791 protein-coding genes, 8 tRNA genes, 4 pseudogenes and 4 riboswitches (2 of these 807 only partly in view) are annotated in these 912927 nt (G+C 67.6%); of the genes and pseudogenes, 442 read left to right on the top strand and 361 right to left on the bottom strand.

What is annotated here, in order from left to right; all coding sequences use genetic code 11:
• On the top strand, nt 1-483 hold the 3' portion of the coding sequence (locus tag ODI_RS20725) for an ABC transporter ATP-binding protein (RefSeq protein ID WP_067757188.1). The gene continues 225 nt to the left of window position 1, outside the view; only the last 483 of its 708 coding nucleotides appear in the window; its start codon lies off the left edge, out of view; it ends in the stop codon at nt 481-483.
• 4 nt (nt 484-487) lie between these two features.
• Nucleotides 488-1225, top strand: coding sequence for a branched-chain amino acid ABC transporter ATP-binding protein (locus ODI_RS20720; RefSeq protein WP_067757185.1), 738 nt, complete (start codon nt 488-490; stop codon nt 1223-1225).
• A gap of 34 nt (nt 1226-1259) precedes the next feature.
• Here the strand turns inward: ODI_RS20720 and ODI_RS20715 are convergent, their stop codons facing one another.
• Nucleotides 1260-3038, bottom strand: a complete 1779-nt coding sequence (locus tag ODI_RS20715; RefSeq protein WP_067757182.1) for a M61 family metallopeptidase — start codon at nt 3036-3038, stop codon at nt 1260-1262.
• Between the two features lie 82 nt (nt 3039-3120).
• Between ODI_RS20715 and ODI_RS20710 the strand changes: the two genes are divergently transcribed.
• From ODI_RS20710 to ODI_RS20640, 15 genes are all read left to right on the top strand, one after another.
• A complete protein-coding gene (locus ODI_RS20710) occupies nt 3121-3897 on the top strand; it encodes an enoyl-CoA hydratase (protein ID WP_067757179.1) in 777 nt (258 codons plus the stop codon).
• 200 nt (nt 3898-4097) lie between these two features.
• A complete protein-coding gene (locus ODI_RS20705) occupies nt 4098-5678 on the top strand; it encodes a DUF1254 domain-containing protein (RefSeq protein ID WP_067757176.1) in 1581 nt (526 codons plus the stop codon).
• A 187-nt stretch (nt 5679-5865) separates the two neighbouring features.
• Nucleotides 5866-6477, top strand: a complete 612-nt coding sequence (locus ODI_RS20700; protein ID WP_331716307.1) for an ATP synthase subunit I — start codon at nt 5866-5868, stop codon at nt 6475-6477.
• 82 nt (nt 6478-6559) lie between these two features.
• Complete coding sequence (gene atpB, locus ODI_RS20695; protein ID WP_067757170.1) at nt 6560-7441, top strand: F0F1 ATP synthase subunit A; 882 nt, start codon at nt 6560-6562, stop codon at nt 7439-7441.
• Nucleotides 7442-7517: 76 nt separating this feature from the next.
• Entirely contained in the window at nt 7518-7757 is a 240-nt protein-coding gene (gene atpE, locus ODI_RS20690) for a F0F1 ATP synthase subunit C (RefSeq protein WP_067757166.1), read from the top strand.
• 138 nt (nt 7758-7895) lie between these two features.
• Entirely contained in the window at nt 7896-8366 is a 471-nt protein-coding gene (locus ODI_RS20685; RefSeq protein ID WP_067757162.1) for a F0F1 ATP synthase subunit B, read from the top strand.
• Between the two features lie 11 nt (nt 8367-8377).
• The gene (locus ODI_RS20680) at nt 8378-8920 is read left to right on the top strand and encodes a F0F1 ATP synthase subunit delta (RefSeq protein WP_067757159.1); all 543 of its coding nucleotides are present in this window, start codon (nt 8378-8380) and stop codon (nt 8918-8920) included.
• Nucleotides 8921-8951: 31 nt separating this feature from the next.
• A complete protein-coding gene (gene atpA, locus ODI_RS20675; protein WP_067757156.1) occupies nt 8952-10493 on the top strand; it encodes a F0F1 ATP synthase subunit alpha in 1542 nt (513 codons plus the stop codon).
• Between the two features lie 102 nt (nt 10494-10595).
• Complete coding sequence (atpG, locus tag ODI_RS20670) at nt 10596-11510, top strand: F0F1 ATP synthase subunit gamma (protein ID WP_067757153.1); 915 nt, start codon at nt 10596-10598, stop codon at nt 11508-11510.
• Nucleotides 11511-11570: 60 nt separating this feature from the next.
• A complete protein-coding gene (gene atpD, locus ODI_RS20665) occupies nt 11571-12992 on the top strand; it encodes a F0F1 ATP synthase subunit beta (protein ID WP_067757150.1) in 1422 nt (473 codons plus the stop codon).
• A 12-nt stretch (nt 12993-13004) separates the two neighbouring features.
• Nucleotides 13005-13436, top strand: a complete 432-nt coding sequence (locus ODI_RS20660) for a F0F1 ATP synthase subunit epsilon (RefSeq protein ID WP_067757147.1) — start codon at nt 13005-13007, stop codon at nt 13434-13436.
• A 222-nt stretch (nt 13437-13658) separates the two neighbouring features.
• Entirely contained in the window at nt 13659-14468 is an 810-nt protein-coding gene (locus tag ODI_RS20655; protein WP_082985426.1) for a hypothetical protein, read from the top strand.
• Between the two features lie 72 nt (nt 14469-14540).
• Nucleotides 14541-15614, top strand: coding sequence for a uroporphyrinogen decarboxylase (gene hemE / locus ODI_RS20650; protein WP_067757779.1), 1074 nt, complete (start codon nt 14541-14543; stop codon nt 15612-15614).
• 392 nt (nt 15615-16006) lie between these two features.
• Complete coding sequence (locus tag ODI_RS20645; RefSeq protein ID WP_231968282.1) at nt 16007-18067, top strand: primosomal protein N'; 2061 nt, start codon at nt 16007-16009, stop codon at nt 18065-18067.
• Between the two features lie 4 nt (nt 18068-18071).
• Complete coding sequence (locus ODI_RS20640; protein WP_067757141.1) at nt 18072-20138, top strand: UvrD-helicase domain-containing protein; 2067 nt, start codon at nt 18072-18074, stop codon at nt 20136-20138.
• Nucleotides 20139-20169: 31 nt separating this feature from the next.
• Here the strand turns inward: ODI_RS20640 and ODI_RS20635 are convergent, their stop codons facing one another.
• The 3 genes from ODI_RS20635 to ODI_RS20625 all read right to left on the bottom strand — a co-directional run bounded on the left by ODI_RS20635 (nt 20170) and on the right by ODI_RS20625 (nt 25054).
• Nucleotides 20170-23361 carry an EAL domain-containing protein gene (locus ODI_RS20635; protein ID WP_067757138.1) on the bottom strand — a complete coding sequence of 1064 codons (3192 nt, stop codon included), beginning with the start codon at nt 23359-23361 and terminating at the stop codon, nt 20170-20172.
• A gap of 320 nt (nt 23362-23681) precedes the next feature.
• Nucleotides 23682-23909 (bottom strand): hypothetical protein, encoded by a 228-nt coding sequence (locus ODI_RS20630; protein ID WP_067757135.1) that lies wholly within the window; start codon nt 23907-23909, stop codon nt 23682-23684.
• Between the two features lie 239 nt (nt 23910-24148).
• Nucleotides 24149-25054: a c-type cytochrome gene (locus tag ODI_RS20625; protein ID WP_067757131.1), complete on the bottom strand. Its 906-nt coding sequence runs from the start codon at nt 25052-25054 to the stop codon at nt 24149-24151.
• 292 nt (nt 25055-25346) lie between these two features.
• Between ODI_RS20625 and ODI_RS20620 the strand changes: the two genes are divergently transcribed.
• Both ODI_RS20620 and ODI_RS20615 read left to right on the top strand, forming a co-directional pair.
• Nucleotides 25347-25421: transfer RNA gene (locus tag ODI_RS20620), tRNA-Arg, on the top strand.
• Between the two features lie 195 nt (nt 25422-25616).
• Nucleotides 25617-26375, top strand: coding sequence for a hypothetical protein (locus ODI_RS20615; protein WP_067757129.1), 759 nt, complete (start codon nt 25617-25619; stop codon nt 26373-26375).
• A gap of 26 nt (nt 26376-26401) precedes the next feature.
• Here the strand turns inward: ODI_RS20615 and ODI_RS20610 are convergent, their stop codons facing one another.
• From ODI_RS20610 to ODI_RS20560, 11 genes are all read right to left on the bottom strand, one after another.
• Complete coding sequence (locus ODI_RS20610) at nt 26402-26743, bottom strand: zinc ribbon domain-containing protein YjdM (protein ID WP_067757127.1); 342 nt, start codon at nt 26741-26743, stop codon at nt 26402-26404.
• Nucleotides 26744-26857: 114 nt separating this feature from the next.
• Nucleotides 26858-28426: a gamma-glutamyltransferase family protein gene (locus ODI_RS20605; protein WP_067757776.1), complete on the bottom strand. Its 1569-nt coding sequence runs from the start codon at nt 28424-28426 to the stop codon at nt 26858-26860.
• A gap of 77 nt (nt 28427-28503) precedes the next feature.
• On the bottom strand, nt 28504-29505 hold the full coding sequence (locus ODI_RS20600) for an ABC transporter ATP-binding protein (RefSeq protein ID WP_197707120.1): 1002 nt from the start codon (nt 29503-29505) through the stop codon (nt 28504-28506).
• Between the two features lie 25 nt (nt 29506-29530).
• The gene (locus ODI_RS20595) at nt 29531-30541 is read right to left on the bottom strand and encodes an ABC transporter ATP-binding protein (protein ID WP_197707119.1); all 1011 of its coding nucleotides are present in this window, start codon (nt 30539-30541) and stop codon (nt 29531-29533) included.
• Nucleotides 30542-30545: 4 nt separating this feature from the next.
• The gene (locus ODI_RS20590; RefSeq protein ID WP_067757120.1) at nt 30546-31433 is read right to left on the bottom strand and encodes an ABC transporter permease; all 888 of its coding nucleotides are present in this window, start codon (nt 31431-31433) and stop codon (nt 30546-30548) included.
• Nucleotides 31423-32376: an ABC transporter permease gene (locus ODI_RS20585; protein WP_067757117.1), complete on the bottom strand. Its 954-nt coding sequence runs from the start codon at nt 32374-32376 to the stop codon at nt 31423-31425. The genes ODI_RS20590 and ODI_RS20585 overlap by 11 nt, the downstream gene beginning before the upstream one ends.
• A gap of 1 nt (nt 32377) precedes the next feature.
• Nucleotides 32378-34003 (bottom strand): ABC transporter substrate-binding protein, encoded by a 1626-nt coding sequence (locus ODI_RS20580; protein WP_067757114.1) that lies wholly within the window; start codon nt 34001-34003, stop codon nt 32378-32380.
• A 12-nt stretch (nt 34004-34015) separates the two neighbouring features.
• On the bottom strand, nt 34016-34699 hold the full coding sequence (locus ODI_RS20575; protein ID WP_067757111.1) for a GntR family transcriptional regulator: 684 nt from the start codon (nt 34697-34699) through the stop codon (nt 34016-34018).
• A gap of 251 nt (nt 34700-34950) precedes the next feature.
• A complete protein-coding gene (locus ODI_RS20570; RefSeq protein ID WP_067757108.1) occupies nt 34951-35496 on the bottom strand; it encodes a lipocalin family protein in 546 nt (181 codons plus the stop codon).
• 40 nt (nt 35497-35536) lie between these two features.
• Complete coding sequence (gene gshA, locus ODI_RS20565; protein WP_067757105.1) at nt 35537-37126, bottom strand: glutamate--cysteine ligase; 1590 nt, start codon at nt 37124-37126, stop codon at nt 35537-35539.
• A 37-nt stretch (nt 37127-37163) separates the two neighbouring features.
• Entirely contained in the window at nt 37164-38024 is an 861-nt protein-coding gene (locus ODI_RS20560) for an alpha/beta hydrolase (RefSeq protein ID WP_082985453.1), read from the bottom strand.
• Nucleotides 38025-38182: 158 nt separating this feature from the next.
• Between ODI_RS20560 and ODI_RS20555 the strand changes: the two genes are divergently transcribed.
• The 9 genes from ODI_RS20555 to ODI_RS20515 all read left to right on the top strand — a co-directional run bounded on the left by ODI_RS20555 (nt 38183) and on the right by ODI_RS20515 (nt 54839).
• The gene (locus tag ODI_RS20555; protein ID WP_157929798.1) at nt 38183-38731 is read left to right on the top strand and encodes a hypothetical protein; all 549 of its coding nucleotides are present in this window, start codon (nt 38183-38185) and stop codon (nt 38729-38731) included.
• Nucleotides 38732-38752: 21 nt separating this feature from the next.
• Nucleotides 38753-39652, top strand: coding sequence for an AEC family transporter (locus ODI_RS20550; RefSeq protein WP_067757096.1), 900 nt, complete (start codon nt 38753-38755; stop codon nt 39650-39652).
• Nucleotides 39653-39849: 197 nt separating this feature from the next.
• Nucleotides 39850-41559: a ShlB/FhaC/HecB family hemolysin secretion/activation protein gene (locus ODI_RS20545; RefSeq protein ID WP_408635957.1), complete on the top strand. Its 1710-nt coding sequence runs from the start codon at nt 39850-39852 to the stop codon at nt 41557-41559.
• 13 nt (nt 41560-41572) lie between these two features.
• Entirely contained in the window at nt 41573-50365 is an 8793-nt protein-coding gene (locus ODI_RS20540) for a hemagglutinin repeat-containing protein (RefSeq protein WP_157929797.1), read from the top strand.
• A gap of 3 nt (nt 50366-50368) precedes the next feature.
• Nucleotides 50369-50590 (top strand): hypothetical protein, encoded by a 222-nt coding sequence (locus ODI_RS22390; protein WP_157929796.1) that lies wholly within the window; start codon nt 50369-50371, stop codon nt 50588-50590.
• 175 nt (nt 50591-50765) lie between these two features.
• The gene (locus ODI_RS20535; RefSeq protein WP_067750789.1) at nt 50766-51581 is read left to right on the top strand and encodes a hemagglutinin repeat-containing protein; all 816 of its coding nucleotides are present in this window, start codon (nt 50766-50768) and stop codon (nt 51579-51581) included.
• Between the two features lie 47 nt (nt 51582-51628).
• Entirely contained in the window at nt 51629-52096 is a 468-nt protein-coding gene (locus tag ODI_RS20530) for a hypothetical protein (RefSeq protein WP_157929795.1), read from the top strand.
• Nucleotides 52097-52946: 850 nt separating this feature from the next.
• On the top strand, nt 52947-53186 hold the full coding sequence (gene imm45 / locus ODI_RS22740; protein WP_197707118.1) for an Imm45 family immunity protein: 240 nt from the start codon (nt 52947-52949) through the stop codon (nt 53184-53186).
• A 336-nt stretch (nt 53187-53522) separates the two neighbouring features.
• Nucleotides 53523-54839 carry a methyl-accepting chemotaxis protein gene (locus ODI_RS20515; protein ID WP_067750785.1) on the top strand — a complete coding sequence of 439 codons (1317 nt, stop codon included), beginning with the start codon at nt 53523-53525 and terminating at the stop codon, nt 54837-54839.
• Here the strand turns inward: ODI_RS20515 and rocF are convergent.
• From rocF to ODI_RS20500, 3 genes are all read right to left on the bottom strand, one after another.
• Nucleotides 54836-55756, bottom strand: coding sequence for an arginase (gene rocF / locus ODI_RS20510; RefSeq protein ID WP_067750782.1), 921 nt, complete (start codon nt 55754-55756; stop codon nt 54836-54838). The genes ODI_RS20515 and rocF overlap by 4 nt on opposite strands.
• A 128-nt stretch (nt 55757-55884) precedes the next feature.
• Complete coding sequence (locus ODI_RS20505; protein WP_067750779.1) at nt 55885-57324, bottom strand: N-acyl-D-amino-acid deacylase family protein; 1440 nt, start codon at nt 57322-57324, stop codon at nt 55885-55887.
• Nucleotides 57325-57355: 31 nt separating this feature from the next.
• The gene (locus ODI_RS20500) at nt 57356-58348 is read right to left on the bottom strand and encodes a Bug family tripartite tricarboxylate transporter substrate binding protein (RefSeq protein WP_067750776.1); all 993 of its coding nucleotides are present in this window, start codon (nt 58346-58348) and stop codon (nt 57356-57358) included.
• 158 nt (nt 58349-58506) lie between these two features.
• On the opposite strand from ODI_RS20500, the gene ODI_RS20495 reads away from it, so the two are divergent.
• The 9 genes from ODI_RS20495 (at nt 58507) to ODI_RS20455 (ending at nt 69094) form a co-directional block, all read left to right on the top strand.
• Entirely contained in the window at nt 58507-59433 is a 927-nt protein-coding gene (locus ODI_RS20495; RefSeq protein WP_067750817.1) for a LysR substrate-binding domain-containing protein, read from the top strand.
• Between the two features lie 9 nt (nt 59434-59442).
• A riboswitch (SAM riboswitch) is annotated at nt 59443-59521 on the top strand.
• Nucleotides 59512-60843 (top strand): homoserine O-succinyltransferase MetX, encoded by a 1332-nt coding sequence (gene metX, locus ODI_RS20490; protein ID WP_067750815.1) that lies wholly within the window; start codon nt 59512-59514, stop codon nt 60841-60843. (Overlaps the previous riboswitch by 10 nt.)
• Nucleotides 60840-61454 carry a methionine biosynthesis protein MetW gene (gene metW, locus ODI_RS20485; RefSeq protein ID WP_067750773.1) on the top strand — a complete coding sequence of 205 codons (615 nt, stop codon included), beginning with the start codon at nt 60840-60842 and terminating at the stop codon, nt 61452-61454. Before metX ends, metW begins: the two co-directional genes overlap by 4 nt.
• Before the next feature lie 257 nt (nt 61455-61711).
• A complete protein-coding gene (locus ODI_RS20480) occupies nt 61712-64141 on the top strand; it encodes a membrane-bound PQQ-dependent dehydrogenase, glucose/quinate/shikimate family (RefSeq protein WP_067750770.1) in 2430 nt (809 codons plus the stop codon).
• A 347-nt stretch (nt 64142-64488) separates the two neighbouring features.
• Nucleotides 64489-65355 (top strand): universal stress protein, encoded by an 867-nt coding sequence (locus tag ODI_RS20475; RefSeq protein ID WP_067750767.1) that lies wholly within the window; start codon nt 64489-64491, stop codon nt 65353-65355.
• Between the two features lie 117 nt (nt 65356-65472).
• Complete coding sequence (locus ODI_RS20470; RefSeq protein WP_067750765.1) at nt 65473-66267, top strand: exodeoxyribonuclease III; 795 nt, start codon at nt 65473-65475, stop codon at nt 66265-66267.
• 130 nt (nt 66268-66397) lie between these two features.
• Nucleotides 66398-66572: riboswitch (yybP-ykoY riboswitch) on the top strand.
• A gap of 4 nt (nt 66573-66576) precedes the next feature.
• On the top strand, nt 66577-67155 hold the full coding sequence (gene mntP, locus ODI_RS20465) for a manganese efflux pump MntP (protein WP_067750762.1): 579 nt from the start codon (nt 66577-66579) through the stop codon (nt 67153-67155).
• 158 nt (nt 67156-67313) lie between these two features.
• Nucleotides 67314-68660, top strand: coding sequence for an NADP-specific glutamate dehydrogenase (gdhA, locus tag ODI_RS20460; protein ID WP_231968106.1), 1347 nt, complete (start codon nt 67314-67316; stop codon nt 68658-68660).
• Nucleotides 68657-69094, top strand: a complete 438-nt coding sequence (locus ODI_RS20455) for a helix-turn-helix transcriptional regulator (protein WP_074046772.1) — start codon at nt 68657-68659, stop codon at nt 69092-69094. The genes gdhA and ODI_RS20455 overlap by 4 nt, the downstream gene beginning before the upstream one ends.
• 15 nt (nt 69095-69109) lie before the next feature.
• On the opposite strand, the gene ODI_RS20450 is transcribed toward ODI_RS20455, so the two are convergent.
• The 4 genes from ODI_RS20450 to gatC are packed head-to-tail and all read right to left on the bottom strand — an operon-like array spanning nt 69110 to nt 73662.
• Nucleotides 69110-70348, bottom strand: coding sequence for a muropeptide transporter (locus ODI_RS20450; RefSeq protein ID WP_067750757.1), 1239 nt, complete (start codon nt 70346-70348; stop codon nt 69110-69112).
• Nucleotides 70349-70384: 36 nt separating this feature from the next.
• A complete protein-coding gene (gatB, locus tag ODI_RS20445) occupies nt 70385-71845 on the bottom strand; it encodes an Asp-tRNA(Asn)/Glu-tRNA(Gln) amidotransferase subunit GatB (protein ID WP_067750755.1) in 1461 nt (486 codons plus the stop codon).
• Nucleotides 71846-73354, bottom strand: coding sequence for an Asp-tRNA(Asn)/Glu-tRNA(Gln) amidotransferase subunit GatA (gatA, locus tag ODI_RS20440; protein WP_098020955.1), 1509 nt, complete (start codon nt 73352-73354; stop codon nt 71846-71848).
• The gene (gatC, locus tag ODI_RS20435; protein WP_067750749.1) at nt 73351-73662 is read right to left on the bottom strand and encodes an Asp-tRNA(Asn)/Glu-tRNA(Gln) amidotransferase subunit GatC; all 312 of its coding nucleotides are present in this window, start codon (nt 73660-73662) and stop codon (nt 73351-73353) included. The genes gatA and gatC overlap by 4 nt, the downstream gene beginning before the upstream one ends.
• Before the next feature lie 259 nt (nt 73663-73921).
• Here gatC and ODI_RS20430 point away from each other — a divergent pair, with 259 nt between their 5' ends.
• The 5 genes from ODI_RS20430 (at nt 73922) to rodA (ending at nt 79789) form a co-directional block, all read left to right on the top strand.
• A complete protein-coding gene (locus tag ODI_RS20430) occupies nt 73922-74965 on the top strand; it encodes a rod shape-determining protein (RefSeq protein ID WP_067750746.1) in 1044 nt (347 codons plus the stop codon).
• 75 nt (nt 74966-75040) lie between these two features.
• The gene (gene mreC, locus ODI_RS20425; RefSeq protein ID WP_074046770.1) at nt 75041-75967 is read left to right on the top strand and encodes a rod shape-determining protein MreC; all 927 of its coding nucleotides are present in this window, start codon (nt 75041-75043) and stop codon (nt 75965-75967) included.
• A gap of 55 nt (nt 75968-76022) precedes the next feature.
• The gene (gene mreD / locus ODI_RS20420) at nt 76023-76529 is read left to right on the top strand and encodes a rod shape-determining protein MreD (RefSeq protein ID WP_067750740.1); all 507 of its coding nucleotides are present in this window, start codon (nt 76023-76025) and stop codon (nt 76527-76529) included.
• An 18-nt stretch (nt 76530-76547) separates the two neighbouring features.
• The gene (gene mrdA, locus ODI_RS20415) at nt 76548-78656 is read left to right on the top strand and encodes a penicillin-binding protein 2 (protein ID WP_082985197.1); all 2109 of its coding nucleotides are present in this window, start codon (nt 76548-76550) and stop codon (nt 78654-78656) included.
• Nucleotides 78653-79789 carry a rod shape-determining protein RodA gene (gene rodA / locus ODI_RS20410; RefSeq protein ID WP_067750737.1) on the top strand — a complete coding sequence of 379 codons (1137 nt, stop codon included), beginning with the start codon at nt 78653-78655 and terminating at the stop codon, nt 79787-79789. Before mrdA ends, rodA begins: the two co-directional genes overlap by 4 nt.
• A 35-nt stretch (nt 79790-79824) precedes the next feature.
• Here the strand turns inward: rodA and ODI_RS20405 are convergent, their stop codons facing one another.
• Nucleotides 79825-80793 carry a LysR family transcriptional regulator gene (locus ODI_RS20405; protein ID WP_067750734.1) on the bottom strand — a complete coding sequence of 323 codons (969 nt, stop codon included), beginning with the start codon at nt 80791-80793 and terminating at the stop codon, nt 79825-79827.
• Between the two features lie 97 nt (nt 80794-80890).
• On the opposite strand from ODI_RS20405, the gene ODI_RS20400 reads away from it, so the two are divergent.
• From ODI_RS20400 to ODI_RS20375, 6 genes are all read left to right on the top strand, one after another.
• Nucleotides 80891-82240 (top strand): D-serine ammonia-lyase, encoded by a 1350-nt coding sequence (locus ODI_RS20400; RefSeq protein WP_067750732.1) that lies wholly within the window; start codon nt 80891-80893, stop codon nt 82238-82240.
• A 69-nt stretch (nt 82241-82309) separates the two neighbouring features.
• Nucleotides 82310-83908 carry an ABC transporter substrate-binding protein gene (locus tag ODI_RS20395; RefSeq protein WP_098020954.1) on the top strand — a complete coding sequence of 533 codons (1599 nt, stop codon included), beginning with the start codon at nt 82310-82312 and terminating at the stop codon, nt 83906-83908.
• Nucleotides 83909-83915: 7 nt separating this feature from the next.
• Nucleotides 83916-84857, top strand: coding sequence for an ABC transporter permease (locus ODI_RS20390; RefSeq protein ID WP_067750730.1), 942 nt, complete (start codon nt 83916-83918; stop codon nt 84855-84857).
• A gap of 7 nt (nt 84858-84864) precedes the next feature.
• Nucleotides 84865-85746 carry an ABC transporter permease gene (locus tag ODI_RS20385; protein WP_067750728.1) on the top strand — a complete coding sequence of 294 codons (882 nt, stop codon included), beginning with the start codon at nt 84865-84867 and terminating at the stop codon, nt 85744-85746.
• A 17-nt stretch (nt 85747-85763) separates the two neighbouring features.
• Complete coding sequence (locus ODI_RS20380; RefSeq protein ID WP_067750725.1) at nt 85764-87434, top strand: ABC transporter ATP-binding protein; 1671 nt, start codon at nt 85764-85766, stop codon at nt 87432-87434.
• A 49-nt stretch (nt 87435-87483) separates the two neighbouring features.
• The gene (locus ODI_RS20375; protein ID WP_067750722.1) at nt 87484-88980 is read left to right on the top strand and encodes a M81 family metallopeptidase; all 1497 of its coding nucleotides are present in this window, start codon (nt 87484-87486) and stop codon (nt 88978-88980) included.
• 69 nt (nt 88981-89049) lie between these two features.
• Here the strand turns inward: ODI_RS20375 and mutY are convergent, their stop codons facing one another.
• Nucleotides 89050-90117, bottom strand: coding sequence for an A/G-specific adenine glycosylase (gene mutY, locus ODI_RS20370; RefSeq protein ID WP_067750719.1), 1068 nt, complete (start codon nt 90115-90117; stop codon nt 89050-89052).
• 267 nt (nt 90118-90384) lie between these two features.
• On the opposite strand from mutY, the gene ODI_RS20365 reads away from it, so the two are divergent.
• On the top strand, nt 90385-93963 hold the full coding sequence (locus ODI_RS20365; protein ID WP_067750716.1) for an indolepyruvate ferredoxin oxidoreductase family protein: 3579 nt from the start codon (nt 90385-90387) through the stop codon (nt 93961-93963).
• A gap of 126 nt (nt 93964-94089) precedes the next feature.
• Here the strand turns inward: ODI_RS20365 and cheD are convergent, their stop codons facing one another.
• From cheD to ODI_RS20350, 3 genes are all read right to left on the bottom strand, one after another.
• Nucleotides 94090-94728 carry a chemoreceptor glutamine deamidase CheD gene (gene cheD, locus ODI_RS20360; protein ID WP_082985196.1) on the bottom strand — a complete coding sequence of 213 codons (639 nt, stop codon included), beginning with the start codon at nt 94726-94728 and terminating at the stop codon, nt 94090-94092.
• 151 nt (nt 94729-94879) lie between these two features.
• Nucleotides 94880-95788 carry a cell division protein FtsX gene (locus ODI_RS20355; RefSeq protein WP_067750714.1) on the bottom strand — a complete coding sequence of 303 codons (909 nt, stop codon included), beginning with the start codon at nt 95786-95788 and terminating at the stop codon, nt 94880-94882.
• Entirely contained in the window at nt 95785-96471 is a 687-nt protein-coding gene (locus ODI_RS20350; RefSeq protein ID WP_067750809.1) for a cell division ATP-binding protein FtsE, read from the bottom strand. The genes ODI_RS20355 and ODI_RS20350 overlap by 4 nt, the downstream gene beginning before the upstream one ends.
• A 292-nt stretch (nt 96472-96763) precedes the next feature.
• Here ODI_RS20350 and soxR point away from each other — a divergent pair, with 292 nt between their 5' ends.
• The 6 genes from soxR (at nt 96764) to ODI_RS20320 (ending at nt 103045) form a co-directional block, all read left to right on the top strand.
• Nucleotides 96764-97237, top strand: a complete 474-nt coding sequence (soxR, locus tag ODI_RS20345) for a redox-sensitive transcriptional activator SoxR (protein WP_067750711.1) — start codon at nt 96764-96766, stop codon at nt 97235-97237.
• A 341-nt stretch (nt 97238-97578) separates the two neighbouring features.
• On the top strand, nt 97579-98595 hold the full coding sequence (locus ODI_RS20340) for an amino acid ABC transporter substrate-binding protein (protein WP_067750708.1): 1017 nt from the start codon (nt 97579-97581) through the stop codon (nt 98593-98595).
• A 156-nt stretch (nt 98596-98751) separates the two neighbouring features.
• A complete protein-coding gene (locus tag ODI_RS20335) occupies nt 98752-99945 on the top strand; it encodes an amino acid ABC transporter permease (protein ID WP_067750705.1) in 1194 nt (397 codons plus the stop codon).
• Between the two features lies 1 nt (nt 99946).
• Nucleotides 99947-101056 (top strand): amino acid ABC transporter permease, encoded by a 1110-nt coding sequence (locus ODI_RS20330; protein WP_067750703.1) that lies wholly within the window; start codon nt 99947-99949, stop codon nt 101054-101056.
• Between the two features lie 53 nt (nt 101057-101109).
• Complete coding sequence (locus ODI_RS20325; protein ID WP_067750700.1) at nt 101110-101850, top strand: amino acid ABC transporter ATP-binding protein; 741 nt, start codon at nt 101110-101112, stop codon at nt 101848-101850.
• 184 nt (nt 101851-102034) lie between these two features.
• On the top strand, nt 102035-103045 hold the full coding sequence (locus ODI_RS20320) for a Bug family tripartite tricarboxylate transporter substrate binding protein (protein ID WP_067750697.1): 1011 nt from the start codon (nt 102035-102037) through the stop codon (nt 103043-103045).
• A 66-nt stretch (nt 103046-103111) separates the two neighbouring features.
• Here ODI_RS20320 and glpK read toward each other — a convergent pair whose 3' ends face one another.
• Both glpK and ODI_RS20310 read right to left on the bottom strand, forming a co-directional pair.
• Nucleotides 103112-104620: a glycerol kinase GlpK gene (glpK, locus tag ODI_RS20315; protein ID WP_067750694.1), complete on the bottom strand. Its 1509-nt coding sequence runs from the start codon at nt 104618-104620 to the stop codon at nt 103112-103114.
• Nucleotides 104621-104685: 65 nt separating this feature from the next.
• On the bottom strand, nt 104686-106095 hold the full coding sequence (locus ODI_RS20310) for an MFS transporter (protein ID WP_098020953.1): 1410 nt from the start codon (nt 106093-106095) through the stop codon (nt 104686-104688).
• Between the two features lie 81 nt (nt 106096-106176).
• On the opposite strand from ODI_RS20310, the gene ODI_RS20305 reads away from it, so the two are divergent.
• The 4 genes from ODI_RS20305 to ODI_RS20290 all read left to right on the top strand — a co-directional run bounded on the left by ODI_RS20305 (nt 106177) and on the right by ODI_RS20290 (nt 109395).
• Nucleotides 106177-106365, top strand: coding sequence for a DUF3460 family protein (locus ODI_RS20305; protein WP_098020952.1), 189 nt, complete (start codon nt 106177-106179; stop codon nt 106363-106365).
• A 16-nt stretch (nt 106366-106381) separates the two neighbouring features.
• A complete protein-coding gene (locus ODI_RS20300) occupies nt 106382-107263 on the top strand; it encodes a segregation and condensation protein A (protein WP_067750690.1) in 882 nt (293 codons plus the stop codon).
• A gap of 45 nt (nt 107264-107308) precedes the next feature.
• Nucleotides 107309-108151, top strand: a complete 843-nt coding sequence (panC, locus tag ODI_RS20295; RefSeq protein WP_067750687.1) for a pantoate--beta-alanine ligase — start codon at nt 107309-107311, stop codon at nt 108149-108151.
• 158 nt (nt 108152-108309) lie between these two features.
• The gene (locus ODI_RS20290; protein WP_082985194.1) at nt 108310-109395 is read left to right on the top strand and encodes a GGDEF domain-containing protein; all 1086 of its coding nucleotides are present in this window, start codon (nt 108310-108312) and stop codon (nt 109393-109395) included.
• 31 nt (nt 109396-109426) lie between these two features.
• On the opposite strand, the gene accC is transcribed toward ODI_RS20290, so the two are convergent.
• The 7 genes from accC to ODI_RS20255 all read right to left on the bottom strand — a co-directional run bounded on the left by accC (nt 109427) and on the right by ODI_RS20255 (nt 116174).
• Nucleotides 109427-110785: an acetyl-CoA carboxylase biotin carboxylase subunit gene (accC, locus tag ODI_RS20285; RefSeq protein ID WP_067750682.1), complete on the bottom strand. Its 1359-nt coding sequence runs from the start codon at nt 110783-110785 to the stop codon at nt 109427-109429.
• 7 nt (nt 110786-110792) lie between these two features.
• On the bottom strand, nt 110793-111266 hold the full coding sequence (locus ODI_RS20280; RefSeq protein ID WP_067750679.1) for an acetyl-CoA carboxylase biotin carboxyl carrier protein: 474 nt from the start codon (nt 111264-111266) through the stop codon (nt 110793-110795).
• 16 nt (nt 111267-111282) lie between these two features.
• Nucleotides 111283-112578, bottom strand: coding sequence for a TRAP transporter large permease (locus ODI_RS20275; RefSeq protein ID WP_067750676.1), 1296 nt, complete (start codon nt 112576-112578; stop codon nt 111283-111285).
• Between the two features lie 18 nt (nt 112579-112596).
• On the bottom strand, nt 112597-113112 hold the full coding sequence (locus ODI_RS20270; protein ID WP_067750674.1) for a TRAP transporter small permease subunit: 516 nt from the start codon (nt 113110-113112) through the stop codon (nt 112597-112599).
• Nucleotides 113113-113187: 75 nt separating this feature from the next.
• Nucleotides 113188-114168 carry a TRAP transporter substrate-binding protein gene (locus ODI_RS20265; protein WP_067750671.1) on the bottom strand — a complete coding sequence of 327 codons (981 nt, stop codon included), beginning with the start codon at nt 114166-114168 and terminating at the stop codon, nt 113188-113190.
• A gap of 134 nt (nt 114169-114302) precedes the next feature.
• Complete coding sequence (locus ODI_RS20260) at nt 114303-114932, bottom strand: RraA family protein (RefSeq protein WP_067750667.1); 630 nt, start codon at nt 114930-114932, stop codon at nt 114303-114305.
• A gap of 36 nt (nt 114933-114968) precedes the next feature.
• A complete protein-coding gene (locus tag ODI_RS20255) occupies nt 114969-116174 on the bottom strand; it encodes a pyridoxal phosphate-dependent aminotransferase (RefSeq protein WP_067750664.1) in 1206 nt (401 codons plus the stop codon).
• Nucleotides 116175-116311: 137 nt separating this feature from the next.
• Between ODI_RS20255 and ODI_RS20250 the strand changes: the two genes are divergently transcribed.
• From ODI_RS20250 to ODI_RS20235, 4 genes are read left to right on the top strand one after another with little or no spacing between them, the layout of a single operon-like run.
• Complete coding sequence (locus ODI_RS20250; protein ID WP_067750661.1) at nt 116312-117211, top strand: LysR family transcriptional regulator; 900 nt, start codon at nt 116312-116314, stop codon at nt 117209-117211.
• Nucleotides 117212-117270: 59 nt separating this feature from the next.
• Nucleotides 117271-117966: a 5-oxoprolinase subunit PxpB gene (pxpB, locus tag ODI_RS20245; RefSeq protein WP_074046769.1), complete on the top strand. Its 696-nt coding sequence runs from the start codon at nt 117271-117273 to the stop codon at nt 117964-117966.
• Complete coding sequence (locus ODI_RS20240; RefSeq protein WP_067750659.1) at nt 117963-118955, top strand: 5-oxoprolinase subunit C family protein; 993 nt, start codon at nt 117963-117965, stop codon at nt 118953-118955. Before pxpB (ODI_RS20245) ends, ODI_RS20240 begins: the two co-directional genes overlap by 4 nt.
• A complete protein-coding gene (locus ODI_RS20235; protein ID WP_067750655.1) occupies nt 118952-119707 on the top strand; it encodes a LamB/YcsF family protein in 756 nt (251 codons plus the stop codon). Before ODI_RS20240 ends, ODI_RS20235 begins: the two co-directional genes overlap by 4 nt.
• 3 nt (nt 119708-119710) lie before the next feature.
• Here the strand turns inward: ODI_RS20235 and ODI_RS20230 are convergent, their stop codons facing one another.
• Entirely contained in the window at nt 119711-120619 is a 909-nt protein-coding gene (locus tag ODI_RS20230; protein ID WP_067750652.1) for a LysR substrate-binding domain-containing protein, read from the bottom strand.
• 164 nt (nt 120620-120783) lie between these two features.
• On the opposite strand from ODI_RS20230, the gene ODI_RS20225 reads away from it, so the two are divergent.
• The 3 genes from ODI_RS20225 to ODI_RS20215 all read left to right on the top strand — a co-directional run bounded on the left by ODI_RS20225 (nt 120784) and on the right by ODI_RS20215 (nt 123104).
• Nucleotides 120784-121746, top strand: coding sequence for a tripartite tricarboxylate transporter substrate binding protein BugE (locus ODI_RS20225; protein WP_067750800.1), 963 nt, complete (start codon nt 120784-120786; stop codon nt 121744-121746).
• Nucleotides 121747-121748: 2 nt separating this feature from the next.
• Nucleotides 121749-122624 (top strand): N-formylglutamate amidohydrolase, encoded by an 876-nt coding sequence (locus ODI_RS20220; RefSeq protein ID WP_067750650.1) that lies wholly within the window; start codon nt 121749-121751, stop codon nt 122622-122624.
• Nucleotides 122625-122756: 132 nt separating this feature from the next.
• Nucleotides 122757-123104 carry a response regulator transcription factor gene (locus ODI_RS20215; protein WP_082985192.1) on the top strand — a complete coding sequence of 116 codons (348 nt, stop codon included), beginning with the start codon at nt 122757-122759 and terminating at the stop codon, nt 123102-123104.
• A gap of 57 nt (nt 123105-123161) precedes the next feature.
• Here the strand turns inward: ODI_RS20215 and ODI_RS20210 are convergent, their stop codons facing one another.
• A complete protein-coding gene (locus ODI_RS20210; RefSeq protein WP_067750647.1) occupies nt 123162-123914 on the bottom strand; it encodes a copper resistance protein NlpE N-terminal domain-containing protein in 753 nt (250 codons plus the stop codon).
• Between the two features lie 113 nt (nt 123915-124027).
• Between ODI_RS20210 and ODI_RS20205 the strand changes: the two genes are divergently transcribed.
• From ODI_RS20205 to zapD, 3 genes are all read left to right on the top strand, one after another.
• Complete coding sequence (locus ODI_RS20205) at nt 124028-124843, top strand: prepilin peptidase (RefSeq protein ID WP_067750644.1); 816 nt, start codon at nt 124028-124030, stop codon at nt 124841-124843.
• Between the two features lie 4 nt (nt 124844-124847).
• Nucleotides 124848-125504 (top strand): dephospho-CoA kinase, encoded by a 657-nt coding sequence (gene coaE / locus ODI_RS20200; RefSeq protein ID WP_067750641.1) that lies wholly within the window; start codon nt 124848-124850, stop codon nt 125502-125504.
• Nucleotides 125505-125566: 62 nt separating this feature from the next.
• Nucleotides 125567-126322, top strand: coding sequence for a cell division protein ZapD (gene zapD / locus ODI_RS20195; RefSeq protein WP_067750637.1), 756 nt, complete (start codon nt 125567-125569; stop codon nt 126320-126322).
• Here zapD and ODI_RS20190 read toward each other — a convergent pair.
• The 10 genes from ODI_RS20190 to ODI_RS22665 all read right to left on the bottom strand — a co-directional run bounded on the left by ODI_RS20190 (nt 126294) and on the right by ODI_RS22665 (nt 141092).
• Nucleotides 126294-127766, bottom strand: coding sequence for an efflux transporter outer membrane subunit (locus ODI_RS20190; protein ID WP_067750634.1), 1473 nt, complete (start codon nt 127764-127766; stop codon nt 126294-126296). The two genes, zapD and ODI_RS20190, sit on opposite strands and share 29 nt — an antisense overlap.
• Complete coding sequence (locus ODI_RS20185) at nt 127763-130858, bottom strand: efflux RND transporter permease subunit (RefSeq protein ID WP_067750798.1); 3096 nt, start codon at nt 130856-130858, stop codon at nt 127763-127765. The genes ODI_RS20190 and ODI_RS20185 overlap by 4 nt, the downstream gene beginning before the upstream one ends.
• A gap of 2 nt (nt 130859-130860) precedes the next feature.
• Nucleotides 130861-133950 carry a multidrug efflux RND transporter permease subunit gene (locus ODI_RS20180; RefSeq protein ID WP_067750631.1) on the bottom strand — a complete coding sequence of 1030 codons (3090 nt, stop codon included), beginning with the start codon at nt 133948-133950 and terminating at the stop codon, nt 130861-130863.
• A gap of 17 nt (nt 133951-133967) precedes the next feature.
• Complete coding sequence (locus ODI_RS20175; RefSeq protein WP_067750627.1) at nt 133968-135212, bottom strand: MdtA/MuxA family multidrug efflux RND transporter periplasmic adaptor subunit; 1245 nt, start codon at nt 135210-135212, stop codon at nt 133968-133970.
• A gap of 200 nt (nt 135213-135412) precedes the next feature.
• The gene (locus tag ODI_RS20170; RefSeq protein WP_067750624.1) at nt 135413-136375 is read right to left on the bottom strand and encodes a Nudix family hydrolase; all 963 of its coding nucleotides are present in this window, start codon (nt 136373-136375) and stop codon (nt 135413-135415) included.
• Nucleotides 136368-137207, bottom strand: a complete 840-nt coding sequence (locus tag ODI_RS20165; protein WP_067750796.1) for an ATP-binding protein — start codon at nt 137205-137207, stop codon at nt 136368-136370. Before ODI_RS20165 ends, ODI_RS20170 begins: the two co-directional genes overlap by 8 nt.
• Before the next feature lie 246 nt (nt 137208-137453).
• Nucleotides 137454-138815, bottom strand: a complete 1362-nt coding sequence (locus ODI_RS20160; protein WP_067750621.1) for an NAD(P)H-dependent oxidoreductase — start codon at nt 138813-138815, stop codon at nt 137454-137456.
• A complete protein-coding gene (locus tag ODI_RS20155; protein WP_067750619.1) occupies nt 138815-139687 on the bottom strand; it encodes a phytanoyl-CoA dioxygenase family protein in 873 nt (290 codons plus the stop codon). The genes ODI_RS20160 and ODI_RS20155 overlap by 1 nt, the downstream gene beginning before the upstream one ends.
• Nucleotides 139688-139764: 77 nt before the next feature.
• Complete coding sequence (locus tag ODI_RS20150) at nt 139765-140442, bottom strand: GntR family transcriptional regulator (protein ID WP_067750794.1); 678 nt, start codon at nt 140440-140442, stop codon at nt 139765-139767.
• A 95-nt stretch (nt 140443-140537) separates the two neighbouring features.
• A complete protein-coding gene (locus ODI_RS22665) occupies nt 140538-141092 on the bottom strand; it encodes a methylated-DNA--[protein]-cysteine S-methyltransferase (protein ID WP_098021045.1) in 555 nt (184 codons plus the stop codon).
• A gap of 182 nt (nt 141093-141274) precedes the next feature.
• Here ODI_RS22665 and betT point away from each other — a divergent pair, with 182 nt between their 5' ends.
• A complete protein-coding gene (betT, locus tag ODI_RS20140) occupies nt 141275-143242 on the top strand; it encodes a choline BCCT transporter BetT (RefSeq protein ID WP_067750616.1) in 1968 nt (655 codons plus the stop codon).
• Between the two features lie 149 nt (nt 143243-143391).
• Complete coding sequence (locus ODI_RS20135; RefSeq protein ID WP_067750613.1) at nt 143392-144105, top strand: phosphatase PAP2 family protein; 714 nt, start codon at nt 143392-143394, stop codon at nt 144103-144105.
• Nucleotides 144106-144159: 54 nt separating this feature from the next.
• Here ODI_RS20135 and ODI_RS20130 read toward each other — a convergent pair whose 3' ends face one another.
• Complete coding sequence (locus ODI_RS20130; RefSeq protein WP_067750609.1) at nt 144160-145659, bottom strand: sensor domain-containing diguanylate cyclase; 1500 nt, start codon at nt 145657-145659, stop codon at nt 144160-144162.
• A 347-nt stretch (nt 145660-146006) separates the two neighbouring features.
• Between ODI_RS20130 and tssA the strand changes: the two genes are divergently transcribed.
• The 20 genes from tssA (at nt 146007) to ODI_RS22595 (ending at nt 169424) form a co-directional block, all read left to right on the top strand.
• Nucleotides 146007-147068: a type VI secretion system protein TssA gene (tssA, locus tag ODI_RS20125; protein ID WP_067750606.1), complete on the top strand. Its 1062-nt coding sequence runs from the start codon at nt 146007-146009 to the stop codon at nt 147066-147068.
• A gap of 48 nt (nt 147069-147116) precedes the next feature.
• Complete coding sequence (tssB, locus tag ODI_RS20120; RefSeq protein WP_067750603.1) at nt 147117-147674, top strand: type VI secretion system contractile sheath small subunit; 558 nt, start codon at nt 147117-147119, stop codon at nt 147672-147674.
• Nucleotides 147675-147708: 34 nt separating this feature from the next.
• Nucleotides 147709-149214, top strand: a complete 1506-nt coding sequence (gene tssC, locus ODI_RS20115; protein ID WP_067750600.1) for a type VI secretion system contractile sheath large subunit — start codon at nt 147709-147711, stop codon at nt 149212-149214.
• A gap of 60 nt (nt 149215-149274) precedes the next feature.
• Nucleotides 149275-149757, top strand: a complete 483-nt coding sequence (locus ODI_RS20110; RefSeq protein ID WP_067750597.1) for an Hcp family type VI secretion system effector — start codon at nt 149275-149277, stop codon at nt 149755-149757.
• A 65-nt stretch (nt 149758-149822) separates the two neighbouring features.
• Complete coding sequence (locus tag ODI_RS20105; RefSeq protein ID WP_067750594.1) at nt 149823-150671, top strand: type VI secretion system accessory protein TagJ; 849 nt, start codon at nt 149823-149825, stop codon at nt 150669-150671.
• Between the two features lie 12 nt (nt 150672-150683).
• Complete coding sequence (tssE, locus tag ODI_RS20100) at nt 150684-151238, top strand: type VI secretion system baseplate subunit TssE (RefSeq protein ID WP_067750591.1); 555 nt, start codon at nt 150684-150686, stop codon at nt 151236-151238.
• On the top strand, nt 151238-153163 hold the full coding sequence (tssF, locus tag ODI_RS20095; RefSeq protein ID WP_067750588.1) for a type VI secretion system baseplate subunit TssF: 1926 nt from the start codon (nt 151238-151240) through the stop codon (nt 153161-153163). Before tssE ends, tssF begins: the two co-directional genes overlap by 1 nt.
• An 8-nt stretch (nt 153164-153171) precedes the next feature.
• Nucleotides 153172-154287 (top strand): type VI secretion system baseplate subunit TssG, encoded by a 1116-nt coding sequence (gene tssG, locus ODI_RS20090; RefSeq protein ID WP_067750585.1) that lies wholly within the window; start codon nt 153172-153174, stop codon nt 154285-154287.
• Nucleotides 154288-154308: 21 nt separating this feature from the next.
• Nucleotides 154309-157059, top strand: coding sequence for a type VI secretion system ATPase TssH (tssH, locus tag ODI_RS20085; protein WP_067750582.1), 2751 nt, complete (start codon nt 154309-154311; stop codon nt 157057-157059).
• A gap of 15 nt (nt 157060-157074) precedes the next feature.
• Nucleotides 157075-158271 carry a polymorphic toxin type 50 domain-containing protein gene (locus ODI_RS20080; RefSeq protein ID WP_098020950.1) on the top strand — a complete coding sequence of 399 codons (1197 nt, stop codon included), beginning with the start codon at nt 157075-157077 and terminating at the stop codon, nt 158269-158271.
• A 2-nt stretch (nt 158272-158273) separates the two neighbouring features.
• A complete protein-coding gene (locus ODI_RS20075) occupies nt 158274-158588 on the top strand; it encodes a colicin (RefSeq protein ID WP_067753995.1) in 315 nt (104 codons plus the stop codon).
• A gap of 164 nt (nt 158589-158752) precedes the next feature.
• Nucleotides 158753-158989, top strand: a complete 237-nt coding sequence (locus ODI_RS20070) for a hypothetical protein (RefSeq protein ID WP_067753997.1) — start codon at nt 158753-158755, stop codon at nt 158987-158989.
• Between the two features lie 223 nt (nt 158990-159212).
• Nucleotides 159213-161552 carry a type VI secretion system Vgr family protein gene (locus ODI_RS20065; RefSeq protein ID WP_067753999.1) on the top strand — a complete coding sequence of 780 codons (2340 nt, stop codon included), beginning with the start codon at nt 159213-159215 and terminating at the stop codon, nt 161550-161552.
• Nucleotides 161553-161571: 19 nt separating this feature from the next.
• The gene (locus ODI_RS20060; protein WP_067754001.1) at nt 161572-162261 is read left to right on the top strand and encodes a hypothetical protein; all 690 of its coding nucleotides are present in this window, start codon (nt 161572-161574) and stop codon (nt 162259-162261) included.
• Nucleotides 162262-162276: 15 nt separating this feature from the next.
• Nucleotides 162277-164886: a DUF2169 family type VI secretion system accessory protein gene (locus ODI_RS20055; protein ID WP_067754003.1), complete on the top strand. Its 2610-nt coding sequence runs from the start codon at nt 162277-162279 to the stop codon at nt 164884-164886.
• Entirely contained in the window at nt 164883-165956 is a 1074-nt protein-coding gene (locus ODI_RS20050; RefSeq protein WP_067754006.1) for a pentapeptide repeat-containing protein, read from the top strand. The genes ODI_RS20055 and ODI_RS20050 overlap by 4 nt, the downstream gene beginning before the upstream one ends.
• 30 nt (nt 165957-165986) lie before the next feature.
• Nucleotides 165987-167057 (top strand): polymorphic toxin type 15 domain-containing protein, encoded by a 1071-nt coding sequence (locus tag ODI_RS20045; RefSeq protein ID WP_082985317.1) that lies wholly within the window; start codon nt 165987-165989, stop codon nt 167055-167057.
• Nucleotides 167057-167719, top strand: coding sequence for a GAD-like domain-containing protein (locus ODI_RS20040; protein WP_067754009.1), 663 nt, complete (start codon nt 167057-167059; stop codon nt 167717-167719). The genes ODI_RS20045 and ODI_RS20040 overlap by 1 nt, the downstream gene beginning before the upstream one ends.
• Before the next feature lie 20 nt (nt 167720-167739).
• The gene (locus ODI_RS20035) at nt 167740-168435 is read left to right on the top strand and encodes a GAD-like domain-containing protein (protein WP_067754012.1); all 696 of its coding nucleotides are present in this window, start codon (nt 167740-167742) and stop codon (nt 168433-168435) included.
• Nucleotides 168436-168473: 38 nt separating this feature from the next.
• A complete protein-coding gene (locus ODI_RS22595) occupies nt 168474-169424 on the top strand; it encodes a hypothetical protein (RefSeq protein WP_231968104.1) in 951 nt (316 codons plus the stop codon).
• Between the two features lie 82 nt (nt 169425-169506).
• Here the strand turns inward: ODI_RS22595 and ODI_RS20020 are convergent, their stop codons facing one another.
• From ODI_RS20020 to tssJ, 6 genes are all read right to left on the bottom strand, one after another.
• The gene (locus ODI_RS20020) at nt 169507-171204 is read right to left on the bottom strand and encodes a protein kinase family protein (RefSeq protein ID WP_067754015.1); all 1698 of its coding nucleotides are present in this window, start codon (nt 171202-171204) and stop codon (nt 169507-169509) included.
• Nucleotides 171205-171221: 17 nt separating this feature from the next.
• Nucleotides 171222-171953: a type VI secretion system-associated protein TagF gene (gene tagF, locus ODI_RS20015; protein WP_067754018.1), complete on the bottom strand. Its 732-nt coding sequence runs from the start codon at nt 171951-171953 to the stop codon at nt 171222-171224.
• Nucleotides 171950-175564, bottom strand: a complete 3615-nt coding sequence (tssM, locus tag ODI_RS20010) for a type VI secretion system membrane subunit TssM (RefSeq protein ID WP_067754021.1) — start codon at nt 175562-175564, stop codon at nt 171950-171952. The genes tagF and tssM overlap by 4 nt, the downstream gene beginning before the upstream one ends.
• Complete coding sequence (locus ODI_RS20005; RefSeq protein WP_067754024.1) at nt 175561-176871, bottom strand: DotU family type VI secretion system protein; 1311 nt, start codon at nt 176869-176871, stop codon at nt 175561-175563. Before ODI_RS20005 ends, tssM begins: the two co-directional genes overlap by 4 nt.
• A 33-nt stretch (nt 176872-176904) precedes the next feature.
• Nucleotides 176905-178239: a type VI secretion system baseplate subunit TssK gene (gene tssK / locus ODI_RS20000; RefSeq protein ID WP_067754027.1), complete on the bottom strand. Its 1335-nt coding sequence runs from the start codon at nt 178237-178239 to the stop codon at nt 176905-176907.
• Nucleotides 178240-178308: 69 nt separating this feature from the next.
• The gene (gene tssJ, locus ODI_RS19995; protein WP_082985318.1) at nt 178309-178881 is read right to left on the bottom strand and encodes a type VI secretion system lipoprotein TssJ; all 573 of its coding nucleotides are present in this window, start codon (nt 178879-178881) and stop codon (nt 178309-178311) included.
• Nucleotides 178882-179146: 265 nt separating this feature from the next.
• On the opposite strand from tssJ, the gene ODI_RS19990 reads away from it, so the two are divergent.
• Nucleotides 179147-179572, top strand: a complete 426-nt coding sequence (locus tag ODI_RS19990; protein ID WP_067754030.1) for a TssQ family T6SS-associated lipoprotein — start codon at nt 179147-179149, stop codon at nt 179570-179572.
• Nucleotides 179573-179626: 54 nt separating this feature from the next.
• A complete protein-coding gene (locus ODI_RS19985; protein ID WP_067754033.1) occupies nt 179627-180538 on the top strand; it encodes an FHA domain-containing protein in 912 nt (303 codons plus the stop codon).
• A gap of 20 nt (nt 180539-180558) precedes the next feature.
• Here the strand turns inward: ODI_RS19985 and ODI_RS19980 are convergent, their stop codons facing one another.
• The 5 genes from ODI_RS19980 to ODI_RS19960 all read right to left on the bottom strand — a co-directional run bounded on the left by ODI_RS19980 (nt 180559) and on the right by ODI_RS19960 (nt 186039).
• Nucleotides 180559-181716 (bottom strand): alpha-hydroxy acid oxidase, encoded by a 1158-nt coding sequence (locus tag ODI_RS19980; RefSeq protein WP_098020949.1) that lies wholly within the window; start codon nt 181714-181716, stop codon nt 180559-180561.
• Entirely contained in the window at nt 181713-182657 is a 945-nt protein-coding gene (locus ODI_RS19975) for an ornithine cyclodeaminase family protein (protein WP_067754039.1), read from the bottom strand. The genes ODI_RS19980 and ODI_RS19975 overlap by 4 nt, the downstream gene beginning before the upstream one ends.
• A 16-nt stretch (nt 182658-182673) precedes the next feature.
• Nucleotides 182674-183729: a hydroxyacid dehydrogenase gene (locus ODI_RS19970; protein WP_067754044.1), complete on the bottom strand. Its 1056-nt coding sequence runs from the start codon at nt 183727-183729 to the stop codon at nt 182674-182676.
• A gap of 78 nt (nt 183730-183807) precedes the next feature.
• Nucleotides 183808-185013, bottom strand: coding sequence for an amino acid aminotransferase (locus ODI_RS19965; protein ID WP_067754047.1), 1206 nt, complete (start codon nt 185011-185013; stop codon nt 183808-183810).
• 18 nt (nt 185014-185031) lie between these two features.
• A complete protein-coding gene (locus tag ODI_RS19960) occupies nt 185032-186039 on the bottom strand; it encodes a threo-3-hydroxy-L-aspartate ammonia-lyase (protein ID WP_067754050.1) in 1008 nt (335 codons plus the stop codon).
• Between the two features lie 213 nt (nt 186040-186252).
• Here ODI_RS19960 and ODI_RS19955 point away from each other — a divergent pair, with 213 nt between their 5' ends.
• Entirely contained in the window at nt 186253-187233 is a 981-nt protein-coding gene (locus ODI_RS19955) for a Bug family tripartite tricarboxylate transporter substrate binding protein (protein ID WP_067754052.1), read from the top strand.
• Between the two features lie 72 nt (nt 187234-187305).
• Here the strand turns inward: ODI_RS19955 and ODI_RS19950 are convergent, their stop codons facing one another.
• Nucleotides 187306-188046 (bottom strand): FadR/GntR family transcriptional regulator, encoded by a 741-nt coding sequence (locus ODI_RS19950; protein WP_067754054.1) that lies wholly within the window; start codon nt 188044-188046, stop codon nt 187306-187308.
• A gap of 58 nt (nt 188047-188104) precedes the next feature.
• Nucleotides 188105-188764 carry a DUF3540 domain-containing protein gene (locus tag ODI_RS19945; protein ID WP_067754057.1) on the bottom strand — a complete coding sequence of 220 codons (660 nt, stop codon included), beginning with the start codon at nt 188762-188764 and terminating at the stop codon, nt 188105-188107.
• A gap of 186 nt (nt 188765-188950) precedes the next feature.
• Between ODI_RS19945 and ODI_RS19940 the strand changes: the two genes are divergently transcribed.
• From ODI_RS19940 to ODI_RS19930, 3 genes are all read left to right on the top strand, one after another.
• A complete protein-coding gene (locus tag ODI_RS19940) occupies nt 188951-189922 on the top strand; it encodes an NAD(P)H-dependent flavin oxidoreductase (protein WP_197707164.1) in 972 nt (323 codons plus the stop codon).
• 6 nt (nt 189923-189928) lie between these two features.
• Nucleotides 189929-190753 (top strand): arylamine N-acetyltransferase family protein, encoded by an 825-nt coding sequence (locus ODI_RS19935; RefSeq protein ID WP_197707116.1) that lies wholly within the window; start codon nt 189929-189931, stop codon nt 190751-190753.
• A gap of 84 nt (nt 190754-190837) precedes the next feature.
• Nucleotides 190838-193246: a penicillin acylase family protein gene (locus tag ODI_RS19930; RefSeq protein WP_067754063.1), complete on the top strand. Its 2409-nt coding sequence runs from the start codon at nt 190838-190840 to the stop codon at nt 193244-193246.
• 21 nt (nt 193247-193267) lie between these two features.
• Here ODI_RS19930 and ODI_RS19925 read toward each other — a convergent pair whose 3' ends face one another.
• Together ODI_RS19925 and ODI_RS19920 are read right to left on the bottom strand one after the other, a co-directional pair.
• Nucleotides 193268-194221, bottom strand: a complete 954-nt coding sequence (locus tag ODI_RS19925) for a response regulator transcription factor (RefSeq protein WP_067754066.1) — start codon at nt 194219-194221, stop codon at nt 193268-193270.
• A complete protein-coding gene (locus ODI_RS19920; protein WP_067754069.1) occupies nt 194218-197637 on the bottom strand; it encodes an ATP-binding protein in 3420 nt (1139 codons plus the stop codon). Before ODI_RS19920 ends, ODI_RS19925 begins: the two co-directional genes overlap by 4 nt.
• A gap of 279 nt (nt 197638-197916) precedes the next feature.
• Here ODI_RS19920 and urtA (ODI_RS19915) point away from each other — a divergent pair, with 279 nt between their 5' ends.
• The 10 genes from urtA (ODI_RS19915) to ODI_RS19870 all read left to right on the top strand — a co-directional run bounded on the left by urtA (ODI_RS19915) (nt 197917) and on the right by ODI_RS19870 (nt 206232).
• The gene (gene urtA / locus ODI_RS19915) at nt 197917-199113 is read left to right on the top strand and encodes an urea ABC transporter substrate-binding protein (protein WP_231968279.1); all 1197 of its coding nucleotides are present in this window, start codon (nt 197917-197919) and stop codon (nt 199111-199113) included.
• A gap of 55 nt (nt 199114-199168) precedes the next feature.
• Complete coding sequence (gene urtB / locus ODI_RS19910; protein WP_067754072.1) at nt 199169-200086, top strand: urea ABC transporter permease subunit UrtB; 918 nt, start codon at nt 199169-199171, stop codon at nt 200084-200086.
• An 88-nt stretch (nt 200087-200174) separates the two neighbouring features.
• On the top strand, nt 200175-201377 hold the full coding sequence (gene urtC, locus ODI_RS19905) for an urea ABC transporter permease subunit UrtC (protein WP_067754075.1): 1203 nt from the start codon (nt 200175-200177) through the stop codon (nt 201375-201377).
• Nucleotides 201374-202117: an urea ABC transporter ATP-binding protein UrtD gene (urtD, locus tag ODI_RS19900; RefSeq protein WP_067754078.1), complete on the top strand. Its 744-nt coding sequence runs from the start codon at nt 201374-201376 to the stop codon at nt 202115-202117. Before urtC (ODI_RS19905) ends, urtD (ODI_RS19900) begins: the two co-directional genes overlap by 4 nt.
• 24 nt (nt 202118-202141) lie before the next feature.
• On the top strand, nt 202142-202834 hold the full coding sequence (gene urtE / locus ODI_RS19895; protein WP_067754081.1) for an urea ABC transporter ATP-binding subunit UrtE: 693 nt from the start codon (nt 202142-202144) through the stop codon (nt 202832-202834).
• A 36-nt stretch (nt 202835-202870) separates the two neighbouring features.
• A complete protein-coding gene (gene fmdA / locus ODI_RS19890) occupies nt 202871-204100 on the top strand; it encodes a formamidase (RefSeq protein WP_067754084.1) in 1230 nt (409 codons plus the stop codon).
• A gap of 23 nt (nt 204101-204123) precedes the next feature.
• A complete protein-coding gene (locus tag ODI_RS19885) occupies nt 204124-204453 on the top strand; it encodes a zinc ribbon domain-containing protein (RefSeq protein ID WP_067754087.1) in 330 nt (109 codons plus the stop codon).
• Nucleotides 204454-204532: 79 nt separating this feature from the next.
• Nucleotides 204533-204949 carry a hypothetical protein gene (locus ODI_RS19880; protein ID WP_067754090.1) on the top strand — a complete coding sequence of 139 codons (417 nt, stop codon included), beginning with the start codon at nt 204533-204535 and terminating at the stop codon, nt 204947-204949.
• A gap of 127 nt (nt 204950-205076) precedes the next feature.
• Nucleotides 205077-205676 (top strand): SCO family protein, encoded by a 600-nt coding sequence (locus ODI_RS19875; RefSeq protein ID WP_067754093.1) that lies wholly within the window; start codon nt 205077-205079, stop codon nt 205674-205676.
• 34 nt (nt 205677-205710) lie between these two features.
• Entirely contained in the window at nt 205711-206232 is a 522-nt protein-coding gene (locus tag ODI_RS19870) for a copper chaperone PCu(A)C (protein ID WP_067754096.1), read from the top strand.
• Nucleotides 206233-206251: 19 nt separating this feature from the next.
• Here ODI_RS19870 and ODI_RS19865 read toward each other — a convergent pair whose 3' ends face one another.
• Complete coding sequence (locus tag ODI_RS19865; RefSeq protein ID WP_067754706.1) at nt 206252-207160, bottom strand: LysR family transcriptional regulator; 909 nt, start codon at nt 207158-207160, stop codon at nt 206252-206254.
• Nucleotides 207161-207276: 116 nt separating this feature from the next.
• Between ODI_RS19865 and ODI_RS19860 the strand changes: the two genes are divergently transcribed.
• From ODI_RS19860 to ODI_RS19850, 3 genes are all read left to right on the top strand, one after another.
• On the top strand, nt 207277-208524 hold the full coding sequence (locus ODI_RS19860; RefSeq protein ID WP_067754708.1) for a D-amino acid dehydrogenase: 1248 nt from the start codon (nt 207277-207279) through the stop codon (nt 208522-208524).
• A gap of 87 nt (nt 208525-208611) precedes the next feature.
• Nucleotides 208612-209094 (top strand): hypothetical protein, encoded by a 483-nt coding sequence (locus tag ODI_RS19855; RefSeq protein ID WP_082985320.1) that lies wholly within the window; start codon nt 208612-208614, stop codon nt 209092-209094.
• A 206-nt stretch (nt 209095-209300) separates the two neighbouring features.
• Entirely contained in the window at nt 209301-210872 is a 1572-nt protein-coding gene (locus tag ODI_RS19850; RefSeq protein WP_067754098.1) for an aldehyde dehydrogenase (NADP(+)), read from the top strand.
• Between the two features lie 84 nt (nt 210873-210956).
• Here the strand turns inward: ODI_RS19850 and ODI_RS19845 are convergent, their stop codons facing one another.
• Nucleotides 210957-211922: a LysR family transcriptional regulator gene (locus tag ODI_RS19845; RefSeq protein WP_067754101.1), complete on the bottom strand. Its 966-nt coding sequence runs from the start codon at nt 211920-211922 to the stop codon at nt 210957-210959.
• Between the two features lie 127 nt (nt 211923-212049).
• On the opposite strand from ODI_RS19845, the gene ODI_RS19840 reads away from it, so the two are divergent.
• From ODI_RS19840 to ODI_RS19825, 4 genes are all read left to right on the top strand, one after another.
• Nucleotides 212050-213183 (top strand): iron-containing alcohol dehydrogenase, encoded by a 1134-nt coding sequence (locus ODI_RS19840; RefSeq protein ID WP_067754104.1) that lies wholly within the window; start codon nt 212050-212052, stop codon nt 213181-213183.
• Nucleotides 213184-213300: 117 nt separating this feature from the next.
• Entirely contained in the window at nt 213301-214275 is a 975-nt protein-coding gene (locus tag ODI_RS19835) for a tripartite tricarboxylate transporter substrate binding protein (RefSeq protein WP_067754107.1), read from the top strand.
• Between the two features lie 13 nt (nt 214276-214288).
• Entirely contained in the window at nt 214289-214774 is a 486-nt protein-coding gene (locus ODI_RS19830; protein ID WP_067754110.1) for a tripartite tricarboxylate transporter TctB family protein, read from the top strand.
• Between the two features lies 1 nt (nt 214775).
• Nucleotides 214776-216269, top strand: a complete 1494-nt coding sequence (locus ODI_RS19825; RefSeq protein ID WP_067754113.1) for a tripartite tricarboxylate transporter permease — start codon at nt 214776-214778, stop codon at nt 216267-216269.
• A gap of 74 nt (nt 216270-216343) precedes the next feature.
• Here ODI_RS19825 and ODI_RS19820 read toward each other — a convergent pair whose 3' ends face one another.
• The 3 genes from ODI_RS19820 to ODI_RS19810 all read right to left on the bottom strand — a co-directional run bounded on the left by ODI_RS19820 (nt 216344) and on the right by ODI_RS19810 (nt 218266).
• The gene (locus ODI_RS19820) at nt 216344-217327 is read right to left on the bottom strand and encodes a D-2-hydroxyacid dehydrogenase (RefSeq protein ID WP_067754116.1); all 984 of its coding nucleotides are present in this window, start codon (nt 217325-217327) and stop codon (nt 216344-216346) included.
• Between the two features lie 149 nt (nt 217328-217476).
• Entirely contained in the window at nt 217477-217743 is a 267-nt protein-coding gene (locus ODI_RS19815; RefSeq protein WP_067754118.1) for a DUF1488 family protein, read from the bottom strand.
• 241 nt (nt 217744-217984) lie between these two features.
• Nucleotides 217985-218266 carry a peptidylprolyl isomerase gene (locus ODI_RS19810; RefSeq protein WP_067754121.1) on the bottom strand — a complete coding sequence of 94 codons (282 nt, stop codon included), beginning with the start codon at nt 218264-218266 and terminating at the stop codon, nt 217985-217987.
• Between the two features lie 102 nt (nt 218267-218368).
• Between ODI_RS19810 and ODI_RS19805 the strand changes: the two genes are divergently transcribed.
• The 3 genes from ODI_RS19805 to ODI_RS19795 all read left to right on the top strand — a co-directional run bounded on the left by ODI_RS19805 (nt 218369) and on the right by ODI_RS19795 (nt 220477).
• Entirely contained in the window at nt 218369-219412 is a 1044-nt protein-coding gene (locus ODI_RS19805; RefSeq protein WP_067754125.1) for an SRPBCC family protein, read from the top strand.
• A gap of 75 nt (nt 219413-219487) precedes the next feature.
• On the top strand, nt 219488-219838 hold the full coding sequence (locus ODI_RS19800) for a hypothetical protein (RefSeq protein WP_067754128.1): 351 nt from the start codon (nt 219488-219490) through the stop codon (nt 219836-219838).
• Nucleotides 219839-220477 (top strand): zeta toxin family protein, encoded by a 639-nt coding sequence (locus ODI_RS19795; protein ID WP_197707115.1) that lies wholly within the window; start codon nt 219839-219841, stop codon nt 220475-220477.
• A 21-nt stretch (nt 220478-220498) separates the two neighbouring features.
• Here ODI_RS19795 and ODI_RS19790 read toward each other — a convergent pair whose 3' ends face one another.
• The 3 genes from ODI_RS19790 to ODI_RS22385 all read right to left on the bottom strand — a co-directional run bounded on the left by ODI_RS19790 (nt 220499) and on the right by ODI_RS22385 (nt 224704).
• Nucleotides 220499-221983 (bottom strand): PepSY domain-containing protein, encoded by a 1485-nt coding sequence (locus tag ODI_RS19790; RefSeq protein ID WP_067754131.1) that lies wholly within the window; start codon nt 221981-221983, stop codon nt 220499-220501.
• A 7-nt stretch (nt 221984-221990) separates the two neighbouring features.
• Complete coding sequence (locus ODI_RS19785; protein WP_067754134.1) at nt 221991-224090, bottom strand: TonB-dependent receptor; 2100 nt, start codon at nt 224088-224090, stop codon at nt 221991-221993.
• 215 nt (nt 224091-224305) lie between these two features.
• Complete coding sequence (locus tag ODI_RS22385; protein WP_074046797.1) at nt 224306-224704, bottom strand: DUF2946 family protein; 399 nt, start codon at nt 224702-224704, stop codon at nt 224306-224308.
• A 99-nt stretch (nt 224705-224803) separates the two neighbouring features.
• Between ODI_RS22385 and ODI_RS22380 the strand changes: the two genes are divergently transcribed.
• A complete protein-coding gene (locus ODI_RS22380; protein ID WP_067754139.1) occupies nt 224804-225058 on the top strand; it encodes a hypothetical protein in 255 nt (84 codons plus the stop codon).
• Here ODI_RS22380 and aqpZ read toward each other — a convergent pair.
• Nucleotides 225055-225777, bottom strand: coding sequence for an aquaporin Z (aqpZ, locus tag ODI_RS19775; RefSeq protein ID WP_231968103.1), 723 nt, complete (start codon nt 225775-225777; stop codon nt 225055-225057). The genes ODI_RS22380 and aqpZ overlap by 4 nt on opposite strands.
• Before the next feature lie 229 nt (nt 225778-226006).
• On the bottom strand, nt 226007-226732 hold the full coding sequence (locus ODI_RS19770; RefSeq protein ID WP_067754143.1) for an endonuclease: 726 nt from the start codon (nt 226730-226732) through the stop codon (nt 226007-226009).
• 210 nt (nt 226733-226942) lie between these two features.
• On the opposite strand from ODI_RS19770, the gene ODI_RS19765 reads away from it, so the two are divergent.
• Nucleotides 226943-227251 (top strand): BrnA antitoxin family protein, encoded by a 309-nt coding sequence (locus ODI_RS19765; RefSeq protein ID WP_067754146.1) that lies wholly within the window; start codon nt 226943-226945, stop codon nt 227249-227251.
• Between the two features lie 81 nt (nt 227252-227332).
• Here the strand turns inward: ODI_RS19765 and ODI_RS19760 are convergent, their stop codons facing one another.
• Nucleotides 227333-228097: a thioredoxin fold domain-containing protein gene (locus ODI_RS19760; protein WP_067754149.1), complete on the bottom strand. Its 765-nt coding sequence runs from the start codon at nt 228095-228097 to the stop codon at nt 227333-227335.
• Between the two features lie 147 nt (nt 228098-228244).
• On the opposite strand from ODI_RS19760, the gene ODI_RS19755 reads away from it, so the two are divergent.
• From ODI_RS19755 to ODI_RS19745, 3 genes are all read left to right on the top strand, one after another.
• Nucleotides 228245-229564 carry a hypothetical protein gene (locus ODI_RS19755; protein WP_067754152.1) on the top strand — a complete coding sequence of 440 codons (1320 nt, stop codon included), beginning with the start codon at nt 228245-228247 and terminating at the stop codon, nt 229562-229564.
• Nucleotides 229561-230805 carry a hypothetical protein gene (locus ODI_RS19750; protein WP_067754155.1) on the top strand — a complete coding sequence of 415 codons (1245 nt, stop codon included), beginning with the start codon at nt 229561-229563 and terminating at the stop codon, nt 230803-230805. Before ODI_RS19755 ends, ODI_RS19750 begins: the two co-directional genes overlap by 4 nt.
• Before the next feature lie 142 nt (nt 230806-230947).
• On the top strand, nt 230948-232177 hold the full coding sequence (locus tag ODI_RS19745; RefSeq protein WP_067754157.1) for a diguanylate phosphodiesterase: 1230 nt from the start codon (nt 230948-230950) through the stop codon (nt 232175-232177).
• Nucleotides 232178-232390: 213 nt separating this feature from the next.
• Here the strand turns inward: ODI_RS19745 and ODI_RS19740 are convergent, their stop codons facing one another.
• The 16 genes from ODI_RS19740 to ODI_RS19665 form a co-directional block, all read right to left on the bottom strand.
• Entirely contained in the window at nt 232391-232975 is a 585-nt protein-coding gene (locus ODI_RS19740) for a TetR/AcrR family transcriptional regulator (RefSeq protein WP_067754159.1), read from the bottom strand.
• Nucleotides 232972-233319, bottom strand: coding sequence for a DMT family transporter (locus ODI_RS19735; protein WP_067754166.1), 348 nt, complete (start codon nt 233317-233319; stop codon nt 232972-232974). The genes ODI_RS19740 and ODI_RS19735 overlap by 4 nt, the downstream gene beginning before the upstream one ends.
• Nucleotides 233316-233699 (bottom strand): DMT family transporter, encoded by a 384-nt coding sequence (locus tag ODI_RS22375; RefSeq protein ID WP_269460542.1) that lies wholly within the window; start codon nt 233697-233699, stop codon nt 233316-233318. Before ODI_RS22375 ends, ODI_RS19735 begins: the two co-directional genes overlap by 4 nt.
• A 449-nt stretch (nt 233700-234148) precedes the next feature.
• Entirely contained in the window at nt 234149-235186 is a 1038-nt protein-coding gene (locus ODI_RS19725) for a YaaC family protein (RefSeq protein ID WP_074046798.1), read from the bottom strand.
• A 90-nt stretch (nt 235187-235276) separates the two neighbouring features.
• Complete coding sequence (locus tag ODI_RS19720) at nt 235277-235870, bottom strand: SLATT domain-containing protein (RefSeq protein WP_074046799.1); 594 nt, start codon at nt 235868-235870, stop codon at nt 235277-235279.
• Nucleotides 235867-237153: an SMODS domain-containing nucleotidyltransferase gene (locus tag ODI_RS19715; protein ID WP_074046800.1), complete on the bottom strand. Its 1287-nt coding sequence runs from the start codon at nt 237151-237153 to the stop codon at nt 235867-235869. The genes ODI_RS19720 and ODI_RS19715 overlap by 4 nt, the downstream gene beginning before the upstream one ends.
• Nucleotides 237154-237304: 151 nt before the next feature.
• Entirely contained in the window at nt 237305-237685 is a 381-nt protein-coding gene (locus ODI_RS22735; protein ID WP_231968102.1) for an antitoxin VbhA family protein, read from the bottom strand.
• A gap of 535 nt (nt 237686-238220) precedes the next feature.
• Nucleotides 238221-239273, bottom strand: coding sequence for a type IV secretion system protein (locus tag ODI_RS19705; protein WP_067754169.1), 1053 nt, complete (start codon nt 239271-239273; stop codon nt 238221-238223).
• Between the two features lies 1 nt (nt 239274).
• Nucleotides 239275-239535, bottom strand: a complete 261-nt coding sequence (locus ODI_RS19700; protein WP_067754171.1) for an EexN family lipoprotein — start codon at nt 239533-239535, stop codon at nt 239275-239277.
• Complete coding sequence (locus ODI_RS19695) at nt 239532-239978, bottom strand: hypothetical protein (RefSeq protein WP_074046802.1); 447 nt, start codon at nt 239976-239978, stop codon at nt 239532-239534. Before ODI_RS19695 ends, ODI_RS19700 begins: the two co-directional genes overlap by 4 nt.
• 10 nt (nt 239979-239988) lie before the next feature.
• Complete coding sequence (gene virB5, locus ODI_RS19690) at nt 239989-240714, bottom strand: P-type DNA transfer protein VirB5 (RefSeq protein ID WP_067754174.1); 726 nt, start codon at nt 240712-240714, stop codon at nt 239989-239991.
• Nucleotides 240715-240972: 258 nt separating this feature from the next.
• The gene (locus ODI_RS19685; protein WP_231968101.1) at nt 240973-241230 is read right to left on the bottom strand and encodes a hypothetical protein; all 258 of its coding nucleotides are present in this window, start codon (nt 241228-241230) and stop codon (nt 240973-240975) included.
• Between the two features lie 25 nt (nt 241231-241255).
• Nucleotides 241256-242251, bottom strand: a complete 996-nt coding sequence (locus ODI_RS19680) for a relaxase/mobilization nuclease domain-containing protein (protein ID WP_067754181.1) — start codon at nt 242249-242251, stop codon at nt 241256-241258.
• Nucleotides 242248-242790 (bottom strand): plasmid mobilization protein, encoded by a 543-nt coding sequence (locus tag ODI_RS19675; protein WP_067754184.1) that lies wholly within the window; start codon nt 242788-242790, stop codon nt 242248-242250. Before ODI_RS19675 ends, ODI_RS19680 begins: the two co-directional genes overlap by 4 nt.
• On the bottom strand, nt 242787-243794 hold the full coding sequence (locus ODI_RS19670; RefSeq protein WP_074046803.1) for a hypothetical protein: 1008 nt from the start codon (nt 243792-243794) through the stop codon (nt 242787-242789). Before ODI_RS19670 ends, ODI_RS19675 begins: the two co-directional genes overlap by 4 nt.
• Nucleotides 243791-244018 carry a hypothetical protein gene (locus ODI_RS19665; protein ID WP_231968100.1) on the bottom strand — a complete coding sequence of 76 codons (228 nt, stop codon included), beginning with the start codon at nt 244016-244018 and terminating at the stop codon, nt 243791-243793. Before ODI_RS19665 ends, ODI_RS19670 begins: the two co-directional genes overlap by 4 nt.
• A gap of 905 nt (nt 244019-244923) precedes the next feature.
• On the opposite strand from ODI_RS19665, the gene ODI_RS22370 reads away from it, so the two are divergent.
• Both ODI_RS22370 and ODI_RS19660 read left to right on the top strand, forming a co-directional pair.
• Complete coding sequence (locus tag ODI_RS22370; RefSeq protein WP_074046804.1) at nt 244924-245598, top strand: hypothetical protein; 675 nt, start codon at nt 244924-244926, stop codon at nt 245596-245598.
• A 111-nt stretch (nt 245599-245709) separates the two neighbouring features.
• Nucleotides 245710-246864 (top strand): hypothetical protein, encoded by a 1155-nt coding sequence (locus tag ODI_RS19660; protein WP_231968099.1) that lies wholly within the window; start codon nt 245710-245712, stop codon nt 246862-246864.
• Nucleotides 246865-247030: 166 nt separating this feature from the next.
• Here ODI_RS19660 and ODI_RS19655 read toward each other — a convergent pair whose 3' ends face one another.
• Both ODI_RS19655 and ODI_RS19650 read right to left on the bottom strand, forming a co-directional pair.
• Nucleotides 247031-248134: a site-specific integrase gene (locus tag ODI_RS19655; protein WP_067754189.1), complete on the bottom strand. Its 1104-nt coding sequence runs from the start codon at nt 248132-248134 to the stop codon at nt 247031-247033.
• 133 nt (nt 248135-248267) lie between these two features.
• Nucleotides 248268-248352 (bottom strand) — tRNA-Leu (locus tag ODI_RS19650).
• Nucleotides 248353-248527: 175 nt separating this feature from the next.
• Here ODI_RS19650 and htpG point away from each other — a divergent pair.
• From htpG to ODI_RS19635, 3 genes are all read left to right on the top strand, one after another.
• A complete protein-coding gene (gene htpG / locus ODI_RS19645; RefSeq protein ID WP_067754192.1) occupies nt 248528-250444 on the top strand; it encodes a molecular chaperone HtpG in 1917 nt (638 codons plus the stop codon).
• Nucleotides 250445-250588: 144 nt separating this feature from the next.
• Nucleotides 250589-250792 carry a type II toxin-antitoxin system RelB family antitoxin gene (relB, locus tag ODI_RS19640; RefSeq protein WP_067754195.1) on the top strand — a complete coding sequence of 68 codons (204 nt, stop codon included), beginning with the start codon at nt 250589-250591 and terminating at the stop codon, nt 250790-250792.
• Between the two features lie 58 nt (nt 250793-250850).
• Nucleotides 250851-251132, top strand: coding sequence for a type II toxin-antitoxin system RelE/ParE family toxin (locus ODI_RS19635; protein WP_067754198.1), 282 nt, complete (start codon nt 250851-250853; stop codon nt 251130-251132).
• 95 nt (nt 251133-251227) lie between these two features.
• On the opposite strand, the gene ahpF is transcribed toward ODI_RS19635, so the two are convergent.
• The 6 genes from ahpF to ODI_RS19605 all read right to left on the bottom strand — a co-directional run bounded on the left by ahpF (nt 251228) and on the right by ODI_RS19605 (nt 256204).
• A complete protein-coding gene (ahpF, locus tag ODI_RS19630; protein WP_067754203.1) occupies nt 251228-252820 on the bottom strand; it encodes an alkyl hydroperoxide reductase subunit F in 1593 nt (530 codons plus the stop codon).
• A 157-nt stretch (nt 252821-252977) separates the two neighbouring features.
• Nucleotides 252978-253541, bottom strand: a complete 564-nt coding sequence (gene ahpC / locus ODI_RS19625; protein ID WP_067754205.1) for an alkyl hydroperoxide reductase subunit C — start codon at nt 253539-253541, stop codon at nt 252978-252980.
• Nucleotides 253542-253792: 251 nt separating this feature from the next.
• On the bottom strand, nt 253793-254413 hold the full coding sequence (locus ODI_RS19620; RefSeq protein WP_067754206.1) for a glutathione S-transferase family protein: 621 nt from the start codon (nt 254411-254413) through the stop codon (nt 253793-253795).
• A 49-nt stretch (nt 254414-254462) separates the two neighbouring features.
• Nucleotides 254463-255041: a 1,6-anhydro-N-acetylmuramyl-L-alanine amidase AmpD gene (ampD, locus tag ODI_RS19615; protein WP_098020947.1), complete on the bottom strand. Its 579-nt coding sequence runs from the start codon at nt 255039-255041 to the stop codon at nt 254463-254465.
• Entirely contained in the window at nt 255038-255316 is a 279-nt protein-coding gene (locus ODI_RS19610; protein WP_067754214.1) for a PP0621 family protein, read from the bottom strand. The genes ampD and ODI_RS19610 overlap by 4 nt, the downstream gene beginning before the upstream one ends.
• Before the next feature lie 24 nt (nt 255317-255340).
• Nucleotides 255341-256204, bottom strand: coding sequence for a cytochrome C assembly family protein (locus ODI_RS19605; protein WP_067754218.1), 864 nt, complete (start codon nt 256202-256204; stop codon nt 255341-255343).
• Between the two features lie 117 nt (nt 256205-256321).
• On the opposite strand from ODI_RS19605, the gene ffh reads away from it, so the two are divergent.
• Nucleotides 256322-257737 carry a signal recognition particle protein gene (ffh, locus tag ODI_RS19600; protein WP_067754223.1) on the top strand — a complete coding sequence of 472 codons (1416 nt, stop codon included), beginning with the start codon at nt 256322-256324 and terminating at the stop codon, nt 257735-257737.
• A gap of 70 nt (nt 257738-257807) precedes the next feature.
• Here the strand turns inward: ffh and ODI_RS19595 are convergent, their stop codons facing one another.
• Nucleotides 257808-258599 (bottom strand): NAD(P)H-dependent oxidoreductase, encoded by a 792-nt coding sequence (locus ODI_RS19595; protein WP_067754227.1) that lies wholly within the window; start codon nt 258597-258599, stop codon nt 257808-257810.
• Between the two features lie 94 nt (nt 258600-258693).
• On the opposite strand from ODI_RS19595, the gene ODI_RS19590 reads away from it, so the two are divergent.
• Nucleotides 258694-259605: a LysR family transcriptional regulator gene (locus ODI_RS19590; protein WP_067754230.1), complete on the top strand. Its 912-nt coding sequence runs from the start codon at nt 258694-258696 to the stop codon at nt 259603-259605.
• A gap of 7 nt (nt 259606-259612) precedes the next feature.
• On the opposite strand, the gene ODI_RS19585 is transcribed toward ODI_RS19590, so the two are convergent.
• The 7 genes from ODI_RS19585 to ODI_RS19555 all read right to left on the bottom strand — a co-directional run bounded on the left by ODI_RS19585 (nt 259613) and on the right by ODI_RS19555 (nt 266934).
• Nucleotides 259613-260524 (bottom strand): DMT family transporter, encoded by a 912-nt coding sequence (locus tag ODI_RS19585; protein WP_067754233.1) that lies wholly within the window; start codon nt 260522-260524, stop codon nt 259613-259615.
• Nucleotides 260525-260611: 87 nt separating this feature from the next.
• Nucleotides 260612-261124: a MarR family winged helix-turn-helix transcriptional regulator gene (locus ODI_RS19580; protein WP_067754236.1), complete on the bottom strand. Its 513-nt coding sequence runs from the start codon at nt 261122-261124 to the stop codon at nt 260612-260614.
• Nucleotides 261125-261178: 54 nt separating this feature from the next.
• Nucleotides 261179-263509: a xanthine dehydrogenase family protein molybdopterin-binding subunit gene (locus ODI_RS19575; RefSeq protein WP_067754238.1), complete on the bottom strand. Its 2331-nt coding sequence runs from the start codon at nt 263507-263509 to the stop codon at nt 261179-261181.
• Between the two features lie 10 nt (nt 263510-263519).
• Complete coding sequence (locus ODI_RS19570) at nt 263520-264200, bottom strand: isochorismatase family protein (protein WP_067754241.1); 681 nt, start codon at nt 264198-264200, stop codon at nt 263520-263522.
• Complete coding sequence (locus tag ODI_RS19565) at nt 264197-265282, bottom strand: 2,5-dihydroxypyridine 5,6-dioxygenase (RefSeq protein WP_067754244.1); 1086 nt, start codon at nt 265280-265282, stop codon at nt 264197-264199. Before ODI_RS19565 ends, ODI_RS19570 begins: the two co-directional genes overlap by 4 nt.
• Nucleotides 265283-265328: 46 nt before the next feature.
• Nucleotides 265329-266156, bottom strand: coding sequence for an alpha/beta fold hydrolase (locus ODI_RS19560; RefSeq protein WP_067754248.1), 828 nt, complete (start codon nt 266154-266156; stop codon nt 265329-265331).
• A 10-nt stretch (nt 266157-266166) separates the two neighbouring features.
• Nucleotides 266167-266934, bottom strand: a complete 768-nt coding sequence (locus ODI_RS19555) for a maleate cis-trans isomerase family protein (protein WP_067754251.1) — start codon at nt 266932-266934, stop codon at nt 266167-266169.
• Between the two features lie 262 nt (nt 266935-267196).
• Between ODI_RS19555 and ODI_RS19550 the strand changes: the two genes are divergently transcribed.
• The 4 genes from ODI_RS19550 (at nt 267197) to ODI_RS19535 (ending at nt 273351) form a co-directional block, all read left to right on the top strand.
• A complete protein-coding gene (locus ODI_RS19550) occupies nt 267197-268360 on the top strand; it encodes an FAD-dependent oxidoreductase (RefSeq protein ID WP_067754254.1) in 1164 nt (387 codons plus the stop codon).
• 34 nt (nt 268361-268394) lie between these two features.
• Nucleotides 268395-268937 carry a (2Fe-2S)-binding protein gene (locus ODI_RS19545; protein ID WP_067754257.1) on the top strand — a complete coding sequence of 181 codons (543 nt, stop codon included), beginning with the start codon at nt 268395-268397 and terminating at the stop codon, nt 268935-268937.
• An 11-nt stretch (nt 268938-268948) separates the two neighbouring features.
• A complete protein-coding gene (locus ODI_RS19540; protein WP_067754719.1) occupies nt 268949-271945 on the top strand; it encodes a c-type cytochrome in 2997 nt (998 codons plus the stop codon).
• A gap of 92 nt (nt 271946-272037) precedes the next feature.
• A complete protein-coding gene (locus ODI_RS19535; RefSeq protein WP_067754260.1) occupies nt 272038-273351 on the top strand; it encodes an MFS transporter in 1314 nt (437 codons plus the stop codon).
• Nucleotides 273352-273375: 24 nt separating this feature from the next.
• Here ODI_RS19535 and thiS read toward each other — a convergent pair whose 3' ends face one another.
• The 3 genes from thiS to infA form a co-directional block, all read right to left on the bottom strand.
• The gene (gene thiS, locus ODI_RS19530) at nt 273376-273576 is read right to left on the bottom strand and encodes a sulfur carrier protein ThiS (RefSeq protein ID WP_067754263.1); all 201 of its coding nucleotides are present in this window, start codon (nt 273574-273576) and stop codon (nt 273376-273378) included.
• 12 nt (nt 273577-273588) lie between these two features.
• Nucleotides 273589-274368 carry a tRNA (guanosine(46)-N7)-methyltransferase TrmB gene (gene trmB / locus ODI_RS19525; RefSeq protein WP_067754266.1) on the bottom strand — a complete coding sequence of 260 codons (780 nt, stop codon included), beginning with the start codon at nt 274366-274368 and terminating at the stop codon, nt 273589-273591.
• Between the two features lie 117 nt (nt 274369-274485).
• Nucleotides 274486-274749 (bottom strand): translation initiation factor IF-1, encoded by a 264-nt coding sequence (gene infA / locus ODI_RS19520; protein ID WP_067754271.1) that lies wholly within the window; start codon nt 274747-274749, stop codon nt 274486-274488.
• A 354-nt stretch (nt 274750-275103) separates the two neighbouring features.
• On the opposite strand from infA, the gene ODI_RS19515 reads away from it, so the two are divergent.
• The 5 genes from ODI_RS19515 to ODI_RS19495 all read left to right on the top strand — a co-directional run bounded on the left by ODI_RS19515 (nt 275104) and on the right by ODI_RS19495 (nt 278765).
• Nucleotides 275104-275174, top strand: a tRNA-Gly gene (locus ODI_RS19515).
• A gap of 290 nt (nt 275175-275464) precedes the next feature.
• Nucleotides 275465-275878 (top strand): helix-turn-helix domain-containing protein, encoded by a 414-nt coding sequence (locus tag ODI_RS19510; protein WP_067754273.1) that lies wholly within the window; start codon nt 275465-275467, stop codon nt 275876-275878.
• The gene (locus ODI_RS19505) at nt 275878-277104 is read left to right on the top strand and encodes a type II toxin-antitoxin system HipA family toxin (RefSeq protein ID WP_067754274.1); all 1227 of its coding nucleotides are present in this window, start codon (nt 275878-275880) and stop codon (nt 277102-277104) included. Before ODI_RS19510 ends, ODI_RS19505 begins: the two co-directional genes overlap by 1 nt.
• A gap of 133 nt (nt 277105-277237) precedes the next feature.
• On the top strand, nt 277238-278293 hold the full coding sequence (locus ODI_RS19500) for a DUF72 domain-containing protein (RefSeq protein WP_067754275.1): 1056 nt from the start codon (nt 277238-277240) through the stop codon (nt 278291-278293).
• 52 nt (nt 278294-278345) lie between these two features.
• Complete coding sequence (locus tag ODI_RS19495; protein WP_067754277.1) at nt 278346-278765, top strand: hypothetical protein; 420 nt, start codon at nt 278346-278348, stop codon at nt 278763-278765.
• Here the strand turns inward: ODI_RS19495 and ODI_RS19490 are convergent.
• Complete coding sequence (locus ODI_RS19490; RefSeq protein ID WP_067754280.1) at nt 278762-279703, bottom strand: sensor domain-containing diguanylate cyclase; 942 nt, start codon at nt 279701-279703, stop codon at nt 278762-278764. The genes ODI_RS19495 and ODI_RS19490 overlap by 4 nt on opposite strands.
• Before the next feature lie 92 nt (nt 279704-279795).
• Here ODI_RS19490 and ODI_RS19485 point away from each other — a divergent pair, with 92 nt between their 5' ends.
• From ODI_RS19485 to ODI_RS19465, 5 genes are all read left to right on the top strand, one after another.
• Complete coding sequence (locus tag ODI_RS19485; protein ID WP_067754283.1) at nt 279796-280866, top strand: RNA methyltransferase; 1071 nt, start codon at nt 279796-279798, stop codon at nt 280864-280866.
• Between the two features lie 175 nt (nt 280867-281041).
• Nucleotides 281042-281581: a sigma-70 family RNA polymerase sigma factor gene (locus ODI_RS19480; protein WP_067754285.1), complete on the top strand. Its 540-nt coding sequence runs from the start codon at nt 281042-281044 to the stop codon at nt 281579-281581.
• Complete coding sequence (locus ODI_RS19475; RefSeq protein WP_082985325.1) at nt 281578-282552, top strand: FecR domain-containing protein; 975 nt, start codon at nt 281578-281580, stop codon at nt 282550-282552. Before ODI_RS19480 ends, ODI_RS19475 begins: the two co-directional genes overlap by 4 nt.
• A gap of 110 nt (nt 282553-282662) precedes the next feature.
• The gene (locus ODI_RS19470) at nt 282663-285023 is read left to right on the top strand and encodes a TonB-dependent siderophore receptor (protein ID WP_162292305.1); all 2361 of its coding nucleotides are present in this window, start codon (nt 282663-282665) and stop codon (nt 285021-285023) included.
• 256 nt (nt 285024-285279) lie between these two features.
• Entirely contained in the window at nt 285280-287886 is a 2607-nt protein-coding gene (locus ODI_RS19465) for an autotransporter family protein (protein WP_067754294.1), read from the top strand.
• A 100-nt stretch (nt 287887-287986) separates the two neighbouring features.
• Here ODI_RS19465 and ODI_RS19460 read toward each other — a convergent pair whose 3' ends face one another.
• Nucleotides 287987-289471, bottom strand: a complete 1485-nt coding sequence (locus tag ODI_RS19460; RefSeq protein WP_067754297.1) for a TPM domain-containing protein — start codon at nt 289469-289471, stop codon at nt 287987-287989.
• 172 nt (nt 289472-289643) lie between these two features.
• Nucleotides 289644-290342 carry a response regulator transcription factor gene (locus ODI_RS19455; RefSeq protein ID WP_067754299.1) on the bottom strand — a complete coding sequence of 233 codons (699 nt, stop codon included), beginning with the start codon at nt 290340-290342 and terminating at the stop codon, nt 289644-289646.
• A gap of 65 nt (nt 290343-290407) precedes the next feature.
• Here ODI_RS19455 and ODI_RS19450 point away from each other — a divergent pair, with 65 nt between their 5' ends.
• The 4 genes from ODI_RS19450 (at nt 290408) to ODI_RS19435 (ending at nt 295186) form a co-directional block, all read left to right on the top strand.
• Nucleotides 290408-292444, top strand: coding sequence for a sensor histidine kinase (locus tag ODI_RS19450; protein ID WP_067754302.1), 2037 nt, complete (start codon nt 290408-290410; stop codon nt 292442-292444).
• 170 nt (nt 292445-292614) lie between these two features.
• Nucleotides 292615-293586, top strand: coding sequence for an aliphatic sulfonate ABC transporter substrate-binding protein (locus tag ODI_RS19445; RefSeq protein ID WP_067754305.1), 972 nt, complete (start codon nt 292615-292617; stop codon nt 293584-293586).
• Nucleotide 293587: 1 nt separating this feature from the next.
• Nucleotides 293588-294439 (top strand): ABC transporter permease, encoded by an 852-nt coding sequence (locus ODI_RS19440; protein ID WP_408635857.1) that lies wholly within the window; start codon nt 293588-293590, stop codon nt 294437-294439.
• A 12-nt stretch (nt 294440-294451) separates the two neighbouring features.
• Complete coding sequence (locus tag ODI_RS19435) at nt 294452-295186, top strand: ABC transporter ATP-binding protein (protein ID WP_067754308.1); 735 nt, start codon at nt 294452-294454, stop codon at nt 295184-295186.
• 43 nt (nt 295187-295229) lie between these two features.
• On the opposite strand, the gene ODI_RS19430 is transcribed toward ODI_RS19435, so the two are convergent.
• Complete coding sequence (locus ODI_RS19430; RefSeq protein WP_197707114.1) at nt 295230-296408, bottom strand: LLM class flavin-dependent oxidoreductase; 1179 nt, start codon at nt 296406-296408, stop codon at nt 295230-295232.
• Between the two features lie 196 nt (nt 296409-296604).
• Here ODI_RS19430 and tauA point away from each other — a divergent pair, with 196 nt between their 5' ends.
• Genes tauA through ODI_RS19415 form a run of 3 tightly spaced genes read left to right on the top strand, consistent with a single transcriptional unit; the run spans nt 296605 to nt 299348 of the window.
• Nucleotides 296605-297636 carry a taurine ABC transporter substrate-binding protein gene (gene tauA, locus ODI_RS19425; RefSeq protein WP_067754311.1) on the top strand — a complete coding sequence of 344 codons (1032 nt, stop codon included), beginning with the start codon at nt 296605-296607 and terminating at the stop codon, nt 297634-297636.
• A gap of 40 nt (nt 297637-297676) precedes the next feature.
• Nucleotides 297677-298477, top strand: a complete 801-nt coding sequence (locus ODI_RS19420; protein ID WP_082985340.1) for a taurine ABC transporter ATP-binding protein — start codon at nt 297677-297679, stop codon at nt 298475-298477.
• Nucleotides 298470-299348, top strand: a complete 879-nt coding sequence (locus tag ODI_RS19415) for an ABC transporter permease subunit (protein ID WP_067754322.1) — start codon at nt 298470-298472, stop codon at nt 299346-299348. Before ODI_RS19420 ends, ODI_RS19415 begins: the two co-directional genes overlap by 8 nt.
• Before the next feature lie 34 nt (nt 299349-299382).
• Here ODI_RS19415 and ODI_RS19410 read toward each other — a convergent pair whose 3' ends face one another.
• A complete protein-coding gene (locus ODI_RS19410) occupies nt 299383-300402 on the bottom strand; it encodes an aldo/keto reductase (RefSeq protein ID WP_098021040.1) in 1020 nt (339 codons plus the stop codon).
• 139 nt (nt 300403-300541) lie between these two features.
• On the opposite strand from ODI_RS19410, the gene ODI_RS19405 reads away from it, so the two are divergent.
• The 12 genes from ODI_RS19405 (at nt 300542) to ODI_RS19350 (ending at nt 316697) form a co-directional block, all read left to right on the top strand.
• Nucleotides 300542-301486 carry an AEC family transporter gene (locus ODI_RS19405; RefSeq protein WP_067754328.1) on the top strand — a complete coding sequence of 315 codons (945 nt, stop codon included), beginning with the start codon at nt 300542-300544 and terminating at the stop codon, nt 301484-301486.
• A 262-nt stretch (nt 301487-301748) separates the two neighbouring features.
• Nucleotides 301749-303059 carry a M20/M25/M40 family metallo-hydrolase gene (locus ODI_RS19400; protein WP_173719689.1) on the top strand — a complete coding sequence of 437 codons (1311 nt, stop codon included), beginning with the start codon at nt 301749-301751 and terminating at the stop codon, nt 303057-303059.
• A gap of 87 nt (nt 303060-303146) precedes the next feature.
• Nucleotides 303147-303473, top strand: a complete 327-nt coding sequence (locus tag ODI_RS19395) for a cupin domain-containing protein (protein WP_067754332.1) — start codon at nt 303147-303149, stop codon at nt 303471-303473.
• Between the two features lie 153 nt (nt 303474-303626).
• A complete protein-coding gene (locus tag ODI_RS19390; RefSeq protein WP_067754336.1) occupies nt 303627-304913 on the top strand; it encodes an MFS transporter in 1287 nt (428 codons plus the stop codon).
• The gene (locus ODI_RS19385) at nt 304910-306337 is read left to right on the top strand and encodes an MFS transporter (RefSeq protein ID WP_067754339.1); all 1428 of its coding nucleotides are present in this window, start codon (nt 304910-304912) and stop codon (nt 306335-306337) included. The genes ODI_RS19390 and ODI_RS19385 overlap by 4 nt, the downstream gene beginning before the upstream one ends.
• 25 nt (nt 306338-306362) lie before the next feature.
• Nucleotides 306363-310160, top strand: a complete 3798-nt coding sequence (locus tag ODI_RS19380; RefSeq protein WP_067754342.1) for a nitrate reductase subunit alpha — start codon at nt 306363-306365, stop codon at nt 310158-310160.
• Between the two features lie 24 nt (nt 310161-310184).
• A complete protein-coding gene (gene narH / locus ODI_RS19375; RefSeq protein ID WP_067754345.1) occupies nt 310185-311708 on the top strand; it encodes a nitrate reductase subunit beta in 1524 nt (507 codons plus the stop codon).
• Between the two features lie 10 nt (nt 311709-311718).
• Nucleotides 311719-312402, top strand: coding sequence for a nitrate reductase molybdenum cofactor assembly chaperone (gene narJ, locus ODI_RS19370; protein ID WP_067754348.1), 684 nt, complete (start codon nt 311719-311721; stop codon nt 312400-312402).
• Between the two features lie 15 nt (nt 312403-312417).
• Nucleotides 312418-313155 (top strand): respiratory nitrate reductase subunit gamma, encoded by a 738-nt coding sequence (gene narI, locus ODI_RS19365; RefSeq protein WP_067754351.1) that lies wholly within the window; start codon nt 312418-312420, stop codon nt 313153-313155.
• Entirely contained in the window at nt 313152-313946 is a 795-nt protein-coding gene (locus ODI_RS19360) for a peptidylprolyl isomerase (protein WP_067754353.1), read from the top strand. The genes narI and ODI_RS19360 overlap by 4 nt, the downstream gene beginning before the upstream one ends.
• Nucleotides 313947-314064: 118 nt before the next feature.
• Nucleotides 314065-316023 (top strand): type IV pili methyl-accepting chemotaxis transducer N-terminal domain-containing protein, encoded by a 1959-nt coding sequence (locus tag ODI_RS19355; protein WP_067754356.1) that lies wholly within the window; start codon nt 314065-314067, stop codon nt 316021-316023.
• A 2-nt stretch (nt 316024-316025) separates the two neighbouring features.
• Nucleotides 316026-316697 (top strand): response regulator, encoded by a 672-nt coding sequence (locus ODI_RS19350; protein WP_067754359.1) that lies wholly within the window; start codon nt 316026-316028, stop codon nt 316695-316697.
• Between the two features lie 88 nt (nt 316698-316785).
• Here ODI_RS19350 and ODI_RS19345 read toward each other — a convergent pair whose 3' ends face one another.
• On the bottom strand, nt 316786-317574 hold the full coding sequence (locus ODI_RS19345) for a LysR family transcriptional regulator (RefSeq protein WP_231968097.1): 789 nt from the start codon (nt 317572-317574) through the stop codon (nt 316786-316788).
• Nucleotides 317575-317703: 129 nt separating this feature from the next.
• Between ODI_RS19345 and ODI_RS19340 the strand changes: the two genes are divergently transcribed.
• The 9 genes from ODI_RS19340 (at nt 317704) to ODI_RS19300 (ending at nt 327908) form a co-directional block, all read left to right on the top strand.
• Complete coding sequence (locus ODI_RS19340) at nt 317704-318729, top strand: NADP-dependent oxidoreductase (protein WP_067754363.1); 1026 nt, start codon at nt 317704-317706, stop codon at nt 318727-318729.
• A gap of 381 nt (nt 318730-319110) precedes the next feature.
• On the top strand, nt 319111-321126 hold the full coding sequence (locus tag ODI_RS19335) for a TonB-dependent siderophore receptor (RefSeq protein ID WP_197707113.1): 2016 nt from the start codon (nt 319111-319113) through the stop codon (nt 321124-321126).
• Nucleotides 321127-321141: 15 nt separating this feature from the next.
• The gene (locus ODI_RS19330) at nt 321142-321975 is read left to right on the top strand and encodes an ABC transporter ATP-binding protein (protein ID WP_067754369.1); all 834 of its coding nucleotides are present in this window, start codon (nt 321142-321144) and stop codon (nt 321973-321975) included.
• Entirely contained in the window at nt 321972-323012 is a 1041-nt protein-coding gene (locus ODI_RS19325) for a FecCD family ABC transporter permease (protein ID WP_197707112.1), read from the top strand. Before ODI_RS19330 ends, ODI_RS19325 begins: the two co-directional genes overlap by 4 nt.
• Nucleotides 323009-324055: a FecCD family ABC transporter permease gene (locus tag ODI_RS19320; RefSeq protein WP_082985328.1), complete on the top strand. Its 1047-nt coding sequence runs from the start codon at nt 323009-323011 to the stop codon at nt 324053-324055. The genes ODI_RS19325 and ODI_RS19320 overlap by 4 nt, the downstream gene beginning before the upstream one ends.
• Nucleotides 324056-324068: 13 nt before the next feature.
• A complete protein-coding gene (locus ODI_RS19315; protein WP_098020946.1) occupies nt 324069-325043 on the top strand; it encodes an ABC transporter substrate-binding protein in 975 nt (324 codons plus the stop codon).
• Nucleotide 325044: 1 nt separating this feature from the next.
• Nucleotides 325045-325977, top strand: coding sequence for a PstS family phosphate ABC transporter substrate-binding protein (locus ODI_RS19310; RefSeq protein ID WP_067754375.1), 933 nt, complete (start codon nt 325045-325047; stop codon nt 325975-325977).
• Nucleotides 325977-326981, top strand: a complete 1005-nt coding sequence (locus ODI_RS19305) for a PstS family phosphate ABC transporter substrate-binding protein (RefSeq protein WP_067754378.1) — start codon at nt 325977-325979, stop codon at nt 326979-326981. The genes ODI_RS19310 and ODI_RS19305 overlap by 1 nt, the downstream gene beginning before the upstream one ends.
• Before the next feature lie 54 nt (nt 326982-327035).
• Complete coding sequence (locus tag ODI_RS19300) at nt 327036-327908, top strand: MurR/RpiR family transcriptional regulator (RefSeq protein ID WP_197707111.1); 873 nt, start codon at nt 327036-327038, stop codon at nt 327906-327908.
• A 54-nt stretch (nt 327909-327962) separates the two neighbouring features.
• Here the strand turns inward: ODI_RS19300 and ODI_RS19295 are convergent, their stop codons facing one another.
• The 5 genes from ODI_RS19295 to ODI_RS19275 all read right to left on the bottom strand — a co-directional run bounded on the left by ODI_RS19295 (nt 327963) and on the right by ODI_RS19275 (nt 334297).
• A complete protein-coding gene (locus ODI_RS19295; RefSeq protein ID WP_067754734.1) occupies nt 327963-329690 on the bottom strand; it encodes an acetyl/propionyl/methylcrotonyl-CoA carboxylase subunit alpha in 1728 nt (575 codons plus the stop codon).
• A gap of 73 nt (nt 329691-329763) precedes the next feature.
• Nucleotides 329764-331398, bottom strand: a complete 1635-nt coding sequence (gene pxpB / locus ODI_RS19290; RefSeq protein ID WP_067754390.1) for a 5-oxoprolinase subunit PxpB — start codon at nt 331396-331398, stop codon at nt 329764-329766.
• Between the two features lie 24 nt (nt 331399-331422).
• Nucleotides 331423-332241: a putative hydro-lyase gene (locus tag ODI_RS19285; RefSeq protein WP_067754393.1), complete on the bottom strand. Its 819-nt coding sequence runs from the start codon at nt 332239-332241 to the stop codon at nt 331423-331425.
• A 36-nt stretch (nt 332242-332277) separates the two neighbouring features.
• Nucleotides 332278-333036: a LamB/YcsF family protein gene (locus tag ODI_RS19280; protein WP_067754396.1), complete on the bottom strand. Its 759-nt coding sequence runs from the start codon at nt 333034-333036 to the stop codon at nt 332278-332280.
• A gap of 13 nt (nt 333037-333049) precedes the next feature.
• Nucleotides 333050-334297 (bottom strand): NRAMP family divalent metal transporter, encoded by a 1248-nt coding sequence (locus ODI_RS19275; RefSeq protein WP_067754399.1) that lies wholly within the window; start codon nt 334295-334297, stop codon nt 333050-333052.
• A 295-nt stretch (nt 334298-334592) separates the two neighbouring features.
• On the opposite strand from ODI_RS19275, the gene ODI_RS19270 reads away from it, so the two are divergent.
• Nucleotides 334593-335270, top strand: coding sequence for a GntR family transcriptional regulator (locus ODI_RS19270; protein WP_067754402.1), 678 nt, complete (start codon nt 334593-334595; stop codon nt 335268-335270).
• 42 nt (nt 335271-335312) lie between these two features.
• On the opposite strand, the gene ODI_RS19265 is transcribed toward ODI_RS19270, so the two are convergent.
• The gene (locus ODI_RS19265; protein WP_067754404.1) at nt 335313-335777 is read right to left on the bottom strand and encodes a hypothetical protein; all 465 of its coding nucleotides are present in this window, start codon (nt 335775-335777) and stop codon (nt 335313-335315) included.
• 189 nt (nt 335778-335966) lie between these two features.
• Between ODI_RS19265 and ODI_RS19260 the strand changes: the two genes are divergently transcribed.
• Nucleotides 335967-337112, top strand: a complete 1146-nt coding sequence (locus ODI_RS19260) for a metallophosphoesterase (protein ID WP_067754407.1) — start codon at nt 335967-335969, stop codon at nt 337110-337112.
• Nucleotides 337113-337145: 33 nt separating this feature from the next.
• Here ODI_RS19260 and ODI_RS19255 read toward each other — a convergent pair whose 3' ends face one another.
• Nucleotides 337146-338096, bottom strand: coding sequence for a LysR substrate-binding domain-containing protein (locus ODI_RS19255; protein WP_098020945.1), 951 nt, complete (start codon nt 338094-338096; stop codon nt 337146-337148).
• Nucleotides 338097-338313: 217 nt separating this feature from the next.
• Here ODI_RS19255 and ODI_RS19250 point away from each other — a divergent pair, with 217 nt between their 5' ends.
• The 3 genes from ODI_RS19250 to ODI_RS19240 all read left to right on the top strand — a co-directional run bounded on the left by ODI_RS19250 (nt 338314) and on the right by ODI_RS19240 (nt 342200).
• Nucleotides 338314-339285, top strand: coding sequence for a Bug family tripartite tricarboxylate transporter substrate binding protein (locus tag ODI_RS19250; protein ID WP_067754410.1), 972 nt, complete (start codon nt 338314-338316; stop codon nt 339283-339285).
• A gap of 135 nt (nt 339286-339420) precedes the next feature.
• Entirely contained in the window at nt 339421-340797 is a 1377-nt protein-coding gene (locus tag ODI_RS19245) for an MmgE/PrpD family protein (protein WP_067754413.1), read from the top strand.
• Complete coding sequence (locus ODI_RS19240; RefSeq protein ID WP_067754416.1) at nt 340794-342200, top strand: M20 family metallopeptidase; 1407 nt, start codon at nt 340794-340796, stop codon at nt 342198-342200. The genes ODI_RS19245 and ODI_RS19240 overlap by 4 nt, the downstream gene beginning before the upstream one ends.
• 17 nt (nt 342201-342217) lie before the next feature.
• Here ODI_RS19240 and ODI_RS19235 read toward each other — a convergent pair whose 3' ends face one another.
• On the bottom strand, nt 342218-343594 hold the full coding sequence (locus ODI_RS19235) for a heavy metal sensor histidine kinase (protein ID WP_067754418.1): 1377 nt from the start codon (nt 343592-343594) through the stop codon (nt 342218-342220).
• Nucleotides 343591-344289 carry a heavy metal response regulator transcription factor gene (locus tag ODI_RS19230; protein ID WP_067754420.1) on the bottom strand — a complete coding sequence of 233 codons (699 nt, stop codon included), beginning with the start codon at nt 344287-344289 and terminating at the stop codon, nt 343591-343593. The genes ODI_RS19235 and ODI_RS19230 overlap by 4 nt, the downstream gene beginning before the upstream one ends.
• A gap of 390 nt (nt 344290-344679) precedes the next feature.
• Between ODI_RS19230 and ODI_RS19225 the strand changes: the two genes are divergently transcribed.
• The 3 genes from ODI_RS19225 to ODI_RS19215 all read left to right on the top strand — a co-directional run bounded on the left by ODI_RS19225 (nt 344680) and on the right by ODI_RS19215 (nt 347383).
• Nucleotides 344680-344994 (top strand): DUF4148 domain-containing protein, encoded by a 315-nt coding sequence (locus tag ODI_RS19225; RefSeq protein ID WP_067754424.1) that lies wholly within the window; start codon nt 344680-344682, stop codon nt 344992-344994.
• Between the two features lie 100 nt (nt 344995-345094).
• Nucleotides 345095-346228, top strand: a complete 1134-nt coding sequence (locus ODI_RS19220; protein ID WP_067754427.1) for a porin — start codon at nt 345095-345097, stop codon at nt 346226-346228.
• Nucleotides 346229-346567: 339 nt separating this feature from the next.
• Nucleotides 346568-347383, top strand: coding sequence for a hypothetical protein (locus ODI_RS19215; RefSeq protein WP_157929792.1), 816 nt, complete (start codon nt 346568-346570; stop codon nt 347381-347383).
• A 20-nt stretch (nt 347384-347403) separates the two neighbouring features.
• Here ODI_RS19215 and ODI_RS19210 read toward each other — a convergent pair whose 3' ends face one another.
• Nucleotides 347404-347880, bottom strand: a complete 477-nt coding sequence (locus ODI_RS19210; RefSeq protein ID WP_067754434.1) for an Rrf2 family transcriptional regulator — start codon at nt 347878-347880, stop codon at nt 347404-347406.
• 222 nt (nt 347881-348102) lie between these two features.
• On the opposite strand from ODI_RS19210, the gene ODI_RS19205 reads away from it, so the two are divergent.
• Complete coding sequence (locus tag ODI_RS19205; protein WP_067754437.1) at nt 348103-349314, top strand: globin domain-containing protein; 1212 nt, start codon at nt 348103-348105, stop codon at nt 349312-349314.
• A gap of 23 nt (nt 349315-349337) precedes the next feature.
• On the opposite strand, the gene ODI_RS19200 is transcribed toward ODI_RS19205, so the two are convergent.
• The 6 genes from ODI_RS19200 to ODI_RS19175 form a co-directional block, all read right to left on the bottom strand.
• On the bottom strand, nt 349338-350054 hold the full coding sequence (locus tag ODI_RS19200; protein ID WP_067754440.1) for an ArsR/SmtB family transcription factor: 717 nt from the start codon (nt 350052-350054) through the stop codon (nt 349338-349340).
• 116 nt (nt 350055-350170) lie between these two features.
• The gene (locus tag ODI_RS19195) at nt 350171-350488 is read right to left on the bottom strand and encodes an NIPSNAP family protein (protein WP_067754443.1); all 318 of its coding nucleotides are present in this window, start codon (nt 350486-350488) and stop codon (nt 350171-350173) included.
• Between the two features lie 50 nt (nt 350489-350538).
• On the bottom strand, nt 350539-351513 hold the full coding sequence (locus tag ODI_RS19190; RefSeq protein WP_067754447.1) for a Bug family tripartite tricarboxylate transporter substrate binding protein: 975 nt from the start codon (nt 351511-351513) through the stop codon (nt 350539-350541).
• Between the two features lie 84 nt (nt 351514-351597).
• Nucleotides 351598-353292, bottom strand: a complete 1695-nt coding sequence (locus ODI_RS19185; RefSeq protein WP_067754450.1) for a thiamine pyrophosphate-binding protein — start codon at nt 353290-353292, stop codon at nt 351598-351600.
• 119 nt (nt 353293-353411) lie between these two features.
• A complete protein-coding gene (locus ODI_RS19180; protein WP_067754453.1) occupies nt 353412-354302 on the bottom strand; it encodes a helix-turn-helix domain-containing protein in 891 nt (296 codons plus the stop codon).
• A 13-nt stretch (nt 354303-354315) separates the two neighbouring features.
• Entirely contained in the window at nt 354316-355293 is a 978-nt protein-coding gene (locus ODI_RS19175; RefSeq protein ID WP_067754456.1) for a LysR substrate-binding domain-containing protein, read from the bottom strand.
• A 157-nt stretch (nt 355294-355450) separates the two neighbouring features.
• On the opposite strand from ODI_RS19175, the gene ODI_RS19170 reads away from it, so the two are divergent.
• The 6 genes from ODI_RS19170 to ODI_RS19145 all read left to right on the top strand — a co-directional run bounded on the left by ODI_RS19170 (nt 355451) and on the right by ODI_RS19145 (nt 361640).
• Nucleotides 355451-356452, top strand: a complete 1002-nt coding sequence (locus tag ODI_RS19170; RefSeq protein WP_067754459.1) for a tripartite tricarboxylate transporter substrate binding protein — start codon at nt 355451-355453, stop codon at nt 356450-356452.
• Between the two features lie 7 nt (nt 356453-356459).
• The gene (locus ODI_RS19165) at nt 356460-357983 is read left to right on the top strand and encodes a UxaA family hydrolase (protein ID WP_067754462.1); all 1524 of its coding nucleotides are present in this window, start codon (nt 356460-356462) and stop codon (nt 357981-357983) included.
• 104 nt (nt 357984-358087) lie between these two features.
• Nucleotides 358088-358894, top strand: coding sequence for a 4-hydroxy-2-oxoheptanedioate aldolase (hpaI, locus tag ODI_RS19160; protein ID WP_067754465.1), 807 nt, complete (start codon nt 358088-358090; stop codon nt 358892-358894).
• Nucleotides 358895-359141: 247 nt separating this feature from the next.
• Complete coding sequence (locus tag ODI_RS19155) at nt 359142-359921, top strand: class I SAM-dependent methyltransferase (RefSeq protein ID WP_157929791.1); 780 nt, start codon at nt 359142-359144, stop codon at nt 359919-359921.
• A 107-nt stretch (nt 359922-360028) separates the two neighbouring features.
• Nucleotides 360029-360799: an META and DUF4377 domain-containing protein gene (locus ODI_RS19150; protein ID WP_067754471.1), complete on the top strand. Its 771-nt coding sequence runs from the start codon at nt 360029-360031 to the stop codon at nt 360797-360799.
• 88 nt (nt 360800-360887) lie between these two features.
• The gene (locus tag ODI_RS19145) at nt 360888-361640 is read left to right on the top strand and encodes a sulfurtransferase (RefSeq protein WP_067754739.1); all 753 of its coding nucleotides are present in this window, start codon (nt 360888-360890) and stop codon (nt 361638-361640) included.
• A gap of 68 nt (nt 361641-361708) precedes the next feature.
• On the opposite strand, the gene ODI_RS22660 is transcribed toward ODI_RS19145, so the two are convergent.
• The 3 genes from ODI_RS22660 to ODI_RS22415 form a co-directional block, all read right to left on the bottom strand.
• A complete protein-coding gene (locus ODI_RS22660) occupies nt 361709-363328 on the bottom strand; it encodes a methyl-accepting chemotaxis protein (protein ID WP_067754474.1) in 1620 nt (539 codons plus the stop codon).
• 212 nt (nt 363329-363540) lie between these two features.
• Nucleotides 363541-365616 (bottom strand): methionine--tRNA ligase, encoded by a 2076-nt coding sequence (metG, locus tag ODI_RS19135; protein ID WP_067754477.1) that lies wholly within the window; start codon nt 365614-365616, stop codon nt 363541-363543.
• 162 nt (nt 365617-365778) lie between these two features.
• A complete protein-coding gene (locus ODI_RS22415; protein ID WP_067754480.1) occupies nt 365779-366105 on the bottom strand; it encodes a hypothetical protein in 327 nt (108 codons plus the stop codon).
• Nucleotides 366106-366278: 173 nt separating this feature from the next.
• Between ODI_RS22415 and apbC the strand changes: the two genes are divergently transcribed.
• The 5 genes from apbC (at nt 366279) to azu (ending at nt 374057) form a co-directional block, all read left to right on the top strand.
• The gene (apbC, locus tag ODI_RS19125; RefSeq protein ID WP_067754483.1) at nt 366279-367364 is read left to right on the top strand and encodes an iron-sulfur cluster carrier protein ApbC; all 1086 of its coding nucleotides are present in this window, start codon (nt 366279-366281) and stop codon (nt 367362-367364) included.
• 11 nt (nt 367365-367375) lie between these two features.
• Complete coding sequence (locus ODI_RS19120) at nt 367376-369262, top strand: autotransporter assembly complex protein TamA (RefSeq protein ID WP_067754486.1); 1887 nt, start codon at nt 367376-367378, stop codon at nt 369260-369262.
• Entirely contained in the window at nt 369259-372852 is a 3594-nt protein-coding gene (locus ODI_RS19115) for a translocation/assembly module TamB domain-containing protein (RefSeq protein ID WP_408635856.1), read from the top strand. The genes ODI_RS19120 and ODI_RS19115 overlap by 4 nt, the downstream gene beginning before the upstream one ends.
• A 104-nt stretch (nt 372853-372956) precedes the next feature.
• On the top strand, nt 372957-373520 hold the full coding sequence (gene dcd, locus ODI_RS19110) for a dCTP deaminase (protein ID WP_067754489.1): 564 nt from the start codon (nt 372957-372959) through the stop codon (nt 373518-373520).
• Nucleotides 373521-373610: 90 nt separating this feature from the next.
• On the top strand, nt 373611-374057 hold the full coding sequence (gene azu, locus ODI_RS19105; protein WP_074046806.1) for an azurin: 447 nt from the start codon (nt 373611-373613) through the stop codon (nt 374055-374057).
• On the opposite strand, the gene ODI_RS19100 is transcribed toward azu, so the two are convergent.
• From ODI_RS19100 to ODI_RS19085, 4 genes are all read right to left on the bottom strand, one after another.
• A complete protein-coding gene (locus ODI_RS19100; protein WP_067754492.1) occupies nt 374052-375878 on the bottom strand; it encodes a sensor histidine kinase in 1827 nt (608 codons plus the stop codon). The genes azu and ODI_RS19100 overlap by 6 nt on opposite strands.
• A 55-nt stretch (nt 375879-375933) precedes the next feature.
• Nucleotides 375934-376617 carry a LuxR C-terminal-related transcriptional regulator gene (locus ODI_RS19095; RefSeq protein WP_067754495.1) on the bottom strand — a complete coding sequence of 228 codons (684 nt, stop codon included), beginning with the start codon at nt 376615-376617 and terminating at the stop codon, nt 375934-375936.
• A 183-nt stretch (nt 376618-376800) separates the two neighbouring features.
• Nucleotides 376801-378414 carry a methyl-accepting chemotaxis protein gene (locus tag ODI_RS22655; protein WP_067754498.1) on the bottom strand — a complete coding sequence of 538 codons (1614 nt, stop codon included), beginning with the start codon at nt 378412-378414 and terminating at the stop codon, nt 376801-376803.
• 203 nt (nt 378415-378617) lie between these two features.
• Complete coding sequence (locus tag ODI_RS19085; protein WP_067754501.1) at nt 378618-381230, bottom strand: sensor domain-containing protein; 2613 nt, start codon at nt 381228-381230, stop codon at nt 378618-378620.
• 256 nt (nt 381231-381486) lie between these two features.
• Between ODI_RS19085 and ODI_RS19080 the strand changes: the two genes are divergently transcribed.
• Nucleotides 381487-383088, top strand: a complete 1602-nt coding sequence (locus tag ODI_RS19080) for a sensor domain-containing diguanylate cyclase (RefSeq protein ID WP_231968096.1) — start codon at nt 381487-381489, stop codon at nt 383086-383088.
• A gap of 22 nt (nt 383089-383110) precedes the next feature.
• Here the strand turns inward: ODI_RS19080 and ODI_RS19075 are convergent, their stop codons facing one another.
• Together ODI_RS19075 and ODI_RS19070 are read right to left on the bottom strand one after the other, a co-directional pair.
• On the bottom strand, nt 383111-385072 hold the full coding sequence (locus tag ODI_RS19075; protein ID WP_067754506.1) for a PIG-L family deacetylase: 1962 nt from the start codon (nt 385070-385072) through the stop codon (nt 383111-383113).
• Nucleotides 385073-385260: 188 nt separating this feature from the next.
• Nucleotides 385261-386310: a cytochrome-c peroxidase gene (locus ODI_RS19070; RefSeq protein WP_082985329.1), complete on the bottom strand. Its 1050-nt coding sequence runs from the start codon at nt 386308-386310 to the stop codon at nt 385261-385263.
• A gap of 208 nt (nt 386311-386518) precedes the next feature.
• Between ODI_RS19070 and ODI_RS19065 the strand changes: the two genes are divergently transcribed.
• Nucleotides 386519-388780: an arginine/lysine/ornithine decarboxylase gene (locus ODI_RS19065; RefSeq protein WP_067754509.1), complete on the top strand. Its 2262-nt coding sequence runs from the start codon at nt 386519-386521 to the stop codon at nt 388778-388780.
• A 100-nt stretch (nt 388781-388880) separates the two neighbouring features.
• Nucleotides 388881-390044 (top strand): BaiN/RdsA family NAD(P)/FAD-dependent oxidoreductase, encoded by a 1164-nt coding sequence (locus ODI_RS19060; protein WP_067754751.1) that lies wholly within the window; start codon nt 388881-388883, stop codon nt 390042-390044.
• Nucleotides 390045-390050: 6 nt separating this feature from the next.
• Here the strand turns inward: ODI_RS19060 and ODI_RS19055 are convergent, their stop codons facing one another.
• Together ODI_RS19055 and ODI_RS19050 are read right to left on the bottom strand one after the other, a co-directional pair.
• A complete protein-coding gene (locus ODI_RS19055; RefSeq protein WP_067754512.1) occupies nt 390051-390371 on the bottom strand; it encodes a helix-turn-helix domain-containing protein in 321 nt (106 codons plus the stop codon).
• Entirely contained in the window at nt 390372-390731 is a 360-nt protein-coding gene (locus ODI_RS19050; RefSeq protein ID WP_408635855.1) for a type II toxin-antitoxin system RelE/ParE family toxin, read from the bottom strand.
• Between the two features lie 294 nt (nt 390732-391025).
• Between ODI_RS19050 and ODI_RS19045 the strand changes: the two genes are divergently transcribed.
• From ODI_RS19045 to ODI_RS18985, 13 genes are all read left to right on the top strand, one after another.
• Nucleotides 391026-391640 carry a superoxide dismutase gene (locus tag ODI_RS19045; RefSeq protein ID WP_067754518.1) on the top strand — a complete coding sequence of 205 codons (615 nt, stop codon included), beginning with the start codon at nt 391026-391028 and terminating at the stop codon, nt 391638-391640.
• 151 nt (nt 391641-391791) lie between these two features.
• Nucleotides 391792-391889: riboswitch (glycine riboswitch) on the top strand.
• 23 nt (nt 391890-391912) lie between these two features.
• Nucleotides 391913-392018: riboswitch (glycine riboswitch) on the top strand.
• 74 nt (nt 392019-392092) lie between these two features.
• On the top strand, nt 392093-393193 hold the full coding sequence (gcvT, locus tag ODI_RS19040) for a glycine cleavage system aminomethyltransferase GcvT (RefSeq protein WP_067754521.1): 1101 nt from the start codon (nt 392093-392095) through the stop codon (nt 393191-393193).
• A gap of 65 nt (nt 393194-393258) precedes the next feature.
• Nucleotides 393259-393639, top strand: coding sequence for a glycine cleavage system protein GcvH (gcvH, locus tag ODI_RS19035; protein ID WP_067754524.1), 381 nt, complete (start codon nt 393259-393261; stop codon nt 393637-393639).
• Between the two features lie 112 nt (nt 393640-393751).
• Nucleotides 393752-396607: an aminomethyl-transferring glycine dehydrogenase gene (gene gcvP / locus ODI_RS19030; protein WP_067754527.1), complete on the top strand. Its 2856-nt coding sequence runs from the start codon at nt 393752-393754 to the stop codon at nt 396605-396607.
• A 231-nt stretch (nt 396608-396838) separates the two neighbouring features.
• Nucleotides 396839-398026, top strand: coding sequence for a fumarylacetoacetate hydrolase family protein (locus ODI_RS19025; RefSeq protein WP_067754529.1), 1188 nt, complete (start codon nt 396839-396841; stop codon nt 398024-398026).
• 36 nt (nt 398027-398062) lie between these two features.
• Nucleotides 398063-398698 carry a TRAP transporter small permease gene (locus ODI_RS19020; protein WP_082985330.1) on the top strand — a complete coding sequence of 212 codons (636 nt, stop codon included), beginning with the start codon at nt 398063-398065 and terminating at the stop codon, nt 398696-398698.
• The gene (locus ODI_RS19015; protein WP_067754535.1) at nt 398695-399966 is read left to right on the top strand and encodes a TRAP transporter large permease; all 1272 of its coding nucleotides are present in this window, start codon (nt 398695-398697) and stop codon (nt 399964-399966) included. Before ODI_RS19020 ends, ODI_RS19015 begins: the two co-directional genes overlap by 4 nt.
• A gap of 47 nt (nt 399967-400013) precedes the next feature.
• Complete coding sequence (locus tag ODI_RS19010) at nt 400014-400994, top strand: TRAP transporter substrate-binding protein (RefSeq protein WP_067754538.1); 981 nt, start codon at nt 400014-400016, stop codon at nt 400992-400994.
• Nucleotides 400995-401011: 17 nt separating this feature from the next.
• Nucleotides 401012-401419, top strand: coding sequence for a MaoC family dehydratase (locus tag ODI_RS19005; RefSeq protein WP_082985344.1), 408 nt, complete (start codon nt 401012-401014; stop codon nt 401417-401419).
• A gap of 4 nt (nt 401420-401423) precedes the next feature.
• Nucleotides 401424-402215: an enoyl-CoA hydratase/isomerase family protein gene (locus ODI_RS19000; protein WP_067754546.1), complete on the top strand. Its 792-nt coding sequence runs from the start codon at nt 401424-401426 to the stop codon at nt 402213-402215.
• Nucleotides 402212-403369 (top strand): acyl-CoA dehydrogenase family protein, encoded by a 1158-nt coding sequence (locus tag ODI_RS18995; protein WP_067754549.1) that lies wholly within the window; start codon nt 402212-402214, stop codon nt 403367-403369. Before ODI_RS19000 ends, ODI_RS18995 begins: the two co-directional genes overlap by 4 nt.
• Nucleotides 403370-403389: 20 nt before the next feature.
• Nucleotides 403390-404586 (top strand): CaiB/BaiF CoA transferase family protein, encoded by a 1197-nt coding sequence (locus tag ODI_RS18990; protein WP_067754754.1) that lies wholly within the window; start codon nt 403390-403392, stop codon nt 404584-404586.
• Complete coding sequence (locus tag ODI_RS18985) at nt 404583-405011, top strand: MaoC family dehydratase (RefSeq protein ID WP_067754552.1); 429 nt, start codon at nt 404583-404585, stop codon at nt 405009-405011. The genes ODI_RS18990 and ODI_RS18985 overlap by 4 nt, the downstream gene beginning before the upstream one ends.
• 35 nt (nt 405012-405046) lie before the next feature.
• Here the strand turns inward: ODI_RS18985 and ODI_RS18980 are convergent, their stop codons facing one another.
• Nucleotides 405047-405805, bottom strand: coding sequence for an IclR family transcriptional regulator (locus ODI_RS18980; RefSeq protein ID WP_067754555.1), 759 nt, complete (start codon nt 405803-405805; stop codon nt 405047-405049).
• Nucleotides 405806-405983: 178 nt separating this feature from the next.
• On the opposite strand from ODI_RS18980, the gene ODI_RS18975 reads away from it, so the two are divergent.
• Nucleotides 405984-407210 (top strand): glycoside hydrolase family protein, encoded by a 1227-nt coding sequence (locus ODI_RS18975; RefSeq protein WP_067754558.1) that lies wholly within the window; start codon nt 405984-405986, stop codon nt 407208-407210.
• Nucleotides 407211-407285: 75 nt separating this feature from the next.
• On the opposite strand, the gene ODI_RS18970 is transcribed toward ODI_RS18975, so the two are convergent.
• From ODI_RS18970 to ODI_RS18950, 5 genes are all read right to left on the bottom strand, one after another.
• Nucleotides 407286-409196 carry a DUF945 family protein gene (locus ODI_RS18970; RefSeq protein ID WP_067754561.1) on the bottom strand — a complete coding sequence of 637 codons (1911 nt, stop codon included), beginning with the start codon at nt 409194-409196 and terminating at the stop codon, nt 407286-407288.
• 222 nt (nt 409197-409418) lie between these two features.
• Entirely contained in the window at nt 409419-410603 is a 1185-nt protein-coding gene (locus tag ODI_RS18965) for an amidase (protein WP_067754564.1), read from the bottom strand.
• A 47-nt stretch (nt 410604-410650) separates the two neighbouring features.
• The gene (locus tag ODI_RS18960) at nt 410651-411169 is read right to left on the bottom strand and encodes a dihydrofolate reductase (protein ID WP_067754567.1); all 519 of its coding nucleotides are present in this window, start codon (nt 411167-411169) and stop codon (nt 410651-410653) included.
• Nucleotides 411166-411960, bottom strand: a complete 795-nt coding sequence (locus ODI_RS18955; RefSeq protein WP_067754570.1) for a thymidylate synthase — start codon at nt 411958-411960, stop codon at nt 411166-411168. The genes ODI_RS18960 and ODI_RS18955 overlap by 4 nt, the downstream gene beginning before the upstream one ends.
• 51 nt (nt 411961-412011) lie before the next feature.
• The gene (locus ODI_RS18950; RefSeq protein WP_067754573.1) at nt 412012-412455 is read right to left on the bottom strand and encodes an OsmC family protein; all 444 of its coding nucleotides are present in this window, start codon (nt 412453-412455) and stop codon (nt 412012-412014) included.
• A 162-nt stretch (nt 412456-412617) separates the two neighbouring features.
• On the opposite strand from ODI_RS18950, the gene coq7 reads away from it, so the two are divergent.
• The 10 genes and pseudogenes from coq7 (at nt 412618) to ODI_RS22680 (ending at nt 425775) form a co-directional block, all read left to right on the top strand.
• Nucleotides 412618-413283 carry a 2-polyprenyl-3-methyl-6-methoxy-1,4-benzoquinone monooxygenase gene (gene coq7 / locus ODI_RS18945; protein ID WP_067754576.1) on the top strand — a complete coding sequence of 222 codons (666 nt, stop codon included), beginning with the start codon at nt 412618-412620 and terminating at the stop codon, nt 413281-413283.
• 690 nt (nt 413284-413973) lie between these two features.
• Nucleotides 413974-415077: an MraY family glycosyltransferase gene (locus ODI_RS18940; RefSeq protein WP_067754579.1), complete on the top strand. Its 1104-nt coding sequence runs from the start codon at nt 413974-413976 to the stop codon at nt 415075-415077.
• A gap of 131 nt (nt 415078-415208) precedes the next feature.
• On the top strand, nt 415209-416483 hold the full coding sequence (gene tviB / locus ODI_RS18935; protein WP_067754582.1) for a Vi polysaccharide biosynthesis UDP-N-acetylglucosamine C-6 dehydrogenase TviB: 1275 nt from the start codon (nt 415209-415211) through the stop codon (nt 416481-416483).
• Between the two features lie 92 nt (nt 416484-416575).
• Nucleotides 416576-417598, top strand: a complete 1023-nt coding sequence (locus ODI_RS18930; protein ID WP_067754585.1) for an SDR family oxidoreductase — start codon at nt 416576-416578, stop codon at nt 417596-417598.
• A 91-nt stretch (nt 417599-417689) separates the two neighbouring features.
• Nucleotides 417690-419081 (top strand): murein biosynthesis integral membrane protein MurJ, encoded by a 1392-nt coding sequence (murJ, locus tag ODI_RS18925; protein ID WP_067754588.1) that lies wholly within the window; start codon nt 417690-417692, stop codon nt 419079-419081.
• On the top strand, nt 419078-420232 hold the full coding sequence (locus ODI_RS18920; protein ID WP_067754591.1) for a glycosyltransferase family 4 protein: 1155 nt from the start codon (nt 419078-419080) through the stop codon (nt 420230-420232). Before murJ ends, ODI_RS18920 begins: the two co-directional genes overlap by 4 nt.
• A 67-nt stretch (nt 420233-420299) precedes the next feature.
• A complete protein-coding gene (gene asnB, locus ODI_RS18915; RefSeq protein WP_067754594.1) occupies nt 420300-422219 on the top strand; it encodes an asparagine synthase (glutamine-hydrolyzing) in 1920 nt (639 codons plus the stop codon).
• A 74-nt stretch (nt 422220-422293) separates the two neighbouring features.
• Nucleotides 422294-423445 carry a glycosyltransferase family 4 protein gene (locus ODI_RS18910; RefSeq protein WP_067754597.1) on the top strand — a complete coding sequence of 384 codons (1152 nt, stop codon included), beginning with the start codon at nt 422294-422296 and terminating at the stop codon, nt 423443-423445.
• Nucleotides 423442-424602: pseudogene (locus tag ODI_RS22685) on the top strand (glycosyltransferase family 4 protein); the annotation flags it as partial. The gene ODI_RS18910 and the pseudogene ODI_RS22685, both read left to right, overlap by 4 nt.
• 39 nt (nt 424603-424641) lie before the next feature.
• Nucleotides 424642-425775, top strand: coding sequence for a glycosyltransferase family 4 protein (locus tag ODI_RS22680; protein WP_067754757.1), 1134 nt, complete (start codon nt 424642-424644; stop codon nt 425773-425775).
• Here the strand turns inward: ODI_RS22680 and pgi are convergent.
• The gene (gene pgi, locus ODI_RS18900) at nt 425733-427307 is read right to left on the bottom strand and encodes a glucose-6-phosphate isomerase (protein WP_067754600.1); all 1575 of its coding nucleotides are present in this window, start codon (nt 427305-427307) and stop codon (nt 425733-425735) included. The genes ODI_RS22680 and pgi overlap by 43 nt on opposite strands.
• A 2-nt stretch (nt 427308-427309) precedes the next feature.
• Nucleotides 427310-428701 carry a phosphomannomutase/phosphoglucomutase gene (locus tag ODI_RS18895; protein ID WP_067754603.1) on the bottom strand — a complete coding sequence of 464 codons (1392 nt, stop codon included), beginning with the start codon at nt 428699-428701 and terminating at the stop codon, nt 427310-427312.
• A gap of 425 nt (nt 428702-429126) precedes the next feature.
• Between ODI_RS18895 and urtA (ODI_RS18890) the strand changes: the two genes are divergently transcribed.
• The 5 genes from urtA (ODI_RS18890) to urtE (ODI_RS18870) are packed head-to-tail and all read left to right on the top strand — an operon-like array spanning nt 429127 to nt 434760.
• Nucleotides 429127-430383, top strand: coding sequence for an urea ABC transporter substrate-binding protein (gene urtA / locus ODI_RS18890; protein ID WP_067754605.1), 1257 nt, complete (start codon nt 429127-429129; stop codon nt 430381-430383).
• 15 nt (nt 430384-430398) lie between these two features.
• Nucleotides 430399-432066 carry an urea ABC transporter permease subunit UrtB gene (gene urtB, locus ODI_RS18885; RefSeq protein ID WP_082985333.1) on the top strand — a complete coding sequence of 556 codons (1668 nt, stop codon included), beginning with the start codon at nt 430399-430401 and terminating at the stop codon, nt 432064-432066.
• Entirely contained in the window at nt 432063-433208 is a 1146-nt protein-coding gene (gene urtC, locus ODI_RS18880; protein WP_067754607.1) for an urea ABC transporter permease subunit UrtC, read from the top strand. Before urtB (ODI_RS18885) ends, urtC (ODI_RS18880) begins: the two co-directional genes overlap by 4 nt.
• A complete protein-coding gene (urtD, locus tag ODI_RS18875; RefSeq protein ID WP_067754610.1) occupies nt 433205-434059 on the top strand; it encodes an urea ABC transporter ATP-binding protein UrtD in 855 nt (284 codons plus the stop codon). The genes urtC (ODI_RS18880) and urtD (ODI_RS18875) overlap by 4 nt, the downstream gene beginning before the upstream one ends.
• 2 nt (nt 434060-434061) lie before the next feature.
• Nucleotides 434062-434760: an urea ABC transporter ATP-binding subunit UrtE gene (gene urtE / locus ODI_RS18870; protein WP_067754613.1), complete on the top strand. Its 699-nt coding sequence runs from the start codon at nt 434062-434064 to the stop codon at nt 434758-434760.
• 40 nt (nt 434761-434800) lie between these two features.
• Here the strand turns inward: urtE (ODI_RS18870) and ODI_RS18865 are convergent, their stop codons facing one another.
• The 3 genes from ODI_RS18865 to ODI_RS18855 are packed head-to-tail and all read right to left on the bottom strand — an operon-like array spanning nt 434801 to nt 437508.
• Nucleotides 434801-435022: a hypothetical protein gene (locus ODI_RS18865; RefSeq protein WP_067754616.1), complete on the bottom strand. Its 222-nt coding sequence runs from the start codon at nt 435020-435022 to the stop codon at nt 434801-434803.
• Nucleotides 435023-435026: 4 nt separating this feature from the next.
• Nucleotides 435027-436250, bottom strand: a complete 1224-nt coding sequence (locus tag ODI_RS18860) for a YeeE/YedE family protein (RefSeq protein ID WP_082985334.1) — start codon at nt 436248-436250, stop codon at nt 435027-435029.
• 4 nt (nt 436251-436254) lie between these two features.
• Nucleotides 436255-437508: a rhodanese-like domain-containing protein gene (locus ODI_RS18855; RefSeq protein ID WP_067754619.1), complete on the bottom strand. Its 1254-nt coding sequence runs from the start codon at nt 437506-437508 to the stop codon at nt 436255-436257.
• 195 nt (nt 437509-437703) lie between these two features.
• Between ODI_RS18855 and ODI_RS18850 the strand changes: the two genes are divergently transcribed.
• The 4 genes from ODI_RS18850 (at nt 437704) to ODI_RS18835 (ending at nt 443234) form a co-directional block, all read left to right on the top strand.
• The gene (locus ODI_RS18850) at nt 437704-439119 is read left to right on the top strand and encodes an FAD-binding oxidoreductase (protein WP_067754623.1); all 1416 of its coding nucleotides are present in this window, start codon (nt 437704-437706) and stop codon (nt 439117-439119) included.
• Nucleotides 439116-439823 carry a response regulator transcription factor gene (locus ODI_RS18845; protein WP_067754630.1) on the top strand — a complete coding sequence of 236 codons (708 nt, stop codon included), beginning with the start codon at nt 439116-439118 and terminating at the stop codon, nt 439821-439823. Before ODI_RS18850 ends, ODI_RS18845 begins: the two co-directional genes overlap by 4 nt.
• Nucleotides 439820-441133 (top strand): sensor histidine kinase, encoded by a 1314-nt coding sequence (locus ODI_RS18840; RefSeq protein WP_067754633.1) that lies wholly within the window; start codon nt 439820-439822, stop codon nt 441131-441133. Before ODI_RS18845 ends, ODI_RS18840 begins: the two co-directional genes overlap by 4 nt.
• Before the next feature lie 184 nt (nt 441134-441317).
• Nucleotides 441318-443234 carry an LTA synthase family protein gene (locus tag ODI_RS18835; RefSeq protein ID WP_067754636.1) on the top strand — a complete coding sequence of 639 codons (1917 nt, stop codon included), beginning with the start codon at nt 441318-441320 and terminating at the stop codon, nt 443232-443234.
• Here the strand turns inward: ODI_RS18835 and mutM are convergent.
• Entirely contained in the window at nt 443222-444049 is an 828-nt protein-coding gene (mutM, locus tag ODI_RS18830) for a bifunctional DNA-formamidopyrimidine glycosylase/DNA-(apurinic or apyrimidinic site) lyase (protein WP_067754639.1), read from the bottom strand. The genes ODI_RS18835 and mutM overlap by 13 nt on opposite strands.
• Before the next feature lie 61 nt (nt 444050-444110).
• Between mutM and ODI_RS18825 the strand changes: the two genes are divergently transcribed.
• The 10 genes from ODI_RS18825 (at nt 444111) to ODI_RS18780 (ending at nt 453672) form a co-directional block, all read left to right on the top strand.
• On the top strand, nt 444111-445961 hold the full coding sequence (locus ODI_RS18825; RefSeq protein WP_067754642.1) for a tetratricopeptide repeat protein: 1851 nt from the start codon (nt 444111-444113) through the stop codon (nt 445959-445961).
• Entirely contained in the window at nt 445961-446557 is a 597-nt protein-coding gene (gene lolB / locus ODI_RS18820) for a lipoprotein insertase outer membrane protein LolB (protein WP_067754766.1), read from the top strand. The genes ODI_RS18825 and lolB overlap by 1 nt, the downstream gene beginning before the upstream one ends.
• A 23-nt stretch (nt 446558-446580) precedes the next feature.
• Complete coding sequence (gene ispE, locus ODI_RS18815; protein WP_067754644.1) at nt 446581-447564, top strand: 4-(cytidine 5'-diphospho)-2-C-methyl-D-erythritol kinase; 984 nt, start codon at nt 446581-446583, stop codon at nt 447562-447564.
• 20 nt (nt 447565-447584) lie between these two features.
• A tRNA-Gln gene (locus ODI_RS18810) sits at nt 447585-447661 on the top strand.
• Nucleotides 447662-447816: 155 nt separating this feature from the next.
• Nucleotides 447817-448767: a ribose-phosphate pyrophosphokinase gene (locus ODI_RS18805; protein WP_067754647.1), complete on the top strand. Its 951-nt coding sequence runs from the start codon at nt 447817-447819 to the stop codon at nt 448765-448767.
• Nucleotides 448768-448885: 118 nt separating this feature from the next.
• A complete protein-coding gene (locus ODI_RS18800; protein WP_067754651.1) occupies nt 448886-449494 on the top strand; it encodes a 50S ribosomal protein L25/general stress protein Ctc in 609 nt (202 codons plus the stop codon).
• 173 nt (nt 449495-449667) lie between these two features.
• The gene (gene pth / locus ODI_RS18795; protein WP_067754654.1) at nt 449668-450264 is read left to right on the top strand and encodes an aminoacyl-tRNA hydrolase; all 597 of its coding nucleotides are present in this window, start codon (nt 449668-449670) and stop codon (nt 450262-450264) included.
• On the top strand, nt 450245-451018 hold the full coding sequence (locus tag ODI_RS18790; RefSeq protein WP_067754657.1) for a CPBP family glutamic-type intramembrane protease: 774 nt from the start codon (nt 450245-450247) through the stop codon (nt 451016-451018). The genes pth and ODI_RS18790 overlap by 20 nt, the downstream gene beginning before the upstream one ends.
• Nucleotides 451019-451124: 106 nt before the next feature.
• The gene (gene ychF, locus ODI_RS18785) at nt 451125-452216 is read left to right on the top strand and encodes a redox-regulated ATPase YchF (protein WP_067754659.1); all 1092 of its coding nucleotides are present in this window, start codon (nt 451125-451127) and stop codon (nt 452214-452216) included.
• Nucleotides 452217-452265: 49 nt separating this feature from the next.
• Nucleotides 452266-453672, top strand: a complete 1407-nt coding sequence (locus tag ODI_RS18780) for a DUF2130 domain-containing protein (protein WP_067754661.1) — start codon at nt 452266-452268, stop codon at nt 453670-453672.
• A gap of 72 nt (nt 453673-453744) precedes the next feature.
• Here the strand turns inward: ODI_RS18780 and ODI_RS18775 are convergent, their stop codons facing one another.
• From ODI_RS18775 to ODI_RS18745, 7 genes and pseudogenes are all read right to left on the bottom strand, one after another.
• Nucleotides 453745-454485 carry an SDR family oxidoreductase gene (locus tag ODI_RS18775; protein ID WP_067754663.1) on the bottom strand — a complete coding sequence of 247 codons (741 nt, stop codon included), beginning with the start codon at nt 454483-454485 and terminating at the stop codon, nt 453745-453747.
• Nucleotides 454482-455629: pseudogene (locus ODI_RS18770) on the bottom strand (alkene reductase). The gene ODI_RS18775 and the pseudogene ODI_RS18770 overlap by 4 nt, the downstream one beginning before the upstream one ends.
• 44 nt (nt 455630-455673) lie before the next feature.
• Nucleotides 455674-456366 carry a type 1 glutamine amidotransferase domain-containing protein gene (locus ODI_RS18765; protein WP_067754665.1) on the bottom strand — a complete coding sequence of 231 codons (693 nt, stop codon included), beginning with the start codon at nt 456364-456366 and terminating at the stop codon, nt 455674-455676.
• Between the two features lie 102 nt (nt 456367-456468).
• Nucleotides 456469-457074 (bottom strand): TetR/AcrR family transcriptional regulator, encoded by a 606-nt coding sequence (locus tag ODI_RS18760; protein WP_067754668.1) that lies wholly within the window; start codon nt 457072-457074, stop codon nt 456469-456471.
• Between the two features lie 173 nt (nt 457075-457247).
• Nucleotides 457248-459668 (bottom strand): TonB-dependent receptor, encoded by a 2421-nt coding sequence (locus ODI_RS18755; RefSeq protein WP_173719684.1) that lies wholly within the window; start codon nt 459666-459668, stop codon nt 457248-457250.
• Between the two features lie 107 nt (nt 459669-459775).
• Entirely contained in the window at nt 459776-460807 is a 1032-nt protein-coding gene (locus ODI_RS18750; protein ID WP_067754671.1) for a FecR domain-containing protein, read from the bottom strand.
• 12 nt (nt 460808-460819) lie between these two features.
• Complete coding sequence (locus ODI_RS18745) at nt 460820-461341, bottom strand: sigma-70 family RNA polymerase sigma factor (protein ID WP_408635854.1); 522 nt, start codon at nt 461339-461341, stop codon at nt 460820-460822.
• Between the two features lie 229 nt (nt 461342-461570).
• Here ODI_RS18745 and nudC point away from each other — a divergent pair, with 229 nt between their 5' ends.
• Entirely contained in the window at nt 461571-462365 is a 795-nt protein-coding gene (gene nudC / locus ODI_RS18740) for an NAD(+) diphosphatase (RefSeq protein ID WP_067754677.1), read from the top strand.
• A 35-nt stretch (nt 462366-462400) separates the two neighbouring features.
• Here nudC and thpR read toward each other — a convergent pair whose 3' ends face one another.
• On the bottom strand, nt 462401-462961 hold the full coding sequence (gene thpR, locus ODI_RS18735) for an RNA 2',3'-cyclic phosphodiesterase (RefSeq protein ID WP_067754680.1): 561 nt from the start codon (nt 462959-462961) through the stop codon (nt 462401-462403).
• Nucleotides 462962-463138: 177 nt separating this feature from the next.
• On the opposite strand from thpR, the gene ODI_RS18730 reads away from it, so the two are divergent.
• Entirely contained in the window at nt 463139-463927 is a 789-nt protein-coding gene (locus tag ODI_RS18730; RefSeq protein ID WP_067754683.1) for an SDR family oxidoreductase, read from the top strand.
• Nucleotides 463928-463975: 48 nt separating this feature from the next.
• Here the strand turns inward: ODI_RS18730 and ODI_RS18725 are convergent, their stop codons facing one another.
• The 7 genes from ODI_RS18725 to ODI_RS18695 all read right to left on the bottom strand — a co-directional run bounded on the left by ODI_RS18725 (nt 463976) and on the right by ODI_RS18695 (nt 469956).
• Nucleotides 463976-464680 (bottom strand): ChrR family anti-sigma-E factor, encoded by a 705-nt coding sequence (locus tag ODI_RS18725; RefSeq protein WP_067754686.1) that lies wholly within the window; start codon nt 464678-464680, stop codon nt 463976-463978.
• Nucleotides 464681-464685: 5 nt separating this feature from the next.
• Nucleotides 464686-465255: a sigma-70 family RNA polymerase sigma factor gene (locus ODI_RS18720; RefSeq protein WP_197707109.1), complete on the bottom strand. Its 570-nt coding sequence runs from the start codon at nt 465253-465255 to the stop codon at nt 464686-464688.
• 140 nt (nt 465256-465395) lie between these two features.
• Nucleotides 465396-466700, bottom strand: a complete 1305-nt coding sequence (locus ODI_RS18715; protein ID WP_082985335.1) for an SAM-dependent methyltransferase — start codon at nt 466698-466700, stop codon at nt 465396-465398.
• Nucleotides 466681-467478: a DUF1365 domain-containing protein gene (locus tag ODI_RS18710; RefSeq protein ID WP_067754688.1), complete on the bottom strand. Its 798-nt coding sequence runs from the start codon at nt 467476-467478 to the stop codon at nt 466681-466683. The genes ODI_RS18715 and ODI_RS18710 overlap by 20 nt, the downstream gene beginning before the upstream one ends.
• On the bottom strand, nt 467475-468722 hold the full coding sequence (locus ODI_RS18705; RefSeq protein WP_067754690.1) for an NAD(P)/FAD-dependent oxidoreductase: 1248 nt from the start codon (nt 468720-468722) through the stop codon (nt 467475-467477). Before ODI_RS18705 ends, ODI_RS18710 begins: the two co-directional genes overlap by 4 nt.
• On the bottom strand, nt 468719-469537 hold the full coding sequence (locus ODI_RS18700; RefSeq protein ID WP_067754693.1) for an SDR family NAD(P)-dependent oxidoreductase: 819 nt from the start codon (nt 469535-469537) through the stop codon (nt 468719-468721). Before ODI_RS18700 ends, ODI_RS18705 begins: the two co-directional genes overlap by 4 nt.
• The gene (locus tag ODI_RS18695) at nt 469534-469956 is read right to left on the bottom strand and encodes a nuclear transport factor 2 family protein (RefSeq protein WP_067754694.1); all 423 of its coding nucleotides are present in this window, start codon (nt 469954-469956) and stop codon (nt 469534-469536) included. The genes ODI_RS18700 and ODI_RS18695 overlap by 4 nt, the downstream gene beginning before the upstream one ends.
• 163 nt (nt 469957-470119) lie before the next feature.
• On the opposite strand from ODI_RS18695, the gene ODI_RS18690 reads away from it, so the two are divergent.
• The 3 genes from ODI_RS18690 to ODI_RS18680 all read left to right on the top strand — a co-directional run bounded on the left by ODI_RS18690 (nt 470120) and on the right by ODI_RS18680 (nt 474290).
• Complete coding sequence (locus ODI_RS18690; protein WP_067754779.1) at nt 470120-470680, top strand: RNA polymerase sigma factor; 561 nt, start codon at nt 470120-470122, stop codon at nt 470678-470680.
• A 24-nt stretch (nt 470681-470704) separates the two neighbouring features.
• Entirely contained in the window at nt 470705-471631 is a 927-nt protein-coding gene (locus ODI_RS18685) for a FecR family protein (protein WP_082985336.1), read from the top strand.
• 115 nt (nt 471632-471746) lie between these two features.
• On the top strand, nt 471747-474290 hold the full coding sequence (locus ODI_RS18680; RefSeq protein WP_162292304.1) for a TonB-dependent siderophore receptor: 2544 nt from the start codon (nt 471747-471749) through the stop codon (nt 474288-474290).
• Between the two features lie 14 nt (nt 474291-474304).
• Here ODI_RS18680 and fabI (ODI_RS18675) read toward each other — a convergent pair whose 3' ends face one another.
• Both fabI (ODI_RS18675) and ODI_RS18670 read right to left on the bottom strand, forming a co-directional pair.
• Nucleotides 474305-475069 carry an enoyl-ACP reductase FabI gene (fabI, locus tag ODI_RS18675; RefSeq protein WP_067754695.1) on the bottom strand — a complete coding sequence of 255 codons (765 nt, stop codon included), beginning with the start codon at nt 475067-475069 and terminating at the stop codon, nt 474305-474307.
• Nucleotides 475070-475202: 133 nt separating this feature from the next.
• Nucleotides 475203-476123 carry a LysR family transcriptional regulator gene (locus tag ODI_RS18670; RefSeq protein ID WP_067754787.1) on the bottom strand — a complete coding sequence of 307 codons (921 nt, stop codon included), beginning with the start codon at nt 476121-476123 and terminating at the stop codon, nt 475203-475205.
• Nucleotides 476124-476341: 218 nt separating this feature from the next.
• Here ODI_RS18670 and ODI_RS18665 point away from each other — a divergent pair, with 218 nt between their 5' ends.
• The 7 genes from ODI_RS18665 to ODI_RS18635 all read left to right on the top strand — a co-directional run bounded on the left by ODI_RS18665 (nt 476342) and on the right by ODI_RS18635 (nt 486979).
• Nucleotides 476342-477100 carry a sulfite exporter TauE/SafE family protein gene (locus ODI_RS18665; RefSeq protein WP_067754696.1) on the top strand — a complete coding sequence of 253 codons (759 nt, stop codon included), beginning with the start codon at nt 476342-476344 and terminating at the stop codon, nt 477098-477100.
• A 105-nt stretch (nt 477101-477205) separates the two neighbouring features.
• A complete protein-coding gene (locus ODI_RS18660; protein ID WP_098020942.1) occupies nt 477206-479506 on the top strand; it encodes an NADP-dependent malic enzyme in 2301 nt (766 codons plus the stop codon).
• A gap of 60 nt (nt 479507-479566) precedes the next feature.
• Complete coding sequence (locus ODI_RS18655; RefSeq protein WP_157929790.1) at nt 479567-481624, top strand: hypothetical protein; 2058 nt, start codon at nt 479567-479569, stop codon at nt 481622-481624.
• 181 nt (nt 481625-481805) lie between these two features.
• Entirely contained in the window at nt 481806-482972 is a 1167-nt protein-coding gene (locus ODI_RS18650; protein WP_082985147.1) for a glycosyltransferase, read from the top strand.
• A gap of 12 nt (nt 482973-482984) precedes the next feature.
• Entirely contained in the window at nt 482985-484403 is a 1419-nt protein-coding gene (locus ODI_RS18645) for a glycosyltransferase (RefSeq protein ID WP_067749906.1), read from the top strand.
• 64 nt (nt 484404-484467) lie between these two features.
• Nucleotides 484468-485748, top strand: coding sequence for a hypothetical protein (locus ODI_RS18640; protein ID WP_157929789.1), 1281 nt, complete (start codon nt 484468-484470; stop codon nt 485746-485748).
• A gap of 10 nt (nt 485749-485758) precedes the next feature.
• Entirely contained in the window at nt 485759-486979 is a 1221-nt protein-coding gene (locus ODI_RS18635) for an SGNH/GDSL hydrolase family protein (RefSeq protein WP_067749903.1), read from the top strand.
• On the opposite strand, the gene ODI_RS18630 is transcribed toward ODI_RS18635, so the two are convergent.
• From ODI_RS18630 to ODI_RS18575, 12 genes are all read right to left on the bottom strand, one after another.
• Entirely contained in the window at nt 486976-487956 is a 981-nt protein-coding gene (locus tag ODI_RS18630; protein ID WP_067749900.1) for a NosD domain-containing protein, read from the bottom strand. The genes ODI_RS18635 and ODI_RS18630 overlap by 4 nt on opposite strands.
• A gap of 14 nt (nt 487957-487970) precedes the next feature.
• On the bottom strand, nt 487971-489920 hold the full coding sequence (locus tag ODI_RS18625) for an adenine nucleotide alpha hydrolase family protein (RefSeq protein WP_067749898.1): 1950 nt from the start codon (nt 489918-489920) through the stop codon (nt 487971-487973).
• A 63-nt stretch (nt 489921-489983) separates the two neighbouring features.
• Nucleotides 489984-492170 (bottom strand): glycosyltransferase, encoded by a 2187-nt coding sequence (locus tag ODI_RS18620; protein ID WP_067749896.1) that lies wholly within the window; start codon nt 492168-492170, stop codon nt 489984-489986.
• A complete protein-coding gene (locus tag ODI_RS18615) occupies nt 492167-495862 on the bottom strand; it encodes a glycosyltransferase family 4 protein (RefSeq protein ID WP_067749894.1) in 3696 nt (1231 codons plus the stop codon). Before ODI_RS18615 ends, ODI_RS18620 begins: the two co-directional genes overlap by 4 nt.
• A gap of 3 nt (nt 495863-495865) precedes the next feature.
• Entirely contained in the window at nt 495866-496438 is a 573-nt protein-coding gene (locus ODI_RS18610) for a hypothetical protein (protein ID WP_067749892.1), read from the bottom strand.
• A 26-nt stretch (nt 496439-496464) separates the two neighbouring features.
• A complete protein-coding gene (wecB, locus tag ODI_RS18605; protein ID WP_067749890.1) occupies nt 496465-497592 on the bottom strand; it encodes a non-hydrolyzing UDP-N-acetylglucosamine 2-epimerase in 1128 nt (375 codons plus the stop codon).
• A 38-nt stretch (nt 497593-497630) separates the two neighbouring features.
• Complete coding sequence (locus ODI_RS18600; protein ID WP_067749889.1) at nt 497631-498749, bottom strand: hypothetical protein; 1119 nt, start codon at nt 498747-498749, stop codon at nt 497631-497633.
• A gap of 10 nt (nt 498750-498759) precedes the next feature.
• Complete coding sequence (locus ODI_RS18595) at nt 498760-499419, bottom strand: ABC transporter ATP-binding protein (protein ID WP_067749887.1); 660 nt, start codon at nt 499417-499419, stop codon at nt 498760-498762.
• Nucleotides 499416-500198: an ABC transporter permease gene (locus ODI_RS18590; protein WP_074046761.1), complete on the bottom strand. Its 783-nt coding sequence runs from the start codon at nt 500196-500198 to the stop codon at nt 499416-499418. The genes ODI_RS18595 and ODI_RS18590 overlap by 4 nt, the downstream gene beginning before the upstream one ends.
• A gap of 79 nt (nt 500199-500277) precedes the next feature.
• Entirely contained in the window at nt 500278-501624 is a 1347-nt protein-coding gene (wecC, locus tag ODI_RS18585) for a UDP-N-acetyl-D-mannosamine dehydrogenase (RefSeq protein ID WP_067749885.1), read from the bottom strand.
• A 329-nt stretch (nt 501625-501953) separates the two neighbouring features.
• A complete protein-coding gene (locus ODI_RS18580) occupies nt 501954-502658 on the bottom strand; it encodes an MORN repeat-containing protein (RefSeq protein WP_067749882.1) in 705 nt (234 codons plus the stop codon).
• Nucleotides 502655-504247, bottom strand: a complete 1593-nt coding sequence (locus tag ODI_RS18575) for a YjbH domain-containing protein (RefSeq protein WP_067749880.1) — start codon at nt 504245-504247, stop codon at nt 502655-502657. The genes ODI_RS18580 and ODI_RS18575 overlap by 4 nt, the downstream gene beginning before the upstream one ends.
• A 277-nt stretch (nt 504248-504524) precedes the next feature.
• On the opposite strand from ODI_RS18575, the gene ODI_RS18570 reads away from it, so the two are divergent.
• The 6 genes from ODI_RS18570 to ODI_RS18545 all read left to right on the top strand — a co-directional run bounded on the left by ODI_RS18570 (nt 504525) and on the right by ODI_RS18545 (nt 512437).
• Nucleotides 504525-505442 carry a CgeB family protein gene (locus tag ODI_RS18570; protein ID WP_231968095.1) on the top strand — a complete coding sequence of 306 codons (918 nt, stop codon included), beginning with the start codon at nt 504525-504527 and terminating at the stop codon, nt 505440-505442.
• Complete coding sequence (locus ODI_RS18565; RefSeq protein WP_067749876.1) at nt 505439-507433, top strand: capsular polysaccharide biosynthesis protein; 1995 nt, start codon at nt 505439-505441, stop codon at nt 507431-507433. Before ODI_RS18570 ends, ODI_RS18565 begins: the two co-directional genes overlap by 4 nt.
• The gene (locus ODI_RS18560) at nt 507430-508680 is read left to right on the top strand and encodes a capsule biosynthesis protein (RefSeq protein ID WP_067749930.1); all 1251 of its coding nucleotides are present in this window, start codon (nt 507430-507432) and stop codon (nt 508678-508680) included. Before ODI_RS18565 ends, ODI_RS18560 begins: the two co-directional genes overlap by 4 nt.
• Nucleotides 508677-509477: an SDR family NAD(P)-dependent oxidoreductase gene (locus ODI_RS18555; protein WP_067749873.1), complete on the top strand. Its 801-nt coding sequence runs from the start codon at nt 508677-508679 to the stop codon at nt 509475-509477. The genes ODI_RS18560 and ODI_RS18555 overlap by 4 nt, the downstream gene beginning before the upstream one ends.
• Nucleotides 509467-510993, top strand: coding sequence for an LTA synthase family protein (locus ODI_RS18550; RefSeq protein ID WP_067749869.1), 1527 nt, complete (start codon nt 509467-509469; stop codon nt 510991-510993). The genes ODI_RS18555 and ODI_RS18550 overlap by 11 nt, the downstream gene beginning before the upstream one ends.
• A 313-nt stretch (nt 510994-511306) precedes the next feature.
• Entirely contained in the window at nt 511307-512437 is a 1131-nt protein-coding gene (locus ODI_RS18545; RefSeq protein WP_067749929.1) for a porin, read from the top strand.
• A 167-nt stretch (nt 512438-512604) separates the two neighbouring features.
• Here the strand turns inward: ODI_RS18545 and ODI_RS18540 are convergent, their stop codons facing one another.
• From ODI_RS18540 to ODI_RS18525, 4 genes are read right to left on the bottom strand one after another with little or no spacing between them, the layout of a single operon-like run.
• Nucleotides 512605-513609, bottom strand: coding sequence for a lysophospholipid acyltransferase family protein (locus ODI_RS18540; protein ID WP_067749865.1), 1005 nt, complete (start codon nt 513607-513609; stop codon nt 512605-512607).
• 9 nt (nt 513610-513618) lie between these two features.
• Entirely contained in the window at nt 513619-514956 is a 1338-nt protein-coding gene (locus ODI_RS18535) for an aminotransferase class I/II-fold pyridoxal phosphate-dependent enzyme (protein ID WP_067749863.1), read from the bottom strand.
• The gene (locus tag ODI_RS18530) at nt 514953-522524 is read right to left on the bottom strand and encodes a type I polyketide synthase (protein WP_067749861.1); all 7572 of its coding nucleotides are present in this window, start codon (nt 522522-522524) and stop codon (nt 514953-514955) included. The genes ODI_RS18535 and ODI_RS18530 overlap by 4 nt, the downstream gene beginning before the upstream one ends.
• 38 nt (nt 522525-522562) lie before the next feature.
• Nucleotides 522563-524170 carry a polysaccharide biosynthesis/export family protein gene (locus ODI_RS18525; RefSeq protein WP_231968094.1) on the bottom strand — a complete coding sequence of 536 codons (1608 nt, stop codon included), beginning with the start codon at nt 524168-524170 and terminating at the stop codon, nt 522563-522565.
• A gap of 517 nt (nt 524171-524687) precedes the next feature.
• Between ODI_RS18525 and ODI_RS18520 the strand changes: the two genes are divergently transcribed.
• Nucleotides 524688-526631 (top strand): glycosyltransferase family 4 protein, encoded by a 1944-nt coding sequence (locus ODI_RS18520; protein ID WP_162292303.1) that lies wholly within the window; start codon nt 524688-524690, stop codon nt 526629-526631.
• 30 nt (nt 526632-526661) lie between these two features.
• On the opposite strand, the gene ODI_RS18515 is transcribed toward ODI_RS18520, so the two are convergent.
• Nucleotides 526662-528314 (bottom strand): Hint domain-containing protein, encoded by a 1653-nt coding sequence (locus ODI_RS18515; protein ID WP_067749857.1) that lies wholly within the window; start codon nt 528312-528314, stop codon nt 526662-526664.
• A gap of 450 nt (nt 528315-528764) precedes the next feature.
• Nucleotides 528765-529745 carry a helix-turn-helix transcriptional regulator gene (locus tag ODI_RS18510; protein WP_157929788.1) on the bottom strand — a complete coding sequence of 327 codons (981 nt, stop codon included), beginning with the start codon at nt 529743-529745 and terminating at the stop codon, nt 528765-528767.
• A gap of 688 nt (nt 529746-530433) precedes the next feature.
• On the opposite strand from ODI_RS18510, the gene ODI_RS18505 reads away from it, so the two are divergent.
• Together ODI_RS18505 and ODI_RS18500 are read left to right on the top strand one after the other, a co-directional pair.
• Nucleotides 530434-533067, top strand: a complete 2634-nt coding sequence (locus tag ODI_RS18505) for an AsmA family protein (RefSeq protein WP_067749853.1) — start codon at nt 530434-530436, stop codon at nt 533065-533067.
• Between the two features lie 41 nt (nt 533068-533108).
• Nucleotides 533109-533495 carry an MOSC N-terminal beta barrel domain-containing protein gene (locus ODI_RS18500; RefSeq protein ID WP_067749852.1) on the top strand — a complete coding sequence of 129 codons (387 nt, stop codon included), beginning with the start codon at nt 533109-533111 and terminating at the stop codon, nt 533493-533495.
• A gap of 18 nt (nt 533496-533513) precedes the next feature.
• On the opposite strand, the gene ODI_RS18495 is transcribed toward ODI_RS18500, so the two are convergent.
• Genes ODI_RS18495 through rsmD form a run of 3 tightly spaced genes read right to left on the bottom strand, consistent with a single transcriptional unit; the run spans nt 533514 to nt 534897 of the window.
• Entirely contained in the window at nt 533514-533762 is a 249-nt protein-coding gene (locus ODI_RS18495; protein WP_067749839.1) for a YfhL family 4Fe-4S dicluster ferredoxin, read from the bottom strand.
• Between the two features lie 7 nt (nt 533763-533769).
• The gene (gene coaD, locus ODI_RS18490; protein WP_067749838.1) at nt 533770-534279 is read right to left on the bottom strand and encodes a pantetheine-phosphate adenylyltransferase; all 510 of its coding nucleotides are present in this window, start codon (nt 534277-534279) and stop codon (nt 533770-533772) included.
• A 51-nt stretch (nt 534280-534330) separates the two neighbouring features.
• Nucleotides 534331-534897, bottom strand: coding sequence for a 16S rRNA (guanine(966)-N(2))-methyltransferase RsmD (gene rsmD / locus ODI_RS18485; protein ID WP_067749836.1), 567 nt, complete (start codon nt 534895-534897; stop codon nt 534331-534333).
• Between rsmD and ftsY the strand changes: the two genes are divergently transcribed.
• Nucleotides 534896-536134: a signal recognition particle-docking protein FtsY gene (ftsY, locus tag ODI_RS18480; RefSeq protein WP_067749834.1), complete on the top strand. Its 1239-nt coding sequence runs from the start codon at nt 534896-534898 to the stop codon at nt 536132-536134. The genes rsmD and ftsY overlap by 2 nt on opposite strands.
• Nucleotides 536135-536204: 70 nt before the next feature.
• On the opposite strand, the gene ODI_RS18475 is transcribed toward ftsY, so the two are convergent.
• The 3 genes from ODI_RS18475 to ODI_RS18465 form a co-directional block, all read right to left on the bottom strand.
• On the bottom strand, nt 536205-537818 hold the full coding sequence (locus tag ODI_RS18475) for a CYTH and CHAD domain-containing protein (protein ID WP_067749925.1): 1614 nt from the start codon (nt 537816-537818) through the stop codon (nt 536205-536207).
• 206 nt (nt 537819-538024) lie between these two features.
• Nucleotides 538025-538744: a DUF1971 domain-containing protein gene (locus tag ODI_RS18470; protein WP_082985144.1), complete on the bottom strand. Its 720-nt coding sequence runs from the start codon at nt 538742-538744 to the stop codon at nt 538025-538027.
• A 60-nt stretch (nt 538745-538804) separates the two neighbouring features.
• A complete protein-coding gene (locus ODI_RS18465; RefSeq protein ID WP_067749833.1) occupies nt 538805-539515 on the bottom strand; it encodes a Crp/Fnr family transcriptional regulator in 711 nt (236 codons plus the stop codon).
• 116 nt (nt 539516-539631) lie between these two features.
• On the opposite strand from ODI_RS18465, the gene ODI_RS18460 reads away from it, so the two are divergent.
• The 4 genes from ODI_RS18460 to ODI_RS18445 all read left to right on the top strand — a co-directional run bounded on the left by ODI_RS18460 (nt 539632) and on the right by ODI_RS18445 (nt 544233).
• Complete coding sequence (locus tag ODI_RS18460; RefSeq protein WP_231968093.1) at nt 539632-540591, top strand: ABC transporter substrate-binding protein; 960 nt, start codon at nt 539632-539634, stop codon at nt 540589-540591.
• On the top strand, nt 540588-541391 hold the full coding sequence (locus ODI_RS18455) for an ABC transporter permease (RefSeq protein WP_067749832.1): 804 nt from the start codon (nt 540588-540590) through the stop codon (nt 541389-541391). The genes ODI_RS18460 and ODI_RS18455 overlap by 4 nt, the downstream gene beginning before the upstream one ends.
• Nucleotides 541384-542070 carry an ATP-binding cassette domain-containing protein gene (locus tag ODI_RS18450; RefSeq protein WP_067749827.1) on the top strand — a complete coding sequence of 229 codons (687 nt, stop codon included), beginning with the start codon at nt 541384-541386 and terminating at the stop codon, nt 542068-542070. The genes ODI_RS18455 and ODI_RS18450 overlap by 8 nt, the downstream gene beginning before the upstream one ends.
• Before the next feature lie 153 nt (nt 542071-542223).
• The gene (locus ODI_RS18445; RefSeq protein ID WP_231968092.1) at nt 542224-544233 is read left to right on the top strand and encodes a TonB-dependent receptor family protein; all 2010 of its coding nucleotides are present in this window, start codon (nt 542224-542226) and stop codon (nt 544231-544233) included.
• On the opposite strand, the gene glpD is transcribed toward ODI_RS18445, so the two are convergent.
• Nucleotides 544230-545786, bottom strand: coding sequence for a glycerol-3-phosphate dehydrogenase (gene glpD, locus ODI_RS18440; protein WP_067749823.1), 1557 nt, complete (start codon nt 545784-545786; stop codon nt 544230-544232). The two genes, ODI_RS18445 and glpD, sit on opposite strands and share 4 nt — an antisense overlap.
• 172 nt (nt 545787-545958) lie before the next feature.
• Between glpD and ribBA the strand changes: the two genes are divergently transcribed.
• The 9 genes from ribBA to ODI_RS18395 all read left to right on the top strand — a co-directional run bounded on the left by ribBA (nt 545959) and on the right by ODI_RS18395 (nt 553635).
• Nucleotides 545959-547146 (top strand): bifunctional 3,4-dihydroxy-2-butanone-4-phosphate synthase/GTP cyclohydrolase II, encoded by a 1188-nt coding sequence (gene ribBA, locus ODI_RS18435; RefSeq protein ID WP_067749821.1) that lies wholly within the window; start codon nt 545959-545961, stop codon nt 547144-547146.
• A complete protein-coding gene (gene ribH, locus ODI_RS18430) occupies nt 547143-547670 on the top strand; it encodes a 6,7-dimethyl-8-ribityllumazine synthase (protein ID WP_067749819.1) in 528 nt (175 codons plus the stop codon). Before ribBA ends, ribH begins: the two co-directional genes overlap by 4 nt.
• Nucleotides 547639-548136: a transcription antitermination factor NusB gene (nusB, locus tag ODI_RS18425; protein WP_067749817.1), complete on the top strand. Its 498-nt coding sequence runs from the start codon at nt 547639-547641 to the stop codon at nt 548134-548136. The genes ribH and nusB overlap by 32 nt, the downstream gene beginning before the upstream one ends.
• A 64-nt stretch (nt 548137-548200) precedes the next feature.
• Nucleotides 548201-549169, top strand: a complete 969-nt coding sequence (thiL, locus tag ODI_RS18420) for a thiamine-phosphate kinase (RefSeq protein WP_067749815.1) — start codon at nt 548201-548203, stop codon at nt 549167-549169.
• Entirely contained in the window at nt 549166-549675 is a 510-nt protein-coding gene (locus ODI_RS18415; protein ID WP_067749813.1) for a phosphatidylglycerophosphatase A family protein, read from the top strand. Before thiL ends, ODI_RS18415 begins: the two co-directional genes overlap by 4 nt.
• Nucleotides 549676-549685: 10 nt before the next feature.
• Nucleotides 549686-550216: a nicotinamide-nucleotide amidohydrolase family protein gene (locus tag ODI_RS18410; protein ID WP_082985143.1), complete on the top strand. Its 531-nt coding sequence runs from the start codon at nt 549686-549688 to the stop codon at nt 550214-550216.
• A gap of 70 nt (nt 550217-550286) precedes the next feature.
• Entirely contained in the window at nt 550287-551183 is an 897-nt protein-coding gene (locus ODI_RS18405; protein ID WP_067749811.1) for a LysR family transcriptional regulator, read from the top strand.
• Between the two features lie 150 nt (nt 551184-551333).
• Nucleotides 551334-552320 carry a Bug family tripartite tricarboxylate transporter substrate binding protein gene (locus tag ODI_RS18400; RefSeq protein ID WP_157929787.1) on the top strand — a complete coding sequence of 329 codons (987 nt, stop codon included), beginning with the start codon at nt 551334-551336 and terminating at the stop codon, nt 552318-552320.
• Nucleotides 552321-552366: 46 nt separating this feature from the next.
• Nucleotides 552367-553635 (top strand): M28 family peptidase, encoded by a 1269-nt coding sequence (locus ODI_RS18395; RefSeq protein WP_067749807.1) that lies wholly within the window; start codon nt 552367-552369, stop codon nt 553633-553635.
• A gap of 43 nt (nt 553636-553678) precedes the next feature.
• Here ODI_RS18395 and pyrF read toward each other — a convergent pair whose 3' ends face one another.
• The 4 genes from pyrF to ODI_RS18375 form a co-directional block, all read right to left on the bottom strand.
• The gene (gene pyrF / locus ODI_RS18390; RefSeq protein ID WP_067749805.1) at nt 553679-554497 is read right to left on the bottom strand and encodes an orotidine-5'-phosphate decarboxylase; all 819 of its coding nucleotides are present in this window, start codon (nt 554495-554497) and stop codon (nt 553679-553681) included.
• Between the two features lie 55 nt (nt 554498-554552).
• The gene (locus ODI_RS18385; protein WP_067749803.1) at nt 554553-555869 is read right to left on the bottom strand and encodes an NAD(P)/FAD-dependent oxidoreductase; all 1317 of its coding nucleotides are present in this window, start codon (nt 555867-555869) and stop codon (nt 554553-554555) included.
• Nucleotides 555870-555976: 107 nt separating this feature from the next.
• Nucleotides 555977-556375 carry a diacylglycerol kinase gene (locus ODI_RS18380; protein WP_067749801.1) on the bottom strand — a complete coding sequence of 133 codons (399 nt, stop codon included), beginning with the start codon at nt 556373-556375 and terminating at the stop codon, nt 555977-555979.
• An 82-nt stretch (nt 556376-556457) separates the two neighbouring features.
• Nucleotides 556458-557135 (bottom strand): DJ-1/PfpI family protein, encoded by a 678-nt coding sequence (locus tag ODI_RS18375; protein WP_067749799.1) that lies wholly within the window; start codon nt 557133-557135, stop codon nt 556458-556460.
• A 114-nt stretch (nt 557136-557249) separates the two neighbouring features.
• Between ODI_RS18375 and ODI_RS18370 the strand changes: the two genes are divergently transcribed.
• Nucleotides 557250-558200, top strand: coding sequence for a GlxA family transcriptional regulator (locus tag ODI_RS18370; RefSeq protein WP_231968091.1), 951 nt, complete (start codon nt 557250-557252; stop codon nt 558198-558200).
• Nucleotides 558201-558467: 267 nt separating this feature from the next.
• Here the strand turns inward: ODI_RS18370 and ODI_RS18365 are convergent.
• The 4 genes and pseudogenes from ODI_RS18365 to ODI_RS18350 all read right to left on the bottom strand — a co-directional run.
• Nucleotides 558468-559337 (bottom strand): annotated as a pseudogene (locus ODI_RS18365) (YihY/virulence factor BrkB family protein); the annotation flags it as partial.
• Nucleotides 559338-559434: 97 nt separating this feature from the next.
• Nucleotides 559435-560373, bottom strand: a complete 939-nt coding sequence (lhpI, locus tag ODI_RS18360) for a bifunctional Delta(1)-pyrroline-2-carboxylate/Delta(1)-piperideine-2-carboxylate reductase (protein ID WP_067749794.1) — start codon at nt 560371-560373, stop codon at nt 559435-559437.
• A gap of 30 nt (nt 560374-560403) precedes the next feature.
• Nucleotides 560404-563847, bottom strand: a complete 3444-nt coding sequence (locus tag ODI_RS18355) for a molybdopterin-dependent oxidoreductase (protein WP_067749792.1) — start codon at nt 563845-563847, stop codon at nt 560404-560406.
• 20 nt (nt 563848-563867) lie between these two features.
• The gene (locus tag ODI_RS18350; protein ID WP_082985140.1) at nt 563868-565349 is read right to left on the bottom strand and encodes a short-chain fatty acid transporter; all 1482 of its coding nucleotides are present in this window, start codon (nt 565347-565349) and stop codon (nt 563868-563870) included.
• 135 nt (nt 565350-565484) lie between these two features.
• On the opposite strand from ODI_RS18350, the gene ODI_RS18345 reads away from it, so the two are divergent.
• Nucleotides 565485-566408 carry a LysR family transcriptional regulator gene (locus tag ODI_RS18345; RefSeq protein WP_067749790.1) on the top strand — a complete coding sequence of 308 codons (924 nt, stop codon included), beginning with the start codon at nt 565485-565487 and terminating at the stop codon, nt 566406-566408.
• A gap of 91 nt (nt 566409-566499) precedes the next feature.
• Here the strand turns inward: ODI_RS18345 and groL are convergent, their stop codons facing one another.
• Together groL and ODI_RS18335 are read right to left on the bottom strand one after the other, a co-directional pair.
• Complete coding sequence (gene groL / locus ODI_RS18340; RefSeq protein WP_067749788.1) at nt 566500-568140, bottom strand: chaperonin GroEL; 1641 nt, start codon at nt 568138-568140, stop codon at nt 566500-566502.
• A gap of 37 nt (nt 568141-568177) precedes the next feature.
• Nucleotides 568178-568465, bottom strand: a complete 288-nt coding sequence (locus ODI_RS18335; protein WP_067749786.1) for a co-chaperone GroES — start codon at nt 568463-568465, stop codon at nt 568178-568180.
• Between the two features lie 536 nt (nt 568466-569001).
• Between ODI_RS18335 and ODI_RS18330 the strand changes: the two genes are divergently transcribed.
• Nucleotides 569002-569703, top strand: coding sequence for an SMI1/KNR4 family protein (locus ODI_RS18330; protein WP_157929786.1), 702 nt, complete (start codon nt 569002-569004; stop codon nt 569701-569703).
• A gap of 30 nt (nt 569704-569733) precedes the next feature.
• Here the strand turns inward: ODI_RS18330 and ODI_RS18325 are convergent, their stop codons facing one another.
• The 3 genes from ODI_RS18325 to ODI_RS18315 form a co-directional block, all read right to left on the bottom strand.
• A complete protein-coding gene (locus tag ODI_RS18325; RefSeq protein WP_067749782.1) occupies nt 569734-570693 on the bottom strand; it encodes a Bug family tripartite tricarboxylate transporter substrate binding protein in 960 nt (319 codons plus the stop codon).
• Nucleotides 570694-570770: 77 nt separating this feature from the next.
• Complete coding sequence (locus tag ODI_RS18320; RefSeq protein WP_067749781.1) at nt 570771-571691, bottom strand: hydroxyacid dehydrogenase; 921 nt, start codon at nt 571689-571691, stop codon at nt 570771-570773.
• Nucleotides 571692-571738: 47 nt separating this feature from the next.
• Nucleotides 571739-572803 (bottom strand): TauD/TfdA family dioxygenase, encoded by a 1065-nt coding sequence (locus tag ODI_RS18315; RefSeq protein WP_067749779.1) that lies wholly within the window; start codon nt 572801-572803, stop codon nt 571739-571741.
• Nucleotides 572804-572950: 147 nt separating this feature from the next.
• Here ODI_RS18315 and ODI_RS18310 point away from each other — a divergent pair, with 147 nt between their 5' ends.
• Entirely contained in the window at nt 572951-573850 is a 900-nt protein-coding gene (locus ODI_RS18310) for a LysR family transcriptional regulator (protein WP_067749915.1), read from the top strand.
• 56 nt (nt 573851-573906) lie between these two features.
• On the opposite strand, the gene ODI_RS18305 is transcribed toward ODI_RS18310, so the two are convergent.
• Nucleotides 573907-574275: a hypothetical protein gene (locus ODI_RS18305; protein WP_067749777.1), complete on the bottom strand. Its 369-nt coding sequence runs from the start codon at nt 574273-574275 to the stop codon at nt 573907-573909.
• Between the two features lie 116 nt (nt 574276-574391).
• Between ODI_RS18305 and ODI_RS18300 the strand changes: the two genes are divergently transcribed.
• The 18 genes from ODI_RS18300 to ODI_RS18215 all read left to right on the top strand — a co-directional run bounded on the left by ODI_RS18300 (nt 574392) and on the right by ODI_RS18215 (nt 595889).
• Nucleotides 574392-574763, top strand: a complete 372-nt coding sequence (locus tag ODI_RS18300) for a PH domain-containing protein (protein ID WP_067749775.1) — start codon at nt 574392-574394, stop codon at nt 574761-574763.
• 260 nt (nt 574764-575023) lie between these two features.
• Nucleotides 575024-575347 (top strand): KTSC domain-containing protein, encoded by a 324-nt coding sequence (locus tag ODI_RS22650; RefSeq protein WP_331716320.1) that lies wholly within the window; start codon nt 575024-575026, stop codon nt 575345-575347.
• 161 nt (nt 575348-575508) lie between these two features.
• The gene (locus tag ODI_RS18290) at nt 575509-576405 is read left to right on the top strand and encodes a LysR family transcriptional regulator (RefSeq protein ID WP_067749773.1); all 897 of its coding nucleotides are present in this window, start codon (nt 575509-575511) and stop codon (nt 576403-576405) included.
• Between the two features lie 129 nt (nt 576406-576534).
• Nucleotides 576535-577473 (top strand): hydroxymethylglutaryl-CoA lyase, encoded by a 939-nt coding sequence (locus ODI_RS18285; RefSeq protein ID WP_067749771.1) that lies wholly within the window; start codon nt 576535-576537, stop codon nt 577471-577473.
• A 20-nt stretch (nt 577474-577493) separates the two neighbouring features.
• Nucleotides 577494-578672 (top strand): CaiB/BaiF CoA transferase family protein, encoded by a 1179-nt coding sequence (locus ODI_RS18280; RefSeq protein ID WP_082985150.1) that lies wholly within the window; start codon nt 577494-577496, stop codon nt 578670-578672.
• A gap of 100 nt (nt 578673-578772) precedes the next feature.
• Nucleotides 578773-579741 (top strand): Bug family tripartite tricarboxylate transporter substrate binding protein, encoded by a 969-nt coding sequence (locus ODI_RS18275; RefSeq protein ID WP_082985149.1) that lies wholly within the window; start codon nt 578773-578775, stop codon nt 579739-579741.
• Nucleotides 579742-579988: 247 nt separating this feature from the next.
• Complete coding sequence (locus tag ODI_RS18270; RefSeq protein ID WP_067749767.1) at nt 579989-581260, top strand: Zn-dependent hydrolase; 1272 nt, start codon at nt 579989-579991, stop codon at nt 581258-581260.
• Nucleotides 581261-581610: 350 nt separating this feature from the next.
• A complete protein-coding gene (locus tag ODI_RS18265; RefSeq protein ID WP_067749765.1) occupies nt 581611-583278 on the top strand; it encodes an ABC transporter substrate-binding protein in 1668 nt (555 codons plus the stop codon).
• A gap of 54 nt (nt 583279-583332) precedes the next feature.
• Nucleotides 583333-584286, top strand: coding sequence for an ABC transporter permease (locus ODI_RS18260; RefSeq protein WP_067749913.1), 954 nt, complete (start codon nt 583333-583335; stop codon nt 584284-584286).
• 4 nt (nt 584287-584290) lie between these two features.
• Nucleotides 584291-585196: an ABC transporter permease gene (locus ODI_RS18255; protein WP_067749763.1), complete on the top strand. Its 906-nt coding sequence runs from the start codon at nt 584291-584293 to the stop codon at nt 585194-585196.
• Nucleotides 585193-586248: an ABC transporter ATP-binding protein gene (locus ODI_RS18250; RefSeq protein WP_067749761.1), complete on the top strand. Its 1056-nt coding sequence runs from the start codon at nt 585193-585195 to the stop codon at nt 586246-586248. The genes ODI_RS18255 and ODI_RS18250 overlap by 4 nt, the downstream gene beginning before the upstream one ends.
• Nucleotides 586245-587249: an ABC transporter ATP-binding protein gene (locus tag ODI_RS18245; RefSeq protein WP_067749759.1), complete on the top strand. Its 1005-nt coding sequence runs from the start codon at nt 586245-586247 to the stop codon at nt 587247-587249. The genes ODI_RS18250 and ODI_RS18245 overlap by 4 nt, the downstream gene beginning before the upstream one ends.
• Nucleotides 587249-587974, top strand: a complete 726-nt coding sequence (locus ODI_RS18240) for an aspartate/glutamate racemase family protein (RefSeq protein ID WP_067749758.1) — start codon at nt 587249-587251, stop codon at nt 587972-587974. The genes ODI_RS18245 and ODI_RS18240 overlap by 1 nt, the downstream gene beginning before the upstream one ends.
• 36 nt (nt 587975-588010) lie before the next feature.
• Nucleotides 588011-588973 (top strand): allantoinase PuuE, encoded by a 963-nt coding sequence (puuE, locus tag ODI_RS18235; RefSeq protein ID WP_067749756.1) that lies wholly within the window; start codon nt 588011-588013, stop codon nt 588971-588973.
• A gap of 159 nt (nt 588974-589132) precedes the next feature.
• The gene (locus ODI_RS18230; RefSeq protein WP_231968090.1) at nt 589133-591121 is read left to right on the top strand and encodes a TonB-dependent receptor domain-containing protein; all 1989 of its coding nucleotides are present in this window, start codon (nt 589133-589135) and stop codon (nt 591119-591121) included.
• Nucleotides 591121-595068, top strand: a complete 3948-nt coding sequence (gene cobN, locus ODI_RS18225; protein WP_067749754.1) for a cobaltochelatase subunit CobN — start codon at nt 591121-591123, stop codon at nt 595066-595068. Before ODI_RS18230 ends, cobN begins: the two co-directional genes overlap by 1 nt.
• A 6-nt stretch (nt 595069-595074) precedes the next feature.
• Nucleotides 595075-595581: a MotA/TolQ/ExbB proton channel family protein gene (locus tag ODI_RS18220; protein ID WP_067749752.1), complete on the top strand. Its 507-nt coding sequence runs from the start codon at nt 595075-595077 to the stop codon at nt 595579-595581.
• Nucleotides 595581-595889 carry a DUF2149 domain-containing protein gene (locus ODI_RS18215; protein WP_067749750.1) on the top strand — a complete coding sequence of 103 codons (309 nt, stop codon included), beginning with the start codon at nt 595581-595583 and terminating at the stop codon, nt 595887-595889. The genes ODI_RS18220 and ODI_RS18215 overlap by 1 nt, the downstream gene beginning before the upstream one ends.
• Before the next feature lie 56 nt (nt 595890-595945).
• Here the strand turns inward: ODI_RS18215 and ODI_RS18210 are convergent, their stop codons facing one another.
• Nucleotides 595946-596326, bottom strand: coding sequence for a putative periplasmic lipoprotein (locus ODI_RS18210; protein ID WP_067749749.1), 381 nt, complete (start codon nt 596324-596326; stop codon nt 595946-595948).
• Nucleotides 596327-596500: 174 nt separating this feature from the next.
• Between ODI_RS18210 and ODI_RS18205 the strand changes: the two genes are divergently transcribed.
• Both ODI_RS18205 and ODI_RS18200 read left to right on the top strand, forming a co-directional pair.
• Nucleotides 596501-597412 carry a hypothetical protein gene (locus tag ODI_RS18205; protein ID WP_067749747.1) on the top strand — a complete coding sequence of 304 codons (912 nt, stop codon included), beginning with the start codon at nt 596501-596503 and terminating at the stop codon, nt 597410-597412.
• A gap of 26 nt (nt 597413-597438) precedes the next feature.
• The gene (locus tag ODI_RS18200) at nt 597439-598083 is read left to right on the top strand and encodes a YkgJ family cysteine cluster protein (RefSeq protein WP_067749745.1); all 645 of its coding nucleotides are present in this window, start codon (nt 597439-597441) and stop codon (nt 598081-598083) included.
• Here ODI_RS18200 and ODI_RS18195 read toward each other — a convergent pair.
• Nucleotides 598053-598673 carry a nuclear transport factor 2 family protein gene (locus tag ODI_RS18195; RefSeq protein ID WP_067749743.1) on the bottom strand — a complete coding sequence of 207 codons (621 nt, stop codon included), beginning with the start codon at nt 598671-598673 and terminating at the stop codon, nt 598053-598055. The two genes, ODI_RS18200 and ODI_RS18195, sit on opposite strands and share 31 nt — an antisense overlap.
• A 57-nt stretch (nt 598674-598730) precedes the next feature.
• A complete protein-coding gene (locus tag ODI_RS18190) occupies nt 598731-599801 on the bottom strand; it encodes an aldo/keto reductase (protein WP_067749740.1) in 1071 nt (356 codons plus the stop codon).
• Between the two features lie 180 nt (nt 599802-599981).
• On the opposite strand from ODI_RS18190, the gene ODI_RS18185 reads away from it, so the two are divergent.
• Nucleotides 599982-600887: an AraC family transcriptional regulator gene (locus tag ODI_RS18185; RefSeq protein ID WP_067749738.1), complete on the top strand. Its 906-nt coding sequence runs from the start codon at nt 599982-599984 to the stop codon at nt 600885-600887.
• Between the two features lie 13 nt (nt 600888-600900).
• On the opposite strand, the gene ODI_RS18180 is transcribed toward ODI_RS18185, so the two are convergent.
• The 3 genes from ODI_RS18180 to ODI_RS18170 form a co-directional block, all read right to left on the bottom strand.
• A complete protein-coding gene (locus ODI_RS18180) occupies nt 600901-603276 on the bottom strand; it encodes a TonB-dependent receptor (protein WP_067749736.1) in 2376 nt (791 codons plus the stop codon).
• Nucleotides 603277-603491: 215 nt separating this feature from the next.
• Complete coding sequence (locus tag ODI_RS18175) at nt 603492-604502, bottom strand: FecR domain-containing protein (RefSeq protein ID WP_067748538.1); 1011 nt, start codon at nt 604500-604502, stop codon at nt 603492-603494.
• A complete protein-coding gene (locus ODI_RS18170) occupies nt 604499-605059 on the bottom strand; it encodes a sigma-70 family RNA polymerase sigma factor (RefSeq protein WP_098020940.1) in 561 nt (186 codons plus the stop codon). Before ODI_RS18170 ends, ODI_RS18175 begins: the two co-directional genes overlap by 4 nt.
• A 242-nt stretch (nt 605060-605301) precedes the next feature.
• Here ODI_RS18170 and ODI_RS18165 point away from each other — a divergent pair, with 242 nt between their 5' ends.
• On the top strand, nt 605302-607209 hold the full coding sequence (locus ODI_RS18165) for a B12-binding domain-containing radical SAM protein (protein ID WP_067748892.1): 1908 nt from the start codon (nt 605302-605304) through the stop codon (nt 607207-607209).
• A gap of 118 nt (nt 607210-607327) precedes the next feature.
• Nucleotides 607328-608113, top strand: a complete 786-nt coding sequence (locus ODI_RS18160; protein ID WP_173719680.1) for an HpcH/HpaI aldolase family protein — start codon at nt 607328-607330, stop codon at nt 608111-608113.
• Nucleotides 608114-608138: 25 nt separating this feature from the next.
• On the opposite strand, the gene ODI_RS18155 is transcribed toward ODI_RS18160, so the two are convergent.
• Nucleotides 608139-609392 carry an Hsp70 family protein gene (locus ODI_RS18155; protein WP_067748542.1) on the bottom strand — a complete coding sequence of 418 codons (1254 nt, stop codon included), beginning with the start codon at nt 609390-609392 and terminating at the stop codon, nt 608139-608141.
• A 141-nt stretch (nt 609393-609533) separates the two neighbouring features.
• Here ODI_RS18155 and ODI_RS18150 point away from each other — a divergent pair, with 141 nt between their 5' ends.
• Nucleotides 609534-609923 (top strand): hypothetical protein, encoded by a 390-nt coding sequence (locus tag ODI_RS18150; protein WP_067748546.1) that lies wholly within the window; start codon nt 609534-609536, stop codon nt 609921-609923.
• On the top strand, nt 609920-610111 hold the full coding sequence (locus ODI_RS18145) for a helix-turn-helix transcriptional regulator (protein WP_067748549.1): 192 nt from the start codon (nt 609920-609922) through the stop codon (nt 610109-610111). The genes ODI_RS18150 and ODI_RS18145 overlap by 4 nt, the downstream gene beginning before the upstream one ends.
• Here the strand turns inward: ODI_RS18145 and ODI_RS18140 are convergent, their stop codons facing one another.
• Nucleotides 610112-611071 carry an arsenic resistance protein gene (locus ODI_RS18140; RefSeq protein ID WP_067748551.1) on the bottom strand — a complete coding sequence of 320 codons (960 nt, stop codon included), beginning with the start codon at nt 611069-611071 and terminating at the stop codon, nt 610112-610114. It lies immediately after the preceding gene.
• 400 nt (nt 611072-611471) lie between these two features.
• Between ODI_RS18140 and ODI_RS18135 the strand changes: the two genes are divergently transcribed.
• The 8 genes from ODI_RS18135 (at nt 611472) to ODI_RS18105 (ending at nt 618334) form a co-directional block, all read left to right on the top strand.
• Nucleotides 611472-612389 carry a Bug family tripartite tricarboxylate transporter substrate binding protein gene (locus ODI_RS18135; RefSeq protein ID WP_231968089.1) on the top strand — a complete coding sequence of 306 codons (918 nt, stop codon included), beginning with the start codon at nt 611472-611474 and terminating at the stop codon, nt 612387-612389.
• Between the two features lie 42 nt (nt 612390-612431).
• On the top strand, nt 612432-612575 hold the full coding sequence (locus tag ODI_RS22365; RefSeq protein ID WP_157929785.1) for a hypothetical protein: 144 nt from the start codon (nt 612432-612434) through the stop codon (nt 612573-612575).
• A 275-nt stretch (nt 612576-612850) separates the two neighbouring features.
• A complete protein-coding gene (locus ODI_RS18130) occupies nt 612851-613696 on the top strand; it encodes an STAS domain-containing protein (RefSeq protein WP_067748557.1) in 846 nt (281 codons plus the stop codon).
• A gap of 4 nt (nt 613697-613700) precedes the next feature.
• Nucleotides 613701-614075, top strand: a complete 375-nt coding sequence (locus ODI_RS18125; RefSeq protein ID WP_067748560.1) for an STAS domain-containing protein — start codon at nt 613701-613703, stop codon at nt 614073-614075.
• Nucleotides 614065-614469 carry an anti-sigma regulatory factor gene (locus tag ODI_RS18120; protein WP_098020938.1) on the top strand — a complete coding sequence of 135 codons (405 nt, stop codon included), beginning with the start codon at nt 614065-614067 and terminating at the stop codon, nt 614467-614469. Before ODI_RS18125 ends, ODI_RS18120 begins: the two co-directional genes overlap by 11 nt.
• Entirely contained in the window at nt 614460-615479 is a 1020-nt protein-coding gene (locus ODI_RS18115; protein WP_067748572.1) for an ATP-binding protein, read from the top strand. The genes ODI_RS18120 and ODI_RS18115 overlap by 10 nt, the downstream gene beginning before the upstream one ends.
• A gap of 3 nt (nt 615480-615482) precedes the next feature.
• Complete coding sequence (locus ODI_RS18110; protein ID WP_067748575.1) at nt 615483-616370, top strand: sensor histidine kinase; 888 nt, start codon at nt 615483-615485, stop codon at nt 616368-616370.
• Entirely contained in the window at nt 616367-618334 is a 1968-nt protein-coding gene (locus tag ODI_RS18105) for a hybrid sensor histidine kinase/response regulator (RefSeq protein WP_067748584.1), read from the top strand. Before ODI_RS18110 ends, ODI_RS18105 begins: the two co-directional genes overlap by 4 nt.
• 6 nt (nt 618335-618340) lie before the next feature.
• Here ODI_RS18105 and ODI_RS18100 read toward each other — a convergent pair whose 3' ends face one another.
• The 7 genes from ODI_RS18100 to ODI_RS18070 all read right to left on the bottom strand — a co-directional run bounded on the left by ODI_RS18100 (nt 618341) and on the right by ODI_RS18070 (nt 624086).
• A complete protein-coding gene (locus ODI_RS18100) occupies nt 618341-619042 on the bottom strand; it encodes an ABC transporter ATP-binding protein (protein ID WP_197707161.1) in 702 nt (233 codons plus the stop codon).
• Between the two features lie 8 nt (nt 619043-619050).
• Nucleotides 619051-619803: an ABC transporter ATP-binding protein gene (locus tag ODI_RS18095; RefSeq protein ID WP_067748589.1), complete on the bottom strand. Its 753-nt coding sequence runs from the start codon at nt 619801-619803 to the stop codon at nt 619051-619053.
• A complete protein-coding gene (locus ODI_RS18090) occupies nt 619800-620774 on the bottom strand; it encodes a branched-chain amino acid ABC transporter permease (RefSeq protein WP_067748592.1) in 975 nt (324 codons plus the stop codon). Before ODI_RS18090 ends, ODI_RS18095 begins: the two co-directional genes overlap by 4 nt.
• Nucleotides 620774-621694, bottom strand: a complete 921-nt coding sequence (locus ODI_RS18085) for a branched-chain amino acid ABC transporter permease (protein ID WP_067748595.1) — start codon at nt 621692-621694, stop codon at nt 620774-620776. Before ODI_RS18085 ends, ODI_RS18090 begins: the two co-directional genes overlap by 1 nt.
• Before the next feature lie 19 nt (nt 621695-621713).
• The gene (locus ODI_RS18080) at nt 621714-622877 is read right to left on the bottom strand and encodes an ABC transporter substrate-binding protein (RefSeq protein ID WP_067748599.1); all 1164 of its coding nucleotides are present in this window, start codon (nt 622875-622877) and stop codon (nt 621714-621716) included.
• A 153-nt stretch (nt 622878-623030) separates the two neighbouring features.
• Complete coding sequence (locus tag ODI_RS18075) at nt 623031-623462, bottom strand: polyhydroxyalkanoate granule-associated phasin (protein WP_067748605.1); 432 nt, start codon at nt 623460-623462, stop codon at nt 623031-623033.
• Nucleotides 623463-623486: 24 nt separating this feature from the next.
• Entirely contained in the window at nt 623487-624086 is a 600-nt protein-coding gene (locus tag ODI_RS18070) for a TetR/AcrR family transcriptional regulator (RefSeq protein ID WP_067748610.1), read from the bottom strand.
• A 97-nt stretch (nt 624087-624183) separates the two neighbouring features.
• On the opposite strand from ODI_RS18070, the gene ODI_RS18065 reads away from it, so the two are divergent.
• The 6 genes from ODI_RS18065 (at nt 624184) to ODI_RS18040 (ending at nt 632733) form a co-directional block, all read left to right on the top strand.
• A complete protein-coding gene (locus ODI_RS18065) occupies nt 624184-624537 on the top strand; it encodes a hypothetical protein (protein WP_157929784.1) in 354 nt (117 codons plus the stop codon).
• 152 nt (nt 624538-624689) lie between these two features.
• On the top strand, nt 624690-626195 hold the full coding sequence (locus ODI_RS18060; protein ID WP_067748618.1) for a DASS family sodium-coupled anion symporter: 1506 nt from the start codon (nt 624690-624692) through the stop codon (nt 626193-626195).
• A gap of 35 nt (nt 626196-626230) precedes the next feature.
• Entirely contained in the window at nt 626231-626929 is a 699-nt protein-coding gene (locus tag ODI_RS18055; RefSeq protein ID WP_067748621.1) for a 4Fe-4S dicluster domain-containing protein, read from the top strand.
• Entirely contained in the window at nt 626926-628584 is a 1659-nt protein-coding gene (locus ODI_RS18050) for an FAD-dependent oxidoreductase (protein ID WP_067748622.1), read from the top strand. The genes ODI_RS18055 and ODI_RS18050 overlap by 4 nt, the downstream gene beginning before the upstream one ends.
• On the top strand, nt 628581-629834 hold the full coding sequence (locus tag ODI_RS18045; protein ID WP_067748624.1) for a complex I 51 kDa subunit family protein: 1254 nt from the start codon (nt 628581-628583) through the stop codon (nt 629832-629834). The genes ODI_RS18050 and ODI_RS18045 overlap by 4 nt, the downstream gene beginning before the upstream one ends.
• Before the next feature lie 175 nt (nt 629835-630009).
• Nucleotides 630010-632733, top strand: a complete 2724-nt coding sequence (locus ODI_RS18040) for a cation-translocating P-type ATPase (protein WP_067748627.1) — start codon at nt 630010-630012, stop codon at nt 632731-632733.
• A gap of 81 nt (nt 632734-632814) precedes the next feature.
• Here ODI_RS18040 and ODI_RS18035 read toward each other — a convergent pair whose 3' ends face one another.
• Complete coding sequence (locus ODI_RS18035; RefSeq protein WP_067748630.1) at nt 632815-633648, bottom strand: SAM-dependent methyltransferase; 834 nt, start codon at nt 633646-633648, stop codon at nt 632815-632817.
• A 155-nt stretch (nt 633649-633803) separates the two neighbouring features.
• Between ODI_RS18035 and ODI_RS18030 the strand changes: the two genes are divergently transcribed.
• The 4 genes from ODI_RS18030 (at nt 633804) to ODI_RS18015 (ending at nt 636971) form a co-directional block, all read left to right on the top strand.
• The gene (locus ODI_RS18030) at nt 633804-634556 is read left to right on the top strand and encodes a hypothetical protein (RefSeq protein WP_067748634.1); all 753 of its coding nucleotides are present in this window, start codon (nt 633804-633806) and stop codon (nt 634554-634556) included.
• Between the two features lie 68 nt (nt 634557-634624).
• Nucleotides 634625-635155, top strand: coding sequence for a GbsR/MarR family transcriptional regulator (locus ODI_RS18025; protein ID WP_067748636.1), 531 nt, complete (start codon nt 634625-634627; stop codon nt 635153-635155).
• Between the two features lie 89 nt (nt 635156-635244).
• Nucleotides 635245-636501, top strand: coding sequence for an SDR family oxidoreductase (locus ODI_RS18020; RefSeq protein ID WP_067748641.1), 1257 nt, complete (start codon nt 635245-635247; stop codon nt 636499-636501).
• Nucleotides 636498-636971 (top strand): DUF2269 family protein, encoded by a 474-nt coding sequence (locus ODI_RS18015; RefSeq protein WP_067748644.1) that lies wholly within the window; start codon nt 636498-636500, stop codon nt 636969-636971. Before ODI_RS18020 ends, ODI_RS18015 begins: the two co-directional genes overlap by 4 nt.
• Before the next feature lie 17 nt (nt 636972-636988).
• Here ODI_RS18015 and ODI_RS18010 read toward each other — a convergent pair whose 3' ends face one another.
• The 3 genes from ODI_RS18010 to ODI_RS18000 all read right to left on the bottom strand — a co-directional run bounded on the left by ODI_RS18010 (nt 636989) and on the right by ODI_RS18000 (nt 641207).
• Nucleotides 636989-639421: a TonB-dependent siderophore receptor gene (locus ODI_RS18010; RefSeq protein WP_197707107.1), complete on the bottom strand. Its 2433-nt coding sequence runs from the start codon at nt 639419-639421 to the stop codon at nt 636989-636991.
• Between the two features lie 198 nt (nt 639422-639619).
• On the bottom strand, nt 639620-640612 hold the full coding sequence (locus ODI_RS18005) for a FecR family protein (RefSeq protein WP_067748647.1): 993 nt from the start codon (nt 640610-640612) through the stop codon (nt 639620-639622).
• A 91-nt stretch (nt 640613-640703) separates the two neighbouring features.
• Nucleotides 640704-641207, bottom strand: coding sequence for a sigma-70 family RNA polymerase sigma factor (locus ODI_RS18000; RefSeq protein ID WP_067748650.1), 504 nt, complete (start codon nt 641205-641207; stop codon nt 640704-640706).
• Nucleotides 641208-641327: 120 nt separating this feature from the next.
• Here ODI_RS18000 and ODI_RS17995 point away from each other — a divergent pair, with 120 nt between their 5' ends.
• Both ODI_RS17995 and ODI_RS17990 read left to right on the top strand, forming a co-directional pair.
• The gene (locus tag ODI_RS17995) at nt 641328-641993 is read left to right on the top strand and encodes a response regulator (RefSeq protein WP_067748653.1); all 666 of its coding nucleotides are present in this window, start codon (nt 641328-641330) and stop codon (nt 641991-641993) included.
• Nucleotides 641990-643369, top strand: coding sequence for an ATP-binding protein (locus ODI_RS17990; protein ID WP_231968088.1), 1380 nt, complete (start codon nt 641990-641992; stop codon nt 643367-643369). The genes ODI_RS17995 and ODI_RS17990 overlap by 4 nt, the downstream gene beginning before the upstream one ends.
• Here the strand turns inward: ODI_RS17990 and ODI_RS17985 are convergent.
• Complete coding sequence (locus ODI_RS17985) at nt 643355-644680, bottom strand: HipA domain-containing protein (protein ID WP_067748656.1); 1326 nt, start codon at nt 644678-644680, stop codon at nt 643355-643357. The two genes, ODI_RS17990 and ODI_RS17985, sit on opposite strands and share 15 nt — an antisense overlap.
• Complete coding sequence (locus tag ODI_RS17980; RefSeq protein WP_074046750.1) at nt 644677-644988, bottom strand: helix-turn-helix domain-containing protein; 312 nt, start codon at nt 644986-644988, stop codon at nt 644677-644679. Before ODI_RS17980 ends, ODI_RS17985 begins: the two co-directional genes overlap by 4 nt.
• A 243-nt stretch (nt 644989-645231) precedes the next feature.
• On the opposite strand from ODI_RS17980, the gene ODI_RS17975 reads away from it, so the two are divergent.
• Nucleotides 645232-645663 (top strand): YgiW/YdeI family stress tolerance OB fold protein, encoded by a 432-nt coding sequence (locus tag ODI_RS17975; protein ID WP_067748662.1) that lies wholly within the window; start codon nt 645232-645234, stop codon nt 645661-645663.
• An 84-nt stretch (nt 645664-645747) separates the two neighbouring features.
• Here the strand turns inward: ODI_RS17975 and ODI_RS17970 are convergent, their stop codons facing one another.
• Both ODI_RS17970 and frmR read right to left on the bottom strand, forming a co-directional pair.
• The gene (locus ODI_RS17970) at nt 645748-646875 is read right to left on the bottom strand and encodes an S-(hydroxymethyl)glutathione dehydrogenase/class III alcohol dehydrogenase (protein ID WP_067748670.1); all 1128 of its coding nucleotides are present in this window, start codon (nt 646873-646875) and stop codon (nt 645748-645750) included.
• Between the two features lie 62 nt (nt 646876-646937).
• Nucleotides 646938-647213: a formaldehyde-responsive transcriptional repressor FrmR gene (gene frmR / locus ODI_RS17965; RefSeq protein ID WP_067748674.1), complete on the bottom strand. Its 276-nt coding sequence runs from the start codon at nt 647211-647213 to the stop codon at nt 646938-646940.
• Between the two features lie 387 nt (nt 647214-647600).
• Between frmR and ODI_RS17960 the strand changes: the two genes are divergently transcribed.
• Nucleotides 647601-648683: a GGDEF domain-containing protein gene (locus ODI_RS17960; RefSeq protein WP_082985106.1), complete on the top strand. Its 1083-nt coding sequence runs from the start codon at nt 647601-647603 to the stop codon at nt 648681-648683.
• Nucleotides 648684-648771: 88 nt separating this feature from the next.
• Here ODI_RS17960 and ODI_RS17955 read toward each other — a convergent pair whose 3' ends face one another.
• Both ODI_RS17955 and ODI_RS17950 read right to left on the bottom strand, forming a co-directional pair.
• The gene (locus ODI_RS17955) at nt 648772-650328 is read right to left on the bottom strand and encodes an SLC13 family permease (RefSeq protein ID WP_082985107.1); all 1557 of its coding nucleotides are present in this window, start codon (nt 650326-650328) and stop codon (nt 648772-648774) included.
• Nucleotides 650329-650673: 345 nt separating this feature from the next.
• Complete coding sequence (locus ODI_RS17950; RefSeq protein WP_067748679.1) at nt 650674-651090, bottom strand: RidA family protein; 417 nt, start codon at nt 651088-651090, stop codon at nt 650674-650676.
• Between the two features lie 137 nt (nt 651091-651227).
• Between ODI_RS17950 and ODI_RS17945 the strand changes: the two genes are divergently transcribed.
• The 7 genes from ODI_RS17945 to ODI_RS17915 all read left to right on the top strand — a co-directional run bounded on the left by ODI_RS17945 (nt 651228) and on the right by ODI_RS17915 (nt 659689).
• Complete coding sequence (locus ODI_RS17945) at nt 651228-652151, top strand: LysR family transcriptional regulator (RefSeq protein WP_067748680.1); 924 nt, start codon at nt 651228-651230, stop codon at nt 652149-652151.
• Between the two features lie 29 nt (nt 652152-652180).
• Nucleotides 652181-653077 (top strand): LysR substrate-binding domain-containing protein, encoded by an 897-nt coding sequence (locus tag ODI_RS17940; protein ID WP_067748682.1) that lies wholly within the window; start codon nt 652181-652183, stop codon nt 653075-653077.
• A 141-nt stretch (nt 653078-653218) separates the two neighbouring features.
• Nucleotides 653219-654412 carry a CaiB/BaiF CoA transferase family protein gene (locus ODI_RS17935; RefSeq protein WP_067748683.1) on the top strand — a complete coding sequence of 398 codons (1194 nt, stop codon included), beginning with the start codon at nt 653219-653221 and terminating at the stop codon, nt 654410-654412.
• A 26-nt stretch (nt 654413-654438) separates the two neighbouring features.
• Nucleotides 654439-655407: a hydroxymethylglutaryl-CoA lyase gene (locus ODI_RS17930; protein WP_067748686.1), complete on the top strand. Its 969-nt coding sequence runs from the start codon at nt 654439-654441 to the stop codon at nt 655405-655407.
• 62 nt (nt 655408-655469) lie between these two features.
• Nucleotides 655470-656456, top strand: a complete 987-nt coding sequence (locus ODI_RS17925) for a Bug family tripartite tricarboxylate transporter substrate binding protein (protein WP_067748689.1) — start codon at nt 655470-655472, stop codon at nt 656454-656456.
• A 179-nt stretch (nt 656457-656635) separates the two neighbouring features.
• Nucleotides 656636-657427, top strand: a complete 792-nt coding sequence (locus ODI_RS17920; protein ID WP_067748692.1) for a hypothetical protein — start codon at nt 656636-656638, stop codon at nt 657425-657427.
• 57 nt (nt 657428-657484) lie between these two features.
• Entirely contained in the window at nt 657485-659689 is a 2205-nt protein-coding gene (locus tag ODI_RS17915; RefSeq protein WP_067748695.1) for a calcium-binding protein, read from the top strand.
• 41 nt (nt 659690-659730) lie between these two features.
• On the opposite strand, the gene ODI_RS17910 is transcribed toward ODI_RS17915, so the two are convergent.
• The 5 genes from ODI_RS17910 to ODI_RS17890 form a co-directional block, all read right to left on the bottom strand.
• Nucleotides 659731-660447, bottom strand: a complete 717-nt coding sequence (locus tag ODI_RS17910) for a glycosyltransferase (protein ID WP_067748698.1) — start codon at nt 660445-660447, stop codon at nt 659731-659733.
• Nucleotides 660444-661046, bottom strand: a complete 603-nt coding sequence (locus ODI_RS17905) for an SAM-dependent methyltransferase (RefSeq protein WP_067748700.1) — start codon at nt 661044-661046, stop codon at nt 660444-660446. The genes ODI_RS17910 and ODI_RS17905 overlap by 4 nt, the downstream gene beginning before the upstream one ends.
• Nucleotides 661043-661801, bottom strand: coding sequence for a PIG-L deacetylase family protein (locus ODI_RS17900; RefSeq protein WP_067748701.1), 759 nt, complete (start codon nt 661799-661801; stop codon nt 661043-661045). The genes ODI_RS17905 and ODI_RS17900 overlap by 4 nt, the downstream gene beginning before the upstream one ends.
• On the bottom strand, nt 661789-662673 hold the full coding sequence (locus tag ODI_RS17895; protein ID WP_231968087.1) for an acyl-CoA dehydrogenase: 885 nt from the start codon (nt 662671-662673) through the stop codon (nt 661789-661791). The genes ODI_RS17900 and ODI_RS17895 overlap by 13 nt, the downstream gene beginning before the upstream one ends.
• A gap of 313 nt (nt 662674-662986) precedes the next feature.
• The gene (locus ODI_RS17890; RefSeq protein WP_067748706.1) at nt 662987-663871 is read right to left on the bottom strand and encodes a LysR substrate-binding domain-containing protein; all 885 of its coding nucleotides are present in this window, start codon (nt 663869-663871) and stop codon (nt 662987-662989) included.
• 154 nt (nt 663872-664025) lie between these two features.
• Between ODI_RS17890 and ydiJ the strand changes: the two genes are divergently transcribed.
• The 7 genes from ydiJ (at nt 664026) to ODI_RS22360 (ending at nt 675111) form a co-directional block, all read left to right on the top strand.
• Complete coding sequence (gene ydiJ / locus ODI_RS17885) at nt 664026-667073, top strand: D-2-hydroxyglutarate dehydrogenase YdiJ (protein ID WP_408635954.1); 3048 nt, start codon at nt 664026-664028, stop codon at nt 667071-667073.
• 116 nt (nt 667074-667189) lie between these two features.
• Entirely contained in the window at nt 667190-668194 is a 1005-nt protein-coding gene (locus tag ODI_RS17880) for a ligase-associated DNA damage response exonuclease (RefSeq protein ID WP_067748709.1), read from the top strand.
• A 15-nt stretch (nt 668195-668209) separates the two neighbouring features.
• Nucleotides 668210-669814, top strand: a complete 1605-nt coding sequence (locus ODI_RS17875) for an ATP-dependent DNA ligase (RefSeq protein ID WP_067748712.1) — start codon at nt 668210-668212, stop codon at nt 669812-669814.
• Nucleotides 669811-672297, top strand: coding sequence for a ligase-associated DNA damage response DEXH box helicase (locus ODI_RS17870; RefSeq protein WP_082985108.1), 2487 nt, complete (start codon nt 669811-669813; stop codon nt 672295-672297). The genes ODI_RS17875 and ODI_RS17870 overlap by 4 nt, the downstream gene beginning before the upstream one ends.
• Nucleotides 672281-672946, top strand: coding sequence for a ligase-associated DNA damage response endonuclease PdeM (gene pdeM / locus ODI_RS17865; RefSeq protein WP_067748715.1), 666 nt, complete (start codon nt 672281-672283; stop codon nt 672944-672946). The genes ODI_RS17870 and pdeM overlap by 17 nt, the downstream gene beginning before the upstream one ends.
• Before the next feature lie 85 nt (nt 672947-673031).
• On the top strand, nt 673032-673766 hold the full coding sequence (locus tag ODI_RS17860; RefSeq protein WP_067748718.1) for an ABC transporter substrate-binding protein: 735 nt from the start codon (nt 673032-673034) through the stop codon (nt 673764-673766).
• Nucleotides 673767-673920: 154 nt separating this feature from the next.
• Entirely contained in the window at nt 673921-675111 is a 1191-nt protein-coding gene (locus ODI_RS22360) for a hypothetical protein (protein WP_157929783.1), read from the top strand.
• 145 nt (nt 675112-675256) lie between these two features.
• Here the strand turns inward: ODI_RS22360 and ODI_RS17850 are convergent, their stop codons facing one another.
• The 7 genes from ODI_RS17850 to ODI_RS17820 all read right to left on the bottom strand — a co-directional run bounded on the left by ODI_RS17850 (nt 675257) and on the right by ODI_RS17820 (nt 684507).
• Nucleotides 675257-676168, bottom strand: coding sequence for a DMT family transporter (locus ODI_RS17850; protein ID WP_067748724.1), 912 nt, complete (start codon nt 676166-676168; stop codon nt 675257-675259).
• An 83-nt stretch (nt 676169-676251) separates the two neighbouring features.
• Nucleotides 676252-678750, bottom strand: a complete 2499-nt coding sequence (locus ODI_RS17845; protein WP_067748727.1) for a TonB-dependent siderophore receptor — start codon at nt 678748-678750, stop codon at nt 676252-676254.
• A 114-nt stretch (nt 678751-678864) separates the two neighbouring features.
• Nucleotides 678865-679851: a FecR domain-containing protein gene (locus ODI_RS17840; RefSeq protein ID WP_074046751.1), complete on the bottom strand. Its 987-nt coding sequence runs from the start codon at nt 679849-679851 to the stop codon at nt 678865-678867.
• Complete coding sequence (locus ODI_RS17835; RefSeq protein WP_067748730.1) at nt 679848-680387, bottom strand: sigma-70 family RNA polymerase sigma factor; 540 nt, start codon at nt 680385-680387, stop codon at nt 679848-679850. The genes ODI_RS17840 and ODI_RS17835 overlap by 4 nt, the downstream gene beginning before the upstream one ends.
• Nucleotides 680388-680521: 134 nt before the next feature.
• Complete coding sequence (locus ODI_RS17830; protein WP_067748733.1) at nt 680522-682930, bottom strand: TonB-dependent siderophore receptor; 2409 nt, start codon at nt 682928-682930, stop codon at nt 680522-680524.
• Nucleotides 682931-683032: 102 nt separating this feature from the next.
• Nucleotides 683033-684004 (bottom strand): DUF4880 domain-containing protein, encoded by a 972-nt coding sequence (locus ODI_RS17825; protein WP_067748736.1) that lies wholly within the window; start codon nt 684002-684004, stop codon nt 683033-683035.
• Entirely contained in the window at nt 684001-684507 is a 507-nt protein-coding gene (locus ODI_RS17820) for a sigma-70 family RNA polymerase sigma factor (protein ID WP_098020936.1), read from the bottom strand. Before ODI_RS17820 ends, ODI_RS17825 begins: the two co-directional genes overlap by 4 nt.
• Nucleotides 684508-684532: 25 nt before the next feature.
• Here ODI_RS17820 and ODI_RS17815 point away from each other — a divergent pair, with 25 nt between their 5' ends.
• Together ODI_RS17815 and ODI_RS17810 are read left to right on the top strand one after the other, a co-directional pair.
• Entirely contained in the window at nt 684533-684826 is a 294-nt protein-coding gene (locus ODI_RS17815) for a hypothetical protein (RefSeq protein WP_067748742.1), read from the top strand.
• Nucleotides 684827-684896: 70 nt separating this feature from the next.
• Nucleotides 684897-686180 carry an MFS transporter gene (locus ODI_RS17810; protein WP_231968086.1) on the top strand — a complete coding sequence of 428 codons (1284 nt, stop codon included), beginning with the start codon at nt 684897-684899 and terminating at the stop codon, nt 686178-686180.
• A 23-nt stretch (nt 686181-686203) separates the two neighbouring features.
• On the opposite strand, the gene ODI_RS17805 is transcribed toward ODI_RS17810, so the two are convergent.
• Complete coding sequence (locus ODI_RS17805) at nt 686204-687145, bottom strand: AEC family transporter (protein WP_067748745.1); 942 nt, start codon at nt 687143-687145, stop codon at nt 686204-686206.
• 114 nt (nt 687146-687259) lie between these two features.
• On the opposite strand from ODI_RS17805, the gene ODI_RS17800 reads away from it, so the two are divergent.
• The 3 genes from ODI_RS17800 to ODI_RS17790 all read left to right on the top strand — a co-directional run bounded on the left by ODI_RS17800 (nt 687260) and on the right by ODI_RS17790 (nt 688946).
• Entirely contained in the window at nt 687260-688138 is an 879-nt protein-coding gene (locus ODI_RS17800; RefSeq protein ID WP_067748748.1) for a LysR family transcriptional regulator, read from the top strand.
• Nucleotides 688139-688215: 77 nt separating this feature from the next.
• Nucleotides 688216-688482 carry a hypothetical protein gene (locus ODI_RS17795; RefSeq protein ID WP_067748751.1) on the top strand — a complete coding sequence of 89 codons (267 nt, stop codon included), beginning with the start codon at nt 688216-688218 and terminating at the stop codon, nt 688480-688482.
• Nucleotides 688483-688487: 5 nt separating this feature from the next.
• On the top strand, nt 688488-688946 hold the full coding sequence (locus ODI_RS17790; protein WP_067748754.1) for a YaiI/YqxD family protein: 459 nt from the start codon (nt 688488-688490) through the stop codon (nt 688944-688946).
• Nucleotides 688947-688977: 31 nt separating this feature from the next.
• On the opposite strand, the gene ODI_RS17785 is transcribed toward ODI_RS17790, so the two are convergent.
• Genes ODI_RS17785 through ODI_RS17770 form a run of 4 tightly spaced genes read right to left on the bottom strand, consistent with a single transcriptional unit; the run spans nt 688978 to nt 692973 of the window.
• Nucleotides 688978-689862 carry an alpha/beta fold hydrolase gene (locus ODI_RS17785; RefSeq protein WP_067748756.1) on the bottom strand — a complete coding sequence of 295 codons (885 nt, stop codon included), beginning with the start codon at nt 689860-689862 and terminating at the stop codon, nt 688978-688980.
• Nucleotides 689859-690512 (bottom strand): 3-isopropylmalate dehydratase small subunit, encoded by a 654-nt coding sequence (gene leuD, locus ODI_RS17780; protein WP_067748759.1) that lies wholly within the window; start codon nt 690510-690512, stop codon nt 689859-689861. Before leuD ends, ODI_RS17785 begins: the two co-directional genes overlap by 4 nt.
• Nucleotides 690509-691921, bottom strand: a complete 1413-nt coding sequence (gene leuC / locus ODI_RS17775) for a 3-isopropylmalate dehydratase large subunit (RefSeq protein WP_067748761.1) — start codon at nt 691919-691921, stop codon at nt 690509-690511. Before leuC ends, leuD begins: the two co-directional genes overlap by 4 nt.
• A gap of 59 nt (nt 691922-691980) precedes the next feature.
• Complete coding sequence (locus tag ODI_RS17770; protein ID WP_067748763.1) at nt 691981-692973, bottom strand: tripartite tricarboxylate transporter substrate binding protein; 993 nt, start codon at nt 692971-692973, stop codon at nt 691981-691983.
• A gap of 143 nt (nt 692974-693116) precedes the next feature.
• Between ODI_RS17770 and ODI_RS17765 the strand changes: the two genes are divergently transcribed.
• Nucleotides 693117-694040 (top strand): LysR substrate-binding domain-containing protein, encoded by a 924-nt coding sequence (locus ODI_RS17765; RefSeq protein WP_067748766.1) that lies wholly within the window; start codon nt 693117-693119, stop codon nt 694038-694040.
• Nucleotides 694041-694059: 19 nt separating this feature from the next.
• Here ODI_RS17765 and ODI_RS17760 read toward each other — a convergent pair whose 3' ends face one another.
• Genes ODI_RS17760 through ODI_RS17745 form a run of 4 tightly spaced genes read right to left on the bottom strand, consistent with a single transcriptional unit; the run spans nt 694060 to nt 698453 of the window.
• Entirely contained in the window at nt 694060-694455 is a 396-nt protein-coding gene (locus ODI_RS17760; protein WP_067748768.1) for a DUF2894 domain-containing protein, read from the bottom strand.
• A complete protein-coding gene (locus ODI_RS17755; protein ID WP_067748770.1) occupies nt 694452-695096 on the bottom strand; it encodes an OmpA family protein in 645 nt (214 codons plus the stop codon). Before ODI_RS17755 ends, ODI_RS17760 begins: the two co-directional genes overlap by 4 nt.
• The gene (locus tag ODI_RS17750) at nt 695093-697717 is read right to left on the bottom strand and encodes a DUF802 domain-containing protein (RefSeq protein ID WP_067748772.1); all 2625 of its coding nucleotides are present in this window, start codon (nt 697715-697717) and stop codon (nt 695093-695095) included. Before ODI_RS17750 ends, ODI_RS17755 begins: the two co-directional genes overlap by 4 nt.
• A gap of 25 nt (nt 697718-697742) precedes the next feature.
• Nucleotides 697743-698453 carry a DUF3348 domain-containing protein gene (locus ODI_RS17745; protein ID WP_067748775.1) on the bottom strand — a complete coding sequence of 237 codons (711 nt, stop codon included), beginning with the start codon at nt 698451-698453 and terminating at the stop codon, nt 697743-697745.
• 166 nt (nt 698454-698619) lie between these two features.
• Between ODI_RS17745 and ODI_RS17740 the strand changes: the two genes are divergently transcribed.
• The 4 genes from ODI_RS17740 to ODI_RS17725 all read left to right on the top strand — a co-directional run bounded on the left by ODI_RS17740 (nt 698620) and on the right by ODI_RS17725 (nt 703826).
• Nucleotides 698620-699123, top strand: coding sequence for a sigma-70 family RNA polymerase sigma factor (locus tag ODI_RS17740; protein WP_067748777.1), 504 nt, complete (start codon nt 698620-698622; stop codon nt 699121-699123).
• Nucleotides 699120-700112, top strand: coding sequence for a FecR domain-containing protein (locus ODI_RS17735; protein WP_067748779.1), 993 nt, complete (start codon nt 699120-699122; stop codon nt 700110-700112). Before ODI_RS17740 ends, ODI_RS17735 begins: the two co-directional genes overlap by 4 nt.
• 114 nt (nt 700113-700226) lie before the next feature.
• Complete coding sequence (locus tag ODI_RS17730) at nt 700227-702668, top strand: TonB-dependent siderophore receptor (RefSeq protein ID WP_231968085.1); 2442 nt, start codon at nt 700227-700229, stop codon at nt 702666-702668.
• 258 nt (nt 702669-702926) lie between these two features.
• Nucleotides 702927-703826 (top strand): hypothetical protein, encoded by a 900-nt coding sequence (locus ODI_RS17725; protein WP_067748784.1) that lies wholly within the window; start codon nt 702927-702929, stop codon nt 703824-703826.
• 18 nt (nt 703827-703844) lie between these two features.
• On the opposite strand, the gene ODI_RS17720 is transcribed toward ODI_RS17725, so the two are convergent.
• The 4 genes from ODI_RS17720 to ODI_RS17705 all read right to left on the bottom strand — a co-directional run bounded on the left by ODI_RS17720 (nt 703845) and on the right by ODI_RS17705 (nt 709198).
• A complete protein-coding gene (locus tag ODI_RS17720; RefSeq protein WP_231968084.1) occupies nt 703845-705110 on the bottom strand; it encodes a PepSY-associated TM helix domain-containing protein in 1266 nt (421 codons plus the stop codon).
• A 20-nt stretch (nt 705111-705130) separates the two neighbouring features.
• Nucleotides 705131-707602: a TonB-dependent siderophore receptor gene (locus ODI_RS17715; protein WP_067748787.1), complete on the bottom strand. Its 2472-nt coding sequence runs from the start codon at nt 707600-707602 to the stop codon at nt 705131-705133.
• A 122-nt stretch (nt 707603-707724) separates the two neighbouring features.
• Nucleotides 707725-708702, bottom strand: a complete 978-nt coding sequence (locus ODI_RS17710) for a FecR domain-containing protein (protein ID WP_067748790.1) — start codon at nt 708700-708702, stop codon at nt 707725-707727.
• Nucleotides 708686-709198, bottom strand: a complete 513-nt coding sequence (locus ODI_RS17705; RefSeq protein WP_067748792.1) for a sigma-70 family RNA polymerase sigma factor — start codon at nt 709196-709198, stop codon at nt 708686-708688. Before ODI_RS17705 ends, ODI_RS17710 begins: the two co-directional genes overlap by 17 nt.
• Nucleotides 709199-709348: 150 nt before the next feature.
• On the opposite strand from ODI_RS17705, the gene ODI_RS17700 reads away from it, so the two are divergent.
• The 3 genes from ODI_RS17700 to ODI_RS17690 all read left to right on the top strand — a co-directional run bounded on the left by ODI_RS17700 (nt 709349) and on the right by ODI_RS17690 (nt 711874).
• Nucleotides 709349-709915 carry a DcrB/PsbP domain-containing protein gene (locus ODI_RS17700; protein WP_067748795.1) on the top strand — a complete coding sequence of 189 codons (567 nt, stop codon included), beginning with the start codon at nt 709349-709351 and terminating at the stop codon, nt 709913-709915.
• 31 nt (nt 709916-709946) lie between these two features.
• Nucleotides 709947-710597, top strand: a complete 651-nt coding sequence (gene alkB / locus ODI_RS17695; RefSeq protein ID WP_067748798.1) for a DNA oxidative demethylase AlkB — start codon at nt 709947-709949, stop codon at nt 710595-710597.
• 173 nt (nt 710598-710770) lie between these two features.
• A complete protein-coding gene (locus ODI_RS17690) occupies nt 710771-711874 on the top strand; it encodes a branched-chain amino acid aminotransferase (RefSeq protein ID WP_067748801.1) in 1104 nt (367 codons plus the stop codon).
• Between the two features lie 80 nt (nt 711875-711954).
• Here the strand turns inward: ODI_RS17690 and ODI_RS17685 are convergent, their stop codons facing one another.
• Nucleotides 711955-712851 (bottom strand): LysR family transcriptional regulator, encoded by an 897-nt coding sequence (locus ODI_RS17685; RefSeq protein WP_067748925.1) that lies wholly within the window; start codon nt 712849-712851, stop codon nt 711955-711957.
• Between the two features lie 129 nt (nt 712852-712980).
• Here ODI_RS17685 and argC point away from each other — a divergent pair, with 129 nt between their 5' ends.
• From argC to ODI_RS17655, 6 genes are all read left to right on the top strand, one after another.
• Nucleotides 712981-713931, top strand: coding sequence for an N-acetyl-gamma-glutamyl-phosphate reductase (argC, locus tag ODI_RS17680; protein WP_067748804.1), 951 nt, complete (start codon nt 712981-712983; stop codon nt 713929-713931).
• 5 nt (nt 713932-713936) lie between these two features.
• Entirely contained in the window at nt 713937-715202 is a 1266-nt protein-coding gene (locus ODI_RS17675) for a Zn-dependent hydrolase (RefSeq protein WP_067748930.1), read from the top strand.
• A 65-nt stretch (nt 715203-715267) separates the two neighbouring features.
• A complete protein-coding gene (locus tag ODI_RS17670) occupies nt 715268-715738 on the top strand; it encodes a RidA family protein (protein WP_067748807.1) in 471 nt (156 codons plus the stop codon).
• A 12-nt stretch (nt 715739-715750) separates the two neighbouring features.
• Complete coding sequence (locus tag ODI_RS17665; RefSeq protein WP_067748810.1) at nt 715751-716941, top strand: aminotransferase class V-fold PLP-dependent enzyme; 1191 nt, start codon at nt 715751-715753, stop codon at nt 716939-716941.
• Between the two features lie 384 nt (nt 716942-717325).
• Nucleotides 717326-718231 (top strand): PAS domain-containing protein, encoded by a 906-nt coding sequence (locus ODI_RS17660; RefSeq protein WP_067748813.1) that lies wholly within the window; start codon nt 717326-717328, stop codon nt 718229-718231.
• Nucleotides 718232-718347: 116 nt separating this feature from the next.
• Nucleotides 718348-718752 (top strand): hypothetical protein, encoded by a 405-nt coding sequence (locus tag ODI_RS17655; protein WP_067748816.1) that lies wholly within the window; start codon nt 718348-718350, stop codon nt 718750-718752.
• 98 nt (nt 718753-718850) lie between these two features.
• Here the strand turns inward: ODI_RS17655 and loiP are convergent, their stop codons facing one another.
• On the bottom strand, nt 718851-719618 hold the full coding sequence (gene loiP, locus ODI_RS17650) for a metalloprotease LoiP (protein ID WP_067748819.1): 768 nt from the start codon (nt 719616-719618) through the stop codon (nt 718851-718853).
• Nucleotides 719619-719885: 267 nt separating this feature from the next.
• Here loiP and copM point away from each other — a divergent pair, with 267 nt between their 5' ends.
• Nucleotides 719886-720260, top strand: a complete 375-nt coding sequence (gene copM, locus ODI_RS17645) for a CopM family metallochaperone (RefSeq protein WP_082985109.1) — start codon at nt 719886-719888, stop codon at nt 720258-720260.
• A 196-nt stretch (nt 720261-720456) separates the two neighbouring features.
• On the opposite strand, the gene ODI_RS17640 is transcribed toward copM, so the two are convergent.
• The 6 genes from ODI_RS17640 to ODI_RS17615 form a co-directional block, all read right to left on the bottom strand.
• Complete coding sequence (locus ODI_RS17640) at nt 720457-721482, bottom strand: alpha/beta fold hydrolase (RefSeq protein WP_082985110.1); 1026 nt, start codon at nt 721480-721482, stop codon at nt 720457-720459.
• A 41-nt stretch (nt 721483-721523) separates the two neighbouring features.
• Complete coding sequence (locus ODI_RS17635) at nt 721524-723491, bottom strand: metallophosphoesterase family protein (protein WP_067748821.1); 1968 nt, start codon at nt 723489-723491, stop codon at nt 721524-721526.
• Between the two features lie 248 nt (nt 723492-723739).
• Nucleotides 723740-724717, bottom strand: coding sequence for a tripartite tricarboxylate transporter substrate binding protein (locus tag ODI_RS17630; RefSeq protein WP_067748823.1), 978 nt, complete (start codon nt 724715-724717; stop codon nt 723740-723742).
• 115 nt (nt 724718-724832) lie between these two features.
• Nucleotides 724833-725873 (bottom strand): hydroxyacid dehydrogenase, encoded by a 1041-nt coding sequence (locus ODI_RS17625; protein WP_067748826.1) that lies wholly within the window; start codon nt 725871-725873, stop codon nt 724833-724835.
• Between the two features lie 78 nt (nt 725874-725951).
• Nucleotides 725952-726620, bottom strand: coding sequence for an RraA family protein (locus ODI_RS17620; protein ID WP_067748828.1), 669 nt, complete (start codon nt 726618-726620; stop codon nt 725952-725954).
• Nucleotides 726621-726774: 154 nt separating this feature from the next.
• Nucleotides 726775-727674 carry a LysR family transcriptional regulator gene (locus ODI_RS17615; protein WP_067748830.1) on the bottom strand — a complete coding sequence of 300 codons (900 nt, stop codon included), beginning with the start codon at nt 727672-727674 and terminating at the stop codon, nt 726775-726777.
• Between the two features lie 125 nt (nt 727675-727799).
• On the opposite strand from ODI_RS17615, the gene ODI_RS17610 reads away from it, so the two are divergent.
• Nucleotides 727800-728957, top strand: a complete 1158-nt coding sequence (locus ODI_RS17610; protein ID WP_067748832.1) for an alpha-hydroxy acid oxidase — start codon at nt 727800-727802, stop codon at nt 728955-728957.
• Between the two features lie 13 nt (nt 728958-728970).
• Here the strand turns inward: ODI_RS17610 and ODI_RS17605 are convergent, their stop codons facing one another.
• Nucleotides 728971-730560 (bottom strand): EAL domain-containing protein, encoded by a 1590-nt coding sequence (locus tag ODI_RS17605; RefSeq protein ID WP_067748834.1) that lies wholly within the window; start codon nt 730558-730560, stop codon nt 728971-728973.
• A 225-nt stretch (nt 730561-730785) separates the two neighbouring features.
• Here ODI_RS17605 and ODI_RS17600 point away from each other — a divergent pair, with 225 nt between their 5' ends.
• From ODI_RS17600 to ODI_RS17590, 3 genes are all read left to right on the top strand, one after another.
• Nucleotides 730786-731340 (top strand): DUF3455 domain-containing protein, encoded by a 555-nt coding sequence (locus ODI_RS17600; protein WP_067748837.1) that lies wholly within the window; start codon nt 730786-730788, stop codon nt 731338-731340.
• Nucleotides 731341-731503: 163 nt separating this feature from the next.
• Entirely contained in the window at nt 731504-732070 is a 567-nt protein-coding gene (locus ODI_RS17595) for a sigma-70 family RNA polymerase sigma factor (RefSeq protein WP_067748840.1), read from the top strand.
• The gene (locus tag ODI_RS17590) at nt 732067-732807 is read left to right on the top strand and encodes an anti-sigma factor (protein ID WP_067748843.1); all 741 of its coding nucleotides are present in this window, start codon (nt 732067-732069) and stop codon (nt 732805-732807) included. Before ODI_RS17595 ends, ODI_RS17590 begins: the two co-directional genes overlap by 4 nt.
• A gap of 17 nt (nt 732808-732824) precedes the next feature.
• Here ODI_RS17590 and ODI_RS17585 read toward each other — a convergent pair whose 3' ends face one another.
• Nucleotides 732825-733547 carry a glutathione binding-like protein gene (locus tag ODI_RS17585; protein WP_067748846.1) on the bottom strand — a complete coding sequence of 241 codons (723 nt, stop codon included), beginning with the start codon at nt 733545-733547 and terminating at the stop codon, nt 732825-732827.
• Between the two features lie 193 nt (nt 733548-733740).
• Between ODI_RS17585 and ODI_RS17580 the strand changes: the two genes are divergently transcribed.
• The 4 genes from ODI_RS17580 (at nt 733741) to ODI_RS17565 (ending at nt 737818) form a co-directional block, all read left to right on the top strand.
• Nucleotides 733741-734787 (top strand): patatin-like phospholipase family protein, encoded by a 1047-nt coding sequence (locus ODI_RS17580; RefSeq protein ID WP_067748849.1) that lies wholly within the window; start codon nt 733741-733743, stop codon nt 734785-734787.
• Between the two features lie 10 nt (nt 734788-734797).
• A complete protein-coding gene (locus ODI_RS17575) occupies nt 734798-735709 on the top strand; it encodes a LysR family transcriptional regulator (RefSeq protein ID WP_067748852.1) in 912 nt (303 codons plus the stop codon).
• Between the two features lie 142 nt (nt 735710-735851).
• Nucleotides 735852-736850 (top strand): Bug family tripartite tricarboxylate transporter substrate binding protein, encoded by a 999-nt coding sequence (locus ODI_RS17570; protein ID WP_067748855.1) that lies wholly within the window; start codon nt 735852-735854, stop codon nt 736848-736850.
• Nucleotides 736851-736873: 23 nt separating this feature from the next.
• Entirely contained in the window at nt 736874-737818 is a 945-nt protein-coding gene (locus tag ODI_RS17565; protein WP_067748938.1) for a M14 family metallopeptidase, read from the top strand.
• 27 nt (nt 737819-737845) lie between these two features.
• Here the strand turns inward: ODI_RS17565 and ODI_RS17560 are convergent, their stop codons facing one another.
• Together ODI_RS17560 and ODI_RS17555 are read right to left on the bottom strand one after the other, a co-directional pair.
• The gene (locus tag ODI_RS17560) at nt 737846-738184 is read right to left on the bottom strand and encodes an AzlD domain-containing protein (RefSeq protein WP_231968083.1); all 339 of its coding nucleotides are present in this window, start codon (nt 738182-738184) and stop codon (nt 737846-737848) included.
• Complete coding sequence (locus ODI_RS17555; protein ID WP_231968082.1) at nt 738181-738906, bottom strand: AzlC family ABC transporter permease; 726 nt, start codon at nt 738904-738906, stop codon at nt 738181-738183. The genes ODI_RS17560 and ODI_RS17555 overlap by 4 nt, the downstream gene beginning before the upstream one ends.
• A 162-nt stretch (nt 738907-739068) precedes the next feature.
• Between ODI_RS17555 and ODI_RS17550 the strand changes: the two genes are divergently transcribed.
• Nucleotides 739069-739980 (top strand): bestrophin family protein, encoded by a 912-nt coding sequence (locus ODI_RS17550; protein WP_067748858.1) that lies wholly within the window; start codon nt 739069-739071, stop codon nt 739978-739980.
• Between the two features lie 13 nt (nt 739981-739993).
• Here ODI_RS17550 and ODI_RS17545 read toward each other — a convergent pair whose 3' ends face one another.
• From ODI_RS17545 to ODI_RS17535, 3 genes are all read right to left on the bottom strand, one after another.
• Complete coding sequence (locus ODI_RS17545; RefSeq protein ID WP_067748861.1) at nt 739994-741565, bottom strand: PAS domain-containing sensor histidine kinase; 1572 nt, start codon at nt 741563-741565, stop codon at nt 739994-739996.
• Between the two features lie 139 nt (nt 741566-741704).
• On the bottom strand, nt 741705-742061 hold the full coding sequence (gene arsC, locus ODI_RS17540; protein ID WP_067748864.1) for an arsenate reductase (glutaredoxin): 357 nt from the start codon (nt 742059-742061) through the stop codon (nt 741705-741707).
• Nucleotides 742058-742993 carry a LysR family transcriptional regulator gene (locus tag ODI_RS17535; RefSeq protein ID WP_067748868.1) on the bottom strand — a complete coding sequence of 312 codons (936 nt, stop codon included), beginning with the start codon at nt 742991-742993 and terminating at the stop codon, nt 742058-742060. Before ODI_RS17535 ends, arsC begins: the two co-directional genes overlap by 4 nt.
• Nucleotides 742994-743120: 127 nt before the next feature.
• Between ODI_RS17535 and ODI_RS17530 the strand changes: the two are divergent.
• Nucleotides 743121-744064, top strand: a pseudogene (locus ODI_RS17530) (MFS transporter).
• A 24-nt stretch (nt 744065-744088) separates the two neighbouring features.
• On the opposite strand, the gene ODI_RS17525 reads toward ODI_RS17530, so the two are convergent.
• On the bottom strand, nt 744089-745042 hold the full coding sequence (locus tag ODI_RS17525; protein ID WP_067748872.1) for a LysR substrate-binding domain-containing protein: 954 nt from the start codon (nt 745040-745042) through the stop codon (nt 744089-744091).
• Nucleotides 745043-745397: 355 nt separating this feature from the next.
• On the opposite strand from ODI_RS17525, the gene ODI_RS17520 reads away from it, so the two are divergent.
• Together ODI_RS17520 and ODI_RS17515 are read left to right on the top strand one after the other, a co-directional pair.
• Nucleotides 745398-746804 carry an amidase gene (locus ODI_RS17520; RefSeq protein WP_067748875.1) on the top strand — a complete coding sequence of 469 codons (1407 nt, stop codon included), beginning with the start codon at nt 745398-745400 and terminating at the stop codon, nt 746802-746804.
• A gap of 97 nt (nt 746805-746901) precedes the next feature.
• Complete coding sequence (locus ODI_RS17515) at nt 746902-747882, top strand: Bug family tripartite tricarboxylate transporter substrate binding protein (protein ID WP_067748878.1); 981 nt, start codon at nt 746902-746904, stop codon at nt 747880-747882.
• A 33-nt stretch (nt 747883-747915) separates the two neighbouring features.
• Here ODI_RS17515 and ODI_RS17510 read toward each other — a convergent pair whose 3' ends face one another.
• Both ODI_RS17510 and ODI_RS17505 read right to left on the bottom strand, forming a co-directional pair.
• Nucleotides 747916-748566, bottom strand: coding sequence for a response regulator (locus tag ODI_RS17510; RefSeq protein WP_067748880.1), 651 nt, complete (start codon nt 748564-748566; stop codon nt 747916-747918).
• A 37-nt stretch (nt 748567-748603) separates the two neighbouring features.
• Nucleotides 748604-749992 (bottom strand): cache domain-containing protein, encoded by a 1389-nt coding sequence (locus ODI_RS17505; RefSeq protein WP_067748883.1) that lies wholly within the window; start codon nt 749990-749992, stop codon nt 748604-748606.
• Nucleotides 749993-750193: 201 nt separating this feature from the next.
• Between ODI_RS17505 and ODI_RS17500 the strand changes: the two genes are divergently transcribed.
• Nucleotides 750194-752287, top strand: coding sequence for a carbon starvation CstA family protein (locus ODI_RS17500; protein ID WP_067748886.1), 2094 nt, complete (start codon nt 750194-750196; stop codon nt 752285-752287).
• 57 nt (nt 752288-752344) lie between these two features.
• Nucleotides 752345-752566, top strand: a complete 222-nt coding sequence (locus ODI_RS17495) for a YbdD/YjiX family protein (RefSeq protein ID WP_067748889.1) — start codon at nt 752345-752347, stop codon at nt 752564-752566.
• Nucleotides 752567-753712: 1146 nt separating this feature from the next.
• Here the strand turns inward: ODI_RS17495 and ODI_RS17490 are convergent.
• Genes ODI_RS17490 through ODI_RS17480 form a run of 3 tightly spaced genes read right to left on the bottom strand, consistent with a single transcriptional unit; the run spans nt 753713 to nt 757598 of the window.
• Nucleotides 753713-755215 carry a fumarate hydratase gene (locus ODI_RS17490; protein WP_067749932.1) on the bottom strand — a complete coding sequence of 501 codons (1503 nt, stop codon included), beginning with the start codon at nt 755213-755215 and terminating at the stop codon, nt 753713-753715.
• A 14-nt stretch (nt 755216-755229) separates the two neighbouring features.
• Complete coding sequence (locus ODI_RS17485) at nt 755230-756204, bottom strand: Bug family tripartite tricarboxylate transporter substrate binding protein (protein ID WP_067749933.1); 975 nt, start codon at nt 756202-756204, stop codon at nt 755230-755232.
• A 47-nt stretch (nt 756205-756251) separates the two neighbouring features.
• Nucleotides 756252-757598 carry a class-II fumarase/aspartase family protein gene (locus ODI_RS17480; RefSeq protein WP_067749934.1) on the bottom strand — a complete coding sequence of 449 codons (1347 nt, stop codon included), beginning with the start codon at nt 757596-757598 and terminating at the stop codon, nt 756252-756254.
• A gap of 148 nt (nt 757599-757746) precedes the next feature.
• Between ODI_RS17480 and ODI_RS17475 the strand changes: the two genes are divergently transcribed.
• From ODI_RS17475 to ODI_RS17460, 4 genes are all read left to right on the top strand, one after another.
• Nucleotides 757747-758472: a GntR family transcriptional regulator gene (locus tag ODI_RS17475; RefSeq protein WP_067749936.1), complete on the top strand. Its 726-nt coding sequence runs from the start codon at nt 757747-757749 to the stop codon at nt 758470-758472.
• Nucleotides 758473-758733: 261 nt separating this feature from the next.
• Entirely contained in the window at nt 758734-759048 is a 315-nt protein-coding gene (locus ODI_RS17470) for a DUF4148 domain-containing protein (protein WP_067749937.1), read from the top strand.
• 146 nt (nt 759049-759194) lie between these two features.
• Complete coding sequence (locus tag ODI_RS17465; RefSeq protein WP_067749938.1) at nt 759195-759506, top strand: DUF4148 domain-containing protein; 312 nt, start codon at nt 759195-759197, stop codon at nt 759504-759506.
• Between the two features lie 155 nt (nt 759507-759661).
• Complete coding sequence (locus ODI_RS17460) at nt 759662-760249, top strand: TetR/AcrR family transcriptional regulator (protein WP_067749940.1); 588 nt, start codon at nt 759662-759664, stop codon at nt 760247-760249.
• A 38-nt stretch (nt 760250-760287) separates the two neighbouring features.
• Here ODI_RS17460 and ODI_RS17455 read toward each other — a convergent pair whose 3' ends face one another.
• Nucleotides 760288-761205, bottom strand: coding sequence for a LysR substrate-binding domain-containing protein (locus ODI_RS17455; RefSeq protein ID WP_098020934.1), 918 nt, complete (start codon nt 761203-761205; stop codon nt 760288-760290).
• A 176-nt stretch (nt 761206-761381) separates the two neighbouring features.
• Between ODI_RS17455 and ODI_RS17450 the strand changes: the two genes are divergently transcribed.
• From ODI_RS17450 to ODI_RS17425, 6 genes are all read left to right on the top strand, one after another.
• The gene (locus ODI_RS17450) at nt 761382-762566 is read left to right on the top strand and encodes a branched-chain amino acid ABC transporter substrate-binding protein (RefSeq protein ID WP_067749943.1); all 1185 of its coding nucleotides are present in this window, start codon (nt 761382-761384) and stop codon (nt 762564-762566) included.
• Between the two features lie 191 nt (nt 762567-762757).
• Nucleotides 762758-763297 carry an L-2-amino-thiazoline-4-carboxylic acid hydrolase gene (locus ODI_RS17445; RefSeq protein WP_067749948.1) on the top strand — a complete coding sequence of 180 codons (540 nt, stop codon included), beginning with the start codon at nt 762758-762760 and terminating at the stop codon, nt 763295-763297.
• The gene (locus tag ODI_RS17440; protein ID WP_067749950.1) at nt 763294-764532 is read left to right on the top strand and encodes a Zn-dependent hydrolase; all 1239 of its coding nucleotides are present in this window, start codon (nt 763294-763296) and stop codon (nt 764530-764532) included. Before ODI_RS17445 ends, ODI_RS17440 begins: the two co-directional genes overlap by 4 nt.
• A gap of 30 nt (nt 764533-764562) precedes the next feature.
• The gene (locus tag ODI_RS17435; protein WP_067749951.1) at nt 764563-765528 is read left to right on the top strand and encodes an NUDIX hydrolase; all 966 of its coding nucleotides are present in this window, start codon (nt 764563-764565) and stop codon (nt 765526-765528) included.
• A 115-nt stretch (nt 765529-765643) separates the two neighbouring features.
• Nucleotides 765644-766555: a carboxylating nicotinate-nucleotide diphosphorylase gene (gene nadC, locus ODI_RS17430; protein WP_074046762.1), complete on the top strand. Its 912-nt coding sequence runs from the start codon at nt 765644-765646 to the stop codon at nt 766553-766555.
• 67 nt (nt 766556-766622) lie between these two features.
• On the top strand, nt 766623-767657 hold the full coding sequence (locus tag ODI_RS17425) for a tripartite tricarboxylate transporter substrate binding protein (RefSeq protein WP_082985151.1): 1035 nt from the start codon (nt 766623-766625) through the stop codon (nt 767655-767657).
• Nucleotides 767658-767747: 90 nt separating this feature from the next.
• On the opposite strand, the gene fabI (ODI_RS17420) is transcribed toward ODI_RS17425, so the two are convergent.
• The 3 genes from fabI (ODI_RS17420) to gloB form a co-directional block, all read right to left on the bottom strand.
• Complete coding sequence (fabI, locus tag ODI_RS17420) at nt 767748-768533, bottom strand: enoyl-ACP reductase FabI (protein WP_067749952.1); 786 nt, start codon at nt 768531-768533, stop codon at nt 767748-767750.
• Nucleotides 768534-768661: 128 nt separating this feature from the next.
• Nucleotides 768662-770116, bottom strand: coding sequence for a transglycosylase SLT domain-containing protein (locus ODI_RS17415; protein ID WP_067749954.1), 1455 nt, complete (start codon nt 770114-770116; stop codon nt 768662-768664).
• 7 nt (nt 770117-770123) lie between these two features.
• A complete protein-coding gene (gloB, locus tag ODI_RS17410; protein ID WP_098020933.1) occupies nt 770124-770915 on the bottom strand; it encodes a hydroxyacylglutathione hydrolase in 792 nt (263 codons plus the stop codon).
• 16 nt (nt 770916-770931) lie between these two features.
• Here gloB and ODI_RS17405 point away from each other — a divergent pair, with 16 nt between their 5' ends.
• The 7 genes from ODI_RS17405 (at nt 770932) to ODI_RS17375 (ending at nt 780480) form a co-directional block, all read left to right on the top strand.
• Nucleotides 770932-771741 carry a class I SAM-dependent methyltransferase gene (locus tag ODI_RS17405; protein WP_067749958.1) on the top strand — a complete coding sequence of 270 codons (810 nt, stop codon included), beginning with the start codon at nt 770932-770934 and terminating at the stop codon, nt 771739-771741.
• Nucleotides 771738-772190 carry a ribonuclease HI gene (gene rnhA, locus ODI_RS17400; protein ID WP_067749959.1) on the top strand — a complete coding sequence of 151 codons (453 nt, stop codon included), beginning with the start codon at nt 771738-771740 and terminating at the stop codon, nt 772188-772190. The genes ODI_RS17405 and rnhA overlap by 4 nt, the downstream gene beginning before the upstream one ends.
• Nucleotides 772191-772364: 174 nt before the next feature.
• Nucleotides 772365-773531, top strand: a complete 1167-nt coding sequence (locus ODI_RS17395; protein WP_082985152.1) for an efflux RND transporter periplasmic adaptor subunit — start codon at nt 772365-772367, stop codon at nt 773529-773531.
• A gap of 13 nt (nt 773532-773544) precedes the next feature.
• The gene (locus ODI_RS17390) at nt 773545-776634 is read left to right on the top strand and encodes an efflux RND transporter permease subunit (protein ID WP_067749963.1); all 3090 of its coding nucleotides are present in this window, start codon (nt 773545-773547) and stop codon (nt 776632-776634) included.
• A 20-nt stretch (nt 776635-776654) separates the two neighbouring features.
• Nucleotides 776655-777392, top strand: coding sequence for a DNA polymerase III subunit epsilon (gene dnaQ / locus ODI_RS17385; protein WP_067749965.1), 738 nt, complete (start codon nt 776655-776657; stop codon nt 777390-777392).
• Between the two features lie 55 nt (nt 777393-777447).
• Nucleotides 777448-777522: transfer RNA gene (locus tag ODI_RS17380), tRNA-Val, on the top strand.
• A gap of 405 nt (nt 777523-777927) precedes the next feature.
• Nucleotides 777928-780480 (top strand): autotransporter family protein, encoded by a 2553-nt coding sequence (locus ODI_RS17375; RefSeq protein ID WP_231968081.1) that lies wholly within the window; start codon nt 777928-777930, stop codon nt 780478-780480.
• A 322-nt stretch (nt 780481-780802) separates the two neighbouring features.
• Here ODI_RS17375 and ODI_RS17370 read toward each other — a convergent pair whose 3' ends face one another.
• The 5 genes from ODI_RS17370 to ODI_RS17350 form a co-directional block, all read right to left on the bottom strand.
• Entirely contained in the window at nt 780803-781027 is a 225-nt protein-coding gene (locus ODI_RS17370) for a hypothetical protein (RefSeq protein ID WP_067749966.1), read from the bottom strand.
• Nucleotides 781028-781162: 135 nt separating this feature from the next.
• Entirely contained in the window at nt 781163-782599 is a 1437-nt protein-coding gene (gene aldA / locus ODI_RS17365) for an aldehyde dehydrogenase (RefSeq protein WP_067749967.1), read from the bottom strand.
• 72 nt (nt 782600-782671) lie between these two features.
• Complete coding sequence (locus ODI_RS17360) at nt 782672-783475, bottom strand: aldolase/citrate lyase family protein (RefSeq protein ID WP_067749969.1); 804 nt, start codon at nt 783473-783475, stop codon at nt 782672-782674.
• 13 nt (nt 783476-783488) lie between these two features.
• On the bottom strand, nt 783489-784676 hold the full coding sequence (rhmD, locus tag ODI_RS17355) for an L-rhamnonate dehydratase (RefSeq protein ID WP_067749971.1): 1188 nt from the start codon (nt 784674-784676) through the stop codon (nt 783489-783491).
• A 31-nt stretch (nt 784677-784707) separates the two neighbouring features.
• Nucleotides 784708-785997 (bottom strand): MFS transporter, encoded by a 1290-nt coding sequence (locus tag ODI_RS17350; RefSeq protein WP_067749978.1) that lies wholly within the window; start codon nt 785995-785997, stop codon nt 784708-784710.
• Between the two features lie 263 nt (nt 785998-786260).
• Between ODI_RS17350 and ODI_RS17345 the strand changes: the two genes are divergently transcribed.
• Nucleotides 786261-787208, top strand: coding sequence for a LysR family transcriptional regulator (locus tag ODI_RS17345; RefSeq protein ID WP_067749981.1), 948 nt, complete (start codon nt 786261-786263; stop codon nt 787206-787208).
• A 64-nt stretch (nt 787209-787272) separates the two neighbouring features.
• Here the strand turns inward: ODI_RS17345 and ODI_RS17340 are convergent, their stop codons facing one another.
• Nucleotides 787273-788178 carry a DMT family transporter gene (locus ODI_RS17340; protein ID WP_067749982.1) on the bottom strand — a complete coding sequence of 302 codons (906 nt, stop codon included), beginning with the start codon at nt 788176-788178 and terminating at the stop codon, nt 787273-787275.
• A 74-nt stretch (nt 788179-788252) separates the two neighbouring features.
• Between ODI_RS17340 and ODI_RS17335 the strand changes: the two genes are divergently transcribed.
• On the top strand, nt 788253-789104 hold the full coding sequence (locus tag ODI_RS17335; protein ID WP_067749984.1) for a LysR substrate-binding domain-containing protein: 852 nt from the start codon (nt 788253-788255) through the stop codon (nt 789102-789104).
• 55 nt (nt 789105-789159) lie between these two features.
• Nucleotides 789160-790119 carry a patatin-like phospholipase family protein gene (locus ODI_RS17330; protein ID WP_067749986.1) on the top strand — a complete coding sequence of 320 codons (960 nt, stop codon included), beginning with the start codon at nt 789160-789162 and terminating at the stop codon, nt 790117-790119.
• 63 nt (nt 790120-790182) lie between these two features.
• Here ODI_RS17330 and dkgB read toward each other — a convergent pair whose 3' ends face one another.
• On the bottom strand, nt 790183-790986 hold the full coding sequence (gene dkgB, locus ODI_RS17325) for a 2,5-didehydrogluconate reductase DkgB (RefSeq protein WP_067749987.1): 804 nt from the start codon (nt 790984-790986) through the stop codon (nt 790183-790185).
• 148 nt (nt 790987-791134) lie between these two features.
• Nucleotides 791135-792001 (bottom strand): LysR family transcriptional regulator, encoded by an 867-nt coding sequence (locus tag ODI_RS17320; RefSeq protein ID WP_067749989.1) that lies wholly within the window; start codon nt 791999-792001, stop codon nt 791135-791137.
• A gap of 174 nt (nt 792002-792175) precedes the next feature.
• Between ODI_RS17320 and ODI_RS17315 the strand changes: the two genes are divergently transcribed.
• The 5 genes from ODI_RS17315 to pdxY all read left to right on the top strand — a co-directional run bounded on the left by ODI_RS17315 (nt 792176) and on the right by pdxY (nt 797162).
• Nucleotides 792176-793300 (top strand): mandelate racemase/muconate lactonizing enzyme family protein, encoded by a 1125-nt coding sequence (locus ODI_RS17315; RefSeq protein WP_067749991.1) that lies wholly within the window; start codon nt 792176-792178, stop codon nt 793298-793300.
• A 132-nt stretch (nt 793301-793432) separates the two neighbouring features.
• A complete protein-coding gene (locus ODI_RS17310; RefSeq protein ID WP_067749994.1) occupies nt 793433-794425 on the top strand; it encodes a Bug family tripartite tricarboxylate transporter substrate binding protein in 993 nt (330 codons plus the stop codon).
• A gap of 143 nt (nt 794426-794568) precedes the next feature.
• Nucleotides 794569-795072 carry a hypothetical protein gene (locus ODI_RS17305; protein ID WP_067749996.1) on the top strand — a complete coding sequence of 168 codons (504 nt, stop codon included), beginning with the start codon at nt 794569-794571 and terminating at the stop codon, nt 795070-795072.
• Complete coding sequence (locus ODI_RS17300; protein ID WP_197707106.1) at nt 795069-796238, top strand: PQQ-dependent sugar dehydrogenase; 1170 nt, start codon at nt 795069-795071, stop codon at nt 796236-796238. Before ODI_RS17305 ends, ODI_RS17300 begins: the two co-directional genes overlap by 4 nt.
• A gap of 78 nt (nt 796239-796316) precedes the next feature.
• Entirely contained in the window at nt 796317-797162 is an 846-nt protein-coding gene (gene pdxY / locus ODI_RS17295; protein ID WP_067749998.1) for a pyridoxal kinase, read from the top strand.
• A gap of 7 nt (nt 797163-797169) precedes the next feature.
• Here the strand turns inward: pdxY and ODI_RS17290 are convergent, their stop codons facing one another.
• The 5 genes from ODI_RS17290 to vapB all read right to left on the bottom strand — a co-directional run bounded on the left by ODI_RS17290 (nt 797170) and on the right by vapB (nt 799951).
• Complete coding sequence (locus ODI_RS17290) at nt 797170-797829, bottom strand: nucleotidyl transferase AbiEii/AbiGii toxin family protein (protein WP_067750001.1); 660 nt, start codon at nt 797827-797829, stop codon at nt 797170-797172.
• Nucleotides 797826-798323: a helix-turn-helix domain-containing protein gene (locus tag ODI_RS17285; RefSeq protein ID WP_067750006.1), complete on the bottom strand. Its 498-nt coding sequence runs from the start codon at nt 798321-798323 to the stop codon at nt 797826-797828. Before ODI_RS17285 ends, ODI_RS17290 begins: the two co-directional genes overlap by 4 nt.
• Before the next feature lie 91 nt (nt 798324-798414).
• Nucleotides 798415-799281, bottom strand: coding sequence for a LysR family transcriptional regulator (locus ODI_RS17280; RefSeq protein ID WP_067750008.1), 867 nt, complete (start codon nt 799279-799281; stop codon nt 798415-798417).
• A 14-nt stretch (nt 799282-799295) separates the two neighbouring features.
• Entirely contained in the window at nt 799296-799709 is a 414-nt protein-coding gene (vapC, locus tag ODI_RS17275; RefSeq protein WP_331716303.1) for a type II toxin-antitoxin system tRNA(fMet)-specific endonuclease VapC, read from the bottom strand.
• Between the two features lie 11 nt (nt 799710-799720).
• Nucleotides 799721-799951: a type II toxin-antitoxin system VapB family antitoxin gene (gene vapB / locus ODI_RS17270; RefSeq protein WP_067750012.1), complete on the bottom strand. Its 231-nt coding sequence runs from the start codon at nt 799949-799951 to the stop codon at nt 799721-799723.
• Nucleotides 799952-800211: 260 nt separating this feature from the next.
• Here vapB and ODI_RS17265 point away from each other — a divergent pair, with 260 nt between their 5' ends.
• The gene (locus tag ODI_RS17265; RefSeq protein ID WP_408635953.1) at nt 800212-800595 is read left to right on the top strand and encodes a multidrug/biocide efflux PACE transporter; all 384 of its coding nucleotides are present in this window, start codon (nt 800212-800214) and stop codon (nt 800593-800595) included.
• Here the strand turns inward: ODI_RS17265 and ODI_RS17260 are convergent.
• A complete protein-coding gene (locus ODI_RS17260) occupies nt 800580-801467 on the bottom strand; it encodes a LysR family transcriptional regulator (RefSeq protein ID WP_067750014.1) in 888 nt (295 codons plus the stop codon). The genes ODI_RS17265 and ODI_RS17260 overlap by 16 nt on opposite strands.
• Nucleotides 801468-801580: 113 nt before the next feature.
• Here ODI_RS17260 and ODI_RS17255 point away from each other — a divergent pair, with 113 nt between their 5' ends.
• The 3 genes from ODI_RS17255 (at nt 801581) to ypfH (ODI_RS17245) (ending at nt 803469) form a co-directional block, all read left to right on the top strand.
• The gene (locus tag ODI_RS17255) at nt 801581-801988 is read left to right on the top strand and encodes a CidA/LrgA family protein (protein WP_067750016.1); all 408 of its coding nucleotides are present in this window, start codon (nt 801581-801583) and stop codon (nt 801986-801988) included.
• Nucleotides 801978-802667: an LrgB family protein gene (locus tag ODI_RS17250; RefSeq protein WP_067750022.1), complete on the top strand. Its 690-nt coding sequence runs from the start codon at nt 801978-801980 to the stop codon at nt 802665-802667. The genes ODI_RS17255 and ODI_RS17250 overlap by 11 nt, the downstream gene beginning before the upstream one ends.
• Nucleotides 802668-802797: 130 nt before the next feature.
• Entirely contained in the window at nt 802798-803469 is a 672-nt protein-coding gene (gene ypfH, locus ODI_RS17245; RefSeq protein ID WP_067750025.1) for an esterase, read from the top strand.
• Here the strand turns inward: ypfH (ODI_RS17245) and ODI_RS17240 are convergent.
• The 5 genes from ODI_RS17240 to ODI_RS17220 all read right to left on the bottom strand — a co-directional run bounded on the left by ODI_RS17240 (nt 803466) and on the right by ODI_RS17220 (nt 807007).
• Entirely contained in the window at nt 803466-804365 is a 900-nt protein-coding gene (locus ODI_RS17240) for an alpha/beta hydrolase (protein ID WP_067750027.1), read from the bottom strand. The genes ypfH (ODI_RS17245) and ODI_RS17240 overlap by 4 nt on opposite strands.
• A gap of 69 nt (nt 804366-804434) precedes the next feature.
• Complete coding sequence (locus ODI_RS17235) at nt 804435-805007, bottom strand: GNAT family N-acetyltransferase (protein ID WP_067750032.1); 573 nt, start codon at nt 805005-805007, stop codon at nt 804435-804437.
• 114 nt (nt 805008-805121) lie between these two features.
• Nucleotides 805122-805340 (bottom strand): hypothetical protein, encoded by a 219-nt coding sequence (locus ODI_RS17230; protein ID WP_067750037.1) that lies wholly within the window; start codon nt 805338-805340, stop codon nt 805122-805124.
• Nucleotides 805341-805430: 90 nt separating this feature from the next.
• On the bottom strand, nt 805431-806081 hold the full coding sequence (locus tag ODI_RS17225; protein ID WP_067750039.1) for a LysE family translocator: 651 nt from the start codon (nt 806079-806081) through the stop codon (nt 805431-805433).
• Entirely contained in the window at nt 806078-807007 is a 930-nt protein-coding gene (locus ODI_RS17220) for a DMT family transporter (protein ID WP_067750041.1), read from the bottom strand. The genes ODI_RS17225 and ODI_RS17220 overlap by 4 nt, the downstream gene beginning before the upstream one ends.
• A gap of 232 nt (nt 807008-807239) precedes the next feature.
• Here ODI_RS17220 and ODI_RS17215 point away from each other — a divergent pair, with 232 nt between their 5' ends.
• The 4 genes from ODI_RS17215 (at nt 807240) to ODI_RS17200 (ending at nt 810492) form a co-directional block, all read left to right on the top strand.
• Entirely contained in the window at nt 807240-808634 is a 1395-nt protein-coding gene (locus ODI_RS17215; RefSeq protein ID WP_173719736.1) for an aminotransferase-like domain-containing protein, read from the top strand.
• A 188-nt stretch (nt 808635-808822) separates the two neighbouring features.
• Nucleotides 808823-809446: an esterase gene (ypfH, locus tag ODI_RS17210; protein ID WP_067750045.1), complete on the top strand. Its 624-nt coding sequence runs from the start codon at nt 808823-808825 to the stop codon at nt 809444-809446.
• 132 nt (nt 809447-809578) lie between these two features.
• A complete protein-coding gene (locus ODI_RS17205) occupies nt 809579-809923 on the top strand; it encodes a TIGR01244 family sulfur transferase (protein ID WP_067750047.1) in 345 nt (114 codons plus the stop codon).
• Between the two features lie 107 nt (nt 809924-810030).
• On the top strand, nt 810031-810492 hold the full coding sequence (locus tag ODI_RS17200; protein ID WP_067750049.1) for a universal stress protein: 462 nt from the start codon (nt 810031-810033) through the stop codon (nt 810490-810492).
• A 105-nt stretch (nt 810493-810597) separates the two neighbouring features.
• Here ODI_RS17200 and ODI_RS17195 read toward each other — a convergent pair whose 3' ends face one another.
• From ODI_RS17195 to ODI_RS17160, 8 genes are all read right to left on the bottom strand, one after another.
• Entirely contained in the window at nt 810598-811041 is a 444-nt protein-coding gene (locus tag ODI_RS17195; RefSeq protein WP_067750051.1) for a GNAT family N-acetyltransferase, read from the bottom strand.
• On the bottom strand, nt 811038-811676 hold the full coding sequence (locus tag ODI_RS17190; RefSeq protein ID WP_067750053.1) for an FMN-binding negative transcriptional regulator: 639 nt from the start codon (nt 811674-811676) through the stop codon (nt 811038-811040). Before ODI_RS17190 ends, ODI_RS17195 begins: the two co-directional genes overlap by 4 nt.
• A 118-nt stretch (nt 811677-811794) precedes the next feature.
• Complete coding sequence (locus ODI_RS17185; protein WP_067750055.1) at nt 811795-813462, bottom strand: OFA family MFS transporter; 1668 nt, start codon at nt 813460-813462, stop codon at nt 811795-811797.
• Between the two features lie 127 nt (nt 813463-813589).
• Nucleotides 813590-813838, bottom strand: coding sequence for a formate dehydrogenase subunit delta (locus ODI_RS17180; RefSeq protein WP_067750057.1), 249 nt, complete (start codon nt 813836-813838; stop codon nt 813590-813592).
• 41 nt (nt 813839-813879) lie between these two features.
• Nucleotides 813880-814743, bottom strand: coding sequence for a formate dehydrogenase accessory sulfurtransferase FdhD (gene fdhD / locus ODI_RS17175; protein WP_082985154.1), 864 nt, complete (start codon nt 814741-814743; stop codon nt 813880-813882).
• Nucleotides 814744-814764: 21 nt separating this feature from the next.
• Nucleotides 814765-817641: a formate dehydrogenase subunit alpha gene (gene fdhF, locus ODI_RS17170; protein ID WP_067750061.1), complete on the bottom strand. Its 2877-nt coding sequence runs from the start codon at nt 817639-817641 to the stop codon at nt 814765-814767.
• A 49-nt stretch (nt 817642-817690) separates the two neighbouring features.
• A complete protein-coding gene (locus ODI_RS17165) occupies nt 817691-819295 on the bottom strand; it encodes a formate dehydrogenase beta subunit (protein ID WP_067750062.1) in 1605 nt (534 codons plus the stop codon).
• Nucleotides 819292-819864 (bottom strand): formate dehydrogenase subunit gamma, encoded by a 573-nt coding sequence (locus ODI_RS17160; RefSeq protein ID WP_067750063.1) that lies wholly within the window; start codon nt 819862-819864, stop codon nt 819292-819294. The genes ODI_RS17165 and ODI_RS17160 overlap by 4 nt, the downstream gene beginning before the upstream one ends.
• Before the next feature lie 172 nt (nt 819865-820036).
• Between ODI_RS17160 and ODI_RS17155 the strand changes: the two genes are divergently transcribed.
• The 3 genes from ODI_RS17155 to mobA all read left to right on the top strand — a co-directional run bounded on the left by ODI_RS17155 (nt 820037) and on the right by mobA (nt 822894).
• A complete protein-coding gene (locus ODI_RS17155) occupies nt 820037-821125 on the top strand; it encodes a substrate-binding domain-containing protein (RefSeq protein ID WP_067750064.1) in 1089 nt (362 codons plus the stop codon).
• Between the two features lie 74 nt (nt 821126-821199).
• Nucleotides 821200-822309, top strand: a complete 1110-nt coding sequence (gene moaA, locus ODI_RS17150) for a GTP 3',8-cyclase MoaA (protein ID WP_067750066.1) — start codon at nt 821200-821202, stop codon at nt 822307-822309.
• A 6-nt stretch (nt 822310-822315) separates the two neighbouring features.
• The gene (mobA, locus tag ODI_RS17145; protein ID WP_067750068.1) at nt 822316-822894 is read left to right on the top strand and encodes a molybdenum cofactor guanylyltransferase MobA; all 579 of its coding nucleotides are present in this window, start codon (nt 822316-822318) and stop codon (nt 822892-822894) included.
• Between the two features lie 10 nt (nt 822895-822904).
• Here the strand turns inward: mobA and ODI_RS17140 are convergent, their stop codons facing one another.
• A complete protein-coding gene (locus ODI_RS17140; RefSeq protein ID WP_067750070.1) occupies nt 822905-823804 on the bottom strand; it encodes a LysR family transcriptional regulator in 900 nt (299 codons plus the stop codon).
• A gap of 186 nt (nt 823805-823990) precedes the next feature.
• On the opposite strand from ODI_RS17140, the gene ODI_RS17135 reads away from it, so the two are divergent.
• Together ODI_RS17135 and ODI_RS17130 are read left to right on the top strand one after the other, a co-directional pair.
• The gene (locus ODI_RS17135; RefSeq protein WP_082985155.1) at nt 823991-825010 is read left to right on the top strand and encodes a Bug family tripartite tricarboxylate transporter substrate binding protein; all 1020 of its coding nucleotides are present in this window, start codon (nt 823991-823993) and stop codon (nt 825008-825010) included.
• 35 nt (nt 825011-825045) lie between these two features.
• Complete coding sequence (locus ODI_RS17130) at nt 825046-825957, top strand: NAD(P)-dependent oxidoreductase (protein WP_067750071.1); 912 nt, start codon at nt 825046-825048, stop codon at nt 825955-825957.
• A gap of 29 nt (nt 825958-825986) precedes the next feature.
• Here ODI_RS17130 and ODI_RS17125 read toward each other — a convergent pair whose 3' ends face one another.
• The gene (locus tag ODI_RS17125) at nt 825987-826694 is read right to left on the bottom strand and encodes a GntR family transcriptional regulator (protein ID WP_067750072.1); all 708 of its coding nucleotides are present in this window, start codon (nt 826692-826694) and stop codon (nt 825987-825989) included.
• A 158-nt stretch (nt 826695-826852) separates the two neighbouring features.
• Between ODI_RS17125 and araD the strand changes: the two genes are divergently transcribed.
• From araD to ODI_RS17110, 3 genes are all read left to right on the top strand, one after another.
• Nucleotides 826853-828595 (top strand): L-arabinonate dehydratase, encoded by a 1743-nt coding sequence (gene araD, locus ODI_RS17120; protein ID WP_067750073.1) that lies wholly within the window; start codon nt 826853-826855, stop codon nt 828593-828595.
• A 16-nt stretch (nt 828596-828611) separates the two neighbouring features.
• On the top strand, nt 828612-829337 hold the full coding sequence (locus tag ODI_RS17115) for a ribonuclease activity regulator RraA (RefSeq protein ID WP_067750074.1): 726 nt from the start codon (nt 828612-828614) through the stop codon (nt 829335-829337).
• Between the two features lie 68 nt (nt 829338-829405).
• Nucleotides 829406-830410, top strand: coding sequence for a Bug family tripartite tricarboxylate transporter substrate binding protein (locus ODI_RS17110; RefSeq protein WP_067750144.1), 1005 nt, complete (start codon nt 829406-829408; stop codon nt 830408-830410).
• 53 nt (nt 830411-830463) lie between these two features.
• Here the strand turns inward: ODI_RS17110 and ODI_RS17105 are convergent, their stop codons facing one another.
• The 5 genes from ODI_RS17105 to moaC are packed head-to-tail and all read right to left on the bottom strand — an operon-like array spanning nt 830464 to nt 833439.
• The gene (locus ODI_RS17105) at nt 830464-831669 is read right to left on the bottom strand and encodes a molybdopterin molybdotransferase MoeA (RefSeq protein WP_067750076.1); all 1206 of its coding nucleotides are present in this window, start codon (nt 831667-831669) and stop codon (nt 830464-830466) included.
• A gap of 11 nt (nt 831670-831680) precedes the next feature.
• Nucleotides 831681-832211 carry a molybdenum cofactor biosynthesis protein B gene (gene moaB, locus ODI_RS17100; RefSeq protein WP_067750078.1) on the bottom strand — a complete coding sequence of 177 codons (531 nt, stop codon included), beginning with the start codon at nt 832209-832211 and terminating at the stop codon, nt 831681-831683.
• Nucleotides 832208-832711 (bottom strand): molybdenum cofactor biosynthesis protein MoaE, encoded by a 504-nt coding sequence (locus ODI_RS17095; protein WP_067750080.1) that lies wholly within the window; start codon nt 832709-832711, stop codon nt 832208-832210. Before ODI_RS17095 ends, moaB begins: the two co-directional genes overlap by 4 nt.
• 4 nt (nt 832712-832715) lie before the next feature.
• The gene (locus tag ODI_RS17090; protein ID WP_082985156.1) at nt 832716-832970 is read right to left on the bottom strand and encodes a MoaD/ThiS family protein; all 255 of its coding nucleotides are present in this window, start codon (nt 832968-832970) and stop codon (nt 832716-832718) included.
• Nucleotides 832948-833439, bottom strand: coding sequence for a cyclic pyranopterin monophosphate synthase MoaC (gene moaC / locus ODI_RS17085; protein ID WP_067750082.1), 492 nt, complete (start codon nt 833437-833439; stop codon nt 832948-832950). Before moaC ends, ODI_RS17090 begins: the two co-directional genes overlap by 23 nt.
• 128 nt (nt 833440-833567) lie before the next feature.
• On the opposite strand from moaC, the gene ODI_RS17080 reads away from it, so the two are divergent.
• The 3 genes from ODI_RS17080 (at nt 833568) to ODI_RS17070 (ending at nt 839142) form a co-directional block, all read left to right on the top strand.
• Entirely contained in the window at nt 833568-836993 is a 3426-nt protein-coding gene (locus tag ODI_RS17080) for a DUF748 domain-containing protein (RefSeq protein ID WP_231968079.1), read from the top strand.
• A 214-nt stretch (nt 836994-837207) separates the two neighbouring features.
• Nucleotides 837208-837714, top strand: a complete 507-nt coding sequence (locus ODI_RS17075) for a peroxiredoxin (RefSeq protein ID WP_067750084.1) — start codon at nt 837208-837210, stop codon at nt 837712-837714.
• A gap of 93 nt (nt 837715-837807) precedes the next feature.
• Nucleotides 837808-839142, top strand: coding sequence for an MFS transporter (locus ODI_RS17070; RefSeq protein WP_067750086.1), 1335 nt, complete (start codon nt 837808-837810; stop codon nt 839140-839142).
• A gap of 113 nt (nt 839143-839255) precedes the next feature.
• On the opposite strand, the gene ODI_RS17065 is transcribed toward ODI_RS17070, so the two are convergent.
• Both ODI_RS17065 and bioB read right to left on the bottom strand, forming a co-directional pair.
• On the bottom strand, nt 839256-840104 hold the full coding sequence (locus ODI_RS17065) for a DMT family transporter (protein WP_067750088.1): 849 nt from the start codon (nt 840102-840104) through the stop codon (nt 839256-839258).
• Between the two features lie 22 nt (nt 840105-840126).
• Nucleotides 840127-841140 carry a biotin synthase BioB gene (bioB, locus tag ODI_RS17060; protein WP_067750090.1) on the bottom strand — a complete coding sequence of 338 codons (1014 nt, stop codon included), beginning with the start codon at nt 841138-841140 and terminating at the stop codon, nt 840127-840129.
• Between the two features lie 272 nt (nt 841141-841412).
• Between bioB and ODI_RS17055 the strand changes: the two genes are divergently transcribed.
• Nucleotides 841413-841643, top strand: a complete 231-nt coding sequence (locus ODI_RS17055; RefSeq protein WP_067750092.1) for a hypothetical protein — start codon at nt 841413-841415, stop codon at nt 841641-841643.
• Between the two features lie 20 nt (nt 841644-841663).
• On the opposite strand, the gene ODI_RS17050 is transcribed toward ODI_RS17055, so the two are convergent.
• The 6 genes from ODI_RS17050 to ODI_RS17025 all read right to left on the bottom strand — a co-directional run bounded on the left by ODI_RS17050 (nt 841664) and on the right by ODI_RS17025 (nt 847985).
• On the bottom strand, nt 841664-842665 hold the full coding sequence (locus tag ODI_RS17050) for a Csu type fimbrial protein (protein ID WP_067750094.1): 1002 nt from the start codon (nt 842663-842665) through the stop codon (nt 841664-841666).
• Entirely contained in the window at nt 842662-844896 is a 2235-nt protein-coding gene (locus ODI_RS17045; protein WP_231968078.1) for a fimbria/pilus outer membrane usher protein, read from the bottom strand. The genes ODI_RS17050 and ODI_RS17045 overlap by 4 nt, the downstream gene beginning before the upstream one ends.
• 177 nt (nt 844897-845073) lie before the next feature.
• Nucleotides 845074-845799, bottom strand: a complete 726-nt coding sequence (locus tag ODI_RS17040) for a fimbrial biogenesis chaperone (RefSeq protein WP_067750097.1) — start codon at nt 845797-845799, stop codon at nt 845074-845076.
• A gap of 14 nt (nt 845800-845813) precedes the next feature.
• Nucleotides 845814-846323, bottom strand: a complete 510-nt coding sequence (locus tag ODI_RS17035) for a Csu type fimbrial protein (protein WP_067750099.1) — start codon at nt 846321-846323, stop codon at nt 845814-845816.
• 220 nt (nt 846324-846543) lie between these two features.
• Nucleotides 846544-847362 carry an ABC transporter permease gene (locus ODI_RS17030; protein WP_067750102.1) on the bottom strand — a complete coding sequence of 273 codons (819 nt, stop codon included), beginning with the start codon at nt 847360-847362 and terminating at the stop codon, nt 846544-846546.
• Nucleotides 847359-847985 carry an ABC transporter ATP-binding protein gene (locus ODI_RS17025; RefSeq protein ID WP_197707105.1) on the bottom strand — a complete coding sequence of 209 codons (627 nt, stop codon included), beginning with the start codon at nt 847983-847985 and terminating at the stop codon, nt 847359-847361. The genes ODI_RS17030 and ODI_RS17025 overlap by 4 nt, the downstream gene beginning before the upstream one ends.
• Before the next feature lie 154 nt (nt 847986-848139).
• Here ODI_RS17025 and kdpA point away from each other — a divergent pair, with 154 nt between their 5' ends.
• Genes kdpA through ODI_RS17000 form a run of 5 tightly spaced genes read left to right on the top strand, consistent with a single transcriptional unit; the run spans nt 848140 to nt 856077 of the window.
• Nucleotides 848140-849861, top strand: a complete 1722-nt coding sequence (gene kdpA / locus ODI_RS17020) for a potassium-transporting ATPase subunit KdpA (RefSeq protein ID WP_067750106.1) — start codon at nt 848140-848142, stop codon at nt 849859-849861.
• Between the two features lie 19 nt (nt 849862-849880).
• Nucleotides 849881-851974: a potassium-transporting ATPase subunit KdpB gene (gene kdpB / locus ODI_RS17015; protein WP_082985158.1), complete on the top strand. Its 2094-nt coding sequence runs from the start codon at nt 849881-849883 to the stop codon at nt 851972-851974.
• A 14-nt stretch (nt 851975-851988) separates the two neighbouring features.
• Nucleotides 851989-852651 (top strand): potassium-transporting ATPase subunit KdpC, encoded by a 663-nt coding sequence (gene kdpC, locus ODI_RS17010; RefSeq protein ID WP_082985159.1) that lies wholly within the window; start codon nt 851989-851991, stop codon nt 852649-852651.
• The gene (locus ODI_RS17005; RefSeq protein ID WP_067750108.1) at nt 852648-855329 is read left to right on the top strand and encodes a sensor histidine kinase; all 2682 of its coding nucleotides are present in this window, start codon (nt 852648-852650) and stop codon (nt 855327-855329) included. The genes kdpC and ODI_RS17005 overlap by 4 nt, the downstream gene beginning before the upstream one ends.
• Nucleotides 855322-856077 (top strand): response regulator, encoded by a 756-nt coding sequence (locus ODI_RS17000; RefSeq protein ID WP_067750110.1) that lies wholly within the window; start codon nt 855322-855324, stop codon nt 856075-856077. Before ODI_RS17005 ends, ODI_RS17000 begins: the two co-directional genes overlap by 8 nt.
• On the opposite strand, the gene ODI_RS16995 is transcribed toward ODI_RS17000, so the two are convergent.
• The gene (locus tag ODI_RS16995; protein ID WP_067750112.1) at nt 855990-857576 is read right to left on the bottom strand and encodes an MFS transporter; all 1587 of its coding nucleotides are present in this window, start codon (nt 857574-857576) and stop codon (nt 855990-855992) included. The genes ODI_RS17000 and ODI_RS16995 overlap by 88 nt on opposite strands.
• 125 nt (nt 857577-857701) lie before the next feature.
• Between ODI_RS16995 and ODI_RS16990 the strand changes: the two genes are divergently transcribed.
• Nucleotides 857702-858571, top strand: coding sequence for a LysR family transcriptional regulator (locus ODI_RS16990; RefSeq protein WP_067750114.1), 870 nt, complete (start codon nt 857702-857704; stop codon nt 858569-858571).
• 20 nt (nt 858572-858591) lie between these two features.
• Here ODI_RS16990 and ODI_RS16985 read toward each other — a convergent pair whose 3' ends face one another.
• Genes ODI_RS16985 through ODI_RS16965 form a run of 5 tightly spaced genes read right to left on the bottom strand, consistent with a single transcriptional unit; the run spans nt 858592 to nt 863032 of the window.
• On the bottom strand, nt 858592-859350 hold the full coding sequence (locus ODI_RS16985; protein ID WP_067750116.1) for an ABC transporter permease: 759 nt from the start codon (nt 859348-859350) through the stop codon (nt 858592-858594).
• A gap of 5 nt (nt 859351-859355) precedes the next feature.
• Nucleotides 859356-860546 (bottom strand): ABC transporter substrate-binding protein, encoded by a 1191-nt coding sequence (locus ODI_RS16980; protein WP_067750117.1) that lies wholly within the window; start codon nt 860544-860546, stop codon nt 859356-859358.
• Entirely contained in the window at nt 860518-861357 is an 840-nt protein-coding gene (locus ODI_RS16975) for an ABC transporter ATP-binding protein (RefSeq protein ID WP_408635846.1), read from the bottom strand. The genes ODI_RS16980 and ODI_RS16975 overlap by 29 nt, the downstream gene beginning before the upstream one ends.
• Complete coding sequence (locus tag ODI_RS16970) at nt 861354-862493, bottom strand: acyl-CoA dehydrogenase family protein (protein WP_067750118.1); 1140 nt, start codon at nt 862491-862493, stop codon at nt 861354-861356. The genes ODI_RS16975 and ODI_RS16970 overlap by 4 nt, the downstream gene beginning before the upstream one ends.
• The gene (locus ODI_RS16965) at nt 862475-863032 is read right to left on the bottom strand and encodes a carboxymuconolactone decarboxylase family protein (RefSeq protein ID WP_067750119.1); all 558 of its coding nucleotides are present in this window, start codon (nt 863030-863032) and stop codon (nt 862475-862477) included. The genes ODI_RS16970 and ODI_RS16965 overlap by 19 nt, the downstream gene beginning before the upstream one ends.
• Before the next feature lie 157 nt (nt 863033-863189).
• Between ODI_RS16965 and ODI_RS16960 the strand changes: the two genes are divergently transcribed.
• Nucleotides 863190-864089: an AraC family transcriptional regulator gene (locus ODI_RS16960; protein ID WP_162292302.1), complete on the top strand. Its 900-nt coding sequence runs from the start codon at nt 863190-863192 to the stop codon at nt 864087-864089.
• A gap of 98 nt (nt 864090-864187) precedes the next feature.
• Nucleotides 864188-865249: an alpha/beta hydrolase gene (locus ODI_RS16955; protein ID WP_197707104.1), complete on the top strand. Its 1062-nt coding sequence runs from the start codon at nt 864188-864190 to the stop codon at nt 865247-865249.
• Nucleotides 865250-865399: 150 nt separating this feature from the next.
• Here the strand turns inward: ODI_RS16955 and ODI_RS16950 are convergent, their stop codons facing one another.
• The 11 genes from ODI_RS16950 to ODI_RS16900 form a co-directional block, all read right to left on the bottom strand.
• Nucleotides 865400-865705 carry a hypothetical protein gene (locus ODI_RS16950; protein WP_067750124.1) on the bottom strand — a complete coding sequence of 102 codons (306 nt, stop codon included), beginning with the start codon at nt 865703-865705 and terminating at the stop codon, nt 865400-865402.
• Complete coding sequence (locus ODI_RS16945) at nt 865705-866940, bottom strand: acetate/propionate family kinase (RefSeq protein WP_067750126.1); 1236 nt, start codon at nt 866938-866940, stop codon at nt 865705-865707. The genes ODI_RS16950 and ODI_RS16945 overlap by 1 nt, the downstream gene beginning before the upstream one ends.
• The gene (locus ODI_RS16940) at nt 866937-868367 is read right to left on the bottom strand and encodes a bifunctional enoyl-CoA hydratase/phosphate acetyltransferase (protein WP_067750128.1); all 1431 of its coding nucleotides are present in this window, start codon (nt 868365-868367) and stop codon (nt 866937-866939) included. The genes ODI_RS16945 and ODI_RS16940 overlap by 4 nt, the downstream gene beginning before the upstream one ends.
• Before the next feature lie 221 nt (nt 868368-868588).
• Nucleotides 868589-870958, bottom strand: a complete 2370-nt coding sequence (locus tag ODI_RS16935) for a catalase (RefSeq protein WP_067750130.1) — start codon at nt 870956-870958, stop codon at nt 868589-868591.
• Between the two features lie 170 nt (nt 870959-871128).
• A complete protein-coding gene (locus tag ODI_RS22355; RefSeq protein WP_082985163.1) occupies nt 871129-871716 on the bottom strand; it encodes a class I SAM-dependent methyltransferase in 588 nt (195 codons plus the stop codon).
• A 420-nt stretch (nt 871717-872136) separates the two neighbouring features.
• A tRNA-Asp gene (locus tag ODI_RS16925) sits at nt 872137-872213 on the bottom strand.
• A gap of 49 nt (nt 872214-872262) precedes the next feature.
• Nucleotides 872263-872338 (bottom strand) — tRNA-Glu (locus tag ODI_RS16920).
• 104 nt (nt 872339-872442) lie between these two features.
• Nucleotides 872443-872518: transfer RNA gene (locus ODI_RS16915), tRNA-Ala, on the bottom strand.
• Nucleotides 872519-872730: 212 nt separating this feature from the next.
• Complete coding sequence (locus ODI_RS16910; RefSeq protein ID WP_331716302.1) at nt 872731-873858, bottom strand: ABC transporter substrate-binding protein; 1128 nt, start codon at nt 873856-873858, stop codon at nt 872731-872733.
• An 8-nt stretch (nt 873859-873866) separates the two neighbouring features.
• The gene (locus ODI_RS16905; protein ID WP_067756974.1) at nt 873867-875303 is read right to left on the bottom strand and encodes a sensor histidine kinase; all 1437 of its coding nucleotides are present in this window, start codon (nt 875301-875303) and stop codon (nt 873867-873869) included.
• Between the two features lie 4 nt (nt 875304-875307).
• Nucleotides 875308-876024: a response regulator transcription factor gene (locus ODI_RS16900; protein WP_067756950.1), complete on the bottom strand. Its 717-nt coding sequence runs from the start codon at nt 876022-876024 to the stop codon at nt 875308-875310.
• 298 nt (nt 876025-876322) lie between these two features.
• On the opposite strand from ODI_RS16900, the gene ODI_RS16895 reads away from it, so the two are divergent.
• Nucleotides 876323-877657, top strand: coding sequence for a CitMHS family transporter (locus ODI_RS16895; RefSeq protein ID WP_067756953.1), 1335 nt, complete (start codon nt 876323-876325; stop codon nt 877655-877657).
• Between the two features lie 25 nt (nt 877658-877682).
• On the top strand, nt 877683-878423 hold the full coding sequence (gene phbB / locus ODI_RS16890; RefSeq protein WP_067756956.1) for an acetoacetyl-CoA reductase: 741 nt from the start codon (nt 877683-877685) through the stop codon (nt 878421-878423).
• Between the two features lie 81 nt (nt 878424-878504).
• Here the strand turns inward: phbB and ODI_RS16885 are convergent, their stop codons facing one another.
• The 6 genes from ODI_RS16885 to ODI_RS16860 form a co-directional block, all read right to left on the bottom strand.
• Nucleotides 878505-879668 carry a GNAT family N-acetyltransferase gene (locus ODI_RS16885; RefSeq protein ID WP_067756977.1) on the bottom strand — a complete coding sequence of 388 codons (1164 nt, stop codon included), beginning with the start codon at nt 879666-879668 and terminating at the stop codon, nt 878505-878507.
• Nucleotides 879661-881286, bottom strand: coding sequence for an apolipoprotein N-acyltransferase (gene lnt / locus ODI_RS16880; RefSeq protein ID WP_067756959.1), 1626 nt, complete (start codon nt 881284-881286; stop codon nt 879661-879663). The genes ODI_RS16885 and lnt overlap by 8 nt, the downstream gene beginning before the upstream one ends.
• Nucleotides 881287-881288: 2 nt before the next feature.
• Nucleotides 881289-882182 (bottom strand): HlyC/CorC family transporter, encoded by an 894-nt coding sequence (locus ODI_RS16875; RefSeq protein ID WP_067756962.1) that lies wholly within the window; start codon nt 882180-882182, stop codon nt 881289-881291.
• A 195-nt stretch (nt 882183-882377) separates the two neighbouring features.
• Entirely contained in the window at nt 882378-883613 is a 1236-nt protein-coding gene (locus ODI_RS16870; RefSeq protein WP_067756965.1) for a CaiB/BaiF CoA transferase family protein, read from the bottom strand.
• A 15-nt stretch (nt 883614-883628) separates the two neighbouring features.
• Nucleotides 883629-884429 carry an enoyl-CoA hydratase/isomerase family protein gene (locus tag ODI_RS16865; protein WP_067756968.1) on the bottom strand — a complete coding sequence of 267 codons (801 nt, stop codon included), beginning with the start codon at nt 884427-884429 and terminating at the stop codon, nt 883629-883631.
• Nucleotides 884430-884452: 23 nt separating this feature from the next.
• Nucleotides 884453-885433 (bottom strand): Bug family tripartite tricarboxylate transporter substrate binding protein, encoded by a 981-nt coding sequence (locus ODI_RS16860; protein ID WP_067756970.1) that lies wholly within the window; start codon nt 885431-885433, stop codon nt 884453-884455.
• 127 nt (nt 885434-885560) lie between these two features.
• Between ODI_RS16860 and ODI_RS16855 the strand changes: the two genes are divergently transcribed.
• On the top strand, nt 885561-886244 hold the full coding sequence (locus ODI_RS16855; protein ID WP_067756973.1) for a GntR family transcriptional regulator: 684 nt from the start codon (nt 885561-885563) through the stop codon (nt 886242-886244).
• A 956-nt stretch (nt 886245-887200) separates the two neighbouring features.
• Here ODI_RS16855 and ybeY read toward each other — a convergent pair.
• From ybeY to miaB, 3 genes are read right to left on the bottom strand one after another with little or no spacing between them, the layout of a single operon-like run.
• Entirely contained in the window at nt 887201-887695 is a 495-nt protein-coding gene (gene ybeY / locus ODI_RS16850) for an rRNA maturation RNase YbeY (protein ID WP_067755555.1), read from the bottom strand.
• Nucleotides 887685-888740, bottom strand: a complete 1056-nt coding sequence (locus ODI_RS16845) for a PhoH family protein (protein WP_067755558.1) — start codon at nt 888738-888740, stop codon at nt 887685-887687. Before ODI_RS16845 ends, ybeY begins: the two co-directional genes overlap by 11 nt.
• Nucleotides 888737-890167 carry a tRNA (N6-isopentenyl adenosine(37)-C2)-methylthiotransferase MiaB gene (gene miaB / locus ODI_RS16840; RefSeq protein ID WP_067755561.1) on the bottom strand — a complete coding sequence of 477 codons (1431 nt, stop codon included), beginning with the start codon at nt 890165-890167 and terminating at the stop codon, nt 888737-888739. Before miaB ends, ODI_RS16845 begins: the two co-directional genes overlap by 4 nt.
• A gap of 208 nt (nt 890168-890375) precedes the next feature.
• On the opposite strand from miaB, the gene yajC reads away from it, so the two are divergent.
• The 6 genes from yajC (at nt 890376) to ODI_RS16810 (ending at nt 897902) form a co-directional block, all read left to right on the top strand.
• Entirely contained in the window at nt 890376-890726 is a 351-nt protein-coding gene (yajC, locus tag ODI_RS16835; protein WP_067755564.1) for a preprotein translocase subunit YajC, read from the top strand.
• 163 nt (nt 890727-890889) lie between these two features.
• Nucleotides 890890-892761 (top strand): protein translocase subunit SecD, encoded by a 1872-nt coding sequence (gene secD, locus ODI_RS16830; protein ID WP_067755565.1) that lies wholly within the window; start codon nt 890890-890892, stop codon nt 892759-892761.
• Nucleotides 892762-892833: 72 nt separating this feature from the next.
• Nucleotides 892834-893775 carry a protein translocase subunit SecF gene (secF, locus tag ODI_RS16825; protein WP_067755568.1) on the top strand — a complete coding sequence of 314 codons (942 nt, stop codon included), beginning with the start codon at nt 892834-892836 and terminating at the stop codon, nt 893773-893775.
• 154 nt (nt 893776-893929) lie between these two features.
• Nucleotides 893930-894490: an RNA polymerase sigma factor gene (locus tag ODI_RS16820; protein WP_067755571.1), complete on the top strand. Its 561-nt coding sequence runs from the start codon at nt 893930-893932 to the stop codon at nt 894488-894490.
• Nucleotides 894474-895355 carry a FecR family protein gene (locus ODI_RS16815; RefSeq protein WP_082985364.1) on the top strand — a complete coding sequence of 294 codons (882 nt, stop codon included), beginning with the start codon at nt 894474-894476 and terminating at the stop codon, nt 895353-895355. The genes ODI_RS16820 and ODI_RS16815 overlap by 17 nt, the downstream gene beginning before the upstream one ends.
• Nucleotides 895356-895436: 81 nt before the next feature.
• The gene (locus ODI_RS16810; RefSeq protein ID WP_067755574.1) at nt 895437-897902 is read left to right on the top strand and encodes a TonB-dependent siderophore receptor; all 2466 of its coding nucleotides are present in this window, start codon (nt 895437-895439) and stop codon (nt 897900-897902) included.
• Between the two features lie 72 nt (nt 897903-897974).
• Here ODI_RS16810 and ODI_RS16805 read toward each other — a convergent pair whose 3' ends face one another.
• The 3 genes from ODI_RS16805 to queA all read right to left on the bottom strand — a co-directional run bounded on the left by ODI_RS16805 (nt 897975) and on the right by queA (nt 902482).
• Complete coding sequence (locus tag ODI_RS16805) at nt 897975-900083, bottom strand: TonB-dependent siderophore receptor (RefSeq protein ID WP_067755576.1); 2109 nt, start codon at nt 900081-900083, stop codon at nt 897975-897977.
• 174 nt (nt 900084-900257) lie between these two features.
• Nucleotides 900258-901394 carry a tRNA guanosine(34) transglycosylase Tgt gene (gene tgt / locus ODI_RS16800; RefSeq protein ID WP_067755579.1) on the bottom strand — a complete coding sequence of 379 codons (1137 nt, stop codon included), beginning with the start codon at nt 901392-901394 and terminating at the stop codon, nt 900258-900260.
• A 5-nt stretch (nt 901395-901399) separates the two neighbouring features.
• Nucleotides 901400-902482 (bottom strand): tRNA preQ1(34) S-adenosylmethionine ribosyltransferase-isomerase QueA, encoded by a 1083-nt coding sequence (gene queA / locus ODI_RS16795; RefSeq protein ID WP_067755582.1) that lies wholly within the window; start codon nt 902480-902482, stop codon nt 901400-901402.
• 292 nt (nt 902483-902774) lie between these two features.
• Between queA and dacB the strand changes: the two genes are divergently transcribed.
• Both dacB and upp read left to right on the top strand, forming a co-directional pair.
• Nucleotides 902775-904184, top strand: coding sequence for a D-alanyl-D-alanine carboxypeptidase/D-alanyl-D-alanine endopeptidase (gene dacB, locus ODI_RS16790; RefSeq protein ID WP_098020930.1), 1410 nt, complete (start codon nt 902775-902777; stop codon nt 904182-904184).
• A 133-nt stretch (nt 904185-904317) separates the two neighbouring features.
• Nucleotides 904318-904953: a uracil phosphoribosyltransferase gene (gene upp / locus ODI_RS16785; RefSeq protein WP_067755588.1), complete on the top strand. Its 636-nt coding sequence runs from the start codon at nt 904318-904320 to the stop codon at nt 904951-904953.
• A 69-nt stretch (nt 904954-905022) separates the two neighbouring features.
• Here the strand turns inward: upp and nirK are convergent, their stop codons facing one another.
• Complete coding sequence (gene nirK / locus ODI_RS16780; RefSeq protein WP_067755591.1) at nt 905023-906108, bottom strand: copper-containing nitrite reductase; 1086 nt, start codon at nt 906106-906108, stop codon at nt 905023-905025.
• A 188-nt stretch (nt 906109-906296) separates the two neighbouring features.
• Between nirK and ODI_RS16775 the strand changes: the two genes are divergently transcribed.
• Complete coding sequence (locus tag ODI_RS16775; protein ID WP_231968077.1) at nt 906297-907130, top strand: Crp/Fnr family transcriptional regulator; 834 nt, start codon at nt 906297-906299, stop codon at nt 907128-907130.
• Here ODI_RS16775 and ODI_RS16770 read toward each other — a convergent pair.
• A complete protein-coding gene (locus ODI_RS16770) occupies nt 907028-907819 on the bottom strand; it encodes a formylglycine-generating enzyme family protein (protein WP_067755596.1) in 792 nt (263 codons plus the stop codon). The genes ODI_RS16775 and ODI_RS16770 overlap by 103 nt on opposite strands.
• Nucleotides 907820-907909: 90 nt before the next feature.
• The gene (cysG, locus tag ODI_RS16765) at nt 907910-909310 is read right to left on the bottom strand and encodes a siroheme synthase CysG (RefSeq protein WP_067755599.1); all 1401 of its coding nucleotides are present in this window, start codon (nt 909308-909310) and stop codon (nt 907910-907912) included.
• Nucleotides 909311-909579: 269 nt separating this feature from the next.
• Between cysG and ODI_RS16760 the strand changes: the two genes are divergently transcribed.
• The 6 genes from ODI_RS16760 (at nt 909580) to ODI_RS22725 (ending at nt 912728) form a co-directional block, all read left to right on the top strand.
• Nucleotides 909580-910317, top strand: a complete 738-nt coding sequence (locus ODI_RS16760) for a hypothetical protein (protein WP_408635845.1) — start codon at nt 909580-909582, stop codon at nt 910315-910317.
• A gap of 91 nt (nt 910318-910408) precedes the next feature.
• A complete protein-coding gene (locus ODI_RS16755; protein WP_067755602.1) occupies nt 910409-910720 on the top strand; it encodes a DUF883 family protein in 312 nt (103 codons plus the stop codon).
• Between the two features lie 56 nt (nt 910721-910776).
• Nucleotides 910777-911211 (top strand): phage holin family protein, encoded by a 435-nt coding sequence (locus ODI_RS16750; protein ID WP_067755605.1) that lies wholly within the window; start codon nt 910777-910779, stop codon nt 911209-911211.
• 45 nt (nt 911212-911256) lie between these two features.
• Nucleotides 911257-911649, top strand: coding sequence for a hypothetical protein (locus ODI_RS16745; RefSeq protein WP_067755608.1), 393 nt, complete (start codon nt 911257-911259; stop codon nt 911647-911649).
• A 3-nt stretch (nt 911650-911652) separates the two neighbouring features.
• Complete coding sequence (locus ODI_RS22730; RefSeq protein WP_408635844.1) at nt 911653-912267, top strand: ChuX/HutX family heme-like substrate-binding protein; 615 nt, start codon at nt 911653-911655, stop codon at nt 912265-912267.
• Nucleotides 912264-912728: a ChuX/HutX family heme-like substrate-binding protein gene (locus tag ODI_RS22725; protein ID WP_408635843.1), complete on the top strand. Its 465-nt coding sequence runs from the start codon at nt 912264-912266 to the stop codon at nt 912726-912728. The genes ODI_RS22730 and ODI_RS22725 overlap by 4 nt, the downstream gene beginning before the upstream one ends.
• 21 nt (nt 912729-912749) lie before the next feature.
• Here ODI_RS22725 and ODI_RS16735 read toward each other — a convergent pair whose 3' ends face one another.
• Nucleotides 912750-912927, bottom strand: the end of a protein-coding gene (locus ODI_RS16735) for a UbiD family decarboxylase (RefSeq protein WP_067755611.1). 1367 nt of this gene lie beyond the right edge of the window; 178 of the gene's 1545 nt are visible here — the last part of the coding sequence; its start codon lies off the right edge, out of view; its stop codon occupies nt 912750-912752.

Below are 912927 nucleotides of genomic sequence, written 5' to 3'. Positions count from 1 at the left end.
CTGGGAATAGGACGCACCTTCCAGGTGCCAAGAGTCTTCCAGCGCATGACGCTGATGGAGAACATGGATGTCGCGCAGGTGGGCGCCAGGGCCAGCGAAGCCGAACGCGACGACCTGTCCGCCTATTGGCTGGACAAGGTCGGCCTGCTGCGGCTGCGCCACAACTACGCGGAGGAGTTGTCGGGCGGCCAGCAGAAGCTGGTGGAGCTGGCCCGCATCATGGTGGCCAAGCCCAGGCTCATCCTGCTGGACGAGCCCTTCGCGGGCGTGAACCCCGAGCTGGCCAGGATGCTGATCGGTCTCATCGCCGAGATCCCCGTCGAGCATGGCTGCTCGGTCGTGCTGGTCTCGCACGACCTGACCTCGATCTACCAGCTCTCGCACCACATCATCGTCATGAACGAAGGGGCCATCCTGACCCAGGGCAACGCCGACACGGTGCGGTCCGATCCGGCGGTCATCGAAGCCTATCTCGGAGCGTAGTCACATGGACGCCGTCCTGACCCTGAACGAAGTGACCGTGGCCTACCACGGCGACATCACCATCCTGAACCGCGTCAACGTGTCGGCGCGCAAGGGCTGCGTGACCGGCATCATCGGCCCCAATGGCGCGGGGAAGTCCACCGTGCTGAAGACCATGTTCGGCTTCCTGCCGCTGCGCCACGGCAACATCGTGCTGAACGGCCAGGACATCAGCCGCGATCCCGCCAACCGCCGGGCGGGGCAGGGCGTGGCCTATGTGCCGCAAAGCCGCAGCCTCTTCGCCGACCTGTCGGTGGAGGACAACCTGCTGCTGGGCTGCTGGCCGTTCCGCGGCGACCGCGCGCGCGTGCGCCGCCAGATCGACTCGGTCTATGCGCGCTTCCCCATCCTGGCGGAAAAACGCCGCGATCCGGTCTCCAGCATGAGCGGCGGCCAGCAGCGTTTCGTGGAGTTCGGCCGCGCGCTGCTCATCGAGCCCTCGGTCATCCTGCTGGACGAGCCCACCGCCATGCTGGCGCCCAAGATATCGAAGGAGATCTACACCTTTGTGCGGGGCCTGGCCGACGAAGGCATGACGGTGGTGCTGGTGGACCAGAACGTGCGCCGCTGCGCCGAGGTCTCGGACTATCTCTACATCCTGGAGCTGGGCCGCAACAAGGCCGAGGGTGACCGCCAGGCCTTCGCGGAAGGCTCGGGCCTGCGTGACATGGTGGCGACCTGGATGGACTACAAGATCGATTGATCCCGCGGTCCGCCAGGGCGGAGCGTGCCTGGCGTCAGCCCAGCACGCAGTCCAGCTTCCCGGGCGCGGCCAGCCGCAGCGTAAAGGTGCGCAGCTCATCGCGGCGGAAGGCGTGGAGGGTCACCGCCTGGCCCGGCTGGTAGCGCTGCAGCACGGTGTCCAGGTTGCCGGCGTCGACCTTCAGGCCATCGATGGCCACCAGCACGTCGCCGGCCGACAGCCCGGCGCGATGCGCCGCGCCGTTCTCATGGACGGTTGCCAGCGCCAGCGTATCGCCCTGCTTGCGGGTGCGCGCGTCCAGTCCAGGCAGCGCCGAGCCGGCCTTCCATCTGACCGGCACGCCCTGCGCCGGCAGCAGCGTATCCAGCGGCACATCCGCCACGCCTTCGACGTAGCGGCGCAGGAAGTCCGACACGTCCACGCCGGTGGCGTCGTGCACCAATGCAGCCATGCCATCCTCGGGCACGCCCAGCTGCGCGCCGCCGCGGCCGTCCGCGGTGCGATAGAAGTCCCGCCCATGCCTGCGCCACATCAGGCGCATCACGTCATCAAGCGACTGCCGGTTGCCGGTGGCCTGTCGGATCGTCAGGTCCAGGCCCAGCGCCACCAGCGAGCCCTTGGTGTAGTAGCTCACCAGCGCATTGGGCGAATTCTCGTCCTGCTTGTAATAGCGCGTCCAGGCGTCGTGCGAGCTCTGCGCCACCGACTGCTTGTGGCGGCCCGGCGCGCGTGCCACGCCGCCGATCGTCTTGCCGACGAGGCCCAGGTAGTCCGCGCGGTCGATGACGCCCGCGCGCAGCAGCATGAGGTCGTCGTAATACGAGGTGAAGCCTTCGAACACCCACAGCAGGCGCGTGTGGGCGGGGGCGGACAGGTCGTAGGGCGCGAACGCGGCGGGCTTGATGCGCTTGACGTGCCAGGTGTGGAAGTATTCGTGGCTGACCAGTCCCAGGAAGGTGCGATACCCCTCGCTCTGCCCGGCCTGGCCGCGTGCCGGCAGGTCCTTGCGCGAGGCCATCAGCGCGGTCGAGGCGCGGTGCTCCAGTCCGCCATAGGCGTCGCCCGTGACCTGCGTCATGAACACGTAGCGCGTGGCGCTGTCCAGGAAGGGCGCGCGCTTCGTGCGAGGTTCGAAGAAGGCGATCTGCGCTTCGCAGATGCGCCTGGTGTCTTCGGCGATGCGGGCCAGGTCCAGGTTGGGGATCTCGCCGGTGAAGACCATCTCATGTTCGGCGCCGTGCGCGGTGAAGCGCACGACTTGCGGCGTGCCCATTTCCACGGGGTGGTCGATGAGCGCATCGTAGTCGGGCGCGGCGTACAGGCCGAAGCCGTGCCGCCGCGCCGCGCCGGCCATCCCCCGGGCCTCGGGCAGGCTGGTGTAGACCTTCCAGCCCTGGATGCCGACGGGCTCGGCGATGTCCAGCAGGCAGGGCTGGTCTTCCTGGCCTTCCACGCGCAGGAAGACGCTGGTGCCGTTGAAGAAGCCGTGGGTGTCGTCCAGGTGCGCGCCGCGCACCGACAGGTCCCAGGCATAGACGGTGTAGGCCAAGGTGAGCGGTCCGCGGCAGGGCGCCGCCGTCCAGCCGTGGTCGCCGTGCTTCGTCAGCGCCACGGCGCGGGTGCCGGCGCGCGCCGAGATCGTCTCGACCTGGCGGGAGAAGTCGCGGATCAGGTAGCTGCCGGGTATCCATGCCGGCAGCGTGAAGCGCTGCCCGGCCGGGTCGGGCGCGTCGACCGTCAGGGTGATGCGATAGCGGTGGCCCGCCGGATCGGCGGGCTGCAGGCGATACAGTAGTGCGGGTGTCGGTTTCATGGCCTAATCTTAAGCCTTAAGCCAAGTCCTTCCTGTTCCGCACTCGCTCCATCCCGACCATTCCCCCCAAGAGGAGACATCCATGTCCGAGTCCCTGGTGCTGGCCGAAACCCGCGGCCGCGTCGCCCTGCTGACCCTGAACCGCCCCAAGGCGCTCAACGCGCTCAACGATGCCTTGATGAACGAGCTGGGGGAAGCCCTGCTGAAGTACGACGCCGATGACTCGGTGGGCGTCATCGTCATCACCGGCAGCGAGAAGGCCTTCGCGGCGGGCGCGGACATCACCGCGATGAAAGACTGGTCCTATATGGACGTCTATCGCAGCGATTTCATCACCCGCAACTGGGAAACCCTGCGGCGCGTGCGCAAGCCCGTCATTGCCGCCGTGGCCGGCTATGCCCTGGGCGGCGGTTGCGAATTGGCGATGATGTGTGACATCGTGATCGCCGCCGACACCGCCAAGTTCGGTCAGCCGGAGATCAAGCTGGGCCTCATCCCCGGCTCGGGCGGCACGCAGCGCCTGCCGCGGGCGGTGGGCAAGGCGAAGGCCATGGACCTGGTCCTGACGGCGCGCACGATGGACGCCGCCGAGGCCGAGCGCTCGGGCCTGGTATCGCGCGTGGTGGCGGCCGACAAGTTGCTGGACGAAGCGCTGGAAGCCGCCACGATCATTGCCGGCATGTCCTTGCCGTCGGTGTTGATGGCCAAGGAAAGCGTCAACCGCGCCTATGAGTCGTCGCTTGCCGAGGGCGTGCTGTTCGAGCGCCGCGTGTTCCATTCGCTCTTCGCCACCGAGGACAAGACCGAGGGCACGACCGCCTTCGTCGAGAAGCGCAAGCCCGACTTCAAGCACCGCTGAACCTATCCGCAACATGGCGCTGAAAGCCCCGTGCGGCAGGCTGCACGGGGCTTTCAGCTTGATACGTTTGCGCTATACCTTGTTGCAGGCTCTTTGAATATTCTGGCTTGGCAATCCGAGGGCGATGACAGGGCGCCATGTCTTGAGCATGGCAGGAGAACGTCATATGTCCGCGCAATGACAAACACTAGGAGCCTTACATGCGTGAATCCATCTTTTCGCGGACCTGGGCCGCAGCGGTACTTGCCGGTGCCTTCAGCCTGAGCGCCATCACAGCCGTGCACGGCCAGCAACCGACCCCGAGCTTGCGCCTGGTGTCCGAGACCCCGGCTCCCAGCGCCCAGCCGCAGATCGCGCCCGTGGCTCCGATGTCCGCGCAGGAACTGCGTGAAATCTCGATCGACGCCTACGTCTACGCCTATCCGCTGGTCCTGCAGGAAGTGACGCGCCGCATTGCCACCAGCGGCAGCGCCACCGGTGACGGCCGCGCGCCGGTCAACCAGTTCGGCCACAAGATCGCGTTCCCGTCGGCCGACACGCCGCATGCCGCCTGGCCCAACTTCGACCTGTTGTACTCGAACCTGTGGTTCGACGTGTCGCGCGAGCCTATCTTCGTTCGCATTCCCGACACCGGCGGACGCTATTACTTCGCGCCCATCTTCGACGCGTGGACTGACCAGTTCGCCTCGCTGGGCCCGCGCACCACGGGTGGCGGCGAGCAGCAGGTGCTGATCGTTGGGCCGCAATGGCAAGGCCAGGCGCCCGCCAACGTGACCGTCTTGCGCAGCCCCACCAACGTGGGCTGGTTGAGCGTGCGCATCCAGGCCAACGCCCGTGACGACATCGCCGCGGTCAACCAGCTGCAGTCCTCGCTGACCGCCACGCCCTACAGCCAATGGGCAGGCGCGCAGCCGCAGCCCGCGCCGGGCTTCGATGCGCAGGGCCGCCGCCTGCCGCCCAATGCCATGCAGGGCCACGGTGGCGCGGCCTGGACGCCCCAGCCCTTGCCGCCCGCGCAGCAGCCGCAACCCGTCTGGGATACCAAGACGCCCGCCGCCGAGCAGGTTGCGCGCATGGATGCCAACACCTTCTTCACCATCTTCGCCGAAGCGGCGCGCATCAATCCGCCGCACGCCAATGACTATCCGATGCTGGAGCGCCTGCGCCGCATCGGCCTGGATCCTCATGGCACCGTGCCGTTCGCGAACCTGAATCCCCAGGTGCAGGAGTCGCTGGCGCTGTCCGCGCCGCTGGCGGGTGAGCGCATCCATACGGCCGTGAGCCGTGCCGGCGTGAACGCGAACGGCTGGCGCACCGTGCTGCATGGCATCGGCACCTATGGCACCGACTACACCCAGCGCGCGGCCATTGCCTATGCCGGCCTGGGCGCCAACACGGTCGACGACGCGCTCTATCCCGTCGCGCACGTCGATTCCGACGGCGAGATGCTGCGTGGCGACGAGGACTACGTCCTGCATTTCAAGAAGGACGAGCTCCCGCCCGTCAACGCCTTCTGGTCGCTGAACCTGTACAACGCGGAAAACGGCTACACCCGCAACGAGGCCAACCGCCACTCCATCGGCAGCCGTGATGCGCTGCGCTACAACCCGGATGGCTCGCTGACGATCTACATCAGCCATGACGCGCCGCGTGGCGAGCGCCGTGCCAACTGGCTGCCTTCGCCCAAGGAAGGTGCGTTCTCGCTGAACCTGCGCCTGTACTGGCCGCGCGCCGAGGCCGTGGATGGCAAGTGGGTGCCGCCCGTGGTGCGCCGCGACTGATCTCCGAGCAGAGACTGCCCGGCCCCGCGTTCGCGGGCCTGGGCTTTACAACGGCGCCTTCGGGCGCCGTTTTTTGCGTTCGGCACCCGGAAAATGCGTCAGGGTAAGCCCGCATAGACCCGTCCCTTTTTGGCTGTGCCGCGGCGGACCCAGGCAGGGTGCGGTGTCGCGCCAGGGCGCGCCCCTGTTGGGATTCCGCGATTTGCCTGTCAAAAAACATTCACGCTATACTTATTTGGTTTGTCGCTTGCGGGAAAAGAACGTGGCAATGCCTGGACAAAGTCCTGGCGCGATGCCGGAAGCAGGGCTGGGCGGCATGCGCGCCAATCAAGTCAATGTGGTCGGGACCTCGGGTCAGGCAGCCGGTGCCGGTAACGGTCATGGCAAGCCAGGCGTGGTCCTGAGCGCGGGCGAGCGCGCTGCCGTGGCAGCCAGGGCTAAGCGGGATCTGCTTCGCACCATCTTCGCCCAGGGTCTCATGGCGCTCGTTGCGGCGCTGGTGGCCTGGGGGGTGGCGGGACCGGCGGCAGGTGTGTCGGCACTGGCGGGCGCGGGGGCGTATTTCATCCCCAATGCCTGTTTCGGGCTGCGCCTGTTGCTGGATATCTACCGGCCGGGTGGTGCAAATCCTTTTACGTTCTTGTTCGGCGAAGTTCTCAAACTCGGTCTGACAGTGTTGCTGCTCTGGGCGATAGTCCGCGTGGGCGGCGACCACATCGTGTGGCCAGCCCTGCTCGTGGGGCTGCTCTGCGCACTGAAGGGCTACGTACTATTACTGATGTTCCGCAAGCTGTCATAGGCGGGCGGCAGAATATCCAAGCAACATGACCGGGACGCGCCGCGCGCCCCGGTGACCAGCAAAGTCTCGGGGTAGGGAATCAATGGCTGCTGCAAGCGACGTATCGCCTCAGTCCTATTACATTCAGCACCACTTGGTGCACTTGAACAATATCGGCGAGAAGCAAGGCTCCATCGCCCAGTTCGAGGTCATCAACTACGACTCCATCTTCTGGTCGTTGGCGATGGGTTTCATCGTCGTGTTCGTGCTCTGGCGTGCTGCTCGCAGCGCAACCGCCGGCGTGCCGGGCCGTTTCCAGGCTTTCGTCGAAACCCTCGTCGAGATGGTAGACACGCAAGCCCGCAGTATTGTTCCCAGCGAGGCGACCCGTCGCTTCGTCGCGCCCCTGGCGCTGACCGTGTTCCTGTGGATCGTTCTGATGAACGCCCTTGACCTGGTCCCCGTCGACCTGATGCCGCGCATCTTCTCCTGGACCGGCCTGGGCGCCGAGCACGGCGACCCCTTCTATTACCACCGCATTCTTCCGACCGCCGACCTGAACGTGCCGATGGGCATGTCGCTGGGCGTGCTGCTCCTGATGTTCTATTACGGCATCAAGATCAAGAGCCCGGGCGGCTTTGTCAAGGAACTCTTTACCGCGCCGTTCCATGCGCATGGCTTCACCGCCGTCCTGCTGGCTCCCGCGAACTTCATGCTCAACCTGGTCGAATACGCGGCCAAATCCGTCTCCCTCGGCATGCGGCTGTTCGGCAACATGTTCGCGGGCGAACTCGTCTTCATGCTGATCGCCCTGCTGGGTGGCGCATGGACGGGCATGAACGGCATGAGCGTGGGTCTTGGTATCGGCCATATCCTGGCCGGCTCCATTTGGGCGATCTTCCACATCATGATCGTCCTGCTGCAAGCGTTCATCTTCATGATGCTGACGCTGGTGTACATCGGCCAAGCGCACGAAGGACACTGAATACCCGCGCCGTTCCCCCGGCGCACCCCTCTTCACTTTCTTTTCTGACATTCAGATTCTTAACCAAGGAGTTGTCATGACCAACGTTGCTTTCGTTGCTCTCGCTTGCGCTTTCATCATCGGCCTGGGCGCCATCGGCGCTTGCATCGGTATCGCCATCATGGGCGGCAAGTACCTGGAGGCTTCGGCCCGCCAGCCTGAGCTGATGAACGCGCTGCAAACCAAGATGTTCCTGCTGGCTGGCCTGATCGACGCCGCCTTCCTGATCGGCGTGGGTATCGCCATGCTGTTCGCCTTCGCCAATCCTTTCGTCTGATTGCGCGTTGCCCGCCAGTTCGTGGCGGGACTTGAAGCCGGATGGCGGACCCCCGGCGGGTCCGCGCCATCCGGAAAAATATTGGTGCCACGCGGTGTGTAACGCGCCGCGGGCTGCAGGGTTTAAAGGAATACGACCGTGAATCTGAACGCGACAATCTTCTTTCAGATGCTCGTGTTCTTCGTCCTGGGTTGGTTCACGATGAAATTCGTGTGGCCGCCGCTGACGAAGGCGATGGATGAGCGCCGCCAGAAAATCGCCGACGGGCTGGCCGCCTCCGAAAAGGGCAAGGCCGACCTGGCTCAGGCGCAGGCGCGCATCAGCCTGATTGAGGCATCCGCCAAGTCCGAGACGCACACGCGTATCGCCGACGCTGAAAAGCAGGCCGCTCAACTGATCGATGCCGCCCGCCGCGAAGCCGAAGCCGAGCGTGCTCGTATCCAGGCGCAGGCGCGCCAGGACGCCGAACAGGAAGTGCAACGCGTGCGCGATCAACTGCGCGAAGACGTGGCTGCACTGGCCGTCAAGGGCGCCGAGCAGATCCTCAAGCGCGAGGTCGACGCCCGCGCCCACGCCGAGCTGCTCAGCCAGCTCAAGGCCCAGCTCTAATCGGAAACGTCATGGCTGAACTTTCGACTGTTGCCCGCCCGTACGCCGAAGCGCTGTTCGGCGCCGCGCGCAACGACCAGGCCACCAGCCTGGCCGGCTGGAGCTCCCTGCTGGCCGATCTGGCCCAGGTCGCGGCCAATCCCGAGGTGGGCGCCGTCCTGTCCGACCCGCGCCTGAACCAGGCCCAGCGGGTCGACCTCTTCCTCAGCCTGATCAAGGCGACGTTGCCCCAGGCTGCCCGTAACTTCGTCGAACTGCTGGTGCAGAACGACCGCCTGCTGCTCCTGCCCGAGATCGCCAGCCAGTTCGACGTGCTGAAGAACCGGCACGAAGGCGTCGCCGTGGCCGAGATCGCCAGCGCGTTCGCGCTGTCGGACGAGCAGGTCGCTGAATTGGTGGCCGGGCTCGAGAAGAAGTTCGGCCGCAAGTTGAAGCCCGAGGTCAGTCTCGACGCGTCGCTCATCGGCGGCGTGCGGGTCACCGTGGGTGATCAGGTGCTCGATACTTCCGTGCAGGCCCAATTGGCGCGCATGCGCGACACGCTGGCGGCGTAAGGCCAGATAACAGGATTCCAGGAGTCTGAACATGCAACTCAATCCGTCCGAGATCAGCGAACTGCTGAAAAGCCGCATCGAAGGCATCGGCGCTTCGACCGATATCCGTACCCAAGGCACGGTCGTCTCCGTGACCGACGGCATCACCCGCATCCACGGCCTGTCCGACGTGATGCAGGGCGAAATGCTTGAATTCCCCAACAACATCTTCGGCCTGGCCCTGAACCTCGAGCGCGACTCTGTCGGCGCCGTGATCCTGGGTGACTACACCGGCATTTCGGAAGGCGACGCCGTCAAGACGACCGGCCGCATCCTGGAAGTGCCCGTGGGTCCCGAACTGCGCGGCCGCGTGCTGAACGCGCTGGGCACTCCCATCGACGGCAAGGGCCCGCTGAACGCGACCCAGACCGACGTGATCGAGAAGGTCGCCCCGGGCGTGATCGCCCGTCAATCGGTGTCGCAGCCCCTGCAGACCGGTATCAAGGCCATCGACGCCATGGTGCCTATCGGCCGTGGCCAGCGCGAGCTGATCATTGGCGACCGCCAGACCGGCAAGACCGCCGTTGCCGTCGACACCATCATCAGCCAGAAGGGCAAGAACGTCACCTGCGTGTACGTCGCCATCGGCCAGAAGGCGTCGACGATCAACAACGTGGTGCGCAAGCTCGAAGAGCACGGCGCCATGGAATACACCATCATCGTGGCTGCCTCGGCGTCGGATCCCGCCGCCATGCAGTACCTGTCGGCCTACTCCGGCTGCACGATGGGCGAATACTTCCGCGATCGCGGCGAAGACGCCCTGATCATCTATGACGATCTGACCAAGCAAGCCTGGGCCTATCGCCAGGTGTCGCTGCTGCTGCGCCGCCCGCCCGGCCGCGAAGCCTACCCCGGCGACGTGTTCTACCTGCATTCGCGTCTGCTCGAGCGTGCCGCGCGCGTCAACGAAGAGTACGTCGAGAAGTTCACGAACGGCGCCGTCAAGGGCAAGACCGGTTCGCTGACGGCCCTGCCGATCATCGAAACGCAAGCCGGTGACGTGTCGGCCTTCGTGGCCACCAACGTGATCTCGATCACCGACGGTCAGATCTTCCTGGAATCGGACCTGTTCAACGCGGGTGTGCGTCCCGCCATCAACGCCGGTATCTCGGTGTCGCGCGTCGGTGGCGCCGCCCAGACCAAGGTCGTCAAGAAGCTGTCCGGCGGTATCCGTACCGACCTGGCCCAGTACCGTGAACTGGCGGCTTTCGCCCAGTTCGCCTCGGACCTCGACGAATCGACCCGTCGCCAGCTCGAGCGCGGCAAGCGCGTGGTGGAGCTGCTGAAGCAGCCCCAGTACCAGCCGCTGCAAGTCTGGGAACTGGCTGTCACCCTGTATGCCGTCAACAACGGCTACCTGGACGACATCGAGGTTTCGCAGATCCTGGGCTTCGAGAAGGCGCTGAAGGATCACCTGAAGGCCAAGCACGCTGCTCTGATCCAGCGCATCGAGGACACGAAGGAACTGTCCAAGGATGACGACGTCGAGCTGGCGAGCACGATCCAGGAATTCAAGAAGCACGGTGCTTTTTAAGGCATTTTGACTGGTCTGGCGGGGTGGGGCGCTTGACGCGCCGTCCCGCCTAGCGGGCCCGCCTCGGCCCTGGCCCGCCCGGCCGTCTCAACAGGAAGCGCAATGCCCGGAATCAAGGAAATCCGAACCAAGATCAAGAGCGTGCAAAACACGCGCAAGATCACCAAGGCGATGGAAATGGTGGCTGCATCCAAAATGCGCAAGGCGCAGGATCGGATGCGGGCCAGCCGTCCGTACGCCACCAAGGTGCGCGAGATCGCAGCTCACCTGATGCAGGCCAATCCCGAGTACAGCCATCCCTACCTGGCGGCGCATGCCGAACAGCCCAAGGCGGTGGGTGTGGTCGTGGTCACGACCGACAAGGGTCTGTGCGGCGGCCTGAACACCAACGTCTCGCGCGTGCTGCTGAACAAGCTGAAGGAATTCCAAGAGCGCGGCATCGAGGTCCAGACCACGGCCTTTGGCAACAAGGGCTTGAGCCTGCTGACGCGCCTGGGCAGCAACCTGGTCTCGCAGGAAGTGGGCCTGGGCGACAAGCCCAACCTCGAGCGCCTGCTGGGCGCGCTGAAGGTGCAGCTCGACGCTTTCCTGGAAGGCCGTATCGACGCGCTGTACATCGCGACGACGCGCTTCGTGAACACCATGCGCCAGGAGCCCGTGTTCCTGCGCCTGCTGCCCCTGCCGGACGGCCTGGAAGATCCGTTCCAGAGCGGCCTGAAGAAGGCAGAGGCTGAAGGCGAGGAAGTGAAGGCCAGCTACAGCTGGGACTACATCTACGAGCCCGATGCCAAGACCGTCATCGACGAGCTGCTGCAGCGCTACGTCGAGGGCCTGGTGTTCCAGGCGGTCGCCGAGAACATGGCGTCCGAACAGTCCGCGCGGATGGTGGCCATGAAGGCCGCTTCCGACAATGCCAAGAAAGTCATCGGCGACCTCCAGCTGGTCTACAACAAGACCCGCCAGGCAGCCATTACGAAAGAAATCTCCGAAATCGTGGGGGGCGCCGCAGCCGTTTGATGTCCCTGGACATCAGCAGCCGCAGCATTCCGTCAGACAGTTATCAAGCAAGGAATCGACATGAGCAAGGGAACCATCGTTCAGTGCATCGGCGCCGTGGTGGACATTCAGTTTCCCCGCGATCAGATGCCCAAGATCTACGCCGCGCTGACGCTGGCAGATGACACCTCGGCCGTGGCCGAGAAGGGCCTGACGTTTGAAGTGCAGCAACAGCTGGGCGATGGCGTGGTGCGTACCATCGCCATGGGCTCGTCCGACGGCCTGCGCCGCGGCATGGCTGTCACCAACACCGGCGCGCCGATCTCGGTGCCCGTCGGTACGGCCACCCTGGGCCGCATCATGGACGTGCTGGGTCGCCCGATCGACGAAGCCGGCCCCATCGCCACCGAAGAGCGCCGCGCGATCCACCAGGACGCCCCCGCCTTCGACGAGCTGTCGCCCTCGGTCGAACTGCTCGAAACCGGCATCAAGGTGATCGACCTGGTCTGCCCCTTCGCGAAGGGCGGCAAGGTTGGCCTGTTCGGCGGCGCCGGCGTGGGCAAGACCGTGAACATGCTGGAACTGATCAACAACATCGCCAAGGAACACAGCGGTCTGTCCGTGTTCGCTGGCGTGGGTGAGCGTACCCGCGAAGGCAACGACTTCTATCACGAAATGTCGGAAGCCGGCGTCATCAAGCTGGACAACCTGTCCGAGTCGAAGGTGGCGATGGTCTTCGGCCAGATGAACGAGCCCCCGGGCAACCGCCTGCGCGTCGCGCTGTCGGGCCTGACGATGGCCGAGAAGTTCCGTGACGAAGGCCGTGACATCCTGTTCTTCGTCGACAACATCTACCGCTACACGCTGGCCGGTACCGAAGTGTCGGCCCTGCTGGGCCGCATGCCTTCCGCCGTGGGCTACCAGCCCACCCTGGCCGAGGAAATGGGCCGCCTGCAAGAGCGCATCACGTCGACCAAGACCGGCTCGATCACCTCGATCCAGGCCGTGTACGTCCCCGCGGATGACTTGACCGACCCGTCGCCTGCCACGACCTTCCAGCATTTGGACTCGACCGTCGTGCTGTCGCGTGACATCGCCGCGCTGGGTATCTACCCCGCCGTGGATCCGCTGGATTCCACCAGCCGCCAGCTCGACCCGCAAGTCGTGGGTGAAGAGCACTACGCCGTCGCCCGTGGCGTGCAGCAGACGCTGCAGCGCTACAAGGAACTGCGCGACATCATCGCGATTCTGGGCATGGACGAACTGTCGCCGGAAGACAAGCAGGCCGTGGCCCGCGCGCGCAAGATCCAGCGCTTCCTGTCGCAGCCCTTCCACGTCGCCGAAGTGTTCACCGGCGCCCCCGGCAAGTACGTGCCGCTGGCCGAAACCATTCGTGGCTTCAAGATGATCGTGGAAGGCGAGTGCGATGCGCTGCCGGAACAGGCCTTCTACATGGTCGGTTCGATCGACGAAGCCTTCGAAAAGGCCAAGAAACTGCAATAAGGATTTCCCATCATGGCTACCCTGCATGTCGATGTCGTCAGCGCCGAAGAGTCCATCTTCGCTGGCGAAGCCACGTTCGTGGCACTGCCGGGTGAAGCGGGTGAACTGGGCATCCTGCCCGGCCACACGCCGCTGATCTCGCGGATCCGTCCTGGCACGGTGAAGATTGTCCGGGCCGACAACGGCCAGGAAGAAAGCGTCTTCGTCGCCGGCGGCATCCTGGAAGTGCAGCCGGGCAGCGTGACGGTGTTGTCCGACACCGCCATCCGCGCGGCTGACCTGGACGAAGCCAAGGCCGTGGCCGCGCGCGAGCGCGCCCAGGAAGCCTTGAGCAAGGCCACCGACAAGGCGACCATCGCCGCTGTCGAGGCCGAGCTGGCCATGCTGGCCGCGCAGACCTTGGCGGCCCGCAAGGCCTCCGAATCCGGCCGCTCGCACCACTGAGTATTGCCGTGCGGTACCGGCGCGTTCGCGCGCCGGCGCAGGACACAGGAAACCCACCCTTCGCGGTGGGTTTTCCGTTTTCTGTTTTCCGTTTTCCGTTTCCTGCCTGTGTCCTTGCCCTGCGGGCAGCCATCCGTGTTTCCCGTGTCGCGTCTTTCCCGCATGGCCGAGCCCCTGGGGTGGCGGTAGCCTGCATGGGCACGCAACATCAAGGGAGCGAAGATGCGGCAGGTGATCGATTGCGCGGTGCTATGGGCGCCCGGGCAGGAAGGCTGGGTGAAGGACTGGATGGCGCGCCGCGAGCACGCCTTGCCCAGGGCAAGGCTGCTGTCCCTGCCGCTGGCTGCCCAGGCGCCCGATGGACCGGCGCCGGACGCCCTCTGGCGGCTGCAGCAGGTGTTGCGCAGGTATGACCTGGCCATCCTGCCGGTGGCGCCCGAACAGCTCGCCTGGAGCCGCATGGCGCTTTCGGCGGCGGAAGGCATGCTTCCGGTGCCCTTGCTGGGGTTGGCCCACGGCTTGCGTGCCGCGGCCATCCAGGACCTGCTGGGCCTGGGGCTGAGCGATTTCGTCAGGGTCGAGCTGGAGGGAGACGACCTCGGCTTGCGGCTGGCCTGTGTGGCGCGGCGCAAGGATGCATTGGCTGCAGGCGCTCTTGCCGGATGTGACGGGGCCGTGCGCCCCGCAACTGCCCGGTCATCGCTCGGCAACGACGCGGCGGGGAAGTCTTCCCCGGGCTGGGCGCCGGGGCTGGCGGAACCCGACATGCCCTACGCGCTGGCATCCAGGGCAAGCCTGCCGTCCACCGAAGAAACCCTGTCGTTTCGTGCCGCCAAAAGTCGCGTGGTGGCTGCTTTCGAGCACGATTACCTGAGCCGGGCCTTGCGCCGCTCGGGTGGCAACATCGCGATGGCGGCGCGCCAGGCCAGCAAGCACCGGCGGGCATTCTGGGGGTTGATGCGCAAGCATCGGATCGACGCCGCGGCCTTCAGGACCGAGGGCGCAACGGTGGAAGACGACGAGCTTGGCTGAGGGCTTGCGTTGCGTCAGGGCAGGAAGGGCCGCGGCGGGTAAAATCGACGTTTCGCCCGCAGAAGGATGCCCGTGTCCGCTCCCGACCTGAAGAATGACGTCTTCCTGCGCGCGCTGTCGCGCGCGCCGGTGCCCTATACCCCGCTCTGGCTCATGCGCCAGGCAGGACGCTATCTCCCCGAATACAACGCCACGCGTGCGCGCGCCGGCTCTTTCCTGCGCCTGGCCAAGAACCCGGACTACGCCTGTGAGGTCACGCTGCAGCCCCTGGCGCGCTACGACCTCGACGCCGCCATCCTGTTCTCGGACATCCTAACGGTGCCTGATGCCATGGGCCTCGGCCTGGATTTCGTGGCAGGCGAGGGCCCCCGTTTCGCCCATCCCGTGCGCAATGAAGCCGACGTGGCCAAGCTGGCCGTGCCCGAGCTGGACAGCCTGCAGTACGTCTTCGACGCCGTCAGCCTCATCCGCCGTGAACTCGGCGGCAAGGTGCCCCTGATCGGTTTTGCCGGCAGTCCCTGGACCATCGCCTGCTACATGGTCGAAGGCAAGGGCAGCGACGATTATCGCCAGATCAAGACCATGCTGTACGCCAGGCCCGACCTGCTGCACCGCATGTTGGAAATCAACGCCGAAACCACGGCGCGCTACCTGAACGCGCAGATCGAAGCCGGCGCCCAGGCTGCCATGATCTTCGACAGCTGGGGGGGCGTGCTGGCCGATGGCCTGTTCCAGCAGTTCTCGCTGGCCTACACCCAGCGCGTGGTAGACAAGCTGATCCGCGAGCGCGAAGGGCGCCGCGTGCCCGTCATCGTGTTCACGAAGGGCGGGGGCATCTGGCTGGAACAGATCGCCGCCATCGGCTGCGATGCCGTCGGCCTGGATTGGACGGTGGACCTGGGCGCCGCGCGCCGCCGGGTACAGGACCGGGTGGCGCTGCAGGGCAACCTGGACCCCATGGCACTGTTCGGCGGCGAAGCCGCTGTGCGCGCCGAAGCCCGCCGCGTGCTGGACGCTTTCGGTCCGGTGGGTCAGGGCGGTCACGTCTTCAACCTGGGCCATGGCATTTCCCAGTACACGCCGCCGGAGGCGGTTGCCGCGCTGGTGGACGAGGTCCACCACTACAGCGCGGGGCTGCATGCCTGAGGTAAGTGGTCGCTCCCGTCGGAAATGCTGCCCAGGCGGGCTGCACCCCTGAGCACTTGTGCACAGGAAATTGCAATTCAGGGAATACCCCACACAGAAGAGAGCGGAGATCTGAATGCAGTCGTAAGTCATTGATGTGAAATGATTAAGTCTATATTCAGAAAGTGTTTTTGACCTGCCGCATAAGCTGTGTTATTTCCCTTCAGCACTTGTTCAATGCCTTTTCCCCAAAGTTATCCACAGGCTGGCGGGAAAAGGTTTTGCTAGCCCCGATCTAACAATCTCTTAGGGCGAACTCCGAGAATCCACTTTAAGTTGCGACTCGGATCGTTCCCGTTTTCGTCTCGCCGATGTCCCAGACCGCTCCCCTGATCGACGCTGCAGGCACCGCCATGGTGCCGCCCGCGGCGTGGGTGCGCGTGGTGCTGGATGTGCCCTTGCCGGGGCCGTTCGATTACCGCCATGTGGCGCCGGTCGAGCCGGGGACGCGGGTGATCGTGCCTTTCGGGCGGCGCAAACTGATCGGCGTGGTGGTGGACAATCCGGCTGAACCGGGATACGAGCCCAGCCAGATCAAGGATGTGGAGCAGGTGCTGGACGACCTGCCGCCGCTGTCCGAGCGCTGGATGCGCCTGGCGCGGTTCGCGGCGGATTATTACCAGCGCCCGCTGGGCGAGGTCATGCTGCCGGCCTTGCCGGGACCGCTGCGCAAGGTCTCGGCCTACCAGGGCAAGCGGGCCTCGGGCGGGCCGGTGGCGCGCCAGGCCAGGCGCAAGCGCACGGCGCGCGACGATGCCGCGGCTGACCAGCCGCCCACGCTGAACGAGGCGCAGCAGGCGGCGGTGGATGCCATCGTCGGCGCGCCGGCCTTCCACGCCTTCCTGCTGCACGGCGTCACCGGCAGCGGCAAGACCGAGGTCTACCTGCGCGCCGCCGAACAGGTGCTGGCGCGCGGCCGCCAGGTGCTGATGCTGGTGCCGGAAATCAACCTGACGCCGCAGTTCGAGGCTGCCTTGCGGGCGCGCCTCGAACGGGTCGCAGGCGCGGACGGACTGGCCGTGCTGCACAGCGGCCTGTCGGAGGGCGAGCGCTTGCAGGCGTGGACGCGGGCGGTCGATGGGCGTGCGCGCATCGTGCTGGGCACGCGCCTGGCTGTGTTTGCGCCGCTGGAAGACCTGGGCCTCATCGTCGTGGACGAAGAGCACGACACCTCGTACAAGCAGCAGGACGGCCTGCGCTATTCCGCGCGCGACCTGGCCGTCTGGCGCGGCCGCGATGCGGCTGCCGCCGTCGTGCTGGGCTCGGCCACGCCCGCGCTGGAGACCTGGTATCACGCCACGCGCGGCCACTACACGCGGCTCGGCCTGCCGACGCGCGCGCGCGCGGCCAGCCTGCCGGCGGTCAGGCTGGTGGATACGCGCCGGCTGCCGATGGAAAACGGCATGTCGCCGCAACTGCTGGATGGCATTGCCGACCGCCTGGCGCGCGGCGAGCAATCGCTGGTGTTCCTGAACCGGCGCGGCTATTCGCCCGCCCTGCATTGCGCCTCCTGCGGCTGGGTCAGCCAATGCACGCGCTGTACGGCATTCACGGTGCTGCATCGCGGCTCGCACGGCATGCACCGCCTGCAATGCCACCATTGCGGCTACCAGGCGCGCGTGCCGCGCGCCTGCCCCGACTGCGGCGACCAGGACTTGAAGCCCATGGGGCGGGGCACGCAACGGGTCGAGGAATACCTGGCAGAGAAATTCCCCGCTGCCCGCATTTCCCGCATCGATGCCGACAGCACCCGCCGCAAGGGCAGCGCGCAGGCCTTGTTCGCCCAGGTGCATGCCGGTGAGGTCGACATCCTGGTCGGCACGCAGATGGTGGCCAAGGGCCATGACTTCGCCAACCTGACGCTGGTGGGCGTGCTGAACGCCGATTCCATGTTGTTCTCGCAGGACTTCCGGGCTCCGGAACGCCTGTTCGCCCAGCTCATGCAGGTGTCGGGGCGCGCTGGGCGCCACGGTGGCCAGGGTGAAGTCCTGATCCAGACGGGCTATCCGGAACAATCCGTCTATCAATCCTTGCTGCGTCACGATTACGAAGGCTTCGCCCGGCATGCGCTGGCCGAGCGCGAAAGTGTCGGCCTGCCGCCCTATGCCTTCCAGGCGCTGCTGTCCGCGGAAGCCCGCGAGCTGGCGCAGGCAATCGATTTCCTGCAGCGTGCGCGCGACGAGGCTGAAAATGTCCTTGCCGAGGCGGGCCTGCCGGGCGGCGTGACGCTATATGATCCAGTGCCGCTGCGCGTCGTCCGCGTGGCCAATGTCGAGCGGGCCCAATTGCTGCTGGAAAGCGCAAGCCGCCCCGCCCTGCTGGCGTTCCTGCGCCGCTGGGTGGGCGTGTTGCCCGCGCTGGCTGCTGACGGCCGCGCACGCTGGCTGCTTGAAGTGGATCCGCTGGAGATCTGAAAGAATGACCACCCCCAATTCCGTGCCCGCCGGGCTCAACCCGGCGCAGCGCGAAGCCGTGCTTTACCTGGATGGCCCCAGCCTCGTGCTGGCGGGCGCGGGTTCCGGCAAGACGCGCGTCATCACGCAGAAGATGGCCTACCTGCTGCGCGATTGCGGCTACATGGCTCGCAACATCGTGGCGCTGACATTCACGAACAAGGCCGCGCGCGAGATGGACGAGCGCGTGAAGACCCTGGTCGACCCGAAGATGGCCAAGGGCCTCATCATCAGCACCTTCCACTCGCTGGGCGTGCGCCTGTTGCGGGAAGAAGCCCGCAATGCCGGGCTGAAGCCGCAGTTCTCCATCCTGGACGCGGATGACGCCATGGCCATCATCCAGGAGATGCTGGCCACCACGGACAAGGGCCGGCTGCGTGCCGTGCAGTCGGCCATCTCGTTGTGGAAGAACGGCCTGGTGGATCCGGACGAGGCCGAGCGCACGGCCGCCACCGCCGGCGAGGCCGAAGCCGCCCGGGTCTATCGCAGCTACAACGCGACGCTGGCGGCTTACCAGTCCGTGGATTTCGACGACCTGATCCGCATTCCCGCGCAACTGCTTGCCAGCAACGACACGGTGCGCGAGCGCTGGCAGAACCGCGTGCGCTACCTGCTGGTGGACGAATACCAGGACACCAACGTGTGCCAGTACCAGCTGGTGCGGCTGCTGACCGGCCCGCGCGCCATGTTCACCGCGGTGGGCGACGACGACCAGGCCATCTACGCCTGGCGCGGCGCCACCATCGAGAACCTGGCCAAGCTCACGACGGACTATCCGCAGCTGAAGGTCATCAAGCTGGAGCAGAACTACCGTTCGGTGCAGCGCATCCTGGCCGCGGCCAACAGCGTCATCGAGCGCAATCCCAAGCTCTTCGAGAAGAAGCTGTGGTCGGACCTGGGCGTGGGCGAGCCCATCGTGATCTCGCCGATGAACGACGAGGAAACCGAAGCCCAGAGCATCGCCATGAAGATTTCGGCCTCGCGCTTCGAGCGCCAGGCCAGCTGGAAGGATTTCGCCATCCTGTACCGCGGCAACCACCAGGCCCGCATCATCGAGCAGGCGCTGCGCGACCTGAAGATCCCGTACACGATCGCGGGCGGCCAGAGCTTCTTCGACAAGGCCGAGGTGCGCGACGTGTTGTCCTATCTGCGCCTGATCGCCAACGATGCGGACGACCCCGCCTTCATCCGGGCCGCCACGACCCCACGCCGCGGGATCGGGCAGGCCACCTTGCAGGCCCTGGGCACCTATGCTGCCGAGCGTGAGGTGTCGCTCTTCGAGGCCGTCTTCGAGCAAGGCCTGGAAACCCGCCTGCAGCCGCGCCAGATCGAGCCGTTGCGCGTGTTCACGGAGTTCATCCAGCGCATGCAATGGCGCGCGGGCCGCGGCGTCGAAGGGCGCCCGCCCCCCAAGGCGGAGCCTGCCGGACCGCTGCTGGACGATCTCCTGGGCGCCATCGACTACGAGCGCTTCCTGTACGACACCATGGAAGAGCGGCCGGCGCAGTCACGCTGGCACAACGTGCTGGAACTGGTGGGCTGGCTCAAGCGCAAGGCCGAGGAAGACGGCCATACGCTCTTCGAGCTCGTGCAGCACGTGGCGCTCATCACGATGCTGGAGCGCCAGCATGACGAGGAAGAGCCCGACGCGGTGAAGATGTCGACGCTGCATGCGTCCAAGGGCCTGGAGTATCCGCACGTCTATCTGGCGGGCGTGGAAGAAGGGCTCCTGCCGCACATGGGAAAGGACGACGAAGAGGGTGATCCGGCGCGGGCCGCGGAATCGCTGGCCGCGCGCATCGAGGAAGAGCGCCGGCTGATGTACGTGGGCATCACCCGCGCGCAGCGCAGCCTGAACCTCAGCTGGTGCAAGAAGCGCCGGCGCGCCCGCGAGGACGTGGTGCGCGAGCCTTCCCGCTTCATCGAGGAAATGGGCCTGGGCACCGCGCCGCAAGGGGCGGACCCGGCCAGCCATCTCAGCCCGAAAGAACGGCTGGGCATGCTCAAGGCCTTGCTGAACAAGCGCGGCTGAACGCCGGCGGCCTCGCCGTTCGAAGCCGCGCTCAGGTTTCCGCCGCCAGGCGTCCCGCGTCCTCGCACCATTGCGGCAGTTGCGCGCCGGGCATCGGGCGCCCAAACAGATAGCCTTGCAGTTCGTCGCAGCCGATGCTGCACAGCGCCTGCGCCTCTTCCTCGCGTTCGACGCCTTCGGCCACCACGCGCAGGCCCAGCTCGTGGCCCAGTTCGATGATGGCCTTCACCACGGCCAGGTCGGTGGCGGAATCCAGCATGCCGCGCACGAACGCCTGGTCGATCTTCAGGCGGTCAAGCGGGAAGCGGTTCAGGTAGCTCAGGCTGGAATACCCCGTGCCGAAGTCGTCCAGCGACAGCTTCACGCCCAGCTTGCGGATGTCCCGGATCACGTCCAGGTAATTCTCCGCATTGCTCATCAGCACGGTCTCGGTGATCTCCAGCTCCAGCAGCTCGGGCGCGATGCCATGCGCGTTCAGGCAGGCGCGCAACGTGTCGATGAGGCCCGGGTCGCGCAGCTGGATGGCGGAAAGGTTGATCGAGGTGCGCAGGGCAGGCAAGCCCTGGTCGCGCCACGCGGCCATCTGCCGGCAGGCCTCGTCGATGACCCAGGCGCCGATGGGAATGATGAGGCGGGTATCTTCCGCGATGGGGATGAACTGGCCTGGCGGGATGGCGCCCAGCGTGGGCGAGGTCCAGCGCAGCAGGCCCTCCACGCCGACGATTGCGCCGTGGGCGGCATCGACGCAGGGCTGGAATGCCAGTGCCAGTTCGCGCTGGGCCACGCAGGTCCTGAGGCCGGCCTCCATCGCCAGCCGCAGCCGGGCGCGCTCGGCCATCTCGGCCGAGAAGAACTTCACGAGATTGCGGCCCGCCGCCTTGGCCTGGTACATGGCGGCATCGGCGTTCTGCATCAGCGTATCGATGTCCAGGCCATCGTCCGGATACATCGCCACGCCGACGCTGCACGAGACCTGCAGCGTGACGCCGCCGATCTCGTGCGGCTCCCGCACGAGCGGGATCAGGCGCTCGCCGATCAGGTGCTCGACGTCGGCCTGGTTGGTGACACCATTGAGGATGATGGTGAACTCGTCGCCACCCAGCCGGCTGACGGTGTCGCCGCTGCGCACGGCCTGCAGCAGCCGGCGCGAGATGGACTTCAGCAAGCCGTCGCCGACATGGTGGCCGAGGGAGTCGTTGATGTCCTTGAAGCGATCCAGGTCGATGAACAGCACGGCGCAGCGCCGGCCTGTCCGCTCGCCGCTTTCCAGCGACGCGGCCAGCTGTTTGGTGAACAGCGCCCGGTTGGGCAGTTGCGTCAGCACGTCGTGCTCGGCCAGGAAGCGGATGCGCGCCTCGCTCTTCTTGCGGTCGGTGATGTCGATGACGGTGCAGATGTAGTGCGACACGTCGGCCTGCTTGTCGCGCACGGCGCTGATCATCAGCCAGGCCGGATAGTCGCCGCCCTGGCGCCGGCGGATCTGGGCCTCGCCGCTCCACGTGCTGGAAGGCTCGACATACGCGACGAGGTTTTCCATGACGGAGCCATTGCGCGACTCCGCGGCGATGAAGCCCGGCACCTTGCCCAGCACGTCCGCGGTGCTGAAACCCGTGGACCGGTAGAAGGACGCGTTGGCGCTCAGCAGCTTGCGCTCGTGGTCGAGGATCAGGATGGCCTCGGACGAGGCCTCGAAGACCTTGGCCCAGAGTTCCAGCCGTTGCTCCATCAGCTTGATCTGGTTGATGGGCGTGAACGCCGTCAGGATCGCATCGCGTCCCTGGAAATGCAGGCGCCGCGCGGACAGCATGGCCCAGGTGGGTTCGGCGCCGGCGCGCCACAGCACCTCGAATTCATCGACGGCATCGTGGTCGGACAGTTGCTGGAAGAACCGTGCGCGCACCGATGAGTCCAGCCCGTGCATCCACGGGTCCGTCGTGCGTCCGCCCAGCCACGACAAGGCGGGCTGGTTGGCGTGCAGCACTTCATGGCCAGGCACCGAGGTCACCATCATGGGCACGGGCGTGGCTTCCACCAGCGAATGCTGCGCGGCCGACGCGCGGGCCGTGGCGGCCAGTTCCTTCTGGGCGTCGCGTTCGCGGTCCAGCTGCTCCAGCATGTCGTTGAAACCGCGCACCAGCTGGCCGATCTCGTCCTGGCTGTTCCACGACGCCCGTTGCGTGTGGTCGCCGGTTCGGCGCACCGTGTCCATGACACGCGCCAGTTGCCGCAACGGCCAGGAGATCTGCTGGGCGACGAAATACACCATGAAGAGAATGCTGATCAGCAGGAACAGGGCGGTGCCCAGATGCAGCCACATCCTTGAGTACAAACCGCTGACGCGGGTGTAGAGCAGTTCGTCCAGCCGGTCGGCCGTGACGATCCATGCCGCATCCGCGGCATGGACCACGGCCTGCTGCGCGGCGCCCGCCGCCCGCAGTGCCGCTTCGTTGCGCACGCCCGCTTCGTGGTTCAGCACGTCATGCACCGTGCGGCGATAGGTATCGACCGTGGCGAGCAGGTGCTGGATGGAGGGCGTCAGCGCAGCGCCCAGCTGGCGATTGACCGCGCCGGCTTCGGCGTAGTCCGAGCGCAGGCCCTGCAGGACCGCATCCAGCTGGCCTTCCAGCAGCAGATAGCGGACCCGCACGGCTTCGTCCGATTGCAAGGCGGGATTGGTGTCGTTCAGCAGGTGGCCGATGCTGTTGACCGCGTGCAGCAACGCGGGGTAGCGCAGGATGGACAGCGACATGGCGTAGTAGCTGTCCAGGTCCGGATCCAGGATCAGGTTGGACTGGTTGCCCACGCGTGTGATCAGCGCCCGGCAGGCATCCAGGGCTTCGGCCAGCGCGTCGTAGTTGGGGGCAGGCGAGAGCGACAGCCGTTCCAGCTGTGCGCGCAGGCGCGCGTTCAATTCGGCGCTTTGCATGTTGGCGCCGTACTGGGTTTCGGCAGTGGCCAGCGCCGTGTGGGCCTTGCCCAGGGCGTCGGGCGTGGCGGGTTGCCCGGCACCGGCCAGCGCGACGTCGACCAGCGTGTCGCGCACGGCAGTGATGTAGGCGCTGCCCAGGATCTCCTTGTCGGAGAAATCGATGGACAGGGTTTTTTCGTGGATGAGGATGCCGCTGATGTAGACGACGGCGGTGAGGTCAAGCAGATAGATCAGCAGCAGCTTGCGGCCGACCCTCAGCCGCGCGAGCAGCCGGAAAAAGACATTGCGCTTCATGCGTCAGACTGCCGGCAAGGGATCCATTCCGGACCTCCATGCCCTTCCCCCAGGCGTTGCGGTCATGCCCTCATTGGCCGCCGCTTGTACATTTTGTAATGTGTTTTATAGCGTACTCCGGCCCACGGTGATAGTGGGCCTTTCCGCAGTGTCGCGGACAGTACACGATGGCAAGGCCTGCCGGTACGAGACGGGCGCTTCAGCCTTGTGCCGGCGATGGGAAAACACCCGGGGGGAAGTCGGGCGGATGCCGGCCATCGAACCAGGACGCCTGGCATCCTGGCCCAATAAAAAAGGCTCCCGAGGGAGCCTGCTTCACATTACCAGTCGGAACCGGAGTAGCGGGCGCTTTGCTGGCGGGCGCGGACCATGCTGTCGTTCACTTCGGCGAAGAAGTCAGCGGTAGCGGTGATGGCCTTCCAGGTGCGACGCGCGGCGCCAGCAGCGATCGCGGACAGAATCAGCGGGCGATCGGAGAGGGCGTTACGCAGCATGTCGCGTTCCAGCGTGTCGGTCAGCCGAACGTTCGAGTTGAGTGCGTGTGCCATGGTGGTTTCCTTGCTTGAGAACTGCGTTTTACGACTAAGTGAAAACGAGTATAGGGTAATCCCTAGGGGTGGGCAAGGAGAATTCTAGGGAAAACCCTAGGATGTGTGGCGAGAACGCAAAAAACGTCCTTTTGAATGGTATTTAAGCCGGGTGAAAACAAAAAAAAGGCCATTTTGACGGCCCAAAGTACAAACCCCGGCACGAGGCCGGGGTTCGGGAAATGCCAGGGGAACGAAGCTTACTTGGCGGCGTTCACCATGTAGCGCACGGCGGCCAGCAGGTCTTCGTTGCTGGCGTTGGCGGCGCCACCCTTGGGCGGCATGGCGCCCTTGCCCTTGATGACCACTTCCATCATGGCGTCCTCGCCGGTGGCGATGTACTTGGCCCAGGCGGCCTTGTCGCCGAACTTGGGTGCACCGGCGACACCCGCGCCGTGACAGGCGAAACAGGTGCTCTTGTAGAGCTTTTCGCCGGCGGGGTTGACGGCCTGCGCGTCAGCGGCGGGCTTGGCCTCGGCCTGCGCGGCAGGCTGGGGCGCTTCGGCGGGAGCGGCCGCGGCCGCGGCGGGGGCAGGAGCAGGAGCCGCCGCTGCGGCGGGCGCGTCGGGCTTCTTTTCGCCTTCCGCGGCAGGTTCGGGCGCTGCCGGTTCCTCGAAAGAGGCCCCCGATTTGTTCGCCATGTAGACCACGGCGCGGGCGACCTCGACGTCGTCCAGCGTCGGATTGCCACCCTTGGCGGGCATGGCACCCTTGCCGGTGATGGCGACCTTCAGCATGGTCTCGTAGCCTTCCTTGATGTACTTGGCCCAGGCCGAGTTGTCGCCCAGCTTGGGCGCGCCGGCGGTGCCGGCGTTATGACAGGCCGCACAGGTGGAGGTGTAGACCTGTTCGCCCGTCTTCAATTCACGCGGCGCGCTGGCATCGACCAGTTCGAGCTTGGCCACGGGGGCGATGCGCTTGCTGGTGGCTTCCTCGCCCAGGGTGTCGGAGCCGGCGCCGACCTTCACGCCCGAGGTCACGAAGTGGACCAGCAGGATGATGATGGCGATGGGGATGATGAATGCGAGGACTACCGTGACGACCAACTGCTTTGGGGTCTTGATGAGAGAACCGTGTTCTTCTGCGTGTTGTTGCTCGTTGCTCATGACCAAATCCATGCAAGTCGGGTCTAGGGGATGCCCGGTTATTTTGCTGGGTGGCAGCGATGCTTGCTGTCTGCCTCGACGACTTTTATTGATCTACTTCTACCAAGCGTCACGCAAATGGGGCCAGCTTGGCGTGCAAACGCCAGATTATAACGAGAACCGCCCTGGCCGACCCCTGTCGGAGGGGCGCGTTTCCCCTAGGGTGGCCGCGCGTGAACCGGCGGCCCCGGGGCGGGGCGCGGGGAGCTTGACGAGCAGCTTTCCTGGAGGCAATGTACAATGTTGCCCTGCGGTGCCCGTAGTTCAATGGATAGAATGAGAGTTTCCGAAGCTCTTGATACAGGTTCGATTCCTGTCGGGCGCGCCACCGTCGCATGACGGTCATTTCCAGAAAAAACTCGGCGGTTCCCCAGGTCCTCGATCCTTCGCTGGCGCTGGCGCTCCCCCGACGTCCCTGAAAGCCCTCCCATAGCCCTCCCATAGCCCTCCTGTCGTCGCGCCCGCCGTGCCGTTACCATGCGGCATGAACGACGTTGCCGTTTCTGGCGGACGGAGCACTCGGATGACCCTGCAGAAGTACATCGACAAGCTGTCCTGGACGTCCACGCCCGCCAGGCAGGGTGAGGCAAGGATCGTCCTGCGCTACAGCGCGGGCAGGGCGGCCAAGGGGCACGCGCGGGAAGGGGTGGAAGATCTGCAGGACACCTTCGACAGCCTGGTCGCGCTGGCCGGCAGGGGCTTGCTTGGCATGCAAGGCCTTGTTGCCACCGTCGCGGCGCCTGCGGGCGACCTGCTGGAGGTCAGGCTTGCCGCGGAGTCGCTGCCGCATGACCTGCTCGTGATTGCCTTGCGGCTCGTGATCAGCGCCAACGACAACGACCCGGCGGATTTCCAGATGCTGCTCAATGCGCTGGACGGCGACATGAAAGCTGCGCTGGAAGCCTATGGCGGGACGAACTTCGAGGAAGAGGTGGCCGAGGTGTCGCTGTCGGTGGCGGGCGTGACATCTTCAGGCGTTTTCGATCCCTTCCATCTTGGCGGGGCGCCCGGAGCGTTGCGGCACGTGCGGCGGCTGATCGTGCAGGATGCAGCGCCTGATATGCCGGACGCGGACACCGAAGACCATCTCCTCCGGCTGTCCGGCATGCGTGCCTTCCTGCCGCTTGGCGTGCAGCCGAAATACGAACCGGGCGAGGAAGCGTACTTTCCGCAGGGTGACGACCTTGTCATCGATCGTGTGTCGATCGAAGCGGCGTCGCTGCATGCGATCCTGTCCATGCTGGCGCCGGGAAGGGCGCACACCTTGCGGGAAGACGACTGACGCGCCCGCGGCACAGGCCCGCGCGATCACGCCTTGCGCACGAATTCCGTTTTCAGGCTCATCGCACCGAAGCCATCGATCTTGCAATCGATATCGTGATCGCCATCCACCAGCCGGATGTTCCGGACCTTGGTGCCGATCTTGATCACGCCGCCCGAGCCCTTGAGCTTCAGGTCCTTGATGACGGTGACGGTGTCCCCGTCCTGCAGAAGATTGCCGGCCGAGTCCCGGTATACCCGGCCTTCCGCTGGCGGGGCGGTCGACTCGGCCTCCGACCACTCATGCGCGCATTCCGGACAGATCAACAAAGCGCCGTCCTGGTAGGTCAGTGCGGACTGGCAGGTCGGGCAGGGGGGCAGCGTGCTCATGGAAACATCCCGTAGATAGGGTTGGGGCAATCGGGGCAAGAGTATAGGCGGCGTTGCAAGAAGGTGGGCGCGGCCATGTCCGTCCGACCCTTCTTGCGGCGCCTGCCCCGCGGACTACCAGCCCACCGCGGCCCCGTCGCTGCGCGGATCCGAGCCTCCCTCCAGCACGCCGTCAGCAGTGCGCACGATCGCGCCGGCATGACCCATGATTTCGTCATAGGCCGACAGCACTTCCACCGCATGCCCGCGTGCGCGCAGCGTGTCCACGGTGGCAGGCGGGAAGCGCGCCTCCAGCTTCAGTGATTCATTGGCATTGCCCCAGGTTCGGCCCAGCAGCCAGCGCGGCGCGTCGATGGCGGCCTGCGGGTTCATGCCCAGCTGGGTGATGCGGGTGAAGACGGCGCTTTGCGATTGCGGCTGGCCATCGCCGCCCATGTTGCCGTAGACGATGCTGCGGCCATCCGAGAGCCTGGCCATTGCCGGATTCAGGGTGTGGAAGGGCTTGCGGCGGGGGGCGAGCGGATTGCGCGAAGCCGGGTCCAGCGAGAAGCTGCAGCCGCGGTTCTGCCAGTTCAAGCCGGATTGTGGCAGGACGACGCCGCTGCCGAACTCGTGATAGATGCTCTGGATGAAGCTGACCGCGACGCCATTGGCGTCGATGGCGCCCATCCACACCGTGTCGCCGGGGCCTTGCCCGCCGCCCCAGCTGGCGGCCTGCGACGGCCGCAGGCGCTCGGCCATGGCGTCCAGCGCCGCGGGCGTCAGGAAGGCGTCGGGCGTCTCGGTCATGAATGCCGGGTCGGTGATGTGCTGGTCACGGATGGCGAAGGCCTGCTTGGTGGCCTCCACGCAGGCGTGCACGTAGTCCGCGCCCAGGTGGTCGAAGCGTTCGGGCAGGATGCGGTCCAGCTGGCCCAGGATGAGCAGCGACACCAAGCCTTGGGTGGGCGGCGGCATGTTGTAGAGCGTGCCCAGCGTGTGCGGCATGGCCAGCGGCGTTTTCCAGACCGCCTGGTGGGCCCGCAGGTCTTCCAGGCCGATGGGGCTGCCCGCGGCATGCAGATCCTCGGCGATGCGTTGCGCCAGGTCGCCGCGATAGAAATCGTCCAGGCCGTGGCGGGCCAGGTGGGCAAGCGTATCGGCCATGGCTGGCTGCAGGTGGCGGCCGCCCTCGACGGGCGCCTTGCCGTCGGGCAGGAATGCACGCGCGAAGCCGGGGACGTCGATCAGTTCATCGCGCTTGGCGGCCACGCAGGCCGCCAGGCTGCGGGTGACGGGAATGCCGTGGCGGGCGTAGTGGATGGCGTCCTCCAGCAGCCGCGAGATGGGCAGCGCCGAGCCCAGGTTGGCGCGTGCCCATTCGTGTGCGGCGTGCCAGCCCGAGACCGTGCCGGCCACGGTGTTGGCCGCGAGGCCGCCGCGAAAGGGAATGCGCTCCAGCCCTTGCGCGCGATAGCCTTCCAGCGAGGCGCCGGCCGCGGCGGCGCCGCAGGCCTCCAGGCCGACCGGATCGTGGCCCGGCCGGCTGATGAGCCAGAAGCCGTCGCCACCCAGGCTGTTCATGTGCGGATAGACGACCGCGATGGTGGCAGCGGCGGCGATCATGGCCTCGACGGCGCTGCCGCCTTCGCGCAAGACGGCCAGGCCGCTTTGCGAGGCCAGGGCATTCGGGGTGGTGACCATGCCGCGCGTGCCGCGGGCGGGATTGTTGGGTGACTGCACGGCGAGATTCCTGTGTGGCAGAAAGGCGAGTGGGGATGCTAACGGGTTTGCGCGGTGGCCGCGATGCCGCTGGCCGCGGGTTGCAGGGGAAACAGACAGGCGGCCTCGCGGCCCGCGTGGCTGGTCAGCGGCGGATCCGTGGCCAGGCAGTCGGCGCGGGCTTGCGGGCAGCGTGACTGGAAGCGGCAGCCGGGCGGCAGGTCGGCGGGGCTGGGGATCTCGCCGCGCAAGGGCGAGGACAGCGGTGCGTCGAAGCGTGGAAAGGCGTCCATCAGGCCCTGGGTGTACGGATGGCGGGGCGCGCCGAGGATGCTGGCGGTGGGCCCGGACTCGACGATGCGGCCCAGGTACATGACCGCCACGCGCTCGCACAGGTAGGCGGCCACGCCCAGGTCGTGGGTGACGAAAACCAGCGCGATGCCGCTGTCGCGTTGCAGGTCGCGCAGCAGGTTCAGCAATTGCGCCTGCACCGACACGTCCAGGCCTGCCACGGACTCGTCGGCCACGATCACCTGCGGTTCGCAGGCCAGCGCGCGCGCCACGGCAACGCGGCGCACCTGGCCGCCTGACAACTCGGAGGGATAGCGGCGCGCGACTTCGTCGGGCAGGCCGACCTGGGCCAGCAGCTCGGCGACGCGGCCGGGGATCTCGCGCTCATCGCGCAGCCGGTGCAGGCGGATGGGTTCGGCCAGCAAGGCCGCGACCGTCATGCGCGGGTCCAGCGAGCCACGCGCATCCTGGTAGATGTAGGCCACTTCGCGGGCGTGGCGGCGGCGGGCGGCGCTGTCCATCTGGTCCAGTTCGTGGCCCCGCACCCGCACGCGGCCATTGGTGGCGGTCTCCAGGCCCAGCATCACGCGGACCAGCGTGGACTTGCCCGAGCCGCTTTCGCCCACCAGGGCCAGCGACTCGCCCGCGCGCAGGGTCAGCCGCACGCCATCCAGCGCCTTCAGGGCGCGCCGGCCCTGGTCGATGGGATAGGCCTTCTCCACATCCTGGAGGGAAAAGAGCGGCAGGTCGGGGGCGGAAGATGCATGCATGGTCGTCGTCATGGTGGCGTGTCACTCAGGCGTGCCAGCAGGCCACGAGGCGCTCGCCGCGGGGCGACAAGGCCGGGCGCTGGCTGCACTGCGCGGTGGCTTGCGGGCAGCGTGGCGCGTAGCGGCAGCCTTGCGGCATGGCCGACAGCGGCGGCACCACGCCGGCGATGGGGCGCAGGCGTTGCGCGCCGAACTCGATGGCGCTGGCGCGCAGGCCCTGGGTATAGGGATGGCGCGGCGACTGCAGGACATCGCGCGCAGGGCCGGTTTCGACGATCTGGCCGGCATACATCACCGCCACCCGATCCGCGACCTGCGTTGCCAGCGCCAGGTCGTGCAGCACGAAGATCACCGAGGCGCCCAGCGCGCGCACGCGCTCCAGGATCAGCGTCATGATCTGCGCCTGGATGGTGACGTCCAGTGCACTGGTGGGTTCGTCGGCGATCAGCAGTTCGGGCTCGCAGGCCAGCGCGATCGCGATCATCACGCGTTGCTGCATGCCACCCGATAGCTCGTGGGGATAGGCATCCAGGCGTCGGGCCGGGTCCGCGATGCCGACGCTTTCCAGCAAGGCCCGGGCGCGCTCGCGACAGGCCGCGCGCGACAGGCCGCGATGGCGCCGCAGCGGTTCGGCAAGGTGCTGCAGCACGGTGAAGCAGGGATTCAGCGCGGCGGTGGCATCCTGGAAGATCAGGCCCATGCGCGAGCCACGCAGCGTGCGCAGGTGTTTCTCGGGCGCGGTGGCGATGTCGGTGCCGCCGACATGCAGCGCGCCTTCCAGTTCGACTTCGGGCGGGCGCAACAGGCCCATGGCGGCGAATGCCAGCGTGGACTTGCCGGCGCCCGATTCGCCGATGAGCGCGAGCGATTGTCCGCGCGGCAAGTCCAGCGTCACGTCGTCCAGCACGGCCACGCCGCGGCGGCGCAGGGTGAAGCGTTCCACCGACAACAAAGATGCGCCGGGCGTGGCATTGGCGGATGGGGCCGGCATGTCGTCATCGAGGCCGAATGCCAGTGGGGAGGGAGCAAGCATCATCGCCTCAGTCCTGTCGGGTGCGCGGGTCCAGCGCGTCGCGCAGGCCCTCGGCGAAAAGGTTCAGGCCGACCAGCAGGATGGCCAGCGCCAGGCCGGGGATGCCCGAGATCCATGGCGCCAGGGTGATGAACCCCCGGCCTTCCGAGATCATCAGGCCCCAGTCGGGCGTGGGCGGCACCACCCCCAGGCCCAGGAACGACAGGCCCGAGCCCAGCAAGATGGCGATGGACACGCGCATGCCGGCCTGGATGAGGATGGGCGAGGCGATGTTGGGCAACACGTGGCGCAGCACGATGTCGCGACCGGGCACGCCCATCAGCCTGGCGGCCTCCACATAGGGCCGGCCCTTCACCTGCAGCACGTCGGCGCGCACCATGCGGGCGAACGGCCCGACGAAGGACAGCCCCAGCGCGTAGACCACGTTGGACAGGCCCAGGCCGAAGATCGCCATGAAGGCCATGGCCATGATGAGTTCGGGAAACGCCAGCAGGCCGTCGACCACGCGCATCACGAACCATTCGGTGCGCCCGCCGCGCAGGCCGGCCAGCAGGCCCAGCGCGACGCCGCCCACCAGGCCCAGGGCCACCGAGGCGAAGCCGATCCACAGGGCCGAGCGCGCGCCATACAGCAGCCGGCTGTACATGTCCTGGCCGAAGGAGTCGGTGCCCAGCCAGTGCGCGGCGGATGGCGGCTGCATGGCGGCCATGAAGTCCTGGTCGGTGGGGGCGTGCGTGGCGAGCCAGGGCGCGAAGAGCGCGGCCAGCACGAAGACCGACACGATGACCAGGCCGATCATCGCCTTGTTCTGACGGCGCAACTGCCGACAGGCGCGGCGTAGCCGGCTGGGCGGCGGGGCAGATGCCGCCTTGGCGGGGGCAAGGTCAGCGGCCATGTTTTCTGAGCCTCGGGTCCAGGATCGCGTAGGTCTGGTCGACCGCGAAATTGACGACGATGAAGAGCAGGGCCGTGATCATGATGCCGGCCTGCACCACGATGTATTCGCGGCCTTGCACGGCGGAGGTGATCATCATGCCCAGCCCGGGCAGCGTGAAGACGACTTCGGTCATGACGGCGCCGCGCAGCATGCCGCCCAGCTGCAGGCCGATCACGGTGACGAGCGGCATCATCACGTTGCGCATGCCGTGCACCCAGATCACCCGCCATGCCGGCTCGCCGCGCGCACGCGCCGCCGCCATGTAGGGCTGCTCCAGGACTTCCAGCAGGCTGGAGCGCGTGACGGTGGCGATCAGCCCGACATACCAGGCGCCCAGGGTCACGGCCGGCAAGGCCAGGTGCCACAGCCCGGCGCCCAGGTCATCCCAGGGCGCGACGAAACCCATGGGGGGGAACCAGCCCAGCGAGACGCCGAAGATCCAGATCAGCACGACACCCAGGTAGAAGCTGGGAAATGCGTTGCCGCCGATGGCCAGCGTGCTGGCCAGCATGTCGACCCAGGTGTTGCGGCGCACGGCCGCCACCACGCCCAGCGGAATGCCGACCGCCAGGGCCAGCAACAGGGAGAGTCCGGCCAGCGCCAGCGTCACGGGCAGGGCCTGCAGCACGGCCTGCTCGAAGATGTCCTGGTGGCTGACATACGACATGCCCCAGTCGCCGCGCACGAAGCGCCACAGCCAGTCCAGGTACTGCGCAGGCAGCGGCTGGTTCAGGCCGAGGTCGGCATACAGCTTGTCGTAGGCGTCGCGCGAGAAGTCCGAGCCCAGCATCAGCGCCACCGGATCGCCCGGGGCGAGCTTCAGGAACGCGAAGCTCACCACCGAGACCACCAGGAGCACCAGCGCGGTCTGCGCCAGGCCCGCCAGCAATTGCTTGCCCATGTCAGGCCAGCCAGACGCCGTGCAGGTCCAGCAGGTCGGCGGGCACGTATTCGAAGCCCTGGACCTTCTTGGCGAGGATCTTGAAGACCTTCATGTGCGCCAGCACGGCCAGCGGCGCATCGTTCATCAGCACGTCCTCGGCCTTCACGTACAGGTCGCGGCGCTTGGCCGGATCCAGGATGGTCTGGGCCGCCACGCAGGCCTCGTCGAAGGCGGGGTTGCTGTAGCCCACGAAATTCCAGGGCTTGCCGGTGGCCCACTCCGGGTAGATGGTCTCGTCCGGGTCCAGGTCGGCCACCCACGCTTCGTCGTACATGTCGAAGTCGCCGGCGTTGCGGCGGCTGGTCCACACGGCGCGGTCGACCAGTTCGATCTTGGGCTTGATGCCGATCTGCGCCAGCATGGGAGCGATGAGCTGTGCGTTGCGCGTGCCCATGCCGCCCGAGCCGGTGAAGCCGTCGGTCACGATGAACACCGGATTCACCTCGCCCTGCACCTTGGCCTTGGCGCGGTATTCCTTGGCGCGCGCCAGGTCGAAGAACTGGCCGCGGCCCGACTTCGCGATCTCGGGATCATAGAAGTCCGACATGGGCGGCGAGATGCAGGTGTAGGCCGGGATGGCCTCGCCGAAATAGCTTTGCTGCACGATGGCCTGGCGGTCGATCGCGAAGGCCACGGCGCGGCGCATGTTCGGGTCGTCGAAGGGGGCGCGGCGATTGTTCATGCCCACGAAGGCATAGTTGCCCTCCACCTGGCCATGCACGACGACGTTGGGATTCTTGCGCAGTTGCGGAATGAACTGGAAGGGGCAGACCGACATGCCGTCCACCTGGCCCGACATCATCGCGGCCACGGCAGCGCTGGGCTCCTTGATGAGCAGGATCTGCACGCTGTCCAGATAGGGCTTGCCCGCTTCGAAGTAGTCGGGATTGCGGGCCAGCTCGATGGCGTTGTTCTCCTTCCAGCTGACGAGCCGGAAGGGGCCGGTGCCGACCGGCATGCGGCCATAGGCCTTGGGGTCCTGTTCCACCGCGCGCTTGCAGACGATGGTGCCGGCGCGGCCGGTGCTGCCCGTCAGCGACACGGGCAGGAAGGCGTAGGGCTTGGAGAAGCGCATGCGGACCGTCAGGTCATCGACGATATCCACGCCGTCCAGCAGCGCGAACTTCCAGCCGTGCGGTGACTTCACCGCCGGGTCCTTCACGCGTTCCAGGCTCCACTTCACGGCCGCTGCGTCGCAGGGATCGCCGTTGTGGAACTTCACGCCGGGACGCAGCTTGAAGACGTGGGTCTTGTCGTCGGGCATGTCCCAGCTGGCGGCCAGGTCGGGCAGGAAGCTCACGCGCTTGCCGTCATAGGCGACCTTCAGCAGGCCGTTGAACACATTGTTGATGACCTTGATCGACCCGGCCGACGCGGTGAAGTGCGGGTCCAGCGTGTCGATGGCTTCCACCCAGGCGAGCTTGAGGGTGCCGCCGCGCTTGGGCGCGCCCTGCGCGAAGGCCGGCATGCCGACCGTGGAGGCCGCCAGCAGGCCGGCGCCGGCCGCGGCAGTCTTCAGGAAGGAACGCCGGCCGAAGTCGGCGGCCAGGGTGCTGGCCAGACGGGCCTTGTGATCGATGGTCATGGCATGTGTCCTCTAGGGCAGGGCGGATGAGGGAGGGGAGCGTGTTTCCAGGAACTGCATGAGCTCAGGCACGGTGGCCTGCACGTGTTCGCGCATGGCGGCTTCGGCGATGTCGAGGTCGCGCGTGCGCAGCGCGGCGATCAGGTCCATGTGGTCGTCGCGGGCACTCAGGGGGCGGTCGAGGTGCTTGAACCACAACCGCATGGTCGACTCGATCTGCGAGTGCAGGTCGGCAATCAGTTTCATCAGCCGGGGGCGTCCGCTCAGGCTGCACAGGTATTCATGGAAATCGCGATGCGCGCTGGTCCAGTCGGCGCTGTTCTCCATGCGCTCGTCCATGCGGTCCAGCATGCGTTCCAGCGTGTCGATCGTGGCCGGCGTCATGCGCGGCAACGCGGTGCGGATGGCCAGGCCTTCCAGCACGGCGCGCGTCTCGAAGACTTCGCGCATGTCCTCCAAACCCAGCCCGCTGACGGTGGCGCCACGGTTGGGGCGGATCACGACCAGGCCTTCGGTGGCCAGCCGCCGGAAGGCTTCGCGCACCGGCATGCGGCTGCTGCCGATCTCGGTGGCGATGTCCTCGGCGATCAGCCGCATGCCGGGCGCGTAGGTGCCCATCCGGATCGCGGTCTGGATATGGAGGTAGGCGTCGGCTTCGGCCGTTGCCGCGAGGGGCGGGGGGTAGGCGTTTTTCATGGGCACGGCAGGTCTCCTCTGACCGAACAGGTTGTGGCTATCCCTTGGGTCTGGCGGTGGGCCGCCTTGGTATTCGCACTTATGGATACATGGATGCGTGTATCCAATGTTGCATTTGGCAAATTGTGTGCGCTGCAGCAAACCGCTGCAACCCAGGGTTTTCCCTGGGGTTTAGTGAAGGAGGAATGTCCGCACGAACGGCGGGGGGAGAAATGGCGCCGGCAGGCGAATGCCGCCGACGCGAGGAAGGGTCAGCGCTTGGCCGCGCCGGGCGCCGACGTCTTGCCGTTCTGTTCCGTGTAGCGCAGTTCCTTCAGGTCGTAACCCTGCGCGCGCGCCGCGGCCAGGGCCTCTTCCAGGCGCATGGCGGACATTTCCGGCGAGCGCGCCAGGATCCACAGGTATTTGCGGTCAGGCGACCCCACCACCGCCCAGCGATAGAGCGGGTCCAGGCCGATGATCCAGTAGTCGCCCTTGAAGGGCCAGAAGAAGGACACCCGCAGGCGGGCATTGCCGCTGTCGGGCACCACCGTGGCGATGCCGTCGGCCTCGTCGAAACCCTTGGCGGTGCGGCAACGGTTCAGCACGTCGATGCGGCCGTCTTCCCGCGCGGTGTACTGGGCGGTGGTGTCGCCCAGGCACTTGCGCTGGAAATACATGGGGTAGCTGGCGATCTCGTACCACTTGCCGGTGTAGCGGTCGAGATCGACCTGCGGCACCGTGGCGACGGTGCTGTCCTGCGTGGACGCGCAGCCCACGCAGGCAAGGAAGAGGAGGGGAAGAAGACGGCGGAGCATGGCGGGCCTCGAAGGGGTGAAGCCGCGCGTTGCGCGGCGGTCAGGCCTGCGTGGCGGTGACGGCGGCAGGCGGCTTGAGCGCGGCGTGGTAGCGGGCGACGTATTCCTCGAAGGTCTCGGTGTCGGCCGCCTCCAGCGCGGCCTGCTCGGCCACGGAGTCGCGCGTCATTGCGTCATAGGCGGCGCGGGTGTCATCCGGCAGGACCTGCTCGCGCAAGGACTGAGTATGAGCCAGGCTGCGTTGCAGGGCAAATTCGTGGAAGGACTGGTGGTCCTGGCGCAATTGGGCCAGCACGCGGGCCGACGGCGTGAGCGCCGGGTCGTCCAGCTTGCCGCGCTGGGCCGCTACGGCGCGGGCGTAGCCGTCGCCGCCATAGGCCGAGTCCAGCAGCGCGGCGCAGGCGCCGATCTGGTCGAGCAGGTCGTGGCCCCAATCGGCCACGCTGACCGGCGCACCCAGGCGCGACAGGCGCAGCGCGGGATCGCGGCCTTCGCGCACGACCTTGTCGAAGTTGTTCTGGCTGTCCTGGCAGTGGCCGGGCGGATCGATACAGGGGCTGTCCTGCAGCGCGCAGTGCAGCAGGTAGGCGTCCATGAAACGCACCGTGTCGTGCGAGATGCCGATGGGCTCGAAGGGATCGATGTCCAGGCAGCGCACTTCCACGTATTGGATGCCGCGCTGTGCCAGCGCGGTGATGGGACGCTCGCAGCGCGCCGTGCTGCGCTTGGGGCGGATGCTCGAGTAGTACTCGTTCTCGATCTGCAACAGGTTGGTGTTGAGCTGGATCCACTGGCCGTCGCGATGGGTGCCCATGGCGGCGTATTCGGGCCAGGGCTCGGTCACGGCTTCATAGAGCCGGGCCAGGAAGCTTTCCAGGTCGTTGTAGCCCAGCTTCAGCTTGGACTGGGCCTTGTTCTGGTAGCCCAGGTCGCTCATGCGCAGGCTGGTGGCATGGGGCAGGTACAGCGTTTCGTCATCCAGCGACTGCAGGCTGTGCTGCTGGCCGCGCAGGAAACTGCTGCTGAGCGCGGGCGAGGCGCCGAACAAATACATCAGCAGCCAGCTCGTGCGGTTGAAGTTGCGGATCAGCGCGATGTAGCCGGCCGATGCCCGGGCGGCGGGCGTGTCGCCCGGCACGCCGATGGCTTCCCACAGCGATTCGTCCAGCGAGAAGTTGTAGTGCAGGCCGGCGATGCACTGCATGGTCTTGCCGTAACGCTCGGCCAGGCCACGGCGGTACACGTGCTTGAGCATGCCGGTGTTCGACGTGCCGTACCAGGCGATGGGGATGTCGGCCTCGTCGGGCAGCAGGGCCGGCATCGAGTGGTTCCACAGGACCTCTTCGGGGGCGGCCTGCGCCACGAAGCGATGCGTGTCGGCGAGTTCGCCCAGCAGCGCATGCGTGTCGGTGTGCGCATCGGTGATGAGTTCCAGCAGCGATTCCGAATAGTCCGTGGTCACGCGCGCATGGGTCAGCGCCGAGCCCAGGCTGGCCGGATGCGGGGTCAGGCGCAGCCGGCCTTGCGGGTCCACCCGCAAGCCTTCCTTCTCGATGCCGCGGCGGGTGCGGGCCAACTGGGGCCGGAGGGCTTCGAGTTGTGTAAGGCGGTGGTAGAGGACGTCGGACAAGGCGGGGCTCTTGGAGAAAATCGAATGTGCCGGGATTTTACGGGTTGGCGGCGGGTGCTGCCGGGATGACGGGCGCGGCCTGGGGGAATTGCGCCAACCAATGATCCAGATCAGCGTAAACCGGGGCCGCCAGCTCGGGCGTTTCATTGAAAAGCTCGTGCCAGGCGCGGTCATACCAGCGCAGGGCCAGCATGCCCGGCGGGGCGCGGTCGGCGAAGGCCCGGCTGCCGGCAGGGTCCACGATGGCGTCCGCCCCCGCCACCAGCAGCAGGGTGCGCCAGCGCAGCGTGGGCGCATCCGCCAGGGCCTGGGCGCCCGCATCATGGATGAAGCGCGCCAGCTTGCCGGTCATGCGGTCATGCACCAGCGGATCGTCGTAATAGGCACGCACGGCGATCGGGTCATGCGAGATCTGCAGCGTGCGCAGCCCGTGGCCCACCCGCAGGTCCGGCGCCCAGTTCGCCAGCAGCTTCAGCGCTTCGGTCTTCCAGGCGGGCAGGGTGACCTGGAACGGTGGGCTGGCCAGCACCAGGCCATCCAGCGGCAGGTCGCCGCGCAGGCCGATGCGCGCGGCCAGCAGGCCGCCCAGGCTGTGGCCCAGCAGCACGGGCGGCCGGGCCAGTTCCGCCGACCAGGCGCGCAGTTGGCGCAACGCGTCCTCGACCAGGTCATCGGGGCGGCGCAGCGTGGCCCGGTGGCCGGTGGAGCGGCCGTGGCCGCGATGGTCGTGCGCGGCCACCTGCCAGCCACGGTCTGCCAGCCAGCGCGCCAGCCTGTCGTGCCGGCCGGCGTGTTCGCCCAATCCGTGCAGCATGTAGATGCCTCGCCCGTGCGCGACGGCGGGGTCGGGTTCCCAGCGGTAGCAGGCCAGCTGCATGCCGTCCGGGGTGTCGGTCATGGAAATCGGCGACAATCCACTCTCCTTGGGCGTGTCGCGCCGGCGGTGCCGGCGTGACGCGGGCGTCAGGTGCATTGTGCTCCCACATCGCATATCTGGCCCAGCCTGTCAGGAAACCGAATGATCTCGTAGGGTGGTGGGAAGTGAACCAGGGATGGATGACGCGCCGGCTGGGCGCGGGCGTGGCGGGTCTGTTGGTGCTGCTGGCGCTGGCGGGCTGCTCGCCGGAATACGACTGGCGCGAACTGGATGCGGCGGGCGGTCGCGTGCGCGCGGCGTTCCCCGCCAAGGTCATCGACGACACGCGCCGCGTCACGCTTGCCGGCCATGAAATTCCCTTCACGTTGGAGGCCGCGCGCCGCGGCAACACGGTCTTTGCCGTGGGCCATATCGTGCTGCCGCCCGGCGACGGCACGCCGCCGGATCCCAAGGCCCAGCGAGAGGTGGTGAAGGCCCTGCTGGCATCCTGGTACACCAACGTCGGCGTGCCCGTGCCCGATCCGCTGCCGCCACTGGGCGAGACCGTGGACATTTCCTCCAGCGCGCGTGGCGTGGCCATGCGTTTCGTCGGCAAGGCCGTCGTGCATCAGGGGGCCATCGTCGAATGGATGGTGACGGGCCCCGCCGGTGAATTCCCCGAGGAACCCACGAAAACCTTCATGGCCTCGCCGCGTCTGCTGGGCGCCGCAGCCACGCCCGCCCAATAAAAGAAGAAGAGACTCCCGCCCATGGGCTCGGTCATCCAGTTCTACCTCACCACCGCCCTGATGATGGCGCCCCTCATGGCCTGCGCCCTGGTCGGCGCGGTCTGGGCCAAGCGGGACCTGCCGTATTCCGGTCCGTTCCTCACCATCCTCGTCACCTCGGTCACCACGCCCGCGCTGGTGTTCCACACGCTGGTCACCACCGAGCTGGATACCCGCGCGCTGGCCGACATCTTCGGCGCCTCGGTGCTGGCCCTGCTCATCTGCGGCGGCCTGTGCGCGGTGGCATTGAAGCTCTGGGGCAAGCCGGTCAAGACGCTGCTGCCCACGGCCTGGTTTCCCAACGCGGGCAACATCGGCCTGCCGATCTCGCAACTGGCCTTCGGCGACGAAGGGCTGCCCGTGGCCGTGGCGTTCTTCGCGGTGTCGTCCTTCTTCCAGCACACGGCCGGTGTGCGCCTGCTGTCGGGCGGCAGCAATATGGCCGCGCTGCGCAATCCGGTGCTGATCGCCTGCGTGCTGGCGGTTCTCGTGCGTGTGGTCGGCGTGCCGGTACCGCAGCCGGTGCTCGAGTCGGCCCAGTTGCTGGGCACGCTCACGGTGCCGCTCATGTTGCTCAGCCTGGGCCACGCGCTGGCGCTGATCCCCTCGTCGGGCCTGAAGGTGGGCAGCGGCCTGGCCGCGTTGCGCCTGGTGGCCGGCGTGCTGGCGGGCATGCTCACCGTCTGGCTGCTGGACATGTCGCCCACCGTGGGCGGCGCGCTGGCCCTGCAGATGTCCATGCCCTGCGCGGTCGTCAGCTATATGTATGCGCGCCGCTTCACCGACAGCGGCGACACGTCGGCGGGGGCGGTACTGGTGTCGACGGCGGTGTTCCTGCTGGTGGCGCCCCTGTTGTTGTGGTTGGCTGGCGCCGGGCTCTGACGACGTTCAGGTGTTGTTCAGACACAGCACTATTCCCGATGATCGCAAAAAACAAATAGTTCCATGTAATCAAACGCTTGGGTTTTCCTGGGGAATTTTTCGGCCCCGGGTCTGCAGTGTTCGCCTTTCGTGTCATAGTTTTTCCAAAGGTTTCTTGTTACTTTTGGCAGTTCTGAAACACGGGAAGCGTGGGCGAAGTGGCGGTATTGCAACGGAAAACTCGTAGAACCTGGCGTCTTTTCCCCCTCATTCTGCTCGTCAGCCTTGCTGCGCCGGCACTCCGCGCCCAAACGGCGCCGGCCGATCCTGGCCTGGACATCCAGCGCCGCCAGGAACAGGAACTGGAAGCCCAGCGCGCCCGCGCCGCTGAACGGCCCGATGTCTTCTCCGCTCCCGCCCAGGCGCCAGCCGAGGGCGTCCTGACGCTTCCCCAGGAAAGTCCCTGCTTCGTCATCACTGACATCCGTTGGGAAGGCCAGGCACCGCCCGCCTGGGCGACAAGCGAGGCTGATGCCGTGCTGTCGCGCTGCGTCGGCGCGCTCGGGTTGCAGGCCCTCCAGCAGCACCTCATGGCCATGATGATCGCGCGCGGCAAGGTCACCGCCCGCGTGCTGGTGCCCGAGCAATCCCTGGCCCAGGGCGTGCTGACGCTGCGCTATGTGCGCGGCCGCATCGCGGCGGTGCGCGCCGATGGCGCGCCGGGCTGGTGGCGCATGGCGCTGCCCGCGTGGGAAGACGGCGACGTGGACCAGCGCGACCTCGACCAGGCCCTGGAAAACGTGCGCCGCCTGGGCGGGCAGTCCGATGCCGCCATCGACCTCGTGCCCGGCGCGCAGCCCGGCGACACCGACATCGTCCTGAAACCGGGCACCGGCAAGCGCCTGCATGGCTACGCGGGCCTGGACAACGGCGGCATGTCCTCCACCGGTGACTGGCAGATGAACGCCGGCCTGACGGTGGATTCGCCGCTGTTCCTGTACGACCAGCTCTCGGCCTCGTGGAACAGCAATGCCGACCGTGGCAATTCGGCGGCGGGTTCGCGCGCCGCGTCGCTGCACTACAGCATTCCCTTCGGCTACTGGACGGCCTTCGCGGGCGCCAGCCGTTCACGCTATCGCCAGACCGTGCCGGGCTTCGACGCGCCCATCGTCTATGGCGGCACCAGCAAGCAGGTCGAGGCCGGGCTGTCGGTGGTGCCGTATCGCGGCACCGACCACAAGGGCAACCTCAGCGCGAAGCTGTATCGCAAGCGCGCCACCAGCACGCTGGACGACATCGAGATCGAGGTGCAACGGCGAGACGTCGTGGGCCTGGAGCTGGGCTATTCCCATCGCCAATACCTGGGGCAGGCCGTGCTGGATGCCGGCGTGTCGTGGCGCGCCTCCATTCCGCGCTGGTCCGACGCGCCGGGCTTCGTCCTGGGCGAAGAGAACTGGAACGGCCGCAGCCGCGTGCTGCTGGGCAGCGCGGGCGTCTTCCTGCCCTTCGCGCTGGCGGGCCAGCGCTGGGGCTACCAGGCCAACTGGCAGATCCAGCATGCCGACACGGCAATCCTGCCCGCGGACTACTTCACCATCGGCAACCGCTATGCCGTGCGCGGCTTCGATGGCGAGATGACCCTGGCCGGCGAGCGCGGCTGGACGCTGCGCAACGACCTCTCCATGAACCTGGGCGACACCGGCCATCAGCTGTACGGCGGCGTCGACGCGGGCCGCGTGGGCGGCCAGGCGGCGGCCTATCTGCCCAGCCGCACCTTGATCGGCGCGGTGCTGGGCCTGCGCGGACGCGCCGCAGTGGGGCCGGTGAACGCCAACTACGACCTGTCGCTGGGCTGGCCCCTGAAGAAACCCGACCTGCTCGAAACCGCCAGCACCACGGTGGCGTTCTCGTTGACCTTTGATTTCTGACCTGCCCATCACCATGACCCTCCTGCGCCGTGCCATCGCCAGCCTTGTCCTGCTGACCCAGGTCGTGCCTTCCCTCGCCTGGGCGCAGACGTTGCCCATCACCGTCGACCGCAACGTCGCCGGACAACGGCCCGTGGTGGGCGTGGGCCCCAACGGCGTGCCGGTCGTGAACATCGCGCCGCCCAGCGCGGGCGGGGTGTCGAACAACCGCTACACGCAGTTCAACGTGGGCCCGTCGGGCGTGGTGCTGAACAACAGCGGCGCGGGCAGCCAGTCGCAGCTGGCGGGCGGCATTGCCGGCAACCCCATGCTGGGCAACCAGCGCGCCACCACCATCCTGAACCAGGTCACGGCCAACAACCCCTCGCAATTGCGCGGCATGCTGGAAGTGGCGGGCCATCGGGCCAACGTCATCGTGGCCAACCCGGCGGGCATCACCTGCGACGGCTGCGGCTTCCTCAACACCCATCGCGGCACGCTGACCACGGGCCGACCGATCCTGAACGCCGATGGCTCGGTGCAGGGCTTCGATATCGGCCAGGGCAGCATCAGCGTGGACGGCCTGGGCCTGTATGGCGCGGGCCTGTCGCAGGTGGACCTGCTGGCGCGCGCGCTGGCGATCAACGCGTCCATCTGGGCCGAGCGCGTGGATGCCGTGGCGGGCGCCAACATCGTCGACTACAACACCGGCGCCGTGCAGGCGCAGGCCGCGCAAGGCGCCGCGCCCGGCGTCGCCATCGACTTGGCGGCCCTGGGCGGCATGTACGCCAACAGCATCCGGCTGGTGGGCACCGAAGCCGGCGTGGGCGTGAACGTGGGCGGCAACCTGGCCGCACTGACGGGCGCGCTGGAAGTCAGCGCCAACGGCGACGTGCGCTTTGCGCCCACCGCTGCGCTGCAGGCGGGCACCACGGCCAGCGTGAATGCCGCGCGAGACCTGGCAGCCGAAGGCCGCCTGACCGCAGGCGGCACGCTGGCCTTGCAAGCCGGCCGCGACGCCAGCGTGCGGGGTGCGCTGCAAGCAGGCCAGGACCTGACGTTGACCGCGGGCGGGGCGTTGGCGGTGGCGCAGGCGGGAGGCCTGTGGGCATCGCGCGACCTGGCTTTGCAGTCGGGGCAGAGGCTGACGTTGGCGGGCCAGGCGCAGGGCGACCGCCACGTGACGCTGGTGGCCGGCGCGCCGCTGCAGCTCACCGGGGCAACCGTCGCGCTGGGCGGCGACCTGTCCATCACCGCGCAAGGCGGTCTTGTCACGGCGGCGGGCACGCGCACGCAGGCGGCAGGCAACCTGCTGGCCCGCGCCCAGGGGGGCGACGCGGTCTTCGGCGGCACGCTGTCCGCGGGCAACAGCCTGACGCTGTCGGGCACGGGCGGATTGACCGTGCAAGGCGCGGTCAGCGCGGCCAACGACGTGTCGCTGACTGCGCGTGACGGCGTCTTGAACCTCGCCTCGACCGCGGAGCTTGAGGCGGGCCGGGACCTGTCCGCCACGGCGGGCGCCGGCCTGAGCAGTGCGGGGCAGGCGTTGGCCGGGCGCCATGCGGCACTGCAGGCCGGCAGCGGCATGCAATTGGCGGGCCGCACGGTGGCGCTGGGCGGTGACCTGACCGCCAACGCGCAAGGCGACATCAGCACCACGCAGGCGTCCCGTACCCAGGCTGCAGGCACGCTGCGTGCCACGGCGGGCGGCACCTTGTCGGCCGACGGCATCCTGTCCGCCGATGGCAGCGTGGCGCTGCGCGCGCAACGCGACCTCATGCTGGCGGGCACCACCGCCGCATTGAGCGGTGACCTCTTCCTGCAGGGGGACCGGGGCTTGACGCTGGCCAACACCGCCAGGGCACAGGCTGGAGGCAAGGTGACGGCCGATGCCGGCACCACGTTGAAGAACGAGGGCATCCTGTCGGCAGGCAGCACTGCCACGCTGAATGCAGGCAGCAGCCTGGACAACACCGGCACTGTCCTTGCCACCGGCAACGTGGACGCCAAGGCCGTCAACGGCCAACTGACGAACACGGGCCGCATCCTGGCTGGCGTGGGCGTGGCGGGCGAACTGGACGGCGAGGGCAGCCTGACCTTGGGTGCCTCACAGTTGCGCCACAGCGGCCTGGCCGCTGCAGGGAAGGATGTCACGCTGACGGGCGGGACGCTGAACCTGTCCTCGGGCACCGTATCTGCCGGCCAACGCCTGGCATTGACCGCCACGGGTGACATCGATGCGGGCAACGCCGTGTTGCACGGCAATGCCGCCGAGATCGCCGCGCGTGACCTGGCCTTGGGTGGCGGCAAGCTTACCGCCGCGACCACGCTGGACGCCACGCTGCAAGGCAAGCTCGACACCCGACTAGGCACGATCGCGGCGGGCGAGTCCGCCACCTTGTCAGCGAACACCCTGGACAACCAGGGCGGCGTCATCGCCGCCAAGAACCTTTCGGTGACGGCCCTGGGCACGGTCACCAACCTGGGCGGCCTGCTGCAGGCCGACGCCGCGCTGGATCTGAGCGCCGCTGCGCTGGACAACCGCAACACGCGTGTGAGCGGCGCCACGCAGCCGCTGGGCGTGCTGGCCGGTGCGCTGACGGTGCGGGCCGACCGTGTCGACAACGCCAGCGGCCAACTGGCCGCAGATGCCTCGCTGGATCTGCGCACCGCCGCGCTGGACAACGCCGCAGGGCTCGTGTCCTCGCAGGCGCAGGCCGAACTGCGCGCTGGCCAACTGGGCAACGCCCAGGGCACGCTGGCAGCCGGGGAACGCCTGGCCGTGGTGTCCGACGCCTTGACGGGCGCCGGCCGGCTGCAATCCCAGGGTGACCTGGCATTGACGCTGACTGGTGGCTACACGCATGTGGGTAGCCTGGTTGCCAACCGCGACCTGACGCTGAGCGTGGGGGCGGGGCTGGACAACACCGGCATCATTTCGGCGGGCCGTGACCTGACCGTCGGGAGTCAGAGCCTGACCAACCGCGCAGGCGCCGAGATTGTCGCCAATGGCACCACCACGCTGAATGTCTCGCAGCAGCTGCACAACGCGGGCTTGATCGACGGCGGGCTCACGCGCATCACCGCGGGCAGCGTTACCAACGTGGGCCGCATCTATGGCGACGCCATCGCCATCCAGGCGGGCAGCCTGGTGAATGACGTGGCGGGCGGCGTGGCGGGCGTGATCGCCTCGCGCGGCGACATGGATCTTGGTGTGGGCACGCTGGTCAACCGCGAGCACGCGCTGATCTATGCGGATCAGGATTTGCGGATTGGGGGAGCGCTGGATGCGGGAGGGCGCGCAACAGGGCAGGCGCAGTCGGTGACGAATGCGTCGGCCACGATCGAGGCGGGACGGCATGCCAGCATCGGGGCGGTGTCGCTGCGCAATGAGAATCTGCGGTTTGACAGTGAGGTGGTGGAAACCGCGAAGCGTCCGAAGGTGTACTACCGGCTGGAAGGCAGCGCGGAGATGATCGACGGCGATACGGTGTGGGTCTGCGATTCGTTGATGCCTTACTGCAATCCAGGCACCAACCCCGACACGGAAGGGCGCGAGCGGATGAAGCTCGTTTTGCCATCGGAGACATATCCGTTCGAGGTCTATGGGCCACCTTTCTACTACTTTACCGGCCCGGTTCGTAGCGGGCAGGAGTGGGTGAGTGCGCCGATCCCTTTCGGGTATGCGACTCCCCGCGAAGACTGCGATGACGCGGGACGCTGCTCCGTCGTTCCAGCCAAGTTCGACTATGACGGCAGTCCGCAGATATGGGAGGTATTCCAAGTCCCTCAACCCGAGAACACCACGCCCGCGGCGCCTGCTCCACAGGATTGTTCCCTCTTCATTTCCACTCAAGAGTGCTACGTCGCCCATCGAGCATCGTTGCAAGCCTACGAAGCTGAACTGGACAGCAAGTTGAGTAGCTACAAGGCCCTGGAAGCCAAGCTGCGCGCCTTCAACAGCGATTTCCGTGGCCGCATGGTCGACAACTTCACCTACTACCAGGTGGATGAAACCATCAGCGAAAGCCGTACGCTGGCGTCCGACCCCGGCCGCATCCTGTCGGGCGGCAACATGTCGCTGGCTGGCACCGTCGTCAACGACAAGAGCCAGATCCTGGCCGGCGGCGCGCTGTCCGTGTCGGGGCCGGAGATCCAGAACATCGGGGCGGTGGGCGAACGCCGTGTCGAACACGTAGGGTCCTATACCTACACCTGGGTGAAGGATCATCACGATCGGGGATATCGCGCGCCTGTCGCCTATGCGGACGTCGCTGAAGTCACGCCTATCAATCTCGCCGTGGCAGGCGCCGGTGGTGGCGCGGCCATTCCCATTACCGGCAACGCTGGTCCCGGCGCCTCGGGTATCTCCGCGCCGACGGCTCCGCCGCCCATCGTTTCCATTTCACTGCCCGGCTCGGGCCTGGTGCGCACCGTTACGCCGCCCGCCACGATCCCGCGCAGCAGCCTGTACCAGACGCTGACCGCGCCCGATGCCCCCTATCTGGTGGCCACCGACAGCCGATTCCTGGGAGGGCGCGACGTGTTGTCCAGCGACTTCCTGTTGCAGCAGTTGCGCACGCAAGGCGCCGCCGCCAACGCGCCGGCGCCCGGCGCAGGCCAGCCGGAGGCGCCCGATCCCTTCGACGGCGCGGCTACGCTCAAGCGGTTGGGCGACGGCTTCTATGAACAGCGATTGGTGGCCGACCAGATCATGGCCGGCACGGGCCAGCGCTATGTGGGCGATTACTCCGACAACGAGGCGCAATACAAGGCCTTGCTGACGGCGGGCGCCGAGTTCGCCGGCCAGTACGGCCTGACGCTGGGCACGGCGCTGACCGACGAGCAGATGCGCCACCTGACCACCGACCTGGTCTGGATGGTGGCACAGACTGTCACGCTGCCGGATGGCAGCACGCAGACCGTCCTGGTACCGCAGGTGTACCTGGTCGTGCGCGAGGGCGACCTGAAGGGCGACGGCACGCTCATCGCAGGCCGCGATGTCACGCTCGACATTGGCGGCGATATCCTCAACAGCGGCGCCATCGGTGCGCGCGACGCCACTGTCATGACCGCGGACAACATCCGCAACCAGGCCGGCGGCCTGATCCAGGGCGGGCGCGTGGACCTGAACGCGCGCCAGGACATCGACAACATCGCCGCGCGCATCAAGGGTGAGGCCGTGGCCCTGGAGGCGGGGCGTGACGTCAACCTGACCACCACCACTGACACATACGCCTACGGCAATTCGCGAGGCACGCACATCAGCGGTGTTTCGCGCGTCGATGCCGGCAGCCTGGATATCCGGGCTGGGCAAGATGTGAATTTGACTGCCGCCGCCGTAAGCGCCACCGACGATGCGCGTCTGCAGGCGGGCCGCGACATCAACCTGGGCACAGTGCAAACCTCTCACCAAGAGGCGGTCCGTTGGAACAGCCGCAATAGCGCGGAGGTGTCGCGCGCCAGCGACATCGGCTCGGTGCTTGCCGCTGGGGGCGACCTGACCCTCATCGCCGGGCAGGACGTCAATGCGCGGGCTGCGCATGTGACCGCCGACCAGCAACTGGCCGTGGGCGCAGGTAGGGACATCAACCTGCTGGCGGGAGAGGAAAGCGCCTATGCCCGTGACGAACTGCGCTTCAAGACGCGAGGCACCTTCTCGTCCAAGACCACGCACACCATCAAAGAATCCGATCGGACACTGGCCATCGGCGCCACCTTCACGGGCGATTCCGTCGTCATGATGGCGGGCCGGGACCTGACCGCGCAAGGCTCGAACATCGGCGGCATGGGCGATGTCGTGATCTCGGCCGAACGCGACGTCAATATCGTCGCGGCGGAAAATACCTCCGAGGAATACAACTACAAGCGCGTCAAGAAGTCCGGCTTTGGCGCCCTGGGTGGCATCAGCTACGGCTCGCGCCAGACGACCGATACACTGGACGGCGAGAAAGTCTTCCACACCGGCAGCACGGTGGGCAGCGTCTCCGGCGACCTGCTCATCAACGCGGGCGAGTCGATGCTGATCGCCGGCAGCAACATCCTGGCCCGCCAGGGCGATGTCTCATTGGTGGGCCGTGACATCCGCATCGAGGCGGTGACCGACACGGCGCAGGAGCGCGAGTTCCACGAGGTCAAGCAGAGCGGCCTTACCGTCAGCGCAAGCAATCCGGTGGTCAGCGCGGCGCAGACAGGGGCCAAGATGGCGGATGCAGCCTCGCGCAGCGGCGACCCGGTCATGCAGGCGCTGGCCTTGGGGACCACCGCGCTGGCGGCGGTCAATGCCGTGGATGCCGTTGCGCAGAACGGCGGTGTCGGCGGCGTGTCCATCAACATCAGCCTCGGTTCCAGCAAAAGCCAGACCACCATCGATCGTTCCTCGTCCAGCGTGCTGGGCTCGAACGTGGCGGCAGGCAACGACCTGACCCTCGTTGCACGGGGCGGCGGCGCGGGTTCCGATATCACCGTCACGGGGTCGAACCTGTCCGCGGGCAACAACGCGGTGCTCAAGGCCGATGGCGACATCCTGCTGCAGGCCGCGCAGAACCTGGCTTCGCAACAGACGAAGAACAAGAGCAGCAGCGCCAGCGTGGGCGTGGGCGTCAAGGCTGGCGGCGAAGGCATGGGCTTCTATGTGAGCGCTGCTGTTTCGCAAGCGCGGGGCAACGCCGACGGTCACGACAGCACCTGGACACAAAGCACCGTCACGGCGGGCAACGTGCTGGCGCTGCAATCGGGCGGCGACACCACGCTGCGAGGTGCGGTGGGCCAGGCGGACCAGATCCTGGCGTCGGTGGGCGGCAACCTGCTGCTGGAGAGCCAGCAAGACACCAGCACGTATAAGTCAAAGCAAAGCAGCGCGGGTGTGAGCGGATCGCTCTGCTATGGCTGCGCCAGCTCGGTGGCTTTCAATATCGGTCGCGGCAAGATGAACAGCGACTACGCTTCGGTCACGCAGCAGACGGGCCTGAAGGCGGGTGACGGCGGCTTCCTGATCGACGTGGGCGGCAACACCACGCTGATCGGCAGTGTGATTTCCAGCAGCCAGCAGGCGGTGGCCGATGGCTTGAACCACCTGAGCACGGGCACGTTGAGCGTCGAAGACATCAAGAACCGTGCGACATACTCGGCCAGCCAGGTGAGTGTGGGCGGTGGATATTCGTTTGGTGGCGGCGACCAGAGCAGCCAGAACGCGGTGGGCCGTGACAAGGACGGCAACGTGGCCAGTGGCGGCCAGTCTGTGCCGGGCAGTAGCGTACCGTCTGACAAGTCGGGCTTGGCGATGGGCCTGCCGGTGGCGCCATCGGCCAGCGGCAATGCCAGCTCGACCACGCGCAGTGGCATCAGCGAAGGGGTGATCGAGATCCGCGACGAAGCGGGCCAGCAGGCGCTGACGGGCAAGAGCGCTGCGGAGACGATTGCGTCGTTGAACCGGGACACGACGGATACCTTGGGCGCGCTCAAGCCGATCTTTGACAAGGAGAAGATCGAGGCGGGGTTCGAGATCGGGACGGCGTTTGCGGGGGAGATGGGTCAGTTTCTGACGAATCGGGCGAAGGAGGCCGATGCGTTGAAGAAGGCGGTGGAGGCCGAGACCGACCCCATCCGCCAGGCACAGCTCCAAGCGCAGTTCGACGACGCCAAGAAGTGGGGACCTGGCGGTGAATACCGCCAGGTCATGACAGTGATCGCGGCCTCGGCCGGCGGCAACGTCACGGGCGGCGCCGGAGAGTTCGTGCAGGCGGCTGCGGTGAACTATCTGCATAGCTTGGGAGCCGCGCAGATCAAGATGATCGCGGATGATCTGGGCGGGGAGGGTTCTGCTGGGCATATCGCGTTGCATGCGGTGCTGGCTTGCGCAGGCGCTGCGGGGCAGGGTGCCAGTTGCGGTGCGGGTGCGGTCGGGGCATCGGCCAGCGTGGTGTTGCACACGCTCTTGGCGAACGTCTCTGGTAAGAAGACCGATGAACTGGGGGCGGAAGATCAAGAGGCGCGGCTGAACGCGGTGACGGGGTTGTTGGCGGGTATCACGTCGATGCTGGACCCGTCGGCGACAGCGGCTGTGGCGAATGCTGCGCGGATCGAGGGGGAGAACAACAACTTCGGGATGGTGGGGCTGCTACGCAACATCCTGCCTGTGCCGGGTGGCAATCGCGGGGGGATTGGAGGGGCAGGGCCAACGATAGAAGATCAGTTGCTGGGGCGCGGAGAGCAGTCGCTAACACCTGAGCAAGCCCTCGCTTTGGCTATTGAACTGAAGGTCAAGGGGATTAAGGAGCTTGTTCCCGGGTACCCCGCTGAGCCGGGCGGCGTGCCGGATCCGTTGGTGACCCCAGTGGATCAGCCAGGGTCCGGTGAGTCTTTGCCTGGGCGTCCAAGCGATACCTGGGACGAGGGAGGAATTCCGGGCCAAGAGGACCCCGGTGAGCGCGGCGGCAGCGTTATTGTTAATCCGATGGAGCCAGTAGCCGGACTGTGGTTGATTTTTAATCAGACACCTCTTCCAATAAATAGTGCTCCCTCACCGAAAGTGACCCAAGTGATCGAGGAGGCTTTGAGTGGAAAGAGAAACTTCACTTCCGGAGTCGTTCTCTCGCCAGACGAGGTTCTGGACGCCGGGAATCGATATTTAGGACCGAACTATAAAGAGATCGGCCAATCTGGGTCTGGCGTTTTTATAAGCGAGGATGGGAAAAGGGTGTTCCGGATAGATAAAGGCTCTCTCGATGGGGCGCATGCACCAGGTGTGCCACATGTTCATTTCGAAGTGCGTGATCCCTTATCCAATAAAGTCATTTCAAATAATCATGTGCCTTACAAGGAATAAGTAATGAGTATTGTCAGGTCTGGAATTATCGTTGGTGGGGGGCATGAGGGTGCAAAAATTTCCATCTTTGATGATTCGGCTGGAGATACGGGGGGGTATTACGTTTTCATCGAGGAGCCAGGGGGGGGGGCGTTTGATAACTGGTTTGAGAATTTACATGTACTGAAGGTGAACTTAGAGGATTACGAGGTTCATTGGAATGATGACGGGACAGAAACGCCGTAACGAGAGGATGTCGGTATGGTGATTCTGCCATCAAAAACGGAGGGGGCTCGGTCAACACCAGTCTGGGGGCCAACAAAAGCCAGACCGCTATCGATCGTTTGTCTTCCAGCGTGCTGGACTCGAACGTGGTGCCAGGCGATGGCCTGACAATCGTGGCCGCCTGGAAACCGGCGGCGTGTCGGTCAACGCCGGCGTGTCCAGCGGCCGAGGCAATTCGGATGGGTGCGACAGCACCTGGACGCAAACGAACGTCACGGCAGGCAACGTGCTGGCGCTGCAATCGGGCGGCGACACCACGCTGCGAGGTGCGGTGGGCCAGGCGGACCAGATTCTTGCGTCGGTGGGCGGCAACCTGCTGCTGGAGAGCCAGCAAGACACCAGCACGTATAAGTCCAAGCAAAGCAGCGCGGGTGTGAGCGGATCGCTCTGCTATGGCTGCGCCAGCTCGGTGGCTTTCAATATCGGTCGCGGCAAGATGAACAGCGACTACGCTTCGGTCACGCAGCAGACGGGCCTGAAGGCGGGTGACGGCGGCTTCCTGATCGACGTGGGCGGCAACACCACGCTGATCGGCAGTGTGATTTCCAGCAGCCAACAGGCGGTGGTCGATGGCTTGAACCATCTGAGCACGGGCACGCTGCGGGTGGAGGACATCCGCAACCATGCGGAGTACTCGGCCAGCCAGGTGAGTGTGGGCGGTGGATATTCGTTTGGTGGCGGCGACCAGAGCAGCCAGAACGCGGTGGGCCGTGACAAGGACGGCAACGTGGCCAGTGGCGGCCAGTCTGTGCCGGGCAGTAGCGTACCGTCTGACAAGTCGGGCTTGGCGATGGGTCTGCCGGTGGCGCTATCGGCCAGCGGCAATGCCAGCTCGACCACGCGCAGCGGCATCAGCGAAGGGGTGATCGAGATCCGCGACGAAGCGGGCCAGCAGGCGCTGACGGGCAAGAGCGCGGCGGAGACTCTGGCTTCAGCGGCAGCGTCTGCGTGACCTGCGCGGTGCCGGGATCGATCGCAGGCAACGTGGGTCGCGGCAAGATGAACAGCGACTACGCGTCGGTCACGCAGCAGACGGGCCTGAAGGCGGGTGACGGCGGCTTCCTGATCGACGTGGGCGGCAACACCACGCTGATCGGCAGCGTGATCTCCAGCAGCCAACAGGCGGTGGCGGATGGCTTGAACCATCTGAGCACGGGCACGCTGCGTGTCGAGGACATCCGCAACCATGCGGAGTACTCGGCCAGCCAGGTGAGTGTGGGCGGTGGCTTCTCGTTTGGCGGCGGTGGCGGCGAGACCGCAGGCCAGGGCGGGGTCGGTCAAGACAAGCACGGGAATTTTGCTGCAGGCGGCAATGCCAAGCCCGCCAGCAGCGTGCCGTCGGACAAGTCGGGCCTGTCGATGGGCTTGCCGGTGGCGCTATCGGCCAGCGGCAGCGCCAGCTCGACCACGCGCAGCGGCATCAGCGAAGGGGTGATCGAGATCCGCGACGTGATTAAGGAGAGGTAGGGTTGCTTATTGGGATGATGTAACAGATACCGTGGTGATTAATAATCTAAGGTCATTGATGGTGGTACAGCTTTTAGACCCATTGTTGGTAAAAAAAATTTCGAGGATTTGGATTGATGTTTGAGTTGACTGGAAATGATTTGAAAGGTGCTTCTCTGCAACTTACGCGAGATGATTTGTTAATTGTTTGTTCATCTCTCAATGAGGTCTGCAATGGGATAGAGATTTTCGAGTTCCAAACCAGGATCGGCGCCGAGAGGGATGAGGTCAAGTCGGTGATGAAAAAAATAAAGAATTTTGTGAAGCAAACACCTACTGAGGTCTAGCTTCGGGAAGTTGCTGGGTCTGATGATAATTTCGGTGATGTTTTGATAAAAAACAGGAGGTCCCTGCTGTTAGAAATATTTTCGTTCTATTTGTTGGAGGTGTTGAAAATTTATCGGACTTGAGTGAGGTTCAAAGGATAGCTATGTGGAAGGATTTCTCTGCATCGATCGTTCATGGTTGACTGAACTGGTTGTGCCGCCAGTTCGTGTCGAGGCCATCCTTGATCGGCGTTTCAATAATTTGATAATGAGAAGCTCGTCACATAGACACTGTGGGAGTTGAATGAAAAAAATTCAAAAAGTCTCTTAGGCTGCTATGGTTGCTGATCTCGCATTCTTCTAAAGAATTGCTGATACGAAATTTCTTCGATCCAGAGTACCTATCTCTTAGGCGATGCGCAAGGCCGATGGCGGTATCCTGCTGCAGGCTGTGTAGGTCGACAGTGGCATTAACGAACTGGACATGATCACATTAAATTGAGGAATTTCGGAATGCAGTGGAAAACTCCGGGATAAGTCGTGAAATGAGTAGATTCATAAAATTAATAAGTCTGATTGATAAGAGAATACGCCGAGGTTCGATATTCCGCACAAAGGCTAAGTGGCCTTATGAGGATGTTGTGGATTTCATGGTGATTGAAACTTATGACTCGGCCCGACCGTACGGGCTAATTGTGTCGTCTGGTTATAAGGCTGGCCTGACGCTAGTGCACCTTCCGATTGAGAGCTTAGCTGACGATGGCATGGGACTAAGTACCGAGTGAACGTGCCTAAATTGGCAACACTGGATCTACCCGGATAGCAAGGTTTCGGATGTGTACTTTTCGACTGGATATAAAGCAACGCTATTTAAAATTGCACGAAAGTGAGAGTGATGGAATGTAAGTTTTTGGAGAGGGGTAATGTGGCCTCTTCATATGGTGATGCGAGATATGATTCTGTCTTCGTCGACAATCTTGGTTATTTTTGAGCTACATGATGCAAAGGAGCGCATCGCCAAAAAAACCTTGATAACCCCCCTCCATTGTCTGTAAAACTCTGAAATGCTCCGGACTCGCCGGATAGCGGGGGCGACAAGCCCCCAAGGGGAGAACCCAGCCATGACCGCCTTCCACCTGGCAACGCTGCTGCGCCATCACCACCGCCCCAGCCGTGAAGACATGGAAGGCGAACTCGCGGCCTTGCACCGGGCGCAAGCGGTCATCGAGTTCGACCTGCAAGGCCATGTGCTGATGGCCAACGACAATTTCCTGGCGCTCATGGGGTATGGCCTTGACGAGATCCAGGGCCAGCACCATCACCTGTTCGTCGACCCCATTACCCGCGAGTCCGCGGAATACCAAGCCTTCTGGGAAAAGCTGGGGGCGGGCGAATACGACAGCGGCCGCTACAAGCGCATCACGCGTGAAGGCCGCGAAGTCTGGCTGCAGGCCAGCTACAACCCGGTGCTGGACCGCCATGGGCATCCGGTGAAGGTCGTGAAGTACGCCACCGACATCACGCAGCAGCAGCGCCGCAGCGCCGACGTGGAAGGCCAGGTGGCGGCGATCTCCAAGGTGCAGGCCATCATCGAGTTCACGCTGGACGGCACCATCCTGCGCGCCAATGACCTGTTCCTGTCCGCGATGGGGTATCGCGAAGAAGAGATCGTGGGGCGGCACCACAGCATGTTCGTGCGCCCCGAGGACAGCCAGTCTTCGGCATATCGGGAGTTCTGGCGCCGCCTGGGCGCGGGCTCGCACGAAACCGGGCAGTACCTGCGCGTGGGCAAGAACGGCAGCGAAGTGTGGATCGAGGCGAGCTACAACGCGATCCTGGACCCGGATGGCCAGCCCTTCAAGGTGGTGAAGTTCGCGACCGACATCACCCGGCGCGTGATGGCGGCCGATACCTTGCGCACGACGGTCCGGGACCTGAACCAGAACGCCGAGGAAGCGCGCCGCGTGCATGCGCTCGCCCAGGAAGCCAGCGGCGTGGCCGAGCGCGGTGGCGTGTCGGTGGCAGGCGTGGTGCAAACGATGAATACGTTGTCGGACAGTTCACGCCGCATTGCCGACATCATCGGTGTGATGGATGGCGTGGCGTTCCAGACGAACATCCTGGCCTTGAACGCGGCGGTGGAAGCGGCGCGCGCCGGCCAGGAAGGGCGCGGCTTCGCGGTGGTGGCGTCGCAGGTGCGCGAACTGGCCCAGCACAGCGCGGCGGCCGCGCGCGAGATCCGGGCGTTGATCCAGGACTCGGTGGGGCAGATCCAGGACGGCGCGCAGCGCGCGCAGGAGGCGGGCGCCACGATGCGGGAGGTGACGGAGTCGTCGCGCCGCGTGACGGAGATCGTGGGCGCGGTGGTGGCGTCGTCGCTGGCGCAGTCGCAGGCGCTGAACGCGGTCACCGAGGACCTGACGCGGGCCTCGCGCTAGCGCCGCAGGTCGCGCGCCAGGGTGCTTTTGCCGAACAGGCTTTGCACCAGGTCCACCACCAGTTCCGCCGTCTGGTTGCGCAGATCCAGCGCGGGATTCACTTCGACGATGTCCAGCGAGGCCATGCGCCCGGTGTCGGCGATCATCTCCATGCACAGCTGTGCTTCGCGATAGTTCACGCCGCCGCGCACGGCGGTGCCGGTGCCGGGCGCAATCTCGGGGTCCAGGAAATCCACGTCGAAGCTCACGTGCAAATGTACGCCGTCATCCAGACCGCGCAGGGCGCGCTGCATGATCTCACGCATGCCCAGCTCGTCGATGGCGCGCATGTCATAGACCTCCAGGCCCAGCTTCTGGATCATGCGTTTCTCGTCGTCGTCGACGCTGCGCAGGCCGATCTGGCAGATGTCGCCGGGCCGCAGGGCGGGCGTCTCGCCAGACAGCGTGGCCAGCGGCGCGGGGCCCAGGCCGTACAGGGCCGCCACGGGCATGCCGTGCAGGTTGCCGCTGGGCGACAGCTCGGGTGTGTTGCAGTCGGAATGGGCGTCCAGCCACAGCACGTGCAGGCGCTTGCCTTGCGCATGGCAGTGGTGCGCGACGGCGCCGATGGAGCCCACGGCCAGTTGATGGTCGCCGCCCAGCATGATGGGCAGGCGGGCGTCGTCCAGGGCGTCACTGACCGCCTGGAAGACGGCGCGGTTCCACGTCACGCATTCGTCCAGGTGGCGCAACCCGTGCGTGGGCACGGCCTGCGGATTGGGCGGGCCGGCCAGGTTGCCCAGGTCCTTGACCTCGATGCCCAGCCTGGCCAGGGCCGGCCCCAGGCCGGCCACGCGCAGGGCGTCCGGTCCCATGGCGGCGCCCAGGCGGGCTGCGCCCGCGTCGCTGGGGGCGCCGATGAGGGTGATGGCGGTCATGCTGGCTCCTTCACGCTGCGTGGCGCGGGCGGGCACCCGCGCGCTTGCCAGCGATGATAGAGCCTGCCGGGGGAAGCAAGGCGTGGCAGTTGTGAGGGGATGTCAGGTGCGGCACGGATGGGCCGCGGCTAACGCCGGGGCGTCAGATAGCGTCCGCCGCGCGCGCCGGTGGGCTGTCCATGGCGCACGGTGGCCACGCCTGCCAGGAAGACGTGTTCGACGCCGACGGGCCGCGCCTCGGGCGTGTCGAAGGACGCGGGGCCTGCGATCCGGGCGGCATCGAACACGGCGATGTCCGCCGCCTGCCCGACGGCCAGCGTGCCGCGATCGGCCAGGCCGAAGCGGGCGGCGGTCAGGCCGGTCATCTTCTGCACGGCGGTTTCCAGGCTGAACAACTGCTGGTCGCGGGCATAGTGCCCGAGCACGCGCGGGAAGGTGCCCCACAGGCGCGGGTGCGGACGCGCATCGCGCGGCAGGCCGTCCGAGCCCACCAGCGTGTCGGGCCAGGCCAGGATGCGCCGCACGTCCTGCTCATCCATGATGAAGTAGACGGCCCCGGCTGGCAGCAGGCGCTGCGCGGCTTCGCGCGGCGCGCACTGCCAATCGCGGGCGATGTCGCGCAGGTCGCGGCCGCTGGCCTCAGGGTGCGGCGTCGACCAGGTGACGAGGATGCGCTCGCACAGGGCCACGCGTTCGGGCCGCAGCATGGTGCTGGATGCCGCATAGGGATAGCAGTCGACACACAGCGGCTGGCTGGCCGAGGCCTGCGCCAGCCGCGCCAGGGTCTCTGCCGAGCGCCCGTGGTTGGCCTGGCCCACGAGCTTGTGGTGCGAGAACACGATGGGCGCGCGCAGGGCGGCGCCCACGCGCAGGGCCTCTTCGATGGCGGGCACGATGTGGTCGCCCTCGTCGCGCAGATGGGTGGCATAGACGCCCCCGTGCGTGAGCAAGGGTTGGCCGATGGCGATGAGTTCGGCTTCGGTGGCGGCGGCGGCGGGCGGATAGAACGTGCCGCTGGACAGGCCGATGGCGCCTTGGCGCAGCGCCAGGTCCAGGTCGGCGCGCATGGCCGCGATTTCGTTGTCATTGGCTTCGCGCGCAAGGTCGCCCATGTGGCGCACGCGCAGCGTGGCATGGCCGACCATCGAGACGCTGTGCACGGCGGGGTCGGCGGCGTCCAGCGCGGCGCGATAGGCGGCGAAGTCCGGGTAGCGGTAGGCGTCGCCCAACAGGTCCAGCGGTGCGGGAGGCCTGTCGCCCGTGACCAGCGGCGCAAGGCTCAGGCCGCAGTTGCCGTTCACGACCGTGGTGACGCCCTGCAGGATCTTGAAGGGCATGTCCGGTGTTTCCACCAGGGCATGGTCGTCGTGGGCGTGGCTGTCGATGAAGCCGGGCGCCACGACCAGCCCGTCGGCGTCCAGGTGCCGCCGCGCGTGTGCGTCGCCCAGTTCGCCCAGCGCGGCAATGCGGCCGTCTTGCACGGCAAGGTCGGCGCGCCGGCGGGGCGCGCCGGTGCCATCGATGAGCGTGCCGCCGTGGATGACGAGGTCGTAGTCAGGGTGAGGCATGAGGCGTGTTTCCGGAAAGCGCGGCAAGCGGTCAATCCACCCGCGCGCCGCTGGCGCGCACGACTTCGCCCCATTTGCGGGTTTCGCGGTCCATCAGCGCGCGCAGGTCGTCGGGCGTGCCGCCCAGCGTGTCGAAGGCCAGGTCCGCCAGCTTGGCCTTCACGGCGGGGTCGGCCAGCATCTCGTTGAAGGTGGTGTTCAGGCGCTGGATGATGGGGCCGGGCGTGCCCGCAGGCAGCACGAAGCCGCCCCAGGCCTGCATGTCGTAGTCCTTCACGCCGGCTTCCTGCATGGTGGGCACGTCGGGCACCAGGGCGCTGCGTGTCGTGGACGTGACCGCCAGCGCGCGCACCTTGCCGCCCGTGACCGAAGGCAGGATGGACGGCAGGTTGTCGAACATGAACTGCACATTGCCGCCCATGAGGTCCTGGATGGCTTGCGGGCTGCCTCGATAAGGCACGTGCAGCACTTCCAGCTTCTCGATGTCCTTGAACAGCTCGCCGCCCAGGTGGCTGGTGGTGCCGTTGCCGGCCGAGGCCATGGTGACCTGGCCCGGCCGCTCGCGTGCATAGGCCACCAGGTCCGCCACGCTCTTGACCGGCAGGGCGGCATTGACCACCAGCAGGTTGGCGGTGGTGACGGCGGCGATGACGGGCGCAAGGTCGCGTTCGGGGTCGTAGGGCAGCGAGCTGAACAGGCTGCGGTTGATGGCCAGCGTGGCGATGTTGCCATAGCCCAGGGTATAGCCGTCGGGCTCGCTGCGCGCCACGGCCTGGATGCCGATGTTGCCGCCGGCGCCCGGCCGGTTTTCCACCACCACGGGCTGGCCCAGGCGCTTCGCGAGTTCGGAGGCCAGGTAGCGGCAGAGGATGTCGGGCGAGCCTCCCGCGGCCGACGGCACGATGAGGCGTACGGGCTTGTCGGGCCAGGTGGCCTGTGCATGTAGCGATGGACTGGCAGCGGTGCCCAGTGCCAGGGTTGAGCAGAGCAAGACGCCCAGTAGCGCACGGCGTGGCATGGTCATCGGATTCCCCTTGTTTTTGCTGGGCGCGTCATCGAACGTGACGGGCCTCTTCGATGCATTATGCGGCGCTGCTTGCGGGGGCGGGGAGCGATATTTTCGACCAGAAAGCATTCCATTTCGTCATAAGATGGCCTTCTTCGCGTTTCCTGTCCGTGGCCATGAAGCGACCCAACGGCAAGTCCATTCCCTCGGTGACCCACCTGTCGGCTTTCGATGCGGTGGCGCGTGCCGGAACGATGACGGCCGCCGCCCGTGCGCTGTCGCTGACCCAGAGCGCCGTCAGCAAGCAGGTGGCCGAGTTGCAGGCCTTCCTGGGCGTGCCGCTGCTGGTGCGACTCGAAGGCAGGTTGGTGCCGACGCACGCGGGCGAACGCTATCTGCATCGCATCCGGCCGGCGCTGGCCGAACTGGAGGAGGCCACGCTGCAGGCGCAGGCCACGCGCGAGGCGGGCGAGCCGCGGGGCCACCTGACGCTGTCGGTTCCCGCCACGTTCGGCGCGATGTGGCTGTTGCCGCGCCTGTCGGGTTTCGCGCGCCAGCATCCGCAGATCGTGGTGAACCTCTCGACCAAGATCGGGCCGGTGCCGCTGCCGTCGCCGACGCTGGACGCGGCCATCATGTACGTGCCCGGCCAGCGCGACCCGGGGCTGTGGTACCAGCCCATCCTGCCGCTGAAGGTGCATCCGGTCTGCCACCCGGGCCTGGGCGGGCCGCGCGCGTCGCCGGCCGGGTTGCTGCGCGAGCAGCCGCTGCTGCACCAGGCCTCGACGCCGGACGCGTGGGAGACCTATGTGGCTGCGCGCGGCAAGGGGCGGCTGACGGCGCGCGCAGGTCCGCGCTATGCCTTGCTGAGCATGGGCCTGGAGGCAGCCACCGCTGGCCTGGGCGTGGCGTTGTTGCCGGATTACGTGGTGGCCGATGCGGTGGCGCGCGGCAGTTTGCGCCTGCTGGATCCCGAGCCGTTTGCGATTGCGGGCGGCTACATGTTCGTGTGCCCGCGCCAGCACCAGCATGCCCCTGCCATTGCGGCGTTCTCGGCCTGGCTGTCTGGCACGGCGCGGGAAGCTTTTCGCGGCGAGTGCTAGAATCTCTTCCACGTTTTTGGCGCCGATTTGCTTGATCTGCTTGCGGGCGCCTGATAAATCCCGCTAAAGAGGTCCGTCGTGACTCCTGTATCCGTTTCCGTTCCCGCCGGGGAACCCGCTTGCGCCACCTCTGGCGCGCCCGCTGTCCACTCCCCCGTTTCCGCTGATGCGCCGCCGGCTCCCGGTTCGGTCGGCCGGGTCTCGCCCCAGTTCATCGCCTTCGACGAGCCGCTGCAACTGTCCAGCGGCCAGACGCTGGCGGCCTACGAACTGGCGGTGGAAACCTATGGCACGCTGAACGCCGAGCGCAGCAATGCGGTGCTGATCTGCCATGCGCTGAACGCCTCGCACCACGTCGCGGGCATCTCGGCGTCCGACCCGAAGGACATTGGCTGGTGGGACAACATGGTGGGCCCGGGCAAGCCCGTGGACACCAATCGCTATTTCGTCATCGGCGTGAACAACCTGGGCTCGTGCTTCGGCTCGACGGGGCCGGCCAGCATCAATCCGGCCACGGCCAAGCCCTGGGGCGCCGCCTTCCCGGTGCTGACGGTGGAGGACTGGGTGCGCGCGCAGGCCCGCGTGGCCGACCACTTCGGCATCGCGCGCTTCGCGGCGGTGATGGGCGGTTCGCTGGGCGGCATGCAGGCGCTGGGCTGGGCGGTGACGCTGCCCGAGCGGGTGGCGCACTGCGTGGTGATCGCCAGCACGGCGCGCCTGTCGGCGCAGAACATCGGTTTCAACGAGGTGGCACGCCGCGCCATCATCACCGATCCCGACTTCCACGGCGGCGATTACTACGCGCACAACACGGTGCCGCGCCGCGGCCTGTCGGTGGCGCGCATGATCGGCCACATCACGTACCTGTCGGATGACGACATGGCCGAGAAGTTCGGCCGCGCGCAGCGCGAGCCCGCCGAAAGCGGGGCATACCGCTATGGCTACGACGTGGAGTTCGAGGTCGAGTCCTACCTGCGCTACCAGGGCGAGAAGTTCTCGCGCTATTTCGACGCGAACACCTATCTGCTGATCACGCGCGCGCTGGATTATTTCGACCCGGCCCGCACGCATGGCGGCGATCTGTCCGCCGCGCTGGCCTCGGCCACGGCCGATTTCCTGCTGGTGTCGTTCTCGACCGACTGGCGCTTCCCGCCCGAGCGTTCGCGCGAGCTGGTGCGCGCGCTGCTGAAGAACGGCACGTCCACGACCTATGCCGAGATCGACGCGCCGCACGGCCATGACGCCTTCCTGCTGGAAGACAGCCGTTATCACGCGGTGGTGTCCGGCTATTTCGACCGCATCGCCCGTGCGCAGGGGCTGCCCGAGCGCGACGCGGCTGCCGCCGCGGTGGCAGCGCGGGCGACGACCGCATCCACGCCCGCGCCCGCCGCGGCGGAGGTTTCCGCATGAATGCCGCGCCGCACAGCGCCCTGCTGCCCGCCCTGCGCCCCGACCTGGCGCGCATCGCCGACTGGATCGAACCGGGCAGCCGCGTGCTGGACCTGGGTTGCGGCGATGGCACACTGCTGGCGTACCTGCGCGACGCGCGTCAGGTGCGCGGCGCGGGCATCGAGATCGCCGATCCCTGCGTGATCCGCTGCGTGCAGCGCGGCGTCGAGGTCATCCAGCAGAACCTGGAGGAGGGCCTGGCCCTGTTCGACGACCGCGCCTTCGATACGGTGGTGCTGTCGCAGACGCTGCAGTCCATGCACCGCACCGAACACATCCTGCGCGAGATGGCGCGCGTGGCGCGCTTCGGCGTGGTGTCCTTCCCGAACTTCGGCTATTGGCCGCACGGCTGGTCGATCCTGCGCGGGCGCATGCCGGTGACGGGACAGATGCCCTACCAGTGGCACAACACGCCCAACATCCACCTGTGCACGCTGCGTGACTTCGAAGACCTGGCGGGCCAGCTGGATCTGCGCCTGACCGGGCGCGCCACGTTCAATGGCGACCGCGAGGTCCGCTTCCTGCCCGGCTGGCGCAGCACCCTGGCGGTCTATCGCTTCGCCTGCCCCTGAGGGCGCTGCTGGGCCGTGATGGCCGGGGCAAGGTTTCAAAAAGCTTAAAACCTCAATCAAATAAGGGGTAAACCCTTATTTTTGTTGTGGATATGCCTACAATCCGGGCCGAGGGCATGTCCCGGAGACACCGCAGGTCTTTCGCGCGAGCCCGCTGCCCGCGCCGCCACGCCGTCCTGGCGTGGCCCAGGCTCATCGCCTGGCATCTCCGCTGTCCCGGCGACGCCCCGAGTCGTTCAACAGTTGGAGAAGCCGCAATGGCAAACCCCCCCGCAAGCCCGTCACGCTTCGCGCGCATCTATGCCGCGATCGTCGGGATACTCGTCGCCCTGACAGGCGCCTACCTGGCCCATGGCGGCTGGCAACTGCTGCAGCTTGGCGGTTCGCTGTATTACCTGCCCGTGGGCGTGTTGATGCTCATCAGCGGCCTGCTGCTGTTGCGCGCGGATGCGCGTGGCGCGTGGGTCTATGGATTCGTGTTCCTGGTCACCATCCCCTGGGCGGTGTGGGAAGCGGGCCTGAATTTCTGGCCGCTGGCGGCGCGCCTGGGCCTGCTGGCCCTGTTGGCCATGCTGGTGGCGCTGGCGTTGCCCGGCCTGCGTGGCGCGTCGAGTACCGACGGCATTCGCCTGGGCGCGCGCGCACTGGCCGGCGTGTTGCTGGTGGGTCTGTTGGGCGCCTTCGCCTATGCCTTCCAGCCGATCTGGATGGTGAAGCCGGGCAAGGGGGAGCAGGCTGCCGCCGACACGACGCCGAATGCCTACAAGGCCTCGGAGGACCGCGCCGACTGGACCGGCTACGGCCGCACGCCCGACGGCACGCAGTTCGCCCCCTTCGACCAGATCACCCCCGAGAACGTCTCCAAGCTGCAGGTGGCCTGGACCTTCCGCACCGGTGATTTCGCCTATGGCGGCGCCGAGAACCAGAACACGCCGCTGCAGATCGGCAACGTGGTCTATGCGTGCACACCGACCAACCAGGTGTTCGCGCTGAAGGCCGACACCGGCGAGCAGATCTGGAAGTTCGACCCGAAGGTGAACGCGGGCTACAGCCCGTCGTGGCAGCGTTGCCGCTCGCTGGCGTACTTCGATCCGGCCAAGGCGCCCGCCGCCGCCCCCGCCGCCGAAGGCGCTGAAAGCGCCCCCGCCGCGCCGGTGTCGCCGCGCCTGTACGTGACCACCGCCGACATGCGCCTGATCGCGCTGGACGCCGCCACCGGCAATTTCGCCGAAGGCTTTGGCGAGAACGGCCAGGTGTTCCTGGCCGACGGCATGGGCCAGGTGATTCCCGGTTTCTACAACCCGACCTCGGGCCCGGTGCTGGCGGGCGACCGCCTGATCGTGGGCGGCTGGGTCATGGACAACCAGTCCGTGGACGAGCCTTCGGGCGTCGTGCGCGCGTTCGACGCCGTGACCGGCAAGCTGGCATGGGCGTGGGACGTGGGCCGTCCCGGCGTGCATACCGCGCCTGCGCCGGGCGAGCACTACACGCGCGGCACGCCCAACACCTGGGCCGTGCCGACCTATGACGCCGAGCTGGGCCAGGTCTACCTGCCCACCGGCAACGGCACGCCCGATATGTATGGCGGCCATCGCACGCCCGAGACCGACCGCGTGAGCTCGTCCATCGTGGCGCTGGACGCGCGCACCGGCGCCGAGCGCTGGGTGTTCCAGACCGCGCACCACGACGTGTGGGACTACGACCTGCCGTCCAAGCCGGTCATGTACGACTTCCCGGACGGCAAGGGCGGCCGCGTGCCCGCGATCATCCAGACCACCAAGCGTGGCGAGATCTTCGTGGTGGACCGCCGCAACGGCAAGCCCGTGACGGAAGTCGTGGAAAAGCCCGTGCCCACGGAAGGTCTGCCCGGCGAGAAGCTGTCGCCCACGCAGCCCTATTCGGTCGGCATGCCGCAGATCCGCCAGGGCGACCTGACGGAGCAGGGCATGTGGGGCATCACGCCGCTGGATCAGCTGCAATGCCGCATCGCCTTCCGCCAGCTGGAGTACACGGGCGACTTCACGCCGCCCAGCCTGAACTGGTACATCCCGCATCCCTCGCCCTTCGGCACGATGAACTGGGGCGGCGTCTCGATCGACAAGGTGAACGACACCCTGATCGTGAACGACATGCGCATCATGATGAAGGGCAAGATCCTGCCGCGCGAATCCGTGAACGAACTCACGGCCAAGTCCGGCAAGACCGGCCCTGGCGTAGGCGGTGTCGTGCCGATGGAAGGCACGCCTTACGGCCTGGTGCGCGCCATGGTGACCTCGTCGCTGGGCGTGCCTTGCACCAACCCGCCCTTCGGCGCGCTGACCGCCATCGACCTGAAGACGCGGCAGATCGCCTGGCAGCGTTCGCTGGGCACGGTCAAGGAACTGGGACCGGCAGGCATCCGCACCGGCATGCCGATTCCCCTGGGCATGCCCTCGCTGGGCGGTCCGGTGGCCACGGCCTCGGGCCTGGTGTTCTACACCGGCACGGCCGACTACTACCTGCGTGCCTTCGACGTGAAGACGGGCGAGGAAGTGTGGAAGTCGCCGCTGCCCGTGGGCGGCCAGTCGACCCCGCTGGTGTTCGTGTCGCCCGACACGGGCAAGCAGTACGTGGTGGTGACCGCCGGCGGTGGCCGCACCGCGCCGGCGCGTGGCGACTACATCATGGCCTTCGCCTTGCCGGACTGATCTTTCCGTCCTGATGCAAGACGCGCCCCGGAAGGAAGCCCTTCCGGGGCGTTTTGTTTTCGGGCCGGGAAATGTCCAGGACGAGGGGGGTGCATGCTTGATGCAGGTCAAGGATCTGGCCTGCCGCGTCCCCCACAATGGGCCCAACCGCACCATGCAACGGCGTTTTACCTGGTTTCCCCGGATGCAAAACGTCTTGGGAAATCAGGGACGCCACGTGCATCATGGAGGTGCCGCGCCAGTGCATGCGCGGCAAGCCTCGCGGCAACGAAGCAGAAAAAGAAGCGGCCAGCCACCCCGCAATGCCGGGCCAGGCGGCCACGTTGAACACCTGACTGGAGATACACATGGGATCCTCTGTACAAACTCCTCCGCGCGCCATTCTTTTCGCCACCGACCTGAGCGCCCGCTGCGACCGTGCGCTGGACCGCGCCGTGCTGCTGGCCAGGCAGCACCAGGCCAAGCTGGTGGTGCTGCACGTCCTGGAGTCGGGACTGGTCGACAGCCTGACGCTGCCCACCTGGCGGCGCAATGTGAAAGACCAGCAGAAGCTGGCGCAGGAACGCCTCACGCGCGACCTGCAGGATGTGGACGTGCAGGTCGAGGTCGTCGTGGAAACGGGCAAGCCCGTGGACGTCATCGAGAAAGTGGCCCAGGCGCATGGCGTGGGCCTCATCGTGAGCGGCATCGCGCGCGACGAGACGCTGGGCCGCATCGTGCTGGGCACCACCGTGGAAAAGCTCGTGCGCCAGTCCGACATTCCGGTGCTGGTGGTGAAGTCGCGTTCGCACCGTCCCTATGCCACGGTGCTGGCTGCCACGGATTTCTCGGAAGGCTCGCGCCAGTCGGTGCGCATTGGCCGCGCCCTGGCGCCCGAGGCCTCCCTGTCGCTGTTCCACGCCTTCGACATTCCGACGCGTGGCGCGGGCAGCGAAGGGGTCAACAGCGAGATCCTGCAGGAGCGCGCCGAGGCCAAGGCCGCCGAGTTCATCGCCGGCACGCCCGAACTGGCCAATGCCAAGCCCGAGGTCATCTATGAGCTGGGCCAGCCCGACGTGAAGCTGCCCGCCTATGTGCTGAAGCACCCGGTGGACCTGGTGGTGGCGGGCACGCACGGCGCCACCGGCATCCTGCGCACCGCGCTGGGCAGCGTGGCCGAAGGGCTGCTGGCATCGTTGCCGACCGACGTGCTGGTGGTGCGCCAGCGCGGCTGAGGCGATTGCCGCCAAGGCAAGGAAGGGCCGCCCTGGGGCGGCCCTTCCGCTTTCCTGGGAGCGGGCGTTGCGTCGGTTAAAGTTGCCCGTTGACGCTTTCCCCCAGGAGTTCCCACCGTGCTGCGCATTACCTCGCTCAACCTGAACGGCATCCGCTCGGCCTTTCGCAAGGGCCTGCAGCCCTGGATGGCCAGCCACGCCGCGGACATCCTCTGCCTGCAGGAAATCAAGGCGCAGGACGCCGACCTGACCGACGACCTGCGCAATCCGCCGGGCTACCAGGGGTTTTTCTGCGCAGCGCAGAAGAAGGGCTACAGCGGCGTCGGTCTCTACCTGAGCAAGCCCGCGCTGAAAGTGGCCAATGGCCTGGGCTGCGAGGAGTTCGACCCCGAAGGCCGCATCATCCGCGCCGATTGGGACACGCTTACCGTGGTCAGCGCCTATCTGCCTTCGGGCTCCAGCGGCGACGAGCGGCAGCAGGCCAAGTACCGCTTCCTGGCCAAGTTCGAGCCGCTGCTGGACAGCCTGATGGCCGAGCATCGCGCCACGGGCCGCGAGGTGGTGATCTGCGGCGACTGGAACATCGCCCACAAGGAAATCGACCTGAAGAACTGGAAGGGCAACCTGAAGAACTCGGGTTTCCTGCCGGAAGAGCGTGCCTGGCTGACGGACGTGTTCGACCAGCGCGGCTTCGTGGACGTGTATCGCGCCCTGCACCCCGAGACGACGGGCGAGGCCTACACCTGGTGGAGCAACCGTGGCCAGGCCTGGGCGAAGAACGTGGGGTGGCGCATCGATTACCAGATCGCCACGCCGGGCATCGCGGCCCTGGCCCGCTCGGCCGCCATCTACAAGGGTGAGCGCTTCAGCGACCACGCGCCGCTGACCATCGATTACGACTTCAAGCTGTGAACCGCGGCTGACGTCAGGAAAGCCGGGGCGTGGCCGAGGCGCCACGTCCCCCGTGAGGGGCATCGGTTTTTGCTATCACCCTGATAGCGGCATGGGTGCCGGCATGCGTATCCATGCTACGATCCGGTCTCCTCTTGGGGAGTAGCCTGCTTCCGTGCATTGCGGAAGAGCGCGAGTCAACACACTCGGTATTGGATACCGTGGCTCGGGCGGCGTAACAGCTTGGCGAGACCAACGGTGCATCCACGCGGGTTTTGTCGGGCGTGTGCGGTGTGCCGTGGTTCTCGTACCCGGCTGGACTCCTCTCCCATGAATTTCTTCTCCGTCGTGCTGCTGGCCTTCGCCATGTCCACGGATGCGTTCGCGGCCGCCATCGGCAAGGGCGCCGCGCTGCACAAGCCCCGCTGGGGCGAGGCGCTGCGCACCGGCCTCATCTTCGGCGTCATCGAGGCGATCACGCCTGTCATCGGCTGGGCCTTCGGCCTTGCCGCCTCCCAATACGTCTCCCGCTGGGACCACTGGATCGCCTTCTGTCTGCTCGCGGGCCTGGGCGCCCGCATGGTCTACATGGGCTTCAAGGGCGACGCTGAAGACGCCCCCGAGGGAAGGCCGGGCCGTCACTCGTTCTGGGTGTTGGCCGCCACCGGTTTTGCCACCAGCATCGATGCCATGGCGGTGGGCGTGGGCCTGGCCTTCATCGACGTGAACATCGTGTCGACCGCCGCCGCGATCGGCCTGGCCACCATGCTGATGGTGACGTTGGGCGTGATGCTCGGCCGCGTGCTGGGTGCCTGGGTGGGCAAGCGCGCGGAGATCCTGGGCGGCGTCATCCTGATCGCCATCGGCGCCCTGATCCTGTACGAACACCTGGGCGCAGCCGCTGCCTGACCCTCTGCCGCGGCGGTGTGATTTTCCGCCGCCGCGCACTGTTTTTGGGTGTTTCCCGGCATTTTTGCACCAAAAAAGCGTTTGCCCGTAGAATTTCGCACCATCGCGGAACGCGATGCACTTTCATGTCGCAAACACATTCATCTTGGGAGACGCTTTTGAAACTACAGAGTCTGGACGCTTTCCTGGCCCAGGTCGCGGCGCGCGATCCGCATCAGCCGGAATTCATGCAAGCCGTCAAGGAAGTCACCGCCAGCCTCTGGCCCTTTCTCCAAAAGCATCCCCATTACGCGGAGCACGGCCTGCTCGAGCGCCTGGTCGAGCCCGAGCGCGCCATCCAGTTCCGCGTGTCGTGGGTCGATGACCATGGCCGCGTGCAGGTCAATCGCGGTTTCCGGATCCAGCACAGCCAGGCCATCGGTCCCTACAAGGGCGGCATGCGTTTCCACCCCTCGGTGAACCTGTCGATCCTGAAGTTCCTGGCCTTCGAACAGACCTTCAAGAATGCCCTGACCGGCCTGCCCATGGGCGGCGGCAAGGGCGGTTCGGACTTCGACCCCAAGGGACGTTCCGACGCGGAAGTCATGCGTTTCTGCCAGGCGCTGATGCTGGAGCTGCATCGGCACCTGGGCCCGGATACCGACGTGCCCGCTGGCGACATCGGCGTGGGCGGCCGTGAAGTGGCCTTCATGACCGGCATGATGAAGCGCCTGTCGAATTCGGCCGCCAGCGTCTTCACCGGCAAGGGCCCGGCCTTCGGCGGCAGCCTGATCCGCCCGGAAGCCACGGGCTACGGCACGGTCTATTTCGTGCAGGAAATCCTGGCGCGCCAGGACAAGTCGCTGGACGGCATGCGCGTGTCGGTCTCGGGCTCGGGCAACGTTGCCCAGTACGCCATCGAGAAGGCCATGGCGCTGGGCGCCAAGGTCGTGACCGTGTCCGATTCCCGGGGCGTGGCGGTGGACGAGGCCGGCTTCACCCACGAGAAGCTGGCCGCCCTCATGTCGCTCAGGAACGAAGCGCGCGGCACGGTCGAGGATTACGCCCGGCAGTTCAAGCTGAAGTACGAGGCGGGCAAGCGCCCCTGGCACGTGCCGGTGGACGTGGCATTGCCTTGCGCCACCCAGAACGAGCTGGAACTGCAGGACGCCCAGACGCTGATCGCCAACGGCGTGCAGTGCGTGGCCGAAGGCGCCAACATGCCTGCCACGCTGGAGGCAGCGCATGCCTTCATCGCGGCCAAGGTGGCCTATGCCCCGGGCAAGGCCAGCAACGCTGGCGGCGTGGCGGTGTCGGGCCTGGAGATGAGCCAGAACGCCATTCGCCTGTCGTGGTCGCGCGAGGAAGTCGATGCGCGCCTGCACGCCATCATGCGCGACATCCATGCCAACTGCGTGCGCCACGGCGAGGCCTCGCGCGGCAAGTTCGTCAACTACCTGGACGGCGCGAACATCGCCGGTTTCGTGCGGGTGGCGGACGCGATGTTGGCGCAGGGGATCTATTGATTCCCGGGCGCGTTGCCTGCAATGAAAAACGGACCTTCGGGTCCGTTTTTTTATGCGTCGCGGACAGCGCACAGGCGGCGTTGATGAGTGCCTTGTCGGACGTCAGGCGCGCGATCCCGACGGCCAGGCTCATCGAAGCTGCGCCAGATTTCGTGGGTTTGACCGACGTGGCCGATGTCGTGGGTGTGTCACGCCAGAACATGCGCAAGCTGATGCTGGGGCATGCCGCGGCATTTCCCGCCCCCCTCCATGAGGGCAGCACATCGCTCTGGCATCTGGCCGACGTGCTGTCCTGGTTGGAAGCGCGAGGGGCCTACCGGATCGAGCCGCCGGTGCTGGAGGTGGCGCGCACCGCCATGCAGATCAACCTGGCGAAAGCCAGTCACCAGTTGCGAGCCGATTTCAAGAAGGCGCTTCGCCCCTTGCTCGCTTGAGTCCGCCAGGACTGATCAACCTTCCCGATCCAGCCGCTCGATGTCGGCGCGCCGCCAGCGCAGCAGCGCCAGGCCCGGCAGGGCGATGAACACGGTCAGCATGAAGAATGTCGGCCAGCCCAAGGACTCCACCAGCGGCGGGGTCAGCGGCCCCGCCAGATAGGTGCGGCCCACGGCCGACAGCGCCGACAGCAACGCGAACTGCGTGGCCGAGAAGCGCCGGTCGCACAGCCCCATCAGCAGCGCCACGAACGCGGCCGTGCCCAGGCCGCCGCACAGGTTCTCGACGCCGATGGCCATGGCCATCAGCCAGATGCTCTTGGGGCTGATGGCAATCAGCCAGTAGCCCAGGTTGGAGACGGCCTGCAGCAGGCCGAACAGCATCAGCGAGCGATACAGCCCCATGCGCGCCATGAGCGCGCCGCCCGCCAGCGCGCCGATGATGGTGGCGGCCAGGCCCAGCACCTTGTTGACCGAGCCGACTTCGGTGGCGGTGAACCCCGCGCCCCGGATCAGGAAGGTGGTGGACAGCGCGCCGGCAAAGGCGTCGCCCAGCTTGTAGAGCACGATCAGCAGCAGCAGCACCCAGGCTTCCGGGCGCTGGAAGAATTCACGCAGCGGCTCGGTGACCGCGCGCGCCAGCGTGCGGGGCACGGCCGCGGGGGCGTCGGGTTCGGGCGCCAGCAAGGTGGCAATCGAGAGCAGGCCCATCAGCGCGCCCAGCACGATGTAGGTGTTGCCCCAGCCCAGCCACTTGTCGGCCACGATGAAGGCGAGGCCGGCGGATACCAGCATGGCCAGGCGATAGCCCATGACAGAGAGCGCGGCGCCGGCGCCGCGCTCCTCGGTGCGCAGCACGTCGCTGCGATAGGCGTCGAAGGCGATGTCCTGGGTGGCGGAAAAGAAGGCGACGGCCACCGCCAGCAGGGCCAGCGGCAACAGCGCGGTGGACGGCGAGAGCAGGCCCATGCCCATGATGGCAAGCGCCAGCAGCAGCTGGGTCATGAACATCCAGCTGCGGCGCCGGCCCAGCAGGGGCGGGGCATAGCGGTCGACCAGCGGCGCCCACAGGAACTTCAGGGTATAGGCGGTGCCGACCAGCGTGAGAAAGCCGATTTCCTGCAGGGGCACGCCCTCGACGGTGGCCCAGGCCTGCAGGGTGCCGCTGGTGAGGGCCAGCGGCAGGCCGCTCGCGAACCCCAGGAAGAGCAGGGGCGCGACGCGGCGGTTGGTGTACAGATGGGAGAGGGCGATGACAGCCTCCAGCCCGAGCCCGTGGCAGGAGGGGGATTACCCCTCGAGCTTGGCCTTGAGCAGGTCGTTGACTTGTTGCGGGTTGGCCTTGCCGCGGGCAGCCTTCATGATCTGGCCGACCAGCGAGTTGAACGCCTTCTGCTTGCCGGCGCGGTACTCCTCGACCGCGGTCGGGTTGGCCGCGAGCACCTCGTCGATCATGGCGCCGATGGCGCCCGTGTCGCTGATCTGGCGCAGCCCGCGCGCCTCGATGATGGCATCGGCGCTGCCGCCGTTTTCACCTGCCCACATCGCCGCGAAGACTTCGCGGGCGATCTTGGTCGAGATGGTGCCGTCGACGATGCGCGTGATGAGCGCGGCCAGGGCGGCGGGCGAGACCGGCGAGTCGGCGATGTCGCGTTCCTCGCGGTTGAGCGTGGCGGCCAGTTCACCCATGACCCAGTTGGCGGCCTGCTTGGCCTGGGCAGCGCCCACGGCCTGCACGGTCGCCTCGAAATAGGCGGCCAGGCCGCGGCTGACGGTCAGTTGCGCGGCGTCGTAGGCAGGCAGGCCGAAGTCGGCCTGGAAGCGCGCGCGCAGGGCGGCCGGCAGTTCCGGCATGTCCTGGCGCACCTCGTCGATCCAGTCGGGCGCGATGACCAGCGGAGGCAGGTCGGGATCGGGGAAATAGCGGTAGTCATGCGCGTCTTCCTTGCTGCGCATGCTGCGGGTCTCGTCGCGGTCGGCGTCGTACAGGCGCGTTTCCTGCACGACGGTGCCGCCGTCCTCGATCAGCTCGATCTGGCGGCGTGCCTCGAACAGGATGGCGCGCTCGAGGAAGCGGAAGGAGTTGACGTTCTTCACTTCGGCGCGCGTGCCGAATTCCTTCTGGCCCACGGGGCGCACGGACACGTTGGCGTCCACGCGGAACGAGCCTTCCTGCATGTTGCCGTCGCAGATGCCCAGCCACACGACCAGGCTGTGCAGCGTGCGGGCGTAGGCCACGGCCTCGGCGGCCGAGCGCATTTCGGGTTCGGACACGATTTCCAGCAGCGGCGTGCCGGCGCGGTTCAGGTCGATGCCGCTGGCGGCCTCGCCGTGGGGGCCGGTCAGGTCGCCATCGTGCACCGACTTGCCCGCGTCCTCTTCGAGGTGCGCGCGGGTCAGGTTGATGGTGCGCTCTTCCTCGCCCACGAAGAAGCTGAGCGAGCCGCCCTGCACCACCGGGATCTCGTACTGGCTGATCTGGTAGTTCTTGGGCAGGTCGGGATAGAAGTAGTTCTTGCGCGCGAAGACCGAGCGCGGCGCCACGGTGGCGCCCACGGCCAGGCCGAAGCGGATGGCGCGCTCGACCGCGCCCCGGTTCATGACCGGCAGGCTGCCGGGCAGCGCCAGGTCGACCAGGTTGGCCTGCGTGTTGGGCGCGGCGCCGAAACGCGTGCTGCTGCCCGAAAAGATCTTGGACGCGGTGGAAAGCTGTACGTGCGTTTCCAGGCCGATGACGATTTCCCAAGCCATTTATTGCTGTTCCGGTTTGCGTTGGTGCCAGTCGGTGGCGTGCTGGAATCGCTCGGCGATTGCCAGCAGGCGGCCTTCCTGGAAGTAGTTGCCGATGATCTGCAGGCCGACGGGGCGGCGGGCATGCGCGCCCTGGCCGAAGCCGCAGGGCACGGACATGGCCGGCAGGCCCGCCAGGCTGACGCCCAGCGTGTAGATGTCGGCCAGCCAGTCGGCGGTCGGGTCGTCGCGATTCTCGCCCAAGTCCTTGGCCACCGTGGGGGTGACCGGGCCCATGATGACGTCGCATTGCCCCAGGGCGCGCTGGAAGTCGTCCGCGATCATGCGGCGCAGGCGCTGGGCCTGCAGGTAGTAGGCGTCGTAATAGCCGTGCGACAGCACGTAGGCGCCGATCAGGATGCGGCGCTGCACCTCGGGGCCGAAGCCTTCGGCGCGCGAGCGGCTGGTCATGTCTTCCAGGTTGCCGTAGCTGGCCGTGCGGTGGCCGTAGCGCACGCCGTCGTAGCGGCTGAGGTTGCTGGAGGCTTCGGCGGGGGCGATGACGTAATACGCCGGGATGGCGAGATCGGTGCGCGGCAGCGAGATGGCCACGCGCTGCGCGCCCAGCTTCTCGAATTCCTGCAGCGCGGCCTCGACGGCCTGGGCGACGTCGGCCGCCAGGCCCTCGCCGAAATATTCGGCCGGCACGCCGATGCGCAGGCCGGCCAGGGGCTGGGCGCCCTCCTGCATGCCTGCACGGGCGGCGTCGTATTGCGCCTGCACGGTGGCGTGGCTCTGGTGGCTGGTGGCGTCGCGCGCGTCGAAGCCGGCCATCGCGTCCAGGACGGGCAGCAGGTCGGCCGCGCTGGCGGCCAGCGGACCGGCCTGGTCGAGGCTGGAGCCGAAGGCGACCATGCCGAAGCGCGAGACGGAACCGTAGGTGGGCTTGATGCCGCTGACGCCGCACAGGGCGGCGGGCTGGCGCACGGAGCCGCCGGTGTCGGTGCCGGTGGTGGCGACGGCCAGGCCGGCGGCCACGGCGGCGGCCGAGCCGCCCGAGGAGCCGCCGGGTACGGCGGTGTTGTCCCAGGGGTTGAGCACGGGACCGAAGGCGGAGTTCTCGTTGCCCGAGCCCATGGCGAATTCATCGCAGTTCAGCTTGCCCAGCGACACGGCGCCCGCGGCTTCCAGGCGCTCGACCACGGCGGCGTCGAAGGGGCTGACGTACTGGCCCAGCATCTTGCTGGCGGCGGTGGTGCGCCAGCCGCGCGTGACGAAGACGTCCTTGTGGGCGATGGGCACGCCGGTCAACGGGCCGGCCTGGCCGGCGGCAATGCGGGCGTCGGCGGCGCGGGCCTGGGCCAGCGTGAGTTCGGCGTCGACGTGCAGGAAGGCATTGAGGCTGGCGCGGGCCGCGATGGCGTCCAGCGCGCTTTGCGCGAGATCAACGGCGCTGACGTCGCGGCGCTCCAGCGCGGCGCGCACGCCGGCCACGCCGTCGAATTGGGTGTGCAGGGGGGAAGACATTATTCGATGACCTTGGGAACCAGGAAGAGACCGTCGGCGCAGGCCGGCGCATTGGCCATGAGGCTGGCGCGGCGGTCTTCGGAGCCGGGCGGCTCGGTGGCGACGTCGTCGCGCAGGCGCAGCACCACGTCTTCATAGGCGGACAGCGGGTGCGCCAGGGGCTCGACGCCGCTGGTGTCCACGGATTGCAGCCGTTCTATCAGGCCGAGCAGGCCATTGAGCTCTGCCTGGGCATGCTGCAGCTTTTCGGGGGGGAGGGCGATGCGGGCCAGCCGGGCAATGCGTGCGACGTCTTGTTCGTTCAGCGCCATGGGGAAATGTCAAAAACGGAGGGGCGGAGGGCGGAGGAGCGCGCTGGACGATACGCGGTCCGGGAGGCCCGGAAACCAAGAATAGCCAGTATTTTCGCGCTGTTTCAAAGAAATTATAAGTTATCATTCATTGTTTAATCGCGGTTGCGCCGCTGCTTGACGACGCTGTGACAGCGTCTCGCCCGGTCGCCCGCGGTTTTGTCGTTTGCAGTTCCATTTCGTCCTCCTTTTGTCCCCAATTCCTAGATAGCTGAGCCCCATGTTCGGATTTCTGCGCAGTTATTTCTCCAGCGACATGGCCATCGACCTCGGTACGGCCAACACGCTGATCTACGTCCGTGGTAAAGGCATCGTCCTCGACGAGCCGTCGGTCGTCGCCATCCGCCACGAAGGCGGTCCTCACGGCAAGAAGATCATCCAGGCCGTCGGCCACGAAGCCAAGCAGATGCTGGGCCGCGTGCCCGGCAACATCGAAGCCATCCGCCCCATGAAGGACGGCGTCATCGCCGACTTCACCGTGACCGAGCAGATGCTCAAGCAGTTCATCCGCATGGTCCACCCGCGCAACATGCTGGCGCCCAGCCCGCGCATCATCGTCTGCGTGCCTTGCGGTTCCACCCAGGTGGAACGCCGCGCCATCCGCGAGTCCGCGTTGGGCGCAGGCGCCAGCCAGGTGTTCCTCATCGAGGAGCCGATGGCGGCTGCGATCGGCGCCGGCCTGAATGTGTCGGACGCCAGCGGCTCGATGGTCGTCGACATCGGCGGCGGCACCACCGAGGTCGCCGTGATCTCGCTGGGTGGCATGGTCTACAAGGGTTCCGTGCGCGTCGGCGGCGACAAGTTCGACGAGGCCATCGTCAACTACATCCGCCGCAACTACGGCATGCTGATCGGCGAGCCCACCGCCGAACTCATCAAGAAGGAAATCGGCTCGGCCTTCCCGGGTTCCGAAGTCCGCGAGATCGAGGTCAAGGGCCGCAACCTGGCCGAAGGCGTGCCGCGCAGCTTCACCGTTTCCTCCAACGAAATCCTCGAGTCGCTGACCGATCCGCTGAACCAGATCGTGTCGGCCGTGAAGATCGCGCTGGAAAACACCCCGCCCGAACTGGGCGCGGACATCACCGACAAGGGCATCGCCCTGACCGGCGGTGGCGCGCTGCTGCGCGACCTGGATCGCCTGCTGCAGGAAGAAACCGGTCTGCCCGTGGTCGTGGCCGAAGATCCGCTCACCTGCGTGGTGCGTGGTTGCGGCGACGCCCTTGAGCACCTGGAAAAGCTGGGCGCCATTTTCCTCAACGACTGAGGTCGGCTGGCCGCCGGTTCATCGCTGGCGGTGGCTGGCGGGTAGGCCCCAGGCGGCCCGCTGCCCTGATTTTCGATGCGACAAACTGCATTGCCCCGGATGTTCCGGCGCGGCCCGCCAGCAGAGGTCAAACTGCTGGTCCTGGCCTTGCTGTCGCTCGCCATGCTGGTGGCTGACGCGCAGTGGCGGGTTTTCGAGCCCGTGCGCCAGACTGTCTCCATCGCGCTGTATCCCTTCCAGCGCGCGGTGCTGCTGCCGCGCGACCTGGTGCGCCAGGTCAACGACTGGACCAACGCCGCCACGCTGGTGCGCACCGAGAACGAAGCCTTGCAGCGCCAGCGCATCGAGCTCGCGCAGGTGTCCACGCACGCGGCGCAGCTGGCCGCCGAAAACGCGCAGTTGCGCCGGCTGCTGGGGGTGTCCGACACGACCCAGCAATCCGCCGTGGTGGTCGAGGTGCTGTACGAGCCCGCCAGCGCCTTCAATCAGCGCCTGGTCTTCAACAAGGGCAGTTCCTCGGGCATTGCGCCCGGCATGCCCGTGATCGACGAGGGCGGCGTGGTGGGCCAGATCGTGCGCGTCACCCCGATGACGGCCGAGGCCGCGCTGCTCACCGATGACCAGGTGTCCATCCCGGTGCAGCTGCTGCGCAATGGCCTGCGGCTCATCGCCTTTGGCGGCGCGGCGCAGGGCAAGGTCGAGGTGCGCTACCTGACGGCCGACGCCGATATCCGCGAGGGCGATACCCTCGTCACCAGCGGCGTGGGCGGTCTCTTCCCGGCAGGCCTGCCCGTGGCCCGTGTCGATCTGGTCGAGCGCGATTCCGCATCGGGTTTCGCCCGGGCGGTTGCCGAGCCACTGGCGCACCCCGAGCGTTACCGGCATTTCCTGGTGCTGCAGGTCAACAGCGCCATTCCTGAACCGAGCGCGGCGCCGGCTGTCCAAGCCGATCCCGCGCCCACCACCAACGACGCAGACGGTGCAAGTCCGAAAGCCGATTGACCCCTCCGCCACGCGTTCGCGCGCGAGCAGCCCGCCCGTTCCCCGGCCCAAGTCGGTGGAGCCGGACACGCTTGTGCGCCCCGCACGCGGCATGTTCGTCTGGGGCACGGTGCTGTTCGTCTGGCTGATTTCCCTGTTGCCGTGGCGCCTGTGGCCGGCCGCGCCCGACCTGCTGCTGCTGGTGCTGGCATTCTGGTGCGCCCATGAGCCGCGCCGCGTCGGCATGATGGCCGCATTCGTGTTCGGCCTGCTGATGGATGTGCACGATGCGCGCCTGCTGGGCGAGCACGCGCTGATCTACACCTTGGTGGCCTATGGCACCATCGTCCTGCACCGGCGCCTGCAGCGCTTCGACCTGTTCGCGCAGGCGCTGCACATGATGCCGGTGTTCGTCGTCGCCCAGCTTTTCGGGCTGGCGCTGCATGCCTGGCTGACCGGCGCCTGGCCGGGCTGGCACTGGACGCTGGGCCCTGCCGTCACCGCGGCGCTGTGGCCCGTGGTGGGTTGGCTGCTGCAGTTGCCGCAGCGGCACTCCGAAGACACCGAAGCATCGAAGGGCTGAGGCCCGCAGATCCGCCCCATGTTCGAATTCAAGCAGACCGGCCAGCAGCAGAAACAGCGATTCAGGCTGCGCGCCTGGGTCGCTGCCGTGTTCGCGCTGGCCTGCTTCGGCGTGCTGGTGGCGCGCCTGTGGCATCTGCAGGTCGACCGCTACGAAGGCCTGGCGGCCCGCGCCGACCGCAATCGCATCGCCGTGGTGCCGATTCCGCCGCGTCGCGGCGAGATCGTCGACCGCAATGGCGAGGTGCTGGCGCGCAACTATCGCGCCTATACGCTTGAGGTGGTGCCCGCCATGGCGGGGCCCCTGGACGAGCTCTTCAAGTCCTTGCAGGGTCTGGTGCCGGTGACCCCGGCGGATGAGCGGCGCTTTCGCCGCCGCGTATCCGAGTCCAGCCGCTATGCCAGCGTCATGCTGCGCAACAACCTCACCGAGGCCGAGGCCTCGGGCTTCGCCGCCCATTCCTTCCTGTACCCGGGCGTGTCGCTGAAGGCCCGCTGGGTGCGCGAGTATCCGCAAGGCGCCTCCGCGGGGCACGTCGTGGGATATATCGGCCGCATCTCCGAAACCGACGTCGAGATGCTCGAGGAAGAAGACAGGCTGGGCAATTACCGCGGCACCGAGGTCATCGGCAAGAAGGGCCTGGAGAAGACCTGGGAGAGCGTTCTGCACGGCCGCACGGGCCTGGAAGAGGTCGAGGTCACGGCCACTGGCAGGCCCATGCGCACGCTGCGGCGCATCGACCCCGTGCCGGGATCCAAGCTGGTGCTGTCGCTGGACATGGGCTTGCAGCGGGTGGCCGAGGAAGCGTTCGGCAATCGCCGCGGGGCGCTGGTCGCCATCGAGCCCGCCACGGGCGATGTGCTGGCCTTCGTGTCGCAGCCCTCGTTCGATCCGAACCTGTTCGTCGACGGCATCGACGTCGACAACTGGAAGCTGCTGAACGAGTCGCCGGACCATCCGCTGATCAACCGGCCGCTGTACGGCACCTATCCCATCGGGTCCACGTACAAGCCCTTCGTCGCGCTGGCTGCGCTGGAGCTGGGCAAGCGCCGCGCGGGGGATCGCTTCTATGACCCGGGCTTCTACGAGTTCGGGGGGCAGCGCTTCCGCAATGCCGGGTCCGCCGTGTATGGCATGACGGACATGACGCGCGCGCTGGTGGTGTCGTCCGATACCTACTTCTATTCGCTGGGCCCCGAGATCGGCGTGAACGCCTTGCACGATTTCATGAAGCCTTTCGGCTTCGGCCAGCTGACGGGCATCGACCTGGAAGGCGAGCGCCGCGGCATCCTGCCCTCCACCGACTGGAAGCGCGCCGCCTACAAGAGCCGCGAGCAGCAGCGCTGGTACGCGGGCGAGACGATTTCCGTGGCCGTGGGCCAGGGCTACAACTCGTTCACCTTGCTGCAGCTGGCGCAGGCCACCTCCGTGCTGGCCAATGACGGCGTCTACATGAAGCCGCACCTGGTGCGGGGCGTGCTGGCCTCGGGGTCGGTACAGGTCGAGCCCACGGTGTCCGAGCCTTCCTACAAGGTGCCGCTGAAGCAGGCCAACGTCGACATCATCAAGAAGGCGCTGGTGGAGGTCGTGAACTCAGGCACGGCGCGCCGTGCCTTCGCGGGCGCGCCGTATCAAGCCGCCGGCAAGACCGGCACGGCACAGGTCTACAGCCTGCGGGGCGGGCAGTATCGCGCCAGCCAGATCGACGAACGGCTGCGCGACCATGCGCTCTTCATGTCCTTCGCGCCTGCCGACAAGCCCACCATCGCCATCGCGCTCATCGTCGAGAATGGCGGCTGGGGCGCCAGCGTGGCGGCGCCGCTCGCGCGCAAGGTGTTCGACTACTGGCTGGCGCGCGACGGCAAGGGCGGCGCCAATGACGTGCCGGGCGCGGCGCCGCCGGGCGACATGCAGGGCGAGCCAGGACCCGACGAGGATGCCTCCGACCACGCGGTGATCGAGGAGGACGCCGACGCGCCGCCCGAGATCGCGCCGGCGCCCGCCATGGGCAATACGCCGCCGCCCACCACCGATACCGATCGTGCGCCGCCCGCGCCCGCCACCAAGCCGCGCGTGCCGCCGGTCGTGAAGGCAGCAGGCAGCGCGGCAGGAAATATCGCGCCGTGAAAAGTCTTCTGAACGCCGTCGTGCGCGTGCTGACCGCCTTCGACTGGCCCTTGCTGGCCATGCTGGTGCTGTTCACCGCGCTGGGCCTGACCGTCATGCATTCCGCCGTCGGCGGGACGGATTGGCGTTTCGCCGACCAGGCGCGCAACTTCGCGATTGCCTTCGCCGTGATGTGGGCGGTGGCGCTCATTCCGCCGCCCATGCTGATGAAGCTGGCCTTGCCGTTCTACCTGGTGGGCGTGGTGCTGCTGCTGGGCGTGGAGTTCATGGGCGAGACGAGCAAGGGCGCCACGCGCTGGCTGAACCTGGGTTTTGCGCGCATCCAGCCGTCCGAGATGATGAAGATCGCGGTGCCCATGATGCTGGCCTGGTACTTCCAGCGGCACGAAGGCGAAGTGCGCATCCGTGACTACCTGGCGGCGGTGTTGATGCTTGCGCTGCCCTTCCTGCTGATCGTGAAGCAGCCGGACCTGGGCACGGCCTTGCTGGTGTTCGCGGCGGGCTTCTTCGTCATCTATTTCGCGGGCTTGTCGTTCAAGCTGCTGGCGCCCGTGATGATCGTCGGGGTGGTGAGCGTCGGCACGTTGATCTACTACGAAGAGCCCTTATGCCAGCCCGGCGTCGACTGGGTCGTCCTGCACGATTACCAGAAGCATCGCGTCTGCACCTTGCTGGACCCCAACGCCGACCCCTTGGGCAAAGGCTTCCATACCATCCAGTCCACCATCGCCATCGGCTCGGGCGGCATGTATGGCAAGGGCTACATGCAGGGCACGCAGACGCACCTGGACTTCATCCCCGAGCGCACCACCGATTTCGTCTTCGCGGTGTATGCCGAGGAGTTCGGCCTGTACGGCGGCATCATGATGCTGGTGCTGTACGGGCTGCTGCTGGCGCGCGGCCTCTTCATCTCGTCGCGCTCGGCCACGCAGTTCGGGCGTCTCCTGGGCGGCGCGTTGACGATGGTGGTGTTCGTCTATGTGTTCGTGAACATCGGCATGGTCGCGGGCATCCTGCCCGTGGTGGGCGTGCCCTTGCCGTTCATGAGCTATGGCGGCACGGCGCTGCTGACCATCGGCATTGCCTGCGGGATGCTGATGAGCGTCAGCCGGCACCGCGCGGGCAAGACCTGAACGCCTGAGCGCCGTCCGGGCGCGCCGGGCCCCGCTCAGCGCGCGAAGCCCAGCCCGTTGCGCTGGCACCAGACATCGCGTTCGCGCCGGAACCGCCGGCCTTCCCGCAGCAGCCATCCCTCGACCAGCGCCACACGTTCGTCGTTCGCGCGCCCGGCCACGTAGTGATAGGCCGCGCGCGACTTCACGGCTTGCCGGCGCAAGGGGACGAGCCTGCCCGCCATCAGGTCTTCCAGCACGAGCGACAGCCTGCCCATGGCAATGCCCTGGCCGCTGAAGGCGGCGCTGAGTGCCAGCTGGGACATGTTGAAGCGCTGGCCCGGGTGCTGCGTCGGGATGGGCAGGCCCTGCGCCTGCAGCCAGTTGTTCCACTCTTCGCATTCCGCCGCGTGCTGCCAGGGCGAAGCGTCGTGCAGCATCATCTCGGGCGGTGGTACCGGCAAGTCGGCCAGCCCGGGGTGGGCGTCCAGGAAAGCGGGGGTGGCCACCGGCACCAGCCATTCATCCAGGAACTCCACGGCGCGCAGGTCGGAGTATTCGCCCGGGTCGAAGCGGATGGCGGCCTGCACGCCGTCCTGCTCCATGCGGATGCGATCCAGTTCGTGGAATTCGCCATAGACCCGCAAGGGCAGCTGCGGGTATTCGCGCAGCAGCGCGGACAGCCGCGGCGTCAGCCAGCGCGCGGCAAACGAGGGCGAACAGCTGAGCTGGAAGGCTTCCTGGCGCGGGTCCACCCGCATGCGGCCCAGGGTGTTCTCCAGGATCTCCAGCGATTCGCGCACGGCGGTCTTCAGCCGGCGACCGTCTTCGGACAGCGAGAGCTTGCGCTGTGCGCGGTGGAAGAGCGTGAGGCCCAGCCATTCCTCCAGGCATTTCACCTGCTGGCTGATGGCGCCCTGGCTGACGTGCAATTCGGCGGCGGCAAGGGTGAAGCTGGTGTGCCGCGCGGCGGCGTCGAAGGCGCGCAACCAGGTCAGCAGCGAGGCGGAAAGGGTGATTTTCATTAGTTTCACTAATTATCTGCGCAATATAAATGCATTGTGCCAGGGATGTGATTGGCGTTGAATGGAGTCCGGTCTTCCATTCTTTTCTTTCATTGCCATGGCGCAAGATTGCAAAAATAACAGTGAAATTAAGGGTTTGCCCTATAATAGGGAACCCTGCGCCCAACTCTGGTGCAATCCGGCGCTGGAAACGCAAGCCGTCGGCGCTGAGTCATCCATCATTAGTATGGAAGATGTTGGTGCGGCGGCGTCCAGGTTGGTGCGTTTCGCGCCGCTGCTGACGAAACTATTCCCCGAGCTGCAGGCCAGTGGCGGCCTGATCGAGTCTGGCCTGGTGCCCCTGAAGGGTGCATATCCGGCATTGGCCGAATCAGCCTCGCACGGCCGCTACTGGGTCAAGACCGACAACGACCTGCCGGTGGCGGGCTCCATCAAGGCGCGTGGCGGCATCTATGAAGTGCTGGCCTTCGCCGAAACCCTTGCCGAGCGGCACGGACTGCTGGCCGGCGCAGCCGACTACGGCGTGCTGGCGGGTGCCGCGGCGCGAGCATGCTTTGGCCGTCATGAAATTTCGGTCGGCTCCACGGGCAACCTGGGCCTGAGCATCGGCATCATGGCCTCAGCCATGGGTTTTCGCGTCACGGTGCACATGTCCGCCGAAGCGCGCCAATGGAAGAAGGACAAGCTGCGCGCGCACGGCGTGACCGTGGTCGAACACGAGGGCGACTATGCCCGCGCGGTGGCCGCCGGCCGGGCGCGTTCGCAGGCCGACCCCCAGGGCTATTTCGTCGACGACGAACACTCCATGGATCTGTTCCTGGGCTACAGCGTGGCAGGGCTGCGCCTGCGCGACCAGCTGGCCGAAGCCGGCGTCACGGTGGATGCCGCGCATCCGCTCTTCGTCTACCTGCCTTGCGGCGTGGGCGGCGCGCCCGCCGGCATCACCGCCGGGGTGAAGCTGGTGTTCGGCGAGGCGGCGCACTGCGTGTTCGTCGAGCCCGCGGCATCGGCCTGCTTCATGACACGCCTGCAGAACCCCGAGCGTGAAGGTATCTCGATCTATGACGCCGGCATGGACAACCGTACCGAAGCCGACGGGCTGGCCGTGCCGGTGGCGTCCGAGCTGGCCTATGCGCAGACGCGGCACCTGATTTCCGGCGTCGTCACGGTGCAGGACGCCGTGTTGTTCGCGGACCTGGCGCGTGTGCAGGCCAGCGACGGGCTGAAGGTCGAGCCTTCCGCGGCGGCGGGCTTCAGCGGCCCGCGCGCCCTGGTGGGCACGGCCGAAGGGCAGGCCTATCTGCGCGAGCACGGCCTGCTGGCGGCGATGCCGCAAGCCAACCACATCATCTGGTGCACCGGCGGCGCGTTCGTGCCGGCGCCCGAGTATGAAGCGTTCCTGGAACGGGGGCGCGACTATCTGGCCGCCTGGCAGCGGCCTTCATGAGCGTGGGCGCCCAAGGCTGGGGACATCATCCGGCCGGCGCCCGTCAGTATGTCTTAACAAGGGGAAAACATGTCCAAGCCATACCGCCGTTTTGCATTGCACCGTCCGCTGCTCGCCGCTTCCGTGGCGGGCATGCTGCTGGGCGCTGCCTCGTTCGCCCAGGCGCAGACGGTGACCGCCGTCATGCACTCCAGCCTGCGCGTGCTGGATCCGATCATGACCACGGCGCACATCACCCGCAACCACGGCTACATGATCTACGACACGCTGCTGGCGACCGACGCGCAGAACCGCGTCCAGCCGCAGATGGCCGACAAGTGGGAAGTGTCCGCCGACGGCAAGTCCTACACCTTCACGCTGCGCGAGGGACTGACCTGGCATGACGGCAAGCCTGTCACCGCCGAGGACTGCGTGGCCTCCATCAAGCGCTGGGCCGAGCAGGACAAGATGGGCCAGATGATGTCCGCCATGATGGCCGAGATGAAGGTGGTGGACGAGCACAGCTTCGTCATGACCTTCAAGGAGCCCACCGACTTCGCGCTGCGCGCCCTGGCCAAACCCAGCGGCGTGGCGCCTTTCATGATGCCCAAGCGCGTCGCCGAGACGCCGTCGAACCAGCCGATCAAGGAGTTCGTGGGGTCGGGCCCGTTCAAGATGGTCGTGCCCGAATTCAAGCCCGGCCTGCAGGTCGTCTACGAAAAGAACGCCGACTACAAGCCGCGCCAGGAACCGGCCAGCGCGCTGTCCGGCGGCAAGGTCGTGAAGGTGGACCGCGTGCGCTGGGTGTCGATGCCTGACGCCATGACCTCGGTGAATGCGCTCATCAGCGGCGAGATCGACTACCTGGAGCAGATGCCCTATGACCTGCTGCCGCTGGTCAAGAGCCAGTCCGACATCTCGCTGACGGTGTTCGACCCGCAGGGCTACCAGACCGTCATGCGCATGAACCACCTGAACCCTCCGTTCGACAACAAGCTGGTGCGCCAGGCCGCCATGTATGCCGTGGACCAGACCAACGTGCTGCAGGCGCTGGTGGGCAACCCCGAGTACTACCGCAACTGCGCGGCCCTGTTCGGTTGCGGCCTGACCTATGACAGCCAGGCGGGCGCGGACGTGTCCGTCAGGGGCAACGTCGAGAAGGCCAAGGCGCTGCTGAAGGAAGCCGGCTACAAGAACGAGCCGGTGGTGATCCTGCAGCCGACCGACGCACCCTCGGTCAGCCCCCAGCCGGTGGTGATCGGCCAGGCGCTGCGCGCGGCCGGCTTCAACGTGCAGATGCAGGCGATGGACTGGCAGACGCTGGTGACGCGCCGCGCCTCGCAGGCCTCGCTGGCGGAAGGCGGCTGGAACATCTTCGCGACCAACAACGTCATGGCCGAGGCCCTGGATCCGCTGCGCGCCTTCGGCGTGGCCGCCAACGGCAAGCAGGCCTGGTTCGGCTGGCCCGACGTGCCGAAGATCGAGGAACTGCGCAAGGAGTTCGCGATGACGACCGACCTGGCGCGCCAGAAGCAGCTGGCCAACGACATCCAGGCGCTGGTGATCGAGGAAGGCGTGCTGCTGCCCATGGGCCAGTACACCGTGCCCGCCGCGATCCGCAAGACGATCTCCACGCCCATCGAAGCGCCGATCCCCGTGTTCTGGGGCATGACCAAGACGGGCAAGTGAGGCACTGATGCTGGCTTTTCTCCTGCGCAGGACGCTGGCCGTCGTACCGGTCATGGCGATGGTCGCGGTCATCGTCTTCGCCATCCTCAGGCTCACGCCCGGGGATCCCGCCGCCATCATCGCCGGTGACTCGGCCACGCCCGAGCAGCTGGAACAGATCCGCCAGACCATGGGCCTGGATCAACCCATCCCCACGCAGTTCGTCATGTGGGTGGGCCAGCTGCTGCGCGGAGACCTTGGCGTGTCGCTGCTGTCGGGCACGCAGGTGTCCGACATGATCCTGCAGCGCATGGGGCCGTCGCTGGCGCTCTGTCTGAGCACGATCACGCTCTCGGTGCTGCTTGCGGTGCCGCTGGGCGTGCTCGCCGCCTGGCGGCAAGGCCGGCTGCTGGACCGCGCGGTCATGGCCTTCTCGGTCATGGGTTTCTCGGTGCCGGTCTTCGTCACGGCCTATGTGCTGATCCTGATCTTCTCCATCAAGCTGGGCTGGTTCCCCGTGCAGGGCTACAAGCCGCTGTCCGATGGCTTCCTGCCATTCGTGCAGTCGCTGGTGCTGCCCACGATCGCGCTGTCCACGGTCTATGTTGCGCTGATCGCGCGGATCACCCGCACCAGCATCATCGAGGTGATGGGCGAGGACTTCATCCGCACCGCGCGGGCCAAGGGCCTGCGCGAGCGGGCAGTGCTGCTGGGCCACGCGCTGGGCAACGCCGCGGTGCCCATCGTCACGATCATCGGCGTGGGCATCGCGCTGCTCATCAGCGGCGTGGTGGTGACCGAGTCGGTGTTCAACCTGCCCGGGCTGGGACGGCTGGTGGTGGAGGCGGTGCTGGGCCGGGACTATCCGGTGATCCAGGCGCTGATATTGCTCTTCGCCTTCCTGTACGTGCTCATCAACCTGGTCGTCGACGCGCTCTATACCGTCTTTGACCCCCGCATCCGATATTGAGGCAGACATGACGGCAATCCTGAATTCCGCGGCCCCTGCCGCGGCAGCCGCCAAGCCGGCTTCCCCCCTGGCGCAGGCGCTGCGCACCGGTCCGGTGATGATCGCGCTGGCCATCCTCGCGGTGGCCGTGATCATGGCGGTGCTGGCGCCGTGGCTGGGCACCATCGATCCCACCCAGATCGACCCCACCCAGCGCCTGAAACCCATGTCCGCGGCGCACTGGCTGGGCACGGACGCCTATGGGCGCGACGTCTATTCCCGCGTGATCTACGGCGCGCGGGTGTCGCTGGTGGTGGGTATCGGCGTGGCGATCTTCAGCATCGCGGCGGGCCTGGTCATCGGCGTGGCGGCGGGGTATTTCCGCTGGGTCGACGCCATCGTCATGCGCATCATGGACGGCATCATGGCCATTCCGGGCGTGCTGCTGGCCATCGCGCTGGTGTCGCTGTCGGGCGCCAGCCTGACGACCGTGATGGTGGCCATCACCATTCCGGAGGTGCCGCGCGTGGTGCGCCTGGTGCGCAGCGTCATCCTGGGCGTGAAGAACGAGCCCTATGTCGAGGCGGCCGTGTCGCTGGGCACGCCCACGCTGGCACTGACGATCCGCCACCTGGTGCCGAACACCGTGGCGCCGCTCATCGTGCAGGGCACCTACATCTTCGCGTCGGCGATCCTGACCGAGGCCATCCTCAGCTTCCTGGGCGCGGGCGTGCCGCCCGAGACCTCCTCGTGGGGGAACATCATGGCCGAGGGACGCGCCTTCTTCCAACTCATCCCTGGTCTCGTGCTGTACGCGGGGCTCGTGCTGTCGATGGTGGTGTTGAGCGTCAACGTACTGGGCGACGCCCTGCGCGACGCGCTGGACCCCCGCATGTCGCGCCGCCTGTGAGCACCGGAGAGAACATCATGAATCAATCCGCAAGTGACAATGCCCGCGCATCGGACGCGCCCGTCCTGGCCATCGACGGCCTGACGGTGCGTGTCGGCACCCGCGCGGAAGGCCGCGCCGTGGTGCGCGACCTGTCCTTCTCGGTGCGCGCCGGCGAAACCGTCTGCATCGTCGGCGAGTCCGGTTCGGGCAAGTCGGTGACCTCGCTGGCCACCATGGGCCTGCTGCCGCCGGGTGCGCTGCGCGCCGATGGCGGCAGCATCAAGGTCGATGGCGAGGACGTGCTGCGCGCCAGCCAGGCCCGCCTGCGCGAACTGCGCGCTTCCAAGATGGCCATGGTCTTCCAGGAGCCCATGACCGCGCTGAATCCGGTGCAGAAGGTCGGCAAGCAGGTGGACGAGGTGCTGCGCCTGCACACCTCGCTGTCGGCCGCTGAGCGCAAGCGCCAGGTGCTGGCGATGCTGGAATCGGTGCACCTGCCGGACGTGGCCCGCATCCATGAGTCCTATCCTCACCAGTTGTCGGGCGGGCAGCGCCAGCGCATCGTGATTGCCATGGCGCTGATCCTGAAGCCGCGCCTGCTGATCGCGGACGAGCCCACCACGGCGCTGGACGTGAGCACGCAGAAGCAGATCCTGCTGCTGATGCGCGAGCTGCAGGCCGCGCATGACACGGCGGTCGTGTTCATCACGCACGACTTCGGCGTGGTGGCGGAGATCGCCGACCGCATCGTGGTGATGAACCAGGGTGAGGTGGTCGAGGCGGGCACGCGCGACGACATCCTGGCGCGGCCCCAACGCGACTACACGCGCATGCTGGTGTCGTCGGTGCCCAGCCTGGTGCCGCGCCGCCGGCACGCGCCAGACGGTGACATCGTGCTGGACGTGGCCGGGCTCAACAAGACCTATGGCGGGGGCGGGCTGTTGCGGCGCGCGCCCTCGGTGGCCGCCGCGCAGGACGTGTCCTTCACCCTCCGGCGCGGCGAAGTGCTGGGCATCGTCGGCGAATCGGGGTCCGGCAAGTCCACCGTGGCGCGCTGCGTGTTGCGGCTCATCGATCCCAGCAGCGGGCGCGTGCGCCTGCAGCGCGATGACATCGCCACGCTCAGCCGCACGCAGCTGACGCCGCTGCGCAAACGCATCCAGATCGTGTTCCAGGATCCGTATCGCAGCTTGAACCCGCGCCGCCGCGTGGGCGACTCCATCATCGAAGGCCTGCTGAACTACGGCACGCCGCGCCAGCAGGCCTTGAAGGAAGCCGCACGCGCGCTGGCGCTGGTGGGCCTGCCCGCCGATGCGATCGACCGCTATCCCCACCAGTTCTCGGGCGGGCAGCGCCAGCGCATCTGCATCGCGCGCGCGCTGGTCATGGAGCCTGACGTGCTGGTTGCCGACGAGGCCGTATCGGCGCTGGACGTGTCGGTGCAGGCGCAGGTGCTGGCGCTGCTGGAAGAGGTGCGCCAGCGCGTGGGCATCGGCGTGCTCTTCATTACGCACGACCTGCGCGTGGCCGCGCAGATCTGCGACACCATCATCGTCATGCAGAAGGGCCGCGTGGTCGAGGCCGGACCTGCCGAGCAGGTGCTGGCGCGGCCCGCCGAGGCCTATACCCGCGGCCTCATCGATGCGGCCCCGGGACGTCATTGGGATTTTCAGCGCTTCAAGCCAGTGGAGGGCATGGTTGCCTGAGGCAACCGGCCGATCCTCCCCCTCATTCCTTTACTTGCAGGCAAAAGACATGGCACGCATTCTGTACGGCGGTTTTCAACACGAGACCAATACCTTCGCGCCCGACAAGGCTGACTGGCGCGCGTTCGAGATCGGCGGCGGCTGGCCCGGTCTGGTGACGGGCGACAAGATCTGGCCTGCCATCCAGGGCGCCAACATTCCTGCCGCGGGCTTCGTGCAGGCCGCGCTGGACGCGGGCGACACGGTGGTGCCCACGGTGTGGTGCGCGGCCAGCCCCTCGGCGCATGTGACGCGGGATGCCTATGAGCGCATCGTGGCGCTGATCCTGGACGGCATCCGCGCCGCGCAACCCGTGGACGCGGTGTATCTGGACCTGCACGGCGCGATGGTCGCCGAGCATGCCGACGATGGCGAGGGCGAACTGCTGCGCCGCGTGCGGGAACAGGTGGGGCCCGACCTGCCGGTGTTCGCCTCGCTGGACCTGCACGCCAACGTCACGCGCCTGATGCTCGAGTCGGCCGACGCCCTGGTGGCGTATCGCACCTATCCGCACGTGGACATGGCCGAGACCGGCAAGCGCACGCACGCGCTGCTGACGCGGCGGCTGGCATCGGGCCGCCGTCCGGTCATGGCTTCGCATCGCCTGGATTTCCTGATCCCCATCTGTTGGCAATGCACGGACATCCAGCCTGCCAAGGGCCTGTATGAAAAGCTGGCCGAGCTGGAGAAGCAGGCCTTGCACATCTCCTTCGCCACGGGCTTCCCGGCGGCCGATTTCCCCGAATGTTCGCCGGTGATCTGGGCCTATGGCGATGACGCGGCCAGCGCCCAGGCTGCCGCGCAGGCGCTGACGGACCTGGCCAACGCCGCCGAGCCGGCGTTTGCCGGCAAGCTCTATTCGCCCGACGAGGCGGTGCGTTATGCGCTGGACAAGTCGGTGTCGGCCAAGCTGCCCATCATCATTGCCGACGCGCAGGACAATCCCGGCGCGGGCAGCAATTCCGACACCACCGGTCTCCTGCGCGCGCTGGTGCGCCAGGATGCGCAGGACGCCGCCATCGGCCTCATCGTCGATCCGGAATCGGTGCAGGCTGCGCATGCCGCGGGCGAGGGCGCCACGGTGCGCCTGGCCATCGGCGGCAAGGCGGGGGTGGCGGGCGACGATCCCTTCGAGGCCGACTTCCTGGTCGAGCGCGTGGGGGACGGCCGCTTCGATGCGACAGGGCCGTACTACCGCGGCTTCCGGCTGGATATCGGCCCGACGGCATGCCTGCGGCTGGGCGGCGTGCGCATCGTGCTGGCGTCCTACAAGGTGCAGATGGCCGACCAGGCCATGTTCCGCTATGCCGGGGTCGAACCCACCGAGCAGAACGTGCTGGTGGTGAAGAGCGCCGTGCACTTCCGCGCCGATTTCACGCCCATCGCCGAAGAGATCATCGTCGGCGCTGCGCCGGGCTCGATGCCGATGGACGCGGCCGCGCTGCCGTGGACGAAGCTGCCGAAGGGCTTGAAGCTGGGTCCCTGCGGGAAAGCGTTTGGCGGGTGATGCCCTCTGCGCGAGAAGATGCATTGCATCGATCGTCTGCGGGATGACTACGGCCTTTAGGTGGACACATCAGGTCGACGCCGGCTGCAGAAGGTCCCTCGTGAAATAGCCATCCACCAGTTTCCGCACCGGTGCGGGGAGCGCGACGTCAGCCAGGCGATCCAGGGCAATCCATTCCTGATCGGCGCTTTCGGTGCATTGCCCTTTGCCTTGTACGTGCCAAGGGTGGATGCGCAGCTTGAAGTGCGTAAAGACGTGCTGGAAGTGCGCCAGGGCTTGTGGACTGTCCGCGGCAGGCACCCATTGCAGCGCGATCCGCGCTGCGCTTTCGTGCACCGGAAACTCCGGCAGGCTCCACAGCCCGCCCCATATTCCCGTCTCCGGCCTGCGCTGCAGCAGCAGCCGGCCTTCGCATTCCAGCATCAGCATGGCGGTTTCCCGTTCCGGCACGGCCTTGCGTGCGCGTGGCGTGGGCAATTCCTGCTGGCGGCCCTCGCGCCGCGCGACACAGGTGCCGGCCAGCGGACAGGCGCCGCAGGCCGGCGTGCCGCGCGTGCAGACGGTGGCGCCCATGTCCATCAGGCCTTGCGTATAGGCGGGCATGCCGGGATGGGTGTGGCCGGTGCCGGGCAGCAGGCTGTCGGCCAGGGACCACATGGCTTTCTCGATCTCGCGGCGCATCGGGTCGCCTTCGATGCCGAAATGCCGCGCGAACACGCGCTTGACGTTGCCGTCCAGGATGGCCGCGCGCGTATCGAACGAGAACGCGGCGATGGCCGCCGCGGTGGAGCGGCCGATGCCGGTGAGCGTGGCGATGTCTTCCGGCTTGCGCGGGAACTGGCCGCCCCAGTCCGACACGACGCTCTGCGCGCAGCGATGCAGGTTGCGCGCGCGGGCGTAGTAGCCCAGCCCGGCCCAATACGGCATGACGTCTTCCTGCGCGGCGGCGGCCAGCGTGGCGACGTCGGGGAAGCGTTCCAGGAAGCGGTGGTAATACGGAATCACGGTGGCGACCTGGGTCTGCTGCAGCATGATTTCCGAAAGCCAGACGCGGTAGGGGTCGCGCGTGCCCTGCCAGGGCAGGCCGTGGCGGCCATGCAGGCGCTGCCAGTCGATGATCGTGTGGGCGAAATCCATGGGGCGGATTATTGCCGATTCGCGCGGCCGCCCCGCGCGGGCCGGATGATCCGGAAGGGAAACAGCTGTAAGCAAGGGTCAATGCCGCCGCGGGGGCAGGCGCGCCGCTAGGGGCAATCCCATCTTGCGGCACGGCAGGCGCGGCGGTACAAGCAGGAAAAGAAGCGAGCAGCCGGCGCAAACGCCCGCACCCGCGCACCCAGGGCCTCACAAGGGCCGCGACGGTGGCGAGGGTTCGGGCATCCAGTACCCACGGAGACAAGCACAATGAACGCCCCCCTCACGGCCGCGCAACGCGCGGCGCTGGCGTCCGTCCAGTTGGACGACCGCTACACCCTGGCCCAGGGCCGCGCCTGGATGAGCGGCATCCACGCCCTGGTCCGCCTGCCCATGAACCAGCGGCTGCGCGATGAGCGCGCGGGCCTGAACACCGCGGGATTCATCTCGGGCTATCGGGGCTCGCCGCTGGGCGGCGTCGACCAGAACATGTGGAAGGCGGCCAGCCACCTGAAGGCCCACCACGTCGAGTTCCAGCCGGGCATCAACGAAGACCTGGCCGCCACGGCGGTGTGGGGCTCGCAGCAGCTCAATCTCTTTCCTGGCGCGCGCTACGACGGCGTCTTCGGCATGTGGTACGGCAAGGGGCCGGGCGTGGACCGTTGCGGCGACGTCTTCAAGCATGCCAATGCCGCGGGCACGTCGCCCCACGGCGGCGTGCTGGTGGTGGCGGGCGACGACCATCCGGCGAAGTCCTCCACGCTGCCGCACCAGAGCGATCACATCCTGAAAGCCTGCATGATCCCGGTGCTGTTCCCGTCCAGCGTGCAGGAGGTGCTGGATTTCGGCATCCACGGCTGGGCCATGAGCCGCTACGCGGGCGTGTGGGTGGGCTTGAAGACCATCACCGACATCGTCGAGGTCTCCGCCTCGGTCGAGGTCGACCCTTTCCGCGTGGCGGTGACGCTGCCCGAGGACTTCCTGCTGCCGCCCGATGGCCTGAACATCCGCCTGCCCGACACGCCGCTGAGCCAGGAAGCCCGGCTGCTGGACTACAAGCTATACGCCGCGCTGGCCTATGCGCGCGCCAATGGCCTGAACCGGCAGCTGTGGGACGTGCCCGCCGACCGGGCGCGCCTGGGGCTGATCAGTTCGGGCAAGGCCTATCTGGATACGCGCCAGGCCTTGTCCGACCTGGGGCTGGACGAGGCGGCCTGTCGCCGCATCGGTTTGCGCCTCTTCAAGGTGGGGATGGTCTGGCCGCTGGAGGCCACCGGGCTGCAAGCCTTCGCCGAAGGCTTGGACGAGATCCTCGTCATCGAGGAAAAGCGCCAGGTGCTGGAGTACCAGGTCAAGGAAGAGCTGTTCGGCTGGATCGGCACGGGCCGCAAGATTCCGCGCGTGGTCGGCAAGTTCGACGACAAGGACGGCGGGGAATGGGCCGTGCCGCAAGGCAACTGGCTGCTGCCCGCGCATTACGAGTTTTCGCCCGCGATGGTGGCCAAGGCCGTGGGCGCGCGCCTGTTGCGCATGGAACTGCCCGAGGATGTCCGGCGCGGCATCGAGGTCCGGCTGGCTTTCATCGAAGGCCGCGAGCGCGAGCTGTCGCGCCCGCGCGTGGTGACCGACCGCAAGCCCTGGTATTGCTCGGGCTGTCCGCACAACACGTCGACGCGGCTGCCCGAGGGCTCGCGGGGATTGGCGGGCATCGGCTGTCACTACATGGTGACCTGGATGGATCGCGGCACGCAGGTTTTCACGCAGATGGGCGGCGAAGGCGTGCCCTGGCTGGGCCAGGCGCCCTTCACCGAAGAGAAGCACGTCTTCGCCAACCTGGGCGATGGCACGTACTTCCATTCGGGCCTGCTGGCCATTCGCGCGGCGGTCGCGGCCAAGGCGCCCATCACCTACAAGATCCTCTTCAACGACGCCGTGGCGATGACGGGCGGGCAGCCCGTCGACGGGCCCATCAGCGTGCCCATGATCGCGCAGCAATTGCGCGCGGAAGGGATCGGGAAGATCGTGGTGGTGACGGACGAGCCCGAGAAGTACGGCGGGATGGCCGGCATGCCGCCGGGCGTGCCGGTGCATCATCGCGACGCGCTCGATGACGTGCAGCGCGCGCTGCGCGAGTATGCGGGCGTGTCCATCCTGATCTATGACCAGACCTGCGCGACCGAGAAGCGCCGCCGCCGCAAGCGCGGCGACTATCCCGATCCCGCGCGCCGCGTCGTCATCAACGAGCGGGTCTGCGAAGGGTGTGGCGATTGCTCCACGCAATCCAATTGCCTGTCGGTGGAACCGCTGGAAACCGCGCTGGGCCGCAAGCGCACCATCAACCAGTCAAGCTGCAACAAGGACTACTCCTGCCTGAATGGCTTTTGTCCGAGCCTGGTGTCGGTGGAGGGCGGCGCGCTGCGCAAGCCGCGCGCCAGCGATGGCCCGGGCCCCGATGCCGAGGCCTTGCCGTTGCCCGAATCGCCTGCCCTGCAAGGCGCATACGGCGTCTTCGTCGCAGGCGTGGGCGGCACGGGCGTGGTGACCATCGGCCAGTTGTTGGGCATGGCCGCGCACCTGGAGGGCAAGGGCTGTTCGGTGCTGGACATGGCCGGGCTCGCCCAGAAGGGCGGCGCGGTCTATTCGCACGTGGTGCTGGGCGCCAGCGCGGATGACATGATGAACACCCGCGTGGCGATGGGCGAGGCGGACCTCGTGCTGTGCGGTGACCTGGTGGTGGGCACCAGCGCCGAGTCCATTGCCCGGATGCGGCCGGGCCGCACGCACGCACTGGTGAACACCGATGTGGCGCCGACCGCGGCGTTCATCACGAATCCCAACTGGACCTTGCCGGGTGCGGATTTGAAGCGCGACCTGTCGCGCGCCTGTGGCGCGGGCCGCGTCGACCACCTGGATGCCGCCGGACTGGCCGTGACGCTGCTGGGGGATGCGATCTATGCCAACCCGCTGATGCTGGGCTATGCCTATCAGAAGGGTTGGCTGCCCCTGCATCACGAGTCGCTGCGCCGGGCGATTGCCTTGAACGGCCAGCAGATCGAAAAGAACCTGCTGGCCTTCGACTGGGGGCGCCGCGCGGCGCGTGATCCGGTGGCGGTGCACCAGCGCGCCAGCGGCGAGCTGGGCAGCGCGGGCGAAGCGATGGCCGATGTCGTGGAATTGAAGCGCCCCGGCAGCGAACTGGAACGCCTGCGTGCGCATCGCGTGGCGCTGTTGACGCAGTACCAGAACGCGGCCTATGCACGGCGCTATGCGGATCTGGTGGACCAGGTGGCGGTGGCCGAGGAATCCGCTTGCGGCACGAGCCGGCTGGCGCTGGCGGTGGCGCGCTACTACTACAAGCTGATGGCCTACAAGGACGAGTACGAAGTGGCGCGGCTATACAGCGACGGCGAGTTCCTGCGCAAGGTGGCGGCGCAATTCGAAGGCGACTGGAAGCTGGCTTTCCACCTGGCCCCGCCCGCGCTGGCGCACGGCAAGGACGGCAAGCCGCCGGCCAAGCGCCGCTATGGACCGGGCATGATGAAGGTGTTCGGCGTGCTGGCGAAGTTGCGCTTCGTGCGCGGCACGATGTTCGACCCGTTTGGCTACCAGGCCGATCGCCGCATGGAGCGCGCGCTGATCGATGAGTATCGCGGGACGGTGGAGAGCCTGCTGAAAGGACTGTCGCCGGCGAACCTGGACCGGGCGGTGGCGGTGGCGTCGCTGCCTGAGGACATTCGCGGATATGGGCATGTGAAGGCTGCGAGTATCGAGCGGGTGGCTGCTCGGCGGACTGCGCTGCTGCAGGGGGTGCGGGTGGCTACGCCTCGGGCTGGGGAGAGGGCTGCGTAGTTGTTGTGTTTGTGTGGTGTCGGGACCGCTGGGTTGACGGCCGCCGAGGATGGTCGTGCCGTCGGTCGCCTGCCGCGGGGTGCGGCAACTTGGCGGTCCAAGCCCCACTGAAATGAAAACGAAACGCTAACGCGCCCGCAAAGGCCGAACCAACGACGCAGCCGGCCGCGGCCCGGGCTTGTTCGCGTCGGCGTCCTGCTGCACCGACCTTGCGACGGCCAGCTCACGGTGCGCGATGACGGCTTCCGCCTTGCGTTGCGTGATCAGCCGGCGCACCAGCACCTGGCCGGTGCCCGTGAAGTAGTTGATGCGGCGCGCGTGGACGTCGCCCAGGTCCTTGGCCAGGACCGGGATGCCTTCCAGTTTCAGGTAGTGCAGCACGAAGGCCGCATTGCGTTCGCCGATGTTGGTCTGCTGCATGGCGTCCAGCACCGCGCCGCCGCCGAACACCTTGGCTTCCAGGCGCGAGCGGGTGGCGCCAGCTTTCAGCAGTTCGTTGATCAGCACTTCCATGGCATAGGCGCCATAGCGCATCGTGGCCGATGCCGGCGAGGCCGGGTCGCCCTCGGGCAGCATGAAGTGGTTCATGCCCGCCACGCCGGCCTGCGGGTCGCGGATACAGGCCGCGACGCACGACCCCAGCACGGTCGAGATCATGATGTTCTCTTTCGAGACGTAATACTCCGTCGGCAGTACCTTCACGGCCTGCATGCCGAATGCGCTGTCGAAGTACTGGCGGGTGGCCCGGAATTCCTGGAACGGCATGAAGTGGCTAGGACAAAGGTGGGCCGATGAGAGGCCCGGAGGGTCGCATATGTCGGAATATTCCGGAATATTTCATCCGGAGTGATTCCATCCTGCGACTGTAGAGCTTCCGGGGCGCATCCTAGTCGTGGACAAAGGGGATGAAAACCCCCTAGAAACGTGTATTGCGCGTGACGGACCACCGTGCTGATACCGCGCCGAGCAGCGCGGTGGCCACGATGGCCGGCACCAGGACGCCCGGACCGGGCAGGTGCAGCGCGATGTCCGCGCCATAGCTGCGAGCCAGCGTGGCCAAGGCCTGGTTCAAGGGTTGCAGGGCCAGCGCGGCAATGCCGATGGCAAGCAGGGAGGCCAGCGTGCAACTCAGTGCGCCCACATACAGGAAGGGCCTGCGCACGAAGGATTCGGTGGCGCCCACCAGCCGCGCCACGGCGATTTCCTCGCGTTGCGACAGGGCCTGCATGCGCACGGTATTGAAGACGGTGGCCAGCACGACCAGCGCCACGCTGACCGCAAGCAGGCCCAGGCCGATGCGTGCGAAGCGCAGCAGCGCCTCCAGCCGCTGCACCCAGGCACTGTCGAGTTGCACGACATCCACGTAATCCCAGCCGCGCCAGGCGGCGGCAAGCGTGTCCGCGCGCGCGGCAAGATCTTCGCCTTGTTCCAGCGTGACCACCACCGCGTCAGGCAGGGGGTTCTCGGGCAGCACGGCGAGCGAGGCTTCCCAGCCCGGCGTGTTGCGCAGCGTGCGCAGGGCTTCGTCGCGGCCGATGACGCGCACGCCCGAGATCTGCGCGTCGTGTTCGCGCGCGATCCGGTCGGCGGTGTCGCGGGCGCTGTTGGCGGGCGCGTCCACCTTCATGAAGAGCGTCAATTCGGGCGTGACCGAGACCTGGCGCGCGACCGGCTCGGCCGACAGCAGCACGGTCGTGCCCAGCAGCGGCAGCGACAGCGCGAGGGCGATCACAAGCAGGTTGGCGAAGGACGAGAACGGTTGGGCCAGCAGCCGGCGAACCGTGATCGACAAGGCGTAGCGATGTTGGCGCAGCCAGCTTTTCATGCCTGCTCCTCGGCGGCCGGGCGCGTGCGCACGTCGGTGAAGCGGCCGGGTTCCACGCGCAGCGTGCGCGTGGCGTGTTCGGCCATCAGCGCTTCGTCGTGCGAAGCGATCAGCATGGTGACGCCGACGCGGTTGAAATCCCGGAAGACATTCAGGATGCGGCGCGCGTTGTCGCGGTCCAGGTTGGCGGTGGGTTCGTCGGCGATCAGGATGGCGGGGCGGTTGACGATGGCGCGGGCGATGGCCAGGCGTTGCTGTTCACCGCCCGACAGTTCGATGGGGTTGAGCGCTTCCTTGCCTGACAGGCCGACCTTTTCCATGGCGGCGCGGGCGCGCGCCGAGGCGAGCTCGGGCGCCAGGCCGGTGACGGCCAGCGGCAGCATCACGTTCTCGAAGGCGCTGCGGTCGTACAGCAGGTGGGTGTCCTGCAGGATCACGCCGACCGCGCGGCGCAGGTAGGGCCGGGCGCGCGCCGACAGTTTTTCCAGGCGTTGGCCGTGGACCTGGATGGCGCCACGGCTTGGCGGCTCGAGGCCGCCCACCAGCTTCAGCAATGTCGATTTGCCTGCGCCCGACGGGCCGGACACGAAGATGAACTCGCCGGGCGAGACCTTGAACGTGATGTCGGCCAGGATGTTGCGGCCACGGCCATAGGATTTGAAGACGTGCTGGAACTCGATCATGGGCTGGCGGGGGCCGGGAGCCGAGGCGTGAAAAGGGGCGAGCCGCCAATAGTAACGCTGGGCGGCCTCGCCGCAGGCGCACCGGATTGTGTGCGTTTGTTGCGCCAGCGCGACAGGCGCTGGGCAGACTGCCAGCAGGGCGCGGTTGCCGGTGCGCACCATCCCGGTGCGTTCATCCAGCAGGGGGGGCGGGCCTGCCTGTGAATCTGCGCAGGATGAAAGGTCTTGCTGGGCAAGCGCTGGCGCGGTGGACTATAAAACCTCAACCAATCTTGAGGTAAAAAAGGCGGCCATGGCGACCGAGCACCCCCACGATGATTTGCCGCCCGAGGCCATGCGCACCCTCACCGTGGGCGAGGTCGCCCGCCGCGCGGGCGTGCCAGTGTCGACGCTGCATTTCTATGAGACGAAAGGATTGATCCAGTCGACGCGCAGCGGCGGCAACCAGCGCCGCTATGCGCCCGTGGTCCTGCGCGCGATCGCCATCATCAAGGTAGCGCAGCGCACGGGCATTCCGCTGCAGGAGATCCACGAGGCGATGAGCCGCTACCAGGGCGCGAAGCTCTCGGCCGCGGAGTGGCGCGCGCTGTCGTCGCGCTGGCGCGAGGATCTCGATGCGCGCATCCGCAAGCTCACGCGCCTGCGCGATGAGCTGGACAGCTGCATCGGTTGCGGTTGCCTTTCGCTGAGCGATTGCCCGCTGCGCAATCCCGATGACGTGCTGGGCGAGGAGGGGCCCGGGCCACGGATTCTCGATCGCCCGTGACAGCTGATGGAAAGCTCTGTTTCATTTGCAGGATCGGCACCAACGTGGCGCGCGATCGCCCTGCTCCGGTGCGTGGAAGCAGAGGGTTTTTTCCTTGATCGATCGCACTGCAATATCGCTGAAGACTGGCTATTGGCGCGGCTTTCAGACAAGATGCGGGTGCGCGGAATACACGGTTCGATTGCGCTGCAGCAACAAGGGAAACCCCCCATGTGTGAGACGTATCAAAGCGATACCATCCCCAGACTTGCAGCGCGGACTCACGGCCAAGAACCGACGATCCGCGGGGCTCCACCACCCTCTGTGCCAACCCTGGCGCTTTCTGTTCCTGGAGATATGCGATGAAAGCAATGAAACTCGCCGTAGCCGGCGTTGCGCTGTTTGCAGCCACGTCCGCGGCCCATGCTGGCGCCACCTTCGATGCCGTCAAGAAGAAGGGCTTCGTGCAGTGCGGCGTGTCCACCGGCATCCCCGGTTTCTCCCTCGCAGACAGCAAAGGCCAGTGGCAAGGCCTGGACGTGGACCTGTGCCGCGCCATCGCCGCCACGGTCTTCAATGACGCCACCAAATTCAAGGTCACGCCGCTGAACACGCAGCAACGCTTCACCGCGCTGCAGTCCGGCGAGATCGACGTGCTGACCCGCAACACCACCGTCACGTTGACGCGCGACACCACGCTGGGCCTGGTCGGCGCTGGCGTGAACTACTACGACAGCCAAGGCGTCATGGTGAAGAAGGACCTGGGCGTGAAAAGCGCAAAGGAACTGGGCGGCGCCACGGTCTGCGTGCAGCCCGGCACCACCACCGAACTGAACCTGGCTGACTGGTTCCGCGGCAACAAGCTCGAATTCAAGCCCGTCGTGATCGACAAGTACGACGAAATCGTGCGTGCGTTCTCGGCCGGCCGCTGCGATGCCTTCACGACCGACAAGTCGCAGCTGGCGTCCACCCGCACCACGCTCGAGAACCCCGACAGCTTCGTGATCCTGCCGGAAGATTTCTCCAAGGAGCCGCTGGGCCCCATGGTCCGCCAGGGCGACGAGCAATGGTTCAACATCGTCCGCTGGACGCTGAACGCCATGCTGGAAGCCGAGGAATACGGCATCACGTCCAAGAACGTGGACGAGCAGGTCAAGAGCCCCAATCCCAACGTGCAGCGCATCCTGGGCACCACGCCCGGCATGGGCAAGAACCTGGGCGTGGACGACAAGTGGGCCTACAACATCCTCAAGTCCGTGGGTAACTATGGCGAGAGCTTCGAGCGCAACCTGGGTTCCGCCAGCGCCATGAAGCTCGAGCGTGGCCTGAACCGTCCGTGGAAGGATGGCGGCCTGATGTACGGCTGGCCGGTACGCTAAGACGGCAGCTTGCCGGGCGCATGCGGCGCCCGGCGCACCAAAGGCCGCCTTCGCGGCCTTTGGTGCGCGGGTAGCCCGCCTCGTGCCGGCCTGCCGTCCCTGGCTCCCATTCGCGCCGCTCCCCTTGCCGCGCCATCGTTACCTGGCTAGCCACGTATGACTCAAACTCCTCCCGCAAGACCCCCCGTGAGCGCCCCGAAGCGCCGCCTGTCCTGGAACGATCCTTCCGTCCGATCGGTGGTCTACCAGGTGCTGGCGCTGGCTGCCGTCGGGTTCGCGGTCTGGTATCTCGTTTCCAACACGCTGACCAACCTGTCGGCGCGCAACATCTCCACCGGTTTCGGCTTCCTGAGCCGCGAGGCAGGTTTCGCCATCGGCGAATCGGCCATTGCCTATACGCCTGCCGACACCTACGGCCGTGCCGTGATGGTGGGCCTGGTGAACACGCTGAAGATCGCCGCGCTGGGCATCGTGCTGGCCACGATCCTCGGTACCCTGATCGGCATCGCGCGCCTGTCCAAGAACTGGCTGGTGCACAAGCTGGCACGCATCTACGTGGAAGTGATGCGCAACGTGCCGCTGCTGCTGCAACTCTTCTTCTGGTATGCCCTGCTCACCGAGAACGCCGCCGGCCCGCGCCAGGCGGCCAATCCCTTGCCGGGCGTCTTCATCTCCAATCGCGGCCTGACCATGCCTTCCCTGGAGGGGCAGGCGCTGGACTGGATGCTGGGCGGCCTGATCCTGGCCATCCTCTGCACCATCCTGCTGGGACACTGGGGGCGCAAGCACCAGGAAAAGACCGGTCGCGTGTTCCCGCTGGGCCGCGCAGCGCTGGGCCTCTTCATTGGCCTGCCGCTCATCGGGTGGTTGCTGTCGGGCGCCTCGCTGGCACTCAACGTGCCCGAGCTCAAGGGCTTCAACTTCGTCGGCGGCGTCACGCTGTCGCCCGAGTTCGCCGCCCTGCTGGCAGGCCTGGTCATCTACACCTCGGCCTTCATCGCCGAAGTGGTCCGCTCGGGCATCCAGGCCGTCAACCAGGGCCAATGGGAAGCCGCTGGCTCGCTAGGCCTGAAGCGTGGCCAGGTGCTGCGCCTGGTGGTGCTGCCGCAGGCGCTGCGCGTCATCATCCCGCCGATGACCAGCCAATACCTGAACCTGACCAAGAACAGCTCGCTGGCCGTGGCCATCGGTTATCCGGACATCGTGTCGGTGGTCAACACCACGCTGAACCAGACCGGCCAGGCCATCGAGGGCATCCTCATCATCATGGCGGCCTATCTCACGGTCAGCCTGTCCATCTCGATCTTCATGAACTGGTACAACAAGCGCATCGCGCTGGTGGAGCGTTGACATGGCAGCCACGACTCCCACCTCTCCCGCCGTGACGACCGGCGAACCGCCGCCCAGCAACCAGGTGGGCGCCTGGGCCTGGATCCGCAGCCAGCTGTTCGCCTCGCCGCTCAATGCGCTGGTGACCATCCTGTGCGTGTGGTTCGTGCTGGCCTCGGTGCCTGCGCTGCTCGACTGGGCCTTCCTGAGCGCCAACTACACGGCGCAGAACGCCCAGGAATGCCGTGCCAGTTCGGGCGCCTGCTGGGCCTTCATCATCGAGAAGCACCGGCTGATCCTGTTCGGCACCTATCCCTATGACGAGCAGTGGCGTCCGCTCATCGCCTGCGTCCTGCTGGTCGCGGTGGTGGTGTGCAGCGGCATGCGCCGCTTCTGGAACCTGTCGCTGCTGGGCATCTGGATCGGCGGCATGGGCGCGGCCGCGCTGCTCATGTGGGGCGGCGTGCTCGGCCTGGAATACGTCGAGACCGCGCGCTGGGGCGGCCTGCCGGTCACCCTGATCCTGTCGACCTTCGGCATCGCATTCGCCTTTCCCTTCGGCGTGCTGCTGGCCCTGGGGCGCCGTTCGCGCATGCCGGCCATCAAGGCCCTGTGCGTGGTCTACATCGAACTGATCCGCGGCGTGCCGCTCATCAGCCTGCTGTTCATGTCCTCGGTCATGCTGCCGCTCTTCCTGCCGGTCGGCGTCACCTTCGACAAGCTGCTGCGCGCGCAGATCGCCATCATCCTGTTCGCGGGCGCCTACATCGCCGAGACCGTGCGCGGCGGCTTGCAGGCCATTCCCAAGGGGCAGTACGAAGGCGCCGATTCCCTGGGCCTGTCGTATTGGCAGCAGATGCGCCTGATCATCCTGCCTCAGGCCCTGAAGATCGTGATCCCGCCGCTCGTCGGCATCTTCATCGCGCTCTTCAAGGACACCTCGCTGGTGGTGGTGATCGGCATCTTCGACCTGACGCTGGCGGCCAAGGCCGCACTGTCCGACGCGGCATGGCGAGGGTTCGGCGTGGAGGCCTACGTCTTCATTTCGCTGGTCTATTTCGTCTTTTGCTTCTCGATGTCCCGCTATAGCCAGGCCTTGGAAAACAGGCTGGCGACGGGCCACAAACGATGACCGGCAGGGCGCCGCGCGCGCCCGGCCTTGCTTGAATCAACGGGAGTACAGGCATGTCCGATGCCATCATTCGCCTGCAGGACGTCAACAAGTGGTACGGCCAGTTCCACGTCCTGCGCCATGTCAATCTCGAGGTCGCCCCCGGCGAGCGCATCGTCATCTGCGGCCCGTCGGGTTCCGGCAAGTCGACGATGATCCGCTGCATCAACCGGCTGGAAGAACACCAGCAGGGCCAGATCATCGTCGATGGCACCGAGCTCACCAACGACCTGAAGCAGATCGAGACCATCCGCAAGGACGTGGGCATGGTCTTCCAGCACTTCAACCTGTTCCCCCACCTGACGGTGCTGCAGAACCTGACGCTGGGCCCCATGTGGGTACTGAAGAAGTCGCGCGCCGAAGCAGAAGCCACGGCCATGAAATACCTGGAGCGCGTGCGCATCCCCGACCAGGCCAACAAGTTCCCGGGCCAGCTGTCCGGCGGCCAGCAGCAGCGCGTGGCGATTGCCCGCTCGCTGTGCATGCATCCGAAGATCATGCTGTTCGATGAGCCGACCTCGGCGCTCGATCCGGAAATGGTCAAGGAAGTGCTGGACGTGATGGTGACGCTGGCCGAGGAAAGCGGCATGACCATGCTGTGCGTGACCCACGAAATGGGCTTCGCGCGCAAGGTGGCCGACCGCGTCATCTTCATGGACCGCGGCGAGATCATCGAACAGAACACGCCCGACGCGTTCTTCGACAGTCCGCAGAACGAGCGCACCAAGCTGTTCCTGAGCCAGATCCTGCATTGACCGCTACACCGGGCGCGGCGCTGGTGCCCGCGCCCACGGGCCGGACCGTCGGGGAGGGCGGCTGGCCAGTGTTGCGCGGGGACCACCCTTGCCGGGTGCATCCCGGGCGTCGCAACCCTCGTCGGGTTATGCTTGCCGCCGCGCATTGAAGGCTGCCCGCCAGAGGCGCCGTTCGGAGACCACCATGATGACCCCCCTGCTTTCCCGTTGCCTGCGGGCCCTGTCGGCCTGCGCGGTGGCGGTCGCCCTGGCGTTCGCGCCTGCCCTTGGCCACGCTGCTGGCGACTTCCCCAACAAGCCCCTGCGATTCGTCGTGCCTTATCCCCCCGGCGGCCCGCTCGACCTGATGGCGCGCGTCCTGGCAGAGAAGGTCGGCGCCGAGTTCGGCCAGACCGTCGTGGTGGAGAACCGTGCAGGCGCGGGCGGCAACATCGGTGCCGGCGTCGTCGCCAAGTCGCCGGCCGATGGCTACACGCTCGTCATGGGCGCCGTGGCCACCCATGCCATCAACCCCTGGCTGTACGCCAGCCTGCCCTACGACCCGATCCGCGACTTCTCGCCCATCACGCTGGTGGCCGCCGTGCCGAACGTGCTGGTCATCAACCGCGAGTTCGCCGACGCCAACGGGATCGCCACCGTGGGTGACCTGCTTGCCTACGGCAAATCGCATCCCGGCCGCCTGAACTACGCCTCGGGCGGCAATGGCAGCGCGGGCCACCTGGCCGGCGAACTGCTGCGCGCGCGTGGCGGCCTGGATGCGGTGCACGTGCCTTACCAGGGCGCGGCGCCCGCCCAGCTGGCCCTGCTCTCGGGCCAGGCCGACATCATGTTCGACAACCTGGCTGCGGCTGCGCCGCTGATCCGCGACGGCAAGGTCAAGGCGCTGGCCGTGACCACGCTGGCGCGCTCGTCCCTGCTGAAGGATGTGCCGACGATCGACGAGTCGGGCGTCAAGGGTTTCGACCTGGGCACGTGGTTCGGCGTCTTCGCGCCCGGCGGCACGCCCCTGCCTGTCGTCGAGCGCCTGAACCAGGCCTACGTGAAGGCCCTGAACCTGCCCGACGTGCGCGAGCGCCTGCTGATCATGGGCTCGGACACGCGTCCCGGCAGCGCCGATGACTTCAAGGCCTTCGTGGCCGGCGAAATGGAGAAGTACCGCGAGGTGGTGAAGCTGTCTGGCGCCAGCATCAACTGATACGCCCGCGCGTGATGCCTTGAGCCCAAGGCCCCGGTGCGACAGCGCGCCGGGGCCTTGCGTTTTTCAGCCTGGCTTGCCTGCTGCCCAGCCCCGGGACAGCGCCACGGCCTGGTGCCAGCGCGCGAGCCTGGCGTCCCGCTGGCTGGCATTCCATTCGGGTTCGAAGCGGCGCTCCACTTTCCATTGCGCGGCCAGCTCGTCCTGGCCGGACCAATATTGCAGCGCCAGGCCCGCCAGCCCCGCCGCGCCGCGCGCGGTGGATTCGGCCACGCGGGGGCGCACCACCGGCACGCCCAGCAGGTCGGCCTGCATCTGCATGAGCAGGTCGTTGCGCGCCGCGCCGCCGTCCACGCGCAGTTCGCTGAGGTCCGTGGGGCTGTCGGCGCGCATGGCGCGCAGCAGGTCGGCGCTTTGCAAGGCAATCGACTCCAGCGCCGCGCGCGCCACGTGCGCGCGCGTGGTGCCACGCGTGACGCCCACCAGCGCGCCGCGCGCATAGGGGTCCCAGTGCGGCGCGCCCAGGCCGGTGAAGGCGGGCACCAGAAAGACGTCGTCGGTGTCGGCCACGCTGGTCGCCAGCGCCTCGACTTCATCGGCGCGGCGGATCAGTCCCAGGCCATCGCGCAGCCACTGGATGGCCGCGCCCGCGACGAAGACGCTGCCCTCCAGCATGTAGTCGCTGCGCTCGCCGATGCGCCAGCCCACCGTGGACAGCAGGCGGTGTTGCGACACGGCGGGCGTGGTGCCGACGTTCATGAGCATGAAGCAGCCGGTGCCATAGGTGTTCTTGGCCATGCCCGGTTCGAAGCAGGCCTGGCCGAAGGTGGCGGCCTGCTGGTCGCCCGCCACGCCCGCGATGGGCAAGGCCCCGCCGAAGTGCTCGGGCAGGGTCTTGCCGATGATGCCGCTGCTGGGCGCGATCCCGGGCAGGAGGCTGCGCGGGACGTCCAGCAAGGCCAGCATCTCGTCGCTCCAGTCGCCGGTTGCCAGGTCATAGAGCAGGGTGCGCGACGCGTTGCTGGCGTCGGTGCTGTGCACGTCGCCGCCCGTCAGTTGCCAGACCAGCCAGGTGTCGATGGTGCCGAAGGCCAGTTCGCCGCGCTCGGCGGCCTGGCGTGCGCCAGGCACTTCCCGCAGCAGCCAGGCCAGTTTGGTGCCCGAGAAATAGGCATCGAGTTCCAGGCCGGTGATGTCCCGGATGCGCTCGGCGTGGCCGGCTTCGCGCAGCGTGTCGCACAGCGGCGCGCCGCGGCGGTCCTGCCAGACGATGGCTGGCGCGATGGGGCGGCCCGTGGCGCGCTCCCACAGCACGGTGGTCTCGCGCTGGTTGGTGATGCCCAGGCCCGCCACGTCCGAGGCGGCGGCGCCCGCGTTGCGCAGCGCCTCGCGGGCGGTATCGAGCTGGGTGCGCCAGATGTCCATGGGGTCGTGTTCGACCCAGCCCGGTTGGGGATAGTGCTGCCGAAATTCCTGCTGCGCCGTGCCGCGCACGTTGCCGTCACGGTCGAAGACCATCGCGCGCGAACTGGTGGTGCCCTGGTCCAGCGCGAGAATGAAGGTGCCGTTCGCCATCGTCGGTTGTCTCCTGTTCTTGTCCTTGGGCGGACCTGTCCAGCGGGGACTGCATGGGCACTACGTCACTGCAGCTGTTCTCCGGCCTGGCGGGGCAGGCGCATGAAGGACAGGGCCGAGGCGCAGCACAGCGCCCCGATCACGATGAAGCCCACGATGACGTCCGAGGCAGCCAGCTGGCTGGCGCCGCGCGCGTTCATGGACAGGTTCAGCGTGACCGCCGCCACGCCCACGCCCAGGCTGATGCCCAGCTGCTGCGCCATGGCCGAGAAGGTGCTGGCCTGGCTCATGCGTCCGCTGTCGATTTCGGCATAGGTCAGCGTGTTGACCGCCGTGAACTGCAGCGAGCGGAAGAAACCTCCCACGAGCAGCACCGAGATCATCACCCACGCGGGCGTGCTGGGCGAGAACAGCGCGCAGGCGATGACGAAGACGCCGGTCAGGACGGCATTGACGATCAGGACCTGGCGGAAGCCGAAGCGGCGCAGGATGGGCGCGGCCACGAACTTCATGAGCAGCGCCCCGGTGGCGCCCGCGAAGGTGATCATGCCCGCGGCGAACGGCGTCATGCCGAAGCCGACCTGCAGCAGCATGGCCAGCAAAAAGGGCGTGGCGCCCACGGCGAAGCGGCACAGGTTGCCGCCCAGCGTGGAAATGGCGAAGGTCGGCAGGCGCATCAGCGTCAGGTCGAGGATGGGCGCGGCCGCGCGCCGTGCATGCCAGCCGTACAGGAAACCGCAGGCCAGGCCGCCTGCCACGATGGCCGCCAGCACCGGGGGTGCGAAGGAACCATGGCCGATGCCTTCGAAGGCGGTGACCAGCAGGGCGAGGCAGGCCGCGCTCAGGATGAAGCCGACCAGATCCAGGGGCGGCGCGGCCTCGTCGCGGATTTCCGGGACGTGGCGCAGCACCAGCAGGATGCCCAGGATGCCGATGGGAATGTTGATGAGGAAGATCCAGTGCCAGGACGCGTAGGTGACCAGGAAGCCGCCCAGCGGCGGGCCGACGATGGGCCCGAGCAGGGCGGGCACGGACAGGAAGGACATGGCGCGCAGCAGCTCGTGCTTGGGCACGGTGCGCAGCATGATGACGCGGCCCACGGGCACCATCATGGCCCCGGCCAGGCCCTGCACCACGCGCGCGGCCACGAGTTGCGAGATGTCCTGCGACAGCGCGCAGGCGGCCGAGCTGAGGGCGAACAGGCCGATGGCGGCCAGGAAGACGCGGCGGGCGCCATAGCGGTCGGCCGCCCAGCCGCTGATCGGCACGAAGACCGCCACGGCCAGCAGGTAGGACGTGATGGCGATGTTCAGCCTGACCGGCGTGGTGTTCAGCGCCTGCGCCATGGCGGGCAGGGCGGTGGCAACGACGGTGGCGTCCAGCATCTGCATGAACAGGGCGCAGCCGACGATGAAAGGCAGGATGCGCGCGGCCCGTTGCGGGTCGACGGCACGGGGTGCTGGGGCGTCGCTCATGGCCGGGATTGTAACCGCGCGGGCTGTTGCGCGGACTGAAGTAAACTTCCTTGCATCCCGCCACGTATAGAGATTTCCGGCATCATGGCCAACTACGAATCCGAAGTCACCCGCTTCCTCAAGGACTATAAGAAGGAACATCCCGGCACCGAGCAGGCCCAGCGCGATGGCCGCGCGCGCCTGTGGGACAAGTCCATCGACGCCGAGCAGCAGGAAGGCTTCCGCATCGCCCGCGTGCCGCAGCGCCCCTACGTCTACCAGAACGACTGATCCAGGGTTCCGGGGGATGACGTCCGCCGCCCTGCCGGGCAACGGCCTGGACGCGCTGGTTCAGCCGTCCGAGGACAGCACGCCTGACGTCGTCGACAGCGTGGCGTTGGCGCGCCTGTATGGCGAGCCGCTGTTCGCGCTGCCGCAGGATCTCTACATTCCCCCCGATGCGCTCGAGGTCTTCCTCGAGACTTTCGAAGGTCCGCTGGACCTGCTGCTGTACCTGATCCGCAAGCAGAACTTCAACGTGCTGGACATCCCCATGTCGGAGGTGACCCGGCAATACCTGTCCTACGTCGAACAGATCCGCGAGCACAACCTCGAACTCGCCGCCGAATACCTGCTGATGGCGGCGATGCTCATCGAGATCAAGTCGCGCATGCTGCTGCCGGTGCGCAAGACCGACACCGGCGAAGAGCCCGAAGACCCGCGCGCCGAGCTGGTGCGCCGCCTGCTGGAATACGAGCAGATGAAACTGGCGGCGCGCAAGCTCGATGCGCTGCCGCAGGCCGGGCGCGACTTCATGCGCGCGCAGGCCTGGGCCGACCTGACGACCGAGCGCGTGCTGCCCGAGGTGAACGCCGACGACCTGCGCGCGGCCTGGGCCGACATCATGCGGCGCGCCAAGCTGAACGCCCATCACCACATCACGCGCGAACAGCTTTCCGTGCGCGACCACATGACGCACATCCTGCGCCGCCTGGGCGGCGTGCGCTTCATGGAATTCAGCGACCTGTTCCTGGAGCGCATCAACGAAGGCGCGCCCGCCGCCGTGGTCGTGGTGCACTTCCTGGCCATGCTGGAGCTGGCGCGCGAGTCGCTGCTCGAGATCACGCAGGCCGAGCCCTATGCGCCCATCTACGTGCGCCTGGCCTATACCGCGGCCGACACCGAATAACCGAGACCAAGCCGGCGCCAGCAAGGCCCGCACAGGAGACATGCATTGAAAGTCATCCACGCCATCGACGAATTGCGCGACCAGTTGCGCGGGCAGAACCGCGTCGCCCTGGTCCCCACGATGGGCAAGCTGCACGCCGGCCACCTGGCGTTGATGAAGATGGCACGCCAGCACGGCGACCCCGTGGTGGCCAGCATCTTCGTCAATCGCCTGCAATTCGGTCCGAACGAGGATTTCGACCGGTACCCGCGCGCTTTGCAGGACGACGTGGAAAAGCTGGAAGAACAGCGCGCCGTCTACGTGGTGTTCGCGCCCGATGACAAGGAGATGTACCCCGAGCCGCAGAACTACCGCGTGCAGCCGCCGGGCGACCTGGCCGACATCCTGGAAGGCGAATTCCGTCCCGGCTTCTTCCACGGCGTGTGCACGGTGGTGCTGAAGCTCTTCTCCTGTGTCCAGCCGCGCGTGGCCGTCTTCGGCAAGAAGGACTACCAGCAGCTCATGATCGTGCGCCACATGTGCCGCCAGTTCCAGTTGCCGGTGGAAATCCTGGCCCACGAGACCGTGCGCGACGCCGACGGCCTGGCGCTTTCCTCGCGCAACGTCTACCTGACGCCCGAGGAGCGCGCGGAAGCCCCGCAGCTGTACGCCACGCTGCAGGACGTGCAGGCGGGCCTGCGTGCCGGCGAGCTGGACACCGACGTGCTGGAGGCGCGCGCGCGAGAACGCCTGGCGTCGCGCGGTTGGGGGGTGGACTATGTATCGGTTCGTCGCCAGCACGATCTGCGCAAGGCGTCCCCCGAGCAGGTGCGGGCTGGAGAGCCGCTGGTGGTGCTGGTCGCCGCGAAGCTGGGCGCCACGCGTCTGATCGACAATCTCGAGCTTTGACGCCGCTGCGGCGAGGGCGTGACGGCGCGATATCAACACTTCGTATCGCTTGAAACCACCACGGATCGGCACGCCGATGTGAAAATCCAAGGGACCCAAGGTCGGGACGCCGGTGCGCAGCCCGGCCGCTGCCCGTGCTTCATCGTGTAGGAGTTTCCTTGGATCCGATACTTGCCCAACTCTCGACCTCGCTGCCCGCCGCGAAGTCGATCGAGCAGTTGACCCGCCCACTGCTGGATATGCTGGGCTCCGTGACGGGTCTCGAATCCACCTACCTCACCGCCATTGATCTGGCGCGCGACGTGCAGCAGGTCCGCTACGCCCGCAACGCAGGCAGGATGAACATCCCCGAAGGCTTGACCGTGCCGTGGTCGGACACGCTGTGCAAGCGCGCGCTGGACGATGCGCGCATGGCCACCAACGAGGTGGCTGATTGCTGGGGCGACGCCGAGGCCGCCCGCCAGTTGGGCATCCAGACCTACATGAGCGCGCCGGTGCGTGGCAACGATGGCGAGCTGCTGGGCACGTTGTGCGCGGCCAGTGCCGAGCGCCGCCCCATCAACGACGAATCCCAGACGCTGTTGCGCCTGTTTTCCAATCTTGTGGCGGGATTCATCGAGCGCGAGAAGCTTGTGAAGTCGCTGCAGCAGGCCAATGAGCAGCTGGTGACCTTCGCGCTGACGGACAGCCTGACCGGACTGCCCAACCGCCGGGCGGTGTTCGACCAGACCGACCGCCTGTTGGCGGCCGCCTCGCGCGAGCATGGCAGCGTCCTGCTGGCCGTGGTGGACCTGGACGGTTTCAAGCAGATCAATGATCGCCATGGGCACCGTTGCGGCGACATCTTCCTGCAGGAAATCTCCCGCCGCCTGCAGGCCGCGGCACGCGTGTCGGAAATGGTCGCGCGCATCGGGGGCGATGAGTTCCTGGTGGTGGGGGCCGGTCCCGCCATGCGCGGCATCGTGGGGGCGAAAGCGGGAGGCCGCATCACGCAGGGCGAGCCCGCGGAGGCCGCGGCGCGCTGGCAGGAACGCCTGACCGAGGCAACGGTCGGCGAGTTCAAGCTGGACGATGACGTCGTCCGCTACGACGGCGCCAGCGTGGGCGTGGTGGCCGTGGGGCCGGCAGGCATGTCGGCGCAGACCGCGATCCGCGAGGCCGACGAACTCATGTACGAGGTCAAGCGCAAGCGCAAGGCCGCCATCGGCGAAGCCCCGCGCCAGGACGAGCCCCGCGGCGACTGAGCGCCGGCACGCGGGCGGCGTGCGGGCGCCTTCAGGCCGCCGCGCGCGCGGGCGGAGCCAGGAAGGTCTGCTCCAGCCAGTGGATGTCGTACTGTCCCGCGGCAATGTCGGGGTCGGCCGCCAGCCTGCGCAGCAAGGGCAGCGTGGTCTTCACGCCTTCGATGAGGCATTCGTCCAGCGCCCGCCGCAGCCGCGCCAGGCATTCCGTGCGATCCCTGCCGTGCACGATCAGCTTGGCGATCAGGCTGTCGTAGTAGGGCGGAATCTCATAGCCGGTATAGATGGCCGAGTCCACGCGCACGCCCAGGCCGCCGGGCGCGCGGAACTGCGTGACCCGGCCCGGCGAGGGCAGGAAGGTGTCGGGATCTTCCGCGGTGATGCGGCATTCGATGGCATGCCCCTGCGAGCGGATCTCCTGCTGCGTGACCGACAGGCCCAGCCCTGCCGCGATGCGCAGCTGTTCGATCACCAGGTCCACGCCCGTGACGGCTTCCGTGACCGGATGCTCGACCTGCAGGCGCGTGTTCATCTCGATGAAGTAGAACTCGCCGTTCTCGTACAGGAATTCGATGGTGCCCGCGCCGCGATAGCGCATGGCCGACATGGCCTGGGCCACGATGCGCCCGATGCGTCCGCGGCTTTCCGGCGTCAGGGTGGGCGCATGCGCCTCTTCCCAGACTTTCTGGTGGCGCCGTTGCAGCGAGCAGTCGCGCTCGCCCAGATGGATGGCGCCGCCCTGGCCGTCACCCAGCACCTGCACTTCGATGTGCCTTGGCTGGGCCAGGTATTTCTCGATGTAGACCGTGCCGTCGCCAAAGGCGGATTGCGCCTCGGCACGCGCGGCGGCCAAGGCCTGGCGCAGCTCGCCGGCCTGGCGGACCACCTTCATGCCGCGTCCGCCGCCGCCCGCCGACGCCTTCACGATGACGGGGTAGCCGATCTCACCGGCCAGGCGCGCGGCCTCGTCATCGCTGTCCACCGCGCCAGCCGAACCCGGCACCACGGGGATGCCCAGCTCGCGCGCCGTGCGCTTGGCCTGGACCTTGTCGCCCATCAGCCGGATGTGCTCGGCGGTGGGGCCGATGAAAGCGATGCCGCGCGTCTCCAGTTCCCGGGCGAAGGCGGCGTTCTCGGAGAGGAAGCCGTAGCCGGGATGGACGGCCTCGGCGCCGGAGATCTCGCAGGCGCTGACGACGTTGGCGATGTTCAGGTAGCTGTCGCGTGAGCTGGGCTTGCCGATGCAGACGCGCTCGTCGGCCAGGCGCACGTGCAGCGCCTGGGTGTCGGCGGTGGAGTGCACCGCCACGGTACGGATGCCGAGTTCGCGGCAGGCGGCCATGACCCGCAGCGCGATCTCGCCGCGATTGGCGATGAGGACCTTCTTGAACATGGCGGCCTCAGTCCAGGACGACCAGCGGCTGGTCGAACTCGACACCCTGGCCATCGGCCACCAGCACCTCGGCCACGCGGCCGTCCTGCGGCGCGGTGATGTGGTTCAGCGTCTTCATGGCCTCCACCACCAGCAGCGTCTGGCCTTCCTTGACCGTGTCGCCCACCTTTACGAAAGGGCCTTCGCCGGGGGCGGGGGCCAGATAGGCGACGCCGACGAGGGGAGCGGTGACCTGGCAGGTCTTCGCCGGGGCAGGGAGGGAGGGGCTGGCCGCTGGCGGCGTGTCTGCGACAGGCCCGGCGGGCGTGGCAATCGCGGCGGGCAGGGAGGACGAGCTCGGCGCACTGGAGGCAGGCTGGCGGGCCAGCCGCAGCCGGCAATCCGCGCGGGCAATCTCCAGCTCACCCAGCTGGGTGTCGCGCAGCAGCAGGGCGAGTTCGCGCAGCAGCGGCAGGTCGACGTCGGAAGCAGCAATGGTCATGGCTCGGCACTCACGTTCAGACGAGGCCCGGCAGATACGTGACGATCTGCGGGAAGAAGGTGATCAGGTAGACGAAGCACACCATGATCAGGAAGAAGGGCAGGGCCGCGAGCGCGATGCGGACCATCTTTTCCTTCGTCAGCCCCTGTATCACGAACAGGTTGATGCCCACGGGTGGCGTGATCTGCGCCATCTCGATCACGATGATGAGAAAGACGCCGAACCAGATCTTGTCGTAGCCCGCGCCGGTGATGAGCGGGATCACGATGGGCAGCGTCATGACCATCAGCGACATGCCCTCCAGGAAGCAGCCCAGCAGGACGTAGATGAGCAGCAGCAGGGTGATGAGCGCGATCGGGCCCAGCTCCATGCTCCTGATGTAGGCCGAGACGGCCTGCGGCAGGCCCAGGAAGCCCATTGCCACGGACAGGAAGCTGGCCGCCGCGATGATCAGGCCCAGCATGCTGGCGGTGCGCGCGGCGCCGATGCACGATTCCTTGATGACCTTCCAGCTCAGGGAGCGCTCGATCAGCATCACCAGGCAGGTGAGGCCGACGGCCAGCGCGGCCGCCTCGGACGGGCTGGCCAGGCCGGCATACATCGAGCCCAGCACGGCGGCCATGAGGCCCACGAAAGGCAGCAGCGAGGGAATGCCGCGCAGGCGCTCGCCCCAGATGCCCTGGCTGCGTTTCTCTGCCTGCGGCTGCGTGCGCGGCACGAAGAAGGAGGCGATGGCCAGGTAGCCCATGAACATCAGCGCCAGCACGAGGCCGGGGATGATGCCGGCGGCGAAGAGCTTGATCACGGAGGTCTGCGACAGCACGCCGTAGATGATCATGATGATGCTGGGCGGGATCAGGAAACCCAGCGTGCCGGCGCCGGCCAGCGAGCCCATGGACATCGCGCGGTTGTAGCCACGCTTCTCCAGCTCGGGCAGCGTCAGGCGTCCGATGGCCGAGGTGGTGGCGGCGGAGGAGCCCGAGATCAGCGCGAAGAAGGTGCAGCCCAGCACGTTGGTGTGCAGCAGGCCGCCGGGCAGGTTGCGCACCCACGGCTCCAGCGAGGCGAACAGGTTGTTGGTGAAGCGTGAGCGGTACAGCAACTCCGCCATCAGGATGAAGAGCGGCAGGGCCACCAGCTCGGGCGAGGACAGGCCGTTCCAGATGGACTGCGCCAGCAGCTTGTCGACGGGGATGCTGCGGAACAACGTCAGGCTGCCGATGCCCACGCCCATGAGGCTCAGGCTGACCCAGGCGCCCGTGCCCAGCAGGACGAACAGCAGGCCGATGGTGGTGATGATGGCGATAGGCATGATGGAATCCCTTTCAGCTTATTCGGCGGAGACCGACTGGTGCGACCAGTCGATTTCCTCTGGCTGCCTGCACAGCGTCTGCACGAGGCGCAGCACGAGCTGCAGCGTCAGCAGGCAGGCACCGAAGGCCACGGCGCTGGCGGGATAGACCAGCGGAATGTCGTTGACCGTGCCGCTGGTGCGGCCGGTGGCGGCGAAGTTCATGGCGAAACGCACGAGCGCCAGCGAGAGGTAGCCCGAGATCGCCAGGCCGACGATCGTCGACAGGATCTCGAAGGCGCGCGGCGAGAGTTGCTGGATCAGCGTGACGCGGATGTGCCCGCCGGTGCGCAGCGTGAAGGACGCCGCCAGGAAGATGGCGCAGATGTGGAAATAGGCGCCGACTTCCCAGACGAAGGGAAGGCTGGTTCCCAGGAAGTTGCGCGCGATGATTTCCGCGATCTGCATGATGGCGATGCTGAAGAGCAGGGCACCAGCCAGGTACCCCAGCAGCATCGAGAACGTGTCGATGGCATGGCTGATCTTGCGCAGCATGGTTCTACCCGTTTGCGAAGAGGTGGCGTGCCAGCGCGAAAAGCCGCCGTCAGGCGGCTTGCGCCGGAAGGAGGGTCAACGCTTCTCGAAGGCGTCGACGATGGCCCGGGCCTTGGGGTCCATGCGCTTGATGGCGGCTTCGCGGATGGGCACCGTGCGGGTGCTCAGTTCCTCGCGCAGAGCGTCGCTGACCGTGCCCATGATCATGCCGTTGGCGGTCAGCTTGGCGATCATCGCTTCGTCGACCTGGCGGGCGGTGTCCCAGAACCTGGGCTCCATTTCCCTGCCCAGGCGCTCGAGCGTGGCCTGCTGCTCGGCGCTCAGGCTGCGCCAGGCGTCCAGGTTCACGCTGACCAGGTTGGTGTTCCAGGTCTGGCGGATGGGGTAGGCATACTTCAGCAGTTCCCAGAACGAGCCGTCCACCGCCGAGGGCGAGGACGTGCCCACCGCTTCGATGGCGCCCGCCGCCAGCGAGGGCACGACTTCACCCCAGGGCAGCTGCACCGGCACCATGCCCGCGGCGTGGAAGATCTCGGTGGACTGCTTGTCCGACGAGCGGATGCGCAGGCCGCGCATGTCCGCGATGGTCTCGATGGGTTTCTTGGTGAAGATCTGCTGTTGCGGCCAGGGGATGGAGAACAGGATCTTCTGGTTGTTCTTCGCGAAGATCTCGTCGAGCAGCGGACGATAGCGCTTGCTGAAGTCCTGCAGGCCCTCGAAGTCCTTGATCAGGTAGGGCTGCGATTCCAGACCCAGCGTCAGGTTCTCGCCCACCTGCTGGTTGAGCAGCATGTCGCCGATGGGCACCAGGCCGTCGCGGATGGCCGACAGCATCTCGGGGCCCTTGAAGCCCAGCGCGCCCGCGGGGTGGGTGGTGATCACCACCTGGCCCTGGGTCTGTTCCTTGACCTGGGCCGCGTACTGTTCGACGCTCTTGACGATGTAGTTGTCGGCGGGCCAGGCCAGCGGCAGGTCCCACTGGGTGGCGGCGTGAGCGGCGCCCTGGGCGGCAAGGCCCAGGCAGGCGGAGGCAAGCAGTGCGGAAATGCGGTTCATGTGTTTCTTCCCTTGTTTTGTGTCGCGCTGGATCTTTTATCGCGCCTTGGTCGCGCGCGGTCGCGTGGCTGGGGCGGACTGGGCCGGCTTGCGCCGGCCTGCCCGTCTGATTGGTGTTTGTCTCCCGCCAGCCCTTATTCCGCCTTGCTGTAGGCGCTGACATAGCGCCCTTCGCGAATGCTGAGCAGGATCTCGTCTTCCTTGCGCGCCTGGGCCTCGACGGCCTCGATCAGCGTCTCGGCTTCGGCCGGGCTGACGACGACCACGCCGTCTTCATCGCCGACGATGATGTCGCCGGGTTGCACGACCATGCCGCCGATGCTGACCGGCACGCCGATGTGGCCGGGGCCGCTCTTGTAGGGCCCCACGTGGATGGCCGCGCGCGCGAAGACAGGGAAGCTGCCCGCAGCGATGGCGCCGCTGTCGCGGATCGCGCCGTCGATGATCATGCCGGCGGCACCGCGGTGCTGGGCGATGCTGCTCATGATCTCGCCGATCAGCGCGCGGCTGGTGTCGCCGCCGCCGTCGACCACGATCACGTCGCCAGGCTGGATCTGGTCCAGCGCCTGGTGGATGGTGGCGTTGTCGCCGGGCCGGGTCTTCACGGTCAGCGCGCGGCCGACCATGATGCCGGTGACGGCGTGGAAGGGGCGGATGCCCACGCCGCCTGGCAGGCGCTGCAGGTTGTCGCTGATGAGCGAAGTGGCCACCTTGCGGTAGCGGTCGAGCAGGGCGCCGGAGACGGCAGGACGGGTATCGGACATGGTGGCGTTCCTGGTGGGTCTGGTTGAAAGAGGCGTTCAGGCGAGACGGGCGCAGGCCTGCGCCATGCGCGCGCAGCCGCGCTCGATGGTCTGCAGCGAGGTGGCGAAGGACAGCCGCAGGTGGCCCGGCATGCCATAGGCGCTGCCATCCATCACCGCGACGCCGGCTTCGTCCAGCAGGTACATGACCAGGTCGCGGTCATCGGCCACGACCTGCCCGCCGGGCGTGCGCTTGCCCAGCAGCGCCTGCACCGAGGGGAAGAGATAGAACGCGCCTTGCGGCAGGCGGCAGTCCACGCCGGGAATGGCGCTGACGGCCTTGTGCATGACGTCGCGGCGGTGCTCGTAGACCTGCCGGGTTTCCTCGATGAATTCCTGGTCGCCCTTGAGCGCCGTCAGCGCGCCGGCCTGGGCGATCGAGCTTACGCAAGTGGTGCTCTGGCCGATCAGCTTGCCCATGGCGTTGATGAGCGCTTGCGGACCGGCCGCGTAGCCGATGCGCCAGCCGGTCATGGCATAGCTCTTGGAGAAGCCATTGATGAGCAGCGTGCGTGCGGCCAGTTCGGGCGCGGCCGCGACCAGGTTCACATGCCGGTGCTGGTCGTAGGCCAGGTATTCATAGATGTCGTCGGTCATGACCATGACCTCGGGGTGCCCGGCCAGCACGTCGGCCAGCGCGCGCAGTTCGTCGCGGGTATAGATGGCGCCGCCCGGATTGCCGGGCGCGTTCAGCACGACCCAGCGGGTGCGCGGCGTCAGGGCCGCGGCCAGCGCCTGCGGCGTGAGCTTGAAGTCATTGGCAGCAGTGGTGGGCACGACGACGGGCACGCCGTCATAGAGCGTGACGATGTCCGGGTAAGAGACCCAGTAGGGCGCCGGGACGATCACCTCGTCGCCGTCGTCCAGCGTGGCGGCGAAGGATTCGTTGATGAGTTGCTTGGCGCCCGAGCCGACGATGACCTGCGCGGCCGTGTAGTCGTGGCCGGCGTCGCGGCGCAGCTTGTCGGCGATGGCCTGGCGCAGCGGCGCGACGCCCGCGGTGGGGGTGTAGTGGGTGTCGCCGCCACGCATGGCGTCGATGGCGCCCTGCACGATGTGCGCGGGGGTGTCCATATCGGGTTCACCGATGGTGAAGTCGATGATTTCCTTTCCCTGCGCCTGCAGCTCGGTGACGCGTTGCTTGGCCGCGATGCTGGCCGATGGTTGCATGCGGGTGACGCGGCGGGACAGTCTGACCGTCATTCTTTTGGCTCTCTGTGGGTCGACGAGATTGGTTCAAGTACCAAGGAATTCTAGGTATGATGAAAAATTCTAAAAAGCGATAAATTTCGATCCGATTTGATCGTGAAAAAGAATGTCTTGAAAAAATAGGCCATAGAATGCTCTCGCTCAAACAGCTGGAAGCCTTGCACTGGATCGTCGAGCTGGGGACCTTCGAGCGTGCCGCGCAGCGGCTCAGCACGACGCAGTCCACGGTCTCGAAACGGATACAGGACCTGGAGCAGGCCACGGGCCTGGAAGTGTTCGACCGTTCCCAACGCGGCGCGCGGCTCACGCCCAAAGGCGAGGCGCTGCTGCTGATGGGGCGCCAGATCCTCGCCCTGTCGGAGCAGATCCTGGACCTGCAGGCCGGCGGCTCGATGCCCTTGCGGACCTTGCGCCTGGGCGTGACCGAACTGACGGCCTGGACGTGGCTGCCCAAGCTGGTCAGCGCCCTGCAGGCCCGCTATCCGGCGCTGGTGCTGGAGCCGGAGGTGGAGCTGGCGCGGGTGCTGTATGAACGACTGCGGGACGGGCAGGTCGACATGATCATCATCCCCGACACCTTCCGGAATCCGGACGTGATGGCGGTGATGCTGGCCGAGGTCGAGAACGCGTGGATGGCCAAGCCCGGCGTCGTGCGGCCTTCCCGGCCGCTGACCCTGCAGCAGCTGGCAGGCTATCCGGTGCTGACGCAGGGCAAGCGCTCGGGGTCGGGCATGCATTTCAGCCGCTGGCTGAAGTCGCAGGGGGTGGAGATCCCCCGCATGATCGCCAGCGACAGCCTGAACGCCATGCTGGGGATGACCGTGGCGGGCCTGGGCGTGAGCTACGTGCCCGCGGCGTGCTTCCGGTCGCTGGTGGACAGCGGCAAGCTGGAAGAGCTGCGTGTGTCGCCGTCGTTGCCGCCGGTGCCCTACACGGCGATGTACATGCTGGACCGGCCGACGTCCTTCATCGAGGAAGTGGCGGACCTGGCCAAGAGTGTGTGTGACTTTTCGAGGCCTTTCCAGGCCTGATGCTGGTGAACCCGTCCATGGGGCGCAGGCCGCGCCGCCGTGGTGAAAGAGGATGATCTGTGGCTGCCGCTCACGCAAGCGAAACTGATTCGGACACCGCGCCGCCGGGCTACACCCGGCAGGGAGAGTGCGCGCTGCTGTTCGACCCCAACCCCGACGGCGCGCTGGACCTGGTCCTGCAGCAGCGCCTGTGGTCCCTGGCCGACACGCTGAAGGCCGATGCGGCCGTGCGCGAAGTGGTGCTGGGCATGAACAACGTGCTGGTCGTGTGGCGCGAGCCCGTGGCGGCATTGGGGCCTGAAGCCGAAAGGCTGGATGCGCTGTGGCGCGACAGCACGCCGCGCGAGGGCGCGGGGCGGGTCGTGGAGGTGCCGGTGTCCTATGGTGGCCCGGAGGCCGAGGACCTGGCGCATGCCGCCGAACACGCGGGCCTGTCGCCGCGTGACTATGCCGAGCGGCATGCGGCGGGCGACTACGTGGTCTATGCCCTGGGCAGCCAGCCCGGTTTCGGCTACCTGGGCGGCCTGCCGCCCGAGCTGGCCGTGCCACGCCGGCGCGTGCCGCGGCCCAGCGTGCCGTCGGGCGCCATCATGATCGGCGGCGGGCAGGCGGGCATCCAGTCGCGCACCACGCCGTCGGGTTGGCACGTCATCGGCATGAGCACGCTGCAGTGCTTCGACGCGCGCGCCGAGCCGCCCGTGCTGCTGGCGCCGGGGGACCGCGTCCGCTTCCAGATCAAGGAGATCCGGGCATGATCGAGATCGTGCAGGCCGGCTTTCATACGTCGGTGCAGGACCCGGGCCGCCATGGCCTGCGCAGCAGCGGCATCGGCCAGAGCGGCGCGATGGACGGCTGGGCGCTGCGCCTGGTCAATGCGCTCATCGGCAACGCGGCCGATGCCGCGGCCATCGAGATCACGCTGGGCCGCAGCGCCTTTCGCTTCCAGGCCGATACGGTCTTCGCGATAGGCGGCGCCGACGGCGCGGCCATGCTGGACGGCACCGCCTTGCCGAACTGGTGGGTGCGCACCGCGCGGGCGGGCCAGGTGCTGCGCTTCGGCGCGCCGCGCAGCGGCGTGCGCACTTACCTGACGGTGCAGGGCGGCATCGACGTGCCGGCGGTGATGGGGTCGCGCGCCACCGATACCAAGGGCGCTTTCGGCGGCTTCGAGGGGCGCCTGCTGGCCAAGGGCGATGTGTTGTCCGCACGCGGCGCGGCGCCGGCCAGCCAGTCGCCCGGCTTCGGACTGTCGGTGCGCAGGCTCGATCCCTATCCCGAATTGGCCGATGGCGTGCCGGTCATCGACATCCTGCCGGCCACGGCCTGGGCCGACTTCACGGATGAGGCGCATGGGCGCCTGACGGGAGAAACCTGGCAGGTGTCGCCGCAGAGCAACCGCATCGGCAGCCGCCTGGAAGGGCCCGAACTCGTGCCGCGGCGCGTGCGTGAGCTGCACTCGCATGGCATCCTGCCCGGCGTCGTCCAGGTGCCGCCGTCCGGCCAGCCCATCGTGCAGCTGTGCGATGGCAACACCTGCGGCGGTTATCCCGTCATCGCCACCATCATCCAGCCGCAACTGCACCTGTTCGCGCAGCTCGCGCCCGGTGCGCGCCTGCGCCTGCGCCAGACCGACATGGCGGGCGCGCTGGCCGCGCAGGCGTCGCAGCAGGCGCGCCTGGCGGAAATCGAATCCATTGCCGGCGCCGCACGGGCGCGCGCCGGCCTGCCTGGAGCAGCCGCATGAAGACCATCGACATCAATTCGGACCTGGGCGAAGGCTATGGCCGCTACCGGGTTGCCGACGACGAAGCGCTGATGCCGCGCATCACGTCCGCCAACATCGCCTGCGGCTTCCATGCGGGTGATCCGGTCATCATGCGCCGCACGGCCGAACTGGCCGTGGCCAACGGCGTGCGCATCGGCGCGCACATCGGCTATCCCGACGTGCAGGGCTTCGGCCGGCGCGCGGTGAGCTTCGATGCCAAGGAACTGTCGGCGTTGACGCTCTATCAACTGGGCGCGATGCGGGCCATGGCCGACGCCGCGGGCGGGACGCTGGGCCACGTGAACTTCCACGGCGCGCTGGGCAACCTGAGTTTCGCCGACGAGGACGTGGCGCGCGCGGTGCTGCAGGCGGTGAAGGACTACGACCCGACGCTGAAGTACGTGACGCTGCCGTTCACGGCCGCGGCGCGCGTCGCGGAATCGCTGGGCCTGCAGACGGTGAACTCCTTCCTGGCCGACCGGGCCTATACCCCCGAGGGCCTGCTGGCGAGCCGCAAGCAGCCCGGCGCGATGGTGACCGACACGGCGCGGATCCGCGCGCGCGTGGCGCGGCTGCTGAGCGATGGCGAGATCGAGACCGTGGATGGGTCGGTGCGCAAGATGCCGGTGGATTCCATCCTGGTGCACAGCGATACCGCGGGCGCGCTGGACATCGCCACCGCCGTGCGCGAGGCCATCGACGCGGCGGGATATGCGGTGCGGGCGTTCTAGGCCTCAGCGACCTGACGCACGCTCCGTCTCAGCCATCTCCAGCAGCCATTGCCGGAATTTCTCCAGCGCGGGCTGGCGGCTGCGGCCCGGCGGGCAGCACAGGAAATAGCCGCGCTCGAGTTCGATGGGAAGGTCGAAGGGCACGACCAGGCGGCCCTGCTCGACGACTTCCCGAACCAGGCAGCGCTGCACCAGCGCCACGCCCATGTCGGCGATGGCGGCCTGGATGAGGATGGAGACCTGGTCGAAGCCGCTGACCAGGTTGAGCGCAGGCGGCTGTGCGCCCGCGGCGCGCAACCACTGCGTCCAGTTGCCCGGCGCGGTGGTGTGATACAGCAGGGGCTCGCGCCCCAGGTCGCCAGGCGCTTGCCACTGGGCGCGGGCGGCGCGGTCGGGATGGCAGACAGGCACGACTTCGCGGCCGATGAGATACGTGCAATCCAGTCCTGGCCATTGCCGTTGGCCGATGCCGGTCAGGATGGCGGCGTCGGGGGTGGCGCCCGAGAAATCCTCGTCCTTGCGGTAGGGCACGAAGCGCACCTGCACCTCGGGATGGCGCGCGGCGAAGTCGCGCATGCGCGGCACCAGCCAGACACTGGCCAGCGTGGGCACGCTGGAGAGCACCAGTTCGTTGTGGCCGCGGCCACGCAGGAGCCCCGCGCTGGCAAGTTCGATGGCGGACAGCGGTTCGCCCACCGCCGCCAGCAGGTCGCGGCCGGTCTCGGTCAATTCCAGGCGATGCGCGTCGCGCTTCATCAGCGGCTTGCCGAAGTGCGCTTCCAGCCGCGCCACGGCCCGGCTGATCGCGCCCTGGGTCACGCACAGTTCCTCCGCGGCGCGCGTGAAGCTGCCCGTGCGCGCGGCGGCCACGAAGGCGTGCAGTTCCGACATGGATGGCGAGGCGATGCGCATGGCGGTTTTCCCGTTCTTCTAAGAATGATCTTTGGTAATGATACTGTGCCGGAATGTCGTTTGTCCGGGGGGGCGCGACGGGCGCAGACTACGCCGCTTCCCGTCATTTCGACTGCCGATCCGTCCCCAAGGATGCCCTCATGAAGACTTCCCAGCGCCTGTCGATGTTCGCCCGCGCCACCCTGGCCGCCGGCGTGCTGGCCCTTGCCGGGGCGGCGCAAGCCGAATTCCCCGATCATTCCATCCGCCTGATCGTTCCCTTCGCCGCCAGCGGCACGACCGACCTGGCCGCGCGCCTGGTGGCCGAGTTCGCCGGCCGCGAACTGGGCCAGACCATCGTGGTGGAGAACCGCGCCGGCGCCGGCGGCTCGCTGGGCATGGAGCAGGTGGCGCGCGCCGCGGCTGACGGCTATACCCTGGGCATGGCGACCATGAGCACGCACGGCACCAACCCCGTGGTGTACGCGGGCCGCCTGCGCTACGACCCCATCAAGGACTTCGCGCCCGTCAGCAACGTGGCGACGGTGCCCAGCGTCTTCGCCGTGCACCCCAGCGTGCCCGCCAAGACCATGCAGGAATTCATCGCGTTGGCCAAGGCCGAGCCGGGGAAATACACCTATGCGAGCCCGGGCACGGGGTCGCTGGGCAATGCCAACGTCGAGCACTTCGCCGCGCTGGCCGGCATCCAGCTGTTGCACATCCCGTACAAGGGCGGTGGCCCCGCCATGAACGATGCCATCGCCGGGCAGGTCAACGCCATCACCGACAACCTGCCGTCGGCGCTGGCCCATATCCGCGCCGGCCGCCTGCGCGCGCTCGCCGTGCTGGGCGAGCAGCGTTCGCCCATGCTGCCCGACGTGCCCACCTATGTGGAACTGGGCTACCCGCAGATGGGCGGTGGCGGCTGGTTCGGCATCGTCGCGCCCGCCGGCACGCCCAAGGACGTCGTGGCCAGGCTCAACAGCGCCATCCACGCCGCCATGAAGCAGCCCGAGTTCATCACCAAGATGGAAGAGGCCGGCGCCACGCTGATTCCCGGCACGCCCGAGCGTTTTGGCGAGCAGATCGGCGAGGCCATCCAGCGCTACCAGCGCGCCGCCAAGATCGCCAAGTTCCAGGTGGAGTGAGCATGACCGAACGCAATCCGGCCTATACCTTGCGTGGTCCCGAGGCCGCGCCCATCGCGCTGGTCTGCGACTCGCCGCACAGTGGCGTGGACTATCCGGCTGATTTCGGCCATGCGGTGGACCGCCAGGTGCTGCGCGCGGCCGAGGATACCCACGTCGAGGCCCTGTGGCAGGACGTGCCCGCGGTAGGCGGCACCCTGCTGGCCGCGCATTTCCCGCGCAGCTATGTCGATGCGAACCGCAGCGAGGACGATATCGACGCGGCGCTGCTGGCCGAACCCTGGCCCCAGCCCTTGTCGCCCAGCGAGAAGACGCGCCTGGGCTATGGCCTGATCTGGCGGCGGGTCAATGCCGCCACGCCGATCTATGACCGCCTGCTGTCGCTGGACGAGGTGCAAGGCCGCATCGCACGCTGCTATCGGCCCTACCACGCGGCGCTGGCGAACGCCATCGAGGACACGGCGGCGCGCTTCGGCGGCGTGTGGCATTTGAACCTGCACTCCATGCCGAACAATGCCTATGAACGCCTGCAGATCCAGAGCGCGCATCCGCTGGCCGATTTCGTGCTGGGCGACCGTGACGGCACGACCTGCGAGCCGGCCTTCGTCGACCTGATCGAGCGTGAACTCAAGGCTTGCGGCTATTCGGTGGCGCGCAATGATCCCTACAAGGGCGTGCAGCTGATCGCCAAGATCGGCCAGCCCGCGCGCAAGCGCAACAGCCTGCAGATCGAGATCCGCCGTCCCGTGTACATGGATGAAGCCAGCCGCGAGCGCAGCGCCGATTTCGCGACGGTGCAGCGTGATCTCTCGGGTTTGCTGGGCAAGATCGCGGCCTATCTGCGTGAACAGGCGCCCGTGCCTGCGTCCAAAGCCTGATGTAAAGACGATTCCTGGCTGACGCAGGGCTGATATTGCCCCTGCGCTCGCCTTGCGCAATGCGAGGTGTGACAGTTGGTGACACCCCCGGCCAGTGCCAGACTGGCGCCTTTTCCGCGAGGGAGGGCAAGCATGGGGATTCCGCACAGGCCGGGTCCGGTCTCGGGTCCGGTCCCGGGGCCGGTCGCCGAGCCCGCATTGACGCCACGCGAACGGGAGGTCTTCGCGTACGTGGCGGCTGGCAGGGCCAACAAGGTCATTGCGATCGAGCTGGGCATTTCGATGCGCACGGTGGAAATCCATCGTGCGCGCATCTTCCGGAAATTCTGCGTGCGCAACGCGGCCGAGCTGGCGCGCCGGCTGTACGGCGGGGCCAGCGGCCCGGCGTGGCTCTTGAACGAGGCGGCCTTGCCCTATGGCCGGGAGGCCTATGGCTTCTGCGAGGGACCGTGGTGTCCCTGGCCGCGCCGCGAGCCGTAAGGAAGCGGGGCAGGCGCGGGCGGGAAGGTCCCGCCTTGCGCTGCCGCCGGGCTTCGCTCAGTCGCAGGCGGGCGGGGCGGCCTTGGCCAGTTCGTCGATGGCGTCCAGGTCGGGCTGGCGCGTCAGGCGGTACTCCAGGTTGGGCGACTGGCCACCCACCGAACGCACCTGCAGGACGTTGTTCGCCACCATGAGCAGTTCGGCGCGGGTGTTGCCGTTGGCTTCCTGCACGATCACGCGCGCGGGACGCTCGGGAATGCCGCGCCAGCAACCTTGCTCGACCGCCGGCTTGGCCTGGGCGCCCAGGCTCGTGCTGCGCGCGCGCCAGCGGCCGTTGGGCGAGAGCGTCAGGCTCACGCGCTGGGCCGTACAGTTCAGGGCGGGCGTGAAACACGGCACGGTGCCGAGGAAGGTCAGCGGCTCGGGAATGACGCGTGCGGCCATGGGATTCACCGGGCTCGGCGTTTCGTTGGGCAGCGAGGTGGCGCCCCCCGTGCGGCCGGTGATCGGCGTGTCCTCGGCGATCTGCGTGGTGCGCGCGGGCTGGCCCGGCTGGCCGGGCTGGTCAGGCTTGAGTTCGAGCTGGATCTGCGAAGGCGGGCGCACCGCGCCGCGGCCACGCGAGTCCTGGTATTGGGTCTGCGCGTCGGTGATCGTGCTTTCGGCGGGCGGGTTGTAGTAGCCCGGCTGCGCCTGCTGCGCGCAGGCGCCGGCCAGCAGGGTCACGGCAGCGGCGCCGGCGCAACGGACGAAGACGCGCCCGAGCGGGCGGCGCGACAGGACAGGGTGGGAGGCTTGCTGGCTGGGCATGGAAAGCGTCCGGTTCCGTCGGCGCTGGGCCGACGCGATAGAGGTATGGGAGGGTGGAATGTGCCAGATTTTACGCATATGGCCGGGGTATCGCACTGGTATCATCGCAAGCCATGTGGCAGACGGTGTACCTCTCCCCGGCGTTCGCCGTGTCGCTGGCGGCCTTCCTGGGGGCCATCGCCGGCGGCGGCCTCTGCGCGCTTGCGCATTACCTGCCGCGCAGCATGGAAGCCCGTTGGGCCGAGCAATGCCGCGAGTACCTGGCGTCGCGCGAAGCGACCCTCCCGGGCGAGGCGCCGTCGCCCGACACCGCCGATGACATTCCCACGGCGCATGCCGCCCTGGCGCCGTCCCCCGAACTTTCGGTGCCTCCCTCATGGCCGGCCATGCTGGCCACCGCGCTGGTCTGCGCGCTGCTCTTCGTCTTGTGTGCCTGGCGCTTCGGCGGCACGCCATTGGCCTTGGCAGGCATGGTGCTGCTGGGCGCCTTGCTGCTGCTGGGCCTGATCGATCTCGGGACCTCGCTGCTGCCCGATTCCATCACGCTGCCGTTGCTGTGGGCGGGCTTGCTCGTCAACCTGCAGGGCGGCTTGACGTCGCTGCCGCAGGCGGTCCTGGGGGCGGTGGTGGGGTATCTGTGCCTGTGGCTGCTGTTCCATGCGTTCAAGTTCTGCACCGGCCGCGAAGGCATGGGTCATGGCGACTTCAAGTTGCTGGCGGCGCTGGGCGCCTGGCTGGGGCTGTCGGCGCTGCCCATGCTGCTGCTGGTGTCGTCGATCTCCGGCGTCATCATCGGGCTGACCTTGGTGCGCCTGGGCCGGGCGGCGCGTGGCCAGGCGCTGCCTTTCGGTCCGTACCTGGCCGTGGCGGGCGCGATCACCCTGCTGGGTGGTGGCTACGCGGGCGCTCCCCTGTTCGGCTTGGGCTGACGCCATGGATGCCAACGACCCCGCAAGCGCACAGGGCAAGCTGGCCATCGGCCTGACTGGCGGCATCGGCTCGGGCAAGACGCGGGTGGCCGACCTGCTGGCGCAATGGGGCGCCTCGGTCATCGATACCGACCTGATCGCGCATGCATTGACCGGTCCCGGCGGCGAGGCCATGCCGGCGCTGCGCGACGCTTTCGGTCCGGACATCGTCGCTGCCGACGGCGCAATGGATCGTGCGGCGATGCGTGAACGGGTCTTCGCCGACCCGGGCGCACGCCAACGCCTGGAGGCCGTGCTGCACCCGCTCATCGGCGCGCGCGCGGCCGCCGAAGGCGCCCAGGCCCAAGGCGACTACGTGGTCTACGTGGTGCCCCTGCTGGTCGAGTCTGGCCGTTGGCGCGAGCGCGTGGCGCGCATCTGCGTCGTGGACTGCGAACCCGAGACGCAGGTGGCCCGCGTGCGGACGCGCAGCGGGCTGACGATCGACACCATCCGGCGTATCATGGCAGCGCAAGCGACGCGTGAGGCGCGGCTGGCGGCCGCCGATGATGTCATCGTCAACGTTGCGGCCACCACGCCCCAGGAACTGGCGTCGCGGACTTTCGAACTGCACGAGTGCTGGCGCGAGCTGGCAAGATCTACGCGCCGCAGCGCCTCCTAGCGCGCGGCAACCTTGCGAACCCCCCTCCGGCAAGGCCGGACTCCGACGGGCCATCATCGAGCGTGATCCTTTACGAATACCCTTTCAATGAACGCATCCGGGCCTTCCTGCGCCTGGAGTACCTGTTCGATCGGCTTTTCTTTTTCGCCCAACCCGGAGACGCGCGCCTGCACCAGGCGGCCGTCATCGCCCTGTTCGATCTGCTCGACGCCTGCGAGCGCGCGGACCTGAAAAGCGCCATCCTTCAGGACCTCGAGCGCCAGCGCACGTCGCTGTCCGCGCTGCGTGACCATCCCGACGTGAACCAGGATGCCCTGCTTTCCACCCTGGGCGAGGTCGAGCGCGTGAGTGCGGCGCTGGCCGCGCAAGGCAAGGTGGGGCAGGCGCTGCGCGAAAACGAATGGCTGGTCAGCCTGCGCGGCCGCCTGGCCGTGCCCGGCGGCGCCACGCAGGTCGACATGCCTTCCTATTTCGCCTGGCAAAGCAAGCCGGAGTCCGTGCGCCACGGCGACCTGCAGCGCTGGATCACGCCCATGCAGCCGCTGTCCGAGGCGCTCAACATGGTGCTGCAGCTGCTGCGCGGCGCTGGCCGGCGCAAGGACATTGCCGCCGAGCAGGGGGCCTACCAGGAAATGCTGGGCGGCAAGATCCACCAGCTCCTGCGCGTCTGGGTCGACGACAGCCTGGGCGTGTTTCCCGAGATCAGCGCCAACAAGTACATGGTGTGGATCCGCTTCTCCACCCAGGATGGGGAGTTGAAACCCCAGCAGGTCTCGCGGACGGTGCCCTTCAGTCTGGCGTTGTGCGGCGGGGGCTGAGCGGCCCCGTTTCCGGCGCCAGGTCCCCATCCCAGCCGCCCCCAAGCGCCGTCATCAACTGCACGCTGGCCTGCAATTGCGTGCCCTGCAGCTGCAACAGCGTGCGGCGCGCGGTCAGCGTGGTGTTCTGCGCCACCGCCACTTCCAGGAAGGTCACGATGCCTTCGCGATAGCGATTGGTGACCAGCGTCTCGTTCTCTTCCGCCAGCGCCACCACGCGGCGTTGCTGCACGATCTCGGCTTCCATGGTGCGCAACAGCGCCAGCGCGTCTTCGGTTTCGCGCAGGCCGTCCAGCACCGTCTGGCGATAGCGCGCCACCTGTTCGTCGTAGCTGGCCGTGGCCTGTGCCAGGGCGGCCGAGCGCGCGCCGCCGTCGAAGAGCGAGAGCGCCAGCGCCGGGCCCAATGACCACACCCGATAGGGGGCCGAGATCCAGTCGGCGAAGTTGTTGTGTTGCAGGCTGCCCGAGGCGCTGAGCGTCAGGTCCGGGAACCAGGCGGCTTCGGCCACGCCGATGCGCGCGTTGGCGGCGGCCACGGTGCGCTCGGCCGAGGAAATGTCGGGCCGGCGTTGCAGCAGCGTCGAGGGCAGCGCCTGCGGAATGGCAGGCAGGCGCGGCAGGCCGTCGACGCGGGGCAGCGAGAAATCGGACGGCACGCGGCCCACCAGCACGGCGATGGCGTTTTCCTGCTGGGCGCGCTGCCAGTCCAGGTCGCGCAGTTGCACGCGCACCTGTTCCAACTGGGTTTCCGCCTGGACGACGTCGGCGCGTGCGGTCAGGCCTGCCTCGTACTGGTTGCGGGTCAGCGTGAACGAGCGCTCATAGGCCTGCACCGTCTGGCTGAGCAGCACGGCTTGCTGGTCCAGCACGCGCAGCTGGAAATAGGCCAATGCCAGGGAGGATTGCGCGGACAGGCGCGCGGCGGCAAGGTCCGCCGCGCTGGCTTGCGCCGTGGCGCGGCCGGCTTCCACTTCGCGGCGTACCCTGCCCCAGATGTCGGGCAGCCAGGAGGCGGTCAGGCCGGCCTCATAGCGCGTGCCGGCGTTGCTGCCGGACCCTTGCCCGCCGCCATTGCCGCTGCTGCCGCTGCGGCTGGCGGATGCCGAGGCGCCCAGTGTCGGGAAGAAGCCTGCGCGCGCGCCGTCGGAAAGCGCCAGCGCCTGCCGGTAGCGGGCCTCGGCCTGGGCCAGGTTCTGGTTGGACACGTCGATGTCGCGCACCAGCGCGGACAGCGTGCCGTCCTGGTAGCGCGCCCACCACTGATCGTCCCGCATGACCTCGGCCGGCTCGGCCAGGCGCCAGCCGTCCAGCTGCTTGAACTGGGCGGACATCGGGGTGGCGGGGCGCTCGTAGTCGGGGCCGATGGCGCAGCCGGCCAGCAGCAGGGGCAGGGCCAGCGCGGCCGGATGAAGGCGCAGGGAGAGTCGGGGCAGTCGCATCATTGTTCGCCTTGCGGCAGGGCAGCCGGCGCGGGCGCGGCGGGTTCGCGGCGCGCCCGCAGGCGGTCCAGGTAAAGGTAGACCACGGGGGTGGTGTAGAGCGTGAGCAGTTGGCTGACGGCCAGGCCGCCGACGATGGCGATGCCCAGCGGCTGGCGCATCTCGGCGCCGTCGCCCGAGCCCAGCACCAGCGGCAGCGCGCCCAGCAGGCCGGCCAGGTTGGTCATCAGGATGGGCCGCAGGCGCATGCGCGCCGCCTTGTAGATGGCGCGCAGGGGCGACAGGCCTTCGCGGCGCTGGGCGACCAGCGCGAAGTCGATCATGAGGATGGCGTTCTTCATGACGACGCCGATCAGCAGGAACAGTCCCAGCAACGCGATGAGGGTAAATGGCGTATTGGTGAGCCGCAGCGCGAGCAAGGCGCCGATGCCGGCGGACGGCAGCGTGGACAGGATGGTGATGGGATGCAGCAGGCTTTCATAGAGCACGCCCAGCACCAGGTAGACCGCGATCAGCACGCCCAGGATCAGCAGCGGCTGGGTCTCGGCGCTTTGCACGAAACTGGAGGCCGTGCCGCCCATGCGCGCCTGCACGGCGGTGGGCAGCATGACCTCCGCCAGCGCGCGCTGCACGCCTTCGATCGCCTGTTCCAGGGCGACGCCTTCCGCCGCGGAGAAGCTGATGTCGGCGGAAGCGAACTGGTCCGTGTGGCTGACGCGGTCGTTCACCTGGCTGTACCGGTAGCTTGCGACCGCGGACAGCGGGATGCGCGTGCCGTCCGCGGTCAGGATGAGCAACTGGTTCAGGACCGTGGGCGACTGCGTGTATTGCGGCTCGACCTCCATCACGATCCGGTACTGGTTCAGCGTGCTGTAGAGCGTGGCGACCTGGCGTTGGCTGAAGGAGTTGTTCAGCACCTGCGTGATGGTGTTCATGTCCACGCCCAGCCGGCGCGCGGCTTCGCGGTCGATGTCGAGCGTGATCTGCTGGGTCCCTTCGCCAGGGCCGCCGTCCACGTCCGTGATCTCCGGCACGTTGCGCATGGCTTCCAGGACGCGCGTTTCCCATTGGCGCAACAGGTCCAGGTCGCCGGAGAGCAGGGTGAGCTCGTAGCTGCCCGAATTGTCCGACAGGTTGGGCATGCGCAGGTCCTGGTTCACGTTGAGGAACAGGATCCCGGCAGGCAGCGCGGGCTGCGAGGTGCGCAGGCGGGCGACCACTTCGTCGGCCGACACGCGTTCGGCCCGAGGCTTCAGGCGCACGTCGATGCGGGCGTTGCTGATGCCGCGATCCCCCCCGCTGCTGCCGACCACGTCTTCCACGGCGGGATCGGCCAGCAGCAGCTGGCGATAGATCTCCATCTTCGGCAGCATCGATTGATAGGAGGCGCCATCGTCACCGCGCACGAAGGCGCGCAGCTGGCCGGTGTCCTGCTCGGGCAGGAAACCCTTGGGTATCGCGATGTACAGCGTGACGTTCAGCGCCACCACGCCGACCAGGATCAGCAGCACCCATGGCGCGCGCCGCAGGCTCCAGCGCAAGCTGCGGGAGTAGCCGTCCAGCAGCCGTCCGAACAGGCGCTCGCTGGTTTCCTGCAGCCGGTTGCGGCGCTCGGTGCTGTCATGCCTGGGCAGCAGGCGTGCGCAGAGGCTGGGGGTGAGCGTGAGCGAGACCGCCAGCGAGACGACCATCGCGGCAGCCAGCGTGATGGAGAATTCCCGGAACAGGCGCTCGACGAGTCCGCCCATGAAGAGAATGGAGACGAACACCACGATCAGCGCGACGTTCATGGCCAGCAGCGTGAAGCCCACTTCGCCCGCCCCGCGCATGGCGGCGCGGAAAGGCGTCATGCCGCGTTCGATGTGGCGCTGGATGTTTTCCATGACCACGATGGCATCGTCCACGACCAGGCCCGCTGCCACGATGAGCGCCATCAGCGACAGGTTGTTCAGCGAGAACCCGTACAGGTACATGATGGTGAAGGTGCCGATCAGGGACACCGGGATCGCCACGCTGGGGATCAGCGCGGCGCGCAGGCTGCCCAGGAATCCCAGGACCACCAGCACCACCAGGCCCGCCGCCAGCAGCAGCGTGATCTGCGCCTCGTGCAGCGTGGCGCGGATGACGGGCGAGCGGTCCAGCACGACCTTCAGTTCGGCCGAGGCGGGCACCAGCGCATGCAAGGCGGGCAGTTGGGCATTGATGGCGTCGATGGTCTCGACGATGTTGGCGCCCGGTTGGCGGCTGACCTCGATGCTGACGGCGGGTTCATTGTTGTGGAAACCGCTGGAGTAGCGGTTTTCCACCGAATCCGTCACCGTGGCGATGTCGCCCAGGCGCACCGCGCGGCCGTCGATGTAGCGGATGATGAGCGGCCGGTATTCCTCGGCGCGGCGCAGCTGGTCGGAGGTCTGGATCTGCCATTGCAGGTCGTTGCCGACCAGGTCGCCCCGCGGGCGCAGCGGATTGGCGTCGGTCAGGGCGCGCCGGACATCGTCCAGCGCGATGCCATAGGCAGCCAGCGCGTTGGGGTTCAACTGCACCCGCACGGCGGGCAGCGAAGCGCCGCTGACGGTGACGTCGCCCACGCCGGGAACCTGCGCGATCTTCTGCGCCAGGATCGTCGAGGCGACGTCGTAGAGCTTGCCGCGCGACAGGTCGCGCGAGGACAGCGCCAGCGTCAGGACGGGGGCCTGCGAGGGATTGATCTTGCGGTACGACGGCCGCGAAGGCATGCCCGAGGGCAGCGTGGCCTGCGCGGCGTTGATCGCCGCCTGCACGTCGCGGGCGGCATCGTTGATGTTGCGGTCCAGCTCGAATTGCAGCATGACCGTGGTGGATCCGGTGTTGCTGGACGAACGCAGCGCCGTCACGCCTGCGATGGACCCCATGGCGCGTTCGAGCGGCGCAGCCACCGTGGACGCCATGGTCTCGGGATCGGCGCCGGGCAGGTTGGCGTTGACCACGATGGCCGGAAAGTCGACCTGGGGCAACGGCGCGACCGGCATCAGCCGCCAGGACAGCAGGCCCAGCAGCAGGACCGCGATCGCCAGCAGCAGGCTGGCGACGGGACGCCGCACGAAGGGACGCGACAGGTTCACGGCCGCGCCTCTGCCGGGCGGTCTTGGTCACGCCGGCCGCGGCCGGCGCGCTTGCCCAGGCGGTCGAAGAACAGGTAGACCACCGGCGTGGTGAAAAGCGTGAGCACCTGGCTGACGAGCAGTCCGCCCACCATCACCAGGCCCAGCGGCTGGCGCAGTTCCGCGCCCGAGCCCGAGGCGAACATGAGCGGCAGGGCGCCGAAGAGCGCGGCCAGCGTGGTCATCAGGATGGGCCGGAACCGCTGCAGCGCGGCGCGGTGGATGGCTTCCCGCGGTGACATGCCCTCGCGGCGTTCGGCCTCGAGCGCGAAGTCGATCATCATGATGCCGTTCTTCTTCACCAGGCCGATCAGCAGGATGATGCCGATGATGGCGATCAGGTCCAGCTCGCCGCCGCTGATGAGCAGTGCCAGCAATGCGCCCACGGCGGCCGACGGCAGCGTGGACAGGATGGTGATGGGGTGGATGGCGCTTTCGTACAGGATGCCCAGCACGATGTACATCGTGACCACGGCGGCCAGGATCAGCCACAGCGTGTTGGACAGCGAGGCGCGGAAGGCCTCGGCCGCGCCCTGGAACCGGCTCTCGATGGCGGCGGGCATGCCGAGTTCGGCCTGCGTGCGCTCGATGGCATCGACGGCCTGGCCCAGCGAGGCGCCGGGCGCCAGGTTGAAGGACAGCGTGGCGGCGGGGAACTGGCCGACGTGGCTGATGACCAGCGGCGCCGGGCGTTCCTGCACCTGCGCGATGGCCGACAGCGGCACCTGCGTGCCTGCCGAGGAACGGATGTACAGGCGGTCCAGGTCCACCGGCGCATTGGCGTATTCGGGCGCCACCTGCAGCACCACGCGGTATTGGTTGGCCTGGGTGAAGATCGTGGCGATCTGGCGTTGGCCGTAGGCGCTATAGAGCGTGTTGTCGATGTCGGCCATGCTGATGCCCAGCCGGCTGGCGGCATCGCGGTTCACGTCGACGTAGGCCTGCAGGCCCTGTTGCTGCAGGTCGCTGGCCACGTCGCCCAGCTCGGGCAGTTCGCGCAGGGCCGCCACCAGTTTGTCCGACCATTCGGCCAGCAGCGTGGCATCGGGCGTGGTCAGCGTGAATTGGAACTGCGTGCGGCTGACGCGGTCCTCGATGGAAAGCTCCTGTACCGGCTGGGTGTACAGCGTGATGCCGGGCACGTCCAGGGTGCGTTCGGTGAGCCGCGCCAGGATATCGTGGATGGGCGCGCTGCGCGCGCCGTGCGGCACCAGGTTGATCAGCATGCGGCCGGTGTTGATGCTGGCGTTGGTGCCGTCCACGCCGATGAAGGACGACAGGCTCTGGACGTCGGGGTCCTTCAGGATTTCCGCGGCCAGCGCCTGCTGGCGCTGGGACATGGCGGCGAAGGACGAGGCCTGCGGCGCTTCGGTGATGCCCTGGATCACGCCGCTGTCCTGCACGGGAAAGAAGCCCTTGGGCACCAGCACGTAAAGCACGCCGGTAAGCGCCAGGGTGACGACCGTGGCAAGGAGCGTCAGGCGCTGGCGCGCCAGCACCCAGGCCAGCGCGTGGTCGTAGCGGTCGATGACGTGGTCGAGGAAGCCCTTGCTGCCCTGGCCGTGGGTGAGGTCGGGCAGCATGCGCGAGCACATCATGGGCGTGAGCGTGAGCGACACCACCAGCGAGATCATGATGGCCACGGCCAGCGTGATCGCGAATTCGTGGAACAGGCGTCCCACCACGTCGCCCATGAAGAGCAGCGGGATCAGCACCGCGATCAGCGACAGCGTCAGGGAGATCAGCGTGAAGCCGATCTGCGAGGCGCCCTTCAGCGCTGCCTGCATGCGGCTCTTGCCCATTTCGCGGTGCCGGGCGATGTTCTCCAGCATGACGATGGCGTCGTCCACCACGAAGCCCGTGGCGATGGTGAGCGCCATGAGCGTCAGGTTGTTGATCGAATAGCCGGCCAGGTACATGACGCCGAAGGTGCCTATCAGCGACAAGGGCACGGCGATGCTGGGGATGATGGTGGCGGCGGGGTTGCGCAGGAACGCGAAAGTGACCAGCACCACCAGGAAGACGGCGAAGACGAGTTCGAGCTGCACGTCGCGCACCGAGGCGCGGATGCTCTGCGTGCGGTCGGTCAGCACGTCGACCTGCACGGCGGCGGGCAGGCCGGCGGTGATCTGCGGCAGCAGCGCCTGCACGCGATCGACCACCTCGATGACGTTGGCGCCGGGCTGGCGCTGGATGTTGACCAGCACGGCGGGCAGCGCGCCCGACCACGCGGCCAGGCGCGCGTCCTCGGCGCCGTTCTCGATGGTGGCGACGTCGCCCAGCCGCAGCGGCGCGCCATCCTGCCAGCGCAGGATGAGCTGGCGGTATTCCTCGGACGAACGCAACTGGTCGTTGGCCGTCATCATGATGGTGCGCAGCTCGCCGTCGAAGCTGCCCTTGGGCTGGTTGACGTTGGCCGCGTTGATGGCGGTGCGCACGTCTTCCATGCTGAGGCCGTAGGTGGCCAGCGCGCCGGGGTTCACCTGGATGCGGAAGGCCGGGCGCTGGCCGCCGGCCAGGCTGACCAGGCCGACGCCGGACACCTGGGCCAGGCGCTGGGCCATGCGCGTGTCGATCAGGTCGTAGACCTGCGGCAGCGGCAGGGTGGCCGAGGTGACGGCCAGCGTGAGTATGGGCGTGTCGGCGGGGTTCACCTTGCGGTAGACCGGTGGCGCGGGCAGGTCCGACGGCAGCAGGCTGCCCGCCGCGGCGATGGCGGCCTGCACTTCCTGTTCGGCCACGCCCATGTCCAGTTCCAGCGCGAACTGCAGCGTGATGACCGACGCGCCGCTGGAACTGCTGGACGACATCTGCTTCAGGCCGGGGATCTGGCCGAAGCGGCGCTCCAGCGGCGCCGTGATGGCGCTGGTGGTGACGTCGGGGCTGGCGCCGGGGTAATAGGTGAAGACCTGGATGGTGGGGTAGTCCACCTGCGGCAGGGCCGCGACAGGCAGCAGGCGCCAGGCCATGAGGCCGGAGATGAGGAGCGCCACCATCAGCAGGACGGTGGCGACCGGACGGCGGATGAAGATGCCGGACAGGTCCATGGGGGGCCGCCTTGGGGTCAGCCGCGGCGCGGGCGGCGCTGCTGCTGTTGCTGGGCCGGCGTGGCGGCGTCGCCTTCACCGGGCGCGCCGGTGGCGGGGCCCGCGGCGGGCGTCTCCGTCACGATGCGGACCACGCGGCCTTCGCTCAGGCGGTCGATGCCCTCGAGCACGACGTTCTCGCCCGCCTGCAGGCCTTCCAGCACGGCCACGCGGCCGCTGTCCGACGGGCCCAGCTTCAACAGCCGCACGGCAGCCTTGTTGTCGGCGGAAATGGCATAGACATAGGGGCCGCGGTTGCCGTACTGCACGGCGTCGGCGGGCACGGTCAGCGCGTCGTCCAGGGTGCGGACCTGCAGGCGCACGTTGACGAACTGGTTGGGGAAGAGGGCGTCGTCCTGGTTGGCGAACTCCGCGCGCAGGCGCAGGCTGCCGGTGCTGGTGTCGATGCGGTTGTCCACCGTGGTCAGGGTGCCGGAAGCCAGCTGGGTGCGGTCATCGCTGTTCCAGGCCTCGACCACCAGCTTGCGGCCGGCGCGCACTTGCGGCATCAGTTCGGCCAGTTGCACCTCGGGGACCGAGAAGATCACCGAGATCGGGCGGGTCTGCGTGATGACGGCCAGGCCGGCGGTGTCGCCGGTGCTGACCAGGTTGCCCTGGTCGACCACGCGCAGGCCGATGCGGCCGGCGATGGGGGCGGTGATGCGCGTGAAGGAGAGTTGCAGCTTGGCGTTGTCGACCTGCGCCTGGTCCGTCTTCTGGGCGCCCTGGTACTGGCGCACCAGCGATTGCTGGCTGTCGAGCTGCTGGCGGGCGATGGAGTCCTGCTTGAAAAGCGTCTGGTAGCGCTTCAGGTCCAGCTCCGCGTTGCGCAGCAGGGCCTGGTTCTGCTGCTGCTGGCCCAGCGCCTGGTCCAGCTGGACCTGATAGGGGCGCGGGTCGATCTGCGCGAGCAACTGGCCGGCCTCGACCTGCTGGCCTTCCTGAAACAGCAGCTTCGTGAGTTCGCCTTCCACGCGGCTGCGCACCGTGACGGTGTTCAGCGGGGTGACCGTGCCGATGGCGCGCACGCGCATCGTCAGCGGTTCGACCACGGCGGGCACGACCCGCACGGGCACGGGACCGGCCCAGGCCGACGGGCCGACGGTGGGCGCCTTGGAGGCGGGCGCGCGGAAAAAGAAGAACCAGACCGCCAGGAGGGCGATCAGGAGGGCGGCCGTCAGGAAGAGGCGGCGCCTGGTGAGGAAGCGTGAAGGCTGCTGCATAGGGGTCGATGTCGCACAAAGCGGCGTTGCCGCGTGGTCCTGCTACAGGGCGAAGCGGGCGGCGGCGCCCCGTTGCAGGGGCGTGCGCCGTGCATTATCGCGTCCGCCGGCGTGTCCGAAAGACAAAACCGGAAATTAGCGATTTCAGCCTGTTGCATCTTGGTGTGACGATCGACGAGGGAAGTTCCTGGGCCTTGGCCTCAGATCAGGCCGCGGATGCCCGCGATGCCATGCGCACCCAGGGCGCGCGCGGTCTCGAAGGTGGTGTCGGACTGGCCGCCCAGCGCCAGGACCGGCATGCCGGCCTGGCGGTTCAGCTCGGCGAAGGTATCCCAGCCCAGCGGCGTGGCGCCGGGGTGCGTGGGCGTGTCCAGCACCGGGCCCAGCACCGCGAAGTCGGCCGCGACCGCGCGGGCCTGGGCCAGCTCGGTCTCGTTGTGGGCCGAGACGCCCACCAGCGCGCCCTCGGGCAGCGCCGGCCTGTCGGTCTGGGCCAGCGCGTCGGCGGCGCGCAGGTGGACGCCGTCGGCCTGCTGCCACCACTCCTTGGGATGCACGCTGTTGACCAGCAGGCGTGCGCCCGCATCATGGCAACGTTGCAGGACGCGTTCGAAGGCGGTGTGCAGCGAGACGGCGGCGGGGCCGCCCGGCCAGTGGGGCTCGCGCAATTGCACGAGTTTCAGGCCGTTGGCCAGCGCGGCGTCCAGCCGCTGCAGGAACGCGGGCAGCCCTTCGGGCGTGCCGATGTCGCTGATGCCGTAGCGGTCGGGCTGCAGCAGCCAGCGCAGCGGCGGATAGGCGGCGGGCAGCAGGTGGTCCATTTCCAGCGCCTTGGCGGGCGGGATCCACATCAGTTGCTGGCCCTCGCGGCCGGTGGGTTCGTTCGTCCAGCCCGTGACGATGCAGAAGGCCAGGCGCACGGTCGTGTGCGGATAGACGTGGATGTAGGTCACCCACGGACGGGCTTGCGTGACCGCGATGCCCAGTTCCTCGTCCAGTTCGCGGGCCAGCGCCTGCATGACGGACTCGCCCGGCTCGATCTTGCCGCCCGGCAGTTCCCACCAGCCCGGCCATGCCTTGCCCGTGGGGCGGTCGCCCAGCAGCAGCGCGCCGTCTTCGCGCAGGATGAGGCCAACGGCCACGTCGACAATCTTTTCAACCATGCTGAGCTGCCCAGTCACGTGCGAATTGCAGGGCCACGCGGCCCGAGCGCGAACCGCGTTCCAGCGCCCATTGGAGCGCGCTGGCGCGGCTGTCCTCGATGGCCTGGGGCGGGCAACCGAGTTCCTTCAGCCAGTGGCGCACGATGTCCAGGTAATCGTCCTGCTTGAAGGGATAGAAGGACAGCCAGAGGCCGAAGCGCTCCGACAGCGAGATCTTTTCCTCGACCGTCTCGCCGGGATGGATTTCGCCATCGGGCTGGTGACGGGCCTGCAGGTTCTCGCTCATGTATTCCGGCATCAGGTGGCGCCGGTTGGAGGTGGCATAGATCAGCACGTTGTCGCCGGCCGAGGCCACCGAGCCATCCAGCACCGATTTCAGCGCCTTGTAGCCCGCCTCGCCTTCCTCGAAGGACAGGTCGTCGCAGAACACCAGGAAGCGCTCGGGGCGGTGGGCCACCAGCTCGACGATGTCGGCCAGGTCGCCCAGGTCCGACTTGTCGACCTCGATGAGGCGCAGCCCGGCGTCGCCGTGGGCGGCCAGCATCGCCTTCACCAGCGAGCTCTTGCCGGTACCGCGCGCGCCGGTCATCAGCACGTTGTTGGCGGGCAGGCCCTTCAGGAAGTTGACCGTGTTGCGCTCGATGATCTCTTTCTGGCGCTCGATGTGCTGCAGGTCGTCCATCTCGATGCGGGCGACGTGGCGGACCGCGTCCAGCCAGCCGCGCGAGCCGCGGCGGCGCCAGCGGTAGGCGTGGGCATTCCAGTCGATGTCCGGCGGGGCGGGCGGCAGCCAAGCTTCCAGCTGCGACAGCACGCGCGAGGCCTGCGCCATCAGGGCGGCCAATTCAGGTGGGGTCTGCGTAGGGGAGGTCACGGTGCTTGAGGCGTCAACAAGAGCCGGCGCTGCGCGGCATGCGCAAGGCCTGGCGATTCCAAAAACGAAGCCGCCGGAGGGCGGCTGTCGTGGGCATGATGCCCGGGAAGGATAACAAATATGTGAGGCCGCCACGGGCCGGTCACGCGGGGTGGCCGGCCGGTGGCGGCGGCACGCAGCCGAAGGCGCGGCGTGGCAGGTCGTTCAGGCTGCCCGGGGCTGTGCCTGCCCGGCCCAGGCGGCTTCCATCTCGCGCCGGAATCGCACGGCCTGGCTGGCGTCGTCGAACTCCACGTCGCGCCAGCGTACGGGCTGGCCGGCGGGCACGTCGGCCTTGAGCTTGACCTTGTGGGCCAGCCCCAGCGGCAGGTAGCCGCCGGCCACCGATTCCCTTGCGGCCATCAAGCGGCCATAGACGGTGAAGCCGCCTTCACCGTCCAGCACCTCGCCGGCGCGCAGCGCCCGCTTGCTGGTGGCCACCACGTCGCCGTGCCAGTCGATGGGCGCGCCCGTGGGTTCGCCGCGTACGCCCACGCTCGCCACGCTGATGCCCAATTCCAGCCCGATCAGGTGATAGGGCTTGTAGAGCGCCGAGGTGTTGCCGATGGGATCGGTGACCAGGCCGTATTCCTTGAAGCAGCGCCGCACGTAATCGCTGTCGGCCGCGAACGTCACGTACACCCCCCAGCGTAGGTCGCGGAAGACCGGGCGGCCGTCGCGCTCCACCGAGGAGATGACCTCGACCTGGCCGCGATGGTGCAGCATGCCGCCCTCCTCGCGCGGACGCAGCACGCGGGCCAGGTCGTCCACGCCGCAGGGCGGGAACGCCAGCCCTTGCGGCGCGGGCAGCAGGCCCGTGGCGTTCGACACCGCCGCCATTTCGATGGCGCTCTTGGTGCCGTCCAGGAAGCTGTTGAACATCTGGGCGTTGAAGTCGCCCGCGGCCACCATTTCGGGCGAGAAACCGTAATAGGGCCAGACGGTATCGGGCGTGGAGGCGTGGTACTCGGGCAGGTATTTCGTGCCCTTGCCGGCGGCCACGACCTCGAAGCCCGCCGCGCGGGCCCAGTCGACCATCTCGCAGATGAGCGCAGGCTGGTCGCCGTAGGCCAGCGAGTAGACGATGCCCGCCTGTTCGGCGCGGCGCGCCAGCAGGGGACCCGCCAGCGCGTCGGCCTCGACGTTGACCATCACGATGTGCTTGCCGTGTTCGCAGCAGGCCAGCACGTGAGCGATGCCGGCGGCGGGGCTGCCCGTCGCGTCGATCACGATGTCCAGGTGCGGCGAGGCGATCATGGCCATCGCGTCGTCGGTCAGGTGCACGCCGCCGCCGCGCGCGCCGTCCTCGAAGGACTTCGCGTTCAGTTCGCCGGCCTCCCAGCCCACCTTCTCCAGCGCGGCGCGGGCGCGCGGCGGGGCCAGGTCGGCCACCGCCACCAGGCGCACGCCCGGTGTGCGGCGGACCTGGCTCAGGTACATGGAGCCGAACTTGCCGGCGCCGATCAGGCCCACGCGCAGGGGCTTGCCCTCGGCCTCGCGCTGTTGCAGCTTGCGATGCAGGTTCATCAGGCAGCCTCCGCCAGGCGGTCTTCGGACGTGACGGCGGCCGAGGCCGGCGTGCCCTTGGCCCACGGCAGGTCCACCGGATAGCTGCGGGTCAGGCAGTCGTCGGGCAGGCAGGTGATGGGCGTGAAGTCGCGATGGGCGATCCATTCCACGCGCTTGTGGCGGCGGATGTGGTTCGAGATCGCGCACAGGCTCAGGTAGACGCTGACGCGGTTCCAGGGGCTCAGGTTGCTGCCCGAGGCGTGCACCAGACACGAGTGGAACAGCATCATCGAGCCGGCCGGGCCGGTGGGGGTGACGATGCCGCCATTGCGCCCGCCGGCCTTCTCCACCAGCACGCGGATGTTTTCATTGTTGATGGTCCACAGCGGATAGCTGGTGGTCGTGGTGTCGTGGCCGGCATCCAGCACGCCCAGCTTGTGGCTGCCGGGAATGAACATGAGCGGGCCGTTGGTGGTGTCGACGTCATCCAGGAAGATGGCGACGTTCATGGCGCGCGGCGTGGGCATCAGGTCGTCGTTGAACCAGGTGCCGTAGTCCTGGTGCCACTGCCAGACGTCGCCGTCGAAGGCGTTCTTGCCGTTGATCTTGAACTGGTGCATGTACAGCTCTTCGCCGAACAGCTGCTCGACGGGCTTGATCATGCGCGGATGCCGGGCCAGGCGGGCGAAGGGATCGCTGTACATGTGGGCGGCGAAGTTGGTGCGCACGGCGCCGCTGTGCTTCTCGCGGATGTTCTCCGGGCGGTGCTGCGCATACAGGCGCGGCACTTCGTCGGTCAGCGTCTTGATCTCTTCGCGGCTGAAGAGGCCGGGGAAGAACAGATACCCCCTCTCCTCGAATTCCTCCAGCTGTTGCGGGGTGAGTTGCATGGCGAGTCTCCTAGGAACGTTGTCCGCCGGCTGGCGCCGGTCTGGGCAGGAGCGCGCGGCAGGAGGCCGCGCGCGAGTCAGGCCGAGGCGAGCGCTTGCGCCAGCCTTGGCAAGAGTCCTTCGGCCGCGCGTTCGGCATGCTCGCGCGACAGGGTGGCGGCGTCATGCGCGCGCCCGGCGTTGATGGCTTGCACGATGGCCTGGTGTTCGTCCCAGAGGCCGGCGCGGATGGCATGGGTCTGCAGGACAGCGCCCATGACACGTTCGAGGTGGTGCCACTGCGAGGCCATGACGGTATCGAGCAGCGTGTTGCCGCTGGCGTCGTAGATGGCGTGATGCAAAAGCGTGTCCGCGGCGACCAGCGCGGGCACCTGGCCGCGCCGGATGGCGGCCTGGCCGCGCTCGACCAGCGTATCGGGCAGCGGGGCGGTTTCGCCGGCGGCGATGCGCTCCGCCGCGCGGCGGGCGGCCAGGGCATCGACCTCGGCGCGCAATTCATAGAACTGGCTGACCAGGGAGGGATCCAGGGGGGCGGCCTGCAGGGTGCCGCGGCCATCCGCGCGCACGGCCAGGCCGTCACGTTCCAGTTGGGCCAGCGCCTGGAGCACGGGCTGGCGCGACACGCCGAACTGCGTGGCCAGGTCTTCCTGGGCCAGCCGTTCGCCCGGCGCGATGGCGCCGGACACGATGGCCTCACGCAGCCGGGCGTGGACGCTGTGCGACAGGTCGGGGGTGCTGCGGACGGGCTTGAGCATGGCGGCCTCCGTTTCTGTATTCAGAATACAGAAATCCGGCGCCAGGCGCGAGCACAAGCTGCGCTGCGCCGCAACATCCGGCGCGGCCTGGCGGATCACTGCATCGTGAGCGAGAAGGGCGCGTCGCCGCGGCTTGCGCGTGCTTCGTGGCCGAGCAGCCAGCGCTTGCGGGGAATGCCGCCGCCGAAACCGGTCATCGAGCCATCCGCGCCGATGACGCGATGACAGGGAATGATGATGGCGATGGGGTTGGCGCCGTTGGCCAAGCCGACCGCGCGGCTGGCGCCGGGGCGGCCCAGCAAGGCCGCCAGTTCGCCATAGCTGCGCGTGGCGCCCGGGGCGATGGCGCGCAGCGCGGCCCACACCTGGCGCTGGAATTCGGTGCCGCCCAGCGCCAGCGGGACCGAATCCAGGGCTTGCAAATCGCCGTCGAAATAGGCTTGCAGCCGGGCATCCATGTCCAGGTCGGCCGGGCCGGGCTGGATGTCGATCTGGCGGCGCGGATACTGGCGCCGCAGCAGCCTGCGCAGCCGTTCGCCGTGCTCGGTGAACTCCAGGCCGCGCAGCACGCCTTCGTCGTCGCGCAGGGTCATGATGGTGCCCACGGGCGAATCGTGTTCCTGCAGGCGCAGGCGGAAAAGAGAAAGCATGGGGGCGGGCATCCGCGCATGGTAGCCGTCCTGGCGCCGCGCGGGGCCGGGCATTTACCGCTCGCAACGTTTGCTGGCAGAATCGAACGTGATCGGCGTCTTACCCTGATGCCCCGTCTCGCGGGAAGGCCAGCGCGGCAATCGTGTCTGCGCCTTGCGCCCGACCCAAAGCAGGAGCCCGAATGGCAGTCAAGATACCCGATACCGTCAATGCCCCCGTCTTCCTTACCTCGGCGGGGCTTTCCCTGTTCGTCGTCGTCCTGGCCGTGGCCGCGCCCGCCACCATGCAGGCGGCCATCAACGCCGTGCAGGGATGGATACTTGCCAATGTCAGCTGGTTCTACATCCTGACCGTGGCCATCATCCTGGTGTCGGTGATCCTGCTGGCGATCAGCCGCTACGGGCAGATAAAGCTGGGGCCCGACCACAGCGAGCCTGACTACCGCAACATTACGTGGTTCGCGATGCTGTTCTCCGCCGGCATGGGGATCGGCATCATGTTCTTCGGGGTGGCCGAGCCCATCATGCATTTCCTCGAGCCGCCCGTGGGCGAGGGAGGGACAGTGGCCGCGGCCCGCGAGGCCATGAACATCACGTTCTTCCATTGGGGACTGCATGCGTGGTCGCTCTACGCCATCGTGGCGCTGATCCTGGCCTATTTCAGCTATCGGCACGGCCTGCCGCTCACGCTGCGCTCGGCCCTGTATCCGCTTATCGGTGACCGTATCCACGGGCCCATCGGCCATAGCGTGGACATCTTCGCCATCCTGGGAACTGTGCTGGGCGTGGCAACGTCGCTGGGCCTCGGGGTGTCGCAGATCAACAGCGGTCTGAATCACCTGTTCGGGCTCAGCGTCAGCATTCCGGTCCAGATCGGTCTCATCGTCATCACCTGCGGCCTGGCCACGCTGTCGGTGGCCAGCGGCCTGGACCGTGGCATCCGCATCCTGTCCGAATTGAACCTGGGCCTGGCCGTGCTGCTGCTGGTCTTCGTGCTGGTGCTCGGTCCCACCGTGTTCCTGCTGCAGGCCTATGTGCAGAACACCGGCGCGTATCTTTCCGACATCGTCAGCAAGACCTTCAATCTCTATGCCTACGAGCCCACCGACTGGATCGGCGGCTGGACGTTGTTCTACTGGGGATGGTGGATCGCGTGGTCGCCGTTCGTCGGCATGTTCATTGCCCGCATCTCGCGCGGTCGTACCATTCGTGAGTTCGTCGGGGGCGTGCTGCTGGTGCCTGCGGGTTTCACCCTGTTCTGGATGACGGTCTTTGGCGATTCGGCCATCCACATGGTGCTGTTCGACGGCATAGACTCGCTGGGCAAGACCGTCAGCGCGGACTCGTCGTTGGCCTTGTTCGCGTTCCTCGAGCAATTGCCCTGGTCGACGCTGACCTCGATGCTCGCCGTCATCATGGTCGTGGTCTTCTTCGTGACGTCGGCGGACTCGGGGGCGCTCGTGGTGGACATGCTGGCCTCGGGCGGCAAGGAGGGCACGCCGCTGTGGCAACGCGTGTTCTGGTCGCTGCTGATGGGGGCCATCGCCATCGCATTGCTGCTGGCGGATGGGCTGACCGCCCTGCAGACCGCCACCATCGCCAGCGCGCTGCCTTTCGCCATCGTGTTGCTGGTGTCGACATGGGGTCTCTTCAAGGCGTTGAAGCTGGATGCGGCCAAGCGGGACATCCGCTTCCAGGCGTTGAGCCTGTCGCGTCCCGCGCCACGTGGGGAAAATGCCTGGCAGGGCCGGCTGCGCAACATGATCATGATGCCGCGGCGGGCACACGTGATGCGCTTCATCACGGATACGGTGAAGCCGGCCTGCGAGGAGGTGGCCGAGGAAATGCGCAAGCAGGGCTACGGTGTGCAGGTCAGCGAGTCCGAGGAAGAGGGCGTCATCCTGACGGTCTCGCACGGTGAGCAGCTCGATTTCCTGTATTCCGTCCGGGCGCATGCCTACGTGCGTCCAGCCTTGACCTTGCGGGATACCGAGGACGATTCCGAGGCCCGCAAATATTTCCGCGCCGAGGTGCATTTGCGCGAAGGCGGGCAGGACTACGACATCATGGGCTGGAGCCGGGGCGACGTGATCGGCGACATCCTCGACCAGTACGAACGCCATCGCCATTACCTGCATCGCGTGCGCTGAGGGAAGGGGGGCGGCAAGGCCGTCCCCCTGCGTCACGAAGAGATCACAATTGAGAGGCATTTACGGGTTAGCATAAGAGGAACGTCGCACTAGTCTGTCCCTTTTTAATGTCCGCCCGCGCGTCCTGCGCGGGCTCGTCATGTATCCCGATGTCGCCGATCGATCCCACGCCTTCGCTGCAAGCCGCGCCCGCGCGTGCCCGTCCGCCCTACCTTGCCATGCTGTCCGCCCTGCTGGTGCTGGTGGCCCTGGTGATCTGGGTGGACCTGCCCCTGACCCGCCTGCTGCAAAGCGAGACCTCGCCCGAAGTGGACGACGCCTTCGAGGACATCGGCGATCTGGCGGCCACCAATTTCTTCGTCTTTTCCGCCCTGGCGGTCTACGGCTTCTCGCTGTGGGCCTTGCGCCGCGGCCTGCCTGCCCGTCTCATCGGCTATGACCGCCTGGCACGCGGCAGCCTGCTGGTCATCCTGACCATGGCGGCCGGCGGCATCATCACCGGCCTGCTCAAGCAGATCGTGGCGCGCGCGCGTCCCGACGTGTTCTTCGCCAATGGCTTCTACGGCCTGGGCGAGCCCTTCTCGGGCGATCCCTTCAACTCCTTCCCGTCCAGCCACACGCTGACGGCCTTTGCCGTCGCGGCGGCGCTGGCCCAGGCGGCCCCGCGCTGGCGCTGGCCGCTCTTCGCCATGGCGGCATTGATCGGCCTGAGCCGGCTGGTCAACCTGGACCACTACCTGAGCGATGTGCTGGTGGCGGCGACGGTGGCCATCCTGGCCGCGCGCTGGCTGGCGCCCCGTGTGCTGGATCCGCGCCACGAGTGGGTGCTGCGTGCGCCGTGGGCCTGGCGTCGGCGCGGCTGAGACAGGGGGAAGCCCCCGCAAGCCTGATTCGAACCCGGCCTGGCGCCGGGTTTTTCATGTCTGCGCCGACGACACCCCTGGCGGCAGCGGGGCCACCTCGATCCTGTCCCTGCCATTGCGCTTGGCGCGGTACAGCGCGTCGTCGGCCCGGCGCAACAGCGCATCGGGCTCGGCCTCCCGGTTCGGGCGGGCGCTGGCCACGCCGATGCTGATGGTGCCGAAACCGGTAGGGCTGTCCTGGTGCGGCACGGCCAGCGCGCCCACGGCCGCCCGCAAGGCCTCGGCCACCTGCTGGGCCCCCGCCAAGCCCGTGTCGGGCAGCAGGATCACGAACTCTTCCCCGCCATAGCGTGCCGCCACATCTTCCGGCCGGCGCGCGGCCTGTCGCAGCGACGTGCCCAGCTTGCGCAGGAATTCGTCGCCTTCCTGGTGGCCGTAGCGGTCGTTGTAGGTCTTGAACCGGTCCACGTCCACGAACAGCAATGACAGGGGGAACCCGCTGCGGCGCGCGGCCTGCCAGGCACGCGCCAGTTCCCGGTCGAAATAGCGCCGGTTGGTCAGCCCCGTCAGGCTGTCGGTCTCGGCGAGCTGCTCCAGGCGGGCTTCCACGCGTTTGCGTCGGCTCAGCTCGCGCTGGAAGAGAAAGGTGAGGCTGACGATGCCGGCGCACAGCAGCAGGGTGATGGGCGCCATCACCAGGGTCTTGCGCCGCCAGGGCGCCAGGATGTCCTGCGTGGAGAGACCGGCCGCGACGATGAGGGGCAGGTGGTCGACGCGGCGCATGCTGACATACCGGCGCACGCCGTCGCGCACGACGATGCGCTGGATGCTGCCCTGGCCCACTTGCGGCATGGGCATGGGCAGGACGCTGCCCGACTGGTCGATGACGCCCTTGAAAGGGTAGGGGCGGCGCATCAGCAGGGCGCCGTCGGTGCGCAGCAACTCCACCGAGTCCTGTTCGCCCACCTGCAGGCGCTCGAAGGCGTCGCGGAAATAGGCCAGCCGCAGGGTCCCCACGACGACGCCGGCAAACGCGCCGTCGGGATGCGACAGGCGGCGGCTGAGCGCGATGCTTTCGGCGTCGCTGAACTTGCTGTGGAAGGGCGCGCTGATGTGCAGGTCCGCTTCCGGATTGGCCTGGTGCTGCTGGAAATAGGCGCGCAAGGAGAAATTGCCCTGGCGTGGCGTGGGCGCCTGGGAGTCGTAGACGATGTCGCCCGCCTCATCCAGCACCAGCAGCACGCCCAGGTAGTCGGCCCAGGCGGCGCGGTCGAACAGCAGCTTGTGCTGGACCTCGGGCGTGAACGCTTCCAGGCCCGGCATGCGCAGGCCTTCGATCACGCCCTGCAGCGACAGGTCGTAGACATGGATGGTGCGCGTGATGTCGCCTTCGAGCGCCGCCAGCAGGTTGTCGGCCGCGACGGTCGCGCGGCTCCAACTGCTTTCCCGGTCCGCCCACAGCGTGGCGGCGGAGATCGCCAGCACGCCCATCGCCAGCAGGGCGGTCATGACGTTGATGAGGCGTACCAGACCGATCTTCGCAATGATGCTCATGATGGCGGACTCTCGATGTCGACGGTGGGCCGCGCCGGATATCGCGGGATGCAACGAACGATGAACCTGTGTAACGCGATTCGAAGCGCGCCGCGCCGGTTTTCCCGTGTGCCGTATTCAAGCGCGTTGCGCGCGATGGCGCAGAAACAAAGGGTATCCCGGAACAAGGTGCAAACACGGCAGGGCGCCGTTGCTGCGCTGCGCAAAATATGAGCAAAAGTAAGCGTGCATAAGACTTCCTAACCCGTAAAGGAACTGACATTTGCCATTTCTAGGATGCAGTCTCCCGGTGGGGCCCGTGCCGCGCCAAGACTCGTCGTCGGTTGTTTTTCACACGCACTCTGCCCATGAATGCTTCCGTACTTGCCTTCTCCGCCGAGCCCGTCGCCGATTGCGGCGACGATCTCGAATATGACGCCGATTTCCTTGCGCTGCAGCAGGCTGCCGTCGGCAAGGCCGAGCAGCAGTTCGGCGCCACCATCATTCCCGCGGAAAGCCCGGACTGGCCCGAGGTCGAGCGCCTGGCGCAGGCCCTGGCCGCGCGCACGCAGGACCTGCGCGTCAGCGTGTACCTGACGCGTGCCTGGACCGGCTTGCGAGGGCTGCCTGGCTATGCCGAGGGCGCCGCGCGGGTCGTGGCCCAGCTGCAGCAGTATTGGGAAGGCGTGCATCCGCGGCTCGACATCGACGAGCAGCCCGATCCCATGCCCCGTATCAACGCCTTGCTGGCCTTGGCCGATCCGCTGGAGTGCGCCCGCGAGGCGCGTTCGGCGCGGCTCTTGAACGGCGTGCATGGCGGCCAATTGTCCCTGCGTGATGCGGAAGCCATCCTGGATGGTTCGCGCGACGACCTGCCCTCCTATCCGGGTGGACGCGCCCGCCTGCTGGGCGACCTGCGCCAGGCATGGCTGCAGGGCGAACCCGAACTGCTGGCCTTGGCGGGCGCGCGCGACGCGCTGCGCCAGATCCGTGAGACGGTGGCAAGCCACCTGGGCGGCGAGTGGGCGCCCAACTATGCCGCCTTCGAACGCACGCTGGACATGCTGGTGTCGATTGCGCAAGGCGATGACAACGCGCCGGCGACCGCCGCCAGCCGCGCCGATCCCATCGGCGCGGCTGCCGCGCCAGCGGCTTGCGCGGGCGAGGCGCAGCCGGCGGCCGGCGTGTCTGCCCAGACCTGGCAAAGCGCGCAGATCACGTCGCGCGAGGAAGCCATGGCCATGCTCTCGAAGGTTTGCCGCTACTTCGAGGTGCACGAGCCCAGCCATCCGGCGCCTTTCCTGCTGCGCCGGGCGCAGCAGACGATGTCCCTGAATTTCCACGAAATCCTTCGCAACCTTGCGCCCCAAGGCCTGGAGCAGTTCGAAGCGTGGTTGCCCCGGGAGCGCGGCTCCCAGGGCGAGTCCTGAGCAACCTTGGCCTTGCCTACCGATATTGATTGAAAGGGAGAAAACAAGATGTCGACCCGCATCCAGAGCAGTGGCCAGAAGTTCGTCGCACGCAACCGTGCCCCGCGTGTGCAGATCGAATACGACGTGGAGATCTACGGCGCCGAGCGCAAGATCCAGCTGCCCTTCGTCATGGGCGTGCTGGCGGACCTGGCTGGCAAGTCGAACCAGCCCCAGCCGGACATCGCCGAGCGCAAGTTCCTCGAGATCGACATCGACAACTTCGATGAGCGCATGAAGTCGATCCAGCCGCGCGTGGCCTACCAGGTGCCCAACACGCTGACGGGCGAAGGCAACCTGAACATCGACATCACCTTCGAAAGCCTGGACGACTTCTCGCCCGCCGCCGTGGCCGGCAAGGTCGACGCGCTGGCGCAGCTGCTGCAGTCGCGCACCCAGCTGGCCAACCTGCTGACCTACATGGACGGCAAGACGGGCGCCGAAGAGCTGATCGGGCAGGTGCTGCAGAACCCGGCGCTGCTGGGCGCGCTGGCCGCCGCGCCCAAGCCGGAAGGCACGGACGGCGGCGCCGATCAAGAAGAAACCCAAGCTGGACAGGCCCGCTGAGCCGGCCGCACTCCCACGACAAGAGGATGAACCCATGAGCGCACTTGCCAAGCAGCAGACTTCCGGTGGCGCCGCCACCGCGCTGGCCGCGGACGACCTGTCGTCCCTGTTGCAGAAAGAGTTCAAGCCCAAGACCGTCCAGGCGCGCGAGGCTGTCGAACACGCCGTGAAGACCCTGGCGCACCAGGCGCTGGAAAACTCGTCGGTGGCCTTGTCCTCGGACGCCTACCGCACGATCCAGGCCATCATCGCCGAGATCGACCGCAAGCTGTCCGAGCAGATCAACCACGTGCTGCACCATGCCGAATTCCAGCAAATGGAAGGCGCCTGGCGCGGCCTGCACTACCTCATCAACAACACCGAGACCGACGAACTGCTGAAGATCCGCGTCATGTGCCTGTCGAAGAAGGAACTGGGCCGCACGCTCAAGCGCCACAAGGGCGTGGGCTGGGACCAGAGCCCGCTCTTCAAGCGCATCTACGAGGAAGAATACGGCCAGTTCGGCGGCGAGCCCATCGGTTGCCTGGTGGGCGACTACCACTTCGACCACAGCCCGCCCGATGTCGAGCTGCTGGGCGAGATCGCCAAGATCTCGGCTGCCGCGCACTGCCCCTTCATCACCGGCGCCGCGCCCTCGGTCATGCAGATGGACTCCTGGCAGGAGCTGGCCAATCCGCGTGACCTGACCAAGATCTTCACGAACACCGAATACGCCGCCTGGCGCAGCCTGCGCGAATCGGAAGACTCGCGCTACCTGGGCCTGGCCATGCCGCGCTTCCTGGCGCGCCTGCCCTATGGCGCGCGCACCAATCCGGTGGACGAGTTCGATTTCGAGGAAGAGACGGATTCGGCCAACCACGAGCGCTATACCTGGGCCAACTCGGCCTATGCCATGGCCGCGAACATCAACCGCTCGTTCAAGATGTACGGCTGGTGCACCTCGATCCGCGGCGTGGAGTCCGGCGGCGCGGTCGAGAACCTGCCCTGCCACACCTTCCCGACCGATGACGGCGGCGTGGACATGAAGTGCCCGACCGAGATCGCGATCAGCGACCGCCGCGAGGCCGAATTGGCGAAGAACGGCTTCATGCCGCTGGTGCATCGCAAGAACTCGGACTTCGCTGCCTTCATCGGCGCCCAGTCGCTGCAGAAGCCGCACGAGTACTACGACGCCGATGCCTCGGCCAACGCCAAGCTGTCGGCGCGCCTGCCCTACCTGTTCGCCTGCTGCCGCTTCGCGCATTACCTGAAGTGCATCGTGCGCGACAAGATCGGCTCGTTCCGCGAGCGCGATGACATGGAGCGCTGGCTGAACGACTGGATCATGAATTACGTGGACGGCGATCCCGCCAACTCCTCGCAGGACACCAAGGCGCGCAAGCCGCTGGCTGCCGCCGAAGTGCAGGTCGAGGACGTTGAGGACAACCCGGGCTACTACGCGGCCAAGTTCTTCTTGCGTCCGCACTACCAGCTCGAAGGGCTGACCGTCTCCTTGCGTTTGGTGTCCAAGCTGCCTTCGCTCAAGCAGAACGAAGGCTGACAAGGACAACTTTTCACTCGGTCCGCTTGACCATGCGGCCAATACTTTAGGGAGAGTACCGTGGCAGTAGACATGTACATGAAGATCGATGGCGCCAGCGGCGAATCGAAGGATGCCAATCACAAGGACTGGACCGACATCCTGTCCTTCTCGTGGGGCGCGACGCAACCGGGCAACATGTCCGTGGGCGGCGGCGGTGGTTCGGGCAAGGCCAGCTTCAACGATCTGCACGTCGTGGCACGCATCGACAAGGCGGCGCCTGCCGTCATGAAGCATTGCGCCAGCGGCAAGCACCTGAGCAAGATCGAACTGTCGGTGTGCAAGGCCGGTGGCTCGCAGATCGAGTATTCCAAGATCACGCTCGAGGAAGTCCTGGTGACGTCGGTGCAGCTGACCGGCGCCGAGGATTCCGAAGCCGTCCTGGTGAACTACGCCTTCCAGGCCGCTCGCGTGAAGCAGCAGTACTGGGAGCAGTCGGACAAGGGTGGCAAGGGCGCTGAAAGCCTGGTCGCCTGGGACGTCAAGCAGAACAAGGAAGCCTGATCGCGCCAGCGGTCTTCTCGGGCCGGGCGTGCGTCGCCCGGCCCTTTTCTCCGGATTCCCTCTCCATGCCGATAGCCGAAGCCGGGCGCATGCCCGCAGCCCTGAAGGACAAGATCGAAGCCGCCCAGGCGCAGGTGCGCAGCCGCCCGGATCATGCCGACAGCCGCGCCCACCTGTTCCAGTGGCTGGCCGTGGCCGGCGATTGGGCGCGCGCCCGCGCGCAGCTGGACCTGTGCGCGCGCCTGGTGCCCGATGCCGTGGCCATGCTGGCGCTGTATCGCAGCGCCATCGACGGTGAAAGCGAACGCCAGGCGGTGTTTGCCGGCACGAAAGCGCCGGAAGTCTTCTGGGTGGACACGCCGGCATGGATCGAAGACCTGGCGCTGGCCTTGCAGCCTGGCGCCGACCAGGCAGCCGCCTGCGCGCGTGCGCGCGACACCGCCGATGCCACGCCTGGCACGCTGGTGCTGGCGGCCACGGGTGCCGCGGACGCGGCCGCGCCCCAGTCCTTCACCTGGATCGGCGATGGCGACAGCCGTCTGGCGCCGGTCTGTGAAGTCATTGCCGGCGGCCGCTATGGCTGGCTGCCGTTTTCGGCCATTCGTGAATTGCGCCTGTCCGCGCCGCAGGGCGTGTGCGACCTGATCTGGGCGCAGGCGCGCGTCACCCTGACCGACGGCCGCGAGCAGGCCTGCCTGATCCCCGCGCGCTATCCCGCGCCGGCGGGCGAAGCGGGCTACGGCGCGCTGGACGAGGCCGCGCTGATGTCACGCCGCACGACCTGGCGTGACCTGGGTGATGGCGTCTTCCTGGGTGACGGTCAGAAGATGTGGATGACCGACGCCGGCGAGTACGCCCTGCTGGATGTGCGCGAAGTCTCTTGCGGCGCAGGTGTCGCCGGTCTCGCCGCGTAGGGACGGGACGGCATGCAAGACAACGACGGGATCGCCGCAAGTCCGCGACGCGGGGCAAGGGAACGGCAGGGCGCGCGCGACCGCCTGCAGCCCGCCTTGCTGGACCGTCTCATCGACGACGCGCCGCAGCGCCGCAGCGAAGCCCCCGAGGCCGCCACGCTCACGCACCAGGCCTTGCGGCATGCGGTGCTGCGCGACCTGCGCTGGCTGCTGAACACCATCAACCTGGAAAGCGAGTCGTCGCTGGCGGCCTATCCGGCCGTGCGCAGCTCCACCCTGAATTTCGGCTTGCCGCCGCTGGCGGGCAAGCGCATGTCGGAAATCGACTGGGCCGACGTGGAGTCGTCCCTGCGCGACGCGCTGGTGCATTTCGAGCCCCGCATCCTGCGTGACTCCATCCACGTGGTCTGCGTGACGGATGCCGGCACGCTGGCCCACCACAACATCCTCAGCCTGCAGATACGGGGCATGTTGTGGGCGGTGCCGTTCCCGCGCGAGTTCCTGTTCCGCACGGACATCGACCTGGAGAGCGGCCACATGGATCTCTCCGACCTGGGAGGCGCCTGATGCAGCCTCGCCTGCTGGATTACTACAACCGCGAACTCGGCTACATGCGCGAGATGGGCGCCGAATTCGCGCGCCAATATCCCAAGGTGGCGGGCCGCCTGGGCATGCACGGCATCGAGGTCGCGGACCCGTACGTCGAGCGCCTGCTGGAAGGCTTCAGTTTCCTGGCTGCCCGCATCCACCTGAAGATGGACGCGGAGTTCCCGCGTTTCTCGCAACGCCTGCTGGAGGTGGTCTATCCCGGCTACCTGGCGCCCGTGCCTGCCATGACCGTCGTGCAGTTCACGCCCAGCATGAACGAAGGCGCGCTGGGCCGCGGCTTCGAGCTGCCGCGCGGCACCGTGCTGCGCGGGCGGCTGGCCAAGGGCGAACAGACGCCCTGCGAGTTTTCCACCGGCCACCCGCTGAAACTGTGGCCGTTGACCGTGACGCAGGCCGAGATGACCGGCGTGCCGGCCGACCTGCCGCTGTCGCGCCTGGGCCTGAACGACCGTCGCCGCCCCGTGCGCGGCGCCTTGCGCATCCGGCTGGCCCTGGGCGGCGGGGTGCGCCTGGAAGACCTGGAACTGGACAGCCTGAGCTTCTACCTGAATGGCCAGGACGTGGCCATGCAGCGCCTGCTGGAGCTGGCGTGCTCGCACACGATGGCGGTGCTGTGCCACGACACCACGCGTCCCACCGGCTGGCTGCATCGCCTGCCGGCGGATTCGTTGCGGCACGAGGGCTTCGACGACGCGCAGAGCCTGCTGCCCGTGGATGCCCGTGTCTTCCAGGGTTATCGGCTGCTGCAGGAATACTTTGCCTTCCCGTCGCGCTTCCTGTTCTTCAGCGTGAACAACCTGCGCCGTGCCTTGCGCCGGCCCCGCAGCGATCGCACGCCGGCTGCCCTGATGGGCGCGCAGTCCGGCGATGCCACGCGTGAATTCGAGATCACGCTGCTCTTCGACACCGCCGCGCCCGAGCTGGAAGGCGCGATCAATGCCTCGAACCTGGCGCTGCACTGCACGCCCGCGATCAACCTGTTCCCCAAGCGCGCCGACCGCGTGGCGGTGACGCCGGGCCGGCATGAATACCACCTCGTCGTGGACCGCACGCGTCCGATGGACTACGAGGTCTACAACGTCACCCAGCTGACCGGACACCTGTCGGCCGGCGCACAGCGCGATTTCCAGCCTTTCTTCGGTTCGCTGGGCAGCGACGGCGTGGACGATGGCGCGTATTTCTCGCTGCGACGCGAACCCCGCCTGCTGTCGGACGCGGCCGTGCGCCACGGCGGACGCACGGGCTACACCGGCAGCGAGGTCTTCCTGTCGCTGGTGGACCGCGCGGAAGCGCCGTACTCCGACCAGTTGCGGCACCTGAGCGCCGAGACGCTGTGCACCAATCGCGACCTGAGCCTGTTGCTGCCGCTGGGCGGCGCCAGCGATTTCTCGCTGCGCGTGTCGGCGCCCGTGGCCGCCGTGAAGGTGCTGGCGGGGCCGTCGCGCCCGCGCGCGCCGCTGGGCGAGCACGCACAAGCCTGGCGGCTCATCAGCCACCTGGGACTGAACTACCTGAGCCTGACCGACGTGGACGGCGAACGCGGCGCGCAGGCGCTGCGCGAGATGCTGAACCTGTATGCAGACCTGGCGGAGCCCGCCGTGGCGCGCCAGATCAGCGGCGTGCGCCATACGACCTTGACCCCGGTGCACCATCGCCTGCCCGTGCCGGGACCGCTGGTCTATGGCCGCGGCGTGCGCATCGACCTGCGGGTGGACGACACCGCGTTCTCGGGCATCACACCCTATCTGTTCGGTGCGGTGCTGGAACAGTTCTTCGCCCGCCACGTTTCCATCAACATGATGTCCGAGCTCGTGCTGTCGACCCTGCAACGCGGCGAGCAGTCACGCTGGCGTCCGCGCATGGGCCGGCGGCCCGCGGTCTAGGAGGCGCGATGCACGCGCTGGTCGATCCTCCGCCCAAGCCTGACGGCGCCGCGCTGCCCGAGGACTTCTGGCGCGCGCTGGCCAGCGCGCCGCACGCGCACGATCTGTTCCGCACGCTGCGCTGGATCGATGCCCGTGGCGGCGCCCGGGCGCCGCTCGGCCGGGAAAGCCAGCCCGCCTACGAGCCGGTGCGCGTGCGCCAGGAACCGTCGATGGCGTTCGCGCCGGCGACGCTGGCGTGGGCGCGGGCGCCGGAAGCGGGCCGTCCCGGTGAAGTGTCCGTCTACAGCTTCGGCCTGTTCGGACCGAATGGTCCGCTGCCGCTGCACCTGACCGAACATGCCCGCGAGCGTGTCCATCATCACGGCGACACCACCCTGTCGGCCTTCGCCGACATGTTCCATCACCGGATGGCGCTGCTGTTCTATCGCGCCTGGGCCGATGCGCAGAGCACGGTCGGCATGGACCGCCAGGACGCGCCCTTCGCCCGCTATGTCGCCAGCCTGCTGAACCTGGGCGAGACCGCCTTGCGCGACCGCGACGAGGTGCCGGATTCCGCGCGCTATTTCATGAGCGGCCACCTGGTGCGGCAGACCCGCAACCCGGAAGGGCTCAAGCACATCCTGCAGTCCTTCTTCGGCGTGCCGGTGCGCATCCAGGAGTTCGTGCCGCAGTGGATCCGGCTGGATCCGTCGCAGCAACTGACCCTGGGCGGCGGGCAGGGCCTGGGCGCGGGCACCGTGCTGGGCAAGGCCGTGCGCGATGCCCAGCACCGCTTCGGCATCGAAGTGGGCCCCATGCCCCTGGCGCGCTACCGGGCGTTCCTGCCTGGAGGCAAGCCCGCGCGGCAACTGCTGCAGTGGGTGCGCGAATACGTCGGCATCGAATTTTCCTGGACCTTGCGGCCCTTGCTGCAGGCCAGCGACGCGCAGGGCGTGTCGCTGGGGCAGGACCGGCCCCTGGGGCTGGCCAGCTGGCTGGGCAAGCGCCCGTCCGAGCGTGGCCCCGCCGGTGACGTGTTGCTCGATGTCGAGGCCCGCGCCGCGCGCCAGAACGCCCGCGCGGGCAGGGCCGCGGCGGCCCAGGCCCAGGCCGGCCGCGCCGCTGCCCAAGATTCCCACTGATCCTTCACAGAGCCCAGCGCCATGTCCATAGACCGTCTCGATCTCTTCGGCAAGCTCGATCCGCTGCTGTACCAGACCCTGCAGGGCGCGACCACCTTCTGCAAGCTGCGCGGCAATCCGTATGTGGAGCTGGTGCACTGGCTGCACCAGATCCTGCAATGGCAGGACAGCGACCTGCACCGTGTGCTGCGCCACTATGGCGTGGAAGAATCGCGCCTGGCCGCCGACCTGAACGCGGCGCTGGACCAGCTGCCGCGCGGCGCGGGCTCGGTGTCCGACCTGTCGGCGCACATCGACCACGCCGTGGAGCGCGCCTGGGTGCTGGGCTCGCTGCGCTTCGGCGCCACGGCGATCCGCGGCGGCCACCTGCTGGCTGGCCTGCTGAAGGACGCGGCGCTGCGTGGCGTGCTGTTGGGCATGTCGACCCAGTTCTCGCGCATCGTGCCGGACCAGCTGGTGTCGGAACTGGCCAGCATCGTGGCGGGTTCGCCCGAGGACGCGCAGGCACCTGCACAGGGTGTTGCGGACCACGCGCCCACGGCGGGCGCGGGCGCACAGGGCGAGTCGCCGCTGGCGCGCTACGCCGTGGACCTGACCGCGCAGGCGCGCCAGGGCGGCATCGACCCGGTCAGCGGCCGCGATGCCGAAATCCGCCAGGTCATCGACATCCTCATGCGCCGCCGCCAGAACAATCCGCTGCTGGCAGGAGAAGCCGGCGTGGGCAAGACCGCCATCGTCGAAGGCCTGGCCCTGCGCATCGCGTCGGGCGACGTGCCCGCGCCGCTGAAGGACGTCACGCTGTATCTGCTGGACATCGGCCTGCTGCAGGCAGGCGCCGGGGTCAAGGGCGAGTTCGAGTCGCGCCTGCGGGCCGTGATCGACGCGGTGCAGGCCAGCGCTACGCCCATCGTGCTGTTCGTCGACGAGATCCACACCCTGGTCGGCGCGGGCGGCGCGGCGGGCACGGGCGATGCCGCCAACCTGCTGAAGCCCGCGCTGGCGCGCGGCCAGCTGCGCACCATCGGCGCCACCACCTGGTCGGAATACAAGCAATACATCGAGAAGGATCCCGCGCTGGCGCGCCGTTTCCAGGTCGTGCAGGTGCACGAGCCGGATGAGGCGACCGCGCAGGTCATGCTGCGCGGCGTGGCCGAAAAATTGGCCACCCATCACCGCGTGCTGCTGCTGGACGAGGCGGTGCAGGCGGCGGTGCGCCTGTCGCATCGCTATATCCCTTCGCGCCAGTTGCCGGACAAGGGCGTGGCGCTGCTGGACACCGCTTGCGCCCGCGTGGCCGCCAGCCAGCATGCGCAGCCGCCCGCGCTGGAAGACGTGACGCGCCGGCTGGAAGCGCTGCGCCTGGAAGAGGCGGTGCTGCGCCGCGAGGCCGAGCTGGGCCTGGGTGCGCAGGGCGAGGCCCGCCTGGCGGCCATCGCGCAGGAACGCCAGACGGCGCAGGCCGAGTCGGATGCGTTGTCCGCGCGATGGGGCCTGGAGCAGGAGCAGGCCCTGCGCATCTTCGACCTGCGTGAGCAGCTGCTTGCGCTGGCGCGTGAGGCGCAGGCAGAAGAGACGAGTGCCTTGGCCGGGCAGGACGACGATGCCGAGCCCGCGCTGGCGGATGGCACGACCGGCGTGGCGCTTGCGCCGCGCCGTCCGGATGCACGCGCGCCCGAGCAGATCCGCGCCGAGCTGCGCGCCCAGCTGGAAGCCGCCCACGCGGCCTTGCAGCACCTGCAAGGCGAGGCGCCGCTGATCCATCCCGCCGTGGACGAGCAGGCGGTGGCGGCCGTGGTGGCCGACTGGACCGGCATCCCCGTGGGCCGCATGGTGCGCGACGAGGCCGAGGCGGTGCTGCAGCTGGCCAACACGCTGGAACGTCGCGTGATCGGCCAGCCGCATGGCTTGAAGGCCATCAGCGAGCGCATCCAGACATCCCGCGCGCGCCTGACCGATCCGGGCAGGCCCGTGGGCGTGTTCCTGCTGTGCGGCCCCAGCGGCGTGGGCAAGACCGAAACCGCGCTGGCGCTGGCCGAGGCGCTTTACGGCGGCGAACAGAATCTCATCACCATCAACATGAGCGAGTTTCAGGAGTCGCACACCGTCTCCACGCTCAAGGGCGCCCCGCCGGGCTACGTGGGCTACGGCCAGGGGGGCGTGCTGACCGAGGCCGTGCGCCGCCGTCCCTACAGCGTCGTGCTGCTGGACGAGGTGGAGAAAGCACACCCCGACGTGCACGAGATCTTCTTCCAGGTCTTCGACAAGGGCTGGATGGAGGACGGCGAAGGCCGCCACATCGATTTCCGCAACACCGTCATCCTGCTCACGTCCAACACCGGGACCGACCGCGTCATGGCGATGTGCGCAGACCCCGAGCTGATGCCCGAGCCGCAAGGCCTGGCCCAGGCCCTGCGCGAGCCGCTGCGCCAGGTGTTCCCCGCCGCGCTGCTGGGCCGCCTGACGGTCGTGCCCTATTACCCGCTGACCGACGCGATGCTGGCGAACGTGGTGTCGCTGCAGGTCGGCCGCATCGCCAAGCGCCTGGAGGCGCATCACGGGGCGTCGCTGTCGCTCACGGACGAGGCGCTGGCGCTCATCGTGGCGCGCTGCACCGAGGTGGAGTCGGGCGGCCGCATGGTCGATGCGATTCTTACCGGTACGGTCCTGCCCCCCATCAGCCAGGCGCTGCTGGGCGCGGCGATGGGCGACGCGCCCCTGCGCCGCGTGTGCGTCGGCGCGGGCGAGGGCGGTTTCACCTTCGACTTCGCCTGACACGGGAGCCACGCCATGCAAGCCCAATGTTTCGCGCGCGAGGGCAGGGTGCTGGCGCTGGAGTCAGGCGGCGAGCGCCTGCTGCTGGGGCCGCGCGCCTGCTTCGATGCGGTGGCGCCGCAACTGCTGATCCAGGACGAAGCCGCCATGCGCATGGCGTTGGGCGGCTTCCTGCGCGACAGCCACGCCCACGCGCGGCTGGCCAGCTGGGTCGGCACCGTCGAGGGCGGCGGCCTGTTCGACAACTGGCGCTACGGCGCCGACCAGGCGGGTCCGCGGGTGGCCGCGATGGCGCAATCCGGGGCCATCGCGGGCATGATCGTGCCGCTGGCACAGGGCGATGCCCCGACGCCGCCGCCGGCGGCGGACACCGGCATGCCCGCCGGCCCCGTGTCGTCGTGGTCGCTGGAGGCGCGTTTCCGCTATGTGCTGACGCACATGCCCGCCTACTTGAGCGGCGAGGCGCGGCAGGCATTTGCCCAGCTGCTCGAGCCCGCCGCGCTGGCCACGACCGTGGCGGTGCTGGTGGTGTGGGCGGGTTCGCACGCCGTGGGCGTGGGCTTCATCGCCGACGCGGCCTTGCTGGGCATCGGCTTCGCGCTGGTGGGCTGGGCCATCTTCGATGCCATCGGCGCCTTGGCGGATTTCTTTCATCACACCTTGAATGCGCAGAGCACGGAAGACCTGGACAAGGCCGCGCAGTCGCTGGCGCGTTGCGTGACCACGATCGGGGTCGGGGCGCTGGTCGCGCTGCTGACGCGCGGGGCGGGGCGGTTGATGAGTCGGGGTGGGAATGGGGGAGGGGGGCAGCAGTCTGGTGCCAGCCAATCGACTAGCCAGACACCGAGTCAGTCGACCCAGAGCGCGGCCCCGGCGACGCCGCGTACCCAGACGGTGCCGCATGCCTTGGATCAGTTGCCGGAAAACATCCATTCCGGCCAGCAAGGCAAGCACATCCAGGGGCACAACAATTTCACGCCAGGCCGGAGCTTCCTGAACGAGGGGGTCGACCCGCAGGACCTGCTACGGGGTACACGAGCTGGCGAGTTCCCCGTCGTGGGTACGGGCTCGCGCGGACAGCCTGTCCTGGATTTCGGCCGCGACATTGGCGTCGATGGTACCTCCGGCCTGGCGACGCGCTATGGGACAATCCACTCGGGCACACTCGGTGCGCATATCGTTCCGGCAAATCCCACCGTTTATGGAAATTGAGCATGAAGATTCCTGATTGGCTGTTGTTGGCGCTTTGGCGCTCAATGATCGGCGAGGTGTATTCCGACATCCGGGCCGTTGCGGTGTCGCTGTCGGAAGAGCGTCAATTGACGATCCGGTACTACCTGGATCGCGAACCCACCGATTTCGACTGGGAAAGCCTGGAGGTGGTCGCTACGAATCTTTCCGCCCAGATCGGCACGGACAAGATTGCGCACGTGGAACTTGAGTGCGAGTTTTCCGATCTGCCAGTAGGAAAACTCGATTTCATGGATGGTGTGGTTTACAGCCGTCGTGAATACGACATGCCTCAGTAATTGGCGACCGTGAGGAAGACGCTTCACTACTGCAAGTCCTGGTTCCGCGCGAAGATTGAGCGGGAAAGATTTCAGCCTCACATAAGCTCGCCCGCATCCTGCAGGCTTGGCCAGATGTTCCCGACGACTATCTCCTTTTCCTCGCCGAATACGGCGCAGGCAGCGTGGCCGATGACCGCCTGGTGCTCTACAACGGTCTGATCGCGCCGCAGGAAATCTATGGCGACGCCCGTGGCGTCGAGCCCTTGCTTCTGCTGGGCGATGACATGCAGGGATTCTGCATCGCCTACGACACGCGCGACGCCAGCATCGTGGAGATCGACCCCACGAACCGACACGTCGCGCGGCTGGCGGATACCTTCATGGGTTTCATCCGAGCCTACATGCAGGCGCCAGGCTGACGCACCGCCGTTATGCCCGTCCCTCATTCCAGGTTTGGTTACTTCGACGAAACAAGATCCACAAAAAGGTAATCAAACTATTTCCGTCATATTCCCTTCCCACAGCCTGAACAGAATGCATGGACGGGACCGCGACGGGCGCCGCGCACGCGCCTGTCCCGGTCGGAAAGAGGCATGTCGAACGAGAGGTCCATGAGGCCTCGTACACGGAAGGAGTTCGGGGATGAATCGCGTCGTGAGTGCCAGGCTGGCTTCGGGGGAAGACCTGCTGTTTCGCGCCATGCAGGGTCACGAGTCGCTCTCGAGCCTGTTCGAGTTCGATGTGGAGTTGCTCTCGAAATCGGTGTCGCTGGACATGCGCGGCATGCTCGGCCAGTGGTTGACGCTGGACATCGAGCAAAGCGGCGGCGCCAAGCGCCACCTGAACGGCCAGGTCACCCGCGCCACGATGGCCGGCCGCGACGGCTCCACCGAACGCCATTACGTGTATCGCCTGACCGTGCGCCCCTGGCTGTGGTACCTGACCCAGACCTCGGACAGCAAGATATTCCAGCAGAAATCCGTGCCCGACGTGCTGCGCGAGGTGCTGGCGGAGTACCCCTATCCGGTCGAGTACAAGCTGACGGCGTCGTACCGCAACTGGGAATACTGCGTGCAGTACCAAGAAAGCGACTTCGCCTTCGTCAGCCGGCTGATGGAGCACGAAGGCATCTATTACTGGTTCAAGCACGAAGGTGACAAGCACACGCTTGTCATCACCGACGACACCATGCAGCACGATCCGCTGCCGGGCAGCGAGACCATCGCGTATTACGCCCCGGACAATTTCGGTTCGCCGCTGGAAGAGTTCCTGGCCGGCTGGGAGCCGGTGGAGGAAATCACGCCGGGCGGCTTCGCCACGGTGGACTATGACTTCCGCAAGCCCGCCGCCAGCCTGGATGCGCGGCGCGAGAATCCGGGTCCTTACGAAGGCGGGAACCTGGAAGTCTATGAGTGGATGGGCGGCTATACCGAGGCCGACCAGGGCGAGCAGTATTCGCGCGTGAGGCTGGAGGCCCTGCAGGCCCGGCAGGCCCAGGTCTATGGCCACGGCAACGTGCGCGGGCTGGCGCCCGGCTATCTCTTCACGCTGCGTAACCATCCGCGCCAGGCCGAGAACCGGGAATACCTGATCGTTGGTGTGCGCTACCGCATCCAGGAAAGCGGCTACGCCTCGGATGCCAGGCAAGGCCTCTTCGACGTGCAGCTTTCCGCGCTGCCTTCTTCCACGCAATTCCGTGCGCCGCGCCAGACGCCGCTGCCCTACACCCACGGCCCGCAGACCGCGCGCGTGGTGGGCAAGCCGGGCGAGGAAATCTGGACCGACGAATACGGCCGCATCAAGGTGCATTTCCACTGGGATCGCTACGGCCAGCGCAACGAGAACAGCTCGTGCTGGGTGCGGGTCTCCAGTCCCTGGGCCGGCAGCGGCTTCGGCGGCATCCAGCTGCCGCGCGTGGGCGACGAGGTCATCGTGGACTTCATCGGCGGCCAGCCCGACCGCCCCATCGTGGTGGGCCGGGTCTACAACGCCGGCAACATGCCGCCCTGGGAGCTGCCGGGCAACGCCACGCAAAGCGGCTTCCTGAGCCGCACCAAGCAGGGCAATCCGGCCACGGCCAACGCGCTGATGTTCGAAGACCTGGAGGGCAGCGAGCGCATCTGGCTGCACGCCGAGCGCGACATGGTCACCGAGGTCGAGGCCAATGAAAACCACACCACGGATGGCTGGCGCAACACGCTCATCGGCGGTTCCGACACGCTGCGCGTCGAGGGCCTGCGCACCACCACGGTGGTGGGCCACGAGTCCGAATTCTTCGAGGCGGGCGCCGACCGCACGGTGACGGGCGAGGTCAACGAAACCGTCACCGGCAACGAGAACCGCAAGTTCACCGGCGACGTGGTCGAGACGATCACGGGCAACGTCGAGGAAACGATCACCGGCAACCTGACGCAGACGACGACAGGCGATGTCACGCGCACCATCACCGGACCTGTCCTGGACAAGACCACGGGCAACGTGGACGAGACCATCACCGGCAACCTGACGCAGACGACGACAGGCGACGTGACCCGCACCATCACCGGACCCGTGGTCGACACCATTACCGGCGCCGTGGAAACCACCGTCACCGGCGACACCACGGCCACCAATACCGGCACGATCACGCACACCGTGACCGGCCAGTACGACATCCACGCCAACACCGGCATGACCGTCACCACGCCCGCCTGGAAGGTGGTGAACACGGGCACGACCGAGTTCTGGCGCGCCAGCTTCATGGCGGGCACGCCCGCCCGCCTGAACATCGTCGGCGTGTCGGCGGACCTCTGGGGCGCCCGCGCCCAGGGCTACGGCCTGAACCTGCAAGGCGGCGTGGCCAAGCTGGACTTCTTCTACATCACCAACAGCAACGCCAAGGCGCGCATGCAGAACATCGGCGCGCTGATCACCAATACCGCGGCGGCCGTGCATACCGGCGGCGCGAACATCATCAACAAGGTCATCTCCCTTTTCACCTAGATCCGGACAGCGCTGCCCCATGAACCTCGCCGAACCGATGCAAGACGCCTCCCTGCCGCCCCGCGTTGCCACCTGGATCGCACTGGCCGCCAGCCTGCTGGCGGGCGTGGCGATGACGGCGGTGCTGGTTCGCCAGGGGGAATCCGGCGTCCTGCCTTACGTGGCCGTGTGGGTGATCGCGCTGTTCTTCGGCATGCCGGTCAAGCGCGCCTTCCTGCCGGGTCCGGTGGGTGTCATCGCCATCGTGCTGACGCTGGCCGCGGTCGTGGTCGCGGTCTGGTGGACGGCCTCGCTGCTGTCCGATCCGCGCGGCACGCACCTCAGCTACTACCCGCCGATCTGGGCCTGCGTGGTGGGCGTGGCGTTGGCCTGCCTGCTGATCGCGCAGGCTTTCCTGCCCAGCCAGGAAGAACGGCTGGCCGAGCAGCTGGCGAGCTCGCCCGACACGCTGCGCGCGCTGGCGACGGTGACGGCCCTGTCGCGCGGCGGTGTCGTCGAGACATCGGGCGAGCAGCGCACCCTCCTGACGCTGGACCTGCGGTGGCAGGACCGCCACGGCAAGCCGCACGCCACGCGGCTGCGCACGCGTGTGGAAAACCCGCTGCTGCCCGATTTCGCCACCGGCCAGACCGTGCACGTGCTGGTGGACCCCGCCGATACGCGCCGGATCGCGATCGACCGCGAGCATTCGCCCACGGAAGTGCGCTGACGCGGAACCGAGAGCATGAGAATCCTGAAGCCCCTGCGTCTGGGCATGTTGACGCGCCCCTACCAGTATCGCGGCCGCCAGCAACTGGGCGTCTCCGTGTTCGCGTTCGCCACGCTGGATCCGCAACCGGTGCTGCTGCCCGAAGCCGACCTGTGGACCACTGCCGGCGAGGTGCTGGACGAGGACGAGGCGCTGGACATGGCCGTGCCCAAGCCTTGCGCCGAGTTCCTGGTCAGCGGCAAGGCCTGGTCGCACGATGCCCGGCAACCCGAGCGCTGCGCGGTGCTGGTCAGCGTGGCGGGCAAGGAGAAACACCTGCTGGTGACGGGCAAGCGCGCCTGGGTGCAGGGCCGCATGACCGAGCCCGCCGCCGTCGAGGGCGTGCCGGTGAACTGGCGCCATGCCTATGGCGGCCCCGACTTCGCGGAGAACCCGGTGGGCCTGGGCGCCGCGGTGGGCGAAGGCGAATTGCGCTGGGCGCCGCAGGTGGAAGCCTTCGACGATCGCATGACGCATGAGCACGGCGCCTGCCGTCCTGTCGGGCTGGGCGCGATCTCGCCCATCCGGCCGCGCCGCTTCAAGCTCTCCGGCGAGTTCGATCCGGGCTGGCCCGAAAAGGGCTTTCCGGGCTTCCCCGACACGCTGGACCCGCACTTCTTCAATGCGGCCTCGCCCGACCAATGGTTCGCGGGACAGCCCGCGCTGCCGCCGCGCGCGCCTTACCGAATCGGCAACATGCACCCCCGGCGCGTCGTGCTGGAAGGCGAACTGCCCGCCTGGCGTGGCCGCTGCTTCGTCCGCCGGCATGGCGAGGATGCGCTGGAAGAGATTGCGCTGCGCCACACCACGGCCTGGTTCTTCCCTGACCGCGAGCGCGTGCTGCTGATTTTCCAGGGCGCGGCGCCGATTGCCACCGATGACGCCTCGGACCTCGAGGTGATCATGCCTGCGCTGGAGACGCTGGATTGCCCTCGCGAGCTGGCGCATTACCAGCACACGCTGGCGCGGCGCCTGCCGCGCGAAGAAGGCGCGCTCTATGCCCTGCGGGACAAGGATCTCGTGCCGGAATCCGCCATGCGCGAACTGGTCGACATGGACGAGAACTTCTCCACGCCGCTCGTGGTGAACCAGCGCCAGCGCGCCGACAACCTGCGGCGCGACATGATGGACAGGGTGAAGGAAGCCGGCCAGGATCCCGCGCAGTTCGATGTCCAGGAAGACCCCGTGCCGTCGATGCGCAGCCTGGATGACCTGCCCGATTTCTCGCGCCAGATGCGCCGCCGCACCCGCGAGGCGAAGGCGCGGGCCTTGCGCCAACGCCGCGAGGCCGATGCGCGCTTTGCCCAGCACTTTCCGACAGCGCCGGGCGGCGCGGCCTCGGCCAGCCAGGTCGTCACCACGCCGCAACCCGGTGGGCCGCCCCGCATCGCGGACGAGTCCGCGGCGGAAGGTTTCATGGCAATGGCGCAGCGCGCGCAGGCCGCTGGCGCCGACAGCGGCATGACGCCCGAGAAAGTGCAGGCCATGATGCAGGAAGCACGCGAACGCCTGGGACAGGTGTATCTGCGCGGCGCCCATATCCAGAATGCCCCGCTGGCCACGCCGCACAGCCGCGTCGTGCGCATGCGCGGCCGGGTGGAGAGCCTGCTGGCGGGCAGCCGCGACCTGTCGGGCCTGGACCTGACGGGCGTGGACCTGTCGGGGCTGGACATGTCGGGCGCGCGTTGCCGCGGCGTCTGGATGGAGGGCGCCGACCTGCGCGGCGCCTCGCTCGCCGGCGCGGATTTGCGCGAAGCTGTGCTGACCCGTGCGGTCATGATGGAAACCGATTGCCGAGGCGCGGACTTCACCCGCGCCAACCTGGGCCGCCTGGATGCCTTCGATGCCTGTTTCGCGCAGGCGCGTTTCCAGGAAACCACGCTGGACGAGGCCGAGTTCGAGTATTGCGACTTCACCGGCACGCGCATCCAGGATTGCGCGCCCTCGGGCGTGGGCTTCCGGGACTGCGATTTCTCCAAGGCCAGGCTGGAGGCCGTGACGTTCTGGCAGGACGCCTACCTCATCCGTGGCGCGCACGCCGAGGCCGTGCTGCATCGCGTGGTCTGGCTGGATAGCGACCTGGAGGACGCGGATTATTCCCATGCCACGCTGACCGCCTGCGCCTGGGTGCAGAGCAGCTTCGACACGCCACCCGTGTTCAGCCATGCGCGGCTCACCACCTGCTGCGCAGTGGAGACGGACCTGGACGCCGCGCGCTTCGATCACGCGCACCTGAAGGAATGCAACCTGCGCGATATCGCGCTGGACGGCGCCGACTTCACCGGCGCGCGCCTGCAGCGTTGCGATTTTTCGGAGTCGACGCTGCGCGAGGCCATTTTCACGCGGGCCGACGCGCGCGAGTCGATCTTCATGGAAGCGGACCTGCAGGGCGCCGTCCTGCGCGACACCGACCTGATCGATGCCTTGATGCAGAAAAGCGATTTCCGCCATGCCGATCTCAGCGGCGCGAACCTGTTCCGCGCGGATATCTCGCAAGGCCGCCTGGACCACAGCACGCGCACCGACGGTGCCTATGTGAAATTCGCCAAGACGCTGCCGGTGGCGCCTGCCGGAGAGCCCGCATGACGCCCGAGACCCTGCGCGCCCGCATCAAGGGTGGCGAGCCGCTGGTGGAACTGGATCTGCGCGCGTTGCGCCTGCCGCCGGGCGATTACGCAGGCGGCATCTTCATGCGCTGCAATCTGTCGGGCATGGATCTGTCGGGCCTGGACCTGCGCGACAGCCGCTACATCCAGTGCGCGCTGGCGGGCACGCGCTGGGATGGCGCGCAGCTGGACCTGTCCTTGTTCGAAGGCTGCGACCTCTCGCGCGCCAGTGTGCGCGTGGGCGCGGCCGAGGCCATGTCCTGGTCGGACTGCAATGCCACGGGCGCCACGCTGGCGGGCACGGCCTTGGAGAACTGCCATTTCCTGCGCTGCATCCTGGAAGAGACCTCGTTTGCGGAGTGTGCGCTGTCCCAGGGCGGCTTTTCGGAGTGCCGTCTGGCTGGCGTCGACTGGCGCGGCACGCGGCAGAAGGGCACGCTGGTGTTCCGCGCCGACCTGCGTGCCGCAAGGCTGGACGGCATCGACTGGGAAGGCGTGGTCTGTGTCGAGACCGACCTGAGCGGACAGGTGCTGAACGACCTGCGGCTGGAACGTTGCCAGTTCAACGACTGCAAACTGGATGGCGTGGACCTTGCTGGTGCGCGCCTCGGACAAAGCAGCTTCAAGGGCGCGTTGCTGCGCGGCGCCACGTTGACCGGCGCCCAGGCGCCGCGCGGCATGTTCGTCGAGGCCGACCTGGCCGAGTCCGCCTGCCTGGGCCTGAAGGCCCCGCAAAGCCTGTGGGCCGGCGCCAACCTGGATGGCGCCGACCTGTCCGGCGCGGACCTGACGCAAGCCATCCTGCAGCGCTCGCGCTGTGCGCAAGCGGCGTTCGCGCAGGCCGAACTGACCTACGCCGATTTCTCGTACGCCGACCTGACCCGCGCCGACCTGCGCGACGCCCGGTTCTCGCGTACGCAGTTCCATCGCGCCCTGCTGGATGATGCGCGCTGGACGAGCCGCGCGGGCATCCTGGACAACGACGCCCCGCTGATGGATGCCGAGCGCTGGTCGGCGGCGCGTCCCACCGCTGGCCGCGCCAGCCCCTGACAATCCCGAGCCACCAGGAGCCCAGCCCCCATGTTCGCGAATTGCCAGCTGTTTGGCCTGGACCTGGCCTTCCCGGATCTGTGCAAGACGCCGCCGGCGTTCATCCCGATCCCCTATCCCAATTTCGCGTTGGGACCGATGGCCATTCCGAACGCCTGGAACATCCTGCTGATGGGGATGCCGGCGCACAACCTCCTGACCACGATTCCGCTGACGAACGGAGACAACCCCGGCATCGCGCTGGGCCTGTTCTCGCCCTCGGTCATGGGCATGTCGCGCCACATCACCTGCGTGCCGAACGTGCTGTTCAAGTGCATTCCGGCCACGCGGCTGACCAGCATGACGGTGCAGAACCGCGCCAACACGGTTGGCATCCGCATCGTGCCCAGCCAGATCAAGGTGGTGCTGCTGGGCGCGGGCGGCGGCAAGGGCGGCGGCGCGGGCAAGGCGTCTTCCAAGGCGGCCAATGGCGCCAGCAAGGCCGGGCGCGGCGCGAAGAATGGCAGGAATGCGCGGGGCGGGCGCAACGCGAAGCGGGCCAAAGGCAAGGGGAAAAAGCGCGACGTGCCGTGCTTCAATCCGCGGAACAAGAAATTCGCCAAAATGAACCCCGCGCAGCAGAAGGCGTACCTGAAGGATTACGCCAAGCAGTTGCGGCGCCAGCAGGACGAAATCAACAAGATGTCGCCGGGCCAGTTCAAGGCCGCGCGAGACAAGTTCAAGGATGTCGGCAGGAATCCCGCGGCCGAGGCGGCGCAGCAGAACTACCGGACCGAGCGGGCACGCGGCATCCAGTCGAGCATCTTCGACAGCTTGAAGGGCAAGATGGGGGCGAAGGCTGCCAAGGCGGAAGCAAAACGCCGCACCCAGGACATCATGGGAAAGTTGGCGGCACTGCACGAGCCGGACATGATCGCGGGCGGCTGGATGGACCCGAAGCCGAAAGGCCTGGGCAAGGCAAGCGTCAACAGCGCCATCGGCGGAAGCTGGAACGGCAAAGGGCGCGTCAAGGCAATGGACAGGTTGGCGGAGCAGGGACTCAAGAATGGAGAGGCTAAGATGAATGTCCAACTCAAGATATGTCCCCCAGGGAAGAAGTGATGCGTAGCGAAGATTTCGAACTGTTCATCGAAGCGTTCGGGGAGGCGACCAGCCGCCGGCCCGTGCCCGCCGAGTCGCTTGCCGCCTACCGGGGGAAGCTGCCGGATGCGCTGCTGGCGCTTTGGCGGGAAGAGGGCTGGTGCGCGTATGCGGACGGTCTGATCTGGACGGTCGACCCGGCGGATTACGAGGATGTCCTGGAGGAATGGTTGGCGGGCACGCCCTTCGCGGAATTGGATGATTTCCATGTTTTTGCGCGATCGGCCTTTGGCAGTCTGTACCTGTGCGGCGGCAAGACAGGGGCAAGCGTCAGCTTGCTGTGTTCGATCCATGCGATAGACGCCCTGAAGCGGGAACTGAAGCCCAAATCGGCTGAACAGGTGGAGAGTTCGGTGCTGTCGTTCTTTGGCGCGGCCGAGCCTGAGCACTTCGACTTGACGGACGAGCGCGGCGCGCCGTTGTTCAAGCGTGCGCTGAAGGCGCTTGGGCCCCTGACGCACGAAGAAATCTATGGGTTCGAGCCTGCGATTGTGGCGGGGGGCAATCTGCGCCTGGAAAACCTGCGGCGCGTGGCCGACCATCCCCATCTGATGATCCTGCGAGAGCTTTCTCCCCCTGCGATGCCCTTCGACGATCCTGAGCTTGATCGTTTGATGGGGTAGCCTGTCACCGGAGCCCGACCATGCCCCACCCAGATTTCGCCCAGTTCATCGATACCTTCGGCGACGCCACCTCCCGCGCGCCGGTGCCGGAAGACGTGATCGAGCAGTACCAGGGCATCCTGCCCGACTTCCTGCTGGACGTCTGGCGCGAGGAAGGCTGGTGCGCCTATGCCGACGGCCTGGTCTGGACCGTCGATCCGCGCGAGTTCGAGGACATCGTGACGGACTGGGTGGCCGAGTCGGGTTTCGAGGAGATCGACCGTTACCACGCCTTCGCGCGCTCGGCTTTCGGCGATCTGTATGTATATGGCGAGCGCACCGGCGTGAACCTGACCATCGCCTGCTCCACGCATGACCTGCTGGCCGACGTGGACGACCTGGACGAGAAGTCGCCGGAAGCGCGCGAGGAAACGATGGCCGCGTTCTTCGCGTCGGCGGACTACGACCGCTTCGACCTGGAGGACGAGAACGACGAGCCCATGTTCGAGCGCGCGCTGGAGACGCTGGGGCCGCTGGCGGCAGACCAGGTCTATGCCTTCGAGCCCGCCATTGCCCTGGGCGGCGACGTGTTGGTCGAGAGCCTGAACAAGGTGCGCCTGGACGTGTACCTGGCGATCCTGCGGGAAATGGCCGATCCCGATTCGCCGCTGCTCGAGGATGACGAAGACGACGATGATGACGAGGACGAGGAAGACGAGGAATGGCGGGACCGATAAGATGGCGGTCTTGATGACGCCAACGCAAAGGATCCCGCATGTCTGACCCCCGTCCCCTACCGCCCGAGGCAGAGCAATGGCTGGACGCGCATTGCGCGCAAGGCCGCCAGGCCCGGATCCAGGGCGACACGGCCGAGGCCGAGCGCCATTTCCTGGCCGCCTGGGACGCCATTCCCGAGCCCAAGCTGGATCATGAGTACGCCGACAGCCTGTCGGTGGGCCTGACCGAGTTCTATCGCGACATGGGCCGTCCGGCCGACGCCTTGCCCTGGCTGGCCCGCGCGGCCGAAGCCTATGGCGAGGACGAGCCCGGCGTGCGCTTCCTGGCCGGTTCCGTGCATTACGCGGCGGCCGAGTACGACGCGGCCTATGCCGTGTTCGACGAACTGTTCAAGGCTTACCGCCAGCGTCCGTTCCAGGGTGAGCATCCTGGCTACCTGGCGTTCTATCACGCCCGCGCCGAGGCGCTGCGGGAGGGCCGCCAACCAGTGGATCCCCCGTCGCCCGAGCTGTCCGACGACGACCTGCCGGACGACGAGGAGCCCTTGCCGCCCGAATTGCCCGACGATATCTATGAAGAGGTCGAGGCGCTGGCAGAGGAAGGCAATTCGCTGTCCGACGACGGCGATGACGCGGGTGCGGAAGCCGTGTGGCGCCAGGCCCTGGACCTGTTGCCCGAGCCGCGCACGGAATGGGAGGCGCACACCTGGCTGTGCGCGTCCATCGGCGAGGCCTGCTATCTGCAAGGCCGGCATGCCGACGCGAAGGCCATGTTCTTCGACGCGCTGAACGGGCCGGGCGGCGTCGACAATCCCTTTGTCCACTACATGCTGGGCAAGTCGCTGTTCCACGAGGGCGACCTGGAGCGGGCGGCCGACGAGCTGCTGCGCGCCTACATGCTCGACAGCGTCGAGATCTTCGATGGCGATGAAGAGGAAGGCGCCGACATGCTGCAGATCCTGCAGGATCGCGGCCTGGCGGACGAGTAAGGACGCCGCCTGGACGGCGTGTTCCCGATCTGAAAAAGGCGGCCCGGACGGGCCGCCTTCTGCTTTGCCCGCCTGTCGCGTCTTAGAACTTGTGCGTGATGCTGGCGGGTTTGCCGGGCTGCACGGTCAGCCTGGTGTTGTACGGCGGCAGGTCGCCGTTGCGCACGGTGACCGAGTAGGTGCCCGGCGCGAGCTGGATCTGGCGCAGCGGCGGGCTGACGCCGCGGCGGCTGCCGTTGACCACGATCTCGCCCCAGGGCTGGACGTTCACGGTGACGGCCACGCTGGCGACGGGTTCCTCCGGCGGCGCGTCCGTGCCGGCAGCAGGCGCTCCCGCTGTGTCGGAGGAGGTCGGGCCGTCTGTCGTGGCGCCCGCGCCGTTGCTCGCGGTCGGCGTGGGCGTCAGCCCAGGCAGGGGGGAACCGAGTGTCGGCAAGGCGTCCACCGCGCCCGAGGGGGGCGTGCCCGTCGCGGCGTTGGTGTCCGCGGTGCTTGGCGAGTGCTGCGGGTCGGTGGTGCCTGCCGCCGACGCCGCCGCGGAGAGACCCGGGAGGCCGGGCAGGGCGCCTGTCTCGTTGGACGGAGGCGTCGCGGGTGCCGCTGACGTGGCGGAAGGCGCTTCGGATGGCATGGCCGGCGGGGCGGGCGGCGCTTCGGACGGACTTGCCAGGGCTACCGGAGGTGGCGCGGACGGCGCGTCGGCGATGGCCGGTGGGGGCGGCGCCTCTGGCGTTGCGGCAGGTGCGCTCGGCGTGGGATTGCCCGAGGCATCGGCGGTTGCGGTGTCGGGCGTATCGCCCTGCTGCCACCAGAAGAGCAGGCCGGCGGCAATGATCAAGGCCAGCACGGCGGCAACCATGCCCAGCGGCACGCGGCCTTCGTCCTGGCGCACGGGACGCGTGGCGGCGGCGACAGCGGCAGCCGCCGCGGGCGAGGCCTGGGGCGCGGGGTCTTGTCGAGACGAAGGGGGCGGCGGCGCGGGCTCCGCGGTGCTGGGAGCGGCTTGCGGGGCGGCGGGCACGGCGGGCGGAATCTCCGCTCTCGGTACGATGGGCGTAGCCGCCTGCGGAGGGACAGCCTGCGCATCCGGCGATGTTTCCGGTGGCGGTTCCGGGGCCACGGGAGCGGGCATCCACTCGTCCTTCAACGCGGGAATGGGGGCGGGTGCCACGGCAGGCGCTGCAACCACCGGCGCGGGCGCCGCAATGGGCGGCGCCACTGCGGCGCCCGTGCCCAGTCCCGCGGGCGCCATCGGCACCGTCCCCACCTGCCCTGCCGCGGCCAGCAACGCCGTATACCCCGCCAGCGAGGGCGAGCGGCCTTCGGGTGACAGCACCAGGCCCGCATCGATCGTCTTCAGCAGGATCACCGGATAGCCAGGCAGGTCGCGCGCGGCCAGCGGCACGTGCGTGTCTTCGATGACGCGCGTGACGGCATCGGGCGGCAGGGCGCCAGTCACGCGCCGGCACAGCTCGGCGCTCAGGGCATAGACATCCGTCCACGGTCCCACGTTGCCTGCCGGGCCGCCCGCATATTGCTCCAATGCGGCATAGCCGGGGGCGCGCGCGCCGTGCAGGTCCTCGTCGTGTTCGGCGGCAGGGGGCGGCGCCAGCAGCGGCTGGCCCTGCGCGTCCTCGGCCAGCACATGGGCGGACAGCGCGCCGTGATGATGGCCCGCGCGATGCAGCGATTCGAGCTGCGGCAGGATGCCGCGCAGCCAGGCCAGGACCTGGGCGGTGGGTTGCGGGGCGGCGGCGTGGGGTGTGGCGGAGGAGGGCATGACGGAGTCTCCGGCGGTCAGAAGCGGGCGCGGCCCGACGCGACGAAGAGTCGCGCGAACAGCGTGGCGTTGAGCGCGCCGCCGTGCAGATAGGTCTGCAAGGCAGCGCCGTCGACCTGGCTGGTCCACCAATAGCTGGTGTGCGAGCCAGGGTTGAAGCAGGCGGGCAGGTCGGGCCAGCCTTCCGGCCCGGATCGCACCAGCGGGCGCGTCTGCCCGGGGCCTGAATTGAGAATGTCCAAGATGTCCTGGCCGGCCGATGAAGGCGGCGGCTGGGGCGGACCCGGGCGCAGCGCATTCGCGGCGTGGTTGAGGGCCCGGTCCAGCTGTTCCGCGCCGCTGCCGTGGCGCACGGCCGACAGCAAGGCGGTGCTCGCTTCGCGGTAATACGGGCCGGCGCCGTCCAGCACGCTGGATTCGTAGGCGGCCAGCGGCACGCTCCAGACCGCCCACAGCGGATAGAGCCGGCCGACGCGGTCACGGCTGGGTGCGACGGTGCCCAGTTGCACCGCGCCCGCGCCGGGGCCGGCGGGGATGGCGAAATTCCAGAGCGGTGCAGCGGTGAATTCGCGTTGCGCGTCCAGCGGCATCTGCTTCAACGCCGACAGGCCATGCTGCGCCCACTTGTCCCACCAGGCGATCAGTTCGCGGGGCACGCCGCGGTGCACGAAATCGCCGGCGGCCGGAATCTTGCCGTACCAGCCCAGGCGGGCGCCGGCGGGGGGCGTGGCTGCGTCGGCGCCGATCATGAGCGCCCCGGGCACGAGAATCCTTGCATTTCAGGCAAGCCGAAGGGGCTCTTCACGCTGCCCGCCACGATCTCCAGCACGACCTTGCGGCCATTGAAATCGAAGGTGGCCTGCACGGTTTCCGGCGAGGCGCCGTGCTTCAGCGTGGCCTTGTCCAGCATGCGGTTCAGGGCCCAGGGGCCGCTGGTGGCGATGCCCGAGACGCCCGCCGAGGGCGTGAGCTCCATGCGGACCTGGCTGGTGCCGCGCGGGCCTGGCCATTGCACCGTGGTGGCGACCTGCGGGCCGTGGGCATAGCGCACGGCCTGTCCATCGACGTCCATCACGAACTGCGTGATCTCGGCGTCCATCTCGATGGGGCGGATCGACACCCGGTACGAGGGCAGCGGATTGCCGGCCGAGAAGTAGACGTCGCGGATGACGCCGGCGCGCTGGAAGGCATCGAGATAGCCCGAGGCCTGCAGCTGGCTGCCGTCGATGCCGGGCTTGAAGCGCCAGCGCGGCTGCGACACGTCGATCTGGTTGATCAGGTGCTTCTGCAGGAACTCGTCCATCATGCCGTTGGGCGAGAAAAGCCGCGCCACGTCATTGGGCGCGGCATCGCGCGCCGAGCCGGGGGCGAAGGGATAGCGCCCGGCGATGGATTGCCGGCAGAAGAGGCCGATGGTGGCCGACACATTCTCGCCCAGGCGTTCGCGCACCACGCCCGAGACCTCATCGGTGGCATCCACCGACAGCGTGTCCAGCATGGTGCCCAGCGCACGCGGCATGCGGCCGGCTTCGGCACGCAGCTTGGTGACGACTTCGGGATTGGGCGGGGGGCTGGCGCTGCGCAGCGCGGCATCGGCGGCGGTCAGGTAGGTGTAGAGCTCGTTGATGAGGCCCGTGGTGGCCGTGATGGCGGCGGGGCCGCCGCCTTCGGCGGAGACCAGCCTGCGATAGGGTTCGAAGTGCCGGTCGACGATCAACTCGGGCTTCTCGCGTGCGGCATCCTCGCGCATCGCCGCGCCGGGCCGGGTGGAGCCGAACATCTGCTCCAGCGTGTCGCGCGTGTTGCTGACGCGATCGCGCGCCTGGTCGGCCAGCGAATACGCCTCGCTGTTGGCGTCGCGCAGCAGCGTGGTTTCACGCGCCACGTTCTGCACCAGGCGCACCAGCGGGGATTCCGGTGCGGACAAGGTGCGCGCCACCTGGATGCTGTGCAGCAGCGAAGACCCCTTCACCAGGCGCAGGTCGTCCAGGTAGCCCTCCCACTGGGTCACGTAGTCGTTCAGGTACAGCTGCCTGATTTCCGACAGCAGCTGGGCGCGGGCGCGCGTGTCCAGCAACTGGGGCGCGGGCAGGCCCAGCACCCAGGCGTCGTCGCGGCTCAGGTTGTCGGCCACGCCGTCCACGCGCTTGTTGAAGACGTCCCAGTAGCCCTTGTAGCTGAAGAGCCCCGGGATGCCTTGCGTGAGCGGCTTGCCGCTGGCGCGCGTGAAGACCGATGCGGCCTGCGTGCCGCCCAGCGTGGCGACGGTGATCTCGTCCAGGCCTGCGTTGTCGGCCAGGATGCGGCGCACCCGGCTGTAGGCGCGTTGCGCCAGCGGCAGGCTGGCCAGGCGCTCGCGGGCCTCGCGGATCAGCGCCTCGTCGCGCGGGAAGGGCGAGACCAGCACCTTGCCCGTCGCCAGCGCGCGCAGGTGCGCGGACATGTTGTCGTACTGCGCCCGGGTGTAGTCGGCAGGCAGCGTCTTCTGCATGTCGGACAGCAGCCAGGCGTGCATGAACTCGGCGTCGTAGTGATCCGATTCGTACAGCATCAGATAGGCGCGCAAGGCCTCGTACGAGAATTCCAGGTCCTTGGGGTCGGCGCTGCGCAGGGCGGATTCCACCCGGCGCGCGGCCAGCGGCAGCAGGGCCTGGTCCAGCGTGCGGCGGTACACGCCGTCGGCGGCCGCGCCCAGTTTCTCGCCCTGGTACAGGCCGTAGCGATACGACAGCGGGGGCGAGTCCAGCGCGAAGCCGTCGCCTTGGGGCAACTGGCGCAGGCCGTCCAGGTAGGGCATCAGGCCGCGCACCTGGCCGTTGTCGTCCATTTTCACGTCGGCGCCCAGCGCCTGCACGGCGGGCACGCGCTCCTGCACTTGCGCGACATAGGCATCGTTGTTGCGATAGCTGATGGTCCAGGCGGCGATCAGCCCCACCACGGCCAGCCCCAGCACCGTGTAGCCCGCCCAGTGCAGGCGGCGGTAGCGGCGCTCCCAGCGCAGGTTGCGTCCCGCCAGCGCGGCCTCCTTGAAGATGACCTGCTGCAGCAGGTTCTTCAGGAAGAAGCTGCGGCCCGGCTGCTCGCCCGGCACCGAGTAGGCGCTGGGCCCGCTGTCCAGGCGCAGGTAGCGCTTGAGGCGGCCCGTGACCTGGTCGAAGGTCTCGCCGCCCTGCGTGCCGCTGGTGAAGTAGACGCCGCGCGGCAGCAGGCGCGCCTCGAAGCGGGAGGCCGCGAAGACGTCGCTCAGGAAGTGCGACAGCACGCCCTGCAGGCCGGCGAACTGCTGCGGCAGCATGTAGGCCAGCGCGCGCTGCGCGGCGTCGGGTTCCGCTGCCAGCACGTCGGGCAGCGCCTCGTCCAGGCGGCGTTGCAGCAAGCGGTATTCCGCGTGGAAGGCGGTGTACAGGTCGAAGTCCGGGTCCTGCGAGCGCGCGTAGGGCAGCGTGAAGCCCCAGACCTGGGACAGGTCTTCGCGGCTGAACGAGGCGAAGTATTCCTCGAAGCCGGAAAGCAGGTCGATCTTGGTGACCAGCACATAGATGGGGAACTGGATGCCCAGCTGGGTGCGCAGTTCCTGCAGCCGCTGGCGCAGCACGGCGGCGTGCTGCACGCGTTCGCTGTCCGAGGCCGACAGCAGGTCGGCCAGGCTGATGGTGAGGATGGCGCCGTTGATGGGCTGGCGGCCGCGGAAACGGCTCAACAATCCCAGGAAGCCCTGCCATTCCTTTTCGTCGCCGGTGGGGTCGCTTTCATGGGTGGTGTAGCGGCCCGCGGTGTCCAGCAGCACGGCTTCGTCGGTGAACCACCAGTCGCAGTTGCGCGTGCCGCCCACGCCGCGCAGCGCGGTCTTGCCGTAGCGGTCGGCCAGCGGGAAGTTCAGGCCCGAGTTCACCAGGGCCGTGGTCTTGCCCGAGCCCGGCGCGCCGATGAAGACGTACCAGGGCAACTGGTACAGGTGCTGGCGGGAGAAACGCGACCAGGGCCAGCGGCCTTGCTGGCCGCCGCCAAAGCGCATCTCGCGCAGGCGGCCGATGGCCTCGTCGAAGCGCTCGGTCAGTTCGCGCACCTCGTCGCTCTGCGGCTCGGCTTCGGTTTTCTTCTTCTCGGTGGAGCGCCGCAGCTGCCCCAGCAACTGGGCATTCAGGCGGCCTTCGCGCCACTTGCGCCAGATGAGGCGCAGCAGCCAGATGCCGAAGATGAGGCCGATGAGCGCGATGCGCGACAGTTCGCTTTCCAGCGGACGGTAGGCGCCGAAGGCCATCAGCGGCCCGGCGATCCAGATGAGCAGCGCCAGCGCGACCAGGCCCAGGAAATTCCACAGGCCACGGCTCAGCAGCAGCCGGAACAGGTCGTGAATCATGGTTGGCGAACCCCTTGTTGGGCGGGATTGCGACGCGTGGTCGCGGCGTCCTGCGCGGTGATGAGCAACGTGATCTCGACGCGGCGATTGCGCGCTCGATTGGCGGGACTGTCATTGGGCGCGACGGGGTCGGCGTCGCCGCGGCCTTCGGCGCGCACCCGGTTGGGCACCTTCAGGCGCTGCTCCAGCATCGTCTTGACCGCGTCGGCGCGTTCCTGCGACAGGTGCCAGTTGGAGGGGAAGCGCGGCGTGCGGATGGGCACGTTGTCGGAATAGCCGCTGACCAGGATGTTGCCCTCGGTGCCGTTCAGGGCGTCGGCGATGCGCGCCAGCACCGGGTAGTAGCGTTCCTTCACCGTGGACGAACCCGAGTCGAAGAGGCCATCGCCGCGCAGCACGACGACGCTGCGGTCGGCTTCGTCGCGCACGGTCACCAGGTCTTCGCGGATCTCGGGGGCCAGGAAGCCTGCCAGTCGCGGCATGGGCGCGGGCTTGGGCGGCGGCGGGGGCGCCGCGCGCAGCACGGGCGGTTCCAGTCCATTGACCGCGGCAAAGGCCGCATCGGAATCGCCGCCCAGGCGCCAGTTCAGGAAGGAGTAGGCGATGAGCGCCAGCAGCACGCCGATGGCCGCGAAGGCCCACAGGGGCACGGGCGGGCGGCGCACTTCCGCCAGCGTGGGCGCGTCCTGCCAATGGGGCGACAGGTCGCGCGGATATTCGCCGCGCGCGCTGCGCAGGATGTGCAGCAGGCGCTGGCGCAGCGTCTCCAGCTGCGTGCGGCCGTTGTCCACGACGCGGTAGCGGCCTTCGAAGCCCAGCACCAGGCAGAAGTACAGCAGCTCCAGCAGGTCCAGGTGTTGCGAGGGATTCTGCGATAGGCGGGCCAGCAGCTGGAAGAACTTCTCGCCGCCCCAGGTCTCGTTGTGGAAGGTCACCAGCAGGCTGTGGCTGGACCACACGCCCGCGCCCCAGGGCGTCAGCGCGGCAGCCTCGTCCAGCGCCGTGCACAGGCAGTAGCGCGCGCCCAGGATGGTCTCGTTGGGCAGGCCTGCCTGCTGCGCGCGCAGCTCGAACTGGCGGATCTCGTCGACCAGATGCTCGCGCAGCATGGCCGGCGAGGGATGGCTTTGCGTGGCGCGGATCTGGGGAATCAGGTCCAGCACCGGGTTGGCGGCCGCCACCAGCGGATTGCTGCCGCTGATGACGTACTCATCGGGACGGGGGCGCGCCGTGTCGGCGCCCGCCCCGGGGAACTGGGCCGGATACAGGCCGGCGGGGCCGGTCGCGGAAGGGTCTGAACCGTACATGCCTACTCCTCGGAATCTGCCTTGGGCCGCGCGTCAGTCGCGGATCGCCCAGAAGGCCATGTCCAGGCCGGGGAATTCGCCCGCGATGTGCAGCGCCAGCGCGCCGCTCTGCTCCAACTGGCGCCAGAATTCGCTGCCCTTGTCCAGCTCGAAGTACACGTGGCCGGCGCTGTAGGGGATCTGGCGCGGCACCACGGGCAGGGCGCGCACCGGAATGCCGGGCAGTTGCAGGTGCACGAGGTCGCGGATGCGTTCGACGGGGCCGATCTTGACCTGCGCGGGGAAGTGCGCGCGCAGCGCCTCGCTGGCCATCTCGGCGTGCACCGCCAGCACGAAGCCGGCCTGGCGCAGCAGTTCGCGGTCGTTGATCTGGGCCACGCTGACGCCGCGGCCGCGGTCTTGCAGCGGGATCTGGAAGGCGTTCTGTTCCAGCACCGCCGACAGCGAGCGGCGCAGCATCTGCATCAGCGGCTGGAAGGTGGCGCGCAGGTCGTCGTGCTGATAGCGCGGCAGGCCCTCGGGGCGCCTTGCGGTTTCGGTATAGGTGGCCAGGTCGCAGGCCAGCATGAGCCAGTCGTGGAACAGCCGTTCCGGATGCAGACCCTGGATCTGGCCCGTGTGCCACAGCGCGCCGGCGTAGCGGTTCACCAGCGTCAGCAGCATGAAGTCGGCCACCTCGGCGACGCCGCCGCGCCCGGGCTGGGCCAGGCGGGCCGCCAGCGTCTGGCCGCGCGCTTCCAGCAGCCCCGCCAGTTCGTTGGCGTAGCCGGCCAATACCGGGTGATGGCCGCTGCTGAGCCAGGGCGGAATGTAGGACTCGTCCAGCATCACGCGCTTGTCGTTGCGGCGCTCCAGCACGTGCGCCACGCCCAGCGTCAGCCATTCGTCGCCGGCGTCGCGCGCGAGCATCAGGCGCAGATGAGGGCGGCCCACCTGCAGCAATGCGGGTTCCAGGCCGCCTTCGGTGCTGTCGTCCACCTCGGTTTCGGTGACGGCGTGGCGCGCCAGCGTTTCCTCGACGTTCTCGAAGACGGCTTCCTCCACGCCGTTGCGGCGGCGTGGCGTGGCCAGCACGACCAGCTCGTCGCGCGCGTCGTCCGGGACCTCCAGCGCCAGGGGCGCGAGATCCGCGTGGCCGATTTCAAACGGCGTGCCGTCGGGGAAGAGCCCCTGCCCGCCCGTCAGTGCCAGCTTGCCCAGCGCCAGCGCGTCGCGGTCGATCGCCAGTTCCGTGCAGCCCCAGAAAAAGGCCTGCAGGGGCAGGGTGCGCAATTGCAGGTTGCGGTCCAGGTAGCGCTCCTGCTGCTGAAAATGCTGGGGCCGGAGGAACATGCCCTCCGACCAGATCACCTTGAGGTTCGATGCCATGCCGATCCTGCTCGATTAATGACGACGGCAGGGCCCGCGAGGCGGGTCCTGCCGGCAGTCAGAGGGAACTTAAAAAGGCCACCAGGACCGCTCGCGGTCCGTCACCCGGATATCCTGCTTTCCCACGCCGATGTGGATCGTTTCGGGGTTGGGAGAGAACTGCCAGATCTTGTAGATGTTCGTGTTCTGGGGCACGGGCAGCGGCGCGACGAGGCGCCATTGGCTGCGCTCGAGGTCGCGGAAGGCCGCGACGATGCCGACGACGCGGGCGTTGACGTCGCCTTGGCGGCGGATGGTGTGGGATTCGCCGGGCCGCAGGATCACCTGCTCGGCCTGGATCAGTTCCTCGCCCAGGGCCTGGCGCGCGTCGCCGTGCAGCGTGAAGAAGTCGCTTTCCTCGAAGGTGCGCGAGGTCTTCATTTCATAGACGGTGATCTGCACGGGCGAGGGCCGGCCGTGGACGTCGGGGTTCACATCCTTGTCGGCGGTGAGTGCGATTTCATAGGGTGAGGCCATCTTGCCGGCCGTCGAGGCACAGCCCGATGCCAGCAATACGCCCGCAAGCAGGGCCAGGCCCGCGCGTGCCAGGGCAAACGTGCGCCACGTGGCGCCCTGCGTGATCCTCTCTGTCTTCGACCTCATGCCGACCGGGCCTCCCTTGGGATGTTCTCCTCATGAAGGCCGTATCACAAAATAGAAACAAGACAGTCTTGTTAAACCCGTGTGACGTTACTTTTTTTACGGTGTCGATACATCCGAAACAGTCGGAGAGTCTTTACCGTGGCGGTTTGCTACCGAAGTGTCATAATCGCCCCCTACTCTCGTAGCAAGCCGACGGGCAAGGCAGGCATGCGTCCTGGCGCCCCGCAGGCATCCCCACAACCCACCCCTTTTGGATCACCTCGCCATGAGCATGAGACATCACGCCGCATTGCTTCTGAGCCTTATGGTGCTGGCTGGTTGCGCAACGAACGCGAACAGCCCTGGCGCCTCCCTGCCCGCGCAAGACAGCCCGCAAGCCCAACAGGCCTTGCAGCAACTGCGCGACGACTACAACCAGGGGCGTTATGGCGCCGTGATCCGCAGCGTGGCGCTGGATGGCCGCCTGCACGACGAGGCCTCGCTGGCCACGCGCACCGAAGCCTACAAGCTCCAGGCCTTCAGCTACTGCGTGCAGGACTACAAGCAGCTGTGCGAGGAAAGCTTCACGCGCATCCTGCAGCTGCAGGCCGACTACGACCTGTCTCCGGCCGAGAAGGGCCATCCCCAATGGGGCCCGGTCTTCACCTCGGTGCAATCCCGCTACCAGAACCAGACGCAAGCCACGCGCTGATCCCTCCCGGCGGGACCGCCGAGGCGCTCCCGCCCATTGCAACAAGGAGCCGCCATGTATCTCGGTCCCGCCCATCCTCCCGCTTGCGGCGCGCATGCGCTGATCCCGGCACGGTTCGATGCCCCTGGCGGCACCATCGGCCGCGTGGCGGGCAACCATCTCGTCCTGCCTGATCCGTCCGGCGCCATCGGCCGCCTGCAGGCTGTCGTGCGCATGCGCGGCGCGGAGTGCCGGCTGGTCAACCTGGGCGGACCGGCGCCCGTCACGGTGAACGGCCGTTCGCTGGCGCAGGGCGAAGAGGCTGCCATCGCCGCGGGCGACCGGGTGGGCGTGGGCGGCTATGTGCTGGCGGTCGATGCGGCCGCCGGCAGCGTGGCGGAGGGGCACGCCCAGGAAGCCGGCGGCGTGGTGCCGCCGCAGGCGGCAGCGCCGGCCGTGGCGGCATGGACGGGCGGCGTGGCGGCCGCCGGTGCGTTGGAGCAGCCTGTGGCAACCCCGCCCGACGCGCCCGTGCCGGCCGCCGCATCCGTGGCGGATCTGCCGCCTGCGCAGCCCGAACCCGGGCCGGTCGATATCTTCGCCGACCTGATGGGCCCCGGCACCTTGCCGGTGGGCAGCGCCCCCGACATCTCCTGCCATCCCTTCGACATGGCCTCGGCCGCGCCGCGCAATACGCCAGACCCCTTGTCATTGCTGCCGGGCGAGCCCGTGCGCCACATGCCGGGCGAGGATCCCCTGTCCTTCTTCGACCAAGTGGACGCGGCCCACGCGCCCAGCATCTTCAGCGATCGTACGCCCACCTCCATGACCTCGGGCGTACCGGCCACGGTGCGCGGCGATCAGCCCATCGCCGACATGCTGTCCGGCGACCGTGAGCGCAACGCGCGCAGCACGGCTGATCACGTCACGCAGATGAGCGGCTACATGCGGCCGACCAACGTGCGCCGCGACGAGTCGGGCGGATAGGGGTACGACGGCCCCGCCGCTCAGGCAGGGGCCAGCCAGCTCGGGTCCAGCTCGTCCAGTTGCGCGATACCCAACAGGGCCATGTCGCGGGCCACCTCCTGCGCCAGCAGGGTGGCCGCGTGCCGGACGCCGGCTTCGCCCGCGACGGATGCGGCATAGTTGAAAGGCCGTCCCAGGAACACCATGCGCGCGCCCAGGGCGTAGGCCTTGAGCACGTCCGTGCCGCGCCGGAATCCGCCATCGACCATGACGGCCAGGTCAGCCCCCACCGCCTGGACGATGCCGGGCAGGCGGTCCAGCGCGGCGGGCGCGTGGTCCAGCTGCCGGCCGCCGTGGTTCGACACGATGACGCCGTCCGCGCCGGCCTCGCGCGCCAGGCGCGCATCGTCGGCATGCAGGATGCCTTTCACCACGAGCTTGCCCGGCCACCGCCGGCGGATCAGCGCCAGATGCGTCCAGCCCAGGTTGTCGCGGCCATCGAACTCGCGCACGGCGCGGCGCGACAGGATAGGTGCGCCACGCGTCGCCAAGGCGTTCTCAAAATGCGGCATGCCATGCCGAGCCAGGGTGCGCAACGCGGTGCCGCACAGCCAGTGCGGATGCATCGCGCCCTGCCACGCCAGTTGCCAGGAGGGGCGCAAAGGCGTCGAGAAGCCGCAGCGCACGTTGTTCTCGCGATTGCCGCTGATGGGCACGTCCGCGGTCACGACCAGCGTGCCGAAGCCTGCCTGCCCGACCCGGTCGAGCAAGGCCTCGATGCGGACCGCGTCGCCGGGCACATAGGCCTGGAACCAGGCTTGCGGATGATGGGCGATGACCGTTTCCATGCGGATGAGCGATGAGCCGCTGAGGATCATCGGCATGCCCAGCGCCGCCGCGGCGCGCGCCTGGACCACGTCGCCCAGATAGGCCGTCAGCGCGCTGATCCCCATCGGCGCGATGCCGAAGGGCAGGGCGTGCGAGTGGCCGAAGAGCGTGACGCCCGTGCGCCGCGACGACACGTCCCGCAGGACGCGCGGCACCAGCGCGTGCCGCGCGAAGGCGCGGCGGTTGGCGTCGGCGGAGGTGCCGGTTTCCGCCGCCCCCGCCACGAAACCGAACAGCGGCGCGGGCAGGTGCCGTCTGGCCGCGGCCTCGAAGTCGTCCAGCGACAGGCAGGCAGCCAGCGTGCGCGTCATGCGGTCGCCCGCGCGGCGTGCGCCGCCAGGATGCGCTGGCCGATGTAGAGGTCCTGCAGGGACAGCCCGGAACTGTCGAAGACGGTGATGTCATCCCGGTCCTGGCGGCCCTGTGCTTCGCCCGCGAGGACGGCGCCGATCGGCGTGACGGACAGCCGTCCCGCCGCGATGTCCGCCGCCACGTGCTGCAGTTCGCCGATGCGCGTCGATTGCTCGGGCAGGTCGCAGAACAGGCGCGCGCGGGTCATCAGCGCGGCAGGCGCTTCCTGCTTGCCTGTCGAGTCCGCCCCCATGGTCGACACATGGGTGCCGGGCCGGACCCAGCCTGCGTCGAAAAGCGGGGATTGCGAGGGCGTGGCGGTCACGATGATGTCCGCCTGCTGGCAAGCGGCTTGCGGCGCTTCGGCGCGCGCGCGCAGGCCGTGCGAGGCCAGCCGCGCGATGAAGGCCTCGGTTTCGGCGGCATCGCGGTTCACCACCAGCACGGTGTCGATGGGACGGATGCGGGCGATGGCCTGGCATTCGTAGCCCGCCTGGTTCCCCGCGCCGAAGATGGCCAGCACGCGCGCATCGGGGCGTGCCAGCGCGTCGGTGGCGACGGCGTCGGCAGCGCTCGTGCGATACGCGTTGACCACGCCCGCTTCGATCAGCGCGGCCACCTTTCCGACCTCCTGGTCGAACACGGCAATGATGGAGTTGTGGCTGGGCAGGCCGCGCTGCTTGTTGGCGGGCCAGTAGAAGCCCATCTTCACGCCCGCCACGGCCTGCGTGGTGCCGGCCTTCACCGAATAGCGGTTCTCGCGCAGCGAGCCGTGGGCAATGACGGCGGGAAAGACGTGGCTGTCGGGCCGGGTGGCGGCGATCAGTGCATCGCGGATGGCGTCGAAGGCCAGGGCGTGGCTGACCAGCGCGGCGGATTCGGCTTCAGAGATGAATTGCATGGGCGTGGCTCCAGGTTCAGGCTGCGTTGCGGGCGGGTTCGCCGAAGCGCTCGCGATAGCGCGCCATCACGCGCGGCCACGCCTCGGGGTTCACCAGGCGGGGCGGCCGGATGCCGCGCAGCACCGCGACGGCCTGCTGCGCGCCGAGGGCGGCGACGTTGCGGCGTCCCTCGTGCGAGACACCCGCCGTGTGGAAAGTGGCGACCACGTTGTCCAGCGTCAGCAGCGGGTGGGACAGGGGCGGGGGCTCCGGCTCCCACACATCCAGCCCGGCGCCGCCCAGGTGGCCGCGGGCAAGCGCGTCATGCAGCGCGGCCTCGTCGTGGATGCCACCGCGGGCGGTGCTGATGAACAGCGCGCCCGGCTTCATGGCGCCAAAGGCCCGGCTGTCGAAACTGCCCAGCGTGGAGGCGTCGCGCGGGCAGTGCAGCGAGACGATGTCGGCGCGGGCCAGCAGCGCGGCCAGCGTCACGGGCTCCGCGCCGCGTGCGCGGATGTCGTCGTCGGATAGCAGCGGGTCGTGGGCCAGCACGGGCATGTCCAGCGCGCGGGCAATGGCCGCCACGCGGCGCCCTGCATGGCCGATGCCCACGATGCCCAGCGTCTTGCCGGTGACTTCGTGGCCCATCAAGGACTCGCGGCTGTAGCCGCGCGACGTGCGCAGGCGGCGGTCCGATTCGGCGATGCGGCGTGACACCGCCAGCATGAGCCCGATGGCGTGCTCGGCCACCGAGGCGGCATTGCCGCCGATCTGGTTGACCACGGCAACGCCGGCGCGGGTGCAGGCGTCGACGTCCACGGTGTCGTGGCCCGCGCCGGCCGAGGACACGCACAACAGGTCGGGACAGCGCGCCAGCAGCGCGTCGGTGGCCTGCCACGCGCGCGGCAGCTCGTTCTTGGCGGGGGAGATGTGATACAGGTGCGCTGCCGCCAACGCGTCGAATACGTCTTGCTCGGCGCCTTCGCGGCGCGCGACGCGCAAGGCGATGTCAGGCTCAGCGGCCAGCCGCTGGTCGAAGGCCGGATCGATCCAGAAGTCCAGGCGGACCACGGTCTTTGAGGGGGATGTCATGCTGTCTCCTGCCAGGGTGCCCGCCGTCTTGGCGCGGCGGGGCGATAAGGGTTGGAAGCGGTCGGGACGAAAGCCGGCTCAGCCGCGCACCACGTCGGCGATGGCGTCCACCACGCGGGGCAGGTTGCCGGGGTTGAGCGCCGCCACGCAGATCCTGCCGGTGTCCAGCGCATAGATGCCGTGGCGCGCGCGCAGCGCCTCGGCCTGCGTGGGCGTCAGGCCTGAATACGAGAACATGCCTTTCTGCCGCGTGATTGCCGAGAAGCCGCGCCCCAGATCCTGCGCATCCAGCGCCTGCACGAGCCGCGTGCGCATGTCGTGGATGCGGTGGCGCATGCCTGCGAGTTCCTCGGTCCACGCGTCGTACAGCGCGGGTGTCTGCAGCACGGCCTCCACGATGGCCGCGCCATGCGTGGGCGGATTGGAATAGTTCGTGCGCACCAGCCGTTTGGCCAGTGCCTCGGCGCGCCCGATCGTGCCTGGGTCGCTGGAAACCAGCGTCAGCGCGCCGATGCGCTCGCCATACAGGGAGAAGGATTTGGAGAACGAGCTGGCGACCAGGAAATCCACGCCGGCCTCGGCGAACAGCCGCGCCGCCAGCGCGTCTTCCTCCAGGCCGTCGCCGAAGCCTTGATAGGCCATGTCGACGAAGGGCACCAGTCCGCCTTGCACGCAGGCATCCACCACCGCGCGCCACTGGGCGGGGTCCAGATCATTGCCGGTCGGGTTGTGGCAGCAGGCATGCAGCACCACGATGCTGCCGCGCGGCAGGCCGCGCAACGCGTCCAGCATGGCGTCGGCACGCACGTCCTGGCGCGTGGCGTCATAGTAGGGATAGCTGCGCACCGTGAAGCCGGCCGCCTCGAACAGGGCGCGATGGTTTTCCCAGCTCGGGTCGCTGACCGCCACGATGGCATCCGGCAGCAGCTGCTTCAGCACATCCGCGCCGATCTTCAGCGCGCCGGTGCCGCCCACGCTCTGCAACGTGGCGGCGCGTTTCGCCTGTAGCACGGCGGTGTTCTCGCCGAACAGCAGGCGTTGCACGCCGCTGCGGAAACCGGCAGTGCCTTCGATGGGGCGGTATTGCTTGGGACGTGCCTGGTCGATCCACGCGCGCTCGGCCTCCTGCACGGCGCGCAGGACCGGCACGCGGCCCTGGGCATCGGTATAGACGCCGACCACCAGATTGATCTTGTCGGGCCGGGTTTCCTGGTGGAAGGCCTCGAAGAGCCGCATGATGGGATCCAGCGGGGCGGACGGGGCGGATTGGAACAGCGAGGTCATGATGGGCTCCTGGAATGCTCAGGCCGGGGCGGCAAGCAAGGTGGCGTAGCGCGACAGGTCGACGTTGCCGCCGCTGATGACGATGCCCACGCGCTTGCCGCGCACGGCCAGCTTGTCCTGCAGCAGCGCGGCGAGCGGCATGGCGCCGGTGGGCTCGACGACGAGCTTCATGCGCTCGGCATGAAAGCGCATCGCCAGCATGATGTCTTCGTCGCTGACGGTGACGATCTCGTCGACGTGGCGGCGCATGACCGCGAAGTTCAGGTCGCCGACGTGCGTGGCCAGCGCGCCTTCCGGCAATCCGGTGGGGGGCGGGATGCGGATCACATGGCCCGCCTTCAGGGAGCGCAGTCCGTCGTCGCCGCTGACGGGCTCGACGCCGGCCACGGCGCAGCCGGGCGCGAGGCTTTTCGCGGTCAGCGCGGTGCCCGCCAGCAGGCCGCCGCCGCCCAGGCTGGTCACGATCAGGTCCAGGCCGGGCGCCTCCTCCAGCAGTTCCAGCGCGGCGGTGCCCTGGCCGGCAATGATGTGGGCGTGATCGTAGGGGGGGATCATCGTCAGGCCGCGCTGTGCAGCCAGTTCACGGCCCAGCGTCTCGCGGTCGTCCTGGTAGCGGTTGTAGATGATGATCTCCGCGCCGTAGCCGCGCGTGGCGTCGACCTTGGCGCGTGCGGAGTCGTGGGGCATCAGGATGACGGCGGGCGCGCCCAGCAGCCGGGCGCTGAGCGCGGTGGCCTGCGCGTGGTTGCCCGACGAGTAGGTCACGACGCCAGCGCGCCGCTGCGCGGGCGTCAATTGCGCGATGGCGTTGTAGGCGCCGCGGAACTTGAAGGCGCCCATGCGCTGGAAGTTCTCGCACTTGAAATAGACCTGCGCGCCCAGTCTTTCATTGAGCGTGGCGCTGGTGAGCACCGCCGTGCGATGCGCGACGCCCTTCAGCGTGAGGGCGGCCTGGCGCACGTCGGCCAGGGTCGGCAGGGCAGGGGAATCTGCCGCAGGGGCGGCGCGTGCCGGCTCGGGACGCATGACGGGTGTCTCCTCGGTAATTGTCTAAGAGATATTATAAGAATCCCTGATTTAATCCTAGCTTTCAGGTCGAATTGCGCCTGTTTATCAGGGTTTACCTGGGTTATCTAGGGATAATCACCGACTCTCATCGTATTTCTTGTGCATTGAGATAATATGAGATAGCCTGTTTCGCAACAGCCTCGTAGAGCTGTGCCAACAAGGAGACAAGACATGCACAAGGCAATCAAACGCGGCCTGGGCCTGCTGCTGCTGCTGCTGCTGCTGCTGGCCTGCGGCCTGCAGGCCTCGGCGGCAACCGCCTTTCCCGACGGACCGGTGCGCTACATGGTGCCGGCCCCGCCCGGCGGACTGATAGACATCATGGCGCGCATGGTCGCGCAGGGCGCGGGCGACCGCCTCAAGCAATCGGTGGTGGTCGAGAACCGTCCGGGCGGCAACACCGTCATCGGCGCGGACGCGGTGGCGCGCTCGGCGCCCGATGGCCAGACATGGCTGGCGGTGTCGATCACCCTGGCCGCGAACGCGACGCTCATGCCGAACATGTCGCTGGACGTGCGCAAGGACCTCGTGCCGGTGGCTCGGCTGGCGGTGACGCCGATGGGGGTCGTGGTGCCGGCCAATTCACCGTATCGCTCGCTGGACGAGATCGTGCAGGCGGCCAAGGGCGGCAAGATGCTGAACTACGGCTCGAGCGGATATGGCACGCCCACGCACCTGGTCACCGCCATGATGGAAGGGGTGGCCGGCATCAAGCTGAACCACATTCCCTACAAGGGCGGGGCCCCGGCCCTGAACGATCTCATCGGCGGCCAGCTGGATTTCATCATCGCGACCTTGAGCGAGGCCAAGCCCTTCCTGGACAGCGGCCGGCTGAAGCTCCTGAGCGTGACCAGCCCGGAACGCGTCAAGGCCTTTCCCGAGGCGCCGACGACGGCCGAAGGCGGTTATCCGGGATTGCTGATGGAAGGCTGGACGGGTGTCATGGTGCCGGCGGGCACGCCCGCGCCGGTCATCGACCGCATCGCCGAGGTCGTGCTGGACACGGCGAAGGCACCTGCATTCGTGCGCCGGGCCGAGGAGATGGGCTTCGTCATGGCGCCGCAAGGACCGGCCGATTTCAAGCGCCAGTTCGTGAGCGAAGTGGAGCGCCTGCGCGATCTGATCCAGACGCGGGGCATCAAGATGGAGTAAGCCCGCCAGCGGTGCCGCGCAATGAAAAAGCCCCTGGCGCGCCGCGGCCAGGGGCTTTGCAATGGCGTGTCCTCAGCGCGGCTCGTGCTGCAGCGAGCGCTCCGCGCCCTGGATATGCGCCAGCATCACCGCCTGGGCGCGATCGGGCCGGCGTTCGCGGATGCTGTCGAGGATCATCTGGTGCATGGCGGTCGACACCGTGCGCATCTCGGCGTCGGCCTGGCGGTGGCGTGCGTTCATCATGACGGTCAGCACGCCGCGCAATTGCTCGCGCAGGCCTTGCAGGATGCGGTTGTGCGAGGCCTGCACCAGCAGGCCGTGGAACTCCAGGTTCAGCGCCACGTGTTCCTGTTCGGTGGTGGCCGGGTCCCGCATGCGGACCAGCAGGGCCTCCAGCGCGCGGATATCGTCGGGCGTGGCGCGCTTGGCCGCCAGCGTGGCGGCTTCCACTTCGAACATGCGCCGGATATCCAGCAGATCGTCGATGACGAAGCCGATGGTGCCGGTGCGGCCCATCATCGTCAGCAGTTGCGGGTCCAGCAGGTCCCACTGGCGCGAGCCATTGATATAGGTGCCGGCGCCGTGGCGTACGTCCAGCAGGCCCACGCTGGACAGATGCTGGATGGCTTCGCGGATGACGGTGCGGCTGACCCCGAAGCGGGTGCACAGCGCGGAGTCGGTGGGCAGGGCCGAGCCCGTGGGCAGCGTGCCTTGCAGGATGTCGACCGCGATGGCCTCGAAGACCGCCTCGTAGAGCTTGCGCTTGGGGCGGGTCCCGGGCGTTGCGTCGGGCGGCGTCAGGGTCTGGGTCATGCGCCGGATTGTAAGGCGCGCCCGGCCTGCCCGGCGGCTTCCCGGCCGGGCTTGCGGGTTAACCCATGTGGATCTGGTCGGCGTCGACCTTCACCAGGTCCTTGCCGGTGACGAGCGTGTGGCGGGCGTGCACGCGCACGGTCTGCTCGGCCTGCTGGTCGATGCGGCCGGCGCGCACCTGCTCGGTGTCCTCGGCCAGGCGGAAGATGTGGCGGGCCAGTTGCGAGATCCGGTCCATGACCACTTCGCAGCTGCGGCCCACCACGCGCAGGCTGCCCAGCGAGGCGCGCAGCCCCAGGCCCAGGTAGTCCATGTCCTGCACGGTGACGCGGCCCTTGCCCGCCTGGATGTCCAGCTCGGCCGTTTCCAGCGAGGTGTGGCGGGCGCCGCGCAGCGCGACGGCCTCGCCGGCCTCCAGCGTGACGCTGCCCTGGGCCGCGGCGATCACCAGGCTGCCCGGGGTGTCGATACGGGCGGCCAGCGGCGCGGCCTGCGTGATGATGGCGATCAGGTAGACCTGGCTGGCGTCCGGCCCGCAGATGAGCGCGGTGTCTCCCGTCTGCGGCGCCAGCAGGCAGCTGGCGGCGCGCGGCACTTCCCAGTCGCGGGTGTCGCAACGCACCGTGCAGCGGCCGCCGGGGTGGATCTGCGTGACGGTTCCGATGAGCTGCACCGGATCGTAGGAAGAGAAGGGGTGCGCGTGCGCGGATGCAGCCATGGCGGGGAAATCCTGAGGATGGCGAGCCTGGGACTGTAGGCATTCCAGCCGTCCGCTTGATGACATGCACATTTCCTTACCGGACTTACGTTTTCGCAAGGCTGGCGCCCCGGGGCTTGCGGGCGCGAGGCAGCGGGAGATAATGACGCGTCCCGATGAAGGACGTCCAGCCAGGAGACAAGGATGCTGAAGACGCGTTTCACGGAAATGGTGGGCGTGCGCCACCCCATCGTCCAGGGCGGCATGCAGTGGGTGGGCCGCGCCGAGCTGGTGGCCGCCGTGGCCAACGCCGGCGCGCTGGGGTTCCTGACCGCGCTGACGCAGCCCACGCCCGAGGCGCTGGCCCGGGAGATCGCGCGCTGCCGCGCGCTTACCGACCAGCCTTTCGGCGTCAACCTCACCCTCCTTCCCTCGCTCAAGCCGCCCCCCTATCAGGCTTACTGCGACGTGATCGCCGAGTCGGGGGTGACGGTGGTCGAGACCGCCGGCTACAAGCCCCAGCCCTATGTGGAGCGGTTCCAGCAGGCCGGCATCCGCATCATCCACAAGTGCACGTCGTTGCGGCACGCGCTGTCGGCCGAGCGCATGGGCGTGGATGCCATCTCCATCGACGGCTTCGAATGCGCCGGGCATCCCGGCGAGGACGACATCCCGGGCCTCATCCTGATTCCTGCCGCCGCGGCGGCATTGCGCATTCCCGTGATCGCCTCGGGCGGTTTCGGCGACGGACGGGGCCTGGTGGCGGCGTTGGCGCTGGGCGCCGACGGCATCAACATGGGCACGCGGTTCTGCGCGACGCAGGAGGCGCCCATCCACGATGCCTTCAAGCAGGCGATGGTCGCCAACGACGAGCGGGCGACGGACCTCATCCTGCGCAGCTATCGCAACACGGCGCGGGTGGCGCGCAATGCCATCAGCCAGCAGGTGCTGGAGGCAGAGCGGGCGGGCCAGCCCTTCGAGGCCGTGGCGCCGCTGGTCAAGGGGCTGCGGGGCAGGGAGGGGCTGGAGAGCGGCGACCTGGACCACGGCATCTGGACGGCCGGGCAGGTGCAAGGCCTGATCCACGACATTCCCACGGTGCAGGAACTGGTCTCGCGCATCGTGGCCGAGGCCGAGGCGATCATCGGCGGGCGGCTGGCTGCCATGCGCGTGGCTTGAGGGCGCATGATGATGACCCCTTCTCCCGAGGAAGATCTCATCCTCTATCTGCGCCGGCTGGGCCACGGCACCCCGCCCGCGCCCACGCTCTCGGTGCTGGGCGGCTTGCAGGCCCGGCACACCCAGGTGTTTCCGTTCGAGACCCTGGCCGCGCTGCTGCGCGTCCCCGTGCGGCTGGACCTGCCCAGCTTGCGCAACAAGCTGCTGCGGGAGGGGCGCGGCGGCTATTGCTATGAGCTGAACCTGATGTTCCTGTGGCTGCTGCGCGCGCTGGGTTACGACGCGCGGCCGCTCACCGGCCGCGTGCTGCTGGGCGAAGACACGCACACGCCGCCGCCGCGCACGCACATGCTGATCCTGGTGACCCTGGACCAGGTGCGCTACGCCGTGGACGTGGGTTTCGGCGGCATGGTGCCTCCCACGCCCTTGCGCCTGGACGAGACCCAGGCGCAGGCCACGCCGCTGGAGCCCTACCGGCTGGAGGAAAGCGGCGGCGGCTACCTGCTGCAGGCGCAAGTGGGGCAGGCGTGGCGCCATCTCTATGCCTTCGACCTGCTGGCCCAGCCCGCCATCGATTTCGAAGTCGGCAACTGGTATGTCAGCACCCATCCTGAATCGCCCTTCCTCGGGCAGTTGCTGGTGGCGCGCACGGGCCCGGGCGAACGCCATGCCTTGCGCAACGGGGAGTACGCCCATCACCGGATCGGCCAGCCCAGTGAGCGCCACACCATCAAGGAGGTGGCTGCCTTGCGCGCGCTGCTGACGGATGTGTTCGGGCTCGCCCCGCCCGCGCATCCGGGGCTGGACGCCGCGCTGGCCCGGGTGTTGTGACAGGCGCTTCGCGCCGGCAACGGTAGAATGGCCGCGCCTCGCGGCGGTGCCGCTTCCCGCGCCGCCCGTCACCGGAGACGCTGTATGCCCCTTCGTCGTCGACCGCGGTCCCGCGCCCTGCGTGTTGCCGGACGCGCGCTGTGCGCCCTGTTGGCCCTGTTGGTGATTCTCGTGGCCGCGGCCTGGCTGGCCCTGCGCGGCAGCCTGCCCGGCATCGATGGCGAAGCGTCCGCGCCAGGGCTGTCGGCCTCGGCCATCATCGAGCGCGATGCCCAGGGGGCCGCGACGATCCGCGCCGGCAACCGGCGTGACCTGGCCTACGCCACCGGCTACGCCCATGCGCAGGACCGCTACTTCCAGATGGATCTGCAGCGCCGCACGGCGGCGGGCGAACTGGCCGGGCTGATCGGCGAGGTGGCCCTGCCGTTGGACCTGCGCAATCGCCTGAACCGTTTCCGCGCCCGCGCCCAGCGTTCGCTTGCCGCGTTGCCGAAGGACGACCGCGACATCCTGCAGGCCTATGCCGACGGCGCCAACGCCGGCCTGGCAAGCCTGCGCGTGCGGCCCTTCGAATACCTGTTGCTGCGCGAGGCGCCGCAGCCCTGGCGGCCCGAGGATTCACTGCTGGCCATCGACGCCATGACCATCAACCTGCAGGTCAGCGAACTGCGCCGCGTGCTGACCCGGGGCGCGCTGCGTGACCTGGTGCCCGACGACCTGTTGACCGCGCTGACCCTGCCGGGCAGCCATTGGGACGCCACGCTGGATGGCGTGCCCGCGCCGACCGCGCTGCCCGCGGTGCCGGCCACGCGGCCCGACTGGATCGATACGCTGGCGCGCCAGGACGGCATCCGCAACGCGGCGATCGACACCCCGCCGGTGATCGGCAGCAACGCCTGGGCCGTGGATGGGCGACACGGCCGGGACGGCAAGGCCATCGTGGCCAATGACATGCACCTGGGACTGCGCCTGCCCAATGTCTGGTATCGACTGACCCTGAACGTACCCGACGGCACGGGCAGCGCGCGCCGCGTGTCGGGCGTGAGCCTGCCCGGCGCGCCCGTGATCGTCGCGGGCAGCAATGGCAAGGTGGCCTGGGGCTTCACCAACAGCTACGGCCATTTCATCGACCTCGTGGCGCTGGAGGTGGACCCAGGGAATCCGCGACGCTATCGCGACGGCAAGGGCGAATGGCGCGAGGCGGTGGAGCACGGCGAGGCCGTTGCGGTGCGCGGCGGCGAAACCGTGCAGTTGCCCGTGCGCGACACGGAGTGGGGGCCGATGATCGCCGCCGGCGGCAAACACTATGCCATCCGCTGGGCGGCGCATCTGGACAGCGCCCGGGATCTTTCCTTGCGGAGGATGGAGTCCGCGACCGACGTGCCCTCGGCCCTGGCGGTCGCGCGGGCCTCCGGCATCCCCGCGCAGAACATCCTGGTGGCCGATGACGCGGGCCGCATCGGCTGGACGTTGGCGGGGCTCCTGCCCGCGGCCACCTTCGATCCGGAAGGCTTTCCCGTGACGGCCGCGCAGGCGGGCGCACCGTTGGCGCGCCTGCCCGCCGGCGACTATCCGTCCTTGCTGGACCCGGCGCTGGGGCGGCTCTGGAGCGGCAACAGCACGCAGCTCAGCGACGCGGCGATGCAGTCGCGCATCGGCGATGGCGGGGCCAACGTCGGCGTGCGCTCGCTGCAGATCCGGGATGCGCTGCTGGCCCGTGAGCAGCACGACGAGGCATCCTTGAAGGCCATCCAGCTGGACGACCGCGCCAGCTGGGTGGACAGCTGGCGCGACCTGGCCCTGTCCGTGCTGGACGACGAGGCCTTGCGCGATCATCCGCAACGCCGGGTTTTCCGCGATGCCTTGCGGGACTGGCAGGGGCGCGCCGGTGCGGACAGCGCCGGCTATCTCATGGCGCGCACCTTCCACCTGGCCTTGTACGACAGCTGGTTTGGCGCGCTGGACGACAGGCTGGAAGACATCGAGCCCGGCCTGTCCGTGCGCCTGGCCTCCTCGCGCATCCTGCCGCTCATGGAGGCGGTGGCGCGCGCCGAAGCCTGGCGCCCGGCGCGCTATCCGGATTGGCGCAGCTTCATGCTGGACCGCGTCGATGCCTCCATCGCCGAGCTCACGCGCAATGGCGAGGATCTGGCGGCGCTGAAGTGGGGGCAGCACAACCGGCTGAACGTCACGCACCCGTTCGCGCGCCTGGTGCCGCGGCCGATGGCCGGCTGGCTGTCGGCGCCGCACGTGCCCATGCCCGGGGACCTGGATACGCCGCGCGTGCAGATGCCCGGCATCGGCGCGTCCGAGCGGTTCGTGGTCTCGCCGGGTGAGGAGGAAAAGGGTTTCCTGACGATGCCCGGCGGCGCCTCGGGGCACCCGCTGTCGCCCTTCTTCCTGGCGGGACACGATGCCTGGGAGAAAGGCCGCACCCAGCCCTTCCTGCCAGGACCGCCCTTGCACCGGCTGATCCTGCAGCCGTCGAAGTAGGGCGCAAGCGGCAGGGCGGCATCAGTCCGTCCTGCCGCCGCCGTGCAGGTGGCGCGTGGCCAGCGAGGCGGCGGCGGCGCGGGTCTCCACGCCCAGCTTCACGAAGATGTGTTCCAGGTGCTTGTTGGCCGTGCGGGGGCTGATGCCCAGGATCTCGCTGATGTCGCGGTTGGTCTTGCCGCGCGACAGCCACAGCAGCACGTCCATCTCGCGCGCCGTCAGGTGATAGGCGCGCGCCAGGCCGGTGCGCGGGTCTTCCGGCAAGGGCCGTTCCTCCAGCAGCAGCATCAGCTCGTCGTGGCCGCCCACGCGCGGCCGTTGCGCCAGGCGCAGGGACAGCACATGCGTGGGGCCCGCGGCCTGCAGCGTGCAGGCCGCGCTGTCCAGTCCCTTGCGCAGGCAGCCGCTGATCCAGTCCTGCACGGGGGGCGGCAGTGCGTTGTCATCCGCAGATGCGCCGTAATAGGCCGCCAGCCACCCGCGCGCCCGCGCCGTCATCCAGATGGCGTGCCCCCGCGCGTCCAGCACGATGACCGCGCTGGCCACGGCATCGATGGCGTCCTCGGCGGCAGCCATGACGCGGTGGCTGCGCAGGTGGGCGCCCAGGCGGGCCAGCACCACGCCGGTGTCCAGCGGCTTGGTGACGTAGTCGATGCCGCCTGCCTCGAAGCCGCGCACCACGTGCTGCGGCTCGGCCAGGCCGGTCATGAAGACCACCGGCACGTGGCCCGCGCGCGGATGCGCCTTCATGCGCCGGCAGGTTTCAAAGCCGTCCAGGCCCGGCATCAGCGCATCCAGCAGCACGATGTCCGGCGTGACGTAGTCCAGCCGCGCCAGGGCGGACTGGCCGTCAGTGGCCACCAGCACGCGATAGCCCGCCGCGTCCAGCGCGTCGGAAAGCATCTTCAGGTTGTCGGGCAGGTCGTCCACCAGCAGCACCAGGTGCTGGGAGCCGGGCAGGGATGCAGCGTTCATGTCGGGATCGTGCCAGGGGCGTGATGGTGCAGGTGCTGTTTCAGGGTTTCCTGGTATTCGCCCAATTGGAAGCCCACGGCCAGCGCGTGCAGGTGATCGATGAGGGGGGCGGCGTCGGGTCGCCGCGTGCGCAGGTCATCCAGGCGCTGGAGGATGCCCTTCACGTAGCCCAGCGCACCCAGTTCCAGCAGCGCTTCGGCATCGGCACGGTCCAGCGCCGTGTCGTGCAGCGCCTGCGAGGACAGGGGCTGCACGGGCTGGGCGTCGGATTCGTGCCAGTCCAGGCGCAGCAGCCTGCCCAGCGTCGCAAGCAGTTCGCCCAGGATCAGCGGCTTGCTCAGAAAGTCGTCGTGCGCATCCTCGCCGCCGTCAGGCGAGTGGCGCGCATAGGCCTTGGCCGATGCCATGACGATGCGGCAGCTTGCGCCCTGTTCGCGCAGCTTGCGGCAGACTTCCCAGCCCGACATGTCGGGCATGGAGATGTCCAGCAGGATCAGGTCGGGCTGGATGTCACGCTGCGCCTGCAGGCCGGCCGCGCCGTTCCCGGCCTCGTGCACGGTGAAGCCCAGCGGCGCCAGCATGTCGCGCGCCACCTGCCGTTGCGAGGCCTGGTCGTCGATGACGAGGATGTGGCGGGGCCGTCCGGCGTAGCCCAGGATGTGGCCGCGTGGCAGCAGCCCGCCGCGCGGCGCGCGCACGGCCGGCAGGAAGAGCTTCAGGGTGAAGATGCTGCCTTGCCCGACGTGGCTGCGCACGGTCAGCTCGCCGCCCATGATGCCGGTGAGCATGCGGCAAATGGTCAGCCCCAGCCCGCTGCCGGTGTCGGACTGTTCCAGCCCTGCCCAGCTGCGTTCGAAGGGCAGGAAGATCCGCTCCAGGTCGTCGGCGGGGATGCCCGCGCCGCTGTCCTCGATCTCGAATTGCGCCATGTCCGAGGCGTAGCGCACGCGGAAGGCCACATGGCCGCGCTGCGTGAACTTCACGGCGTTGCCCAGCAGGTTGATGAGGATCTGCCGCAGGCGCTTCTCGTCCATGTGGACGACATCCGGCAGGTTTTCCGCCGGTTCGTACTGGAAGGCCAGGCCCTTCAGCATGAGCTGGGGGCGGAACATCATGGCGATCTGGTCCAGGAAGGCGGGCAGGCGGAACTCGGTGTTCTCCAGCCGCAGCTTGCCCGCCTCGATGCGTGCCACGTCCAGCAGGCCGTCGATGAGGCCGATCAGGTGCTTGCCGTTGCGGTGGATGACATCCACCGCGTCACGGCGATTCGAGGGAAGGCCGGGGTCGCGCTCCAGGATCTGGGCATAGCCCAGGATGCTGTTCAGCGGGGCGCGCAACTCGTGGCTCATGCCGCTCATGAAGCGGCTCTTGGCCAGGTTGGCGCTCTCGGCGGCTTCCTTGGCGCGCTGCAGCTGGGCATCGGTCTCTTCGTGCGCGGCGATTTCCCGCAGCAGCAGATGGGTCTGGCGGTCGGACTCTTCCTGGGCAACCTGGCGGCTTTCGTTGGTCAGCACCAGCCACCACGCGGCCACGCCGCCCACCAGCAGCATCGCGGCGAAAAGCTTCACGAACGCAGCCCGCAGCGTGGCGATGTCCGAGCCGGTGTGCGTCGGGCTGGCGGCTTCCTGGAAGTACAGCAAGCCCAGGATGGCGGCGAGCAGGCCGGCGATGACGCCCAGCGCCAGCAGGTAGTGCGCCAGGCGAGAGTGGAAGAGCGGCGGCGCGTGGGCGGGCAGCACGCGGCGCAAGGCCGCGCCAATCTGGTCCTGCAGCCGCGAGCCGCTTTTGCAGCGGTCATGGCAGCGTGCGTCCAGCGTGCAGCACAGCGAGCAGATGGGGCCGGAATAGGCCGGGCAGTGCGCCATGTCGGGGGCTTCGAAGGTGTTGGCGCAGATCACGCACTGGCGGGCGTGCATGGCGTGCGCGCCGTGTTCGGCGACGAGCGCAGGCCCGGGCTTGCGCGCCAGGTAATAGCGCCCGCCCGTCCACCACGCGATGGCGGGCGTGGCGATGAAGGCCAGCGCCAGCGCGATGAAACAGGACAGCGCCTGCGCCAGCGGGCCGAAGGCGCCCGCATAGGCCAGCAGCGAGCCGCACAGCGCGATCAGCATGCCGCCCACGCCGACGGGGTTCACGTCATAGAGATACGCGCGCCGGAACTCGATGGTGGCCGGGCTGAGCCCCAGCGGCTTGTTCAGCACCAGGTCTGCCACCAGCGCGCCGATCCAGGCCACGGCCACGTGCGAGAAGATGCCCAGCACGTGCTCCAGCGCGTCGAACACGCCCAGCTCCATGAGGCCGACCGCGATCATCACATTGAAGACCAGCCACACCACCCGCCCGGGATGGCTGTGCGTGAGCCGGGCGAAGAAATTGGACCAGGCGAGCGAGCCGGCATAGGCGTTGGTGACGTTGATCTTCACTTGCGAGATCACCACGAAGACCGCCATGGCGGCCAGCGCCCAGGCCGGGTTGTCCAGCACGTAGCGATAGGCCACCAGGTACATCTGCGTGGGGTCCACGGCCTTCTCGGCCGAGACGCCGTGGCCCAGCGCCAGATAGGCCAGGAAGGCGCCGCCCAGCATCTTCAGCGCCCCCGGCACGATCCAGCCGGGGCCGGCCGACAGCAGCGCGGCCCACCAGCGCCAGCGATTCTCGCGCGTGCGTGCCGGCAGGAAGCGCAGGAAATCGACCTGCTCGCCGATCTGCGTGATGAGCGAGGCCGCCACCGCCGCGCCCGCGCCGAACAGCAGCACGTCGAACTCGGCGCCCTTGCCCGTGAGGCCGGCGAAGCTGAAAAGCGAGGTCAGCGCCTGCGGCTCCTGCACCAGGATGAAGGCGTACGGGGTGACGAGCATCAGCAGCCAGACCGGCTGGGTCCAGTTGTGCAGGCGGTTGATGACGGTGATGCCGTAGGTGACCAGCGGCAGGATGACCAGTGCGCTGACCAGGTAGCCCACGGACAGCGGCAGGCCCGTGGCCAGTTCCAGCGCCAGGGCCATGATGGCGGCCTCCAGCGCGAAGAAGATGAAGGTGAAGGACGCGTAGATCAGCGAGGTGAGGGTGGAGCCGAGGTAGCCGAAGCCCGCGCCACGTGTCAGCAGGTCCATGTCCAGGCCGTGCTTGGCGGCGTAGTAGGCGATGGGCAGGCCGGTCAGGAAGACGGCGGCGGCGACGGCGATGATGGACCAGAAGGCGTTGATGAAGCCGTAGTTCAGCACCAGCGCGCCGCCGATGGCTTCCAGCGCCAGGAACGAGACCGCGCCGCCGGCGGTGTTGGCCACGCGGAAGAGCGACCATTTGCGGAAGGCATGCGGCGTGAAGCGCAGCGCATAGTCTTCCAGGGTCTCGTCGGCCACCCAGGTGTTGTAGTCGCGGCGGACCTTGGCGATGCGCTGCGGGGTGGGCGTATCCACGGTGTTCGGCTCCAGCGTCGGGCGCCGGCGGCGCCGGCCTGCGTCGAATGACGTATGTCTGTTTTTTTACCGTGAGGCAGGCCTGCCGCCACTACGTCAATCGACGTATGTTGCAGTGCAGCGTGGCTCCCTAGTATGGCACCGACCCCCTGCGAATCGCAATGCGCCGCGCCGGGGCCGCGAGTTCCGATATCCCGCCGCTAGGAGCGCCCGATGGCACGCCACCCTGATTCCGACGACACCCTGGTTTCCCCCGCCCGCCGACGCATGGCGATGATCATGGCCTCGCTGCCGCTGATGACGGTGCCGGCGCTGAGCCGCGCCGCCGCGCCCGCCACCTCGGCGGTCAATACGACAGGCCTGGCCGTCACCGACAAGGAAGTGATCGTCGGCCAATTGCATTCGGCCACCGGCACCATGGCCATCAGCGAAACCGGCTCGATCCAGGCCGAGCGCCTGGCCATCGAGCAGATCAACGCCATGGGCGGCATCCTGGGCCGCCAGATCAAGGTCATCCAGGAGGACGGCGCGTCCGACTGGCCGACCTTCGCCGAGAAGGCCCGCAAGCTGCTGGTCAGCGACAAGGTGGCGACGGTCTTCGGCTGCTGGACCTCGGCTTCGCGCAAGGCGGTGCTGCCGGTGTTCGAGAAAGAGAACGGCCTGCTGTACTACCCCACCTTCTATGAAGGCCTGGAGCAATCCAAGAACGTCATCTACACCGGCCAGGAAGCCACGCAGCAGATCCTGGCGGGCCTGGATTGGGTGAACCGCGAGACCAAGGCCAAGACCTTCTACCTGATCGGCTCCGACTACATCTGGCCGCGCACGTCCAACAAGATCGCCCGCAAGCACATCGAGAACGTGCTCAAGGGCGAGGTGGTGGGTGAGGAGTACTACCCGCTGGGCCACACCCAGTTCGGCTCGCTCATCAACAAGATCAAGCTGCGCAAGCCCGACGTGGTCTACGCCATCGTGGTGGGCGGCAGCAACGTGTCCTTCTACAAGCAATTGCGCGCCGCTGGCGTGACGTCCGACAAGCAGAAGCTGCTGACCATCTCGGTGACCGAGGACGAACTGTTGGGCATCGGCGGCGAGAACTGCGAAGGCTTCTTCTCGTGCATGAAGTACTTCCAGAGCCTGGACAACCCGAACAACAGGAAATTCGTCGAGGCCTTCAAGGCCAAGTACGGCGCCAATGCCGTGATCGGCGACGTGACGCAGGCGGCTTACCTGGGGCCGTGGCTGTGGAAGATGGCCGTCGAGAAGGCAGGCAGCTTCGACGTGAGCAAGGTCACCGCCGCCTCGCCCGACCTCGAATTCAAGGAGGCGCCCGAAGGCTACGTGAAGGTGGATGCCAACCACCACCTCTGGAGCAAGACGCGCGTGGGCAAGATCCGCCGCGACGGCCAGTTCGACGTGGTCTACGAGACGCCCGAGCTGATCCGTCCGGATCCCTTCCCCAAGGGCTACCAGTAACACGGGCCCCGGGACCATCAGGCACGCAGGCACGCACGCACGCGCGAGGTACGACATGGAATCCTTCTCCGACCTGGGGGCCATTCTGCTGATGCAGGGCTTCAATGGCCTGTCCGTCTTCAGCGTGCTGCTGCTGATGGCGCTCGGCCTGGCCCTGATCTTCGGCCAGATGGGCGTCATCAACATGGCCCACGGCGAGTTCCTCGCCATCGGCGCCTACACCACCTACCTGGTGTCCACCCTGGCGCGCGACTTCGCGCCGGGGTTCCTGCCCTATTACTTCCTGTTCGCGGTCGCGGCGGCCTTCCTGGTGGCCTTCGTGCTGGGCTGGCTGACCGAATGGGCGCTCATCCGCCACCTGTACCGCCGGCCGCTGGATACGCTGCTGGCCACCTGGGGCCTGTCGCTGATCCTGCAACAGACCCTGCGCTCGCTGTTCGGACCGCGCGAGGTCAGCCCGGAGATGCCCGATTGGCTGATGGGCTCGTGGCAGCCGCTGGATGGCGTGGACATTCCGCTCAACGGCCTCTTCGTGATGGCCCTGACCTTCCTCATGACGGCGGGACTGATACTGGCCCTGTACCGCTCCAGCTGGGGCCTGCATGTGCGCGCCACGGTGCAGAACCGTGCCATGAGCGGTGCGGTGGGCATCGACACCAAGCGCGTGGACCGCGTGACCTTCGCGCTGGGCTGCGGCATCGCCGGCATGGCGGGCGCGGCCTTCACCACCATCGGCGCCACCGGCCCCACCAGCGGCTCGCTCTACATCGTCGACACCTTCCTGACCGTCGTGTTCGGCGGGGCGGCCAGCCTGCTCGGCACCGTGGCCTCGGCCTTCCTCATCGCCCAGACGCAGTCGGTGTCCGAGTTCTTCATGACCGGCTCCATGGCCAAGGTGCTCACGCTGTCGGCCATCGTGATCATCCTGATGCTGCGTCCGCAAGGCCTCTTCTCGATCAAGACGCGCAAATGATGCCCCCACGCTGCGCCTTCGGCTTGGCTAGCCCCCCGAGTGGGCCGCTTTTTGCCTTGGGGCGGCCCGGCGGCAAAAAGGAACCTACATGAACCGAGCTTTCCACAACGTGATCGGCGGACGCGAGGGGCTGCTGGGCCTCGCGATCCTGGCGGCGCTCCTCTTCGTGCTCCTGCCGTTGTCGCTGGACGTCTTCCGCCTGAACCTGGTGGGCAAGTACCTGAGCTACGCCTTCGTCGCCATCGGCCTGGTCATGTGCTGGGGCTACGGCGGCATCCTGAGCCTGGGGCAGGGCGTCTTCTTCGGGCTGGGCGGCTATTGCATGGCCATGTTCCTGAAGCTGGAGGCCTCCACGCCCGAGGCCACGGCCATCCAGTCCACGCCCGGCATTCCCGACTTCATGGACTGGAACCAGGTCACCGCGCTGCCCTGGCTCTGGGAACCCTTCAAGAGCTTCGCCTTCACGCTGGTGGCGATCCCGGTGATTCCCGCGCTGCTGGCGCTGGTCATCGGCGTGGCCATGTTCAAGCGGCGCGTGGGCGACGTGTACTTCGCCATCGTCACGCAGGCCATCGCGCTCATCCTGTCGGTGCTGATCATCGGCCAGCAGGGCTATACCGGCGGCGTGAACGGCATCACCGACCTGAAGACGCTGCTGGGCTGGGACATCCGCAGCGATGGCGCGCGGCTCACGCTGTACTTCGTCAACGGTGTCCTGCTGTTCGCCTGCATCCTCTTCGCGCGCTTCGTGCTGTCGTCCAAGCTGGGCAAGCTGCTGGTCGCCATGCGCGACAAGGAGGAGCGCGTGCGCTTCTCGGGCTACGACGTCGCCAACTTCAAGGTCTTCGTGTTCTGCCTGGCCGCCATGTTCTCGGCCGTGGGCGGCGCCATGTTCACCCTGCAGGTAGGCTTCATGTCGCCGTCCTTCGTGGGCATCGTGCCCTCCATCGAGATGGTCATCTTCGCCGCGGTCGGCGGCCGCCTGTCCTTGCTGGGCGCGGTCTACGGCGCGCTCATCGTGAACTTCGGCAAGAGCTACTTCTCGGAAACCTTCCCGCAGCTCTGGCTCTTCATGATGGGCGGGCTCTTCATCCTGGTGGTCATGGCCTTCCCCAACGGGCTGGCCGGCATCTACCAGGATCACGTGCGGCCCCGCCTGATGCGCTGGCGCCCGCGCGCGCGCACCCAGGCCGATGCGCCGGCGCCCGCCGCGAAGGCGCCTGCCTCCAGCCCGCCCGCCGCCACGTCACACGCCACGCCTGCCGCCGGCGGCACGGAGGTCACGCCATGAGCACGCCCGAATTCGCCCTGTATGTCGAAGGGCTCACCGTGTCCTTCAACGGTTTCGTCGCCGTCAACGACCTGAACCTCTACGTGGAGAAGGGCGAGACCCGCGTGGTCATCGGCCCCAACGGCGCGGGCAAGACCACCGTGCTGGACCTGATCTGCGGCCGCACCAGGGCCACGTCCGGGTCCATCCGCTTCAAGGACATCGAGCTGACGTCGCTCAGCGAGCACCGCATCGTGCGCGCCGGAGTAGGGCGCAAGTTCCAGACGCCATCCATCTACGAGACGCTGTCCGTGCGAGAGAACCTGGAGGTGTCGTTCCCGCGCGGCCGCACCGTGTTCGGCGCGCTGGCCTTCCGCCGCACGGCGGACGTGATCGAACGGGTGGAGGAGGTGGCCGGACAGATCTTCCTGGCCGACCGCCTGGACGACGCGGCGCAATTGCTCTCGCATGGGCAGAAGCAATGGCTGGAGATCGGCATGCTGCTCATGCAGGAGCCCGAGCTGATGATGCTGGACGAACCCGTGGCCGGCATGAGCGTCTCGGAACGCGAGAAGACGGCCGAGCTGCTGAACCGCATCGGCCAGGACCGTTCGATGATCGTCATCGAGCACGACATGGAATTCGCGCAGCGCATCGCCGACCGCGTCACGGTGCTGCACCAGGGGCGCGTGCTGGCGGAAGGGTCGATGGACCACGTCCAGAACGACCCGCGCGTCATCGAAGTCTATCTGGGCCACTGAGCCCGCTGCTTGCCGGAGGCACGCATGTTCGAAGTCAAGGGATTGGTGTCCGGCTACGGCCAGAGCCGCGTCATCCACGGCGTGGACCTGGCGGCCGGCGAGGGCGAGATCGTCGCGGTCATGGGCCGCAACGGCATGGGCAAGACCACGCTCTTCAAGACGATGGTGGGCATGCTGCCCGCCATGGCAGGCAGCATCCGCGTGGACGGCAAGGACCTGTCCGGCATGGAGAGCTTCCAGCGCGTGCGCAGCGGCATCGCCTACGTGCCGCAAGGCCGCATGGTGTTCCCCACGCTGACCGTGGAAGAGAACATCCGCACCGGCCTGCGTGGCCGCGCCTTGTCGGATGCGATCCCGGAAGAGATCTACGCGCTTTTTCCCGTGCTGCACGAGATGCGCCGCCGCCGTGGCGGCGACCTGTCCGGCGGCCAGCAACAGCAGTTGGCGATCGCCCGCGCGCTGGTCACCAACCCCAAGGTGCTGATGCTGGACGAGCCCACCGAAGGCATCCAGCCTTCCGTCATCAAGGACATCGCGCGCAGCCTGCTGGAAATCCGCCGCCTGCGCAACCTGGCCATCGTCGTGTCCGAACAGGTGCTGAGCTTCACGCTGCAGATCGCCGACCGTCTCATCGTCATCGACCGTGGCCGCTTCGTGCTGGCCGCCAATCGCGACGAGGTCGACGAGCGCAGCGTCAGCCGCTACCTGTCGGTCTAGTCCTCTTCCTCTCGCATCCACCCAAGGAGATAAACCATGCCCGAGACCCTGATCAAAGTCGACCTGGCGCAGTCGCCCTACGACAACGAGATGATCCACAACCGCTGGCATCCGGACATCCCCATGGCGGTGTGGGTCAAGCCCGGCGACGATTTCGTGCTGGAGACCTATGACTGGACCGGCGGCGCCATCAAGAACGACGACAGCGCCGACGACGTGCGCGACGTGGACCTGTCCACCGTGCACTTCCTGTCCGGCCCGGTGGGGGTGGAGGGTGCGCAGCCCGGCGACCTGCTGGTGGTGGACCTGCTGGACATCGGCGCGCGCGACGACAGCCTGTGGGGCTTCAACGGCTTCTTCAGCAAGAAGAACGGCGGCGGCTTCCTGACCGAGCACTTCCCGTACGCGCAGAAATCCATCTGGGACTTCAAGGGCATGTTCACCTCCTCGCGCCACATTCCGGGCGTGGGGTTCGCGGGCCTCATCCACCCCGGACTCATCGGCTGCCTGCCCGACCCGGCCCTGCTGGAAACCTGGAACACGCGCGAACAGGCGCTGATCGACACCGACCCCCAACGCGTGCCGCCGCTGGCCAATCCGCCCATGGCCAAGACCGCGCACATGGGCAAGTTGAAGGGGGCGGCCCGCGACAGGGCCGCGGCCGAGGGCGCGCGCACCGTGCCGCCGCGCGAGCACGGCGGCAACTGCGACATCAAGGATCTCTCGCGCGGCGCGCGCGTGTTCTTCCCGGTCTATGTCGAAGGCGGCGGCCTGTCCGTGGGCGACCTGCACTTCTCGCAGGGCGACGGCGAAATCACCTTCTGCGGCGCCATTGAAATGGCGGGCTGGGTGCACATGCGCGTCTCGCTCATCAAGGGCGGCATGGCGAAGTACGGCATCCGCAATCCCATCTTCAAGCCCAGCCCCGTCACGCCCAATTACAAGGACTACCTGATCTTCGAAGGCATCTCGGTGGACGAACAGGGCGGGCAGCACTACCTGGACGTGCACATCGCCTATCGGCAGGCCTGCCTGAACGCCATCGAGTACCTGAAGAAGTTCGGCTATTCGGGCGCGCAGGCCTATTCCATCCTGGGCACGGCGCCGGTGCAGGGGCACATCAGCGGCGTGGTCGACATTCCCAATGCCTGCGCGACGCTCTGGCTGCCCACCGAGATCTTCGACTTCGACATCCAGCCGGGCGCCGACGGTCCGATCAAGCACATCAAGGGCGATGTCGACATGCCCCTGTCGCCCGACCTCTGACCCCAGCGCCAGGAGCCCGCGCCATGCCTTTGTATGAATACGGCTGCCCCGCCTGCGGGGTGTTCGAGGCCTTCCTGCCCATGGCGCGTTGCCGCGAGGACGTGGCCTGCCCGCAATGCGGCACGGCCTCGCCGCGCGTGGCCAGCGCGCCCGCGCTGGGCGTGCTGTCGGACGCGCTGCGCGCGGCGCATGCCGCCAACGAGCGCAGCGCCCACGCGCCGCGCAGCACGCGCAGCGGGCATGGCATGGGCTGCGTCTGCTGCAAGACGTCGCCCAAGTCCGGCAAGACGCGCCAGACCGCCGACGGCGGCAAGGCCTTCCTGAATGCGCGGCCCTGGATGATCAGCCACTGACGCCAGGCTTGTCCTGGCGCACGCTTTCGCCGCGCGCGGCGCGCGGACGGCCAGGGGGGGCGCTGGTAGAATCGCCTCCATGCCTGTCCGTCGTCACCTCGCGCGCCGCGTCTTCTCTGTCTGGCACCTGCTGGTGTGCCTGACGGCGCTCGCCCTGGTGGCGCGCGCCTTGCTGCCCGTGGGCTTCATGCCCGACACGCAGGCCTTGCGTCACGGCACCCTGACCCTGACGCTGTGCAGTTCCGAGCCTGGCGGCGCGCGCGTGCTGCCGCTGGCGGCCAGCCATGGCGCCGGCCAGGAGGCCGTGTCCACGCTCGATTGCCCTTTCGGCCTGGTGGCCGTGCAGGCCTTGCTGCCCGCCGCCACGCCCGCTGGCGTGGCCGCCGCCTTGCCGCGCGCCGCGCCCGCCGCCGTACAGGCCAGTCGCAGCCTGCCGCCACTGCCTGCCCAAGGTCCGCCCCTGGGTTCGCGAGCGCCGCCCGTCTCCCTCGCCTGATGATTCCCGTGCCGGCGCCTTGCGCGCTGGCACGTTCCGATCGTATCCAGGGGACCGCTGATTGCGGCATGGCCGCAGCACGCATGGCAGCGCCTGCCGCCAGGTTCCCGCCCCTCAGGAGACCCTCATGATCCCGACACGACGCCGCCTGCTCGCGGCCGGTGGCCTGGCCGCCGCCCTGGTGCTGGCCGGCTGCGGCCGCGGCGATGAGCTGGGCAGCATCAACGGCATTCCGCTGACCGGCCAGAAGCTGGGCGAGACCTTCACGCTGACCGACACGCATGGCCAGACGCGCACCATCGCCGATTTCCAGGGCAAGCCGCTCCTGGTGTTCTTCGGCTTCACCCAATGTCCCGACGTCTGCCCGACGGCGCTCTTGCGCGCGGCAGAGGTCAAGCGCATGCTGGGCGAGGACGGCGAGCGGCTGCAGGTGGCCTTCATCACCGTCGACCCCGAGCGCGACACGCCCGAGGTGCTGCAGGCCTACGTCACGGCGTTCGACCCGGGCTTCGTCGGCCTGTACGGCACCTTGAAGCAGACCGAGCAGACCATGCGCGACTTCAAGGGCTATTACGCCAAGGTGCCCACGGGCGATTCCTACACCATGGACCACACCGCGCTCAGCTACGTCTATGACGCCAAGGGCCAGATCCGCCTGGCGCTGCGCCACACGCAGAGCGCCCAGGAATTCGCCGACGACATCCGCAAGGTGCTGGCCCTGGGCTGAGCGCTTTCTTCCAGATCAAGCAAGGAGATATCCCATGAAAACCATCCTGAGCAAGTCCGCGCTGGCAGTGGCCGGCCTCCTGGTCTCGGCCGCCGCCGTGGCCGCCGATGCGGCGCGCCCGCCCGTGCAGGTCGACGAAGCCTGGGTGCGCGCCACCGTGCCGCAGCAGCAGGCCACCGGCGCCTTCATGCGCCTGACCGCGCAGACCGACAGCAAGCTGGTGTCGGCCGCCTCGCCCGCCGCCAAGGTCGTCGAGATCCACGAAATGGCGATGCAGGGCGACGTCATGAAGATGCGCCAGGTCGACACCGTGGCGCTGCCCGCCGGCAAGGCCGTCGAGCTGGCGCCGGGCGGCTATCACATCATGCTGCTGGGCCTGGAAGCCCAGGCCAAGGAAGGCGACAAGGTGCCGCTGACGTTGACCTTCGAGTCGGCTGACGGCAAGCGCGAGTCGGTTGAAGTGGACGCCACCGTGCGTCCGCTGGCCAGCGGCGGCGCGTCCGGCGGCCATGGCGCGGCGGGCGGCCACGGCAAGAGCGGCGGGCACGGGCACTGACCCGTGCCCGCGACCCTGCTCAGTCCGGCGCCGCGATGGCGATGCTGTCCGGCGCCTCGGCGCAGGCTTGCCGCACGCTGACCAGGAAGCCGCGCAACAGCGCCGATGGCGCATCGCTGGCCAGCATCAACGCGTTCAGGCGGAAGGTCAGTGCCGGCGCCAGGGGCCGGATGCGCAGGCCCGGCCTGACCATCGCGTGGGCGGTATAGGCATCGACCACCGCCGCCCCGCAGCCCGCGGCGGCCAATGCGCAGGCCACATAGTGCGTCTGCACCTGCAGGCTGCCCGCCTCGGGCGCCTCTCGGCCCAGCGCCTGGTGCAACAGCCCGCCCAGCGGGTCCTGTGCATCCAGTCCGATCAGGGCGTCGCTTGGCAGGTTCGCCAGGCTGACAGGGCCGGCATTGCCCGCCGCGTCCGCCGCCTCCACCAGCACCAGCCGGGATTCCCCCACCGCTTGCGCGGCAATGCCGGGCGGGGTGGGCGGCTCGAAGCTCAGCGCAATATCCAGTTCGCGCGCCAGGAGCGCCTCCACCAGTTCCGCCGTGTGCTGCGTGCGCACGGAAAACGTGATGTCGGGATGGCGCTCGCGGTTCAGGCGGATGGCTTGCGGCAGCAAGCCCAGCCCCAGGCTGGGCGCGCAGCCGACACGCACATGGCCGCTGGGATGGCGGCGCAGGTTCCGCGCCAGTCGTTGCACGCCTTCCAGGTTGCGCGCCAGGCGGTCCAGTTCGGGCGCCAGGATGTCGGCCTCGCGCGTGGCCCGCAGGCGGCCGCGTATCCGTTCGAACAGCTTGAATCCCAGCTGGGTTTCGGCATGCGCCAGCAATTTGCTGGCCGCCGGCTGCGTGATGTGCAGCCTTGCGGCGGCCTGGGTCAGCGAGCCCGTGGCCAGGATGGCCTGGATCAGTTCGACGTGGCGCAGTTGCATGATGGCGGGTGCAGGGTGGTCCATAGCCTTTGGTTATGGATGGTGCGAGGCTTGGACTTTGTTGTAAGAGGGGGTGGCATAGGAAAATGGCAGCTTGATTCTATAAAGGAATGGTCATGCATGTCTGTGTCATCGGTGCCGGCGTCGTGGGCGTGGCCTCGGCCTATGCCTTGGCCCGGGCGGGCCACGCCGTCACGCTGGTGGATGGCAACGCGGCGCCTGCCGAGGGAGCCAGCCACGCCAACGGCGGACAACTGAGCTACAGCTATGTAGCGCCGCTGGCCGGCCCCGGCGTGCTGCCGCAGGTGCCCGGCTGGCTGTTGCGCCATGACTCTCCCTTGCGCTTCACGCCTCGGCTGGACCCCCACCAGTGGCGCTGGGCCCTGGCCTTCGTGCACGCCTGCCGCGCCAGCGTGGCCGACGCCACCACGGCGGAAATGCTGCGCCTGGCCTACCTCAGCCGCGACGTGCTGCATGCCTGGCAGGCCGACGCGCCCTTCGACTTCGATCACCAGCGCAACGGCAAGCTGATCGCCTATCGCAGCCCCGCCTTGCTGGACAAGGCGCGCAAGCTGGTCGCCTACCAGGCGCAGCAGGGCTCGGACCAGCGCGTACTGGACGCGGGCCAGACCGTGGGGCTGGAGCCGGCGTTGCGCGGCATGGGTGCCACGCTGGCGGGCGCCATCCACACGCCCAGCGAAGAGGTGGGCGATTGCGCGCGCTACACGCAGGGATTGTTCGACGCGCTGGGTGCGCTGCCCGGCACGCAGCGCCTGATGCGCACGGCCGTGCATCGGCTGCGGGTGCAAGGCAAGCGCGTGCAAGCCGTGGAGACGGCGCAGGGCGACGTCACTGCCGATGCCTATGTGGTGGCGGCTGGCATGGGCAGCCGTGCGCTGCTGTCGCCCTTGGGCGTGGACGTGCCGCTCTATCCGCTGAAGGGCTACAGCCTGACGGTGGACGTGGCGCCCGGCGATGACACCGCGCCCGCGATCAGCGTCACGGATTACGAGCGCCGCATCGTCTACGCGCGCATCGGCCAGCGCCTGCGCATCGCCGCGATGGTGGACATGGGCGCGCGCGACGCCAGCGTCGATCCCGGCCGCATCGCGCTGCTGAAGCGGCAGGTGTCGGAGGCCTTTCCCCAGCTCGATCTTTCCGCCGCGCGCGCCTGGGCGGGCTTGCGGCCGGCCACGCCCACGGGCCGTCCGCGCATCGGCCAGGCGCCAGGCCATGCCAACCTGTGGATGAACCTGGGGCAGGGCGCGCTGGGCTTCACGCTGGCCTGCGGCAGCGCAACCCTGCTGGAAAGCCTGATGGCGGGACGCGCGCCCGCGATCGATCCGGCGGCGTTCCGGCCTTGAACGCGCCGGAGGTTACCCGGGTATAAAGTTCGCCACCTCCTGGCCGTCAACCACAGGCACTCCGTGCCCCGTCCGCCAGGAACCGCCATGACGATCTCTGCCCTGTCCCCCAATACTCCAGCCAGCGTTGCCGTCACCCAGGCCGACGCCATCGCGACGCTGAACACCCAGGCTGCCCAGGCCCGCGAGCCCGTCAGCCGGGCGCCGCAGGCCGTCCACGTCTCCAGCGTGGGAAGGCGGCTGTCCACGAGCAGCGACGAGGCTGTGCGCGCGAATCGCGACAAGGACATCGACGAGGCAGACGTGCCCAGCGCGATCAAGGACCTGCTCAAGCAGATCCGCGACCTGAAAGCGCAGATCCAGAAGAAGCAGGCAGAACTGCGCGAGATCCAGGCCAACGCCAGCCTGAGCGACGCGCAGCGCGAGGCCAAGCTGGACAAGGTGCGCATCGAACTGGCCGGCCTGAACAGCGCGTTGCTGAATGCCTATGCGTCGATGCGCAAGCTCATGACCAGCAACGCCCTGAACGACGAGCAGAAGAAAACGGTCGGCATGCTGATGATGCAGTAAGCCGGGGGGCAACCTCGGCATCGTCCCGCAAGGGGTATGAGAAAACGCTATCGCGCCATAGCCAACGGGCATCATGGCCGGTGGATCCCGCGCCTACAATTTCCTGCACCGCCGCGCCCGCGCGAGGCGGGTGCTCCAGAACAAAGCGTGCGTCCGCCAAGGCGCCATCGACTCCTCAATTCCCTTCCTTCTGCTGCGATCCCCTCATGCAAATCACTGGTCACATGCTCATCGGGGCGGCTGACGTGCTTGGCACGCAAGCCGTCATCCGCGCCGTCAACCCTGCCACCAACCAGACGCTCGCCCCCGACTTCCCGGGCGGCACCGCGGCCGACGTCGCGCGCGCCAGCGAGCTGGCCGACGAGGCTTTCCACGTCTACCGCCAGACCTCGCCCGAAGACCGCGCCACCTTCCTGGAGCGCATAGCCGCCAACATCGAGGCGCTGGGCGACACGTTGATCAACCGCGCCAGCGAAGAGTCCGGCCTGCCGCTGGCCCGCCTGCAAGGCGAGCGTGGCCGCACCGCCGGCCAGCTGCGCCTCTTTGCCAGGGAACTGCGCGCCGGCCGCTGGGCCGATGTCCGCATCAACGGCGCGCTGCCCGAGCGCCAGCCGCTGCCGCGTGCAGACCTGCGCCTGGAATACATTCCCGTCGGCCCCGTGGTGGTCTTCGGCGCCAGCAACTTCCCGCTGGCCTTCTCGGTGGCGGGTGGCGACACCGCGTCGGCGCTGGCCGCCGGCTGCCCCGTGATCGTCAAGGCGCACTCGGCGCATCCCGGCACCTCGGAACTGGTGGGCCGCGCCGTGCGCGCCGCCGTCCAGGAATGCGGCCTGCCGGAAGGCGTGTTCTCGCTGTTGTTCGGCTCGGGCAGCGAAGTGGGCCAGACGCTGGTCAAGCACCCCGCCATCAAGGCCGTGGGCTTCACCGGTTCGCGCAATGGCGGCGTGGCGCTCATGAAGACCGCCGCCGCGCGTCCCGAGCCCATCCCGGTCTACGCCGAGATGAGCAGCATCAACCCCGTGTTCCTGCTGCCGGGCGCGCTGACGCAACGCGCGCAGGCGCTGGGCGCGGGCTTCGTGCAGTCGCTGACGATGGGCGCGGGCCAGTTCTGCACCAACCCAGGCCTGATCATCGCGCTGCGTTCGCCCGAGCTCGACACCTTCCTGGAAAGCGCCAGGCAGGCGGTGGAGCAGGCCGCCAGCGCCACCATGCTGACGCCCGGCATCCATGGCGCCTATGAGTCCGGCGTGGCGCAACTGACCGCGCATCCGGCCATCCAGACGCTGGCGCGCGGCCAACGCAACCCCTCGGCTTCCAACCAGTGCCAGGCCGCACTCTTCAAGACCGGCGCGGCGGATTTCCTGAAGGACCCGCATGCGCTGGGCGTGGAAGTGTTCGGCGCCAGCTCGCTGGTCATCGAGTGCGACGACGAGGCGCAGGTGTTCGCGCTGATCCAGCACCTGGAAGGCCAGCTCACCGCCACGCTGTGGCTGGACGCGGACAAGGACGCCGACCTGGCGCGCCGCCTGATCTCGCGCCTGGCGCTGAAGGTCGGCCGCATCCTGGCCAATGGCTTCCCCACCGGCGTCGAAGTGTGCGATGCGATGGTGCACGGCGGTCCGTTCCCGGCCACGTCGGATCCCCGCAGCACCTCGGTGGGCACGGCGGCGATGCTGCGCTTCCTGCGTCCGGTCAGCTACCAGGACATCCCCGATGCCCTGCTGCCGCCTGCGCTGCAACGCGCCAACCCGTGGAAGCTGCCGCGCCTGGAAGATTGAGGCATGCCGGTGCGCGGGCAGGGCTGCCCGCGCGTACTGAACAGACGCCGCCTGTCGAGGCGGCGTCTGTTCTTGGGAATCGGGTCAGGCAGCCAGGAAGGTCTGCGCGTCCGCGTGCAGGTTGCCCGCCGCCGCAATCTGCGCCACGAAGATCTGCGTGGCGGGCGATTGCGAGGCGCCCTTGCGCATTACCAGTTCATAGGGCTCGCTGCGCGACTGCATGCGCAGCGGCAGCATCGCCACCATGCCGGCGTCGCAGAAAGGCCGCGCGGCGTCCACCGACATCAGCGCCACCAGCGCGGGGTCGTTCTGCAGCAGCGTGATGGTGGTGAAGGCCGACGCCGTCTCGATGGGATAGCGCGGGAACTCCAGGTTGGCCTCGTGGAACTCGCGCTCCAGCAGCAGGCGCATGGGCATGTTGGCCGGATAGACGATCCAGCGCGTGTCGGCCACGTCGTCCAGCGCGACCGTCGGCGATTGCGCCAGGCGATGACGCGGGTGCGCGATGACGCCCAGTTCCTCGGCGTGGATGTCCAGGCTCTGGTACAGGTGCGCGCTCTGGTTCACGCGCGAGCGGCACACCGCGACGTCCAGCCTGCCGCTGCCCAGCATGTTCAGCAGCCTGGCGCTGGTGTCTTCCACCACTTCGATGGCGATGGCCGGCTGGCGCAGGCGCACCTGCGCCAGGGCCGCCGTCATGAGCGGCACCGCGCCCATGATGACGCCCACCGACAGGCGCCCGCCATGGCCCTGCAGCATGCCTTCCATTTCCTCGCGCAAGTGCGCCAGGTCCGCATAGATGAGACGCGCATAGCGCACCACGCACAGGCCCAGCCCGGTGGTTTCCAGGCCGCGGTTGGTGCGCGTGAAGAGCTGGGCGCCCAGCATGGTCTCGATCTCGTTCAGCGCCTTGGTGGCCCCCGGCTGCGTCAAAGCCACGGCGTCCGCGGCCTTCTGCACGGTCTTGTGCTCATGCAGCGCGATCAGCAGGCGCAGGTGCCGCATGCGCAGTCGCGAGACGATCGAGGTGAGGGAGGGAAGGCTGGACATGAAGACTCGTTATGGGACTATCAGCGCTTGTCATTATTCGGGATTGCGCCCGCTGATTATAGTGCCGACGTCTGGACGCTTCCGCGTCCGGAATGATTGGAACAACAAAGAGGAGACATCGGGGCGTATGGCGCTGATCAACTACATCACGCAGGTTCAATTCGGCTACGGCACGCTGGACCTGCTCAGGGACGAATGCGCCCGCTTCGGCATCCAGCGCCCGCTCATCGTGACCGATGCCGGTATCCGCGCCGCGGGCCTGCTCGACACCGTGCAGGCCGCGCTGCCGCTTCCGCACGCCGTGTATGACCGCACGCCTTCGAACCCCACGGAAACCGCCGTGCGCGAAGCCGTCGCGCTCTATCAGTCGGAACGTTGCGACGGCATTGTCGCGCTGGGCGGCGGCTCGCCGATCGACCTGGCCAAGGGCGTGGCCGTGTGCGCCACGCACGAAGGCCCGCTGCGCCAGTTCGCCGTCATCGAAGGCGGCCTGGCCCGCATCACCGCCGCCACCGCGCCGGTCATCGCCATTCCCACCACCGCCGGCACCGGCAGCGAAGTGGGCCGCGGCGCCATCCTGATCCTGGACGACGGGCGCAAGGTCGGCGTCATCTCGCCCTTCGTCGTGCCGCGCGTCGCCATCTGCGATCCGGCGCTCACGCTCGGCCTGCCCGCGCGCATGACCGCCGCCACCGGCATGGATGCGATTGCGCACTGCATGGAAACCTTCATGGCGCCGGCCTTCAACCCGCCCGCGGACGGCATTGCGCTGGATGGCCTGCGCCGTGCGTGGAAGCACATCGAGACCGCCACCAAGACCCCGGGCGACCGCGATGCGCGCCTGAACATGATGAGCGCGTCGATGCAGGGCGCGCTGGCCTTCCAGAAAGGACTGGGTTGCGTGCACAGCCTGAGCCACGCGCTGGGCGGCATCAACCCCGGCCTGCACCATGGCACGCTCAACGCGATCCTGTTGCCGGCAACCCTCCGCTTCAACGCGGCCGCGCCCACCATGATCGCGGAAGACAAGCTGGCACGCATGGCGCAAGCCATGGGACTCAGGGAAGGCGAAGACGTCGCGCAGGCCGTCCAGGACCTGACCGCGCGCCTGGGCCTGCCCACCCGCCTGAGCGAGATCGGCGTCACCGAAGACCTCTTCGACCGCATCATCAAGGGCGCACTCGCCGATCACAGCCACAAGACCAATCCCATCGACGCGAGCGCGGACGACTATCGCCGCCTGCTCTCGCAGTCGATGTGATCGCGTCCCTGACCAGGACGTAGTTCCACCCAGGCTAGCCCGCACGCGCCGTGCCGCTCATGTGGCACGGCGGGGCGACGCCTTTTGCAGTGCATCCAAGACAAGGAGACAAACAATATGAACGCATCCCTGACCGCACGCGCCCTGATGGGCGCAGCCGCCCTGGTGCTGACGGCCGGCGCTTTCGCGGCCGAGTACCCGACCCGCCCGATCCAGATGATCGTGCCGTGGGCCGCGGGTGGCGGCAGCGACGCCATCGCGCGCACCATCGCCATCGCGATGGAAAAGGAGCTGGGCCAGCCCGTGAACGTCGTGAACCGCGCCGGTGGCGGCAGCGTGGTGGGCCACACCGTGCTGGCGAATGCCAAGCCCGACGGCTACACCATCGGCATGATGACCGGCGAGGTCAGCATGATGCACTGGCAAGGCCTGACCAAGCTGACCTACAAGGACTTCACGCCGCTCGCGCAGATCAACTATGACTACGCCGGCGTGCAGGTTGCCGCCAACTCGCCCTACAACACCGTGGGCGAACTGATCGAGGCCATCCGCAAGGAGCCCGACGGCAGGTTCAAGGCCTCTGGCGTGGGCCAGGGCGGCATCTGGCATGTGGCCTTTGGCGGCATGCTGGTCGACCAGAAGATCGATCCCAGGAAGGTGCGCTGGATTCCCAGCGAAGGCGCCGCGCCCGCGATGACCGACCTGGTCGCCGGCGGCATCGACATCGCCCCGACCTCGGTGCCCGAAGCGCGTTCGATGATGGACGCCGGCCGCGTGAAGTCGCTGGCCATCATGGCGCCCGAGCGCAACCCGGTGTTCAAGGACGTGCCGACGCTGGCCGAAGTGATCGACACCAGGTACGCGCTGGGCGAGTGGCGCGGCATCGGCGGTCCCAAGGGCATGGAGCCCGCCGTGGTCGCCAGGCTGGAAGCCGCGCTGGAGAAGGCCTACCAGAGCGAGATCTACCAGAGCTTCATGGCCAAGCAGGGCTTCGGCGCCGTGTGGCGCAACACCGCCGACTTCAACGCCTTCCTGGCCGAGGCCGACACCATCATGGGCGACACCGTGGAGAAGCTCGGCCTGAAACGCTGATGCTGACGAGATCATGAGCCAACCTTTCGCACAGAAACTAAGCGAGTTCCTGGCGGGTGGCGTGGTCATGGCCCTGGGGCTCTACATACTCGTAGAGGCCCAGGGCTTTCCCACATTGCCCGGCAATGACTACGGCGCTTCCCTTTTCCCTTCCCTCATCGGCACCGGCATGGCACTGGGCGGCGCCTGGCTGCTGCTGGTCAGTCTCCTGCCGCTCTGGCAAGGCTGGGCCACGCGCACGCGCGTGCCCGCCACGATCCTCGCCACTTACGGCGCGCGATTGGCCATTCCCGTCGTGCTGGTCGGCGTCTATCTGTTGGCCGCCGAGCGCCTGGGCGCCATCCCCACGCTGGTCCTGATCGTGTTCGCGCTGATGATGATCAGCGGCGTGCGTCTCCTGCTGGCCGCACTGGTCTCGCTCGCAACGGCCGCGGTGATCTGGGTGGCCTTCGTCCACATGCTGAAAGTGCCGTTGCCGCTGGGCATCCTGGGAGGTTGAGATGGACGCCGTTCTAGAAGGCATCATGATGGTCTTCAGCCTGGAGACCCTTGTCGTCATCATCGTGTCGGCGCTGTTTGGCGTCTTCGTGGGCGCGGTGCCGGGGCTGACCGCCACGATGGCTGTCGCGCTGCTGGTGCCGGTGACCTACTTCATGGATCCCATCCCGGCCATCGCAGCGATGGTGACCACCGCGGCGGTCACGATCTTCGCGGGCGACATTCCCGGCGCCTATCTGCGCATTCCCGGCACGCCGTCCTCCGCGGCCTACGTCGAAGAGGCCTACGCCTTCTCGCAACGCGGCAAGGCCAGCGAGTGCCTGGGGGTGGCCATGGTCTGTTCGGTGATCGGCGGCACCGCGGGCACGCTGGTGCTCGTCTTCATTGCGCCCTATCTCGCCGAGGTCGCGCTGAACTTCAGTTCCTATGAGTATTTCTGGCTGGCCGCGCTGGGCCTGAGCTGCGCCATTTTCATTTCCCCCGGCTCGCGCGTGAAGGCGCTGCTGTCGCTGTGCATCGGTCTGTTCCTGTCCACCATCGGGCTGGACATGATCACTGGCTCGCCGCGTTTCACCTTCGACGTGCCGGATCTCATGGGCGGCATCAACTTCATTCCCATCATGATCGGCATGTTCGCCATTGCCGAGGTGATGAAATTCACCGCCACACCGGCCACGAACCTGAAAGTCACGGTCAAGGACTCGGGCAAGGTCTTCGGCGAGGTCCGTCCGGCATTGCGGCAGCACTGGCGGTCCGTCCTGCGCGGCAGCGGTACGGGCAGCGTGATCGGCGTGCTGCCAGGGGCTGGCGCGGACATCGCGGCCTGGATCTCCTATGCCATCAGCCAGAAGTCGTCCAAGACGCCCGAGAAATTCGGCAAGGGGCATATGGAAGGCATCGTCGAGGCCGGGTCGTCCAACAACGCCGCCGTCAGCGGTTCGTGGGTGCCGGCGCTGGTCTTCGGCATTCCGGGCGATTCCATCACGGCGGTGGTGATCGGCGTGCTGTACATGAAGGGCATGAATCCGGGGCCGGCCATCTTCATCGATGGCGGCGCCATGGTGTATGCGCTGTTCACGGTGTTCTTCGTGGCCAACCTCATCCTGCTGCCGGTGGGTTATCTCGCCATCCGCGCCGGCAAGGGGTTCGTGGCCACGCCGCCGCGCGTGGTGATGCCGGTGGTGCTCGCCTTCTGCATCGTCGGCGCCTACTCCATCAACAATTCGTCGGTGGACATCGTGCTGATGCTGATCGCGGGCGTCGCGGCCTATGGCCTGGCGCACGCGGGCTTCCCGGTGGCGCCGATCATCCTGGGGCTGGTGCTGGGCGGCCTGCTGGAGAAAAGCTTCATGACCTCCATGATGCGCAGCGACGGCAACCTGATGGAGTTCTTCTCGCGTCCCATCAGCGCGGGATTGGGCATCCTGGTCATTGCCATCTGGGTGCTGCCGCCGATCATCCGGCTGTTCCACAAGCGGCCGGTGACGGCTGCGTAAGCGCCGCCGCTGGCTGTAAAAAAACCGGGCATCCCCGATCAGGGATGGCCGGTTTCTTTTTTGCGGATTGACGTTCAGCGCTTGGCAGGCGGCTCCACGACGTTGCGCGGTTCGCCGCGCCAGGCGGCTTCCACGTTGTCGATCAGCTGGTCGGCCAGGCCCTGGATGGCCTCCTGGCTGGCCCAGGCCACGTGCGGCGTCAGGATGAAGTTGGGCAGCGACTGCAGCGCCATGAAGGGGTGATCCTGCGCGGGCGGCTCCTCGATCGTCACGTCGAAGCCCGCGCCGGCGATGGTGCCTGCGCGCAGCGCGTCGGCCAGCGCGGCCTCGTCCACCAGGCCGCCGCGCGCGGTGTTGATCAGCAGCGCATGGCGCTTCATCTGCGCGAACTCGGGGGCGGCGATCATGTTGCGGGTCGTGGGCAGCAGCGGGGCGTGCAGCGTGATCACGTCGCTCTGGCGCAGCACTTCCTCGAAGGGCGTGTACAGCGGGCCCATGCCGGTCGAGCCCTTGTGCGCGGCGAACAGCACCTTCATGCCGAAGGCCTCGCCCAGCTTGGCCACCGAGCGGCCCAGCGCGCCGTCGCCGATGATGCCCAGCGTCGAGTTGGCGAGATCATGGATGGGGTAGTCGAAATAGCAGAACTGGCCGCTTTCCTGCCAGCGGCCGCGGGCGACCGAGTCGCGATAGGCCAGCAGGCTGCGCCGCAGGGCCAGTATCAGCGCGAAGGTGTGCTCCGGGACCGTGTGGGTGGCGTAGCCGCGGATGTTCGTCACCACGATGCCGCGTTCCTTGCAGGCGGCAACATCCACCACGTCGGTGCCGGTGGCGGCCACCGCCACCACGCGCAGCCTGGGCGCGGCGGCAATCGCTTCGCGCGTCAGCTTCACCTTGTTCAGGATCACCACGTCGGCGTCCTTGATGCGGGCGGCGACCTCGTCCGGCTTCGTCTGGCCGTGGCTGTCGAGATCGTGGGGGAAGTTCGGCGTGCGCACCGTGATCTGCGGGGGCAGGGTGTCGCGGTCGAGTATCACGACGCGCGCCTTCGCTTGGCTCATTCTTTGTCTCCGTATGAGGGACGCGGCCGGCAGGCAGCGCCGCGGCCGGGGCCGTGACGGTATCGTAACGAGCTTCGGCCGCGCACGCACGGCGCAGTGCCGCAATTGGCGTGGCGCCGTACGATCAGGCGGTACCGGCCAGCCCGGTGTCAGCGGCCCGCGAAATCTCCTTCACCCAGGTCGATCGGGCCGTCCGTGGGCACCCACTTTGCCTGCTTCGCGACATCCTCGATGTCCGAGCGCGCCGTCTCGAAGGCCTTGAGCAGCTCGCTGCCCGAGCCGTCCGCCGCGCCATAACGCTGGCGCAGCACGTCGCCGGAAATCTCGAATTGGCGCGGCACGCCGCCGGTTTCCAGCGTGAAGACCACATCGTCCTCGCGCACGTGCGCCTGTGTCTGCTTGGCAAAGCTACCCATGTTCCGCTCCTTCGTCAGGTGAGGCGAGCCGCAACGCGCGCGGCTCCCGGGCGTGTCCCGCAAGAGGCGGGACACTGTTGCCGTGCATGGCGTGGTGCCGTGCACGGGCGTTCCATCCTACCCAAATGGGCGTGGCCGTGCAGTAACGATAGGCTGCACCCTGGCTGGCTGGGCGTCGCGCAAGGACGAAAAAAAGCCCGGCAAGCAATGCCGGGCTTCTCTTTCCTGCGCAAGGCAGCGATCAGTCCTTGCGGCTGGTCACTTCCAGCAGGTGGTAGCCGAACTGGGTCTTCACCGGACCCTGCACGACGTTCACGGGGGCGCTGAAGACGACTTCGTCGAATTCGCGGACCATCTGGCCGCGGCCGAAGGTGCCCAGGTTGCCGCCGTCGCGGCTGGAGGGGCAGCTCGAGTTTTCGCGTGCAACCTGGCCGAAGTCGGCGCCGTTTTCGATGGCGGCCTTCAGTTCGTTGCACTTGGCTTCGGTCGAAACCAGGATGTGGCGGGCGGATGCGGTTGCCATGGCGGGCTCCTTGATAGTCAATCCAGAAGCGTACCGGATTTAGGAGAGGCGTGCCTGCAAGCGCCGTGCTAAGGTTGCGCCACCCTACAGCCGCCGCCTGCCATGTCCCCAGATACGCCCCCCGCCGAGGTTCCCGTCCGCTATTGGCAGCGGCCCGCGCAGCGGGCGTTCCTGGCCGCCCTGGGCGGTGTATTGCTGGGCGCGCTCGTCTCCTTGGGGCTGTACGCGGTCCTCGCAGGCTTCACGCCGCTCAAGCGCGAATTCGTGTCGGGCATGGGCCTGTTCGGCCTGCCCTTCTTCATGGGCGCGGCCACCGTCTGCCTGAGCCCGCCCGCACGCCAGGCCCGCTGGGGCTATCGCATCCTGGCGCCCTGGGTGTCGGTGCTGATCGTCTTCCTCGGGCTCGTCATCGTCGCCGTCGAAACCCTCATCTGCCTCGTCATGCTGGCGCCGGTGCTGTTTCCCGCCGCCTCCCTGGGCGGCGTCCTGGCCGGCTGGCTGCTCACGCGCTGGCGCCAGCGCGCGGCGCAGCGCGCCACGCTGGCGTCGGTGCTGGTGCTGCCCATCCTGTTGGGGCCGCTGGAACCGATGGTGGTGCCCACGCAGGTCGAGCACATCACGGTGTCCGACCGCATCGTCATCGCCGCCGCGCCCGGCGCGGTCTGGGCCACGCTGGTGCAGGTGCCCGACATCCGCGACAGCGAACTGCAGCCCAGCTTCTCGCATGCCATCGGCCTGCCGCGCCCGCGCGCGGCGCTCATGACCGGGCAGGGCGTGGGCGCGGTGCGCGACCTTTATTGGGAAGACAACGTGCGCTTCCGCGAGCACGTCACCGCCTGGGAGCCTGGCCGACTGCTGGCCTACGACGTGGATGTTTCGCCCGCGCGCGACACCCTGAAGAAGCTCGACCCGCACGTGGTCATCGGCGACCGTTATTTCGACGTGCTGCGCGGCCGCTATGACCTGCGCGCGCTGCCCGACGGCAGCACCGAATTGTCCTTGTCGACCACGTACCGCATCAGCACGCGGGTGAACGGCTATGGCAAGTTCTGGGCCGATCGCACGCTGCACGATTTCCACGGTGTGGTGCTGGACCTGCTGCGTGACCGCGTGCAGGCCGGGCCCGTCACGGCGGCGCGAGGCTGACCCCCAGGTCAGGTTTTCCATAATTTACCCAATTTGGGTAAAATGGCCAAAACTCCTGATGTGTGAGAGCCCCTCATGGCCAATCCCCTGATGTCGTCCCCCAAGGACAAGCGTCACCTGACCCAGACCCTGCCCAGTGTTTCCGCCTCGAAGATGGTGGGGGCCATGCAGCAGGTCACGAACACCGTCATGACGCACGGCGCGGTGGTGGTCACGCGGCATGACCAGCCCAGCATGGTGCTGCTGTCGGTCGACCGCTATCTCGAACTGGAGCAGGCGGCGGCGCCCAACCTGGATGCCCTGACCCAACGCTTCGACGATCTCTACGCTGCCATGCAGGGCGACGTCGCGGCCCGCGCCATGGAAGACGCCTTCGCGTTGAGTCCCGCGCAACTGGGCCAGGCCGCCGTGCATGCGGTGAAGTAAGTGCCGGCACGCATCTTTGTGCTGGCCGGCGTGAACGGCGCGGGCAAGAGCAGCATCGGCGGCGCCGCGCTGGCCAGCCAGCACGTGCCCTATTTCAACCCCGATCTCGCCGCCCGCGACTTGCGGGATGCCAATGCCGGCCTGGATGTCGGCGCGGCCAATGCCCACGCCTGGGAGCTGGGCCGCAAGGGCCTGGAGCGGGCGCTGCGTGAAGGCGGCAACTTCGCCTTCGAGACCACGCTGGGCGCCAACACCTTGCCCAACATGCTGATGGCCGGCGCGCGCGAGGGGGCGCAGATCCACGTCTGGTATGCGGGGCTGGCCTCGCCGGAACTGCATCTGCAACGGGTGCGCGAACGCGTGCTGTCAGGCGGCCACGACATTCCCGAAGACAAGATCCGTGCGCGCTACGAAAGCAGCCGCGCCAACCTCATCCGCCTGCTGCCGTGGCTGGCCAGCCTGCGTGTCTATGACAACAGCCGGCAGGCCGATCCCAAGGCGGGCTTGCGGCCCGAGCCGGTGCTGCTGCTGCATTGCGTGCGGGGGCGCATCGCGCAGCATGCCGCCCTGGCGGATGTACCGCGCTGGGCCAAGCCGATACTGGCCGCCGCCCTCGACCTGCACGGCGCCTTGCATTGAGTCGCGCCGTGCGCGCAGGGGTCAATGCGCCTGCTTGCGCAGCCGCCGCCATCCAATCACCACGCCGCTGACCGACACCACGATGCCGCCCAGGCTGAGCAGCAGGATGACGCCATCGCGCGTGGTGGACCAGGCCAGCAGTTGCGGCGTGTCCCAGCTGTGCAGGAAGTAGAACAGCCAGCGGCTGGCGCGCTGCGACGCGGCCAGGCTCGTGGCGATCTCGCCCGTTTGCAGGTCGACATAGACGCGCGTGTGGTCCGGGTCGGCGAAGTCCATGCGCAAGGCGGGCAGCCCGCGCACCAGGCCTCCGTTCATCGCTTCGGCGTGGCGTGCGTAGTAATAGGCGTCGTGGTCCGTCAGCACGGCGTGCGTGGTGACTGGCTCCGCGAACAGCCGCCGCGCGGCGTCCAGCACGGTCTGCGCGTCCCAATGCTGGAAGACCCGCAGGCCGGACGCGGATGCGCGGACCAGGCGGGTGCCCGTCCGTGCATCCTGTGCCAGCACATACGGCGTGCCGTCCAGCCAGCGCCATTGCAGTTCGACGGCCTGGAAACCCGAGGCCTGAAGCGTGCCCAGCACCGCCGCGGGCGCCAGCGCATCGGGGGGCGATTGTCCCGCGCCCTGATACGCGGCGACGTCAGGCCGTCCATGCGTGGGGCCGAACATGCCCAGCGGGTTCATCGACATCAGCCCGCTGAATATCCACGTGCACACGAACACGCCGAAGACGAGTCCCACGACGTGATGCCAGTGCATCCAGCCCTCGCGGTAAGGCGAGCGCGAGCCTGATTTGTAGCGGCCCCGGAAGCGCCAGCGCCAGATGCCCACGAGCATGCCAGCCAACGCGCTGACGGTGCAAAGCGCCGACAGCCCGATCACCAGCCACGACCACACCGGGTCGACCGACTGCATCCGGAACAGGTACAGCCAGTGCAGCCAGGCGCCCGCGTAGTTCCAGCGCTGTTGCCAGCGCGGCGCGTCCATCACCACCTCGCCCGTGACGGACGAGACGTACAGCGTGGTGGGCGCATCGCCCGCCAGGTCCACGCGATGCAGCGGCCGATGCGCGTTCAGGCCGCGTGCGTGCGTCCAGCGGTCTTCCTGAAGCTCGCCCGCATAGTGCGCCGTCATGCCGGGGGCGAAAGCGCGTGCCGCTGCCACGGCGGCGGCGGGCGTGAGCGCGGGCGGCGCGTCGCCTGTACGGGCCGCCCGCGCGGGCAGGCCCGGCGCGCCCCGAACCACGTAGTGCGGTTCGCCACGCAGCGTCGTCAAGGCCAGGACGGCGCCTGGCGCGCGGGCCGCCTCGGCCAGCGCGGGCGGCGCGGCCAGGCAACAGTCCGCCGCCAGCGCGGGCAGGGGCGCCAGCCTTTCGGCGGGCGTGAGCTTGGGATAGCCCACGAACAGCATCACCATGCCGCTCACGAACCACAGCGCCATCAGCAGGCAGCCGGCGATCCCCGTCCAGCGATGGACCAGGAAGACCAGCCGTTTCGTGCGTGCACCCATGCCGGCCTCAGAAGCGATGGTTCAGCGTCAACGCGAACCGCCGCCCCGGCCCGTACAGCCACTGCGTGCCCGAGTAATAGGCGGTCGTGAAGTACGCCCGGTCGAACACGTTGTAGCCGCGCGCGGTCAGCGTGGTGTCGGCCGTCATGTCCCAGCGCAGCGCCAGGTCCGTCGTGGCATACGCAGGCAGCTCCAGCGTGTTGGCGTTGTCGGCATAGCGCTTGCCCACGTAGCGCACGCCGCCCATCGCCGTCCAGCCGGGCTGGAAGTTCCAGCTCAGCCACACATTGGCCAGGCGTTCGGGCACGTTGGTGGGCACATTGCCCTTGCGCGACACCGCCACGCCCCCGGCGCTCTCCGTGAAGTCGTCGTATTGCGCGCGCAGCACGGTGGCGTTGGCTTCCAGCTTCCAGCCTGGCGCGAACGCCAGCGCCAGCGAGGCTTCCAGGCCGCGCGACGACTGCTCGCCCACCTGCACCCGCAGGCTGGGATCGTTCGGGTCGCGTGCCAGCAGGTTGTCCTTGCGGATGTGATACGCGGCCAGCGTCCATTCGCCGCGCTGCCGCCAGAACGACTGTTTCAGGCCGACCTCCACCTGCCTGCCCCTGGACATCTCGAAGACGCTGTTGGCGGGGCTGATCATCAGCAGTCCGCCCACCGGATCGGCGGCCTCGGAATACTGTGCATACACCGACAGCTCGGGGCTCAGCGCGTAGACCGTGCCAAGCCGCCAGCCGATGTCGGAATAGCTGCGATCCGCGCTGCGCGCATTCGCGATCAGGTCCTGGCGCGTCAGGCGCGCGTGGTCATAGCGCAGCCCGCCGATGACGGACCAGGCATCGGTCAAGGCCAGGCGGTCTTCGGCGAAGAGCGAGAACTGCTCGACCTCGTTGCGGTAGCGCGGCAGGAAGGGCACGTCGCTGTCGTAGTAGCCAGGATCCGGGTGGTAGAGATCCACCGGGCCGGAGTTGCCCGTATAGGTGTTGTTGGTGTGCTTGAAGCGGCTGCGATTGATGTCGAAGCCCACGGACACCTGGTTGGCCATGCCCGCCAGCCTGCCTTGGAATGCCGCGTCCGCGGTGAGGCCGGTCTGCGCCTGGTCGTGGCGGATCTGGGTGTCGCGGCCACGGTCCACCATCGCGGTCGCGGGGTTGTAGGTGTAGGTATCGGAGTTGCGCCAGTCCCGCTTGCTGTCGATGCGGTACAGCTTGGCGCGCACCGTCGTGGCGTCGGTGCGCGTCCAGGTCGCGGCCAGTTCCGTCCACTGGTCACGAAAGCGGATGAAGGTGTCGCGGACGTCGTAGTTCTTCTCGCGCAAAGCCTCGAGCTGGCGGCCTTCCACCAAGGGCACCCCGAAATAAGCCATCGGCCGCTGGTAGCCCGTGCTGTGGCTGAACTTCAGGCTCAGGTCGGGCGTGGCCTCCCACTGCAAGGCGCCCGAGAACGTCGCGTTCTTGCTGTCGCCGCGGTCCACCCAGCCGTCGCTGCGGTCGCCGCTCAGGTCCAGCCGGTACGACAGCGTGTCGCTGATCGCGCCGCCACTGCCCAGGCCCAGCCGGGCGGTGTCATCGGTGCCGACGGTGGCTTGCACTTCATTGCGGATGGGGCCGCGCGTGGGCTTCCTGGGCACCACGTTCACCACGCCGCCAATGGCGCCGTCGCCGTAGATCACCGAGGCGGGGCCGCGCAGCACTTCGATGCGCTCCACCGACCAGGTGTCGAAGGGAAATGTCACGCCCACGCCACCGTATTGGCGCGTGCCGTCGTACAGCCGCATGACCGACGCCGAGCCCATGAAGCCGCGCGTGGACAGTTCGCTGAAGCCGTTGCCCGGATGCGGCGAGGCGCTGATGCCGCCGGTGCGCGTGATGGCGTCGGTCACGCTGGCGTCGCCACGCGCTTCCAGCGCGTCGCGCGTCAGGATGTCGAGGCTGGCCGGCGTTTCGCGTGGCGTCAGCCCCAGGTTCGTGCCGGCGGCGGCGGGCGCGTCCAGGGTGCCGACGGCATCGCTGGTCACGACGATGGGCGCCAGCGTGGGGGCTTGCTGGGCCTGGGCGGGCAGGGTCGCCAGGGCCAGGGCGAAAGGGGCGAGGGCAAGCGGCGCCATCGCGGCGCGTTGCCCGACGCGGGCGCGGCGCGGGGCCGCACAAGCGTGCAGGGACATGGAAGGTCCTGAATGATGGCAAAGCCAGGCGCATGCCCTTCGCGCCGCGTTCGTGCGGCGAAAAGCTCAGGAGGAAAAGGGCGTGGCCAGGCCTGCGGGATCTGTCGGAAAGGCGCGTGCGTCCTGTGTCAGGACGAACGGCGCCAAGGCGCAGGCATTCAGGCGTTCAGGGGCGGCGCGCGTGCGGGGGCGCGTTGCCAGGCGGGGGCGCCACGCGGCGCGGGTGTCTCGCGCGCGGCGGCCAGCGGCATTGCCGAGGCCGCGCGTGTGGCGACCGGGCGGGGCAGGGTGGTGTCTGGGGGCGTCGCGGGGTGCAGGCACAGCAGGCACTGCGCGGTGCTGGACAGCGACACCAGGCCATCGCCCTGTTCGCCGCCGGTGTCCAGTTCCAGCTGGACCATTTCGTGGCCCGTGGGGCCGCACAGTTCCACCCAGACCTTGCGGGCTTCGGGCGACACGCCGCCCGCCAGCACCAGCGAGGGCACCAGCGTCGCGTACAGAAAGGCAAGAAGGACCAGCCAGCACGTGTTGCGCCGTACCGGAAGACTCAAGCGCATGGCGACGAAGGGAAGGAGTGGCGCGGCCGCAAGGCCACGGTTTGGCACTGCGCCGCAGTGTAGCATCGGGGTTCCGCCCCACCCCTTGACCTGACGCAGATGTCCAAGCCGCCCCGTCCCGACAGCGCTCCCGACTTCACGCACCGTGGCTGGCAGGTCTGCCTGGACGTCACGCCCGCGCCGTCGGAGTCCGACTCCGGCGTCTATCTCTGCACGGCCTGGTACCGGCCCGGCGCAGGGGCGCCGTGGCAGGTCCTGGAGCGCCGGCACCAGAGCCTGCATTTTTCGCTGGAGGCGGCGCGCGAGGGGGCGCAGGCCCGGCTGCGCGCCCGCCTGGAGAAGCTCGCCAGCTAGTCGTTGCGGTTGAGCAGCCGGTAAACGACGCCGCCCAGCACGCCGCCCAACAAGGGGGCGACCCAGAACAGCCACAACTGGCCCAGCGCGTTCTCACCCGCGAAGACCGCCACCGCCGTCGAGCGCGCCGGGTTCACCGACGTATTGGTCACCGGGATGCTGATCAGGTGGATCAGCGTCAGGGCCAGGCCGATCGCGATCGGCGCGAAGCCGGCCGCGGCATTCCTGTGCGTGGCGCCCATGATGACCAGCAGGAATACCGCGGTCAGCACGACCTCGGCCAGGAACGCCGCGCCCAGCGTGTAGCCGCCCGGCGAAAATGCGCCGTAGCCGTTGGACGCGAAGGCGCCCGCGGCGCCCGGATCGATGGCGAAGCCGGCCTTGCCGCTGGCCACGCCGTACAGCACCAGTGCCGCGAGCAGGCCGCCGAGCACCTGCGCCACGATATAGGGCAGCAATCCACTGGACGGGAAGCGTCCGCCGGCCCACAGGCCCAGGCTGACGGCCGGGTTGAAGTGCCCGCCCGAGATGTGCCCGAGGGCATACGCACCCGTCAGCACCGTCAGGCCGAAAGCCAGCGCCACGCCCGCATACCCGATGCCGAAGGGGTACCCCGCGGCATCCGCCACGTGGGCGGCCAGCACGGCGCTGCCGCAACCGCCCAACACCAGCCAGAACGTGCCAAGACATTCGGCAATGCATTTCCTTCCCATGTCCATGGGGCAATCCTCCCGGTAGGGCCCAGGCGGCGCCGGCCGCCGGGCGTTGAATCAAGTGCTTACAGCGCTGCGATTCTATTGACGGGAGGTGACGATTTGGAAAACTTGTGCAAGCAAATGCTGCGCCGCGGCGGCGGGCGCGGGCAGGGGAGAGTCCCTTGGCGCAGGGGCGGTAACGATGTTGCGCGAACGCTGCCCAGCGTGTGCGTGCTTGCGCGGAGACGGTGGGTCAGCGGCAGAACCGCGCAATGGCCGACGCGTCGCTCACATAGCGGTTGCTGTTGCCCTGCACGGCCTTGATGCGACGGTCGCGCTGGCGTTCCCAGTCGCTGACGGGATAGGTCCTGGCCCAGACGCAGTACAGCTTGCGCTCCTGGGCGCTCATGTTCAGGCGATAGGTCTCGACCATGTAGAAGGTCGAGCGCGCGATGGCGCCACGCGCATGCTGCGGCGGCTGGGCGCGGCGGCCCTTGAAATCCACCACCATCTGGCACTGGCCATACATGGCCGGCTCGCGCTCCCACACCGTGTAGCGGAAGTTGCCGCGGTCGTTGTTCACTTCGCCCACCGCCGGCACCAGGTTGTGGAGATCGCCTTCGGCCTTGCGGAACAGCGCGTCCTGCTTGCTGCATTGCTTGCGGCCGCCGTCCTGCCAGCACTGCCGTTGATGGCCGATGGCCCAGGCCGGCACGATGTGTTCCCACTCGATGCGGCCGGCGCGGTTCGCGTCCTTGCGGACCTTGTAGCCGCAGGCTTGCAGGTCGACTTTCTTGTTCGCATAGGGGCAGCCGCAATAGAAGTCCTTGCCCGACGTGCCATAGACACGGGGCATGACCTGCTTGGCACGCTGGAAATCGCGATGGCCTACGTCCTTGGCGCGGGTGACCAGGGCGTCGGCGTGGGAGAGGGGAGAGAAAAGGAGGGCAAGGGGCAGGACAAAAGCAGCACGGTTCATCGGCGGGGAGTCTACACAGCGAGCGATAGTGGCGGGCGAGGGAGATGCATCCCGGAACCGGCGCCGCCTGAATGAACAATTTTGTAGTAACGTTTTTGTATGGTCCTAAGGTTTGAATGGGATGCCGGCAAGGCGGCCCGAAACCTGCGCAAGCCGAAATCATCCGGCTGATTTCGGCGCGTCCAGCAGACCGGAAGGAAAGGCAACGTTATGAGGAAGAAAACCGTCACGCGTGACTTGGATTTGGGGAATCCTCCCCCTCTGACCGCCAAGCAGCGGGCTGAACTGGCAGCCTTGAGAACCCGGGGCGACGCTGATCCCGACTACAGCGATCAAGGGCCGTTGGGAGAGGATTTCTGGCGGCACGCGGTCCGAGGCCAGTTCTACAAGCCCACCAAGACGTCGACTACCGTGCGGATCGATTCCGATGTGTTGGCCTGGCTTCGATCGCAAGGCAAGGGATATCAGACGCGGATCAACGCGATCTTGCGCCGGGAGATGCTGGCGTCGCTCAAATGACGAACCGCTTGCCGGGCGGCAGCCCAACAAGCGGCCGTTTCAGCGAACAAGCGCCAGCCGGGCGCGACACGGTTTTGCAGCCTACAGCTCACCCACCTTGAACATCCCCACCCTGCCGTCGGGAAGAATCCGCGCAGGCACGCCCTTGATGTCGAACAGCGTCATCAACCAGCTGGTGTCGCGCGCATCCTTGGTGCACGACGACGCGGCCTTCGCGGGCGCTTCCTTGCGCAGGATGGCCGCTTTCCAGGCCGTGGCGGCATCGGCGCTGCACCAGATATCCCGGGCCAGCGCCATGGGGCCGGGCTTGTTGTGCTGCAGCGAGGTCGGGAAGACGTAGACCTTGGCGTTCACCGCGCTGGCATCCAGCTCCTGCTCCAGCTTGCGGCAATACGGGCAGTCGTAGGCCGTGACCAGGATGGCGCCCTTGCCGCCCTGGCCGTATTGATAGGGGATGGCGCGGCCGGTGTCGATGCGCGACGCCATGTCGCGCCGCAAGGCCTGCACTTGCGCGGCAGGCAAGGGATTGCCGCTGGCGACGTCAAGCCAGCCGCTGCCGCCGTTCTTCATCTTCGTGATCTTGGCGTCGGTGAAGAGGGGCGCGTATTTTCCGGCCGGATCGACGATCGCATAGATGCCGGGCACCACGGTCTGGCGCGCGACGCGGCCCTTGGCCATGTTGCCATAGGGCCCTTTCTTGAAGGCTGCCAGCACCTGGCTTTCATCGGAAGAGGCGCGCAACGCGGGCCAGGCTTGTGCCTGGACGGCGGGCGCCCACAGGCCCGTGGACAGGATGACCAGAATGGCGCCCATGATGAATCCCGCCCACCGCTTGTGCTGCTGCATGCCTTCCTCTCCGGCTGGTTGTCGATCGGTGGGAATCATAGCGACGGCGCTGGCGGGGCGCGGCAAATGTAGTGAGCTGTTACGACATTCCCGTGCGTGTGTCCCTTGTCCTTAAAATCACGCCCTGTCATGTGGAGAGAGAATTCCATGCCGGCCCTGTTCCGGACATTTGCCTTGAGGGCGGTCCTTGCCGCCTCCTGCCTTGCCGGTACGCCCGTGTCCGCCAGCGACGGCCAGGTCCTGTTGCCCCTGTCGCCCGAGCCCGGCGTTTCCGCGCGGATCGAGAAACAAGGCCCGGACTATGTGTTGATCCAGCCGGACGGGGCCAGCCTGCCGCTCCTGTCGGAGGACGACGTCGAGGAAGGGGCGGGGCCGGACTTCGATGCGCTGGATTACGACTTCGACGGCCATCCGGACGTCTCGCTCAGCCTGCGCGCGGGCATGGTCAACCTTGCGTACGCCATCTGGCGCTACGACCCGGGCGCCAAGGCCTATGTGCCATTCGAGGTGCCGGAGTCCATCCAGGAACGGCAGAACGGCAAGGGACTCTGGCACGTGGAGCGCCTCGTCGCGCGCAGGACGCTGCGCAGCAGTTGCCGGGGCGGGCCGCGCTGGCATGCCGACCTCCTGCGGGTCGAGCCCGGCGGTGTGATGTGGCTGGCCGGCCAGACGCGCGAGCCGGAGGAAACGTTCCAGTGGCCTTATTTCGGCAAGCCCGCGCTGGGCGTCATGTACGACCGGCAAGGCACGGTGCTGACCGAGGCCGTCCTGCCATCCGGGGACGGCGGCGCGCCGGCGCAGTGGCAGGTGCCGGTGCCGCGCCTTGCGCTCTATTCGGCGCCCGATGAACAGGCTGTCACGCCGGGCTACCTGGTCGAAGGAGACAGGACCACCCTGCTGGCGTTCCGGGGAGAGGCATGGATGCAGATCGGCTATGAAGGCAAGGCCGGCCGGATCGTGCGCTGGGTGTCGCTGAAGGACGCCTACGACCTGGCGCGCCGCTACGACGCGTCGGCGGCGCCCTTGGCGCCCCTCACGCTTTGGGCGATGGACTATCGGGATGCCGTCGACGAGCCGGACTATTACCGCAACCTCTTCACGCTGTTGGTGGATCACAAGGGCGAGTCGGACATCGACATCTACGGCGCCGAGATCCACCTGATATTCACCGGCGCGGACGGCGCCAGCACCGTGCACAAGCTCTATGACCTCTCCACCCTTTCCCTGAAGCCCGGGGAAACGCGCACGCTGGACGACAACCCCATCGAAAGGCATGACGAGCGCCATGTCATTTTCCATGCCGCCGAAGAGGGCCAGGCGTATGTGCCCTTCTTCCCGCCAGGGCTCGCGCCCGGGCGCTACCGCGTCCGGCCCGTGCTGACCGCGCCCAGCCTGCCCGGCCCGGTCTACGCCCGGGACCCCATCGAAATCGATTATCCGCCTACGCTACCCAGCACCGCCGAATGACTGCCACGCCCATCTCCTATCGGCGCTATCTTGCCGGCCTCATCCTGTCGTGCCTGCTGGCCGCCTGGCTTGCGCTGCTGGGCCTAGTCGCGGTCACCACGCCCAACCTTGGCTGGGGCGCCGTCGCGCTGATCACGGGCGCGATCTGGGTGGGCGTGCCGCTCGCCCTCCTTCTGCTCATCGCGTGGGTCGTCTACCTGGCGCGCGACCGCGGCCGGACGCCGGGCCGCATCCATGCACTGCTGTTCCTGCCCACCCTGGCGGCGCTGTCCATCGTGCCGATTGCCGACGCCCTGCAACGCAGCCGGCATAGCCAGTTCGACGCCGCCCACGGCCCCATCACGGAGACGCACATCAATCTGGCCGGGGGCGATCTGTGGCCGGACACGCGGCCCTATGCCAGCACGTCTTCCGGCGGCGGGCCGTCCCTGCCGATGTCGCCGCGAGAGCCGGGACGGTTCACGACCTTCACGCGCTATCCCGATCCGGCCTTCATCGCGTCGGGCGAGTTTCCCTATGACGGCGCGCGCCTGAAGGACGGCATCGACCGCTACACGTATCGGTCAGCGGGCGGCGCCCCCGGCGCCTCGCTGCCGCTGGCCCGCCGCCCCGTCCCGGACCTGGCGCCGCTGGTCCGGATCCTGGGCCGGCAAGAAACGCCCCGGCTGGCGTACCTGTATTTCCACTATCCGGATCGCGTGGAGGCCGTGCCCGTGCTGCGGCACCTGTCGGGCATGACGGAACAGATCCTGGAGGAGAAGCGGGTGCAGGGGCTGGTGCTGTTCGTGGCACAGGCTTATGCCGGCAGCGCCATCGCCAGGCTGGAAATCAACGGCCAGACCCTGGACCTCGGCGAACGCGCCATCCCGCCGCAGCCACCGTTCCCGGCAGCGTGCCGAGACTATCCCCGGCGCCTGGGCGGCGCCTTCGTCGACATCGACCAGCCGCTTTCGCTGCGCTGGCAGACCGTGGACGCCCCGGACGCCTGGCAGACGGCGTCATTGCGGGTGCCTGATTTCCGCGACCCCACCCCCGTGCGCGGGCAGTCGACCCTGCAACGCGTGATGCTTTATTTCCTGCCGGACGGGACTGTCGCGGGCGAGCGTTTCGTGCAGGTCGATGAAACCCGGGAAAGGCGCGCGCTCAGGGCCACGGGCATGCCGCCAGGCGCCGGCCCGCATGTGGCTTGCGGCAGTGCCTATTCGGACTACAACCCGGAAACGGTGAGATTGCTGGAGTAGCAAGCCAGGGTTGGGGGCGCGGGCGCCAGGCATGGCGTGGGCAAGGCTGACGTGGTCCAGGCTCGCCGGTGTGGTTCGGTGCCAAGGCCTGTGCTACGGTTGGCGCGTTGAAGTCCTATTTTTTCTTGGAAGACAAGGTGCCATGCTTTCGACGTTGGTATATCGCAGCCGCGCCAGCGCGCAGCTGACCGAAGAAGGTATTCACCAACTGCTGGGGGCCGCCCGATTGCGCAACAAGTCAATCGGGGTCACCGGCGTCCTGCTGTTCGACGGCGTCCATTTCGTGCAACTGCTCGAGGGGCCCGAGCGCGCGCTGGACGGCTTGTTCGACACCATCCGGCAGGATCGTCGCCATCATCACGTGGTGCAGCTGCTGCGTGATTACGCACCCTTGCGTCGCTTCGACGGCGACGAGATGCTCATGGTCGATCTCAGGGGCCATGGCGCCGAGGAGGCCTCCGCGGCCATCCTGAATCAGTTGAAGGAGCAGGTGGATCCCACCCTCAGCGACGACCGCGTGCTGAAGATCCTGCTGCTGCACGCAGGGCCAGGCGGGGCCGCCCTGATGGCCGAGAGTGACCTGGCGTCGGAGTGGCGTTGCGTTGCACAGCCCGCGCCCGCAGGCACCGGAGAACACCTGCTGCCGGGTCAGCCCTACCAGTTCGCATTGCAGCCCATCGTCGACGCGTTGCGCCGTGAAGTCACGTCCTTCGAGTGCCTGCTTCGCAGCAGCACGGGTGGCTCGCCCGAGCAGCTCTTCGACTCACTGACGCCTGAACAACGCTATGTGGCCGACCTGGAATCCAAGGCGTTCGCATTCCAATTGGCCTCCCGATTGAAGATCGAGGATGCCAAGGTATCGGTGAATCTGTTCCCCATGTCCCTGATCGGCGTGCCGAACGCGGTGGACCGTCTGCTGGGCCAGATTTCAGCCAGTGGCCTGCGTCCCAGCCAAGTCATCGTGGAGGTGACCGAACAGGAGGCCATCTCACGCCTGGACGCGTTCGGAGCCGCCATCAAGCAGCTGCGCAAGGCAGGCATCGGCGTGGCCATCGATGACTTCGGTGCGGGGTTCGCAGGGCTTTCCCTGCTGGCCGAGTTCCAGCCTGACAAGCTGAAGATAGACCGGAAGATTCTGCAGAACATCCATCTGGATGGCTCCCGCCAGGCGATCGTGCGGGCCATCGTCCAGGCGTGCACGGCCATGGGCATCACGCCGGTGGCGGAAGGGGTGGAGACGCTGGAGGAGTTCTGCTGGCTGAGTGCCGCGGGCGTCCGGCGGTTCCAGGGGTATTTGTTCGCCCGGCCGGCGTTGAATGCCATTCCGGCCATCAGTTGGCCCGAACGTATTCGAGAATTGCCTGGCGCGTAGGAACGGCGGGCCAGCCAGCCTTGCGGATGCGGGATTTCAAAGACTCCGGAAGGTTTTAGCCGTCGTAACCATGAGTGCTACGGGGTGGGACTGGCGCCGCAACATTGCACCTGAGCACTTTCTCAAAACACACCTTGGCACGGGGTTTGTGCTGGAAAACACTTCCGGATTTTTGGAATGGTGCCCGAGATCCGAATCGAACCGGCACGCCTTTCACGTTTTTGAATGATGGCCGCTATAGAGGGAACCGCAGGTAGCGCGTAGTGCCGCGAGTAAATCCTCACGCGTCGGGATGCGCGCAGACAGCAGCCCTTCAATCAAAAGCCCATTCACCTGCGCGGTCAGGGCCCGAGTCGTATCCTCATCTGCAAAGCGCCGAATGGTGTCCCGAAGCACTTGCATGGACGCCTCGTTGTAGAAGCGGAATGCTGTACGGCGCAAGGCCAAGAAATACAGTTCGTACGACAGCATGGTTTCCTGCCGGTCGCGCGTCAGGCGTGTGATGATCAGTTCGGCCAGCATGGTGATCAACGCATCCAGTGAGGCAATCTCTGCGCTCCAGGCGTCCATTTCCCTCTGCCGACGCTGCGTGAGGCGTTCAACAGAGGCCATCAGCAGCACGTCCAGATCGCGGAAGTAGTAGGTGGTCGATCCCAGCGGCACGTTCGCTTCGGCGGCCACGGCCCTGTGGCTGACGCCTTGAACGCCTTGGGTCAACATCAGGGACAGCGCCGCATCAACCAGGCGGTCGCGTCGTCCGGGGTCGCCCGCGCCTCGCTTGCCCTGCGCCCTGGTCATGACGACGAGCCCTGCCTGCGGTTGATCAGTATCACGCCGATAACAATCAGGGCAATGCCAGCGAGGTTGACCAGGGTCATGGCCTCGCCGAAGAAGACCCAGCCGGACAAGATCAGCAGCAAGGTGCCCAGGCCGGTCCAGACGGTATAGGCCACGCTCGCGGGGATACTCGCCAGCACATGCGAGAACAGGAAAAGCACCAGCACATAGACGCCAAATGACATCAGGCCGGGCGCGATGCGCTGGAAGCCATCCGAATATTTCAGCAACGAGGTCGCACCTGCTTCAGCGAACACCGTCGCCAGCAGCAGCAACCACGTCCGCAGCGTAGGCGATTGCGTCATGCCCAGGCCCCCAGCACGGAAATACCCGCCAGGACACAGAGAAAGCCCGCTACGCGGCTACCGGACAAAGACAGGCGGAACACCCATCGGTCGATGGCCAGCAAGGCGAGTGCGACCAGTCCCGTCCACACGGCATGCGCCAGCGCCACTGGCATCAAGGTCATCGCGCGCGCCAGCAGCACGGTCGAACCGGCGTAGCACAGCAATGCCAATGCCGTGGGAACGGGTTTTCGGAATCGCGCCGAGCCTTTGAGGGCCAAGGTGCCCAGGGTGCTGCACAAAGCACCTAGAACGAGCGTAGGTACGGCCACATTGCCTCCCAGGATAATAAGTGTACAAGTGTACACAAATGGCCGTGGGAGAGCCGCCTCGACCGTCATGCGTTCTGCCGGCGCGCGCTGGATGTACACGCCGCATACCCTCTCGTTTAGGTATGGCGCGCCCAGCCCTCGGCGTCCCGCTTGGGTTTGTGCCGCGAACACTTCCAGGCTGTTGATTTCTGGGAAATTTTTGAATGGTGCCCGAGGCCGGAATCGAACCGGCACGCCTTGCGGCGGGGGATTTTGAGTCGGTGATTTACAGTGTTTCTACAGGGAAATGGGGCGAATTCTAGCGTAGGTTGAAATAGGTAAAACCAGTTTTAAATCAGTAGGTTAGAGTATTTTAACCGAATTGGTGAAAACTGGTCACTGTACCTGTACTGTACCTAAATTTCGGTACAGTGAGGTCAAACGCCGGAGGCAAACTTATGTAGTCCGACATGCCGAAACAGAGCGCATCTGTCTGAACAAGGCTACAACGCATGGGGAGATTCAGATAGCAGGTTAGGCTACCTATTGGCTCGACCAGGAACCATAAACTCTTGCCCAGTAATTTCGGAAGATATCTCATCAATAAATTGAAGAGGTGAGGTCTGGATAAACTCACTTAAAAGCCAGTTGTGTTGACTATCAAAGTGCTTGACTAGATAGTTTGGTGTGTACCTGGCTAATTCACTAAGTCTGTGCATCGCGCAAAAAATTAACGGTACGCTGTGTCTTTCGATAAAGCCAGTCAGATTTCTTTTGTTTCGCTTTAAATACCATAGCCGCATCGGACCGTGTATGTAGAATACATGCTTTCTAGTGTCTTGGTGGTAATTGGTTAGATTGGCAAGATTCGACTCTACGTTTACAGCCCCTCTCGTCCAATTGAATCTCTTCTTCCTGCGTACTCGGTAGCATGTGTTGTCTCCTGCATCCTTTTCGAACGTCGGTGGCAGTAGGCTTGCCGTTTGTCCATGAACGTAGTGTTGATCAAGTGTTGCAGTAAACCAGGATTTTTTTGATCCTGGCGCATGTACATACTCAGGATTCGAAATCGGCAGAAAAAGCGGTTGCTCACTTGTAAATGTTAAGTGATAGGCTCGATGGATAAATGGCAAATTAAAGAAGATGTCTTTTATGCTGTATGTGTTTTTGTTTATGGTTTCCCCATAGTAGCGACATAATTCAGCGAGAACTCCTTTGTTTTGTAGCTTCACGATCTCTTTTGATAAGCTTACCCTTCCTAATTTGCTCCAACCAGACACGCCGTGTCGCTTATCGAAAGCAATGCCTTTGACAGTCAGCAAGCACTTTGAAGCATTGAGAAAACAATAATATGCCGTAAGCGGCGCAGATGTTTTTGGCAGAATTTTTGTGGCTTCATAGAAGGACTTGGCTTGTTCCCAATAAAATTGGGCATCACCTTTTTTATTGCGTTTTAGCCACAGTGAAACGTAGTCCCATGTGTCAGTCACTAGCACCGTGTCCATTCCCCATGAAGGACTCTTGAATGCTTTATGGAGTTTGAGATTTTTGCCTTTGTGTGTATGCGTAATTGCCATCGAAAAGCCCGTCTTTCTAGCGAATGCTCTGGAATTTATCTCTTTTCTTTGCGTGTATTTAACGCTTGGTAGGTGCCACTGTACGGGTGGCTAGAAGCATGGATGTACCCAAGACCGCACCAAGAGATATAGCGCTACAATCAAGAAAACTGCTGCCCAAAACATAAACGATAAAGGCAATTTGTCACGGAAAAATGTAAATTGCTTTTGCTCGTCAATCCAATCTATCTGATACTGCCAAAAGAATTTATAGTGAGCATACCAATCGCTAAATAGAATCTGCTTGCTGATGGTGGCTGCATAATATTCCCGTTCTATAGCATGCAGTTGATCTACATAATACGCGACGTCGTCCCCTTCATGGCTTTGCACCGTTCTATAAAGATCTCTGAGGGAGTTATAAAGAGTGGTTAATTGATTGGCTGCGTTTGCGTATTTTGCTTTCTCAGGTTCGTAAAAGGTTATGTACAGCGCAACCAAACCAAATATTATGAAAGCCGCAGAGAGGTGTTTTTCTGAAAGATTCTCATAGATCAGAGCAAAGATACCGAATGCCGTTGATAAAAATCCTATCAGACCGGGAATTTTGTCCACAATGTCGTAAGTCGCCCAATGCTTCCTACCACCAAATCCTACGTTGTAGCCGGTATCGGCGATGGACTTAAGTAATTGGTCTTTTTTCATTCGATCGGAACGTGAATTCGGTCTTTGGCTACAATTACGCCTTCTTTTGCAATGTAGCATTCGACAATATGGTCTCCGTGGAAGTCAGTTCGCTCCACAATCTCTTTGCCTCCTGTATTAATACTGCCTCTAGTGCACTTTCTACGAAACGCTTCTTCTCCGCGATTGAGAACCTTCCAAAGGATCTTGTAATTGCCTGGAACGTCACAGGATTCAATAAAGAAACGCAGGGATTTTCGTCTTTTCAATGGAAGCCGGCGACCCAAAAACTCTCTGAGTAGATAATCTCTAAATCCATTTTGCGATACTTCGCAATCTATCCTCAGTGAGTATCGAATGTCTACAGGCCAAAGGTCTTCAACGAACTGCTCTGTAGACCTATATCCATCGAAACTCTCCAGAGATGCTGACGCTTTAGCTACAATTTCAGCATTTGGAAACTCTCTGCCATATATCTTTTGCCACTTAGCAGATTCGTTGTCTTTCCCAGCGGCATCTATCGCTTTAAGAGCAAGTTCATAAGCTTTTTTTGCTGGTTTCTGAAAAGCTGCTTTGACTCGAACCCTTTGGCCGCTACCAAGGGCGGCATAGTAGTCCTGGCGAGGAAGTTCAGATAAGTACTTGAAAAAATCCCTGCTCATCCAGTCATAGTAGAGATAGCTTTTTTCATCGTAGTCCTTAGTGTCACGGAGAAAGTTATGAGCCAAGGTGTCGATTAGAAGGCCACCCATCCCGACTCCGTGCTTATTTTTCCATGCTCTCACCATTTTACAAAGGCGTCGAAGATTCTTGTTTTTGCTGGCGACAAACTCAGTCATAGCCGAGATCTCTGCACGCGGCTTGGTTGTCTTCCAACTGCCTCCGTTGTAGGTGTCAGGATACTTGAAACTTCCATCTTCTTGTTCGAAGACAGGCTGTACCTCCACATGAAAGTTCGTATAAAGCACGCGAACGACCAACCTATCAACATACATATCTGTACGTGGATATCTAGCTTTGATCGCCGATTTCGTCCGCTCTAGTAGTGCTGACTGTCCACCGTCTTTATATTTTTCCCATTGAGACGCGGGGACGATGTATAGCATATCAAGATCTGAAATTCCCTTAATAGCCGTCCAGCGGCCATAAGAACCGACTTGAAGGTTATTTGATGTTTTGCTTTCTGTGTCTCGAAATTCTTTGTTTAGTGCAGATGTAATTTCACCGTACCTGAGTTCGATTTGAGCATCATTTTGGACTTTAATATTGGATAAAAACTGTTTGAATTTTTCGGCGATGCTCAATGTTTGCTCCTTCACTCGCTTTTCCCCACTTGTTCTCAATGAGGTGTCTAACAGCAGGGGGATCTAGCGGAGATACTTGGCCGCGTAGTGCAAAAACCGGCGACAGCCTATCCTGCACTAGCTTCAGTCACCTATATTTTCTTCGTCATGACTAAGCTTTTGGGCTTGCCAAGGCACTACGCGGTTGCACAAATTCTTCGAGGTCAATGTCCCCGTCGATGAACCGTTGAGCATGTTCTTCATCTGCTGCACTGAGCGAGAATCCCTCCAAACCGACTGATGCGCGTGCGTAGTTGACGGCCGCTACACGCCGGTCGCGCTCGGCACCGGATATCGTTTTAGTTAGTTCCGTTTCGTGCGAGCCCATCTCAGCCATGGTTGTCTCCCGTGCTTTAGGTAACGCTATTTTACAAGGTGTGGGATTTTTTTGGTGCTTTGTCGAGAAATCAGGCAAAAAGGTTTCACGCAGAAATTGTCTTGTTTTTGTGGCTATCAATAGGTTTTCCCGATTGACGGCAGTATGGGTCGCCATCCGAGAGGAAACTTCCCAAAGAGGCTTTGCCTCTCTGGACTCTCCACCCTCGCCGGCGGGAGCCTCGGGGGCAAGGGGTTACGGGCCGATGGCCCTGAACACCTCCCCCGGGCGCAGCGTGTGGGCACTCCTGCCGCGTCAAGGGGCCGTGTCCTCGCCCGTAGGGCTGCGGGCCGCACCAACCCCTTGACCCGTCATCCGCGCTGACTATGGCGCGATTCGGCATGTAGGTGGCGATTCTGGCTGGAAGAGGTGTCAAGGGCGGGACCGGAGGCCGCAGCCCGGAGCAAAGCGTAGGGAACGGGTGAGGATGCCGGGCGCAGCCTTCACCCTTGACGCATCGGGAGGCCATGCAGCCTGTCGGCAAGGGGTAGGGACAAGGCAAGGCCGCTGAGCCTGCCCCCGCAGCCAGTCCGGCAAGAACGGACGCGGGATGCAACCGAAGAGGTTGCCCAAGCGAAGCGCGGAGATACGCGCAGCGGTAAATGAAGAGGCCCCGCCGATGGCGAGGCCGATGCAGTTGTCAGCGTGGAAGTCATTTGCCGTCGACAGAACCACCGGATGCCGGCCCCCAGTTTTTACCCGTATTCTGCAAGACGTGCTGCCGATAGGCTGGGTTCCACATTGTGTTGCCCGCTATAAGGTGGTTGGTTCGTCCGGCTTTGACCATTTGCCCAGATTGCAAATCGCGACGTGTTGTTTGCGGATTTACAACATTGCCGACGCCTTGTGCCATGCTTCTGAACGTGACTGCCTCGAAGGCGATGCCTCCCGCCAGTTGCGCACCTAATCCGCTCGTTTTTCTCAGTGCGAAGAAAACGATGACGGCGAGTGCGATTATCAGGAAAAACGAACCGATCGGATTATCCGTATTCGTCTTTATCACCTTGTCGAATAGCGACTTGAACAGTGCTACACCGACAGACACGACGACCATGGTGATCGCAATTTCAAGGACGTACGCCAAAACCTGCTGGAACCACTTATCGAACCATTTTGCGGTGACAGGGAACATTAATGCGGCTACGAATAGAGGACCCAGGCCCAACAGAACGCCTAGGCCGAGCTTGGCAAGAATGATGGTGGCGGCTGCCGGCAGATGAATAAGAAAAACGGCGACAGCCATGAGCAGTGCATTGAATGCATCCCAAAACATCGCGCCGATCTCGTAAAAGTCGCGCTTGGCGACTTTACCCAGCATGTCATACGCAACATTCAGTCCCTTGTCGGCCGAGTTGTCCAGTACCTCATAAATACTGGAGGCTTGAGAGTTCGACGTGGACATGATGTCCGCTAGGCCAGTTTCTAGACCATGAATGGCAGATACAACTGTCGTCGTATAAGAGTCTGCCGTCATGCAGAAGGCCGCAATGATGATGATCTTCAAGCAATGCTTGATGAACGTCGGAAAAGGTGACTCTACAGCACCGCTCGCGATAGCGTAGCCAGTCAAGGTGATGTACAGGGTGACGCCGGTCAGCATCAGCATCTGAAAGCCGAAGATGACGTTTGAAGCGGTTTCCGATACGAAGGTGTTGAGCATCGTGTCGAGACTTCCGCCTATCCATTGGAACAAGGCAAATTCCATGTCATTGCCCTCCCTTGAGCGGGTTGATAGGTGTCAGGTCGAAGTAGCCTCGTTTCTCGACAGCCAAGTGGTTTGCCGCCGTCTTGGCGTTGATGCAGTTTGCGGACGCGGCAAGCTCGCCGGGATTAGCTTCACATTTCTCGATTATTGCCTTGCGTTCGGGGTCATGCGTTTTGTACCAATCGACGGTTTGAACAGGGGTGTTGTCGCCGCAAGCAGCGAGCATCAATGCGATGAACAATGGGAAGATGATATTTTTCATTTTTGCACCTCACGTGCGTTGATGATGTTGAGTGCGTGTGCCACCTCGGCGGCTTCAATGATGCGTAGCGCTGCAAGGGTTCGTACAACGCTTTCGCGCATGCCTCCCCACGTTGGCTGTGTGAAACGGTTTGGCGCATTTGTCCAAACGACGCCGACGCAAGCTACCGATGTGACGGCAGACAGGAGGACGTTCATCCAAGCCGGCAGCGGTTCGTCATCAATGAACGGCAGGGTGAATCCAAACCATCCCATCGCCGCGTAGTAGGCGGTGAATGCAGCCATCCCGATAGCCACGACATCAAGCGCTTTCATCAGCGGAGCGCGCCGTACCAGCTCGCGGTAATACTCGGGGCTTAGACGGCGGGCGCAAGACCAAAAGCGATAGATAGCAAGGCATATCGAGACCACTGGAACAAGTGTGATTGCATAGAACGGAGCCATGATTTCCTCCTTAGCGCGCAAGCGGGTTGAAGACTTGAAGGGTCGGATAACCCCGTTGATCAACGATCTTTGCGTTGATCTCCTTTTGCCGTTGCTGCTGTAGGCGGTCTTCGGCTGCTGCGACCATCTGGTACATCTGTAGCTTGGTCTGCTCATTCTGAATCATGGCCTGCTCGGCCGCGATGCGGCCTTGCAGTTCGGCAATGGCTTTCGGGTCCTGTGTCTGGTTGATCTGCTGCATCAACTGGTCGATTTGGCTGAGACGGTTTTTCGCCGCGTCGTAGGCATCGAGCGCAAAGGCTTTGTCTTGCGCGCCTTTGACGGCTTGCGCTTCGCAGTTCGTGCGCTGCTCTGTCGAGACAAAGCCGGTGCATGCGTCATACACCTTGTTGTTGTCATAGATGGATTCAGCGCGCCCGCTCAGGCCGGCATAGCCTCCTGATTTCACGCTGTCATAGACGCCTTGCCAGTCTTGCGGCAGGTAGTCCCGCAGTTGCGGGTTGTTGAACAGTTCGCCCATGCCGCGCGCACCAGTGACCGCAGCGTATTGCTGCTTCATCTGGTCGATCTGGCTGACCATCTGGTCGTACTGCATCTTCCACTTCGCCATCGTTTCGATCTGGTTTTCCACGCTCTTTGCGATGGAAGCACCATCCGTCACGGGGATTTGTGCGAAGGCGGCCGACGACGCGGCAATGCCGACGGCCAGAATGCAAGAGGCTGATAATTTCTTCATGTTCGCCACTCCTGAGAGGTTGAGGGCGAACGTAGGACCGTGCTGTCCGGTCTGTCGGTCTGTTCAGGGACCGCGCCCAGTACGGCTATGCGTTCTTGGGGCGACTAAGCGGCCGATCTGCTCTCGGCGGTCGGAACCCTTCTTTTCGGGTCGGCACCCGGTACGCGTAGGCGTCCTTGGGGCGGTGCAACGTTCGTGTTGGTTAAAGGTACAACCGAAGTTGATTGTACTTACTGTTAATGCAAAGTAGCTTCGCGACTACGGCCACCACATGCGACGGTCAATGATGATGCGGTCTGACAGGTACGCGATGTTCGCCAGTTCCGCCATTGCCATTTCTATTGTCCTGAACCGATACGGCCGGCCTTTGTCGTCCATGACGGGGTGCTCTGCGGTGCCGTCCTGCACGGCCAAGGCAAAGCCCTTCCAGTAATGCGCATACAGAATGACCTGCACGTCACCTGTGCGCGCTGGATCATCGCAGTAGTCTTGCAGGGCGTCGTAGCGTAAAGCCATCTTGGGGTCCTTCTTACGCAATCAATTAACGGCTCAGGTCGTCTTTGCCTGAGCGGTTGGTCTTATCCAGTTGCTGGGCGTCCTTGGTCGCTTCGGTGTTGCTCTGGTGGCGCTGTGGAGCCTGTAGCTTCCTGTCCTGAGTGGGGTCAAGGTAGCCGACGATTTTCAGGGCAAGCGATTTGTCCTTGGCGTCACCAGCGGCCAAGGCTTTTGCGATGTACCCGTAGCCGTTCCTGATGGCGCGTGACACACCGGAACGCCTGCGCGGTTCCCGCTCGGTCGCTTTGGTGCTCTTGCCACGCTGGGCGGCATGTCGCGTTGCCTGCTTGACCGTAAGGTGCGTGTGCGACCGTGCCCTGCGCGGTGTGGCATTGGCCTCGATGCCTTGTTCACGCAATGCTTCGGCAAAGCGTTCCCGCCATCGTTGCAGGTCAGCTTTTCGCGGGTTGAGTCGGCTTCCGTCGAGGCCCAGCGCTTTGACGCAAAGATGCCCGTGGGGATGCGCTTCATCGTCATGAATGGCGAAGACATACTCATGGTTGTCGCCGAACTCTGCTTTCGCGAACGCACGGATGGCATCATTGACGGCGCGCCGGTCGGTGCCGGGTGGCATGGACAGCACGATATTGAACGTCTCACGACGCGAGCCATTGTCAGGCAAGCCGTACTGGCCGCTTTTCCATTCGTCGCGCACGTCTTGCACTGCCTCACGCCCAAGGATGACTTCGCCGTCTTGGTTCTCCAGTTCGACCAGGCCGTTGCGCGATATGTAGTCGAGGTGCGCTTTGACCTGCGCAATGCCTTTGCCGCCGCCGGAAATCTTCACCATGACTTCGGGCGCTTTGCGGGTGGTCAGCATCAGCTTGTCGCGAACGCGAGCGCTACCGGTCAACAGCAGGGGCTTGGATGGCGGCGTAGTGCGTGACCGCGTCACCGTGCGCTTGGCCTTTTGGCTGGTAACCGGCTTGGTGTAGATGCGTTCGCCCCAGTCTTTCAGAATTCCATCAATGACTCGGCTCATTCCAGCCTCCAGCGGTCAATGTTGGCGCGCATGATGTCTGCCACCCGCGCGGTGTGGGTCTTGATGTGACGGGTCAGTGTGTCGATACGCTCGGCAGTGACGACCGTCTCCAGCGCGCGTCCTGCGTTCATGTGCCGGGCGATCTGGTTCAGGTTGCGGCCGATGGCAAGCAGCCTTGAATTCGACTCACCCAACGTCCGTAGCTCAGTCATGCCGAACTGAGGTTCGCCGCTGAGATTGGCGCGTATCAGGTGGATGACCCAGCGATTGGCGGACATGCCTCGCTGCAAGGCCAGCGCTTCGATACGGGCATATTCCGTTTCGGTCAGGCGGACTTCCATCCGGCGGCGCGAGGTGTCCGGTTGCTCATACGCTGATGCCTTGGTCGAATCGTGCGTTGATACGCCGTTCAACAGCCGCAGGATGACTTGCCGCAGTGCATCGCTGGGGTTGGTATCTCTTTGCTCGCAATAGGCTTTCCAGCGCTGTTTCAGGTCGCCATTGAGCCGTACGCTGAGCGTGGCTTTGTTGCTCTTCATCGTGGCATCCTCGTGTGCATGCTCAGTTGAGCTTTGAGGTCTTGCAGCCGGGCCTGAGATTCAGCCTTGCTGAGTGATGGCGCTTCCGATGTGCACACGTTCACGCTGGCCGCGTGGCGCTCCCTTCTCGTTGCTACCTGAATGCCGGCGGACGGCACGAATCCGCCTGTGCGGTGACGGTCAACAAGTCCCTTGAGGTACGCAACCTTCGACGTTCTGATGGTGCCCGGCTTCTTGATTGCGCCTTCCAGTTCATCAAGCAAAGCCTGAGCGCTATCGGTGGGAATGTTGGCGATCAGATTCTGAATCGACATCCTTTCAGCAGGGACCAGCGAGCTTGGGTATTGCAGGCCGTGGTCGGCTCCCGTTGTAGTAGTAGTGTTATAGATAGAGTTAGTGTTAGTAGTAGTGTTACCCGGCCGCCTATCCGTACCCTGTCGATAGGGTATGGATAGGGTATCGGGTTCGCTAACACCTTGATTTATAACGGCGTCAATTTTTCCGCTTTGAATCGGTGATGGGCTATCGCTAGGGTCTGCATAGGCTGTCGATACCCTATCGCTAGGATATGCCAGTGCCATGGCTACCGTATCGCGCAATGGTTCGTCGGCGGGCAGTCGATTGATGAAGTCGCCCACGTAGTCGTTGCGCCAGCGCTCGGGCAGGGCCGCAATCTGTTCGAGTGTTTTCTTCCTGAGCGTGGATGCGACCGCCATCTTGGCGGAGTTGTGGTCCCACCAGACTTTGACCCAAACGTGGTTGGCATCAGCGTCGAAATAGATGAGGTCAGCATCGACGAGACGGCGGATGACGTTCATCAATTGAGACTCGACATCCCAGCCCATTTCCGACGCTGCAACACGCAGGACGATTTCATACGCGCCGATGACGTTGCTGAATGGCGAGGTCAGGAAGTAGAACAGCGCATAGCGGTCTTCAACCGTGCAGCCTGACAGGCGATTTGAGCGCCATATCTGGTCGTTGATGGTTCGTTGCCGACTCATGCGCGCGGCCCTCGCGTAGCGGCCTCAGCGGGCGTGATTTCATCGTCTGTCGGCTGGTCCAGATCCAGCGCTTCCGTGACCTGTAATGTCCGAAAGTAGACACGACGGCCAACACGCAGCATGGCGGGTTTCAGCTTGCGCGAAAAATCGGTATCGGTATAAAGCGCCACGCGGACGCCATCGGGAGATCGGCCTAGCAACGTGGCAACGTCAACGATGCTCATCAACGGGCCAAACCGTCCCAACAAGTATTCTCCAGTAGTCATTCATATGCCTCACAAGTTCACCGTAGGTAATGCCAGTCTTTACCGTGAGAGCATTAATGTCAAACTTAAGTCATTGATTTAAAAGACCAAAATAGGGTATCAGCAAAAGCCAAGATTATTCATCGGCAAATGCCAAGATAGGGCATATTGGATTTTTGGAAATGGTCGAGTTGAACCAAATCAATCTGGAAATCAATGGCTTATAAGATGGCTTCGCAGCCGCCCTTTTTCAGTATCGAAACCAGATTTTGGCTTGAAAAATTTTGTGGAAAATTTCCAACGATGTGCGCGTGTTCACATCCGATAGCGGCAAGGATGGCCGGTGCGATGGATCAACGGAAGCTGTCAGAGGTCGGGCCGAGGGTGATGGGCATTGAAGAATGATTATGTGCCGACCGTAAAAGTACAAAAGCCCCGTGACATCATCACGGGGCTTCGGTACTCTAATTCTCGCAGATACCTGCTAGGAACCAGACGTCGCAATCTAATCCTAGCAAGGCTGGCTAGTAATGTCACTACCAGCTTAAAACCATTCAACGACATTAAACCGATATCTGCACCCTTGACGCTCAGGTCTCGCCCCGGACTCCGGCAGGATAAACAGGCGAATGGTGGAAACCTAACCAGCTCGGGAAAGAAGCTGGCTCTACCCCGTCTCGCTGTACGATAACAAGCACTTGATAAAGTGAGCATCAAGGTGGCTTCTGCGATGTAGTGATTGCGCGGTCTGGCGCTACATCCACAAAATCTGAATGCCCCGAATGGCCTGACGCTGGTCACTCCGTTCCCCGTTTCTTGGTGTACCCACCACGGGGGCATTAGGTTTGCTATACCGTTTTTTGAAATCAGAGTGTGTTGGTCCTATGAAAAATCCTTATGTCGAACGCATACGCCGCAGGATGCGAGAGTTCCATAGACATAACCCTTGGCGGCTTGATAATGGTCTGTATATCCCTCATGCCTATCCGCCAGAAAGCGAACGCGCAGCATTGTCTTGGTGGGATGACGTAGGGTTCGTTCTGAATGGCCGTCGTGTGCTTGTGTTCTGGCGTCATCCTCGGTGTGTCTACCGGGATGCGGTAGAAGCAAAGGCGATGGCTGATGTGCCTGAGCCGAGCACGCTCGATGTCTTTGACGCCTGCTTTTATGAGGGGATCGCCAGCACCAAACAATGGCGAAAGCTTGGTCGCTCAAGAAAGAAAGTCGTGAGTACAACGCTACAGGTTCCGACAGAGGAATGGCGGGCCTATTTTGATGCCGTCAGAAAGACAGAAAGCGAACTGGAAGATGCCGGCATTGATTTCGACGTTACCCCTTGGATTCGCATTGGTTGGTGTTCGACAGCAACTACAATTGATCTAGTTGCGCCGCTTGAGGTCCGCTCCGAAACGGATATTCGCGCATTGGCGGCATTTGCCAAGCGTCTGCTGAAGCATGAGGTAGCACTCGCTGATGAGTGGCCCGGATACCGATATGGGCGCGAAGCGTGGCTTGCTGAGTCGGACGTGCGTTCCGGTGGTGAGCAACATCTCGACTAGACTTGTGTGAACAGAAGCGTTGGGTTTCGGGAGTGTCGCAACCCTCTCAAGGAGTAAGCGCTGATTACAGAAAGATCTACTTCCAATTGTCGAATGTCAGCACTGGACACTATGCAACGCAGAACCCTCATCAAATTCACCGCAGCCGCAGCTTCGTTGGCCGCGCTTGCACCGTTATCCCGCTTCACCCACGCAAAAGGAGCCCACCCCATGAAATATCGCGGCGTCGTCTACGACGTTGGCCTCAGATTCACGGCCAACAATCCGTATTCCGTAGAACCGTTTAACCCCGAACTGGTGGCCCACGACATCCAGGCAATTGCCACGCAGTTGCATGCCAACGCTATCCGCATCGAAGGCGAGGAAGTCGAGCGCCTGGTGATCGCATCACGCCTAGCGCACAAGGCTGGGCTGACCGTTTTCTTCAATCCGTGGAAGATGAACGTGAACATTGGCGAGCTGCCGGCCTACTTTGCCGAAGCGGCCAAGGCGGCCGAGCAGTTGCGGCAGGAAGGCGTGGATATCGTTTTCGTGGCCGGTTGCGAAATGACGCTGTTCAACGAAGGCATCTTTGATGGCGCCACGATTATGGAGCGCGTGCAGGGCGTGGTGAGTCTGGCGACCGCCGACCAGAGCGAGGACGGCACGGCACGGGCGCAGCATCAAATGGCGCTGCTCAACGGCACATTGGCACAGATTGTTCAGGGCGTTCGCGTCGCCTACCAGGGGCGCGTTACGTATTCCTCCGGCATGTGGGAGCAAGTGGACTGGAGCCTGTTTGATATTGTTGGTCTTGACCACTACCGAGCAAGTGAATCTGCCGAAGAATATGTCGGTGCACTGGATCGCTATCGCCTGAACAAGCCGATCATCGTGATGGAAGTCGGCTCTTGCGCATACGAAGGCGCGGGAAAATTGGGGGCCGGTGGTTTCATGAACCTGCTGGGCACCAACCCCGATGGGTCGGGCATATTCAGGGATGACGTGGTACCGACACGCAGCGAGCGCGAACAGGCGGATTACGTCGAGGAACAGCTAGGGTTATTGAGCGGTGCCGACGCTGGGGTCGATGGCGTATTCATCTATGTGTTCTCGTTCCCGACGTACCGCCACGATGTGGGTGCCAAGGATATGGACATGATGAGCTTCTCGCTGGTCAAGACCTACCCCGACGAACACCCCAAAGGCCAGCAGATGCCGCCGTGGGAACCCAAGGAGGCTTTCTACCGCATCGCCAACATCTACCAGGCGATGGAGACTCAGTAGCGACAGGGGGCCGCAGACTCGGGGCATTTAGCGCATGGGCATGGCATAAAACGCATACCTGTCTGGTTTCGCCTTCAGAGCACGGGTTGGGCTTGCCCCTTCCCGCCACATTGCGGTACTGGAGTCATCGTGAAACAAAAAAAGCTCCTTACTCATTAGTGAAAAGCTATTCAGTACCCCTTGTTGCTGGATCGTGAGCGCTTAGGCTCGGAATACGATCCAGCTTCTGCACCAAGTCTTCCGCCCGCAGATGTGTATAGCGCTTGAGCATCTGCATCGACTTGTGGCCGCTGATGGCCGACACCTCTTGATCGCTCAAGCCGGCTTCCACGAACCGGCTGACAGCCTCATGCCGCAGGTCATGAAAGCGGAAGTCCTCAAGGCCCGCTGCGCGCTTGGCATCGGTCCACGCCTTGTCGAACAGGTAGGGGCGACGTATGCCATCTCGGCCGGGTTCGCCGAAGAACACCAATTCGGTTTCAGCAGGTCGCACGGGATTGGCAAGTGCCTCAGTGAACACACGCGTTGCCTCGGCCGTCAGAGGGACGGTACGGGGCGAAGAGTTCTTGGTGTGCTCCAGCCGAACGACGCGCCGCTCGATGTCCACTTGCCGTATGCGCAGCGTGGCAATCTCAGACAGCCGCATACCGGTCTGCACGGCAATACGGACAATCCAGCCGAACATCGGGTTCGAGTGCTTATCCACGGCTTGCAGCAGGCGGTTCTGTTCTTCCGGGGTCAATCGCCGGTTGCGGCCAGAGCCGGGAGCCGGGCGGCGAATGTTGGATACGGGATTGAAGGGCAGGCCAATGCCCCATTCCTTGATGGCGACGGTGAACAGGTGGCCCAGCAACGCCAGTTCCAAGCGTACCGTGTTGTTACTGCGCGGCCGCAGCTTGCCGTTTTTGTCGGGGTCGCCGGCCAACCGCGTGTCGCGGAACTGCGCCACGATCTCGGCGTTCAGGGCGGCCAGCGAATACTTGCCAAGATGCCGGATGATGACCTGCGCTTTCTTGTGTTCGCCGGCTTGGGTCGAGGCCCGCTTGGTGGGCGTGACTTCCTTGAGGTAGCGGGCCAAGGCCGCTTCGACGGTCATGCGCTCGGCGGGCGCTCGCTGGATGTATACGCCACGTACCATCTCGTCTTCGGTACGGCGCGCCCAGTCTTCGGCGTCCCGCTTGGTGCGGAACGTCTTGGCCGTGGCCGGCCAGCCTGTCTTGCGGATGAGGGCTTTCCAAGTCCCCGAGGAAGTCTTAACAATCGTAGCCATGAGTGCTCCGGTGTGGGGCTAGCGCCGCATCACTGTACCGAAACTGTACCTGACCACTTTCTCAAGAAATCCCCTGGTACGGGGTTTGTGCTGCGAACACTTCCAAGTTGTTGATTTCTTAGAAGTTTTTGAATGGTGCCCGAGGCCGGAATCGAACCGGCACGCCTTGCGGCGGGGGATTTTGAGTCCCCTGCGTCTACCAATTTCACCACTCGGGCGAGTGGCGCATGAGCCTCTGTGCTGGCGGGGAGCCAGCGCTGCATGCGCGTAGCGAAGTCGGCCATTATAGGCGGTCTTGAAATTCCCGCCACTACCCCCATCTGGCCCCCCAATGGGCGCCGCCACGGTTAGCCGCGCCGCCCCTTCGCCAACCCCAACACAGCTAAAGAGACCATGACCGAACAAGCCTCTTCCGCGACCGCCGCGCCTGCCGAAACCCTGGGCTTCCAGGCCGAGGTGAAGCAACTGCTGCACCTGATGATCCACTCGCTCTACAGCAACAAGGAGATCTTCCTGCGCGAGCTGGTGTCGAACGCATCGGACGCCTGCGACAAGCTGCGTTTCGAGTCCATCGACAACCCCGCGCTGCTGGAAGGCGACAGCGAGCTGCGCATCCGTATCGATTTCGACAAGGACGCGCGCACGATCACGCTGTCGGACAACGGGATCGGCCTGTCGCGCGACGAGGCGGTGGCCAACCTGGGCACCATCGCGCGCTCGGGCACCAAGGAGTTCTTCTCGCGCCTGACGGGCGACAAGCAGAAGGACGCGCAGCTGATCGGCCAGTTCGGCGTGGGCTTCTATTCGTCCTTCATCGTGGCCGACAAGGTCACCGTGGTCAGCCGCCGCGCCGGCCTGCCCGCCGACCAGGCGGTGCGCTGGGAATCCGACGGCCAGGGCGAGTTCAGCGTGGCCCAGGTGGAGAAGGCCGATCGCGGCACGGAAGTGACCTTGCACCTGCGCGCCGACGAGGACGACTTCCTGGACGGCTGGCGCCTGCGCAGCGTGCTGCGCCGCTATTCCGACCACATCTCCCTGCCCATCCAGATGCGCAAGGAAGATTACGACGCCGAGAAGTCGGAGCAGGTGAGGACCGACGAATGGGAAAGCGTGAACCAGGCCAATGCCCTGTGGACGCGCAGCAAGTCGGACGTGACAGACGAGCAGTACCGCGAGTTCTACAAGCACGTCTCGCACGATTTCCAGGACCCGGCCGCGTGGACGCACAACCGCGTCGAAGGCCGCAGCGAATATACCCAGCTGCTGTACATCCCCAAGCAGGCCCCCTTCGACATGTGGGACCGCGATGCCCGCCGTGGCGTGAAGCTGTACGTGAAGCGCGTGTTCATCATGGACGACGCCGAGCAGCTGCTGCCGTCTTACCTGCGTTTCGTGCGCGGCGTGATCGACTCGGCCGACCTGCCGCTGAACGTCTCGCGCGAGATCCTGCAGGAAAGCCGTGACGTGCGCGCCATCCGTGAGGGCTCGGCCAAGCGCATCCTGTCGCTGCTGGAAGACCTGGCGGAAAACCGGCAGGACGACTACGCGGCTTTCTGGGCCGAGTTCGGCCAGGTGCTGAAGGAAGGCACGGGCGAAGACCCCGCCAACCAGGAGCGCATCGCCAAGCTGCTGCGCTTCGCGTCGACCAGCACCGAAGGCGGCGCGCAGACGGTGTCGCTGGCCGATTATGTGTCGCGCATGAAGGAAGGCCAGGACAAGATCTACTACGTCACGGCTGATTCCGTGGCCGCGGCGTCGGCCAGCCCGCACCTGGAGATCTTCCGCAAGAAGGGCCTGGAAGTGCTGCTGCTGACCGACCGCGTGGACGAGTGGATGCTGTCGCACCTGCGCGAGTTCGATGGCAAGCCGCTGTCCTCGGTCGCCAAGGGCGGCCTGGACCTGGAAAGCCTGGCCGATGACGAGGAAAAGAAGCGCCAGACCGAGGTGGCCGAGCAGTTCAAGCCGCTGGTCGAGCGCCTGCAGACCGCGCTGGCCGACAAGGTCAAGGAAGTTCGCGTCACGCTGCGCCTGGTCGATTCGCCGGCTTGCGTGGTGGTGGGCGAGCACGAGCTCAGCCCGCACCTGCTGCGCATGCTGAAGAACGCCGGCCAGGAAGCGCCCGAGGTGAAGCCCGTGCTGGAGATCAATCCGGACCACGCGCTGGTGGCGCGGATTCGCGATGCGCAGGATGCGGAGTTCGGCGACTGGGCGAACCTGCTGCTGGACCAGGCCTTGCTGGCGGATGGCGCGCAACTGGCCGACCCCTCTGCGTTCGTGAAGCGGGTGAATGCGCTGCTGCTGGCGCGTTGATCCCAGGTCATTGGTTTGAAGGAAACGCGGCCGAGCGGGTGGGCCGCGTTTTCTTTTTCCGATGGGCGCAACGTCCCGTGGATGTTTTGGTCCGTCGACGGTGGCGCTGCCTGATCGTAGAATGAGTGCTCTACGGAGCGCGGCATGAGTCCTTTATTGAAATCTTCCCGCAGGTCGGCATCTTCCGCCGATGCCCAGGCGATCAGTCATGATCACTGGTTCCGTGCGCGTGTCGAGGCCAGCTTGGCCGATCCCCGCCCATTGGCATCGCACGATGATGTCATGGCTGAAGTGGATGTGTTGATCGACACGCTTGAGGCCGACTCGCCTCACCTCTCCCAGAAGTAAGCAAGCGCCAGGGCCAAGTGCCCGACACGGACTGAATCCATGGGGAGCAGTAGGGAAGATGTTGCCTGTTCAATGGCGCGCCAGCGCGCGCGCTGACCTGATGGCCATCCTGGCATTCATCACGGAAGACAGTCCCGGCGCTGCACGAAAGATGAAGCGTCTCGTGTCGGAGGCAACCCTGTCTGCTGCCAGGCATCCAGAGTGGTTCAGGCCTGGACGCGTCGCTGGCACCCGTGAGCTAGTCATCTCAGCCAACTACATCCTCGTGTATCGCGTCATGGTGACTCACCTGGAAGTCGTGAGTGTCCTGCATGCGCGCCGTGAGTATCCAAGAGGTTGATTTCTGGACTCGCCATTGGGCGATACCAAACAAAAAGCCCGGCGCCGCGATCCTTCGCGGCGCCGGGCTGTGCCACCCGCTGGCAATCTTGCTGCTTAGGCCGTCGCGGCCTCGGCGGGCGCTTCCGCCGGTGCGCTGTGGCGGATCAGGTGGTCGAAGGCGGCCAGCGATGCCTTGGAACCTTCGCCCATCGCAATGACGATCTGCTTGTAGGGCACGGTCGTCACGTCACCGGCGGCGAACACGCCGGGCACCGAGGTTTCGCCGCGGGCATCGACCTCGATCTCGCCGAAGCGGGTCAGGGCCACGCCGCTGTCCTTCAGCCAGGCGCTGTTGGGCACCAGGCCGATCTGGACGAAGACGCCTTCCAGCGCGACGGTCTTGCTCTGGCCCGATGCGCGGTCGGTGTAGACCAGGCCATTCACGCGGCTGCCGTCACCGGTCACTTCGGTGGTCTGCGCCTGCGTGATGATGTCGACGTTGGGCAGGCTGCGCAGCTTGCGCACCAGCACGGCGTCGGCCTTCAGTTCCGGTGCGAACTCCAGCAGCGTGACGTGCGAGACGACGCCGGCCAGGTCGATGGCGGCTTCGACGCCCGAGTTGCCGCCGCCCACCACGGCCACGCGCTTGCCCTTGAAGAGGGGGCCGTCGCAGTGGGGGCAATAGGCCACGCCCTTGTTGCGGTACTGGGCTTCGCCGGGCACGTTCATTTCGCGCCAGCGGGCGCCGGTGGCGATGATGACGGTCTTGCCGCGCAGCGTGGCGCCGCCGGCGAAGCCGATCTCGACGCCTTCGGGCGTGGTCTTCAGGCTTTCGGCGCGCTGCAGGTTCATGATGTCCACGTCGTACTGGCGCACGTGCTCTTCAAGCGCGACAGCCAGCTTCGGCCCTTCGGTTTCCTTGACGGAAATGAAGTTCTCGATGGACATCGTGTCCAGCACCTGGCCGCCGAAGCGCTCGGCGGCGACGCCGGTGCGGATGCCCTTGCGGGCGGCATAGATGGCCGCGGCGGCGCCGGCGGGGCCACCGCCCACGACCAGCACGTCGAAGGGCGCCTTGGCGTTGAGCTTGGCGGCTTCACGAGAAGCGGCGCCGGTGTCGACCTTGGCCAGGATTTCTTCCAGGCCCATGCGGCCCTGGCCGAAAGGCTCACCGTTCAGGTAGATGGTGGGCACCGACATGATCTGGCGCTTGTCCACTTCTTCCTGGAACAGCGCGCCGTCGATGGCGACGTGCTTCACGTTGGGGTTCAGCACGGCCATCAGGTTCAGCGCCTGCACGACGTCCGGGCAGTTCTGGCACGACAGCGAGAAATAGGTCTCGAAACTGAGCGGCACGTCCAGGGCGCGGACCTGTTCGATCACGTCCTGGGCGGTCTTCGAAGGATGGCCGCCGGTGTGCAGCAGGGCCAGCACCAGCGAGGTGAATTCGTGGCCCATGGGCAGGCCGGCGAAGCGGATGCCCGCTTCGGCGCCGGGGCGGCCGATGGAGAACGAGGGGCGGCGCACGCCGGTGTCTTCATGGCGCACGACCAGCGTGACCTTGTCGGACAGGCCGTCGATGTCCTGCAGCAGGCCGAGGGTCTCCTGCGACTTCGGGCTGTCGTCCAGGTCGGCGACGATCTCGATGTCTTGGGTGAGACGTTCCAGGTAGGCTTTGAGCTGGGTCTTCAGGCTGGCGTCCAACATGGCTAGATTCCTTTAAATCTGGGTACTTTCAAGAGTTTTGGGCGGAAAAAAGGCCCGAGCGCCCGCTCGGGCCCCATCCGGGCACCGCGGAGCTGGCTTTGCCAGTCCGCAGGCGCGCCCCCTTGAGGGGGAGACGCGTAAGCGTCTCGGGGGTGGGTTAGATCTTGCCGACCAGGTCCAGCGAGGGCTTCAGCGTTTCGGCGCCTTCGGTCCACTTGGCGGGGCAGACTTCGCCCGGGTGCGAGGCCACGTATTGGGCAGCCTTGACCTTGCGCAGCAGTTCCGAGGCGTCACGGCCGATGCCGTTGTCGTGGATTTCCAGGACCTTGATCTGGCCTTCGGGGTTGATCACGAAGGTGCCGCGCAGGGCCAGGCCTTCTTCTTCGATCAGCACGCCGAAGTTGCGGGCCAGCAGTTGGGTGGGGTCGCCGACCAGGGGGTACTGGACCTTCTTGATGGCTTCCGAGGTGTCGTGCCAGGCCTTGTGCGAGAAGTGGGTGTCGGTCGACACGCCGTAGATCTCGACGCCCAGCTTCTGGAATTCGGCGTAGTGGTCAGCCAGGTCTTCCAGTTCGGTGGGGCACACGAAGGTGAAGTCAGCGGGGTAGAAGACGACGACAGACCACTTGCCTTTCAGCGACTCGTTGGACACGTCGACGAACTTGCCGTTGTGGTAGGCGGTGGCTTTGAAGGGCAGGACTTGGGTGTTGATCAGGGACATGCGTCAGCTCCTAATTGGCTTGAAAAGATGGGCTAGCGGGTAACCACAAGACGTATCGTACAGAGACTTGTGCAATTATCAAAATTGATTGATTTGATGTGGATAATTGCTTTTATATATCGCCAGGGTGAAAAAATGGCCTGGCACCCTGCAACGTACAGCAGGGCCTAGGCTAGTGCCGGGATATGTCAGGCCGGTTGCGCGGGGGCGCTGCCGGCCGTGATTTCACGATGGGGACGCAGGCGCCGTTATCAAGCCAGCGGCAGCGTCAGCACCTCGGCGGCGGCCGCGCGCTGGCTGACACGCTCGTACCAGGCGCGCAGGCGCGGCGTGGCAGGGCGCTCGATGGGCAGGCCCAGCCAGCGGTGCGCCTGCGCGCCGACGGCGATGTCGGCCACGGTGAAACGCTTGCCGGCCAGGAAATCCCGGGTGAACAGCGCGTCTTCCAGCAGCAGGGCCTTGCGGTTGCTCTGGGCGACCGAGGCGGCGACCAGGGCGTCGTCGCGCTTGTCTTCGGGTGTGCGGATCAATTGCAGGAAGGCGTCGCGCATGGCGGGGCCGAACTCGGTGGTCTGCCAGTCCATCCAGCGGTCGGCGTCGGCGCGGGTGCGCAGGTCGCCGGGCCAGAGGTTGCCGGCGCCGTTGCGCGAGGCCAGATAACGCACGATGGCATTCGACTCCCACAGGATGAAACCGTCATCATCGATCACGGGGACCAGGCGGTTGGGGTTCATGCGGGCGTATTCCGGGGTGTCGACATGGCCGAACTTGCCGCCGGCGTCGATGCGCTCGAAGGGCAGGTTCAGTTCGCGGGCGGCCCAGACGACCTTCTGTACGTTGACGGAACTGAGGCGTCCCCAGATTTTCAGCATGCCCTTACCCCTTGGTCGGTGCGTGTGTTGTCGATGATTCATGGCCGGTTCAGCAGCCCAGGTCCGGCAGGTGGCGCCGCGGCCAGTCGCAGGCCTGCCCGAAGCGGACCCAGTCGAAGGCCGGGCCCGGATCGGTCTTGCGGCCCGGCGCGATGTGTTCGTGGCCCATGGCGTGGACCAGCGGATAGCGGGCGCGCAGCGCGGCGGCAAGGCTTTCCAGCGCATCGTACTGCGCGTCGGTATAGGGCAGCACGTCGGTGCCTTCCAGTTCGATGCCCAGCGAGAAGTCGTTGCAGCGCTCGCGGCCGGCAAAACGCGACACGCCGGCATGCCAGGCGCGCGCCTCGGTGGCGGCGAACTGCACCACTTCGCCATCACGCCGCACGAAGAAATGCGCCGACACGCGCAGGCCGCGCAGGCGTTCCAGCCAGGGGTGGGCGCCGTGGTCCAGCGTGTTGGTGAAGAGGCCTTCCACATGCGGGCCGCCGAATTCGCCGGGCGGCAGGCTGATGTTGTGGATCACCAGCAGGCTGACTTCCGCGCCCTCGGGGCGGGCGTCCACGTTGGGCGAGGGGCAGTGCCGCACGCCAGGTGCCGGCCGCAGCCAGCCGTGGCGGTCCAGATTCACGCGCGCGGGCCCGCCTGGGCGTGTTCGTGGCTGCACCAGGTCTGGCCGCCCAGCAGCAGCGCTTCCTCGCGCGGCAGGTGGATGCCGCAGTGGGCGCAGCGCACCATCATGGGCAGCGAGGCGGGGTCGGCCTTCGGCGCAGCGGCGTCGCGGCGGGGCGGCGCCTGCTTGGGCGCAGCGGACTTCTGCGCCTGCCTGGCCTTGTTGTTGGCAATCATGCGCGCAATCAGCAGCGCGGCGATGATCAGGAGTATCCAGAACAGTATCTTGCCCATGGTGGCGATGAGATCAGCCGCGGGTTAGCCGCGCTGCAATATGACTTCGATGACGAAACGGCTGCCGGAGTAGGCCAGCAGCATGAAGGCGAACCCGGTCAGCGTCCAGCGCAGGGCCACGCGGCCGCGCCAGCCGCGGATGTGGCGGCCCAGCAGCAGGCCGCCGAAGGTCAGCCACGACAGCAGGGTGAAGATGGTCTTGTGGTCCAGCGGCAGCACCGCGCCGGTGATCTGCAAGGAGCTGATGGAGCCCGAGCCCACGGCCAGCGTCAGCATGGAGAACCCCATCCAGATCAGGCGGAACAGCTGCTGCTCCTGCACCAGCAGGGGCGGCATGGAGTCCATCAGGCGCTCGAAGATGCTCAGGCGGCCGCTGGTGTCCTCGGGCAGGGCGGCGGCGGTGTCCAGCGGGCGGTGCAGGTGGCGGTCGATGATCGCCATGAGGATGCTGTGCAGCGCCGCGATGGTGATGAAGCCATAGGCGGCCAGCGAGATCAGCAGGTGGGCGCGCAGCCAGGGGTTGCCCGCGTGCGCGACGATCTGGGCCTCGGGGAAGCAGGCCGCCAGCAGGCAGGTCAGGGCGGCCAGCGGCAGCAGCAGCAATTGCAGGCCGTCGGCGCGCAGGACCAGGTTTTCCAGCCAGTACATGGACATGCCCAGCCACGTGGCGGCCGACAGGGCGAGCGCCCAGTTCAGCTGCAGGGTGTCGCCGGCCAGGATGCTGCCGTGCAGGGCCGTGACCTGGAGCACCAGCGCCGTCAGCAGCGTGACGTGGCTGGCCTTGCCGGCCGAGACCGTGCCGCCGCGCCCCAGCGTGCGCCATAGCAGCAGGCCGGGCACGGCATAGGCCAGGGCCGCCAGCAGGTGAAATACAATGCCTGAAGACATAGAATCCGTCGGTCTCGGGCGAGCCGCCTTTGCGGTGGATGGGCCCTGCGTGTGGGGGCCAGTCACCCTGCCGCAGCGTTCGCCTTTGGGCCGACTAGTTTAAGCGAAACGACACTCATGCTTGATAACCTGACCAATCGCCTGTCGCGGGTCGTGAAAACCCTGCGCGGCGAGGCGCGGCTGACCGAGGCCAACACGCAGGAAATGCTGCGGGAGGTCCGCCTGGCGTTACTGGAAGCCGACGTGTCACTGCCCGTGGTGCGCGAATTCGTCTCCCGCGTGAAGGAAAAGGCGCTGGGCACCGAGGTTGCCGGCAGCCTGAATCCGGGCCAGGCCCTGGTCGGCGTGGTGCACAAGGAGTTGACGGCGCTCATGGGCGGGGACCTCGGTCCCGAGTCCGGCGAGCTGTCGCTGGCCGTGCAGCCGCCCGCCGTGATCCTGATGGCGGGCCTGCAGGGCGCCGGTAAGACCACCACCACCGGCAAGCTGGCGCGCTGGCTGTCCGAGGGCGGACACGTCCAGAACGGCCGCAAGACCGGCAAGAAGAAGGTGCTGGTGGTCAGCGCCGACGTCTATCGCCCGGCCGCCATCGAGCAGTTGAAGACCGTCGCCGCCCAGGTCGGCGTCGATTTCCTGCCGTCCGACCCCAGCCAGAAGCCCGAGGCCATCGCCCAGGGCGCCGTCGATCACGCCCGCCGCCATCACTATGACGTGCTGATCCTGGACACGGCCGGCCGCCTGGGCATCGACGAGGCCATGATGCGCGAGATCCAGGCGCTGCACGCCCTGGTCAAACCGGTCGAAACCCTGTTCGTGGTTGACGCCATGCAGGGCCAGGACGCGGTCAACACCGCCAAGGCCTTCGGCGAGGCGCTGCCCCTGACGGGCGTGGTGCTGACCAAGCTGGACGGCGACGCGCGCGGCGGCGCGGCGCTGTCGGTGCGCCATGTCACCGGCAAGCCGTTGAAGTTCGTCGGGGTGTCGGAAAAGCTGGATGGACTGGAGCCGTTCCACCCCGAGCGCATGGCGCAACGCGTGCTGGGCATGGGCGACATCGTGTCGCTGGTCGAGCAGGCACAGAAGAACATCGACATCGCGGAAGCCCAGAAGCTGGCCTCCAAGATCAAGTCCGGCAGCAAGTTCGACCTGAACGACTTCCGCGAGCAGCTGGGCCAGGTCAAGAAGATGGGCGACATGGGCTCGCTCATGGAGAAGCTGCCCGCGCAGTTCCAGGCGGCCGCCGGCCAGCTGCAAAGCGGCCAGGCCGACAAGCAGCTGCGCCGCACCGAAGGCATCCTGAATTCCATGACCCCGCTGGAGCGCGCCAAGCCCGAGCTCATCAAGGCCTCGCGCAAGCGCCGCATCGCCGCGGGCGCTGGCGTGCCGGTGCAGGAAGTGAACCGCCTGCTGTCGCAGTTCGACCAGATGCAGGGCATGATGAAGCAGATGAAGAAGGGCGGCATGGCGAAGATGATGCGCGCCATGGGTGGCCTGAAGGGCCTGGGCAAGCTGGGCGGGGGCGGGTTCCGCTGAGTCTTGCGCCCGGGGGCAGGCCCCGGTTCCGCGCATGAGAAAGGCGCCGCTCTCCCCAGCGGCGTTTTTTTTATTCCGCCGCGCGCGTCGCGGTGTGGATGGCCAGGCCTGTTTCCCCGGGGGCGATCTCCGGCCGCAGGGTCAGCGCCGGGATCAGGTAGTCCCCCCCGTTCTGCTTTCGATAGGGGATCGGTGAGGTGGTCTCCAGCGCATCCAGCCGCCGGCCCAGGGCTTCGCGCAGCGAAGGAAAGTCTGCCTCGGTCAGCCGGCTCGTCTGGTAGACGAGATGCGGTGGCAGCACCGCGAAGCCGGGATAGAACAAGGTGCCGTGATGGATGGGAAAGAGCAGGTCCTCGATCGGCCCGTTCACGCCGCGGGCGCCGTAGTGCGCCTCCCAGCCCCCGATGGTGACCACCAGCATGGCGCGCTTTCCCGCCAGGGTGCCTTCGCCGTAGCGGTCCCCCCAGTGCGTGTCCGAGTGTTCGCCGACGCCATAGGCGAAGCCGTTGGCATAGACCCGGTCGACCCAGCCTTTCAGGATGGCGGGCATGGAAAACCACCAGAGCGGGAACTGCAGGATGAGCAGGTCGGCCCAGCGCAGCTTTTCCTGTTCCTGGGCGATGTCGGCCGCCTGCGTGCCTTGCGTATAGGCCGCCCTGGAGTCCTGCGTCGCGGAAAAGCGTGCACCCGGAGGGAGGGCCGTGTTGTCGCTGGCATCCAGCACGGCTTTCCATTTCATGGCGTAGAGGTCGGAGACCTGGACGGCGTGACCGGCCGCTTCCAGGCGCTGGACGGCGAAATCCTTCAGGGCGCCAGTGAGCGAGCGGGGTTCGGGATGCGCGTGGACATGCAGGATGTTCATGGTTCGATTCCTTGGGGAGGCGAGGCAGGATGGCTACACGATAGGAATCGCCGGGATATATTGGAAATGAATTTCCAAAATACTAGGTATTGCCATGCGCAATTTCACGACGCAGATCGACCTGAGGCGGATCGATCTGAACCTGCTGGTCACCCTGGATGCGCTGCTGGCCGAACACAACGTGACGCGCGCGGCGGCACGCCTGCATCTGGCCCAGCCCACCGTCAGCGTGCAACTGGCCCGCTTGCGGGAGGTTTTCGAGGACCCGCTGCTGCTGCCGGGCCCGCGTGGCATGCGGCCCACCGCGCGGGCGGAGTCCCTGCGCGAGCCCTTGCGCCTGGCCTTGCAGGCCTTGGCGAGCGCCGTGGCGCCGGCGCCGGCCTTCGATCCTGCCCATGCCTCGCAGGTCTGGCGCGCCGCGGCTTCCGACTACAGCGCGTCGACCATCCTCTGGCCCGCCATGGCGGCATTGCGGGCGCGTGCGCCAGGCACGCAACTGGCGGTGCTGCAGGTCGTTCCCGGCCACATCGGCAAGCTGGCGGAGCAGGGGCACATCGACCTTGCGTTCCATATCGCCGAGGATGCGCCGCAAGGCTTGCGCAGCCGTGCGCTCTTTTCGGATCGTTATGTGCTGGCTGGCCGGGCCGGGCACCCTGGGCTGCGTCGGCGGCCCAGCCTGGCGCAGTTCCGCAAGCTCGAGCACGCCATCGTGTCGCCGGACGGGGGCGGCTTCCATGGCGTGACGGATCTGGCGCTGGCGCAGCGGGGGCTGGTGCGCCGGGTGGCGGTCTCCGTGCCGAGCTTCCTGCTGCTGGCTTCGGTCCTGGCCGTCACCGATCTGGTGGCCATGATTCCCCGCCGGCTGGTGCAGGGGAACCCGGCGCTACGGATCGTGGAGGCGCCGGTGGCCGTGCCGGGGTTCGAGATGCTGATGCTGTGGCACGAGCAGGTGCACCGCGATCCCGGGCACCAATGGCTGCGCGAACAGATCGCGCAGGCGGTGTGATCGGGGGTCAGCCCCTGCTGGCCTTGGGCGCCTGGCGTCCGAGCTGCATCACCGTCATGCCGGCAATGGCGATCCCGCCGCCAATCAGCAGCGACGCGGTCAGGGGCTCGTCCAGCCAGGCACTGGAAACCAGGATGCCGAAGACGGGCACCAGCGTGATGTAGCCGGCGGCGGCGCCCGCGCCCAGCGTCTTCACGCCTTCGAAGAACCAGGCATAGGCGATGGCGGTGGAGCCGACGCCCAGCAGCAGCAGGTAGAACCAGCTGTCGCCGCCGGCGTTCAGCATGGCCGACCAGCCCGTGCCGCCCTCGGTGACCAGGCTGACCGCCAGCAGCATGAGGGCGCCCATCAGGGCCGTGACCGTGGTGGCGGTGAGCGCATCGACGCCGCCCAGGACCGCCCGGCCGATCAGCGTGTAGGCCACCCAGCAGGCCACGCAGCCGAGCAGCAGCAGTTCGCCGATGCCGGTCTGGCCCGTCAGGAGCTGCAGGAGCGAGCCGTTGCTGATGGCGAAGAGGGCGCCGCCCACGGCCATGAGCATGCCCAGGACGATCTTGCCGTTCAGCTTTTCGCCGAATATGAGCGCGGCCAGCAGCAGCGTGACGGCGGGATTGATGGTGATGACGACCGCGCCCTTGCTGGCGGGCACCAGTTGCAGGCCCAGCATGAAGAAGACCGAATAGCCGCAGACGCCGGCGGCCGAGGCCCAGAAAAGTCCCGTCCATTGGCGCCGGTTGAGCCGGGTGAGCGTGTCGAGCCGGCCACTGTGGGTCAGCCACAGCAGCAGCGCGGCGCTGGCGATCAGGAAGCGCACGCTGGCGGCGCCGATGGGGGGCATGGTCTGGGCGACGTAGCGCCCCCAGGACCAGGACGCACCCCAGAGGATCGCCATGCCGAGCAGGCGAAGATGGGTGCGCATGAGGGGTGAAGCAGGGCGGGTCATTGGCGGGTCGGAAAGACTGCAGACCGCTATTGTGACGCAATCCCGGGCGGCCCCGCCCGGCGCCTACTTGCAGACGTGGTCGACGTCCGGATAGCGGGTGTCGGGTTCGGTCTCGGTGATCTTGCGCAGCAGGTAGAGCAGGGCGACGCGTTCCGCCTCGTTCAGCGGGCCGAAGGTGGCCTCGGAGATCGCTTGCGCATGCGGTTTCATCTCGGCCACCAGTTGCGTGCCCTCGTCCGTCAGGCTCACGATGACCTTGCGGCGGTCGATCGGGTCGGGCTGCAGGGCGATCAGTTCGCGGCTCTTGAGCCGGTCGACGACGCCGCGGATGGTGGCCTGGTCGATGACGGTGGCCTTCACCAGCTCGCTGATCGAGGCGGTGCCGTCATCGCTGAGCGCGCACATCACCACGAACTGGGCGACGGTCAGCTTCGAATCGGGAATGAATTCCTGGAAGAGCGCCGTGTGGCGCTGGTAGGCGCGGCGCAGCAGGTGGCCGACCTGCGAGGAAAAGACGTAGGGATCGATGGCTGCGGCGGGGCCGTGGGTGTCCGGATCGGGCTTGGGTGTCTGCATGGGCGTGGGAGGGTTCAGGGCCACGGCGGCAAGGCGGATGGCATGCGCGCTAGTCTACGCGGGTTGCGTGTCGGAGAGGGGCGCGTCGGCGCGCGGCATGCCAGGCTGTTTGCGGGCGAGCAAGGCGTTGCGCACTGTCTCGGGCGTGTAGGGCGGCGCGCACAGACGCAGCCCGGTCGCGTCGAAGAGCGCGTTGGCAATGGCCGGCGCGCCGGGTAGCGACGCCGATTCGCCCGCGCCCATGGGCGGTTCGTCCTGGCGCGGCATCAGCAGCACGTCGATCTCGGGCAGGCGGGTGAAGTCCAGAATGGGATAGGCGCCCCATTCCCGGCTGGCCACGCCCTGCGCGTCGAAGCGGACCTGCTCGAGCAGCGCACGGCTGAGTGTCTGCACGATGTTGCCGTGGACCTGGTGGCGTACGCCATCGGGATTCACCATGAGTCCGGCATCGTGGCCCACCACGACGCGGTCGATGGTGACGTGGCCGCTGGCCGGATCGACGCGCAGGTCGACCACCCAGGCGGCCCAGGCTGCGCCGAAGCCGGGAAACTTGCTGTGGACGTAGCGGGCATAGGCCACGCCGCGTCCGTGCAACAGGCCATCGCTGCCGGGCGCGCCGCGGCTGCCGGCCGAGCCCGCCTGCCAGTGCGCGCGTTCGGCCGTGGCGCGCAGCAGGTCGATGGCGCGGGTGTCATCCAGGTGGCGCAGGCGGAATGCCACCGGGTCCTGGCCGGCCATGTGCGCCAGTTCGTCGATCATGCATTCGTGCGCATAGGCATTGGGCAGGGCGGAGACGCCGCGCAGCCACGAGGCGCGCACCAGCGGCGGCATGTCGTGGCAGGTGATGTTCAGGTGCGGATAGCGATAGGCCGGCACGGCCGTGCGGTCGCCCATCTGCAGCGTACGGGGCTGGCCCGGCACGCGGCCGGTCAGCAGCAGCGCCAGCAGCGGCGCGTCGTTCGAGGGATAGCGCACGCCGAAGTCATAGGCCAGCAGCTTGCCGTCTTCATCCAGCGCCGCTTCGGCGTCGATCAGCTGGGCGGTGCCCTTGGGCTCCCATTGGTGTTCCTGCTCGCGCGTCAGCTGTACGCGTACCGGTGCGCCATCGGCGATGGCCAGCAGGGCGGCGTCGCCGCAGACGTCATCGGCGCAGTTGCGGCCATAGCAGCCCGAGGCCTCCATGCGCACGACTTCGATGTTGCCTTCGCCGAGGTCGAGCAGGCGGTCCAGGTCGACGCGCAGCATGTGCGGGTTCTGCGTGCCGGACCAGACGGTCAGGCGTCCGTTGGCATGATCCGCCACCGCACAGGACGGGCCGATGGAGGCGTGCATCTGGTAGGGCCAGACATAGCTGCGCCGCAAGCGCCGGGTATCGGGCGTCGTGGCCAGGGCGTGCGCGGTATTGCCATCGTCGCGCAGGTGGCGGGGCTCGGCGCGGTTGGCGCGCAACGCGGCCTCGAGATCGCCGAGATCAGGCGCGGGCGGGATCTCGCGCCAGTGCACCTTGAGCGCGCGCATGGCGGCCACGGCCTGCTCTTCGCGGTCGGCCACGACGCCGACGAAATCGCCGCGCACGACCACGCGGACGCGGCCGGGCAGGTGCGCGACCGAGTCCGTGTCGACCGACAGCAGGCTATGGCCCACGAAATCGCCGCCATCGCGGCCCGGGTAGGGCGGACGCACGACCCGGCCGTGCCGCATGCCGGGCACCCGTACGTCATGCACGAACGTAAGCACGCCCGTGGCCTTGGCGGGGATGTCCACGCGTGGACGTGCCCGGCCGACCACGGTGTAGTCGGAGGCGGGCTTGAGCGGCGCGTCGTCGGAGAGCGTGAGCCTGTCGTGCCGTGCGCGCAGCAGTTCACCGTAATGCAGCGTGCGCGTATCGGCCTCATCGGCAAACACGATGCGGCCCGCGCGGGCGCGCAAGGCCGTGGCGGGAACCTGCCACCGCGCCGCGGCCAGCGCCAGCAGATGCGCGCGCGCCTGGGCCGCCGCGCGGCGCAAGGGCACGGCCGAGATCTGGATGCTTGCACTGGCGATGGTGGGGCCCTGGTTGGGCGCGGCCTCGGTGTGGCCCAGGATCATTTCCAGCTGCTCGAAAGGGACGTCGAGCTCTTCGGCCACGATCTGCGCCAGCGCGGTCCGGATGCCGGTGCCCAGGTCGACGTGGCCGTTGAAGGCCAGCGCGCGCCAGCCTGCCGGCGTGCCGGGGGCATCGAGCACCGCGACGAAGATCTCCGGCGTGGCGGGCACGTAGTCGGACGCGGCGCCGGGCTGGCCGGGCGCCGGCGTCGGAGGCGCCACCGGTACGCGGATCACCAGCAGTGCGCCGCCGCGATCGAGCAGGTCGTCGTGGAGAGCCTTGGGCTGGGGCAGGTTCATCGTGGCGAGCTTATCGCGGCAGGGCCTCGATGTCGACGAGGGCCTGGGCGAGCGGCATGACCGCGGCATACTTCTGCGCCATGTCGAACAGGTTGGCCTCGTGCGGCCCGATTGCGCGGTCGCCCACGCAATCCGAGACGACCAGCGGACGGAAACCCGCCTGCATGGCGTCGACCACGCTGGCCCGCACGCAGCCGCTGGTCACGCAGCCGGCCACCAGCAGGGTCTGCACGCCGCGTTGCGTCAGCCAGGGGGCCAGCATGGTGCCGCAGAACGCCGAGGGCGTGCTCTTGCGCACGACGTACTCGCCCTGCGCGGGCGCGAGTTCGGGCACGATGGCGCTGGCGGGGCTGTCCTCCTTCAGCGTGAGCATGCCCGGCACTTTCAGGCAGAAGATGTTGGTGTCGGCATCGTCGTCCGAGAACACGATGCGGCTGTGCGCCACGGGCCAGCCCTGCTCGCGGGCATGCGCCAGCAGCGACCGGGTGCGGGCGATGGCCTGGGGAATGTTGCCGCCGCCAAACACCGCCGGGTCGGCGAAGCCATTGACGAAGTCGATGATGAGCAGGCCGAAGGGGGCCTTGAGCGGCAAGGGCGTGCCGAAGCCCTGCCGGGCATAGGCCGACACGTCGCCCTGCACGCCGTCCAGCGGCACGGCCTGGGTCGAGGATGAGGGTGAAGACTGGCTCATGCCACGATCCCCTCGAGGCCGGCCTGCCGCCTGGCGCGGGCGAGGCCTTCGGTGTCCTGCACCACGCCGTCGATCACGGTGGGCGTGTCGTCGAGCGTCACGGTGCAATGGCGCATCGGGATGTCGATGTGGCAGGCGGTGGTGCGCGAGCCGCCGGCTTCGTTGTTCGGGCCCATCGACCACAGGAAGTTGCCCTCGAAGGCGCGGGCATCCATGCCGATGTGCGACTCCTTGTCGTAGTGGGCCAGCATGGACCAGTGCGCGCGCGGCTGCAGGCCCCAGCCGATGTGCGACACGGCATAGGCTTCCGGGTCCTCATAGGACGCCATGTATTCGCGCAGGATGTCGGCCTGCAGGCCGCCCTCGATGGCATGCACATAGCCGTTGGCGATGCTCAGGCGTATCGGGTCGTCCACGTATTCCTTCAGCGGCAGCAGGATGTCGCCGCGGTCGAGCACCACCACGCCCTGGCTTTGCCCTTCGTTCGGCCAGGTCAGCACGAAGCCGCTGGGCCAGTGGTCCCAGCGGCCGGGCTGGTCGACGAAGCCGTATTCGCGGATGGCCGGGAATTCGCCCAGCGCGCAGCGCAGGTCGGTGCCCGCCTGCGAGGTGATGTGCATGGTCCTGGCCGCCTCGATCAGCGCCGAGGCGGCGGTGACGCGCGCGCGGTCGCCATCGGTGGGCACCAGGCGGCACAGCACCTCGGGCGGCTCGACGGCCATCAGGATCTTGGTGCCGCCCGACAGGATCTCGTGCTGTTCGGGCGAGAACAGCAGCGTCATCAGGTCGAGCACCAGGTCGCTGGCCTTGAGCGCGGCGATGGCGGCGGGGTTGCCGGTCAGCGGCGTAGTGCCCAGGTAGGCCAGCGAGTCGCGCGACAGCGACTTCTCCGCGTTCACGGGCGGCAGGTCCAGGCGGTTCACGCGCGCGCCCATGTCGCTGGCGGCGGCGATCGCGCAGCGCAGCGTCTGCGGATGGGTGTCGGCGCCGGTCAGCACGGTGACGGTCTGGCCGGCTTCGAGCTTGGACAGTGTCAGGACCTGTCTCCAGGCCTGGATCAGATCGATATCGCTCACGGACATGGCAGGACTCCGGTGGTTTCCGAGGAAACGTTGAGGATGCGCGCGGTCAAGCCAGGCGCTGGCCCAGGAACTCGCCGAAGGCGGCGTGGAAGCCGGCCTCGTTGTCCCAGGGGATCATGTGGCCCGCGCCGGCCACGCGCACGTGTTGCGTCTGCGGCGCCAGGCCTTGCCACTCGGCGACGTCGGCGTCGTTGACCACGTCGCCGCGCTCGGCGGTCATGAGCAGCATCGGCGCCTTGATCCTGGGCAGGTCGGCATGGATGTCGTCGCGGCCGAAGTCTTCGAAGCTCTGCACGATGGCCGGCTCGAAGCAGGTGTGCAGCCACTGCGCGCGCAGGCGCAACTGCGCGTCCGTCCAGGTGGGGCAGAAGGCGCGCATGGCCTCGGCGTCCATGCCAAGCGTGGCCTGGCGGATCGAGTCGACGTACCAGGGCAGCCTGGCGGGATAGGCGCGGCGGCCAGGGCCCGAGACGGGCGGGTCGATGGCGACCAGGCGCGCCAGGCCCTCGGGCTGGCTGCGCGCGGCGCGCACGGCGATGCGGGCGCCCATCGAGTGCCCCAGCAGGGAGTATCGCGACAGGCCCAGCGCCTGCGTGAATGCCAGCACGTCGGCGGCTTGCGCGTCCAGGCCATAGTCCAGGCCGGGGCCGGACGAGGACAGGCCGCGCCCGCGCACGTCCAGCACGTAGGTGTCGAAGTGCTTGCCCAGCCGCTCCGCGACGAAACCCCAGGTGACGGCCGGGCTGGTGATGCCCGGGATCAGCACGATGGGATCGCGGGCCGCGCGGGCGCCGTCATTGCCGCCGTAGCGCAGGTAGTGCTGGCGGATGCCGTTGGCGTGCACGTGCGCGCCATAGAGATAGGTCGTCTGCATGGCGGCCTCCTTACCTGGCGTAGGGATAGGCGCCCGACAGCAGCGCGCCTGCGCCCGGCACCACGGGGTCGAGCTTGAGTTCCTTCAGGATGGCGTAGGTGGTGGCGATGGCAGCGGTCAGCACCGGCTTGCCGGTCTGGGCCTCCACCTGGGCGACGGCAGGCAGCGAGGGCATCTGCACGCAGGCCGACAGCACGATGACGTCGGCGTCCTGCACATTCATGCCGGCGACGATGCCGGGCAGCTTCGACGGGTCGTGGCGGCCGACGTCGAGGTTGTCGGGGATTTCGAGGGCGCGCCAGTCGACGATCTCGAAGCCCTCGTTGGCGATGTAGTCCATCACCAGCTGGGTGAGCGGCACCATGTACGGCGCAACCAGCGCGATCTTCCTGGCGCCCATGACCTTCAGGGCCTCGACCAGCGCGCCCGCGCTGGTGATGACCGGGGCGGTGGCGCCGTTGCTGGCGGTGCGTTCGGTCAGGCGTTCCTGCGAGACGCGGTGGTAGCCGTGTCCCATGGCCATGATGGCCACCAGGCAGGCGTAGCCCAGCACGTCGACCTGCGCATCGGAGAGCTCGAGCGCGCAGCGGTCGCTTTCAGCATCCATGGCGGCAAGCTCGTCCTTCTTGACGGTCTTCATGCGCATGCGGCTCGAGTGGAACGTGAAGCGGTCGGCGGGCCGCACGTGCGAATGGGCCTGCAGCATGGCGGGCACTTCGGTCTCCATCGTGGTGTTCGAGCTCGGCACGATCTGGCCGATGCGGTAGGTCTTGCTCATGGTTTCTCCCGACAATATATAGCGTAGACACTCAATATATAGAAATCGAACGCCAGTCGCAATGTTCTTCCCGTTAGGGTGTTTCATAGGAAAACTAGGGAAAATACTTAGAGTTACCCGATATCGATTTCCTTGTCATCGTATTTTATTGCCGGTACATTGCGCTAGAACAAACAGTGTGTACGCTGTATTTATCCGGTTTCGCCCGACTCCGCCCCGGGTGGGTCCCCGAGGCCGGCTGACTGCCTGGAGAGCATTGCTTATGTCCGCAACACCAAGAATTGCCGTGATCGGCGCCGGTCTGGGCGGTGCAGCCGCCGCCTCCCTGTTGATCCAGGAAGGGTTCGACGTCCACGTCTATGAACAGGCGCCCGTTTTTTCGCGCCAGGGGGCGGGGATCCACGTCGGTCCCAACGTCATGAAGATCCTGCGCCGAATCGGCATCGAGGACGCGTTGAACGAGCAGGGCTCGCATCCCGAGTCCTGGCACAGCCGCCATTGGGAAACGGGCGACATCCTGGCCCAGATCCCGCTGGGGGATTACGCGGTGAAGGAATACGGCGCCAGCTACCTGACCGTGCACCGCGGCGACTTCCATGCGTTGCTGATCGATGCGCTGCCCGACGGCGCGCTGACCTACGGCAAGCTGCTGACCAAGGTCGAGGACCTGGGCAACGAGGTGCGCATGCATTTTGCCGACGGCACGGTGGCGCATGCCGACATCGTCATCGGCGCCGATGGCGTGAATTCGCGCATCCGTGAAGAGTTGCTGGGACCCGAGCCTCCCAAGTACGCGGGCTATCTTGCCCACCGGGCCGTGTTCACCACGCCGCCCACCAAGGCGGGCATGCTGCCTTTCGACCCCTGCGTGAAGTGGTGGAGCGATGACCGCCACATGATGACCTACTTCGTGACCGCCAAGGCCGACGAACTCTATTACGTGACCGGCGTGCCTGTCGAGCAGTGGGACCTGAAGGACCGCTGGCTGCCCAGCAGCAAGGAAGAGATGCGCGACGCCTTCCGCGGCTGGCATCCCACCGTGCAGGCATTGATCGACGCCACCGTCGAGGTGACCAAGTGGTCGCTGCTCGAGCGCGACCCCTTGCCGCTCTGGAGCCGCGGGCGGCTGGTGCTGCTGGGCGACGCGTGCCATCCCATGAAACCGCACATGGCGCAGGGCGCGGCCATGGCCATCGAGGATGCGGCCATGCTGGTGCGCTGCTTCAAGGAAGTGGGCGCGGAGCACCACGAACTGGCCTTCGGTCTTTACGAGGCCAACCGTGCGGAACGCGCCAGCAAGGTGCAGCGTATCTCGCATGACAATACGTGGCTGCGCACCAACGAAGATCCCGCTTGGTGCTTTGGCTACGACGTGTTCAGCGTGCCGCTCGTCGATCCGCAACCCAAGGCGGCGACGGCGACCTGAAGGCGTTGAGGGCTGACCTACACAGGTGACCACAATGCACAGCAGCGACTCCGCGAGTTCCGATGTCCCCCGTCCACCAGGTGTGCGGCTGTCCGTCAACGGGCGGTCGCATACGGTCGAGGTGGAGCCGGCGGCGCCGCTGCTGTTCGTGCTGCGCAATGACCTGGCGCTGAACGGCCCCAAGTATGGCTGTGGCCTGGGCGAATGCGGCGCGTGCACCGTCCTGGTCGACGGCGTGGCGGCGCGCGCCTGCGTGATGCCGGTGCGCGGCGTGATCGGAAGGGAGGTCACCACCCTGGAAGGCTTGGGCGATGTCGCGTGTCCCGGGCCGACCCAGCAGGCCTTCATCGAGTGCCAGGCCGCGCAGTGCGGCTATTGCCTGAACGGCATGATCATGATGATCGAGGCCTTGCTGCGCCGCCAGCCTGCCCCCGATGAGGCGCGGATCCGCCAGGAGCTGCGCCACAATCTGTGCCGCTGTGGCACGCACGTGGAAATCCTGCAGGCGGCGCGGCGCGCCGTGGCCTTGCATGCGCAGGCGCGTGAGACGGCCTGCGCCAAGCGGAGCGGGCAGTGAGCGGCGCCGTGATGCAGGGGCGGCTGCCGGCCGGCCTGGATGGCGCCATGCCGCCCGCAGCGGCGTTGCATGGCGTCGTGTCGCGCCCGCCACGCATGGCGTGGGATGGCCGGCGCTACACCGGCCCCGGCCTGGCGCGGCTGGATGACGCCGCGGCGCGAGCCATGCCTGGCGTGGTCGATGTCGTGCGCATCGCGCATTTCGTGGGCGTGGTGGCGGTTTCCGCGGTGCTTGCGCGGCAAGCGGCCGAGATGCTGGCGCCGCAGTGGCGGTCAACCGGGCCTGTCCCTGCCACGCCGCCAGAGGATGCGCCCGAGGCGGCGGCGCAAACCTACACCTGGCAGTTGCCTGCCCATCCCTGCGTCGAGGGCCTGTCGGTCACGGTGTGGTGCGTGGCGGGTGTTGCGGGTGTCTGGCTGCCCGGCGGCGGAGAGCGGCACGCAAGCTTGCGTGCCGAGCTGGCTGGCCTGCTGGACCTGCCGGGTGACCGCATTCATCTGGCATCTGCCGGATCCTGCATCGTGCACGACCTGGACGTGATGGACGCCGCGGCGGATGCCGCCTTGCTGTCGCGCGCCGTGGGCCGGCCGGTACGCATCTTCCTGCAGCAGCCCGCCGAGGCGGGGGCGCTCTCCCTGGCCGCGCAGCCCATGATGCCGGCCGCGCAGGATCCGCAAGCGCCGAGTGGCGAGGCCGCTCCCTTGGCGTCGGAGCCCCCTGCGGCCTGCTTGCACGCGAATGTCCATTGGGGCGTGCGTCCCAGCCTGGCCAGGCTGCTGGCGACGCCCGCGCAGGCGGCGGCGTCGGCGCGGTCCGCCGCGCAAGGCGACCCTGCCATCGTGTCCGCCAGCACAGGCGGGGCGCTGGTGCATGCAAGCAGCACCGAACTGGGCGCCATGCAGGTCTTCGCGCAGGAGAGCCTGTTGGACGAGGCGGCCGCGCGGCTCGGCGCCGATCCGCTGGCGCATCGCCTGAGCGTGGCGCCGCCGGGGCCGGGGCGTGAACTGGCACGGCGCCTGGCCGAGCAGTCCGGATGGCAGGCCCTGCCCAGCGGCGCCGCGGGCGCCATGGCCCTCGATCAACGCCTGAGCGCGCAGGATGGCATGCCAGCCCTGCGAGGCCGCGGCTATGCCTCGGCGCATGTGCGGACCGGCGACATCGAAGGCGGCACACAGGACAGCTGGAGCGCCTGGGTGGTCGAGGTGGCGGTCGAGCCCGACACGGGCCGTGTCGACGTGACGCGCCTGGTGGTCGGCCACGACAGCCAGCATCTGCAGGCCGCGCAAGGCGCGGCCATCCACGAGCAGCCTCCCCAGTTGCTGGACAGCGCCCGGCGCCTGCTTGGCGTGCCGGCGCGCTTCGACGATTGGGGCGCGACGGCGGCGGGCGGGGCCGCGCCCTTGGCGCTTGCCGAGGCCGGGCACGAGATGGTGCACGCGCAAAGGGATGCGCAGGAGGTGCGCACCGCCCTGGCGCAGCCGCCCGTCGCGCAGGGGCGGTTGGCCGCGGACGGCGTCCTGACCTTGCCCGCCGCGGCGGCCATCGCCAACGCCATCTTCGATGCCACGGGCGTGCGTCTGCGCCAGGTGCCGTTCAACAGTGAGCAACTGCGCCAGGCATTGCTGCCGTCACGCCCGCGGGCCACGCCGCGCGCCTGGTACAAGCGCGGCGGCCTGTGGCTGGCTGCGGGGGCGGGAGCCGTCGCCGGCCTGGTGACGATGGCCTGGCCCGGCAAGCCGGCCATCGCGCCGACCGACGGGCCGGACGTCTCGCTGTATTCGGATGCGGCCATCGAGCGGGGGCGCCTGGTGGCCGCGGCGGGCGACTGCGTGGTCTGCCATACCGCGCCCAAGGGCGAGGCCAACGCCGGTGGCCTGGGGCTGGAAACGCCTTTCGGCACGATCTACACCACCAACATTACGCCCGACAACGACACCGGCATCGGCCGCTGGTCTTTCTCCGCCTTCGACCGCGCCATGCGCGAAGGTGTCCACCGCGACGGGCGCCAGCTGTATCCGGCCTTCCCCTATACCGCGTTCGCCAAGCTCACCGATGCCGACATGCAGGCTTTGTATGCCTACCTGATGGTCCAGCCGCCGGTGCGCAGCGAACCGCCGAAGACCGAATTGGCATTTCCGTACAAGCTGCGGCCCACCCTGGCGGGGTGGAACCTGCTGTTCCACGACAACAGCGTGTATCAGCCCGACCCCGCGCAAAGCCTGGCGTGGAACCGCGGGGCGTATCTGGTGGAAGGCGCGGGCCATTGCGCCGCCTGCCATTCGCCGCGCAATGCGCTGGGCGCGGAGAAGCGCGGCCTGGGAAGCTACCTGGCGGGCGGCGAGGCCGAAGGCTGGACGGCGCCGGCGCTGAACCAGTTGGCGTCGGGCGCCACGCCCTGGACCGCCGATGAACTGTTCCAGTATCTGCGCACGGGGTATTCGGCGCGCCATGGCGTGGCCGCGGGTCCCATGGCGCCCGTGATCCACGGCCTGGCAGAACTGCCCGAGAGCGACGTCCGGGCCATCACGACCTATCTGCTGGACCTGCCCGGCGGCAAGGCGGCAGGGGGGGCGGAGCGCAAGGAAGCGCCGGCCCCCGCGCCCGCGATGTCTGCGGCGACCGACGCGCTGCCCGCGGCGGCGGCCCGGCAGCCGGATGCCCAGCGCCTTTTCGTCAACCACGCCAACGGCGAACGCATCTACCAGAACGCGTGCGCGGCCTGTCACGAGGCGGGCAGCGGCCCGACGCTGTTCGGGGTGAAGCCATCGTTGGCCAGCAATCCGAATCTCCATGCCGCGACGCCGGACAACCTGTTGCAGGTGGTCCTGCACGGCATCCAGCAACCCGCCAACGAGGAGCTGGGCTACATGCCGGGCTTCAAGGACAGCCTGGACGACAGGCAGGTACAGGATTTGCTTGGCTATCTGCGTGCGCGCTTCGCGCCGCAGGCCAGGCCCTGGCAGGACACAGAGCCGGCAATCGACCGGATACGCAAACAGGCCCACTGATTCCGGCGGGCCACCGGAGACATCGCAGCACAACGTACTTGGCCGCGCGCAAGCGCATGAAAAAAACCAAAGGCAACCTCGTAGGAGCAGCCATGGCAGCAACAATAACGATTGAACAAGGGTTGAAAACGGCAGGCGTGGGACGGTTCCAGTACCGTCTCTTCGTCATCTTCGGGCTGGTCTGGATGGCCGATGCGATGCAGGTGCTGTCCATCGGCTTCAGCGCGCCCTCCATCGCCAAGACCTTCGGCCTGACGATTCCCCAGGCACTGCAGACGGGAACGCTGTTCTTCGTCGGCATGCTGATCGGCGCATTCGCCTTCGGCCGGCTGGCCGACCGCATCGGGCGGCGGCCGGTGCTGATGATCGCCGTGATCATCGACGCCGTGGCGGGCGTGGCATCCGCCTTCGCGCCGGAATTCGCCTGGCTGCTGTTCCTGCGTTTCCTGACGGGCGTGGGCGTGGGCGGCACGCTGCCGGTGGACTACACCATGATGGCCGAGTTCCTGCCGGCCGACCGCCGTGGCCGCTGGCTGGTGCTGCTGGAATCGTTCTGGGCCGTGGGCACCATCCTGCTCGCCATCCTGGCCCTGTTCGCCAGCACTTATGGCGAGGACGCCTGGCGCATCATCTTCTTCGTGACCGGCATTCCGGCCCTGGTAGGCGTGGTGCTGCGGTTCTACGTGCCCGAGTCGCCGCTGTACCTGAACCGCATCGGCAAATCGACCGAAGCACGCCAGGTGTTGCAGCGCGTGGCCGAGGCCAACGGCAACACCGTCCAGATCGGCGAACTCGCGCCGCAGGCCCTGGAACGCAAGTCGGTGTTCGCGCTTTTCGGCACCGGCCTGGCGCGCCGCAGCGTATCGCTGCTGGTGGCCTGGCTGCTGATCTCGGTGGCTTACTACGGCGTGTTCGTGTACCTGCCGGTGAAGCTCTCTGCCGAAGGCTTCGGCTTCATGCGGGGCCAGGAATTCCTGATCGTGCTGGCGCTGGCGCAGTTGCCGGGCTTCGCCCTGTCGGCCTATGGTGTCGAGCGCTGGGGCCGCAAGCCCACGCTGATCGGCTTCCTGTTGCTCAGCGCCGTGGGCTGCCTGCTGTATAGCCTGGGCACCTCCACCGCGCTGATCGTCGGTTCGACACTGCTGATGAGCTTCGCGCTGCTGGGCACCTGGGGGGCGTTGTATGCCTTCACGCCCGAGGTCTATCCGACCGACCTGCGCGCCAGCGGCATGGGCATGGCCGGCGCCGTGGCGCGATTGGGCGGCCTGTTCGCACCCGCCATCATCGCGCCGATCATGGCGACGCACTTCACCTTGTCGCTGTTCGTGCTGTCGGCGTTGCTGGCGGTGGCGGCCCTGGCAGTGAAGATGGTGGACGTCGAATCGAAGAACCGCGCGCTGGACTGAGCCAGCGCCACGGCAGGGCGGCGCTCAGCCGCCGCCCACCGCCACCACGATTTCCAGCTGGTCGCCATCCTGGATGGCCGTCACGCCATGCTGGCTTTTCGGCACGATGTCGCCGTTGCGTTCGACGGCCAGGCGCTTGCCTGCGTAGCCCAGTTCATCGAGCAGCGCGGCGACGGTCTGGCCGGCGGCCAGTTGGCGGGATTCTCCGTTCAGGACGATCTGCATGGTGGCGGTCCTTCAAGCCTTGCGGGTAAAGATCAGGTCCCAGACGCCGTGGCCCAGGCGCAGGCCGCGCGTCTCGAACTTGGTTTGCGGCCGGTAGGCCGGGCGCGGCGCGTAGTCGGCCGCGGTGTTCTGCAGCAGCGGCTCGCCGCTCAGCACTTCCAGCATCTGCTGGGCATAGTGTTCCCAGTCGGTCGCGCAGTGGATATAGCCACCGGGCGCCAGGCGGCTGGCCAGCAGTGCGATGAACGGCGGCTGGATCAGGCGGCGCTTGTGGTGGCGCTTCTTGGGCCAGGGGTCGGGGAAATAGATGTGCACGCCGGCCAGGCTGTTCGGGGCCAGCATGTCGCGCACCACTTCCACCGCGTCGTGCTGGATGATGCGGATGTTCGGAATGGTGTGCTCTTCGATGCGCTTCAACAGCGCGCCGACGCCGGCGTTGAAGACTTCCACGCCCAGGAAGTTGTCCGAGGGGCGGGCCAGGGCGATCTTCGCCGTGGTCTCGCCCATGCCGAAGCCGATCTCCAGGATCAGCGGCGCGCTGCGGCCGAAGGCGGCGTCCACGTCCAGGCCCTTGGGGGCATAGTCCAGCGACCACTTGTCCAGCAGGGTCTCCAGCGCTTCGCGCTGGCCCAGCGTGATGTGGCCCCGGCGATGCACGAAGCTGCGGATGTGCGTCGTGCGCGGGGCGGTGAGCTCGGCGTCCAGCGGAGCGCAGGCCTGGGTATCAGGATCCGTCGCGGGCACGGGGGCGGCGTTCGGATCGGCAGGGGGAGTGTTGTGGCTGGCGTTCATCCCCGGGATTGTAGTGGTTTGCGGAGGATGTCAGCGCGGCGCGGGTGAGGCAGCGCGGGGGGCAGCCTGCCCCGCTGCGCGCAGGGCGCACGGCGAGACCGGCAGCTGCTTACGCGGTCAACGGCGGCGGGGCGGCGTGGCGGGGCGGCCCGGCGCGCGTTCCTTGAGATGGCGGAACGTGATGCGGCCCTTGGTCAGGTCGTAGGGCGACATCTCGAGCGACACGTCGTCGCCTGCCAGGATGCGGATGTGATGCTTGCGCATCTTGCCGCCGGTGTAGGCGGTGAGTTTGTGGCCGTTCTGCAGCGTGACGCGAAAACGGGAGTCGGGGAGGGCTTCGTCAACGATGCCACGCATTTCGATCAGTTCTTCCTTAGCCAAATTATCTCCTTGTGTGCGGGGAGCGAGCTTGCGGCTCCCGGATGGATGCATTGCGCGCGGTCGGCGGGGAAGCGGCAATGCAGCGGTCAGGCATGTGGCCATGCCTGTGTCGTGCGAGGAAAAGACTTTTCACGCCCACCCTGCCAGGGCAGGGTTTCGGGAAGCGACGGTCGGGGCGCGGGGGCGCAGGGACTGTCGGTCGGGTCGGCGGACGGCAAGGTCCGGCGGGTTGAGGCGGTGATCGCCTGGGTGCGAGATGGCTGGCTAAAGCGCAGCATCTGCTGCCTGTCTCGCGGAAGTCGTGGCTATAATCATACCCCAGCCGAGCCAGGCAGGTCTTGCCAGGCCCTCAGCGCGGGTGTAGTTCAATGGTAGAACGGCAGCTTCCCAAGCTGCATACGAGGGTTCGATTCCCTTCACCCGCTCATTTTGAGAATCGCACTTCGGGCCAACGATGCGATATCCGGCGCACCGCGTGACGGACAGCGGCCCGGCTTTCCCCTCACACGAATTTGCCCCGCCCTGTGCCTGCTTGCGCATCAAGCACCAGTCCACTGGCACCTATCAGCCCCGACATCCACGAACAGAGCGTGTTCCTCTCGGACGCTCCGCAACCATGGACGCCCGAAAAATGACTGGTTGATCGCGTCGTCTTTATGCGTTCAAATATGAGCGTCTAACGGCGATTCCTCACCCTATCTGAGCGCATGCGAACATGCCAACTTCCGAGCAAAAAAAAACCAGCCTACGGGTTGCCATGCCGCGACCTGTGGAGCACGCGTTGCAACGCCTTGGCCGGGACATCTCCACCGCACGCCGTGTGCGCCGCTTGAGCCAGGAAGACCTGGCCCAACGTGTCGGCACGTCGCTGAGTACAGTCAGGCGCATGGAAGACGGCTATCCCGGCACTGCCTTGCACACCTTCCTGCGTGCCCTGCACGTGCTTGGCCGCCTTGAGGACATGGTAAAGGTGATGGCCACGGAGAATGATGTGCTGGGGATGGAGCTGGTGCGGGAGCAGCTGCCGCAGCGGGTGCGGACTTCTCGTGGCGGCAAAGCACGGGTTGGTCGTCCCGCAGCTGCCAAAGAAGGCGCCGCCGATGACACCGATGGGTTGGAGGGCTTTTGATGGCTACCCAGTCATTCAAGCGTCAGGATCTGGAAGTGCATCTGGGTTCCAGCGGTCAAGTCGTGGGGCGGCTGTATCTGGGCAGCGGCAAGCGCAGCGCGTTCAGCTACGAAGAGCGGTGGTTGCGAGATTCGAGGTTTTTCACGCTATCGCCCGACTTGCTGCCGGTCTTGGGTGTCCAACATCCTCAGCAGGTTTTTTTTTGCGCGCTGGAGGACACTGCGCCAGATTCATGGGGCGAACGCGTGATTCGGCGGGCGCATGCGAGGTTGCGGCAGCAAGACCGCGAGACGCCTGCGCTGGAGCCTGTGGACTTCTTGATGTGGGTGGATGATGAGGCACGGGTCGGCGCGCTGCGTCTTTTTGACCCTCAAGCCAACATCTATTTGCGCGCTGGCGGACGGCATTGGCATGTGCCGCCCTTGGTGGAGTTGGACAAAGTCGTGCAAGCGGCCCGCGCGTTGGAGGCCGGCACGGAGAGCGCGCAGGATCTGCACTATCTGCTTGGCCAAGGCACCTCGCTGGGCGGGGCTCGGCCGAAGTCAACCGTTAGAGATACAGACGGTCGCTTGGCCTTGGGCAAGTTTCCCAGCCAGGCGGACAAGCGCGACGTGATTAGAGGCGAAGTCCTGGCCATGCATCTTGCCGCGAAGGCAGGCATCAATGTGGCTGCGGCGCGTGTGGAGATCATCAATGAGACGGCGGTGGCTGTCATCAGGCGGTTCGACCGCAGCGATGATGGAGGCCGCATTCCCTACGTGTCGGCCGCGACGATGCTGCAGTCCGATGGCCGCGACACGACGCATGCCTATACGGAATTGGTGGACGTCCTGCTGCAGGAAGGCGCCAACCCGATTGCCGACATCCATCAATTGTGGCGCCGTCTGGTCTTCAACTTTTTGATCTGCAATACCGACGATCACTTACGTAATACCGGGTTTCTTTATGACGCGCGCAACCATGGATGGCGTCTGTCGCCAGCGTTCGACCTCAATCCGATGCCTGGCGATCGTCGCGAGAGCAAGACATGGTTGACCGAGGATTCCGGGCCGATTGATAGTCGGGAGGTGCTGATGGACGGGGCGCCTTACTTCAGATTGGATGCAAGGCAAGCGGCCTCCATCTGGACGGAGGTGGCTCAGGCCATGGCGAGCTGGCGCGTTGTGGCCAAGGGATTGGGCATGAGGGGGACTGATCTCGTGGATTTTGAGCCAGCATTTGCCTAGGGCCTGCATTTTCCAATGCCCCTTGAAACAGGTACATAATCCGGTACATTCCTGTTCCCTGAACAGAAATGGCCCTTGATCAATCAATGGGTTGGGTGCTCGATGTCGTTCCCTTCACCCGCGCCAATCAAGCATGCAAGACGACCTCTTCGGAGACGCGCTTCCCCCGCCTCCGGCCAACCCTGCTACCGACACCGCCTCTCGGGCAAAGCCGAAAGCGCCGGCGCGCCGGCGCCTGGCCAAGGTGCTGCCCGCGCCTGCGGCCCAGGAGTGGCGCGCACTTGCGCAGCAGCTTGCGCCGCAACTGCGCTTCGGCGTCTCCACGTGGTCGTACCCGGGCTGGGAAGGACTGGTCTGGGATGGCGAATACGAGTCGAGCACGCTGTCGAAACATGGCCTCGAGGCCTACCATCAGCATCCGCTTCTGCGCACGGTGTGTGTGGACCGCACGTTCTGGCGCCCGTTGACGGCAAGCCAGTATGCGGCCTATGCGAAGCAGGTCGATGACGACTTCCGTTTCGTCGTCAAATGCCCCGCCCTTGTCACCGACGCCCAGCTGCATGGCGAAGAAGGCAGGACACGCGAGCTGAATCCGGCTTTTCTCGATCCCGCGCTGGCCCTCCAGGAGTTCGTGCGGCCCGCGCTTGAAGGCCTGGGCCCCAGGCTTGGCGTCCTGGTATTCCAGCTGAGTCCCCTGCCTTGGGGATGGTTGAATCGCCTCCCCACGCTGTTCGAGAAGTTGGGCCTGATGCTGGCGGCTGTCCGCGAGGCCTTGTCCGCGCATGACGCCGTGATTGTCGCGGTGGAAGTGCGGGACCCTGAACTGCTGGGCCAGGCGCTGGTGGACACCCTCAAGGCGCATGGCGCAACCTTCTGCCTGGGCTTGCACGGCAAGATGCCGCCAATCGACGCGCAACTGCCGATGCTGCGCGCGCTGTGGCCGGGGCCGCTGGTCTGCCGCTGGAACCTGAATCGCGTGTTCGGCGCTTACGGCTATGCCGACGCGCAGAAGAAGCACGATCCGTTCAATGCCATCCTGAGCGAGGATATTCCGACGCGCACGGTGCTGGCGCGCACGATCCGCGGGATCACGGGCGCGGGCCAGCCCGCCTACGTGACGATCAGCAACGATGCCGAGGGCTGCGCGCCGCTGTCCATCCAGAGGCTGGCCCAGGCCATTGGGGCATAGCTCGAAACGATACATAATCCGGTATGTCGAACCCAGGCGGGAGAGGTGATACGTGCAAGCCTTCACTTACTGGATCCAGCACGCCGATTTCACGACGACCGATGGCCAGCCTGTCACCGTCGAAGCAGCCATTCAGGCGTTTTCCAGCCACGACTGGGCGCTTGAACTTTCCACCGCAAAGGGTTTGCATGCGGCCGGCTCGGGGGAAGTGTGCCCGCCAGGCATCGGATTCCATCCGGTCGAAGAGGGCAGCGACCTGTTGCTGCACATCAAGCCTGTCAGTTGGGACAAGGCCGACGTCGACTACCAGTTCCCGGAACAGCGAAAACGCCTTTTCGGGCTGGTTTCCCCGATGTTGGTCATTGCGTCCATGACGGCCACGGGATTTCCCATCGAGCGTGCCGCAGAGGCAATCCGCCTTTTCATGGCCGCCCGGCATCCGGAGTTGCTGGTGCTGCTGCAAAGGCATTAGCTGGAAACATGCTCGATGCGGTTCCTGCCATGGTTCTTGGCCAGATATAACTGCTCATCGACGGCGGTGATGAACCCGCCAAGCGTCAGTCGATCGTTCGGCACCACCGTGCCCGCGCCGATGCTGGCGGTGACGCGCCGATCATGCGGCGACAGCGCATGCACGATGGCCTTGTTCTGGATCAGCCGCTGGCAGCGTTCCGCGACTTTCCGGGCCGTCCCGGCATCGGCATCCGGCAGCAACACGACAAACTCTTCGCCGCCATAGCGTGCCACCAGGTCACGCGGGCCGTCCAGCGCCAGGCTCAGCGTCTGGGCAATCTCCACCAGGCATTTGTCGCCCTGGGTGTGGCCATACAGGTCGTTGTATTGCTTGAAGAAATCGACGTCGAGCAACAGCAGGGACAGAGGCTGACCCTCGTCGCACGCGCGCTGCCATTCCAGCTCGACATTGGTGTCGAAGCGGCGCCGGTTGGCAATGTGGGTCAGGCCATCCTTGAAAGAGAGCACTTCCAGCTCTTTCTGCAGGCTCAGCAGTTGTTCCTCGGTCTTCTTGCGTTCGGTGATGTCGAACATGAAGCCGATCAGCGCGTCGACCTCGCCGTTTTCCTTGCGCACGACATGCACGACGTCGCGTATCCAGACATAGCCGTTGTCCTTGGTCAGCGCCCGGTAGTCCGCTTCGTGGTCCACGCCGGCCTGGGATTGGCTGACGCAGAAATTCACCACATATTCGCGGTCCTCGGGGTGCATGCGCATGGCCCAGTCTTCCACGCTCACCCAGCTGTCGGCACGCCAACCGAGCAAGGGCTCGATCTGCGGGCCGATATAGGCGAATTTCATCGTGGCCCAATCGATCTTCCAGGGAATCGCCTTGGTCGATTCCAGCAGGGTCCTGTAGACGGCGTCGTCATGCAGCAGCGGGCTTTCCTCGGGCATACCCGATCTCTCCTCGATCCATACCGGCGAGCACTGTAGCCTGAAGCTGTCGAGCGCGGAGTCAGCCGCGCGCTGGGTAAAATCCGCTCGCCATGCGCTTCTCCGACCTCGACCATCGCCTCGCCGCACTCGGCGCCCTGCCTGTCCATCGCGGCCGGATCGCGCGCGTCTGGCTGAGCGGGCAGCCGCTCGACACGGGCACGCGGCGGCGGCAGGCCAAGGACTTCCTGCCGCTGTCAGTGCGTGAGGCCCTGCCCGCCGTCACCGCGGCGCTGGATGGCCTGGCCTGTATCCGCTCGGAACACGCCGGCAGCGATGGCGCGCGCCTGCTCGTCGAACTCGCCGATGGCCAGATGGTGGAAAGCGTGCTGCTGCCGCGTGACGGGCTTTGCGTCTCTACCCAGGTCGGCTGTGCGGTGGGCTGCCGCTTCTGCATGACCGGCAAGAGCGGCCTGATCCGCCAGGTGAGCAGCATGGAGATCCTGGCCCAGGTGGTGCTGGCGCGGCGCCAGCGCCCGGTGAAGAAAGTGGTCTTCATGGGCATGGGCGAGCCGGCGCACAACCTCGACAACGTGCTCGAGGCCATCGACCTGCTGGGCACCGAAGGCAATATCGGGCACAAGAACCTGGTGTTCTCCACGGTGGGCGACCGGCGCGTGTTCGAGGCCCTGCCGCGGCAGCGCGTCAAACCTGCCTTGGCGCTGTCGCTGCACACGGCCAAGGCCGGGCTGCGGGAGCACCTGCTGCCGCGCGCGGCAAGGATCACGCCGGAAGAACTGGTCGAGCTCGGTGAGCGGTATGCCCGGGACAGTGGCTATCCCATCCAGTACCAGTGGACGCTGTTGAAGGGCGTCAACGATGGCGATGACGAGCTCGATGCCATCGTGCGCCTGCTCAAGGGCAGGTTCGGCGTGCTCAATGTCATTCCCTTCAACAGCCTGGAAGGCGACGATTACCAGCGTCCCGAGCCCGATCGCATCCGGGAGATCGTCCAGTCCCTGCACGGCCGTGGCGTGCTGACCAAGGTGAGGAACAGTGCCGGGCAGGACGTGGACGGCGGCTGTGGGCAGTTGCGCGCCCGTGCCGTCGTTGCGCAGCAGGTGGTCACGTTGCGCCGCCGCGGCCCGACCGACCCACCCGCCAGCAAGGCCGCGCTTGCCTAGCGCCGGGCCCCCACGCCCGCCGACAGACCCGCCAGCGTACCCGTGAAGGACGAGTCCGCCCAGGCCGACGCCTGCGGGCGCGGGGTCAGGTCCCCCCGCTAGATGTCGCAATAGAATTGCAAATGAGAACTGATCTTATAATTTCACCTCGTCTTCCCGTCCGTCTGGCGCGAGCATGTCCCACCCCAAGATCGAAGAACTCTACCAAGCCCACTACGGCTGGCTGCGTACCTGGCTGATGCGGCGGCTGGGCAGCGCCAGCGACGCCGCCGATCTGGCGCAGGACGCCTTCGTGCGGCTGTTGGTCGCGCCGCGCGGTTTCGATTCCCCCCAAGGCGCGCGTGCGTACCTGCGCACCATGGGCAATGGCCTGTGCATCGATCTGTGGCGCCGGCGGGAAGTGGAGCGGGCCTGGCGCGATACGCTGAGCGCGCAGGCGGTGTCGCCGTCGCCGGAACATCAGGCCATCGTGATCGAAACATTGCTGGAAGTGGGCGCGATGCTGCGGCGGCTGCCGGCCAAGGTGGCGGACGCCTTCGTGATGGCGCAGGTGGAGGGCTTGAAGTACCGCGACATCGCCGTCAGGCTGGGGGTGTCGGAACGGATGGTGAAGAAATACATGGCGCAGGCGCTGGTGCATTGCGCGTTGCTGGAGGCCGACTTCCAGTCGGCCGTGCCGGCGTGGGCTCCCACACCGATGCTGAGCGCCGAATGAACGCGGGTCCTGCGGAGTGGCATCGTGCATTGCGCGAGGCGGCCGATTGGTACGTCTGCCTGAATGAGGCGCCGGCCAACGGGCCCGAGCGTGACGCGTGGTCCCAGTGGCTGCGCAGCGGGCCCTTGCATGCCGCCGCCTGGGACAAGGTGGACGCCGTGGGGCGGCGCTTCGCGGGGCTGCGCGAGCAGGATGAGCCTTTGGCCGTGGCGGCCGGCTTGCGCCAAGCCGCACGCCCGGGCCGCCGGCGCAGCCTGCGCACGCTGGCCGGGCTGCTCGCCGCGGGCGCGGCGGGGTGGATGGGGTGGCGCCAGCCTGCCGTGCAGGATCAGTTGTTCGCCTGGCAGGCCGAGCTTCGCACGGGCGTCGGGGAAATCCGGGATACGCGCTTGTCCGATGGCAGCCGGCTGTGGATGAATACCGCGAGCGCCGCGGACTTTGCCGTCGACGCGGCGTGGCGGCGATTGACCTTGCACCAGGGGGAAATCATGGTGCAGACGGCCCAGGACGCCGAGCGGCCATTCGTGGTCGATACCCGGCACGGCAGCTTGCGGGCCCTGGGCACCCTGTTCCTGGTGCGCAGGCAGCCCGCGTCCGTGCATCTGGCCGTGCTGGAAGGCGCTGTCGAAGTCCGGCTGGCGGGCACGGGCGACCGCCGGGTCGTCGCGCATGGCGAGCAGGTGGATTTCTCGCGCGAGCATTACGAAGACGTCGCGGCGCTGGATGCCGCGCAGGCCGCGTGGCGCACGGGCAGGCTGACCGTCGACGACATGCCCCTGGCCGATTTCCTGGCGCAACTTTCGCGCTACCGGCACGGCCATCTGGCCGCGCATCCCGACGTGGCGGGGCTGCGCGTGATGGGAAGCTATCCGGTACCGGATACCGATGCGGCGCTGACGCTGTTGTCGGAGGTGTTGCCAGTGCGGGTCCATCGCAGCGTGCCGTGGTGGGTCACGGTGGAGCCGCGCTGAAGGGCGGTTCCCTTTTTCCTTTCTCGTCCGATCTGTATGGGGAAGGCACGGCGCAACGTCGTGGCCACGCACCTTGATCCTTCTTCATGCACACCCCGGCCCCCCTTGCCGTGAGATTCTCCCTCCGCCTGCTTGCCGCCAGCATCGCCGCCGCCGCCGTGGGTTCGCAGCCCGTGCTGGCGCAGCACGCCGACGTCCAGCAACAGCTCGTACAGTTCAATATCGGCGCCGGCCCCCTGGGCGCGGCGCTGAACCAGTTCGCCCAGGACGCCGGGATATTCCTGGGCGGCTCGGGCAGCCTGACCGAGGCCAAGCAGACCGCCGGCCTGCGCGGCCGCTATCCGGTGGAACAGGGGCTGGCAATCCTGCTGGCGGGCACCGGCCTGGAGGCCCAGCGCACCGGTCCTGACCGTTATGCATTGCGGCAGGCGCTGGGTGCCGAGACGCTGGCGCCCGTTACCGTGACGGGCGGGCTGGCTGCCGCCGCGGCGACGGATGCCTTCATCGTCGACATGAGCGCCAGCGCGAGCAAGACCGACACGGCGCTGCACGAGACGCCGCGTTCGATTTCCGTGGTGACGCGCGCGCAACTCGATGCGCGTGGCGCGCTCAGCATGCCCGAAGCGGTGCAGTACACCGCGGGCGTGACCACGGGCGGCGCCGGCTTCGATCCGCGCTTCGACCAGATCTCCATACGGGGCTTTTCGGTCAATACCAAAGGGGATTACCTGGACGGCCTGCGGCAGACGCCGGGCATCTATGCCACGCCGCGCACCGAGCCCTACCTGCTCGAACGGGTGGACATCGTGAAGGGGCCGATGTCGGTGCTCTATGGCCAGGGCACGCCCGGCGGGCTCGTGAACCGCGTGTCCAAGCAGGCGCTGGATGCGCCGCTGCGTGAAGTGATGGTGACGGGCGCGACCCATGACCGCAAGCAATTGGCCTTCGACGTGGCCGATCAATTGAACGAGGCCGGCACGGCGCGGTTCAGGCTGACCGGCTTGACCCGCCGCGGCGAGCACGACCGGATGATCGCGGACGACCGCGACGTGCTGGCGCCGGTGTTCGACTTCCGGCTGGGCGAGAAGACGACGCTGACCCTGCGCGGCCAATACATCAAGGATGAAACCGATGCCGGCGTGGGCACCTATGTCGACAACGGCAGGCCCACCAGCCTGCGCATCAGCGATCCGGATTACGACCGCCAGCGGCAGGAGGAATACCAGCTGGGCTATGAACTGACCCACCGCTACAACGAGGCGCTGACGTTCAGCCAACGCCTGCGCTACGCCGACCTGGACATGGACGTGCGCTACCTGGACAACGCCGGCTTGCGGCCGGGGACGCGCGTGCTGGACCGCTCCGCCTGGTCCGTGGGCAGCAAGGTGGAGAGCCTGGTGGTGGACAACCACGCCCTGCTGCGCTTCGACACGCGGGATGTCGCGCACAAGGTGCTGGCGGGCGTCGACTATCAGTGGGTGGATTGGAACAACCGCATCGGTTATCAGGCCACGGGCGTTCCGCCACTGGACCTGGATCGGCCGCAATACGGCAATGTGTCCTTGGGTACGCCGCCCTATGACTTGGTGTCGGTCAAGCAGCGCGACGAGCAATACGGCTTCTATCTTTCAGAGCAGGCCAGCGTGGGCAAGTGGCGGCTGAACCTGGGCGGCCGCTACGACATTGCGCGGCAACGCAACCAGAACATCCTGACCGGCGCCGCGCCCACGCGCAAGCAGGACGAGGCCTTCACCTGGCAGGCAGGCGCGCTTTACCTGAGCGACAGCGGTTTCGCACCCTATGTGAGTTACGCCACCTCGTTCGTGCCCAATACCAGTTTGAACGCCACGGGCAAGCCGCTGGACCCGACGCGCGGATCGCAGATCGAGGCCGGCGTGAAGTTCCAGCCGCAGGGACAGCGCAGCCAGGTGACGCTGGCCGTCTACCAGATCGAGGAGAAGGATGCGGTGAGGACCGTCCCGGGCACGCCGTATTCCGAGCTGGCAGGGGTGCTGCGCTCACGGGGCGTCGAGCTGGAGATGCTGGCGGCGCTGGATAGCGGCCTGGACCTGATCGCCTACTACAGCTACAACCGCAGCCAGGTGACGCACAGCAATGATCCGGCCGAGATCGGCAAGACGCCCAGCCGCCTGCCGCGCCACACCGCGGGCGCGTGGCTGGACTATCGCCTGCCGCAAGGCCCGCTGGCGGGGCTGGGCTTCGGCGCGGGCGCGCGCTACGTCGGCAGCAGCTACGGCGATACGCTGAACACCCTGCACAACGACGCGTCGACCTTGTTCGACCTGGCGCTGAGCTATGACCCGAGCCAACGCCATCCGTCACTGAAGGGCTGGCTGGCCACGCTCAACGTGCAGAACGTGGCGGACAAGGAAGTGCCGGTATGCAATGGCGGCTATTGCTACCTGGGCATCGGGCGGCAGATCGTGGGCAGCTTGCGCTATCGCTGGTAGGCATCGGAATGCCGGCGTCTTGCGGCGCCGGCGCCACGGTCCGCAAGGCCCGCCACCCCGGGTGTGTGCCTGAATTTCCACAGATCACCTGCTCAATTCGCAGAACAAAAGGCCTTTTTCCGCACTACTCGCAATCGCTCAGATTTGCTCAGATTCGGCTGGACAACCTTCTCCATACTGCGGCGGAAGATTACAAATTGTCACCCTGCCGGGTGGCATGACATCTCCCTCACACCCTCCGCAGGAGAAGCCGTTCATGGCAGCCGCAAGTCGTACCGCCCTTCGGGCGTCCAAGTCCTTCATGCCCACGCTTACGCCGGCCTCGCGCCGCGGCGTCGCCCTAACGCGTACCCTGCTGGCCGCGCTGGGCCTGCTGTCCGGCGCGCCGGGGATGGCGCAGCAGTGGTGCACGACCGAAGGACCGTCGGTGGTCGTGTCGGACCAGCGCACGAGCTCCTGCTACCTGAACAACAACGGCTCGACGTTGACGGTCGAGGAGGGCGGTTCGATCATTGCGAACGGCAATACCTCGGTGATCTCCAACGGGACGGATTCGATCGTCAACAAGGGCCGCATTGCCCCCAGCAATTCCATGATGTCGGCGCTTGCCGCCAGTGGCGGCACGACGGTCCTGCTGCTGAACGCCGTGACCGGACAGATCGACGGCGGGACGGCGATCGTCAACAGCAACAGCAGCACCATCATCAGGCTCGAGAACCAGGGCAGGCTCGTGGGTAACGGCACGACCGTGTTCAACATGGGCGGCATGATCAGGACGCTTGTGAACAGCGGCACCATCGAGCGTTCGGTGACGGCGGGTAGCGGCCGTACGATCAACAACACCGGCACGATGGAGCAACTGACCAACGAGGCGTCGGGCAAGATCACCCAGAACGGCACCGGCGTTGTCATCCACAACACGGGCTCCATTCTGACACTCGTCAACAAGGGCGAAATCTCGGGCGGCACCGCGCTGCATAACACCGGATTCATCGACGAGTTCATCAACACGGGCTCGCTGATCGCGCCCGACGGCGAAGATGCGATCTTCAACGAAGGCCAGATCAACACCATCCGCAATGCCGGGTTGATCCAGGGTGGCGTCGGGCTGAACGGCGCCGTCCTGCACATCGATGGCGACAGCGCCCGCATGACCGGCCAGGTCAATGGCAAGGCTGGCAGCGCGGTGATCGTGAACGGCAGCTTCACCACCGACAACAACTTCTCCGTCGATCGCTTCGAAGTGGCGCAAGGCGGCAAGCTGCGCTTCGGCGGCAACCATTTCGTCAAGACCCGCGAAGGCGTGTTCCAGAACAACGGCGTGGTGACCGTGCCCGCCGGCGTGGTGGCGGACATCAGCGGCGACTACATCCAGTCCAGCACCGGCCAGTTGGCCATCGAGGCGATGAGCGCGTCGAATTACGGCAAGGTGGAGATCCGCGGCAGTGCGGTCTTCGACGCCAAATCGAAACTGCTGATCAGCGTGGGCGACGGCGCCACGCTGGCCAACCAGGACGTGCTGGCCGATGTCGTCAAGGCGGGCAGCCTGGAGGCGCCCCAAGGCTTCATCGTCGAGGACAACAGCGAGCTGTTCAACTTCCAGGCAGCGGTCAAGGGCAACAGCATCGAACTGCTGACGGTGCTGGACGACGGCTCCAACCCGGATGACGGCCAGGGCGGCACCGACACCGGCGGCGGCACGCCGCCGGCCGCCAGCGGCGGCGCGGTGTCCAAGCGCGTGAATGCGCAGGGTTTCGGCCAGGGCATGGGCGCGGCAGGCGTGCTCGACGGCTTCGTGTCCGGCACCGGCAACACCGGCGACGTGGCCAACATCGTGACCGCGCTGGGCCGCCTGGGCAGCCAGGAGGAGGTCGCGGGCGCCGTGGCGCAAACCTTGCCGCTGATGAGCGCCAACCTGAACCAGGTCGTGATCGGCGGCATGCAGGGCGTGAACCGCGTGATCCAGGGCCGCCTGGATGGCGTGGGCGGTTTCTCGGGCATGTCCTCGGGCGACGGCTACCTGGCCGACAGGCACCTGTGGTTCAAGCCGCTGGCCTCGTTTGCGGACCAGGACGATCGTGACGGCATTGCCGGTTACCGCTCCAACACCTACGGCTTCGTCTTCGGCGGCGACGCCGTGGTCGGGCAGGCCAGCCGCCTGGGCCTGGCCTTCTCGTATGCACGCAGCAACGTGGACGGCAAGTCGACCGCGCGCACCAACCGCGCCGATATCGATGCCTACCAGCTGATCGCCTATGGCAGCCACAGCGTCGCTTCGCTGCCCGACGTCGAAGTGAACTGGCAGGCCGACGTCGGCCTCAACCAGAACGACGGACGTCGCGTGATCAACTTCGGCGGCCTGGATCGCACCGCGAAGGCTGACTTCGACAGCACGACGGCCCACTTCGGGGCAGGCATCAGCCGTGGTTTCCAACTGAGCGACAAGACACGCTTCACGCCGTCGATCCGCAGCGACTACTTTCGCATCCGCAACGCGTCGTACACGGAGTCGGGCGCCGATGGCCTGAACCTGAGCGTGCGCTCGCAGACCAGCGAGCAATGGTTCGCCATGCTGGAAGGCCGTCTGCAGCACCAGCTGAATGATCGCCTGGCCGTCAGCGCCAACCTGGGCGCGGGTTACGAAATGCTGGGCGAATCGAACGGCATCACGGCCAGCTACGTGGGCGGCGGCGCGGCATTCCGCACGCCGGGCATGGCGCCGGGACGCTGGCTGGGCCGTGCGGGACTGGGCCTGGCCATGCACGCCAATGATCGCACCGAGATCACGGCGCGCTATGACCTGGAAGGCCGCAGCGGCTTCACGGCGCAGACCGCGTCGGTGAACGTGCGCTGGTCGTTCTAAGTCGAACCAGGCTGCGTTGCCGACGCAGCGATGAGGGAAGATTGGCGCACTTCGGTGCGCCAATCTTTCGCCCGGACTGGGCGTCTCCTGCCAGCGCTGTCTACCAGCGCCCGCCCGCACCGCCGCCGCCGCTGGAGCCGCCGCCAAAGCTCCCCCCCGAGCTTCCGCCGCCGCCACGCCTGCCCGAGCTTCCCGAGGAGCTGGACGGATCGCTCAGCCTGGCCAGCACCACCATGCCCAGCGACACCTTGAAGCTGCAGAACTCGCACGACTGTATTTTCTCGCCCGTGCCGGTCTTGCTGCGTGTTGCCGCTTCCCGTACCTTGATCTCGGGCTTGCCCAGCGTGAGTCCTTTGCACTTCGGGCATTCCTCGAAGGAGGATGCCTTGTCCCCGGCAAACGCAATCACTTCGATGCCGCCGGTCTCGTCCTGCCAGATCTCGAAGGACCTGGCGCGGATATTCTCTTCCTTCATCTGCTGCTCGGACAGATACTTCTTCTGGCCATCGCGCTTGAGGGTGTCCCGGTGTATGCGGGTCCAGGTGCCCGGCTTGGCGGGCGGCACGTCGCGCTGGCGTGCATGCCGGCTGTGCCTGGCCAGCTCGAAGTAGGCGCGGTAGGCGAGCGGCGACAGCAGCAATGGCACCAGGCTCAGCCTGGCAAACGACACGCGCATGTCCAGGCTGGTCTTCTCGTCCCTGGTGATCTTGCGCAGGAAGCCGCTGCTGCCGTAATACTGGTACAGCACGAGGAACACGCCGAACACCCCGGCGAACCAGGGCAGGTTCCTCATGCGGTAGACGCTGTCCACTTTTTCCATGAAGACGATCACGAACCCCGACAGGAACATGACGAACAGGAAGGTGAAGAGGGTGAACCAGAGGGTGTAGTTCGAGTACTGCTTGTCATTGAATCCGTGTTTCTTCAGCACCCGCTTGCGCGCCAGGCGCATCCAGACCGCCGCAAGCGTGAAGATGCCCAGGACCAGGCAGGTCTGCCGCAGCGGGACGGCGTGCCGGTTCCAGAACGTGGGGCGGTAGGCCTGCAGGCCGGCCAGCTCCAGGCCGTTGTCGGGAGACAGGAACACGCTTTCGACGGCCTTCGCGGCGGACAGCACGGCCATGTCCGTGTTGCCGTCCTTCAGATAAGGCACCAGATAGGACTCGCCGATCCGCCCCAGGAGCGCATCGGGAAGGATGCCCTCCAGGCCATAGCCCGTGATGAAGCGGTACTCGCGCCGGTCCATCGCCAGGAACAGCAGCAGGCCATTGTCGGCGCCCTGCTTGCCGATGCCCCAGTGCGAGAACAGGTCCATGGCGAAGGCAAAGTCGCTATCGCCTTCGTAGTCGTTGACGACGACCACGGCGAACTCGCTGCCGTTGGCGGCTTCGATGGCCTTGCCCAGGGCATCGATCTGGGCGACGGTGCCGGCGCCGAGATTGCCGTCAGGATCGCTGACGTAGTGATCCTGGCCGTGCGCCTTGGGGCTGGGCAGGGTGTCGACGGTGTATTGCGCAGCGGCAGCCAGGCACCAGAACAGGCCGATGAACGTGGCAAGCAGCGGGCCGAAGGTCTTGCGCATCATGGTTTCTCCGCCACCAGGAACAGGCGGCTGTGTTCGGCTTCGAATCGGGTGTACTGGGCGGCGGACCAGGTCATGGCGTGCATCCTGTGAGGCGGGCGGGGCTGTGCAACTGTATCCGCGCTGGCCTGCGGCTGCACCCAGGTTTGCCGTTTGTTTCCAGATGCCTGGGCGCTCAACCCCGGACGCGCGCCTCGGCATAAAAGCAATAGCCGCTGTTGCGCACTGTTTTCACCGGCAGGGCAATGCCGCTGAAGGACGCCACGCGGCGCCGCAGTCGCAGCATCTGGCTGTCCAGTCGGCGCTGGTCATAGGCGAGATAGTCCGCGCCCAGGGCTTCGACGATTTCGCGCCGGCTGATGTTCTCGCCGTCCTTGCGCATCAGGCAGGCCAGCACCACGGCGTCCTGCTGGGACAGGGGCACGGTGGGCGCGCCCGGGGCGTGCAGGACGCGCGGGCCCAGGTCCAGGACCCAGGCCGCCGCATCGGGGGGAGCGGCCTGCGTGCCCAGTTGCAAGCGTCTGGCCAGCGCGCCCAGCGTGGCGGCCAGCATGTCCAGGTCCACCCCCTTGCCAAGGTAGTGGTCCGCGCCGATCTCCAGGCCCTGTATCGTGTCCGCGCTGGTATTCCTGGCGCTGAAGACGATGATGCCGACGGGGTCGGCGGCGGTGCGCAGGTGGCGGATCAGGTCCAGCCCCGAGCCGTCGGGCAGGCCGAGGTCGATGACGGCGAGGCGATGGCGGCCGGGATCGAACTGCTGGTGGAACGCCTGCAGGGTGGACACGCACAGGGGCGCGTAGCCGAGCTCGGCCAGGAACTCTTCCAATTCCTGCCGCAGGACGGGCTCGTCTTCAAGCACAATCACGTCAAGCATGTCTGTGCCGGCCGTGTGTGCGATGCCTGGTGCGCGTGTTGCCATGCGGCCAGATGAAATCCACGATGAAACGCCAAGCCCAAAACCCCGATCTCCTTCGACACTTCCTGACGCTGATGGCATGGATGCTGCTTGCCGCCATGAGCCTGCCTGCCGCCGCGGCGGTGCTGCGCCTCGATGGCGTGGCGGTCCATGATACCGCCGGCTACGTGTCGCGTCTGGATGATCCCACGGGGCGCCTGAGCGCGAGCCAGGCCGCCGACGCGCCAGGTTGGTCCGGCATGCCGGGCAGCCTGAATGCCGGATTCACGTCGGCGGCGGTCTGGCTGAGGTTGACGGTGGCGGTGGGGAATACGCCGCCGGAGGGGTGGGTGCTGAAACTGGGCAATCCCCTGCTGGATGATGCGAGGGTGTACCTGCGGGTCGGGCAAGACTGGACCCCGCTGGGGCATAGCGGGGAGGACGTGCCGCGGGCCGACTGGCCGGTGGACTATCGCAGTCCGGCTTTCCAGTTCTCCCCGCCGGGACCCGGACAGTACGAGCTGTTGTGGCGGGTGCAAAGCAAGAACGCGCTGGCAACCCGCCTGACGGTGTGGGAGCGCCTGGCGTTCGACAATGCGTCACGCCGCGAAGGATTGCTGTCCGGCATGTATGCCGGTTTCTATCTCCTGCTGATCGGCCTGCACACCGCGTTCTGGCTGTGGACGCGCGCACCGATGAGCGGATTGTTCCTTGCCTACATCGGCAGTTGCGTACTGAACGAGGTGCTCTCGCTGGGCTTGATCCAGCAATTGAGCGGATTGCCCGTGGCATGGAGCGACCGCATGCTGGGCGTGGGCATTGCGCTGAGCCTGCCCATCGGCGTCACGATGGCGGTGCGCCAGCTGGGCCTGGACCGCTGCTTTCCCCGGACGGCTCGCTGGATCCTGCGGGCATGCTGGGCAGTGGCGGGCGTGGGGGCGCTGCTGATCCTGTCGGGACGCTATGCCGCGGGCATCCAGCCGGTGCAGATGCTGGCGCTTGCCATGATCTTCGTGCTGATCGGCTTCGCCAGCTATCTGCTGTTGCGCGGCTGGCGGCCCGCGCGCTATTTCTTGCCCGTGTTCGGCGTGTTCTATGCCGGGGTGCTGGTCAGCTTCCTGCGCAACCTGACCCTGTTGCCCACCTATGCCTTCACCGAGCATGCCTCCTTGCTGGGCACCATGGTGCACATGCTGCTGCTCAGCATCATCATCATCGGCAGCCACGAACGCCTGCGGCGTGAGCGCGAGCGGCAGCAGGCGAATGCCGCGGCCGACCTGGCACGCCAGCACAGCCTGAAGCTGGAAGAGGAAGTGGGCCAGCGCACGGCGGATCTTTCCCGGGAGATCACGCGGCGCGAAGGGGTGGAGGAGGACCTGCGCCAGGCCTTGGCGACGGAGCGCAAGGTGCTGGCGGAGCAACGGGACTTCGTGGCGATGGTGTCGCACGAATTCCGTACGCCGCTGGCCATCATCGGCACGTCGGCGCAGCAGTTGGGGCGGCACCTGGATGCGCCGGCGGAGAAAAGCCAGGCGCGCTGCGTGAATATCCGCGATGCCTCGCAGCGGCTGCTGGCGCTGGTGGATGAATACCTGACGGAAGACCGGATCCGGGAGCCGCGCGCGGAGCTGCATGATGCGCCGTGCGACCTCTCCGCGATGCTGGCCGACCTGGCGCAGGCGGCCGCGCCGGGCAGGATCCTGTGCGACGTCGCGCCGGCAGGCCTTTCCCTGCTCAGTGATGAAGGCCTGCTGCGCATCGCCTTGCGCAATCTGCTGGCGAACGCCGAGCGTCATGCGCCCCTGGATGATGTCGTGCGGGTCGTCGCCAGGCGGGTGGGGCATGCGGTGTCGATCGACGTCTCCAACAGCGGCCCAGCCATTGCGCAGGACGAGCAGGATCGCCTGTTCCAGAAGTATTACCGCGGCCAGAACGCCAGGCTGAAACCTGGCGCCGGGCTGGGCCTGTACCTGGTGCGCCAGATCGCGGCGCGCCTGGGCGGCTCCGTGGCCCTGGTCCAGGCGGGCGGGACGGCGCCAGTGACATTCCGCCTGCAATTGCCGGATCGCGAGGCGGGCTGAGCGGATGGCGGCGCATCGGCCGGGGCGCTGCACCGGGACTGCCTGCGATCCAACAGCCGCCGAAATAAGTTTCCCTCGATATAGTATTTAGCCCCGCCAGGCACGCCCCCTAGACTGCGTCGATCGATCCGGCCCTGCGCCGGCCTTTCTTCCAGTCTTGCGGGTGCTGCATGTCATTCCGATTCGTCGCTGTTTCTCTTCTTGCCGCCAGCGCGGTGCTTTCCGGGCCGGCGCATGGCGCCACGCCGCTGAAGGAAATCAAGCTGGACTATGCGTATTACTCGCCGCCCAGCCTGGTGATCAAGAAGCAGGGCTGGCTGGAAGAAGCCTTCAAGGCCAGCGGCACCGAGGTGAAGTGGGTATTCACGCGAGGCAGCAACAACTCGCTGGAGTTCCTGAACAGCGGCGCCTCCAACTTCGCCCTGACCTCCAGCGTGTCGTCCTTCGTGGCGCGCGCCAACGGGCAGCCGGTGAAGATCATCGTCAATTATTCCTGGGCCGAGCCCAGCAGCGTCGAGGTATTGCCCGGCTCTCCCATCAAGTCGGTGGCGGAGTTGAAGGGCAGGAAGGTGGCCGTCACCAAGGGCACCGATCCCTACTTCTACCTGCTGCGGGCACTGGGCGAGAACGGCCTGACGCTCAATGACGTCGAGATCGTCCACCTGCAGCATCCGGAGGGCAAGACCGCGCTGGAGCAAGGCCGCGTCGACGCGTGGGTGGGCATCGATCCGCACCTGTCGGCCGCCAAGGAGGCGGGCACGCGCACGATCTATGCGAACCCCAAGTTCGCGCTGGGCGCGGTCTTGAACACCAACGAGGCGTTCCTGAAGGAACACCCGGAAGCGGTGAAGACGGTGATCCGGACCTATGAACGTGCCCGCCAGTGGATCATCGATCATCCGCGGGAGATCGTGGACCTGGTCGCGGAAGAGACGAAGCTGCCGAAGGAAGTGGCGGCCAGGCAGATCGGCCGCATCGACTTCACGCGCTGGGTGCCGGGCGACTACACGATCGAGGCCATCAAGCCCGTGGTGCCGCTGTTGCAGGAGGGCGGCATCCTGCGCAAGAGCGCGAATGCCCAGCAGGCCCTGGATACGCTGATCGATGCCGCGCCGGCGACGGCCGTTTCCAAGGAGAAGTGAGGTGAGTCATGGCCCGGAGGGCAGTGTCTACCTGAGCGAGCCGCTGGCTCGCTCAAGCTCCCAGGCGCGGCCTGGCGGCGGTGCCTGGCGGTTGCCCGGATGGTTGCGTGGCCTGGCGCTTCCGATACTCGTTTTCGCGGCGCTGGAAGGCCTGGTTCGATCCGGCCGCATGCCCGACTACCTGATGCCGGCTCCCTCCCAGGTCTTCGAGACCATCCTGGACCTGGCGCACGGCCCGCTGTGGCAGCATATCGGCATCAGCACGTTCCGGGTCTTCAGCGGATTCGCCATCGGTGCGGCGCTGGCGCTGTTCATCGGCACCTGGGTCGGGCTCAGCCGTCGCGCCGAAGCGTACCTGGAGCCCAGCTTCCAGGCATTGCGCGCGGTGCCGGGATTGGCCTGGGTGCCGCTGCTGCTGATCTGGCTGGGCATCGACGAGGCCTCGAAGATCACCCTGATCGCCATCGGCGCATTCTTTCCCGTGTACCTGAACCTGGTCGCGGGCATCCGCAACGTGGACCGCAAGTTGGTGGAAGTGGGGGCGCTGTACCAGTTCTCCAGCTATCGCCTGGTGCGGCACATCTTCGTGCCGGCCGCGCTGCCTTATCTGTTCACGGGCTTGCGCCAGGCCTTGTCGATGGCCTGGCTGTGCGTGGTGGCCGCCGAGCTGCTGGCCGCGACCAAGGGCATCGGCTACCTGCTCACGGATGGGCGGGAAACCTCGCGGCCGGACCTGGTGCTGGTGGCCATCATCCTGCTGGCCGTGATGGGCAAGCTCACGGACTCGGTGTTACGGGCCTTGGAGACCCGGGGCCTGGGGTGGCGCGACAGCTACGCTGGCAAGCCGGGTTGAGCGGAGACTGCCATGTCGATTCTGCTCAACGTGAAGGTCGAGGAAAAGTGGTTCGGCGCCAGCAAGGTGCTGGAGGACGTCGAATTCAGCCTGGTGGAAAGGCAGGTCCTTGCCTTGCTGGGCCCGAGCGGCTGCGGCAAGAGTACGCTGCTGCGCATTGCCGCGGGCCTGGATGACGACTTCCGGGGCCAGGTGCGCCGGGGCGATGCCATTGATGCGCGCAGGCAGGCGCCCATTTCGTATGTCTTCCAGGAGCCGCGCCTGATGCCGTGGCTGACGGTGGCCGAGAACATCGGCTTCCTGGACAGCGGCCGCCAGCCGGACCGCGCCTGGGTGCAGGACCTGATCGACGCGGTGGGCCTGACCGGTTTCGAGCAGGCCTTGCCCAAGCAGCTGTCGGGCGGCATGGCGCAGCGCGCCGCGATTGCGCGGGGCCTGTATTCCCGGCCGCAGGTGCTGCTGCTGGATGAGCCGTTCAGCGCGGTGGATGCCTTCACCCGCATGGCCTTGCAGCAGCTGGTGCTGGACCTGATCGGCCGCTACGGCATCTCCATTCTGCTGGTCACGCACGACATCGACGAGGCCTTGTATCTTGGCGATGAGGTCATCGTGCTGGGCGCGCGTCCAGGGCGCGTATGCGCGAGGCTGGACGTGGCGCTGGCGCACCCGCGCGCGCGGGGGGATGCCGTCCTGGGCGAACTGAAGGAGCGCGCGCTGGCTGAGCTGCATGGCGCGCATGCGCTGTAACCTGGCTTGACGACCGGGGCCGTCCGCCGCTGCTGACCGCCAGTCAATCCGGCTGCCACAGCCCGCGTTCGCGCAGCACGCTGCCCGCTCCTTCCGCGAACCAGTAGGCCTCTTCCATGTGCGGTTGTCCCGACAGGATGAAATGGGTGAGGCCCAGGGCATGATATTCGGCGATGCGATCCGCGATCTGTGTGTGGCTGCCAACCAGCGCGGTTCCTGCGCCGCCCCGAACCAGGCCGTAGCCGGCCCAGAGGTTCGGCGCGATCTCGAGAGATCTCGCCGACAAGCCTTCCTGGACGATGCGCTCGCCGTGTTCCCTCACGAATCCGGTCATGCGCTGCTGTCCCACCGATTCCGTGCGGCTGAATAGCGCGAGCGCCTCGCTGACGCGCGCGGGGTCGACGCGTGCGAGCAGACGGTCGGCTTGCGCCCAAGCCTCTGCTTCGGTATCCCGGCTGATCACGTGCAGACGAATGCCGAACGCCAGGGAGCGTCCGTGTTCACGTGCCAGCGCGGACACGCGTGCCTGGCGCTCGCGTATCTGTGCCGGGGTTTCGCCCCAGGCCAGATAGACGTCGGCATGGCGGGCCGCAACGTGTTCGGCGGCCGGGCTGGCGCCGCCAAAAAAAACGGGAGGGGCGGGATGCGGCGACGCCGACAGCCGCGCTCCCTCGATGCGATAGTGGTCGCCAGAGAAATCCAGCGCGGGGCCCGCAACGGCCTGAGCGCCCAGGCTGCGGAAGATGTGCAGGAATTCCCCCGTGCGCGCATAGCGTTCGTCATGCGAGGCATGGTCGCCGAAGCGCTTCTGCTCGACCGGGTCGCCGCCGGTGACGATATTGATGTTGAGCCGCCCACCCGTCAGGCGCTGGAGGGTGGCCGCCTGGTGGGCGGCGAGGGTGGGAGAGATGAACCCTGGCCGGAAGGCCACCAGGAACTTCAGCCGGCGGGTGTGCTGGGAGAGCGCGGCGGTGGTGATCCAGGCGTCTTCACACCATGTGCCCGTCGGGGTAAGCACCGAGCTGAACCCCAGTGTTTCCGCCGCGCCAGCCACCAGCTTCAGGTAGTCGAGCGTGGGCGCCCGGAAATCCCCGGCCACGCCCTTGATGCGATGCGAGTCGTCACCCGACCCCGTGATGTCGCGGCTATCGCCATTGGTGGGAAGGTACCAATGCAGTTGGATGCTCATGTCCTTGTCCTTCGGCTTGTCATCGATGCCCAACCGAGCATCCTAGCCAGTGACGAGCGTCGGCGGTAACGATTGATTGGGCATGTCGTCATGCCCGGTGCTGTTGGCTTGCGAGCGCAAGATCCCATAAGCAATGATCAAATCCATCGTTCGGCTGCCTCTTGCCGCGTTCCATACTTCGTCACTTCCGCGTCCGCCAGGGCGTGTCATTTACGTGTCTGGAGTCTTCATGGCGCTATCCGCAGTCCTCTCCCGCAACGTCCGCATCCTGTTGGGGGCTGTTGCCCTGAGTGCCGTCGCCTGGGGGCAGCCTTCGGCGGCTCAGTCCAGGGAAGTCGTTATCGGCTACCAGGACATGGTGCTGCCCTGGCGCCATGCGCAGGAGACCAAGGCTGTCGAGGAACGCACCGGCTACAAGGTCACGTACCGCAAGCTGGGAAGCGGCGCCGAGGTGGCGCGCGCACTGGCCTCGGGCGCGATCCATATCGGGGAGGCAGGGTCCTCGCCATTTGCATCCGCGCTGTCGCAAGGCGTTCCCGTAGAGATCTTCTGGATACTGGACAACATCAACGACGCTGAGGCACTGGTCGCGCGCAAGGGCTCGGGCGTCGAGTCCGTCGCTGGCCTGAAAGGCAAGAAGATCGGTGTGCCGTATGTCTCGACCACGCATTTCCACACCTTGGTGGCGCTGGAGGGCGCCGGATTGGCGGCCAAGGACGTGCGCACGCTCAACTTGCGTCCGCCCGAGATCCTGGCTGCCTGGGAGCGCGGCGACATCGATGCCACTTTCATCTGGGATCCGGTGCTGGCGAAGGTGAAGCAAAGTGGCACGGTGCTGATCACCTCGGGCCAGATCGCCGCGCATACCGGTAAGGCGACCTTCGATGCGCTGGCCGTGACCCGGGCATTCGCCAAGGAACACGATGCGTTCTTGACACAGTTCGTGCAGGTGTTGGCCGATGCGGACCGTGCCTATGTCCAGGACAAGGCGGCATGGACTCCCGAGTCGGCGCAGGTCAGGGCCGTGGCGAAGTGGAGTGGCGCGGAGGCGGCCCTGGTGCCCGGGAGCCTAGCGCTTTATGCCTTCGTGCCGCCGGCCGAGCAAGCCTCGGCCAAGTGGCTGGGCGGCGGCAAGGCGTCTCAGGCGGCGAAGTCCCTGGCGGCGACCGCCGAATTCCTGAAGGCGCAAGGCACGATCCAGCACGTATTGCCGGATTACTCGGCGGGCGTGAACCCGACCTGGGTCGCGCGTGCCAAGTGATCTCGGGCGAGGGGCGGCGGCCCAGGCTGGCCGTTCCTTGCTGAGCCTGCGCGATGTGTCCGTCCGCTATGTGTCGGACGGCCGCGGTGCGAGCAGCGCCGCAACGCTGGCCCTGTCTGACATCGACCTCGAGGTCGCGTCCGGCGAGTTCGTGGTGGTGTTGGGGGCATCGGGTTGCGGCAAGACGACGCTGCTCAATTGCATCGCAGGCTTCACGCCCGTCTCGGCCGGCGTCATCGTCCACGATGGCGTGCCGGTGACCGGGCCCAGCGCCAAACGCGGGGTGGTGTTCCAGAAGCACGCGTTGATGCCCTGGCTGGACGTGCGCGACAACGTCGCGCTGGGCCTTCGTCTGCAAGGCGTGGCCCACGCCCGCCGCCACGCGGTGGCCGACGAAAAGCTTGCCCAGGTCGGCTTGCGGGATGTTGCGCAGGCGCCGGTCTGGCAATTGTCCGGCGGCATGCAGCAGCGGGTGGGTATCGGTCGCGCCCTGGCCAGCGATCCTGACCTGCTGCTGCTGGACGAGCCCTTGGGGGCCCTCGATGCGTTCACCCGCGAATCCTTGCAGGCGTTGCTGCTGCGGTTGTGGCGGGACACGGGCAAGACCTTGCTGTTGATCACGCACGATGTCGAAGAGGCGCTCTTCCTGGCGTCTCGGCTGCTGGTGATGACGCCCGGTCCGGGCCGCATTGCGCACGACCATCCCCTGTCCTTCAACCAGCGCCATGTGGCGGGCGAGAACGTCAGGACGGTCAAGTCATCCCCGGATTTCATCGCCTGGCGCGAGCGCGTGCTGGGTTGGATCGCCCCAGCGCAGCAGCCGGAGCAGGCGCATGCCTGAGACTGCCACGCAGGCAGCCGGCACGCCGGTTCCCGGGGGGAGGCATTGCAAGGCCGGGCGGCGAGGGGGCCTGCCGGCCGTCGAGGCTTTCCGGTTGCCGGGACGCGGGTCATCGCGCCGCATCAGCGTGCTGTGCATCGTGGCGCTGGGGGCGCTGTGGTGGCTGGCCACGCACTTCCAGTGGCTGCCGCCGCTCTTCCTGCCGTCTCCAGCGGCGGTGTGGGAGGCTTTCCGGAATGCGTGGGACGGAAACATCCAGGGCGGCGAAGCCCTGCCCGTGCATCTCCAGTGGAGCGCGATCCGGGTGTTCGGCGCTTTCTTCCTGGCGGTGGTGACGGCCGTGCCCGCGGGTATCGCGATGGGCGTGAGCCGTATCGCACGTGGCCTGCTGGACCCTCCCATCGAGTTCTATCGGCCGTTGCCGCCCTTGGCTTACCTGCCACTGATCGTCATCTGGTTCGGCATCGACGAGACATCCAAGATCCTGCTCATCTACCTTGCCTGCTTCGCGCCCATTGCGCTGGCGGCCAAGGCGGGTGTTCGGGGCGCCAGCCTGGAGCAGGTCAACGCCGCCTTGTCCATGGGGGCGACGCGTTGGCAACTGATCCGGCATGTGATCCTGCCCGCCGCGCTGCCCGAGATCCTGGTGGGGTTGCGGATCGCCATCGGCTTCGGTTGGACCACCCTGGTTGCCGCGGAGATGGTGGCGGCATCCGTGGGGGTCGGCCAACTCGTGCTGAACGCCTCGAACTTCCTTCGCACCGACCTCGTCGTGATGGGCATCCTGGTGATTGGTGTGTTCGCCTGGGCCTTCGATCTGTTGATGCGCTGGGTGGAGGCGCGGCTGGTGCCCTGGAAAGGCAGGGTTTGACGCGCATCGCAGCCGGCCTCCCCTTGGGCCGGGCTCAGGCGGCGGCTTCGCCCGGCCACTGCTCCGTATCCACCTCCCGATTCCCTTGCGCGTTGTACCGGCTGCCCACGACCGCCTTGGGGTGGAAGAACGCATCCAGCTTCGCCATGAGGGCGCCGCTCAGCTTGACGTCCGCCGCCGCCAGGTCTTCGCGCAGGTGTTCCACGCTGGTCGTGCCGGGGATCGGGATGATGTCCTCGCCGCGATGCAGCAGCCAGGCCAGCGCCAACTGGGCCGGCGTGCAGCCGGCTTCCTCGGCGATGGCCGTGTAGCCCGCCAGCAGCCTGGCGTTCGCCGCATAGTTCTCGGCGCTGAAGCGCGGCATGGTGGCGCGGATGTCGGTGGGGCCGAAGCTGCCGATGTCCAGCGGGCCGCACAGGAAGCCGCGGCCCACGGGGCTGAAGGCCACGAAGGTCACGCCCAGGTCGCGGCAGGCGTCCAGCACGGCGATCTCGGGGTTGCGCGTCCACAGCGAATACTCGGTCTGCACGGCGGTGATGGGGTGCACGGCATGCGCGCGGCGCAGCGTGTCGGCCGACACTTCCGACAGGCCGATGCTGCGGATCTTGCCTTCGCGGACCAGGTCGGCCAGGGCGCCGACGCTTTCCTCGATGGGCACCTGCTTGTCCCAGCGGTGCAGGTAATACAGGTCGATGACGTCGGTGCCCAGGCGGCGCAGGCTGTCTTCGCAGGTGGCCTTGAGCGTGGCGGCGCGGCCATCGATGACGCGCACGAGCTTGCCGTCGCCGTTCACGTCGACGCCCTGCATGCCGCACTTGCTGGCCAGCGTGAAGCGCTGGCGGTGCTTGCCCAGGATCTGGCCCACGCGGATCTCGTTGGCGCCGAAGCCATAGAGCGTGGCGGTGTCGAAGAAGGTCACGCCCTCATCCAGCGCGGTCAGCAGCACGCGCTCGGCCTGCTCCTGCGAGGTGGGGGCGGCGTAGCCGTGATTGAGGTTCATGCAGCCCAGGCCGATGGCGCTGACGGGGAAGGGGCCTAGGTGTCGCGTGGGCAAGGTCATGGCTGTCTGGGGGAAGTGGTTGGCGGAGGGGAGATTGTAGGCTCGCATCGCGCGGGGAAGCACGCTAAGCTCGCATCATCCCTCCCGGCCAGCCCTGCCTGGCCGCCACGCCTGACCAAGAAGCCCGAAAGCCGTGTCCGCCGTCCTGCTGAGCGTCGTCCCCATCTTCGTCCTGATCCTGCTGGGCTGGGTCCTTGCCAAGGCACGGATACTCAAGGCCGGCGCCGATGCCGTGCTGGGCGAGCTGGTCTTCAAGATCGCGCTGCCTGTCCTCATCTTCCGCACCTTCGCGCACGCGAACCTGGGCGAGGCTTCGGCGGTGAAGCTGTGGGCGGCCTATTTCATCGGCGTGATCGTGACGTGGACGGCGGGCACCTTCATCGCCCGGCGCTTCTTCAAGCGCGACGCCAAGGTGGGCGTCATCGCGGGCCTGTCCGGCGCCTTCGCCAACAACGTCTTCATCGGCCTGCCGCTGGTGGACAGCTTCGTCGGACCTGACGGCCTGGTGGCGCTGTCCCTGCTGATCGCGGTGCACTTGCCGCTGATGATGATGGCGGGCCTGATCCTGATGGAACGCGCCGCGGCCAAGGAGGACGGCACCGCCAGCCAGGGCGTGGTGGCCGTCGGACGGCTGGTGGTGCGCAACCTGGTGCGCTCGCCGTTGGTGATCGCGGTGGTGGTGGGCCTGCTGTTCAACCTGCTGGGCTTCAGCCTGCCGCGCATCGCGTCGGCGGTGATCGATCCCATCGCCCAGGTGGCGGGGCCGCTGGCCCTGCTGTCCATCGGCATGACGCTTGAAAAGTATTCCCTGCGTGGCGAGCTCAACCTGGCGGCGATGTCCACGTCGTTCAAGCTGCTCCTGCTGCCCGCCGTCGTGCTGGCGGCCAGCTGGGCGCTGGCACTGCCGCGCGACTGGGCCATGGCGCTGGTGCTGAATGCCTCGATTCCCACCGGCGTGAATGCCTGGCTGGTGGCCGAGCGCTTCAAGGCCGGCCAGAGCCTGGCTGCCTCCACCATCACACTGACGACCCTGCTGGGCGTGGTGACGGTGAGCCTGTGGGCGTGGGGCCTTCAATAAGGGCGGGCGTTGCGCGGCGGCGCGGCGCGGGGGGTAGCAAGCCGAAGGCGCGGCGTGGAGGTATTTTTGTACCCAGACGTTGCAGCCACGGGGGGCGCACAGGGCGAGGCCGCGCGCCATCGGGACCATGTCGGATTGACGGTCTCCAAACCCACCCATTACAAGATCGTGTCACCCGCCTGAAGGTTGCGGCGGCGTGGCCGCGTGCGGGGCTGGCATGGCCGCGCCGTGCCATTCAACGATCTCAAGGGGAATCATGCACATGCTGCAATGGAACAAGCGTTTGCAACGGGCGGGCCTGTCGCTGGCCTTGGTGGCGATGTCGGTGGGGGCCGCGCCGGCGGCCCTGGCGATGTCGGCGCAGGAAGCCGATGCCGCAGTGGCGCGGTTGATGAAATCCGCCGAGTACAAGGCCTTGTCCGACCTGCTGGACAAGGACCACGACAACATCGTCGAACAGAACATCCAGCTCCAGCAGATTCCCGCGCCGCCTTTCGGCGAGGAGAAAAAGGCCAAGGCCTTTGCCGCGCTGATGAAGGAGGCCGGCCTCGACGCGAAGATCGACGAAGAGGGCAATGTGCTGGCGCTGTGGGAAGGCACGGCCAAGCGCAAGGACGTGCACGCGGTGATCGCGCACATCGACACGGTGTTCCCGCTGGAGCAGGACCTGAAGATCCGCCGCGAGGGCACCAGGATCCTGGCGCCGGGCATCGCCGATGACACGCGTGGCCTGGTGGCCCTGCTGGCCTATGTGCGCGCCATGAAGCAGGCCGGCATCCAGACGGAAGAGAACCTGCTGTTCGTGGGCTCGGTGGGCGAGGAAGGCCTGGGCGACCTGCGGGGCGTGAAGCACCTGTTCGGCAAGGGCGAGTACAAGGACCGCATCACGTCCGCCATCATCGTGGACGGTTCGAATCCCGAGCAGGTGACGCTGGAAGGCCCGGGCAGCAAACGCTACGAGGTGCACTTCAAGGGCCCGGGCGGCCACAGCTATCGCGCCTTCGGCATGGTGAATCCGATGTATGCGCTGGGCAACGCCATGGCCGAGTTCGGCAAGGTGGAGGCGCCCAAGGGCACGACCTACAGCGTGGGCGTGGTGGGCGGCGGCACCTCGGTGAACGCCATTCCCAGTGATGCGTGGATGCTGGTGGACATGCGCTCGACGTCCATGAAGGACCTGGCCTCGGTGGAGCAGCAGTTCCTTGAAATCATCAAGGCCGCGGCCGAGCAGGAGAACAAGGCGCGCACCACCAAGACCGGCCCCATCGCGCTGGACTACAAACTGGTGGGAGACCGTCCGCCGGGCCAGACCGCCGAGGACCATCGCCTGGCGCAGATCGCCCTGGCCGCCACGCGCGCGCAGGGGTGGAAGGGCCGTCCCAACAGCAGCAGCACCGACGGCAACATCCCCATGAGCATGAACATTCCCACGGTGGGGATCGGCGCGGGCGTGGGCGATCACGCGCACTCGGCGGAAAAGGAATACCTGGACGTCGAGAAGGGCCAGAGCCTGCGGGCCCTGCATCGGCCGTTGCTGACGATCCTGGATGCGGCGAAGGTGCAGCTCAGGTAGCAAACAGCGAGGGAAAGGGGCGGCGCGTCGCCGTCCCTCCACAACCGGGGCGGCGGGTCGGCAGCCCCGGCGTCGAGGAGAACCGCCATGGCCTTGAAGCACGCACATCCTCTTGAAGTCATCGAATTGTTCCCGGACGGCGAGACGCCGCCCGGGGCCGTCAGCACCAGCCTGCTCAGGACGCCGCGCGTCCAGCTGCTGCGCCTGGTGCTGGCCGCCGGCCACGGCTTGCCGGCCCACCACGTGGCGGCCGAAATCACCATCCAATGCCTGGCGGGCCAGGTGGACGTCACCGCGGACGAGCGCCTGTGTCCCCTGGCGGCCGGCCAGCTGGTCGTGCTGCCGGGCGGACAACAGCATGCCGTGCGGGCCCGCGAGAACGCCGTGGTGCTGGTGACGTTGCTGCACGAGTAAGCCGCCCCGGCGGGGGGGGGTGTAGTCCTTTCGGCTGCTGCCGGGCGCCCCGGCATAGTCCTTCTGCGCGGCCCGGCCGGGTCAAGCGAGGGATGGTCGCGATGCCGCGGGTGAGCGACAGTGCTGGTGTGACATTGCACCCAGGCCGCCACCATGACTCCCTCGTCCGACATTCCTGCTGTATCGCGCCAGAGCTGGCGAGTGCTGGCCGTCAGCACGTTGGCCTTCACCGTGTGCTTCATGGTGTGGATGATGTTCGGGGTCATCGGCATTCCCTTGCAGCAGTCGCTGGACCTGAGCGCCACGCAATTCGGGCTGTTGACCGCGATGCCTGTCCTGACCGGGTCGCTCGTGCGCGTGCCGCTGGGCATCTGGACCGACCGCTACGGCGGGCGCATCGTGATGGCGGTGCTGATGGCGTCGACGGTGCCGGCCATCTGGCTGATGGCCCATGCCACCCAGTATTGGCAATTCCTGGTGATCGGCCTCTTCGTGGGGTTGGCGGGCGGCACTTTCTCGGTCGGTACTCCCTATGTCGCGCGCTGGTTCCCGAAGCAGCGCCAGGGCATGGCCATGGGCGTCTACGGCGCGGGCAATGCCGGCTCGGCCGTCAACAAGTTCCTGGCGCCCGCGCTGCTCGTGGTCGGCGGCTGGACCCTCGTGCCGCAAGTCTACGCGGCGATCATGGCGGGCACCGTCGTGCTGTTCTGGCTCTTCAGCGCGCATGACCCCCGGCACCTCGTGCCCAGCACGGTGCGCTTCAGCGACCAGCTGAAGGCGCTCAAGGACCCGCGCGTGCTCAAGTATTGCCAGTACTACAGCATCGTCTTCGGCGGCTATGTGGCGCTGGCATTGTGGATGGTGCAGTACTACGTGGGCGAATACGGCCTGAGCATCCAGAGCGCCGCGCTGCTGGCGGCCTGTTTCTCGCTGCCGGGCGGCGTGCTGCGCGCGATCGGCGGTGCCTTGTCGGACCGCTATGGCGCGCACCGCGTCACCTGGTGGGTCATGTGGGTGAGCTGGATCTGTCTCTTCCTGCTGAGCTATCCGCAGACCGAATTCCGCATTGCCACCGTCGACGGCGTGCGCGCCTTCCACCTGGGACTGAACGTCTATGTGTTCACCGCCTTGATGGGCCTGCTGGGCGTGGCCTTCGCTTTCGGCAAGGCCAGCGTCTTCAAGTACATCAGCGACGAATATCCCCAGAACATCGGCGCCATCAGCGGCATCGTCGGCCTGGCCGGCGGCCTGGGGGGCTTCGTGCTGCCGATCCTGTTCGGCCTGCTGCTCGACCTGACGGGCGTGCGCGCCAGCGCCTTCATGCTGCTGTACGGCGTGGTGTGGGTGTCGCTGATCTGGATGTACTGGACCGAGGTGCGCCGCACCGACGTGATGGGCGCCGCGCCGGCGCATAAGGCTTCTGAACTGGAGCGATCATGATCTCCTCGCACGCGCGGCCGGGCCGTACGCTCAAGATATGGACCCCGGAGGACAAGGCTTTCTGGGAGCGCGAGGGCGAGGCCATCGCCAAGCTCAACCTGTGGATATCGGTGCCCGCCCTGTTTCTCGCCTTCGCCGTCTGGCAGGTATGGAGCGTGGTCGCGGTCAGCTTGCCCTCGCTGGGCTTCCGGTACTCGACGAACCAGCTGTTCTGGCTGGCGGCCGCGCCCGCCCTGAGCGGCGCGACGTTGCGCATCTTCTATTCCTTCATGGTGCCGATCTTCGGCGGCCGGCGCTGGACCGCGATCTCGACCGCGACCCTGCTGATCCCGGCGCTGGGCATCGGCTTCGCCGTGCAGGACCCGGACACGCCGTATCCGACGATGCTGGTGCTGGCGTTGCTGTGCGGCCTGGGCGGCGGCAACTTCAGCTCCAGCATGGCGAACATCAGCTACTTTTTCCCGCAGGCGCGCAAGGGGTCGGCGCTGGGCGTGAATGCGGGCCTGGGCAACCTGGGCGTGTCGGTGGTGCAGTTCCTGAGCCCGCTGGTGATCACCGTGGGCGTCCTGGGCCTCTTCGGCGGCGAGCCCCAGATGGCCTTGCGCGCCGGACAGAACGTCCCTGTCTGGATGCAGAACGCCGCCTTCATCTGGGTGCCGTGGATCGCGCTGGTGTCGGTGGTGGCCTGGTTCGCCATGAATGACCTGGCCGATGCGAAAGCGTCGATGAGCGACCAGGCCGCGATCTTCACGCAGCCGCACAACTGGCTGATGTGCCTGTTGTATCTCGGCACCTTCGGCTCCTTCATCGGTTTTGCGGCGGGCTTTCCCCTGCTGATCAAGAGCCAGTTCCCGCAGGTGGACCCGCTGGCCTACGCCTGGCTGGGACCCCTGGTGGGCGCGCTGGCGCGGCCTTTCGGCGGCTGGCTGTCCGACAAGCTGGGCGGCGGGGTGGTCACGATGTGGAACTTTCTTGCGATGGCCGCCGCGGTGGTGGGCGTGCTGGTGTTCCTGCCCAAGGGCGTCGGCACGTGGGCGCTGCCGCTGGGACCCGAAGCGGGCAGTTTCACGGGGTTCTTCCTGATGTTCCTGGTGTTGTTCGTGACCACGGGCATCGGTAACGGATCGACCTTCCGGATGATTCCGGTCATCTTCAACACGCTGGCCCGGCGCCGTGCCGGACCCGGCGAGGCCGCGCAGGCCGCCGCGGTCAAGGAAGGCAACCTGCTCGGGGCGGCCGCGGTGGGCTTTGCCGGCGCCTTTGGCGCCTACGGCGGTTTCTTCATCCCCAAGAGCTACGGCAGCGCGATTGCGCTGACAGGCGGGCCCGAGGCGGCGCTGTGGATCTTCTCGGCCTTCTACCTCCTGTGCGTCGGGTTGACGTGGTGGTGCTATGCCCGCCGCGACGCCGGCATGCCCTGCTGACATTCCACGAGAAAAGACGAGAGCCATGAGCCATTTCCTCGATCGACTGACCCATTTCCGCCTGCCCAAGGAGTCCTTCTCGGGCAAGCATGGCCGGACCACCGGCGAAGACCGCACCTGGGAAGACGCCTACCGTGAACGCTGGGCCCACGACAAGATCGTGCGCAGCACGCATGGCGTGAACTGCACGGGTTCCTGTTCGTGGAAGATCTACGTGAAGGGCGGCATCGTCACCTGGGAGACGCAACAGACCGATTACCCCCGTACGCGTTGGGACATGCCCAACCACGAGCCCCGGGGTTGCGCGCGCGGCGCCAGCTATTCCTGGTATCTGTACAGCGCCAACCGCGTGAAGTACCCCATGGTGCGTGGCCGCCTGCTGGAGCGCTGGCGCGTGGCGCTGAAGGTGGCCAGGTCGCCGGTGGATGCGTGGGCGCTGATCGTCCAGGATGACGCCGCCCGGCGCGATTACCAGCAGGTCCGCGGCATGGGCGGCTTCGTGCGCAGCACGTGGGACGAAGTGAACCAGCTGATCGCGGCCGCCAACGTCTACACCATCAAGCAGCACGGCCCCGACCGCATCATCGGTTTCTCGCCGATTCCCGCGATGAGCATGGTGAGCTATGCGGCGGGCAGCCGCTACCTGAGCCTGTTGGGCGGCGTCTGCATGAGTTTTTACGATTGGTATTGCGACCTGCCGCCGGCCAGCCCGCAGGTATGGGGCGAACAGACCGACGTGCCGGAGTCGGCCGACTGGTACAACAGCCACTACATCATCGCCTGGGGTTCGAACGTGCCGCAGACGCGCACGCCGGACGCGCATTTTTTCACCGAGGTCCGCTACAAGGGCGCGAAGACCGTGGCGGTGACGCCCGACTACAGCGAGGTGGCCAAACTGGCGGACATCTGGCTGCATCCCAAGCAGGGCACGGACGCCGCCCTGGCCATGGCGATGGGGCACGTGGCCTTCAAGGAGTTCTATTTCGACCGCCGCAGCGCGTATTTCGACGACTATGCGCGCCGCTATACCGACCTGCCGATGCTGGTGCTGCTGAAGGAAAAGACGCTGGCCGACGGCAGCGTCGTGCAGGTCCCCGACCGCTATCTGCGCGCCAATGACCTGGACGGCAAGCTGGGCCAGGCCAACAACCCGGAATGGAAGACCCTGGCGCTGGACGCCACGGGGCGCGTGGTGCTGCCGCAGGGATCCATCGGTTTCCGCTGGGGCGCCGAGGGCCGCGAGGACGCGGCCAGGTGGAACCTGGAGAGCAAGGACGCGCGCGAGGGCGCGGCGGTGACGTTGCGGCTGTCCCTGCTGGAAGGCGAGGCGGGCGACCACGAGATCGTGGCTGTCGGCTTTCCCTACTTCGGCGGCATCGAGACGCCGAACTTCCCGGCCAATGCGCAGGGCAGCGACGTGAATGCCGCCCGCGTGCCGGCATGCCGGCTGGCGCTGGGCAATGGCGGCACGGCGCTGGTGGCCACGGTGTTCGACTTGCAGGCGGCGCAATACGGCATCGACCGGGGCCTGGGCAGCGGCGCGGCCAGCTACGACGACAACGCGCCCTATACGCCGGCATGGGCCGAGCAGATCACCGGGGTGCCGCGCCAGCAGATCGTGACGGTGGCCCGCGAGTTCGCGGCCAACGCGGACAAGACCCGCGGCAAGTCCATGGTGATCATCGGCGCAGCCATGAACCACTGGTATCACTGCGACATGAACTATCGCGGCGTCATCAACCTGCTGATGCTGTGCGGCTGCATCGGGCAAAGCGGTGGTGGCTGGTCGCATTACGTGGGACAGGAGAAGCTGCGGCCCCAGACCGGCTGGACCGCCCTGGCCTTCGCGCTGGACTGGTCGCGTCCGCCGCGCCAGCAGAACAGCACCAGCTTCTTCTATGCCCACACGGACCAGTGGCGCTACGAAAAGCTGGACATGTCCGAGATCGTGAGCCCGCTGGCCGACCGTGCGCAGTTCGGCGGCAGCATGATCGACTACAACGTGCGGGCCGAACGCATGGGCTGGCTGCCCAGCGCGCCGCAACTCAAGGCCAATCCGCTCGGGCTGGCCGCGCAAGCCGAGGCCGAGGGGGTGAGCCCGCGCGACTACGTCGCCCAGGCCCTGACGGACGGGCGGCTGAGCATGAGCTGCGAAGACCCGGACGCGCCCGAGAACTGGCCTCGCAACCTGTTCGTGTGGCGCAGCAACCTGCTGGGTTCCAGCGGCAAGGGGCACGAGTATTTCTGCAAGCACCTGCTTGGCACCGAGAACGGCGTGCAGGGCAAGGACCTGGGGCACGACGATGCCAAGCCGGCCGAGGTGGTCTGGCACGCCGAGGCGCCGCAAGGCAAGCTGGACCTGCTGGTGACGCTGGATTTCCGCATGAGCACCACCTGCCTCTACTCGGACGTCGTCCTGCCCACGGCCAGCTGGTACGAGAAGAACGATCTCAACACCAGCGACATGCACCCCTTCATCCACCCGCTGTCGGCGGCGGTGGACCCGGTATGGGAGTCGCGCAGCGACTGGGAGATATACAAGGGCTTCGCCAAGGCCTTCAGCGAGGTCTGCGTGGGCCATCTGGGCGTGGAGCGCGACGTGGTGCTGACGCCGCTGATGCACGACACGCCGCAGGAACTGGCCCAGCCCGACGGCGTGTCCGAATGGAAGAAGGGCCAGTGCGAACTGGTCCCGGGCAAGACCGCGCCGCAGGTCACCGTGGTCACGCGCGACTATCCCAACCTGTACAAGCAGTTCACCGCGCTGGGCCCGCTGATGGACAAGCTGGGCAATGGCGGCAAGGGCATCGGCTGGAAGACCGGCACCGAGGTCGAGCAACTGGGCCAGTTGAATGGCGTGGTGCGCGAGCCGGGCGTGTCCGAGGGACGCCCGCGCATCGTGAGCGACATCGACGCCTGCGAGACGATCCTGCTGCTGGCGCCCGAGACCAACGGTCACGTCGCGGTGAAGGCCTGGGAGGCGCTGTCGTCGATCACCGGGCGGGACCACAAGCACCTGGCGCTGTATCGCGAGGACGAGAAGATCCGCTATCGCGACATCCAGGCGCAGCCGCGCAAGATCATCAGTTCGCCGACCTGGAGCGGCATCGAGAGCGAGACCGTCAGCTACAACGCGGGCTACACCAACGTGCACGAGCTGATTCCTTGGCGCACGCTGACCGGACGGCAGCAGTTCTACCAGGACCATCCCTGGATGATCGCCTTCGGCGAAGGCTTCAGCAGCTACCGGCCGCCGGTGGACATGAAGGCGACCGCGGGCATGCAGGGCATCAAGCCCAACGGTCATCCCGAGATCCAGCTGAACTTCATCACGCCGCACCAGAAGTGGGGCATCCACAGCACGTACACCGACAACCTGCTGATGCTGACCTTGAACCGGGGCGGCCCGGTGGCCTGGATCAGCGAGGAGGACGCGCGGCGCGCCGGCATCGAGGACAACGACTGGATGGAGATGTTCAACCTGAACGGCGCCGTCGCCGTGCGCGCGGTGGTCAGCCAGCGGGTGAAGCCCGGCATGGTGATGATGTATCACGCGCAGGAAAAGATCATCAACACACCGGGCAGCGAAATCACCGGCGTGCGCGGCGGCATCCACAACTCGGTGACGCGCATCGTGCTCAAGCCGACGCACATGATCGGCGGGTATGCGCAGTACAGCTACGGGTTCAACTACTACGGCACGATCGGCACGAACCGCGATGAATTCGTGGTGGTGCGCAAGATGGCGAAGGTCGATTGGCTGGACACGCCACGCGGGGATCATCTGGCCCCGGTCTTCCAATCACAGGGCGAGAACCCCTGACGCGGGCGCCACAAGGAGCACACCATGAGAGTAAGAGCGCAGATCGGCATGGTCCTGAACCTGGACAAGTGCATCGGTTGCCACACCTGTAGCGTGACGTGCAAGAACGTCTGGACCAGCCGCCCGGGCGTGGAGTACGCGTGGTTCAACAACGTCGAAAGCAAGCCCGGCATCGGATATCCCAAGGAATGGGAGAACCAGGACAAGTGGAACGGCGGCTGGACGCGCAAGCCCGACGGCAGCATCGTGCCGCGCCAGGGCGGCAAGTGGCAGCTGCTGATGAAGATCTTCGCCAACCCGAACATGCCGGAGATCGACGACTACTACGAGCCGTTCACCTTCGACTACGAACACCTGCACACGGCGCGCGAGATGAAGGCCGCGCCGACCGCGCGCCCGCGCAGCCTGATCACCGGGCAGCGCATGGAGCGCATCGAGTGGGGGCCCAACTGGGAGGAGATCCTGGGCGGGGAATTCAGCAAGCGCTCGAAGGACAGCAATTTCGAGGACGTGCAGAAGGACATCTACGGGCAGTTCGAGAACACCTTCATGATGTACCTGCCTCGCCTGTGCGAGCATTGCCTGAACCCGGCCTGCGTGGCGAGCTGCCCCTCGGGCTCGATCTACAAGCGCGAGGAAGACGGCATCGTGCTGATCGACCAGGACAAGTGCCGCGGCTGGCGCATGTGCGTGTCGGGCTGTCCCTACAAGAAGATCTACTACAACTGGAAGAGCGGCAAGGCCGAGAAGTGCATCTTCTGCTATCCCCGCATCGAGGCCGGCCAGCCTACCGTGTGCTCCGAGACCTGCGTGGGCCGTATCCGCTACCTGGGCGTGCTGCTGTATGACGCCGACCGCATCGAGGCCGCCGCCAGCGTCGAAAAGGACCGCGACCTGTACGAGGCGCAGCTTGGCGTGTTCCTCGATCCGCATGACCCCGCGGTGATCGCCCAGGCGCGTCGCGATGGCGTGCCGGACAGCTGGCTGGAGGCTGCCCGCAACAGCCCGGTCTACAAGATGGCCGTGGACTGGCGCGTGGCGCTGCCGCTGCACCCCGAATACCGCACCATGCCGATGGTCTGGTACGTGCCGCCGCTTTCGCCCATCACCTCGGCCGGCAATGCCGGGCACCTGGGCGTGAACGGGGAACTGCCCGACGTGAAGCAGTTGCGCATCCCGGTGAAGTACCTGGCCAACCTGCTGACGGCCGGCGATACCGTGCCCGTGGTCCGGGCGCTGGAGCGCATGCTGGCGATGCGCGCCTACCAGCGCGGCAAGCACGTCGAAGGCGCGCCCAACGTGGCGGCGATCGACCAGGTCGGCCTGTCGGCCGCGCAGGTCGAGGACATGTACCACATCATGGCGATCGCCAATTATGAAGACCGCTTCGTGATCCCGACCGCGCACCGCGAGTATGCCGAGAACGCCTTCAACCTGCATGGCGGTTGCGGTTTCTCTTTCGGCAACGGTTGCAGCGAGGGCGTGACCGAGACCAGCCTCTTCGGCAGCGAGAAGAAGCGGACCATTCCCATCCAGGTGGACCTGTAGGAGAGACGCCATGACCTATCGCATTGCCTTTACCTTGCGCGCGCTGGCCCACCTGCTGCGCTACCCCGATGCCGCGATGCGCGGCCACCTGACCGATATCCACGCGGCGCTGAACGCCGAGCAGGCCATCGGCACGATACGCCGCAGCGAGCTGGATGCGTTGATGGACCGCCTGCTGGCCGAGGGCATGGATGCCGAGGCCGCCTATGTCGACCTGTTCGACCGCGGGCGCGGCACGGCGCTGCACCTGTTCGAGCACGTGCATGGAGACTCGCGCGATCGCGGCCCCGCCATGATCGACCTGGTGAAAACCTATGAACAGGCGGGGCTGCTGCTGGACCCGGCCGAGTTGCCCGATCACCTGACGGTCCTGCTGGAGTACGCCTCGACGCAGCCCACCCGCGAAGCGCGCGCCTTCATCGGCGAGTTCGCGCATATCCTGCGGGCCATCCTGGGGGCGCTGCAGAAGCGCGGCAGCGACTATGCCTGCGTGATTGCCGCCGTCCTGGATCTTTCCGGAGAATCCTCGCAGCCCTCCTCGGTGCAGGAGGATGCGCCGCTGGACGACACCTGGCAGGAGCCTCCCGTTTTCGGCGGCTGCAGCACCCAGGGGCAGGCCTCGCCCAAGCCGGGTTCACCCGCTGCGGCCCAGCCCGTCCACATCCTGCGCCGCCCGCCCGGCGCGGCGGCCTGATCCAAGGAGATTGCCATGCCGATCATCCTGCACAACTTCCTGTTCAACGTCTATCCGTACATCTGTCTCGCGGTGTTCCTGATGGGCAGCCTGGCGCGCTTCGACCGCGACCAGTACACCTGGAAAAGCGATTCCTCGCAGATGCTGCGCGCGCGCCAGCTGCGCTGGGGCAGCAACCTCTTCCACATCGGCATCCTGTTCCTGTTCGTGGGGCATACCGTCGGGCTGCTGACGCCCCACATCTTCTATGAGTGGCTGATCACTGCGCCGCAGAAGCAGATGCTGGCCATCGTGTCCGGCGGCGTGGCGGGCCTGGTGTGCTTCGTCGGACTGACGATGCTGCTGCACCGCCGCATGTTCGACCCGCGCATCCGGCTCACCAGCCACAAGACCGACCTGGCCATCCTGATCATCCTGTGGATCCAGCTGGTGCTCGGACTCGTCACGCTGCCGTTCTCGTATGCGCACCGCGCCGACGCCAGCGCGATGCTGATCCTGGCTGACTGGGCCCAGCACCTGGTCACGTTCCGCCCCGACGCCAGTGCCTTGATCGCCATCGACTGGCCTTTCAAGGTGCACATGGTGCTGGGCATGACGATCTTCCTGTTGTTCCCGTTCAGCCGGCTGGTGCATGTCTGGAGCGGCTTCGCGTCGCTGGCGTATGTGTTGCGGCCCTACCAGCTGGTGCGTTCGCGGCGCCTGAACCTGCCCCGCGCCCAGGATCCGGCGCGCCGCGAAGGAGGCCGCGCATGAACGCGCCGACGACATTCCCTTCCGTGCCCCTGGTCAACGGCGTGCCGCTGGCCACCGCCCAGGAGATCCTCGGTGAGGGCGACCTGCGCCAGCGCGCCTGTACCGAGCTGTTGCGCCAGGCCGCGATCGCGCAAGGCCTGCTGGCTGCCGACGATCCGCCGCCTGCGGCGGGCGCGATCAGCCAGGCGGCTGCCGACGCCATCGAGCGCCTGCTGGACGACGTCTTGCGCCTGCCAGAGCCGAGCGAGGAGGCCTGCCGCCGCCATCATGCCGCGCATGCGGCGCGCTATGCCGTGGGTGAGCGCGTGCGGGCGCGCCACGTGCTGTTCGCCGTGACGCCGGGCGTGGACGTCAATGCCCTGCGCCAGCGCGCCGAGGCGTGCCTGCTCGACGTGCGCAACGCGACGCCGGCCGAACTGGCCGTGGGCGACCGCTTCGCCCAGGCTGCGGCGACGACCAGCAATTGCCCCTCCGGCAAGGAAGGCGGCATGCTGGGTTGGCTCAACAGCAACGAGTGCGCGCCGGAGTTTGCGCGCGAATTGTTCGGGCATGCCGAGGTCGGCGTGCTGCCCCGCCTGGTGCATAGCCGTTTCGGGTTCCATGTGGTCGAGGTGCTGGCGCGCGAGCCCGGTGACGTGCCGGCCTACGAGGTGGTGCGTGCGGCGGTTGTCCAGACGCTGCGCCAGCAGAGTTTCGCCACCGCGCTCACGCAATATCTCCGCGTGCTGGCAGGCGAGGCCACGGTATCGGGCGTGGACCTGGATGGAACGTCTTCGCCGCTGGTGCAATGAGCGGAAGCGCCGCCCCGGCACGCTATCATGGAGATCCTGCCCGCAAGTCACCAGCCTGACCGTCAGATGAACCGTTCGATCATTATCCGCGCCGGCACCGCAAGCCTTGCCAATCGCCATGGCGACGCCGCCCGCTGACGACGGGCGCTTGCTCGCGTCCCGGCCTCGGCGTCAACTGGCCGCCAAGATCGGCGCCATCGGCTGCGTGATCCTGCTGCTGGCGCTTTCCTCGATCGGCGTCACCCTCTGGGTCACGTGGCAGCTGGAAGGCGGCGCCGCGGCCGTGAACGAAGCCGGCCGCATGCGCATGCGAACCTGGCAGTTGGCCGCGGCGCTGGCCGCCAGCGACCACGCCTCGGTCCATGCCCTGCTCAGTCAATACGATGCCAGCCTGCAGCTGCTGCACGACGGCGATCCGGCGCGGCCCCTGGCCGTGCCGCGCGACGACGCGTCGCGCGAGGCATTGGCGGAGGTTGGCCGGCAGTGGCGCGGCCTGCGCCAGGAATGGGGGAGCGGCGCGGCGCCCGTCGCCGAACGCATCACCCGGCAGGCCGGCGACGCGGTGCGCACCATCGATCACCTGGTGTTCACCATCGAGCAGCAACTGGCCCGCTGGACCACGCTGCTCAACACTGCCCAGTTCGTGGTGATGGTGCTTGCCATCACCGCTGCGCTGGGGGTGCTCTATGCGGCGCAATTGCTGATCTTCTCGCCCTTGGCGCGCTTGCGCGAGGGGCTGGGCCGCGTCGAGAGCGGAGATTTGTCCGCGCGCGTGGCCGTGCTCAGCGACGATGAGTTCGGCGCGGTGGCAAAGGGGTTCAACCGCATGAGTGCGAGGCTGCAGGATCTCTACGCCAGCCTGGAACGCCGGGTGCGGGAGAAGACCCTGCACCTGGAAGCCGAGCGTGCCCGTCTGGCTGTGCTGTACGAAGGGGCCGCGCTGGCTGCGCGCGCCGGCACGCTGGAAGCGTTGGCCCAAGGCTTCGCCTCGCATACGCGGCGCGCGCTGCATGCGGATGCGTCCGTCGTGCGATGGGCGGATGAGCACACGCGCCGCTACATGATGCTGGCATCCGACGGGCTGCCGGCGCAACTGACGCAGGACGAGTATTGCCTGCCGGCGGGGGATTGCTTCTGCGGGCAGCCGCGCGAACGGGCGCAGACGCGCATGTTCGCCCTGAACGAGCTGCGTGTCGGCGTGTCGCCAGCGGGGCTGGATGCGAAGCAATGCCAGCGTGCCGGTTACGCCAGCGTCCTGAGCGCGCCGGTGAAGCTGCAGGATCGCGTCGTGGGGGAAATCGATCTGTTCTTCCTGGCGCCTACCGTGCTGGGCAAGGAGGACCGCGTGTTGCTGGATACGCTGGCCAGCCACCTGGCCGGCGCGATGGAGGGCTTGCGGGCCGACGCCTTGCGCCGCGAAGCCGCGGTAGCCGAAGAGCGCGGGTTGCTGGCGCGCGAATTGCACGACTCCATCGCCCAGAGCCTGTCCTTCCTCAAGATCCAGGCCTCCCTGCTGCGTGAAGAGGTCAAGCGCGCGCCCGGCGGCGCCACGACCGGCGTCCAGGGCACGCTGGCGGAGCTGGACGCCGGGATCAAGGAGAGCCTGTCGGACGTGCGCGAGCTGCTGCTGCATTTCCGCACCCGCACCAACAACGAGGACATCGCGCCCGCGCTGCGCACGACGCTGACCAAGTTCGAGCACCAGACCGGCCTGCAGACCGAGCTGGATATCCTGGGGGAGGGCATGGCCTTGCCGCCCGACGTCCAGATCCAGGTGTTGCACGTGATCCAGGAGGCGCTGTCCAATGTGCGCAAGCACGCCCGTGCAAGCCGCGTCTGGGTGGCGGTGCGGCAGTCCCCCCAATGGGTGATCACCGTGCGGGATGATGGCTGCGGCATGGACGCCACCCGCGGCGTCGACGAAACGCACGTGGGTCTGCGCATCATGCGCGAACGCGCTGCCGGGATCGGCGCCTCACTGGATATCTTGGCCGCGCCGGGGCACGGGACGTGCGTGACGCTCGTATTGCCGGCCTCCCTGCCCACGTCGGCGGGAAAATCGACGGAAGGAACCTGATCATGACGCAGACCGGGCGCGTGCGCCTGCTGGTGGTCGATGACCATACCCTTTTTCGCAGAGGCATCATGGCCTTGCTGGCCACCTGTCCGCAGCTGGAGGTGGTGGGCGAGGCGGCCGACGGCGGCGAGGCCTTGCGCCGTGCCGCCGCGTTGCAGCCCGACGTGATCCTGCTGGATCATCATCTGCCGGGCGTAACCGGCGTGGACGTGCTGCAGGGCCTGAAGCAGGCGGCGCCCGCCGCGCGCGTGCTGATGCTGACCGTGAGCGAGGATGCCGACACCATGACCGCCGCGCTGCAGGGGGGCGCAAGCGGCTACCTGCTGAAGACGGTGGATAGCGACGTGCTGGTCGGCGCCATCGAGCGCGTGGCGCGCGGACAGTCGACCGTCAGCCCGGAAATGACGGACAAGCTGGTCAGCGCGTTTCAATCCCTGCATGCGCAGGCGCCCGGCGCGCCGCCGCCCGCCGATCCGCTGGCAGTGCTTTCCAGCCGGGAGCTGGACATCCTGCGCGAGATCGCGGCGGGGGCGAGCAACAAGGAAATCGCGCGCACGCTGTCGATTGCCGAGGCCACGGTGAAGATCCACGTCCAGCACATCCTGCGCAAGCTGGGCCTGAATTCCCGGGTACAGGCCGCGGTGCTGCTGGTGGAGCGCGGCACGCCGCAGTGATTGCCGCGTATGCGGGTGTCAGGCGGTCCTGGCCGGCTCCCTGCCGCGCAGGCTGTCCTGCAGGAGCGCCAGCACGGCGCGACCGCTGTTATCCAGGCGGTTGCCCGCGAACAGCCCATACCGCACGCTCAGCCCCTTGCCATCCGCATTCGTGATGGGCAGCACCCGCATGGTGTCGGGGCGCACGCTTTCCGCTGTCAGCAGCGCCACGCCCAGCCCGTGCTCCACCGCGGTGGCTGGTCAGCGCCACGCGGAAGTCGCGGCCGGCGGCCGTCAGCGTTTCGAACATGATCCGCCGCCACGCGCAGGGCTCGGCATAGACGATGACGTCCAGCGGCCTGGCGGGGTCCGGCGTCTCGTCGATGGCGCAGGCCCAATGAAGGTCGACCATCCACGTGTCGACGGGCTCGGCGGCGAAGGCCGAGCACCCGCTGATGGCGATGTCCAGTGTGCCTTCCTGCCACGCATGCGCCAGCGCGTCGCCGTGGTCGATGACGATTTCCAGGTGCAGTTGCGGGCACGAGCGCCGCAGCCGGCCCAGCGCCGCCGGCAGCGCGGAGATCGCGACGTCTTCGGCCAGGCCCACGCGCACGCTGCCTGCCAGGGCGCGCTCCCCCAGCCTGGCGGCCGCCGCTTCGCCCAGCGCAAGAATCCGTTGGGCATAGCCCAGCAGCAATTCGCCGTCGGTCGTGGGCAGGACGCCGCGCCCGTTGCGGTGCAGCAGCCGTTTGCCCACCCGTTCCTCCAGCCGGCGGATCTGCGTGCTGAGCGCGGACTGCGCCCGGCCCGCCTGTTCCGCCGCGCGGCTGAGGCTGCCGTGCTGGCAGACGGCGACGAAAGTGCGCAGCAGTGCGGGGTCGAAGGCGTCAGATATCATGATTATGTTAAGTCTGGAATATTGGATATCAGTCTACCAATATGACTGTGCGATCCCTACCATGAGGGTCATGCGCAGGCGGACGGCGTCGTCCTCGCTGCGCCACCCCCGTTTGAAAGGAGCTGATGGATGAGTGCCAAGACCAATACCCGCATCGTTCTCGCCGCACGTCCCGACGGCGCGCCCAGGCCCGGCGATTTCCGCGTGGAGACCGCGCCCGTGCCGGCGCTGAAGGAAGGCGAGGTGCTGCTGGAAACGGTGTACCTGTCGCTGGACCCGTACATGCGCGGCCGCATGCGCGACCTGAAGTCCTATGCGCCGTCGCTGGCGCTGGGCGACGTGATCGTGGGCGGCACGGTGTCGCGTGTCGTCGCGTCGCGCCATGCCTTGTGGCACGAAGGCGACCTGGTGTCGGCCTATGCGGGCTGGCAGCGTTATGCGGTGTCCGATGGCCAGGGCCTGCGCAAGCTGGATCCGGCCGCCGCGCCGCCCTCCACCGCGCTTGGCGTGCTGGGCATGCCGGGGCTGACGGCATACTCCGGCCTGCGTGAGATCGGCAAGCCCAAGGCGGGCGAGACGGTGGTGGTGGCCGCGGCCAGCGGGGCGGTGGGCTCGGCTGTCGGGCAGATCGCGCGCATCCACGGCGCGCGCGCCGTGGGTATCGTGGGTGGCAAGGAGAAGGCCGAATTCGTGAAGAACGAACTCGGCTTCGATGTGGTGCTGGATCACCGCGCGCCGGACTTCGCGCAACAGCTGGCCCGCGCGTGCCCCGATGGCATCGACGTCTATTTCGAGAACGTTGGCGGCAAGGTATGGGATGCCGTCTTCCCGCTCCTGAACGATTTCGCGCGCGTGCCGGTGTGCGGCCTGATCGCGCATTACAACGATGCCAACGACCCCGACCAGGGCGTGGACAGGCTGCCCATCACGATGCGCGAGATCCTGAGCCGACGCCTGACGGTGCGCGGCTTCATCGTCTTCGACTTCGGCCTGGAAGAGGAATTCCTGAAAGCGGCCACGGCATGGGTGGCCGACGGTAGGCTGCGCTATCGCGAGGACGTAGTGGAGGGCCTGGAGAATGCGCCGCAGGCATTCATCGGACTGCTGGAAGGGAAGAACTTCGGCAAGCTGGTGGTGAAGGTGGGAGAGCTGTAGGGCGGAGGAACCCGGGGCGCGGCCGCGGCATCGCGCCCCACTGCCAATAACCCCACTGGCCACGCCGGAATGTAGTAGTGCGCGAGGATCCCTGCCGGGCCCCGCGCGCGCACGTGGACTGGCTGGATGCGCGCGGCGGCAAGGCTGCAGGGCCGCGCCGCGCCGTGACGGGTGCACGGCCGTCGTGCCGGTTTACTACTACATTCATCCAATTGACAATCATTCTCAATCCGTTTTCCGTTATGATCCGGTTCGACGCAAGGAATGATTGTGGTGAAAGTACCTGGAATGAAAGTCCCGGCTGCCTCGCTCGGGGCTTCTGTGTGCCTGGGTGTGCTGTGCGCGGCTAGCGCATTTGCCCAGGCGAGCCAGCCGGCCTCGTTGGGAACCATCACTGTCACGGGGCAGGCCGAGTCCGGCTACCAGCCCTTGCGGGCATCGCCGGCGATGCGCACGGATGCGCCGCTGCTCGACATTCCCCAGGCCGTGAACGTGGTCACAGAGACTGTGATCCGCGACCAGGCTGCACGTTCGCTGGACGATGTCCTGGGCAACATCAGCGGCATCACGCAAACCAATACCCTGGGCGGGACGCAGGATGCCTTCATCCGCCGCGGCTTCGGCCAGAATCGTGACAACGCCATCCTGACCAATGGCATGAAGACCGTGCTGCCGCGCAGCTTCAACGCCACCACGCAGCGCGTGGAGGTGATGAAGGGACCGGCCTCGACGCTCTTCGGCATCCAGGATCCGGGCGGCGCCATCAATGTGGTCACCAAGCGGCCCGAGCGCGTGTTCAGCGGCGAGGCCAGCGTGGGTGCCAGCAGCTTCGGCGGCGGCAACGGCATGGTCGACGTGACGGGGCCGATCGCGGGCACGTCGCTGGCGTATCGCCTCATCGGCAGCCACAACAACACGGAATACTGGCGCAACTTCGGCCGCAACAAGGAGTGGCTCTTCTCGCCCTCGCTCAGCTGGTTCGGCGAGCGCACGGTCGTGACGGCGTCGTACATGCGGCAGGGCTACAGCATTCCCTTCGACCGCGGCACCATCTGGGACATCGACGCGGGCGGCCCGATTCCGCTGGATCGCAAGATCCGCCTGGACGAGCCCTTCAACGTCACCGACGGGCACAGCGCGCTGACGACGCTGAATGTGTCGCACGAGCTGTCGCCGGATTGGCGGGTGACGTTCGACTATAGCTACAGCACCGACGACTACACCGACAACCAGGCCCGGGTGATGGCCTACAACGCCGCCACCGGCGCGGTGACGCGGCGCGTGGATGCGACGCGGGGCTCCAGCATGATCGGCCATGCCGCGCGGCTGGACCTGACTGGCACGGCCCGGCTGGGCGGCATGAAGCACGACCTGCTGATGGGCGCGGAATACGACTATCACCGCACGCTGCGCTCGGACATGATCCGTTGCCCGCAGGCAGTCAGCTTCAACATCAACCGCCCGGCGTATGGCTCGGTGCAGACCTGCAACCGTGTCGTGGCGACCGACAGCGACCAGTACGAACGCCTGCGTTCGCCATCGGTGTACTTCCAGGACGCCATCCACCTGAACGACCAGTGGATCGTGGTGGCGGGGGCGCGCTATCAGCAATACAAGCAGATTTCCGGCCGTGGCCGTCCCTTCGTGCTGAACACCGATACCTCGGGCAGCAAGTTCGTGCCGCGCGTGGGCGCCGTCTACAAGGCCACGCCGTCGACCTCCTTCTATGCCAACGTGGCCAAGAGCTTCCGGCCGCAGTCCTCGTTCTCCAGCTACATGGGCAACCTGCCGCCGGAAGAGGGCCTCACCTATGAAGTGGGCGCCAAGTGGGAGATGGCCCGGGGCCTGACGGCCAACCTGGCGGTCTACACGGCGGACAAGGAAAACGTCACGTACTTCGAGAACGTCAATGGCGTGATCGAGACGCGCGCCGCCGGCAAGGTGCGTTCGCGTGGCGTCGAGATGGACGTGTCGGGCCGCCTGACGGACCAGTGGAGCGTGATCGCGAGCTATGCCTTCACCGATGCGGTGGTGAAGGAAGACCCCGACTACTCCGGCAAGCAGCTGGCCAACGTGGCCCGCCACACCGCCTCGCTTTTCGCGATGTACGACTTCGGCGTGCTGGACAACGGCAACGGCTTCAAGCTGGGCGCGGGTGTGCGCGGCGTGTCCAAGCGCCCGGGCATCAACGACAATTCCTACTTCCTGCCTGGCTATGGCGTGGTGGATGCGATGGCGGCCTATACCTTCAACACCCGCAACCCGGTGACGGTGCAGCTGAACCTGCGCAACCTGTTCGACCGGACCTACTTCTCGTCCTCGCTGGGATCCAGCCGTTACGGCAATGCGTATGGCGAGCCCTTCAATGCCACGTTGTCTGCCAGCGTGCGATTCTGATGTCAGCGGCGGGACGTGACCGATAGCCATCATCCAGAAAGGACGCCTGCGCTGTCCGCGCAGGCGTTGTCCGCGGGCTACGGCGACCGCAATGTCGTGCAGGCTGCCACGCTGGCCTTCGACCCTGCGACGTTGACGGTGCTGCTGGGGCCCAACGGCTCGGGCAAGTCCACCCTGCTGGGCGCCCTGGCGCGTCTGCTGCGCCCGCAGGCCGGCGCGGCCCTGCTGCATGGCCAACCCATCCACCGCCTGCCCACGCGGGAGGTCGCCCGCCAATTGGGCATCCTGCCGCAAGCGCCCGCCTTGCCGGAAAGCATGACGGTGCTGGATCTCGTGTCCTTCGGGCGGCAGCCGCACCTGGGCGTGCTGCGCCAATGGCGCGACGCGGACACCCAGGCGGTCGATCGCGCCATGCGCCTGACGGGCACGCTGGCCTTCGCGGACCTGCCGGTGGACGGCCTGTCCGGCGGGCAGCGGCAACGCTGCTGGATCGCAATGGCGCTGGCGCAGGAGACCGGCATCATCCTGCTGGACGAGCCGACCACCTACCTGGACCTGAAGTACCAGGTGGAGATCATGGATCTGCTGCACAGCCTGGTGCACGAGCATGGCCGCACCCTGGTGGTGGTGCTGCATGACCTGAACCTGGCGCTGGCCTATGCCGACCGCCTGGTGCTGATGAAGGACGGCCGCATCCGCGCCGACCTGAAGGACCCCGCGGCCTGTACGGCGGACCTCGTGCAGGAGGTTTTCGATGTGGACGTGGTGGCGGTGCAGGGACCTTCTGGCATGGCGCGGCCGCTGTTCATGCCACGCCGGGCGGTGGGGCTGGGGAGCACGCCGTCGTGACGCCGCCGTCCGGGGGCATGCCGACGGGGCAGCGCGGGGCGGCCGCGTGGCGGCCCGCGCCCAGCCTGCTGTTGCTGCCCTTGCTGTTGCTGGCCGCGGGCCTGCTGCACCTGGCCGTGGGCGCCAAGACCATTCCGCTTGCGACGGTCGTCGACGCCTTGCTGCGTCCCGAGGCCGGCAATTTCGATCATCACGTGCTCTGGAACCTGCGCATGCCGCGCCTGGCGGGCGCATTGACCGTCGGCGCATCCCTGGGGCTGGCGGGCGCCTTGATCCAGGCCGTGACGCGCAACCCGCTGGGCGAACCGCAATTGCTGGGCTTGAATGCCGGGGCCGCGTTCGCGGTGGCGGCCACCACGGCCTTGTCGGTGCCCGTGCTGGCCGATCCGGCGATCCGGCCGCTGACGGCCGCCGTGGGCGGCGCGCTCCTGTTCGCCGCCGTGATGGGCATGGCGCGCGCCGGCCGCAGCGGCATGACGATCATCAAGCTGACGTTCTGCGGCATCGCGCTGTCGGCGTTCGTGTCGGCGTTGACGTCGGCGTTGCTGATCCTTGACGAGGACTCCCTGCAGGACCTGCGCATCTGGCTGGCGGGCGACCTAGCGGAGGCCGGCGCGGCAGTGATCCGCCACAGCCTCCCGGTGGCGCTGGCTGGCGCGTTGCTGGCGGCGCTGCTGTCGCGGCGCCTGCATACCCTGGCCCTGGGCGACAGCGCCGCGACGGGCCTGGGCACGCACGTGGCCCGCACACGTGCGGCGGGCCTGGCGGCTGCCGCGCTGCTGTGCGGGGCGGCGGTGTCCATCGCGGGGCCGCTGGGCTTCATCGGTCTGGTGGCGCCGCACATGGCGCGCCGCCTGGATGGCCGCCGGGCCCGCAGCCGCCTGCTGGCCGCGGCCGCTTGCGGGGCCTTGCTGGTGGTGTGCGCCGACATCGTGTCGCGCGTCGCCCTGGCGCCGCGCGAGCTCGCGACCGGTGTCGTGACCGCGCTGGTGGGGGTGCCCGTTTTCCTGGCGCTGGTGTTGAGGCGCCGCACATGAGCAGCCCGGCGCACGATGTCATGGCCGCGCACGGACGGCGGCAGCTGCGGCTGGGGCCGCTGCATTGCCTGGTGCGTCCGCGCGTGGCGGCCGCTTGCGGCTTGGCCTTGCTGGGGCTGTTGCTGGGCGCGTTGTGGGTGCTGCCCCAAGGCCTGTACGAAACGCAGCTGTCCAGCCTGTGGCGCAGCACCGACCCCATGCAGCGCATGGTCTGGCTGGATATCCGCCTGCCGCGCGTGCTGACCGCCTTGCTGGCGGGCGGCATGCTGGGAGTGGCGGGCGCTGCCATGCAGACGCTGGCGCGCAACGGCCTGGCGGACCCCGGTCTGGTGGGCATCAAGGAGGGCGCGGCGGTGGCGGTGGTGGGCATGGCCGTTTTCTTTCCCGATGTCGGCGCCGCCTGGCGGTCGGTGGCGGGCCTGCTGGGCGGCCTGTGCGTGGCGAGCGTGGTGGTCGCCTTGTCACGCGACCTGTCCAAGGTGCGTTTCATCCTGGTGGGCATCGGCGTGTCATGGTTGCTGCATGGCGTGATCGCCTGCTTCATGACGCTGGCCGACATCAAGGACGTGCAGACCGCGCTGGTCTGGATGGCGGGCAGCCTGCATGCCGCTGCCTGGGAGACCTTCTGGCCTGCGCTGTGCTGGGCCGTTGTCGGGGCTGGCCTGCTGGCCGTGGGCGCGCGCGGCGCTGGCACCCTGGTGCTGGGCGCGCCCGCCGCGGCCGGCCTGGGCGTTGCCTTGAAGCGGGCATCCGCGCTGTATTTCGTGGGCGCCTGCGTGCTGACGGCCGCCGCCGTGGCGGCGGTGGGCAGCCTGGGCTTTGTCGGCCTCATCGCGCCCCACCTGGCGCGCCTGACCCTGCGCGGCCGGCAGGCCGCCCTGCTGACGGGCAGCGTGCTGTACGGCGCGGGGCTGGTGCTGCTGGCCGACAGCCTGGGGCGCCTGGTCTTCGCGCCCTTGCAGATCCCGGCCGGCGTGGTGATGGCCGTGGTGGGCGTGCCCTTCCTGCTGGCGTTGCTGTGGCGGCGCCGCGATCAACTTTGAGGAATCCGTTCGAATGATCCACCGATCCTGCCTGATGGCCTTGGGCCTGCTGTTTGCCAGCGTGGCGCTGAGCCCGGCGCTGGCGCAGACCCGGCCCTATACCGATGACACCGGCCGCGTCGTGGCGGTGCCCGAAAAGCCTCGCCGCATCGTGGCCATGCATGACCTGGACATCACCATTCCCCTGCTGGAGCTGGGCGTCGTGCCGGTGGCCAGCCATGGCCGCCAGGCCCTGGATGGCAGCCGCTTCATGCGGTCCAGCGCAAGACTGACGGGCATCGACTTCGACAATTCGCCCATCACCTTCCTGGGGGCGACCGACGTGAACATCGAGGCGGTGGCCGCCGCCAAGCCCGACCTCATCATCACCGGCCCCAGCCGCACGCTGCCGGTGCAGCAGCTGGCCAAGGTGGCGCCCACCGTGGTGGTCGACAACCTGCAGGGTGGCGCGCCGCATATCTATCGGCGGCTGGCGGAACTGACGGGCACGCAGGACCGCCTTGCCATCCTGGACCGCCGCTACCAGGCGCAACTGGAAGAACTCAAGCACGTGGTGGGCGATCCCTCCCGCGTCACGGTGGCGGTGTTCCAGGCCCAGAACGGCAAGATCGGCGTGTATCACACCTATCGCTCGCTGGGCCGGGTGCTGCGCGACGCGGGCTTCCGTTTTCCCGCCTTGATCGACGGCATTCCAGAAAACGGCCGCATCGAGGTCAGCGCCGAGCGCTTGCCCGAGCTCGAAGCGGACTTTGTCTTCGATACCTACCGTTCCGACAAGGGCGGCGTGCCGCAGGACGAGATCGCGGCGATGGAGAAGCTGATGCCCGGCTATTGCCAGTTCCTGAAGGCATGCCGCGAAGGGCGTTACATCCTGGTGGCGCGCGAAGAGGCGATCTCGAATTCCTATGCCGCGCTCAGCCTGATGACGTCGCTGGTGCAATCGCACCTGACGGGCAGGCCGCTGCCCGGCGCCGCGAAGGGGAAGTGAGATGACGGCATCCATCGAGACAGCCGGCGGGACAGGCATCGTCGCGGGCTCGGCGTCGCTGGCGCCGCTGGTCCAGCACCTGAACCGCGCCTTCCATGCGCGCCATCCCGAGTGGCCGTTCACGCCGAGCCTGGCGGGCGCGGCGCAGGGCCTGGCCAGCCTGATCCACGGCCGCGCGGCGCTCAGCCTGCAGCGCCGGGAGATCAGCGACGAGGAATCCGTGCCGTATTTCAAGGGCGTGGGGCATCGCCCGCGCGGTGTGCGTGTCGCGCTGGCCGGCCCTGAGGCGCCCGATGACGAGGTGGGCGCGGTGGCGCTGTTCGTGCATGCGGACAATCCGCTGGCGTCGCTGGACTTGGCGCAGGCCGCGCGCGTGTTCACGGAGGGACACGCCGATGGCGACTGCGTGACCTGGGGGCAGTTGAGCGTGCGCGACGCCGCATGGCAGTCCCGCGTGATCCGGCCCCTGTTGCGGGAAGAAGGTTCCGCGCTGGGCACGCATTTGCGCCGTCATGCGCTGGGTGGACGCGGCTGGACGGCGGGTTGCGGGCAGTTCGACACCACGCGGGAGATGCTGCTGGCCCTGGCTGGCGAGCCGTCGGGCATTGCCTTCGCGCCGCTAGGCGTTGCCGGGAGCGTGCCGGGCATCCGGCCGCTGGCGTTGTCCGTGGAGCCGTCCGCGCCGCCCGTGGCGTGCAGCGCGGCCACGATTGCCGACGGCAGCTACCCGCTGGCAGGCGGCATCACCCTGTATGTCCGTCCGCATGAGCGCGGCGGCCTGACGCCGCAGGCGCGCGTGTATGCCGAGTTCGTCCTGTCGAAGGAAGGGCAGCAGGCCATCGCCCAGGCGGCCTCCGGTTACCTGCCGCTGGACCCGGGCAGCCTGCACGCCGCCCGGACCGCGCTGCTGTCATTGATCGAGGAGAAGGCCTGATGCTTCCGCAAGAAGACAGGGACGGCGTCGGGCACGAAGCCTTCGTGCCGCCCGCCTACGCGCCCGCGCCGCTGGACCTGCCCCATGAACTGGCCGCCAGCGGCTGGTCCGACGGCGTGTTGCCGCTCATCGGCAACGACGGCATGGACACCGTCATCGGACCTTTGTGCGACCTGTTCTGCCAGGCTTATCCGGGCCTGAGCTTCACGCTGTCGTTGCGGGGATCGGCCACGGCCATGCCCGCCCTGGTGGCGGGGGCGAGCTGGTTCGCGCCGATGTCGCGCGACCCGTGGACCGAGGACACGCTGGCCTATCGCCGTGTGCGCGGCCACGACCCCTGGGCGCTGCGCCTGGGCTACACCGGCCACGGCCCGCGGACGTCGGGGCGCACGCCGCCCGCCATGTACGTGCACGCCAGCAATCCCCTGGCGGGCGCCACGTTGGCGCAACTGGCGCGGGTCTTCACGCGCGGGGCGGCTGACGGCGAGCTTTCCACCTGGGGCCAGTTGGGGCTGGAGGGCGCCTGGCGCGCGCGGCGCATCCATGTCTATGGCATGCGGGACACCAAATATGCGCGCGGGCTGCGCCACCGGCATTTCGCGGGCCTGCCTTACGCGGCGCGCTACGAGGCGTTGCCGAGCCGCGAGGACGTGATCCGCGCCGTGGCGCAGGATCCCTATGGTATCGGCGCGGTCGGCTGGGTACAGGCGGCATCGATCAGCGACCAGGTGCGCGTGCTGGCCCTGGCGGGCGAGCCGGGCCGGCCTTTCGAGACCCCGGACCTGGCGACCATCGCGTCGGGGGGCTATCCGCTGAAGGCCTGGGTGTCGCTGTTCCTGGATCTTGCACCAGGGCAGGCCGTGCCCGCGCTGCTGCGGGAGTTCGGGCGGCTGGCCTTGTCGCGGGAAGGCCAGCGCATCATCGCGGCGCGCACGCATGAAGACGAGGGCTATGTGCCGCTGTGCGAGCGGGATTGGCGCGCGCAGCTGCGGCGCCTGGGCTGACGTGCGCCGCGCGGGGATGTATCGTCTGTGGCCAGACAGATGAGGGAGAAACGCATGGAGACCGTGCCCGGCCAGCTGGACCGTTTTGGCGACCGCCTGCGCGCCAGGCGTGCCCGCCTGTCGGCGCGCATGCGGCTGGTGGCGGACTTCATCGACCAGAACCGAGCCTCGGCGGTCTCCCTCTCGGCCATCGAGCTCGCCAAGGAGATCGGCGTCTCCGACGCCACCGTCATCCGCACCGTGCAGGCGCTGGGCTTCGAGGGCCTGGTCGAACTGAAGGCCACGCTGGCCAGCGCGATGGGCGAGCGCGACATCATCTCCATCAAGATGGCGGCCACGCTGGGCGGCGTGCAGCAGGATGCCGAGCACGCCATGGACTACGTCATCCAGGAGCATCGGCATGCGCTGGACCATCTGGACCTGCCGGAGAACCGCCGCGCCGTGGCGCGCGCGGTGGCGGTGCTGGGCCAGGCGCAGCGCATCGCGGTCTTCGGCATTGGCGCGTCGGGCCTGCTGGCCGATTACGCGGTGCGACTGTTCGCGCGCAACGGCAAGCCGGCCTATGCGCTGAACCGCACGGGCATCGCCCTGGCCGAACAGTTGCTGGAAATGTCGCCGGGCGATGCCCTGATCGTGATGGTGCAGCAGAACATCCATCGCGAGGTGGCGGTGACGCTGCAGGAGGCGGCGCGGCTGGACGTGCCGGTGATCGTGGTGACCGGCCAGCGCCGGCGCGCGCTGTCCAGCCAGTGCGATGAAGTCATCATCGTGCCGCGCGCCAGCGCGGGCGACGCGCCTTTGCACGGCCCCACCCTGGCCTGCCTGGAAATGCTCATGCTGGGCGTGGCGGCCCTGACCGCCGAAAGCTCGCTGGATTCGATGGCGCGCCTGGTCTCGCTGCGCAAGGCGCTGCGCGGGGGCAAGTAGGCGGGCGTTTGTCCATCCCCCTGCTTGCCCAGGCTGCCCTGGGATGGCGCCGGTTCAGCCGATGCGGGCCAGCGCGGCGCCAGCGGCCAGCGTGCTGCCGGTCTCGGCCTGGCGCGTCAGGCGGCCGGCACGATGGGCCAGCACCTGCATCTCCATCTTCATGGCTTCCATCACGGCAATGAGGTCGCCCTCGGCGACTTCCGCGCCATCCTCCACCTTCCAGGCCTGCAGCGTGCCGGCGATCGGCGCGGCGACAGACGCGGCGTCGGCCGACTGGCCGGCCTCGGGGTCCCCGCCTGTTGCCGCGCCGGCGCCTGCCGACAGCGCGCGCAGCAGCAGCGCGGGCAGGCCCAGGCTCACGCGGCGGCCATCGATTTCGATGGCGGTGCGTTGCAGCGGTTCGGCGGATACCGGCACGGCGCGTGCGGCGGCCGCCAGGGTGTTGGCGAAGTCGGTCTCGATCCAGCGGGTATGGACCTTGAAGTCGTCGCCGGTGAAATCAGGGTGGCGCAGCACTTCGCGGTGGAAGGGCAGCACGGTGGCCACGCCTTCGATGCGGAACTCGGCCAGGGCACGGCGCGCACGGGCCACCGCCTGTTCGCGGGTGGCGCCCGTGACGATCAGCTTGGCCATCAGCGAGTCGAAGTTGCCCGGCACGACCGAGCCCGACACGACGCCGGTATCGACGCGCACGCCAGGGCCGCCTGGCGCTTCGAAGACATCGACGGGGCCGGGCGCGGGCAGGAAGCCGCGGCCGACATCCTCGGCATTGATGCGGAATTCGATGGCGTGCCCGAGCGGGGCCGGCGTTTCGGTGATCGACAGCGGCAGGCCGTCGGCCACGCGCAACTGCTCGACGACCAGGTCCAGGCCGGCGGTTTCCTCGGTGACGGGGTGCTCCACCTGCAGGCGGGTGTTCACCTCCAGAAAAGAAATCGCGCCGGTGTTGCTGAGCAGGAATTCGACGGTGCCGGCGCCGACGTAGCCCGCACGCGCGCAGACGTCATGGGCGGCGGTGTGGATGCGCTCGCGTTGCGCGTCGGTCAGGAAGGGCGCGGGCGCTTCCTCCACCAGCTTCTGGTTGCGGCGTTGCAGTGAGCAGTCGCGCGTGCCCAGCACGACGACCTTGCCATGCGTGTCGGCGATGACCTGCGCTTCGACGTGGCGCGGGCGGTCCAGGAACTGCTCGACGAAACACTCGCCGCGGCCGAAGGCCACGGTGGCTTCGCGCACGGCGGATTCGTACAGCTCGGCCACCTCTTCCATTTTCCAGGCCACCTTCAGGCCGCGTCCGCCGCCGCCGAAGGCGGCCTTGATGGCGATGGGCAGGCCGTGCAGCTCGGCGAAGGCGACGACCTGCTCGGCGTTCTGCACCGGGCCGGGCGTGCCGGCGACCAGCGGGGCGCCGGCTTCCATGGCGATGCGGCGCGCCTGCACCTTGTCGCCCAGCTGTTCGATGGCTTCAGGAGGCGGTCCGATCCAGGTCAGGCCGGCGTCGATGACGGCGCGCGCGAAGCCCGCGTTCTCGGACAGGAAGCCGTAGCCGGGGTGGACCGCGTCGGCGCCGCTGCGGCGGGCCACGTCCAGCAGCTTCTCGATGTTCAGGTAGGTGTCGGCGGGCTTGTGGCCATCCAGGCCCCAGGCTTCGTCGGCCAGGCGGGCGTGCAGGGCGTCGATGTCGGGGTCGGCGTAGACCGCCACGGATTGCACGCCGTAGTCGGCGCAGGCACGGATGACGCGGACGGCGATTTCGCCTCGGTTGGCGATCAGGACTTTTTTCATCTTGCGCAGCTTCTTGCAGTCGATTCGGTTGTCAGGCACGGCCGTGCCGGGGAGAGCGGGGCAGCCAGGTGGGTCACGCCTGGGCGGGGGCGGTCCACTCGGCGAACGGCTTGATGGGGTTGAAACGCACCCGGGCACCCACCGGAATCTGGCCGGCCAGGTCCAGGTGATACGGCGCCACGCAGGCGATGACCGGATAGCCGCCGGTCAGGGGGTGGTCAGCCAGGAACAGCACCGGCTGCCCGCTGGGCGGCACCTGGATCGCGCCGGTCGGCGTGCCTTCGCTGGGCAGTTCGCCTTCGACGGCACGGGCCAGCGATTGCTCGCCCGACAGGCGCACGCCCACGCGGTTCGATTGCGGGGTGACGAGCCAGTCCTGTTCGCAGAGCGTTTGCACGGCGTCTGCCGTGAACCAGTCGGTGCGTGGGCCCATGCTGATGTCCAGCACGACGGTCTCGCCGGCCACGGGCAGCGTGGGGACGCCGCAGGCGGCATCCTGCACGATGGCGCCCCGCGTGACGGGATTGACCGCCAGGCGGTCGCCGGCAGCCAGCGCGGCCGGGCCGACGTTCGCCAGCGTGTCGGTGGAGCGGCTGCCCAGGACGGGCGCCACCTGCCAGCCACCGCGTACCGCCACATAGGCGCGGGCGCCGGCCCGAGGCACGCCCAGCGTCAGGCGGTCGCCGGCCGACAGGGCAAGCGGCTGGTTGCAGGCCAGCGTGAAGGTGCGTCCGGTGTCGTCCTTGAGCGTCACCGGCACGTCGGCACCGGTGATGGCGACCACGGCGTCGCCGTGGCTGCGCAGTTGCAGCCCGCCGCCCACGGTCTCCAGGCACGCCTCATCCGAGGTGTTGCCGACGAGCTGGTTGGCGCGCCGCAGCGACTGGCGGTCCATGGCGCCCGAGGCAGAGACGCCCTGGCCAGCCTGGCCGGGACGGCCCAGGTCCTGCGTCAGGGTCTGCAGGCCGGGAGAGACGATTTCGATCTCGACGCCCGACGCTGCGGCGGCCGGTGCTGCGGCGGCCGATGCCGTGGCGACCGGTGCTGCTGGCGTGGCCGAGGCCTGCGCGGCGGCGGGCGCCTTCCTCGCGGGCCGCACGCGCTGGTCGACGAAGCGCACGCGGTCACCGGGTTGCAGCAGCGCAGGCGGCTGGCGGTCGATGTCCCACATGGCTTCCGGCGTGATGCCGATGATCTGCCAGCCGCCGGGGCTGGCTTGCGGATAGACGCCGCTGAAGGTGCCGGCCAGGCCGACCGCGCCAGCGGGAATGCGGGTGCGCGGTGTCTTGCGGCGCGGCACGTTCAGCAGCGGGTCGCCGCCCGTCAGATAGGCGAAGCCGGGCGCGAAGCCCGTGAACGCCACGGTGTACTCGCTGCCGGTGTGGCGCTGCACGACCTCCCGCGGGCTCACGCCCAGCAGTTGCGCGACTTCGGCCAGGTCCTCGCCTTCATAGTCGACCGGGATCTCGATGAGACGGCTTGCGCGCTCGACGCGCACCGTCACGTCGCGCGTGGCCATGGCGGCCACGGCCTGTTCCGCCGACAGGCGCAGCGGATCGAAGGACACCAGCAGGGTGCGGGCGGCGGGTACCAGTTCCAGCACGCCGGCGACGGGATCGCGTTGCAGCGACTCGAGCAGCGCCAGCGTCTGGTCCAGGTCGGCCAGCTCGACCAGGAGGGAGTGGGTGTTGACGGGAAGGAAGCGCAAGACTGAAGCCTCGTTGGGAATCCGTTAGACGTGGTAGGTCGAGTCCGCCACGTCGGTGATGAACATGTGGCCGGGCGCATGGGTGACGGCGAAGGGCACGCCGGAAGCCATGACGGCGGCTTGCGGGGTGACGCCGCAGGCCCAGAACACGGGGATCTCGCCCGGTTCGATCCGCACGGCGTCGCCGAAATCAGGGCGGCCGATGTCGGCGATGCCCAGCGCGGCGGGGTCGCCCACGTGCACGGGCGCGCCGTGGACCGAGGGGTAGCGGCCGCTGATGGTGGCGGCGTCGGCCACGCGGTGCGCGGGGATCGGGCGCATCGAGACGACCATCTCGCCCTGGAAGCGTCCGGCCGGACGGCAGGCCTTGTTGCTGCGGTACATGGGCACGTTGCTGCCGTCGGCGATGTGGCGGATCTCGATGCCGGCCTCCTGCAGCGGGGTCTCGAACGTGAAGCTGCAGCCGATCAGGAAGGTGACGAGGTCGCCGTGCTCTTCCCACAGGGCCGTCGCGTCGGCCACTTCCTCGGCCAGCTTGCCGTCGCGCCAGACGCGGTAGAGCGGGATGTCCGTGCGCAGGTCGGCGTCCGGGGCCAGCACGGTGCGCGGCGAGCCGGCGTCGCTGACGTCGAGGACCGGGCAGGCCTTGGGATTGCGTTGCGCATAGAGCAGGAAGTCGTAGGCCCAGTCGCGCGGCAGGGCGATCATGTTGGCTTGCGTCATGCCGGGGGCGACGCCCGCCGTGGGCGCGACCTTGCCGGCACGGTATTGGGCGCGCGCGGCGCGCGCCGCGGCGATGGCCGCCTGCTGCGCCTGCTGGAGCGGGTTGAGCGAGGGCGTCATGTTTCTTTCTCCTGTTCGGACGTCGGTCTTCAGGTGTCAGGCGAAGGCGCGCAGCGTGACGCCCGCCTGTTCCAGCGTGCGGCGGACTTCGACGGCCATGGCCACCGCGCCAGGGCTGTCGCCATGCACGCAAATCGAATCCGCGCGCACGCGGGCCAGGCTGCCGTCCACGGCTTCGACCACGCCTTCGGTCACCAGCCTGAGCATGCGGCGCGCCACCCGTTCGGGATCGTGCAGCACGGCGCCGGGCTCGCGGCGCGAGACCAGCGTGCCTTGCGGCGTGTAGCCTCGGTCGGCGAAGGCTTCGGCCACGACGCGCAGGCCGGCCGCTTCGGCCCAGCCCGCCAGCGGCGAGCCGGCCAGCACCACCAGCGCAAGGCTGGGGTCGATGGCCTGGATCGCCGTGATGACGTCGCGCGCCTGGCGCGCGTCCTGGGCGATGGTGTTGTAGAGCGCGCCGTGCGGCTTCACGTAGCGGACCGTCGTGCCGGCCGCGGCGGCCAGGCCTTGCAGCGCGCCGATCTGGTAGACGATGTCCGCGACGAGGTCGGCGCTGGCGACATCCATGTTGCGCCGGCCGAAGCCGGCCAGGTCGGGATAGGCGACGTGCGCGCCCACCGACACGCCCTGCGCGGCGGCGGCCTTGAGCGTGGCCAGGATGCCGGCGGGGTCGCCCGCGTGGAAACCGCAGGCCACGTTGGCGCTGGTGACGATGCCGAGCATGGTGGCGTCGTCGCCCATGGCCCAGGCGCCGAAACTCTCGCCCAGGTCGCTGTTCAGGTCGATGCTGCGCATGCGCGTTTCCTCCTTACAGGCCCAGGAAGGCGAAGATGGGGCCGATCGACTTGTAGCCCATGTACCAGGTCAGCGCGCAGGTCAGCGCGCCCAGCACCAACAGCCAGGTCGGCGTGCGGTGGCCTTCCATCAGGTCAGGGCGAGCCCAGCCCACATATACGAAGATCGTCAAGCCCAGCGGCAGGATCAGGCCGTTGAAGCCGCCGGCGAAGACCAGCAGCGCGGCGGGCGCTGTGCCCAAGGCGAGGAAGACAGCCAGCGACACGGCGATGAAGATCACGGTGGCGCGATTGCGGCCAGTCTCGGTCAGCTTCTGGTTGAAGACGGTGATGAAGGAGATCGAGGTATAGGCCGCGCCGATCACGCTGGTGATGGCGGCGGCCCAGAGGATGAGGCCGAAGGCGCGCAGGCCGAATTCACCGGCTGCGATCTGGAAAGCCTGGGCAGCCGGATTGGCCGTCTTGCCGGAGATGTCGATGGCGGCGCCGCTGGCGACCACGCCCAGGACTGCCAGGAACAGGATATAGCGCATGAGGCCGGTGACGGCGATGCCGTTCAGCGCGCCCTTGGTCACTGCGCCCAGGTTCTCCGTGCCTGTGAGGCCCTTGTCCAGCAGGCGGTGGGCGCCGGCATAGGTGATGTATCCGCCCACGGTACCGCCAACGATGGTGGTGATGGTGGCGAAGTTGATGGTGTCGGGCCATACGGTCTGGCGCAGGGCCTCGCCCAGGGGGGGATTCGAGGCGAAAGCGACGAAGAGGGTCAGGCCGATCATCAGCAGGCCCAACACGATGATGAGGCGATCGATCGCCACGCCCGCGCGGCGGGACAGGAAAATGCCGATGGCGATCGCAGCGCTCAGCGCGCCGCCCCATTTCACGTCCAGGCCCATCAAGGCATTCAGGCCCAGGCCGGCGCCGGCGATGTTGCCGATGTTGAAGACCAGGCCGCCGAAGATGACCAGCACGGCCAGCACATAGCCGCTGCCCGGCAATGCCGCGTTGGCGACATCCGAGGCACGCATGCGCGACAGCGTCACGACGCGCCAGATATTCAGCTGCACCACGAAGTCGATCAGGATCGACGCCAGGATGCCGAAGGCAAAGGCGGCGCCCATGGTGGCGGTGAAGGTGGCGGTCTGGGTGATGAAGCCCGGGCCGATGGCCGAGGTGGCCATCAGGAAGACGGCGGCCAGCAGGGAGTTGCGGCGGTTCTTGACGGCGTCGGTCGCGGACGCGGCCAAGGAGGAGGAGTCGCTCATGGGCGTGATCTTCTTGAGGAGTTGGGAGCAGGGCGGTGCTTGGCCGCCCTGGCGGCTGCGCGGATTGACCAATCGTGGTGCTGTTGCCCAATGGGATGGCATTGAGCATACAAAACCAATAAATTGTTCAACAATTGTGGCAATTTTGACCTATAACAAAGCAGGGTGGTCCTAGTAATTACCCGAACTTTGTCCAGCAGGGAGTGGCTGATATAGTGCGGCGACGGCAGGATTGCCAGACAGGCCCTGGCCGTCAGGGCTGTGGTGGCGCGCCTTTCGCCCTGTCCCTATTTTCATGGCCGACCCTCATCTTCCCGCCTCGCTCAGTGAGCGCGTAGCCGAACAGATCCGTCAACGCATCGTCGAGGGCGGCTTCCTGCCCGGCCAGCGCCTGTCCGAGCAGGCGCTCAGCACCGACCTGAACATCTCGCGCAACACCCTGCGCGAGGTCTTCCGCGTGCTGACCAAGGACGGCCTGCTGCGGCACGAGCCCAATCGGGGCGTGTTCGTGGCGATTCCGAGCATCGCGGCCATCATCGACATCTATCGGGTGCGGCGCCTGATCGAGTGCCAGGCGCTGGCCCAGGCCTACCCGCGCCATCCGGCCAAGCAGCGCATGCGCAATGCGGTCGAGCAGGCCCTGCGCGCGCGGGATGCCAGCGACTGGATGGCAGTGGGGACGGCCAACATGGCGTTCCATGCGGCCATCGTGGAGCTGGCCGACAGCGAGCGGCTGAACCTGCTGTTCGCGCAGGTGCAGGCCGAGTTGCGGCTGGCCTTCGGCCTGCTGCGTGATCCCGAGTTCCTGCATGCGCCCTATGTGGACATGAACCGGAACATCGTGGGACTCGCCGAGGCTGGCGAATTCGTCAAGGCGTCGGAGACCCTGAACGAATACCTCGTCCATTCCGAGCGGATCGTGCTGGCGGTGTATGCGCGCCGGCTGGCGGACGGGTCGCTGGGCGCGGCTTGAGTGAAGGCACCGGCACGTGCCGGTGCTTCGGCAGCGCGGTGATCAGTACTTGCGGACCCGCACGATGACCCCCGGCCGTGCTTCGAAGCGCGGCACGGTCTGGTTCTGCAGCGCCTTGCCCTGGGCGTCCCAGACCAGCGTCTCCATGGGAAATTCTTCCTTGCGCGTCATGGCGTCGATCTGCTTGACGATGACCTTGTCCGCGCCTTCCACCTCGGGATTCCAGGCATAGGCGCCGATCTCGCCGTACCAGATGGCCGGCGCGCCCGGGTCCAGGCGGCGGTCAGGGCACATCACGAACCCACGCTCGCGCAGCACGCGCAGGGCGCCCACCGGCACCTGGCGCACGGTCGGCGTGGTACGGTCCTTGCTGTGGCCGGGGCAGACATCGGCGCTCAGCGCGATGGCGCCTTCGGTGATCTCGCGGTCGGATTGCGCGAACGCGCTCGAGGCGATACACAGCGCCAGTGCGCCGGAGAGACGGGCAAGCGGGTGGCGGGGGAACATGATGCGTCGGACTCCTTCCAAGGCTGCGAGCGGGGCAAGCGGGCGCTTGCGACGCGCCAAACGATACCCGGCGAGCACGTCATCTCGCGCGGTTCTTGCCGCTGTTCACAATTCTCGGAAAACCGTTACAGTCCGACGTCCCCGGCGCAGCCTGGGGGCGAGATGTCTTCCTGTTGAATGGGGCCGCACGTGTTTCATCTTTATGCCGGGATCATTGCCCTGTACGTGATCCTGAGGTTCGTCCGGCCCCTGCCTTGGGGCAGGACCGCCAAGGTGCTGTTGTCGGCGTTGATCGTCGTCGGCGCGGAACACCACGTCGTGACCCGCAATGTCTTCGGCTCCATGGCGTCGCCCGAAGTGCCGGGCTGGCTGCTGATGGGCCTGGGCTGGGCCACCGGCACGCTGGTGGTGTTCGGCCTCTTGCTCATCCTGTCCGACCTGCTGGGCTGCCTGTCGCGGCGGGTGTCGCCGCGCGCCAGCCGCGTGCTGCTGGCGCCCTCGGGCTGGCGTTGCGGCCTGCTCGTGCTGGCAGCCTGCCTGGGCGCGCTGGGCGTGCGCGAAGCCGTGCGCGTGCCGCCGGTGAAGACAGTCGAAGTCGCCATCCCCGGCTGGCCGCAGGCGCTGGACGGCCTGCGCATCGCGCAACTGACCGACCTGCACGCCAGCCGCCTGCTGGATGCGCGCTGGATGGAACAGGTCGTTGCCCGCAGCAATGCGTTGAAGGCCGACCTCATCGTCATCACGGGTGACATGGTGGACGGCTCGCCCGCCGCGCGCGTGGCGGACGTGAAGCCGCTGCAGGACCTGGCTGCGCCGCTGGGCGTGCTGGCGATTCCGGGCAACCACGAGTACTACGTCGATTACCTGGGGTGGGTGGATGCCTTCCAGAAGACCGGCCTGCGCCTGCTGCGCAACGAGCACGTGACGCTGACCCACGCGGGCCAGCGCTTTGTCGTGGCGGGATTGACGGACAGGGTGGCGGAGCGGATCGCGGAAACCATGCCGGACCTGGCTGGGGCGCTGGCAGGGCGCGATCCCGCCGACCCGGTGATCCTGCTGGACCACCGTCCCGGCAATGCGCCGCAAGCCGCGCAGGCGGGCGTGTCGCTGCAGTTGTCCGGTCATACGCATGGCGGCCAGATCCTGGGGCCTGATCGGCTGGCGAAATGGATGAATGGCGGTTTCGTTTCCGGTCTGTACGACGTGGGCGATCTGCGCCTGTACGTCAGCAACGGCGCGGGCCTGTGGCCGGGCTTTCCTGTGCGGCTGGGGCGCCGCAACGAGATCACCGAGCTGGTGTTGCGGGCGGCGCCGCCGCGCCAGGTGCCCCGCTAGCCGCCGCGCTGGCCGCCGCGCCATGCGTGCCGCTCAGGTATCGCTGTCCTGGCGCAGGCCGGTGACCCATTCGGAAAACGTGCGCAGCACCTGCGGCTCCGCGCGGTTCGACGGCCAGCGCAGGTAATAGGCGCGCGGAGCGGTCCAGCCCGTGTCGCTCAGGCACACCAGTTGCCCGGTGGCGACGGCGCCGTGCGTGATGTAGCGCGGCAGCAGCGCAATGCCCAGTGAGCCGATGACGCCGTTGTACGCCATGGACATCAGCGCATAGCGCGGGCCCTTGTGGAAATGTTCTTCCGGCACGGCGCCTGCCAGCCCGGCGGCGGCCAGCCAGCTTTCCCAGGCCTCGGGCACCGTGGTGCGGCTGATGAGCCGGTGCGTGGTGAAGAGCGCGGCCAGCTGCGCCTTGCTCAGTGCGGGTTTGCGGCGCCTGGCCAGTGCCGGGTCGAAGTCGCGCAGCGCATGCTGCGAGAGATAGGGGCGCAGCACCAGCGGCATGACCAGCCTGGCCTCCAGGCCCGGTTGCGGGCCGGGGCTGAACTCGATGGAGGCGTCCTCGTTGCTGGTGGTGAAGTCGATGGGGCCCACCCGCGTCGACAGGTTCAGCGTGATGTCCGGATGGGCGGTCACGAACTCATGCAGCCTTGGCATCAGCCAGTGATTGGCCAGCGTGGAGGACACCGACAGATTGAGCATGCCGCCGCGCCCGCCCGTGGCGGAAATGCTTTCCGTGGCGCGCTCCAGGTGGCGCAGCACCTGGGCGATGTCCTTCCAGTAGGACTGGCCTGCCGCGGTCAGGTCCAGGCCGCCGTGGCGGCGGACGAACAGCGGCACCCCCAGCAATTGTTCCAGCTGCAGGATGTGGTGGCTGACGGCGCTTTGCGTCAGGTGCAGCTCGCGCGCGGCGCGCGTGAAGCTGAGCAGCCGGGCGCTGGCGTCCAGGCAACGCAGGGCCGTGGTCGAGGGCAGGGTGGTCATGGGCATCGATTTTATCAATGGCTGCGGCGAAAAATATCGTTTGTCCGTGCCGCCAGGGGATTCCTAGAATTCCCTGTAATGCTGGAACGGATGGCCAGGCCGCGATGCCCCCGCAGTGAGCGCGAGGCATCGATGATTTTGATGCCATGCCTGTTCCCGCAGTCCGTCCGACGCACGTTGCGGCCTCGATGCCGCGCCGGCCACATACAAGGGGAATTGCCACATGTCGTTCACATCGTTTGCCCGCCCGCTGGCGGCCGTCGTCCTGGGGCTGTGCGCGGCCCAGCCTGCCTGGGCCGCCTATCCGGAACGTCCGATCAAGTACGTCCTGAGTTCCGGCGCGGGCTCCGCGCCCGATACCTTGATGCGCATGGTGCTGCAGGAGGTCGGCCAGCGCATGGGCGCCACTTTCGTGGTCGAGAACCGTTCGGGCGCCGCCGGGTTGCTGGCCATGCAGGCCATCGCCAATGCCGAGCCCGACGGCTATACCGTCGGCCACGGCAACACGCAGACGCTGGGCATCAGCCCCAGCCTGTCGCCGCAATCGGCCACGGCCGCCCAGCGCGTGGACCTGATCGTGCAGGTGGGCTACACGGCCAACCTGCTGTCGGTGCGCCCGGGCCTGCCCGTGGATTCGGTCCAGTCCCTCATCGATTACGCGAAAGCCCATCCCGGCAAGCTGGTATACGCCTCGGCGGGCAACGGCACCTCGGGCCACGTGGGCGCGGAACTGTTCCGCGAGATGAGCGGCATCGAGATCGTCCACGCGCCCTACCGCTCGGCGCCGGCCGGCGTGAACGACGTGATGGCGGGCCACGTGGACATGGTGTTCGACAACATGGCGGGCAGCCTGCCGTTCGCCAAGGAGGGCAAGCTGAAGGCGCTGGCCGTGACCAGCGCGCGGCGCTCGCCACTGATTCCCGAGCTGCCCACGGTGTCGGAAGCCGGGGTGAAGGGCTTCGAGGTGACGGCCTGGTCCGGCGTCATCGCCCCCAAGGGCGTGCCGGCCGACCGCATCGAGGCGATCAACCGCGCCGTGAACGCCGTGCTCAAGGAGCCCAGGATCATCCAGGGCATGCGCGACCTGGGCTATGAGGTGGCGGGCGGCACGTCGCAGTCCTTCACCGACATGGTGCTGCGCGAGCGCGCCAAGTGGGCGGGCGTCATCAAGTCGTCGGGCGCCAGCATCGATTGAGTTTCCCGGGCGGCGGGCCCTGGGCACGCCGCCTTTTCTTTTGCCGCCGGGCCGTCCCAAGGTAAAAAGCGGCCCCCTCGGGGGGCAGCAAGCCGAAGGCGCGGCGTGGGGGCGTTTCCTCTCAAGGCAGTTTGAATGTCCGTCCTGCATACCCTGGCCCAGTGGGCCGCCACGCGCCGCGCCGACTGGTCGCCCACCGTCCTTGCCCGCGCCGAGCATGCCTTCGCCGATACCGTGGCCTGCATGGTGGCCGGCAGTGCCGATCCCGTCACCCGCAAGACCGCCGAGGGGCTTGCCACCTGGAGCGGCGGCCAGGCCACGCTGTTCGGCGGCACGCGCCGGGTGGATGCGCCCTGGGCCGCGATGGTCAACGGCACCGGCGCGCACGTGCTGGAGATCGACGACAACTTCTATCCCGCGCTGACGCACGCCTCGGCCATCCTGGTGCCCGCGCTCATCGCGCTGGGCGAGGAGCTGGACGCCAGCGGCGCCGATCTGCTGGATGCATACATCGTCGGCATCGAATTGCACGCCGCGCTGGGCCGCGGCGTGAATCGCTCGCACTATTTCGCCGGCTGGCATCCGACCGCGACGGTGGGATGCATCGGCACGGCAGGCGCCTGCGCGCGCCTCATGAAGCTGGACACCGGCAGGACGGTGGCCGCGATGAGCCTGGCGGTCAGCATGGCGTCGGGCAACAAGGCCCAGTTCGGCACGGAGGCGAAGTCCTTCCAGTGCGGCATGGGCGCGGCCAACGCCATCATCGCCGCGCGGCTGGGGGCGGCGGGCCTGACGGGCAACCCTGAAGTGCTGGAAGACCCGCAAGGCTTTCTCGCGCTGTATGGCGGCCCTGCGCCGCGCGGCTGGGACGCGCCGCTGCGGAAGCTGGACAAGCCGCTGGCGCTGGAGGAATTCGGCGTGGCGCCCAAGCGCCATGCCTGTTGCGGTTCGGCGCACAACAGCCTGGACTGCATCCTGGACCTGCGCCGCGAGCACGGGTTCGGCGCCGGCGACGTGGCATCGGTCTGCGTGTTGGTGGGGGCAAGCAACAAGAAGAACCTGCGCTACGACGATCCGCAGGACGAGTTCCAGGCGCGCTTCTCCTTGCACTACAACGTGGCGCTGGCCTTGCTGTACGGCAAGGTGACGCTGGCCGACTTCACGCCCGAGGCGGTATGGCGGCCCGAGGTGCGCGAACTGTTCGCGCTGACGACCATGCAGGCCCGCGCCTTCGAGGACGAGCCGAAGGATCCCGACCAGCGTCCGCCGCACCTGGTGGAAATCACCCTGAAGGACGGGCGCGTGCTGAAGGCCCAGCGCGTGTATGCGCGCGGCCTCATCCAGGATCCCTTCGACGACGCCGAGCGCGCCGACAAGATCACCGAGTGCTGCGCGCCGCAACTGGCGCCGCAGGATTTCCAGGCGCTGCTGGCCATCCTGACGAACGTGCGCGGGCTGGATTCCGTGCGCACGCTGACGGCGTTGTGCGCCGGCAAACAGGAGGCAGCATGACGATGCAACAGGCGCTGGCGCAGGTCCGGCGGGAGTTCGACGAAGGCGTGTTCGCGCAGACGCTGGCGCGCCGCGTGGCGGTGCGTTCGGTCAGCGGCCCCAATGCCGACGAGGCCGTGCTGCAGTCCTACTACACGGACATCCTGGAGCCGGAGCTGGCCCAGCTGGGATTCACCTGCCGCCGCATCGAGAATCCGGCGCCGGGCGGTTCGCCTTTCCTGCTGGCCGAGCGCATCGAATCGCCGGACGCGCTGACGGTGCTGACCTACGGCCACGGCGATGTCGTGCCGGGCTACGACGACCAGTGGGATGCCGGACTGGGCCCCTGGGAGATGGTGCTGCGTGATGACGCCTGGTACGGACGTGGCGTGGCCGACAACAAGGGCCAGCATGGCGTGAATCTCTCTGCCTTGCGCGCCGTGCTGAACGCGCGGGGCGGCAAGCTGGGCTACAACGTCAAGGCCCTGTTCGAGCTGGGCGAGGAGCGCAGCTCCCCGGGCCTGCGCGCCGTGTGCGCCGAGCAGCGCGAGGCCCTGTCGGCCGACCTGTTCCTGGCCTCGGACGGCCCGCGCGTCAGTGCCGCCCAACCCACGCTGTTCCTGGGCTCGCGCGGTGGTGTCGTGTTCGAGCTCAGCTGCAGGCTGCGCGAAGGTGCGCTGCACTCGGGCAACTGGGGCGGCATCATGAAGAATCCCGCCGTGATCCTGGCCAACGCCATCGGCACGCTGGTCGATGGCCGGGGCCGCGTGCAGGTGAAGGGGCTGTTGCCCGAAGGCATTCCGGCTTCCGTGCGCGAGGCGCTGGGCGCCTTGCAGGTGGACAGCGAACGCCTGGGCCGCAAGATCGACATGGACTGGGGCGAGCCGGGCCTGAGCCCCGCCGAGCGCCTGCTGGGCTGGAACACCATCGAGGTGCTGACCCTGGCTGCCGGCAATCCGGCCAAGCCCGTCAACGCCATACCGCCCGAGGCCAGCGCCTATCTGCAATTGCGTTTCGTGGTGGGCACGGACTGGCAGAACGTGGAGACGCTGGTACGCCAGCACCTGGATGCCGCGGGCTACCCCGAGGTGATGGTGCGCGTGGTGCGCGGTTCGCCGGCCACGCGGCTGGATCCGGCGCATCCGTGGGTGCGCTGGGCCAAGGATGCCATCGCGGCGGTGACGGGCGAGGCGCCCGCCGTGAATCCCAACCTGGGCGGCACGGTGCCCAATGACGCGTTCTCGGACATCCTGGGCCTGCCGACGGTGTGGGTGCCGCACTCGTATCCCGGCTGCAAGCAGCATGCCGCCAACGAGCACCTGCCGCGATCCATCGTGCGCCAGGGGCTGGACATGATGGTGTCGGTGTTCTGGCACCTGGGCGAACCCGAGGCGCAGGCCGTGGCGAAGGCGGCGCGCCGCTGAGGCCCGGGCCCGAGGCATCAGGTCTCGGGCCGGCGCATCATCGAGAAGCCGAAGGTGTTGATGCCGTCCTGGCTGTCGGCGAAGGCTTCGCCGCCATGCATGACGGCGATGGCGCGCACGATGGACAGGCCCAGCCCATGGTGCGCGCCGCTTTGCGCCCGGGCGGCATCGCCGCGATAGAAACGCTCGAACAGGCGCGCGCGTTGCGCGGGTGGAATGGGCTCGCCCTGATCCGCCACGCGCACCTGCACGCGCGCGCCCACGACCGCGATGGTGACGGTAACCTGCGTGCCGCGCCGGGCGTAGCGGGCGCTGTTCGACAGCAGGTTGGCCAGCGCGCGGTGGAACAGCCGCCGGTCCACGCAGGCCGACGCGTCGCCGTCCAGGGTCACGCGCATGTCGCGCAGCAGGAAGGCGTCTTCCAGGTAGTCGGCCGTCTTCTGCGCCTCGTGCCGCAGCGACACCTGGCTCAGCTCCGCCGCGCGCACGCCGTTCTCGGCGCAGGACAGGAACAGCATGTCGTTGACGATGTTGCTCATGCGCTCCAGTTCTTCCAGGTTGGACATCAGGATGTCCTGGAGCTCGTCCACGTCGCGGCGCTGGGACAGGGCCACCTGGGTCTGGCCGATCAGGTTGGTCAGCGGCGTGCGCAGTTCGTGCGCGACGTCGGCGTTGAAGCCTTCCAGTTGCAGCCACGCGGATTCACGCCGGGCCAGCGCGTTGTTGAAGGACACGCCCAACTGGTGGATCTCGGGCGCCAGCTTCTCCAGGCGCAGGCGCTGGCGCGGATCGCCCGGCGGCAGGGCGTTGGCCTCGCGGCTCAGCTGGCGCACCGGCCAGAGCCCCAGCTTGGCGATCCAGTAGCCCAGCGCCGCCACCAGCAGGATGCCCAGCGCGGACGTCGTGCGCAGGATGCGCGTGAAGCTTTCCTTGGTGGCGAGGTAGGACGTGGAGTCCTGCGCCACGACGAAACGCACGGCGGGACGGTCGCCCAGGGCGGCGATGGTGCGCGACATGACGCACCAGACCCGCTGCGCCTCGTCCTTGACGAAGGCGATCTCCTCGTCGGTCAGGGGCTGCCCCGTCTTGGTGGCCAGCGCGTTGCCGTAGCGGTAGCGGGGATCATCGGACATGATCCAGTAACGCATGCGGCCGCCGTCCTGCGTCATGCCGGACAGCTTCTGGCGCACGACCTGCCATTCCTCTTCGGTGTGGCGCTCGCGCAGCATGGGGTCGAGCAGGACGTGCTGGAACATCAGCTCGCCGCGGATCTGGCCGCGCACGGAGTCCGTCATGACGCAGTACAGGAACACGGCGACGCACGAGAACACGGCCGCGGCGGTCACCGCGAACATGATGGCCAGCCGCCATGCCAGGGACAGCTTGCGGATCATGCGACCTCGGCTTGCGGCGCGTCGTCGCGCGCTTCCAGCACATAGCCCATGCCACGCACCGTGTGCAGCAGCTTGGCGGGGTAGGGCGCGTCGACCTTGGTGCGCAGGCGCTTGATGGCCACCTCGACCACGTTGACGTCGCTGTCGAAATTCATGTCCCAGACCTGCTCGGCGATCATGAGTTTCGAGAGGATCTCGCCCTGGTGGCGAGCCAGCAGGCACAGCAGCGAGAACTCCTTGGCCGTCAGGTCCAGCCGCTGTCCGCCGCGGGTGGCCTTGCGCGCCAGCAGGTCGATGACCAGGTCGTCCACCTGCAGCACGGTGGCTTCCAGGTTCTCGTTGCGCCGACGCGTCTGCACCTGCAGGCGGGCAACCAGTTCGGTGAAGGAGAAGGGCTTGGGCAGGTAGTCGTCCGCGCCCTTGCGCAGGCCCTTCACGCGATCATCCACCGCCCCGCGCGCCGACAGCATGATGACGGGCGTGTTCTTGTGGCGCCGCAGGTTCTCCAGCACCGCATAGCCGTCCATGCCGGGCAACATCAGGTCCAGCACGATGGCGTCGTAGTCGAATTCCATGGCGTAGTGCAGGCCGTCGGTGCCGTTGCTGGCGGTGTCCGCGGTGTAGCCCAGCTCGGTCAGGCCGCGAAGCAGGTAGGAGGAGGTCTTTTCCTCGTCCTCGATGATGAGTACGCGCAAGTTTCGGTTTTCCAGGTGGCGCGCACACGGGGTGGCGCGTGCGCGAGGGGTGGATGACTGTACGGCAGCCAGCATGTCGGTCCCCTGTCCGCTTGCTGACATTTCTGTCAGCGTTCCCGCGGGCAGGGGAAAGGCAAGAACGAAGGGCATGTCCGCGCAAGGGGCGACCAGCCACTGACAAGCTGGCGCGCCCAAAGTTCTTGGCGCCGGGCAGGCCTGCTGGCGGATTGCGGCCATCTGACAGAAATGTCGGTTTTCGGTCAAGAAACTGTCGGTTGCGCGTCAAGCTCGGGTCAGCGTCAGGTCTCCAGAATGCGCACATGGATGGCGATGGCGCAAGCGCAAGGCTTGGCCGGCTGTCCTGAATTTCCTACTCATCTGGAGAGTGACATGAAGACGACCCAAGCCCTGAAGTCCCTGGTTCCCGCCCTGGCCCTGACGTTCGCAGCCGGGCTCGGCACCGCCCATGCGCAAGAACTGGTTCCCGCGCCGCAAGCCAGCAGCACCCAGTCCCGTGACCAGGTCCGCGCCGACCTGCTGGCCTGGCACGAATCGGGTCTGGCCGATGCGTGGCGTGGCGAGCAGACGCCCGACATCGAAGCGCCGGCCTATCGTGCCGAGCACCAGCGCTACCTGGCGCTGACGGGCAAGCCGTCCGTGCAGACTGCCGCCACGCAGCCCTCGCGCGAAGGCCGCGGCGGCTGATCGCCTTGCGGCATCCGGCTCCCGCCAGGCGAACCCCCGCCTTGGCCGGGAGCCCCCTCGCGCCGCATCAGCGGCGCCGCCCACCGACGGAGATAACCTCATGAAGTACAAGATTGCAGGCCTTGCATTGGGCACCGCCATGATCTCGAGCGCGCACGCGGCCGACGCCTCGGTCACGCTGTACGGACTGATCGACCTTGGCCTGAGCCATGAATCGGTACGCGGACCTAACGGTTTTTCGCAAAGCCGCACAGGGATGGTCGATGGCGTGAATAGCGGTTCGCGCTTCGGGATGCGCGGCGTGGAAGAGCTGGGCGGTGGCTTGCGCGCCCTCTTCACGCTGGAAGGTGGCATCACCGCCAGCAACGGCAACTCCGCGCAGGGCGGCCGCCTCTTCGGACGCCGAGCCACGCTGGGCCTGCAAAGCGATGAATGGGGCACCCTCGAGCTGGGCCGCCAGACGAACCTCGCCTCGACCTGGATTGCCGACGCGGTCAGCCCCTTCGGCACCTCGTGGCACACGGCGAACATGGGCACGACATTCAGCGCGGCCAACACCATGCGCCTGGACAACCTGGTGCTGTATCAAACCCCGAGCTTCGGCGGGTTCCAGGCCGGCCTGGGCTACTCGTTCAACGCGGACAGCACCCGCACGAACAACAACGGCCAGCAGACGGGCTTCGCCACGGCGGACAACAACCGCCTGCTGACCACGGCGCTGCGCTACAGCAACGGTCCGGTTTATCTGGCCGCGGCCTATGACCGCTTCAATCCCACCAATGCCGCGGTGGGCGGCCAGTCGGCGGCGCGCATCGAGTCGTACATGCTCGGCGGCACGTACAACTTCGAGGTGGTCAAGCTGGGCCTGGCCTGGGGCCAGACGCGCGATGGCTGGTTCATCGGCCAGAACATGGGCACCTCGCCCAACGCGGGCGACTACCAGGACTTCGGCACGTTTACGCTGCGCGAGGGCTTCCGGGTGAATTCCACGATGCTGGGCGCCACCGTGCCTTTCGGCGCGACCGCGCTGCTGGCCTCCTGGCAGCGCGCCGACCCGAACAACGCCAGCCTGACGGGTGACGACGCCACGATGAATGTCTACAGCGTGGGTATGACGCATGACCTGTCGCGCCGCACGAACCTGTATGCCTACACGTCCTATGGCGACAACTACGCCTTCAATCGCGACGCCAGCAACCGCAACGTGGTTGCCGGCATCCGCCACCGGTTCTAGGCGGAACGGGCGCCGTCCGCGCCGTGATGGACTGCGCTGTCTCCGACGGCGCTCGTGACGGCTGACTCCGCGAAGGTCTGGGCGGCGTCCGGTCTGGCTGGAAGGGTTGGGCCACCTCAAGGGTGGCCCGCTCGCATTTATGGAGAGATCCGCAGTCTGGGTCACTTGCATGACGTGGAGACGTACTATTCTCTGATTTTTTTGGGGTGATGCGAGATGGGTTTTCGGAGGAAAAGAGGCGCGTCCGCCCTTCCCGTGTTAATGGGGGTGGGGTCTGGGGTCGTTGCTATTTTTCCGCTACTTGTAGTGATTTTTTCGCTACTAGGCTATAGCGCGGCGATGGCGATAGAAGACGTCTTTGGTATTCCGAGAGATCACACCTATGACTCTGCCTTGAGTCTCTTGCATCTCTCAAGCGTCCCGATTGCCATGCTGCTGGAAAAGAAGACAACTGTGGATGTGTTGCTTCAGTTGCCGCTGGTACTGGCGATGCTCGCCCTTGTCTCGTTCCCGGTTTTTGCCGCCTATGCCCTTTTTGTTTCTTTTGCAAAATCAAAATCCAGTAAGAATGATCGATCCAGTCTGCCTGTTCGGTTGCCGATTTGGTTAGAGGATGAGACGCCAGGCGAGCGCTGGGGGGTTAAAAAAACGTTCTTTTTTTCCTTGTTGATCATTGCTTCTCCTGTGTTGCTTTGGCTTGCTGGATACGCTCTCTTCATTTCGGTCGTGTTGGTCTTTTCCTCTGCATTCAACTCCGCGAAGGCGCACTACTTCAATTGGGTAGCGGCCGCGCAGTACTGCACACCCATTGAAACCAGAGCGGAGATGCTGCGAGGAAGAGAAGTCGGGCCTCACCGAGTGGTGCCTTGTCTTGGCCTGTGGCGGAACGGGGAGTTGGTGGCAAAGGGAAGATATCTGGCGTCCACGAGCAAGTATGTCTTGCTGTTTGATCCAGACAGTGGGGCGGTCATAGAAGAGTCGGTAGAGGGGCTCTCCATGAGGAAGGTTGGCCTTTCTTTAGGGATGACCAAACTCTGCATCACCGCAAGCCAGGAGCGTCGTCCTCATCATGAAGGCGGCGGCCTATACCCGCAGCTCCCGGAACAATGCCGACTCTCCCAAGCAGGTCATCAAGTCGGGTCCGGCAAGCACTGAAGCATCGAGTCTGAATCGTCTTATCGAGCAGGCGCGCCCGGGCCACCGCCCGATTTAGCTATCCGCATCGGCTGTTCGAGCATCCGATGCAGTGAGGCGGGCTTCTGCACGATATCCGCCAACGTATATCCGTCCAGCACCGCGAAATACGCCTGCAGGGCTTCATGCAGCACACCTTTCAAGCCACAGGCGCGCGTGATGACGCAGCGGTTGTCGGCCTGGAAGCATTCCACCATGCCGAAGTCGGGCTCGGTGCCGCGGATGACTTCGCCAATGTTGATGTCGGCGGCGGGGCGGCCCAGCCGGATGCCGCCCGAGCGGCCGCGGATCGTCTGCAGATAACCGACCTGGCCCAGGTGCTGCACGACCTTGACCAGGTGGTTCTTGGGGATGTCGAAGGCGTCGGCGATGTGCTGGATGGTGACCAGCTCGTCCGGGTGCACGGCCACGTAGATCAGGACGCGCAGGCTGTAGTCCGTGTAGTCGGTGAGCTTCATGCGTCGGGGCCGCAGGCAGGGCGGGATGGAGAGTTAACAAGGACGAGGAATGCATCTTATCGCATGTGGCGCGGTGCCCACTTGCCAGAAATATAAGTTGTATTTGAAATGCATGTTTAATAGAATTTGATCCAGGGCAAGCGTGCTGCTGGCCCAGCCCTGCCGGCGCAGGGTGTGCTGCGTCTTGTTTGATGCATTTCAAATGTTTTTTTGGAGATCGACATGCTTTCGGAATCGTCCCGGCCCTACATTGACGCCAGCGTCCCGGTGTTGCGCGAACATGGCCTGGCCATCACCCAGACGTTCTACCGGAGCATGTTCGAGGCCCACCCGGAATTGAAAAATCTCTTCAACATGGGCAACCAGGCCAGCGGCGCGCAGCAGCAATCGCTGGCGTCCGCGGTGTTCGCCTATGCAGCCAACCACCGGAATGCAGGCGCGCTCACGCCTGTCCTGAGCCGCATCGCCCACAAGCATGCCGCGGTAGGGCTGACCTCGGCGCATTACCCCATCGTGGGCAAACACCTGCTGGGCGCCATCCGGACGGTGCTGGGCGATGCCGCCACGCCTGAATTGATGGCGGCGTGGGACGAGGCCTACTGGCTGCTGGCTGGCGAGTTGATCGCCGCCGAGGCGCGCCTGTATGACCGCGCGGGCAAGCCGGCGGCGCACCGCCACGCCATGATGATCACCGAGCGCGTGGCGCAGACCGCGGACATCGTCAGCCTGCGGCTGGTGCTGCCCGATGACCAGGCCGCGCCGGCCTTCCTGCCGGGACAATACATTTCCGTCGTGGTGGAACTGAGTCCGGGTGTCTTCCAGCAACGCCAATACAGTCTGTCCGACGCGCCCAACGGACGCGACCTGCGCATCTCCGTGCAGCGCGACAGCGGCACGGCCGGCACGCCCGCCGGCGTGGTGTCGAACTGGCTGCATGCGAATGCCAAGGTGGGCGACATCCTGCGCGTCAGCCAGCCCTATGGCGATTTCGCGCCTGCCCTGGACGGCGAGCGCCCGATCGTCCTGTTGTCAGGCGGCGTGGGCGTGACGCCGATGGTGTCGGTGCTGAACGCGCTGGTGGCGGCCCGTACGCCACGTCGGGTGGTGTTCGCCCATGCCGCGCGCGAGCGTGGTCACGTCGCGCATGCCCAGGATATTGCCTTGGCGGCGGATGGGTTGCCAGGCCTGGACGTGCACCTCTTCCTGGAGTCGGGCGAGACGGCGCTGCTGGCGGGCTTCCCCCCGCAAGCCGGCCGCATGGATGTGGGCGCGCTGGTGTCGGCGGATCCGGAATTGCGCGAGGCCGAGTTCCACCTCTGTGGCCCCTTGCCGTTCATGCAGGCGCAGCGCGCGGCGCTGCTGGCACAGGGGGTACCCGCCGAGCGTATTCATCGGGAGGTCTTCGGGCCGGACCTGCTGGATCACCTGCTGTAAACGGAGCCTGGGGGCTGCCAGGCTCAGGGAATGATGCCGAAGGCGTTCTCGAAGGCGGCCTTGCCGGTGGGCGTGAGCGACACCGCGCGGCTGCCGGGAATGCGCCGCAGCCAGCCCTGCGACAGGCTGTGTGAACAGAGCAGGGCGCCCACCGCGCCTGCCAGGTGCGGGCGGCGCTCGCTCCAGTCCAGGCAGGGGCGGCAGAAGGCGCGGCCGCCCTTGCGTTGCGCCGCCTGCAAGGCTTCGGTGTCCAGGTCGATGCCGAGGCCGAGAAGAAAGCGCGCACCGTTGCCAGAGAGTTCCGCCTGATCTCCTGACAGGGTGAGGAGCTTGCGCGAAACCATGCTGTCAGACAGGCGCACCGCCAGGCTGCCGGCGAGGTGGTCGTAGCAGGTGCGGGCATAACGCATGGCCTGGTCGCGCGGACCGGGCACCACGCGCCTGGCGGGTGCTGACGGTTCCGCGCCCGCGGCAACGGTCATGATGCTTTCGAGCATCTTGGCGACTTCGGGCGAGGCCAGCCGGTGGTAGCGGTGCCGGCCTTGTTTCTCCATGGCCAGCAGGCCAGCCTCGGTCAGGCGGGCCAGATGCGCGCTGGCGGTCTGCGGGGTGATGTTGGCCACGCGGGCGAGTTCGGAGGCGGTCATGGCCATGCCGTCCATCAGCGCCATCAGCATGTTGGCGCGCGCCAGGTCGCCCACCAGGGCGGCGGTTCCAACCAGCGAGGCGATGTTGGGCATGGGGTGTCTCCATGGCGGGCGCCGCGACGGCGCCGGAGGGGTCCACTATGCCACGCGCCCGGCGCCCATGCTTCGGGCACGGCCGAAGCGTGGGCGCCGGGGCTGCCTTCGGACGATCAGGGCTGGAAGAACGGTACCTCGGTCATCAGCGTGTTCTGCTGGCTGATCAGGAAGCCGGCGTCCGCGCTCTTGGACAGGTAGGTCGCCCATTCCGGATCCTTCTGCAGCGCCTTGCGGCGGGCGTCGCGGTCGGCGGCATCCTGGTAGACCCAGATGTGCAGGTAGCTGTTGACGTTGCCCGTCTCGGTCTGCAGGTAGGCAAGGGGTTTGCCCAGGTGGCGGCTCTGCACCGCGTAGCCGTGCTCGGCGTACAGCGCCAGGTGCTTCTTGATGGTGCCGGCGCGGCAGGTGTAGGTCCGTACGTCGTAAAGCATGTGTGTTCCTTGGGTGAGAAAAATCGTCATTTCCGGAGCCAGCGGGTGGCTTAGTCTACCGACGCGCCGGAGGCCTGCACCAGCGCGCGCCAGCGTTCGGTCTCCTGGGCCACGTAGGGCTGGAAGGCCTGGTAGCCGTCACCGATCGGGTCGGCGCCCATCTCCTTTAGCTTGGCCTGCACGGCGGGTTCCTTCACGCTCTTGACGATGGCGTCGGACAGGCGCGCGACGCGCTCGGGTGGCGTGGCCGCCGGCACGAAGAGGCCGAACCACGAGCGGGCGTCCAGCGCCTTGAATGCCGTTTCCGAGAAGGCGGGTACGTCTGGCAGGGCCGCGTGGCGCTGGTCGCCCGTGACGGCGATGGGGGTCAGGCGTCCGCCCTGCACCTGCGACAGCACTTCCGGCAGGTTGGCGAACATCAGTTGCACCTGTCCGCCGATGAGATCGTTCATCGCCTGCGCGCCGCCCTTGTAGGGCACGTGCGTCATCTGCGCGCCCACCAGCGAATTGAATTGCGCGCCGGCCAGGTGCGCGGCGGTGCCGGTGCCGCCCGAGGCATAGGTGGTCCGGTCGCTGTTGGCCTTCACATGGGCCGCCAGGTCCTTGGCGGTCGTGGCGGGCACCTTGGGGTTCACCACCAGCAGCAGCGGCACGGAGGCCAGGTTCGACAGGCCCGCCAGGTCCTTGGTCAGGCTGTAGTCCAGGTTGCGATACAGCGTGGTGTTGATGGCGTGGCTGGAGGTGGCCATGAGCATCGTGTAGCCGTCAGGCGCGGCGCGGGCAACCATGCTGGCGCCGATGTTGCCGTTGGCGCCGGCCTTGTTTTCCACGACCACGGGCTGGCCCAGCTTGCCCGCCATTTCCTGTGCCACGGTGCGGGCGATGACGTCAGTGGCGCCGCCAGCCGCGAAGGGCACGATGATGCGCAAGGGGCGGTCGGGGAACTCGGCGTGGGCAAGGCCGCCGGCCGTGGCAAGCACCGCGGCCAGCAGGGGGCAGAGCAATCGATGAAGGGACGTGCGCATGGGGGTTGTCTCCGTTGGGTTTGTTTTTGTATTGGCGCGGCGGGTGGTCCCGCCTCGCGGTACTGCGATGTCTTCCGGGGCGGCTCAGGCCTGCTGGCGGGCCAGCAATGCCTTTTCGCGCAGTGCGCTCAGCGTGGCGCGCGGGGTCAGCGTTTCGGGGTCGATGACCAGTTCGATGAGCGCGGCGCGCCCGCAGGACAGGGCGCGCGCCAGGGCAGGCGCGATCTCGTCGTCGCGGCTGACCCGCTCGGCGTGCAGGCCGAAGGACTGCGCGTACATCACGAAGTCCGGGTTATGCAGGTCGGTCGCCATCGGACGGCCGGGGTAGTGGTTCTCCTGGTGCATGCGGATCGTGCCGTACATGCCGTTGTTGAACACGAGGAAGACCACGCCCAGCTGGTGCCGGCCCACCGTGGCCAGTTCCTGCGAGGTCATCAGGAAGCAGCCGTCGCCGGCCAGGCACACCACCTGGCGCTCGGGGTGCCGCAGCTTGGCCGCGATGGCGGCGGGTACGCCGTAGCCCATGGCGCCGCTGGTGGGCGCCAATTGGGTGCGCGGCCGGCGGAAGCGGTAATAGCGGTGCGCCCAGGCGCTGTAGTTGCCCGCGCCGTTGGTGACGATGGCGTCCGGCGCCAGTTGCTCGCGCATGGCCAGGATCACCTTGGCCGGGTCCAGCGCGGCGTCGATGCCGGGCGGCTCGGTATAGCGCAGGTAGCCGGCGCGCAAGGCCGCGCGGTGGTCGGCCCAGCGCGCGCCATCCACCGGCGCGCAGGTGGCCGCCGTCATGGCGAAAGCGTTCAGGTCTGCCTGGATCTTCAGCGCGGGCTGGTACACGCGGCCCAGTTCCTCGGGCTCCGCCAGCACGTGGATGAGTGTCTGTTGCGCCACGGGCGGGCGCAGCAGCGTATAGCCGCCCGTCACCATCTCGCCCAGGCGCGCGCCCACGGCGAGAATCACATCGGCGTTGCGGATCGCGTCGGCCAGCGCCGGGTTCAGGCCGATGCCGACTTCGCCCACATACAGGTCATCGGTGTTGTCGTAGAGGTCCTGGCGGCGGAAGGAGGCTGCCACGGGCAGGCCGTTGCGTTGGACAAAGCGCGCCAGGCCGGCCAGGCCGGCGTCGTTCCAGCAGGCGCCGCCCACGATCATCAGCGGGCGCTGGGCGCCGGCCAGCAGCGATCGCATGGCGGCCAGCGCGTTCGGATCGGGGTGGGCACGCGGCACGTCCACCGGGCCGGCGCCTGCCACGTTGGCGGTGCCGGTCAGCATGTCTTCGGGCAGCGCCAGCACCACGGGCCCGGGGCGGCCCGACATGGCAACCGAAAATGCGCGCGCCATGAACTCGGGCACGCGGGCAGGATCGTCGATCTGCGCGACCCACTTGGTGAACTCGCCGAACATGCGGCGATAGTCGATTTCCTGGAACGCCTCGCGCTCGATCATGTCGCGTCCCACCTGGCCCACCAGCAGCACCATGGGGGTCGAGTCCTGGAACGCGGTATGCACGCCGATGCTGGCGTTGGTGGCGCCCGGGCCGCGGGTGACCATGCACACGCCGGGCCTGCCGGTCAGCTTGCCGTGCGCCTCGGCCATGAAGGCGGCGCCGCCCTCCTGGCGGCAGGACACCACGTTCACCGCGGGGCTGGCGCCGTGCAGCGCGTCCAGCACGTCCAGATAGCTTTCGCCCGGCACGCAGAACACCGTGTCCACGCCCTGTTCCAGCAGGGCCTGCACGATCAGTTGCCCACCCGTCTTGCCTGTTGTCGCCGTCTCGTTCATCTCTGCCCTGTTCTGCTGGCCCGCGGAGGGGCCGTCATGGATCTTGAGCAGACTGTACGCAGGATGCCCGCCGCCCCGTTAGGACGGAAAGGCGTTTGTCTTGGACTTTTCCGCGCGGCTCAGTCCAGCCGGGCGTGACGGCGCCGGAATTCGCCAGGCGCCTCGCCCGCGTGGCGGCGGAAGAAGCGCGTGAAATAGGCGGGGTCCTCGAAGTTCAGGCGGAACGCCACATCGGCGATGGCGATATCGGTGTTGCTGAGCAGGCGCTTGGCTTCCAGCACCTTGCGCGCCTGCACCATCTGGCTGGCCGTGCCGCCGCTGGCGCGCCGCACCGCGTCATTGAGCTGGCGCTCGCTGACGCCCAGGGCCTGGGCATAGTCACGGATGGCGCCGAACGCCAGATAGTGTTCTTCCACCAGCAGCGAGTAACGGCGCAGCAGCGCATAGGCGGGGCTGGCGGCGGCCGCGTCGTGCTCGGGATGGAGGCGCCGCAGCTGGGTCAGCAGGATCAGCAGATAGGAACGCACCACGTCGAAGCGGCCCACTTCGCGCTGCTGCATCTCCCGCTCGATTTCCTGGATGAGCGGCAGCAGGGCGCCGTGCTGCCCGGGGCTCAGGTACACGACGGGCACGCCGCCCGTGGGATGGAAGAACGGGAATTTCGCGATGTCGTCGGCACGGGGAAACATCTGCGCGAAGAAGTCCGTGCTGATGTTCATGACGTAGCCGTCGGGCGGCACGCGCGAGCGCCAGGCATGCACCTGTCCGGGCGTCAGGAAGAACACCGCGTGGTCGCGCACGTCGTAGCGTTCGAAGTCCAGCAGGTGTTCGCCCTGCGCGCGCGACATCCACAGCAGGTGGTAATAGTTGTGGCGGTGCAGGAAGCCGCGCGGGATGTCCTGGCGGTGCTGCAGCCGGACCAGGTCGAAATAGAACGCGCCCTCGCCCGAGAAGTCCGAGGAGTCGAAAGTGGGGAAGGGTTCGCGGCGCTGGGCCGTGTCGGGAGGCAAGCGCCGGTCTCCGTCAGTGTTGTCGCGGCGGCCTCTTGCCGGGCCGCCTGCTTGCCATCATACGGTCGGCGGCGGTTTCGCGCAGGCAGCTCATCAACTGGATGGCCGCCGGCCCCAGCCGCGCGCCGCGCAGGGCGATGAGCCCCACGGGCGGCACGTCCAGCGCCAGGTCCAGGGCCAGCACGTGGCACAGGCCGGCCTCGGCGAAATGGCGTGCCACGGATTCGGCCAGGAAGCCCGCCGCCGCGCGCTGGCCCAGGAAGGCCAGCGTGGTCAGGTAGGACGAGGATTCCACCAGGTCTGCCGAGGGTTGCAGGCCGTGCCGGAAGCACTGCTGTTCCAGCTTCACGCGCAGCGATGCCCAGGGCGGCGGGACCACGCAGGGCATGGCGGCGAGGTCGGCCCAGCCCGGGCGGCGCTTGCGTGCCAGCGGATGGCCCGGGGCCACGACCGCCCGCATGGGGTCGGCGTAGAGCGCTTCGGTTTCCAGGTCGGGGGCGGCGTAGCCGGGCTCCAGGCGGCTGACCAGGAAATCCAGCTCGCCCAGCCGCAACTTCGGCAGCAGGCGGGTCAGGTCGCCTTCCTCGACCAGGACGGTGGCGCGGGCCGACAAGGTTTTCAGGCTGTCGGCGGCGCGAGGCAGCAGCACGGGGATAGCCACCGGCATGGCCCCCACCCGCACGCGGCCGACCGCGCCGGATGCCGCCGCCGCGATCTCGTCGCGGGTGCGTTCGTATTGCGCCAGGACGCCGCGCGCGAAGCGCAGCACCGGCAGGCCCGCGGCTGTGGGCTCGGTGCCGCGCGTCGAACGGTCGAACAGCGCCAGGCCCAACATGTTTTCGACTTCAGCCAGCATGCGCGAGACGGCGGGCTGGCTGACCGACAGGAATTCCGCGCAGCGCCCCAGGTGGCGGAACTCGTCCAGCGCCACCAGCAGTTGCAGGTGGCGCAGTTTCAGGTTGGAGCGCAGCGCGCGGTCGAGGTGGGCCATGGCGGACAGCGTACATAACGAAAACGTGAAATAGCAATGCGGATTTTCGATTGGTCTGTTATGTAGCAATGGCCTGACAATGGCTCGCGGCACACGGTGTGCGACAGACGCACCGGGCCGACGGATACCGACAAGAACGCCCCAAGGAGGAGACACCATGAGGCAACCCCCCATCGACCCGCGTCGCCGGCAGTTGCTGGCCGGCGCCGCCGTGGCAGGCGCGGCCGGCCTGCTGGCCCCGTTCGCCGCCCACGCGTCGCGCTATCCCGCGCGGCCCATCACCTTCATCTGTCCCTGGCCCGTCGGCGGGACGGCCGACCAGTCCATGCGGGCGCTCTGTCAGGTGGCCTCCGGCGTGCTCGGGCAGAGCATCGTGGTGGAGAACCGCGCCGGCGCCTCGGGCATGATCGGCACCAAGACGCTGGCCTCGGCCACGCCCGACGGCTACACCATCGGGCAGATCCCGATCTCGGTGGCCCGTTTCTCGCAACTGGGCATGCTGCAGCTGGATCCACGCACGGAACTGACCTATCTGGCGCGCACCTCCGGCCAGACCTTCGGCATCGCGGTGCGCAAGGATTCCCCTTTCCAGACGCTGAAGGAAGCCGTGGCGCATGCCAAGGCGAACCCCGGCAAGCTGACCTATGGCCATGCCGGGGTGGGCGGCGCCACGCACGTGGGCATGGAGGAGTTCGCGCTGGCGGCCGGCGTGCAGTTCAACGCCATCGCCTACAAGGGCGGGGCCGCGGCCTTGCAGGACTTGCTGGGCGGGCAGATCGACATGCTGGCCGATTCCAGCTCGTGGGCGCCGCATGTGGAGTCCGGCGCCCTGCGCCTGCTCGCCACCTGGGGATCCAGCCGGCCGGCCCGCTTCCAGGACGCGCCCACCTTGAAGGAGCTGGGCTACGACGTGGTGGTGGAGGCGCCCAATGGCATCGGCGCGCCGCCCGGCCTGCCGCCCGAGGTCGAGCGGGCCTTGCGCGACGCCTTCCGCCTGGCGGTGCAAAGCGATGTCTTCAGGCAGGTGGCCCAGCGCATCGATGCGCCGGTCATGTACCTGGACGGGCCGGCGTACCGCGATTACGTGTCCTCGGTGTATGCCCAGGAAACCGTCCTCATCGAACGCCTGAACCTGAAGGCGTTGCTGCAAAAGGGTTGATGCGCGCGTGAACCTGCCTCCTCTCATCCGCCTGCATCCGCGGGACAACGTGCTGATCGCCCGCCAGGCCCTGAGCCTGGGGCAGGCGGTGCCGGAGCTGGGCCTGCGCGTGCGCGCGCAGGTGCCGGGCGGGCACAAGATCGCGGCCTGCGACCTGCCCGCCGGCACGCCCGTGCGCAAGTACGACGCGGTGATCGGCGTGGCCGCGCGCGACATCGCGGCCGGCGATCACGTGCATGCGCACAACCTGTCGCTGGTGGACTTCGCGCGGGATCCGGGCTTCTGCCAGGACTTGCGGCCGGTGGATGTCCTGCCCGAGGCGCAGCGGGCGCGCTTCCTGGGCTATGTGCGCGCCGATGGCCGGGTGGGCACGCGCAACTTCATCGGCATCCTGGCGTCGGTGAACTGCTCGGCCACGGTCATCCATCACATTGCCGAACACTTCAGCGCCGAACGGCTGGCGGCGTATCCGAACGTGGATGGCGTGGCCGCCTTCGCGCAATCCAGCGGCTGTGGCATGTCCTCGCCCAGCGAACATTTCGACGTGCTGCGCCGCACGCTGGCGGGCTATGCGCGGCATCCCAACCTGGCCGGCGTGCTGTTCGTGGGCCTGGGCTGCGAGCGCAACCAGGTGGCCGACCTGGTGGCCTCGCAAGGCCTGGCCGATGATCCGCGCGTGCATACGCTGGTCATGCAGGAAACCGGCGGCACCCGCGCCACCATCGAGGCGGGCATCCGCGCGGTGCAGGCCATGCTGCCCGAGGCCGATGCGGCACGACGCGTGCCGGTGCCGGCCAGCCACCTGAAGATCGGGCTGGAGTGCGGTGGCTCGGACGGCTATTCCGCCATCACCGCCAATCCCGCCCTGGGCGCGGCCATGGACATCCTGGTGCGGCACGGCGGCACGGCGATCCTGTCGGAGACGCCGGAGATCCACGGCGTGGAATACCTGCTGACGCGCCGAGCGGTGTCGCCCGCCGTCGGCCAGAAGCTGCTCGACCGCCTGGCCTGGTGGGAGCGCTATACGGCGGGGCACAACGCGCAGTTCAATGGCGTGGTGGGGCATGGCAACCAGCAGGGCGGCCTGGCCAACATCTTCGAGAAATCGCTGGGCTCGGCCATGAAGGGCGGGACGACGCCGCTGCGCGCCGTCTATGAATACGCCGAACCCGTCGAGACCCACGGCCTGGTATTCATGGACTCGCCCGGCTATGACCCGGTGGCCGTGACCGGCCAGATCGCCAGCGGCGCCAACCTCATCTGCTTCACGACGGGGCGCGGTTCCATGTTCGGCTCGCGTCCCGCGCCCACGCTCAAGCTTGCCAGCAACTCGGCGATGTACACGCGGCTGCAGGAGGACATGGACATCAACTGCGGCGCGGTGCTGGACGGCGAGTGCGACGTGGCGCAGATGGGGGAGCGCATCTTCGGGCGCATCCTGGCTGCCGCGTCGGGCGAGCGCACCAAGAGCGAGGCGCTGGGGCTGGGCGCGCACGAGTTCGTGCCCTGGCACCTGGGCATCGTCAGCTGAGCGCAGGCGCCGCGAGGGGCGCGGCCCTTCGCCCCGTGACACCGGCGGCCCGGCTCGGATACGCTGGCGCCAGCTTTTCTTCTTTCCTCATCCGGACGGAGTCCATGCCTGCACACAATCCCTTCAAGGCCGCGCTGGCGGCGCGGCAGAAACAGATCGGTTTCTGGCTGTCCATGGCCGATCCCTATCTGGCGGAAGTGTCCGCCACTGCTGGTTTCGACTGGCTGCTGATCGACGGCGAACATGCGCCCAACGACCTGCGCAGCACGCTCGCGGCCTTGCAGGCCGTGGCGCCGTATCGCGCGCAACCCGTCGTGCGGGTCGTGGCGGGCGAGGTGCCCCGCATCAAGCAGGTGCTCGACATCGGCGCCAGGTCCATCCTCGTGCCCATGGTCGACACAGCGGAACAGGCACGTGAATTGGTGGCCGCGACCCGCTATCCGCCCGGCGGCGTGCGTGGCGTGGGCAGCGCCATCGCCCGCGCCTCGCGCTGGAGCGCGCGCGGCGATTACCTGGACATCGCGGACGATGAAATCTGCCTGCTGGTGCAGGCGGAAACCGTCACGGCGCTCTCCAACCTGGAAGCCATCTGTGCGGTCGATGGCGTGGACGGCGTCTTCATCGGCCCGGCGGATCTCGCTGCGTCGATGGGGTATCGCGGCAAGCCCGGCCATCCCGATGTGCAGGCCGCCATCGAGTCGGCCATGCGCACCATCGTGGCGAGCGGCAAGGCTGCCGGTACGCTGACCTCGGATGACACCCTGGCGCGCCGTTACCTGGACCTGGGCTGCACCTTCGTCGCCACGGGCGTGGACGTGCTGGTGTATGCGCGCGCCGCGCGCGCCCTGGCCGCGGGATTCCTGGGCGAAGGGGCTGCGCCGGGACAGCAGGGGCCTTCCGCGGCCTATTGAGCCTGGCCACGGGGGCGGCGGCACCATCGAGGTGCCGTTTCCCACTGTTGCAACCCCGCCGTGCCCGCGGCGTTACGCTGGGCGTTTTGCCGCGCCGCGTTCGCGGGGGCGCCGGCAGGCCGCACACACGTCTTCCAGGGCGGATGCGGAACTTTGCCCAGGCTCGCTGTTCTCAGTGACCAGCGCCCGCGCCCGGCTGGCCCTTCGTCGTCGAAGGCCCGGGCGGCGGTGCATCGGAGCCAGAACTATGTCCTTGAAGATCCGCCTGCCCCAGCCGGGCGGGGTGTCCGTTCCCGAATGGTGGGCCCGCCTGCAGTGGTGGTCCTTGCGGGCGGCACGGCGTGTCGAGTCCTTTTTGCAGCAGGGCCGCCCCAAGGCAAAAAGCGGCCCCCTTTGGGGGCAGCAAGCCGTAGGCGCAGCGTGGGGGGCCTTGCTGTCCCGCAATGCCTGGATGGCCGAACGCCTGCGCTTCTTCCGCGCCTGGCGCGCCGATCCGCGCGGCATCGGCGCCATCATGCCGTCCAGCGCGGCGCTGGCCTCGGCCATCACGCGCGAGGTCGGCAGCCACAGCGGCGACGTGATCGAGCTGGGCAGCGGCACGGGTGCCTTCACGCGCGCGCTGGCGCGCCGCGGCGTGGCGCAGGGCGCCATGGCGCTGATCGAAACCGATCCGGATTTCGCGCGGCAGTTGCGCCGCGACTTCCCCGAGGCCCAGGTCTGCTGCCTGGACGCGGCGCGCCTGGCGGGCGAACCGCTGTTCGGCGGGCGCACCGTGGGCGCCGTGGTGTGCGGCCTGCCGCTGCTGAACATGCCGCTGCGCCAGCAGGTGGGCATCCTGCGCGGCAGCTTTTCGCACCTGCGTCCCGGCGGCGCCTTCTATCTGTTTACCTACGGGCCGCGTTGTCCGGTGCCGCGCTCGGTGCTGGACCGCCTGGGCCTGCGCGCGCGGCGCGCGCATTCGGTGATCCTGAACGTGCCGCCCGCACACGTCTGGAAGCTGACGCGACGCAGCAGCAAAGCGATATAGGCGCACTGCGCAGTCTCCTCGTCGTGCCGTCTTCTTACATGTCTTGGCTGGCGCGTCGTGTCACCGCTCATTAAGATGGCTGCCGTATCGATTTCCGGAGTGCCCGCATGAACTTCGCCCGCCTGGTGCGTTCCCTGGCAGCGCTGGCCGCCGCCGTCATCCTTTCGGCCTGCGCCGCGAAAGCGCCCTACATGGGGTCCGCCAACCCGCGCGGAGAAGATCCTTTCGTGCAGACGAGCTGGACGCTGACCGACTGGACCCAGGCTGGCGGCGGTTCGCGTCCCCTGCCCAGCGTGTCGGGCGACCGCGCGCTGACGATCGCTTTCTCGCGCGAGGGCAGCCAATACCGCGCCACCGGCTTCTCGGGTTGCAACCGCTATAACGCCACCTATGTCTACGCCAACGGCCTGCTGCTGGTGCAGGCGCCGACGGGCACGCGCATGGCCTGCCGCTCGCCCGAGCACACGCGCCTGGAGCAGGACTTCCTGGCAGCCCTGGTCAACATCGCGTCGTCCACGCTGGAGCCCTATAGCTCGCCGCTGCACATGAAGCTCGTCACCCAGCGCGGCGACGTGCTCACCTTTTCGCGCGCGGGCGACCCGCTGGCCGGCGGCGTGGGCATCAAGAAGCTGATCTACGTGGACAGCGAGCAGGTCACCTGCGATGCCGGCGCCGCGCGCCTGCAGTGCCTGCGCGTGCGTGACGATCCCAGCCGCCCCTGGCAGCTCTGGTACAACGGCATCGAAGGCTTCCAGCCCGAGCCCGGCGTGTCCTATCGCCTGCGCGTGCTGGAAGTGCCGGTGGTGAATCCCCCGGCCGACGGCGGGTCGCTGCGCTGGGTGCTGGACGCCGTGATCGAGCAGACCGTGGCGCGCTGACCGCAATCCGTGGCGCCGGGCGGCGATTGACAGGGTGGCGCAAGGCGCCGGGCGTTACCATATCGCCTTTGCCATTCCCGCCTGCGCCATGTCCCGCGTTGTCAATATCGCCGCCTACAAGTTCGTCACCCTGGATGCGCTGCCCGCCTTGCGCGAGCACCTGCTGACGCGTGCCGAGGCGCTGTCCCTGAAGGGCACCATCCTGCTGGCGCCAGAAGGCATCAACGTCTTCCTGGCTGGCGAGGCCGAGGCGGTCGACGCCATGCTGGCCGAGATGTCGGCGTTGCCGGCCATCGGTCCCCTGGAGGTGAAATACAGCGATTCCGCTTCCGTGCCTTTCGGCCGCCTGCGCGTGCGCATCAAGCGGGAAATCATCCGCATGGATCATCCCGCCATCCGTCCCGGCAAGGGCCGCGCGCCCAGCGTGGACAGCCAGACCCTGGCGCGCTGGCTGGCGCAGGGCGCCGATGACGAAGGCCGTCCCCTCGCCCTGCTGGATACCCGCAACGATTTCGAAGTGGACGCGGGCACCTTCGACGGCGCCATCGACTGGCGCCTGCAACGCTTCACCCAGTTTCCGGCCGCCTTCGACGCGCATCGCGCCGAACTGGAGGGCAAGACGGTGGTGAGCTTCTGCACGGGCGGCATCCGCTGCGAGAAGGCCGCGCTGTACATGCAGGACGCGGGCCTGCAGCACACCTACCAGCTGGAAGGCGGCATCCTGAAGTATTTCGAGGAAACCGGCGGCGTGGGCTACACCGGCGGCTGCTTCGTGTTCGACGCGCGCGAGACGCTCGACGCCGCGCTGGCGCCGCGCCCCTTGGGCGCCCAGGCTGCCTAGGCCTGGCGCCAGTCCGGGAGGCGGCACGCGACTGCCCGGGCGCAGCGCCGGGCCGTGTCCCGACAGCCTTACAGCACGGCCATGGCCGCCGTGTCTCGCCTGAGCGCCGTGGGTTCGGGCTGCAATTCCATCACGTCGCGCATGGGCAGCCTGAAGGCGCTGGCCGCGCGTTCCAGCGTATCGGCCTGCGTTTCCAGCGCGGATGCCGCCGCCGAGGCCTCCTCGACCAGCGCTGCATTCTGCTGCGTCACCTGATCCATCTGCAGTACCGCGTCGCTGACCTGGTCGATGCTGGTGGCCTGTTGCGCCGACGCGGCCGAGATTTCGCCCATCAGCGCCGCCACGTGGCCGATCTCCGTGATGACCTGCTGCACGGTCTGCCCCGCGCGCGTGACCAGCTGGGCGCCGTCCTCGACGCGGCTGCCCGCGTTCTCGATGAGGAGCTTGATCTCCTTGGCCGCCTGCGCGCTGCGTTGTGCCAGCGTGCGCACCTCGCCCGCCACCACGGCGAAACCCTTGCCCTGTTCGCCGGCGCGCGCCGCCTCCACCGCCGCGTTCAACGCCAGGATGTTGGTCTGGAAGGCAATGCCGTCGATGACCGCGACGATGTCGGTGATCTGCCGGGAGCTGGCCGAGATGCTGTCCATCACGGCGACGACGTCGCCCACCGCCTTGCCGCCATCGCGCGCCACCGCCGTGGCCTTGGTGGCCACCGCGTTGGCTTCGCGCGCGCTGTGGGCGTTCTGCTTCACCATGCTGGAGAGGTCGGCCAGGGTGGCCGAGGTTTCCTCCAGCGAGGCGGCCTGCTGCTCCGTGCGGGATGACAGGTCCGCGTTGCCCGCCGCGATCTCGCGCGCACCCACGTTGATCTCCTGCACGCCTTCGCGCACCGCCGTGATGGTGCGCGCCAGGCCGTCCTGCATGCGGCGCAGCGCCGCGAAGAGCACGCCGATCTCGTTGCTGGAACGGGTGTCGATCCGGCCGCTCAGGTCACCGTTGGCGATGCGTTCGAAGTGCTGTCCCGCCACGCGCAAGGGGCGCAGCAGCGCCCGTCGCAGGAACAGCGCGCAGGCCAGGGCCAGCAGCAGGCCCGCGCCCATCAGCGCCGCGGCGCTCCAGCGGGTCTGCGCATAGGCGTCTTCGGCCTGCAGGCGCACGTCGCTGCTCTGGTTGCGGATGTGCTGGGTCAGCGTGACGATCTGGTTGTTGAACGCGGACGCCGCCTGTTCCACGCCGGGCACGAAAGCCAGGTAGTCCTGCGTGGCGCCCGAGCGCAGCGCCGCGCCCATGGCGTCCACCTGCGCGGTGTACAGCGTGAAGGAGCGGCGCAGCGCGGTGGCCAGGGCGGCGCCTTGCTCGTCCTTGGGCGCCGACATATAGGTCTTGAACTGGTTGCCCGCGTCCTCGCGCAGGCTGCTTGCGGTGTCAGCCGCCGATTCGGCCGCCGCGGCGTCGTTCTCCAGGAGGGCAACGAGCCCGGAGGACAGCGCCACGCGGGCTTCCAGCACCGCATTGCTGACCTGGTTGAGCGGATCGAGCTGCTGGACGGACAGGTCGTCCAGGGTGTTGACGCTGGCGGCGAGGCGGCTGGCGTGCAGCCAGCTCAGTGCCAGCGCGGCGGCCAACAGCAGCAGGAACGCTGCGTAGACGAGCGCCGTGGCGGCGCGCAGGGAGAATGTTCGAACCATGACGACCCCTTCTTGGTGGTGTTGTTGCCGAGCAGCCGTGGTCTCCCCCGCCTCACTTGCCGTGATGCTGGTTTTTTCCCCTGTTGTCGCCGTATCGCAGGCCGGCGTCGCGGCCTGGCGGCGTTTATGTGCTGAAAATTACACTGGCGCGCAAGAAAAGGAAATGCCCGCAACTGGCGGGCATTTTCCAGGGCCAGGCGCCAAGCGTGGCGTTATCGCACGCGCATGCCCGGTTCGGCGCCGGGGAAGGGCTCCAGCACGTAGATGCCGGGATTCACCGCGTCATCGGCGTGGCTGGCGGCCAGCACCATGCCTTCCGACACGCCGAACTTCATCTTGCGCGGCGCCAGGTTGGCCACCAGCACGGTCAGCTTGCCGATCAGGTCTTCGGGCTGATAGGCCGACTTGATGCCCGAGAACACGTTGCGGTGGCGGCCTTCGCCCACATCCAGCGTCAGGCGCAGCAGCTTGGTCGAGCCGTCGACGTGCTCGCAGTTCACGATGCGCGCAATGCGCAGGTCGATCTTGCCGAAGTCGTCGATGGTGATGGTGTCGGCCAGGGCTTCGCCGCCGGGCGTCGGGGCGGGCGGCGCGGCCTCCACCGGCGGCTCCAGCAGGGCATCCAGCAGCGCGGGTTCCACGCGCTGCATCAGGTGCTTGAAGGCGCCCACCGTGCGCGGCAGTTCGGCGGCATCGGTCCAGACGAAGTCACGGTCCAGGCCGAACAGTTCGCGCGAGACGCGCGCGCCCAGTTCGGGCAGGATGGGCGAGAGCATGACCGACAGCGCCTTGAAGCCGGCCAGCGCGCGCGAGCAGATGTCCTGCAGCCTGGCCTGCGTGTCCGCGTCGGCCTGGGCGATGCCCTTGGCCAGCACCCACGGCTGCGCCGCGTCGAACGCCTGGTTGATGCGGTCGGCCAGGCCCATCAGTTCGCGGATGGCGCGGCCATATTCGCGGGCCTCGATGTCGGCGCGGGCCGACTCGGCTGCCGCGGCCAGTTCCGCCGACAGCGCGGCCTCGTCACCCACATAGCCCAGCTTGCCGTCGAAGTGGCGGGCGATGAAGTTGGCGGCGCGGCTGGCGATGTTGACGTATTTCCCGACCAGGTCGCTGTTGACGCGCGCGACGAAATCCTCGGGGTTGAAATCGATGTCTTCCACGCGGGCATTGAGCTTGGCCGCAATGTAATAGCGCAGCCACTCGGCGTTCATGCCCAGTTCCAGGTAGCGCAGCGGCGAGATGCCGGTGCCGCGGCTTTTGGACATCTTCTCGCCGCTCACGGTGATGAAACCGTGCACGTTCAACTGGTCCGGCGTCTTGCGGCCGGCGAACTTCAGCATGGCGGGCCAGAAGAGGGCGTGGAAATAGATGATGTCCTTGCCGATGAAGTGCACCTGCTCGGTCGTGCTGGCAGGATCGAGCAGCGCGTCGAAGTCCAGGCCCTGCTTGTCGCAGTAGGACTTCAGCGAGGCCAGGTAGCCCACCGGCGCGTCCAGCCAGACATAGAAGAACTTGCCCGGCGCGTCGGGAATCTCGATGCCGAAATACGGGGCGTCGCGCGAGATGTCCCAGTCGCCCAGCTTGGCCTCGCCGTCATCGGCGCCCAGCCATTCGCGCGTCTTGGCCAGCACTTCGGCCTGCAGGTGCTTGCCGCCCAGGGCGTTGGCGCCCGTGGTCCATTCCTGCAGGAAGGCCACGCAGCGCGGGTCGGACAGCTTGAAGAAGTAGTGTTCCGACGACTTCAGCACCGGCGTGGCGCCGGTCAGGGCCGAATAGGGGTTGATGAGCTCGGTGGGCGCGTAGACCGCGCCGCAGACCTCGCAGGAGTCGCCGTACTGGTCCTTGGCGTGGCACTTGGGGCATTCGCCCTTGATGTAGCGGTCGGCCAGGAACATGCCCTTGACCGGATCGTAGAACTGCTCGATGGCGCGGGTGTGGATGAGCCCCTCTGCCTTGAGCTTGCGATAGATGTCCTGCGACAGCGCGACGTTTTCCGGCGTGTCGGTGGAGTGCCAGTGGTCGAAGCGGATGTGGAAGCCGTTCAGGTACTGGGGGCGTTCGGCGGCGTAGCGCGCAACCAGCGCCTGCGGCGTGATGCCCTCCTTTTCGGCCTTCAGCATGATCGGCGCGCCATGCGCGTCGTCGGCGCCCACGAAGTGAACCGTGTGTCCCGCCATGCGCATCGAACGGACCCAGATGTCGGCCTGGATGTACTCCATGATGTGGCCGATATGGAAGGAGCCGTTGGCGTAGGGCAGGGCGGTGGTGACGAACAGGGTTCGGGACATGGATCAGGCTGGGCGCTGTGGCCGTGAGGAAAGGGGATCGGGCATTTTAGACCACGGCCAGGGAGAGGCTGGCCGGGCTGGGCGGACCCTGGCCCGGAAATGAAAACGGCCGCCCGAAGGCGGCCGTTGTGTGCACGATGGCGCCGGGACGCCACCTTGGCTTCAGGGGACGTCGCGCGCCTCGACGTCGATGACATCGGCCGGGCGGCGCGAGGGGCCGGGAAAGCCGCCCTGGCGGCGGGCGCCGGCAGCCGGGCCGGTGGGCGGCTGGCCAAAACCCGTGTTCTGCGTGAAGCCCGGGCGGCGAGCCTGGCGCTGTTGCCAGTAGGAGCGGACGCCGAAAGGCTGGCCGCGCAGGCGCGCGGTGACGTAGAGCACCGCCACGGCGATGGCCGTGGACAGCATGAAAATGAGCGCCATGCCCATGCCGACCAGCGCCAGCACGACGAACAGGACGGTGTGGAGAATGCGGGAGATGAGTTGAGTCATGGTCTTGCGACTCCGGGGAGCGGTGGAAAGTTCCCGGGGAACATTCCGGTGAAAAGTTCCGAAGCATCTTCGGACTGGGGGAATCCCGTGGCGCGACACGCCTATCCGCTATGCTTGAGGGCAAACCGCCTTTTTTCAAGCTTGGGCGACGATTTTTTCGGAACAATAGTGACATGAGTTTGACGCTGGAACAAATCCACGAGGCCCTGCGTGCCGTGACCGACCCGGAAACCGGGGTTTCGTTGCAATCCAGCCTCAAGGACCGCGACGTGCAGTCGGGCGCCGAGGGCGTGCGGGTGGCCATCGAGCTGGGCTATCCGCTGGGCGGGCGCGAGACCGCGTTGGCCCGCGCCGCCGAGGCCGCCCTGCAAGCCGCAGGCGCAACCAGCGCTGCGGTGACTGTTTCCTGGAAAGTAAGCGCTCACGCTGTGCAGCGCGGCCTGAAGCCGCTGCAGAACGTGCGCAACATCATCGCCGTGGGATCGGGCAAGGGCGGCGTGGGCAAGAGCACCACCGCCGTGAATCTGGCCCTGGCCCTGGCCGCCGAGGGCGCCAAGGTCGGGCTGCTGGATGCGGACATCTATGGTCCCAGCGTGCCGACGCTGCTGGGCATCGACGGGCGGCCGGAAAGCACCGACAACAAGACGATGGGCCCGCTCGTGGGCCACGGCCTGGAGGCCAACTCCATCGGCTTCCTGATCGACGCCGATTCGCCCGCCATCTGGCGCGGCCCCATGGTGACGCAGGCGCTGGAGCAACTGCTGCGCCAGACCAACTGGAACGACCTGGATTACCTCATCATCGACATGCCGCCGGGCACGGGCGACATCGCCCTGACGCTGGCGCAGAAGGTGCCGGTGGTGGGCGCGGTCATCGTCACGACGCCGCAGGACATCGCGCTGCTCGACGCTCGCAAGGGCCTGCGCATGTTCCAGAAGGTCGACGTGCCGGTGCTGGGCGTGGTGGAGAACATGGCCGTGCACGTGTGTTCGCAATGCGGGCACGCCGAGCACATCTTCGGTGAAGGCGGCGGACAGCGCATGGCCGAGCAATACGAGGTGCCCGTGCTGGGCAGCCTGCCGCTGGCCCTGTCCATCCGCGTGCAGAGCGATGCGGGCGTGCCCGTCTTCGCGGCAGAGCCCCAGGGCGTGGCCGCGCAAGCCTATCGCCAGATCGCCCGCCGCCTGGCCGCGGGCGTGGCCGCCTTGCCGCGCGACATGAGCGCGCGCTTCCCATCCATCGTCGTGCAGCAGCCCTGAGTCGCGCGCGGATGCAGACGGCCCGTCGCCTGTTCCTCGCGCTTGGCTTGATCCTGGGCGCGGCCACGACGGCGCGCGCTGAACGACCCGAAGTGACGATCGACCCCGGCGGCGTGCCGCCGGCAGCCTTGCGCGCCATCGCGTCCTCGGTGGACAGCATTGCGCGGCTGGCCGAAGACCAGGACGGCGGCGAGGCCGCTCGCCTGCGCCGCCGCGCGCACGACGCCACGCTGTCGGCGCTGGCCACCCAGGGCTATTTCGTGCCGGTGGTCACGCTGAGCGTCGGCGAGGACATCGGGGGAGAAACCTGGGACATCGCCATCGAGCCCGGCGTGCGCGCCACGGTCGGGCAGGTCGACCTGCGTTTCGAAGGCCGCCTGGCGGCCGAAGACCAGGCCGCGCGCCGCGCCGCCCTGACGAAGGCGTGGAGCCTGCCGCGCGACCGGCTCTTCATCAATGCCGACTGGAGCAAGGCCAAGTCCGACCTGCTGGAGGCCGTGGGCGAGCGCGACTATTACCTGGCGCGCATTGCGTCGTCGCGCGCGCAGGTGGATGCCGACACCGGCAAGGTCAGCCTGGAGGTCGTCATCGACAGCGGTCCGCGCGTGCGCATGGGAGAGCTGGTCACCCTTGGCCTGGAGCGCGTGCCGGAAGAGCTGATCCGCCGCTATGTGCGCTATGCCCCGGGCGACCCCTACGAGCGCGAGAAACTGGAAGACTGGCAGCAGGCGCTGCAGACGACGGCGTTCTTCCGTGGCGCCTTCGTGTCGCTGGTGCTCGATGACGCCAAGGACCCGCAGAACGAGGCCGAAGTGCCCGACGCGGCGCCCAGCGTGCCCGCCGCCGTGGGCGCGTCCAGCACGCCCGAGGCGGCGTCCTACGCCACCCCGGCCACCGCCATGGCCGACCAGCAGGAGGTGACGCTGCCCTTGCGCGTGCGCGTCTCGGAAGCGCCTCCCAAGCGCTTGTCGGTGTCCGCGGGCGTGGACGACGACGTCGGCGGCCGGGTCGAGGTGCTGTACCGGCAGAACGTCGTGTTCGGCCACCCCCTGACCATGGAGGCGGGCCTGGGCGTGGATCGCAAGCGTCAGCGCGCCTACCTGGACTTCTATCTTCCGCCCACGGCCAAGGGGGAAAAGGACAGCATCGGCCTGTTGGCCGACCATTCCGACATCCAGGGCCTGGAAGTGACGCGTTTCGCGCTGGGCGCCACGCGCCTGCGTGTCCGCCCCGGCGCGGGCGACAGCCGCGTGGAATACGAAACGCGCTTCGGCGTGCTGGCCGCGCACGACCAGATCAAGATCGACCAGGGCGACTCCTACAGCCTGCCTACCATCACCGGCACGGCGGAATGGCTGCGGCGCGACGTGGACAGCAAATACAACCCGCGCGAAGGCAACCTGATTGCGGTGGGGGGCGGCATCGGCACGACGCTGGATCGTGGCGAACCCTTCACCCGTGCCACCTTGCGCGGACAGCAGTGGTGGCCCGTGGGGGATCGCGACGTCTTCACCTTGCGCGGCGAGGTCGGCAAGCTCTGGTCGCAGTCCGATGCGCTGGTGCCCGATGACTTCGGTTTCCGCACCGGCGGGGCGCGCACCATCCGCGGCTACAAGTACCTGAGCATCGGCCGCGAGCTCGATGGCGCCATCGTCGGCGCCGAGGCCCTGGCCGTGGCCAGCGCGGAGTACATGCATTACTTCGACGAGATGTTCGGGGTGGGCGTGTTCGTGGATGCGGGCGATGCGGCCGAATCCTTCGGCGACATGCGCATGAACCTGGGCTATGGCCTGGGCGCGCGCGTGCGCACGCCCGCCGGCCCGCTGTTCCTTGACCTGGCCTACGGGCAGCGCACCAGCAAGCTGCGCATCCACTTCTCGCTGGGGTTGGCGTTTTGAAGATCCTGGCCCGCCTGTTCCGCCACCTGCTGGTCTGGTGGCTGCCCGCCCTGGTCATGGTGCTGATCGGCCTGATCGGCCTGACCGCGTGGGTGGTGGGCTCCGCCTCGGGCTCGGCGCTGCTGTTGCGGGCCGTTGCCTCGCAGCTGGACGGGCGCGTCGCGGGCGTGCAGGGTTCGCTGTGGCGTGGCCTGCAGGTGGCCGAGCTGGACGTGTCGCCGCCAGGCGCGCAAGTGTCCTTGCGGTCATTGAACCTTGCGGTGGACTGGCGCCGCCTGGGCGATGGCGTGTTGCGCGTGCAGGATCTGTCGGTGGACTCCCTGTCCGTGGCACTGCCCGCGCCCGCCCCCGAGGCGCAGGCGGCCCCTGATGCGCCGCTCAGCCTGCCATCCCTGCCCGTCACGATCGCCATCGACCGCCTGGCCGTCGGGGAGTTTTCCCTGACGCAGGCAGGCGAGCCGCTGCCCGTGGGTCTGCGCGACCTGCTGGCCACGGTGGCGGTGGGCGAGACGGCGCAATTGCGGATCGCCAGCCTGAAGGTGCTGCATCCGATGGCCGACGTCGGCCTGCAGGGCGAGGTGGCGCTGGCCAAGCTGGCGGCCCCCTGGCCTGCGCGGGTGACGCTGTTGGCGGGCATCCACAGCGCGGATCCCGAATCGCCGCTGTGCCTGAAGGCCTTGCAGCCCGGGCAGGCCGCCAAGCCGGCGGACAAGGCCAAGGATGCCAAGTCCCCCGAGGCGGCGACGCCCGCCGTGCCGGGCTGCACCGTGCTGCTGGATGCGCAGGCGCAGGGTTCCCTGGATGGGCTGGACGTTTCGCTCAAGGGCGAAGGCGCGGGCGTGGCCTTGCGGGCCGATGCCTCGCTGGCGCCGCAAGCCGCCTTCCCGCTGCGCACGGCCGACGTGGACCTGCGCCTGGCTGACGGTTCCGCGCTGGCGGCCAGGCTGGACTGGGAACGCCAGGAAGCGGGACCCGATACGCCGCTGCGCGACCGCATCAAAGGCACGGCCTCGGCCACGTCGCTGGACCTGGGCGCGTTCCTGGCCGGCCTCATCCCTCCGGCACTGCTGACCGCGACGCTGGATTTCGATGTCAGCCTGCAGGACCAGTCCGTGCCTACCGACGCAAGGCTGGACCTGAAGGTGGCCGAGGGCAGCCGCTGGAATCGCCAAGCGCTGTCGGGCAACCTGAATGCGCGCCTGAGCGCCCAGCCGGGCGAGCCCGGCCAGCCCATCGACGTGCTGGCCTTGCGCGTGCCGGAACTGAAGACCGATCTGCGGCTGGGGCCGAACAGGGTGCGCACCGATGGCAGCTGGGGCGAGCCGGGCAGCGCGTTGACGGTGGATATCACCGCGCCCCAGTTGGCGGCGTTCTGGCCAGACTTGCCGGGGGGCGCCACCCTGCAGGGCAAGGTCGGCGGCACGCCGGGGGCGCACCAGCTGGACCTGCGCGCGGCCTACAAGCCGGCGCGCGTGCGCGCAGGCAGGCTGGGCGAGGCGCCGGCCGACCTGGCTATCGTCGCCGCTGGCGGCTGGGGGCCGGGCGGCCAGAATGCCTTCCAGCCCGGCCTGACCGGATGGCGCGGGCAGGTGTCTTCGCTGCGCGCCGAGCATGCGGGTTTCTCCTTGCGGCTGCGCCAGGCCTTGGCCGTGGCTTTCCTGCCCGCGGCGCAGGCGCCGCAATGGCAGTGGCAGGCAGGCGCGGGCGCGCTGGAGATCGGCCTGCCGGGCGCGGCCTCGCCGGTGGTGCTGCGCCATGAGGGGTCGCGGGGCGGCGGCGCGCGCTGGCAAAGCGCGGGCGCCATCGAGAATGCCGTGCTCACGGCACGTCTGGTGCGGAACCTGCAGGACGCCTTGGGACAGGTCCGCAAGGACGAGGACGCGCCGCGCGGCGGCGTGAAGGTCAACGATCCGGGCGCCGCCAACCGCCGCCTGGAACTCGAGGCCAGCTGGAACCTGCAGTTCGCCAATGCCTTGTCGGGCACGGCGCGTATCGCGCACACCGGCGGCGACATGATGCTGCCCGGCACGCCGCCCGTGCCTGCCGGCCTGCGCGAGCTGTCGGTCGCCCTGCGCGCCACGCCCACCACGGGCCGTGCCAGCCGTCTGGATGCGGTCCTGCGCGTGTTGACCGAAAAGCGCGGCACCATCGAGGGCGAGGGTTCCGCCGTGCTGACGGTGGGCGCGGATGGCGCGTTGGACCTGGATCGCCGCCAGCCCCTGCGCGGCAAACTGGACGCCCAGGTGGACGACCTGTCGTGGGTCAGCCTTTTCACGGGCGATGCGCTGGACATCGGCGGCAGCGTGCGGGCATCGCTGCAAGGCCAGGGCACGCTGGATGGCGATTGGCGGGCCCGCGGCACCATCAATGGCGAGAAGCTGCGCGTGGTGCGCATCGACGATGGCGTGCGGCTGCTGGACGGCACCTTGGCCGCGCGGCTGGAGAACGAACGCCTGATCATCGATTCCTTGCGCTTCCCGGCCAGCCTGCGGGTCATCCCCACGGAGTGGCGCACGCGCGAGTGGATCACCGAGAACCCCGACGCCAAGAATGGCGAGCTGCGCGCCAGCGGCGAGTGGAACCTGCTGCAGTCCGCGGGCAAGGTGCGCGTGTCGCTGTACCGCTATCCGGTGATCCAGCGGGTGGACCGCCACGCCATGATGACGGGCGACATCGACATCGTGGCGGCGCTGCCCAAGGTGTCCATCACCGGCAAGCTCACGGCCGACGCCGGCTGGGCCAGCGTGGAAATGCTGACCAGCGTGCCCACGGTCGACGACGACGTGATCGTGGTGCGCGAAGGCCAGGACGTCGCGGCGTCGTCCGCGCTGGACATGAACATGGTGGTGGACGTGGACCTGGGGCCGCGCTTCTACCTGACGGGCATGGGCCTCGATTCCGGCCTGGTGGGCGCGTTGCAGGTGCGCATGGCCGGCGGGCGCCTGAGCGGCGAGGGCGCCTTCCGCACGCGCGGCGGGCGTTTCGAGATCTACGGCCAGCGCCTGCACCTGCGGCGCGGCACCATCACCTTCCAGGGCGTGCTGGAGAATCCGCTGCTGGACATCGAGGCCCTGCGCCTGGGCGAGCAGGTCGAGGCCGGCGTGCGCGTGGCCGGCACGGCCCGGCGTCCTCGCATCGACCTGGTGTCCTATCCCGACGTGGGCGAAACCGAGAAGCTGTCGTGGCTGATCCTGGGCCGCGGGCCCGACCAGAGCGGCAACGACGCCGCGCTGCTGCTGTCGGTGGGCGCGGCGCTGCTGGGCGGCGAGGGCGAGCCCTTCTACAAGAAGTTCGGCCTGGACGACGTCGGCATCAAGTCGGGGGCCATCGGCAGTTCGGGCAGCCTGCTGCCCGACACCACGGTGGCCGGGCGGGTCACGCGCGGTAGCGGCCAGGAGCTGGAAAACCAGTTCCTGGTGGCCAGCAAGAATTTCTCGGATGGCATCACGGTGAGTATCGAGCAGGCCATGGCTGGCGCCGACACGGTGGCGCGCGCCAGTTATCGCCTGTCGCGCCGCCTGTCGGTGGACCTGAAGGGCGGGGCCGTGAACGGCCTGGAGCTGGTGTACCGGACGTTCTTCCAGGATTGACCGCCCCGCCAAGCGCGCGAGGGGTGTCCACCCCGCGGTGTGCCCCGATTGCCAGCCCGCCCTGCGGGCTGGCTACAATACCGCTCTGTCTAGGAAACCCACCCATGTCCATCAAAAGCGACCGCTGGATCCGCCGCGCTGCCGAAGCCGGCATGATCGAACCCTTCGAAGCGGGCCAGGTCCGCGCCAACGCGGGCGGCAAGATCGTGAGCTACGGCACCAGCAGCTACGGCTACGACGTCCGTTGCGCCGACGAGTTCAAGATCTTCACCAACATCAATTCCACCATCGTGGATCCCAAGCGTTTCGACGAGAAATCCTTCGTCGATTTCAAGGGTGATGTCTGCATCATTCCGCCGAACTCCTTCGCGCTGGCCCGCACGGTGGAATATTTCCGCATTCCGCGCAGCGTGCTGACCATCTGCCTGGGCAAGAGCACCTATGCCCGTTGCGGCATCATCGTGAACGTCACGCCGCTCGAGCCCGAGTGGGAAGGCCATGTGACACTGGAGTTCTCGAACACCACGCCGTTGCCGGCCAAGATCTACGCGGGCGAAGGCTGCGCGCAGATGCTGTTCCTGGAAAGCGACGAGATCTGCGAAACGTCGTATCGCGACCGTGGCGGCAAATACCAGGGCCAGACCGGCGTCACGCTGCCGCGCACCTGATCCTGCTTGATCTTGCGCAAGGCCCGCGCGCGTGGGGCCTGCTCCAATGGTGCTGTCTTCCACTTTTTCATGCCCTTGGAGCACCCCATCATGCGCAGAATCGCCGCCGCCGCCTTGCTGTTCGCCTGCTCGACCCCCCTCTGGGCCGCCCAGTGCGAGCAAGTGATCGAAAGCAATGACGCGATGCAGTTCAACGTCAAGGACGTCACGGTCGACAAGTCGTGCAAGACCTTCACCGTGACCCTCAAGCACACTGGCAAGCTGCCGCGTAACGCGATGGGCCACAACTGGGTGCTGACCAAGCAGTCCGACATGCAGGGCGCCGCCACGGCCGGCATTGCCGCCGGCCTGAACAATGACTACGTGAAGCAGGGCGACGAGCGTGTGCTGGCGCACACCAAGGTCATCGGTGGCGGCGAAACCGCCACGGTCACCGTCGACGTGGCCAAGCTGAAGGCAGGCGAAACCTATGCCTACTTCTGCTCCTTCCCCGGCCACTGGGCCATCATGAAGGGCACGCTGAAGCTGGGTTCATAAGGACACGCGCGCGGCCAGGGTCGTCCTGCCTGGCCGCGCGTCCACTTCCAGCGTCCCGCCCACGCGCGCGATGCGCGTGTGCATGCTGTTCATGCCCACGCTGATGCCGGCCTGGCGCACTGCCGCCACATCGAAGCCGGTGCCGTCGTCCTCGATGCCCAGCACCAGCACGGCGTGCGCGGGCATTTCGAGCCACACCCGAACCTGCCGGGCATGGCTGTGCTTGATCACGTTGGTCAGGGCCTCTTCCAGGAAGCGCGTGAGCGCCAGGCATTGCAGCGCCGAGGGGCGCGCCTGCCATTGCGCCGCAACCTGCCACGTCACCGCCATGTCCAGCGCATCGAACAATTGCGTATAGCGATAACGCACCGGCGCGATCCACGCCTGTGGCGTGGCGGGCGCGTCGACGCCCGCGCTGGCGTCATTGTCGATGGCCTGGCGCAGGTCGTCGCGCAGCAGCTTCAGCATCGACAGCACGCGCGCGCGCGCCAGCGACTCTTCTCCCAACTCCACCGACGCCATCATGTGCACCAGCGATCCGCCCACGCCGTCGTGCAGGTCATGGGCGATGCGCAGGCGGTCCTGCAGGCGGGTGTGGCTCAGTTCCAGTGCATGCTCCCGCGCCAGCGTGTCGGCCAGCTCGGTGCGCGCCCGCGCGACGTTGTCGGCAAGCTCCTCGTTGAAGCGGGCGATGCGCTGCACGTTGTGCGCGTGGCGCAAGCCCAGGATGCCTGACAGGGAAAGGGTGATGACGATGCTGGTGTAGGGCGAAAGGGGTGGCCTGCTGGGGATGATCGAGAGAATGGCGAGCAGGTCATGGATATTGGTGATGACCAGCGCCAGCAGGCAGGCAGCCAGCAAGCCGTGTTCACGTGACCGGGTGCGCAACGCGTGCGCCAGGAACGTCATGCCGTTGAGGACGAAGAGGGTGCTGGCAACCACCAGTCCCAGTAATTGGGCCTTGCCGGCCAGCGCGTCCGGCGCCGCGAGTTGGAGCACCACCAGGCCGCCGGTCAGCAGCCAGAGGCCACGTTCGGTGCGAGGCAGACGCTGGTCGCTGAAACGCCAGGTGAACAGGCAGAAGCAGGCAACGGACAGCAGCAGCGCAATGGTGTTGAGCCTGGCCATCCCGGGCGTCCCCACGAGTGGCAAGGGCTCGGTGAGCAGCACATTGACGATGAACAGTCCCCAGAACAGGGACATGAGCGCATACCAGCCATACGCCGTCTGTTCCCGCCTGACGACCCAGATGCAGAAGAACAGGGCCGCCATCACGCCGGAGACGATGATGTTGATGAGGATGAGCGTGCGGTTCTGCCACCACAGCGTGTCGTAGCGTTGCTGCATTGCCTGGGGGGCGCCCAGATGGACGGGCCCGAGTCCCAGCGACTGGCCGGCCACGCTCGTTGCCCGGATCCACAGCGTATTCACCCCGGGCAGCAGCCAGGCTTCGGGCAGCAGCCAGTAGCGGGGCATGTTCCAGCTGCGCGACAGGGGTTCGGTCTGATGCGCGTCCTGCCACAGCAGGGTGTCGTTGACATACACCTGGCCCGCCAGCACGATCGATTGCAGCACCAGGGCAATGGCGTTGTCCCGGTCGCCAGGGCAGTCGCGGTCCCAGCTTATGCGGTACCACACCGATCCGCCCTCGCCGGGGCGGCGTCGGAGCCAGTCATCCGGCAGTGTGACCTTTTGCCAGGTGGTGATGGCACGATGGCCGCCGGGAACATCGGCGGCCGTGTGAACGGCCAGGATGCGTGCCACGCAGCCCGATTGCGCCGGTGCTTCGGCGGGGTTGGCCCAGGCGGCGGTGGCAGGCATGCACAGCAGCAGCCATAGCCACCCCAGCCACCCCAGCCCCCTCACTGGATCTCCCTCACTCCAGCAGCCCACGGGTGCGCGCCGCGTGCACCGCCCGTGTGCGCGAGTTGACGGCGAGCTTGCGGTAGATGTGCTTGATGTGGCACTCGACGGTATAGCGCGACAGGAAGATCTGCTCGGCGATTTCCCGGTTGCCCAGCCCTTCGGCGACCAGTCGCAGGATCTGGTGTTCGCGCGGGCTCAGGCGTCCTTCGGGCGGGCTGGCCTCCTGTTCCGTCGCGCCGGGGTGCAGTTCCTCGATGATGCGGCGGGCGATGAAGGGATCGATGGGGGCGCCGCCCCGCAGCACGCTGCGCAGGGCCAGGGCGACTTCCAGGTCGTCGCGTTCCTTCACCACATAGCCGGTAGCGCCCGCACGCAAGGCGGCCAGGATGGCGTCCTGCGTGCTCCAGGCGGATATCACCAGGATACCCAGGCCGGGATCGGTGGCGCGCAGGTCGGCGATGAGATCGATGCCGCTGCCATCGGGCAGGCCCAGGTCCACCAGCGCCAGCGCGATGGGCTGGTTGGCCAGGCAGGCGCGCGCCGTGGCCAGCGAGTCGGCGAAGACCAGGGCTTCGCCGGCGTAACCCAGTTGCAGCAGCAGGCCTTCCAGCCGGCGGCGCACCAAGGGGTCGTCCTCCACCAGCAGGACGGGGGCGGGCAGGGCAAGGTCGGCGGCGAGTTCGCGCAAGGACATCGATCCTGGCTTCCAGGGAGAGGAGTCTGATTGTCGGCCAGACCGCGCGCCACGGCCATCACCAGAATCAGTATTTCGCGGGAGCGATCCGCAAAATTACCAAAATCCGGGGGGGGGCCGGTCTTGCGGACGACGCATGCAATCGGTCCGTACTTTACCTGAGCGTGGCGCGGCTGGCCGCCATCAAGCGGGCAGCAGGACGGCGTCGTGGCGCAGGCTGGGCGCCTGCACCACCGCGGCCGCGTCGCTGACCTTGAACACCGACACGGCCTGGCGCAGTTGGCGCGCCTGCTCTTCCAGTGAGCTGGCGGCGGCCGCGGACTCCTCGACCAGTGCCGCGTTTTGCTGGGTCACGGCGTCCATCTGGGTGATGGCGTGGTTGACCTGCTCGATGCCGGTGCTCTGCTCCTGCGACGCCGCGGCGATCTCGGCCATGATGTCGGTGACGCGCTTTACCGCATCCACGATGTCGCGCATGGTCTGGCCTGCGCGTTGCACCTGGCTCGACCCCACCTGGACCCGGCTGGCGGACTCTTCGATGAGACTCTTGATCTCCTTGGCTGCCTGGGCGCTGCGCTGGGCGAGCGAACGGACCTCGCCCGCCACGACGGCGAAGCCTTTGCCCTGTTCGCCTGCGCGCGCCGCTTCCACCGCGGCGTTCAGGGCGAGGATGTTCGTCTGGAACGCGATGCCGTCGATGACGCTGACGATTTCCGCGATCCGGTTGGAGCTTTCGGAGATGTCGTCCATCGTCGTCACGACTTCCGACACGACGTTGCCGCCGCGGCTGGCCACGTCCATGCTGGTCGAGGCGAGCTGGTCCGCCTGGCGGGCGTTGTCGGCGTTCTGGCGGACGGTGGAAGCGAGCTCTTCCATGCTGGCGGCGGTTTCCTCCAGCGAGGCGGCCTGCTCTTCCGTCCGACGGCTCAGGTCATGATTGCCTTGCGCGATTTCGGCGGCTCCCGTGTTGATCTCGTCGACGCCATGCAGCACCTGGGAGACGACGCGCCCCAGGCTGTCCTGCATCTGGCGCAGCGCCGCCAGCAACTGGCCGATCTCGTTGCGTGAGTCGACCTCGATGCGTTGGGTCAGATCTCCCGACGCGATTCGTGCCACGGCCTGGCCGGCGTCGCGCAAGGGGCGCATCACATGGCGCGAGAGATACAACCAGCATGCCGGGATGACAAGCAGGCTCAGAACGAGCAGGGCCACCGTGATGGTGCCGGCCAGTTGCAGCCTGTCCTGTGCTTCGGCCAGCACTTCGAGGCTCGCCTGGTCCATGAGCCTGAAGAATTCCACCACCACCTCGTCGGCCTGCGTGCTCAGTTGCCCGCGCCGGTCGATATTGGCCAGATAGATGCTCTCGTCCCCGCGCAGCAGGCCCGCTGCGGCGGAGGTAGACAGCTCGGTGTATTGGGACAGCAGGCTGCCGTACTGTTCGGCCAGTCGCGTCACTTCCGGCCACGCGTTGTTGCCGGCGCTGTCCTTGTTCTTCTCGTTGACGGCGCTCACGACCTTCAAGGCCTCCGCGGCGCGGTCCAGGGCGGCAACGACGCTGGCCGTATCGCCCTGCAGGAAGTTGCGGTGGGCCACGGCCATCCACAGGCGGTTGGCCGTGAAGGCGTTCTGCAGATCCTTGGCGGGTTGTATCCGCTCGCTGGAAATGCGGTAGAAATCCTCGAAACCCTGGTCTGCCGACCTGGCGTTAAACCAGTTCGCGCCGATGGCCGACCACAGCGCCAGGGACATCAATGCCAGCACCAGCAATATGCCGATCCGTATGGGCAGGTTCTTCATGTAGAAAACTCCAACTTCTTCAAAAGGTAGGGGCTAGGTCAGGAATTCCCGCAAGGCCCCCGGAACGGGGGCGCCAGCGTTGCGGCACGTGTGACGCACGCTATCTGACGCTGACGGCCGTGCATGACCGTCAGTCTTGATGCGCGTGTGTGTTCGCCCGTGCCGGGGAAAGGGGGAGGGGAGTGCAGGTCTGAGGCGGTGCTTCAGGTCCCGGCCGGGGGAGGCCCCGCGCCGCCGTTCGCCGTCCCATCGGTCGTCGGGAGGGCGGAGGTCATCCAGGTCTCCATGTCCTGGGGAGAGAGGGGCCGGGAGAACAGGTAGCCTTGCGCCACGGGGTAGCCCTGCGCACGCAGGATGCGCGTCTGGCCATCGGTCTCGACGCCTTCCGCCACCACGGTCAGGCGCAGGCTCTGGCCGATGCCCAGGATGGCGTTGCTCAGCGCCCGCGCGGCCGGATCCTGCTCCAGGTCCGCGACGAAACTCTGGTCCAGCTTCAGTTCCGACACCGGCAGGCGCCGCAGGTAGCTGAGGCTGGAGTAACCCGTGCCGAAATCGTCCATCGACAGGCGTATGCCCTGCTCGGACAGCGCCGAGATCGTCTTCATGGTGTACGGGTTGGTGTCGAGGAGGATGTTTTCCGTCAGCTCCAGCGTCAGGTCCTTGGCATCCAGGCGATGGAGGCGCAGGGTGTCCGCAACCATCTGGGGCAAGGCCAGATTGTGGAAACTGGTGGGTGACAGGTTCACCGAAATGGCGGGGACCGCGAGTCCTTTCGCCCGCCATGCGGAAAGCTGGCGGCATGCTTCGCGTATCGCCCACAAGCCGAGGTCGGCGATCAGTCCGCATTCCTCCGCCAGGGGAATGAAGCGCGCGGGCGAGATCGTGCCCAGGACGGGATGCGTCCAGCGCGCCAATGCCTCGACGCCATACAGTTCGCCGCTCTCGAGCGCGACCTGCGGCTGGTATTGCAGATGCAACTGGCCGGACTGGATTGCCAGGCGCAACGCGCCTTCCAGCATCAGGCGTTCCTGCGCCAGCTGGTCCATCTCGGCGCTGAAGAAGCTCAGGCTGCCGCGCCCGCGCTTCTTTGCCTGGTACATGGCGATGTCCGCCTGTTGAAGCAGGGTGTCCATGTCCCGCGCGCTGGCGGGATACATGGCGATGCCCACGCTGCAGGTGATGGACAGGGTGGTGCCGGCGACGCAGAAGGGTTCCGAGAGGACGGCCTGGATACGCCTGACGGCATCGTTGGCGGACACCGCGTCGCGGCCGGACAGGACCACCACGAACTCGTCCCCGGATTGGCGGCCAAGCGTGTCCGAGGGGCCCATCAGGCCCGCCAGCCGCTTGGCGCTTTGCTGCAGCAGCTCGTCGCCGGCCGGATGGCCGAGCGAATCGTTGACCTGCTTGAAGCGATCCAGATCGATGAACAGCACCGCCAGCTGCGTGCCGTCGCGGTTGGCCGCGGTGATGGCCTGCTCGGCCTTGGCCTGCGTCAGCCTGCGGTTGGGCAGCCCCGTCAGCGAGTCATAGAAGGCCAGCTGGCGGATGCGTTGCCTGCCCTGCTCGCGCTCCATCGCCAGGGCGCACAGATGCGTGCACGCCTCCACCAATTGCTGGTGGAACGTGACCGAGCTTGGACTGCCCGTCTTGCTGAAATAAAAGGCGAAGGTGCCGATGACGCGGCCCTGGCTGTTGCGCACGGGCGTCGACCAGCAGCCTCGGTATCCCAGCGGCAGCACCAGATGGCTGTAGTCCTGCCAGAGCGGGTCGCTGGCGATGTCGTCGGCCCGCACGGCCTCGTTGCGCCAGGCGGCCGTGCCGCAGGAGCCCACGCACGGCCCGATCTCGACGCCGTCGAGCTGCGTGCTGAGCGCGCGTGGAAGATTCGGCGCCGCCAGCGGGCGCAGCCTGCCGTGTGCGTCCACCTCGAGGATGGAGGCAGTGACCTCCGGCGCGATGCGCTCGACTTCCTCGCAGATGCCTTCCAGGACCTCGCCCAGCGGGCGTTCCCGCGCCATGGCCTCCAGTGCGCGCTGCTGGAGCACCTCATACATCTTGGCGCGCGTGATGTCGGTGAGGATGGTGACGGTCAGTTGCCAGCAGCCTTGCGCGTCCGAGACCGGATTGCTGATGATCTTCGCCCAGTATCGCTGGCCGTCCTTGCCGTGGACGAGTTCCTCTCCTTCCAGCGAGTGGCCCCCGCGCAGCGCCTCCTGGTAGACGCGCTCCGTGGCCTCGTCCTTGCTGCGGCTCAGCAGGGGAATCGGGCGCAGGCCGACGACTTCTTCGACGCGCCAGCCGAACATGCGGCTGAATCCCGCGTTGACGTACACGATGGCCGACGCCGCGTCGCTGATGATCACGGCCGAGTCGCTCGCGTCGGCCACCAGCGCCAGGCGTTCCATATGCTGCTGGCGCGCGCGTTCCGCATGGAAACGCTCGGTGATGTCCGTGGCGATCTTGAGAATCTGCAGGACCTTGCCGGCCTCGTCGAGGACCGGCGTGTACGTCGCCTCCAGCCAGCAGCTGGCCCCGTCGTGCCGCACCCGCTCGACCGGGCCCGAGTGCGAGAGTCCGTCACGCAGGTGCCGCCAGAATGCCGCGTACTCGCTGCTTTGCGCGTACGCATCGGTGCAGAAGCGTTGATGGGGCAAGCCCGCCGCATTCTCGGCGTCATAGCCGAACAGGCGAAGGTAATTGGGATTGGCGTGCTTCAGCACGCCTTCCGGCGTGAACTCGGCGATCGCCATGACGCGCTCGAGCGCGGCGCGTTGCGCGTCGTGGTGGACCACGAGCGGAGTGGACAGTGGCATGGCCTCAGCAATGGCCCGGGGGGCAGGGTAATGGAATGAACCCGCGTCAGTCGGGAGCGGTGAGGAGGTGCCGGAAAACGATGTTGCGTTGCGGAAATGTTAAGGGATTATTTAGTTCAAAATTCATATTTCGCTTTGTGTCGTTTTGCCCTGTTGTTTTTAGCCATGTTGTTCCGGAGTATGGGAAAAAAACGCCGCCGCCGCATGGGGCGTTGCTACCGGCCGCCTGTGCCGGTACCGTGTCGTCCGGAAATCCTTGGGACTGCCTCCAGCGTTGCCACAGATAAATAAAAACGCGCGCATCGACCTGCGTGCGCTCATCCTGCTCCTGTCCGCGCTCATCGCGGTGTTCGTGCTGGGCGCCAGCATCTTTGCCAGCTATTGGGTGCAAAGAAAAATGCTCGTGGACGGCACGCTCGAGACGAACCGGGTCTACGCCACGAAGCTGGCGACGATGACGGAGGGCTACCTGGGTTCGGCATTGCGGCAATTGGCGTTCAGCGCCGATTTCTATGGCAGGCATTTCGGCGAGCGCGGCGCGCTGACGCAGGAAAACGAATGGCTGCGGCGGCAGGTCGATTATTTCAACTCCACCTTTCTCGTGGATGCGACGGGCGTGGTCAGGGCGGTCGCCCCCGCCAACCTGACGACCCTCGGCACGGTCTTGCGGACCCAGGGCGCCACGCAGGCGCTGCGTGAACGCCAACCCGCCGTCTCCGCGCCCTACATGTCGGCGGCGGGCAACCTGGTGGTGGTCCTGTCCCACCCCATCTTCTCGCCCACCAACGGCTACCTGGGGTATGTGGGAGGCAGCATCTATCTGCAGCGGCGCAGCGGCCTGAGCCAGCTGTTGGGCGAGCATTACTACAAGGATGGCTCGTATCTGTATGTCGTCGATCGCCAACTGACATTGCTGTACCACCCGGATCCCGCGCGGGTCGGCACCGTGGTGCGGAACAATCCCCTTCTGGACGAGGCGGTGGTCTCGGGTGGGGACGGCGTGAGGAGAGTGACCAACAGTTATGGCGTCGACATGCTGGCGGGTTACGCCACGGTGCCCAGCACCGGCTGGGTCGTGGTGGCACAGCGTCCCTACCACCAGACCCTTGCGCCCCTCGACAAGCTCATCCTGACCATGGTGGCGATCGCCTTGCCGCTGACGGTCCTTGGGGGAGGGTTGATATGGTGGCTCACGCTCGTCATCGTGAGGCCGTTGCGATCACTGGCCGCGGGCGCGAGAAGCATGGGCGCGTCCGAGGGCAGCCACGACGTTGGCGACGTGCGCGCGTGGTATGTGGAAGCCTTCGAACTCAAGCGCGCGCTGATGGTGGGAATCAAGCTGCTCGATGAGCGGATCGGCAAGCTCCAGCGGGATGTGCAGACCGACCCGCTCACGAAGCTGAGCAACCGCCGCCTGCTCGGGCAGACGCTGGCGTTATGGCAGGCGGAGCGCCGGTCTTTCGCGGCCATCCAGCTGGACATCGATCATTTCAAGAAGGTGAACGATACGTATGGCCATGAGGTCGGGGACCAGGTGCTGACTGCCCTGGCCGACGTCATCCGGAGCTGTGCCCGTGCCGGCGACGTGCTGTGCCGAACGGGTGGAGAGGAGTTCCTGGTGCTGTTGCCCGATACGGATTTGGCGCTTGCGGCGGTGGTGGCCGAGCGGCTTCGGCAACGCGTGGCGGATGCGCACTTTCCCCTCGTCGGCCAGGTCACGGTTTCGCTGGGCGTGGCGGAGTGGACGCCCCAGCACGAAGAGGATGCCAGCCTGGCCCTGGGCAGGGCGGACAAGCAGCTTTACCTGGCCAAGCAGCGCGGCAGGAACTGCGTGTCGCAGGAAGGCGCGACACGCTGACCGTGCACACCGGCGCGCGCGCTCATTGCCGTGCCAGCGGTTGGGCCGCAGGCGTGGCAAACGCGCTGCCGCCGCCTGCGGGCAATTCCGCCAGGCTTTGCACGGTGCGCCAGACATCCTGCTCACGGGCGCGCAGGTCATAGCGCTGCCGCGTGCCGGGGTGGCGCGCGGCCAGGTAAAGCGTGCCATGCAGGAAACGCAGGGCCGGGGGCGAGCCGGCGTCGAAGGGCAGTTCGGCCGCGACGTCATGCTCCACCAGCCACAGGCGGCCGTCGGGGCGGTCCAGCACGGCAACGATGGGGTTGCCGTAGGCGTCCGCATCCACGGCGGGCGCGCCGACGTAGCGCACGGCCAGGTCCTTCGCGGCGTGCCAGCGCAGCGCGTCGGCATTGGGGGCATCCTTGGGGGCCGCCACCTGGTCGATGCGCTGCAGTCGCCGCGTCTCGCGATCGCGCAGATACACCACGACATGGCCGTCGGCGTCACGCGTGGCGGCCAGGCCGCCATCGCTGCGCGGGGCGGGCACGTGCCGCCAGGCTTCCCAGCCCGCGGTCGGGTCGGCCTGCCGCTGGCGGGTGGCGTGCAGTTGGCCGGCACGGTCCAGCGCCAGCACCACATAGCGGCCCGCGGCGTCGCGGGCCAGCACCGGGTCGCCCAGCGCGTCCGCCAGCGCGGGCAGGGCTAGCCAGGCGTTCCAGCAATTGCCCGGGTGGCACGGCGCCGTCCAGTAATACTGTCCGTCGTTGCCCATCGCGACGGCCGCGGTGTCCTTGCCCGACATCACGGCCGGCATGTGCGAGATGCGTGCGCCGCGCACCGCCTGCCAGCCTTGCCAGGCGCCATCCATCTGCTGGCGGTTCACCCACAGATTGCCCAGCGCATCGCGCGCGAATAGACCGGCGCTGGCGTCGGGATAGGAGAACGACACCAGCGGGCTGGCAGTGCGGCCGCCCAGCGTCAGCCAGTTGCGTTGGTTCGCGTCCCACAGGTTGACGGCATCGTTGGCTTCGCCCGTGGCGAGCAGCAGCAGTTCGCCCCGGGCATCCACCTGCAGCCGAGGCGGCGTGTCGGGGCGCGACACGTAGTAGGCGCGCTGGACCCAGGCCGCCGCGGGGCCGGCGGGCTCCTGGCAGCCCTCCGGGCCCTTGCAGTAGTGGTAGTCGTTCCAGGCATAGCGGCGGAAGATCTCTGCCTTGCTGGCGATCTCGGCCTCGGCCAGATTGATCTCGCGTTCCTGGCTGGGATAGTCGATGTAGCCCGTTTCCGCATAGTTTCCGGGCGCCTGCAGCATGGCTTCGCGCACCAGGCGGGCGCTGGCGATATGGTCCGGATGGCTGTGGCCGGCGCAACGCCAGCACAGCGCGGTATAGGGCACGGTGATCGTGTCGTCCAGGCGGCGCACGGTGGTGGGCGCATAGCGGCGGATCAGCTCGGCCAGCGTGGCCACCAGGTCCGCCCGCGAGTAGCTGTCCGGCGTGGGCCCCAGCGTGTCGGCCTTCAGGCCCTGCGCGGACTCGACCTGGCTGAGCGGCGTCAGGCTGCCCCAGCCCGGGCCCAGCCACGGGTCCTTGATGCGCAGGTGCCAGAGCTCCACGCGCGGATTGCCCTGCAGGGCATAGCGGGCGATGGTGTGCTGCCCGAGCGTGGCCGTGCCGGCGATCCATTCGTCGGCTTGTCTGGCCATGTAGGCATAGGCGGCGCGCACGCCGCGCTCGCGGCCCGACATATAGCCTTCGCCTTCCCCCGCGTCGCTGGCGGTCAGGTAGACCACGCGCACGCAGCCGCCCGCCTCGATGTTCGAGGCCAGGTCGGGATTCATGAAGAGCAGGTCATCGTCCAGATGGGCGACGAAAGCCAGGTCCTTGATGCCGTGGCAGTCGGCCAGTGTCGGCGCGCGGGTGGCGGACCAGGCGGGCAGGGCGAAGGCCAGGCAGGCCAGCGCGGCCAGGGCCAGGCGCGAGGCGCCATGAAACAGGGCGGGCATGATGGCGTGGAAAGCGGGGATGAAGAAGGCCGGTGCAGGCGGCCCGGAGCGGCCGCGCTGGCAAATTCTAGCGTCGCGGCGTGGCGCGCGGACGATCCGGCGGCCTGCCGGCGCGCATTGCGCGCGCCGGGACTGGCAGGGTGATGCGGGCGCGCCACAGCGGCCCGAGAGGCGCCGTGGCGGCGGCCTCAGTGCTGCGGCTTCGGGGTCGCGGCGGTGCTGGGCGGCAGGATCGGATACACGATGTCAGGCGCATTGCCGCTCAGCGTGCGCAGGAAGCTGGCGATCTGGCCGACTTCCTTGTCGTTGAGCTCGTGGCCCAACTGGCTGGAGCCCATGATCGCCACGGCCTGTTCCAGCTCCCACACTTCGCCGCTGTGGAAATAGGGCGCGGTCAGCGCCACGTTGCGCAGCGGCGCGGCGCGGAACACATATTCGTCGGTGGCGGTGTTGGTGACGGTGAAGCGGCCCTTGTCCTCGGCGGGCAGCACGTCCGCGCCCGGCTTCTTGATGACGCCGAAGGGGAAGTAGGCCTGGCCGCCGAAGTTCTTGCCCGAGTGGCAGGCCACGCAGCCCTTGTCCACGAACAGCCGCAGGCCTTGCAGTTCTTCCGCGTCCAGCGTGTTCTCGCCGGCGAGGAATTTGTCGAAGCGCGCCCCCGGCGTGATCAGCGTGGTTTCGAAGGCTTCGATGGCGCGCGCCATGTTCTCGAAGGTGACGGGGTTCTTCTCGCCGGGGAAGGCGCGCTTGAAGGCATCGACGTATTGCGGGATGCTGGCCAGCGTCTTCTCGACCTGGGCGGGCGTGTTGTTCATCTCCACGCTGGCCTGCACCGGGCCCATGGCCTGTTCCTTCAGGTCGGCCGCGCGGCCGTCCCAGAACTGCGCGATGTTGAAGACCGAGTTGTAGACGGTGGGCGAGTTGCGCGGGCCGCGCTGCCAGCCGTGGCCGATGGACGTGGGGATGTTGTCCGCGCCGCCGGTGCCCACGCTGTGGCAGCTGTTGCAGCTCAGGATGTGGCTGCGCGACAGGCGCGGATCGAAGAAGAGCCACTTGCCCAGCTCCTTCTGGTCTTCGGTGACGGCCAGGCCGCGCACCTCCGTCGGCGGCGTGTCGGGAATGGGCTGGAACAGGCCCTTGGCCGTATTGCGCAGGGCATTGGCATCAGAGGCGGCGTGGACGGGGGCCAGGACAGCGAGGCCGATCAGACAGGACGCGAGGCGAGTCAGGGCATGCATGGTGTTACCTCCAGGTCGGAAAAAATCGCTTACAGCTGTATGTAAGCATTGCCACCCGTGCTGTTGCGCCCCTATGGCGGGGCGGTCTTGACGCGCGTCAAGGGCTCGCGGCCTACAATGCCCGCAGACCTGTCACGCGGTGTTTTTCGCACGGCTGTACACTCGCCCCGTTTCCCGCCACCCCTCGCCCCTCAAGGAGCGTCCACCGATGAAATTCCGCTTCCCTATCGTCATCATTGACGAAGACTATCGCTCCGAGAACACCTCGGGCCTGGGTATCCGAGCGTTGGCCGCGGCCATCGAGGAAGAGGGGGTGGAAGTCCTGGGCGTGACGAGCTACGGCGACCTCAGTTCCTTCGCGCAACAGCAAAGCCGCGCCAGCGCCTTCATCCTGTCGATCGACGATGAAGAGTTCGACGTGGATTCGCCCGAGGACGTGGCCAACGCCATCAAGAACCTGCGCGCCTTCATCGGCGAACTGCGGTTCCGCAACACCGACATCCCCATCTATCTGTACGGCGAGACGCGCACGTCGGAGCACATTCCGAACGACATCCTGCGCGAGCTGCACGGCTTCATCCACATGTTCGAGGACACGCCCGAGTTCGTGGCGCGCCACATCATCCGCGAAGCCAAGAGCTACCTGGACGGGCTGCCCCCGCCCTTCTTCCGTGAACTGGTGAAGTACGCGCAGGATGGCTCGTATTCCTGGCACTGCCCCGGCCACTCGGGCGGCGTCGCCTTCCTGAAGAGCCCCGTGGGCCAGATGTTCCACCAGTTCTTCGGCGAGAACATGCTGCGCGCCGACGTCTGCAACGCCGTGGACGAGCTGGGCCAGCTGCTGGACCACACCGGCCCCGTGGCCGAGTCGGAACTGAATGCCGCGCGCATCTTCCACGCCGACCACTGCTTCTTCGTGACCAACGGCACCTCCACCTCGAACAAGGTGGTGTGGCACGCCAACGTGGCGGCCGACGACGTGGTGGTGGTGGACCGCAACTGCCACAAGTCGATCCTGCACGCGATCACCATGACGGGCGCGATCCCGGTGTTCCTGCGCCCCACGCGCAACCACCTGGGCATCATCGGCCCGATCCCGCTGGAAGAGTTCGAGCCCGAGAACATCCGCAAGAAGATCGAGGCCAATCCTTTCGCGCGCAACGCCACCAACAAGAAGCCGCGCATCCTGACGCTGACGCAGAGCACCTACGACGGCGTGATCTACAACGTCGAGATGATCAAGGAAAAGCTGGGCAGCGAGATCGACACGCTGCACTTCGACGAAGCCTGGCTGCCGCACGCGTCCTTCCACGGCTTCTACAAGGACATGCACGCCATCGGCCAGGGCCGCCCGCGCAGCCCCGAGGCCATGGTGTTCGCCACGCACTCCACGCACAAGCTGCTGGCCGGCATCTCGCAGGCCTCGCAGATCGTGGTGCAGGAGTCCGAGACCCGCAAGCTCGACCGCAACATCTTCAACGAGGCGTACCTGATGCACACCTCGACCTCGCCGCAATACGCCATCATCGCCTCGTGCGACGTGGCCGCGGCGATGATGGAGCCGCCCGGCGGCACCGCGCTGGTCGAGGAAAGCATCCGCGAAGCCATGGACTTCCGCCGCGCCATGCGCAAGGTGGAGTCCGAGTACGGCCGCAATGACTGGTGGTTCAAGGTCTGGGGCCCGAACCGCCTGGTGCCCGAGGGCATCGGCGGCCAGGGCGACTGGCTGCTCGAAGCCAACGACCACTGGCACGGCTTCGGCGACCTGGCCCCCGGCTTCAACATGCTGGACCCCATCAAGGCCACCATCATCACCCCGGGCCTGGATATCTCGGGCGCCTTCGGCGAGACCGGGATCCCGGCGGCGCTGGTGTCGCGCTATCTCGCCGAGCATGGCGTGGTGGTCGAGAAGACCGGCCTGTACTCGTTCTTCATCCTCTTCACCATCGGCATCACCAAGGGCCGCTGGAACACGCTGCTGACCGCGCTGCAGCAGTTCAAGGACGACTACGACCGCAACCAGCCGCTGTGGCGCATCCTGCCCGAGTTCTGCCGCGACAACCGCCGCTACGAGCGCATGGGCCTGCGCGACCTCTGCCAGCAGATCCACGAGGCCTATCGCGAGCACGACGTGGCGCGCCTGACCACCGAGATGTACCTGAGCGACATGGTGCCGGCGCTGAAGCCTTCGGACGCCTTCGCCCGCATGGCGCACCGCGAGGTCGAGCGCGTCGAGATCGACCAGCTGGAAGGCCGCGTCACCGGCGTGCTGCTGACGCCCTATCCGCCGGGCATCCCGCTGCTGATCCCGGGCGAGCGCTTCAACCGCACCATCGTCCAGTACCTGCAGTTCGCGCTGGCCTTCAATGCGCGCTTCCCGGGCTTCGAGACCTATATCCACGGGCTGGCCGGCGAGACCATGCCTGACGGCTCGATCCGCTACTACGTGGATTGCCTGCGGGAAGACTGACGCCTTGACGGACGCGCCTGACTCGCCCGGCCGTCCCCGCCGGCAGGCGGGCGCGGCCGCCGCTTTCGACGTCGCCGTGATCGGCGCCGGCGCCGCCGGCATGATGTGTGCCGCCGTGGCCGGCCAGCGTGGCCGCCGCGTCGTGCTGATCGACCACGCCAGACGCCTGGCCGAGAAAATCCGCATTTCTGGCGGCGGGCGCTGCAACTTCACCAATCGCGAGGTCGGGCCGGCCAACTTCGTGTCGGCCAACCCGCAGTTCAGCCGCTCGGCGCTGTCGGGCTATTCCCCCCAGGACTTCATCGGCCTGGTGCGCCGCCACGGCATCGCCTGGCATGAAAAGCACCGCGGCCAGCTCTTCTGCGACGACAGCAGCGAGCAGATCATCGAGATGCTGCGCCAGGAGTGCAACGCGGGCCAGGTGGCCTGGCGCATGCCCTGCGAGGTGCGCGGCATCCTGCAGGAACCCGAAGGCTACGCGCTGGACACGTCGGCCGGCGCCATCCGTGCCACGCGCCTGGTGATCGCCACCGGCGGCATGGCGATCCCGCAGCTGGGCGCCACCGATTTCGGCCTGAAGATCGCCCGGCAGTTCGGCCTGAAGGTCATCGAACCACGTCCGGCGCTGGTGCCGCTGACTTTCGATGCCGCGCAGTGGGCGCCCTTCGCGGGCTTGTCCGGCATGGCGATGGAGGCGCGCGTGCGCACGGGCGGCAAGAAATCCGGCGGGGATTTCCTGGAAGACCTGCTTTTCACGCACCGCGGCCTGTCGGGACCGGGCATCCTGCAGATCTCCAGCTATTGGCAGCCTGGCGAACCCATCACGCTGGACCTGGCGCCGGGGCAGTCCCTGGAGGCCGACCTGCTGGCCGCCAAGCAGGGCGGCCGCCAGCAGGTGGCCACCGCGCTGGGCGCGCTGTGGCCGCGCCGGCTGGCCGACGCGTGGCTGCCGGCGATGGCCGGGCAACTGCCGCCGGACTTCGGCGCCACCCGCCTGGCGGATGCGCCCGACCGCGCCTTGCGCGCGCTGGCGGCGGGCATCCACGGCTGGGCGATCACGCCCAACGGCACCGCGGGCTACAAGAAAGCCGAAGTGATGCGCGGCGGCGTGGACACCGCGGGCTTGAACCAGAAGAGCATGGAGGCCCGCGCCGTGCCGGGGCTGCACTTCATCGGCGAGACGGTGGACGTCACCGGCTGGCTGGGGGGCTACAACTTCCAGTGGGCCTGGGCGTCGGGCGTGGCCTGCGGCAAGGCGGTCTGACGGACGTTACGCCGCCACGCTGATACCTGGCGCCAACGCTCTGCGCGCCGGCTGCACCACGATTTCGACATGTTGGTCCAGCGACACCAGTGCTTGCATCAGCCTCTCCAGGGAGATGTTGCGTAGCTTGTAGTGGCGGACCTGTGACACCTTGGGCTGGGACATCCCGGTGATGCTTGCCGCTTCCGTTTGGTTCAGCCCTCGCTGATCAAGCAAAGTATTGAACTTGAACGCGAGCGCTGCCTTGGCGGACAGCGCCTTGGCATCGTCGAAGCCCAGGTCCATCAATACGTTGTCGGTGCCGGGGGAGAAATCATTGCGAGTCATCTATTTGTTTCCACTTGTCTTGTTGCGAGCAGTGACGGCTTTCAACCGCTGTTCGATCAGTACGACATCAGGCTGTGGCGTGGCGATGCCGGATTTGGATTTCTTCTGAAACGCATGAAGCACATGCACGGCGTTCCCTATCCTCACCGTGTAGACGGCCCGGAACGTATCGCCGCGATGGTTGTCCGTCAACTCGTAGACACCCGGACCCAGACCTCTCCAGGGCTTGACCGAAGGAGGCGCTCCTCCCAACTGGACGACAAATAGCGCTACACCCATATCCTTCTGGACCTCAATGGGAAATGCCTTGAAGTCTTTCTTCGACGAGCCCTCCCAATAAAGCCGCTTCCGCGTGTGCATGATTATATCCGTTCAGGTATGGTGGGTAAGACAGACATGAACGTAAGGGATGAATAGGGCTCGGAAAGGGGGCTTGAGGCCGTAAGGTCCACTTCGTGAATCCCGTATAGCCCTGGCACTAACAGGGACATATCACTGATTCCCCGTCACAGAACTGATAAGCTGGCATGTGACAGTATCCGTGGCCTTGCCGCGGCAGCGCCTTCCAGCGCCCGCGGCGATCCACTGTCCGTCCGGACGCCGCCCGACCAGGCCGCCGTCCCATTGCGCAACCCGAAAACAGGAGTCAAGAAAATGGCCTACACCCTGCCCAAACTGCAGTACGCCTACGATGCCCTGGAGCCCCATGTCGACGCCGAGACCATGGAGATCCACTACACCAAGCATCACCAGACCTACATCAACAACCTGAACGCCGCGCTGGAAAACGCCGGCGTGCCGGAACAGTCGGTCGAGCAACTGGTTGCCAAGCTGGACAGCCTGCCCGAGAACATCCGCGGCGCCGTGCGCAACAACGGCGGCGGCCACGCCAACCACACGCTGTTCTGGACCGTCATGTCGCCCAACGGCGGCGGCAAGCCCGAAGGCAAGCTGGCCGCGGCCATCGAAGCCGAGCTGGGTGGCTTCGATGCCTTCAAGGATGCCTTCACCAAGGCCGCCCTGACGCGCTTCGGCAGCGGCTGGGCCTGGCTGAGCGTGGACTCGGCTGGCAAGCTGAAGGTGGAATCGTCCGCCAACCAGGACACCCCCCTGATGGAAGGCCGCACCCCCGTGCTGGGCCTGGACGTGTGGGAACACGCCTACTACCTGAAGTACCAGAACCGACGTCCCGAGTACATCGGCGCGTTCTTCAACGTGGTGGACTGGAAGGAAGTGTCCCGCCGCTACGAAGAGGCCCTGGCCAAGTAATGGCGAGGCTGGCCGTGACATCCGCGTGCCCTCGGGTGGCCTGTCCGGCCTGACCGCAACCTGCCCTGGCGGGTTGCGGTGACGTTCTGCTGCGGGGCACCAATGTATTTGGTGCCCCGTTGTCTTTCGCGGTATGCTTCGCCCGCTGTCGATGCATGTTGCAGGAGAGCGCGCGTGGCCTGCTTGGCCGCTCGCCGCCGAAGGCGCAATTCGCCCGGAATCGCTCAGGCCCAGTAGGGCAACATGCCTTGTCCACCGCAATCCGGTGGGCTGGACAGCACTCTGGAGAGACCCGGCCGCCGCGCGGCCCGGGCGCCGAAGGTGCAAACCCGCCATTGCCGCGGGGCAACTCTCAGGCAAAAGGACAGAGGGGCGGAGCACCTGGCCGGTCGCGGGATTTTTCCCGGCGCGCCGGTAACCGATCATCCGGCAGTCGCCGTTCGGAGTTCCGCATGTCCGCAACACTGCAACACACCCCCCTGGCCGACGTCCACGTCGCCGCTGGCGCCCGCATGGTCGACTTCGGCGGCTGGAACATGCCGCTCGCCTATGGCTCGCAGATCGAAGAGCACCACGCCGTGCGCCGCGAGGCCGGCATGTTCGATGTGTCCCACATGCTGAACATCGATGTCGCGGGCCCGCAGGCCACCGACTTCCTGCGCCACCTGCTGGCCAACGACGTTGCCCGCCTGACCGTGCCGGGCAAGGCGCTGTATTCCTGCATGCTGAATCCCGAGGGCGGGGTCATCGACGACCTGATCGTCTATTTCTTCGCGCCCGACCGCTGGCGCGTCGTCGTCAACGCCGGCACCGCCGACAAGGACGTGGCCTGGATGCGCCAGGTGGCCGACACCCATCCCTATGGCGTGACCATCACGCCGCGCCGCGACCTGGCCATGCTGGCCGTGCAAGGTCCCGAGGCCCGCGCCCGGGTGTGGGCAGCACGCCCCGCATGGCAGGCCGCCACCGAAAACCTGGGCGCCTTCAACGGCGCGCAGGTGGCTGCCGACACGCTGGTGGCCCGCACGGGCTACACCGGCGAGGACGGCTTCGAACTCGTGGTGCCCGCCGCCGACGTGGCCACGCTGTGGAACGACCTGGTCGCCCAGGGCGTGCGCCCTTGCGGCCTTGGCGCGCGCGACACGCTGCGCCTGGAAGCCGGCATGGCGCTCTATGGCCAGGACATGGACGAGTCCATCATGCCGGCCCAGGCAGGCCTGTCGTGGACGGTGTCGCTGAAGGACCCCGAGCGCGAATTCATCGGCCGCGACGCGGTCGAGCTCAATGCCGATCCCTGCGTCTTCCTGGGCCTGCAACTGCAGGAGCGCGGCGTCATGCGCGCGCACATGGCCGTGCGCACCGCGCACGGCGACGGCGAAATCACCAGCGGCACCATGTCGCCGACGCTGGGCGTGTCCATCGCCATGGCGCGCCTGCCGGTCGGCGCCCAGCCCGGCGAGCTGGCCGAGGTCGACATCCGCGGCAAGTGGGTGCCTGCGCGCATCAGCGGCTTGCCCTTCGTGCGCCACGGCAAGCCCGTCCAGCATTCCTGATTCCCTTCGATGCCGCCGGCCGTGTGCGCCGGCGGTTCCTTGCATTGCCTTACCTGGAGCCATCCATGTCCCTGCCCACCGATCGCAAATACGCCGCCTCGCACGAGTGGATCCTGCCCGAAGGCGACCTGCTGGTCGTCGGCATCACCGACCCCGCCCAGGAACAACTGGGTGACCTCGTCTTCGTGGGCGACGTCAACGTGGGCGCCCGCCTGGCTGCCGGCCAGACCGCCGGCGTCGTCGAGTCGGTGAAGGCCGCCTCGGACATCTATGCGCCGGTTGCCGGCGAGATCGTCGCCTTCAACGACTCGCTGCAGGACGACCCCGCCCAGATCAACAGCGCGCCCTACACGGCGTGGATCTTCAAGATCAAGCCCGACAACGCCGCCGACACCGGCGCGCTGCTGGATGCCGCCGGCTACCAGGCCGTCGTCGACGCGGGCTGAACGCAGCCCGGCTGAGCGCAGCCCGGCTGAACGCAGCCTGACCGTCACTGCGGGCCGCGCCGCGCGGCCCGCCATTCCCGCCGTTCCCCTTTTCCCGATCCCGAGACCCGCCATGCCCCGCGTCATCGATTCCGACCTCGACTTCACCCGCCGCCACATCGGCCCCGCCAGCGGCGACCAGCAGGCCATGCTGGCCGCCGTGGGTGCCGCCAGCCTGGATGCGCTGGTGGCCGAAGTCGTGCCGCCCGCCATCCGCCTGGACGCGCCGCTGGCGCTGCCTGCGGGCCGCAGCGAAGCCGACGTGCTGGACGAACTGCGCGGGCTGGCCGAGCGCAACGAGGTCTTCCGCAGCTATATCGGGCAAGGTTATTACGGCACGCATACGCCCAACGTGGTGCTGCGCAACGTGCTGGAGAACCCGGCCTGGTACACGGCCTACACGCCGTACCAACCCGAGATCTCGCAAGGCCGCCTGGAGGCCTTGCTGAACTTCCAGACGATGGTGGCCGACCTGACCGCCCTGGACATCGCCAATGCTTCCTTGCTGGACGAGGGCACGGCCGCTGCCGAAGCCATGGCGCTGGCGCGCCGCGGCGCGCGTTCCAAGAGCCCCGTGTTCTTCGTGTCGCGGCATTGCCATCCGCAGACCATCGAGGTCGTGCGCACCCGCGCCGAGGGCCTGGGCATCGAGATCGTGGAAGGCGACGAGTCGCAAGGCCTGCCCGAGTGCTTCGGCGTGCTGCTGCAATACCCGAACAGCCTGGGCGGCGTGGCCGACTATCGCGCGCTGGCCGAGCAGGCGCATGCGCAAGGCGCGGTCGTGGCCTGCGCCACGGACCTGCTGGCGCTGGCCGTCATTGCCGCGCCCGGCGAATGGGGCGCCGACATCGCCATCGGCTCGGCGCAACGCTTCGGCGTGCCTTTCGGTTTCGGCGGTCCGCACGCGGGCTTCATGGCCTGCCGCGACGCCCTGAAGCGCAGCATGCCCGGCCGGCTGGTCGGCGTCTCGCGCGATGCGCAGGGCCGGCCCGCGCTGCGCCTTGCGCTGCAGACGCGCGAACAGCACATCCGCCGCGAGAAGGCCACGTCCAACATCTGCACGGCGCAGGTGCTGCTGGCTGTCATGGCCGGCCTGTACGCCGTCTGGCACGGCCCCGCGGGCCTGGCCGGCATCGCGCGACGCGTGCATGGGCAGGCCGCCGCCTTGCGCGCCGCGCTGGTGGCTGCCGGCCACACGGTGGTCAATGACACCTATTTCGACACGCTGTGCGTGGAGACCGGCGCGCGCACGGCCAGCGTGCTGGAAGCCGCCGCCAGCGCGCGCATCAACCTGCGCCAGGTCGGCGCGACGCAAGTGTCGCTGTCGCTGGACGAAACCGTGACGCCGGCCGACCTGGCCGCGCTGGCGGAAGTGTTCGGCGCGTCGCTGGGCGAGCTGGCGCTGGCCGACGGCCTGCCCGGCATTCCCGCCGGCGTGGCGCGCCAGAGCGCCATCCTGTCGCATCCCGTGTTCTCCAGCGTGCAATCCGAAACGGACATGCTGCGCTACCTGCGCCGCCTGGCCGACAAGGACCTGGCGCTGGACCGCACCATGATCCCGCTGGGCTCGTGCACCATGAAGCTCAACGCCACGGCCGAGATGCTTCCGATCACCTGGCCCGGCTTCGCGCACATCCATCCCTTCGCGCCCGCCTCGCAGACCCGCGGCTATGCCGAGCTCATCGAGCGCCTGTCGGCCGCGCTGTGCGAGATCACCGGCTATGACGCCGTCAGCCTGCAGCCCAACTCCGGCGCTCAAGGCGAATATGCGGGCCTGCTGGCCATCCGGGCCTATCACCGCGCCAACGGCCAGTCGCAGCGCGACATCTGCCTGATCCCGTCCTCGGCGCATGGCACCAATCCGGCCTCGGCCCAGCTGGTGGGCATGGAGGTGGTGGTGGTGGCCTCGGACGCGCAAGGCAACGTCGACATCGAAGACCTGAAGCGGCGCATCGCCCAGTCCGGCGACCGCGTCGCGGCGCTGATGATCACCTATCCGTCCACGCACGGCGTGTTCGAAGAGCAGGTCACGCAGATCTGCGAACTGGTGCATGAGGCGGGCGGCCAGGTCTACCTGGACGGCGCCAACATGAACGCGATGGTCGGCATCGCCAAGCCGGGCAAGTTCGGCTCGGACGTGTCGCACCTGAACCTGCACAAGACCTTCTGCATTCCGCACGGCGGCGGCGGCCCGGGCGTCGGTCCCGTGGCGGTGCGCGGCCACCTGGCGCCCTATCTGCCGGGCGCGGTGGGCAGCGATGGCTGGCTGGCCGAGCACACGCCGGTGGGGCCCGTGTCGGCCGCGCCTTTCGGCTCGGCGGGCATCCTGCCGATTCCCTACATCTACATCCTGCTGATGGGGGCGGAAGGCCTGAAGCGCGCGACCGAGGTGGCGATCCTGAACGCCAACTACATCGCCACGCGCCTGAAGGATCATTTCCCCGTGCTCTACAGCGGCCGCAACGGACGCGTGGCGCACGAGTGCATCCTGGACGTGCGCGAGCTGAAGGAGCGTACCGGCATCAGCAACGAGGACATCGCCAAGCGCCTGGTGGATTACGGCTTCCACGCGCCGACCATGAGCTTCCCCGTGCCGGGCACGCTGATGGTCGAGCCGACCGAGTCGGAAGGCCTGCTGGAGCTGGATCGCTTCATCGACGCGATGATCGCGATCCGTGAAGAGATCGCCCAGGTCGAGCGCGGTGAGCGTGACCGCGAGGACAACGTGCTGAAGAACGCGCCGCACACCGCCCAGGTGCTGCTGGCCGACGAGTGGCATCACGCCTATCCGCGCCAGCAGGCGGCCTATCCCCTGGCCACGCTGCGCGACAACAAATACTGGCCGCCCGTCTCGCGCGTGGACAACGCCTATGGCGACCGTAACCTGGTGTGCGCGTGCCTGCCGATGGAGGCCTACGCGGACGCGTAAGCCCCCCTTTTCGTCTTTCCCGTCAGGGGCCAGCGTGGCGACACGCTGGCCTTTTTTTCGTCCTGGCGACCTGCGGCATGGGCAAAAACCCTGGCTTGTGCGGGTGCGCGACACGCGGGTAAGGTTTCTGAAATTCCAAAATAACGGAAATTAAAACAAAGTATTGGTCTAGCTGGGGTTCGTGAATAGACTTTCTCCCGACACACAACCCCAACCCTAGGCGACCCTTACATGCGTGCGATCAACAGTCTCCCTTCGGATCTCGACCAGGCCCTGCTCGTGGGACGGGTCTGGCGCCCCGGCCCCCATGCGGGACCCTGCACCGTGATCGTGCGCGGCGGCGAGGCGTACGACATCACCGGGCAGGCGCCCACGATGGCGGACCTGCTGGACCGCGAGGATTGCCTGGCATTCGTGCGCCATGCGCAGGGCGCCAGCCTGGGAACCGCCAGCGCGCTGATCGACGCGAGCCTGGCGCGTGACGACACCCGGCCGACGCTGCGGGCGCCGGCGGACCTGCAGGCGGTGAAGGCATCGGGCGTCACCTTCATGGTCAGCCTGCTGGAGCGCCTGATCGAGGAGCGCGCCGGCGGCGATGCGCAGCGGGCGGCGGAGATCCGCGTGCGCCTGCAGGAGGCCATCGGCAGCGACCTGTCCGCCTTGCGGCCCGGCTCGGAAGAGGCCGCAAGGCTGAAGGCCGAGCTGCAGCGGCGTGGCGAATGGTCGCAATACCTGGAGGTGGCCATCGGCCCCGATGCGGAAGTGTTCTCCAAGGCATTGCCGATGTCGTCGGTGGGTTTCGGCCAGCACATCGGCCTGCATCCGACGTCGCAGTGGAACAACCCCGAGCCCGAGATCGTGCTGGCGGTAAACAGCCGTGGCGAGGTGCGCGGGGCCGCGCTGGGCAACGACGTGAACCTGCGCGACATCGAGGGCCGCAGCGCCTTGCTGCTGTCGCGCGCCAAGGACAACAACGGCTCCAGCGCCATCGGGCCCTTCATCCGCCTCTTCGACGAGCGCTTCACGCTGGACACCGTGCGGCAGGCGGAGGTGGAGCTGCTGATCGAGGGCGAGGACGGCTTCCGCCTGCATGGCGTCAGCCCCATGAGCCAGATCAGCCGCGATCCGCTGGACCTCGTCAGCCAGGTCTATGGCGACCACCACCAGTACCCCGACGGTTTCATGCTGTTCCTGGGCACGATGTTCTCGCCCATCGAGGATCGCGGCACGCCGGGGGCCGGCTTCACGCACCACATCGGCGACATCGTCACGATTTCCACGCCCTCATTGGGCGCCCTCGTCAACCGCGTCGAGATGTCCACGCAGATCCCGCGTTGGACCTTCGGCGTGCGCGCGCTTTATCAGAACCTGATGGAGCGGGAGGTCTTCATGAAAGCAGCACCCATACATCCCCAGTAGAGGCAGGCATGCCCACGGAAGGAGACAACAAAGAAAATGACAACATCCCTAAAACCTGACAACCCGGCGCAGCACGCCACCACACATTCCTCGGCCCGGCGCATGCTGCGCGGCATGGACCGGCTCAATCGCTGGCTGGTGAAATTGTGCGGCCTGGCGCTGGTGGCCATGGTGGCTTCGGTCACCCTGGGCATCCTGGTGCGCTTCGTCTTCAGCCACCTGGACATCCACATCTCGGCGTCGTGGACGGAAGAGGTCTCGCGCTATTTGATGATCTGGACCGTCTTCATTGGCTCGGCCGTCGCCTGCCGGCGCGGCAAGCTGATAGGCGTCGAGGCGCTCATCACCTATCTGCCCGAGGGACTGGGCCGGACGCTGAAGTACCTCTCGCTGTGGCTGACCGTGGTCTTCTATGGCGTGCTGTGCTGGGTCGGCTGGCAATGGCTGGCGTTCGGCCAGTCCCAGACCTCGCCCGTGCTGGAGCTGCCGCTCGCGTTCGTGAACGCAGCCATGGTCGTGGGGGGCGTGCTGATGATCCTGAATACCTTGGCGCTCATGCTGGAGACGCGGGTGAATGGCCGGGACATCCGCAACGCCTCGATCGACGACGAAATCGAAACCGCGTTGGCGCAGACCGATGCGCAGCCCGCCCTGGGAGGCGCAAAGCCATGACCTCCATCCTGCTTATCGGCTTCGCGGTCTTCCTGGCCATCAGCATCCCGGTCGCCGTCTCGCTGGGTTTCTCGTCGCTGCTCGCCATGCAGGTGCAGGGCACGCCGCTGATCCTGCTGGCACAAAGCGTCTTCGAGTCGCTCGATTCCTTCAGCCTCATGGCCATCCCGTTCTTCGTGCTGGCGGGCAACCTCATGCAGGCCGGCGGCATCGCGCAGCGCCTGGTGAACCTGGCCAACGCCATCGTCGGCTGGGTACGCGGCGGCCTGGGATCGGTGGTGGTGCTCTCCACCATGTTCTTCTCGACGATGTCGGGTTCGTCGTCCGCCACGACCGCAGCCATCGGCTCGACGATGATCCCGTCGATGGAGAAGAAGGGCTATCCCCGCAACTTCGCCGCCGCCATCACGGCCTCGTCGGGCGAGCTGGGCGCCATCCTGCCGCCTTCCATCCCGATGATCGTGTACGCGCTCTCGGCCAACGTGTCCGTCGCCTCGCTTTTCCTGGCAGGCGTCGTGCCCGGCATCCTCATCGGCCTGTCGTTGATGCTGGTGGTGTGGATCCGGGCACGCGTCGTGGGTTTCGACCAGGTCGATAGCATCACCTTCCAGCAGTGGCTCGGCAACGTCGGCCGTGCGCTGGCGGATGCGCTGCTGGCGCTGCTCATGCCCGTCATCATCCTGGGCGGGATCTACGGCGGCTTCTTCACCACGACGGAAGCCGCGGTGGTGGCCGTGTTGTATGCGCTGGTGGTGGGCGTGGGCATCTACCGCGAGCTGGCGTGGCGCGACCTGCTGGACATCTTCGGACGCTCGGCGGTGACCTCGGCCATCATCCTCATCATCGTGGGCTTCGCATCGATCTTCGCCTACCTGCTGACCGTCAACCAGGTGCCGCACAAGCTGGGCGAATTCCTGACCTCGGTGTCGGACAACCCCTATGTGTTCCTGTTGATGGTGAATCTGGCGCTCTTCCTGATCGGCATGGTCATGGAGACGCTGGCGGCCATCATCATCCTGGCGCCCATCCTCGCGCCGGCGGCGCTGCACTTCGGCATCGACCCCATCCACTTCGGCGCCATCATGATCGTCAACCTGGCCGTGGGCATGGTCACGCCGCCCGTGGGCGTGAACCTCTTCGTCGCTTGCCAGGTGGCGAACCTGCGGCTGGAGCAGCTGATGCGCCCGCTCATGTTGTTCCTGGGCGTGCTGATCCTCAACATCCTCCTCATCACCTACGTGCCGGCCCTGACGACCTGGATGCACTGACGGCCAGGCGACAAAACAGAAAGATAGACCAAGACAGGAGACAAACCATGTTCAAGACCACCCTGAAGATCGCGTCCGGCAGTGCGTTGCTGGCCCTCGTGATGCCGCTGGCGGCCGCGCAGAACGTCCAGTTCAACCTGGGTCACACCCTGGCGCCCGACAGCCACTACCAGGTCGCGGGCCAGAAGCTCGCCGAGAAGGTGGCCGAGCGTTCCAACGGCCAGATGAAGATCAACCTGTTCCCGCAGTCCCAGCTGGGCGGCGAAGTGAAGATGATCCAGGCCGCCCGCACCGGCGCGCTGGACATGTTCATCACCGCGCAGGCGCCGATGGTCAACACCGTCAAGGCCTATAGCCTTTTCGACGTGCCCTATCTGTTCGACAACCTGGACCAGGCCAACAAGGTGCTGGCGGGCCCGGTGGGCCAGCAGTTCATCGACATGCTGCCCAAGTACAACCTGGTGGGCCTGGGCTTCCTGTCGGCCATGGAGCGCAACGTCTTCTCGTCGCGTCCCATCAAGTCGCAGACCGACATGAACGGCATGAAGCTGCGCGTCATGCAGTCGCCGGGCTACGTGACCGCGTACAAGGCGCTGGGTTCGCTGCCGACGCCGATGGCCTACGGCGACCTGTACCTGTCGCTGCAGCAGGGCGTGGTCGACGGCGGCGATACCTCGCCCGACCAGTTCGTGATGGACAAGTTCTCCGAGGTCTCCAAGTTCTACAACATCACGCGCGTGCACTATCTGCCCGCGTTGCTGATCATGTCGAAGGCGCGTTGGGACAAGCTTTCGCCCGAGCAGCAGAAGATCCTGAAGGAGTCGGCCGACGAGGCGCTGGTCTACGCACGGGACTACTACAAGAAGTCCTACGACGAGTCGATCGCCCGCATGCAGGCTGCTGGCGTGACCGTGGTGCGGCCGGAGCTGGGCACGCTGCGCGAGGCGACGAAGGGAGAAGTGCAGGCGCTGCTCAAGCAGATTCCCGATGGGCAGGCGCTGTACCAGGCCGTGCAGGAGGCGAAGTGATGGCCAGGCGTGCGCACATGGATTGCTATGCCCTGGGCGACAGCAGCCAGTTCTCCAAGACGGTCTCGGAATACGACGTGTACGGCTTCGCGGGCATCGTCGGCGACATGTACGGCGTGCACCTGGACGAGGAGTACGCCAAGGGCACCCAGTTCGGCAAGCGCATCGCGCAGGGCGCGCTGTCGGTGGGTTTCCTGGCCACGGTCATGGGACACATGGCCGCCAAGGCGCCGTCGCCCGGGGCGGTGTCGTATCGCTACGACGTGACCTTCAAGGCGCCGGTATTCCTGGGGGACACGGTGACGGCGCGCCTGGTGCTGGCCGAGAAGGAGGAGGAGCGCAACACCTGCATCTTCGACGCCTCGGTCACCAACCAGGACGGGGTGGTCGTGGCCCAGGGCAAGACCTACCTGAAGGTCCTGTGACGCCATGGACCACGCAGAGACGGACGTCTTGCGGGTGGAGCAGGCGGGCGCGGTGCGCCTGCTTGTCCTGAATCGCCCGCGCAAGTTGAACGCGTTCTCCGATGCCTTGCTTGCCGCGCTGGAGCAGGGGGTCGAGGCGGCGCTGGCGCACGATGGCACGCACGTGCTGGTCATCACGGGCGCGGGCGAGCGCGCCTTTTCCGCCGGCAACGACATCGCGCGGCTGGCAGACATGGACGCCATGGCCGCGCATGCGGACATGCTGCGCGGCCAGCGCTTGCTGCGCCGCCTGCACGAATCGCCCAAGCCCGTCATCGCGATGGTCAACGGCCTGGCGCTGGGGGGCGGATTCGAGCTGGTGCTGGCTTGCGACTTCATCCTGGCCGCGCGCACGGCCGCTTTCGGCTTCCCCGAGATCACGCTCGATACCTTGCCGGGCTGGGGCGGCACGCAGTTGGCGGTGCAATGGCTGGGGCTGGCCAGGGCCCGCGAGATGGTCCTGTGCGGGCAGGTGCACGACACCGCGCAGTGCCAGGCATGGGGATTGCTGACGCGGGTGTGCGAACCGGCGGCGCTGCGGGAGGAAACCCTGGCATTCGCCGCCACCCTGGCGGCACGCCATCCCTATGCCTTGCACATGGCCAAGCGCGCCGTGCAGCGGGCCGCCGAGCTGCCGCTGGCGGCAGGCATGGATTTCGAGGCGGCGTCGTACGCCGCCAATGTCGGCACCCCGCATGCCCGGGCGGGCCTGAGGCAATTCGCGGCGCGTAAATCAACGTCTGGAGGGCAGGCATGAACGAGGCAACGCTGGACACGGTCATGGAGGATGACCTCATCCGCGAGGCGGTGCGCCGTTTCGCCGAACAGGAAGTCGCGGCGGTGTCGGCGTCGCTCTGGGAGGAAGAGGGCTTTCCCTACGGCATCTGGCGGGCGGCGGGCGAGCTGGGCTTCACCGGCTTGCCGTACCCGGAGGCGTGGGGCGGCGGCGACGGGAGCTGGGTGTCCTTCGTCATCGTGCTGGAAGAACTGGCGCGGGTGGATTGCGCCATCGCCAACTCGCTGATGGCGAACTCCACCGTGGCGAGCCTGCTCAACCAGTACGGCACGCCCGAGCAGAAGAACGCTTTTCTCACGCCCATCCTGGGCGGCGAGCAGGTCGGCGCCATCGGCCTGTCCGAGCCCGACGCCGGCTCGGATGCCGCCAATATCTCCACCCGCGCGCGCCAGCACGAGGGACGCTGGATCATCGACGGCGCCAAGACCTTCATCAGCAATTCCGGCACCGATGTCACGGGTCCCGTCGTCATCGCGGCGGTCACGGGGCAACGCCCGGACGGGCGCAAGGAGATCTCGAACTTCATCGTGCCGGCAGGCACGCCGGGCTTCTCCTGCGGGCGCAAGCTCACCAAGATCGGTTGGCGCGCGTCCAGCACGTGCGAGCTGTCCTTTGCCGATTGCGCGATCCCGGCGGCCAACCTGCTGGGCGAGCGTGGCGCCGGCCTGCGCCAGACGCTGGCGCAGATCAGCACGGGCCGCATCCTGATCGGCGCGCTGGGCCTGGGCATCCTGCAGGGCTCGCTGGACCGCAGCATCGCCTACATGAAGGAACGCAAGGCTTTCGGCCGGCCGCTGGCGGATTTCCAGGCCTTGCAGTTCAAGGTCGCCGACATGGCCACGCACGCACACGCAGCCCGCCTGATGCTGTATGACGCGGCGCGGCGCAAGGATGCCGGACAGCCGTTCGCCACGCAGGCGTCCATGGCCAAGCTCTTCGCCACCGAGAAGGCGATGGACGCGGCGCACCAGGCCGTGCAGATCCACGGCGGCTATGGGGTCATCAGCGAATACCCGGTGGCGCGCGCTTTCGGCGACGCCAAGGTGCTGGAGATCGTCGAAGGCACCTCGGAGATCCAGCGCATGATCCTGGCGCGCGAACTGCTCAACGCATGAATGAAAAGGGGGATGACACCATGTTGAACAACATCAAGGTATTGAGTTTCACGCATTTCCTGCAGGGGCCGTCGGCCGTGCAGATGCTGGCCGACACGGGCGCCGACGTGATCAAGGTCGAGCCCGCGCACGGCGCCTGGGAGCGCCAGTGGGCGGGCTTCGACGCCTTCGTGGAGGGCGTCAGCGTGTTCTTCATGCTGGCCAACCGCAACCAGCGCAGCATTTCACTTGATCTGCAGACACCCAAGGGCCGGGAGATCGCGCAGCGCCTGGCCGCCGAGGCGGACGTGCTGATCGAGAACTACCGGCCTGGCGTCATGGACAAGCTGGGCCTGGGCCATGACGCGCTGTCCCGGCTGAACCCGCGCCTGGTCTATTGCTCCTGCACGGGTTATGGCTCGTCGGGCCCCTACCTGAAGCGTCCGGGACAGGACCTGCTGCTGCAGGCCATGAGCGGGCTGACGACCTTGTCTGGCGATGCCAAGGCAGGGCCGGTGCCGGTGGGCTCCGCCATCGTCGACCAGCATGCGGCCGTGCTGGCGGCTTTCGGCGTGCTGGCGGCCTTGTACGAGCGCGAGTCCACGGGCAAGGGCAAGAAGGTCGAGAGCAATCTGCTGAATGCGGCCATGGACCTGCAGATCGAACCCTTCTGCTATTACATGAACAAGGGGCCATTGTGGGACCGTGCGTCGCCTGCGATGGGCAGCCGCTTCCACGGCGCGCCCTACGGCGTCTACCAGACGGCCGACCACTGGATCGCCCTGTCCATCAGCCCCATCCCGAAGCTGGCGCAGGTGCTGGACCGGCCCGACCTGTTGCAGTACGGCGAGCGCGGCGGCATGACGCACCGCCAGGCCGTCCACGCCGCGGTGGGCGAGGCGTTGCGCACGCGGACCACCGAGCACTGGATGGCGGTGTTCGACGCGGAGGGGGTCTGGTATGCGCCGGTCAATGACTATGAGCAGGTCGAGACTGATCCGCAGGTGCTGCACAACGACGTGATCCTGCCCATCGAATATCCGGGCGCGGGCACCATACGCGTGCTGCAGCATCCGGTGCGCTACGACGGCCAGGCGCCCGCGTTGCGGCGCGTGCCGCCACGGCTGGGCGAGCACACCGAGGAGGTGCTGCGCGAGGCGGGCTACAGCGACGCGCAGATCGGCGCATGGCTGGAAGAAGGCGTGGCGAAATCCTGCGATGCGGGGGTGGCACCGTGAGCGGCGCGCGCATCAAGACCTATGAAGAGATCGCGGTGGGACATGCCCACACCCTGACGCGACAGGTGACGGCGGTGGACGTGGATGTGTTCGAAGCCCTGTCGGGCGACGACAATCCGCTGCATCGCGACGATGACTTCGCGGCGCGGACGGTCTTTGGCCGGCGCGTCGTGCACGGGCTCTTCACCGGCGCCCTGGTGTCCACCGCGCACACGCGGCTGACGGGCCCGGGGTTTGTCTATGTGGGGCAGGAACTGCGTTTCCTGGGCGCGGTGCACATCGGCGATACCTTGTCCGTCACGGTGACGGTGGTCGAGAAAAAGGACGCCAAGCGCATCCTCGTCATGGAGACACAGGTGCTGAAGAACGGCGAGACGCCCGTCATGTCGGGCCGTTCGGCGCTCAAGGAGCTGCCCTGGCGCTGAACCTGCCCGTGGCCGCGCACCGTGCTCCGGCCGGCTCAGCGCCGCGCGCCCACCCGCGCGGCGATCTGGGCCGCCACCTTCACCAGGCTCTGCACGATGGCCTTCTCGCGGCGCTTGTCGATGCGGTCGATGGGAATGGAGGAACTGACCGCGATGGGCCGGCCCATGGAGGTCTCTCCCACATAGACGGCAAAGCAGTTCAGCCCCGCGGCCACCTCTTCCAGGTCGCGGCCCAGTCCGCTCTTGCGCACGTCGGCCAGGTCGCGCAGCAGTTCCGCGGGCTTGGTCAGCGTGCGTTCGGTAATGCTGACGAGGGTGTCGGGCAGCACGCGCCTGACTTCGTCGTCGCTCAGCTGGGCCAGCAGGATCTTGCCGAGCGCACAGGCATGCGCGGGCAGGCGGGTGCCGATGTCGGAGACCAGCCGTACCGGCCGCCGGGCGTCCTCGCGCGCCAGGTAGACGACTTCGTTGCCCTGCAGCGTGGCCAGCTGGATGACCTCGTTGTGCTCGGAGACATAGTCGGCGGCGGCGATGCGGAAGGCGTTCTGCAGGCCATCGTGGCGCACATAGGCCGCGCCCAGGACGTAGAGGCCGACGCCGATGATGTAGCCCCCGCCGCTTTTCTCGATCCAGCGGCGTTGCTCCAGCGAGTCCAGCAGCAGGTACAGCGTACTCTTGGCCAGCCCGCACTGCTGGGCAAGCTCGGTCGTGCGTACCGGTACGTGGCTTGCCGCCAGCAGCTTCAGGATGACGTCGGCGCGGTCGATGGCGGGTACGGCGGATTTTTCGAGCATGGCCGGTCCTTCTGCAAGGGGTGGGAAGGTCAGGCAAGACCTGGATGAGGCGCCTGATATTCCAAAATTAAAGAAACGAGAACAGGATATTGTTCGTTCAGGCAGGAATATATACACTTTTTTCGCGCATCCCAACCCCCGATACCAATGACCCGATACGCAACGAGGAGACAGACAGATGGCGCAGCAGCATGACACGGGCCGCCCCTTGACCACGGCGCAGCAGCAATTGTTCAGCCGCACCCTGGATCGGCTGGCCGAGAAGGTGGCCGCCGACGAACCCACGCTGGGCGTGGAATTTCCCTACGTCACCGCGCCCGACGGCAAGTGGGTGCTGATGCCGGCCTCGCGCTCGGCGGGCTACAGCGGCGAGGCCTGGAGCCACGGCAACTGGTTCTGCGGATTCTGGGTGGGACTGCTGTGGACGGCCTACCTGCACACCGGAGAGGCGCGCTTTCGCACCTGGGCGCGCGAGCGCATGCAGCTGGTGGCCCAGCGCGCCGACGACGGCAACACCCACGACATCGGCTTCATCTTCGAAAGCAGCGCCATTCCAGGTTTCCACATCACCGGCGAGCGCTGGTACGCGGACGTGGCGCTGCAGGCAGCCAGCCGCCTGCGCGCGCGCCTGGTGACCACGCCGCGCGGGGCGTACCTGTCTTCCTGGGGGCCGCTGGACGATCCGCGCGGCCGGCGCAGTTCGGCCATCGACACCATGGCCAACCTGCCATTGCTGTACTGGGCCGCAAGGCATAGCGGTGACGCCAGCTTCCGCCTGGCCGCCGACGCCCATGCCGCGATGACCGAGCAGGGTTTCCTGCGTGCCAACGATTCCACCTATCACGCGGTGGAGTACGACGAGGCGACGGGGGCGCGTACCCGCGGCTTCACGTTCCAGGGTTCCGGCGACGAGTCGGACTGGGCGCGCGGCCAGGCCTGGGCCATCTATGGCTATGTCGAGTCGGCGCGCGAAACCGGCAAGCGCCACTACCTGGAACTGGCCGAGCGCACCGCCACCTATTATCTTGCGAAGCTGGGCGACAGGCTGGTGCCCCCCTGGGATTTCGACGCGCAGGGCGAGGACGCCGCCATCAAGGACACGGCAACCTCGGCCATCGTGGCGTCGGCCTTCCTTGAACTGGGAGATGTCCATCCGGATCCGGCGCGCCGCGAGACCTGGCGAGCGCGAGGCCTGGACACGCTGGCGGGCCTGTGCCGCGAGGAGTTCGCCACCGAAGACACGCACCGCGGCCTGCTGCGCAACAGCTGCTACTCGCGGCCGCACCGGGAAGGCGTGGTCAGCGCCACGCTGTTCGGCGATTACTTCTTCACCGAGGCACTGGCGCGCGCGGCAATGCCGGGCCGGCTGCTGCCGGCGCATGGGCCGGCGGCGCTGCAGCCGTGACAGCAAGGCGCTGCCAGCCATGCAAAAGGCCGCTCCGGGGAGCGGCCTTTGTTCTCACGCAGCCAAGTCGAGGACTCAGGGCGTCGCGCCGATCAGCTCGGCGAACTCCCCGGACAGGCCCATGAAGCCGAAGAGCATGCTCTCCAGGGCTTCCGCGCCCAGCCCGCCTTGCGCGTTCACGTCCATCTCCAGGATGGTCTCGCCTTCGGGCGTCTGGTAGGCACGCGTCCAGCGGTTGTTCGCGTTCCAGTCGTTCAGTGCCAGCAGCGGCACCGGCGGCTCGGTGTCGAAGACGGTCTTGATGAGCATGTCCTGGCAACTGTCGGCGCTTTCGCAGCCGTAGAACTCCACCAGCGTGTCACCCGCCAGCGCGCCGCCGGGACCGGCGGTGACGACGATGAGCGGGTCGCCCACGTCGTCCTGGGTGGTTTCCACGGTGTAGCCATTCTGCTCCAGGATGCCGGCGATGCGCTCGGGGTCCAGGCTGCCCAGCTCGTCTTCGCCGTCGGCCAGTGCCGGTTCGAAGCTCAGCGGCTGGTCGGCCTCGGGGCCCAGCATTTCCAGATAGCCTTCGATGGGGGTCTGCTTGCCATTCAGGTCGATGGTGCCATCGGCGTAGCGCATGCGCGACACCAGGTTGCCGTTCTCGAGCACGCCCATCTGCATCATGGCGGCCATGCCGGCCAGCGTGCCTACCTGCTTCTGCGCCTCACGCTGGGCGCTTGCGGCGTCCAGGCCCTGCGTTTCCAGCACCGCTGCGGTCACGCCGGTGGCCATGGCCTGGGAGATCGACACGGACGCGTCCAGCGACGCCACGGCTTCCAGCAACTGGCGCGGGGTGACTGCGCTCGTGATCGGCTGCTTGGGCGCCTGCATGGCCAGCTTCAGGTCGAAGCGGCTTTCGCCTTGCGGGGTCTTCCACAGCACCGGGTCGATGCTGAACGAAGGCTTGGCGGCCAGGATCTCGTTGGCGCTGACCAGCAGCTTCTGCTGGGCGGCGTCAAGCGCCGCGGCGTCGGCGTCGTCGCCCTTGGCGACCAGCTCGATGAAGGCCTTGTATTCCTCCTGGAGACGCTTGGCGGTCTGGCCGGGCAGGCCGGCCACGCGAACCGCAGTGGTGACGGAACCGAAGTCCTTGTCTTGCACCAGGATCTTGCCCACGCCGTACTCGACCGTGCCGAACACAGCCTCGCCTTCCTCGCCCGCGACCGCCTTCATCGACAGGGATTCCAGCTTGACCGCCGGCGTTTCCGGCGTCTTGATTTCCATCGAGGCGACGGTGACGGAGCTGTCACCCACGCCCAGCTTGTGGCGGCCGGGGGTGGTTTTGGCGGCCATCTTCAGGTCGCTGATGACGGCCGATTGGCCTTCCACGTCGGTGATGGCCACGCGGGCCATCTCGCCCGTTCCGTCGATGGCGATCAGGTCGGCGTCCATCTTGGCGTTCAGCGTGGCGCCGCTGAACTCGACGCGCGCGCCGTTCTTTTCCGTGTCGATCGGGGCCAGCGCCCAGCGCGTGTCCGAGCCGCCGGAGAAGGTCACCCGGGTGCTGCCCGACAGGAAGGGCCTACCCTTCGTCAGCGCGAAGAGCTCGGCGGTGGTCTCGTCGTTTTCCAGTTCGGTGTCGATGTGGGCCAGGCCGGGCGCGAAATTGCCGCGGGCAATGGCGGCAGGCGCCAGCGGACCGTGGGCGATCTTGTTCACGAAGCCAATGCGCACGGGCGGCTCGGCCGGCACGCCTTCCTGCGCCGGCACCTGGCGCACCAGCGCGTAGCGTGCCTCGCTGCTGAACAGTCCGCGCGAATAGGCAACGGTCTCGATCTGTGCGTACAGGGGTTCGAGATCGGGTTGGCGCAGCTGGATGTTGAGTTGCGCAACGGTGTCGGCCAGCTTGGCCTCGATACGCTTGCCCGTGTACCAGGATGCGCCCGTATAGGCAGCGGCCAGTACGACCAGGCCAGTCAGTCCCGCAGTAGTCTTCTTCATGGCTTCCCGAAAAGGTGGCTGCCGGCTTCGTCCTGGACGGGGCGCCGTGTCGGCGCTTCTTTTTTCTCCAGGTCAGGCCTGGCGGCAGGCGAGCGCGATGTCCGGCGCTCAGGTTCTTTCCCGGGACGCAGTATATCGACCGCACGCTGCTTGCGGCGCACAATCAAGGGAAAAGATGCATCAAGACGTGGCAGCGCCGGGCCGAGCCACGCCTGGGGCGGCTCAGGCGGCAGGAAGCAGCGCCAGCGCCTGCCCGATCAGCCAGCGGTCGCTGCCCGCCGGTCCCAGCAACGAGACGCCGAGCGGCGCATCCAGGCGCCGCAGCGCAGGCACCGACACCTGCGGAAAGCCGGACAGGCCTGCCAGGCACAGCATGCGCAGCGCCCGGTTGCGGTAGGCATCCAGCGTTTCCTCGGCTTCGTCGAGACGCGGGGCGACATCCGGCATCGTGGGCAGCACCAGCACGCCGTCCTCGCCCAGCAGGGCAGCCAGGGTGTCGCGAAAGCGTGCGCGCGCCGCACTGTATTGCGTGTATTGCGCGTCGGTGACCTCACGCGAGAACGCGAAGCGCTCCTTCACGCCAGGGCCCAGCTGCAGGCCGTCGCCGTCGATCAGCGCGCCGTCGACCTGCCAGGCCTCGTGGCCCTGCACGTGACGGAACGCGGTGAAGAGCGCGTCGAAGGAAGGCTGGGCCACCGTGGCGCGCGCCAGGCCTTGCGGGCGCGCAGCCAGCGCTTCCAGCAGGGGCGCGTGCACCGCGCGGACCTCGGGTTCCAGCAAGGCGTAGACATCCTCGGCCAGCATCAGCCGGGGCTGGCCGCGTTGCTGCGCGTCCTCGCCCAGCAGGGCGGCGCAAGCCCGCGCGAAGACATCGGCATCGCGGGCCAGCACGCCGCAGGTGTCGAGGCTGGGGGCCAGGTCCAGGCTGCCCGTCAGCGGGATGCGGCCATGGGTGGGGCGGATGCCATACAGGCCGCAGTGGTTGGCCGGCACCCGCACCGAGCCGCCGGTGTCGGTGCCCAGCGCGAAGTCGCACAGCCCGTTGGAGACGGCCGAGGCCGACCCCGAGCTGGAGCCTCCCGGGATGCGATCCGGCGCGGCGCCGTTGCGGGGCGTGCCGAAGTGCGCGTTGCGGCCGTTGATGGAGAAGGCGAGTTCGTCGGTATGCGTCTTGCCGACACAGCGCGCGCCCGCGTCCAGCGCAAGCTGCACCGCCGCGGCATTGACGGCCTTGATGCCAGAGCGCGCCAGGACATGTGGATTGCCGCCGCCGGTGGGATAGCCCGCGACGTCGAAGAGATCCTTCACGCCAAAGTCCAGGCCGGCCAGCGGCCCCTGTGGGGCGTGCGGCACCTGCACGGCGGGATAGGGAAGGAAACTGCGGGCGGGATCGTGATCGAGCAGCATGGGAGCGGGAGCGGGGAAGGGCGCGCCGGACACGCCGGCTCGCGGGGTCAGGCGGCTTGCGGCGGCACGCGGTCGCGCGCGTAGTCCACGAAGTCGTAGGTGTAGCCGTTCTCGGCGGGCTGGGCCGCGCGCGAGACTTCGCGCCAGCCTTCGGCGGGCAGGGGCGGGAAGAAGGCGTCGCCCTGGACCTCGGCATGGACCTCGGTGGCGACGATGCGGTCGGCGCGGTCCAGCGCCTGCGCGTAGATCTGCGCGCCGCCGATGACGAAGACTTCCGGCACGTCACCCGCCAGCGCGAGCGCGGCGTCGATGCTGCCAGCCACGTCGGCGCCCGCCGCGGCATAGGCCGCGTCACGGCTGATGACGATGTTGCGCCGGCCCGGCAAGGGGCGGCCCAGCGACTCCCAGGTCTTGCGGCCCATGACGATGGGCGCGCCCAGCGTGGTGCGCTTGAAATGGGCCAGGTCGCCCGGCAGGCGCCAGGGCAGGGCATTGTCGCGGCCGATGGCACGGTTGCGCGCATAGGCGACGACCAGGGTCAGCAGTGGCGTCCGGGCTGTGCTCATACGGCCACCGCGCCCTTGATGTGGGGATGGCACTGATAGCCTTCGATCACGAAGTCTTCGTAGCGGTAGTCGAAGATCGACGCCGGCTTGCGCTGGATCCTCAGCGTCGGATACGGATAGGGATCGCGCGACAGCTGCAGCGCGACCTGCTCGGCATGGTTGCTGTAGATATGGCAGTCGCCGCCGGTCCAGATGAAGTCGCCCACCTCCAGGTCGCATTGCTGCGCCACCATGTGGGTCAGCAGCGCATAGCTGGCGATGTTGAAGGGCACGCCCAGGAAGATGTCGGCGCTGCGCTGGTAGAGCTGGCACGACAGCTTGCCGTCGGCGACGTAGAACTGGAAGAAGGCGTGGCAGGGCGGCAGCGCCATCTGCGGGATCTCGCCGACATTCCAGGCCGACACGATCAGGCGGCGGGAGTCGGGGTTGCTGCGGATCTGCGCGATGACCTGTGCGATCTGGTCCACGTGCTGGCCGCTGGGCGTGGGCCAGGCGCGCCATTGCACGCCATATACCGGTCCCAGTTCGCCGTCGGGGGCTGCCCACTCGTCCCAGATCGTGACGCCTTGCTCCTGCAGCCAGCGCACATTGCTGTCGCCGCGCAGGAACCAGAGCAGCTCGATGAAGATGCTCTTGGTGTGCAGTTTCTTGGTGGTGACGAGCGGAAAGCCGCGCGACAGGTCGAAGCGCATCTGGTAGCCGAACACCGAGCGGGTGCCGGTGCCGGTGCGGTCCGTCTTGACGGTGCCATGCTCGTTGACATGGCGCATGAAGTCTTCGTATTGCTGCATGGCCTGTTGCTTGGGTGGCGCGGCAGGGCCGCACGGTGGAGGGCGGTGGAATCAGGCGGCGGATGCGGCCGCGGCGGTGTCGACGATCTCGACGGACCAGCTCATCTCGGCGGTCTTGCCGAGCATGGCCGAGGCCGAGCAATACTTGTCGTGCGACAGCGCCACGGCGCGTTCGACCGCGGCCTGGGGCAGGTTCGCGCCCGTCACGGTGAAGGTGAAGTGGATGCGGGTGAAGACCTTGGGGTCGGTGTCGGCGCGGTCGGCCTTGAGGGCGACGCTGCAGCCGGTGACGGCGTGGCGGCCACGCTTCAGGATCAGCACGACGTCGTAGGCGGCACAGCCGCCCGTGCCCGCCAGCAGCATCTCCATGGGGCGCGGGGCGAGATTGTTGCCACCGCCCTCCGGGGCGCCGTCCATCGCCGCGACGTGGCCGCTGCCGGTGCGCGCCACGAAAAGCATGCCAGAGGGGCCGCCCCAGTCGACTGTGCATTCCATGCCAGTATCCATCCAGAATTGTCGAATTTGTTGAGAAGCATCATACCCCGCCGTCCCTCGGCCGGCGGGCATGGCCACGGCCACGCCGGGGGCTCTTCTACAATGGCGCCACGGCTTCGCCACGGAGCCCGCTTTCCCTTTTCCCTCGCAGGAGTCGTCCGCATGACCACCCCGTCCGCCTTCTACCGCCGTTCGACCTGGATCGATCCGCTCATTGCCGAGGCGAATCGGGCGCTCGAGGTGCTGTCCGGCGTGGCCACCGCGTCACGCGCGAATCCTGCGGGACGCCACCAGCGCGAGGAGGATGCCGCCCTGGGCCCCGCCGAACGCCGCCACGCGGCAGGCCTGATGCGCGTCAATCACGTGGGGGAAGTCTGCGCGCAGGCCCTTTACCGGGGGCAGGCGGCGGTGTGCCGCGACGAAGGCACCCGTACGCTGCTGCGGGAGGCCGCGCAGGAGGAGGTCGATCACCTGGTCTGGTGCGCGGATCGCCTGGGCGAGCTGGAGAGCCGGCCGAGCGTATTCAATCCGGTCTGGTACGCCGGCTCCTTCGGGTTGGGACTGATCGCCGGCTGGGCAGGCGTGCCGCGCAACCTGGGATTCATGGCCGAGACCGAGAGGCAGGTGGAAGAGCATCTGGATGGCCATCTGAAAACCCTGCCGCAGGGCGACACCCGTTCGCGCAAGATCGTCGCCCGGATGAAGGAAGACGAAATCCACCATCGCCAGACGGCCGAAAAGGGGGGGGCGGTGCCCTTGCCTGCCCCGGTGCGGGGGGCCATGCGCCTGATGTCCAAGGTGATGACGGGCACGGCCTACCGTCTGTAACCATGTGTTCGGGATTGGTGCGTCGCAGCAATCTCTTTTTGGGCGCGCGGCTTCGGTAACCGGGTTAACCCTGGCGCAGGGATGCTTGCCTCATGAGCATGATCGATATGCTCATAGGGAATAAGCTTCCGGCTTGCAAAAATGCGACATCTTTTCGCCCTGTCTGCGGGGCCAAAAAATTTTCTTGCATTGCACAAAAAACTCTTCTACTATTCATTCACGGATGTCGAAACGCGGTTGGCGAGGTTGAACCCCAAGCGGTAAAAACCCCGACCTGCAAGTGGCCCGGCCCTGAAGTCCAGGCGCCCGCCCCGACATGCCCCGGTTGTCTCCTCCACCCTCCTCCTTTGGTGGATTTGGCCCGAGATCCTTGGATCTCGGGCCCTTTTTTTTCCTGCCTCTGGTTCTGCCCCGGGGGACGGCCGTTACCCCCGCTTTCCCACCCCTCCGTGATTTCATCCGGGCTGAACGCCGCGGCGCCCGGCGCAGTCGTAGAATATTCATATTCGCCTACCGGCCCGGAAACCCGCGCCAGCCATAAGCGTGGTTACGTTCTGTGGGTGCGTTTTGCATTTGCACATTGCTCACATACAGCGGCGTTACACCTGCCGCCGATAATGCTGCCTGGGTTGGCGGCGCCTGTCTGGGCGCTGCCGGCTTCAGTGAGCAGTTCCAATCAAAGGGTATTTCGTGACCTGGTTTTATATCTGCGTGGTCGCCTTCATGGTGGGCGGGCTCATCGTCGCTTCCGAGCGATGGCACGGCCGTTACACGGGCGACTCCGATCTCAACAAGCCGCAGGCGTCGCATGCACGCGCCACGCCGCGCGTGGGCGGCCTGGCCGTCCTGGCCGGCACGCTGGCGGGCCTGCTGGTGCTCGGGCCCAGCAACATGACGCTGACCTGGCTCTGGCCTGCATTGTTCGTCGCCTCATTGCCTGTCTTCGTGGCGGGTCTGCTCGAGGACATCACCAAGGACATCGGCGCCGGCAAGCGCCTGCTTGCGGCCTTCCTGTCCGCGGCCATCGCATGGTGGCTGCTGGGTGGCGTGGCGCGCGTGGGCTTTGCCTGGGCCGACTGGATCCTGGCCTATTGGCCGGTGTCGCTGCTCTTTACCGTCGTGGCGGTTGGCGGCTGCACGCACGCGCTGAACATCGTCGATGGCATGAACGGCCTGGCGGGCATGGTCGCCACGCTGATGGCCGTGTCCATCAGCCTCGTCGCGCTCCAGGTGGGCGACATGCCCATCTTCCTGATCTCGCTGGCGCTGGCGTCTGCCACGCTGGGCTTCCTGGTCTGGAATTTCCCCTTCGGCCGGGTCTTCCTGGGCGATGGCGGCGCGTATTTCCTGGGCTTCATGCTGGCCGAGCTGGCGGTGCTGCTGGTGGTGCGCAACCCCTCGGTGTCGCCTTTCTATGCGCTGGCGGTGCTGTTCTATCCGGTCTTCGAAACGTTGTTCTCCATCTGGCGCCGCCGATTCAAGCGGGGCGTGCCGGTGGATCAGCCCGATGCGCTGCACCTGCACCAACTGGTCTTCCGCCGCCTGGTGCGCGTCACCTTCAGCCGCCGCAGCCGTCATGCCGTGCCCGCGCTCTGCAATGCCATGGCCTCACCCTATCTCTGGGTGCTGACGCTCATCGGCCTGGTGCCCGCCACGATCTTCTGGGACAACGCCTGGGCGTTGTGCGCCAGCCTGGTCGTGTTCGCGTCGGCATACATCTGGCTCTATTCACGCCTCGTGTCGTGGCGCCGGCCCGGCTGGCTGCTGCTGCCGTCGGTGCTGCGCTCGGACTGAACCCCCCATCATGAAACCTGGACACTCGCCGGCGGCTGCCTGGCGGCCGGCGAAGGTCCGCCGATTTACCATCACCACCCCCCTATAGGGTTCTTACAATGCCGCACACATCACGGCAAGGGAGAGTCATTTTGCGTATTCAGGACATCAAGCTAGCGATCGTCGGCCTCGGTTATGTCGGCCTGCCGCTGGCAGTTGAGTTCGGCAAGAAGCGTCCGGTGCTGGGCTTCGACATCAACGAACGCCGCATCAAGGAATTGCAGGGTGGCCACGATCACACGCTGGAAGTGGATGGCGCCGAATTGGCTGAAGCCAAGCAATTGAACTTCACCGCCGACCGCGAGAAGCTGGGCGAGGCCAATGTCTTCATCGTGACCGTTCCCACCCCGATCGACGAATACAAGCAGCCCGACCTGACCCCTCTGGTGAAGGCCAGCGAAACCATCGGCGCAGTGCTCAAGCGCGGTGACATCGTCATCTATGAGTCCACCGTCTATCCCGGCGCGACCGAGGAAGACTGCGTCCCGGTCCTCGAGCGCGTGTCGGGCCTGAAGTTCAATGAAGACTTCTTCGCCGGCTACAGCCCGGAGCGCATCAACCCGGGCGACAAGGAACACCGCGTCAGCACCATCAAGAAGGTGACGTCCGGCTCCACGCCCGAAGTGGCCGACCTGGTCGACGCGCTCTATCGCGAAATCATCGTTGCCGGCACGCACAAGGCCTCGTGCATCCGCGTGGCCGAAGCCGCCAAGGTGATCGAGAACACGCAGCGCGACGTCAACATCGCGCTCATCAACGAACTGGCGCTCATCTTCAACAAGATGGGCATCGACACCGAAGACGTCCTGAAGGCGGCCGGCACGAAGTGGAACTTCCTGCCTTTCCGTCCGGGCCTGGTCGGCGGCCACTGCATCGGTGTGGACCCGTACTACCTGACCCACAAGGCGCAATCCATCGGCTATCACCCCGAGATCATCCTGGCGGGCCGCCGCCTGAACGATTCCATGGGCGCCTACGTGGTGTCGCAACTGGTCAAGACCATGACCAAGCGCCGCATCCACGTGCAGGGTTCGCGCGTGCTGGTGATGGGCCTGACCTTCAAAGAAAACTGCCCCGACCTGCGCAACACGCGTGTCGTGGACATCGTCAACGAGCTGGGTGAGTACAACGTCAACGTCGACGTCTACGATCCGTGGGTCGAGGCCGAAGAGGCCCATGCCGAGTACGGCATCACCCCCATCACCGAGCCCAAGCAGGGCTACTACGATGGCATCATCCTGGCCGTCTCGCACCGCGAATTCGTGGAAATGGGCGCGGACGCCATCCGGAAGCTGGGCAAGGACCAGCACGTGTTGTACGACCTGAAGTACGTGCTGCCCTCGCACGACGCGGACCTGCGCCTGTAAGCGCGCACGCTCCTTGCCGCGCTGGCGGCCGGCTGCCCCCAGGAAGGGGCAGCCTTTCGCCTTGGCGCGGCCCGGCAACAGAAAGGGAATCCATGACTCGTTATCAAGACCTCAACAAGACGCTGCTGCAATCGCCCCGCACCTGGCTGGTGACGGGGTGCGCCGGTTTCATTGGCTCCAACCTGCTCGAGACGCTGCTGGGCCTGGATCAGCGCGTGGTGGGCCTGGACAATTTCGCCACCGGACACCAGCACAACCTGGATGAAGTCCAGCGCACCGTGACGCCCGAGCAGTGGGCGCGATTCCGCTTCATCGAAGGCGATATCCGCAACCTGGCCGACTGCCAGGCTGCCTGCGAGGGCGTGGACCACGTGCTGCACCAGGCCGCGCTGGGTTCGGTGCCGCGTTCGCTGAACGACCCCATCACGACCAACGAAGTCAACATCTCCGGCTTCCTGAACATGCTGGTCGCCGCGCGTGACGCCAAGGCGAAGTCCTTCGTCTACGCCGCGTCCAGCTCCACCTATGGCGACCATCCCGGCCTGCCGAAGGTCGAGGACCGCATCGGCAAGCCCTTGTCGCCGTACGCCGTCACCAAGTACGTCAACGAACTGTATGCGGACGTGTTCGCGCGCTCGTATGGCTTTGCCAGCGTGGGCCTGCGCTATTTCAACGTCTTCGGCAAGCGCCAGGACCCGGAAGGCGCCTACGCCGCCGTCATCCCCAAGTGGGTCGCCGCGATGATCCGCGGTGAAGACGTCGGCATCAATGGCGACGGCGAGACGAGCCGCGATTTCTGCTTCGTGGGGAATGCCGTGCAGGCCAACCTGCTGGCCTCGCTGGCGCAAGGCGAGAGCGTGAACCAGGTCTACAACGTCGCCGTCAGCGGCCGCACGACGCTCAATGATCTGTACAAGCATCTGGTCAACATTCTGGGCGCGAACGGCGTGACCTACGCGAAGGACGCCCAGTACCGCGACTTCCGCGCCGGCGACGTGCGTCATTCGCAGGCTGACATCGGCAAGGCGGAGCGCCTGTTGGGCTATGCGCCGTCGCACACCATCCTGCAGGGACTGGAAGAAGCCATGCCCTGGTACATCAGGTTCCTGCGCTGACCGTGCGGACCATTGACCAGGGCTTACGCCGCCAGGGCGCGCTGCCCGTGCCGTCACGCGCGGCCGGCGGCCGCCGCCTTGCGGAGTAGTCATGAAAGCCCTGCGCGAGCGCTACGCTCGCCTGCATCCTGACCACCGCCGCATCGCCTCGGGCGCCGCCCGGGTCGCCATTTTCCTGCTGCTGGGCAAGGCCGCCGGCGCGTTCAAGGAAATGGCGGTCGCCTATCGCTACGGCGTCAGCGACGCGGTCGACGCCTACCAGTTCACCCTGACGATGGCCACCTGGCTGCCGGTGACGGCGGTCGGGGTGCTGTCGGTCGTCCTGATCCCCGTGCTGGTGCGCGTGAACCGTGGCGACGCCGAGGGGCGCGCCCGCTTCCTGGGCGAGCTGCAGATGGTCTCGCTGCTGCTGGCGGGCGCCCTGGGCGTGCTGACCTGGCTGGCGTGGCCGCTGGTGCTGCAGATCGTGGGCGCAGGCCTGTCGGATACGGTGCGCGAGATGTCGCGGCAACTGCTGTGGGCCTTCGCGCCGGTGGCCGCGTTCACTCTGCTGGCAGGCATCAGCGCGGCGCGCCTGCGCGCCCGTGAGCGCCACGTCAATACCTTGCTCGACAGCGTGCCGGCCGTGGCGGTGCTGGGCTGGGTCATGCTGGCCTATTCGGCCGAGGGGGTCGGGCCGCTGCTGTGGGGCACCCTGGTGGGCTTCGCGGTCCAGGCGGCCTGGCTCGCCTGGCTGGCCGCGCGCGCCGACGGCGGCGTGTGGGGCCTGCCGCGCCCGGGCCTGCGCTCCGAGCACTGGCCCGAGCTGGTCAAGGCCGCCGGCGTCATGCTGATCGGCCAGGTGGCCATGAGCTTCGTGGGACCCATCGACCAGTACACCGCCGCCAACCTGGGGCAGAACGCCAACGCCACGCTGGGCTACGCCGCCCGCCTGCTGTCGCTGATCCTTGGGATCGGCGCGGTGTCGGTGGGACGCGCGGCCCTGCCCGTGCTGGCGGACGTGCAAAGCCGGGGCGATGGCGAGCTGGCGCGCAGCATGGCCTTGAAATGGTCGATGCTGATGATCCTGGCGGGCGCCGTGGCCGTGGCGCTGGGGTGGGTGCTGGCGCCGTGGGGCGTGGCCTTCCTGTTCGAGCGCGGCGCCTTCACTGCCGAAGACACGCAGGCCGTGGCCCATGTGTTGCGCTGGGGACTGCTGCAACTGCCTTTCTATTTCGGCGTGCTGGTCCTGGTGCAACTGCTGGCCAGCCAGAACCGCTATCGCATCATGGCTGCCATCGCCGTGGCGAACTTCGGCGTCAAGGCGCTGCTCAATCCGGTGCTCGCGCCCATGATGGGGACGGCCGGCATCATGCTGGCCACCAGCATCATGTACCTGCTGTCCTACGTCTGCTACGTGATGGCCGCCCTGCGGCGCCCGCCCGCCAAGCCTGCCGCCGCGTCCGCCACCGACGCGGACGGCGCTTCTGGAGAACGCGCATGACCGGATCCGTGACGACCCAGGCCGGCGCCTTGCCGCGCGGCATCCTCATCTTCATCCACTCTCTGCATGGCGGGGGCGCCGAGCGCGTCGCGGTCGACCTGGCCGCGCAGTGGGCCGAAGCCGGCGTGGCCGTGACCCTCGTCACGCAGGCCGACGTCGCCAGCGACGTGTATGCCCTGCATCCGGCGGTGGCACGCGTGTCGCTGGGCACCGCCGGGGAAAGCGGCGGCGGCCTGCGGGGCCTGCTGGCCAACGTGCGCCGCGTGCGCGCCTTGCGCGCGCAGATCGTCAGGGTCCAGCCCGACATCGTGCTGGGCATGATGACCACGGCGTCCGTGCTGGCGGTCCTGGCCGCGCGCGGCCTGCCCGCCAAGGTCATCGCCACCGAGCATACCCATCCGCCTTCGCAGTCGCTGTCGGGCCTGTGGCTGCGCCTGCGCCGCTGGACCTACCCGCGCGCCGCCCAGGTCGTTGCCCTGACGCGCGACACGGCCACGTGGATCGAGACGCACGTGCCGGGCTCGCGGCTGGCGGTCATCCCGAATCCGGTGCAGTGGCCCTTGCGGCGGCAATCGCCGGAACTGGCGCCACCTGGCGCGCAGGCCGGGCATATCCTGCTGGGGGTGGGGCGCCTGCATCCCGACAAGGGCTTCGACGTATTGCTCAAGGCATTTGCCCAATTGGCGCCGGAGCATCCAGAATGGCGGCTGGTGCTGCTGGGCGAGGGGACCGAGCGCGCGCGCCTGACGGCCCAGGCCGAGGCGCTGGGCCTGGGCGGGCGCGTCGACCTGCCTGGCCGCGCGGGCAACGTCGGCGACTGGTATGCCCGGGCCGATCTCTATGTGCTCAGTTCGCGCGTGGAGGGGCTTTCCAATACGCTGCTCGAGGCGATGGCCAGCGGCCTGGCCCCGGTGGCCTTCGATTGCGAGACCGGTCCGCGCGAGATCGTGCGCGATGGCGAGGACGGCTTGCTGGTGCGTCCGGTGGAGGATCCCCAGGCGCTGGCGGCTGCGCTGGGAGGCCTGATGCGTGATCCGGCGCGGCGTGAAGCCCTGGCCACGCGGGCGGTCGCGGTGCGCGAGCGTTTCTCCACGGCCAGCGTGCTGGCAAGATGGAAGGCAGTTTTTGATGACGCCCTGGCGGGACGCTGAGGGGAGCAGCCTGCTCCCGGCGCTTGCCAAGGCTTGACGGAGTCCCGCAAGGGAAAAAGATCACACCATGTGCGGAATCGTCGGTATTTGGGGCCCTCTGGCCGACAAGGCAGCGCTCGTCGCGGCGGGCTGCCTGCGCATGCGCCATCGCGGCCCCGATGACTCGGGCTACTGGGAAGACGCGGACGCTGAACTGGCGCTGGGCCACGTGCGCCTGGCCATCCAGGATCTGTCGCCGGCCGGCCACCAGCCCATGGTCTCTGCCTGTGGACGCTATGTGCTGGTCTTCAATGGCGAGATCTACAACCACAAGGATCTGCGCGCGCGCCTGGCCGCCGCGCACCTGGCGCCGGACTGGCGCGGACACTCCGACACTGAGACGCTGCTGGCCTGCTTCGCCGGCCTGGGCGTGGCTGCCACCTTGCAGGCCACGGTGGGCATGTTCGCCATTGCCCTGTGGGATCGCGCCACGCAGAAGCTCGTGCTGGCGCGCGACCGCATGGGCGAGAAGCCGCTTTACTACGGTTATGCCGGCGCCGCGCTGGTCTTCGCCTCGGAGCTGAAGGCCCTGGACGGCGTGCCCGGCTTCGGCGCGGACATCGACCGGCAGGCCCTGACGCTGCTGATGCGCCACAACTACATCCCGGCGCCCAAATCCATCTATCAAGGCATCGCCAAGCTGCCCCCGGGCACCTGGATCGAGGTCGCGCCGGGCGACATGCGCCGCCGTGACATGCCGCCGGCGCAGCCCTATTGGTCGGTGCGCGAGGCCGCCCACAACGCACGCCAGACGCCGCTGTCCTTCGCCTCCGACGCGCAGGCCATCGATGCGCTGGAGACCGTGCTGTCGACCGCGGTCAAGGGCCAGATGCTGTCGGACGTGAGCCTGGGCGCGTTCCTGTCGGGCGGCATCGATTCGTCGACCATCGTGTCCTTGATGCAGAAGCAAAGCACGCAACCCGTGCGCACCTTCGCCATCGGCTTCCACGAAAAGGGCTACAACGAGGCCGAGCATGCGAAGGCCGTGGCCAGGCACCTGGGCACGCAGCACACCGAGCTGTATGTCACGGCGGAGGATGCGCTGGCCGTGGTGCCGTCGCTGGCCGAGCTGTATGACGAACCCTTCGCGGATTCGTCCCAGATCCCGACCACGCTGGTGGCGCGCATGGCGCGCCGGGACGTCACCGTGGCCCTGTCGGGCGACGGTGGCGACGAGCTCTTCGGCGGCTATTCGCGCTATTTCCGCGTGCAGCGCTGGTGGGACCAGTGCGCCAAGGTGCCCGGCCCGCTGCGCTGGCCCGCCGGCTGGGCGCTGGCCACGTCGGCCAGGCTGCCAGGGCGCGGCGCCTGGCGCGGCAAGGTCGGCAAGATGGGCGAACTGCTGCAGACGCGCAGCAAGACCGAGTTTTACCGGCATTTCGTGTCGTACTGGGCCAATCCGGCCGAGGCCGTGGTGGGGGGCGATGAGCCGACGACGCCGTTCTCCGAGCCGTTCCAGGGCACCACCTATGACGCCATGATGGAGCTGGATGCGGCCACGTACCTGCCCGACGACATCCTGGTCAAGGTGGACCGCGCGGCCATGGCGGCCAGCCTGGAGACGCGCGTGCCCATGCTGGATCACCGTGTCTACGAATTCGCCTGGAGCCTGCCGCTGCAATACAAGATCCGCCGCGGCACCGGCAAGTGGGCGCTGCGCGAACTGCTGTACCGGCATGTGCCGCGTGAACTGGTGGATCGTCCCAAGAAGGGCTTCGGCGTGCCGCTGGCGGCCTGGCTGCGCGGACCGCTGCGCGACTGGGGCGAGGCGCTGCTGGACGAGTCGCGCCTGCGCCAGCAGGGACTGTTCCACCCCGAACCGATACTGCGCAAGTGGCGCGAGCACCAGACCCGCCACCGCGACTGGAGCACGCACCTGTGGGGCGTGCTGATGACGCAGGCCTGGCTGGATCGCTATCGCGCGGGCAAGGACACGGCCGGGCGCTGAGGGCGCCGCCGCCAACTCCCGCTGACACAGACAACGCCGCCACACAGCGTGGGGGCAAAGGAACCCCCTACCGGATGAAGATTCTCCTGCTGGTCAGCTCCATGCACGCGGGCGGCGCCGAACGGGTTGCCGCCACCCTGGTCAACGCCTGGGCCGAGCGCGGCGACGCGCCCACGCTGCTGCCGACGTATTCGTCCAAGGGCAGCTGCTTCTATCCGGTGTCCGACGGCGTGGATTTCGTCTGGCTGGCGGACCTGGCGGGGGTGCGGGGCGGCGGCCCCCTGGCGGCCATCGCGCGCCTGCGCGCCCTGCGCAAGCACATCCGCGCGCTTCGCCCTGACGTGGTGGTGTCGTTCCTGACCAACGTGAATGTCGCGGCGGTGTTGGCCACGCGTGGCCTCAAGGTGCCTGTGATCGTCTGCGAGCGCACCAATCCCGTGGTCGGAAAAAGCGCCGGCCCCTTGCTGAGCCTGGCGCGCCGCCTCACGTATCCCTTTGCCGACATGGTGACGGTACAGGCGCAGGCAACCGTCGAACCTTTCCAGCGCATGGTGCCGGGCCTGCGGCGCCTGGAAGTCGTGCCCAATCCCTTGCCTCCGGAACTGGCCAGCGCGCCGGTGGCGGCCCGCCTGCCTGCTGTGGATGCGCGCCGCCGCATCATGGCGATGGGGCGTCTGGTGCCGGAGAAACAGTTCGACCTGCTCATCGACGTGTTCGGCCTGCTGGCCGACGCGAACCCGCGTTGGGACCTCTGCATCTGGGGCGAAGGCCCGGCGCGCGAGGCCTTGCAGGCGCGCATCGACGGGCTGGGGCTGGCGGATCGCATCACGCTGGCCGGCCGCACCGAGACGCCGTGGGAGGTGCTGTCGCAAGGCGATGCCTTCGCGCTGACCTCCGCGGTGGAGGGCTTTCCCAATGTGCTGCTGGAGGCCATGGCGCTGGGCTTGCCCTGCGTGGCGTTCGACTGCCCCAGCGGGCCGCGCGAGATGACGCGGGAAGGCCAGGATGCCCTGCTGGTCGCCGCGGGCGACCGCCAGGGGCTGGCGCAGGCGCTGACCCGCCTGATGCAGGACGAAGCGCTGCGCCTGGCGCTGGCCGAGCGTGCCGCCCGCGCGGCGCGGGGCCGCTACGCGCTGCCCGCGGTGCTGGGCATCTGGGATGAACTGTTCGCGAAGGTGGGCGCACGCAATGCGCGCGCCGCCGTCAAGGAAGGAGTGCCGCAATGAACGTGACCGAGACGGCGCAGGCCGCAACGCTGCGAGTCGTGCACGTGATCACGGGCCTGGGGCAGGGCGGCGCGGAAGCCGTGTTGCTGCGGCTGGTGGAGGGCGCGGCCCAGCCTGCCCGCCACACGGTCGTGTCATTGACCGACGAGGGCGTCCATGGCGCCCGGCTGCGCAAGGCGGGCGCCCATGTCCATGCGCTGGGCATGCCGCGCGGCAGGCTGACCTTGCCGGGCTTCCTGTCGCTGCGCAAGCTGATACGCAAGCAGCAGCCCGACGTCGTCCAGACCTGGATGTATCACGCGGATCTCGTTGGCGGGCTGGCCGCGCGCCTGGCGGGCGTGAAGGCGGTGTCCTGGGGCGTGCGCAACTCGGGCGCGCACCTGGAGAAAAGCAGCTTCTCTGCGCGGATGGTGTTGCGCCTGTGCGCGCGGCTTTCCAGCTGGCTGCCCGCGCGCATCGTCTATTGCGCCCAGGCCGCGCGTGAGCGCCACGAACAGATGGGCTATGCGCCTGGCAAGGGCGAGGTCATCCAGAATGGCTACGACCTCTCGCGTTTCGCGCCGGATGCGGTGGCGCGTGAGCGTCAGCGCGCCGAATGGGGCGTGGGGCCGGAGGAAGGCCTGCTGGGCAGCGTGGCCCGCTGGGATCCGCTGAAGGATCATGACAACCTGCTGGCGGCGTTGGCCGACCTGCGCCGCAATCCTGCGCGGGCGAATGTACGCTGCGTGCTGGTCGGGCGCGGGATGGCGCCTGAGAACACCGACCTGCTTGGCCGCCTGGCCGCCCTGGGCCTGCGCGATGCCGTGATCCTGGCCGGTCCGACCGATGACGTGCCGGCCGTCATGAACGCGCTGGACCTGCATGTGCTGTCGAGCCGCGCGGAGGGCTTCCCGAACGTCGTGGCCGAGGCCATGGCCTGCGGGACGCCCTGCGTGGTGACCGATGTGGGGGATGCCGCGGCCATCGTCGGCGAGCCTGAGCGGGTGGCGCCGCCCGAGAACAGCAGCGCGCTCGCCAAGGCGATGGCGCGGGCGCTGGACGACCTGGACGCCCAGGGCCGACAGGCGCTGGGCGAGGCGTGCCGCGATCGTGTGGCCAGCCAGTATGGCCTGCCGGTGATGCTGCGCGCCTATGAGCGGACGTGGGCGTCCCTGGCGCCGGCCGAGTCCCGCAAGGCCGGGCATGGCCGCAAGCTGATGTTCATCGTCAACAATCCCGCCTTCTTCCTGTCGCACCGGCTGCCGCTGGCGCTGGCGGCGCAGGCCGACGGTTTCGACGTGCACGTGGCGACCATGGATGGCGACACTGTGCCCGTCATCCGCGGCCACGGCATGATGCACCACGTGATTCCCATGTCGCGCAGCGGCCGCAATCCCGTGCGCGAGCTGGGCACGGTCTGGGCGCTGTATCGGCTGTTGCGGCGCGTGCAGCCGCGCGTGGTGCACCTGGTCACCATCAAGCCCGTGCTGTATGGCGGCATTGCGGCACGCCTTGCGAAAGTGCACGGCATGGTGGCGGCCATTTCCGGGCTGGGGTTCGTGTTCATGCGCAAGCCGGGCGGCTTCGATCCGCTGCGCACGGTGGTGGTCACGCTCTATCGCCTGGCATTGGGGCATCGCAACAGCCGGGTGATCTTCCAGAACGGCAGCGACCGCGACATGCTGCTCAATGCCGGCGTGGTGCGCAGCCGCCAGGTGGTGCTGGTGCGCGGGGCCGGGGTGGACCTGGACGCGTTCACCGTGCAACCGCAGCCGGCCACCCCGCCCGTCGTGGCGCTGATGGTGGGGCGCCTGTTGCGCGACAAGGGCGTCTATGAGTACGTCGAGGCCGCGCGCCTGTCGCAGCGTCGTGGCGCGCCGGTGACCTGGCTGCTGGCGGGCAGTCCCGATCCGGGCAATCCGGCCTCGGTGACCGATGCCGAAGTGGCGCAGTGGAATGCCGAGGGCGCGGTGCAATGCCTGGGCGAGCGCCACGACATCGCCGAGCTTTACGCCAATGCGCACGTCGCCGTGCTGCCGTCCTATCGCGAGGGCCTGCCCCGTTCGCTCATCGAGGCCGCGGCTTGCGGGCGCGCGGTGGTGACCACCGACGTGCCCGGTTGCCGGGACGCCATCGAGCCCAATGTGTCAGGGATGCTGGTGCCGGTGCAGAACGCGCAGGCCCTGGCGGACATGGTGCTGCGCCTGGCGGATGATGCGCCGCTGCGCACCCGCCTGGGCGAGGCGGGGCGCGACCTGGCGGTGCGGGCCTTCGATATCCGCCACGTGCAGGCGGTGCACCTCGAGGTCTACCGCGACTTGACCGACGGCGACAGGGCTTCCACCCAATAGGCGGTGGACGGGTCCAGGTCGGAAACCCCGCTGGGCCCGGGTTCGGTCAGGTCGTGGGCAAGCTTGTTGGCCAGCTCCTTGCCGAACTCGACGCCCCACTGGTCGAAGGGATTGATGTCCCACAGCACGCCCTGGGTGAATACCTTGTGTTCATACAGCGCCAGCAGCGCGCCCAGCGAATAGGGCGCCAGGCGCGGCAGCACGATCAGCGTCGACGGGCGCCGGCCCGGATGCACGCGGTGGCGGGCCAGCCAGGCGACCTGCTCCGGGTCGCCACCGGTGCGCTGGGCCTCTTCCAGCGCCTGTTCGTAGGATTTCCCGCGCAACAGCGCCGAGCGCTGGGCCAGGCAGTTGGCCAGCAGCAGGCGGTGATGGTGCGTCAGGTTGTGGTCGGGCTGTTTGCACAGCAGGAAGTCGACGGGCGCGCCCGTGGCATCCTGGTGCAGCCATTGGAAGAAGGTGTGCTGGCCGTCGGTGCCGGGCATGCCCCAGACCGTGGCGCCGGTGGGCACGCTGGCGGGCGTGCCGTTGCGCACGGCGTTCTTGCCCAGCGATTCCATTTCCAACTGCTGCAGCCAGGGCACGAAGTGCCGCAGGCGCGCGTCGTAGGGCGCGATGGCCTGCGAGGCGAAACCGAGCACGCTGCGGTTAGCCACGGCGGCCAGCGCCATCTGCACGGGCGCATTCGCCGTGAGCGGCGCCTCCAGGAAGTGCTGGTCCATGGCGGCCGCGCCTGCCAGGATGGCGTCGAAGGCATCCAGCCCCAGCACGAGGGCGATGGTGATGCCGATGGCCGACCACACCGAATAACGGCCGCCCACCCAGTCCCACAGCGAGAAGATGCGGTCGGGTGAAATGCCGAACGCCTCCGCGGCGGCGGTGTTGGCGGTGACCGCCACGATGTGGCGGTAGGGGTCCGACACGCCCCACTGGCGCATCCACTCGACCACGCGGGCGGCATTGGCCAGCGGCTCGGTCGTGGTGAACGACTTCGAGGCGATGATGACCAGCGTGTCCTGCGCGTCAAGGCCTGCCAGCGCGTCGTCGATGGCATGCGCGTCGATGTTGGACGCGAAGCGGACCGTGCGGCGCGTGTCGTGGCCAGCCAGCGATTCCACCGCCAGGCGAGGGCCCCAGTCGCTGCCGCCGATGCCCAGGTGGACGACGTTGCGGTAGGCATTGCGTGCATTCACGCCCTCGACGAAACGGCGCAGGCGGGCACGGCCCTCACGCACTTCCGCTGCCACGGCGGCGGGCGGCTCGGGCGCGCGCAGGGCCGTATGCCAGGCGGCGCGTCCCTCGGTCCAGTTGCACAGGCCGCCTTCGAACAGGTCGCGGCGGGCTGCCTCGAAGCCTTGCTGCGCCAGCAGCGTGAGCCCGGCTTGCTCGAAACGCGGGGACCAGGCCTGTGCGCTCAGGTCCACGCGCAGGCCGGCGGCGTCCAGGATGCGCAGGTGCTGCGCATCGCGGTCAGCGAGCTTGCATTCGGCGGAAAAGCGGATCCAGGCGGGGCTGTGGGCGAGATTGCTCATGGTCAGAAGGGCAGGTCTGCGTTGGGAGCCTGGGCCAGGATCTGGCGGCGGAAGTCGTCCTGGATGCGAGCCAGGGCGTCGGGCGTGTCGGCCTCGAAACGCAGCACGACGACCGGCGTGGTATTCGAGGCGCGGGCAAGGCCGAAACCATCGGGATACTCGGCGCGCACGCCGTCGAGCGTGTGCACCTCGGCGCCGTCGAAGCGGCCGTGGCGTTGCAGCGCGTCGATGAGGACGAAGGGTTCGCCTTCCTTCATGGGCAGCTTCAGTTCGGGCGTGGACACACCCTGCGGCAGGGCTTCCAGCAGCGCCGACGGGTTGGCCTCGCGCGAAACGATTTCGAGCAGGCGCGCGCCGGTATAGAGCCCGTCGTCGAAGCCGTACCAGCGCTCCTTGAAGAAGATGTGGCCGCTCATTTCGCCTGCCAGGGGCGCGCCGGTCTCGGCGAGCTTGGCCTTGACCAGCGAATGGCCCGTGCGCCACATGAGCGGATCGCCGCCCGCTTCGCGCACCGAGGTGGCGACGTAGCGGCTGCACTTCACGTCATAGATGATCTGGGCGCCGGGACAGCGCGACAGCACGTCGCGCGCGAACAGGATCAATTGGCGGTCGGGCCAGATGATCTCGCCCGTCTTCGTGACCACGCCCAGGCGGTCGCCGTCGCCGTCGAAGGCCAGGCCCAGTTCACAGTCGGTCTCGCGCACGCAGGCGATGAGGTCCTGCAGGTTGTGCGGGTCGGCAGGGTCGGGATGGTGATTGGGGAAGCTGCCGTCGACCTCGCAGAAGAGCTCGGTGACGTCGCAGCCCAGCGCGCGGAAGAGGGCGGGCGCAACCGCGCCGGCCACGCCGTTGCCGCAATCGATGGCGATCTTCATCGGGCGCGCGAGCTTGACGTCGGAGGCGATGCGGTCGATGTACTGGCGCAGCAGGTCGCGCTGCTGGCGCGTGCCGGCCGGGCCGTCGTAGTCGGGCGTCTCGAGCATGGCGGGACGCAGGCCGGTGATGCCGTCGCCATACAGCGCCGCGCCGGACAGCATCATCTTGAAGCCGTTGTATTCAGGCGGATTGTGGCTGCCGGTGATGGCGACGCCCGAGCCGGTCTCGAGCACGTTCGCGCCGTAGTAGACCAGCGGCGTGGGCACCTGTCCGATGTCCAGCGTGTGGATGCCGACGGCATTCAGGCCATCCTGCAACGCCAGCGACAGCGCTTCGCTGCTGTCGCGGCCATCGCGGCCGACGACCAGCGTGGTCACGCCCGCGGCGCGCGCGCGCTGCCCCAGGGATTGGCCCAGCGCGTGGGCGAAGCCTGGGTTGAGTTGCTCGGGCACGATGCCCCGGATGTCGTAGGCCTTGAAGGCCGATGCGGGAAAAGCCGTCTGCGTGCTCACGCGCATTCCTCGATATCTAAGGGTTCAAGGAAGGAATTATCTCCGATCTGTCCTCTTCGTTTAAGGCTTTTGTATCTGTGCGTAAGGGGGCTGTTCGGGCTTTTGAGGGGCGATTTGCGATGTGTTGCCTGATTGTTGCCCCATGTTGCGGATGGCGCCTAGGTCGGGGGCTGGCAGGGCGCTGTTCCGATCGCTGGCACTTGTGCGGTGCGGGGCGCGCCAGTTGAGGGACTGGCGCATCAAACCGGTGCCCTGACCGAGTCGCGCAGCGACCGCGCCCAGGCAGGGCGGCGGACTGGCACGGGACTTGCTTGATGGCACTTGTATACAACCAGGTATCCAACGCCCGGTCAGCAGTCGATGTGCATGCAGCAACAGGCGCCGGCCATGTGGCCGGACCTTTTCAGCCTTTCCCTAGGACGGAGTCCCTCATGAAACGCAGAACCGCACTGAAACACTTTGCCCTGGCCAGCGCCACGCTGGCGATGTCGACTGCCTGGCTGCCCGCCGCGTGGGCGCAGGAGACCATCAAGGTGGGCATCCTGCATTCGCTGTCGGGCACGATGGCCATCTCCGAGACGTCGCTGAAGGACGTGGCGTTGATGACGATCGACGAGATCAATGCGCAGGGCGGCGTGCTGGGCAAGAAGCTGGAGGCCGTCGTCGTGGACCCGGCCTCGGACTGGCCGATGTTCGCCGACAAGGCGCGCCAGCTGCTGGCGCAGGACAAGGTGTCGGTGGTGTTCGGGTGCTGGACCTCGGTGTCGCGCAAGTCGGTGCTGCCCGTCTTCAAGGAGCTGAACGGCCTGCTCTTCTATCCGGTGCAGTACGAGGGCGAGGAGCTCGAGCGCAATGTGTTCTATACCGGCGCGGCGCCCAACCAGCAGGCCATCCCGGCCGTCGAGTACCTGATGAGCGAGGACGGCGGCGGCGCGCGCCGTTTCGTGCTGCTGGGCACCGACTATGTCTATCCGCGCACGACGAACAAGATCCTGCGCGCCTTCCTGCATTCCAAGGGCATCAAGGACAGCGACATCGACGAGGTGTACACGCCCTTCGGTCATTCGGATTACCAGACCATCGTGGCCAACATCAAGAAGTTCGCGGCCGGTGGCAAGACGGCGGTGATCTCCACGATCAACGGCGACTCCAACGTGCCGTTCTACAAGGAGCTGGGCAATGCGGGCCTGAAGGCGACCGACGTGCCCGTGGTGGCGTTCTCGGTCGGCGAGGAAGAGCTGCGCGGCGTGGACACCAAGCCGCTGGTGGGCCACCTGGCCGCCTGGAACTACTTCCAGACCGTGAAGAATCCGGTGAACGACGGTTTCATCGAGAAGTGGCGCGCCTATGCCAAGGCCAAGGGCCTGCCCAACGCGTCGACCGTCGTCACGAACGATCCGATGGAAGCCACCTACGTCGGCCTGCACATGTGGAAGCAGGCGGTGGAGAAGGCCAAGACCACGGACGTGGACAAGGTGATCGACGCCATGGGCGGGCAGACCTTCGCGTCGCCCAACGGCTTCACGATGGAAATGGACAAGACCAACCATCACCTGCACAAGCCGGTCTATATCGGCGAGATCCGCGCCGACGGCCAGTTCAACGTGGTGTGGAAGACCAAGGGCCCGATCCGCGCGCAGCCCTGGAGTCCGTTCATTGCCGGCAACGAAGGCAAGCAAGGTCTCTGACCGGGAGCCGCCGCGATGCCTATCTGCCTGACGCGCTGGCTGGGCGCCAGCCTCCTGGGGGCGGCGCTGCTGCTGGGAGGCGGCGCGCTCGCCGCCCCGGCTGCGCCTGACACGGCCCCCGCCACTGCCCAGCCGGCGGCGTCGGCGGATCTCGACGCCGCGTTGACCGGCCTGGCCGACGATGACAGCGACAGCAAGCTCGCCGGCATCGCCGCGCTGGGGGCGTCGTCCGACCCGCGCGCGGCCGAGGCGCTGGAAGCCCTGGCGGGCGGCATGCTCTACGTGACGCCGTCAGGCCAGGTGTGGGTGGGCGTATCCGCCGACTCAGGGCGGGACGCACGCGGCGGCGATGTCGCGCCCTTGCCTGCCGATGCGCAGGCCGTGATGCTGAACAACCGCCTGCGGCGCGCCATCGACGGCGCCCTGGCGGGGTCGCGGTTGTTCTCCGCCCAGGCCAGCATCCGCCTGGCGGCCGCCCGCGGCATGCAGCGCGGCGGCGATCCGGCACGCTTGCCGCTCATCGAGAAGGCCTTGCAGCAGGAGTCGCATCCTGCCGTGCGCGAAGCGCTGGAGATCGCCCAGGCGGCGACGATGCTGCAAAGCGCCGATCCCGCGCGCCGCATCGAAGGCGCGGACAAGCTGGGCACGACCGGCAACCCGGCATTCCGGCCCTTGCTGACGGCGTTGACCGCCCAGGAAAACGGCGCCCATGCCGAGCCCGACGAAGGCGTGCGCGCCGCGGCGGAGCGCGCATTGCGGGCCATCGACCGCCACGCCGCGATGGTGGAGTGGGCGGGACATCTCTTCTTCGGGCTCAGCCTGGGCAGCGTGCTGTTGCTGGCCGCGCTGGGCCTGGCCATCACCTTCGGGCTGATGGGCGTCATCAACATGGCGCACGGCGAACTGCTGATGATCGGCGCCTACGCGACCTTCGTCGTGCAGACGCTGTTCCGGCAATACCTGCCGGGCTGGCTGGACTGGTACGTGCTGGCGGCGCTGCCGGTGGCCTTCGTGGCCACGGCCCTGGTGGGCATGGCGCTGGAGCGCACGGTGATCCGCTGGCTGTATGGCAGGCCGCTGGAAACGCTGCTGGCCACCTGGGGCATCAGCCTGATCCTGATGCAGGGCGTGCGCAGCCTGTTCGGCGCCCAGAACGTCGAAGTCGGCAACCCCTCGTGGATGTCCGGCGGGTGGCGCGTCATGGACGGGCTGGTGCTCAGCTACAACCGCATCGCCATCTTCATCTTCGCGCTGCTGGTGGTCGGCCTCGTCTGGCTGTTGCTCAACCGCACGCGGCTGGGGCTGTTCGTGCGCGCCATCACGCAGAACCGCCGCATGGCGGATTGCGTGGGCGTGCCGACGGGACGCGTCGACATGCTGGCTTTCGGGCTGGGCTCGGGCATTGCGGGGCTGGCGGGCGTGGCGCTGTCGCAGCTGGGCAACGTCGGGCCTGATCTCGGCCGTGCCTACATCGTCGATTCCTTCATGGTGGTGGTCCTGGGTGGCGTGGGGCAACTGGCCGGCACGGTGATCGCCGCGCTGGGCCTGGGCGCCTTCAACAAGATCCTGGAGCCGTATGCCGGCGCGGTCATGGCCAAGATCGTCATCCTGGTGCTGATCGTGCTGGTCGTGCAGAAGCGCCCGCAAGGTCTCTTTGCCCCGCGCGGCCGGAGCGTCGAATGAAAACTCCCGCAACCCCCGTGGTCCTGGACGCGCACGCGCTGCTGCATGGCGCGCGCCGCCCGCTCTTCTCGCCGCGCGCCTGGCTGGCCCTGGCTGTCGCCGCCCTGGCGCTGGCGCTGCTGCCGCTGGCGAACCTGGTCTTCCCGGCCGGACATGCCTTGCACGTCTCGGCCTATACCGTGGCGCTGCTCGGCAAGTTCATGTGCTTCGCGTTGGCGGCGCTGGCGCTGGACCTGGTGTGGGGCTATGCCGGCATCCTGTCGCTGGGCCATGGCCTCTTCTTCGCGCTGGGCGGCTATGCCCACGGCATGTACCTGATGCGGTCCATCGGCACCGACGGCGTCTACCAGCGCAACCTGCCGGATTTCATGGTCTTCCTGAACTGGAAGGAGCTGCCCTGGTACTGGTCCTTCACCGAACACTTCTGGTATGCGTGGCTGCTGGTGGTGCTCGTGCCCGGGGCGCTGGCCTTCCTCTTCGGCTATTTCGCGTTCCGCTCGCGCATCAAGGGCGTGTATTTCTCCATCATCACGCAGGCGCTGACCTTCGCCGCCATGCTGCTGTTCTTCCGCAACGACACGGGTTTCGGCGGCAACAATGGCTTCACGGACTTCAAGCGCATCCTGGGTTTCGAGATCACCGCGCCGGGCACGCGCGCCGCGCTGTACTGGGTGACGCTGACGGCGCTGGCGGGCGGGCTGGTGCTGGCGCGGGCGCTGACGCAATCGCGGTATGGCCGCGTGCTGATGGGCGTGCGCGACGCCGAGAACCGGCTGCGTTTCCTGGGCTATGAGCCCTTGGGCTTCAAGCTCTTCGTCTGGACCCTGTCCGCCGTGCTGTGCGGCATTGCCGGCGCGCTGTACGTGCCGCAGGTGGGCATCATCAATCCCGGCGAGATGTCGCCGGCGAACTCCATCGAGATGGTGGTGTGGGTGGCCACGGGCGGACGCGGCACGCTCATCGGCCCCATCGTGGGCGCGGGCGTGGTCAATGGGCTGAAGACCTGGTTCACCAGCGTGCTGCCGGAGTTCTGGCTGTATGCGCTGGGCCTGATCTTCGTGCTGACGACCCTGTTCCTGCCGCAAGGGCTCGTGGGCCTGGCCCGCAAACTGGCCACGCGTGCCGGCTGGAGGAAATCATGAGCGCCATGCCGCCTCTCACCGACCTGGACGCGCGCAGCGCCGTGGGCGATGGTCCCGCCGGCGAGGCCACCGCAGGGCGGGTGGCCCCGCGCGGCGTGGACACCACGCACGGCGCCATCCTGTACCTGGACGACGTCACGGTCAGCTTCGATGGCTTCAAGGCCCTGAACGGGCTCAGCCTGGACGTGGGCGTGGGCGAACTGCGCTGCATCATCGGTCCCAACGGCGCAGGCAAGACCACCATGATGGACGTGATCACCGGCAAGACCCGCCCCACGTCTGGAACCGCCTTCTTCGGGCAGAACATCGACCTGACGCGCTTGGCCGAGTCCGAGATCGCCGCCTCGGGGATCGGGCGGAAGTTCCAGCGTCCCACGGTGTTCGAGGCGCACACGGTGTTCGAGAACCTGGAGCTGGCCATGAAGGCCGACAAGCGGGTGCGGCCCACGCTCTTCTCTCGCCTGACGGGCGAGCAGGCCGACGCCATCGGCGAGACCCTGGCGCTCATCCGCCTGGAGGACGCCGTCTGGCGCGAGGCCGGCCTGTTGTCGCACGGCCAGAAGCAATGGCTGGAGATCGGCATGCTGCTGATGCAGCAGCCGCTGCTGTTGCTGCTGGACGAGCCGGTGGCGGGCATGACCGATGCCGAGACCGAGCGCACGGCCGAGCTGCTGAACACCCTGCGCGGCCGCCATTCGCTGGTGGTGGTGGAACACGACATGGACTTCGTCACGCGTATTGCCGGCGGCGGCAAGGTCACGGTGCTGCACGAGGGTTCGGTGCTGGCAGAGGGAACCATGGCGCAGGTGCAGGCCGACGCGCGGGTCATCGAAGTCTATCTGGGGCGCTAGCCATGTTGAACGTTGAGGGCATCGACCAATACTACGGCGGCAGCCACACGCTGCGCGGCGTGTCGCTGGGCCTGCGCCAGGGTGAGTGCCTGGCGCTGCTGGGACGCAACGGCGTGGGCAAGACCACGCTGCTGAAGTGCCTGATGGGCGTGCTGCCCGTGGCGCGCGGGACGATCACGCTGGACGGCGAGGACGTCACCCGCCTGTCGCCGCACCGGCGCGCGGCGCGCGGCATGGCCTATGTGCCGCAGGGACGGGACATTTTCGCGCGGCTGACCGTCGAGGAGAACATCGTCATGGGCATGGCGACGCTGCCGGGCCGCGAGGCGCGCCGCATCAGCGGCGAAATCTATGAACTCTTCCCGGTGCTGCGCAGCATGCTCAAGCGCCGCGGCGGCGACCTGTCGGGCGGCCAGCAGCAGCAACTGGCCATCGCCCGCGCGCTGGTGGCCAAGCCACGCCTCATCATCCTGGACGAGCCCACCGAAGGCATCCAGCCCTCCATCATCAAGGACATCGGCCGCGTGATCGAGATGCTGCGTGCCCGCGGCGACATCGGCATCCTGCTGTGCGAGCAATATTTCGATTTCGCGCGCGAACTGGCCGACCAGTTCGTCGTGCTGTCGCGGGGGGAAGTGGTGGCGCGGGGCGGGCGCGACGAGATCGGCGGCGAGGACGTGCGGCGGCACCTGTCGGTGTAGCGCGCGGGCGGCAGGCCGCGCCCTCTGCCCTTTGCCGGGCTCAGGGTTCGCAGGGTAGCGGCATGCCGCAAGGCGCGAAGCCGCAAAACGGGGCGACACTGCCCGCCGTGTCGTCGGCCGCGACGGGATCGCCGCCGCGCAGGGCCTGGATCGGCCCCGCACTGCGAAAGGACGCGTAGTCCGCGCCCAGGGCCAGCCCCGCCGCGGCCAGCAGCCCTGCCAGCGCCAGGCGGGCGCGAGGGGAGGATGTCGTCCGTGTCATCGCCTCACCCCTTCAGTCCGAACAGGCCGCGCGCGCGGATGCCCGCCAGGCTGCCCAGAAACGCCAGTCCGAACCAGATCCAGCCATGCAGGCTGCCCGAGGCGATGCCGCTCAGCAGCGCGCCGACGTTGCAGCCGAAAGCCAGCCGTGCGCCATAGCCCATCAGCAGGCCGCCGATGATCGCTGCCGCCGCGCTGCCCACCGGCACGCGCGCAACCGGGGCGTATCGTCCGGCCAGCCCTGCCGCCAGCAAGGCGCCCAGGATGAGCCCGATGTTGGTGACGGAAGTGGTCTCGGCCAGGACAGGTCCAGCCAGCGCCTGGGCCGGCAGGGTCCAGGTCCAGTATTCCCAGCTGCTCACGTCCAGGCCTGCCAGCCCCGCCAGCTTGGCGCCCCACAGGTTGAAGGCGAAGGTCACCGACCACGGTTGGCCTGACAACAGCAGGTTGGCCGTCCCCAGTGCCGCGATGGCGACGCTGGCCCAAGCCAGCGGCCAGGCGCCGCGCCACAGGCGCTGGGCCAGCGGCAGGACCGGCGCGCCGGCAGGCGGGCGATGCAGCGGCGCGACCGTGCCGCGCTTGCGGCGCTCCCAGCGCCGCGCCAGCCATGCCACCGCGGCCAGGGCCAGCAGTTGCAGCGCGATGGCCGGCCACAGGCCGAGACTGCGCGCGGGCTGGACGACGCCGATGTCGTATTGGGCCGTCCACCAGGGCAGGTGGGCGGTGCCGATCAGCGCGCCCGCAACGAAGCTGGCCAGGGTGAGCAGCATGCGCGTGCTGCCGCCGCCCACGGTATAAAGCGTGCCGGATGCGCAGCCGCCGCCCAGCTGCATGCCGAAGCCGAACAGCGTGGCGCCCACGGCCAGCGACACGCCCACGGGGCCGAAAGCGCCCGTCAGCGTCTGGCCGCCGACGCTGCCTGCGTCGAGCAGGGGCATGACGCACAGCGTGGTGAGTCCCACCGCCAGCATCTGGGCACGCAGGCCGGCCGTGCGGCCTTCCGTGACGGCCGCGCGCCAGCCGCCCGCGAAGCTGAAGCTGGCCTGGTAGAGGACGAAGCCGAAGCCCGCGCCCACCAGGGCAAGCAGCCCCTGGCGCAGGTCGATGAGGGAGAAGCAGGCAAGGGCGAACAAAACGATTGCCCCGGTCGCGGCAAGCGCGACCGGGGCATCGGCCTGTCCGCCCCGCCGCGGCGCATCGGCGCCGGCTGGCAGGGTCGTGGCGGTCATGGCGTCAGGACTTCACCGGGCCATAGGCGGGATTGACCCAGCCTTCCCACTTGCCGGCGAAGACGTCGACCTTCTCGTAGCCCAGCAGTTTCAGCACCGTGTAGGCCTGCGACAGCTGGAGGCCGCCGCGGGCGAAGATGACGACATGCTTGTCCGGCGTCACGCCCTGCCTGGCGAACAGCGCCTTCAGGTCCTCTGCGCTCTTCAGGTTGCGTTCGGCGTCCAGCGTGTCGTTCCAGTAGACATTGACCGAATCGGGGATGCGGCCGACCACGAAGTCATCGGGCGGGCGCACGTCCACGACGATGGCCTTGCCATCCTTCTGCAGGGCCTTGACCTGCGTTTCGTCGAGGAAGCGCGGGCCCAGCGAGCCCGGCGCCGACAGCGCGTCACCCGCGAAGCTGAAATTGGCGTGGCTGATGGCCTGCTGGCGGTTGCCGCGGCTCCATTCGTCCCAGCTCTTGTCATAGAACTTGACGTTGTCGAAGCCCAGTTCCTTCAGGAACAGATAGGAGTTCGAGGCGTTCGCGCCGCTGCCGCAGTACGAGATCACTTCCTTGTCGGGCGTGATGCCCTGGGCGGCCAGTTCGGCCAGCACTTCCTCGCGCGGACGCAGCGCCGAGGTCTTGGCGTCGACGTAGAGCGGGGTGGGCACGAACTTGGCGCTGGGGATCACGCCATCCTCGGAGGCGGCGGCCTGGCGTCCGTCCAGGATGACCGTGCCGGCGGCATCGATCTGGCCAGCCACGTAGTCCTGCTCGACGCGGTTTTCGCGCTTGCGGTCCAGCTTGAAGTCGCTGGGCTTGACGGCCGCGGCAGTGGTGGTCAGCTTGCCTTTCCACTGGCTGGCGCCGCCATCGAGCACGTGCAGCTTCTCGAAGCCCGCGTACTCCAGCACCACGAAGGCGCGGCCGGCCAGGGTGGTGGCGCCGTAGATCAGCAACGTGTCGTCGTAGCTGATGCCGGCGGCACGCAGCGCCTTCTCGATGTCGGCATCGTCGGCGTATTCGTTGCGGATGCCGTCGCGCTCGGAGACGTTCAGCGCCTGCCAGGGCAGGTGGATGGCGCCGGGAAGATGGCCGCGGTCGTACTCCGCCTTGCTGCGGACGTCCAGGACCTTCACGCCGCCCTTCTGGCTCAGCGACTGGAATTCGGAGGGAGAGAGAATGATGCCGGGCGCGGCGGACGCGGGCGCGGCAACCGCCGCCAGCGTAAGGACGCCGATGGCGGCAAGGGAGCGCAAGAGGGGGGGATGCATGGTGTTTCCTGGTGTAGCGGTGATGCCGGCTGCCGCGTCGCGCGGCGGCCAATGAAGGTCGGCGTGCAAGCCTGACCTGGGGCCGAGTCTAGGACGGCTGACTGTCCCCTGAAAAAGACCTTCTCCTCATATCGATATCCAGCGAGGGCGCGGCTTCTCTACAATCCGGCCATCCTCTCCACCATTTCTTGCGCCATGAGCCTTTTGACCGCCCTGCAGGGCCTGCTGGGCCCCGATCACGTCCTGACGGGTGACGATGCCGAGCCCTACCTGCTGGATTGGCGGGGCCGCTATCGCGGCGAGGCCCTGGCCGTCGCCTGTCCCGGATCGGTGGACGAGGTGGCCGGCGTGGTCGCCGAATGCGCCCGCCTGGGCGTGCCCATCGTGCCCCAGGGCGGCAACACCGGTCTGTGCGGGGCGGGCACGCCCGACGGCAGCGGCACGGCCTTGATCCTGTCCTTGCGCCGCTTGAATGCCATCCGCGAGATCGATGTCGAAAACGACACCATCACGGTCGAGGCGGGCTGCGTGCTCCAGGCGGTGCAGGACGCCGCCCGCGCGGCGGGCCGGCTCTTCGCGCTCAGCCTGGCTGCCGAAGGCTCGTGCACCGTCGGCGGCAACCTGGCCACCAACGCGGGCGGCACCCAGGTGCTGCGCTATGGCAACGCGCGCGACCTGACGCTGGGCCTGGAGGTCGTGACACCGCAAGGCGAGCGCTGGGACGGGCTGCGCGGCCTGCGCAAGGACAACAGCGGCTACTCGCTGCGTGACCTGTATATCGGCAGCGAAGGCACGCTGGGCATCATCACCGCGGCCACCTTCAAGCTCTTTCCGCTGCCCGTGGCGCAGTCCACGGCGTTGATCGCCCTGCCCAGCCTGGAGGCCGCGGTGGCCCTGCTGGCACGCGCCCGCGCAGGCTTCGGTCCGGCGCTGACAGGTTTCGAGGTCATGGCGGCCGACGTGCTGGGGCAGGTCTTCACGGTTTTTCCCGAGCAGCGCCTGCCGTTTGCCGGAGAAGGCGCGGGCGCCGCCTGGCATGCCCTGCTGGAAGTGTCGGACAGCGAAAGCGCCGCGCACGCGCAGGCGCGTTTCGAGTCCGTCCTGGGCAATGCGCTGGCGGCGGGCAATGCGCTCGATGTCGTCATCGCGCATAGCGACGCGCAAAGCCAGGCGCTGTGGCATCTGCGCGAGAGCATCCCGCTGGCCGAAGCCCGGCTGGGCAAGAGCATCAAGCACGACGTCTCGCTGCCCGCATCGCGCATCGCCGATTTCGTTCGCGACACCAATGCCTTGCTGCAGGCGCGCTATCCCGGCGTGCGCAACGTGGTCTTCGGCCACCTGGGCGACGGCAACCTGCACTACAACGTCGCGCGCGCGCCGGGGCAGTCCGAGGCGGCACTGCTGGCCCTGCAGCCCGAGGTCTATCGCCTGGTCCACGACAGCGTGCATGCGCATGCCGGCTCGATCAGCGCCGAACATGGCGTGGGCCAGCTCAAGCGCGACGAGCTTCCGCGCTATAAAGGCGCCGTGGAACTGGCGCTGATGAAGCGCATCAAGGCCGCCCTGGATCCCCAGGGCATCATGAATCCCGGAAAGGTCCTGCAATCATGACCGGATCGAGCGACTTGCGTCCACGCGTGCTGATCGTCGAGGACGACACCACGCTCGCGGGCAATCTCTACAGCTATCTCGAGAACAAGGGCTTCATGCCCGACGCGGCCTATGAAGGGCGTGGCGCGCTGCGCATGCTGGCCGAGCAGCCCTTCGACGTGGTGGTGCTGGATATCGGCCTGCCCGGCCAGGACGGCTACCGGGTGCTGCAGTCGTTGCGCCAGGACCTGCAGCGCAGCGTGCCGGTGCTGATCCTGACGGCGCGCGACCAGTTGGAGGACAAGCTGGCCGGTTTCTCCCACGGCGCCGACGACTATCTCACCAAGCCCTTCGCGCTGGCCGAGGTCGAGGCCAGGCTGCGCGCCCTGGTCAACCGTTCCCAGGGCGCGGTCACGGCCGCGCCGCGCGAGTTCCACGGCCTCTCCTTCGATCCGCGCACACGGGTCGTGTCCGTCAATGGCCTGCCGGTCTATCTTGCGCGCAAGTCCACGCAGATCGTCGAGATGCTGATGCGTGACCCGGGTTGCGCGGTCTTGCGCACGGACCTCGAATCGGCGTTGTGGGGCGACGAGACCCCTGCCTCCGATGCCCTGCGCAGCCAGATCCACCTGCTGCGCCGCGCGCTGGCCGATGCCGGCTTCGACGGCATCGAGACCCTGCACGGCACGGGCTGGCGCCTGGTGGTGCCCTCGCGTCCGGCATGAACGGGGCCCGGGCGCGCAGGCAGCCCCTGACGCTGACCCAGCGCGTGGTCTGGGCGCTGACGGGCACCGTCGCGGTCTTCGTGGGGGTGCTGGCGCTGCTGTCCTATCTCACCTTCGACGAGATGGAGGACGCGCTGGTCAATGACATCCTGGCGTCGGAGAGCCAGCGGGTCATGCACCAGGTCGAGCAGGGTGATCCGGACTACATGGTGCTGGGTCCGGTGGAGCTGGGGGGCACGATGCGCGTCTGGCACGCGCGCACGCCAGAGGACGCCGAACAGCTGCCTGAACCGCTGCAGCGCATGGCGCCGGGGATGCACATCTACGAAGAGGGCGTGACGGTCTGGCACGTGGCGGTGGTCGACGTGCCGCCGGGACGCGTGATGGTGGTGTACGACGCGACGGACAACGAGGCGCGGGTGCATGAGTTCGGGCTCATCGTGCTGGCCCTGGGCGTCATCTGCTCGATGGGCGCCTATCTCATCGCCCTGCGCGTGGCCAGGCTGGTGGTCAGCCCGATGCAGAAACTGACCGGCCAGTTGTCGAACTGGGCGCCCGGCGCGCCTGACATGGCCGTCGACCGGGATGACGAAGTGGGCCGGCTCATCGAGGCATTCAATCGGATGCAGGGCAGGGTGGACCAATCGATTGCCCGCGAGCGGGAGTTCTCGGCCAATCTGAGCCACGAAGTGCGCACGCCGCTGGCGGTCATGCGCACCGATGCCGAGCTGCTGCTGGATACGGCATTGACCGAGGATGCCCGGGTGCGCCTGCAGCGCACGCTCAAGGAGGTCGACAGCGTGGTGGCGGCCCTGGAAAGCGCCCGGGCCCTGGCGCGCGAAGAGGCCGGCGCGCGGGAGCCGACGCGCCTGGCCGACAGCGTGGACGACGCCTGGAGCGGCCACCAGGGGCCGGCGCTGGCGGCGGGGCTGCGGCTGGACAACCAGGTCCCTCCTGACCAGGTCCTGCCGCTGGACCGCTACGCCTTGCTGATGGTCCTGCGCAACCTGGTGCGCAATGCCATCGAACACGCGGCCCCGGCCACGTTGACGGTCACCTCGGTCGGCGACGGGCTGGACGTCAGTGACGATGGCCCGGGCATCGACCCCATCGACCTGCCTTTCATCTTCGACCGCTACTACAGCGGCGTCTTGCGCGACGTGCAGGGCGAAGGGGCGGCCGACATGCCGCGCGGGCTCGGCCTGGCCATTGCCAAGCGTGTCTGCGACACCCAGGGCTGGACGCTGGCGGTCAGTTCGCGCACCACCGGCCCTGATCGCGGGACCCGTTTCCACCTGCGCTTCGCCTAGGTATTTGCCTGCCTGGCCGCTTTCCTCGCGCGTTTTGACGTTTATTCAATGGTCCGCCCGATACGCTGCGCGTCATCGTGATTAGCAGGGCTTGCCGCAATGGATCGTTATTTCTGGCGCTACGCCGTCGTGTACATCGTGGGTGTGCCGGTCCTGCTGCGCTTGCCGTAAGGGGAGGGCATCCGTGCGTGCATCCACCCTGCGTTTCCTGCTGGCCGGCTTCGCGCTGCTGCTCCTGTCCCGACTGGGCCTGATGGCCTGGCAATGGGACCGGGTGCAGGCGGCCGATGGCCTGTGGCCCATCCTGATCGGCGGCCTGCGCATCGATACCGTGATGCTCTGCATGCTGGCCGTGCTGCCTGCCGTGCTGTCACCCTGGCTGGGCCATCGCGCCTGGCCCGCGCGCCTGACCGCCTGGTGGTATCGCTTCGCCTTTTTCCTGCTGGTGCTGCTGGAGATCTCCACGCCGCAGTTCATCGCCGAGTACGACACGCGGCCGAACCGGCTCTATGTGGAATACCTGGTCAGCCCGCGCGAAGTGGGCAGCATGCTGTGGGAGGGCTACAAGGGCACCCTGCTGGTCGCGCTGCTGGTGCTGGTCGCGGCAGGCTGGCTGGCACGCCGGCTGTTCCGCGATGGCCGCCTCGATGCGCCGCTGGCCTGGTGGCACCGCCCGATCCTGTCGTTGCTGATCCTGGCCGCGGGTTTCATGGGCATACGCGGCACGCTGGAGCATCGCCCGATCAATCCCTCCAGTGTGGCGTTCGCGGGAGATGCCATGATCAATACGCTGCCGCTGAACTCGCTTTACAACGTGGCGGACGCCGTCTATCGCATGAAGAAAGAGCGTTCACCCTCGGCGTTGTACGGCAGCCTGCCGCCGGGAGAAGCGCTGCGCATCGTGCGTGAATCCGCAGGCCTGCAAGGGCCGCCCCTGGACCCGGCCATCCCCACCCTGCACGAGCAGCAGGCCACCGTGCGGCGCGACCGGCCCTTGAACGTCGTCGTGATCCTCATGGAAAGCCAGGGCGCTCAGTACGTGGGCAGCCTGGGCGGCGCCGGCCTGACGCCCGCCTACGATGCCCTGAGCAAGGAGGGCTGGGCCTTCACGCGCGCCTACGCCACCGGCACGCGCTCGGTGCGTGGGCTGGAGGCGATCACTACCGGTTTCCTGCCGACGCCGGCGGAAGCCGTGTTGAAGCTGCCGCGTTCGCAGACGGGGTTCTTCACCGTGGCGGAGCTGCTCGGCCGCCAGGGCTACCACTCCCGCTTCGTGTATGGCGGCGAGGCGCATTTCGACAACATGCGCGGCTTCTTCCTGGGCAATGGCTTCAAGGAGGTCGTGGACCGGGCGAAATTCAAGCGTCCGGCCTTCGTCGGCTCCTGGGGCGCGTCGGATGAAGACATGTTCAAGGAGCTGGATGGCCTCTTGACTGCCGACGGCGACAAGCCCACCTTCACCTTGGCGTTCACGGTCAGCAACCATTCACCGTGGGAATACCCGGAAGGACGCATCACCCCGCAAGGCGACCCGCGCTCGGTGGAGAACACCGTGCGCTATGCCGACTGGGCGCTGGGCCAGTTCTTCGAGAAGGCACGCAAGCAACCCTACTGGAAGAACACGGTCTTCCTGGTCGTGGCGGACCACGATTCACGGGTGGGGGGCGCGAGCCTCGTGCCGGTGCGGCACTTCCAGATTCCGGCCCTGATCCTGGGGGCGGACGTGTCGCCGCGCCGCGATGACCGCCTCATCAGCCAGGTAGACCTGGCGCCCACGCTGCTCTCGCTGGCGGGCATCGACAGCGCCAATCCCATGGTCGGGCATGACCTGACGCGGCAGGCCGCCGGGCGCGCGATCATGCAGTATGGCGACAACTACGGCTACATGAGGTCGGGGCCGCAGGGAGACCAGCTGATCGTGCTGGAGCCGGGCAAGCCGGCGCACCAGTACCGCTACGAGAAGCCGGGCACGTATACCCCGCAGCCGCTGGACGAGGCATTCGCGCGCGAGGCGCTGGGCCACGCCTTGTGGCCGGGCGAGGCCTACAAGGCGGAGAACTACCGCTTGCCGGTGGCGCCCGCCGCCGCTCAGGCCCGCTGACAGCGGGGGCAGTAATAGGTGGCGCGCTGGCCCTGCACGATGCGGCGGATCGGCGTGCCGCAGACCTTGCAGGGCTGGCCCGCGCGTTCGTAGACGGCGGCGTGGATATCGAAATAGGCCCCTGGCTCGCTGTCGCTGTTGACGTAGTCGCGCAGCGTGCTGCCGCCCGAGGTCAGGGCGTCGCCCAATGTCTGCAGCACCGCCTGGGCCAGCCGGTCGCAGCGGGCCCGTGACAGGCGGCCGGCAGGCGTGGCGGGGTGGATGCGCGCCCGGAACAGCGACTCCGACGCATAGATGTTGCCCACGCCCACGACGGCGTCGCCCGCCAGCAGGGCCTGCTTGACCGCCATCGCGCGGCCTTGGAAATGGCGGTGCAGCCACTCGCCGTTGAAGCGCGGGTCGAAGGGTTCGATGCCCAGCCGGGCCAGCAGGGGATGTTCCAGCAGCGGGCCGGCATCGGTGGGGTGCCAGAGCACCGCGCCGAAGCGGCGCGGGTCATGCAGCCGGAACGCCGCGTCCTCGAAGATCCATTCGACGTGGTCGTGCTTGCGCAGGAATTCGCCTGGCGGGACCCGCCGCAGCGACCCCGACATGCCCAGGTGGATGATCTGCGTGCCATGCTCGAAGCGCAGCAGCAGGTACTTGCCGCGCCGTTCGCAGGCCACGACGGTGCGTTCCGCCAGCAGGACATCCAGGCCGGGCGGGATGGGCCAGCGCAGGCGGCTTTCGTGGATGACGAGGCGCTTGAGCGCCCGTCCCGTCATCAGCGGCGCGATGCCGCGGCGCGTGGTTTCGACTTCTGGCAGCTCAGGCATGGATCGCCGCGGGCATGAATCAGGGGGAGCCGAGTGATAACATCGGCTATTCAATCGTGAGATGTCCGATTGTGCCATCAACCAGGCGGGTCGCGTGAAGTCGCAAACTCCTCTCAAATCCATTGTCCTGGCGCTGGCGTTGGCCTGCGCCGGACTGCCGGTCCAGGCCGCGCCCAAGGCGGGTGACGGCGTCCAGATCGTCGCGCAGCGCCTCCAGGAAAAGAAGCGCGTGCCCGAGACCGAGGTCATCCGCTTGCGCCCGGGCCAACTGCCCGAGGTCAGCCTCTCGGCCAATATCCTCTATCGCATCCTCGTGTCCGAGATCGCCGCCCAGCGCGGCGTCTATGCCACCGCCGGCAACACCATGCTGGAGCTGGCGCGCGACACGGGCGACTACCGCCTGGCGCGCCGCGCGCTCGAATTCTCCCTGGCCGGCGGCAATCTCAGCGCCGCGCTGGACGCCGCCCGCTACTGGTCGCGCCTGGCGCCGAACGACCCGGAAGCCAGCTCGACCGAGTTGGCGCTGGCAGCCGCCTCCGGCCAGACCGCGGGCCTGGGCAAGACCCTGCGCGCCCGCATCGACGCCGCGGCCGACAAGCCTGCCGCCATCGCCCAGGCGCTGGCCGTCATCGGCCGCATGAGCGACCGGCGCAAGGCCCTGGCCGTGCTGGACGAAGCCCTGAGCGACAGCGCCCGCAAGATTCCGGCCTCCCGCATGGCACTGGCCGACCTGGCGCAGGCAGCCGGCGACGCCGAGCGTGCCGCCAGCGAGGCGCGCGAAGCCCTGGCGCTGGCCCCGCGTTCCGAAGAGGCCGCCCAGCGCGTGCTGGAATACGGGCTGAAGGACGACCCGGTGCGCGCCATCGCCGACGCCCGCGAGTTCGCCCAGCGCAACCCGGACGCGCGCCGCCTGCGGCTCGTCCTGGCCACCCAGCTTTCCGATAACGGCGACCACGAAGGCGCCTTGTCCGAGATCGAGTCCATGTCGCGCCGCGCGCCCGAGGATTTCGACCTCATGTTCATCCGCGCGCAAATCCTGTATCGCGCCGGCCGCCTGCCTGAAGCCCGCGGCGCGCTCGAGCAGTTCGTCGAGGTCCAGGCCCAGCGCGAGCGAGACACCGCGCCCGGCACGACCGACGCGGTTGCCGCGTCCGCCGACGCCTACCTGCTGCTGTCGCGCATCGCCGAGGAGCAGGGAGACCTGGACGGCGCCGTCCAGGCGCTGGGCCGCATCGAGGATCCGTCCGTGCGCTACAGCGCCCGCCTGCGCCAGGCCAGCCTGCGCGCCAAGCAGGGCAATGTCGATGAAGCGCTGGCCCTGATCCGGTCCGCTCAGCCCCAGGACGAGGAAGAGGCCCTGCAGGGCACGCTGGCCGAGGCGCAACTGCTGCGCGAGTCCAACCGCGTGGACGAGGCCATCGCGTACCTGGCCCAGGCCGACGCCAGGCAGCCCGACACCGTCGAGATCAAGTACGACCTGGCGATGCTGCAGGAGCGCGTGGGCAATGTCGAGGAAATGGAGCGCCTGCTGCGTCAGGTCATCGCCCTCGACCCCGAGCATGCGCATGCCTATAACGCGCTGGGCTACACGCTGGCCGACCGGGGCCAGCGGCTGCCCGAGGCCCTGGCGCTCGTCACGCGCGCCCTGGAACTGGCGCCCAACGATCCCTTCATCATGGACAGCATGGGCTGGGTGCAATACCGGCTGGGCGACGACGAAGCCGCCGCGGGGTACCTCACGCGCGCCTATGCGTTGCGCGACGACGTCGAGATCGCCGTGCACCTGGGCGAAGTGCTGTGGAAGCTGAACCGCCGCGCCGAGGCGCTGAAGCTGTTCCGCGACGCGTCCGCCAGGGACGCCGACAACGCGCTGCTCAAGGAGACCGTGCAGCGCCTGGGCGTGCAGCCATGATGGCGCGCGTGCGCACCTTCCTGCGCGTGGCCGCCGCCGCGGGCCTGACCGCCCTGGTGGCCGCCTGCGTCAGTCCGCCTCCCGTCGCGGACGGCGGCTCGGACGAGATCACCGACGCCTTTGCCCGCACGGGCCGCTTCGCCGTGCGCGTGGAAGCGCCTGGCGAGCAACCCGAGGCCGTGCAGGGCGGATTTGCCTGGCGCGACCAGGGCCGCCGGCTGGTGCTCGATCTGGCCAATCCCTTCGGCTCCACGCTGGCCCGCATGGAAGCCACGCCGCAAGGCGCGGTGCTGACGCGCGCCAACGGCGAGGTCTTTCGTGCCGCCAACCCCGACGCCTTGATCGCCGAGGTGCTGGGCGGCGACATCCCCGTGTCCGGCTTGCGTGACTGGCTGCGTGGCCGCCTGGCCGCCGATCCCGCCGCGCAGGATGTCCGCCAGGACGATGCAGGCCGCCCCACCGCCTTCCGGCAGGGCGGCTGGCAGGCCGCGTTGTCGCGCTACGACACCCAAGGGCCGCAGCTGCTCGTGCTCGAGCGCAATGAAGCGGGCCGGCGCATCGTGGTCCGCCTGGTGGTCGACGCGATCCAGCCCTGAGCCGCGGCGCACGCCGCAAGCCCATGACGACGCTCTACGACATCCCCGCGCCCGCGAAGATCAATCTGTTCCTGCACGTGGTGGGACGCCGTCCTGACGGCTATCACCTGCTGCAGACGCTGTTCCGCTTCGTGGGCCTGTACGACACCCTGCACCTGGACACCCGCGGCGACGGCCTCGTCACGCGCGCGACCGACCTGCCTGGCGTGCCCGCGGACGACGACCTGACCGTTCGCGCCGCGCGCGCGTTGCAGGCCGCCACGGGCGCGAAGCAGGGCGTGCAGATATCGCTGCAGAAGCGCATCCCCGCCGGCGGTGGCCTGGGTGGGGGCTCCAGCGATGCGGCCAGCGTGCTGATCGGGCTGAACCGCCTGTGGGGCACCGGCCTCTCGCGCCGTGAACTCATGCGCCTGGCCCTGCCCCTGGGCGCCGACGTGCCCGTGTTCGTTTTCGGCCAGTCCGCATTCGCCGAGGGCGTGGGCGAGCTGCTGACCGCCGTGGACCTGCGTCCGGCTGCCTATCTGGTGGCACAGCCGAAAGCCGCGGTGCCGACCGCGGGCATATTTTCCGCCCCCGAGTTGACACGCGATACGAAACTCGTCAAAATAGCGGACTTTTCCGATCTGCTGAAAACGAAACGGCAGCCGGCGAATGGAAATGCGGACCAGGGTGGCAGTTCAATCCCGCAGTCTGCAACGTTCGCAAGCCGCTATTTTGGCCGCAATGATCTGGAGCCCGTCGTCATGGCGCGCTATTCCGAAGTCAGGAATGCCGCAAGCTGGCTGGCTCAACAGGGCATCGTGGTGCGCATGTCGGGCTCGGGTGCCTGCCTGTTCGGGCAGTTCCCGGACCTGGATTCAGCGCTTTTTGCACAATCGGAAATCGCCGCTAAAATGCGACTCGCGCAATCCGGGTCGCGGACGGAAAGCAGCGTACCGCTTGCCCAGGCACATGCCTGCGAAGGATTGGACGAGCATCCGTTGCGGCACTGGGTTGAACGTGAGTAGTGAGCGTGAGTAGTTACAGTTGGGGAGTCGCCAAGCTGGTTAAGGCACCGGATTTTGATTCCGGCATGCGAAGGTTCGAATCCTTCCTCCCCAGCCAAACCGTCCAAGGGCCATGCCGCGGCGCCGCCGCGAGAATCCCCCGGACACTTGCCATCAGGGCATCATAAATAAAGCTGTTGAACTTGCCTTCCAATCCGTGGCGCCGGTTCAGCAGCTTTTTTCATTTGGGTCGTCGGAGCCGCAATTCTCATCATGACCAACGATAGCTTCATGATCTTCACGGGCACAGCCAATACGCGCCTGGCTGTGGACGTCGTCAACCACCTCGACATGTCCCTGGGCAAGATGGCCGTGGGGCGTTTCTCCGACGGTGAAGTCATGGTCGAGATCAACGAGAACGTCCGCGGCAAGGACGTCTTCGTGCTGCAGCCGACCTGTGCGCCCACGAACGACAACCTGATGGAAGTCATGGTCATGGTCGACGCCCTGCGTCGCGCCTCGGCCGGCCGCATCACCGCGGCAATTCCGTATTTCGGCTATGCCCGCCAGGACCGCCGCCCGCGTTCGGCGCGCGTGGCCATCTCGGCGAAGGTCGTCGCCAACATGCTGCAGGTCGTGGGCGTGGACCGCGTCCTGACCATGGACCTACACGCCGACCAGATCCAGGGTTTCTTCGACATTCCGGTGGACAACATCTATGCAGGCCCGATCCTGCTGGGTGACATCTGGCGCAAGAACTACAAGAACCTGGTCGTGGTCTCGCCCGACATCGGCGGCGTGGTGCGCGCCCGGGCGCTGGCCAAGCCGCTGGAGGCGGACCTGGCCATCATCGACAAGCGCCGCCCGCGTGCAAACGTGTCGGAGGTCATGAACATCATCGGCGAAGTCGACGGCCGCACCTGCATCATCATGGATGACATGGTCGATACCGCCGGCACGCTGTGCAAGGCCGCGCAAGCGCTGAAAGAGCGCGGCGCCGGCGCCGTCTACGCCTATTGCACGCACCCCGTGCTGTCGGGCGGCGCCGCCGAACGCATCAACAATTCCGAGCTGGACGAGCTGGTCGTCACCGACAGCATCCCGCTCTCCGAGGAAGCGCGCAGCTCGCCCAAGATCCGCCAGCTGTCGTGCGCCGCGCTGCTGGGCGAAACCATCATGCGCATCTCGAACGCCGAGTCCGTCAGCTCGCTGTTCGTCGAGTAAATCCGTCTTCGCAGGGGCCGCTGGTCGCGGCGGCCCCTGCAAAACGTGACGCGCATGTCGCGCGTCATGCCCCTACCGGGCGGCCCAGGCCGCCTTTTCATTCGTTTGGAGCATTACCATGAAATTCAACGCCTCTACGCGTAGCCTGCAGGGATCGAGTGCGAGCCGCCGCCTGCGCCACGCCGGCCGCGTGCCCGCCGTCGTGTACGGTGGTACCGAGCAGCCGCTGTCGATCGACGTCGACCACAACGACATCTACCACGCCCTGCGCAAGGAAGAGTTCCACTCGTCCGTGCTGGACATGGATGTGGACGGCAAGGTCCAGCAAGTGCTGCTGCGCGACGTGCAATGGCACGCGTACAAGAAGCAGGTCATGCACCTGGACTTCCAGCGCGTCGACGCCAAGCAAGCGCTGCACACCAAGGTGCCGCTGCACTTCGTGAACGCTGAAGTCTCGCCCGCCGTGAAGCTGGGCAGCGCCATCGTCAGCCACATCGCCACCGAACTGGAAATCAGCTGCCTGCCGGCCAACCTGCCCCAGTTCATCGAAGTGGACCTGAGCAACCTGGAAGTGGGTCAATCGGTTCACCTGGCCGACGTCAAGCTGCCCAAGGGCGTGACCCACATCGCCCACGGTGGCGAAACCAACCCGCTGCTGGCCACCGCTGTCGTGCCCGCTGGCGCTGCTGACGCCGCCGAAGGCGAAGGCGAAACGCCCGCTGCCTGATCGCCCGCCCGGGCCGGCCTGCGCGGCGGCCCATGCAAGCTCGGCAGGAAAGCCGGATGGGATTCCATCCGGCTTTTTTCGTTCTGGCCAGCCCGCGGTGGCCTGTGTCGTCACCTATGGCATAGTGTGGCCTGCTTCCCGGGGCGGCGCCCCGATCGACCTACGTTTCCCGCATGTCCGTTCCCATCCGATTGATCGTCGGGCTGGGCAATCCCGGCCCGGACTATGAGCGCACCCGGCATAACGCCGGCTTCTGGCTGGCCGAGCAGGTGGCCGATGACCTGCGCGCCAGCTTCAACCTGGAAAAGGCCTTCAGCGGCCAGGTCGCCAAGACCCGTCACGGCGGCGAGAACCTGCTGATCGCCAAGCCCATCACCTACATGAACCGCTCCGGCCAGTGCGTGGGCGCACTGGCGCGTTTCTACAAGCTGGCGCCCGAGCAGATCCTGGTGCTGCATGACGAGCTGGACCTGATGCCCGGGCAGGTGAAGCTGAAGCAGGGCGGCGGCCATGCCGGCCATAACGGCTTGCGCGATATCCAGGCCGTGCTGGGCAGCCCTGCCTTCTGGCGACTGCGCCTGGGCATCGGGCATCCACGCACGCTGGGCCTGCAGCAGCAGGTGGCGGATTTCGTGCTGCATCCCGCGCGCCGGGAGGAGCAGCAGGCGCTGGACGACGTGCTGATCCGCTGCCGCGCCGTCATGCCTCAATTGCTGGACGGCGAGTTCACTCGCGCGACAGCCCGCCTGCATGCAGACAACCCCGCCTGAGCTGTCCCAGCCGCCGCGCCGCCGCTTTCGCAGCGAGCTGGCCGCGTTCTTGCGCGACGTGCGCTGGATGCGGCTGTCGCCGCGACGGCCCGGCCGCCGGGGCGGCACGGGGCTGGCCGCCGATTGGCAATTGCAGTCGCGCGTCACGCGGCTGCTGGCCTGGGCACTGTTCCTGTGGAGCGTGAACATCTTCGCGCTGGGGCCGCTGGTGCTGCTGGCGGCCGGCACGGGGGGCGCCGAGCATCGCATCAACCTGGACAACCTGCCGTGGATGCAGGCCATCCTGTGGGCGCCCATCGTCGAAGAGCTGTTGTTCCGCTACGGCCTGCGCCGCCCGGTGCACATGCTGTGGATGGTGCCCATGGGCGGCGCGGCCTTGCTCATGGGGCCTGGCCTGTGGGCGGGCGCGCTGGTGGCCCTGGGCCTGGCGCTGTCGGTCTGGCACAGCCGCCGGCCGCATCCGCCCTCGGCCCACTGGCGGCCGTGCATGCGGCGCTACATCCGCCTGTATCCCGTCGTCTTCCACCTGGCCACGCTGGCGTTCGCCGGCCTGCACCTGGCGAACTATTCCCTGAACGCCATGCCCTGGTGGCTGATGCCGGTGCTGGTGCTGCCGCAATGGCTGACCGGCCTGGCGCTGGGATGGCTGCGCACGCGGGCGGGCATCGTCGACGCCATCGTGCTGCATGCGATTTTCAATGCGGGGCCGGTGTTGTTGATTTTGTTGGTGATGCGAGGCTTGGCAGGCGGCTGAAGGGGCGTAAAAGAGGGGGCGGTGAGCGCTGTCACGCGGTGAGTCGGCCAGGGGCGGTAAACTGGCGGATTCGCAAGAATCCCTCTTTCGTACGCACAGGATCACAATGGCTCTGCAATGCGGCATCGTCGGCCTGCCCAACGTTGGCAAATCGACGCTTTTCAACGCGCTGACCCGCGCCGGCATCGCTGCCGAAAACTATCCCTTCTGCACCATCGAGCCCAACGTGGGCGTGGTGGAAGTGCCGGACCCGCGCCTGCAGGCCCTGGCCGAGATCGTGAAGCCCGAGCGCATCCTGCCGGCCACGGTCGAGTTCGTGGACATCGCCGGCCTGGTGGCGGGCGCCAGCAAGGGTGAAGGCCTGGGCAACCAGTTCCTGGCCCACATTCGCGAGACGCACGCCATCGTCAACGTCGTGCGCTGCTTCGAAGACGAGAACGTCATCCACGTGGCGGGCAAGGTCGACCCCATCGCCGACATCGAGGTCATCGAGACCGAACTGGCCCTGGCCGACCTGCAGACCGCCGAGAAGGCCCTGTTGCGCCACCAGAAGACCGCCCGTTCGGGCGACAAGGATGCCCAGCGCATCTGCGCCGTGCTGGAACGCTGCATCACGCACCTGAACGAAGCCAAGCCCGTGCGTTCGCTGGGTCTGTCGCCCGAGGAAATGGCCGACGTCGCGCAGCTCTGCTTCATCACCGCCAAGCCCGCCATGTACGTGGGCAACGTGGCCGATGACGGCTTCACCGACAACCCGCTGCTCGACCGCCTGACGGAATACGCCGCCGCCCGCAACGCGCCCGTCGTGGCCATCTGCGCGGCCATCGAATCGGAAATCGTCGACCTGGACGACGCCGACCGCGCCGCCTTCCTGTCCGACATGGGCATGGAAGAGCCGGGCCTGAACCGCCTGATCCGCGCCGCCTTCCGCCTGCTGGGCCTGCAGACCTATTTCACCGCCGGCGTGAAGGAAGTGCGCGCCTGGACGGTGCCGATCGGCGCCACCGCCCCGCAAGCCGCGGGCGTGATCCACACCGACTTCGAGCGCGGCTTCATTCGCGCGCAGACCATTTCCTATGCCGACTACATCGCCTGCAAGGGCGAGTCGGGCGCCAAGGAAGCGGGCAAGATGCGCGCCGAAGGCAAGGAGTACGTGGTGCAGGATGGGGACGTGTTGAACTTCCTGTTCAACGTCTGATACCCCCAAGCAATGCGTGACGATCACCTGAACGCAACCGGAGAGCGTCATGCATGAAATCATCTGCCCCCATTGCAAGAAGGCCTTCAAGGTCGACGAGGCGGGTTACGCGGATATCCTGAAGCAGGTCCGCGACGTCGATTTTGAAAAGCAGCTGCATGAGCGGCTGGAACTGGCCGAGCAGGAGAAACGCACGGCGGTCGAACTCGCCCAGGCCAGGGTCGCGGGCGAATTGCAGAAGGCCGTGTCTTCCAGGGACGCCGAGATCCAGGACCTCAAGGCCAGGCTCGATGCCGGAGAGGTGGCAAGCAGGCTCGCCGTGACCGAGGCCCGCAGCGTCGTCGAGAAGCAGCGCGACGCGCTGGCCAACGAACTCGAGAAAGCCAGGAGCGGGCAGCAGGCGGCGTCCGAACTGGCCGAGGCCAGGCTTGCCAGCGAGCTGCAGAAAGCCACGGCCCAGAAAGAAGCGGAAATCCAGGCGCTGCGGGCCCAGCTCGACGCCAGCGGCATCACGCAACGGCTGGCCATCACCGAGGCGGTCAGCGTCGTCGAGAAGGAAAGGGATGGGCTGAAGGGCAGCCTGCAGCGCGCCGAGCTGGAAAAACACCTTGCCGAGAAATCGCTGAAGGAAAAGTACGAGACGCAGATCAAGGACCGCGATGACGCGATCGAGCGCCTGCGCGACATGAAGGCGCGCCTGTCGACGAAGATGGTCGGCGAGACGCTGGAGCAACACTGCGAGACGGAGTTCAACCGGATCCGGGCCACCGCCTTCCCGCGCGCCTATTTCGAGAAAGACAACGACGCGCGCAGCGGCAGCAAGGGCGACTACGTCTTCCGCGACCTGGATGAAGATGGCACCGAAATCGTCTCCATCATGTTCGAGATGAAGAACGAGAACGATGAGACGGCCACCAAGAAGAAGAACGAGGACTTCCTGAAGGAGCTCGACAAGGATCGCACGGAGAAGGGCTGCGAATATGCCGTGCTGGTCTCCCTGCTCGAGCCCGACAACGAGCTGTACAACACGGGCATCGTCGACATGTTCCACCGCTACCCGAAGATGTACATCGTCAGGCCGCAATTCTTCATCCCCATGATCACGCTGCTGCGCAACGCGGCGATGAAGTCCTTGATGTACAAGGCGGAGCTGGCGCAGGTGAAGGCGCAGAACCTCGACATCACGAAATTCGAGACGCAACTGGATGACTTCAAGTCTGCGTTCGGGCGCAACTGGCGCCTGGCATCCGATGGTTTCGAAGAGGCCGTCAAGCGCATCGACGAGGCCATCAAGGACCTGGAAAAGACCAAGGAGGCGCTGTACAAGTCCGCGAACAACCTGCGCCTCGCCAATGACAAGGCGGAAGACTTGACCATCAAGAAGCTGACGCGTGGCAATCCGACGATGGCGGCGAAGTTTGCCGAGCTGAAGGACCAGGACGCCCCGGGGGACTGACGAGGCGCGTCATGACGCCAGGCAGGAATGCCGGGATGGCGAAGGCCGTCCCGGCATGTTTCTTTCAAGGCTTCAGAACACCTGCTTCGTCGGCCGCAACACGATCTCGTTGATATCCACGTCCGCGGGCTGCTCGATGGCGAACGCCACCGCCCTGGCCACCGAACTCGCCGGAATCGCATCCTTGTAGAAGTTCAGCACCGTCTCGGCGGCCCCGCCCGAGGTGCTGTACTTCAGGTCGCTGTCCACGGCGCCCGGCTCGATGGACGTCACGCGGATGTGCTCGCCCACTTCCTGCCGCAAGCCTTCCGAGATGGCGCGCACCGCGAACTTGGTGCCCGAGTACACCGTGCCGCCCGGCGCGAAGACCTTGATGCCGGCCACCGAGCTGAGGTTGATGACGTGGCCGCTTTGCTGCGCCAGGAAACGGGGCAGGGCGGCGGCGATGCCGTACAGCGTGCCCTTGATGTTGACGTCGATCATCGCGTCCCATTCGTCGGTGTTCACCTCGGCCATCGGCCGGATGGGCATGAGGCCGGCGTTGTTGACGAGGACGTCCAGCCTGCCGAAGTCCGCCACCACGGCGGCGACGACGGCTTCGACCTGGGCCTTGTCCGTGACGTCCAGCGCATAGGCGCGGACCGTGCCGCCGGCGGCTTCGATGTCGGCGGCCACGCCGTCCAGCTTGTCCTTGCGGCGTGCCGCGATGGCGATCTTCGCGCCGCGTGCCGCGAGGAAGCGGGCCGTCTCGGCGCCCAGGCCAGTGCTGCCGCCGGTGATCAGGATGACCTTGTTTTCAATGCCGTTGCTCATGCGTAAGCCTCTTGGGTGATGGGTGGGGAGAAAGTGGGGTAGTCGGTGTAGCCCTGCGCCTTGCCGCCGTAGACCGTGGCCATGTCGAGGGGGCTCAGCGGCCAGCCGTTGGCGATGCGCGCGGGCAGGTCGGGATTGGCGATGAAGGGGCGGCCGAATGCGATCAGGTCCGCCAGGCCTGCGTCGACCAGCCTGGCGCCGCGTTCCGCGGTGTAGCGGCCCGCATACAGGATGCGTCCGCTGAAGGACTGCCGGACCGCCAGGCGGAAGGCCAGCGGAAGCTCGGGCGCGTTGTCCCAATCGGCTTCGGCGATCGAGACGTAGGCGACGCCGGCCGCTTCCAGCAACTTGATCGCCTCGATGTAGGTCTGTTGCGGATCGTCCTCGACGAAGCCGATATAGACCCGATCCTGGTCCGTGCTGGAGAAGAGCGGGGTGAAGCGCACGCCCAGCCGGTCCGGACCGACGACCGCCCCGACGGCAGCGATGATCTCGCGCAGGAAGCGCAGGCGGTTGTGCAGCGAGCCGCCGTAGGCGTCATTGCGGTGGTTGGCGTGCGCGGAGATGAACTGGTTGACCAGGTAGCCGTTGGCCGCATGGATTTCCACGCCATCGAAGCCGGCGGCCAGTGCGTTCCTGGCCGCCTGCGCGTACAGGTCCACCAGCGCTTCGATCTCGGGGATGGAGAGTGCGCGGGGCAGTGAAGGCTCGACCAATGTGCCAACACCGGGGCCCGTTTCGATGAAGGCTTTCACGTTTCGCGCCTGGATCGCGGAAGGGGCGACGGGCGCGTCGCCTTGCGGTTGCAAGGCGGTGTGCGAAACGCGGCCCACATGCCAAAGCTGCGCGAAGATCACGCCGCCTTCGGCATGTACCGCGTGGGTCACTTGCGCCAGCCGTCGATCTGGGCCTGGCGATGGATGCCAGGCGTCCAGGCGTAACCCTGGCCGCGTGGTTCGATTTGCGTGCCTTCGCTCACCATGAAACCCGCGCCGGCACGTTGCCGGTAATAGTCGGCCATCAGCGCGTTCGGCACATTGCCCGGCTGGGCGCTGCGCTGACGGGTGAGCGGGGGCAGAACGATGCGGTTCTTCAGGACCTGGCGGCCCAGCGTGACGGGCGTGAATAGCGAGGGATGCTGCATGGGAATCTCCTCATTGATCGGGGCGCGAATCATCTGGCGCTTGGTCATGCCGACTTGCCGGGGGCCAGTTGCTCGAGCAGGCGGGTTGCCGCCGCGGCGGAGGACGCCGGGTTCTGGCCGGTGATCAACAGGCCGTCCTGCACGATGTAAGGCGCCCAGTCAGGCCCCTTGGTATAGATGCCGCCCTGCGCCTTGAGCACGTCTTCGACCAGGAAGGGCACGATGTCGGTCAGCGCGACGGCGTCTTCCTCGGTATTGCTGAAGCCGGTGACTTGCTTGCCTTCGACCAGGGGACGGCCGGCGGGCGTCTTCACGTGCTGAAGCACCCCGGGGGCGTGGCAGACCAGCGCGATGGGCTTGCCGTTGGCAAGGAAGGCTTCCATGAGCGCGGCCGACGTGGCGTCCTCGGCCAGGTCCCACAGCGGGCCGTGCCCGCCGGGGTAGAACACGGTGTCGTAGTCGGCCTGCGAGACGCTGTCGAGGCGGACGGTGGCAGCCAACTGCGCAGTCGCCGATGCGTCGGCTTCAAAGCGGCGAGTCTCCGCCGTCTGGAAGGCCGGCTCGTTACTCTTGGGGTCCAGCGGGGGCTGGCCGCCCTTGGGCGAAGCCAGCACGATCTCGGCGCCGGCGTCCTTGAAGACGTAGTACGGCGCGGCCAGCTCTTCCAGCCAGAAACCGGTCTTGCGGCCGGTGTCGCCGAGTTGGTCATGCGAGGTCAGGATCATCAGGACTTTCATATCGTTTCTCCAGGTGGTGGTCTGTTTTTATTAGACCGGTCGTCTATAAGCAAGGGCTAAAAAAGCACCGCTATCGGCGGTGCCTGGAAGCGGTCCCGCGGCTCAGGCGGGAAGATGCAGGATCTTGCGCGTCGTGCTCATGGCCGTGGCGAAAGGTTGGGGGTTGCGGACGATCTTCACCATGATGCTGGCGCCCAGCCACAACTGATACAGGCTGTCGGCGACGTCTTGCGGCGTGCCGTCGATGGACAGCGAGCCCTCCGCGACGCCAGCCTGGATGGCCTGCGTCAGGCGGGCGGTAAGGCGGGTGGCCCCGCGCTTGAGCGACAGCCGCATGTCCTCGGACAGGTCCGCGACCTCGGCGCCCAGTTTCACGGCCAGGCACTTGCCCTGGCAGTCCGAGAAGGACTGGTTGTCCTGCCAGGCCTCCCAGTACTTCATCAGGCGCTGCGACATGTCCAGGCCCGGGGTGGCAAGGATGGCATCGATCTCGGCCAGGTAGGTGTCGAAATAGTTGTCGAGCAAGGCGACACCGAAAGCGTCCTTCGAGCCGAAGTAGTGATAGAACGAGCCCTTGGGCACGCCGGAGGCGGTCAGGATCTCGTTCAGACCGACGGCCGAGAAACCCTTGCCGGCCATGATGCGTTGGCCGTGGGCAAGGATGTTTTCGCGGGTGTGTGGCGTATCTACGGTGTGCGAAGTGCTCATGGAACGCACTGTAGCATCAGATTAGACCGGTCGTCTAGTTGCGTGGTTTGCCGTGGTACGGCCGCCACGTCGGCTTGCGGGCGGCAAGGGCAATGATAGGCGCGGGCGGCGCACGCCAATGAAAAAGGGGCCGCGCGTGGCGGCCCCTTCCTGCTGCAATAACGGCGGATCGGTCAGAAGTCGATCTGCGCCGACAGCAGCACCGTGCGCGGCGCGGCGACGGTGGCGAACGACCCGCTCGCCAGCCAGTAGTTGCTGTTGAACACGTTCTCGACGTTGGCACGGAAGACCACTGAGCGGCCGGCCACTTCCGTCACGTAGCGCGCCCCGACGTCATAGCGCGTCCACGAGGGCATCTGGATCGTATTGGCGGCGTCCAGCTGGACCTTGGCCGTGTGGATGGCGCGAGCGTTCAGGTTCAGGCCGGGCACCCAGGGCAGGTCCCAGCCCACGCCCAGGTTCAGGGTGTGATCCGGCACGCCGACCGCCTTGTTGCCCTGGTTCAGCCCGCCATTGGTCTTCGTCTGCTTGGCATCGTAGAACGTGGCGCTGGCCATGAGGCGCACGCCGTCCACCACCTCGCCGACCGCCGCCAGTTCCAGGCCGCGATTGCGCTGCTCACCGCCGTAGCTGAAGATGTTGGTGGTGGTGTCCGTGTAGGAGTTGGGCCGTTCGATCTGGAAGATCGACACGGTGGTCATCGCAGGACCCCAATCGGCCTTGACGCCAGCCTCGTATTGCTTGGTCTTGGCGGGCGGAAAGGATTCGCCCGCGTTGGCGGCGGAGTTGGGGGCGACGCTGCCCGTGGTGAGGCCGGCGGTGTAGTTGCCGTAGACAGAGACGTTGGCCAGGGGCTTGACCACGAAGCCGACGAGCGGCGTGACCGTGCTGTCGCTGTAGGACGAGGTGCGCAGGCCGGTGCTGGTGTTGAAGGCGTCCATCTCGACGCGCTGGTGGCGCAGGCCGCCCGTGAGCAGCACGCGGTCATCCAGGAAAGACAGCGTATCCGTCACGGCGATGCTGGATAGCGTGGCTTCCGAGGCCTTGCCCGGGCGGTGGCGTTCGCCGGTCATCGGCGTCAGCTTGACAGGGTGGTAGATATTGCTGGGTTGCGCGGACGCGGGCGGGGCAGACAGGAAGAAGTTGCCTTTTTCCTGCTCGAGCCGCGAAGCGCTGAGATTGAGGGCGTGCTTCACGCCCCAGGTGTTGAAACGGGTCCGCGCGCCGATTTCGCCGGTCTTGGTCCGCGAGTAGGCGTCATACCAGGCGTTGGTGACGCTCAGGTCGCCCGTGGGCGACACCGCGCTGGTGCCGCGGGCGGCCGGGAAGTCTTGCTCGGACGCGCCGTAGCGGTAGCCGCCGGCAGCATAGACGGTGACCTTGTCGGACAAGTCGTATTCCAGGCGTGACGCGATGGTCGAGTCACGGAACATCAGTTCCGTGCCGTTGTAGATGGCCCGGTGGCCTGACGGTGCGTCGGGGATGACCCTGCTGCCGGTCTGGAAGCCGTTCTGCGAACGGAAGTTGTCGGTGTTCTCGCGCTGCGTGTAGGCATCCAGCGACCACCGCAGGCGAGCGCCGCGGTAGTCCAGGGCGAGGGCGCCCAGGCCGAATTCCTGGCGGCCGTTGTCGAGCGAGGTCTGGCCATTGCGATAGACGCTGTTGACGCGCAGGCCCCAGCGGTTCTGTTCACCGAAGCGGCGGCCGACATCCGCATGGATGCCCAGCACCGACTTGCTTTCATAGGTGGTGGTCAAGCGGGTGAGCGGCTCATCGCCGGCGCGCTTGGTCACGATGTTGATGCCGCCGCCGACGCTGTTGGCGGGGCCGATGCCGTTCATCAGCGTGCCCGGGCCTTTCAGCACCTCCACGCGTTCCATGATGGCGGCAGGCATGCGGTTGGACGACGCCAGGCCGAACAGGCCGTTCAGGCCCACGTCATCGCTCGACATCGAGAAGCCGCGGATCTGGAAGTCGTCGCTGAAGCCGCTGGAGGAGGTCAGGACGCGGACCGATGCCTCGTTGACGACGACGTCGGCGAGCGTACGCGCCTGCTGGTCTTCCAGCGCCTGCGACGTGTAGTTCGTGGTGCTGAAGGGGATGTCCATGACATCCGAGGTGCCCAGCATGCCCAGGCCGCCGCCACGCGCGACCTGGCCGCCTGCATAAGCGGGCGGCAGATCGGCCGCCGTGGCCGCCGTGACCGTCACGGTGGGCAGCACGTTGGCGCCCGCGCCGGCGCCCGGCAGGCTGTTCAGCACATAGCTGCCGTTGGCTTGCAGCACGGCGCGCAGGCCGGTGCCGGCCAGCAGGGCGTCCAGGCCGCCGCCGATGCTATAGCTGCCTTTCAGGCCGCTGCTTTGGCGGCCTTCCGTGAGCTCGGGACGGAAGGACAGCATGATGCCGGCTTCACGGCCGTAGCGGCCCAGCACATCGCCAAGGGGGCCGCCGGGAATGTCATAGGCGCGGGTTTGCGCCTGCGCGTGCGTGACGGTGGGCGTGAGCAGGATGGGGGCGCCAAGGACGATGGCGGAAAGGGCAAGCTTCAGCGACGAAGCCAGGGCCGTACGCCGGAAGGCGGGGGCGAAATGCATTGCGTGACCTCTGGGAAAGGAGATGAGGAATCGGGTTCTCATCTGCCATGACCCGCGAGCCGGCGAAACAGCTCAACTTGGCCACTTATATTTGTAAATATTTGTATCTACGCTTGGGGGCGTGGCTTCGCACGGGACTCGACCAGGATCACGCGCTCGCCCCAATGACGGGTCTGGATGACCAGGCGCAGGTCGAGCGTGATGCTGAGGACTTCCAGGACCTTGCGGATGTCGTCCAGCGGGAAGGAGCCGGACACGCGCAGGTTCGCGATTGCGGGATCGCAGCGCAAGGTTTCACGCGTGTGCCGGCGCAACTCGTCCAGGAAACGGTCCAGTCGCATGTCGCGCGCAACGAGGAAACCGTCGATCCAGGCGGCGGCCAATTCGTCAGCGGGCTCGTCGTGGGTGATCGCCTCCGTGGTGTAGCACGCCCGGTGACCCGCTGCGACGACGTGGCGGCGGGCGCTGGCGCGGCGAGGCTCGAGCTGCACCTGGCCGGCGTAGACATTGACTTCGGTTGCGCTGTCCCAGAGCCGGACCGTGTAGCGCGTGCCCAGCGCGCGCGCGATGCCCTGCTGGGTTTCGACCAGGAAGGGACGCGCCACGGGCTGCGTGTCTGGGGCGGTCGTGATGAGGACCTCGCCAGCCAGCAAGCGGACGCGGCGCTGTTGTGCGTCGTACAAGACATCGATGGCGCTGTCGGTGTTCAGGACGAGCGCGGTGCCGTCGGCCAGCATGACGGTGCGCCGCTCGCCGACCTGCGTGCGATGGGTGGCCTGCCAGGTGAGCCAGGGCAGTTCCCTGTGCAACAGCCAACCGCCGCCGCCCGCGAAGGCCAGGACGGCCAGCGCGCTCAGGGCGCGCCGGCGGCTGCGGGAGGCGGGCGCCAGCGTTGCCTGCGCGATGGCGGCGTGCGTCGTGCAGGCCAGCGGCTGGAGTTGTCCCATGACAGACTCGATCCGGCGCCAGGCGCGTTCGTGATCAGGGTGTTCGGCCAGCCAGCGATGCCAGGCCGCCGTGGTGTCGGGCGCGACAGGCTCGTCCTGCAGGGCCATCAGCCAATCCAGGGCGCGCTGGGCCACGGCGGGCGGGATGGTCGCGGCGTCCGTCGTGGACTGGTACCAGGGATGGGAGGACACGGCCGGCAGGTCCTAGCCGGTGAAGGCGAGGTCGGCGAAGCAGCAACGCTGCAGGGCGCGGACGATGTGGCGCTTGACCGTGGCAATCGAAATGCCCAGCGCGTCCGCCACTTGCGCGTGCGTCTGGCCGTCCAGTTGCGACATCAGGAATGCGCGGCGCGCCAGCGGGGGCAGGTCGTCCAGCAGGCGATCCAACTCGAACAGGGTCTCGAGCAGGATGGCGCGCGCTTCCGGCGAACTGGCCACGGGTTCAGGCGCCTGGGCCAGGGCTTCCAGGTAGGCGCGCTCCAGCTTCTGGCGGCGCCAGTGGTTGGAGACGAGATTCTGGGCGACGGTGGTGAGAAAGGCGCGCGGCTCGTCGATGACGGTGGGCGTGCGCTCGCTGCTGAGCAGCCGGATGAAGGTGTCGTGCGCGAGGTCGGCGGCGTGATCCGAATTGCCCAGGCGGCGATGCAGCCAGCCTTTCAGCCAACCGTGATGGTCGCTGTAGAGCATTTCGATGGTGGCGGGCGGGGGGCACCCCAGAGTACTCACGATCGTGGGCCTTTTGCTTAGCACCACGACCCTGCCGTTGGCCAGCTCAAGAAGGTTAAGAAGAATAAATAATAGGAATAGTTTCCATTATCAGACAAAAATTCACCTTTTCAAAGTCGGGGCGTGGCTTTCTTGCACGCTGGCTGGCGCGCGCCGCCACCCTGCCGGAACGACGCCAGCAACCGGGCTCGGAGTACCATCCCGCATCGGGTTTCACGGATGCCGGACCATGAATTTCATTTTCCGCGGCGACGAGCTGCTGGTGCGCGAGGCCGACATGGCCTTGCCGGACGACGCCTGTTGTGAGCAATTGGGCATCGCGCCCGGGCAGTGGCAGGAACTCTGGGTGGGACGCGCGCCCGAGCAGCGCGTGGCGCAGTTGGGCCGCGATGCGCAGCCCGACACGGGCGACTACGCCTTTCGCAAGTTGCGCAGTTTCTTCGGCGTCCTGGACGACACGCGCATGGGGCTTGCCAGCAAGGCCTTCCAGATTGGCGAGTGGGCGCGCACGCACCGGTATTGCGGCGCCTGCGCCACCCCCACCGAACGTGTGGCGCACGAACACTGCATGCGTTGCCCGGCCTGTGGGCTGCCCAGCTATCCGCGGGTGTCCCCGGCCATGATGGTGCTGATCCGCCGTGACGATCACATCCTGCTGGCGCGCCATGCCACCTATGCCCGGGCGCGGCATACCGCCTTGGCCGGTTTCGTGGAGGCGGGGGAAAGCGTCGAGGACGCCATCCACCGCGAGGTGGAGGAAGAGGTGGGCCTGCAGGTGAAGAACCTGCGCTACTTCCAGAGCCAGTCCTGGCCTTTCCCGCATTCGCTGATGATAGCCTTCACCGCGGAATACGCGGGCGGCGAGGTGCGCGTGCAGGAAAGCGAGATTGCCGAGGCCAATTGGTATGGCCCCGGCGATGCGCTGCCGCCGGTGCCGATGGCGCAGTCCGTGGCGGGCCGGCTGGTGCGCGCGAACCTGCCCGCGGGCGTGGTGTGGGATCCGGTGTCGGACCAGGCGAACTAGGTGCGGCGGGGCCGTCACGGCCCCGGCGCCTGGCCTCAGTCGTAATCAGGCACCAGCGGCACGGATTGCAGCGCGCGATAGCGCGGCCCGTGCTCCACGGGCAGGCTGGCATACAGCCCCAGGCTGTCCAGGTGCAGGGGCGGCACGCCGTGCAGGCCTTCCATCCATTGCAGCGATTCCGCCGCCAGCGGCGGGCGGTCGGGCCGCAAGCGGGCCAGGGTGACGTGCGGCTGGAAGGGACGCGCCTCGACAGGCAGGTCCAGCTCGCGCAGCACGCGGTGCAATCCTTTCAGCATGTCCTGCAAGGCGGGCGCCAAGGTATAGCGTGCCACCAGCACGCGAGGATGGTGCGGCGAGGGCCACAGGGCGAGGCCTTGGAAATCCAGCGCGGGCAAGGGTTCGGCCAGGACATGCAGGGCGTCGCTCAGCGCGTGGCCCTGGGGGGGCGCGATGCCGCCCAGGAAGGCGAGCGTCAGGTGCAGGTCGTCATAGGCAACGCGTCGGACCGTGTCGGGCACGGGGAGGTTGGCCAGGGTCTCGCGCGATTCGGCGTCGGGCGCGAGGGCGATGAAGCAGCGGTTCCAGGGGGTCGGCATGTCTCCACCTTAGCGCCTGGGCTGCCAGGGCGACAAGCCATGTGCGCGAGTGATGGCGGCATGAGCAATCGTCATTCTTTGCCTGGCGCGGGCTCTCCTACAATCGGTTCACGGGATGCAAGGCGCGGCGCCCGCGGTGGGCGCCGCGCCGCGTTCGCGACAAGGAGAGGCTAGGAGATGGATCTCGGTATCACAGGACGTTGGGCGGTGGTGTGCGCCGCCAGCAAGGGTCTGGGCAAGGGCTGTGCCGCCGCGCTGGCGCGCGAAGGCGTGAACCTGGTGATCAACGCGCGTGGCAAGGACGCGCTGGAGGCGACCGCGGCCGAGCTGCGCGCGCTCAATCCCGCCATCGAAGTGAAGACGGTGGTGGGCGACGTGACCCAGGAAGACGTGCGCGAGGCCCTGCTGGCCGCCGCGCCGCAAGTGGACATCCTGGTGAACAACGCGGGCGGCCCGCCGCCCGGCGACTTCCGCGACTGGCGCCAGGAGGACTGGTACAAGGCGCTGGATGCCAACATGCTGACGCCCATCGCGCTGATTCAGCGCACGGCGGATGCCATGGCCGAGCGCGGCTATGGCCGTGTGATCAACATCACGTCCGGCGCGGTGAAGGCGCCCATCGACATCCTGGGCCTGTCCAACGGCGCGCGCAGCGGCCTGACCGGCTTCATCGCCGGCCTGGCGCGCCAGCCGGGCCTGGCCGGCCGCAACGTCACGTTCAACAATCTGCTGCCCGGTCCCTTCGAGACCGAGCGCCTGGAAAAGACCCTGGCCGTGGCGTCCAAGGCCAGCGGCCTGACGCAGGACGAAGTGGCCCAGCAACGCCGCAAGGGCATTCCCGCGGGCCGTTTCGGGACGTCCGAAGAATTCGGCGCGTTCTGCGCGTTCCTGTGCAGCGTGCACGCCGGCTACATGACGGGCCAGAACCTGCTGCTGGATGGCGGCGCCTATCCGGGCACGTTCTGATCCACGGCGTCTCTTGCGGGCCGCGCGTCACGCGGGCCTGCCTGCCCTTCAGATGCCGACCAGGCGCTGGATGAGCCGGGCGCCCCAGGTCTTGAAGCGCAGCGGCGCGTCGGTGCCGGCCAGCGCAATGCAGGGCTCGCCCTGCTCGGCAACGGGCTGGTGCTCGATGTCCTCGTCCAGGTCGGCGATGTCGCCGGCGCCGTAACGGCCGAAGCAGTCGTTGTACGCGCCCTTGAGCACCAGCGTCATTTCGCTGCCGCCGTGACCGTGCGGCGGCAGCGAAATGCCGGGCGCCAGTTTCAGCAACATCAGTTGCCCTTCGTGGATGCCGCTGGCCTGCACCCGGTGCAGGCCGGGCGCCATCAGGCGCCAGCGCAGCGCGCTGTAGCGCATGCCGAAATGCGGATGCAGCAGGCCGGGCAGCAGGTCGGGGTCCGGGCTGCCTGCTTCGGCGGATGGTGCTGCAGGGGCAGGCTCGAGCGCCTCGCCCGGCGGCACGCCTTCCAGCGCATCCAGTTTTGCCAGCATGGCATCACGGCCCCTCAAGGGGCTGGGCGCCGGCGCGGGCGCCTGGCGCCAATCCGGGCCGTCGTGCATCAGCATGCCGCCCAGGCGGTCGACGCCGGCCAGCCGCGCGCGGCATTGCGGGCACAGCGCGAGATGCGTGGCCGCGACCAGGGCCAGCGCGGCAGGCAGGGCGCCGGCCGAGTAGCTGACCAGCGTGGCGTCGTCGAGATGATGGCGGTCGATCATGGCGTTCATCCCTGCAGTGCGGCGCGCAGCCGGGCGAAGGCCAGGCGGATGCAGGATTTGACCGTGCCCACCGGCAGCCCGAGCGCCTCGGCGATCTGGCGGTGGCTCTTGGCCTCGAAATAGGACATGTGGATCACCCGGGCCTGCCGCTCAGGCAGCGCCTGCATGGCGGCGCGCAACTTCGTTTCGTCCACCGCCTCGCCGGCCGAGGGCTGCTCGGCTGCCTGCTCGGGCAGTGACAGCGCATCCAGGTCGAGTTGCATGGCGGCCCAGACACGGTCGCGCCGGATACTGTCCAGGTATTGATTGCGGGCGATGCGAAACAGCCAGGTGCTCAGCATGGCGCGCGCCGGGTCGAAGGCGTGCGCGTGCAGCCAGAGCTTCAGCAGCGTCTCCTGCACCAGCTCCTCTGCCGCGCCGGGCGTGGCGCCCAGTCCCAGCAGATAGCGTTGCAGCCGCGGCGCGTAGTGGTCGTACAGGCGCATGAAGCTCTCGCGATCGCGATGCTGTGCGACCGCCTGCACGAGTTCCTGCCAGGGGAGGGCGCGATCGGAGGCGGGCGCGGCTGGGCTCAAGCGGGCGGGGCTTCCTGGTCGGCGGGGAAGAGGGACGCAGGGCGTCCGGCTGGCCAGCAGTGTAGCCGCCCGCGATGGCGATAACCGGGCGGGAGAGGCAGGCGGGGACAGGCAGGCGGCGCATGAGGCGTGGACCCGGCTCAGGCCTCGGCGACCGCGCCGGGGTAGACCGGACGCGCGCCAGGCTTGGCCAGCAGCAATTGCGCCGTGCCGATGTGGCGCTCCATGAACCCGCCTTCGCAATAGCAGAAGTAGTACTGCCACATGCGGAAGAAGCGTTCGTCGTAGCCCAGCGGCGCCAGCTCCTCGCGGGCGTCGCGCAGGTTCTCGCGCCACAGGCGCAGCGTGCGCGCGTAGTGCAGGCCGATGTCCTCCATGTGATGAATGGTCATGTCCGTGGCGGATGCCACGACGTCGGCCATCCGGCTGACCGAAGGCAGGGCGCCGCCGGGGAAGATGTACTTCTGGATGAAGTCGACGGAGCGGCGTGCCCGCGCATAGCGCTGGTCGCGGATGGTGATCGCTTGCAGCAGCATCAGGCCATCAGGCTTGAGCAGGCTGGCGCACTGGTGGAAGTAGGTGGGCAGGTAGCGGTGCCCCACTGCCTCGATCATCTCGATCGACACCAGCTTGTCGTATTGCCCGGACAGGTCGCGATAGTCTTCCCGCAGCACCGTCACGCGGTCCTCCAGGCCTGCCGCCGTGACGCGGGCGCGGGCCGTGTCGTACTGCTCCTTCGACAGCGTGGTGGTGGTCACGCGGCATCCATGGTGCCGCGCGGCATGGATGGCCATGCCGCCCCAGCCGGTGCCGATCTCAAGCAGATGGTCGGTGGGCTTGAGCGCCAGCTTGTGGCAGATGCGGTCCAGCTTGTTCCGCTGCGCCAGCGCCAGCGTGTCGTGCGCGGCGTCGAAGACGGCCGCGGAGTACATCATGCTGGGATCCAGGAAGCGTTCGAAGAGCGCATTGCCCAGGTCGTAATGCGCGGCGATGTTGCGGCGCGAGCCGTCGCGGGTGTTGCGGTTGAGCCAATGCAGGCCTTGCAGCAGCGGCTTGCCCAGGCGGGCAACGCCGCGTTCCAGGCCGTCCAGCACGTCCAGGTTGGCCACCAACACGCGCATCACGGCGGTCAGGTCGGGGCTGGACCAGTGGCCCAGGACATAGGCTTCGCCCGCGCCGATGGCGCCGCGTCCGGCCAGCAGTCGCCAAAGCGCCGGCGCATGCACGTGCACCTCGGCGCGCAGCGTGGCTTGCAGGTCACCGAAGACCCAGCGCCTGCCGTCGATGTCGACCAGCGTGAGCTGGCCGTGGCGCAAGGCGTCCAGCCGGCCCAGCAGGTGGCGGCGCAAGAGGCGGTCCAGGAAGCCGGTGGTCGTGTCCTGCTGCCGGGCGGCGGCATCGCCGGGCGTCGCCGCGAGCGGCTGGTCAAGCGTTGGGCTTTTCATGGCGGGGCTCCAGATGGGCGGTGCCCAGGCCGCCGTCGGCGTCCTGGTGGGCGTGCAGGGGCGTGCGCTTGCGCAGCAGGCGGAAGGCCTGTGCATAGATGCCGGCCAGCGTGCTCGCCGTCATCCAGGGAAACTGCCACAGGTGCTGGTGCAGGCTGGCGCGCGTCAGCGGCACGCGCGCCAGCTTCAGGTTGGCGTTGAAGAGGCGCGTGTCGCCTTGCCAGTTCTCCATGTGGATGCGCAGTTCCTCGTCCGGTGGGGAGAAACGCATGCGGTACTCCACGTCGCGCGGCAGGAACGGCGACACGTGGAACTGCTTGGCCACGCGCTGGCGCGATTCGCCATCGCCATAGGCCGGCAGCACGTATTGGTAGCGCTCGCGCCAGGGCGTGTTCGTGACTTCGCAAAGAATGGCGGCCAGCTGGCCGTCGGCGCCGTGGCAATAGAAGAAGCTGGCGGGGTTGAAGGCCAGTCCCCAACTGCGGGGCTGGGCCAGCAGGCACACATGGCCTTGCGGCGCCTCGCCCAGCGCCAGGGCCACGCGCATGCGCACGGCGTCGATCAGCGGGATGCCTTGCCGCGTCAGCGCGGGCAGGAAGTCGGTTTCGCGCATGCCGAAAGGCGCCCAGCGCGAACGGCCTGCCAGGGGCGAGAGCCCCAGCACGGCATCCTGCTCGGACAGGTCCAGGTACAGCATGCCGATGCGGTAGCGGAAGGCGTGGGTGTCGGGCTGGTGGCGTGCATGCGCCACCCACCCCTGGTAAAGCGCGCTTCTCACAGGCGCTCCTCGAAGGCCTCGGCCACGCGCAAGGCGCTGACCACGCCATCTTCGTGGAAGCCGTTGGCCCAGTAGGCGCCGCAGTAATAGCTGTGCCGCGCGCCGCACAGCTCGCGCCAGCGCGCTTGCGCGGCGACGGCCGCCAGGCTGTATTGCGGGTGGGCATAACGGTAGCGGCCCAGCACCTTGGCGGGGTCGATGGCGGCATCCTGGTTCAGGCTGACGCAGAACGTCGTGGGCGAATCGATGCCCTGCAGGATGTTCATGTTGTAGCTGACGGCGGCGGGCTGGTCGGCCGGGCCGCCCAGGCGATAGTTCCAGCTGGCCCAGGCCGCCCGGCGGCGCGGCAGCACCCGGGTGTCGGTGTGCAGCACCACGTCGTTGTCCGCGTAGGGCAGGGCGCCCAGGATCTCGCGTTCGGGCACGCTGGGGTCGGCCAGCATCGCCAGCGCCTGGTCGCTGTGGCAGGCGAAGACCACCTTGTCATAGCGCTCCTGGCCCGCGGCGCTGTCGATGACGACGCCTTGCGCGTCGCGCGTGACGCGTTGCACGGGGCAGGCGGCGCGCACGCCGTCGCGCAGGGGGCGCACCAGCGCCGGCACGTAGCTGCGCGAACCGCCGGTGATGACGCGCCATTGCGGCCTGTCGCTCAGGGACAGCAGGCCGTGATGGCGGAAGAAACGCACGAAGGCCTCCAGCGGGAAGCCGAGCATGTCGGCCAGCGGCATGGACCAGATGGCCGCGCCCATGGGCACCAGGTAATGATCGACGAAGCGTCGTCCATAGCCGGCCTTGCGCAGGTACTCCCCCAGCGTGGCGTGGGGATCGATCCGGCCCGCCTCCAGGTCTTGCAGCGCAGCCTTGTTGAAGCGCAGGATGTCGCGCAGCATGCCCCAGAAGCCTGGCGACAGCACGTTGCGGCGCTGCGCGAACAGCGTGCGGACCGAATGGCCGTTGTATTCGAAACCGGTAGCCGGATCATGCACCGAGAAACTCATCTCGGTCGGCTGCGACGACACGTCCAGCTGGTCCAGCAACCGGACGAAATTCGGGTAGTTGCGGTCGTTGAAGACGATGAAGCCCGTGTCCACGGCGTGCGCGACGCCGTCGGCGTGGACGTCCACGGTGTGGGTATGGCCGCCCAGCCACGGGTCGGCGCAGAACACCGTGACGTTGTGGCTGCGGCCCAGCAGGTGTGCCGCGGTCAGGCCGGAGATGCCGGCGCCGATGATGGCGATATTCATGCTGGCGCCCGGTTGCGTGACAGGCGCCGGCCCACGGCGACCTGCAGGCTGCGCGGCAGGCAGCCCAGCAAGCGCAGCCCGGCAATGAACAGGCGCGGGAACGCGATTTCCATCGGACGGTTGTCCAGGCGGTCGGCGATGTGGCGTGCGGCCCGCTGCACGTCCCAGCGCATGGGCATGGGGAAGTCGTTGTTCCGGGTGAGCGGGGTGTCGACGAAGCCCGGGTTGATGACGGTGATGGCGATGTCTTCGGCCGCCAGGTCCATGCGCAGCGATTCGAACAGATACCGCAGCGCGGCTTTCGAGCTGCCATAGGCTTCGGCCCGGGGCAGCGAGAACAGCGAGGCCGAACTGGCCATGGCGACCAGCTGCGGGCGCGTGGCGCGGCGCAGCAGCGGCAGCGCGGCCTCCAGGCAGTAGGCCGCCGAGAACAGGTTGCTGCGCATGACGCGTTCCACCATGGCGGCTTCGAATTCACGCACGTCCATGTATTCGCAGGTGCCTGCGTTCAGGATCGCGCAGTCCAGCACGCCCCAGAGGGCCGCGATGCGCTTGCCGATCTCGCGCACCTGTCCCGGATCGGTCAGGTCGCCGGGCATGACCATGGCCTGCGCGGGATAGCGTCCAGCCAGGGCTTCCAGCGGGGCTGCGCGGCGCGCGGTCAGCACCAGGTGGTGGCCCTGGCGCAGCAGGGTTTCGGCCAGTGCCGCGCCGATGCCGCTGCTCGCGCCCGTCAGCCAGATGCGGCGCTTGTCGTCCGGGGGCTGCGTGGCGGACGGGCCCGGGGGATCGTCCGCGGGTGTTCCGATGTTCATGCAAGCCGTCCCTTGAGCAGGGAGATGGCCCCGCCCAGGAGCGGCAGGTGTTCATACAGCAAGGCGCCCGCGTCGAAGTAGTCGCGGTGCGCATGGACCTTGTCGCGCCACAGCAGGTGCGAGCAGCCCTCGACCTGCACGGGCTCGCCGCGCGCGATGCGGGGATGCCGGTAGGTCATGACCCAGCGCAGGTAGCCTTCGCCCGCGCGGACCTCATCCATGCCCTGGAAGTCGAAGCGCAGCGACTCGACGTTGGCGTAAAGCTTCTCGAAATAGGCGTGCAGCGCCTGGATGCCCTGGATCTCGTGCAGCGGATCGCGAAAGCGCACGTCATCGGTATAAAGCGTGGGCAGGCGGTCTAGCGTGTCGGCGTCCAGGTCGGCGAAGCGTCTGGCGAAGTCCTGCAGGAAGGCGCTCATGGCAGTGTCCGGTTGGCGGGTGTCAGCGGTCTACGCGCGCAACGGGCAATCGGATCACTCGGGGATTGAAAAAAATTATTTCAGCGTGCCGCGCCCATTTGCTATCAATAATGATTGTCATTTGTATAATCGCCCGCTTGTCCAGGCTTCCTTCTTCTCGCCCATGGTTCCCGACCCCGCGCTGCGGCCCTCGTCCGACCTCGGTTCCGCCGAGCCGTCGACGTTGCTGGCCGCCTTGCTGGCGAACTATGACGACCTGGTGGGCTATGTGCAGCGCCGGTTCGGCGCGTCGGGCCTGGCGCGGGACGTCGTGCACGAGGCCTGCCTGCAGATCCTGACGCGGCCAGCCAAGCCGGCTTATGCGCCGCTGGGCCTGCTGCGCCGCATGCTGCACAACCTGGCGGTGGATCATTGCCGCCGCCGGGATGTCCGCCAGTCGCACGAACTGTCCTGCGCGCCGGAGGACCTGCCCGACGTGGCGAGCGAGGCTGCCGACCCTGCGCGCGCGCTGGATGCCCGGCGCGAATTCGCCGTGCTGGTGCGGGCCATCGAGTCCCTGCCCGAGCGCTGCCGGGAGGTGTTCGTGTTGCACAAGATCCATGGCCTGCCGCAGGCCGAGGTGGCCGCCTTGCTGCATGTCTCCACCCAGACCATCGAGAAGCATCTGCGCCGCGGCGTGCAGGCCTGCTGCACGCAGCTGTCCGCGGCGGGCTTCCGGCAATGAACACCTCCCCCAGGAGCATCCCGCATGCCTGACCAGGACCCGGCCGCCGACGGCGCCTGTCCGCTGCCGGACGCACCGTCCGGCAAGCCATCCCCCCAGGGGCTGGGCGATGCGTTGGGGCAGCATCAGTCCGCCCTGCAACGGCACTTTCCCTTGCCTGATCTTCATGCCTTGTCCGAGCAGGCGCGCCTGCGCGCGGCCCGCCGCCGCCGGGTGGGGGGCAGCCTGGCCGCCTTGTTCCTGCTGCTGGGGCTGGGCGGGGTGTGGAGATGGGATCCGGCCTATCGCACCGACACCCTGCACACGCGGGTGGGCGAACAACGTTTGGTGGCGTTGGCTGACGGTTCCACGGTTTTCATGGACACGGATACGCGCATGGTGGTGTCCTGGCATGTGCGGTCGCGCCAGGTGGCGCTGACGCAGGGCAGGGCCCGCTATACCGTGTCGCCTGCCCTGTGGCGGCCCTTCGAGGTGGATGCCGGCGTGGCCCGCGTCACGGTCACGGGCACGGTGTTCGACGTGGCCCGCCGGGATGCCGCCTCGGCGCTGGTCTACCTGCGTGAGGGCAGCGTGGACGTGGCCCTGCCCGAGCGTGCGGGCACCCGGCCGGCGTACCGCCTGTCCCCGGGGATGGGGGTGGCGGTGCATGGACGCGATGCCCAACTGCTGCGCCAGGAGCCCGCCGGCTTCACGGGGGGCTGGCAATCGGGCCGACTGGTCTTCGATGGCGTGCCGCTCTCGGAGGCGCTGGCCGAACTCCAGCGGTACCTGCCTGTGCCGGTCTCCGTCGACGACCCCATGCTGGCGCGCCTGCGCGTGTCGGGCGTATTCCAGGTGGCCAGGCTGGACCAGCTGTTCGATGTGTTGCCGCTGGTCTGGCCCCTGCAGGTGGAGCGCGCACCGGATGGGGCGGTGCGTCTGGTGCCGGCGCCGGATGCGCGCGGGCGATAGGCCGCTGGGGCTGATTGAAATAATTTGTAAATGCAGGGTGGGTCAAGACGGCCCTCCTGCGGCTCATTCCTCGAAACCCGTGCATCGCACTGTCGACTCCTTCGAGGATCCCTCCATGATGTCTCTTTCTTCAAGCTCGCGCCGCCGCCACCAGCTCGCCGCGCTGGCGCTGGGTCTGGCCCTGGCGTGGCAGGCCGGCGCGCAGGCACGCCAGCAGTCCTACGACCTGCCTGCCCAATCCCTGGGCGCCGCGCTCAATGCCGTCGCCAGCCAGTCGGGCGTGCAGGTGTTGTTCCTGGCGGATGTCACCGAAGGTCGGCAAGCGCCCGCGCTGCGTGGCGACTACACGCCGGATGAGGCGCTGTCGCGCGTGCTGGCCGGAACCGGCTTGCGCGTGCATGCGCAAGGCGAAGGCACCTACGCCGTCGTCGAGGGCGGCGCGCCGCCGGCAGCCCCCGCGTCCAGCGCGCCGGACGCCAGCAGCCTGGCCGCCGTCACCGTGGTGGCGTCGCGGGTCCCGCGCGCCATCGAGGAAACGCCCAACAGCGTCTGGGTCGTCGAGCGCGCGCAGATCGAACAGCAGGCGCGCGCCGGCGTGCCCTTGAAGGAAATGCTGGGCCAACTGGTGCCTGGGCTGGACCTGGGCGGGCAGATGCGGACCAACTTCGGCCAGAACCTGCGCGGGCGTCCCGCGCAGGTGATGATCGACGGCATCTCCCTGAACGGCTCGCGTTCGCTCAGCCGCCAGTTCGATTCGATCGATCCCTTCAACATCGAGCGTGTCGAGGTGCTGTCCGGCGCGACCGCGCTGTATGGCGGCAACGCCACCGGCGGCATCATCAACATCGTCACCAAACGCGCGCAAGCGGGGGCGCCCACCTTCGTCAGCGAGGCGGGCGTGCGCTCCGGCCTGCAGGGCGGCGATGACCTGGCGTGGCACGCGGCGCAATCGGTGCAGGGCGGCAATGACCGCGTGCAAGGGCGGCTGGCCGTGGCCTACAGCCGCAACGGCGGCAGCTATGACGGCGACGGCGCGCGCGTGCTGCCCGACATCACGCAGACCGACCTGCAGTGGAACCAGGCGGTGGACGTGCTGGGCACGCTCGATGTGGACCTGCGCGACGCGGGCACGCTGCGCGTGCTGGCGCAGTATTACGACTCGGGCTATCAGCCGGGCAAGGCATTGTGGATGCGCCCTGGCGCGGGCAACGACATCCTGCGTCCCGCCGCGCTGGAGACCCGCGACGGCTTTTCCTCGGATGTCGAGCCGAACACCCGCCGCCATCTCTTCATGGCGGACTACGCCAAGCCGGACGTGCTGGGCGGCCAGGATTTCTATCTGAAGGCCTATCACCGCGCCGAGTCGCTGCAGTTCTATCCCTTCCCCGGCACGGACGCGAATCCGCTGGGCGGCGCGCGCGTGCCGTACTGGAGCACGTCGACCCAGGAGACGACGACCTATGGCATGAAGGGCATGCTGCTGAAGGACTGGTCGCACCTGCGCCTGACCTACGGCGTCGATTACGACCACGAGAAATTCGACGCCCGCCAGACCCTGTTCGACGTGAACCAGGCCATCGCCAGCGGCGGCCTGACTTTCCGCGAGTCGGCCGGGCTGGGGCGCTACCCGTCGTTCTCCACCGATATCTGGGGCATGTTCGCCCAGGCCGACCTGAAGCTGACCGACAGGCTGAGCCTGAGCGGCGGCGTGCGCCACCAGAAGGTGGACATCGAGGTCGAGGACTTCGTGCAGGTGGCGCAGCAGCGCCTGGTGGCGGCGGGCTATGGCCGCGCGGCGGAAGCGATTCCGGGCGGCAAGAACGACTACGCCGCCACGCTGGGCAATCTGGGCCTGATCTACCGGCTGACGCCGGCCCAGCAGGTGTGGGTGAATTATTCGGAGGGCTTCGAGCTGGCCGACCCGGCCAAGTACTACGGCGCCAATGCCTCGTATTCCCTGCAGGGCGGGGCTGGCGGCGTGTGGCGCCTGGGCCGTCACCTGAGCGTGGCCGGCACCAGCATGGCCGCCATCAAGACACGCTCGGCCGAGGTCGGCTGGCGCCTGGCCAGCGGGCCGCTGAGCGCGCAGGTGGCGGTCTTCCAGTCGCAGTCCGACAAGTCGATCGCGGTGGACCGCGCCACGCTCAACATCAGCCTGGATGACGCCAGGGTGCGCAACCGGGGCATCGAGGGCCAGTTGGACTATCGCTACGGCGACGGCTGGTCGGTGGGCGGCAACCTGTTGCTGCTGCAAACCGAGGAGGAAGTGAATGGACGCTGGCGCAAGCGCGGCATCTACCACGCCAGCCCTTCCAAGGCGACAGCCTACGTGGCGCGCGAGCGCGGCAACTGGGGCGCGCGGCTGCAGATGGTGCACAGCCTGAAGCTGACCAGCGACCTGCCCAGCTTCGGTTCAGGGGAGGGCGAACGGCTGCCCAGCCTGACGCTGTTCGACCTGATGGGCAGCTACCGATTCCAGCACGGCCCGGGCGTGGAGGGCACCCTGACCGTGGGGGTGCAGAACCTGTTCGACCGGACCTACGCCACGCGCTGGAGCGAGCAGGCGAAGCTGGCCTATGCCTCGTCCATTTCGCCCTCGGTGCTGGATTTCAAGGGGCAGGGGCGCACCTTCGCCCTGACCTACACGCTGGCGTACTGACGGCTGGCCTCCTTTCAGTTGAGGATGTGGAAGCCGTTGTCCACGTACTGCGTGGTGCCGGTGATGGCGCGGGCGCCATCGCTGGCCAGGAAGGCGCACAGGGGCCCGACGTCGTCGATGGCGAGCGGGCGTGGGAGGGGGCTGCGGCGTTCGCTGTCGGCCACCAGCGCGTCGAAGTGCGCGATGCCGCCGGCCGCGCGCGTGGCGATGGGGCCGGGCGACACCGCGTTCACGCGGATGCCCGACGGGCCCAGCTCGGCGGCCAGGTAGCGCACGCAGGCTTGCAGCGCGGCCTTGACCGGGCCCATCAGTCCGTAGTTCGGCACGACTTCCTCGCCGCCCAGGTAGCTCATGGTGAGCAGGCTGCCGCCTTGGGTCATCAGCGGTTCGGCGTGGCGGGCCAGCCGCACGAAGGAATGGCAACTGGTGTCCATGGCCAGCAGGAAGCCGTCTCGCGAGCTGTCGACCACGCGCCCGTGCAGGTCCTGGCGCGGCGCGAAGGCGACCGAGTGCAGCACGAAATCCAGCCGGCCCCACGCCTGGCGGATGCGGTCGAACAGGGCCTGGACCTGGGCGTCGTCATTGACGTCCATGGCCATGGCGATGTCGGCATCCAGCGATGCCAGCAGCGGACCCACGGTCTCGGCGTCGCGCTCGCCGCGCCAGGTGCCCGCCAGCCGTGCGCCCTGGGCGCGGAAGGCTTGGGCGCAGGCCCAGGCGATGCTGTCGTCGTTGGCGATGCCCACCACCAGTCCGGTCTTTCCTGCCAGCGCCTGCATGTCGTGCTCCTGCTCGGTTTGCGGTTGCGGTTGCGCCCGGTCGCGGTCCGCGCCATCGCGGGCGGGCTGCCTTGGGCCAGGCGAGTGTATCCGTGCAGCATGTCCGTCATGCTGCGCTGCGTCAACGGCAGCCTCAGCGCCCCGCCGCGCCGTAGGCGTCGCGGCACACCTGGCGCAGGGCCTGGGCGAACAGGCGGTCCACGTCGCGCTGCCCGCCTTCCTTGCGGGTGAAGCGGGCGATGGGCGGCAAGGTCCAGTCGAAGGAGTAGGGCACGATGGCCACGCCCGCCACGTGCACCATTTCCTCCGCGATGTCGGCGGGCAGGATGGAAACCGTGCGCTCGCTGGACACCAGCAAGTCGCCGATGAGTTTCGACGAGTCGCTTTCCACGATGGGCGTGGGCGGGGTCAGGCCCAGCCCCAGGAAGACGTCGGCCACCTGTTCGCGCAGCGGCGTGTGCGGCGTGCCCAGGATCCAGTCCAGGCCGGCCATGTCGCGCCAGTCCAGCGGGCCGCGTCCCAGGCGGGCCGCCAGGCGGCGGCTGGCCACCAGGCGCGGCGGCTGGCGGTACAGCACTTCGAAGTCCAGCCCGGTCAGGTCGACCGAGGCCGAGGCCCGCCCCACGACCACGTCCACGGTGTGGTCGCGCAGGGCCGCCAGCAGGGGGCCGCTGATCTGTTCGTGCAGCGTCACCGTGAGCCCCTGGGCGGCATCGGGCAGGGTGCGCTGGATGGCCGAGGACAGGATGTGGCCGGGCACGAAGGGAATGACGCCGATGTGCAGGTGCGCCGCGCGGCCCGCGGCCACGGCTTCCATGTCGCGGGCCAGGTGATCCAGGTCCTGCATCATGGCCCGGGCGCGGGCCAGCACGACGCGGCCCAGTTCCGTGGGCCGCATGCCGCGCACCGAGCGGTCGAAGAGCCTTGCGCCGAACATGCTTTCCAGCTCGGCCAGCGCGTTGGTGATGGCCGGCTGGCCGCTGGCCATGTGCTCGGCCACGCGCGTGAGCGAGCCGTGCTGCTCGATCTGCAGCAGCAGGGTCAGGTGGCGCATCTTGAGCCGGGCGCCCAGCTTGCGGACGATGTCGGCGGGATCGAAGGAGGGAGTCACGGCTCAATCATCACTTAATGGTGATGGAATCATATCAATTCAAAATGATCGCGTGATGGTTGCGGCCTAGAATGACATCCATATTGCAAAAAGGAACACGCGCCGAAGGGCTATTGCCCGGTGTGCTGTTCCAACCAACAGGGTAGAGACAAGGCCAGTTCATGCCGGTCGAGACAATAGTGGTGGTGGCGCTGGGCGCCGTGGTGGCAGGGTTCGTGCAGGGATTGTCGGGCTTCGCATTCGGCCTGGTGGCCATGTCGCTGTGGGCCTGGACGCTGGATCCGGCCCTGGCGGCGGTACTGGCGGTCTTCGGCGCCCTGACCGGCCAGGTCATGGCAGCCGTGTCGGTGCGCCGCCCCTTTGCGCTGGCCCGCCTGTGGCCCTTCCTGCTGGGGGGATGGCTGGGCGTGCCGCTGGGCGTGGCGCTGTTGCCGCGCCTGGATGTGGACTGGTTCAAGGCCGTGCTGGGGCTGCTGCTGGTGATCTGGTGCCCCGCCATGCTGATGGCGCGCCGCCTGCCTGCCGTGACGGCGGGTGGCCGGGTGGCCGATGGTACGGCGGGCATGGCAGGCGGCATCATGAGCGGTATCGGCGGCTTTGCCGGCGCGCTGCCCACGCTGTGGTGCACGCTGCGCGGCTTCGAGAAGGACACGCAGCGCGGCCTGATCCAGAACTTCAACCTGGCGATGCTGTCGGTCACGATGGCGACCTACCTGTTCCAGGGTCTGGTCACCCGACCCATGCTGCCGCTGTTTGCTGTCGTGGGCCCCATCGTGCTGTTGACGGCCTTCCTGGGCGGGAAGGTGTATATCGGCCTGAGCGAAGCGGCATTCCGCCGTGTCGTGCTGGGCCTGCTCACCGCCTCGGGCGTCGCCATGCTGGTGTCGGCGGTGCCCAACCTGCTGGCGCGATACCTGTAGACCTTGCCAGCCGCATCCGATTTCGAACTGCCGCGTGACCCCGAGAGGGCACGCTTTTCCGGACAACAGGCGCCGCGGGGCGCACATTCCAAAGAGGACATCATCATGAACAACGCCGACAGGCAAGCCGCCCTCGACTATCACGAGTTTCCCGTGCCCGGCAAAACCGCCGTGGCCGCCACCAAGCCCCTGGTGACGCAGCGCGACCTGGCGCTGGCGTACTCGCCAGGCGTGGCGGCGGCCTGTGAAGAGATCGTGGCCGATCCGGCGAACGCGTTCCGCTACACGGGGCGGGGCAACCTGGTGGGGGTGATTTCCAACGGCACGGCGGTGCTGGGGCTGGGCAACATCGGCCCGCTGGCCTCCAAGCCGGTGATGGAAGGCAAGGCGGTGCTGTTCAAGAAGTTCGCCGGTCTGGACGTGTTCGACATCGAGATCAACGAGACCGATCCGGACAAGCTGGTGGAGATCATCGCGGGGCTGGAGCCGACGTTCGGGGGCATCAACCTGGAGGACATCAAGGCGCCGGAGTGCTTCACGGTCGAGCGCAAGCTGCGCGAGCGCATGAAGATCCCGGTGTTCCACGACGACCAGCACGGCACGGCGATCACGGTGTCGGCGGCCTTCATCAACGGGCTGAAGGTGGTGGGCAAGGACATCGGCCAGGTGAAGGTGGTGGTGTCGGGCGCGGGCGCGGCCGCCCTGGCGTGCCTGGAGCTGATGGTGGACCTGGGTCTGCCGCCATCGAACGTGTGGGTGACCGACATCGAGGGCGTGGTGTTCGAGGGCCGCACGGTGCTGATGGACCCGGACAAGGCGAAGTTCGCGCAGAAGACGGACCTGCGCACGCTGGGCGAGGTGATCGAGGGGGCGGACGTCTTCCTGGGGCTGTCTGCCGGTGGGGTGCTGAAACCGGAGATGGTGGCGCGCATGGCGGCCAGGCCCTTCATCCTGGCGCTGGCCAACCCGACGCCGGAGATCCTGCCGGAAGCGGCGCACGCGGTGCGTGACGACGTGGTGATGGCGACGGGCCGCTCGGACTATCCGAACCAGGTCAACAACGTGCTGTGCTTCCCGTACATCTTCCGGGGGGCGCTGGACGTGGGGGCGACCACCATCACGCGCGAGATGGAGAAGGCGGCGGTGTATGCGATCGCCGGCCTGGCGCAGGAAGAGCAGAACGAGGTGGTGGCGGCGGCCTATGGCACGTACGACATCTCCTTCGGCCCGGAATACCTGATTCCCAAGCCCTTCGACCCGCGGCTGATCGTGCGCATCGCGCCGGCGGTGGCCAAGGCGGCGATGGACGGGGGCGTGGCGACGCGTCCGCTGGCGGACCTGGACGCGTACACGGCGCAGCTGCAGCAGTTCGTGTATCACTCGGGCGCGTTCATGAAGCCCTTGTTCGCGGCGGCCAAGCAGCTGGTGCGCGAGGGCGGTCGTGCGCGCATCGTGTTCACGGAGGCGGAAGACGAGCGGGTGTTGCGCGCGGTGCAGGTGATCGTGGACGAGAAGCTGGCGCGCCCGATCCTGGTGGGGCGTCCGGCGGTGCTGCTGTCGCGCATCGAGAAGTTCGGCCTGCGGCTGAAGCTGGGGCAGGACGTGGAGGTGACGAACCCGGAGTACGACGAGCGCTTCCACCAGTACTGGACGACGTACTGGGAGATGATGTGCCGCCAGGGCATCACGAAGGAGATGGCGCGCGTGGAGATGCGCCGCCGGCTGACCCTGATCGGCGCCATGATGGTCCACGTGGGCGACGCCGACGGCCTCATCTGCGGCACCGTGGGCGCCTACCACGATCACCTGCGTTTCATCGACCAGGTGCTGGGCAAGCAGGCGGGCGCCAAGACCTACGCCGCCATGAACATCCTGCTGCTGGACGAGCGCACGGTGGCCCTGGTGGACACGCACGTCAATGACAACCCGACGGCCGAGCAGGTCGCCGAGATCACCCACATGGCCGCCGAGCAGATGCGCCGCCTGAACCTGGAGCCCAAGGTGGCGCTGCTGTCGCGCTCGAACTTCGGCACGGGCAGCTCGGCGTCGGGCGAGAAGATGCGCGAAGCCCTGGCGCTGGTGCGCGAGCAGGAGCCGGCGCTGGAAATCGACGGCGAAATGCACGGCGACTGCGCGCTGGACGAAGCCCTGCGCCTGAAGCTGCTGCCGTCTTCCACGCTGAAGGGCGCCGCCAACCTGCTGGTGTGCCCGAACGTGGATGCGGGCAACATCGCCTACAACCTGCTGAAGACCGCCGCCGGCCGCAACGTGGCCGTGGGGCCGTTCCTGCTGGGCGCGGCCAAGCCCGTGCACATCCTGACGTCGAGCTCCACCGTGCGCCGCATCGTCAACATGGCGGCGCTGGCGGTGCTGGATGCGAACCGGCAGGAGAACGGCGGGGAGTGATGCCAGGTTAGGTGTCGAGGTAGCCATCGTTGACCGCCGTTTGCGCAGATGCCGTGGCCCATGGCCAATGCGGCGTCAACACGCTGGGTCACCAGCCTGAAAGCAATGGGGAAAAGCATGGCAAGTATTCTCGATTTCGGCGCCCACTACGATGGGACGGATGAAACTGCAATCCTGCAGTCAGCCATCGATCACGTGAATGGGCAGGGAGGCGGCGTGGTCGACATTCCGGCTTTCGGCTCCAACGTCTTGCGTGTCGATGGCAGGATCATCCTGAAAGCGGACGTCTGCCTGTCGGTTGCGCACGGCGTGACAGTGGATTGTTCGCGTCACGCAGGAACGTCGAGTTCATTTTTCGCGGCGGGAAGCCTTGGTACGGCAGTTGACATTGCCGTGCCGGTCGGCAGCGGTGCCGTGACCTTGGAGACCAAAACAGACCATGGCTTGGCGCCGGGCGACTGGATCTATCTGAAATCGCAGCGGGCTTGCCTGCACGACGATGCCGGCCCCGCGTGGCGCTTGGGCGCAGTCACCGCCCGGACACTGCAGCCATTTTTCGCCGAGCCGTTGCAGGTGCTGGCGATTGAGACCCCGACACGTTTCACCGTGACAGCGGGGATTCTCTTTCCAGGTTACCGGCCTGACCGTGCCGAGGAGACTTATGAGGAGGCACGCCCCAGTGCGACGATCCAGAAAATAGATTGGATTCGAGGCGTCAAGGTAAAAGGCGGCGTTTTTCTGAAATCTGAATCCGCAGCTGTGGTGTCCCTGTTTGCGTTCGACTTGTGTCTCGCACCTTGCGTCGAGGATGTCGAATGCAAACTGGGATATCAGCGTGGGGCGGCCATCCTGGAAAGCGCATGCCTGCGGGGTGTTTTCCGCGCACGCGCATCCCGGCCCTTCGATTGGGAGCTGGACGAACAGGAGCAGGCGAGGCTGAATTCCTACCGGGATATCGGCGGCTGGTACTGCGAGTGGGACGTCGAGGACGTGTATGGTTGCCAGGGATGGGACCAGTCCTATACCGGCGGTGGCCATCCGTGCCTATTCCCGCGCGTCAAGCTGCGCGCTTTTGATTCCAGGAAGGAGGGATGCACGACGCATGGCGGCGCGTACGGCGCCCTCATCGAAGCGGAGGTGGTCAGGCCGCGTGGGACTGGTGTCTATAACCGCGCCAGGTTTTCGACGATCCGGTGCCGGGTGATCGGAGAAGGGGGCGAGACGGAGTCCGTTGGTGTCACACTGAGCGGTTGGGGCGCGTTGGATGTCCAGTTGATGGCGCCCTACATACAGCAGGTCGGAATCGGTATCGAAGTCCGCCACGCTATTGGCGAAGATACCGCGCCACCAGAAACAAATCTGGTGATCACTGAGCCGACAATCATCGGAACTTCCGGATATGCCCTTGCCATCTATGGAAGAAGCCAGCCTACCAGTGAGGACGCGAAGATCCGGCTATCGGGCCTTACCGCGCGGGACTGCGCTTATGGCGTGGTTGCCGGTGATTTCGTGAACGGTATCGTCGTGGACAATATGGAGATCATCCGATTGGGCATGTCCTCGACACCTCGTTACGGTCTGCGCCTGCGTGGTGCGGGGCACAGCGTCCGCGGATTGAGAGGGCACGACATCGGTGAGAACAACAGTCTGCTGTATATCGGAGGATTTCCCTCGACATCACAGGGTGATGCCTTGAGGACGAAGTATGGCGTCACGGCACAAGTGGATTGGGCCTCCGTCAGGTTGTATGGTGCTGGCAAGACCGCTCAGGTTGCCGGCACGATGAAAAGCCTCGTGGGCGCGACGTATACGCTGTCACGTGTCGATGCCGGGACCATGATCGCCTTCCGCTCGAATGCTGCTGTGTCCTGCATGGTGCCTGACGCCGGATACGCTCCTGCGGTTCCCGATCCCGGCGTGCCCGCCGGTGCATTCGATATCCCCCTGGGAGCCGAGATCGCAGTGGCTCAGCAGGGCGCTGGGCCGGTGACGTTCCAGGCGCAGGCGGGCGTTACGCTGCTGTCGGCCTCCGGCTTGACGACCACCGGGTCCGGCGCCGTGGCGCGGTTAACCCGTATAGGATTGGCCACTTGGCTGCTGAGCGGCGATGTTGCGTAGCACACGGAAAAATGTGTGCGTTTTTTTGCCCATAGTGAGGGGCGCTTCCTTGTATTAAGCTCGCTGCATGCGCCCGTGAGCGTGTGACAGCCATGGCCCGAAGGGCCGAGCAGCAGGAGGAAGGGCTGATGATGGGTCGGCGCGCGAGACGTCGCACCTCCAATTCCGATGTCAGAGACGGATGGCCGCATTGCGTATAGCCGATCTCTCCGCTGGTCGCACTTCCTGGCCGCAAGCTTTCGTTACCGATCTGCTCGATATGGGGATGCCGGGCGATGCATTCGCGCACTGGCTCGTCAGCTATCCGGTCGCGCACCTCAACCCTTTCCAGCATCTGCTCTACACGGCTGCCGAGACCTGCGGGTTCCGGGTGCTGCCGGCCCTGCGGCTCGATGGACTCGAGCATGTCGGCTGGGCGCGCCGCATCGTTCTCCACCTGCATTGGCTGGGCGCACTGTTGCGCGGCTGCCAAAGCGCGGCCGAGGCGATGGAAGCGGTGCACGAGATCGACCAGCGGCTGGCGGGCTGGCGCAAGCGGGGCTACCGGATCGTCTGGACCGTCCATAACATCCTGCCCCACAACCACCAGCATGCGGCGGCCGAGATCGCGCTGCGCAAGGTGGTCGCACGGCGTTCGCATCTCATCCATGTCATGAGCGAGAACACGGGGGACGCCGTGGCAGGACACTATCGCCTGCCCGACGACAAGGTCTTCCATGTTCCGCACCCTTCCTATCAAGGTTGGTATCCCGCGCTCATCGGGAAAACGGCCGCCAGGGGGGAACTGGGCCTGGGCGCGGGCGACTTCGTCTTCCTCTTCTTCGGCTCCATCCAGCCATACAAAGGCCTGCTCGAACTCGTGGAGGCCTACGATGCCTTGCGACGGAAGCGCCCTGGCGCCAGGCTGCGCCTCATCATCGCCGGGACGCCCACGGATGCGGCGTATTGCGAGGCCGTGTCGAGCAAGGTAGGTGGACGGCCGGACATCGTCTTCCTTCCGCGGAAGGTCGACGAGGCGCGCGTGCAGGAACTGTTTTCCGCCTCGGATGTGGTGGTGGCGCCTTACCGGGCGACGCTGAATTCCGGCGTGGCCCTCTTGGCCGCCACCTTTCGCCGCATGGTGGTGGCGCCGCGGCAGGGAGCCATGGCCGAGACGTTCCGGCAGGACGATGCGCTGCTGTACGACGCCGACAGCGGCGAGGGGCTCGTGGATGCCATGGAGCGGGCGCTGGCGCATCGCGTCCAGGAAAATGTCCTCGATGCCTTGCTGTCGCGGCATGCGCCGTTTGCGGTGAGCACGGCGTTCTTCGCCGCGTTGCGCGGCCGCCTGGACCTGGCGGAACACTGAGGTGGGTGGCGCATGATCGAGCCCGTCGCAGGACCAGGCTTCGCGTTTCCCACGTCCGGTGTCTTCAGGACTGCGTTGTGGCAGACCCACGCCGCCATCGACGGTCACGCGCAATACCAGCTGCACGTGCAGCTGGGGGACCCCGCACCCAAGTCCCAGGCCAAGGCGGCGTTGCTGATCGTGGCTTTCCTGGACGAGCGGGGCGCCGTGATGGCGGGTCCCTACCCGGGGCTGCTGTATTCGCGCCAGCTGTCGCAGCATTTCCGTTATGTCGCGGCGTCCCGAGAACCTGATCGCGAAAAGCTTCCCGCCATTGCCGTACAGCCTCCGGCAGGGGCGGCGGCGGTGGCGCTGGCACTCGTGCCCTGGTGGTGTTCCGCTGAGCTGACCCTGCGCGCGCCGCCCAGGCTCGCGCCCCGGGTCGCCGGCCCCGGCGAGTTGAGCCGGCTCGAGGTGGACGATCCGGTGGCGGCGCAGCGCGCGTGCCGCGCCGCGCTGGCGCAGGCCCCTGGCGATTGGCGGTTGCTGGCTTACGCAACGGGCCTGGCGGAGCGCCAGGGAGACGCGGCATGGCTGCAAGCCTGCGCGACCGCAGTGTTGGAGAGCAGCGCGCCCGGGCCGGCCATCGCCCGCGCCCGCGTGGCCTTGAGCCGCCTGGACGAGCTGTCGACCGACTGGCTTCCGTTGCCCCCGCCGTGTCCCGCCGCCGTGCCTGGCGGTCCGCGCCGCCAGGCGCGTGTGCCTGGCGTGCTGCATTGGGTCGGCGAGGCGGACGGGACCACGGGGGACGCGGTATCGGTGCAGGCGCGTCCCCCCGTACGAGGGTGGCGCCAGGTCACCGTAACGCCATTGGAATACGTGGCAGCCGCGCAACCCGCCGGCCCCTGGCGCAAGGGGCGCGCTCCTGCGCAGTCGCCGCCGGGCAGGCGCGCAGCGGCGTGCTACGCGCTGGATTGCCTCTCCGCCCAGGGGGTCGAGGCGGTCGCCCGCACCGATGTGATGACACTGGACGTCCTGCTGGCCTGGCGGATATGCCGCGATGAAGAAGTGGCGATGATCCATGCCCATCCGGGACGGCGTGGCTACGACCTGATGTTGCGGGCGCTGGCGTTGGGACGGCTGTCAGGCCTGCCGGTGGTCTACGAATATGAATCCGCGCGGGCCGGCCCGCGCGGATCCCTGGGTGAGTGCTGGCCCGCGGACAGCAGCCTGTCGAGACTGCAGCAGGCACAGGACAGCCGCTGCCTGCGCGCGGCGGACGCGGTGCTCGTGCGCCGCGCAGAGGATGGCGACAGGGCTCGGCAGGCGGGCGTGGCGGCTGACCGGATAGTTGTCGTTGGCGACGCCGCCACCGAGGCTGACGCGGCAACGCTGGCGCGCGTTTACGCCATGGCGGGCGCAAGCCGGAAGGCCGTGGCGGACACGCCGTGAGACAGCGCGGATTTCATGACGCACCGGGACGCCCCGGTGCATTGCACAGCGATGGATGGACTTCATGACGATAGAACCGAATTACTCGAGATGGAAGGCAGGCCTGCAGCGTCATGGGGACGATGCCCTGGCGGCGATTCCGCCGCTGGAGATCGCCACGGACACCATCCATGTCTTTCCCCTCGGCCCGGGTGGCGATGCCCCGACGCTCGACGTGCTGGCAAGGAGCTTCGGCGGGAACACGCGTTCGCACTTCCTGGTGGTCTTCAGCGCAGCCCTCGGCGCGACGGCCCGCACGCAGGGGTCGCCTCCCTATTTTTCCGGTGACCAGTTGGCGGCGACCTCCGGCCTGCCCCTGCTGGCCATCTCTGATCCCACTCTCGCCATGGACAACGAGATCCGGCTGGCATGGTATGTCGGCAATCACGCCACCGGTCCCCTGTTCGGCAGGATCGCCGATGTCATCGACGCGCTTGCCTTGCAAACGGGCAAGACGCCGATCCTGGTCGGAGGCAGCGGAGGCGGCTACGCCGCCCTTTCTACCGCTCATTACCTGCGCGGCGCGGCCGACGTCGTCGTCTCGAACCCGCAGACGTGCATTTCCCGGTACATGAAGGAAGCGGGCCACCAGTTCTTGAAGACCGGCTTTGGCGTGCGTCGGCCTCAGGGCATCCCCGAGCCCAAGGACGCGGAGTCGTTGCAGGCGCTGCTGGACGACATCTGCCCCGAGTTCGACACCCGCGTGCCGGATGCGGCGCTCCTGCGGCGCAACAAGCGGGTGTTCTATCTGCAGAACATCTCCGACCATGCGCACGTGAAGAACCACGCGCGTCCCTACTTCGATAATGAGTCCTTTCCCGATCGCAGCGGCAAGTGCTTCGTGACCGAGGATGGCCGGATGATTTTTTTCCCGGGCGAGTGGGGGCAAGGGCATGCGAAGACACCCATGGGCCTGCTCGCGGGGATACTGGAGGGTATCGTCAAGGGAGAGTCCGCATCGCACCTGGCGAAGGAACGCCTGGAAAAATCGGAGTGGGCGGCCGCCAAGCCCTTCCTGACCCTGCTGGGCCAGTCCCTCGACAGGCGGAATGCCTTCATCCAGGCGGAGAAAGCCAGCGAATCGCGCATGGCGGTGGCGCTGAGCATTCCCTATCCCAAGCGCACGCTGGAATACGCCTTTTACCTGCGCGGGCCGGATGGCGTGCTGCACCAGGTGCCGTACCAGAAATCCGCCAAGGCCTCCTTCGAGTTGGTCGACGTGCGTTTCCCCGCCCTGTTGACCGTGTTCGCCAAGGACAACCTGGGCGTCATCAAGACGGTCAGGCGCCGAATCGACGCCTTGTGAGGAGGCCACGATGATTCCTGCATTTTCGGTGCGGATTCTTCCGGCGCCAGAGCGCCTGACGGTGGACATCGAGCCCCAGAGCCAGGATGCGCCACTGGATTTCGCCTGCTACCTGATGCGTGACGGCGAGGTGGTGTCGCGGATGCATTATCAGCGGCGCAACCGATTTACCTTCGAGATCGACGGCGGCCGGGTTGCCGAGTATCGGGCCATCGGCTATGCCAGACATCGCGCGACCCACGAGAAGAAGTCCGTGCTGTCCGAGACGCTGGTGCATCCGCGCGTGCCCGACACGGCGTCCCGCGCAGGCAGCGCGGCCCAGCCTGGCGCGCGGCATGGCATCCGCCTGAAAGGGTGGCCGCCATTGACGGATCGGTGGATCGAGCCCGCGCCGGATTACCTGGAAGCTTCCGATAACCTGGAGGCCAAGCCGTATCGCGTCAGGACCGATGGCAACGGCTTCATCGTCTCAGGCAGGGAGCCGGATCCGGCGCAGGCGAGGCCGTGGGTGTTCCTGGGAGGGTCTTTCGTCGAGTCCACGTTCTGCAGCGAGTCCAGGCGCCTCGTCGCGCAGTTGGAGTCTCGTGCCCAGGCGGACCTTCCCGGTGTGCGCATGCTGAACGGCGGGTATTCGGGCGCAACCACGCTACACCTGGTCAATGTGCTCGTGAACCGGGTGATCCCGGTCAACCCGGCGGTGGTCTGTTTCGCCGTTCCCAGCAATGATTCACGGTTCGTGGTGCAACGGGAGGGGTACTGGAACGATGACCGTCACCTGTCGCCGTTCAGCCCCGTGTGGCAACCCCGGCAGGCGGCTCGCCTGGACAGCCAGGTCCAGTTGGCCAACCTGCTTCGCGTGGCGCGGGCATGCTGCGCAGCGTGGCAGATCAAGTTCGTGCTGATGACCACGCCCCATCGCTCGGCCGACCTCGCGCACGATGCCTGGCTGCGCAAGCGCTATCCCTCCGCGGCAACCTATGAGCGGACACGGCAGTTGCGATGGGACGTGGCGCGCACCGCGCGGCGATTCTGCCAGGAGACCGGGACGATGCTGCTTGACCTGGAGCAACTGCTCAGGGACTTCCAGCCGCTTTCCTATGACGACCTGCACCTGAATGAAAGCGGTGCCGACCAGGTCGCGCCGCTGGTGTATCTGCACCTGCGCCAACTGCTGGCCGTCGAGGACGCCGGCGGCGTGGCGCGGGCCGCCGGCGAGGGTGTCCTGGCCTAGCCGCCTTTCCCGGCCGCGTCCGGTACGCAGCCGGGAGGAACACGCTGGACGCGCACGCTGGTCGGGCGCGCCATGGCGTCGGGGTTGGACTGCTCAACCTTGTTGTCCGAGTAGATGTTGCCCCACGAGGGACATTCACCGCTGGCCTTGGTGCATTTGGGATTCACGCTGCGGTCGCAGTACCACTCGTCGAAAACAGAGTGGTACTCCGCGCGCTTGAAGGTGTTTCCCGAGGCCTGGTTGCGGTTGGAGGCATCGCGTATCCGGATCGGCGAGCCGCACAGGTCGTCGAAGGTGTTGCCCGTGATCCGGTTGTCGCTGGCGTGGTGGGCAAGGTAGATCGCGTGCAACGGCGCGCACTGCTGGATATTGCGGATCCGGATGAACGTGTTGTCCGCGATGGTGATGCGGCGGGCGTTGACGAGCCGGATGGCGGCCGTGCTCAGCGGCTTGTCGGGCATGGCGATCTGCCCGATGTCGCGCAGGGTGAGATCGCGCAGGGTGCCGCCGGTGATGTACGCGTCGCGTTTGCTGCGGTTGCCGTCGAGCGAGATGGCGGTCCGGTAGTTGCGTATCTCCAGCCCGCGCACGGTGAATGTCGCGCCGGCCTGCGTCGGCCCCGCCAGCGTGAACCAGGTGTCCGCCTTGCCCGCGCCATCGAAGACGGGTTTGTTGCGGGCGGACTCGGCCGCTGCGACCTCGACGTGCGTGCCGGCGGGAGGCGAGCCGACGCGCGTCGCCTGGCCGCGGTATTCGCCTTCCTCCACCAGGATCCGCACGTGGGCGGCTTTCTCGGCCTTGCCGGTCTGGTAGGCGATGTCCATCGCGCGTTGCAGGGTGGCCAAGGGTGTCCGGGGGGCCAGTCCGTCGGCCTGGTCGGATCCTTTGGGGCTGAGATAGAGCGTGGTGTCCGCCGCCAGGGAGGGCGGCGCCACGGACAGCAATCCCAGGAGCAAAGCTGCGTGTTTCAGGTTCATGGCGGGTGTCTCCCTCAGGTGAATCGCTTGACCGGCACGCTGCGCGACTGCCGGTTCTGGTGTGCGGCCCGGTCGCGGACGAAGCCGCGTATCTGCAACGGGCGGGGCTGGCCGGGTTCCGCCAGGTCAAATGTGGCGTGGGAGGAGGAGGCATACCAACGCACCGCCTCGCGCCCGCCGTCGTTCTCCAGGTAGAAGGCGTATTCCGCGCCGCCCGGGCAGGCTGCGTCCTGCGTATCTGCCTGCACGCTCACCTGTCCGTCCAACTGCCAGGCCCGCAGTTGCAGGGCAGGGGGGGCGGCGGGGCCTGGTGTTGGCGGAGGATGTGCCGCCAGCGAGACAATCTCTCCCACGGTGAGCATGTGGACGGCGGCCATCGCATCTTGCGTCGGGATCTGGCCATTGACGACTGCGCGTGCAGCCCGCGTGGCGTGGAGGGGCTCGAACAGGCCCGTTGCATAGGCCGCCTCGGATTTCTCCAGGAGGTCGAACAGGAGCTGGTCCTTGAACGTGCCTTGCTCGCCGGCAGGCCTCCCGGGCGCGGCGGGCGCATGGTGGCCTGGCTCGCCATACACCCGCAAGTCCCGTAGCCGGGCGCCCAGGTCGGGAGGCCCTCGGCGAAACGGCGAGTCGCTGAACGTTTCGGCGGCGAAGGATTTGCCTGGCGCGTCGAAGGGCAGGCCGGCCAGCGCTGGCCGGGTCGCCAGCAGGATATCCAGGGCCAGCTGCGACCGTGCGCGCTGCCGGGGCGACAGGTGTCGGGCTGCCCGGATCAGGGCCGGGGAAGCCAGCGGGGTGACGAGCAGGGCGTTCAGGTTGCGGAAGGTGCTGCGTCCGAAATGGAACCGGGAACGGAAATGCCGGTAATGGGCCATGAGAGCATCCGGTGCGTCCATGCCCAAGCCCAGCGTGTCCAGCGCCTGCGCCAGCCGTTCCCCGAAGAGCTGGCCGGCGCCCTTGGCGGGAAAGCGCCTGGCCATGTCGCGCGCCAATGACCTGGCGCTGCCTTCGTAATAGTCGCGGTAGCACTCGCCGCAGGCGCCGTGGAATTGCAGGGCGCGCTGCGGCGCGCGGCCGATCGCGGCATACAGGGGATAGTAGATTCCCAGGTTGCCGTACTTCCACAGCGCGTAGGCGTTGTCCGGAGTGGTGCGTTCCAGTGCCGGGCGCTGGTTGCCTATCTTGAACCCGAGGTGTTCTCCCAGGTGCGTGGCCACGGCGTAGTCCGCCGCGTGGCGGGGATTGGACTGGAAGTGGAGCGTGGACAGGTCCAGGCCGGTCGTGGCCAGCAACGCGAGCACGACGCGCGAGTCCAGCCCGCCGGTGATGTCGCAGCGGCTCTCGTGCGGGAAATGCATGAGCAGCGCCCGCGCGCGCGAGGCGGCGTTCGCGGCGTAGTCGGCAAGCGTCTCGGCGTAGTCCTCGCGCGAGACCCGCCCCGCGTTGGACAGGTCACCGCAGGGCAGCAGCGATACCTGGGCGGGATGCGCACGCAGGTCTACCTGCAAGCACCGGTCCGCGGGCAGGACGTGGATTTCCTTGAAGGCCGTGTGGTTGGAGACCAGCTGCCGGGCCACGCTGTGCGTGATGAAGGGCAGGCGCAGCGTGTCGTAGTCGGGCGAAAGGGTGACGTGGTGCGCACGCAGGTGGCGCGCAAGAAGGAGGAACGAGTTGGACACCGCCCAGTCGCCACCGCGATGGTAGTAGTAGAGGGCGTCCTGGCCCAGCGCGTCGGTGCGTGCCAGCATGACGTCCCCACGGTACTGGATCGCGCTGTAGCGGCCTTCTTCGATGTCGCGCAGCGAGTGGTCGACCTGCGCGCTGTAGGCCTCGTAGCCCGCGGCGCCGATGATGATGGCCTCATCCGTGAAGGCCATGCCGGAGAAGCGGTTGCGGCGCTGGGCGGCGTTCCATGACGACGCCACGAAGAAGCCCGCGGTGTCCTCCCGGTTGTCGTTTTCCATGCTTGCCTCTTCTCCTTGCTTCCCGGCGGGGCGCGTGTTGCGCCGTCCTGCGCCTGGTGCGGCCTACAGCGCGGCCAGGATGCGGTCGTATTGTGCTTCGACGTGGCTGATATCGAACGTGCGTTGGATGTGCTGCCGGACCTGGGTTCTCTGCGCGGCGATATCCGGGTCGCGGGCCTGCGCCAGGATCCGGCCGGCCATTTCCTGTACGTCCCGGCATATCCATTGCGAGGGATAGATTTCATCCGCCCCTTCCCAATTGCGCACGATGGGAATTGCGCCCGATGCGGCGCCTTCCGCAACCGCCAGGTGGAAGGACTCGTAGTCGCTGACCGAGAGGATGGCGCCGATCTTCTGGTACCAGGCGCCCATGTCCGTGCCCCAGCCGTCGAAGACGACCGCGTCGCGCAGGCCAGGCGTGTCCGCGATACGCGCCAGCAACTGGGTGTAGTACACGGTCTCGCCCTGCCGGCCCTGCCGGAACCAGGGATATTCCTGGGGACGGCGTCCCTTGATGAACAGGCGGAAGCGGGGGTCGGCATGCCTGACGGCCTCCAGCACGTCCAGCGCCAGGTCCAGCCGTTTCATGCTGGGAACCACGCCGGCGATGCCGAGGTTGAAGCTTGCGTCGGGCGTCTTGGGAAGGTCGAAAGCTGCCGTGTCCACGTAGTTGGGAATCACGACCAGTTTGTCGGCATGCGCCTGCCATTGGAACGTTTCGATGGCCGCGCGCCGCGTCTCCTCGCCGACGAAGATCATGCGCCGCACGTGCGCCATGTTCAGTCTCCGGGGGTGCTCGGTATACAGCTCCTGCCGGTGGAAGCGGATGACCACGGGCTTCTGGCGCTGCGGCTGGGTCGTGTGCCAGACGGCATTGGGCAGGCACCATTCGCAGAACACCACATCGGCGTCATCGTGGGACGTGGCGGAAAGGTGCACATCGTGGTGGGAATGGCCCCACCAGTAGTTGCGCGTGATCTCGTAGCGTGACGCGAGGCGTCCGAGCAGCGTGTCGGCGAACTTGAGGTCATGGCCGGCCACCAGCAGGCGGGGCTTGCCTGGCTTGGGGAGGGGCGCCTCAAGTGCGAGGCTGGTTGGCATGAGCAGCGGGGCAAGATAGTCACGCCGTATCGCGGCAATGGTGTAGCGGCCGGCAACCGCCTTGCAGCGGGCGCCAGCCTCCGCCAGGAGCGACGCATCGCACATGGCGTCCGCCAGGCGTGCCCGGGCCTGCGCCTCGGTGCGTGCGAACAGTGGGTAGTCGTCCCCCAGGACGCCACGCACCACGGGATTGGCGTTGAGCAGGACGGGAAGGCCGCTGATGCCGTATTCCAGGAACTTGGTGGACAGCTCCAGCGTGTGGTCTTCCAGCGCCGCGGGCCGCCAGGCCCAGCCCAGGCTCATGCCGGGCAACTGGCGCAACACCTCGACGCGCGTGCTGCGGCCGTGCCAGACGACGCCGGGCGTCTTCTTCAGGCCCGCCAGGACGTCCGGCTTGAAGAGAGGATCCTCGGGCGGATTGTGGATCTTGTCGCCGAACACGTGCAGCGCCACGTACTTGCCATGCCGCTGCTGGATATCCTTGAACGTGGCCAGCATCTCGCGGCTTGCCCACAGCGGCGCGAACTTGCCCGCATAGCAGATCCGGAACACAGCGTCGGGCCGGGCTGGCTCGCCGGCAGGATTCGTGTCCTGGGTGGGGATCATGGGGGGCAGCAGGTGCAGCTTCCCGCGGCTTTCGGGAAAGATGCTGGTGAAGTAGTCGGCGAACTGCTGCGTCTGGCACAGGACATGGCGGGAAGCCTGGATGATGCCCCGTATTTCCTGCCGGTCCGAGGCGCCCAGCGCATCAGCCTGGTGGGGGATGTCGGTCAGGTAGGTCCAGAGCCTGCCAGCCAGCGCGGGTTCTCGCGCAGCCTGCCTGCACAGCGCGAACCCCCGCAGCACCACCGCCGTGTAGGGCCGGGCGCCTTCGTGGGAACGGATGGCGGCCAGCGCGGCCGGCGGCGACAGGACCTTTTCACCGGTGGGGTCGGGCGGTATGACCTGCACGTTGGGCAGGTCCAGGATCGGGCGGATCACCTCGGTCTTGGTGACGACAGCCTTCAGGAAGAACGATACCTGCACGTTCGGCAGGCCGGCCAGTGCCTCCACCAGCGAGACGGCCCAGATCGCGGAGCCATCGACATAGTTGAGGTTCAGATCGCCATAGACAGCGAGGCGTACGGGGGGGATAGGGGGAATCTTCATGCTTTCGGTGCAGCTTTGTGGCCGGCAACTTTCCAATGGACGTCGTTGAGCACTTCCGCGGCTTTCGTCCAGGTCCGTTCCGCCGTCACCCAGGCCTGCGCCTGGGCGCCCAGGTTGCGGCGCAGCAGGCCATCCTTGATCAGTTCCTTGAGTCTGGCGGCGAGGTCCTTGGGGTTGCCCTTTTCGAACAGGAGGCCGGTATGGCCGTGCTGGACGATCTCGGTCAGCGCCGCCACATCGGAGGCAACCACCGCCTTCTTCATGGCCATGGCCTCGAAGGGCTTGAGGGGGGAGACGATCTCGCAGACCTCGAAAGGCTTGCGGGGGAAGGGGCAGATGTCGATCAGGGAGTAATAGGCAGGGACGTCTTCGAAGGGGATGCGGCCCGTGAGATGGAAATAATCTTCCAGCCGGTACTCGGCCACCATGTCCCTGACCGTGGCCAAGGCGTCGCCATCGCCCACCAGCAGGACATTGAATCGATAGCCTTGCAGCACCAGGTGCCGGCAAGCCTGCACCAGGTCGTCCAGGCCTTCGTAGTACGCGAATGAGCCCACGAAGCCGATCGTGATCGGATACTTGAGGCCAAGGCGAAGCCGCAGCCCCTTGTCTGCCGGACGATCGTTGAACAGCGACACGTCGATCGAGTTTGGGCAAACGGTGATCTGGTCCGCGCGCGCGCCGCTCTTGACCACCTCCTGGCCCAGCCGGTCCGTGATGGGCATGACGTGGTCGGCATGCTGGAACAGCAGGCGCTCGGCTTCGCTGTCCAGCCGGTACTGGTCCGTTTCCTTCCAGTCGTAGCGCGTCGTCTTGGACGCCTTGGTCAGTTCCCACAGGCCGCGCACCTCATAGACGAAGGGCAGGCCCAGGCGCCGGGCGGCCATCAGCGACGGCAGCCCGATGCGCCAGTTCGAGGCGCAGTGGATGACACTGACGCCGTGGCTGAGGGCGACGGCCTCGATGGCGGCGGCGGCCGATTGCAGATAGTCTTCCACCCCCTGCTTGATGATGTCGGGGCCGGACAGACGGCGGTAGATCACCTCGTCGATCTGGTCGTAGGGCAGTGAGGGGTGCTTGGACTTGCCGTCGAAGGGATAGCCGGGGCGGGTGGCGACGATGTATTCCCTGTCGCTGCGCTGCAGCGCGCTCAGCAGGCCGTGCGTACGCGTGGCGTAGCCGTTGCTGTGGTGGGGCAGGCTGAAGTAGGCCACGTACAGGCTCTTGCCGGGATGCACGGTGTGTCGGGGTTGCGCCCGCTCGGGGACGAACGACGTGAGCGTTTCCAGGAGGCTGCGCTGCGACAGGGCCCGGCGATGCCAGATCTCTTCCTGCGGGCTGAGGCACTGGCGTCTTGCGAGCGATCCTGCCAGTTCGGCCACCAGGCGGGACATGCCGTGTTCGGTCGCGAAGCCGGCCAGCCGCTTGGTCCTGGCGACGCTGGGGTCGAGCGAATGAGCCTGCCGCACGGTTTCCTGGCTGCCGGCGTACGACTCCGCCAGGGCCAGCGCGGCGAGATGCTCGTAGGCGTCCGCCCGCGCCTGTGGCAGGGGGAACTGTGCATCGATGACGTGTTGCGCAGCCTGCGCGCCGCCAGCCTGGAACGCTTCACCGATGCGGGCCGACGCGGCATCGTCGAGCAGGAGGTCGCGACCCAGGGCATGCAGCGTGAGCGTGCCGGCCACCGTGGCAGCATTGCTCTTGTCCCAGCGCCGGATATGCACGCCCAGCAGCTTGCTGTGGCGGGGGATCTTGAACAGGACGCTGAATTGGGTGCTGCCCTTGGCCGGCCGCAGGTACAGGTAGAGGCCGATGCTGGGAGAGTGCGACAGGCCGCAGGCGACCTTCAGGGCATCGGGGTCCAGTGGCGATTCCATGTCGAACCGCAGCAACGCGGGGGCCTTGGTGCCCGCCTCGTCGCAGAAGATGTGGCCGCTCAGGCTATAGGAGGCGCCATCCTCCCAGGGGAAGTGCAGGGGCGTGCCCTTGTCGTCCAGTGCGATGCGGTCGTTGCCGGCCTTCTTGCCCTGCACCGGCACGGGGATGGCCGGGCACCCTTGGTACGGCGGCGCGGAGGGACCGGGGTCGGCCGGGGGCAGGGGGGGAAAGCCCGTCGCGAGTGGGCCGCCCGGTGGCGGAGCATCCGCCGCGTCGGGGGGCGGCGTGGACGGCGCGGCCGCGACTGGCGGCGCGGCGAGTGTGGCCGCGCGCGCCTGCCGTGCTTGGGCCGCGGCGCGTGCGATGCGCTTGGCCTTCGTCTGTTCCGAGGCTTTGCTGAGCAGCTTGGCGGGAACAGTCTTGAGCAGCGCATAGGCCTCTTCGACGTCCCCGTGGTCATAGAGGAGGAAGGCAAGCCACTTCTGCCGTGTGGGCGTCTGGTAGCAGGCATGCGCACGGCGCGCGAGCACCAGCGCCTCGGCGGGCGATGCCTCGGCCAGGCTTCGGGCGGCCTGCGTGAGGACGACAGCTTGGTCGGCCGCGCTCAGGCCGCTTTGCTCGAGCCTTGCCATCGCTTCCTTGCTGCCCAGCAGGGCATGCGCACGCAGGTAGCTTGCCGTGCGCGATTCATCGCTGTCGCCCTCGATCCGTAAGGGCTCCGCTGCGACGGGCATGGGCGCCTGAAGGGGCGCGTGCGCCGGGGCGGCGTCGGCCTGCCGGGGCGCTGGCGTGCTGGCTTGCGCTGCGGCTAGCGGTTCGTCCGTGGCGGGAGGAGGGGCGGATGCCGCCCTGCCTTGCGCCGGACGCGATGCCAGCGGCGTGAGCAGCACGAATGGCCACATCACGGGCAGCGCGGCGTCGTGGCGCCATGCCTGCATGGTGAAGTCCAACCGGGTCGCGCCTGGGGGCGCCGTGAAGAATTCGGCGACCAGGCCGTCGCTGAGCGAGTCTGCGTTGACATAGCGGTAAAGGCCGGCGCGGTCGGAATGGGAGAACCCGGTGCGGCGGCCGGGGATGGCGTCGCCTTGCGCGTCGAAGAAGGCGAAGCGCCCAACGATGCTGTCAGGCAGGCACGCCGCGTAGTGCTCCATCCGCAGCGATATCACGTACTGGCGTCCTGCCACCACAGGCATCGACGCCCAATTGCTGCGCCGCGTGATGGGGATGGGCGTGGCATCGCCTTGCGGCACGCGCAGGTCCTCTTGCGCCTTGGCGAGGTCCGCGTGGCGCGCGGCGGGTGTCGTGCGCACCGCCATGGCCGGACGCGCCCATACCTGGACGTCTACCCGCTTGGAAACGAAGGCGGAGCCCGCCCGGCCTTGCGGCCAGTGGAGCTGGATCTCGATATAGCGGGCGGCCTCGGGCGCGTGGAACCCGCGTCCGAAGCCGTGCGGCAGTTTCTCGGCGCCTGCCGCCGGGTAGCAATGCAGGCCATGCTTGGCGTTGTATGAAAGATCGTCCGTTTCCTGGTACTGCAGTGGGGTCGCCTCCGCGTCCAGGAACCGTACGCGCAGCATCGCCGCGCGTGCATCGGCCAGCTTGCGGCCCGCCAGTCGCCCCGAGACATGGCAAAAGGCATGGGCAGGCACTTCGAAGCGGGTCCACGCCGAGGTCTCGCTCAGCGGAACGAAAGGCGAGACCTCGAGCGTGTCCGCGTTGGGAACGTGCGGCGTCGCCGAGGCGACGAGCCTGAGTTCGAAGGGCGAATCGCCTTTGGAGCGTCGCAGGAGCCGGGACAACAGGGGGATATGCATCGGTCAATCAGCGAGAAAATGGTGCGCCGCATGGCGGGTGGCTGCCGGGGAAAGGCTGGCTCGGGAGGCGTCCGTCATGCCGACGGCGGGTGAGATGGCGACGCGAATCGTCGCAGAGGCCGTGGGCCGGCTTGTGGTGCCGACCCATCGCGTCAGCACCAGGCACACCTCGATATGGCAGGCGCCGGGCGGCGAGATGAAGGAACGGTGGAAGGCATGGCGGCAGCCGAGCCGGGTGGCGGGGAAGAATGCTTCTTCGTCTGGCCGGCCTCCGCCCGCGGCGGCGCGCGAGGGAATCCTCTCCAGTCGCGCGTTCAGGAAGCGGATGCTGCCGCGCACGGCGCACAGGTCGCCGTCACCCAGGTCGATGGTGCCGTCCAGGCGGCAGGTCGAGCCCGGCTGGACGGCCGCGCGCAGCCAACGCGGCCACCGTGAGACGGGCAGCATCCGCGGGGCGGGGCCGGCCGTGGCCTGCCGCTCGAGGCCATCGCGGCCATCGGACGGCCCTTGCCGCGCGACCAGCGCCAGCGGGGCGCGGCCGCCGCCGAGGCGTGCCAGGATGAACGGAAGGGGCATGAAGGCCGGCTCGTCTGAGTGATCCCTCAACCGCCCTTCTGCGCCAGCAGGATGTCGACGATCTGCTTGCTCGCCGTGCCGTCGCCATAGGGGTTGTGCGCAAACGCCATCTTGTTGTATTGCACCTCGTCGTCCAACAGGGTCTGGACGCCCTGGACGATGTCCCGGGTCTCTGTGCCCACCATGCGCACCGTCCCCGCCTCGACGGCCTCGGGACGTTCGGTGTTGTCGCGCATGACCAGCACCGGCTTTCCGATGGAGGGGGCTTCCTCCTGGATGCCGCCGGAGTCGGTCAGGATCAGGGTGCTGTGGATCATCAACCAGACGAACGGCAGGTATTCCTGCGGTTCGATCAGGTGCACATTGTCGATGTCGGTCAGGATGCGCTGCACGGGCTCGCGCACGTTGGGGTTGAGGTGCACCGGATAGACGAAGCGCACGTCCGGATTGCGGCGCGCGAGGTCCGCGATGGCCTGGCAAATGTTCTCGAAGCCGCGTCCGAAATTCTCGCGCCGGTGGCCGGTGATCAGGACCATGCGCATGCCTTCACCCAGGAAGGGGAACCGTTGGGCGAGTTCCTGGCTCAGGCTTGGGGTCGACTCGATCTGGTGCTTGACCTTGGCCAGGGCGTCGATGACGGTATTGCCGGTGACGAACACGCGCGACTCGGGGATGCCCTGCTCCAGCAGGTTGGCGGCCGACTGCCGGGTGGGCGCGAAGTGCAGCGAAGTCAGTACGGAGGTCAGTTGGCGGTTGGCCTCTTCAGGCCAGGGCGACCAGATGTCGTGCGTGCGCAGGCCAGCCTCGACGTGGCCCACGGGCACCTTGGCATAGAACGCCGCCAGTGCGGCGGTCAGCGTGGTGGACGTGTCGCCGTGGACCAGGACGTAATCGGGAGAGAATTCCTCCAGAACCGCCTGCATGCGGGTCAGTATGTTGGCGGTGATGTCGTACAGGTTCTGCCCCGGCTTCATGATGTCGAGGTCATAGTCGGGCTGGAGCTGGAATAGTTCGAGCACCTGGTCGAGCATCTGGCGGTGTTGCGCGGTCACGCACACCTTGGCATTGAAGTCGGGATGATCCCGCAGCGCCTGGGCCAGGGGGGCCATCTTGATGGCTTCGGGTCGGGTGCCAAATATGGTCAGAATCTTCATGTTGCTGTGCAGGAAAAGGGTCGGAGAGGCGGAGACATTCAGTCCTTGTGGTCGCGGATCGTCGCGACGGTGAAACGGGCGATCCCGTAGAGCATCGACAAACCCACCAGCAGCGTGAACAGGCCATAGGCCACGCGCGGGTACAGGGCTTCGTCAGGCTGGGTGGGCTGGGTGATCACGGCAAGGGTCTTGAGCTTTCTCACGCCCTCTATGCGGGCGCTTTCCGCGCCGGCCACGGCCATCTTGTAGGCTTCCTCGGCGATGCGCGCCTGCAGGGCAAGGCTTTCGTAGCGGGACGCGATCTGGTTGAGCTGGTCGCGGTCGCCGCTGACGGCGACCAGCCGCTGCCGCTCTTTCTCTATCTGGCGTTCCAGCGCGGTGATCTGGGTATTCAGGTTCTGCACCGGTGCGGCGCGCGGGCCGTAGCTTTGCTGCAGGGCATAGAGTTCCGCCTGGCGTTGCGCCAGTTCGCCCTCCAGGTTTGCCATCAAGGCGGACCTGGACGCGCCGGTGTTGAGCGGATCGAGAAAGCCATGCTCGTTCTGGAAGCGGACCAGCACCTGCTTGCTTTCCTCATAGTGCTGCTGGGCAGCGGCCCGCTCCTGCTGCGCGAACTTGAGCTGCTCACGCGCGATCTGGTGCGAGATGTCGTTGACGAACGCTTCGCTCTTCTTGAGGATCTCGTGATTGATGGCCTGCGCGAACGCTGCATCGAAGCCCTGCACCGAGATCAGGAGCAGGCCCACCTGGTCGTCGTAGTGGGCCGAGACCCGCGAGCGGTAGTACGCCAGCAGATCGGCCTGCGTGCTGTGCGCGGGAAGGTGATAGGGCCAGTCGAGAGTGTGCTGCTCATAGTGCTTGCGCAGGTCGAGTTTTTCCTGGAGATGCGTCAGCATGTCCATCGACAGGATGTAGCGCTGCAGGTAGAGCGTGTCCTCCGTCGACGCCGGGTTGATGCCCGCCAGCATGGTCATGAGGCCGGTGGCGCCGGCGGTCGTTTCGCGCGCCTGGCGCACGACGACCGTGGACTCGCTCACGTAGCGATCCGCGGCGATGAAGGTGTAGTACATCGCCGCAAGCAGCATGGGGAGGCCGACGATGGCCAGCGCCAGGCGGCGCGGCGTAAGCAGGTCAAGGTACCGGTCTGAGGTCTTCATTGGCTGACGGCTAGAGTTTCATGTAGGTTTCGATGCCGGTCTTGACGTCGTCGAAGAGCGTGACTTCGCCTTTCTGGACCAGCAGCACCACGTTGCAGAGCCGCTCGACCTCGTTCATGTTGTGGGTGACGAGGATGACCTTCGAGCGCTCGACGCGCTCGGCGAAGGCATCGGCGGCCTTGCGCCGGAAGCTGGCGTCGCCCACCGACATCACTTCGTCGATCAGGTAGTAGTCGAAGTCGAAGGCCATGCTCAGGCCGAACGAGAGGCGCGAGCGCATGCCCGACGAATAGGTGTTGACGGGCTCGTCGAAGGACGTGCCGATGGCGGCGAAGTCCTCGACGAACTCGACCTTGCGGCGCATCTCGGCGCCGGATTGTCCGTAGACCCGGCAGACGAACTTGACGTTGTCGCGCCCGCTCATGCTGCCCTGGAAGCTGCCGCTCAGGCCGACGGGCCATGAGATGGAGGAGCCGTCGGTGCGCACGCGGCCGGAGTCCGGCTGGTCCATGCCGCCGATGAGCCGCATGAGCGTGCTCTTGCCCGCGCCGTTGGGACCGATCAGCCCGATGCTCTTGCCGGGCGGAACGGTCAGGCTGAGGTCGCGGAAGACATAGCGGCGCCCCCGCGGGGTGCGATAGGACTTGGTGACGTTTTCCAGCGCGATCATAGGGCGGTCATGCGCCGGCGCAGCGCCCGGTAGAGCGCTAGCGATGCGAAGGCGAACACGAGGGTGATGCTTGCCACGTAGCTCGCGGAGATGCCCTGCATCTTGGGATAGAAGGGAAAGAACGCGCCGCGGATCAGTTCCAGCAAGTGCACGAACGGATTCCAGAGCATGATGGCGCGCGTGTCGGGCGGGAAATGCCAGGGCGGCAGGATGACGCCCGACAGGAAATAGAGCGGCAGGAAGACCAGCCGGATGGCCAGCTTGGCCTCGGGCAGCGCATAGGCCAGCGCCGCGAGCAGGCCGCCCAGCGAGAAACCGAAGGCCAGGCCCAGCGCGATGAAGCCCAGCCATTCCAGCGGCCTGGCCAGTTCGATGTCGAAACCCAGCCAGAGCATGCCTGCCAGGATCAGCGTGAAGACCGTCGCCGACAGCACGGTCTCCACGATGGTCCGGGCAATGAAGGTGTCCATCAACGTGACCTGCCGATAGGCGAACAGTCCCTTGTTGGCGCTGGCGCCTTCCATCATGCGCAGGGCTGTGTTCTTGATGAGCAGGAAGGGCGCGACGCCCACCAGCATGAACACGGGATAGTCGAAGCCGGGCAGCGCCCGGTTGCGCAGCAGCGACATCACCAGGATCATCCCCAGCACATGCGCCAGGGGCTCGGCGAGCACCCAGACCACGCCCAGCCGGTTGCGGCCGAAGCGGCCAAGCATCTCGCGCAGCGCGAGCGCATAGATCACCGAGCGCATGATGCGCAACGAAGACCGTTTTCGCATGGTGGCGCTCCGGCTCAGGCGGGATCAAGACTGCCGGCGCGGACGCCGGCAGTCTTGATGGCGATGAAACCGAGCGGCTTCAAGCAGCGCGAGCCGTCGTTGCCGCCGCTTCGTTCTGCGCTTCTTCGAAGCCTGCGGAGATGGCGATGGCCTTGCTGTCGACCACGCCCACCGCGTCCACCACGATCTGCGCGTCGCGCAGCACGGCGCGCAGACCCTGGAAGGGGGTGTGGGCGACCAGAACCGCCACCACGTCGGCTTGCGCGATGGCCTCTTCCAGCGATACCAACCGTGCGCCCGACAGCGAGGCGGGAAGCGCCTCGACGTTGGGCTCGACCACCAGGAACTGGCCGCGATGCTTGGCGACGATCTCGGTCGCGATATGCAGCGCCGGGCTTTCACGCAGGTCGTCGATGTCGGGCTTGAACGCCAGGCCCAGCAACGCGATCTTGACGTCTTCTTCCTTCTTGCCCTGCAGGCGCGCCAGCGCGCTGGCGCCCTGGATCTCCTCGACGACCCAGTGCGGCTTGCTGTCGTTGACGGTGCGCGCGGTCTGCACCAGGCGGGCCTGCTGCGGCGTCTTGCTGACGATGAACCACGGGTCGACGGCGATGCAGTGGCCGCCTACGCCTGCGCCCGGGCGCAGGATGCTGACGCGGGGGTGGTGGTTGGCCAGGTCGATCAGTTCCCACACGTTGATGTCGAGCTTGTCGCAGATGAGCGAGAGTTCATTGGCGAAGGCGATGTTGACGTCGCGGAACGCGTTCTCGGTCAGCTTGGACATTTCGGCGGTGCGGGCATCGGTCACGAGCAGCTTGCCGCGCACGAAGATGCGGTAGACCTGGCACGCCCGGTTCGAGCTTTCCTGCGTGAGGCCGCCGATGATGCGGTCGTTCTCGACCAGCTCGCGGACCACCTGGCCGGGCAGCACGCGCTCGGGGCAATAGGCGACATGGACGTCGATCTCGCCGTCGCCCGTGTCCTTGGTCGGGAAGCGCAGGTCAGGGCGGGCTTCTGCCAGCCACTGGACCATCTGCTCGGTGGCGCCCACGGGCGAGGTCGACTCGAGGATCACGATGTTGCCGCGCGCGAGCTGGGGGGCGATCGCCTTGGCGGCGGCCTCGATATAGCTCAGGTCGGGTTCGTGGTTCTCGCGGAAGGGGGTCGGCACCGCGATCAGGTAGGCGTCGGCCGGCTCGGGCTGGGTGGTGGCCCGCAGATAGCCCCCATCCACGGCTTCCTTCACGACCTTGTCGAGCTCGGGCTCGACGATATGGATGCGGCCCTGGTTGATGGTGTCGACGGCGTGCTGGTTGATATCCACCCCGATGACCTGGACCTGGCGCGATGCGAACAGTGCGGCCGTGGGCAGCCCGATATAGCCCAGACCGATGACCGAAACTCGCTTGATACTCTGAGAAGACATGAAAACCTCTTCGTATGGCAACAGATTGACCTGCCAGCGCGCGAAACAAAAACGCGCACGGCTCCGTGTGTCCGCGGGATTTGCCGGGACACCCTCTTTGGCGGGCTGAATACCTCTTGGAATTGAATGGCGAGGGCTGGTATGCCTCTCTCGTCGCTGGTACCGGCGACTATTTGTCAAGCGCCGGATCCAACGGGGCAACGATTATGTTGCCGACAAGATTCTGCCCCGCTTCGTGGTCGAGAATTATTTACACGAAGGAGAAGATGATTATTTGTGTAACGCCTGGAATGGCTGCGCAGTGGTGTGCAGGGATAATAAAATCGTGCTCAGTCGCACGGTTTCCAATTGGCGCCGCGCTCCCATCTTTGCGGGGGGGATAATGGGCTGGCAGCCAGGATTGCACGATCAGTGATATTGACCAGCACGATTCCGGCGTCTTCCTGCATTTTTTTTATGGTTCCGCGCGCGATTTGTCCTGGCCAGGCTCCCGGCGTGGTCACCGAGCAGACCTGCTGCCCGATGGTGAAATTCGTGCCGTCGCGTGCGGCGCGTGCCCGTTGGACCATGGCGCCTGAAGGGGTTTCCAGGGACATGCCTGGTTGCCAGTCTGCGCGATAGCTATCGCCTGACGGGGCGAATGTGTATTTCCCGGCACCGGCGTATTCGTCCTGGCGCCAGTGCCCCTGGTAGCGGTCGCCGGCCCAGGGGGACGCCTTGCCGAACCAGTACGTGCCTTCGCCATCGCGCTTGCCGCCCCGCCACTGGCCCGCGTAGATGTCGCCGTTGCCATAGTGCTGGATGCCGCGGCCTTCGCGCAGGCCGTCGCGGAACTCGCCCTGGTAGCGGCCTTCGGTGCCCGAGGCCAGGCCTTGGCCGTGCGCGGCCCCGGCCACGCAGGCGCCTGCATAGCGCTCGGAGAGGCCCGGTTCCCGGACGATGCAGCCCGGCTGCCCGGCAAGGGCGGAGGAAAGCGGAAAGAGGCAGGCGCCGGCCAGCGCCAGGCGCCTGGCGGCGCGTCTTGGAAACATCATGGCAGTCCTCCGGGCGGCAGGTCGGCGAACTCGCCGAGGTCATCCTCGCGGGCGGGCGTACGCAGCACGCTGCGCAGCGTCCGGGCGAGGTCGGCGGGCTGGTCGAGCATTTGGGCCGCGTCGCCGGGCCAGCGCGAGAATTGGAACGCGGCCTGCGACACCGACCCGGCGCCGCCCAGCAGCAGCGAGAGCGGCACGCGCATGAAGAAGCCGTGATTGGCGTCACGGCCGTAGGCATCGCGGTCCTGGCTGCGGGCATACCAGGCGCCCACTTCCACCCCCGCGGGCAGGGTATAGGCGATTTCGGCGCGTGCGCCGAGGTCGCCGGCCAGGAAACGTCCGGCGCGCGCGGTCAGGGTCAGCCTTTCGGCCCAGGCGGGCCGGTAGTGGGCCGACAGCAGCGCGGTGTTATGGCTCGCGGATTCGAATCCCAGGCCGGCGCGTTCACGCAGCCGTACCCGGTCGGCGGCCACGTCGAAGGTCCAGTTGCGGCTGGGCGAGACGTAAAGCGCCTGGGCGCCGATGCCGCCATACATGGCTTCGTACCAGCCGGCCGATGCGCGGAAGTACCAGCGCGGGCCGGCCTGCCAGTAGCGGTGGATCAGCGCGCTGTCCACCCGCGCGCGCGGCGAACCGTAGTCGGCCAGCCCGGACCTGACCCGCGCCAGTCCCGCCGTTGCCGTGTCGCCGCGGCGGGGCAGGTCCTGCACGGCCGACAGGCCCAGTGCCCCCTGCAGCCACCACCCCGGGGCGATCCGGAGTTGGCCGGCCAGCTTCAAGCCGGCGTCGTAGCCCCGGCCGCCGCCGGGCGCGCCCTGGTACAGCGAGGCGTAGGGCTGCAGCCAGACGCCGCCGCCGTGCGCGCCGAACCAGGCCGCCTCGCGCGCGGAACGGATGGATTCGCGTGGTTGCCGGGCTGCCTGGGCGCGCGCGGCGGGCATGTCGGCATATTGGCCGGTGGCCCGGTCGAGATAATCCGGCTCCGGCAATGCCTGCGCTTTCTGGCTATTGTTGTGCGCAATATGGATGGTTTTCGCCAGCGCCGCATCGGTGCTGTCCCCGGAAAAGTACCGGCGCAATTCGGGCAGATTGTCGTAGCGATAGCTGGGACCCGCCATATCCTGGATATCCAGGCGTATTTCCAGCGTCCGCGTGGACAGCGGCAGATAAGCCAGCACGATGCGCGAGGCCCGCGACAGCGCCCGCAAGGGCGAACGGCGCCAGGTGTCGGACAGGTGCAGCGCGACGCCTCCCGGAAGCGGCGCCAGGGCCACGTTGGCGAAACCGTCGTTATGCAGCGCATGCAGCAGCCGGGCACGCGCGGCGGTGTCCTGCTCCCAGGCCGCGGCGCCAGGAAGCGCAAGGCTTTCGGCCCAGCGCCCGCCGGGCAGGGGGCCACGGTCGTCGACCCATTCGGGCGTCAGGGCGTAGGGGGCGGCATTGTGGGTGATCTGGGCCTGGGCGCCGCCGCTGGCGCATGCGCCGGCAAGCAGCAAGGTGGCCACGAGCCGAACGCGCGGCGCGCGCATGGCCCAGGCGGCGGCCTGCCTGGGCCGCGGACCGGACAGGGCGAGGCTGGGAATATTCATGCGGATCGAAACGACGCGTGCGGCTGATGCGGGAGGGTATTTTTCGGCAGCACAGTTTATTATCTATTTGCGCCAAAGGAGCGTTATCCTGCTGCTGAAATGGTGGCGGATCTGTTTTTGTGCACGATTATGATGCCGGCATGGGAAAAACAGGAAATTACGGCACGGGGCATTATCAGAGGTTTTGTTTGTGACAAAAAAACAGTTTGGTGCGTTGCGTATCGGCTTGGTGTCGGATGCGTTGACCGCTGCGTGCCTGGCGCCTGAATGCTGCGTCGTGCAGCTCACACCCTTCAATTACCCCTACGTCCTGCGATTCTGGAAGCCGGATCTGATCCTGGTGGAGTCCGCCTGGGAAGGGCGGCGCGGCGCCTGGCGCTATCGCATCGCGGCCTATCCGGACCATCCGCGGCGCAACAACAATGCGTTGCGGGGCCTGGTCCGGCTGGCGCGCGAGCAGGGCATTCCCACTGCCTTCTGGAACAAGGAAGATGGCACGCATTTCGAGCGTTTCATCGATAGCGCCTCGTTGTTCGAGCACGTGTTCACCGTCGATGCAAACAGCATTCCCCGCTATCGCGCGGTGCTGGGCGACGACCGGACGGTGCAGGCATTGATGTTCGCGGTCCAGCCGCGCATCCACGCCTTCCAGGGCTTCGACTTCCGGTATCGGCGCGCGGCCTTCGTCGGCAGCTACAGCCGGCATCTCCATGGCGCAAGGCGGGCACGCCAGGACATGCTCTTCGCGGCGGCCTCGGGCATCGGCCTGACCCTGTTCGACCGCAACTCGGCCCGGCGCTCGCCCAACTACCGGGTGCCGCCCCAGCCCCACCTCGAGGTGCTTGCGCGCGTGCCTTATTCCCGCACGGCGGACATCTATCGCCACTACGTGGCCTCGCTCAACGTCAACACGGTCGAGGATTCGGACACCATGTTCTCGCGGCGGCTCGTGGAAATACTGGGCTGCGCGGGCATTGCCGTGACGACGCCGGCGCGCTCCGTCGAGCGGCTGTTCGCGCCGTATTGCCACGTGGTCGAGACGCCCGGCGAGGCGCGCGAACTGTACGATCGGCTGGCGCTGGGCCCCGCGCCCGACGACCTTGCGCGGGCGCGCGAGGGGGCGGACTACGTGCAGCGCGAGCACACCTGGTCGCACCGCCTGGCGCAGCTCTTGGCGGCATGCGGCCTTAGATGAGCGAGCTGCCGATCTACGCGGTCTCGCTGCGTGACCATGGACTGTGGCGCCGCCGCGAGCTGGCGGTTCTCCTGCGGGCCCGTATCGTGCCGGCCTGGCGCGCGCCCGCCGGCGCCAGCGCCTGGCTGGGCTGGGGCAGCAAGGCCAGCGGACAGCGGGCGCAATGCCTGGCGCGGCGGGATGGCCTGGCTTGCCTGCGGCTGGAAGATGGGTTCCTGCGCGGCCTGGCCCCGGGCCGGGACAGCATGGCGCTTTCGATGGTGGTCGACGACACGGGGATCTATTACGACGCTTCCCGTCCTTCGGCGCTGGAAGCCCTGGTGCGCCGTCCGCTGGGCGAGGACGAGATGCGCCGCGCGCACCTGCTGCGCCGCGCCTGGTGCGCGGGACGGGTCTCCAAATACAACCATGCTCGGGATTTCGCCGGCACGCTGGCGCCCGGCGCCGTGCTCGTGGTGGACCAGACACGCGGCGATGCCTCCATCGCCGGCGGCCTGGCCGACGCGCAAAGCTTCGCGCGCATGTTGCAGGCGGCCTGTGAGGAGAACCCCGGCAAGCAGGTCCTGCTCAAGCTGCATCCCGAGGTGGTGGCCGGCCACAAGCAGGGACATTTCGACCTGCACAGCCTGCCCGCGCAGGTTCGCGTGCTGGCCGACGAACTGCATCCGGTGGGCCTGCTGGCCCAGGTGGAGGCCGTGTACGTGGTGACTTCGCAACTGGGCTTCGAGGCGCTGTTGTGGGGCAAGCGCGTGCGGACGTTCGGCATGCCGTTCTATGCTGGCTGGGGCCTGACCGAGGATGCGCTGGCGGCCCCGTCCCGCCGCGGCCGGGTTGGCCTGGCGCAGCTCGTGCATGCCGCGCTGGTGAGCTATCCCAGGTATGTGGATCCCCACACCGGTCAGCCCACGGGACCCGAGGAGACGCTGGCGTGGATCGCATTGCAGCGGCGCATGCGCCAGCGCTTCCCGGCCGTCGTCCATGCCTGCGGCTTCCCTCGCCGCAAGCGCGCCTATGTCCGCGATTTCCTGGCGGGCAGCACGCCCCGCTTCATCGATCATCCCCGCGATGCGCCGCCGGAGGCTGCGCTGGCCGTCTGGGGGCATCGGCTGGAACAGGGCGGCATCACGCTGCCGGCCCGCCCGGGCCCGGTACTGCGGCTGGAGGACGGCTTCCTGCGGTCGGTGGGATTGGGCGCCGCCCTGGTGCGGCCGCTGTCCTGGGTCGTCGACGACCAGGGCATCTATTACGATGCGCGCTCGCCTTCGCGGCTGGAAACCCTGCTGCGCGAGCACGACTTCGACGACGCCTTGCGGGCGAGGGCGGCGGACCTGCGCACGCGCCTTTGCCGTGACGGGGTCACGAAATACAACGTCGGCGCGGGCGAATGGCGCCGGCCGGCGGGCAAGGACCGGGTGGTCCTGGTGACGGGTCAAGTGGAAAGCGATGCCTCCATTCGCCATGGCGCCAGCGGCGTCACACGCAATATCGACTTGCTGCGCGCCGTGCGGGCAGCCTGCCCGGATGCGCACGTGGTCTACAAGCCGCATCCCGACGTGCTGGCGCGGCTTCGGCGCGCGGGCCTGGGCGAGGACGCCGCGCACCGCGACTGCGACGAGGTCCTGGGCGACGTGCCGTTTTCGCGCGTGCTCGGACAGGTCGACGAAGTGCACGTGCTCACCTCGCTTGCCGGTTTCGAGGCGTTGCTGCGCGGCCGCAAGGTCGTGACCTATGGCCAGCCGTTCTATGCGGGCTGGGGGCTCACACAGGATCTCGGGCTCGAGGCGGCCACGCTGCAAAGGCGAGGCCGCCAGTTGTCGCTGGATGAACTGGTCGCGGGGACGCTGCTGCTGTACCCCGTCTACGTCAGCGCCCGCACACGCCACTATTGCGAGGCAGAGCGCATCGTGGACGAGCTGCGCGAGGATGGCGAGCGCGGCGTGCGCCCCGGTTGGTGGCGCCGGATGGCCGCCCGTCTGGGAGCGCGCCCTTGACGCAGACCTTCCTGTTCCTCCAGGGCGTGTGCTCGCCATTCTTCGCCAGGCTGGCCGACGCGCTGGCGCAGCACGGCCACGATGTCGTGCGCATGAACTTCAACGCGGGCGATGCCTGGGCCTGGCGGGGGCGGGCGGGTTGGACCTACGACGGCCCCCTGCTGGGATTGAAAAGGCATGCGCGCGAGAAGCTTGCAGAGTACGGCGTGAGCGATGTCGTGCTGTTCGGCGACCAGCGGCCGGTCCACATGCCGGTGGTGCGGGCCGCGCGCGAGGCCGGCCTGCGTATCCATGTGTTCGAGGAGGGCTATTTCCGCCCCTCGTGGATCACGCTCGAGCGTGGCGGCGTCAACGGGAACTCACTGCTGCCCCGGTCGCCGGACTGGTACCGCGAGGTGGGCGCGTCCCTGCCGGACTATGGCAATGGCACGCCCTTTGCCGCGCCGATGTGGCGGCGCGCGTGGTACGACGTCTGCTACCACTTGGCGGGCGCGGCCAATCCCTTATTCGTGCCGTGCTATCGGGGCCACGCCCTGCACAGCGCGCCGCGCGAGTATGCCGGCTACCTGTGGCGCATGCAGCGCGTGTGGCGCCGCCAGGCGCGCGACGCCGAGACCGCGCATGCGCTGGTGACGCGTCGCATCCCGTTCTTCCTGCTGCCGCTGCAGCTCGATACCGATGCGCAGATCCGCTTCCATTCGCGCTATGCCGACATGGGCGAGGTCCTGCGCGAGGTGCTGGATTCCTTTGCGCGCCACGCGCCGCCGGCCGCCCATCTGCTGGTCAAGAACCATCCGCTGGACTATGGCGTGCACGACCGTGAGGCGCTCCTGCGCCAGGCCGGCGAGGCGCTCGGCGTGGCCCACCGGCTGCATTTCATCGAAAGCGGCCACCTTCCCACGCTGCTGTCGCATGCCCGCGGCGTGGTGACGGTCAACAGCACCGTGGGTGGCTCCGCGCTCGTCCACCGCTGCCCGCTGGCCGTGCTGGGGCGCGCCATCTATGACATGCCGGGACTGAGCCACCAGGGCGGGCTCGAGACGTTCTGGGCGCGGCCCGCCCGGCCGGATGCCGAGCTGTTTCGGCTGTTCCGCAATACCGTGATCCATACCACCCAGGTCAATGGCGGCTTCTACAGCAGGGAGGGTATCGGCCTGGCCCTGGCCGGCACCGTGTCCCGCCTGGAGGCACGCGCCTCCGAACTGGAAAGGCTGCTGGACGCCTGCCCGCCAAAGGAGACGCCATGAACCCCCGCCGCCAGGCTGCGCGCCTGCCGTTGCGCGCCCCCACCCGCGTGCTGATCACGGGGGCCAGCGGCGAGATCGGCGGGGCCCTTGCGCTGGCCTATGCCGCGCCCGGCGTCACCTTGGTCCTGCACGGGCGGCGCGGGGAACGTTTGGCGGCATTGGCTGCCGACTGCCGCGCGCGCGGCGCGCAGGTGCTTGCCTGCGAGGCGGACCTGGCCGATCTCGATGGCTGGCGCCAGACGCTGACCGGGCTGTGCACCCCGGTCGCGCCCGATCTGGTGGTGGTCGCGGCGGGCATCAACATCAGCGTACCGCCGGGCGCCTGCAGCGAAGGCTGGGAGAAAATGCGCCACCTGCTGGACGTGAACGTGCTGGCGGCGATCGCCACCGTGGAGGTAGCGGCCCGGGCCATGTGCGCGCGCGGACAGGGGCAGATCGCGCTGGTGAGTTCGCTGGCGGCTTTCCGGGGCCTGCCGCGGGTGCCGGCCTATTCCGCCAGCAAGGCCGCGCTCAAGGCCTATGGCGAAGCCATGCGCGACGTGCTGGCGCCCAAGGGCGTTTCGCTCAGCGTGGTGATGCCGGGCTACGTGGTATCGCCGATGTGCGCGGCGATGCCCGGGCCCAAGCCTTTCCTCTGGGATGCGCCGCGTGCCGCGCGCGCCATCCGGCGCGGCCTGCGCGCCAATCGCGCGCGCATCGTGTTCCCGTTCTGGCTGGGCTGGGGCACCTGGCTGCTGGGCGCGGCGCCGCCCTGGCTGGCCTCGCGCATCCTGCGATGGTTGGGCTATGGCGCCTGAGGCCGGCGCATCGCTGCTGGCGGCGTGGGCCACGGGCGGCGCGCTGTCCTTCGTCGTGGAGGCGGGCGCCCTGCCGCGCCCGCGCGCGCCCTGGCGCAGGCCTGTCCACGCGCTGGCCGTGCACCTGTCGGTATGGACGGCCGCGTACGCGACGCTGCTGGCCCTGCTGGCGCGGCCCTGGTTCGCCGCCGCGTTGGCGCTCGCCGCATTGCTGGTGGTCGTGCTGGTGGGCCGGGCGAAGTTCGACGCCTTGCGCGAGCCCTTCGTGTGCCAGGACTTCGAGTATTTCACCGATGCCTTGCGGCATCCGCGGCTGTACCTGCCGTTCCTGGGATGGTGGCGCCTGTTGGGGGCGCTGCTGGCTTGCGCGGGGGCGTTCTGGGCCGGCCTGGTGTTGGAGCCGCCCCATTTCGATGGCGGGGCATCCGCGCGCGCCTCGGCTGTCCTGGGCTGCTTCGCGGTGGGGGTGGGGGCGCTGTGCGCCGCCCGTGCCGCAAGTGCCCGCCTGGATACGTCGTGGGTGGCGCAGCGGGATGTGCGCGCCTGGGGACTGGTCGCCTCGCTCTGGCGCTATGGCAGCCAGGCGCGGCAACTGCCCGCGCTGGCGCCGCCCTTTGCAGGCCTGCCGCTGCACCTGCCCGCTCGCGCCGAGGCCCTGCCGGACCTCGTGACGGTGCAGAGCGAATCGTTTTTCGATGCCCGGGAAAGCTACGCCTGCCTGCGGGCCGACCTGCTGCCCCGCTACGACGCGCTGCGAGCCCAGGCGCTGGCCCATGGGCGGCTGGCCGTGCCCGCCTGGGGCGCCAACACGATCCGCACGGAGTTCGCCTTCCTGACGGGCCTGGAAGAGGCGGCGTTGGGCGTGCACCGCTACCAGCCGTACCAGCGCCTGGCGGCCAGCGGCGTGGCCACGATCGCGTCGCGGCTGCGCGAGGCGGGGTACCGCACGGTGTGCGTCCATCCTTACCATGGCACCTTCTATGGCCGCGACCGCCTGATGCCGCTGCTCGGCTTCGACCAATTCATCGATGGCGCGGCCTTCGCCGGGGCCGCGCGCGAGGGCGCCTATGTGGGGGACGTCGCGTTGGCCAGTTTCGTCACGGGCCTGTTGCGAGCGGAAAGGGACCGTCCGCTTTACGTCCATGTCATCACGATGGAAAACCACGGCCCCCTGCATTGGGAGCGTGTCACGGCGCAGGATCGCGACGACGTCGCCGGCGTCCCGCTGCCGGAAGGCTGCGACGAACTGGTCGCCTACGCGCGCCACCTGCGTCATGCCGACAGCATGTTGGGCATGCTCGCCGATGCCCTGGCCGCGCAACCGCGCGACAGCGGACTGTGCTTCTTCGGTGACCACGTGCCGATCATGCCCGCCGCCTACCGGCTGCTGGGCGAGCCGCCTGGCCACACGCACTACCTCGCCTGGTCGCCCCGGCGCCCGGGCGGGGGCGACGCCCGCGACCTGCGCGCCAGTGCATTGGCGCGCGATTTCCTTGCGCGCATGGGAATGTGCTGAGAGGGGCTGCGTATTTTGTGCTGATAATGCGCAATTTATCCAGGTGGCGAGTTTTCATTATTTAAATGGATTGGGGAAAAACCGGCAGATAATGCGCCTGAATGGTTATCCAATATTGAAAGGGAAAATTCGCATGTAGTTGATTCGAATGGATTTCCGTGAAAAACAACAGCTTATTTACTTACAGATTCTGTTTTCCGGTCTGATAGTCTCGCCGCAATGGATAGGGTGTAATCGTCGCCGTCGGGGACGGTCCGCACCATTATTTTTCCGGTAAACCAGGAGAAGATCTGTGTACGCCAAGAAGAGCAAAATGTTGGCCGGCGCGCTGTTGGCAGGCAGCCTCGGTGCCTCCGCCGTCGCCCAGGCCGAAACGTCGGTAACCCTGTATGGGTTGATCGACGCGGGCCTGGTCTATCAGCGTGGGAAGGTGGGCCGTACCGACGGCGCCCGGCCCCAATATGGCGGCGATTACCAGTCGCGCCTGTCGACGGGGGCGAACCAGCAGAGCGGTTCGCGCTGGGGCCTGCGTGGCAGCGAAGACCTGGGCGACGGCCTGCGCGCCATCTTCGTGCTGGAAAGCGGCTTTTCGCCCACGACCGGCCGCTCGGGCCAGAGTGACCGGCTGTTCGGCCGCCAGGCCACCTTGGGACTCGCGCACGATGCCTATGGCCGCATCGATTTGGGCCGGCAGAAAAACGTCGCGAGCAATTTCCTGAAGGGCATCGACCCCTTCGAACTGGATTTCCTGCAGGCCACGGCCGGCACCGCGTTCAGCGCCGCCAACAGCGTGCGCTACGACAACGCGATCCTTTACCACACGCCGGTGTGGGGCGGCTTCCAGGCCGCGGTGGGCTACTCCTTCGAATTCGACCAGGACCGCACCTTGCCCGGCGCCTTCGAGAACGACGAGAAGAACCGCGCGGTCACCGCCGGCCTGCGCTACGCCTCGGGCCCGCTCGAGGTCGCGCTGACCTATGACCAGCAGTTCCGCCATCCCAGCGCGCCGCAGCCCAAGCAGGCCATCCTGGGCGCGGCCTATGACCTGGAGGTGCTGAAGATCTCGGCCGCCTATGGCTACACCAAGGACGGTCTGCTGTCCGGCCAGGACATCGACCTCGTGGCCGGCAGGAACAACCCGAACACGCCCGCCCGGGGCACCGGGACGACCAACCAGGACTTCACCTGGAAGGGCCTGACGGTGCATTCCTACCTGGTCGGCCTGTCCGCGCCGGTGGGTGCCTCGGGCAAGGTGCTGGGTTCCTACCAGCGCGCCGACCCGAACAAGAACCTCTCGGCCACCGACGTCTACAGCCTGGGCTACCTGCACGACCTGTCCAAGCGCACCAACCTGTACGCGTTCGCCTCGTACGCGAACCGCGCGGCGTTCGTCTACGGCAACAAGATGACCACCGTGGGCGTGGGCTTGCGCCACCGTTTCTGATCGACTCGACGTCCGCCGGGCCGCTTGCAGGCCTGGCCGGACATCCGCAGGGCAATACCGGCCGGCTATCGCAGAGGGCAGGTCAGGTTCTTGAGCCACCTTTCGGGGTGGCTCTTTTTTGCCTTGGGACGACCCGGCGACAAGGAAAGTCCCCCGCGTCGCGCCCGCTAGCGCCGCAGGAAATAGAGCTGCTGCCAGTCGTCCAGGTGGCGACGCACCACTGTGCTGAAGTATTCGTCCAGCTGGCGCGCCGCTTCATCGTCGGTCAGCGTCGCGCCAGGCTCGGAGAGGTCCATGGGCGTGCCCAGGTGCAGCATGAAGTGCGCCCCTTCGAGACGTCGACGCAGGTGCACCGGCACCAGCAGGGCGCCGCTCAGGCGTGCCAGGCGCAGTGCCAGGGTCAGGTTGCCTCCTCGCGGCAGCGGGCCGCCGAAGACGGGAAAGTGGATCTGCTGGCCGCGGGCCTCGTCCAGATGCAGCAGGATCGATTGGCGCGGCGCGCGCAGGTGGCGCAGCAGCTGGCGGGCCGCCGAGATGCTGGGGTGCAGGATCTGCACGTCCATGCCCGCGCGCATGCGCACGGCCAGGCGCTCGCGGTAGCGGTTGGCGAAGGGCCGGGTGGTGGTCGCGGCTCGGTGGCGCACGCGGCGCAGCAGGATGGCGCCCAGCAGGTCGCCGAGATTGGCGGTGTGCACCGACACGAAGATCAGCGGCCGGCCGGAAGCGACCACGCGCGACAGCGTGACGGGGTCCGCCAGCAGCACGCGCGCCTCGCTGCACACCCGGTCCGCGTTCAGGGCCTCCAGGAAGGCGCGGCCCGAGTTGGCCCGCAGGCGCTCAAGCAATTGCGCGCGCGCGGGTTCGGACAGGCCGGGCGCCAGGTCGCCCAGCGCGATGCCAGCGCGTTGCGAGAGCCTGGCCAGCTCCGCGCCGCGGTAGCGGCCCAGCCGCGCGCCGATGCGCGAAACCAGGTCCAGGGGCAGGGCGCGAAACAGGTGGAAGAAGGCATGTTCGGCCAGGCCGACGGCTGGATCGCGCAGCCAGTACCGGCACCAGCGGCGGCATGCGGCGCCGCTGCGCAGCGCGCCTCGCAGGCTTGGCGGCGCCGCATGTTCTGCCCCCGTGCGCACGAGCGGCACGCTGCGGGCGGGGCGCACGTCGGGATGTGGCATGGCCGGGCCCTAATCCGCCAGCGCGGCCAGTCCGCGGACCAGCGCATCGACGGTTGCATCGATCTGTGCCTCGGTGTGCAGGCAGGACAGGAAAAAGCGCAGCCGTGCCGCGTTCTCGGGGACAGCCGGATGGAGGATGGGTTGTGCGTTGATGCCTTCGCGCCACAAGGCGGCGGAGAGCCGGGCAGCGCGCATCGAGCCACCGACGATGGCGGGGATGACCGCCAGCCCCGCGCTGGTGCCGGTGTCCACGCCCGCGGCCCGGGCACGCGACAGGAAGCGCTCGCCGCGCGCGCGCAGCGTGGCAACGCGCTCGGGCTCGGCCTGCATGCACCGCAACGCCGCCAGCGAGCCCGCGGCCAGGGCGGGCGGCAGGCCGACGCTGTACAGGAAGCCCGGCGCCAGGAACCGCAATTGTTCGACCAGCGCGGACTCGCCGGCGATGTAGCCGCCGCAGCCCGCCAGCGTCTTGCTGAGCGTGCCCATCCAGATGTCGACGTCGCCCGCCGACAGGCCGTGGTGGGCATGGCTGCCCTGGCCTTGCGGCCCCAGCACGCCAAGCGCATGGGCCTCGTCGACCATCAGGAAGGCGTGGTGGCGTTGCTTGGCGCGGACGAAGCGCGGCAGGTCTGGATAGTCTCCGTCCATGCTGTAGAGGCCTTCCACCACGATCAGCACGCGCTCGAATTCGTGACGGTGGGCGGCAAGCAGCCGTTCCAGCGCCTGCCCGTCGTTGTGGGGGAAGGGCAGGCGGTGCGCGCCTGAGAGTTGGATGCCCTGCAGCACGCTGTTGTGGATGAGCGCATCGTGCAGGATCAGGTCACGCGGACCGAACAGGTGGCCGATGGTCGTGACGTTGGTGGCATGGCCGCTGACGAACGCCACCGCGTCGTCCACGCCGTAGAGATCGGCCAGTGCGCGTTCCAATGCCTGGTGGACGGGACGTTCGCCCGACACGAGCCGGCTGGCCGAGGTGGACGTGCCGTAGCGGTCGATCGCCGCCTTGGCGGCTTCGCAGACCGTGGGGTCGCCCGCCATGCCCAGGTAGTTGTAGCTGGCGAAGTTGATGTAGGACCGGCCCTCGATGAGGGAAGTCGCGCCGGCGATGCCCTCGTGCGCCTTGAAGTAGGGGTTCTCGACGCCCAGCCGCGCGGCGTTGTCGCGCATCGCCCGCAATTGCAGGTAGCCCGGGTGCAGGTCGAAGCGGTAGTGCGCTGCCGGAATGGGGGCCTGCAGCGGCAGCGGCGCCAGCGTCTGCGCGCGACGCTGGCGCGCCTGCCGTGCGCCGTCGATCAGCGCGCGCTTGAGCGCGGCGGGCAGCGCCGTGGTATCGGAAGCGTCGCTCATGGCATCACGCGGGGGGCTTGGGCCGCGCCCGGTAGTTGTGCGGCATCGGCCGAAGGCAGGGCGGCGCCGGGCGCCGCGTCCTGGCCGGTGTCGTCCGAGCCCGGCCCGCTCCCGCCTTCGCCGCGCAGCGCCGCGCCGATACGGCGCGCCAACTTTTCGGGGCTGGCCTGTCCGGCGACCGCGCCGGGCGGCAGGCGCACGCCCGTGCGCGCCTCCAGCGCCACGGTAAGCTCGACGCCCATCAGCGAGTCCAGGCCGAGGTCGTTCAAGGGGCGTGCGGCATCGATCCGCGTGGCGGGCAGGTGCAGGATCTGGCCGATCTCGTGGCGCAACAGTTCCAGCAGCTTCTCTTGCAGCGCCGCGTCGGGCAGGGTGCGTGCCAGCGCGGGCAGGTCCTCGCGCGGCACCGCGGCGCCCTCGCCCGCGTCGCCGCCAGGCGGCGACAGCAGTGCGAAGCGCGGCGTGGCGGCCAGCGGCAGCGTGCCGGCCAGGCGCTTGCCGTCCAGCGCCAGGATGGCCGGGTCCGGCGTGCCCTCGTCCAGCGCTTGCGCCATGGCGGCCAGCGCGTCGGCCGCCGGGAGCGCCGCGCCGCCCATGCGCTGCAGGAGCGCTTCGCGTGTGGCGGGATGACGGGCCAGGAAACCGGCATCGGCAATGGCCCCCCACCGCAAGCAGACCGCGGGCAGCCCGATGTCGCGGCGATGGCGGGCCAGCGCCTCCATCCAGCCGTTGGCCGCCACGTAGCTGCCTTGCCCGGCGTTGCCAAACAGCGTGGTGGCCGAGGAATACATGACGAAGAGCGAGAGCGCGATGCCTCGGGCCTGGGTCTGTTCATGCAGGTGCCAGGCGCCCAGCACCTTGGGGGCCATGGCGGCGGCGATGCGGGAGGCGTCCAGCGACGCGGCCAGGCCGTCGTCGTAGAGGGTCGCGGCATGCACGATGCCTGCCAGCGCCGGCAGGCGCGCGCCGATATGGTCCAGCAACGCCGATACCTGGTCCGCCGCCGCGATGTCGCAGGCGGTGGTCCACACCGACACGCCCTGGCTGCGCAGCGCCGCGACGATCGCGTGCGCCTCGTCGTCGAGCGTGCCCGAGCGGCTGGCCAGCGCCAGGTGGCGCGCGCCACGCTCCGCCAGCCATTGCGCCGTGCGCAGGCCGAAGCCGCGCAGCCCGCCGGTGACGAGGTAGGTGGCCGAGGGGTCCGGCTTCCACGCGCTGCCTTGCGGCGCAGCCGGGGCGGCGGCCGCGTGGATGCCGTCCCGGTAGTGGACGACGATCTTGCCGATGTGGCTGGCCTGCTGCATGTGCCGGAAGGCTTCCACCACGTCGTCCGCGGCGAAGGCGCGATACGGCAGCGGGTGCAGCACACCGGTATCGAAGAGGGTCATCAGTTCGCCGTATAGCCGGCGCGTCAGGGCGGGGCGCAGGTGCATCAGTTGGTCGGCGTCCACGCCGAAGTAGCTGATGTTGTTGCGGAAGGGGCGTAGGCCGATGCGCGTGTTGTCGTAGAAGTCCCGCTTGCCCAGCTCGATATGGCGGCCGAAAGGCTTGAGCACCCGCAGGTTGCGGTTCACGGCCTCGCCTGCCAGCGAGTTCAGGACCACGTCCACGCCTTCGCCGCCGGTCGCCGCCAGGATGTCGTCGGCGAAAGCCAGCGAGCGGGAGTCATGGATATCCGTGATGCCCATCAGGCGCAGGAAATCCCGCTTCTCCGGCGAGCCGGCCGTGGCATGGATGCGGGCGCCGCGCCAGCGCGCGATCTGGATCGCCGCCAGGCCCACGCCGCCGGTGGCGCCGTGGATCAGCACGGCCTCGCCGGGTTCCAGCCGGGCCAGGTGGTGCAAGGCGTAGTAGACCGTGAAGAAGGTGCTGGGAATGGTGGCGGCCGCCTCGAAGGCCAGGCCCCTGGGCATCACGGCGCAGGCTTCGGTGGTGGTGCGCATGCGCGTGCCGAAGCTGTGCGGACCGAAACCCGCCACCGCGTCGCCCTGCCGGAAATCCGTCACCTGCGGGCCCACGCGCGTGACCACGCCTGCAAACTCCAGTCCCAGCGCCGGTCCGGTGAAGCCATTCTCCAGTGCCTCGTCGGACAGCATGCCCAAGGCATACATCAGGTCGCGGAAGTTCAGCCCGGTGGCGTGCACAGCCACCTCGATCTCGCCCTTACCGGGCGGCGTTGCGTTCACCGGCTCCCAGGCCAGGTTGCCCAGTTGGCCGGGCTGCGCGAAACCCAGGCGCCAGGCCGTGTCGGCCGTTGCGGGCCGGTCCACTTGCCTGGCCGGCCGCAGGCGCGGCGCCTGGCGCTCGCCGCCCGGGCCGAAGACCAGCTCCGTTTCCGCGTCGGGGGCGCCGAGCGACAGGGCGAGCGCGGCCAGGACGGCCGGCGCATCCTCGCCTTCCAGGGGCAGGTCTGCCATGCGCAGCGGCAGTCCCGGCATTTCGTTCATCAGCGTGCGCCCGAAGGCCCACAGTGCAGCGCTGCCTGTCTCGCCCAGCGTCCGCGGGCCGCGGGGGGACGCGCCGTACACGCCTTGCGTCAACAGCCAGCAGGCGGGCGGGCTGGCAAGCGCCCCGGCGTGCCGGGCAAGGTGCGCGGCGATGTGGCAGTGGCGGGCACGGCAGGCCACCACGTCGGCGGCGGGCAGGTGCGCGCCCGGCACGCCGGGCAGGTAGACGAGGGATTCCAGGCCGCCCAGCGCCTGCCGCGCCGCCTCGATGGCCGTCGGCACCGTGTCGGCGGTGTCGCAGTCCTGCACGCGTACGGAGACGCCGAGCGCGGTCAGGTGGCTGGCCAGCGAGCCGGCCAATGCGCTGGCGGTGTCGGCGGCGAGGATCAGGCAGCGCGTCGTGGCGCCGGGCGCCATGACGGCGGGCGACTGGGCGCACGGGTCCCGCTGGGCCAGCAGCAGGAAGCAGCCTCCCAGGCTGTCGTCCTCGGCATCGACCTGCTCCAGCGCGCGCCAGCCGCGCGCGGCCAGGCTGGCCTGCCAGGCCGAGGCGGACTGCTGGAGCGATCGGGGGGCGCCCGCCGCGTTGTCCGCCTCCGCGGTGTCTTCCACCCACCAGTCCGGCCGGGTGCCGCACACGAAATCCAGCCAGCGCGCGGGATGATGGCCGATGAAGAGCAGGGTGCCATCGGGGGCCAGGCTGGCCTCCACCGCTTGCAGGGTGTCGAGGGCCTCGCGCCACGAGGCGAAGACGCCGTGGACGATGGCCAGGTCATGGGCAGGCGGCGTGTCTGCCGCCGGGTCGGGCTTGGCGCTGCCGTCTTGCCGGGGCGCGCCCGCCAGCGCGGCAAGCTGGGCGGGCCCCGCTTCGTCCAAGGTGATCGCACGATAGTCGGCCCAGTCGCCCAGCGACGCGCCGAAGCCGGCCGCGCCGATGCCGGCCGCGCCAATTTCCACCACGCGGGTGCGGCGGGGCGTTGGCGCGTCGGCGTGGCCGGCGCCGGTGCGCGCGTGTAGGGTTTCCAGGGCGCGGGCCACGCGCGCGCGGACGGCATCGACGGCGTGCGGCGCGGCCAGTGTGGCCGGGGCGCTGCGCGGTGGCTCGGCGCGGTCGCCGCGCAGCGCGGCCGCCAGGGCAAGGCCTGTACGCCCCACGGCCAGCAGGGCTGGCAGCGCATCGGGGTATTCGCGCAGCAGGCTCGGCCAGAGCCGTTGCGGCGCCAGGTCTTCGTCCAGGGGCGCGAGCCGCCAGTCCGCGCCTGTCGGCACGGCCAGGCCATCGGCCACGCTCGCGTCGAGCAGGTGCTCCAGCCAGGCCGACAGCGCGGGTAGCGCCGCAAGCCGCGCTTGCAGCGTTTCGCTTCGCAGCAGTCCGTCGCCTTGTGCCAGGCCGTGCCAGGCGTGCAGCGCATAGCGCTGGCACAGGCTGTCGAGCAAGGGATCGATTTCCTCGACATGGCGCCGCGCCTGGCGGGCCAGTGCGTCGCCCGGGCTGGCTGCGCGCAGCGCCGCCGCGAGCGCCGATGGCACCAGCGGATTCGCAGGGGCCGGCGACCCGGCTTGCGGACGTGGCAGCAGGATTTCTTCCAGCCGCGCCGGCGTGGGGGCCGCGCGCCCGAGGCGTTGCGCCGCGCGGCAACGCAGGTGTTCCACCGTTGCGACGAGGCTGCCCTGCGTGTCGTGCAGGGTCAGGGAAAGCAGCAGGGAGTGGCGCGTACGGCGCAACGGCACCAGGCGCGCATAGGCCGGCCGGCCTGCATCGCGGCGTACCGACAGGCGGCCGATCTTGGTCGGCAGGTATACCGGTCCCGGCGCGTGCGCCTGCGGTCCGCCCTGGCCATGCACGGCAAGCTGCAGGGCGCCGTCCAGCAGCGTCGGCGGCAGCAGCCAGGGTGTCTCCTCGGCCGCCAGGCGCGCCGCGTCGGTGTAGCGGGCCACGATCGTCCCGTCGGGTTCACACCAGCCTGCTGCCAGCGTCTGGAAGGCGGGGCCGTAATCCAGCCCCGCCAGGCGCAGCGCCATGTAGTGCCCGGCCGCCTCGAAGTCGGGTGCGCGGGTGGGGGGAGACCAGACCGGCGGCGCGCTTGCCGCGGGCGCGCCATCGGACAACAGCCGCGCGCGCAGCTGCGGCTGCCACGGCACGTCGCCCAGGTCGCGTGCGGACAGGCTGAGCCGTCCGTCCGCGGCGTCCACGGCCACCCTGATTTCCTTGCTCGCGCCAGCGGCCAGTGCGAGGGGCGCCAGGATATCCAGTTCCTCCACATCCAGCCAGGCGCCGGGCGCGTGTTGCCGCGCCGCGGCCAGCGCGATTTCAGCGAAGCCGGCCGCCGGGAACAGGATGGCGCCGCCCACCACGTGGTCGGCGAGCCACGGCTGTGTCGCCGTGTCCAGTTCCGCCTGCCAGGTTCCCGGCGTCTCGCAGGGATAGCCCAGCAAGGGATGGACGGGTGCGCGTGCCAGCAGACGAGGCGAGCGCGACGACACGGGGTGCCAGTGCGGCTCGCGCTGCCAGGGGTAGGTGGGCAGGTCGGCGTGGCGACCGCGTCGCGGGAACACCTGGCTCCAGCCGATCGTGGCGCCAGCCAGTACCGCCTGCGCGGCCGCCGCCACGATCCGGGCCGCCGCGTCGTCGCCGCGCGTGCCGGTGGGGATCACCACGCCTGGCCGCTCGGCCTGCTTGAGCGCGTCGTTGGCGTAGCCGCGCAGCACGGGGTGCGGACCGACCTCGACCAGGACGTTCAGGCCCTGCGCGGCCAGGTGCTGCAGCGACGCCTCGAACGCGACGGGCTGGCGGATGTTGCGCCACCAATAGTCCGCGTCCAGTTGCCGGCCGTCCAGCGGCCCGCCTGTGACGGTGGAGTGGAAGGGGGTATGGCTGGTGCGTGGCGACAGATCCGCCAGGGCGTCGACCAGTTCGGCCTCGATGCCATCCATGGCCGGTGTGTGGAAGGCGTAGTCCAGGTCCAGCCGGCGGCACGCGATGCGTTGCTGCGTCAGCCACGACTCGAATCGCGCCAGCGCGGCGACCGGGCCGCCCACGGTCACGCCGTTGGGGCCGTTGCTGGCGGCGATATGCAATTGCGCGGCCAGCCCCGCTTGCGCCAGGGCCTGGACGGCCTGCCGGCTGCCCAGCGTCACGGCCGTCATGCCGCCCTGGCCGCGCGTCGTGGCCTGCAGGCGGCTGCGATGATGGATGACGCGCACCGCGTCCGCCAGGCCCAGCGCGCCGCTGGCCCAAGCGGCCGCCACCTCGCCCACGCTGTGGCCCACGACCGCGAGCGGGCGGATGTGACGCTGCGCCAGCATTTCCGTGATGCCCACCTGCACGGCGAAGAGTGCGGGCTGCGCGATTGCCGTGTCGTCGTAGCGGCAGGCCTGGGGGGGCCGCGCCAGTTCGTCTTCCAGGGCGTAGCCGGCCAGGGGCCGGAACACGGTGTCGATGGCGCGCACGGCGTCGCGGAATACGGGGTCGTCCAGCAATTGCGCGCCCATGCCCGCCCATTGCGACCCGTTGCCGGAATAGAGGAATACCGGCCCCTGCGCCTCGGCCACGCCCTGCCCGGCGTGCACCGGCAGCGGTGGCTGGCGTCCCTGCGCGAAGGCCCGCAGGCTCTCGGCCATCGGCCCGGCCTGCCGGCCCCAGACGATGGCGCGATGGGTGTGCCAGTCGCGCTGGAAGATGCTTTGGTAGGCCTTGTCGTACAGCGTGGCGCCGCGCGCGTTTTCAAGCGACCGCGCCATCGCCTCGGCGGCGGCGTTCAGCGCCTGGGGCGTCCTGCCGCTGACGACCACCGGCAGGAGCACGTCGGCGGAGCGCGCCGCGGGCGCGTCTTGGCGCAAGGGGTCCGGGCTCTGCAGGATCAGGTGGGCGTTGGCGCCGCCGAAGCCGAAGGAATTCACGCCGATCGTCAGGCGTCCTTGCGCGCGCAGCGGCAGGGTATTGCGCACCAGCGACAGGTTCCAGGCGTCGAGGTCGATGGCGGGGTTGGGGGCATCGATGCCGATGGTGGCTGGAACCTGGCGGTGGATCAGGCAATGCAGGGCCTTGACCATTCCCGCCGCGCCCGACGCGGCTTCCAGGTGACCCATGTTGCTCTTGACCGAGCCGATAGGCAGGGGCGCGCCCGCGGGACGCGCGCTGCCCAGCGCCGCGCCGATGGCCTGCGCCTCGATGGGGTCGCCCACCGCGGTGCCCGTGCCGTGGGCCTCCAGGTAGTCCAGTTCCGCGGGGTCGATGCCCGCCTGGGCGTAGGTCCGGCGCAGCAGCGCGGCCTGCGCCTGTCCGCTGGGCACGGCAAGGCCTGCCTTGCGGCCATCGGTGTTGACGGCGGAGTGGGCCACCACCGCCAGGATGCGGTCGCCGTCCGCCACTGCCTGGTCATGGCGCTTGAGCAGGAACAGTCCCGCGCCTTCGGCGCGCACGTAGCCGTCGGCCGAGGCATCGAAGGCACGGCTGCGGCCGCGCGGCGAGAGCATGCCTGCCTTGGAGAACACCACGAAGCCGTAGGGATGCGCGTGCAGGCTGATGCCGCCGGCCAGCGCCTGCGTGACTTCGCCGGCACGGATCGCCTGGCAGGCCTGGTGCAGCGCCACCAGCGAGGACGAGCAGGCGGTGTCCAGCGCCATGCTGGGGCCGCGCAGGTCGAACGCGTAGGAAATGCGGTTGGCGACGATGCTGGAGGTATTGCCCGTGGCCGTGGCCGCATCGATGGCGTCCAGGTCTTCCGCCATCCGGTAGGCGTAATCGACGCTGGAGACGCCGACATACACGCCGCAATCGCTGCCCCGCAGGGTGCTGGGCCGCACACCGGCGTCCTCCAGCGTTTCCCAGGCCAGTTCCAGCAGCATGCGCTGCTGCGGGTCCATCTGCGCCGCCTCGCGCGGCGAGACGCCGAAGAAGTCGGCATCGAAGCCGGCGATGTCGCCCACCGATCCCGCCGCGAACGTGTATGCCGTGCCGGCATGCGCGCGCGACGGATGAAGATAGGTCTCCTTGCGCCAGCGCGCCTCGTCGGTGGCCGTGACGAGGTCCCGGCCCTGCAGCAGGTCTTCCCAGTAGCGATCCCGGTCGGTGCCGGGGAAACGAAAGGCGTGGCCGACGATCGCGACGCGATGATCCATGCGTGAGCGCTCCTTCGCGCGCGGCCCGGTAGGGCTCATTACAGGCCCAGCACGACCTTGGCGGCCACCGCGATCTGGTACACGATCGTCGACAGCGCGCGGGTGATCTCCAGGCTCTTGGTTTCGATTTGCGGCAGCACCACCAATTGGTCGCCTGAACGGATGGCCCCGGCCCGCTCGGCATTGACGGCCTCGCCGTTCTGGCGCACCACGATGACCTTGGAGGTCTTGGGCGATTGCGTGAAGCCGCCCGCCATCTGCACGTAGTCGTCGGCGTCCAGGCCGCGTTGCCAGCTGAAGGCGTTCGGGAACAGCACGCCGCCATTGACCGCCACCAGCGAGGTGCGCTCGGGAATGACCAGTTCGTCACCGTCTTCCAGGATGGTGTCGCCGATCTCCTTGCCGTTCAGGACCACCTGCCCCAGCGGCTCGATCTGGCGGGCCTTCTCCACGAAATTCAAGGTCAGCTCCGCCTCGCCGCGGCGCAGCGAGGCTTCCTCGCTGGTGGCCGAGCGGGCGGTGAGCACGCTTTCCTCGAGCTTGTTCAGCGAGACTTCCAGCATCCGCTTCTGCTGTTCCTTGGTCGACTTGCGGAACAGCTGGATCGCATCCATCACCGACAGCGGATTGGCCTGGATCATGGGCAGCACGTCGCGCAGTTGCGCGCCGTAGGGCAGCACCATCGCATGCTGGCCGGAGTGCGCGCCGCTGACGCGGATCTGGATGGTGCCAGGGTAGCGGTCGGCGGTGACGGTGAAGGTGTCGCCGTCTTCGAGCGTCACCTCGGCAGCCTGGCCGATCGGGAAGTACTCCGTGCGGCGCTCCAGCCCCTGGCGGCGCTGCACGCTCACGTGGGTGGCGCCCGGCGTCGGACGGGCCATGCGCAGCGCCTCGGCCAGCGATACGGTGGGCGTGGGGAACTCGAAATCGTTCTGGTTCAGCACCGCGCCGTCGGCGCTGAAGACGTGCGCCCGGGGTTGCACCATGATGACGTCACCGTCGGAGAACTGCACCAGGTCGAGTTGGCCGCTGAGCAGGAAATCGTACAGGTTGAAGGTCTTGCGCACCTTGCCGTTGCGCATCACGTTGACGACCGTGTAGCTGCCGCGTTCCGCGTCGATGCCGCCGGCACGATCCAGGTAGGACAGCACGGAGTCCGAGGCGAGCCCCTGGTACAGGCCGGGGTTGCGCACGTAGCCCGTCACGAACACCTTCACGGGCTGGGCCAGGTCCAGCGTGGCATAGATGTTGTTGGCGCCGGCCCGGAAGGTCGAGGAGACCGCGCCGCGGATCGCCTGGTTCAGGTCGCCGTTGCGCAGGCCCGCCACCTGCACGGGGCCGACCTCGGGAATGAAGAGGTTGCCATGGCTGTCGATCACCAGGGTATCGGTGAAGTTGACCCCGCCCCAGATGCGCAGCAATACCTTGTCGCCGATCGCCAGGCGGTAGTCGGGGTTGAAGCCCGAGCCGTTGAGCATGGCGAAGTGGCCGTTGAAGAGCTGGGCGCCGAACATCCGGCTGGGCGGATACAGCGATGCCGGCGCGCCTTGGGCCGCGGGCAGCTGCATGGGCTGCGGATTGGGCTGCGGCCCCCCCGAGATGCCCGCCGCGCGGTTGGCGACGTCCTCCAGCGAGGTGCCGGTCATCGACTTGAAGGTATCCCGGACGAATCCCGGGGCGTTTGCCTGCCCTTGGCCTTGGCCTTGGCTGGCGGTGTCCTGCGCGGACGACTGGGCTGCCTGCGCGGCCTGGCGCGCCTGATACTGCTCGTAACTCTGGGCCGCCGCAGGCGCTCCCAAAACCAATAACAATATGCAGGCTGACAGTCTGGAAAATAAACTTTGCGGAATCGTCATGCGATCGAAGCCTGCATTCCGGGGGTAATCCGGGGTTATCTGGAAAACATTCGGCCGGTGTGCGGGCGATGCGGAGGGACGATGTTAGCAGGACAGTTTTTGGGTTGGTAGATAATTGAAAATGACAAAATTCCCGCTGCGCTTATTGCGCATGTTTCGTGCATTTTTTTAATATGAATTCTCTCCATGACGGGTTCTTCTTTTTGCGCGGATATACAGTTTCTTTCTTTTTTTGCGGACGCTACTGATAAAAATGCGAAAAATAATCGCAAAAAATGCGCATGATTCCGCAGTTACGTCCCACAGTTTGAATCAAGGCGTAAAACCCGCTTCCGTCCAGGCCTCCCTGCCCGCCGCTGGCGCCGGGGACGATGCCTTGCTGGCCCGGCGGGAACAGTTCCTCCAGATCGAGTCGGAATGGTTGCACCGAACGATTTCGTACCAGATCGGCAACGCCATCCTCGACGCCACCCATTCCCTTTCCGGCCTGTGGCGTTTGCCGGGACGCCTGTTGGCCATCCACCGGGAGGCGCGCAGCCGCCGAGTGGCCCGGCTGGGCGGCGGGCGGTCGGGTGGCGCTCAGCAGTTGGCCTGGGAGATCGCCGCGGCATGGCCGTCCCTGACCGTCGAGCGTGCGCTTGCCCATATCGGCGCCCGCCAGGGCACGCCGGCGCTGGCCGCGCTCACCGCCCACGAGACCGCCCGGATACTGATCGATTACGACCCCGGCGCGGCCTTGCGTTTCGGCGAGCACGCCTACCGCCTGAATCCCACGCCGCAAGTGGGCAAGTGGTTGGCGTTCGCCCACCACAAAAGCGGCAACGTCACTGCCGCGGCCGCGCTGCTGGCGCGCCCCGACATCGCCGCCAGCGTGTTGCGGGCCAACGAGATCCGTACCTGGTCGGTGGTCCGCGACAATGCCAGGCTGCTGGCGCAACTGCCCCCCATCCCGGGGCGCGCTTGCCCGCCGCCGCGGCGGCCGGGACCGTTGCGCGTGCTCTATGTGGTCAGCGCGCTCACGCCCACGCACACCTCCGGCTATGCCATCCGCTCGCACGCGCTGGCCCGCGCCCTGGGGCAGCGCGACGACCTGGAGGTGTCCGTGGTCACCCGGCCGGGTTATCCGTGGGACCGGCGCGACGCGCTGGGACCCCTCACGCCGGAGCGCGTGGTGCGCGTCGACGGGCTTGCCTACGATCGCATCCCCTGCGAAGTGGGGCACGGCGAAGCGCTCAGCGACTACATGGGGCATGCGAGCACGGCGCTGGAGCAATACGCCGCCGCGCGCGACATCGACGTGGTGGTGGCGGCCTCGAATCACGTCAACGCGCTGCCGGCGCTGCTGGCGGCGCGCCGGCTGGGCTGTGCCTTCATCTATGAAGTGCGCGGGTTCTGGGAGCTGACCGCCGCCGCGCGCCACCCCAGCCTGCTCCAGTCCGAGCGCTTCCGGCTGCAGCGGTCGCTGGAGATGCTGGTGGCCACGCATGCCGATGCCGTGCTGACGCTCACGACGGGCCTGCGCCAGGTGCTTTGCGAGGGCGGCGTCGATCCGCGCAAGGTGGGCTTGGTGCCCAATGCCGTGGATGCCGAGCGTTTTCCCGCGCAGGGGCGCGACGAGGCGCTGGCGCAAGCGCTTGGGGTGCCTGCCGAGCGCGTGATGCTGGGTTTCGTGGGGTCGCTGGAACATTACGAGGGGCTGGGCCCGCTGCTGTCTGTCTTGCGCGAGCTGCTGGACGAAGGGCTGGACCTCGGCCTCATCGTGGTGGGCGACGGGCGCCAGCGCGCGGAGCTGGCGCAGCAGGTGATCCGCCTGGGCCTGTCCGCGCACGTGATATTCGCCGGCCGCGTGCCCGCCGAGGCCGTGGCGCGTTATTACTCGCTGGTCGACATCGCGCCGTTCCCGCGCCTGCCGCTGGAGGTCTGCGAGCTGGTTTCGCCCATCAAGCCGATGGAAGCCATGGCCATGGGCAAGGCCGTGCTGGTGTCTTCCGTGCAGGCCTTGCGGGACATCGTGGACGATGGCGCAACCGGGTTGGTCTTCGAGAAAGGGGATGCCCACGCGCTGGCCGACGCGCTGCGGCGGCTGGCCGTCGATGGCGCCCTGCGGCGCAGCCTGGGCGAACGCGCGCGCGCGGAGGTGACCGCCGCGTTCACCTGGCGCCAGCGCGCCGCCGAAGTGGCGCGCTGGGCCGAACACGTTTCGGCGGAGCGGGAGGAAGCGCCGGCCTCGATAAGGCAGGCCGGCGCTTGAACGGCGCTTGGCCGCGTGCCGCTCAGGCCGTCATGCGGCCAGGACCGTCGCGTCGTCGGCCGTCTCCCAGTACGAGTAGGTGCGCAGCACACGCAACTCCAGCGTGGCGGCGCCTTCGCCCGCCAGCAGCGCCGCCGGGATCAGGCTGCGGCCCATGGTCCAGCGCATGGGCGTGCCGTGCGCGTCCTGCGGATCGTTGAACCCCTGCAGGCGCGGATCCATGAGGTCGATGGGCTGGCGTTGCTCGCCACGCAGCAAGGCCAGGCTGGCCAGGCCCACGCCCACCCTGCGGCGGTCCATGCGCACATGGACGCTGGTCTCGCGCACGATCGCCGAGCGAGACACCAGGTAGACGTCCTGCCCCGCGGCCGTGGCCGGGATGTCGAAGGCGTACAGGCCGCTCGCCGGGTCGACGCGCGAGGGTACGATGCGCTGACCGGCGATCTCCAGGCGCAGGTCGGGTTCGGCCACGCGCCGCACGCCGGTCAGCATCTGTGCGCGCACCAGCAACTGGTTGCGCAGGGTTTCGACGTAACGGCCGCTACGTTCGATGGTCAGGCCCTCGATCTGCGGGCGGCCGGCTGCCGGTCCGAAGTCGGGGCGCAGCGCCACGGTGTCCGCGTTCTGGAACATCTGGCGGTTGCCGGTGTCCACGTACGACTCCGCCGGCACGCCGTCGGCCAGCAGGATGTCGAAGCGGTCGAGCTCGACGTGGAAATATTCGAACGACACCCGTTCGCGGTCCTGCACGATGGTCAGGCCGTTGATGAGCGCCATGGCGGGGACCAGGCGGCCGTCGAAATACAGGTGGTGGCCCGGCGACACCGTCAGGTCGCGTACCGGCCGTCCGTCGGCCAGCGCGTCCTTGGCGATGCGCACCGGATAGGCGCGCAAGGCGTCCTTGGCCGGGATGCGGTTGCGGTGCAGCTTGCGATAGCCCACCCACTTGACGGTGGCGACGCCGCCCGACGCGGTGCGCACACGGTCGCCTTCGCGCAGGTCCTCGACCGCGGTTTCGCCATCGGGAGTGGCGATCAGGGTGCCGCGCAGGAAGCATGCATAGACCACGTTGCCGTCGGCGTCCAGCGAGAAGCTGCCGTCGGTGGGCAGGTCCGGCGCGTTGAAGCTGGCGATGGGGGTCTGCACGCCGAGCAGGCCTGAACGATAGACCGTCAGGACGCCGTTCTCGTAGCTGATGCTGGAAGCGGGCGTGGGGTCGCCGATCAGGTTGCCTTGCGATACGTTGAGCTTGTCGCCCGCCGTCAGTCCGGTGATGGTGGGGCGGGCGCTGAGGTCCAGGTTCGCCGTGGGGGCCACGAAGCTGAGCGTGCCTGTTCCGCCCGACGCGAATTCGATGCTGGTGTTGTTCAGCAGGCCCACGTTCAGCGTGCCGCCGCCGTAGCCAAGCGAGGCGTTCTCGCCGATGCGGTAGGTCAGGCTGTTGCCCGCGCCCACGCCGGCGAAGGACGTGACGTTGACGTTGGCGCCGTTGGTCGCCTCGATGATGGTGTCGCCGCCCACCGCGGCGCTGATGGCGCCCGACAGGTCGACGTCGACGCCGTCGATGATCAGGGTATTGGAGCCGCTCAGGTTCAGTGACAGGGTATCGCCGTTGGCGACGGGCTGATCCTGCGGGACGCGGGTGGTCTGGTCGCCGAGCAGGTTGAGATTGATGAGAGCCATGTTGGATTCCTTGGTGCGTTTTTCAGAAAAAAAATAGCCCCTGCCCCTTCTTGCGATGCAAAAAGGCGCTTGCGTGTCACGCGTAAAAAGGAGGGGGGGCGGTCAGGCGCCGGGCGGCTGCCGGTCAGGAGGGGGCATGCTTGATCATTCTCTTTCTCCCATATGGAAAGCTGAATGGACACCAAGGCATCCGGGGCGGGTAGATAATCCCGCTCGAACAGAAACAGGAAGTGCGCGCTCGGTAATAAGCGTTACTGCCTGTCACCGGCCTTGATGTTGCCCTGTCGCCGCGCAACAAGGTAATGAAAAAAAGCACGCCAACGAGTAAATCGTGCATTTTTCAAAATATTTTTGGCGCGCGGCGCAATATTCCTGTGCTCTGCGCGAATAATGCAAAAAAAAGGCCGCGCATTATCTCGATGCGCGGCCGGCAGTTTGGGGGAAGGCGGATCAGGCGGCGTTGTCCGAGACGTCGCTGGATCCATGGGTGTGGGACGCCGCCAGGAAGGCGCACGTGCGATAGAACGCCTCTTTCTTCTGGCGCCTGTAGGCACCCGGCGCCAGGCCGAATTCCTCCCTGAACACGCGACCGAAGTAAACCGAATTGGAAAAGCCGCAACGCTCGGCCACGTCGGCGATGGAGAGGTGCCAGAAGTCAGGGTTCTCCAGGAAGGCCTGGGCCTGGCTCATGCGGATGGATTTGAGCGTCTGCAGGAACGTCTGTCCGTCCGGGCGCAATTCGAAGAGCTTGTGCACCTGCCGGACCGAAATGCGGAATTCCTCGGCCATCCGGCTGGCGGTGAGATCGGGCTCGCTGTAGTGCTTCTTCAGCCACGCGAGCATCTGGGGGAGCACCAGATTGGGGGCGCCGAAAGCCAATTCGCGCGCCCCTGGCAGCGGTGGGGCGTCGTTGTGCGCCGACACGAAGCTGCGGGTGTGCTCCAGCAGATCGTACACGTCGAATTCGATGGCTTTCTCTATCGATGCGTCGATCTCGGAGATGCTGGGCGTGCCCAGCATGGTGTCCTTGGCCCAGTCGACCAGATGTTGCGCCAGCCGTTGGGCGCAGCCGGCCGGGGAGTGGCCGGAGGTGATGCGGCGGGTCAGCGTGCCCAGCCCGATCTGCCGGCAGTAATGATCCGACAGGACACCGAAAAGCGTCCGGCTGCCTTGCGGCGCATGATCTGGGCCGGACCCGGGCAACATCAGGAAGCGCCTCGATTCGGCCATGACTTCGGCCAGGTCGTTCTCGGGACTGTAGAGCGTGACCCGGTCACCCACGTGGATCATGTGCCAGTTGTCCTGGGCGGCGCTTGCCGCGGCCAGCAACTGCGCCTGCTTCAGGAAGCTCTCGCCGCGCGTGCCTGTCATCAGGTTCATGCGGCCCAGCAGGCAGATAAGGACCTGCTCCCTGCGAGAGGAGTGAATCATGGTGGGCGACCCGGCAAGTGCGTCGCCCCCGAACCTCTGGCTTCTGCTGGTGGTGATTAAAGGGCTGTCATTGAAAGCAGACAATGCCGCTGGTGTCAGAAGTGAAGTTGAATTGCCGCCGTTTTTCATAATGCCTCACGTAAATACTGGTCCGGCTAGAAAGCGCAGTTACTTATTTGCGCGAGTTTCGGCGGGCCGTATCCTCCGTCGGCATTGATTCTTGCAAAGGATTACTCAAGGTCGGTAGTGAGATCGCGCACTCCAATATGAGGATGGCGCAGCTTCTTGCAAAACATTATTACGGGCTGCCGTATTGATCCTCACGAAACCGGTTATCGTGGGAGCACGGGCAGCAATAGGTATTCCTGTTTCGTCTGGTTAGTCGCGAAACAAGTCTGAATGAAATTTAATATTTCAAATTTATTCGCGCCCGGCGACCCGCTCTCCGAAGGCGGCGCATTATCACTCTTTTTGGCACGCCTTTCTGGCCTGCCCGTGAACTCCCCCTCCGCTGCGCAGTCCAACCGCCCGCTCGCCCGTGGCCCGCCCGCGCGGCCGAGGCCCGGCACGCCCGCTGCGGCGGCAAGGGCGCCTGTCTTGGGTTAGCATTCAACGTTCGCCCTGTTGCCAGCTGGGCAGGGGCGCGGGCCCCGCATTCTTGCCTGACTTGGAGGTCTTCGAGGCCGCAATGAAATATTGGATCAAACGCATACTGATTGGCCTGGTTGTGCTGGCCCTCGTGGTCGTCGTGGGCGTGGCCATCTTTTTGCTCACGTTTGATCCGAACGCCTACAAGTACAAGCTCGAGGAAATGATCCAGGCGCGCTATGACCGCAGCCTGTCGATCGAAGGTCCCATCGAGTTGTCCCTGTTCCCCCGCATCGGCCTGTCGGTGCAGGACGTCTCGTTGTCCGAAGCCGGCAGCACCGAACAGTTCGCCTCCATCGAAAGCGCCCGCGTGGCGGTGGCCGTCTGGCCGCTGCTGTTCAACCAGCTGGTGGTCGACCACGTGACCATCAATGGTTTCAAGGCGCGCGTCGTGCGCGGCAAGGACGGCGAATTCAACTTCAGCAACCTGGTCAATCGGGGCGACGGCGCGCTGGTGCTGCCCGAGCGGGACGCCGAGCCCGAGACGCCCGCGCCCGCCGCAGCCACCGACACCAGCAATCTCACGCCTGCGCAGGCCGCGGCTGGCGCCACGGCCCTGGGCGCCGAAGCGGGCGCCGCTGCCGTCAACGAGGTGTCGCAGGCCATCCGCCGCACCGAGATGCAGATCGACATCGCCGGCCTGGACCTGAAGGAAGGCGATATCCAGCTGCAGGACGCGCAAAGCGGCATGGCGGTGCGCATCGCCAACCTGAACGTCGCCACCGGCCGCGTCACCTTCGACCAGGCTTTCGACGTCTCCCTGTCCGCCCGCATCGAGGGCGGCAATCCGCGCGTGGACGCCGGGCTGACCGCCCAGGGCCTGCTCAAGCTCGATCCGGCCGCCATGAAATACGGCGTGCAGCGCCTGGACATGCGCATGGACGGCCGCCTGGGCGATGTGACCGCCAACGCGCTGACCGCGCGCGGCAACCTGGCTTTCGACGCCGGGCTCAGCGCCCTGGACGTGTCGGGCCTGGAAGTGGTGTTCGCGGGTGACATGAAGCCGGCCGACAAGGCCGCCAAGCCGCTTACCGGCGTGGAAGCCACGATGACCGTGCCGCGCCTGTCGGCGCACCCGGGCCGCCTGCACCTGCAGATCGAGAAGCTCGTGACCCGCGCCACCGGCCGCTGGGGCGAGAACCCCTTCGAATTCGCCGTGGACGCGCCCGCCCTCAATATCCAGTCCACCAAGGCTTCCGGCCAGGCGCTGACCGGCAGGCTGCGCGTGGACGGCGAGGAAGCCATGAACGTCGGCCTGGGGCTGACCGGCCTGTCGGGCACGGCCCAGGCGCTGGACATCAAGGAAGCCAAGCTGGACGTCAACGTCAAGCAAGGCCAGCGCCTCATCCAGGGCAATGTCGTGTCGCCGCTGTCGCTGAGCCTGCTGCAGCGCATGTTCGCGCTTTCCGCCCTGAAGGGCGAAGTGCGCATCACCGATCCCGGCCTGCCCAATGGCGCGCTGCAGATCCCGGTGATCGGCAGCCTGTCCGCCGACCTGTCCAAGGACCAGGCCCGCGCGCGCCTGAATGCCGTGCTGGAAGGCGGCAAGTTCGATCTTTCGGCCGACGTCACGCGCCTGGCCGATCCGCTGGTGAAGTTCGGCCTGGCCGTCGACACCCTGGATCTCGACAAGCTGGCGCCCGCCCGCCTGCCGGTCAAGCCCCAGCCCGCAACGGGCGGTGGCGATGGCTCGGGCACGCCGCCGCCCGCGCCTGCCCCGGCGCCCCAGCCCAAACCGGTGGATTTCTCGGTGCTGAACGGCGTGACCGCCGATGGCAGCATCAAGGTGGGCGAGCTGGTGGTGCGCAACCTGAAGGCCAGCGACTTCGGCGCCAAGATCAAGATTGCCCAGGGCAAGCTGGACATCTCCGAGATCGCCGCGCAGCTCTATGAAGGCAAGCTGGCTGGCCAACTGAGCGCCGACGCCAACGGCAACCAGCTGGGCGCCAAGCTGTCGCTGTCGGACATCGCCATCGATCCGATCCTGACCGACGTGCGCGGCCAGAGCCACCTGAGCGGCAAGGGCGGCCTGACGCTGGACCTGCGCGCCTCGGGCGTGAACAGCGACGAATGGCGCCGTACGCTGGGCGGCACGGCGCAACTGCGCCTGCGCGACGGCGCGATCAAGGGCATCAACATTGCCGCGCTGCTGCGCGAAGCCCGCGCCGCGGCCTCGGGCTCGCGTGACGAGGGCGACATCAGCGGCCCGCGCCAGACCGATTTCTCGTCGCTGGAAGCCGACCTGGCGCTGGCCAAGGGCATCGCCACCGTGCGCCGCCTGGAAATGGCCGCGCCGCTGCTGCGCGTCAGCCAGGGCAAGCCCGCGGAACTGAACCTGGTCGATTCCCTCGTCAACCTGGTGCTGAACGTGCGCGTGGTCAACACGTCCACGGGGCAGGATGGCAAGGCGCTGGCCGCGCTGCGCAACGTCACCATCCCGCTGCAGATCGCCGGACCGATGGACAAGCCTGTCTACAGCCTGCAATGGCGTGGCGCGGGCAGCGAAGCGCTGCGCCGGTCGCTGGAAGACAAGCTGGCCGAGGAAATCGAACGCCACACCTCCAAGCTGCCCGTGAAGCCGACCGAGCCGCAAGGCACGGGCGAGGGCGGCCTGGTCGAGCAGGAAACGGTCAAGAGCCTGGGCAACGCGCTGAAGGGCTTGCTGGGCCGTTGAGCGGCGGCAGGCGGAAGAACGACAACACAGGATCCCCCGCCATGACGTCTGCTTCCCTCCAACCCGTGGCCGCCTGTGGTCCGGTCGCGGCCGCCGATGCGGCCTACGACCGCCGCTGGCTGGTCGTCGACGCGTCCGGCACATGGCTCACGGCGCAGGCCGCGCCCGCGCTGTCAGGCGTCACGCCGTCGATGAAGCTGGGGTATCTGGTGCTGCGTGCCCCAGGCATGTTGCGCCTGGACATCCCGCTGGACGTCATCGAGGATGACGACAGCGTGCGCCGCGTGGCCCGGGTGGCCGATCAGGACGTGGATGTGGTGGACGAGGGCGACCTGGCCGCCGCGTGGTTCTCGAACGTGGCGGGCCAGCCGTGCAGGCTGGTCAAGCTGCATCCCGACGCGGCGCCCGTGGCCTGGCCGGCGGGCTGATACCGCCCAGGCGCCAGTTCAGGTGCCGGTCAAGCGGCGGTACTTCGCCATCAGGGCGTCCTGCCCTTCCCGCCATTGCGGGTGGATCTCGATGCATTCCACCGGGCACACCACCTTGCACTGCGGCTCGTCATGGTGCCCCACGCATTCGGTACAGGCGCCGGGGTTGATCTCGTAGATCTCCTCGCCCATGTAAATGGCGTCATTGGGGCACTGCGGCTCGCAGACGTCGCAGTTGATGCACTCTTCGGTAATGCGCAGGGCCATGGCGGGCTTACTGGGCCTGCGGCCAGGATTGCTCGCGCTTTTCCTTGGCCTTGACCTGCAGCCAGCGCTCCACCGACGGGAATACGAACTTGCTGACGTCGCCGCCCAGCACGGCGATCTCGCGCACGATGGTGCCCGAGATGAACTGGTACTGGTCCGAGGGCGTCATGAAGAGCGTCTCGACTTCCGGCAGCAGGTGGCGGTTCATGCCGGCCATCTGGAATTCGTATTCGAAGTCCGACACGGCGCGCAGGCCGCGGACGATGACGCGGCCGTCCTGCTCGCGCACGAAGTCCTTCAGCAGGCCGGCGAAGCTGCGCACGATGACGTTGGGGTAGTGGCCGAGCACTTCCTCGGCGATTTCCAGGCGTTCCTGGAGCGAGAAGAAAGGCTTCTTGTTGCGGCTGTCGGCCACGCCCACGACGACCTTGTCGAACAGGCCGGCGGCCCGGCGAACCAGGTCCTCATGGCCGCGGGTCAGCGGGTCGAAAGTGCCAGGATAGACAGCGGTGATCATTGTGCGTGGACTCCAAACAGGGAATCTGGGCGGAAAAGGCGGATTATTGATCTAATTTTGCGTCGCAGCAAACTGAAGCAGATGATAGTGCACCGCGCCTGCCCTGTCTTGGCGCAGCGGCGCGTACCCCTGGGGCGCGGCGACGGGTGTTTCCGATTCCACATAGACCAGGGCGCCCTCCTTCAGCACATTGGGCAGCAGGGGCCAAAGGCGCTCCAGCCAGCCCTGGCCGAAAGGCGGGTCCAGCAGGATCAGGTCGTAGCGGGCGGGGCTTTGCCGATGCACCACCGTCATGGCATCGCCTTGGTGGATGCGTACCATCGTGGCGTCCAGCTTGTTGCGCAGCGCCCGCAAGGCCGCGACGGCGGCGGGATCGCGTTCCACCATCTGCACCAGGGCCGCGCCGCGCGAGGCGGCCTCCAGGCCCAGCGCGCCGCTGCCGGCGAACAGGTCCAGGACGTGCTTGTCCTCGAATCGGCCTTGCCAGAAGTGGTGGAGCCAGTTGTAGAGGGTTTCGCGGACCCGGTCGGGGGTGGGCCGCAGGCCCGGGGCGTCGACCACCGCGATGGGCGTGCGCCGGTAGTTCCCCCCCACGATGCGAATATACTGCTTGGCCATGTTTAATTTCTTCAAGAAAAAGCCGCCGGTTCCGGCCCAGCCCGAGACCCGCGAGGACGACGCCGCGCGCCATGCGCCGCCTGTCGAAACGCCTGCCACGCCTGCCGCCGATGCGCCCGAGCGAGATGAACTCGTGCCGGCCACGCCATCGGTGCCGCAGCCGGCACCGCCTGTCGAGGCCGTGACGCCCGAGGCGCCGCCAGCGCCGGAACCGAAACCGGAACCGGAACCCGAGCCTGAACCCGAGATCGAGACCCCGGCGCCTGTCGCCGTCGTCCCGCCTGCGCCGGTGGCCGAAGCCGAGACCGCACCCGCCAAGCCCGAGAAATCCTCCTGGCTCAGCCGCCTGCGTTCCGGCCTGTCCCGGACAGGCAAGAGCCTGGGCGGCCTGTTCGTGGGCGTCAAGGTCGACGAAAACCTGTTCGAGGAACTGGAAACGGCGCTCATTATGGCCGATGCGGGCGTCGAAGCCACCGCCAGCCTGCTGGACGGCCTGCGTGCCCGCGTGCGCAAGGAGCGCATCGAGGACGCCGCCCAGGTCAAGACGGCTCTGCGCGAACTGTTGACCGAACACCTGAGGCCGCTCGAGCGTGCGTTCGACCTGTCGCGCGCCCAGCCGCTGGTGGTCATGATCGCCGGCGTCAACGGCGCGGGCAAGACCACCTCCATTGGCAAGCTGGCCCACGCCTTCCAGGCGCGCGGCGCCAGCGTGCTGCTGGCCGCGGGCGACACCTTCCGCGCCGCGGCGCGTGAACAGCTCATCGAATGGGGCTCGCGCAACAACGTCACCGTCATTTCGCAGGAAGGCGGCGATCCGGCCGCCGTGGCCTTCGACGCCGTCAATGCCGGCCGTGCCCGTGGCGCCGGCGTGGTCATGATCGACACCGCCGGCCGCCTGCCGACGCAACTGCACCTGATGGAAGAGCTGCGCAAGGTGCGCCGCGTCGTCGGCAAGGCCGACGCCGACGCGCCGCACGAGGTCCTGCTGGTGCTGGACGGCAACACCGGCCAGAACGCGCTGGCCCAGATCCGTGCCTTCGACGCCGCCATCAACCTGACCGGCCTGGTGGTCACCAAGCTGGACGGCACCGCCAAGGGGGGCACGCTGGCCGCGGTGGCCGCGGGCAGCCAGGGCGTGCGCCCCATCCCGGTCTACTGGATCGGCGTGGGCGAGGGCCTGCAAGACCTGCAGCCCTTCGTGGCCGCGGACTTCGCGGCGGCGCTGCTGGGCGACTGAGCAGGCAGCAGCATCAATGACAAAGGCGGCCGAGGCCGCCTTTGTCATTGCCCGTGGGTGAACCGCCTGCTTACTTCCAGAACGGCTTGATCTCGCCCAGCGTGTGGAACGAGGACTGCGCCTGCACGCCCAGCGTGTCCAGGCGCGCCACGATCCAGCCGCGCGCGAACCAGGCCTGGGTGTGGCCGGCGCTCAGCACTTCGAAGTGTTCCTGCGCGACATACAGGTCGTTCATCTCGCCCAGGATGTCCTGCACTTCCGACAACTGCTTGCGGTACGGGCGCAGGCGCTGCGCATTCAGCAGCGGCTCGGCGAAGGCCAGGCCGTAGCGCAGGCGCTTGCCGCGCTTGCGCAGTTCGTGGCGCGGCTCGGCTTCCAGCGACAGGAAGCGTTCGCCTTCGCTGACCAGGCGGCGGTGCCACTTGCGCAGGCGGCCGGTCAGCAGTTCGGTCAGCGTGGGCACGGGCGGGGCGCTCAGGGGGATGATCTCGACCTGGGCGCTGACCGTGCCGGGCGCGGCGTTGTCGTTGGCGGTGGCCGACGTGGCGACGGCGGGCTGGGCATCGTGGCCCAGGCCCAGCGTCCAGGCCAGCATGTCCAGCACCCAGCCCTGGAAATCACGGCTGGCGGCCAGCGCGCCTGCGTCGACCGTGCTTTCCGAGGGCGGCAGTTTCAGCGCGGGCATGCCGGCGCGTTCCAGGGTGGGCAGCACCGTGTCCTGCAGCACGTCGGCATCGCGGCTTTCGCCGAAAGACGCGAAGAGTGCGCGCGCCTGCTGCACCAGGGCTTCCGAGGGCCCGGGCGTCCAGCCCTGGAACAGCTTCCAGGCCGAGCGCATGCGGCGCATGCCCACGCGCAACTGGTGCACGTGTTCGGCGCCGCCGGCACAGTAGACGCCGGCGGTATCGACTTCGGCCAGCGGCACGGCGTTGGCCACGACCTGTTCCAGGCACTCATAGGTCACGGCGCGCAGCGCCTGGCTGGCGTCCATGTCGGCGTGCAGCGGCGAGGCGCCGGCGCCTTGCGGGGCCCAGTAGCGGGCGATTTCCTTGGCGCGCTGCTTGGTGGCGCCGGAAGCTTCCGGGTCGATGGCGCCGAGCGTCTGGGCCGTGTTGGCCAGCGCATCGCCACGATGCGACTTGCTGCGCAGGTCCAGCACCAGGCCGAACTTGTGCTGCCAGCGGCGGCCCAGGTCGAAGACGGCGTCCAGCTTGCCCGAGACCAGCTCGAACTCGACTTCGGAGACCGGCAGCGCCAGGTCGCCGGCACGCAGCCAGCCGGTGTCATAGGCGATTTCAACGGTGCCGTGGCGCGTGCGCACGCGGCGCAGCAGGCGGCTGATGTCTGTTTCGTAGCGCACCGCCAACTCGCCTTGCAGGCTGGCCAGCACGGCGGCCACGGGCGTGTCGGCATATACCGACAGGTCCAGCACCGGGCCGGGGCGTTCGTGGTTCAGTTCGATGCGCGACAGGGCGTGGCCGCCAGGCGTCTTCAGCGTCTGCACCCACTGCCGGCCTTCCTTGCGCAGGCGGATCGCCACGCGGGCACGCGCCAGTTCACGATCGGGGGTGTCGAAATAGAGCGCGTGCAGTCGGACCCGGGTGGCGGTCCCCCGGGCAATCTCGCGTTCGATGCCGGCTCGGGCGGGGGCGGGGACGTGTAGCTTGAGCTCTTGTTCGGACATGATGGGGCGCTGGGCCAGTGATGCGAAGGCCGCCATTCTAGCGAGCGGGACCAGGAAAATGGTGACACGTCATATATCGGTCATTTTTGTCCTGACGCCCGTGCACCGCAAGGTTCAGTGCAGCAAATCGTCCGTGGCAGGCCACAGGCGTCCGCACTATCTGAGCAGGTTTTTTGCGATGCAGCAAATTCGACCCGTTGGCGGGGCTATTCCGCGGCCGGTTCAGCCTCCCGGTAGAACGTGATCTGGAAACTGCCGGGCAGCTCGAAGGCAACATGGTGGCGCTGCTGGGGCTGGATCACGATGCGTTGGCCCGCGCTGAGCACCACCGCCGTGTGGGGCGGATCATCCAGCGTATAGCGCAGGATGCCGGTGTGCACGGTCAGCACCCCCCAGGTGCCAGCCTTGGTGCTGTGCGCGGCCTGTAGCGCGGGGGGCAGGTTGTCGGGCGTGAACACCGGACTGTCCCGATAGGCCTTCAGCCCGTCCGGCAGGGTGTCGGGCAGGCTGGGCAGGACGTTACGGTCTTGCCACACCTGCCATAGCTTGGCTGCAATGCGCTGCGCCATGGCATCGGCCTGGGCCTGCAGGGCAGGGCGGTCCAATGTCGCCGTGACTTCATGGAACAGGGCCAGCCAGCGCTGGAACAGGGGCCAGGAAAGATCGGGAATGCGTGCGTGCGCGGGTATCGGCGCGCCCTGGAAGCGGCGCGTGCCCAGCAGCAGGGCCGACCAGAAGTCGCACAGGCTGCTCAGGTGCGTATCCCAGTCGGTGACGCGCGCCTCGAAGATCGGTCCCAGCGTGGCGTCTTCACGGACGTGCGCATAGAAGCGATGCACCAGTTCGCGGACATCGTCTTCGGTGCAGGGGGCGTCGGAGTGGTCGGGTTGCATGGTCGGCAGGCGCCAGGGCGGAGAGACTTTCATTGTCCCGGCGCCGGCCCGCAAGCTCCCATGACATTTATCAATTTCCGCGGGATGGTGCGCTCAGAATGGGCGGCGCGCGGTCGTCGCCAGCCTGGCCAGCACGTCCCGGTCCAGCAGGATCCATTCACGCCGCTTGCCGCGCAGCGTGCCTTGCGATTGCCAGTCGTTCAGCAGCCGGCTCAGTGTCTCGGCCCGGATGCCCAGGTGGGCAGCCAGCTGGCGCTGGTTCAACGGCAGCGTCAGCATATCGCCCTGCCGCTTCTGCAGGTCCATCAGGTAATTGGCCAGCCTTTCGGGGGCCGAGCTGGATGTCATCCAGTCCACCTTGTTGACCTGGTCGTAGAGCCCCTGGCTGAGTCCGGCCAGCAGCTTCAATGCCAGATCCGGCCAGCGCCGGCAGGCCTGGTGCAGGTGCTGGCGGTCCAGGCGCCAGCCCTGCAGGTCCGTGCGGGCCCGCGCCTGCATGGGATATCTCCCATGTGGCATGAACATGGCTGCCTCGGCCATCAGTTGTCCCGGTTCGAAGACGCGGAAGACACGCTCATCGCCGTTGTAGCCGTAGCGCATGACCTCCGCCTCGCCGGTTTCGATCAACAGGTAATGGCGGGCCTCCTCACCCTCTCCGAACAGGATCTGCCCCGCCTCGGCATGCAAAGGCAGGGCATCGCGCATCAGGTCCGTGGCGATGTCCCGCGGCAGGCCGCGCAGGAGGGGATGCCTGGCCAGCAGGGACACGGCGGCGTCCGGGCTGGGCTGATTGACATTTGTCATTCCGGGAAAAGGTAGGAACCATTCACAATTCGTAAATATAACAATTCTCATTTGTGATGATGGATCCCAATTCATTTTCCCGCCGCCGTCTTTGTGCGGCAGCCGCCGGTGCAGTCTTGCTGCCAGGCCTGAAGACGGCGTGGGCCTCCGTCGGCTCGCGCAACCGCGTATTGACCCTGGCCGGGCCGGGCGCGGTCGTCAGTTATCCGCTGATGCACATGGCCGCCACCGGTGCGCTCTCAGGCATGGTCGAAGGCTTGCGCTTCCGTCTCTGGCAAAGCCCTGACCAACTGCGCACGCTGCTGGTGAACGGCGATGTGGACTTCAGCGCGACGCCCAGCACCTTGCCGGCATTGCTGCACAACCGGGGAATGCCAGTGCGGCTGGTCAACATCTCGGTGTGGGGCATCCTGTGGCTGGTCGGTACGGATCCGGCCGTGCAGTCCTTCGAGGACCTGGCGGGCCGTGAGCTGCTGGTGCCTTTCCAGCGCGACCTGCCTGCGGTGCTGCTGGATACCTTGCTGGAGACGCATGCCGCGCGTGGCCTGGCGCCAGTGCGGCTGCGGCGCACGCGTGACGGCCAGGATGCCATCGCATTGATGTTGAACGGCCAGGCCGAACAGGTGCTGCTGGTGGAGCCCATGGCGTCGCTGCTGTTGTGGCGTGCCGAGCAGTCGCAAGGCCAGGCCGGCGTGCCCAGGCTGTACCGCGGCCAGAGCCTGGAAACCGCATGGCGCTCGGCGTTCCCGGCCCAGCCATCACTGCCGCAGGCGGGTGTCATGGCTGCCCCCAGCGTGGCCGCCGACACCGCCTTGCAGCGGGCCGTGGCGGATGCCTATGCGCACTCTGCGCAGTGGTGCGCCGAGCATCCCGCCGATTGCGCGGCGCTGGTGCGTGAGCACCTGCCGCAGATGCCGCAGGCAGCCATCGAGAGGGCAGTGCGTGGCACCCGACTGGATTGCCGGGCCGCGCAGGCGGCCCGGCCCGAGATCGAGGCCTTGTACCGGCTGCTGGCCAGCCGGTTTCCGCAAGCCATCGGCGGCGGCCTGCCTCCCGCGGATTTCTACGCAGCATGAGCGCCCCCCCGATCCCGCCACGCGACGGACTCGCGCCCTTTGCCGCCAGGACATCGCGCGTCTGGAGCGCGACAGGCCTGTTGGCGCTTCTGCTGGCCTGGCATGTGACGGCCCGCCAGTTGGGGCCGCTGCTCATGGCGACGCCCTGGGAAGCGCTATCCGCCATTGGCCCGCTGGTGCGCAGTCCGCAATTCCTGGCCAATGCCGGCGCAAGCCTGGGCCGCATCGCGGTGGGCGTGTGCGCGGGGGCCTGCATCGGCTTCGTGCTGGGCATCCTGGCGGGCCACAGTGCGCGCCTGCGGGGCTTGATCGAGCCCCTGCGCTGGTTGTTGATGGCGATGCCGCCCGTCGTGGTGGTCGTGCTGGCGATGCTCTGGTTCGGCTTGGGCTCGTCCATGGTGGTGTTCATGACGACGCTGATGATGGCGCCCGGCATGTACGTCAATACGGTCAAGGGCATGCTGCATGTGGACCGCAAGCTGGTGGAAATGACGCACGTCTACCGCTACGGACCCTGGCTGCGCCTGCGTCATCTCTACCTGCCAGCCTTGAGCGCGCCTTTGCTGGCCGCCCTGCTCATCGCCACGTGTGGCGGCGTGCGGCTGGTGGTCATGGCTGAAGTGCTGGGCGCGGAAAACGGCGTGGGCTATGCGCTGGCCAACGCACGCAGCACCTTCGACACGGCCGAGCTGTTCGCCTGGGTGCTGTTGATCCTGGGTTTCGTGGCGTTCCTGGAATTCGTCTTCCTGCAGCCCTTGCAGCGCCGGGTGGGGCGGTGGATGGAGCCCAGCCATGCTTGAGATGCAATCGCTGTCCTTGCGCTACGGCGCCCAGACCGTGCTGCAGGACGTGCAACTGCGCGTGCAGCCCGGAGAGCGCCTGGGCGTGATCGGCCCCAGTGGCGCGGGCAAGAGCACCTTGCTGAGGCTGGCCGCCGGCCTGGCGCAACCTGTCACGGGCCGCCTGCGCAACACCTTCCGGCATCCGGTGCTGATGTTCCAGGAGCCTCGGCTGCTGCCCTGGCGCAGCGCGCTCGACAACGTGATCCTGCCGTTGCGCGCAGCGGGGCGTTCGCCGCACGAGGCACGCGAGATCGCTGGCCGCTGGCTGGCGCTGCTGGGCCTGGATGCGGCTGCGCAAGCCTGGCCCGGCGAACTGTCGGGCGGCATGGCGCAACGCGTGGCCTTGGCGCGTGCGCTGGCACTGGCGCCGGACCTGCTTCTGCTGGACGAACCCTTCAGCGCCCTGGACCCCGCCTTGCGCCGGCAATTGGCAGCCTGCTGCCTGGACGCCGTGCGCAAGCAGGGCAGCGCGCTGATCTGCATCAGCCACGATCCGCGGGAGCTGCTCGGCATGGTCGAACGCTGCGTCCTGGTGGAGCGGGGGCGCGTGACGCCGATTCCGCTCATCGACCAGGACGATGCGGCGAACGCTGAACGCTTGCGCGCGCTGCTGATCGCGGCTGGCCAACAGCCATGACATTTCCTCCTGGTCATTCCGCGGCAACCCGTGCTGCGCCTTTGTGGAAACATTTCGATGACGACCTTCCTCCCTCGCCAACTGGCATCCAGTCTTACCGTTCTCGCCCTGGCAGTTCCAGCCGCCTTTGCACAGGAGACTCGCGAGACGTCCATGCTCTCCCCCGTGGTGGTGTCCGGCCAGGCGTCCGGTGCGCTGGCACCCTCCGTGGCGCAAGCCCGTTCGGCGCTGCAAGCCGTGCCTGGCGCCACCAACCTGATCCAGCCCCAGCAGGAGGTCCGGCTGGTGACGCTGCGTGACGCACTGGACTACCAGCCTGGCGTCGTGGTGCAGGAGTTCTTCGGCGGGCTGGATCAGCCGCGCCTGAATGTCCGGGGCTCGGGCATCCAGAGCAACCCGCTGAGCCGGGGCATCCTGCTGCTGCAGGATGGCCTTCCCATCACCGAGGCGGACGGCTCCTTCGTCATCAGCCTGCTGGAGCCGCGCAATGCCGGCCTGGTCAGCGTTCGCCGTGGCGCGAACGCGATCTCGCCGGGCGCCAGCACGCTGGGCGGGGAAGTGGATTTCCAGTCGCTCACCGGCACCCAGGGGGATTTCGTGAAATTGGGCACGGGCAGCTTCGGCACGCGGACCCTCACGCTGGCCAAGGGCTTCGAAGGCGAGCGTATGGATGGCCGCGTCAGTCTGGGCTACGACAAGTCCGATGGCTACCGCCGCCATTCCGCTTCCGAACGCACCAGTTTCCAGGGCAACCTGGGGTTCCGGCGCGGCGCCTTCGAGAATCGCAGTTACCTGTCGTATACGGACCTCAAGTTCGAGATTCCCCAGCCCCTGCCCAAGGCGCGCATGGAGGAGGATCCTCGCAGCGTGCTGGGCGATGGAAACACCCCCCAGGATCTGGCAAACAACATCTACAACCGTGACCCCCATCGCGACACCACCCAGTTCCGCCTGGCCAATCGCAGCTACTGGGGGGATGAGACGCTGAACCAGACCGTGGGGGTGTACTGGCAGCAGCTCAAGGATGATTTCACCAATCCCCAGGTCGCGACGCTGACCGATGGCGATACCTACGGCCTGCAATGGATGCTCGCGGGCAAGACGGGCGCCGTGGACTACAGGGTGGGTCTGGACTGGCAGCACAGCGACCTGGACCGTGATCTGGTTGCGATCAGCCCGGCCAATGGCCGTCGTCTGCAGCGCTTCGGCAACTACGATCTGCAGGCAGAGAATCGCAGCGCCATGATCGGCCTGGACTGGCATTTCGCGTCGCAATGGACATTGGTGAGCAGCGTGAAGTACAGCCAGGCCGTGCGTGACGCCAGGGAGCGCGGCAGTGGCGCCAAGCTCGACCAGGACTGGAACTACGCCACGCCCAAGCTCGGTATCGTCTGGGCACCGTCGGCCGGCCAGCGCTGGTTTGCCAACGTCAGCCGCAGCCACGAGGCGCCCACGTTCTGGGAGATCGTCAATGGCGGCGTGGCTGCGCCCATGAACCCGGCCACGGCCAGTACGTCGATGAGCAAGCTGGACATGCAGCGCGCCGTCACCTATGAACTGGGCGGCGATGGCCTGCTGAGCATGGCAGGGCGCGACCTGCGCTGGAGCGTGGCGGTGTATCGCAGCGAGGTCGATGACGAGCTGATGTCGGTCAGCACCGAAAACGGGACGCCGGCCGGCACCTACAACTATCGGGGCCGGACGCGTCACCAGGGGCTCGAGGCGGGGCTGGATGGCTCGCTGCCCGCGCCGGGCGGCCTGCTGGACTATCGCGTCGCCTATACCTTGAGCGACTTCCGCTTCCGCGAAGGCGAGTTTTCCGGCAAGCGCATCGCCGGCGTGCCCCGCCATCTGTTGAGCGCCGAACTGCTGTATCGCGTTGGTGGCTGGCGCATGGGGCCGAACGTGCGCTGGCTGATGAGCGACACCGAAACCAACCACGACAACGCGGCGGGCACTCAGCAGAAGGCGTACGCCTTGCTGGGCTTCAAGGTGGCGTATGAGCATGACGCGCACTGGAGCGCCTATCTCCAGGCCGACAACCTGATGGACAAGACCTACGCCAGCAGCTATGCCATCCGCAATACGGCAACGGCAGCCATGCCCATCTTCCTGCCGGGCAACGGCCGGGCGCTGAGCGCCGGGCTGGCCTATCGGTTCTAGGCGTCGGCGGTGGATGCCTGCGCCAGCCAGGCATCCAGCCTGTCGGCGGCGTCGGCCGGCGCCAGCAACCCCAGCCGCGTGCGGCGCCACAGGATGTCCTCGGCCGTGCGCGCCCATTCGTGCCGGGTCAGCCAGCGCACTTCGGCTTCCGTCAGGCCGGCGCCGAAATCCTCGCCCAGGTCTTCCATGCTTTGCGCGCCAGCCAGCAGCTGCTCGGTCAGCGTGCCGTAGGTGTAGACGTAGCGCCGCGCCAGCGGGGCAGGCAGCCAGCGGTAGCGTTCCTGCAGCGCGTGCAGGTAGGCCTGCGGATCGGCGCCCGGCATGTCCGAGCCGGGCAGGGGCGCGCTGGCGGTCCAGGCCTCGGGCTTGCCGGTGTAGGGGGCCAGCTTCTCCATGGCGTGCTGCGCCAGTTGGCGGAAGGTGGTGATCTTGCCGCCGTAGATGGACAGCAGCACGGGCTGGCCGTCCTGGCCGCCCGCCACGTCGAAGACGTAGTCGCGCGTGACGGTCGACAGCCGCGCGTCGTCGGGATGGTCGTCATAGAGCGGACGCACGCCGGCGTAGCGCCAGGCGATGTCCGCCGGGCCGATCTGCTGCTTGAAGTAGCGGTTCACGGCGCGGCACAGATAGGCGATTTCCTCGTCGCTGATCTTCGCCTGGCCGGGGTCGCCCTCGAAGGCGACGTCGGTGGTGCCGATCAGGCTGAACTCGCCCTGATAGGGCAACACGAAGATGATGCGGCGGTCGTCGTTCTGCAGGATGTAGGCGTGTTCGCCGTCATACAGCTTGGGCACCGTGAAATGGCTGCCCTTCACCAGTTTCAGGCGGCTGGGGCCGGGCGGGGCGCCCGCCTGGGTGGAAATGAGGGACTGCAGCGCCTGTACCCAGGGGCCGGCGGCATTCACCAGGATGCGGGCGCGCACGCTGACATCCTGGCCCTCGGGGCCGCGCAGGCGGGCCTGCCAGGCGCCATCGCGGGCCTGGGCGGCCACGCACTCATGGCGCGTCAGGATCACGGCGCCGCGCGCCTGCGCGTCCATGGCGTTCAGCACCACCAGCCGCGCGTCATCCACGCTGCAGTCGGAATAGGCGAAACCCGTGCGCAGATCGTCGCGCAGCGGCTGTCCCATGGGGTCTGCGCGCAGGTCCAGCCGGCGCGCGCCCGGCAGCCGCGGTGAACGGCGGGCCAGGTGGTCATACAGGAACAGCCCCGTGCGCAGCATCCAGGCCGGACGCAGCGTGGCGTCGTGGGGCAGGACGAAGCGCATGGGGTGGACGATGTGGGCGGCGTTGGTCAGCAGCACCTCGCGCTCGGCCAGCGCTTCGCGCACCAGCCGGAACTCGCGGTTCTCCAGGTAGCGCAGGCCGCCGTGCACCAGCTTGCTGCTGGACGACGAGGTGGCCTGGGCCAGGTCGCCGCGTTCGCACAGCAGCACCTTCAGGCCCCGGCCGGCCGCATCGCGCACGATCCCGGCCCCGTTGATGCCGCCGCCGACGACCAGCAGGTCGACCTCGTGGTGATCGGGCGGGGGAGGGGGCAGGAAATCGGACATGGGCGTGGCGGTCCCTATCAAAAAAGGCGGAGTCCGGGCGGCGGGAAAGCCCGGCATCCAGGGGCTGGACAAGTGTAACGCCGTCATCTGACAGGGAATGGAGGTTGCAGCGCTAAAATAGCTGCCTTCGCCTCTGATTGGCCCCCCTGTTCGGCAGCCTGCCGCGTCTCCCATGTCCGCTACACCGTCCGCTACGTCTCCCGCCGAGACCTCCCCCATTGCTCCCGTCAGCGAAATCGTCGCCGAGCTGCGCGCCGGGCGCATCGTCATCCTGGTGGATGAGGAAGACCGCGAGAACGAGGGCGACCTCGTCATGGCCGCCGAGTTCGTCACGCCGGAGGCCATCAACTTCATGGTCACGCATGGCCGTGGCCTGGTGTGCCTGACCCTGACCGAAGAGCGCTGCCGCCAGCTGGACCTGCCGCTCATGGCCAGCCGCAACGGCACGCGCTACGGCACCAACTTCACCGTGTCCATCGAGGCCGCCGAAGGCGTGGAAACCGGCATTTCCGCCGCTGACCGCGCCCGCACCGTGCAGGCCGCCGTGGCGCGCAATGCCCGCCCCGAAGACCTGGTCCAGCCCGGCCACATCTTCCCGGTGCAGGCCGTGCGCGGCGGCGTGCTGGTGCGCGCGGGCCACACCGAGGCCGGCTGCGACCTGACCGCCATGGCGGGCCTGACGCCCGCCGCCGTCATCTGCGAGATCCTGAAGCCGGACGGCACCATGGCCCGCCTGCCGGACCTGGTCGAATTCGCCGTGCAGCACGGCCTGAAGATCGGCACCATCGCCGACCTCATCCAATACCGCAGCGAGCACGAATCCGTGGTCGAGCGCGTCGCCACCCACACCCTGTCCACCCCCTGGGGTGAGTTCCAGGCCATCGCCTACCGCGACACGGCCGCGGGCGCGCCGCACCTGGCGCTGGTGCACGGCACGGTGTCCCCTGACCAGGAAACGCTGGTGCGCGTGCACGAGCCCACCTCGGTGCTGGACGTGCTGGACACCTCCACCGGCCAGCACAGCTGGACCGTGCAGCGCGCACTGCAGACCGTCGCGGCCTCGCCCGCGGGCGTGCTGGTGCTGCTGAACTGCGCCTCGGGCGCCGATCTCTTCTTCTCGCAGGCCGCCGCCTGGGGCAAGCCGGCCGGCACGGCCGCGCCGCAGCGCGATGGCGGCCGCCTCGATCTGCGCACCTACGGCGTGGGCGCCCAGATCCTGCGTGACCTGAATGTCGGCCAGATGCGCCTGCTGGCGCGGCCGCGCAAGATGCCCAGTATCATGGCCGGCTTCGGCCTGGAAATTACGGGTTACGATTGCGACCCTCCCTCCCCCCCGACCCCGCAAGGCAGCGCAACATGAATCCCTACACCATCGACCCGGATACCAACGGCGAAGGCCTGCACATCGGCATCGTGCGCGCCCGCTTCAACGAAGACCTCGGCATGGCCGAGCTGGACGCCTGCCTGCAGGAACTGGCTGCCCTGGGCGTGGACGAACGCGACGTGATGGTCGTGAGCGTGCCCGGCGCCCTGGAGCTGGGCCTGGCCCTGGCGCAGATGGCCGACACCCGCGAGTTCGACGCCCTGATCGCGCTGGGCGCGGTCGTGCGCGGCGAAACCTACCACTTTGAAGTGGTCAGCAACGAAAGCGCCGCGCTGATCTCGCGCGTGGCGCTGGAAACCGGCATTCCCATTGCCAACGGCGTGCTGACCACCGATACCGACGAGCAGGCGCAGGAACGCGCCGCCGGCAAGGGCCGCGATTGCGCCCAGGTCGCCATTGAAATGGCCAACCTGATGGCGGCTCTCGAGCCCGAGACCGAAGACGACGAAGACGACGAGGACGAAGATTTTGACGACGACGACGAAAACGAACGCGAGTGAAGGCGCCACCGGGCGCAGCGCTCGCCGCCGCGCCCGTGAGTTCGCGCTGCAGGGCGTCTACGCCTGGCTGCTGCGCGGTGGCGAAGGCACGCAGGATGCGGGCGAGATCGATGCCCACATCCGTGACTCGGAAGATTTTGCCGAGGCCGACTCCGCCTGGTTCAAGACGCTGCTTTATGGCGTGCTGAACGACGCGCCGGCGCTGCGCGAGCGCTTCTCGCCCTTCGTCGACCGGCCGCTGGCCGAGTTGTCGCCGGTCGAGCACGGCATCCTGCTGATCGGCAGCTATGAACTCGTCCACCACGTCGAGGTGCCCTACAAGGTCGCCATCAACGAGGCGGTGGAGCTGGCCAAGTCCTTCGGCGGCACCGACGGCTTCAAGTTCGTCAACGGCGTGCTGGACAAGCTGGCGGCGGAAGTGCGCGCGGCGGAAGTGCGCGCCGTCGCCAACAAACGGCGCGCCTGAGCGCCTGCCAAGGCGGCATGACCGTGCCGCCTTGGCTTTCTCCTCTTTCCCTGGCGGCTGACCGGTGAGTTCAGAGTTCGCCCTCATCTCCCGATATTTTTCGCGTCCCGTGCCGGCAGGCATGCTGGGCGGGGGCGATGACTGCGCGCTCTTCCCCGTGCCGCCTGGACGCCAACTGGCCACCAGCATCGACCTGCTGCTGGCCGGCACGCATTTCTTCCCCGACGTCGATCCCGCCGCGCTTGGCCACAAGTCCTTGGCCGTCAACCTCTCAGACCTGGCCGCCATGGGCGCCGAGCCCGTGTCCTGCGTGCTGGGCCTGGCCCTGCCGCGCGTGGACGAGGCCTGGGTGGCGGCGTTCGCCGACGGCTTCTATGCCTTGGCCGACCGCTGGGGCTGCCCCCTGGTGGGCGGCGACACCACCCGCGGCGAGTGCCTGACCGTCAGCGTGACCGTTTTCGGCGTCGTGGCGCCCGAGCGAGCCTTGCGCCGTGGCGGCGCGCGGGCCGGCGACGACATCTGGGTGTCCGGCAGGCTGGGCGCCGCCGACATTGCCCTGCGCCTCATGCAGGGCCGGCTGCCGGCCGAGCCGGATCGCCTGTCTCGCTGCCGTGGCGCGCTGGAGCGGCCCGAGCCGCAGGTGGCGCTGGGCCTGGCCCTGGCCGGCCTGGCGCATGCCGCCATCGACCTCTCCGACGGACTGCTGCAGGATCTCGGCCACATCCTGGCCGCCAGCCGCTGTGGCGCGGACCTCGACTACGCCAGCCTGCCCGCCGATCCGGCGCTGGCAGGCCTGCCCGAGGCCTGCGTGCGCGAGGCCTTGCTGGCGGGGGGCGACGTCTACCAACTGTGCTTCACCGCCGCGCAGGCGGACCGCGCTGCCGTCGAGCGCGCCGCCGCGCAGGCAGGGGCGCCCGTCACCCGCATCGGCCGCATCGCCGCCGAACCCGGCGCACGCGTGCATCTGCCCGATGGCACCTTGCTCGCCGGCATGGCCGGCGGCTTCGATCACTTCCGCGAAACCTCCTCATGACTGCTCCCTCCGTGACGCGTGTCACGCCCACGCTCTCCTGGATCTGCAAGGACCCGGGCCGATTCCTCATGTTCGGCATGGGCAGCGGCCTCGTGCGGCCCGGACCCGGCACCTGGGGCACGCTGCTGGCCTGGCTGCTGTGGTGGGCGGGAGCGAAGGCCGCGCCCGACTGGGCCATCGGCTTGTTCCTGGCGCTGGCCTTCGGCTATGGTTGCTGGGCGAGCCACCGCGTGGGCCGCGAGCTGGGCGTATCGGACCACGGCGGCATGGTCTGGGACGAGATGGTGGCCTTCTGGCTGGTGCTGTGGCTGTCGCCGGCCACGCTGACGGCACAGGCCGCGGCGTTCGCGCTCTTCCGCGTGTTCGACATCATCAAGCCCTCGCCCATCCGCGAGCTGGACGCGCGATTCAAGAATGGCTTCGGCGTCATGCTGGATGACCTGCTGGCGGCGGGCTACGCGTTGATGGTCATGGCCATCGGCGTGCGTTTGGGAGTGATTGCATGAAGGTTGCGGTATGAATCAGGCGAATGATCCGGCCGGCGCAGGCCACAACCCCGACGTCAAGGCGCTGTTCGATGTGCTGGGCAGGCGCGGCGACTGGAAAGTGGCCGTGGCCGAGTCCTGCACGGGCGGCCTGCTGGCTGCCGCCTTGACGGCGCAGGCCGGGTCCAGCGCATGGTTCGATCGGGGTTTCGTCACCTACAGCAATGACGCCAAGCAGGAGTTGCTGGGCGTGGCGCCGCAATCGCTGCAGGAACATGGCGCGGTCAGCGAACAGGTGGCCTGCGAAATGGCGGCGGGCGTGCTGGCCGCGGCCCAGCCCGCGCGCGCGGCCGTGTCCATCACCGGCATCGCCGGGCCCGATGGCGCCGTGCCCGGCAAGCCGGTGGGCACGGTCTGCTTCGGCTTCGCGCGCCGCAGCGACGACGGCGTCGTCATCGTGGCCGCCACCACCGAACACTTCGAGGGCGACCGCGCCGCGGTGCGCGCGGCGTCGGTGGGGTATGCGTTGCGTGCGCTGACGGCGTTCTGCAAGCAGGGCTGATCGCGGCGATGCCGGCAGCGGTTTCCGCGATGCACGCACGCTCGCCATGAAGGGGTCCCGTAACTCTCTGGTGACGCTGCGCATTTTTCTTGTCGCAGCGCGCACGCTCAATTTCAGCCGCAGTGCCGAGGCGCTGCACCTGACGCAGAGCGCGGTCAGCAAGCACATCGGTGCACTCGAGGCGCGTCTCGGCGTGGCGTTGTTCAAGCGCCTTCCCAATGGTCTCAGGCTGACGCATGCCGGTGCGGTGTATCACGAGCGTATCAGTGCGGCCTTGCGCCTGCTTGACGAAGCCGACGCGTTGGTCACGGATCCCGGCAAGCGCGTCGCGCTCAATATCGCGGTGTCGCCTTCCTTCGCGCAGTTCTGCCTGATTCCCGGGTTGCCTGAGTTCATCGACTCGCATCCGGGCGTGCAGGTGAATGTCCGGCCACGCCTGCTGCAAGGCAGGGATCCGGGCGAGCGCTTCGATGCCGAGCTGCAACTGCACACGGGTCATGTGACCGGCATGTCCGCGCATTATCTGTGCGGCAGGGAGATGACCCTGGTCGCCGCGCCGCGCCTCCTCGCGCGGCATCCTGTCAGGCGGGTCGAGGATCTTGACGATGCCCCGTTGCTCAAGCGTGCCCAGCGCGGCTACAGCTGGGATGAGTGGCGTGGGCAGGTGGCACCGCTATGGCCTGGCCCCGCAGCCACCGCACCCGGGTATGAGGGCTTCTCGATGCTGCTGCCGGCGGTGCTCAATGGACTCGGCCTGGCCGTCGTGCCGGTGTGCATGGTGTTGGACGCCTTGCGCCGCGGCGCGTTGGTGCGTCCGCTGGGCGAGGTCGTGGAAGGCCGGTATGGGTATTACCTCATGCAGCCCCGACCCAACGTCGGCGGCGTCTACGTGGATGCGTTCTGCGAGTGGATCACCGCACGTGGCGTGGCTTTCAACGACGACGTGCGCGCCTATCTGGCTCAGTGAGCCCGAGGCAGCGGCGGAGCGTCGTGACGGGCGATACGTTCAGGTTCAGGGATTCCACGCTGGAATATCGTATGCGGATACATCCTTTGCGGCTCGCGAAGCGCGTGGCCACAATGGATGCACCCTGTTACGAATCGAGTGCTCCCGATCATGCACAAGCCCAACACCCAGTTTTTCACGCGCCTGCTGTCGGCGGTTTTCCCCCTGATGCTGGCCATCGCGCCCGCCCACGCCGCTTATCCAGAGAAGCCCGTGCGCATTGTCGTGCCCTACGCTGCCGGAGGCAGTTCCGACGTGTTGGCGCGCGGCATCAGCGAGCAGTTGGCCAGGGAACTGGGGCAGGCCGTGGTGGTGGAGAACCGCGCGGGCGCGGGCTCCATGATCGGCACTGCCTACGTCGCCAACGAGGCCGCGGATGGCTACACCCTGCTGCTGGCCGATGTGCCGTTCACGATCGTGCCGGCACTCTACAGCGGGCGCGTGAAATACGATGCGCGCAAGGACTTCGCGCCGATCTCGCTGATCGGCGTGTCGCCCATGTACCTGTTCGTCAATCCGCAGTTCGAGGCCAGGACGGTGGCGGAACTGGTGGCTGCCGCCAAGGCGAAACCCTCCGTCATCTCGGTGGGTTCGGGGGGGAATGGGTCGCTGACGCACCTGATGGCCGAACTGTTCATGCTGAATACCGGCACAAAGCTGGTGCACATCCCCTACAAGGGCGCGTCCGCATCGGTCAATGACCTGGCGGGCGGCCAGATCGAGTACAGCTTCACCACCATGCCGACTGCCGCCGCGTTGTTCCAGGCCGGCAAGATCATGCCCATCGCGGTCTCTTCTCCCGAACGCATGAAGGAAACGCCCAGAGTGCCGACCTTCAAGGAGCTGGATGTTCCCAACATGACGGTACAGAACTGGTGGGGCTTGCTGGCGCCTGCTGGCGTGCCGGCGGATGTGCGGGCTCGCCTCGAGGCCGCCATGAAGAACGTGATGCAGGCCGTGCCGGTGCGCCAACGCCTGGAGAGCGTGGGCGTGAGCGCGTCGGCGGACACCAGCGGCAGCGCCTTGCAGCGCCTGGTCAGCGAGGACCTTGCACGCTGGCAGGAAGTGATCCAGCGCGCGAACATCACGTTTGAATGAGAACAGCGGCACGACCAAGCCGCCACCCTTCCGGAGAGACAAGATTTTGCAGACCTGGTTAGAAACGGCCGCCGCCGATGCGGCCTTGATGAACGACTTCGAGACCCTGTGTGGATTTGGTGGCCGCATGTCCGGCAGCGGCCAGGACGCCGCTGCCATGGACTGGGCCCTGTCGCGCCTGCGGCCGATCGCGCCACGGTTGCGGCAGTTGCAGGTGCCTTACGACGGCTGGCGTTGCCTGCGGGCCGAGCTGACGCTGGATGGCAAGCACTTGCCGGTGCGAGCGCTCTTGCGCTCGGCAAACACGCCAGCGTCCGGGCTCGAGGCCGATGTCGTGGACGTGGGGCGAGGCAGGCCCGAGGACTTCGCCCGCCTGGGCGTTGCGGTGCGCGGCAAGATCGTGCTGGTACGCCATGAGTTTCCCTTCACCGGCGATCACGTGCATCGCCGCCGGAAATATGACATGGCGGTGCAGGCCGGCGCAGCGGGCTTTCTCATCGCCAACAACGTGCCATTGCAGGGCGTGCTGTCGGGGTCGTCCGGCCGCGCTCGCGGGGCCGCAGGCATCCCGGCCGCCTACACGGACTTTGAAAGCGCCCGGCAATTGGCCGCTGCCTGCGCCCAGGGCGCGACGCGTGTGCGCCTGCTTCTGCAGGGAGAAGAGTTGCCGGATGCCCAGGCAGCGGTGGGGGTCGCCGAGTTCCCGGGAGGGCGTGATGGCATCATTGTGATCAGCGCGCACATGGACGGGCACGATCTTGGTGTCAGCGCGCTCGACAATGCCACGGGTGTCGCGACGGCACTCGCGGCGGCGCGCGCGCTCGCCCAGCGCGTGGGGCCCGGCACGCCCAGCTTGCGCCTCTGCTTTTTCTGCGCCGAGGAGTGGGCGCTGACGGGGTCGGCGCGCTATCTCGCCGACATGGATCCCGTGGAGCGGGCGCGCATCAAGTTCGATGTCAATCTGGATACCGTGGCGGGCGACATGTCGCTGACCGCGCTGATCAGCGAGTTTCCCGCCTTGGCGCCGGTGGTCGACAGGGCTGCGGCCAGCGTCGGCGTTTCGGTGGGCACCTGGTTGCCCTTGATGCCGAATTCAGACCACGCCAATTTTGCGCGCCAGGGGATTCCGGCCCTGCGGCTGGTGGCCGGTTTTGGCAAACCCGATTCACGGGTGAACCGCATCCTGTCCGCGGGCGATGTGCCGGGCATCATCGAGGAGGGCGAGCTGCGGCAAGCCGTGGCGGTGACGTGTGCCCTCGTCGACCAGGCCCTGGGCATGAGCGACGCTGAACTGGCGGCGCTGGCGCAACGCTGACGCTGCCTATCCTGCCCGCAAGATCGCGGGCAGGCTTTTGCGCCTAGCGCACCGCGTTGATCGCGTCGCGCGTGGCCTTGGCCGCGCGGCCCGCGGCCTCGCGCCAGTCATCGCCGCCGCTTGCATAAAGAATGGCACGGGACGAGTTGATCATCATGCCCGTGCCGGCGGCATTGCCGCCCGCCTGCACCGTGGCGGGGATGTCGCCGCCCTGCGCGCCGATGCCGGGCACCAGCAGGGGCACGCTGTCGCCCACGCGCTGGCGCACGGCAGCCAGTTCCTTGGGGAAGGTCGCGCCCACCACCAGGCCGCACTGGCCGTTGGTGTTCCACTTCGTGCCCACCAGTTCCGCCACGCGCAGGTACAGCGGGTCGCCGTTGTCTGTCGTCAGGAATTGCAGGTCCGAGCCGCCGGGGTTGGACGTGCGGCACAGGATGATCACGCCGCGGTCGCGCCAGGCCAGGTAGGGCTCGATGGAGTCGAAACCCATGTAGGGGCTGACGGTGACGGCGTCCGCATCGAAGCGCTCGAAGGCTTCGCGGGCGTAGTTCTCGGCGGTGGAGCCGATGTCGCCGCGCTTGGCGTCCAGCACGATGGGCAGCGTCGGGTGGTGCTCGCGGATGTAGGCGCACAGCGCTTCCAGCTGGTCTTCCGCGCGGCGCGAGGCGAAATACGCGATCTGCGGCTTGAAGCCACAGACATAGGGGGCGGTCGCGTCGACGATGGCACTGCAGAATTGCAGGATCGCATCCGGACGGTCCGTGAGTTCCGCCGGGAAGCGTTGCGGATCGGGGTCCAGTCCCACCATCAGCAGCGAGTTCGAGTCGGCCCAGGCCTGGTCCAGTTTGCGGGTAAAGGTCACTGCGGTTTCCTGCGTGTCGTGTGGTCGGAAGGGGCGCGGCCCCGGCGTCTTCGCGTCAGTGCAGCTTCACGCGCGACTGCGTGCGCTTCATGAGCAGGCGCGCCAGCGCCAGCGTGGCGGTGCGGCCGATGCCAAGGATGGCCTTGTGGTGCATCAGGTGCAGGCTCATGTACATCAGGCGTGCCAGTGTACCGCTTACGAACAGGCCCCTGCCCGTGAGCTTGCCCATCAGGCTGCCCACGCCGGCGTCCTGGCCCAGCGACACCAGCGAGCCGTGGTCTTCATAGACATAGCCCGTCTGCGGCTCGGCCTGGCCGCGTATGCGCGCGCCCAGCAGCTTGCCCAGGTAGTCGGCCTGCTGGTGCGCGGCCTGCGCGCGCGCGGGCACGCTGCGGCCATCGCGCCACGGGGCCGAGGCGCAATCGCCCAGGGCCAGGATGTGCGGGTCGCTGGTGTGCAGGCGCGCATCCACTTCCAGTTGGCCGATGCGGTTCTGCGGCAGGTCCAGCGCGTCCAGGACCGGCTGGCCCTTGATGCCCGCGGCCCACATGCACAGGTCAGCCGGGAACTCGCGGCCGTCGCCGGTCAGCACGCTGCCGGGGCGCACCTCGGCCACGCGGCAGTTCGTCTCGACGCGCACGCCCACCTGCGACAGGCGGTTGTAGGCGGCTTCGGAAATCTTCTCGGGCAGCGCGCCCAGGATGCGCGGGCCGCCTTCGATGATCGTGATCACCATGTCGCGCGAGGGCTTGAAGTTGCGCAGGCCGTAGGCGCTGACCACATGGCCGGCCTCGTACAACTCCACGGCCAGTTCCACGCCGGTCGCGCCCGCGCCCACGATCACCAGGTTCAGCTTGGCCTGCTCGTCGCGGTCGCGGCGCTCGTTCAACTGGTACATGGCCTTGAGCATCAGCAGGCGGAAGCGCTCGGCCTGCTCCACCGTGTCCAGCGTCACCGCGTGGGCTTCCGCGCCCTGGGTGCCGAAGAAGTTCGAGGTGCTGCCCACGGCCATGACCAGCGTGTCATAGGCAATCACGCGCTCGGGCACGACTTCCTCGCCGTCGGGCGACACCACGGCGGACACCGTGATCTTGCGCGCCTCGCGGTCCACCGAGGTCAGGCCGCCCAGCACGAAGGAAAAGCGGTTCAGTTGCGCCAGCACCAGATAGGTCAGGCCTTCCTGCTGGATGTCCAGCGTGCCCGCCGCGGCTTCATGCAGCGAGGGCTTCCAGATGTGCATGGGACGCGCGTCGACGAGCGTGATGGCTTGGGGGCCGAAGCGGCGGCCAAGCTGGGCCGCCAGTTCCAGGCCGCCCGCGCCGCCGCCGACGATGACGACACGGTGAGGGGCAGGGGAAGTCGATGTGCGCATGCGATGTCCAGTCGGTTCTCAGGGATTACCCTGAAGTGTGCCGTGTCCATCGCCTTGCGGCAAATCAAGCTGCAACAAGCAGGGGCATTGCACCCCGCGGGTGTCGTTTATTCGAGATAACGGCTGACGGCCACGATCAGCCAGGTGGCGATGGTGAAGAGCAGCGACAGCATCACGGCCGCGCTGCCCAGGTCCTTGGCGCGGCCCAGCAGCGGGTGGCGTTCGACCGACAGCGCATCGGCCAGCGCCTCGATGGCGGAGTTCAGCAATTCCACCACCAGCACCACGATCACGCACAGGATCAGCAGCAGCACCTCGGTGGCGTTGCGGCCCAGGAAGAAGGCGGCCGGAATCATCAGCATCGCCAGCGCCAATTCCTGGCGAAAGGCGGCTTCGTATTTCAACGCGGCCTGCAGGCCTTGCAGCGAATAGCGCAGGGCGTTGCCGATGCGGCGCAGGCCGCCGGTGCTCTTGAAGGGTGACGGATGGCCGGGAGGGCTGGTCATGGAAGACGCGCTGGAAAAAGGATGTGCGTCTTTTAACAGATCGCCCGTCGAATTTTCGTGTCCGCCCGCGGGCAGGCGGCGGTCATGTTCCCAGCCGCGCGGCGGCGGCCTGCACCGCCGCCTCCCGCAGCGCCCGCCGCGCGCTGCCCGCCGCCACGCAGCGCTGCACGATCTCCTCGCGCGAGGTGGCGGGCGTGCCGCCCGGAAAGGGCGGATCGGGGTCGTATTCGATCTGCAGCTGGATCTGCTCGGCAGCGGCCTTGTCCAGCACCCTGGCGACCAGCAGCAGGGCCATGTCGATGCCTGCCGTCACGCCGCCCGAGGTGAACAGCTTGCCGTCCTGGGTCATGCGGTCCGGCATCGGCGTGGCGCCGAAGGCGGCCAGCAGATCCCGGGCCATCCAGTGGCTGGACGCGCGCCTGCCTTGCAGCACGCCTGCCGCGCCAAGCAGCAGCGAACCCGTGCAGATGCCGAACACCCAGCGCGCCTGGGCCGCCTGGTCGCGCACGAAGGCCACCCACTCAGGGTCGCCCAGCGCGGCATCCGCGCCCGGGCCGCCGGGCACCACCAGCACGTCGCAGGGGCCGGCGTCGGCCAGGGTGCGCGTGGGCAGCAGCCCCAGGCCACGGTCCGAGCGCACGGGCGCAAGGGTCTTGGCCACCAGCTCGCACTGGAAGCCTGGCGCGCGCGCCAGCACCTCGAACGGACCGGTCAGGTCCAGTTGCGTGACTTCTTCGAACAAAGCAAAATTCACGCGCATTGCGTGTCTCCCATGTCAGGACGGCTTGCCGTTCAGCGCTCGAGCCATGGCAGCGCCAGTTCCGCCATCATAGGAATGCCGATGCTCTCGCGTGTGCCAATCCGCGCTCACTCCGTGCCACCCTTGGTCCTGCTGCTGGTCTTTCCCGGTTTCCAGGCCATCGACCTGGCCGGCCCCTTGCAGGCTTTCGCGACGGCCGCGGAAGAGGGCGGGCCGCTGTACCGGATCCGCGTCGCCAGCCTGCCGGGCGGGGCGATACGCGGTACCGGCCCGCTGGATATCCTCAGCGAGCCGCTGGCGGCGCTGGACGGCGAGATCGATACGCTGATCGTCCCCGGGGGCCCGGGCGTCGAGGCCGCGGCCGCGGACCCGGCGCACGTGGCGGCCGTGGCGGCCCTGGCCGCCACGTCACGGCGTGTCTGCTCGGTCTGCACGGGCGCCTTCCTGTTGGCCGCCGCCGGCCTGCTGGATGGCCGCCAGGCGTGCACCCATTGGCGCGCCGCCGCGACGCTGGCCGCGCGCCACCCCCGGGTGCGCGTGAACCCGGAGCCCATCTACCTGCGTGACGACAATGTCTATACCTCGGCCGGCGTCAGCGCAGGCATAGACCTGGCCTTGGCGTTGATCGACGAGGATGCCGGGGCTGCCTGCGCCGGCGAGGTGGCGCGGCGGCTGGTGGTGCACGTGCGCCGCCCCGGCGGCCAGTCCCAGTACAGCGATGTGCTGCGCATGCAGAATGCCGGCGTGGCCACCTTCGCGACCTTGCTGGCGGACATCGCGGCGCGGCCGGGATTGGCCTGGCGCACGCAGGACATGGCCCAGGCCAGCGGTCAGTCGCTGCGTTCCTTCTATCGCAAGTTCGTGGATGCCACGGGAGAGCGGCCCGCGGCCGCCGTGGAACGCATCCGGGTCGAGTGCGCGGGGGCGCTGCTCGGATCCACGTCCCTGGGATTGAAGGACGTGGCGCGCCGCAGCGGGTTCGCGTCGGAGCAGGGGATGCGGCGGGCGTTCGTGCGCGTCAGCGGCCGCCTGCCGTCCGCTGTGCGGCGGCCGGGCGATTCCTGAGGCGAGGAATCAGGACGGCTGTTTCGGCGCCGGCGGCACGGTCGGCGCGCGCGCCGGATCCAGCAGCACGGCCTGCTTGGGCGGCGTGTCGATCGGTTCGTCTTCAGGCACCGTCGTGGTGGCCGCCGTGGCGGGCAGCGGGCCGACTACCGGTTCCACCGCCACCGGCGTGGCTGTGTGGGCGGGCACCGGCGCCGCCCCTGGCTCATGCGCCTGCGTATCCGCCATCGCCGTCTCGGCCGCCGGGGCGCCCAGGTCGCGGGCGCGCGCCTGGCGCAGGCTGGAATACTGGTGCGTGAGCACCGCGCCGAAGAAGAACACCTGCGAGGAATAGAAGATCCACAGCAGCAGGGCGATGACCGAGCCCGCCGCGCCATAGGCCGAGGCCACGGCATCGCGGCTGAGATACAGGCCGATGCCCCACTTGCCCACGATGAACAGCAGCGCCGTGATCACCGCGCCCGGGATCACTTCGCGCCAGGGCAGGCGGATGCTGGGCAGCAGCTTGTAGACGGCGGCGAACAGGGCCGTCACCACCGCGAAGGAAAACAGGTTCGAGAACAGTTCGGCGACCCACGCGAAGGTGGAGTGGTTCCATATTTCGCCGTAATACCGGCGCGCGGCGGCCAGCCCGGCGTTTACGCTCAGTGACACCAGCAGGAAGAACGCCAGCACCAGGATCAGTCCGAAAGCCTGCAGCCGGGCCCGCACCATGCCCTTGATGCCGGCGCTGGCGTCGGCGGGCACTTCCCACAGATCGTCCAGGCTGGTCTTCAGTTCATTGAAGGCGGTGGTCGCGCTGAACAGCAGCACGCCGATCGAAATCAAGGCCGCCAGTCCGCTGGCGCCCGATTCGTGCGCGCTGGCCAGCACGATCTGGATGACCTCCGCGCCGCGCTGGCCCATCAGGTCGCGCAGCTGGCCCACCAGCTCGGCCTGCACCGCCTCTTCGCCGAAGAACACGCCGGCCACCGCGATCACCAGGATCAGCATGGGGGCCAGCGAGAAGATCGTATAGAGCGCGAGCGCCGCGCCTTTGCTGGACGCGCGGTGCAATGACCATTGCTGGACCGAGCGGATGAACAGGCGCGGGATGTCGCGCAGGCGCAGGGGGGCGGTGGCAGGAAAGATGTCCATGGGCGGCGTGCTCGCGCGGGGCGCATGAAGTGGACGAGCAGCCAGTGTAATGCGCCGCCCGCCGGCCGCATGTCAGGGTCTGTGACAGGCTCTGAACTCAGATTTCCTGCTGCGCATACACCACCGTGGCGGCGGCCAGGTCTTCCAGCGCCGTGCCCACGGCCTTGAAGACCGTGCGGCCCGACCGGCCCTGGCGGCCGGCATGCCTGCCGCTGCACAGGTCGGCCAGCGTGGCCTGCACGTCCTGCTCGGTGAACACGCCGCGCGACATCGGGCCCAGCAGCTCGCCGCTTTTCTGCAGCGCTTCCTGCGTGTCGACGAAGAGCCGCGCGCCCGCGAAGCAGGCGTCGTCGGCCTCGCGCATGTCCGGCTTGAAGCTGCCGATCAGGTCGAGGTGGCTGTCGGGGCGCAGCCATTCACCCTGCACGACGGGCTCGGTGGCCAGCGTGGCGCAGCTCACGATGTCGGCGTCCCGCACCGCGGTGGCAAGGTCGCCGGCCGCCGAGGCAGCGATGCCTTGCGCGCGCAGCCGTTCAACCAGCGCCGCGGCCGCGGCGTCGTTGCGGTCCCAGACCGTCACCCGCTCGATGGGGCGCACGGCGCGGAAGGCTTCGGGCACCAGGCTGCCCACGCGTCCGGCGCCAACCACCAGCAGGCTGCTTGCCTGCTCGGGCGCCAGGTAGGACGCGGCCAGCGCCGAGGCGGCCGCGGTGCGGCGCGAGGTGATCTCGTTGCCGTCGAGCTGCGCCAGCGGCACGCCGGTGCTGGCGTCGAACAGCAGATAGGTCGAATGCAGGCCGGGCAGGCCGCGGCTGGCGTTGCCGGGGAAGATGCCGACGGTCTTCAGGCCGAAATAGCCGTCGACCTGCCAGGCCGGCATCAACAGCACGGTGCGTGCGTCGCCGCCGGGCGCGGCCAGCGAGTGGGTGTGGCGCAGCGGCACTTCGCAACCTTGCACGAACATGGCCTGCAGGGCCGGGATCAGCCGGTCGAAGGCCAGGGCGCGGCGGGTGGCTTCAGCGTCGATGATTCTCATGGATGGGCAACTCTTGTTCGGGGTGGAAAATCAGGCGTCGAGCACGACGTCTTCGATGGGAACGGCCTGGCAGGTCAGGCAGACCGACGGGTCCTCGGGCTCCCTGCCGTGCAGGTGGCGCACCTTGCCGGAAACGATGGGCACGGCACAGCTTTCGCACTGGCCCACGCGGCAGCCGCTGGGCATCTGCAGGCCCTGCGACTCGGCAAAGGTTAGCAGCGTCCCCTGCTTCGCGGTCCAGGTCAGCGGTCCGCGGCCGGCCCGCGCGAAGGACACCTGGAAGCGCTGGTCCGTGTCGGCGGGCAGGGCCGCGGGCGAGCGGAACACTTCGTGGAAGATGTCGAAGTTCGGCACGCCGCGCGCCACCAGCCCCGCGCGCACGTTGTCCATCATGGCGGGCGGGCCGCACATGTAGAAACGCGCCCGCTGCGCGATCAACGCATCGCTGACCACGCTGGCGTCGATACGCTCGCCGGATTGGTAGTCCACGCCCAGGCGGTCCTGGCCGCGTGGCGCGTTGTAGTGATTCTCCACGCGCAGGCGGGGCAGGCGCGCGCAGTGTTCGGCGAGGCGGTCGCGGAACGCATGCGTGGCGCCGTTGAGATTGGCATAGAACAGCACGATCTCCGGCCCGTCGTTGTCGTCGGGCAAGGATTCCAGCAGGCTGATGAATGGCGTGATGCCGATGCCGCCGGCAAAGAGCACCAGCGGTTGCGGCGACACGCGGGGAATCACGAAACCGCCGGCGGGCGCGCGCAGGTCGATCACCTGGCCGACCTTGAGCGCGCGATGCAGGTGGCCGGAAGCCACGCCCTCGAAGGGCGTGCCGTCGGCAGCCTTGCCGCGCTGGTGGCGCACGGCGATGCTGTAGCCGCGCCGCCCGGGCACGTGCGCCGCGCCGGTCAGCGAATAGGCGCGCACCACCGGCGTGCCGTCGGGCAGCGCGAATTGCAGCGTCACGTGCTGGCCGGGCCGGAAGTCGGGCAGTTGCCCGCCATCGACGGCTTCGACATGGATGCCCAGCACGCCGTCGGCTTCCTGCCGCAGCTCGCTGACCCGGAACGGCCGGAAGCCGGACCAGGCGCGCTGGCGCAGTGCCGTCGCGGGATCCAGGTCGATGTCGCACAGGAAGGAGCGATGCGGCACGGAGCCGCTGACCGGGTCGCAATGGTCGGCCGAGATCAGCGCATTGAAGTTGCTGCCCGTGCCGCCATCGACAGGCTGTTCGCCGCGATCGAGTTCCGTACAGGCCTGCCACCAGCCGAACTCCGCCACCACCACGTCATCGGCCAGTTGCGGGGTGACACGCGCCACGAAGCGCGCCTCGCCGATGCGCGTGCGCAGCCGCACCCAGTCGCCGTCGACGATGCCCTTGCCGCGCGCCAGTCCGGGGCTCAGTTCCACTTGCGGCTCCGGCGAACGCTTGCGCAAGGAGACCAGGCTTCGATGCTGGCTGTGGCAATAGAAGCCATTCTTGGCCGAAGTCAGCACATAGGGGTAGCGGCCGTTGCGCGTCGCCTTGGCATCGCGTGGGGAATCGGCAGGCTCGATATGGCTGGCAATGGCGGGCTGCCCGTGCTTGAGCAGCGTTTCCGAATACAGCTCCACCCGGCGGGTGGGCGTGCCGAAGCCCCGAACGCCCGTCGGCGTGCGTTGCGCGTATTTCTGTTCGGCCGCCTCCACCGGACAGGCCAGGCCGCCCGGGTTGGCGCGCAAGGCCTCGACCGTCAGGCCCGAGGGCGCCAGCAGGTGGTTCCAGCCGGCGTCCAGGCTGCCGCCGAAGAACTGCTCGCCCATGCCCAGCCGGGTTGCCAGGTCGAACAGGATCTCGTTGTCCGAGCGCGACTCGCCGCGCGGCGTGACCATGCGCTGGCGCAACTGCACCCAGCCCGCGGCGCGGTCGTTGATCTCGAAGCCGATGCGCAGGCCTTCGCGCTCCCAGGGCGTGTTGATCGGCAGGAAGATGTCCGCGTAACGGGAGGCGGGCGTCTCGAACAGGTCGCAGTGCACGTGGAAGTCCAGCTGCGACAGCGCCTCCCGGGCCATCGCGGTGTCGCCCTGCGACACCGGCAGATTGGTCCCGAAGGCCATCATCGCGCGCACCTTGTAAGGCTCGCCCCGCAGGATCGCCCTGTAGGTATCGCGCGCCGTCACCCAGCCGTGGGCGGGCGGGCCGATGGGGCGTTCCTGCAAGCCCAGCGCCTTGGCGCGCTGGCTGGCCGGCAGCAGTGCCAGGGCATTTACCGGATTGGTCAGCGCGCCCTGGCGCACCCGGTTGCCGCCCACCTTGTCGAAGCTGCCGCACAGGGCGTACAGCGTCGCCACCGCGCGCTCGGATTGCGTCGCGTTGGTGTGCTGGCCGATGCCCGTCCAGGCGTGATAGGCGATGCGCTTGCTGCCCGCCAGCAGGTCGGCCACCGCATGCAGCGTCGCGGCCGGCACGCCCGTCACGCGCTCGGCGACGTCGGGCGGATAGCTGGCGCACATGGCCGCCAGGTGGTCGAACGCAGGCCGGCACGCCAGCGCCGTGCCAGGCACCACGACGCGCCCGCGCAGGCTGAAATCGGCACTGCCTTGCTCGGCGGCCGCCAGTTCGGTGTCATAGGGCACCGCGCGCCGGGCGGCCTGGTGCCACGCCATGTAGCGGTCCTGCGCGGCGTCGGGCCAGAGGTCGCGTTCCTTCAGGAACAGTCCATTGTCCTCGCGCACCAGCAGGGGCGCGTTGGTCCAGTCGCGCACGAAGGTCTCGTCATAGCGTCCCGACTCGATCAACAGGTGCGACAGGGCCAGCGCCAGCGCGGCATCCGTGCCCGGACGCACCGGCATCCATGCGTCCGCCTGCTGCGCCAGCGCCGTCGGCCGCGGGTCCACCACCACCAGCCTGGCGCCCTGGGCGCGGCCCTGGCCCACGGCATTGGCCTGCGCCAGCCAGGTGTTGGTGGGGTTGTGGCCCCACAGCAGGATCAGGTCGGCTTGCGCATAGTCGGCAGGCGGCATGCCGCAGCCGAAGGTAAACGCATGCGCGAAGTCCTTGTGCCAGTTGCAGATCTCGGTGGCATAGCAGATGTTCGGGCTGCCGAAGCTGCGCACGAAGCGCTCGATCCAGTCGATGCTGTCGCCCAGCGGCGTGCCGCTGGGCGTGGTCACGGCAAACACCACCGACTCGGCGCCGCAGGTGTCGCGGTAATGACCCAGCTGCCTGGCCACTTCGGCCAGCGCCTCTTCCCAGCTGATGCGCACCCAGCCCGGGTCCTCGTCGGTCTTGGGCCGGGTGCGGCGCATGGGGGAGTGCAGGCGGTGCGGGCTGTGCACCAGCTCCGGCGCCGCCTTGCCTTTCATGCACATCGCCTGGCCGGTGGGATGCGAGGGGTCGGGCCGGACCGCGACGAGCATGTCGTCGCGGACCTCGTTCAAGGTGCCGCAACGCGAGCGGCACAGGGTGCAGAAGCCTTGCTTGACCGTGGTCTGAGTCATCGGGGCAGGGGCGTCGCGCCTCAGGGCATGACCGGCGGCACGTAGGTCAGGGTCCGGCCCAGGAACCACAGCATGAACAGGACCAGCGGCGTGTGCACGATCAACTGCAGGAAGGTGAAGCCCACGATGTCGCGCGCCTTCAGGCACAGTACGCCCAAGAGCGGCAGCATCCAGAACGGGTTGATCAGGTTGGGCAGCGCTTCCGCGGCGTTGTACACCTGCACCGCCCAGCCCAGGTGCACCTGCAGGTCATTCGCCGCCTGCATCACATAGGGCGCCTCGATGATCCACTTGCCGCCGCCGGAGGGAATGAAGAAGCCCAGGATGGCGGAATAGGCACCCATCACCACCGCGAAGGTCTCGGTGTTGGAGATGCTCACGAACAGATGCGCGATGCGGTCCGACAGCGACACGCCGCCCACCGGCGTGGACGTCATGATGGACGCGATGGCGCCATACAGCGGGAACTGGATGATCACGCCGACCGTCGAGGGCACGGCCTTGGCCACCGAGGCCAGGAAGTTGCGGGGCCGCCAGTGCAGCAGCAGCCCGATCATCAGGAACATCAGGTTGTAGGTGTTCAGGCCCGAGATCGCCACCATCGGGTTCTTGGTCATGAACTCCTGCACCAGCCAGCCGAAGCCCAGCGCGCACAGCAGCAGCGTCAGCAGCGGGCTGCGCTCGAAGAACTCGCCGGGGCGCGGCTTGGCGCCGGGCTCCGCGGCGGCGGGCGGCGCATCGTCCAGCGACACGCCCAGGTCCTGCGCGGTCTTGGCATGCTGGCCCTTGGGCGCCGACCACAGCGAGATGGCAATCGACACGACGATCAGCACCAGCGCCATCACCAGCGACTGCCACAGGAAAATGGTCTCGCTGAACGGGATGACGCCCGTGATGTCCAGGATGCTCTTGGGCAGGCTGCCGGGGTTGGCCTGCAGCTGCGCGGCCGACGAGCTGATGCCCAGCGCCCAGGTGGCGCCCAGGCCCAGGTAGGCCGCCGCGCCAGCCGCGCGGTAATCCATGCGCAGGTCTTCACGGCGGGCCAGCGCGCGGGCATACAGCGCGCTGAAGATCAGCGACACGCCCCAGTTGAACAGCGACAGGATCATGCTGATCGCCGCCACGTAGCCCACGGCCGAGCGGCCCGTGCGGGGAATGGCAGCCAGGCGCGCGATCAGGCGGGCGGCGGGCGGCGAGGTCGCGACCGCATAGCCGCCGATGGCCACCAGCGCCATCTGCATCGTGAAGACGATCAGGCTCCAGAAGCCGTCACCGAAAGCCTTGGACACGGCGACCGGGCTGGAGCCGTTGATCATGGCCGCAATCGACACCACCGCCACGGCCAGCGCGGCAAACACGAAAGCGTCCGGGAACCACTTTTCCGCCCAGGCGGTAAAGCGCAGGCCCAGGCGGGTCAGCAGGCCGATGTCGCCATCGCTGCCAGGAGGTTGCTGCTCGGATTGGCGCGCGGGTAGGCCGCCGGACTTGGTCGTCGATGACATGTTTTCCCCAGAATCTTCAAGTTTTATGAGTCGGATTTCTGCGCAGGCCTTGCGGGCGCCGCGGGGGAAGATGCTAGGGCCACCCGCCAAAAATTGATAATCTCTATTTTTTATAGATGGATATAGGGATTTTCTATGTCGATCACCCTCAAGCAGCTCCAGCACTTCGTCGCGGCCGCCGCCACCGGCCAGGTCTCGCGCGCGGCCCAGCGCTGTTTCGTCAGCCAGCCCACCTTGACCACCTCCCTGCGCAGCCTGGAAACCGCCCTGAATGCGCCGCTGTTCACGCGCCACGCCAACGGCTTGCGGCTGACGGTGCAGGGCGACGGCTTCCTGCGGCATGCCGAGCACATCCTGCGCACGCTCGACGTCGCGCTTGAAGAAGTGCATGAATCGGTCTCGGCGGTCACCGGCAAGGTCAGGCTAGGCATCACCGACACCGTGTCCGAATACATGCTGCCGCGCATCATCGATGTGGCGCGCCGGCAGCTCCCGAAGGTCGAGATCGAGCCCGTCGAGCTCGATCGCGTGCAGATCGAGCACGGCCTGGCGAAGGGAGAATTCGATTTCGCCATCGTGCTGGTGTCCAACCTGTCCGACACGCCCGAGATCACCCGCGAAACCCTGCTGCGCTCGGAGCGGCGGCTTTGGACCTCGGTGCACCATCCCTTTGCGGGAGGCGGGGCGGTCTCGCTGGCCGATGTCGCCGAGAAGCCGTTCGTGCTGCTGGACATGGACGAGCATGTCGAGACGGTCAGCCGCTATTGGGCCGCGACGGGCCTGACGCCCAAGGTGGTGTTTCGCACCAAATCCATCGAAGCGATCCGCAGCCTGGTGGCCCAGGACGTGGGCGTCACCATCCTGTCGGACCTGGTCTTCCGGCCCTGGTCGCACGACGGCGGACGCATCAGCCGGACCGCGGTCTCGGATCCGGTGCCGTCCATGGACATCGGCTTGGCGTATCTGCGCGGGGCGCCCTTGTCGCCGGCCGCGGTGGCCTGCTCCAGCACCTTGCGCCTGCTGGGCAAGACCCTGGCGCGGGAATCGCATATCCACTGATAGCAAAAAAAAACAGCCCGGGTTCGCACCCGGGCTGTTTTGACTGGCTTGCGCCACGACCGGCATGCCGGTCGTGGCAGGCAAGGACTTCTTAGAAGTCCATGCCGCCCATGCCACCCATGCCGCCGGGCATGGCCGGGGCAGCGGGCTTGTCTTCAGCCAGTTCCACCACGGCGGCTTCAGCCGTCAGCAGCAGGCTGGCCACCGAAGCGGCGTTCTGCAGGGCGGTGCGGGTCACCTTGGTGGGGTCCAGCACGCCTTGCTCGACCAGGTCGGTGTACTCGCCGGTCGCGGCGTTGTAGCCGTAGTTGCCCTTGCCCTTCAGCACGGTGTCGACCACCACGCTGGCTTCTTCGCCGGCGTTGATGACGATGGTGCGCAGGGGCTCTTCCACAGCGCGCAGGATCAGCTTGATGCCGGCGTTCTGGTCGGGGGTGTCGCCCTTCAGGTCAGCGATGGCTTGCTTGGCGCGCAGCAGTGCCACGCCGCCGCCGGCCACGACGCCTTCTTCCACTGCGGCGCGGGTAGCGTGCAGGGCGTCTTCAACGCGGGCCTTCTTTTCCTTCATTTCCACTTCGGTGGCGGCACCGACGCGGATGACGGCCACGCCGCCAGCCAGCTTGGCCACGCGCTCTTGCAGCTTTTCGCGATCGTAGTCCGAGGTGGCTTCCTCGATCTGGATGCGCACTTGCTTCACGCGGGCTTCGATCGACTTGGCATCGCCGGCGCCGTCGATGATCGTGGTGTTTTCCTTACCCACTTCGATGCGCTTGGCTTGGCCCAGTTCGGCTAGCGTGGCCTTCTCGAGCGACAGGCCGGTCTCTTCCGAGATCACGGTGCCGCCGGTCAGGATGGCGATGTCTTCCAGGATGGCCTTGCGGCGGTCGCCGAAGCCAGGCGCCTTGACGGCGGTGGTCTTCAGGATGCCACGGATGTTGTTCACGACCAGGGTGGCCAGGGCTTCGCCCTCGACGTCCTCGGCGATGATCAGCAGGGGGCGGCTCGACTTGGCGACTTGTTCCAGCACGGGCAGCAGGTCGCGGATGTTGCTGATCTTCTTGTCGAAGATCAGGATGAACGGGTCATCCAGGGCGGCAACTTGCTTGTCCGGGTTGTTGATGAAGTAGGGCGACAGGTAGCCGCGGTCGAATTGCATGCCTTCGACGACGTCCAGCTCGTTTTCCAGCGACTTGCCGTCTTCGACGGTAATGACGCCTTCCTTGCCCACCTTGTCCATCGCGTCAGCGATGATCTGGCCGATGGAGGAGTCGCTGTTGGCCGAGATCGAGCCGACTTGCGCGATTTCCTTCGAGGTCGTGACGGGCTTGCTTTGCTTTTGCAGCTCGGCGACGGCGGCGGCGACAGCCTTGTCGATGCCGCGCTTCAGGTCGATGGGGTTGAAGCCGGCGGCCACGTACTTCAGGCCTTCCTGGACGATGGCTTGGGCCAGGACCGTGGCGGTCGTGGTGCCGTCACCGGCGTTGTCGCTGGTCTTCGAGGCAACGTCCTTCACCAGCTGGGCGCCGATGTTCTCGAACTTGTCCTTCAGTTCGATTTCCTTGGCGACGGACACGCCGTCCTTGGTCACCGTGGGGGCGCCGAACGAGCGCTCCAGCACCACGTTGCGGCCCTTGGGGCCCAGGGTCGTCTTGACAGCGTTGGCGAGGACATTCACGCCACGGACGATACGCACGCGAGCGTCATCGCCGAACAGAACTTGCTTGGCAGCCATTTGCAGCTTCCTTTATGGATTCGGTTGTCGAGAAGAATTACTGGATCACGGCGAGAATTTCTTCCTCGCGGATGACGAGCAGTTCCTCGCCATCGACCTTGACGGACTGGCCGGCGTACTTGCCGAACAGCACCTTGTCGCCGACCTTCAGGTCGACCGGCAGGACTTTGCCGTCTTCCGTCTTCTTGCCCGGGCCGACGGCCAGGACTTCACCTTGATCGGGCTTCTCAGCCGCGCTTTCAGGGATGACGATGCCCGAGGCAGTTTTGCGCTCGTTGTCCAGACGCTTGATGATCACGCGATCATGCAGGGGACGCAGGGCCATGAAGAACTCCTGTTAAATCAATAGGTTGGGTGGAAAATTAGGAAATTGCCCCAGCCGGAGGGTTGTTAGCACTCTCGACTGATGAGTGCTAATTATAGGGATGGTTTGGCTGGGTTCAAGGGGGGAGGGGGAGACTTTTATCTAAGTTGGAACTTGCGCCAGCTGTCGAAGTTCATCGAGTTTGGAATTGGCTCGGTGGTCGTAGGCGGCAGGGTAATCCCTCCACTTTTAGCGAGCAGTGGTACGGTCTCCAGCTGGATTTCGCTCCGGAAGTTCGTCTCCGCGTGTCAAACTCAGGGTAAGGCCAATTGCCACAGGGTGTGCTAATGCCTTGTTCAACTTTTGTATCCAATACCTATGCCACAGCCCAATTAAGGGGGAGCTCCCGGAGTGTTCCAGCCTTCTTGTTGTGCTGGAACAGACGCCGTAGCGACCTGATCTGATTCAGCCCCCCAAGGGGTCTACGGAAAATGACGACATTAATATCTTCCCCCTCCCCTTCAGAACCCCTCGAAACCGAGCAGCTTTTCCGTCGCATGCTGGAAGAGCGCCAGGCTGAAGAGATTCCGAACGAGCGCCGAGTCCAAGCAGACCTACGCCGCGAAGCAAAACGCTTGAAGCAACCAACCACACGTGTGGAAGTGAACAACATTTTCACCTGGTACCTGGACCAACACACGGAGATCGAACCCGAAACAGATCCCGAATTGATAAAACAACGTGTGTGGCAAAGACGGGTTGGCGTCAAGGACAGTGGACGCTTAACGGAAGCGCAGATTGCCGCGCAAGAAGACCGACTGGGCGTTCGCCTGCCAATGCCATGGCGCAACGTATACAAGCACTTCAACGGCGGCTGGGTGGGAACCCTCTATTGGGGAGACATGAGCAACCCCCATAGCAGCGACGTCGTGCCCATTCCCCAGGCAACCCATCAGTATCTGGCGCTGGAGGACGTCGCACCGTTGCGTGAACGCCTGCCCGCGGAATGGGAGGACCTAGATCAGGGCAACCTGGATTGCAGCAACCTTGACCCAAGGCTGATCGCGATTGCCTGCGCCGGCAGCGAGGCGATCCTGTTGGACTATCGCGAAGCGGCTTCGCCGCGCGTCTGCAAGGCGTTCTTCAGTAAATATGAAGACGACCCGCTAGCCGCGTGGGAAACAGACAGGTCTACAGTCTGGTGGCCGAACATGGCCGTGTTCTTTCGCGGCCTCTACCTGCAGAATCGGGCAGCATAAGGGCTGCCCGTCCTGAGTTCACCCCAACCGTCACTGCGTGATCGGCTGAATCCCCCCGTCCTTCATCACCTTCCCCCAAAGCGCCAGATCATCGGCAATCCGTTGCTGGAATGCCGGCCCGTTACCCATCAGCACCGTATCTCCCGTCTGGCTCAGACGTTCCTGGAATGCAGGATCCTGAAGCGTCTTCGTCAACGCGCTGCGCAGCACTTCCAGACTCGCTTCGGGGGCCTTCTGGTGGCTCACCAGCCCCGTCCACACATCCACCTGGAATCCTGCAACGGATTCGTTCACCGCAGGAACGTCGGGCAGCGCGGGCAAGCGTGCCTTCGACGTGACGGCAAGGGCGTCCAGTTTTTTTTCGGTGACCAGGGGCATGGCCACCGAGGGGCCGATCATCGCGATGTCGACCCGGCCGCCCGCCAGGTCGCTGATCACGTCGTTGTCTCCCTTGTACGGCACCTTCAGGATCTTGGACTGGGTCAGGACGCTCAGCCAGTCGACCGACAGTGATTTCACATGGCCCGTGTACGCCATCGATACGCTCTCCGGTTTTGCGGCGGCCCGCTGCAATACGGTAGCGAAGTCGGGAAAGGCGCCTGCCTTGCTGACCAGCACGTACGGATAGCTGGAGACCAGGCCGACGTGGGAGAAGTCCTTCAGCGGGTCATAGGGCGTGTTCGCGTAGAGCACCGGTGCGATGGACATCGTGCCGTTCGTGGTCAGCATCAAGGTATAGCCGTCAGGGCTGCTGCTTTGCAGCGCGCGGGTGGCAATCAGGTTGTTGCCGCCGGGGCGGTTTTCAACGACGACCGACTGGCCAAGATTCTTGCCCAGGGCCTCTGCGAATATCCGGGCGATGTTGTCCAGGGCGCCGCCGGCGGTGTAGGGAACGATCAGCCGCAAGGGGCGGGTGGGAAATTCCTCTGCCTGGGCCGGGGGGACCGCATAGGAACAGAACATCAGGCAAAGCATCAAGATCCTGCGCATGGTTGTCTCCGTTGTTATTGATATATGCCGCGTTGCGCGGGGTACTGCTTCTTTGTTTTTCTGAAAGCTTGCCGGGCTCAGCCGCGCAGGACGGAAAGGATGTTCTGGGCGGCGCCTACGGCCATGCCCCGCAAGCCGCCATTGGTCGTTCCGCCGATGTGGGGCGTCAGGACGGCGTTGGGGGTGTCCACCCAGGGTGACTCGGCGTTGATCGGCTCATGCACGAAACAGTCGAGTCCCAGATGGAGTTCACCGGCATGCAGTTTCTCGCGGATGGCGGCCTCGTCGATCATGCCGGCGCGCGCGGTGTTCACCACGATGGCACCCTTGCGTAGCAAGCCCAGCCGACGCGCATCCAGCAGGTTCCGGGTGGAGTCATCCAGCGGGCAGTGCAGGGAGACGACGTCGCTGGCGGTCAGCAAGGCTTCCAGTTCGACCTGCGTGACGCCTTCGGGGAGCTGATGGCCGTCGAGGTAAGGGTCGTTGACGAGCACACGCATCCCGATGGCCTGGCCGAAGCGGGCCACGCGTCTGCCTATCGCGCCGCAGCCCACCACGCCCAGCGTCGCGCCGGACAGTTCGAAGCCGACGTAGCCTTGCTTGTCCCAGTGTCCTTCGTGCATGCGGGCGTCCAGCCAGCAGATGCGCCGGGCGCAGGCCAGGATGAGTCCGAGCGCGAGCTCTGCCACGGACTGGCTGTTCGAGCCGGTGGCGGCAATGGCTTGCACGCCCAGTCGCCTGGCGGCAGCTTGATCGATGGCATCCATGCCGACGCCGTGCCGGCCGATGACTTTCAGCTTGCGCGAGGCTGATTGCACTTGTTCATTGATCTGCCCATAGCGGGACAGGATGGCGACGGGCTGTTCACGCTCGACGAGCGCGACCAGTTCTTCCTGGGAAAACCGCGCGCCGGTGTAGCAAAGACGATAGTCCTTGAGCAGGGCGACGGCATCGGGGTGGATCTTCTCTTCCGTGATGACGATGGAGTCTTGATGCATGGTTTCTTCTGTGGGCGGATGAACGCCGGTGACACGGCGCGCGGATATCAGTGGCCCATCGCGGGCTCGGGCAGGCCGTGTTCCAGCGGCGGGCGTGGCGGCAGGCCGAAGGCTTCTGGGGTGGGCACGCCCATGCGGGCGGTGCCGGGGCCGAAGCGCTCCGCGAAGTTCGGCGCAAGCGGTCGATAGTCGGTGCGCAGCCACAGGCGCAACAGGTGACGCTTCTTGTCTTCGTCTTCGTAGTCCTCGAAGGCCGTGCGCGAGTGCACGATGACGTGATTGTTCAGGAGCTGCATGTCGCCGGGCTCCATGGCCATCTCGAAGCACAGGTCCTGGCTGCCAGCCAGCTCATCGAACAGGTTCATCGCCTCCACCTGTTCTGGGGTGGCTGGCGTGCCGCGCTTCTCGAAGGCGGGTTCGAAGGCGTTGCGCAGGTAGCGGCAACTGAGCTTGCCGTCGAACCAGCTGAATACAGGAATGGGGTGCTCGGTGAGTGGCGAACGGCCGGGCAGGTGTTCGCCCTTCAGGTCGTAATGGAAGCCGTCATACAAGGGCTTGAGCAGATCGGGACGGCGCCTCAGTATTTCGTTGTGGATGGACGTCGTGCTGGTCAGCCGGCTGAAGCCTCCTGTCTTGGAGACGCGCAGGCACAGCAGGCCGACGACATCGCTGTTGTCGCTGTGGAAGTTCAACTTGGCGCTGGTGTTGTAGCCACGGGTCTTGTGGCCGTATTTCACCCCTTCATCCTTCACGTGCCCAAGCAGATGGGCGCGTGAGTTCTGTGTGACAGGGCGTCCCAGGTGCAGTCCGATACCCCAGTAGATTCGCGACGCATCGTCCTTGGAGTAATCGAACACTGGCAGGCCGCGCAGCACGGCCATCCCGATGCCTTCCTCCACCTGTTCCGACACTTTCTTCAGGTCAGCCGCGACCCTTTCCAGGGGGAAGTCCTCCTTGCGGATGTCCGTGATCGGAATGTGGCGCACCTTCTGCAGCGCAGCGTTCAGTTCCGCAATGGCTTGCGGCCCGAACCGGTAGATCCAGCTTTGATCGTTGTTGAGCTGTTCTGCGTTCCAGGCGCTCGCATCGGTAACGGGCTTGTACTCGGACATGGCGTGATTCTCCCTGCGATGAGAAGGATTGCTGCCTGCCACGAATGCCGTGGCAGTGCTTTGCGATGCGTCAATCCTCGTGTAAAACGCACATGAGAAAAAGCGATTTATTTTTATTCGTATGAATAACTTTTAGGTATGTGAATGATGACGTTCAAGCAGTTGGAAGCCATCTACTGGGTAGCACAGCTGGGTGGTTTCTCGCAGGCCGCGCAGAAGCTGCACACGACGCAGCCGGCGGTGTCGAAGCGCGTGCGCGAGCTGGAGGACGCCTTCGGCACGCCCTTGTTTGACCGGACGATGAGGTCGGCGCGCTTGACCGAAAAAGGGGAGGAGATGTTCGCCATCGCCAAGGACCTGCTCGGTCGTCGTGCGCAGGCGATCGAGGGTTTCGTTCAAGCGGCGGCGCCCCAGCGCCAGTTGCGCATCGGCGTGACGGAGCTCACGGCGCTGACCTGGCTGCCTCGCTTCGTCAATGCGGTGCATGCCAGGTTTCCAGCCACCTCCTTCGAGCCTGATGTCGACGACAGCTTTGGGCTGCGCAACAAACTGCTGGCCGGCAATCTAGATATCGCTATCCTGCCGGACCTTTTCGAAGACAGCCGATTGGTGAAGCACACCTTGGGCAAGGTCAGGAATACCTGGATGTGCAAGCCGGGACTGTTGCCAACGCAGCATCCCTTGAATGTCCACGACATCGCGGAGCAGCGTGTTCTGACGCAGGGCGGCCGCTCGGCCACCGGCCAGATCTACGACGAGTGGTTCCGGGCAGCCGGCATCGGCACGGGGAACTGGATCGTCAGCAACAACCTCATGGCCATCATCGGCATGACTGTGTCTGGCCTGGGCGTGGCGCACCTGCCGCAGTTTGCGCTGCAGCCGCTCATCGACCTGGGCATGCTGGAGGTGCTGGACGTGGCGCCGCCCGTGCCGGATGTGGTCTTCGCCGCCGTGCACAAGGCGGAGAACCACAGCGTGGTGATGGACCAGTTGGTGGAGATCGCCACGCGGTGCTGCGATTTCGGCAGGGCATTCCAGGGGGCGTGACGTTGCGGATGACCGGACGCTAATGCTGCGTCCGTGTGCCGGTCGCATTCATAGCGTCAACCTGCCGCGTTGCGACTGTGGTGAAAGTACAGGTATAGCAGGCCGATCGGCGCGATGAAAATCGCGAAGCTCCAGCACAGAATCATCGTCATCAACTTCACGAACAGCATTAAGAGCGCATTAACGAAAAACACATTCCGGCCCAGGATGTAGTCGATGACGCTCTCATAGACGAAACGCGAATACGGATAGAGCAGGGTATTCACGGCGAGCAGCGCATAGGTGCCGAACGCCACCGGATGCGGGTTGGTATCTTGGTTCATTGCAAACAAAAATAGCGCTGGGAAGATCAAGCCAAAGAGGAACTGGCGGATGTAATATGCGCGGGACAGTCCGCCGAGCGTCTTCATGATGACTGGATGCACTTAATTTTCCTTTTTTGTGGGATTTCGCGTTTCCGTTTTGCTTGCGGTGCAAGGGGCGGGTGGGCTGAAAAATTCCCGAATTATCCCTGATTTTTATTGTGGCGGGTCTGAATCCAATGATTGATTTCAATAACAAAGGTTTTTTCAAGCTGAAACGCAATGATGAGTACGCGGACCGCGTGACTGACTTGCTTTTGGAAGGCGAACGCGTCATTGACTCATACAAGTCCATGCGTGACGGCGTGGTTTTTACCAATAAGCGCATCATCGCTGTCAACGTGCAGGGCATCACCGGCAGTAAAAAGGATTTCTCCTCATTGCCGTACAAAAATATCGTGGCCTATTCCGTTGAAACATCCGGGACTTTTGATCTGGATTCCGAGCTGGAGATTTATTTTTCCTCGCTCGGAAAGGTGAGGTTCGAGTTCACCGGCAAGACATCCATCGTCGAAATCTCCAGGCTGATTTCGGCGCATGTCTTTAGTTAAGGCAGGGAGACCCGACTGGCAGGTCCGAGCAGTTATGCTAAGTAATTGCTATTTATAAGCCGTTAATTCCAACTCGACCGAGCATTGACCTCCACGTTCACCTACCTTGACGTTTCGGTCATCCAGTTTGGAGCTCGGAAGTTTCCAATAGCCAATGCAGCCGTGGTATCGATCTGCCATCTCAGGCAGATCAACGACCCGGTGCGCAGGTACCGTTGAGCCCAACAAGGGAGGCGGATTTGAGACTTATCATTTTTTCGATGCTTGCCTTGATGTGCCAGGCAGCCAAGGCAGAGACCGTGCAAGTCAAATATCATGGCCCCGTGTCGTTGGCTGCCTTCTCGTGTACCGACGTCAGGGAGAACAGTGACGTTTCGCGTATTTGCTACGATCGGGCAGAGCGATACATGGTCATCCGACTCAAGAAGACTTACTACCACTACTGCGACATGGATGCCGCAACAGTGGCGGATCTGCTGAGGGCAAGCTCAAAGCGCCAGTTCTTTCAAGCCCGTATTCGCGGAAGCGGCGCTGACGGTCCCTTTGACTGCCGGACCCACCCGGTTCCGGATAAATATCAGTGATAGATCAGGCAGTCCATGGCAAGGTCGACGAGGAGGCAGGCTGGGCCAGCACGTTCAGGTTCGTTTTTCCGCTGAATCCATGATGCGTGCTTTGCCGGCATTACCGGCGAAGAGGGCTGTTCCGTTCCCAGGCATCTGGCTTGATAAAAGCAGAAACCCCCATGCGCTTCGACCTGACCACCCTCCAACTCTTCCTGGCCGTCCTGGACACCGGCAGCATCTCCGCCGCCGCCGAGCGCGAACATATCGCCGCCTCCGCCCTCAGCAAACGCATCAGCGAACTCGAACGCTCCGCGGGCATGCCGCTGCTGACCCGCCATGCCCGCGGCGTATCTGCCACCTCCGCAGGCCGCTCCCTGGCCCGCGGCGCGCGCCTGATGCTCAGGCAGGCCGCCGACCTGTCCGCGCAGATCCAGGACCACGCCCACGGTGTACGCGGCCACGTACGGCTGTTCGCAAACCTGTCCTCCATCACCCAATTCCTGCCGGGTGAGCTGAAAAGCTTCCTGGCCGAGCACCCCGGCGTGCGGGTGGACCTGGAGGAGCGTGTCAGCAGCGTGGTGACGCGCGCCGTGGCGGAAAGCGAAGCGGACATTGGCGTGTTCTTCCTGTCGGACGACCGCGAGGGCCTGGTCCACTATCCGTATCACAAGGACGAGATGGCCCTGCTGGTGCCGGCAGGCCACCCGCTGGCGCGCCGTCGGTCGCTGTCCTTCGTGCAGACGCTGGATTACGAACACGTTGGCATGCACCGGGGCAGCGCGGCCAGCTTCATGCTGCATCGGCGGGCCAACGAGGCCAATCGAGAGTGGCGGGTGCGTTTCCATGCCACGTCCTACGATGCCCTGGTGGCATTGGTGCATGCGGGGCTGGGCATCGGGGTGATGCCGCTGAAGGCGCTGGCGCTGTATCGCCAGGAAGGGGTGAAGCTCGTCAAGCTGACCGACGAGTGGGCCCACCGGCGCCTGTCCATCTGCCTGCGCGCGGATGACACGCAGTCCAGCGCGGCGAAGCTGTTGCTGCAGCATTTGCTGGCCTCGGCGCGGGCTGCGGAGTAAACCCAGGCACACCTCGGGCAAAGCCATCGCCATCCGCGATGGCTGGCGGAAAAACTGCGAATTGTCCGGCCGTTGTTCCCAGACCATCATGGCCAGGAACAATGGTCAAAAGACAATAAGGAGACAGCCATGCCCTTGCCTACCCGGGTCGATGTCATCGAAGTTGGCTTGCGTGACGGGCTGCAAAGCGAAGCGGCCTTCGTGTCCACCGAGGACAAGGTCGCGCTGCTCAATCGCCTGATCGATGCAGGCGTGCGCCATATCGAAGCCACCTCTTTCGTGTCACCGCGGGCTGTGCCGCAGATGCGGGATGCGGCCGAGGTGCTGGCCGGCGCGCGCCGGGTGCCGGGCCTGGTGCTGTCGGTGCTGGCGCCGAACGCAAAAGGGGCCGAGCGTGCCATGCAGGCCGGGGCCGATGAGATCGTGGTGTTTGTCTCGGCGTCGGAAAGCCACAACGCAAAGAACCTGAACCGGTCCATCGACCGTTCCTTGCAGGACATCGACGAGATCGCGGCGCTGACGCGCGGCCAGTCCCTCAGGCGCAAGGGTGCGGTGGCCACGGCTTTCGGCTGTCCTTTCGAAGGCGACGTGCCTGAGGCGAACATCGACAAGATCGTGGCGCGCTATGTGGAGCACGGCTTCGACGGCATTACCTTGGGCGACACCACGGGCATGGCGACGCCCGTGCTGGTCACGCAAACGGTGACGCGGCTCCAGCAAGAATTTCCCGGGCTTTCCATCTCGCTGCATTTCCACAATACGCGGGGCATCGGTCTCGTGAACGTGATGACGGGCCTGCAGTTGGGCATCACGACCTATGAGTCGTCGCTGGGCGGCATGGGTGGCTGTCCTTTCGCGCCGGGCGCCACGGGCAACATCTGCACGGAAGACCTCGTGAATCTGCTGGACGAGATGGATATCGCCACGGGCATCGACCTGGCGTCGCTGGTGGGCGCCGCGCGCAGCTTGGAAAGCATCATCGGGCGGCCCTTGCCCGGCCAGGTGATGCGGGCGGGCCCCCGCCTGGCGCTGCACTCCCTTGAGAGTATTGGCGCGGCCCACGGTTAAGCAGACGGATGCGCGACGATATGCCTTTGACTGGAATCCGGGTCCTGGACCTGACACGCATCATTTCCGGCCCGTTCTGTTCGGCCCTGCTGGCCGACATGGGCGCCGAAGTGATCAAGATCGAAGCGCCGGGGGAAGGCGACCCGGTGCGCAAGCAGGGCGAGCTGCACGAAGGCTTCAGCTGGTACTTCGCCAACTACAACCGCAACAAGCTGTCGGTGACGCTGGATCTCTACAGCGACGAAGGCAAGGCCCTGCTGGCGGCGCTGGTGCGCAAGAGCGACGTGGTGGTGGAGAACTTCCGGCCAGGGGTGATGGACAAGCTGGGCCTGTCGCCCGAGGCGCTGAAAGCGCTGCGTCCGGACATCGTGCATTGCGGCATCAATGGCTTTGGCACCAGCGGGCCGTACCGTGACCGGCCTGCCTTCGATTTCATCGCGCAGGCGATGAGCGGATTCATGAGCGTGAACGGCGAGGCCGATGGCCCGCCCTTGCGGGCGGGGCCGCCGGTCAGCGATCTGGTGGCGGGGCTGCACGCCGCGCTGGGCATCGTGGCCGCCTTGCTGCGGCGCGAGCGCAGCGGCCAGGGCGAATCCTTGAGCGTGAGCCTGCTCTCCAGCATGATCAACCTGCTCAGCTTCCAGGCGTCGAACTATTTCGCCAGCGGCACGGCGCCGCTGCGCAACGGCAATGACCACGCGCTGGTGGCGCCCTATGGCTTGTTCGAGACCGCCGACGGCCAGGTTGCCATCGCGCCCAGCAACGACACCATGTATGTCCGCCTGCTGAATGCGCTGGAAATGCCGGCGCTGCAGGCGCATCCGGACTTCGCCACGAATGCCCTGCGCATGCGGAACCGGCCAGCCTTGCGCGAGGTCATCCAGGCGCGCACCCGCCAGCGCGAGACGGCGTACTGGATCGAGCAGTGCAACCGCCACGGCGTGCCTTGCGGGCCGGTGCTGAGCGTGCCCGAGGTGTTCGAGGATCCGCAGGTGCGTGACCAGCAGATGGCCATCGATGTCGAGCATCCCGGCCACGGACCCGTGCGGATGCTGGGGTTCCCCATCAAGTTCTCGCAGGCGCCATGCCGGTTGCGGCATCCCGCACCGGCCCTGGGCGGCGATACGGCTGCCGTGTTGGCAGGCATCGGCGTGGGCGCGGCGGAACTGGAAAGATTGCGTGAGGAAGGCATCGTCTAGACCTCCCCCGCAAGACGCCGGCGACTACGCCCGCAGAGGCGGCCCGCCGAGCGTGCAGCACAGAAGTGCCACAAACGATAACGGAGGAGACATGAACAAGATGCGTATCGCACTTGCGGGACTGCTGGCGCCGGCGGCGCTGATGTTGGCGAGCCCGTCCGTCGCGCAGCAGTATCCGGACAAGCCCATCCGCCTGGTGATTCCCTTTCCGCCGGGCGGGGGCACCGATTTCCTGGGCCGCGTGGTGGCCAAGGGCCTGGGCTCGGGCAAGGGCTGGAACGTGGTGCCGGAGAACCGCGCGGGCGCGGGCGGCACGGTGGGGCTGGCATCGGTGGCCAGGGCGCAGCCCGATGGCTACGAGCTTGTCCTGGCGCAGATCGACAACATGGTCATCGCGCCCGAGGTCTACAAGCAGATCAACTACCACAGCACCAAGGATTTCGCGCCGGTGGGGCTGGTGGGAGAGACACCGCTGGTCATCGTGACCCGCGATGGCTCGCCGTTCCCGACCTTGAAGCACGTGGTGGAGCAGGGCAAGCGCCAGCCCGGCAGCATCAACTATGCCTCGCCAGGCGCTGGCACGATCACCCATCTTGCCGGGGAGCTTTTCCAGCAGGTGGCGGGTATCAAGATGCAGCACGTGCCCTATCGCGGCTCCGGTCCGGCCATGGCGGATCTGCTGGGCGGGCAGGTGCCCTTGATGTTCACGTCGATTCCCTCGGCCTTTTCGCAGATCCAGTCCGGCAAGGTGCGCGCGCTGGCGGTCACGTCGCTGACCCGCAGTCCGCTGCTGCCGGATGTGCCGACGGTGGCGGAGTCGGGCTACAAGGACTTCGACGTGCGCGTCTGGTACGGCCTGGTTGCGCCAGCCAAGACGCCGCCCGCCGTGCTGGAAAAGCTGAGCGGGGAGTTGAACCAGATGCTGAAGGCCAAGGAGGTGGTGGACGCCATCGCGGCGCAGGGCGCCGAGCCCAGGCCGGTCACGCCCGCGGAATTCCGCGAGATCATCCAGGCGGATATCCGGAAATGGCGGCCGGTGGTCCAGGCGGCGGGGGTGCAGGCGCAGTAGGGTGCATGGCCGCACCCAAGGCCAGGCCTGTCCGGCTTGGTGGCCGTCAGGCTGGCGGGGTATCGCCCAGGATGTCCGGGCGATACCCTCTGAACACAGCCCCATGCACCACATCCTGCACAAACCCGGTGCACCCCAAGACCCAGTCCCCATGCGGCTCTCCGCAATTTCTGGTTTGCAGAATCGGACGAAGATGCGATGCTTTACCCACCCCAAGCATCCCCCCTTCCCGTTGCCAGGAGCCCCCATGCATTCCGCAGCCCCCGACACCCACACCGACATACACATCGACGGCACTCGCCTCTGGCAGTCCCTGATGGACCTCGCCCGCATCGGCGCCACGGAGAAAGGCGGAGTCTGCCGCCTGGCGCTGACCGATCTCGACCGGCAGGGCCGTGACCTGTTCTGTGCCTGGGCCAGGGACGCCGGCTGCGAGATCCGCGTCGACGCGATCGGCAATATCTTTGCGCGCCGCGCTGGGCGCAGCGACACGCTGCCGGTGGTCATGACCGGCAGCCACATCGACACGCAGCCCACCGGCGGCAAGTTCGACGGCAACTATGGCGTGCTGGCCGGGCTGGAGGTGCTGCGCACGCTCAACGACGCCGGCATCCAGACCGAGGCCCCGCTGGAGCTGGTGGTCTGGACCAACGAGGAGGGCTCGCGCTTCGTGCCCGTCATGATGGGCTCGGGCGTCTATGCCGGCGCCTTCACGCTTGACCATGCCTTGGGCCAGGCGGATCGCGAAGGCGTGAGCGTGCGCGAGGCCTTGGCAAGCATCGGGTATGCGGGCGCGGAACCGGTGCCGCCGGCACGGGCCGACGGCGTCGCGGCCTATTTCGAGGCGCACATCGAGCAGGGCCCCGTGCTAGAGAATGCCGACACGGTGATCGGCGTGGTGACGGCCGCGCTGGGGCAGCGCTGGTATGACGTGGTGCTGACGGGCGTGGAGGCGCACGCGGGACCGACGCCGATGCCGCTGCGCCACGACGCCTTGCTGGCCGCGTCCGACGTGGTGCGCGCCGCCAACGACATCGCGCTGGCCCATGCGCCCAATGCGCGCGCGACGGTGGGCTGGATGGACGTGTTCCCCAATTCGCGCAACGTGATTCCGGGCCGCGTCCGGTTCACGGTGGATATGCGCGCCGCCGACGACAAGACGCTGTCGGCGATGGACACCGCGCTGCGCGCGGCGGTCGCGGCGGCGGCGGAGCGCGGCGGTGTCAGCGCCCAGGTCGAGCAGGTGGTGTATTTCCCGCCGCAGCCGTTCGCGCAGGAGCTGGTGCAGTCCGTGCGCCAGGGGGCGGCCGCGCTGGGGCTGTCGGCCATGGACGTGGTCAGCGGTGCGGGCCATGACGCGGTGTATATGGCACGCGTCGCGCCCGCGGCCATGATCTTCGTGCCCTGCAAGGACGGGATCAGCCACAACGAGATCGAAGACGCGCGGCCCGACCATCTCGAGGCCGGCTGCAATGTCCTGCTGCACGCGATGCTGGCGCGCGCGGGCGTGGCTGACTGACGCTTGCACCAGTGCAAGGCGCCGATGCATCGGGATGGTGCGTCGGTGTCCACCCCCGTCCGGGTGGCTCTGCTGCGTGTGCCGCGCACGCCCTCCCATGCCGCGCATCGCGCATGAATTTTCCTGGTCGAGGCCAGGATCGTCGTGGCGCGATTGCCGGCAGACTCTCCGTGATTACCCTGTATCCCGCCGTCATTTCCGCAGGATTGCGAGCGTTGGCATGGATATTGCATGCTCAGATTGTGTACTAACTCTGTGCGCAGTTTGTTCGGGAGCACCCCGCGCGAACCGTCGTCAGTGTTGGACCTTTCCCATGACGCCTTGCCTACGCAAGACTTCGGAGATCAAAAATGCAGACACGGAGTATTCGCATCAAGACCCTCGCTGCCGCGGTAGCCATGCTGGCGGCCGGCGCCGCGCTGACGCTCCCTGGGGTGGCGCAAGCCGAGAAGGTGCTGCGCATCGGCATGACGGCGGGCGACATCCCGCGCACGCTGGGCCAGCCCGACCAGGGCTTCGAGGGCAATCGCTTTACCGGTATTCCGATGTACGACGGGTTGACGCAATGGGACCTGTCGCAGAAGGACGGTCCGAGCGTGCTGATTCCGGATCTGGCCGAGTCGTGGGAAGTGGACGCCAAGGACAACACCGTGTGGGTGTTCAAGCTGCGCCCCGGCGTGACCTTCCACGACGGCTCGCCCTTCAATGCCGACGCCGTGGTCTGGAACGTGGGCAAGGTGCTGGACAAGAGCGCGCCGCAATTCGATGCCAGCCAGGTGGGCGTCACCGCCTCGCGCATGCCCACGCTGAGGTCGGCGCGCAAGATCGATGACCTGACCGTCGAGTTGAAGACCTCGGAGCCCGACTCCTTTCTTCCCATCAACCTGACCAACCTGTACATGGCGTCTCCGGCGCATTGGCAGAAGAAGCTGGCGGAGGTGCCGGCCTCCGTCACCGATGCGGCGGAGCGCTCGCAGCGGGCCTGGGCGGCCTTCGCGGTCGATGCGTCGGGCACGGGGCCCTTCAAGATGGCGAGCTTCGTGCCGCGTGAACGGCTGGAACTGGTGAAGAACGACCAATACTGGGACGAGAAGCGCCGGCCCAAGATCGACCGCGTCGTGCTGCTGCCCTTGCCGGAAGCCAATGCCCGCACCGCCGCGCTGATGTCGGGGCAGGTGGACTGGATCGAGGCGCCGGCGCCGGATGCCTTCGACGCCATCAAGAGCCGTGGCTTCGTGATCTATTCCAACGAGCAGCCGCACGTGTGGCCGTGGCAGTTGTCGTTCAATGAGGGGTCGCCCTGGCTGGACCGCCGTGTGCGCCATGCCGCCAACCTGTGCGTGAATCGCGGCGAGCTCAAGCAGCTGCTGGGGGGCATGATGGGCGAGCCCAAGGGCACCGTGCCCCCGGGCCACCCGTGGTGGGGCAACCCCACGTTCGACATCAAGTACGACCCCGAGGCCGCGCGCAAGCTGATGGCAGAGGCGGGCTATTCCAAGGCCAAGCCGATCAAGGTGAAGGTGCAGACCTCGGCGTCGGGGTCCGGCCAGATGCAGCCGCTGCCCATGAACGAGTACGTGCAGCAGAACCTGAAGGAGTGCTACTTCGACGTGACCTTCGACGTGGTCGAGTGGAACACCTTGTTCACGAACTGGCGCAAGGGGGCGAAGGATCCCTCGGCCAATGGCAGCGACGCCATCAACGTCAGCTACGCCTCGATGGATCCGTTCTTCGCGATGGTGCGTTTCGTCAGCACCAAGACCTTCCCGCCGGTCTCCAACAACTGGGGCTACTTCGGCAACGCCGAGATCGACGGCCTGATCGCGGCGGCGCGCACCACCTTCACGCCCGCCGAGCGCGACGCCGCGCTTGCCAAGCTGCATGCGCGCGTGGTCGAGGAAGCCCCGTTCGTGTGGATCGCGCACGACGTCGGCCCGCGTGCGATCTCGCCCAAGGTCAAGGGCGTGGTGCAGCCCAAGAGCTGGTTCATCGATATCGCCACGATGTCGATCGACTGATGTTGAACCCGCCGGCCGCTCGCGGGGCGGCCGGTACGCTTTCGGGGGATGCTCATGCTCGGGTATGTCTTTCGGCGCGTCGCCTACGCCTTGCCCATCATGGTGGGCGTTGCGCTGCTGTGCTTTCTTCTGATCCATCTGGCGCCGGGCGATCCGCTGGTGTCGATCCTGCCGCCAGACGCGTCGGTCGAGCTGCAGCGGCAGTTGATGACGCTGTATGGCTTTGATCGTCCCTTGCCGGAGCAATTCCTGTCCTGGATCTGGCGGGCGCTGCAGGGCGACCTGGGCGTCTCCATCGCCACGGGTCGGCCGGTGGCCACCGAGGTGTGGCATGCGGTTGGCAACACCTTGCGCCTTGCCTGTGTGGCCACGGTGCTGGGCTTCATCGTGGGCAGCTTCCTGGGGTTCGTGGGGGGCTATTACCGCAACTCGGTGATGGACCGCATCGCGTCGTTCGTGTCGGTGGTCGGCGTCAGCGTGCCGCACTACTGGCTGGGCATGGTGCTGGTCATCGTGTTCTCGACGCAGCTGATGTGGCTGCCGCCGACGGGCGCCGGGCCGGGCAGTTCGGCCGATTGGGCGTTCGACTGGGCGCACATCCGGCACATGATCCTGCCCGCCGTGACCATGTCGGTGATCCCGATGGGCATCATCGCGCGGACGGTGCGGGCGCTGGTGGCCGAAACCCTGTCCCAGGAGTTCGTGGTGGGCCTGCGCGCGCGCGGCCTGTCCGACCTGGGCGTCTTCCTGCATGTGGTGAAGAACTGTGCGCCCACTGCGCTGGCGGTGATGGGGCTGCAGCTGGGCTATCTGCTGGGCGGCTCGATCCTGATCGAAACCGTCTTCTCGTGGCCCGGCACCGGATTCCTGCTGAACGCCGCCATCTTCCAGCGTGACCTGCCGCTGCTGCAGGGAACGATCCTGGTGCTGGCCCTGTTCTTCGTGGTGCTGAACCTGCTGGTCGACATCCTGCAGGGGCTGTTCGATCCACGCATCGAAAGGAGCTGAGGCGATGGCCGACTCTACCTTGCGCGTCGCCGCTGTCGCCACGCCGGCCGCGACCCTGCCCATCGTGCGTTCGCCCGGCTACTGGTCCAACGTCCTGCGCCGGCTGCGTCGCGATCCCGTCGCGCTGGGCGCCGGCGCCGTGATCCTGCTGCTGATCATCGTGGCCTTGCTGGCGCCTTGGATCACGCCGGCCGACCCGTACCAGGCGTCGATGCTGCGGCGCCTGCGCCCGATCGGCACCGAGGGCTATCCGCTGGGCGCCGACGAACTGGGCCGCGACATGCTGTCGCGTCTCATGGTGGGCGCGCGCTTGTCGCTCTTCATGGGCATCGTGCCCGTGATCGCGGCCTTCGTCATCGGGAGCGCCGTGGGGATATTGGCGGGCTATGCCGGCGGCATGACCAACACCGTCATCATGCGCGTGGTCGACGTGTTCTTTGCGTTTCCCTCGGTGCTGCTGGCCATCGCGCTGTCGGGCACGCTGGGGGCAGGCATCCTGAACGCCATCATCTCGCTCACCATCGTGTTCATTCCGCAGATCGTGCGGGTGGCCGAAAGCGTGACCACGCAGGTGCGCCGCAGCGACTACGTCGATGCGGCGCGTGCGTCGGGGGCCGGCCCGGTGACCATCGTGCGCGTGCACGTCCTGTCGAACGTGCTGGGACCGATATTCGTCTATGCCACGAGCCTGATCTCGGTCTCGATGATCCTGGCGTCCGGCCTGTCCTTCCTGGGGCTGGGCGTGCGTCCGCCGGAACCGGAGTGGGGCCTGATGCTCAATACCCTGCGCACGGCCATCTACACGCAGCCGTGGGTCGCGGCGCTGCCGGGCGTCATGATCTTCATCACGTCCATCTCGTTCAACCTGCTGTCCGACGGACTGCGCAGCGCCATGGAGGTGAAGGAATGAGCACGATGCTTTCCAGGTCCCAGCCTGCCTACGAAGACCTGGGCGGTCCCGCGCAGCCATTGCTGAGCGTGCGGGGCCTGATCAAGCACTTCCCGCTGAAGCAGGAACTGTTCGCTGGCCGCAAGGGGCGCAAGGCCGTGCGCGCGGTCGACGGCGTCGATTTCGAGGTGCTCAAGGGCGAGACCCTGGGCGTGGTCGGCGAGTCGGGCTGTGGCAAGTCGACCACCGCGCGCCTGGTGATGCAGTTGATCGCGCAGGACCGGGGCGAGCTGGTGTTCGACGGGCAGACCGTGGGGTCGCGCACGCTGAACCTGCGCGCTTTCCGGCGACAGACGCAGATGGTGTTCCAGGACAGCTATTCGTCGCTGAACCCGCGCATGACCATCGAGGACTCGGTGGCGTTCTCGCCCGTGGTGCATGGCACGTCCAGGCGCGAGGCCACGGCGCTTGCACGCGACCTGCTGGACCGCGTGGGGCTGGACCCGGCGCGTTTCGCCGGCCGGTATCCGCACGAGCTGTCGGGCGGGCAGCGGCAGCGGGTCAACATCGCGCGCGCGTTGGCGCTGCGCCCGCGGCTGGTCATCCTGGACGAGGCGGTGTCGGCCCTGGACAAGTCGGTCGAGGGGCAGGTGCTGAACCTGTTGCTCGACCTGAAGCAGGATTTCGGGCTGACCTATATGTTCATCAGCCATGACCTGAACGTCGTGCGTTATGTCTCGGACCGCGTCATGGTGATGTACCTGGGCGAGGTGGTCGAGCTGGGGCCGGTCGATCAGGTCTTCGATGCGCCGCGCCATCCCTACACGCAGGCCCTGTTGCGCTCGATGCCCTCGCTCGATCCCGAGCAGCGCACCCAGACTGCGCCGCTGTCCGGCGACCCGCCCAATCCCATCGATCCGCCTTCGGGTTGCCGCTTTCATACGCGTTGCGCGCAGGCGCGCGCGGCCTGTGCGGCGCAGGCGCCTGAAGTGGTGCTTCAGGATGGGCATGCGGTGCGCTGCCTGATGCATCAGCCCGGTTCGGGCTATGCCAATTCGGGAGCACTGGCATGACGGCCGATACCCAGGCGCTGGTGCGCATCCGAGACCTGGAGGTCAGCTTCCAGGCTGGCGCCAAGACCGTGCACGCCCTGAATGGCGTCAGCCTGGATGTGGCGCGCGGCGAGGCGGTGGCGCTGATCGGCGAGTCCGGTTCGGGCAAGAGCGTGACCTTGCGCGCCCTGATGCGGCTGCACCCGCCCCGGCGCACCACGATGCGCGGGCAGATGCGGGTCGACGGACAGGACGTGATGGCCATGAACGCGCGCCAGCTGGCCGCGATGCGTGGCCCCGTCGTGTCGATGATCTTCCAGGAGCCGCTGTTGGCGCTGGACCCGGTCTATCCGGTGGGCAAGCAGATCGAAGAGATGGTGCGGCGCCACACCGGCGCAAGTGCCACGCAGGCGCGCAGCCAGGCGCTGTCGCTGTTCGAGCGCGTGCGCATCCCCAGTCCGGCGCGCCGCCTGCAGGCGTACCCGCACGAGATGTCCGGCGGCATGCGCCAGCGCGCGATGATTGCGCTGGCGCTGTCCTGCAACCCCAAGGTGCTGCTGGCCGACGAGCCGACCACGGCCCTGGACGCGACGGTGCAGATCCAGATCCTGCTGCTGCTGCGCGAACTGCAGCGCGACCTGGGCTTGTCCATCGTGTTCGTGACGCACGACATCGGCGCGGCCGCCGAGATCGCCGATCGGGTGGCGGTCATGTATGGCGGGCGCATCGTCGAGCAGGGCACGCTGGCGCAATTGCTGCGGGCGCCGCAGCATCCCTACACCATCGCGTTGCTGCATGGCCGCGCCCACGGGGCGATGCGCAAGGGCGAACGCCTGCAGACGATTCCGGGGTCTCCGCCCGACCTGTCCGCGCTGCCGGCGGGGTGCGCGTTCGCGCCGCGCTGTGCGCGGGCCGAGTCCGCCTGCCTGTCGGCCGTGCCTGCCATCGTCACGGTAGGCGAGGGCCACGAGGTGCGCTGCGTGCACGCCCGGCCCCGCAACGCCATTCCGGAGACCGCCTGATGCGCCTGCTTGTCGTCAACGTCAATACCACGGATGCCATGACGCAGACCATTGCCGCGCAGGCGCGCGCGGTGGCCGCCGCGGGCACCGAGATCGTGGGGCTGACGCCCGCCTTCGGCGCGCCGTCGGTGGAAGGCAATTTCGAAAGCTACCTGGCTGCCGTGGCCGTGATGGAGTGCGTGCGGGCGTATGCCGGTCCTTACGATGCCGTGATACAGGCCGGTTTCGGCGAGCATGGCCGCGAGGGCCTGCAGGAGCTGTTGACGGTGCCGGTGGTCGACATCACCGAAGCCGCCGCCAGCGTCGCCATGTTCCTGGGGCGCTCGTATTCGGTCATCACCACCCTGGACCGTGCCGTGCCCCTGATCGAGGACCGGCTCAAGCTGGCCGGGCTGGACGCGCGCTGCGCGTCGGTGCGCGCCAGCGGGCTGGCGGTGCTTGACCTGGAGGAAAGCCCGGTGCAGGCTTGCGAGGCCATCGTCGCCCAGGCGCGCCGGGCGGTCGACGAGGACCGCGCGGAGGTGCTGTGCCTGGGCTGTGGTGGCATGGCGGGCCTGGACGAGCAGGTTCGCCTTGCCACCGGCGTGCCCGTGGTTGACGGCGTGACAGCGGCGGTGGCGGTGGCCGAGTCGCTGGTCAGGCTGGGCTTGAAGACCTCCAAGATCCGCACCTATGCGCCGCCGCTGCCCAAGGTACTGCAGCATTGGCCACCCGCTGGCGCGTGACCCGCCGGCAAGACCTTCGACACGAGTGCCCCCGCCATGACTGCTGACTTCGCCGGCAAGCCGCAAGCGCCGCTGGACCCTGATTACCCCCGTGACCTGATCGGCTATGGCCGCCACGTGCCCGATGCCGACTGGCCGGGCGGCGCGAGGATCGCCGTGCAGTTCGTGCTGAACTACGAAGAGGGGGGCGAGAACAGCGTGCTGCATGGCGATGCGGGTTCGGAGCAGTTCCTGTCCGAGATGTTCAACCCGGCCAGCTATCCGGGACGCCACATGAGCATGGAGAGCATCTACGAGTATGGGTCGCGCGTGGGTGTGTGGCGCATCCTGCGCGAATTCGAACGGCGCGGCCTGCCCCTGACCGTGTTCGGCGTGGGCATGGCGCTGGCGCGGCACCCCGAGCTGGTCGATGCCCTGGTGGCGGCGGAGCATGAAATCGCCTGCCACGGCTGGCGCTGGATCCATTACCAGGAGATCGACGAGGCGACCGAGCGCGATCACATGCGGCGGGCCATCGATGTGCTGACGCAGATGACGGGCGCGCGGCCGCTGGGCTGGTACACCGGCCGCGACAGCCCGCGCACGCGCCGGCTGGTGGCCGACGACGGCGGCTTTTTGTACGACAGCGACTATTACGGAGACGACCTGCCGTTCTGGTTGCGGGTGACGCGCAGCGACGGCAGGCAGGTGCCGCAACTGATCGTGCCCTACACCCTGGACTGCAACGACATGCGTTTCGCGCTGCCGCAAGGCTATTCGCACGCCGACCCGTTCTTCCAATATTTGAAGGACAGCTTCGACACCTTGTATGCCGAAGGCGCCGAGACGCCGCGCATGATGAGCATCGGCATGCATTGCCGCCTGCTGGGCAGGCCAGGGCGGATCACGGCATTGCAGCGTTTCCTGGACTACCTGGGCACGCACGACCGTGTCTGGGTGTGCCGCCGCATCGATATCGCCCGCCATTGGCGCGAGCGGCATCCCTGTCCGGAAGCCTGAGCGTGACATTTGGCGAAGTTTTTGCTCAGAATTTGAAATGTTATATCATATTGATCTTCTGCGGCTGTTTTGGCAGTCCAGGATCGATAGATAAAAGCCATTGGATTTTCAGGGCTTTTATTTGGAATGTTATATCGTTTTAAGGCAAGGAAAGATTTCATGATGTGGGCAGGCAAAAGGGCCGGAATAGTGGGGTTGGCGGCATTTGCTGTCGTGGCGGTCCCAAGCGTTGCGAGTGCAGCGGAGGAAGAACGCCGGCCGGGTTCTGGCAGCCGTGGTGAGCAAACCGTCCTGCTGCCTGCAGTGGTCGTCACGGCAACAGCCTCGGAGCGCCCCCAGGCCGAGGCACCGGCCAGCGTGTCGGTGGTGGACGGCGCGTCGTTGCGCAATCGACCGGTCCTGGATCTCGCGGATGCGGTGCGAGGTGAGCCCGGTATCGGACTCGATGACAGCGTCGGCCTGGGCCGTCGTGGTATCTCCATCCGGGGAATGACGCCCGAGCACACGCTGATATTGGTCGATGGCCAGCGTATCAATACGTCCGCGTCGGCCATTGCCCACTCGGACTTCGAATTGGGGTGGGTGCCGACCGAGGCCATCGAGCGGGTGGAGGTGGTGCGTGGACCGATGTCCTCGTTGTATGGCTCCGAGGCGTTGGGTGGCGTGGTCAACGTCATCACGCGGCGCGCTACCGACACCTGGCAAGGCTCTTTCAGCAGTTCGGCGCTGATCAACGACCATGGGCTGGATGGCAACCAATACAAGAACGGTTTCTACGTGGGCGGCCCGCTGGTGCCGGGCCGGCTGGGCCTGAATGCCTGGGGCGAAGTGAAACGGCGGGACGCGTTGCGCGATGCCGGAAACCGTGCCCTGACCGCGCTGGATGACCAGAAAGCCATCAATGGACACATCGGCCTGACCTGGACGCCTGATAACCGCCAGCGTGTCGACGCGTCCATCGATGCCGGCAATGAAGACCAGGAAGGATGGCGGGGAGGGACTGCCGGTGCGCGCTACGAGGCGACCTACGACGCGCAACGGCGCCGTTATTCCCTTTCCCATGCGGGCGACTGGAATTGGGGAAGCACCCAGTTGCGGGCCTACCGCAGTACGCTCCAGCGTCATGCCAGTCGCAGTGATGGGGGGGATGCGACCGGGCCGCACCGCTTTGTCGATACCGTTGTCGATGGCAAGGCGGCATTTGCGCTGGGGCAGTCCCACCTGGTGACTTTGGGGGCCGAGACTCGCCGGGAAAGCCTGGAGGATCCGACCGTCAACCTGGCAGGCAAGAAAGGGCAGACGCATTACGCGTTGTTCGCGCAGGACGAGATCGCGTTGGCAAGGCAGTTGGACCTGGTACTGGGCAGCCGCTTCGATCACCATGAGGATTTCGGTTGGGAAGCCAGTCCGCGTGCCTATCTGGTGTTCCGGCCGGATACGGCGTGGACCTTGCGTGCAGGCGTCGGACGTGGCTTCAAGGCACCGACGCTCAAGCAGTTGTCCCCCGAATACGAGTCGCGTGCGGCGATGGGCGGCCGCGGGATCATCCGCGGCAATCCAGATCTGGAGCCGGAAACCAATCAGTCGTTCGAGCTGGGAGCCGCGTATGCCAACCAGGGCTGGTCGGCGGGGGCCACGTTCTTCCATAACGACGTCAGGAATCTGATTGAAACCGTGCGCCAGCCGACATGCGACGTGCGCGGCCGGGTCTGCCTGGCCTACGACAACGTCGCCAGGGCGAGATTGCAGGGCTTGGAATTGACGGGTGTCGCGCCTCTGGCTGCCCAGTGGCAATTGCGCGCAAATTACACGTATCTGGATGCGCGTGATCGCAGCACGGATGAGCGCTTGGCGGACCGGTCGCGTCATCGCGCCAATGCGACGCTGGCATGGGACGCCACCGCCCAGCTGGCCACGCGCGTCCGGGCTGAGTATGTGGGCGCGCAATACCGCTCTGCCACCGAGCAGGAGCGGCCCGGCTACACGCTGTGGCACTGGTACGTCGACTATGAGGTCAATCGCAACCTGAGCCTGCATGCCGGCATCGAGAACATCACGGACAAGCGCCTGGCCAATGACGATGCCAGTATCTACGGTCGGGCTGACGAGGGCAGGCGGTACTTTGCCGGCTTGACGGCGAGGTTCTGATGGTCGTCAGTCGCTTGATGCGCTGCTGCGGGCTTGTCTTGTTGTCCTGGGGGCTTGCCACATCGGCTGCGGCGCAGCCGGTAGTGCAGATCCTGCACAATGGCTTCGTTTCAGCAGAAAAATTCGCGCGGCTGCAGCCCCTGGCTGCGCGCGCGGGGATCGCGTTGCGTCACCTGGATGTCGAACGTGCCTCGCCGCAGGCATGGCAGCAGGCCTTGGATGGTTCGGCATTGCTCCTGTTGGACGTGCCCCGTCCTTCGGATCGCAACCTCGTGTCGCAGGCGTTGGCGCGCGCGCTGACGCAACAGCACGCGCAACGCGGCGCCTCGCCAGACCTGCCACGACTGGTCGTGGGAGGAGGCCGCCCAGAATGGTCAGGGCTGCAAGCGCAGGACGGCGCAGCGCTTGCCGCGCTGTATGCCGCTGGCGGGCAGGAGAACTTCAGCCGCCACTTCGCGTTGGCCCGTGCGGTGCTGGACGGCCAGACTGTGGACGCGGCGCTGCGAGCGCCGCCCACCGCTTTGCCCCGTACGGGTTTCTATCATCCGGATGCGCCACGGGTGTTCCAGGCGCTTGCCGATTATCTTGCCTGGCACGCGCGCCATTCCAATGCCGGAGGCAAACCCGCCGGACGAGTGGCTTTCCTGACGCACCAGAGCACGGTGGGCGACTTGCTGACCGGTGAGCTGGATACGCTGATCGCCCGCAGCGTAGCGGCTGGGCTGGTGCCAGTGGTGTTCTGGCTGGATGCCGCCGATGCTGGCGGGTTGGCGCGAGTGCTGGGCAAAGACCAGGTGGATGTGCTGGTGAACCTTACCCACATGCAGGATGGCGGGGCACGCAGCCGCGATTTCCTGGCCTTGGACATCCCCGTCATCCAGACCTTGCGCTTCCGTGAGGGCGACGCGGCAGATTGGCTCGATGCCCCAAGCGGGGTGTCGGCTCGCACCACGGCGGTATTCCTGGCCGGTCCGGAAAGTTGGGGGGTGAGCGATCCGCTGGTGTTGTCGGCATCGACGGCGGGCGTGCCGAATTTCCTGCCCTTCCAGCTCGATGCCTTGATGGCCAAGCTGGAAAGCCTGGTGGCGTTGCGCCATACCGCCAACCCCGACAAGCGGCTGGCGTTGATGTTCTGGAACTATCCCGCGGGCGAGAAGAACCTGGGGGCATCGAACTTGAATCTGCCGCGCAGTATCGTCTCCATCCAGATGGCGCTGGCAGCGGAAGGTTACTCAGTCGGGGCGGCACTGGAGGAAAAGGAGGTGATCGCGGCAGGCCAGCGCATGTTGGGCGCCTTGTACGGCAAGGTGCCGCTGGAAAGCCTGCTCGAAGAGGGGCTCGCGGCGCTGTACCCGCTTGAAAACTATGAGCGCTGGCTGGCGGCACTGCCTGCGCAGCGCCGCCTCGAAATGCGCCAGGGAGGAAAGCCGTCGCATCATCGCGCGGTGCGCGAGATCGATGGCCAGCGCTATTTCGTGATTCCTCGCTGGGAGCGAGGCAATCTGCTGGTCATGCCCCAGATGCCGCGTCACGTCGGGCAGGCAGGGCATTACCACGATACGGCCGAGGCGCCTGATCATCTTTACATGGCGTCGTACTTATATCTGCAGGCCGGGCACCGCGCCCACGCCCTGGTGCACCTGGGCACTCACGGCACCCAGGAATGGCTGCCGGGCAAGGACCGCGGCATGGCGGCCAGCGACTATCCTTGGCTGGCGCTTGGCGGGCTGCCAGTCTTCTATCCCTACATCCAGGATAACGTCGGCGAGGCGATCCAGGCCAAGCGGCGCGGACGCGCTGTCACCATCAGCCATCAGACGCCACCTTTCGCGCCAGCGGGTCTTTATGACCAGCTTCGTGATGTCCATCATCTGATCCATGAATACGAGCAGTTGGACGATGGCGGTGTGCGCGAACGCGTGGCAGCCAAGATACGCGAGGCGGCCGTGGCGGCCAACCTGCACGACGACCTGGCCTGGACGGCCCAGCGAGCCGAGCAGGATTTCGACGGATTCCTGCAAGCACTGCATGATCACTTGCACGAACTTGCACGGGTAGCGATGCCGCTGGGGCTGCACACGTTTGGCCAGCCCGCCAGCATCGAACACCGTGCCAGCACTGTCATGCAGCAACTGGGGCGACCTTTGCAGGAAGCCCTGGGCCTGGACGATGAGTCCATGTTGGTGCCCGACCCGGATGCCTTGCCGGAGAACCCCGCGTATCGGGCGATTCGCCAGTTGTTGGTGAAGGACGAGCGAGACACCTTGCCTGCGCAGGCTCAGGCATTTGCGGAGCGCGCCGCAGACCTGGATCGGAACCTGCGCGACACGCAGGAAAACGAGGCGCTGCTGGCAGGGTTGGCGGGACGGTTCGTCGCGCCTGGTGCGGGCGGCGATCCCATCCGTAATCCGGATGTCGCCAGCGGCCGCAATCTGTATGCCTTCGAGGCCGACAAGATTCCCGCGCGGGCGGCTTATGCGCAGGCGGAAGAGGCTTATGCGCAATTGCTGTCGGCCTTTCGCGCCGAGCATGGTGGCGCCTATCCGAAGAAGCTGGCGTTCAGCTTGTGGGCCTCGGAAGCGGTCCGTCATCTGGGGGTGACCGAGGCGCAGGTGCTACATGCGCTGGGCCTGCGTCCAGTCTGGGATGCGGGAGGACGGGTGACCGCCTTGCAGATTATTCCGGCCACTGAATTGGGGCGGCCACGCAGTGATGTGGTGGTGCAGGTGACTGGCGTGTATCGGGACCAGTTCGACAGCTTCATGCGCTTGCTGGACGACGCGTTGCGGCGGCTGGCCGAACTGGACGAGCCGGACAACCCCATCGCCGCGGGCAATCGCCGGGTGGCTGCGACCTTGCAGGCAGGCGGTATGGAACCCGATGCTGCGCAGTCCATCTCGCGCGCTCGGATTTTCAGCAATGCGCCGGGCGCCTATGGGACGGGCGTACCCGACCTGGCGATGCGCTCGACAGAGTGGGAGGACGATGCCGCGCTCGGTCAACAGTTTCTTTCCAGCAGCCGTTATGCCTATGGCGCAGAGACGTGGGGCGCAAGCCCCGAGCAGGCCAATGTCCTCGCAGAGCAATTGCGAGGGACTCAGGCCGCCATCATGTCTCGCTCCTCGACCTTGCATGGGGTGTTGTCGACGGATCATCCTTTCGAGTTCCTGGGAGGACTGTCGGCAGCCATCCAGCATCTGGACGGTCAGGCCCCACAATTATTGATCTCGGACTTGCGTGGCAACCAGCCCCGAACCACGGGCCTGGCCCGCTTCCTGTCCGACGAGTTGCGCGCGCGTTATCTCAACCCGCAATGGATCGATGCCATGCAGCAGGAGGGCTACGCCGGCACCCTGGAGGTGCTTGCCGTCACCAATAATCTGTTTGGGTGGCAAGCCGTCGCAGCCGATAGTGTGCGCGCGGACCAATGGCAGGCCATGTTCGATACCTATGTCGCTGATACGCGAGCGCTTGGCACCCAGGAATGGTTCGAGACGCACAATCCCACAGCGCAGGCGCAAGTCATCGAGCGCATGGCTGAAGCGATCCGCAAGGGCTATTGGGACGCATCGGTCGAGACCCGACAGGCGTTGGCGCAGCGCTGGCAGGAACTGGCCCGGCAACATGGCGTGGATACGGGCGCCGAGGTCACGCGCCAGTACATTTCCGACATGGCGCAAGGGTATGGCCTGCAAGGGGCCACCACGCCAGCGATGACGGCTGCGCCTGCGGCGGAGCCGGGGCCGTCATCTCGGTCGGAGGAGGCACCCACGCAGGCCGTGCAGGGCCAGGTGCTGTCGCAGGTGGAGGCACCGCCCGCCGAGGACGCGTCCCAGGCTTGGACGCTTGCGCTCATGCTGCTGTTGATCATGGGTGGCGGTCTGTGGCAGGCCACGGTCACAGCCAGGGCGCATGCGCATTCTTCTTCCAATACTTCCCATCGTTGAACACTCATGTCCTTTCTTTCCGAGATCGAAACCCTGCTCTATGCCGTGACGCGAATCTTTCTCGCGCCCGTGATGTTGCTTATCGCAGCCGCCTTGGTCTATGCGCTGTTCGTCCTGGGCGCTTTCTTCGTGGAGGCGTGGCAGCGCAAGCGCGGCGCGTGCACGGCGGCGCTGTTTTCCTATGCAGCAAAGCGTCAGGATGGCACGCTGCCGGCCAGCGACGACCTGGAGCTCTGGATCATGCGGCGGCTGGAGTGGCTTCGGGTCGTGTCGCGTACAGCGCCCATGTTGGGCTTGATCGCGACCATGATTCCCATGGGACCAGCGCTGCTGGCTCTGGGGAGCAATGACAGCGCTGCGGTGGGCAGGAACATGGTGGCGGCGTTTTCCTCGGTGATACTGGCGCTGCTGGCCGCCAGCATCTGCTTCTTCATCCTGACCGTGAAGCGGCGCTGGCTGTTGCAGGACCTGCGGCAGATAGAGCGCATGCGCGCCGGACAGGGAGCTGCCTGATGCGCTTCCTGAGCGAGGACGACGCCAACGATCCGATGCTTTCCGTCGTCAATCTGATTGATCTGTTCCTGGTGATCATCGGCATGCTGATGGTCGTCATTGCACAGAATCCGCTCAACCCCTTTTCGCAGGACAAGGTCGTCGTGGTGGAAAATCCGGGTGAATCCGACATGCGCATCACGATCAAGGACGGGCAGGCGTTGACGCGCTACGAAGCCAGTGGTGAGATGGGGGAAGGCCAGGGCGCGCGCGCGGGGGTCACTTATCGGCTGGAGGACGGCCGCATGATCTACGTGCCAGAGGATTGATGCCGTGGCGGTGGCGATGGCGAGACGGCCCTTGACCGTCTCGCACGCGTGGCGCGTTACAGCGTCGGCTGCGGCACCGGCGTACTCGCCGGCAGCGTCTGGCCCTTGCCGCCACTCTTCTGGCAAGCCGACCCGATGCCCCACTTCGTGACCTTGCCCTTCTCGATCAGGAATTTCTCTTCGCAGTGATAACGCTGGCCGACATAGACGCCCCAGACGTATTCATAGGAGATGACCTTCGCGCCGCTGGACAGGGTGTAGCTGCCGGTGGGCGGGCCCCACTTCATGACCAGCGTGTCTTCGTCTTCGCCTACCCAGGACGCCAGGACGTCGTTGCGGGTTTCGTTGCGCTCGTTGTTGATCAGGTTGCCCATGGGCGAACCCGCGCAGCCGGCGAGCAGGGCGGACAGGGCAATGGATAGTGCGATCTTCTTCAAAGGATTTTCCTCTTTCCCAGGAATGGCCTGTGTCGGCTCGATTTGAGCGGGCATAGTATCGTGTGGCCCCTCGATATCGTGCGCCAACATGTTGTCAAAAGGTTACGCAATGAAGCTGGATGTTCCCGTGTTGCCGTGGCTGGCCAAGCAGTTCTTGCGTCACAAGGGCTCGGCATGAGCCGCAGCCAATCATCCGTCGCCGTGGGCCACCTTCCTTATTGGCTGGCCCTGGCCGGCGTGGGGGTGTTGTGGCTGCTGCAGGTCTGGCAGGCGCAACGCCCGCCCGAGATGCTGGATCCGGCCCTGCAAGGCTTGATGCCGGATGATTTCCTGGCTGTGTCCGTGCATTACGTGCCGGGCGGCGCGGATGCCTTGCTGGCAGCCGGGCTGGTGACGTTCCTGGTGGCCCAGGCAGTATTGCAGCGGCCGCAACGTGCCGGCGTCACCTTGGCCTGGCAAGGCTGGGCGGCCTTTGCCGTCATCCAGGGCATTCTGCAATTCACGCCTGCCTGGGTGGTGGGCTGGGCGGCCGGCCCTTGGCTGTTGGACGGCAACCTGTTCCTGATGCGGGCGGCCGACCTGCTGATGCAGGCGGTCGTCTCGTGGGTGGCCTTGCGCTTGGCGCTGCGCGTGCCTGGGGCGACACGCGCCGGCCAGCCGCACGCGGGCGCCACGGGAGGCCGTGCAGCCGTCGTGTTCGGCGCGTTCAGCCTGACCTATCTGTTGTCCTTGTGGCTGGTCGTCATGGCGCATTTTTCCGCGCGCTGGGCCTATCTGGACCCGGCCGAGGCCACGCGCCAGGTCCTGCTGGTGGTGGGGTATCTGGTTCTCCTGGGCGTGGTCGGCGGGCTGGGGGCCTGGTGGGGATTGCGTGCCGAGGCGCCGGTGCGCATGCGGCGCCTGCTGCTGTTGTCCCTGCTTGGCCTGCTGCTGGCGTTCGCGGCCAAGCTGGTGGTGACGATTTCGGCGCGCGGCATGTTGACCTATGAACAACTGATCGGGCCATGGTCCGAAGGCCTGCTGGCGCTCGTCGCGCTGCTTTTGCAGTTCGTCGTGGCAGCCGCGCTGACGCGCCGCTGGGGCTGAACGGCGGCCGGGCAGGGGTCGGACACATGCTGAGTCCCCAAGAACAACGCCAACTGCTGGACGCGATGCGCGCTGTGCGGCACCGCGCCGCACAGGCTTTGGCGGCCGCGGGGAATGCCAGCCAGGCGGTCGCCTTCGTCGGCGTCTTGCACGAAAACGTCGATGCCGTCGTGGCCGCCTCGGAAGCGGTGGGCCCGCCGCCCGACTGCAGGCCAGGCTGTGCGTCCTGTTGCCATGCGCGGGTCGAGGTGTCGGATCCGGAGGCGTTGCGCATTGCCGGTCATCTGCATCAACTGCAGGAATCGGAACGCTTGGTGTTCATCGAACGATTGCGCGCCAAGGCGGCGGCGGACGGCGGGCACCTGCCGCATGGGCAGCCCTGTGCCTTCCTGCGGGAAGGCCTCTGTTCCATCTATGCCATCCGCCCGTCGGTCTGCCGCAAGGCGCACTCCTTGTCCGCCCAGGCCTGCCAGTCCGGGGCACAGGAGATCCCGCAGGACCTGGGCCGCGTCATCCGCTGCGAGGTGCTGGTGGCGGGAACCCGCGACGCCTACGAAGGCGCGGGCTTGCCGGCGTCACGGCATGAACTGTCCGCGGCGGTGCTGGCGGCGCTGAGGCCAGCCGCACTGGACGAGTGGTATCAAGGCAAGCCCCTGCGCGCCTCGTCGTAGCGGCCATTGGGCAGCAGTTCATGGCGGATGTCGCCGTCATCGGTCACCCACATGGCGGTGTACGAGGTCTTGCCCGTGTTCCGTGCGCCTTGTTCCTGCATGGGAATGCGGCGGATCACGTCGTCGTAGGGCACCAGGTCCAGGAAGGCGATCACCTCCTTCGCGCGCTGGTTCTCCATGCGGAAGATCCAGACATAGCTGTTGCTGTAGGGCGCGCCGTCGGCGGCGGTGGCCGTGCCGTCCCAGTGCACGACGACGTCGTTGCCGCTGGCCCAGATGTCCCGCACCACGGGCTTGATCGGCGTGGACAGGCGGGTGGCGAAGGGCATGACCGCGCGCTTCATGAAGTCGTCACGGCCCTGGTAGGTGCCGGCGGCCGGGCTGGTGCCCTTGATGATCCAGGTGATGTCGGGCGCCAGCACGTCGTCGAAGAAGGTGCGTCCGCCCGCGGCCCATTTCTCGAAGGCCTGGGCGATGAACTGGCGGTTCTTCTCGGTGGGGGCATCGCTGGCGCGGGCCAGCGCCGTGCCGGTGAATAGCGTGCTGGCAACCAGCACGAGGGCGGTGAGGAAGGATTTGAATGTCGTCATGGCATGTGCTCCTTTTCGTCATGGAATGGGCCGCGAGCCCTTGGGGGTAAAGCGTGCTCAGGCGCGGCGCTGCACGTGGGCGCCGCCGAAGATCAGTTGCTGCGCCATCGGCCGGCCGATGAAGCGCTCGGGGAAGATCGGCGCGGGCGTGCTGGCGTCGTTCAGGCGGGCCACGTGTTCGTCCGACAGCTGCAAGGCCAGCGCGCCCAGGTTGTCCTGTGCCTGTTCCAGCGTGCGCGCACCGATGACGGGCGCGCACACGGCGGGGTGCCGCAGCGTCCACGCCAGCGCAACCTGCGAGGGCGTGGCGTCGATCTCGCGAGCGACGTCCACCACGACATCGGCGATCTCCAGCGACCGCGCATTCATGTGGCCGGACGAGGCGATGACGCCCTTGCGGGTGGCGGACACCTGCGTCTCGCTCTGCTGGCGCAGGTCTTCCTTGCCGTACTTGCCGGTGAGGATGCCGCCGCCCAGCGGCGACCACGGCATGACGCCCAGGCCCATTTCCAGTGCCATGGGCATCAGTTCGTGTTCGACACTGCGTTCCACCAGGCTGTACTCGATCTGCAGCGCGACCAGCGGCGACCCGCCGCGCAGGTCCGCCAGGGTCTGCAACTGCGCCACCTTCCAGGCCGGGGTGTTGCAGATGCCCAGGTACAGCACCTTGCCGGCGCGCACCAGGTCGTCCAGCGCGCGCAGCACTTCTTCCGCACGGGTGGTGCAGTCCCAGGCGTGCAGGTGCAGCAGTTCGATCCGGTCGGTGCCCAGCTGGCGCAGGCTGGTTTCCACCGAGCGGACCAGGTTCATGCGGTGGTTGCCGCCGCTGTTGGGGTCGCCGGGGTCGCGCGCCATGGTGAACTTGGTGGACACCACGATGCGGTCGCGTTTGCCTTGCAGCAGCGCGCCCAGGATGCGTTCGGATGCGCCGTTGGTGTAGTTGACGGCGGTGTCGATGAAGTTGCCGCCCTGGTCGACGTAGGCATCGAAGATGCGGCGCGCCTGGGCATCGTCGGCGCCCCAGCCCCAGTCGGCGCCGAAGGTCATGGTGCCCAGGGCGAGGGGCGAGACGCGCATGCCGGATCGTCCGAGCAGGCGGTAGTGGTCGAGTGCGGTGGGACGGGACATATTCAACTCCTGTGCAAGGGATGTGCCGGATACGTTGAAGGAAGTATGTCCCGGGGGGCGCTGCGGGCTGTAGCCGCATCATCCGGAGTTCTTGTACGATTGTCTGACTCCCCCCGATGGCCCGATTTCACCGGGCGCGTGTTGCGCGCGCCGGCCACCCTCCTTCATCACGGAGCGCGCATGGATACGCTGCAACGGCTCACCGCCATCCTGGATCGCCACATGCCCGCGGACGGCATCGCTGCCAGCCCGATCCCGGGCATCACCCTGTATCGCGCCAGTTCACCGACGATGCCGATGCCGGTCGTCTACGCGCCCACGCTGTGCGTCATCGCGCAGGGCCGCAAGCAGGTGATGCTGGGGGCCACCGCCTATGTCTACGACCCGGCCAAGTACCTGGTGGCGTCGGTGGACATGGCCGTCACCGGGGCCGTCGTCGAGGCAACGCCCGCGCAGCCTTACCTGAGCCTGTCGCTGGACCTGGACATGGCGCAGCTGGGCGACCTGGCGCTGCACTATCCCGTTCACGAGGAAGAGGCCGATGGGCCGGCGACAGGCCTGGCGCTGGGCGATGCCGATCCCGACGTGCTGGACGCCGTATTGCGGCTCATGGGACTGATGGATACGCCGCGCGATATCGACGCGTTGGCGCCGCTGATCACGCGCGAAATCCTCTATCGCCTGCTGACGGGCACCGGCGCATGCAACAGCATGGTGCGGCAGATGGCCCAGGCCAACAGTCGCCTGAACCAGATCGCCAAGGCCATCGTGTGGCTGCGCGCGAACTACAACGGCGCGTGCCGGATCGACGACATCGCCGATATCGCGGGCATGAGCCGTTCGACGTTCCACGCGCACTTCAAGGCCGTCACGTCCATGACGCCGCTGGAATTCCGCAGCCGCCTGCGGCTGCAGGAGGCGCGTCGCCTGATGGTGTCCGAGGCGATGGATGCGGCGGGCGCGGGCTTTCGCGTGGGATACGAAAGCCCGTCGCAGTTCAGCCGCGATTACGTGCGCATGTTCGGCCTGCCGCCCGCCAAGGATGCGGTGCAACTGCGCAAGTCGGGTGAACTGCGGGCAAGTTGATGGCAGGCCTTGCTTAGAACTCCGCGCTCAATGACAGCAGCACCGTCAGCGGCGCGCCCACCGTCAGGCCTTCGCGCGCGGCGGATTGCCAGTAGTTCTTGTTGAGCACGTTTTCCACCGTGGCCCGCAGCACCATCGGCGTGCCGTTGGCGTCGAAGGCATAGCGCGCACCCACGTCGAAGCGCGTCCACCCGGGAATCTCCTGGGTGTTGCCCACGTCGACGTATTGCTGGGTGGTGCGCAGCATGCGCGCGGTCAGGGTCAGGCCTTGCAGGAAAGACGTGTCCCATTCGGCCGCGGCGTTGAATTGGTAGCGGGGCACGGCGGGCGCGTGGTTGCCATCGTTCAGGCCGCCCTCGGTGCGCGTCAACTTGCCTTCGGTGTAGGCCACGCCGCCAAGCAGGCGCACGCCATGGGCGATCTCGCCCTGGCCCAGCAGTTCGAGCCCGCGGTTGCGCTGCCTGCCGTCGGCCACGTAGCGGCCCGAGACGGCGTCCACGAAGCTGCTGGGCTGCTCGATCTGGAAGGCGCTGAGCGTGGTGGAGAACGACCCGAAATCGTACTTGGCGCCCACTTCGACCTGCTTGGACACGTTGGGGGCGAACGTTTCCCCGGCGTTGACGGCGCCCGCCGGCGCGGTGGCGCCCTGGCTCAGGCCTTCGATGTAGTTGGCGTACAGCGACAGGGCGGGTAGCGGCCGCACCATCAAGGCATAGGCGGGCGACAGGCGGGATTTGCCGTAGTCGGCGGTGCGGCGTCCGCTCAAGGCATCGTAGTTGGCGGATTGCACGCGCTGGTTGCGCACGCCCGCGGTGAGCTGCACGCGGTCGTCCAGGAAGGAGAGCGTGTCCGCGGCTGCCACGCTGTAGAGGCGGGTTTCGCTGGTCTTGGGCAAGCCGCCTGGCCGGGCGATGTTGGGCTTGACCAGGTCGGCGGGCGTATACAGATTGGAGAACACCGTCCCTGAGCGGATGCGGGCCGACGAGTAATCGATGTCCATGACGCTGGCGCTTGCGGTGGGTTGATGCTTCACGGGGCCGGTGTGGAACGCGCCCCGCACCCCGATTTCCGCCGTCCTGCTGAGCAATGACTCGTCGAGGCGCGCCGGGACCGCGCCGATATTGCCGTCTCCGTCCAGCGTCAGCCACGAGGTCTGCAGGCTCTGGAAGTCGTGCTTGCGCGCGCCTGCCGCGGCATACACCGTCCAGTCGGAAGACACGTCGTACTCGGCGCGCACGGCGCCTGACCATTCCTTGGTCCGCCAATAGGTCCATGAAGGGAAGAAGTTGTGCCGCGCGTCTGGCGCGCGGCCGATCGCCACGCCCGGCGCGGGCGGGAACAGCAGGCCGCTGCGCGCGTCGGTATCGCGGTTCTGGTAGTTCAGGTCGGCCTCGATGCGGAATCGGTCGCCGCGGTAATCCAGGCCCAGGGCCATGGCGCCCAGGTCCTCGCGCGCGCCGTCGACGGCGTGGTCGCCGCGCGAGCCCGCCACGTTGAGCCGTGCGCCGAAGGCCTTGTTGTCGCCAAATCGGCGCGCCAGGTCCGCATGCACGCCCATCTGGCTGTCGCTGATGTAGGACAGCGTGTAGCGGTTCAGCGGCGTCTCCCCCGCTCGCTTGGGCACGAGGTTGATGGCGCCGCCCACGGAGCCGTAAGGCGCCATGCCGTTGAGCAGCGCATTGGGACCGCGCAGCACTTCGACGCGCTCCACGCCGATGAGCGAACTGGCGTTGCGCGGCGAGACGCCATACAGCCCGTTGAAGGCTACGTCGTAGTTGAACAGCGTGAAGCCGCGGATATTGAATTCATCGCGTCCCGCGCCACGGGAGTAGGTGTTGCGCACCGAGGGATCGTTCACCAGCACGTCGCCGATGTTCTGGGCCTGCTGATCTTCGATCAGCTTGGCGGTGTAGTGCGTCACGCTGAAAGGCGTCTCCTGGATGTCGCGGCTGCCGAGCAGGCCGACCCGGCCTCCGGTGGCGACCTGGCCGCCGGCATAGGCAGGAGACAGACCTTGCCGCGGGATCGCGCCGGTCACGGTGACCGCTTCCAGCTGGCTCACGCCGCCGGTGGGTGCGGGCACCAGGCGATACTGGCCCGGCGCATCCTGCGTGGCTTGCAGGCCCGTGCCCGCCAGCGCCTGCGCCAGCGCACCCTGGCGCGTGTCGCTGCCGCGGACGCCAGGGCTCTGCCGGTCTGCCACCAGTTCCGGGGTGGCGATGAGCAGCAGCCCGGTGTCGTTGGCAAGCTTGGCGAGTACGCGATTGAGCGGGCCGGCCGGCACGTCGAACTGCCGCAGTGTGTCGGCCTGGCCGGCGGCGGATTGCGCAGCCACGGAGGGGGCCCCGCTGATGAGGCCGGCGCTGGCCAGGGCCAGCGTGAGTCTCATGGCGCGGACGTGGCGGGGCAGGGCTGAAGCCGAAAGCCGGCGGGTGGCGGGGGCAGGGTGGACGGGCATGGGAGACCTGGGCTCAAACGGTGGAAGGAGGAGACATGCAGACGGTTGCGCGGTCGTGCACGCTGCCTGACTCTTTGCCCGCCTTATCGGATGGCACAGGAAAAACCGGAACGCGAATTTGTAACTGCAGGGAAGACCGCGGCGTATTAGGCCTGGGCGTCGATGCTGATCCACCAGGCCATGGGCTGGCGCAGCCGGATGGGCAGCACGGAGGCCATCATGCGCAGGGCGCGCGGCACGTCATGGATGGGAAGGCTGCCGAACACGCGCAGGTCCGCCACGGCAGGAGAGACGCCCAGGTGGCCAAAATGGTAGCGGCGCAACTCCTGGACGACCTCGCCAAGAGGCAGGCCATCGGCCACCAGCACGCCATGCGACCACGCTTCCAGGGCAGGAGTGGCCGCCGCGGCGGGAAGCAGGCGCGTCGATGTGAAGCGCACCTGCTCGCCGGCCGGCACGATGCCCGCGTTGCGCCGGTCGGCAGTCTCCACCCGGACCGCGCCGTCGAACACGGCCACCAGCACGGCCTCTTCCTCCTGGCGGACCGTGAAGCGCGTTCCCAGGGCCTGCAGCCGCCCGGCGCGGGTCTGCACGAAGAAGGGCCGGTTGGGGTCGGAGGCGGTATCGATCAGCATCTGGCCGCTGCTCAGGCGCAATTCGCGCTGCGCCGGGTCGTAGCGGACATCGAAGGCGCTGAGCGCGCGCAGCCACACCCGCGTGCCATCCGCCAGCGTGATCTGGCGGGTCTCACCGATGCCGGACTGGTGGTCTGCCGTCCAGCCCAGCGCCAGTGCGGGCAAAGGGGTGTGACGCCAGGTCGCCCAGCCGAGGCAGCCGGCGCCTGCCGTGCCCAGCAGACCCAGCAGGACCTGGCGCCGTGCGCGCGCGCCACGCGCCGAGACACGGCGGTAGGTGGCCACCGCCGTATCGCGTGCCGGGCTGTCTTGCAAGGGAGCGAAGCGGGTGCCGATGCGTTCGACGTGGCGCCAGGCTTCCCGGTGTTCGGCCGAGCCGTCCAGCCACTGCTGCCAGGCCTGCCGATCTTGCGCACTGGCATGGCCCGAGCGCAGCAAGGCAAACCAGTCGGCTGCCTGTTCCAGGACGGGGTGCGACAAGGCGAGCGTGCCGGGGTCGAAAGGGTGGCGAGAGCCGCTCACAACGCGGACGCCAATGCGGGCGCTTGCGGCGGCGTCCGGGCGTGGGCCAGCCGGGTTTCCAGCAGCAGGCAGCGCAGCATGGCTTGCGACACGTATTTGCGCACCATGCGTGAAGACACGCCCAAGGCGTTCGCCACCTCGTCGTCGGTGGCTTCGCAGACGATGGCCATGACGAAGGCCTGGGCTGCCTTGGGGGGCAGGCCGCGCAGCATGGCGTCGACTTCCCCCAGCGCTTCCAGCACGATCGCCTGGTGCTCGGCGGACGGCGCGGTCGGCTCGGGCAGCGCGGCCAGCGTGTCGGCCCAGGCCTGCTCCAGCTCGCGCCGGCGCCAGAGGTCCACGCAAAGGCCCGATGCCATGTTGCGCAGGTACACCCGCGCCTGCGGATCGTTGTCGAAGCGGCACTTGCCCGTCAACACGCGCAGGAAAGCGTCTTGCGCCAAGTCCGCGGCATCGGCCGCATTGCCCAGCCGGCGGTGTAGCCACTTGTAGAGCCAGCCGTGATGACTGCCGTACAGGTGCTCGAAACTCTGGGGGGCGCTGTCCAATCCGCTCACGTTGTCGTCTCGTCGAACCGCGCATGAATGCGAACGGTTATCAATTTCTTTTCAGCCGGCGATTATGGCGCGACGGCTTGGCCTTTGACAATCCGTCGCCGGACGATGGGTGGCCGGAACGTTGCGTGGGCGAGACGGCCCGGGCTGCGCGGCTGGCATGGCGGCGCTTCTATAATGACGGCCACTGCCTTCCTCATGGCCAGGATCGCCGCCGCCGCGCCGTCCTGTTCCGCTTGCCACCCATGTCCCCTGTCCGCGTGCTGTCGATCATCCCCCCGATGACGCAGCTGAACACTCCCTATCCGTCCACGGCCTACCTGACGGGCTTCCTGCGCTCGCGCGACGTCACCGCCTTCCAGGAAGACCTGGCGCTGGCCGTGGCGCTGCGGCTGCTCTCGCCCGAGGGCTTGCGCGACGTGGCGGCGCGCGTGGCCGAGCTGCCGGTGAAGCGGCACACGGCGTCGGTGCGGGCTTTCGTGGCCATGCAGGATCGTTATCTGTCCACCATCGGCCCGGTCATCGCGTTCCTGCAAGGGCGCGATTCCACCCTGGCGCATCGCATCGTGGGCCGCCATTTCCTGCCGGAAGGGCCGCGCTTCGCGTCCCTGGACGTCTACCTGGACGAAGAGGGCGGCGACCCGCTGGGCTGGGCCTTCGGCGCGATGGGCCTGCACGACCGCGCCAAGCACCTGGCCACGCTGTACCTGAACGACCTGGCCGACGTGCTGCGCGACGCCGTGGATCCGCGTTTCGAGTTCGTGCGCTATGCGGAATCCCTGGCCAGCAGCCAGCCCACGTTCGATCCCCTGGCCGAAGCGCTGGCCGCGCCGCCCACGCTGGTGGACGACACGCTGCGGGACCTGACCGAGCAGGCGCTGGCGCGGCACGCGCCCACGATGGTGCTGCTGTCGGTGCCATTTCCCGGTGCGGTCTATGCGGCGTTCCGCATCGCGCAGGCGATCAAGGCGAAGGATCCGGCCATCGTCACGGTGCTGGGCGGCGGCTTCGTCAACACCGAATTGCGTGAATTGAAAGACCCGCGCGTCTTCGATTACTTCGACTACGTGTCGCTGGACGCCGGCGAGCGTCCCTTGCTTGCCCTGCTGGAGCACGTGCAGGGCAAGCGCTCGCGCCAGCGCCTGGTGCGCACCTTCCTGCGCGATGCCGACAGCGGCGAGGTCCGCTACGTGAACATGGTCGAGCCCGACGTGGCGTTCGCCGAAGTGGGTACGCCCACCTGGGACGGCCTGCCGCTGGACCGCTACCTGTCGCTGCTGGACATGCTGAACCCGATGAACCGGCTGTGGAGCGACGGGCGCTGGAACAAGCTGACCGTGGCGCACGGCTGCTATTGGAAGAAGTGCAGCTTCTGCGATGTGGGCCTGGACTACATCGGCCGCTACGAAGGCGCGTCCGCCAAGGTGCTGGCCGATCGCATCGAGGCGATCGTGCAGGAAACCGGGCAGACGGGCTTCCATTTCGTCGACGAGGCCGCGCCGCCCAAGTCGCTGAAGGCGCTGGCCACCGAGCTGATCGAACGCAACGCCGGCATCTCGTGGTGGGGCAATATCCGCTTCGAGAAGACCTTCACGCCCGAGCTCTGTGAGCTGTTGGCCGACAGCGGTTGCATCGCCGTGTCGGGCGGCCTGGAAGTGGCGTCGGACCGCTTGCTGAACCTGATGAAGAAAGGCGTGTCGGTGGACCAGGTGGCGCGCGTGACGCGGGCCTTCACCGATGCGGGCGTGCTGGTGCATGCCTACCTGATGTACGGCTTCCCCACGCAGACCGTCCAGGACACCGTCGATGCGCTGGAATACGTGCGCCAGCTGTTCGAAAACGGCTGCATCCAGAGCGGCTTCTTCCACCGTTTCGCCTGTACGGTGCATTCGCCCGTGGGCCAGAACCCCGAGGAATACGGGGTGACGCTGCGGCCGCTGCCGCCGGTCACTTTCGCCAAGAACGATATCGGCTTCGACGATCCCACGGGCGTGGACCACGATGCGCTGGGCAAGGCGCTGAAGAAGGCCATCTACAACTACATGCACGGCATCGGCCTGGAAGAGGACGTGCGCAACTGGTTCACGTTCAAGGTGCCGCGCACGACGGTGGCCAGGCACCGCATCAGCCGCGCGCTGGAACAGCGAGGCTAGCGCAACGGATACGCAAGCGGGTTTTGTCGGAAAAGCCTACAGTGAGCCAGTCGCCACCCGCGAAGACGGGGGCGAAGAGGCAAAACGAAGGGCAACAACAACGACAAAGGAGCAACCCGTGACGTCCGCTTTCCATCCCCTGGATACCCGGCTGCCCGCCATGCTTGCCAGCGGCAAGCCCCTGCGCGGCATCTTCAATGGCCTGCCCAGTCCCGCCATCGTCGAGATGTGCGGCTATGCCGGTTTCGATTTCATCATCCTGGACAACGAGCACGGCAGCGCCGACCTGGGCATGACCGAGCATATGCTGCGGGCGGCGCGCGCCGCGGGCATCGCGCCGGTGGTGCGTTGTTTCGAGGCTGACATTCCGCGGGTGCTGGACATGGGGGCCAGCGCCATCCAGGTGCCGATGGTGCAGGACGCCGCCCACGCGCGCCGCCTGGCGGACAAGATGCGCTATCCGCCGCAAGGCACGCGCGGCAGCGCCTTCAGCACGCGCGCGGCGGGGTATGGGGCGTTTGGCGGCAATGCGCACGCCGAGCGCAGTAACGCGGGCGTGGCCTTCATTGCCATGGCCGAGACGCCGCAGGCCATCGAACAGATCGACGAGATCGCGAGGGTCGACGGCGTGGACGCGGTGTTCATCGGGCCGAATGACCTGTCGCACGCCATGGGGCATGGCGCCAACTGGAGCGCCGAGCCGGTGCAGCAGGCGATTGCGCACGGCCTGAAGACCATCGCGGCGGCGGGCAAGTGCCCCGGCACCATTGCCCTGACGCCGCAGGACGAGGCGAAGTACGGCGCGCTGGGCGCGCGGTATTTCGCGAACGTCGTGACCAGCCTGGTCACCCGGGCGTTCGCCCAGGCCGTGCAGGCCAGCAAGGAAAACGCCTTGCGTTATTGAGGGGGCGGGGCGCGCCTGGCCGGCCTCAGCCGAACTTGCGCACCGCATCCAGCGCGAGGCCCGCGCCGATGCTGCCGAACAGGTCGCCTTCGACGCTGCGAGCGCGGGGCACCAGCGCCGAGACGCTTTCGCGCAGGCGCGGCACGCGGCTGGAGCCGCCGGTGAAGAACACTGTGTCGACATCGTCGGTGGACACGCCCGCGTCGCGCAGCAGTTCACCCACCTTGATTTCCACCTTGCCCACCAGGCCGCCCACGGCGCTGTCGAACAGCGGCCGGCCCACGTCCACGTGGCGTCCCGGCGCGATGCGTGACAGGTCGATCTGCGTGTCGGAGGCATCCGAGAGCGCTATCTTGGCGTCTTCCACCTGCATGGCCACCCAGTGGCCGGCGCGCTGCTTCACGAGTTCCATCAGCAGGTCCAGCTTGTCGCGCTCGGCGGACTCCATGCGCAGGGTGGACAGCAGGTCCACCGACTTGCGCGCATAGACCTGGTTGATGGTGTGCCAGCAGGCCAGGTTGCGATAGGGCGTCGACGGCATGTCCTTGCCGCTTTTCAGTTGTGACCCCAGGCCCAGCAAGGGCATGACGCAGGCCAGGTTCAGCTGCATGTCGAAATCGGCGCCGCCGATGTGCACGCCGCCGTGCGCCAGGATGTCTTCGCGCCGGTCGGGTTTGGCGGCGCGGCCCGGGCCCAGGCGGATCAATGAGAAGTCGGAGGTGCCGCCGCCGATGTCGATGACCAGCACCAGTTCTTCGCGGTCGATCTGCGATTCGTAGTCGAATGCCGCCGCCAGCGGCTCGAACTGGAAGTCGATGTCGGTGAAGCCCACGCTGCGCGCGATCTCGCCCAGGGTGTCCTGCGCCAGCTGGTCGGCCGCCTCGTTCTCGTCGACGAAGAAGACGGGACGGCCCAGCACCACCTGGGTGAAGGGGCGGCCGGCCGTCTCTTCGGCGCGGCGCTTCAGCTCGGCGATGTAGCGGGTCAGCAGCACGCGGAAAGGCAGTGCGCGGCCTTGGACTTCCGTGTGGCCGTCGATCAGCGAGCTGCCCAGCAGGCTTTTCATGGCGCGCATCAGGCGCCCGTCGTAGCCCGCCAGGTAATCGGCCAGCGCGGCGCGGCCGTAGCTGACGTCACCGTCTTCGTCATGGAAGAAGATGGCCGAGGGGAGGGTGGCTTTGCCGTCTTCCAGCGCGAGCAGGGCGTGCTGGCCGGGACGAACCCAGCCGACGGTGGAGTTGGAGGTGCCGAAGTCGAGGCCGCATGCGGGGGTGGTCATTCAGGGCAGGCAGGTAAGCAGAACGGCGCGTAAGTGTAGCCGGAAGCGGGCGGTGGGCTTTCCCGGGCAGCGATGTAAAGCAAGCTTGACTATTGGCGTGTTGTCGCGCAGAATGTAAAGCCTGCTTTACAGGAGATTGTCATGACTACCCGTTCCCAACAGCGCCGCTACGCCTTCGAGTTCCTGGCTGCCATGGGCATCTATGCGCTGGTGCTGGTCGCATCCCTGCTGGCGCTGAACGCCATGCCCCCAGATTCGGCCTGGCGGGTGCCGGTCTCGCTGCTTCCCGTGCTGCCCTGCGTGCTGGCGTTGTGGGTCGTCGTGCGGCAGACGCGCCGCATGGACGAACTGCAGATGCGCGTGCAGTTCGAAGCCATCGGTTTTGCGTTCGCCGGCACCGCGCTGCTGACGTTCAGCTATGGCTTCCTGGAAAACGTGGGCCTGCCGCGGCTGTCGATGTTCTTCGTCTGGCCGCTGATGGCCGTGCTGTGGATGATCGGCGGGCAGATCTCGGCGCGGCGTTACCGGTGAAGAACCATCTGAAGGCCCTCAGGGCCGAGCGGGGCTGGTCGCAGGCGGACCTGGCCGAACGCCTGAACGTGTCGCGCCAGACCGTCAATGCCATCGAGAACGGCCGTTACGATCCCAGCCTGCCGCTGGCCTTCCTGATCGCCAGGACCTTCGGGCTGGCGATCGAAACGATCTTCGACGACGAATGATCAACGCTGCGGCAGCAGCTTCCTGGGCACCAGCCACAGGAAGGCCAGCATGCCGAACAGCTCGATCAGCGACTGGAACACGACGACGATGGCCGCCAGTTCCCAGCCAGACGGCAGCGCCAGGGCAAAGGGCAGCACCACGAAGGAATTGCGCGTGGCGAACGAGAACAGCAGCGTGCGGCCCTGCGCCGTGGGCAAGCGGAACGCCTTGCTCAAGCCGACCCCGCAGGCTGCCGCGCCCAGCAGGAACACCAGGCAGGCGGCCAGGATGCTGCCCAGCACGGGCAGTGAACCCAGCACCGCTTCGACCTGGGACGCCGCGATCAATGCCAGCACGATGGCCAGCAAGGGCACGGGGAACCAGCCCAGGCGGGCGATGAGCGCTGCGCGGGGCGGCTGCGCCTCGGCCCATCTTTCGGTCAGGTAGGCCAGCGCCATCGGCAGGATGATGACCACGCCGAACACGCCCAGCATGTGGCCGGCGGACACGATCTTCATGAAGTCCGCGCCCATGAACAGCCAGAGATAGAGGGGCAGCAGCACCATCTGCATGATCAGCAGCGTGGGCGTGAGCGCGACGGCGCGGCGCAGGTCGCCGCCGGCCTGGTGCGCGAAGGTGATGAACCAGTCGGTGCAGGGCACCAGCAGCACCAGCACGAGCCCCAGGCGGATCGCGTCGTCGCCGGGAACGAGCCAGAGGATGACATACACCAGCAGCGGCAGCAGCACGAAGTTGCCCAGCAGGGCGGCCGCGATGAAGCGCGTGTCCTTGAACGCCGCCGGCAGGTGCGCCAGCCGGATCTGGGTGAATGTCACATACAGCAGCAGGGCCAGGGCCGGCCACAGCAGCCGTTCCCAGGTGGGCGCCAGGGCCGGCGCGGCGGCGCCCAGTGCCAGGCCCAGCAGGATGGCGGCCAGGTAGACCCAGACCTGCTGTCGTTCCAGGGTGTCTCGATTCATTGCATGCGTGAGGGGGAAAACCAGGCTGGATTATTGGGGATATCCCGGGGGCGCTGCAATGGCGGCCTGCCGGCAGAGGGGAGAATGCGTATCCACGCGCCGCGCTTTTCACTATCCTGCAATGGCCAATACAGAAAAGGCCCCCACGCCGCGCCTTCGGCTTGCTGCTCCCCAAGGGGGCCGCTTTTTGCCTTGGGGCGGCCCGGCGGTAGAAAAGGCCCCCACGCTGCGCCTTCGGCTTGCTGCCCCCCAAGGGGGCCGCTTTTGCCTTGGGGCGGCCCGGCGGCAAAAACACCTCAACAAAGGAGACAGGACCATGCATCGGACCCTTCGTTCGACCCGCCGTTCGCTTTTGATTGCAGGCATGGCGGCCACCCTGGCCGCAGGCGGATTGCCTGGAATGGCGGCCGCTTCCACCGACTGGCCGCAACGGCCGATCACCTATACCGTCCCTTTCCTGCCCGGCGGCGCCACCGATGTCGTGGGGCGCATCTATAGCGTGCAGGCCGCCAAGCTGCTGGGCACCACCATCGTGGTCGAGAACGTCGGCGGCACGGGCGGCAGCCTGGGCACCGCGAAAGTGGCGCGGGCCAAGCCCGATGGCTACAACATCGTGGGTGGCACGATCAGTTCGCATGCGATCAACGCCAGCATCTACAAGGACACCGGCTATGACCCGGTGAAGTCCTTCACGCCGGTCATCCTGACCGGCAGCCTGCCCAACGTGCTGGTGGTGCGGGCGGACAGCCCGTACAAGACCGTCAAGGACATCATCGAGGCCGCGAAGAAGACCGCCAGCAAGCTGAACTACGGCTCCTCGGGCGTGGGCAGCTCGCAGCACCTGACGGGCGAGCTCTTCATGAACCAGACGGGTGTCAGCATGGTGCACGTGCCCTACAAGGGCAGCAGCCAGTCGCTGCAGGCCTTGATGGGCGGCGAGGTCGACCTGATCTTCGACAACCTGACTTCGGCGATGCCCTTGATCCAGGCGGGCAGGTTGCGGGCGCTGGGCGTGACCTCCAAGACGCCCGACCGGACGCTGCCGGACGTGCAGCCCCTGGACAAGCTGGGCTTGCCCGGCTTCGAGGTGCTGTCGTGGCAGGCGGTCTTCGCGCCGGCGGGTACGCCCGATGCGGTGGTGCAGAAGCTGTACCAGGCCATGCACCAGACCTTGCAGCAGCCGGAGGTGCGCAAGCAACTGGAAGGCCTGGGCCTGACGGTGTCCGGCGCCGGACCGGAAGAGTTGGGGCGCTTCCAGAAGGCGGAAGTGGAGAAGTGGGCCGAGGTGGCGCGCAAGGCCAATATCCAGCAGCAGTGACGCAGGCCGGCTGATCGTGCATGACGGCAAGACGTCCAGCAGTTGTCCATCGAGCAGCTGGACCTGCTGGACGGGCAGTTGGTGAAGATCGCGGAAAGCATCCGTCGGCATGACGCCGACGCCGTGGTGGCCAACGGGAGATTTCTCCAGGATAAATTCCGGCCGATCGCTTATACCGAGCGCTGAAGGTCGAAGTTTTTCCGTTTCCGCGACACATTCTTTCGCATTCTTGCGGTGCGCGACGCCACCGTGGCGTCTGCTGACGGTGTTCCGCCTCTGCCTTTGCAAGCAAGCATCCTCGCGGTTCGTGGCGAACTGGCGACACTGTCGCGCATAGTCGCGGCGTACCGATGGCGTTCTGGTACAGTCCGCGAAAGCAGCATCTGTGCTGTGTCGCCGATACAGGCAGCAGCCACACCTCCCTTGTGACGCTGTGCCCGGTGTTCCTTTCGAGAGCGAGAATGACGAGCGACCCCAAGGCGCTGTTGGACGCACTGTCCGACGAGAATACCGATCTTGTTGAATCCTGGTTGTCGGAGTTGCAGTTGGATCCGGGCGCCCGGCGCGGCGCTCAAGCCGAAGCGGAAAACCTGATGCGCGCGTTTGCCGATGCAGTACGGCACGGCAGCGATCCCGCAAGCTTCGAGCATGCTTCCGCATGGGCCCCCATGCGCGATTTCCTTGCCGACCTGTCACAGTCGCGCGCGGCCCAGGGTCAGACCGCCGGCGAGACCAGCCGTTTCGTGCTTGCCTTGAAAAAGCCCCTGTTCGAGTCCGCCCAGCGCCGCCTGGGTGGCGACGCCGCCGCCCTGGCCAAGTCGCTGTGGAGCATTTCGACGACGGTCGACAAGCTGGCCCAGCACACGGTCAATACCTATCAACTGGCGCGCGAGGACGTCATCCGCCGCCAGCAGGAAGAGCTGCTGGAGCTGTCCACGCCCGTCGTCAAGCTGTGGGAAGGCGTGCTGGCGGTGCCGATGATCGGTGTGCTGGACAGCAGCCGCACCCAGATCGTCATGGAGACCTTGCTGGAAAGCATCGTGGAGACGGGCTCCGAGCTGGCCATCATCGACATCACCGGCGTGCCGACCGTGGACACGCTGGTTGCCCAGCACCTGCTGAAAACCGTCAGCGCCATCCGGCTGATGGGGGCCGACTGCATCATCAGTGGCATCCGGCCCCAGATCGCCCAGACCATCGTGCACCTGGGCATCGACCTGAACGGCATTGCCACCAAGGCGACCCTGGCCGATGCGCTGGCGCTGGCATTGCGCCAGACCGGCTGGCGCGTGGCGCGGGGCGACTGAGCACATGGATCGCATTCCTATCCTTCGCATGGGCGCCACGCTGCTGGTGACCATCCAGATCGACATGCAGGATCAGACGGCCTTGTCCTTGCAGGACGACCTGGCCGCGATGATTGCCAAGACCGGGGCCACGGGCGTGGTCATCGATATTTCGGCGTTGGAAATCGTCGATTCCTTCGTGGGGCGCATGCTGAGCAATATCTCGGGCATTGCCCGCATCCTGTCGGCCGACACCGTGGTGGTGGGCATGCGGCCGGCCGTCGCCATCACGCTGGTGGAACTGGGCTTGTCCCTGGAAGGGGTCAGGACGGCGTTGAATGTCGAGCGGGGCATGGCGATGCTTGATCGTTCTCGGCAGGAGAGCCGTCTTGCCAGTTGAGCCGACAGGGGTATTGCCGCTGGAATCCGAGCAGCACATCGTCGCCAGCCGCCAGATGGTGCGCACCTTGTGCCAGGAACTGAAGCTGTCGCTGGTGGAGCAGACCAAGATGGTGACGGCGGCCAGCGAGCTGTCGCGCAACACGCTGGTTCACGGCGGTGGCGGGCGGATGCGTTGGGAATACCTCGAACGCCTTGGAAAGCGCGGATTGATGCTGCATTTCGAGGACGAGGGGCCCGGTATCGCCGACATCGCGCGGGCCATGTCGGATGGCTGGACCAGCGGGGGAGGAATGGGTCTGGGCCTGCCGGGCAGCAAGCGCCTGGTCAATGACTTTGATATCGAGTCGAGTCCCGGCAAGGGCACCCGAGTGAGCATCGCAAAGTGGAAGTGATCGCCGGGTGGACCCACGCTGTCTTTCCCATCAATGACGCAAGCCGCATTGGAGAGGCCCGCCGCTACGCGGCGCAGGCCATCGGCGGCATGGAATGGGACGATGACGACGCGGGCCGGCTGGCCCTGGTCGTCACCGAGCTGGGGACGAACCTTCTTCATCACGCGCAACAAGGCCGCCTGCTGATCGCTGCCAGGACGGCAGCCGCCGAGATCGAGATCGTGGCTGTCGACGACGGCCCAGGCATCGAGAACCTGCCTCGCTACATGATGGACGGCGTGTCCTCGGGGAGCACGCCCGGCACCGGGCTGGGCGCGGTCAAGCGGCTGGCCAACGACTTCGATGTGCACACCGTGGTGCCGGATGGCACCGTGTGTGTGGCGCGCATCCGACGCGGCCGCCCTGACTTCCGGTACGTGCGTCCCGCGCCGCTGCACGTGGGCGCGATCTGCGTGGCCGCGCCAGGCGAGCGGGAGTGCGGAGACGCTTGGGCGGTCGCGCTGGCGCCGGACCGCGTCTGCGCGATCGTGGCCGACGGCCTGGGTCATGGCCCGGAAGCCGCCAAGGCATCGAGCGCTGCAACGCAGGCATTCGCGCGGCACGCCGGAGAGGATCCTGGCGACGTGGTCCAGTGCGTGCACCAGGCATTGCAGGCAACGCGTGGCGCGGCAGTGTGCGTGACGGACTGGGACCTGACCGGTGCCACCCTGGCCTATGCAGGCGCGGGCAACATCAACGGCCGGCTGCTGTCCGGCGTCTTCGACAAATCGATCGTCACCCAGCATGGGACCGCGGGCGCGCAGATCCGCCGTCCCGGCGTGGCCACGACGGAGGTGCCGCGGTATGCGCTGGTGCTGCTGCATAGCGACGGCATCGAGTCCCGCTGGAAGCCGGACCGGCTGCGGCCCGTGCTGCAGCGGGACCCGACGCTGGTGGCGGCAATCTTGTGGCGCGACCATACGCGTCATCGCGATGACGTGACCGTGGTCGTGCTGCGCCGTGAGGAATAGGCCATGAGTGGCGCAAACCAGACAGACAACACCACGCCGGAGGCCTTGCTGGCCGCCAGCCGCCAGGAGGTGGAAAGCCTGCGTGAAGAATTGGAGGAAACCAACCGCGGCGTGGTGGCGCTGTACGCCGAGCTGGACCTGCAGGCTGAACAGCTCAAGCGAGCCACGGAGCTGAAGAGCCGGTTCCTGGCCTATATGAGCCACGAATTCCGCACGCCCATCGGCGCCATCCGCAGCATTACCCGGCTGTTGAAGGACAAGGTCGATGGGCCGCTGAGCGCCGAGCAGGAAAAGCAGGTCGATTTCATCGAGAGCATCTCCGCCGAGTTGGGAGAGATGGTGGACGACCTGCTTGATCTTGCGAAGATCGAAGCCGGAAGAGTGGATATCTCTCCGGCATGGTTCGAAATGGTGGACCTTTTTTCCGCGCTGCGCGGCATGTTCAAGCCGGTGCTGGTGAACCCCGAGACGACCCTGGTCTTCGAAGAGCCCGAGGGCATCGGCAAGCTGTACACGGATAACCGCAAGCTGTCGCAGATCCTGCGGAATTTCATCTCCAACGCCTTGAAATTCACGCAGGCCGGCGAGGTGCGCGTCTCGGTGTCGCATCAGGAGGACGGCTTCGTGCGTTTCTCCGTCAGCGATACGGGCATTGGCATCGCCGCCGAGCATCACGCGGCGGTATTCGACGACTATTCCCAGGTGGACTCGCCGGTGCAGAAGCGCTTGCGAGGCACCGGGCTGGGCCTGTCGCTCAGCAAGCAGTTGGCCGAATTGCTGGGCGGACACGTGGCGGTAGAGAGCGAGTTGGGCAAGGGATCGGTATTTTCGTTGATGTTGCCAACCCGCTGGGACCCGTCGCCGGGCGCGCGCGCGCAGGAGCCGGCATGACCGAGCACAACATCATCAGCGCGAGCATCGACCGGGCTGCGCACACCATCCTGGTGGTGGACGACAATCCCGCCACGCGCTACGCGACGGCACGCGTCGTGCGTGCCGCGGGTTTCCAGGTCTCCGAGGCCGCATCGGGCGGGGAGGCGCTGGCGCAGGCGGGCGCGTCGGCCGTGGTGCTGGACGTGCACCTGCCGGACATGAACGGTTTCGAAGTGTGCGGCGCCTTGCGGGCCAATCCGGCGACGGCGACCTTGCCCGTCGTCCATCTGTCGGCGGAGTTCGTGCAGAACAAGGACAAGGTCACGGGCCTGGACGCGGGCGCCGATGCCTATCTGGTGCATCCCGTCGAGCCGGCCATCCTGATCGCCACGTTGCAGGCGCTGATCCGCGCCCGGCTGGCCGAGGAGCGGTTGCGAGGCAGCGAGGCCCGGTTCCGCGCGATCTACGACCAGGCCCCGATCGGCATTGCGCTGATCGACGATGAGGGCAAATTCTTCGACGTCAATCCTGCGCTGGAAACCATGCTGCGGCGGGAGCGCGACGCCATGATCGGGCAGCCCGTCAGTGCGATGGCGCCCGCCGACTGGATCGCCTTCATCGAGAACGAGACATCGAACCCGACGTCCCTGGCCACGCCGTGGAAAGGCGATTTTCCGCTGTACAGGGGGGATGGCACGGCCGTCCGCCTGGCGTGGACGCTGTCGGCGCACATCGAATCCGGCCTGCGCATCGGTATTGCGGTGGACGTGTCCGAACAGTTCGAGCTGGAGCGGCGGCGCCAGGAGGTGCTGGAACGCGAGCAGGCCGCGCGTGCGAGCGCGGAGCGGCAAAGCCGGACCAAGGACGATTTCGTCGCCGTGCTGTCCCATGAGCTGCGCAATCCGCTCAATGCGATTGCGGGCTGGGTGCATCTGCTGACGAACAATGCCCGCACGCCCGCCCAGGTGGAAAGAGGGTTGGCCGCCATGGACCGGGGCGTGAAGGCGCAGGCCCGCCTGATCTCGGACATCCTGGATGTGTCCCGTATCGGCTCCGGCAAGCTGCGGCTGCACCGTGAGTGGGTGAGCCCCGCCGCGCTGGTGTCCGACGCCATCGAGGGGCTCAGCGCGCCGGCCTTGGCCAAGCGGGTGTCGTTGGTGGTGGAAAGCGCCGGCGCGGAAGGCGCCGCCTGGCTGGATGCGACACGCTTCCAGCAGATCGTGTGGAACCTGGTCTCGAACGCCATCAAGTTTTCCAATCCGGGCAGCCAGGTCTTCATCCGTTTGCGGCGCGATGCCGACCATCTGGATCTTGAGGTTCAGGACAGCGGCCGCGGCATCCGCCCGGACTTCCTGCCGTATCTCTTCGATCGCTTCACGCAGAGCGAGTCGCCCGACAGCCGCGTGCATGGCGGCCTGGGGCTGGGCCTGTCCATCGCCAAGAACCTGGCGGAAATGCATGACGGCGCGATTCTGGCCGAAAGCGAAGGCGAGGGCAGGGGCACGACGATGAAAGTGACCCTGCTTGCCGTGCCCTCGATCGAACTGCAAGCGGCGGCGCCCGAGACACCGCCTGATGCCGCCGACAAGGACTATGTGCTGGACGGCCTGGACATCCTGGTCGTCGAGGACAACGCGGATGCCCGAGAAATCATGGTGGTCGTGCTGTCGGAAGCCGGCGCGTGCGTGCGTCACGCATCGCATTACGAGGAAGCCTTGAGACTGGCGGAGCAGGCTTGGCCGGATGTGCTGGTCAGCGATATTGGCATGCCTGGCCATGATGGCTATGACCTGATCCGGGCCCTCCGGGCGGCCGAGGCCCGCGAGGCGCGTCCGCGCCTCTTTGCCATTGCGCACACGGCATTCGCCAGGCCGCAGGACAGCGAGAAGGCGCGCGGCGCGGGCTTCGACAGTCATCTGGGCAAGCCCTTGCAGCCGCATGCGCTGCTGGCGGCCATCAGCGCGGGCAGACGCGCGCGTTGACAGGCCCTAGACGCCCAGGTGGGTGTGCCAGAGTCCCCGGTCTGCATCGAGCTGGGCCGAGGTTCCTTGCCACACGACCTGCCCGCGCGCCAGGATGACGTGCCGGTCCGCCAGGCCCACCAGGCGGTGCACGTACTTGTCCACCACCAGGATGGTCTGGCCCGCGTCGCGCAGCGTGGCCAGGCAGCGCCAGATGTCTTCGCGGATGACGGGGGCCAGGCCTTCGGTGGCCTCGTCCAGGATCAGCAGGCGCGGATTGGTGGACAGCGCGCGGCCGATGGCCAGCATCTGCTGCTCGCCGCCGGACAACTGGTTGCCCAGGTTGCGGGCGCGTTCCTTCAGGCGCGGAAACACCGCATAGATGCGGTCCAGCGTCCAGCTGTCGGCCTGGCCGTTGCGGTTCGCGGCGAAGGCGAGCAGGTGTTCTTCCACCGTGAGATTGGGGAAGCACTGGCGGCCTTCCGGCACGATGGCGATGCCCAGCCGCGCGATGGCGTCCGGACGCATGCCGTTCAGCAGCTTGCCGTCGAAGCGGATGTGGCCGGCTTGCGGCGCGAGCGCGCCGATGATGGTCTTGAGCGTGGTGCTCTTGCCCATGCCGTTGCGGCCCAGGAGCGTCACCACTTCCTTTTCGCGAATGGCCAGGTCAATGCCGAAGAGCACCTGGCTGGCGCCATAGCCGGCCTGGATGCCGGTGCAGGAGAGCAGCACTTCGCTCATGCCGTTTCCTCCTCGCTGCCCAGGTAGACCTCCTGGACGCGCGGGTCGGCCTTGATGGCGGCGGGGCTGCCCGTCACCAGCACGCGGCCATAGACCAGCACCGACAGGCGGTCAGCCAGCCGGAACACGGCATCCATGTCGTGCTCGATGAGCAGGATGGCCTCTTCGGCGCGCAGGGCGTGGATCAGCTCGACCATCTTCAGCGAGTCTTCCGGGCCCATGCCTGCCAGCGGCTCGTCCAGCAGCAGCAGCTTCGGCCTGGCGGCCAGCGCCAGGGCGACGTCGAGCTTGCGCTGCGCACCATGCGGCAGGGCGCCGGCCACGCGGTCGAATTCCTGCGCGAGGCCCACGCGCTCGGCCAGCGCCATGGCGGTGTCTTCCAACTGGCGTTCGCTGGCGCGGCGCGACAGGAAGCGGAAGCTGCTGCCGTCGTGCGCCTGCGCCGCCAGCAGCAGGTTGCCCCGCACGGTCTGGTGCCTGAAGACGCTGGTGACCTGGAAGCAGCGCGACAGCCCGGCGCGCACGCGCTGGTGCGCGTTCATCGGTGTCAGGTCCGTGCCGTCCAGCGACAGGTGGCCCGCGTCCAGCGGCAGCAGGCCCGAGATCAGATTCACCAATGTCGACTTGCCCGCGCCGTTGGGGCCGATGAGCGCATGGATCTCGCGTGCCTCGACGGCAATGCTGACGTCGTCGATGGCGGTGAGGCCGCCGAAGCGCTTCGTGAGACCGCGGGCCTGGAACAGGCTCATGGCCGCGCTCCCTTGGGCGTGAACAGCGTCGCGATGCCCCGCGGCGCGAAGAACACGATCAGGATGAGCAGCAGGCCCAGGGGCGCATGCCAGTAGTCCGTCCAGCCTTTCAGGAATTCTTCCAGCGTCAGCCACAGGCCCGCGCCGATGACGCCGCCCCAGCGGTTGCCGATGCCGCCGATGACCACCATGACGATGAGGATGGCGGATTGCGTCCAGCTCATGATCGATGGGCTGACGAAACTGTTGTTGACCGCCAGCAGCGCACCCGCCAGGCCGGCGACGGCGCCCGCGCCGGCGAAGGCCACCAGCCGCAGGCGGAAGACGGGGAAGCCCATGGCTTCCATGCGCGTTTCATTGTCGCGGGCGCCCACCAGGGCGTGGCCGAAGCGCGAGTTCGCCAGCCGGCTGCCCAGCGCGAAGACCAGCGCCGCCAGCGCCAGCACCACCCAGTAGAAGCCATGCGCCAGGCCATCCAGCCAGGCGCCCATCGTCAAGGGGGAATACAGGCTGTAGCCGTCGTCGCCGCCATAGGTGCGCACGGACACGGCCAGGTAATGCAGCATCTCGGCGAAGGCCAGCGTGATCATGATGAAGTAGACGCCACGCGTGCGCAGCGCCACCAGGCCGATGAGCGCCGACACGGCGGCCGAGACGGCCAGGGCCATCGCCCACACCTGCCAGGCCGACTCGGCGCCGCCGTCGGACAGGGCCACCACGGTGTAGGCGCCCACGCCGATGAAGCCCGCATGGCCCAGCGCCACCAGGCCGCCATAGCCGAGGATGAAGTTCAGGCTGGCGGCGGCCATCATGATGATGAGCATGCGCCGCGCGAAGCCGACGTAATAGTCCAGGCCCAGCGCGCTGGCGACCAGCGGGAAGGCCGCCAGCGCGGCCAGCAGCGCCCAGGGCAGCCACTGGCCGATCAGCGCACCGCGCGGGGCGGGCAGGGAATCTGTTTTGGAAGGCATCAGGCGCGCGCGGGGAAGAGGCCGGTGGGCTTGATGGCCAGCACGATGGCCATCAGCGCATAGACGGAGATGCCGGCCAGCGCCGGCCCCAGGTCGGCCGCCACGCTGGGCGGCAGCACGGCGCGCAGCAGCGGCGGCAGGAAGGCACGGCCCGCCGTGTCGACCATGCCCACGATGAGCGCGGCGATGAAGGCGCCGCGCACCGAGCCGATGCCGCCGATCACGATGACCACCAGGGTGGGGATCAGGATGGCGCTGCCCATGCCGATCTGCACGGCGCTGATGGGAGCCATCAATGCGCCCGCCAGCGCCGCCAGCGCGGCGCCCAGCGCGAACACGAAGGAGAACACGCGGTTGACGCGTACCCCCATGAACTCGGCCATGGCGCGATTGGATGCGCCGGCGCGCACGATCATGCCCAGGCGCGTGCGGTTGACCAGGAAGTACAGGCCGACGGCCACCAGCAGGCCCACGGCCACCAGCAGCAGCCGGTAGGAGGGATAGGGCAGGTCGGGCAGGATGTGGAGGGGGCCGGTCAATGCCGCGGGCGTGGGCGCCATGATGGGCGAGGGGCCCCAGATGAACTTCACCGCGTCGTCGGCCACCAGGATGACGCCGAAGGTGGCGAGCACCTGCGCCAGGTGGTCGCGCGTGTAGAGGTGGCGGAAGACCAGCAGTTCAAGCAGCGCGGCGATGACGATGGTGGCCGCGATGGCCACCGCGACCGCGAGCAGGAACGAACCGCTGGACGCATGTACGCGCGAGGCGATGTAGGCGCCCGCCATGAACAGCGAACCGTGGGCGAGGTTCATGGTGTCCATGATGCCGAACACCAGGGTGAGCCCCGCCGCGATGAGGAACAGCATCAGCCCATAGCCGAAACCATTGAGCAGCTGTTCCAGTACGAAGATGCCGTTCATGAGGCAGGCGCCGCCTGTCTCAGCGCTTGCAATCGGCCACGTAGGCGTCCTGGTGCCTGGTCAGGATGCGTTCGACCAGCTTGTTGGTGACCTTGCCGTCCGCGTCCTTGGCCACCACGCGCAGGTAGTAGTCCTGGATCGGGTACTGGTTGGGGCCATAGGTGAAGTCGCCGCGCAGCGAGGTGAAGCTGGGCTTGGCCAGCGCCTGGACGAGCTTGTCGGGGTCCGACGCGCCACCGGCGTCCTTCACCGCGGCGTCCATGGCCATGATGGTGTCGTAGGCCATGGCGGCGTACACCGTGGGATAGCGCTCGTACTTCTTGCGGAAGTCGGCCACGAACGCCTTGTTGGCGGGCAGGTCGAGGTCGTGGGTCCAGTGGGCCGTGTTCTGGAGGCCGATCATGTCCTCGCCCACGGCGTTGATCACGTCCTGGTCGGCCGAGAAGCCCGGGGCGATCAGCGGGATGCCCTTCAGGCCGCCGGCCACGTATTGCTTGATGAAGTTGATGCCCATGCCGCCCGGCAGGAAGAAGAAGACGGCGTCGGGCTTGGCGGCGCGGATCTGCGCGATCTCGGCGGCGTAGTCGATCTGGCCGACCTTGGTATAGATCTCGTCCTTCAGGTCGCCCTTGTAGAGGCGCTTGAAGCCGTTCAGGTGATCCTTGCCTGCCGGGTAGTTCGGCGCCAGGATCACCATGTGCTTGTAGCCCTTCTCGTTGGCCAGCTTGCCCGCCGCCTCGTCATAGGTGTCGTTCTGGTACTGGCCGAAGAAATAGGCGTTGCACTGCTTGCCCGCGAACTGGCTGGGGCCGGGGTTGTTCGACAGGAACGGCACCTTGGCCTTGAACAGCAGGGGCGCGACGGCCAGCGCCGAGTTCGAGGCGATCGGGCCGGTGAAGAACTGGATCTTGTCGCGCTGCAGATAGCGGTTGACCAGTTGCGTGGCCTGCTCGGGGCTGCCGGCGAAGTCCGTCTTCAGGAATTCGGCGGGTTGGCCGCCCAGCGTGCCGCCCAGCTTCTCGATGGCCAGGTCGAAGCCGTCGCGCGCGTCGGCGCCCAGCGAGGCGAACGGGCCGGAGATGTCCAGCGCAATGCCGACCTTGATGGGCGCGGCGGATTGGGCGTGGGCAGCACCGGCCAGGCAGGCGAGCGCGGCAACGGCGAGTCGTTGGGCAAGACGCATGAAATCCCCTTGGATTGCGTGATCGTTTGTGTGATCGATGATGTGAAATCAGGCAAGACCGCGGGCCGGGGCGGCGCTCCCGGGCGGGCGCCGCGCCAAGCCAGGGCCGTATCGTACATCCTGCAGGGGGTATTTCCGGCTGGAAAGCGCTGCCTAGTGTGCTGTCCGTCGCTTCGGCGCCTCCACCAGCGGCGTGTTGCCCAGGCGTCGTGCGTTGGCGGTGGCCTTGGCATGGATGGGCCCAAGGCCCTTGCCCAGCACGCCCAGGGCGGCCTGCTGCAACTGGCGGTTCACGGTGCGCGCGCGGCGGCCGCCCAGCCAGGGCGCCCACCATGCCGTCCACATCTGGATGGCCAGTGTCTGGCTGCTGGTGACGCTGGCCAGCGCCATCTGCTGCCAGGCTGCCGTGAAGGCGCCCAGCTTTTCCATGCCCATCAGGTGGAACTCCTTGCGGTCCCGCTCGGAGAGGGTGGGACCGGCCAGCGCCATGCGCGTCAGGCGATGCGCCATGACCTGCGGGGCGGCGAAGGCCAGTTCCGCGGTCTTGGTGGCCAGGGTGTTGCCGGTTCTGCGTCGGGTTGCCATGCAAAGCACTCCTTGCGTGTCGGGTCAGGGGGGCGGCGCGGCCAGCGGCTCGCGCACGCGCAGGATGAGGCCCGCGCCCTCCAGGACTTCGTCCAGGGCGTTGTCCGCGGCCTGCCTGGAAGGCGACAGCAGCAGGTCTTCCGCGTAGCCCACCGTCATCGAGAAGATCTGGCGCGCCGCACGCGAGGGCGCGGGGCAGACGAAGTCTCCCTGGGCGACGCCTTGCTGCAGCAGTTCCGCCAGCCAGGCCAGCCAGCGGGCATCCACGTCGCGGTAGGTGCAGGCCAGCATCTCATCGTGCAGGGCTTCGTCCCAGACGTCCAGCCACAGGGTGAAACAGCCGTCGGGCGCTTCGGGCAGGCACTCCCGCAGGAAGCTGGCCAGGGCCTGCCTGGCGGGCATGCCGGCGAAAGCCTGGCGCGCTTCGGCCAGCCGCTGGTCGGAATAGCGCGCGAAAGCCTCGCGCCGCAGCGTGGGCCAGTCCTTGAAGTAGTGATAGATGTGGCTGCGTGACAGGCCGGCGTGTTCGGCCAGATCGCGGGTGGACACGTTGGTGAATCCCTTGGCCTGCAGGAGTGCGATCGTGGCGTCCAGGATCTGTTCCTTCCGGTTTTTCTCGGCCAATCTCGTTCCTTGCGTGTCTGGGATGGCCCGCGGCGTGGCAGGCATGGCTTGAATTTTGAGCAATTGCTCAATTATAGTCCTGAGCAGTCGCTCGAAAATGACCTTTTCCCCTCCGCCGAGCCTGCCGATGAAGTCCACGCTGCCCAATTCGATCCAGGTGGTGTCCGCGCCTGCCCATGCCGTGGCCGCGCGGTCTCCGGGCGTCCTGTTGCGGCGCATGGCGGCCGCCCTGCGCAAACGGGTGGCCCGCCTGGAGGGCTTGGATCTGCTGCTGTGCGTGGCACTGGCCGTCCTGGCGTTGGCCGACATGTTCCTGTGGGCCGTGCAGGACGGCTTTCCTCCCGTCCTGGCGTGTCTGGCGCTGCTCTGTTGCGGGATGTTGTCGACGCGGCTATCGGCCCGGGTCACGGTCCTCGTCCTGCTGCCCGTCACGCTGGTGGCCTGGCTCTGAAGACGATGCCGCAACGGGCGGGGGGGCCCGCCGGGTGCGATCCTTGCGCTGGCTCGGCGGGCTGAAACATAATTCGGGTTTGTGCTGGCCGCCGGCTGTTTTCGCGGGGCTGCGCCACCGTTTCAGACACTCCGCTGACAAGGACCCATGCAATGATCGACCGGCTCAAGGCCATGCTCCAGTATTTCCAGGGCAGTGTGCCTTTCCGGCTGGTGCCGGCCGTGGTCACCACCGTCTTCCTGGTGGTCATGCTGCTCCTACCCGTCCCGGACGGCCTGGCGCCCAAGGCCTGGGCGCTGCTGGCGATCTTCCTCACCACGATCCTGGCGATCATCTTGAAGGTCATGCCCATCGGCGTGATGGCGATGATGGCGATGACCATCGTGGCCTTGTCGCAAGTCACCGCGACCTCGTCCAAGGCGGCGATTGCCGATGCGCTGTCGAGCCTGGCCAATCCCTTGATCTGGCTGATCGTGGTGGCGATCCTGGTGTCGCGGGGGCTCAAGAAGACCGGCCTGGGCAAGCGCGTCGGCCTGCTTTTCATCTCGGTGCTGGGCCGCCGCACGCTCGGCATCGGCTATGGACTGGCGGTCTGCGAACTGGTGCTCGCCCCCTTCACGCCCAGCAACACCGCGCGCGGCGGCGGCATCGTCCATCCGGTCATGCGTTCGATCGCCGGCGCCTTCGGCTCCGACCCGGCCCATGGCACCGAGCGCAAGATGGGCACCTACCTGTCCCTGGTCAACATGCATGCCAACACGATCACCTCGGGCATGTTCATCACCGCCACCGCGCCCAACCCCCTGGTCGTCGACTACGTGGCGCGCGTCACCAACCAGGGCTTTCACCTGTCGTGGACCACCTGGGCCCTGTGCATGCTGCTGCCCGGGCTGGTCTGCCTGCTGCTGATGCCGCTGCTGCTTGCCGTGCTGGCGCCGCCCGAGGTCAAGGCCACGCCGGGCGCCATCGACTATGCGCGCGGCGAGCTCAAGGACATGGGGCCCGTCTCGGGCGGTGAAAAGGTCATGATGGGCACCTTCGCCATCCTGTTGCTGCTGTGGGCGAACGTGCCGGCGATGATATTCGGCCCGGCGTTCACGCTGGACCCGACGGTGGTGGCGTTCCTGGGCCTGTTCATCCTGATCATCACCGGCACGATCAACTGGGATGACGTGCTTTCCGAAAAAAGCGCATGGGATACGCTGATCTGGTTCGGCGCGCTGGTCATGATGGCCGAGCAGCTCAACAAGACGGGCGTGATCGGGTGGTTCTCCGATATGCTCAGGAGCGGCATCGCCTCGGCGGGCATGGGGTGGGAGTGGGCGGCGGCGCTGCTGGTGCTGCTGTTCGTCTTCTCGCATTATTTCTTCGCCAGCACGACCGCGCACATCAGCGCGATGATGCTGGCCTTCCTGACGGTCGGCGTGGCGCTGGTGCCGCCCGATTACGTGGTGCCTTTCCTGTTGATGATGGTGGCGGGCTCGACCATCATGATGACGCTGACCCATTACGCGACCGGCACCTCGCCGATCATCTTCGGCAGCGGCTACGTGCCGCTGGGAACCTGGTGGCGCGTGGGCTTCGTCATGTGCGTCGTGGAACTCGCGATCTACGCGACGCTGGGCATCATGTGGTGGAAAGTGCTGGGCTTCTGGTGAAGGAAGCCCATCCCGCAGCGAAAGGAGGCAGCGCCATGGCAGTGACGGAAAGGCCGGAGGACGAGGTCCTCGTCATGTTCGACGGCCATGCCGTGCGAGCCAGGCAGGGCGTTTCGCTGCTGCAGGCCTGGCTCCAGGCCGGGCTCCCGCTCACGGAGAACGTCGGCTGCATGGGCCAGGGCGTGTGCGGCGCCTGTCGGGTGCTGGTCAGGCGCGACGGAGAGCGCCTGGCCGGCACCGCGCTCGCCTGTGAGACCACGGCGCAGGAGGGGATGCAGGTCGCCTTCATCGACCATTTCCCGGCCCGCCGTCCGCATTCCTATGACCTGCATGCGCTCGTCGACACCTGGGGCGCCATCGACCAGATCGATACGGTGTTCCCCGAGGCCAAGCACTGCCGCCATTGCGGCGGCTGCGACCGCGCCTGTCCAAAGGGCATCGAGGTGCAGCGCATGGTCAATCTCGCCGCCTCGGGCCAGGCCGATGCGGCGGCGGCGCTGTTCGACCATTGCGTGCTGTGCAATCTCTGCGTGGCGGCCTGTCCGGAACATATCGACCCGGCCCACCTGGGCCAGTTCGTGCGGCGCATGAATGCGTCGCTGACGCTGCGGCCGTCGGACTTGATCGCGCGGCTGCGCGAGATCGAGGCCGGGGCGCAGGTCATCGATGCCGACGCGCCGGCCGCCAATCCGCCGGCGCCTGCCCCCGGGATCGCCACGGAGGCGGCCCGATGAGCGCCGCGCAGACGCCGCAAGAGGGGGCGGGGCGGGCCGCCGAGGGGATCGCCCATGACGCGGCGCTGGCGGCCTGGCGCGAGGCGGCCCCCGCCGAGGCGCGCGGTCTGGACCTCGCGCCGCAAGCGTTGTTGGCGCGCTTTCATCCCGACCATGCGCCAGGCGCGATGGTGGCGCTGGACGTCGGCGTCAGCGCCGGGCAGCGCTGCCCGGCGGCGTTGGCGGCGCTGCTGCAGGCCGACGCCCTGCTCGAGGACGTGGATATCGCCGGCGCGCCGGGCCACGACGCCGACGTGCTCGTCATCGGCGGCGGCGGCGCCGGCTGCGTGGCGGCGCTGACAGCGGCGCGCGCCGGCGCCCGGGTGCTGCTGGCGACCAAGCTGCGCCTGGGGGACAGCAATACCGTGATGGCCGAGGGCGGCATCCAGGCGGCGGTCGGGCCCGAGGACAGCCTGCAAAGGCACTTCGAAGACACGCTGCGCAGCGGCCATTTCGCGGCGGACAAGGCGTTGGTGAAGGCGCTGGTATCGGACGGGCCTGATGCGATCCGCTGGCTGATCCGCGAAGGCATGAGCTTCGACCTGGCGCGGGAGGGGGAACGCATGGGCGGGACCCTGCTGCGCAAGAAGCCCGGCGGCGCGACCGCGGCCCGCCTGCTGTCGTATCGCGATTTCACGGGACTGGAACTCATGCGTGCCCTGCGCGAGGCGGTGCTGCTGCAGCCGGGCATCACCGTGCTGGACCGGCATCCGGCGCTCGAACTGCTCAGCGACGACCGGGGCCGATGCGCCGGCGCGGTCATGCACGACCTGGCGAGAGGCCGCGCCACGCTGGCGCGGGCCAGCGCGACGATCATGGCAACCGGCGGCGCGGGCCGCCTGCACCTGTCGGGTTTCCCGACCTCCAACCATTATGGCGCGACCGCGGATGGGCTGGTGCTCGCCTATCGTCTCGGCGCCCCGCTGCGCGAACTGGACAGCTTCCAGTTCCATCCCACGGGCATTGCCTGGCCGGCGCACATGGAGGGCGCGCTGGTGAGCGAAGCGGCGCGTTCCTCCGGCGCCTTCCTGGTCAACGGCCGCGGCGAACGTTTCGTGGATGAGCTCCAGCCGCGCGATATCGTGGCCGCGGCCATCCTGCGCGAGATCGAGGAGGGAAGAGGCGTGCTGCGCGATGGCCAGGCGGGCGTCTTCCTGGATACCCCGACGCTCGAGCGCAGCCAGCCCGGGATCCTCGCGGGCAGGCTGGTGACGCTGCGCCATCTGGCGCATCGGGCAGGCATCGATCCGGCAAGGGAGCCCTTCATGGTGCGGCCCACCCTGCATTACCAGAATGGCGGGATAGGCATCGATACCGACGGCCGCACGCCGGTGCCCGGCCTGTTGTGCGCGGGCGAAGTCACGGGCGGGCTGCATGGCCGCAACCGCATGATGGGCAATGCCCTGCTCGAGCTGGTGGTCTTCGGCCGGCGCGCGGGGGCGTCGGCCGCGGCGCAGGCGCGCCGGGAAGGGCCGCGCAACGTGGGCCTGGCCCACCTGGCTGATTGGCGGCGGGCGCTGGCCAACCATGGCCTTTCCGCCACGCGCAAGGCGCCCATGGTTTTCCCCCCTTACGGCAATTTCGACATTGCCACCGACCGGGAGCGAGCGGCATGACGCCATCCCCACGTGTCTTGACGGCCGAGGCGGCGCAGGTCGGGGCCGACCTGGACGGCTGGCTGCGTGCCGGCGGCGGCCAGGGCCTGGCGCGTGCCATCGCGGCGCCGGACCGCATCATCCCGATATTGGAAGAGGCGGGGCTGCGGGGGCTGGGCGGCGCCGGTTTTCCCACGCACCGGAAGTGGCGCGCGGTGGCCGGGCAGCCGCCGTTGGCGGGGCAGGGGAAATGGATCATCTGCAACGGCAACGAGGACGAGCCGGGCACCTTCAAGGACCGCTACCTGTTGTCGAATACGCCGCACCAGGTCATCGAGGGGGCGCTGATCGGCGCCCTGGCGGTCGGCGCCAACCAGATCGCGCTGTACGTGAATCCCGGCGAGCCCGTCTCGCTGCGGGTCGTGCGCGAGGCGGTCCAGGCCTGGCAGGGGCATCCGCTGCTGGCGGCGGTCGGCCAGGCAATGGGCGCGCCGCTCCAGTTGCACGTCACGCCAGGCTCGGGCTTGTACGTGGGGGGCGAGGAAACCGCCGCCGTCGCCAGCGTGATGGGCGGGTTTCCCTTTCCCTCGCTCAAGCCCCCCTTCCCGGCGGAACAGGGCGTGCATGGCGCGCCCACGCTGGTCAACAACATCGAGACGTTCGCCCATGTGCCCCACATCCTGCGCCATGGCGCGGCCTGGTACCAGGCGCTGGGGCGCGGTGCGGCGGCGGGGACCAAGCTCTATTCCCTGTCGGGCGACGTCATGCGTCCGGGCCTGCACGAACTGCCGATGGGCACGTCGTTGCGCGAGCTGATCTTCCAGCACGGCGGCGGCATGCTGGCCGGCCGTGCATTCAAGGCGGTGTTCACCGGCGGACCCTCCAATACCCTGCTGACGGCGGGCGACCTGGATGTCGCCCTGGATTTCGACAGCGTGCGCGAACGCGGCTCACGGCTGGGAACGGGCGCGATGATCGTGGTGGGCGAGGGCACCAGCGTCCTGCGCAAGACGGCGGAGTATGTGGCGTTCTTCGCGAACAATTCCTGTGGGCAGTGTTCGTCGTGCAAGATAGGCACGCGCCAGATCTCGCGCATCCTGGAGCGGATCGATGGCGGCGCGGGACGCCGCACCGACCTGCAGGCCCTCGAGAACCTGGCGCGGCTGCTGCCGGGCTCGGGGCGCTGTGGGCTGGTCGACGGGGCCGCGACGGTGCTCGCCAGTTCGTTGAGCACCTTCAGGCAGGAGTACGAGCGGGCCTTGGACGCCTAGCACGCGCCGGCCAGGCGCGCATGGCGCGTGCAGGCTTTTCTTGATCCATGTAAAGCCCGACGCCCGCGGCACAAGTTATCGTGGAGAGCCCATCACCAACAATGGACCGCTCCCCCCGGCTTGCGCGGGCTTGCCAGGGAAACGAGGGCGGCCACGCAAGAAAAGGGAGCCGCCCATGTCCGGTATCGCGCCGCGAGCGCCAGCATCCGATCCATCCACCCCCCCTGTCGACTGGCACGCCTTGTCCGCCGAGCAGGCGCTGCAAAGGCTGCAGGCCGGCGAACAGGGATTGACGCCGCAGCAGGCCGCCGATCGCCTGGCGCGCGTCGGACCGAACACATTGCCCGCCGGCAAGTCCATGCCAGCCTGGCGCAGGGTATTGGCGCAGTTCAACGATCCGCTGATCCTGTTCCTGCTGTGCGCGGCCGGGGTGTCGCTGGCGCTGGGCCATGCCACCGATGGGATGATCATCATCGCCGTGGTGGTCGTGAATGCCGTCGTGGGTTTCGTGCAGGAGGGCCGCGCCGAAGAGGCCCTGGCGGCCCTGGGGCAGATGATCGCGCCGCGGGCCCATGCCCTGCGGGGTGGCGAGCGCATCGAACTCGACGTGGCCGAGCTGGTGCCGGGCGACGTGATCCTGCTCGAGGCAGGCGACCGCGTGCCGGCGGACGCCCGGGTCCTGCGTGCGCGCAATCTTCAGGTCGACGAGTCGATCCTGACCGGCGAGTCGGTGCCGGCGCACAAGGGCGAGGCGCCGGTCGACCCCGGCGCGCCGCTGGCCGAACATGCTTCCATCGTGCATTCGGGGACGCTGCTGGCTACCGGCCAGGCGAGCGCGGTGGTGGTCGCCACGGGGGCCCACACCCAGATCGGCCGTATCGGCAAGTTGCTGGGCGCCGTGGGCGACCTGACGACGCCGCTGATCCGCCAGATGCGGACTTTCGGGCGCCGGTTCACGCTGTGCGCGTTGCTGGCGGCGCTGGCGCTGTTCGTCTTTGCGATCGCCGTGCGAGATTATGGCTGGCTTGACGCGCTGATGGTCGTGGTGGCGCTTGCCGTGGGCGTCGTGCCGGAAAGCCTGCCGGCCGTCATCACCATCACGCTTGCCATCGGCGTGCGGCGCATGGCCGCCCGCCAGGCCATCGTGCGCCGCCTGCCCGCCGTCGAGACCTTGGGGGCCACCACGGTCATCTGCTCGGACAAGACCGGCACGTTGACGCGCAACGAAATGACCGCGCATACCGTGATCGCGCCAGACAGCCGTTGGACGGCGTCGGGCGCCGGCTATGCGCCGGAAGGGGAGCTTGCCGTGGTCGAGGGCCTGGCCGACGGCCGCGACCAGGCCCTGCAGATCCTGCGGGTCGGCTTGCTTTGCAACGATGCCCAACTGCGCAACCGGGACGCTGGCTGGCAGGTGGCGGGCGATCCCATGGAGGGCGCCTTGCTGGCGCTGGCCGCCAAGGCCGGGCTGTCCGAGGCCGAGGCGCGCGCCCGCCATCCTCGCCTGGACGAGATTCCCTTCGATGCCGCGCATCGCTACATGGCGACCCTGCACGCGGACGACGACGGCACGGCGTGGCTCTGCGTCAAGGGGGCGCCCGAACAGGTGCTGGCCCTGAGCCGCGATGTCGTGGCCGGTGGCGCGCGCTGGGAGGCCGCCATTGCCGAGGCAGGCGCGCGCGGCGAGCGGGTGCTGGGCTTTGCCGCCAAGCGCCTGGCACACCCGCCTGAGCGCCTGTCCATGCAGGATGTCGAAGGACTGGATTTCCTCGGCCTGGTCGGCTTCATCGACCCGCCGCGGGACGAGGCCATCGAGGCCGTGGCGCAATGCCGCGCGGCCGGAATCTCGGTCAAGATGATCACCGGCGATCATGCCGCGACCGCCTTGACCATCGCCTGGCAATTGCGCCTGGCCGACCGTCCCGAGGTCATGACCGGGGCGCAGCTGCAGGAAGTGCCCGATGACAGGCTGGTCGAGGTCGCACAGCGTGTCAGCGTGTTTGCCCGTACCAATCCGGAGCACAAGCTGCGCCTGGTGCGCGCCCTGCAGGCTGGCGGGCATACGGTGGCCATGACGGGCGACGGCGTGAACGATGCGCCGGCGCTCAAGCAGGCGGATGTGGGCGTGGCGATGGGGCACAAGGGAACCGAGGCGGCCAAGCAGGCCAGCGAGATGGTGCTGGCCGATGACAATTTCTCGTCGATCGCGGCGGCGGTCCACGAGGGCAGGGCCGTCTACGACAACATCCGCAAGGTGGTTGCATGGACGTTGCCGACCAACGGCGGCGAGGCGTTGGCGGTGTTCGCGGCGCTGGCCCTGGGCACGGTGCTGCCCATGACGCCGGCGCAGATCCTGTGGATCAACATGGTCCTGACGGTGACGCTCGGACTGGCGCTGGCGTTCGAGCCGCCGGAGCCCGGCATCATGCAGCGGCCGCCGCGCCGGCGCGATGCGCAGCTGATCTCGCCGTTCATGTTGTGGCGCATCCTGCTGGTGTCGGCCCTGTTCACCATCGCTGCCTTCGGCATCTTCTGGTGGGCAGGTTCGCGAGGACTCGATACCGCGACCGCGCGCACCATGGTGGTCAATACCTTCTGCGTGATGGAGATCTTCTACCTGTTCAGCGTGCGGTACATGCACGGCGGGTCATTCACGTGGCAAGGCCTGAAGGGCACGCCGGTGGTGCTGGGCGCCATCGCGGCAGTGGTCGCGGCCCAGCTGGCGTTCACCTACCTGCCCGTGATGCAGCAGGTCTTCGACACGCGCGCACTGGGCTGGGTCGAGGGCGTGGTGGTCGTGCTGGTGGGACCCGCGCTGATGCTGGTGCTGGAGGTCGAAAAGTGGGTGTTGCGCCGTCTGGCCTGGTTCGAGGAGACCCGGGGCGTGCAGCCGGCATGAGCCGGGCGCGCCAGGATTTTCCTGGCGCGCGCCCTGCGCGTCATGGCGCCGGGGCTGGCGCAGACGTCCGGTTCGTGGCGCTCATCGGGCGGCGGATTTCGCTTGCCAGGCCTCGGTATCGTTGCGCAGGCCTGCCATCTGGCTGCCCTTCACCCGTCCCACATAGGTGTCGCCGTAAACGGCGTAACGGATCTCGTCGCCGTACAGGCGCGCGTCGCGGATGGGCGCGCTGACGCCGCGGTCGCGCAGCGTGCCCGTCAGCATCTGGAATTCCTGCTTCAAGGTCAGCACCTTGTCATCGCCCAGTTGCCAGACGCCTTCCACCTTGGCGGGCACGACCCACTTGTAGGCGGTGCACCAGCCCTCGCAGGCCTCGCCGGCCAGTTGGGCGATCTCGTCGGGCTTCCAGTCATCCATGGTGAACGAGTTGGCGACGATGCGCGTGCCGGGCGCCATGTCCAGCAGCGTGGGGCGCAGGCGCAGGTTCAGGGCCGGCAGCAGGAACAGCGTGACCACGTTGGCTTCGGAGAAGTCGGACTCGAAGATGTCGGCTTCCTCGAAGACGGCCTTGTCGCCGACGCCCTGGGCGGCTGCCTGCCGTCTGGCCAGCCCGACCAGGTCGGGGTTGTATTCGATGCCGCGCGCACTGGCGCCGCGCTTGGCGGCCGTGATGACCAGGCGGCCGTCACCCGAGCCCAGGTCCACCAGCGTGTCGGCCGGCGTGAGCTTGGCGGTGTCGAGCATGAGGTCGACCAGGGGCTGCGGCGTTGGCACCCAGATGACGTCCTTGCCTTCCTGGCCCACCATGGGGGAATAGGGCAGGGCGTCGGACAGCTTGATCTGGGCAAGGGCGGGGGCGCCGAGGGCGCAGGAGGCAATCAGCAGGGCGCTGGCCGCAGTCTTCAAGGTTCGCATGCAGGATCTCCAGGTGGGGCCGGGGTATTCTCGCTGCTGTGGCGGCCTGGCCGCAAGGCGGGACAAGTGTGGCCGTGACGCGGGTTACCCTTGCGCGTTTCTTTCCGGGCGCGCCGCCGTGCCCGCCCCGTTTCCGATTTTCCGTGATTGCCCTGATGAAGAAAACCTGTGCCCTGATCCTTGCGCTGCTGCCTGCCTTGGCCGCCGCGGCCTATGTGCCGAACCCCACCGAGAAGGCGGTGCTCGAAGCCATCCTGCGCGCCGAGATCGAGACCTTCTCCGAGGGCGGCGGCACCCTGATCGGCGAGTGGATGGGCACGCCCGCGGTCCAGGCCGACGTGCTGTCCGAAGCCTATGCCGCGGGTGCGTCGGCCGCCGCGCCGATGTCCCTGGACCGTCCGGTGCTGCTGTCGGGAACGGTGGCCAAGGTGGAAGGCGACGCGAAGGCCGGGCAGTGGATCGTCTTCGACAGCGTGATGCCGCCCGCCGTGCGCGCGCGCCTGCCCGCGCAGCGTGCCGCGGCCAGGCCCGGCGCGGAGATCGCCCTGGTGTGCGCCAAGCTGGAAGTGGCGCAAGGCGTGCCCACGATGACGTCCTGCCAGGACGCCGCGGCCGTCGCAGCCCGCAAGGTGGCGGCCTTGCGCGCCTCGCTCGACGGCTTCCATCAAGGCAAGCCCACCAATATCCGCGTGTCGACGCTGGCCATCAATGCCCTGATCTCGGCCAGCCTGCTGCCCGCGGACCACGGGTGTCCCGATGACATGGCGCGTTGCGCAGAGGCCGTGAAGGCCACGCATCACTTGGCTGGCCGGGAGGAGGCCTTGCTGGCGACGGTCCACAAGCTGAAGGCGGCGGGCGTGGACCTGAGCGCGTATGACACGCCGCGTCGGCCGGGACGCGGGCGGTAGTTGCATGTCCATTTCTGTCAGTCATTTCTGTCTTGACAGAAATGACTGACGAGAATAAATTGCCAGGCATGAAACTCACACCGATCTCCGAACGCTTCATCCTCCACTGGGGCGAAATGGGCTCCCGCTGGGGCGTGAACCGCACCGTGGCCCAGATCCATGCGCTGCTCTATCTCCTGGGCCGTCCGGTGCCCGCGGAGGAAATCGCGGAAACCCTGGGCGTGGCGCGCTCCAATGTCAGCACCAGCCTGAAGGAGCTGCAATCCTGGGGCCTGGCGAAGGTGGTCCACGTCATGGAAGACCGGCGGGATCATTTCGAGACCTCCACGGATATCTGGGAATTGTTCAAGCTCATCGTGGAGGGCCGGCGCCGGCGTGAGATCGACCCGACGCTGACCATGCTGCGCGACAGCCTGACCAGCCCAGAGATCGAGAACGAAAGCCGTGCCACCGAACAGCGCGTGCGCGAGACCCTGGAATTCCTGGAGACGCTCACGACCTGGTCGGACGAGATGTTGCGGATGAAGCCCGACACCCTGATGAAGACCCTGGGGCTGGGCGCGAAGATCAGCAAGACCATGCGGCGGACGAAGTCCTGATCGCCAGCGGGGCGAACGGTGCGTTCGCCTTTTTTCGGCTCATGAATTTCTGTTTATACAGAAATGTCAGAATTAAAAGTGAGGCAACGATGAACATCCTGGTCTGCGGCGCGCATGGGTTCGTGGGAAAGGCGATCTGCGAGGCGCTCGGCCGGGCAGGGCATCGCGTGGTGAAGGGCGTGCGGCAAGCCAGCCAGGCCGATGAACTTGCCATCGATTACATGCAGGATGTCGAGCCTGCCGCCTGGCTGCCTCGCCTGCGCGGGATCGACGTAGTCGTGAACGCCGTCGGCATCCTGACGGAAACCGCCCAGCGCAGCTTCGAGCGCGTGCATCGGCGCGCGCCCATCGCCTTGTTCGATGCGGCCTGCCAGGCTGGCGTCACCCGCATCGTGCAGGTGTCCGCACTGGGTGCGCAGCAGGGCGGCACCGCCTATTTCCGAAGCAAGCATGCCGCCGATGCGCATCTGTCTGGCCTGCCCGTGGCCCATCACGTGCTGCGGCCCGCCCTGGTGTACGGCGAGGCGGGCGCGTCTTCCCGCCACTTCCGCGCGCTGGCGTCCTCTCCCGTGCACCCGCTGCCGGGCGGCGGGCGTCAGCGCCTGCGGCCGATCCTGGTGGACGAGCTGGCGGAGATCGTCGTGCGTCTTCTGGCGCAGGCGCCGGCAGGCCGCGAGGAGCTGGACCTGGTGGGAGGAACGGAGGTCGAGTACCGGCAGATGCTGGCGGCCTATCGTGCCTCGCTGGGATTCGCGCCGGCCTGGCGCGTGTCCATCCCGGCAGGCCTGATCGGCCTGGCTGCCGCGGTGATGGACCGCCTGCCGGGAGCGCTGCTGACGCGCGACACCTGGCGCATGCTCCAGGCCGGCAACACCGCCAGCGTGGCACGGACCGCCGAGGTGCTGGCGCGCGAGCCCGAAGGTGTCGAGACCTTCATCCGCCCCGATGACGCGCCGCGGCTGCGCGCCCAGGCGTTGGCGGGATGGCGTCCCGCGCTGCTGCGCGGCGCGCTGGCGCTCACCTGGCTGGCCACCGCCTTCTTCAGCGCCTGCGTCCACCCCATCGCCGACAGCCTGGCGCTGCTGGCGCGCGTGGGGCTGCAAGGATCATTGGCCGTTGCCGCCCTCTCTCTTGCCGTGGCGCTCGATGTGATCCTGGGGATCGCCACGCTGGCACGCCCGGGCCGCCGCCTCTGGGTGGCGCAGATGGCGCTCATCGCGGCTTACTCCGCGATCATCGCCATCGCCCTGCCCGAGTTCCTGTGGCATCCCTTCGGCCCGATCCTGAAGAACGTGCCGATCATTGCCTTGTTGTTGGTGCTGTTGAGTGAGGAAGAAAGATCATGAATGCCTACCTGACCATGAAGACCCTGCATATCCTGTCCTCCGTCCTGATGGTGGGGACCGGCTTCGGCACCGCGTTCTATCTGTACTTCACCAATCGCACGCGCAATGTGCCGGCCATCGCCGCCGTGTCGCGGCTGGTGGTCCGGGCCGATCTCTGGTTCACCACCCCGGCGGTCATCTTCCAGCCCCTGTCCGGAATGTGGCTGGCGCATTCGGTGGGCTGGTCCTGGGAGACCCCGTGGATTGCCGCGACCCTCGTGCTGTACGCCATCACCGGCGCCTGCTGGCTGCCGGTCGTGTGGCTGCAATACGAGATGTCGAAGATGGCGGCGGTGGCGCATGCCAGCGGCGCGGATGCCTTGCCGTCGCGTTACTGGCGCTATGCCGTGTGGTGGGAGCGGCTGGGGTATCCGGCCTTCGTGGCGATGATCGCCGTGTACTTCCTGATGGTGATGAAGCCGGACTTTTGAACCGGCTTCGAAGACCGTCAGAACGTATACCTGGCGGTCATCATCACCCTGCGCGGCGCGCCATAGAAGCCCTGGCCGTCACCGCTCAGGTCGACATAGTGCTTGTCGAAGAGATTGCTCACGTTGAGTTGCGTGGACAGGTTGGGCGTGAAGCGATAGTGGGCCATGAGGCTGGCCAATAGCACCGAGCCCTGTTCGACCCGGGCCTGCGCGCCGTTCAGCGTCCGCGCGTAATAGACCCCGCTGCGCCACTGGACGCCGCCGCCCACCGTCAGCTTGCCCGACGTTCCCGGCACCAGATAGGTGGTGAAGAGATGGGCCAGGTTCTGCGGGCGGTAGGGGTTGTAGCGGCTGCCGTCCACGTCGCGCACCAGCGCGCGCGAGAAGCCGGCGGACACTTGCAGGCCGGGCGTGATCTCACCGGATGCCTGCAGTTCGAAGCCTTCGCTGGTGATGCCCTTGGCGCCCCGATAGGCGAACTCGGCAGTCCCCGGCACGGTGTTCTCGCCGTCCCGTTCAGCGACGTTGTCCTGCTCGATGCGGAATACGGACAGCGCGGTGGTCAACCCCCCGTCGAAATAGTCGGCCTTGACGCCGGCTTCGTAGCTCTTGCCTTTCACCGGGTCGAGGAAATCGCCGCCGGCATCGCGATAGGACTGGGGCTGGAAGATATCGGTATAGCTGGCATAGACGGAATAGACCGCGTCGATGTCGTAGAGGATGCCGGCGTAGGGCGTGAAGACGTCATGCTTCATCGTGTCGGTGCCGCTTTCGCGTTTCCAGCGATTCTGGCGGCCTCCGATGACCAGTTTCAGCGAGTCCGTCAGCGACAGGCGCATGGCACCGAACAGGGCGGTCTGGCGCGTTTTCTGCTTGCCCAGCCAGTTGAAATCCCCCCAGGCGGGTTCGGGATAGCTGCCATCCCAATCGTAAATGCTGCCGACGGGGGCGGTGCTGAGCGGCGCGTGGTTGCCGTAGCGGTAGTTCGAGTGGTTGCCGACCACGCCCAGGACCGCCTCGTGCCGGTGGCCAAACAGCTGGAAAGGGCCGGAGGCCTGCAGCGAGCCGCTGTTCTGGTCGAACTCCTGGTGCGAGCGGTTCTGCAGGGCGCTGAGCCCGTTACCCGTCAGGCGATCCGGCGTGCCATAGAGATATATCAGCCTGGAGTCGTATTCGCTATCCAGCCGGCTGAGGTTGGCCGTGATGGCCCAGTCGTTCTCGAATCTGTGTTCCAGCGAGGCATAGACCGTATCGTTGGTGGTGTCCCAGCGCGTCCAGTCCGCGGCGATGCTGAAACGGCGCGGCCAGCTGGCGCTGGATCCGTCGCTGAACAGCATGGGCAGGCCACCCCAGGTGAGTGCGTCGGGGCGCTTGGCCTGGTGCTCGACGCCGACGCGCAAGGTGGTGTCGGCGGACAGGTCGGCCTCGACCGTGGCAAGGAACGCGCGGTTGCGGGAAGCGTAGCGGTCCAGGTAGGAGTCGCGTTCCTCGGCCATGCCCGTGACGCGCCCGCGCAGGCTGCCGCTCTCGTTGAGCGGGGTGGAGAGGTCCACCGTGGCGCGATGATGATCCCATGAACCCGCACCCAGGCCGATGGCGCCGGTGAAGGTCTTGCTGGTGGCGCGCTTGCGCACCACATTGACGGACGCGCCCGGATTGCCCGCGCCGGTCATGAGGCCCGTCGCGCCGCGCACGACCTCGACCCGGTCATACAGGATGGGGTCGAAGGTCGAGGTGCCGAAGAAGTCGTTCTGGGTCGAGATGGGGACGCCGTCGTACTGGTAGGTGTCGACGTAGAACCCGCGCGAATGGATGTCGGTACGGTCGATGTCGGAGGACGTGGTGACCAGGCCCGTCACGGTCTTGAGCGTTTCCCCGAGCGTCGTGACGTTGAGGTCCTCCATCTGCTGGCGCGTGACCACGCTGACCGATTGCGGGGTCTCGCGTGGGGACAGTTGCAGGCCGGTTGCCGCGGCGGTCTGGCGCGCGAGATAGGAGCCCGTGCCCTCCGTGGTGGCCTCGTAGCGGCCCTGTACCGTGACAGGCGCCAGTAGGGAAGTCGAGGATCGGGTCAGCGTGACGTTGTTGCCATTGCGCGTGTAGCCGATGCCGGAGCCTTGCAGCAGCGCCTTCAAGGCTGCCTCGGGCGTCAGGGTGCCGGATACCGGCGGCGCTTGCAGGCCGCGGACAAGATCCTGGGCATAGAAGATCTGCAGCGAGGTTTCACGACCCAGTTGCAGTAGCGCTTGCCCCAGGGGCTGCGCGGCCAGGGTGATCTGCACCGCGGTGTCCTGCGCCGAAGCAGCGGGCGGCGTGGTGCCCAGCGCGATGGCGAGCGCCACGGCCAGGAGCTTCCCGGCCACCAGCGTGTTGCCGCATGCCTGGCGCGGAGGCGCCAGCGAATCGTTGCGCCCTTGCGGGGCGGTCTTGCAGAGAACGTCGTTCTTCACGGTCTTCCGTTATCCAGGTCGAATGACTCAGGCGCGCATGCGCCACAACCCTTGGCCAAGGTTTCCGGAGGCATGCCGATGAGCCGGCCATGCGTCCTCCTAGGGAAGACGTATCGGGCTGGCAAGCACCTCAATGAAAACGAGAACGATTTTGTAACGGCGGCGGACCGCCCATGTCGCGCCGTCGTCAGGGCCAGGTCAGCGGGGCAGGACGACAGTGCTGCCGTCGGACTGGCGCTGCAGCCTGACAGGGGCGATGGCGGGCAAGGCCGATAGCATCGATTGCGGGTCGTCGATGCTGAACACCGCCGCCACGCGATAGTCGTGCAGCAGCGGCGCGCGCAGCGTCACGCCTTGCGGCAGGTAACGGTTGATCTCCTGCACGGCCAGGGGCAGAGGCGTGTCGTCGAAGATGACCTTGCCGAGGCGCCACGCGGCAAGGTTCTCGGCCTGCACGGGCAGTACCGGCGTCGAACGGCCGTCCGGCGCGACGTCGATGGCCTGGTCGGCGCCCAGGTCCTGGTCGATGCCGTGCCACCAGCTGGCCGTCCATACCCGGACCGTGCCGGAAGCCACGGCAATCCGCGTGCCCAGTGCGTCGTGCCAGACGTCGAAGCGGGTGCCGGTCACGGTAATGGTGGCGTCGCCTGCCTGCACGACGAAGGGTCGAGCCTTGTCGGCGCGGATGGTGAAGAATGCCTGGCCGGTCTCGAGTGCGACGTGCCTTCGCTTTTCCCGGAACGTGACGCGCAGACGCGTATTCGCGTTCAGGTTCAGCAGTGAGCCATCGGGCAGCGGTATCTCTTGCCGCTTGCCATCCATCGTGTCCAGCGAGGCCTCGTATTGAAGCGCGCCGGACCGCAGCCACGGCCAGGCGACTACCCCGGCAGTGCCCGCCGCGCACAGTCCGGCCGTGGCCAGCGCGAAACGCCGCCTGCCGGGGGCCCTGACGGCCGGCTGCGCCGCAGGGGGCGCCGCCAGGGCTCGCAGCTTGTCTTCAGGCAGGTGGCGCGATGCTTCCCACAGGAAGGAAACGCGCTGATAAGCCGCTTCGTGGGCAGGATCGCTGCGCCGCCAGGCCGCGCAGGCGTCGATCTCCGCGTGCGTGGCCTCGCCCGAGTGCACACGCGCGAACCACCGCGCGGCGTGGTCGCGCAGCGCATCGGTGGAAGTCTCGGAAGCGGCGGTCATGGGCGCAGTGGCGGATAGTCGGGCGTGATGTTGCGTGGATTGTCGCATTGCCTGCTACGCAGGACGAAGGGGTGCAAAGGGGGCCTCAGGGTCAATGGGGCGGCGCGTGCGCGTGCAGCCGCTGGTCGATGTGGACCAGCGCGCGGATCATGTGCTTCTCCACCATGCTGCGCGAAATGCCCATGTCGTCCGCGATCTCGGCATGGCTCCATCCTTCCAGGCGATGCCTGACGAATACGGTCCGGCAGGCGAGAGGCAGGTCTTGCAGGGCGGCCATCAGGGCGTCCAGCAATTGGGCCGAATAATGGGTGGCGTGGCCGTCCTGGACAGAGGGGTGTTCGTCCTCGTCCAGTTCATGCAGGGGCCGCAGGTCCAGCACGCCGCGCCGGCGGTGCCGGTCTATCAGCCCATTGGTGGTGCTGCGGGCAAGATACGCCCTTGGGTCTTCGACCTTGCCCAATCCGCGCTCCAGCAGGCCGACCACGGCATCCTGCAGCGCATCTTCGCCGTCCTGGGGGTTCTTGCGCCGCCATGCCCCCATCAACTCGCGATAATGCGCGAGCCAGCCTTTGTTGGGCTTGGAAGGAGGGGACATGCGTGAAGAGGGCGTGCAGAAGGGGAGCCGGAATAATAACAATTATTCTCATTTTCTCGCCAAGAGGCCCCTGCCGCCACCGCTTAAGATTCCCTTCATCTTCCCCCGTATAGTCCTCCCATGCGCATCCTATTGGCCGAAGACGACATCTCCCTGGGCGAGTCCATCGAATCGTGGCTGACGCTGGACGGTTACGTGGTCGACCGTGTCACCCGCGGCGACCTGGCCCAGACGGCGCTGGCCACGCACGACTATCAATGCCTGCTGCTCGACCGCGGCCTGCCCGGGCTCACGGGCGATGCCCTGCTGCAGTCCTTGCGGGCGCGCCGCCAGACCATGCCCGTCATCATGATCACGGCCCGCGATGCCGTGCGCGACCGTATCGAGGGCCTGGACCTCGGCGCGGATGATTACCTGGTCAAGCCCTTCGACCTGGAAGAGCTGTCTGCCCGCATCCGCGCCGCGATGCGCCGCCATGACGGGCGCCCGGACACGGCCTTGCGGCATGGCGCCCTGGCGCTGGACCCGTCTGCCAAGCAGGTGACCTTCAACGACGAGCCCGTGGACCTGACCGCCCTGGAGTTCGCGGTGCTGCATGCGCTGATCCGCCGCCCCGGCCATGTGGTCTCGCGCGCCCAGCTGGAAGAGGCCCTGTACGGCTGGGGCGACGAGGTGGAGAGCAACACCATCGAGGTGCACATCTACAACCTGCGGCGCAAGCTGTCTTCCGACACGATCAAGACGATCCGCCGCCAGGGCTACAGATTGGCGGAGCTGGGCGCGTGAGGCTGCCGTGGCGTCGGACCCGGCCGGCGGGCGCGGACGACAGCTATTCGCTGCGCCGCCGGCTGATCTCCACCACGCTGGGCTCCAGCATCGCGGTGGGGCTCATCAGCACGATCATCGTGCTGGCGCTGGCGTGGAAGGAGGTCAGCGACACCTTCGACGACTCGTTGGAGGAGGGCGCGCGGCTGGTGCTGGCGTTGGGCGAGGGCACGTCGGTGGGCGGGATGCCCGCGCGTGACCGGGAGGCGGCGCAGCCGTCGTTGCGCCTGGACTACCAGATTGTCTCGCGCGATGGCGTGGTGCTGCGCCGCGGCGAGGATGCGCCCAGGCGGCCTTTCGTGGACCCCGGGCGCAAGGACGATCGTTTCTACGACGTGCGCGTGGATGGCGAGCGCTGGCGCGTTTACGTGCGCAAGCACGATGCGTTGGACTTCTCCGTGCAGATCGGCCAGGAATGGGATGACCGCAGCGATCTCATCGTCGATATGCTGGCGTCGCTGGCCTGGCCCCTGGTGGGCCTGTGGCTGCTGCTGGGGGTGATGAACTGGTGGTTGATCAGGCGTCTGCTGGCGCCGCTGGAGAACATGGCGCGCGGCATGGAGGACAAATCGCCGTCGGACCTGTCCCCCCTGGTGTACGACGGCCGCGCGCGCGAAGTGCAGACGGTGGTGACCGCGCTCAATCGCCTGTTGGGCAGGCTGGACCATGCGCTGGAAGGCGAGCGCCGCTTCACGGCGGATGCCGCGCACGAGTTGCGCACGCCGCTTGCCGCGCTGGCCTCGCGCATCCAGGTGATGCAGCGCACGCTGGCCGCTGACAGCCCCGCTGCCGCGCAGCTGCAACGCCTGCGCGAAGACGTGGCGCGCAGCACGGCGCTGGTGGAAAACCTGCTGCACCTGGCGCGGCTCGATCCGGAGTCGCCCGACGCCTTGCGGACCGAGGCCATTGATGCCCCCGCTTTGCTGGAGGAGTTGGTGCGCGTGTGCGCACCCGCCGCGGCGGCGCGTGAGGTGTCGGTAACGGTGGCGTGTCAGGTGGCGATGGTGACGGGCAATCGCGATGGCCTGGTGATGGCTTTGCGCAATCTGCTGCACAACGCGATCAGCTACGGCAGGCGCGGCGGCAGGGTGGAAATCTCTGCCACGCAGGCAGCAGCTGGCGTGGTGCTTGCCGTGCGCGATGATGGCGAGGGCGTGTCTCAGGCGGACCGCGAGCGCCTGACGCAGCGTTTCTTCCGGATACTGGGCAACGAGGTGCAGGGCAGCGGGCTGGGCCTGTCCATCGTGGCGCGCGTGGCAGAGCTACACCGGGCTACGCTGCGTTTTGAAGAGGGGCTGGAGGGGCGTGGACTTGGCGTGTTACTACACCTTCCTTAAGCTGGAGACGGTGTCTTGCAGCACGACATGCCTGATGCTGCGTAGCAGCCGTTGTTCGCCCGCTTGATGCCGTGCTGCTAGGACAGGATCAGGGCTGGCAGTGATCATCGCCGGATAGGCTGCTTCGATTTCTTCGATCAGTGTGTCGGCGTGTCCGGGCAGGTTGCGGGTCATCTTGTCCAGTTCTCGTGCCACCGTGGCAGCGGAGAGCCCTAGCGTCTGTCCCGCCTCGAGCATCGTGGCTCGCGACACTTGATCGTATCGTTCCGCTTTCCCCAGGGTCATTGCCAGCTTTGCTTTTGGCCAGACGGGATCGTCATGGAATGCCCGTGTAGCGTAAACGCAGGTCGACAGAAGATCGTAGAAGGGGGCAAGCCGGATGCCTTCGCTATCGATGTGGAATGACAGGTTCTTCAGGTGGTTGTCGCCGTTACCGATCAGGTAGTTGAACAGCAGCCACCGGAATAGCTGCACACGAGCATGCGCGCGCCAGGTGCATTGCCTGATGGCCAATGCAAGAGTGTCCACCGAGGCTTGTTCATACTTGAAGGCGCGCGATTGCCCGAGAAGTTGGCAGGTATCGATGATGTGCAGACGCTGGATCCCCCCCGCTGGGGTTGGGGACCGGTCGAACCGTTCGATGATGTAGGCAGGGGCAGGCGCATAAAGGCGTTGGACCGGCGGGACACTGAGCCCCACGGTTGCCGCCAACCGCATCGTGAAGTACTCGTTGATGACGGAGTGGGGGTACATCTCCGATTGGCTGTCAGGCTTCAGGATATGGGTGGAAGGGCTGCCAGGTTGAGGCTCGAAAAGTTCCCCGTCCTGCAGACAAATGACCATCTTGTGCTGCGCGCCTGCCAGTGACATCCGCTTCGGCGCATTCTGGGTCAGGGTTGCACGGGGCAAGTTCCGGATTCGCGCATCGAGTTGGGGTAATGGCAAGGGGACGAGACCGGTATTGGCAGGCGGGGCGCCCGGTTTGGACAGCACCAGGGAGCCCGCCGATTCGGCGCCGAAATAGCCCAACAGGCCGAATGCATCCGCCTCGTCAATCTCGGCCTCTTTCGCGAGAACGCTTCGCAGGTTCTCCTCGGGAAGGAGGTTGTCGAAATACCACTGGACCGGGCGCAGATCCGAGCCGTCCACGAATGCCTGGGCGTCCAGCGGCAAGCCGGGCGCGAGGGGGAACGCCAGCGGATTCTCCTGCCATTGTCTGGCATAGGAAAACCGCCAGATGTCATCCTGCGTGTTCAGGGTGCCGACGTCGTCCGCATTGATCTGTACACGCAGTTCACGAGAGGACGTCATTGCTGATTCTTCCCGTCTTTATTTGCCGGCGAACGTGACTTGAGTGGCCTCAGGCCGTTAGCCTTGAGCCGCTGCAAATGAGGAATGGCCTCGGTCGGTACGTTGAGGGTCAGCTCGACGCCCAATTCTTCCAGCAGCCGGAGCACCTTCCCCAACTGCACGGTTTCCTTGCCGTGTTCTACGTCACGCACGAAGACATGTCCCACGCCAGCACTGCCGGCCAGATCATCCAGGCGAAGATTCTGGCTTTTCCGGACGGCGCGCACGATGAGACCCAGGTCTGCGACGGACTGTAATGGTTTGCCCATAACACCGCTTTAAAAAGAATGGATTGCATCTATTGTGGGGAAAAAAATTGGAATTTGCCAAAAAAAGATCGGATAGCATCTTTTTTGCTGGTTTTTTGTTGGAACTTGGCAAAAAAAGATGCGGAGTGATCTTTTTTTCTTCCTTGCCACGCTTAAGGTGCTGCGATCAGATTCACTTCATCTTCGGGGCGTCAAATGGCACTGTGTTCAACGTTATCGCGCTGTTGCGCAAGGAGCCCTGCCATGACCCAGACCATCCAACGTCCCGCTTTCCTCCGCACCCTGCTCGCCAGCGCCGCGCTGGCTGGCGCGCTTGCCGCCGGGGGCGCCGCCGCCCAGGGCTATAGCGGCCCCAGCACCAACCCGGCCACGGCCACGCAGCAGCAGGGCTACGCGGGACCCAGCTCGATCAAGGTCATTTCGGTGAAGGAGCTGACCGCCACGGGCCGCGACGACCAGAAGGCGATCCTGCGCGGGCGCATCGTCTCGCATGATGGCGACGATCACTACACCTTCGATGACGGCACGGGCCAGATCCGCGTCGACATCGACGATGACGATTTCCCCGTCGGCGTGAAGATCGATGACAAGACCCAGGTGGAGTTGCACGGTGAACTGGGCAAGGGCCGCCGCGGCGTCGAGTTCGAGGTGGATGAGATCCGCGTGATCCAGTAACTCGTCCCGCGGAATCAATATTCCGCCAGCATGAAAAAAGGGCGCGGCAGATGATGCCGCGCCCATTTTCAATGGCGGTGTCTATCAGGCCGCCGCGGCTTCCGCGTAGCGCACCACGCTGCGGATCGACTTGCCGTCGTGCATCAGGTCGAAGGCGTCGTTGATGCCTTCCAGGCCCATGGTGTGCGTGACGAAGGGGGCGAGTTCGATCTTGCCGCGCATGGCGTCTTCCACCATGCCGGGCAGCTCCGAGCGGCCCTTCACGCCACCGAAGGCCGAGCCGAGCCAGCGGCGGCCGGTCACCAGCTGGAAGGGGCGGGTGGAGATTTCCTGGCCCGCGCCGGCCACGCCGATGATGACCGACTGTCCCCAGCCGCGATGCGCGCATTCCAGCGCGGCGCGCATGACGTTGACGTTGCCGATGCACTCGAACGAGTGATCCACGCCCCAGCCCGTCATTTCCACGATGACCTGCTGGATGGGCTTGTCGAAGTCCTTGGGGTTCAGGCAGTCGGTGGCGCCGAATACTTTGGCCAGGCCGAACTTCTCGGGGTTGGTGTCGACGGCAATGATGCGGCCGGCCTTGGCCTGGCGCGCACCCTGGAGCACGGCCAGGCCGATGCCGCCCAGGCCGAACACGGCGACCGTGTCGCCTTCCTGGACCTTGGCCGTGTTGTGCACGGCGCCGATGCCGGTGGTCACGCCGCAGCCCAGCAGGCAGACGTGCTCGGGGTTGGCCTCGGGGTTGATCTTGGCCAGCGACACTTCAGCCACCACGGTGTATTCGCTGAAGGTCGAGCAGCCCATGTAGTGATAGATGGGCTGGCCGTTGTACGAGAAGCGGGTGGTCCCGTCAGGCATGACGCCCTTGCCTTGCGTGGCGCGCACCGAGACGCACAGGTTGGTCTTGCCCGACTTGCAGAAGAGACACTCGCCGCATTCGGCGGTGTAGAGCGGGATCACGTGGTCGCCCGGCTTCACGCTGGTCACGCCTTCGCCGACTTCCACCACGATGCCGGCGCCTTCATGGCCAAGCACGACGGGGAAGAGGCCTTCGGGATCGTCGCCCGAGAGCGTGAAGGCGTCGGTGTGGCAGACGCCCGTGTGGGTGATGCGGATGAGCACTTCTCCCTTGCGGGGAGGTTCGACGTCGATCTCGACGATCTTCAGCGGTTCTCCGGCTGCAAAGGCGACAGCGGCGCGTGATTTCATGGCGGGCTCCGTAAGGGTGGGGTGCTGCCGCCCGGCCTGGGCGGCGATGTTCTGGGGCAGTGCTACTTCAAATAGGTTCGCACGAGGGTGAGGAGATCCTGCACCCGGGTGTCGTGCTGGGTGGCCGAGTCGGCCGGCAGGCTGAAGTCTTCGCGGATGTGGGATTCCAGCACTTCGGACATCAGCCCGTTGATGGCGCCGCGGATGGCGGCAATCTGCTGCAGCACCGGCGCGCAGTCCGCGCCCGCTTCCAGGGCGCGCTCCAGGGCGTCGCATTGGCCGCGGATGCGGTGCACGCGCGTCAGGACGCGTTTCTTTTCCTCGGGGGAGTGGGGCATGGCGGACCGATGGTTGTTGGATACTGAGGGGGAGTATATGAAACCGGGATGGAATCCGCAAATCCGTGCCGCCAGGCGCAGGGGCGTTCCATCGTCGAATATCCCATGACGCGGGGTATGTGGCTTGCCGCTGACACGACCTCTTCCTCAAAAACGTAACAATATGGGTTTTTTGGAATAATCGCGTTACGTTATCGGGTTGCGTGGCGCGCGATGGAATACGGGTCCAACCGTCCGTCCGCGCCTCCCATGACCTGTCGAATTCCGAATCTAAAATTCCGCATGCCGCCGCGTCGCGACGGCGCAATGCCCCTGCATCCTGGGAAGTGAGTGGATCTTCGTACGCTTTACCTTCTTGCGATCGGAACGCTGTTCGCCGGCGCGGCGATGATGTTCTGGGAACACCGGAGCAACCCGGCGCGCAGCAGTGCCCTGAGGACGCTGGCCGCCGGCTTCGCGGTACTGGCCATCGGCTGTATCGGGGCCTTGTACCGGCGCGACTTGCCCTCGCCCTACGGCGCCACCCTTGCCAACTTCATCATCGTCACCGGCTACCTGCTCGTCCTGAATGGCGTCGCCAGCCTGAACGGCCGGCGCTACGGCCTGTTCGGCGCGGGCCTGCTGGCCTGTACCGTCAGTGCCTGGCTGATCGCGGGGGCCGCCTGGCAGGAGGTCATGTGGAACTACATCAGCGCGATCCCCATTGCGCTGGTCAGTGCGCTGACTGCGTGGGAGATGTGGCGCTGCGCAGCCATGAAGTCCTTCCCCACCCGCCACATCGTGGTGGGCGTGACGTTCATCCATGCCTTCCTCTATGGTGCGCGCGCCGCGATCCTGCCCTGGCTCGTGACTGCCGAGGGACCGCCGATGCAGGCCTTCGCCAGCATGATCACCATCTACGCAGGCGTGCTCTATTCGATGCTGTTGCCGATGGCGCTGCTCAAGGTTTTCCGCGAAGAGGCGCACGGCCAGCTGTTGAAGGAGTCGATGACGGACTACCTGACCCGGCTGGGCAACCGCAAGCGGTTCTTCGAGGAAGGCGCCCGCCAGTTGCAGGGCGCGGGACGGGGGCCGGTGGCTTTCCTGGCGTTCGACCTCGACCATTTCAAGTTGGTGAACGACCGGCACGGCCACCAGACGGGCGACGAGGTCCTGCAGTCCTTCGCGGAGATCGCGCGCAGCGTGATGGGGCCAGGCGCGATGCTGGCGCGGATCGGCGGCGAGGAGTTCGCAGGCCTGTTGACGGGCGAGGAGGCGCGGCACGCCCAGGCGCTGGGCGAGGCGGTGGCCCAGGCTTTCGCCGGCACCATCGCCAGCCGGGTGGGCAACAGCGAGATCACCGTGACGGTCAGTATCGGCCTGGCACACTACGAAGGCCCACTCCCTTCGTTGGGCGACGGGCTGGCCGCGGCTGACCGGGCGCTGTATCGTGCGAAGTCGCAGGGCGGCAACCGGGTGGAAACGGCCTGACCGCCAGGTGAGCGACGACGCTTCCAGGCCATGAGCAGACCATCAATCAATAGGCCGGCCAGCGCGCCCGGCTGGCCGGGCCTGCCGCTTATTTCGCGCCGCGCTCCGCCCACGAGGGCAGCTCGCCCGCCACCGCGCCGAAGAAGGTGATCAGCAGCCAGTAACCCAGGCCGGTGATGACGATCATCGACAGGATGTTCATCAGGAAGCCGTGCTTGGCCATCTGCGGGATGGTGATGTGGCCCGAGCTGAACACCAGCGCGTTGGGGGGCGTGGCCACCGGCAGCATGAAGGTCATCGAGGCCGCCAGGGTGGCGGGCACCATCAGCAGCAGCGGGTTCTCGCCCAGGCTCATCGCCAGGCCCGACATGATGGGAATGAAGGTCGCGGCCGTGGCGGTGTTGGACATGAATTCGGTCAATACCAGCACGGCCAGCACCACCAGCGCCACGATGCCAAGGGTGGGCAGGGCACCGGCATAGGCGCCCAACTGGTCGCCGATCCAGCCGTCCAGGCCCGTGGCGACGACGGCGGCCGACAGGCTGAGGCCACCGCCGAAGAGCACCAGGATGTTCCAGGGCAGGTTCTTGGTCATGGTCCAGTTGACCAGGGCGCCGCCTTCCTTGTCGCCCGACGGAATGATGAAGAGCGCGATGGCGGCCAGGATGGCGATGGACGCATCGGACAGGCCGGGGATGAAGCTTTGCAGCGGGCTGCGCAGCATCCACAGACTGGCCGTGACGACGAAGACCATGGCCACGCGGCGTTCGGCGGTCGACCAGCCGCCCAGTTCGGTCAACTGCGACTGGAACAGTTCATCGGCGCCTTCGATGGGCTCGCGGCCCAGGCGGATGGAGACGCGCGTGAGCAGCAGCCAGGCGCCGAACAGCATGACCAGCATGATGGGCATGCCGAAGATCATCCATTGGGCGAAGCCGATGTCGTAGCCATAGGTCTGGTTCAGCGCGCCGGCCAGCAGTGCATTGGGCGGCGTGCCGATCAGCGTGCCGATGCCGCCAATGGACGCTGCATAGGCGACCGACAGCATGAGGGCCAGTGGAAACTTCGAGGACCCGCCTTTCTGGGAAATGAGTCCGGCCACCGACAGGGCGACCGGCAGCATCATGACGGCAGTGGCCGTGTTCGACACCCACAGGCCGCAGAACGCCGTGGCCAGCATGAAGCCGCCGACGATGCGATGCTGCTGCGAGCCCGTGCGCGACACGATGTTCAGCGCGATGCGGCGGTGCAGGTGCCAGCGCTCCATCGCCATGGCCAGGAAGAAGCCGCCCATGAAGAGGAAGATGATCGGGTCGCCATAGGGGTTGGCGGCATCGCCCGCGCTGGTCGCGCCGACCAGGGGGAACAGCGCCACGGGCAGCAGCGCCGTGACGGCCACGGGGACGGCCTCGGTGATCCACCACGCGATCATCAGCGCGGCCACCGCCACCAGACGCCAGGCCTCGGGCGACATGTCGGCGGGGGCGGGCAGGATGAGCAGGGCCGCGAAGAGGGCGAAGCCCACACAGACGGGAATCGGCTTGACGACGGGTTTGTCAGGTTTTGCCGTCGTCGTCGGCGGCGGCGCTTCGCTGCCTGGCGAGGCGGCGCTTCGGGCGTCAGCGGTGGAAGTGTGGTCGGCCATGTCGTGTCCCGTGGATATGTTTTTTCCAGGAAACGTTGTAAAGCCTCATCCCCGCGCGGATGCGGCAGTCTGTAACGTTCCTTGGCGGGTTGGCACGGGCGGGAGCGGCGCGGTGGAGCCGTCAGGCGAAGAGGACAGGGCAGGGGCGGCGTTGTTTGCCTGCCGGGTGTCGCAAACGAATGAAGCGTCGCGACATCGACTGTAATGGCGTTTCTTCTGGCCTTGCGCCTCAAGGCCTGGCAAACCGCCATGCTCTCGGCTCATGCAGGCAGGACAGGATGCCAGCCTCGCCCTTCAATTTCCTTTCTTCATTGGTGCAAGATGAAACGGCGTTAGGCAGCTTGCTCAGGCCAATTGCCTGCCGGCGGACTCGGGCAGCTTCGCGATCACCTTGATCTCGAAATCAAAGCCATACAGCCAGGTCACGCCGATGCCGGTCAGGGTTGGGTGCGGGGCGTCGCCCCAATATTCCATCACCACGGGCCAGGCTTTCTCGAAGGTCGACGCCGGGTCGACCAGGAAGACGGTGACATCGACGACGTCGTCGAAGGTGCAGCCCGCTTCGGCCAGGATGGCGTTCAGGTTGGCGAAGGCGCGGCGCACCTGCGCTTCCAGGTCCGGCTCCGGCGTGCCGTCTTCCCGGCTGCCCACCTGGCCCGACACGAACAGGAAACCATTCGAACGGATGGCGGGCGAATAGCGGTTGCGTTCGTACAGGGCCTGGCGGCCGGCGGGGAAGACGACGTCACGTTTCTGGGGCATGGGAATCTCCGGGGGCCACGCGGCCCGTTGATGGGGGATGTGCCTACTCTACGGTCAGCCCAGTTCCGGATAAACCCGCACGTCCACCCAGGACTGTTTGTAAAATCCAAACAATCTCACTCGGAAACGGAGCGGACATGGATCGTTTCGATGCAATGCAAGCCTTCGTGCGCGTGGTGGAAACCGGCAGCTTCACCAAGGCGGCGGAAACCTTGCACATGAGCAAGACCACCGTGACGCAACTGGTGCAGCAGCTGGAGACGCGCCTGCGCGTGAAGCTGCTGAACCGCACGACCCGCAAGGTCAACGTGACCGCCGACGGCCTGGCCTATTACGAGCGCGCGCTGCGCCTGCTGGCCGACCTGGACGATGCCGAGACCAGCCTGTCCAGCGCATCGGCGGCGCCGCGCGGCCGCTTGCGCGTGGACGTGCCGAGCCCATTGGCGCGGCACATCATCGTGCCGGCCCTGCCGGACTTCCTGGCGCGTTATCCCGACATCCAGCTGCACCTGGGCGTCAGCGACCGGCCCGTGGACATCATCGGCGAGAACGTCGATTGCGTCGTGCGCGGCGGCGAGCTGGCCGATCTTTCCCTGATGGCGCGGCGCGTGGCGGATCTGGAACTGGGCGTCTATGCGGCGCCCGCTTACCTGGCGCACGCCGGGCGGCCCGCGCACCCCAGGGACCTGGAAGGCACGCACCATCGGGTCGTGGGCTTCCTGTGGGCGCGCACCGGCAAGGCCCTGCCCTATGCCATGCACCGCGGCGACGAAAGCGTGCATGTGCAGGGACGCTATGCGCTGGCGGTCGATGACGGCAATGCCTACCTGGAGGCAGGCCTGGCGGGCCTGGGCATGCTCTGGCTGCCCGAGTACATGGCGCGCGGACCGCTGTCGCGTGGCGAACTGGTCCGCATCTTCGAGGATTGGCAGCAGGAGCCGATGCCGCTGTACGTGGCCTTCCCGCCGAACCGCCACGTGAACGCCAAGCTGCGGGTGTTCATCGATTGGGTCGTGGCCCTGATGGCCGGGCAAGCGCCTCCCGCGGCGCGCGCTGGCTAGCGCCCGGTCCCGCCCGGTATATTGCAGCGATGAATCTCGCTCGTTTCGATCTGGTCACCCTGGCGCTGTTCGTTGCCGTTGCGCGCCAGGGCAGCATCTCGGCCGGGGCCCGCCAGTCGCACCTGGCCGTGGGCGCTGCCAGCAAGCGCATCTCCGACCTGGAGGCCGCGCTGGGCACGCCGCTGCTCTTTCGCAACGCAGCGGGCGTCGAGCTGACGGACGCGGGCCAGGCCTGCCTGGCGCATGCGCAGCGCGTGCTGCAGGAAGTGGAGCAGATGGCCAGCCTGCTGTCGGACTACGCCGAAGGCGTGCGGGGCCAGGTGCGTATCGCGGCCAACACCTCCGTCATCACGCAGTTCCTGCCCGAAGACCTGGCGCGTTTCATGGCGCAGCATCCCGCCGTGCGGATACAGCTCGAGGAAATGAACAGCAGCGACGTCGTGACCGCCGTGCTGGAAAAACGCGCCGACCTGGGTCTGTTCGCGGAGCGCACCCCCGCCGAGGGACTGGTGTCGGTGCGATACCGCCACGACGAACTGGTGCTCATCACGCCGCCGCGCCACCCGCTGGCGGTGCATGCCTCGGTGTCCTTTGCCGAGACCCTGGACTTCGACTACGTGGGCCTGTCGCCCGCCACCTCGCTGGCCAGCCGGCTGGAAGAGGAAAGCCAGCGCCTGGCCAAGGCGATCCGCCTGCGTATCCAGGTCCGCAGCTTCGATGCCATCTGCCGCATGGTGGTGGCCACGGGCGGCATCGGCATCCTGCCCCGCATCGCGGCCGAGCCGCATGCAAGATCGATGCAGGTGAAGCTGATCGGCCTGTCCGACGAATGGGCGCGGCGCGACCTGCTGATGGGCGTGCGGGACCCCGAGACCCTGCCCGTGCCCGCGCGGCTGCTCTTCGCGCACCTGCGCCAGGACGGCTAGGCCGCTGTCCGCGCGGACCTGGGGTTTCCCCAGGGTTTCCCGATTCCGGAACCCCCCCTTCACGCATTGGTCATTCCGGCCCGCGCCGACGCACGCGCACAATGCCGCCAGCATAAGAACATTCATCGAGCTGGAGACACCATGGCTGGGCAGATCCTTGCCGGCATCCGCGTGCTGGAACTGGGCCAACTGATCGCGGGCCCCTTCGCGGCCAAGACCCTTGCCGATTTCGGCGCACAGGTCATCAAGATCGAGCCGCCCGGGCAGGGGGACCCGCTGCGTAAATGGCGCCTGCTGCACGAAGGCACGTCGGTGTGGTGGGAGGCGCAGTCGCGCAGCAAGCAGTCCGTCTGCGTCGACCTGCGCCAGCCGGAAGGCCAGGCGCTGGTGCGCGAGCTGGCGGAGCAGGCCGACGTGCTGATCGAGAATTTCCGTCCAGGCACCATGGAGAAATGGGGCCTGTCGTGGGAGGCGCTGCATGCGGCCAACCCGCGTCTGATCATGCTGCGCGTGTCGGGCTATGGCCAAACGGGGCCCAAGGCCACCGAGCCGGGTTTCGCCGCCATCGGCGAGGCCATGGCGGGCCTGCGCTACCTGAATGGCGAGCCGGGCCGCGCCCCGGTGCGCGCCGGCCTGTCGCTGGGAGACACCATCGCCGGTCTGCATGGCGCGCTGGGCGTGCTGTTGGCGCTGTACCAGCGCGACGCGCGCGGCGGCCAGGGGCAGGTGATCGATGCGGCGCTGTACGAAAGCGTGTTCAACCTGAGCGAAAGCCTGCTGCCGGAATACTCGGCGTTTGGCGCGGTGCGCGAGCCGGCCGGCGCAGCCTTGCCCGGCATCGCCCCGTCGAACGCCTATCCCTGCCGCGACGGCTTCGTGCTGATCGCCGGCAATGGCGATGCGATCTATGCCCGCCTGATGGGGAAGATCGGTCGCCACGATCTGCGCGACGATCCCGATCTGGCGCACAACGACGGCCGCGCGCGCCGCGCCCATGAGCTGGACGCCGCCATTGGCGCGTGGACCGCCGAGCAGACGATCGACACGGTGCTGGCCGCCATGCGCGAAGCCGACGTGCCCGCCGGGCGCATCTACAACGTTGCCGACATTGCTGCCGACCCCCATTACCGCGCACGCGGCGCCATTGCCTCGGTGCAATCCGCCAGCGGGCTCGATGTGGAAATTCCCGCCATCTTTCCGCTGCTGTCGGAAACACCGGGCGAGATTCGTGCGCGCGCGCCCCGCCTGGGCGAGCACACCGACGAGGTGCTGAAGCAGGCGGGCCTGGACGACGCCCGGCGCGCGGACCTGCGCAAGCGTGGCGTGATCGCCTGAACCGTCACGAGATCGAAGGAAACGAGATGACGTCATCCACGACGATGCCTTCGGGCGCGCCGCGCATCGAGATCAACGAGGTCGGGCCGCGCGACGGCCTGCAGATCGAGCGCGCGCTCGTGCCCACGGAAGACAAGATCGCGCTGGTCGATGCCTTGTCGGACTGCGGTTTTGCCCGCATCGAGGTCACCAGCTTCACGTCGCCCAAGGCCATCCCGGCGCTGGCCGATGCGCAGGACGTCATGCGCGGCATCCGCCGCCGGCCCGGCGTGATCTACACCGCGCTGGTGCCCAATGTCCGGGGGCTGGAACGCGCGCTGGAGGTTGGCGTCCAGGAACTGAACCTGGTCATGTCCAGCAGCGAGACGCACAACCGCGCCAACCTGCGCATGACGCGCGAGCAGTCCTTCGCGGAACTCAGCAACATCCTGGGCGTGGCGGCCACGCACGGGCTGCCGTGCAATGTCTCGCTGTCCACCGCTTTCGGCTGTCCTTTCGACGGTGACGTGCCGGCGGACGACGTGCTGGCGCTGGCGCGTCGTCTCGTCGATGCGGGCGCCTCGGGCATCACGCTGTGCGACACCACCGGCATGGCCTATCCCTCGCAGGTGGCCAGCCTGAGCGCCGACGCGCAGGCCCTGCTGCCCGGCACGCCGATCACCATCCATCTGCACAACACCCGCGGCATGGCGCTGGCCAACGCGGTGGCGGCGTGGCAGGTGGGCATCACGCGTTTCGATGCCGCCGCCGGGGGCCTGGGCGGATGTCCCTTCGCGCCGGGTGCGAGCGGCAACGTGGCCACCGAGGAACTGGTGCACATGTTCGCGTGCATGGGCGTGGAAACCGGCGTGTCGCTGGCCCCGCTGCTGGACGTGGTGCGTGGGCTGCCGTCGCTGGTCCAGCGTGAATTCAGCAATCCCTTGCTTGCCGCCGGGCCGCGGCTGGCAACGCATGCGCCGCCAGCCTGGCTGGCGGAGCGCTTCCCGTCCGCCTGACCGGCGCGACATTCCGGCCCGCCTTACACATCCAGATAAAAGAATCCAAGAGGAGACATCACATGCAGGCTCACCGCAGCATTTTCCGCAAGGCCCTGTTCACGCTGACGCTGGCGGGCGTGGGCATGGGCGCCGCACAGGCGCAGGACAACTTCCCGTCCAAGCCGATTTCCCTGATCGTGTCCGCCGCGCCTGGCGGCACGACCGACATCGCGGCGCGCCTGATCGCACAGCCGCTGGGCCAGGCCCTGGGGCAGACGGTGGTGGTGGACAACAAACCCGGCGCGTCGGGCGGCATTGCGGCCCAGGCCGTGGCCCGTGCCAACCCCGATGGCTACACGCTCCTGCTGCAGTACTCGGGCTTCCAGGCCATCACGCCGCACGTCACGCCCAACCTGAACTGGGATCCCATCAAGGACTTCGCGCCGGTGGCGAACATCCTGTCGGCCCCGCAAGTCGTCGTGGTGCGGCCGGACCTGCCCATCAAGTCGCTCAAGGAACTGGTGGAGTATGCGAAGAAGAATCCCGGCAAGCTGAACTACGCCTCGTCGGGCAATGGTTCGCTGCAACAGGTGGCCACCGAGCTGCTGAACCAGATGGCGGGCATCAAGACCACGCACATCCCCTACAAGGGCACCGGCCCGGCGCTGAACGACCTGCTGGGCGGCGCGGTGGACATGACGATCACGACCCCGCCGCCGCTGCTGGGCCAGATCGCCGCGGGCAAGCTGCGCGCGCTGGCGGTCACGGGCGACAAGCGCCTGTCCACGCTGCCTGACGTGCCCACCGCCGCGGAAGCCGGTTACCCCGACCTGCTGGTGTCGTCGTGGTTCGCGATGTACGCCCCGGCTGGCACGCCCCAACCCGTGGTCGACAAGATCAGCGGCGAGATCGCCAAGATCATGCGCACCGAAGCGTTCCGCAAGAAGGCGGCGGAGCAGGGCGCGGAAGCCCTGTATATGGATCCGGCGCAACTCGGCGCGTACACGAAGGAAGAGCTGGACCGCTGGGGCAAGGTGGTGAAGGCGGCGAATATCTCGGCGAATTGATCGGGTTCGCCTGTCATCGCACAAAGGGCGCCTGGGCGCCCTTTGTTTTTGGCATTGCGCATTGGTGAGTCACGCTTGGCGATAGGTGAATCATTAATAGTTGTATCAAAGTTGATGATTATTGGTATTTCCTATTCTGGATGTATACATTCGCAGGGATTTCACGACAGAGCAGCGCCATGGTTAAGCCAATCTACCGCCTTCTTTATTCCCTGAGGCGTGGGGTCGCGCATTCGGTTTGGGCCGGGCTGGCCGTTTTTGCCGAGGCGGGCGCGCAAACCGCGCCCGGCATCCATATGCAGGTCGACACGCCGCAGTGTTCGGCGCAGGAGGTCGCGGATGCGTTCCACATCCAAGTGGTGAACGATCCTCAGGTCTATCGCGTGGATGTCTCCCAGGCATTGCGCTACACGAATGTTCGTCGCTTGCAGGAACTGTACGGCGTGGATATCTCCGACCTGCCCACGCGCCGGCGTCTGGGTTGCCCGCAGCTTCCCTTCAGGCTGGAAAGCGAGCGCTTCTTGCGCGGGATATTCGGAGGTGACTTCAGTTTTCCCCTGTCTGATGGCGGCAGCGTGGCTATCCGCTGGGCGCCGGCATCCGGCGCGTCCGCCCCATATCAGGACTCGAATGCTGCGTGTGCCTCTGCGCCCGGCCAGTTGCTGCATTGCATGACTCATCGTCCCAAATATCTCTACAACGCGCCCGGAAAAGAGGTTCCCATGTTGTGGGCTGGGCCATTCGGGCTCGATCCTGCGGTGGGTGTTGAGGGACTGATCAGCAGTCCGGCTGGGTACTGCCGCATGGCGGTTCCAGTAGGGGAGACCTGTGAGGTCAGTTATCGCACCGACCTGGGCGTCAACATGACTTTCACTTTTCCGCAGGGCGATGACGCATTGAAAGTGCTTGCAGATCTGGCCGATATCAGCCGTGCGGTTCGGGCCAGGCTGGCCTTGCGTGCCTTGCAATGAGGAATTCTTGTTTGGCCTGGTGACTGGCTGTCGCAGGCATGTTGATCGGGAGGAAGTGTGAAGACGCTTGCATACGACTATTCGTATCTCGGCAGTATGAGTCAGGAGTCCCTTGCACGCTTCAGGGATGACGTGTCCTCGCAGGTGCTGGACTTCGTCAGGGGCAGCCAACTGGCGGGAGCGGCCGGTGGCGTCTACGGCTCCTTGCTTGATGAGTTGCCCGAGCCGGTGCTGACCGATGGGCCGTATGCCGGTTTGCACGCGTGGATAGAAGGGGCGCGCGATGTGAATGCGGGAGTCGGCGTCTTTTCCAAGTACATCCGCAGTTACACCGGGTCTCAGATCGATCTCAAGTATGGGACGGGAATCCATACCAATGCGACGATGAATCTGGCCTCCAACACGATCGGGGCGGATTTTGCCGCACATCTCCAGGCGAATGGGGGGCAGCTCCCTACGCTGGAAACCTTGGGACTTATCGATGGGGCGGCTGCCGTGGGCCGGCTTTTCTCTGACCCCATCTATTACCCCAATGGAGACTACACCGGCTGGTCCGGCGTCATGCTGTTTCCTTATCTCGGGTATGACAGTTTCTACAAGGATTGGCTGCTGACGACTGAGGCGGTCCAGGCAACGATCGATCGTCTTGACGGCACCCAGGAAACCGTCACGATCAAGCAATACGAGGGGACCTACGATCTTATGGCTGCCGTGGCCGCGCACATCAGAACTGCGGAGCGATTGACGCCTGCGGATATGGCGCAGTTGGGATTGGCCTATTCGGACATCATCGATACGTCGCATGATGACCTGATCGCGTTGACGGCGTCGTTCCTTGCCGACACCTATGGGTTACCCGCGACGCATTCCTTCACGATTGGCGACGTGTTGCCGTATGCCTCGCCCGCCAGCTGGTTGACGTCGACGACGGGTGTCATCGTCGGGACGATGCAATCAGACGGACCTGACCTGTTCTATCGCGATCCGGACAGGACGAAATTCGACAATTTCATTATTCATGGCGGGCTGGGCGATGACATCATTCACGCAGATCCCAACCAGTTGCTTTCGCGGCAGACGCTGAACCTGCTGGTCGACGGCGGGGAGGGGATGGATACGCTTTCCTATGCCAGCGTTGATGCTTCGCTGCATATCCAGCTGGAAAGCGTAGCCGTCGGCGATCTTTACGAGCGGTCGGGCAAGTACATCATCGGCAAACATGACGCAGGCGGCAGCGACTATGCGAGAGATTATGCGTTCTCGATAGAAGGTCTGGTGGGCTCGTCTCGGTCGGATATCTTGTCCATTCACGACCTCGATCTGCTGCCGACCTCTGAAGCCACTCCACATTACTTCATCGACCTCCATGGCGCGGGAGACATGGGTAACACCCTCGACCTCTCGTCGTGGTCGATCTCGTTCGACCGGTCAATGTGGGGCGCCGACGTCGCCGCAACCCATGGTGGCACGGCCGATGATCAGGCCGCCCTGGGCTATACCGGCCAGGATGTCTGGATCCCGCTCAGCGCCACGCATAGCCTGCTCATCGACAGCGTCCAGAACATTATCACCGGCAGCGGCAACGATATCCTGCACGGGAACGAGGAAGGGAACCTGCTTGCCCCGGGCGGCGGGGTCAACGTGGTGTTCGGCAATGGCGGGGCGGACATCTTCGTGGTGGGCCGCAGCGAGACGACCATCAAGGATGCCGACGCGGATGATCGTCTCTACATTCCCTTCAGCGCCATCAATCCCGCCACGACGAGGCCCGATATGGCGCTGGAAATAAAAGGCGGACTGGTACTGCTTGCCGCACCATCCGCCGTGGGGGCCGAAGTGGACATCCAGTATTCGGCGTCGTTCTACCCGTCATTCCTGGATGGCCAAGCCTATCCTGTCGGCGGGCCGTTCATGCCGGGCAAGCTGGTACTGGACAGCGCTTTGGAAAACCAGATATTCGTGAACTTCAGCCTGTCCGGCAGCGATCTGCGCATCAAGTTTCATGCCGAGGACGCGAATGAACAGTTCGGGACCGCAAGCTTCGACATCATCGTCGAAGGGTACGAGCCCGGCGATCTGGGACTGCGCTTCCATGAGACCTTCATTCCTGATGTCACCCGGGTCAACCACCAGGCGGCAGCGCTGCACTACACCGGCCACGCCGACCCGATGGACGGCATTCTGCAGGACTACCACGATGCAAGCAGGGCCTTGCTGGCTTTCCAGGAGCTGCCGCATTTCGATGGTGTCTGGTACGGCTGAGCGCGGGCAGGCTGGCCACGCCGAGGCGGCGCACGCGCGAATTACGCCGCTGGGTTGCTCCCCGCAAGGGGAGGCGCCGCACCAGCCTGTTCCCGGCAGCGCAGCAGGGCTGCACGCAAGGCATCGCCGAAACCGCCAGCCGCGCGCGGGTCTTGGCGTGCGCTGGTCAGGACCCGCGGCGCGGCGCTCCAGGCGATGTGCACGCCCAGTGCGACCAGCGTGTCCACCAGTGCCTGGTCCTCGCTGCATGCCAGCGCGGGAAAGCCGCCAGCGCGCAGATAGGCCAGCACGCTGATGCCGAAGTTGGCGCCGTGCACATGACGGTGGTTGGCAGCATCCTGGTAGGTGGCGTTGAAGTGCGCTTGCAACAAGGCCGCGTCGCCCTGGAACACGGACCAGTCCGCCACGCCGACCGTTCCGCAGACGGCGTCGGCCTGACAGGCGAGTTGCGCCGGCAGCCAGTCGGGTGACACGCTGGTGTCTGCATCGGTGAAAGCCAGCCAGCGCGCGCCTTTCTCGATCAGGTGGCGGGCTCCCTGGGCGCGCGCCATGCCGACATTGCGCGCGCTGGCGTACAGCAAGGTGACAGGGTAGGCGGCCGCGATGAGGGCCGTGCCATCGCTGCAATCGTCCAGGACGACCACCACTTCCACGGATTCCCCTGCCAATCCGGGGTGGGCACAGGCCACCTGGACGGACGCCAAGCAGACCGAGATGAGCGCCGCTTCGTTGTGGGCAGGAATCACGACGCCGATCATGCGGCCTCCTTTGCGGGGCAGGCGGGCCCGCGGCGCCACGCCTGCAGCAGGAAGTCGGGGTCCTCGTGGCGCCCGAGGCGCGCCAGGGTGGGTTGCCCGTCGTAGGCGGCATGGATCGTATCGGTGCTGTGCAGCCTGTCATGGAAATCGTGCCGCCAATGACAGACCACCAGCTCTCCCGCTGGCGCCAGGGACGCCACGCACAGGCGGACGAAGCGGGCCAGGTCGGCGGCTTCCAGGTAATAGGCGAGTTCGCTGACGACGATCAGGTCGTACGCGTCCCGCGTGCTGGCCGGCCACTGCGCCGGCAGTGACAGCGCCTGCACCTGTACATGTGGCCACGCCGCCGTCCGCGCGCTCGCCAGCGCGACCGCCCGCGGCGCGATATCGCAGGCGAGCACGCTGGCGCAGCGCGGGGCCAGCGCAGCAGTCAGTTCGCCCGTGCCACAGCCCGGCTCGAAGGCGCTGCGATAGCTTTCCTGCCGCAACGCGGCGAGCAGCACGGCGCGCTTGCGTTGCTCATACCAGCTGCTGCGCACCTGCCACGGGTCGGCGCGATCCTGGTAGAGCTGCTCGAAATAGTCCTGCCTGGCACTCATGTCAGCACCACTTCGGACGGTCGCAACTGCCGGGCGATCACGTGCGGGGGCAGGATGGCCGGGCGGCCGGTGCTGGGGTCCGGTTCGACCTGGCTGCGGAACTGCTGGATGGCCAGGCGCTTGGCCTGCAATTGGGTGGGGCTGAGCGCCACCGCAAGGGCGTGGTCCCAAGGCAGGCGAGGGTCGCCGGGCGTGCACCAGTGCCAGCCCCAGATGGGGACCTCCACGACGCGCGCGCAGTTCACGCGGGCGGCGGTGAAGGCCGCCCGCGTGACGGCTTCGTGGTCCGGATGCCCGTCCAGCCGCCAGGGCGCGAACACCACGTCCCCCGCCCGCACGCAGCGCAGCAGGCTGGCCCGAAGGCTGGCTTCCTGCGAAGCCAGTCCGCCGTCCGCCAGGCCCAGCCGCAGCGTGCTCGCGTGAACACCCAGCACGGCAAGCGCGGCCGCGCTTTCCTGCGCGCGCACGCGTGCCAGCGTGTCCACCGGCCAGCGGGTCGACCCCGGGTGGCTGGCCTCCCCGTCAGTGGCCGCCACCAGCAGAATGTCGCGGCCGGCCTGGGACAGTTGCATCAGCAAGCCGCCCGTCCCCAGGACCTCGTCATCGGGATGGGGGGCGACAACCACCGCGCGCCGACCCTGGGGCACGAGCGCCTCGGCGCTGATGGGGGTGGGAGGGTGCATGGCTTCCCATGCCTGCCATTGCCGGGCCGACGTGCCGGGGCCCTCGATCACGCGGCTGTTCACAGCGTCCATTCGTCCACCTGTTCATCGATGAGAAGCGCAGCCAGGCTGGCCTGGTCGCGCTCGGCATGGCTTTGCTGGATGAAGATGGGCAGGTCGCAGACCAGCTGGCCCAGCCCGGGGGACTGGCAAAGCGGGGCGGGGCCCAACGCACGGCCAACGCGGGCCAGGATGTCTTCGGCCGTCTGCGTGACGCTCAACCGGACCCGCAAGGATTCCCGCGCAAAGCCGCGGCTGGGCGCGGCATCGATTGCCGCGGCGGTCTCGCGCAAGAGTGCCGCGCTGTGCGAGAGCGCCACATCCATGGCGCCCAGGTGCGCGTGCAGGTGGGGGAGGGAGCGGGCGTCACCGCGCGCCGCGGCCAGGCGGACATGGTTGGCAATGCCGGCGCAAGCTCCCCACCAGCATGCCGCCACCCCCGCGCCGCCCTGCCAGAAGCCCGGGCGTCGCGTGTAGTCCCCGGGTTCGCCGACCTGCGTCGCGACGACGCCGCTCAGCCGCAATTCGGCCGTGTTGCTGCGTGCCATGCCCGCGCCGGCCCAGGACGGCGAGATGATCTCGATGCCAGGCTGGGCCATGTCGAGCGCGGCCAGGCACTGCCTTCCGTCCGCAGTCCATGCGCTGAGCAGTGCATGTGTGACGTCAGACGCGCCGGAACACCACGCCTTCGCGCCGTCCAGCCGGACGCGGCGTCCGGCCACGGGCGCGATGCAGACCCGGTGGGTGGGCGGCTCGGCGCACCACGTGCCCCAGCGCGAGCCCGCGGGGGGCGCGGGTGCGCCGAGTTCGGCCAGGATGGCCAAGGCGTCGGCATGGCCTTCGAACAGCTTGGCAAGCGCCAGGTCGGCCTGGCCGATGCGTGCCAGGTGCCGCCATCGCTGCAAGGTTCGCCCCGATCCGGGGAATGGAAGGCGATCCTGCCCTGCCTCGATCAGGCGGTGAAACGCCAAGCCGGGCGGCTCCATTGGCGGATCGCCGGCAGAAGGGCCGGGAAGGGGGGCGGTCGAGGCTTGCATCGTTATCCGGCAAGAATGGCGCAAGCAGCATGCCTGCGTGAGGATTGCCCCCAGCTTGCCAGCCCAGGGGCCGGCTGTCCCTCGGGCAATCGTTACGAAAATCAAGCCGCGCGCGGGGCGTCCTCCGTGGCGATGGATTTATCGATACATCGACTACATCTTGGCGAAGCGCCGGCGGCTGTCAGCACGCCGCCAGCAGCCATTCCTTGAACGCCGCCAGCGCGGGCAGGCTTTCGTTGCGCGGCGGATAGATCAGGTAATACCCCCGCTGGCTGGCGATGGCCTCGCTGACCGCGACCAGGTCGCCGCGCTGCAACTCGTCCTCCACCAGCGCCTTGGGGACCAGCCCGACGCCCATGCCGGCGCGCACCGCCTGGATGAGATGGGAGGTCAGTTCGAAGCTGGGGCCCACCCGCATCTGGCGGTGGTCCAGGCCGTGCACGGAAAACCACTCCGCCCACGCCTGCGGATTGCTGGCCACGGTCAGCAGCGTCTGGCCGGCTGCCCAGGCGGGCTCGGGCGCCAGCCCGGCGGGCGTGGCGGCCGGGCTGGCGATGGCGATCAGGAACTCGTTGTAGAGCCGGTGCGACGCCAAGCCAGGCCAATCGTCGGTGCCCACCGTGATGGCGGCATCGATCTCGCCCGAGTTGAAATCGATGGGGCCGATCCGTGAATGCAGGTGCACGGTGGCGCCGGGGTGGGCCTCATAGAAGCCGTGCAGCCGGGGCAGCAGCCATTTGGACCCGAAGGTGGGCAAGGTCGCCAGTTGCAGGGCGCCCACGCCGGCCTGGTGCGACATGGCCTGCAGCGTGGCGCTGCGGATGCGGCCCAGCGCGGCGCTCAGTTCCAGGAAATAACGCCGCCCGCCGCCGGTCAGCCGAACAGAGCGGCCTTCACGGCGGAACAGGCTGATGCCCAGCTGCGTTTCCAGTGTCTGCACCTGACGGCTCACGGCGCTCTGGCTCAGTGACAGCTCTTCGGCCGCGCGGGTGTAGCTTTCGTGGCGCGCGGCGGCCTCGAAGACCAGCAGCAGGGACATGGAAGGCGTCAGGCGTCGGTAATTCATGAGTTTTATGCACTATTCCGTGGGGAAATATCCGTTTGTGCTGCCCCTGTTGTAGCGGGATACTTCCAGTCTAGCCTGGGAATCCCTGATCCATGCATGCCATGCAAGGTTTTTCCGGGGCGCTACCCTGCTTCCCTTCCTGCCCGCCTTGTCCATCATGATCGAATCGCTACCGTCGCCCACCCATGCCCTCCTGCCTCAGTACCAGGCCTTCCTGGCCGCCGTCGCCGCGGCGGGGTTCGAGGGGGACATCTGCGCCGACTACGCCAACCGCACGGTGCTGGCGACCGACAACTCCATCTACCAGCGCCTGCCGCAGGCCGTGCTGTACCCGAAGCATGCAGAGGACGTGCAGGTGCTGGCCAGGTTGCTGGACGATCCCGCGCACCGCGAGGTGGCGGTGACGCCGCGCGGCGGCGGCACGGGCACCAACGGCCAGTCGCTGACCGACGGCCTGGTGGTCGATCTGTCGCGCCACATGAACGGCATCCTGGAGATCAACGTCGAGGAAGGCTGGGTGCGCGCGCAGGCGGGTGTGGTGAAGGACCAGCTGAACGCGGCGTTGCTGCCGCACGGTCTTTTCTTCGCGCCCGAACTGTCCACGTCCAATCGCGCCACGCTGGGCGGCATGATCAACACCGATGCCAGCGGGCAGGGCAGCTGTACCTACGGCAAGACCCGCGATCACGTGCTGGCGCTGGACTTCGTGCTGCTGGGCGGCGAACGGCTGCTCAGCGAGCCGTTGTCCGAAGACGCGCTGGCTCGCCAGTGCGAGCAGCCGGGCCGCATCGGCCAGGTGACCCGCAAGGCGCGCCAGATCATCGACACCCAGGGCGCGCTCATCAAGGCCAAGTTCCCGAAGCTGAACCGCTGCCTGACCGGCTACGACCTGGCCCATCTGCGCGACGATGAAGGCCGCCTGAACCTGAACAGCGTGCTGTGCGGGGCCGAAGGCTCGCTGGGCTTCGTGGTGGAGGCGCGCCTGAACGTGCTGCGCATTCCCAAGTATTCGGTGCTGGTGAACGTGCGCTATGCCAGCTTCATGGACGCCTTGCGCGACGCGCGCGCGCTGATCGCGCATCAGCCGCTCTCCATCGAGACGGTGGATTCCAAGGTGCTGATGCTGGCCATGAACGACTTCGTCTGGAGCAGCGTGGCGGAGTATTTTCCGCAGGACGCCGAGCGCCAGACGCTGGGCATCAACCTGATCGAGTTCAGCGGCGATGACCGCGAGGCGGTCGATGCCAAGGTGCAGGGTTTCATTACCCACCTGCGCGAAGACCTGACGGTGGAGCGCCTGGGCCACACGCTGGCCGTGGGCACGCCCGCGGTCAAGCGGGTGTATGCCATGCGCAAGCGCGCCGTGGGCCTGCTGGGCAATGTCCAGGGCGAAGCCCGGCCGCAGCCTTTCGTGGAAGACACCGCCGTGCCGCCCGAGCACCTGGCTGATTTCATCGCCGAGTTCCGCGCGCTGCTGGACTCCTACGGCCTGCAATACGGCATGTTCGGCCACGTCGATGCCGGCGTGCTGCACGTGCGGCCGGCGCTGGACATGAAGGATCCCAGGCAGGCCGCGCTGGTGCGGCCCATCAGCGATGGCGTGGCGGCGCTCACGCAGCGCTATGGCGGCTTGCTGTGGGGCGAGCATGGCAAGGGCGTGCGCTCGGAATATGCGCCGGCCTTCTTCGGCGAACTGTATCCCTCTCTGCAGCAGCTGAAGGCGGCCTTCGATCCGCGCAACCAGTTCAATCCTGGCAAGATCGCCACGCCCGAGCATGCCCGGACCCTGTTGCTGAAGGTGGACGAGGTGCCCACGCGCGGCGAGCAGGACCGCCAGATCGACGAGCGGGTGTGGCAGCACTATGGCGCGGCCATGCATTGCAACGGCAATGGCGCCTGCTACAACTTCGATCCCGACGATGCCATGTGTCCCTCGTGGAAGGCCACGCGCCAGCGCGTGCATTCGCCCAAGGGGCGCGCGTCGCTGATGCGCGAATGGCTGCGCCTGCAGGGCGAGGCGGGCGTCGACGTGCTGAAGGCCGCCGCGCAACGCACGCCGTTCTGGCGCGGTCCGTGGCGCAAGGGCCGTGGCGGCGCGGCGCCCGCGCCGGCCAGCGAGGACTTTTCCCACGAGGTCTATGACGCCATGGCGGGTTGCCTGGCCTGCAAGTCCTGTGCGGGACAGTGCCCCATCAAGGTCAACGTGCCCGATTTCCGCTCGCGCTTCCTGCAGCTGTATCACCAGCGCTACCGCCGTCCAGCGCGCGACTACCTGATCGGGTCGCTGGAGTTCACCATTCCCTGGTTCGCGAAAGTGCCTGCGCTGTACAACGGCGTCATGGGCAGCGGCTGGGCGCGCAAGCTGCTGGCCGAGCGCGTGGGCATGGTCGACAGCCCGATGATCGACCGTGCCGACCTGGCCGCCGTGTTGAAGGCCTGGGAGGTCCAGCCGGCGACCCCCGAGGCCTTGGCCGCGTTGCCTGTTCCCGAGCGCGCACGCAGTGTCGTGCTGGTGCAGGACAGCTTCACCCGTTATTTCGAAACGGCGCAACTGGCCGAGTTCGTGGAGCTGGCCTCGCGGCTGGGCTTCCGCGTCTGGCTGGCGCCGCTGATGCCCAACGGCAAGCCCTTGCATGTGCAAGGCTTCCTGCATGCCTTCGCCAAGGCTGCCATCCGCAATGCGCGCGGCCTGAAGGCCCTGGCCGATACGAACGTGCCGCTGGTCGGGCTGGATCCCGCCATGACGCTGGTCTATCGCCAGGAGTACCTGAAGGTGGACGGCATCGGCGAGGTGCCGCAAGTGGCCTTGCCGCAGGAGTGGCTGCTGGACCGCCTGCCCGCCGACCTGGGCCGGGCGGCCACCGGCAAGCGTTACCGGCTGTTGGCGCATTGCACCGAGAAGACCAACGCGACGGACAGCAGCAGCCAGTGGACGCGGGTGTTCCAGCGTTTCGGGCTGGAATTGAAGGTGCAGGCCACCGGTTGTTGCGGGATGTCGGGCACCTATGGCCATGAAACGCGCAACCAGGAGACCTCGCGCGAGATCTATGCGCAGTCCTGGGAGGCCCAGGTGAACGCCGGCGACGAGCAGGGCGAGGCGCTGGCTACCGGTTATTCCTGCCGCAGCCAGGCCAAGCGGCTGTCGGGGCGCAGCCTGCGGCACCCGATGCAGGCACTGCTGGCGCACGTGCGGGCGGGGTGACTGCCAGGCATTACGACTGGTAGCGTCTGCATGCCTTCCGTACCGGCGGCTCGCGGTATAACCGTCAGACCCTGTCAGCGGCGCACGTCGCGCCGCGCAGCAAGCCGGAGTCCGTCTTGCCCGATCTCGTGCAGCTACGCCCGGAAGGCCTGTATTGCCCGGCCGGGCGTTTTTATATCGATCCCTGGCGTCCCGTGGAGACCGCGGTGCTCACGCACGGCCACGGCGACCACGCCCGCGTGGGCATGGGCCGCTATCACACCAGCGCGGCGGGCCTGCCCATCCTGCAATGGCGGCTGGGCGAACAGGAATACCACGTCCATGACTATGGCGAGGTCTTCACGCTGGGCGGCACGCGCGTGTCCCTGCATCCCGCGGGTCATGTGCTGGGCTCTGCCCAGGTGCGCATCGAGGCCGGCGGCGAGGTGTGGGTGGTGTCCGGCGACTACAAGCGGCAAGCCGATCCCACCTGCGCGCCCTTCGAGGTCGTGCGTTGCGACACCTTCATCACCGAAGCCACCTTTGGCCTGCCCATCTACCGCTGGCCGAGCACGCGCGACGTCGCGCAAGACATCGCGCAATGGCGCGAGCACTGCGCCGCGCGTGGGGTAACGGCGATCCTGTATTGCTATGCGCTGGGCAAGGCGCAGCGTGTGCTGGCGGAGCTGCAGCCTTTCATGGACCGGCCGGTGCTGTTGCATGGCGCCATCGCCGCGGGCGTGGACGTGTATCGCAGCGCGGGGATTGCGTTGTCCGACACCCTGCCGGTCATCGATCCCGAGGGCAAGGCCGCGCGCAAGACCACGGACTTCGCGGGCGAGCTGGTCATCGCGCCGCCGTCCGCGGCCGGCAGTGCGTGGCTGCGGCGCTTCCGTCACGCACAGCACGGCTTCGCGTCCGGCTGGATGCGGCTGCGCGGCAATCGCAGGCGGCGCAACATGGACCGGGGGTTCGTGGTGTCTGATCACGCCGATTGGCCGGGCCTGTTGCAAACGATTCGCGAGACCGGCGCGCGCAGGGTGATCGCCACGCATGGCGATACCGAGGCACTGGTGCGCGTGCTGAACGAGTCCGGCGTGGCGGCGGAGACGCTGCGCACGCAATACGGCGAAGATGATTGAGGAGCGCCCCCAGCCATGAAACGATTCGCGGCGCTCTTCCAGGCACTGGACCGCAGCACGGCCACGCTGGACAAGCGGGCGGCGCTGGTGGCCTATTTCCGCGACGCGCCGCCGCGCGATGCGGCCTGGGCCTTGTATCTGCTGGCGGGCGGCAAGGTGGGTGGCGCCCGCCGCAAGATCGCCGGCACGGGGGAACTGCGCGCCTGGGTGGCGCAGGCGTCGGCCACGCCAGACTGGCTGGTGGACGCCAGCTACGACCAGGTGGGCGACCTGGCCGAGACCCTGGCGCTGCTGGTGCCCGATCCCGAGACGGCGGCGCCCGAGCGCGGGCTGGCCGACTGGATCGAGGAGGTGCTGCTGCCTGTTGCCAACCGCGACGAGCCCGAGCGCCAGGCGGTGATCGTGTCGGCCTGGCTCGGCCTGCCCTTCGATGAGCGCCTGGTCTTCAACAAGCTGCTGACCGGCGCGTTGCGCGTGGGGGTCTCGCAGCGCATGGTGCAGCAGGCCCTGGCCGAGCATTCCGGCGTGCCGATTGCGCGCATCGCCCAGCGGATGCTGGGCACCTGGCAGCCCAGTCCGGATTTCCTGCGCGATCTGTTGAGCGAAAAGGAATTGCCGGGAGACCGCCAGCAGCCCTATCCCTTCTTCCTGGCATCGCCGTTGGAGAACGGGCCTGCGCCGCTGGGGCCGATCGAGGATTGGCAGATCGAGTGGAAGTGGGACGGCATCCGCGCGCAGTTGATCCGCCGACATGGCGAGGTGGCGTTGTGGTCGCGTGGCGAGGAGCGCCTGGACGGACGGTTCCCCGAAGTCGAGACGGCGGCGCTGGCGCTGGGCGTGGATTGCGTGCTGGACGGCGAGCTGCTGGCCTGGCAGGAAGACGCCGCCGACCCCATGCCGTTCGCTGCCTTGCAGACGCGCATCCAGCGGCTGAAACCCGGGCCGAAATGGCTGGCCGAGGCGCCGGTCCGGATGTTGGCGTATGACCTGCTGGAGCTGGAGGGCGAGGACCTGCGCGAGCTGCCCCAGGCCGAGCGCAGGACGCGGCTGGAAGCGCTGCTGCGTGCGCATCCCGATACCCGGATCGTGATGTCGCCCCTGGTGTCGGTGCCCAGTTGGGCGGCGGCGGCCACGCTGCGCGAGGCCTCGCGCGAGCGGGGCGTGGAAGGCTTCATGCTCAAGCGTGCCAGTGCGCCGTACCAAAGCGGCCGCAAGCGCGGCGACTGGTGGAAGTGGAAAGTGGACCCGCTCACCATCGACGCGGTGCTGCTCTATGCGCAATCAGGCCATGGCCGGCGCAGCACGCTGTACACCGACTACACCTTCGGCGTGTGGCAGGGCGATGCGCTGGTCCCCGTGGCCAAGGCGTATTCCGGCCTGGACGACAAGGAAATCCTGGAACTGGACCGCTGGCTGCGGGCCCACACGCGCGAGCGCTTCGGGCCGGTGCGCTCGGTGGAGCCCGTGCAGGTGTTCGAGCTGGGATTCGAAGGCGTGAACCTGTCCAGGCGACACAAGTCCGGCGTGGCGGTGCGTTTTCCGCGCATCCTGCGCTGGCGCCGCGACAAGCCTGCCGCCGAGGCCGATCGACTCGACACGCTGAAGGCGCTGGCGCGATGAATGTTGCCGCGCGCGCCCCGCGCAAGACGGCGGCCAAAGGCCGGGACGCTCCGCTGGTCGCCTGGTTCGCCGCGCAGGGTTGGAAGCCCGCTGCGTTCCAGCGCGAAACCTGGCGCCGCTATCTGGATGGCGAGTCGGGGTTGCTGCATACGCCCACCGGCAGCGGCAAGACGCTGGCGGCTTTCGGCGGCCCCCTGCTGGAGGCCTTGTCGGACCCGGCAGCGCAGCGCCCTGTCACGGGCGAAGGGCCTCGCGTGCTGTGGGTGACGCCCCTGCGCGCCTTGGCGGTGGACACGGCGCGTGCGCTGGGGCAGACCGTGCAAGGTTTGGGCCTGCCATGGACGGTGGCATTGCGCACGGGCGATGCGTCCGCGCGCGACAAGCGGCTGGCGCGCCAGGGCAAGGCCGATGTGCTGGTCATCACGCCGGAGTCGCTGGCCTTGCTGCTGTCCTATGCGGACGCATCGTCGCGCTTCCGCGCCCTGCGTTGCGTGGTGGTGGACGAATGGCACGAATTGCTGGGCAACAAGCGGGGCGTGCTGCTGCAGCTGGGCCTGGCAAGGTTGCGGCGCCTGTCGCCCGGGCATCGGACCTGGGGCCTGTCGGCCACGCTGGGCAACCTGGACGAGGCGCGCGAGGTATTGCTGCCGCAAGCGCCGGACAGCGTGAGCGTTTCGGGCGCCAAGCCGCGCAAGGTCACGATCTCGACCCTGATGCCCGAGCGCGACGGCAGGCTGCCGTGGGCCGGGCACCTGGGCCTGTCCCAGTTGCCACGCGTCTTCAAGCGCCTGTTCGACGTGCGCGCCAGCCTGCTGTTCACCAATACACGGGCGCAGGCGGAGCTGTGGCACCGGGCGCTGGCGTCCATCTGGCCGGAGAGCCCCGCCACGCTGGCGCTGCATCATGGTTCGCTGGACCCCAAGTTGCGGGCATTGGCCGAGCAGGGTTTGCGCGATGGCAGCATGCGCTGCGTCGTCGCCACCTCCAGCCTGGACCTGGGCGTGGATTTCCCCGCCGTGGACCAGGTGTTGCAGGTGGGCAGCCCCAAGGGCGTGGGCAGGCTGTTGCAGCGCGCGGGGCGGGCGAAGCATCGGCCCGGTGAATCGGGCCACGTGATCTGCGTGCCCGCGCAGGCGCTGGAACTCATTGAGTACGCGGCGGCCCGCGCGGCCATCGCGCATGGCGGCATCGAGTCCCGTCCGCCGCCGCGTGGCAGCCTGGACGTGCTGGCCCAGCATGCCGTGACCCTGGCGCTGGGCGGCGGTTTCCAGGCGGATGCCTTGTATGAGGAAGTGCGTGGCACGCATGCCTATGCCGGGCTGGACCGCGCCACCTGGCAGGCGGTGCTGGACTTCATCGTGCAAGGCGGCCAGGCGCTGTCCAACTATCCGGAGTTCCGGCGCGTCGAGATCGACGCCGAGGGTTGCTATCGCGTGCCCGACCGGCGCATCGCGTTGCGGCACCGCCTGTCGATCGGCACCATCACGTCCGACGGTGCCGTGTCGGTGAAATACCTGCGCGGCGGCGGCCTGGGCTCGGTCGAGGAAGGATTCCTGGCGCGCTTGCGGCCCGGCGACCGTTTCCAGTTCGCGGGACGGACGCTGCAGCTGGTCCGCCTGGAAGGCATGACGGCGTATGTGCGCCGCGCCAAGGACGGCGATGGGCCCGTGGCCACGTGGCAGGGCGGCCGCATGCCCTTGTCCACGCAATTGGCGCGCGAGGTGGAGCGGCTGTATGCGCATCCGGGCACGCATCCCGAGATGCGCGCCGTGGCGTCGCTGCTGCGCATCCAGGCAGACGCCAGCGCCTTGCCCGACAGCGGCAGGCTGGTGGCGGAGCGCATCGTCACGCGCAAGGGCATGCACCTGTTCCTGTTTCCCTTCGCGGGACGGGCCGTGCACGAGGCCCTGGCCGCCCTGATGGCCTTGCGCTGGGGCAGGGTCCAGGCCAATACCTTTTCATACACCGTCAACGACTATGGCTTCATGCTGACCTTGGCCGAGACCGCCGAGCTGGATGAGGCGCTGTTGCGCCGACTGATGGATCCGGCCGGGGTCATGGACGACCTGCGCGAAGGCGTCAACCTGGGCGAGCTGGCGCGCCGCCAGTTCCGCGAGATCGCCAGGGTGGCGGGACTGCTGGTGCCCTCGCTGCCGGGCCGCGCGGCGAAGTCGCTGCGGCAGGTGCAGGCGTCCAGCGGCCTGCTCTATGACGTGCTGCGCCGCTATGACCCCGGCCACCTGCTGCTGGCGCAAGCCGAGCGCGAGGTCTTCGAATTCCAGCTGGAAGCGCCACGGTTGCTGGCCGCCTTGCGGGATTGCCAGGGTCGCAGCCTGGCGCTGTGCGAACCGAAGGCCTTGACGCCCTTGTCCTTCCCCTTGTGGACGGAAAGCCTGCGCGGGCAGCTCAGCACCGAGACCTGGCAGACCCGCGTGGCACGGGCGGCGGCGCAACTGCAGAAACGTTATGCACGCCTCGCCTGACCACGCGCTGAGCGTCGTGCTCGCGGGCGAGGCCGTGGTGCTGCTGGGCGAGCGTGCCCTGTACTGGCCAGCGCGGCAGCGCCTCGTCATTGCCGACCTGCACCTGGGCAAGAGCCATGTGTTCCGGCAGGCGGGCATCGCCGTGCCCAGCGGCGCGACGCAGGAGGACCTGCGCCGCCTGGACAGCCTGGTCGGCCTGACACAGGCGCGTGCAGTATGGATCGTCGGCGACCTGCTGCACGGTCCGGCCGAGCGGGCAGCTTGGCGCGATGCCTGGATGGCCTGGCGGCAGGGGCAGGGCAGCCTGGATGTCGCGGTGATCGCAGGCAACCATGACCGTGCACTGGATCCCGAGGCGCTGGGCGTGCGGCAATTGGGCAGCGCCTGCGCGGACGGACCCTTCCTGTTCCGTCACGCGCCAGGTCCCGACCCGCAAGGCCGGCACGTCATCGCGGGCCACGTGCATCCCAAGGCGCGCGTGCCTGGGGTGAAGCGCGCCTGGCCGGTATTCTGGCTGCGGCCGGCCGAGACCGTATTGCCGGCATTTTCCGATTTCACGGGGGGATGGATGGTGGACGTCGGGGCAGGCGACGCGCTGGCAGCCTGCGTGGAAGGCACGGTCGTGCCGCTGCCTGGCCTGCCGGCATGAGCATGCGGGTCACGGGCCGGCGCATTCCCGTTATGCTGCAGGACACGCCCGCCAGTCCTCATCCCCTTCGTGTTGCGAGACGATCATGAGCCATTCCCCGACGCTGTTGAACGCCTTTGCCCCCACCGGCACCTTGCGCGCCTCCATCAATCTGGGCAATCCCATCCTGGCCGGCACCGACCCGGCGACCGGCGAGCCGCGCGGCGTCTCCATCGATCTTGCCCACGAACTGGCGCGGCGCCTGGCGCTGCCGCTGGAACTGGTGGTGTGGGACACCGCCGGCAAGTCGGTGGAGGCGGTGGAACAGGGACAGGCGGATGTCGGTTTCTTCGCCGTCGATCCCAAGCGCGGTGAGCATATCGCGTTCACTGCGCCCTATGTGTTGATCGAGGGCAGCTACCTGGTGAAAGCCGACTCACCGCTACAGGGCAACGATCAGGTGGACCGACCCGGCACGGTGGTGACCGTGGGCAAGGGCAGCGCCTATGACCTCTTCCTGACGCGCGAACTGAAGCACGCCACCATCGAGCGCGCGCCTTCGTCGCCCGCCGTCGTGGCGCATTTCCTGGCGCATGGCCATGACGTGGCGGCCGGCGTGCGGCAACAGCTGCAGATGGGGGTTGCCCAGGCGCCGGGATTGCGGCTGCTGCCCGGGCGCTTCATGGTGATCCAGCAGGCGATGGGGCTGCGGCGGGATCGCGGCGAAGACGCGGCGCGCGAACTGGCTGCGTTCGTGGAGGATATGAAGGCGTCCGGCTTCGTGGCCGAGGCGCTGGCGCGGCATGGGATACAGGGGGCGTCGGTGGCGCCGGAGGCTTGATCGCAGTATTTGCAGCGATCCGGGCCCGTCATGGTCTCGATGATTTCGTATTGGTGATTTAACGGCAATGATCGGCGATTAATTTGGTATTTGGCAGCGTGTTGGACAGGAATAATCGAGTGTTCCTTTTTTTGATACGCGAGTGCCTTTGTCCATGAAGAATCTTGTCGTCATGATGTGGTCGTCAGTCAGTCTCCCACACAGGCCGCTTTGCGGTGCGCTGTGCATGGTCGCAATGTTGTCTGGCTGCGCGCCAGTTGGTCAGTCTGTACGGACGTTGGAGAGAGCGACCTATGACGCAGCTGCCGCGAGAGCCGAGGCGGCCAGGGTCGATCCCGATCCGCTGCGCCAATATTTTCCTGATGCCGCGCCGCCAGTCAGGATGCTGGAAAAAGGTTCTTTACCAAGAAAAAGCGCGGTGGCGGGCTGGTCCCTCTATTTTGTGGATCGGCTTCGAGTGGCGGCAGCCCCAATGTGCGGTGGCGGCGTGCGGCCCTCTAGCAGTCGTGGAGACGCTGAGCAGTACCGTGAAAGCATGGTTTTGCGGAGTGGCAAGAGCGAACTGTTGTACACAAAGGTAGGTTGGGTAGCGCCTTATGCTCAAAATGTGGACGGGGCCCGTGTCGGTGATGTTCGCTTGCATGATTTCGTACTGCCGCATCTGCCGGATGATGAAGCGATGCGGGCACATTTGGCGCGGATGTCCACGTTTGACAAAGAGAAGTTCGAAGGCGTGTTGCGTGACGGCGAGTACGTCATTGTGGAAAGACGTGACGCGACGCTTGGTGTGTGCCGCTTCAACGTAATTATGGTTGAGGATCAACTGTTGAATAACAGGTTGGTAAGGCATCGCGCGGTCTTGCCCAACACGACGACGCTGTTTGAGCGGGTGCTGGACGTCTTTCAGCGTGATGAAGACTTGCAATGGCTGTTCACGCACGAATATGCCGCTGGCATCGTTCCGGTGATGTTCGGTGCACCGGCTGATCCGACGTTGCAAAAGGATTTCTCACTTGCGGTAGAAAAGGCCATTATCCGAATGGCGGGACGCGATGGTGTCGATGGCGAAAAAATTCTCGACAAGGTAATGCCTGATCCGGCGTCGACCTATTACCTGGCTCTCTACATCGGGCACAACGCAACGCTGGTATTCGAAGATTATTTGAGCCAACTGCGCATCAGTGATCAGCACATTCCCTTTGCCACGGCAGCCGATGCCAAGGCCGTCGAGTATCGTGAGCGCTTGCTGCGCCATTGGTGGGATGAGTTACGTGCCCAACATGCTCCGGATGCCTTGATCAGGCCTGACCCGAGGCGATCCATGGCGAGGCTGGACGCACTGTAACGAGCGGATGTCGGGCTGGCTGCCTATTCGGCAGCGTCGACGCACGCGTTCTGGCTGTCTGGCGATCAATGCGTGCGGTGCCTGGCAAGCGGGCTGATAGTCATCCTTCAGTGACCTCGAGCTGCCACGGTAGCCCGTGGGAGCGTCAGGCGGATGCCTGCGCAGGCCGCTTGCGTGTCGGCAGCCTCATCTCGCTGACCAGCACCCCCACCACGATCAACGCACCCCCCAGCAGCGCCGCGGCCGGCAGGCGATCCCCCGCGATCCGTCCCACGATGCCACCCCATACCGGTTCGCTGGCATAGATCACGGTGGCACGCGTGGGCGATACCGCCCGCTGCGCCCAGTTCATGGTCAGCTGGATCAGCACGCTGGCCACGCCCAGGCCCAATGCCGCCAGCACCCACACCCAGGAGAAAGCCGGCACGGATTCGCCCGCGATGGGCATGCACAGCAGCGACAGCAGCCCTGCGGCAAGCAGTTGCACGACAGTGACGCGGCGCGTGTCGACCTTATGGGCGAAATGGCTGATGAGGATGATCTCTGCGGCAATGGCCAGCGCGCCCAGCAGCGTGGCCCATTCGCCGGGGCTCAGGGTGAGGCTGCCCGCCTCGGGACCGGCCAGGAGCAGCAGGCCCGCGAACGCGAAGGCGATGCCCAGCAGGCTCATGAGGCCGGGCGGGCGGCGCAGCAACAGCCACTGCAGCAGCGGCACCAGCGGCACGTACATGGCGGTGATGAAGGCCGATTTGCTGCTGCTGAGCGTCTGCAGGCCATAGGTCTGCAAGCCATAGCCCACGCAGATGCTGGCGCCGATGGCCGTCCCCGCCCAAAGCTCCTGGCGCGTCAGCCCTTTCAGCACGCGCCGGAACACCAGCATGCTGAGCAGGCCCGCCGCCACGAAGCGCACACCCACGAAGAAGAGCGGGCCGCTGTGCCGCATGGCCAGGTGGACGACGAGGAAGGTGGTGCCCCAGATCATGGTCACGCCGATCAGGGCGAGTTCCTGGCGGCTGAGGGAGAAAAGGGGCGGGGAAGAGGGGGCGCTGGGCTGCATGGTGCGCGGGATGATAGGCGAAAGCCGTGCGCCCTGCCGCGGGTCTGCTGCCGGCGGGTCGCCGCCGGCAGCAGACCCTGCGCCTAGAACGCGTAGCGTGCGGTCAGCATCACGTTGCGCGGCTCGCCGAAGAAGTTCGCATCGGTCATCGAGCCGATGCTGGCGTAGTAACGGCGGTCGAAGACATTGTTCAGGTTCAGGTTGAAGTCCAGCTGCCTGGTGGCCGCGAAGCCGGCGTTCAAGCCCACCACGGCATAGCCGCCCTGTTTCACGCCCCAGGGCGTTTCGATGCGGGTCTGCAGGTGCAGCGATCCGCCTACGCGCCACCGGCCGTCATCGACCGGCAGCCGGTAGGTGGTGAAGAGCTTGAAGAGGTGGCGGGGAATGTTGGTGGCGTAGCGCTTGCCGCTGGAAAAGCTGCCAATCGGGTCGTAGCCCGAGGCGTCGCTGCGGCGCTTGGCCGAGGCATAGGTATAGCCCGCCGCCAATTGCCAGCCGGGCAGGATCTCGCCCGAGAGCTCGGTTTCGAACCCCTGGCTGCGCACCAGGCCCGCCGCGCTGTAGCAGCTGCTCAGGCCGTTGCGGCACTGGTCGCTGGGCAACTGGTCGGGCAGGTTCTCCAGGTCGATGCGGAACACGGCGACGCTGGCGTTCAGGCGGCCTTCCAGGTATTCGCCCTTGATGCCGGCCTCGTAGTTGCTGCCCACCTGGGGGGCAAGCAGGTCGCCGCCTGGGCCGCTGTAGTTCTGCGGATTGAAGACGCGGGTCCAGCTGGCATAGACACTGTGCCGGCCGTCCAGGTCGTAGACCACGCCTGCATAGGGCGTGACCTTGCGCGTGACCTTGTAGTTCGATTCGCCATAGGGCCAGTCGCCATCGTATTGGATGGTGTCCAAGGCGTACCAGTCCAGCCGGCTGCCCAGCACGACCGAGAGCGCGTCCGTGGGGCGCAGGCGGGTCATGGCGTAGACGCCAGTCTGTTTCGTTTCCTGCTTGCGTTGCCAGGTGCCGAATTCGGCGACGGTCGGAAGCGGGACGGAGGCGGGGTCCCAGTCCAGCGGGTTGAAGGTGGCCAGCGTGAAGTCGCCGTTGATCGTCGCGCCGCCGCCCTGGTCATGCCACGTCGTGCGCCGATGGCTGGCGCCCAGCACCAGGTCGTGCTCGCGGCCCAGCAGCCGGAATGGCCCGGATAGCGACAGGTCATAGCTTTGCTGGTCGCGGTCGTAGTCGTATCCGCCGCCGCGCAGCGTCATGGAGGGGTTGCCTTGTGCGTCCAGGCTCGACGCGCCCACATAGGTACCCAGCATGTGCATCTGGCTTTGGATCGACGTTGCGGCCAGCTTGGTTTTCCAGCCACCGCCCAACTGATGGTCCAGTGCCCCGAGCAGGGTGACGCTTTCCTTGTCCCAGAACGACCAGGTGGGCGACATGCGGGTGGAGCGGGAGATCGGCAGGAAGGAGCCGTCCGGATACGTGCCCATGCCGTTCCAATCGACCCCCGGATTGTCTTCCTTGCTGTACGAGGCGCCCAGGGTGACTTGCGTGTCGTCGCGGATGTCGGCTTCCAGCACGCCATACAGCAGCGAGCGCTTGTTCCGGTAGTCGTCGATGAAGGAGCGCTTTTCCTGGTGGGCGGCCACGCCGCGCGCGCGCAGGGTGCCCGACGCGTTGAGGGGCCCGCCCGCATCGAGTTCGCCGACGTGGTTGTCCCAACTGCCGGCCGAGGCCGTGGCGCTGCCGCGGAATTCGCGCGTGGGGCGCTTGCGCACCAGGTTGATCGAGCCGCCCGGCGTGCCCGTCCCTTCCATCAGGCCCGAGGCGCCTCGCACGAACTCGACACGGTCATACATGGACATGAGCCCGGTGGACAGCGCCGCTTCCTCGTATTCCAGCGGCAGGCCATCGACCATGACGTTGTTCAGCTGGAAGCCGCGCGAGGTGTAGCGTTCGCGCTCGCCGCCCCATTTGGTCATGGTCAGGCCGGGCGTGGCGGCGACGGCCGCGCCCAGTGTCGATAACCCCTGGTCGCGCAGGCGCTGCTGCGTGATGACGGAAACCGTCTGCGGCGTTTCGCGGGGCGACAGCGCAAGCTTGGTCGCCGTGCCCATGACGGGCGTGGTGTAGGAGCCGGAGCCTTCGGTCACGGCGAAGTCGGGCGCCGTGCCCTGGACGGTGACCGGCGCCAGTTGCGAGGGCTGCGGGGCGGCGGGCGCCGGGCGCAGGATGAAGCCGTCGGGGCGCGGCACGGCTTCCAGGCCGGTGCCGGACAGCAGCGCATCCAGCGCCTGCCGGGGCGTGTACGACCCCTGTAGGCCGGGGCTCTGGCGGTTCCGGGCCAGTTCGCTGGCGCCCGCCACGTAGACGCCGGACTGGTCGACATATCGGGTCAGCGCCGCCGACAGCGGGCCGGCAGGGATGGTGAACGTACGGGCCGCGGCACTGGCCGTGCCTGCCGGTTGGGCCAGGGCCGCAGGCAGATGGGCCAGGGCGAGCGCGGTGGCCAGCGCGGCATGGCGCAACAGGCTGGCGGGGGCAAGGTGCGGCAGGGCGTGCGCGGCGGGGCGGGGGGCGTAGGCGTGCATGGATTCCGGCGATGGATCGATGGGAAAGGAAAGGCTTTCCCTGTAAGTCGGGCAAGGCCGAAAAAACCGGAACCGGGCAAGAAGAAAAAAAGCGGCATGCACCGTCGGGACGGATCAGTGCTTCGCCTCGATGCTGACCCACCAGGGGAAAGGACGGCGCGTCTGGATCGGGACGACGTCGCCCAGCAGCGCCAGTGTCCGGTCCAGATCATGCAGCGGGAAGCCGCCCACGACCCGCAAGTCGGCCACTGCGGGCGACAGGCTGAGATGGCCGTGCCAGTGGAGCGACAGGGTCTCCACCACGTCCGACAACGGGATGTCCCGCGCCAGCAGGATGCCGCGGTGCCAGGCTTCGCGTGCCGGGTCCGCAGGTTCCGTGGCGCCGATCTGGCTGGCGGTGAAGCGCAGTTGGTGCCCGGCTTCGACGACGCTTGGCTCGCTGCCCTGGGCCGGGCTGACCTCGACCGCGCCCTGGTGCACCGCGAGCAGGGTCGACTCGGGGCGGGACCAGACCGTGAATCGCGTCCCCAGCGGGCGCAGCCGGCCATGCGCCGTGTCGACGACGAGGGGGCGGGCCTCGTGGGCAGTGTCCACCAGGATCTCGCCTTTCAGCAGGATCAGGCGCCGCAGGCCGGTGCCGTAGTCCAGGTTCATCGCGCTGCCCGCGTTCAGCCAGACACGGGTGCCATCCGGCAGTGTCGCCTGTCGCGTGCCGCCCGGTTGGCCGCGGTAGTCGGCGGCCAGCGCCAGCACGCCCTCTCGCAGCAAGGGCTGCCGCCATGCCGCCCATCCGCCCACGCCCAGCAGGACCATGGCGGCGATGGTGCGCCGCCGCGTTTTGCGCAAGGCAGCGGGACGGCCCAGGGCCTGGGCAATCTGGGCAGGATCGGCATGGCGCTGCAGCGGTTCGAAGCGCTGGCTGAGGCGGTCTAGGTAACCCCAGGCCTGCCGATGCGAGGGCTCGGCATCCAGCCAGGCGCGCCAGCCGGCGCGCTCCGCGTCGGTGGCATGGCCCGATGCGAGCAGCGCGAACCAGTCGGCGGCCTCTTCCAGTACCGCGTGCGGCGGCAGGCTGGCCGGTGCATGGCCCTTCGCGCTCATTCCGCCGGCGCAGGAGGCGCGGGATGGCGCGCTTCGATCAGCATGCAGTGCAAGGCAGCGCGCGCAACGTGCTTGCGGACCATGCGTTCCGAGATGCCCATGTCCTGCGCGGCCTCCTGCTGGGTCATGCCGCAGGCGGCGGTCAGGATGAAGGCGCGCGCGGTGTTTTCCGGCAGGGCGCGCAGCATGGCGTCGATATCCTGCAGCGCTCGCAGGACGATGACCTGGTCTTCCGCCGAGGGCAGGGTGGCGGGGGGCTGGGCGGCCAACATCTCCAGCCACGCCTGTTCGATCTCCCGGCGGCGCCACAGGTCGACGCAGAGATGGTTGGCCATGCCGCGCAGGTAGGCGCGCGCATGGCCCGTGTCCGAGAACGTCCGGGGGGCTGCCAGCAGGCGCACGAAGGCTTCCTGCGCCAGGTCGGCCGCCTCCCAGGCATTGCCCAGGCGGCGGCGCAGCCAGTCCTGCAGCCAGCGATGGTTGTCGCGATAGACACCTGCGATGTCAGGCGCGCATGCGGTCTTGCCCGCGCTCATGGTCCCAGCCTCCTTGGCCCTGCCGACGCAGCATCGTTTGTCCGGGTAAAAGCAAACGATTCTCGATCAGGGTTGAGGCGGGATTATGCGGCGGGGCTGGCGGGATTGCAATCGCCGGCCCCGGGACGTTCCGCTCAGAACGTGTACTTCGCCGTCAGCAGGAAAGACCGCGGCGCGCCGAAGTGGTTGTTGTCCTGCGTGCTGCCGATGGCCTGGTAGTAGTACTTGTCGAACAGGTTGTAGACGTTCAGGCGCAGGTCCAGGTTGGCACTGGCCTGGTAGGCGACCACGGCATCGAACACGGTGTAGCCAGGCTGGCGGACGCGATACTGGGGGCGGCTGATCGGGCTCTGGGTGCGTGCCGCACCACCGATACGCCAGGCGTTCCAGTCGCCGGGCAGCGTCACCATCGTCGACACCTTGAACAGGTGGCGGGGCGTCTGCGTGTCATAGGGTTGGCCTGCCTGGCCGGCGTCCGAGTCCTTGAGGTACTTCGAGACGTTGTAGGTATAGCCCGCCGTGATCTGCCAGTTGGGCATCAGCGCGCCGGCCAGCTCGAACTCGACGCCCCGGCTGCGCACTTCGCCGGCTTGCGCGTAGCAATCCATCGAAGGATTGGCGCACAGGGCGCGTTCCAGGGCGCTGGGCAGGTTGCGCTGGTTGATCTGGAAGACGGCGGCGCTGGCCGTCAGCCGGCCGTCGTAGTATTCGCCCTTGACGCCTGCCTCCAGGTTGCGGCCCTTGACCGGGTCGAGCAGCGCGCCCGTCGCGGACAGGTATTCCTGGGGCTGGAAGATGCTGGACCAGCTGGCGTAGACCGAGTGACGGCCGTCCAGGTCATAGACGATGCCTGCGTACGGCGTGATCTCGTTGCTGACCTTGTAGCTGTCGTGGCCAACGAAGGCGCCCGAGCGCAGCGTCATCTCGTATTCATAGGTGTCCACGCGCGCGCCCAGCATCAGCGTGAGCGGGTCGGCCAGGCTGAGCCGCGTGGTGGCATAGCCGCTGGCCTGCTTCTGGTGGCCCTTGCGGGACCACGGCATCGTGAACGCCGGCATCGGCACCGCGCTGGAGTCCCAGGCAAGCGGGTCGACGATCTCGTTGTAATCGGTGGGCCAGCCGCCCGGGCCGTCGTCATCCCGGTTCTTGCGCAGGCTTCCTCCCAGCACCAGCTCATGCTGGCGGCCCAGCAACGTGAAGGGGCCGCTCAGGTAGCCGTCCAGGCTGTACTGGGTTTTCTCGTACAGGTACTTGCCGCCGCCCTGGCCGAAGTTCTCGGAATCCTCCAGCGGATAGAGATACGTGCCTAGCATGTCCATGCGCGCTTTCAGCGTGCGGCCGGTCAGCCTGCCGGTCCAGCCGTTGGCGAAGCGATGGTCGACTTCGGCGAAGAGGCTGGTGCTTTCCTTGTCCCAGTAGGCCCAGTCGGGTGTCAGCCGCGTCGATCGGTGGAAACGATAGAAGCTGCCGTCGCGCCGCGTGGGCAGGCCGTTCCAGTCCGCGCCGGGATTGTCCTCGCGGTTGTAGTAGCCGCCGACGCTCAGCGTGGTACGCGTGCCCAGGTCCCACTCCAGGGTGCCGTAGTACAGCTGGCGCTGGTGTTCGTAGGCCTTCTTGAAGGTGTCGCTGTCCTGGTAGGCCACCACCCCGCGCGCACGCACGGTCCCGCTCTGGTTCAGGGCGCCGCCGCCATCGATCTCTCCGCGGTAGTTGTCCCAGCTGCCCAGGCTGGTCGTGACGGAGAACTGCGGCGTTGCACCGGGGCGCTTGCGCACCAGGTTGAGGGTGCCGGAGGGATTGCCGGCGCCGGTCATCAGGCCCGCGGGCCCGCGCAGGATCTCGATGTGGTCGTACATGGCCATGGTGGCCACGCCCTGCGAGTCGTAGTCGTAGGCCAGCGGAACGCCATCGGCCAGGAACGAGGTGATCTCGAAGCCGCGCGTGAAGAACTGGGTGCGCTCGCCGCCGCCGAACTGCCGCGTGGTCAGTCCCGTGGCGTCCCGGGCGACGTCGTCCAGGGTCTGGAATCCGCGGTCCTCGATCTGCTGGCGCGTCACCACGCTGACGGACTGCGGGGTTTCGCGCGCGGTCAGCGGGAGCTTGGTGGCGGTGCCCATGGGGCCGGTCGTGTAGGCGCCGGTGCCTTCGGTGATGTTGCCTGGGAGATTGCCTTCGACCTGCACGGGTGCCAGGGTCGTGGCCGCGCCCTGGTCGGGCAATCGGCGCAGGGTAAGCGTGCCGTCGCCCGCCACGGCAAGTGCCAGCCCGTTGCCGGCCAGCGCCCGGCGGGTCGCTTCTTCCAGGGTCAACAGGCCGGAGATGGCGGGCGCGTCCTTGCCTGCGACCAGGTCGGGCGGATAGGAAATGTAGGCGTCGCTCAGCCGGGCGATCTGGGTCAGCGTGACGGCCAGCGGGCCTGCGGGCAGGTCGTACTGCCGGACGGCCGGGCTGGCCTGGGCATGGACGGACGTGGGCGAGAGAGAGAGCGCGGCGGCGATCGTGGTGGCGAGGATGGCCACGCCGGGGGCCAGGGGCGAATGCATGGGAAAACTCCGTTGGTGCGTCTATGCGTGCGTGAAGACGCTTCCCATGTATGTGTCACGAGGCCGGGAAAAAAACACCGTCCGAGGAAAATAATTGCGCGTCTACGCCTGGCGGGTGGCACGGTCGATCATGACGACCAGTCCGCCATAGCGCGTCACCGTGATCGGCAGGGTGTGGCGCAGGGACGCCAGGGCGCGGTCCGTGTCGTCCAGCGCGTAGAGTCCGGTGACCCGCAACGCGCCGGCTTCGGGCGAGACCCGGAGCCAGCCGGCACGGTAGCGCGACAGCGCTGCCACGACCTGCGCAAGGGGTTCATCGTAAACCTCGAGCTGCCCGTTTCGCCAGGCGGCGGCGTGGGGCTGGGCGGCGCCGACGGCAAGGCCGTGCTGGCCGAACCAGGCGCTTCCGCCCGCCTGGAGCCTGTGCGTCCGGCCCGAAGGCAGGACGATCTCGGTGGCCCCTGCCAAGGCGACGCACAGGGCGCGCGCATCGTCGCAACGCACCATGGCGCTGCCTGACAGGACGCGTGCTTCGCCGTGCACGGTCTGGACACGCAGGGCGGGCGCGCCGGCCAGGTCGGCGGGCGAGAACACACCCGCGCCCGCCTCCAGTTTCACGACGCGCTGCCGGTCCGAGAAGGCTGGCGTGGCGGCGCTGCGGGCATCCAGCTCCATGAGGCTGCCGTCGGGCAGGACGATGCGCCGGCGTTCCCCTGTACGGGTCACGATGCCTGATGCCACGTAGCGCAAGGGCACCAGCCTGTCCGCCCCCACGCCCGCGCCACCGATGACACCCGCGAAGAGCAGCAGGCGTCCCAGCTTGCGCCGCATGGCGTTGCGTGGCCCGACCAGCGATTGGCGCAGCGGGGCGGTGGCCGACAGCAGCCCGGGCTCCAGGCCGAGCAATGCCTTGCCCAGCGCGGCTTCCAGATGCCGCCAGGCCTGCTGGTTCAGCGGCGTGGCCGCCAGCCAGCGCTCGAACGCGCGGCGGTCCGCATCGGTGGCGTCGCCACTCGACAGGCATATCTGCCAGGCGATCGCGGCTTCCCGCGCGGCAACCGCGGTGGGGCTCATGCCTCGAAGGCCTCGCAGCAGCGGCGCAAGGCCTGGGCGATGTACTTGCGTACCATCGTGGGCGATACCTTGATTCGCGCGGCGATGTCCGCGTGCGTCATGCCGTCGAGCTGGCTGTACAGGAACGCCATGCGAGCCTTGCCGGAAAGGCCGTCCAGGACGGCATCCAGGGTCTGCAGCGCCTGCAGGGTCTGGTAGCGGCTTTCGGCCGAAGGCGCGGTGGGCTCGGGCAGCAGGCGCAGCGTGTCGAGCCAGGCCTGCTCCAGCTCTCGTCTGCGCCACAGCCGCCAGGTGATCCGGCGGGCGATGGTCAGCAACATCGCGCGCGGCTCCTGCAGCTGCAGCAGCGCGGGCGCCTGCAGCAGCTGGGTGAAGGTTTCGCTGGCGATGTCCTGGGCGTCTTCGCGGTTGCGCAACCCGTCGCGCAGGCGCAGCTCCAGCCAGGGCTGGTCTGCGCGATAAATGCTGGTGAACCGGGTGTTCCTGGCGAGTTGCGGGTCCACGGCGGAAGAGGGCGTATGGATTTAAATGGGAATCGTTTTCAATTATGCCACGACGCCGGGCGCCTCACCAGGACTCCTCATCCGGCCGCTGCAAATGCGCGGCCAGGTCATCGATGCACGCATGCACGCGTATCCGCCGAAGCGCGATTGCGACGCGCACCGTCGCCCTGACAAGGAGAGGTCCGGCGTGACCCGCGGCGGCGATTACCAGTACGACAACCGTCCCGAGACGCTGACCGCCAGCCATCGCAATGGCTTCTCCAACGAATCCTCGCAGGGGCACCGTCAGATCGGTCTGCGCTGCGCCGCTGGCGCGTAGGGGATTTCGCGGGCGTGCCACGCCACGTTGATACACTGCGCCGCAACCCCTTGTGGACCCAGAGACGACGTTGACGAGCACGCCCATCATTGCGCCGAATTCTCCGTGGCAACTGCGCTACTGGAGCATCTTCATCGGCCAGGCCCTGTCGCTGATCGGGTCGGCATTGACGCAGTTCGTGCTGCTGTGGTGGATCACCGATACGACCGGCAGCGTGGGCGCGCTGGGCACGGCGGGCCTGGCCGCGCTGCTGCCGCAGGCGGTGCTGGGGCCGCTGGGCGGCACGTTCGCCGACCGCTACAGCCGTCGCCTGATCCTCGTCGTTGCGGACGTGATCAGCGCCGCGTGCATGGCCGTGCTGATCGTGCTCTTCCTGACCGACAGCGTGCAGTTGTGGCATCTGTACGTGATGATGGCCATCCGCAGCGCCATGCAGGCCTTCCAGCAGCCGGCCGCCGCGGCCAGCACCGCCATGCTGGTGCCGGGCAGCTTCCTCTCGCGCGCGGCGGGGCTGAACCAATCCCTCTTCGGCATCATGACCGTGGGCGCCGCGCCGCTGGGTGCGCTGGCCATCAGCGTCATGCCCATCGGCTGGGCCTTGAGCATCGACGTGATGACCGCGCTGCTGGGCATCCTGCCGCTATTCTTCTTCGCCATTCCACAGCCCCAGGTCGACCGCGGGCAGCGGCGCAGCCTGTGGCGCGAATTCAAGGAAGGCGTGGACACGGTCTGGCATGATCCGGCGCTGCGCCGCCTGTATGGCCTGTTGACGGCGGCTGTGTTGGTCATCATGCCCTTGTTCACGCTGCTGCCCCTGCTGGTGAAGACGCATTTCGGCGGCGGCGCGCCGCAGGTGGCGCTGGTCGAAAGCCTGGGCGGCGCAGGCATGATCGCCGGCGGGCTGGCGATGGCGGCACTGGCGCCGAGGCGTCGCGTGCGCTGGGTGCTGTGGGGCTTCGCACTGTCGTGCTTCACCCTTGCGCTGACGGCGGCCGCGCCCCGCGACATGTTCTGGCTGGCGGTGTGCTGGTGGGTGGCAAGCTCGGTGGCATATGTGATGGGCAACGCGCCCTTCATGGCGCTGCTGCAGTCGACGGTGCCGAATCAACTGCAGGGCAGGGTGCTGTCGCTGCTGACGACCTTGATGGGGTTCGCCGCGCCGGTGGGACTGGCCATCGCGACGCCGCTGGGCGATGTGCTGGGCGCGCGCTGGCTGTTCGTCGTGCTGGGCACCGTGGGTGGCCTGGTGATGCTGCTGGGGTTCCTGTCGCCGGTGCTGCGGTGTATCGATAGGGCCTCCGCGATGACGTCCGAGACCTCCTCCGTCTTGGACAGGACAGACCGCCCGGCCTAGGGCCTTTTCGCGTTGACAGCACACTAGCTGCCCACCAGCGCCAGCACCAGCGGCAGTGTCGCCACCGACAAGGCCGTGGTGACCAGCACCACGCGGCTCGTCAGCAGCGCCTCGCGCTGGTACAGCTCGGCGATCATGAACGGACCCGTCCCGGTGGGCAGCGCCGCCAGCAGCACCGCGGTGTGCGTGGCCACGGCCGGCAGGCCCAGCAACGGCCCGGCAATGACCCACGTGGCGGCGGGCTGCGCCACCAGCTTCATGCCGATCAGCATGCTGGCCGTGCGCGCCTGCGGGGCCGAGGCCTGCGGGGCGGTGCCGGCCAGGAAAAGACCCAGTGCGATCAGTGCGCAGGGAGAGGCCGCGCCGCCCAGCAGCGACAGGAAGGCGTTGACCTGCGTGGGCAGCGTCCAGCCGGACAGCAGCACCACGGCGCCTGCCACCGGGGCAACCAGCAGCGGATTGCGCGCCAGCGAGAACAGCGTCTTGCGCACGATGTCGCGTCGCCGGGCGCCGCTTTGCCTGGTGGCTTCGATCAGGGTGATGGCGATGGCGAACAGCACGCAGGCCGTCAGGATGGTGGCGACCAGCGTCGGCCCCATGCCGCTTTCGCCGATGAGCGCCAGCACCAGCGGGAAGCCGACGAAACCCGTGTTCGCATAGCTGGCGTTCAGCCCGTCGATGGCCGCGTCGGCCAGCCTGGCGCCCTGGTGGATACGCAACCATAGCGTCAGGCAGAAGACCAGCGCGCACCCCAGCGCGAAAGCCAGGATGAAGCGCGGCTGCCAGACCTGTTCCAGGCTGGCATTGGCCATGATGTCGAAAAGCAGGGCGGGCAGGGCCAGGTAGACCACCAGGCGGTTGACCTCGCGCGTGGCGGCGGGGCCGAGCGCGCCGCTGCGGCGCGCGATCCAGCCGGTGAGAATCAGGGCGAATACCGGCAGGACGACAAGCAGATTGGCAAGCATTTGCAGCAGGATGACGAAAACGGGGGCGCGGAAAACGAAGGCGCAACGCTAGCATTCCCGCATCGATGCCATCCAATGCTATTTTGGATGCGATCGATACTTCAGGGGCATTGAATGGACAGCCGCCAGATGGGCTATTTCGTTGCGCTGGCCGAAACGCTGCATTTCGGACGCGCCGCGGCGCGCGTGAACATGAGCCAGCCCCCTTTCAGCCGGCAGATCGCGGCGCTGGAACGTGAACTGGGCGCAACACTGGTGGCGCGCAATTCGCGCAACGTGGCGCTGACGCCGGCGGGGCAACGTTTCCTGGCGGATGCGCGGGCGGTGCTGGCGAAATTCGATGCCGCCTGCCGCGATGCCCGGTTGGTGGCCGAGGGCAAGACCGGCGAGCTGCGGCTGGGGTTCATGATGCACGCGGCGCAGGGTGTGGTGCCGAAGCTGGTGCGGCGGTATGTGGCGCTACGGCCTGACGTGCGGCTGGTGCTGGAGGAAAATACGCCGGCCGACATCGACGGGATGCTGCGCGAGGGCAAGCTGGATGCCGCCATCACTTTCGACGCGCCCCTGCCGCCCGGGCTGACAGCTTTGCCCCTGCTGCGGGACCGGCTGCGGCTCATCGTGCCGTCCGGACATGCCCTGGCGGGGCGCAAGCGCGTCGGGCCGAAGGATCTGGCGGGAGAGGACCTGATCGCCGCGCCGGCGGCGGCGGTGCCGACGCTGCGCGCGGCGATCCTGGCGTATTGCCAGTCGGGTGGGGTCCCGCCACGCATCATCCTGGAGCCACGTTTGCAGCACACCATCATCCGCCTGGTGGCGGAAGGCTTGGGCATCGCGCTGGTGCCTGCGTCCTTGTGCAGTGAGCTGGCGCCGGGCGTGACGTCACTGCCGTTGCAGGGCGCGCCGGAACTGCTGGTGGTGCTGGCCGTGCAGGCGGCGTCGGGCAATCCGGCGGTGGCGCCGCTGGTGGCGCTGGTCAAGGGGCAAGGCGGCTGAGCGCGCGCGGCCTGGCCTGTGGTACAAGCACGCACCACGCGCCGGGCATCCGTCCGGCCGCGTTTCCCGGATCCGCCATGAAAAAGACCGACCTCGAAAAGAACAAAGCCCTGAAGATCGTGGGCAGGATGAACGCCGCCGTGCCGCCCGGCCGCGTGCCGGGCGCCGCCGCCGCGCCCGACCGCCGCGAGCAGCGCAAGCTGGACCAGGCCGCTGGGCTGGTTTCCTTCCCGGTGAAGCTGCGCCAGCCCCTGATCGACGCGCTGCGCGCGCGCGCCGACGCGGACGGCGTGCCCGTCAACGAGCTGGTCAACACGCTGCTGGCCGACGCGTTGAAGGCCTGACCCCCATGCAGATATGGGTGGACGCGGACGCCTGTCCCGTCGTCATCAAGGAAATCCTGTTCCGCGCGGCGCAGCGCTGGGAGCGCCACGTGACGCTGGTCTCCAACCAGATGCTGCGCACGCCGCCCTCGCCCTGGCTGCGCGCGATACAGGTGCCGCGCGGCTTCGACGTGGCCGACAGCTACATCGTCGAACACGTCCAGGCCGGCGACCTGGTCATCACCAACGACATTCCGCTGGCGTCCGAAGTGCTGCACAAGCAGGCCATGGTGATCAACCCGCGCGGCGAGCGCTACACGCTGGACACCATTCGTGAACGCCTGGCAATGCGCGACATGATGGAAGAGCTACGCAGCGTGGGCGTGGAAACCGGCGGACCCTCGGCCTTCAGCCAGGCCGACCGGCGGGCGTTCGGCAATGCGCTGGATGGGGTGTTGCAGAAGGCGGCGCGGCCTGGCGCGTAATGCTGCCGGACAAGCAGCGCCGGTCCGCTGCTCAGCCCAGAAAGTCCCTGGCCTGGGCCAATACAAGGTCAGGCACTTCCTCCGCCAGGTAATGCGCCGCGGGCAATGCCTCGCCCGACACATCGTCCGCGATCGCGCGCCACAACGCCAGCACGTCGAAGTTCGCGCCCACCGCGCCGCGCGCGCCCCACAGCACGCGCAGCGGCTGCGTCAGCCGCTCACCGGCCACGCGGCCGGCCCTGTCGTGGTCCAGGTCGATGAAGGCCGAGGCGCGGTAGTCCTCGCACACACCCGTGGCCCAGCCGGGCAGTTGCGCGCACCGTTGATACTCGGCCAGCGCTTCAGGCGAGAAATGAGCCAGGCCGCCCGGCCGCCCGCCCATGATGCTGCGCACATAGAACCCGCCGTCGCGCTCGATCAGCGTCTCGGGCAACGGCGCGGGCTGGATCAGCCAGAACCAGTGGTAATAGGCGCGCGCGAAGGCCTGCGTGGTGCCTTCATACATGTCCAGCGTGGGCGCAATGTCCAGCAGCATCAGCCGCGTGACCTGGCCGGCATGGTCCAGCGCCAGCCTGTGGGCGACGCGCGCGCCGCGGTCGTGGGCCAGCACGGCGAACCGGGCGTGCCCCAGCCCCTGCATCAGCGCGGCCATGTCCTGCGCCATGACGCGCTTGGCATAGTGCGCGTGGTCGGGCGTGGCGGGCGGCTTGTCGCTGTCGCCATAGCCCCGCAGGTCAACGGCGACGCAAGTGTGGCGCCTGGCCAGTTCCGGCCAGACACGGTGCCACATGACGTGGGTCTGCGGGTGGCCGTGCAGCAGCAGCAAAGGCGGGCCGTCGCCCGCGATGCGCGCGGCCAGCGTGATGCCGTTGGCCGTGATGCGTTGCACGGGCAGGTCGAACAGGGCATGGCTCATGCGGAGAGCTCCTCGGCGTCCAGGCGTTGCCGGGCGCGCAGCACGATGTCGCGGGTCCAGGGCTGGCGTTGCCAGTGCGCGGCCTCGAAGCGATCGATGTCCTGCTGCTGCGCCAGGGTCGCGCCGACCATGTCCTGCCCGTCGGCGAACATGCGGCGGTGGCGTTCGCCGAGTGTAAAGCCGGCCCGCCAATCGCCGGCCGTGACCGTGCCCGCGAAGAGGTCGATCTCCACGCGATTCGTGGCGGGTGTTGCCACGCGTGCGATCAGGGACTCGACCTCGGCCGGCGCCAGCGTGACCAGCAGCAGGCCGTTGTTCAGCGCGTTGAAATAGAAGATCTCGCCGAAGCTGGGCGCGATGATGGCGCGGATGCCGAACTGCTGCAGGCCCCACACGGCGTGTTCGCGGCTGGAACCGCAGCCGAAGTTGGGGCCGGCCACCAGCACACCCGCGCCCTGGTAGGCGTCCTGGTTCAGGACGAAGTCCGGGCGCGGCGCGCTTTGCGCGTCGAAGCGCAGGTCGTACAGCAGGCCGCGATCCAGGCCGGCCTTGTCGATGATGCGCAGGAATTGCTTGGGCATGATCTGGTCGGTGTCCAGGTTGCTGAATGGCAGCGGGGCGGCAATGGCGGCGATGCTGGCGTTGCTCATGACTGTGAGTCCTTCTGGCGGATATCGACGATGCGGCCGGCCAGCGCGGCCGCGGCGGCCATGGCGGGACTCATCAGGTGCGTGCGGCCGCCGCGTCCCTGGCGGCCTTCGAAATTGCGGTTGGTGGTGGAGGCGCAGCGTTCGCCGTCGCGCAGCACGTCGTCGTTCATGGCCAGGCACATCGAACAGCCGGGCTGGCGCCATTCGAAGCCCGCCTCGATCAGCAGGGCCGCGATGCCTTCTGCTTCGGCCTGCCGGCGCACGGCGCCGGAGCCGGGCACGACCATGGCGCGCACGGTCGGCGACACTTTCCGGCCACGCACGACCTCCGCCACGCTGCGCAGGTCCTCGATGCGCGCATTGGTGCACGAGCCGATGAAGACGCGTTCCACGGGCACGCCGGCGATGGGCGTGCCGGGCGGCAGGCCGATGTAGTCGACGGCCTTCTGCAGCGCCAGCCGCGCCAGCGCGTCGGGTTCGCTGGCGGGATCGGGCACGCGGCCGTCCACGGGCAGCGCCTGGTCGGGGCTGGTGCCCCAGGTGACATAGGGCGCCAAGGTGGCGGCGTCGAAGACGTGCTCGATGTCGAAGACGGCGTCCGTGTCGCTGTGCAGCGTGCGCCAGTAGGCACAGGCCGCGTCGGTCACGAGATCCGGCGCCCGCTGGCGCACGTAGGCCAGCGTGGTGGCGTCGGGGGCGATCAGCGCGGCGCGCGCGCCGGCTTCCACCGTCATGTTGCACAGGGTCATGCGGGCCTCGGCGCTCAGGGCGTCGATGGCGCTGCCGGCATATTCCACGGCGTGTCCACGCGCGCCTTGCGCGCCAAGGCGATGAACCACATGGATGACGAGATCCTTCGCCGTCACGCCCTCGGGCAGTCGCCCGTCGACGCGCACCCGCAGGTTGCGGGCCACCCGATAGACCAGCGCCTGCGTGGCCAGCACGTGCTCCACCTCGGACGTGCCGATGCCGAAGCCCAAGGCGCCCAGCGCGCCATAGGTGGTGGTGTGGCTGTCGCCGCAGAGCACCACCATGCCGGGCAGGATCATGCCGAACTCGGGCGCCACCACGTGCTCGATGCCTTGCAGCGGGCTGTTGGTGTCGAAGAGCGTGATGCCGTGCCTGTCGCAATTCACGCCCAGGTTATCGGCCTGCCTGGCCGACAGGTCGTCGTGGATCACGCGCACCGGCACCGGGACCGGATGCGTGGGAATCACGTGGTCCACCACGGCCAGCTGCTGGCCGGGCCTGCGCACGGATGCGCCACGTGCGGCCAGGCCGCTGAAGGCCTGCGGGCTGGTGTACTCGTTCATGATGTGCAGGTCCGCATAGAGCAGCACGTGCTCGGCGTCCAGGCGGCTGACCGTGTGGCTCGCCACCAGCTTGTCGTAGAGCGTCATCCCGGGCATGGGATTTCCTTTTTTCAACAGAGAGGCGCCGGTCCCCTGCGGCCCGGCGCGGGAAGGGATCAGGGCGTGGCCACGATGCCGGCCTTTTCGATGATGCCGGCCCAGCGGACGACCTCCTCGTTGACCAGGGCGTCGGTGTCGGCCGGCGACTTGATCAGCGGTTCGAAGCCTTCGCGCTGCATGCGTTGCGACACGGCTTGCGTGCGCAGCGCCTCGGCCAGCTTGCCGTTCAAGGCATCGATCACGGACTGCGGCGTGCCGGCGGGCGCGCTCACCACGAACCAGGTGTTGAATTCGTAGCCGGGCAAGCCCGATTCGGCGATGGTGGGCACGTCAGGCAGCAACGGCGAGCGGGTCGTGCCGGTGACGCCCAGCGCCTTCAGCTTGCCGCCGTCCACCTGGGGCTTGGCCGCCGACAGCACGGGAAAGCTCATCTGCACCTGGCCGCTGATGGTGTCGAGCATGGCCGGGCCGCCGCCGCGATAGGGCACGTGCAGGATCTGCGTGTTCGATACCGACTTGAAGAGTTCCGCCGCCATGTGGAAGGTGCTGCCGGTGCCCGCCGAACCGAAGCTCAGCGCGTTGGCGGGTTGCGCGCGCACATGGTCGAGCAGCGCCTGTACGTTGTCGACGGGCAGGCTGGATGTCACGGTCAGCACGTGCTGCGAGGTGGCCACGGCCCCCACCGCGCGCAGGTCCTTCTGCGTGTCGAAGCTCATGTCCTTGAAGAGCGACGGGTTGATCGCCAGGGACATGGTGTTGATGGCCAGCGTGTAGCCGTCGGGCCGCGCGCGCGCCACCGAGGCCATGCCGATGTTGCCGGAGGCGCCGGCGCGGTTTTCCACCACGATGCTCTGGCCCAGGGTCTTGCCCCAGGCGTCGGCGATCAGGCGCGCGGCGATGTCCACGCTGCCGCCGGGCGCGAAGGGCACGACGAGCGTGATGGGGCGTTGGGGGAAATCCTGGGCGGCGCTGGCCAGGGCCGGGGCCAGCGCGGCACAGGCCAGCGTGGCGGACAGCGCAAGACGGGTCAGGCGTCGGGTCGGGTTCATGGTGGGTCTCCTCGTTGTTGGAGTCCTGGCGGGTGCCGGCTCCTTGTTTGTCCAACGAGTGTATGGCCCAAGTTGCTTCTTATAATTAAGTTAAAAATACACTGTTGGTAAATTGAATTTAATAATTGGCGGCAGGAGCGCCCATGGACGGACTCTCCGATCTGGCTTTCTTCGCGCTGGTCGTGCGCCACGGCAACCTGTCGGCCGCCGCGCGCGAACTCGGACTGACGCCGCCCGCCGTCAGTACGCGCCTGGCCAACCTGGAGCGCAGGCTGGGCGTGCGCCTGCTGAACCGCAGCACGCGACGTATCAGCGTGACGCAGGAGGGCGAGGTCTATCTGGCGGGCGGGCGGCTCATCCTGGCTGAACTGGATGCCCTGGAGCGCAGCGTCACCAGCGCCCGCGCGCGGCCCCAGGGCTTGCTGCGCGTGAACGCCACCTTCGGTTTCGGCCGCGTGCACATCGTGCCGGCGGTGTCGGACTTCGTGCGGCAGTACCCCGACGTGGACGTGCAGCTGCAGCTGACCGACAGGCCGATGAACCTGATCGAGTCAGGCCTGGACGTGGGCGTGCGGGTGGGAGATCTGCCCGATGCGCGCCTGACCGGCCGCCGCATTGCCTCGAACCGGCGCAGGCTGTGCGCCGCGCCGCGTTACCTGGCCACGCACGGCGAACCCGCCACGCCGCGCGATCTGCTGGGACATCGTTGCATCGTGGTGCGGGAAAACGAGCTGGCCTATGGCACCTGGCAACTGCAATCGGGCCAGCGCCATGAAACCATCAAGGTGCGCGGGCCGCTCAGCGCAAACGATGGACAGGCTGCCACGCAATGGGCGTTGGACGGGCACGGCATCGTGTTGCGCTCGGATTGGGAAACGGCTGAACTGGTTCGCGCGGGGCGGCTGGCCGTGGTGCTGCCGGAGTGGCATCCGCCCGCGGCGGACGTCCATGTGCTGTACCCGGAGCGCCTGAACCTGCCGGCCAAGACCGTGGCCTTCGTGGAGTTCCTGGCCCAGCGGTTTGCCAGGCATCTGCGCGCGCCGGGGGACGAGGGCGTGGCGTGGTAGACGCTGGCGCCGCCGTCTTTCAACGGGCCTTTGCGCCCCGCGTGCTCTTGCGGGCGCCCGCCATGGCCGGATTCCTCGGCGCCACGCTGCTTTCCACCAATTCCTCCATCCACGACAACGTTTCGGCGTAAGCCAGGAACTGCCGCAGATAGTCCGGCGACTGCGCGCGCATCAGCGACAGCGAACGGTGGATGAGATGGCTGGAGTTCAGCGGCCCGGCATTGTCGGGCACCTGTTCTTCCGATTGGCGCAGCTGCTGGTCGGCGCCCAGGCTGGCCCAGAGCTCGCGCAACTCATCCAGCAGCGGCAGCTCGGGGTAGGCCGCCTGGAAAGGGCTGCCCTCGCGTTGGCGAACGATGTCGTCGCACAGCAGGCCCAGGGGGCCGCGTTCGCGGGACACGTCTGGCGCCGTCATGGCGCGGGCGCCTCGGTGGCGGCGGGGCGGGGCAGCGGGGCGATCTCCACGCGGCGGTTGCGCGCGCGGCCGGCCTCGTCGTCGTTCGACGCCACGGGTTGCTCCGAACCGAAAGCCGCGGCGAACACCGAGCTGGCGGGCAGGCCTTCATCGATGAGGGCGCGCGTGACCGTCAGCGCACGCTGCGCGGACAGTTCCCAGTTGTCCGCGAAGCGGCGGTTGTTGCCGTGCACGGGCCGGTCATCGGTGAAGCCGCTGACCATCAGGATTTCGTCGCGGCTGCGCAGGTATTCGCCCAGCGGCGCGGCCAGGCTTTTCAGCACGTCCAGGCCTTCGGCCTGCAACTGGTCGGAATTCAACGCGAACAGGACGTTGCCGCTGATGCCGATGCGCCCGTCCACCAGCGTCACGCGGCCCGCCAGCAGGGGGCCGGCCAGCGCTTCTTCCAGGGTCTGGCGGCGCTGGGTCTCGGCTTCACGTTGCGCCACTTCTTCCTGCAACCGGGCCGAGAGTTCCAGCTGGAAGCCGATCACGCCCACCAGGATGAGCACGAAGGCGCCCAGCAGCACCGACATCAGGTCGCCGAAGACGGCCCAGGCGGGGGCGCCGGGCTCCACGCCCGCGTCGAGATCGTCTCTCATGCCGCCTCGGCGCCGTCCGGATTCCTGCTTTCAGCGGCGCGCTTGAGCTCGGTGATGATCTGCTTCTGCGACAGCAGGCTCAGGTCCACGACCTCGCGGGCCTGCGCCACGTAATAGGCAAGCTGCTCGTCGCTGCGTGCCAGCGACTTGTCCAGCGCGGCTTCGACGCGCGCCAGGTGGGCCACCAGCTTTTCGTTGGCCGAGTCGAAGGCCTGGACCGAGGCGCCGAAGGCGTCGCCCAGGCTGCTGACCTGCGTGGCGCTGCCGGCCACCTGGTCGGCGGCTTCGGACAGCTTGCCGGTTTCCGACTGCACGGCCTGCGACAGCTTGTCGGTCTCGGACAGCACGGTGTCACGGAACTGGCTGCCCACGCGTTCCATGAGGTCGGACGAGGTGCTGATGAGCGCGTCGATGGCGCCGCGTTGCTCGGTGCAGGCCTGGTTCACCGCGTCGTGCAGGGTGCGCAGGCTTTCCATCAGGCGCGCGCGCTCGTCCAGCATGGCGTTGTCGCGGGCCATGCTGTCCGACAGGCGGTCGCGCAGTTCGGCGATGACGTCCGCCGCGGCCTTGGGCGCCTCGGCCGCGGCCTGCATCAGGCGGGCGATCTCGGCCAGCGTGGTGGTGGCGTGTTCGCGCGCGCGCTCGGCAATGTCATCGGCGCTGCGCGACAGCGACGCGCTGACCTCGCGCTGTTGCGCGGCGGCGTGTTCACCGGCTTGCTGCCAGGTGTCGCGCAGCGACGCGGCGATGGTGCGCAGCTCGCCGGTCCATGCGGCCAGGCGTTCTTCGTCGCGCGCGGCCAGTGTGTCCTGCAGGGTCTGGCGGGCGGCCTCCGCCGCGCGCACGGTGTCGGCGGACTGCTGCGCCAATTGGGCGGCGGCCGCATCCAGCATGGCCTGGTTCTGCTCGGCCAGCTTGCCGTTGGCGCTTTCGTGGCGAGCCAGGGCCTCGGTCCAGGCTTGCGAGAGCTGCGTCGTGACCTCGGTCATGCGCGTGTCCATGCCGGTCAGCAGGGCGCCGACGCTCTTCTCCAGCGTGCCAGCCGAGCGTTCCAGCGCATAGCGCTGCGTGTGCATCAGCGTGTCGCTGGCCTGCTGGTGATCGGCCAATGCCTGACGCCAGGTCTCGGTGACGGCCTGGGTGGTGGCTTCGAGCTGCACCGAGGCGATCTCGGCCACGGCAGCCAGCTTTTCCGCTGTGGAATCGGTGCCGGCATCCAGGCTGGCACGGATGCCGGCGGTGCTGGTTTCCAGGTTACGGGTGATGGCGCCGGTGCTGGTTTCGAGATTCGCGGCGATGGCGCGCGTGGTGTTGTCCAGGCTCGTGGCGATTGCGCGGGTGTTCTGGTCCAGGCTGTCCGAGATCGAGGCGGTGCTGGCAGCCAGGTTGTCCGCGATGGCGCGGGTGCTGGTATCCAGGCGCGTGGCGATGTCGGTGCTGGTGCCGCTCAGGTTGCCGGCGATGGCGGTGGTGGCGCTTTCCAGGCGCGTGGCGATGGATGCCGTGGTGTCCTTCAGGTTCGTGGCGATGCTGGCGGTGCTGCCTTCCAGGTTCGCGGCGATGGCCTGGGTGCTTTGCGCCAGTTGCTGGGCAATGGCGCCGGTGGCGGTGTCCAGGCGGGTGGCGAGGGTGTCGGTGGTCGTGCCCAGGCGCGTGGCGATGGCGTCCACCTGCTGTTGCAGCGTCTGCGACACCGAGGCCTGCCAGGTGGCGGTTTCGCGGGTCAGGCCCGCCAGCGTGGCCTCGGCGGCGGGCTGGATGGCGGCGCCGGCGGCGCGCGCGCTTTCCGCCGCGCTGTCCTTCAGGGCCTGGCCCAGCGTGTCGGCCAGGCGGGTGTACAGCGTCTCGGTCTTGCCGTGGAAGGCGTCCTGGCTGGTGGACAGGCGCTGGCCCAGGTCCTGGTGCTGTTGCTGCAGCGCGGCGGTCAGGCCGCGCAACTGCTCGACCAGCGCGGGCAGGATGTCGGCCTGGCGCTGGGACAGCGCCAGGGCTTCGTCGCGCCGGTGCGCGGCGGTAAAGGGACGCAGCGTGGTGCTCACGCTGGCGTCCAGGCTGCGGGACACCTCGGCGCGTTCGCGACGGGCGAGGGCGGCCAGCAGACCCAGCATGGCCGAGGTGGCGACGCCCGCGACCGAGGTGCCGAAGGCAAAGCCCAGCCCCTTGATGGGCGTGGCCAGCGAGGCGCGGATGGCCTGCAGGTCGGCGGCGCTTTCCAGCGCGGCGCCGGTGCCGCGCAGCGTGGCGACCATGCCGAGGAAGGTGCCGAGCATGCCCAGCAGCACCAGCAGGCCGACCAGATAGGGCGTGAGCGCCGGGCCGGGCAGGCCCACGCGTTCGCCGTCCACGCGCAGGCGCGTGGCGGGGCGCAGGCTGGCGGGCAGCGCGTCCAGCCAGTCATTCAAGCTGGCGGGCGGCGCGGTCAGGCCGGCCAGCGCCTGCGAAAGGGCGCTGGTGTGGCGCTGGTACTGCAGCAATTCCAGCGAGCCTGCCAGGTAGCAGACGCCGATCAGCACGGTGACGGCCAGCGCAAGCGGGTTGCTGCCTACGTAACCGGCGGCGATCCAGCCCACGACGGCAAGGCCCGCCAGGAAAACGGCACATCGGAAAAGCGTTCGGGTCATGGGGTCTGTCTTGTCTATGTTGTTGTCAGCTGCCGCGCAACGCGGCCAGCAGTCCTTCCACGGGCTGCAGGCGGACGTCGAGCTCGGCACGCAGCACGCCGCGCATGTCCTGGCGGAACACGTCCAGCCAGGGGCCGGCTGCGATCGGCGCACTGTCGTCCTCGCCATCGGTCCGCGCCGCGATATCGTCGTCGCGCAACTGGCGGAAGCGCCGTTCCAGCACGGTGGGAATCTTGCCGAACAGCACGCGTTCGCGCGGGCTCAGGGTGCGTTCCATCAGCGCATCGACGACGGCCAGCCGGGTCATCTCTCCGGCACGGGCGGCCAGCATGGCGCGCAGGCGGACGCGCAGCGGCGAGATCGCCGTGTCCATCGTCTTCTGCAGGAAGACGTAGTGCTGGCGATAGGCCACGTAGTCGAGCGCGGGGGCGGGCGCCGGGGCGCCCGGCCTGCCCCTGAACGGACTGTCGTCATCGATGGCGCCGGCAAGCGTGGCGCGCAAGCGTTGCACCTCCAGGCCTTGCTCGTCATCGAAGACGGGCGCGCCGGGAGGGACGGGTGGCGGTTCGCCGTTGTGCGCGGCTGACAGCGTGATGGCGTCGGACCAGCCCAGCCACTGGCTCAGTCGGTCTGGAAGCGCCTGTTTGCTTTCAGTTGCGTCGATGTCCGCCAGGCGAGCCAGCAGGCGAACCAGTGCGGGGCCGCTGAAGCGCGCGCGTCGGGAGGCTTCTGCCATACAGCGGGAATCAAAAAGCCTGAAGTTTACACGCGGGGGCGTTGTGCATGACCGTCAGGTTGGAAATGGGGACAACCTAAAGATTTTGTGCTGCGCGGGGCTTTACTTCATAATTGATAAGAATTCTCATTATTTTCTTCCCCAGTCCTTTCCCGCTCCCCATTCAATGACCGACCTATCCGCGCGCCAGACGGTGGAGGCGCTGTATCTCGCCCATCACGGCTGGCTCAGGGGATGGTTCCGCCGGCGCCTTGGGGACGCATTCGCGTCCGCCGATCTGGCGCACGACACCTTCCTGCGCCTGATGACCTCGCGGCGCGTGCATGCCCTGCGGGACGAGCCGCGCGCGCTGATCACGCATATCGCCAAGGGATTGCTCGTCGATCACTGGCGTCGCCGTGACGTCGAGCAGGCCTACCTGGACGCGCTGGCGCGGGTGCCGGAGGCGGTGGCGCCGTCGCCCGAGGCGGGGGTGCTGATCGTCGAGGCCCTGCTGCGCGTGGATGCGCTGCTGGACAGCCTGCCCGCCTTCACGCGTGACGTCTTCCTGATGGCGCAACTGGACGGCATGACGCTGCGGGAGATCGCGGAACGGACGGGCAAGCCCGCCATCACGGTGCGCCGCCATATCCACCGCGCACTGATGGCCTGCATGCTGGCGGCGGAATGAGCACCCTCGTGACGGATGACGGGGCGGCGCTGCCGGTAGACCCGGCATTGCTGGAGGAAGCCGCGGAGTGGGTGTTGCGCCTGCGTTATGAGCGCCCCGGCGCGGCTGACCACCAGGCCTTCGAGGCCTGGCTGGGACAGGGCGAGGCCCAGGCGCGTGCCTGGGCGCGGGCGGAAAAGGTGCTGGGCGCATTCGACGCATTGCCCGCGGGCATCGGCCCCCAAGCCGTGCGCCTGGCGCAGCGTCGGGGCGCCAGGCGCACGGCAAACCGCCGCGCGGTCCTGCGCGCCGGCGCGGGCCTGGTGCTGGCCGCACCGGTGGCCTGGTTGGCGTGGCGCGAACAGCCCTGGCAGGTATGGACGGCCGACCTATCCACCGGCACGGGAGAGCGCCGGTCGCTGACCCTGGATGACGGCACGCAACTCGTGCTGAACACCGCCAGCGCGGTGAGCGTGAGATTTACCCCCACGGAGCGGCGGCTGGTGCTGCATGCCGGGGAAGTCTTCGTCGAGACGGGTCACGCCGACCCGGCGGGCCGTCCCTTGCGGGTGGAAACGCCGTGGGGTGAGGTCGAGCCGCAAGGCACCCGCTTCACGGTGCGTCGCCTGGCGCCGGGCGTGCAAGTGGCGGTGTTTCAGCATGCCGTGCTGTGGCGACCCGTCACGGGGGATGCCATCCGCTTGGGCGCGGGCGAGCAGGCGCGCTTCCTGCCGGGGGCCGAGCCCGTCCAGTCCGTCGTGGACGCGTCTGCGCTGCTGTGGCGCCAGGGCATGCTGGTGGCGCGCAACATGCGCCTGGCGGACCTGTTGGCCGAGCTGGGCCGCTACCGTCCCGGCGTGCTGCGCTGTGATCCGGCGGTGGCCGACCTGCCCGTGTCCGGCGCCTTGTCCCTGGCCGACACCGACGCGGCGCTGGACACGCTGCAAGGCCAATTGCCCTTGCGGGTGAGGCGTTTCAGCCGCTACTGGGTATCGGTCGGCCCGGCCTGAAATAACTTCGCCAGACAGTGATCACTTTTTCCTTCTCGTCCGGAGAGAGAGAGGAAGGCGCGTTGCCCGGCAATGCGCATCCCTCCACTTTCCCGACCTAAGGACGTTCCCTTCATGGCTCGCCAACGCGCGCTCGCCGCCAGCGCTTCCCACCCGGCTGCTTCTTCCGTCAATTCCCGCCGTGTCCCCGGCCTGCGCATGCTGGCGCTGTGTGCCGCCTTGGGCGCCGCGTTGCCTGGCGCCGCCTGGTCGCAGACGTCGCCGGCCCCGGCGCAGCAGATCGCGGCGGGTGCGCTGGGCGACGTCCTGGCACAGTTCGCGGCCGGCGCGGGCGTGCAACTGGTTTTCGATCCGACCCTGCTGGCAGGCCGCCAAAGCGCCGGCCTGCGTGGCGACCATGGCGTACAGGAGGGATTCGACCGCCTGTTGCGCGGCAGCGGCTACCGCGCCGTGCCGCGCGGGCCCGGTCGTTATGGGCTGGAGCCGGTGCCGGCCTCGTCGGCGTCGGCGTTGGCGCCGGTCACGGTGCTGGGCGTGGCGCCCATCGCCACCAGCGAAGGCTCGGGCAGCTATGCCAGCCGCGCGGTCACGATCGGCAAGGGCGGCCAGACCCTGCGTGAGATTCCGCAGTCGGTATCGGTGGTGACGCGCAAGCAGATGGACGACCAGAACCTGAACAGCCTGTCCGATGCCATGCGCAACGTCACCGGCATCACGGTCGAGACGCTGAGCACGGGCATGAACATGTCCGGCTTCATTTCGCGCGGCTACTCGCTGGACGCCATCCAGGTCGATGGCCTGTCGGCGCCCGCGGGCAGCGGCAACCTGTCCACGGGGTTCGACCTGGCCATCTATGACCGCATCGAAGTGCTGCGCGGACCCGCGGGCTTGTACCAGGGCAGCGGCGAGCCCGGCGGCAGCGTGAACCTGGTGCGCAAGCGTCCGCTGGAAACCTTCGGCTTCGAGGCGCAGGCCAGCGTGGGCACCTGGGATTATTACCGCGCCGTGGCGGATCTCAGCACGCCCTTCGACGAGGCGGGCAAGGTGCGTGGGCGTTTCATCGCGGCCTATGAGGACCGCGGTTCATTCGTCGACCGCGTCGATTCGCGCCGGCCGACGCTGTACGGCATCATCGAGGCCGATCTGGGCGTGGACACGACCGTGGCCGCGGGCATCACGCACCAACAGGCGCGCGGCCGGCCGGCCTTCGGCTTGCCTGCCTATGCCAATGGCGACCTGCTGGACGTGAAGCGCAGCACCAATGTCAGCGCGGACTGGACGCGGCTGGAAGAGGACACCACCGAGCTCTTCGCCGATCTGGAACACCGGCTGGCGCAGGGCGGCCGCATCAAGGCCAGCGTGTTCCATCGCGACACGGACACGCCCGCGCGGATCTTCACGTGGCCGAACGCGCCGGTCAATCCGGCCAATGGCGACACGAACATCATCGCGTGGTCCTATCGCAACCACTGGCAGACCACCGGCGCCGACCTGAACCTGAACCAGCCCTTCACGCTGTTCGGCCGTGAGCATTCCCTGCTGGTCGGCGCGGACTATACCTATACGCTGAAGAACTTCAGCTACGGCGGCGGCAGCGTGTTCCCGACGAACATCCACGCGCCGGTGCGCAACCCTGCCGAGCCGGAGATGGACCGCGTGAACGGCAACGAAGGGCGTGTCAGCCAGGTGGGGCTGTACTCGCGCGCCAACATCGCCGTGACCGACTGGCTGAAGGTGATCGGCGGCGCGCGACTGACGTGGTGGAAGAACGACGCGCGCAACAACAATATGTACTTCGGCGAGTTCAACCAATCCGTCGACCGGATCAAGGGCCGCCCGGCGCCCTATGCGGGCATCGTCGCCGACCTGACCCCGACGGTCTCCGCCTATGTCAGCTACACCAGCATCTTCCAGCCGCAGACCAGCACCGACGCGCAGGGCAATACGCTGAAGCCGCGCCAGGGACGGCAGTGGGAGACCGGCCTGAAGGGCGCGTTCCTGGATGGCCGCCTGAACGCCCACGCGGCGGTGTTCCAGATCGTGGACCGCAACCGCGCCATGGCAGATCCCGACAATCCCATGTTCTCGATTGCGGCGGGCCGGGTGCGCAGCCAGGGCTTCGAGACGGAGATCAGCGGGTCGCCGATGCCGGGCTGGGATGTGACGGCGGGCTACGCCTATACCCAGACCAAATACCTGGAGGCGCCGGTCACGCAGAAGGGCCTGGCCTTCAACACGCTGACGCCGCGCCACGCCATGCACCTGTGGACGCGCTACGCCTTCCAGGATGAGGCGCTGCAAGGTTTCAGCGTGGGCGGCGGGGTGCGCTACCACAGCGGCTTCCATCACCAGGCGGGCAACGTGCGCTGGGAGCAGGGCAGCGTCACCCTGGTGACGGCGCAACTGGGCTATGCCTTCGACAGGCATCTGGACGGCACGCTGACGGTGGAGAACCTGTTCGACCGGAAGTACTACGAGAAGCTGGGCGGCGCGACGCGCCAGAACTATTACGGCCAGCCGCGCAGCGTGATGCTGAATCTGCGTTACCGCTACTGATCGCGGACGGCGTGCCGCCGCCGGCCCGCGCCTGCAGGATTGGCCGCAAGGGTGATGCCAGTATTCATTTTGCGCGGCCCAAGCGCTTATTTATTTCCAAACATTATTTCAGAAGGCTTTTGTTTAAAGCGGGTCCTTGCGAAAAAAACCATCGCTGGTATCTTTTGCTGGCGCGCTGGTGTTGCCTGCCACACGTTTTCATATCCGGATGAGTTTTTCGTAGTGCCGATTTTCTGTGCCTCCAACAAAGGAATCGTCATGCAAAATACCCAGACATCCATCTCCTCCTCCCCCTATGGTCACGGCGGCCTGGAGTCCTCCCGATCCGCCGTGTCGTGGGGGGCAGTCGTCGCCGGGGCGGTCATTGCCGCCGCGGTATCGGCATTGCTCCTGACCGGCGGCTCCGGTTTCGGATTCCTCTCGGTTTCGCCGTGGCGTGACGAAGGCGCATCGGGCACCACGCTGGCGGTCGGGTCGATTGCATGGCTGTTCGCGACGCAGGTCATCGCCTATGGCATTGCAGGTTATGTGACGGGCCGCCTGCGCACGAAATGGACGGATGTCAATAATGACGAAGCCTATTTCCGGGATACCGCGCACGGGTTTCTCGTCTGGGCGCTGAGCGCCCTGGTGGGTTTGATCCTGGTCGGTTCGGCACTCTCGTCCGCCGTCTCGGGCGCCGCCAAGGTGGGCGGGGCGGTGGCCGGCGCGGGCGCCAGCGCGCTCACGGCGGCGGCGGGGCAAGCCGCGCAAGGGGAAGGCGAGGGTCTTTCGCTGGACTACTTCACGGATGCGTTGTTCCGCGCCGACGATCCCGCCGCCACGGGCGCGCCGGGCGACACTCGCCAGGAGGCGTCGCGCATCCTGGGACGCAGCCTGTCCACCGGCCAGCTCTCCGAGGCGGATCGCGCGTACCTGGTGAAGTTGATCGCCCGGGAAGCGGGCGTGGACGAGGCCAGCGCGCAGCAACGCCTGAAGCAGGTCGAGGACCAGGCCAGGCAGGTGGCCCAGGAGGCCGAACAGAAGGCCCGCGAGGCCGCCGATACCGCGCGCAAGGCCGCGGCGGCGTTTTCCTTCTGGGCGTTCGTGTCGATGCTGGTCGGCGCCTTCGTGGCAAGTTTCTTTGCCACGCTGGGAGGCCGGGCACGGGACCGCTGAGCGTGCCGGCTGCCTGGCCTACCGGTACTGGCCTGAGGGGCCGCCGGGGGGCCTGGCATGCCGCGCGCGGCGCTTGCGCAGCCATATCAGCACGCCGGTGACGGTAAGCAGCGCAGTGAGCAGGCCGGTCAGCGCGACGAACACCTGGTAGGGGCGTCCGAAGACATGGGCCATGTGCAGGGCGCCCAGCCAGTTGCTGACGGTGTTGCCCGCCGGTCCGCCGGTGGGCAGCCAGCGTCCCAGCGCCTGGCCCGTGTCGGCGTCGATCAGGATCGCCGTGTTGCCGACGGTGGGCCGCAGGTCCAGGGTGGAGTGGACGAGATAGGCGTACACGCCCCGGCGCCTGTCCAGTTGCAGGCGTTCCTCGGCGTTGACGCGCATGCCTGTCTCGCGCGCCAGTTCCTGCATGGCCTTGCGTGCCGCCGCGTGCGCGGCAGGCCAGTCCAGGCGGGGTCGCAGGACGGGCGACGAACGCATGGGCACGCTGCGCCAGGAGTCGTCGAAGTCGAGGAACAGGCCCATGACGGGTCGGAACACCGGCTCGCGCAGGTTGAACATCACGCTGGACCAGGCGAAGAGCAGCAACACGGCCCAGCCCCACAGGCCCCCCGCGCGATGCAGGTCCAGGGTGGCGCGGTAGGCGCCCGCCCCCCACTTCAGTTGCCAGGCCGGTCGCCATTTCTGCATGAAGGGCCGGCCCCTGGGCAAGGTCAGCCACGCGCCCGCGAAGCAATCGAGGGTCCAGAGCAACGAGATCACGCCCAGCAGCAGCGTGCCCCATCTGCCGGGCAGTGCCAGCGAATGGTGGATGACGAAGAGCGAGGGCACGACCTGCGCGGCGGATACGCCCAGTCTTTCCCGATACCGCCTGCCCTGGATCTTGCCGGTGTGCGGGTCCGCGTAGATCTCGTCATGGCCCAGCACGGCGAACGTACCCGTGGCGAGGTCGGGGTTGGGGGCCACCGGAAAGCGGACGGTCCGGCCAGGCCGCAAGGCCAGCACGACGGCATCGACCCTGGCGAGCGGTCCCAGCTGGGCGGAGACGCGTTCGCGCAAGGTGTAGGGATCCAGCAATGGCGTCCTTGCATCGCTGTCGGCGAAGAACAGCTCGGGCGCCAATGCCTGGTCCAGTTCCTCGCGAAAGGCCAGCAACGTGCCGGTGATCGCGGCAATCAGCAGGAATGCCGCCATGAGCAGGCCGACATAGCGGTGCAGCAGCACGAGGTGCTGCCGTTGCAGGCGCGGCAGCGCAAGGCCCGCGCCGGATTCGGCTTGCCGTCCCACTGTATGCGCCCGCTGCGTCTTTACCAGCGGTAGGCTGCGCGAGCGATGGCGCTGCGGCCTTCGCCATAGAAGCAAGTGGTGGTGGCGTAATAGCAGGACTGCACGTAGCGCTTGTCGAGCAGGTTGTTGACGTTCAGCGTCAGCGTCCATGGCCCGGTCTCGTAGCCCAGCATGGCGTCGACCACGGTATAGGAGGGCAACCTGGCATCGGTGGGCGTGGTGCCGAGCACGTAGCCGCTGGTGCCGATGATGTGGCGCGCGCCCGCGCCCGCCTTCAGGCCGGGGGCCACTGCATCGCCGAAGCGATAGACCCCCCACAGCGCGATCGTGTGGCGCGGCACGCCGGGTGGGGCGGTGCCCGCATCGCCTGCGTTGCTGCGCAGGATCTTGGCGTTGGTGTAGGTATAGGCGCCGATCAACTGCCACTGCCTGGCGATGTCGGCCTTCGCTTCCAGCTCCAGGCCCCGTGACCGGATGGCGCCCGTCTGCACCGAATAGCCCGGATGCAAAGGATCCGCGGTCAGCACGTTGCTGCGGCGCAGGTCATAGACCGAGGCGCCGAACATGTAGGGACTGGACGGTGATTCGAACTTCACGCCCACTTCGTACTGCCTGCCCTTGGTGGGTTCGAAGGTGTCTCCGTTGAAGTCCACCGCGCCGGACTCGGGCTCGAAGGAGGTGGCGGCGCTGACGTAGGGCGCCCAGCCGTTGTCGAAGAGATACACCAGGCCCGCGCGGCCCGTGGTGGCGCTGTTGCGGTCGCGCAGCTTGAGGCGGCTTTCCGGGCTGTTGGCCGCGCCGGTGGTCAGGACGCCATCGATCGTGCTGCGGCTGCGGTCGTGTCGCACGCCCGCCATCACGACCCAGCGCTGCGCGATCTTCATCTGCTCCTGCAGGTAGAAGCCCATTTGCGAGGCATCGGTATCCAGCACGCGGCTGGAGCGCGCGTTGGGAATGATGGGTGCGCCATAGACCGGGTTGTAGAGATCCAGTGCCGCCACCTGGCCCCGCCGTTCGTCGCGCACCCAGGGGGTATAGGAATAATCGATGCCGGCCAGGGTCGTGTGCGCGATATTGCCGTGGCGCCAGTTGGCCTGCATCTGGGTGTCCACGCTGAAGGACTTGTATTCGTCCGAGCGGATGAAGCCGAAGCGGTTCAGCAGCCGCTGGTTGGGTTGCATGGCGGCGCCGTAGGCGGAGTTCCAGGTCATGTCGGATCGGTAGTAGCGCGCGTTCTGCCGAAACGTCAGCGTGTCGTTGAACTTGTGTTCGAACAGGTAGCCGACGGTCCAGGTCTTGGTGTCGTAGTCGTCGAAATCGGGTTCACCGGTGAAACGATCGCGGGGCAGCCGGCCATTGGGGTTGTCGCGCAGCGTGCCGGCCACCGGCAGCCCCCAGTTGTACAGGGTGCGCGTGTGCTGATAGCTGGCCAGCAGCGTCAGCGAGGTATGCGCGGCAGGGCGCCAGGTCAGCGCGGGCGCGAGGTACTGGCGGTCGTTCGGGATGTAGTCGGTCTGCGTGTCGGCATCGCGCGCCATGGCGGTCACGCGATAGCTCCAAACCCCGTCGTCGTCCAACGGTCCGCCCAGGTCGATGCCCACCTGTTTGTGATCGTGGCTGCCGCCCTGCAGTTCGATCTCCCGCAGCGGCGTGTCCGTGGGCCGCTTGGTCGTCACGTTGATCAGGCCGCCGGGCGTCACCTGGCCGAACAGCACCGAGCCAGGGCCGCGCATGACCTCGATGCGCTCGATGCCGTAGGGTTCGACGGTCGAGGCATACATGGCCGGGGATTGCCGCATGCCGTCCCGGAACACCGGCGTATTGGATGTGGTGGCAAGGCCTGCGGCGAAGCCGCGCATATTGAACGAATCGTCGGTCAGGTTCACGCCGCGCGTGCCGATGAGGCCGGGTGTGTAGCGCAGCGCATCCTGCAAGGCGGGCGCCACGCCCTGGTCCTGCATCTGGTCGCGGGTGATGACGCTGATGGCCTGCGGGATCTCGATATTGGGCGTGTCCGTCTTGCTGCCCGTCAGGCCGCGTCGCGCCAGGTAGCCGGTCGTCGCCGCGGTGGGGTCTTCGCGCACGGACCCCACGACGGTCACCGGCGTCAGCGTGGTGGCGGCGCCCGGGCCGGCAGCAGGCACGGCGCGCAGCGTATACGCGCCCGAGACGCTGCGTGTCGCCTGCAATCCCTGGCCGCGCAGCAGGACGTCGAATCCTTCGGCAACGCCGTACCTGCCTGCCAGCCCCGCGCTGGTCTTGCCTTGCAGCAAGGCGCTGGGAGCGGTCAGCTCGATCCCGGCCTGGCTGGCGTATTGCGTCAGGACGGCGCCCAGCGATCCCGGGGCAACGTCGAATTGCCGGGCGGCAGCCAGTGCGGGCGGGTCCGCCTGCGCCTGCGCGGGGAGGCTGCACGCCAAGGACAGGGCGAGGGTGGCGGCAAGTCCGGCGCTCAGGCGGCGGCCGGGGAGGGAGGGCAGGCAGGGTGCCATGGTCGGAAGATCCTCGTGGAAACAGCGGTTCTGTCTGTTTCCCGAACGAGGGGCCGGTAACCCGTAAAGCTTCCTCACCAGAGTTTGTTTCTTTTTGTAATTTCCTGCTTGCCCGCCTGCCCTCATCCTGGCTGGAGCGTGACCCAATACCGTGTGCGGCGGATCAGTTGCAAGCCCAGTCCCTCTGCCAGGTTGGCCAGCGTGCGGTCGGTGTCCGTCAAGGAGAAAACGCCCGTCACCCGCAACTCGGAGAGGGCCGGGTCATGGCGCAGGAGGCCGGGGCGATAGCGCGAGAGTTCCGCCAGCAGGTCGGCCAGGCGCATGTCCTGCGCCACCAACTGGCCCTGCCGCCAAACGTCCTGCCGCAAGTCCAGCACGGTGGGTGCGTGGGCCGCGCGGGTGGTGTAGCGGGCGCGTTGACCGGCCTCGACGCGCACCGCCACGCCGTGGGCCCGGGCCGGCCGGATATCCACGGCGCCTGCGTGGACTGCCGCCACGGAGGCATCGTCTTCCTGCTGCACGCTGAAGACCGTGCCCAGCGCCTGGACCGTGCCCTGCGCGCTTTCCACGCGCAGGGGGCGGCCGGCGGGATCGCTTGCGGTCTCGACCAGGACGCGCCCGCGCAGCAGCAGGATGCGGCGCTCGTGTTCGTCATAGCGCAGATTGACGGCGGAGGCGGTATCCAGCACCAGCCGGGTGCCGTCAGGCAGCGTGAGGTCGCGGATTTCCCCCGTGGCGCTGCGGGCGTCCGCCGCCATTGCCTGCAGGGCGGGCGCCTGGCGTGCCAGCGGATAGGCGAGTGCGGCGGTACCGGCAAGGCCCAGCGCTGCCAGTACCCGGCGCCTGGCGGCGGGATCGGGGGTGGGCACGCGCAGTGCGTGTTGGGCGATGCCGCGTGGCACGCCGTCGAATTTCTCGTGCATGGCCTGCAAGCGGCGCCAGGCCTGCTCGTGGTCGGGATGCGCGGCGCGCCAACGGGCGCAGGCCGCGCGATCGGCATCCGCTGCGTCTTCCGACCACAGGCGTGCCATCCATTGCACCGCCTGGTCCACCACGGCGTCGTCCGGCGCGCCGGCGCCAGCGTCAGCCGCGGGCGTCATACAGCGCCTGATAGCAGGCACGCAGGGCGGTGGCGATGTATTTCTCCACCGACGAGAGCGACACGTTCAGCCGGACGGCGATCTCGCGATAGCCCAAGCCTTCCAGCTTGCACAGCAGCAGGGCGGCACGCGCCTTGGGCGCCAGGCCATGCAGGATCGTGTCGAGCTCCACCAGCGCCTCGATGGCCAGCGCACGGTCTTCCTCCGACGGGGCATGCGCGGCCGGCAGCAGGCTCACGGCATCCAGATAGGCGGCTTCGATGCGGCGGCGGCGATGGAGATCCACCACCAGGCCGTTCGCGATGCGCGCCAGGTGGCAGCGGGAGTCCGCCTCCGACGGCGTGCGGCCGGTGACCAGGATGCGCACGTAGGTATCGTGCGTCAGGTCCGCCGCGTCCGCCGCGTCGCCCAGGCGCTTGCGCAGCCACCCGCGAAGCCAGCCATGATGATCGGCATAAAGCGCTTCGATGGCAGGCGCGGAAGAGAGCGGGGGCATGGGGGAGGGGCGGGATGTGAATGAGAATAGGTTTCGATTATCTTGAAGAATCCCTCGCCAGGCAATAGCGCGCAGTCTTCCGCCCGGCTTGTCCTCGCCGGTCGCCGTGGGCTAAGGTCGCGCGACGTTCCTCCATGGTGGCATTCCTTCATGCGCATTTTCGCAACAGCCCTCGCCGCCCTCGGCCTGTCCGCCGGCCTGATGGCGCCGGTCCACCCGGCCGAGGCTGTCCAGGTCCGCCTGCTGGATGGCGTCCTGCACCTGGCCGTTCCCGCGGATATTCCCGAGGAGGACATCGGGCTGAATCAGTCGGACACCGCGCTGGGCATCCTGGACGGCCGCATGTTCGCCGACACGGACCGCCGCATCGGCGTGGCGGTGCTGGAACGCAAGGTGGCGCCGGCGCAGGCGGGCGAGACGCCCGCCGACCTGTCCCGCGCCGCCCAGGCCTACATGGCCGACCAGCGCGGCACGGTGTCGGGCTTGCGCACGGTCGCCAATGAAGCTTTCACCGTCGGGGGCCTCCCCCTGCATCGCCTGGAATGGGTGGGCGCCGTCATGGACCTGCCTTCGCGCGTGACGGTATTCTTCGCCCGTGCGCACGGCCGGCAGGCCGAGGTGCAGGTCTACACGGGCTATCGCGACGAGGCCGGGCATCGCGCGCTGGTGGCGCGCATCCAGGCGTCCTTGCGGGCGACCGTGCCTGCCATGCCCTGACGGCAGCGCGCTGGCAGTACGATTCTTCCTCATGAGCACCCTGGATCTCTTTGCGCAGGCCCGCGTCGGTGACCGCGAGCCGCTGGGCCGCGAGGCCTGCATCCTGCGCGGCTTTGCGCTGGACAGGCAGGACGCGTTGCTGGCGGCCATCGCGCACGTGACCGCCGTTGCCCCGCCACGCCACATGGTGACGCCCGGCGGCTTCACGATGTCGGCGGCGCTGTCCAATTGCGGCGCGCTGGGCTGGGTGTCGGATGCGCGCGGCTACCGCTACGCGGCGCGGGACCCAGGCCGCGACCAGCCCTGGCCGGACATGCCCGCGGTGTTTCTCGGCCTGGCGCGCGACGCCGCGCGGGAGGCGGGCTTTCCCGGCTTCACGCCCGATGCCTGTCTCATCAACCACTATGCGCCGAGCGCGAAGATGTCCCTGCACCAGGATCGCGACGAGCATGACCTGGGCGCGCCCATCGTGTCGGTGTCGCTGGGCATGGAGGCGGTGTTCCTCTTCGGCGGCCACGTCCGTGCCGACCGTCCGCGACGCGTGCCGCTTTATCACGGCGATGTGGCCGTGTGGGGCGGCGAGGACCGGCTGCGCTTCCACGGGATCGCGCCGCTGAAGGATGCGCCGCATCCGCGGTTGGGACCGTTACGGATCAACCTGACGTTGCGCAAGGCCGGCTGAGGTGACGCCCCCCGTGGCCAGCCGGGATTCCCCGTCCGTCGCCGGTCCGGGGCGCCCCGGCCAATCAGCTAAACTCGATTTCCACGACACAAGACACCAAGACGCCGCCGGCGACCTGCGCACCGGATGACGCCTACGCCCTGAACCGCAGTACCGACTTCTTCGAGCACGCGATGAGCACCCTGGCCGACATCACTTCCTCCTTCCGCACGAAGCCTTCCGAGAAGGCCCGCGCGGCCGCCGACCGCGAGGTCATCCTGGCCGATCCCGGCTTCGGCAAGCACTTCACCGACCACATGATCTCCATCGACTGGACCACCGAGCGCGGTTGGCACGATGCCGAGGTCCGCGCCTATGGTCCGCTGATGCTGGACCCGGCCGCGTCGGTGCTGCACTACGCGCAGGAAATCTTCGAAGGCCTGAAGGCCTACCGCCACGCCGACGGCTCCATCTGGACCTTCCGTCCGCAGGCCAACGCCGAGCGCATGCAGCGTTCCGCGCGTCGCCTGGCCCTGCCCGAGCTGCCCACCGAACTCTTCGTCGAATCGATCCGCCAACTGGTGAATGCCGACGCCGCCTGGGTGCCCAGCGCGCCGGAAACCAGCCTGTACCTGCGCCCCTTCACGATCGCCAACGAAAGTTTCCTGGGCGTGCGCTCGGCCCAGCGCGCGGCCTATTACGTCATCGCCAGCCCCGCAGGCCCCTACTTCGCCAAGGGCGTGGCGCCGGTGAGCATCTGGCTGTCCACGGAATACGCGCGCGCCGCCAAGGGCGGCACGGGCGCGGCCAAGTGCGGCGGCAACTACGCCGCGTCGCTGCTGCCGCAGAAGGAAGCCTATGACAATGGCTGCGCCCAGGTGCTGTTCCTGGACCCGCTGGAAGGCAAATACCTGGAAGAACTGGGCGGCATGAACGTCTTCCTGGTGAAAAAGGACGGCACGCTGGTCACCCCCGAGCTGTCGGGCAGCATCCTGGAAGGCGTCACCCGCGCCAGCATCATCCAGCTGTCCCGCGACCGCGGCATCACCGTCGAGGAACGCAAGGTCACCGCGCAGGAATGGCGCGACGGCATGGCCTCGGGCGACGTGGTCGAAGCCTTCGCCTGCGGCACCGCCGCGGTGGTGACGCCGATCGCCGCGCTGAAGGGCCCGGGTTTCGTGGCGGGCGATGAAAACGCGCCGGCCGGCAAGCTGACGATGTCGCTGCGCCAGGAACTCACCGACATCCAGTACGGCCGCCGCGCCGATCCGCATGGCTGGATGACGCGCCTGGTGTAAGCCACCCGCGTGGCCTGATTTGCGCTGACTGCCGGGCGACGCGAAAGCGTCGCCCGTTTGCATGGGGGGGCCGGCTTGCCCTAGCCCCGTCCCACGCCCTGGCGCAAGGCCCACAACACCTCCAGCACGCGTTGCGTGGCGGCCTCGATGCCCTTGGCGCGATGCGCGATGCCCAGCGGCCGCCACAAGGCGGGACGCAGCGGCCGCATGGCGATGCGGGCGTCCGGCGCGGGGGCGCTGGCCTCGTGAGGCAGCAGCGCCGCGCCGTAGCCGGCGGCCACCAGGCTCTTGATGGCCTCGTTGTAGTTCAGCTCGATGCGCGGCGCGGCCTCCAGGCCCGCTGCCGCAAACCATTCCGTGGTCTGCCGGGACAAGCGGGTGCTGGCGTCGTTCTGGATGAGCGGACGCTCGGCCAGCCACGCCGGGCTGACGCGCGCGGGCGTGGGCCACGCGGCGGGCAGGAAGGCCATGACCGGGTCGCGCCGCCAGGGACGCAGCACCAGTCCGCGCACGGGCGCCTGGGGCAGGGCGACCAGGCCCACGTCCAGCCGTCCATCGGCCAGCTTGGCCAGCGTTTCCTGCGTGGTCAGCACGGCCACCTGCACGTCGATGCCCGGATGCGCCTGGCCCAGCCGTTCCAGCGCCTGGGGCAGCAGGTGCGCCAGCGCGCTGGTGGATGCCGCCAGGCGAACCCGGCCGCTGTCGCCGCGCACTTCGCGCGCCACGTCTTCCAAGGCCCTGTCCGCGTCGGCCAGCAACTGGCGCGCGCGCGCCAGCAGCGTTTCTCCCACGGGCGTGGGCCGGACCTGTCCGCGCTGGCGGTGCAGCAGCGGCGCGCCCACGCGTGTTTCCAGGTCGCTGACGTGCAGGCTGACGGTGGGCGGCGCCAGGTGCAAGGCCTGCGCGGCGCGCGTGAACGAGCCCAGGTCGGCGATGGCCACCAGGGTGCGCAGTCGGTCCAGGCTGATCTCACGCATGGCATCTTCCTTCATTCAGTAAAAATGAATTTCACGGTTATGAAATTCAACTTTTCCGAAGTGTAGGGCAGGCGCAAGATGACGTCATCCACACCGGCGCCTGCCGGTTCCACCGATACGGAAAACATCATGAGACCCGCGACAGTCTTCATCGACGGCGACCAGGGCACCACCGGCCTGCAGATCCACGACCGCCTGCGCGGGCGGGTGGACATCCGCGTGTTGACCTTGCCCGATGCCGAGCGCAAGAACCCCCAACGCCGCGCCCAGGCGCTGGACGCCAGCGACGTGGCCATCCTGTGCCTGCCCGATGCGGCGGCGCGCGAGGCGGCTGCGCTGGTGTCGAATCCCGCCACGCGGCTCATCGACGCCAGTTCGGCGCACCGCGTGTCGCCGGAGTGGGTCTACGGTTTTCCCGAGATGGCGCCCGGCCAGGACCAGCGCATCGCGCAGGCCAAGCGCGTCAGCAATCCCGGCTGCTATCCCACCGGCGCCATCGCCTTGCTGCGGCCGCTGGTCGCGGCGGGTCTCGTGCCTGCGGACTATCCCCTGAACATCCATGCCGTGTCGGGTTATTCCGGCATGGGGCGGGCCGGCGTCGACGTGTACGAAGGGCCGGACGCTGCCGGCGCGGCGGCGTTCCAGGCATATGGCCTGGGGCTCGCCCACAAGCACGTGCCCGAGATCGCCGCGCACGCGGGGCTCTCGCAGCGTCCTGTTTTCCTGCCGTCCTATGGCGCGTTCCGGCAGGGCATCGTGCTGACCGTGCCTTTGCATCTGCGCCTGTTGCCGGCCGGCGTGGATGCCGCGGCGCTGCATGCCAGCCTGGCAGCCTGTTATGCCGGCCAGCGCCATGTGCAGGTGGCGCCGCTTGCCGAGGCCGATGACGCCGCGCGGCTGGATCCGCAGATACTCAATGGCAGCAACGATCTGCGGCTCAGCGTCTTCTCCAACGCGGCGCAGGGACAGGTGGTGCTGGCGGCGGTGTTCGACAACCTGGGCAAGGGTGCCGCGGGCGCGGCCGTGCAGAACCTGGACCTGATGCTGGCGCAGCGTACCCTGGCCGACGGCGTATCCTGATGCGCATGACGACAGACTTTCCGCCCATCAATGCCCAGCGCCTGTGGCAGCGCGTCGAGACGCTTTCCACCTTCACCCTGCCGGACCAGCCCTGGACGCGGCGCGCGTTCTCGGATCTGTTCCTGCGCGCCCGCGCGTGGCTGCGCGAGGAATACCTGGCCGCGGGCCTGTCGCCCAGCCTGGATGCGGGCGGCAACCTGATCGGGCGGCGCGCAGGCCGGCTCGCGCAGGCCGCGCCCATCGTCACCGGCTCGCACTGCGACACGGTCGTGGGGGGCGGGCGCTTCGACGGCATCATCGGCGTGCTGGCGGGCATCGAAGTGGCGCAGACGCTGCAGGAACAGGGCATCGTGCTGGCGCACCCCTTGGAGGTCATCGATTTCCTGTCCGAGGAACCCAGCGACTACGGCATCTCCTGCGTGGGCAGCCGCGCCCTGGCGGGGCTGCTGGATGCGGGCATGCTGGCCGCGCGCCGCGCCGACGGCGAGACGCTGGCGCAAGGCATGGCGCGCATCGGCGCCGACCCGGGCGCCTTGGCGCGGCCCCTGCGCAAGCCCGGCGGCACGGCAGCGTTTGTCGAGCTGCACATCGAACAGGGGCCCGTGCTGGAAACACGGCAGGTGCCCATCGGCGTGGTCACGAACATCGTCGGCATCCGCCGGACCTTGATCACGGTGACGGGCCAACCCGATCACGCGGGCACGACGCCGATGGACCTGCGCCGCGACGCCCTGGTGGGCGCCGCGCGCGTGATCGAGGCCGCGCATGCCCGCGCCTGCGCGCTCAGCGGCCAGCCGCATTACGTGGTGGCCACGGTGGGGCGCATCGCCATGACGCCCAATGTGCCGAACGCGGTGCCCGGCTCGGTGGAACTGATGCTGGAGGTGCGCAGCGACAGCCAGACCGTGCTGGACACCTTCGCCGCCGCGGTGCTGGAGGCCGTGGCGCCAGGCCTGGCCGCGCTGCGCGTGTCGGCCGCGGGTGAACCTGTCAGCCAGGCGGCGCCCACCGATTGCGATCCTTTCGTCATGGACGCCATCGAGGCGGCGGCAAGCGCCTTGGCCTATCCCTCGCTGCGCCTGCCCAGCGGGGCGGGACACGATGGCGTGTATGTGTCGCGTACCGGTCCCATCGGCATGATCTTCGTGCCTTGCAAGGGCGGCCGCAGCCACTGTCCGGAAGAGTGGCTGGCGCCGTCGCAACTGCTGGACGGCACACGCGTGCTGTACCAGGCCATCCTGGAATTGGATCGCAGGCTGACGCAGCGTTGAGTCGCCGCGATTGCCCGCAGGCCGCGACACCCGATAGGATGAGGCTTTTTCCCGGAGACAGAAGCATGAGCAAGCGCATTTCCGAACGTGTGGCCGAACTGGGCCTGGCCCTTGAAAAGCCCAATACCCCTGCTGCCAACTACGTCACGTTCGTGCAGGAAGGCAACCTGCTCTACATCTCCGGCCAGACGTCCCGCCAGGGCGGCAAGCCCGCCTGCCTGGGCCTGCTGGGCGGCAATCTCAGCGACGAGGAAGGCCTGCGCGCCGCGCAGCTTGCCGGGCTGGGCGTGATCTCGCAGATCGCCGCGGCCACCGATGATCGGCTGGATCGCGTGTCGCGCATCGTGCGCCTGTGCGTCTATGTCGCCAGCACGCCCGACTTCGGCCGCCATCCCGCCATTGCCAATGGCGCGTCCGATCTCTTCGTGAACGTCTTCGGCGATGCCGGCCGCCATGCCCGCAGCGCCGTGGGCGTGGCCTCGCTGCCCTTTGGCGTGTCGGTGGAAGTCGACGCCATCGTGGCGCTGCATCCCTGAGGCCCGCGCATCATGGTCACGCCGCTTTCGCATGACGAGATCGCACGCCTGCGCGCCGCCACGCCCGGCATCGCGCATACCGTGCATTTCAATCACGGCGGCGCCTCGCTGCCTTCCGCCGCCACCCTGGATGCCGTGCAGGCACAGTGGCAGCGCGAGGCGTCAGGCCCGATGGAGGCCGGCGTGGCCGCGCGCGAGCAGTCCGAGCGTGCCCGCCACCTGGCGGCCCAACTGCTCAACGCCGACCCCGAGGAAATCGCGCTGACCGCGGGCAACTCGCCCGGCTGGGGCGCGGCGTTCGCTGCGCTGGACGGCTGGCGCGCAGGTGACCGGATCCTGGTGGCTCGCCACGAGTGGGGCGGCAACCTGGCAGGCATGCGCCTGGCTGCGCAGCGTCATGGGCTGTCGGTGGAAACGATTCCTTCGGACGGCAGCGGCGTGGTGGATCCCGCCGCGCTGGAGGCCATGCTGGACGCGCGCGTGAAGCTCATCTCGCTGACCTGGCTGCCTGCCAATGGCGGGCTCATCAATCCGGCGGCGGCCGTGGGCCAGGTGGCCCGCCGTCACGGCATTCCCTATTTCATCGATGCCGCGCAAGCCGTGGGACAGGTTCCGGTGGACGTGCGCGCGCTGGGCTGCGACGTGCTGAGCGGCGCGGGGCGCAAGGCCTTGCGCGGCCCGCGCGGCACGGGCCTGCTGTATGTCCGCCAGGACTTCCTGCCTCGTCTGGTGCCGACGGTGGTCGATACGCATTCGGCGCCGCTGGATGCGGACGGCCGTCCTGTCCTGCGTGGCGACGCGGCGCGCTTCGAGCCCGCGGAAACGCCGATGGCCTTGCGTTGCGGCCTGGGCCAGGCCCTGCAGGATGCGCTGGACATCGGACCGGCACGGATCCGCGCCACCATCGACGCGACGGCGCGTGCCCTGCGCGAGCAGTTGGGCGCCGTGGCGGGCGTGCGTGTCATGGACCAGGGCCGCGAGCAGTCCGGCCTGGTGTCGTTCCTGGTGGAAGGCCGGCAGCCCGCGGATGTGCAACGCAGCCTGGCGGCCGAGGGCATCGTCATCGGGGCGAACGGCGTGCCCTACACGCCCCTGGACATGCAGGCCCGCGGCCTGGGCCAGTTGAACCGCGCTTCGGTGAGCTACCTGACGACCCAGGCAGAGATGGACCGCTTGATCCTGGCCTTGCGCAAATTGCCCTGATCGTCGGCGATGGCGACGCATACGCCATAAAACGTCGGACAACATGACACAAAATGCAATGTGTGGCCTCGGCCCCACATTGCGGCGTGTCCCGATGCGTCCTGTGGACACCTCGTCCTTGCCCGGTGATAACATCCGGAGCGAATCCGCGATTGCCGCAAGGCCTCGCGCGTGAGTCCCTCTTCTCCTCCTGGCATCTCCAGCGTGCGCGCCCCATTGGCGCGTCCCTGACATCCCTTCGACACACCCCATTTGCCCGCCGCGCCGACGGGGGCGCGTTCGTGCCTTGCGATCACCCATGCTGTCCTGAAGTGTGGAATCCATGGTGCGAAAGGTAGGACTTGGCGCGGAGCAGCAGTCTTACAGCCGGACCACTGCATCACCATGTTCAATCCCTTCGACGTATTCCAGCGTTCCTCGAAGTCCCGTTTCGTGCCCTCGGGCCCGGGCACCCATTCCCAGGTGCAGGCCGTCATCGAGCTGTTGCCCGACGGCATGATCGTGGGCGCCAACGATGCCATGCTGCACCTGGCGGGCTATGGCCTGACCGAGCTGGCGGGCCAGCACCACCGCATGCTGGTGCCGCCGGCCCTGCGCGAGAACCCGGCCTATGACGCCTTCTGGCAGGGCCTGGCCGAAGGCCGGGGCGACTCCGGCCACTACGCCTTGATGACGCATGGCGGCGGCGAGTGCTGGGTGCAGGGCGGCTACGTTCCCGTCACCGACCGCCGCGGCAAGGTCGTGCGCGTGGTGGGTTACCTGATGGACATCACGGAACAGCGCCGCCGCCAGAATGACCTGGAAGGCCGGCTTGCGGCCATCGGCAAGTCGCAAGGCGTGGTCGAGTTCGGCCTGGATGGCACGGTGCTGCGCGCCAACGAGAACTTCCTGGACGTGATGGGTTACCGTGACCACGAGGTCGTGGGCAGGCACCACCGTCTCTTCGTCGACCCGGCCCTGCACGAGACGCCGGAATATCGCGCCTTCTGGGACAAGCTGGGGCAGGGCGCCTACGACGCCGGGCAGTATCGCCGGATAGGCAAGAACGGCCGCGAGGTCTGGATCCAGGCCAGCTACAACCCGGTGCTGGACGAGAACGGGCGGGCCTTCAAGGTCATCGAGGTGGCGTCCGACGTGACGCAGCGCGCGCGCGACATGGACGGCGTCATGCAGGAATTGCGGCGCTCGGTCGAAGAGATGCACGACATCATGGTGCACATCCGCCAGGCCGCCAGCGGCCAGGCGGATGGCATCGCCAAGGGCGACGGCGCCCCCCGCGACCTGATGTAAACACGCAACCCGCGCACCGCCTCGCATCCGCCGCGCGGCTGCGTGCCAGGCTGGCTTGCGGCACAATCATGGATTAGGCCCGCGCGCCGTTGCCGCGCGGGCACGGACCGACATCCATGAGCACGAGCTTTCCCATCCGCGAAGAATGCCCGCCGGGCGCCTGTCAGTGCGGCCGTGACGTCCTGCTGGGCGACCCGCAGGGCGACACGCGCATCCTGATGCTGACCAAGGCCGAAGAAAAGAAGCTGGTCGCGCGCCTGGAAAACATCGAAAGCCTGGAAGACCTGCAGCGCATGCAATCGCGCATGGCTGCGCAACTGGGCATGGTCGTCACCATCACCCCGGGGGCCGGCGAGGTGCGCACCGTGCGCGGCTTCAACATCGAGATCGAAGACCGCCCCGGTCTTTGCAGCAAGACCCGCCAGACGGTGCCCGCCGCCATCCGCCGCGGGCTGGACCGCCGGCCCGAGATCGCCTGGGCACTGCTGGATTCGCAGGATCTGCTGGGCGGCTTGTTCTGAGCTGAAGCCACCAATGCAAACCGCGCCCCTGGGGGCGCGGTCTTCGGGCCGACAGGCCCGCAAACCCGCCTGATGGCGGGTTTGTTCTTTCCCAGGGCTTACTTGCCGCCCTTCAGGCGCGACTCCAGGCGCGAGGCGCGCTCGGGCGACGCCGGGTGCGAGCTGAGCATGCTGTGGCCGTCGCCGCTGCCGCCTTCCAGCTTGGCCAGCTTCTGGAACGCCGTGACCAGGCCCTTGCGGTTCATCTTCTTCTGCGTCAGCAGGTCGAAGGAGTAGTCATCGGCGGCCAGTTCCTGCGATTGCGAGAATTGCGCGTTGATGAACTTCTCGGTCAGGTCGCCCAGTTGCGACTGGGTCAGGGCGGCAACGGCACTGTTGCCGGCCGAGGCAGCGGCGCCGCGGGCGGCGCTGACGGCGTAGGCCGTCTGCATGGCGCTCTTCGAGTGGCCCAGGGCGACGTGGCCCATTTCGTGGCCGATCACGCCGCGCACTTCGTCGTCGTTCATCAGGTCCATCAGGCCGCTGTAGACGCGGATGCAACCATTGGCCATGGCCCAGGCGTTCACATCGGGGGTCAGGTAGACCTTGTAGTTCGGGGTCTGGCCGTTCAGGGTTTCGTTGCCGAAGCCCTTCATGATCTTGTTCAGGCGGACCGTGTACTTGCTCTTGGCGCCGGCAACCTTCTCTTGCTGGTCGCTTTCGGTGCAAGCGGCATCCGACAGCTGGATGACTTCGGCGTCCGACAGGCTCACGGCCTGGACCATGTTGGAGCCGGCGGACAGCAGTCCGTCGGTGTTCATGTTGGCGCAACCGGCGAGCACGGCGGAGGCAGCCAGCAGGGCGGCGGTCAGGGCGGTTTTCTTCATTGCTTTTTCCTCTTTCCCGAAGTGGACGTGATGAATGACGTATGGCACGCAAGGCCGGCGAGTTATCGGCCCCGCCTGTATCCGGGCTGAAATGTAACAACGCGGTCCCGTCAAGGCTGTGTCGGGTTTTGGCGCGATGCAACCAAATGCAATCGTCTTGCAACGATATTCCAAAAGCACGGCCGCGCTTGACCTTGCCAGCATGGCAACGTGGAAGGTGCCTCCATGGCGGGCGCCGGGCTCGCGCAAGGATCAAGGAGAGGAAGGATGATTGCAATTCGTTCGATGCTGGCCTGTGGCCTGGTGGCGGTGGCCGGCCTGGCGCAGGCCGCTCCGGCCGATGGCGGCCATGCTGGCCACGGCGCCGGCGGCCAGGCCGCGGCCTCCCCCAGCACGCAGGCCTATCAGGCCGGGGCGGCGCGCATGCACCAGGGCATGGACATCCCCTACACAGGCGACGCCGACGTGGATTTCGCGCGCGGCATGATCCCGCACCACGAAGGCGCGATCGACATGGCGAAGGTGCAACTGGCGCACGGCAAGGATCCCGAGCTGCGCAAGCTGGCCCAGGAAGTCATCGATGCGCAGGAAAAGGAGATCGCCTTCCTGAAGGCGTGGCTGGCGAAGCACGCGCCGCGGTAAGCGGGGGGCGCGTTCCCGGCACGGCCTTGGAGCTGGCGCGGACGCGGCGCGCGAGGTTGCTGACGTCAGCGGGTTCGGCAACGGCAATGCCCCGGCTGTTAAACATTGACGCACATTCACCGGCGGCCTGGACTTTCCCCGTCAGGAAGAAGGCCGGGCAACGCCCGGCCCGTGCCTTGGCACGCTGGCAACGACGTCAGCCGGCCAAGTCCTTCAGCAAGGCACCATTGAAGCGGGCCGGTGCCTCCACTTGTGGCGAGTGTCCCAATTCCTGGAATTCGATCAGCGTGGCGCCTGGAATGGCCTGCGCCGTCTTGCGGCCCAGTTCGGGATAGTTGCCCAGGCGCGCGGCAATCTCCTTCGTGGCCCGGTTGGCGCCAGGCGCGCTACGGTCCGTCTGTCCGATGATGAGCGTGGTGGGCACGCGGATGTTGCCGAACTCGTGCACCACGGGCTGCGTGAAGATCATGTCGCCGGTCTGGGCGGCATTGCGCGAGACGATCTCCTTGCCGGGGCCGGCATACAGGCCGGCCAGCATGTGCACCCAGCGGTCGTACTCCGGCTTCCACTGGCTGTCGTAATAGAACTTCTGTTGGTAGCCGCGCAGCGTTTCGTAGCGGGTCTTCAGCTCGCCCTCGTAGGCAGAATCCAGCGTGGCATAGGGCACGCCCTCGGCCTGGTAGTCCTCCAGCCCGATGGGATTCACCATGACGAGCTTCTCGGTGCGTTCGGGATGCATCAGCGCGAAGCGCGTGGCCAGCATGCCGCCCATCGAATGGCCGATGACGGTGGCGCGTTGGATCTTCAGCGCGTCGAGCAGGCCGGCCGTGTTGGCGGCCAGCTGATGGAAGCTGAACTGATAGGACGCGGGCTTGCTGGAGGCGCAGAAGCCGACCTGGTCGGGCGCCACCACGCGGTAGCCCGCCTGCGACAGCGCGGCGATGGTGTCCTGCCAGGTGGCACCGCAGAAATTCTTGCCGTGCAGCAACACCACGGTGCGGCCGTTCGCCTGGCCTTGCGGCGCCACGTCCATATAGGCCATTTCCAGCTGCTGGCCTTGCGAGCTGAACGCGTGGCGCTGGATGGAGTGGGGGTAGTCAAAGCCTTCCAGTTGCGGGCCGTAGGCGGGCGAGGTGCCGGGCTTGGGTGCCTGTGCCAGGGCGCCAGCCGCGAGGCCCAGCGTGGAGAGGCCCAGCAGGCCGATGCGTGCGAGTTTGATCATTCCGTTCGATCCCTGTTTTGTTTGCCGGAACGGACTGTGACTTAGACGCGTGCTTCGGGTTCCATGACAGTTGTGTGCAGGCTTTCCGTGCCACGGGGCACGAAGCAGGTGGATGGACTGCCATCGGCGTTGTGCTGGACGATGCGCGAGGGACGTCCCTGCGCGTCCAGCCAGACCTGGCCGATGCCCGCGCCGTTCCACAGCCGCTCGCCGGCGCGCGCGCGGTCGGGCACGCGCGGATCGATGTCCAGGTGGCGCCGCTTGGTCAGCCAGTTCAGCGGCGAGCGCGGGGAATACAGCCAGCGGTTGGCGCGGTCCAGCCAGTCGAGCAGGCGGCGCGGGAACTCGTTCTTCATGCCGCTGCTGGTGATCTGCCAGAGGCGCGGACCGTCTTCGCGGTCGCGGATGTGGATGTCGTAGACGAAGCTGTAGTGCACGTCGCCGGACAGGATCACGTAGTTGCCCGGCGTGCGGGTGTGCCGGAAGATATTCATCATGACCTGGGCGGCGCCGCGGTGCGCCATCCAGTTCTCGGCATCCACCATCAGCGGGTGGCCGGCCCAGGTGAACAGGCGCTGGACCACTTCGATCAGCTTCACGCCGAACATGGGCGCGGGCGAGACGACGATGGCGGACTCCTCGCCCAGCAGGTCCTGCTGCAGGGCGCTCAAGGACTCCCAGTCCATCAGGCCAGAGGGCCGGCCTGGCAGGCGGCGGTTGTGCCAGCGCTGCGTGCGCGTGTTCAGCACGACGAGCTTGGGTTGCGTGTCCAGCACGTAGTGCCACTCGTCGAAGGCGAGCAGCGTGTCGACCCAATGATCATGCGCCGACAAGGCAATGCGCCCCTGGTCGTCGACCGTGTCGGTCAGGGCTTGCGCCGCGTCCAGCAGGTGCCCGAAGGCATCGGGGCGGTTGCCCCAGCCCTGGCACAGCGCATAGGCCGCCAGCGCATTGCCCACGATGCGGCGCGAGAACGGATGGCCGTAGGCGCAGGTTTCCCATTGCGCGGACAGGTTCCAGTCGTCGGTGACGTCGTGGTCGTCGAAGATCATCAAGGTCTGCACGTGCGCCATGGCGCGTGCGGCGCGCGGCAGCGTCGCGACGAATGCCGCCAGCGATTGCTTTTCCTTCGCCCAGCGATTCGCGTGCTCGGGCGACAGCGCGGGCGGGGCCAGTTCCCCGGCAATCTCCCAGGCCGTGGGTGACCAGGCCAGCAGGTACATGGCCAGCACTTCCGCCAGCGTGATCAGGTGGTTGTGCGCGCTGTTGGTCGTGAAGACGGGCTTGCGCACGCCGCCGAAGAAGCGCTCGCGCAAGGCCTCGTTGGCGCGGATGTCCGGCAGCAGCGCTTCGCGGCGGTAATAGGTGTCGGGGTGCGTATAGAGCTGGGCGCTGTCCTTCACGACGCCGCCTTCCAGGCATTCGCCGTACAGCGCCAGTTTCCCGATCAGCGCGTGGATGGCGACCAGAGAGGGGCCCGCCACGTCATCGGCATAGACCTGGTCGCCGCACAGCATCATCATCGCCGGCATGTCCTCCGGCCTGGCCTGCGCGGCCAGCAGGCCGTCCACGTGAGCCAGCGCGTCGGGGCAGGCGGTGTGGGGCTTGCGGCACGAGCCGTACAGCAGGTTGTCCAGGCGCGGGCGCAGGACGAAATGCGGCAGCGCGCCGTCATCGGCCAGCAGGTGGGGCGCCCAGTGGGCGATGCCCTGTTCGCCGTCGCTGGCGTCGCGCACCCGCAGGTCATAGGCGATGCGCGTGTCCTGCGGCAGCGGCGTGTCCAGCCGCACGTCCAGATAGTGGATCCACGCAAACTTACCCACGGCCACCGCGCGGCAATGCCGTTCCGACAACGCGATCGTCTGCGCCTCGGCATCGCCCTCGGCGTGCAGGCTGAGAGACAAAGGCAGCGGCCGGCTGCCGACCAGCCAGATCAACAGGCGCTCAGGCGTCAGGCGACGAAGGATGGGGCCGGCCAGGACATCGGGCAGCGGGAAATCTGCGGGCATGGAAATGATCCGGGCGCAAAGGCGCGATGCGGCACAGCCCCGGGGGCCGGCGCGGCGCAGTGTAGCCGACCCGGATGACAAGAAAACAAAAGGGTCGGATACAAGATCCGACCCCGAAGTTCCCAAAAAAGCACCCCAAGCGCAACGCCCCAGAAAAAGCTCAGCAAGCGTCCAGGCACGGGGGAGCCGGCTCCGCCGGTCCCCCGAAGCCGCCCCCTGGGGGGAGGCGCGCAGCGCCTCGGGGGGGCCTATTTATCCAGCCAAGGCGCCTCATCCCACAGCTTGCGGAATTGCGCTTCGCCTTGCGCCAGTTCCTGGGCGTAGGCGTCCGGCGGCAGGTAGCGCAGCGGGGCGAACAGTTCGCGGGCCTTGGCCTGGAACTCGGGATCGTCCACGGTCTGCTTCACCGCGCTCACCAGCTTCTTGCGGATGTCCTCGGGCAGGCCCTTGGGCGCGGCCAGGCCGCGCAGCGAGGCCAGTTCGAAGTCGTAGCCCTGTTCCTTGAAGGTGGGCTGGTCGGGCAGGATGGGCGAACGGGTGTTGGCCATCTGGCCCAGGAAGCGGATGGGGGTGCCGCCCTTCTGGTATTGCAGCACTTCGCCCACGTTGATGGCACCGATCATGATCTCGCCGCTCGACACCGCGCCGCGCACTTCGCCCGCGCCCTTGTAGGGCACGTGGGTCAGCTCCACGCCGGCCGTGCGCGCGAAACGCAGCATCGCCAGGTGGTCGTCGGAACCGTTGCCGGTCGTGCCCACCGTGACCTTGCTCGGATTCGCCTTGGCGTACTCGGACAGTTCCTTCAGGTTCTTGACCGGGCTGCTGTCCAGCACGGCGAAGGCGCCGGGATCATCGATCAGGTTGCCGAGCAGGTCGTAGCTCTTCCACGTGAAGGCCGTCTTGCGCTCGATGGGAATGGTCAACAGGTTGGGCGTGTTGATGAAACCGATGGTGTAGCCATCGGGCTGCGCGCGCGCCAGTTCGCCGAAGCCGATGGCGCCGCCCGCGCCGGGGCGGTTCAGCACGACGATGCGGCTGTCGCTGCCCAGGTATTTCTGCAGGAAGGGCGCCATCATGCGCGCCACCAGGTCGGTGCCGCCGCCGGGGCCGTAGGACACGATCAGGTTGATGGGGTGTTCGGGATACGCGGCGGCCGCGGGGGCCGCAAGGCCGGCCGCGCCGAGCATGAGGGCGGCTGCGCCCGCCAGTTTTTTCAGGGTGTGCATTATTGTCTCCTCGATGAGGTCCTCAGTGATGAGGTCGTACGCCCGCGACGGCAGGCCGCCGCGGGAATTCTTCTGCGGCGCCGTGTCGCCACGTGCGCCGTGCTGTGCGTGTCGGTCAGGCCGCCTGGGCCAGGCGCGCCAGGCGTGCCGTGAATGCGGGCCACGCCTGCGGGTTCAGCAACTGCGGCGGACGTTCGCCGCGCAGCATGGCCAGGATCTGTTCGGCGGAGGAGCGCGCCACGTTGCGGCGGCCTTCATGCGTGACGCCGCCGGTGTGGAAGGCGCCCACCACGTTGGGCAGTTGCAGCAGCGGCGCATCGTTGCCGGGCGGCTCGGTCTTCCACACATCCAGGCCGGCGCCGGACAGATGGCCGCTTCGCAGGGCGTCATACAGCGCCGCCTCGTCATGGATGCCGCCGCGCGCGGTCGAGATGAAGACCGCGCCCGGCTTCATGGCCGCGAAGGCCTGCGCGCCGAAGCGGCCGCGCGTGGTGTCGTCCAGCGGGCAGTGCAGCGAGACGATGTCCGAGTCGCGCAGAAGCGTGTCCAGCGCGACGGGCTCGGCGCCGCGTTCGCGAAGGGTGGCGTCGTCCAGGAAGGGATCATGCGCCAGCACGCGCAGGCCGAAACCGTGTGCGATGCGAGCGACCCGCCTGCCGATCTGGCCCAGGCCGACCAGGCCGATGGTCAGGCCGTGGATTTCGTGGCCCATCACGTCTTCGCGCGAGAAGCCGTTCTCGTGGCGCAGGCGGTTGTGGGCCTCGACGATGCGGCGCTTGACCGCCAGCAGCAGGGCGTAGGTGTGTTCGGCGACCGACTCCGCGTTGCCGCCGGCCTGGTTCACCACGGCGATGCCGGCGGCGGTGCAGGCGGGCACGTCCACGGTGTCGTAGCCCGCGCCGCCCGAGGACACGATGAGCAGGTCCGGGCATTGGGCGATGAGGTCGGCGCCGACGAACCATTGGCGCGGCAGCTCGTCCTTGGCGGCCGACACGTGATAGGCATGCGCGCCGCGCAAGCCTGCCAGCGTGCGCGTGTCATCGCCGTGGGCGGGCAGGACGGTCAGCGCGACGCCGGGCGCCTGCGCCATCATCTGGTCGAATATCGGGTTCACCCACAAATCCAGCCGGCACACCCGGGCTGCTTGCTGCTGCATGCAACGTCTCCGTTCTTTGTTCTTCGAAGGCCCGTGCGGCACGCATCATGTGACGCATGCCGCAAGGGCCCGGCGCGATCAGAGCGCGCCCTTGGCCTTCAGCGAGGCATCCACCCACGAGCGATCCAGCGTGCCGGCGGCGATCTGCGCCAGGATCTTGGCCTCCGAGGCCTCGATGTTGCGCACCTTCTCGGCGATGGCATCGGCCTCGCCGACGCGGATGGCCAGCAGGCCGTCGTCGTCGCCGATCAGCAGGTCGCCGGGCAGCACGACCATGCCGTCGATGGTGATGGGCACGTTCAGTTCGCCGGGGCCGTCCTTGTAGGGGCCGCGATGGGCGGAGCCGCGCGCGTAGACGGGCAGCGGGCCGGCGGCCAGCGTCCCGGTGTCGCGGATGGCGCCGTCGATGACGAAGCCGGCCAGGCCGCGATGCGTGGCCCAGCCCACCATGATTTCACCGATGATCGCGTTGCGCATGTCGCCGCCCGCGTCCACCACGATCACGTCGCCGGGTTCGGCCATGTCGATCGCCTTGTGCACCAGCAGGTTGTCGCCGGGACGCGTGCGCACCGTGAAGGCGCGGCCCAGGATGCGGCGCGAAGGATGCACGGGACGCAGGGCCGAGGTGCCGGTGGTGCGGCTCATCGCATCGCTGATGTTGGCGACCGCGAAATCGCGGTAGGCGTCCAGGGTGGCCTGGCTGGGGCCGGCGGGGCAGGGGTTGATCTTGAATCCGAAATCGGCCATGGCGGGCGTGTCTCCTGGTTATAGGTCGGCTTGTTGTAGGAAGCGACTCTACGCCCGCCCTCAGTGGAGATAAAGCGAATAATTTTCTTCGCGATGATCCGCTTTTTGGAAACTGTCAGCAGGCCCGCGTGCGCGGGCGAACGCGGTCCGCAGCCTACAGCAGGCAGCTGGGCGCGTGGAAGTCGATGGTGCGCAGGGCCAGTTCGCGCATGTGCTGCAGCAGCGGGCGGGTGTCGTCGCGCCGCCACTGGATGGTGTATTGCAGCGGCCGCAGCGCCGGGAAGGCCGACAGCAGGTGCACATCGCCGCGCTCGATCATGATCTGCGCCCAGGCGCTGGGCAGGAAGCCCAGGCCCAGGCCCTGGCGGATCAGCCCGGCGATGGCGCCCCAGCTGTTGCAGTTCAGGTTGCGGCCTGGCGAGACGTTCAGCTCCGCCATCCAGTCGTCCAGCATGCGCACGGTGCCTGCGCTTTGCGGCAGGATGATCAGCGTGTGGTCGGCCAGGGCCTGCGGCGGCAAGGTCGCGGGATTGGGCACGGCTTTTTTCGACGCCACCCAGATGAATTCGGTGTTGCCGATCAGGCTGGACGTGATGAAGGGGCGCGTGGACGGTCCCGCGATGATGGCGAAATCCAGCTCGCCCTCCACCAGCCGGCACTCGATCAGTTCGCCGACGCCCACGAAGGGTTCGATGGACAGCTTGGGGTGCGTGCGCTGGATTTCCTCGATCAGCCGCGGCATCCAGGTCAGCGAGGTCAGCTCGCCCACGCCGAAGCGGCAGCGGCCGGACAGCGCGCGGCTGTTGCTGGCCCGCTTCATGAACTGGTCGGCGTTGCGCAGCAGGTCCTTGGCGTGCGGAATCAATTGCTCGCCCAGCGGCGTCAGCGTGGCGCTGCGGGCATTGCGGCTGAAGAGCTCGGAACCGATGGAGGTCTCCAGCTCCGCGATCCGCTTGGACAGCGAGGACACCGAGATATTCAAGCGGTTGGCCGCCACCGCGAAGCTCTTGCAGTTGGCGGCCCAATAAAAGGCCTCGAGTTGCTTGAGGGTCATGGCGGCGTCCGGGATGATGAATAAAAGAGAACTGAAAAGTGTCGATAAATTCGCTTTATTCTAATTGGGTTCGATCCTATATTTCTCGGCCATAACCTGCCCATCCGTTGCGAGGAGCCGAGAGCGTGACCCCATCCCTGCGCCATATCCTGAGCCTGCAAGACTTCGAGGCCGCCGCCCGGCGCATCCTGCCCAAGCCCGTCTATGCCTACGTGTCGGGCGCCGTCGAGGACGGCCTGTCCGAGCGCGCGAACCGCGAGGTCTTCGAGCGGTACGGCTTCCAGCCCAATGTGCTGGTGAACGTGTCGCATCGCGACACCAAGGTGACGCTGTTCGGCGAGGAATACCGCGCGCCGGTGGGCATCGCGCCCATGGGCATTTCGGCCTTGTCCAGCTACCGCGGCGACATCGTGCTGGCGCGCGCGGCCCGCGCCGCCAACGTGCCGTGCATCATGAGCGGTTCGTCGCTGATCCGCCTGGAAGAGGTCATGCAGGAAGCGCCCGGCACCTGGTTCCAGGCCTATCTGCCCGGCGATCCCGCGCAGATCGAGGCGTTGATCGACCGCGTGGCGGCGGCTGGCGTGCGAACACTGGTGTTGACCGTGGACACGCCGGTGGCGGCGAATCGCGAGAACAATGTGCGGGCGGGGTTCTCCACGCCGCTGCGGCCCAGCCTGGGCCTTGCCTGGCAGGGCATCACGCATCCGCGCTGGCTGTTCGGCACCTTCGCGCGCACCCTCCTGCGCCACGGCATGCCGCACTTCGAGAACAACTACGCCACGCGTGGCGCGCCCATCCTGTCGGCCAACGTGCTGCGCGATTTCTCGGACCGCGGCCACCTGAACTGGGAACACGTCTCGGCCATCCGCAAGCGCTGGCAAGGGCCGATGGTGCTCAAGGGCATTCTCAATCCGCGCGACGCCGCCATTGCGAAGGCGCGCGGCATGGACGGCATCATTGTCTCCAACCACGGCGGCCGCCAGCTCGACGGCAGCATCACGCCCCTGACGGCCTTGCCGCAGGTGGCCGAGGCCGCGCCGGGCCTGGAGATCATGCTGGACAGCGGCGTGCGCCGCGGCACCGACGTCCTGAAGGCGCTGGCATTGGGCGCGAAATGCGCCTTCGTCGGCAGGCCCTTCAACTATGCCGCCACCGTGGGCGGCCAGGCCGGCGTGGCGCACGGGCTCACGCTGATCACGGAAGAGATCAAGCGCGACATGGGCCTGCTGGGGGTGGCGACGCTGCCTGAAATCGACAGCACCGTCGTGCGGCCAATGTACTGACGGCCCGCGCGCCTCAGGCGAGGTGGCCTGTCGATGACAGCGGCTCGCAGCCGCGCGTGGGCAGCCAGCGCGCCAGCGCGTCGCTGCTCATCGGGCGGGCGTACAGGTAGCCCTGCACGTGAAGCACGCCCTGGCGTTTCAGGTAGGCGAACTGGATGGCGGTCTCCACGCCTTCGGCCACGGTGCGCAAGGCCAGCCGCTTGCTGAGCGCGATGATCGCGTCCAGGACCGGCGCGTCGCCGTCCAGGCTTTCGATCGCGTTGACGAAGCCCCTGTCTATCTTCAGGAAATCCAGCGGGAAGGCCTGCAGATAGGACATGGCGCAGTGGCCGGTGCCGAAGTCGTCCAGCGCGATGTCCACGCCTTCGGCGCGCAGGGTCTGCAGGGCCCTGACCACTTCCTTGCGGTCGCTGATCAGGCTGCGCTCGGTGAGTTCCAGCGTGATGCGTGGACCCTGCGTGGCGATCTGCGCCGCGAGGCGCCGGACGTCGGCCACGAAGGTGGGGCCCTGCAGGTGTTCCGCCGCGACGTTCACCGCGACGTGAAAGCCGCGCGGCGCCTGCCATTGCGCCATGTCGGCGGCCACCAGTTCGAAGAGGTGGCGTGTCAGCGGGATGATCATGTGCTCGGCTTCCGCCGCGGCAATGAATACGTCGGGACGCTCCCAGCGGCCGTCCGCGCGCTGCCAGCGCAGCAGCGCCTCCACGCCGCCGCAGCGGCCCGCCTGGATGTCGTAGATCGGCTGGTATTGCACCGAGAATTCCCGGCGCGCGATACCGCGGCGGATTTCATCGCGATAGGACATCTTGCGCCGCAGCCAATAGGCCGCGGCCATCATGCACAGCGCCGACAGGATGGCGGCCAGCGGCAGGAAGGCGGTGAAGACGCGCCACCAGGCGCGCACGGATTCCGATTCAGGCGCGGTGACGCCCACGCTGATCCGCGGCGAGCTGGCGCCGTCCGACAGCGGCGAGAAAAGCGGGTGCGTGTCTTGCGGGGGGGCGCCCTGGCTCACCGGGTGGCCGTCGCCGATCACGATGGTCATGTAGTAGCCGCGTGGTTCGCCGATGGCGCGCATGAAGTCGGTCAGGTACTGCCCATCGACGATGGTGTAGGCGCCGACTTCGTGCGCGAGGTCGGCGAAGACCACCGCGGGCCGCTCGCGCACGGCGGTGGTGCCCGCCACCGACAGGGGCCAGCGGCCCAGGCTGGGCAGTTCGCGCTGGATGACGTCGGCCAGCGGTTCCGTCATCGGCCCGAAAGCCGATGAGCAGAACACGTCCGGGCCGTGGGTGAGGCCGATGGAACGGAAATAGGTGCGGATCGAGCCGATGCGCTGCAAGTCGCGTTCCAGGGATTCGCAACCGCCGCCCTGGTGGTCGAGGCGCTTGAGTGTGTCGACGGTGCGCCAGGCATGTTCGGAGATGTTCTCGGCGTGCCGCAGGATGATGCGGGCGGTGGCATCCAGCTCGCGCTGCACGTCGCGGCGCGACTCGAGGAACGTCAGCGCCAGCCCGAGCAGCAGCGGAAAGGCGCCGGCCGCCAACAGGAGCGGCCAGCCGCGTTCGCGTAGGGCAGGGCCGGTGCGTAAGGCAGGAGCCATGAGGATCCAGGAGCCCGTGAGATGACCTGATCTTAGAACGAATGCGGTCTTCGTGGCCTTGCGACGATTCCTGCCGGCAGGCGCGTCGCAGGAGGGTCGCCATGGGGGGAAGTACGTTTCGATACAAATTCCCTGGCGCACCCTGCATCCAAATCCAGCCCTGGCGGGTAGTACCTGTGGCGGCGACATTTCGCCTGCTCAGTTCTCAACTACCAGGAGCACAACATGAACACCCAACGCATCGTTCGTCTTCCCGTCATCGCCGGCGCTTTCGCCGCGAGCATGCTCGCCGCCTGCGGCGCGATGGCCAGCGGCTACAAGCAGGACAGCCTGCCTGACAGCATCAAGGTGCCCGCCGGCAACAAGGTGGCCTGGGAAACCGTGGGCACGGGCGAGATCACGTATGAATGCCGTGCCAAGAAGGACATGCCGAACCAGGCCGAGTGGGTGTTCGCCGGTCCCAAGGCGGTGCTGAAGGATCGTGCCGGCAAGCAGGTCGGCACGTATTACGGCCCGCCCGCCACCTGGGAAGCCAGCGATGGTTCCAAGCTCACCGCCACCCAGCTGGCCGTGGCGCCTGCTGGCGACGGCAACCTGCCGTACCAGTTGGTCAAGGCCAATCCGGTGATGGGCAAAGGCGCGTTGGAAGGCGTGACCTACATCCAGCGTGTCGCGCTCAAGGGCGGCGTTGCGCCCAAGACGCCTTGCACCCCCAGCACGCTGGGCGCCAAGACCCAGGTGACCTACCAGGCCGACTACATCTTCTGGAAAGCCAACTGAGCCACGGCGGATCGAGCCGCCAGGCCGCGCACCGCCGAAGGCGGGGGACCCGCCGGCCGGCGTCCAGACGGGCGCCGGCCGCAGTGGCGGGCAGCCTAGGCATGGGTTAGGATGCCGACGGGGCGCCGTCCGGCAGCTCGCCACCCTGCTTCCCGTGTACGCCATGCCCCAGAGGACCCCTTCATCGTTCGACTACGACGCTGCCCTGGCGGGCTGCGCCGCGGGTCGGCGCGAGTCTCTGCGGCAGCTCTACGAACAAGAGGGCGCGCGCCTGCTGGGCGTTGCGCAACGCATCGTGCGGGACACCGGACAGGCCGAGGACATCGTGCATGACGCCTTTCTCCAGGTATGGACGCGCGCAGGCAGTTTCGATCCCGCGCTCGGTTCCGCGCGCGGCTGGGTCTACAGCATCACGCGCAACCTTGCCCTGAACGCTGTGCGCGACCGCCGCGAGCAGGCCCTGGATGACGACGCGACACAGGCCCTGGAAGCGCGCGAGGCCCTGGCGGCCTGGCGCGACGATGCTGCCTTGCAGACCTTGAAGGACGGCGCGAGCCGCATCGGCTTCTGCCTGGAAAAGCTGGACCCGGAACGCCGGCATTGCATCCTGCATGCCTATGTGGACGGTCTCTCGCATGGCGAGATCGCCCGCCGGCTCGGCACGCCGCTGGGCACGGTCAAGGCCTGGATCAAGCGCAGCCTGCAGGCCTTGCGGGAGTGCCTGGCATGAACACGAACGGCACCACGTCCCCTGGCACCGACGAGCCCGAAGACCTGCATCTGCTTGCCGGGGAATATGTGCTGGGCACGCTGGACGCGGTGCAGCGCCAATCGGTGCAGGCACGCCTGCCGCACGAGCCTGCGCTGGCCGCGGCGGTGCGTGAATGGGAGGCGCGCCTGTTGCCGCTGGCCGTGCTGGCCGAGCCCGTGCCGCCGCAGTCGGCCTTGTGGCAGCGTATCGCCGGCAGCGTCGATGCGCTGACGCGCCGCGCCACGGCCGCGCGTCCCGGTTTCTGGCATCGGCTCTGGCACAGCCTGGTGTTCTGGCGCGGCCTGGCCGGTGCCGGCGTGGCGGCGGTGCTCGTCATGGGCTCGGCGCTGATGTTGCGCAGCATGCCGCCCATCACGCCGCAATACATCGTGGTCCTGGCCGCGCCGCAGAACCAGGCCCCGGGCTGGATGGTGCAGGCGCGGACCGACCGCGAGGTCAACCTCATTCCGCTGGCCGCGTTCACCGTGCCGCCGGACAAGGCACTGGAGTTCTGGACCAAGGCCGACGACTGGCAGGGACCGGTGTCGCTGGGGCTCGTGAAGCCCGGCGAACCCGTGCGCATTCCCCTGGATCGCCTGCCGCCACTGGAGGCCAACCAGCTCTTCGAGCTGACGTTGGAACCCTCGACCGGATCGCCCACCGGCAAGCCGACGGGCCCGATCCAGTTCATCGGCCGGGCCGTGAAGGTGCTATAGCACGCGCAGGGCGATCTTCAGGCCGAGGGCGCCTTCGGGATCTCCAGGCCTCGCGCCACGGCGGGGCGGGCCACGAAGGCATCCAGCACGCGCTTCACGTTCGGAAAGTCCTGGAAGCCGACCAGCTCGCCTGCCTCGTAGAAACCGACCAGATTGCGCACCCACGGCCAGATCGCGATATCGGCGATGGTGTATTCCTCGCCCATGATCCAGTCCTCGCCTGCCAGGTGCTTGTCCAGCACGCCCAGCAGCCGCTTGCTCTCGGCCACGTAGCGGTCGCGCGGGCGCTTGTCCTCGTAGTCCTTGCCGGCGAACTTGTGGAAGAAGCCCAGCTGGCCGAACATCGGGCCTACGCCGCCCATCTGGAACATCACCCATTGCAGGGTCTGGTAGCGCAGGGCAGGGTCGCGCGGCAGGAACTTGCCGCTCTTGTCGGCCAGGTAGACCAGGATCGCGCCAGACTCGAACAGCGGCAGCGGCTTGCCGCCCGGGCCTTGCGGGTCGATGATGGCCGGGATCTTGTTGTTCGGGTTCAGCGACAGGAACGCCGGCGTGAGCTGGTCATTGTTCTCGAAGCCGACACGGTGCGGCTCATAAGGCAGGCCGATTTCTTCCAGCAGGATCGACACCTTCACGCCGTTGGGCGTGGGCAGCGAATACAGCTGGATGCGGTCGGGATGCTGGGCGGGCCATTTGCGCGTGATGGGGAAGTCCGAGAGGGCGTTGGCGGCTTGGGTCAAGGCGGATCCTTTGCAGCGGATGAGGGGAGGGGCCAGGGGCGGCCCGGCCGGACCATGATAGTGCCGCCTTCCTGGTGGCGCGGCAAAGCACCTGCTGCGCGCAGGGATGTCCGGTGCAGGCCCGCGGCGGAGCTGGCCGATACAATGGCCAGGCCGTGCCGGCCTCCCTGGCCGGCCGCCACGTGGAGACGCCATGCCCGCCAAGACCGCTGCCCGCGCCACCCGCCAGTCCCCCATGCTGCTGGACTTCGCCTTGCAGGGAGGGGGCGCGCACGGCGCCTTCACCTGGGGTGTCCTGGATCGCTTCCTGGAGGAGCCCGCGCTGGAGATCGATGGCATTTCCGGCACCTCCGCCGGCGCGATGAACGCGGTGGTGCTGGCCGATGGCTATATGGCGGGCGGCGCCGAAGGCGCGCGCCAGGCGCTGGAGACCTTCTGGCAGCGCGTCTCGCAGGCCGCGCTGCTGAGCCCCTTGCGGCGCACCCCGATGGACGTGCTGCTGGGCACCTGGACGCTGGACAACTCGCCTGTCTACCTGGCGATGGACCTGGCCGCCCGCCTGGTCTCGCCCTATGACCTGAATCCAGGCGCCTTCAATCCCCTGTCCGACATCCTGGACGAGGTCGTGGATTTCGACAGGCTGTCGCACAGCGCCATCCGCCTTTTCGTCACCGCCACCAACGTGCGCACGGGGCGAGGCCGGGTGTTCCGCAATGGCGAGATCACGCCGGACGCCCTGCTGGCCTCGGCCTGCCTGCCGACCCTGTTCCAGGCCGTGGAGATCGATGGCGAGCCGTATTGGGATGGCGGCTATTCCGGCAACCCGACGATCACGCCGCTGGTGCGCGAGTGCGGTTGCAGCGACGTGGTGCTGGTGCAGATCAACCCGGTCGAACGCGAGGGCGTGCCGCACTCGGCCCGCGAGATCCAGAACCGCCTGAACGAAGTGTCCTTCAATGCCTGCCTGCTGAAGGAACTGCGCCTGATCGCCTTGATGAGCCAGGCCACCGACCCCGGGCAGGGCGAAGCCCGCCGCTGGGCCTGCATGCGCATGCATCGCGTGGGCAGTGCCGCGATGGACGAACTGGGCGCCTCGTCCAAGCTCAATGCCGAATGGGCGTTCCTGTGCCTGCTGCGCGACGAAGGACGGCGGGCGGCGGAGGATTTCCTGGCCGCGCATCGCGGGGACATCGGCCGGCGCGGCAGCCTGGACCTGGCGCAGTACCTGGAAGGCGTCTAGGGCCTGCGCCGTGGCCGAGCTCAAGCATTTCGAAGACCTGATCGCGCTGGCCCGCACGGGCAGCTTCGTGCGCGCCGCCGAGTTGCGGCACGTGACGCACCCGGCTTTCGGCCGCCGCATCCGGGCGCTGGAGGCCTGGGCGGGCGTGCCGCTGGTCGAGCGCGATCGCGTGCCGGTGCGCCTGACGACGCAGGGCGAAGCCTTGCTGAAGACGGCGGGCCAGATGGTCGAGCAACTGGGACAGCTGCGCCACCGCATGCACCAGTCTGGACCGGGCGCGGAGGCGGTGCTGCGCATCGCCACCGGGCGCACGCTGGCCAGCACGCTGGTGGCCGACTGGATCGCGCGCCTGCGCGCCAGGCCCCGGCCGGTGCTGGGAGACACCAGCCGGGTGGAGATCGTGACCGGCAGGATGCAGGACATGGTCACCTTGCTGGAGCAGGGCAAGGCCGATCTGCTTTGCGGTTACGCGCATCCCTCCCTGGCGGTGCCGCTATCGCCGGCGCGCTATCACTTCATGACGCTGGGCACCGACAAGCTCGTGCCGGTCTGCCAGATGGACCGGCGCGGCAAGCCGCGTCATCCCCTGGCCGAAGACGGCGCCTGCGCGCCGCTCATCTCGTATTCCGGTGGCCTGTCGATGGCGCGCATCCTGGAGGACCGGCTCGACACGCGTCTCTATGCCTTGTCGCCGTTCCTGCGCTGCGACTCGCTGGACGCCGCGCATGGCGCCGCCCTGCGCGGCCTGGGGGTGGCCTGGCTGCCGTGGTCGATGGTGGCCGGCGATTGCCGGCGCGGCGCCTTGGCCGCCCTGGGCGGACGCAGCGACGAGATTCCTTTCGAGGTGCGCCTGTATCGCTCGCAGGCGGCCCTGTCGGCGCTGGCAGAGACGGCCTGGGAGGCCACGCAGCGCGGGCGATAGATCGGGCCAGTGCTGAAAAAGCACGAGATTGTGCTGGGATAGCACCTGCGCCGCGACGGGGATGTCCCAGAATTTCTTCACGGTCCCGGCCTCGATGCCGGGCACCGACAGAAATCACACAACATCATGCAAGGGGAATTCCATGAACCACGCTCGCCTGTCGGCGCGGCACGTGCTGGCCGCCTGTGGCGCCGCACTTCTGCTGGGGGCGGTCGCGCCTTCGCAGGCCGTCGCGCAATCCTATCCTGCCCGTCCCGTGACGCTGGTCGTCGGCTATCCGGCTGGCGGCAGCGTCGACCTGACTGCCCGGCTGTTCGGCGAGGAACTGTCCAGGCACCTGGGGCAGAACGTCGTGATCGAAAACGTGGGCGGCGCGGGCGGCACCATCGGCGCCCAGCGCGTGGCGCGTGCCGCGCCCGATGGCTACACGCTGCTGCTGGGCTCCACCAACGAGATCGTCATTGCCCGCATGATCAACACCGCGGTGCAGTACGACTCGGCCAAGGACCTGAGCTCGCTGGGCGTGATCGGCTCGCAGCCCTTGCTGCTGGCCGCTTCCAAGGCCTCCGGCGTGACGAGCGCCGCGCAATACCTGCAGGCCTTGCGCGCGGGCCAGCCCGGCCAGTATTACTACGGCTCGTCCGGCGTCGGCACGTCGCTGCACCTGGCGGGCGAGATGATCAACGCCTCCACGGGCACGCAGGCCGAGCACGTGCCCTATCGCGGCGTGGCGCCGCTGGTCACCGACCTGATGAGCGGGCAGCTGACCTTCGGCGTGCTGGTGCTGTCGTCCGGCCTGCCGCAGGTGCAGTCCGACAAGATCGTGGCCCTGGGCGTCACCGAGAAGACGCGTTCGCCCGTGGCGCCCGATATCCCCGCCCTGGCCGAGACGCCGGGTTTCGAGGACGTGGATATCGGCGTGTGGTTCGGCCTGTATGGCCCGGCCGGCCTGCCTGACGCCGTGGCGGATGCCTTGCGCGGCGCGGTCAGGAATGTGCTGGCCGCGCCGTCCTTCCGCGACAAGCTGGCCCAGGCCGGCGGCGTGCCTGCGCGGGCCGACCTGGACCCGGTCGTCTTCCTGGCTGAGGAAACGCGCAAGTTCGATGCCCTGGTCAAGGGCGCGAAGATCGAGGCGCAATGATGTCCTCGCACACTGCTGCACGCATGGCATTCACGCTTCCCGTTCCCGACCTGGCGGCGGAGCGCCAGGGCAATACCGGCACACCGGGCGTCTGGCACTTCGGCAGCGGCGTGCCGGGGCGCGCCGTCATGATTTCGGCGCTGGTCCATGGCAACGAGCTGTGCGGCGCCTGGGCGCTGAAGGACGTGCTGGCCGCGGGGTTGCGCCCGCGCCGGGGCAGCCTGACGCTGGCCTTCTGCAACCTGGACGCCTTCGATCGTTTCGATGCCAGCCAGCATGATGCCTCGCGCTTCATCGACGAGGACATGAACCGTGTCTGGCATGCGGACAAGCTGGCTGACCCGGCAACTCGCGAGCGTCGCCGCGCCCAGGCCTTGCGGCCATGGGTGGCCCAGGCGGACTGGCTGCTTGACCTGCATTCCATGCACGAGCCGGGCCTGCCCTTGCAGTTGACGGGCCTGCTTGCCCGCAACGTGGCGCTGGCGCGCCGCCTGGGGACGCCGGAACACGTCATTGTCGATGCCGGCCACCGCGATGGGGTGCGCATGCGCGACTTCGGGCGTTTCGGCGACCCCGCCTGCGAGGACGCCTGCGCCGTGCTGCTGGAGTGCGGCTTCCACGGCGAGCCCGCGGCGGCGGACGTGGCGCGTGATCAGGTGGCGCGCTTCCTGCTGGCAGCTGACTGCGTGGACGAGCAGGATGTGCCGGCCGGCTGGCTGCGGCCCTTGCCTGCCGCACAGCGTGTCCTGGAGGTGACGCAAGCGGTGGTGGCGCCGTCGATGGATGTGCGTTTTGCACAGGCCTGGCAGGGCTTGGAGACGTTGGAGAAAGCGGGCGCCGTCATCGGTTGGGCCGATGGCGAACCGATACTGACGCCTTATGACCGTTGCACGCTCATCATGCCGTCCTTGCGGCAGTTGCGTCCCGGCGTCACGGTCGTGCGCCTGGCGCGAGACTACGCGGGCTGAGGCCTGGCAAGCCGGCCTGGCGCCAGCCTAGCCCAGCCACTGCGCCATCAGGCCATAGGCCAGCGCGCCCATCAGCGTGGGCAGCGCCGTGCCGCCGCGCCAGCGCTTCACCGCCCACACCACCAGGAAGGCGGCAGCCAGGCGCAGGCCGGCCGTCCACGATGGCGCGTCACCCACTTCGCCCCATACCGACACGGCCAGCAAGGCTGCGATGGCGGCCGGACCGATGCCGGCCAGGCGGCGCTGGCGCAGCGTGTCCGTGGCGGCAACGTCGCGGCGGCGGCGGGCCTGCCACAGGGGCAGCAGGCGCAGCAGGAACGTGCCGGCGCCACACAGCGCCACGATGAGCATCAGGTGATCCTTCATGCGCGCACCCTTGCCGCATGGCTCAGCGCACCGACCAGGATCGCCAGCGCCAGCGCGTTGTAGCTGGGCAGCACGAAGGACAGCAGCACGGCAGCGATGGCGGCGGCGGCAATCGGCACACGGTAGCGTGCCACGTCCATGTCCAGCAGCAGGGCCAGGAAGAGGGCGGGCAGCACGAAGGTGAGCCCTTGCTGCACGAATACCGGCCAGTGGGCGATGCCGCCGACCAGCGAGGTACCCAGCGCCGTGCCCAGCACCCATGCGCCATAGGCCCCCACCTGCAGGCCCAGGTGCCACGATTCCCGCGCTTGCGCGGGCTGCGCATCGATGCGGCTCATGGCGGTGGCGAAGACCTCGTCGGTCAGGCCGAAAGCCAGCAGCGGCGTGGGCAGACGGCCCGGCGCGGTCAGCCGGGTGGCCAGCGCCGGGCCGTAGAACACGTGGCGGGCATTCATCAGCCAGACCGTCGCCACCGCGGTGACGAGCCCGGCGCCCGAGGTCAGCAGCGCGATCAGGATGAACTGGCTGGCGCCCGCGTAGACCAGAACGGACACCAGCAGCGCCATGCCTGGCGACAGGCCCGCTTCCACGGCCGCGATGCCGAAGGAAAACGCGATGGGCAGGTAGCCGGCGGCGATGGAGAGGCTGGTGGCCAGGCCCTTGAGGAAGGCACGCATGAGGAAAGGACGCTTGGAGAAGGACGTGTGCAGTGGCGTCTGCAAGCAACACGCCCGGCGAAAGCTAGACATTCTAGACGCCAGGAAACCCGCCGCCGCGCGGCGGCGACCGCCCAGGCATGAATATCGTGCCGCGAGGTTATTTGGGGAAACGGGCTTCCCGGCGCTATAGTCCCCAGCTTCACGTCGTTCCCCGCTCCCGCCGCCATGATCGTCCGTCCCCGCCCGCACTGGTTCCCCATGCTGTTCGTGGTGCGCGGTTCGGTACTGCCCCACATCGCCCCGCAACTCATTTTCACCACCGCCATCGCCATCCTGGTGACGGCGTGGCACGGCGTGGTCTATGAGTGGAAGGTCACGCTGACCTTCGTGCCGTTCTCGCTCATCGGCCTGACGCTGGCGATCTTCCTGGGCTTTCGCAACAACACCAGCTATGCGCGCTATTGGGAGGCGCGGGTGCTGTGGGGCACCCTGATGATCGAGGCGCGCAACCTGTCGAGGCAGGCCATGACGCTGGTGGACGATACGCGGCAGGCGCCGCCTTTCGTGCGCCTGCTGATCGCCTTCACGCATGCCTTGCGGCACCAGTTGCGGGGCACGGATCCCAAGGCCGATTTCGCGCGCTTGCTCACGCCCGCCGAGTGCGAACGCCTGTCGTCGGCGCAGTTCAAGCCGGCCATGCTGCTGCTGATGGCAAGCGAATGGATGGCCGCACGCCGCCGCGAGGGCACGCTGTCGCAGACGATGGCCCTGGCGATGGAAGCCCCGCTGTGCAAGATCGGCGAGGCGCTGGCTGGCTGCGAGCGCATCGCCAACACGCCCATCCCGTTCACCTATGCCGTGATCATCCACCGCACCATCTATCTGTACTGCCTCCTGCTGCCTTTCGCGCTGGTGGATTCCATCGGCCCGATGACGCCGATCATCGTGGCGTTCATCAGCTATACCTTCTTCGCGCTGGAGGCGCTGGGCGCCGAGATCGAGGATCCTTTCGGCCGCGAGCCGAACGACCTCGCGCTGGACGCGCTGTCCATCAACGTGGAAGCGACCCTGCGTGAAACGATGGGCGAGCGCGACCTGCCGAGCCCGCCCGCGCCCGTGGGCTACGTGCAGACCTGAGCGCACCCCCGGCTTACTGGCCGCGCGAAGGCAGCTTCAGCGCCTTGAGCAGGCCTTCCAGCGAATAAGGCTTGTGCAGCAGTTCGAATCCGTGCGTGCCTTCCTCGGCCAGCACGTGGCTGTAGCCGCTGGTCAGGACGACGGGCAGGTCGGGCCAGCGGCGGCGGATCTCGTGCCCCAGCTCGATGCCGCTCATGCCGGGCATCACGACGTCCGAGAAGACCATGTCGTAGCGGTCGCGGCCGGCTTCCAGCACGGCCAGGGCCGCCTGTGCGCCGGTCGCCCAGGTGACCGACAGGCCCAGCTCGGCCAGCAGGCCGTGCGCGAAGCGGCCCACGGTTTCATTGTCTTCCACCAGCAGCACCTTGCGTGGCGCCAGGGTGTTGTCGATGTCCTGCACACAGGCTGCCGCCAGCGGCACGGGGACGTTGGCCGCCCGCGGCAGGTAGAGCGTGAAGCAGGTGCCCACGCCCACCGTGCTGGTGACGGCGATCTCGCCGCCCGACTGCTTCACGAAGCCATAAACCTGGCTCAGGCCCAGGCCGGTGCCCTTGCCGGTGGGCTTGGTCGTGAAGAAGGGTTCGAAGATGCGGCCCAGCGTGTCGGGCGCGATGCCGCTGCCGGTGTCCTCGACGGAAACGGCCACGAAGGCGCCATCGACGCGCGCATGGCGGCGCAGCGGCGGCACGTGGTCGACATTGCGGCTGGAGATGGACAGCTGTCCGCCGTTGGGCATCGCGTCGCGCGCATTGATGACGATGTTCAGCAGCGCCGTGTCGAATTGCGCGGGGTCGGCCAGCACGGCCGAGGTGTCGACCGCCAGGGTCTGGCGCTTGACGATGCGCCCGCCCAACGTCGTGTCGATGATCTGCGCCAGGCCGTCCAGTCGCTGCGACACGAAGAAGGCCTCGGGCCGCAGCGATTGGCGTCGCGCGAAGGCCAGCAGCTGGCGGGTGAGGCCCGCCGCGCGCTCCGCGGTTTCCGCGATGGCGTTGACGTAGTGCGCGCGCCGCGTATCCGGGATGCCGGGGCGGCGCAGCAGCTCGGCCGAGGAGCGGATGACCGTCAGCAGGTTGTTGAAGTCGTGCGCCACGCCGCCGGTCAGGCGGCCGATGGCCTCCATCTTCTGGGATTGGGCCAGGGTATCTCGCGCGCGCTCGATCTCTTCCTGCGCGCGGCGGCGCTCGGTGATGTCGCGCGTGATCTTGGCGAAGCCGATGGGCTCGCCTTTTTCATTGCGGATGATGTCGATGACGACGTTGGCCCAGAACGGCGAGCCGTCCTTGCGCACGCGCCAGGCCTCGCTTTCGAAGTGGCCGTATTGCAATGCGGTGGACAGCGCGCGTTGCGGTTCGCCGCGCTCGCGGTCCTGCGCCGTGTAGAAGCGGGAAAAATGCTGGCCGATGATTTCCTCGGCCGCATACCCCTTGAAACGCTGGGCGCCGGTGTTCCAACTGCTGACATTCCCCTGCAGGTCGAGCAGGTAGATGGCGTAGTCCCGGATGGCATCGACCAGCAGCTGGAAGCGCTGGTCGCCGTTGAGCGCTTCATCGAGGCTCGGGCGGGGCGCTATGGGTGCATTCATGTGTACGTGATCGCTGCAGGAGAGTGGCGCGGCTGGAAGTGCCGCAGCTGGCCCCATCAGACTGCTGGCTGGGGGAGGTGTCAATGCGGACTGGTCCGCGTGGCGCGCAAGCCGCAGCCTGCGCGCGTCCGGACAGGCGTCAGGCGGGCAGGATTTCCTTCACGAGGTCGGCCGGGCGGCACAGCCGGGTGCCCTGCGTGGTCACAACGAAAGGGCGGTTGATGAGGATAGGGTGTTCCAGCATGGCTGACAACAGGTCTTCGTCGCTGGCGGCCGGATCGTCCAGGCCCAGCTCGGTGTAAATCGGTTCCTTGGTGCGGACGGCCTCGCGCACCGTCAGGCCGGCCGCGCGGATCAGGGCGGCCAGCGTGGCGTGCGACGGCGGCGACTTCAGGTACTCGACGACGACAGGTTCGATGCCGGCCTCGCGCAGCATGGCCAGCACGTTGCGCGAGGTGCCGCATTTGGGGTTGTGGTAGATCGTGGCGGTGCTCATGCGGCCTCCGGCAGAGTGGGGCGGGTTGGCGTGGGAGCCGGCGGATTGGCTTTGCCGCCGGCAACGAGGTGTTCGACCATGTAGTCGATGAAGACGCGCAGCTTGCGCGAGGCATGGCGGCTGGCGGGCCACAGCAGATGGAAGGAGCCGGGCCGGTCGACGTGCATGTCCAGCACCGACACCAGTTCACCGCGGGCCAGCGCGTCGCGTGTCAGGAACTCTGGCAGGCACGCGATGCCCAGGCCCGCGCGCGCGGTGTGCAGCAAGGATTCGGCGGTGGTGGAGATCAGCGTCTCGCGCATCGGGGGAATGTCGGCATCGCCCAGCGGCCAGCGCGCGATCTTGCCGGTTTCGGCGTAGCGGTGCAACAGGCAGGCGTGGCCCGCCAGTGCCGCGGGCGTGGCGGGCGTGCCATGGCGCGCGAAATACTCGGGTGAACCGACCAGCACATAGCCGAAGCTGCCCAGCGAGCGCGACATCAGCCGCGAGTCGCGCAGCGCGCCGCCGCGCACCACCACGTCGAAGCCTTCGTCGATCACGTCCACCAGCCTGTCGGTCAGGTCCAGCTCCAGCTCGATGTCCGGATAGGCGCGCAGGAAGTCGGTCAGGATGGGCATGACCAGACCGCAGATGAGCGGCATGCTCACGCGCAGCTTGCCGCTGGGCGTGCCGGTGTGGTGGCGCAGCTCGTGTTCGGCGGCCTCGGCCTCGCACAGGATGCGGCGGCAGCGTTCGCGAAAGAGGGCGCCTTCGGGAGTGAGCGCGATGCTGCGCGTGCTGCGGTGAAACAGCCGCACGCCCAGGCGGGCCTCCATGCGGGCGATGCTCTTGCCGATGGCCGATGCCGACACGCCCAGCACCCGGGCCGCCTGGGTGAAGCTGAGGGTCTCGGCCACCTGCACGAAAACGGCGATGCCGCTCAGGCTGTCCATGATGAAACGCCGTCCAGAAACATGATTGGGGAATTCTAAGTCCGATATCAGCGGAATTGCAGCCTGTTTTTCTTTTCAGCGCCGATTCCTATCCTGCCTGTCTCTTCCCGCCGCAGGGTGGGGTTCGATGACGGAACAGGACACACACCTCATGCATGCAAGCGATCTCGCCGGCCAGATGCCGGCTTCCGCCGCGCCGCGGCTGCCCTGGGCAGGGCTGCTTGCCCTGGCCACCGCCGGCTTCATCACCATCCTGACCGAGGCCCTGCCCGCGGGCCTGCTGCCGCAGATGGCGGCGGGCCTGGGCGTCTCGGAATCCATGGCGCGCCGCTGGCTTTCTCGCTGGGCATTCCGGGCGGCACCCTGCTGGGCGCGCTGGTGGGCTGGCGCCATGCTTTCGGCCTGATGACCCTGATGACGCTGGTGCTGATCGCCTGGGTGATGTGGAAAGTGCCGCCGGTGCCTGGCAGTCGCGAAGGCCGCCGCCAGGCCGGCCTGCGGGAGGTCTGGGCCATGCCGGGCGTGGCCGCCGTGCTCGTGACCACGCTGCTCTTCGTGCTGGGCCACAACATCCTCTACACCTATATCGCGCCGTATCTGATCGGTGTGGGACTGGGCGCGCGCGTCGACGTGGCCCTGCTCGCCTTCGGACTGGCCAGCATTCCGGGCATCGCGCTGGCAGGCTGGCTGGTGGACCGGTGGATGCGGACACTGGTGCTGGGCAGCATCCTGGCTTTCGGCGCGGCAATCCTGATGCTGGGGCTGGCGGGGGGCGCGGCGTGGTGCGTCCATGCCGGGGTGGCCTTGTGGGGCCTGGCGTTTGGCGGCGCGCCCACGCTCTTCCAGACGGCATCCGCCAACGCGGCGGGGGACTCGGCCGACGTGGCGCAATCCTTCATCGTGACGGTGTGGAACCTGGGCATTGCCGGTGGCGGCGTGCTGGGCGGGCTGGTGCTGGACGGCCCGGGCGCGGCGGCCTTGCCGTGGGCGGCGCTGCTGGCCCTGCTGGGCGCCTGGTTCGCGGCCTGGCTGGCGCGCGCCGCAGGCTTTCCCGCGATCGGCCGGGCGTGACCTTCCGGCCGCCGCCCGCGCGCCCTACCGTTCGCGCAGCGGCGAACCGGCCAGCTTGGGCACGCGCGGCCGGCGGCGCCGGATGTCCGCCAGCAGCGCGTCGCAGAAGGCGCGCACGCCCGCCGACAACTGCCTGCCGGCCATCGATTGCACCTGCAGCACGCGCTGGCTCATTTCCGGATTGCTGATGGGCACCAGCACCTGCCGGTCCGGCCGCAGGCGGTTGCGCACCGCCAGCGAGCCGATCAGGTTGACCGCGCTGCCGTGGCGCAGATAGGCCGCCAGGCCGCTGATCGAATTGCTGGTCATCAGGACCTGCGGACGCAGGTCTTCCAGGCTGCAGACCAGGTCGAACAATTGCCGGATGGTGTTGGGCGGCGTGGGCAGGACCAGCGGATGCCGCAGCACCTCGCGCAGGGTAACCGACTTCAGGCGCGCCAGCGGGTGGTGGCGCGACACGTGGGCATAGACGGGCGCCACCTCGGAGTGCTCGACGCGGATGCCTTCCTGCGCCGCCGTGGCAAACGTCAGGCCCAGGTCCACGATGCCTTCGCGCACGTGGCGGGTCACCTGCGCGGGCTCGCAGTTGATCATCGAGAAGGTCACGCCCGGATAGCTTTGCTGGAAGCGCGCGATGACGGACGGCATGTAGTCGTGCGCAAAACCATCGGTGCAGGCCAGGCGCACGGCGGTGTGCGCCAGGCTGGCCAGGCCGTGCAGCGCATCTTGCAATGCCTGGGCATCGAGCAGCGTGCGGCGCGCGTAATGCTGGACCGCCAGGCCGGCTTCGGTCAGGCGCATGCCCCGTGGGTCGCGGTGGAACAGTGGCGTGCCCATGTCCGATTCCAGCCTTGCGATCTGCCGGCTGATGGCGGAAACCGCGACGTGCAGGGTCTGCGAGGCGGCGCTCAGCGACCCGCGCTGGGCGACTTCCAGGAAATAGGCCAGGGGCGTGGCGTGCAGCGAGGCGGGTTTCATCGGGGAGGAGGCACGGTAAGGAAGGGGTGGCTTGCCTGGAAGGAATATAAGTGTTTTTTGCCTTGCTTTTTTTCGAAAGCAATTTTCTCTTGTGATGCGCTGCGGCCGTGCATGGCGCAGTGCCGCTTTTCACGCCAGGAAAGGCCGTGATGCTGCGTCGCGGCAGGCATGCGCCAGGACAGGGAAAACCCCGGCGCGCGGGCACCACCAAAGTGCCGCCTGACTGCCGCGGCGGGCCGCGCGGCGCGCCGGTGCGTGCCGGGGCAGGGATTCTCCTGTCGCGTCTCGCGGCGTATCGTGCAGCCATGCGCCGCGACGATGGCGCCACCCGCAGACGAGGAGACACCCCCCGATCATGAATGCACTCACCCAGCTCACCGCCGTGCAGGCCCGTGCCGCCATCGAACGTGGCGAGGTCCGTGTGCGCGAGCTCATGGAGGCCTATGTGCAACGCGTGCAGGCGGTCAACCCGCGCGTGAACGCGCTGGTCAGCACCTGCCTGGACCAGGCGCTGGAAGAGGCCGGCCGCGCGGATGCGCAGCGCCAGGCCGGTGTGCGGCAGGGCCCGTTGTTCGGCTTGCCGGTGGCGCACAAGGACTCCTATCTGGTACGCGGCGTGCGCACCACCTTCGGCTCGGAAGCCTTCCGTGACTTCGTGCCCACCCAGGACAGCGCCGTGGTGGCGCGCCAGCGCGCGGCAGGAGCCATCGTGCTGGGCAAGAGCAACATGCCGGAGTTCGGCGCGGGCTCGCACACCTTCAACACCCTCTTCGGCCCCACGCGCAATCCCTACCGGCTGGACGTCTCGGCGGGCGGCAGCAGCGGCGGGGCGGCAGCCGCGCTGGCGGCGGGCATGGTGGCCTTGGCCGACGGTTCGGACATGGGCGGCTCGCTGCGCAACCCGGCCAGCTTCTGCAACGTGGTGGGCCTGCGGCCGTCGCTGGCCCGCGTGCCGATGTCGCCTTCCAGCTACGGATGGAATGGCGTGACGGTGGGCGGCCCGATGGGCCGTTGCGTCGATGATGTGGCGCTGCTCTTCGGCGTGCTGGCGGGCAGCGATCCGGGCGACCCCCTTGCGCTGCCGGCCGACCCGCAGGATGCGGAGCGCCTGCCGCGGCGCGATCCCAAGGGCCTGCGCATCGCGGTCAGCCGCGACCTGGGCGGCCTGCCAGTCGAGCCGGCGGTGCTGGCCGCGCTGGGAGAGGGCGTGGCGTATCTGCGCGACATGGGCTGCATCGTGGAGGAGGCCGAGCCCGATTTCACCGAGGCCGACGAGGCGTTCGAGATCCTGCGCGCGCTGGCCTTCGCAACGAACTTCGGCACGCTGGAGCCCGCGCGGATGGCGCAGGTGAAGGAAACCGTGCGCTGGAACATCGATGTGGGCCTGACGCAGACCGGCGCCGACGTGGCGCGCGCGGAGCGCATCCGCTCCGCCATGCATGCCCGCATGCGCACGCTGCTGGAAACCTACGATTTCCTGGTGGCGCCCGTCTCGCAGGTGGTGCCCTTCGATGTCGAGTCCGAATATCCCACCCGCATCGCGGACGTGGACATGCCCAACTACATCGCCTGGATGCGCTCATGCTCGCGCCTGACGATGACGGGCCACCCCGCCATCTCGGTGCCTTGCGCCTTCACGCCTGACGGCCTGCCGGTGGGCTTGCAGATCGTCGGCCGCTATCGCCGCGAACGCGAGCTGCTGGCGTTCGCCCGTGCCTTCGAAGAAGCGTGCCCCGCGGCGCGCGTGCGGCCGGGGCTGTAGCGCGGCCAGGCGGTTTTCCGTTTTCTTCCTTCGGTCCTGACGCCGCGCGGCAGACGCGGCGCGTACCGGTATTTCCTCAACGTTTCAGGAGAAGTCGATGCGCAGCGTAGCAATGCTTTGCCGGATGGCCGTGGTGGCCTGCGTGGGCATGGCCCCCGCCCTGGCCGCCCAGGCCCAGGACTATCCCAATCGCCCCGTGAGGCTGATCGTGCCGTTCACGCCCGGCGGCTCCACCGACGTGATGGCCCGCCTGCTTGCGCCCGTGCTCGGGCAGCGCCTGGGCCAGACCATCGTGGTCGAGAACAAGCCGGGCGCGGGCACGGTGCTGGGCGCCGACCTGGTGGCGCGTTCGCCTGCCGACGGCTACACGCTGCTGCTGAGCGCGGCGTCCACCTATACGGTCAATCCGGTGGTGTACGCCTCCTTGCCCTACGACCATGAAAAGGCCTTCCAGCCGCTGGGCATCGTCGCTTCCACCCCGCTGGTGTTGCTTGCCAACCCGGGCAGGATCAAGGCGAACACCTTGAAGGAACTGGCGGCCGAGGCGGCCGGCCATGCCGACCTGGCCTATGGCTCCTTCGGCAGCGGCAGCACCTCGCATTTCGCGGGCGAGATGCTGAACACCGCCCTGGGCATCCAACCCGTGCACGTGCCGTATCGCGGTAGTGCGCCAGCCATGACGGACCTGATCGGCGGCCAGGTGCCCTTGACCGTGGACACCGTGGTGGCCGCCGCGCCGCAAGTGTCGGCTGGCAAGGTCAAGGCGCTGGCGGTGACCAGCGCGCAGCGCTCGCAGATGCTGCCCGATGTGCCCACCGCCACCGAAAGCGGCTATCCCTCGGTGCAGTTCAGCACCTGGTTCGCCTTCGTGGCGCCGGCAGGCCTGCCGGCGCCGGTCAGCGCGAAACTGGAGCAGGCGATTGCCGGCATGATGGCGGACAAGGCGGTGCGGGACAGCCTGTTGGCCAACGGCTACGAGCCCGAGTACGGCACGCCCGCGCAGTATCGCGAGCGGGTGGCCGAAGAGCTGCCGCGCCTGCGCAGGATCGCGCAGGACGCGAAGATACAGGCCAACTGAAAAACCGACGCCTGGGGCGGCGCGTCTGCCGCCTTAGAAGCCGCGGTGCTCCACCGCGAACTTCACCAGTTCGGCCTGTCCTTCGATGCCCAGCTTGCGCTTGATGTTCTGGCGGTGGGTTTCCACCGTGCGCACCGACAGGTGCAGCGCCTGGGCAATCTGCTTGTTCGCGCTGCCCTGCGCGATGTGGCGCAGGATGTCCTGTTCGCGCGGACTCAGCAGCGCGGTGGGCAGCGAGCCCTGCGACAGGCGCAGCGCCACGGCGGGGCTGAAATAGTTGCGCCCGTTCATGATGTGTTCGATGGCCGACAGGATTTCCCCGGCGGGTTCGTCCTTCAGCAGATAGCCGCGTGCGCCGGCGCGGATCGCCTGCATCGTGTATTCGACGTTGTCGTGCATCGACAGCACGATCATCGCGATCTGCGGCCAGCGCTCGTGGACGATGCCGGCCAGTTCCAGTCCGCCCATGCCGGGCATGTTCAGGTCCATCAGCAGCAGGTCGGGCAGCGCATCGCCGCGCTCGTCGCGGGCCTGCAGCCAGGCCAGCGCGGCGCGGCCATCGTCCGCCTCGCCCAGCACTTCCAGGGTGGGCACGGCCTCCAGGCGCAGGCGCAGGCCGTCGCGCACCAGCGGATGGTCATCGACGAGAAGCAGCCGGACGGGTTGCGGGAAGGCGAGGGTCATGGTGTCGAGGCGAAGCAGGTCGGTTTGAAGGAGGGCATCAGGCGGGCAGGGGCAGGCGCGCGACGATGCGCGTGCCGGCGGGGCTCGAGTCCAGCGTCATCGTGCCGCCCAGCGGCGCCACGCGTTCGCGCATGTTGCGCAGGCCGATGCCGCCTTCGGGGGCGCGCTGGACGTCTTCGTAGTCGAAGCCCTGGCCATTGTCGCGGATGGAAAGCTGCACGTGGCGCGGCAGATAGTCCAGCGCAAGTTGCACGGTGCTGGCCTGCGCGTGGCGCACCGCGTTGGTCAGGGCTTCCTGGGCAATGCGGTACAGCACGGTGTTGTGCGCATCGGGCAGCTTCACTTCCTGGCCGTGCACCACCACCTCTGAACGCAGCACCGGCGGCTCGCCGGTCGCGTCCGTGACTTCGCGCGCCAGGTGGCTGAGCGCCGCGGGCAGCCCCAGGTCGTCGAGCAAAGAGGGACGCAGGTTGTGCGAGATGCGGCGGATTTCGCCGACCGTGGCATGCAGCCTGTCCAGCGCGCCGCTGAGCGGCTGTTCCACCTTCTGCAGCGCAGGGTCGTCCTGGCCGGGCAGCCCGCGCAGGCGCGCCAGCGCCGCTTCCAGCAGCAGCTTGGTGGAAATCAGCCATTGGCTCACGCCATCGTGCAACTCGCGCGACAGCCGCGCGCGCTCTTCTTCCTGCGATTGCACCACCTGCCGTGCCAGCAGGCGCAGCTTGGCGTCGGATTGCTTGTGGTCGCTGATGTTCAGCGCCAGGCCGCACAAGGCCACGCCCAGCGTGCCGAAGAAGGCGATGGCGGCCACCCAGGCCAGCATGTTGCGGATGTTGCCTTGCGCGGCGGCATCCAGGTCGGCCAGCGTTGTCTCGATGTCGTCCAGGTAGATGCCGGTGCCCAGCATCCAGTTCCACTCGGGCACGGCGACGACGTAACCCAGCTTCTGCATTTCGCGTTGCGCCGAGGGCTTGTGCCAGAGATAACGCACCAGTTCGCCTTGCGCGCCGCTGCGCCGCGCGGCGGCCAACAGCGGTTGCAGCACCAGTTGGCCAAGCGCGTCGCGCATCACGCTGACGTCGCGGCCCACCAGTTCGGGCTGGCGCGGATGCATGAGGCTCAGGCCGTTCAGGTCATAGACGAAGAAGTAGCCGTCACGGCCGAACTCCATCTTGGACAGCAGCGACAACGCCTCGCGCTGGGCGGCGGCGCTGTCTTGCGCGCCCACCAGCGGCTGGATCACGCTCTGCGCCAGCTTCACATAGTGGCGCAGCTCGGCCTGCTTGCTGTCCAGCCAGGCCTGCTCGACCGCGTGCTTTTCCTGGCGGCTCAGCGTCGTCCCGTGGTGATAGACGGCATAGGCCAGGAAGGCGAGGGCAAGCAGCAGGGGGACAACGGCAAGCAGCAGGATCTTGAGTCGGAGCTTCATGGCGATGAGAGGGGCCGTCAGGGCGCGTGCAGTGCTCCTGGGGGAAACCCTGAGCTACGTAGGCGTGTTGCACTGCACTACGTGGTCCTGCGTAGATAACTCGCGTGGTTTCGCGCTTGTTGCGTTGCGGTAGCGTCGAAATACTACCGCGTGCGCCGACATGGTGCGCAGAAACAACAACAAAGCGTGCGAGGAGCCGTCATGCAAAGCAGTCAAAGCTGGCTAGGTCGTCACCTGGTCTGGATCGGGGTCGCCCTGATAGGCGCGTTCGCGCTCGGGACAGTCGCCCTGTCCCGGGGCGAAACCATCAATGCCCTGTGGATCGTCGTCGCGGCGGTCTGCGTCTACCTGATCGCGTATCGCTATTACAGCCGCTACATCGCCAATACGGTGCTGCAGCTGGACGCCACGCGCATGACGCCAGCCTGGAAGCACAACGACGGCCTGGACTACGTGCCCACCAACAAGCACGTGCTGTTCGGCCACCACTTCGCCGCCATCGCGGGCGCGGGTCCGCTGGTCGGCCCGGTGCTGGCCGCGCAGATGGGCTACCTGCCCGGCGTGCTGTGGATCCTGGCAGGCGTGGTCTTTGCCGGCGCCGTCCAGGACTTCATCGTGCTGTTCGTCTCGACGCGCCGCGACGGCCGTTCGCTGGGCGACCTGATCAAGGCCGAGCTCGGCGTGGTGCCTGGCGTGATCGCGCTGTTCGGCGCCTTCATGATCATGGTCATCATCCTGGCGGTCCTCGCGCTGATCGTCGTCAAGGCGCTCACGCACTCGCCCTGGGGTCTCTTCACCGTTGCCGCCACCGTGCCCATCGCGCTCTTCATGGGCGTGTACCTGCGCTACATCCGGCCGGGCCGCATCGGCGAGGTCTCCATCATCGGCTTCATCGGCCTCATGGCCGCCATCCTCTTCGGCCAGGACGTGGCCGCCAGCGCCACCTGGGCGCCCATCTTCGACATGGACGGCCGCGGCCTGACCTGGGTGCTGATCATCTATGGCTTCATTGCCGCCGTGCTGCCCGTGTGGCTGCTGCTGGCGCCGCGCGACTACCTGTCGACCTTCCTGAAGATCGGCACCATCGTCGGCCTGGCCCTGGGCATCGTCTTCGTCGCGCCCGACCTGAAGATGCCCGCGGTCACGAAATTCGTCGATGGCTCGGGCCCGGTGTGGTCGGGCAATCTGTTCCCCTTCCTCTTCATCACCATCGCCTGCGGCGCCGTCTCGGGCTTCCACGCGCTGATCTCCTCGGGCACCACGCCCAAGCTGATCGAGAACGAAACCCAGGCCCGCTACATCGGCTACGGCGGCATGCTGATGGAGTCCTTCGTCGCCATCATGGCCCTGGTCGCCGCTTGCGTGATCGAGCCCGGCATCTACTACGCCATGAACAGTCCGGCCGCCCTGATCGGCACCACGCCCGAGCAGGTGGCGCAGACGGTTTCCAGCTGGGGCTTCCTGATCACCCCTGACCAGCTCACGCAGATGGCCACGGACGTGGGCGAGAGCACCATCCTGTCGCGTGCCGGCGGCGCCCCGACGCTGGCCGTGGGCATGGCCTACATCCTGCACCAGTTCACCGGCGGCGAAGGCATGATGGCCTTCTGGTATCACTTCGCCATCCTGTTCGAGGCGCTCTTCATCCTGACCGCCGTGGACGCGGGCACCCGCGCCGGCCGCTTCATGCTGCAGGACCTGCTGGGCACGTTCTCGCCGGCGCTGCGCCGCACCGAGTCGCTGCCCGCCAACCTGATCGCCACCGCGCTCTGCGTGTCGGCCTGGGGCTACTTCCTGTACCAGGGCGTGGTCGATCCGCTGGGCGGCATCAACACGCTGTGGCCGCTCTTCGGCATCGCCAACCAGATGCTGGCCGCCATCGCGCTGACGCTGGGCACCGTGGTGCTGTTCAAGATGAAGCGTGACCGCTATGCGTGGGTGACGGTCGTGCCGACCCTCTGGCTGCTGATCTGCACGCTGACCGCGGGCTGGCAGAAGCTGTTCCATCCGGACCCCAAGGTCAGCTTCCTGGCGCACGCCGCTCGCTACAAGCAGGCGATTGCCGACGGCACCGTGCTGGCCCCCGCGAAGTCGCTGGAGCAGATGAGCCGCATCGTGTTCAACGACTACGTGAACGCCGGCCTGTGCGTGATCTTCATGGCGGTGGTGGTCAGCATCGTGAGCTTCGCCGCCCGCACCGTGATCCTGGCCCGCCGCAACAGCCAACCGACGGTGAAGGAAACGCCGTTTGAACTGCTGCCCGCCGACGCGGTCGCGGTCAAGGGCGCGCATTAAGGGCAAGACCCGGGCGGTTCACGCCGCCCGGGAACCGAATCGACCCGGAGACGTCAGATGATGCGTTTGAACTTGAGCGGCGCCGCCCGCCAGGCCGGCCGTGTCGGCGGCTACCTGGGGCAGACGCTGCGGCTGATGGTCGGGGTGCCCGATTACGACACCTACTGCGAGCACATGCGGCTGAACCATCCGGACCAGGAGCCGCTGTCCTACGACGCCTTCTTCCGCAACCGGCAGGATGCGCGCTACGGCGGGAAAGGCCGGATCGGGTGCTGCTGAGGGTGCTTCTTCCATTTTGATTTTTTTTCTTGATTGCCGCCTGGGTGGTGCTTGAGATTTTTCGAGCGACTGCCTTGCCTCTGTGGAGCTGACTGCGTTGTTTGCGTGGTCAGCTCCTTTTTTTGTGGGGGTGGACCGCTGGGTTGACGGTTTGTGCACCGCTAGGTTGACGGCCGCCGAGGGTGGTCGTGCCGTCGGCCGCCTGCCGCGTGGTGGGGCGCCCACAGCGCCCCGCCCCCCGCAGAAGGCGCCCGCCGTCCCGCCCACCCTCGACGTCCTGCGGTGGAGTGGTGTGTACCGGAGTCAGCCGCCTTGGTCCTGCTCGCATTCTTGCCGCTTGCTCGCTGCCCGCCCGAAGATCTCGGCTTGCCGCTCAGCAATGGGCGCCCACAGCGCCCATTGCTGAGCATTCGGCAAAGCAAAAGGGGCAGCTTTTGAGAGAGGGGGGAAGGGGAGTGGAGGTGGGGGGCATCGCACTTCGGGCGGGGGCCCCCGTCAGGCTGCGTTGTCTGCTTGGAGGCGTTGTTCCGTCCGCGTGACTGAATGACGGGTGTCTTGCGCGGGCAGAGGCGTCGAGACTTACTGACGAGCCTGGCGGCTTCGGCCGCTCCGTGTCGGTGGTGGAGCAGCCTCCCCAAGCAGGCAACACGGCCAAGCGGCGCCCGTAGCCCGAAGCGCGCTGCCTCCCCCCTCCACCTCTCGCCCCCACTCTCCCAAAAGCTGCCCTATTGCTTTTTCGAATGCTGACCGGTGGGCGCTGTGGGCGCCCTCCGGTCAGCGGCAAGCCAAGATCTTCGGGCAGGCAGCGAGCGCAGGGCAAGAATGCGAGCAGGACTCAGGTAGCTACCCAAGGTCCAGAACACTCAACCGCAGGACGTCGAGGGTGGGCGGGACGGCGGGCGCCTTCTGCGGGGGGCGGGGCGCTGTGGGCGCCCCACCACGCGGCAGGCGACCGACGGCACGACCACACTCGGCGGCCGTCAACGAAGCGGTGCACAACCCGTCAACGAAGCGGTGCACAACCCGTCAACGAAGCGGTGCACAACCCGTCAACGAAGCAGTGCACAAGCCGTCAAAACCCAGCAGTGCACAAGCCACCAATCCAGCAACGCATGACAGTCACTGCAGCACCCCACACCCGCGCAATCACTCAACAGCCAGCCGAAACACCTCATGCACCGACCGTCCCGACGCATCCACGGCAACCGTCACCGGCATGTCTTCAACGTCGAAAGCGTAGATCGCCTCCATGCCCAGGTCCTCGAAGGCAACGACCCGGGCTGACTTGATCGCCTGCGACACCAGGTATGCCGCGCCGCCCGTCGCCATCAGGTATGGCGCGCCGTGCCGCTTGATCGCGGCGATGGCTGCCGGGCCGCGTTCCGCCTTGCCGATGGTCAGCAGCAGGCCGGTCTGCGCCAGCACCGTCTCCATGAACTTGTCCATGCGGGTGGCCGTGGTCGGGCCTGCGGGGCCCACTGCTTCGCCTTCGATCGGGTCCACCGGGCCGACGTAGTACAGCGCGCGCCCATTCAGGTCCACCGGCAGCGGCTCCCCGCGCGCCAGCCTGTCCACCAGTCGTTTGTGCGCGGCGTCGCGTGCCGTGTACAGCGTGCCGGACAGGCGCAGCAGGTCGCCGGCGCGCCATCGCGCGGCCTCTTCCCGGCGCAGGGTGTCCAGGTCCACCGCCAGGCCGTCCTGGCCGGGGAGCGCGTCGGGGATGCCGTCCCACACGCGCTCGTCCGGGACTTCCAATGCGGCAGGCCCGCTGCCGTCCAGCGTGAAGGCGGTGTAGCGCGTGGCGGCGCAGTTGGGCATCAGGGCCACGGGCAGCAGCGCGGCGTGCGAGGGCGCGGTGGCCACCTTCACGTCCAGCACCGTCGTGTCGCCGCCCAGGCCTTGCGCGCCGATGCCCAGCCCATTGATGCGGTCCATCAGCGTCAGCCGCAGGCGCTCCGCGGCGTTGGCGGCGCCGCGCGCGCGCAGGGCGTCGATGTCGATGGGCGAGAAGAGCGCGCGCTTGGCCAGGTGCAGCGCCTGTTCGGGGCTGCCGCCCACGCCCACGCCCAGCACGCCGGGCGGACACCAGCCCGCGCCCATGCCGGGCAGTTGGGCCAGCACCCAGTCGGCGACGGAGTCGCTGGCGTTGAGCATGCCGTAGCGCGCCTTCACGTCGCCGCCGCCGCCCTTGGCGACGACCAGCACGTCCAGCGTACAGCCCTCGACCATGTCGATGTGCACGACGGCCGGGGTGTTGTCGCCCGTGTTGGCGCGCTCGCCCAGCGGGTCGCGCACCATGGAGGCGCGCAGGGGATTGCTGGGGCAAAGATACGCGCGCGCCACCGCCTCGTCGGCCAGCGCCTGCAGGCTGGGCGTGGCCGCCAGGCCGGCTGCGGTGATGCGCGCGTCCATGCCCAGCGTGAAATACACGTGCACCACGCCGGTATCCTGGCACACGGGCCGTTTGGCCCGGTGCGCCAGCTTGCTGTTCACCAGCAACTGCAGCATGGCGTGGCGCGCCGCCGTGCCGGTCTCGCGCGCGTGCGCGGCGGCCAGCGCGCGCACGAAATCCGGCGGATGCGTGTGGCTGACCGCCTGCAGTGCGCGGGCGATGCCGTCGACGATATGCTCGGCCTGGATGGCGGTCATGCGCACGCTCCCGCTTACTGCAGCGTGATGCCGGCCTGCTTGATCACCTCGGCCCACTTCGTGACTTCCGAGGCGGTGAAGGCCTGGAAGGCTTGCGGGTCGACCTGGTCGGGGGGCAGCACCAGGATGCCCTGCGCGGTCATCTTGCCGGTGAAGTCGGCGTCCTTCAGCGCGCGCGAATACGCTTCATGCATGACGCGCACGACGTTGTCGGGCACGTCCTTCGGCGCATACAGGCCATACCAGGTCGAGACCTGGAAGCCCGGCAGGGCCTTCTCGCCGGCGGTGGGCACGTTGGGGAACTGCGGCATGGGCGCCGCCGAGGTCAGCGCCAGCGCGCGCACCTTGCCGCCCTGGGTCTGGGGCAGGGCAGTGTTGGTCTGGTCGAACATGGCATCCACCTGGCCGCCCATCAGGTCGTTCAGGGCGGGCCCCGCGCCCTTGTAGGCGATGGGCGTGACCTCCATCTTGGCGCGGCTGGCGAACATGGCGGCCACCAGGTGCGAGGTCGATCCCACGCCAGCGTTGCTGAAGTTCAGCTTGCCGGGGTTCTTGCGGCCGAAGTCGATGAATTCCTCCACCGACGTGTGCGGCGAATTCGCGCCCACCAGCAGCACCAGCGGCGTGTCGGGGAAGCGGAACACGGCCTTGAAGTCCTTCACCGGGTCATAGGGCAGCTTGGCATAGAGCGAGGGCGCCGCGGCCATGTAGCCGATGTGGCCGACCAGGAAGGTGTAGCCGTCGGGCGACGAGCGCGCCGCCTTGGCCGCGCCGATGGTGCCGCCCGCGCCACCGACGTTCTCCACCAGGATGGTCTGCTTGAGTTCCTGCGAGACGCGGTTGGCGATGTTGCGCGCCATGGCATCGGTAGGGCCGCCCGCGGCGAAGGGCACGATCCAGGTGATGGCGCGGGTGGGATAGTCCTGCGCGTGCGAGGGAGTCGCGGCCATTGCGGCCAGCGCCAGGGCGCCAGCGATCCATTGCTTCATTTGTCTTCTCCGTTGTGTTTGTGTTGTCTGGATTGGGGCAGGGCGGGTCAGCCGTGTGCCTGCTGGCGCAGGCGATCCACCATGTGGGGGGCGGCGCCCAGGTAGTTGCCCGGATCGCACAGGCGGTCGATGGCCTGGCGGTCGAGCTTGCTGGAAACGGCCGGGTCGGCGTGCAGCACGTCTGCCAGCGGCAGGCCGTGGGTGGCGGCCTGGCGGCAGGCGTCATAGACCACGTCGTGCGCGGTCTGGCGGCCGATGTGCGGGGCGAGGCCCATCATCACGGCCTCGGCGACGATGAGGCCGCCGGAAAGATCGAGGTTGCGGCGCATGCGCGCGGTGTCGACTTCCAGGCCGGCCAGCATGAAGCGCGCCTGGTTCAGTGCGCCGGCGGTCAGCACGAACGATTCGGGGATGCACGACCACTCCAGGTGCCAGGGACCGGTGGCGCGTTCGAAGTCCTGCAGCATGGCGTCCAGCGCCAGGCCAGCGTGCTGGCGCACGGTCTTGGACGCCGCCCACATCAGTTCGCAGGAAATGGGGTTGCGCTTCTGCGGCATGGTGCTGGAGGCGCCGCGGCCCTTCACGAACGGCTCGAAGGCCTCGGCCAGTTCGTTGGTCATCATCAGCATCACGTCCACGGCGATCTTGCCCAGCGTGCCGGTGATGAGCGCGAGGAACTGCACCGTCTCGGCCAGGCCGTCACGCGCCACGTGCCAGGTGACGGGCGCTTCCGCCAGGCCCAGTTCCTTCATCAGCGCCGCGTGCACGGCCAGGCCCTCGTCGCCCAGCGAGGCCAGCGTGCCGGCCGCGCCGCCAAATTGCCCGATCAGCACCCGGGGCTTCAGCTGGGCCAGGCGTTCGCGGTGACGGCGCACCATCAGCAGCCACACGGCCGCCTTGTAGCCGAAGGTGATGGGCAAGGCATGTTGCAGATGCGTGCGGCCTGCCATCGGACTGTCGCGATAGCGCTCGGCCAGGCCGTCCAGGATCTCGTCCAGGGCGGCCAGGTCGGCCTCGATGATTGCCAGCGCCTCGCGCACCTGCAGCACCGTGGCGGTGTCCATGATGTCCTGGGTGGTGGCGCCCCAGTGCAGGTACTCGCCTTCCGGCCCGCATTGCGGGGCCAACTGGTGCACCAGCGGCAGGATGGGGTAGCCGACGATCTCGGTCTCGTGGGCCAGTCGGGCCAGGTCGATGGCCTCGGCATCGGCGCGGGCGGCGATGGCCTGGGCGGCGGCGGCCGGGATGACACCCAGGCGGCCCTGCACGCGCGCCAGCGCGACTTCGGTCTCCACGTAGCGGCGCACGGTGGCGCGGTCATCGAACACGGCACGCATGGCGGCCGTGCCGAACATGTCCTTGAACAAAGCGGATTCGAGTACGGAAATGGGCATGTTAAATGTACGCTCTTGATAATTTGTACGTACATATTAAGCATGCATTTTTCAATCGTCAATCGGGTGTTGCGCGGTCGCTGGATGGCTCGGCGCGGGTGGCAGATAGAATGGCGTGCCACCTTCTTGTCCACGCCCCGATACGCCGATGCCGTCCATTTCGCTCTACAGCCAGATCGCCGAGGAACTCGCCCGCCGCATTGCGAATGGCGATTACCCGGTAGGGTCGGCGCTGCCCACCGAACACGAGCTGGTCGATGCGTTCTCCGCCAGCCGCCACACGGTGCGTTCGGCGTTGCGCCAGTTGCAGGACCTGGGCCTGATTTCCCGCCGGCGCGGCAGCGGCACCGTGGTCGAGGCGCAACGTCCTCGCTCCGGCTACAGCCAATCCTTGTCCTCGCTGGAAGACCTGGTGCAGTTGGCCGCCCGCACGCCGCGCAGCGTGCAGAAGATGCAGGAAGTGGTGCTGGATATCGATCAGGCTGCCGAGTTGGGATGTCCGCCCGGCACGCGCTGGCTGCGCATCAGTTCCACGCGGGGCGAAGCCGGCAAGCCACCGGCGGGCTGGACGGATCTGTACGTGGACGCCCACTACAGCAAAGTGAAGAAGCTGGTGCAGGCGCATCCCGACCGCCTGGTGTCGGACCTGATCGAAAGCCACTTCGGTCGCCGTATCGCCACGGTGGAGCAGACCATTTCCGCCGCGCCGGTGCCTGCCGAGATCGCACGCGTGCTCGAGGTGCCAGCGGAGTCGCCAGGCCTCTTCATCCTGCGCCATTACCGGGATCAGGCAGGGGTGTTGGTGCTGGCCTCCACCTCGTATCACCCCGCGGATCGCTATCGTTTCTCGATGACGCTGATCCGGGAACGGTAGGTTTTCCTTTTTGTTTTCAATGGCTTGTCCGGCGTCAGCGAGCGGAAGACAACGTTGAGGTTACGCCTGGTTTCATTTTTCCCGGAGATTCCGCTTGTTTATCTATCTACTGGTAGATAAGATTCACCCATCGACAAACAGGGCAGACAAAAAGTCTCCCGCAAATCGAAAGATTCACCGGCGCCGCAAGGCCCTTTTATTTTCCCTAGTCATCTATCTATCAGTAGATAAATTTTAAACACCGCGCTCAAGGAGCCAATCATGACCAAGACCTTCGCTTCCGCCCTGATCCTTTCCGCCTCGATGCTGGGTGCCGCCGCCGTGCAGGCCCAGGAAATCGGCTACCCCGCCGACGTCGACCACACCGCCAGCGTGACCCGTGAGCAAGTGCGGGCCGAACTGCGCGACGCCATCGCCCAAGGCAGCATTCCCGCCGGCGAACTGGACGTGGCAGCTCTGGCCCCCAGTGGTGACAGCACCCACAGCCGTGCCCAGGTTCGCGCCGAGCTGCGCCAGGCCCAATCGCACGGCCTGGAAAGCCGCGGCGAACTGGACTACCCGCCGGTCGCGGGTTGAAGCAGGAAGACGGTCCCGCCCGCCGCATGACGCGGGACCGTCCCAGCACGCCAGATCTGATACGCCACACACGACAGACACCTTTTCACCGATACGGACTGCCGCTGGCTGACGCCGGGGCGCCAAAGACAAACAAAGGAACCATCATGACCAAGACCTTCTTCTCCGCCGCCATCCTCTCGCTGTCCTTCCTGGGTGCCTCCGCCGTCCAGGCCCAGGAGCTCGGCTACCCGCCCGAAGTGGCCCAGACCAGCCAGGTGAGCGCCGAGCAGGTTCGCGCTGAAGCCGTGGCCGCCCGCCAGGCCGGTGAAATCTTCGACGGCGAGCAGGACCAGACCGCCCATTTCGCGCCCGCCTCGCTGACGCGTGCCCAGGTCCAGGCTGAACTGCGCCAGGCGCGTGCCGCGGGCGACGTCCAGCCGGGCGAGCAGGATCCCGCGCTGGTGTTCCAAGGTTGAGCCACCGGGAGGCGGCACGGTTCCCCCACGCATGACTGCATGACCGTTGTGTGTCAGCCGTGCCGCCAGGCCCCGAGGTTGCGTGCAGGTGACAAGGCGCGATCCGGGCGCCGGCAGGTTCGACCTATCGACCCATTCATAGGTAAACTTTCGCCATGAACGCCACCGCCGCCAATACCAGAGAGCAACTCCTCGACTACGCGCAGAGCCTGATCGGCGCGCGCGGCTGCAATGGATTCAGCTATCGCGACCTGGCTGACCATGTGGGCGTGAAGACGTCGAGCATCCACTACTACTTCCCCTGCAAGGACGATCTGGTGCGCGAGGCCATCGAGGCCTACAGCCAGAACGCCATCGCGCGCGTGCATGCCATCGACGCCTCCTTGCCTGCCGATGAAAAGCTGCGCCGCTATGCCGACGTGCTGGAAGGCGTGGTCTGTAGTGGCAAGCAACTGTGCATCGGCGGGGTGCTTGCCGCCGACATGAACTCCTTGCCCGAGTCGGTGCGTTGCGTCGTGAAGTCTTTCTTCCTTGCCATGGAGGCCTGGCTGGCCGCCGTGCTGCGAGAAGGCGTGGAACAGGGCACGGTCACGCTGCGCTGTGACGCGGAAACCTCCGCGCGTGCGCTCTTTGCCGCCGTGCAGGGCAGCATGCTCAGCACGCGCGTCTTCGGCGATTGCAATCGCATCCGCGAAACCATCACCAGCGTCTGCCCCTCGGCGGGCTCGCCGTCCACGCATTGAAGGGCAGGGCGCGCCGCGTCCGCCTTCTTCCTTTCGAGTCAGGCAGAACCTGGCTGGCGCCAGGGTTGCGTACGCGCGTGCAGCCAATCGCGCAGCGCCATCTCGTCCGTTGACAGCGCCACGCCGCTGCGGTGGCACAGGTAATAGTCGCGGCCATCATCCAGCGCCAGGTCGAACAGTTGCACCAGTTGGCCGCTGTCCAGCTCGCGCTGGATCAGCGGCGGGCGCAACAGCGCGCAGCCCAGTCCCGCCAGTGCCGCGCACAAGGTCAGTTGCCCATCCTCGAACATCGCGCCCTCCAGCCGTGGCGCCGTGCTGACGCCCGCCGCCGACAGCCACAGCTTCCAGGTGCCGCGCTCTTCGTCATGCAGCAGCGGCAATGCCGCCAGTGCGGTGGGCGAGGGGATGGGCCCGCGCGTGGCCAGGAAGCCAGGATGGCAGACGGGCACCACGGCGCCGGGCAGCAGCTTGATGCTGTCGTAGCCGGGCCACTCGCCCACGCCGAAACGGATGGACAGGTCGGCCGCATCGCTGGGGTAGTGCCGATGGTTGGCGTAGGACACATGCACGTCCAGGCCGGGGGCCAGTGCCTGGAACTCATGCAGGTGCGGAATGAACCAGCCCATGCCGAACATCGGAATGACGCTCAGGGACACCTCGCGTGGCGCGGCGCCTTCGCGCAGGTGGCCGGTGGCGCCACGCAGCACCGCGAATGCCGAGCGCAGCGAGCGGTAGTATTCGCGCCCCTGTGCCGTCAGCACCAGGTTGCGGCCCTGGCGGGTGGTCAGCGGTGCGCCCAGGAACGCGTCGAGCAGCCGCAGCTGGTGGCTGATGGCGGAGGGCGTGATCGCCAGTTCACGGGCGGCCGCGGCAAGCGTGCCCAGGCGTGCATACGCTTCGAAAGCGCGAACGGCACGCAGCGGCGGGTCATGCTGCAATTGTTCTAAATAATTCATATGTTGAATGTAGTGAAAATCTTTCTGCCGTGCCATGCGGCCGTTTGAATAAGCTAATTCATTGATTTATATATAAAGCCGACTGGGTAATATTGATATCTGAATTCAATATTGGCCTGACGCTGGCAGAGAAAACATAATTCAGCTCATCAATGTTTTCTCTCTGGGGAGCCTTCATGTCCACGTCCGCAACCCCTGCCCGGCTGCCACGCCTGCTCGCCCTGGCCGCTTTCTGTGCCACCGCCCTCGGCGTCTCTCCTGCCTGGGCGGACAAGACGGTGACGCTGGGCCTGGCCGCGCCGCTGACGGGCCAGTCGGCCCGGATCGGCAAGGACCTGGAAAACGGCGCCCGTCTTGCCATCGAGGATGCCAACAAGCAGAAACTGGTGATCGGCGGCGAAACCGTCACGTTCCGCCTGCAGGCCGTGGACGACCAGTCCGATCCGCGCGTGGCCGTGACGGTCGCCCAGTCGCTGGTGGACCAGGGCGCGGTGGGGGTGATCGGCCACTGGAACACCGGGACCAGCATCCCCGCGGCGCGCGTCTATCACGACGCCGGCATTGCCCAGGTGGCGCCCGCCGCCACCGGCAAGTCGTATACCTCGCAAGGCTTCGACACCAGCTTCCGCATCATGGGCCATGACGACGTGGGCGGCGCCTACACCGGCAGGTATGCCGTGGAGACGCTCAAGGCCAGGCGCATCGCGGTCATCGACGACCGCACGGCTTTCGGCCAGGGCTTGGCCGACCAGTTCGTGCGTGGCGTGAAGGAGGCCGGCGGCGAGGTCGTCACGCGTGAGTTCGTGAACGACAAGCAGGTCGACTTCGATGCGATCCTGACCCGCATCAAGAGCCGCGATGCCGATCTGGTGTTCTTTGGCGGCCTGGATGCGCAAGCCGCGCTGATCGTGCGCCGCCTGCAACCGCTGGGCCTGAAGGCCCGCCTGATCGGCGCGGGCGGCATCGTCAGCCAGACTTTCCTGACGACCTCCAAGGGCGACGGGGAGGGCACCATTGCGCTGGAGCCGGGCCTGCCCATTGCCCAGATGCCTGGCGGCCAGGCGTTCGAGACGCGCTATCGCGAGGTCTACAAGCAGCCGATCGAACTGCATGCCCCGTTCGCCTACGACGCCGCGGCCGTCATCATCGCCGCCATGCGCGAAGCCGATTCCACCGACCCGACGGTGTTCCTGCCCGCCCTGCGCAAGATCCAGTACACCGGCATTACCGGGCCGGTCGCCTTCGATGCCGAAGGCAACCTGAGCCAACCCGCCTATACCGTTTACCGCGTGGAGCAGGGCAAGTGGGCGCCCGCCGCGGTGCTGGGTGGCAAGGCCGCGCAGGCCGTTGCCAGCCAGTAAGCGCCGCGCAGGCAGTCGCCGTACCGGCGAGCCGTGCCCTGTCGGGACACGGCTCGCTTTCGCATTCGGCTGGCGGCAAGGGCGCGCGAGGCGGCATCCCGCGCTCCTATACTGCCGCCATCCAGGCCGGCGTGTTGCCGGCCGTTGTTCGTGCACCGTTGCAGGTGCACCCGAAGTGAAGGAGTTTTCGCATGACCCCCGTCGACAAGCAGGGCAATCCGCCCGCCACGGCCCCCGCCAATGAGCTTGGCATCCTCGCGCGCCGGCGTATCGAGGCCGAAATCATCAAGCCGATCTACGAGATCCTGGTGCGCGAGTTCGGCAAGGAGAAGGCCGGCGCCGTGATCGGTGAGGCCGTGTCGAATGCCGCCGTGCAGGCCGGCCGGCAGTTCGCCGCGCGGGAGCCCCAGGGGGCGAACCTGCGTACGTTCGCCGGTCTCCAGCACCTGTGGACCAAGGACGATGCGCTGCGCATCGAGGTGCTGAACGCCAGCGACACCGAATTCGACTACGACGTGAAGCGTTGCCGCTATGCCGAGATGTATCACGAGATGGGGCTGGGCGACATCGGCCACCTGCTGTCCTGTAATCGGGACGCCGAGTTCATCGTCGGCTACGACCCCTCGGTCACCATGACCCGCAGCACCACCATCATGAGTGGCGCGGCGCGTTGCGATTTCCGCTATCACCGTCCCGCGGATGCGCCCCCGGCCCCGAAGGAGCCGGCATGACGCGCGAGGCATTGCGGGTCGATGGCGAGCGCCTGTGGGCCAGCCTCATGGAAATGGCACGGATCGGCGCAACGGAAAAAGGCGGCGTCAGCCGCCTGGCGCTGACAGACCTGGACCGTGAAGGGCGTGATCTCTTCGTGCGCTGGGCGCGCGAGGCGGGCTGCACGGTGCGCGTCGATCCCATGGGCAATATCTTTGCCCGGCGGCCGGGCCTGCGCGATGGGCTGGCGCCGGTGCAAATGGGTTCGCATGGCGACTCCCAACCCACCGGCGGGCGCTTCGACGGAATCTATGGCGTGCTGGGCGGGCTGGAGGTCGTGCGAGCGCTGAACGACCATGGCGTCCAGACCGAGCGGCCCATCGAGGTGGTGAACTGGACCAACGAGGAAGGGTCGCGCTTTGCGCCGGCCATGATCGCCTCGGGTGTCTATGCGGGCGTGTTCGACCTGGACTATGGCCTGTCGCGCACGGACGCCGAAGGCAGGACCATCGGTGCGGAGCTCGAGCGTATCGGCTACGCGGGCGATGCGCCATTGGGGGCGCCCTTGCCGCATGCCGCCTTCGAGCTGCACATCGAGCAGGGGCCGGTGCTCGAGGCCGAGCAGAAGGACATCGGCGTGGTAACCGGAGGGCAAGGGCAGCGCTGGTACGAAGGCGAGTTGACGGGACAGTCCGCGCACGCAGGCACGACGCCCATGAACCGCCGCAAGGATGCCGGCCTGGGCGTGGCGCGCGTCATCGCGGCCGTGCATCGTATCGGGCTGGACCATGGCCCGCTGGCCTGCGCGACGGTGGGGCAGGTGGCATTCCATCCGAATTCGCGCAATGTCGTGCCTGGGCGCGCCGCTTACACGGTGGAGTTCCGCCATCCCGACGACGCCGTGCTGGATCACATGAATGCCGCGCTGCTGGCGGCCGTGGAAGAGATCGCTGCCGAGTTGTCGCTGGGCTCGTCGCTGAAGCAGATCTTTTCCTATGCGCCCATCGTGTTCGACGCGGACTGCGTCGGCGCGGTGCGGCGTGCCGCGGCAGCCTTGGGCTACAGCCATCGCGACATCGTGTCGGGGGCGGGCCATGACGCCTGCTACGTGAATCGCGTTGCTCCCACTGCCATGGTGTTCGTGCCCTGCGTGGACGGCATCAGCCACAACGAAGCCGAGGATATTCGCCAGGCGTGGTCGACGGCGGGCGCGAACGTGCTGCTGCATGCGGTCCTGGAGAAAAGCGCGGCATGAGCGATGGGGGCATGACGGCCCCCACCTATAATGACCGGCCCTCCGTGCTGGAACCTGTCCGTGAGCGTTGAACACTCCGTCGTCGCCGACCTCGTCGCCGTGCTGGCCGCCGTCACCCACGGGGAACCGCGCGTCCTGACGACCGAAGACGGACGGGCCCTGCCGTCGGGGCCGTTCGAACTCGGGCACCGCTCGCTGCAATCCGGGCTGCGCAGCTGGGTGGAAGAGCAGACGCACCATCCGCTGGGCTACGTCGAGCAGCTCTATACCTTTGCCGACAGCGGCCGCTACGCCGAGCCTGGCGGCGCCGCCCACGCCATTTCCATCAGCTATCTCGCGCTCACGCGCGAGGCCGCCACGCCCGCCGACGCCAGCGCGCAGTGGCAAAGCTGGTACCGCTATTTTCCCTGGGAAGATCATCGCGAAGGCGAGCCCGCCTTGCTGTCCGAACGCATCGTGCCTGCCTTGCGGCGCTGGGCGGAGGCGGCGGGGTCGGCTGAGCTGCGGGCGGCTCGCGCGCAGCGGACGGCGCTCACGTTCGGGCTCGACGGCTATGCCTGGAGCGAGGACCGCGTGTTGCAGCGCTATGAACTGTTGTACGAGCTGGGCCTGGTGGCCGAGGCCTGCGCGGCGGACGATGCCGCCGCGCGCGCGGCCTGCCTGCCCGGCGCGTCCATGCGCCATGACCACCGGCGCATCCTGGCCACGGGCATTGCGCGGCTGCGGGCCAAGATCAAGTACCGCCCGGTGGTCTTCGAGCTGATGCCGCCAGACTTCACGCTGCTGCAATTGCAGCAAAGCGTCGAGGCCCTGGCGGGGCGCAGCCTGCACAAGCAGAATTTCCGCCGGCTCATCGAACAGCAGGAACTGGTGGAGGAAACCGGCGACGTGCAGGCGGGCGGGGCAGGCCGGCCCGCCAAGCTGTTCCGCTTCCGCCGCGGCGTGATGCTGGAGCGGGCCATTGCTGGCAGCAAGCTGCCGCTGGCCCGGGGCTGAATTCCCGCGCGGGCATGTATCAGACATGACAATCACTTGACAGCCACTTATGCTCAGGAATAGCATAAATGGGTCGAGCGGGCGCCGCTCTTTTTTTGACCTACAAATACTCATAATGAGCATAATTACGGAAGGCCAGATCCAACTGGCCGAGGCAGCCGCGCAAGCGCGTGTTTCCGACGTACCGCCCTTGCCGGCGGTCATGCTGGAGCCGCTGGTGCGCGCCACCCTGCTGGAGGACCTGGGCAGGGCAGGAGACGTGACGACCGATGCCATCGTGCCGGCGGACCTGCGCACCGAAACCGCGTTGTCCGCCCGCCAGCCGGGCGTGGTGGCGGGCCTGGACCTGGCCGTGATGGCCTTCAGGCTGGTGGACCCGCGCATCGAACTCGAGGTGTTGCGGCCCGACGGCAGCCGCCTGGCGGCGGGCGACACCATCGCGCTGGTGCGCGGCCCTGCGCGCGGCGTGCTGACGGGTGAACGCACCGCGCTGAATTTCCTGTGCCACCTGAGCGGCGTGGCCTCTGCCACGGCCAGCATCGTGGATGCCGTGCGGCCGCAACGCGCACGCGTGGTGTGCACCCGCAAGACCATGCCTGGCCTGCGCGCCGTGCAGAAGTACGCGGTGCGCGTGGGCGGCGGCAGCAATCATCGCTATGGCCTGGATGACGCCGTGCTCATCAAGGACAACCACGTGGCCATCGCTGGCGGCGTGCGCGCCGCGATCATGCGGGCGCGCGCGTCGGTGGGGCACCTGGTGAAGATCGAGGTCGAGGTGGACACCCTGGCCCAGCTGGAAGAGGCCATGGCGGTGGGCGTGGATGCCGTGCTGCTCGACAACATGACTCCCGAGATGCTGGCTCGCGCCGTCCAGATGGTGGACGGACGCGCCATCACCGAGGCCTCGGGCCGCATTACGCCCGCGACGGCGCCGGCGGTCGCGGCCAGCGGCGTGGACCTGATCTCCATCGGCTGGCTGACCCACAGCGCGGCGGTACTGGATATCGGCCTGGACCATCGGGGCTAGACCGCCCGCCATCCGTGCCGGGCAGTGCCCGGCGAGCCCATCCGGGCGATCTCGATCTGGAGTTGTGATGAAGACCGTCAAACCGCGCGGTGTGGCCGCGCTCGTCCCTGCCTTGGCGCTGGTCCTGGGTTTGCTGGCCGGGGTGGCCTGGGCGCCAGGCCGTGGCGCGCAGGGCGAACCCCCCGCTGCCGCCAAGCCGGCGGCGCGCGCCTGGCCGGATCGCACGCTTTCCATCCTGGTGACCTTTCCGCCCGGCGGCGGCACCGACCTGCTGGCGCGCAAGCTGGGGGAGCGCCTGGCAGTGAAGCTGGGCGTGCCGGTCGTGGTGGAGAACCGGCCCGGCGCCAGCGGCAACATCGGCGCGCGGGCGGCGGCGGAGGCCGTGCCCGATGGCAATACGCTGCTGATGGTGAACAGCTCGTTCGCGATCAACCCGGGGGTCTATCGCGAACTGCCTTTCGATCCCAAGCGGGATTTCGCGCCGGTCATCAACGTGGCATTCGTGCCGTCCGCCATCGTGGTGCCTGCCAGTTCGACGTGGCGCACGCTGGCGGACATGATCGATGCCGGGCGCCTGGGCGAGGCGGGTGTGGCCTATGCCTCGTGCGGCAACGGCACGCCGCAGCATCTGGCGGGCGAGATGCTGCACCTGGCAGGCGTGTCCTTGCGCCACGTGCCCTACAAGGGCTGCGGCCCGGCCTTGACCGACGCGGTGGCGGGGCAGGTGCCCGTGGCGGTCGTCACGGCTTCCAGCGCCGCGCCGTTCATCCGGGCTGGCAGCCTGCGCGCCCTGGCGATCACGGCGCCGGCGCGCTCAGCCCTGATGCCGGGCGTGCCCACGGTGGCGGAGCAAGGGTTTCCGGGCTATGCGCTGAACCAGTGGCATGGCCTGCTGGCGCCGGCGCGCACGCCGCCCGAGCGGGTTCGGGTGCTGCGCGATGCGTTGGCCGGGATCGTGGCCGATCCCGCCATGCAGGAACAATTGCGGCAACTGGGCTTCGACCCGACGGCCAGCACGTCGGAGGCCTTCCGCGCGCTGGTGCATGCGGACATCGATCGCTATGGCGCGCTGACCGCGCAGCTGGGGTTGCGGGCGGACTGAGGGAGAACGAAGACAGCGGAAAGCACAAGGCCGCGCCAGAGGGCGCGGCCTTGTGCCTTGTCTTGCGGGACGCGTGCTTGCGTGCCGCGATCAGCCTTGCAGGCCCGACACCACGGTCGAGAAGCCGCCGTCCACGTGGGTGATTTCACCCGTGACGCCGCCCGCCAGGTTCGACAGCAGGAAGGCGGCGACATTGCCGACGTCCTCGATGGTGACGTTGCGGCGCAGCGGCGAGTTGGCCTCGACGAAGCGCAGGATTTCCGAGAAGTCCTTGATGCCGCTGGCGGCCAGGGTCTTGATGGGGCCGGCCGAGATGCCATTGGCGCGGATGCCCAGGGGGCCCAGCGCGCTGGCCAGATAGCGCACGCTGGCTTCCAGCGAGGCCTTGGCCAGGCCCATGGTGTTGTAGTTGCTGACGACGCGCTCGGCGCCCAGGTAGGACAGCGTCAGGACCGAGCCCTGGCGCGCCTTGAGCAGCGGCAGCGCGGCCTTGGTCAGTGCGGGGAAGCTGTAGGCCGAGATGTCGTGGGCGATGCGGAAGCCTTCGCGCGACAGGCCGTCGAGGAAGTCGCCGGCGATGGCTTCACGCGGGGCGAAGCCGATGGAATGCACCAGGCCGTCCAGGCCGTCCCAGGTCTTGGCCAGCTCGGTGAAAAGCCCGTCGATCTGTGCGTCTTCGGCAACGTCACAGGGCAGCACGAGCGTGCTGCCGAACTCGTTGGCGAACTCGGTCACGCGGTCCTTGAAGCGGTCGCCCACATACGTGAAGGCGAGTTCGGCGCCTTGCTGGTGGCAGGCCTGGGCGATGCCATAGGCGATGGAGCGGTTGGAGAGCACCCCGGTGACCAGGATGCGTTTGCCGGCGAGAAAACCCATGTTTGGATCGTCCTAAACAGATTGGTACGGATGTATGGCGAAGCCGGCGCGCCGGAAATCAGGGCGCGCCTGGCGGGAAAATCTGGCGTGTCAGCGCAGTATAGGCGGCGAATCGTAGCGGAATCGGCTCAACCGCGCACCCCCGTGCCGGGCACGCGCAGGCGGCTGCCCACCTTCAGGGTGTTGCCCTTCAGGTTGTTCAGCGCGCGCAGGGCGTCCACGCTGGTGCCGTAACGGCGGGCCAGCGCGAACAGCGTGTCGCCGCTGCGCACGGTGTGGGTGCGCACGTTCGGCGTGGCGCGCGGGCCGCGGGCGGCCGGCGGGGTGGGCACCGCCGAACTCGGGCCGCCTTGCAGCGACGCCAGCTGGACGTCGCCGCTGGCCTTGCCGGGCACCAGCAGGGTCTGGTTGCGGGACACCGTGCGGGTGCGGCGGGGGATGTCGTTGACGTCGCGCAGGCGGGATTCGGTGATGCCGTGGCGCTTGGCGATGGCGGCCACCGATTCGCCGCGCTTGGCGTCATAGACCTTCCACGACGACAGGCTGCCCTTGTAGTTGCTGAGGTTGGTGTTGAAGACCTCCAGCTTGTCGCGCGGCAGCAGCAGCGTGGCTTCGTGGCGGCCCAGGATGATGGGGCGGTTGAACGAGGGGTTCAGCGCCTGGAACTCCTCCAGCGGCATCTCGGCCAGCCGGGCGGCCACCTCGATGTCGATGTCGCGGGTCTTCTTGACCGTGGCGAAATAGGGGATGTTCTCCACCGGGGGCAGCACTACCGCGTACTTCTGTGGGTTGGCGACGATGTTCTTGATGGCCTGCAGCTTGGGGACGTAGTTGCGGGTCTCGTCGGGCATCGTCAGCGACAGGTAGTCCGTCGGCATGCTGATGGCCGCGTTCTTGTCCATGGCGCGGCGCACCGAACCCTCGCCCCAGTTGTACGAGGCCAGCGCCAGGTACCAGTCACCCTGCATCTCGAACAGGTACTCCAGGTAGTCCAGGGCGGCGTTGGTCGACGCGATCGGGTCGCGGCGCTGGTCGCGCCACCAGTCCTGGGTCAGCTTGAAATGGGTGCCGGTGGAGGGGATGAACTGCCACAGGCCGGCGGCCTGGGCGCGCGAGTACGCGCCGGGGTTGTAGGCGCTTTCGACGAAGGGCAGCAGCGCCAGCTCGGTGGGCAGGCCGCGGCGGTTGATCTCGTCGACGATGTAATACAGGTATTTGCCCGCGCGCGAGGCCATGCGCTGCACGGCTTCGGGGTGGGCGGCGTAATAGTCCGTCCACTGGCGCGTCAGTTCCGTGTCCATGTTGGGCACGGCGAAGCCGCGGCGGATGCGGTCCCAGGCGTCGGCGGCGGGGCGGGTCAGGTCCACGGTGCGCGAGGTGTCGACGGCCACGTGGCGGTCGCGCGTCGCGCGTGCCTGGCCCGGCAGGGGTTGGACGCTGGTGGTGGCTTCGGTGGGCTGGCCGCTACGGTTGCCCTGCGTGCCGGCGCAGCCGGCCAGCAGGGCGAACAACAGGGCAAGCAGGGGGAAGAGCAGGAAGCGGGGCGAGTGTCGCGGGCAGTGCTGCAGTCCTTGAGGGTTCATCGGTCCTCTATCTGAATTCGTTCTTCCATTCGCGTAACGCGGCAAACACCTCCACCGGCCCGGCCAAGGAATGCCCGGCTTGCTGTTCGGCGGCTTGTGCAACGGTGTGCTGCGAGACGCGCAGGAACGGATTGGTGTCTCGTTCGAGCGCAAGGGAGGTGGGCACGGTGGGCAGGCCGCGATCGCGCAGATCGATGGCCTGCGCCTGCCATGTTTGCAGCGGACGGTTGTCCGGATCCACGGCGAGCGCCCAGCGCAGGTTTGCAAGAGTGTACTCGTGCGCGCAGCAAATGAGCGTTTCTTCGGGCAATTTCAGGAATTTCCCTAAGGAATCAAACATTTGGGCGGGCGTCCCTTCGAACAGCCGGCCACAGCCGCCGGCAAAAAGGGTGTCGCCACAGAAAACCACGGCCTGTCCGACCGCCTGGCCGGCATAGGCGATGTGCCCGGCGGTGTGGCCCGGCACGTCCAGGACCGTCAGGTCGATGCCCATTTCGGGGATCCACACGGTGTCGCCTTCGGCGAGCGCCTCGTCGCAGCGCGGCAGGCGTTCCCTTGCGGGTCCGTAGACCGGCGCGCCCGTCAGGCGGACCAGTTCCTCCACCCCGCCGACGTGATCATGGTGGTGGTGGGTGAGTAGAATGGCGCGCAAGCGCAGGCCTTCCGCCTGCAGCACGGCCGCCACGGGTTCGGCAACGCCCGGGTCCACCACCACGGCCTGGCCGTCCTGGCTGGCCAGCCAGATATAGTTATCGCTCAATGCCGGCAGGGGCCGCAGGCGGCTGGCGTGTGCATTCATAAGGACACCTGATCGCGTGGCTGAGGAAACGAGCATTGTAGAACTGGGGGACTGGTTCGACACCCCGCCTGGCCGCTACGTCCGGGCCTGGGAGCAGGCCCAGTTCGACGCCATCGTGGCTGATGTCTTTGGCTTCAATGCCTTGCAGGTCGGCCTGCCGAGCCTGGACCTGCTGCAGGCGAACCGCATGCCGTTCAAGGTATTCGTGGGCGACAGCCTGGCCAAGGCCGAACTGGCCAGCCAATGGCAGGCCCAGGTCGTGGCGCGCCCGGAAGCCCTCCCGTTCGAAAGCGACAGCATCGACCTGCTGGTGCTGCCGCACGCCTTCGAAAGCACCGACGAGCCGCATCGCGTGCTGCGCGAGGTCGAGCGGGTGCTGGTGCCCGAGGGCCGGGTGGTGGTGTCGGGTTTCAATCCCTGGAGCCTGTGGGGCTTGCGTGCCAACCTGCCCGGCATGCCGCCCTGGCTGCCGCATCCGCCGTCCGCGCAGGTGTCGCTGGCCCGGCTGAAAGACTGGTTCAAGCTGCTGTCCTTCGAGGTCGACCGCGGCCGTTTCGGCTGCTATGCCCCGGCCTGCATGACGGACGTCTGGCTGCGCCGCTGGGCCTTCATGGAAAAGGCCGGCGACCGCTGGTGGCCTGTCTGCGGGGCCACCTATGTGGTGTCGGCCGTCAAACGGGTGGCCGGGGCGCGTATCATCGGCGCCCCGTGGAAGAAACGCCGCCGCGCCCGCCGCGTGGCCGTGCCGGTGCCGCAAGGCTCGGGCGGCGCGCACCGCGCCCAGGCCGAGGCGGTTGGCCACACAGCAACAGGAATCAAGGAATGAGTGAAGACACCGTCGAGATCTGGACCGATGGCGCCTGCAAGGGCAATCCCGGTCCGGGCGGATGGGGGGCGCTGCTGCGCCAGGGCGCGCACCAGAAGGAAATGTGCGGCGGCGAACTGGGCACGACCAACAACCGCATGGAAATGATGGCCGTCATCGAGGCTCTGCGGGCGCTGAAGCGCCCCAGCCGCGTCATCATCCACACCGATTCGCAGTACGTCCAGAAGGGCATGACCGAGTGGCTGGCCAACTGGAAGCGCCGCGATTGGCGCACCGCCGACAAGAAACCGGTGAAGAACGCCGACCTCTGGCAGGCCATGGACGCCCTGGTGTCCACCCATACCGTCAGCTGGCAGTGGGTGAAGGGGCATGCGGGCGATCCGGGCAACGAGCGCGCGGATCAGTTGGCCAACCAGGGCGTGATCCTGGCCCAGCGCGCTGGCCGATAGCCATTTCAGTCGGTTGCAGGGGCGTCGGCCAGCGCTCCTACAGGGTTGGCCGCAGGGTGCGAGGGGTCATTTCAAGGTGATACAGTGGGACAGGCTCCACCCCCCCTCTCCCTTAGAACATGACGGCGCGGCCTCAATGCCTGGCTCCGCGCCGCACCCCCCTCAGTGCGCAGCATGAAGAAAGCTTTGCCTCTCGTGGCGGCAGTCGCCGTGGCGCTGGCCGCGGGCGTGGTCATCGGCCGCTGGTCGCCGCGCGCGCAGCCGCCTGTCGCCGCGCCCACCCTGCCGGCGGCGCCCGCCGCCCAGAAACTGGTGCCCGTGCGTACGGCCGCCGTCCAGTCGGTGGATTTCGCGCGCAGTCTTGCTGCCGTGGGCAGCCTGCGTTCGGACGAGTCGGTCATGCTGCGGCCCGAGGTGGCCGGCCGCATCGCCAGGCTGCCTTTCCAGGAAGGCCAGCCCGTCAAGCGCGGCCAGTTGCTGGTGCAACTGGACGACGCCGTGGCGCGGGCCGAGCTGGACCAGGCGCGCGCCAACCTGTCGCTGGCGCAAAGCCAGAACAAGCGCGCGTCCAGCCTGCAGGCCGAAGGTTTCATCAGCCAGCAGGCACGCGACGAGGCCGGCAGCAACCTCAAGGTCCAGCAGGCCGCCGTGGCCCTGGCCCAGGCACGCCTCGACAAGATGGCGATCCGGGCGCCGTTCGACGGCGTGGTCGGCCTGCGCGGCGTGTCGGTGGGCGATTACGTGGACGTCGGGCGTGACCTGGCGCCCCTGGAAACCATCGATCCACTGAAGGTCGATTTCCGCGTGCCCGAGCTGTACCTGGGCCGGGTGCGGGTCGGCCAGTCGCTCTCCTTGCATTTCGACGCGCTGCCGGGGCAGTCCAGCCCGGGCGAGGTCATCGCCGTCAGTCCGCTGGTCGACGCGGGCGGCCGTTCGGTGCTGTTGCGCGCCCAGGTGCCGAACCCGTCAGGCGCCTTGCGCCCGGGCATGTTCGCCCGCGTGCAGCTCATGGTCGAGAACACCCAGGCGCTCGTGGTGCCGGAAAGCGCGCTGTCGCCGTCGGGCGCGCAGCAGTTCGTCTACCGGGTCGCCAGCGGGCACGCCCAGCGGGTGCCGGTGGGCATCGGCGAGCGGCGCGAAGGCCGGGTCGAGATCCTGTCTGGCCTGGCCGCGGGCGAGCGCGTGGTGGTGGCAGGCCTGCAGCGCATCACCGATGGCGCACCGGTGACCGAGACGCCGGCCGCGCAGCCTGACGCGACCGCGCCCGACACGCCGGCGTCCACCGTGCCGGATCCGTCGCCGGCGTCCGACGCGCTGGTGCCCGAACCCGCCACATCCTGACTCGGGGGCGTCCGTGAAAATCTCCGAAGTCTGTGTCCGCCGGCCGGTCTTCGCGACGGTGCTGTCGCTGGTCATCGTCCTGATCGGTCTCATCTCCTATTCGCGCCTGACGGTGCGGGAATATCCCCGCATCGACGAGCCGGTGGTGTCGGTCGACACGACCTATACGGGCGCGTCGCCCGAGGTGATCGAGTCGCGCGTGACCAAGCCGCTGGAAGACCAGCTGGCCGGGATCGAGGGCGTGGACGTCATGACCTCGCGCAGCCGCGCCGAACGCAGCCAGATCAACGTCAAGTTCCATCTCAGCCGCGACCCCGACGCGGCGGCGGCCGAGGTGCGGGACAAGGTCTCGCGTGCGCGCCGCTTCCTGCCCGACGAAATCGACGAGCCCATCATCTCCAAGGTCGAGGCCGATTCCCAGCCCATCATCTACGTGGCGGTGGAGGCGGGGCAGAACAGCATCATCGAGGTCTCGGATTATCTGCACCGCTATGTGAAGACGCGGTTCTCGGTGCTGCCCGGCGCGGCCGAGGTGCGTGTCTTCGGCGAACGGCTGCCGGCCATGCGGGTGTACGTCGACCGCGAGAAGCTGGCCGGCTACACCCTGACCGTGCAGGACGTGGAAACCGCGCTGCGCGGGCAGAACGTCGAGATCCCGGCGGGCCGCATCGAAAGCGATGCGCGCGAATTCTCGGTGGTGGCGTCCACCGACTTGCAGACGGTGCCGCAGTTCGAGAACGTCATCATCGCCAACGTCAGCGGCTATCCGGTGCGGCTGCGCGATCTTGCGCGGGTGGAGATCGGCCCGGCCAGCGAACGCGTCACCTCGCGCTTCAACGGCCAGCTGGGCCTGAACATCGGCGTGACGCGGCAGTCCACGGCCAATCCGCTGGACCTGTCGCGAGCGGTGCGCGCCGAGGTGGACGTCCTGAATGAAAACCTGCCGCGCGGCATGCGGCTGTCGATCTCCTACGACACCTCCGTCTTCATCGAGCGCTCCATCCAGTCGGTCTACACCACCATCGCCGAGGCCGTCGTGCTGGTGGTGCTGGTCATCTTCTTCTTCCTGCGCAACGTGCGGGCCAGCCTGATTCCCATCGTGACGATTCCGGTGTCGCTGATCGGGGCGTGCTCGCTCATGTACCTGTTCGGTTTTTCCATCAACACGCTTACCTTGCTGGCGATGGTGCTGGCCATCGGGCTGGTGGTGGACGACGCCATCGTGGTGCTGGAGAACGTCTACCGGCACATCGAGAACGGCGTGCCCAGGGTGCATGCGGCCATCCAGGGCACGAAGGAAATCGGTTTCGCCGTGGTGGCCATGACGCTGACACTGGTGGCGGTGTACGCGCCGCTGGCCTTCGCCACGGGCCGGACGGGGCGGCTCTTCATCGAGTTCGCGCTGGCGCTGGCGGGCGCGGTGCTGGTGTCGGGCTTCGTGGCGCTTACGCTCACGCCCATGATGTGCGCCATGCTGCTGCGCCACCAGCCCAGCCATGGCCGCGTCTACAACACGATCGAATCCTGGCTGGAAGGGCTGAACCGGATCTATCGCCGTGCCTTGTCGGCGGCCCTGGCGCACCGTGCCGTCATCCTGCTGGCGGGCCTGCTGGTGGCCGGCGGCGGCGCGGCGCTGTTCTCGGTGGTGAAGTCCGAGCTGGCGCCCATCGAGGACCGCGGCGTCATCTTCGGCATCGTCACCGCGCCGGAAGGGGCGACGCTGGACTACACGTTGAAGAACGTGATGGAGATCGAGCGCCTGTACGCGCAGATCCCCGAGATGCAAGGCAGCCAGATCACGGCGGGTTTCCCCACCGTGACCGACAGCCGCGCCATCCTGCGCCTGAAGCCCTGGGAAGAACGCACGCGCACGCAGCAGGAAATCGCGCAGTCGCTGCAGCCCGCGTTCAGCAAGCTGCCGGGCATCCGCGCCTTCCCCAGCAACCCGCCGTCCTTCGGCCAGCGCGCCACCTCCAAGCCGGTGGAGTTCATGATCATGAGCCAGGCGTCCTATCCGGACCTGGCCAAGATCGTCGACGCCTACATCGCCGAGCTGGAGAAGTATCCCGGCCTGGAAAACCTGGATTCGGACCTGCGCCTGAACACGCCCGAGCTGCGCGTGGAGGTGGACCGCGAAAAGCTGTCCGACGTCGGCGTGGACGTGGACACCGTGGGCCGCACGCTGGAAACCATGCTGGGCGGGCGCCAGGTCACCCGCTACAAGGACGAGGGCGAGCAATACGACGTGATCGTGCAGGTGACGCCGCGCGACCGCAGCACGCCCAACGACATCGCCGACATCTATGTGCAGGCCCGCGACGGCAGCATGGTGCGGCTGGACAACGTGGTGCGGATCCGCGAAAGCGTGTCGCCGCAGTCGCTGAACCACTTCAACCGCCTGCGGGCGGTCAAGGTCGAGGCCTCGGTGGCGCCGGGCTACGCGCTGGGCGAGGTGCTGGCGCACATGGAAACCGTGGCAGGCCAGGTGCTGCCCCAGGCCGTGCGCACCGACCTGGACGGCCAGTCGCGTGAATTCCGCGACTCGTCGGGCAGCATCATGCTGGTCTTCGGCATGGCGCTGGCCTTCATCTACCTGGTGCTGGCCGCCCAGTTCGAGAGCTGGCGGCATCCCTTCACCATCATGCTGTCGGTGCCGCTGGCCATGACAGGCGCCATGCTGGCCTTGTGGCTGACGGGGGGCACGCTGTCCATCTATAGCCAGATCGGCCTCATCACGCTGGTCGGCCTCATTACCAAGCACGGGATCCTCATCGTGGAATTCGCCAACCAGCTGCGCGAGGAAGGCAAGGAACTGGTCGAGGCCGTGGTCGAGGCCAGCGTGCTGCGCCTGCGTCCCATCCTGATGACCACGGGCGCCATGGTGCTGGGCGCGGTGCCGCTGGCGCTGGCCTCGGGCGCGGGTGCCGAATCACGTCGCCAGATCGGCTGGGTGCTGGTGGGCGGGCTGTCTCTGGGTACACTGCTTACCTTGTTCGTGGTGCCGGTGGTCTACACCCTGATCGCCCACGCGCGGAAACACGCCGATGCCGAGCCGGGCCATGCCCCGGCCGCCGGCCTGCCCCACGCCCACCCCACGAAATAGCCGCAACACATCAAGGCACTATGCGCTGGATCATTCTCGATACCGAAACCACGGGCCTGGAGCCCTCCCAAGGCCACCGCGTCATTGAAATCGGCGCGGTGGAGCTGGAGAACCGCAACGTCACCGGCCGCCATTTCCACGTCTACCTGAACCCGGACCGCGACAGCGACCCGGGCGCACTGGCCGTCCACGGCCTGACCACCGAGTTCCTGTCCGACAAGCCGCGCTTCGAGGACGTCGCGCAGGACTTCGTGGACTACATCGCCGGCGGCGAGCTCATCATCCACAACGCGTCGTTCGACACGCGCTTCCTGGACGCCGAACTGGCCCGCGTGGGGCGTCCGCCGCTGGCGCAGTTGTGCACCGCCATCACCGACAGCCTGATGGTGGCGCGCGAGATGCACCCGGGCAAGCGCAACTCGCTGGACTCGCTGTGCGAGCGCTATGGCATTTCCAACGCGCACCGCACGCTGCACGGCGCCTTGCTGGACTCGCAACTGCTGGCAGAAGTGTGGCTGGCCATGACGCGCGGCCAGGATGGCCTGCTGATCGATGCGCCTGAACCCGCGCGCGGCACCGGCGACGGCCTGGTGGTGGGGGGCTTCGATGCGTCCGTGCTGACGGTGTTGCGGGCATCGGAAACGGAAATGGCCGCGCACGGCGAATACCTGGAAGCGCTGGACAAGGCCAGCGGCGGGCCGTGCCTGTGGCGCAAGCTGGACACGCCTGCCGCCCCGGCGGAAGGCACAGCCGCCTGATCGGCGCGTGGACGCTTGCATGGTAAAAATCGACGTGCTATAGTTCCGCTTCTTTGGGCGGTTAGCTCAGTGGTAGAGCACTGCCTTCACACGGCAGGGGTCACTGGTTCGAACCCAGTACCGCCCACCAAAGAAATTCCAGAGAAGCAAGGGCTTACGCGTCAGCGGGAAGCCCTTTTTCTTTGGGTGGTCAAAAAGTACTCAAAAGCTGATTTTGTCGCTTTGGTACTTCACGGACATGACCCTTCATGGGTTCGGCAGCCGCTCATAGGTCCGATTCTGGTAGCACGCCTCCTCGGTGTTGTGCCTTTCCCGATTCTCGTAAAGCTCGCCCGCCTGTAGCAGGATCGCGGCATGGACCGTTGCGGGTACTCCGCATAAAGGCTTCTCGGGCCACTCAGCGCATGGCCGCGATGCAATCCTGGGCGGGTTTGAGCAGTGGCCAGAACACTCGGCGGGAAGCTACTGTAATCCGGCGTTTCAGGGCAAATTCGACTGGGCTAAGATCGGTTCTCCCCTTTTCCTGCCTCGTTTGATGATGACGCTACGCTATACCGCGATCTGTCTCAATCTTGTCGCCGTCTATGGTGTGTCCATGCCGCTACCAAGCCATGCCGCTGGCACTGGCGGAAATGGTGACCCCATGTACGCTGCGCAAGGCGGCGCGAATGCTTCATTGCCCGCAGGATTCGCTGGTGGAGGTAACGCCGGCCAGGCCGGTACCGGCTGGGGCGCGACCGGAGGGCACGGTGGTGGGGGACAAGCGGGGGCCTCGGGAAGCTTGCAAAACGGTGATGGGGGGGCAGGTCTGCTTTATCGGCTTGGACCGTACACGACGATCGCTGCGAGTTACGAAAGTGGCGGCGGCGGTGGCGGCGGTGGAACCGTGGTCCTGACTGGCAGTGGCAATCAGGGCACTGCCAGGGGGGGCACCGGCGGCAATGCTTTGGTACTTACTGGCGCGGGCGGCGAAGGCCGCACGTCTTCCAATGCCGCCGTACTTGTAGGTGGCGGTGGTGGAGGCGGTGGCAGCGTTGTTCAGGACGAGGCCGGTCTGTCGGATACCTGGCGCGTCAAGGGAGGCGAGGGGGGCGCCGCCGTGAGGTGGGTTAACGGGTTGGCCAGCTTCGTGAATACGGGCTCGCTCTGGGGGGGCGCAGGTGGCGGTGGCGGTGCTGTGGGGGAGCGCTACGACGCATCCGTCGCTTTTGCCGGTGACGGTGGCGATGGCGGGGCCGGGCTGCTCATGTCCGGCACGCAGCAGCGCTTCGTCAATCGGGGGGAGGTCTATGGCGGCAATGCTGGGGCAGGCATTGTCAGCGGCGCTGGGGGCCGGGCTGTGCAACTCGATGGCCACGATTCGGAAATCGTGCAGGATGGCCGGATGGAAGCGGGCCGCGACGCTTTCGGCAATCACCAAGATGCCATCATGATCGCAGGCACGGGCAATACGCTGACCTTGATGGCGCATTCCAGCACCGTCGGCAACGTGCGCTATAGCGGCAGTGGCAACCGGCTGCGCATAGACGGCGGCGGCACGGCGAGCGCCACGATGGATGGCGACCTGGATATGGGTACCGACAACACATTCAGTGTGCGCGCTACGCCCGCCGCGCTCGACCGGCTGGATGTGACGGGCCGAGCCGATGTATCCGGTGCCGATTTCTTTCTTGAAGCGGCGCCGGGTGCGTATGGGGCCGGTTACAGCCAGATTGTGCTGCGTGCCGACCAGACTTTCGATGGCACGCGTTTTCGCCATGCGTCGAGCAATTTTGCCTACCTGTCGTTCGAGCTCGTCTATTCGGACGATGACCGGGAGTTGATGGTCAAGCTGCATCGTACGGTCACGCCGGGTGGTCCTGAGCCGGGTGGCCCCGAGCCGGGCGGCGACACCGAGCCGGGAGGTCCTACCGAGCCGGGTGGCCATATCGTGCGCTTTGCCGATCGGGTAAGCGGAGGCAACGCGCGTGCTGTCGCCGACGCGACCGAGATACTGGGCGCGGGCCACGCCGTCTACGACGCGGCCATCACTTTGCCGGAAGGTGCCCCACAGGGTTTTTTCTCCGCACTGTCGGGCGAGGCTCATGCGAGCGTGGCCTCCGGCCTGGCCAACCTGACCCATGTGGTGAGCACGGTGCCTCTCAACCATCTTCGCGGCAACCTCAGCGCCGGTATGGCACCGGGCGCGCCGACCGCGGCGGTGGGCCTGAGCGACGCAGCGTCATCGTCCTCCAGCTTGCCGTCGTCGCTGGCCCGGCCGGCCTGGGCCCAGGTCGTGGGCAACTGGCAGCGCACAGGCGCCACCGGTAATACCCAGGCCATGCGCCAGCGCACCGGCGGTCTCTTCGTGGGTGCTGATCATGCGATGGGCGCGGGCTGGCGGTTGGGCGGGGCGTTGGGCTACACGGACTCGACGCTGACCGTTGGCGGCCTTGCAAGCCGCGCCGATGTGTCGAGTTATAGCGCCATTGTCTACGGCGGCAAGGCGTTCCCGCTAGGCGCCAGCACGTTCAACCTGATGGCGGGAGCCTCATATACCTGGCACGACATTGATGCCGAGCGCCGTATCGGTGCCGGCGGCCTGAACCAGCAACTCAAGGCCGATTACCGCGCCAGCACCACGCAGTTGTTCGGTGAGGTGGGTTACGCCGTTGCCGTGACGAGCGATCTTGCGCTGGAACCCTACGCCGGACTGGGTTGGGCCCAGCATCGCACGCGTGGCTTTTCGGAATCGGGTGGCAATGCGGCACTGTCGGGCGAGGCGATGCGCAACGATTCCAGCAAAGTCACGCTGGGCCTGCGCGCGCGGCAGAACGTCGACTTGGGAAGCATGGCAACCACCTTGAGTGCGGGACTGGGCTGGCGCCACGCATTGGGTGGCATCCGGCCTGAAAGCCGGTTGGCCTTCGACGCGGGCGAGTCCTTCACCGTCACCGGCGCGCCGATCGCGCGTGATGCGGCATTGGTGACGGTGGGCGTCGACGCGGAGATAGCGCGTGGCGCGTCGTTGGGCATGTCGTATGGCGGGCAGTTCGGTGGCAGCAGCCGGGACCAGACCGCTGCGCTCAATCTTCGTTGGCGTTTCTGACGGACCGACACGCCGGGATCCTGATCGTTATCCCGCTAACGCTTCAATCCTGGGAATTCCTCATCACTTGAGGCCCACATCAAGCCGACAGCGCTTTTCAAACCCTATGTTGCGCTGGATTTCCAGGATGGAGAACCCCGGCTGTGCCTGCATACGAGCGGAGCGGATGCACAACCCATCTATCCCACTATCCCCGTGCAGACGGCGTACGCGCAGGAGCGTTATGTTGAGACGTACATCGGCGCGCCATGACCTTCCAGACGTTCAAGCGAGAATGTCGCAGGGGCTGACCAGGAGGGAGCGCTGACGCCCGCCGATTGGCCTAGCGGCTGCGCCGCAGCCGCCCCTGCTCGGCCTGGTTCAGGCGCCGGGCTTCCTCTTCGGCGTATTCCCGTTCGCCCTTCTCATACGACCCTTCGTACATGCAGCTGCTGCGGTTCCAGCGGCAGTCGTTGCTGCGTTCCCCTTCGCCGCCACCCATCAGCGAGCAACCCGAAACCAGCGCGACCAGGCCCAGCGTGACACCACAGCGGTTCAACAAATGCATCGATACGTTCCTTGTCTGAAGAGGGTTGCGAAATGAGGCGTGCCGGGGGCCATAGTAAACCCAGGAACGCCAAGGCCCCCAGCCGGTGCGCGAGCGCGCGCACCGGCTGGGGGCCCCGGGGAAAAGACCCGGGTATCAGCTCTGCACGTACACCACGTGGCTGTGCGTGTACTCATACAGCCCGTGCTTGCCGTCAGCCCCACCCACGCCGGACTTTCGCACCCCCGCGTGGAAGCCCTGCATGGCTTCGAAGTTTTCGCGGTTGACGTAGGTCTCGCCGAAGTCGATCTCGCGGATGGCGTGCATGGCCTTGGACAGGTCGCGGGTATAGATCGACGACGTCAGGCCGTACTCGCAGTCGTTGGCCAGCGCGATGGCCTCGTCCAGGTCGTCGACGATCTGGATCGGCAGCACAGGGCCGAATATCTCCTTGCGCATGATCTCCATGTCGGCGCGGCAGTTCGCCAGCACGGTAGGCTGGAAGTGGAAGCCCTGGCCCAGGTCGGCAACCCCGCCGCCCGTGACGACCTGCGCGCCATCGGCCACCGCCTGCCGCACCTTGGCTGCCACGCCATCCAGGCCCTTGCGGTTGACCAGCGGCCCCATTTCCACGTCGGCCTGCGCCAGCGGGTCGCCGTAGCGCGTGGCGGCCATGGCCTGGGCGATGCGGGCGGTGAATGCCTCGGCCACGCCGCGCTCGACGTACACGCGTTCCGCGCAATTGCACACCTGGCCGGTGTTGATGATGCGCGAGTCGCGGATGGCCTTCACGGCCAGGTCCAGGTCGGCGTCGGCCAGCACGATGGCCGGCGCCTTGCCGCCCAGCTCAAGATTGAGCTTGGTGATGTGCGGCGCGGCGGCTGCCGCGATGCGCTCGCCGGTGGCGACGCTGCCGGTGAAGCTGATCATGTCGACGCCGGCATGCGCCGACAGCGCGCCGCCCGTGGCGCCCTGGCCGTAGACCACGTTGAAGACGCCCTTGGGCAGGCCCACCTGGTCCAGCAGCTCGGTGAACGCATGGCAATTGATGGGCGTTTCCTCGCTGGGCTTGATGACGATGGTGTTGCCGGTGAGCAGCGCCGGCGCCATCTTGCGCGCGATCAGGAAGAAGGGGAAGTTCCACGGCAGGATGCCCGCCACCACGCCCATGGGCTTGCGCAGCAGCAGGATCATTTCATTGGCGCGGTCGCTGGTGATGACCTCGCCTTCGATGCGTCGCGCCCACTCGGCCATGTAGTCCAGGTAATCCGCCGTGAAGTTCACTTCGACTTCCGCCAGGCCCAGGATCTTGCCCTGTTCCTGCGTGATGGTGCGAGCGATGCGGGCGGCATGCTCGCGCAGCTTGGCGGCGACGCCGCGCAGGTAGCCGGCGCGCTGGATTGCCGGCAGGCGCGACCAGGCCTTCTGGGCGCCGCGTGCGGCGGCAATGGCCGCGTCGACGTCGGCCTGGTCGGACTGGGGCGAGCGTGCCAGCACGTCGCCGGTGGCGGGGTTGCTGACATCGTGCAGCGTGCTGCTGTCCTGGAAGGCGCCGTTGATGTAGTTGCGCAGGACGGGAAGGGTCTTGCTCATGCGGGTCTGTCTCCTGTTTGGGGTCTCAGGCCGAGCTACGGTCGGGGGAACATGATGGCAGGGATGCGATGTTCAGTACACGCCGCCCGGCGCCTTGCTGGCGCCGGCATCGTCGCGGTAGCGCGCGAGGTTGGCCTGGGCGGCCTGGCGCAGCAGGCTGATGTCGATGCCCACCGCCACGAACTGGCAGCCCCAATCCAGGTAGCGGCGCGCGTCTTCCTCGCGCGGCGCAAGGATGCCGCAGGCCTTGCCTTGCGCACGGGTGGCGTCGATGGCCTGGCGGATGGCGTCCTGGACCTCGGGCTGGCTGGCGTCGCCGGCGTGGCCCAGGCCGGTGGACAGGTCCGCGGGCCCGATGAAGACAGCGTCCACGCCCTCGACCGCCGCGATGGCCGCCGCGTTCTGCACGCCCAGGCGCGATTCGATCTGCACGATCAGGCACAGTTCCTGGTGCGCGTTGCGGATGTAGTCCGGCACGGCGTCCCAGCGCGTGGCGCGCGTCAGGCCGCCACCCACGCCGCGGATGCCGTGAGGCGGGTAGCGCATGGCCTGCACCAGCGCGGCCGCCTGTTCGGCGGTCTCCACCATCGGCACCATCAGTGTCTGGGCGCCCACGTCCAGCAATTGCTTGATGAGCACGGGATCGCCCGTGACCGGCCGCACCACAGGCTGGCTGCCGTAAGCCGCCATGGCCTGCAACTGGCCGAGCAGCGTCGGCACGGTGTTGGGCGCGTGCTCGCCATCGAGCAGGACCCAGTCATAGCCAAGACCCGCCAGGATCTCGGCGGTATAGGGCGTGCACATGCCTGCCCAGATGCCGTAGCGGGGCTGCGCCTGCTTCAGCGCGGCCTTGAATGCGTTGTGGGGAAGATGCAAGACGTTCTCCCGCTCAGTGGGTGTAGGGGCGATGCAGTTCGCACGCGGGATTCAGTTCGACGCCGAAGCCGGGCTTGTCCAGTTCGGACAGGCGCATGCGGCCCTTGACCGGCACGGGCTCGCCCAGCAGTTGCGGGTGGAACATCGGCACGACCTCGTCGGCCTTGGGGGCCATCATCAGGAACTCGGCGAAGGGGCTGTTCTGGCGCGTGGCGACGAAGTGATAGCTGTAGACGCTGGAACCATGCGGAATCACCAGGGTCTGGTGCGCGTCGGCCAGGGCCGAGATCTTGATGAGTTCCGTCACGCCGCCACACCAGCCCACATCGGGCTGGATGATGTCGCAGCAGCCCATCTCCAGCAGCATGCGGAAGCCCCAGCGCGTGGCCTCGTGCTCGCCGGTGGTCACCATCATGCCGGCGGGCACGTTGCGGCGCAGGTCGGCATAACCCCAGTAATCGTCCGGCGGCAGCGCTTCCTCGATCCACTTCAGGCCGTATTCGCGTGCCCCCTGGGCCAGGCGCGTGGCGTAGTTCAGGTCCAGGCTCATCCAGCAGTCCCACATCAGCCAGAAGTCCGGTCCCACGCGCTCGCGCATGGTGGCCAGTTCCTCCAGGTTCTTGCGCAGGCCTTCCTCGCCTTCGGCGGGGCCGTGATGCAGCGGCAGCTTGCCGCCGATGAATCCCAGCTTCTGCGCCAGGTCGGGGCGCGCGCCCGTGGCGTAGAACTGCAGCTCGTCGCGCACCGCGCCGCCCAGCAACTGGTGCACCGGCTCCTGGCGCACCTTGCCAAGCAGGTCCCACAGCGCCAGGTCGACGCCGGATATCGTGTTGATGACCAGGCCCTTGCGGCCGTAGTACAGCGTCGAGAAATACATCTGGTCCCAGATGCGTTCGATGTCCGTGACCTTGGCGCCCTCCAGGAAGCGCGCCAGGTGCTTCTCGACGATGTAGGCTGCCGGTTCGCCACCCGTGGTCACCGCGAACCCCACCGAGCCGTCGGAGGCCTCGATCTCGACCACCAGCGTGCCCAGCACGTTGATGCCGAAGCTGCGCCGGCTCTGGCGATAGTCCGGGTACTTGCTCATCGGCGTGGCGACGTGGTCGTCGATCCAGTGGCCATCGGATTGGTCGTGGTAGTCGGCGCCGCCACCCTTGAGGGTATAGGCGCGGACCTGCTTGATGGTGGGGATGCTGCGCATGCGGTCTAGGCTCCTTGCGTGCTCGGTGGAATCAATTGGCCGGCTGCAGGGCGCTGTTGGCGCGCGCGCGCACGCCCAGCACCAGAATGGCGGCCAGCAGGGTGGTGGTGGCAAGCAGGTACAGGCCTGCCGCCGGGGATTGGAGGGCGCCCTCGATCCAGTTCTTGACGATGGGTGCGGTGAAGCCGCCCACCGCGCCCATCGAGTTGATGAGTGCAATGCCGCCCGCGGCGGCGCTTCCTGACAAGGTGCTCGACGGGAAGGTCCAGAACACCGGCTGCACCGAGATGAAGCCCGCGGCGGCGAAGCACAGGGCCGCGATGCCGATCAGGGGGCTGTTGAAACTTACCGACACGGCCATGCCGAGGGCGGCCACGACCAGCGTGATGCTGGCGACACGGCGGTGCTGCTGCGTGCGGTCGGCATAGCCGGGGACGAGCCAGGCGGCGAGCAGCGCGCAGATCCAGGGAATGGCCGTGACCAGGCCCACCAGCCAGCCCACCTTCATGCCCAGGAGGCCTGCCACCTGCGTCGGCAGGTAGAACACGACGCCATAGACGCTGGCCTGGATCAGCAGGTAGATCAGCGCGAGATACAGCACGGCGGGTTGCGTCAGCGCGGCCAGCAGGCTGTGCGATTGGGGGCCCTTGGCGCGCTCCTCGCGGTCCAGGATGTCCTGCAGCAGCGTGCGCTCGTCGTCACTGAGCCACGTGGCGTCGGCAGGACGGTTGTTCAGGTAGAAGTACGCCCAGATGCCCACGGCCACGGTCACGATCCCGGTCACGGCGAACATCCACTGCCAGCCGAACAGGTTGGCGATGCCGTCCATTTCCAGCAGCAGGCCCGATAGCGGACTGCCGAGGATGAAGGCGAGGGGCGCGCCGAAATAGAAGAAGCCCATGGCTTGCCCGCGGTGCGCCGCCGGGAACCAATAGGTCAGGTACAGGATGACGCCGGGGAAGAAGCCGGCCTCGGCCACGCCCAGCAGGAAGCGCAGGATGTAGAAGGTCGTCTCGTCGTGCGCGAACATCATCGCGGTGGACACGAGTCCCCACGTCACCATGATGCGGCACATCCAGATGCGGGCGCCCACGCGATGCATGATGAGGTTGCTGGGAACCTCGAGCAGGGCATAGCCGGCGAAGAAGATGCCCGCACCCAGTGCGAAGGCGGCATTGCTGATGCCCGTGTCGGCCTGGAATGCCGCCTTGGCGAATCCGACGTTGGCGCGGTCCAGGAAGGCCAGGATGTACATCAACAGGAGGAATGGCAGCAGGCGCCAGGAAATCTTGGCGAGCAGGGGGGCGGGGAGCTTGTTCACGGTGTTCCGAACCTCGAGGCGAAACCGTCCAGGCAGCGTGGCGCCTGGAAACAGGATGGCCCGGCCGGCGCATGCATGACGCATGCGGTCCGAAGCGGGCCTGACAGGGAGGGCTGGGCGAGCGTGGACGTCTTACGAGGGGGCGGTCTGCATGATCTTGTCTCCGGCTTTTCTGTTCTTGATATGGACATACTCTAGACCGGTGACTGATACTCTACCAATCAAAGATAGTTCACATGCGATACCTTCAGGTTATTACTTAGATGTCGACGACGCCACCGCCTTCCGCGCTGCATCGCAGCCTGCTGAACCGTCTGCGCTACAAGCACCTGCACATGCTCGTCGCGCTTGGGTCCAGCCAGAACCTGCACAGGGCCTCACTCGCGTTGCACATGTCCCAGCCGGCGGCTACCCGCATGCTGCACGAGATCGAAGACATGTTCGGCTGCCAGCTGTTCGAGCGGCTGCCGCGCGGCATGCGGCCCACCGCGCTGGGCAGACAGCTGCTGCGGTTCGCGGAGGCCTCCATCACCGGGCTGGACCGTTGCGCGGAAGACCTGGCGGTGCGCCAGCAAGGCGGCTATGGCTATCTGGCGATCGGCACCATCATGGGCGCGGCGCCGGACCTGGTGATGACGGCGGTGGCCCGGATCAAGGCCATGCACCCCCAATTGCGCATCCGCATCATGGGGGACACCAGCGATCAGTTGCTGCGCCTGCTGGACCAGCGCCAGATCGACCTGGCCATCGGGCGGCGCAATCCGAGCGCGGATAGCGGTCCCTATGTATTCGAGGAGCTTGGCAACGAGCGGCTGATCCTGGTGGTGCGTAGCGGACATCCACTGGCGCGGCGGCGCAAGCTGAGCTGGGACGAGATGGTGCAGGATTGGCCTTGGATTCTCCAGCCGACCGCCAGCCCCGCGCGCATCGCGCTGGACCAACTGCTGCAGCGCCTGGTGTTGCCCGCGCCCGCCGACGTCATCGAGTGCGGTTCCGTGTATTCCATGCAGCAGCTGGTGCAATTGACCGATGCCATCATGCTGCTGTCCGAGTCGGCGCTGAAGGACTATCTGCGCATGGGCATCGTGAAGGCCTTGCCGGTGAAGCTGGATCTCCCGCTGGCGCCATTCGGCATCCTGACGCGCGCGGACGAGGCAATGACGGATGAGCAGGCCCGCTTCATCCAATTGATGAAGGACGAGGCAGCCTGAGTCGGTCGGCAGCAGGGCCTGCCGTTCCTCGCGGAATGCCGCCCCGCCTCCCATCCAGGGCATGTCACGTCCGTGACTCTCCCCGCGCGACCAGCCATACGCCGGCGCCGCACACCGCGGTGCCGGCCAGCATGAGCCAGGTGAGCGGCTCGCCGAACAGGCTCCACGCCCACAGCAAGGTGGCGGCGGGGCTCAGGTACAGCACGCTGGCAACCCGCGTGGGCGAGCTGCGCCGCAGGCACAGCCAATAAAGGCCGTAGCCGCCCAGGCTGGAAAGCACGGCGGTCCACAGCACCGCGGCGGCGAAGCCGCCGCTGGCGACGGGTGCAAGGCTGCCTTCCTGCCCCGCCAGGATGCCGAAGAACACCGTGGATACCGCGCACTGTATCCACAGCGTGGGCAGGAGATCCATGCTTGCCGTGGATGGATCACGCTTCTGCCACAAGGTGGCCACGGCCAATGCCAGCATGCCCAGCAAGGGCATGGCGTAAGCCCATGCCGGCGCGTCGCCAAGCGCCAGGGCATCACGCAGCACGATCAGCGTGCCGGCCAGGCCGATTCCCAATCCTGCCCAGGTCAGCCGGCCCAGCCGGTGCCGCAGCACGCAGGCCGCGATCAGGGCGGTGCCCACGGGCAGGAGGTCCGCGATCAGCGCGGCCATGCCCGCGGGCACGCCATGCTCGATGCCTTTGGCAACGCCCGCCAGGTAGCACGCCATGGCCAGGAGACCGATGGCGGCCTGCCGCAGCAGCAAGGGCGCCGGCGTGCGCCACACCGACCGTGCCACCCAGGGCAGCAGGCAGAGCGTGAGCAGCACGCAACGCCAGAAGACGACCAGGAATACCGGCGCGTGGTCGAGCGCGAAGCGCATGCCGACGAAGCCGGAGCTCCACGCGATGACGAGGCCGGCCTCGAGCAGCAGCAAGGGAATGACGACGGGAGGAGAGGGGGCAAGTGAAAGATTCCGCATGCCTTGACCTTAGGCCAGCATCGTAATTCAATAAAGCAAGATTACTTTTATCAGTTATTAAGGAAAACAAAATAATGACGGCAGCCCTGGACATCGACCTGCTGCGCACCTTCCACGCCGTGGCCCGCCTGGGCCAGTTCCGCGCGGCGGCCGAGCAGGTGCACCGCAGCCCCGCGGCCGTCAGCGTGCAGATCCAGCGGCTGGAGTCCGTCGCGGGCGGGCGGCTGTTCGAACGCGACAATCAGTCGGTCAGCCTGACGCCCCTGGGCCAGCGACTGTTGTCCGGCACCGCGCCGCTGCTGGGCATGCATGACAGGCTGCTGGACGATCTGCACGGCACCAGCCCTGCCGGCCGCCTCAAGCTGGGCGTGCCGGACGAATACGCGGGCCATGTCATCCGCGACATCCTGCCGCGTTTCGCCGCCAGTTGGCCCAATGTCGTGCTGGAGGTGACGACCGCGCCCAGCCAGTCGTTGCGCGAACAGACCGAGCGCGGGCGGCTGCACGTGGCCTTGCTCGTGCAGCCCCGCGGGCGCAAGCCGGACGCGCGCGCCGTCACCCAGACCACGCCCGTGTGGGTGGCGGGTCTGGGCGCGGACGTGGCATTGGAGGCGCCCGTTCCCCTGGCGCTGCATGCCGCGCATTGCCCGTACAGGGACGCGATGATCGCTTCGCTCGCGCGCGCGGGCGTGTCCTGGCGCGTGGTGCTCAGCAGCCCGTCCAGTCAGGCGGTGCAGGCCTGCGTCGAGGCGGGACTGGGGGTCAGCCTGGTGGACCGCTCGCGCGTCACCGCCGCCATGCGGGTCCTGGAAGGCTGGCCCGCCGTTGCGCCGCATGAGGTCGTGCTGTGGCGGGCGGCATCGACGCCGTCCGATCCCGCGGCGACGCTCATGGAAGAGGCGCTGCGCCAGCACTTCCGCCTGTAGCGGGCCGGGGCCCAAGTGTTCTAAGCTCCTGGCTTTCTTCCAAGCAGGAGCGCGCATGGCTTACCGTCCTCGTATCGGCCTGGCGCTGGGCAGCGGCTCGGCGCGCGGCTGGTCGCACATCGGTGTCATACGCGCGCTGGAGCGGGCGGGCGTCGTGCCCGACGTGGTCTGCGGCACGTCCATCGGCGCGCTGGTGGGCGCGGTCTATGCCGCCGGGCGGCTGGACTGGCTGGCCGAATGGACAGGCAAGCTCACCTGGGGCGGCGTGGTCGGCATGCTGGACCTGCGCATGGGCGGCGGCTTGATCGAAGGCAGCAAGCTGGTGCGTTTCTTCGAGCAGCATTTCGATGACGAAGGCATGGCGGGCCTGCCCAAGCCATTCGCCTGCGTGGCCACCGAGCTGTCGACGGGCCGCGAGGTATGGCTGCGCGACGGTCCGGTCATCGACGCGGTGCGGGCCTCCATGGCCTTGCCGGGCTTGTTCACGCCGGCCCAGCAAAAGGGCAGGCTGCTGGTCGATGGCGGGCTGGTGAACCCGGTGCCGGTGTCGCTGTGCCGCGCCATGGGCGCGGACATCGTGATTGCCGTGGACCTGAACTGGGACCTGATCGGCCGGCGCAGCCGCAGCGCGACGACGGCAGCGGCCCCGGAGGAAGACAAGACCGGTGTGCTGGCGACGCTCCTGGGCAAGCTGCGGCCCGCGCCGCGCGCCGCCGCGGGCAATCCCGACGAGCCGCCCGCGCCCGAGATGCCGTCCCTGCTGGACGTGCTGGGCACGAGCCTGAACATCATGCAGGTGCGCATCACGCAGAGCCGCCTGGCCGGCGAGCCCGCCGACGTCATGATCCGGCCCAGGCTGTCGAACATCGCGGCCATGGACTACCACCGCGCGAATCTTGCCATCGCCGAAGGCGAGCGCGCCGCGACGCGGGTGCTGCCCTTGATCCAGGACCTGCTGGGACCGCAACTGCTGCCGCTGGACGACGCTTCCCTGGACGAAGAGGCCGCGCAGTAGCGCGCCGACTTCCATGGGAAAGCCCGGCACGACGCCGGGCTTTTGCTTTTCTTGCTGGCGGGTTCAATCCCAGGCCGGTGCAATGCCTTCCGGATTCGCGAGGCGTTCGCCGCGGTCCAGCGTGGCGATCCTTTTCATGTCCTCGTCGTCCAGCGTGATCGACTGCGCCTTCAGGTTGCCTTCCAGGTTGGCGCGCTTGGTGGAAGACGGGATCACCGCGTAGCCCTGCTGCAGGGCCCAGGCCAGCGCCACTTGCGCGGGCGTGGCACCGTGGCGCCTGGCCACCTCGTTGATCACGGCATCGTCGATCACCTTGCCGTAGGCCAGCGTCATGTAGGACGTGACGTGGATGCCGCGTGTGCGCGCATGGGCCGTCAGCTTGCGGTTCTGCAGGAAGGGATGCACCTCGATCTGGTTGGTGGCGATCTCCTTCGCACCCAGGATGCCGATGGCCTGGTCGAGTTGGGCGATGGTGAAGTTCGATACGCCGATGGCCCGGGTCAGGCCCTGCGCCTTGGCGTCGGCCAGCGCTTCCAGGTATTCCTGCATGGGCACCTGGTCCTTGGGCGAAGGCCAATGGATCAGCGTCAGGTCGACTTGCTCGGTGCGCAGCTTCTTCAGGCTTTCCTTCAAGCTGGGGACCAGCTTGTCGCGCGAGAAGCTGTCGATCCAGATCTTGGTGGTCAGGAAGACGTCGCGGCGCGGCACGCCGCTGTCGGCCAGCGCGCGGCCCACCTCGGCCTCGTTGCCATAGATCTGCGCGGTGTCGATGAGGCGGTAGCCGGCGTCCAGCGCCTGGCTGACGGAGTCATAGGCGGCCTGGTCCTTCAGGCGGAAGGTGCCAAGACCGAAAGCGGGAGTGCTCATGAGGGTGTCCTTGCAAGTGGGTGACTGCATGAATGAAGACGACGCGCCCTGCGCGTCCTGCCCTGGCAGTGTCGCACTTCAAGGCGCGGCTTCCAACCCAGCGCGGGCCAAAAGACTCTTGCCGCCGAGGCAATAATCCAGCGCGAATTCAGTCAGGCTCGGCCATGTGCAGAAACGCCTGCACCAAAGGCGAACGCACGCTGGCGCGCAGCCACATGGCGCCCACCGTGCGGGAAGGGAAGGGCGCGGGCAGTGCCCAGCGCTTCACCGCGGAAGACGGCTGTCCCACTACCGGCCAGTCCGGCAGCACCGACACGCCCAGGCCTTCCGACACCAGCTTGGCAATCGACTCGATGCCATCCAGCTCGAAGCGCACCTTGGGCCGCAGGCCGTGCTCGGTCAGGTAGTCGTCGGCCAGCTTGCCAGCCACCACGTTGCGGTCATAGCGGATGAAGGGCTCGCGCGCGATGGTCAGCAGGGGATCCTGCACCGTCATCGTTTCGGGCGTCAGCAGGATCAGCGGCTCTTCGCGCAGATCCCGCCATTCGCAGGTCTTGGGCAGGTCGAAACGCGGATGCACCAGCACCGCCGCGTCCAGTTCGCCTGCCAGCACGCGGCTGTAGAGCAGGGTGGTGGAAGCGGGCTCGATATAGATCTCCACGTGCGGATGGCGCGCCACCCAGCGTTTCAGCATGGGCGGGAAGATGCCGGTCAGCGCCGTGGGCGTGGCGCCGATGCGCAGCGGCCCGGCAGGCAGCTCGGTTTCCGAGGCCGCCGAGCGCAGGTCGCGCACCTCGCGCAGCACGCCCTGCGCCCGTTCCAGGATGCGCAGGCCCGCCACGGTGGGCTTGACCGTGCGGCCGGCGCGCACGATCAGGCGGCTGCCCACGTCGTCCTCCAGGGCCTTCAGGCGCTGGGCGACGGAGGTGGGCGTCAGGTCCAGGTGCCGCGCGGCCTCGGCGATGGAGCCGCGTTCGACGACGCAGACGAAGGTGTGCAGGTAGCGGGTGTCCATGGGGGCTTGCGGCACGTCATGTCAAAGAAGAAGTTTTTAACGTGTTCTGAATGCGCAGGAAAGAGGTTGGTGCGTGGTCTGGATCGGCCCAGTATCGGTCTGCCAGCCGTGGCTCTCGGTGCAGCCCGCACCCGCCAGGTTGATCCTTCACCCCCAAGCTTCAAGGAATCCGCCGTGCCGAAGATTGCTTCCATCGACGTCTGCGCCGCCGCCGTGCCGCTGGACAAAGTCACTTCCTTTTCCAACCGCAGCGTCAGCACCCGTCATTACGGACTGGTCAAGGTGCGCACCGACGACGGCATCGAAGGCATCGGCTTCTGCTATGTGGGCAGCGCCGCCGGCGGCATCTTCAGCGCCGCGGTGCAGGAACTGCTGGCGCCCGTGCTGCTGGGCAAGGACACGCACGCCGTGGAAGCGCTGTGGCGCGACATGTACCAGGAGTCGCTGCTGCAGGGCCGCCAGGGCACCGTGCTGCGGGCCATCAGCGCGCTGGACACCGCCATCTGGGACATCAACGCCCGCGCGGCCAAGCTGCCGCTGCACCGCTACCTGGGCGCCGTCGAGCTGGAAAGCGTGCCGGCCTATGCCAGCGGCGGCTATTACCTGGACGGCAAGACCCCGCAGCACCTCGGCGAGGAAATGGCCAGCTATGCCGCCAAGGGCTTCAAGGCCGTCAAGATGAAGACGGGCAGGCTCTCGCCGCGCGAGGAAGAGGCGCGCCTGAAGGCCGCGCGCGAGGCCGTCGGGCCGGACGTGGAAGTGATGATGGACTGCAACAACGCCTGGGAGGACCTGACGCAGGCGCTGCAGTACATCCGCCGCTTCGAGCAATACGACCCCTACTTCATCGAGGAGCCTTTCGGTCCGGACGACATCGACAACCACGCCCGCCTGGCACGCGCCACGCGCCTGCCCATCGCCACCGCCGAGATCGGCTATGGCCGCTGGTACCACAAGCAATTGCTGGAGAAGGAGGCGTGCAGCATCCTGCAGACGGATGCTGCCGTGTGCGGCGGCATCACCGAGTGGAAGCGCATTGCGGCCACCGCCGCCAGCCATGGCGTGGTGGTGTGCCCGCACTGGTTCCATGACCTGCACGCGCCGCTGGTGGCCGCCACGCCGAACGCGCGCTATGTCGAATACTTCTGGGATGACCAGGTGCTGAACTTCCGCCGCCTGGTGGATCGCCAGCTGGATCACAAGAATGGCCGCGTCATCCTGCACCAGACCCCGGGCCTGGGTTTCGGTTTCGACGAGAAGGAGGTGGCGAAGACCGGCAAGTGGGTCACCGTGCGCTGAGCCGCTTGGCGGAGGAATGAGCAGTGCCGCCGCACGCCCCGCAAGAGACGGGGCGGCGGCGCGCAGGGCAGCAGGATCACGACAACGACAACAGTCGCGCGGCCACGGGCCGCCGGACGAGGAGACAAGATCATGCAACGCAGAACCTTCCTGGCCGCGGCCGCCGCCTCGGCCGTCACCCTTGCACTGCCTTCGCTGGCGCGCGCCGCCGCGGCGTCGTCCGGGCTGCCGTCCGGCCCGGTGCGCCTCATCGTCGGCTTCCCTGCCGGTGGCGGCACCGATGTGCTGGCTCGCCTCATCGGCCAGAAACTGGCTGCCGACTGGGGCATCCCCGTCATCGTCGAGAACCGCGCGGGCGCGGCGGGCGTCATCGCCGCCGACTTCGTCGCCAAGCAACCGGGCGACGGCAATACGCTGCTGCTCACGCACATCAACAGCCACGGCATCGCCCCCGGCCTGCAGCCCAACCTGGGCTACGACGTGGACCGCGACTTCACGCCGCTGGCCCTGGTCGGCAAGACGCCGACCGTGCTCGTCGCTAACGTGAACCAGCCAGCCAAGGACCTGAAGTCGCTCGTCGAGCAATGCAAGGCGCAGCCCGGCAAGGTCATCTTCGGCTCGGCGGGCAGCGGCTCGGCCCAGCACCTGGCGCTGGAGATATTCAAGGCGCGCGCCGGCATCGACGTGCTGCACGTGCCGTACAAGGGCTCGGCGCCGCTCATGACCGACCTGATGGGCGGGCATGTGCACTACGCCTTCGAAGGCATGACCACCGCCACGCCGCTGATCCAGTCGAGCAAGGTGCGCGCGCTGGCCCAGACGCTGCAGACGCGCGTGGAATCCTTGCCCAACGTGCCCACGATCGCCGAGCAGGGCTATCCGGATTTCGAGGCCAGCATCTGGTTCGCGGTCGACGGTCCTGCCGGGATGCCTGCGCCGCTGGCCGACAGGCTCAGCGCCGACCTCGACAAGGTCCTGGCCCTGCCCGACGTGGCCGAGCGCCTGAAACAGTTCGGCGCGGCGGAGGGCGGCGGCGGACGGGCGCGCTATGCCGAGTTCGGCCGTGCCGAGCGCAAGAAATTCGCCCAGGTGATCCAGCAGGCGAACATCCGTCCGGAAGGGTGAAGCGCCTGGCCGCCCGTCAAGGTGCAAGACCTTTCGGGCGGCTTGTATCAGGCTGTCAGCGCCGCGTCGCCGGCGCGTCCGGCTTCTGTACACTGCACGCTCGCCCCGTCCCCCGACGGTCTTTCTTTCGGAGGCAGCGCAGCATGCACCGTCCCACACCTGGCGTCGCCTTCGCGCGGCGCGTCCCGCCTTTCCTGGGCGCGGTCACCGTCGCGGCCCTGTCGGGCACCATCGTTCAAACCCAAATCAACCTGGCCGACATCCTGTCGCTGGGGGTGCCCGTCACGTTCGGCGACCGCGTGGCCACCACCGGCGCGGACCTCGTCGGCTTCACGCCCACCTTGTTCGGCCTGGCTTTCGTGGCCTTGCTCTTCGCCCTGCCGACGGCCGGCCTCCTTGCGCGTGGACGCAGCCTTGCGGTGCGCGCCGCGCTGTTCGCGCTGGCGGGTTGGGTCGGCCTGATGGCGGCCTTCGAAGTGGCCAATGCCGCGGCCCCCATGCCCACGCTCATCGCCGCCACGCGCGGTTGGGCGGGCGCGATGGCGGTGGCTGCGAGCGGGGCGCTGGGCGCGTGGGCCTATGCCTATTGGACGCGGCTGTGGGTGCAGGGGCGCGTGGCAAAACCGGTAGCAGGGAGAGCAGGATGATGCGGGGAACATTCAACAGTGCCTTGGGCGGCTGCCGCCGCGCCGTGATGTCGGCCCTGGGCGGCGCTGCATTGCTGGCAGGCGCATCGGTCTTCGCACCGGTGGCGCAGGCCAAGGAAGGCGAGCCGTCCATGCCCTACAAGGTCCAGACGCTGGTGGAAGGATTGCATTTCCCCTGGTCGCTGGCTTTCCTGCCCGACGGCGGCATGCTCGTCACGGAACGCACCGGCCAACTGCGCCACATCACCCCGGAAGGCATGCTGGTCGACAAGCCGATACAAGGCGTCCCGCCTGTCTTCGTCGCGGGCCAGGCCGGCCTCATGGACGTTGCGCTGGATCCCGATTTCGTGCAGAACCAGCGCATCTTCCTGACCCATGCCTATGGCACGTCCAGCGCCAACAACACGCGGCTGATCAGCGCACGGCTGGCCGACGGCAAGCTGGAGGACGTGCAGACGGTCTTCAGCGCCTTGCCCGCGAAATCGGGCGGGGCGCACTACGGCGGGCGCATCGCCTTCCTGCCCGACAAGTCGCTGGTGCTGACGCTGGGGGATGGCTTCGATTTCCGCGAACGCGCGCAGGACCCCTCCAATCACCTGGGCAGTTCCGTGCGCGTGAACCGGGATGGCAGCGTGCCGCCCGACAATCCCTTCGCGGGCCAGGACGGCGTGGCTTCCGAGATCTTCACGCTGGGCCACCGCAACGTCCAGGCCATCGTCTATGAACCGCGCTATCACAAGCTGTATTCAGCCGAGCATGGCCCCAAGGGCGGCGATGAATTGAACCTGCTGGAGCCGGGCAAGAACTACGGCTGGCCCGTGGCCACCCACGGCGTGGACTACACCGGCGCCAAGGTGTCGCCGCATCTCGATCTGCCGGGCCTGCAACCCGCCGTGTTGTATTGGACGCCGTCCATCGCCCCGTCGGGCATGACGGTGTATTGGGGCGACGTGTTCACGGGCTGGCGCGGGGATGTCTTCGTGTCGGCGCTGGCCGAACGCAGCGTACGGCGGATCGCCATGCGCGATGGCGTGCCGACGGGAGAACAGGAGGTGCTGTTCAAGGAACTGGACGCCCGCATCCGGGATGTGAGGACCGGTCCGGATGGGGCGCTGTATCTGCTGACGGATGAGGAGAAGGGAAGGGTGTTGCGGGTGGTTCGATAAAGAGGTTCCCAAAGGACTTGCCAAGGGGGGCGTATGATGCGATCTCGGTTTTCATTTTCGTGACACCCGCGTCGCATCATGCTCGTCCTCTCCCTCCAATCCCAACTCGTCTACGGCTATGCCGGCAATTCCGCAGCAGTCCCTGTCCTCCAGGCCGCCGGCCTGACGGTGCTGCCGGTCCCCACGACGCTGCTTTCCAATACCCCCCACTATCCCGACTTCACCCGGGCGCCCATTGGCGCCAAGGAAGTGGGTGACCTGCTGTCGGGCATCATGCAGCGCGTGCAGCCGTCTGACATCACGGCAGTGCTGACAGGCTGGATGGGGTCGGCCGAGATCGTGCGCACCACCGCCGCCTTCATCCGTGAACTGAAGGCCAAGCATCCCGGCGTGCTTTACCTGTGCGATCCGGTGATGGGCGATGCCAAGTCGGGGCTGTACGTGAACCCGGCCTGTGCGGAGGCCATTGCGGAAGCACTCGTGCCCTTGGCCGATATCCTCACGCCGAACACCTTCGAGCTGGATCGCCTGCAAGGCACCGAGCCCGCCTCCATCGTGGCGCGCCTGCGTGCCCTGAGCGGACCGGCCAACCGGCCGGTGGTCGTCAGCAGCGTGCCCGCCGAAGACGGTACCGTGGCCAACGTGGCGGGCACGGCGAAGGGCGAGGTATGGCGCGTGCGCACGCCACTGCTGTCTCCCGCGCTGACGGGAACGGGCGATGTGATGACGGCGCGTTTCCTGGCCGCGTGGCTGGAAGGCGAAAGCCTGGCCAACGCCTTGGCATTGGGCGTGGGTGGGATCTTCGCGGTGATCGAGGCGGCAGAACAACGCGGCGCGCCGGAGATGCCGCTGACACAGGTGATGCGCCAGGTGCTGGCGCCGTCGCGCCGCTTCGTGCCGGAGCGGTGGGCGGACGAGGCGTGAGGGTGGCCTAAAGGTTTTTGAGGAAGGACGACGCGACGTCGACGCAGTGCGCGAAGCTGGGCGTATAACGACGTGTGTCGATGGCTTCGAAGCTGCTGCGCAATATGGCCGAAGGCTTTTGGATGCGGGCAAGAAAGGCGTCCCGATGCAGCAGCAGGTGTGGCGCGGCCGTCATCAGCATGTCGGGCTCCCGCTCGATGACGAGGCACAGGTCGAACAGGTCTCGCGCACTTGCCTGATTGCCCCGGTGGAACATTTTCTTGGCAATGATTTCAGCGGAGTGCTCGACGCGTATTGCCTGCCCCTGAATTTCCCACCGCTCCCAGGCATTCTTCAGGAGATTGGGCGATGCCACGAAATCGATCTCGCCCTCTTCGAACTGGAGCTTGATATATGAGCTTGGATCTTCAACGTAGTTTGTCGTGAGATCCGCGGTACGATCGCTCAGGCGAGGCGTCAGGTATCCCAGGTACTGGGGATCCGGGACAAAGATGTCGATGTCCTTGCTGGTGCGATGGTCGTGCCGGAACATCAGCACGGTGCCGCCGCCAAGCGTCCAATATGGGTCCGAGATGCCACCGATACTTTGCAGGTCGGCGAGCAGAGAAAGCGCCCGTGACAGAAGGACTTCCCACGGCCCGGAAGGGAGCTCGCGGGAGGCGGTCATGCCAGCACGTCCTGTCTGGAAAGTTCAAGGTCCTTTGCCAGTTTGGCGACGTTGCGCCAGACATGCTGCGGCTTTACCTGTTCACGTTGGGCCGTTTCTTCCACGGCCATGACCACGATGGGCAGGGGGGCCTCTTCCAGCAGTTTCGCTACGTGAGCGAGGAACGCATCGGGGACGTTGCCCGTGGCCAGCGCATGGGCCAGGGTGTCTGCATCAAGTTCGCGCTTGTAGCTGACGCTGGCGGTCTTGGCAGCCATCCATAGCCCGTGCTTCTGATCCCGGGCTTGCGTGCTGGGAGCGGGGGCATTCAAGCCGAGGAGATTCAAGACTTGGGCAACGCGATTGAACCCCAGGTCTTGCAGTGTGCCGTTCTCGAGGCCACTGAGCGTCTGCCGCGACAGACCGCTGAGATGGGCCAGCCGTTGTTGTGACAGGCCCAGGGCATCGCGGCGAGTACGGACGGCGCTTCCAATATTTGCAAGATAGGTCGTCATGGCTGGCTCACGGCAGTGACCCATATTTGGGTGGATGAAAGCCAAATTACCATATAAATTGACTAAAATATTGGTCAATTTATGCTTACTGCTAACGCTTCAACACCCGCTCCAACAGCCAGCTTCCCGCCGGTCCCAGCGCCTTCTGGTTCGACCACAGCGCATCCACCGCGATCCGTTTCGGCCATCCCGCCGCTTTCAGCTCCACGACACTGCCCGGCGGCGCGAAGCGGGTGATCATCCAGCGCGGCATGCGGGTCCAGCCAAAACCGGCCACCGCCATCTCCAGCAGCATCAGGTAGCTGGGCGCGGACCAGCAGCGGGACGAATGCGTCGGCCCTTCCTGCGGGCTTTCATACAGGGCGATGCGCAGTTCGCGGGCCGCGTAGATGTCCTCATCGGTGACCTCGCGCAGCTTGGCCAGCGGGTGCGAGGCACCCGCCACCAGCACCATTTCCGACAGGTGCGGCAGCGTGGCTGATGCCAGGTCGGGCGGATAACTGCCGCGGGCCGCCAGCAATCCCAGGTTTGCCCGGCCCCGCTGCACGGTGACGACGACATCGGCGTCTTCCGAAATCAGGCACTCGAACTCCATGTCCGGATAGCGCTGGTCGATCTCGGCCAGGATGCTTTCCCACTCCTCGGACTGGAAGGTGTCCGACAGTGCCAGGGTCAGGCGCGGCTCATGGCCGCCGGCCAGGCGGCTGGCCAGCCGGCCCAGCTTCTCGTTGGCGCTGAGCACGCCGCGCGCCTGCACGAGCAGGGCGTGGCCCGCGGCGGTCAGCACGGGCTGGCGGCCGCTGCGCTCGAACAGCGCCACGCCCAGGTCGATTTCCAGGTTGGCGATGGCCTCGCTGATGGTGGACTGGCTTTTGCCCAGCTTGCGCGCCGCGGCGGAAAACGAGCCCAGCGCGGCGGCTTCGACGAAGGCGGTGAGGGTGTCCAGCGAGTAGGCCATGGCAGGCGCAGACCCTAGAGGGGGGGGGTGTCTTCAGGTCCCAGGGCCCAATCCTCCAGGCGCAGGCCCGGTACACGGGTGAATTCGCGGGTGTTGTTGCTGACCAGCACGAAACCCCTGGAACGCGCATGTCCCGCGATCATGGCATCGTAGGCGCCGATGGGCGTGCCGGCCTGGGCCAGCTCGGCGCGCAGTTGACCAGTATTGATCGCGGCGGCGCGGTCATAGTCGAGGACGTCCAGGCGGGCCAGAAAACCTTCCACTGTGGCGAGGTTGCGGGCGGGGGACGCGGATTTCTCCGCGCCGTATACCAGTTCCATCGCGGAAATCGTACTGATGCAGAGACTGCTCGAGCGCTGGTTGAACGCGTGGCGAACACGTTCGGGTCTGTTCTTGATGGTGTAGATGCAAATGTTGGTATCGAGCATCCACTTCTGCATCACCAGGTCTCCCGGTGCTGATCCGCGGGCTGGTCTCGGGTATCCATGAAGTCGGCACTGGCACCTTCCGCCTGGAACCAACTGTCCCAGGCTTCGCCGGCGGGCGCCAGGATGCGGGTACGCCCGATGCTGAGGATATCTACGCGTGTGACGCCTTCGGGCATGGCCGCTGCCTTGGGCAGTCGGACGGCCTGGCTTCGGTTGCTTTTGAAGATGGCACCTTGTTCCATGGCGGCCTCGTGTTGGGATATGTTGTTGGCATATACATTTTAGCGGTCGTGTCTTGCGGGTCAATGCGCTGACCCTATAAATGGCCATCGCGGCTTGTCCTCATTTATCAATCGGCCATCCCGATGGATTCTATCTTTTAAATGCCGGAATTTCCGAACACAATGGCACCCGTTGTCCTTAACCCCGTACCGAGGTCGTTGTGACTGTCCCGAAGAAATCCCTCGCCGAACGCGTCCTGCACGCGGCGCTGTTCGAGATCATGGCCGTGGCGCTGTGTGCGCCCACGCTCGCCTGGCTGATGGGCAAGCCCCTGCTCAGCATGGGCATCCTGACCGGCGCCATCTCGCTGGTGGCGATGGCGTGGAACATGATCTACAACGCGGCCTTCGAGCGCGTGGAGCGCGCGCGCGGCTGGGTGCGCAACACGGGCCTGCGCGTGGCGCATGCGCTGGGTTTCGAGGCGGGGCTGATCCTGGCCATCGTGCCGATGGCGGCCTGGTGGCTGTCGATCTCGCTGTGGGAAGCCTTCCTGCTGGACATCGGCCTGCTGCTGTTCTTCCTGCCCTATACCTATCTGTACAACCTGGGCTATGACCGGGCGCGCGCCGCGTATTGGCGCAACCGCGGCTACAGCGGCGCGTAGGTCTCCTGCGTCAACGAGAGCCAGGCGAGCGCGGCGTGCGACAGATAGCCGCCCGCCCGCCAGATCAGCACCATGTGCCACACCGTGTCGGCTTCCTCCAGCGGCACATAGGTCACCCCTGGATAGGCATGCTGCGCGGCCAGCATGCGGGGAAGAAAGGCCACGCCCATGTGCGCGGCCACCAGCGCGATGATGAAGTCGATCTGTCCGCTGCGGGCGGCCACCGAGGGCTCGAAGCCCGCGCGCTGGCAGGACTCCAGGATGATCGGGTTCAGCGCGAAACCGCTGTCGAACAGGATGAAGGGCGTGTCGGCCAGTTCCTTCATGGCGATGCCGTTGCGGCTTGCCAGCGGATGATCCTGGGCCAGCGCCACCATCAGCGGTTCACGGCTGACGGGCTGCCACTCGAACTGCGGCGGCACCGGCATCAGCGAGGCTGCCAGCTCGATCTCCCCCGTGCCCAGCATGTCTTCCAGGCGCTTGCTGCCGTGCTCCACCAGGCGGATGTCGATATTGGGGAATCGGCTGCGATAGGTGGCGAACAGGGGCGCGAACAGCACGCTGCTGCCCAGCGGCGGCAGGCCCAGCCGCAGTTCTCCCCGCTTGAACCCGCGTAGCTCATCCAGCTCGGTGCGCAGATCGTCGCGTTCGGCCAACATGGTCAGCGCACGCCGGTAGACGATTTCGCCCGCGCTGGTCAGGCGCACGGCCTGGCCGGGCGCACGGTCCAGCAATTGGACGTCCAGCTCTTCCTCCAGGCTGCGCACGGCCTTGCTGATCGTGGGCTGGCTGGCGTGGATGGCCTTGGCGGCCTGGGAGAAACCGCCTTGGCGGACGACCTCGACGAAGGCCCTGAGGGTGCGAAGTTCCATAATGCGTTCCAGACTATTCCAATATCGAATCAGTGTAATTCTACTAATTCATTTTGAGTATGCTGCAAAGCAGCGTAAAAATAACACCCATAGAACAGATTCCGTGTGTATCCATGAAAACCCTCAGACACCTCTCGATCTCCAGCCGCCGGGCCCTGCGTCGCAGCCGCCTGCTGCAGATCGGTCTGCTTGCCGCCTTCTCGGTGGCCGGCGACGCGGTGGTGCGTCTGCTGGGCCTGCCCTTGCCGGGTGGCGTGGTGGGCATGGTGGCGGTGCTGGCGCTCCTGGCCAGCCGCCAGATGAAGCCGGGCATGCTGCGCGGCGGCTCGCGCCTGCTGCTGGCCGAAATGCTGCTGTTCTTCGTGCCGGCGGTGATGTCGCTGCTGGATCACGGTGAATTCCTGAGCCTGCTGGGCCTGAAACTGCTGCTGGTGATCGTGGTGGGCACGACGATGATCATGGGCGCCACGGCGCTGACCATCGATGCCTGCTACCGGTGGAGCTTGCGCCATGCGCACTGAACTGGCCTATGTGGCCTGGCCCGTCGCGACGGTGCTGGTCTACGTGGTCGCGCGCCATTTCTACCGGCGCGCACCGAGCTGGTGGAATTCCCCTCTGCTGCTGACGCCCGTCATCCTGCTGGCGATCGCCGGTGCGCTGCACACCCGTTATAGCGAATACATACAAGGCAGCCAATGGCTGCTGGCCATGATCGGGCCGGTCACGGTGGCCTTCGCGCTGCCGGTCTACGAGCAGCGCGCGCTCATCCGCCGCCACTGGCCCGCGCTGCTGGCGGGCGTCATTGCCGGCAGCACCATCGCTGCCTTCAGCAGCTGGTTGCTGGCCTCGTGGCTGAATCTGCCCTCGGACTTGCAACGCAGCCTGCTGCCGCGCTCCATCGCCACGCCGTTCGCCCTGCCGGTGTCCAGCCGCGTGGGCGGGGTGCCGGAATTGACGGCGGTGTTCGTGGTGCTGACAGGCTTGCTGGGCGCGGTGGTGGGGCAGGTGATGCGCAAGTGGCTGCCGCTGCGCTCTTCGCTGGCGCGTGGCGCCTTGCTGGGCATGGGCGCGCATGGCGTCGGCGTGGCGAAGGCGCGCGAATATGCGGCGGAAGAAGGCTCGATCGCGGGCCTCGTGATGATCCTGGCCGGCCTGGTGAACGTGTCGATCACCCCCATCGCGGTGATGCTCTTGCTGTAAGTCCTCACTTACATCGACAGGCCATTCAAGCGTAAAAGATTTTTGCAGAGCCCGCTGTCTGGGTAAGGTTGGGGCAGTCACGGGCGCGCGAGCCTGATATTCTGGGGCCATGTCATTGCGGAGCCCTGCCATGTCGGACGTCCCCCACACCCCCGTCATCGAACTGTTGCCCGAGCAGGGGCCCCCCAAGCAGCTGTTCATCCTGCTGCATGGCCTGGGCGCGTCCGCCTCGTCGATGCTGCCCCTGGCGGTGATCCTGCGCCAGCATTTCCCCGATGCCGCTGTCCTGATGCCCGAAGGGTTCCAGCCTTACGAAGGCGTGGGCCATGGCGGCCAATGGTTTTCCGTGCTGAACATGAAGGACGGCGAGCGCGCCGAGCGCGTGGGGCAAAGCCTGCCGCTGCTGGAAGATTTCGTGCGGCGCGCCCAGGCGCGCTTCGGCCTGTCGGGCGATGAAACCGCCATCGCCGGTTTCTCGCAGGGCGCCATCATGGCGCTGGAGCTGACGGTGGCCCATGATGGCCTGGTGGGCCGCGTGCTGGCGTTCTCGGGCCGCTTTGCCCAGTTGCCCAATCGGGCGCCCGAGCTGACCACGCTGCACCTCTTCCACGGCGAGGAAGACACCATCATGCCGGTGCAACTCGTGCGTGCGGGCTATACCCACCTGGCCGAGCGCCAGGCCGACGCGACGCTGGACGTGGCTTCAGAGGTTGGACATGTCCTGCATCCGGTGCTGATCGACCGGGCGGTGCATCGCCTGCAGACCTGCATTCCGTTGCGGGTCTGGAGGAAGGCCCTCTAGTCCTGGCTGGAGGACGCCGCCAGCGTCCCCTTGCGCATCGCCTGCCCGACATCCGTGACGAAATCCCGCACGGTCCGGTCGTATTCCGGACCCGACCGGCTGGCGCCCGAGTGCGAGGCGCCTTCCACCTTCAGCAGGCGGCGATAGCCGTCGGGCACCTGCCGCGCGGCGGCGTACAGGGCGTCGCTCATCTCGTGCGGCACCACGTTGTCGCCCGTGCCATGGATGAACAGCACCGGCAGTTTCAGCTGCGCGGCCTTGGCCAAGGAGTCGAAGGGTTGCGTCACCAGCAGGCCCAGCCCCGGGATCCAGCCCCAGCGCAGCGTGGCCAGCATGGCGTTGACGTTGGTGAAGCTGGATTCCACGATCACGCCGGCCAGTTCGGGCCGGTCTGCCTCGTTGACCGCGTTCATGGCGATGGCGCCGCCCAGGCTGTGGCCATAGACGAAGCGGCGCGAGGGATCGGGCTGCAGGCGGGCCAGTTCCGCCAGCGCCACGCTGGCGTCCTCGGTGGCCGTGGCCTCCGAAGGCAGGAGCGGCGTCGAGGCGCCAAAGCCCCGGTAATCGATGGCCAGCACGGCGTAGCCCAACTGCGCCCAGCGTTCGATCCGGAAGGCGCTGCCGTTCAGGTTCCAGCGCGCGCCATGCAGGTACAGCACGGTCGCGGCATTCGGGTTGGCGCTGGGCTGGTACCAGGCGCGCACCGTCTGGCCGTCGCCCACGGCCAGGTCATAGACGCGCGTCTGGGACGAGGGCTCGCGGTGCCAGCCGCGCGCATCGCTTTCAATCGAGAAGATGGCGCGCCGCTGCCAGGTGTCGAGCTGGTTGCAGCCCGCCACGCCGCCGGCAAGCAGGACACCGGCCAGCGTCAGTTTGCGCCAGCCGAGCAGGGACACGGGAAGGTTCAAGGGCGTGCGGGGCGGTGCGTGCCGCCCGGGGGAAGTTCGAGGAACGTAATCAGACCGTCACGAAGCGGTGGGGTTCCCTGGCGGCGTGCTGCCGCCCGGTCCCAGGGCGCGCTGCATGAGGACGGTGTCGACCCAGCGCCCCAGCTTGTAGCCGGTGTTGGGCTGGATCCCCGTCAGGGTGAAGCCCAGCCTGGTGTGCACCGCGATGGAGCCCTGGTTCTCGCTGTTGCCGATCACGGCGATCATCTGGCGCCAGGGGCCTTGTTCGCAGCGCTGGATCAGGGCGGCCAGCAGTGCGGCGCCCAGGCCCTGGCGGCCAGCGTCGTGCGCCAGGTAGATGGAGTCCTCGACCGTATAGCGGTAGGCCGGGCGGGGACGGTAGGCCGAGGCATAGGCGTAGCCGAGCACCTGGCCGTCACGGACGGCGACGAGGTAGGGCAGGCCCTGGCCCACGATGTTGTCGTGGCGCGTGCGCAACTCGGCGGCGTCGGGCGGGATTTCCTCGAAGGTGGCCAGCCCGTGCAGGACGTGATGGCGATAGATGTCCTGGATGGCGTCGAAGTCGGACGGCTGCGCGTCGCGGATGACGAAGGGCGCCGCGGCGGCGGCGGGACTGCTGGGCGAGTTCATGACGGCTCCGGAAACGTCCGCTGCAAGTAAGGGGCGCCTGGCGCCCGCTGCGGGATTGTGCCGGGTTTCGCGCTGGCGCGCAGGGACGCGCCAGCGCGAAAGGAAGTGATGGGGTCAATCCAGCCCGATGTCGCGCCGCATGTGCGGCGACAACTCGCGCAGGGCCTGCTCCTGCCGATTCACGGACAGCGGTGAGTCGACGGTATAGAGCCAGGCCTCATGCATCCTCGCGCGCAGTTTTCGCCACGCGCGCACGAAGACGCGGGCGCGGACGGGCGCAGCGGCGGGGGTGGCGGTGAGGACGGTCTGCTGCGCAATGGCGGCGGGGGACATGATGACGACTCCTTTCAGGGGGTTAATGGCGCGGCAACTGCCGCGCGGGGGGGACAATCGATGACGGGCATGACGGCGGCGTTCCTGGATTCAATGGACCAGTTCGCTGACCAGGGGCAGCAGGGACAGCACCAGCAGGACGGCCATGACGCCGTTGAAGACACGGACGGGGCCGGGCTTGCGCAACACATGGCGCAGCGCGCTGCCGAAAGCCGCCCACAGCACCACGCAGGGAAAATTCACCACGGCGCAGACGATGCCGGCCAGCAGCAGGCTGGCGATGAAGCCTTGCTGCGGCAGGTACGCCACCACGCCGATGGACATGATCCAGGCCTTGGGATTCACCCACTGGAAGGCCGCGGCCTGCAGGAAGGTGAAGGGACGCGAATCCGCGCGGCCCGTTTCCGGCGGACCGGAACGGGCGATGCGCCAGGCCAGGTAAAGCAGGTAGGCCGCGCCGGCCACGCGCAGCACGTCGTAGAGCACAGGCCATTGCGCGAACAGGGCCTGCATGCCGGCCCCGCACAGCAGCACCATTGCCATCCAGCCCAGCGTAATGCCCAGGACGTGCGGGAGGGTTCGGCGCAGGCCGAAGGTCAGTCCCGAGGCGGTGACCATCACGTTGTTGGGGCCGGGCGTGATGGACGAGACCAGCGCGAACAGCGCGATCGGGCCGAGCAGGGCGAAGGTGGCTTCCATCGTGACGGGGGCCGCGGCGGCGAAGGTGGGCAATGCGTTCATGGGCGGGAGGATCCTTGCGCGGCGCGGCGGCCGCAGGTAATGACGGCGACGACGGCGACGGCGAAGAACCAGGTGCTGGGCGGCACGTCCTCGCCGAAGCATGCGTCGGCGGCCACCACGCTGAGGAAGGGCTGCAGCAACTGCACCTGGCCGACGCGGGCGATGCCGCCGCTGGCCAGTCCGCGAAACCACGCGAAGAAGCCGAGGAACATGGAAAAGAACGCCAGGTAGGCGAAGGCGGCCAGCACACCCGGGGCGGGCAGTTCGCCCTGGGAGGCGGCCAGCCAGCTGACGGGCGCGGCCAGCACGGGGGCGCAGGCCACCAGCGTCCAGCAGATGGTGCGTGCGCCGCCCAGCGTGCGGGCCACGCGGGCGCCTTCGGCGTAGCCGAGGCCGCCCAGCACGACGGCAAGCGCCAGCCACAGGTCGCCGGTCTGCAGGCTGCCGTGGCCCTGGGCCAGGGCGAAGCCCGTGACCAGGACGGCGCCCGCCACGGCCCAGACCCAGAAGCCGCGCGCCGGGCGTTCGCCGGCGCGCCAGGCCGCGAACAGCGCGGTCGACAGCGGCAGCAGGCCGTTGAACACCGCGCCATGCGCGGCGGGCACGCTTTGCATCGCCAGCGTCGAGGCGAGCGGCCAGCCCACCACGATGCCGCAGGCCGACAGCGCGATGCCGCGCCATTCGGCGTGCGTGGGCTTGCGGCTGCCGGTGGCGATCAGCCACAAGGCGGCGGGCAGGGCCGCCAGCAGCGCGCGCCCCAGGCCCACCAGCAGCGGGTCCATGTGAGCGACCACCAGCCGGGTCATCGGCAGCGTCAGCGAAAAAATGGCGACGCCCAACAGTCCGTAGCCATAGCCAGCCCACAGGGCGGATGGGGGCGCCCCCGAGGTGGCGGGCGCTGGCGTGGCGGATGGGGCGGCGGGCATGACGGGTCCTGGATGCTGGGAGGGGACACCGGCCTCTGTCTTCCGGCGCCGTGTCGGCATATCCGGGGACGGGGCTTGTGAGGCGTCCGGGTCCATGTCACTCTACGCCTGCGTAGCAGTACAGTACCGGTACACTTCGCCTGTTCAATTCCATCACTGGCCTGGTCAGATTCCCATGACAGTTGCATCCGAGACTTCCCTGGCCTCCCAGAATGCGCCGCTCTGGCGGCCCTTGCGCGACGCCGACGCCACCCTGGTCGACCAGATCGCCGACCAGTTGGCGCGGCGCATCGAGGACCAAGGCCTGCGCCCAGGGACGCGCCTGCCGTCCATCCGCGAGATGGCCACCCACCTGGAGGTCAGTCGTTTCACCATGGTCGAGGCCTACGACCGGCTGGTGGCGCGTGGCCTGGCGTCATCGCGGCGCGGGGCCGGCTTCTTCGTGAGCGCGCGCAGCGGCCAGGCGCTGGCGCCCCAGGCGGACGACGCCCTGGCCGCGCCCGCGCGCATCGACGTGAACTGGTTGCTGCGCTCGATGTTCCAAAGCGTGCCTGGCCGGGGCGGCATGCCCGGCAGCACGGGACTTCTGCCGCCGCAGTGGCTGGATGAGGAAATGGTCAACGCCGCCGTGCGCGCGGTGGGGCGCACCTTGCAGGCGAGCCTGCTGTCCTACGGCGCGCCGCAAGGCTATCTGCCGCTGCGCCAGCAGGTTGCAGCCACCCTGCAGGCCGCCGACGTGCCGGCGCATCCCGAGCGCAACCTGCTCACCACCTGCGGCGTGACACACGCGCTGGACCTGGTGGCGCGCCATCTGGTCCGCCCCGGCGATGCCGTGCTGGTCGAGGATCCTGCCTGGTTCGTGATCTTCGGCCGGCTGGAGGCCTTTGGCGCCCGCCTGCTGCCGGTGCCGCGCGGGCCATCCGGCCCGGATATCGCGCAACTGGATGCCCTGGCGGCCCAGCACAAGCCCAAGCTCTTCATCATCAATTCGGCCGTGCACAACCCCACCGGCCACACGCTGTCGGCGGGCGCGGCCTATGACGTGCTGCGCCTGGCCGAGAAGCACGACTTCATGATCGTCGAGGACGACACCTATGGCGATCTGCATCCTGGCAATCCCATCAGGCTCGCCACGCTGGACCGGCTGAACCGCGTCATCCTGGTGGGCGGCTACGCCAAGATGCTGGCTGCCAGCCTGCGGGTGGGCTATATCGCGGCTTCCCCGGAATTGCTGCGCAAGCTGACCGACCTGAAGATGCTGGGCGGGCTGACGTCGCCGGAGCTGGGCGAACGTGTCGTCCATCGGGTCCTGGCGGGAGGGCAGTACCGGCGCCATGCCGACCGGGTACGCGCGCGCGTGGACGAGGCGCGCGCCCGGTGCATCAAGGCCTTGGGCAAGCTGGGCGTGACCGTGCCGGCGGAGCCGTACGGCGGCATGTTCGTGTGGGGAGACTGCGGGCGGGACACCGAATCGGTGGCGCGGGCCGCCGCCGCGCAGGGCCTGCTGCTGGCGCCGGGCGTGCTGTTCTCGCCGGTGCAGGCGCCCAGCACCATGATGCGATTCTCGGTCGCCTTGATGGACAACCGGGCGGCCTGGCCGGTGCTGACGTCGGTGTTGGCGCGGTGAGGGGCGTGCGGCCCGGCAGATGGCACGCGTCGGGGCGGCACAGGAGTAACATCCCACTGTTCTTTGATCTGGAATGCTCCATGCCCAATCAGCCCCTTAATTGCTGAAGCGGCGCGCCGTAAATTGCCGATCGGGCCGGGCCTTCATACTGGCCGCGCGCCTCGTCCCTTGCTTCAGGAATTTCCCCCATGTCCCGCCTTGAGTCCATCGTCGTCCAGCAACCTGCCGGCGACCTGTCCCGTCTCGTCCTCCTCATGCACGGCGTCGGTTCCGTGCCGCAATCCATGCTGGGCGTGGCGGACTGGTTCGCGCGCCGCGATCCGCGCGCGCTGGTTGTCAGCGTCGCCTCGCCCGAGGCGTCCGATCTCTCGCCGGGTGGCCTGCAATGGTTCTCGGTCCGGGGCGTCACGGAAGAGAACCGCCAGGCGCGCGTGGATGCCGCCATGCCGGGCTTCACGGCGACGGTGGACCGCTGGCGCCGGGCAGCCGGCGTGTCGGTGGCCGATACGCTGATCGCCGGGTTCTCGCAGGGCGCCATCATGGCGCTGGAGTCGACCAAGCTGGACGATGCGCCCGCCGGCGACGTGGTGGCCTTCGCCGGCCGCTATGCCAGCCTGCCGACGCGGCGGCCGACCGCCAACGTCCATCTGCTGCACGGCGACGCGGATGCCGTCATGCCGGTCGCGGGTGCGCAGGCCGCGCAGGATCGCCTGGAATCGCTGGGGGCGACGGTCAGCCTGGACATCGTGCCGGGCGTGGGCCATGAACCGGCGCCCTCGCTGCTGGCCAGGCTGGGCGCGCGCCTGGCCTGAGCGGGCAAGAAAGCCGCAAGGCCCCTCCAAGGCGGAAAAGCAAGCAAACGTGGCGGAAGGTGCGGCCTGGCGCGGCTCTGCCTATACTTGCGGCTAGCTCGACCGTAGCGTCACCCATAAGGAGAACACCGCATGTCCGTACCCATCAATCGCCTCACCCAGGATTTCGCGGTCGCCCCCCAGCTTGCGCCCGAAGACATGGCCGCTGTCGCGGCCGCGGGATACCGCAGCGTCATCATCAACCGTCCTGACTTCGAAGGCGGTCCCGACCAGCCCGCCGCGGCGGACGTGCTGGAGGCCGCCGAGGCCGCCGGCCTGCAGGCGCGCTACCAGCCGGTGGTGAGCGGCGCCATGACGCAAGGCGACGTCGCGCAGTTCTCGGCCCTGCTGAAGGACCTGCCCGCGCCGGTGCTGGCCTATTGCCGCTCGGGCACGCGCTGTACCGTGCTGTTCCGCGCGGCCACGGGCCAAGGCTGACCCCGCGGAACTGCCATGATTGCGCATTCCGCGCCTTGCTCGAGCGCAAACCGCGGGACGGGCTTTTCAACTAGCATCGAGATATACCCTCTACAGGAGCTGGCACCATGTTCAAGAAAATCCTGATTCCCACCGACGGTTCCCCGCTGTCGTCGCAGGCCGCCAACGCCGGCATCACCTTCGCGCGCTCCATTGGCGCCGAAGTGGTGGCGCTGTACGTCACGCAGCCCTTTGCCGCGACCATCGGTTTCGACGGCATGGCTGCCGCCTATGCGATCACCGACGAGTCCTACGAACAGGCCGCGGCCGAGCAGGCGGGCAAGTACCTCGACGCCGTGATGCACCGCGCCGAGACCGCCGGCGTGAAGAGCACCCGCGTGTCCGTGTCGAACTTCAACGTGGCCGACGGCATCGTCCAGGCTGCCGGCGACAACGGCTGCGACCTGATCTTCATCGGCAGCCACGGCCGCAGCGGCCTGTCGCGCCTGCTGCTGGGCAGCGTCACCGCCAAGGTGCTGTCGCTGGCCCACACCGGTGTGCTGGTCTACCGCGTGAAGGAAGACAAGTAAGGCCAAGGGCGCCCCGGCCGGCTTCCGGCCAGGGCGTCATGCCAGCAGGACCAGGCCCGGGCCGCAAGGCGCCGGGCTTTTTCATGCTTGCGTGCAGTCCGTCCTTCATGCGGCTGGCGTGCGCCGCTTCTCCAAACGCACGTCGGTGCCCGCCAGTGTGCGCGTGGCCTGCCAGCCTCGCCGCTGATAGAACGGGCTGGCCTGGCTGCGGCTGTCCGTCTCCAGCCACAGCACCGCGTGTCGGCTGAAGAGAAACGCTTCGGCCTTGCGCAGCAGCAGCGAGCCTAGGCCTTGGCCCTCCCACTCGGGCCGCACGAACAGCGCGAAGACGCCGCCTGTGTCGGCATCGGCCATGGCGAAGCCGACAATGCGCGCACCGGCCTGCGCCACCCAGGCGCAAGGTTCGGCGGCGATCATGTCGGCGACGGAATTCTCCGTGATGCCCAACGCCGCCAGTTCCTCGATCGACAGAGGATTTTCCCGCACCGAGCCACGCACGTCGAAGATATCGGCGATGTCGGCCTGCTGCGCCACCCGGATCCGGATCACGACGGCGCGCCTGCGTCGCGCATGGCTTGCGCCAGGGCGGTCTCGCCACGCGCCGCCAACCCCTGCACCACGCCATTGCGGTCGGCGTCGGCCTTGTTCTGGTTGAGCTTCGACACGCCGACCAGGCGGTCGATTTCGACGTCGAGACAGACGAGTCCTTTCAGATGCTGGGACAGGTAGTCTGGCGGCGCGTCGCCCATCTTCCAGGGGGGCGACTGCTGCGAGCGGGTCTCGTGTTCGCGCGTCAGCCGGGCCAGCAGGCCGCGCGCATGGCGTTCGTCGTCGCGGATGCGCAGGCGGCCATGGGCGTGCACGACCTGGTAGTTCCAGGTGGGCACCTGCCGGTGCGTCTCATGCTTGCTGGGATACCAGTTGGGCGACACGTAGCCTTGCGGGCCCGAGAAGACGACCAGCACGGCTTCGCCGTCGGCATGCTGCTGCCACAGGGGGTTGGCGCGCGCGATGTGGGTCAGCAGCGTGCCTTGTGGGCCCTGGTCCGCGGCCAGCAGGAAAGGAACGTGCGTGGCGTCCAGGCCCTGGGCGCCGTGGGTGACCAATGTGCCGAAGGGGTGCGCGGCGATCAGGCCGTGGAGCGCGGCGGTATCGGTCTCGGCGAAGGCGGCGGGAATGTACATGGGACGGCGCTCTTTATTGTCATAGGACAAAATGAAGCATAGCGCCGCAAGCGTGCATCCCGCAATGGAAAACGCCGCCCCGGAGAGCGGCGTTCCCGCGTGGACCGCGCGTGGCGTATCAGTGGAACAACACGGCGGTCTTCTGCAGCGTGACCCAGATGCCCCAGGCCAGGGGAATGCCCACGGCGGCCCAGGCAAACAGCACCAGGGCCATCGGCGTGCGATAGGTCGAGCTGCCGCTGCCGCGCACTTCCGAGGCCACGGCGCGTTCGTGCGCCAGGGCCTTCTCACGGGCCAGTTCCTCGTCGGTCATGAAGTGCTTGGGGTTGACCGGGCGGATGGCCAGGTTGCACAGGAAACCCAGCACCAGCATGCCGGCCAGGATGTACATGGTGATGTCGTAGACCTGCGCGCGCGGCACGCCGATGGACAGCTGGTACTCGCGGATGTAGTTGACCAGCACCGGGCCGAAGATGCCCGCCGCCGACCATGCCGTGAGCAGCCGCCCGTGGATGGCGCCCACCATCTGCGTGCCGAACAGGTCGGCCAGGTAGGCAGGCACCGTGGCGAAGCCGCCGCCGTACATGGACAGGATGATGCCGAAGGCGCCCACGAAGAGCGCGAGCTGGCCCATCTGGCCGGTCCAGGGAATCGACGCGTACAACACGATGCCCAGCGCGAAGAAGATGGCATAGGTCATCTTGCGGCCGAGCTTGTCCGACAGGCTGGCCCAGAAGAAACGGCCACCGATGTTGAACAGGCTGAGCAGGCCGGTGAAGCCCGCCGCGATGGCCGCGATGGCGGCCAGCTGCCCCTTGTCCAGGTCCGTGAAGCCCAGTTGCGGCTGGTCGATCAGGCGGCCGGCGAACACTTCCTGCAGCAGCGGCGACGCCATGCCCAGGATGCCGATGCCCGCCGTCACGTTCAGGCACAGCACGCCCCAGACCAGCCAGAACTGGGGAATGCCCCAGACGCGCTTCACGTGCACGTGGCCCTTGGTGATCATGGCGTTGTTGACCTGCGAGGCCGGCGGCGTCCAGCCTTCGGGCTTCCAGCCGGTGGGCGGCACGCGGTAGCCCATGGCGCCGGACATCATGAACACGAAGTAGATGATGGCCATGGCCAGGAAGGTCTGCCAGACGCCGACCGAGTCGGGCGTGGCGAAGTGGCGCATCAGCACGTCGGCCAGCGGCGCGCCGATCATGGCGCCGCCGCCGAAGCCCATGATGGCCATGCCGGTGGCCATGCCCCGCTTGTCGGGGAACCATTTGATGAGCGTACTGACCGGTGAGATATAGCCCAGCCCGAGCCCGATGCCCCCGATGACCCCCGATCCGAGCCACAGCATCCACATCTGGTGCAGATAGACGCCCAGCGCGGAAATCAGCAGGCCGCCGCACCAGCACACCGCCGACACGACGCCGGCCTTGCGCGGGCCGGCGCGTTCCAGCCAGCCGCCCCACAGGGCCGCCGAGCAGCCCAGCAGCACGAAGAAGAGCGTGTACATCCACCCCATCGTGGAGATCTTCCAGTCGCAGGACGTGGTGAAGAGCTCGGCCACGAGGCTCATGTCGGCCGGGCAGGCCAGCGGCGCCGCGCCGCCCACGGCCTTGGACAGCGGCAGCCAGAACACGGAAAAGCCATAGGCCATGCCGATGCAAAGGTGGATGGCGAGGGCGGCTGGCGGCACCAGCCAGCGGTTGAAGCCCGGTCCTGCGATGGTTCTTTCCTTGTCCAGGAAGCCCGCCGACGGCGGGATCCCCAGGGTACTGGTCGCTGTGTTCATGCTGTCTCCTCGGACGTATCGTGTACCGATGTCTGATTTTGTGTTGTCACTGCGGGTGTTGCCAGGAAAGCGAGCGTCGCCTGGGGGCGGCGCGGGTGGAAACGGGGAAGGCCATGGTCGCGCCGGCTCAGGCCGCGGGCCGCAGGCGCTCGAGGTTGTCGGTGATAGCGCGGTGGACGTTCTCGCGCAGTTGCACGTCGCCGTCGCGGCCGTCGGGGTGGGAGGCCAGGAAATCCAGCAGGGCGTGGCGCATGCGCGGCTCCCAGAACTTCTGGATGTGGTTGGTGATGCCCTCCTGGGCCTCCGCCTGGTCGGGCATGGCGCCGAAGAAATCGCCGATGCGGTTGGCCATGCGGATCAGGTTGGGGATATCCATGCTGCTGTCTCCGGCGGTGTCGTTGTTGTGGGTGTGTGGATTCAGGGCGCCAGGCGCACGCGTTCCGGATGGGCATACACCGTGCAGTCGGCGTCACGCAGGAAGCCGACCAGCGTCAGGCCCGCGTCCTCGGCCAGCCGCGCGGCCAGCGCCGTGGGGGCGGACACCGCGGCCAGCAAGGGGGCGCCCGACCAGGCGGCCTTCTGCACCATCTCGAAACTGGCCCGGCTGGACACCACGATGAAGCCTGCCGAGGCCGCCATGCCTGCGCGGGCCAGGCCGCCCACCAGCTTGTCCAGCGCGTTGTGGCGGCCCACGTCTTCGCGCACCAGGCGCACGTTGCCCTGGGCGTCGGCCCAGGCGGCGGCATGGGTGGCGCCGGTGATCTCGTGCAGCGCCTGGCGTGCGCGCATGGCGCGTTGGGCCGCGCGCACGGCCTCCAGCGAAATGGGCTGGCCCGCGGACACGGGCCGCACGGACCGCAGCACCTCGGGCAGGGTCTCCACGCCGCACAGGCCGCAGCCGGTGCGCCCCGCCATGGCCCGGCGCCGGTCCTTCAGGCGCGCGAAGCTGGCGCTGGAGACTTCCAGCGCGACGACCACGCCGCCGCTTTCCTCGCGCAGGCTCAGGTCGCGCACGTCCTGAAGGCTGTCGACGATGCCCTCGGTCAGCGAAAAGCCGAGCGCGAAGTCTTCCAGGTCGGCGGGCGTGGCCAGCAGCGTGGCGTGGCTGATGCCGTTGTATTCCAGCGCGACGGGGGTTTCCTCGGCCAGCGTGTCCGTCAGCGTCTCGCGCACCGCCACGCCGCCCCGGATCCGCAGGACGGGCAGGGTGGCGTGGGTGGCAAGGGCGTGCGTCTCGTTGGCGTCGAGTACGTCGGGCGTGCCGGTGGCGGCGCTGGGCATGGGGGCGAGGTCCTGGTGGGCTTACTTCCCGGCGGGCACGACGTCGGACTCGCGGGCCCGTTCGCGCAACAGCTTCTGCTGGATGTCGGTGAAGCGGGACCACTTGCGCTGCCAATCGGAAGGCTGCGACACGCGCATGACCTGCACGGCCGTGACCTTGTATTCGGGGCAGTTGGTCGCCCAGTCGGAGCTGTCCGTGGTGACCACGTTGGCGCCGGACTCGGGAAAATGGAAGGTGGTGTATACCACGCCCGGTTGCACCCGATCCGTCAGGGTCGCGCGCAGCACGGTCTCGCCCGAGCGGCTTTGCACGCCGACCCAATCGCCTTCCGCCACGCCGCGGTCCTCGGCATCCTGCGGGTGGATTTCCAGCACGTCCTCGGCATGCCACATGACGTTGGGCGTGCGCCGCGTCTGCGCGCCCACGTTGTATTGGGACAGGATGCGCCCGGTGGTGAGCAGCAGCGGGAACTTGCGGGTGGAGCGCTCGTCCGAGGGCACGTACTGCGTGACCAGGAAGCGGCCCTTGCCGCGCACGAAGGCGTCCACGTGCATGATGGGCGTGCCTTCGGGGGCCGCGTCATTGCAGGGCCACTGGATGCTGCCCATTTTTTCCAGCTTGGCGTAGGACACGCCGGTGAAGGTCGGGGTCAGCCGCGCGATCTCGTCCATGATTTCGCTGGGATGGGTGTAGTTCATGGGATAACCCAGCGCGTTGGACAGCGCCATCGTCACTTCCCAGTCGGCCAGGCCGTTGCGCGGCTCCATGACCTTGCGCACGCGCGAGATGCGCCGTTCCGCGTTGGTGAAGGTGCCGTCCTTTTCCAGGAAGGACGAACCCGGCAGGAAGACGTGGGCGTACTTCGCGGTTTCGTTCAGGAACAGGTCCTGCACCACGATGCACTCCATGGCCGACAGCGCCGCGGCCACGTGCTGGGTGTTGGGGTCGGACTGCACGATGTCCTCGCCCTGGCAGTACAGGCCCTTGAAGGTCCCGCCCAGCGCGGCGTCGAACATGTTGGGGATGCGCAGGCCCGGCTCGGGTTGCAGCGTGACGTTCCAGGCTTCCTCGAACTGCTTGCGCACCACGTTGTCGGAAATGTGGCGGTAGCCCGGCAGTTCGTGCGGGAACGAGCCCATGTCGCAGGAGCCCTGCACGTTGTTCTGGCCGCGCAGCGGGTTCACGCCCACGCCTTCGCGGCCGACGTTGCCGGTGGCCATGGCCAGGTTGGCGATGGCCATGACGGTGGTGGAGCCCTGGCTGTGCTCGGTCACGCCCAGGCCGTAATAGATGGCGCCGTTGCCCTGGGTGGCGAAGAGCCGCGCGGCGCCGCGCACCGCCTGGGCCGGCACGCCCGTGACTTCGGCGCTGGCTTCGGGGGAATTCTCGGCGCGCGAGACGAACTCGCGCCATTCGTTGAAGGACTTGGGGTCGCAGCGCTCGGCCACGTAGGCCTCGTCGATCAGGCCCTCGGTGGCGATGACGTGCGCCAGCGCGGTCAGCAGCGCCACGTTGGTGCCTGGCCGCACTTGCAGGTGGTAGTCGGCCTTGATGTGCGGCGAGCTGACCAGTTCGATGCGGCGCGGGTCGATGACGATGAGGCGCGCGCCCTGGCGCAGGCGCTTCTTCAGGCGCGAGGCGAACACCGGGTGGCCGCTGCTGGGGTTGGCGCCCATGACGATGACCACGTCGGTCTTCATGACCGAGTCGAAGGTCTGCGTGCCGGCGGATTCGCCCAGCGTCTGCTTCAGGCCATAGCCGGTGGGCGAGTGGCAGACCCGCGCGCAGGTGTCGACGTTGTTGGTGTTGAAGGCGGCGCGGATCAGCTTCTGCACCAGCCAGGTTTCCTCGTTGGTGCAGCGCGAGGAGGTGATGCCGCCCACGGCGTCGCGGCCATAGCGGCCCTGGATGCGGCGGAACTCGCTGGCGGCGTACTGGATGGCCTCTTCCCACGACACTTCGCGCCACGGGTCGGAGATGTTCTTGCGGATCATGGGGTTCAGCACGCGTTCCTTGTGCGTGGTGTAGCCCCAGGCGAATCGTCCCTTCACGCAGGAGTGGCCGCGATTGGCCTTGCCGTCCTTCCACGGCGTCATGCGCACGACTTCCTGGCCCTTCATCTCGGCCTTGAAGCCGCAGCCCACGCCGCAATAGGCGCAGGTGGTGAGCACGGCGTGTTCGGCCTGGCCCAGTTCGATGACGGATTTTTCCTGCAGCGTCGACGTCGGACAGGCCTGCACGCAGGCGCCGCAGGACACGCATTCGCTTTGCAGGAAGGGCTCGTCCTGGCCCGGCGAGACGCGCGAGCCGAAGCCGCGGCCCGAGATCGTCAGCGCGAAGGTGCCCTGGGTTTCCTCGCAGGCGCGCACGCAGCGGTTGCAGACGATGCACTTGGTGTCGTCGTAGCTGAAATACGGATTGGAGTCATCGACCGTGCTGGTCAGGTGGTTGGCGCCTTCGTAGCCATAGCGCACGTTGCGCAGGCCCACGACGCCGGCCATGTCCTGCAGCTCGCAGTCGCCGTTGGCCGGGCAGGTCAGGCAGTCCAGCGGATGGTCCGAGATGTACAGCTCCATGACGCCGCGGCGCAGCGCGTGCAGCTTGGCGTTCTCGGTGACCACTTCCATGCCTTCCTCGGCCGGGGTGGTACAGGACGCCGGATAGCCGCGGCGGCCTTCGATCTGCACCAGGCACAGGCGGCAGGAGCCGAAGGCGTCCAGGCTGTCGGTGGCGCATAGCTTGGGAATGTTGATGCCGGCCAGCGCGGCCGCGCGCATCACCGACGTGCCTTCGGGCACGGTGATGGCCTGGCCGTCGATGATCAGCGTGACGGTGTTGGCGGACTCCGCCTCGGGGGTGCCGAGATCGCGTTCGCGCTTGATGACGGTTTCCAGCATGGTTGTCTCCTTGCCGGCCTTTCCTGGCCCGGACGGTATGGATGGGGGCCTAGGCCGCGTGCGCGTCCTGGTCTGCCGGCGCGCGCACGCCGAAGTCTTCGGGGAAATGGTTGAGCGCCGAGAGCACGGGGTAGGGCGTCATGCCGCCCAGCGCGCACAGGGACCCGCCCAGCATGGTGTCGCAGAGGTCGCGCAGCAGTTCGACGTTCTGCTCGCGCTGGCGCCCGTCGCGGATCTTGTCGATGACCTCGGCCCCGCGCGTGGAGCCGATCCGACAGGGCGTGCACTTGCCACAGGACTCCACGGCGCAGAAGGTCATGGCGTAGCGCGCCATGTGCGCCATGTCGACGGTGTCGTCGAACGCGACCAGGCCGCCGTGTCCCACCATGGCCGAAATCTTCTGGTAGGCCTCGTAGTCCAGCGGCACGTCCCATTGCGATTCAGGCAGGTAGGCGCCCAGCGGGCCGCCGACCTGCACCGCGCGCAGGGGCCGGCCCGAGGCGCTGCCGCCGCCATAGTCGTAGAGCAGTTCGCGCAGGGTCAGGCCGAAGGCCTTTTCCACCAGGCCGCCCTGCTTCAGGTTGCCGGCCAGCTGGAAGGGCAGGGTGCCGTGCGAGCGGCCCACGCCGTAATCGCGGTAATAGGCCGCGCCGCGCGCCAGGATGGTGGGCACCGAGGCCAGCGTGATGACGTTGTTGATGACGGTGGGCTTGCCGAAGAGCCCCTTGATGGCGGGCAGCGGCGGCTTGGCGCGGACCACGCCGCGCTTGCCCTCCAGGCTTTCCAGCAGCGAGGTTTCCTCGCCGCAGATATAGGCGCCCGCGCCGACGCGCACTTCCAGGTCGAAGGTGCGGCCGCTGCCATGGATGTCCTTGCCCAGCCAGCCCACGTCACGGGCGCGGGTGATGGCCTGCTGCAGCGCGGCGATGGCGTGCGGGTACTCCGAGCGCACATACAGGTAGCCGGAGGTGGCGCCCACAGCCAGGCCGGCGATGGTCATGCCTTCGATCAGGACGTAGGGGTCGCCTTCCATCAGCAGGCGGTCCGAGAACGTGCCCGAGTCGCCTTCGTCGGCGTTGCAGACGATGTACTTCCGCGCGCCGCCGGCGGCCAGCACCGTCTTCCACTTGATGCCGGCGGGGAAGGCCGCGCCGCCACGGCCGCGCAGGCCGGATTGCGTGACTTCCTCGACGATCTGCTCGGGCGTCATGGACAGCGCCCGGCGCAGGCCTTCAAGGCCGCCGTGCGCCGCGTAGTCATGCAGCGACAGCGGATCGGTGATGCCCACGCGGGCGAAGGTCAGGCGCTCCTGCTTCTTCAGATAGGGAATGTCTTCGGTCTGGCCGTGGCACAGCGCATGCGCCTTGCCTTGCAGCCAGCCGGCCTCGAACAGGCCCGCCACGTCCTCGGGCTCGACCGGGCCGTAGGCCACGCGGCCGTCCGGCGTTGCCACCTCGACCAGCGTTTCCAGCCATAGCAGGCCACGCGAGCCGTTGCGCACGATGTCGACGGACAGCCCACGTTGCTGCGCTTCCTGTTCGATGGCGTTCGCCACGGCATCGGCGCCCACGGCCAGCGCCGCGGCATCGCGGGGCACATACAGCGTGACGGTGGATTCGCGCGGGGCGGCGGGGAAGGTGAGCGGGGCGCTCATGATTGCACTCCCTGCATCAGCCGGTTGAATTTCTCGGTGGTGACGCGGGCGTGCGGCTGGCCGTCGATCATCACGGAGGGCGACTGGGCGCACAGGCCCAGGCAGTACACGGGTTCCAGCGTGACGGCGCCGTCCGCGGAGGTCTCGTGGAAATCGCAGCCCAGCTGTTTTCTCGCGTGGTCGGCAAGCTGCTCGCCGCCACGCGATTGACAGGCCTCGGACCGACAGATTTCCACCACGTGGCGCCCGGCGGGCTTGCTGCGGAAGTGCGGATAGAAGGTGATGACCCCGTGCACCTCGGCCCGCGAACGATTCAGCGCGTCGGCCACGACCTGCACGGTTTCGGGCGGGATGCAGCCCAGTTCGTGCTGGATGGCGTGCAGGATGGGCAGCAGGGCGCCGGGCTGGTCCTTGTAAAGGCCCACGATGCGCGCGGCGGCAATCTGGGTGGCCTGGTCGGACGGAACGCTGTGCAGCGGGTCGGTGCCGCGTGCCGCGCCTGTCGATGCCAGGTCGATGCTGGCCTTGCGAATGGGCGCGCCAGCGCCGGGTTGGCCGGTGACTGACATGTCTGGCTCCTTGTGCCTATCGTCCTGCGCCGGGCCGGGGCGGTTTGCCTTGCCGGGCTGCATGACGATGGTTATTATGTCTCCAGGAACATATTATTAATCGCATCGCCGTCTGGCGGTTCCTGTGCCGACTACTCTAATCCGGGTTTTTGGCCGCTTCAATAAGAATTAAATGACATATAAATTCCGCATCGGCCTGCGCCCCGCGTGGTTGCTCGGCTCGGATGGTGAACAAGGGGTTTCCCTGCAGGAAGTGCTGGCGTTGCTGGCGGCCATCGATGCCACCGGCCACATCGCCGGCGCCTGCAAGGCCTGTGGCCTGTCCTACCGGCACGGCTGGGGGGTGTTGCGCAAATTCGAAGAAAGCTTCGGCACGGCGCTGCTCATCACCAAGCGCCGCCAGGGCACGCAGCTGTCGCCGTTCGCGCAACGCCTGCTGTGGGCCAACCGCCGCATCGAGGCGCGCCTGATGCCGACGCTGGAGAGCATGGCGTCCGAGCTGCAGGAAGAGCTGGAGCGCCTGCTGCCGCAAGGCGAGCCGCACGTGCGCCTGCACGCCAGCCACGGCTTCGCGGTGGAGGCCCTGATGCATCACATGAGCGGAAGCGGCCACGCGCCCGGCATGGAATTGCGCTACCGCACGGCCATCGAGGCGCTGGCGTCGCTGGAGCGCCACGAATGCGACCTGGCGGGCTTCCAGGTGCCGCTGGGCGAATTCGAGGCGCCGATCATGGCGCGCTATGCGCAGTGGCTGGACGTCGACAACTACCGCCTGATCCACCTTGCCGTGCGCAACACCGGGCTGTTCGTCGAGCCGGGCAATCCCAAGAACATCCGGGGCATCACGGACCTGGCGCGCCCGGACGTGCGCTTCGTGAACCGCCAGATCGGTTCCAGCACGCGCTACCTGGTCAGCCTGCTGCTGGAACGCGCGGGCATTCCCATCAGCGCGGTGCAGGGCTACGAGACCAACGAATTCACGCACATGGCCATTGCCGCCCACATCGCCAGCGGCATGGCCGACACCGGCGTGGGCGTCGAGACGGCGGCCTGCCGCTTCGGCCTGGCATTCATTCCGCTGGTGCGCGAGCGCTATTTCTTTGCGGTGCATCAATCCAGCCTGGCGCAGCCGGCCATGCAGGAACTGTTGCGCCTGATGCGCAGTCCAGAGTTCGTGGGCTACCTGCGGCAGCTGGTGGGTTACGATGCGCGCCACACCGGCGAGCTGCAGACCTTCGAGCAGGCTTTCGGCAGAGGGTGACACGCCGCGCCCGGACACCTCTGGCGACAGGGGCTTTCGGGCGCGGCCGCCCCCCGCGATCTAACATCCCTCCAATGAGCAAAGTCATCTTCCTGGCACGCGACACCCCTGCCGCCCCGTCCTACGCGGGCGCGGCGCGGCATGCGCCCGCGCCGGGCGTGACGCCGCTCGATGCGCGGGGACGGCCCTTGCGCGACCTGCGCATCTCGGTGACCGACCGCTGCAATTTCCGTTGCGGCTACTGCATGCCACGCGACGTCTTCGACGCGAACTACCAGTTCCTGCCGCATGCCGACATGCTCACCTTCGAGGAAATCGCCCGGCTGGCCAGCCATTTCGTGGACCTGGGCGTGGAGAAGATCCGCCTGACGGGCGGCGAGCCGCTGATGCGCCGCAACCTGGATGCGCTGGTGGGCATGCTGGCCGAATTGCGCACGCCGGCAGGCAAGCCCCTGGACCTGACGCTGACCACCAACGGCATCCTGCTCGCGCGCCGCGCGCGGGCGCTGCGCGCGGCGGGCCTGACGCGCGTGTCGGTCAGCCTGGACGCGCTGGACCCGGTGCTGTTTCGCCGGATGAGCGATGCCGATTTCTCGCCTGATGACGTGCTGCGCGGCATCGACGCGGCGGCGGAGGCGGGCCTGGCCCCCTTGAAGGTCAACATGGTGGTGCGGCGCGGGCTGAACGATCACCAGATCCTGCCCATGGCGCGGCGCTTCCGGCATTCCGGCCACGTCCTGCGCTTCATCGAATACATGGACGTGGGCAACACGAATGGCTGGAACCTGGCCGAGGTGGTGCCGGGCGCCGAGGTGCTGGCGCGCATCGGCGCGGAACATCCGCTCTCGCCGCTGTCGGCGCATTACGCCGGCGAGGTGGCCGAGCGCTGGGCCTACGACGACGGCGCGGGCGAGATCGGCGTCATCACCAGCGTCACGCACGCGTTCTGTGGCGACTGCAACCGGGCGCGCCTGTCGCCCGAAGGCAGGCTCTATACCTGTCTGTTCGCCTCGCAGGGGCACGACCTGCGAGGCCCGCTGCGTCAAGGCGCGGACCCGGACCAGTTGCGCGGCCTGCTGGCGAGCCTGTGGGGCGGGCGCACCGATGCCTATTCCGAGTTGCGCGGCCGGGCCGAGGCGCCCGCTGGCGAGCGTCGCATCGAAATGAGCTACATCGGCGGCTGACACTTCATGCGCGAGACCCTCACCGGCTTGATCCTGGCGGGCGGACAAGGCCTGCGCATGGGCGCGCGCGACAAGGGCCTGCTGGCCTGGCGCGGCCAGCCGCTGGTCGCGCACGTGTGCGCGGGCCTGCGGCCGCAGGTCGATGGCCTCTTGATCAGCGCGAATCGCAACCTGGCGGACTACGCCGCCTATGGCACGGTGGTGCCGGATGATCCCGTGCTGGGGAGTTACCAGGGGCCGCTGGCGGGGCTCGCGTCGGCCCTGCCGGTCGCGCCCGCGGGCTGGGTGCTGACCTGGGCCTGCGACATGCCGCGGGTGCCGGCCGACCTGGCCAGCCGCCTGCTGCAGGCGGCGCAAGCCGCGCACGCGCCGCTTGCCGTGGCGGCCACGCAAGGCCGTTGGCAGCCCGTGTGCATGCTGGCCGCCACCACCCTGTTGCCCGGCCTGCTGGACTACCTGTCGCGCGGCGAACGCCGCGTGCAAGGGTGGCTGCGCGAGGCCGGCGCCGTGGCGATGGATTTCGACGACCAGGCCGAGGCTTTCGACAACCTCAATACGCCCGAGGATCTCGCGCGCGAGGGCTGAGCGCCCGTCTTCACCACAGCGGGTGCGGCACGCTGAAGTCCGCCACCTGCACCACCCGTTCACGCAGGGCCGCCAGGGCCGGCCGGATGTCGTCGCGCCGCCACTGGAAGGAGTAGTGCAGCGCACGCAAAGGCGGGTCGCTGTCCAGGACCGCCACCGCGCCGCGCTCCACCAGCGGTTTCAGCCAGCCTTCCGGAAAGAAGCTCACGCCGATGCCTGCGCGCACCAGTCCCGCGATGGCGGACATGTTGTTGCAGACGAGGCGGCGCGGCACGGCCAGCGTGTTGGCGCTGAGCCAGGCATCGAAGAGGCGGGTGGAGCCGGCCGCGGGCGGCATGGTGATCACGGGAACGTCCTGCAGCACTTCGGCCGTGATGATCCGTCGGCCCCGCAGCAGCTCGGGCGCGCCAGCCCAGCCATAGCGCACCTCGGCGATGGTGTGCGAGGCAATGGCATTGTGCGAGGACCAGCCGGCCACCACGGCGAAATCCAGTTCGCCGCTGGTCAGCCGGCTTTCCAGCGCCTGGCCCATGTCCACTTGCGGTTCCAGTTGCAGCGCCGGGAAGTCCTCCCGGCAGCGCGCCACGAAGCGCGGCAGCCAGGTCATGGCCGCGAGTTCTCCCAGGCCGAAGCGGCACAGGCCTTGCAGCGGATCGTCCTGGCCCACGGCGGCGCGCGCCGCGTCGGCGGCGGCCAGCATGTCCCGCGCACGCGGCAGCAGCAGCTTGCCCGCGGCGGTCAGCGCGGACCGGTGTCCGGCGCGATCGAAGAGTGTCCGGCCCAGCGTCTGTTCCAGTTCGGCGATGCGCTTGGAAAGCGAGGACTGCGAGAGATGCAATTGCGCGGCCGCGACCGCGAAGCTGGCCGAGGTGGCGGCGGCATAGAAGGCTTCCAGCTGCTTGAGGGTCATCGTTGTCTCTTGGTGTGGCCGCGGCCCCGGCGTGCAGGCCGTCTGGGCGCGTTCTTGTGTTCGATAAAAGCGATGAAAGCCTTGCGGAATTTATCACTTTCTACCGTCCCCCAGCCTTGCTAGAGTTGCCCGACAAGCTGGGGCGCACCGACGCACCTGGCGAATAACCATAAGACGGAGACAGACATGATTCGCATCCAGCAAGGCGCGGCGCGTGCCGGGCATTTCCTTTCATTGTCGTGGCGCAGCGTCCGGTTGGCGGGGGCCGGCGCGGGCATGGCGGCGCTGCTGGGGGCAGCGCCCGCGGCCGCGCAGGACTGGACGCCGCAACGGTCCATCGAGATCGTGGTGGGCTTTGCGCCGGGCGGCTCGGCCGACCAGATCGCGCGACAGCTGTCCAATGCGGTGAAGGACACGTTCCCGGTGCCCGTGGTGGTGGTGAATCGGCCCGGCGCGGCCGGCGCGCTGGCCGCGCAGCAGATCGCGCAGGCCAAGCCCGACGGCTACCAGCTCTTCGTGGGCGGCGGCAGCGAGACGACCTCGGTGGGCAATCACCAGAAGCTCTCGTACGACCCGCGCAAGGACTTCACGCCGGTGCTGAAAGTGGCGCGCCTGCCCTCGGTGCTGGCCGTGAAGGCGGACTCGCCGCACCAGACCATGCAGTCGATCATCGAGCAGGCGAAGAAAGCGCCGGGTTCGCTGTCCTATGGCTCGACGGGCGAGGGCAGCCTGTTCCACTCCACCATGCTGGTGTTCCAGGCCAAGAGCGGGCTGAATTTCCTGCACGTGCCCTACAAGGGCGCCGCCGATTCGCTGCTGGCGCTGGCGGGCGGGCAGGTCGACATGGCCTTCGGTGCGCCCGAGGAGGTGATGGGCCTCATCAACGGCGGGCGCATCAAGCCGGTGGCTGTGTTCTCCGACAAGCGCGTGCCGGCCTTTCCCGACGTGCCCACCGTGACCGAGCTGGGCTACCCGGTGGCGCTGGACAACATGAAGGGCCTGATGGCGCCTGCCGGTTTGCCCGAGCCCGTCTATCGCACGCTGCATGACGCGTTCAAGGCCGCGCTGGATACGCCGGCCTGGAAGGGTTTCACCGAGAAGACGGGCCTCATGACCGACTATGCCGACGGCCCCGCCTTCCAGCAGCAGATCGACGCGGGCTATGAACTCATCGGTGATTCGCTGCGCACCCTGCCCAAACCCTGATCCCCCCCAACCTTGCACAAGGAGCCTGGCACACGATGTCTGCGACTCAATCCTCTTCCCCTGTCCGCGTCGGCTTCATCGGCCTGGGCGTGATGGGGCGCGGCATGGCCGGTTCGCTGTTGCGCGCCGGGCATGCCGTGACCGTCTTCAACCGCAATGCCCAGGCCATGCCGCCGCTGGTCGAGCAGGGTGCCCAGGCCGCCGACAGCATCGCGGCGCTGGGTGCGTCATGCCGCGTGGTCTTCCTGTGCCTGTCCGATACCGCGGCGGTCGAGGCCGTGCTGTTCGGCGAGGGCGGACTGGCCCAGGCGTTGGCCGCGGGCAGCACGGTGATCGACACCAGCACCATCAGCGCGCCCGCGACGCGCGGCTTCGCGGCGCGGCTGGCCGAGCGCGGCGTGGCCATGCTGGATTCGCCGGTGAGCGGCGGCCAGCAGGGCGCGGCCACCGGCAGCCTGAGCTGCATGGTGGGAGGCGACGCGGCGGTCTTCGAGGCCTGCCTGCCTTATCTGCAGGCCATCGGGTCGAAGGTGGCGCACGTGGGCGGCGTCGGCGCGGGCCAGGTGGTGAAGGCCTGCAACCAGGTCGCGGTCACGGGTGTCATGCTGGGCGTGGCCGAGGCGTTCGCGCTGGCGCGCCGCCACGACGTCCCGCCCGCCGTGGTGCGCGAGGCCCTGCTGGGCGGCGCCGCGCGCAGCATGGTGCTGGAGAAGAATGCGCTGCGCCTGATCGAGCGGGACTTCCAGCCGGGCTTCAAGGCCGAACTGATGCGCAAGGACCTGCGGCTGGCCTTGCAGGCCGGACAGGACCGGGGCGTCTTCATGCCCGGCGCCGCGCTCATCGCGCAACTGCTGGAAGGCGTGTGCAGCGCAGGGGAAGGCAGCCTGGACTGGAGTGCGTTGGGCAAGCTGGTGGAGACCTTGTCGGGCGTGGACGAGCAGGCCTGACAGGCTGGGCTGACAGCGCCGCCCGGTGCTTACTTCGCCGGGCGTGTCACATACTGCGGATAGCGTTCGCAGATGTCGTCGACGTGGCTGAGCGTGCCGGACAGGTGCTCGCGCAAGGCTGTCTGCGCGGCGGCGGCATTGCCTGACACCAGCGCGCCGACGATGCGGCGGTGATCACGCAGGATGCGCTGCGCCTGGCCGGCCTCGGGCAGGTGCAGGTGGCGCAGGCGGCGCACGTGGCCGCTGTAGCGCTGCTCCAGTTCCCACAGGGCGGTCACCCCCGCGGCCTCGTGCATCTCGCGGTGGAAGGCCTGGTCCGACACGATGAAGTCCGCGTAGCGCGCCGCCTGCAGGCAGGCTTCCTGCGTGGCGATGTGCGCGTTCAGCCTTGCGGCCAGCGCGGGATCCTGCCTGCCGGCGAGTTCATGGACGATTTCCAGCTCCAGCGCGCGGCGCAGGAAGTGCGCCTGGCGCGCGGCCGCCACGTCGATGCGGCTGACGACGGTGGTGTGCTGGGGAAAGATGTCGACCAGGCCTTCATCGCGCAACTGGATGAGGGCGTCGCGGATGGGCGTCTGGCTCAAGCCGAACTGCTCGGCCAGTTCCGGGCGCGAGAGCACGGTGCCGGGCTCGAGCGCCAGCGACAGGATCAGTTCGCGGAGTTTTTCCACCACCTGCGGGGCGGCATGGCGGGAACGGTCCAGGTGCAGGTCGACGGGCAGGGTGTCCAGCTTCATTCAGGCAATCTCGAAGGCAGCACATTGTAGGCTGGGCGCGCGGGCGCCCCAGCATTGACGCACTAATATATTAGTGTTTTACTTCGAAAAAGACGGCCACCCAGCCGGAAAAATCCCTGGCACCGCCAGGACATGCCACACACGGAGACAGGCATTCCATGAGCGACGCTCCCCGCAAGGACCCCGCCACGCTGCGCAGCGCGCGCTGGTTCGCCCCCGACGACCTGCGCAGTTCGGGGCACCGGTCCCGCACCATGCAGATGGGGTACGCGCCTGAAGAGTGGATGGGCAAGCCCATCATCGCCATCCTCAACACCTGGTCCGACGCCAACCCCTGCCACGCGCACTTCAAGCATCGCGTCGAGGACGTCAAGCGCGGCATCCTGCAGGCGGGCGGCTTTCCGCTGGAGCTGCCGGCGCTGTCGTTGTCGGAAAGCTATGTGAAGCCGACCACCATGCTGTATCGCAACATGCTGGCGATGGAGGCGGAGGAATTGCTGCGCTCGCATCCGGTGGACGGCGCGGTGCTGATGGGCGGCTGCGACAAGACCACGCCGGGCCTGGTGATGGGCGCGCTCAGCATGGGCCTGCCCATGATCTACCTGCCCGCCGGCCCCATGCTGCGCGGCAACTACCGCGGCCAGTACCTGGGCTCGGGCTCGGACGCGTGGAAGTTCTGGGACGACCGGCGCGCGGGCCTGATGTCGGCGCAGGAGTGGACGGAGGCCGAGGGCGGCATCGCGCGCTCGTATGGACATTGCATGACCATGGGCACGGCCAGCACCATGACCGCCATTGCCGAGGCGATGGGCCTGACCCTGCCGGGCGCCAGCTCGATTCCGGCGCCGGACGCCAACCACATCCGCATGGCCTCGGCCGTGGGGCGCCGCATCGTGGAGATGGTGCATGAAGACCTGACGCCGAACCGGATCGTGACGGCCGCCGCCGTGGGCAATGCCGTGGCCGTGGCCATGGCCACCGGCTGTTCGACCAATGCCGTGGTGCACCTGGTGGCCATGGCGCGGCGCGCGGGCGTGCCGCTCACGCTCGACGACCTGGATGCGGCCAGCCGGCACGTCCCCGTGCTGGCCAACATCCGGCCCACCGGCACGCAGTACCTGATGGAAGACTTCTATTACGCGGGCGGGCTGCGCGCGCTGATGGCCAAGATGGGCGACAAGCTCGACCTGACGGCCATGACGGTCAGCGGGCAACCCCTGGGCGACACCTTGGCGGGCGCGCGTTGCTACAACGACGACGTCATCCGCGGCCTGGACAACCCCATCTATCGAGAAGGCTCGCTGGCCGTGTTGAAGGGCAACCTGGCGCCGGACGGCGCGGTCATCAAGCCCGCGGCCTGTGATCCGCGTTTCCATCGCCATGAAGGTCCGGCGCTGGTCTTCGACAGCTATCCCGAGATGAAGGCCGCGGTCGAGGACGAGGACCTGGACATCACCCCCGACCATGTCATGGTCCTGCGCGGCGCCGGCCCGCAGGGCGGACCGGGCATGCCCGAGTGGGGCATGCTGCCCATGCCCAAGGCGCTGCTCAAGCAGGGCCATCGCGACATGCTGCGCCTGTCGGACGCACGCATGAGCGGCACGAGCTACGGCGCCTGCGTGCTGCACGTGGCGCCCGAGTCGCATGTGGGCGGACCGCTGGCCCTGCTGCGCACGGGCGACATCGTGCGGCTGGACCTGCCCGCCCGCCGGCTGGACATGCTGGTGGACGAGGCCGAGCTGGCGCGCCGCCGCGCGGCCTGGACGCCGCCTGCCGCCAAGACGGGGCGCGGTTATGGCTGGATGTTCGCGCGCCACGTGGCGCAGGCCGACAGCGGCGCCGACTTCGATTTCCTGACCACCGACTTCGGCCCGCCCGTCGCCGAACCCGACATCTACTGACTGCCACGGAATCCGCATGAGCTCCCACCCGCTTTCCCCGCAAACCCGCGACGCCCTGTCCCGCGTGTCCACCGCCACCCTGTCCACGGCCTTGTTCAAGCGCGGCCTGCGCAACCAGTGCATCCAGGACGTGCTGCCACTGAATCCCGGCCTGCCCAACATGGTCGGACCGGCCTATACCCTGCGCTACATCCCGGCGCGCGAGGACCTGAACACCATCAAGGTGTTCGAGAACCCCGAGCACCCGCAACGCAAGGCGGTCGAGCAGTGCCCCGCCGGCGGCGTCATGGTGATAGACAGCCGCAAGGACGCGCGCGCGGCCTCGGCGGGCGGCATCCTGGTCACCCGCCTCATGCAGCGCGGCGTGGCGGGCGTGGTCACGGACGGCGGCTTTCGCGACTCCGCCGAGATCGCCACGCTGGCCATCCCGGCCTATCACCACCGGCCCGCCGCACCCACCAACCTGTGCCTGCACCAGGCCATCGACATCAACCTGCCGATCGCCTGCGGCGACGTGGCGGTGTTCCCCGGCGACATCATCGTGGGCGATGCCGAGGCCGTGATCGTCATTCCCGCCGAGATGGCCGAGGAGATCGCGCGCGAGGCCACCGAGATGACCGCCTTCGAGGATTTCGTCACCGAGCGCGTGCGCGCCGGCGAAAGCATCGTCGGCCTGTATCCGCCCACGCATCCTGCCACGCGCGAGCGCTTCGAAGCCTGGCGCCGCGAGCAAGGGCGCTGACCCCAAGGGCGCCAGCCACCGGCGCGGGCGCCCGATCACCATAAGCCCGAAAAGGGCGAGGAGACATGATGACGCCGTATCCCGTGCTTTGCCTGGTCCGCCGCACGGCGGGCCTGCTCGCCTGTGCCCTCCTGGCTGGCGCCGCCGCGCCGGCGCTGGCCGCCGATGACTGGCCCAAGCGCAAGCCCATTTCCTATGTGGTGCCGTTCACGGTCGGCGGCTCCACCGACGTGGTGGGACGCCTGCTGGCGCAGAAACTGGGCCAGCGCCTGGGGCAGAACGTGGTGGTGGAAAACAAGCCCGGCGCGGCCGGCGGCATCGGCGCCAGCTACGTCGCCAAGGCCACGCCCGATGGCTACACGCTGTTCGGCGGCACCATCAGCACGCACGCCATCAACGCCAGCCTCTACAAGAACCTGCGCTATGACCCGGTGGCCGATTTCGAGCCGGTCTCGCTGGTGGCCACGCTGCCCAATGTGCTGCTGGTGGACCCGAACCTGGGGGTGAACACGGTGGCGGAACTGATCGAGGTGCTGAAGAAGCATCCGAACAAGCGCACCTATGCGTCTTCCGGCGCCGGCACGTCCACGCACCTGACGGGCGCGCTGTTCGCCGAGACCATCGGCGTGCCGCTCACGCACGTGCCGTACAAGGGCACGCCGCCGGCCATGATCGACGTGTCCTCGGGCGCGGTCACGTTCATGTTCGACCAGATGACGGCGGCGCTGCCGCTGTTGCAGCAGGGCAAGCTGAAGCTGTTGGCCGTGACCACCGGCAATCGCATCGCGCTGTCACCGGAGACGCCGACGCTGGAGGAGGCAGGCGTGAAGGGCTTCCAGGTGGCATCCTGGCAGGCGGTCTACGCGCCCAAGGGCACGCCGCCGGAAATCGTCCAGCGTCTGTCCAAGGAAATCGCCGAGGTGTTGAAGGCGCCGGACGTGCAGGCCCAGTTGATCCAGACCATGGGCATGGAGCTGGTGGGCGGCTCGCCCGAGGATCTGCGTGAATTGATGGCCAAGGAGATTCCGCGCTGGGCGGAGGTGGTGAAGACGTCGGGTGCGACGGTGGAGTAGGCGGCGCGCGTGTGGGAAAAGAAAAAGGCTCCAGTGGAGCCTTTTTCTGGTGCTCAGGCCAGCCAGTGCTTCAGGTCGTAATACCGCACATGGTCGCCATTGCCCAATGACGTGTCGGCGGGCAGGCGCGCCAGGCCATGCGCCCACGTCAGGGAACTGAGCACGCCCGAGCCCTGCTGCGGATAGAGCCGCAGCCGGCGCGTGCCGGCGGGATCGGCCTCGCTTTGCACGCGCACGAATTCCTCACGGTCGTCGCGATAGCGCTTGTCGGTCTGCAGCACGCCGCGCTCGATGGCGGGAAACACCAGCGCGCGGCCCTGCATGCGGCGCAGCAGCGGGGTGACCATCAGGGCGAACACGGCATAGGCCGACACCGGATTGCCCGGCAGGCAGACCACGGGCTTGCCCTGCACCTGCGCCAGCGCCAGCGGCTTGCCGGGCTTCATGCGCACTTTCCACAGCGCCAGTTCGCCACCCAGCGCTTCCAGCGCGGGCTTGACCAGATCCTTTTCGCCGACGGACACGCCGCCCACGCTGATCACCACGTCGCAATCGGCCAGCAGCGTGCGCAGCGCGCGGTCCAGGTCCTGGGCGTCGTCGCGCGCGTGCAGCACGTGCGCGGGCTCGGCGCCCATGCCGGCGACCAGGGCGGCCAGCATCGGGCCGTTGCTGTTGTAGATCTGTTGCGTGGCGCGCGGCTGGCCCGGCGCGACCAGCTCGTCGCCAGTGGTGAGGATGCCGATGCGCAGGCGCGCATGCACGGGAACCTCGTGCAGGCCTTGCGAGGCCAGCGCGGCGACCTGGGCCGCGCCGATGACGGTGCCGGCTTCCAGCAGGACGGCGCCTTCGGCGATGTCCTCGCCGCGGCGGCGCACGTGCTGGCCCGGAGTGGGAGCGGTGTTGATCGTGACCTGGCCATCGGCTTCGTTGCAGTGCTCCTGCATGACCACCGTGTCGGCGCCGTCGGGGATCAGGCTGCCCGTGAAGAGCCGGGTGGCCTGGCCGGGCACGAGCGGCGCGGCCTCGTCGCCCGCGAAGACGCGCTGCTGCACCCGCAGCGCCTTGCCTTGCGCGTAGTCGGCCGCGCGGATGGCATAGCCGTCCATGGCGCTGTTGTCCGCCGGCGGGGCGTCGAAGCGGGCGTGCAGGGTCTGCGCCAGCACGCGGCCCAGGGCCTGGCCCAGCGTAACGGTTTCCTGGCGGGAAGGGGCGGGGCCGGCTTCCGAGAGCTGGCGTTGGGCGGTGTCGAAATCAAGCATGGAGATAGGGGTCATTCCCGGATCAGGTGGGTGACGAAATTGCACTTCTGCCGGCTGTCGAGCTGGTCGCGGATGATGCTGTCGAAAGCGGTCCGGCAGGCGTTGTTGGAGCCGGGCAGGCAGAAGATCACCGTGCCGTTGGCCATGCCGGCGAGCGCGCGCGACTGCACGGTGGAGGTGCCGATCTCCTGGAAGGAGAGCTGGCGGAACAGTTCGCCGAAGCCCGGGATGTCGACGTCCAGCAGGGGAGTGATCGCGCGCGGCGTATTGTCCTTGTGCGAGAAGCCGGTGCCGCCGGTGGTGAGGATGACCTGGATCTCCTCGTCGGCGATCCAGTCGCTGATGACGCGGCGGATCTGGTAGACGTCGTCCTTGACGATGTCGCGCTTGCGGCAGTCATGGCCCGCATGCGCCAGGCTGGCGGCCAGCAGGTTGCCCGAGGTGTCGTCGCCCGCGCTGCGCGTGTCGCTGATGGTCAGCACCGCGCAGGCAAGGTGCTTGATGGAAACGCTTTCTTTGGAAACGGTCTCTTCGTCGCTCATTGTTCCTGCTCCTGGTCGGCGGGGGGCATGGCCGCGGGCGCATCGTCCCAGCGGCGGGTCTTGTCGAAATCGGCGTCGCGGGCCTGCACCCAGAACTGCTCGCCGCTGGTCAGCCTCTCGCGCTTCCAGAACGGCGCGCGGGTCTTGAGCGCATCCATGATGTATTCGCAGGCGCGGAAGGCCTCGCCGCGATGCGCCGAGGCGGCCGCGACGAAGACGATCTGCGCGTGGCGGGGCAGCTCGCCCACGCGGTGCAGGATCACGTAGCCGCCGATGTCCCAGCGCTGCATGGCGGCGTCGCCGATCTCCTGCAGTTCGCGTTCGCACATGCCCGGATAGTGTTCCAGGTAGAGCGTCTGCGTGGCTTGATCCGGCGCATGGTCGCGCACATAGCCGGTGAAGGTGGCGATGGCCCCGGCGCGTCCGGCACAGGCCTCGTACAGCGCGCGTTGCAGCGCCGCGGCGTCGAAATCGGATTCCTGCACGATGACACGGCGCATGGGGTCAGCCTCCGGTGACGGGTTCGAACACGGCGACTTCGTCGCCGGGCTGGATCAGGATGGTGGGCTTGGCGTGCAGCTGGTTCACGGCCAGCTTCAGGCGCGCGGCCGGCGCAAGCTTCGGATAGCGCGCCTCGAGCTCGGCCAGCAGCGTGTCGCCGCGCTGGGCCTGGGCCAGCGGCCAGGATTCGCCGCGCTTGCCGGTCAGTTCGGCGACGCGGGCGAAATACAGCAGTTCAATCTTCGCGTCGCCACTCACCGCTCTTTCCTCCAGATTTGTATTCCAGGCAGATGTCCTCGATCACGATGCCCTTGTCGGCCGCCTTGCACATGTCGTAGAGCGTGAGCGCGGCCACGCTGACGGCGGTCATGGCTTCCATCTCGACGCCGGTCTGGCCGCTGGTGCGGCAGGTGGCGCGGATAGCGACGGTGCATGCGGCATCGTCCAGCGAGAAGTCGACGCCCGCGAACGCCAGCGGCAGGCTGTGGCACAGGGGGATGAGGTCGGCGCAGCGCTTGGCGGCCAGGATGCCTGCCACGCGCGCGGTGTTCAGTACCTCGCCCTTGCCCTGGCCCGGCTGGGTCAGCAGGGCATAGGCGGGGGCGGAGAGGCGCACGCGGCCACGGGCGATGGCGGTGCGCAGGGTCGGGGTCTTGGCGCCCACGTCGACCATCCGGATCTGGCCGGCGTCATCGAGGTGGCTGAGCGCCGCAACGGGTTCTGTCATGGGTGTCTTGGCGGGTTGCGGGCAAAAGGGGCGCGGCGCGGGCGCGCGCGCGTGAGGCCAATCATAGACGAGGCGCGCTGCGGACGCGATAATGCGCCGCAAGCGGGTAGCGGCTGACCGGAGTGGCAATGAACGACAAGATGGCAACGGGCAAGAGCGGACGTGGACAGGCGCTGCGTGGCCGCCTGGTTCGTGGCTTGCGGCATCCCCGCACCTGGCGCATCGTGGCCTGGACGCTTGGGGTGCTGTTGCTGCTGGCGGCGCTGGCCGCCTGGGGCGTGCCCAGGCTGGTGCATGGCGCCCTGCAGGAGCAGGCCGCGCAAGCCATCGGCCGGCCCATCTCGGTGGGGCAGGTCAGCTTCAATCCCTTTTCCTTGACCCTGCGCGTGCGCGAGCTTGCGGTGAGCCAGCCCGACGGTCCGCCGCTGCTGACCTTCGTGGAGCTGGAGGCCAGCGCCGCCTGGGCGTCGGTGTTCCGCTTCGCGCCGGTGGTCGACCGGCTGATCCTGCGCCAGCCCCGCCTGGTTGCCACGCGCGAGGACGCCACGCGTTTCTCGTTCTCGGACATCGTCACGCGCGTCCAGGCGCTGTCGGCCGAGGACCCCGCCGCGCCGCCCAGGCCCGATACCGGCCTGCCGCGCTTTTCGCTGAACAACGTGGAGCTGCTGGACGGCAGCCTGCTGCTGGATGACAAGGTCACGGGCCGGCGCCATGTGATCGATGAACTCACGCTGGGCCTGCCTTTCCTGTCGACGCTGGCTTACGCCACCGACATCGACGTGCTGCCGCGCCTGCATGCGCGCATCAATGGCAGTGTCCTGGACATGGACGGCACGACGCGGCCCTTCGAGGCCGAGCGGCCTTCGTCGCTGCACCTGCGCTTCGATGGCCTGGCATTGCAGGAACTGGCCGATGCGTGGCCGCTGCCGGTAGCCGTCAAGGTCGAGCGGGCCTTGCTTGATTCCGACCTGCAAATGACGTTCGCCCAGCCCGCGGGCGCGGTCCCCACCTTGCGGATCACCGGCAGGGCGGGGCTGCGTGAACTGGATGTGCGCGAGGCCGGCGGGCAGCCGCTGCTGGGCTGGCGCGCGCTGGGGATCGAAGGCGTGGACCTGATGCCGCTGGCGCAACAGGCCTCGGTGGAAAAGATCGTGCTGGATGCGCCGGTGGCCGCGTTGCAGCGCAATGCCGCGGGGGAATTGAACTGGCAGGCGATCCTGCCGCAGGCGGCCAGCCCCGCCGAGGCCCCGTCCGAGACCAAGCCCGAGACCAAACCCGAGACCAAACCCGAGACCAAACCCGAGACCGAAGGGGACCGCAAGCCTGACGCCTGGCAGGTCAAGCTGGGTGCCTTCGTGCTCCAGGACGGCCGCATCCCGGTCCAGGATGACAGCCTCGGTTTCACCTATGCCCTGGAAGGCGTGGGCGTCCAGCTGAACGACGTGGCGCTGCCGCAGCCGGCGGGGCAGCCCGCGGCGCTGCAGGTGGATGCCCGCAACCCAGATGGCGCCACGCTGGCATTGCACGGCAGCCTGTCGCCGCAGCCCCTGTCCGCAGACTTGCAGGTGCAGATGGAGACGCTGCCGCTCAAGATCCTGCAGCCCATGCTGGCGAAGGCGGGCCTGGGGTGGCAGGTGGATGCCGGCACGCTGGGCGCCCGTACGCGGGTGCGCGTCTCGCAGACTGGCGGTGACATGGCCATTTCCTTCAGCGACCTGGGCGCGCGCCTGGACGGCGTGACGGCGCAGGACATCTCGGCTAAGCCGGTGGTGAAGGTGGCGGCGCAATCGCTGGCCGTCACCGCCGACCGCCTGACGCCGGACCTGAAGGGCGATACCGCCTTCAAGGTCCAGGGCCAGGGCTTGCAGGGCGACGGCAGGCTGACGGTGACCGGCGTGCTGACGCCAGCGCCCCTGGCGGTGAAGGCCGACGTGGACCTGGCGGCGCTGGAGTTGTCGGGCTTCGCGCCCTACATCGCGTCCAGCCTGAACGCCACCGTGCGCGGCGTGGCGCTGGGCGGACGCGGCAAGGCGGCGTTCCAGGCGGCCGACGGCAAGACGCCGATGCGCGCGTCCTGGCGAGGCGATATCGAGGTCGGCAACCTGCGCCTGGATGACCGCGTCACGCGCAGCGACTTCCTGCGCTTCAAGCAGCTGTCGCTGGCGCGCAGCGCCTTCTCGTTGCAGGGCGAAAAGGTGGCGGCCGACCTGGGCGAAGTCACGCTGGACGATTTCTATGGCCGGGTGATCCTCAGTTCCGAAGGCACGCTGAACCTGTCGGACATCGTGGCGAACCCTGGCGAGGCGGGCGGTTCGATCACGCAGGGCACCCAGACCACGCGCACCGACGCCGCCGCCAGCGGGGCCACGCCGGACGTGTCGCTGCGCAGCCTGACGCTGAAGTCCGGCAAGATCAACTTCACCGATCGTTTCGTGAAGCCGAACTACACGGCCGACCTGACGCGCCTGCAGGGCACGGTTTCCGCGGTCTCCTCGACCCGGCCGCAGCCCGCCGACGTCAAGGTCAAGGGCCGGGTCTATGACAACGCGCCGTTCTCGCTGGAGGGCAAGGTGCAGCCTTTCGGCGCGTTCCTGGCGCTGGAGTTGCGGGCCATCGCCCAGGGCGTGGACCTGCCCACGTTCACGACCTATTCGGCCAAGTACGTGGGCTATCCCATCGAGCGCGGCAAGCTGTCGGTGGATGTGACCTACAAGGTCGAGGACCGCAAGCTCACCGCGCGCAACAAGGTGGTGCTGAACCAGCTCACCTTCGGTCCGCGCACCGACAGCCCCGATGCGCTGAAGCTGCCGGTGCTGCTGGCCGTATCGCTGCTGAAGGACCGTCATGGCAACATCGACATCAACCTGCCGGTCTCGGGGTCGCTGGACGATCCCGAATTCTCGGTGGGCGGCATCGTCGTGCAGGTCTTCATCAACCTGATCTCCAAGGCCGTGACGGCACCGTTCTCCTTGCTGGCCTCGGCTTTCGGCGGCGGCGAGGAACTGTCCTTCATCGCCTTCGAGCCGGGCAGTGCAGCGCTGTCGGACGCAGCGCTGGCCAATATCGATACCTTGTCGGCCGCCCTGGCGGATCGTCCCGCGCTGAAGCTGGACGTGAGCGGGCGCGCCGACCCGGCGGTGGATGCCGACGGGCTGCGCCAGGCCTGGCTGGATGCCCAGCTGCGGCAGGCCAAGGCCGCCGCGCTGTCTACGCGCGCGCGCAAGGTCGACCCGGACACGGTCAAGCTCGAGGCGGGCGACGAGGCCAAGTACCTGGAAGATGCCTATGGCGAGGCCGACATCGAGAAGCCGCGCAACTTCGTCGGCATCGCCAAGTCGCTGCCGCCCGAGGAAATGAAGGCGCTGATGCTGGCCGCCGCCCCGGCGGGCGAGGATGCCTTGCGGGCGCTGGCGGAGGATCGCGCCCGGGCGGTGATGGAACTGCTGATGGAGAAGGGGCCGGCGGACCGGATCTTCCTGGTGGCGCCCCGCCTGGACGCGAAAGGGGTGGACGACGGCGGCCCGACCTCCCGGGTGGATTTCTCCCTGAAATAGATAGGTCCACCCCCGAAGCGCCGTTGGCGCTTCCCCCTCAAGGGGGCGGCGCTGGCGGACTGGCGGAGCCAACTGCGCTGCGCTCCTGATGGCGGGCCCATGAGGGGCGGGCGCCGGTCAGTAGCAGCGTCTTACAGCAAGCTGGCCGGCGGGCGTTCTATGATGGCGGCTGAGGGCCGCCCGGGTGGGCGGCTCCGCCCCCACGGAGACCCCCATGACGGTAAAAGCCGGTGATCGCGTGCCCGAAGGCACGCTGACCGAATTCATCGAAACCGAAACCGAAGGTTGCACGCTGGGCCCGAACGCCTTCAAGGTGTCGGACCTGACCCGCGGCAAGAAGATCGCGCTGTTCGCGGTGCCTGGCGCCTTCACCCCCACCTGCTCGGCCAAGCACCTGCCCGGCTTCGTGCAGAAGGCCGACGCGCTGCGCCAGGCCGGCGTGGACGAAATCTGGTGTGTCTCCGTCAATGACGCCTTCGTCATGGGCGCCTGGGGCCGTGAGCAAGGCGTGGCCGGCAAGGTCCGCATGCTGGCCGATGGCTCGGCTGACTGGACCCGCGCCATGGGCCAGGAGCTGGATCTGACTGCCCGGGGCATGGGCGTGCGTTCGCAGCGCTACTCGGCGCTGATCGAGGACGGCGTCATCAAGGCGTTGAACGTCGAGCAGGCCGGCAAGTTCGAGGTCAGCGACGTCGACACCCTGCTGGGCCAGGCTGCCTGATCACGTTTCACGTTTCGTGTGTTGCCGGGGCCGTGCGCGCCCCGGACCGCGCGGGAGCGGTCCCGCGCGGATGATTCCAATCACCGCGCCGCCATGCTTGCCACACTGACTTCCTTCTCCTCGCTGTACCTGGCCTCCCTGCTGATGATGGTCGGGACGGGCCTCTTCAATACCTATGTCGCGCTGCGCCTGAACTCACAGGCCGTGGGCGCCGTGTGGGTGGGCGCGCTGATCGCGGGCTATTACCTGGGCCTGGTCTGCGGCGCGCGCATGGGGCACAAGCTGATCATCCGCGTCGGGCACATCCGCGCCTACGTGGCCTGTGCGGCGGTGGCCACCTCGATGATCCTGCTGCAGACCCTGGTCGAGGCGTTGCCCGCCTGGCTGGTGTTCCGCATCATCACCGGCGTGGCGATGGTGACGCAGCTCATGGTGATCGAGAGCTGGCTCAACGAGCAGACCGAGAATCGCCAGCGCGGCCGCGTGTTTTCCTTCTACATGCTGGTGTCCGGGCTGGGCACGGTGCTGGGCCAGCTGGCCCTGACCGCCTATCCGGTGCTGGACCTGCGTCCGCTCACCTTCGTGGGCATCTGCTTCGCCGTATGCCTGGTGCCGCTGGCGCTGACGGCACGCTCCCACCCGGCCGCGCAACTGCCCACGCCGCTGGACGTGAAATTCTTCGTCAAGCGCGTGCCCATGTCGCTGACCGCGCTCTTCGTCGCGGGCAACCTGTCGGGCGCGTTCTATGGCCTGGCGCCGGTCTATGCCGCGCAGCAGGGCTACACCACCTCCCAATCCGCCATCTTCGTGGCGGTGGCCGTGCTGGCCGGGCTGCTGGCGCAATGGCCCATCGGCTGGTTGTCGGACCGCGTCAACCGGGTGGGGTTGATCCGCTTCAACGCGCTGCTGCTGACGCTCATCGTGCTGCCGCTGTGGGGGTGGCTGAGCCTGCCGTTCTGGCTGCTGCTGACGCTGTCGTCGCTGTGCGGCATCCTGCTCTTCACGCTGTATCCGCTGGGCGCGGCCTTCGCCAACGACCACGTCGAGGCCGAGCGCCGCGTGGGCCTGGCCGCCGTGCTGCTCATCGTCTATGGCCTGGGCGCCTGCGTGGGGCCCCTGATCGCGGGCGTGCTGATGGACTATGGCGGTTCAGGGATGTTCTTCGTCTTCAATTCGCTGTGCGCGGCCATCCTGGTGGCGACCATGCGGCCCGAGCGGGTCACCGGCCTGCATCGCGTGGACGAAGCCCCGGTGCACTTCGTGCCGGCGCCCGACGGCCTGCAGGCCTCGCCCATGGTGGGGACGCTGGATCCGCGCACGGACCCGCAGGCAGACGTCTATGTGGAAACCGTGGCCGTGGACAATTCACCGGTCACGGAAATGGAAGGCCCCGACGCGCCGCCGGCGCCGGGCAAGACGGCGCCTTGAGACCTGCCGGCGTCAGGGTGCGCCGGCCAGCCCCTTGTCTTACAGGATGTTCAGCAAGCGCTGCGAGGGGCCTTGTGGCTTGAGCGCGAATCGGCTGGGCGGGTTCTTGCCGCCTAGCCGATCAGCACCAGCACCGCCGACACCGCCAGTCCCACGCCCGCCCAGTTGCGGGCGCTGAGCTTCTCGTGGAAGGCGAAGGCACCCACCAGGGTGCCCAGCGTGATGACGCCGATGTTCATGGCGGCGAACACCACGGCGGGGTCATCGGCGTACTGCTGGTGCGCGCGGATATAGAAGAGGATGTTGCCGAAATTGGCCAGGCCCAGCAGCACGCCGGCCCCGGCATTGCGCCAGGTCCAGCGCACCCGCAGCGCCAGCAGCGTGACGGTGATGACGATGCCCGCCAGCACGAAGGCCGCCAGCAGGCCGCCCGCGAACTGCGTGCCCGCCTTGGACAACTGCTTGAACAGCACGTCGATGACGCCGTAGCCCAGCCACACGGCCAGGGGCCAGGCCCAGCGGCCACGGCCCTCGTCGCCGGCCTGCGGGCCTTGCTGGGGGCGGCCGATCAGGCAAGCCAGGGCCGCGAAGGCCACGGCGATGCCCGCGCCGACCTTGCCCGTCAGGGGTTGGCCGAAGAAGAGGAAGGCGGCCAGCAGCGGAATGAACAGCGACAGGCGTTGGGCGGCGTCGCTGCGCACGATGCCGGCGTGCCGCACCGATGCCGCCATGGCCAGGAAGACGCTGGGCAGCAGGAGGCCCAGCGCGATCAGCACGGCCCAGGGCGTGGCCGGACGCTGCAGCGTGTCCAGCGATGGTTGCAACAGGGCCACACACAGGCTGGCGGCCACGGCGTAATTCACCGCGACGGCCTGGCGCACGTCGATGTCGTGGCGGCGTGCCAGTTTCAGCAGGACGGAGACCAGGACGCTGCAGGTGATGCTGAGAGCAAGGTAATGCATGAGAGAGGCGGGTCTTGCGGCCTCAGGCGACCTGGGCGCATTCGCGCACCTGGGCCGCGTCCACGCGCAAGCCCAGGCGCGCCATCAGCGCGCGGTCGGCCTCGGCCTGCGGGTTGGCGGTGGTCAGCAGCGTATCACCGTAGAAGATCGAGTTCGCGCCCGCCAGGAAGCACAGGGCCTGCAGGGCGTCGGACATTTCTTCGCGGCCCGCCGACAGGCGCACGCGCGCGCGCGGCATCGTGATGCGCGCCACGGCGATGGTGCGCACGAACTCGAAGGGATCGATGGGGTCGGTGTCGGCCAGCGGCGTGCCTTCCACGCGCACCAGGTTGTTGATGGGCACGGATTCCGGGTAGGGCGACTGGTTGGCCAGTTCATGCACCAGGCCCGCGCGCTCGCGGCGCGATTCGCCCAGGCCGACGATGCCGCCGCAGCACACGCTGATGCCGGCGTCGCGCACCCGCGCCAGGGTGTCCAGGCGGTCCTGGTAGGTGCGGGTGGTGATGATGTTGCCGTAGAAGCCGGGCGAGGTATCCAGATTGTGGTTGTAGTAGTCCAGGCCGGCGTCGGCCAGTTCCCGTGCCTGCTCGGTTTCCAGCATGCCCAGCGTCATGCAGGTTTCCAGGCCCAGCGCCTTCACCTCGCGCACCATGGCCGTCACGGCCTCCATGTGGCGGGGCTTGGGGTTGCGCCAGGCAGCGCCCATGCAGAAGCGCTGCGCGCCGGCGGCCTTTGCGCGGCGAGCCGCGGCCACCACTTCCTCCAGCGGCATCAGTTTGTCGGCATCCACGGCGGTGTCGTGGTGCGCCGACTGCGGACAGTAGGCGCAGTCTTCCGGACAGCCGCCCGTCTTGATGGACAGCAGGCTGGCCAACTCGACCACGGCCGGGTCGAAATGCTCGCGATGCACGGTTTGCGCGCGGTGCAGCAGTTCGGGAAAGGGCAGGTCGTAGAGCGCCAGGATCTCGTCCAGCGAGACGCGTTGGGCGACGTTGCGCTTGCGGGTGGGAAGGGGCAGGGTGGCGGTGTGGGACATGGCGGATCCAGCGTTGCGCGGGCAACTCGGCAAGGGGAAAACCGACCGATGTTAGAGAGGCGCGCGCACGTGGGCAATACGGGCGTTCAGGGAGGGAAGCGCGAAGTTGCTTGATGAAAGGAAGAAGAAGATGAATGTTATCGAAACCCTCGCGCCAGTTGCGGACAACGTCCCTGCATTCTTATTTGAAACAAAATGTTTTCATGACTGAAAAAAAACAGGGTCGGTTGTGGGGTTGATATAGTGCTGCGGCCCTTCCCAGGACTTCCTCCATGCCCCGCCTTTCCTGCCTGGCAGCCGTCGCCGGCCTGCTGCTGGTGACCAGCCCCCGCTCCACTGCCGAAGCCATCCGCAGCGCGGCCATGCCCGTGAGCCTGGTCATTCTCGGCACCTGTTCGGTCAGCCAGTCCCCACGCGCCCAGCCGCAGGTCAATTGCCTGCATGGGGAACCGGTGCGCATCACACGTGACGCACCCGACGGCGCCTGGCATATCTTCTTCTGATCCGGGCGTCGGCCGACGGCTCAGAAGAGGATGGTCGCCGTGATCGTGTCGCTGTAGTCGCCCGGTACTGGCGTGGCCTGCGCCGGCACCTGTCCGTAGACCGTCACCTGGGCGGGGTAGCCCGTGCCGGTGGCGGTATGGCGCAGCGTGCCGCCCGTCCCGTCGCCCCAGATCTGCGAGCGGGCCGAATCCAGGTAAAGCTGGTAATTCACGGTCGTCGTCACGCCATTGGCCGTGCGCGACATGCGCCGCGCGGTGACCGCGTTGCTGCCGCCGCCGCTGAGCGCGATCGCGTAGGGCAGGGTGTTTGAGCACCTGAGGGTCAGCGAACTCGTCGCGTTCAGCGCGGTGCCGAGCGTGCTGCCTTGGGGAAAGGCCATGGGCGCGGCGGAAATGGTGCAGTTCTTGGTGACGTTGGCGGTCGCGGTGAAACCGATGGGGCTGTTCGAGGCCAGGAGCACCGGGCAGGTGCCGGGGTCCAGGACGGGCAGCGCGTAACCCTGGTACGTGAGCCGGGCACTGGCCGAGGAGAACGTTTCGGTGTAGACGGTGGTCGCCGCATTGGTGACGGGCACCGCCGGCTGGTTGGCCAGGATTTCACCGTACAGGGTGAAGGTCTGCGTCAGCGTATTCACGCCGCCGCCAGGCCAGGTCATCTGGACGTTCAGGGGTTGGTTATTTGTCTCGGTGGACCCCAGCACCAGGCCAGCCGCCGAGCCGGTGCGCACCAGGTACTGCAGCGCGTTGGCGGTGCCTTGCTGCATGCGGCGCGGATTCACGCTCGTCGAGCTGTTGCCCAGGCCGAGGTTGACGCAGAGGCGCACGGTGGGCGCGGCCAGCAGTCCCCAATTGCATGTCACGCTCAGCGTGCTCTGCGCCGTGACCGCGCTCAAGGCGATGGGGTCGACGTTGTTGAAGGTGATGCCCCCGCCCGCCACGGTGGCCGAGCAGGTCTGGGCCTGGGCCGCGCCCGCGGCCAGGAACAGCGGCCCCATCAGCCAGATCAGCCGGCGCGCTGTCATTCGGGGGCTTCCTTGCGGCAGGTCACCGGCCCCACGGTGGGCAGCGAGCCGTCATCGGGGCGTACATACTCGAACGCCGCGAAGCAACGACCCCCTTCGTACGTGACCACGACGACGTTGTGGTGCGACAGCCGGCTCAGGAACGTCATGCTGTCATAGCCCACCACGCCGACTTCGTCGCCTTCCTCGTGCAGCACGTGCGCGCCCACGGGCAGGGGGCCGCCCGCCTCGTCCACCAGCAGCAGCACGGCCGCGGCCTGTTGCAGGATGGGGAAATGGGCCAGCACGCCCGATCTCGCTTGCGGCACCACCGTGCGGGAAGATACCGGAATGCTTGCGCTGGCGGGGAGCGACAAGGTGTCGATCTCGATGTCGTTGCGCTGGTAGGCATTGAGTTCCGGCACCAGCAGGTAGCCCGCGGCATTGGTCCGGCCGATGACGCGGTTCTGGTGCATGACCGGGATGTCGGGCGTGCCGTCGGTCGACACCAGCGCGAAGCCATCGTGGATGCGGCGCGCCGGCATCGCGGTGCCTTGCATCAGCGCCACGGCGCCCGCCAGGTTCAAGGAGGCCGACGTTTCACCGCCGTACTGCTCGACGGTGGCGATGGCCTCGCCGTAGCGGCCCAGGTATTGGCCCCAGGCCCGGCCATACCGTGACGACCGGGTCTGGCCGGCCTGCGTGCCCCAGCCCCAGCCACCGCCATAATCCGCCGGCCTGACCGCACTGGCGCCAAGTTGCGTTTCCCCGTTCTGCCTGCCCGCCGACATTCCCGCCGAGATATTGCCCAGCGCGATGCTCAGATTGGCGAATCCCCCCACTCCCTGGTTCTGGCTGAAGTCCTTGAAGGCGCTCAGGCTCAGCACGACCTGGCCCGCCAGGCTCATCAGGTACGAGGCGGAGGCGACATGCGCGGTGTCCGCGCCGCGGTAGCGCAGGCCGATGTAGCTGAGCGAGGCGGTATTGCCCTGGCCCAGCGGCAGGGAGAAGGTCGCGCGGGTGTTGCTGCGCACACCGGGGGCGCCGCCCAGCGAGGCCAGGTCGCCATGGTCGCCCAGTTGCCGTTGCGCCTGGATGTCCAGCGAATAATGCTCATCCAGGTATTGGTACCCCAGGCCCACTTGCGCGCCTTGCCGGCGGCCGGTGCTGCCCGACAGCGAGGCGTTCGCGACGCCTGCCGTGCCCAGGCGCGCCAGCAGCCCGACGCCGACGTTGGCCAGGCCCGACGCCGCTTCGGCATGGCCCTCCACCGTCCAGGCGTCGCTCAGACCGTAGCGCCCCGAGGCGCTGGCGGCGGGCGAGCGTTCGTAGTCGAACGAGCGCATGCCATAGTTGCGGCGCAGGAAACCCAGCTCCACGGCGTAGCTGGAAAGGTCCGCCGCGAGCAGGCGCGTGTCGATGTAGATGGGGATCGCGGTGGAGACGTCGCGCCCCAGCGCATCGCGCGTGATGACGTTGGCCAGCCCGGCCCCCGAGATGCCGGTGATGTCGTTCAGCACGAAGGGGCCGGTGGGGACGTTGCCGGTATAGCGGCGAACGTTGTTGATGTACACATCGACGGCCGTGGGCACGGCGGCTGTCCCGCCCAGCGCGGGGATGGGGAAGGTGATGAGGTCGGGCCGCAGATCAAAGTTGCGGCGCCATTGCAGGCCGCCCAGCCGCACGGCGCGGCTCCACGTCAGCGATGAGGAAATGGCGTCGCCCAGTTGCAGCGAGCGCAGCGTTTGCGGGTCTGAGCGGGTCCAGTTGGTGTCGAAGCGTACGTAGCCGTTCATCTGGCCGTTCCAGTGCAGCGTACCGGTGTTGCTGAACACGCCGTGACGGTCGAAGTAGCGCTGCTCGCTCCATGCCGCCAGCGGCGATTCGCGGCGGGTCTGGGCGTAGATCTCGTAGTTGAGCAGCAGGCCGCGGCCGGGCGTGGCGGGCGGCGTGGGGGCCATGCCGCGCGCGTCGACGCGATAGGTGGTGCGCAATGCGGGTGCGATGCTGAGATCGACCTCCTGCAATGCGGGCGTGTAGCGATAGCGCAGGCCGGGAAGGACATCGAGCAGGACTTCCTGCTCGGGCGCCACGCCCATGCGTCCGATATCCAGGCCCAGCGCGGCCAGCTCCTGTCCGCGCGCGTAGAGCCTCCCGTCGCCGCTGTCGCGGAAGCGGGAAAGCATGCCGGTGGGTTCGCCATCCAGCCTCACGTCAAGGTAGACCTCCTGCGTGCGTGGTTGCGTCATCATGGCGGCGGCTGGCATGGGCTGAGGCTGGGCCTCGGCGCCGGCGCCCACCAGCATGGCCAGCGCGAGGGCGCCGGCGTGACATCGTGATCGGCCGCAAGGCGGCCGTTTCGGGAGGGCGGCCGTCGTCATGGTTGTCGTTGCGGTCGCGAGGCGGCATGGCGTACATGAGAGGGGGCGCTACGGCGCGGGCCTTGCCGCCGTCGCTTCCAGTGCTTGCGTATTCACGGTGGCTCGCACGGTGACGGGCCCTTGTTCGGGCAGGGAAAAGGGCAACACCCACTCGCGCTCGCTGCTGGAAAGCGCATACCCCAGCAAGCCTTCGCCCAGCGACTGTGTCCTGCCACCCGCGGTCAGCGTCACCGCGCTGATCTGCGCCCGATACGGGCCTGCATTGGCCACGCGCAGCACCCAATCCTGGCCGCGCCGCGACACCATCCAGCGCAGTTCCTCCTGCGGCTTGCCCGCCCCGCCGCCGATGAAGACCGGCACCGAATAGCGCAGCCGCACCTGGACGCCGGACACGGGGTCGGGCATGGGCTTGGCAATCTCGTCGATGATGAGGCGGTAGGCGCGTTCCCCTTTGTCCGCGCTGCCCATGCGCAGCAGGCGGATGACCTGCGTGGTGCCGGGCGCGACCTGGATGAGCGGCGGCGTGACGACGATTTCCTGCGTGGGATCGAGTACGTCCTCGCCATCGCGTTGGCGCCAGGCGAAGACTCGCACCTGGCCATACATGGGCTCGCTGCTTGCGTTGCGCAACGTCAGGGTGGTGGCTTGCTGCGCCAGTGAAAGGTGGATCTGGACGGGGGATATCTGCAGGCTGGTGCCCTGGGCCAGTACGCCTGCCGCGCACGTTGCCAGGCAAAATCCTGTCAGACGCCGCCATATCTTGGGCGTCGCCATCTGTGCCGCCCGGTTCAAAAATTGACCGTGGCGGTGACGGTGGAGGTGTAGCTGTCGGGGGTGGGCGCCGCCTGCGGCGGAACGCGGCCATACACCGGAATGGGCTGCGCGCTGCCATTGCCCGTGCCGCTGACGGTATTGGTGCCCACGGTCACGCCCCAGACGTCGGTGTAGTTCGCGTCGCGATACAGTTGGTAGCTGACGGTGGACGTATTGCCGGACGTCGTGCCCGCCATGAAGCGCGTGGTGCCCGTGGAGCCGGTGCCGGTGCCCTCGTCCAGTCCCACGGCGTAAGGGGTGCTGTTGGTGCAGGTGATGTTGACCGTGCTCTGGAAGTCGAGGTTGGTCGTCAGCAGCGAGGTCGAGCCGAAAGCCAGCGGCGCCGCGCTGATGACGCAATTCGATGTGATGGTCAGGGTGACAGGGAACGTGGCGGTGGCCGTTCGGGTGAACTGGGCATGGCCGGCACAGGGCAGGGCGCAGGCGGCCACGGCGGCGAGCATGCGGCGTTGGATGTGCTTCATGGTTACCCCTTCATAGCTGAAACCAGGTAAAGCGCTGCATCCACTGTTGTTCTATTTCCGCCCGGTGAAAATGGCGGGTTGCCTCGTTGGGCAACTTGCCGTCACTGTACGCCAGGCAGGCTGCGTACGGCCAGGGGGTTAACCAGGGACGCCCCCCGGGAACATGTTTCAAAATATGTGCCCGGCGGACGCCTGCCGGGCAAGCAGGACGGGCCGCCCGTCACGGCTTCCTGCCTGTCCGCGCCGGGTCCCGCAGCCGATCCAGCCGCAGCCTGTCGCGCGTATCGCTCAGCCGCCGAACCGCCAGACTGGTGGCGCCGACGGCGGCCAGCAGGCTGCCGGCGCCCAGCAGGCACATCAGCAGGATCTGGTACTTGGCGGCTTCCATCGGGTCCATGCCGGCCAGGACCTGGCCGGTCATGATGCCGGGCAGGGTGATGATGCCGGCCGCCGTCATCTGGTTCACGTGCGGCATGATGCCCGTCAGCACCGCCCGCCGCGCCACGCCCTGGAAGGCTTCGCGGCGGCTGGCGCCCAATGCCAGGCGGGCCTCGATGGCGGTCCGCTCGCGGCGCACCGCGTGAAAGAGATCGTTCAGTGCCAGGCTGGCCGCGTTCATGACGCCACCCAGCACGATGCCCGCCAGCGGAATGGCATGGCGCGCGTCGTACCAGGGGTCGGGCCGCAGCGCCGTCTGCAAGGCGAGCAAGGTCACCGCCAGCGTGGTCACGCTCACCACGGTCGTGCTCAGCCCCAGCATCCACGGGCCGCGCAGGCCCTGGCGCTGACGGGTGCCCACGGCATGGCTGGCCGCGCCCATCATGGCCAGCACGACCAGCGCCGTCAGCCAGGGCGAGGCGGTGGCCAGCACCTTCTGCAGGATCAAGCCCACCAGCAGCAACTGGACGACCATGCGGGCAGCCGCCACCAGCAGCGGGCGCTGCACCCCCAGGGACAGCCAGACCGACAGGCAGGCGCTGCCCACGAGCAGCAGCGCGGCGATGGCGAGATCCAGCGGGCTGAGAAGGAGCGGCGTCATGGCTGCTGCCTTTCCAGGCCGCCGGGCGCCAGCGCGTGGCGGACGTCTGCCAGCGCATCGAACTGGCCGGGATGGTGGGTGACCAGCAGGATCGCCACGCCTGCGGCCTTCACGTCCTGCAGCAACGCGACGACGCGTTGCGCGGTGTCGGGGTCCAGCGCGGCAGTGGGCTCGTCCAGCAGCAGGCAACGCAGGCATGGGCTGAGCGCGCGCAGCAAGGCCAGACGCTGGCGTTCGCCAGTGGAAAGCCGCGCCACGGGGGCGTCCAGGATGTCGTCGGGCAGGCCCAGGCGCGCCAGCAGCGGCGCCGCCAATTCGGCATGCGGGAAGTGCGCGCGCACGCTGTCGTCCCACCAGCCCGGCTCCGCCGGCACATAGCAGACCTGGCGGCGCCAGAGGGGGGCGGGCATGGTGTCGCGCGCGCGCTCGCCCAGCCATGCCTGGCCTTCGTGAGGATCGAGATCGGCCGCCATGCGCAACAGCCGTGATTTGCCCGCGCCCGAGCGGCCGGTCACCAGCGCGCAGGTGCCGGGCGGCAGTTGCAGGTCGTAGGGCCCCCGGTCGGCCTGGCGCAGGCCGCGCAGGGTCAACGTGCCGGCGCAGGGGAAGGCGGGGAGAACCAAGTCGAGGACAGGCGGTGGAGGCGGGGTGTCTGGAGGCGGGCACGCAGATTTTACGCGGAAGTTACGCGCGGCCAGCGAGCGTGGCATGGAGAAGTTACGGGTTCCGAATCGATACTGCCAGCCGCTGGATGATTTCCTTCTGGGGAGCAGTGACATGATCGACGTTCTTCTCGTCTTCGCGGCAGCGCTGGCGTTGGGCTGGCCGCTGGGACACTACCTGGCGCGGGTCTTGCGCGGGGAGCCCTCGCGGTTCGATGGGCTTTTCCTGTGGATCGAAAGGCCCATCTATCGGCTGCTGGGCACTGATCCGGCCCGGGGCATGGGCTGGCGCGGCTATGCGGCGGCATTCGCGGCAAGCAGCGGCGCGCTGCTTTTGCTTGCGTGGCTGGTTTTCATCACGCAGGCCTGGCTGCCGCTCAATCCCGACGGCGTGCCCAACATGCGCTGGGACCTCGCCCTGCACACGGCCGTGTCTTTCCTGACCAACACCAACCAGCAGCACTACAGCGGGCAAGCCCAGCTATCCTATCTGGCGCAGATGGTGGCTGTCACCGGATTGCAGGTCGTCACGCCGCTGATGGCCTTGGGGGTGCTCGCCGCCACGTTGCGAGGCCTGTTCGGCGGGCGCCGGCCCGAGGACAGCGCCGCGGCGCAGGTGGCGCCGTCGCCCGAGGGTGGCGCGCGCGCCGATGCCGTCGATGTCGGAAATTACTGGGCCGACGTACTGCGGCTGGCCGTGCGCGTGATGCTGCCCTTGTGCCTGGCCTGGGCGCTGTTGCTGACCTCGCAGGGCGTGCCCTCCACCCTGTCGGGCGGGCCGGTCGCCACGCCGCTGGATGCCTCCGCCGGGATGTCCGAGCAGAAGATCCCCCTGGGCCCCGTGGCGCCGATGGTGGCGGCCAAGCAACTGGGCAGCAACGGTGGCGGCTGGTATGGGCCGAACAGTTCCGTGCCGCTCGAGAATCCGACGCCCCTGAGCAACTTCCTGGAGATGCTTGCCATCCTGCTCGTGCCCGTCGGCGTGATCTTCATGATCGGTCCCTTCACCCGGCGGCCCCGCTTTGGCCTCATGGTCATGGGCTGCATGTTGTTCATGTCGATCGTGTCGACCGGCGCCATGATCTGGGTCGAGGGCGCAGATGCGCCCGCCATCATGGAGGGCAAGGAGGTCCGCCTGGGCGTGACGGCCTCCGCGGCCTGGGCATCCTTGACCACGCAGGTCAACAACGGGTCGGTCAACATGATGCACGACTCGGCCGCGCCGTTGACCGGCCTGGGGGCGATGGCGAACATGCTGATCAACGCCATCTGGGGCGGCGTGGGTTGCGGCTTGCAGCAGTTCCTCGTCTATCTGCTGTTGGGCGTATTCATCGCCGGGCTCATGACAGGCCGCAGCCCGGAGCTTTTCGGACGCAAGATCGAGGCGCCCGAGATCCGGTTGCTGGCCGTGCTGGTGCTGCTGCAACCGCTCGTGCTGCTCGGGCTGACTGCCGCGACGCTGGCCATGCCCGACGCGTCGGGCGTGTCGAACCCCGGCTTCCATGGCATCAGCCAGGTGTTCTATGAATACCTTTCCGCGTTCGCCAACAACGGGTCGGGCTTCGAAGGCCTGGGCGACGCGACGTATTGGTGGAACCTGAGCGCGACGGCGGCCCTGCTGCTGGGGCGTTTCCCCGGCCTGATCATCCCGCTGGCCGTGGCCGCCTTGCTCGCCGCCAAGCGGCCAGCGCCCGAGACTGCAGGCAGCCTGAGGGTCGAGACACCGACTTTCGCGCTCACGCTGCTGGCCATCATCGTCATCCTGGTGCTGCTGCAGTTCATGCCCGTGCTGGTGCTGGGCCCGGTGGCCGACCATCTTTCGCTGCTGCCGCGATAAGCGGCAAGAGGAATTCGCCATGCAATCCAATCTGCCTGATCTGCCCGCGGCCGACGTTGGGAGCGCCGCCGCGCCAGTCCGCGCGCATCGCGCCGCCGGCCTGGACGCTGAGGGGCTGCGCGCCGCGCTTTGGGCTTCCTTCGCCAAGCTGTCCATCGTCCACGTGATCCGCCAGCCAGTCATCGCCGTGGTCTGGGGCGGCACCATCGTCACCGCGCTGCTGACGCTCGCGGGCCGCAGCGCGCCGGTGTTCGGCTGGAGCGTCACGGCAACATTGTTCATCACGGTCCTGTTCGCGAACTTCGCCGAGGCCGTGGCCGAGGCGCGCGGGCGCGGCCAGGCCGCATCCCTGCGGCAGGCCCGCCGAGACCTGACGGCGCGCCGTCTCAACGGCCTGAACGACCGCCAGTGGACCCGCGTGGCGGCCGCGTCCTTGCAGGCCGGCGATCTGGTCGAGATCGAGGCGGGTGAGATGATTCCCGCCGACGGCGAGATCATCGAGGGCCTGGCGACGGTGAACGAGGCGGCCGTCACCGGCGAGTCCGCGCCGGTGCTGCGCGAGGCGGGCACCGATCGTTCCAGCGTCATCGGCGGCACCAAGGTGTTGTCCGACCACATCGTGGTGCGCGTGACCGCCGCGCAGGGCGACAGTTTCCTGGACCGCATGATCGCCCTGGTCGAAGGGGCCAATCGGCAGAAGACGCCCAACGAGATCGCGCTGTCGATCCTCCTGACCACCATGACGGCGATCTTCCTCGTGGTTGTGCTGTCGCTGCCTGCCATCGCGGGCTTCGTGGGGCTGGCCATCGATCCGGTGGTGCTGGTGGCGCTGCTGGTCTGCCTGATTCCCACCACCATCGGCGGCCTGCTGCCGGCCATCGGCATCGCCGGGATGAACCGCGCCCTGTCGGCCAACGTGCTTGCCAAGTCGGGCAAGGCAGTCGAAGTGGCGGGTGACGTGGACATCCTGCTGCTGGACAAGACCGGCACGATCACGCATGGCGACCGCAGCGCAACCGCGTTCCATCCCGCGCCCGGCATCGATGTCGCCGTGTTGCGCGAGGCCGCCTTGCTGGCATCGCTGGCGGACCCCACGCCCGAGGGCAAGTCCATCGCGAAGCTGGCACGTGCCCAGGGCTCGGACAGCCGGGCGCCTCGGGCGGCGCAGGCGGTCGAGTTCAGTGCCCGCACGCGCATGTCCGGCGTGGACCTGCCTGGCGCCGATGGCGCATTGCGCAGCCTGAGAAAGGGGGCTGCCGACGCAGTGTTCGACGCGGTGCGCGAGCGTGGGGGCCAGGTGCCCGAGGCGCTGCGCGACCGTGTCGACAAGGTCGCGCGCGCCGGCGCCACACCGCTCGTCGTGGCCGACGGCGCACAGGCGCTGGGCGTGATCGCCCTGTCGGACGTGGTCAAGCACGGTGTGAAGGCGCGCTTCGCCCGCCTGCGCGAGATGGGCGTGCGCACGGTCATGGTGACGGGCGACAACCCGCTGACCGCTGCCGCCATCGCGGCGGAGGCCGGCGTGGATGATTTCGTGGCCCAGGCCCGCCCCGAGGACAAGCTGGCGCTGATCCGCCAGGAGCAGGCCAAGGGCCACCTGGTGGCGATGGTGGGCGACGGCACCAACGACGCGCCGGCGCTGGCGCAGGCCGACGTGGGCCTGGCCATGAACGCCGGCACGCAGGCCGCCAAGGAGGCGGGCAACATGGTGGACCTGGACTCCGATCCGGCCAAGCTGCTGGCGGTGGTCGAGGTGGGCAAGCAGCAGCTCATCACGCGTGGCGCCCTGACGACATTCTCGCTGGCCAACGACGTGTCGAAGTACTTCGCGATCCTGCCCGCGCTGTTCGCGGGGGCGCTGCCGCAGATGGCGGCGTTGAACGTCATGCAGCTGTCCAGCCCGGCCAGCGCGGTGCTGTCGGCGCTCATCTTCAACGCCCTCATCATTCCGCTGCTGATCCCGCTGGCATTGCGTGGCGTGCGCTTCACGCCGGCCAGCGCCACGGCGCTGCTGCGCCGGAACATGCTGGTCTATGGCGTGGGCGGCGTGCTGCTGCCTTTCGCCGGCATCAAGCTCATCGACCTGGCGCTGTCGGCGCCGGGCCTGTTCTGAAGAGGCACACCCTCATGCGTACCGAAAGCACCGATACCCTTCTTCCCTCCGCCGCGCGCGATCCGCAGCCGCGCCATGAGGCGCCGGCAGCGGCCAGGCCCGCCCGCCGCCAGGGCGGCCTGCTGCGCGCCAGCCTGGGCTTCGCGGCCATCTCGCTGCTGGGCTTCGGCCTGGCCTATGCCGCGGCCACGGCCAGCCTGGGCGGCCTGCTGTTTCCCGGGCAGGCCGCCGGCAGCCTGATCCAGCGCGATGGCAGGATCGTGGGCTCGGCCTGGGTGGGCCAGCCATTCGCGGGCGACACGTATTTCCACTCGCGCCCATCGTCCGCCAGCCATGACCCGATGGCGATGGCGGGCAGCAACCAGGCGCGCAGCAACCCCGATGCGCAGCGGCGCATCGCCGGGGCCACCGCCGCCGTGGCCGCCCGCGAAGGCGTGCCGCCCGAGGCCGTGCCGGACGATCTCGTCACCCAATCCGGCAGCGGCGTGGATCCGCACATCAGCCCTGCCGCCGCAGAGATCCAGGTGGCGCGCGTGGCGCGCGCGCGCGGGCTGGCGCCCGAGCGCGTGCGTGCCGCGGTGGCGGCGCACACCGAGGCCGCGCAGTTCGGCGTGCTGGGCGCGCCGCGCGTGCACGTGCTGAAATTGAACCTGGCCTTGGATACTATGCGCCCATGACCGAACACGGTGACCGCGACCGGCAGGCCGATGCCCTGGTGACCGCCCTCCAGCGCGAGGGCGCGGGGCGGCTCACCCTGTTCCTGGGCGCGGCGCCCGGCGTGGGCAAGACCTACGCCATGCTCATGCGGGCGCGCGAGCTGCGCCGCCAGGGCGCGGACGTGGTCATCGGCGTGGTCGAGACGCACGGCCGCCCCGAAACCGAGGCGCTGGTGGCGGGGCTGGACGTCCTGCCGCGCCGGCGCCTGCGCTACCAGTGCCGCACGCTGGAGGACATGGATCTCGATGCGCTGCTGGCCCGCCGTCCCGGCATCGCCCTGGTCGATGAACTGGCGCATCGCAATGCGCCGGGCTGCCGCCACGAGCGCCGCTGGCAGGACGTCATGGAGTTGCTGGACGCCGGCATCGACGTCTATGCCACCGTCAACATCCAGCACCTGGAAAGCCTGAACGACGTGGTGCACGAGATCACCGGCGTGCGCGTGGCGGAAACCGTGCCCGACGCCGTGCTGGACCGGCTGCGCGACATCCGCCTGGTGGACCTGCCCACGCGCGAGCTGATCGAACGGCTCAACCAGGGCAAGGTCTACGTGGCCGAGGTTGCCACGCAGGCCCTGCAGGCATTCTTCTCGCCATCGAACCTGGCGGCCTTGCGCGAACTGGCCATGCAGACGGCGGCCGAAAGGGTCGACAGCGATCTGCGCGACACTCACGCGGCGCGGGGCCTGGCGGGGCCCGCCTTGCGGTCGCGCGTGCTGGTGGCCGTCGATGGCGGCGGGCAGTCGGAATACCTGGTGCGGCGCGCGCGGCGCATCGCCGAGCGGCGCGATGCGCCGTGGACGGTGGTGACGGTGGCCACCCATGACAGGCGCGACGCGGCGTGCCAGGGCGAACTGGACCGCGCCTTCTCGCTGGCCCGCAAGCTGGGCGGCGAGACCGAGACGATCCGTGGCGCCGACGTGGTCGATGCCTTGCTGGATTACGCGGGGCGGGCCGGCGTGTCGGCCATCCTCATCGGCCGCACCCGCGAACGTCCCATCGCGCGCGCCTTCAATCGCACGCTGACGCAGCGCTTGCTGCAGCGCGGCGCGCATTACGAGATCACGCTGGTCAACCCGCCACCGGTACGCGCCCGCGCGCGCCAGGCCTGGCGCCAGGCGCTCACGCCGCCGCGCGGCCAGGACATGCTGCTGGCTGTGGCGGCCACCGCGGCAGCCATTGCGCTGGCCTGGGGCGCGCAAGCGTGGCTGGGCATGGACGACCTGTCCATGGTCTTCATCCTGGCGGTGCTGGCGGTGGCCGCGCGCACCGGCATGACGGGCGCGGTGGTGACGGCGGGCCTCTGCTTCCTGGGCTACACCTATTTCTTCATCGATCCGCGCGAGACCTTCCAGATCACCGCGCGGCAGGGGCTGGTCACCGTTGGCGCCTTCCTGCTGGCGGCGCTGCTGGCGGGACGCCTGGCCTCGGCCTTGCGCGCGCAGGTCCTGGCGTTGCGGGCGGTGAACACGCATGCCGCCACGCTGGAGTCATTGGGGCGCCAACTGGCCAGCGCGGCCGATCTGGGCGAGGTCATGCGCGCAGGCCGGGACGCCTTGCAGTCGGCCTTGGGCGGACAGGTGTGGATACGCATCGGCGAGGCCACCGGCCCCGCGCCAGCCGCGGCGCTGTCGGAGATCGACCAGCGCGCCGCCGACTGGTCGCAGCAGCATGGCCAGCCCACGGGCAGGGGCAGCGACACCCTGGCGGGCGCGTCCTGGCGTTTCCTGCCGGTGCGCCATGACAGCGGCACGCTGGGCGTGGTGGGCCTGCGCGACGCGGATGGCGCGACGCGCGAGGAACATGCCGCGCGTCGCCTGGCCGAGGCGATGATTGACGACATCGGCCAGGCGGCCCTGCGCACCCGGCTGGTGGCAGACCTCCAGGCCGCGCGTGTGGGCGCCGAAACCGAGCGCCTGCGTTCCGCGTTGCTGTCGTCGGTGTCGCACGACCTGCGTTCGCCGCTGGCGGCCATGATCGGCGCGGCCAGCAGCCTGTCGAGCTATGCCGACGCGATGCCCCCGGAGGACCGCCGCAGCCTGCTGGACACCATCACGGTCGAGGGCGAGCGGCTGGACCGCTACATCCAGAACCTGCTGGACATGACGCGCCTGGGGCACGAAGGCCTGGCGCTGAACCGCGACTGGATCGGCGTGGATGAACTGCTGGGGTCGGCCGCGCGCCGCCTGCGCCGTTACCAGCCCGACGTGCAACTGGAGATCGATGCGCCATCCGCGCTGCCCGAGATCTGGGTGCATCCGGCGCTGGTCGAGCAGGCGGTCTTCAACGTGCTGGAGAACGCCGCGAAGTTCTCGCCCGAGGGGGCCGCCGTGCAGGTGCGCGCCAGCGTCGTCGAGGGCCGGCTGCGCGTCGATGTCAGCGACCAGGGACCGGGCATTCCCGAGGCCGAGCGCGAGCGCATCTTCGACATGTTCTACAGCGTCGAGCGGGGCGACCGGGGCCGCCACGGCACGGGACTGGGCCTGACGATCTGCCAGGGTATGATCGGCGCGCATGGCGGCACGGTGCAGGCGTTCCCCGGCCCGCAAGGGCGCGGCACCACGCTGCGCATCACCTTGCCGCTGACCCAGCCGCCGGGCGGGCCCGCCGCCGGCCAGGAGGACGATGACGATGATTGACCCCCCTGCCGCACGCGCCGCCAGTCACGCCTTCCGCATCCTGGTCATCGACGACGAGGCGCAGATCCGCCGTTTCCTGGACATCACCCTGCGTGCCCAGGGCTATCAGGTCACGTCGTGCGCGGACGGCGCGACGGGCTTGTCCGAGCTGTCCGCGCACGGCGCCGACCTCGTCGTGCTGGACCTGGGACTGCCCGATCTCGATGGCCTGGACGTGCTGCGTGAATTGCGTGGCTGGTCGCAGGCGCCGGTGATGGTGCTGACCGTCAGGTCGGGTGAAGCCCAGATCGTGTCCGCGCTGGATGCGGGCGCCAACGATTACGTGACCAAGCCCTTCGGCACGCAGGAACTGATGGCGCGCATCCGGGTGCTCCTGCGTGCGCATGCGGCGGGCGACGAACCCGTGGCGGTGTTCGACGATGGGCATTTGCGCATCGACCCGGGCCGCCGCGAGGTCACGGTGGCGGGGCTGGCGGTGACGCTGGCGCGCAAGGAATACCAGTTGCTGACGCTGCTGCTTGCGCATGCGGGCCGGGTGGTGACGCAACCGCAATTGATGCGGCAGATGTGGGGGCCGACGCATGAGCAGGACACGCACTACCTGCGTGTCCTGACCGGCAAGCTGCGCGGCAAGCTGGGCGACTCGGCGGTCGCGCCGCGCTACATCGTCACCGAGCCCGGCGTGGGACTGCGTTTCGTCGGCGAAGGGCCTGCGCCGGAAGGCGTGGGCGCCACCGGCAAGGGATGACGCATCAGGCTGCGCACGCGCCAGGCGGCCAGCCACGCCGCGATGCCCGCGGCCAGCAAGGCCCAGGCGAAGCCCTGGGCATAGGCCTGGCGGGCCAGCGGCGCCAGCACGGCCTGCTGGCCGGCAGGCGCTTCCTGCATGGCGCCCGCCAGGTCGCCCCCTGCCAGCCTTGCCACGATCCGTCCCGCCAGGGCATCGGCCTGCGCGGTCACGCCCAGTTCCCGGGACAGGCGGACCTCGGCCTGGTGGGCCAGCAGCGCGCTCAGCAAGGCGAAGGCCAGCACGATGGCGGTGAAGCGCGTGGTGGTGCTCATGCCCGATGCCATGCCGGCACGCTCGCGCGGAATGCACGCCATGATGTTCTTCTGCGTGTCGCCATTGAGCAGGCCCGCGCCGCTGCCGGTGACGGCCATCGCCAGCGCGAAGGGCAGGTAGCCGCCCGTCCACGCCGCCCAGGCGGCCAGCAGGTTGCCGGTGCCCACCAGCGCCAGCCCCGTCGCCAGCATCGCCCCGGGTGACAGGCGCCGCGACAGCGAGACGCCCACGCGCGGAAAGAGCAGCAGCGTGACCGCGAAAGGCAGCATGCCCAGGCCTGCCCGCAAGCCTGGAAAATCCAGGCTGATCTGCAGATAGAAGGGCATCAGCGTCATCATGACCTGCGCGCAGCCGGCATAGGCGGCCATCGCCAGCAGCGCGCCGCGCAGGCGGGGGATGCGCAGCAGCGCCAGGTCCACCATGGGCCGCTGCTGCAGCCGTTCCACCAGCACGAAGAGCGCCAGCAGCGCGGCGCTGCCCAGCAGGCGTCCCCAGGTTGCCGCGTGGGACCAGCCCAGCTGGTTGGCGTCGATGAGCGCCCAGATCAGCAGGAACAGGCTGGCGCAGAAGCACAGGCTGCCCCACAGGTCCAGCCTGGCGGTGCCGGGGTCGCGCGACGGCGCGACGTGCCGCCAGACCGACCACGCCAGCACGGCGCCCACCGGCAGGTTCAGCAGGAAGACCCAGCGCCAGCCCAGGCCCTGGCTGATGGCGCCGCCCAGGGCCGGCGCGATCATCATGGCCACGCCCATGCAGGCGCCCCAGAAGGCCCAGGCCCGGGCGCGCGCGGTTTCCTCGTGGAAGGCGTGGGCAATCGAGGCCAGCGCCGCGGGCAGCAACAGCGCCGCGCCCACGCCCTTGGCCGCGCGAGCCACGTTCAACTGCAAGGCGGTCTGCGCCAGGCCGCAGCCCAGCGATGCCGCGACGAACAGCGCGAGCCCCACCAGCAGCATGCGGCGGCGCCCGTAGCGGTCGGCCAGCGCGCCGCCGCTCAGCAGGCCGGCGGCGAAGGCCAGCATGTAGGCGCTGACGACCCATTCGATGTCCACGAACGTGGCGGAAAGGTCGGTGGCGATGGCAGGCAGCGCCACCGCCACGATGTTGGTGTCCAGCACGATCAGCGCGCAGCAGGCCGATGCGGTCAGCAACGCGGCGCGCGGATTGGCGGGGTGGCTGTCTTGCATGGGTGTTGTCTTTGAGGAAAGCATGCCTGCCAGATTAATCCTGCCTATCTGCCTGCATGTTCATCAGTTTGGGGAATATTGTTAGGAGTAAGCTAACAATCCGGTGGATCCCTCTCCCCTCCCTCATGGAACTGCGCCATTTCCGCTACTTCCTCGCGCTGGCCGACGCGCTGCACTTCACGCGCGCGGCGGCCGCGCTGGGCATCGCAACGCCCACGCTGACCCGGCAGATCCAGGACATGGAGGCCGAGCTGGGCGTGCGCCTGTTCGCACGCAGCCAGCGCAGTGTCACGTTGACGCCAGCAGGCCTGGTGCTGCGGGAAGAGGCGCGCCGCGCGGTCGCCCAGTTCGAGGCCGCGCAGTTGCGGGCACAGCGCGAGGCGCGCGGCGAAACCGGCGCGCTGGCCCTGGGCTATGTCGCCTCGGCCGCCTATGCGGGCATCCTGCAGGCGCAGGTGGCGGCATTCCGGACGCGTTATCCGGCGGTGACGCTCTCGGCCTGGGAAGCGCCGATGGACACGCTGCCTGTTTCCCTGCGCGAAGGCCGGCTGGACGTGGCCTACGTGCGTTCTCCCATGGCGCTGCCGCCTGGCATCGAGGCGTTGCGCCTGCCGGACGAACCCTTCGTGCTGGCGCTGCCCGCCGCCTCGGGACTGGCGGGGCTCGCGCGGATCACGCCCAGGCATCTCAGCGGTGAAACGTTCATCCTGCCCGAGCAGATCTCGGGCACGCTGGACCTCGCGGCGCAGGGGAATTTCGTGCCCACGCTGGGCCCGCAGCCAGGCGGCCTGGTGGCGGTGCTGGCGCAGGTGTCGCTGGGGCAGGGGGTGGCCGTGGTGCCCGGCTCGGTGGAAGGGCATGTGAGCATGCCCGGCCTAGTGTACCGCAAGCTGTCGGGCGCGCGTCTCTCGTCGCACCTGTCCCTGCTGTGGCGGCGCCATGAAACGGCGCCGGCCATTCGCAGGTATGTCGCGCTTGTGCAGGCAGGGGGCTGAGTGGCTGCCGGGCTCGCGCCTCAGCGTCGGCCCAGTGTCCGATACGCCTGCCGGGCGAGCATGTCCAGCGCATAGCCCAGCAGTCCCACCAGCAGCACCATTGCCATCAGTTCGGAGTAGGCAAGGCGGTCCCGCGTATCGAGGATGAAGTATCCGACGCCAGCGGAAACCCCCAGCATTTCGGCCGGCACCAGCACGATCCACAGAATGCCGATGGCCAGGCGCACGCCGGTCAGGACGTGGGCCAGGATGCCAGGCAGCACCACGCGCAGCAGCGTCTCGGCGCGTGTCGCGGCCAGGCTGCGGGCCAATTGCAGCCAGCGGGGATCCAGTTGCCTGACGCCTGCGGCGGTGTTCAGGATGATCGGCCAGACACCCGCGAAGGCAAGCAGGAAATACACCGGTGCATCGCCCACGCCAAGCACCATCACCGCGATGGGCATCCACGAGAGCGGGGACACCATGCGCAGGAACTGGAACGTGGGGCTGAGCAAGGCATCGGCGCGTTGCCACGCGCCGACGGCCAGGCCCAGTGGCATGCCGATCAGCAGGGCCAGCGCCAGCCCGACGGCGATCCGCCGCAGGCTGGCCCACACATGAAAGCCCAGTTGGGGATCGCCAAGCAGTTCTCGCAGGCTGAGCCAGGTGGCGACCGGCGAGAAGCGTGCCGCCAGGCTGCCTGGCGCGGCCAGCAGATCCGTCGCCGTCCACCACAGCGCAAGGGTCAGGAAGAGGCCAGCCAGGCCAGGCAGGACGTGCGTGAGCGCGTATCGGTTCATGAGGCTCAGGCGCGGATGGTTTCCAGCCGCGTATAGGAGTTCGCGACGCCGAAGCGCGTCAAGCCGCCCACGCGTTCGATGGCCCGCTTCACGTAACGGTCATCCACCAGGTCGCCTGCCGCGAACGTGGGGTCGAGATCGCGCAGGAAGCCCCGATCCGCCTCGATCACGGTGTCCTTCAGCTTCCTGACCAGTTCTTCCGTATAGCTGGGGTAGGGATAGGGCTGGAAGTCGATGCGCTTTTCATCCCAGGCGGGGTGCTGGATGATGCCCGAGGCGATGTAGGCGTCGCGATCCTTCGGGGAGGGATTCAGCACCTTGTTGAGCGCCTCGAGCGAGTGCGGGGTATAGCGGTGTATCCCTTCCTTGGAAAGCAATTGCGCTGTCTCGGCGCGATGGTCGCGCGTCCACAATTGCGCGCGCACGATGGCGTCCACGACCCCCTGCGACCATTGCGGCCGCTGCTGCAAGTCGCGTTCGTGCATGAAGACCACACAGCAGGCATGATCGCGCCAGACATCGCCGGTGAAGCGCAGCACCTTGCCCACGCCCAGTGTTTCCGCGAGGGCATTGAAGGGCTCGGCCACGATGTAGCCGGCGATCTGGCGCGACGCGATGGCGGGAGGCATGTCCGAGGGCGCCATCACCACCAGATTGACCTCGTTGGCGGCGAGCCCGCCTTGCTTGCGTGATACCGGTGTCAGGCCGTTCTCGCGCAGCAGATGCTGCAGCACCACGTTGTGGATCGAATACCAGAACGGGATGGCGACGGTCTTGCCGCCCAACTCCGCCACGCTGTTGATGTCCAGCGCGGTGGTGAGGCCCGAGCCGCTCATGTGGTTCCAGGCGACCACCTTGGCCGGCACCTTGCTGCCGTAGCGCGCCCAGACCGTCATGGGGCTGAGCAGGTGCACCACGTTGACCTGGCCCGAGATGAAGGCTTCGATGATCTGGGCCCAACTGCGCAGCAGCGTGGGCTTCTCGGCCTTGATGCCGGCTTCCTCGAAATAGCCGTTGTGGTGTGCGACCAGCAGCGGCGTTGCGTCGGTGATGGGCAGGTAGCCGATGCGCAGGGGCGCATCGGATTCCGCCTGGGCGCGCGCCTGGAAGGCGGACAGGAGCGGCAGGGCACCGCCCGCGGTCAGGAGCGACGAAAGCTTGAGCCATTCACGGCGAGACAGGGGAGGCAGCGACATGGGAACGTCCTTTGAGAGGAAGGGGAGGGGCATGGCCGCGTGCCGGCAGGCAGGCGCGCAGGGTCTGGAGGATGTCGATGCGCAAGGCGCCCAGTTCCGCGACGTGATCATCGCGTGGTGGGGGAACAGTCACCTTCCAGGTGCCTGCCTCGCGCGCGGGCGAGCCGCCCAGCAGGACGATGCGATCGGCCACCAGCAAGGCTTCGTCGATGTCGTGGGTGACCAGCACCGCGGCGGTGCCCAGGTCCGTGTTCACCCGGCGCAACAGGGTCTGCATGTCCGCGCGCGTGACCTCGTCCAGCGCGCCGAAAGGTTCGTCCAGGAACAGCACGTCGGGCTGGCGAGCCAGGCAGCGGGCCAGCGCGGCGCGCTGTGCCATGCCGCCGGAAAGCTCGGCGGGATGCAGGCGTCGGGCGTGCGACAGTCCCACCGCCTCGATGGCGGCATGCACGCGCGCGCGCCGCGTCTCGCGGTCCAGACGAGGCTGGTGCCGGAAGTCCAGCCCGAAAGCCACGTTCTGCTCCAGGGACAGCCAAGGCAGCAGGCAGGGATCCTGGAAGGCGACGGCGAGTCGTGGATGCACGCCGTTCAGCGGCTGTCCGAGACGCGAGACCGAGCCCGTCGCCGGAGGTTGCAGGCCCGCCAGCACCCGCAACAGGCTGGACTTGCCCGCCCCGCTGGGGCCGAGCACCGCGACGATCTCGCCTGCGTGGATCGCAAGATCCAGGCCGTCGATGACCGTCCTCGCCCCATAGGCTACGCCCACGCCACGCGCCGATAGCAGCGCCTCGCCGTTGGCCACCGTGCTCACTGGACTACCTTCGTGCCTCGCACTCCGGGTTTCGCCCTTGGGACGGCCCGGCGGGCGCATGCCGCGTCCACGCCGTCCACGGCGCGCCGCTTGGCGATCTCGGTCTGGAGCTGGACCACGCTGGGCGTCACGATGGGCACGAAGGCCGCCTCGCGCCACCGGCGTGCGAAGCCTGGCCGTTTGCCGTTCAAATAGGCCGCGCCGCCATGCGCACGCAATTCCAGTTGCACGGCCTGGGCGGCCAGCTCGGCGAGGCTGATGCGGAGTTCGAAGAGCGCAGTGGGGGCCGTCCGGTAGCGGCCGTCGTGCACACCCTCGATCAACTGTTCCCGCAGCGTGGCCAGGCCGTGACTGGCCTGCGCCAGCGGCGCTTGCAAGGCATGTCGTGGGCCGGACGACGCCTGGGCCTCTTCCAGGGCGCGCTGCGCGAGGCCCAGCGCCAGCCCGCACTGCAGGCCGACGAACGCTGGCCGCACATGGGGAAGATAGATCGCGGCATTCTCGTGGATCAGCCACTCGGGCGGGACATCGACGTCCGTCAATGCCAGGGCGGCGGTGTTGCTGGATTGCAGGGCAATCAGGTCCAGGTCCGCGCTGCGGGACAGGCCGGGGGCGTCATGCGGCAGGGCGACGATGGCCGAGCCGCCGCGAGGCGTGGTCACGGCGCCGGCCACATGGAAGCCCTGGGGACGCAGGTTGGTCACCCAGGGCATGCGGCCGTCGAGCCGCCAGCGTCCATCCTGTTCCCGCGCGGTGATCTGCAGGGCCTCGATTCCGCACAGGAACTTCATGGCATTGGACAGGCCGGTGGCCCCTGCCGTCGCGCCCGTCAGCAGGCCCGGGAGCAGGCGTTCGCGCAGCGTGGCGTTCGGGCTCTGCAGCAGGTACTCGATGAAGGTGCGCTGGCTCCAGTACACGAACGCGGCTGCCAGGGAATGACGGGCAACCTCGGCGATCGCAAGGATGGCATCGCCGGTCCGGGAGCTGTCTCCCGCGCCCGGCACACCCAGGCGGAACAGGCCCGCCGCGCCCAGCGTCGGCACGATCGCCGATGGGTCATGCGTGCCGGCGTCGATGGCCTCGGCATGGGTGTCCAGCCAATCGGACAGTGTCGCGCTCAGGCGGGTATGCGCCATGCGTGCTCCTGCAGTTCGGGATTGAGGGGGGTGCGCGCCAGCACATTGGCGAAGTTGCAGATCGTGGCAAGCCCCAGGCCCACCACGACTTCCAGCGCCTGGGCCTGGGTGTGGCCCGCCGCGAGAAAGGCCTCGAAGGCGCTGTCATCCACGGCCCCCCGGGTGGCGATCACGTCGCGCGTGTATCGGGCCAGCGCCTCCAGCTTGGGGTCCGGCAGCGCGGCGCCTTCCCGCAGTGCCTCGACCAGCGCGGGGTCCAGCCTGGCCTTGTTCAGGCCCAGTGCCGTGTGCCCGGCCACGCAGAACGCGCAGCCATGCGTCGTGGCTGCCACCAGCTGCACGACTTCGCGCTGCGCCAGCGTGAGGCTGGCGCGCGCATTGATGGCCGACAGCGTCTGATAGGCCTCCAGGGCCACCGGTGCATGCGCCAGCACGGCCAGCAGGTTGGAGAGATAGCCCGCGCCCTGGCGGGCGGCCAGCAAGGCCGGACGCGTGGATTCGGGGGCGGTGTCGGGGTCGAGGAGGGGAAGGCGGGACATGGCGGGCACTCCTGGCGGGCGGGTCGATGAGGCCTTTGATTGTGCGCAGCGGCGCGAAGCCGGACAATGCGCGGCAGTCCCTCATTTATGCGCGTTCATATCCACCGTGAGTCATGACCACATAACCCGGATGCACGAGCCGTCAAGTGCGCCTGCCATGGCCGAAGCATTGCTGCTCTCCGGCCTGGATGTGCGCGCCAGCATCTTCCATATCGGGCAGTATTGCGGGCGCTGGGAAGCCAGCCTGAGCGGCAGGTTGCGCGCCGGTTTCCATATCGTCCTGCACGGCGACTGCTGGTTGCACACCCCGCAAGGCGAGGCCGTGGCCCTGCGGCCCGGGGATGCCGTCTTCTTCCTGCGCGACACGCCGCATGTCCTGTCTCCGCGTCCTGCGCCGCCCGATTTCTCCGCGCCGGTACAGCGGCGTGACATGACCCCGCTGGACAGCGCCATGCCGCAGGCCACGGGCCTCGTGTGCGGATTCCTGGATTTCCGCCCCGGCTTGAGCGGTCTATTGATCGAATCCCTGCCTTCGGCCATTCTGTTGCACGGCCAGGCACCCGGTCTGCAGGCTGCTCGCACGCTGGTCGATTTGCTGGTCGCAGAGATGGTGGGACGTCCCGGAGAGCCCTCCCCGCTGATAGAGCGGCTGGTGGAATTGCTGTTGTTCTATGCCCTGCGCCACCACGCCCGTTACGACACACAGGCGCACGGGCTGCTGGCGCTGGCGCGCGACCCGGGCATGGCAAGCCTGATCGGCGCCATGATCGCCGAGCCGCAGCTGGCCTGGACGGTGGACATGATGGCATCGCACGCGCACATGTCGCGGGCCAGCTTCCACCGCCGCTTCAGCCTGCTTGCAGCCACCACGCCCGCCCAGCTGCTGCTGTATGTGCGCATGCGCGCGGCGGTCGGCGCGCTGGCCGAGGGCATGAGCGTGGAGCAGGTGTGCGAGCGGGTCGGATATCAGTCCCCCGGCGCGTTTTCCCGCGCCTTCACGCGCGCGATGGGCTGCTCGCCGGCGGTGTGGCGCAAGGAGCGCGCAAGCCATGGCTGATGTACGCTCGGCACGTGTGCCGGTATTGGGGATGCGCGTTCATGGGTGAGGGGAAAGTGCAGGCCTTGGCTTGGAAAGGGGTATGTGCAGGCCTCTGCGTGTCGTTCCTCATGCTGCTGGCCGCTTGCTCGGCCACTTATCAGCCGCGCGGTGAGCCGACGCAGGCCGCCCTGATCGAAGGGCAGGCGCTGGTCGTCGAGGATGGCGCTCGCTTGCCCTTGCGGCAGTGGGTGCCCGCAGGCAAGCCCCGCGCTGTCGTCATCGCCCTGCACGGCATGAATGACTATTCGAATGCCTTCGATGCGCCTGCGCGTTACTGGCGAGAACAGGGTGTCGCCACCTATGCCTATGACCAGCGTGGCTTTGGCGCTTCCGCGCTGCCTGGCATCTGGCCGGGCGCGCAGACGCTGGTCGACGACCTGGACTCGGCGGTGCAGGCCATTGCCGCGCGGCACCCGGGCGTGCCCCTGTTCGTGCTGGGGGAAAGCATGGGCGGGGCGGTGGCCATCACTGCCGTGACCGCGCCCGCGATGCCGGGGCGTCCGCCCCTGGCGTCCCGCCTGCAAGGCGTCGTGCTGTCGGCCCCCGCCCTGTGGGGGCGGCAATCCATGAATCTTTTGTACCGCATGACGCTCTGGCTGGCCGTGCACACCGTGCCAAGCATGCACGTCACCCCGCCGCGCGGCTTGAAGATCGTGCCGTCGGACAACATCGACATGCTGCGCGGCCTTGGGCGGGACCCGCTGGTGCTCAAGCGCACGCGCATCGATGCGGTCTCGGGCCTGGTGGACTTGATGAGCCTGGCCGAGTCGCGCCTGACGGCCTTGCCGCCGGCGCTGCCGGTCCTGGTGTTGTACGGCGCCCACGAGCAGGTGCTGCATGCCGATTCCGTGGCCGAGGCCAGCGCCACCCTGACAGCGCTGGCCGAGCGGCAGCCCGTGCAACTCAAGCGCTATCCGCAGGGGTATCACATGCTGCTGCGCGATCTGTGCGCGCAGGCGGTCTGGCAGGATGTCGCTGCGTGGATGGCCGAGCCTGCGGCAGTGCGCCCGGTTGGGGAATGCCCGCCGCCCATCCTGCGGGTGGCGCCCGATGCGCCCCGGTCATCGGCCCTGCCGGCGCCCGCGCCTGCCGGTCCGGGCTCGGTCGTGCGCCACTAGCGTCCGCGTTCTCGACGCGTGGGTGGCCATCGCGGCAGGCGCGCGACGGATCGGAACATCGCTCTGGCCGGGGATGGGCTTTACAAGTATTGCCGGTACGAGCAGTTGATGCCTCCCGTATCGTTGCGCGGCGCCGGCCTTTCCGTGCCATCAGCGGCCGTGCTTGCCCCCGGCCAGGCCATCGTGGGTCCAGAAGAACGCCTTGTCCGGAAAGGATGCCGCGAAAGCCGCCGCCACTGTGTTCATCCGGGCGTCCGGTATCCAGTCATCGGACAGGTGGATGCTGCGTAGCGCGGGCAGCCGCGCAAGCCAGTCGGCAAGCTCGGCGTGGGAGAGGGCGCCATACAGCCGCGCGCCAAGATATATCTCTTCCACACCTCGCAATGCGGCCGCGTCGGGAAGCGCGCGCAGTGCTTCCTCGGACGAGACCACCAAGGTGTTGCCGTCGTTCGCCATCAGGCCGCGGCCCCGGCCAGGTCGACCTGCGCGGCGGCGTGCCGGGCGGCGATCCATTCCTCGTTGGTGGGTTCGACCGCCACCACGATGGGGCAGTCGGGCGTGCTGATGCAGGATGCGTTGCGGGCGTTGGCGGCTTCGTCCAGCGTCAGGCCAAGGAAGGACAGGCCATTGCACACCCTGCGGCGGATTTCCGCGCTGTGCTCGCCCACGCCGGCCGTGAAGGCCAGCATGTCCAGGCCGCCCAGCACCGCCACCAGCGCGCCGATTTCGCGCACGATGCGGCGGATATACAGATCCAGCGCCGCGCGCGCACGTTCGTCGGTGGCCTCGTGCTCCAGCAGCACGCGCGGCTCGGACGAGCGCCCCGACACGCCCAGCAGGCCGGATTCGTGGTACAGCGTGTGGCCGACTTCCTCCAGGCTGAGCTTCTCGATCTCCATCAGGTAGATCACCGCGCCGGGGTCCAGCGCGCCGCAGCGCGTGCCCATCATCAGCCCGTCCAGCGCCGAGAAACCCATGGTGGTGGCCACGCTGCGGCCCGCGTCGAGCGCGCAGAGGCTGGCGCCGCTGCCCAGGTGCGCCACGATGACGCGGCCATGGGCGTTTGCGCCATGCCGCTCGGGCAGTGCCACCGACTGGTATTCATACGACAGGCCGTGGAAGCCATAGCGCCGCAGGCCGCGTTCCCATGCCGCATAGGGCAGCGGCAGCATCTGTTCCACCTGGGGCAGCGTGTGGTGGAACGCGGTGTCGAAGCAGGCCACTTGCGGCAGGTCGGGCCGGGTTTCCAGTAGCACCTCGATGGCTTCCAGCGCGAAGGGCTGGTGCAGCGGGGCCAGGGGAATATAGGTCTTCAGGTCGGCCAGCACGTCGGCATCCACGCGCACCGGCGCGAAATACTTGCTGCCGCCGTGCACCACGCGGTGCGCGATGGCGCGCACGCGCCGGCCCGCCAGCCATGCCAGCGTGCGGCGGCGGATGTGCGCCAGCGCATCGTGATAGGGCTGCGAGGCATCAAGCGCCAGGGCTTCAGAGGAGGCTGCGGCCCCGGACTCGGCCGCGCCGAAAGTGGGCGATGGCCCGCCGATGCCCTGCACCTTGCCTTGCCACGCCGCCTTGCGAGGCAAGGCGGCATCCTGGCCGGGCGTGTCGAAGAGGGCGAACTTGATGCTGGACGAACCGCAGTTCAGCACCATGATGAAGTCGCCGGAGGATGTTGCGTGCTGCGTCATGGCGGGGCGTTCCGGAAGTGGTGGGCAAGCATGAGGGCGATGGCGCAGGAGGCCAGGCGGGATTCGCGCGAGTCGGCGCGGCTGGTCAGCACGATGGGCACGCGCGCGCCCAGCACGATGCCGGCGCTCGAGGCGTCACCCATGTATTCCAGCTGCTTGGCCAGCATGTTGCCGCTTTCGAGATCGGGCACGACCAGGATGTCGGCCAGGCCCGCCACCTCGGAAGCGATGCCCTTGATGCGGGCGGCCGACGGCGACACCGCGTTGTCGAAGGCCAGCGGGCCGTCCAGGCGGCCGCCGGTGATCTGGCCGCGGTCCGCCATCTTGCAGAGCGCCGCGGCATCCAGCGTGGCGGGCATGCTCGGGTTGACGGTTTCCACCGCAGCCAGGATGGCCACGCGCGGTTCGGCCACGCCGATCACGTGCGCCAGGTCGATGGCGTTGCGCACGATGTCGGCCTTGGTCTGCAGGTCGGGCGCGATGTTGATGGCGGCGTCGGTGATCAGGAAAGGCCGGGGATAGGCGGGCGTCTGCATCAGGAAGCAATGGCTGATGCGGCGTTTGGTGCGCAGCCCGGCCCCCGAGGGCACGACCGCGCCCATCAGCTCATCGGTGTGCAGCGCGCCCTTCATCAGCGCCTCGACCTCGCCGCGTCCGGCCATCTCCACCGCGCGCGCGGCGGCGGCATGGCTGTGCGGCGCTTCCTCGATCTCGGCGTCGCCCAGGTCCAGGCCGTTCTCCGCGGCGACGGATTCTATCTTTGCGCGCGGACCGACCAGCACCGGCACGATGAACCCGTTGCGGCCGGCGTCCAGCGCGGCGGTCAGGCTCAATGCATCGCAGGGATGAACCACCGCCATGCGCACGGGCGCCAGCGCGCCGACCTGCGACAGCAGGCGTTCCAGTCCCGCGTCCTCGGCATGCAAGCGGATCTCGGGCAGCGCCGAATGCGACACCTCGATGGCCTCGGTGGGGGCATGGACCTCCGCGACCCCCTCGATCACCGTCGCGCCCTGCTGGTTGACGCCAAGGCAGGCCAGCGTCACCACCTGCGCGTCGGTGTCCACCGCGGTCACGGTCACCGTGACCGTCAGCGTGTCGCCCACGCGCACGGCCTGCAGGAATCGCAGGGACTGGCTGCGATAGACCGTGCCGGGGCCGGGCAGCCGCGTGCCCAGCACGGCCGAGATCAGTGCGCCGCCCCACATGCCGTGGGCGGCCACGTCCTGGAAGCCCGACGCGCGGGCGAATTCCCGGTCGAGGTGGCGCGGGTTCACGTCGCCCGACAGGATGGCGAAAAGCTGGATGTCTTCGTAGTTCAGCGTGCGCTCGAGACTGGCGCTTTCGCCGACGGTGATTTCCGCCAGGGGGCGGTTGCGGGTGACCTGCAGGGCTTGGCTGACGGCGGAAAGCGAGGGAGATGTCATGCGTGGTGTTCCGGCTGCGGGAGGACCGCGCCCAGCCGGGCACGGCGGCAGCCGCGCCCGCCTGCGCGGAGGTCGGCGGGGAGGACGCCCGCGCCGGGAGCGGCGTGGGCGTGCGCACATCTTAGGGAGAAGACTGCACGCAAAGCTTGAGGCAGGTCAAGTGGGCCTGGTGGCCGCGGGCTTGCTCAGGCAGCCTCGCCGGTACGCATGACACGCGTGTGTCAGACGGCAGGCGGATCCGTCTCGCGCTCGGGATGGCGGTGCCTGGCCAGCGCGGACAGGAAGGCATCCGCGCCCGACCCGGCGTCCACCAGCAGCAGTCCGTCGTCCGGATTCGCCAGCGGGATGTCGGCGCGCTCCACCAGCGTGCGTCCGGCGCCCACGGCCATCATGGTCTTGCCGTGCCGATACTGGTCGCGCAGGAACTCCAGCGCGCGGCCGTCCGCGGCCAGCCTGTCCACGCCGATCTGTCCGTCAGGCACGATGACGCCGTCGAACAGCGCGCCGGGCGAGTTTTCCACGGAGGCATCGGCATCCAGGCGGGTCTTTCCGGTGTCCAGCGGCCCCACGCGCGGCCCCACCAGGCGGGCGATGGCGCCTGCCTTGGCCAGTGCCTTGGCCAGGGACTGCACGCCCGCGCCATCGACGCCCTCGTGCACCAGGATGGCGACCTGCCGCGTGCGCACGCCCGCCTTGCCGGGCCGGGCCGTCAGCGACAGGGCGGGTGAGTGTGTCGTTTCCGGTTCCGGGGACGTTTCCAGCGCACGCGGCATGGGATCGGGCAGCGGAATGCCCAGGCCTTTCGCGACCTTGCCCGCAAGGGCCTCGTCCACATTGCGGAGCATCGAGACCGTACGGACCCGGATGGCAGGCACCGTCACCTTGCTGAGCTCGAATCGGAAGGCATCGACGATGTGCCGCTGCTCGAACTCGGTCTGGCTGTTCCAGAACAGCGTGGCCTGGTTGTAGTGCTCGGCGAACTTCTCCGGTTTGCCGCGCAGCGTGTCGCCGGCCACGGGCTCGGGAAACGGCACGAAGCCCATCTTGCCGGACTGGAAGGGGCAGCCGCCGCCCAGCGAGTTGGGCTCATAGGCCACGCGGCCCCGGTTCAGCGTCTGGCGGTGCATGCCGTCGCGCTGGTTGTTGTGCACCGGCGCGAGCGGGGCATTGATGGGAAGCTCGTGGAAGTTGGGGCCGCCCAGCCGCGATATCTGTGTATCGACGTAGGAGTGGATGCGGCCGGCAAGCAGCGGGTCGTCGGTGAAGTCGATGCCGGGAATCACATGGGCGGCGCAGAAAGCCACCTGCTCCGTTTCGGCGAAGAAGTTGTCCGGATTGCGGTCCAGCACCAACCGTCCGACCGGACGCAAGGGCACGAGTTCTTCCGGGACGATCTTGGTGGCGTCCAGCACGTCGAAGCTGAAGCGTTCGGCGTCTTCATCGGTGAAGACCTGGACGGCCAGTTCCCATTCGGGATATTCGCCCGCCTCGATGGCTTCCCACAGGTCGCGGCGGTGGAAGTCGGGATCGGCGCCGGAGATCTTGACGGCTTCGTCCCAGACCAGCGAATGCGTGCCGGCCACCGGGCTCCAGTGGAACTTCACCAGCCGCGATTCGCCCTGTGCGTTGACGAAGCGGAACGTGTGCACGCCGAAGCCCTGCATCATGCGATAGCTGCGCGGAATGGCCCGGTCCGACATGGCCCACATCAGCATGTGCGTGGATTCCGGCATCAGCGACACGAAGTCCCAGAAGGTGTCGTGCGCCGAAGCGGCCTGCGGCATGCCGTGATGCGGCTCGGGCTTCACGGCATGGACCAGGTCCGGGAACTTCATCGCGTCCTGGATGAAGAAGACCGGAATGTTGTTGCCCACCAGGTCCCAGTTGCCTTGATCGGTATAGAACTTCACGGCGAAGCCGCGCACGTCGCGTGCCGTGTCTTTGGAGCCGCGCTCGCCAGCCACCGTCGAGAAGCGCACGAACACCGGTGTGCGCTTGCCTGCCTCGGCAAAGGGCGTGGCCGCGGTCAGGTCGGACAGCGACTCGTACGCCTCGAAATAACCATGTGCCGCCGAGCCTCGCGCATGCACGATGCGCTCGGGAATGCGCTCGTGGTCGAAATGCGTGATCTTCTCGCGCAGGATGAAGTCCTTCAGCAGCGCGGGACCGCGCAGCCCGGCTTTCAACGAACTCTGGTTGTCCGCCAGCGGCACGCCCTGGTTGGTGCTGAGCGGCTGGCCATCGTCGTCGGCGCGCACGCGTGACAGTCCTCCCTGCACCGCGTTCTCGCCGGCGCCGGGAGGCGCGCCGGTCTTCTCGTTGGCGTTGGTTTCGGACAGCGTGCTGGCATGCACGGACGCGTCCGCGGGCGCCTGATGATGGCCCGCGTGCGGACAGGAGGCGGCATCGCCATACTCCTGCGCTTTGTCGGGGTTGTGCGGGAACGCGCCCGCGGTCTGGTCCAGCGCCCGGGCCTGGGCGGCTGCCGGTTTGGCGCCGGGTGCTGGGCCCGACGGGGCGCTGTCGGTATTGAGCGGAGCCTGTTCGGCGGCGTGGGCAGGCTTGCCGTTGCGGGATTTTTTCGTAGCCATCTTGCATACCTCCAGAGAAGTGGGAGGCCCTTCGCGATGGCTGCCAGGCCTGTCATGTTCCGGGAGGAAGCGGCATCGCCTGTCGTGACGCGAAGAGCGGGAAGATCAGGGCGGATGCACCCGCCGGACTTGCGGGGGCGTCGAGGGCAGGCGGTGGCGCGCGTGCGATGTCACGGCACGCAGCGCCAGATCTGCAGCAGGAAATCGCCATCCTCCAGGCGCACCGTCTCGCGCAGGCGCGGGTCGTCGCCCAGGATGGCATGAATGGCACGGGTCTCCGCGCGGCGGCCGGGGAAGGCATGCAGGCCGTGGCAAGCCACCAGCTCGCTGCCCGGCGCCATGTGTTCGTGGCAGCGGGCGGCCAGCACGCGAGTGTCGTCCTCGCCCAGGTAATAGGCCATGTCGCACAGCACGATCAGTTGCACGGGCGAGGCGAGCGTGGGCCAGTCGCGCGGCAGGCGGCAGGGCAGGAAGCGCACGTTGGCGGCGTGATCGAGTTGCTCGCGCGCCTGGACCAGGGCGGACGTCGACATGTCGCAGGCCGTCACGTGGTCGCAGCGCGCGGCCAGCAGCGAGGTCATGCCGCCCGTGCCGCAACCCAGCTCCAGCGCCGAGTGGTAGCGGCGCCGGCCCAGCGACGCCATGACCATCGCGCGCCGCCGGCGTTCGAACCAGGCCGAGCGGATATCAGGCGTGTCCGTATCGAACGCGGCCAAGAGGTCGCCAGCCGTCGGCAGGGTGGGGGGAATCTGGAACATGGCAGGGTGCCTCGTCGGGGTGGGGGGGCTGAGCACCCGGGCGGGCGCGAGGCGCCGTGCCTTGGTCGGGGCGTGCCGGTCTCCATGGGGTGAGGGCCAGATGGCGGGCGCGGTCTGATCGCGCTTGCCCTGCCTGTCCAGCCTGAGCCTCATTGTGGGAACCGGGCGCTCCGTAAGCTGTGTCGAAATGACAGGCTTTATTGCAGGGGGACGGTCCCTGGATAAAGACGAGTCAGTGGCACGGAGGGGAAATGCCACAGGCCTTGCAATGCGCGGTTGCAAGCGCGAGCGGAAATGGAGAGAGTTGGGACTTTTGTTACCTGCGGGCCTCGCAGGCGTATTACCGCAAGAATGGCGATAACAATGGGGGATGAAAACGATAAGGCCCTGCAGCTTTCGCATGCAGGGCCTTGGAATTTTTGGCGGAGCGGACGGGGCTCGAACCCGCGACCCCCGGCGTGACAGGCCGGTATTCTAACCAACTGAACTACCGCTCCGCAGCGGTATGACTTACTTCTTACTGCAATAACACCCAGCGATAATGCTTGGCGTCCCCTAGGGGATTCGAACCCCTGTACTCACCGTGAAAGGGTGATGTCCTAGGCCTCTAGACGAAGGGGACAGGACCGTGCTGCGCTTACTGCCTTTTTACTGCTTCACTTTGTACTGCGTCACATTTTACTGCTGAACGACTTTACTGCATCTTCGCCAGCCACCAAGGTTTGTTGGTGGAGGTAAGCGGGATCGAACCGCTGACCTCTTGCATGCCATGCAAGCGCTCTCCCAGCTGAGCTATACCCCCGTTGGATGCGTCGTCAGTGAAGGTTTTGATTCCACCGATTTTTCATCTTCCAGCGATCTGTCGCGCACCCTTCAGAGCCCTGCTTTTTTCTGAAGTTTGCTGCGTCAGCAGCGAAGAAACGAGATTATGCACATGTTTTTCGGCTTGTGCAAGTCCATCGACAAAAAAAGTGAAAAAAGTTGGGGGCATCCATCGCTGTCCCATCCAACGGCCTATTCGCTTGCCGATTCAAGCGCGGCTGCCGGACGTCCGCAATCGAGACAAAGCGCCGCGTGCCAGGTCCGCAGGAAATAGGATTTCTTCAGCTCGTCCAGATAGACGAGCAGGCCGACGCCCAGGTCCACGGGCCGCAACGGTGCGCCGTCGGTGCTCGCGCCTGGCAGGGGGCGCACCGGCAGCATGGCCGATTCGCGCACGATGATGTGCTGGCCGCGGGCCGACAACAGATAGTCCAGGAACTTGGCGGCCAGGTCCGGTCGGCGGGCCTGCTTGGGGATGATTGCCGCGCGCGACACCACCAGCGTGTAGTCCTCGGGGCGAGCCACCGCCAGCGGCGCGCCGTCGGCGATGCGCCGCAACGCATAGGATTCCAGGACGTTGTACGCCAGCGAGATCTCGCCGCGCGCCAGCCTGTCCAGCGTTTCATCGGCAGAGGGATCCACCACCACCGCATTGGCGCCGAAAGCGGAAAGCAGCGTGCCCGCCATGCTGTCCAGGCGTGTGTCCTGGGTGGCGGCCAGGTAGCCGATGCCGCTGTGTTCGACATCGTAGGTGCCGATGCGCCCTTGCAGGGGCAGGGCGGGGTCGCGCAGCATGGCGAGCAGTTGCCGACGCGTGCGCGGCGCCTGTTCCGATGTCAGTGCTTGCGTGTTGTAGGCCATGACCATGGCCTCGGCGCCGATGCTGAATACCTCGTCGCGCCAGCGCGCCCAGCCAGGCAAGGCAAGCGTTTCCTGCGAGACATGCGGCTGGGCCAGTCCGTCGTTGGCCAGCTTGGCCTGGAGGTCCATGCTGCTGCTGATGACGACATCGGGCCCGTCCAGGCTGCCCGGCGTTGCCTCGGCGCGCGTGACGGCGGCGTCATACAGCACCTGGGTGGGCAACTCGGTATAGACGAGTCGGATGGTGGGGTACAAGGCGCTGAAATCGCGCAGGACGCCCAGGAAGACCTGCGTGTTGGTGGACGCATCCACCACCAGGACGTCGCGGGCATCGTCGGGGCCCAGCGTCAACACTTCGTAGTCCCTGGCGTGGGCAAGTGGGATCGCCAGCGTCATCGCCAGACCGAGCAAGGCTGCCGTGGCGCGACGCCTGAAGGCCTGGCAGGAAAGCATGCGCATGCCTGGGCTCATGTCGTCAGGCCCCCAGGCAATCGCACGCAGACGTCCAGGCCGCCGCCGGGGCGGTTGCTGAGGTCGATGCTGCCACCGTGGCTCCGCACCACGCGTTGCACGATGGCGAGCCCCAGGCCGGCCCCTTCGCTGCGCGCCTGCGGGCCGCGCACGAAGCGTTCGAAGATGGTGTGCGCCTGCGCGGCGGGAATGCCGGGGCCGTCGTCCGAGATCGTCACGCACCATTGGGCGCCGTCGCGCAACAGGCTGACGCGCACGCAGGGGGCGGCGCCGTCGCCGTGGCGCCTGCCGTGGCGCAGGGCATTGTCGATGAGGTTCTTGAAGGCCTCGCGCAGCATCAGGGCATCGCCTTGCAGCATGGGAGGCCCGTCGCTGGCGGCAGGCGCCTGCAGGCTCACGTCCGGCTGCGGGTCGGCCTGCGGCACGCTCTCGTGCAGGGCCTGGCGCAGGATGGCCAGGAGGTCCACGGCTTCATAGCGTTGCAGGCTGCTGCGGTGATTCACGCTGGCGTCGCTCAGCAGCTGGTTGACCAGCCGCGACAGCCTTTCCGCGTTGCGCAGCACGGCTTGCAGGCTGCGCCGTTGTTCGGCGGGGTCGTCCTCGTCCAGCGCCACCTGGACTTGCGCGCGCAGCGCGGCCAGGGGCGTGCGCAATTGATGCGCGGCCTCGGCGATGAAGAGCCGCAAGGTGTCCAGGTTGGTGGACAGGCGCGCCATGAAGCCGTCCAGCGTGCGCACCAGCTGTTCCAGTTCCACCGGCACCGGCGTGGCGATGGCCTGCAGTTCCGAGGCGTCGCGCGTGGCGAGTTCCCGCTCGATCCGCGCGACGGGCCGCAGGGACCGATACACGCCCCACCACACCAGCGCCAGCACGGCGGCGGTGAAAAGGATGAGCAGCACCGTCGCCCGCCACAGGATGTCTTCCGCCAGCGCGTCGCGCGCCTGCCGGGTCTGGCCGACTTCGACGATGGCGCCAGCAGAGGCCTCGGGGCCGGCCACCTGGCGGCGCAAGGCCATGAAGCGCACCATTTCGCCGCGGTAGGGCGCGTCGTAGACCTGCATGTCGCCATCGAGGCGAGGGCGGCTGGGTGGCGCAGGCAGGTCGGCATAGCCGGTGATGCGCTTGCCGTGGATGTCCGTCACCCGATAGAACACGCGGTCGCGCGGCGCCTGGGACAGCAGCGCCAGTGCGGCGTAAGGCATGTCCATCTGCCACTGGCCGCGCACCAGTTGCAGGCTGTCGCTCAGCGATAGGGCCGAGGCGCGCAGCAGGTAGTCGAAGGAGGTGTTGGCCGCCTGGTTGGCATACCCGCGCACCCCCCAGTACAGCGCGGCCATGCCGACCATGAAGAGCATCACGAGCGGCAGCAGCAGGCGTCGGCGGATGGAGGGGCCGGGCGGGCGCATGGCGATGGGCGCGGCAGCGGTGGCCATGGTGTCAGGAAAGCGGGGAGGGCGCTGCGTCGTGGCCGGCGCCTTCGCGGCCATCCTCGCGCAGCGACGCCAGGTAGCCGGACCCGCGCTGGGTCTCGATGCGCAGCGGGGTGCCCTCGAGTTTCCGGCGCAGCCTGCCGATGTAGACCTCGATGGCATTGGGACCGGCTTCGTCGTCGAAGCCGAAGAGCCGGCGGGAGATCTCGTCCTTGCTGACGACACGGCCCAGCGCGCCCACCAGGATTTCCAGCAGGCTGTATTCGCGGTTGGGCAGGTCCTGGCGCTTGCCATCGATGATGATCTGGCGCGCCGCGCCATCGATGGCGAGGTTGCCGAAGCGCTGGGTCTCGGTGGTCTGCCCGTTGGGACGGCGCATCAGCGCGCGGCAGCGGGCTTCCAGTTCGCGGAAATCGAAGGGCTTGGCGAGATAGTCGTCGGCGCCGATGTCCAGGGCATGCACGCGGTCTTCGATGTCGGCGCGCGCCGTCAGCATCAGCACGGGCGTGCGGTCGCCGCGCTCGCGCAGGCGACGCAGCAGGTCGATGCCGGAGAGCCGCGGCAAGCCGACATCCAGCACCACCAGGTCGAAGTGCTCGTACTCCAGGACGCTGCCCGCGGACAGGCCGTCGTGCTGCCAGTCGACCGCATGGCCAATGCGCCGCAGCCGGCGCACCAGGGCGTCGGCCAAGTCCTCGTCGTCTTCGATGACCAGTATGCGCATGCCGAAAATTGTCGCACAGCGCTTTGACTACTTCGTTGGCAGGGTCTTTTTCCCGCCGGGCCGCCCCAAGGGAAAAAGCGCCCCCTTGGGGGGCAGCAAGCCGAAGGCGCGGCGTGGGGGCTTTTTTCTCCGCCGGGCCGCCCCAAGGGAAAAAGCGCCCCCTTGGGGGGCAGCAAGCCGAAGGCGCGGCGTGGGGGCCCACATACGACAGGTGGGCGACAGGTTTCGTCCCTAATCTTGCCGGCGCTGCCGGTCTCCGGCCGGCACACAAGAACATAAACACTGGAGATACCCCCCCATGGTCCTGACCCTGCTCGGCTTCGGCATGGTGATCGCGTTCATGACGCTGATCATGATGAAACGCCTGTCGCCGCTTGTCGCCCTGGTGCTGGTGCCCATCATCTTCGCGCTGATCGGCGGTTTCCATGCCGGCATGGGCGACATGATGCTGGACGGCCTGCGCAAGATCGCGCCCACGGGCGTCATGCTGATGTTCGCCATCCTTTACTTCGGCGTGATGATCGACGCGGGCCTCTTCGACCCCATCGTCGGCCGCATCCTGCGCATCGTGAAGGGCGATCCGCTGCGTATCGTCGTGGGCACCACGGTGCTGGCCTTGATGATCTCCCTGGATGGCGATGGCTCGACCACCTACATGATCGTCGTGGCCTCGATGCTGCCGCTTTACCGCCGCCTGAAGATGAACGCGCTGAACATGACCTGTCTGGCCATGCTGTCGAGCGGCGTCATGAACCTGACGCCCTGGGGCGGTCCGACGGCCCGCGCCGCCAGCGCGCTGCACGTGGATCCGGCCGACGTGTTCGTGCCGCTGGTGCCCGCGATGGGCGCGAGCATCCTGGCCATCCTGGCGCTGTCGGTCTACCTGGGCCTGCGCGAACGCCGCCGACTGGGCAAGGTGACGCTGCCGGGCATGTCGGCCGGCAGCTACGACGAGGAAACCGTGCGCAACCTGCCGGCCATGGAGGTCGACGAGGAATTGCGCCGTCCCAAGCTGCTGTGGGTGAATGCCGGCCTGACGCTGGTCCTGATGATAAGCCTGGTGATGGGCGTGCTGCCCCTGCCGGTGCTCTTCATGATCGGCTTCGCCGTGGCGCTGCTGATCAACTACCCCGACCTGGCCGAACAGCGCCGCCGCGTGGCGCATCACGCCGGCAACGTGCTGTCGGTGGTTGCGCTGATCTTCGCCGCGGGCATCTTCACCGGCATCCTCTCGGGCACCGGTATGGTCGAGGCCATGTCGCGCAGCCTGCTGGCCATCATCCCGGATGCGATGGGGCCTTACCTGGCCGTCATCACCGCCGTGGTCAGCATGCCTTTCACGTTCTTCATGTCCAACGATGCCTTCTATTTCGGCGTGCTGCCCATCCTGAGCGAAGCCGCGCAGGGCTATGGCATCTCGCCCGTGGAAATGGCGCGCGCCTCGCTGATCGGCCAGCCCGTGCACCTGCTGAGCCCGCTGGTGCCCTCGACCTACCTGCTGGTCGGCATGGCCGCCGTGGATTTCGGCGATCACCAGCGCTTCACGCTCAAGTGGGCCGTGCTGGTCTGCCTGGTCATGATGTTCGCCGGCCTCGCCCTCTCGCTCTTCCCCCTCTATGGCGCCGCCGCCTGATCACTGCCTTCCAAGGAGATCCATCATGACTTTGCGTATCGCCTACGTGACCAGCGGAATGGGAAACACCGGCACCGCCATCTGCCAGGCGCTGGCCCGCGGCGGCCACCAGGTGGTGGCGGGCTGCGGCCCCAGCTCCAAGCGCCGCGTGGCCTGGCTGCGCGAGCAGAAGGCCCTGGGTTTCAACTTCGTGGCGTCGGAAGGCGACGCCACCGACTGGGAGTCGACCCAGGCCGCGTTCGAAAAGGTACGCCGCGAGATCGGCGAGATCGACGTGCTGGTGAACAATGCCGGCACCTCGCGCGACATGCTGTTCAAGCAGATGACGCATGACGACTGGTCGGCCGTGTTGCGCAGCAACCTGGACACGCTCTTCAACATCACCAAGCAGGTGGTGGACCGCATGGCCGAACGCGGCTGGGGCCGCATCATCAATATCGGTGCGGTGGCGGCCGAGAAAGGCCAGATCGGCCAGATCAACTATGCCACCGCCAAGGGCGCGGTGCTGGGTTTCACGCGCTCGCTGGCGCAGGAAGTGGCGGCGCGCGGCGTGACGGTGAACGCGGTGTCGCCGGGTTTCATCGCCAATGCGACGATCAGCGCCTTCCCGCCCGCCATGCTCGACCGCCTGACCGAGAGCATCCCCGTGCGCCGCCTGGGGCGGCCGGATGAGCTGGCCGCGCTGTGCGCCTGGCTGGCGTCGGATGAAGCCGCTTTCGTGACGGGGGCGAACTACGATATGAATGGTGGCGTGTACATGAGCTGAGCGCGGCCGAGGATCAGGTCTGCCCCAAGAAAATACGCGCCCGTCGGCGCGTATTTTTTGCGTGTCGAGGATCCGGGTCTGTCAGGCGCCGTGCTTGAAAGGCGAATGCCCGCCCAGCTCCGCCACATACGCCTCCACCCCCCGTGACTCCCGTTCCAGGAAATCCTCCACGGCCTGCGCGAACGCCGGATGCGCCAGCCAATGCGCCGATCGTGTCGGCACAGGCAGGAATCCTCGCGCCAGCTTGTGCTCACCCTGCGCGCCCCCTTCGATGACCGACACGCCTTGCGCAATCGCCCAGGCAATGGGCGTGTAGTACGACAGCTCGAAATGCAGGCAGGGCACGTCGGCCACGGCGCCCCAGTAGCGGCCGTACAACCGTCTTTCCCCCTCCACGATATCTGACAGCAGCAGGCAGGCGGCGATCTGCCGGCCGTCCCGTTCCGCCAGGGCCATGACGCAGTGTTCAGGCAGGGCCTGCCCCAGGTGGGTGAAGAAGTCGGGCGTCAGATAGGGATCGTTGCCGCGCAGGCGATAAGTGGCGGCGTAGCAGGTGTAGAAGAACGCCCACTGTTCGGGGGTGATCTGTCCGCCGCTCACCACGCGCGTGCTGACGCCAGCCTCCTGCACCTTGCGGCGTTCCGCGCGGATCTTCTTGCGCTTGGGTTGGGACAGGCTGGCCAGGAAATCCTCGAAACCGGACCACCCCGCATTGCGCCAATGGAATTGCGTGTCCGCGCGCAGCATGCAGCCCGCCTCGGCCAGGGCACGGGCTTCGTCCTCGCGCGGAAACAGCACGTGCAGCGAAGACAGCCTGCTTTCCTCGGCGATGGCGGGCAGGGCGCGGGCCAGCGCGTCGCGGGTGGCGGTATCTCGGGCCAGCAGCCGCGTGCCGCCGACGGGCGTGAAGGGAATGGCGCTGAGCCACTTGGGGTAATAGCGCAGGCCGTGGCGCTCGTAGGCCTCGGCCCAGGCCCAGTCGAAGACGTATTCGCCATAGGAGTGCCCCTTCAGGTACAGGGGCACGGCGCCGGCCAGCGAGCCATCCGCCTCGTCGCGCAGCAGGACGTGGCGCGGCAGCCAGCCGGTGCCTTCGCCGACGCAGCCGGTCGCTTCCAGACCGTGCAGGAACGCGTGGCTGAGCAGGCAGCCGGCGGTTGCGGCCAGGGCATCCCAGTCGGCCGCATCGACCTCGGCCAGGCTGTCGATGATCTGCAGCCGATAGCGCGGGGTGTCGTCAGCCATGGCGCGCGCGGCGGCGCCAGGCGGCAAAGGCCAGGATCAGCACGATGCCGCCCACTGCGGGAACATTGCCCACGCGGGCATAGGGCGTGAGCCCGCTGGTGCCTTGCACCGAGACGTCCAGGGTGCCTGCGTGCATGGCGCGCAATTCAGCCTGCACCACGCCGTCGGGGCCGATGACGGCCGTGGCCCCGGTGTTGGTGGCGCGCAGCATGGGGCGGGCGGTTTCCAGGGTGCGCAGGCGCGCGATCTGCAGGTGCTGGCGCAGGGCCCAGGAGTCGCCGAACCAGCCCAGGTTGCTGACGTTCACCAGGATCGTGGCGCCCGGCGAGCCATCGTCGCCGGGGAAGAGGGCGGGCAGCAGTTCTTCGCCGAAGACGTCCTCATAGCAGATGTTCAGCGCGACGTGCTGGCCGTCCACCGAGAACGGCGTCTGCCGGGCGGGGCCGCGGTTGAAGTCGCCCAGCGGAATGGACATGGCCTCGACGAACCAGCGGAAGCCGGGCGGGATGAACTCGCCGAAAGGCACCAGGTGGCGCTTGTCGTAGCGATGGCCGGGCTGGCCTGCCTGCAGGTCGGCCAGGGCGGTGTCGCCATCGATGCGGATGACGCTGTTGGTGATGGTGTTCGCCGCGCGGGCATGGATGGGCGCGCCCATCAGGATGGCGGCGTCGCGCTGTCCGGCCAGGTCGATCCAGGCCTGCCAGACTGCCGGCGCCAGCCGGTCCTGGAAGACCGGCATGATGGTCTCGGGCAGCACGATGAGCGCGGGCGGATTCGCGGCATCCTGCGCGGGCCGGGCGGCCAGCGCCAGGTGGCGTTGCAGGCCTGCCTGCAGCCGTGCGGGGTCGAACTTGTCGTTCTGGTCGACCGCGCCCTGGACCAGCAGCGTGCGCAGCGGTTCGCCGGCGGGACGCCACCATTGGATCTGCGCCAGCCCCCAGCCGCCCAGGGCGATGCCCGTGGCCAGCACTGCCGCGCCATGGCGCAGGCCGATGACGCGGGGGCCGCCGTCGCGGCCTGCGGCGCCGAGCGCGGGCCAGAGCAGGGCCAGCGCGGCGGCGGACAATGCCGCCGCGAATGCCACGCCATGCACGCCCACGATGGACGCCCAGCCGGCCAGCGGACTGTCGACATGGGCGTAGCCCGCGTTGAGCCAGGGGAAGCCGGTGAAGACGGTGGCGCGCAGCCATTCGCCCGCCGCCCAGGCCGCTGCCCAGGTCAATGCGATGCGGGGCGTGCTGGCGGCGGCGCCCGGCGCAAGCAGCCAGCGCGTGAGGCCAGCGGCCAGTGCGGGATAGAGGGCCAGATAGACGGAGAGCGCCAGCACGCCGCCCGCCGCGAGGGGCGCCGGCATGAAGCCGTAGGTGTGCATGCTGATATACAGCCAGTACACGCCGGTGCAGAACATGCCCAGGCCGAACAGCCAGCCACCCCAGGCAGCGCGGCGCGGCGTGGCGGCCGTCAGGCTGGCGCGCACCAGCACGGCCAGGGTGACGAGATGCAGCAGGGGCAGCAGCCACCCCGGCAGGGGGCCGGGGGCGAAGCTCAATGCGTGGAGAATGCCGGCGGCGAGCAGGCCGCCAGCGACCGCGAGGCGTCCGCGGGCAGCCTGGGCCACGCTCACGACTCGGTCGACGGGGTGTCGGCGGGCGGCGTGACGATGCTGCGGCGCACGCGCAGCCACAGGGCGCGGCGGGCGTCGGCGCGCACGACCTCGATGGCCAGGCCATCGCGCTCGACCGTGTCGCCGCGGCGCGGGATACGGCCCAGTTCGGCGGCCAGCCAGCCGCCCACGGTGTCGTAGTCGTCTTCCGGCAGCGCGGCCTTCAGCGTCTCGTTGAAGTGATCGATGTCGGTGGTGGCCGTCACGCGCCAGCTGGCGTCGCTTTCCGGGAAGATGGTCTGTTCGCCATCGACGTCGTATTCATCCTCGATGTCGCCGACGATCTGCTCGAGCACGTCTTCCATGGTGATGAGGCCCGAGGTGCCGCCGTGCTCGTCGATGACGATGGCCAGGTGGTTGCGGTTGATCCGGAACTCGCGCAGCAGCACGTTCAGGCGCTTGGACTCGGGGATGAAGACGGCCGGGCGCACCAGCGAGCGCAGGTCGAGATCGGGCTCGAGCATGCAACGCAGCAGGTCTTTCGCGAGCAGGATGCCGATGATGTTCTCGCGCTCGTCTTCATAGACGGGGAAGCGCGAATGGGCAGCGTCGATGATGGCGGACAGGAGGTAGGGCAGCGGCTGCGCGATGTCCAGCATGTCCATGCGCGAGCGCGGCACCATGATGTCGGACACCGTGCTCTCGGACACGTCGAGCGCGCCCTTGATCATGGAGTAGGACTCGGCGTCGATCAGGTCGCGTTCGTGCGCGGAGTCGAGTGCGGCCTTGATGCTGTCCCGATCTTCAGGTTCGCGGCGCAGGCGCCGGAACACGCGATCCAGCAGGGATTTGTTGGAGGATTTCGAGGGGCGCGACGCGTCCGCGTCGGCAGCAGGGTAGGGATCTGACATTGTCCAGGGGACGTAGTGAAGGTCGGGCCAGCATAACCGATACTGCAAGGCGCTTTTGTGAACACACCGCCGGGCTTGCGGGAAAACCCCCGGAAAATGAGGCGCCACGCCAGGGCAGAGCCCGCCGCGTGGCGCCTGGCGGGCGGATCCAGGGTGTCCCTGGTTTCCGGCCCGTCTTTCCTTTTTACGGATGGGTCAGGCCGGTTGGGGCGTCTGTTCGACGGCACGCACGACACCGGCTTCCATCAGTGCCGCGATCTTCGTCTCGTCGTAGCCGAACTCGCCCAGGATGGCGGTGGTGTCCTCGCCCAGCCGGGGCGCCGCGCGGTGGTACCGCGCCGGCGTGGCCGAGAATTTCACCGGCATGCCCACCGTGCGCACCGGGCCGGCCACGGGGTGTTCCTGCTCCACCACCATGCCGCGCGCCAGCGTCTGCGGATGCGACAGTGCCTCGCCCACCGAGTGGACCGGGCCGGCGGGCACGCCTGCCTCGTCGAAGGCGTCCAGCCAGTCCTGCGCGGGGCGGGTCTTCAGGATGGCCGTCATGGCCTCGGTCAGGCTGTCGCGGTTCTGCATGCGGTTGCTGTTGCGCACATAGCGCGGATCGTCGATCCACTCGGGCTTGCCCAGCACCTGGGCGATGCGCGTCCAATTCTTCTCGTTGGCGCCGCCGATGATGATCCATTGGGTGGCGGTGGGGAAGGCCTGGTAGGGCGCGGTCAGCACGTGGGCGGCGCCCGAGGGGCCGGGCGATTCGCCCGTGCCGAAATAGATGGCGGCATGCCAATACAGCTGCTGCAGGCTGGCTTCCAGCAACGAGGTTTCCACGCGCTGGCCTTCGCCGGTGCGCAGCTTGTGCTGGTAGGCGGCCAGGATGCCGAAGGCCGCGAGCAGGCCGGCATTGATGTCGGCCACCGAGTTGCCGGTGCGCAGCGGCGGGCCGCCGGGCACGCCGGTGATGCTCATGAGGCCCGAGAAGCCCTGGGCGATCAGGTCGAAGCCGCCCTTGTCGGCATAGGGGCCGGTGGTGCCATAGCCCGACATCGCGCAATAGATGAGGCCGGGATTCTCCTCGCGCAGGGTCTCGTAGCCCAGGCCCAGCTTCTCCATGGTGCCCTTGCGGAAGTTCTCGGTGACCACGTCGGACTCCCGGATCATGCGCATGACGACCGCCTTGCCCTCCGGATGCTTCAGGTCCAGCGCAATGGCGCGCTTGTTCCGGTTCAGCATCAGGAAGGGCGCGGACACGCCGTTGATGATCGGGTCGCGGTACTGGCGCGCGTCGTCGCCGCCGTCCAGCTTTTCCACCTTGATCACGTCGGCGCCCAGGTCGGCCAGCATCATGCCGCAGGTGGGGCCTGCCATGATCTGCGCCAGCTCGATGACGCGCAGGCCGGCCAGCGCGCCGGGAGGGTTGTTGGGGGTCGTCATGTCTGTACTCCTTGCTCAGCGCCCAGAGAAACGCGGTTGGCGCTTCTCCAGGAATGCCTGGTAGCCCTCGCGGAAGTCCGCGGTGTCGAAGCAATCGAAGCCTTCGTCCCGGTCCTCCGCCGTCAGCGTCTTGCCTTGCGCCAGGTTGCGGATGAATTTCTTGTGCCAGCGCGCCACCAGCGGCGCGCCCTCGGCGACGCGGCGCGCCGTGGCCTGGGCCTCGGCCTGCACCTGGGCATCGGGCACCACGCGGGTGACCACGCCCAGGCGCAGCGCCTCGTCGGCGCCGAAGATCGTGCCCTCCATCAACACCGACGCCGCCACGGCAGGTCCCACCAGGCGCACCAGCGGGCCGAGCTCCGAATAGGACATCACCAGGCCGAGGTTGCGGATGGGCACGCCGAAGCGCGAGCTTTCGCCGCAGATGCGGATATCGGCCAGGCTGGCGAGCTCCATGCCGCCGCCCACGCAGATGCCGTGGATCTGGGCGACCACGGGATGGCGGCAATCGGAGATGGCTTCGATGGTGCGGCGCATGGTCTGCCCGTACACCAGCGCCTGCTTCTTGTTGGCGCGCGAGGTCGTGAATTCGCCGATGTCGTTGCCCGGCGAAAAGGACTTCTCGCCCGCGCCGCGCAGGATCACGCAGCGCACCGAGTCGTCCTCGGACAATGCCAGGAAGGCATCGCCCAGGTCCCGCCACAAGTCGACGGTCAGCGCATTCAGTTTCTCGGGACGGCTCAGCGTCACCGTCACGATCGCGTCCTCGCGGGTGACGTCGATGCTGCCCGTCACCACGGTGTCGGCAGTGCTCATGCTTTGCTCCTTCTGGTGTTGCGTCAGGGTTTCTTCAGGCCCAGGCTGGCGGTCAGCTTGCCGTACTTGGTCCATTCCTTGTCCAGGTAGGCCTGGAAGTCGGCGGGCGTTTCGGGGCCACCGCCCACGTCCATGCCTTGCTCGGCGAGCTTGGCGCGCACGTCGGGATCCTGCAGGGTCTTGGCCAGCGCCTCGTCCAGCTTGGCGAGCACCGGGGCGGGCAGGTTGCGCGGCGCCAGCACCGCGTACCACTGCGTCACGTCCAGGCCTTCCACGCCGGCTTCGGACAGGGTGGGCACGTCGGGCAGCCGCTTGCTGCGCTGCGGGCTGGTCACCGCCAGCGGCCGCAGCTTGCCGGCCTGCACCTGGCCGATCACGCCGGGCAGGGTGTCGAAGTTCATGTCCACCTGGCCGCCCAGCAGGTCGGCGATGGCCTGGCCGCTGCCCTTATAGGGCACGTGTTCCATTTCGATCTTCTCGATCTGCGAGAAGCGCGCGGCGCTCAGGTGCTGCGGGCTGCCCATGCCGGACGAGGCATAGGTCAGCGCGCCCGGCTTGGCGCGCGCGGCGTCCAGCAGTTCCTTCACCGTCTTGAACTTGTGCTTGTCGGGATTGATGACCAGCACGTTCGGCACGGTGCCGATGTAGCGCACCGCGGTGAAGTCCTTGATCGGGTCATAGGACGTGGGCAGCACATAGGGCGCGGACACCGTGGATTGCATGTTGGCCAGCAGCAGGGTGTGGCCGTCGGCGTCGGCCTTGGACACCTGGTCGGCGGCGATCAGGCCCGAGGCGCCGGGCTTGTTCTCGACCACGATCTGCTGGCCCAGCACGTCGGACAGCTTCTGGGCCACGATGCGGGCCGACACGTCCGTGCCGCCGCCGGGGACGAAGCCCACGACAAGACGGATGGGTTTGCTGGGGAAATTCTGCTGCGAGTAAGCGGGCATGGCGACGGTTGCGGCGACGGCCGTGGCCAGTGCGAAAAGCGTCCGATTCTTCATACACCTGTCTCCTTTGGGGTTGCCAGCCTCGTCGTCTGTTCTAAGATGCGGGCTGGTCTGTTTGGTATTTTCTTGGTGTTTGGTATACCAAGATATAAAGTAGTCCTGATCCCAGTCGAGTTCACCTATGGTTTACCCTGCATCCGATGTTGCGGCGACCCCGTCGCCCTTTGCCATCAACCACCCTACGCTGCCTGCGGTGATTGCCGACCGCCTGCGCCAGCTGATCACCGACGGCACGCTCAAGCCGGGCATGTGGCTGAACGAGCGCGACCTCTGTGAACAGCTGGGCGTGTCCCGCACGCCGCTGCGCGAGGCCTACCGCATGCTGGCCTCGGACGGCCTGCTGTCCATCCAGCCCAAGCGCGGCGCCATGGTGATCGAGCTGTCGCCCGCCGACATCGAGAACATCTTCGACGTGCTGAGCGTGCTGGAAGGCCTGGCCGTGCGCCAGGCGGCGCAACGCGCCAGCGATGGCGAGCTGGCGCACATCTCGGCGCTGAACGCGCAAATGATCGCGGGCTACGAAGCCGGCGACATCCGCGCCTATTTCGCCGCCAGCATGGGCACGCACGTGGCGATCAACCGCGCAGCCCACAACCCGGCGCTGTCAGCGGTCTACGACCGCCTGAACCTGCAGGTGCAGGCACTGCGCTACAAATCGAACCTGGACCCGGATGAGTGGGCAGCCGGGGTGGCAGACCATAAGCAGTTCGTGGCGGCGTTGTTGCTGCGAGATGCGGATGGCGCAGAAAGGGCGATCCGGGCGCATCTGGGGAGCAAGAAGTCGTTCAATCTGCGGGGGCGGTGAAGGGGCTGGGAGGGGTTTCGTGTGGTGCTGTAGACCGCTGGGTTGACGGTTTTTGCACTGCTGGGTTGACGGTTTTTGCACCGCTTCGTTGACGGCCGCCGAGTGTGGTCGTGCCGTCGGCCGCCTACCGCGTGGTGGGGCGCCCACAGCGCCCCGCCCCCCGCAGAAGGCGCCCGCCGTCCCGCCCACCCTCGACGTCCTGCGGTGGAGTGGTGTGTACCGGAGTCGGGCACCCGAGTCCTGCTCGCATTCTTGCCGTCTGCTCGCTGCCTGTCCGAAGATCTTGGCTTGCCGCTGACCAATGGGCGCCCACAGCGCCCATTGGTCAGCATTCGGGAAAGCAAAAGGGGCAGCTAGTGAGAGAGGGGGAAGGGGAGTGGAGGTGGGGGGCATCGCGCTTCGGGCGGGGGCCCCCGTCAGGCTGCGTTGTCTGCTTGGAGGCGTTGTTCCGTCCGCGTGACTGAATGACGGGTGTCTTGCGCGCGCAGAGGCGTCGAGACTTACTGACGAGCCTGGCGGCTTCGGCCGCTCCGTGTCGGTGGTGGAGCAGCCTCCCCAAGCAGGCAACACGGCCAAGCGGCGCCCGTAGCCCGAAGCGCGCTGCCTCCCCCCTCCACCTCTCGCCCCCACTCTCCCAAAAGCTGCCCTATTGTTTTTCCGAATGCTGACCGGTGGGCGCTGTGGGCGCCCTCCGGTCAGCGGCAAGCCAAGATCTTCGGGCAGGCAGCGAGCGGCAGGCAAGAATGCGAGCAGGACCAAGGTGGCTGCCCAAGGTCCAGAACACAACATTGCAGGACGTCGAGGGTGGGCGGGACGGCGGGCGCCTTCTGCGGGGGGCGGGGCGCTGTGGGCGCCCCACCACGCGGCAGGCGCCCGACGGCACGACCACACTCGGCGGCCGTCAACCTAGCGGTGCAAAAAACCGTCAACCTAGCAAACTCCTTGCCAATAAAGATCTAATCCACCAGATAAGGATCAGCAATCCCCATCCCATCCAACACGGCAGTCTCCAGCGACTCCATCCGCCGCGCATCCCGTGCATTCAGATGGTCATACCCCAACGCATGCAGCGTCCCATGCACGACCAGATGCGCGGCATGATCCAGCAGCGCCTTCTTCTGCTCGCGCGCTTCCTTCACCAGCACCGGCACGCACAGCACGATGTCGCCATGCACCGTGCCGCCAGGGTCCGCGCCGTATTCGAAGGTCAGCACGTTCGTGGCGTAATCGCGTTCGCGGAATTCGCGGTTCAGGCGGCGGCCTTCGGCCAGGCCCACCAGGCGCAGGCTCAATTGCGCCGCGGCCGGTGGTTCCGCCATGTCGGCTGCCGCGCCCGCCAGGCCGCGCGCCACCCAGCGGCGCAGGCGCCAGCGAGGCAGGCGGGGCTCGGCCACGCCATACTGCACGGACAGCGACAGCATCGGCGCGTCGGCCCCGGTGTCAGGACGCATCGTAGGCAGCCGCCTGGTCATAGGCATCGACGATGCGCGCCACCAGCGGGTGGCGCACCACGTCGCGGCTCGTGAAGCGGGTGGTGGCGATGCCCTTCACGTGGGACAGCACCTCCACCGCGTGCGCCAGCCCGCTTTGCGTGCCGCGCGGCAAGTCCACCTGCGAAGGGTCGCCCGTGATCACCGCCTTGCTGCCGAAGCCGATGCGGGTCAGGAACATCTTCATCTGCTCGGGCGTCGTGTTCTGCGCCTCGTCCAGGATCACGAAGGCGTGGTTCAGCGTGCGGCCGCGCATATAGGCCAGCGGCGCGATCTCGATGGTCTGCTTCTCGAACAGGCGCTGCACCTTCTCGAAGCCCATCAGGTCGTACAGCGCGTCGTACAGCGGGCGCAGGTACGGGTCGACCTTCTGCGCCAGGTCGCCGGGCAGGAAACCCAGGCGCTCGCCGGCTTCGACGGCCGGGCGCGTCAGGATCAGGCGCTGCACGTTGTCGCGCTCCAGCGCGTCGATGGCGCAGGCCACCGCCAGCCAGGTCTTGCCGGTGCCGGCCGGGCCCACGCCAAAGGTGATGTCGTGCTTGAGGATGTTGTTCAGGTAGTCGCGCTGGCGCGGTGTGCGCGGGCGCAGGTCGCTGCGGCGCGTGCGCAGCGCGATGCCGCCGCTTTCGTCGTCCAGCGGCGGCAGCTCGGCCGGGTCGAAGGCCTCGGGCGCTGCGTCGGCGGGACCGCCGCGGCCCAGGCCCAGTTCCACCAGGCCCAGTTGCACATCGTCGATGGTGAGCGGCTTGTGCACGGCCTGGTCGGCGAAGCGGCGCAGTGCGCCGGCGGCGACCGCGGCGTGCTCGCCTTCCAGCGAGAATCGGGTGCCGCGGCGGGCCAGCGTGATGCTCAGGCCGTCGGCCAGCTGCTTCAGGTTTTCATCCAGCGGGCCGCAAAGGTTGGCCAGGTGGGTATTGTCGGCGTCGATGTTGACGATGACGGGCAGGGCGCGGCGGGTGCGGCCCTTGGCCGGGGTGTCGTCGGGGGTCTTGTCGTCGTGGCTCATGCGGTCGGGGTCTCCTTGGCCAGCTCCACGTCGGCGACGCGCGCGCGCAGCGTGTTGGAGCGGGCTTCGATGATTTCCACCTCCACCATCTGCCCGATCAGGCGGGCGGGGGCGGCGAAATTCACGGTGCGGTTGTTTTCGGTCCGGGCCATCAGCTCGGCGGGGTCGCGGCGCGACGGACCTTCCACCAGCACGCGCTGGCGGGTGCCCACCATGGCTTCGCTGATGGCGGCGGCCTGCTCGTTCAGCAGGGCTTGCAGGCGTTGCAGGCGCTGCAGCTTGAGCGCCTGCGGGGTGTCGTCGTGCAGGTCGGCTGCCGGCGTGCCGGGACGGCGCGAATAGACGAAGGAGAAGGCCGTGTCGAAACCGACGTCGGCGATCAGCTTCAGGGTCTTCTCGAAATCCTCTTCGGTTTCGCCGGGGAAGCCCACGATGAAGTCCGAGGACAGCGTCAGGCCGGGGCGGGCTTCGCGCAGGCGGCGCACGATGGACTTGAACTCCAGCACGGTATAGCCGCGTTTCATGGCGGCCAGCACGCGGTCGCTGCCTGCCTGCACGGGCAGGTGCAGGAAGGGCACGAGCTTGGGCAGCTTGCCGTGAGCCTCGATGAGACGGGGGGTCATTTCCTTGGGGTGCGAAGTGGTGTAGCGGATGCGTTCGATGCCGGGGATCTCGTGCACGTATTCCAGCAGCAGGGCGAAGTCGGCCATTTCCTGGCCTTCGCCCATGCTGCCGCGATAGGCGTTGACGTTCTGGCCCAGCAGCGTCACCTCCTTCACGCCCTGGTCGGCCAGGTCGGCCACTTCCACCAGCACGTCGTCGAAGGGGCGCGAGACTTCCGCGCCGCGCGTGTAAGGCACGACGCAGAAGCTGCAATATTTACTACAGCCTTCCATGATGGAGACGAATGCCGTGGCGCCATCGACTCGTGGCGGGGGCATTGCGTCGAATTTCTCGATCTCGGGGAAGCTGATGTCGACCTGCGAGCGGCCGTCCTCGCGGCGGCGGCGGATCAGCTCGGGCAGGCGATGCAGGGTCTGCGGGCCGAACACCACGTCCACATAGGGCGCGCGCTTGACGATGGCCTCGCCTTCCTGGCTGGCCACGCAGCCGCCCACGCCGATGACCAACTCAGGTTTCAGGCGTTTGAGGTGCTGGACGCGGCCCAGGTCCGAGAAGACCTTGTCCTGCGCCTTCTCGCGCACCGAACAGGTGTTGAAGAGGATGACGTCGGCGTCTTCCGGCGTGTCGGTCAGCTCGAGGCCCTGGTCGTCCCGCAGCACGTCGGCCATCTTGTCCGAGTCGTACTCGTTCATCTGGCAGCCGAAGGTGCGGATGTACAGCTTGCGGGGGGAGGCGCCGGGCGCGGACGGCGCGGCGGGGGCGGCGTCGGGGACGCCGGCGCGCTTGAGTGTGGTTTCTTGCATGGATGGGCGACCGTGACGGGGGGGACACCGCGGGCCGCTGAATAAGAGGGAAAAGCGGGATTTTAGCGCCCCTGGCCTGCCCGGCGCGGCGCCCGGGGGCGCCGGGGTGAAAACGGGGCCGCGCCCCCTCCGCGGTTGCTTGCCGGAACAAGTCTTGCAACCCCGCTACAATCGCCGATTACCCAAAATTCCAATCAGGAGAAATCCGATGCTCGCAACCGACAACCTCGGCCTCGTCCTCGCGCAGGCCGCCGCCAGCAGCGAACCCGCAGGCGCGCTGATGGGCATGCTGCCCATCGTCCTGATGTTCGTGATCCTCTATTTCCTGATGATCCGTCCGCAGATGAAGCGCCAGAAGGCCCATCGCCAGCTGCTGTCCGAGCTGGCCAAGGGTGACGAAGTCGTCACCGCCGGTGGCATCCTGGGCAAGGTCTCTAAGGTCAGCGACAACTACGTCACCGTGGAAGTGGCTGACCTGGCCGATCGCCCGGTCGAAGTGATCGTGCAGAAGCCCTCGGTTTCCGCGGTGCTGCCGAAGGGAACCATCAAGGCCCTGTGATAGTCCAGTGGTAGTCCCACCCCCGAAGCGCTGCGCGCTTCCCCCTCAAGGGGGCGGCGCCGGGGGACCGGCGAAGCCGGCTTCCCGGCGCCCCTGATGGGCCGAGGTCTTATGGGGGCGAAGGCCTCTCTACCAAGTTAGTCAACCACCTGCGTTTTCCTCCATGAACCGCTACCCCCTCTGGAAATACGCCACCGTCCTGATCGCGGTGGTGATCGGCCTGCTCTACACCTTGCCCAATTTCTTCGGCGAATCGCCGGCGGTGCAGGTGGCCAGCGCCAAGTCGACCGTCAAGGTGGATGCGTCCATGCTCGATCGTGTCGAGCAGCTGTTGTCCGAGGCCGGCCTCGAGACGACCGGCGCCAGCTTCGAGATGAACGGGCCCGTGGGCACCGTCCGCGTGCGCTTTGCCACGACCGACATCCAATTGAAGGCGCGCGACCTGATCGAGCGCTCCCTGAATCCCGATTCGGCCGACCCGTCCTACACGGTCGCGCTGAACCTGCTGCCCGCCTCGCCCAACTGGCTGACGGCTATCGGTGCCCGTCCCATGTCGCTGGGCCTGGACCTGCGCGGCGGCGTGCACTTCCTGCTGCAGGTCGACATGGATGGCGCGCTGAACTCGCGCTACGAGGCGCTCTCGAACGAGGCCCGCAATATCCTGCGCGACCAGAAGATCGCCGGCGGCACGGTCGAACGTGCCGGCCGCTCGCTGGTGGCCAGCTTCAGCGACGCCACTGTGCGTGACGCTGCGCTGTCGGCCCTGCGCGGCCGCATGCCCGACCTGCAGTTCACCGAGCGCCAGGAAGGCGATCGTGCGCAGGTGGTCGGCGTGCTGAGCCAGACCGCCATCGCCACCGTCCAGAACAACGCGCTGCGCCAGAACATCACCACGCTGCACAACCGGATCAACGAGCTTGGCGTCGCCGAGCCCGTGATCCAGCAGCAGGGCGGCGACCGCATCGTGGTCCAGCTGCCCGGCGTGCAGGACGTGGCCCGTGCCAAGGAACTGCTGGGCCGCACCGCCACGCTGGAAATCCGCATGGTGGACGACAGCCCCGCCGCGCAAAGCGCGCTGGCCAGCGGCACCGTGCCTTTCGGCCTGGAGCGCTACCAGGACCGCGACGGCCGTCCGCTGCTGGTGCGCCGCCAGGTCATCCTGACGGGCGAGAACTTGCAGGACGCCCAGCCCGGCCGCGACCAGCAAAGCCAGCAGGCTGCCGTGCACCTGACGCTGGACTCCAATGGCGCGCGCATCTTCCGCGACGTCACGCGCGAGAACGTCAACAAGCGCATGGCCATCCTGCTGTTCGAGAAGGGCCGCGGCGAAGTCGTCACGGCGCCGGTCATCCGCGTGGAAATCCCCAACGGCCAGGTGCAGATCTCGGGCAGCATGAGCGCCACCGAGGCCGCCGACACCGCGCTGCTGCTGCGCGCCGGTTCGCTGGCCGCCCCGATGGAAATCATCGAGGAACGCACCATCGGCCCGAGCCTGGGCGCGGACAACATCGCCAAGGGCTTCTATTCGACGCTGTTCGGCTTCATCGCCATCGCCGTCTTCATCATCGTTTATTACCACCTGTTCGGCATCTTCTCGACCATCGGCCTGACCTTCAACGTGCTGCTGCTGTTGGCGCTGCTGTCCATGCTGCAGGCCACGCTGACGCTGCCCGGCATCGCGGCCATCGCGCTGACCCTGGGCATGGCCATCGATGCGAACGTGCTGATCAACGAGCGGATCCGTGAGGAGCTGCGCAATGGCGCGACGGCGCAGCAGGCCATCCATCATGGCTTCGAGCGTGCCTGGGCAACCATCCTGGACTCGAACCTGACGACGCTGATCGTGGCGCTGGCGCTGCTGGCTTTCGGTACGGGCCCGGTGCGCGGCTTCGCGGTGGTGCACTGCCTGGGCATCCTGACCTCCATGTTCACGTCCGTGGTGGGCGTGCGCGCGCTGGCCAACCTCTGGTATGGCAACCGCCGCAAGCTCAAGAGCATTTCCATCGGCACCGTCTGGAAGCCCACCCAGCGCTGATCCGATCCCCGTTGATCCGACCTGTTAGCCGGGCGGCGCGTGCCGCCCGGACCGTCACCCGGAACTTGCAACATGGAATTTTTCCGCATCCATCGCACCATCCCGTTCATGCGCCACGCCGTGGTGCTGAACGCGATCAGCTTCATCACCTTCGTCCTGGCGGTGTTCTTCATCGCCACCCGAGGCTTCCACCTGTCCATCGAGTTCACCGGCGGCACGCTGATGGAGGTCAGCTATGAGCAGGCCGCCCAGCTGGACCAGGTGCGCACGGCCGTCACCGGCCTGGGCTACACCGACTTCCAGGTGCAGAACTTCGGCACCTCGCGCGACGTCATGATCCGCCTGCCGCTGGCAGAGGGCCAGACCACGGCCGGCCAGAGCGAGGCCGTGCTGGGCGCGCTGCAGGCCGCCGACAGTTCGGTCACGTTGCGCCGCGTCGAGTTCGTCGGCCCGCAGGTGGGCCATGAGCTGGTCGAGAACGGCCTGCTGGCGCTGCTCTTCGTGGTGGTCGGCATCATGATCTACCTGGGCATGCGCTTCGAATGGAAGTTCGCGGTGGCCGGCGTGATCGCCAACCTGCACGACGTGGTGATCATCCTGGGCTTCTTCGCCTTCTTCCAATGGGAATTCTCGCTGGCGGTGCTGGCGGGGGTGCTGGCCGTGCTGGGTTACTCGGTGAACGAGTCCGTGGTCATCATGGACCGGATCCGCGAGAACTTCCGCAAGCAGCGCAAGGCCACCGTGGTCGAGGTGATCGACGGCGCCATCACGCAGACGATCTCGCGCACCATCATCACGCACGGTTCGACGCAGATGATGGTGCTGGCCATGCTGTTCTTCGGCGGCCCCAGCCTGCACTACTTCGCGCTGGCGCTGACCATCGGCATCTGGTTCGGCATCTATTCGTCGGTGTTCGTGGCCGCCGCCATCGCCATGTGGCTGGGCGTGAAGCGCGAAGACCTGATCAAGCCGGTCAAGAAGGAAGGCGAAGAGGGCGAAGTCGAAACGCCTTGAGCGCCCGCGCCGCCCTCCAGCAAACCCGGCCCCTCGCCAGAGCGGCCGGGTTTTTTCATGACGGGGCGACGCGATGCAGAGCAAGGAGAATGATTCTCGTTATGTGATATTCTTTTTGCCTTGCCCGTCCGCAGCCGCCCCCCCCTGATTCGCCATGCTTTCCAACGATGTTTCTTCGCCGCTGGTCGCCAGGCTGGCCGGTTGTTACGACGAACTCGTGGCCTATGTGTGCCGCGCGGCCGGTCGTTTCCAGGTGGACCGGCACCAGGCACGCGACACGGCGCGCGAGGCGGTGCATGACGTCTGCCTTCAACTGCTGAAAGACAGGCACGTCGGCCAGGAGGCGCGCGTGCCGCTCGCCTTCCTGCGCACGTTGACCAAACGGCGCGCGATCGACAACCTCCGCCAGGAGACCGCACGGCGCCGGCTGGCCAGCCGCATGGAAGACACGCCGGACGCGTTGTCTCAGGCGGCCGACGAGACGTTTCAACCCGCGCGGCAGGCAGCCGCGCGCCAGTCGCTGCTGCGCCTGGCCCAGGCCATCGAGGCGCTGCCGCCGCGCTGCCGGGATGTCTTCGTCCTGCACAAGATCCATGAGTGGCCGCAGGCGGAGGTCGCACGCCACCTGGGCATTTCGCTCAAGACCGTAGAGAAGCATCTGCGCATCGGCGTGGCGTGCTGCCGGATGGGCTTGCGGGATGACGATGCTGCCTGACAGGCAAGGGCTGCCGCCTGATCCGAGGCAGCAGCAGGCACGGTCTTCCGGCGCGGACCACGCCGAAGTCGGCGTGGCGGTCGGCACGCATCGCGACGCGCTCAAGCAGCTGTTTCCCGTTCCGCCGTCCCGTGAGCCGCGCGGCAAGCGTGCCGTGACCGCCGGCGCGGCTGCGCTGCTCGCGGTCGCCGCGATGCTCTGGTGGTGGGATCCCGCGTATCGCAGCGAGCGCTACAGCACACGGGTGGGCGAGCGCGTCCAGGCCGAGCTGCCCGATGGCAGCACGCTGGTGCTGGATACGGGCAGCGCGGTGGCGGTTCAGTGGCATCTGCGCACCCGCCGCGTCACGCTGGTGTCGGGGCGTGCGCAGTTCATCGTGGCGCCCGCGACCTGGCGGCCCTTCCTGGTGACGGCGGGGCCGGCGCAGGTGCGCGTCGTCGGCACGCGCTTCGATGTGTGGCGCGAGACGCCGGACACCAGCAGTGTCTCGGTCTATGAGGGCCGTGTGGCCGTCTGGCGCAAGGGGCAGGCGCCCGAACGTGGCGTGTCGCTGCGGGCCGGCCAGCAGGCGCGGCTGCCAGCGCAAGGTGCGCCAGCGGTGCAAGCGCTGGAAAGCCGTCTCCAGGACGCCTGGAAAGAGGGGCGGCTGGTCTTCCAGGACACGCCGCTGGTCGAGGCGGTGGCCGCCATCCAGCGTTATCGCGGCACGCCCATCCGCATCGTGGATCCTCGTATCGGCACATTGCGGCTATCGGGCGTGTTCGACAGCAGCAACACGGACACGCTGCTGGCGCTGCTGCCTGGCATTCTGCCGGTGAAGGTGCTCAGCCTGCCCGGCGGCGGCGTGGCGTTGCGCAGCCGCTGATCTTTTTTTTGCTTCAGCAGGTAGGGTTGTGCGGGGGCTGATCCGACATCTTTCCCGATACCGTTCACCATCGAGGAAAGCATGTCGTTCCCCCCGCAACAACGCGTGGGCGCCAAGGCCGCCAGGCCTGCGCCGTTTGTCCGGCCTCGTGCGCTGGCCATCAGCCTGGCCGTGCTGTTCAGCGCCGGGGTGCTGGCCCTGCCGGGCAGGCCCGCGAAGGCGCAATCCCCCCAGGCAGCGGCCACGCTGCACGCAGTCAACCTGGCCGCGGGTCCGCTGAGCGAGTCGCTGACCCTGTTGGCCCGGCAGACCGGCGCCCAGATCCTGTTCTCGGAAGCGCTCACGGGCGGGCTGCAAAGTGGCGCACTGCACGGCAACTATGCCGCGGAGGACGCCTTGCGGCTTCTGCTGGCGGGCAGTGGACTGAGCGCGCAAGCCCATGGGGCACAGACCTATACCGTCATCCGCGCGGCGGCCCAGGCGAACGAGCCCACGGCCCTGGCGCCGGTGCGGGTGCTGGGGGTGACCGAAGGCAGCGGTTCCTACACGACCCACCTCACCAATACCGCGACCAAGCTCGATCTGTCGTTGCGGGAGACGCCCCAGTCGGTGACCGTCATGACGCACAAGCGCATGGAGGACCAGGGCTTGGACGAAATCTCCAAGGTGCTGGAGCAGACGACGGGGCTGTACTTCAACAATACCAACGTCGTCGGCGGCGACAGCAACTTCGTCTATTCGCGCGGGTTCGAGCTGCAGAACTACCAGGTCAATGGTGTACCGCGTTCGACGCGTTTCGGTTTCAAGAACGATATCGCCGATACCGCGGTCTTCGACCGGGTGGAGGTCGTGCGCGGCGCGAGCGGCTTGCTCAATGGTATCGGCGAGCCGTCGGGCGCGGTGAACCTGGTACGCAAGCTGCCCACGCGCGGGTTCCAGGCACACGTGGCCGCCAAGGCAGGTTCGTGGGATTTCTACCGCGTGGAGGGGGATATCAGCACACCGCTCAGCGAGTCGGACAAGGTCCGCGGACGCCTGGTCGCGGTGCACCAGGATAACGGCACCTTCATGGATCGCGTGAAGATGCGCAAGGACATTGTGTATGGGGTGGTCGAGGCCGATCTCATGCCGGGTACCGTGCTCTCGGCCGGCGTGGAATACCAGAAGCACCGCAGTACTGGCGCGGGCAGCGCGCAACAGGGCACGCGGCTGTCCTTCACCGATGGCACGCCGACGGGCTTTTCCCGTTCGGCCAACCTGGCAGCCGACTGGGCCTATACCGACCGGGAAAACCTGACGCTCTTTTCCACCTTGCAGCATTACTTCGAGAACGACTGGCGGGTGCAACTGGACGTGGAGCATTCACGCCGCGAATTCGACATCGTCCAGGCGGGGCTGAGCAACAACCTGACCCGGCAGGGCGGCGGTGCCTTCCGCGCCATCCGCTATGGCGGCAAGCCGGAGCAGAGTTCGGTGGGGCTCTATGCGACAGGCCCGTTCGAACTGTTCGGCCGCCGACATGAGCTGGTGCTGGGCGGCAATTTTTCGAAGATGGAGGGGCGCGACCGCGGCTTCCAACGCCTGGACGCGAACATCGGCAATGCGTCCGACTTCATCCGCACGGGCGATTACCCCTATACCTACCTGGCGCCCAACGGCAACGGCTCCACTACCCACGACAAGCAGAGCGGCGCCTATGCTTCGGCGCGTCTCAAGCCGACGGATCGCCTGTCCGTGATTCTGGGCGGACGCATCAGCAACTGGAAGACGCGCACCGATCGCTACACCGCCGCAGGCGCCTTTACGCGTGGCGTGACCAACGAGGAGTCGTCGGTGTTCACGCCCTATGCGGGACTGGTCTTCGACGTGACGAGGAACGTGTCGGTGTATGGCAGCTACACCGACATCTTCCAGCCTTCCACGAACTATGACAGCAACGGCGAACTGCTCAAGCCGGCGGAGGGCACCAATATCGAGGGCGGGGTGAAGCTGGCGTTCCTGGAGGACAGGCTGAACCTGTCGGCCGCCTACTTCGAAACGAAGAAGGACAAGCTGCCGGAGTACGTGCCGGGACCGGGTGGCAGCACCAGCTATGGCCCCACCGGGCAATACATCTATAAGGCCGTGGACGGCACCAAGACGACGGGCTACGAGCTGGAGGTGTCGGGCCAGCTCACGCCCGCGTGGCAGGTGGCCGGTGGCTATAGCTACAGCAGCCCGAAAGACGCCAATGGCGACGCGCGGCTGACCTACATTCCCCGCAGGATGTTCAAGCTCTTCACCAGCTATCGGCCTGCGTGGCTGGTGGAAGGCCTGACGCTGGGCGCCAATGTGCGCTGGCAGAACCGCATCTACGACGCGCAGCATTCGCAGGGCAGCGTGGCGGTGGTGGACGTGATGGCGCAGTACGAGGTGAACCGCAACCTGACGGCTACGCTCAATCTGAACAACGTATTCGACAAGGCGTACTTCACCAACATCAACGCCAACAATGGTTGGTACGGCGAGCCGCGCAGCGCCTACGTGAACCTGCGGTATGCGTTCTGAGGCGGCCGACCCTGCGCGCAGAAAAAAGGCCCGGCCTCTGCATGAGAGCCGGGCCTGATATCGCCGCGCGGATCAGAACTTATAGGAAGCGCTGGCGATGATGTTGCGGCGGGCGCCGTACCAGCAGTCACCGCGCGACAGGCACGTGGCCACGTAGGTCTTGTCGGTCAGGTTGTTGACGTTCAAGGCATAGCGCCACTTGTTGGTCTCGTAGGCGAGCAGGCCGTCCAGCAGCACGACCGAGGCGGTCTCGGGGGCGTTGCCGTCGGTGAACTTGCTCATCCAGCGCACGCCGGCGCCGGCCGAGAAACCGTGCACGTCGGCGATGGCGAAGCGGTATTTCGCCCAGGCGGAAGCCTGGTGCTTGGGAATGCCTTCCAGCTTTTCGTCCAGATTGATGTAGTTGTAGTGCGCGATCAGGTCGAGGTTGGCCGCGGGAGAGCCACGCCATTCCAGTTCCAGACCGCGGGTGCGGGTCTTGCCCACCTGTTCTTGTGTCGTGGGGTCCACCGCGCTTTGCACGAGCTGATTCTTCTCCTTCAAGTCATAGACCGACGCGGTGAAGAGGCTGCGGCCATCCCTGGACTGATGCTTCACGCCCAATTCCCATTGCTCACCGCGCAGGGGCTTGTAGGTGACATAGTCCTGATTCCGGGGAGTGCCCGCCACCGGCGTGAACGATTCGCTGTAGCTGATGTAAGGCGACCAGCCGTTGTCGGCGGCATACATCAGGCCAAAGCGCTTCGTGGTTGCGCTGTCGCTGTCTCCCGGGCTGCCTTCCGACACGGTGCGCGCGCGGTCGTGGCGCAAGCCCGCCGACACGATCCAGTTCTGGCCGATCTTCATCTGGTCCTGAAGATAGATGCCCGTCTGGCGTTGCTTGAAGCGGGCATCGTCCGTCAGCGTAGGCGTCACGTAGTCGCCGTACACTGGCTCATAGGGATTGATGTAGTTGTAGCCATTGGCGCTTCGGCTTTCACGGTTGTAATTGGACCAGTCGAAGCCCAGCAGCAGTTCGTGCTTGACGATGCCAGTCTGCACCTTGCCTTTCAGGTGCTGATCCAGCGTGTCGATACGCACCTTGTTTGTGTTGCCGTACTGAACACGTCCGACCTGGCTGGGATCCAGGGGATTCACGGCCCAGTTGCCGCTATCCGTAAAGAAGTCGGCGTAATGGGTGAAATAGTCGACTTCGTTGCGAGCGCGCCGGAAGCCTTGGCTGAACGACCAGTTGTCGTTGAACTGATGTTCGAACAGCCAGCCGATGCTGCGTCGCGTGGAGTCGTACTTGTCGTAGTCAGGTTCCCCAAGGAAGCGGTACGTGGGGATGGTGCCATTGGGTGAGGCCTGGATCGCTGACCAGGGCATGAATTGCGCGGTCGATCCCGACTTGTCTTCCTGCCATAGGGCTTGCAGCGTGAAGGAGGTGGCTGCGCTGGGGCGGTAGGTCAGGGACGGCGCGACCAGGCTGCGGTCGTCCGGCACGTGATGCACCTGGGTATCGGCATCGCGCTTCAGTGCAACCAGGCGGTACAGCAGCTTGCCGTCGGCGGTGGCGGGGCCAGTGATGTCCAACTGGGCCTGCTTGCGGCCATGGCTGCCATATTGAATGCCGGCCTCGCCTTGAAACTCCTCCTGGGGGCGCTTGCTGACCATGTTCACGACACCGCCGGTACTACCTTGGCCATACAGCATGGCCGAAGGTCCACGTAGCACTTCAAGCCGTTCCAATGTGAAGGGGTCGGTCCGTGTCGTGCTGGTGTAGTAGCCATAGGCTTGGCGCAGGCCGTCCAGGTAGGTCGATGCCTCGGTGCCCCGCACGCGGGCGCCATCCGAACGCGAGTCGACGCCATAGGCATCGGACCGCACCCCTGCCGCATAGCCCAGCGCTTCCTGGATGCTCGTCGCGCCCTGGTCCACCATCTGGTCGCGCGTCACGACCGTGACCGATTGCGCCGTCTCGATCAGCGGGGTGTCGGTCTTGGTGGCGGTGGCGGAGCGCTGCGCGGAGTAGCCTTGGACAGGACCTGTCGCGGTTTCGCTGAGGGCCTGGCCCTGCACCGTGATCTGCGGCAGCGAGGTGACGGGAGGCTGGGCTTGCTGGGCCAGCGCCAGGGCGGGCACCCAGCCCAGGGCCAGGAAAAGGCGGGTGGGAATCAGGGTCGAGTTGCGCGACGACATGTTGTGTAGTGGGTTTTTAAAAAAGAATTAATCGTATTTACATTCTATTTTTGACCTTCAAGAAAAGTAAAGAAAGCTTAATGAAGCGATAGCCGCGAGCGATGCGCTAGCGCAACAGCGCCAGCGAAAAACCCCGCTTGCGCGGGGTTTCAGCAGGGTGAAGGGAGGGCGCCGCTACTCGACGCCGCGCGCCCGGTCGCGCGCGAACTGTTCGCGCCAGGCATCGAAGCGGCCGGCCTCGATGGCCTCGCGCATCTCCGCCATGATCTGCAGATAGAAGTGCAGGTTGTGCTGGGTGTTCAGGCGCGCGCCGGTGATTTCATTCGAGCGCTGCATGTGGTGCAGGTAGGCGCGCGAGAACTTGCCGCAGGTGTGGCAGGCGCAGGTCGGGTCCAGCGCACGGATGTCGTCGCGGTAGCGCGCATTGCGGATCTTCAGGTCGCCGTAGCGGGTGAAGAGCCAGCCGTTGCGGGCATTGCGGGTGGGCATGACGCAGTCGAACATGTCGATGCCGTTGGCCACGCCTTCGACGAGATCCTCGGGCGTGCCGACGCCCATCAGGTAGCGCGGCGCGTTGGCGGGCAGGCGCGGCGCGACGTGCTTCAGGATGCGCAGCATGTCTTCCTTGGGCTCGCCCACCGACAGGCCGCCGATGGCGTAGCCGTGGAAGCCGATCTCGGTCAGGCCGGCCAGCGACTCGTCGCGCAGGTGCTCGTACATGCCGCCCTGCACGATGCCGAAGAGGGCGTTGGGGTTCTCCAGGCCGTCGAACTCCTGGCGAGAGCGGCGCGCCCAGCGCAGCGACATGCGCATCGACCTGGCGGCTTCTTCCGCCGTGGCGGGGCGCCCCTTGATCTCGTAGGGCGTGCACTCGTCGAAGACCATGACGATGTCGGAGTTCAGCGCGTGCTGGATGCGCATGGATTCCTCGGGCGTCAGGAACAGCCGCGCGCCATCGATGGGCGAGGCGAAGGTGACGCCATCCTCGGTGATCTTGCGCAGGCCCTCCAGGCTGAACACCTGGAAGCCGCCCGAGTCCGTCAGGATGGGCTTGTTCCATTGCATGAAGCCATGCAGCCCGCCGTGCTTGCGCACGATCTCGGGGCCGGGGCGCAGCCACAGGTGGAAGGTGTTGCCCAGCACGATCTGCGCGCCGACCTCTTCCACCTCATGCGGCAGCATGGCCTTGACGGCGCCATAGGTGCCGACAGGCATGAAGATGGGGGTCTGCACCACACCGTGGTTCAGGGTGACTTGGCCGCGGCGGGCCTGGCCATCGGTGGCCAGCAGGTCGAAGGAAAGTCCGGTCATATCAATCAGGTCTCGATCAGCATGGCGTCGCCGTAGCTGAAGAATCGGTAGCGTTCGGCAACGGCGTGGCGGTACGCGCGGCGGATGGGGTCGACGCCGGCAAGGGCGGAAACCAGCATCAGCAGCGTGGACTGCGGCAGGTGGAAGTTGGTCAGCAGGGCATCGACGATGCGATAGGAAAAACCCGGCGTGATGAAGAGGCGGGTATCGCCGTCGGCGGGACCGGCCAGCTGCCGCCTGGACAGCGCTGCCCGGGCGGCGTCGTCGCCCGCCTTGGCGGCCAGTGCTGCCTGCGCGGCGGCCGACTCCAGCGCGCGCACGCTGGTGGTGCCGATGGCCAGCACCCGGCCGCCGGCGGCGCGGGTCCGGGCAATCGCGGCCACGGTCTCGGGCGGCACGGTGTACCACTCGGCGTGCATGATGTGCTCGTCCAGGTTCTGCACGCGCACGGGCTGGAAGGTGCCCGCGCCGACGTGCAGCGTCACGAAGGCGCGCTGGATGCCCTGGGCGGCCAGCGCGTCCAGCATGGCCTCGTCGAAATGCAAACCCGCGGTGGGCGCGGCGACGGCGCCCGGCTCGCGGGCATACACCGTCTGGTAGCGCGACACGTCCTCGGCGTCGGGCGCGTGGGTGATGTAGGGGGGCAGCGGGGTGGCGCCATGCGTGGCGAGCAGGCCCAGCACGGCCGAGGGGAAGCGCAGGTCGAAGAGTTCGCCTTCGCGGCCCAGCACGGTGACGTCGAAGGCGTCGGCCAGGCGCAGCGTCGTGCCGGCGGGCGGCGACTTGCTGGCGCGCACGTGGGCCAGGGCGCGATTGTCTTCGGTGATGCGTTCGACCAGCACCTCGACCTTGCCGCCCGTGGCCTTGTGGCCAGTCAGGCGGGCGGGGATCACGCGGGTGTCGTTGAAGATCAGCAGGTCGTCCGGACGCAGCAACCGGCCCAGCTCGGCGAACTGGCGGTCATGCAGGTCGCCCTTGGGATCCAGGTGCAGCAGGCGGCTGCCGCCGCGCGTGGGGGCGGGCGTCTGCGCAATCAGTTCGGGCGGCAGGTCGTAGTCGAAATCGTTGACGGTATAAGTGGGGGGCACGCAGGTATCACTGGCTGGAAGGTGGAGCGCCGGGCTGGGCAAGTGTCGCGTGGCCGCGACACGGCTGCCGTCCCTGGGCGCAAGGCGTTTTCCCCGGGGCGGCCCTGGGGCCGTGCCGGGCGCGGCAAAGCCGCATTTTAAGCTGCCTTCACACCGGGGCCTCCGCAGTTCTGTATGCTCACGATTTGTGTGTGCGGCGGAGCGTGGTTTCGCCGGGTTTTGCCAGGGGCGAGTGCGGATGACGGGCGTAGGAAGTTTCGGTTGGCGAGTGTTCAAACGCAGCGTATCCGGCATGGCGATCGCCGCCAGCGCGCTGACCCTGGCGGCGCAGCCGGCCTGGAGCCAGAGCAGCCGGCTTCCGTCCGAACTGGCAAGCGCCTGGCAGGCCACCAAGCTGCCTGACAGCGCGCTGTCGCTGGTGGTGCAGGAGGTGGGCGGTTCCGAGCTGCTGTCCATCAACGGTGAGCTGCCGCGCAATCCCGCCTCGGTCATGAAGCTCGTGACCACCTGGGCAGCCCTGGCGGAGCTGGGCCCCAACTATGTCTGGCGCACCGAACTCCTGACCGAGCCCGGCGCGCGCCCCAATGCGCAGGGCGTGCTGCCCGGCCCGCTGTTCCTGCGGGCGGGCGGCGACCCCATGTTCATGCTGCAGGACATGTGGACGCTGCTGCGCGAATTGCGCCTGCGCGGGGTCAGGCAGATTTCCGACGTCGTCATCGACCGTTCGCGCTTCGGCCAGGTCGAGATTGACCCGGGTGCATTCGACGGCGCCGCCGATCGTCCCTACAACGCCAGTCCCGATGCCCTGATGGTGGGCTTCGGCGCGTCGCGCCTCATCTTCACCCCCGACCCCGCCGGCCGCCGCTGGCTGCCCGCCATCGATCCTCCGCTGCCGGGCCTGAACATCGAAGGGCAGGTCGAGTGGAGCGACGTGCGCTGCCCTGGTCCGCCCGTGGTCCAGACCGAGCCGATCATGAGCGCCCAGGGCATTTCGCTGCGTGTGCAAGGCAAGGTGGCGGGGTCCTGCGGCGAGTTCAGCCTGTTCCGGCTGGCCATGTCGCAGACCGATTTCGCCACGCAGGTGATGCGCTATCTGTGGAAGGAGCTGGGCGGCACGTTCACCGGCCAGGTGCGCAGCGGCGCCGTGCCGCTCGACGCCGTGCTGATCGCCTCGCATGAGTCGCCCCCCCTGGCCGAAGTGATCCGCCAGATCAACAAGCGCAGCAACAACGTCATGGCGCGCACGCTGCTGCTGACCCTGGGCGCCGAGCGCGGTACCCGGCCGGCCACGGTGCCCTCCAGCGGCCAGACGCTGCAGGCGGTACTGGCGCGCCAGGGCCTGTCCATGCCAGAACTGGTGGTGGACAACGGCTCGGGGCTGTCGCGCAATGCCCTGGTGTCGGCCAACAGCCTGGCGCAGATGCTGACGCTGGCCTGGAATTCCAACGTCATGCCCGAATACCTGTCGTCGCTGGCCATTACCGGCGTGGACGGGACGGTGCGCCGCCGCCTGCGCAACGATCCCGCGCAAGGCATGGCGCACGTCAAGACGGGGTCGCTGCGCAATGTGCGCGCCATCGCCGGTTATGTGCTGGGTGCCAGCGGCAAGCGCTACGTGGTGGTCAGCCTCGTCAACGACGAGCAGGCAGCAGCGGTGCGCCCCTTCGACGACGCCCTGATCGCCTGGCTGGCGAACCGCTGAGGCGCTTGGGGGGCGACACCTCACGGGCCGCCCTGCTTGCCTTGGCGGCCCGCTTGCTATATAGATACGCCCGCTTACCAGCCGCGCCCCGGCCTTCATGCCCTTGCGCCGCGTCTTATTCCGGAGTTGTTCCATGCCCCTGTACGAAATCCGCCATCCGCTCATCCGTCACAAGCTGGGGGTCATGCGCCGGGCCGACCTGAGCACCAAGAGCTTTCGCGAACTGGCCCAGGAGGTGGGGGCGCTGTTGACCTACGAGGCGTCCAAGGACCTGCCGCTGGAGCCGCACGAGGTGGAAGGCTGGTGCGGCACGGTGCGCACCGAAAAGCTGGCCGGCAAGAAAGTGACCGTGGTGCCCATCCTGCGCGCGGGCATCGGCATGCTGGACGGCGTGCTCAGCCTGATTCCCGGCGCGCGCGTCAGCGTGGTGGGTATTGCGCGCAACGAGGAAACGCTCGAGGCGCACACCTACCTGGAACGCCTGGTGGGGGAACTGGACCAGCGCCTGGCGCTGATCGTCGACCCGATGCTGGCGACGGGCGGTTCCATGAACGCCACCATCGACCTGCTCAAGCGCGCGGGCTGCAAGGAAATCCGCGCGCTGGTGCTGGTGGCCGCGCCCGTGGGGATCGAGCGCGTGCTGGCCGCGCATCCGGACGTGTCGATCTATACCGCGTCGGTGGACGACGGCCTGAACGAGCATGGCTACATCATGCCGGGCCTGGGCGATGCCGGCGACCGGATCTTCGGCACGAAACAAAAGGACTGAGCAGAAGGACTGATCGCAAGAAAAACAACGCCCCTGCGAAGGGGCGTTGTTTCATTTCAGGGCCGTATATCAACGGCCGATGGGGGCAGGCGCCTTGATCTGCTTCATGAGGTCGTCGTTCCACTTGCCCTCGACCTTGAAGTGGCCGGCCGCGCCCAGTTCGAAGGCCTCGATGAGGTTGTGGTTCAGGTAGGCATAGATGCCGGGCTGCTTGAAGGTATAGAGCGCCGCGCCCGCCGAGCCGCCGCGGATGAACCAGGTCTCCAGGTCACGCTCGGGTGGATTGGCGAACTTGCCGGTTTCCCAGACCCAGTCGCCGTGGCCGCCGATCAGGTGCGGACGGGTGTCGCGGTTGGCCTGCGAGTGGATGATCATGACGGTTTCGCCAACCTTGGCCTTCAGGGCGTTTTCACCGGTCAGCGCGCCGACCTTGCCGTTGAAGACGATGTGCGAGGGCACCAGCTTGCGCATCACCTCCATGGTGTCCTGGTAGCTGTCGCCCAGCGTGGCGTAGTCCTTGTACTTGCCGTTGGCGTCCTTCGGGATGTACAGGTCGAATTCGCCGATGGTGTAGACGCGGTCATAGCGCAGCGACTTGCCGGCGGGGTCCTTCAGGCCATCGCGCGGCAGGACCATGATTGTGCCGCTCATGCCCGACACCACGTGCCAGGGCACCATGCCGGTGGGCGCGCAGTGATAGACGAAGGTGCCGCTGCGGTCGGCCTTGAAGCGCAGGGTGGCCTGCTCGCCCGGGTTCACCTCGGTCAGCTTCGCGCCGCCCAGCGCGCCGGTGGCGGCGTGGAAGTCCACGTTGTGCGGCATCACGTTGGTGGCCGGGTTCACCAGCGTCAGCTCCACATAGTCGCCCTCGTGCACGACCAGGGTCGGGCCGGGCATGGAGCCGTTGAAGGTCATGGCCTGCAGGGTGGTGCCCTTGTCGTCGATGACGACCTTCTTTTCCTCGATGCTCATGGTGAACTGCACCACCTTCGGGCCGTCCTTGGCGACTTGCTCGTGGGGGTGGACGTTGGGAGGCGCGACCAGTTCCACCTTCACGCGCGGCAGCGCGTCGGCGGCGTCGGCCGCCAGGGCGGGACCGGTCATCAGGCAGGCCACCAGCGCGGCGGCAAGCAGGGTGGGGCGTAGCACGTTCATTTGCAGCTCCTGTGGGTATGTCGCGAGTCTCGACACCTGCATTGGATGCGCGCGGGACAATGCCTTCTTTGCTGCATCACAAACTTGGCGGCAAAAAGGCACGGCCACGGCGTTGCCGCGCCGCCGTTGGGATGCCAGCATGAAGGCGAGGAAAGCGTGCCCGTCCGCGCACGCGTCTGGAGCCGTCCGTGCCGAGTCCCGCCGTCTTGCCTTCCGCCGCATTGAGTCCCGTCTATCTCCGCTCGTTCGCGCTGTTCGAACGGCTTACCGATGTCCAGCTGCAGTCGATACAGCAGGAGGCGCGCACGCTGCGCCTGCCGGTCTCGGCCTGCGCCTTCCGCCAGGGCGAGCCGGCCGCGCATTTCTACCTGCTGCTGCAAGGCCGGCTGAAGGTCACGCAATGCACCTGCGGGGGCGCCCAGGTGGTGGTGCGCTACGTCAATCCGGGGGATCTGTTCGGCCTGGCGCGCGCCATGCGCCAGCCGCTGTATCCGGCCTGTGCGGTGGCGGTGGAGGACAGCGTGTGCCTGGCCTGGCCCGCCCAGACGTGGCCGCGCTTCGTGGCCCTGAGCCCGGATGTCGCCGGGGCGGTCCTGCAGGCGGTGGGACAGCGGCTGCAGGATGCGCACGTGCGCATCCAGGAGCTCTCCACCGAAGAGGTCGAGCAGCGCGTCGCGCGCGCCATTCTCAGGCTGGTCGACCAGGCGGGCGAGCAGACCGACGAAGGCATCGCCATTTCCTTTCCGATCACGCGCCAGGACATCGCCGAGACGACGGGCACGACCTTGCACACGGTCAGCCGGCTGCTGAGCGCCTGGCAGCAGCGCGGCCTGGTGGTGAACCGCCGCAAGCGCGTGGTGGTCCGCCAGCTGGACGACCTGATCCGGCTGTCCGAAGGCGCGGCGGAGCAGCCGCTGAACTACTGTCCGATGTCCATGACCAGCCGCAAGCCGACGTTGGCGGGCGCGGGGCCCACCGAGCAGCCGCCGTTTTTGGGTTCGCGGATGAAGTCCGGGATGTAGGCGATGTGGCGGCCCGCCGCCACGCGGATGCCGCAGTTGGGCGTTTCGCCGTCCGCCATGTCCAGGTGCCGGCGCACATGGCAGTCCTGGGTCCATTCCCAGACATTGCCTTGCATGTCCTGCAGGCCGTTAGGGTTGGTGCCATGCGCGCCGAAGGCCTGCGGCGTGCCGTCCTCGATGGCCGGACGCAGGCTGTCTTCCTCGTACATGCGCAGCCACTGCTGCGCCCGGTCATCGGCCGAGCGGGCGTCCGCATCGCTGGCGCCGGGGGCCAGCAGGCCCGAGGCATAGGCCCATTCCGCATAGGTGGGCAGGCGCAGCGCCAGTCCGGTACTGGCCGACAGCCACGCGGCATAGTCCTGCGCATCGTTCCAGTTGATGCCGACCGCAGGCAGGCCGGACGCCGCCGCCGAGGCGCCCGGCGCGGCCTTGCAGCCGCCCGCCTGCACGCAGCGCAGGTATTCAGCCTGGCTGACCTGCCGCTTCATGATCCGCAAGCCTTGCGGGAAGCGCGCCGTGCGCGCCGGCGGCGGCACCGGATAGCCCGCGCGCAGGGTCTCGCCGGGCGGCAGATAGCGGATGTCGCCCGGCGCGAGCGTGACGAACTCGGGGGGATCGGCAGGCGGCGCACAGGCCGGCAGTCCGAAGAGCAGGGCGGCTGCCAGCGTGGCGGGTAGCAGGCGTGTCATGAAGGGGTCCGGCGGTGATCGACGGCTTCATTGAAGCCGTGATCCCGTGGGCCTTCTTTGTGCCGGAGCAAGCTCCGGCGAAGGGTGGGTTCAGTCCTGCGCGGGCAGGACCTCGCCGAACCAGGCCAGCTTGGGGCCGAGGCCGGCGACTTCACCCACGATGCACAGCGCCGGCGGGTGGATGCCCGCGGCCTGCGCGCGCGCGGCGATCTGGCCCAGCGGCGCGTACAGGGCGCGCTGGTTGGCACGCCCGCCGTTCTCGATCAGCGCACAGGGCGTGGCCGGATCGCGGCCATGGGCCATGAGCTTGCCGGCCAGGCGCCCCAGCTGGATGACACCCATGTAGAAGGCCAGCGTCTGGCCCGGTCGCGCCAGCGCGGGCCAGTCCAGGGTGTCCTTCTCTTCCTTGCTGTGCGCGGTGATGAACTGCACCGATTGCGCATGGTCGCGGTGCGTGAGCGGCACGCCGCCATAGGCCGCACAGGCCAGCGCGGCGGTGACGCCGGGAACGACTTCGTAGGGGATGCCGTGGGCGCGCAGGGATTCCAGCTCTTCGCCGCCGCGCCCGAAGATGAAGGCGTCGCCGCCCTTGAGCCGCACCACGCGCTGGCCCGCCTGGGCCCGCTCGCGCATCAGCACATGGATGCGCGCCTGGGTGGCGGCGTGGTCCTCGCCGGGCTGCTTGCCCACGAAGATCCGTTCGGCGTCGCGGCGCGCCAGGGCCAGCACGTCGTCGGCGACCAGCCGGTCGTGCAGGATGACGTCGGCTTCGTTCAGGGCGCGCAGTGCCTTCAAGGTCAGCAGGCCGGCATCGCCGGGCCCGGCGCCCACCAGCGTGACGCGCCCGGCGGGCGGCGCCTCGGCAGTGTCCAGGGCCTCCAGCAGCGCGGCTTCGGCCTCGGCGGGGCGGCCCTGGCGCAGCAGGCGCAGGACCGGGCCGTCCAGCAGCCAATCGTAAAAGCCCCGGCGGTTGGCCATGCCTGCCCGCCGTTCGCGGATGCGGGCGCGATGGCGGGCGGACAGCGCGGCCAGCGGCCCGAGGGCGTGGTCGAACATCGATTCGATGCGTTCACGCAGGCGGCGCGCCAGGACGGGCGCCGCGCCAGACGAGGAAATGGCGATCACGAGCGGCGAGCGGTCGACGATGGCGGGCACCTGGAAGCTGGAGAGCTCGGGGTCGTCGACCACGTTGACGAAACGCAGTTGGGCCTGGCCCGCCTGGGCCACCGCGGCGTTGACCGCGCGGTCGTCGGTGGCGGCGATGACCAGCCACTGGCCGTCCAGCCAGGCCGGCGTGAACGTGCCGGCCAGGTGGCGGATGGCGCCAGCGTCGGTCCAGGCCTGCAGGGTCTCGGTGAGCGCGGGGGCGCCGACCGTGACGGCGGCGCCGGCTTCGCGCAGCGCCTGGACCTTGCGCTGGGCGACGTCGCCGCCTCCCACCACCAGCACGGGACGGTGGGCGAGATCGGCGAAAAGGGGAAACAGTTTCATGGGCAGGGCGGGCGGCGGGGCGGGGGCGCGTCAGGCGCGCGGATGGGGCTGGCTATCGTAGAGGAGCGGGCTTCCTGCCGGCAACCGCGGATGGTGTTGGTGCTTATGCATATTGGTTATGAAGCGCCCGGGCGCCAGGCCCGTCAGTTTTGGACACGCCTGCTCGCACTCCGCGCGGAATCCTGTCCCGTCGCGGGTTACGATCCCTCGCAGGCCGCCGGGCACGCTCAAGCGTGTCCCTTGCTGGCGGTGTTTTTTCGGAGTTGCCCATGTCCATGCATGCCCTGATCCTGCGCGGCAGCCTTGCCGCCCTTGCCCTTCTTGCCGCGCCTGCCGTGCACGCGGGGGTCTGCGACGCCCGCTTCATGCACGACGGCGGGCGCCTGGTCCTGGCCGGCAGCGGCATCGTCAAGGTGTCGGCGGATCTCACGTTCTCGTCGGTGTCCAAGCGGGGCAAGGAAGATTGCAGTGCCCAGGTGTCCGGCACCGCCACCTATGCGCTGGCCGGCTTGCCCGGGGGCAAGTCGACCCTGGACCACGGCATGGCGGTGAAGGGCGGCCGCGCCACCTTCGAGCGGCGCGGCGACGCGGGCGCCTCGCCCCGGGGCGGCTTCGATCCGCGCCTGCTGGGGGTGTTCGGCTACGGCGTGCCCATCACGAAGGAAGGGCAGACGCTGCCCGCCGAGACCATCCGGCTGGAAGTCGGCGACCGAGGCCCGGAGGGCAAGGTGGGCGTGACGCCCACGGTGGTCCGCCTGGGCGAGAAGACGGTGGGCCGCAAGCAGCGCATCGAGACGGCTGCCGCCGGCAGCCAGGAATGCTGGCCGGTCAGCTATGCCCGCGACACCGACGCCACGCAGGCCAGCATCCAGGGCCTGGTCCTGCCGATCCCGGCCATGCGTTCGACCGTGACGGACTGGTTCTGCCCGGCACTGAACATGGTGCTGCGCCAGGACATCGTCCAATCGGGGCAGAAAGCGGTGATCGAGGTGACCGAGGTTCGCTAGGTCATCCGAGGGCGCGGGTAACGGCCATTCCTATCATTACAACGCTGCTATCATAGATTCCAAACTGAACATAACCTGAGGAGTGCATAGCATGACCATTCACTCGCAAGATGCGAAGGACAAGCTGATCGACAGCGTCAAACACAGCCTGACCGATGCCGAGGACCTGCTGCGCGAGGCGGCTGCCTCGACCGGCGATCGCGCCGCCGAATTGCGCGAGCGCGCCCTGCATTCGCTCAAGCGCACGCGTGAAGCGCTCTATGACGCTCAGGACGCACTGGTCGAGCGTGGCCGCAAGGCTGCCCGCGTCACCGACGACTACGTCCACGACAAGCCCTGGCAGGCGATCGCGGCGGTGGGCCTGACCGGCCTGCTGCTCGGCCTGCTGCTCGGCCGCCGCTGACGGGAAGCGCCGGGAACGGCATTGCCCGTTCCCGGCGCGCCTGTCGACGCCTCCCCATGGGACTGCGAGCCACTGCCGGCGCGATCTCCTCGGGCATGTTGTCTCTCTTGCGTACGCGCATGGAGATCTTCAGCCTGGAGCTCGCCGAAGAAAAATCCCGTCTGATCAAGGTCCTCGGACTGGCCTTTGGCGCCTTGCTGTTCACGGCGCTGGCCGTCCTGGTCTTCTCGATCCTGGTGGCCGTGATGTTCTGGCCCACCGACAACCGTTACCTGGCACTGGGCGTGCTGGCCGCCCTCTACGGCCTGATCGGCCTGGGCCTGTTCCTGGCCTTGCGCCGGCAACTGCTCGACGGCCCGGCGCCCTTCGCCGCCACCGTCGAGGAACTCGGCCGCGATGCCGAGGCCTTTGCCGGGCGCCGTGGCAGCGCCGCGGACGACGCCGGCGAGCCCCGCCGCGATCCTGGCCGCGTACGTGAGCCGCGGGGCTGACCCGGCTGTCCGCGCCTCCCCAACGACTCAAGCTTTCCGCCTCCCATGAACCCACGACACGCCGCCCACCTGGATCGCACTGTCCGCATCGAATTGCTGCGCGCGCGCGCAGCCCTGGAGCGCGAGGCGCTGGCCGCCAATGTCGCCGAAGTGGGGCGTTCGCTGGGGCCGCTGGCCTTGCTGAGCGGCGCCACGCGCTCGCGTGGCGGTTCGCTGCTCATGCAGGGGATCGGCATGTTGCGCCAATATCCCTTCCTCCTCTCTTCGCTGACCGCGCTGTTCGCGCGCGGCGCGGCGGCCAGCGGCGGCGTGGCGCGTGGCGCCGGGCGCGCCGTGAAATGGGGCGGTTTGGGCGTCATCGCCTGGCAGGCCTGGCGTCTGTGGCTCGGTGCGCAACGCCGGGCAGCCAGCTCTCGCGATTCCACTCCCTTCCGTTAAGGCGTGCCCTCGGCAGACGTCGAGGTTTCTTCCAGGACCCTCGACTTCGGCGCGCGGGGCGGAATGCTGCGCGCGCGCTTCCAGGCCTTGTCCGATGCCGAGCCGGGCCTGCGCATCCGCACCATGGCCAAGCGGCTGGGCGTGGCCGAGCTGGAGTTGCTGTGTTCGGGTTGCGGCGACCTGTCGGCACGGCCGCTGGCGGTCAGCCCCCAGGCGTTGTTGCGCGCCTTGCCCGCCATCAACGAGGTCATGGCCGTCACCCGCAATCCCTGGTGCGTGCACGAATGCACCGGCCGCTACGAAGGCGTGAGGGCCGAGCGGCAGGTGGGCCTGGTCACCGGCGACACCATCGACCTGCGCATCTATTTCAATCATTGGCACAGCATCTGGGCCGTCAGCCAGCCTGACCGGCGCAGCATCCAGGTCTTCGACCGCTCCGGCACCGCCGTCCACAAGGTCTATGCCACGCCGCAGACCCACATGCCGGATTTCGAGGCGCTGATCGAACGCCATCTGGGGCCGGACCGCGACGAGGACCTCGTCCTGCAGCCCTATCCGCCCACGGCGCCGCTCGAGCCGCCGGCCGATCCGGCAGGCTTGCGCGCGGGCTGGCCATGACCGAGACGCACCAGTTTTTTCCCCTGCTGCAGCGTTTCCGGGTGGGGCGCCTGCCCGCCCTGCAGGCGGTGGGGCCGGACCTGGCCCAGCGCATTCCCACCCGCTACCTGGAAGACGCCTTGCGCCGCATCTCGCTGCGCGGCCTGGGCGTGGTCTGCTATGTGAGCAACCGTGGCGTGGTTCAGATCTATACCGGCGCGCTCGACAACCTGAGCCGCAGTGGTGAATGGATCAACGTGCTCGACGCGCGTTTCAACCTGCACCTGGATATCGACCACGTCGATTCCGTCTGGGTGGTGAACAAGCCCACCGAGGACGGCTGGGTCACGGCGCTGGAGGCGTATGCCGAAGGGGGCGAGCTCATCGTGCAGTTCCTGGCCGCGCGCAAGCCGGGCAAGCCGGAGCTGCGCGCCTGGCGCGATCTGCTGGTGGGCCTGTGCGATGGGCCGCTGGCTGTCTGAACCGCCGCCGGCAGCCCGGGCCTAGAGGCCCAGTTCTCCCCACATGGCATCCACGCGCTGCTTGACCGCGTCATCCATCTTGATCGCGCGGCCCCATTCGCGCTGGGTCTCGCCGGGCCACTTGTTGGTGGCGTCCATGCCCAGCTTGCCGCCCAGGCCCGAGACGGGCGAGGCGAAGTCCAGGTAGTCGATGGGCGTG

Source organism: Orrella dioscoreae (genome assembly GCF_900089455.2).
Classification (GTDB): domain Bacteria; phylum Pseudomonadota; class Gammaproteobacteria; order Burkholderiales; family Burkholderiaceae_B; genus Orrella; species Orrella dioscoreae.
This window is presented reverse-complemented; position numbering and strand designations above follow the sequence as displayed.

What these genes read in the sequence shown, in the direction of transcription:
- ODI_RS19475 (WP_082985325.1), top strand. Translation starts at nt 281,578, where the DNA reads ATGAACGCGGGTCCTGCGGAGTGGCATCGTGCATTGCGCGAGGCGGCC.
- ribH (WP_067749819.1), top strand. Translation starts at nt 547,143, where the DNA reads ATGAATCCCTACACCATCGACCCGGATACCAACGGCGAAGGCCTGCAC.
- ODI_RS16750 (WP_067755605.1), top strand. Translation starts at nt 910,777, where the DNA reads ATGGGACTGCGAGCCACTGCCGGCGCGATCTCCTCGGGCATGTTGTCT.
- ODI_RS17840 (WP_074046751.1), bottom strand. Translation starts at nt 679,851, where the DNA reads ATGAGCGCGAAGGGCCATGCACCGGCCAGCCTGCCGCCGCACGCGGTA.
- ODI_RS18265 (WP_067749765.1), top strand. Translation starts at nt 581,611, where the DNA reads ATGCAGACACGGAGTATTCGCATCAAGACCCTCGCTGCCGCGGTAGCC.
- ODI_RS17795 (WP_067748751.1), top strand. Translation starts at nt 688,216, where the DNA reads ATGAAAAAGACCGACCTCGAAAAGAACAAAGCCCTGAAGATCGTGGGC.
- ODI_RS19590 (WP_067754230.1), top strand. Translation starts at nt 258,694, where the DNA reads ATGCGCAATTTCACGACGCAGATCGACCTGAGGCGGATCGATCTGAAC.
- ODI_RS20610 (WP_067757127.1), bottom strand. Translation starts at nt 26,743, where the DNA reads ATGAGCACGCTGCCCCCCTGCCCGACCTGCCAGTCCGCACTGACCTAC.
- ODI_RS18350 (WP_082985140.1), bottom strand. Translation starts at nt 565,349, where the DNA reads ATGTCATCGACGACCAAGTCCGGCGGCCTACCCGCGCGCCAATCCGAG.
- ODI_RS20605 (WP_067757776.1), bottom strand. Translation starts at nt 28,426, where the DNA reads ATGGTCACCACCCCGAATGCCCTGGCCTCGCAAAGCGGCCTGGCCGTC.
- ODI_RS17515 (WP_067748878.1), top strand. Translation starts at nt 746,902, where the DNA reads ATGCGCAGCGTAGCAATGCTTTGCCGGATGGCCGTGGTGGCCTGCGTG.
- ODI_RS17040 (WP_067750097.1), bottom strand. Translation starts at nt 845,799, where the DNA reads ATGGCGACGCCCAAGATATGGCGGCGTCTGACAGGATTTTGCCTGGCA.
- ODI_RS19675 (WP_067754184.1), bottom strand. Translation starts at nt 242,790, where the DNA reads ATGAAGAGCAACAAAGCCACGCTCAGCGTACGGCTCAATGGCGACCTG.
- ODI_RS18380 (WP_067749801.1), bottom strand. Translation starts at nt 556,375, where the DNA reads ATGACCAGCCCTCCCGGCCATCCGTCACCCTTCAAGAGCACCGGCGGC.
- ODI_RS18035 (WP_067748630.1), bottom strand. Translation starts at nt 633,648, where the DNA reads ATGCGAACCTTGAAGACTGCGGCCAGCGCCCTGCTGATTGCCTCCTGC.
- ODI_RS16770 (WP_067755596.1), bottom strand. Translation starts at nt 907,819, where the DNA reads ATGACACGCCTGCTACCCGCCACGCTGGCAGCCGCCCTGCTCTTCGGA.
- ODI_RS18805 (WP_067754647.1), top strand. Translation starts at nt 447,817, where the DNA reads ATGACCAACGATAGCTTCATGATCTTCACGGGCACAGCCAATACGCGC.
- ODI_RS16990 (WP_067750114.1), top strand. Translation starts at nt 857,702, where the DNA reads ATGGAACTGCGCCATTTCCGCTACTTCCTCGCGCTGGCCGACGCGCTG.
- ODI_RS16845 (WP_067755558.1), bottom strand. Translation starts at nt 888,740, where the DNA reads ATGAGCCACGACGACAAGACCCCCGACGACACCCCGGCCAAGGGCCGC.
- fabI (WP_067754695.1), bottom strand. Translation starts at nt 475,069, where the DNA reads ATGCAGGCGCTGGCAGGAAAGACCGGACTGGTGGTGGGCATCGCCAAC.
- ODI_RS19720 (WP_074046799.1), bottom strand. Translation starts at nt 235,870, where the DNA reads ATGAAAAAAGACCAATTACTTAAGTCCATCGCCGATACCGGCTACAAC.
- cheD (WP_082985196.1), bottom strand. Translation starts at nt 94,728, where the DNA reads ATGCCGTTCCAGGAATTCCGGGCCACCCGCCAGTACTTCGACAGCGCA.
- ODI_RS18240 (WP_067749758.1), top strand. Translation starts at nt 587,249, where the DNA reads ATGCGCCTGCTTGTCGTCAACGTCAATACCACGGATGCCATGACGCAG.
- ODI_RS19620 (WP_067754206.1), bottom strand. Translation starts at nt 254,413, where the DNA reads ATGCTGAAAATCTGGGGACGCCTCAGTTCCGTCAACGTACAGAAGGTC.
- ODI_RS19760 (WP_067754149.1), bottom strand. Translation starts at nt 228,097, where the DNA reads ATGCAGCAGCACAAGCGGTGGGCGGGATTCATCATGGGCGCCATTCTG.
- ODI_RS17960 (WP_082985106.1), top strand. Translation starts at nt 647,601, where the DNA reads ATGATGTTCTGGGAACACCGGAGCAACCCGGCGCGCAGCAGTGCCCTG.
- ODI_RS19605 (WP_067754218.1), bottom strand. Translation starts at nt 256,204, where the DNA reads ATGTCTTCAGGCATTGTATTTCACCTGCTGGCGGCCCTGGCCTATGCC.
- ODI_RS19265 (WP_067754404.1), bottom strand. Translation starts at nt 335,777, where the DNA reads ATGTTCCCCCGCCACCCGCTTGCCCGTCTCTCCGGCGCACTGGCGCTG.
- htpG (WP_067754192.1), top strand. Translation starts at nt 248,528, where the DNA reads ATGACCGAACAAGCCTCTTCCGCGACCGCCGCGCCTGCCGAAACCCTG.
- urtE (WP_067754613.1), top strand. Translation starts at nt 434,062, where the DNA reads ATGTTGAACGTTGAGGGCATCGACCAATACTACGGCGGCAGCCACACG.
- ODI_RS19860 (WP_067754708.1), top strand. Translation starts at nt 207,277, where the DNA reads ATGCATGTCTGTGTCATCGGTGCCGGCGTCGTGGGCGTGGCCTCGGCC.
- ODI_RS18080 (WP_067748599.1), bottom strand. Translation starts at nt 622,877, where the DNA reads ATGCGTCTTGCCCAACGACTCGCCGTTGCCGCGCTCGCCTGCCTGGCC.
- ODI_RS19535 (WP_067754260.1), top strand. Translation starts at nt 272,038, where the DNA reads ATGGCAGCAACAATAACGATTGAACAAGGGTTGAAAACGGCAGGCGTG.
- ODI_RS18400 (WP_157929787.1), top strand. Translation starts at nt 551,334, where the DNA reads ATGCACAAGCCCAACACCCAGTTTTTCACGCGCCTGCTGTCGGCGGTT.
- moaC (WP_067750082.1), bottom strand. Translation starts at nt 833,439, where the DNA reads ATGACAGAACCCGTTGCGGCGCTCAGCCACCTCGATGACGCCGGCCAG.
- ODI_RS18495 (WP_067749839.1), bottom strand. Translation starts at nt 533,762, where the DNA reads ATGGCCCTGCGCATTACCGAAGAGTGCATCAACTGCGACGTCTGCGAG.
- ODI_RS18230 (WP_231968090.1), top strand. Translation starts at nt 589,133, where the DNA reads ATGATGTGGGCAGGCAAAAGGGCCGGAATAGTGGGGTTGGCGGCATTT.
- ODI_RS20255 (WP_067750664.1), bottom strand. Translation starts at nt 116,174, where the DNA reads ATGACGGTCAGACTGTCCCGCCGCGTCACCCGCATGCAACCATCGGCC.
- ODI_RS18860 (WP_082985334.1), bottom strand. Translation starts at nt 436,250, where the DNA reads ATGACCGCCACGACCCTGCCAGCCGGCGCCGATGCGCCGCGGCGGGGC.
- ODI_RS20630 (WP_067757135.1), bottom strand. Translation starts at nt 23,909, where the DNA reads ATGGCACACGCACTCAACTCGAACGTTCGGCTGACCGACACGCTGGAA.
- upp (WP_067755588.1), top strand. Translation starts at nt 904,318, where the DNA reads ATGCCCCTGTACGAAATCCGCCATCCGCTCATCCGTCACAAGCTGGGG.
- ODI_RS19355 (WP_067754356.1), top strand. Translation starts at nt 314,065, where the DNA reads ATGGCGACGCCGCCCGCTGACGACGGGCGCTTGCTCGCGTCCCGGCCT.
- atpD (WP_067757150.1), top strand. Translation starts at nt 11,571, where the DNA reads ATGAGCAAGGGAACCATCGTTCAGTGCATCGGCGCCGTGGTGGACATT.
- ODI_RS18030 (WP_067748634.1), top strand. Translation starts at nt 633,804, where the DNA reads ATGAAGAAAACCTGTGCCCTGATCCTTGCGCTGCTGCCTGCCTTGGCC.
- ODI_RS17225 (WP_067750039.1), bottom strand. Translation starts at nt 806,081, where the DNA reads ATGAACGCATTGCCCACCTTCGCCGCCGCGGCCCCCGTCACGATGGAA.
- ODI_RS20060 (WP_067754001.1), top strand. Translation starts at nt 161,572, where the DNA reads ATGAACCTCGCCGAACCGATGCAAGACGCCTCCCTGCCGCCCCGCGTT.
- ODI_RS17725 (WP_067748784.1), top strand. Translation starts at nt 702,927, where the DNA reads ATGCAAAATACCCAGACATCCATCTCCTCCTCCCCCTATGGTCACGGC.
- ODI_RS17520 (WP_067748875.1), top strand. Translation starts at nt 745,398, where the DNA reads ATGAATGCACTCACCCAGCTCACCGCCGTGCAGGCCCGTGCCGCCATC.
- ODI_RS20045 (WP_082985317.1), top strand. Translation starts at nt 165,987, where the DNA reads ATGTTCGCGAATTGCCAGCTGTTTGGCCTGGACCTGGCCTTCCCGGAT.
- ODI_RS20570 (WP_067757108.1), bottom strand. Translation starts at nt 35,496, where the DNA reads ATGCTCCGCCGTCTTCTTCCCCTCCTCTTCCTTGCCTGCGTGGGCTGC.
- ODI_RS18775 (WP_067754663.1), bottom strand. Translation starts at nt 454,485, where the DNA reads ATGAGCAACGGCATTGAAAACAAGGTCATCCTGATCACCGGCGGCAGC.
- ODI_RS18285 (WP_067749771.1), top strand. Translation starts at nt 576,535, where the DNA reads ATGCCCTTGCCTACCCGGGTCGATGTCATCGAAGTTGGCTTGCGTGAC.
- ODI_RS18195 (WP_067749743.1), bottom strand. Translation starts at nt 598,673, where the DNA reads ATGACGACATTCAAATCCTTCCTCACCGCCCTCGTGCTGGTTGCCAGC.
- ODI_RS19850 (WP_067754098.1), top strand. Translation starts at nt 209,301, where the DNA reads ATGCAAATCACTGGTCACATGCTCATCGGGGCGGCTGACGTGCTTGGC.
- ODI_RS20660 (WP_067757147.1), top strand. Translation starts at nt 13,005, where the DNA reads ATGGCTACCCTGCATGTCGATGTCGTCAGCGCCGAAGAGTCCATCTTC.
- ODI_RS18200 (WP_067749745.1), top strand. Translation starts at nt 597,439, where the DNA reads ATGCTGAGTCCCCAAGAACAACGCCAACTGCTGGACGCGATGCGCGCT.
- ODI_RS17435 (WP_067749951.1), top strand. Translation starts at nt 764,563, where the DNA reads ATGACCGGCCCTCCGTGCTGGAACCTGTCCGTGAGCGTTGAACACTCC.
- ODI_RS17925 (WP_067748689.1), top strand. Translation starts at nt 655,470, where the DNA reads ATGCAGGCTCACCGCAGCATTTTCCGCAAGGCCCTGTTCACGCTGACG.
- ODI_RS17910 (WP_067748698.1), bottom strand. Translation starts at nt 660,447, where the DNA reads ATGATCGGCGTCGTGATTCCTGCCCACAACGAAGCGGCGCTCATCTCG.
- ODI_RS17815 (WP_067748742.1), top strand. Translation starts at nt 684,533, where the DNA reads ATGGGAATCGTTTTCAATTATGCCACGACGCCGGGCGCCTCACCAGGA.
- ODI_RS20645 (WP_231968282.1), top strand. Translation starts at nt 16,007, where the DNA reads ATGGTGCCGCCCGCGGCGTGGGTGCGCGTGGTGCTGGATGTGCCCTTG.
- mntP (WP_067750762.1), top strand. Translation starts at nt 66,577, where the DNA reads ATGAATTTCTTCTCCGTCGTGCTGCTGGCCTTCGCCATGTCCACGGAT.
- rsmD (WP_067749836.1), bottom strand. Translation starts at nt 534,897, where the DNA reads ATGGCCAAGCAGTATATTCGCATCGTGGGGGGGAACTACCGGCGCACG.
- ODI_RS18110 (WP_067748575.1), top strand. Translation starts at nt 615,483, where the DNA reads ATGAGTGGCGCAAACCAGACAGACAACACCACGCCGGAGGCCTTGCTG.
- ODI_RS18650 (WP_082985147.1), top strand. Translation starts at nt 481,806, where the DNA reads ATGGCCGCATTGCGTATAGCCGATCTCTCCGCTGGTCGCACTTCCTGG.
- ODI_RS19845 (WP_067754101.1), bottom strand. Translation starts at nt 211,922, where the DNA reads ATGTCCAGCCTTCCCTCCCTCACCTCGATCGTCTCGCGACTGCGCATG.
- atpB (WP_067757170.1), top strand. Translation starts at nt 6,560, where the DNA reads ATGGCTGCTGCAAGCGACGTATCGCCTCAGTCCTATTACATTCAGCAC.
- ODI_RS16995 (WP_067750112.1), bottom strand. Translation starts at nt 857,576, where the DNA reads ATGCAAGACAGCCACCCCGCCAATCCGCGCGCCGCGTTGCTGACCGCA.
- ODI_RS18215 (WP_067749750.1), top strand. Translation starts at nt 595,581, where the DNA reads ATGCGCTTCCTGAGCGAGGACGACGCCAACGATCCGATGCTTTCCGTC.
- ODI_RS19070 (WP_082985329.1), bottom strand. Translation starts at nt 386,310, where the DNA reads ATGCATGCCCTGACTCGCCTCGCGTCCTGTCTGATCGGCCTCGCTGTC.
- ODI_RS16910 (WP_331716302.1), bottom strand. Translation starts at nt 873,858, where the DNA reads ATGCGCATGCTTTCCTGCCAGGCCTTCAGGCGTCGCGCCACGGCAGCC.
- ODI_RS22665 (WP_098021045.1), bottom strand. Translation starts at nt 141,092, where the DNA reads ATGCTTTCTCTTTTCCGCCTGCGCCTGCAGGAACACGATTCGCCCGTG.
- ftsY (WP_067749834.1), top strand. Translation starts at nt 534,896, where the DNA reads ATGTTTAATTTCTTCAAGAAAAAGCCGCCGGTTCCGGCCCAGCCCGAG.
- mutM (WP_067754639.1), bottom strand. Translation starts at nt 444,049, where the DNA reads ATGCCTGAGCTGCCAGAAGTCGAAACCACGCGCCGCGGCATCGCGCCG.
- ODI_RS16815 (WP_082985364.1), top strand. Translation starts at nt 894,474, where the DNA reads ATGACGATGCTGCCTGACAGGCAAGGGCTGCCGCCTGATCCGAGGCAG.
- ODI_RS18250 (WP_067749761.1), top strand. Translation starts at nt 585,193, where the DNA reads ATGAGCACGATGCTTTCCAGGTCCCAGCCTGCCTACGAAGACCTGGGC.
- ODI_RS18575 (WP_067749880.1), bottom strand. Translation starts at nt 504,247, where the DNA reads ATGAATATTCCCAGCCTCGCCCTGTCCGGTCCGCGGCCCAGGCAGGCC.
- ODI_RS17140 (WP_067750070.1), bottom strand. Translation starts at nt 823,804, where the DNA reads ATGACCCTCAAGCAGCTGGAAGCCTTCTATGCCGCCGCCACCTCGGCC.
- ODI_RS20515 (WP_067750785.1), top strand. Translation starts at nt 53,523, where the DNA reads ATGACCGCCTTCCACCTGGCAACGCTGCTGCGCCATCACCACCGCCCC.
- ODI_RS17785 (WP_067748756.1), bottom strand. Translation starts at nt 689,862, where the DNA reads ATGAGCCATGCCCTGTTCGACCTGCCCGTGCAACGCATCACGGCCAAC.
- ODI_RS18525 (WP_231968094.1), bottom strand. Translation starts at nt 524,170, where the DNA reads ATGACCGGCACCTCGCTGGAGGACGTCGCCAACCGCGCGGCGGGCATC.
- ahpC (WP_067754205.1), bottom strand. Translation starts at nt 253,541, where the DNA reads ATGTCCCTGATCAACACCCAAGTCCTGCCCTTCAAAGCCACCGCCTAC.
- ODI_RS20150 (WP_067750794.1), bottom strand. Translation starts at nt 140,442, where the DNA reads ATGCTCAAGCCCGTCCGCAGCACCCCCGACCTGTCGCACAGCGTCCAC.
- ODI_RS19240 (WP_067754416.1), top strand. Translation starts at nt 340,794, where the DNA reads ATGACGATGCAACAGGCGCTGGCGCAGGTCCGGCGGGAGTTCGACGAA.
- ODI_RS19800 (WP_067754128.1), top strand. Translation starts at nt 219,488, where the DNA reads ATGGCCAATCCCCTGATGTCGTCCCCCAAGGACAAGCGTCACCTGACC.
- ODI_RS20400 (WP_067750732.1), top strand. Translation starts at nt 80,891, where the DNA reads ATGGCGCAAGATTGCAAAAATAACAGTGAAATTAAGGGTTTGCCCTAT.
- ODI_RS19175 (WP_067754456.1), bottom strand. Translation starts at nt 355,293, where the DNA reads ATGGCCCACCTCGACCGCGCGCTGCGCTCCAACCTGAAACTGCGCCAC.
- ODI_RS19870 (WP_067754096.1), top strand. Translation starts at nt 205,711, where the DNA reads ATGAAAACCATCCTGAGCAAGTCCGCGCTGGCAGTGGCCGGCCTCCTG.
- ODI_RS20625 (WP_067757131.1), bottom strand. Translation starts at nt 25,054, where the DNA reads ATGAGCAACGAGCAACAACACGCAGAAGAACACGGTTCTCTCATCAAG.
- ODI_RS20155 (WP_067750619.1), bottom strand. Translation starts at nt 139,687, where the DNA reads ATGCAACTCACCCCGCAACAGCTGGAGGAATTCGAGGAGAGGGGGTAT.
- ODI_RS18415 (WP_067749813.1), top strand. Translation starts at nt 549,166, where the DNA reads ATGACTGCTCCCTCCGTGACGCGTGTCACGCCCACGCTCTCCTGGATC.
- ODI_RS20320 (WP_067750697.1), top strand. Translation starts at nt 102,035, where the DNA reads ATGATGACCCCCCTGCTTTCCCGTTGCCTGCGGGCCCTGTCGGCCTGC.
- ODI_RS17475 (WP_067749936.1), top strand. Translation starts at nt 757,747, where the DNA reads ATGCCGTCCATTTCGCTCTACAGCCAGATCGCCGAGGAACTCGCCCGC.
- ODI_RS18990 (WP_067754754.1), top strand. Translation starts at nt 403,390, where the DNA reads ATGTTGAACAACATCAAGGTATTGAGTTTCACGCATTTCCTGCAGGGG.
- ODI_RS16805 (WP_067755576.1), bottom strand. Translation starts at nt 900,083, where the DNA reads ATGTCGTCGCGCAACTCGACCCTGATTCCCACCCGCCTTTTCCTGGCC.
- ODI_RS20600 (WP_197707120.1), bottom strand. Translation starts at nt 29,505, where the DNA reads ATGCATGCATCTTCCGCCCCCGACCTGCCGCTCTTTTCCCTCCAGGAT.
- ODI_RS19415 (WP_067754322.1), top strand. Translation starts at nt 298,470, where the DNA reads ATGCCTGAGACTGCCACGCAGGCAGCCGGCACGCCGGTTCCCGGGGGG.
- ODI_RS20590 (WP_067757120.1), bottom strand. Translation starts at nt 31,433, where the DNA reads ATGGCCGCTGACCTTGCCCCCGCCAAGGCGGCATCTGCCCCGCCGCCC.
- ODI_RS18180 (WP_067749736.1), bottom strand. Translation starts at nt 603,276, where the DNA reads ATGAGACTCACGCTGGCCCTGGCCAGCGCCGGCCTCATCAGCGGGGCC.
- nudC (WP_067754677.1), top strand. Translation starts at nt 461,571, where the DNA reads ATGAATTTCATTTTCCGCGGCGACGAGCTGCTGGTGCGCGAGGCCGAC.
- ODI_RS17525 (WP_067748872.1), bottom strand. Translation starts at nt 745,042, where the DNA reads ATGAAACCCGCCTCGCTGCACGCCACGCCCCTGGCCTATTTCCTGGAA.
- pdeM (WP_067748715.1), top strand. Translation starts at nt 672,281, where the DNA reads ATGCACGCCTCGCCTGACCACGCGCTGAGCGTCGTGCTCGCGGGCGAG.
- ODI_RS19205 (WP_067754437.1), top strand. Translation starts at nt 348,103, where the DNA reads ATGCTTTCGGAATCGTCCCGGCCCTACATTGACGCCAGCGTCCCGGTG.
- ODI_RS18260 (WP_067749913.1), top strand. Translation starts at nt 583,333, where the DNA reads ATGCTCGGGTATGTCTTTCGGCGCGTCGCCTACGCCTTGCCCATCATG.
- ODI_RS22370 (WP_074046804.1), top strand. Translation starts at nt 244,924, where the DNA reads ATGAAAAATCCTTATGTCGAACGCATACGCCGCAGGATGCGAGAGTTC.
- ODI_RS18975 (WP_067754558.1), top strand. Translation starts at nt 405,984, where the DNA reads ATGGCGCAGCAGCATGACACGGGCCGCCCCTTGACCACGGCGCAGCAG.
- ODI_RS19955 (WP_067754052.1), top strand. Translation starts at nt 186,253, where the DNA reads ATGCACAAGGCAATCAAACGCGGCCTGGGCCTGCTGCTGCTGCTGCTG.
- ODI_RS19155 (WP_157929791.1), top strand. Translation starts at nt 359,142, where the DNA reads ATGTCCTTGAAGATCCGCCTGCCCCAGCCGGGCGGGGTGTCCGTTCCC.
- ODI_RS17280 (WP_067750008.1), bottom strand. Translation starts at nt 799,281, where the DNA reads ATGGCCTACTCGCTGGACACCCTCACCGCCTTCGTCGAAGCCGCCGCG.
- ODI_RS17920 (WP_067748692.1), top strand. Translation starts at nt 656,636, where the DNA reads ATGGTTAAGCCAATCTACCGCCTTCTTTATTCCCTGAGGCGTGGGGTC.
- ODI_RS19970 (WP_067754044.1), bottom strand. Translation starts at nt 183,729, where the DNA reads ATGACATCCCCCTCAAAGACCGTGGTCCGCCTGGACTTCTGGATCGAT.
- ODI_RS20350 (WP_067750809.1), bottom strand. Translation starts at nt 96,471, where the DNA reads ATGATCGAGTTCCAGCACGTCTTCAAATCCTATGGCCGTGGCCGCAAC.
- ODI_RS19670 (WP_074046803.1), bottom strand. Translation starts at nt 243,794, where the DNA reads ATGAGTCGGCAACGAACCATCAACGACCAGATATGGCGCTCAAATCGC.
- ODI_RS18555 (WP_067749873.1), top strand. Translation starts at nt 508,677, where the DNA reads ATGAACCCCCGCCGCCAGGCTGCGCGCCTGCCGTTGCGCGCCCCCACC.
- ODI_RS17590 (WP_067748843.1), top strand. Translation starts at nt 732,067, where the DNA reads ATGAACACGAACGGCACCACGTCCCCTGGCACCGACGAGCCCGAAGAC.
- ODI_RS20310 (WP_098020953.1), bottom strand. Translation starts at nt 106,095, where the DNA reads ATGAGCGACGCCCCAGCACCCCGTGCCGTCGACCCGCAACGGGCCGCG.
- alkB (WP_067748798.1), top strand. Translation starts at nt 709,947, where the DNA reads ATGAGCACCCTGGATCTCTTTGCGCAGGCCCGCGTCGGTGACCGCGAG.
- ODI_RS18385 (WP_067749803.1), bottom strand. Translation starts at nt 555,869, where the DNA reads ATGCGCACATCGACTTCCCCTGCCCCTCACCGTGTCGTCATCGTCGGC.
- ODI_RS18130 (WP_067748557.1), top strand. Translation starts at nt 612,851, where the DNA reads ATGACGAGCGACCCCAAGGCGCTGTTGGACGCACTGTCCGACGAGAAT.
- ODI_RS18270 (WP_067749767.1), top strand. Translation starts at nt 579,989, where the DNA reads ATGCATTCCGCAGCCCCCGACACCCACACCGACATACACATCGACGGC.
- tssA (WP_067750606.1), top strand. Translation starts at nt 146,007, where the DNA reads ATGAATGCTTCCGTACTTGCCTTCTCCGCCGAGCCCGTCGCCGATTGC.
- ODI_RS18920 (WP_067754591.1), top strand. Translation starts at nt 419,078, where the DNA reads ATGACCGGATCCGTGACGACCCAGGCCGGCGCCTTGCCGCGCGGCATC.
- ODI_RS17055 (WP_067750092.1), top strand. Translation starts at nt 841,413, where the DNA reads ATGCCCCGCCTTTCCTGCCTGGCAGCCGTCGCCGGCCTGCTGCTGGTG.
- ODI_RS19055 (WP_067754512.1), bottom strand. Translation starts at nt 390,371, where the DNA reads ATGACTCGCAATGATTTCTCCCCCGGCACCGACAACGTATTGATGGAC.
- ODI_RS22355 (WP_082985163.1), bottom strand. Translation starts at nt 871,716, where the DNA reads ATGTTCCAGATTCCCCCCACCCTGCCGACGGCTGGCGACCTCTTGGCC.
- ODI_RS18085 (WP_067748595.1), bottom strand. Translation starts at nt 621,694, where the DNA reads ATGAACGGCATCTTCGTACTGGAACAGCTGCTCAATGGTTTCGGCTAT.
- ODI_RS18290 (WP_067749773.1), top strand. Translation starts at nt 575,509, where the DNA reads ATGCGCTTCGACCTGACCACCCTCCAACTCTTCCTGGCCGTCCTGGAC.
- ODI_RS18465 (WP_067749833.1), bottom strand. Translation starts at nt 539,515, where the DNA reads ATGACAAATGTCAATCAGCCCAGCCCGGACGCCGCCGTGTCCCTGCTG.
- ODI_RS19830 (WP_067754110.1), top strand. Translation starts at nt 214,289, where the DNA reads ATGAGCCAACCTTTCGCACAGAAACTAAGCGAGTTCCTGGCGGGTGGC.
- ODI_RS20080 (WP_098020950.1), top strand. Translation starts at nt 157,075, where the DNA reads ATGCAAGCCCAATGTTTCGCGCGCGAGGGCAGGGTGCTGGCGCTGGAG.
- atpA (WP_067757156.1), top strand. Translation starts at nt 8,952, where the DNA reads ATGCAACTCAATCCGTCCGAGATCAGCGAACTGCTGAAAAGCCGCATC.
- ODI_RS19770 (WP_067754143.1), bottom strand. Translation starts at nt 226,732, where the DNA reads ATGAACCGTGCTGCTTTTGTCCTGCCCCTTGCCCTCCTTTTCTCTCCC.
- mreC (WP_074046770.1), top strand. Translation starts at nt 75,041, where the DNA reads ATGCGACAAACTGCATTGCCCCGGATGTTCCGGCGCGGCCCGCCAGCA.
- mobA (WP_067750068.1), top strand. Translation starts at nt 822,316, where the DNA reads ATGCGCGAGACCCTCACCGGCTTGATCCTGGCGGGCGGACAAGGCCTG.
- ODI_RS19225 (WP_067754424.1), top strand. Translation starts at nt 344,680, where the DNA reads ATGAAGACGACCCAAGCCCTGAAGTCCCTGGTTCCCGCCCTGGCCCTG.
- ODI_RS18645 (WP_067749906.1), top strand. Translation starts at nt 482,985, where the DNA reads ATGATCGAGCCCGTCGCAGGACCAGGCTTCGCGTTTCCCACGTCCGGT.
- ODI_RS20635 (WP_067757138.1), bottom strand. Translation starts at nt 23,361, where the DNA reads ATGAAGCGCAATGTCTTTTTCCGGCTGCTCGCGCGGCTGAGGGTCGGC.
- ODI_RS19275 (WP_067754399.1), bottom strand. Translation starts at nt 334,297, where the DNA reads ATGAGCGACTCCTCCTCCTTGGCCGCGTCCGCGACCGACGCCGTCAAG.
- copM (WP_082985109.1), top strand. Translation starts at nt 719,886, where the DNA reads ATGATTGCAATTCGTTCGATGCTGGCCTGTGGCCTGGTGGCGGTGGCC.
- ODI_RS19805 (WP_067754125.1), top strand. Translation starts at nt 218,369, where the DNA reads ATGTCCCCAGATACGCCCCCCGCCGAGGTTCCCGTCCGCTATTGGCAG.
- ODI_RS20375 (WP_067750722.1), top strand. Translation starts at nt 87,484, where the DNA reads ATGGCACGCATTCTGTACGGCGGTTTTCAACACGAGACCAATACCTTC.
- ODI_RS18855 (WP_067754619.1), bottom strand. Translation starts at nt 437,508, where the DNA reads ATGCATCCCCCCCTCTTGCGCTCCCTTGCCGCCATCGGCGTCCTTACG.
- mrdA (WP_082985197.1), top strand. Translation starts at nt 76,548, where the DNA reads ATGTTCGAATTCAAGCAGACCGGCCAGCAGCAGAAACAGCGATTCAGG.
- ODI_RS19210 (WP_067754434.1), bottom strand. Translation starts at nt 347,880, where the DNA reads ATGAAGCTCACCGACTACACGGACTACAGCCTGCGCGTCCTGATCTAC.
- ODI_RS22595 (WP_231968104.1), top strand. Translation starts at nt 168,474, where the DNA reads ATGTCTGACCCCCGTCCCCTACCGCCCGAGGCAGAGCAATGGCTGGAC.
- ODI_RS20055 (WP_067754003.1), top strand. Translation starts at nt 162,277, where the DNA reads ATGAGAATCCTGAAGCCCCTGCGTCTGGGCATGTTGACGCGCCCCTAC.
- ODI_RS20005 (WP_067754024.1), bottom strand. Translation starts at nt 176,871, where the DNA reads ATGTACGGTTCAGACCCTTCCGCGACCGGCCCCGCCGGCCTGTATCCG.
- aldA (WP_067749967.1), bottom strand. Translation starts at nt 782,599, where the DNA reads ATGAGCAAGACCCTTCCCGTCCTGCGCAACTACATCAACGGCGCCTTC.
- ODI_RS17510 (WP_067748880.1), bottom strand. Translation starts at nt 748,566, where the DNA reads ATGACCCTCGCCTTCCCGCAACCCGTCCGGCTGCTTCTCGTCGATGAC.
- ODI_RS17770 (WP_067748763.1), bottom strand. Translation starts at nt 692,973, where the DNA reads ATGAACCCGACCCGACGCCTGACCCGTCTTGCGCTGTCCGCCACGCTG.
- ODI_RS16900 (WP_067756950.1), bottom strand. Translation starts at nt 876,024, where the DNA reads ATGCGCATACTGGTCATCGAAGACGACGAGGACTTGGCCGACGCCCTG.
- ODI_RS19560 (WP_067754248.1), bottom strand. Translation starts at nt 266,156, where the DNA reads ATGCAGACGACCTATCTCTATGGCGCGCACGTGCACGCCAACGGCATC.
- ODI_RS20380 (WP_067750725.1), top strand. Translation starts at nt 85,764, where the DNA reads ATGAATCAATCCGCAAGTGACAATGCCCGCGCATCGGACGCGCCCGTC.
- ODI_RS20335 (WP_067750705.1), top strand. Translation starts at nt 98,752, where the DNA reads ATGACTCAAACTCCTCCCGCAAGACCCCCCGTGAGCGCCCCGAAGCGC.
- ODI_RS17075 (WP_067750084.1), top strand. Translation starts at nt 837,208, where the DNA reads ATGACGGTAAAAGCCGGTGATCGCGTGCCCGAAGGCACGCTGACCGAA.
- ODI_RS19745 (WP_067754157.1), top strand. Translation starts at nt 230,948, where the DNA reads ATGCTTTCGACGTTGGTATATCGCAGCCGCGCCAGCGCGCAGCTGACC.
- ODI_RS17560 (WP_231968083.1), bottom strand. Translation starts at nt 738,184, where the DNA reads ATGAAGGATCACCTGATGCTCATCGTGGCGCTGTGTGGCGCCGGCACG.
- ODI_RS19050 (WP_408635855.1), bottom strand. Translation starts at nt 390,731, where the DNA reads ATGCACACGCGGAAGCGGCTTTATTGGGAGGGCTCGTCGAAGAAAGAC.
- pth (WP_067754654.1), top strand. Translation starts at nt 449,668, where the DNA reads ATGTCCGTTCCCATCCGATTGATCGTCGGGCTGGGCAATCCCGGCCCG.
- ODI_RS20035 (WP_067754012.1), top strand. Translation starts at nt 167,740, where the DNA reads ATGCCCCACCCAGATTTCGCCCAGTTCATCGATACCTTCGGCGACGCC.
- ODI_RS20390 (WP_067750730.1), top strand. Translation starts at nt 83,916, where the DNA reads ATGCTGGCTTTTCTCCTGCGCAGGACGCTGGCCGTCGTACCGGTCATG.
- ODI_RS18695 (WP_067754694.1), bottom strand. Translation starts at nt 469,956, where the DNA reads ATGAGCGCCTTCCTGCAGGACTTCGCCAGACGCTTCGCCGACCTGGAC.
- ODI_RS20540 (WP_157929797.1), top strand. Translation starts at nt 41,573, where the DNA reads ATGACCCTCCTGCGCCGTGCCATCGCCAGCCTTGTCCTGCTGACCCAG.
- loiP (WP_067748819.1), bottom strand. Translation starts at nt 719,618, where the DNA reads ATGAAGAAAACCGCCCTGACCGCCGCCCTGCTGGCTGCCTCCGCCGTG.
- hpaI (WP_067754465.1), top strand. Translation starts at nt 358,088, where the DNA reads ATGCCTGCACACAATCCCTTCAAGGCCGCGCTGGCGGCGCGGCAGAAA.
- ODI_RS19685 (WP_231968101.1), bottom strand. Translation starts at nt 241,230, where the DNA reads ATGGCTTTACGCTACGACGCCCTGCAAGACTACTGCGATGATCCAGCG.
- ODI_RS18105 (WP_067748584.1), top strand. Translation starts at nt 616,367, where the DNA reads ATGACCGAGCACAACATCATCAGCGCGAGCATCGACCGGGCTGCGCAC.
- ODI_RS19785 (WP_067754134.1), bottom strand. Translation starts at nt 224,090, where the DNA reads ATGGCGCCGCTTGCCCTCGCCCCTTTCGCCCTGGCCCTGGCGACCCTG.
- ODI_RS17860 (WP_067748718.1), top strand. Translation starts at nt 673,032, where the DNA reads ATGAGCCATTCCCCGACGCTGTTGAACGCCTTTGCCCCCACCGGCACC.
- ODI_RS18685 (WP_082985336.1), top strand. Translation starts at nt 470,705, where the DNA reads ATGCCTGACCAGGACCCGGCCGCCGACGGCGCCTGTCCGCTGCCGGAC.
- ODI_RS19085 (WP_067754501.1), bottom strand. Translation starts at nt 381,230, where the DNA reads ATGCCACTGTCCACTCCGCTCGTGGTCCACCACGACGCGCAACGCGCC.
- ODI_RS17065 (WP_067750088.1), bottom strand. Translation starts at nt 840,104, where the DNA reads ATGCATTACCTTGCTCTCAGCATCACCTGCAGCGTCCTGGTCTCCGTC.
- ODI_RS18375 (WP_067749799.1), bottom strand. Translation starts at nt 557,135, where the DNA reads ATGCGCGTGAATTTTGCTTTGTTCGAAGAAGTCACGCAACTGGACCTG.
- ODI_RS17285 (WP_067750006.1), bottom strand. Translation starts at nt 798,323, where the DNA reads ATGACGACCTATCTTGCAAATATTGGAAGCGCCGTCCGTACTCGCCGC.
- arsC (WP_067748864.1), bottom strand. Translation starts at nt 742,061, where the DNA reads ATGAGCACCGCCACGATCTACCACAACCCCAAATGCGGCACCTCGCGC.
- ODI_RS19150 (WP_067754471.1), top strand. Translation starts at nt 360,029, where the DNA reads ATGAACTTCGCCCGCCTGGTGCGTTCCCTGGCAGCGCTGGCCGCCGCC.
- ODI_RS19020 (WP_082985330.1), top strand. Translation starts at nt 398,063, where the DNA reads ATGACAACATCCCTAAAACCTGACAACCCGGCGCAGCACGCCACCACA.
- tssF (WP_067750588.1), top strand. Translation starts at nt 151,238, where the DNA reads ATGCAGCCTCGCCTGCTGGATTACTACAACCGCGAACTCGGCTACATG.
- ODI_RS16940 (WP_067750128.1), bottom strand. Translation starts at nt 868,367, where the DNA reads ATGACATCTCCCTCGCTTTCCGCCGTCAGCCAAGCCCTGCAGGTCACC.
- ODI_RS18725 (WP_067754686.1), bottom strand. Translation starts at nt 464,680, where the DNA reads ATGATCGACCGCCATCATCTCGACGACGCCACGCTGGTCAGCTACTCG.
- ODI_RS19390 (WP_067754336.1), top strand. Translation starts at nt 303,627, where the DNA reads ATGACTCCCTCGTCCGACATTCCTGCTGTATCGCGCCAGAGCTGGCGA.
- ODI_RS17805 (WP_067748745.1), bottom strand. Translation starts at nt 687,145, where the DNA reads ATGCTTGCCAATCTGCTTGTCGTCCTGCCGGTATTCGCCCTGATTCTC.
- ODI_RS17180 (WP_067750057.1), bottom strand. Translation starts at nt 813,838, where the DNA reads ATGGATATCCCCAACCTGATCCGCATGGCCAACCGCATCGGCGATTTC.
- ODI_RS19145 (WP_067754739.1), top strand. Translation starts at nt 360,888, where the DNA reads ATGTCCCGCGTTGTCAATATCGCCGCCTACAAGTTCGTCACCCTGGAT.
- ODI_RS20235 (WP_067750655.1), top strand. Translation starts at nt 118,952, where the DNA reads ATGAAGACCATCGACATCAATTCGGACCTGGGCGAAGGCTATGGCCGC.
- tagF (WP_067754018.1), bottom strand. Translation starts at nt 171,953, where the DNA reads ATGATCGGCGCCGACGCAGCCACGCCCCCCGCCGGCGCCCGCCTGGGC.
- narI (WP_067754351.1), top strand. Translation starts at nt 312,418, where the DNA reads ATGCCGATCATCCTGCACAACTTCCTGTTCAACGTCTATCCGTACATC.
- ODI_RS19575 (WP_067754238.1), bottom strand. Translation starts at nt 263,509, where the DNA reads ATGAACCTGCCCCAGCCCAAGGCTCTCCACGACGACCTGCTCGATCGC.
- ODI_RS18970 (WP_067754561.1), bottom strand. Translation starts at nt 409,196, where the DNA reads ATGAAGAAGACTACTGCGGGACTGACTGGCCTGGTCGTACTGGCCGCT.
- ODI_RS19280 (WP_067754396.1), bottom strand. Translation starts at nt 333,036, where the DNA reads ATGCGCAGCATCGACCTGAACAGCGACCTGGGCGAGAGTTTCGGCGCC.
- ODI_RS22660 (WP_067754474.1), bottom strand. Translation starts at nt 363,328, where the DNA reads ATGGTTCGAACATTCTCCCTGCGCGCCGCCACGGCGCTCGTCTACGCA.
- ODI_RS18590 (WP_074046761.1), bottom strand. Translation starts at nt 500,198, where the DNA reads ATGCGAAAACGGTCTTCGTTGCGCATCATGCGCTCGGTGATCTATGCG.
- ODI_RS17190 (WP_067750053.1), bottom strand. Translation starts at nt 811,676, where the DNA reads ATGTACATTCCCGCCGCCTTCGCCGAGACCGATACCGCCGCGCTCCAC.
- ODI_RS20500 (WP_067750776.1), bottom strand. Translation starts at nt 58,348, where the DNA reads ATGACCATGCCACGCCGTGCGCTACTGGGCGTCTTGCTCTGCTCAACC.
- ODI_RS19585 (WP_067754233.1), bottom strand. Translation starts at nt 260,524, where the DNA reads ATGCGCACCCATCTTCGCCTGCTCGGCATGGCGATCCTCTGGGGTGCG.
- ODI_RS18550 (WP_067749869.1), top strand. Translation starts at nt 509,467, where the DNA reads ATGGCGCCTGAGGCCGGCGCATCGCTGCTGGCGGCGTGGGCCACGGGC.
- gcvH (WP_067754524.1), top strand. Translation starts at nt 393,259, where the DNA reads ATGTCCCTGCCCACCGATCGCAAATACGCCGCCTCGCACGAGTGGATC.
- ODI_RS17030 (WP_067750102.1), bottom strand. Translation starts at nt 847,362, where the DNA reads ATGACGCCGCTCCTTCTCAGCCCGCTGGATCTCGCCATCGCCGCGCTG.
- ODI_RS20165 (WP_067750796.1), bottom strand. Translation starts at nt 137,207, where the DNA reads ATGGCGCAGGCCTCGCGCGTGCTGTCGCAGCTGGAAGCTTGGCTGCCG.
- fmdA (WP_067754084.1), top strand. Translation starts at nt 202,871, where the DNA reads ATGCCCGAGACCCTGATCAAAGTCGACCTGGCGCAGTCGCCCTACGAC.
- ispE (WP_067754644.1), top strand. Translation starts at nt 446,581, where the DNA reads ATGACGACGCTCTACGACATCCCCGCGCCCGCGAAGATCAATCTGTTC.
- ODI_RS19395 (WP_067754332.1), top strand. Translation starts at nt 303,147, where the DNA reads ATGGCCTTGAAGCACGCACATCCTCTTGAAGTCATCGAATTGTTCCCG.
- ypfH (WP_067750025.1), top strand. Translation starts at nt 802,798, where the DNA reads ATGTCGGACGTCCCCCACACCCCCGTCATCGAACTGTTGCCCGAGCAG.
- ODI_RS17705 (WP_067748792.1), bottom strand. Translation starts at nt 709,198, where the DNA reads ATGCCCCCGCTCTCTTCCGCGCCTGCCATCGAAGCGCTTTATGCCGAT.
- ODI_RS20655 (WP_082985426.1), top strand. Translation starts at nt 13,659, where the DNA reads ATGCGGCAGGTGATCGATTGCGCGGTGCTATGGGCGCCCGGGCAGGAA.
- miaB (WP_067755561.1), bottom strand. Translation starts at nt 890,167, where the DNA reads ATGCAAGAAACCACACTCAAGCGCGCCGGCGTCCCCGACGCCGCCCCC.
- ODI_RS18095 (WP_067748589.1), bottom strand. Translation starts at nt 619,803, where the DNA reads ATGAGCCTGTTCCAGGCCCGCGGTCTCACGAAGCGCTTCGGCGGCCTC.
- ODI_RS17635 (WP_067748821.1), bottom strand. Translation starts at nt 723,491, where the DNA reads ATGCCCGCAGATTTCCCGCTGCCCGATGTCCTGGCCGGCCCCATCCTT.
- ODI_RS20340 (WP_067750708.1), top strand. Translation starts at nt 97,579, where the DNA reads ATGAAAGCAATGAAACTCGCCGTAGCCGGCGTTGCGCTGTTTGCAGCC.
- urtC (WP_067754075.1), top strand. Translation starts at nt 200,175, where the DNA reads ATGAACCGAGCTTTCCACAACGTGATCGGCGGACGCGAGGGGCTGCTG.
- ODI_RS19570 (WP_067754241.1), bottom strand. Translation starts at nt 264,200, where the DNA reads ATGAGCCAGTCTTCACCCTCATCCTCGACCCAGGCCGTGCCGCTGGAC.
- ODI_RS18670 (WP_067754787.1), bottom strand. Translation starts at nt 476,123, where the DNA reads ATGCGCCACCTGACCCTGCTGCTGCAGATCGAGCAGCACGGCTCGCTC.
- ODI_RS18135 (WP_231968089.1), top strand. Translation starts at nt 611,472, where the DNA reads ATGGCGGCCGCTTCCACCGACTGGCCGCAACGGCCGATCACCTATACC.
- ODI_RS18165 (WP_067748892.1), top strand. Translation starts at nt 605,302, where the DNA reads ATGTCCCCTGTCCGCGTGCTGTCGATCATCCCCCCGATGACGCAGCTG.
- ODI_RS19450 (WP_067754302.1), top strand. Translation starts at nt 290,408, where the DNA reads ATGAAACGCCAAGCCCAAAACCCCGATCTCCTTCGACACTTCCTGACG.
- ODI_RS20480 (WP_067750770.1), top strand. Translation starts at nt 61,712, where the DNA reads ATGGCAAACCCCCCCGCAAGCCCGTCACGCTTCGCGCGCATCTATGCC.
- ODI_RS17655 (WP_067748816.1), top strand. Translation starts at nt 718,348, where the DNA reads ATGAGCACGAGCTTTCCCATCCGCGAAGAATGCCCGCCGGGCGCCTGT.
- ODI_RS20130 (WP_067750609.1), bottom strand. Translation starts at nt 145,659, where the DNA reads ATGAGCATCATTGCGAAGATCGGTCTGGTACGCCTCATCAACGTCATG.
- ODI_RS19485 (WP_067754283.1), top strand. Translation starts at nt 279,796, where the DNA reads ATGCGCTTCTCCGACCTCGACCATCGCCTCGCCGCACTCGGCGCCCTG.
- ODI_RS16745 (WP_067755608.1), top strand. Translation starts at nt 911,257, where the DNA reads ATGAACCCACGACACGCCGCCCACCTGGATCGCACTGTCCGCATCGAA.
- ODI_RS18445 (WP_231968092.1), top strand. Translation starts at nt 542,224, where the DNA reads ATGCTCTCCCCCGTGGTGGTGTCCGGCCAGGCGTCCGGTGCGCTGGCA.
- ODI_RS18540 (WP_067749865.1), bottom strand. Translation starts at nt 513,609, where the DNA reads ATGCCACATCCCGACGTGCGCCCCGCCCGCAGCGTGCCGCTCGTGCGC.
- ODI_RS18000 (WP_067748650.1), bottom strand. Translation starts at nt 641,207, where the DNA reads ATGTCCCCTCCTTCCAAGCCCAACAAAGGCTGGCTCGCGCATTATCGC.
- ODI_RS17600 (WP_067748837.1), top strand. Translation starts at nt 730,786, where the DNA reads ATGAACACCCAACGCATCGTTCGTCTTCCCGTCATCGCCGGCGCTTTC.
- ODI_RS17460 (WP_067749940.1), top strand. Translation starts at nt 759,662, where the DNA reads ATGAACGCCACCGCCGCCAATACCAGAGAGCAACTCCTCGACTACGCG.
- ODI_RS17935 (WP_067748683.1), top strand. Translation starts at nt 653,219, where the DNA reads ATGGCTGGGCAGATCCTTGCCGGCATCCGCGTGCTGGAACTGGGCCAA.
- rocF (WP_067750782.1), bottom strand. Translation starts at nt 55,756, where the DNA reads ATGACCGCCATCACCCTCATCGGCGCCCCCAGCGACGCGGGCGCAGCC.
- ODI_RS18565 (WP_067749876.1), top strand. Translation starts at nt 505,439, where the DNA reads ATGAGCGAGCTGCCGATCTACGCGGTCTCGCTGCGTGACCATGGACTG.
- ODI_RS18315 (WP_067749779.1), bottom strand. Translation starts at nt 572,803, where the DNA reads ATGTCCGAGTACAAGCCCGTTACCGATGCGAGCGCCTGGAACGCAGAA.
- ODI_RS18025 (WP_067748636.1), top strand. Translation starts at nt 634,625, where the DNA reads ATGAAACTCACACCGATCTCCGAACGCTTCATCCTCCACTGGGGCGAA.
- ODI_RS19825 (WP_067754113.1), top strand. Translation starts at nt 214,776, where the DNA reads ATGGACGCCGTTCTAGAAGGCATCATGATGGTCTTCAGCCTGGAGACC.
- ODI_RS18790 (WP_067754657.1), top strand. Translation starts at nt 450,245, where the DNA reads ATGCAGACAACCCCGCCTGAGCTGTCCCAGCCGCCGCGCCGCCGCTTT.
- metG (WP_067754477.1), bottom strand. Translation starts at nt 365,616, where the DNA reads ATGTCCCGAACCCTGTTCGTCACCACCGCCCTGCCCTACGCCAACGGC.
- murJ (WP_067754588.1), top strand. Translation starts at nt 417,690, where the DNA reads ATGAAAGCCCTGCGCGAGCGCTACGCTCGCCTGCATCCTGACCACCGC.
- ODI_RS17255 (WP_067750016.1), top strand. Translation starts at nt 801,581, where the DNA reads ATGAAAACCCTCAGACACCTCTCGATCTCCAGCCGCCGGGCCCTGCGT.
- ODI_RS17115 (WP_067750074.1), top strand. Translation starts at nt 828,612, where the DNA reads ATGAGCTCCCACCCGCTTTCCCCGCAAACCCGCGACGCCCTGTCCCGC.
- ODI_RS19170 (WP_067754459.1), top strand. Translation starts at nt 355,451, where the DNA reads ATGAGGCAACCCCCCATCGACCCGCGTCGCCGGCAGTTGCTGGCCGGC.
- phbB (WP_067756956.1), top strand. Translation starts at nt 877,683, where the DNA reads ATGACTTTGCGTATCGCCTACGTGACCAGCGGAATGGGAAACACCGGC.
- ODI_RS18530 (WP_067749861.1), bottom strand. Translation starts at nt 522,524, where the DNA reads ATGGATCATCGCGTCGCGATCGTCGGCCACGCCTTTCGTTTCCCCGGC.
- ODI_RS17625 (WP_067748826.1), bottom strand. Translation starts at nt 725,873, where the DNA reads ATGCAGCAGCAAGCAGCCCGGGTGTGCCGGCTGGATTTGTGGGTGAAC.
- ODI_RS17565 (WP_067748938.1), top strand. Translation starts at nt 736,874, where the DNA reads ATGGCATTCACGCTTCCCGTTCCCGACCTGGCGGCGGAGCGCCAGGGC.
- ODI_RS18325 (WP_067749782.1), bottom strand. Translation starts at nt 570,693, where the DNA reads ATGCGCAGGATCTTGATGCTTTGCCTGATGTTCTGTTCCTATGCGGTC.
- ffh (WP_067754223.1), top strand. Translation starts at nt 256,322, where the DNA reads ATGCTTGATAACCTGACCAATCGCCTGTCGCGGGTCGTGAAAACCCTG.
- nirK (WP_067755591.1), bottom strand. Translation starts at nt 906,108, where the DNA reads ATGAACGTGCTACGCCCCACCCTGCTTGCCGCCGCGCTGGTGGCCTGC.
- tgt (WP_067755579.1), bottom strand. Translation starts at nt 901,394, where the DNA reads ATGACCGGACTTTCCTTCGACCTGCTGGCCACCGATGGCCAGGCCCGC.
- ODI_RS19930 (WP_067754063.1), top strand. Translation starts at nt 190,838, where the DNA reads ATGCCCCTTCGTCGTCGACCGCGGTCCCGCGCCCTGCGTGTTGCCGGA.
- ODI_RS17875 (WP_067748712.1), top strand. Translation starts at nt 668,210, where the DNA reads ATGAAACGATTCGCGGCGCTCTTCCAGGCACTGGACCGCAGCACGGCC.
- ODI_RS17905 (WP_067748700.1), bottom strand. Translation starts at nt 661,046, where the DNA reads ATGAGTGCCAGGCAGGACTATTTCGAGCAGCTCTACCAGGATCGCGCC.
- ODI_RS17830 (WP_067748733.1), bottom strand. Translation starts at nt 682,930, where the DNA reads ATGCATTCGCCCCTGGCCCCCGGCGTGGCCATCCTCGCCACCACGATC.
- araD (WP_067750073.1), top strand. Translation starts at nt 826,853, where the DNA reads ATGAGCGACGCTCCCCGCAAGGACCCCGCCACGCTGCGCAGCGCGCGC.
- ODI_RS17630 (WP_067748823.1), bottom strand. Translation starts at nt 724,717, where the DNA reads ATGCACACCCTGAAAAAACTGGCGGGCGCAGCCGCCCTCATGCTCGGC.
- ODI_RS17005 (WP_067750108.1), top strand. Translation starts at nt 852,648, where the DNA reads ATGACCGAACACGGTGACCGCGACCGGCAGGCCGATGCCCTGGTGACC.
- ODI_RS19695 (WP_074046802.1), bottom strand. Translation starts at nt 239,978, where the DNA reads ATGGCTCCGTTCTATGCAATCACACTTGTTCCAGTGGTCTCGATATGC.
- ODI_RS19060 (WP_067754751.1), top strand. Translation starts at nt 388,881, where the DNA reads ATGATGTGTGCCGCCGTGGCCGGCCAGCGTGGCCGCCGCGTCGTGCTG.
- ODI_RS18330 (WP_157929786.1), top strand. Translation starts at nt 569,002, where the DNA reads ATGCTGGAAGAGCGCCAGGCTGAAGAGATTCCGAACGAGCGCCGAGTC.
- ODI_RS17205 (WP_067750047.1), top strand. Translation starts at nt 809,579, where the DNA reads ATGTCCGTACCCATCAATCGCCTCACCCAGGATTTCGCGGTCGCCCCC.
- ODI_RS17970 (WP_067748670.1), bottom strand. Translation starts at nt 646,875, where the DNA reads ATGAAATCACGCGCCGCTGTCGCCTTTGCAGCCGGAGAACCGCTGAAG.
- ODI_RS19765 (WP_067754146.1), top strand. Translation starts at nt 226,943, where the DNA reads ATGAGGAAGAAAACCGTCACGCGTGACTTGGATTTGGGGAATCCTCCC.
- ODI_RS22390 (WP_157929796.1), top strand. Translation starts at nt 50,369, where the DNA reads ATGAGTATTGTCAGGTCTGGAATTATCGTTGGTGGGGGGCATGAGGGT.
- ODI_RS17715 (WP_067748787.1), bottom strand. Translation starts at nt 707,602, where the DNA reads ATGGCACCCTGCCTGCCCTCCCTCCCCGGCCGCCGCCTGAGCGCCGGA.
- ODI_RS20240 (WP_067750659.1), top strand. Translation starts at nt 117,963, where the DNA reads ATGATCGAGATCGTGCAGGCCGGCTTTCATACGTCGGTGCAGGACCCG.
- kdpC (WP_082985159.1), top strand. Translation starts at nt 851,989, where the DNA reads ATGCGTACCGAAAGCACCGATACCCTTCTTCCCTCCGCCGCGCGCGAT.
- ODI_RS19005 (WP_082985344.1), top strand. Translation starts at nt 401,012, where the DNA reads ATGGATTGCTATGCCCTGGGCGACAGCAGCCAGTTCTCCAAGACGGTC.
- asnB (WP_067754594.1), top strand. Translation starts at nt 420,300, where the DNA reads ATGTGCGGAATCGTCGGTATTTGGGGCCCTCTGGCCGACAAGGCAGCG.
- urtD (WP_067754610.1), top strand. Translation starts at nt 433,205, where the DNA reads ATGAGCGCCATGCCGCCTCTCACCGACCTGGACGCGCGCAGCGCCGTG.
- ODI_RS18845 (WP_067754630.1), top strand. Translation starts at nt 439,116, where the DNA reads ATGACCGGATCGAGCGACTTGCGTCCACGCGTGCTGATCGTCGAGGAC.
- ODI_RS17045 (WP_231968078.1), bottom strand. Translation starts at nt 844,896, where the DNA reads ATGATGACGCAACCACGCACGCAGGAGGTCTACCTTGACGTGAGGCTG.
- ODI_RS17605 (WP_067748834.1), bottom strand. Translation starts at nt 730,560, where the DNA reads ATGGCTCCTGCCTTACGCACCGGCCCTGCCCTACGCGAACGCGGCTGG.
- ODI_RS17320 (WP_067749989.1), bottom strand. Translation starts at nt 792,001, where the DNA reads ATGGACACCCGCTACCTGCACACCTTCGTCTGCGTCGTCGAACGCGGC.
- ODI_RS18040 (WP_067748627.1), top strand. Translation starts at nt 630,010, where the DNA reads ATGTCCGGTATCGCGCCGCGAGCGCCAGCATCCGATCCATCCACCCCC.
- ODI_RS20190 (WP_067750634.1), bottom strand. Translation starts at nt 127,766, where the DNA reads ATGATGCGACTGCCCCGACTCTCCCTGCGCCTTCATCCGGCCGCGCTG.
- ODI_RS16755 (WP_067755602.1), top strand. Translation starts at nt 910,409, where the DNA reads ATGACCATTCACTCGCAAGATGCGAAGGACAAGCTGATCGACAGCGTC.
- ODI_RS19790 (WP_067754131.1), bottom strand. Translation starts at nt 221,983, where the DNA reads ATGGGTGCACGCACGAAACGGCTGGTCTTCCTGGTCCATCGCTGGACG.
- ODI_RS20270 (WP_067750674.1), bottom strand. Translation starts at nt 113,112, where the DNA reads ATGCTGCGCAAGATCAGCCATGCCATCGACACGTTCTCGATGCTGCTG.
- ODI_RS20175 (WP_067750627.1), bottom strand. Translation starts at nt 135,212, where the DNA reads ATGCAGCAGCCTTCACGCTTCCTCACCAGGCGCCGCCTCTTCCTGACG.
- ODI_RS20505 (WP_067750779.1), bottom strand. Translation starts at nt 57,324, where the DNA reads ATGCCTCACCCTGACTACGACCTCGTCATCCACGGCGGCACGCTCATC.
- ODI_RS17615 (WP_067748830.1), bottom strand. Translation starts at nt 727,674, where the DNA reads ATGACCCTCAAGCAACTCGAGGCCTTTTATTGGGCCGCCAACTGCAAG.
- ODI_RS19445 (WP_067754305.1), top strand. Translation starts at nt 292,615, where the DNA reads ATGTCATTCCGATTCGTCGCTGTTTCTCTTCTTGCCGCCAGCGCGGTG.
- ODI_RS19340 (WP_067754363.1), top strand. Translation starts at nt 317,704, where the DNA reads ATGAGTGCCAAGACCAATACCCGCATCGTTCTCGCCGCACGTCCCGAC.
- ODI_RS18765 (WP_067754665.1), bottom strand. Translation starts at nt 456,366, where the DNA reads ATGAAAGTCCTGATGATCCTGACCTCGCATGACCAACTCGGCGACACC.
- ODI_RS19540 (WP_067754719.1), top strand. Translation starts at nt 268,949, where the DNA reads ATGCAGGGGCGGCTGCCGGCCGGCCTGGATGGCGCCATGCCGCCCGCA.
- ODI_RS20710 (WP_067757179.1), top strand. Translation starts at nt 3,121, where the DNA reads ATGTCCGAGTCCCTGGTGCTGGCCGAAACCCGCGGCCGCGTCGCCCTG.
- thiS (WP_067754263.1), bottom strand. Translation starts at nt 273,576, where the DNA reads ATGCAGATCGTCCTGAACGGAGAATCCCGCCAACTGGCCGCCGGCCAG.
- ODI_RS18700 (WP_067754693.1), bottom strand. Translation starts at nt 469,537, where the DNA reads ATGAACATCGGAACACCCGCGGACGATCCCCCGGGCCCGTCCGCCACG.
- secD (WP_067755565.1), top strand. Translation starts at nt 890,890, where the DNA reads ATGAACCGCTACCCCCTCTGGAAATACGCCACCGTCCTGATCGCGGTG.
- ODI_RS18660 (WP_098020942.1), top strand. Translation starts at nt 477,206, where the DNA reads ATGAACAACGCCGACAGGCAAGCCGCCCTCGACTATCACGAGTTTCCC.
- ODI_RS18190 (WP_067749740.1), bottom strand. Translation starts at nt 599,801, where the DNA reads ATGTCCCGTCCCACCGCACTCGACCACTACCGCCTGCTCGGACGATCC.
- ODI_RS17900 (WP_067748701.1), bottom strand. Translation starts at nt 661,801, where the DNA reads ATGGACGCTGTGAACAGCCGCGTGATCGAGGGCCCCGGCACGTCGGCC.
- ODI_RS18505 (WP_067749853.1), top strand. Translation starts at nt 530,434, where the DNA reads ATGAAATATTGGATCAAACGCATACTGATTGGCCTGGTTGTGCTGGCC.
- ODI_RS18475 (WP_067749925.1), bottom strand. Translation starts at nt 537,818, where the DNA reads ATGTCCGAACAAGAGCTCAAGCTACACGTCCCCGCCCCCGCCCGAGCC.
- ODI_RS19345 (WP_231968097.1), bottom strand. Translation starts at nt 317,574, where the DNA reads ATGATATCTGACGCCTTCGACCCCGCACTGCTGCGCACTTTCGTCGCC.
- ODI_RS17700 (WP_067748795.1), top strand. Translation starts at nt 709,349, where the DNA reads ATGCGCATTTTCGCAACAGCCCTCGCCGCCCTCGGCCTGTCCGCCGGC.
- ODI_RS20220 (WP_067750650.1), top strand. Translation starts at nt 121,749, where the DNA reads ATGACCGAACGCAATCCGGCCTATACCTTGCGTGGTCCCGAGGCCGCG.
- ODI_RS16945 (WP_067750126.1), bottom strand. Translation starts at nt 866,940, where the DNA reads ATGACGCAGCACGCAACATCCTCCGGCGACTTCATCATGGTGCTGAAC.
- ODI_RS19935 (WP_197707116.1), top strand. Translation starts at nt 189,929, where the DNA reads ATGATGATGACCCCTTCTCCCGAGGAAGATCTCATCCTCTATCTGCGC.
- gatB (WP_067750755.1), bottom strand. Translation starts at nt 71,845, where the DNA reads ATGGCTTGGGAAATCGTCATCGGCCTGGAAACGCACGTACAGCTTTCC.
- ODI_RS17455 (WP_098020934.1), bottom strand. Translation starts at nt 761,205, where the DNA reads ATGAATTATTTAGAACAATTGCAGCATGACCCGCCGCTGCGTGCCGTT.
- ODI_RS17930 (WP_067748686.1), top strand. Translation starts at nt 654,439, where the DNA reads ATGACGTCATCCACGACGATGCCTTCGGGCGCGCCGCGCATCGAGATC.
- kdpA (WP_067750106.1), top strand. Translation starts at nt 848,140, where the DNA reads ATGATCGACGTTCTTCTCGTCTTCGCGGCAGCGCTGGCGTTGGGCTGG.
- ODI_RS20550 (WP_067757096.1), top strand. Translation starts at nt 38,753, where the DNA reads ATGGGCTCGGTCATCCAGTTCTACCTCACCACCGCCCTGATGATGGCG.
- tssG (WP_067750585.1), top strand. Translation starts at nt 153,172, where the DNA reads ATGCACGCGCTGGTCGATCCTCCGCCCAAGCCTGACGGCGCCGCGCTG.
- ODI_RS17685 (WP_067748925.1), bottom strand. Translation starts at nt 712,851, where the DNA reads ATGCGTGAGATCAGCCTGGACCGACTGCGCACCCTGGTGGCCATCGCC.
- ODI_RS19250 (WP_067754410.1), top strand. Translation starts at nt 338,314, where the DNA reads ATGTCGTTCACATCGTTTGCCCGCCCGCTGGCGGCCGTCGTCCTGGGG.
- ODI_RS19120 (WP_067754486.1), top strand. Translation starts at nt 367,376, where the DNA reads ATGCAGACGGCCCGTCGCCTGTTCCTCGCGCTTGGCTTGATCCTGGGC.
- ODI_RS18320 (WP_067749781.1), bottom strand. Translation starts at nt 571,691, where the DNA reads ATGCATCAAGACTCCATCGTCATCACGGAAGAGAAGATCCACCCCGAT.
- ODI_RS18345 (WP_067749790.1), top strand. Translation starts at nt 565,485, where the DNA reads ATGTCGATCACCCTCAAGCAGCTCCAGCACTTCGTCGCGGCCGCCGCC.
- ODI_RS18455 (WP_067749832.1), top strand. Translation starts at nt 540,588, where the DNA reads ATGAGCGCCCCCCCGATCCCGCCACGCGACGGACTCGCGCCCTTTGCC.
- ODI_RS19460 (WP_067754297.1), bottom strand. Translation starts at nt 289,471, where the DNA reads ATGATGCGCAAGACCTTCGGCCCGCTGCTTGCCACGTTCATCGGCCTG.
- ODI_RS20260 (WP_067750667.1), bottom strand. Translation starts at nt 114,932, where the DNA reads ATGTCCGATACCCGTCCTGCCGTCTCCGGCGCCCTGCTCGACCGCTAC.
- ODI_RS19400 (WP_173719689.1), top strand. Translation starts at nt 301,749, where the DNA reads ATGCTGCAATGGAACAAGCGTTTGCAACGGGCGGGCCTGTCGCTGGCC.
- dkgB (WP_067749987.1), bottom strand. Translation starts at nt 790,986, where the DNA reads ATGAGCACTCCCGCTTTCGGTCTTGGCACCTTCCGCCTGAAGGACCAG.
- gcvT (WP_067754521.1), top strand. Translation starts at nt 392,093, where the DNA reads ATGTCCGCAACACTGCAACACACCCCCCTGGCCGACGTCCACGTCGCC.
- ODI_RS19455 (WP_067754299.1), bottom strand. Translation starts at nt 290,342, where the DNA reads ATGCTTGACGTGATTGTGCTTGAAGACGAGCCCGTCCTGCGGCAGGAA.
- lhpI (WP_067749794.1), bottom strand. Translation starts at nt 560,373, where the DNA reads ATGAGAATCATCGACGCTGAAGCCACCCGCCGCGCCCTGGCCTTCGAC.
- ODI_RS19840 (WP_067754104.1), top strand. Translation starts at nt 212,050, where the DNA reads ATGGCGCTGATCAACTACATCACGCAGGTTCAATTCGGCTACGGCACG.
- ODI_RS19360 (WP_067754353.1), top strand. Translation starts at nt 313,152, where the DNA reads ATGAACGCGCCGACGACATTCCCTTCCGTGCCCCTGGTCAACGGCGTG.
- ODI_RS17035 (WP_067750099.1), bottom strand. Translation starts at nt 846,323, where the DNA reads ATGAAGCACATCCAACGCCGCATGCTCGCCGCCGTGGCCGCCTGCGCC.
- ODI_RS17345 (WP_067749981.1), top strand. Translation starts at nt 786,261, where the DNA reads ATGTCGACGACGCCACCGCCTTCCGCGCTGCATCGCAGCCTGCTGAAC.
- ODI_RS18470 (WP_082985144.1), bottom strand. Translation starts at nt 538,744, where the DNA reads ATGAAAGTCTCTCCGCCCTGGCGCCTGCCGACCATGCAACCCGACCAC.
- leuC (WP_067748761.1), bottom strand. Translation starts at nt 691,921, where the DNA reads ATGCCCGGGATGACGCTCTACGACAAGCTGGTGGCGAGCCACACGGTC.
- ODI_RS17580 (WP_067748849.1), top strand. Translation starts at nt 733,741, where the DNA reads ATGCCCGCCAAGACCGCTGCCCGCGCCACCCGCCAGTCCCCCATGCTG.
- ODI_RS17165 (WP_067750062.1), bottom strand. Translation starts at nt 819,295, where the DNA reads ATGAGCGCCCCGCTCACCTTCCCCGCCGCCCCGCGCGAATCCACCGTC.
- ODI_RS19750 (WP_067754155.1), top strand. Translation starts at nt 229,561, where the DNA reads ATGACTGCCACGCCCATCTCCTATCGGCGCTATCTTGCCGGCCTCATC.
- ribBA (WP_067749821.1), top strand. Translation starts at nt 545,959, where the DNA reads ATGTCCGCTACACCGTCCGCTACGTCTCCCGCCGAGACCTCCCCCATT.
- ODI_RS18640 (WP_157929789.1), top strand. Translation starts at nt 484,468, where the DNA reads ATGACGATAGAACCGAATTACTCGAGATGGAAGGCAGGCCTGCAGCGT.
- ODI_RS17135 (WP_082985155.1), top strand. Translation starts at nt 823,991, where the DNA reads ATGATTCGCATCCAGCAAGGCGCGGCGCGTGCCGGGCATTTCCTTTCA.
- fdhD (WP_082985154.1), bottom strand. Translation starts at nt 814,743, where the DNA reads ATGCCCAGCGCCGCCACCGGCACGCCCGACGTACTCGACGCCAACGAG.
- nadC (WP_074046762.1), top strand. Translation starts at nt 765,644, where the DNA reads ATGAGCATAATTACGGAAGGCCAGATCCAACTGGCCGAGGCAGCCGCG.
- ODI_RS19550 (WP_067754254.1), top strand. Translation starts at nt 267,197, where the DNA reads ATGTCCGCAACACCAAGAATTGCCGTGATCGGCGCCGGTCTGGGCGGT.
- ODI_RS20365 (WP_067750716.1), top strand. Translation starts at nt 90,385, where the DNA reads ATGAACGCCCCCCTCACGGCCGCGCAACGCGCGGCGCTGGCGTCCGTC.
- ODI_RS20275 (WP_067750676.1), bottom strand. Translation starts at nt 112,578, where the DNA reads ATGCCTATCGCCATCATCACCACCATCGGCCTGCTGTTCGTCCTGCTG.
- ybeY (WP_067755555.1), bottom strand. Translation starts at nt 887,695, where the DNA reads ATGCGTCCTGACACCGGGGCCGACGCGCCGATGCTGTCGCTGTCCGTG.
- ODI_RS17305 (WP_067749996.1), top strand. Translation starts at nt 794,569, where the DNA reads ATGCACCGTCCCACACCTGGCGTCGCCTTCGCGCGGCGCGTCCCGCCT.
- ODI_RS19310 (WP_067754375.1), top strand. Translation starts at nt 325,045, where the DNA reads ATGACGGCATCCATCGAGACAGCCGGCGGGACAGGCATCGTCGCGGGC.
- ODI_RS18280 (WP_082985150.1), top strand. Translation starts at nt 577,494, where the DNA reads ATGCCTTTGACTGGAATCCGGGTCCTGGACCTGACACGCATCATTTCC.
- ODI_RS16860 (WP_067756970.1), bottom strand. Translation starts at nt 885,433, where the DNA reads ATGAAGAATCGGACGCTTTTCGCACTGGCCACGGCCGTCGCCGCAACC.
- ODI_RS19885 (WP_067754087.1), top strand. Translation starts at nt 204,124, where the DNA reads ATGCCTTTGTATGAATACGGCTGCCCCGCCTGCGGGGTGTTCGAGGCC.
- ODI_RS20205 (WP_067750644.1), top strand. Translation starts at nt 124,028, where the DNA reads ATGTGGCAGACGGTGTACCTCTCCCCGGCGTTCGCCGTGTCGCTGGCG.
- ODI_RS20595 (WP_197707119.1), bottom strand. Translation starts at nt 30,541, where the DNA reads ATGATGCTTGCTCCCTCCCCACTGGCATTCGGCCTCGATGACGACATG.
- ODI_RS19385 (WP_067754339.1), top strand. Translation starts at nt 304,910, where the DNA reads ATGATCTCCTCGCACGCGCGGCCGGGCCGTACGCTCAAGATATGGACC.
- ODI_RS17110 (WP_067750144.1), top strand. Translation starts at nt 829,406, where the DNA reads ATGACGCCGTATCCCGTGCTTTGCCTGGTCCGCCGCACGGCGGGCCTG.
- ODI_RS17375 (WP_231968081.1), top strand. Translation starts at nt 777,928, where the DNA reads ATGATGACGCTACGCTATACCGCGATCTGTCTCAATCTTGTCGCCGTC.
- ODI_RS18730 (WP_067754683.1), top strand. Translation starts at nt 463,139, where the DNA reads ATGGATCTCGGTATCACAGGACGTTGGGCGGTGGTGTGCGCCGCCAGC.
- tssJ (WP_082985318.1), bottom strand. Translation starts at nt 178,881, where the DNA reads ATGAGGTCGAAGACAGAGAGGATCACGCAGGGCGCCACGTGGCGCACG.
- ODI_RS22655 (WP_067754498.1), bottom strand. Translation starts at nt 378,414, where the DNA reads ATGAAGAACCTGCCCATACGGATCGGCATATTGCTGGTGCTGGCATTG.
- coaE (WP_067750641.1), top strand. Translation starts at nt 124,848, where the DNA reads ATGGATGCCAACGACCCCGCAAGCGCACAGGGCAAGCTGGCCATCGGC.
- ODI_RS17265 (WP_408635953.1), top strand. Translation starts at nt 800,212, where the DNA reads ATGGCCGTGGCGCTGTGTGCGCCCACGCTCGCCTGGCTGATGGGCAAG.
- ODI_RS22735 (WP_231968102.1), bottom strand. Translation starts at nt 237,685, where the DNA reads ATGGCGACCCATACTGCCGTCAATCGGGAAAACCTATTGATAGCCACA.
- ODI_RS20705 (WP_067757176.1), top strand. Translation starts at nt 4,098, where the DNA reads ATGCGTGAATCCATCTTTTCGCGGACCTGGGCCGCAGCGGTACTTGCC.
- dcd (WP_067754489.1), top strand. Translation starts at nt 372,957, where the DNA reads ATGTCCATCAAAAGCGACCGCTGGATCCGCCGCGCTGCCGAAGCCGGC.
- ODI_RS16985 (WP_067750116.1), bottom strand. Translation starts at nt 859,350, where the DNA reads ATGAACCGATACGCGCTCACGCACGTCCTGCCTGGCCTGGCTGGCCTC.
- ODI_RS16865 (WP_067756968.1), bottom strand. Translation starts at nt 884,429, where the DNA reads ATGAGCACTGCCGACACCGTGGTGACGGGCAGCATCGACGTCACCCGC.
- ODI_RS16810 (WP_067755574.1), top strand. Translation starts at nt 895,437, where the DNA reads ATGTCGTTCCCCCCGCAACAACGCGTGGGCGCCAAGGCCGCCAGGCCT.
- ODI_RS18545 (WP_067749929.1), top strand. Translation starts at nt 511,307, where the DNA reads ATGTTGGCCGGCGCGCTGTTGGCAGGCAGCCTCGGTGCCTCCGCCGTC.
- ODI_RS19300 (WP_197707111.1), top strand. Translation starts at nt 327,036, where the DNA reads ATGGAGACCGTGCCCGGCCAGCTGGACCGTTTTGGCGACCGCCTGCGC.
- ODI_RS17975 (WP_067748662.1), top strand. Translation starts at nt 645,232, where the DNA reads ATGACCCAGACCATCCAACGTCCCGCTTTCCTCCGCACCCTGCTCGCC.
- ODI_RS18950 (WP_067754573.1), bottom strand. Translation starts at nt 412,455, where the DNA reads ATGGAATGCACAGTCGACTGGGGCGGCCCCTCTGGCATGCTTTTCGTG.
- ODI_RS18140 (WP_067748551.1), bottom strand. Translation starts at nt 611,071, where the DNA reads ATGAATCGAGACACCCTGGAACGACAGCAGGTCTGGGTCTACCTGGCC.
- ODI_RS19660 (WP_231968099.1), top strand. Translation starts at nt 245,710, where the DNA reads ATGCAACGCAGAACCCTCATCAAATTCACCGCAGCCGCAGCTTCGTTG.
- ODI_RS16870 (WP_067756965.1), bottom strand. Translation starts at nt 883,613, where the DNA reads ATGACGACCCCCAACAACCCTCCCGGCGCGCTGGCCGGCCTGCGCGTC.
- ODI_RS19545 (WP_067754257.1), top strand. Translation starts at nt 268,395, where the DNA reads ATGCACAGCAGCGACTCCGCGAGTTCCGATGTCCCCCGTCCACCAGGT.
- ODI_RS22360 (WP_157929783.1), top strand. Translation starts at nt 673,921, where the DNA reads ATGAAGAATCTTGTCGTCATGATGTGGTCGTCAGTCAGTCTCCCACAC.
- ODI_RS19285 (WP_067754393.1), bottom strand. Translation starts at nt 332,241, where the DNA reads ATGACGCCCTCGCTCAACCCGCTCCAGCAGGCGCAGCAGGCGGCCATC.
- ODI_RS18075 (WP_067748605.1), bottom strand. Translation starts at nt 623,462, where the DNA reads ATGGCAACCCGACGCAGAACCGGCAACACCCTGGCCACCAAGACCGCG.
- ODI_RS19755 (WP_067754152.1), top strand. Translation starts at nt 228,245, where the DNA reads ATGCCGGCCCTGTTCCGGACATTTGCCTTGAGGGCGGTCCTTGCCGCC.
- tssC (WP_067750600.1), top strand. Translation starts at nt 147,709, where the DNA reads ATGAGCGCACTTGCCAAGCAGCAGACTTCCGGTGGCGCCGCCACCGCG.
- ODI_RS17155 (WP_067750064.1), top strand. Translation starts at nt 820,037, where the DNA reads ATGACATATAAATTCCGCATCGGCCTGCGCCCCGCGTGGTTGCTCGGC.
- ODI_RS16970 (WP_067750118.1), bottom strand. Translation starts at nt 862,493, where the DNA reads ATGGCGCATACCCGCCTGAGCGCGACACTGTCCGATTGGCTGGACACC.
- ODI_RS20265 (WP_067750671.1), bottom strand. Translation starts at nt 114,168, where the DNA reads ATGAACCGCATTTCCGCACTGCTTGCCTCCGCCTGCCTGGGCCTTGCC.
- ODI_RS18655 (WP_157929790.1), top strand. Translation starts at nt 479,567, where the DNA reads ATGGCCAATGCGGCGTCAACACGCTGGGTCACCAGCCTGAAAGCAATG.
- wecB (WP_067749890.1), bottom strand. Translation starts at nt 497,592, where the DNA reads ATGAAGATTCTGACCATATTTGGCACCCGACCCGAAGCCATCAAGATG.
- ODI_RS17490 (WP_067749932.1), bottom strand. Translation starts at nt 755,215, where the DNA reads ATGACCGCCATCCAGGCCGAGCATATCGTCGACGGCATCGCCCGCGCA.
- ODI_RS19865 (WP_067754706.1), bottom strand. Translation starts at nt 207,160, where the DNA reads ATGCAACTGCGCCACGTCGAACTGATCCAGGCCATCCTGGCCACGGGC.
- metW (WP_067750773.1), top strand. Translation starts at nt 60,840, where the DNA reads ATGAATGCCGCGCCGCACAGCGCCCTGCTGCCCGCCCTGCGCCCCGAC.
- ODI_RS18185 (WP_067749738.1), top strand. Translation starts at nt 599,982, where the DNA reads ATGGATACGCTGCAACGGCTCACCGCCATCCTGGATCGCCACATGCCC.
- ODI_RS19025 (WP_067754529.1), top strand. Translation starts at nt 396,839, where the DNA reads ATGCGTGCGATCAACAGTCTCCCTTCGGATCTCGACCAGGCCCTGCTC.
- ODI_RS18335 (WP_067749786.1), bottom strand. Translation starts at nt 568,465, where the DNA reads ATGGCCCTGCGTCCCCTGCATGATCGCGTGATCATCAAGCGTCTGGAC.
- ODI_RS17370 (WP_067749966.1), bottom strand. Translation starts at nt 781,027, where the DNA reads ATGCATTTGTTGAACCGCTGTGGTGTCACGCTGGGCCTGGTCGCGCTG.
- ODI_RS17980 (WP_074046750.1), bottom strand. Translation starts at nt 644,988, where the DNA reads ATGGGCAAACCATTACAGTCCGTCGCAGACCTGGGTCTCATCGTGCGC.
- ODI_RS17495 (WP_067748889.1), top strand. Translation starts at nt 752,345, where the DNA reads ATGATGCGTTTGAACTTGAGCGGCGCCGCCCGCCAGGCCGGCCGTGTC.
- urtE (WP_067754081.1), top strand. Translation starts at nt 202,142, where the DNA reads ATGTTCGAAGTCAAGGGATTGGTGTCCGGCTACGGCCAGAGCCGCGTC.
- ODI_RS20575 (WP_067757111.1), bottom strand. Translation starts at nt 34,699, where the DNA reads ATGAAAAACGCCTACCCCCCGCCCCTCGCGGCAACGGCCGAAGCCGAC.
- ODI_RS17890 (WP_067748706.1), bottom strand. Translation starts at nt 663,871, where the DNA reads ATGAATTACCGACGCCTGACGCCTTCCATGTCCCTGCTGCTGGTCTTC.
- ODI_RS19480 (WP_067754285.1), top strand. Translation starts at nt 281,042, where the DNA reads ATGTCCCACCCCAAGATCGAAGAACTCTACCAAGCCCACTACGGCTGG.
- ODI_RS20280 (WP_067750679.1), bottom strand. Translation starts at nt 111,266, where the DNA reads ATGACCATTGCTGCTTCCGACGTCGACCTGCCGCTGCTGCGCGAACTC.
- cysG (WP_067755599.1), bottom strand. Translation starts at nt 909,310, where the DNA reads ATGAAACTGTTTCCCCTTTTCGCCGATCTCGCCCACCGTCCCGTGCTG.
- thpR (WP_067754680.1), bottom strand. Translation starts at nt 462,961, where the DNA reads ATGCCGACCCCCTGGAACCGCTGCTTCATCGCCCTCGCGCCCGACGCC.
- ODI_RS19555 (WP_067754251.1), bottom strand. Translation starts at nt 266,934, where the DNA reads ATGAGCAAGACCTACCGCATCGGCCAGATCGTGCCGAGCTCGAACACC.
- gatC (WP_067750749.1), bottom strand. Translation starts at nt 73,662, where the DNA reads ATGGCGCTGAACGAACAAGACGTCGCACGCATTGCCCGGCTGGCCCGC.
- ODI_RS19960 (WP_067754050.1), bottom strand. Translation starts at nt 186,039, where the DNA reads ATGCGTCCCGAGCCGGCACGCGCCGCCCCTGCGGCAGATTCCCCTGCC.
- ODI_RS17765 (WP_067748766.1), top strand. Translation starts at nt 693,117, where the DNA reads ATGGACGGACTCTCCGATCTGGCTTTCTTCGCGCTGGTCGTGCGCCAC.
- gloB (WP_098020933.1), bottom strand. Translation starts at nt 770,915, where the DNA reads ATGAATGCACACGCCAGCCGCCTGCGGCCCCTGCCGGCATTGAGCGAT.
- ODI_RS18275 (WP_082985149.1), top strand. Translation starts at nt 578,773, where the DNA reads ATGCGTATCGCACTTGCGGGACTGCTGGCGCCGGCGGCGCTGATGTTG.
- ODI_RS19665 (WP_231968100.1), bottom strand. Translation starts at nt 244,018, where the DNA reads ATGAGCATCGTTGACGTTGCCACGTTGCTAGGCCGATCTCCCGATGGC.
- ODI_RS17670 (WP_067748807.1), top strand. Translation starts at nt 715,268, where the DNA reads ATGAGCAAGCGCATTTCCGAACGTGTGGCCGAACTGGGCCTGGCCCTT.
- ODI_RS17445 (WP_067749948.1), top strand. Translation starts at nt 762,758, where the DNA reads ATGACCCCCGTCGACAAGCAGGGCAATCCGCCCGCCACGGCCCCCGCC.
- ODI_RS17440 (WP_067749950.1), top strand. Translation starts at nt 763,294, where the DNA reads ATGACGCGCGAGGCATTGCGGGTCGATGGCGAGCGCCTGTGGGCCAGC.
- ODI_RS18825 (WP_067754642.1), top strand. Translation starts at nt 444,111, where the DNA reads ATGTCCGATTGTGCCATCAACCAGGCGGGTCGCGTGAAGTCGCAAACT.
- ODI_RS18610 (WP_067749892.1), bottom strand. Translation starts at nt 496,438, where the DNA reads ATGCCCCTTCCGTTCATCCTGGCACGCCTCGGCGGCGGCCGCGCCCCG.
- ODI_RS17640 (WP_082985110.1), bottom strand. Translation starts at nt 721,482, where the DNA reads ATGATCAAACTCGCACGCATCGGCCTGCTGGGCCTCTCCACGCTGGGC.
- ODI_RS16950 (WP_067750124.1), bottom strand. Translation starts at nt 865,705, where the DNA reads ATGGCGAACGACGGCAACACCTTGGTGGTCTCGTCCGAGGAAGCACTG.
- rnhA (WP_067749959.1), top strand. Translation starts at nt 771,738, where the DNA reads ATGAGTGAAGACACCGTCGAGATCTGGACCGATGGCGCCTGCAAGGGC.
- ODI_RS17690 (WP_067748801.1), top strand. Translation starts at nt 710,771, where the DNA reads ATGAGCACCCTGGCCGACATCACTTCCTCCTTCCGCACGAAGCCTTCC.
- ODI_RS17185 (WP_067750055.1), bottom strand. Translation starts at nt 813,462, where the DNA reads ATGAACACAGCGACCAGTACCCTGGGGATCCCGCCGTCGGCGGGCTTC.
- glpK (WP_067750694.1), bottom strand. Translation starts at nt 104,620, where the DNA reads ATGGCGAACGGCACCTTCATTCTCGCGCTGGACCAGGGCACCACCAGT.
- ODI_RS18620 (WP_067749896.1), bottom strand. Translation starts at nt 492,170, where the DNA reads ATGAAGATTCCCCCTATCCCCCCCGTACGCCTCGCTGTCTATGGCGAT.
- ODI_RS20160 (WP_067750621.1), bottom strand. Translation starts at nt 138,815, where the DNA reads ATGAACCTGCATCGCAAGCTGCAACAGCGCGAGGCCGAGGGCAAGCCC.
- tssH (WP_067750582.1), top strand. Translation starts at nt 154,309, where the DNA reads ATGTCCATAGACCGTCTCGATCTCTTCGGCAAGCTCGATCCGCTGCTG.
- ODI_RS17125 (WP_067750072.1), bottom strand. Translation starts at nt 826,694, where the DNA reads ATGAAGCTGGACACCCTGCCCGTCGACCTGCACCTGGACCGTTCCCGC.
- ODI_RS19380 (WP_067754342.1), top strand. Translation starts at nt 306,363, where the DNA reads ATGAGCCATTTCCTCGATCGACTGACCCATTTCCGCCTGCCCAAGGAG.
- urtA (WP_067754605.1), top strand. Translation starts at nt 429,127, where the DNA reads ATGAAACGCAGAACCGCACTGAAACACTTTGCCCTGGCCAGCGCCACG.
- ODI_RS17130 (WP_067750071.1), top strand. Translation starts at nt 825,046, where the DNA reads ATGTCTGCGACTCAATCCTCTTCCCCTGTCCGCGTCGGCTTCATCGGC.
- coq7 (WP_067754576.1), top strand. Translation starts at nt 412,618, where the DNA reads ATGACCACCCCGTCCGCCTTCTACCGCCGTTCGACCTGGATCGATCCG.
- ODI_RS20395 (WP_098020954.1), top strand. Translation starts at nt 82,310, where the DNA reads ATGTCCAAGCCATACCGCCGTTTTGCATTGCACCGTCCGCTGCTCGCC.
- ODI_RS19500 (WP_067754275.1), top strand. Translation starts at nt 277,238, where the DNA reads ATGCAAGACGACCTCTTCGGAGACGCGCTTCCCCCGCCTCCGGCCAAC.
- ODI_RS17290 (WP_067750001.1), bottom strand. Translation starts at nt 797,829, where the DNA reads ATGACCGCCTCCCGCGAGCTCCCTTCCGGGCCGTGGGAAGTCCTTCTG.
- ODI_RS19580 (WP_067754236.1), bottom strand. Translation starts at nt 261,124, where the DNA reads ATGCAGACACCCAAGCCCGATCCGGACACCCACGGCCCCGCCGCAGCC.
- ODI_RS20040 (WP_067754009.1), top strand. Translation starts at nt 167,057, where the DNA reads ATGCGTAGCGAAGATTTCGAACTGTTCATCGAAGCGTTCGGGGAGGCG.
- tauA (WP_067754311.1), top strand. Translation starts at nt 296,605, where the DNA reads ATGGCGCTATCCGCAGTCCTCTCCCGCAACGTCCGCATCCTGTTGGGG.
- ODI_RS17505 (WP_067748883.1), bottom strand. Translation starts at nt 749,992, where the DNA reads ATGAAGCTCCGACTCAAGATCCTGCTGCTTGCCGTTGTCCCCCTGCTG.
- ODI_RS20560 (WP_082985453.1), bottom strand. Translation starts at nt 38,024, where the DNA reads ATGACCGACACCCCGGACGGCATGCAGCTGGCCTGCTACCGCTGGGAA.
- ODI_RS19270 (WP_067754402.1), top strand. Translation starts at nt 334,593, where the DNA reads ATGGCCGACCCTCATCTTCCCGCCTCGCTCAGTGAGCGCGTAGCCGAA.
- relB (WP_067754195.1), top strand. Translation starts at nt 250,589, where the DNA reads ATGAGTCCTTTATTGAAATCTTCCCGCAGGTCGGCATCTTCCGCCGAT.
- ODI_RS20250 (WP_067750661.1), top strand. Translation starts at nt 116,312, where the DNA reads ATGCTCTCGCTCAAACAGCTGGAAGCCTTGCACTGGATCGTCGAGCTG.
- ODI_RS20580 (WP_067757114.1), bottom strand. Translation starts at nt 34,003, where the DNA reads ATGACCATCGATCACAAGGCCCGTCTGGCCAGCACCCTGGCCGCCGAC.
- ODI_RS17450 (WP_067749943.1), top strand. Translation starts at nt 761,382, where the DNA reads ATGTCCACGTCCGCAACCCCTGCCCGGCTGCCACGCCTGCTCGCCCTG.
- ODI_RS18310 (WP_067749915.1), top strand. Translation starts at nt 572,951, where the DNA reads ATGACGTTCAAGCAGTTGGAAGCCATCTACTGGGTAGCACAGCTGGGT.
- ODI_RS18615 (WP_067749894.1), bottom strand. Translation starts at nt 495,862, where the DNA reads ATGCATATCCCCCTGTTGTCCCGGCTCCTGCGACGCTCCAAAGGCGAT.
- ODI_RS19505 (WP_067754274.1), top strand. Translation starts at nt 275,878, where the DNA reads ATGGCTACCCAGTCATTCAAGCGTCAGGATCTGGAAGTGCATCTGGGT.
- ODI_RS19635 (WP_067754198.1), top strand. Translation starts at nt 250,851, where the DNA reads ATGTTGCCTGTTCAATGGCGCGCCAGCGCGCGCGCTGACCTGATGGCC.
- ODI_RS20495 (WP_067750817.1), top strand. Translation starts at nt 58,507, where the DNA reads ATGAAGCGACCCAACGGCAAGTCCATTCCCTCGGTGACCCACCTGTCG.
- ODI_RS17950 (WP_067748679.1), bottom strand. Translation starts at nt 651,090, where the DNA reads ATGCCCCAGAAACGTGACGTCGTCTTCCCCGCCGGCCGCCAGGCCCTG.
- ODI_RS19315 (WP_098020946.1), top strand. Translation starts at nt 324,069, where the DNA reads ATGATCCACCGATCCTGCCTGATGGCCTTGGGCCTGCTGTTTGCCAGC.
- ODI_RS18955 (WP_067754570.1), bottom strand. Translation starts at nt 411,960, where the DNA reads ATGCAGCAATACGAAGACTTCATGCGCCATGTCAACGAGCATGGCACC.
- moaA (WP_067750066.1), top strand. Translation starts at nt 821,200, where the DNA reads ATGAGCAAAGTCATCTTCCTGGCACGCGACACCCCTGCCGCCCCGTCC.
- ODI_RS19740 (WP_067754159.1), bottom strand. Translation starts at nt 232,975, where the DNA reads ATGACCAGGGCGCAGGGCAAGCGAGGCGCGGGCGACCCCGGACGACGC.
- urtA (WP_231968279.1), top strand. Translation starts at nt 197,917, where the DNA reads ATGGCCTCGCTGCCGCTGATGACGGTGCCGGCGCTGAGCCGCGCCGCC.
- cobN (WP_067749754.1), top strand. Translation starts at nt 591,121, where the DNA reads ATGGTCGTCAGTCGCTTGATGCGCTGCTGCGGGCTTGTCTTGTTGTCC.
- ODI_RS19350 (WP_067754359.1), top strand. Translation starts at nt 316,026, where the DNA reads ATGACGCAGACCGGGCGCGTGCGCCTGCTGGTGGTCGATGACCATACC.
- ODI_RS19220 (WP_067754427.1), top strand. Translation starts at nt 345,095, where the DNA reads ATGAAGTACAAGATTGCAGGCCTTGCATTGGGCACCGCCATGATCTCG.
- yajC (WP_067755564.1), top strand. Translation starts at nt 890,376, where the DNA reads ATGCTCGCAACCGACAACCTCGGCCTCGTCCTCGCGCAGGCCGCCGCC.
- moaB (WP_067750078.1), bottom strand. Translation starts at nt 832,211, where the DNA reads ATGAGCGACGAAGAGACCGTTTCCAAAGAAAGCGTTTCCATCAAGCAC.
- ODI_RS19190 (WP_067754447.1), bottom strand. Translation starts at nt 351,513, where the DNA reads ATGCGCACGTCCCTTCATCGATTGCTCTGCCCCCTGCTGGCCGCGGTG.
- glpD (WP_067749823.1), bottom strand. Translation starts at nt 545,786, where the DNA reads ATGTCCGATTTCCTGCCCCCTCCCCCGCCCGATCACCACGAGGTCGAC.
- ODI_RS18015 (WP_067748644.1), top strand. Translation starts at nt 636,498, where the DNA reads ATGAATGCCTACCTGACCATGAAGACCCTGCATATCCTGTCCTCCGTC.
- accC (WP_067750682.1), bottom strand. Translation starts at nt 110,785, where the DNA reads ATGTTCAAGAAGGTCCTCATCGCCAATCGCGGCGAGATCGCGCTGCGG.
- narH (WP_067754345.1), top strand. Translation starts at nt 310,185, where the DNA reads ATGAGAGTAAGAGCGCAGATCGGCATGGTCCTGAACCTGGACAAGTGC.
- ODI_RS20330 (WP_067750703.1), top strand. Translation starts at nt 99,947, where the DNA reads ATGGCAGCCACGACTCCCACCTCTCCCGCCGTGACGACCGGCGAACCG.
- aqpZ (WP_231968103.1), bottom strand. Translation starts at nt 225,777, where the DNA reads ATGGACATGGGAAGGAAATGCATTGCCGAATGTCTTGGCACGTTCTGG.
- ODI_RS18510 (WP_157929788.1), bottom strand. Translation starts at nt 529,745, where the DNA reads ATGATTCACTCCTCTCGCAGGGAGCAGGTCCTTATCTGCCTGCTGGGC.
- ODI_RS20020 (WP_067754015.1), bottom strand. Translation starts at nt 171,204, where the DNA reads ATGCCCTCCTCCGCCACACCCCACGCCGCCGCCCCGCAACCCACCGCC.
- ODI_RS20065 (WP_067753999.1), top strand. Translation starts at nt 159,213, where the DNA reads ATGAATCGCGTCGTGAGTGCCAGGCTGGCTTCGGGGGAAGACCTGCTG.
- puuE (WP_067749756.1), top strand. Translation starts at nt 588,011, where the DNA reads ATGACTGCTGACTTCGCCGGCAAGCCGCAAGCGCCGCTGGACCCTGAT.
- gcvP (WP_067754527.1), top strand. Translation starts at nt 393,752, where the DNA reads ATGCCCCGCGTCATCGATTCCGACCTCGACTTCACCCGCCGCCACATC.
- ODI_RS17945 (WP_067748680.1), top strand. Translation starts at nt 651,228, where the DNA reads ATGGATCGTTTCGATGCAATGCAAGCCTTCGTGCGCGTGGTGGAAACC.
- ODI_RS17595 (WP_067748840.1), top strand. Translation starts at nt 731,504, where the DNA reads ATGCCCCAGAGGACCCCTTCATCGTTCGACTACGACGCTGCCCTGGCG.
- ODI_RS22380 (WP_067754139.1), top strand. Translation starts at nt 224,804, where the DNA reads ATGTCCAAGCCGCCCCGTCCCGACAGCGCTCCCGACTTCACGCACCGT.
- ODI_RS17330 (WP_067749986.1), top strand. Translation starts at nt 789,160, where the DNA reads ATGGCTTACCGTCCTCGTATCGGCCTGGCGCTGGGCAGCGGCTCGGCG.
- ODI_RS18500 (WP_067749852.1), top strand. Translation starts at nt 533,109, where the DNA reads ATGACGTCTGCTTCCCTCCAACCCGTGGCCGCCTGTGGTCCGGTCGCG.
- ODI_RS20210 (WP_067750647.1), bottom strand. Translation starts at nt 123,914, where the DNA reads ATGCCCAGCCAGCAAGCCTCCCACCCTGTCCTGTCGCGCCGCCCGCTC.
- ODI_RS20430 (WP_067750746.1), top strand. Translation starts at nt 73,922, where the DNA reads ATGTTCGGATTTCTGCGCAGTTATTTCTCCAGCGACATGGCCATCGAC.
- ODI_RS19965 (WP_067754047.1), bottom strand. Translation starts at nt 185,013, where the DNA reads ATGACCTCGCTGTTCCAATCCGCCCCGTCCGCCCCGCTGGATCCCATC.
- ODI_RS17535 (WP_067748868.1), bottom strand. Translation starts at nt 742,993, where the DNA reads ATGGACAGCCTGAGCGGCATCGCCGTTTTCGTGCAGGTGGCCGAGACC.
- vapB (WP_067750012.1), bottom strand. Translation starts at nt 799,951, where the DNA reads ATGGAACAAGGTGCCATCTTCAAAAGCAACCGAAGCCAGGCCGTCCGA.
- tssM (WP_067754021.1), bottom strand. Translation starts at nt 175,564, where the DNA reads ATGATTCACGACCTGTTCCGGCTGCTGCTGAGCCGTGGCCTGTGGAAT.
- ODI_RS19000 (WP_067754546.1), top strand. Translation starts at nt 401,424, where the DNA reads ATGGACCACGCAGAGACGGACGTCTTGCGGGTGGAGCAGGCGGGCGCG.
- ODI_RS19835 (WP_067754107.1), top strand. Translation starts at nt 213,301, where the DNA reads ATGAACGCATCCCTGACCGCACGCGCCCTGATGGGCGCAGCCGCCCTG.
- ODI_RS20555 (WP_157929798.1), top strand. Translation starts at nt 38,183, where the DNA reads ATGACGCGCCGGCTGGGCGCGGGCGTGGCGGGTCTGTTGGTGCTGCTG.
- ODI_RS20325 (WP_067750700.1), top strand. Translation starts at nt 101,110, where the DNA reads ATGTCCGATGCCATCATTCGCCTGCAGGACGTCAACAAGTGGTACGGC.
- ODI_RS19680 (WP_067754181.1), bottom strand. Translation starts at nt 242,251, where the DNA reads ATGAGCCGAGTCATTGATGGAATTCTGAAAGACTGGGGCGAACGCATC.
- ODI_RS18910 (WP_067754597.1), top strand. Translation starts at nt 422,294, where the DNA reads ATGAAGATTCTCCTGCTGGTCAGCTCCATGCACGCGGGCGGCGCCGAA.
- dnaQ (WP_067749965.1), top strand. Translation starts at nt 776,655, where the DNA reads ATGCGCTGGATCATTCTCGATACCGAAACCACGGGCCTGGAGCCCTCC.
- ODI_RS17335 (WP_067749984.1), top strand. Translation starts at nt 788,253, where the DNA reads ATGACGGCAGCCCTGGACATCGACCTGCTGCGCACCTTCCACGCCGTG.
- ODI_RS17050 (WP_067750094.1), bottom strand. Translation starts at nt 842,665, where the DNA reads ATGACAGCGCGCCGGCTGATCTGGCTGATGGGGCCGCTGTTCCTGGCC.
- ODI_RS17760 (WP_067748768.1), bottom strand. Translation starts at nt 694,455, where the DNA reads ATGACGGCGCCAGACGTGTCCCGCGAACGCGGCCCCCTGGGCCTGCTG.
- ODI_RS20225 (WP_067750800.1), top strand. Translation starts at nt 120,784, where the DNA reads ATGTTCGCCCGCGCCACCCTGGCCGCCGGCGTGCTGGCCCTTGCCGGG.
- ODI_RS18625 (WP_067749898.1), bottom strand. Translation starts at nt 489,920, where the DNA reads ATGGAAAACGACAACCGGGAGGACACCGCGGGCTTCTTCGTGGCGTCG.
- ODI_RS19245 (WP_067754413.1), top strand. Translation starts at nt 339,421, where the DNA reads ATGTCCGTCCTGCATACCCTGGCCCAGTGGGCCGCCACGCGCCGCGCC.
- ODI_RS18760 (WP_067754668.1), bottom strand. Translation starts at nt 457,074, where the DNA reads ATGAGCACTTCGCACACCGTAGATACGCCACACACCCGCGAAAACATC.
- ODI_RS19925 (WP_067754066.1), bottom strand. Translation starts at nt 194,221, where the DNA reads ATGAACGCTGCATCCCTGCCCGGCTCCCAGCACCTGGTGCTGCTGGTG.
- fabI (WP_067749952.1), bottom strand. Translation starts at nt 768,533, where the DNA reads ATGGGTTTTCTCGCCGGCAAACGCATCCTGGTCACCGGGGTGCTCTCC.
- ODI_RS17230 (WP_067750037.1), bottom strand. Translation starts at nt 805,340, where the DNA reads ATGTCCCCCGCCGCCATTGCGCAGCAGACCGTCCTCACCGCCACCCCC.
- ODI_RS17730 (WP_231968085.1), top strand. Translation starts at nt 700,227, where the DNA reads ATGGCTCGCCAACGCGCGCTCGCCGCCAGCGCTTCCCACCCGGCTGCT.
- ODI_RS18450 (WP_067749827.1), top strand. Translation starts at nt 541,384, where the DNA reads ATGCTTGAGATGCAATCGCTGTCCTTGCGCTACGGCGCCCAGACCGTG.
- ODI_RS22650 (WP_331716320.1), top strand. Translation starts at nt 575,024, where the DNA reads ATGCTTGCCTTGATGTGCCAGGCAGCCAAGGCAGAGACCGTGCAAGTC.
- ODI_RS20170 (WP_067750624.1), bottom strand. Translation starts at nt 136,375, where the DNA reads ATGGTTGAAAAGATTGTCGACGTGGCCGTTGGCCTCATCCTGCGCGAA.
- ODI_RS19980 (WP_098020949.1), bottom strand. Translation starts at nt 181,716, where the DNA reads ATGACGCGCACGCTGGCTGCCTGCCTGTCGCTGGACGACTTCGAGGCC.
- ODI_RS19435 (WP_067754308.1), top strand. Translation starts at nt 294,452, where the DNA reads ATGTCGATTCTGCTCAACGTGAAGGTCGAGGAAAAGTGGTTCGGCGCC.
- ODI_RS19100 (WP_067754492.1), bottom strand. Translation starts at nt 375,878, where the DNA reads ATGCCTGCCACCGCCGCCTGGGCCAACCCCGCCGAAGCACCGGCGCAA.
- ODI_RS17310 (WP_067749994.1), top strand. Translation starts at nt 793,433, where the DNA reads ATGCAACGCAGAACCTTCCTGGCCGCGGCCGCCGCCTCGGCCGTCACC.
- ODI_RS16885 (WP_067756977.1), bottom strand. Translation starts at nt 879,668, where the DNA reads ATGGCTGACGACACCCCGCGCTATCGGCTGCAGATCATCGACAGCCTG.
- ODI_RS19815 (WP_067754118.1), bottom strand. Translation starts at nt 217,743, where the DNA reads ATGGGTAGCTTTGCCAAGCAGACACAGGCGCACGTGCGCGAGGACGAT.
- ODI_RS16935 (WP_067750130.1), bottom strand. Translation starts at nt 870,958, where the DNA reads ATGGCTACGAAAAAATCCCGCAACGGCAAGCCTGCCCACGCCGCCGAA.
- ODI_RS18245 (WP_067749759.1), top strand. Translation starts at nt 586,245, where the DNA reads ATGACGGCCGATACCCAGGCGCTGGTGCGCATCCGAGACCTGGAGGTC.
- ODI_RS17675 (WP_067748930.1), top strand. Translation starts at nt 713,937, where the DNA reads ATGACGACAGACTTTCCGCCCATCAATGCCCAGCGCCTGTGGCAGCGC.
- ODI_RS17465 (WP_067749938.1), top strand. Translation starts at nt 759,195, where the DNA reads ATGACCAAGACCTTCTTCTCCGCCGCCATCCTCTCGCTGTCCTTCCTG.
- ODI_RS19950 (WP_067754054.1), bottom strand. Translation starts at nt 188,046, where the DNA reads ATGACCCAGACCCTGACGCCGCCCGACGCAACGCCCGGGACCCGCCCC.
- atpG (WP_067757153.1), top strand. Translation starts at nt 10,596, where the DNA reads ATGCCCGGAATCAAGGAAATCCGAACCAAGATCAAGAGCGTGCAAAAC.
- ODI_RS19725 (WP_074046798.1), bottom strand. Translation starts at nt 235,186, where the DNA reads ATGGCAATTACGCATACACACAAAGGCAAAAATCTCAAACTCCATAAA.
- ODI_RS19095 (WP_067754495.1), bottom strand. Translation starts at nt 376,617, where the DNA reads ATGTCCTTGCGCGAACTCGCCGCCGACCTTGCCCTGCCCGCCCCCGTC.
- ODI_RS18255 (WP_067749763.1), top strand. Translation starts at nt 584,291, where the DNA reads ATGGCCGACTCTACCTTGCGCGTCGCCGCTGTCGCCACGCCGGCCGCG.
- ODI_RS17995 (WP_067748653.1), top strand. Translation starts at nt 641,328, where the DNA reads ATGCGCATCCTATTGGCCGAAGACGACATCTCCCTGGGCGAGTCCATC.
- wecC (WP_067749885.1), bottom strand. Translation starts at nt 501,624, where the DNA reads ATGTCTTCTCAGAGTATCAAGCGAGTTTCGGTCATCGGTCTGGGCTAT.
- ODI_RS19855 (WP_082985320.1), top strand. Translation starts at nt 208,612, where the DNA reads ATGACGATCTCTGCCCTGTCCCCCAATACTCCAGCCAGCGTTGCCGTC.
- ODI_RS19945 (WP_067754057.1), bottom strand. Translation starts at nt 188,764, where the DNA reads ATGGCTGCATCCGCGCACGCGCACCCCTTCTCTTCCTACGATCCGGTG.
- leuD (WP_067748759.1), bottom strand. Translation starts at nt 690,512, where the DNA reads ATGAGCAACGCCAGCATCGCCGCCATTGCCGCCCCGCTGCCATTCAGC.
- coaD (WP_067749838.1), bottom strand. Translation starts at nt 534,279, where the DNA reads ATGATCACCGCTGTCTATCCTGGCACTTTCGACCCGCTGACCCGCGGC.
- atpE (WP_067757166.1), top strand. Translation starts at nt 7,518, where the DNA reads ATGACCAACGTTGCTTTCGTTGCTCTCGCTTGCGCTTTCATCATCGGC.
- azu (WP_074046806.1), top strand. Translation starts at nt 373,611, where the DNA reads ATGCGCAGAATCGCCGCCGCCGCCTTGCTGTTCGCCTGCTCGACCCCC.
- ODI_RS17480 (WP_067749934.1), bottom strand. Translation starts at nt 757,598, where the DNA reads ATGCCCATTTCCGTACTCGAATCCGCTTTGTTCAAGGACATGTTCGGC.
- ODI_RS19700 (WP_067754171.1), bottom strand. Translation starts at nt 239,535, where the DNA reads ATGAAAAATATCATCTTCCCATTGTTCATCGCATTGATGCTCGCTGCT.
- ODI_RS18580 (WP_067749882.1), bottom strand. Translation starts at nt 502,658, where the DNA reads ATGATGTTTCCAAGACGCGCCGCCAGGCGCCTGGCGCTGGCCGGCGCC.
- ODI_RS17740 (WP_067748777.1), top strand. Translation starts at nt 698,620, where the DNA reads ATGACCGACCTATCCGCGCGCCAGACGGTGGAGGCGCTGTATCTCGCC.
- urtD (WP_067754078.1), top strand. Translation starts at nt 201,374, where the DNA reads ATGAGCACGCCCGAATTCGCCCTGTATGTCGAAGGGCTCACCGTGTCC.
- ODI_RS17470 (WP_067749937.1), top strand. Translation starts at nt 758,734, where the DNA reads ATGACCAAGACCTTCGCTTCCGCCCTGATCCTTTCCGCCTCGATGCTG.
- ODI_RS16905 (WP_067756974.1), bottom strand. Translation starts at nt 875,303, where the DNA reads ATGGCCACCGCTGCCGCGCCCATCGCCATGCGCCCGCCCGGCCCCTCC.
- ODI_RS20720 (WP_067757185.1), top strand. Translation starts at nt 488, where the DNA reads ATGGACGCCGTCCTGACCCTGAACGAAGTGACCGTGGCCTACCACGGC.
- ODI_RS19820 (WP_067754116.1), bottom strand. Translation starts at nt 217,327, where the DNA reads ATGAGCCAAGCGAAGGCGCGCGTCGTGATACTCGACCGCGACACCCTG.
- ODI_RS18060 (WP_067748618.1), top strand. Translation starts at nt 624,690, where the DNA reads ATGATCGACCGGCTCAAGGCCATGCTCCAGTATTTCCAGGGCAGTGTG.
- ODI_RS22415 (WP_067754480.1), bottom strand. Translation starts at nt 366,105, where the DNA reads ATGACTCAACTCATCTCCCGCATTCTCCACACCGTCCTGTTCGTCGTG.
- ODI_RS17080 (WP_231968079.1), top strand. Translation starts at nt 833,568, where the DNA reads ATGAACGACAAGATGGCAACGGGCAAGAGCGGACGTGGACAGGCGCTG.
- ODI_RS17735 (WP_067748779.1), top strand. Translation starts at nt 699,120, where the DNA reads ATGAGCACCCTCGTGACGGATGACGGGGCGGCGCTGCCGGTAGACCCG.
- ODI_RS18895 (WP_067754603.1), bottom strand. Translation starts at nt 428,701, where the DNA reads ATGCGCGTGAGCACGCAGACGGCTTTTCCCGCATCGGCCTTCAAGGCC.
- ODI_RS19320 (WP_082985328.1), top strand. Translation starts at nt 323,009, where the DNA reads ATGAGCAGCCCGGCGCACGATGTCATGGCCGCGCACGGACGGCGGCAG.
- kdpB (WP_082985158.1), top strand. Translation starts at nt 849,881, where the DNA reads ATGCAATCCAATCTGCCTGATCTGCCCGCGGCCGACGTTGGGAGCGCC.
- ODI_RS18020 (WP_067748641.1), top strand. Translation starts at nt 635,245, where the DNA reads ATGAACATCCTGGTCTGCGGCGCGCATGGGTTCGTGGGAAAGGCGATC.
- betT (WP_067750616.1), top strand. Translation starts at nt 141,275, where the DNA reads ATGGCAGTCAAGATACCCGATACCGTCAATGCCCCCGTCTTCCTTACC.
- ODI_RS20530 (WP_157929795.1), top strand. Translation starts at nt 51,629, where the DNA reads ATGAACAGCGACTACGCGTCGGTCACGCAGCAGACGGGCCTGAAGGCG.
- ODI_RS17985 (WP_067748656.1), bottom strand. Translation starts at nt 644,680, where the DNA reads ATGACGTCCTCTCGTGAACTGCGTGTACAGATCAATGCGGACGACGTC.
- ODI_RS18995 (WP_067754549.1), top strand. Translation starts at nt 402,212, where the DNA reads ATGAACGAGGCAACGCTGGACACGGTCATGGAGGATGACCTCATCCGC.
- ODI_RS17660 (WP_067748813.1), top strand. Translation starts at nt 717,326, where the DNA reads ATGTTCAATCCCTTCGACGTATTCCAGCGTTCCTCGAAGTCCCGTTTC.
- ODI_RS18220 (WP_067749752.1), top strand. Translation starts at nt 595,075, where the DNA reads ATGTCCTTTCTTTCCGAGATCGAAACCCTGCTCTATGCCGTGACGCGA.
- ODI_RS17235 (WP_067750032.1), bottom strand. Translation starts at nt 805,007, where the DNA reads ATGAACTCGCCCAGCAGTCCCGCCGCCGCCGCGGCGCCCTTCGTCATC.
- mutY (WP_067750719.1), bottom strand. Translation starts at nt 90,117, where the DNA reads ATGGATTTCGCCCACACGATCATCGACTGGCAGCGCCTGCATGGCCGC.
- tssE (WP_067750591.1), top strand. Translation starts at nt 150,684, where the DNA reads ATGCAAGACAACGACGGGATCGCCGCAAGTCCGCGACGCGGGGCAAGG.
- dacB (WP_098020930.1), top strand. Translation starts at nt 902,775, where the DNA reads ATGGCGATCGCCGCCAGCGCGCTGACCCTGGCGGCGCAGCCGGCCTGG.
- ODI_RS17300 (WP_197707106.1), top strand. Translation starts at nt 795,069, where the DNA reads ATGATGCGGGGAACATTCAACAGTGCCTTGGGCGGCTGCCGCCGCGCC.
- ODI_RS17940 (WP_067748682.1), top strand. Translation starts at nt 652,181, where the DNA reads ATGAATCTCGCTCGTTTCGATCTGGTCACCCTGGCGCTGTTCGTTGCC.
- vapC (WP_331716303.1), bottom strand. Translation starts at nt 799,709, where the DNA reads ATGCTCGATACCAACATTTGCATCTACACCATCAAGAACAGACCCGAA.
- soxR (WP_067750711.1), top strand. Translation starts at nt 96,764, where the DNA reads ATGGCGACCGAGCACCCCCACGATGATTTGCCGCCCGAGGCCATGCGC.
- ODI_RS19985 (WP_067754033.1), top strand. Translation starts at nt 179,627, where the DNA reads ATGTATCTCGGTCCCGCCCATCCTCCCGCTTGCGGCGCGCATGCGCTG.
- ODI_RS18850 (WP_067754623.1), top strand. Translation starts at nt 437,704, where the DNA reads ATGAGCCTTTTGACCGCCCTGCAGGGCCTGCTGGGCCCCGATCACGTC.
- ODI_RS20405 (WP_067750734.1), bottom strand. Translation starts at nt 80,793, where the DNA reads ATGAAAATCACCCTTTCCGCCTCGCTGCTGACCTGGTTGCGCGCCTTC.
- ODI_RS19975 (WP_067754039.1), bottom strand. Translation starts at nt 182,657, where the DNA reads ATGCAATTCATCTCTGAAGCCGAATCCGCCGCGCTGGTCAGCCACGCC.
- ODI_RS18205 (WP_067749747.1), top strand. Translation starts at nt 596,501, where the DNA reads ATGAGCCGCAGCCAATCATCCGTCGCCGTGGGCCACCTTCCTTATTGG.
- ODI_RS17200 (WP_067750049.1), top strand. Translation starts at nt 810,031, where the DNA reads ATGTTCAAGAAAATCCTGATTCCCACCGACGGTTCCCCGCTGTCGTCG.
- ODI_RS17260 (WP_067750014.1), bottom strand. Translation starts at nt 801,467, where the DNA reads ATGGAACTTCGCACCCTCAGGGCCTTCGTCGAGGTCGTCCGCCAAGGC.
- ODI_RS17105 (WP_067750076.1), bottom strand. Translation starts at nt 831,669, where the DNA reads ATGCTTGATTTCGACACCGCCCAACGCCAGCTCTCGGAAGCCGGCCCC.
- ODI_RS17755 (WP_067748770.1), bottom strand. Translation starts at nt 695,096, where the DNA reads ATGAGAGACGATCTCGACGCGGGCGTGGAGCCCGGCGCCCCCGCCTGG.
- ODI_RS18715 (WP_082985335.1), bottom strand. Translation starts at nt 466,700, where the DNA reads ATGAAAAGCCCAACGCTTGACCAGCCGCTCGCGGCGACGCCCGGCGAT.
- ODI_RS18410 (WP_082985143.1), top strand. Translation starts at nt 549,686, where the DNA reads ATGAATCAGGCGAATGATCCGGCCGGCGCAGGCCACAACCCCGACGTC.
- ODI_RS17835 (WP_067748730.1), bottom strand. Translation starts at nt 680,387, where the DNA reads ATGAGCGCGGGCAAGACCGCATGCGCGCCTGACATCGCAGGTGTCTAT.
- ODI_RS18515 (WP_067749857.1), bottom strand. Translation starts at nt 528,314, where the DNA reads ATGGCTCTCATCAATCTCAACCTGCTCGGCGACCAGACCACCCGCGTC.
- ODI_RS20180 (WP_067750631.1), bottom strand. Translation starts at nt 133,950, where the DNA reads ATGGACCTGTCCGGCATCTTCATCCGCCGTCCGGTCGCCACCGTCCTG.
- ODI_RS19655 (WP_067754189.1), bottom strand. Translation starts at nt 248,134, where the DNA reads ATGGCTACGATTGTTAAGACTTCCTCGGGGACTTGGAAAGCCCTCATC.
- ODI_RS17800 (WP_067748748.1), top strand. Translation starts at nt 687,260, where the DNA reads ATGGACAGCCGCCAGATGGGCTATTTCGTTGCGCTGGCCGAAACGCTG.
- ODI_RS17870 (WP_082985108.1), top strand. Translation starts at nt 669,811, where the DNA reads ATGAATGTTGCCGCGCGCGCCCCGCGCAAGACGGCGGCCAAAGGCCGG.
- ODI_RS19595 (WP_067754227.1), bottom strand. Translation starts at nt 258,599, where the DNA reads ATGAACATCCTGCATGTCCACGCGCATCCCGAACCCCGCTCGCTCACT.
- ODI_RS18050 (WP_067748622.1), top strand. Translation starts at nt 626,926, where the DNA reads ATGAGCGCCGCGCAGACGCCGCAAGAGGGGGCGGGGCGGGCCGCCGAG.
- ODI_RS17070 (WP_067750086.1), top strand. Translation starts at nt 837,808, where the DNA reads ATGCTTGCCACACTGACTTCCTTCTCCTCGCTGTACCTGGCCTCCCTG.
- ODI_RS18355 (WP_067749792.1), bottom strand. Translation starts at nt 563,847, where the DNA reads ATGACTCAGACCACGGTCAAGCAAGGCTTCTGCACCCTGTGCCGCTCG.
- ODI_RS18045 (WP_067748624.1), top strand. Translation starts at nt 628,581, where the DNA reads ATGACGCCATCCCCACGTGTCTTGACGGCCGAGGCGGCGCAGGTCGGG.
- ODI_RS19510 (WP_067754273.1), top strand. Translation starts at nt 275,465, where the DNA reads ATGCCAACTTCCGAGCAAAAAAAAACCAGCCTACGGGTTGCCATGCCG.
- ODI_RS18705 (WP_067754690.1), bottom strand. Translation starts at nt 468,722, where the DNA reads ATGAATATCGCCATCATCGGCGCCGGCATCTCCGGCCTGACCGCGGCA.
- urtC (WP_067754607.1), top strand. Translation starts at nt 432,063, where the DNA reads ATGAAAACTCCCGCAACCCCCGTGGTCCTGGACGCGCACGCGCTGCTG.
- ahpF (WP_067754203.1), bottom strand. Translation starts at nt 252,820, where the DNA reads ATGTTGGACGCCAGCCTGAAGACCCAGCTCAAAGCCTACCTGGAACGT.
- ODI_RS20385 (WP_067750728.1), top strand. Translation starts at nt 84,865, where the DNA reads ATGACGGCAATCCTGAATTCCGCGGCCCCTGCCGCGGCAGCCGCCAAG.
- ODI_RS20475 (WP_067750767.1), top strand. Translation starts at nt 64,489, where the DNA reads ATGGGATCCTCTGTACAAACTCCTCCGCGCGCCATTCTTTTCGCCACC.
- argC (WP_067748804.1), top strand. Translation starts at nt 712,981, where the DNA reads ATGAGACCCGCGACAGTCTTCATCGACGGCGACCAGGGCACCACCGGC.
- ODI_RS17790 (WP_067748754.1), top strand. Translation starts at nt 688,488, where the DNA reads ATGCAGATATGGGTGGACGCGGACGCCTGTCCCGTCGTCATCAAGGAA.
- ODI_RS19810 (WP_067754121.1), bottom strand. Translation starts at nt 218,266, where the DNA reads ATGGCAACCGCATCCGCCCGCCACATCCTGGTTTCGACCGAAGCCAAG.
- ODI_RS18665 (WP_067754696.1), top strand. Translation starts at nt 476,342, where the DNA reads ATGCCGGTCGAGACAATAGTGGTGGTGGCGCTGGGCGCCGTGGTGGCA.
- ODI_RS17845 (WP_067748727.1), bottom strand. Translation starts at nt 678,750, where the DNA reads ATGCACGCCTACGCCCCCCGCCCCGCCGCGCACGCCCTGCCGCACCTT.
- ODI_RS17550 (WP_067748858.1), top strand. Translation starts at nt 739,069, where the DNA reads ATGATCGTCCGTCCCCGCCCGCACTGGTTCCCCATGCTGTTCGTGGTG.
- ODI_RS17710 (WP_067748790.1), bottom strand. Translation starts at nt 708,702, where the DNA reads ATGACGCCCGCGGCTGACGCTGGCGCCGGCGCGCCGGACGACGCCGTG.
- ODI_RS16960 (WP_162292302.1), top strand. Translation starts at nt 863,190, where the DNA reads ATGGCCGAAGCATTGCTGCTCTCCGGCCTGGATGTGCGCGCCAGCATC.
- ODI_RS20355 (WP_067750714.1), bottom strand. Translation starts at nt 95,788, where the DNA reads ATGAAAAGCTGGCTGCGCCAACATCGCTACGCCTTGTCGATCACGGTT.
- ODI_RS17425 (WP_082985151.1), top strand. Translation starts at nt 766,623, where the DNA reads ATGAAGACCGTCAAACCGCGCGGTGTGGCCGCGCTCGTCCCTGCCTTG.
- ODI_RS16875 (WP_067756962.1), bottom strand. Translation starts at nt 882,182, where the DNA reads ATGTCAGATCCCTACCCTGCTGCCGACGCGGACGCGTCGCGCCCCTCG.
- ODI_RS19875 (WP_067754093.1), top strand. Translation starts at nt 205,077, where the DNA reads ATGATCCCGACACGACGCCGCCTGCTCGCGGCCGGTGGCCTGGCCGCC.
- ODI_RS20640 (WP_067757141.1), top strand. Translation starts at nt 18,072, where the DNA reads ATGACCACCCCCAATTCCGTGCCCGCCGGGCTCAACCCGGCGCAGCGC.
- ODI_RS17160 (WP_067750063.1), bottom strand. Translation starts at nt 819,864, where the DNA reads ATGTCAGTCACCGGCCAACCCGGCGCTGGCGCGCCCATTCGCAAGGCC.
- ODI_RS18595 (WP_067749887.1), bottom strand. Translation starts at nt 499,419, where the DNA reads ATGATCGCGCTGGAAAACGTCACCAAGTCCTATCGCACCCCGCGGGGG.
- ODI_RS19010 (WP_067754538.1), top strand. Translation starts at nt 400,014, where the DNA reads ATGTTCAAGACCACCCTGAAGATCGCGTCCGGCAGTGCGTTGCTGGCC.
- narJ (WP_067754348.1), top strand. Translation starts at nt 311,719, where the DNA reads ATGACCTATCGCATTGCCTTTACCTTGCGCGCGCTGGCCCACCTGCTG.
- ODI_RS22385 (WP_074046797.1), bottom strand. Translation starts at nt 224,704, where the DNA reads ATGCGCTTGAGTCTTCCGGTACGGCGCAACACGTGCTGGCTGGTCCTT.
- ODI_RS17250 (WP_067750022.1), top strand. Translation starts at nt 801,978, where the DNA reads ATGCGCACTGAACTGGCCTATGTGGCCTGGCCCGTCGCGACGGTGCTG.
- ODI_RS17745 (WP_067748775.1), bottom strand. Translation starts at nt 698,453, where the DNA reads ATGGCAGAAGCCTCCCGACGCGCGCGCTTCAGCGGCCCCGCACTGGTT.
- ODI_RS18635 (WP_067749903.1), top strand. Translation starts at nt 485,759, where the DNA reads ATGATTCCTGCATTTTCGGTGCGGATTCTTCCGGCGCCAGAGCGCCTG.
- ODI_RS19465 (WP_067754294.1), top strand. Translation starts at nt 285,280, where the DNA reads ATGGCAGCCGCAAGTCGTACCGCCCTTCGGGCGTCCAAGTCCTTCATG.
- ODI_RS19045 (WP_067754518.1), top strand. Translation starts at nt 391,026, where the DNA reads ATGGCCTACACCCTGCCCAAACTGCAGTACGCCTACGATGCCCTGGAG.
- ODI_RS20135 (WP_067750613.1), top strand. Translation starts at nt 143,392, where the DNA reads ATGTCGCCGATCGATCCCACGCCTTCGCTGCAAGCCGCGCCCGCGCGT.
- lolB (WP_067754766.1), top strand. Translation starts at nt 445,961, where the DNA reads ATGGCGCGCGTGCGCACCTTCCTGCGCGTGGCCGCCGCCGCGGGCCTG.
- ODI_RS17395 (WP_082985152.1), top strand. Translation starts at nt 772,365, where the DNA reads ATGAAGAAAGCTTTGCCTCTCGTGGCGGCAGTCGCCGTGGCGCTGGCC.
- ODI_RS17825 (WP_067748736.1), bottom strand. Translation starts at nt 684,004, where the DNA reads ATGAGCCCCACCGCGGTTGCCGCGCGGGAAGCCGCGATCGCCTGGCAG.
- ODI_RS18690 (WP_067754779.1), top strand. Translation starts at nt 470,120, where the DNA reads ATGGTTCCCGACCCCGCGCTGCGGCCCTCGTCCGACCTCGGTTCCGCC.
- ODI_RS18150 (WP_067748546.1), top strand. Translation starts at nt 609,534, where the DNA reads ATGACTACCCGTTCCCAACAGCGCCGCTACGCCTTCGAGTTCCTGGCT.
- ODI_RS17620 (WP_067748828.1), bottom strand. Translation starts at nt 726,620, where the DNA reads ATGGCCGATTTCGGATTCAAGATCAACCCCTGCCCCGCCGGCCCCAGC.
- ODI_RS16895 (WP_067756953.1), top strand. Translation starts at nt 876,323, where the DNA reads ATGGTCCTGACCCTGCTCGGCTTCGGCATGGTGATCGCGTTCATGACG.
- ODI_RS16760 (WP_408635845.1), top strand. Translation starts at nt 909,580, where the DNA reads ATGTCCATGCATGCCCTGATCCTGCGCGGCAGCCTTGCCGCCCTTGCC.
- ODI_RS19735 (WP_067754166.1), bottom strand. Translation starts at nt 233,319, where the DNA reads ATGACGCAATCGCCTACGCTGCGGACGTGGTTGCTGCTGCTGGCGACG.
- ODI_RS18600 (WP_067749889.1), bottom strand. Translation starts at nt 498,749, where the DNA reads ATGAAGACCTCAGACCGGTACCTTGACCTGCTTACGCCGCGCCGCCTG.
- ODI_RS18960 (WP_067754567.1), bottom strand. Translation starts at nt 411,169, where the DNA reads ATGAGCACAGCCCGGACGCCACTGCTGACCCTGGTCGTCGCCTATGCG.
- ODI_RS17955 (WP_082985107.1), bottom strand. Translation starts at nt 650,328, where the DNA reads ATGGCCGACCACACTTCCACCGCTGACGCCCGAAGCGCCGCCTCGCCA.
- ODI_RS19880 (WP_067754090.1), top strand. Translation starts at nt 204,533, where the DNA reads ATGCCTGTCCGTCGTCACCTCGCGCGCCGCGTCTTCTCTGTCTGGCAC.
- tssB (WP_067750603.1), top strand. Translation starts at nt 147,117, where the DNA reads ATGTCGACCCGCATCCAGAGCAGTGGCCAGAAGTTCGTCGCACGCAAC.
- urtB (WP_082985333.1), top strand. Translation starts at nt 430,399, where the DNA reads ATGCCTATCTGCCTGACGCGCTGGCTGGGCGCCAGCCTCCTGGGGGCG.
- ODI_RS19305 (WP_067754378.1), top strand. Translation starts at nt 325,977, where the DNA reads ATGCTTCCGCAAGAAGACAGGGACGGCGTCGGGCACGAAGCCTTCGTG.
- virB5 (WP_067754174.1), bottom strand. Translation starts at nt 240,714, where the DNA reads ATGAAGAAATTATCAGCCTCTTGCATTCTGGCCGTCGGCATTGCCGCG.
- ODI_RS18065 (WP_157929784.1), top strand. Translation starts at nt 624,184, where the DNA reads ATGACCTTTTCCCCTCCGCCGAGCCTGCCGATGAAGTCCACGCTGCCC.
- ODI_RS17570 (WP_067748855.1), top strand. Translation starts at nt 735,852, where the DNA reads ATGAACCACGCTCGCCTGTCGGCGCGGCACGTGCTGGCCGCCTGTGGC.
- ODI_RS18005 (WP_067748647.1), bottom strand. Translation starts at nt 640,612, where the DNA reads ATGACCGCCGCTTCCGAGACTTCCACCGATGCGCTGCGCGACCACGCC.
- ODI_RS16965 (WP_067750119.1), bottom strand. Translation starts at nt 863,032, where the DNA reads ATGTCCCGCCTTCCCCTCCTCGACCCCGACACCGCCCCCGAATCCACG.
- ODI_RS20230 (WP_067750652.1), bottom strand. Translation starts at nt 120,619, where the DNA reads ATGCGCATCGCCTCGCCATCCATGTCGGAACTGCACGCCTTCGTGGCC.
- fdhF (WP_067750061.1), bottom strand. Translation starts at nt 817,641, where the DNA reads ATGCTGGAAACCGTCATCAAGCGCGAACGCGATCTCGGCACCCCCGAG.
- ODI_RS18300 (WP_067749775.1), top strand. Translation starts at nt 574,392, where the DNA reads ATGATTGATTTCAATAACAAAGGTTTTTTCAAGCTGAAACGCAATGAT.
- trmB (WP_067754266.1), bottom strand. Translation starts at nt 274,368, where the DNA reads ATGAACGCCAGCCACAACACTCCCCCTGCCGATCCGAACGCCGCCCCC.
- ODI_RS20300 (WP_067750690.1), top strand. Translation starts at nt 106,382, where the DNA reads ATGACGTCCGCCGCCCTGCCGGGCAACGGCCTGGACGCGCTGGTTCAG.
- urtB (WP_067754072.1), top strand. Translation starts at nt 199,169, where the DNA reads ATGGAATCCTTCTCCGACCTGGGGGCCATTCTGCTGATGCAGGGCTTC.
- ODI_RS18155 (WP_067748542.1), bottom strand. Translation starts at nt 609,392, where the DNA reads ATGACCACCCCCGCATGCGGCCTCGACTTCGGCACCTCCAACTCCACC.
- imm45 (WP_197707118.1), top strand. Translation starts at nt 52,947, where the DNA reads ATGAGTAGATTCATAAAATTAATAAGTCTGATTGATAAGAGAATACGC.
- ODI_RS19255 (WP_098020945.1), bottom strand. Translation starts at nt 338,096, where the DNA reads ATGCCCATGACCACCCTGCCCTCGACCACGGCCCTGCGTTGCCTGGAC.
- ODI_RS18930 (WP_067754585.1), top strand. Translation starts at nt 416,576, where the DNA reads ATGACTCGTTATCAAGACCTCAACAAGACGCTGCTGCAATCGCCCCGC.
- ODI_RS18535 (WP_067749863.1), bottom strand. Translation starts at nt 514,956, where the DNA reads ATGAGCGACGCTTCCGATACCACGGCGCTGCCCGCCGCGCTCAAGCGC.
- ODI_RS18980 (WP_067754555.1), bottom strand. Translation starts at nt 405,805, where the DNA reads ATGCTCGAAAAATCCGCCGTACCCGCCATCGACCGCGCCGACGTCATC.
- ODI_RS18780 (WP_067754661.1), top strand. Translation starts at nt 452,266, where the DNA reads ATGCATGAAATCATCTGCCCCCATTGCAAGAAGGCCTTCAAGGTCGAC.
- secF (WP_067755568.1), top strand. Translation starts at nt 892,834, where the DNA reads ATGGAATTTTTCCGCATCCATCGCACCATCCCGTTCATGCGCCACGCC.
- ychF (WP_067754659.1), top strand. Translation starts at nt 451,125, where the DNA reads ATGGCTCTGCAATGCGGCATCGTCGGCCTGCCCAACGTTGGCAAATCG.
- ODI_RS17750 (WP_067748772.1), bottom strand. Translation starts at nt 697,717, where the DNA reads ATGACCCGAACGCTTTTCCGATGTGCCGTTTTCCTGGCGGGCCTTGCC.
- ODI_RS18800 (WP_067754651.1), top strand. Translation starts at nt 448,886, where the DNA reads ATGAAATTCAACGCCTCTACGCGTAGCCTGCAGGGATCGAGTGCGAGC.
- ODI_RS16980 (WP_067750117.1), bottom strand. Translation starts at nt 860,546, where the DNA reads ATGTCGCTGCCTCCCCTGTCTCGCCGTGAATGGCTCAAGCTTTCGTCG.
- ypfH (WP_067750045.1), top strand. Translation starts at nt 808,823, where the DNA reads ATGTCCCGCCTTGAGTCCATCGTCGTCCAGCAACCTGCCGGCGACCTG.
- ODI_RS19195 (WP_067754443.1), bottom strand. Translation starts at nt 350,488, where the DNA reads ATGCTTTACGACGTACGGACCTACACCTGCCGCGCCGGCACCATCAAG.
- ODI_RS20050 (WP_067754006.1), top strand. Translation starts at nt 164,883, where the DNA reads ATGACGCCCGAGACCCTGCGCGCCCGCATCAAGGGTGGCGAGCCGCTG.
- ODI_RS17220 (WP_067750041.1), bottom strand. Translation starts at nt 807,007, where the DNA reads ATGCCCGCCGCCCCATCCGCCACGCCAGCGCCCGCCACCTCGGGGGCG.
- ODI_RS19295 (WP_067754734.1), bottom strand. Translation starts at nt 329,690, where the DNA reads ATGAAAAAAGTCCTGATCGCCAACCGAGGCGAAATCGCCGTCCGCGTC.
- ODI_RS20585 (WP_067757117.1), bottom strand. Translation starts at nt 32,376, where the DNA reads ATGGGCAAGCAATTGCTGGCGGGCCTGGCGCAGACCGCGCTGGTGCTC.
- ODI_RS17340 (WP_067749982.1), bottom strand. Translation starts at nt 788,178, where the DNA reads ATGCGGAATCTTTCACTTGCCCCCTCTCCTCCCGTCGTCATTCCCTTG.
- ODI_RS19065 (WP_067754509.1), top strand. Translation starts at nt 386,519, where the DNA reads ATGAAATTCCGCTTCCCTATCGTCATCATTGACGAAGACTATCGCTCC.
- groL (WP_067749788.1), bottom strand. Translation starts at nt 568,140, where the DNA reads ATGGCTGCCAAGCAAGTTCTGTTCGGCGATGACGCTCGCGTGCGTATC.
- ODI_RS20715 (WP_067757182.1), bottom strand. Translation starts at nt 3,038, where the DNA reads ATGAAACCGACACCCGCACTACTGTATCGCCTGCAGCCCGCCGATCCG.
- pgi (WP_067754600.1), bottom strand. Translation starts at nt 427,307, where the DNA reads ATGAGCAATCTCGCCCACAGCCCCGCCTGGATCCGCTTTTCCGCCGAA.
- ODI_RS20215 (WP_082985192.1), top strand. Translation starts at nt 122,757, where the DNA reads ATGGGGATTCCGCACAGGCCGGGTCCGGTCTCGGGTCCGGTCCCGGGG.
- ODI_RS19215 (WP_157929792.1), top strand. Translation starts at nt 346,568, where the DNA reads ATGGCGATAGAAGACGTCTTTGGTATTCCGAGAGATCACACCTATGAC.
- ODI_RS18965 (WP_067754564.1), bottom strand. Translation starts at nt 410,603, where the DNA reads ATGCTGCTCGATCACGATCCCGCCCGCAGTTTCCTTCCCTATCCCGCC.
- ODI_RS16820 (WP_067755571.1), top strand. Translation starts at nt 893,930, where the DNA reads ATGCTTTCCAACGATGTTTCTTCGCCGCTGGTCGCCAGGCTGGCCGGT.
- pdxY (WP_067749998.1), top strand. Translation starts at nt 796,317, where the DNA reads ATGCTCGTCCTCTCCCTCCAATCCCAACTCGTCTACGGCTATGCCGGC.
- ODI_RS19185 (WP_067754450.1), bottom strand. Translation starts at nt 353,292, where the DNA reads ATGAACGAGACGGCGACAACAGGCAAGACGGGTGGGCAACTGATCGTG.
- ODI_RS18840 (WP_067754633.1), top strand. Translation starts at nt 439,820, where the DNA reads ATGAACGGGGCCCGGGCGCGCAGGCAGCCCCTGACGCTGACCCAGCGC.
- ODI_RS17095 (WP_067750080.1), bottom strand. Translation starts at nt 832,711, where the DNA reads ATGCGCCGTGTCATCGTGCAGGAATCCGATTTCGACGCCGCGGCGCTG.
- ODI_RS17415 (WP_067749954.1), bottom strand. Translation starts at nt 770,116, where the DNA reads ATGAACCCTCAAGGACTGCAGCACTGCCCGCGACACTCGCCCCGCTTC.
- ODI_RS19200 (WP_067754440.1), bottom strand. Translation starts at nt 350,054, where the DNA reads ATGCCCAACATCGCCTCGCTGGTTGGAACCGCCGCCCTGGTGGGCGAC.
- frmR (WP_067748674.1), bottom strand. Translation starts at nt 647,213, where the DNA reads ATGCCCCACTCCCCCGAGGAAAAGAAACGCGTCCTGACGCGCGTGCAC.
- ODI_RS19990 (WP_067754030.1), top strand. Translation starts at nt 179,147, where the DNA reads ATGAGCATGAGACATCACGCCGCATTGCTTCTGAGCCTTATGGTGCTG.
- ODI_RS20680 (WP_067757159.1), top strand. Translation starts at nt 8,378, where the DNA reads ATGGCTGAACTTTCGACTGTTGCCCGCCCGTACGCCGAAGCGCTGTTC.
- ODI_RS18630 (WP_067749900.1), bottom strand. Translation starts at nt 487,956, where the DNA reads ATGAACCTGAAACACGCAGCTTTGCTCCTGGGATTGCTGTCCGTGGCG.
- ODI_RS20075 (WP_067753995.1), top strand. Translation starts at nt 158,274, where the DNA reads ATGAAGATTCCTGATTGGCTGTTGTTGGCGCTTTGGCGCTCAATGATC.
- tssK (WP_067754027.1), bottom strand. Translation starts at nt 178,239, where the DNA reads ATGGCATCGAACCTCAAGGTGATCTGGTCGGAGGGCATGTTCCTCCGG.
- ODI_RS18755 (WP_173719684.1), bottom strand. Translation starts at nt 459,668, where the DNA reads ATGCATTTCGCCCCCGCCTTCCGGCGTACGGCCCTGGCTTCGTCGCTG.
- ODI_RS19490 (WP_067754280.1), bottom strand. Translation starts at nt 279,703, where the DNA reads ATGCCCGAGGAAAGCCCGCTGCTGCATGACGACGCCGTCTACAGGACC.
- ODI_RS19075 (WP_067754506.1), bottom strand. Translation starts at nt 385,072, where the DNA reads ATGCCCGCCCTGTTTCATGGCGCCTCGCGCCTGGCCCTGGCCGCGCTG.
- ODI_RS19705 (WP_067754169.1), bottom strand. Translation starts at nt 239,273, where the DNA reads ATGGAATTTGCCTTGTTCCAATGGATAGGCGGAAGTCTCGACACGATG.
- ODI_RS17485 (WP_067749933.1), bottom strand. Translation starts at nt 756,204, where the DNA reads ATGAAGCAATGGATCGCTGGCGCCCTGGCGCTGGCCGCAATGGCCGCG.
- ODI_RS18125 (WP_067748560.1), top strand. Translation starts at nt 613,701, where the DNA reads ATGGATCGCATTCCTATCCTTCGCATGGGCGCCACGCTGCTGGTGACC.
- bioB (WP_067750090.1), bottom strand. Translation starts at nt 841,140, where the DNA reads ATGTCCCACACCGCCACCCTGCCCCTTCCCACCCGCAAGCGCAACGTC.
- ODI_RS18055 (WP_067748621.1), top strand. Translation starts at nt 626,231, where the DNA reads ATGGCAGTGACGGAAAGGCCGGAGGACGAGGTCCTCGTCATGTTCGAC.
- ODI_RS22375 (WP_269460542.1), bottom strand. Translation starts at nt 233,699, where the DNA reads ATGACGGTCGAGGCGGCTCTCCCACGGCCATTTGTGTACACTTGTACA.
- ODI_RS20105 (WP_067750594.1), top strand. Translation starts at nt 149,823, where the DNA reads ATGCCGATAGCCGAAGCCGGGCGCATGCCCGCAGCCCTGAAGGACAAG.
- apbC (WP_067754483.1), top strand. Translation starts at nt 366,279, where the DNA reads ATGAGTTTGACGCTGGAACAAATCCACGAGGCCCTGCGTGCCGTGACC.
- ODI_RS20615 (WP_067757129.1), top strand. Translation starts at nt 25,617, where the DNA reads ATGACCCTGCAGAAGTACATCGACAAGCTGTCCTGGACGTCCACGCCC.
- ODI_RS18090 (WP_067748592.1), bottom strand. Translation starts at nt 620,774, where the DNA reads ATGCCTTCCAAAACAGATTCCCTGCCCGCCCCGCGCGGTGCGCTGATC.
- ODI_RS17665 (WP_067748810.1), top strand. Translation starts at nt 715,751, where the DNA reads ATGGTCACGCCGCTTTCGCATGACGAGATCGCACGCCTGCGCGCCGCC.
- ODI_RS17000 (WP_067750110.1), top strand. Translation starts at nt 855,322, where the DNA reads ATGATTGACCCCCCTGCCGCACGCGCCGCCAGTCACGCCTTCCGCATC.
- ODI_RS18865 (WP_067754616.1), bottom strand. Translation starts at nt 435,022, where the DNA reads ATGACACGGACGACATCCTCCCCTCGCGCCCGCCTGGCGCTGGCAGGG.
- ODI_RS17850 (WP_067748724.1), bottom strand. Translation starts at nt 676,168, where the DNA reads ATGCAGCCCAGCGCCCCCTCTTCCCCGCCCCTTTTCTCCCTCAGCCGC.
- ODI_RS22725 (WP_408635843.1), top strand. Translation starts at nt 912,264, where the DNA reads ATGACCGAGACGCACCAGTTTTTTCCCCTGCTGCAGCGTTTCCGGGTG.
- ODI_RS16855 (WP_067756973.1), top strand. Translation starts at nt 885,561, where the DNA reads ATGGTTTACCCTGCATCCGATGTTGCGGCGACCCCGTCGCCCTTTGCC.
- ODI_RS17545 (WP_067748861.1), bottom strand. Translation starts at nt 741,565, where the DNA reads ATGAATGCACCCATAGCGCCCCGCCCGAGCCTCGATGAAGCGCTCAAC.
- ODI_RS22680 (WP_067754757.1), top strand. Translation starts at nt 424,642, where the DNA reads ATGTTCATCGTCAACAATCCCGCCTTCTTCCTGTCGCACCGGCTGCCG.
- ODI_RS17500 (WP_067748886.1), top strand. Translation starts at nt 750,194, where the DNA reads ATGCAAAGCAGTCAAAGCTGGCTAGGTCGTCACCTGGTCTGGATCGGG.
- ODI_RS19235 (WP_067754418.1), bottom strand. Translation starts at nt 343,594, where the DNA reads ATGATCCGCAAGCTGTCCCTGGCATGGCGGCTGGCCATCATGTTCGCG.
- ODI_RS19610 (WP_067754214.1), bottom strand. Translation starts at nt 255,316, where the DNA reads ATGGGCAAGATACTGTTCTGGATACTCCTGATCATCGCCGCGCTGCTG.
- rhmD (WP_067749971.1), bottom strand. Translation starts at nt 784,676, where the DNA reads ATGCGCAGCATCCCCACCATCAAGCAGGTCCGCGCCTATACCCTCAAG.
- ODI_RS18680 (WP_162292304.1), top strand. Translation starts at nt 471,747, where the DNA reads ATGATGTCTCTTTCTTCAAGCTCGCGCCGCCGCCACCAGCTCGCCGCG.
- ODI_RS19015 (WP_067754535.1), top strand. Translation starts at nt 398,695, where the DNA reads ATGACCTCCATCCTGCTTATCGGCTTCGCGGTCTTCCTGGCCATCAGC.
- ODI_RS19565 (WP_067754244.1), bottom strand. Translation starts at nt 265,282, where the DNA reads ATGTCCGTGAGCGATATCGATCTGATCCAGGCCTGGAGACAGGTCCTG.